The sequence below is a fragment of the Heyndrickxia sp. FSL W8-0496 genome, from assembly GCF_038007825.1.
Taxonomy (GTDB): domain Bacteria; phylum Bacillota; class Bacilli; order Bacillales; family Bacillaceae_C; genus Heyndrickxia; species Heyndrickxia oleronia.
This window is the reverse complement of record NZ_JBBOXX010000001.1, coordinates 2,595,814-3,518,559: the sequence shown is the minus strand read 5'-3', so window position 1 is coordinate 3,518,559 and position 922,746 is coordinate 2,595,814. Positions and strand designations below refer to the sequence as shown.

907 protein-coding genes, 1 tRNA gene, 18 pseudogenes, 12 riboswitches and 3 other annotated features (2 of these 941 cut by a window edge) are annotated in these 922,746 nt (G+C 33.8%); of the genes and pseudogenes, 707 read left to right on the top strand and 219 right to left on the bottom strand.

Features of this window, described 5'->3' with window-relative positions; genetic code table 11:
• A protein-coding gene (locus tag NST63_RS17670; protein ID WP_058004798.1) for a ComZ family protein crosses the window boundary here: on the top strand, window positions 1-166 show its 3' portion. Its footprint begins 17 nt before the window's first position; 166 of the gene's 183 nt are visible here — the last part of the coding sequence; its start codon lies beyond the left edge, outside the window; it ends in the stop codon at window positions 164-166.
• 127 nt (window positions 167-293) lie between these two features.
• Here NST63_RS17670 and NST63_RS17665 read toward each other — a convergent pair whose 3' ends face one another.
• On the bottom strand, window positions 294-611 hold the full coding sequence (locus NST63_RS17665; protein ID WP_212942417.1) for a hypothetical protein: 318 nt from the start codon (window positions 609-611) through the stop codon (window positions 294-296).
• Window positions 612-875: 264 nt separating this feature from the next.
• On the opposite strand from NST63_RS17665, the gene NST63_RS17660 reads away from it, so the two are divergent.
• The 14 genes from NST63_RS17660 to NST63_RS17595 all read left to right on the top strand — a co-directional run bounded on the left by NST63_RS17660 (window position 876) and on the right by NST63_RS17595 (window position 16,877).
• A complete protein-coding gene (locus NST63_RS17660; RefSeq protein WP_212942415.1) occupies window positions 876-1,814 on the top strand; it encodes a beta-ketoacyl-ACP synthase III in 939 nt (312 codons plus the stop codon).
• A gap of 139 nt (window positions 1,815-1,953) precedes the next feature.
• Window positions 1,954-3,189 carry a beta-ketoacyl-ACP synthase II gene (fabF, locus tag NST63_RS17655; RefSeq protein ID WP_212942414.1) on the top strand — a complete coding sequence of 412 codons (1,236 nt, stop codon included), beginning with the start codon at window positions 1,954-1,956 and terminating at the stop codon, window positions 3,187-3,189.
• Window positions 3,190-3,383: 194 nt separating this feature from the next.
• Window positions 3,384-4,175, top strand: a complete 792-nt coding sequence (locus NST63_RS17650; RefSeq protein ID WP_212942413.1) for a DUF2268 domain-containing protein — start codon at window positions 3,384-3,386, stop codon at window positions 4,173-4,175.
• Between the two features lie 147 nt (window positions 4,176-4,322).
• Window positions 4,323-5,348: an ABC transporter ATP-binding protein gene (locus tag NST63_RS17645; RefSeq protein WP_212942412.1), complete on the top strand. Its 1,026-nt coding sequence runs from the start codon at window positions 4,323-4,325 to the stop codon at window positions 5,346-5,348.
• 5 nt (window positions 5,349-5,353) lie between these two features.
• A complete protein-coding gene (locus tag NST63_RS17640; protein ID WP_212942734.1) occupies window positions 5,354-6,367 on the top strand; it encodes an ABC transporter ATP-binding protein in 1,014 nt (337 codons plus the stop codon).
• 24 nt (window positions 6,368-6,391) lie between these two features.
• A complete protein-coding gene (gene opp4A / locus NST63_RS17635) occupies window positions 6,392-8,098 on the top strand; it encodes an oligopeptide ABC transporter substrate-binding protein (protein WP_212942411.1) in 1,707 nt (568 codons plus the stop codon).
• A 43-nt stretch (window positions 8,099-8,141) separates the two neighbouring features.
• Window positions 8,142-9,107, top strand: coding sequence for an oligopeptide ABC transporter permease (opp4B, locus tag NST63_RS17630; RefSeq protein WP_212942410.1), 966 nt, complete (start codon window positions 8,142-8,144; stop codon window positions 9,105-9,107).
• An 11-nt stretch (window positions 9,108-9,118) separates the two neighbouring features.
• Window positions 9,119-10,021: an oligopeptide ABC transporter permease gene (opp4C, locus tag NST63_RS17625; protein ID WP_212942409.1), complete on the top strand. Its 903-nt coding sequence runs from the start codon at window positions 9,119-9,121 to the stop codon at window positions 10,019-10,021.
• 259 nt (window positions 10,022-10,280) lie between these two features.
• The gene (locus tag NST63_RS17620) at window positions 10,281-11,309 is read left to right on the top strand and encodes an ABC transporter ATP-binding protein (protein ID WP_071976856.1); all 1,029 of its coding nucleotides are present in this window, start codon (window positions 10,281-10,283) and stop codon (window positions 11,307-11,309) included.
• Window positions 11,306-12,295 carry an ABC transporter ATP-binding protein gene (locus NST63_RS17615; RefSeq protein ID WP_071976857.1) on the top strand — a complete coding sequence of 330 codons (990 nt, stop codon included), beginning with the start codon at window positions 11,306-11,308 and terminating at the stop codon, window positions 12,293-12,295. The genes NST63_RS17620 and NST63_RS17615 overlap by 4 nt, the downstream gene beginning before the upstream one ends.
• A 31-nt stretch (window positions 12,296-12,326) precedes the next feature.
• Window positions 12,327-14,057: an oligopeptide ABC transporter substrate-binding protein gene (gene opp4A / locus NST63_RS17610; RefSeq protein ID WP_341043128.1), complete on the top strand. Its 1,731-nt coding sequence runs from the start codon at window positions 12,327-12,329 to the stop codon at window positions 14,055-14,057.
• A 36-nt stretch (window positions 14,058-14,093) separates the two neighbouring features.
• Window positions 14,094-15,059 (top strand): oligopeptide ABC transporter permease, encoded by a 966-nt coding sequence (gene opp4B, locus NST63_RS17605; RefSeq protein WP_071976858.1) that lies wholly within the window; start codon window positions 14,094-14,096, stop codon window positions 15,057-15,059.
• 12 nt (window positions 15,060-15,071) lie between these two features.
• Entirely contained in the window at window positions 15,072-15,974 is a 903-nt protein-coding gene (opp4C, locus tag NST63_RS17600) for an oligopeptide ABC transporter permease (RefSeq protein ID WP_212942407.1), read from the top strand.
• Between the two features lie 156 nt (window positions 15,975-16,130).
• Window positions 16,131-16,877, top strand: coding sequence for a YjbA family protein (locus tag NST63_RS17595; protein ID WP_212942403.1), 747 nt, complete (start codon window positions 16,131-16,133; stop codon window positions 16,875-16,877).
• Between the two features lie 45 nt (window positions 16,878-16,922).
• Here NST63_RS17595 and NST63_RS17590 read toward each other — a convergent pair whose 3' ends face one another.
• Window positions 16,923-17,102 carry a hypothetical protein gene (locus NST63_RS17590; protein WP_341043127.1) on the bottom strand — a complete coding sequence of 60 codons (180 nt, stop codon included), beginning with the start codon at window positions 17,100-17,102 and terminating at the stop codon, window positions 16,923-16,925.
• Window positions 17,103-17,251: 149 nt separating this feature from the next.
• Window positions 17,252-18,241: a tryptophan--tRNA ligase gene (trpS, locus tag NST63_RS17585; RefSeq protein WP_058004813.1), complete on the bottom strand. Its 990-nt coding sequence runs from the start codon at window positions 18,239-18,241 to the stop codon at window positions 17,252-17,254.
• Between the two features lie 128 nt (window positions 18,242-18,369).
• Window positions 18,370-18,618, bottom strand: a binding site (T-box leader).
• 135 nt (window positions 18,619-18,753) lie between these two features.
• Here trpS and NST63_RS17580 point away from each other — a divergent pair.
• The 5 genes from NST63_RS17580 (at window position 18,754) to pepF (ending at window position 24,671) form a co-directional block, all read left to right on the top strand.
• The gene (locus tag NST63_RS17580) at window positions 18,754-19,326 is read left to right on the top strand and encodes a GNAT family N-acetyltransferase (protein ID WP_212942401.1); all 573 of its coding nucleotides are present in this window, start codon (window positions 18,754-18,756) and stop codon (window positions 19,324-19,326) included.
• Between the two features lie 348 nt (window positions 19,327-19,674).
• Window positions 19,675-20,070 (top strand): transcriptional regulator SpxA, encoded by a 396-nt coding sequence (gene spxA / locus NST63_RS17575; protein WP_058004815.1) that lies wholly within the window; start codon window positions 19,675-19,677, stop codon window positions 20,068-20,070.
• A gap of 706 nt (window positions 20,071-20,776) precedes the next feature.
• Entirely contained in the window at window positions 20,777-21,433 is a 657-nt protein-coding gene (gene mecA, locus NST63_RS17570) for an adaptor protein MecA (protein ID WP_058004816.1), read from the top strand.
• A 149-nt stretch (window positions 21,434-21,582) separates the two neighbouring features.
• Entirely contained in the window at window positions 21,583-22,767 is a 1,185-nt protein-coding gene (locus NST63_RS17565; protein ID WP_212942396.1) for a competence protein CoiA, read from the top strand.
• An 86-nt stretch (window positions 22,768-22,853) separates the two neighbouring features.
• Entirely contained in the window at window positions 22,854-24,671 is a 1,818-nt protein-coding gene (gene pepF, locus NST63_RS17560; protein ID WP_341043125.1) for an oligoendopeptidase F, read from the top strand.
• A gap of 911 nt (window positions 24,672-25,582) precedes the next feature.
• On the opposite strand, the gene NST63_RS17555 is transcribed toward pepF, so the two are convergent.
• The 4 genes from NST63_RS17555 to NST63_RS17540 form a co-directional block, all read right to left on the bottom strand.
• The gene (locus tag NST63_RS17555) at window positions 25,583-26,455 is read right to left on the bottom strand and encodes a ClpXP adapter SpxH family protein (protein ID WP_341043123.1); all 873 of its coding nucleotides are present in this window, start codon (window positions 26,453-26,455) and stop codon (window positions 25,583-25,585) included.
• The gene (locus NST63_RS17550) at window positions 26,452-26,853 is read right to left on the bottom strand and encodes a globin domain-containing protein (protein WP_212942392.1); all 402 of its coding nucleotides are present in this window, start codon (window positions 26,851-26,853) and stop codon (window positions 26,452-26,454) included. Before NST63_RS17550 ends, NST63_RS17555 begins: the two co-directional genes overlap by 4 nt.
• A gap of 179 nt (window positions 26,854-27,032) precedes the next feature.
• A complete protein-coding gene (locus tag NST63_RS17545; RefSeq protein WP_212942391.1) occupies window positions 27,033-27,674 on the bottom strand; it encodes a lytic transglycosylase domain-containing protein in 642 nt (213 codons plus the stop codon).
• A gap of 112 nt (window positions 27,675-27,786) precedes the next feature.
• Window positions 27,787-28,359 (bottom strand): CYTH domain-containing protein, encoded by a 573-nt coding sequence (locus NST63_RS17540; protein ID WP_212942389.1) that lies wholly within the window; start codon window positions 28,357-28,359, stop codon window positions 27,787-27,789.
• A 147-nt stretch (window positions 28,360-28,506) separates the two neighbouring features.
• Between NST63_RS17540 and NST63_RS17535 the strand changes: the two genes are divergently transcribed.
• The 3 genes from NST63_RS17535 to NST63_RS17525 are packed head-to-tail and all read left to right on the top strand — an operon-like array spanning window position 28,507 to window position 30,872.
• Complete coding sequence (locus tag NST63_RS17535) at window positions 28,507-29,157, top strand: GTP pyrophosphokinase (protein WP_058004823.1); 651 nt, start codon at window positions 28,507-28,509, stop codon at window positions 29,155-29,157.
• A 31-nt stretch (window positions 29,158-29,188) separates the two neighbouring features.
• Window positions 29,189-29,983 (top strand): NAD kinase, encoded by a 795-nt coding sequence (locus NST63_RS17530; protein ID WP_058004848.1) that lies wholly within the window; start codon window positions 29,189-29,191, stop codon window positions 29,981-29,983.
• A gap of 19 nt (window positions 29,984-30,002) precedes the next feature.
• A complete protein-coding gene (locus tag NST63_RS17525; RefSeq protein ID WP_341043118.1) occupies window positions 30,003-30,872 on the top strand; it encodes an RluA family pseudouridine synthase in 870 nt (289 codons plus the stop codon).
• Between the two features lie 242 nt (window positions 30,873-31,114).
• Here NST63_RS17525 and prpE read toward each other — a convergent pair whose 3' ends face one another.
• Window positions 31,115-31,849, bottom strand: a complete 735-nt coding sequence (prpE, locus tag NST63_RS17520) for a bis(5'-nucleosyl)-tetraphosphatase PrpE (protein WP_278890277.1) — start codon at window positions 31,847-31,849, stop codon at window positions 31,115-31,117.
• A 369-nt stretch (window positions 31,850-32,218) separates the two neighbouring features.
• Between prpE and NST63_RS17515 the strand changes: the two genes are divergently transcribed.
• From NST63_RS17515 to NST63_RS17485, 7 genes are all read left to right on the top strand, one after another.
• Window positions 32,219-34,075 (top strand): monovalent cation:proton antiporter family protein, encoded by a 1,857-nt coding sequence (locus tag NST63_RS17515; RefSeq protein WP_242598125.1) that lies wholly within the window; start codon window positions 32,219-32,221, stop codon window positions 34,073-34,075.
• Between the two features lie 202 nt (window positions 34,076-34,277).
• Entirely contained in the window at window positions 34,278-35,060 is a 783-nt protein-coding gene (gene fabI, locus NST63_RS17510; RefSeq protein WP_212942385.1) for an enoyl-ACP reductase FabI, read from the top strand.
• A 255-nt stretch (window positions 35,061-35,315) separates the two neighbouring features.
• On the top strand, window positions 35,316-36,791 hold the full coding sequence (locus tag NST63_RS17505; RefSeq protein ID WP_341043116.1) for an NTTRR-F1 domain: 1,476 nt from the start codon (window positions 35,316-35,318) through the stop codon (window positions 36,789-36,791).
• Window positions 36,792-36,952: 161 nt separating this feature from the next.
• On the top strand, window positions 36,953-38,239 hold the full coding sequence (locus NST63_RS17500; RefSeq protein WP_373312615.1) for a nucleotide sugar dehydrogenase: 1,287 nt from the start codon (window positions 36,953-36,955) through the stop codon (window positions 38,237-38,239).
• A 79-nt stretch (window positions 38,240-38,318) separates the two neighbouring features.
• Complete coding sequence (locus tag NST63_RS17495; protein WP_341043114.1) at window positions 38,319-39,056, top strand: hypothetical protein; 738 nt, start codon at window positions 38,319-38,321, stop codon at window positions 39,054-39,056.
• Window positions 39,056-39,256 (top strand): hypothetical protein, encoded by a 201-nt coding sequence (locus tag NST63_RS17490; protein ID WP_341043113.1) that lies wholly within the window; start codon window positions 39,056-39,058, stop codon window positions 39,254-39,256. The genes NST63_RS17495 and NST63_RS17490 overlap by 1 nt, the downstream gene beginning before the upstream one ends.
• Window positions 39,257-39,529: 273 nt before the next feature.
• Entirely contained in the window at window positions 39,530-40,522 is a 993-nt protein-coding gene (locus tag NST63_RS17485) for a DUF4855 domain-containing protein (RefSeq protein ID WP_341043112.1), read from the top strand.
• A gap of 88 nt (window positions 40,523-40,610) precedes the next feature.
• On the opposite strand, the gene NST63_RS17480 is transcribed toward NST63_RS17485, so the two are convergent.
• From NST63_RS17480 to NST63_RS17450, 7 genes are all read right to left on the bottom strand, one after another.
• Window positions 40,611-41,935, bottom strand: a protein-coding gene (locus NST63_RS17480; protein ID WP_139254896.1) for an IS3 family transposase whose coding sequence is annotated in 2 segments (ribosomal slippage) — window positions 40,611-41,557 and window positions 41,557-41,935 — 1,326 coding nt in all. Because the reading frame shifts where the segments join, the coding sequence is not laid out codon by codon here.
• Window positions 41,936-42,258: 323 nt separating this feature from the next.
• Entirely contained in the window at window positions 42,259-43,242 is a 984-nt protein-coding gene (locus NST63_RS17475) for a glycosyltransferase family 4 protein (RefSeq protein ID WP_212942379.1), read from the bottom strand.
• Window positions 43,239-44,186, bottom strand: a complete 948-nt coding sequence (locus tag NST63_RS17470; RefSeq protein WP_341043110.1) for an NAD-dependent epimerase/dehydratase family protein — start codon at window positions 44,184-44,186, stop codon at window positions 43,239-43,241. Before NST63_RS17470 ends, NST63_RS17475 begins: the two co-directional genes overlap by 4 nt.
• Window positions 44,183-45,265, bottom strand: a complete 1,083-nt coding sequence (locus NST63_RS17465) for a Gfo/Idh/MocA family protein (RefSeq protein WP_341043109.1) — start codon at window positions 45,263-45,265, stop codon at window positions 44,183-44,185. The genes NST63_RS17470 and NST63_RS17465 overlap by 4 nt, the downstream gene beginning before the upstream one ends.
• Entirely contained in the window at window positions 45,255-46,370 is a 1,116-nt protein-coding gene (locus NST63_RS17460) for a DegT/DnrJ/EryC1/StrS family aminotransferase (RefSeq protein WP_212942376.1), read from the bottom strand. The genes NST63_RS17465 and NST63_RS17460 overlap by 11 nt, the downstream gene beginning before the upstream one ends.
• Window positions 46,371-46,605: 235 nt before the next feature.
• Window positions 46,606-47,700 (bottom strand): glycosyltransferase, encoded by a 1,095-nt coding sequence (locus NST63_RS17455; RefSeq protein WP_212942375.1) that lies wholly within the window; start codon window positions 47,698-47,700, stop codon window positions 46,606-46,608.
• 281 nt (window positions 47,701-47,981) lie between these two features.
• Window positions 47,982-49,553 carry an NTTRR-F1 domain gene (locus NST63_RS17450; RefSeq protein WP_341043108.1) on the bottom strand — a complete coding sequence of 524 codons (1,572 nt, stop codon included), beginning with the start codon at window positions 49,551-49,553 and terminating at the stop codon, window positions 47,982-47,984.
• A 168-nt stretch (window positions 49,554-49,721) separates the two neighbouring features.
• Between NST63_RS17450 and NST63_RS17445 the strand changes: the two genes are divergently transcribed.
• Window positions 49,722-51,107: a glycosyltransferase gene (locus tag NST63_RS17445; protein WP_212942372.1), complete on the top strand. Its 1,386-nt coding sequence runs from the start codon at window positions 49,722-49,724 to the stop codon at window positions 51,105-51,107.
• Between the two features lie 253 nt (window positions 51,108-51,360).
• Here the strand turns inward: NST63_RS17445 and NST63_RS17440 are convergent, their stop codons facing one another.
• The 3 genes from NST63_RS17440 to NST63_RS17430 form a co-directional block, all read right to left on the bottom strand.
• Complete coding sequence (locus tag NST63_RS17440) at window positions 51,361-54,603, bottom strand: NTTRR-F1 domain (protein WP_341043107.1); 3,243 nt, start codon at window positions 54,601-54,603, stop codon at window positions 51,361-51,363.
• Between the two features lie 264 nt (window positions 54,604-54,867).
• Window positions 54,868-55,560: an N-acetyltransferase gene (locus NST63_RS17435; protein WP_212942369.1), complete on the bottom strand. Its 693-nt coding sequence runs from the start codon at window positions 55,558-55,560 to the stop codon at window positions 54,868-54,870.
• 20 nt (window positions 55,561-55,580) lie between these two features.
• Window positions 55,581-56,567 carry a glycosyltransferase family 4 protein gene (locus NST63_RS17430; protein ID WP_212942368.1) on the bottom strand — a complete coding sequence of 329 codons (987 nt, stop codon included), beginning with the start codon at window positions 56,565-56,567 and terminating at the stop codon, window positions 55,581-55,583.
• A 336-nt stretch (window positions 56,568-56,903) separates the two neighbouring features.
• On the opposite strand from NST63_RS17430, the gene NST63_RS17425 reads away from it, so the two are divergent.
• The 4 genes from NST63_RS17425 to NST63_RS17410 all read left to right on the top strand — a co-directional run bounded on the left by NST63_RS17425 (window position 56,904) and on the right by NST63_RS17410 (window position 59,004).
• Window positions 56,904-57,278, top strand: coding sequence for a hypothetical protein (locus NST63_RS17425; RefSeq protein ID WP_212942367.1), 375 nt, complete (start codon window positions 56,904-56,906; stop codon window positions 57,276-57,278).
• 85 nt (window positions 57,279-57,363) lie between these two features.
• Window positions 57,364-57,834, top strand: coding sequence for a hypothetical protein (locus NST63_RS17420; RefSeq protein WP_212942366.1), 471 nt, complete (start codon window positions 57,364-57,366; stop codon window positions 57,832-57,834).
• A 44-nt stretch (window positions 57,835-57,878) separates the two neighbouring features.
• Window positions 57,879-58,223, top strand: a complete 345-nt coding sequence (locus NST63_RS17415; RefSeq protein WP_212942365.1) for a hypothetical protein — start codon at window positions 57,879-57,881, stop codon at window positions 58,221-58,223.
• Window positions 58,224-58,401: 178 nt separating this feature from the next.
• Window positions 58,402-59,004: a CotO family spore coat protein gene (locus NST63_RS17410; protein ID WP_212942364.1), complete on the top strand. Its 603-nt coding sequence runs from the start codon at window positions 58,402-58,404 to the stop codon at window positions 59,002-59,004.
• A 104-nt stretch (window positions 59,005-59,108) separates the two neighbouring features.
• On the opposite strand, the gene NST63_RS17405 is transcribed toward NST63_RS17410, so the two are convergent.
• On the bottom strand, window positions 59,109-59,612 hold the full coding sequence (locus NST63_RS17405; RefSeq protein WP_212942362.1) for a CotY/CotZ family spore coat protein: 504 nt from the start codon (window positions 59,610-59,612) through the stop codon (window positions 59,109-59,111).
• A gap of 245 nt (window positions 59,613-59,857) precedes the next feature.
• On the opposite strand from NST63_RS17405, the gene NST63_RS17400 reads away from it, so the two are divergent.
• The 9 genes and pseudogenes from NST63_RS17400 (at window position 59,858) to csaA (ending at window position 64,547) form a co-directional block, all read left to right on the top strand.
• The gene (locus NST63_RS17400; protein ID WP_212942361.1) at window positions 59,858-60,214 is read left to right on the top strand and encodes a DUF1360 domain-containing protein; all 357 of its coding nucleotides are present in this window, start codon (window positions 59,858-59,860) and stop codon (window positions 60,212-60,214) included.
• 335 nt (window positions 60,215-60,549) lie between these two features.
• Window positions 60,550-61,026, top strand: a complete 477-nt coding sequence (locus NST63_RS17395) for a YhcN/YlaJ family sporulation lipoprotein (RefSeq protein ID WP_212942359.1) — start codon at window positions 60,550-60,552, stop codon at window positions 61,024-61,026.
• An 11-nt stretch (window positions 61,027-61,037) separates the two neighbouring features.
• The gene (gene spoVAC / locus NST63_RS17390; RefSeq protein ID WP_212942357.1) at window positions 61,038-61,514 is read left to right on the top strand and encodes a stage V sporulation protein AC; all 477 of its coding nucleotides are present in this window, start codon (window positions 61,038-61,040) and stop codon (window positions 61,512-61,514) included.
• Window positions 61,514-62,530 carry a stage V sporulation protein AD gene (gene spoVAD, locus NST63_RS17385; RefSeq protein WP_212942355.1) on the top strand — a complete coding sequence of 339 codons (1,017 nt, stop codon included), beginning with the start codon at window positions 61,514-61,516 and terminating at the stop codon, window positions 62,528-62,530. Before spoVAC ends, spoVAD begins: the two co-directional genes overlap by 1 nt.
• A 29-nt stretch (window positions 62,531-62,559) precedes the next feature.
• Window positions 62,560-62,916, top strand: coding sequence for a stage V sporulation protein AE (spoVAE, locus tag NST63_RS17380; RefSeq protein ID WP_058006515.1), 357 nt, complete (start codon window positions 62,560-62,562; stop codon window positions 62,914-62,916).
• Window positions 62,917-63,039: 123 nt separating this feature from the next.
• Window positions 63,040-63,183 carry a YjcZ family sporulation protein gene (locus tag NST63_RS17375; RefSeq protein WP_212942353.1) on the top strand — a complete coding sequence of 48 codons (144 nt, stop codon included), beginning with the start codon at window positions 63,040-63,042 and terminating at the stop codon, window positions 63,181-63,183.
• Window positions 63,184-63,544: 361 nt separating this feature from the next.
• On the top strand, window positions 63,545-63,802 hold the full coding sequence (locus tag NST63_RS17370; protein WP_212942351.1) for a stage VI sporulation protein F: 258 nt from the start codon (window positions 63,545-63,547) through the stop codon (window positions 63,800-63,802).
• A gap of 147 nt (window positions 63,803-63,949) precedes the next feature.
• Window positions 63,950-64,183 (top strand): hypothetical protein, encoded by a 234-nt coding sequence (locus NST63_RS17365; RefSeq protein ID WP_212942349.1) that lies wholly within the window; start codon window positions 63,950-63,952, stop codon window positions 64,181-64,183.
• 31 nt (window positions 64,184-64,214) lie between these two features.
• A pseudogene (gene csaA, locus NST63_RS17360) lies at window positions 64,215-64,547 on the top strand (chaperone CsaA).
• A 59-nt stretch (window positions 64,548-64,606) separates the two neighbouring features.
• On the opposite strand, the gene NST63_RS17355 reads toward csaA, so the two are convergent.
• From NST63_RS17355 to NST63_RS17345, 3 genes are all read right to left on the bottom strand, one after another.
• On the bottom strand, window positions 64,607-65,029 hold the full coding sequence (locus NST63_RS17355; protein ID WP_341043104.1) for a GNAT family N-acetyltransferase: 423 nt from the start codon (window positions 65,027-65,029) through the stop codon (window positions 64,607-64,609).
• A 7-nt stretch (window positions 65,030-65,036) separates the two neighbouring features.
• Window positions 65,037-65,549 (bottom strand): YjcG family protein, encoded by a 513-nt coding sequence (locus NST63_RS17350; protein ID WP_212942345.1) that lies wholly within the window; start codon window positions 65,547-65,549, stop codon window positions 65,037-65,039.
• A gap of 88 nt (window positions 65,550-65,637) precedes the next feature.
• The gene (locus NST63_RS17345) at window positions 65,638-66,327 is read right to left on the bottom strand and encodes an alpha/beta hydrolase (RefSeq protein WP_436580156.1); all 690 of its coding nucleotides are present in this window, start codon (window positions 66,325-66,327) and stop codon (window positions 65,638-65,640) included.
• Window positions 66,328-66,498: 171 nt separating this feature from the next.
• Between NST63_RS17345 and NST63_RS17340 the strand changes: the two genes are divergently transcribed.
• Window positions 66,499-66,571, top strand: a tRNA-Val gene (locus NST63_RS17340).
• A 340-nt stretch (window positions 66,572-66,911) separates the two neighbouring features.
• Window positions 66,912-67,385 (top strand): GlcG/HbpS family heme-binding protein, encoded by a 474-nt coding sequence (locus NST63_RS17335; RefSeq protein ID WP_212942342.1) that lies wholly within the window; start codon window positions 66,912-66,914, stop codon window positions 67,383-67,385.
• Window positions 67,386-67,605: 220 nt separating this feature from the next.
• On the opposite strand, the gene NST63_RS17330 is transcribed toward NST63_RS17335, so the two are convergent.
• From NST63_RS17330 to NST63_RS17275, 13 genes are all read right to left on the bottom strand, one after another.
• Complete coding sequence (locus tag NST63_RS17330; RefSeq protein ID WP_212942340.1) at window positions 67,606-68,157, bottom strand: hypothetical protein; 552 nt, start codon at window positions 68,155-68,157, stop codon at window positions 67,606-67,608.
• A gap of 312 nt (window positions 68,158-68,469) precedes the next feature.
• Window positions 68,470-68,973: a GNAT family N-acetyltransferase gene (locus tag NST63_RS17325; RefSeq protein ID WP_341043101.1), complete on the bottom strand. Its 504-nt coding sequence runs from the start codon at window positions 68,971-68,973 to the stop codon at window positions 68,470-68,472.
• A gap of 265 nt (window positions 68,974-69,238) precedes the next feature.
• Complete coding sequence (locus NST63_RS27800; RefSeq protein ID WP_373312599.1) at window positions 69,239-69,706, bottom strand: CBO0543 family protein; 468 nt, start codon at window positions 69,704-69,706, stop codon at window positions 69,239-69,241.
• A gap of 14 nt (window positions 69,707-69,720) precedes the next feature.
• Window positions 69,721-70,185, bottom strand: coding sequence for a hypothetical protein (locus NST63_RS17320; protein ID WP_212942336.1), 465 nt, complete (start codon window positions 70,183-70,185; stop codon window positions 69,721-69,723).
• A 5-nt stretch (window positions 70,186-70,190) separates the two neighbouring features.
• Window positions 70,191-70,979: a hypothetical protein gene (locus tag NST63_RS17315; RefSeq protein ID WP_341043097.1), complete on the bottom strand. Its 789-nt coding sequence runs from the start codon at window positions 70,977-70,979 to the stop codon at window positions 70,191-70,193.
• Between the two features lie 443 nt (window positions 70,980-71,422).
• Window positions 71,423-72,070 carry a DUF1796 family putative cysteine peptidase gene (locus NST63_RS17310; RefSeq protein ID WP_341043094.1) on the bottom strand — a complete coding sequence of 216 codons (648 nt, stop codon included), beginning with the start codon at window positions 72,068-72,070 and terminating at the stop codon, window positions 71,423-71,425.
• Between the two features lie 61 nt (window positions 72,071-72,131).
• Window positions 72,132-73,103 (bottom strand): Gfo/Idh/MocA family protein, encoded by a 972-nt coding sequence (locus NST63_RS17305; RefSeq protein ID WP_212942331.1) that lies wholly within the window; start codon window positions 73,101-73,103, stop codon window positions 72,132-72,134.
• A 108-nt stretch (window positions 73,104-73,211) separates the two neighbouring features.
• Entirely contained in the window at window positions 73,212-74,198 is a 987-nt protein-coding gene (locus tag NST63_RS17300; RefSeq protein WP_212942330.1) for a CgeB family protein, read from the bottom strand.
• 71 nt (window positions 74,199-74,269) lie between these two features.
• Window positions 74,270-75,256: a CgeB family protein gene (locus tag NST63_RS17295; RefSeq protein ID WP_212942329.1), complete on the bottom strand. Its 987-nt coding sequence runs from the start codon at window positions 75,254-75,256 to the stop codon at window positions 74,270-74,272.
• A gap of 1,401 nt (window positions 75,257-76,657) precedes the next feature.
• On the bottom strand, window positions 76,658-76,828 hold the full coding sequence (locus NST63_RS17290; RefSeq protein WP_169793004.1) for a hypothetical protein: 171 nt from the start codon (window positions 76,826-76,828) through the stop codon (window positions 76,658-76,660).
• 107 nt (window positions 76,829-76,935) lie between these two features.
• The gene (locus tag NST63_RS17285) at window positions 76,936-77,085 is read right to left on the bottom strand and encodes a hypothetical protein (protein ID WP_212942325.1); all 150 of its coding nucleotides are present in this window, start codon (window positions 77,083-77,085) and stop codon (window positions 76,936-76,938) included.
• A gap of 87 nt (window positions 77,086-77,172) precedes the next feature.
• The gene (locus tag NST63_RS17280; RefSeq protein ID WP_212942323.1) at window positions 77,173-78,147 is read right to left on the bottom strand and encodes a Gfo/Idh/MocA family protein; all 975 of its coding nucleotides are present in this window, start codon (window positions 78,145-78,147) and stop codon (window positions 77,173-77,175) included.
• A 136-nt stretch (window positions 78,148-78,283) separates the two neighbouring features.
• Window positions 78,284-78,439, bottom strand: coding sequence for a hypothetical protein (locus NST63_RS17275; RefSeq protein ID WP_341043089.1), 156 nt, complete (start codon window positions 78,437-78,439; stop codon window positions 78,284-78,286).
• 202 nt (window positions 78,440-78,641) lie between these two features.
• Between NST63_RS17275 and NST63_RS17270 the strand changes: the two genes are divergently transcribed.
• On the top strand, window positions 78,642-79,685 hold the full coding sequence (locus tag NST63_RS17270) for an ATP-binding protein (RefSeq protein WP_212942319.1): 1,044 nt from the start codon (window positions 78,642-78,644) through the stop codon (window positions 79,683-79,685).
• Between the two features lie 58 nt (window positions 79,686-79,743).
• Here the strand turns inward: NST63_RS17270 and NST63_RS17265 are convergent, their stop codons facing one another.
• The gene (locus NST63_RS17265) at window positions 79,744-80,193 is read right to left on the bottom strand and encodes an OsmC family protein (protein WP_341043086.1); all 450 of its coding nucleotides are present in this window, start codon (window positions 80,191-80,193) and stop codon (window positions 79,744-79,746) included.
• Window positions 80,194-80,321: 128 nt separating this feature from the next.
• On the opposite strand from NST63_RS17265, the gene NST63_RS17260 reads away from it, so the two are divergent.
• From NST63_RS17260 to NST63_RS17235, 6 genes are all read left to right on the top strand, one after another.
• The gene (locus NST63_RS17260) at window positions 80,322-81,377 is read left to right on the top strand and encodes a M42 family metallopeptidase (RefSeq protein WP_341043084.1); all 1,056 of its coding nucleotides are present in this window, start codon (window positions 80,322-80,324) and stop codon (window positions 81,375-81,377) included.
• Between the two features lie 156 nt (window positions 81,378-81,533).
• Window positions 81,534-82,052 carry a hypothetical protein gene (locus tag NST63_RS17255; RefSeq protein WP_341043083.1) on the top strand — a complete coding sequence of 173 codons (519 nt, stop codon included), beginning with the start codon at window positions 81,534-81,536 and terminating at the stop codon, window positions 82,050-82,052.
• 328 nt (window positions 82,053-82,380) lie between these two features.
• Window positions 82,381-82,884 carry a S4 domain-containing protein gene (locus NST63_RS17250; RefSeq protein ID WP_341043082.1) on the top strand — a complete coding sequence of 168 codons (504 nt, stop codon included), beginning with the start codon at window positions 82,381-82,383 and terminating at the stop codon, window positions 82,882-82,884.
• A 13-nt stretch (window positions 82,885-82,897) separates the two neighbouring features.
• The gene (locus NST63_RS17245; protein WP_212942307.1) at window positions 82,898-83,926 is read left to right on the top strand and encodes a DmpA family aminopeptidase; all 1,029 of its coding nucleotides are present in this window, start codon (window positions 82,898-82,900) and stop codon (window positions 83,924-83,926) included.
• A gap of 354 nt (window positions 83,927-84,280) precedes the next feature.
• A complete protein-coding gene (locus tag NST63_RS17240) occupies window positions 84,281-84,520 on the top strand; it encodes a YueH family protein (protein WP_341043080.1) in 240 nt (79 codons plus the stop codon).
• A 93-nt stretch (window positions 84,521-84,613) separates the two neighbouring features.
• Complete coding sequence (locus NST63_RS17235; protein WP_341043078.1) at window positions 84,614-86,197, top strand: peptide chain release factor 3; 1,584 nt, start codon at window positions 84,614-84,616, stop codon at window positions 86,195-86,197.
• Window positions 86,198-86,961: 764 nt separating this feature from the next.
• Here NST63_RS17235 and NST63_RS27795 read toward each other — a convergent pair.
• A complete protein-coding gene (locus tag NST63_RS27795; protein WP_212942207.1) occupies window positions 86,962-87,252 on the bottom strand; it encodes a twin-arginine translocase TatA/TatE family subunit in 291 nt (96 codons plus the stop codon).
• A 188-nt stretch (window positions 87,253-87,440) separates the two neighbouring features.
• On the opposite strand from NST63_RS27795, the gene NST63_RS17225 reads away from it, so the two are divergent.
• From NST63_RS17225 to NST63_RS17195, 7 genes are all read left to right on the top strand, one after another.
• A complete protein-coding gene (locus NST63_RS17225; RefSeq protein ID WP_341043076.1) occupies window positions 87,441-87,677 on the top strand; it encodes a hypothetical protein in 237 nt (78 codons plus the stop codon).
• Window positions 87,678-88,105: 428 nt separating this feature from the next.
• The gene (nhaC, locus tag NST63_RS17220; protein ID WP_341043074.1) at window positions 88,106-89,491 is read left to right on the top strand and encodes a Na+/H+ antiporter NhaC; all 1,386 of its coding nucleotides are present in this window, start codon (window positions 88,106-88,108) and stop codon (window positions 89,489-89,491) included.
• 93 nt (window positions 89,492-89,584) lie between these two features.
• Window positions 89,585-89,740, top strand: a complete 156-nt coding sequence (locus tag NST63_RS17215) for a hypothetical protein (RefSeq protein ID WP_212942196.1) — start codon at window positions 89,585-89,587, stop codon at window positions 89,738-89,740.
• 7 nt (window positions 89,741-89,747) lie between these two features.
• Window positions 89,748-90,218, top strand: a complete 471-nt coding sequence (locus NST63_RS17210; RefSeq protein WP_341043073.1) for a hypothetical protein — start codon at window positions 89,748-89,750, stop codon at window positions 90,216-90,218.
• Between the two features lie 57 nt (window positions 90,219-90,275).
• A riboswitch (yybP-ykoY riboswitch) is annotated at window positions 90,276-90,438 on the top strand.
• A gap of 28 nt (window positions 90,439-90,466) precedes the next feature.
• Complete coding sequence (locus NST63_RS17205) at window positions 90,467-91,237, top strand: TerC family protein (protein ID WP_212942190.1); 771 nt, start codon at window positions 90,467-90,469, stop codon at window positions 91,235-91,237.
• 133 nt (window positions 91,238-91,370) lie between these two features.
• On the top strand, window positions 91,371-92,099 hold the full coding sequence (gene sigI / locus NST63_RS17200) for an RNA polymerase sigma factor SigI (protein ID WP_341043068.1): 729 nt from the start codon (window positions 91,371-91,373) through the stop codon (window positions 92,097-92,099).
• Window positions 92,099-93,265, top strand: a complete 1,167-nt coding sequence (locus NST63_RS17195; protein ID WP_341043067.1) for an anti-sigma factor domain-containing protein — start codon at window positions 92,099-92,101, stop codon at window positions 93,263-93,265. Before sigI ends, NST63_RS17195 begins: the two co-directional genes overlap by 1 nt.
• A gap of 390 nt (window positions 93,266-93,655) precedes the next feature.
• Here the strand turns inward: NST63_RS17195 and NST63_RS17190 are convergent, their stop codons facing one another.
• Complete coding sequence (locus NST63_RS17190) at window positions 93,656-93,856, bottom strand: alpha/beta-type small acid-soluble spore protein (protein WP_058002432.1); 201 nt, start codon at window positions 93,854-93,856, stop codon at window positions 93,656-93,658.
• A 196-nt stretch (window positions 93,857-94,052) separates the two neighbouring features.
• Here NST63_RS17190 and NST63_RS17185 point away from each other — a divergent pair, with 196 nt between their 5' ends.
• From NST63_RS17185 to NST63_RS17175, 3 genes are all read left to right on the top strand, one after another.
• On the top strand, window positions 94,053-95,408 hold the full coding sequence (locus tag NST63_RS17185) for a TrkH family potassium uptake protein (protein ID WP_341043064.1): 1,356 nt from the start codon (window positions 94,053-94,055) through the stop codon (window positions 95,406-95,408).
• Window positions 95,409-95,528: 120 nt separating this feature from the next.
• A complete protein-coding gene (locus tag NST63_RS17180; protein WP_212942183.1) occupies window positions 95,529-95,690 on the top strand; it encodes a hypothetical protein in 162 nt (53 codons plus the stop codon).
• Window positions 95,690-95,839 carry a hypothetical protein gene (locus tag NST63_RS17175; RefSeq protein WP_212942182.1) on the top strand — a complete coding sequence of 50 codons (150 nt, stop codon included), beginning with the start codon at window positions 95,690-95,692 and terminating at the stop codon, window positions 95,837-95,839. Before NST63_RS17180 ends, NST63_RS17175 begins: the two co-directional genes overlap by 1 nt.
• 24 nt (window positions 95,840-95,863) lie before the next feature.
• Here the strand turns inward: NST63_RS17175 and NST63_RS17170 are convergent, their stop codons facing one another.
• A complete protein-coding gene (locus NST63_RS17170; RefSeq protein WP_212942180.1) occupies window positions 95,864-97,615 on the bottom strand; it encodes a B12-binding domain-containing radical SAM protein in 1,752 nt (583 codons plus the stop codon).
• Window positions 97,616-97,961: 346 nt separating this feature from the next.
• Here NST63_RS17170 and NST63_RS17165 point away from each other — a divergent pair, with 346 nt between their 5' ends.
• Window positions 97,962-99,425, top strand: a complete 1,464-nt coding sequence (locus NST63_RS17165; RefSeq protein ID WP_341043062.1) for a PAS domain-containing sensor histidine kinase — start codon at window positions 97,962-97,964, stop codon at window positions 99,423-99,425.
• Window positions 99,426-99,677: 252 nt separating this feature from the next.
• Window positions 99,678-99,956, top strand: coding sequence for an aspartyl-phosphate phosphatase Spo0E family protein (locus NST63_RS17160; protein WP_212942178.1), 279 nt, complete (start codon window positions 99,678-99,680; stop codon window positions 99,954-99,956).
• Between the two features lie 98 nt (window positions 99,957-100,054).
• Here NST63_RS17160 and NST63_RS17155 read toward each other — a convergent pair whose 3' ends face one another.
• Window positions 100,055-101,554: an ATP-binding protein gene (locus NST63_RS17155; protein ID WP_212942177.1), complete on the bottom strand. Its 1,500-nt coding sequence runs from the start codon at window positions 101,552-101,554 to the stop codon at window positions 100,055-100,057.
• A gap of 201 nt (window positions 101,555-101,755) precedes the next feature.
• Here NST63_RS17155 and NST63_RS17150 point away from each other — a divergent pair, with 201 nt between their 5' ends.
• Window positions 101,756-102,187, top strand: a complete 432-nt coding sequence (locus NST63_RS17150) for a MarR family winged helix-turn-helix transcriptional regulator (protein ID WP_058002438.1) — start codon at window positions 101,756-101,758, stop codon at window positions 102,185-102,187.
• Between the two features lie 86 nt (window positions 102,188-102,273).
• Entirely contained in the window at window positions 102,274-103,974 is a 1,701-nt protein-coding gene (locus NST63_RS17145; RefSeq protein ID WP_259545885.1) for a M3 family oligoendopeptidase, read from the top strand.
• A gap of 321 nt (window positions 103,975-104,295) precedes the next feature.
• Here NST63_RS17145 and NST63_RS17140 read toward each other — a convergent pair whose 3' ends face one another.
• A complete protein-coding gene (locus tag NST63_RS17140; protein ID WP_341043057.1) occupies window positions 104,296-106,437 on the bottom strand; it encodes an ATP-dependent Clp protease ATP-binding subunit in 2,142 nt (713 codons plus the stop codon).
• A gap of 293 nt (window positions 106,438-106,730) precedes the next feature.
• Here NST63_RS17140 and NST63_RS17135 point away from each other — a divergent pair, with 293 nt between their 5' ends.
• On the top strand, window positions 106,731-107,777 hold the full coding sequence (locus tag NST63_RS17135; protein ID WP_341043056.1) for a YkvI family membrane protein: 1,047 nt from the start codon (window positions 106,731-106,733) through the stop codon (window positions 107,775-107,777).
• Between the two features lie 103 nt (window positions 107,778-107,880).
• Here NST63_RS17135 and NST63_RS17130 read toward each other — a convergent pair whose 3' ends face one another.
• Together NST63_RS17130 and NST63_RS17125 are read right to left on the bottom strand one after the other, a co-directional pair.
• Window positions 107,881-108,492, bottom strand: coding sequence for a CPBP family intramembrane glutamic endopeptidase (locus tag NST63_RS17130; protein ID WP_180213062.1), 612 nt, complete (start codon window positions 108,490-108,492; stop codon window positions 107,881-107,883).
• Between the two features lie 308 nt (window positions 108,493-108,800).
• Window positions 108,801-108,992 (bottom strand): YkvS family protein, encoded by a 192-nt coding sequence (locus tag NST63_RS17125; protein WP_212942169.1) that lies wholly within the window; start codon window positions 108,990-108,992, stop codon window positions 108,801-108,803.
• Between the two features lie 262 nt (window positions 108,993-109,254).
• Between NST63_RS17125 and NST63_RS17120 the strand changes: the two genes are divergently transcribed.
• The 10 genes from NST63_RS17120 to NST63_RS17075 all read left to right on the top strand — a co-directional run bounded on the left by NST63_RS17120 (window position 109,255) and on the right by NST63_RS17075 (window position 117,995).
• A complete protein-coding gene (locus NST63_RS17120) occupies window positions 109,255-109,812 on the top strand; it encodes a hypothetical protein (protein ID WP_341043054.1) in 558 nt (185 codons plus the stop codon).
• Window positions 109,813-109,859: 47 nt separating this feature from the next.
• Window positions 109,860-110,054, top strand: coding sequence for a hypothetical protein (locus NST63_RS17115; RefSeq protein ID WP_212942166.1), 195 nt, complete (start codon window positions 109,860-109,862; stop codon window positions 110,052-110,054).
• 188 nt (window positions 110,055-110,242) lie between these two features.
• The gene (locus NST63_RS17110; RefSeq protein WP_341043053.1) at window positions 110,243-111,187 is read left to right on the top strand and encodes an AAA family ATPase; all 945 of its coding nucleotides are present in this window, start codon (window positions 110,243-110,245) and stop codon (window positions 111,185-111,187) included.
• The gene (locus tag NST63_RS17105) at window positions 111,187-112,380 is read left to right on the top strand and encodes a DUF58 domain-containing protein (RefSeq protein WP_212942165.1); all 1,194 of its coding nucleotides are present in this window, start codon (window positions 111,187-111,189) and stop codon (window positions 112,378-112,380) included. Before NST63_RS17110 ends, NST63_RS17105 begins: the two co-directional genes overlap by 1 nt.
• Complete coding sequence (locus tag NST63_RS17100; protein ID WP_341043050.1) at window positions 112,347-113,648, top strand: hypothetical protein; 1,302 nt, start codon at window positions 112,347-112,349, stop codon at window positions 113,646-113,648. Before NST63_RS17105 ends, NST63_RS17100 begins: the two co-directional genes overlap by 34 nt.
• A gap of 170 nt (window positions 113,649-113,818) precedes the next feature.
• On the top strand, window positions 113,819-114,085 hold the full coding sequence (locus NST63_RS17095) for a phosphocarrier protein HPr (RefSeq protein WP_058002448.1): 267 nt from the start codon (window positions 113,819-113,821) through the stop codon (window positions 114,083-114,085).
• Window positions 114,085-115,803, top strand: coding sequence for a phosphoenolpyruvate--protein phosphotransferase (gene ptsP, locus NST63_RS17090; RefSeq protein WP_341043048.1), 1,719 nt, complete (start codon window positions 114,085-114,087; stop codon window positions 115,801-115,803). Before NST63_RS17095 ends, ptsP begins: the two co-directional genes overlap by 1 nt.
• 262 nt (window positions 115,804-116,065) lie before the next feature.
• Window positions 116,066-116,851 carry an SDR family oxidoreductase gene (locus NST63_RS17085; RefSeq protein WP_341043046.1) on the top strand — a complete coding sequence of 262 codons (786 nt, stop codon included), beginning with the start codon at window positions 116,066-116,068 and terminating at the stop codon, window positions 116,849-116,851.
• 36 nt (window positions 116,852-116,887) lie between these two features.
• Window positions 116,888-117,751: an NAD(P)-dependent oxidoreductase gene (locus tag NST63_RS17080; protein ID WP_341044212.1), complete on the top strand. Its 864-nt coding sequence runs from the start codon at window positions 116,888-116,890 to the stop codon at window positions 117,749-117,751.
• A gap of 64 nt (window positions 117,752-117,815) precedes the next feature.
• Entirely contained in the window at window positions 117,816-117,995 is a 180-nt protein-coding gene (locus tag NST63_RS17075) for a hypothetical protein (RefSeq protein WP_058002451.1), read from the top strand.
• A gap of 54 nt (window positions 117,996-118,049) precedes the next feature.
• On the opposite strand, the gene NST63_RS17070 is transcribed toward NST63_RS17075, so the two are convergent.
• Window positions 118,050-119,204: an aminotransferase A gene (locus NST63_RS17070; protein WP_341043044.1), complete on the bottom strand. Its 1,155-nt coding sequence runs from the start codon at window positions 119,202-119,204 to the stop codon at window positions 118,050-118,052.
• 289 nt (window positions 119,205-119,493) lie between these two features.
• On the opposite strand from NST63_RS17070, the gene NST63_RS17065 reads away from it, so the two are divergent.
• Together NST63_RS17065 and NST63_RS17060 are read left to right on the top strand one after the other, a co-directional pair.
• Window positions 119,494-119,991: an RDD family protein gene (locus NST63_RS17065; protein WP_373312596.1), complete on the top strand. Its 498-nt coding sequence runs from the start codon at window positions 119,494-119,496 to the stop codon at window positions 119,989-119,991.
• Window positions 119,992-120,369: 378 nt separating this feature from the next.
• Window positions 120,370-121,275, top strand: coding sequence for a chemotaxis protein (locus NST63_RS17060; protein ID WP_212942154.1), 906 nt, complete (start codon window positions 120,370-120,372; stop codon window positions 121,273-121,275).
• Window positions 121,276-121,551: 276 nt separating this feature from the next.
• On the opposite strand, the gene NST63_RS17055 is transcribed toward NST63_RS17060, so the two are convergent.
• Window positions 121,552-122,016: a YkyB family protein gene (locus tag NST63_RS17055; RefSeq protein WP_212942153.1), complete on the bottom strand. Its 465-nt coding sequence runs from the start codon at window positions 122,014-122,016 to the stop codon at window positions 121,552-121,554.
• A gap of 276 nt (window positions 122,017-122,292) precedes the next feature.
• Here NST63_RS17055 and NST63_RS17050 point away from each other — a divergent pair, with 276 nt between their 5' ends.
• The 3 genes from NST63_RS17050 (at window position 122,293) to NST63_RS17040 (ending at window position 128,360) form a co-directional block, all read left to right on the top strand.
• On the top strand, window positions 122,293-122,751 hold the full coding sequence (locus NST63_RS17050) for a MarR family winged helix-turn-helix transcriptional regulator (protein ID WP_341043039.1): 459 nt from the start codon (window positions 122,293-122,295) through the stop codon (window positions 122,749-122,751).
• On the top strand, window positions 122,748-125,876 hold the full coding sequence (locus NST63_RS17045) for an MMPL family transporter (RefSeq protein ID WP_341043036.1): 3,129 nt from the start codon (window positions 122,748-122,750) through the stop codon (window positions 125,874-125,876). The genes NST63_RS17050 and NST63_RS17045 overlap by 4 nt, the downstream gene beginning before the upstream one ends.
• Window positions 125,877-126,254: 378 nt before the next feature.
• Complete coding sequence (locus NST63_RS17040) at window positions 126,255-128,360, top strand: sensor domain-containing protein (protein WP_212942147.1); 2,106 nt, start codon at window positions 126,255-126,257, stop codon at window positions 128,358-128,360.
• A gap of 106 nt (window positions 128,361-128,466) precedes the next feature.
• On the opposite strand, the gene NST63_RS17035 is transcribed toward NST63_RS17040, so the two are convergent.
• Window positions 128,467-129,342, bottom strand: a complete 876-nt coding sequence (locus tag NST63_RS17035; protein ID WP_212942145.1) for a metallophosphoesterase — start codon at window positions 129,340-129,342, stop codon at window positions 128,467-128,469.
• A gap of 263 nt (window positions 129,343-129,605) precedes the next feature.
• On the opposite strand from NST63_RS17035, the gene NST63_RS17030 reads away from it, so the two are divergent.
• The 5 genes from NST63_RS17030 to NST63_RS17010 all read left to right on the top strand — a co-directional run bounded on the left by NST63_RS17030 (window position 129,606) and on the right by NST63_RS17010 (window position 133,431).
• Window positions 129,606-129,827, top strand: a complete 222-nt coding sequence (locus tag NST63_RS17030; RefSeq protein WP_242598114.1) for a hypothetical protein — start codon at window positions 129,606-129,608, stop codon at window positions 129,825-129,827.
• 107 nt (window positions 129,828-129,934) lie between these two features.
• Window positions 129,935-130,699 (top strand): 2,4-dienoyl-CoA reductase, encoded by a 765-nt coding sequence (gene fadH / locus NST63_RS17025; protein WP_212942137.1) that lies wholly within the window; start codon window positions 129,935-129,937, stop codon window positions 130,697-130,699.
• Between the two features lie 285 nt (window positions 130,700-130,984).
• A complete protein-coding gene (locus NST63_RS17020) occupies window positions 130,985-131,701 on the top strand; it encodes a DsbA family oxidoreductase (RefSeq protein ID WP_341043034.1) in 717 nt (238 codons plus the stop codon).
• Window positions 131,702-131,761: 60 nt separating this feature from the next.
• Window positions 131,762-132,646, top strand: coding sequence for an acetamidase/formamidase family protein (locus tag NST63_RS17015; RefSeq protein WP_212942135.1), 885 nt, complete (start codon window positions 131,762-131,764; stop codon window positions 132,644-132,646).
• A 182-nt stretch (window positions 132,647-132,828) separates the two neighbouring features.
• A complete protein-coding gene (locus NST63_RS17010) occupies window positions 132,829-133,431 on the top strand; it encodes a DUF3993 domain-containing protein (protein ID WP_212942133.1) in 603 nt (200 codons plus the stop codon).
• A gap of 51 nt (window positions 133,432-133,482) precedes the next feature.
• Here the strand turns inward: NST63_RS17010 and NST63_RS17005 are convergent, their stop codons facing one another.
• Window positions 133,483-134,439, bottom strand: coding sequence for an MBL fold metallo-hydrolase (locus tag NST63_RS17005; RefSeq protein WP_341043031.1), 957 nt, complete (start codon window positions 134,437-134,439; stop codon window positions 133,483-133,485).
• Between the two features lie 277 nt (window positions 134,440-134,716).
• Here NST63_RS17005 and NST63_RS17000 point away from each other — a divergent pair, with 277 nt between their 5' ends.
• Both NST63_RS17000 and cbpB read left to right on the top strand, forming a co-directional pair.
• Window positions 134,717-134,971 carry a YkuJ family protein gene (locus NST63_RS17000; RefSeq protein ID WP_058002465.1) on the top strand — a complete coding sequence of 85 codons (255 nt, stop codon included), beginning with the start codon at window positions 134,717-134,719 and terminating at the stop codon, window positions 134,969-134,971.
• A 345-nt stretch (window positions 134,972-135,316) separates the two neighbouring features.
• Complete coding sequence (gene cbpB / locus NST63_RS16995; RefSeq protein WP_058002466.1) at window positions 135,317-135,763, top strand: cyclic-di-AMP-binding protein CbpB; 447 nt, start codon at window positions 135,317-135,319, stop codon at window positions 135,761-135,763.
• Between the two features lie 29 nt (window positions 135,764-135,792).
• Here the strand turns inward: cbpB and NST63_RS16990 are convergent, their stop codons facing one another.
• The 3 genes from NST63_RS16990 to NST63_RS16980 form a co-directional block, all read right to left on the bottom strand.
• Complete coding sequence (locus NST63_RS16990) at window positions 135,793-137,670, bottom strand: acyltransferase family protein (RefSeq protein WP_341043029.1); 1,878 nt, start codon at window positions 137,668-137,670, stop codon at window positions 135,793-135,795.
• A gap of 279 nt (window positions 137,671-137,949) precedes the next feature.
• Window positions 137,950-138,831: an RsiV family protein gene (locus tag NST63_RS16985; RefSeq protein ID WP_341043027.1), complete on the bottom strand. Its 882-nt coding sequence runs from the start codon at window positions 138,829-138,831 to the stop codon at window positions 137,950-137,952.
• A gap of 36 nt (window positions 138,832-138,867) precedes the next feature.
• Window positions 138,868-139,362, bottom strand: a complete 495-nt coding sequence (locus NST63_RS16980; protein WP_212942129.1) for an RNA polymerase sigma factor — start codon at window positions 139,360-139,362, stop codon at window positions 138,868-138,870.
• Window positions 139,363-139,600: 238 nt separating this feature from the next.
• Between NST63_RS16980 and NST63_RS16975 the strand changes: the two genes are divergently transcribed.
• The 13 genes from NST63_RS16975 to mraY (NST63_RS16915) all read left to right on the top strand — a co-directional run bounded on the left by NST63_RS16975 (window position 139,601) and on the right by mraY (NST63_RS16915) (window position 156,778).
• On the top strand, window positions 139,601-140,488 hold the full coding sequence (locus tag NST63_RS16975) for a LysR family transcriptional regulator (protein ID WP_058002470.1): 888 nt from the start codon (window positions 139,601-139,603) through the stop codon (window positions 140,486-140,488).
• A 74-nt stretch (window positions 140,489-140,562) separates the two neighbouring features.
• Window positions 140,563-141,270, top strand: a complete 708-nt coding sequence (dapD, locus tag NST63_RS16970) for a 2,3,4,5-tetrahydropyridine-2,6-dicarboxylate N-acetyltransferase (RefSeq protein WP_341043025.1) — start codon at window positions 140,563-140,565, stop codon at window positions 141,268-141,270.
• A 46-nt stretch (window positions 141,271-141,316) separates the two neighbouring features.
• Window positions 141,317-142,435: an N-acetyldiaminopimelate deacetylase gene (locus tag NST63_RS16965; protein WP_341043023.1), complete on the top strand. Its 1,119-nt coding sequence runs from the start codon at window positions 141,317-141,319 to the stop codon at window positions 142,433-142,435.
• 84 nt (window positions 142,436-142,519) lie between these two features.
• Window positions 142,520-143,308, top strand: a complete 789-nt coding sequence (locus NST63_RS16960) for an ABC transporter ATP-binding protein (protein ID WP_373312613.1) — start codon at window positions 142,520-142,522, stop codon at window positions 143,306-143,308.
• A 185-nt stretch (window positions 143,309-143,493) separates the two neighbouring features.
• Window positions 143,494-145,896, top strand: a complete 2,403-nt coding sequence (locus tag NST63_RS16955; protein WP_341043021.1) for a hypothetical protein — start codon at window positions 143,494-143,496, stop codon at window positions 145,894-145,896.
• Window positions 145,893-146,822 carry an ABC transporter ATP-binding protein gene (locus NST63_RS16950; RefSeq protein ID WP_212942125.1) on the top strand — a complete coding sequence of 310 codons (930 nt, stop codon included), beginning with the start codon at window positions 145,893-145,895 and terminating at the stop codon, window positions 146,820-146,822. The genes NST63_RS16955 and NST63_RS16950 overlap by 4 nt, the downstream gene beginning before the upstream one ends.
• Before the next feature lie 2 nt (window positions 146,823-146,824).
• Window positions 146,825-147,676: an ABC transporter permease gene (locus NST63_RS16945; RefSeq protein WP_341043020.1), complete on the top strand. Its 852-nt coding sequence runs from the start codon at window positions 146,825-146,827 to the stop codon at window positions 147,674-147,676.
• A 10-nt stretch (window positions 147,677-147,686) separates the two neighbouring features.
• Window positions 147,687-149,297, top strand: a complete 1,611-nt coding sequence (locus NST63_RS16940; protein ID WP_341043018.1) for a hypothetical protein — start codon at window positions 147,687-147,689, stop codon at window positions 149,295-149,297.
• Window positions 149,298-149,311: 14 nt separating this feature from the next.
• Entirely contained in the window at window positions 149,312-150,319 is a 1,008-nt protein-coding gene (locus NST63_RS16935; RefSeq protein WP_341043017.1) for an AAA family ATPase, read from the top strand.
• Window positions 150,316-151,185 carry a DUF58 domain-containing protein gene (locus NST63_RS16930; RefSeq protein WP_212942120.1) on the top strand — a complete coding sequence of 290 codons (870 nt, stop codon included), beginning with the start codon at window positions 150,316-150,318 and terminating at the stop codon, window positions 151,183-151,185. The genes NST63_RS16935 and NST63_RS16930 overlap by 4 nt, the downstream gene beginning before the upstream one ends.
• 11 nt (window positions 151,186-151,196) lie before the next feature.
• Window positions 151,197-152,972 (top strand): vWA domain-containing protein, encoded by a 1,776-nt coding sequence (locus NST63_RS16925; protein WP_212942119.1) that lies wholly within the window; start codon window positions 151,197-151,199, stop codon window positions 152,970-152,972.
• The gene (locus NST63_RS16920) at window positions 152,956-155,718 is read left to right on the top strand and encodes a VWA domain-containing protein (RefSeq protein WP_341043015.1); all 2,763 of its coding nucleotides are present in this window, start codon (window positions 152,956-152,958) and stop codon (window positions 155,716-155,718) included. The genes NST63_RS16925 and NST63_RS16920 overlap by 17 nt, the downstream gene beginning before the upstream one ends.
• Window positions 155,719-155,827: 109 nt before the next feature.
• Window positions 155,828-156,778, top strand: a complete 951-nt coding sequence (mraY, locus tag NST63_RS16915) for a phospho-N-acetylmuramoyl-pentapeptide-transferase (RefSeq protein WP_212942117.1) — start codon at window positions 155,828-155,830, stop codon at window positions 156,776-156,778.
• Between the two features lie 72 nt (window positions 156,779-156,850).
• Here mraY (NST63_RS16915) and NST63_RS16910 read toward each other — a convergent pair whose 3' ends face one another.
• Complete coding sequence (locus tag NST63_RS16910; RefSeq protein WP_341043012.1) at window positions 156,851-157,690, bottom strand: mechanosensitive ion channel family protein; 840 nt, start codon at window positions 157,688-157,690, stop codon at window positions 156,851-156,853.
• A 376-nt stretch (window positions 157,691-158,066) separates the two neighbouring features.
• Between NST63_RS16910 and NST63_RS16905 the strand changes: the two genes are divergently transcribed.
• The 8 genes from NST63_RS16905 to NST63_RS16870 all read left to right on the top strand — a co-directional run bounded on the left by NST63_RS16905 (window position 158,067) and on the right by NST63_RS16870 (window position 166,342).
• On the top strand, window positions 158,067-159,821 hold the full coding sequence (locus NST63_RS16905; protein ID WP_212942113.1) for an ABC transporter ATP-binding protein: 1,755 nt from the start codon (window positions 158,067-158,069) through the stop codon (window positions 159,819-159,821).
• Window positions 159,822-159,831: 10 nt separating this feature from the next.
• Entirely contained in the window at window positions 159,832-161,655 is a 1,824-nt protein-coding gene (locus NST63_RS16900) for an ABC transporter ATP-binding protein (protein ID WP_341043011.1), read from the top strand.
• A 263-nt stretch (window positions 161,656-161,918) separates the two neighbouring features.
• The gene (locus NST63_RS16895) at window positions 161,919-162,275 is read left to right on the top strand and encodes a lmo0954 family membrane protein (protein ID WP_341043010.1); all 357 of its coding nucleotides are present in this window, start codon (window positions 161,919-161,921) and stop codon (window positions 162,273-162,275) included.
• A gap of 47 nt (window positions 162,276-162,322) precedes the next feature.
• Window positions 162,323-162,967 (top strand): PspA/IM30 family protein, encoded by a 645-nt coding sequence (locus tag NST63_RS16890; RefSeq protein ID WP_058002486.1) that lies wholly within the window; start codon window positions 162,323-162,325, stop codon window positions 162,965-162,967.
• Window positions 162,968-163,087: 120 nt separating this feature from the next.
• Complete coding sequence (gene liaF / locus NST63_RS16885; RefSeq protein ID WP_341043009.1) at window positions 163,088-163,807, top strand: cell wall-active antibiotics response protein LiaF; 720 nt, start codon at window positions 163,088-163,090, stop codon at window positions 163,805-163,807.
• Complete coding sequence (locus tag NST63_RS16880; RefSeq protein WP_212942104.1) at window positions 163,804-164,838, top strand: sensor histidine kinase; 1,035 nt, start codon at window positions 163,804-163,806, stop codon at window positions 164,836-164,838. Before liaF ends, NST63_RS16880 begins: the two co-directional genes overlap by 4 nt.
• 7 nt (window positions 164,839-164,845) lie before the next feature.
• Entirely contained in the window at window positions 164,846-165,481 is a 636-nt protein-coding gene (locus NST63_RS16875; protein ID WP_058002489.1) for a response regulator, read from the top strand.
• Window positions 165,482-165,682: 201 nt separating this feature from the next.
• A complete protein-coding gene (locus NST63_RS16870) occupies window positions 165,683-166,342 on the top strand; it encodes a potassium channel family protein (protein WP_058002490.1) in 660 nt (219 codons plus the stop codon).
• A 63-nt stretch (window positions 166,343-166,405) separates the two neighbouring features.
• On the opposite strand, the gene rnjA is transcribed toward NST63_RS16870, so the two are convergent.
• Entirely contained in the window at window positions 166,406-168,073 is a 1,668-nt protein-coding gene (gene rnjA / locus NST63_RS16865) for a ribonuclease J1 (RefSeq protein WP_058002491.1), read from the bottom strand.
• A gap of 5 nt (window positions 168,074-168,078) precedes the next feature.
• Window positions 168,079-168,291, bottom strand: coding sequence for a DNA-dependent RNA polymerase subunit epsilon (locus tag NST63_RS16860; protein WP_058002492.1), 213 nt, complete (start codon window positions 168,289-168,291; stop codon window positions 168,079-168,081).
• A gap of 723 nt (window positions 168,292-169,014) precedes the next feature.
• On the opposite strand from NST63_RS16860, the gene NST63_RS16855 reads away from it, so the two are divergent.
• Window positions 169,015-169,785, top strand: coding sequence for a Cof-type HAD-IIB family hydrolase (locus tag NST63_RS16855; RefSeq protein ID WP_058002493.1), 771 nt, complete (start codon window positions 169,015-169,017; stop codon window positions 169,783-169,785).
• A gap of 65 nt (window positions 169,786-169,850) precedes the next feature.
• Here NST63_RS16855 and def (NST63_RS16850) read toward each other — a convergent pair whose 3' ends face one another.
• Window positions 169,851-170,405 (bottom strand): peptide deformylase, encoded by a 555-nt coding sequence (gene def, locus NST63_RS16850; RefSeq protein ID WP_058002494.1) that lies wholly within the window; start codon window positions 170,403-170,405, stop codon window positions 169,851-169,853.
• 211 nt (window positions 170,406-170,616) lie between these two features.
• Between def (NST63_RS16850) and NST63_RS16845 the strand changes: the two genes are divergently transcribed.
• From NST63_RS16845 to NST63_RS16820, 6 genes are all read left to right on the top strand, one after another.
• On the top strand, window positions 170,617-171,261 hold the full coding sequence (locus NST63_RS16845) for a YkyA family protein (RefSeq protein ID WP_058002495.1): 645 nt from the start codon (window positions 170,617-170,619) through the stop codon (window positions 171,259-171,261).
• A gap of 1,119 nt (window positions 171,262-172,380) precedes the next feature.
• A complete protein-coding gene (gene pdhA / locus NST63_RS16840) occupies window positions 172,381-173,493 on the top strand; it encodes a pyruvate dehydrogenase (acetyl-transferring) E1 component subunit alpha (protein ID WP_058002496.1) in 1,113 nt (370 codons plus the stop codon).
• Between the two features lie 3 nt (window positions 173,494-173,496).
• The gene (locus NST63_RS16835; RefSeq protein WP_058002497.1) at window positions 173,497-174,474 is read left to right on the top strand and encodes an alpha-ketoacid dehydrogenase subunit beta; all 978 of its coding nucleotides are present in this window, start codon (window positions 173,497-173,499) and stop codon (window positions 174,472-174,474) included.
• A 102-nt stretch (window positions 174,475-174,576) separates the two neighbouring features.
• The gene (locus NST63_RS16830; protein WP_058002498.1) at window positions 174,577-175,878 is read left to right on the top strand and encodes a dihydrolipoamide acetyltransferase family protein; all 1,302 of its coding nucleotides are present in this window, start codon (window positions 174,577-174,579) and stop codon (window positions 175,876-175,878) included.
• Between the two features lie 3 nt (window positions 175,879-175,881).
• Complete coding sequence (gene lpdA / locus NST63_RS16825; protein WP_341043008.1) at window positions 175,882-177,294, top strand: dihydrolipoyl dehydrogenase; 1,413 nt, start codon at window positions 175,882-175,884, stop codon at window positions 177,292-177,294.
• 583 nt (window positions 177,295-177,877) lie between these two features.
• Window positions 177,878-178,009 (top strand): GapA-binding peptide SR1P, encoded by a 132-nt coding sequence (locus tag NST63_RS16820; RefSeq protein ID WP_341043007.1) that lies wholly within the window; start codon window positions 177,878-177,880, stop codon window positions 178,007-178,009.
• A gap of 81 nt (window positions 178,010-178,090) precedes the next feature.
• On the opposite strand, the gene NST63_RS16815 is transcribed toward NST63_RS16820, so the two are convergent.
• The gene (locus NST63_RS16815) at window positions 178,091-179,560 is read right to left on the bottom strand and encodes an aminotransferase class I/II-fold pyridoxal phosphate-dependent enzyme (RefSeq protein ID WP_058002500.1); all 1,470 of its coding nucleotides are present in this window, start codon (window positions 179,558-179,560) and stop codon (window positions 178,091-178,093) included.
• 203 nt (window positions 179,561-179,763) lie between these two features.
• On the opposite strand from NST63_RS16815, the gene NST63_RS16810 reads away from it, so the two are divergent.
• Together NST63_RS16810 and NST63_RS16805 are read left to right on the top strand one after the other, a co-directional pair.
• Window positions 179,764-180,723 (top strand): NAD(P)H-dependent flavin oxidoreductase, encoded by a 960-nt coding sequence (locus tag NST63_RS16810; protein WP_058002501.1) that lies wholly within the window; start codon window positions 179,764-179,766, stop codon window positions 180,721-180,723.
• A gap of 34 nt (window positions 180,724-180,757) precedes the next feature.
• On the top strand, window positions 180,758-181,033 hold the full coding sequence (locus NST63_RS16805) for a UPF0223 family protein (RefSeq protein ID WP_058002739.1): 276 nt from the start codon (window positions 180,758-180,760) through the stop codon (window positions 181,031-181,033).
• A gap of 113 nt (window positions 181,034-181,146) precedes the next feature.
• Here the strand turns inward: NST63_RS16805 and NST63_RS16800 are convergent, their stop codons facing one another.
• Complete coding sequence (locus NST63_RS16800) at window positions 181,147-181,767, bottom strand: YktB family protein (protein WP_058002502.1); 621 nt, start codon at window positions 181,765-181,767, stop codon at window positions 181,147-181,149.
• 202 nt (window positions 181,768-181,969) lie between these two features.
• Here NST63_RS16800 and NST63_RS16795 point away from each other — a divergent pair, with 202 nt between their 5' ends.
• A complete protein-coding gene (locus NST63_RS16795) occupies window positions 181,970-182,164 on the top strand; it encodes a hypothetical protein (RefSeq protein ID WP_058002503.1) in 195 nt (64 codons plus the stop codon).
• Between the two features lie 152 nt (window positions 182,165-182,316).
• A complete protein-coding gene (locus NST63_RS16790) occupies window positions 182,317-183,117 on the top strand; it encodes an inositol monophosphatase family protein (protein ID WP_058002504.1) in 801 nt (266 codons plus the stop codon).
• Between the two features lie 37 nt (window positions 183,118-183,154).
• Here the strand turns inward: NST63_RS16790 and NST63_RS16785 are convergent, their stop codons facing one another.
• Window positions 183,155-183,340 carry a YlaF family protein gene (locus tag NST63_RS16785; protein ID WP_212942096.1) on the bottom strand — a complete coding sequence of 62 codons (186 nt, stop codon included), beginning with the start codon at window positions 183,338-183,340 and terminating at the stop codon, window positions 183,155-183,157.
• A 169-nt stretch (window positions 183,341-183,509) separates the two neighbouring features.
• Between NST63_RS16785 and typA the strand changes: the two genes are divergently transcribed.
• Complete coding sequence (gene typA / locus NST63_RS16780) at window positions 183,510-185,348, top strand: translational GTPase TypA (protein WP_058002506.1); 1,839 nt, start codon at window positions 183,510-183,512, stop codon at window positions 185,346-185,348.
• A 30-nt stretch (window positions 185,349-185,378) separates the two neighbouring features.
• Window positions 185,379-185,696: a YlaH-like family protein gene (locus tag NST63_RS16775; RefSeq protein ID WP_341044211.1), complete on the top strand. Its 318-nt coding sequence runs from the start codon at window positions 185,379-185,381 to the stop codon at window positions 185,694-185,696.
• Between the two features lie 57 nt (window positions 185,697-185,753).
• Here the strand turns inward: NST63_RS16775 and NST63_RS16770 are convergent, their stop codons facing one another.
• Window positions 185,754-185,942: a YlaI family protein gene (locus tag NST63_RS16770; RefSeq protein ID WP_058002507.1), complete on the bottom strand. Its 189-nt coding sequence runs from the start codon at window positions 185,940-185,942 to the stop codon at window positions 185,754-185,756.
• A gap of 268 nt (window positions 185,943-186,210) precedes the next feature.
• The gene (locus NST63_RS16765) at window positions 186,211-186,816 is read right to left on the bottom strand and encodes a YhcN/YlaJ family sporulation lipoprotein (RefSeq protein WP_058002508.1); all 606 of its coding nucleotides are present in this window, start codon (window positions 186,814-186,816) and stop codon (window positions 186,211-186,213) included.
• 156 nt (window positions 186,817-186,972) lie between these two features.
• On the opposite strand from NST63_RS16765, the gene NST63_RS16760 reads away from it, so the two are divergent.
• A complete protein-coding gene (locus NST63_RS16760; protein WP_251337988.1) occupies window positions 186,973-188,301 on the top strand; it encodes a PhoH family protein in 1,329 nt (442 codons plus the stop codon).
• A 155-nt stretch (window positions 188,302-188,456) separates the two neighbouring features.
• On the opposite strand, the gene NST63_RS16755 is transcribed toward NST63_RS16760, so the two are convergent.
• On the bottom strand, window positions 188,457-188,948 hold the full coding sequence (locus NST63_RS16755) for a hypothetical protein (protein ID WP_071976603.1): 492 nt from the start codon (window positions 188,946-188,948) through the stop codon (window positions 188,457-188,459).
• Window positions 188,949-189,148: 200 nt separating this feature from the next.
• Between NST63_RS16755 and NST63_RS16750 the strand changes: the two genes are divergently transcribed.
• The 3 genes from NST63_RS16750 (at window position 189,149) to pyc (ending at window position 194,679) form a co-directional block, all read left to right on the top strand.
• A complete protein-coding gene (locus tag NST63_RS16750; RefSeq protein ID WP_058002511.1) occupies window positions 189,149-189,430 on the top strand; it encodes a YlaN family protein in 282 nt (93 codons plus the stop codon).
• A 548-nt stretch (window positions 189,431-189,978) separates the two neighbouring features.
• Window positions 189,979-191,190: an FtsW/RodA/SpoVE family cell cycle protein gene (locus NST63_RS16745; RefSeq protein ID WP_078110203.1), complete on the top strand. Its 1,212-nt coding sequence runs from the start codon at window positions 189,979-189,981 to the stop codon at window positions 191,188-191,190.
• Between the two features lie 48 nt (window positions 191,191-191,238).
• Window positions 191,239-194,679, top strand: coding sequence for a pyruvate carboxylase (pyc, locus tag NST63_RS16740; RefSeq protein ID WP_341043006.1), 3,441 nt, complete (start codon window positions 191,239-191,241; stop codon window positions 194,677-194,679).
• A gap of 38 nt (window positions 194,680-194,717) precedes the next feature.
• Here pyc and NST63_RS16735 read toward each other — a convergent pair whose 3' ends face one another.
• Window positions 194,718-195,635, bottom strand: a complete 918-nt coding sequence (locus tag NST63_RS16735) for a COX15/CtaA family protein (RefSeq protein WP_071976606.1) — start codon at window positions 195,633-195,635, stop codon at window positions 194,718-194,720.
• A 567-nt stretch (window positions 195,636-196,202) separates the two neighbouring features.
• Here NST63_RS16735 and cyoE point away from each other — a divergent pair.
• The 7 genes from cyoE (at window position 196,203) to NST63_RS16700 (ending at window position 203,026) form a co-directional block, all read left to right on the top strand.
• Window positions 196,203-197,114 (top strand): heme o synthase, encoded by a 912-nt coding sequence (gene cyoE, locus NST63_RS16730; protein WP_058002515.1) that lies wholly within the window; start codon window positions 196,203-196,205, stop codon window positions 197,112-197,114.
• A gap of 93 nt (window positions 197,115-197,207) precedes the next feature.
• The gene (gene coxB, locus NST63_RS16725) at window positions 197,208-198,293 is read left to right on the top strand and encodes a cytochrome c oxidase subunit II (protein ID WP_058002516.1); all 1,086 of its coding nucleotides are present in this window, start codon (window positions 197,208-197,210) and stop codon (window positions 198,291-198,293) included.
• 32 nt (window positions 198,294-198,325) lie between these two features.
• On the top strand, window positions 198,326-200,203 hold the full coding sequence (gene ctaD, locus NST63_RS16720) for a cytochrome c oxidase subunit I (RefSeq protein ID WP_058002517.1): 1,878 nt from the start codon (window positions 198,326-198,328) through the stop codon (window positions 200,201-200,203).
• Entirely contained in the window at window positions 200,204-200,833 is a 630-nt protein-coding gene (locus NST63_RS16715) for a cytochrome (ubi)quinol oxidase subunit III (RefSeq protein ID WP_058002518.1), read from the top strand. It begins immediately after the preceding gene.
• Between the two features lie 4 nt (window positions 200,834-200,837).
• Complete coding sequence (gene ctaF / locus NST63_RS16710; RefSeq protein ID WP_058002519.1) at window positions 200,838-201,170, top strand: cytochrome c oxidase subunit IVB; 333 nt, start codon at window positions 200,838-200,840, stop codon at window positions 201,168-201,170.
• 444 nt (window positions 201,171-201,614) lie between these two features.
• A complete protein-coding gene (gene ctaG, locus NST63_RS16705) occupies window positions 201,615-202,526 on the top strand; it encodes a cytochrome c oxidase assembly factor CtaG (RefSeq protein WP_212942091.1) in 912 nt (303 codons plus the stop codon).
• A 38-nt stretch (window positions 202,527-202,564) separates the two neighbouring features.
• A complete protein-coding gene (locus NST63_RS16700) occupies window positions 202,565-203,026 on the top strand; it encodes a DUF420 domain-containing protein (protein WP_071976611.1) in 462 nt (153 codons plus the stop codon).
• Window positions 203,027-203,143: 117 nt separating this feature from the next.
• On the opposite strand, the gene NST63_RS16695 is transcribed toward NST63_RS16700, so the two are convergent.
• A complete protein-coding gene (locus tag NST63_RS16695; RefSeq protein ID WP_058002522.1) occupies window positions 203,144-203,503 on the bottom strand; it encodes a YugN family protein in 360 nt (119 codons plus the stop codon).
• Between the two features lie 424 nt (window positions 203,504-203,927).
• Between NST63_RS16695 and NST63_RS16690 the strand changes: the two genes are divergently transcribed.
• Window positions 203,928-204,998, top strand: coding sequence for a CAP domain-containing protein (locus NST63_RS16690; protein ID WP_373312612.1), 1,071 nt, complete (start codon window positions 203,928-203,930; stop codon window positions 204,996-204,998).
• Window positions 204,999-205,182: 184 nt separating this feature from the next.
• Here NST63_RS16690 and NST63_RS16685 read toward each other — a convergent pair whose 3' ends face one another.
• Entirely contained in the window at window positions 205,183-205,665 is a 483-nt protein-coding gene (locus NST63_RS16685; RefSeq protein WP_212942090.1) for a PaaI family thioesterase, read from the bottom strand.
• Window positions 205,666-205,897: 232 nt separating this feature from the next.
• Here NST63_RS16685 and NST63_RS16680 point away from each other — a divergent pair, with 232 nt between their 5' ends.
• The 5 genes from NST63_RS16680 to NST63_RS16660 all read left to right on the top strand — a co-directional run bounded on the left by NST63_RS16680 (window position 205,898) and on the right by NST63_RS16660 (window position 208,239).
• The gene (locus NST63_RS16680; RefSeq protein WP_341043003.1) at window positions 205,898-206,308 is read left to right on the top strand and encodes a YlbD family protein; all 411 of its coding nucleotides are present in this window, start codon (window positions 205,898-205,900) and stop codon (window positions 206,306-206,308) included.
• A gap of 15 nt (window positions 206,309-206,323) precedes the next feature.
• Entirely contained in the window at window positions 206,324-206,563 is a 240-nt protein-coding gene (locus tag NST63_RS16675) for a YlbE-like family protein (RefSeq protein WP_212942087.1), read from the top strand.
• Window positions 206,564-206,937: 374 nt separating this feature from the next.
• The gene (locus tag NST63_RS16670) at window positions 206,938-207,327 is read left to right on the top strand and encodes a hypothetical protein (protein ID WP_212942085.1); all 390 of its coding nucleotides are present in this window, start codon (window positions 206,938-206,940) and stop codon (window positions 207,325-207,327) included.
• Window positions 207,328-207,411: 84 nt separating this feature from the next.
• The gene (locus NST63_RS16665) at window positions 207,412-207,858 is read left to right on the top strand and encodes a YlbF family regulator (protein ID WP_341043000.1); all 447 of its coding nucleotides are present in this window, start codon (window positions 207,412-207,414) and stop codon (window positions 207,856-207,858) included.
• A 105-nt stretch (window positions 207,859-207,963) separates the two neighbouring features.
• Window positions 207,964-208,239, top strand: coding sequence for a YlbG family protein (locus tag NST63_RS16660; RefSeq protein WP_058002528.1), 276 nt, complete (start codon window positions 207,964-207,966; stop codon window positions 208,237-208,239).
• A gap of 224 nt (window positions 208,240-208,463) precedes the next feature.
• On the opposite strand, the gene NST63_RS16655 is transcribed toward NST63_RS16660, so the two are convergent.
• Window positions 208,464-208,853 carry a DUF7147 family protein gene (locus NST63_RS16655; RefSeq protein WP_212942080.1) on the bottom strand — a complete coding sequence of 130 codons (390 nt, stop codon included), beginning with the start codon at window positions 208,851-208,853 and terminating at the stop codon, window positions 208,464-208,466.
• A 167-nt stretch (window positions 208,854-209,020) separates the two neighbouring features.
• On the opposite strand from NST63_RS16655, the gene NST63_RS16650 reads away from it, so the two are divergent.
• The 3 genes from NST63_RS16650 (at window position 209,021) to coaD (ending at window position 212,146) form a co-directional block, all read left to right on the top strand.
• Complete coding sequence (locus tag NST63_RS16650) at window positions 209,021-210,442, top strand: stalk domain-containing protein (RefSeq protein ID WP_341042998.1); 1,422 nt, start codon at window positions 209,021-209,023, stop codon at window positions 210,440-210,442.
• 632 nt (window positions 210,443-211,074) lie between these two features.
• Window positions 211,075-211,638: a 16S rRNA (guanine(966)-N(2))-methyltransferase RsmD gene (gene rsmD / locus NST63_RS16645; protein WP_212942078.1), complete on the top strand. Its 564-nt coding sequence runs from the start codon at window positions 211,075-211,077 to the stop codon at window positions 211,636-211,638.
• Window positions 211,639-211,651: 13 nt separating this feature from the next.
• Window positions 211,652-212,146, top strand: a complete 495-nt coding sequence (gene coaD / locus NST63_RS16640) for a pantetheine-phosphate adenylyltransferase (protein WP_212942074.1) — start codon at window positions 211,652-211,654, stop codon at window positions 212,144-212,146.
• A gap of 15 nt (window positions 212,147-212,161) precedes the next feature.
• Here the strand turns inward: coaD and ylbJ are convergent, their stop codons facing one another.
• Complete coding sequence (gene ylbJ / locus NST63_RS16635; RefSeq protein WP_212942072.1) at window positions 212,162-213,385, bottom strand: sporulation integral membrane protein YlbJ; 1,224 nt, start codon at window positions 213,383-213,385, stop codon at window positions 212,162-212,164.
• A gap of 146 nt (window positions 213,386-213,531) precedes the next feature.
• Here ylbJ and NST63_RS16630 point away from each other — a divergent pair, with 146 nt between their 5' ends.
• Window positions 213,532-214,329, top strand: a complete 798-nt coding sequence (locus NST63_RS16630; RefSeq protein WP_341042997.1) for a patatin-like phospholipase family protein — start codon at window positions 213,532-213,534, stop codon at window positions 214,327-214,329.
• Complete coding sequence (locus NST63_RS16625; RefSeq protein ID WP_341042996.1) at window positions 214,319-215,359, top strand: SepM family pheromone-processing serine protease; 1,041 nt, start codon at window positions 214,319-214,321, stop codon at window positions 215,357-215,359. The genes NST63_RS16630 and NST63_RS16625 overlap by 11 nt, the downstream gene beginning before the upstream one ends.
• Window positions 215,360-215,587: 228 nt before the next feature.
• Here the strand turns inward: NST63_RS16625 and NST63_RS16620 are convergent, their stop codons facing one another.
• The gene (locus NST63_RS16620; RefSeq protein ID WP_212942069.1) at window positions 215,588-216,802 is read right to left on the bottom strand and encodes a nucleotidyltransferase; all 1,215 of its coding nucleotides are present in this window, start codon (window positions 216,800-216,802) and stop codon (window positions 215,588-215,590) included.
• Between the two features lie 381 nt (window positions 216,803-217,183).
• Between NST63_RS16620 and NST63_RS16615 the strand changes: the two genes are divergently transcribed.
• The 5 genes from NST63_RS16615 to NST63_RS16595 all read left to right on the top strand — a co-directional run bounded on the left by NST63_RS16615 (window position 217,184) and on the right by NST63_RS16595 (window position 220,638).
• Window positions 217,184-217,729, top strand: coding sequence for a DUF1697 domain-containing protein (locus NST63_RS16615; protein ID WP_341042995.1), 546 nt, complete (start codon window positions 217,184-217,186; stop codon window positions 217,727-217,729).
• 486 nt (window positions 217,730-218,215) lie between these two features.
• Complete coding sequence (locus tag NST63_RS16610) at window positions 218,216-218,767, top strand: YceD family protein (protein ID WP_306420336.1); 552 nt, start codon at window positions 218,216-218,218, stop codon at window positions 218,765-218,767.
• A 65-nt stretch (window positions 218,768-218,832) separates the two neighbouring features.
• A complete protein-coding gene (gene rpmF, locus NST63_RS16605; RefSeq protein WP_058002541.1) occupies window positions 218,833-219,006 on the top strand; it encodes a 50S ribosomal protein L32 in 174 nt (57 codons plus the stop codon).
• Window positions 219,007-219,159: 153 nt separating this feature from the next.
• Window positions 219,160-219,927, top strand: coding sequence for an enoyl-CoA hydratase/isomerase family protein (locus NST63_RS16600; protein WP_212942065.1), 768 nt, complete (start codon window positions 219,160-219,162; stop codon window positions 219,925-219,927).
• Window positions 219,928-220,083: 156 nt separating this feature from the next.
• Window positions 220,084-220,638 carry an RsfA family transcriptional regulator gene (locus NST63_RS16595; protein ID WP_341042991.1) on the top strand — a complete coding sequence of 185 codons (555 nt, stop codon included), beginning with the start codon at window positions 220,084-220,086 and terminating at the stop codon, window positions 220,636-220,638.
• 13 nt (window positions 220,639-220,651) lie between these two features.
• Here NST63_RS16595 and NST63_RS16590 read toward each other — a convergent pair whose 3' ends face one another.
• Window positions 220,652-221,131, bottom strand: coding sequence for an N-acetyltransferase (locus NST63_RS16590; protein ID WP_058002742.1), 480 nt, complete (start codon window positions 221,129-221,131; stop codon window positions 220,652-220,654).
• A 405-nt stretch (window positions 221,132-221,536) separates the two neighbouring features.
• Here NST63_RS16590 and NST63_RS16585 point away from each other — a divergent pair, with 405 nt between their 5' ends.
• The 47 genes and pseudogenes from NST63_RS16585 (at window position 221,537) to pyrE (ending at window position 271,696) form a co-directional block, all read left to right on the top strand.
• Window positions 221,537-222,871 (top strand): acetyl-CoA carboxylase biotin carboxylase subunit, encoded by a 1,335-nt coding sequence (locus NST63_RS16585; RefSeq protein WP_341042989.1) that lies wholly within the window; start codon window positions 221,537-221,539, stop codon window positions 222,869-222,871.
• Window positions 222,872-222,897: 26 nt separating this feature from the next.
• Window positions 222,898-223,110: an acetyl-CoA carboxylase biotin carboxyl carrier protein subunit gene (locus tag NST63_RS16580; protein ID WP_212942054.1), complete on the top strand. Its 213-nt coding sequence runs from the start codon at window positions 222,898-222,900 to the stop codon at window positions 223,108-223,110.
• A gap of 22 nt (window positions 223,111-223,132) precedes the next feature.
• Entirely contained in the window at window positions 223,133-224,671 is a 1,539-nt protein-coding gene (locus NST63_RS16575; protein ID WP_341042987.1) for an acyl-CoA carboxylase subunit beta, read from the top strand.
• Window positions 224,672-225,056: 385 nt separating this feature from the next.
• Window positions 225,057-225,950, top strand: a complete 894-nt coding sequence (locus NST63_RS16570) for a 2-dehydropantoate 2-reductase (RefSeq protein WP_071976624.1) — start codon at window positions 225,057-225,059, stop codon at window positions 225,948-225,950.
• A complete protein-coding gene (locus tag NST63_RS16565) occupies window positions 225,951-226,343 on the top strand; it encodes a DUF3397 domain-containing protein (protein WP_058002548.1) in 393 nt (130 codons plus the stop codon). It begins immediately after the preceding gene.
• Window positions 226,344-226,480: 137 nt separating this feature from the next.
• Window positions 226,481-228,100, top strand: a complete 1,620-nt coding sequence (bshC, locus tag NST63_RS16560; protein WP_341042985.1) for a bacillithiol biosynthesis cysteine-adding enzyme BshC — start codon at window positions 226,481-226,483, stop codon at window positions 228,098-228,100.
• 264 nt (window positions 228,101-228,364) lie between these two features.
• Window positions 228,365-228,796, top strand: coding sequence for a division/cell wall cluster transcriptional repressor MraZ (mraZ, locus tag NST63_RS16555; protein ID WP_058002550.1), 432 nt, complete (start codon window positions 228,365-228,367; stop codon window positions 228,794-228,796).
• A gap of 40 nt (window positions 228,797-228,836) precedes the next feature.
• Window positions 228,837-229,769, top strand: a complete 933-nt coding sequence (gene rsmH / locus NST63_RS16550; protein WP_058002551.1) for a 16S rRNA (cytosine(1402)-N(4))-methyltransferase RsmH — start codon at window positions 228,837-228,839, stop codon at window positions 229,767-229,769.
• 31 nt (window positions 229,770-229,800) lie between these two features.
• The gene (gene ftsL / locus NST63_RS16545; protein ID WP_058002552.1) at window positions 229,801-230,163 is read left to right on the top strand and encodes a cell division protein FtsL; all 363 of its coding nucleotides are present in this window, start codon (window positions 229,801-229,803) and stop codon (window positions 230,161-230,163) included.
• Window positions 230,160-232,361 (top strand): penicillin-binding protein, encoded by a 2,202-nt coding sequence (locus NST63_RS16540; protein WP_341042984.1) that lies wholly within the window; start codon window positions 230,160-230,162, stop codon window positions 232,359-232,361. The genes ftsL and NST63_RS16540 overlap by 4 nt, the downstream gene beginning before the upstream one ends.
• Before the next feature lie 174 nt (window positions 232,362-232,535).
• Window positions 232,536-234,455: a stage V sporulation protein D gene (locus tag NST63_RS16535; protein ID WP_071976626.1), complete on the top strand. Its 1,920-nt coding sequence runs from the start codon at window positions 232,536-232,538 to the stop codon at window positions 234,453-234,455.
• A 219-nt stretch (window positions 234,456-234,674) separates the two neighbouring features.
• Entirely contained in the window at window positions 234,675-236,132 is a 1,458-nt protein-coding gene (locus tag NST63_RS16530; RefSeq protein WP_071976627.1) for a UDP-N-acetylmuramoyl-L-alanyl-D-glutamate--2,6-diaminopimelate ligase, read from the top strand.
• 2 nt (window positions 236,133-236,134) lie between these two features.
• Entirely contained in the window at window positions 236,135-236,584 is a 450-nt protein-coding gene (locus tag NST63_RS16525; protein ID WP_058002556.1) for a hypothetical protein, read from the top strand.
• A 1-nt stretch (window position 236,585) separates the two neighbouring features.
• A complete protein-coding gene (mraY, locus tag NST63_RS16520; protein WP_058002557.1) occupies window positions 236,586-237,560 on the top strand; it encodes a phospho-N-acetylmuramoyl-pentapeptide-transferase in 975 nt (324 codons plus the stop codon).
• A complete protein-coding gene (murD, locus tag NST63_RS16515; protein WP_341042983.1) occupies window positions 237,561-238,916 on the top strand; it encodes a UDP-N-acetylmuramoyl-L-alanine--D-glutamate ligase in 1,356 nt (451 codons plus the stop codon). It begins immediately after the preceding gene.
• 131 nt (window positions 238,917-239,047) lie between these two features.
• Window positions 239,048-240,118: a stage V sporulation protein E gene (gene spoVE, locus NST63_RS16510; protein WP_390883611.1), complete on the top strand. Its 1,071-nt coding sequence runs from the start codon at window positions 239,048-239,050 to the stop codon at window positions 240,116-240,118.
• Window positions 240,119-240,375: 257 nt separating this feature from the next.
• Window positions 240,376-241,467, top strand: coding sequence for an undecaprenyldiphospho-muramoylpentapeptide beta-N-acetylglucosaminyltransferase (gene murG / locus NST63_RS16505; RefSeq protein ID WP_341042981.1), 1,092 nt, complete (start codon window positions 240,376-240,378; stop codon window positions 241,465-241,467).
• A 93-nt stretch (window positions 241,468-241,560) separates the two neighbouring features.
• Window positions 241,561-242,358 carry a cell division protein FtsQ/DivIB gene (locus NST63_RS16500; RefSeq protein WP_212942024.1) on the top strand — a complete coding sequence of 266 codons (798 nt, stop codon included), beginning with the start codon at window positions 241,561-241,563 and terminating at the stop codon, window positions 242,356-242,358.
• Window positions 242,318-243,043: a DUF881 domain-containing protein gene (locus NST63_RS16495; protein WP_242598109.1), complete on the top strand. Its 726-nt coding sequence runs from the start codon at window positions 242,318-242,320 to the stop codon at window positions 243,041-243,043. Before NST63_RS16500 ends, NST63_RS16495 begins: the two co-directional genes overlap by 41 nt.
• A gap of 21 nt (window positions 243,044-243,064) precedes the next feature.
• Window positions 243,065-243,775: a DUF881 domain-containing protein gene (locus NST63_RS16490; protein ID WP_242598108.1), complete on the top strand. Its 711-nt coding sequence runs from the start codon at window positions 243,065-243,067 to the stop codon at window positions 243,773-243,775.
• Between the two features lie 142 nt (window positions 243,776-243,917).
• Complete coding sequence (locus NST63_RS16485) at window positions 243,918-244,280, top strand: small basic family protein (protein ID WP_058002563.1); 363 nt, start codon at window positions 243,918-243,920, stop codon at window positions 244,278-244,280.
• A gap of 134 nt (window positions 244,281-244,414) precedes the next feature.
• On the top strand, window positions 244,415-245,698 hold the full coding sequence (ftsA, locus tag NST63_RS16480; protein WP_058002564.1) for a cell division protein FtsA: 1,284 nt from the start codon (window positions 244,415-244,417) through the stop codon (window positions 245,696-245,698).
• 144 nt (window positions 245,699-245,842) lie between these two features.
• On the top strand, window positions 245,843-246,994 hold the full coding sequence (gene ftsZ / locus NST63_RS16475; protein ID WP_212942022.1) for a cell division protein FtsZ: 1,152 nt from the start codon (window positions 245,843-245,845) through the stop codon (window positions 246,992-246,994).
• Window positions 246,995-247,243: 249 nt separating this feature from the next.
• Window positions 247,244-248,170 (top strand): sigma-E processing peptidase SpoIIGA, encoded by a 927-nt coding sequence (spoIIGA, locus tag NST63_RS16470; protein WP_212942021.1) that lies wholly within the window; start codon window positions 247,244-247,246, stop codon window positions 248,168-248,170.
• 175 nt (window positions 248,171-248,345) lie between these two features.
• Complete coding sequence (gene sigE / locus NST63_RS16465) at window positions 248,346-249,065, top strand: RNA polymerase sporulation sigma factor SigE (RefSeq protein WP_058002567.1); 720 nt, start codon at window positions 248,346-248,348, stop codon at window positions 249,063-249,065.
• 141 nt (window positions 249,066-249,206) lie between these two features.
• Window positions 249,207-249,983 (top strand): RNA polymerase sporulation sigma factor SigG, encoded by a 777-nt coding sequence (gene sigG / locus NST63_RS16460; RefSeq protein WP_071976633.1) that lies wholly within the window; start codon window positions 249,207-249,209, stop codon window positions 249,981-249,983.
• 163 nt (window positions 249,984-250,146) lie between these two features.
• Window positions 250,147-250,419 carry a YlmC/YmxH family sporulation protein gene (locus NST63_RS16455; protein WP_212942019.1) on the top strand — a complete coding sequence of 91 codons (273 nt, stop codon included), beginning with the start codon at window positions 250,147-250,149 and terminating at the stop codon, window positions 250,417-250,419.
• A 219-nt stretch (window positions 250,420-250,638) separates the two neighbouring features.
• A complete protein-coding gene (gene pgeF / locus NST63_RS16450) occupies window positions 250,639-251,457 on the top strand; it encodes a peptidoglycan editing factor PgeF (protein ID WP_341042978.1) in 819 nt (272 codons plus the stop codon).
• On the top strand, window positions 251,458-252,135 hold the full coding sequence (locus NST63_RS16445) for a YggS family pyridoxal phosphate-dependent enzyme (RefSeq protein WP_212942016.1): 678 nt from the start codon (window positions 251,458-251,460) through the stop codon (window positions 252,133-252,135).
• A gap of 32 nt (window positions 252,136-252,167) precedes the next feature.
• Window positions 252,168-252,611 carry a cell division protein SepF gene (locus NST63_RS16440; protein WP_058002572.1) on the top strand — a complete coding sequence of 148 codons (444 nt, stop codon included), beginning with the start codon at window positions 252,168-252,170 and terminating at the stop codon, window positions 252,609-252,611.
• Window positions 252,612-252,616: 5 nt separating this feature from the next.
• Complete coding sequence (locus tag NST63_RS16435) at window positions 252,617-252,877, top strand: YggT family protein (protein ID WP_212942015.1); 261 nt, start codon at window positions 252,617-252,619, stop codon at window positions 252,875-252,877.
• Window positions 252,878-253,134: 257 nt separating this feature from the next.
• Window positions 253,135-253,911 (top strand): YlmH family RNA-binding protein, encoded by a 777-nt coding sequence (locus NST63_RS16430; protein ID WP_212942014.1) that lies wholly within the window; start codon window positions 253,135-253,137, stop codon window positions 253,909-253,911.
• A gap of 232 nt (window positions 253,912-254,143) precedes the next feature.
• Entirely contained in the window at window positions 254,144-254,650 is a 507-nt protein-coding gene (locus tag NST63_RS16425; RefSeq protein ID WP_058002575.1) for a DivIVA domain-containing protein, read from the top strand.
• Window positions 254,651-254,696: 46 nt separating this feature from the next.
• Window positions 254,697-254,933, top strand: a binding site (T-box leader).
• Between the two features lie 150 nt (window positions 254,934-255,083).
• Entirely contained in the window at window positions 255,084-257,855 is a 2,772-nt protein-coding gene (gene ileS, locus NST63_RS16420) for an isoleucine--tRNA ligase (RefSeq protein ID WP_341042976.1), read from the top strand.
• Window positions 257,856-257,990: 135 nt separating this feature from the next.
• Window positions 257,991-258,272 (top strand): TraR/DksA family transcriptional regulator, encoded by a 282-nt coding sequence (locus tag NST63_RS16415; protein WP_058002577.1) that lies wholly within the window; start codon window positions 257,991-257,993, stop codon window positions 258,270-258,272.
• A 104-nt stretch (window positions 258,273-258,376) separates the two neighbouring features.
• Window positions 258,377-258,862 carry a signal peptidase II gene (lspA, locus tag NST63_RS16410; protein ID WP_058002578.1) on the top strand — a complete coding sequence of 162 codons (486 nt, stop codon included), beginning with the start codon at window positions 258,377-258,379 and terminating at the stop codon, window positions 258,860-258,862.
• Window positions 258,834-259,739 (top strand): RluA family pseudouridine synthase, encoded by a 906-nt coding sequence (locus NST63_RS16405; protein WP_341042975.1) that lies wholly within the window; start codon window positions 258,834-258,836, stop codon window positions 259,737-259,739. The genes lspA and NST63_RS16405 overlap by 29 nt, the downstream gene beginning before the upstream one ends.
• Before the next feature lie 165 nt (window positions 259,740-259,904).
• Window positions 259,905-260,447: a bifunctional pyr operon transcriptional regulator/uracil phosphoribosyltransferase PyrR gene (gene pyrR, locus NST63_RS16400; RefSeq protein WP_212942006.1), complete on the top strand. Its 543-nt coding sequence runs from the start codon at window positions 259,905-259,907 to the stop codon at window positions 260,445-260,447.
• Between the two features lie 186 nt (window positions 260,448-260,633).
• On the top strand, window positions 260,634-261,953 hold the full coding sequence (locus tag NST63_RS16395; RefSeq protein WP_212942005.1) for a solute carrier family 23 protein: 1,320 nt from the start codon (window positions 260,634-260,636) through the stop codon (window positions 261,951-261,953).
• A gap of 241 nt (window positions 261,954-262,194) precedes the next feature.
• Complete coding sequence (locus NST63_RS16390; RefSeq protein WP_341042974.1) at window positions 262,195-263,109, top strand: aspartate carbamoyltransferase catalytic subunit; 915 nt, start codon at window positions 262,195-262,197, stop codon at window positions 263,107-263,109.
• On the top strand, window positions 263,093-264,376 hold the full coding sequence (locus NST63_RS16385) for a dihydroorotase (protein ID WP_341042973.1): 1,284 nt from the start codon (window positions 263,093-263,095) through the stop codon (window positions 264,374-264,376). Before NST63_RS16390 ends, NST63_RS16385 begins: the two co-directional genes overlap by 17 nt.
• Window positions 264,376-265,481: pseudogene (locus tag NST63_RS16380) on the top strand (carbamoyl phosphate synthase small subunit). Before NST63_RS16385 ends, NST63_RS16380 begins: the two are co-directional and overlap by 1 nt.
• Complete coding sequence (gene carB, locus NST63_RS16375) at window positions 265,460-268,672, top strand: carbamoyl-phosphate synthase large subunit (protein ID WP_341042971.1); 3,213 nt, start codon at window positions 265,460-265,462, stop codon at window positions 268,670-268,672. Before NST63_RS16380 ends, carB (NST63_RS16375) begins: the two are co-directional and overlap by 22 nt.
• On the top strand, window positions 268,669-269,445 hold the full coding sequence (locus NST63_RS16370) for a dihydroorotate dehydrogenase electron transfer subunit (RefSeq protein ID WP_341042969.1): 777 nt from the start codon (window positions 268,669-268,671) through the stop codon (window positions 269,443-269,445). The genes carB (NST63_RS16375) and NST63_RS16370 overlap by 4 nt, the downstream gene beginning before the upstream one ends.
• Complete coding sequence (locus tag NST63_RS16365; RefSeq protein WP_341042967.1) at window positions 269,442-270,353, top strand: dihydroorotate dehydrogenase; 912 nt, start codon at window positions 269,442-269,444, stop codon at window positions 270,351-270,353. Before NST63_RS16370 ends, NST63_RS16365 begins: the two co-directional genes overlap by 4 nt.
• Window position 270,354: 1 nt before the next feature.
• Entirely contained in the window at window positions 270,355-271,080 is a 726-nt protein-coding gene (gene pyrF, locus NST63_RS16360; RefSeq protein WP_341042966.1) for an orotidine-5'-phosphate decarboxylase, read from the top strand.
• Window positions 271,067-271,696: an orotate phosphoribosyltransferase gene (gene pyrE / locus NST63_RS16355; RefSeq protein WP_341042964.1), complete on the top strand. Its 630-nt coding sequence runs from the start codon at window positions 271,067-271,069 to the stop codon at window positions 271,694-271,696. The genes pyrF and pyrE overlap by 14 nt, the downstream gene beginning before the upstream one ends.
• A 141-nt stretch (window positions 271,697-271,837) precedes the next feature.
• Here pyrE and NST63_RS16350 read toward each other — a convergent pair whose 3' ends face one another.
• Window positions 271,838-273,544: an Rqc2 family fibronectin-binding protein gene (locus NST63_RS16350; RefSeq protein ID WP_341042963.1), complete on the bottom strand. Its 1,707-nt coding sequence runs from the start codon at window positions 273,542-273,544 to the stop codon at window positions 271,838-271,840.
• 238 nt (window positions 273,545-273,782) lie between these two features.
• Here NST63_RS16350 and NST63_RS16345 point away from each other — a divergent pair, with 238 nt between their 5' ends.
• The 16 genes from NST63_RS16345 (at window position 273,783) to spoVM (ending at window position 291,312) form a co-directional block, all read left to right on the top strand.
• Window positions 273,783-276,461 (top strand): calcium-translocating P-type ATPase, SERCA-type, encoded by a 2,679-nt coding sequence (locus tag NST63_RS16345; RefSeq protein ID WP_212941964.1) that lies wholly within the window; start codon window positions 273,783-273,785, stop codon window positions 276,459-276,461.
• A gap of 107 nt (window positions 276,462-276,568) precedes the next feature.
• A complete protein-coding gene (locus NST63_RS16340) occupies window positions 276,569-277,444 on the top strand; it encodes a YicC/YloC family endoribonuclease (RefSeq protein WP_341042960.1) in 876 nt (291 codons plus the stop codon).
• 57 nt (window positions 277,445-277,501) lie between these two features.
• Window positions 277,502-277,765 carry an extracellular matrix/biofilm regulator RemA gene (gene remA, locus NST63_RS16335; RefSeq protein ID WP_058002593.1) on the top strand — a complete coding sequence of 88 codons (264 nt, stop codon included), beginning with the start codon at window positions 277,502-277,504 and terminating at the stop codon, window positions 277,763-277,765.
• 11 nt (window positions 277,766-277,776) lie between these two features.
• Window positions 277,777-278,391: a guanylate kinase gene (gmk, locus tag NST63_RS16330; protein WP_058002594.1), complete on the top strand. Its 615-nt coding sequence runs from the start codon at window positions 277,777-277,779 to the stop codon at window positions 278,389-278,391.
• A gap of 1 nt (window position 278,392) precedes the next feature.
• Window positions 278,393-278,605, top strand: a complete 213-nt coding sequence (gene rpoZ / locus NST63_RS16325) for a DNA-directed RNA polymerase subunit omega (protein WP_071976648.1) — start codon at window positions 278,393-278,395, stop codon at window positions 278,603-278,605.
• 829 nt (window positions 278,606-279,434) lie between these two features.
• Window positions 279,435-280,649, top strand: coding sequence for a bifunctional phosphopantothenoylcysteine decarboxylase/phosphopantothenate--cysteine ligase CoaBC (coaBC, locus tag NST63_RS16320; RefSeq protein ID WP_212941960.1), 1,215 nt, complete (start codon window positions 279,435-279,437; stop codon window positions 280,647-280,649).
• Window positions 280,640-283,045, top strand: a complete 2,406-nt coding sequence (gene priA, locus NST63_RS16315; RefSeq protein ID WP_212941956.1) for a primosomal protein N' — start codon at window positions 280,640-280,642, stop codon at window positions 283,043-283,045. The genes coaBC and priA overlap by 10 nt, the downstream gene beginning before the upstream one ends.
• A gap of 135 nt (window positions 283,046-283,180) precedes the next feature.
• Window positions 283,181-283,660, top strand: a complete 480-nt coding sequence (def, locus tag NST63_RS16310) for a peptide deformylase (RefSeq protein WP_373312610.1) — start codon at window positions 283,181-283,183, stop codon at window positions 283,658-283,660.
• The gene (gene fmt, locus NST63_RS16305; RefSeq protein ID WP_212941952.1) at window positions 283,657-284,601 is read left to right on the top strand and encodes a methionyl-tRNA formyltransferase; all 945 of its coding nucleotides are present in this window, start codon (window positions 283,657-283,659) and stop codon (window positions 284,599-284,601) included. Before def (NST63_RS16310) ends, fmt begins: the two co-directional genes overlap by 4 nt.
• A gap of 1 nt (window position 284,602) precedes the next feature.
• The gene (gene rsmB, locus NST63_RS16300; protein WP_341042954.1) at window positions 284,603-285,943 is read left to right on the top strand and encodes a 16S rRNA (cytosine(967)-C(5))-methyltransferase RsmB; all 1,341 of its coding nucleotides are present in this window, start codon (window positions 284,603-284,605) and stop codon (window positions 285,941-285,943) included.
• 34 nt (window positions 285,944-285,977) lie between these two features.
• Window positions 285,978-286,739, top strand: coding sequence for a Stp1/IreP family PP2C-type Ser/Thr phosphatase (locus tag NST63_RS16295; RefSeq protein ID WP_058002601.1), 762 nt, complete (start codon window positions 285,978-285,980; stop codon window positions 286,737-286,739).
• Complete coding sequence (gene pknB / locus NST63_RS16290) at window positions 286,733-288,715, top strand: Stk1 family PASTA domain-containing Ser/Thr kinase (protein WP_341042952.1); 1,983 nt, start codon at window positions 286,733-286,735, stop codon at window positions 288,713-288,715. The genes NST63_RS16295 and pknB overlap by 7 nt, the downstream gene beginning before the upstream one ends.
• Before the next feature lie 23 nt (window positions 288,716-288,738).
• Window positions 288,739-289,620 (top strand): ribosome small subunit-dependent GTPase A, encoded by an 882-nt coding sequence (rsgA, locus tag NST63_RS16285; protein WP_341042949.1) that lies wholly within the window; start codon window positions 288,739-288,741, stop codon window positions 289,618-289,620.
• Between the two features lie 2 nt (window positions 289,621-289,622).
• Entirely contained in the window at window positions 289,623-290,273 is a 651-nt protein-coding gene (gene rpe, locus NST63_RS16280; protein ID WP_341042947.1) for a ribulose-phosphate 3-epimerase, read from the top strand.
• Window positions 290,274-290,396: 123 nt separating this feature from the next.
• The gene (locus NST63_RS16275) at window positions 290,397-291,044 is read left to right on the top strand and encodes a thiamine diphosphokinase (protein WP_341042946.1); all 648 of its coding nucleotides are present in this window, start codon (window positions 290,397-290,399) and stop codon (window positions 291,042-291,044) included.
• Between the two features lie 187 nt (window positions 291,045-291,231).
• A complete protein-coding gene (gene spoVM / locus NST63_RS16270) occupies window positions 291,232-291,312 on the top strand; it encodes a stage V sporulation protein SpoVM (protein ID WP_058002606.1) in 81 nt (26 codons plus the stop codon).
• Window positions 291,313-291,368: 56 nt separating this feature from the next.
• On the opposite strand, the gene rpmB is transcribed toward spoVM, so the two are convergent.
• The gene (gene rpmB / locus NST63_RS16265) at window positions 291,369-291,557 is read right to left on the bottom strand and encodes a 50S ribosomal protein L28 (protein ID WP_058002607.1); all 189 of its coding nucleotides are present in this window, start codon (window positions 291,555-291,557) and stop codon (window positions 291,369-291,371) included.
• Window positions 291,558-291,773: 216 nt separating this feature from the next.
• On the opposite strand from rpmB, the gene NST63_RS16260 reads away from it, so the two are divergent.
• The 25 genes from NST63_RS16260 to NST63_RS16140 all read left to right on the top strand — a co-directional run bounded on the left by NST63_RS16260 (window position 291,774) and on the right by NST63_RS16140 (window position 315,188).
• Entirely contained in the window at window positions 291,774-292,037 is a 264-nt protein-coding gene (locus NST63_RS16260) for a hypothetical protein (RefSeq protein WP_341042944.1), read from the top strand.
• 110 nt (window positions 292,038-292,147) lie between these two features.
• Window positions 292,148-292,513 (top strand): Asp23/Gls24 family envelope stress response protein, encoded by a 366-nt coding sequence (locus NST63_RS16255; protein WP_058002608.1) that lies wholly within the window; start codon window positions 292,148-292,150, stop codon window positions 292,511-292,513.
• A gap of 14 nt (window positions 292,514-292,527) precedes the next feature.
• The gene (locus NST63_RS16250) at window positions 292,528-294,201 is read left to right on the top strand and encodes a DAK2 domain-containing protein (RefSeq protein WP_212941935.1); all 1,674 of its coding nucleotides are present in this window, start codon (window positions 292,528-292,530) and stop codon (window positions 294,199-294,201) included.
• Window positions 294,202-294,341: 140 nt separating this feature from the next.
• Window positions 294,342-295,004 carry an L-serine ammonia-lyase, iron-sulfur-dependent subunit beta gene (gene sdaAB, locus NST63_RS16245; protein WP_058002610.1) on the top strand — a complete coding sequence of 221 codons (663 nt, stop codon included), beginning with the start codon at window positions 294,342-294,344 and terminating at the stop codon, window positions 295,002-295,004.
• 70 nt (window positions 295,005-295,074) lie between these two features.
• Entirely contained in the window at window positions 295,075-295,962 is an 888-nt protein-coding gene (gene sdaAA, locus NST63_RS16240) for an L-serine ammonia-lyase, iron-sulfur-dependent, subunit alpha (RefSeq protein WP_212941930.1), read from the top strand.
• The gene (recG, locus tag NST63_RS16235; RefSeq protein WP_341044210.1) at window positions 295,955-298,000 is read left to right on the top strand and encodes an ATP-dependent DNA helicase RecG; all 2,046 of its coding nucleotides are present in this window, start codon (window positions 295,955-295,957) and stop codon (window positions 297,998-298,000) included. Before sdaAA ends, recG begins: the two co-directional genes overlap by 8 nt.
• A 97-nt stretch (window positions 298,001-298,097) precedes the next feature.
• The gene (fapR, locus tag NST63_RS16230; RefSeq protein WP_078109714.1) at window positions 298,098-298,661 is read left to right on the top strand and encodes a transcription factor FapR; all 564 of its coding nucleotides are present in this window, start codon (window positions 298,098-298,100) and stop codon (window positions 298,659-298,661) included.
• A gap of 60 nt (window positions 298,662-298,721) precedes the next feature.
• Complete coding sequence (gene plsX / locus NST63_RS16225) at window positions 298,722-299,711, top strand: phosphate acyltransferase PlsX (protein WP_058002614.1); 990 nt, start codon at window positions 298,722-298,724, stop codon at window positions 299,709-299,711.
• A gap of 12 nt (window positions 299,712-299,723) precedes the next feature.
• On the top strand, window positions 299,724-300,665 hold the full coding sequence (gene fabD / locus NST63_RS16220; protein ID WP_071976659.1) for an ACP S-malonyltransferase: 942 nt from the start codon (window positions 299,724-299,726) through the stop codon (window positions 300,663-300,665).
• A gap of 174 nt (window positions 300,666-300,839) precedes the next feature.
• Complete coding sequence (fabG, locus tag NST63_RS16215) at window positions 300,840-301,583, top strand: 3-oxoacyl-[acyl-carrier-protein] reductase (protein WP_058002616.1); 744 nt, start codon at window positions 300,840-300,842, stop codon at window positions 301,581-301,583.
• 88 nt (window positions 301,584-301,671) lie between these two features.
• On the top strand, window positions 301,672-301,905 hold the full coding sequence (locus NST63_RS16210; RefSeq protein ID WP_058002617.1) for an acyl carrier protein: 234 nt from the start codon (window positions 301,672-301,674) through the stop codon (window positions 301,903-301,905).
• Between the two features lie 234 nt (window positions 301,906-302,139).
• Window positions 302,140-302,886, top strand: a complete 747-nt coding sequence (gene rnc / locus NST63_RS16205; protein WP_058002618.1) for a ribonuclease III — start codon at window positions 302,140-302,142, stop codon at window positions 302,884-302,886.
• A 70-nt stretch (window positions 302,887-302,956) separates the two neighbouring features.
• Window positions 302,957-306,523, top strand: a complete 3,567-nt coding sequence (gene smc / locus NST63_RS16200) for a chromosome segregation protein SMC (RefSeq protein WP_341042940.1) — start codon at window positions 302,957-302,959, stop codon at window positions 306,521-306,523.
• A 29-nt stretch (window positions 306,524-306,552) separates the two neighbouring features.
• A complete protein-coding gene (ftsY, locus tag NST63_RS16195; protein WP_341042938.1) occupies window positions 306,553-307,548 on the top strand; it encodes a signal recognition particle-docking protein FtsY in 996 nt (331 codons plus the stop codon).
• 250 nt (window positions 307,549-307,798) lie between these two features.
• Window positions 307,799-308,125, top strand: coding sequence for a putative DNA-binding protein (locus NST63_RS16190; RefSeq protein WP_058002621.1), 327 nt, complete (start codon window positions 307,799-307,801; stop codon window positions 308,123-308,125).
• Window positions 308,126-308,137: 12 nt separating this feature from the next.
• Entirely contained in the window at window positions 308,138-309,478 is a 1,341-nt protein-coding gene (gene ffh, locus NST63_RS16185) for a signal recognition particle protein (RefSeq protein WP_058002622.1), read from the top strand.
• A gap of 201 nt (window positions 309,479-309,679) precedes the next feature.
• The gene (rpsP, locus tag NST63_RS16180) at window positions 309,680-309,952 is read left to right on the top strand and encodes a 30S ribosomal protein S16 (RefSeq protein ID WP_058002623.1); all 273 of its coding nucleotides are present in this window, start codon (window positions 309,680-309,682) and stop codon (window positions 309,950-309,952) included.
• A gap of 11 nt (window positions 309,953-309,963) precedes the next feature.
• Window positions 309,964-310,197 carry a KH domain-containing protein gene (locus NST63_RS16175; RefSeq protein ID WP_058002624.1) on the top strand — a complete coding sequence of 78 codons (234 nt, stop codon included), beginning with the start codon at window positions 309,964-309,966 and terminating at the stop codon, window positions 310,195-310,197.
• 340 nt (window positions 310,198-310,537) lie between these two features.
• Entirely contained in the window at window positions 310,538-310,924 is a 387-nt protein-coding gene (locus tag NST63_RS16170; RefSeq protein ID WP_058002626.1) for a YlqD family protein, read from the top strand.
• A gap of 12 nt (window positions 310,925-310,936) precedes the next feature.
• Window positions 310,937-311,452, top strand: coding sequence for a ribosome maturation factor RimM (rimM, locus tag NST63_RS16165; protein WP_058002627.1), 516 nt, complete (start codon window positions 310,937-310,939; stop codon window positions 311,450-311,452).
• Window positions 311,449-312,198 carry a tRNA (guanosine(37)-N1)-methyltransferase TrmD gene (gene trmD, locus NST63_RS16160; RefSeq protein WP_058002628.1) on the top strand — a complete coding sequence of 250 codons (750 nt, stop codon included), beginning with the start codon at window positions 311,449-311,451 and terminating at the stop codon, window positions 312,196-312,198. Before rimM ends, trmD begins: the two co-directional genes overlap by 4 nt.
• A 134-nt stretch (window positions 312,199-312,332) precedes the next feature.
• Window positions 312,333-312,677, top strand: a complete 345-nt coding sequence (rplS, locus tag NST63_RS16155; protein WP_058002629.1) for a 50S ribosomal protein L19 — start codon at window positions 312,333-312,335, stop codon at window positions 312,675-312,677.
• Window positions 312,678-312,902: 225 nt separating this feature from the next.
• Window positions 312,903-313,442 carry a signal peptidase I gene (gene lepB / locus NST63_RS16150; protein ID WP_058002630.1) on the top strand — a complete coding sequence of 180 codons (540 nt, stop codon included), beginning with the start codon at window positions 312,903-312,905 and terminating at the stop codon, window positions 313,440-313,442.
• Window positions 313,443-313,489: 47 nt separating this feature from the next.
• Window positions 313,490-314,353: a ribosome biogenesis GTPase YlqF gene (ylqF, locus tag NST63_RS16145; protein ID WP_058002631.1), complete on the top strand. Its 864-nt coding sequence runs from the start codon at window positions 313,490-313,492 to the stop codon at window positions 314,351-314,353.
• Window positions 314,354-314,423: 70 nt separating this feature from the next.
• The gene (locus tag NST63_RS16140; protein ID WP_058002632.1) at window positions 314,424-315,188 is read left to right on the top strand and encodes a ribonuclease HII; all 765 of its coding nucleotides are present in this window, start codon (window positions 314,424-314,426) and stop codon (window positions 315,186-315,188) included.
• Between the two features lie 32 nt (window positions 315,189-315,220).
• On the opposite strand, the gene NST63_RS16135 is transcribed toward NST63_RS16140, so the two are convergent.
• Complete coding sequence (locus tag NST63_RS16135; RefSeq protein WP_212941880.1) at window positions 315,221-316,384, bottom strand: iron-containing alcohol dehydrogenase; 1,164 nt, start codon at window positions 316,382-316,384, stop codon at window positions 315,221-315,223.
• Between the two features lie 186 nt (window positions 316,385-316,570).
• On the opposite strand from NST63_RS16135, the gene NST63_RS16130 reads away from it, so the two are divergent.
• The 101 genes from NST63_RS16130 to mutL all read left to right on the top strand — a co-directional run bounded on the left by NST63_RS16130 (window position 316,571) and on the right by mutL (window position 424,435).
• Window positions 316,571-318,448 carry a terpene cyclase/mutase family protein gene (locus tag NST63_RS16130; RefSeq protein WP_212941877.1) on the top strand — a complete coding sequence of 626 codons (1,878 nt, stop codon included), beginning with the start codon at window positions 316,571-316,573 and terminating at the stop codon, window positions 318,446-318,448.
• A gap of 114 nt (window positions 318,449-318,562) precedes the next feature.
• Window positions 318,563-320,284 (top strand): hypothetical protein, encoded by a 1,722-nt coding sequence (locus NST63_RS16125; RefSeq protein WP_212941875.1) that lies wholly within the window; start codon window positions 318,563-318,565, stop codon window positions 320,282-320,284.
• Complete coding sequence (locus tag NST63_RS16120) at window positions 320,281-320,562, top strand: EscU/YscU/HrcU family type III secretion system export apparatus switch protein (protein ID WP_341042927.1); 282 nt, start codon at window positions 320,281-320,283, stop codon at window positions 320,560-320,562. The genes NST63_RS16125 and NST63_RS16120 overlap by 4 nt, the downstream gene beginning before the upstream one ends.
• A gap of 159 nt (window positions 320,563-320,721) precedes the next feature.
• The gene (gene sucC / locus NST63_RS16115) at window positions 320,722-321,882 is read left to right on the top strand and encodes an ADP-forming succinate--CoA ligase subunit beta (protein WP_058002637.1); all 1,161 of its coding nucleotides are present in this window, start codon (window positions 320,722-320,724) and stop codon (window positions 321,880-321,882) included.
• A gap of 25 nt (window positions 321,883-321,907) precedes the next feature.
• The gene (gene sucD / locus NST63_RS16110) at window positions 321,908-322,810 is read left to right on the top strand and encodes a succinate--CoA ligase subunit alpha (RefSeq protein ID WP_071976669.1); all 903 of its coding nucleotides are present in this window, start codon (window positions 321,908-321,910) and stop codon (window positions 322,808-322,810) included.
• Window positions 322,811-322,886: 76 nt separating this feature from the next.
• Window positions 322,887-323,756 carry a DNA-processing protein DprA gene (dprA, locus tag NST63_RS16105; RefSeq protein ID WP_212941872.1) on the top strand — a complete coding sequence of 290 codons (870 nt, stop codon included), beginning with the start codon at window positions 322,887-322,889 and terminating at the stop codon, window positions 323,754-323,756.
• Between the two features lie 563 nt (window positions 323,757-324,319).
• Window positions 324,320-326,395, top strand: a complete 2,076-nt coding sequence (gene topA / locus NST63_RS16100; RefSeq protein WP_071976671.1) for a type I DNA topoisomerase — start codon at window positions 324,320-324,322, stop codon at window positions 326,393-326,395.
• Window positions 326,396-326,794: 399 nt separating this feature from the next.
• Window positions 326,795-327,697: a tyrosine recombinase XerC gene (gene xerC / locus NST63_RS16095; protein WP_212941869.1), complete on the top strand. Its 903-nt coding sequence runs from the start codon at window positions 326,795-326,797 to the stop codon at window positions 327,695-327,697.
• Window positions 327,698-327,841: 144 nt separating this feature from the next.
• Window positions 327,842-328,384, top strand: coding sequence for an ATP-dependent protease subunit HslV (hslV, locus tag NST63_RS16090; protein ID WP_212941867.1), 543 nt, complete (start codon window positions 327,842-327,844; stop codon window positions 328,382-328,384).
• Window positions 328,385-328,510: 126 nt separating this feature from the next.
• Window positions 328,511-329,917 (top strand): HslU--HslV peptidase ATPase subunit, encoded by a 1,407-nt coding sequence (hslU, locus tag NST63_RS16085; protein WP_212942701.1) that lies wholly within the window; start codon window positions 328,511-328,513, stop codon window positions 329,915-329,917.
• Between the two features lie 74 nt (window positions 329,918-329,991).
• Entirely contained in the window at window positions 329,992-330,771 is a 780-nt protein-coding gene (gene codY, locus NST63_RS16080) for a GTP-sensing pleiotropic transcriptional regulator CodY (RefSeq protein ID WP_058002643.1), read from the top strand.
• 417 nt (window positions 330,772-331,188) lie between these two features.
• Window positions 331,189-331,581, top strand: coding sequence for a flagellar basal body rod protein FlgB (gene flgB, locus NST63_RS16075; RefSeq protein WP_058002644.1), 393 nt, complete (start codon window positions 331,189-331,191; stop codon window positions 331,579-331,581).
• Between the two features lie 2 nt (window positions 331,582-331,583).
• On the top strand, window positions 331,584-332,033 hold the full coding sequence (flgC, locus tag NST63_RS16070) for a flagellar basal body rod protein FlgC (RefSeq protein WP_212941865.1): 450 nt from the start codon (window positions 331,584-331,586) through the stop codon (window positions 332,031-332,033).
• Window positions 332,034-332,055: 22 nt separating this feature from the next.
• The gene (gene fliE, locus NST63_RS16065; RefSeq protein WP_071976673.1) at window positions 332,056-332,370 is read left to right on the top strand and encodes a flagellar hook-basal body complex protein FliE; all 315 of its coding nucleotides are present in this window, start codon (window positions 332,056-332,058) and stop codon (window positions 332,368-332,370) included.
• 133 nt (window positions 332,371-332,503) lie between these two features.
• Window positions 332,504-334,093, top strand: a complete 1,590-nt coding sequence (gene fliF, locus NST63_RS16060; RefSeq protein WP_341042922.1) for a flagellar basal-body MS-ring/collar protein FliF — start codon at window positions 332,504-332,506, stop codon at window positions 334,091-334,093.
• 13 nt (window positions 334,094-334,106) lie between these two features.
• The gene (fliG, locus tag NST63_RS16055; RefSeq protein ID WP_058002648.1) at window positions 334,107-335,120 is read left to right on the top strand and encodes a flagellar motor switch protein FliG; all 1,014 of its coding nucleotides are present in this window, start codon (window positions 334,107-334,109) and stop codon (window positions 335,118-335,120) included.
• Window positions 335,113-335,880 carry a flagellar assembly protein FliH gene (gene fliH / locus NST63_RS16050; protein WP_212941860.1) on the top strand — a complete coding sequence of 256 codons (768 nt, stop codon included), beginning with the start codon at window positions 335,113-335,115 and terminating at the stop codon, window positions 335,878-335,880. The genes fliG and fliH overlap by 8 nt, the downstream gene beginning before the upstream one ends.
• Window positions 335,877-337,202 (top strand): flagellar protein export ATPase FliI, encoded by a 1,326-nt coding sequence (fliI, locus tag NST63_RS16045; protein WP_341042920.1) that lies wholly within the window; start codon window positions 335,877-335,879, stop codon window positions 337,200-337,202. Before fliH ends, fliI begins: the two co-directional genes overlap by 4 nt.
• Window positions 337,199-337,645 carry a flagellar export protein FliJ gene (fliJ, locus tag NST63_RS16040; protein ID WP_071976677.1) on the top strand — a complete coding sequence of 149 codons (447 nt, stop codon included), beginning with the start codon at window positions 337,199-337,201 and terminating at the stop codon, window positions 337,643-337,645. Before fliI ends, fliJ begins: the two co-directional genes overlap by 4 nt.
• A gap of 9 nt (window positions 337,646-337,654) precedes the next feature.
• Window positions 337,655-338,254, top strand: a complete 600-nt coding sequence (locus tag NST63_RS16035; protein ID WP_212941855.1) for a MotE family protein — start codon at window positions 337,655-337,657, stop codon at window positions 338,252-338,254.
• A 29-nt stretch (window positions 338,255-338,283) separates the two neighbouring features.
• Window positions 338,284-339,618: a flagellar hook-length control protein FliK gene (locus NST63_RS16030; RefSeq protein ID WP_341042917.1), complete on the top strand. Its 1,335-nt coding sequence runs from the start codon at window positions 338,284-338,286 to the stop codon at window positions 339,616-339,618.
• Between the two features lie 8 nt (window positions 339,619-339,626).
• On the top strand, window positions 339,627-340,151 hold the full coding sequence (flgD, locus tag NST63_RS16025; RefSeq protein WP_212941849.1) for a flagellar hook assembly protein FlgD: 525 nt from the start codon (window positions 339,627-339,629) through the stop codon (window positions 340,149-340,151).
• Between the two features lie 11 nt (window positions 340,152-340,162).
• Window positions 340,163-340,555, top strand: coding sequence for a TIGR02530 family flagellar biosynthesis protein (locus NST63_RS16020; protein ID WP_341042914.1), 393 nt, complete (start codon window positions 340,163-340,165; stop codon window positions 340,553-340,555).
• Between the two features lie 77 nt (window positions 340,556-340,632).
• On the top strand, window positions 340,633-341,436 hold the full coding sequence (gene flgG / locus NST63_RS16015) for a flagellar basal body rod protein FlgG (RefSeq protein WP_212941844.1): 804 nt from the start codon (window positions 340,633-340,635) through the stop codon (window positions 341,434-341,436).
• Window positions 341,437-341,493: 57 nt separating this feature from the next.
• Window positions 341,494-341,715 (top strand): flagellar FlbD family protein, encoded by a 222-nt coding sequence (locus NST63_RS16010; RefSeq protein WP_071976706.1) that lies wholly within the window; start codon window positions 341,494-341,496, stop codon window positions 341,713-341,715.
• Complete coding sequence (gene fliL, locus NST63_RS16005) at window positions 341,705-342,130, top strand: flagellar basal body-associated protein FliL (RefSeq protein WP_078110790.1); 426 nt, start codon at window positions 341,705-341,707, stop codon at window positions 342,128-342,130. The genes NST63_RS16010 and fliL overlap by 11 nt, the downstream gene beginning before the upstream one ends.
• A gap of 33 nt (window positions 342,131-342,163) precedes the next feature.
• Complete coding sequence (gene fliM / locus NST63_RS16000; protein ID WP_078110791.1) at window positions 342,164-343,159, top strand: flagellar motor switch protein FliM; 996 nt, start codon at window positions 342,164-342,166, stop codon at window positions 343,157-343,159.
• Window positions 343,149-344,333 (top strand): flagellar motor switch phosphatase FliY, encoded by a 1,185-nt coding sequence (fliY, locus tag NST63_RS15995; RefSeq protein ID WP_341042911.1) that lies wholly within the window; start codon window positions 343,149-343,151, stop codon window positions 344,331-344,333. Before fliM ends, fliY begins: the two co-directional genes overlap by 11 nt.
• Before the next feature lie 20 nt (window positions 344,334-344,353).
• Window positions 344,354-344,716: a response regulator gene (locus NST63_RS15990; protein WP_058002661.1), complete on the top strand. Its 363-nt coding sequence runs from the start codon at window positions 344,354-344,356 to the stop codon at window positions 344,714-344,716.
• A gap of 25 nt (window positions 344,717-344,741) precedes the next feature.
• Window positions 344,742-345,422 (top strand): flagellar biosynthetic protein FliO, encoded by a 681-nt coding sequence (locus tag NST63_RS15985; RefSeq protein WP_078110793.1) that lies wholly within the window; start codon window positions 344,742-344,744, stop codon window positions 345,420-345,422.
• On the top strand, window positions 345,415-346,080 hold the full coding sequence (gene fliP / locus NST63_RS15980) for a flagellar type III secretion system pore protein FliP (RefSeq protein ID WP_058002663.1): 666 nt from the start codon (window positions 345,415-345,417) through the stop codon (window positions 346,078-346,080). The genes NST63_RS15985 and fliP overlap by 8 nt, the downstream gene beginning before the upstream one ends.
• Window positions 346,081-346,109: 29 nt before the next feature.
• Entirely contained in the window at window positions 346,110-346,379 is a 270-nt protein-coding gene (gene fliQ / locus NST63_RS15975) for a flagellar biosynthesis protein FliQ (protein WP_058002664.1), read from the top strand.
• A 4-nt stretch (window positions 346,380-346,383) separates the two neighbouring features.
• Window positions 346,384-347,157, top strand: a complete 774-nt coding sequence (fliR, locus tag NST63_RS15970) for a flagellar biosynthetic protein FliR (protein ID WP_212941830.1) — start codon at window positions 346,384-346,386, stop codon at window positions 347,155-347,157.
• The gene (gene flhB / locus NST63_RS15965) at window positions 347,157-348,239 is read left to right on the top strand and encodes a flagellar biosynthesis protein FlhB (protein ID WP_180212897.1); all 1,083 of its coding nucleotides are present in this window, start codon (window positions 347,157-347,159) and stop codon (window positions 348,237-348,239) included. The genes fliR and flhB overlap by 1 nt, the downstream gene beginning before the upstream one ends.
• A gap of 26 nt (window positions 348,240-348,265) precedes the next feature.
• Window positions 348,266-350,302: a flagellar biosynthesis protein FlhA gene (gene flhA / locus NST63_RS15960; RefSeq protein ID WP_078110796.1), complete on the top strand. Its 2,037-nt coding sequence runs from the start codon at window positions 348,266-348,268 to the stop codon at window positions 350,300-350,302.
• On the top strand, window positions 350,299-351,429 hold the full coding sequence (gene flhF / locus NST63_RS15955) for a flagellar biosynthesis protein FlhF (protein ID WP_341042909.1): 1,131 nt from the start codon (window positions 350,299-350,301) through the stop codon (window positions 351,427-351,429). Before flhA ends, flhF begins: the two co-directional genes overlap by 4 nt.
• On the top strand, window positions 351,426-352,292 hold the full coding sequence (locus NST63_RS15950) for a MinD/ParA family protein (RefSeq protein ID WP_078109070.1): 867 nt from the start codon (window positions 351,426-351,428) through the stop codon (window positions 352,290-352,292). Before flhF ends, NST63_RS15950 begins: the two co-directional genes overlap by 4 nt.
• 8 nt (window positions 352,293-352,300) lie before the next feature.
• Window positions 352,301-353,371, top strand: a complete 1,071-nt coding sequence (locus NST63_RS15945) for a protein-glutamate methylesterase/protein-glutamine glutaminase (RefSeq protein ID WP_078109071.1) — start codon at window positions 352,301-352,303, stop codon at window positions 353,369-353,371.
• 16 nt (window positions 353,372-353,387) lie between these two features.
• Window positions 353,388-355,433 carry a chemotaxis protein CheA gene (locus NST63_RS15940; protein ID WP_341042906.1) on the top strand — a complete coding sequence of 682 codons (2,046 nt, stop codon included), beginning with the start codon at window positions 353,388-353,390 and terminating at the stop codon, window positions 355,431-355,433.
• A gap of 43 nt (window positions 355,434-355,476) precedes the next feature.
• Window positions 355,477-355,923, top strand: a complete 447-nt coding sequence (locus NST63_RS15935) for a chemotaxis protein CheW (protein WP_078109093.1) — start codon at window positions 355,477-355,479, stop codon at window positions 355,921-355,923.
• Window positions 355,924-355,934: 11 nt separating this feature from the next.
• A complete protein-coding gene (locus NST63_RS15930) occupies window positions 355,935-356,561 on the top strand; it encodes a chemotaxis protein CheC (RefSeq protein ID WP_058002672.1) in 627 nt (208 codons plus the stop codon).
• A 2-nt stretch (window positions 356,562-356,563) separates the two neighbouring features.
• The gene (locus NST63_RS15925; RefSeq protein WP_341042905.1) at window positions 356,564-357,055 is read left to right on the top strand and encodes a chemotaxis protein CheD; all 492 of its coding nucleotides are present in this window, start codon (window positions 356,564-356,566) and stop codon (window positions 357,053-357,055) included.
• 334 nt (window positions 357,056-357,389) lie between these two features.
• Window positions 357,390-358,154 (top strand): FliA/WhiG family RNA polymerase sigma factor, encoded by a 765-nt coding sequence (locus tag NST63_RS15920; RefSeq protein WP_341042904.1) that lies wholly within the window; start codon window positions 357,390-357,392, stop codon window positions 358,152-358,154.
• 24 nt (window positions 358,155-358,178) lie between these two features.
• The gene (locus NST63_RS15915; protein WP_078109075.1) at window positions 358,179-358,481 is read left to right on the top strand and encodes a hypothetical protein; all 303 of its coding nucleotides are present in this window, start codon (window positions 358,179-358,181) and stop codon (window positions 358,479-358,481) included.
• A 9-nt stretch (window positions 358,482-358,490) separates the two neighbouring features.
• Complete coding sequence (locus NST63_RS15910) at window positions 358,491-359,045, top strand: hypothetical protein (protein ID WP_341042903.1); 555 nt, start codon at window positions 358,491-358,493, stop codon at window positions 359,043-359,045.
• 139 nt (window positions 359,046-359,184) lie between these two features.
• Entirely contained in the window at window positions 359,185-359,919 is a 735-nt protein-coding gene (rpsB, locus tag NST63_RS15905; protein WP_058002677.1) for a 30S ribosomal protein S2, read from the top strand.
• Between the two features lie 129 nt (window positions 359,920-360,048).
• A complete protein-coding gene (gene tsf, locus NST63_RS15900; RefSeq protein WP_058002678.1) occupies window positions 360,049-360,930 on the top strand; it encodes a translation elongation factor Ts in 882 nt (293 codons plus the stop codon).
• A gap of 223 nt (window positions 360,931-361,153) precedes the next feature.
• On the top strand, window positions 361,154-361,879 hold the full coding sequence (gene pyrH / locus NST63_RS15895; protein WP_058002679.1) for a UMP kinase: 726 nt from the start codon (window positions 361,154-361,156) through the stop codon (window positions 361,877-361,879).
• Window positions 361,879-362,436 carry a ribosome recycling factor gene (gene frr / locus NST63_RS15890; protein ID WP_078109077.1) on the top strand — a complete coding sequence of 186 codons (558 nt, stop codon included), beginning with the start codon at window positions 361,879-361,881 and terminating at the stop codon, window positions 362,434-362,436. The genes pyrH and frr overlap by 1 nt, the downstream gene beginning before the upstream one ends.
• A gap of 346 nt (window positions 362,437-362,782) precedes the next feature.
• Window positions 362,783-363,580 carry an isoprenyl transferase gene (locus NST63_RS15885; RefSeq protein ID WP_058002681.1) on the top strand — a complete coding sequence of 266 codons (798 nt, stop codon included), beginning with the start codon at window positions 362,783-362,785 and terminating at the stop codon, window positions 363,578-363,580.
• Window positions 363,577-364,374 carry a phosphatidate cytidylyltransferase gene (locus tag NST63_RS15880; RefSeq protein ID WP_058002682.1) on the top strand — a complete coding sequence of 266 codons (798 nt, stop codon included), beginning with the start codon at window positions 363,577-363,579 and terminating at the stop codon, window positions 364,372-364,374. The genes NST63_RS15885 and NST63_RS15880 overlap by 4 nt, the downstream gene beginning before the upstream one ends.
• 32 nt (window positions 364,375-364,406) lie before the next feature.
• Complete coding sequence (gene dxr, locus NST63_RS15875; RefSeq protein WP_078109078.1) at window positions 364,407-365,552, top strand: 1-deoxy-D-xylulose-5-phosphate reductoisomerase; 1,146 nt, start codon at window positions 364,407-364,409, stop codon at window positions 365,550-365,552.
• 16 nt (window positions 365,553-365,568) lie between these two features.
• Entirely contained in the window at window positions 365,569-366,828 is a 1,260-nt protein-coding gene (gene rseP / locus NST63_RS15870) for an RIP metalloprotease RseP (RefSeq protein WP_078109079.1), read from the top strand.
• 351 nt (window positions 366,829-367,179) lie between these two features.
• Window positions 367,180-371,499: a PolC-type DNA polymerase III gene (locus tag NST63_RS15865; protein WP_078109080.1), complete on the top strand. Its 4,320-nt coding sequence runs from the start codon at window positions 367,180-367,182 to the stop codon at window positions 371,497-371,499.
• A 316-nt stretch (window positions 371,500-371,815) separates the two neighbouring features.
• The gene (rimP, locus tag NST63_RS15860) at window positions 371,816-372,283 is read left to right on the top strand and encodes a ribosome maturation factor RimP (protein WP_058002686.1); all 468 of its coding nucleotides are present in this window, start codon (window positions 371,816-371,818) and stop codon (window positions 372,281-372,283) included.
• A gap of 103 nt (window positions 372,284-372,386) precedes the next feature.
• Entirely contained in the window at window positions 372,387-373,511 is a 1,125-nt protein-coding gene (gene nusA / locus NST63_RS15855; RefSeq protein WP_071976696.1) for a transcription termination factor NusA, read from the top strand.
• A gap of 12 nt (window positions 373,512-373,523) precedes the next feature.
• Entirely contained in the window at window positions 373,524-373,799 is a 276-nt protein-coding gene (gene rnpM, locus NST63_RS15850) for an RNase P modulator RnpM (protein WP_058002688.1), read from the top strand.
• Between the two features lie 4 nt (window positions 373,800-373,803).
• Window positions 373,804-374,106 (top strand): YlxQ family RNA-binding protein, encoded by a 303-nt coding sequence (locus NST63_RS15845; RefSeq protein WP_058002689.1) that lies wholly within the window; start codon window positions 373,804-373,806, stop codon window positions 374,104-374,106.
• A gap of 21 nt (window positions 374,107-374,127) precedes the next feature.
• Window positions 374,128-376,323, top strand: coding sequence for a translation initiation factor IF-2 (infB, locus tag NST63_RS15840; protein WP_058002690.1), 2,196 nt, complete (start codon window positions 374,128-374,130; stop codon window positions 376,321-376,323).
• Entirely contained in the window at window positions 376,320-376,598 is a 279-nt protein-coding gene (locus NST63_RS15835; RefSeq protein WP_058002691.1) for a DUF503 domain-containing protein, read from the top strand. Before infB ends, NST63_RS15835 begins: the two co-directional genes overlap by 4 nt.
• A gap of 17 nt (window positions 376,599-376,615) precedes the next feature.
• Window positions 376,616-376,960, top strand: coding sequence for a 30S ribosome-binding factor RbfA (gene rbfA / locus NST63_RS15830; RefSeq protein WP_058002692.1), 345 nt, complete (start codon window positions 376,616-376,618; stop codon window positions 376,958-376,960).
• Window positions 376,961-377,136: 176 nt separating this feature from the next.
• Window positions 377,137-378,045, top strand: coding sequence for a tRNA pseudouridine(55) synthase TruB (truB, locus tag NST63_RS15825; protein WP_078109082.1), 909 nt, complete (start codon window positions 377,137-377,139; stop codon window positions 378,043-378,045).
• A gap of 15 nt (window positions 378,046-378,060) precedes the next feature.
• Complete coding sequence (gene ribF, locus NST63_RS15820; protein ID WP_078109083.1) at window positions 378,061-379,020, top strand: bifunctional riboflavin kinase/FAD synthetase; 960 nt, start codon at window positions 378,061-378,063, stop codon at window positions 379,018-379,020.
• Between the two features lie 122 nt (window positions 379,021-379,142).
• The gene (gene rpsO / locus NST63_RS15815; protein WP_058002695.1) at window positions 379,143-379,412 is read left to right on the top strand and encodes a 30S ribosomal protein S15; all 270 of its coding nucleotides are present in this window, start codon (window positions 379,143-379,145) and stop codon (window positions 379,410-379,412) included.
• A gap of 473 nt (window positions 379,413-379,885) precedes the next feature.
• Complete coding sequence (gene pnp / locus NST63_RS15810) at window positions 379,886-382,006, top strand: polyribonucleotide nucleotidyltransferase (protein WP_078109084.1); 2,121 nt, start codon at window positions 379,886-379,888, stop codon at window positions 382,004-382,006.
• 134 nt (window positions 382,007-382,140) lie between these two features.
• Complete coding sequence (locus NST63_RS15805) at window positions 382,141-383,121, top strand: polysaccharide deacetylase family protein (RefSeq protein WP_078109094.1); 981 nt, start codon at window positions 382,141-382,143, stop codon at window positions 383,119-383,121.
• Between the two features lie 50 nt (window positions 383,122-383,171).
• Window positions 383,172-384,407 carry a M16 family metallopeptidase gene (locus NST63_RS15800; protein WP_058002697.1) on the top strand — a complete coding sequence of 412 codons (1,236 nt, stop codon included), beginning with the start codon at window positions 383,172-383,174 and terminating at the stop codon, window positions 384,405-384,407.
• 133 nt (window positions 384,408-384,540) lie between these two features.
• Complete coding sequence (locus NST63_RS15795; RefSeq protein ID WP_058002698.1) at window positions 384,541-384,780, top strand: YlmC/YmxH family sporulation protein; 240 nt, start codon at window positions 384,541-384,543, stop codon at window positions 384,778-384,780.
• A gap of 132 nt (window positions 384,781-384,912) precedes the next feature.
• Window positions 384,913-385,812 (top strand): dipicolinic acid synthetase subunit A, encoded by a 900-nt coding sequence (gene dpaA / locus NST63_RS15790; RefSeq protein WP_078109085.1) that lies wholly within the window; start codon window positions 384,913-384,915, stop codon window positions 385,810-385,812.
• Complete coding sequence (gene dpaB, locus NST63_RS15785) at window positions 385,813-386,409, top strand: dipicolinate synthase subunit B (RefSeq protein WP_078109086.1); 597 nt, start codon at window positions 385,813-385,815, stop codon at window positions 386,407-386,409. It begins immediately after the preceding gene.
• Window positions 386,410-386,643: 234 nt separating this feature from the next.
• The gene (asd, locus tag NST63_RS15780) at window positions 386,644-387,690 is read left to right on the top strand and encodes an aspartate-semialdehyde dehydrogenase (protein ID WP_078109087.1); all 1,047 of its coding nucleotides are present in this window, start codon (window positions 386,644-386,646) and stop codon (window positions 387,688-387,690) included.
• Window positions 387,691-387,742: 52 nt separating this feature from the next.
• The gene (gene dapG / locus NST63_RS15775; protein WP_058002702.1) at window positions 387,743-388,990 is read left to right on the top strand and encodes an aspartate kinase; all 1,248 of its coding nucleotides are present in this window, start codon (window positions 387,743-387,745) and stop codon (window positions 388,988-388,990) included.
• Between the two features lie 5 nt (window positions 388,991-388,995).
• The gene (gene dapA / locus NST63_RS15770; RefSeq protein ID WP_078109088.1) at window positions 388,996-389,871 is read left to right on the top strand and encodes a 4-hydroxy-tetrahydrodipicolinate synthase; all 876 of its coding nucleotides are present in this window, start codon (window positions 388,996-388,998) and stop codon (window positions 389,869-389,871) included.
• Between the two features lie 171 nt (window positions 389,872-390,042).
• Window positions 390,043-390,588, top strand: coding sequence for a glycerol-3-phosphate acyltransferase (locus NST63_RS15765; protein ID WP_078109089.1), 546 nt, complete (start codon window positions 390,043-390,045; stop codon window positions 390,586-390,588).
• A 16-nt stretch (window positions 390,589-390,604) separates the two neighbouring features.
• On the top strand, window positions 390,605-392,203 hold the full coding sequence (locus NST63_RS15760; protein ID WP_212941822.1) for an aminotransferase class V-fold PLP-dependent enzyme: 1,599 nt from the start codon (window positions 390,605-390,607) through the stop codon (window positions 392,201-392,203).
• 82 nt (window positions 392,204-392,285) lie between these two features.
• Window positions 392,286-393,956: a ribonuclease J gene (locus NST63_RS15755; protein WP_078109091.1), complete on the top strand. Its 1,671-nt coding sequence runs from the start codon at window positions 392,286-392,288 to the stop codon at window positions 393,954-393,956.
• 172 nt (window positions 393,957-394,128) lie between these two features.
• Complete coding sequence (locus NST63_RS15750) at window positions 394,129-394,866, top strand: ClpP family protease (RefSeq protein ID WP_213083996.1); 738 nt, start codon at window positions 394,129-394,131, stop codon at window positions 394,864-394,866.
• A complete protein-coding gene (locus NST63_RS15745; RefSeq protein WP_212941814.1) occupies window positions 394,863-395,072 on the top strand; it encodes a YlzJ-like family protein in 210 nt (69 codons plus the stop codon). The genes NST63_RS15750 and NST63_RS15745 overlap by 4 nt, the downstream gene beginning before the upstream one ends.
• Before the next feature lie 185 nt (window positions 395,073-395,257).
• On the top strand, window positions 395,258-397,576 hold the full coding sequence (locus NST63_RS15740; RefSeq protein ID WP_078110523.1) for an FtsK/SpoIIIE family DNA translocase: 2,319 nt from the start codon (window positions 395,258-395,260) through the stop codon (window positions 397,574-397,576).
• A gap of 437 nt (window positions 397,577-398,013) precedes the next feature.
• Complete coding sequence (locus tag NST63_RS15735) at window positions 398,014-398,739, top strand: GntR family transcriptional regulator (RefSeq protein ID WP_341042883.1); 726 nt, start codon at window positions 398,014-398,016, stop codon at window positions 398,737-398,739.
• A 41-nt stretch (window positions 398,740-398,780) separates the two neighbouring features.
• The gene (locus tag NST63_RS15730) at window positions 398,781-399,860 is read left to right on the top strand and encodes a BMP family lipoprotein (RefSeq protein ID WP_078110520.1); all 1,080 of its coding nucleotides are present in this window, start codon (window positions 398,781-398,783) and stop codon (window positions 399,858-399,860) included.
• Between the two features lie 341 nt (window positions 399,861-400,201).
• Window positions 400,202-401,737, top strand: a complete 1,536-nt coding sequence (locus tag NST63_RS15725) for an ABC transporter ATP-binding protein (protein WP_078110519.1) — start codon at window positions 400,202-400,204, stop codon at window positions 401,735-401,737.
• On the top strand, window positions 401,730-402,773 hold the full coding sequence (locus tag NST63_RS15720) for an ABC transporter permease (RefSeq protein WP_341042881.1): 1,044 nt from the start codon (window positions 401,730-401,732) through the stop codon (window positions 402,771-402,773). The genes NST63_RS15725 and NST63_RS15720 overlap by 8 nt, the downstream gene beginning before the upstream one ends.
• On the top strand, window positions 402,774-403,733 hold the full coding sequence (locus NST63_RS15715) for an ABC transporter permease (protein WP_071977856.1): 960 nt from the start codon (window positions 402,774-402,776) through the stop codon (window positions 403,731-403,733).
• A gap of 211 nt (window positions 403,734-403,944) precedes the next feature.
• On the top strand, window positions 403,945-405,225 hold the full coding sequence (gene yfmF, locus NST63_RS15710; protein WP_212941801.1) for an EF-P 5-aminopentanol modification-associated protein YfmF: 1,281 nt from the start codon (window positions 403,945-403,947) through the stop codon (window positions 405,223-405,225).
• Complete coding sequence (gene yfmH, locus NST63_RS15705; protein ID WP_341042879.1) at window positions 405,222-406,511, top strand: EF-P 5-aminopentanol modification-associated protein YfmH; 1,290 nt, start codon at window positions 405,222-405,224, stop codon at window positions 406,509-406,511. Before yfmF ends, yfmH begins: the two co-directional genes overlap by 4 nt.
• 161 nt (window positions 406,512-406,672) lie before the next feature.
• Entirely contained in the window at window positions 406,673-407,395 is a 723-nt protein-coding gene (ymfI, locus tag NST63_RS15700; protein WP_212941798.1) for an elongation factor P 5-aminopentanone reductase, read from the top strand.
• Between the two features lie 69 nt (window positions 407,396-407,464).
• Window positions 407,465-407,722 carry a DUF3243 domain-containing protein gene (locus NST63_RS15695; protein ID WP_058002717.1) on the top strand — a complete coding sequence of 86 codons (258 nt, stop codon included), beginning with the start codon at window positions 407,465-407,467 and terminating at the stop codon, window positions 407,720-407,722.
• Window positions 407,723-407,927: 205 nt separating this feature from the next.
• A complete protein-coding gene (locus NST63_RS15690; RefSeq protein ID WP_078110514.1) occupies window positions 407,928-408,719 on the top strand; it encodes a DUF3388 domain-containing protein in 792 nt (263 codons plus the stop codon).
• An 18-nt stretch (window positions 408,720-408,737) separates the two neighbouring features.
• The gene (locus tag NST63_RS15685; RefSeq protein ID WP_078110513.1) at window positions 408,738-409,661 is read left to right on the top strand and encodes a helix-turn-helix domain-containing protein; all 924 of its coding nucleotides are present in this window, start codon (window positions 408,738-408,740) and stop codon (window positions 409,659-409,661) included.
• Between the two features lie 37 nt (window positions 409,662-409,698).
• Entirely contained in the window at window positions 409,699-410,280 is a 582-nt protein-coding gene (gene pgsA, locus NST63_RS15680) for a CDP-diacylglycerol--glycerol-3-phosphate 3-phosphatidyltransferase (protein ID WP_078110512.1), read from the top strand.
• A gap of 21 nt (window positions 410,281-410,301) precedes the next feature.
• Window positions 410,302-411,537, top strand: a complete 1,236-nt coding sequence (locus NST63_RS15675) for a competence/damage-inducible protein A (protein WP_341042877.1) — start codon at window positions 410,302-410,304, stop codon at window positions 411,535-411,537.
• A 263-nt stretch (window positions 411,538-411,800) separates the two neighbouring features.
• Window positions 411,801-412,835 (top strand): recombinase RecA, encoded by a 1,035-nt coding sequence (gene recA, locus NST63_RS15670; RefSeq protein ID WP_078110510.1) that lies wholly within the window; start codon window positions 411,801-411,803, stop codon window positions 412,833-412,835.
• 512 nt (window positions 412,836-413,347) lie between these two features.
• Window positions 413,348-414,907 carry a ribonuclease Y gene (gene rny / locus NST63_RS15665; RefSeq protein ID WP_058002723.1) on the top strand — a complete coding sequence of 520 codons (1,560 nt, stop codon included), beginning with the start codon at window positions 413,348-413,350 and terminating at the stop codon, window positions 414,905-414,907.
• A gap of 355 nt (window positions 414,908-415,262) precedes the next feature.
• Window positions 415,263-416,063, top strand: a complete 801-nt coding sequence (locus NST63_RS15660; protein WP_212941794.1) for a TIGR00282 family metallophosphoesterase — start codon at window positions 415,263-415,265, stop codon at window positions 416,061-416,063.
• Window positions 416,064-416,238: 175 nt separating this feature from the next.
• A complete protein-coding gene (gene spoVS / locus NST63_RS15655) occupies window positions 416,239-416,499 on the top strand; it encodes a stage V sporulation protein SpoVS (protein ID WP_058002725.1) in 261 nt (86 codons plus the stop codon).
• Between the two features lie 274 nt (window positions 416,500-416,773).
• The gene (gene miaB / locus NST63_RS15650; protein ID WP_212941791.1) at window positions 416,774-418,318 is read left to right on the top strand and encodes a tRNA (N6-isopentenyl adenosine(37)-C2)-methylthiotransferase MiaB; all 1,545 of its coding nucleotides are present in this window, start codon (window positions 416,774-416,776) and stop codon (window positions 418,316-418,318) included.
• Window positions 418,319-418,750 (top strand): RicAFT regulatory complex protein RicA family protein, encoded by a 432-nt coding sequence (locus tag NST63_RS15645; protein ID WP_058002727.1) that lies wholly within the window; start codon window positions 418,319-418,321, stop codon window positions 418,748-418,750.
• 377 nt (window positions 418,751-419,127) lie between these two features.
• Window positions 419,128-419,667 carry an outer spore coat protein CotE gene (locus NST63_RS15640; protein WP_212941789.1) on the top strand — a complete coding sequence of 180 codons (540 nt, stop codon included), beginning with the start codon at window positions 419,128-419,130 and terminating at the stop codon, window positions 419,665-419,667.
• Between the two features lie 283 nt (window positions 419,668-419,950).
• Complete coding sequence (mutS, locus tag NST63_RS15635; RefSeq protein WP_341042876.1) at window positions 419,951-422,533, top strand: DNA mismatch repair protein MutS; 2,583 nt, start codon at window positions 419,951-419,953, stop codon at window positions 422,531-422,533.
• Window positions 422,534-422,545: 12 nt separating this feature from the next.
• The gene (gene mutL, locus NST63_RS15630) at window positions 422,546-424,435 is read left to right on the top strand and encodes a DNA mismatch repair endonuclease MutL (protein WP_078111021.1); all 1,890 of its coding nucleotides are present in this window, start codon (window positions 422,546-422,548) and stop codon (window positions 424,433-424,435) included.
• 250 nt (window positions 424,436-424,685) lie between these two features.
• Here mutL and NST63_RS15625 read toward each other — a convergent pair whose 3' ends face one another.
• The 3 genes from NST63_RS15625 to NST63_RS15615 all read right to left on the bottom strand — a co-directional run bounded on the left by NST63_RS15625 (window position 424,686) and on the right by NST63_RS15615 (window position 426,043).
• The gene (locus NST63_RS15625; protein ID WP_341042874.1) at window positions 424,686-424,892 is read right to left on the bottom strand and encodes a hypothetical protein; all 207 of its coding nucleotides are present in this window, start codon (window positions 424,890-424,892) and stop codon (window positions 424,686-424,688) included.
• Window positions 424,893-424,976: 84 nt separating this feature from the next.
• Complete coding sequence (locus tag NST63_RS15620) at window positions 424,977-425,252, bottom strand: hypothetical protein (RefSeq protein WP_209391785.1); 276 nt, start codon at window positions 425,250-425,252, stop codon at window positions 424,977-424,979.
• Between the two features lie 518 nt (window positions 425,253-425,770).
• The gene (locus NST63_RS15615; RefSeq protein ID WP_341042871.1) at window positions 425,771-426,043 is read right to left on the bottom strand and encodes a hypothetical protein; all 273 of its coding nucleotides are present in this window, start codon (window positions 426,041-426,043) and stop codon (window positions 425,771-425,773) included.
• A gap of 349 nt (window positions 426,044-426,392) precedes the next feature.
• Between NST63_RS15615 and NST63_RS15610 the strand changes: the two are divergent.
• Both NST63_RS15610 and NST63_RS15605 read left to right on the top strand, forming a co-directional pair.
• Window positions 426,393-426,849 (top strand): annotated as a pseudogene (locus NST63_RS15610) (DinB family protein).
• A gap of 427 nt (window positions 426,850-427,276) precedes the next feature.
• Window positions 427,277-427,459 (top strand): hypothetical protein, encoded by a 183-nt coding sequence (locus tag NST63_RS15605; protein ID WP_242598107.1) that lies wholly within the window; start codon window positions 427,277-427,279, stop codon window positions 427,457-427,459.
• 557 nt (window positions 427,460-428,016) lie between these two features.
• On the opposite strand, the gene NST63_RS15600 is transcribed toward NST63_RS15605, so the two are convergent.
• Both NST63_RS15600 and NST63_RS15595 read right to left on the bottom strand, forming a co-directional pair.
• The gene (locus tag NST63_RS15600; RefSeq protein WP_209391783.1) at window positions 428,017-428,406 is read right to left on the bottom strand and encodes a YvaD family protein; all 390 of its coding nucleotides are present in this window, start codon (window positions 428,404-428,406) and stop codon (window positions 428,017-428,019) included.
• 110 nt (window positions 428,407-428,516) lie between these two features.
• Window positions 428,517-429,545, bottom strand: a complete 1,029-nt coding sequence (locus tag NST63_RS15595) for a DUF3231 family protein (RefSeq protein WP_078111444.1) — start codon at window positions 429,543-429,545, stop codon at window positions 428,517-428,519.
• Window positions 429,546-430,413: 868 nt separating this feature from the next.
• Here NST63_RS15595 and NST63_RS15590 point away from each other — a divergent pair.
• The 4 genes from NST63_RS15590 to NST63_RS15575 all read left to right on the top strand — a co-directional run bounded on the left by NST63_RS15590 (window position 430,414) and on the right by NST63_RS15575 (window position 432,566).
• Window positions 430,414-431,157, top strand: coding sequence for a glycoside hydrolase family 73 protein (locus NST63_RS15590; protein ID WP_341042869.1), 744 nt, complete (start codon window positions 430,414-430,416; stop codon window positions 431,155-431,157).
• A 236-nt stretch (window positions 431,158-431,393) separates the two neighbouring features.
• Window positions 431,394-431,576 carry a hypothetical protein gene (locus NST63_RS15585; protein ID WP_078110864.1) on the top strand — a complete coding sequence of 61 codons (183 nt, stop codon included), beginning with the start codon at window positions 431,394-431,396 and terminating at the stop codon, window positions 431,574-431,576.
• 74 nt (window positions 431,577-431,650) lie between these two features.
• Window positions 431,651-431,824, top strand: a complete 174-nt coding sequence (locus NST63_RS15580) for a hypothetical protein (RefSeq protein ID WP_169846949.1) — start codon at window positions 431,651-431,653, stop codon at window positions 431,822-431,824.
• 334 nt (window positions 431,825-432,158) lie between these two features.
• Window positions 432,159-432,566, top strand: a complete 408-nt coding sequence (locus tag NST63_RS15575) for a GNAT family N-acetyltransferase (protein WP_169846950.1) — start codon at window positions 432,159-432,161, stop codon at window positions 432,564-432,566.
• A gap of 291 nt (window positions 432,567-432,857) precedes the next feature.
• On the opposite strand, the gene NST63_RS15570 is transcribed toward NST63_RS15575, so the two are convergent.
• Together NST63_RS15570 and NST63_RS15565 are read right to left on the bottom strand one after the other, a co-directional pair.
• Window positions 432,858-433,172 carry a DMT family transporter gene (locus NST63_RS15570; RefSeq protein WP_212941773.1) on the bottom strand — a complete coding sequence of 105 codons (315 nt, stop codon included), beginning with the start codon at window positions 433,170-433,172 and terminating at the stop codon, window positions 432,858-432,860.
• Window positions 433,172-433,513, bottom strand: a complete 342-nt coding sequence (locus tag NST63_RS15565; RefSeq protein ID WP_212941770.1) for a DMT family transporter — start codon at window positions 433,511-433,513, stop codon at window positions 433,172-433,174. The genes NST63_RS15570 and NST63_RS15565 overlap by 1 nt, the downstream gene beginning before the upstream one ends.
• Before the next feature lie 63 nt (window positions 433,514-433,576).
• Window positions 433,577-433,675, bottom strand: a riboswitch (guanidine-I (ykkC/yxkD leader).
• Between the two features lie 180 nt (window positions 433,676-433,855).
• Here NST63_RS15565 and NST63_RS15560 point away from each other — a divergent pair.
• Complete coding sequence (locus NST63_RS15560) at window positions 433,856-434,713, top strand: YitT family protein (protein ID WP_373312607.1); 858 nt, start codon at window positions 433,856-433,858, stop codon at window positions 434,711-434,713.
• Window positions 434,714-434,830: 117 nt separating this feature from the next.
• On the opposite strand, the gene NST63_RS15555 is transcribed toward NST63_RS15560, so the two are convergent.
• The 3 genes from NST63_RS15555 to sda form a co-directional block, all read right to left on the bottom strand.
• The gene (locus NST63_RS15555; RefSeq protein ID WP_212941768.1) at window positions 434,831-434,938 is read right to left on the bottom strand and encodes a YjcZ family sporulation protein; all 108 of its coding nucleotides are present in this window, start codon (window positions 434,936-434,938) and stop codon (window positions 434,831-434,833) included.
• Between the two features lie 173 nt (window positions 434,939-435,111).
• Complete coding sequence (locus NST63_RS15550) at window positions 435,112-435,741, bottom strand: hypothetical protein (protein WP_341042867.1); 630 nt, start codon at window positions 435,739-435,741, stop codon at window positions 435,112-435,114.
• Window positions 435,742-435,930: 189 nt separating this feature from the next.
• Complete coding sequence (sda, locus tag NST63_RS15545; RefSeq protein ID WP_079991171.1) at window positions 435,931-436,065, bottom strand: sporulation histidine kinase inhibitor Sda; 135 nt, start codon at window positions 436,063-436,065, stop codon at window positions 435,931-435,933.
• A 281-nt stretch (window positions 436,066-436,346) separates the two neighbouring features.
• On the opposite strand from sda, the gene miaA reads away from it, so the two are divergent.
• The 3 genes from miaA to spoVK all read left to right on the top strand — a co-directional run bounded on the left by miaA (window position 436,347) and on the right by spoVK (window position 438,924).
• A complete protein-coding gene (gene miaA / locus NST63_RS15540; RefSeq protein WP_212941761.1) occupies window positions 436,347-437,342 on the top strand; it encodes a tRNA (adenosine(37)-N6)-dimethylallyltransferase MiaA in 996 nt (331 codons plus the stop codon).
• Window positions 437,343-437,371: 29 nt separating this feature from the next.
• Window positions 437,372-437,599, top strand: coding sequence for an RNA chaperone Hfq (gene hfq / locus NST63_RS15535; RefSeq protein ID WP_058006548.1), 228 nt, complete (start codon window positions 437,372-437,374; stop codon window positions 437,597-437,599).
• Window positions 437,600-437,982: 383 nt separating this feature from the next.
• Complete coding sequence (gene spoVK, locus NST63_RS15530) at window positions 437,983-438,924, top strand: stage V sporulation protein K (protein ID WP_058006547.1); 942 nt, start codon at window positions 437,983-437,985, stop codon at window positions 438,922-438,924.
• A gap of 52 nt (window positions 438,925-438,976) precedes the next feature.
• Here spoVK and NST63_RS15525 read toward each other — a convergent pair whose 3' ends face one another.
• Complete coding sequence (locus tag NST63_RS15525; RefSeq protein WP_058006546.1) at window positions 438,977-439,585, bottom strand: trimeric intracellular cation channel family protein; 609 nt, start codon at window positions 439,583-439,585, stop codon at window positions 438,977-438,979.
• Window positions 439,586-439,876: 291 nt separating this feature from the next.
• On the opposite strand from NST63_RS15525, the gene NST63_RS15520 reads away from it, so the two are divergent.
• The 3 genes from NST63_RS15520 to glnA all read left to right on the top strand — a co-directional run bounded on the left by NST63_RS15520 (window position 439,877) and on the right by glnA (window position 443,106).
• A complete protein-coding gene (locus tag NST63_RS15520) occupies window positions 439,877-441,139 on the top strand; it encodes a methionine gamma-lyase family protein (RefSeq protein ID WP_341042866.1) in 1,263 nt (420 codons plus the stop codon).
• Between the two features lie 147 nt (window positions 441,140-441,286).
• Window positions 441,287-441,679, top strand: coding sequence for a MerR family transcriptional regulator (locus tag NST63_RS15515; protein ID WP_212941756.1), 393 nt, complete (start codon window positions 441,287-441,289; stop codon window positions 441,677-441,679).
• A 92-nt stretch (window positions 441,680-441,771) separates the two neighbouring features.
• Entirely contained in the window at window positions 441,772-443,106 is a 1,335-nt protein-coding gene (gene glnA / locus NST63_RS15510; protein WP_058006543.1) for a type I glutamate--ammonia ligase, read from the top strand.
• A 191-nt stretch (window positions 443,107-443,297) separates the two neighbouring features.
• On the opposite strand, the gene NST63_RS15505 is transcribed toward glnA, so the two are convergent.
• A complete protein-coding gene (locus NST63_RS15505) occupies window positions 443,298-443,645 on the bottom strand; it encodes a hypothetical protein (RefSeq protein ID WP_242598106.1) in 348 nt (115 codons plus the stop codon).
• Between the two features lie 999 nt (window positions 443,646-444,644).
• A complete protein-coding gene (locus NST63_RS15500) occupies window positions 444,645-444,926 on the bottom strand; it encodes a hypothetical protein (protein WP_212941750.1) in 282 nt (93 codons plus the stop codon).
• Window positions 444,927-445,218: 292 nt separating this feature from the next.
• Here NST63_RS15500 and NST63_RS15495 point away from each other — a divergent pair, with 292 nt between their 5' ends.
• Window positions 445,219-445,464, top strand: coding sequence for a hypothetical protein (locus tag NST63_RS15495; protein WP_251337814.1), 246 nt, complete (start codon window positions 445,219-445,221; stop codon window positions 445,462-445,464).
• A 405-nt stretch (window positions 445,465-445,869) separates the two neighbouring features.
• On the opposite strand, the gene NST63_RS15490 is transcribed toward NST63_RS15495, so the two are convergent.
• Window positions 445,870-446,304 carry an SRPBCC family protein gene (locus NST63_RS15490; protein WP_212941744.1) on the bottom strand — a complete coding sequence of 145 codons (435 nt, stop codon included), beginning with the start codon at window positions 446,302-446,304 and terminating at the stop codon, window positions 445,870-445,872.
• 2,859 nt (window positions 446,305-449,163) lie between these two features.
• On the bottom strand, window positions 449,164-449,307 hold the full coding sequence (locus tag NST63_RS15485; protein WP_079991169.1) for an aspartyl-phosphate phosphatase Spo0E family protein: 144 nt from the start codon (window positions 449,305-449,307) through the stop codon (window positions 449,164-449,166).
• Between the two features lie 707 nt (window positions 449,308-450,014).
• On the opposite strand from NST63_RS15485, the gene NST63_RS15480 reads away from it, so the two are divergent.
• The 4 genes from NST63_RS15480 to NST63_RS15465 all read left to right on the top strand — a co-directional run bounded on the left by NST63_RS15480 (window position 450,015) and on the right by NST63_RS15465 (window position 452,310).
• Window positions 450,015-450,221 (top strand): hypothetical protein, encoded by a 207-nt coding sequence (locus NST63_RS15480; protein ID WP_341042865.1) that lies wholly within the window; start codon window positions 450,015-450,017, stop codon window positions 450,219-450,221.
• 147 nt (window positions 450,222-450,368) lie between these two features.
• Entirely contained in the window at window positions 450,369-451,046 is a 678-nt protein-coding gene (locus NST63_RS15475) for an N-acetylmuramoyl-L-alanine amidase (protein WP_212941730.1), read from the top strand.
• 154 nt (window positions 451,047-451,200) lie between these two features.
• A complete protein-coding gene (locus NST63_RS15470; protein ID WP_341042864.1) occupies window positions 451,201-451,659 on the top strand; it encodes a GyrI-like domain-containing protein in 459 nt (152 codons plus the stop codon).
• A gap of 69 nt (window positions 451,660-451,728) precedes the next feature.
• The gene (locus NST63_RS15465) at window positions 451,729-452,310 is read left to right on the top strand and encodes a copper amine oxidase N-terminal domain-containing protein (protein WP_212941725.1); all 582 of its coding nucleotides are present in this window, start codon (window positions 451,729-451,731) and stop codon (window positions 452,308-452,310) included.
• 364 nt (window positions 452,311-452,674) lie between these two features.
• Here NST63_RS15465 and lexA read toward each other — a convergent pair whose 3' ends face one another.
• On the bottom strand, window positions 452,675-453,298 hold the full coding sequence (gene lexA, locus NST63_RS15460; RefSeq protein WP_058006535.1) for a transcriptional repressor LexA: 624 nt from the start codon (window positions 453,296-453,298) through the stop codon (window positions 452,675-452,677).
• Between the two features lie 163 nt (window positions 453,299-453,461).
• Between lexA and yneA the strand changes: the two genes are divergently transcribed.
• The 4 genes from yneA (at window position 453,462) to tkt (ending at window position 456,965) form a co-directional block, all read left to right on the top strand.
• Window positions 453,462-453,785, top strand: coding sequence for a cell division suppressor protein YneA (gene yneA / locus NST63_RS15455; RefSeq protein ID WP_058006534.1), 324 nt, complete (start codon window positions 453,462-453,464; stop codon window positions 453,783-453,785).
• A gap of 9 nt (window positions 453,786-453,794) precedes the next feature.
• Window positions 453,795-454,439, top strand: a complete 645-nt coding sequence (locus NST63_RS15450; protein WP_212941723.1) for a YneB family resolvase-like protein — start codon at window positions 453,795-453,797, stop codon at window positions 454,437-454,439.
• Between the two features lie 98 nt (window positions 454,440-454,537).
• On the top strand, window positions 454,538-454,771 hold the full coding sequence (locus tag NST63_RS15445; protein ID WP_058006532.1) for a DUF896 domain-containing protein: 234 nt from the start codon (window positions 454,538-454,540) through the stop codon (window positions 454,769-454,771).
• Window positions 454,772-454,958: 187 nt separating this feature from the next.
• Window positions 454,959-456,965 carry a transketolase gene (gene tkt, locus NST63_RS15440; protein ID WP_212941721.1) on the top strand — a complete coding sequence of 669 codons (2,007 nt, stop codon included), beginning with the start codon at window positions 454,959-454,961 and terminating at the stop codon, window positions 456,963-456,965.
• Between the two features lie 47 nt (window positions 456,966-457,012).
• On the opposite strand, the gene NST63_RS15435 is transcribed toward tkt, so the two are convergent.
• The gene (locus NST63_RS15435) at window positions 457,013-457,573 is read right to left on the bottom strand and encodes an HAD-IA family hydrolase (protein WP_212941719.1); all 561 of its coding nucleotides are present in this window, start codon (window positions 457,571-457,573) and stop codon (window positions 457,013-457,015) included.
• Between the two features lie 161 nt (window positions 457,574-457,734).
• Here NST63_RS15435 and sirA point away from each other — a divergent pair, with 161 nt between their 5' ends.
• From sirA to NST63_RS15380, 11 genes are all read left to right on the top strand, one after another.
• Window positions 457,735-458,175, top strand: coding sequence for a sporulation inhibitor of replication protein SirA (sirA, locus tag NST63_RS15430; RefSeq protein WP_212941716.1), 441 nt, complete (start codon window positions 457,735-457,737; stop codon window positions 458,173-458,175).
• 73 nt (window positions 458,176-458,248) lie between these two features.
• Window positions 458,249-458,467 (top strand): YneF family protein, encoded by a 219-nt coding sequence (locus NST63_RS15425; protein WP_058003821.1) that lies wholly within the window; start codon window positions 458,249-458,251, stop codon window positions 458,465-458,467.
• Between the two features lie 205 nt (window positions 458,468-458,672).
• A complete protein-coding gene (locus NST63_RS15420) occupies window positions 458,673-459,611 on the top strand; it encodes a tyrosine-type recombinase/integrase (RefSeq protein ID WP_341042859.1) in 939 nt (312 codons plus the stop codon).
• A gap of 872 nt (window positions 459,612-460,483) precedes the next feature.
• Window positions 460,484-461,044 (top strand): recombinase family protein, encoded by a 561-nt coding sequence (locus NST63_RS15415; RefSeq protein WP_341042857.1) that lies wholly within the window; start codon window positions 460,484-460,486, stop codon window positions 461,042-461,044.
• Between the two features lie 312 nt (window positions 461,045-461,356).
• Window positions 461,357-462,181: a hypothetical protein gene (locus tag NST63_RS15410; protein WP_341042856.1), complete on the top strand. Its 825-nt coding sequence runs from the start codon at window positions 461,357-461,359 to the stop codon at window positions 462,179-462,181.
• Between the two features lie 791 nt (window positions 462,182-462,972).
• Window positions 462,973-463,509, top strand: coding sequence for a helix-turn-helix domain-containing protein (locus NST63_RS15405; RefSeq protein ID WP_341042855.1), 537 nt, complete (start codon window positions 462,973-462,975; stop codon window positions 463,507-463,509).
• A 124-nt stretch (window positions 463,510-463,633) separates the two neighbouring features.
• Window positions 463,634-465,535 carry a hypothetical protein gene (locus NST63_RS15400; RefSeq protein ID WP_341042854.1) on the top strand — a complete coding sequence of 634 codons (1,902 nt, stop codon included), beginning with the start codon at window positions 463,634-463,636 and terminating at the stop codon, window positions 465,533-465,535.
• A 245-nt stretch (window positions 465,536-465,780) separates the two neighbouring features.
• Window positions 465,781-466,110 (top strand): hypothetical protein, encoded by a 330-nt coding sequence (locus NST63_RS15395; RefSeq protein ID WP_341042853.1) that lies wholly within the window; start codon window positions 465,781-465,783, stop codon window positions 466,108-466,110.
• A 324-nt stretch (window positions 466,111-466,434) separates the two neighbouring features.
• Entirely contained in the window at window positions 466,435-467,565 is a 1,131-nt protein-coding gene (locus tag NST63_RS15390; RefSeq protein WP_341042852.1) for a hypothetical protein, read from the top strand.
• A gap of 1,023 nt (window positions 467,566-468,588) precedes the next feature.
• Window positions 468,589-469,740 (top strand): restriction endonuclease, encoded by a 1,152-nt coding sequence (locus NST63_RS15385; RefSeq protein WP_341042850.1) that lies wholly within the window; start codon window positions 468,589-468,591, stop codon window positions 469,738-469,740.
• Between the two features lie 132 nt (window positions 469,741-469,872).
• Window positions 469,873-470,703, top strand: a complete 831-nt coding sequence (locus NST63_RS15380; protein WP_341042848.1) for a nuclease-related domain-containing protein — start codon at window positions 469,873-469,875, stop codon at window positions 470,701-470,703.
• Window positions 470,704-470,865: 162 nt separating this feature from the next.
• Here the strand turns inward: NST63_RS15380 and NST63_RS15375 are convergent, their stop codons facing one another.
• Window positions 470,866-472,596: a zinc-ribbon domain-containing protein gene (locus tag NST63_RS15375; RefSeq protein ID WP_341042847.1), complete on the bottom strand. Its 1,731-nt coding sequence runs from the start codon at window positions 472,594-472,596 to the stop codon at window positions 470,866-470,868.
• A gap of 315 nt (window positions 472,597-472,911) precedes the next feature.
• Between NST63_RS15375 and NST63_RS15370 the strand changes: the two genes are divergently transcribed.
• From NST63_RS15370 to NST63_RS15320, 12 genes and pseudogenes are all read left to right on the top strand, one after another.
• Window positions 472,912-474,240, top strand: coding sequence for an HNH endonuclease (locus NST63_RS15370; RefSeq protein WP_341042845.1), 1,329 nt, complete (start codon window positions 472,912-472,914; stop codon window positions 474,238-474,240).
• A 241-nt stretch (window positions 474,241-474,481) separates the two neighbouring features.
• Window positions 474,482-474,754, top strand: coding sequence for a hypothetical protein (locus tag NST63_RS15365; protein ID WP_341042843.1), 273 nt, complete (start codon window positions 474,482-474,484; stop codon window positions 474,752-474,754).
• 25 nt (window positions 474,755-474,779) lie between these two features.
• A complete protein-coding gene (locus NST63_RS15360; RefSeq protein WP_341042842.1) occupies window positions 474,780-475,445 on the top strand; it encodes a restriction endonuclease in 666 nt (221 codons plus the stop codon).
• Between the two features lie 101 nt (window positions 475,446-475,546).
• The gene (locus tag NST63_RS27790) at window positions 475,547-475,648 is read left to right on the top strand and encodes a putative holin-like toxin (RefSeq protein WP_436580157.1); all 102 of its coding nucleotides are present in this window, start codon (window positions 475,547-475,549) and stop codon (window positions 475,646-475,648) included.
• Window positions 475,649-475,881: 233 nt separating this feature from the next.
• Window positions 475,882-476,067 carry a hypothetical protein gene (locus NST63_RS15355; RefSeq protein WP_341042841.1) on the top strand — a complete coding sequence of 62 codons (186 nt, stop codon included), beginning with the start codon at window positions 475,882-475,884 and terminating at the stop codon, window positions 476,065-476,067.
• Window positions 476,068-476,546: 479 nt separating this feature from the next.
• Window positions 476,547-477,788 carry a hypothetical protein gene (locus tag NST63_RS15350; RefSeq protein WP_341042840.1) on the top strand — a complete coding sequence of 414 codons (1,242 nt, stop codon included), beginning with the start codon at window positions 476,547-476,549 and terminating at the stop codon, window positions 477,786-477,788.
• Between the two features lie 2 nt (window positions 477,789-477,790).
• Window positions 477,791-478,321: a hypothetical protein gene (locus tag NST63_RS15345; protein WP_341042839.1), complete on the top strand. Its 531-nt coding sequence runs from the start codon at window positions 477,791-477,793 to the stop codon at window positions 478,319-478,321.
• A complete protein-coding gene (locus tag NST63_RS15340; protein WP_341042838.1) occupies window positions 478,309-480,240 on the top strand; it encodes a hypothetical protein in 1,932 nt (643 codons plus the stop codon). Before NST63_RS15345 ends, NST63_RS15340 begins: the two co-directional genes overlap by 13 nt.
• A 283-nt stretch (window positions 480,241-480,523) precedes the next feature.
• Window positions 480,524-480,676, top strand: a pseudogene (locus tag NST63_RS15335) (YneF family protein); the annotation flags it as partial.
• A 685-nt stretch (window positions 480,677-481,361) separates the two neighbouring features.
• Window positions 481,362-481,937 (top strand): SCO family protein, encoded by a 576-nt coding sequence (locus NST63_RS15330; RefSeq protein ID WP_341042836.1) that lies wholly within the window; start codon window positions 481,362-481,364, stop codon window positions 481,935-481,937.
• 1,894 nt (window positions 481,938-483,831) lie between these two features.
• The gene (locus tag NST63_RS15325; RefSeq protein ID WP_341042835.1) at window positions 483,832-485,241 is read left to right on the top strand and encodes an ABC transporter permease; all 1,410 of its coding nucleotides are present in this window, start codon (window positions 483,832-483,834) and stop codon (window positions 485,239-485,241) included.
• A gap of 58 nt (window positions 485,242-485,299) precedes the next feature.
• Window positions 485,300-485,836: an NAD(P)H-dependent oxidoreductase gene (locus NST63_RS15320; RefSeq protein WP_212941693.1), complete on the top strand. Its 537-nt coding sequence runs from the start codon at window positions 485,300-485,302 to the stop codon at window positions 485,834-485,836.
• Between the two features lie 265 nt (window positions 485,837-486,101).
• Here NST63_RS15320 and NST63_RS15315 read toward each other — a convergent pair whose 3' ends face one another.
• Together NST63_RS15315 and NST63_RS15310 are read right to left on the bottom strand one after the other, a co-directional pair.
• Window positions 486,102-486,824 (bottom strand): DUF4352 domain-containing protein, encoded by a 723-nt coding sequence (locus NST63_RS15315; RefSeq protein WP_341042834.1) that lies wholly within the window; start codon window positions 486,822-486,824, stop codon window positions 486,102-486,104.
• Entirely contained in the window at window positions 486,814-487,371 is a 558-nt protein-coding gene (locus tag NST63_RS15310; protein WP_341042833.1) for a sigma-70 family RNA polymerase sigma factor, read from the bottom strand. Before NST63_RS15310 ends, NST63_RS15315 begins: the two co-directional genes overlap by 11 nt.
• Window positions 487,372-487,611: 240 nt before the next feature.
• On the opposite strand from NST63_RS15310, the pseudogene NST63_RS15305 reads away from it, so the two are divergent.
• The 4 genes and pseudogenes from NST63_RS15305 to NST63_RS15290 form a co-directional block, all read left to right on the top strand.
• Window positions 487,612-487,854 (top strand): annotated as a pseudogene (locus tag NST63_RS15305) (NUDIX hydrolase); the annotation flags it as partial.
• Between the two features lie 83 nt (window positions 487,855-487,937).
• Window positions 487,938-488,450: a multinuclear nonheme iron-dependent oxidase gene (locus tag NST63_RS15300; RefSeq protein WP_341042832.1), complete on the top strand. Its 513-nt coding sequence runs from the start codon at window positions 487,938-487,940 to the stop codon at window positions 488,448-488,450.
• Window positions 488,451-488,814: 364 nt separating this feature from the next.
• Entirely contained in the window at window positions 488,815-490,563 is a 1,749-nt protein-coding gene (locus NST63_RS15295) for an ABC transporter transmembrane domain-containing protein (RefSeq protein ID WP_341042831.1), read from the top strand.
• A gap of 6 nt (window positions 490,564-490,569) precedes the next feature.
• Complete coding sequence (locus NST63_RS15290) at window positions 490,570-492,354, top strand: ABC transporter ATP-binding protein (RefSeq protein ID WP_212941681.1); 1,785 nt, start codon at window positions 490,570-490,572, stop codon at window positions 492,352-492,354.
• A 259-nt stretch (window positions 492,355-492,613) separates the two neighbouring features.
• Here the strand turns inward: NST63_RS15290 and NST63_RS15285 are convergent, their stop codons facing one another.
• The gene (locus NST63_RS15285) at window positions 492,614-492,787 is read right to left on the bottom strand and encodes an aspartyl-phosphate phosphatase Spo0E family protein (protein ID WP_071975646.1); all 174 of its coding nucleotides are present in this window, start codon (window positions 492,785-492,787) and stop codon (window positions 492,614-492,616) included.
• Between the two features lie 290 nt (window positions 492,788-493,077).
• Here NST63_RS15285 and NST63_RS15280 point away from each other — a divergent pair, with 290 nt between their 5' ends.
• The 3 genes from NST63_RS15280 (at window position 493,078) to NST63_RS15270 (ending at window position 495,087) form a co-directional block, all read left to right on the top strand.
• On the top strand, window positions 493,078-493,785 hold the full coding sequence (locus tag NST63_RS15280) for a cytochrome c biogenesis protein CcdA (protein WP_180212965.1): 708 nt from the start codon (window positions 493,078-493,080) through the stop codon (window positions 493,783-493,785).
• 201 nt (window positions 493,786-493,986) lie between these two features.
• Window positions 493,987-494,346, top strand: coding sequence for a response regulator (locus NST63_RS15275; protein ID WP_180212964.1), 360 nt, complete (start codon window positions 493,987-493,989; stop codon window positions 494,344-494,346).
• A gap of 258 nt (window positions 494,347-494,604) precedes the next feature.
• A complete protein-coding gene (locus NST63_RS15270) occupies window positions 494,605-495,087 on the top strand; it encodes a CcdC family protein (RefSeq protein ID WP_058003833.1) in 483 nt (160 codons plus the stop codon).
• Window positions 495,088-495,135: 48 nt separating this feature from the next.
• On the opposite strand, the gene NST63_RS15265 is transcribed toward NST63_RS15270, so the two are convergent.
• From NST63_RS15265 to NST63_RS15255, 3 genes are all read right to left on the bottom strand, one after another.
• A complete protein-coding gene (locus NST63_RS15265; protein ID WP_341042829.1) occupies window positions 495,136-495,720 on the bottom strand; it encodes a hypothetical protein in 585 nt (194 codons plus the stop codon).
• Between the two features lie 272 nt (window positions 495,721-495,992).
• Window positions 495,993-496,421, bottom strand: coding sequence for a DUF2621 domain-containing protein (locus NST63_RS15260; protein WP_078110946.1), 429 nt, complete (start codon window positions 496,419-496,421; stop codon window positions 495,993-495,995).
• A 639-nt stretch (window positions 496,422-497,060) separates the two neighbouring features.
• Window positions 497,061-497,648, bottom strand: a complete 588-nt coding sequence (locus NST63_RS15255) for a lysophospholipid acyltransferase family protein (RefSeq protein ID WP_212941677.1) — start codon at window positions 497,646-497,648, stop codon at window positions 497,061-497,063.
• Window positions 497,649-497,822: 174 nt separating this feature from the next.
• On the opposite strand from NST63_RS15255, the gene NST63_RS15250 reads away from it, so the two are divergent.
• From NST63_RS15250 to NST63_RS15235, 4 genes are all read left to right on the top strand, one after another.
• Window positions 497,823-498,962 (top strand): exonuclease SbcCD subunit D, encoded by a 1,140-nt coding sequence (locus tag NST63_RS15250; protein WP_341042827.1) that lies wholly within the window; start codon window positions 497,823-497,825, stop codon window positions 498,960-498,962.
• Between the two features lie 3 nt (window positions 498,963-498,965).
• Window positions 498,966-502,100 (top strand): AAA family ATPase, encoded by a 3,135-nt coding sequence (locus NST63_RS15245; protein ID WP_341042826.1) that lies wholly within the window; start codon window positions 498,966-498,968, stop codon window positions 502,098-502,100.
• A gap of 109 nt (window positions 502,101-502,209) precedes the next feature.
• Window positions 502,210-502,515, top strand: a complete 306-nt coding sequence (locus tag NST63_RS15240; RefSeq protein WP_212941671.1) for a hypothetical protein — start codon at window positions 502,210-502,212, stop codon at window positions 502,513-502,515.
• An 86-nt stretch (window positions 502,516-502,601) separates the two neighbouring features.
• A complete protein-coding gene (locus tag NST63_RS15235) occupies window positions 502,602-502,787 on the top strand; it encodes a hypothetical protein (protein WP_212941668.1) in 186 nt (61 codons plus the stop codon).
• Between the two features lie 309 nt (window positions 502,788-503,096).
• Here the strand turns inward: NST63_RS15235 and NST63_RS15230 are convergent, their stop codons facing one another.
• The 7 genes from NST63_RS15230 to kynB all read right to left on the bottom strand — a co-directional run bounded on the left by NST63_RS15230 (window position 503,097) and on the right by kynB (window position 509,231).
• Window positions 503,097-504,005 (bottom strand): ABC transporter permease subunit, encoded by a 909-nt coding sequence (locus NST63_RS15230; RefSeq protein ID WP_212941665.1) that lies wholly within the window; start codon window positions 504,003-504,005, stop codon window positions 503,097-503,099.
• Window positions 504,002-504,955 carry an ABC transporter permease subunit gene (locus tag NST63_RS15225; protein ID WP_212941663.1) on the bottom strand — a complete coding sequence of 318 codons (954 nt, stop codon included), beginning with the start codon at window positions 504,953-504,955 and terminating at the stop codon, window positions 504,002-504,004. Before NST63_RS15225 ends, NST63_RS15230 begins: the two co-directional genes overlap by 4 nt.
• Window positions 504,956-504,991: 36 nt before the next feature.
• Window positions 504,992-505,915, bottom strand: a complete 924-nt coding sequence (locus tag NST63_RS15220) for an ABC transporter permease subunit (protein WP_341042823.1) — start codon at window positions 505,913-505,915, stop codon at window positions 504,992-504,994.
• The gene (locus tag NST63_RS15215; RefSeq protein ID WP_341042820.1) at window positions 505,899-506,852 is read right to left on the bottom strand and encodes an ABC transporter permease subunit; all 954 of its coding nucleotides are present in this window, start codon (window positions 506,850-506,852) and stop codon (window positions 505,899-505,901) included. The genes NST63_RS15220 and NST63_RS15215 overlap by 17 nt, the downstream gene beginning before the upstream one ends.
• 124 nt (window positions 506,853-506,976) lie before the next feature.
• Entirely contained in the window at window positions 506,977-507,696 is a 720-nt protein-coding gene (locus NST63_RS15210) for a class I SAM-dependent methyltransferase (protein ID WP_341042818.1), read from the bottom strand.
• Window positions 507,697-507,776: 80 nt separating this feature from the next.
• Window positions 507,777-508,598: a tryptophan 2,3-dioxygenase gene (gene kynA / locus NST63_RS15205; RefSeq protein WP_058003846.1), complete on the bottom strand. Its 822-nt coding sequence runs from the start codon at window positions 508,596-508,598 to the stop codon at window positions 507,777-507,779.
• A gap of 12 nt (window positions 508,599-508,610) precedes the next feature.
• On the bottom strand, window positions 508,611-509,231 hold the full coding sequence (gene kynB / locus NST63_RS15200) for an arylformamidase (RefSeq protein ID WP_341042816.1): 621 nt from the start codon (window positions 509,229-509,231) through the stop codon (window positions 508,611-508,613).
• A gap of 632 nt (window positions 509,232-509,863) precedes the next feature.
• Here kynB and NST63_RS15195 point away from each other — a divergent pair.
• Window positions 509,864-510,043, top strand: a complete 180-nt coding sequence (locus NST63_RS15195) for an H-type small acid-soluble spore protein (RefSeq protein ID WP_212941649.1) — start codon at window positions 509,864-509,866, stop codon at window positions 510,041-510,043.
• 24 nt (window positions 510,044-510,067) lie between these two features.
• Here NST63_RS15195 and NST63_RS15190 read toward each other — a convergent pair whose 3' ends face one another.
• Window positions 510,068-510,247, bottom strand: coding sequence for a hypothetical protein (locus NST63_RS15190; protein ID WP_212941646.1), 180 nt, complete (start codon window positions 510,245-510,247; stop codon window positions 510,068-510,070).
• A gap of 197 nt (window positions 510,248-510,444) precedes the next feature.
• Here NST63_RS15190 and argC point away from each other — a divergent pair, with 197 nt between their 5' ends.
• The 10 genes from argC (at window position 510,445) to NST63_RS15140 (ending at window position 524,539) form a co-directional block, all read left to right on the top strand.
• Window positions 510,445-511,497 (top strand): N-acetyl-gamma-glutamyl-phosphate reductase, encoded by a 1,053-nt coding sequence (gene argC / locus NST63_RS15185; RefSeq protein WP_341042813.1) that lies wholly within the window; start codon window positions 510,445-510,447, stop codon window positions 511,495-511,497.
• A 14-nt stretch (window positions 511,498-511,511) separates the two neighbouring features.
• The gene (gene argJ, locus NST63_RS15180; RefSeq protein WP_341042812.1) at window positions 511,512-512,753 is read left to right on the top strand and encodes a bifunctional ornithine acetyltransferase/N-acetylglutamate synthase; all 1,242 of its coding nucleotides are present in this window, start codon (window positions 511,512-511,514) and stop codon (window positions 512,751-512,753) included.
• 13 nt (window positions 512,754-512,766) lie between these two features.
• Window positions 512,767-513,561 carry an acetylglutamate kinase gene (gene argB / locus NST63_RS15175; RefSeq protein ID WP_341042810.1) on the top strand — a complete coding sequence of 265 codons (795 nt, stop codon included), beginning with the start codon at window positions 512,767-512,769 and terminating at the stop codon, window positions 513,559-513,561.
• Window positions 513,543-514,745 carry an acetylornithine transaminase gene (locus NST63_RS15170; RefSeq protein ID WP_341042808.1) on the top strand — a complete coding sequence of 401 codons (1,203 nt, stop codon included), beginning with the start codon at window positions 513,543-513,545 and terminating at the stop codon, window positions 514,743-514,745. Before argB ends, NST63_RS15170 begins: the two co-directional genes overlap by 19 nt.
• Complete coding sequence (locus NST63_RS15165) at window positions 514,742-515,818, top strand: carbamoyl phosphate synthase small subunit (RefSeq protein WP_341042806.1); 1,077 nt, start codon at window positions 514,742-514,744, stop codon at window positions 515,816-515,818. Before NST63_RS15170 ends, NST63_RS15165 begins: the two co-directional genes overlap by 4 nt.
• Window positions 515,805-519,005 (top strand): carbamoyl-phosphate synthase (glutamine-hydrolyzing) large subunit, encoded by a 3,201-nt coding sequence (gene carB / locus NST63_RS15160; RefSeq protein ID WP_341042804.1) that lies wholly within the window; start codon window positions 515,805-515,807, stop codon window positions 519,003-519,005. Before NST63_RS15165 ends, carB (NST63_RS15160) begins: the two co-directional genes overlap by 14 nt.
• 15 nt (window positions 519,006-519,020) lie before the next feature.
• Window positions 519,021-519,986: an ornithine carbamoyltransferase gene (argF, locus tag NST63_RS15155; protein ID WP_180212953.1), complete on the top strand. Its 966-nt coding sequence runs from the start codon at window positions 519,021-519,023 to the stop codon at window positions 519,984-519,986.
• A 175-nt stretch (window positions 519,987-520,161) separates the two neighbouring features.
• Complete coding sequence (locus NST63_RS15150) at window positions 520,162-521,391, top strand: argininosuccinate synthase (RefSeq protein WP_212941636.1); 1,230 nt, start codon at window positions 520,162-520,164, stop codon at window positions 521,389-521,391.
• 123 nt (window positions 521,392-521,514) lie between these two features.
• Window positions 521,515-522,885 (top strand): argininosuccinate lyase, encoded by a 1,371-nt coding sequence (argH, locus tag NST63_RS15145; protein ID WP_341042801.1) that lies wholly within the window; start codon window positions 521,515-521,517, stop codon window positions 522,883-522,885.
• Between the two features lie 703 nt (window positions 522,886-523,588).
• Entirely contained in the window at window positions 523,589-524,539 is a 951-nt protein-coding gene (locus tag NST63_RS15140) for a 2-hydroxyacid dehydrogenase family protein (RefSeq protein WP_212941633.1), read from the top strand.
• Window positions 524,540-525,174: 635 nt separating this feature from the next.
• On the opposite strand, the gene NST63_RS15135 is transcribed toward NST63_RS15140, so the two are convergent.
• On the bottom strand, window positions 525,175-525,714 hold the full coding sequence (locus tag NST63_RS15135) for a PadR family transcriptional regulator (RefSeq protein ID WP_078111009.1): 540 nt from the start codon (window positions 525,712-525,714) through the stop codon (window positions 525,175-525,177).
• Window positions 525,711-526,553, bottom strand: coding sequence for a sialate O-acetylesterase (locus NST63_RS15130; RefSeq protein ID WP_341042798.1), 843 nt, complete (start codon window positions 526,551-526,553; stop codon window positions 525,711-525,713). The genes NST63_RS15135 and NST63_RS15130 overlap by 4 nt, the downstream gene beginning before the upstream one ends.
• A gap of 229 nt (window positions 526,554-526,782) precedes the next feature.
• Here NST63_RS15130 and NST63_RS15125 point away from each other — a divergent pair, with 229 nt between their 5' ends.
• The 9 genes from NST63_RS15125 (at window position 526,783) to NST63_RS15085 (ending at window position 537,456) form a co-directional block, all read left to right on the top strand.
• Complete coding sequence (locus tag NST63_RS15125) at window positions 526,783-527,220, top strand: VOC family protein (protein ID WP_341042796.1); 438 nt, start codon at window positions 526,783-526,785, stop codon at window positions 527,218-527,220.
• A gap of 338 nt (window positions 527,221-527,558) precedes the next feature.
• Entirely contained in the window at window positions 527,559-528,767 is a 1,209-nt protein-coding gene (locus NST63_RS15120; RefSeq protein WP_341042795.1) for an MFS transporter, read from the top strand.
• Between the two features lie 239 nt (window positions 528,768-529,006).
• A complete protein-coding gene (locus tag NST63_RS15115) occupies window positions 529,007-530,599 on the top strand; it encodes a long-chain-fatty-acid--CoA ligase (protein WP_341042793.1) in 1,593 nt (530 codons plus the stop codon).
• Between the two features lie 155 nt (window positions 530,600-530,754).
• Window positions 530,755-531,096: a hypothetical protein gene (locus tag NST63_RS15110; protein ID WP_341042792.1), complete on the top strand. Its 342-nt coding sequence runs from the start codon at window positions 530,755-530,757 to the stop codon at window positions 531,094-531,096.
• A 230-nt stretch (window positions 531,097-531,326) separates the two neighbouring features.
• Window positions 531,327-531,869 (top strand): helix-turn-helix domain-containing protein, encoded by a 543-nt coding sequence (locus NST63_RS15105; RefSeq protein WP_341042791.1) that lies wholly within the window; start codon window positions 531,327-531,329, stop codon window positions 531,867-531,869.
• A gap of 44 nt (window positions 531,870-531,913) precedes the next feature.
• Complete coding sequence (locus tag NST63_RS15100) at window positions 531,914-533,956, top strand: hydantoinase/oxoprolinase family protein (RefSeq protein ID WP_212941622.1); 2,043 nt, start codon at window positions 531,914-531,916, stop codon at window positions 533,954-533,956.
• Between the two features lies 1 nt (window position 533,957).
• Complete coding sequence (locus NST63_RS15095; RefSeq protein ID WP_341042790.1) at window positions 533,958-535,706, top strand: hydantoinase B/oxoprolinase family protein; 1,749 nt, start codon at window positions 533,958-533,960, stop codon at window positions 535,704-535,706.
• Complete coding sequence (locus NST63_RS15090; RefSeq protein WP_212941617.1) at window positions 535,703-536,032, top strand: cupin domain-containing protein; 330 nt, start codon at window positions 535,703-535,705, stop codon at window positions 536,030-536,032. Before NST63_RS15095 ends, NST63_RS15090 begins: the two co-directional genes overlap by 4 nt.
• A 77-nt stretch (window positions 536,033-536,109) precedes the next feature.
• Entirely contained in the window at window positions 536,110-537,456 is a 1,347-nt protein-coding gene (locus NST63_RS15085) for a purine-cytosine permease family protein (protein ID WP_212941615.1), read from the top strand.
• A 174-nt stretch (window positions 537,457-537,630) separates the two neighbouring features.
• On the opposite strand, the gene NST63_RS15080 is transcribed toward NST63_RS15085, so the two are convergent.
• Together NST63_RS15080 and NST63_RS15075 are read right to left on the bottom strand one after the other, a co-directional pair.
• Window positions 537,631-538,875, bottom strand: coding sequence for a cation:dicarboxylate symporter family transporter (locus NST63_RS15080; RefSeq protein WP_058003866.1), 1,245 nt, complete (start codon window positions 538,873-538,875; stop codon window positions 537,631-537,633).
• Window positions 538,876-539,843: 968 nt separating this feature from the next.
• Window positions 539,844-539,993, bottom strand: coding sequence for a hypothetical protein (locus tag NST63_RS15075; RefSeq protein ID WP_158022193.1), 150 nt, complete (start codon window positions 539,991-539,993; stop codon window positions 539,844-539,846).
• 215 nt (window positions 539,994-540,208) lie between these two features.
• On the opposite strand from NST63_RS15075, the gene NST63_RS15070 reads away from it, so the two are divergent.
• The gene (locus tag NST63_RS15070) at window positions 540,209-540,982 is read left to right on the top strand and encodes a class I SAM-dependent methyltransferase (RefSeq protein ID WP_212941611.1); all 774 of its coding nucleotides are present in this window, start codon (window positions 540,209-540,211) and stop codon (window positions 540,980-540,982) included.
• A gap of 287 nt (window positions 540,983-541,269) precedes the next feature.
• On the opposite strand, the gene NST63_RS15065 is transcribed toward NST63_RS15070, so the two are convergent.
• Window positions 541,270-541,725: a YndM family protein gene (locus NST63_RS15065; RefSeq protein WP_058003870.1), complete on the bottom strand. Its 456-nt coding sequence runs from the start codon at window positions 541,723-541,725 to the stop codon at window positions 541,270-541,272.
• Window positions 541,726-542,058: 333 nt separating this feature from the next.
• Here NST63_RS15065 and NST63_RS15060 point away from each other — a divergent pair, with 333 nt between their 5' ends.
• The 6 genes from NST63_RS15060 to NST63_RS15035 all read left to right on the top strand — a co-directional run bounded on the left by NST63_RS15060 (window position 542,059) and on the right by NST63_RS15035 (window position 551,334).
• Window positions 542,059-542,640, top strand: a complete 582-nt coding sequence (locus NST63_RS15060) for an anthranilate synthase component II (protein WP_341042789.1) — start codon at window positions 542,059-542,061, stop codon at window positions 542,638-542,640.
• A gap of 22 nt (window positions 542,641-542,662) precedes the next feature.
• The gene (gene pabB / locus NST63_RS15055; RefSeq protein ID WP_341042788.1) at window positions 542,663-544,420 is read left to right on the top strand and encodes an aminodeoxychorismate synthase component I; all 1,758 of its coding nucleotides are present in this window, start codon (window positions 542,663-542,665) and stop codon (window positions 544,418-544,420) included.
• 93 nt (window positions 544,421-544,513) lie between these two features.
• The gene (locus NST63_RS15050) at window positions 544,514-544,813 is read left to right on the top strand and encodes a DUF5634 family protein (protein WP_058003872.1); all 300 of its coding nucleotides are present in this window, start codon (window positions 544,514-544,516) and stop codon (window positions 544,811-544,813) included.
• A gap of 104 nt (window positions 544,814-544,917) precedes the next feature.
• Complete coding sequence (locus NST63_RS15045) at window positions 544,918-545,070, top strand: Fur-regulated basic protein FbpA (RefSeq protein ID WP_078111484.1); 153 nt, start codon at window positions 544,918-544,920, stop codon at window positions 545,068-545,070.
• Window positions 545,071-545,153: 83 nt separating this feature from the next.
• Window positions 545,154-548,150: a PD-(D/E)XK nuclease family protein gene (locus NST63_RS15040; protein ID WP_341042785.1), complete on the top strand. Its 2,997-nt coding sequence runs from the start codon at window positions 545,154-545,156 to the stop codon at window positions 548,148-548,150.
• The gene (locus NST63_RS15035) at window positions 548,143-551,334 is read left to right on the top strand and encodes a UvrD-helicase domain-containing protein (RefSeq protein WP_341042783.1); all 3,192 of its coding nucleotides are present in this window, start codon (window positions 548,143-548,145) and stop codon (window positions 551,332-551,334) included. Before NST63_RS15040 ends, NST63_RS15035 begins: the two co-directional genes overlap by 8 nt.
• Before the next feature lie 63 nt (window positions 551,335-551,397).
• Here the strand turns inward: NST63_RS15035 and fabF (NST63_RS15030) are convergent, their stop codons facing one another.
• The gene (gene fabF, locus NST63_RS15030; RefSeq protein ID WP_212941594.1) at window positions 551,398-552,633 is read right to left on the bottom strand and encodes a beta-ketoacyl-ACP synthase II; all 1,236 of its coding nucleotides are present in this window, start codon (window positions 552,631-552,633) and stop codon (window positions 551,398-551,400) included.
• Window positions 552,634-552,915: 282 nt separating this feature from the next.
• Here fabF (NST63_RS15030) and NST63_RS15025 point away from each other — a divergent pair, with 282 nt between their 5' ends.
• The 5 genes from NST63_RS15025 (at window position 552,916) to NST63_RS15005 (ending at window position 557,863) form a co-directional block, all read left to right on the top strand.
• Complete coding sequence (locus NST63_RS15025) at window positions 552,916-553,758, top strand: helix-turn-helix transcriptional regulator (RefSeq protein ID WP_212941592.1); 843 nt, start codon at window positions 552,916-552,918, stop codon at window positions 553,756-553,758.
• A gap of 190 nt (window positions 553,759-553,948) precedes the next feature.
• The gene (glsA, locus tag NST63_RS15020) at window positions 553,949-554,878 is read left to right on the top strand and encodes a glutaminase A (RefSeq protein WP_341042782.1); all 930 of its coding nucleotides are present in this window, start codon (window positions 553,949-553,951) and stop codon (window positions 554,876-554,878) included.
• 142 nt (window positions 554,879-555,020) lie between these two features.
• The gene (locus NST63_RS15015; protein WP_341042781.1) at window positions 555,021-556,460 is read left to right on the top strand and encodes an FAD-binding oxidoreductase; all 1,440 of its coding nucleotides are present in this window, start codon (window positions 555,021-555,023) and stop codon (window positions 556,458-556,460) included.
• Window positions 556,457-556,987 (top strand): MFS transporter, encoded by a 531-nt coding sequence (locus tag NST63_RS15010; protein WP_212941586.1) that lies wholly within the window; start codon window positions 556,457-556,459, stop codon window positions 556,985-556,987. The genes NST63_RS15015 and NST63_RS15010 overlap by 4 nt, the downstream gene beginning before the upstream one ends.
• A gap of 168 nt (window positions 556,988-557,155) precedes the next feature.
• On the top strand, window positions 557,156-557,863 hold the full coding sequence (locus tag NST63_RS15005; protein WP_058003880.1) for an SGNH/GDSL hydrolase family protein: 708 nt from the start codon (window positions 557,156-557,158) through the stop codon (window positions 557,861-557,863).
• Window positions 557,864-557,911: 48 nt separating this feature from the next.
• On the opposite strand, the gene NST63_RS15000 is transcribed toward NST63_RS15005, so the two are convergent.
• Window positions 557,912-558,640 (bottom strand): DUF2161 domain-containing phosphodiesterase, encoded by a 729-nt coding sequence (locus NST63_RS15000; protein ID WP_341042780.1) that lies wholly within the window; start codon window positions 558,638-558,640, stop codon window positions 557,912-557,914.
• A gap of 493 nt (window positions 558,641-559,133) precedes the next feature.
• Between NST63_RS15000 and NST63_RS14995 the strand changes: the two genes are divergently transcribed.
• The 3 genes from NST63_RS14995 (at window position 559,134) to NST63_RS14985 (ending at window position 561,803) form a co-directional block, all read left to right on the top strand.
• Entirely contained in the window at window positions 559,134-559,919 is a 786-nt protein-coding gene (locus NST63_RS14995; protein ID WP_341042779.1) for a VOC family protein, read from the top strand.
• A gap of 164 nt (window positions 559,920-560,083) precedes the next feature.
• Window positions 560,084-561,118, top strand: a complete 1,035-nt coding sequence (locus NST63_RS14990; protein WP_341042778.1) for an ABC transporter permease — start codon at window positions 560,084-560,086, stop codon at window positions 561,116-561,118.
• Window position 561,119: 1 nt separating this feature from the next.
• Window positions 561,120-561,803, top strand: coding sequence for an ABC transporter ATP-binding protein (locus NST63_RS14985; RefSeq protein ID WP_212941574.1), 684 nt, complete (start codon window positions 561,120-561,122; stop codon window positions 561,801-561,803).
• A 60-nt stretch (window positions 561,804-561,863) separates the two neighbouring features.
• Here NST63_RS14985 and NST63_RS14980 read toward each other — a convergent pair.
• The 3 genes and pseudogenes from NST63_RS14980 to NST63_RS14970 all read right to left on the bottom strand — a co-directional run bounded on the left by NST63_RS14980 (window position 561,864) and on the right by NST63_RS14970 (window position 565,699).
• Window positions 561,864-563,035: pseudogene (locus NST63_RS14980) on the bottom strand (MFS transporter).
• A gap of 180 nt (window positions 563,036-563,215) precedes the next feature.
• Entirely contained in the window at window positions 563,216-564,229 is a 1,014-nt protein-coding gene (locus NST63_RS14975; RefSeq protein WP_212942692.1) for an LLM class flavin-dependent oxidoreductase, read from the bottom strand.
• 87 nt (window positions 564,230-564,316) lie between these two features.
• Window positions 564,317-565,699, bottom strand: a complete 1,383-nt coding sequence (locus NST63_RS14970; RefSeq protein WP_341042777.1) for a tetratricopeptide repeat protein — start codon at window positions 565,697-565,699, stop codon at window positions 564,317-564,319.
• 212 nt (window positions 565,700-565,911) lie between these two features.
• Window positions 565,912-566,020: riboswitch (TPP riboswitch) on the top strand.
• A gap of 78 nt (window positions 566,021-566,098) precedes the next feature.
• Between NST63_RS14970 and tenA (NST63_RS14965) the strand changes: the two genes are divergently transcribed.
• Window positions 566,099-566,758 (top strand): thiaminase II, encoded by a 660-nt coding sequence (gene tenA, locus NST63_RS14965; protein WP_341042776.1) that lies wholly within the window; start codon window positions 566,099-566,101, stop codon window positions 566,756-566,758.
• Between the two features lie 62 nt (window positions 566,759-566,820).
• Window positions 566,821-567,588: a Nif3-like dinuclear metal center hexameric protein gene (locus tag NST63_RS14960; protein ID WP_341042774.1), complete on the top strand. Its 768-nt coding sequence runs from the start codon at window positions 566,821-566,823 to the stop codon at window positions 567,586-567,588.
• 45 nt (window positions 567,589-567,633) lie between these two features.
• On the opposite strand, the gene NST63_RS14955 is transcribed toward NST63_RS14960, so the two are convergent.
• The gene (locus NST63_RS14955; RefSeq protein ID WP_341042773.1) at window positions 567,634-568,803 is read right to left on the bottom strand and encodes an MFS transporter; all 1,170 of its coding nucleotides are present in this window, start codon (window positions 568,801-568,803) and stop codon (window positions 567,634-567,636) included.
• A 93-nt stretch (window positions 568,804-568,896) separates the two neighbouring features.
• A riboswitch (purine riboswitch) is annotated at window positions 568,897-568,996 on the bottom strand.
• 351 nt (window positions 568,997-569,347) lie between these two features.
• Entirely contained in the window at window positions 569,348-570,583 is a 1,236-nt protein-coding gene (locus NST63_RS14950) for a multidrug effflux MFS transporter (protein WP_212942691.1), read from the bottom strand.
• Between the two features lie 347 nt (window positions 570,584-570,930).
• Between NST63_RS14950 and NST63_RS14945 the strand changes: the two genes are divergently transcribed.
• The 4 genes from NST63_RS14945 (at window position 570,931) to NST63_RS14930 (ending at window position 574,811) form a co-directional block, all read left to right on the top strand.
• Window positions 570,931-571,056 (top strand): hypothetical protein, encoded by a 126-nt coding sequence (locus NST63_RS14945; protein ID WP_276513963.1) that lies wholly within the window; start codon window positions 570,931-570,933, stop codon window positions 571,054-571,056.
• 625 nt (window positions 571,057-571,681) lie between these two features.
• The gene (locus NST63_RS14940; RefSeq protein WP_341042772.1) at window positions 571,682-572,599 is read left to right on the top strand and encodes a Nif3-like dinuclear metal center hexameric protein; all 918 of its coding nucleotides are present in this window, start codon (window positions 571,682-571,684) and stop codon (window positions 572,597-572,599) included.
• Between the two features lie 20 nt (window positions 572,600-572,619).
• Window positions 572,620-573,177, top strand: a complete 558-nt coding sequence (locus NST63_RS14935; RefSeq protein ID WP_341042771.1) for a DUF402 domain-containing protein — start codon at window positions 572,620-572,622, stop codon at window positions 573,175-573,177.
• 620 nt (window positions 573,178-573,797) lie between these two features.
• The gene (locus NST63_RS14930) at window positions 573,798-574,811 is read left to right on the top strand and encodes a C40 family peptidase (protein ID WP_212941565.1); all 1,014 of its coding nucleotides are present in this window, start codon (window positions 573,798-573,800) and stop codon (window positions 574,809-574,811) included.
• Between the two features lie 15 nt (window positions 574,812-574,826).
• Here NST63_RS14930 and metG read toward each other — a convergent pair whose 3' ends face one another.
• The gene (gene metG, locus NST63_RS14925; protein WP_341042770.1) at window positions 574,827-576,455 is read right to left on the bottom strand and encodes a methionine--tRNA ligase; all 1,629 of its coding nucleotides are present in this window, start codon (window positions 576,453-576,455) and stop codon (window positions 574,827-574,829) included.
• Between the two features lie 92 nt (window positions 576,456-576,547).
• Window positions 576,548-576,820 (bottom strand) — a binding site (T-box leader).
• 368 nt (window positions 576,821-577,188) lie between these two features.
• Between metG and NST63_RS14920 the strand changes: the two genes are divergently transcribed.
• The 5 genes from NST63_RS14920 (at window position 577,189) to NST63_RS14900 (ending at window position 582,879) form a co-directional block, all read left to right on the top strand.
• Window positions 577,189-578,400, top strand: a complete 1,212-nt coding sequence (locus tag NST63_RS14920; RefSeq protein WP_341042769.1) for a hypothetical protein — start codon at window positions 577,189-577,191, stop codon at window positions 578,398-578,400.
• 425 nt (window positions 578,401-578,825) lie between these two features.
• A complete protein-coding gene (locus NST63_RS14915) occupies window positions 578,826-579,707 on the top strand; it encodes a LysR family transcriptional regulator (protein ID WP_212942687.1) in 882 nt (293 codons plus the stop codon).
• Between the two features lie 53 nt (window positions 579,708-579,760).
• Window positions 579,761-580,972, top strand: a complete 1,212-nt coding sequence (locus NST63_RS14910; RefSeq protein WP_058003897.1) for an MFS transporter — start codon at window positions 579,761-579,763, stop codon at window positions 580,970-580,972.
• A 259-nt stretch (window positions 580,973-581,231) separates the two neighbouring features.
• On the top strand, window positions 581,232-581,903 hold the full coding sequence (locus NST63_RS14905) for an MgtC/SapB family protein (RefSeq protein WP_212942685.1): 672 nt from the start codon (window positions 581,232-581,234) through the stop codon (window positions 581,901-581,903).
• Between the two features lie 109 nt (window positions 581,904-582,012).
• Window positions 582,013-582,194, top strand: a riboswitch (cobalamin riboswitch).
• Between the two features lie 247 nt (window positions 582,195-582,441).
• Window positions 582,442-582,879: an acyl-CoA thioesterase gene (locus tag NST63_RS14900; RefSeq protein WP_058003899.1), complete on the top strand. Its 438-nt coding sequence runs from the start codon at window positions 582,442-582,444 to the stop codon at window positions 582,877-582,879.
• Between the two features lie 75 nt (window positions 582,880-582,954).
• Here the strand turns inward: NST63_RS14900 and NST63_RS14895 are convergent, their stop codons facing one another.
• Both NST63_RS14895 and NST63_RS14890 read right to left on the bottom strand, forming a co-directional pair.
• On the bottom strand, window positions 582,955-583,347 hold the full coding sequence (locus NST63_RS14895) for a thiol-disulfide oxidoreductase DCC family protein (RefSeq protein ID WP_341042768.1): 393 nt from the start codon (window positions 583,345-583,347) through the stop codon (window positions 582,955-582,957).
• Between the two features lie 192 nt (window positions 583,348-583,539).
• Window positions 583,540-584,094, bottom strand: a complete 555-nt coding sequence (locus NST63_RS14890; protein ID WP_058003901.1) for a GbsR/MarR family transcriptional regulator — start codon at window positions 584,092-584,094, stop codon at window positions 583,540-583,542.
• A 306-nt stretch (window positions 584,095-584,400) separates the two neighbouring features.
• Between NST63_RS14890 and NST63_RS14885 the strand changes: the two genes are divergently transcribed.
• From NST63_RS14885 to NST63_RS14870, 4 genes are read left to right on the top strand one after another with little or no spacing between them, the layout of a single operon-like run.
• On the top strand, window positions 584,401-585,552 hold the full coding sequence (locus NST63_RS14885) for a betaine/proline/choline family ABC transporter ATP-binding protein (protein ID WP_341042767.1): 1,152 nt from the start codon (window positions 584,401-584,403) through the stop codon (window positions 585,550-585,552).
• Between the two features lie 11 nt (window positions 585,553-585,563).
• Complete coding sequence (locus NST63_RS14880; RefSeq protein WP_341042766.1) at window positions 585,564-586,217, top strand: ABC transporter permease; 654 nt, start codon at window positions 585,564-585,566, stop codon at window positions 586,215-586,217.
• 15 nt (window positions 586,218-586,232) lie between these two features.
• Window positions 586,233-587,150: an osmoprotectant ABC transporter substrate-binding protein gene (locus tag NST63_RS14875; RefSeq protein ID WP_341042765.1), complete on the top strand. Its 918-nt coding sequence runs from the start codon at window positions 586,233-586,235 to the stop codon at window positions 587,148-587,150.
• Between the two features lie 13 nt (window positions 587,151-587,163).
• Entirely contained in the window at window positions 587,164-587,844 is a 681-nt protein-coding gene (locus NST63_RS14870) for an ABC transporter permease (RefSeq protein ID WP_212941551.1), read from the top strand.
• Window positions 587,845-587,907: 63 nt separating this feature from the next.
• Here the strand turns inward: NST63_RS14870 and NST63_RS14865 are convergent.
• A pseudogene (locus NST63_RS14865) lies at window positions 587,908-589,257 on the bottom strand (IS3 family transposase).
• Window positions 589,258-589,441: 184 nt separating this feature from the next.
• Here NST63_RS14865 and NST63_RS14860 point away from each other — a divergent pair.
• The 3 genes from NST63_RS14860 to NST63_RS14850 all read left to right on the top strand — a co-directional run bounded on the left by NST63_RS14860 (window position 589,442) and on the right by NST63_RS14850 (window position 591,569).
• On the top strand, window positions 589,442-590,224 hold the full coding sequence (locus NST63_RS14860) for an MBL fold metallo-hydrolase (RefSeq protein ID WP_341042764.1): 783 nt from the start codon (window positions 589,442-589,444) through the stop codon (window positions 590,222-590,224).
• 363 nt (window positions 590,225-590,587) lie between these two features.
• Window positions 590,588-591,097: a DUF4309 domain-containing protein gene (locus NST63_RS14855; protein WP_212941549.1), complete on the top strand. Its 510-nt coding sequence runs from the start codon at window positions 590,588-590,590 to the stop codon at window positions 591,095-591,097.
• A 247-nt stretch (window positions 591,098-591,344) separates the two neighbouring features.
• On the top strand, window positions 591,345-591,569 hold the full coding sequence (locus NST63_RS14850; RefSeq protein WP_212941547.1) for a hypothetical protein: 225 nt from the start codon (window positions 591,345-591,347) through the stop codon (window positions 591,567-591,569).
• Between the two features lie 171 nt (window positions 591,570-591,740).
• Here the strand turns inward: NST63_RS14850 and NST63_RS14845 are convergent, their stop codons facing one another.
• On the bottom strand, window positions 591,741-592,184 hold the full coding sequence (locus NST63_RS14845; protein ID WP_341042763.1) for a hypothetical protein: 444 nt from the start codon (window positions 592,182-592,184) through the stop codon (window positions 591,741-591,743).
• A gap of 105 nt (window positions 592,185-592,289) precedes the next feature.
• On the opposite strand from NST63_RS14845, the gene NST63_RS14840 reads away from it, so the two are divergent.
• The 6 genes from NST63_RS14840 to NST63_RS14815 all read left to right on the top strand — a co-directional run bounded on the left by NST63_RS14840 (window position 592,290) and on the right by NST63_RS14815 (window position 596,857).
• Window positions 592,290-592,985 carry an AlkZ-related protein gene (locus NST63_RS14840; protein WP_212941541.1) on the top strand — a complete coding sequence of 232 codons (696 nt, stop codon included), beginning with the start codon at window positions 592,290-592,292 and terminating at the stop codon, window positions 592,983-592,985.
• Window positions 592,986-593,044: 59 nt separating this feature from the next.
• Entirely contained in the window at window positions 593,045-593,617 is a 573-nt protein-coding gene (locus NST63_RS14835; protein ID WP_212941539.1) for a GNAT family N-acetyltransferase, read from the top strand.
• A 210-nt stretch (window positions 593,618-593,827) separates the two neighbouring features.
• Complete coding sequence (locus tag NST63_RS14830; RefSeq protein WP_212942684.1) at window positions 593,828-594,445, top strand: NUDIX hydrolase; 618 nt, start codon at window positions 593,828-593,830, stop codon at window positions 594,443-594,445.
• Window positions 594,446-594,483: 38 nt separating this feature from the next.
• Window positions 594,484-594,750, top strand: a complete 267-nt coding sequence (locus NST63_RS14825; RefSeq protein WP_341042762.1) for a Gfo/Idh/MocA family oxidoreductase — start codon at window positions 594,484-594,486, stop codon at window positions 594,748-594,750.
• A gap of 47 nt (window positions 594,751-594,797) precedes the next feature.
• Complete coding sequence (locus NST63_RS14820; protein WP_341042760.1) at window positions 594,798-595,532, top strand: Gfo/Idh/MocA family protein; 735 nt, start codon at window positions 594,798-594,800, stop codon at window positions 595,530-595,532.
• 50 nt (window positions 595,533-595,582) lie between these two features.
• Window positions 595,583-596,857: an acyl-CoA thioesterase/bile acid-CoA:amino acid N-acyltransferase family protein gene (locus NST63_RS14815; protein WP_212941535.1), complete on the top strand. Its 1,275-nt coding sequence runs from the start codon at window positions 595,583-595,585 to the stop codon at window positions 596,855-596,857.
• 43 nt (window positions 596,858-596,900) lie between these two features.
• Here NST63_RS14815 and NST63_RS14810 read toward each other — a convergent pair whose 3' ends face one another.
• Genes NST63_RS14810 through NST63_RS14800 form a run of 3 tightly spaced genes read right to left on the bottom strand, consistent with a single transcriptional unit; the run spans window position 596,901 to window position 598,221 of the window.
• Window positions 596,901-597,803: a hypothetical protein gene (locus NST63_RS14810; protein ID WP_341042758.1), complete on the bottom strand. Its 903-nt coding sequence runs from the start codon at window positions 597,801-597,803 to the stop codon at window positions 596,901-596,903.
• Between the two features lie 24 nt (window positions 597,804-597,827).
• Window positions 597,828-598,079, bottom strand: coding sequence for a hypothetical protein (locus NST63_RS14805; protein ID WP_341042756.1), 252 nt, complete (start codon window positions 598,077-598,079; stop codon window positions 597,828-597,830).
• Window positions 598,054-598,221, bottom strand: a complete 168-nt coding sequence (locus NST63_RS14800; protein WP_341042755.1) for a VOC family protein — start codon at window positions 598,219-598,221, stop codon at window positions 598,054-598,056. Before NST63_RS14800 ends, NST63_RS14805 begins: the two co-directional genes overlap by 26 nt.
• 218 nt (window positions 598,222-598,439) lie before the next feature.
• Here NST63_RS14800 and NST63_RS14795 point away from each other — a divergent pair, with 218 nt between their 5' ends.
• Together NST63_RS14795 and NST63_RS14790 are read left to right on the top strand one after the other, a co-directional pair.
• Complete coding sequence (locus tag NST63_RS14795; protein ID WP_341042753.1) at window positions 598,440-599,438, top strand: aminoglycoside phosphotransferase family protein; 999 nt, start codon at window positions 598,440-598,442, stop codon at window positions 599,436-599,438.
• 70 nt (window positions 599,439-599,508) lie between these two features.
• Window positions 599,509-599,805, top strand: coding sequence for a hypothetical protein (locus NST63_RS14790; protein WP_341042751.1), 297 nt, complete (start codon window positions 599,509-599,511; stop codon window positions 599,803-599,805).
• A 121-nt stretch (window positions 599,806-599,926) separates the two neighbouring features.
• Here NST63_RS14790 and NST63_RS14785 read toward each other — a convergent pair whose 3' ends face one another.
• Window positions 599,927-600,100 (bottom strand): hypothetical protein, encoded by a 174-nt coding sequence (locus NST63_RS14785; RefSeq protein ID WP_341042749.1) that lies wholly within the window; start codon window positions 600,098-600,100, stop codon window positions 599,927-599,929.
• Between the two features lie 230 nt (window positions 600,101-600,330).
• Window positions 600,331-600,819: pseudogene (locus NST63_RS14780) on the bottom strand (DUF4003 family protein).
• A 257-nt stretch (window positions 600,820-601,076) separates the two neighbouring features.
• Window positions 601,077-601,181, top strand: a riboswitch (SAM riboswitch).
• 93 nt (window positions 601,182-601,274) lie between these two features.
• Here NST63_RS14780 and ssuE point away from each other — a divergent pair.
• Window positions 601,275-601,820 carry an NADPH-dependent FMN reductase gene (gene ssuE, locus NST63_RS14775; protein ID WP_341042747.1) on the top strand — a complete coding sequence of 182 codons (546 nt, stop codon included), beginning with the start codon at window positions 601,275-601,277 and terminating at the stop codon, window positions 601,818-601,820.
• Window positions 601,821-602,090: 270 nt separating this feature from the next.
• On the top strand, window positions 602,091-602,861 hold the full coding sequence (locus NST63_RS14770; RefSeq protein ID WP_212941513.1) for a nucleotidyltransferase domain-containing protein: 771 nt from the start codon (window positions 602,091-602,093) through the stop codon (window positions 602,859-602,861).
• 614 nt (window positions 602,862-603,475) lie between these two features.
• Here NST63_RS14770 and NST63_RS14765 read toward each other — a convergent pair.
• Window positions 603,476-604,036: a GNAT family N-acetyltransferase gene (locus NST63_RS14765; RefSeq protein ID WP_341042746.1), complete on the bottom strand. Its 561-nt coding sequence runs from the start codon at window positions 604,034-604,036 to the stop codon at window positions 603,476-603,478.
• Window positions 604,037-604,367: 331 nt separating this feature from the next.
• Here NST63_RS14765 and NST63_RS14760 point away from each other — a divergent pair, with 331 nt between their 5' ends.
• Together NST63_RS14760 and NST63_RS14755 are read left to right on the top strand one after the other, a co-directional pair.
• Entirely contained in the window at window positions 604,368-605,483 is a 1,116-nt protein-coding gene (locus NST63_RS14760; protein WP_341042745.1) for a DUF4236 domain-containing protein, read from the top strand.
• 446 nt (window positions 605,484-605,929) lie between these two features.
• Window positions 605,930-606,256, top strand: a complete 327-nt coding sequence (locus tag NST63_RS14755) for a spore coat protein (protein WP_341042744.1) — start codon at window positions 605,930-605,932, stop codon at window positions 606,254-606,256.
• Window positions 606,257-606,559: 303 nt separating this feature from the next.
• Here NST63_RS14755 and NST63_RS14750 read toward each other — a convergent pair whose 3' ends face one another.
• Window positions 606,560-606,775 (bottom strand): helix-turn-helix domain-containing protein, encoded by a 216-nt coding sequence (locus tag NST63_RS14750; protein WP_212941506.1) that lies wholly within the window; start codon window positions 606,773-606,775, stop codon window positions 606,560-606,562.
• A 114-nt stretch (window positions 606,776-606,889) separates the two neighbouring features.
• Here NST63_RS14750 and NST63_RS14745 point away from each other — a divergent pair, with 114 nt between their 5' ends.
• The gene (locus NST63_RS14745) at window positions 606,890-607,060 is read left to right on the top strand and encodes a hypothetical protein (protein WP_341042743.1); all 171 of its coding nucleotides are present in this window, start codon (window positions 606,890-606,892) and stop codon (window positions 607,058-607,060) included.
• 104 nt (window positions 607,061-607,164) lie between these two features.
• Here the strand turns inward: NST63_RS14745 and NST63_RS14740 are convergent, their stop codons facing one another.
• Together NST63_RS14740 and NST63_RS14735 are read right to left on the bottom strand one after the other, a co-directional pair.
• Complete coding sequence (locus tag NST63_RS14740; RefSeq protein ID WP_169792986.1) at window positions 607,165-607,314, bottom strand: hypothetical protein; 150 nt, start codon at window positions 607,312-607,314, stop codon at window positions 607,165-607,167.
• Window positions 607,315-607,730: 416 nt separating this feature from the next.
• On the bottom strand, window positions 607,731-607,913 hold the full coding sequence (locus tag NST63_RS14735) for a hypothetical protein (RefSeq protein ID WP_058003925.1): 183 nt from the start codon (window positions 607,911-607,913) through the stop codon (window positions 607,731-607,733).
• A gap of 331 nt (window positions 607,914-608,244) precedes the next feature.
• On the opposite strand from NST63_RS14735, the gene NST63_RS14730 reads away from it, so the two are divergent.
• From NST63_RS14730 to NST63_RS14720, 3 genes are all read left to right on the top strand, one after another.
• A complete protein-coding gene (locus tag NST63_RS14730; protein WP_341042742.1) occupies window positions 608,245-609,291 on the top strand; it encodes a stalk domain-containing protein in 1,047 nt (348 codons plus the stop codon).
• A gap of 552 nt (window positions 609,292-609,843) precedes the next feature.
• Window positions 609,844-610,914, top strand: a complete 1,071-nt coding sequence (locus NST63_RS14725; RefSeq protein ID WP_212941503.1) for a tetratricopeptide repeat protein — start codon at window positions 609,844-609,846, stop codon at window positions 610,912-610,914.
• Window positions 610,911-611,387 (top strand): hypothetical protein, encoded by a 477-nt coding sequence (locus NST63_RS14720; protein WP_341042741.1) that lies wholly within the window; start codon window positions 610,911-610,913, stop codon window positions 611,385-611,387. Before NST63_RS14725 ends, NST63_RS14720 begins: the two co-directional genes overlap by 4 nt.
• A 127-nt stretch (window positions 611,388-611,514) precedes the next feature.
• Here NST63_RS14720 and NST63_RS14715 read toward each other — a convergent pair whose 3' ends face one another.
• Window positions 611,515-612,021, bottom strand: coding sequence for a hypothetical protein (locus NST63_RS14715; RefSeq protein WP_242598098.1), 507 nt, complete (start codon window positions 612,019-612,021; stop codon window positions 611,515-611,517).
• Window positions 612,022-612,302: 281 nt separating this feature from the next.
• On the opposite strand from NST63_RS14715, the gene NST63_RS14710 reads away from it, so the two are divergent.
• Complete coding sequence (locus NST63_RS14710) at window positions 612,303-613,130, top strand: DUF2935 domain-containing protein (RefSeq protein ID WP_341042740.1); 828 nt, start codon at window positions 612,303-612,305, stop codon at window positions 613,128-613,130.
• Window positions 613,131-613,476: 346 nt separating this feature from the next.
• Here the strand turns inward: NST63_RS14710 and NST63_RS14705 are convergent, their stop codons facing one another.
• Window positions 613,477-613,911 (bottom strand): DUF5391 family protein, encoded by a 435-nt coding sequence (locus NST63_RS14705; RefSeq protein ID WP_341042738.1) that lies wholly within the window; start codon window positions 613,909-613,911, stop codon window positions 613,477-613,479.
• 101 nt (window positions 613,912-614,012) lie between these two features.
• On the opposite strand from NST63_RS14705, the gene NST63_RS14700 reads away from it, so the two are divergent.
• Entirely contained in the window at window positions 614,013-614,150 is a 138-nt protein-coding gene (locus NST63_RS14700; RefSeq protein ID WP_212941500.1) for a hypothetical protein, read from the top strand.
• A 340-nt stretch (window positions 614,151-614,490) separates the two neighbouring features.
• Here NST63_RS14700 and NST63_RS14695 read toward each other — a convergent pair whose 3' ends face one another.
• From NST63_RS14695 to bioB, 4 genes are read right to left on the bottom strand one after another with little or no spacing between them, the layout of a single operon-like run.
• On the bottom strand, window positions 614,491-615,591 hold the full coding sequence (locus NST63_RS14695; RefSeq protein WP_341042736.1) for an acetyl-CoA C-acyltransferase: 1,101 nt from the start codon (window positions 615,589-615,591) through the stop codon (window positions 614,491-614,493).
• Window positions 615,591-617,051 carry an AMP-binding protein gene (locus NST63_RS14690; protein WP_341042734.1) on the bottom strand — a complete coding sequence of 487 codons (1,461 nt, stop codon included), beginning with the start codon at window positions 617,049-617,051 and terminating at the stop codon, window positions 615,591-615,593. Before NST63_RS14690 ends, NST63_RS14695 begins: the two co-directional genes overlap by 1 nt.
• A gap of 31 nt (window positions 617,052-617,082) precedes the next feature.
• Window positions 617,083-617,646, bottom strand: coding sequence for a biotin transporter BioY (locus tag NST63_RS14685; RefSeq protein WP_341042732.1), 564 nt, complete (start codon window positions 617,644-617,646; stop codon window positions 617,083-617,085).
• Between the two features lie 52 nt (window positions 617,647-617,698).
• The gene (bioB, locus tag NST63_RS14680) at window positions 617,699-618,709 is read right to left on the bottom strand and encodes a biotin synthase BioB (protein ID WP_341042730.1); all 1,011 of its coding nucleotides are present in this window, start codon (window positions 618,707-618,709) and stop codon (window positions 617,699-617,701) included.
• Window positions 618,710-619,037: 328 nt separating this feature from the next.
• Here bioB and NST63_RS14675 point away from each other — a divergent pair, with 328 nt between their 5' ends.
• The 3 genes and pseudogenes from NST63_RS14675 (at window position 619,038) to NST63_RS14670 (ending at window position 621,679) form a co-directional block, all read left to right on the top strand.
• Window positions 619,038-619,718: a metallophosphoesterase family protein gene (locus NST63_RS14675; RefSeq protein ID WP_341044209.1), complete on the top strand. Its 681-nt coding sequence runs from the start codon at window positions 619,038-619,040 to the stop codon at window positions 619,716-619,718.
• A 114-nt stretch (window positions 619,719-619,832) separates the two neighbouring features.
• On the top strand, window positions 619,833-619,877 hold the full coding sequence (locus tag NST63_RS27785) for an erythromycin resistance leader peptide (RefSeq protein ID WP_139358235.1): 45 nt from the start codon (window positions 619,833-619,835) through the stop codon (window positions 619,875-619,877).
• Between the two features lie 351 nt (window positions 619,878-620,228).
• Window positions 620,229-621,679 (top strand): annotated as a pseudogene (locus tag NST63_RS14670) (Msr family ABC-F type ribosomal protection protein).
• 1,223 nt (window positions 621,680-622,902) lie between these two features.
• On the opposite strand, the gene NST63_RS14665 reads toward NST63_RS14670, so the two are convergent.
• A protein-coding gene (locus NST63_RS14665; RefSeq protein ID WP_139254896.1) for an IS3 family transposase occupies window positions 622,903-624,227 on the bottom strand; the annotation gives its coding sequence in 2 pieces (ribosomal slippage) (window positions 622,903-623,849 and window positions 623,849-624,227; 1,326 coding nt in all).
• 506 nt (window positions 624,228-624,733) lie between these two features.
• Between NST63_RS14665 and NST63_RS14660 the strand changes: the two genes are divergently transcribed.
• Both NST63_RS14660 and NST63_RS14655 read left to right on the top strand, forming a co-directional pair.
• Window positions 624,734-625,207 (top strand): GNAT family N-acetyltransferase, encoded by a 474-nt coding sequence (locus NST63_RS14660; protein WP_078110181.1) that lies wholly within the window; start codon window positions 624,734-624,736, stop codon window positions 625,205-625,207.
• 141 nt (window positions 625,208-625,348) lie between these two features.
• Complete coding sequence (locus tag NST63_RS14655; RefSeq protein ID WP_341042728.1) at window positions 625,349-625,750, top strand: VOC family protein; 402 nt, start codon at window positions 625,349-625,351, stop codon at window positions 625,748-625,750.
• Window positions 625,751-625,809: 59 nt separating this feature from the next.
• Here the strand turns inward: NST63_RS14655 and NST63_RS14650 are convergent, their stop codons facing one another.
• Window positions 625,810-626,238 (bottom strand): YfmQ family protein, encoded by a 429-nt coding sequence (locus NST63_RS14650; protein WP_209391771.1) that lies wholly within the window; start codon window positions 626,236-626,238, stop codon window positions 625,810-625,812.
• A 396-nt stretch (window positions 626,239-626,634) separates the two neighbouring features.
• Between NST63_RS14650 and pdxR the strand changes: the two genes are divergently transcribed.
• Window positions 626,635-628,068, top strand: coding sequence for a MocR-like pyridoxine biosynthesis transcription factor PdxR (gene pdxR, locus NST63_RS14645; protein ID WP_341042725.1), 1,434 nt, complete (start codon window positions 626,635-626,637; stop codon window positions 628,066-628,068).
• Window positions 628,069-628,120: 52 nt separating this feature from the next.
• On the opposite strand, the gene NST63_RS14640 is transcribed toward pdxR, so the two are convergent.
• Entirely contained in the window at window positions 628,121-628,291 is a 171-nt protein-coding gene (locus NST63_RS14640; protein WP_169846910.1) for a hypothetical protein, read from the bottom strand.
• Window positions 628,292-628,554: 263 nt separating this feature from the next.
• Here NST63_RS14640 and NST63_RS14635 point away from each other — a divergent pair, with 263 nt between their 5' ends.
• Window positions 628,555-629,016 (top strand): GNAT family N-acetyltransferase, encoded by a 462-nt coding sequence (locus NST63_RS14635; RefSeq protein ID WP_341042724.1) that lies wholly within the window; start codon window positions 628,555-628,557, stop codon window positions 629,014-629,016.
• Between the two features lie 41 nt (window positions 629,017-629,057).
• Window positions 629,058-629,381, top strand: coding sequence for a YciI family protein (locus NST63_RS14630; RefSeq protein ID WP_341042721.1), 324 nt, complete (start codon window positions 629,058-629,060; stop codon window positions 629,379-629,381).
• 300 nt (window positions 629,382-629,681) lie between these two features.
• Here the strand turns inward: NST63_RS14630 and NST63_RS14625 are convergent, their stop codons facing one another.
• Window positions 629,682-630,590 carry a LysR family transcriptional regulator gene (locus tag NST63_RS14625; protein WP_212941471.1) on the bottom strand — a complete coding sequence of 303 codons (909 nt, stop codon included), beginning with the start codon at window positions 630,588-630,590 and terminating at the stop codon, window positions 629,682-629,684.
• Window positions 630,591-630,700: 110 nt separating this feature from the next.
• Between NST63_RS14625 and NST63_RS14620 the strand changes: the two genes are divergently transcribed.
• The 3 genes and pseudogenes from NST63_RS14620 (at window position 630,701) to NST63_RS14610 (ending at window position 632,950) form a co-directional block, all read left to right on the top strand.
• The gene (locus NST63_RS14620; RefSeq protein WP_212941469.1) at window positions 630,701-631,744 is read left to right on the top strand and encodes a 2,3-butanediol dehydrogenase; all 1,044 of its coding nucleotides are present in this window, start codon (window positions 630,701-630,703) and stop codon (window positions 631,742-631,744) included.
• Window positions 631,745-631,765: 21 nt separating this feature from the next.
• Window positions 631,766-632,029, top strand: a pseudogene (locus tag NST63_RS14615) (SDR family oxidoreductase); the annotation flags it as partial.
• Between the two features lie 465 nt (window positions 632,030-632,494).
• Complete coding sequence (locus tag NST63_RS14610) at window positions 632,495-632,950, top strand: GNAT family N-acetyltransferase (RefSeq protein WP_078110185.1); 456 nt, start codon at window positions 632,495-632,497, stop codon at window positions 632,948-632,950.
• A gap of 155 nt (window positions 632,951-633,105) precedes the next feature.
• On the opposite strand, the gene NST63_RS14605 is transcribed toward NST63_RS14610, so the two are convergent.
• Window positions 633,106-634,428, bottom strand: coding sequence for a sensor histidine kinase (locus NST63_RS14605; protein WP_341042716.1), 1,323 nt, complete (start codon window positions 634,426-634,428; stop codon window positions 633,106-633,108).
• A 1-nt stretch (window position 634,429) separates the two neighbouring features.
• A complete protein-coding gene (locus NST63_RS14600) occupies window positions 634,430-635,116 on the bottom strand; it encodes a response regulator transcription factor (protein WP_341042715.1) in 687 nt (228 codons plus the stop codon).
• Between the two features lie 239 nt (window positions 635,117-635,355).
• Here NST63_RS14600 and NST63_RS14595 point away from each other — a divergent pair, with 239 nt between their 5' ends.
• From NST63_RS14595 to NST63_RS14560, 8 genes are all read left to right on the top strand, one after another.
• Window positions 635,356-636,366 (top strand): DJ-1/PfpI family protein, encoded by a 1,011-nt coding sequence (locus tag NST63_RS14595; RefSeq protein WP_341042714.1) that lies wholly within the window; start codon window positions 635,356-635,358, stop codon window positions 636,364-636,366.
• Window positions 636,367-636,378: 12 nt separating this feature from the next.
• Window positions 636,379-636,813 carry a hypothetical protein gene (locus NST63_RS14590; protein WP_341042713.1) on the top strand — a complete coding sequence of 145 codons (435 nt, stop codon included), beginning with the start codon at window positions 636,379-636,381 and terminating at the stop codon, window positions 636,811-636,813.
• 17 nt (window positions 636,814-636,830) lie between these two features.
• Window positions 636,831-637,445 (top strand): DUF2306 domain-containing protein, encoded by a 615-nt coding sequence (locus tag NST63_RS14585; RefSeq protein WP_212941457.1) that lies wholly within the window; start codon window positions 636,831-636,833, stop codon window positions 637,443-637,445.
• A gap of 92 nt (window positions 637,446-637,537) precedes the next feature.
• Window positions 637,538-638,938, top strand: a complete 1,401-nt coding sequence (locus NST63_RS14580) for a DUF1565 domain-containing protein (RefSeq protein WP_341042712.1) — start codon at window positions 637,538-637,540, stop codon at window positions 638,936-638,938.
• A gap of 192 nt (window positions 638,939-639,130) precedes the next feature.
• Window positions 639,131-639,841 carry a DinB family protein gene (locus tag NST63_RS14575; RefSeq protein ID WP_341042710.1) on the top strand — a complete coding sequence of 237 codons (711 nt, stop codon included), beginning with the start codon at window positions 639,131-639,133 and terminating at the stop codon, window positions 639,839-639,841.
• A 488-nt stretch (window positions 639,842-640,329) separates the two neighbouring features.
• Window positions 640,330-641,691: an MFS transporter gene (locus NST63_RS14570; protein WP_212941449.1), complete on the top strand. Its 1,362-nt coding sequence runs from the start codon at window positions 640,330-640,332 to the stop codon at window positions 641,689-641,691.
• The gene (locus NST63_RS14565; protein ID WP_341042707.1) at window positions 641,675-642,442 is read left to right on the top strand and encodes a sugar phosphate isomerase/epimerase family protein; all 768 of its coding nucleotides are present in this window, start codon (window positions 641,675-641,677) and stop codon (window positions 642,440-642,442) included. Before NST63_RS14570 ends, NST63_RS14565 begins: the two co-directional genes overlap by 17 nt.
• A 495-nt stretch (window positions 642,443-642,937) precedes the next feature.
• Window positions 642,938-643,945: a DUF3231 family protein gene (locus tag NST63_RS14560; RefSeq protein ID WP_078110194.1), complete on the top strand. Its 1,008-nt coding sequence runs from the start codon at window positions 642,938-642,940 to the stop codon at window positions 643,943-643,945.
• Between the two features lie 191 nt (window positions 643,946-644,136).
• Here NST63_RS14560 and NST63_RS14555 read toward each other — a convergent pair whose 3' ends face one another.
• Window positions 644,137-645,549 carry an aminotransferase-like domain-containing protein gene (locus NST63_RS14555; RefSeq protein ID WP_341042702.1) on the bottom strand — a complete coding sequence of 471 codons (1,413 nt, stop codon included), beginning with the start codon at window positions 645,547-645,549 and terminating at the stop codon, window positions 644,137-644,139.
• 107 nt (window positions 645,550-645,656) lie between these two features.
• Here NST63_RS14555 and NST63_RS14550 point away from each other — a divergent pair, with 107 nt between their 5' ends.
• On the top strand, window positions 645,657-646,571 hold the full coding sequence (locus NST63_RS14550) for a DMT family transporter (protein WP_212941441.1): 915 nt from the start codon (window positions 645,657-645,659) through the stop codon (window positions 646,569-646,571).
• Between the two features lie 6 nt (window positions 646,572-646,577).
• Here NST63_RS14550 and NST63_RS14545 read toward each other — a convergent pair whose 3' ends face one another.
• Complete coding sequence (locus tag NST63_RS14545; RefSeq protein WP_078110197.1) at window positions 646,578-647,132, bottom strand: cysteine hydrolase family protein; 555 nt, start codon at window positions 647,130-647,132, stop codon at window positions 646,578-646,580.
• 194 nt (window positions 647,133-647,326) lie between these two features.
• On the opposite strand from NST63_RS14545, the gene NST63_RS14540 reads away from it, so the two are divergent.
• From NST63_RS14540 to NST63_RS14530, 3 genes and pseudogenes are all read left to right on the top strand, one after another.
• The gene (locus NST63_RS14540; protein ID WP_341042698.1) at window positions 647,327-648,226 is read left to right on the top strand and encodes a phosphotransferase; all 900 of its coding nucleotides are present in this window, start codon (window positions 647,327-647,329) and stop codon (window positions 648,224-648,226) included.
• Window positions 648,227-648,296: 70 nt separating this feature from the next.
• Window positions 648,297-648,803 carry a GNAT family N-acetyltransferase gene (locus tag NST63_RS14535; RefSeq protein ID WP_078110199.1) on the top strand — a complete coding sequence of 169 codons (507 nt, stop codon included), beginning with the start codon at window positions 648,297-648,299 and terminating at the stop codon, window positions 648,801-648,803.
• Between the two features lie 344 nt (window positions 648,804-649,147).
• Window positions 649,148-649,894, top strand: a pseudogene (locus tag NST63_RS14530) (SDR family NAD(P)-dependent oxidoreductase).
• A 221-nt stretch (window positions 649,895-650,115) separates the two neighbouring features.
• Here NST63_RS14530 and NST63_RS14525 read toward each other — a convergent pair.
• Entirely contained in the window at window positions 650,116-650,739 is a 624-nt protein-coding gene (locus tag NST63_RS14525) for a TetR/AcrR family transcriptional regulator (RefSeq protein ID WP_212941435.1), read from the bottom strand.
• Between the two features lie 229 nt (window positions 650,740-650,968).
• Here NST63_RS14525 and NST63_RS14520 point away from each other — a divergent pair, with 229 nt between their 5' ends.
• From NST63_RS14520 to NST63_RS14460, 13 genes are all read left to right on the top strand, one after another.
• Window positions 650,969-651,550 carry a GNAT family N-acetyltransferase gene (locus tag NST63_RS14520; RefSeq protein ID WP_341042695.1) on the top strand — a complete coding sequence of 194 codons (582 nt, stop codon included), beginning with the start codon at window positions 650,969-650,971 and terminating at the stop codon, window positions 651,548-651,550.
• Window positions 651,551-651,593: 43 nt separating this feature from the next.
• On the top strand, window positions 651,594-651,821 hold the full coding sequence (locus NST63_RS14515; RefSeq protein WP_341042694.1) for a class I SAM-dependent methyltransferase: 228 nt from the start codon (window positions 651,594-651,596) through the stop codon (window positions 651,819-651,821).
• 21 nt (window positions 651,822-651,842) lie between these two features.
• Complete coding sequence (locus NST63_RS14510) at window positions 651,843-652,241, top strand: class I SAM-dependent methyltransferase (protein WP_341042693.1); 399 nt, start codon at window positions 651,843-651,845, stop codon at window positions 652,239-652,241.
• Window positions 652,242-652,469: 228 nt separating this feature from the next.
• The gene (locus tag NST63_RS14505) at window positions 652,470-653,354 is read left to right on the top strand and encodes a serine/threonine protein kinase (protein WP_341042692.1); all 885 of its coding nucleotides are present in this window, start codon (window positions 652,470-652,472) and stop codon (window positions 653,352-653,354) included.
• A 42-nt stretch (window positions 653,355-653,396) separates the two neighbouring features.
• A complete protein-coding gene (locus NST63_RS14500) occupies window positions 653,397-653,642 on the top strand; it encodes a hypothetical protein (RefSeq protein ID WP_071975737.1) in 246 nt (81 codons plus the stop codon).
• A gap of 94 nt (window positions 653,643-653,736) precedes the next feature.
• Window positions 653,737-654,357, top strand: a complete 621-nt coding sequence (locus NST63_RS14495) for a hypothetical protein (RefSeq protein WP_341042691.1) — start codon at window positions 653,737-653,739, stop codon at window positions 654,355-654,357.
• Window positions 654,358-654,405: 48 nt separating this feature from the next.
• Window positions 654,406-654,780, top strand: coding sequence for a VOC family protein (locus NST63_RS14490; protein ID WP_341042690.1), 375 nt, complete (start codon window positions 654,406-654,408; stop codon window positions 654,778-654,780).
• 255 nt (window positions 654,781-655,035) lie between these two features.
• Window positions 655,036-655,434, top strand: a complete 399-nt coding sequence (locus tag NST63_RS14485; RefSeq protein WP_341042688.1) for a MarR family winged helix-turn-helix transcriptional regulator — start codon at window positions 655,036-655,038, stop codon at window positions 655,432-655,434.
• Window positions 655,435-655,776 carry a DUF3147 family protein gene (locus NST63_RS14480; protein ID WP_341042687.1) on the top strand — a complete coding sequence of 114 codons (342 nt, stop codon included), beginning with the start codon at window positions 655,435-655,437 and terminating at the stop codon, window positions 655,774-655,776. It abuts the gene before it with no gap.
• 209 nt (window positions 655,777-655,985) lie between these two features.
• Window positions 655,986-656,540, top strand: a complete 555-nt coding sequence (locus NST63_RS14475) for a DUF5412 family protein (protein WP_341042686.1) — start codon at window positions 655,986-655,988, stop codon at window positions 656,538-656,540.
• A 58-nt stretch (window positions 656,541-656,598) separates the two neighbouring features.
• Entirely contained in the window at window positions 656,599-657,480 is an 882-nt protein-coding gene (locus NST63_RS14470; RefSeq protein ID WP_341042684.1) for a methyltransferase domain-containing protein, read from the top strand.
• A gap of 507 nt (window positions 657,481-657,987) precedes the next feature.
• The gene (locus tag NST63_RS14465; protein ID WP_341042683.1) at window positions 657,988-658,845 is read left to right on the top strand and encodes a DinB family protein; all 858 of its coding nucleotides are present in this window, start codon (window positions 657,988-657,990) and stop codon (window positions 658,843-658,845) included.
• A 99-nt stretch (window positions 658,846-658,944) separates the two neighbouring features.
• Entirely contained in the window at window positions 658,945-659,394 is a 450-nt protein-coding gene (locus tag NST63_RS14460; RefSeq protein ID WP_078111213.1) for a DinB family protein, read from the top strand.
• Between the two features lie 426 nt (window positions 659,395-659,820).
• Here NST63_RS14460 and NST63_RS14455 read toward each other — a convergent pair whose 3' ends face one another.
• Window positions 659,821-660,672: a manganese catalase family protein gene (locus NST63_RS14455; protein ID WP_058003973.1), complete on the bottom strand. Its 852-nt coding sequence runs from the start codon at window positions 660,670-660,672 to the stop codon at window positions 659,821-659,823.
• A 192-nt stretch (window positions 660,673-660,864) separates the two neighbouring features.
• Between NST63_RS14455 and NST63_RS14450 the strand changes: the two genes are divergently transcribed.
• The 7 genes from NST63_RS14450 (at window position 660,865) to NST63_RS14420 (ending at window position 666,854) form a co-directional block, all read left to right on the top strand.
• Window positions 660,865-661,341 carry a DUF2243 domain-containing protein gene (locus NST63_RS14450; RefSeq protein ID WP_180213289.1) on the top strand — a complete coding sequence of 159 codons (477 nt, stop codon included), beginning with the start codon at window positions 660,865-660,867 and terminating at the stop codon, window positions 661,339-661,341.
• A complete protein-coding gene (locus NST63_RS14445) occupies window positions 661,334-662,128 on the top strand; it encodes a cytochrome c oxidase assembly protein (protein WP_341042682.1) in 795 nt (264 codons plus the stop codon). The genes NST63_RS14450 and NST63_RS14445 overlap by 8 nt, the downstream gene beginning before the upstream one ends.
• A gap of 308 nt (window positions 662,129-662,436) precedes the next feature.
• Window positions 662,437-663,273, top strand: coding sequence for an alpha/beta fold hydrolase (locus NST63_RS14440; protein WP_341042681.1), 837 nt, complete (start codon window positions 662,437-662,439; stop codon window positions 663,271-663,273).
• A 288-nt stretch (window positions 663,274-663,561) separates the two neighbouring features.
• Window positions 663,562-663,984: an Rrf2 family transcriptional regulator gene (locus NST63_RS14435; protein WP_341042680.1), complete on the top strand. Its 423-nt coding sequence runs from the start codon at window positions 663,562-663,564 to the stop codon at window positions 663,982-663,984.
• Between the two features lie 86 nt (window positions 663,985-664,070).
• Window positions 664,071-664,970, top strand: a complete 900-nt coding sequence (locus NST63_RS14430) for an NAD(P)/FAD-dependent oxidoreductase (RefSeq protein ID WP_212941398.1) — start codon at window positions 664,071-664,073, stop codon at window positions 664,968-664,970.
• 549 nt (window positions 664,971-665,519) lie between these two features.
• Complete coding sequence (locus tag NST63_RS14425) at window positions 665,520-666,296, top strand: class I SAM-dependent methyltransferase (protein WP_212941395.1); 777 nt, start codon at window positions 665,520-665,522, stop codon at window positions 666,294-666,296.
• A gap of 39 nt (window positions 666,297-666,335) precedes the next feature.
• Complete coding sequence (locus NST63_RS14420; protein ID WP_341042679.1) at window positions 666,336-666,854, top strand: YfiT family bacillithiol transferase; 519 nt, start codon at window positions 666,336-666,338, stop codon at window positions 666,852-666,854.
• A gap of 206 nt (window positions 666,855-667,060) precedes the next feature.
• On the opposite strand, the gene NST63_RS14415 is transcribed toward NST63_RS14420, so the two are convergent.
• Window positions 667,061-667,948 (bottom strand): LysR family transcriptional regulator, encoded by an 888-nt coding sequence (locus NST63_RS14415; RefSeq protein ID WP_212941388.1) that lies wholly within the window; start codon window positions 667,946-667,948, stop codon window positions 667,061-667,063.
• Between the two features lie 168 nt (window positions 667,949-668,116).
• Here NST63_RS14415 and NST63_RS14410 point away from each other — a divergent pair, with 168 nt between their 5' ends.
• The 5 genes from NST63_RS14410 to NST63_RS14390 all read left to right on the top strand — a co-directional run bounded on the left by NST63_RS14410 (window position 668,117) and on the right by NST63_RS14390 (window position 672,722).
• Window positions 668,117-668,854, top strand: a complete 738-nt coding sequence (locus NST63_RS14410) for an acetoacetate decarboxylase (RefSeq protein ID WP_212941386.1) — start codon at window positions 668,117-668,119, stop codon at window positions 668,852-668,854.
• 15 nt (window positions 668,855-668,869) lie between these two features.
• Window positions 668,870-669,844: a 3-hydroxyacyl-CoA dehydrogenase NAD-binding domain-containing protein gene (locus NST63_RS14405; RefSeq protein WP_341042677.1), complete on the top strand. Its 975-nt coding sequence runs from the start codon at window positions 668,870-668,872 to the stop codon at window positions 669,842-669,844.
• Window positions 669,845-670,002: 158 nt separating this feature from the next.
• Complete coding sequence (locus NST63_RS14400; RefSeq protein ID WP_341042675.1) at window positions 670,003-671,028, top strand: ketopantoate reductase family protein; 1,026 nt, start codon at window positions 670,003-670,005, stop codon at window positions 671,026-671,028.
• A 249-nt stretch (window positions 671,029-671,277) separates the two neighbouring features.
• Window positions 671,278-671,823, top strand: coding sequence for a GNAT family N-acetyltransferase (locus NST63_RS14395; protein WP_071975748.1), 546 nt, complete (start codon window positions 671,278-671,280; stop codon window positions 671,821-671,823).
• 293 nt (window positions 671,824-672,116) lie between these two features.
• Window positions 672,117-672,722 carry a YdeI/OmpD-associated family protein gene (locus tag NST63_RS14390; RefSeq protein WP_341042671.1) on the top strand — a complete coding sequence of 202 codons (606 nt, stop codon included), beginning with the start codon at window positions 672,117-672,119 and terminating at the stop codon, window positions 672,720-672,722.
• Between the two features lie 220 nt (window positions 672,723-672,942).
• Here NST63_RS14390 and NST63_RS14385 read toward each other — a convergent pair whose 3' ends face one another.
• Entirely contained in the window at window positions 672,943-673,935 is a 993-nt protein-coding gene (locus NST63_RS14385) for a helix-turn-helix transcriptional regulator (RefSeq protein ID WP_341042669.1), read from the bottom strand.
• Between the two features lie 110 nt (window positions 673,936-674,045).
• On the opposite strand from NST63_RS14385, the gene NST63_RS14380 reads away from it, so the two are divergent.
• Together NST63_RS14380 and NST63_RS14375 are read left to right on the top strand one after the other, a co-directional pair.
• Complete coding sequence (locus tag NST63_RS14380) at window positions 674,046-674,525, top strand: GyrI-like domain-containing protein (RefSeq protein ID WP_058005869.1); 480 nt, start codon at window positions 674,046-674,048, stop codon at window positions 674,523-674,525.
• Between the two features lie 19 nt (window positions 674,526-674,544).
• A complete protein-coding gene (locus NST63_RS14375) occupies window positions 674,545-675,009 on the top strand; it encodes a phage tail protein (RefSeq protein ID WP_341042667.1) in 465 nt (154 codons plus the stop codon).
• A gap of 261 nt (window positions 675,010-675,270) precedes the next feature.
• Here the strand turns inward: NST63_RS14375 and NST63_RS14370 are convergent, their stop codons facing one another.
• Window positions 675,271-675,879, bottom strand: a complete 609-nt coding sequence (locus tag NST63_RS14370) for a hypothetical protein (protein ID WP_341042666.1) — start codon at window positions 675,877-675,879, stop codon at window positions 675,271-675,273.
• Between the two features lie 299 nt (window positions 675,880-676,178).
• Between NST63_RS14370 and NST63_RS14365 the strand changes: the two genes are divergently transcribed.
• From NST63_RS14365 to NST63_RS14345, 5 genes are all read left to right on the top strand, one after another.
• A complete protein-coding gene (locus tag NST63_RS14365; protein WP_341042665.1) occupies window positions 676,179-676,625 on the top strand; it encodes a hypothetical protein in 447 nt (148 codons plus the stop codon).
• A gap of 205 nt (window positions 676,626-676,830) precedes the next feature.
• Window positions 676,831-678,312, top strand: a complete 1,482-nt coding sequence (gene proP / locus NST63_RS14360; protein WP_212942671.1) for a glycine betaine/L-proline transporter ProP — start codon at window positions 676,831-676,833, stop codon at window positions 678,310-678,312.
• A 574-nt stretch (window positions 678,313-678,886) separates the two neighbouring features.
• Complete coding sequence (locus tag NST63_RS14355; RefSeq protein ID WP_212941372.1) at window positions 678,887-679,444, top strand: isochorismatase family protein; 558 nt, start codon at window positions 678,887-678,889, stop codon at window positions 679,442-679,444.
• Window positions 679,445-679,779: 335 nt separating this feature from the next.
• A complete protein-coding gene (locus NST63_RS14350; RefSeq protein WP_212941370.1) occupies window positions 679,780-680,208 on the top strand; it encodes a GNAT family N-acetyltransferase in 429 nt (142 codons plus the stop codon).
• A 332-nt stretch (window positions 680,209-680,540) separates the two neighbouring features.
• Window positions 680,541-681,251 (top strand): DUF421 domain-containing protein, encoded by a 711-nt coding sequence (locus NST63_RS14345; RefSeq protein ID WP_341044208.1) that lies wholly within the window; start codon window positions 680,541-680,543, stop codon window positions 681,249-681,251.
• Window positions 681,252-681,283: 32 nt separating this feature from the next.
• Here NST63_RS14345 and NST63_RS14340 read toward each other — a convergent pair whose 3' ends face one another.
• Window positions 681,284-681,952: a cupin domain-containing protein gene (locus NST63_RS14340; RefSeq protein ID WP_341042664.1), complete on the bottom strand. Its 669-nt coding sequence runs from the start codon at window positions 681,950-681,952 to the stop codon at window positions 681,284-681,286.
• Window positions 681,953-682,159: 207 nt separating this feature from the next.
• Here NST63_RS14340 and NST63_RS14335 point away from each other — a divergent pair, with 207 nt between their 5' ends.
• From NST63_RS14335 to NST63_RS14315, 5 genes are all read left to right on the top strand, one after another.
• Window positions 682,160-682,480: a hypothetical protein gene (locus tag NST63_RS14335; protein ID WP_212942669.1), complete on the top strand. Its 321-nt coding sequence runs from the start codon at window positions 682,160-682,162 to the stop codon at window positions 682,478-682,480.
• 138 nt (window positions 682,481-682,618) lie between these two features.
• The gene (gene pruA, locus NST63_RS14330) at window positions 682,619-684,250 is read left to right on the top strand and encodes an L-glutamate gamma-semialdehyde dehydrogenase (RefSeq protein ID WP_212941366.1); all 1,632 of its coding nucleotides are present in this window, start codon (window positions 682,619-682,621) and stop codon (window positions 684,248-684,250) included.
• Window positions 684,251-684,492: 242 nt separating this feature from the next.
• On the top strand, window positions 684,493-684,648 hold the full coding sequence (locus tag NST63_RS14325; protein ID WP_242598096.1) for a hypothetical protein: 156 nt from the start codon (window positions 684,493-684,495) through the stop codon (window positions 684,646-684,648).
• Window positions 684,630-685,031: a GNAT family N-acetyltransferase gene (locus NST63_RS14320; protein ID WP_341044207.1), complete on the top strand. Its 402-nt coding sequence runs from the start codon at window positions 684,630-684,632 to the stop codon at window positions 685,029-685,031. The genes NST63_RS14325 and NST63_RS14320 overlap by 19 nt, the downstream gene beginning before the upstream one ends.
• A 169-nt stretch (window positions 685,032-685,200) precedes the next feature.
• Window positions 685,201-685,815 (top strand): NUDIX hydrolase, encoded by a 615-nt coding sequence (locus tag NST63_RS14315; protein WP_341042663.1) that lies wholly within the window; start codon window positions 685,201-685,203, stop codon window positions 685,813-685,815.
• Between the two features lie 163 nt (window positions 685,816-685,978).
• Here the strand turns inward: NST63_RS14315 and NST63_RS14310 are convergent, their stop codons facing one another.
• From NST63_RS14310 to NST63_RS14300, 3 genes are all read right to left on the bottom strand, one after another.
• Entirely contained in the window at window positions 685,979-686,527 is a 549-nt protein-coding gene (locus NST63_RS14310) for a hypothetical protein (RefSeq protein ID WP_212941362.1), read from the bottom strand.
• Between the two features lie 191 nt (window positions 686,528-686,718).
• Window positions 686,719-686,985 (bottom strand): CD3324 family protein, encoded by a 267-nt coding sequence (locus NST63_RS14305; protein WP_212941359.1) that lies wholly within the window; start codon window positions 686,983-686,985, stop codon window positions 686,719-686,721.
• A 1,097-nt stretch (window positions 686,986-688,082) separates the two neighbouring features.
• Window positions 688,083-688,901: a mechanosensitive ion channel family protein gene (locus NST63_RS14300; protein WP_341042662.1), complete on the bottom strand. Its 819-nt coding sequence runs from the start codon at window positions 688,899-688,901 to the stop codon at window positions 688,083-688,085.
• 335 nt (window positions 688,902-689,236) lie between these two features.
• Here NST63_RS14300 and NST63_RS14295 point away from each other — a divergent pair, with 335 nt between their 5' ends.
• From NST63_RS14295 to NST63_RS14270, 6 genes are all read left to right on the top strand, one after another.
• The gene (locus tag NST63_RS14295; RefSeq protein ID WP_341042660.1) at window positions 689,237-689,929 is read left to right on the top strand and encodes an aspartate/glutamate racemase family protein; all 693 of its coding nucleotides are present in this window, start codon (window positions 689,237-689,239) and stop codon (window positions 689,927-689,929) included.
• Between the two features lie 72 nt (window positions 689,930-690,001).
• Window positions 690,002-690,625 carry a histidine phosphatase family protein gene (locus NST63_RS14290; RefSeq protein WP_341042658.1) on the top strand — a complete coding sequence of 208 codons (624 nt, stop codon included), beginning with the start codon at window positions 690,002-690,004 and terminating at the stop codon, window positions 690,623-690,625.
• 176 nt (window positions 690,626-690,801) lie between these two features.
• Window positions 690,802-691,128, top strand: coding sequence for an antibiotic biosynthesis monooxygenase family protein (locus NST63_RS14285; protein ID WP_341044206.1), 327 nt, complete (start codon window positions 690,802-690,804; stop codon window positions 691,126-691,128).
• A 133-nt stretch (window positions 691,129-691,261) separates the two neighbouring features.
• On the top strand, window positions 691,262-691,660 hold the full coding sequence (locus tag NST63_RS14280; protein ID WP_341042657.1) for an NUDIX hydrolase: 399 nt from the start codon (window positions 691,262-691,264) through the stop codon (window positions 691,658-691,660).
• A 199-nt stretch (window positions 691,661-691,859) separates the two neighbouring features.
• Window positions 691,860-692,465, top strand: coding sequence for a hypothetical protein (locus NST63_RS14275; RefSeq protein WP_341042656.1), 606 nt, complete (start codon window positions 691,860-691,862; stop codon window positions 692,463-692,465).
• A 270-nt stretch (window positions 692,466-692,735) separates the two neighbouring features.
• Window positions 692,736-693,626, top strand: coding sequence for a cation diffusion facilitator family transporter (locus tag NST63_RS14270; protein ID WP_341042655.1), 891 nt, complete (start codon window positions 692,736-692,738; stop codon window positions 693,624-693,626).
• Between the two features lie 282 nt (window positions 693,627-693,908).
• Here NST63_RS14270 and NST63_RS14265 read toward each other — a convergent pair whose 3' ends face one another.
• A complete protein-coding gene (locus NST63_RS14265) occupies window positions 693,909-694,292 on the bottom strand; it encodes a YmaF family protein (protein ID WP_071976028.1) in 384 nt (127 codons plus the stop codon).
• A gap of 1,010 nt (window positions 694,293-695,302) precedes the next feature.
• On the opposite strand from NST63_RS14265, the gene NST63_RS14260 reads away from it, so the two are divergent.
• The 3 genes from NST63_RS14260 to NST63_RS14250 all read left to right on the top strand — a co-directional run bounded on the left by NST63_RS14260 (window position 695,303) and on the right by NST63_RS14250 (window position 697,859).
• Complete coding sequence (locus NST63_RS14260) at window positions 695,303-695,866, top strand: hypothetical protein (RefSeq protein WP_341042654.1); 564 nt, start codon at window positions 695,303-695,305, stop codon at window positions 695,864-695,866.
• Between the two features lie 267 nt (window positions 695,867-696,133).
• Window positions 696,134-697,012 (top strand): R2-like ligand-binding oxidase, encoded by an 879-nt coding sequence (locus NST63_RS14255; protein WP_341042653.1) that lies wholly within the window; start codon window positions 696,134-696,136, stop codon window positions 697,010-697,012.
• Between the two features lie 268 nt (window positions 697,013-697,280).
• Window positions 697,281-697,859 (top strand): histidine phosphatase family protein, encoded by a 579-nt coding sequence (locus NST63_RS14250; RefSeq protein WP_341042652.1) that lies wholly within the window; start codon window positions 697,281-697,283, stop codon window positions 697,857-697,859.
• 287 nt (window positions 697,860-698,146) lie between these two features.
• Here NST63_RS14250 and NST63_RS14245 read toward each other — a convergent pair whose 3' ends face one another.
• Window positions 698,147-699,163: a DUF3231 family protein gene (locus tag NST63_RS14245; protein ID WP_212941340.1), complete on the bottom strand. Its 1,017-nt coding sequence runs from the start codon at window positions 699,161-699,163 to the stop codon at window positions 698,147-698,149.
• 250 nt (window positions 699,164-699,413) lie between these two features.
• Here NST63_RS14245 and NST63_RS14240 point away from each other — a divergent pair, with 250 nt between their 5' ends.
• Window positions 699,414-700,058, top strand: coding sequence for an HAD hydrolase-like protein (locus NST63_RS14240; RefSeq protein WP_341042651.1), 645 nt, complete (start codon window positions 699,414-699,416; stop codon window positions 700,056-700,058).
• Window positions 700,059-700,154: 96 nt separating this feature from the next.
• On the opposite strand, the gene NST63_RS14235 is transcribed toward NST63_RS14240, so the two are convergent.
• The 3 genes from NST63_RS14235 to NST63_RS14225 form a co-directional block, all read right to left on the bottom strand.
• On the bottom strand, window positions 700,155-700,706 hold the full coding sequence (locus NST63_RS14235; RefSeq protein ID WP_341042650.1) for a short-chain dehydrogenase: 552 nt from the start codon (window positions 700,704-700,706) through the stop codon (window positions 700,155-700,157).
• 197 nt (window positions 700,707-700,903) lie between these two features.
• Complete coding sequence (locus NST63_RS14230; RefSeq protein ID WP_341042649.1) at window positions 700,904-701,356, bottom strand: hypothetical protein; 453 nt, start codon at window positions 701,354-701,356, stop codon at window positions 700,904-700,906.
• A 12-nt stretch (window positions 701,357-701,368) separates the two neighbouring features.
• A complete protein-coding gene (locus tag NST63_RS14225; RefSeq protein ID WP_212941334.1) occupies window positions 701,369-701,866 on the bottom strand; it encodes a hypothetical protein in 498 nt (165 codons plus the stop codon).
• A gap of 412 nt (window positions 701,867-702,278) precedes the next feature.
• On the opposite strand from NST63_RS14225, the gene NST63_RS14220 reads away from it, so the two are divergent.
• The 3 genes and pseudogenes from NST63_RS14220 (at window position 702,279) to NST63_RS14210 (ending at window position 704,225) form a co-directional block, all read left to right on the top strand.
• Window positions 702,279-702,752 carry a DUF4825 domain-containing protein gene (locus NST63_RS14220; protein WP_212941331.1) on the top strand — a complete coding sequence of 158 codons (474 nt, stop codon included), beginning with the start codon at window positions 702,279-702,281 and terminating at the stop codon, window positions 702,750-702,752.
• 35 nt (window positions 702,753-702,787) lie between these two features.
• Window positions 702,788-703,332: pseudogene (locus tag NST63_RS14215) on the top strand (GNAT family N-acetyltransferase).
• Between the two features lie 98 nt (window positions 703,333-703,430).
• Window positions 703,431-704,225 (top strand): phosphotransferase family protein, encoded by a 795-nt coding sequence (locus NST63_RS14210; RefSeq protein ID WP_341042648.1) that lies wholly within the window; start codon window positions 703,431-703,433, stop codon window positions 704,223-704,225.
• Window positions 704,226-704,377: 152 nt separating this feature from the next.
• Here the strand turns inward: NST63_RS14210 and ccsB are convergent, their stop codons facing one another.
• Window positions 704,378-705,571 carry a c-type cytochrome biogenesis protein CcsB gene (gene ccsB, locus NST63_RS14205; RefSeq protein ID WP_341042647.1) on the bottom strand — a complete coding sequence of 398 codons (1,194 nt, stop codon included), beginning with the start codon at window positions 705,569-705,571 and terminating at the stop codon, window positions 704,378-704,380.
• Between the two features lie 317 nt (window positions 705,572-705,888).
• Between ccsB and NST63_RS14200 the strand changes: the two genes are divergently transcribed.
• Complete coding sequence (locus NST63_RS14200) at window positions 705,889-706,413, top strand: histidine phosphatase family protein (protein WP_341042645.1); 525 nt, start codon at window positions 705,889-705,891, stop codon at window positions 706,411-706,413.
• Window positions 706,414-706,589: 176 nt separating this feature from the next.
• On the opposite strand, the gene NST63_RS14195 is transcribed toward NST63_RS14200, so the two are convergent.
• Complete coding sequence (locus tag NST63_RS14195; RefSeq protein ID WP_341042643.1) at window positions 706,590-707,831, bottom strand: MFS transporter; 1,242 nt, start codon at window positions 707,829-707,831, stop codon at window positions 706,590-706,592.
• A 1,226-nt stretch (window positions 707,832-709,057) separates the two neighbouring features.
• Here NST63_RS14195 and NST63_RS14190 point away from each other — a divergent pair.
• The 7 genes from NST63_RS14190 to NST63_RS14160 all read left to right on the top strand — a co-directional run bounded on the left by NST63_RS14190 (window position 709,058) and on the right by NST63_RS14160 (window position 714,684).
• A complete protein-coding gene (locus tag NST63_RS14190) occupies window positions 709,058-710,272 on the top strand; it encodes an MFS transporter (RefSeq protein ID WP_341042641.1) in 1,215 nt (404 codons plus the stop codon).
• Window positions 710,273-710,528: 256 nt separating this feature from the next.
• Complete coding sequence (locus tag NST63_RS14185; RefSeq protein ID WP_212941307.1) at window positions 710,529-711,089, top strand: AAA family ATPase; 561 nt, start codon at window positions 710,529-710,531, stop codon at window positions 711,087-711,089.
• A gap of 42 nt (window positions 711,090-711,131) precedes the next feature.
• Window positions 711,132-711,662: a DUF402 domain-containing protein gene (locus NST63_RS14180; protein ID WP_212941305.1), complete on the top strand. Its 531-nt coding sequence runs from the start codon at window positions 711,132-711,134 to the stop codon at window positions 711,660-711,662.
• An 82-nt stretch (window positions 711,663-711,744) separates the two neighbouring features.
• Entirely contained in the window at window positions 711,745-712,290 is a 546-nt protein-coding gene (locus NST63_RS14175) for a histidine phosphatase family protein (RefSeq protein WP_341042637.1), read from the top strand.
• Window positions 712,291-712,436: 146 nt separating this feature from the next.
• Window positions 712,437-713,375, top strand: coding sequence for an aminoglycoside phosphotransferase family protein (locus NST63_RS14170; protein WP_341042636.1), 939 nt, complete (start codon window positions 712,437-712,439; stop codon window positions 713,373-713,375).
• Window positions 713,376-713,397: 22 nt separating this feature from the next.
• Window positions 713,398-714,342: a phosphotransferase enzyme family protein gene (locus tag NST63_RS14165; protein ID WP_341042635.1), complete on the top strand. Its 945-nt coding sequence runs from the start codon at window positions 713,398-713,400 to the stop codon at window positions 714,340-714,342.
• Window positions 714,343-714,447: 105 nt separating this feature from the next.
• A complete protein-coding gene (locus NST63_RS14160) occupies window positions 714,448-714,684 on the top strand; it encodes a DUF3977 family protein (RefSeq protein WP_341044205.1) in 237 nt (78 codons plus the stop codon).
• A 70-nt stretch (window positions 714,685-714,754) separates the two neighbouring features.
• Here the strand turns inward: NST63_RS14160 and NST63_RS14155 are convergent, their stop codons facing one another.
• Window positions 714,755-715,549 carry an SDR family NAD(P)-dependent oxidoreductase gene (locus tag NST63_RS14155; protein ID WP_180211811.1) on the bottom strand — a complete coding sequence of 265 codons (795 nt, stop codon included), beginning with the start codon at window positions 715,547-715,549 and terminating at the stop codon, window positions 714,755-714,757.
• 235 nt (window positions 715,550-715,784) lie between these two features.
• On the opposite strand from NST63_RS14155, the gene NST63_RS14150 reads away from it, so the two are divergent.
• The 3 genes from NST63_RS14150 (at window position 715,785) to NST63_RS14140 (ending at window position 718,144) form a co-directional block, all read left to right on the top strand.
• Complete coding sequence (locus NST63_RS14150; protein ID WP_341042633.1) at window positions 715,785-716,543, top strand: WecB/TagA/CpsF family glycosyltransferase; 759 nt, start codon at window positions 715,785-715,787, stop codon at window positions 716,541-716,543.
• A complete protein-coding gene (locus NST63_RS14145) occupies window positions 716,540-717,064 on the top strand; it encodes a tetratricopeptide repeat protein (protein ID WP_341042631.1) in 525 nt (174 codons plus the stop codon). Before NST63_RS14150 ends, NST63_RS14145 begins: the two co-directional genes overlap by 4 nt.
• Before the next feature lie 351 nt (window positions 717,065-717,415).
• Complete coding sequence (locus tag NST63_RS14140; RefSeq protein ID WP_341042630.1) at window positions 717,416-718,144, top strand: nucleotidyltransferase domain-containing protein; 729 nt, start codon at window positions 717,416-717,418, stop codon at window positions 718,142-718,144.
• Window positions 718,145-718,231: 87 nt separating this feature from the next.
• On the opposite strand, the gene NST63_RS14135 is transcribed toward NST63_RS14140, so the two are convergent.
• The gene (locus NST63_RS14135; protein ID WP_341042629.1) at window positions 718,232-718,645 is read right to left on the bottom strand and encodes a YjdF family protein; all 414 of its coding nucleotides are present in this window, start codon (window positions 718,643-718,645) and stop codon (window positions 718,232-718,234) included.
• 374 nt (window positions 718,646-719,019) lie between these two features.
• A riboswitch (glycine riboswitch) is annotated at window positions 719,020-719,135 on the top strand.
• Window positions 719,136-719,234: 99 nt separating this feature from the next.
• On the opposite strand from NST63_RS14135, the gene NST63_RS14130 reads away from it, so the two are divergent.
• The 5 genes from NST63_RS14130 (at window position 719,235) to NST63_RS14110 (ending at window position 725,098) form a co-directional block, all read left to right on the top strand.
• Window positions 719,235-720,563, top strand: a complete 1,329-nt coding sequence (locus tag NST63_RS14130; protein ID WP_341042628.1) for an alanine/glycine:cation symporter family protein — start codon at window positions 719,235-719,237, stop codon at window positions 720,561-720,563.
• A gap of 423 nt (window positions 720,564-720,986) precedes the next feature.
• The gene (locus NST63_RS14125) at window positions 720,987-721,568 is read left to right on the top strand and encodes a DeoR family transcriptional regulator (protein WP_212942664.1); all 582 of its coding nucleotides are present in this window, start codon (window positions 720,987-720,989) and stop codon (window positions 721,566-721,568) included.
• A gap of 6 nt (window positions 721,569-721,574) precedes the next feature.
• Entirely contained in the window at window positions 721,575-723,218 is a 1,644-nt protein-coding gene (locus tag NST63_RS14120; RefSeq protein WP_341042627.1) for a copper resistance protein CopC, read from the top strand.
• A 30-nt stretch (window positions 723,219-723,248) separates the two neighbouring features.
• The gene (locus NST63_RS14115; RefSeq protein ID WP_212941286.1) at window positions 723,249-723,875 is read left to right on the top strand and encodes a YcnI family copper-binding membrane protein; all 627 of its coding nucleotides are present in this window, start codon (window positions 723,249-723,251) and stop codon (window positions 723,873-723,875) included.
• A 230-nt stretch (window positions 723,876-724,105) separates the two neighbouring features.
• On the top strand, window positions 724,106-725,098 hold the full coding sequence (locus NST63_RS14110) for a phosphotransferase (RefSeq protein WP_341042626.1): 993 nt from the start codon (window positions 724,106-724,108) through the stop codon (window positions 725,096-725,098).
• 69 nt (window positions 725,099-725,167) lie between these two features.
• Here NST63_RS14110 and NST63_RS14105 read toward each other — a convergent pair whose 3' ends face one another.
• Window positions 725,168-725,947: a methyltransferase domain-containing protein gene (locus NST63_RS14105; RefSeq protein ID WP_341042625.1), complete on the bottom strand. Its 780-nt coding sequence runs from the start codon at window positions 725,945-725,947 to the stop codon at window positions 725,168-725,170.
• A 656-nt stretch (window positions 725,948-726,603) separates the two neighbouring features.
• On the opposite strand from NST63_RS14105, the gene NST63_RS14100 reads away from it, so the two are divergent.
• The 11 genes from NST63_RS14100 to NST63_RS14050 all read left to right on the top strand — a co-directional run bounded on the left by NST63_RS14100 (window position 726,604) and on the right by NST63_RS14050 (window position 735,724).
• Entirely contained in the window at window positions 726,604-727,419 is an 816-nt protein-coding gene (locus NST63_RS14100; protein ID WP_341042624.1) for an SPL family radical SAM protein, read from the top strand.
• Between the two features lie 87 nt (window positions 727,420-727,506).
• On the top strand, window positions 727,507-728,025 hold the full coding sequence (locus tag NST63_RS14095) for a YbaK/EbsC family protein (RefSeq protein WP_341042623.1): 519 nt from the start codon (window positions 727,507-727,509) through the stop codon (window positions 728,023-728,025).
• Between the two features lie 402 nt (window positions 728,026-728,427).
• On the top strand, window positions 728,428-728,817 hold the full coding sequence (locus tag NST63_RS14090) for a GntR family transcriptional regulator (RefSeq protein WP_058005923.1): 390 nt from the start codon (window positions 728,428-728,430) through the stop codon (window positions 728,815-728,817).
• Window positions 728,818-728,843: 26 nt separating this feature from the next.
• Window positions 728,844-729,938, top strand: a complete 1,095-nt coding sequence (locus NST63_RS14085) for a DUF1648 domain-containing protein (RefSeq protein WP_058005924.1) — start codon at window positions 728,844-728,846, stop codon at window positions 729,936-729,938.
• 271 nt (window positions 729,939-730,209) lie between these two features.
• Window positions 730,210-731,433 (top strand): MFS transporter, encoded by a 1,224-nt coding sequence (locus tag NST63_RS14080; RefSeq protein ID WP_341042622.1) that lies wholly within the window; start codon window positions 730,210-730,212, stop codon window positions 731,431-731,433.
• Between the two features lie 166 nt (window positions 731,434-731,599).
• On the top strand, window positions 731,600-732,085 hold the full coding sequence (locus NST63_RS14075) for a GNAT family N-acetyltransferase (protein WP_212941276.1): 486 nt from the start codon (window positions 731,600-731,602) through the stop codon (window positions 732,083-732,085).
• Window positions 732,086-732,170: 85 nt separating this feature from the next.
• A complete protein-coding gene (locus tag NST63_RS14070) occupies window positions 732,171-732,914 on the top strand; it encodes a class I SAM-dependent methyltransferase (RefSeq protein ID WP_341042621.1) in 744 nt (247 codons plus the stop codon).
• 24 nt (window positions 732,915-732,938) lie between these two features.
• On the top strand, window positions 732,939-733,808 hold the full coding sequence (locus NST63_RS14065; protein ID WP_341042620.1) for a pentapeptide repeat-containing protein: 870 nt from the start codon (window positions 732,939-732,941) through the stop codon (window positions 733,806-733,808).
• Window positions 733,809-733,995: 187 nt separating this feature from the next.
• On the top strand, window positions 733,996-734,775 hold the full coding sequence (locus NST63_RS14060; RefSeq protein WP_341042619.1) for an arylamine N-acetyltransferase family protein: 780 nt from the start codon (window positions 733,996-733,998) through the stop codon (window positions 734,773-734,775).
• A gap of 175 nt (window positions 734,776-734,950) precedes the next feature.
• A complete protein-coding gene (locus NST63_RS14055) occupies window positions 734,951-735,448 on the top strand; it encodes a hypothetical protein (protein ID WP_341042618.1) in 498 nt (165 codons plus the stop codon).
• A gap of 66 nt (window positions 735,449-735,514) precedes the next feature.
• On the top strand, window positions 735,515-735,724 hold the full coding sequence (locus NST63_RS14050) for a hypothetical protein (RefSeq protein ID WP_212941262.1): 210 nt from the start codon (window positions 735,515-735,517) through the stop codon (window positions 735,722-735,724).
• Between the two features lie 142 nt (window positions 735,725-735,866).
• On the opposite strand, the gene NST63_RS14045 is transcribed toward NST63_RS14050, so the two are convergent.
• Complete coding sequence (locus tag NST63_RS14045) at window positions 735,867-736,538, bottom strand: RibD family protein (protein ID WP_341042617.1); 672 nt, start codon at window positions 736,536-736,538, stop codon at window positions 735,867-735,869.
• A gap of 383 nt (window positions 736,539-736,921) precedes the next feature.
• Between NST63_RS14045 and NST63_RS14040 the strand changes: the two genes are divergently transcribed.
• From NST63_RS14040 to NST63_RS13995, 10 genes are all read left to right on the top strand, one after another.
• Entirely contained in the window at window positions 736,922-737,422 is a 501-nt protein-coding gene (locus NST63_RS14040; RefSeq protein WP_341042616.1) for a GNAT family N-acetyltransferase, read from the top strand.
• Window positions 737,423-737,540: 118 nt separating this feature from the next.
• Window positions 737,541-738,095, top strand: coding sequence for a GNAT family N-acetyltransferase (locus tag NST63_RS14035; RefSeq protein ID WP_341042614.1), 555 nt, complete (start codon window positions 737,541-737,543; stop codon window positions 738,093-738,095).
• A gap of 806 nt (window positions 738,096-738,901) precedes the next feature.
• Window positions 738,902-739,567, top strand: coding sequence for a histidine phosphatase family protein (locus tag NST63_RS14030; protein ID WP_212941252.1), 666 nt, complete (start codon window positions 738,902-738,904; stop codon window positions 739,565-739,567).
• A gap of 41 nt (window positions 739,568-739,608) precedes the next feature.
• A complete protein-coding gene (locus tag NST63_RS14025) occupies window positions 739,609-740,034 on the top strand; it encodes a flavoprotein (protein WP_212941250.1) in 426 nt (141 codons plus the stop codon).
• A 31-nt stretch (window positions 740,035-740,065) separates the two neighbouring features.
• Window positions 740,066-740,587: a GNAT family N-acetyltransferase gene (locus NST63_RS14020; RefSeq protein ID WP_212942662.1), complete on the top strand. Its 522-nt coding sequence runs from the start codon at window positions 740,066-740,068 to the stop codon at window positions 740,585-740,587.
• Between the two features lie 74 nt (window positions 740,588-740,661).
• Window positions 740,662-741,906 (top strand): aminopeptidase P family protein, encoded by a 1,245-nt coding sequence (locus NST63_RS14015; RefSeq protein WP_212941248.1) that lies wholly within the window; start codon window positions 740,662-740,664, stop codon window positions 741,904-741,906.
• A 76-nt stretch (window positions 741,907-741,982) separates the two neighbouring features.
• Window positions 741,983-742,522, top strand: coding sequence for a GNAT family N-acetyltransferase (locus NST63_RS14010; protein WP_212941246.1), 540 nt, complete (start codon window positions 741,983-741,985; stop codon window positions 742,520-742,522).
• 340 nt (window positions 742,523-742,862) lie between these two features.
• Complete coding sequence (locus tag NST63_RS14005) at window positions 742,863-743,840, top strand: ring-cleaving dioxygenase (protein WP_071975798.1); 978 nt, start codon at window positions 742,863-742,865, stop codon at window positions 743,838-743,840.
• A gap of 191 nt (window positions 743,841-744,031) precedes the next feature.
• A complete protein-coding gene (locus NST63_RS14000) occupies window positions 744,032-745,123 on the top strand; it encodes a DUF1835 domain-containing protein (RefSeq protein ID WP_341042612.1) in 1,092 nt (363 codons plus the stop codon).
• A gap of 68 nt (window positions 745,124-745,191) precedes the next feature.
• Window positions 745,192-745,356, top strand: a complete 165-nt coding sequence (locus tag NST63_RS13995; protein WP_212941242.1) for a DUF2197 domain-containing protein — start codon at window positions 745,192-745,194, stop codon at window positions 745,354-745,356.
• Between the two features lie 158 nt (window positions 745,357-745,514).
• Here the strand turns inward: NST63_RS13995 and NST63_RS13990 are convergent, their stop codons facing one another.
• Together NST63_RS13990 and NST63_RS13985 are read right to left on the bottom strand one after the other, a co-directional pair.
• A complete protein-coding gene (locus tag NST63_RS13990; protein ID WP_341042610.1) occupies window positions 745,515-746,867 on the bottom strand; it encodes an MATE family efflux transporter in 1,353 nt (450 codons plus the stop codon).
• A 371-nt stretch (window positions 746,868-747,238) separates the two neighbouring features.
• On the bottom strand, window positions 747,239-747,679 hold the full coding sequence (locus tag NST63_RS13985) for a YtoQ family protein (protein ID WP_071975801.1): 441 nt from the start codon (window positions 747,677-747,679) through the stop codon (window positions 747,239-747,241).
• Between the two features lie 316 nt (window positions 747,680-747,995).
• Here NST63_RS13985 and NST63_RS13980 point away from each other — a divergent pair, with 316 nt between their 5' ends.
• The gene (locus NST63_RS13980) at window positions 747,996-748,307 is read left to right on the top strand and encodes a hypothetical protein (protein ID WP_341042609.1); all 312 of its coding nucleotides are present in this window, start codon (window positions 747,996-747,998) and stop codon (window positions 748,305-748,307) included.
• A 189-nt stretch (window positions 748,308-748,496) separates the two neighbouring features.
• Here the strand turns inward: NST63_RS13980 and NST63_RS13975 are convergent, their stop codons facing one another.
• From NST63_RS13975 to NST63_RS13945, 7 genes are all read right to left on the bottom strand, one after another.
• On the bottom strand, window positions 748,497-749,009 hold the full coding sequence (locus NST63_RS13975; protein ID WP_341042607.1) for a mismatch-specific DNA-glycosylase: 513 nt from the start codon (window positions 749,007-749,009) through the stop codon (window positions 748,497-748,499).
• A 174-nt stretch (window positions 749,010-749,183) separates the two neighbouring features.
• Window positions 749,184-750,494: a 6-phospho-beta-glucosidase gene (locus NST63_RS13970; protein WP_341042605.1), complete on the bottom strand. Its 1,311-nt coding sequence runs from the start codon at window positions 750,492-750,494 to the stop codon at window positions 749,184-749,186.
• A gap of 84 nt (window positions 750,495-750,578) precedes the next feature.
• Window positions 750,579-751,913: a PTS cellobiose transporter subunit IIC gene (gene celB / locus NST63_RS13965; RefSeq protein WP_341042604.1), complete on the bottom strand. Its 1,335-nt coding sequence runs from the start codon at window positions 751,911-751,913 to the stop codon at window positions 750,579-750,581.
• Window positions 751,914-751,949: 36 nt separating this feature from the next.
• Window positions 751,950-752,261, bottom strand: a complete 312-nt coding sequence (locus NST63_RS13960) for a PTS sugar transporter subunit IIB (RefSeq protein ID WP_212941234.1) — start codon at window positions 752,259-752,261, stop codon at window positions 751,950-751,952.
• A 1-nt stretch (window position 752,262) separates the two neighbouring features.
• Window positions 752,263-752,523: a PTS lactose/cellobiose transporter subunit IIA gene (locus NST63_RS13955; RefSeq protein WP_436580326.1), complete on the bottom strand. Its 261-nt coding sequence runs from the start codon at window positions 752,521-752,523 to the stop codon at window positions 752,263-752,265.
• Entirely contained in the window at window positions 752,511-752,936 is a 426-nt protein-coding gene (locus tag NST63_RS13950) for a PTS sugar transporter subunit IIB (RefSeq protein WP_071975804.1), read from the bottom strand. Before NST63_RS13950 ends, NST63_RS13955 begins: the two co-directional genes overlap by 13 nt.
• A 72-nt stretch (window positions 752,937-753,008) precedes the next feature.
• On the bottom strand, window positions 753,009-754,871 hold the full coding sequence (locus NST63_RS13945; protein WP_341042602.1) for a BglG family transcription antiterminator: 1,863 nt from the start codon (window positions 754,869-754,871) through the stop codon (window positions 753,009-753,011).
• 237 nt (window positions 754,872-755,108) lie between these two features.
• Window positions 755,109-755,210, top strand: a riboswitch (purine riboswitch).
• Between the two features lie 362 nt (window positions 755,211-755,572).
• Between NST63_RS13945 and NST63_RS13940 the strand changes: the two genes are divergently transcribed.
• Entirely contained in the window at window positions 755,573-756,868 is a 1,296-nt protein-coding gene (locus tag NST63_RS13940) for an NCS2 family permease (protein WP_139254852.1), read from the top strand.
• Between the two features lie 167 nt (window positions 756,869-757,035).
• Here the strand turns inward: NST63_RS13940 and NST63_RS13935 are convergent, their stop codons facing one another.
• From NST63_RS13935 to NST63_RS13920, 4 genes are all read right to left on the bottom strand, one after another.
• Window positions 757,036-758,049, bottom strand: coding sequence for a FecCD family ABC transporter permease (locus NST63_RS13935; RefSeq protein WP_212941229.1), 1,014 nt, complete (start codon window positions 758,047-758,049; stop codon window positions 757,036-757,038).
• The gene (locus tag NST63_RS13930; RefSeq protein ID WP_180211836.1) at window positions 758,046-759,056 is read right to left on the bottom strand and encodes a FecCD family ABC transporter permease; all 1,011 of its coding nucleotides are present in this window, start codon (window positions 759,054-759,056) and stop codon (window positions 758,046-758,048) included. The genes NST63_RS13935 and NST63_RS13930 overlap by 4 nt, the downstream gene beginning before the upstream one ends.
• Before the next feature lie 374 nt (window positions 759,057-759,430).
• Window positions 759,431-760,363, bottom strand: coding sequence for an iron-hydroxamate ABC transporter substrate-binding protein (locus tag NST63_RS13925; protein WP_058005392.1), 933 nt, complete (start codon window positions 760,361-760,363; stop codon window positions 759,431-759,433).
• A complete protein-coding gene (locus NST63_RS13920; protein WP_341042601.1) occupies window positions 760,314-761,159 on the bottom strand; it encodes an ABC transporter ATP-binding protein in 846 nt (281 codons plus the stop codon). Before NST63_RS13920 ends, NST63_RS13925 begins: the two co-directional genes overlap by 50 nt.
• Before the next feature lie 313 nt (window positions 761,160-761,472).
• On the opposite strand from NST63_RS13920, the gene NST63_RS13915 reads away from it, so the two are divergent.
• The 8 genes from NST63_RS13915 (at window position 761,473) to NST63_RS13880 (ending at window position 771,580) form a co-directional block, all read left to right on the top strand.
• On the top strand, window positions 761,473-762,525 hold the full coding sequence (locus NST63_RS13915) for an NAD(P)/FAD-dependent oxidoreductase (RefSeq protein WP_341042600.1): 1,053 nt from the start codon (window positions 761,473-761,475) through the stop codon (window positions 762,523-762,525).
• 211 nt (window positions 762,526-762,736) lie between these two features.
• A complete protein-coding gene (locus NST63_RS13910; protein ID WP_436580341.1) occupies window positions 762,737-764,104 on the top strand; it encodes a M20/M25/M40 family metallo-hydrolase in 1,368 nt (455 codons plus the stop codon).
• A 518-nt stretch (window positions 764,105-764,622) separates the two neighbouring features.
• The gene (locus NST63_RS13905) at window positions 764,623-766,302 is read left to right on the top strand and encodes an ABC transporter substrate-binding protein (RefSeq protein ID WP_212942660.1); all 1,680 of its coding nucleotides are present in this window, start codon (window positions 764,623-764,625) and stop codon (window positions 766,300-766,302) included.
• 335 nt (window positions 766,303-766,637) lie between these two features.
• Entirely contained in the window at window positions 766,638-767,594 is a 957-nt protein-coding gene (locus tag NST63_RS13900; protein WP_078110818.1) for an ABC transporter permease, read from the top strand.
• A 13-nt stretch (window positions 767,595-767,607) separates the two neighbouring features.
• A complete protein-coding gene (gene opp4C / locus NST63_RS13895) occupies window positions 767,608-768,531 on the top strand; it encodes an oligopeptide ABC transporter permease (RefSeq protein WP_212941225.1) in 924 nt (307 codons plus the stop codon).
• 10 nt (window positions 768,532-768,541) lie between these two features.
• Window positions 768,542-769,525, top strand: coding sequence for an ABC transporter ATP-binding protein (locus NST63_RS13890; RefSeq protein ID WP_058005386.1), 984 nt, complete (start codon window positions 768,542-768,544; stop codon window positions 769,523-769,525).
• On the top strand, window positions 769,518-770,483 hold the full coding sequence (locus NST63_RS13885; RefSeq protein WP_341042598.1) for an ABC transporter ATP-binding protein: 966 nt from the start codon (window positions 769,518-769,520) through the stop codon (window positions 770,481-770,483). The genes NST63_RS13890 and NST63_RS13885 overlap by 8 nt, the downstream gene beginning before the upstream one ends.
• Before the next feature lie 257 nt (window positions 770,484-770,740).
• Window positions 770,741-771,580: a DUF4037 domain-containing protein gene (locus tag NST63_RS13880; RefSeq protein WP_341042596.1), complete on the top strand. Its 840-nt coding sequence runs from the start codon at window positions 770,741-770,743 to the stop codon at window positions 771,578-771,580.
• Between the two features lie 134 nt (window positions 771,581-771,714).
• Here the strand turns inward: NST63_RS13880 and NST63_RS13875 are convergent, their stop codons facing one another.
• Window positions 771,715-772,269 carry a helix-turn-helix domain-containing protein gene (locus NST63_RS13875; RefSeq protein WP_180211845.1) on the bottom strand — a complete coding sequence of 185 codons (555 nt, stop codon included), beginning with the start codon at window positions 772,267-772,269 and terminating at the stop codon, window positions 771,715-771,717.
• 114 nt (window positions 772,270-772,383) lie between these two features.
• Between NST63_RS13875 and NST63_RS13870 the strand changes: the two genes are divergently transcribed.
• Entirely contained in the window at window positions 772,384-772,962 is a 579-nt protein-coding gene (locus NST63_RS13870; protein ID WP_058005383.1) for a LysE family transporter, read from the top strand.
• Window positions 772,963-773,038: 76 nt separating this feature from the next.
• Here NST63_RS13870 and NST63_RS13865 read toward each other — a convergent pair whose 3' ends face one another.
• Window positions 773,039-773,500, bottom strand: a complete 462-nt coding sequence (locus NST63_RS13865) for a DinB family protein (RefSeq protein WP_212941222.1) — start codon at window positions 773,498-773,500, stop codon at window positions 773,039-773,041.
• A 252-nt stretch (window positions 773,501-773,752) separates the two neighbouring features.
• On the opposite strand from NST63_RS13865, the gene NST63_RS13860 reads away from it, so the two are divergent.
• Together NST63_RS13860 and NST63_RS13855 are read left to right on the top strand one after the other, a co-directional pair.
• Window positions 773,753-774,226: an 8-oxo-dGTP diphosphatase gene (locus NST63_RS13860; RefSeq protein ID WP_212941220.1), complete on the top strand. Its 474-nt coding sequence runs from the start codon at window positions 773,753-773,755 to the stop codon at window positions 774,224-774,226.
• A gap of 46 nt (window positions 774,227-774,272) precedes the next feature.
• A complete protein-coding gene (locus NST63_RS13855) occupies window positions 774,273-774,740 on the top strand; it encodes a GNAT family N-acetyltransferase (RefSeq protein WP_341044204.1) in 468 nt (155 codons plus the stop codon).
• 51 nt (window positions 774,741-774,791) lie between these two features.
• Here NST63_RS13855 and NST63_RS13850 read toward each other — a convergent pair whose 3' ends face one another.
• Window positions 774,792-775,037, bottom strand: a complete 246-nt coding sequence (locus NST63_RS13850; protein ID WP_071975815.1) for a DUF2164 domain-containing protein — start codon at window positions 775,035-775,037, stop codon at window positions 774,792-774,794.
• Between the two features lie 154 nt (window positions 775,038-775,191).
• Between NST63_RS13850 and NST63_RS13845 the strand changes: the two genes are divergently transcribed.
• The 8 genes from NST63_RS13845 (at window position 775,192) to NST63_RS13810 (ending at window position 780,156) form a co-directional block, all read left to right on the top strand.
• Complete coding sequence (locus NST63_RS13845) at window positions 775,192-775,650, top strand: GNAT family N-acetyltransferase (RefSeq protein ID WP_341042595.1); 459 nt, start codon at window positions 775,192-775,194, stop codon at window positions 775,648-775,650.
• A gap of 14 nt (window positions 775,651-775,664) precedes the next feature.
• Window positions 775,665-776,003, top strand: a complete 339-nt coding sequence (locus NST63_RS13840) for an NIPSNAP family protein (protein ID WP_341042594.1) — start codon at window positions 775,665-775,667, stop codon at window positions 776,001-776,003.
• Window positions 776,004-776,045: 42 nt separating this feature from the next.
• Entirely contained in the window at window positions 776,046-776,570 is a 525-nt protein-coding gene (locus tag NST63_RS13835) for a GrpB family protein (RefSeq protein ID WP_341042593.1), read from the top strand.
• A 353-nt stretch (window positions 776,571-776,923) separates the two neighbouring features.
• Window positions 776,924-777,313, top strand: a complete 390-nt coding sequence (locus NST63_RS13830; protein ID WP_341042592.1) for an NUDIX hydrolase — start codon at window positions 776,924-776,926, stop codon at window positions 777,311-777,313.
• 201 nt (window positions 777,314-777,514) lie between these two features.
• Window positions 777,515-778,126 carry a hydrolase gene (locus NST63_RS13825; protein ID WP_341042591.1) on the top strand — a complete coding sequence of 204 codons (612 nt, stop codon included), beginning with the start codon at window positions 777,515-777,517 and terminating at the stop codon, window positions 778,124-778,126.
• Between the two features lie 20 nt (window positions 778,127-778,146).
• Window positions 778,147-779,013, top strand: a complete 867-nt coding sequence (locus NST63_RS13820; RefSeq protein WP_341042590.1) for a proline iminopeptidase-family hydrolase — start codon at window positions 778,147-778,149, stop codon at window positions 779,011-779,013.
• Between the two features lie 23 nt (window positions 779,014-779,036).
• The gene (locus NST63_RS13815) at window positions 779,037-779,813 is read left to right on the top strand and encodes an APH(3') family aminoglycoside O-phosphotransferase (RefSeq protein ID WP_212941200.1); all 777 of its coding nucleotides are present in this window, start codon (window positions 779,037-779,039) and stop codon (window positions 779,811-779,813) included.
• A 133-nt stretch (window positions 779,814-779,946) separates the two neighbouring features.
• Entirely contained in the window at window positions 779,947-780,156 is a 210-nt protein-coding gene (locus NST63_RS13810) for a YjzC family protein (RefSeq protein ID WP_058005371.1), read from the top strand.
• Window positions 780,157-780,216: 60 nt separating this feature from the next.
• On the opposite strand, the gene NST63_RS13805 is transcribed toward NST63_RS13810, so the two are convergent.
• Complete coding sequence (locus tag NST63_RS13805; RefSeq protein WP_341042587.1) at window positions 780,217-780,435, bottom strand: DUF3951 domain-containing protein; 219 nt, start codon at window positions 780,433-780,435, stop codon at window positions 780,217-780,219.
• A 383-nt stretch (window positions 780,436-780,818) separates the two neighbouring features.
• On the opposite strand from NST63_RS13805, the gene NST63_RS13800 reads away from it, so the two are divergent.
• Both NST63_RS13800 and NST63_RS13795 read left to right on the top strand, forming a co-directional pair.
• Window positions 780,819-781,859: a M50 family metallopeptidase gene (locus NST63_RS13800; protein WP_212941194.1), complete on the top strand. Its 1,041-nt coding sequence runs from the start codon at window positions 780,819-780,821 to the stop codon at window positions 781,857-781,859.
• 52 nt (window positions 781,860-781,911) lie between these two features.
• A complete protein-coding gene (locus tag NST63_RS13795) occupies window positions 781,912-782,475 on the top strand; it encodes a histidine phosphatase family protein (RefSeq protein ID WP_341042583.1) in 564 nt (187 codons plus the stop codon).
• A 111-nt stretch (window positions 782,476-782,586) separates the two neighbouring features.
• Here NST63_RS13795 and NST63_RS13790 read toward each other — a convergent pair whose 3' ends face one another.
• The 4 genes from NST63_RS13790 to NST63_RS13775 are packed head-to-tail and all read right to left on the bottom strand — an operon-like array spanning window position 782,587 to window position 785,282.
• Window positions 782,587-783,852 carry a cation:proton antiporter gene (locus NST63_RS13790; protein WP_212941188.1) on the bottom strand — a complete coding sequence of 422 codons (1,266 nt, stop codon included), beginning with the start codon at window positions 783,850-783,852 and terminating at the stop codon, window positions 782,587-782,589.
• A gap of 4 nt (window positions 783,853-783,856) precedes the next feature.
• Window positions 783,857-784,354, bottom strand: a complete 498-nt coding sequence (locus NST63_RS13785; RefSeq protein ID WP_212941185.1) for a cation:proton antiporter regulatory subunit — start codon at window positions 784,352-784,354, stop codon at window positions 783,857-783,859.
• Window positions 784,355-784,399: 45 nt separating this feature from the next.
• Window positions 784,400-784,957, bottom strand: a complete 558-nt coding sequence (locus NST63_RS13780; protein ID WP_212941182.1) for a tyrosine-type recombinase/integrase — start codon at window positions 784,955-784,957, stop codon at window positions 784,400-784,402.
• A gap of 16 nt (window positions 784,958-784,973) precedes the next feature.
• Window positions 784,974-785,282 (bottom strand): hypothetical protein, encoded by a 309-nt coding sequence (locus tag NST63_RS13775; RefSeq protein ID WP_058005365.1) that lies wholly within the window; start codon window positions 785,280-785,282, stop codon window positions 784,974-784,976.
• A gap of 319 nt (window positions 785,283-785,601) precedes the next feature.
• On the opposite strand from NST63_RS13775, the gene NST63_RS13770 reads away from it, so the two are divergent.
• Both NST63_RS13770 and NST63_RS13765 read left to right on the top strand, forming a co-directional pair.
• Complete coding sequence (locus NST63_RS13770) at window positions 785,602-785,835, top strand: hypothetical protein (protein WP_058005364.1); 234 nt, start codon at window positions 785,602-785,604, stop codon at window positions 785,833-785,835.
• A 363-nt stretch (window positions 785,836-786,198) separates the two neighbouring features.
• The gene (locus NST63_RS13765; protein WP_341042581.1) at window positions 786,199-786,675 is read left to right on the top strand and encodes a GNAT family N-acetyltransferase; all 477 of its coding nucleotides are present in this window, start codon (window positions 786,199-786,201) and stop codon (window positions 786,673-786,675) included.
• Between the two features lie 214 nt (window positions 786,676-786,889).
• On the opposite strand, the gene qoxD is transcribed toward NST63_RS13765, so the two are convergent.
• The 4 genes from qoxD to qoxA form a co-directional block, all read right to left on the bottom strand.
• On the bottom strand, window positions 786,890-787,174 hold the full coding sequence (gene qoxD, locus NST63_RS13760; protein WP_058005362.1) for a cytochrome aa3 quinol oxidase subunit IV: 285 nt from the start codon (window positions 787,172-787,174) through the stop codon (window positions 786,890-786,892).
• A gap of 2 nt (window positions 787,175-787,176) precedes the next feature.
• Entirely contained in the window at window positions 787,177-787,773 is a 597-nt protein-coding gene (gene qoxC, locus NST63_RS13755) for a cytochrome aa3 quinol oxidase subunit III (protein WP_058005361.1), read from the bottom strand.
• Complete coding sequence (gene qoxB / locus NST63_RS13750) at window positions 787,770-789,719, bottom strand: cytochrome aa3 quinol oxidase subunit I (protein ID WP_078111026.1); 1,950 nt, start codon at window positions 789,717-789,719, stop codon at window positions 787,770-787,772. The genes qoxC and qoxB overlap by 4 nt, the downstream gene beginning before the upstream one ends.
• A 97-nt stretch (window positions 789,720-789,816) precedes the next feature.
• Entirely contained in the window at window positions 789,817-790,719 is a 903-nt protein-coding gene (gene qoxA, locus NST63_RS13745; protein WP_341042576.1) for a cytochrome aa3 quinol oxidase subunit II, read from the bottom strand.
• Window positions 790,720-791,301: 582 nt separating this feature from the next.
• On the opposite strand from qoxA, the gene NST63_RS13740 reads away from it, so the two are divergent.
• Complete coding sequence (locus NST63_RS13740; RefSeq protein ID WP_212941171.1) at window positions 791,302-792,399, top strand: DUF1646 family protein; 1,098 nt, start codon at window positions 791,302-791,304, stop codon at window positions 792,397-792,399.
• A gap of 121 nt (window positions 792,400-792,520) precedes the next feature.
• On the opposite strand, the gene NST63_RS13735 is transcribed toward NST63_RS13740, so the two are convergent.
• Complete coding sequence (locus NST63_RS13735) at window positions 792,521-793,165, bottom strand: DNA-3-methyladenine glycosylase family protein (RefSeq protein WP_079991200.1); 645 nt, start codon at window positions 793,163-793,165, stop codon at window positions 792,521-792,523.
• Between the two features lie 514 nt (window positions 793,166-793,679).
• Window positions 793,680-793,782: riboswitch (TPP riboswitch) on the top strand.
• A 74-nt stretch (window positions 793,783-793,856) separates the two neighbouring features.
• Window positions 793,857-793,963, top strand: a riboswitch (TPP riboswitch).
• 174 nt (window positions 793,964-794,137) lie between these two features.
• Here NST63_RS13735 and thiW point away from each other — a divergent pair.
• The 5 genes from thiW to tenA (NST63_RS13710) are packed head-to-tail and all read left to right on the top strand — an operon-like array spanning window position 794,138 to window position 797,594.
• Window positions 794,138-794,659, top strand: coding sequence for an energy coupling factor transporter S component ThiW (gene thiW, locus NST63_RS13730; protein ID WP_341042574.1), 522 nt, complete (start codon window positions 794,138-794,140; stop codon window positions 794,657-794,659).
• On the top strand, window positions 794,628-795,464 hold the full coding sequence (thiD, locus tag NST63_RS13725; protein ID WP_341042573.1) for a bifunctional hydroxymethylpyrimidine kinase/phosphomethylpyrimidine kinase: 837 nt from the start codon (window positions 794,628-794,630) through the stop codon (window positions 795,462-795,464). Before thiW ends, thiD begins: the two co-directional genes overlap by 32 nt.
• Window positions 795,457-796,260, top strand: a complete 804-nt coding sequence (gene thiM / locus NST63_RS13720) for a hydroxyethylthiazole kinase (RefSeq protein ID WP_242598089.1) — start codon at window positions 795,457-795,459, stop codon at window positions 796,258-796,260. Before thiD ends, thiM begins: the two co-directional genes overlap by 8 nt.
• The gene (gene thiE, locus NST63_RS13715) at window positions 796,250-796,864 is read left to right on the top strand and encodes a thiamine phosphate synthase (RefSeq protein ID WP_058005353.1); all 615 of its coding nucleotides are present in this window, start codon (window positions 796,250-796,252) and stop codon (window positions 796,862-796,864) included. The genes thiM and thiE overlap by 11 nt, the downstream gene beginning before the upstream one ends.
• Before the next feature lie 22 nt (window positions 796,865-796,886).
• Window positions 796,887-797,594 (top strand): thiaminase II, encoded by a 708-nt coding sequence (tenA, locus tag NST63_RS13710; protein ID WP_180211854.1) that lies wholly within the window; start codon window positions 796,887-796,889, stop codon window positions 797,592-797,594.
• 101 nt (window positions 797,595-797,695) lie between these two features.
• On the opposite strand, the gene NST63_RS13705 is transcribed toward tenA (NST63_RS13710), so the two are convergent.
• A complete protein-coding gene (locus NST63_RS13705) occupies window positions 797,696-798,544 on the bottom strand; it encodes a hypothetical protein (RefSeq protein ID WP_341042570.1) in 849 nt (282 codons plus the stop codon).
• A gap of 290 nt (window positions 798,545-798,834) precedes the next feature.
• Here NST63_RS13705 and queC point away from each other — a divergent pair, with 290 nt between their 5' ends.
• Complete coding sequence (gene queC, locus NST63_RS13700) at window positions 798,835-799,509, top strand: 7-cyano-7-deazaguanine synthase QueC (RefSeq protein ID WP_341044203.1); 675 nt, start codon at window positions 798,835-798,837, stop codon at window positions 799,507-799,509.
• A 69-nt stretch (window positions 799,510-799,578) separates the two neighbouring features.
• Here queC and NST63_RS13695 read toward each other — a convergent pair whose 3' ends face one another.
• Complete coding sequence (locus NST63_RS13695; RefSeq protein ID WP_071975836.1) at window positions 799,579-799,890, bottom strand: RNHCP domain-containing protein; 312 nt, start codon at window positions 799,888-799,890, stop codon at window positions 799,579-799,581.
• A 600-nt stretch (window positions 799,891-800,490) separates the two neighbouring features.
• Between NST63_RS13695 and sstT the strand changes: the two genes are divergently transcribed.
• Entirely contained in the window at window positions 800,491-801,729 is a 1,239-nt protein-coding gene (gene sstT, locus NST63_RS13690; RefSeq protein ID WP_058005349.1) for a serine/threonine transporter SstT, read from the top strand.
• Window positions 801,730-801,849: 120 nt separating this feature from the next.
• Window positions 801,850-802,557, top strand: coding sequence for a YwaF family protein (locus NST63_RS13685; RefSeq protein WP_341042568.1), 708 nt, complete (start codon window positions 801,850-801,852; stop codon window positions 802,555-802,557).
• A 201-nt stretch (window positions 802,558-802,758) separates the two neighbouring features.
• Here the strand turns inward: NST63_RS13685 and NST63_RS13680 are convergent, their stop codons facing one another.
• From NST63_RS13680 to NST63_RS13670, 3 genes are all read right to left on the bottom strand, one after another.
• Entirely contained in the window at window positions 802,759-803,292 is a 534-nt protein-coding gene (locus NST63_RS13680; protein ID WP_071975837.1) for an STM3941 family protein, read from the bottom strand.
• A 422-nt stretch (window positions 803,293-803,714) separates the two neighbouring features.
• Window positions 803,715-803,918: a Fur-regulated basic protein FbpA gene (locus NST63_RS13675; protein ID WP_058005421.1), complete on the bottom strand. Its 204-nt coding sequence runs from the start codon at window positions 803,916-803,918 to the stop codon at window positions 803,715-803,717.
• 70 nt (window positions 803,919-803,988) lie between these two features.
• Window positions 803,989-804,094, bottom strand: a riboswitch (SAM riboswitch).
• Window positions 804,095-804,254: 160 nt separating this feature from the next.
• Window positions 804,255-804,383, bottom strand: a complete 129-nt coding sequence (locus tag NST63_RS13670; protein ID WP_257233982.1) for a hypothetical protein — start codon at window positions 804,381-804,383, stop codon at window positions 804,255-804,257.
• Between the two features lie 176 nt (window positions 804,384-804,559).
• Between NST63_RS13670 and NST63_RS13665 the strand changes: the two genes are divergently transcribed.
• The 3 genes and pseudogenes from NST63_RS13665 (at window position 804,560) to NST63_RS13655 (ending at window position 807,296) form a co-directional block, all read left to right on the top strand.
• The gene (locus NST63_RS13665; protein WP_341042565.1) at window positions 804,560-805,597 is read left to right on the top strand and encodes a YdcF family protein; all 1,038 of its coding nucleotides are present in this window, start codon (window positions 804,560-804,562) and stop codon (window positions 805,595-805,597) included.
• Window positions 805,598-805,925: 328 nt separating this feature from the next.
• Window positions 805,926-806,834, top strand: a pseudogene (locus tag NST63_RS13660) (IS1595 family transposase); the annotation flags it as partial.
• Window positions 806,835-806,867: 33 nt separating this feature from the next.
• Entirely contained in the window at window positions 806,868-807,296 is a 429-nt protein-coding gene (locus NST63_RS13655; RefSeq protein ID WP_341042563.1) for a hypothetical protein, read from the top strand.
• Window positions 807,297-807,551: 255 nt separating this feature from the next.
• Here NST63_RS13655 and NST63_RS13650 read toward each other — a convergent pair whose 3' ends face one another.
• The gene (locus tag NST63_RS13650) at window positions 807,552-807,875 is read right to left on the bottom strand and encodes a MarR family winged helix-turn-helix transcriptional regulator (RefSeq protein ID WP_341042561.1); all 324 of its coding nucleotides are present in this window, start codon (window positions 807,873-807,875) and stop codon (window positions 807,552-807,554) included.
• A gap of 345 nt (window positions 807,876-808,220) precedes the next feature.
• On the opposite strand from NST63_RS13650, the gene NST63_RS13645 reads away from it, so the two are divergent.
• Together NST63_RS13645 and cdaS are read left to right on the top strand one after the other, a co-directional pair.
• Window positions 808,221-808,514 (top strand): RNA polymerase alpha subunit C-terminal domain-containing protein, encoded by a 294-nt coding sequence (locus tag NST63_RS13645; protein WP_341042558.1) that lies wholly within the window; start codon window positions 808,221-808,223, stop codon window positions 808,512-808,514.
• Between the two features lie 277 nt (window positions 808,515-808,791).
• Window positions 808,792-809,418 carry a sporulation-specific diadenylate cyclase CdaS gene (gene cdaS, locus NST63_RS13640; RefSeq protein WP_058005343.1) on the top strand — a complete coding sequence of 209 codons (627 nt, stop codon included), beginning with the start codon at window positions 808,792-808,794 and terminating at the stop codon, window positions 809,416-809,418.
• A gap of 431 nt (window positions 809,419-809,849) precedes the next feature.
• On the opposite strand, the gene NST63_RS13635 is transcribed toward cdaS, so the two are convergent.
• On the bottom strand, window positions 809,850-810,293 hold the full coding sequence (locus NST63_RS13635) for a MarR family winged helix-turn-helix transcriptional regulator (RefSeq protein ID WP_280617387.1): 444 nt from the start codon (window positions 810,291-810,293) through the stop codon (window positions 809,850-809,852).
• Window positions 810,294-810,646: 353 nt separating this feature from the next.
• Between NST63_RS13635 and NST63_RS13630 the strand changes: the two genes are divergently transcribed.
• From NST63_RS13630 to NST63_RS13565, 14 genes are all read left to right on the top strand, one after another.
• Window positions 810,647-811,051, top strand: a complete 405-nt coding sequence (locus NST63_RS13630) for a CidA/LrgA family holin-like protein (protein WP_341044202.1) — start codon at window positions 810,647-810,649, stop codon at window positions 811,049-811,051.
• Window positions 811,021-811,710, top strand: coding sequence for an LrgB family protein (locus tag NST63_RS13625; protein WP_071975839.1), 690 nt, complete (start codon window positions 811,021-811,023; stop codon window positions 811,708-811,710). Before NST63_RS13630 ends, NST63_RS13625 begins: the two co-directional genes overlap by 31 nt.
• Window positions 811,711-812,104: 394 nt before the next feature.
• A complete protein-coding gene (locus tag NST63_RS13620) occupies window positions 812,105-812,557 on the top strand; it encodes an ASCH domain-containing protein (protein ID WP_341042551.1) in 453 nt (150 codons plus the stop codon).
• A 289-nt stretch (window positions 812,558-812,846) separates the two neighbouring features.
• On the top strand, window positions 812,847-814,073 hold the full coding sequence (locus NST63_RS13615; protein WP_071975841.1) for an MFS transporter: 1,227 nt from the start codon (window positions 812,847-812,849) through the stop codon (window positions 814,071-814,073).
• A 162-nt stretch (window positions 814,074-814,235) separates the two neighbouring features.
• A complete protein-coding gene (locus NST63_RS13610; RefSeq protein ID WP_341042547.1) occupies window positions 814,236-815,048 on the top strand; it encodes a lipid II flippase Amj family protein in 813 nt (270 codons plus the stop codon).
• A gap of 502 nt (window positions 815,049-815,550) precedes the next feature.
• On the top strand, window positions 815,551-816,333 hold the full coding sequence (locus NST63_RS13605) for an arginase family protein (protein WP_341042545.1): 783 nt from the start codon (window positions 815,551-815,553) through the stop codon (window positions 816,331-816,333).
• Window positions 816,334-816,376: 43 nt separating this feature from the next.
• Window positions 816,377-816,523 (top strand): hypothetical protein, encoded by a 147-nt coding sequence (locus tag NST63_RS13600; RefSeq protein ID WP_341042544.1) that lies wholly within the window; start codon window positions 816,377-816,379, stop codon window positions 816,521-816,523.
• A gap of 232 nt (window positions 816,524-816,755) precedes the next feature.
• Window positions 816,756-818,036 carry an MFS transporter gene (locus NST63_RS13595; RefSeq protein WP_341042542.1) on the top strand — a complete coding sequence of 427 codons (1,281 nt, stop codon included), beginning with the start codon at window positions 816,756-816,758 and terminating at the stop codon, window positions 818,034-818,036.
• A gap of 114 nt (window positions 818,037-818,150) precedes the next feature.
• Complete coding sequence (gene fni, locus NST63_RS13590) at window positions 818,151-819,224, top strand: type 2 isopentenyl-diphosphate Delta-isomerase (RefSeq protein ID WP_341042541.1); 1,074 nt, start codon at window positions 818,151-818,153, stop codon at window positions 819,222-819,224.
• A 71-nt stretch (window positions 819,225-819,295) separates the two neighbouring features.
• Window positions 819,296-820,096, top strand: coding sequence for an ABC transporter substrate-binding protein (locus tag NST63_RS13585; protein WP_341042540.1), 801 nt, complete (start codon window positions 819,296-819,298; stop codon window positions 820,094-820,096).
• A 193-nt stretch (window positions 820,097-820,289) separates the two neighbouring features.
• A complete protein-coding gene (locus tag NST63_RS13580) occupies window positions 820,290-820,691 on the top strand; it encodes a DUF6157 family protein (RefSeq protein WP_212945772.1) in 402 nt (133 codons plus the stop codon).
• A gap of 121 nt (window positions 820,692-820,812) precedes the next feature.
• A complete protein-coding gene (locus NST63_RS13575) occupies window positions 820,813-821,814 on the top strand; it encodes an LLM class flavin-dependent oxidoreductase (RefSeq protein ID WP_212945745.1) in 1,002 nt (333 codons plus the stop codon).
• A 125-nt stretch (window positions 821,815-821,939) separates the two neighbouring features.
• A complete protein-coding gene (locus NST63_RS13570) occupies window positions 821,940-822,671 on the top strand; it encodes a CPBP family intramembrane glutamic endopeptidase (RefSeq protein ID WP_341042538.1) in 732 nt (243 codons plus the stop codon).
• A 64-nt stretch (window positions 822,672-822,735) separates the two neighbouring features.
• On the top strand, window positions 822,736-822,894 hold the full coding sequence (locus NST63_RS13565) for a DUF4021 domain-containing protein (RefSeq protein WP_212945743.1): 159 nt from the start codon (window positions 822,736-822,738) through the stop codon (window positions 822,892-822,894).
• Window positions 822,895-822,974: 80 nt separating this feature from the next.
• Here the strand turns inward: NST63_RS13565 and NST63_RS13560 are convergent, their stop codons facing one another.
• Entirely contained in the window at window positions 822,975-823,928 is a 954-nt protein-coding gene (locus NST63_RS13560) for an alpha/beta hydrolase (RefSeq protein WP_341044201.1), read from the bottom strand.
• A 178-nt stretch (window positions 823,929-824,106) separates the two neighbouring features.
• Here NST63_RS13560 and NST63_RS13555 point away from each other — a divergent pair, with 178 nt between their 5' ends.
• Window positions 824,107-824,673: a nitroreductase family protein gene (locus tag NST63_RS13555; protein ID WP_341042537.1), complete on the top strand. Its 567-nt coding sequence runs from the start codon at window positions 824,107-824,109 to the stop codon at window positions 824,671-824,673.
• A 67-nt stretch (window positions 824,674-824,740) separates the two neighbouring features.
• Here the strand turns inward: NST63_RS13555 and rlmD are convergent, their stop codons facing one another.
• Window positions 824,741-826,135: a 23S rRNA (uracil(1939)-C(5))-methyltransferase RlmD gene (gene rlmD, locus NST63_RS13550; protein ID WP_341042535.1), complete on the bottom strand. Its 1,395-nt coding sequence runs from the start codon at window positions 826,133-826,135 to the stop codon at window positions 824,741-824,743.
• 341 nt (window positions 826,136-826,476) lie between these two features.
• Here rlmD and NST63_RS13545 point away from each other — a divergent pair, with 341 nt between their 5' ends.
• From NST63_RS13545 to NST63_RS13515, 7 genes and pseudogenes are all read left to right on the top strand, one after another.
• The gene (locus NST63_RS13545; RefSeq protein WP_341042533.1) at window positions 826,477-828,090 is read left to right on the top strand and encodes an amidohydrolase; all 1,614 of its coding nucleotides are present in this window, start codon (window positions 826,477-826,479) and stop codon (window positions 828,088-828,090) included.
• A 187-nt stretch (window positions 828,091-828,277) separates the two neighbouring features.
• Window positions 828,278-828,550: pseudogene (locus NST63_RS13540) on the top strand (alanine:cation symporter family protein).
• 481 nt (window positions 828,551-829,031) lie between these two features.
• Entirely contained in the window at window positions 829,032-829,241 is a 210-nt protein-coding gene (locus NST63_RS13535; protein WP_341042531.1) for a hypothetical protein, read from the top strand.
• A 78-nt stretch (window positions 829,242-829,319) separates the two neighbouring features.
• Window positions 829,320-830,069 (top strand): alpha/beta hydrolase, encoded by a 750-nt coding sequence (locus tag NST63_RS13530; RefSeq protein WP_212945736.1) that lies wholly within the window; start codon window positions 829,320-829,322, stop codon window positions 830,067-830,069.
• A gap of 69 nt (window positions 830,070-830,138) precedes the next feature.
• A complete protein-coding gene (locus NST63_RS13525) occupies window positions 830,139-831,185 on the top strand; it encodes an ADP-ribosylglycohydrolase family protein (protein ID WP_341042529.1) in 1,047 nt (348 codons plus the stop codon).
• 38 nt (window positions 831,186-831,223) lie between these two features.
• A complete protein-coding gene (locus NST63_RS13520) occupies window positions 831,224-832,756 on the top strand; it encodes an SMI1/KNR4 family protein (protein WP_341044200.1) in 1,533 nt (510 codons plus the stop codon).
• A 16-nt stretch (window positions 832,757-832,772) separates the two neighbouring features.
• Complete coding sequence (locus tag NST63_RS13515; RefSeq protein ID WP_341042526.1) at window positions 832,773-833,393, top strand: hypothetical protein; 621 nt, start codon at window positions 832,773-832,775, stop codon at window positions 833,391-833,393.
• 281 nt (window positions 833,394-833,674) lie between these two features.
• On the opposite strand, the gene NST63_RS13510 is transcribed toward NST63_RS13515, so the two are convergent.
• Together NST63_RS13510 and NST63_RS13505 are read right to left on the bottom strand one after the other, a co-directional pair.
• Complete coding sequence (locus NST63_RS13510) at window positions 833,675-833,869, bottom strand: alpha/beta-type small acid-soluble spore protein (RefSeq protein WP_058003796.1); 195 nt, start codon at window positions 833,867-833,869, stop codon at window positions 833,675-833,677.
• Window positions 833,870-833,946: 77 nt separating this feature from the next.
• Entirely contained in the window at window positions 833,947-835,077 is a 1,131-nt protein-coding gene (locus tag NST63_RS13505; RefSeq protein WP_079991206.1) for a CAP domain-containing protein, read from the bottom strand.
• Window positions 835,078-835,766: 689 nt separating this feature from the next.
• Between NST63_RS13505 and NST63_RS13500 the strand changes: the two genes are divergently transcribed.
• The 3 genes from NST63_RS13500 (at window position 835,767) to NST63_RS13490 (ending at window position 839,175) form a co-directional block, all read left to right on the top strand.
• The gene (locus NST63_RS13500; protein ID WP_058003794.1) at window positions 835,767-835,988 is read left to right on the top strand and encodes a DUF3311 domain-containing protein; all 222 of its coding nucleotides are present in this window, start codon (window positions 835,767-835,769) and stop codon (window positions 835,986-835,988) included.
• Window positions 835,988-837,451 carry a sodium:solute symporter family protein gene (locus NST63_RS13495; protein ID WP_341042524.1) on the top strand — a complete coding sequence of 488 codons (1,464 nt, stop codon included), beginning with the start codon at window positions 835,988-835,990 and terminating at the stop codon, window positions 837,449-837,451. The genes NST63_RS13500 and NST63_RS13495 overlap by 1 nt, the downstream gene beginning before the upstream one ends.
• A 65-nt stretch (window positions 837,452-837,516) precedes the next feature.
• Window positions 837,517-839,175 carry an amidohydrolase gene (locus NST63_RS13490; RefSeq protein WP_341042522.1) on the top strand — a complete coding sequence of 553 codons (1,659 nt, stop codon included), beginning with the start codon at window positions 837,517-837,519 and terminating at the stop codon, window positions 839,173-839,175.
• A 220-nt stretch (window positions 839,176-839,395) separates the two neighbouring features.
• On the opposite strand, the gene NST63_RS13485 is transcribed toward NST63_RS13490, so the two are convergent.
• Window positions 839,396-840,562: a pyridoxal phosphate-dependent aminotransferase gene (locus NST63_RS13485; protein WP_341042521.1), complete on the bottom strand. Its 1,167-nt coding sequence runs from the start codon at window positions 840,560-840,562 to the stop codon at window positions 839,396-839,398.
• 118 nt (window positions 840,563-840,680) lie between these two features.
• Here NST63_RS13485 and NST63_RS13480 point away from each other — a divergent pair, with 118 nt between their 5' ends.
• The 3 genes from NST63_RS13480 (at window position 840,681) to NST63_RS13470 (ending at window position 845,024) form a co-directional block, all read left to right on the top strand.
• Window positions 840,681-841,457 (top strand): carbon-nitrogen family hydrolase, encoded by a 777-nt coding sequence (locus NST63_RS13480; protein ID WP_071975855.1) that lies wholly within the window; start codon window positions 840,681-840,683, stop codon window positions 841,455-841,457.
• A 508-nt stretch (window positions 841,458-841,965) separates the two neighbouring features.
• Entirely contained in the window at window positions 841,966-843,243 is a 1,278-nt protein-coding gene (locus NST63_RS13475) for a M20/M25/M40 family metallo-hydrolase (protein ID WP_341042519.1), read from the top strand.
• A complete protein-coding gene (locus NST63_RS13470) occupies window positions 843,240-845,024 on the top strand; it encodes a S9 family peptidase (RefSeq protein WP_341042516.1) in 1,785 nt (594 codons plus the stop codon). Before NST63_RS13475 ends, NST63_RS13470 begins: the two co-directional genes overlap by 4 nt.
• Window positions 845,025-845,090: 66 nt before the next feature.
• On the opposite strand, the gene NST63_RS13465 is transcribed toward NST63_RS13470, so the two are convergent.
• Window positions 845,091-845,381: a hypothetical protein gene (locus tag NST63_RS13465; protein WP_212945726.1), complete on the bottom strand. Its 291-nt coding sequence runs from the start codon at window positions 845,379-845,381 to the stop codon at window positions 845,091-845,093.
• A gap of 127 nt (window positions 845,382-845,508) precedes the next feature.
• Here NST63_RS13465 and NST63_RS13460 point away from each other — a divergent pair.
• Together NST63_RS13460 and NST63_RS13455 are read left to right on the top strand one after the other, a co-directional pair.
• A pseudogene (locus NST63_RS13460) lies at window positions 845,509-845,911 on the top strand (VOC family protein).
• Window positions 845,912-845,937: 26 nt separating this feature from the next.
• On the top strand, window positions 845,938-846,357 hold the full coding sequence (locus NST63_RS13455) for a DUF1801 domain-containing protein (protein WP_212945725.1): 420 nt from the start codon (window positions 845,938-845,940) through the stop codon (window positions 846,355-846,357).
• Window positions 846,358-846,523: 166 nt separating this feature from the next.
• Here the strand turns inward: NST63_RS13455 and NST63_RS13450 are convergent, their stop codons facing one another.
• Together NST63_RS13450 and fmdA are read right to left on the bottom strand one after the other, a co-directional pair.
• Window positions 846,524-846,790, bottom strand: a complete 267-nt coding sequence (locus NST63_RS13450) for a zinc ribbon domain-containing protein (protein WP_212945724.1) — start codon at window positions 846,788-846,790, stop codon at window positions 846,524-846,526.
• Between the two features lie 29 nt (window positions 846,791-846,819).
• The gene (fmdA, locus tag NST63_RS13445) at window positions 846,820-847,998 is read right to left on the bottom strand and encodes a formamidase (protein WP_341042512.1); all 1,179 of its coding nucleotides are present in this window, start codon (window positions 847,996-847,998) and stop codon (window positions 846,820-846,822) included.
• 247 nt (window positions 847,999-848,245) lie between these two features.
• Here fmdA and NST63_RS13440 point away from each other — a divergent pair, with 247 nt between their 5' ends.
• On the top strand, window positions 848,246-848,344 hold the full coding sequence (locus NST63_RS13440) for a putative holin-like toxin (RefSeq protein ID WP_242598312.1): 99 nt from the start codon (window positions 848,246-848,248) through the stop codon (window positions 848,342-848,344).
• Between the two features lie 385 nt (window positions 848,345-848,729).
• On the opposite strand, the gene NST63_RS13435 is transcribed toward NST63_RS13440, so the two are convergent.
• Together NST63_RS13435 and NST63_RS13430 are read right to left on the bottom strand one after the other, a co-directional pair.
• On the bottom strand, window positions 848,730-849,245 hold the full coding sequence (locus NST63_RS13435; protein ID WP_341042509.1) for a hypothetical protein: 516 nt from the start codon (window positions 849,243-849,245) through the stop codon (window positions 848,730-848,732).
• Between the two features lie 97 nt (window positions 849,246-849,342).
• Entirely contained in the window at window positions 849,343-849,792 is a 450-nt protein-coding gene (locus NST63_RS13430) for a flavodoxin (protein WP_341042507.1), read from the bottom strand.
• 171 nt (window positions 849,793-849,963) lie between these two features.
• Window positions 849,964-850,061, top strand: a riboswitch (SAM riboswitch).
• 78 nt (window positions 850,062-850,139) lie between these two features.
• Between NST63_RS13430 and NST63_RS13425 the strand changes: the two are divergent.
• The 3 genes and pseudogenes from NST63_RS13425 (at window position 850,140) to sinI (ending at window position 852,589) form a co-directional block, all read left to right on the top strand.
• Window positions 850,140-850,878 (top strand): annotated as a pseudogene (locus NST63_RS13425) (cyclase family protein).
• Between the two features lie 55 nt (window positions 850,879-850,933).
• Window positions 850,934-852,044: pseudogene (locus NST63_RS13420) on the top strand (5-methyltetrahydropteroyltriglutamate--homocysteine S-methyltransferase).
• Window positions 852,045-852,442: 398 nt separating this feature from the next.
• Window positions 852,443-852,589, top strand: a complete 147-nt coding sequence (gene sinI, locus NST63_RS13415) for a DNA-binding anti-repressor SinI (protein ID WP_212945768.1) — start codon at window positions 852,443-852,445, stop codon at window positions 852,587-852,589.
• Between the two features lie 57 nt (window positions 852,590-852,646).
• On the opposite strand, the gene NST63_RS13410 is transcribed toward sinI, so the two are convergent.
• A complete protein-coding gene (locus NST63_RS13410) occupies window positions 852,647-854,284 on the bottom strand; it encodes an MDR family MFS transporter (protein WP_212945718.1) in 1,638 nt (545 codons plus the stop codon).
• Between the two features lie 279 nt (window positions 854,285-854,563).
• Between NST63_RS13410 and NST63_RS13405 the strand changes: the two genes are divergently transcribed.
• Window positions 854,564-855,442, top strand: coding sequence for a TetR/AcrR family transcriptional regulator (locus tag NST63_RS13405; RefSeq protein WP_071975864.1), 879 nt, complete (start codon window positions 854,564-854,566; stop codon window positions 855,440-855,442).
• A 73-nt stretch (window positions 855,443-855,515) separates the two neighbouring features.
• Here the strand turns inward: NST63_RS13405 and NST63_RS13400 are convergent, their stop codons facing one another.
• Window positions 855,516-855,692: an EAL domain-containing protein gene (locus NST63_RS13400; RefSeq protein WP_276514002.1), complete on the bottom strand. Its 177-nt coding sequence runs from the start codon at window positions 855,690-855,692 to the stop codon at window positions 855,516-855,518.
• A gap of 442 nt (window positions 855,693-856,134) precedes the next feature.
• Here NST63_RS13400 and NST63_RS13395 point away from each other — a divergent pair, with 442 nt between their 5' ends.
• From NST63_RS13395 to NST63_RS13345, 11 genes are all read left to right on the top strand, one after another.
• On the top strand, window positions 856,135-856,875 hold the full coding sequence (locus tag NST63_RS13395; RefSeq protein ID WP_071975867.1) for a class I SAM-dependent DNA methyltransferase: 741 nt from the start codon (window positions 856,135-856,137) through the stop codon (window positions 856,873-856,875).
• A 185-nt stretch (window positions 856,876-857,060) separates the two neighbouring features.
• Window positions 857,061-857,627 (top strand): sigma-70 family RNA polymerase sigma factor, encoded by a 567-nt coding sequence (locus NST63_RS13390; RefSeq protein ID WP_058003775.1) that lies wholly within the window; start codon window positions 857,061-857,063, stop codon window positions 857,625-857,627.
• Window positions 857,624-858,751: a DUF4179 domain-containing protein gene (locus NST63_RS13385; protein ID WP_341042505.1), complete on the top strand. Its 1,128-nt coding sequence runs from the start codon at window positions 857,624-857,626 to the stop codon at window positions 858,749-858,751. Before NST63_RS13390 ends, NST63_RS13385 begins: the two co-directional genes overlap by 4 nt.
• A 155-nt stretch (window positions 858,752-858,906) precedes the next feature.
• Window positions 858,907-860,040, top strand: a complete 1,134-nt coding sequence (locus NST63_RS13380) for a copper amine oxidase N-terminal domain-containing protein (protein ID WP_341042504.1) — start codon at window positions 858,907-858,909, stop codon at window positions 860,038-860,040.
• 252 nt (window positions 860,041-860,292) lie between these two features.
• Window positions 860,293-861,120: a methyl-accepting chemotaxis protein gene (locus NST63_RS13375; RefSeq protein WP_341042503.1), complete on the top strand. Its 828-nt coding sequence runs from the start codon at window positions 860,293-860,295 to the stop codon at window positions 861,118-861,120.
• Window positions 861,117-861,296 (top strand): hypothetical protein, encoded by a 180-nt coding sequence (locus tag NST63_RS13370; RefSeq protein ID WP_180211869.1) that lies wholly within the window; start codon window positions 861,117-861,119, stop codon window positions 861,294-861,296. The genes NST63_RS13375 and NST63_RS13370 overlap by 4 nt, the downstream gene beginning before the upstream one ends.
• Window positions 861,297-861,378: 82 nt before the next feature.
• Window positions 861,379-861,888, top strand: a complete 510-nt coding sequence (locus NST63_RS13365; RefSeq protein ID WP_058003770.1) for a hypothetical protein — start codon at window positions 861,379-861,381, stop codon at window positions 861,886-861,888.
• Window positions 861,881-862,579, top strand: a complete 699-nt coding sequence (locus NST63_RS13360) for an HAD family hydrolase (protein ID WP_341042499.1) — start codon at window positions 861,881-861,883, stop codon at window positions 862,577-862,579. The genes NST63_RS13365 and NST63_RS13360 overlap by 8 nt, the downstream gene beginning before the upstream one ends.
• Complete coding sequence (locus tag NST63_RS13355; protein ID WP_341044197.1) at window positions 862,563-863,177, top strand: Type 1 glutamine amidotransferase-like domain-containing protein; 615 nt, start codon at window positions 862,563-862,565, stop codon at window positions 863,175-863,177. Before NST63_RS13360 ends, NST63_RS13355 begins: the two co-directional genes overlap by 17 nt.
• Window positions 863,178-863,209: 32 nt before the next feature.
• Window positions 863,210-864,400, top strand: coding sequence for a peptide ABC transporter permease (locus tag NST63_RS13350; RefSeq protein WP_212945710.1), 1,191 nt, complete (start codon window positions 863,210-863,212; stop codon window positions 864,398-864,400).
• Between the two features lie 33 nt (window positions 864,401-864,433).
• Window positions 864,434-865,624 carry an MFS transporter gene (locus NST63_RS13345; protein WP_341042498.1) on the top strand — a complete coding sequence of 397 codons (1,191 nt, stop codon included), beginning with the start codon at window positions 864,434-864,436 and terminating at the stop codon, window positions 865,622-865,624.
• Window positions 865,625-865,649: 25 nt separating this feature from the next.
• Here NST63_RS13345 and NST63_RS13340 read toward each other — a convergent pair whose 3' ends face one another.
• Window positions 865,650-865,841 carry a Mas-related G-protein coupled receptor member D gene (locus tag NST63_RS13340; RefSeq protein WP_341042497.1) on the bottom strand — a complete coding sequence of 64 codons (192 nt, stop codon included), beginning with the start codon at window positions 865,839-865,841 and terminating at the stop codon, window positions 865,650-865,652.
• A gap of 183 nt (window positions 865,842-866,024) precedes the next feature.
• On the opposite strand from NST63_RS13340, the gene NST63_RS13335 reads away from it, so the two are divergent.
• From NST63_RS13335 to NST63_RS13225, 23 genes and pseudogenes are all read left to right on the top strand, one after another.
• A complete protein-coding gene (locus NST63_RS13335; RefSeq protein WP_341042496.1) occupies window positions 866,025-866,735 on the top strand; it encodes a class I SAM-dependent methyltransferase in 711 nt (236 codons plus the stop codon).
• Between the two features lie 127 nt (window positions 866,736-866,862).
• Window positions 866,863-867,702, top strand: a complete 840-nt coding sequence (locus NST63_RS13330) for an alpha/beta fold hydrolase (protein ID WP_341042495.1) — start codon at window positions 866,863-866,865, stop codon at window positions 867,700-867,702.
• A gap of 26 nt (window positions 867,703-867,728) precedes the next feature.
• A complete protein-coding gene (locus NST63_RS13325) occupies window positions 867,729-868,055 on the top strand; it encodes an HIT domain-containing protein (protein ID WP_341042494.1) in 327 nt (108 codons plus the stop codon).
• A gap of 38 nt (window positions 868,056-868,093) precedes the next feature.
• Entirely contained in the window at window positions 868,094-868,621 is a 528-nt protein-coding gene (locus NST63_RS13320) for an AAA family ATPase (RefSeq protein WP_341042493.1), read from the top strand.
• A 207-nt stretch (window positions 868,622-868,828) separates the two neighbouring features.
• The gene (locus tag NST63_RS13315) at window positions 868,829-869,515 is read left to right on the top strand and encodes a copper homeostasis protein CutC (protein ID WP_341042492.1); all 687 of its coding nucleotides are present in this window, start codon (window positions 868,829-868,831) and stop codon (window positions 869,513-869,515) included.
• A gap of 158 nt (window positions 869,516-869,673) precedes the next feature.
• Window positions 869,674-869,826, top strand: a complete 153-nt coding sequence (locus NST63_RS13310) for a hypothetical protein (RefSeq protein WP_341042491.1) — start codon at window positions 869,674-869,676, stop codon at window positions 869,824-869,826.
• A gap of 564 nt (window positions 869,827-870,390) precedes the next feature.
• The gene (locus NST63_RS13305; protein WP_341042489.1) at window positions 870,391-871,281 is read left to right on the top strand and encodes a nitrilase-related carbon-nitrogen hydrolase; all 891 of its coding nucleotides are present in this window, start codon (window positions 870,391-870,393) and stop codon (window positions 871,279-871,281) included.
• 107 nt (window positions 871,282-871,388) lie between these two features.
• Window positions 871,389-872,738, top strand: a complete 1,350-nt coding sequence (locus tag NST63_RS13300; protein WP_373312688.1) for an NAD(P)-dependent oxidoreductase — start codon at window positions 871,389-871,391, stop codon at window positions 872,736-872,738.
• A gap of 45 nt (window positions 872,739-872,783) precedes the next feature.
• A complete protein-coding gene (gene preA / locus NST63_RS13295) occupies window positions 872,784-874,070 on the top strand; it encodes an NAD-dependent dihydropyrimidine dehydrogenase subunit PreA (protein ID WP_212945702.1) in 1,287 nt (428 codons plus the stop codon).
• Window positions 874,071-874,102: 32 nt separating this feature from the next.
• Window positions 874,103-875,521, top strand: a complete 1,419-nt coding sequence (gene hydA, locus NST63_RS13290) for a dihydropyrimidinase (protein ID WP_078111015.1) — start codon at window positions 874,103-874,105, stop codon at window positions 875,519-875,521.
• 176 nt (window positions 875,522-875,697) lie between these two features.
• Window positions 875,698-877,170, top strand: coding sequence for an NCS1 family transporter (locus NST63_RS13285; protein WP_341042487.1), 1,473 nt, complete (start codon window positions 875,698-875,700; stop codon window positions 877,168-877,170).
• Between the two features lie 34 nt (window positions 877,171-877,204).
• The gene (locus tag NST63_RS13280; RefSeq protein ID WP_341042485.1) at window positions 877,205-877,429 is read left to right on the top strand and encodes a hypothetical protein; all 225 of its coding nucleotides are present in this window, start codon (window positions 877,205-877,207) and stop codon (window positions 877,427-877,429) included.
• Between the two features lie 183 nt (window positions 877,430-877,612).
• Window positions 877,613-879,250, top strand: a complete 1,638-nt coding sequence (locus NST63_RS13275) for a PucR family transcriptional regulator (protein WP_341042483.1) — start codon at window positions 877,613-877,615, stop codon at window positions 879,248-879,250.
• Between the two features lie 633 nt (window positions 879,251-879,883).
• On the top strand, window positions 879,884-881,350 hold the full coding sequence (locus NST63_RS13270; RefSeq protein WP_212945698.1) for a CoA-acylating methylmalonate-semialdehyde dehydrogenase: 1,467 nt from the start codon (window positions 879,884-879,886) through the stop codon (window positions 881,348-881,350).
• 19 nt (window positions 881,351-881,369) lie between these two features.
• Window positions 881,370-882,722 carry an aspartate aminotransferase family protein gene (locus NST63_RS13265; protein WP_341042482.1) on the top strand — a complete coding sequence of 451 codons (1,353 nt, stop codon included), beginning with the start codon at window positions 881,370-881,372 and terminating at the stop codon, window positions 882,720-882,722.
• 291 nt (window positions 882,723-883,013) lie between these two features.
• Window positions 883,014-884,273 carry a M20 family metallo-hydrolase gene (locus tag NST63_RS13260; RefSeq protein ID WP_436580333.1) on the top strand — a complete coding sequence of 420 codons (1,260 nt, stop codon included), beginning with the start codon at window positions 883,014-883,016 and terminating at the stop codon, window positions 884,271-884,273.
• Window positions 884,274-884,540: 267 nt separating this feature from the next.
• Window positions 884,541-885,530, top strand: coding sequence for a LacI family DNA-binding transcriptional regulator (locus tag NST63_RS13255; RefSeq protein WP_212945696.1), 990 nt, complete (start codon window positions 884,541-884,543; stop codon window positions 885,528-885,530).
• Window positions 885,523-886,407: a ribokinase gene (rbsK, locus tag NST63_RS13250; protein WP_341042480.1), complete on the top strand. Its 885-nt coding sequence runs from the start codon at window positions 885,523-885,525 to the stop codon at window positions 886,405-886,407. Before NST63_RS13255 ends, rbsK begins: the two co-directional genes overlap by 8 nt.
• Window positions 886,404-886,799: a D-ribose pyranase gene (rbsD, locus tag NST63_RS13245; RefSeq protein ID WP_212945694.1), complete on the top strand. Its 396-nt coding sequence runs from the start codon at window positions 886,404-886,406 to the stop codon at window positions 886,797-886,799. Before rbsK ends, rbsD begins: the two co-directional genes overlap by 4 nt.
• 70 nt (window positions 886,800-886,869) lie before the next feature.
• Window positions 886,870-888,351 carry a sugar ABC transporter ATP-binding protein gene (locus NST63_RS13240; RefSeq protein ID WP_212945693.1) on the top strand — a complete coding sequence of 494 codons (1,482 nt, stop codon included), beginning with the start codon at window positions 886,870-886,872 and terminating at the stop codon, window positions 888,349-888,351.
• 28 nt (window positions 888,352-888,379) lie between these two features.
• Entirely contained in the window at window positions 888,380-889,324 is a 945-nt protein-coding gene (gene rbsC / locus NST63_RS13235; RefSeq protein ID WP_212945764.1) for an ABC transporter permease subunit, read from the top strand.
• A gap of 12 nt (window positions 889,325-889,336) precedes the next feature.
• Window positions 889,337-890,251 (top strand): ribose ABC transporter substrate-binding protein RbsB, encoded by a 915-nt coding sequence (rbsB, locus tag NST63_RS13230; RefSeq protein ID WP_212945692.1) that lies wholly within the window; start codon window positions 889,337-889,339, stop codon window positions 890,249-890,251.
• Between the two features lie 260 nt (window positions 890,252-890,511).
• Window positions 890,512-890,983, top strand: a pseudogene (locus tag NST63_RS13225) (GNAT family N-acetyltransferase).
• Window positions 890,984-891,438: 455 nt separating this feature from the next.
• Here NST63_RS13225 and NST63_RS13220 read toward each other — a convergent pair.
• The gene (locus NST63_RS13220) at window positions 891,439-892,617 is read right to left on the bottom strand and encodes an MFS transporter (RefSeq protein ID WP_341042479.1); all 1,179 of its coding nucleotides are present in this window, start codon (window positions 892,615-892,617) and stop codon (window positions 891,439-891,441) included.
• Between the two features lie 132 nt (window positions 892,618-892,749).
• Here NST63_RS13220 and NST63_RS13215 point away from each other — a divergent pair, with 132 nt between their 5' ends.
• From NST63_RS13215 to cysK, 4 genes are all read left to right on the top strand, one after another.
• Window positions 892,750-893,361 (top strand): TetR/AcrR family transcriptional regulator, encoded by a 612-nt coding sequence (locus NST63_RS13215; protein WP_341042478.1) that lies wholly within the window; start codon window positions 892,750-892,752, stop codon window positions 893,359-893,361.
• A 24-nt stretch (window positions 893,362-893,385) separates the two neighbouring features.
• Window positions 893,386-894,024 (top strand): nitroreductase family protein, encoded by a 639-nt coding sequence (locus tag NST63_RS13210; RefSeq protein ID WP_212945688.1) that lies wholly within the window; start codon window positions 893,386-893,388, stop codon window positions 894,022-894,024.
• An 891-nt stretch (window positions 894,025-894,915) separates the two neighbouring features.
• On the top strand, window positions 894,916-895,290 hold the full coding sequence (locus NST63_RS13205; protein ID WP_212945687.1) for a nucleotide excision repair endonuclease: 375 nt from the start codon (window positions 894,916-894,918) through the stop codon (window positions 895,288-895,290).
• Window positions 895,291-895,383: 93 nt separating this feature from the next.
• Window positions 895,384-896,307 (top strand): cysteine synthase A, encoded by a 924-nt coding sequence (cysK, locus tag NST63_RS13200; RefSeq protein ID WP_341042475.1) that lies wholly within the window; start codon window positions 895,384-895,386, stop codon window positions 896,305-896,307.
• 32 nt (window positions 896,308-896,339) lie between these two features.
• On the opposite strand, the gene NST63_RS13195 is transcribed toward cysK, so the two are convergent.
• Complete coding sequence (locus NST63_RS13195) at window positions 896,340-896,867, bottom strand: AAA family ATPase (RefSeq protein WP_212945763.1); 528 nt, start codon at window positions 896,865-896,867, stop codon at window positions 896,340-896,342.
• A 304-nt stretch (window positions 896,868-897,171) separates the two neighbouring features.
• Here NST63_RS13195 and ilvA point away from each other — a divergent pair, with 304 nt between their 5' ends.
• A complete protein-coding gene (gene ilvA, locus NST63_RS13190; protein ID WP_212945685.1) occupies window positions 897,172-898,440 on the top strand; it encodes a threonine ammonia-lyase IlvA in 1,269 nt (422 codons plus the stop codon).
• A gap of 78 nt (window positions 898,441-898,518) precedes the next feature.
• Here the strand turns inward: ilvA and NST63_RS13185 are convergent, their stop codons facing one another.
• The 5 genes from NST63_RS13185 to NST63_RS13165 all read right to left on the bottom strand — a co-directional run bounded on the left by NST63_RS13185 (window position 898,519) and on the right by NST63_RS13165 (window position 901,458).
• Window positions 898,519-899,535, bottom strand: a complete 1,017-nt coding sequence (locus NST63_RS13185) for a fatty acid desaturase (protein ID WP_071975889.1) — start codon at window positions 899,533-899,535, stop codon at window positions 898,519-898,521.
• Between the two features lie 45 nt (window positions 899,536-899,580).
• Entirely contained in the window at window positions 899,581-900,210 is a 630-nt protein-coding gene (locus NST63_RS13180) for a hypothetical protein (RefSeq protein WP_341042471.1), read from the bottom strand.
• Window positions 900,211-900,223: 13 nt separating this feature from the next.
• Window positions 900,224-900,622 (bottom strand): permease prefix domain 1-containing protein, encoded by a 399-nt coding sequence (locus NST63_RS13175; RefSeq protein WP_058003740.1) that lies wholly within the window; start codon window positions 900,620-900,622, stop codon window positions 900,224-900,226.
• Window positions 900,619-900,948: a PadR family transcriptional regulator gene (locus NST63_RS13170; RefSeq protein ID WP_058003739.1), complete on the bottom strand. Its 330-nt coding sequence runs from the start codon at window positions 900,946-900,948 to the stop codon at window positions 900,619-900,621. Before NST63_RS13170 ends, NST63_RS13175 begins: the two co-directional genes overlap by 4 nt.
• A gap of 291 nt (window positions 900,949-901,239) precedes the next feature.
• Entirely contained in the window at window positions 901,240-901,458 is a 219-nt protein-coding gene (locus tag NST63_RS13165) for a hypothetical protein (protein ID WP_058003738.1), read from the bottom strand.
• 307 nt (window positions 901,459-901,765) lie between these two features.
• On the opposite strand from NST63_RS13165, the gene lepB (NST63_RS13160) reads away from it, so the two are divergent.
• Window positions 901,766-902,293 carry a signal peptidase I gene (gene lepB, locus NST63_RS13160; RefSeq protein WP_341042462.1) on the top strand — a complete coding sequence of 176 codons (528 nt, stop codon included), beginning with the start codon at window positions 901,766-901,768 and terminating at the stop codon, window positions 902,291-902,293.
• Window positions 902,294-902,350: 57 nt separating this feature from the next.
• Here the strand turns inward: lepB (NST63_RS13160) and NST63_RS13155 are convergent, their stop codons facing one another.
• Together NST63_RS13155 and NST63_RS13150 are read right to left on the bottom strand one after the other, a co-directional pair.
• Window positions 902,351-903,694, bottom strand: a complete 1,344-nt coding sequence (locus NST63_RS13155; protein ID WP_341042459.1) for a sodium-dependent transporter — start codon at window positions 903,692-903,694, stop codon at window positions 902,351-902,353.
• 149 nt (window positions 903,695-903,843) lie between these two features.
• Entirely contained in the window at window positions 903,844-904,965 is a 1,122-nt protein-coding gene (locus NST63_RS13150) for an NAD(P)/FAD-dependent oxidoreductase (protein ID WP_212945682.1), read from the bottom strand.
• 332 nt (window positions 904,966-905,297) lie between these two features.
• Here NST63_RS13150 and NST63_RS13145 point away from each other — a divergent pair, with 332 nt between their 5' ends.
• Entirely contained in the window at window positions 905,298-906,497 is a 1,200-nt protein-coding gene (locus tag NST63_RS13145; RefSeq protein ID WP_341042454.1) for an MFS transporter, read from the top strand.
• A gap of 29 nt (window positions 906,498-906,526) precedes the next feature.
• On the opposite strand, the gene NST63_RS13140 is transcribed toward NST63_RS13145, so the two are convergent.
• Both NST63_RS13140 and NST63_RS13135 read right to left on the bottom strand, forming a co-directional pair.
• Complete coding sequence (locus NST63_RS13140) at window positions 906,527-907,042, bottom strand: GNAT family N-acetyltransferase (protein ID WP_341042452.1); 516 nt, start codon at window positions 907,040-907,042, stop codon at window positions 906,527-906,529.
• A 242-nt stretch (window positions 907,043-907,284) separates the two neighbouring features.
• The gene (locus tag NST63_RS13135) at window positions 907,285-907,839 is read right to left on the bottom strand and encodes a DJ-1/PfpI family protein (protein ID WP_341042450.1); all 555 of its coding nucleotides are present in this window, start codon (window positions 907,837-907,839) and stop codon (window positions 907,285-907,287) included.
• 370 nt (window positions 907,840-908,209) lie between these two features.
• Between NST63_RS13135 and NST63_RS13130 the strand changes: the two genes are divergently transcribed.
• From NST63_RS13130 to NST63_RS13060, 15 genes are all read left to right on the top strand, one after another.
• Window positions 908,210-908,398, top strand: coding sequence for a hypothetical protein (locus tag NST63_RS13130; RefSeq protein ID WP_058003732.1), 189 nt, complete (start codon window positions 908,210-908,212; stop codon window positions 908,396-908,398).
• Window positions 908,399-908,569: 171 nt separating this feature from the next.
• Window positions 908,570-910,069, top strand: coding sequence for an amidase (locus NST63_RS13125; RefSeq protein ID WP_341042446.1), 1,500 nt, complete (start codon window positions 908,570-908,572; stop codon window positions 910,067-910,069).
• Between the two features lie 559 nt (window positions 910,070-910,628).
• Entirely contained in the window at window positions 910,629-912,455 is a 1,827-nt protein-coding gene (locus NST63_RS13120) for a polysaccharide biosynthesis protein (protein WP_212945677.1), read from the top strand.
• 14 nt (window positions 912,456-912,469) lie between these two features.
• On the top strand, window positions 912,470-913,345 hold the full coding sequence (gene galU / locus NST63_RS13115; protein WP_212945676.1) for a UTP--glucose-1-phosphate uridylyltransferase GalU: 876 nt from the start codon (window positions 912,470-912,472) through the stop codon (window positions 913,343-913,345).
• Between the two features lie 43 nt (window positions 913,346-913,388).
• Window positions 913,389-914,417 carry a UDP-glucose 4-epimerase GalE gene (galE, locus tag NST63_RS13110; RefSeq protein ID WP_212945675.1) on the top strand — a complete coding sequence of 343 codons (1,029 nt, stop codon included), beginning with the start codon at window positions 913,389-913,391 and terminating at the stop codon, window positions 914,415-914,417.
• Between the two features lie 84 nt (window positions 914,418-914,501).
• Window positions 914,502-915,116, top strand: coding sequence for a sugar transferase (locus tag NST63_RS13105; protein ID WP_212945674.1), 615 nt, complete (start codon window positions 914,502-914,504; stop codon window positions 915,114-915,116).
• A 28-nt stretch (window positions 915,117-915,144) separates the two neighbouring features.
• Complete coding sequence (locus NST63_RS13100) at window positions 915,145-916,299, top strand: DegT/DnrJ/EryC1/StrS family aminotransferase (protein WP_341042439.1); 1,155 nt, start codon at window positions 915,145-915,147, stop codon at window positions 916,297-916,299.
• An 81-nt stretch (window positions 916,300-916,380) separates the two neighbouring features.
• Entirely contained in the window at window positions 916,381-916,734 is a 354-nt protein-coding gene (locus NST63_RS13095) for a helix-turn-helix domain-containing protein (RefSeq protein ID WP_341042436.1), read from the top strand.
• 47 nt (window positions 916,735-916,781) lie between these two features.
• On the top strand, window positions 916,782-917,624 hold the full coding sequence (locus tag NST63_RS13090) for an SGNH/GDSL hydrolase family protein (RefSeq protein WP_341042433.1): 843 nt from the start codon (window positions 916,782-916,784) through the stop codon (window positions 917,622-917,624).
• A 44-nt stretch (window positions 917,625-917,668) separates the two neighbouring features.
• A complete protein-coding gene (locus NST63_RS13085) occupies window positions 917,669-918,400 on the top strand; it encodes a YveK family protein (RefSeq protein ID WP_212945670.1) in 732 nt (243 codons plus the stop codon).
• On the top strand, window positions 918,390-919,079 hold the full coding sequence (locus NST63_RS13080) for a CpsD/CapB family tyrosine-protein kinase (RefSeq protein ID WP_212945669.1): 690 nt from the start codon (window positions 918,390-918,392) through the stop codon (window positions 919,077-919,079). Before NST63_RS13085 ends, NST63_RS13080 begins: the two co-directional genes overlap by 11 nt.
• 42 nt (window positions 919,080-919,121) lie before the next feature.
• Window positions 919,122-919,886, top strand: coding sequence for a tyrosine-protein phosphatase (locus tag NST63_RS13075; RefSeq protein ID WP_341042432.1), 765 nt, complete (start codon window positions 919,122-919,124; stop codon window positions 919,884-919,886).
• A gap of 68 nt (window positions 919,887-919,954) precedes the next feature.
• Window positions 919,955-921,067, top strand: coding sequence for a glycosyltransferase family 4 protein (locus NST63_RS13070; RefSeq protein WP_341042431.1), 1,113 nt, complete (start codon window positions 919,955-919,957; stop codon window positions 921,065-921,067).
• Between the two features lie 73 nt (window positions 921,068-921,140).
• Window positions 921,141-922,208 (top strand): glycosyltransferase, encoded by a 1,068-nt coding sequence (locus NST63_RS13065; protein WP_212945666.1) that lies wholly within the window; start codon window positions 921,141-921,143, stop codon window positions 922,206-922,208.
• Between the two features lie 6 nt (window positions 922,209-922,214).
• Window positions 922,215-922,746, top strand: partial view of a glycosyltransferase gene (locus NST63_RS13060; protein ID WP_341042429.1) — the 5' end (the start) only. 551 nt of this gene lie beyond the right edge of the window; only the first 532 of its 1,083 coding nucleotides appear in the window; it begins with the start codon at window positions 922,215-922,217; the stop codon falls past the right edge of the window.

Below are 922,746 nucleotides of genomic sequence, written 5' to 3'. Positions count from 1 at the left end.
GATGGAATTTATGCAAATAGCAATGAAATACCTACCAGAGGCAAAAGAAAAATTAGATCAAGCAGGAGTGGAGATTTCCTTTGAATTGCTTCAACCTTTTATGGAATTATTCACTAAGGTGATGAATGAAGCGTATGAGCTTGGAAAAAATGATGCATTAAAATAAGTAACAAAATATTTCTTAAAGAAAAAAGCTTCCATGAAAATGGAAGCTTTTTTAAGGGATATGAAAACTCAATTAATTATCGTCTTTTAGGTACAATCTGTTGCTGATCAATATACTTACGCTTTTCTTATTTATCTTTTTGAAGAAATTTATTTATAATTGGAGACACTTTTTGAAACATCGGTTTCAATTCATTCAAGGAATTGAACAGATTATCCACATGATTCATCATTTTATCATAATCAATATTTTGTAACTTCGGATTATTTAAGAGATTTGATAATAAATCATCTGTTTCTTTTGGTTGATTATTTACCTGATTTATAGGGGGAGCTGGCCTTTCCCCTCTAACATTACCGAAAAACATTCTGTCAAATGGATGTACTATTCCTTCGTTATTGTCTCTAGTTTCCTCGCTACTTTCTTGAATTACTTCCTCACTCAATGGTTATTCCCTCCTTCCTTAATATTCAAATTATGCTACATACATGTCTTAAGAATAGATAAATGTCCCGGGTATGCATTCAAATCTTGAATAGTGACAAAAAAAAATCGACCTGCTATAATTAGTAGCAGGTCATAATAATAACTATAAATGTAACCGAATGATAATATGAATTCAAAGCCTATAATAAGTTGAGCGAATTTAAGCAAAGAAATATAGTTTTGATTTGTCTTGTTAACACATCTATAAAGGAGATGTCTCTTTATGAATGCAGGAATCATTGGAGTAGGAAAGTTTAGTCCAGAGAGGGTATTATCTAATTTTGACTTAGAAAAGATGATGGACACATCAGATGAATGGATTCGTACAAGAACTGGAATCGAAGAACGAAGAATTGCTGATAAAGATATGAATACATCTGATATGGCATATGAAGCTGCAGCAAAAGCGATTAAAGATGCAGGAATAGCACCTGAAGAATTAGATCTAATTCTTGTTGCAACAGTGACACCTGATCAACCTTTTCCATCCGTTGCGTGTATGCTTCAAGACCGTTTAGGTGCAAAAAAAGCAGCGGCAATGGACATAAGCGCAGCCTGTTCAGGTTTTATGTACGGTGTAGTGACGGCTAAACAATTTATTGAAACAAATGCTTATAAATATGTGCTGATTGTTGGTGTGGAGAAGCTATCTAAAATTACTAATTGGGAAGACCGAAATACAGCTGTTCTCTTTGGTGATGGTGCAGGTGCAGCGATAATGGGGCCGGTTTCAGAGGGAAGAGGAGTATTAGCCTTTGATTTAGGTGCAGATGGATCTGGTAGAAAACACTTGTATGAAGATGAAAACAATCATATTATTATGAATGGTAGAGAAGTGTTTAAATTCGCTGTAAGACAAATGGGTGAATCATGTATTAATGTCATTGAACGAGCAGGATTAACTAAAGAGGATGTTAATTTTCTAATTCCCCATCAAGCGAATATCCGTATTATGGAAGCCTCAAGACAAAGATTGGAATTGCCAATTGAAAAGATGTCTAAAACCGTTCATAAATATGGAAATACCTCTTCTGCTTCGATTCCAATTTCATTAGTTGAAGAATATGAGGCAGGAAAAATTAAAGATGATGATGTCATTGTGCTAGTTGGTTTCGGTGGTGGATTGACATGGGGTGCAATTGCACTTCGATGGGGTAGGTAACCAGAAAACTGGAACTTTCACTTATTTCGGGTTATTATGTTAAAAGTAACGAATGCTCTTTTGGCATATGATAGCTATAAATGAAAGATAAGAGCTTAAATAAAATGATAATCTTCTTGAATTGGAAGGAGATAGAGAAATGGAAAATAAACGTGTAGTTGTTACTGGAATAGGAGCAGTATCACCAGTAGGAAATGATGCAAGAACATCATGGGAAAATATCATTGCTGGAAAATCCGGTATTGGTCCATTAACAAGAGTGAATGCAGAAGAATATCCTGCTAAAGTTGCTGCTGAAGTAAAAGATTTTGATATTGAAAACTATATTGAAAGAAAAGAAGCAAGAAAAATGGATCGTTTTACACATTATGCAATAGCTGCTTCAATGATGGCAGTAAAGGATGCAAATTTAACCATTAATGAAGACAATGCCAATCGTGTGGGTGTATGGATCGGTTCAGGAATTGGTGGAATGGAAACATTTGAAAATCAGTTTGAAACGTTCCAAAAACGAGGATATCGTCGTGTCAGTCCATTTTTTGTACCTATGATGATACCTGATATGGCTGCAGGACAAGTATCTATTTTTCTAGGTGCCAAAGGTATTAATTCATGTACTGTAACTGCATGTGCAACAGGTACAAACTCAATTGGAGACGCCTTTAAGGTTATTCAACGTGGTGATGCAGATGTTATGATTACTGGGGGAGCAGAAGCGCCTATTACCAGAATGTCAGTAGCAGGTTTTTGCGCAAATACGGCCCTATCAACTAATCCTGATGCAAATACAGCGAGTAGACCATTCGATCTAAACCGTGATGGGTTTGTCATTGGTGAAGGGGCAGGTATTCTTGTTCTTGAGGAACTAGAACATGCACTTGCCCGTGGTGCAGACATCTATGCAGAAATTGTTGGGTATGGAGCAACAGGTGATGCGCATCATATTACAGCGCCAGCACCAGGTGGTGAAGGTGGTGTTCGTGCCATGCAAGCGGCTTTAAATGATGGAAACATCCAACCGAACGAAGTTGATTATATTAATGCACATGGGACAAGTACAGAGTATAATGATAAATACGAAACAATGGCTGTAAAAGAAGTATTTGGAGAGCATGCATACAAGTTAGCTGTTAGCTCAACTAAATCAATGACTGGTCATTTACTTGGTGCTGCAGGTGGAGTTGAAGCAATCTTTTCAGTATTGGCGATTAAAGAAGGTATGATCCCGCCTACGATTAACTTAGAAACACCAGATCCTGAATGTGATTTAGATTATGTATCAGACGGTGCTAGAAAACAAGAGGTTAACGTAGTAATGAGTAATTCATTAGGCTTTGGTGGGCATAATGCAACGATCGTATTTAAGAAATATTAATATGAATGTTTTGGACAGGATATTGATTCCTGTCCTTTTTTTAGTGGTACAGGAAAAGCATAAACTTTTTACTTCACAACCCTTATTTAGACCTGTGAAATTTTGGAGATTCAAAATAATATAGAATATTTGTTGCTTTTATAGACCCCTTTGATTCCTTTAGTCATAGAATAAACAGAATAGAATGAAAGAAGGTGGGTCCTATTGGGGTAATTCGTACAGATCAATGGTTAGAAGAGTTAATGGATCAACCAGAAAAAATTTGTAAGAAAATTGATCCTACAGTTAAAAATGCTCGTGCCTATTATGAATATTTGCAGTTCTTTGGTATGTATCGGCCCCATAGACGCTCAAAGGATTTATTAGAAGTATTAAAGGAAAAACAGGCATGGGTGAAGATGGACCGCTATTATAAGAAATACAAAAAGCTCTGGAACGGTCCTGAGATTGATATTTATATTTTACCTATTAATAGATACAATCATGGATTAATCCGCCAGACAAATGGAAAATCAGGGGTTACTTTTAAGGATAAAATTTTATTTTTTATAGGTGAAATAGATGATGAAAGAGAATGGGAAGCATTATTCATCCATGAATATAATCATGCAACGAGAATGCAACATATGAAAGGGAATACACTGGACTATACATTGCTTGACTCCTTGGTATTAGAGGGGTTAGCTGAGTATGCAGTGGAACATTATTGTGGTGAAAAGTATTTAGCAAAGTGGACGAAAGGCTATTCTGATAAGATGTTAAAAAGGTTTTGGAAAAGTGACTTTGAAGGTAGATTAACATTAAAGAAGAGAAATCCATTACATGATGATTTACTTTTTGGAAGAAAGCTTGTCCCCCATATGATTGGATATGCTATAGGATATAAGATAATTTCTGAATATAATAAAGAAACTATATATTCTATTAATAAATTGTTTTCTGTTCCTTCAGAAAATTTAAACTTTAGTAATATTTTTAATGATTGAACCCATAATATATGGGTTTTTTTACTATTATTCGGCAAATTGTGATATTTCAAATAAAAAAATATTGCAATTATTGTCGAACTATAATAATATACTATTTAAATATAGCAACTTGTCTGAATAATTAAGAAGTTTGAGGTGTAGCGAATGAGCACGGAAGCAAACTTAAAAAATCAATCACCACTACTTGAGGTGAGGAATTTAGAAACAGCCTTCAGTATTGAGGGCAAATTATATAATGCAGTTGATAATGTATCCTTCAATGTGAAGCCAAAACAAATTGTTGGTGTTGTAGGAGAATCCGGTTGCGGAAAGAGTGTAATGTCCTTATCGGTCATGAAGCTGCTTCCAAAGGGAATTGGTTCAATTCGTAATGGTGAGGTTGTATTCGAGGGGAAAAATATTGCAGAGATGTCGGACAAAGAAATGAATAAGATTCGTGGAAAAGACATATCAATGATTTTCCAAGAGCCAATGACATCTTTGAATCCAGTTTTTACTATTGGTTATCAATTGCAAGAGACACTTTTTAACCATATGAGCATTTCAAAAAAAGAAGCGCGTGAAAAAAGCATTGCCTTATTGAAAAGTGTCGGTATCTCTCGACCAGAAAAAATTGTTGATGAATACCCGCATCAATTATCTGGTGGTATGAGACAGCGTGTCATGATTGCCATTGCCATTGCATGCCAACCTAAGCTGTTAATAGCTGATGAACCAACAACAGCTTTAGATGTTACGGTTCAAGCACAAATCTTAGATTTATTGAAAGAAATTCAAGAAGTGAACGATATGGCTGTTATTATGATCACTCACGACTTGGGAGTCGTTGCGGAAATGTGTGACGAAGTAATCGTCATGTATGCAGGGAAGATCGTAGAGAAAACAGATGTTGATACATTATTTCACAATCCAAAACATCCATATACAGAATTACTTATGAATGCAATTCCGAAAATGGATGAAGAGGTAGAAACATTAAGTACGATTGAGGGGATCGTTCCTTCGCTTCAAAAGATGCCTCAAGTAGGCTGTCGTTTTGCGAATCGTTGCCCGAAAGCAATGCCAGAATGCAAAACAATTACACCGCAGCTTGCAGAAATTGAAGCGGGTCATGAGGTTTCCTGTTTGCTTTATGAAACAAGCAAACTAAAAGAGGGGGCAATGGTTTAATGAGTATGACGATAAATCAATTAGAGGAAAAATCCTCGAGCAAAAGACTGAAAACTGATAATCTGTTGGAAATTCAAAATCTTAAGACGTACTATCCAATTAAAGGTGGATTTTTTAAACGGACAGTAGGAAACGTTAAAGCTGTTGATGATGTGAGTTTCGCGATTGCAAAAGGGGAAACATTAGGCTTAGTTGGAGAATCAGGTTGTGGAAAGTCTACAACTGGAAGAACGATATTACGCCTGTTAAGTCCTACATCTGGAAAGATTATTTTCGATGGAAAGGATATCACCAATCTCTCCGGTAAAGATTTGCGCTTAGCGAGAAAAGATTTTCAAATGGTCTTTCAGGATCCGTACGCTTCTCTCAATCCGAAACAAATGGTTGGAGATATTGTATCTGAACCGATTAGAAACTTTTCTAATAAGAGTTTAAAAGATTTAAGAGACGAAGTAATGAGTCTTCTTAAACGAGTTGGTTTACCAGAGGATGCTTATTATAAGTATCCACATGAATTTTCAGGTGGTCAACGACAAAGAATCGGGATTGCAAGGGCATTGGCATTAAAGCCGAAATTAATTATAGCGGACGAGCCTGTATCGGCCCTTGACGTATCTGTTCAATCACAGGTACTGAATCTATTAAAAGAATTGCAAGACGAGTTTGACTTAACCTTTTTATTCATTGCCCATGATTTAAGTGTTGTGAAACATATGAGTGACCGAATTGGGGTCATGTATCTCGGAAATTTAGTAGAGCTTGCTGACAAGGATAGCCTTTATTCTGAGCCTCTACACCCATATACGCAAGCATTGATTTCTGCGATTCCAGAACCAGATCCTCGTAAGCGAAAAGAGAGAATTGTTTTACAGGGGGATGTACCATCGCCAGCTAATCCACCAACAGGATGTCCTTTTCATACAAGATGTCCCGTTGCGAAGGAGGAGTGTTCGAAGGTTAAGCCTACCTTAAAGGAGGTGAAACCCGGACATCAAGTAGCATGTATTCTATATAACTAAAGAGAAAAAATGGGGGGAAATACCTTGAAAAGAAAATCAATACTATTACTTACTGCACTAATGCTAGTTATGTCTATGTTTCTAGCAGCATGTGGTGGGAAAGAGAAAACAAGTGAATCAACTGATGGTAAGAAATCTGCTTCAAGTGGACCAAAAGATGGCGGAACAATGATTTATGCATTAGATAGTGCTCCAAAGGGGTTATATAATATTAACTTTTATCAAGACACTGTTGATGCCCAAGTTTTAAATTTTATTCAAGATGGATTAATTAAATATGATGAAAATTTAAAGCCTGTGCCAAATATTGCTTCATGGGAAACAAAAGATAATAAAGTATTTAAATTCACCTTTAAAAAAGGTGTAAAATGGCAAAATGGTGAAGAACTAACAGTTGATGATTGGATTTTTGCTTTAGAAACAATTGCAGATAAGGATTATGATGGTCCTCGTTATACAAATGTTGAGACAATTGAAGGAGCACCAGCTTATCACGAAGGAAAAGCAAAAGAAATTTCTGGTCTTAAAAAGATCGATGACTATAATATTGAAATTACATTCGATAAAGCTCGTGTAAACAATCTTGAAAATGTTTGGACATACCCGTTATCAAGAAAAGAATTTGAAGGTGTAGCAGTAAAAGATATGTCTGCATCACCACAAGTTCGTCAAAATCCGATTGGAACAGGTCCATTTAAAGTGACTAAAATTGTTCCTGGAGAATCAATTGAATTTGTCCGTAATGAAGATTATTGGCAAGGTAAGCCACATATCGAAAAGATTGTATTAAAAGTTATTGATCCAAGTCTCGTTATTGGTGAACTTAAAAATAACCAACTTGATATGACTAATTTCCATCCAAGTAACTACGAAGAAGTGAAAAAACTTAAGAATGTAGAAATATTAAAAGCACCAGGTTTATCTTATTTCTATGTTGGCTTTAGAATGGGTACTTGGGATGGTAAAAAGAATGTAATGAACTATGATAAATATCAAAATAAAGAACTTCGTCAAGCGATGGCATATGCGATTAATCGTGAAGAATGGACGAAAGCATTCTTCTTTGGTTTAGGTAAACCAGTAAATCGTCCAGTACCAACTGCACACTGGATTGCTGCTGATAATAGTGAGTTACCAAATCAATACGAATATGATCCAAAGAAAGCTGAAGAATTATTAGATAAGGCTGGTTATAAAGATGTTGACGGAGATGGTTTCCGTGAAGATCCGAAAGGTAAGAAATTCGTGGTAAACTTCAGTCACTATGCAACGGATAATCCAACATTTGAAGCACGTGCAAAAGCACTTACTCAATATTGGGAAGCAGTTGGCTTAAAAACAACATTAAAAATGATCGATTCTAACCTATACTACGATATGCTTGAAAAAGCTGATAAATCTATGGAAGTATTCTATGGAGGTTGGAGTACTGGTACAGACCCAGATCCATCTGGTCTTTGGACTTCTACTGCACTTTGGAACTATCCACGTTGGGTTAACGAAAAGAATGATCAATTGTTAGCTGATGCATTAGATGTAAACATTGTAGGTACAGATCAAGAAAAACGTAAACAACTATATGTTGAATGGCAAAAGCTTGTCAATGAAGAATTACCAATGATTCCGATTGGTGAAACTGATGAAGTTTATGCAGCTAGTAAACGTCTTCATGGTTTAACTTTAGATGTATCAGGAACGAACAGCCCTCATGAATGGTGGCTTGAACAATAATTATTTTATTTATCTTAAGCTGTAGCAGATAAGGAGAATGAACATGTTGAAGTATAGCATTAGAAGAATATTGGCCATGATTCCAATGTTACTCCTTATCTCCATTGTGGTTTTTACCCTGGCACAATTAATGCCAGGGGACTCCTTCAGTGGAGAAATAGATCCTAATAATACAAATCCGGAATATATTGAGCAAATGCGAGAAAAATTAGGGTATAATGATCCGATTTATGTTCAATATTTTCGTTGGATTTCAGATTTTGTTCAAGGGGATTTTGGGAAGTCTACGCGTTATAAAATGGCGGTTTCAGATGTAATTGGTGATAGATTGCCTAATACAATATTTTTAGGATTAACATCTTTAATAATTACTTATATACTTGCTTTTTTAATGGGTTCCTATGCAGGGAGAAAACCACATACATTAGGGGACAACTTAATAGGTGGGTTAAATTATCTTGGGTTAGCAATACCTTCATTTGTAGCAGGTGTTTTCGCAATTTACTTTTTTTCATTCCAATTGAATCTGTTTCCTTCAAATGGCTCTGTTGATATTACAGTAACTGATGGAACAGTCGGATATTGGTTAAGTCGTTTTCATCATGTGATTTTACCAGCATTAATTCTTGGTTTATTAAGTACCGCAAGTTATACTCAGTTTTTGCGAAATGATATTATTGAAAATAGCCGCAAAGATTTTGTTCGTACTGCGAGAGCAAAAGGTACAAAAGAAAATAAAATCTATAATGTTCATATTTTAAGAAACTCAATTATTCCATTAATAACGTTTTTAGGTTTTGATATTGTATCAATTATTAGTGGAGCAATTATTACAGAAACAATTTTTACTTATCCTGGACTAGGTCAATTATTTATCGAATCAGTAACTACAAGTGACTATCCAGTACTAATGACTTTGACAATGATGTTCTCGTTTTTAACATTATTCGGGAATTTAATTGCTGATATATTATACGGGGTCGTAGATCCACGAATACGTTTAGAATAGGGGGGACTGATATGGAAACTGTAACTGAGAAATCAAATCAAATTTTGACTAGTAAACCAAAAAGTGCTTCTCCATGGGCAATAGCTCGGAGAAAATTCATGAAAAATAAACTTGCAATGATTAGCTTAATCTTTTTATTAATTGTAATGGTCATTTCTATCATTGCACCATTTATTACAACACAGGATATAACAAAGGTTAATATAAGCCAGATGTCACTTTCCCCTTCTTCTGATCATTTTTTAGGAACTGATAAAAGTGGACGAGATGTTTTTACAAGATTATTGTACGGTGGTAGAGTATCATTATTAGTAGGTTTATCATGTACATTCTTAGTAATTTTATTTGGTACACTTGTAGGTTCAATAGCAGGATACTTCGGTGGAATGGTTGATAGTCTTCTTATGCGCTTTGTCGATTTTGTATTGAACTTCCCGTTTCTAGTATTCGTTATTGTATTAAATACTATACTATTTGGAAAAGTTTCTGGCCTTTGGGTCTTAATAATTGTCATCAGCTTTTTAAGTTGGGGCGGAGTTGCACGTATTGTGCGAAGTAAGATATTAGCAGAGAAAGAAAATGAATATGTATTATCATCCGTATCAATCGGATGTTCATCCTCGAAAATAATTATTAAACATCTACTACCAAATGTACTATCTACAATTATTGTTCAAGCTAGTATCACATTTGCATCGATGATTGTTGCTGAAGCAGGGTTAAGTTATTTAGGATTTGGTGTACCACAAGAGGTTCCTAGCTGGGGGAATATGTTATCCTCATCAAAAGAACCTGATGTTTTACAATATAAAACTTGGATTTGGGCACCACCAGCTATCATCATTACGTTAACCATTCTTTCTATCAACTTTATTGGTGAAGGATTGAAAGATGCGCTTAACCCGAAATCATAAAAATAATTCCCAACCATATTTGGTGGGGATTTTTTTTGTTCATTTACAAATAGTTTCTATTATTTTTAATCCCTCTTTATTCTGTGTTTATTACTACATAAATCTATAAAATTCTACAAAAAACCAATTTATTTCAATATAATAAACCTTCAATCTAGTTTAAAATTTTAAAAAAGTCTTGCAAATGTAATCGTATTGTAATAATATTTTATTCAAATATAATAACATTCAGAATAATTAATGAGTTTGGGGTGTATACATGGAGACAAAAACTAACATTGATATCCAGACACCAATCTTACAGGTGAAAAACTTGGAAACTGCGTTCATGATAGATGGCGAACAATATAATGCAGTAGATAATGTATCGTTTACTGTAAAACCAAAGCAAATTGTCGGAGTAGTAGGTGAATCTGGATGTGGTAAAAGTGTAATGTCCTTGTCTGTCATGAAGCTGTTACCAAAAGGAATTGGATCTGTTCGAAATGGTGAGATTGTTTTTGAAGGGAAAAACATTGAACATTTATCTGATAAAGAAATGAACAAAATACGTGGAAAAGATGTTTCGATGATTTTCCAGGAACCAATGACATCATTAAATCCTGTATTCACCATCGGCTATCAACTTCAGGAAACCCTCTTTAATCATATGAAAATTTCAAAAAAAGAAGCAAGGTTGAAATCAATAGCTTTATTAAAAAGTGTTGGTATATCTCGTCCTGAAAAAATTGTTGATGAATACCCACATCAGTTATCAGGTGGAATGAGGCAGCGTGTGATGATTGCTATCGCAATCGCATGTCAACCAAAGCTATTAATTGCTGATGAACCAACAACCGCTTTAGATGTAACAGTTCAAGCGCAAATTCTAGATCTATTAAAAGAAATTCAAGAAATCAATAATATGGCGATCATTTTAATTACCCATGATCTTGGTGTTGTTGCAGAAATGTGTGATGAAGTAATAGTAATGTATGCAGGGAAGATTGTTGAAAGAACTGATGTTGACACATTATTCCATAACCCAAAACACCCATACACAGAGTTATTAATGGGAGCAATTCCTAAAATGGATGAAGAAGTAGAAAAATTAAGTTCAATTGATGGTATCGTTCCTTCACTTAAAAACATGCCTCAAGTAGGTTGTCGTTTTGCCAATAGATGTCCAAAAGCATTACCAGAATGCAAAACTATATCACCACAATTAAAAGAAGTGGAGTATGGTCATGAGGTATCTTGCTTGCTGTATGAAACAAGCATACCGAAAGAGGGGTCGAAAGTTCTATGAGTAATACAGCAACAAAAAATAAAGAGAAATTATTAGAAATTCAAAATCTAAAAACCTATTATCCGGTTAAAGGTGGGTTTTTAAGAAGAACAATTGCTGAAGTTAAAGCAGTTGATGATGTGAGTTTTGTGATTAATAAAGGTGAAACTTTAGGTTTAGTTGGTGAATCGGGGTGTGGAAAATCTACTGCAGGTAGAACGATTTTGAAATTATTAAATCCTACTTCAGGAAAAATAATTTTTGATGGGAAAGATATCACCAATCTTGGAGGCAAAGAGTTACGACTTGCAAGGAAGGACTTTCAAATGGTATTCCAAGATCCATATGCATCTTTAAATCCAAAACAAATGGTGGGTGATATTGTTTCTGAACCGATAAGAAACTTTACTAGCAAAAGTATGAAAGACTTGAAACTCGAAGTGTTGGAATTATTACAAAAAGTAGGTTTACCTGAAGATGCTTATTATAAATATCCACATGAGTTTTCAGGGGGACAAAGACAAAGGATAGGGATTGCGAGAGCATTAGCATTAAAGCCAAAACTGATTGTTGCTGATGAACCAGTATCGGCATTGGATGTTTCTGTACAGTCACAAGTTCTAAATCTATTAAAAGAGTTACAGAATGAATTTGATTTAACTTATCTTTTTATTGCTCATGATTTAAGCGTCGTAAAACATATGAGTGATCGAATCGGGGTAATGTATCTAGGAAATTTAGTAGAAATAGCTGATAAGTCTAGTTTATATGCAGAACCACTTCATCCATATACTCAAGCATTAATCTCAGCTATCCCTGAAGCTGATCCGCGTAAACGAAAAGAACGAATCATTCTCCAAGGGGATGTACCTAGTCCTGTTAATCCCCCGTCTGGTTGTCCGTTTCATACAAGATGTCCTGTAGCGAGAGATGAATGCTCAAAAAGAAAGCCTTCTTTAAAGGAGGTGAAGCCGGGACACCAAGTGGCATGTGTACTCTATGAATAAATGAAAAGAATAATATTTGGGGGGAAAAACATTGAAGAAAAAATCCATATTATTAATGGCAGCACTGATGTTAGTGATGTCAATGTTTCTTGCTGCCTGTAGTGGCAAGGAAAAGACAGGAACGAACGACAGTGGGAAAGGAAAAGATACAGAAAAACAAGGTGAATCAGCTAGTGGTCCACAAGATGGTGGAACGATGGTTTATGCCCTTGATAGTGCACCAAAAGGCTTATTCAATATAAACTTCTATAAAGATGCGGTTGATTCTGAAGTTATTGACTTTTTTGATGATGGTTTAATTACCTATGATGATCAATTAAAACCTATTCCTAAGATTGCTTCTTGGGAAACTGATGATAATAAGGTATTTAAATTTACATTTAAAAAAGGCGTTAAATGGCATAATGGAGAAGAATTAACAGTTGATGACTGGATATTTGCAATTGAAACACTTGCTGATAAGGATTATGAAGGTCCTCGATATGAAAATGTAAAAACGATTGAAGGTGCTGCAGCTTATCATGATGGTAAAGCAAAAGAAATTTCAGGTTTGAAAAAGATTGATGATTATAATATTGAAATTACATTTGATAAAGCTCGTGTGAATAACTTAGAAAATGTTTGGACATATCCTATGTCAAGAAAAGAATTCGAAGGTGTAGCTGTAAAGGATATGCTTGAATCACCACAAGTAAGACAAAATCCAGTTGGTACTGGTCCGTTTAAAATAAATAAAATTGTTCCTGGTGAATCAATTGAATTTGTACGAAATGATGATTACTGGCAAGGTAAACCACATATTGAAAAGATTATTTTAAAAGTAATCGATCCGAGCCTTGTCATTGGAGAATTGAAAAATAGTCAACTGGATATGACTTCATTCCATCCAAGTAATTATGAAGAAGTACAAAAATTAGATAATGTGGAAATATTAAAAGCTCCAGGATTATCTTATTACTACGTAGGCTTTAGAATGGGTACATGGGATGGAAGTAAAAATATCATGAATTACGATAAATATCAAGATAAGAAACTACGTCAAGCAATGGCTTATGCAATGAATCGTGAAGAATGGACGAAAGCCTTCTTCTTTGGCCTAGGTAAGCCAGTAAACCGTCCGGTTCCAACTGCACACTGGATTTCAGCAGATAATAGTGACTTACCTAATCAATATGAATATGATCCTGAGAAAGCTAGGCAATTACTGGATGAAGCAGGATATAAAGATGTTGATGGAGACGGTTTCCGTGAAGATCCAAAAGGGAAAAAATTTGTTGTAAACTTTAGCCATTATGCGACGGATAATCCAACATTTGAAGCGCGTGCAAAAGCACTTACACAATATTGGGAAGATGTAGGTCTTAAATCTTCTTTAAAAATGATTGATTCAAACCTTTACTATGACATGCTTGAAAAAGCAGATAAATCTATGGAAGTCTTCTTTGGTGGTTGGAGCACTGGTGCAGATCCAGACCCTTCTGCTACTTGGACATCAGATGCATTATGGAATTTCCCACGTTGGGTAAATAAAGATAATGATCAATTATTAGCAGATGCTTTAGATGTTAGTATTGTTGGTACTGACCAAGAAAAACGTAAACAATTATATGTTGATTGGCAAAAACTTGTCAATGAAGAAGTTCCGATGATTCCAGTTGGTGAAGTGGATGAAGTTTATGCTGCAAGTAAACGTTTGAAAGGATTAACTTTAGGCGTAAATGGAACAAATAGTTCTCATGAATGGTGGTTGGAACAGAAATAATCCTACAAGATGTTGTAACAGATAAGGAGAATGAGCATGTTGAAGTATAGTATTAGAAGATTATTAGGCATGATTCCAATGTTACTCCTTATCTCCATTGTTGTGTTTACCCTGGCAATGTTAATGCCAGGGGATCCCTTCGGTGGAGAAATTGATCCAACAAATACCAGTCCTGAGTATATTGAACAGATGCGCGAGAAATTAGGATATAATGATCCAATATATGTACAATATTTTCGCTGGATTTCAGATTTTGTTCAAGGAGATTTTGGAAAATCAACCCGTTATAAAATGGCTGTAACCGATGTGATTGGAGAACGGTTGCCGAATACAATATTTTTAGGATTTACCTCTCTAGTAATTACATATATTCTTGCATTTATTATGGGATCCTATGCAGGGAGAAAACCATACACAATCGGTGATAATCTGATAGGTGGTTTAAACTATCTGGGGTTAGCCATTCCTTCTTTTGTTGCAGGTGTTTTCGCCATTTATTTCTTCTCATTCCAACTAAATTTATTTCCTTCGAATGGATCAGTTGATATTACAATAACTGATGGAACATTTGAATACTGGTTAAGTAGGATTCATCATGTTCTCTTGCCTGCAATTATTCTAGGTCTTTTAGGTACGGCAAGCTACACTCAATTTTTACGGAATGATATTATTGAAAACAGTCGAAAAGACTTTGTTCGTACGGCAAGGGCAAAAGGAACAAAGGAAAGTAAAATCTATAATGTTCATATTTTAAGAAATTCAATTATTCCACTAGTAACTTTTTTAGGTTTTGATATCGTAAATCTAATTGGTGGTGCAATTATTACTGAATCGATATTTACATTTCCTGGAATAGGGCAATTATTTATTGAATCAGTAACTACTAATGATTATCCTGTGTTAATGACATTGACAATGATGTTCTCGTTTTTAACCCTGTTCGGGAATTTAATTGTTGATATATTATATGGAGTCGTAGATCCAAGGATACGAGTGGAATAGGGAGGACATGGCATGGAAATTGTAACGGAAAAATCTAATCAACCTCTTGGCAAAAAAACAAAAAGCCATTCTCCATGGGCCATTGCTCGAAGGAAATTTGTCAAGAACAAATTAGCTATGGTTAGTTTGGTATTTTTAGTCATTGTGGCTGTCATCTCTATACTAGCGCCATATATAACCACGCAGGATATATCAAGGGTTAATATAGGTCAAATGTCATTATCTCCATCTTCAGAGCATTTTTTAGGAACAGATAAAAGTGGACGAGACGTTTTTACTAGATTGCTGTATGGTGGACGGGTTTCCCTATTAGTTGGATTATCCTGTACTTTTTTAGTAATTTTATTTGGAACAATCGTCGGATCTATCGCTGGTTATTTTGGTGGCGTCATTGATAGTATTTTAATGCGCTTTACAGATTTTGTACTAAACTTTCCATTTATGGTATTTGTTATTGTGTTAAATACGATATTATTTGGTAAAGTGTCTGGAACTTGGGTTCTAATTTTGGTAATTAGCTTTTTGAGTTGGGGTGGGGCAGCACGGATTGTGAGAAGTAAAATACTTGCAGAAAAAGAGAATGAATATGTTTTGTCTTCTGTCTCAATTGGCTGTTCTTCTGTTAAGGTAATTATGAAGCATCTATTGCCTAATGTGCTTTCTACAATTATCGTTCAAGCAAGTTTAACATTTGCTTCCATGATTGTCGTTGAAGCAGGATTAAGTTATTTAGGATTTGGAGTACCTCAAGAAGTTCCTAGCTGGGGCAATATGTTATCTTCATCAAAAGAACCTGATGTTTTACAGTATAAAACATGGATATGGGCACCTCCCGCCATTATTATTACCTTGGTAATTCTTTCTATTAATTTTATTGGGGAAGGTCTAAAAGATGCATTAAATCCAAAATCATAATAATGTAAAACTCCCACCAGTATGGTAGGGGTTTTTTATTTTTATTTTAATTTATTTAACAAAATTCCATTATCATTATTCTGTTAGGCGAGGAATATTTTTACTTCCCTTTGCCCATACTGTTGGATAAACAGTTGATGCAAGGGGGTTAATAAAATGCTGTATCTTCATGATGTGTGGGTAAATTGGTTTGAAGGGGAAGAAAATGGATATAATATTTGCCATTTTCATGAATGGAGAAGGGATGATACGATAGAATTATTAGATCAGGTCCCACTTCTATTCGTTGAACCCGTATTATTTAATTACATAGAAAATGATTTGAGTGAACTTCCTTCGGAAATGATGAATGAAGTATACCAAAAAGCCTTTTTAAGAAAAAATCATGAACGTGTACAACTGGATTATTGTTTTGTTATTACTGATGGTAAAGGGATATTGGCAGTAGATACGATTGGTTATAATATTCCAATAAGAAAAAGTAGATTAATTCCACGACAAGAACAATTAGTTTATGAGATGATTGGTCAGCATGAACCGGCGAAATATAATTTTGAAAAAGAACAGACAATCAAAGAGCATCATATTCTCTCACCTAATCCTGAAATTATGTGCGGGCTCACAAGAAAAGAAAGACAACTCAAACAATTACTTTTTATGGCGTTAGATCAATTATATTCTTCTAAAAACGCCGCGGAAATACGTTACTGGTATACTGAATGGTCACCCGAGCTTTATGCGGAAATCCAAGTAATGGATTTTGAGGATGTCTGGAAACGACTCTATGAAGATGTAAAGTATGGATGGACAGAGAAACACTCTAATCTATGTGAGAATTTAATTAAGGGACAACCTTTTTTTGAAAAGTTATGGGAGTTAGAACATGGACCGAAAGTTAATTAAAATAAAAAAATTAGGCTAAAATTTTACTAGCCTAATTTTTTCGTTTTAATTTGTACCCTGACAAGTTCCTTTATTATTACATTTAGGTTTTGGAGCAGGACTACCTCCACCATCTGAAATTTTCTCCTTGTTTGAAGAAGCATTTACGGTTTGTACTATAGGTGTGAAGGATAAGCAAGTTAGTAATAAAATACCTGAAAGGATAGAAAGAAATGTTTTTTTCACCGTATATCACCTCCTTATATTTTGATTATTTAAATAATTCGATATCATTTTTGAAAAATCCTCCTAAATCGATAAAAAATTGTAAATTATTTAAATATCTCCATAATATGAATAAAAAAGGCTGCCGAAATTTTCGACAGCAATGAAGATTATCTTCTCTTTCTCCCTAAGCCCATACCATTTTCCATTTTCTTCACCATTTTACTAGCTACTTTATTTGCTTTTTCAGCACCCATGTCTAAAATTCTATCCAGCTCATCAGATTCGATTAATTGATAATATCTTTCTTGAATGGCTGAAAGTTTTTTAACGAGAACTTCTGCCAGGCCGCTTTTAAATTCGCCGTATCCTTTGCCTTCATACTCGGAAACAATATCATCAATTGGTCGGTTATCGATAATAGAATAAATGGATAACAGATTGGATATTCCTGCTTTATTCTCCTTGTCAAAACGAACAACTCCATCTGAATCTGTAACTGAACTTTTAATTTTCTTTTCGATTGTCTTTGGATCATCAAGCAATGAAATAAATCCTTTCGTATTTGGATCAGACTTACTCATTTTCTTTGTTGGATCTTGTAAAGACATAATTCTGGCTCCGACTTTCGGTATGCGAACCTCTGGTATCGTGAAAATATCATTATATTTTTTATTAAATCTTTCAGCTAAATCTCTTGTTAATTCAAGGTGTTGCTTTTGGTCTTCACCCACTGGGACGAGATCCGTATTGTAAAGTAAAATATCTGCTGCCATTAATGGTGGATAAGTTAATAAACCGGCAGTAACTGAATCTTTACCTTGGGATTTATCTTTAAATTGTGTCATACGTTCTAATTCACCAATATAGGCAACACATTGCAACATCCATGCAGCTTGTGCGTGTGCAGGAACTTCTGATTGAACGAAAAGAGTAACTTTTTCTGGATCAATCCCAACTGCGATATAAAGTGCAGCTAGACTGCGAATGTTTTTTCGAAGCACTAATCGGTCTTGAGGAACAGTGATAGCGTGCTGATCGACAATACAGAAATAACAATCATATTCATCTTGAAGCTCGACAAATTGCATTAATGCTCCGATATAGTTTCCTAATGTAATGGTGCCTGAGGGCTGAATCCCTGAGAAAATTGTTTTCATATTGTTTATTCCTCCTATGTTTCTTGATTGACATTTTAGTATGGAGTTATTTCTTGAGAACCCTATATAGAATTCTCAAGATTAGTCCTTTTTCTCCAAACAACAAAAAAACCATTCATCCCTATAAAAGTAGGGACGAATGGTTTGATCCGCGGTGCCACCCTAAGTGCTAAAAAATTAGCCAGCTTAGTACCATGTGTTAAAACATGGAATCTCGTTAACGAGAGATTAATCGCCAAAAACTAATAAGATCAAAAAATCCGTTCATTTTTGATGCTCCAAAGTCCATTCCATAAGCTTCGCTTGTTTGTTTTCACCAACCACAAACTCTCTAAAAAGCAAAAATCAAATGTACTATTCTTTATCATAGCTATAACAATAATAAAATTTTACCATAGTATATCCGAGAGGGAACAAAATGTCAATAAAAAGGGAAAATTAATTGGAATTCGGTTTAAAGGAAAATGTGATGGGTAATATAATCATAAAAGTAATAGAGAGGAAATAAATGAATGCATTGGTATGAAAAGCTCAATCAATATTTTCCCATAGAGGAAATGAAATCAAAAGAGCATATGGAAGCTCTATTAAAGGAAAGAAAGGATATTTATCATAAAGATGAAGGGCCTTATCATGTATTAATGTATGCAGAACTGCCAAACTTTATTTTTATCGATTATCTTTTTGTCTCAAAAGAATCCCGAGGGCAAGGTATTGGCCATAAATTGATGGAAAAAATGAAGAAAAAGGAAAAACCAATTATTCTTGAGGTAGAACCAGTAAACTATGAGGATTCAGATACTGAAAAAAGATTAAAGTTCTATAAACGGGAAGGGTTTGAGCATGCGTCATCCATCGGTTACGCTCGTAGGTCATTGGCTACAAACGAAGTGAATAAAATGGAAATTCTCTATTGGTCCCCAGGACATGGCAATGAGGAGGAAATATATGAAGCGGTTGTAAAAACCTATAATCTCATTCATACCTATAAAGATGAAAAATTCTATGGTGCCTCATATGAACCAGTACATGATGTTGTAACTTTTAATGAAAATAATCATGAAGATATTTTAAATGATTTATAAAATAGTGATTGAGATTGATAATCAATGATAGAAAATAGGAGTTGTTATTATAGGAAATATACGATGTAGGGTGTAGTTATTTGGCAACACATCTATATGACTATTGTCACAGGGCTGTCATTTTTATAAGGGACGAAACTCATTTTTTGAAAAACTATATTCTTTATTGTACAAATAGTGTATAATACATAATATAGATTTTTAATTTAAAGTCATTTTAATCTAAATGAGTGTATTATAAGCTAAATTGACAATGATTTTAAATTTATTACTATAAATATAAAATCCTTATTCATCATTTGTATTGAATGATGAATACAAAATATAGTTAAGGAGTGTGAATGATAAATGGTAACATTATACACTTCACCTAGTTGTACATCATGTAGGAAAGCAAGAACTTGGCTAGAGGAAAATAACATTGAATATAAAGAGAGAAATATTTTTTCTGAACCACTTAGTTTAGATGAAATTAAAGGTATTTTGAGAATGACTGAGGACGGTACAGACGAAATTATTTCTACTCGTTCAAAAACTTTCCAAAAGTTAAATGTAGATTTAGACACATATCCACTGCAAAAGTTATATAAATTAATCCAAAAAAATCCAGGATTGCTTAGACGTCCAATCTTAGTTGATGAAAAACGTCTTCAAGTTGGGTATAATGAGGATGAAATACGTCGTTTCTTACCGCGTAAAGTTCGTACTTACCAATTAATCGAGGCACAGAAACTTGTAAACTAAATTAGATTTAAATAAATGTTTTTTATCGCTAAACGCCTTCATACCAGCATTAATTGGATGAAGGCGTTTTGTTTCATAACATGCTTGGAGTCTATTGATTATTTTACAGAAAATTTTGTCTTGAATAATTTATATAAATCAGCTAAAATTAGCAAAACAATAAGCACATAACTAACACTCTGTTGCTATGTTGTAAAATTCGGCAGTAGGAATTTACTAAAAGTCTATATGGAATGCTCTTTTCTGAAACATTATTACTAATGGAGTTAGGTTTTAAATAATAATTAATGGTTGAAGATTGCTACACCTTTTATATTACTGAGAAAAGTGCCACAATCTATATAAGAACTGCTGACTCATTTATTAGGTGTAAAAGCAGACAGTCGGGCTTTGACAAAAGCATCAAATTACACCAACCTAGCTATATGAAAAAAACACTATGCATGCAAAAAAAGAAGCTTTTAATAAGATTAATATTAAATAGCTAGCTTCATCTTTTTATGGGTATTAGTGGATTTTAAAATTGGGAAGATATTTTATTTCCAATTAACTCACTTTTATCATAAAATAGGAGTACAAGTGTAAAATATTATTTATTAAAGTGGAAGTTTTTCAAAATATAGCAACTTTTATTAACTATCATACACTGGCCTTTTATGGGGGAACAGTCCCTTCATAACTTTCAAATAGAAGGGAGAGTTGATGTATGGAAATTGAACGAATTAACGAGAATACTGTTAAGTTTTATATATCTTATGTCGATATTGAGGAAAGAGGCTTTAATCGCGAAGAAATTTGGTATGATCGTGAAAGAAGTGAAGAACTCTTTTGGGAAATGATGGATGAAATTCATCATGAAGAAGAATTTGTTCCCGAAGGTCCTTTATGGATCCAAGTTCAAGCATTGGATAAAGGCTTAGAAGTACTTGTTACTAAGGCACAGCTTTCTAATGATGGTCAACGATTTGAATTACCAATTTCTGAGGAGAAATTAAAGGATTTACCTATCAATGATCGGATAGAAGAATTTCTTGATGAGCATTTTCAATCCAAGCAATTTTTAGATGATAATGATACATTAGAATTTATGTTGGGCTTCAAAGAATTTGAAGATGTAATCTCATTATCCAAGAGAACTGAATTGGATGAATTACAAACAAAATTATTTTCATTCAAAAATAAATATTATCTATATGTTGAGTTTCCAGATGATTTATTCGAGGAAGAGGATATTGATAATTTATTAAGTATTCTACTTGAATATGGAGATGAATCGTCTTTAACCGTACATCGTCTCCAGGAATATGGTAATCTAATTATTGATGAAAATGTATTTGCAACTATTAATAAATATTTTCATTAATAAAAAATGAGGATGGGCCTTTAAAAACGCTCATCCTTTTTGTTTGTGTTTTTTTAAAACTAAAAATGATTAAGTCAATCGCTGTTTCTAGTAGGACTTTTAATTGAATCCATCGAATAGTAGTAAGAAAGGATGGTGATAAATTAAACATGCTTACGGCATTAAATGAAACTGGAGAGTTAGTTAATTTAATCTTTTCTCAGGAAAAAGGAATGTGCCTCAACAAAGATCAACCCTTTTTCTGTCCACATTGTAAGGAGAAAGTAGTCCTAAAAAAAGGAAATGTAAAAATTCCTCATTTTTCACATCTTCCATTTGCAAATTGTGGTTCAACCTCGGAACCAGAGAGTGCATTCCATCTACAGGGAAAAATTGATTTATTTAAGTGGCTACATTATAAAGGTTTGACTGTAGAGGTGGAAAAGTATCTACCTAAAATACAACAACGACCAGATTTATTGGTATGGAAAAAGCGAAAAATATATGCAATTGAATATCAATGCTCTTCCATACCGTTAGATGATATGATTAAACGAAGCAGGTGTTATAATTCTGTAGGTATAGAACCCTTTTGGATCTTTGGTGGAACGTTTGATAATAAAGGGAATCACCACTTAATGAAAATATATCAGTTAAATGACTTTCACTGGGCATTTACCCAGTTTAATAGAGATGATCAAATACATCTTTTTAGTTATGACCCCAATACAAAAAATTTCTCCCTGCTATCCCATCTTACCCCCGTGACTGCAACAAAAGTATTAGCAAAGCAAGCCACACTTCCACTTTCAAAGCTTGACTTTCCATTTAATTTTTCAACCAATTCCATCAATATTGATTTTCATTTTTGGTTAAATGAAAAGAGAAAATGGGTGCAAAAAAAGATGATCTATGCGAAGAACTTAAAGGATCCTTTCCTAAATGCTATTTACTATAACAACCATTCTCCACTGCTATTGCCACCTCAAATTGGTATTCCCGTAAATTTCATGGGCATATGTAAGTCTCACCCGATCGAATGGCAATATTATCTTTGGACCGACGGCTTTATTCATACAAAAATAGGGGGAATGATTATTCTGTCAAATCTGGAAAGGATATTTCAAAAACGTATACAAAGAAAACATATAAAAATGAGACGACTTCCACTAATAAATCATAATTTTACTAAGCAAATGATCTACCATTATCTAAAAAAACTCACCTATTTAGGTCATTTAAATGAAATTCAAAAAGGAAAGTTTCAGATGAATAAATCAATTTCCATTCCAAACAATATAGAGGATATAGTAAAGCTTGAAGAAGAGATGGAAAAGAAATTATATAGTGAATAATCATATTTTTTGCAGGATTTTTTCATTTCGCATAGAATGTTATTATAGATATAAATTTCGATTTTCGAAAGAATGGAGGCATCATAATGACTAATACAACAACAAAATCACTACCAAGCCGAAATGAGGTTCAGGAAGAGCTAACTTGGAGATTAGAAGATATTTTTGCCAGTGATGAAGCTTGGGATAAGGAATATAAAGAAGTAAAGGAATTATTACCAAGTGCAGAGCAATTTAAAGGGAAACTAGGAGATAATGCAGAAAAACTTTTCGAAGCATTAACCTTTCAAGATGAGGTAGCTGAAAGATTGGGTAAGTTATATGCATACTCTCATATGCGTAGTGACCAAGATACTACCAATTCATTTTATCAAGGTTTAGATAGCCGCATGAATAGTCTCCTTGCTGAAATGGGGAGCGCATTTGCTTACTTAGTTCCAGAGATTTTATCTATTGATGAGGATAAATTAGCAAGTTTTCTAAATGAAAAAACTGAATTACAAGTGTACAAACATGCACTTGAACAAATTAATCTCCAAAGACCACATGTATTATCTGCAGATCAAGAAGCTTTATTGGCGCAAGCAGCAGAAGTGATGAATGCTTCTAGTAATACGTTTGGTATGTTAAATAATGCGGATCTTGAATTTCCAACCATTAAAGATGAGAATGGGGAAGAAGTGCAAATCACACATGGTCGTTATACTCGTTTCTTAGAAAGTGCTGATCAACGTGTTCGTAAAGAAGCATTTGAAAAGCTATATGAAACATACGGTAATTTTAAAAATACATTTGCTAGTACATTAGGTGGTCAAGTAAAACGAGATAACTTCAATGCAAAAGTAAGAAATTATCAATCTGCCCGTGAAGCTGCATTATCAAATAATAATATACCTGAAAGTGTTTATGATAATCTAGTGAATACCGTTAACAAGAATCTTCATCTTTTACATAAGTATGTGAAGCTGCGTAAAAAGGTATTAGGTGTTGATGAATTACATATGTATGATTTGTATACACCTCTTGTAAAAGATGTAGAAATGAAAGTAACATATGAAGAAGCAAAGGAAATGGTTTTGAAAGGTCTTGCCCCATTAGGAGAAGAATATCAAGGGATCTTAAAAGAAGGCTTTGATAATCGATGGGTTGATGTGGTTGAAAATAAAGGGAAACGTAGTGGAGCCTATTCATCAGGAGCATATGGAACAAATCCTTATATACTGATGAACTGGCAGGACAATGTGAATAATCTCTTTACCTTAGCACATGAATTTGGTCACAGTGTTCATAGCTATTATACAAGAAAAAATCAGCCATATACGTATGGGGACTACTCTATTTTTGTTGCTGAAGTGGCTTCTACATGTAATGAAGCTTTACTAAATGATTATTTATTAAAAACGATTGATGATGAGCAAAAGAGAATTTATTTACTCAATCATTATCTAGAAGGCTTCAGAGGTACAGTTTTCCGTCAAACGATGTTTGCAGAGTTTGAACATTTAATCCATCAAAAGGAACAAAATGGAGAAGCATTAACTGCCGAAATGCTAACGAAAGAGTATTATGAGCTAAATAAAAAATATTTCGGTGGAGATGATATTGTTATTGATGAACAAATTGGATTAGAATGGTCACGAATTCCACATTTCTACTACAATTATTATGTTTATCAATATGCAACAGGTTTTAGTGCTGCAACTGCATTAAGTGCTCAAATTCTTGAAGAAGGGGAACCTGCAGTTGAACGTTATATTAAGAACTTCTTATCTGCGGGTAGTTCAGATTATCCAATTGAAGTGCTAAAGAAAGCAGGCGTGGATATGACTTCTTCACAACCAATTGAAGCAGCATTGAAGGTGTTTGAAGAAAAACTTAATGAGCTTGAAAGCTTATTATCATAATATAAGGAAAGAGAGGGTGCCAGTAAATTGGCACCCTCTCTTAATGGAAACCACGAAATTGATTTCGGTTGTTTAAGTAAAGAAGAAAAATAAATAACGCTATAAAGAGAATCGGACTCGTAATAAAAAGGGGAAGGAGCTTCATGAGTCCAAGAATGTTCATACAAAATGCAAGGAGGATAAAAACACTGAACATGGGAATCATAAATTTTTTCATTTGAAAGCAAACTCCTTCCGAATATTCTTTCTCTTATATAAGCATATGATCAATCGGATTGCATTATCACTTGTTTTTGACAATATTGTGAAAGTCTTAACATAGACTTGCACATACAAGTTAAATCATGCTATAGTAAGGGTGTGAAGTTGATCACAAACAAACATATACCCCTTTGTTTGACCGTGAAAAATTTCTCCCATCCCCTTTGTTCGTGTTGAAAAAGGCCTTGTATTTGCAAGGCCTTTTTCTTATGCTTTAAAACCTTGGTGTTTAAACAAGGGCTGTTTTCGTAAAGTTTGCTGCTTTTGTAAAAGCCATATTACCGTCCTATACACCTTATAAAATAAAGGTTTGATTGTTCTTATATGGTTTGCAGCTCTTTTCTCAGTGAAGTGAAAGACTTGCCGATCTATTATATTAGTATCTAAATAGCAAAAAAGCTTAAAAAAAAGAATTTGACGCTTAGCCAAATTCTTTTTTTATTGAATATGAAAACTTTAGCACAGTTTCTAAAGTTAAGGCAGTCTTGATACGGTCCATCGCCTAGACCCTTGAGGTCCAATAAAGAACAGACTTGATTGGGAAAATCCAGAAATCGATACTCCTTTTAGGAAGGTAAAAATCAACCTTCCTGGAACATTTGCTTGTTGAGACTAACCAAAGCACTTGTACTTTTATTATTAACGATAACCTATTTAGTTTCTTTATCAATATAGCTCCAAAAAGTACCGTATTTCCCTTTTATTACTCTTACCTTCTGTTGTAATACCCATTTTTTTAATTCTTTTTCTACCTCAGTAATTGACATATCATAGACCATTGCTATTTCCTTAGAAGCTACAAGCTTAAATATTTTTAGAAACTGTTCCAATGATGGTAACTGGGCGGGCACTGGTTTTTCATCTAGCATTTCTTGAATAATTTGAACATAAACCTTATATGGATAAAGACCGGTGATTTTTAATCCTTCATCTTCAATATTTTCATTGAAAAATACAAGTGAAGGAATTTCACTTACTTCCATTTCAGATAGTATTTTTAAATCACATTGAAAAGCTTTTGCGGCACTATCTGAATGGATATCATTCAAAAATTCATCAATATCTAAGTTGATACTCCGAGCACACTCAGTAAGAATATCTAAATTCGATACATTTTGCTTTTCCAGAAACAAAACCTCTTGGACTTTTCGCAGAAACCTGATACCCGCTTTTCTTCCCTGTAATTCAGCCGCTTTAATAGCAATAGATGGAAGATAGGGGGTTGAAATAGGGTTTTCAAACCAGAGATCTCCATCACATGACATTCCAGTTCTATTTGCTGTTTTCTCCCAAAGCTGTGCAATTGATTCATACTTCTTAGAGCTGACATTCAATCGGGTTAGATCGGTGCTTAAAACATGCTTTAAGCGGAAGTATTTCCCGTATTCAAGCTGTAGCTTTTTGATGATTGGCTCTAATGCCCAACATTCAGGACATAACGGATCAACAAATATATAAATTTCCAAAGGCTTCTTTTCTGCATTTAAACAGCAATGATAGTTAGGAAGTAGATTATCTTTCAATTTTCTTCACCTATCAATGTGTCAGGTGTGTTGACCATATGCCTTGCGGTAAGTACTAATCTAGAAAAAAACTCATCACGTATTGTTCCATCTAATTTTATTTCATCCATTGCTTCACTCATACATGATAACCACGCTCTCGCACGTGTTGGTGTAATCTCATGTGGAAGATGGCGCGCCCGCATCATTGGATGCCCATGTACTTCAGTATAAAGTTTCGGTCCACCTAAGTATTCAGTTAAGAACATTTTTTGTTTTTGTGCAACTTCCGATAAGTCATCTGGAAAAATTGGGATTAGATCGGGATGTTTCGCTACTTTAGAGTAAAATGCATCAACAAGATTATGCAGTGCTTTTTCCCCGATTACCTCATACGGTACAATACGTTTACCTACCATATGAATATCTCCTTTTAATATATAATTGATCATGTACGTTTATTGTAGCAATGGGAGTAAAATAACTCAAACAAATCGCTTTTTCATTATTATATTTTGTTTTTTGGCGCAAAATATCCAGAATAGACATAAAAAAACGCTACTCTTATTCATCAATAGGAATAGCGTTTTCGTAAATATTAACTATAAAAATGATCTGTTACCTTTTTTACGTAATTTTGTGTTTCTTTAAATGGAGGAATTCCATCATACTTGTCCACATTTCCTGGTCCGGCATTATAAGCAGCAAGCGCTAATGAAACATTTCCATTGTATCGATCCATCATGCTTTTTAAATATTTGCTTCCAGCCAATACATTTTGCTCGGCGTCAAATACGTTGGTTACCCCTAAGCTTTTGGCTGTAGATGGCATAAGTTGCATTAAGCCTGCTGCACCAGATCGACTAACAGCATTTGTGTTGAAGCCAGATTCTTGATGAATCACTGACTGGATTAATTTTGTAGGCAAATTAAATTGCTCACTTGCCTTTTGAATAATAGCTTCAATATCTTTAGGAGCAGTGATTTGTTTTACGGCATTCATTGGTGTAGACTTTACCTGCGTATAATTGAAATTCATTGGCAGTGGAGTGCTTAATGAACGATATAGACTGGAGGATTGGTTCTCCTCGCTTGTAGAATTTAAAGAGTTTTGTAATACACTTGCTAATACCTCTTGGAAGAGTGAACTAGTATCAAAACTTTGTGAAGGTGTTGAGTTTGAAAAATTTTGAAATGCTTGAAGCTCTAATAATGTTCTAAATTGGTTAACTGTTGTCATTTCATTGTTCCTCTTTTATTTATAGATTGTTGCTTTCGCACTTAGAATAATCCTTTAAAAAATCAGGCCTCGAGCTCTTTTTTTCGATATGGTTAACCTTTAATAAAAAGTATTAGAAAAGAGCCTTATAGAATCGTACAATTTTATTATCGGTTTTTCGAATCGGAATGTTTAGTTGATTCATTAATAATTGAAAATTCTTCTTTCCTTGGTGATAGTCAGTCACTTCATATTCTATCTCATAATCTGTTACATTTAAATAGGAACTAATGTCAAATACAAGTAATCCATTTAACACTTTTTTTTCAGCGCGTTTGGTCGTTAAACAACCAAAATATGTTAAGTCATCAAATGGTATGTTCATTCCTTCAAGCTTAGTCCGTACTTCATTGTTTGGAAGTTTTCCAATAGAAATCATTTCGTTAAATTCACTCTGAGTGATGATTTCATTAGTTTCTAATAATCCAACATCAGCAGGCTGTTTTAGTGTTAATTCATAGACATCCTTTTTATGTCGTATCCTTAGGGCACAGTTTTTTTCTCTTAATAAAAAGGATGGAGTATCAAAATAATAATTATCCTGACTGTGAAAATCCTGATCTTTTACTGAAAATGTGCTTTTAATTTGTTCAAATTCTGATTCAGTAACGATGTTTTTAAATTCAATTTCAATTTCACTACTCATTTTTTTCTCCTATAGTCTCATAGTATAATTCATGTCTACATGCATTTTATCAATTGTTGTCTTGCGTGTGCAATCTAGAAATATGGTAAAATGATAATGAAAAGGAAAATGGTCTCCATATTGAGTTTTGTGTTAGAGGTGATGGGAATGAATCATTGGGATCAGTTTTTGGCTCCTTACAAGCAAGCGGTAGATGAGCTTAAGATTAAATTAAAAGGTATGCGTACTCAGTTTGAACAGGAACATATTCACTCGCCAATTGAGTTTGTAACAGGACGTGTAAAACCAATTGCGAGTATTTTAGATAAAGCAATGCAAAAGGGCATTCCTCTTGATCAATTAGAATCAGAAATGCAAGATATAGCAGGTCTTCGAATGATGTGTCAATTTGTGGATGATATAAAAAAGGTAGTCGAATTGATAAGAATGAGAAATGATTTTAAAATTATTGAAGAAAGAGATTATATTTCAAATAATAAGCCCAGTGGATATAGATCCTACCATGTAGTGATTGAATATCCAGTCCAAACGATTCATGGTGAAAAAAGAATTTTAGCCGAAATTCAAATCAGAACCTTAGCGATGAATTTCTGGGCAACCATTGAGCATTCATTAAATTATAAATATCGAGGGCAATTTCCTGAAGACATAAAAATGCGTCTTCAACGAGCAGCAGAAGCAGCATTCCTACTTGATGAAGAAATGTCTGAGATCCGTGAAGAAATACAGGAGGCTCAGGTATTTTTTACGAAAAATAAAGAAAAACATAAAAGTGGAACGAAGAAGACTATGGAATAGAAACAATTGTCAGGGGAGAAGGTGAGTGGATATGAAGTTTTCAATTACTTCAAAAGGAAATGCAGAATCGAATCGCTTAATGCATAAAATCCGTACATACTTACAAGATTTTGGTCTAGAATATGATGAATCACAGCCAGATATCGTTATTTCTGTTGGTGGAGACGGTACATTACTATATGCCTTCCATCGTTATAGTTCACGATTAGATAAGACCGCATTTGTTGGAATACATACTGGTCATTTAGGATTTTATGCCGACTGGGTTCCAGAAGAAATCGAGAAGTTAGTTATTGCCATTGCTAAAACACCTTACCAAGTGGTGGAATACCCTTTACTTGAAGTTATTATTAGGTACCAACATGGTGGGAAAGAAACTAGATATTTAGCTTTAAATGAGTCCACCGTTAAATGCGTCGAAGGTACATTAGTAATGGATATAGAGGTAAGAGGGCAACATTTTGAACGATTCCGTGGAGATGGTTTGTGTATTTCAACTCCATCGGGAAGCACAGCATATAATAAAGCCCTTGGTGGAGCGATAATTCATCCTTCACTAAAGGCAATTCAATTAGCTGAGATGGCATCAATTAATAATCGAGTCTTTAGAACAATTGGGTCTCCATTAATCTTTCCTGGTCATCACACCTGTACGTTAAAGCCTGTGCGAGAACAGGATTTTATGATCACGATTGACCATCTGACTCTATTACATAAAGATGTAAAATCAATTCAATTCCGTGTCGCGGATGAAAAAATTCGATTTGCCCGTTTTCGTCCATTTCCATTTTGGAAAAGAGTGCATGATTCATTTATTGCTGATTAAATGATAACGGAGGATTACAGTGGCATCATACTCATTACAATGGTTCATAGATAGTAAAGATGAAGGAAAAACCATTAAACAATTTTTAAGTGAGCAGTATATATCACGAAGACAACTAACGGATATTAAATTCTCTGGTGGAAGAATTTTAGTGAATGGTAGGGAAGAAAATGTTCTCTACCATTTACGTAGTGGGGATAGTCTTGATATTATTTTTCCGCCAGAAAAAAGCAGTGAAACATTAATCGGTGAAGACATAGCATTAGATATTCGCTATGAGGATTCAGATATATTAGTCATTGAGAAGCCTCCTTTCATGAATACTATACCTTCCAGAGAGCATCCGAATGGAAGTCTTGCTAATGCAATTATCGGTTATTATCAGAAAAAGTCGATAGAAGCAACAGTTCATATTGTCACTCGTCTTGATCGAAATACATCGGGGTTAGTTCTAGTGGCGAAACATCGTTATATGCATCATTTATTAAGCCAAATGCAGCAAAAACGCCATATCAAACGGACATATGAAGCTCTTGTTAGCGGCGTAATGGGTAATCGAAGCGGAACGATCGATGCACCAATCGGCCGTAAAGACACAAGTATTATTGAAAGAGAAGTAAGAGCAGATGGTCAAAGTGCGCGCACGAATTTTGAAGTGTTAAAGCAGTACAAAGATTTTTGCCATTTAAAAATATGGCTAGACACAGGGAGAACTCATCAAATTCGTGTTCACATGTCTTATATAGGACATCCTTTGTTAGGGGATGAATTATATGGGGGAGATATCTCAAAATATGATCGGCAAGCTTTGCATTGCAGTCAGTTAGAATTTTGCCATCCGATCTCAAAGCAGCAATTTATCTTTCATAGCAAGTTCCCATTTGACTGAATTATTTATTTATACACAGTCGGACAGTGTTAAGAGTGTAAAATCATTCGGTAGGGCTTTTATAAAAGCAAAATAGAAAAAAATAGTCTGTTTACTTATCGTAAACTAGGAGTTGAACGGACATTAGGTACAATATTTGCGAAAAAGTAAAGAGGATGTACGCTATTTGACCCAATACCGGTACCTATGTCCGCAACCAAAAGTTATAATCTCACAAATAAGGGAACGGCTATACGGAAAATTCAATTAAATGTTCGAAACTTCTCCGAAACAAAAGGCATGGAGGATGGGACAGATACAACTTCCATCTCCGGATAGCGTAGTGCAGTTAGTTGTCCACCAAAGACGGCTCCAGTATCAATGTTCACTGTGTTTCCCACAAATCTTGCCTTACATACAGGTGTATGGCCGTAGACGATGAATGGCTTACCTGTATACTGCTTGGCCCAATCTCTTCTAACAGGTGATCCATCTTCATGCTTTTCCCCGCTAATATCTCCATATAAAACAAAGGTTTTAACACTTTTATGGAATTTACCTATGTAATCTTCCTTTATGCCAGCATGAGCAATAAGTAGTTTTTTATGATCTAACACTTGATAAAGTGGTGATTCCTCATATAACTGCATAAACATTTTTTTATAATGATTTTCTTCTTTTTTCGTGCATGCTTCAAGCTCAGCCACGGTCGTTTCTAATCCATGTGTGATTTGAACTTTCCTTCCTAAAAAGTAACGATAGAGTTTATTACAATGATTTCCAGGTACATAATAGGCAAGCTGTTGGTTCCACAGCTTCCATACAATTTCAATAATTTTTAATGAGTGTGGTCCACGATCTGTTAAATCACCAACAAAACCTAGTTTTCTTTGGTCATGGATAGGGTAGCCGGAACTCCAATCATATCCAAGTTTTATCGTTAGATTGTAAAATTCTTCGTAACATCCATGTATATCACCAATAATATCTATTTTCATCCCAAGTCTCCTTAGTTACATCATTTTTTACTATATTTTTTATGATTCTTTTAGGTTTCATGCAAAATAACAATAATTAGTGGAAATATAAAAATAGTTAAAATAAATTGTAACAAATTTTAATGGTTATTTAACGACAAGCAATAAAAGTTTTGTTAGTATATTGAGATATAAAAAGAAGGCTGTTTTCTTTTAGTATCATTTTGTTTTGTAAAAGCTCCACTACTGGCTTTTTACACTTCATTAAGGGTTCAGCGTTCTTATGAAGTTTACAGCTCTTTTCTCAGTGGAATGAAGGACTTGTTGATCTTCAAGCTATTTTTATTAGTTCTTAATAGAGAAAAGAGTAGAAAAGAAAGGGGAGGAATTATGGAAGGTGGATCACTTACTTCAATTGTAATAGTAGTTGTAGCAGCGTTCCTAACACCACTGTTACTTCACCGCTTTAAATTGAATGTTATACCTGTAGTAATTGGTGAAATAATTGTTGGTTTAATAATAGGGAAAAGCGGATTTGATTTAATCGAGAAGGATATGTGGCTTCAAACATTATCGACTTTAGGTTTTATTTTTCTAATGTTCTTAAGTGGCTTAGAAATAGATTTTACCGCATTTTCTGGTGGGAAAAAGTCAATAACCTTGCCAAATGGGAAGAAGGAACCGAATCGATTAAAGGTAGCAACCATCATATTTATTGGAATCCTAATCGTTTCTATCCTACTTGCCTATTTGTTTGTATTTATAGGATTAATGGATGATGTCATGTTGTTAACATTGATTATTTCTACGATCTCATTAGGTGTGGTTGTACCGACATTAAAGGATGCCCACATAATGAAAACGGGAATTGGTCAGATCATTTTGTTAATTGCAGTGATCGCAGATTTAGTTACGATGATTTTACTAACCGTTTATGTCTCTTTAACAGGTGGTGGCGAAGGGAATTTATGGTTAATATTGATTTTATTTGCTGCAGGGGTTTTTCTTTATTTCATTGGAAAACGATTTAAGACAAGAGCTCTCTTTGAGAAGCTTTCAAGGGGAACAACACAGATTGGAACTAGAGCTGTGTTCACCCTGATACTTGTTCTTGTTGCACTTTCAGAATCTGTTGGAGCAGAAAATATTTTGGGGGCATTCTTAGCAGGAACACTTGTCTCATTGTTAGCACCGAATCAGGAAATGATTCGCCAACTTGATTCATTTGGGTATGGTTTCCTTATTCCTATATTCTTTGTTATGGTTGGGGTTGATCTTGATCTTTGGTCACTACTTAGCGATAAACACTTGCTCTTATTAATTCCATTATTGATAATAGCATTTTTGATCTCTAAGTTTATTCCTGTATTCTTATTGAAAAAATGGTATGATACTAAAACTGTTGTCTCATCTGCATTCTTGCTAACGTCAACATTATCATTAGTGATTGCCGCAGCAAAAATTGCTGAAAGAATTGGGGCAATTACAGCAGCAATGAGTGGAACATTCATATTAGTAGCTGTTATTACTTGTATCATTACACCGATTTTATTCCGAAAGATTTTTCCAAAGGAAAATTTACAAGAGAGAAAATTAAAGGTTTCACTTGTAGGAGCGAACCAACTGACATTATCAGTTACAAGGGAGTTAAGTTCGAAATTATATGAGGTAACACTCTACCATACGATTTTAGACAAAGAAGAAAAACAAATAGCGAGTTCACTTTTTAATGTTAAAGAAATTCATGATTATGAGGTTGCTACTTTAGAAGCAGAAGGTATTTTTTCATCTGATATTATTGTGATAATGTCTGGAGACGAGGAAGTAAATGCTCCACTTGCGATTGAAGCAAAGCATCGGAAGGTAGAACGAGTCATTGCACGAATTGAGACACCGGATCTTCAAGAGATGCTGAGAAATCAAGAAGTAGAGGTATTTTCAACATTGCTTTCAACGCAAGCCTTGTTGAGATCACTGATCGAATCACCGAGTGTAATGAAAATATTGACAAACCAAGATACATCATTACATGAAATTAATATGCTCAATCATGAATTCGAGGGCATGACATTGAGGAAGTTTCCATTTACAGGAGATGTCATCTTTGTACGGATTTTCCGTGGAAAGGACTCCATTGTTCCACACGGAGATACGGAATTGCATATGAATGATCGATTAATAGTTACCGGTTCTAACGAATATGTAGATGATTTAAAGAGAGAATTAGAATTTTGTGAATGGTGTTAGGTTATAAAATAGAAAGAAGCTGGTTATTTCATTCATACTAGCTTCTTTTCTATCAATAATCATATATTTGCTTTGCAAGAGGAGTTAAATCATGTAATATTAGTACTAGGTACTAATAACTTGTGATAACTTGTTGCGAAATTTACATAAAAAGTAACAAATATAATTGTACTTATACATAAACGAGGAGGAATATTCAAAGATGAATCTTTCTTTACAAGGAAAAACATATGTAGTGATGGGTGTAGCTAATAAACGAAGTATTGCATGGGGAATTGCACGTTCCTTACATGAGGCTGGTGCACGATTAATTTTTACTTACGGACGAGAACGTACGGAGAAAAGTGTTCGTCAGCTTGTCGAATCATTAGAAACAACAGACTCAATTATTTTACAGTGTGATGTAACAAGTGATGAACAAATTCATTCTTGCTTTAGCAAAATTAAGGAAGAAGTTGGTACGATTCATGGAATTGCTCACTGTGTGGCCTTTGCTAATAAAGAGGAGCTAAGTGGTGAATTTTTAAATGTTACACGTGAAGGCTTCCTTCTTGCACAAAATATTAGTTCTTATTCACTTTCTGCTGTGGCAAAGGAAGTAAAGAATTTAGAATTAATGTCTGAAGGTGGAAGTTTCGTTACGTTGTCCTATTTAGGAGGAGAACGGGTGATGACGAACTACAATGTTATGGGTGTGGCAAAAGCTTCACTAGAAGCTAGTGTGAAGTATTTAGCAAGTGATCTTGGAAAATATGGAATACGTGTTAATTCCATATCAGCAGGACCAATTCGTACGTTATCTGCTAAAGGGGTTAGTGATTTTAATACTATTTTAAAAGAGGTTGAAGAGAAAGCTCCTTTACGTCGTGTAACGACACAGGAAGAAGTAGGCGATACAGCTGTGTTCTTATTCAGTGAGATGTCTCGTGGTATTACTGGTGAAAATATTCACGTGGACTCGGGGTATCATATTATTGGATATTAATGAATCTCAAAATAAAAAAACGGGGTAGTCTGAGTTTATCAATAGACTATCCCGTTTTTTTGTATGTTTCAGGCTTAACACCTATTTTTGTATTTTTCGACAACTGTACCTTACGGGCAAGGTCTAATATTTATATAATACATTAACCCGACAGATAAGGAGGTAAAGTTTGATTATTAGAACAAATCTTGATGTATTTCAAAAGAATATAGAACATTCTGGAATTGGATTATACAGTTATCGGAGGAATTCATTTTGAAAATTTTAGCACTAATGACCTTTGATATATTCAGGTTTTCACTTGGAGCAGCACTCGAAAATTTAGGTCATGAGGTAAGATATTTAGGGGAATTTGATGCTAGTGATCTTGAGAAGGAAATACTTGATTTTAAACCAGATATGGTAATCGATATGGGATGGGATGTTTGGCAGCAAGATAAATATCAAGATGGAGAACTTGAGTCTATTCGTGACGTGATAAAAAAATATCAATTATTTCATTTATATTTTGCCGAAGAGGATTGGCTCCATTTTGAACGATGGTCAAAACGTTATTGTAAAATTATGCAACCATCCTTTGTGCTAACTAGAAGTCCATTAACCATTCGTGGATATGAAGAAATGGGTATTCCAGCCACCTTTTTTGATGTTGGTACCAATCCAGATTTTCATAAACCATCTGCTTTTAATCCTGAATATGCATGTGATGTAGCTGTTGTCGGTACGGGTAATTTTACAATCGGAGAGATACGCTATAAGAGTGTAAATGATTTAGTCGTGCCATTAATAGATACAGATTTTGATGTGAAAATATGGGGAAGAGATTGGGACGTATTAGATTGGTGTTATTTAAATAAGAAGATACCTGAACACATGCTTAAAGGAAAACTACCATTCACGGAAACTCCTTCTGTTTTTAGCTCCGCAAAAATTTGTATTAGTTTACAAACCTGTAATGATCAACTTAGCAGTCGCACACTAGATATATTATCCTCAGGAGGATTTTTGTTAACTTCCAATACAAAGGCTGTTCGAGAGAAACTCCTTCCTGGTGTGAATTGCGCAGTTACTAATTCACGTGAAGAAACACTAGAATTAGTTTCCTATTATTTGCAAAATGAGCAAGAAAGAATACAAATCGCTAGAGAAGGTCATAAAACTGCAATTGAGAAATTTTCCTATCAAAAATCACTTTCCACCGTTTGGCCAGAAATTGAGAGGGAATGGGCAAGAAACCAACCACTTCAATTAAGATCATCCTTACAAAATTTAATAAAGAATGGGGATTTTAAAGAACCACTGGAACTAGATTGGGTTACTCATCAGGCAGAATTAGTAGAAGATAAGGGATATAAAGGTTCTGGAAGTATTAGGTTTATGGATGGAGAGGAAAATGCATTTATTCAACAGAAAGTTACCGTTGCACCTTATAAGAACTACCTTTTATCCGCTTGGTTGGCTAAAGAAGGGGAAAAGGTTGGAGCACCTATAAATATAATCATTTATTATTATACAAAAAATCATGAAATTATAGAAATTGGTTTATATACGTCCCTTTTCTCAACTGACATGAGTGATGTATCCGAAAATAAATGGTTTGGTTTTCGTGCAGTAACATTAAATGTACCGGAAAATGCGGATTATGCGCAAATTTTAATAAATAAGCTTCCTAACAAGGATAGTGCACCTGTTCTTCTTTCATTATGTGAATTAAGGGAAATTGTTTTATAAGTGTAATATGAGGAGCCTATTAACATACAAAATGATTATTTTTTCGGCATGAAAACCTAACTTCAACTACTATTTATCGAAAAATAGTGTCTTGTACCTTTCGAAATAATTATACGAAACATAATTTGTAAAAGAACATTTCAGAAAGGGGCAACAAAGTGATAAAAGACAAAACACAAAAAATAGCAGTGATCGGTTTAGGATTTGTAGGGCTTCCATTAACGATGCTTTTAGTTGAAAAAGGTTATAAAGTCATTGGTATTGATATTGATAAGAAAAAGATTGAATCCATTAGAAATAGCAAAAGTTATATTTCAGATATAAGTGATGATAGCTTAAAAAATGCAAATCAGTCTAAACGATTTTTGGTCACTACAAATAATGACGAGATCAAAAATGTGGACACAGTCATCATTTGCGTACCAACTCCATTAAATGGTGATAAGTCACCCAATTTGGATTATGTAGTAAGCGCAGCAGAATCAATTCAGAAAAGGATTCAAAAAGGTCAATTAATTGTTTTAGAAAGCTCAACATTTCCTGGAACGACAAGAGAAATCGTTCAACCAATTCTTGAGAAAAGTGGCTTACAAGCAGGTAAAGATTTTCATCTTGCCTATTCTCCAGAAAGAGTAGATCCTGGAAATCAGCATTTTGGTATTGAAAATACACCTAAAGTAGTGGGTGGCATTACTGAAACATGTAAAAGTGTTGCAGTTGAACTCTATTCACATATCTATAATGATGTGGTACCTGTCTCTTCATCAGAGGTTGCAGAGTTTACGAAACTATTAGAAAATACTTATCGATTTGTCAATATTTCTTTTATTAATGAAATGGCAATGCTATGCAATGAATTGGGCATTAATTTATGGGAGGTTATTGAAGCTGCAAGTACAAAACCTTACGGATATCATCCGTTTTATCCAGGTCCTGGTGTAAGCGGCCATTGTATTCCAGTTGATCCCCTCTATTTACAGTATATTATTCAGCAAAAAGGATTAAATAGTCAGTTTATACATTTATCAGATCAGATGAATAAAGAAATCGTTGATTATATCGTTAAGCTTACATTTAAAATAGCAAAGAAAGAGAATCCTACTATTCTTATTTATGGGGTCACTTATAAAAAGGATATTAGTGATGTAAGAGATTCCAGAGCCATCGATATTTTTAAGGAACTATTAGTACAAGGGGCACAAGTAGATTATCATGATCCCTTTGTTCCGGAAGTAAATATTAGCGGGAAAAGAATAAAAGGTACTGTGATTAATCCACAAATGATAAGTAAATATGATGTGGTTCTTATTTTAACAGATCATACACAAATTCCTGCAGAAGCAATTGCTCAACATGCAAAAGCGATTTTTGATACAAGAGCTGTGTATAAAGACGTCGATCTATTAAAAGGAAAAATTAAGCAGTTAGGAAATGGGTTATTTGTATGAGTCGATTAGCTTAAAAGTACAATTTGCTACACTGTTAGTTTAATATGAAAAATTATCTTTGAAAGTGGGATATTTGTAAATGGAGAAAATTACAGTGTTGAAAAATACTTCGAAAATGATTCAAAAAGAAATGAAAAGAGTTACGAATCAAATTTCCAGTAATTTGTCTCTTGGTTTAAGTTCACTGCCAATAAAAATATCAAGGGAAAAGGAAATAGAAAATACTTTAAATATTCAAATTAGTAAACCAAAACCTCCAGATTTTCTAAGAAAAAACATTGAAATGTTAACAGAAATCATCGATCAAAAAATACTAGAGAATTCGAACTTAATGGAAGAGTTACTATACGGAAAGAAAACACAAATGAAAGAACCAGAGAATAAACAGGAAAAAAAAGAGGTTGCAAAACCTGCAGTTAAAAGCGATTTAAGCTTAGTGAATTTAAGCGAAAAGCAACAGGATAAGGCAAATAAGAAAATTAATGTAGAAGCTGCATCTGAGCTAAAAACCGGTACTAAAAGCGATTCAAACTTGGTGAATATAAACAAACCGCAACAGGAGAAGGTAAATAAGGAAATTAATATAGAAGCTGCATCTAAGACAATAACTAGTACTAAAAGAAATTCAAACTTAGTGAACTTAAGCGAACGGCTGCACGATTTGGTAAATAAAAACATTCATGTAGAAACAGCATCTGAGACAATAACTGGTACATTATTAGAGGTTAAAGAGGATTATATTATTGTCGGGTATACAATATTAATACCACTCAATCAAATAATAGGAATATCAGAAATAGTGGAGGAGGAAATCTAATGGCTGAAGCTTATTTTAAGGATGAGTTGGCTAGTTATATTGGATCAGATATCGAATTAGGGATGCAATCTGAAATGACCGATGGCCTATTAGAAGAAGTTAATAATAATGGTGTGAGAATTGCTAGATGGATAAACTATGGTTCGAAAATAAATAATGACATCGCATTAGATACGATTCATTATGTTCGCATTCTATAAAATGCTATAGCTCTTTGATTGTTTTACTAGTAAGAGAATGATTCCACGCGCAATGCATATCTAATGTGCTATAGCTATTTTTTACATTGAATATTGTATTGTGGTGGAAGTCTTTTTTGATTTTTTCGGTCCCTTTTGTTTCTTTAAGTTAAGGCAATAATTATATAGCATGTAATCTTTATAATAATTGGACTCTCTACCATTGGACAAAGCACGGTTCAATTATTAGATATAAATGCTATATATAGCTAAAGAAAAGGAGTTAAAGAAAATATGTCCAATATGTCTACTGGCTATATGACAGCCGAACAACATTCTATCACCAATCATATATGTGTGTTACCTGTAGGGGATTTATTAAATAAGGAAATGGGGAACTGGTCGACAGAGGAATTGAAGTATTGCCAATACTATTTCGAAAATGGCCAACCACTTGATACATTTTTCCGTTCATATATATTTGATCCCATTCGCATAAGAGATGATTATTATATCCATGCTATGCACACAGGACTAGGTAAACAAGCGAGAATTAGTGATTGGATGTTAGTGATTGATCATTTATTTGATGAAAATGTTAATCTTCATGCATTAGCACAGAATACAAATGAAGGAGAAGTTAATGAAGTTTGGGTTACCATTCCTTACCCCCATCCCCTTCAAGAAAACTATGGTACAGTATTAGAAGAGAAATTAGATTTTACAAATGATGAAGATCGCTTAAAAGCCATTAAGTGGTGGATTGAATGCTTCCTCATACGTTGGCAGAAGGAAGAAGGGCTACATCAGAAGTTAGCTTTTAAAGGATTTGTTTGGCAGAGAAGTTCGATAAATACAGGAGATGAACAAATTGTAAAGGACACGAATGATTATATTCACCAAAAAGGATATCTGACATTGTGGTTATTTAATTACGGTTCTCCAGGATGTGCACAATGGGATACTTTAAACTTTGATGCGGCTTGTGCTAATCCTAACTATTATGGTAATACAGAAGTTGACACTAATTGGATAAAAAACACAACCGTTTTTTCACAATATTATCATACAGGGATCCAAATAAGTTTTGGGACTGGGATGTTATTTAATAATACTCATCTATATGATTATCTCAATTTTGGTGTAAGTGAAGGATATATGATGAATAGTCTAATCGCTTTTCAATTTCCAAACCAAACGTTGAAAAAAATTTATCTGAACCATCCTGATGAGTATAAAAATATGTACTTATTTACTAAAAAACAATATGAACCTATTCAGCAATAATAGATTATTTATGAAAAAAAGCAACCTATTAAAATAGTTTGAACTGCGCCCTAAATTTCGGACAGTTTAATAAAAGTAACCCTGCTATTTAAGCAGCGATTAGATGACTTCGGTATTCTGCCGGAGTCATCTTTTTTAAATTCCATTGTCTTCTTGATGCATTATAGAAAATCATATATTGATTAACTAATTGTTTTAGTTCTTCAAATGTATGAACTTCTTTATAGTCCATTTCATCTTTCATATGTCCAAAGAAGGATTCCATTGGTGCATTATCGATACAGTTCCCTCTACGTGACATAGATTGTTTCAAATTCATCTGTTTCACCCTTTTTTGAAATTCTGGATGCGTGTAATGGAAACCTTGATCAGAGTGTATCATGGCTTCTGGATGTATATTATTCCCTAATTTCTCTTCTAATTTTGCTAGAGTATTGTAAACAATCGACATTTTCAATGTTTGTGATAATTCATATGCCACTATTTCACGTGTAGCGACATCCTTAACACAGGATAGATAGGCTGTTTTTCCTCGATACTTTAAATAGGTAATGTCAGTTAAAAATACTTTTTCCGGCTCGTCTTGTGTAAATTCACGGTTTAATCTATTTGGTAATGTCTTATGTTCTTGAGTAGCTTTTGCAATATTTTTATATGGGTTTGCACGTCGCACTTTCGCAAAGAAATTATACTTGCGCATTAGACGGCGTATTTTCTTTGGGTTCATTGGGTTTTCAAGTAATTCACATACTTTCATATAAAGTCCACGATAGCCAACTTTCCCTTTGAATGCATCATAGATGCACTTTAAAAAGAGATAATCCTCATAATCATTGTTCTCTCGAATGGCATGTTTTTCAGTATTCCGCAGCCATGCATAATAACCACTGCGACTAACATGTGCGACAGTACATAGCTCAGAGACACTATTGATTAGTTGATATTTACGAATTACTTCATTGATGACTGCGTATTTTTCATGTGGAGCTACTTGTGTTTCTTCGCCTTCCTTTCGAGTTCCTCTAGCTTTTTTAGTAATTCAATTTCAGCTTCGAGATAACGAATACGAGCCTCTGCTTTTTCTAGCTTCTTATCAGCGGATAACTCACTAGTTGTTGGTCTTCCCGTACTTCCTTTTCCTCGACGTTCTTCCAAAAAACCATTTTCTCCATATTGATTAAAAGTATTTCTCCAACGCTTCAAAGCTGATTTAGCTTTTTTAGGGCCAATCATTTCAAGATCAAACCCATTTTCTATAAAGATTTGAGTAGGTCCTTTCCCAGCTAAGTTCTCATTTACTGCTTTAATTTTAAATTCAGGTGTATATTGAATCGCTCGGTCAGATACTGAAGCAACATTGGGATTGGCTTCTAATAGTTGACGTTGATGTTCATTAAAATAGATTTTACTCATAAGATAACTCCCGTTCAAATTAATTATGTTAAGTATAACGGGCTTTTCCCATAGAAAAAACCCCGAATAGGGCACTTTTTTTTAAGTGTCTACTATTCGGGGTTCAGTTCAGTTTTATTTAATAGGTTGCTTTTTATTTTTTTGATTTAATCTCATTTGTTAAACATTTAAGTAATGTTATAACTATATAAATAAGTTGGAGAATGAGGAGCTCATCAATACACTAAAGAAAAAGAGCTGCAAACTTCTTAAGAGCATTGAATCCTTAATTAGGGAGAAAAGTTGTCAGTAGATCCTTCAACAAACTATCTTAAAACAGCTTATTATAATTGTGAATAAATAGACAGGAGCTGATCAGCAACAGCGTGGTGTCCATGCACACGTATTGCATATTCTCTTCCAAGAATACCTACATTTAAACGTAACATCGGATTATCAAGTAATAATTTAATTTGATTATATAAATTATCGGGATTGGCATTTACAATTGGCAATACACTTGGAAATTTTGTAATGAGATCCGGACGAATATATGTGATGACAGGTTTTCCGAGTGCCATCGATTCCACACTCAATAGACCGTATGAGCCACATAATACTTGATCAACAATAATATCGGCTTTTTCATATAGCTTAATAACTTCATCATGATTCATTTTTTCTATTCTTTGGTAGTCAAAAGTATGTGTTTTTCGTAATTCCGCTAGAGTATTCTCGATATAGGTGGTGCCTTTGAAATCAGGATTAGTTGGTGCATGTAAAATTAAAGGTTTATCTTTATCCACTTTTGGAAAATGAGGATAGAACTTACTGATATCGATGGCAATGGGTACGACATGAACTTTTTCATAATAGTCTTTGACATAATCATATACCTCATAATCCTGAACAATTGCATGTTTAATATACTTAGATATTTTTGTTAAATTTTCGTGCATAACTTCATTTGGAGGAGAATCACCTGTATATGCATATGGATTATTTACTTTAGCAAGGTCATGGAATCTAACATCATTCCCCCAGTGATGCATAATCATTTTTTTTCGCTTTGACTGTAAATAAGGAAGATCCTCATGATTTTCATGTAGTGTTGTATTGTAATGGAAATGAAAGATATCAAACGAATTAATAATATCCTCTTGATTTGCTTTAATTTGATTTAAGTCTGTATTAACTAAGTGGTCTTTATACCCTAAGTATGAATGAAATGTATTATAACCTACAGAGTAATGCCCTTTTGCTTTGAGAGCATCACTCAATATTCCCATTTGTCCAGCTATTTCAACGATTCCATGAAAAATATTCATGGGGTTTCACCTCTATTCAGCCAGGCATAGGTTTTAGTCAAACCAGTAACAAGATCATTTTTACAACTCCAACCATAGCTTTTAAGTAGAGTATTATCTAGGCAGCGTCTTTGAACAATGTCCACGCTTCTTTTTGGTTGGAAATTTAATCTGACATTTGTTAATCCGGTAATGGTTGTAATATTTTTAGCTAATTCTAAAATACTTGTTTCCTTTTTTGTACCAACATTAAATACGCGCCCAATCATTTGGTCATTAGATGCAGCTAAAAGGATGGCATCCAGAGCATCATCGATATACGTGAAATCTCGAGTCTGTTTTCCATCATCATAGATGGTTAATGGTGCATCATTGCCTGCCTCTTCAAAAAATTTAGCTACAACACCACAATAAGGATTACTAATTAGTTGACCTGGCCCATAAACATTGGATAAACGGAGAATTGTAGTTGGTAATTGATACATATGATGGTAAACTTGACAATAATGTTCGGTTGAAAATTTACTTGCTGAATAAGGTAACTTGATATTGTAGTAAGATTCCGGAGTAGGTAACATACTTGCATCGCCATATACAGATGCGGTGGAAGTATAGATAAATCTTTTTAGCTTGGGGGATAATTCCTGAGATTTTTGCAGAAGAAGCCAGCCCCCATAAAGATTAGTATCAAAATCCTCCTTCACATTGTTATAGGATAATACAAGATTTTTACAAGCTAAATGAAATATAAAGTCTACATTTGGAAGAATTTTATTTAGAATAGCTTCATTTGTGATGCTTTCATGATAAAAAGTGATTTTTGGATCTTTGGGAACGGAAGAAATGTTACCAGTAGAAAGATCATCAATGATATAGATGGAATCAGATAAAGGAAGTAATTTTTTAACTAATTGTGACCCTAAAAAACCAGCTCCACCAGTGACTAGAACATGACCAAAATTCATTTTGCACTTCCACCTCCATCGGATTTCATCGTTGCTGTTGAAAAAGAATGAATAGGGAGATCGATGGGTAAATGATTTAAATATGATTGATAAATGGCAAAGATGGTTTCGATAGCTTTTTTTCCTTCATTCCCATCAACAAGGAGTTGCTCCGAAGATTGAATGGATTGAATCACGTTTTCATACATGTATTCCTCTTCATTATGATCCTTTAGTAATTGTTCTAATTCATCAATATCCACCTCTTCACCTTCGATATACCACCGGCTTATTTTATTTAATGAAGGTCCTTCCAAAGACATACAACCTTTTTCACCGAAGATGGATAACTGATAACCGAGATTATTTGGTTGGGTAACTACATTTGCTTCAATTAATCCTTTTGTTCCATTTGTAAAAGTTAAAATTCCTAATGCAATATCTTCAGTTTCTTTCATCCTGGTAAAGGAGGAAATGTCTCCATAAACAGTTTTTACATCCCCTAAAAACCACTGTAATAAATCAATCATATGAATCCCTTGGTTAAGGAGCATCCCTCCGTCTTGTTTCCAATCTCCACGCCATGGAGCTTCTTGATAATATTCAAGGGAACGATTAATCCGTATTGAAGCCACCCCTAAATAAGGAGTACCGATTCGTCCTTCATCAATCACCTGTTTAATCCGCTTCATGATCGGTTTAAAGCGCATTTGATGGCAAATACAAAGTTTTAAATGATTGACCTTGGCGAGCTGAATTAGTTCATCAGCTTCTTTTAAAGATAAGGTCATGGGTTTTTCAAGAATGACATGTTTTCCGGCGATTAATGCGATTTTAGCCATTTCTGCATGTAAGCCAGAAAGAGTGGAAATAATCACAGCATCTACTTCATTATATTCTAGTAAATCACTATAATTCTCGAACATTTGAAGGGAGTGATTTTTATTTGATTGAGTCTGATATTTTTTTATTGCAATATTCATTCGATCTTTATTAAGATCACTAACCGCCACAAGTTTTGCTTCAGGACAATTAGCTAACGCTTCTATATGACGGTCAGATATATAGCCGCAGCCGATTAATCCAAAATTAACAACCATCTTGATTGTCCACCTCATTTAATAATATAGAAATCACCTGATCCTGATCTTTTTCAGATAGAAAAGGGGACATTGGTAATGCGAATAGTGTTTCTGAAAGACCTTCAGCTATAGGAAAATCTCCCTTTTTGTATGATAAGTTGGAGTATACCTCCTGCAAATGAAGACATAGTGGATAGTAAATGCCTGAATGTATATCATGATTTTGTAATGTTTGAAGTATTTTTTCACGTAATGTAGATCCAACACAATACAGGTGGAAAATATGGGAACGATTTTCTTTTATTTTCGGAAGTTTGAACAGATTGGAATTTCCAAGCCCCTTGTTATAACGAGCTGCTAAGTCATTTCGTTTTTCATTCCATTCATCAATTTTATCTAATAGGACTAATAAAATAGCTGCATGTATTTCATCTAGTCGACTATTATATCCAATCGAATTATGAAAGTATTTTTGCGTTGTTCCATGTGTGCGAAGATTGCGTAGCTTAGAAGCGAGATTGAGATCGGATGTAGTTATAATGCCACCATCACCCACAGTACCTAAATTTTTGGTCGGGAAAAATGAAAAGCATGCAGCATCTCCTATAGAACCTACAGGTTGATTCTTATAGGTCGCTCCAAAAGCTTGACAAGCATCTTCAATGACGATTAATTGATGTTTTTTCGCAATTTTTTTGATTTCATCCATATCAGCTGGTTGACCGAATAAGTGAATAGGTATAATGGCTTTAGTTGCTGAAGTTATTTTATCTTCAATTTTTAAAGGATCCAATGTATATGATTCCGGATCAACATCTACAAATACAGGGGTAGCTCCTACACGTGAGACTGCTTCCGCACTAGCAAAGAAAGTAAATGGAGAAGTGATGACTTCATCTCCAGGGCCAATACCATATGCATCCAATGTAAGAACAAGGGCATCGGTTCCGTTAGCTACAGCAACAGCGTCTAATGTTCCAAGTTTCTTCGCTATTTTTCTCTCGAGTTCATCTACTTTGGGTCCTAACACATATTGACCACTTTCTAATACCTTTTCTATCTCTTTTAAAATTTCATGTTTTACTGAAAGGAATTGTTCTTTTAGTTCTATTAATTGAATCATGTTGTTCCTCCTAACTTTATTTCCTGTCATCAACATAATTTATGTTCAGAAAGGTTGTAGTGTAACGGCAGCTACACATACAATCATTAAGTCTAGTAGTAATTGTTTGTAATTCAACATTTTCATTGATACCGTTTTTCCAATAAAAGTTTTATTGAAGGGACATATATAATATTAGCGAGGAAAGGCTTTTAATCTTCTATCATACAAAAAACTACCATTTAATGGCAGTTTTTCATGTAGGATTTTTTTTATTAATATTTAATTTGTCTTCTAGTAATTTCTTATTGTGAAGAATTCTTTCATCGTTTGGACGATAAGAATAAGCTTTTTCATTGTGTTCATATGAATTCTGAAAATCTCCTAAATTATAATAGCAAACGCACATTTGTAAATGTGGATACCAAGTATAATAGGCAGGATACGTGAAGCTCCATTGATTGGTATCGGCTTCACTTTGCGCAGCTATTGAATACCAATAAATCGCATTCTTATATTCTCGCTTACGTTGGAAATTGTAACCGATTCGGCTACAGGCCTCTGGACGGGGTGTTTTGGAATACACAAATGATTGAAATAGGCTCTTTAGCTCATTATCTAAATCTCCAAGAAAGCGATAGCAATCAGCCTTATTAATACATGCGTATACTTTATCTTCAATCCATCCTTCTTTTATAGACAAGTTTTGATCATAGCTTTCAATTGCCTTTTCATAATGACCATTTTCTCTAAGTTCATTTCCATAATAAAAATAATCTCTTGCCGAAAAAGTATCGCCACGATCAATTTTTGTTTGATATATATTTAAATTACGTCCTGTTGAATGACTGATTTTTTTGTGTTTAATTGCAATATCAGAATTAATAATCTTTCCATAAACTTCGAGGTAGTTATGGCAATCGCCTTTCCATAGAAAATTTCTTGATCGTTTAACTAAACGATTTCTCCGATAACGCAAGGTAACATTTCCGTACTCGTCAGTACCTGCATCATAAAACATTGAAACAGAATCCACAGAAGGGTCCAAGGATTCTTTTAATTCCTTTAGCTTTTTCTGGTCTTCCTCAAGCAATACATCATCCGCGTCTATATAGAAAATATAGTCTTTTGTAGCGTGTCTAAAAGACTCGTTTCTAGCGTCTGCAAAGTTTCCCGTCCACTCAAAGAAATAAACACGATCTGTATATTCTTTTGCTATTTCCACCGTTCGATCAGTTGAGCCTGTATCAACGATATTAATTTCATCAACAATATCTTTTACAGTTTCTAAACACCGAGCTAGGACCTCTTCTTCATTTTTTACAATCATACATAAGCTAATTGTTACCAAATAAAAGCACACTCCTTTATTACACATTATTTTTTGCACGGATTGTGTTGCATTTTTTTATATCTTTTACTTTTAATTTTACTGCTTCTAAATCTTATATGGTTTGAAATTATATAGAAGTTAACTATAAAAAATTTACATTGGTATATTTTATATTGCTACCTTATTAATTTACTCAATGCGATCATTTTTGCTTGTATATAAACCTATACTATTGATAAATAAACATACTTTGTTCTTTTATTATTTAGGGAGGAGGGTACTTAAAATACCCTCAACATTTAGGTGAAGACAATCAGGTTTAAATTTCGGTTTATTGCATTAATAGCTGTAACATTACTTTCCACCGTACTTATAACTCGAATTTGATAGGTCGTAGATGCAGTAGCAGGTGCAGTATCCACGTAGGTATCTGCCATATTAAATCTTGCTGTACCTGCTCCTGGTTGATTTCGAATTAATTCTCTTGTTTGGAGCAGTGTGGTGCCGCGATATAAACGAACCTCTATTGTGAAGCTGTTGTTTGCTGTGGCTGTTACTTCAATCGTCAATGCACTATCAATCTTGATATTTTGATTTGCTAATGGTGTTGCTGTAACACTGGCAACGGTAACTTCGGTATTTATAGGTGTAATTGCAATAGAAGCTGTATTATTTTGAAATCCTAATCTAGTGGATGTTCCAGTTGGTCCTCTAGCACCGGTCGATCCTCTAACACCGGTTGGTCCTCTAACGCCGGTTGGTCCTCTAGCACCAGTCGGTCCTCTGACACCGGTTGGTCCTCTAACGCCGGTTGTTCCTCTAACGCCAGTTGTTCCTCTAGCACCGGTCGGTCCTCTAACGCCGGTTGTTCCTCTAGCACCAGTCGGTCCTCTGACACCGGTCGGCCCAGTGATCCCCGTTGAGCCCGTGACGCCGATAGGACCAGTAACCCCCGTGGGCCCAGTAGCACCTGTTGCCCCAGTGACGCCAGTCGTCCCAGTAACTCCCGTAATCCCTGTCGCCCCAGTAATGCCTGTAACACCAGTAACCCCAATTGGTCCGGTAATGCCCGTGGCGCCAGTAACTCCAGTTGGGGTAATGCCTGTAGCACCAGTAACTCCAGTTGGCCCGGTAATGCCCGTAGCGCCCGTGCTGCCGGTAGGTCCAGTAATGCCAGAGGGTCCAGTGCCGCCGGTGGGTCCAGTAATGCCCGTAGCGCCAGTACTGCCGGTAGGTCCAGTAACGCCCGTGACTCCAGAAACGCCGGTGGGTCCAGTAATGCCCGTGGCGCCCGTAACACCCGTTGGTCCGGTAATGCCCGTGACTCCAGAAACGCCGGTTGCCCCGGTAACCCCCGTCGGTCCAGTGATCCCCGTAGCCCCAGTACATCCAGAACCTTCGATAGATAATAATTCAATATCATCAATAACTATTTCTGAACTTCCTGCTAATGGAAGTTTATTTACAACAACTAATGCATAGGTAGCACCTAATGGGGCTAGTCCAGTTGTTTGATAGATTTCTAGCCTTGTTTGATTTTCTTGAGCATTAGGTATTTTATCTGGAGTGATATTTGTTATTAATCCATAATTTAAAAAGTTTAATGAATCATCATAATAAATTATCAATAAGGCCAAAGGAGGAGAAGGCGAAGGGTTAGTTTTTGCAAGAGAGATTAAGAACTCAAACCTTTCCAAGGAATTAATGGATATAAATTGACCGATATATGAATTTACAGAACCGCCCTGTAAAAGAGCTGAATAATATCCAGAATGTGTATAAAGATTGGTAATTGAGGCATTAGTGGAGAACCAAGGAGTTAATGTTCCGTTTTCAAAATCTCCATTTACTATTAAATTGTTAATAGTCAACAGGTTACCTCCTTCCCATAAAAAGTTCTTTATAGCATATGAAAGGAATGATAATGCTGTAACGACACTTTCATTATAAGAGGATTGTATTTTATAAATGGACATTCATCAGTTACCACATAGTATTGCTTTCATAAAGTAATAAATAGGGGAATAGGGAGGGTTGAAATGAGTAATTTTGAGAATTTAGTATATACGTCTATAAAAGAAAATAATCTCGAATTAACAAAAGAATTATTGATGCACAGTGATACCAAACTGCTTAACAGTCCAGAGTATTACTTCTTAAATTCTTGTTTTTATTTAAAAAAGGGGAATTTCACTAATTCTTGGTTATGGTTATGGAGAGGGTTAGAAAAGCATCATGACAACCGAAAATTAGTGTATTTGATGTGGAAGGTGAATTATTTACTTAACCGGATAGATGCTGCAAATTACTTTGAAAAAAAGTACAAAAGCTTGTCACTAGGTCTTGTAACAGATCCTATACTCCCTTTTGAGATAGAAAATTTAACAAAAGCTACAAAAAATAATAGCTTTTCTGTAATGCAAGGGAGTATGGAAGTGGCAAATCAAATGGCTACCTTATCAAAAGGTTTAATAAAACAAGGAATTGTCTCGCATACATTAAACTACTATCCATACTATTTAAATTATGATTCGGATTACGAATGGTCGTTAATTGGTCAACACAGCACCCCCATTTTAAATACGAAATTAAGAAAACTGACACAGGAACTACTTCCGTTTTATGATCTTTTTCATTTTCATTGGGGAACAACATTGACCTTTGATTATTCAGATTTACCAATGTATAAGAAATTTGATAAAAAGTTGATTATGCAGCATTGGGGAAGTGATGTCCGTCTTTATTCTGAAGCTAAGAAATTAAATCCATATGCACTAGTGAAAAATAGGAATGAGGATCAAATTAAGTGGAGACTTCAAACACTTTCTAAACATGTGAATGATTGCATAGTTTTTGATATGGAATTATTTCATTATGTAAAAGATTATTATGAACATATTACAGTTATTCCAGCAATGGTGAATTTAGAAAATTACAAACCTATTGAGAATGAGGGCAGAAATAACAAAATAATCATTGCTCACGCTCCAACGTCACCATATATAAAAGGAACAAAATATATTCTAGAAGCTATTGAAAAGTTAAAAGATCAATATCGTTTTGAGTTTATTATGGTACAAGGAAAAAGTCATAGGGAAGCAATAAAGATATATCAAGAGGCAGATCTTATAATAGATCAGTTACATGTTGGCAGTTATGGACTTTTTGCCGTTGAAACAATGGCCATGGGAAAACCAGTCATTTGTTGGATAAGCGATTATATGAAGGAAAAATACCCTTCTGATCTTCCAATAATAATAGCTAACCCTGAGACGATAAAGGATGAATTGGAAAAGGTGTTAAAAAATATAGATATGCTCGCTGAAATAGGAAGGAAGGGGAGAGTTTTTGCAGAGAGTCATCATGATATGAACAAAAACAGTCAAAAGTTTTTTACATTATATGAGTCTATTTTAAATAAGTGATTTTAGAGACATTACTTTAAACTATAAAAGGTAATGTCTCTTTTATGTTGATTAAAAAACACTTTTTATATAGAATGTAATTTTTTCTCATATATTGTGAATTATTAAATAAGATATCCTACCTTTACCACAGTCCTACAGTTAGAAGAACGTGTTGAAAATAATAAAGCTGATACTATCATAATGAAATAACAATTATGTTATAAAGGAACTAAAAAAGACTTGTAGAAAAATTCTACAAGTCTTAATTAAATTAATCTAGTTTTTCAATTTGTATATGAGCACTTGTACCGCCTGTTGATAAGGATAATGCTAGGCCAGTTACTGTAATAGTTATTGTGGCTGGTACAGTGGTCACGTTAACTATTGCTTCTCCAACTAATGGTGCACCAACACTTACTAGAGTAAAGGTCCCCGAAACTGGTGCTCCGTCAAGTTCAATTTGTGCTCCTCCTAAAAGACTTAAAGTTGTTGTATATATGATAAATCTTACTGAATAGAAGCCAGTCTCGGTAATACTAAATGTTGTTGTTGTTGGTTGGGTTATTGCGGTTCCGAAGGAATTTTCAGGAGTATTAAATGGAATATCTCCTCCAACCCCAACTGTTAATCCACCGACATTTCGTGCACTAATTGCTGCCTCTAATCCTGCTCCACTTGGTCCTGTTGGACCAGTGGCCCCCGTAGCGCCGGTAACACCCGTAGCGCCCGTGACTCCCGTAGCGCCCGTGGCTCCCGTAGCGCCCGTAGCCCCAGTAACACCCGTAGCGCCCGTGACTCCCGTAGCGCCAGTGGCCCCCGTAGCGCCAGTAACACCCGTAGCGCCAGTAGCGCCGGTAGCGCCAGTAACGCCCGTGGCTCCGGTCACCCCAGTGGCTCCAGTGACTCCCGTAGCGCCGGTAACACCCGTAGCGCCAGTAGCCCCAGTAGCGCCAGTGGCTCCAGTAACGCCCGTAGCCCCAGTCACACCCGTAGCGCCCGTGACTCCCGTAGCGCCCGTGGCTCCCGTAGCGCCCGTGACTCCCGTAGCGCCGGTAGCGCCAGTAACGCCAGTGGCTCCAGTAACCCCGGTAGCCCCAGTAACACCCGTAGCGCCGGTAACACCCGTAGCGCCGGTAGCGCCGGTAGCGCCAGTAACGCCAGTGGCTCCCGTAGCGCCCGTGGCTCCAGTAACGCCGGTAGCCCCAGTAACACCCGTAGCGCCGGTAGCGCCCGTGACTCCTGTAGCGCCGGTAGCGCCCGTGGCTCCCGTAGCGCCGGTAGCCCCAGTCACCCCAGTAGCCCCAGTCACACCCGTAGCGCCGGTAGCACCGGTAGCGCCGGTAGCGCCCGTAGCCCCAGTCACCCCAGTAGCCCCAGTCACCCCAGTAGCGCCGGTAACACCTGTAGCGCCGGTAGCGCCCGTGGCTCCCGTAGCGCCGGTAGCGCCAGTAACGCCCGTGGCTCCCGTAGCGCCGGTAGCGCCAGTAACGCCCGTGGCTCCCGTAGCGCCGGTAGCGCCAGTAACGCCCGTGGCTCCAGTGGCTCCCGTAGCGCCGGTAGCGCCGGTAGCCCCAGTAGCGCCCGTAGCCCCAGTAATACCAGTAGCCCCAGTCACCCCAGTAGCGCCGGTAACACCCGTAGCGCCGGTAGCGCCAGTAACGCCCGTGGCTCCCGTAGCGCCGGTAGCGCCAGTAACGCCCGTGGCTCCAGTGGCTCCCGTAGCGCCGGTAGCCCCAGTAGCGCCCGTAGCCCCAGTAATACCAGTAGCCCCAGTCACCCCAGTAGCGCCGGTAACACCCGTAGCGCCGGTAGCGCCAGTAACGCCCGTGGCTCCAGTGGCTCCCGTAGCGCCGGTAGCGCCAGTAACACCAGTGGCTCCAGTAGCGCCAGTGGCTCCAGTAACGCCGGTAGCGCCAGTAACACCCGTAGCGCCGGTAGCGCCAGTAACGCCCGTGGCTCCGGTCACCCCAGTGGCCCCAGTAACACCCGTAGCGCCAGTAACGCCCGTGGCTCCAGTGACTCCAGTGGCCCCAGTGGCTCCGGTGGCTCCAGTAACGCCAGTGGCTCCAGTAGCCCCAGTAGCCCCAGTAGCCCCAGTAGCCCCAGTAACGCCAGTGGCCCCCGTAGCGCCGGTAACTCCGGTAACACCCGTAGCGCCGGTCACCCCAGTAGCGCCGGTAGCGCCAGTGGCTCCAGTAACGCCGGTAGCCCCAGTAACACCCGTAGCGCCGGTAGCGCCAGTGGCTCCAGTAGCGCCGGTAGCGCCAGTAACGCCCGTGGCTCCAGTGGCTCCAGTAGCGCCGGTAGCGCCCGTAGCCCCAGTCACCCCAGTAGCGCCGGTAGCGCCCGTAGCCCCAGTCACCCCAGTAGCGCCAGTGGCTCCAGTAGCGCCGGTAGCGCCAGTAACGCCAGTGGCTCCAGTGGCTCCAGTAGCGCCGGTAGCGCCCGTAGCCCCAGTCACCCCAGTAGCGCCGGTAGCGCCCGTAGCCCCAGTCACCCCAGTAGCGCCAGTGACTCCCGTAGCGCCGGTAGCGCCAGTAACGCCAGTAACGCCAGTGGCTCCGGTCACCCCAGTGGCCCCAGTAACACCCGTAGCCCCAGTCACCCCAGTAGCGCCAGTGACTCCCGTAGCGCCGGTAGCGCCAGTAACGCCCGTGGCTCCGGTCACCCCAGTGGCCCCAGTAACACCCATAGCGCCAGTAACGCCCGTGGCTCCAGTGACTCCAGTGGCCCCAGTGGCTCCGGTGGCGCCAGTAACGCCAGTGGCTCCAGTAGCCCCAGTAGCCCCAGTAGCCCCAGTAACGCCAGTGGCCCCCGTAGCGCCGGTAACTCCGGTAGCGCCCGTAGCCCCAGTCACCCCAGTAGCGCCGGTAGCGCCCGTGGCTCCGGTCACCCCAGTGACTCCAGTGGCCCCAGTGGCTCCGGTGGCGCCAGTAACGCCCGTAGCGCCCGTAGCGCCGGTGGCACCTGTCACACCTGTCACACCGGTAACACCTCTTGGCCCGGTCGGACCAGTTGGACCTATAATATCAGCATTTTCAACGGCAACTAATGATACATCGTCTACGAGAATGCCGGAGCTCCCGGCCTTTGGTAGTTTGTTTACTAGGACAAGTGCTTGAGTTGTTCCAGGTGGTGCAGGGGAAGTAGTTTGATAAACTTCTAGCCATCCTACATTGTCTTCAACATTTGGAACTCTTTCTGCTACAATATTGGTCAGTTCACTATATCCAAGGAATTGGAAGAGACTGTCAAAATAAGTTACCTGAAGAGTTACAGGGGGTGAAGGGTCATTACCTAATTTTGCAAAGGAAGCAAATAGTTCAAAACTTTGTCCAACATTAGCTGGAACAAATTGTGCAATATAGGAATTGGTTTCTCCACCAGGTAGGAAAGCTGAGTAGTAACCAGAATGTGAGAAATTTATAGTAGGAAAGGCATTTAGTACGATCCATGGTGATAAATTACCAGATTCAAAGTCTCCGTTTATGATTAGTTCTCTAATAGAAGCCATTAATTGTTCGAATCCTCCCTTTTAAAATATTTGCCTCATAGCTTATAGAAAGTAATGAAGCATGTTTCATACTATGTTTTAACATGTGGTTTGTAACGACAGTTTAATTAGAAGTAGTTAAAATGTGTCGAAAAATGGGACTCTATTCTACTTATATTTAATTAATTTTTCGCTAATTAATAATAATGCCATGATCTCCTTGAACGGGAATCATGGCTGATAAAATAAACTATCCGTTATAAGCAATTATTTAGACAAAATTTTCTATTTAATAATCCTGCTTGGATTACCAACGACAGTTTTATTTGAAGGGATATCTTTTGTTACCACGGCGCCTGCCCCTACAATTGAATTTTCCCCAATGACGATTGCAGGAAGTAAAGTAGCATTATTACCAATTTTTGCTCCCTTTTTTACTATTGGACCTTGAAGTACAAAGTTGCCCATTCCCATATATTTATCATTAGATGTAGAGCAGCAAGGACCAAAAAATACTTCATCTTCAATTTCCATATCCGCAGTGATATAGCATCCAGTTTGGATCGTTACACGTTTTCCGATAGTTGTATTGTTTTCAACCATTACGTTTCGACCAATAATACTATCCTCTGCAATTGCTACATTTTCACGTATACTAGATAGATCCCCTACAAATACCCCACGCTTTAATAAAACAGATCGATAAATAACACAACTGCATCCAATAATCACATCATTTTCAATAATAAGTGGGACTAATTTTGTTGATGGCTTTCTTGCCATTTTTTTATTAGTAGATGTTCCTTTACCTAGTACCGTTAGATCATTAATTTGAACGTTATCCCCAATTTGTGTATTTGCTTTTATCGTCACATTATTTCCGATGCTGACATTATCGCCAATGGAAACATGTTCTTCTATTATGGTATTTTTGCCAATAGTTACATTTTTGCCGATCATAGCTGACTCGTGAATCACGATATCCATCCCTCATTCCATTAATCTAATTTGTTATAAATAGAGATCAATTGCTGTACTACCTTATCAGAGGCATGATAGTCTCTAACGTATTTTCTTCCTTGTTGACCAATCTCAAAACGTTTTTCAGGGTTATCAATTAGATCGGCTAATACATCATGAATATTTTCTGGAGTTGCCGTTACAATTGGAAGCTTATATGGAAGCTGATTTCTGACATCTTCTCGAATATATCCTACGACGACTTTACCCATCGCCATTGCTTCAACACTAAGCATTCCATATGTTCCTATTAAAAGTTGGTCAATAATGATATCTGAGTTCATATACATATCAAGCGCTTCTTTATGATTCATTTTTTCAATGAGGGTATAGTTAAACTGTTTTGTGCCTCTTAATTTTTCAATGGCATTATCAATGTAATCAGTGCCTTTAAATTCACGATTCGTTGGAGCGTGTATAATTAATGGTTCACTTTGATCTTTTCGAGGATATGAAGGTGTGAACTTTTTTATGTCAATGGCTAGAGGCAAGACATGTACATGTTTATAATAATCTTTTACATATGGATACACTTCATAATCTTGAACAATAGCGGTATCAATGTATTTACTAATTTCACTTAAGCGCTCGTGAATTTCTTCATCGGAAAAATAGCTTGGTGGGAGTGGATATGGATTAAGTTCCCTTGTTAATTTTGTCGTTCTTACATCATTCCCCCAATGATGCATGACCATTTTTTTACCTGCTTCCTTCATATGAGGTAGGTCTGAAAATCCTTGGAAGAACGTTTCACCATTATGGAAATGAAATAAATCTGCATGATGAATAAGTGTCGGAATTTCTCTTCCGATTTCAAATAAATCTGTATTAATAATATTGCTATTATAATTTAAATAGGTGTGGAACCAATTATACCCTCCAGCCTGATGACCATTATTTCGTAGCTCCTTACATAGTATTCCTATTTGACCCGCTATTTCAGTAGGTCCATGAATTATTCGCATAATATCTCTCCTTCCCCTACACTATATTCAATTAGATGAAAGGTGAAATAAGGAAACCGCATACTTTTTAGAAATCTCTTAGTATATTTGGTTAATTTATATAGTACGTAAGTGTTGAAGAATAACCATTTTTAGAACAAATAACTATTTTTAATAGAACGAACTTAACGTGGAATCTTTCTAGGTCTGTATTAGTTTTTGAACCCAAATTAAAAGTTTAATAGGCAAATTCACTTATAAACTACTAAAAATATGCGAATGCACTCCTCTATTGGCGGAAACAGAATGTGCAAATGTGTAATATCCTATAAGTAGAAGATAAGGAGGTGATGGTTAATGGCGGAAGAAAGAAAAGGGACGGATGGCGATGTTCAAGTTAATGTCAATGGAGAGCAATTAACCGAACTTGATGACGAGCAAGTCAAACAATTATTGAATTCAATTACAAGTAATATAGAAAGAACAATGGAAACTATGAATAAAACCTTAGCAACTGCGTTAAGTGATATAAATATGAATGGATTACCTAAAACAAATTTATTTAACATGATGCATCAATTTCCCAATCAATTAGCGAATATAGATCCAGTTAAATGGAAGGAGAAACTTCCTTCATTAGAAGCAGCAAATGATGAAGGTAAAATTCAACTTCTATTAAATAAGAAAAAAATTGTTGAGTTTGATTTATCGAACCTCATGAATGATGAATAAAACCAACAATTGTCCTGCGTTAAATGCGGATACAATGAATTTAATAGAACATAGACTATGGTATCAAGGACAGGAGGTGAATGGAATGTCGGTAAAAACAAAGCCTTATAGAATTTATAATTGTGATTCAGCTGGTCATTCTAGTGATCGTAAACATGATAAAAATAATCGTGAAAATGATGGTAAAGGAAACGGTAATGGAAATGGCAATGATGTAGTTAAATTACAAGGGGTTAGTTTTGGAGATTTACGCTCAACTGGAGGTAATGGAGGACCTGCAATTGCAACAGCAGGTACAAATTTTAGCATTTTAGCTAATAGTTCAGCTATTGCTGCTGGTGCAAATGGTGGTTTAGGTGGTGCCATTACAACGAATACAGCTAATACACCAATTAGCTTCTTAGATGGAAGCTTAAATGGAAACTTAAACGGGTTATTAAATGACAATTTGAATGATAACTTAAACGGAAATTTAAATGACAACTTTAGTAAAAATGAGAACTTTAGTGAAAATGAAAATAAAGCGATTGATAATGATGGAATTGATGTAATTTAAATACTTTTTCCTTAGACGTTCATAAGAAAGGAGGAGTGGTACGAATGAGTGAAATAAATAGTGTAGAATTAATGAAGGAAAAATTAATCGATTTAGGTTTGCCAGGTGATGTTGCAGCTAATTTGGCAGAAGGATTGGATGGGGCTACACCAACTGTTCATTCACATGCACAAGGGGGAAGGGGCGGTCATGCGTTAAATCTAACATACGTTGATAACTACTCAACCTTAATGCTTGTGTATACGTTCCTCTTAAATTCTTTGGACGATAAGGAAGAATCTAGAGTATTAAATCAATCCTTATTATCAACTCTACAAGCTGTAATCATTGAACAGCAGAAATATCGCGATGCATTTTTGGATGCAGTGAGAAATATAAATCAATATTAATTCATGGGGCTGTCTTATAAAAGAATGTGTTAGTTCTAATAAGACAGCCTTAATTACAAAATATGTAATGATAAAATATAGTCCTTCATATACATTATAGTAACCTATCTAGGCACCTTCCCCAATTCTAATGCATACACATAATACGTAATACTTACTATAGAACGGAGGAGCCATGTTGAGTATTCGTAAAAAACATTTTGAAGAAAGAAAACCTCTCCTATATATTATCCAGCCAAATTCGCAGTCTATTCCTGTTGATATGCAAAAGACATATATAAGTAAGGTATCCAATGAAAAACATGTGGAAGAAATAGACGATAGTGTTGAAAATGAACCTATTGTAGAAGCTTTACAATTACAAAAAGAAGTTGAAATCGAAACTCCTTCAGAAAATCAAATTAATAGTGAAAGTTCCTCTTTCATCATGTCAGAGATCCTTACTGAAACAATTCCTGAAGAAACCATAACTGAATTGAACCAGGAGCAAGAGGAAGATTCTTTACAAAGAGAAAACTCTAATCATCTTTTAGTTGAATCTGGATTTCGGAGAAAATCTTTTAGAACAATGGAGATAGGTGAAAAATTATATTTTTTAATTAATAAACCACGTTATTTGCCTAATTTAACCGTTGAAATTAGAACAGAATCTGTGAAATATACAGGGGTTGTACTAAGCTTTAATAATGGGATTGTACAGTTAGACCAATTACAAATGGGAGAAAGACCTATTGAAATCAATATGAACGATATAGTAGATATTAAAATTGCTACAAATTAAAGGAAAAGTCGATAAGAACTTTCTTATCGACTTTCCAGGTAATGGTCATTTTTCGTTTGAGGGGACGATAAATTTGAACCAACCATTTTTTATGATCTTTCCTGTTAGCAGTTTGGTAAGTGAATGTCATCTAAGCATTGAATTGCGATGAAGTTTCTTAAGTCTACAGTAATACAAGAATCTGAAAGGTGTAAATTTTCTTCAGGGCGATCAATTTGAGGGCAAGGGCTAGTTGTACATTCAGGTTCTAATACACGTAATACGGCGCAGCAACCTTCGACATTTTCTACTCTAAAGAAAATCGATTTACAGAAGAAATCAATTTTGTCATGAAGTTTTTTACCGTCCTTCTCGCATGGGCAATCATGACATCCTCCATCTGTAGGCTTGAAGAAGGCTTCAAATGGACCATCTTCTGTGTAAAGAATAAAAGGTCTTGTATTTTTTCGATGATGATGTTTTTTATGGGAATTAGCACCTAGTACAGGATTTAAACAATTTGTTGGGCAATTATTTTCATCTTCTTCTACAGCATCTTGCAAGTCATTTATGAAGTTTACAACATCGCATACACAATTTGTATGTTCATCGTGATTTTTGCAACCCATTTATAATTCAACTCCTTTGGTTTTTGTAATGTACATCACATTAATAGAATATTGAAATTGACCTGATTTTGTTACGAATGTCCTCGCTTTTTTTGAAAAATAGGCATAGGGTTATTCACCTATATACCAATCCTTTTTTATAACCTCTTTCTTTTACTAGACTATTGCCTAGTTGAAGTAGGAGGTTACCTATTCTTTTCGAACATTTATATCATATGAATGTTTGCTTAAAGGGGAAGATGTATATGGTTCATTCTTGGCTTTTATTTTTTGTGTTTGGTTTAGCTAGTTTTCGTTTAACGCGGCTGATTGTTTTTGATAAAATAACATCTTTTATCCGTAAACCATTTCATGAGGAAATTGAGATATCTGATGATGAAGGAAATATTGATACATACATAAAAATCAAAGGAACTGGCTTGAGGTCATGGATAGGTGAATTATTAAGTTGCTATTGGTGTAGTGGGATATGGTGCACCTTGATTTTATATGGTTTATGGTGGTTTTTTCCACATACTGCAGAACCATTAATTATCATTTTAGCTGTAGCTGGGTTAGCTGGAATCATTGAATCAATTATTTCAATGATTATAGACAAGTGACGTTAACAGGTCATAGTCAATAACATAAGATAAACATATACAGTGATTCATTTTTAGAAAGGATGAATAAAATTGAAAAAAATAAGTTCAAAACTTCCTGTTTTACCATCTGGATTAAAAAATACGAATGTCTCGAATGGAACCTGGATAAAAAAAAGCGGATGTGGCTGTGGGAAAAAAAAGGGAAAATAACAGGCTAACCGGCCTGTTATTTTTTTGCATTAAAAGAACATATGACGCTACCTATATTTTCCTCTTAATGAATGAACATAATTTGACCATTTTAGTTAAAAATAATGAATAACTTTTTGAATTTTACTTGAGGGGAATAATGAATGAGAAAACAGGGATTAGTACTGACCATTACAATTTTTTTTGCATTCAATTTAATAGGCTGTGATCAGCAGAAGGATAGCAAAGAGAGTAAGCTTGCCCTTATGAAAACAACTCAACCAGCACCAATTGATATTGACACAAAAACAAATAAGGAATCACTCTCTGAAGAAGTAAAACAGACTGTATTAAACAATCAAACGATATATGATGTGGCTGTAATCGAAGGAAAGAAACAGATCTTGGTTGCATATAAAGTGCGACACTTCTATCGCTTCAAAATGAAAAAAGTCGAGAAAGATTTAAAGGAGCAATTGGAAGCTAAATTTCCTGGAAAAAAATTTATTGTTTCGAGTGATTATAAAATATTCCTTGAATCTGTAAGACTTAAAGAAGCAGTAAAAGATCAAACCATTTCTCATGAAGAAGCGAATAAAAGGTTTAAAGAAATTATCAGGCTAACAGAAGAATTAACATAGGGGTGTGTAAAATGGCAAATAAAAATAAAACAAAAACTCCAGAACAAATTAAATATGACAAAATTGAAAAGAAACACGAAATAAAGCGTCCATTATTACAGAACTGTATTCGTGCCTTTTTGATTGGAGGGTTAATCTGTGTGATTGGACAGGCAGTTACATATTTTTATATTTACTTTTTTAATTTTACAGAACAGACGGCAGGTAATCCAACTGTTGCAACCATGGTATTTTTTGCAATGCTGTTAACTGGATTTGGTGTTTATGACCGATTAGGGCAATTTGCAGGAGCAGGAAGTGCCGTCCCAGTCATTGGTTTTGGAAATGCAGTTATTTCATCGGCAATCGAGCATCAAACGGAGGGCTATGTTTTAGGTGTAGGTGGAAATATCTTTAAATTAGCAGGTTCTGTTATCGTATTTGGTGTGTTTTCTGCTTTCGTAATTGCATTAATTAAAACCATCCTCATACAATGGGGGGGATTCTAATGTTAAAAGGATCACAAACATGGGTGTTTGAACAGCATCCTGCTATCCTTTCAACCGGAGTGGTTGGAGGGCCGTTTGAAAAGAATGGAAATATTGCAGAGGATTTTGATAAATTTCATGATGATCTTTGGATGGGACAGGATTCATATGAAAAAGCTCAAAAAGTTCTCATAGAAGATGCGGTTGAAGTACTCTTAAAAAAAATAGGGATAAAGGAAGAAGAAATCCGATTTTTCTTAGCTGGTGATTTAATCAATCAAATTACACCTTCAAGCTTTGCAGCACGAACAAATCAAATTCCTAATCTTGGTTTATTTAGTGCGTGTGCAACCTCTATGGAGGGTTTAGCATTATCTGCGTTTCTCATTAATTATAAGGGTGCAGATAAGATCATCACAGGTGCATCTAGTCATAATGCTTCTGCTGAAAAACAATTCCGTTATCCAACAGAGTATGGTGGTCAAAAGCCTCCTACTGCTCAATGGACTGTTACTGGAGCTGGATTTGCTTTAGTTGCTTCGGGTGAAAATCTTCAGAAGCCTCATCCTAGGATAACTTCAGCAACGATTGGAAAAGTAATTGATATGGGAATTTCTGATCCTTTTAATATGGGGGGAGCGATGGCTCCAGCAGCTGTAGATACAATCGAAAGACATTTACAAGACCTTAATATTGAGCCTCAATTTTATGATTTAATCATTACAGGTGATTTAGCAACGATTGGGCGCAATATTGCTTTAGATTTATTTCAGCAAAAAGGCCTTCCTATTGATGAAAGTTTTTTTAATGATTGTGGGTTGCTCATTTATAATAAAAATCAACCTGTATTAGCTGGAGCAAGTGGACCAGGCTGTTCGGCTACCGTTTTATATGGGCACTTATTAAATCAAATGAGAAAAGGCGTATATAAAAGGATACTAGTTGTTGCTACAGGTGCATTATTATCTCCATTATCGTTTCAACAAAATGAGACGATTCCATGTATCGCACACGCGGTATCAATTGAATACATGTAAATTGATTGTAACTGAAGGGTGGAATAAAAATGTTAGCAATGTTTTTTTGGGCATTTATTATAGGAGGAATCATTTGCTTAATTGGCCAATTGCTTTTTGATGTAGCAAAATTAACACCTGGCCATACATTAAGTCTTTTAGTCGTTATAGGAGCTATTTTATCAGGATTAGGATTATATGAACCACTAATTGACTTTGCTGGTGCAGGCGCAACGATACCAATTACTAGTTTCGGTAACTCTCTCGTTGAAGGGGCAATGAATGAAGCAGATAAACATGGAATTGTTGGTGTCTTAACAGGAATGTTCGAGGTCACTTCATCAGGTATTTCAGCTGCTATAATCTTTGGATTTATTGGTGCATTAATTTTTAAGCCTAAAGGGTAATACTCTAACGTTCATTATTTATCTTGCCACAAATTTACAGGGTAGTTTTTTTCCGGCGCCCATACACATTACCTTTGCCTAACATATTCTATTGATGAGAATAGAAAGTGAGGTGAACAGTCAATGTTTGGATACGGCGGATATGGTTGTGTAAGTAGCTGTGGATACGGTGGTTATGGATATGGAGGATTTAGAGGCGGCAGTACGTTTGTGTTAATTGTTGTTTTATTTATCCTTTTAATTATTGTAGGAGCAAGCTTTTGTTAATGTAATGCTTGAATGAGGATGAAGTGAAACGAAAAGTTTTACTTCATCCATTTTTTTTGAGCTCTTTTCCCAAAACATTGTAGTTATGAAAGTAAAGTTTTAACTTATTACGATCGGCTGAAGACTGATAGACCTTTCACTGAGAAAATTGCTGAAACTCCATAAAGAATCACGAAAAAATTTTTTGTGTTAACGCCTGCTTGCTCCTTTACAAAAACAACAAACTATTCGAAAACAGTTATTTTTATACATATAACCTATGATATTGGTATCATCTTACTTTCTTGTCCGCAAATGCTTTCACCTTTTATGTTCTCCCTTCATAACATAATGTAGTTGGAAAGGGAGGGCGAGAGAAAACATGGAAAATAATTTCTTTAAAAGCATTGAGAAAAAAACAGGCGTAAATATGAATGATATTTTTGAATTGGCTAATTCTCTGCAAAATGCGAACTTTAAGGATGAAAATACGGTACGTGGAATCATTAAACGAGTTTCCCAAATTGCCAATAAGCCAGTTTCTAAGGAACTTGAAGACAAGATGGTTCAATCTATTGTAAATGATGGAAAGAAGTTGGATATGAACACGATTTCCAAAATGTTAAACAATAAGAAGTAGTTTATTTAAAGGGGTGTCTTCACAAAAAACTATATCTAGAACGGATTGGTTTAGATATGTAGTGTGGGATAGCCCCAATACATATGTTTGAAATCATTTTAAATGGGTATGATTAAAGGAAAAAGTGGAAAAAAGGAGGGGGACGATATGGGTTATCGTTTAAATGTTGAAAATCCGCAATATCATCAATACCATCTGCGAATGATTAAACAAAATGAGCCATACAAGCTAATGAAAACCTCTAAGATTATGAATCCACCTTACTATAATGATGAAATAATATTGAATAAAAAAAATTATGTGTATGAAATACCAAACATTAAGAAAAAAACGTATCCAGAACTAACAGGAAAAGGAAGATTTATTAACGAATATATATAGATGAAGGATGATTAAATATAGGAGTGAACATATGGCAACAATTGATGACTTTCTGAAGTTGGATTTACGAATTGGAACAGTAATCAAAGCAGAACATTTCCCAGAAGCAAAAATTCCTGCTATTAAAATGGAAATTGATTTCGGTTAAGAAATTGGTATTAAACGATCGAGTGCTCAGATTACCAAACGTTATACACCAGAAGCATTAGTCGGAAACCAGGTGGTGGCAGTTGTAAATTTTCCACCCCGTAAAATTGCTGGTTATAAATCTGAAGTCCTTGTTCTTGGAGGTGTTCCTGAAAAAGGAGATGTAATTTTACTTCAGCCCACTTTAGATGTGCCCAATGGAACGTCAATCGCATAAATTAGGAGACGAGAATATACATAGATAATGTACAAACTAGTCTCCAATTATAAGAATACTTATACTTCTTTTTCCATAGTTTTATGTGGAATTCCAGCATCTAAGAATTCAGAAGAAACCACCTGGTATCCTAATTTTTCATAGAAAGGGATGGCATGGGTTTGAGCATTCAGCTTTAGCACCTTGATATCCATGCCAGATGCATAACTATGTATGGCATCCATGATCATTTTCCCTGCACCTTTTCCACGGTAGGAAGGGAGAACACAAATGCGTTCTACTTTCCCTTTTCCTTCGACAACTCGGAAGCGACCTGCAGCAACCGCCTTTTGAACATCATATAGCACAAAATGTATTGAGTCATTCTCGTACTCATCAATTTCTTCTGCAACATCAACATGTTGTTCTTCCACAAAAACTTTTTTACGAATTTTAAAAGCATCATTTAATTGTTCTTCAGTAGTTGCTTGAATAGCTTTCACGATTTAGTTATTCCTCTCCTAAGCGATATGTTTCATAAACGGTCCAGGATCCGTTTTCAAGCTGATATAATAAGTGGATTCGATCAATAATTTCTTCATGATTGATCCCAAGCATCCGAAGCTGACCATATACGTCTGAGTGTTCATCATTGGATAGCTTTTGGCCAATCGTAATATGAGGAACAAATGCATACTCAGGTTCTCCACCAGGTAGTTCAGCATATAATGTCTTGTGTAATTGTTCCAATTCTTCTGTTGGTTCAACTTTGAAATAAATCGTATTATTAACAGGCTGGAATGAGCTTACCTTTGTAATATTCACTTTCATTGGTTCGAACTGTTTAGTAAGCTTAGTAAGTTTTTCCGTAATATCTTTTATTTCATCATTAGAAGATTCAAAGATATGTTTAAGAGTAAGGTGTGGAGGAATCAACGCATAATGGGGATCGTATCTTTTCCTGTAGGAATTTGCAAGATCTTGTAGCTGTTTAGATGGAAACATGACAATACCGTATTTCATATTTTATTACCTCCTTAAAATTTGTTGGATAGAATACTACCATTATAACAATTTTTCGGAAAATTTAACATAATAAACACTTTTCATGCTAAAAAGTCATTTTTAATGCTCTTTTTAAATCTGATTGCCAAAACTTCCATGTATGATTCCCATCGAATTCCTCATAAAAATTAGGATACCCTTTTTCTCCAAGAAGCTGATGTAGCTCGCGATTTGGTGTCAGAAAATCCTCTATATTTCCATTTGTGGTTTTAACCTCTGTTTCTCTTAAACCTATAATATGATACACATCCAGTAATTGCGGATTAGGATGGTTTCGAACGGCTTCTAATACTTTTTCATCAACAAGTGGTGATTGTAAGATGACTTTCCCAAATATATTTGGGTATTTCACAGCAGTCATTAATGATACTGTTGCGCCTAAAGAATCTCCAATAAGAACTCGTCCATTCCCAACATGTAATGTAGGATAGTGCTGATCTAAATATGGAACAAGCTCATGCGCTAAAAATCGTATGTAGGCAGCATTTTGTTCACCATCTGGATGATATTTTTTTCTACGATCATGAACATTTCGATAAGGAATGCCAACAATAATAACGTTTTCAATTTCTCCGTTTTCTAATAATTCATCTGCAACACGTGCAATTCTCCCAAGCTGGAAATAATCTTTCCCATCTTGTGCAATTAATAAATTATATTTATATAATGGTGAAAAATTAGCTGGCAAATAGACCAAGATATTTAATGATTCCCCTAATTCCTTACTATCAAACATAAAATCTTTAATGGTGCTTTTTGATGTAGTCAAGATTCATCCTCCTATCTCCTATAACTAATATTACTTCGAAAAAATAAAAAAGGAAATACTTTCTATGTTTATTCAAAAAAAATATTGACATATAAATCGAATTCACTTATATTTATTATTGTCCTAGCATATTATTATGATTCTGTAGCTCAGCTGGGAGAGCACCACCTTGACAGGGTGGGGGTCGCTGGTTCGAGCCCAGTCAGAATCATAAACCAAACCCTAGAGCCTCAACGGTTCTAGGGTTTTTACTTTTTCTTAGCATCAAGTGTTAAGGTTTTGTTGACGAAATGCTTAAATACTATTACTTTTGAGAAGAAAATATGCTTTCATTACGCAATCCAATAAACTTAATGTTAAATATCCCTTATCAATTGAGAGGGCTTTTTTGTTGGATTTATTAAAAATCTATTCGTTAATGTGATTATTATTATTATTAACTTCTTCCTACATTGTTTATTTCCATTCCTCATGCATTTATATGATTAAAATACACCATTTTTGTATCATTTTCATACATTATAAATACTAATAAGAGGAGAGTGGTTATTTTGCTTAGGTTAACATCAGAAGTAACAAAACAATTATTAGCAATAGCGGAGGAAAAATCTAAACTAATAGGACTTTCAAGCAATATTGCAATTGTTGACAACGGAGGAAACTTAATTGCTTTTCATCGAATGGAACATGCTCGAATTGCAGGCATTGATATTTCTATTAATAAGGCTTGGACGAGTGTAAGTATGCAACAACCAACAGCGAATTTAACCCAAGCTGCACAACCGGGAGGTCCGTCTTTTGGTATCAACACAACCAACAATGGAAGAATTGTCATTTTAGGGGGAGGTATCCCATTAGTGAGCAATGGGACAATTGTTGGAGGAATTGGAGTAAGTGGTGGTACTAGTACTCAAGACACTGAGATTGCTAATGCTGTGGTTCGAGCATTTGAGAAAATGGATAAAAAGTCAAGAGATTCAGTTAAAAATACTGGAATAGGATATATACCATATTACATCGGATAAGTAATCCTTTCTCTCGAACGAGGGTTTATTAGATTTCCTGTATATTTTCAACGCCTTTATGTACCACTACTTATAAGCATCACTTCTAATTCCATATTTTTATTCAGTATTAGAGATGGTTTTGGATTCCTAGAACTTTTAAAGAAAATAAAAAACCTCCTCATAAGGAAGGGCTTTTTAGTAATTGTTTTTTCCTCTGTTATTATCAAAATTACAGGAATTAATTATTAATTGAATTTACATGCTCAATGATAGTTTTAATCCACTGTCTAACTTTTACTTCTTTTTCTTCAAATGTATAATCTAAAGAAAGAGTAAGCCAATGAAGATTCTGGGGTAATAAATGTATTTTTTTTCTTAATTCAATATTACTGTACTCCTCTTCATCAAGGAAAACTAACCCTTCTTTAGGGTCTAACTTATGGTAAACACGAGCTGAATATTCTTTGTTGTTAATAGTAACAGTATAGTGTCCTCTTACTCTGGGATCACACCTAAAATGGTAACCTTTTAATTTTTTGAGTGAGTATTCAAATCCTTGCAATTGGGCATCACTAATAAAAAAGTGTTTAAAGGCATATTTATTTTCTTTGTGTTTCTCTCTATTTACGTCATAAGTGTCGTACATAAGATTAATTTCAGGATTTTTTGAGATGTTTTTATTATGTTTATTATAAAGTTCTAAATAAGGCATTAAACGATCTTTTAGCAAATACTCAATATGATTATAATCTAAATTACTACCATAAGATAAAATAAGCACATTTTTCAATTATTTGGACCCCCATCCGGTAAAGAATTATGGAATAACCCTACTTTGGACTTCTTTTCCTATCCTAATACTAATAATAATAACCCTATTTAACAATGATTCTTACTAATGAACCCCTATAGCATATCAACTTGTCAAGATGGGGGGCGCTAGTTCAAGCCCCAGTCAGAACAACCAAACCCTAGAGCCTTAACGGTTCTAGGGTTTTTGCTTTTTCCTTCAATTGGAAATTTAACTCTTACTGAGTTAGATTCAATATTTTCCGTGATTTATCAAATCGATCAGTAATTTAAAAAAAGTAAATTCATAAAGCTAAGAAATCTTTTTTTCCATAATAATTAAATCCCTCTTAATCCCATCTAATATAGCAACTTCCGGTAGATGAGCCCATTTCTCAAAACCGAAACTTGAAAATAGACCAATACTGGGCTCGTTGTGTCCAAAGATGAATCCAAGTAAGGTATCAATACTAAGGTTAGGACATTCCTCTATAACTTTTTTTAGAATCTTCTTCCCTAATCCTTTACCTCTAAAACTTTCATGAAAATAAATACTTACTTCAGCAGTAGCATTATAAGCGGGCCTTCCGTAAAAAGACTGAAGACTTACCCAACCACATATTTGGCCTTCATATTCTACAACCCACAAAGGTCTTTTTTTTGGATTATGTTCATTAAACCAACCTAATCTATCGTTTATTGATACAGGTTCAGTATCAGCAGTTACCATTCGACTTGGAACGGTTGAGTTATAAATCTCAACAATAATCGGTAAATCTTCAATACTTGCATCTTTAAATGTTATGTTTTCTGACATAATAGGCTCCCTTGGAGATATCGTTTAAACTCTAATTTTATGTTGTATTACGTAATATGATTATTGCAATAAAAAGTAGAATTTCTTATTCTAATTAAATTAGTTTCTTTTTTTAAAAAGTATATATAAAGAAAATTGGTAATGTCTCCTACATGATCTAATAGGGAATGTTTAACAATTTAGTGATGTAACCCCAAAAATATCAGCTGTGAATTATAAAATGCTTAAGTAAAAAAATTACGGTTATTACTTTGATGTAAAATGGTTAATTTTGACCGTCAGCGTATTGGTTAATCCTTTTAACGAATTTCATATTGAGAACAAGAGATGAAAATATGAGTGGATATAATAATCCTGAATACCAGAATTTCCATCCATTGTAGTAAAAAAATCCAGTTATTAAAGTAAACCATTCAAAAATAATCGAGAATATAGACCATCCTAAAATATAATATATTTTGTTTAATAACCTCTTTTCAAAAGGAAAAAAATTAAGAAATAAGTAGCTGATTGAAGGGAAATATAAAAAAGTACTGAGTAATCCTCCCCAGTCAAACCCTTTATGGATATAACCATAAAGATGATAGTGTAAATCCAATATTATATCGGTTATTAAACCATAGGAAAAAGCAAAAAAGCATGTTGCATATATTTCTATTTTGTTTATATTTTTAGGAATAACAAAGGCTATTATGTTAAAAATGATAAATATAATAATGATTAATTTCCACAAATCAAATGTCCTTTCTACGTATGCATTATTTTAGCTACTCCTAAAGCAAAGTGACTCCAAAGTATGTTTTCAATAAACTCTGCCTGATTTTCTTCACAATTGATAATTAGAATAACTTCAGAATGCTTTCCCTTTAAAATTCTTTTTCTCTTTTTAATTACACATTCAATAAAAAGTCTAATAATAAATCCCAAAACAAATCCAATACATGCACTAATTAACCCCCAATAAATAGGGCCCCATGAGAGTTTAAAACCAATACTAGCACCAATCACTGAAAATCCTGTCGCAAGTGCCATTCCGATATCAACAAGTGATGTTCCATCTGAACGATGAATAGAATCAAACATTTTTCTTTCTTCTGTCCGATTGTCCAAGGGAACTGCAAAAATATTCTCCTTATGTATCCCTTTCTTCTCTAAAGTAGCGATAGCCATTTCTAAAAAAATACTATTTTCAAATGTTGAATATAATTGCATACTAATCACTTCACTTTTTGCCCTTTTATAATTCGAAAGCTTGAAGCTTGATAATGTTCTTGTAAATATTTTCTTTGTTCCTTTTCATAAAGCTTATTATTTTCAACAGTATTCATATAAGAATCGAAAATCGAAAATCCATAGACTGATGGAATAAATAAAAGCCATTGTGGATCCAGAACTGAAATACTTTTCTGAACCTTCCCTAAAAATAATAAGGAGATCGCTTCTAAAGCATGTGAATAATAAAAAAATATAACTAACCATATGATGACGAAAAACGAGGTTAATATCCTGTGTATATAAAGTTGTCCCAATCCTGGAATAAAAAGCGACCAAATTACTGATAGAAAGGGGCTCCTTTTGTCTAGGTAATTGATTTCTATCGCACCTAAGCTAAAAGAATTAATTCGATGTTCTTCGTGTTCTGCTAATAAAGAAACCTTATTCAGATCAACCGTAGTACGATAACTATCCCAGATAGCAAAGAGGTAAACAGGAATATACATAAGAAGCCATCTTGTATCCAAAACATCCTTTGCCAAGTCGATTTTACCTTGAAAGGAATAAACCATAGCAAGATTAAGGTTAGACTTTAAATTTACAATAACTTCCCACATAAAAAGCATATAACCTCTGATATATTTTGATAAAAGAAGATGACCAAAACCCGGAAAGGCAGCGGACCACCACCCGATTATGTAAGGGTTTCTTAAATGAATTTGCGTAGTACCAACAACACTTACATGTGCTCTATAGCGTCTTGCGGTATTATCATTTGAGTAATTGTCCATTAAATGTCACCTATAGTCAATTTTTATTGAAATTAGTTTTCCACAAATTAGATTCTTTATCCGATTTCTTTACCGACTCTATTTTAGAGAATCTTATTTTTTTGAAAAAGCTTAAATACTAAAGAGTTATGTAATGGGAACGAAAAAACATCTTACTTACTTCTTGTGGGGAAAATTGGTTATTTTGATATATAAAGAGAGAATGACAATTTTAATAGCGGTAGTTGGGGATTATTGAGCATATCAAATGAGTATTACGCCTAATTTTATTTTCTTGAATAGAGGTAATAAAAAAGAGAGGGGGAAAGGATAACCCAAGGATATAAGAAACTGCAAATCGCTCAGTGCTACAAAAGATTTTAATCGTTACTCTCTTATAAATAATGAAAATGCCCTTTAGCTTTAAACAATATAAGTTTATTGTCTAAACTAAAGGGCTAGCCTTAGAAATCATTATTTCCTAATAAATTTCCAGTCAATGTGATTCCATTAAACAATTCACTCCATGCATCATCATTCCCTTCCCATCGATTTGGGTCATTAGGAATGAGGACCGAGCAAATATTCTCATCGATCAAGTTAAGATCCAACACTTCATTATTGTCATGATAATTAATGAGAAGAATGGTAAAGTTTCCTTTTACAATTCCTGATAAGACAGATTTTAATCTTACAGCTTCTTCAGAGGTTCCCATTAATCGAACAAGTAGAATCGATTGACAGTTTTCTAATTGATGCAAAAAGCGTTGGGCTCTTCTATCAAATTTAGCTTTTGCTTCCGTATACGATGCTGTCCAATCATTCCTTATAGGAAAATCATGCATTGAGTAGAGGTTATATAGTGTTTCTCTGACATTATAGTAGTGACTACCAGGATCCTGGCCATCGATGACAAGGTAATTATTATCCATGAAATTTGTGAATTTATTACTTATAAGTAAACTAATAACATCTAATGAACGTGTTGCAATCCAATCAAATGGTCCAGAAGACTTTCGCAATTGTAATCGGTCTAATTGATGGGCCGGCTGGCAGTTATCACCAATGCTTGCGATGTAATCATATGAACCTTTAATATCTTCTATTTTCATAAAATCATTCCTCTAGAATAATATGCTTACCTTTTTGTTACCGTGTCATATCATTTGATACTTAATCGAAGAAGATGGTTTTACCATTTCTAATTGACTCTTTTATTTTCATAGCAACAGATAGTGCCTTTGTTGCCTCACTAGTACTGACAATAGGTGTTTGTTGGTTTTGAATCGATTGTATGAAATGTTGGATTTCTGCCTGCAAAGGTTCAATGGGAGGTACTTTGATTTTTTCAATTGAGTTATCAATCGTTGTTGAAAGGTATTGATTGAAAATAGGTCTATTATAAACAAGAAGTTCCTTCGTCAAGTAATCCGCTGTGAGCACACGTTCTTGTTCAGTAACCGAAATCGTTCTTAGGGATTTTTGGGATGAACGATTAGCAATAAGACTTGCAATAATCCCATTTTCAAACCTTAATAAAGCATTAACGATATTGGGCTGTGCATCCTTTTGTGATGAATAAGCAGCTATGGCTGTTACACTTACTAAAGGACTGTTCGCAAGGTCTAAAATAATATCAATATCATGGATCATTAGGTCGAGAACGACATCTACATCAAGATTTCGTTCCGTTGCACATAACCGACTTGCTTCCAAACTAATAATTTTTGAGGAATCCATTATGTCATTCAACCTTTGAATGACTGGATTAAATCTTTCAATATGTCCTACTTGAATAACGCAGTTTTGAATGGTATTGCTGAATTCAATTAATTTCTCAGCATCCTTTAATGAACTAACAAACGGTTTTTCTACAAATACATGTTTGCCATTTTGAATAGCTTCGTAGGTATAACTATAATGAAATGTTGTTGGTACAGAAATTATGACTGCATCCACTTTAGAAAGCATATCTTCAAAAGTAGAAAAAGCTATCACATTATAAGTATTAGCGATGTCTTCACAAACACTTTGATTTTTATCATAAATACCTATAAAATCTACATTTCTTAAAATACTTAAAATTCTGCAATGGTTTTTGCCCATTACTCCAACTCCAGCAATACCAAATTTTATTGCTTTCAAATATATTCACCACTCATTCATATACACTTATTAACAAAAGTCTAATTTCCTTATTGGAGTTTGGAAGAAATATCTTTTTTTCATTCTTCAAAAGATATTAATTGTATTTTATATTGCTGGTAAGATACCCTCTGCTTTTAAAATATTTAAAATATATTCAGCTCTAGCTTTATAAGTGTGGGGCTGTACTGCAACTGTTCCTAAGCTACTAATCTGTTTTCTTTCCCATTCGTTTTGTAAGTAATAATGTACTAAATTTAATGTTTCATAGGGACTTGAGGACACCACTAGGTCACGACCAGGTAAGAAAAGCTGTCTTACTGCAGGGGTGTCAGATGTTAAAAGGAACCCGCCTGCTGCAAGAATTTCATAAGTCCGTTGAGTGACTTGAGTAGTGAAATTTTGTAATCCAATGACTATTTTTGCAGAACTATATATTTTTTTACAATCGAGATAGGGCAAAGTCCCATGAATCCAATCTGGATTGATTTCCATATCGATATAAGGATTTATTTTTTCCCACCCTTTTCCGAAAATATCTATACGTACATTGTTTTCTATTAATGGGCAAATCAATTGTTTCATTGATTCGATGCGGTAATCAATATTCCAAGTATCAAAGACCCATTCATATGAATTGGCTACTAAGGCAATATTAAAATTATACTCAGGTATAGGTGGTACAGGGTGATGAATCGATGGCTGATAGCCCCAATCTAAATGTGCAGCTTTAATTCCTAAAGATCGGTAATAATCAACTATAGGTGCAGTAAGTGTAAAAACATAATCTGGTTCAGTACGTTGGATTAAGGGTAGTACAAAGGTTGATGTAAATGAAGGATCCTCAATTGACCAATAAACATGCGGAATATTCCTTGGCTTTACGTAGTTTTTTATCCAAATTTGATTTTCAACCGTTTGTTCTAATCCCCAACCATTTGTAATCACAAGCTCTGGCTTAAAAAGTTCCAGAGAATTTACGACGGCATCTAAATTGTCCGCCCCCATAACTAATACTTCATGACCTGCATCACGAAAACCATTTGAGAGCAAATGCATCATTGCATCATTGCTATCAAAACAAAATACTCTCATTGAATACATCCTTTCAAAATAAATTGTTTGTTTGCTTAACTGATATCAAATGGGCTATTGCATTTAAAAGTTTAAAGTGACAAAATACCCTCGTTTCTTAGAACTTGAAGCATATATTCAACTCGATTTCGATAGGTGTGTTGAAGGGCTGCTGTATATCCTTGATTTGCAATGGTTTGTCTTTCTCCTTCAGCTTGTAAATAGTAGATAACATTATTTAGCGTTTCCTGAGGAGAAGAGGATACTACAAGGTGTTTACCTGGCTCAAACAGTTGCCGAACAGCAGGTGTATCTTGAGATAATAAAAAGCCTCCTGCTCCAAGAACTTCATAGGTTCGTTGAGTTACCTGTGTTGTGTAATTCTGAAAACCAATATTAATTTTTGCAGAATTATACACCTTGTTGCATTCATGAAAGGGAAGAGGACCATGCAACCAAGTTGGATCAATAGTAAGTCCCAAATATGCAAACATTTCCTGCCAGCCTTTGCCCCAAATATCAACTCTGATATTGTTTGCTACAAGAGGAATGACTAAATTTCGTATCGATTCCATGCGTTGATCGACTGAATATTGATTTAATATCCAATCATAAGAATTAGCAATAACTGCAATATCAACTGCATACTGAGGGTCAGGTGTTGTTGGGTAATGAATGGTTGGCTGAACACCCCAATCCATGTAACCAGCACGAAATCCTAAAGATTGAAAATAACTAATTTTGGAAGAACAAATAGTGAAAATATAATCAGGTTGACTTACCATAATTAATGGAACGACAAAGTTATCTGTATAAAGTGGATCTTCAACTGACCAATAGACATGCGGAATTTGTCTAGCTTGAACACAGGTTTTTATCATATATTGTTTTTCATGAGTTTGTTCCTGTCCCCAACCATATGTTACGACTAAATCTGGAGAAAATTGGTCCATCATCGTGGAAAGATGTGTAAAGTCTGCAATAGAACCAGAGATCATAATCTCATGTCCAGCACTTGAAAATCCATTTGGAAGTAGGTTCATTAAAACTTCGTTGCTATCGATAAAAAGTACCTTCATGAAGATAGTCCCTTCTATAATTGTATTGGCCTCTCTGCAACTAATTATCATGCTATACTCATTATCACATTGGAAAAAATGAAAGTGTTTTTGCATAAGAATTATGCGAAAGTAGCCTTTTAATGTATCCTATTCCGTTTTATTGTCTTGGAAACGACGGATGTCCAATACAGTGATAAATGTGTTCAGAACTTTTTATTAGTAATTTGGTTAGAAAAACATAGAAAAAAGATTGTTTAACAAGAAGCTAGACTTCAAAAGAAATACTATATCTGAAAAAAGACTAGTTAATGCTAGATATAGTATTGGTGTGATGTCTGTACTAATCGTTAAACAATCTTGACATTTGGTTGCTTCTTTTGGCAATTTGGAGGAATGTAATAAAAAGGGAAAGTTATTTAACCTTTTTTTCATGGCATCTTTTAGTGATATTTCTAACCATTTTTTCTAACATGTATGTGGTAAATAAAGGTCCAATATCATTTCGAATTGATTGACTAGCTGCATTTATACACAATGTGTGTTTTGGCAGTGATTGTTTTAAGACTTATTGTTGGTCAACTAGTGTTAGGTATGTCTTTTAAAGCTACTGATCGAAATCATTTTGGTTGGGGAGCTCATCGTTTGATTCATTATAAAAAACAGAATAATGTTCAATATCTTGCTAATTGCAGATCCTAGAGCTAATCCAAAGTGAGGAGTGAAATGGTTGAAGCTTGTTGGAAAGAGATAAGCTGAATATAATTAAAAATTTAAGAGTAGGTAAACTCAGCAGAACCAAGTCAACCCACTCCAAAAGGGGGAAAGTATCTTTTTTTGGATACAATGTAAGTGTATAGAAGAATTACTAAGATTTTGTTAACTCATAATTAAGCTTTCGTAAATATCAACCTTTTTTGACTTTTTTTATTATACTAGCACTAAAAGCGATGATAAAAACAATAGTAGTAAAACCAAACCCTACAAATGGTAAGTATTCCATAGCTAGCTTTAGCACAATACGACGATCCTTTCGCTATAGTGTTCTATTCAATATCATTGCCATATAAATGAAAAAATACATAAAAAAACCTGCAAAGATTGCAGGTTTTTTATGTATATCTATTTAGGAAAAGGGATAGATCTCCATTACAATAATAAATATGAGCATTAGAAAGACAATTGCAGAAAATGCAATAAGAGCAATCTTTTTCATAGGAATACCCCCAAATGAATCTCTAAATTTATCCCTTTCATAAAATTTATGAAAACTAGAAAAGTTATGAAAAGGCGATGTAATAATCACATGTTACCAAATTCCTATAAATTAAGCTATATTTTATTATAGTTTTGGATGTATTCTTTGAGGAAAAATTATTTGAGAAGTAATGGAGAATCATCACTAGGATTGATTATAGAGAATTACACGATTGCACGAAAAGAAAGCTCATGATCTGGATTGATCACATTACTTAATAACATAATATCATCGAGAATTTCTTTTTTGATCTCTTCATCTTTACAATGATTAAAATCTTGAAAAAGGCGTCCCATTTCTTTGATAAAAAGTAGATATTCATCCTCTCTTATCACGATACTGTTCCCCCTAAGTATATAGTCATATTCATTATATAGTAACTATGTACCATAAGTGAAGGGGGAATTTGTAGAATTTTAATGAATTTCTACGAAAACAAAAACTAGATCCTCCCTACCCCTGAACAATGTTCGCAAATATTAGAGTATATATCATAACCATAACCGTCACAAAAATGACAAATTGAATATTTTTTATCTAAATAAATATTAGAAAAATCCTCAAACTGATCAAATCGTTCTTCTTCATACATCATGGACAACCTCCCAGTTCATTCGATAGTAGGTTGTCCCAAAATAAAAATTGTATGTATTGCTTTATCGATTTAAAGCGGTGGGGGTCAGACCCCGAAGATGATATTATTATCTTTTCGAGCTTTTTCTGTTATTGAAAGGACTGTTGTACTTAATTGTTTTAATTCGTTGTATGTGTTGTTATCTTTTGTTTGGATGATTTGAATGAAGGTGTTAATTTCATAGATCATATCATGTTCATCTTGTTGTACTTCAAATGATGTTCTTTTATTGGATTTATGGTCAATCCATTCTAAAGTTGTTGGTGTGACGCTGTTTAATACAATGGTACCAGATTCCCCATGGATTTCTGAGGGCATAAAGGACTGAGAAATTTTTGAGCACATGATCGTACAGGTAAAATCATTATATTTTAGTATAAGTGTACCATTTCCATCCACACCACTATTTAAAATAACAGGATGATAGGATATGTTTTCAGGTTCTCCAAAAAGTTTGATTGCAAGTGAAAGAGGATATACCCCTAAATCAACCAATGCCCCGCCTGAATATTTTGGTGAGAAGACATTAGGGATGTTTCCGTCTAAAAATGCATCATACCTCGAAGAATATTGAATATAGTGGAGATTTGCACTCCGTACCTTCCCGATGCATGATAAATGTTTAATTAATTGTTCCATATTTGGGGTATGAATATTTCGTATTGCTTCAAATAAGTAAACCCCATGCTGCTCAGCTATTTTATAGGCTTGTTCCAATTCCTCTGTAGTTGAAAAAATAGGTTTTTCACAAATGACATGGATGCTATGGGTAAGAAAAAGTATGGCTTGTTCAAAGTGCAGGGAATTCGGTGAGGCAATATAAACAATGTCGATTTCAGGATTTTCTGCAAGTTCTTGAAGATTATCCGTATAATTTTTTGCCCCATGCAATGCTGCAAATTCCTTTGCTTTTTCCATTGAACGAGAATAGACAGCTTGTAAAGTTAATTGATTCGTTTTTTTGGCAGATTCGATAAAAGTTGAAGTAATCCAGTTAGTACCTATTGTTGCAAGTCTCATTTATTAACACTCCTAACATACATCTAGATAATGTTATTCTACATGTTTCCTGACTTTGAGTCATTCTAAATTTGAGCAGAAAAATCGTTTAAAGAAGCAAAAAAGACAGCTTTTGTAGCTGTCAAAAATAAATCAGTTAAGTTTCACTTGGATCCACTTCATCCCAGGATAATGTTGTCACACTTGTATAATCCCCAGTTTCAATTTCCTGTTCGGTAGCTTCTTCATTTAATTCTTCCGCATCGTTCATCCCTGGTGCAACGGTTGGTTTTAGTTCTTTCCTTTTTAACATCAAAACACCTCCTTTGCATAGGATTATTGTCTCCAACGAAATAGTAATAACACTTGCAAGATTTAATCATTTTATTATATGGTTCAAAAGTCATGAATTTAGTAATATAGTTATAAGGACATTGGTTTGATTTACCATGTTATATAGTATTGTCAAAGCAATCTAACTGGAAAATTTACAGTTGGAAGGAGGCAAAGGATTGATGCCTAATGTAAATAATTGTGAGCAAAAAGTAAACAAAAGGCAGATATGTGAAAATAACATTATCGCCCGTTTAAAATTAAATGGTGTTTATACTTTTGTTTCTTCCATGTCAGAATCTATTATAGGTTTTACTCCTAGTGAGATGATTGGAAAATCATGTTTCGAATTTATTATTGATCCAGATCGAATAGATATAAGAGAAAAGTTCACTCAGCTTAAACATGACATCGACACCGTTAAATATCGAATGATGCATAAGGATGGTCATTTGATTTGGGTAGAAACAACATTATCCATTGTGAGAGATAGAAATTATCAACCTGTAGAAATTCTCTCCATATCAAAAGATATTACCAGTGAGAAAAAGATGTTGGACTATATTGAGCACACAGAAAAATTATCATTAACTGGAGAGTTGGTAGCCGGAATTGCTCATGAAATAAAAAATTCATTAACATCTGTTAAGGGTTTTTTACAATTAATGAAGGCGGGAATTATACATAATAATCATTATTTTAATGTGATAAAAAATGAAATTAACCGGATAGAAATTATTTCTAAAGAATTAATGATCCTTGGTAAACCAATGAAGCGAAAGAATCAATTGCATCATTTACATGAATTAATAAATAGTAGCATCATTCTCTTAGAACCAGAAACAAATAGCCATAATATTGAAATACATACTTTTTACCCTAAAAAGCCCATTCAAATTAGCTGTAATGAAGCAAAAATTAAACAGTTATTTATAAACATAATAAAAAACGCGATAGAATCTATGAAAAATGGTGGGAAATTGATTGTTCGCATTGAGGAAAGAAAGAAACAGTATGTAAACATTTCTATCAGTGATGAAGGATGTGGAATATCTAAGGAAATGTTACATAAAATAGGTACACCATTTTTTACAACAAAGCAATCTGGGAATGGACTTGGACTTATGGTTTGTAAAAATATTATTGAAGAACACAATGGAAGCTTAACTGTCGAAAGTGTCTTAAATAAAGGTACCACCTTTATCATTCGCTTACCAATAGGGTAGAACATTTTAGGGATGTCTCATAAATAGCTAGCGTTCACTTCGAGACATCCCATTTTCACTAATTTGACAGCTCCACAATTGCCTCCAAGCCAATTTCTACATTTCCTTGGATTGCCCTAGAAATCATGCAGCTTTTTTCTGCACGTTCTGTTAGCTGTTTTACTGTATCAATCTGATCTGCTGTACAATTTCTTTCCAAGATCACTTTTGGACGGTGAATAATTTTTTTATATGTAATTACACCTTTATCAACCTCAACGATACCTTCTGATTCTTGTGTTAAGCTTTCAACAGGAATTCTTCGTCTTTCCATCATTGCTGCAAGTGTAATGATATAACATGTAGCCGCAGCCCCAAGTAGCATTTCATCTGGATTTGTACCAATTCCTGGGCCATCCATTTCTGTTGGGATTGATATTTTTGTTTTTAAATTACTTGTTTCTATAAACCCAACCTCATTTCTACCACCTGGCCAATCTGCTTTTAAAAGAAATCGGTGTTGTTCCATTTCGCATTCCTCCTCTTACATAATTATACATTACTATTAGAAAAATCGAAAAAATAATGCGAATGACTATTTTGTTTCGAAATATTTCAATATAATAAAAGTTGAAATAAAAAATAGGAGAGATACACATGAATACATATGGCAATTCCAAAGAAACAATGGAATTAATTCAGAAGTTAGTTCTAATACCTAGTCCCTCAGGAAATACGAAGCAAGTCATTGATTTTTGTGAGCAGTATTTAAAAGAAACCAATGTAAGTATGTATCGAAATCGTAAGGGTGGACTAATCGTTACAATTCCAGGTAAAAACAATGAGCAGCATCGCATGCTTACTGCTCATGTTGATACTTTAGGGGCAATGGTTAAAGAAGTAAAAGCAAATGGTCGACTAAAACTAACGATGATTGGTGGTTTTCGTTGGAACTCAGTAGAAGGGGAATATTGCAAAATTGAAACCTCCACGGGAAAAACATATACAGGAACCATTTTAATGCATCAACAATCTGTCCATGTATATAAAGATGCAGGCAAGGCGGAACGAAATGAAGATAATATTGAAGTTCGAATTGATGAAAAGGTATTTAACGAACAAGATGTACGGGCTTTAGGAATTGAAGAGGGTGATTTTGTTTCTTTCGATCCTCGTGTAGAAATTACCGACTCAGGATACATCAAATCACGGCATTTAGATGATAAGGCAAGTACGGCTATTTTATTAAAGCTTATCAAACATATTAAAGAAAATAATATTGAATTACCTTATACAACACATTTTCTTATCTCAAATAATGAGGAAATAGGTTATGGAGGAAATTCAAATATTACACCAGAAACAGTTGAATATTTGGCGGTTGATATGGGCGCATTAGGTGACGGTCAGGCATCAGATGAATATACTGTTTCTATCTGTGCGAAGGACTCAAGTGGTCCATATCATTATGGTTTACGCAAACATTTGGTCAATTTGGCGAAGGAAAACCAAATAGAATATAAAGTTGATATTTACCCTTTTTATGGATCTGATGCATCGGCTGCCATTCGTGCAGGATTTGATATTGTACATGGGCTGGTTGGTCCAGGAATAGAATCATCGCACGCATTTGAGCGTACACATGAAACATCTATTTTTAATACAGAGCGTTTATTATATGCATATATACAGTCACCAATGGTAGAGCAATAAGCAGCCTTACTATACATCCTTAGCTATCTAATATCATCATTTTAATCAAATAGAGCCTTAATTTACATCGATAAATTAGGGTTCTTTTTATCCTCTGCTATTTTCTCAAACAATGTTGCTATTTATGTAAAGTTATAAGATGGGAGGGATATTGATATGGACGTTGATCAATTCCAGAAAGTTCTTTCCAAATGTGAAAGAATAGTAGACGGTCAAAATTTAGAATGTATACAAGATATACTTGTTTTAAAAATACTTAATGACATTTTTGAAAATGAGAGACAAAACATTCGGGAGGATTTTTTACTTAGAGGGATTTGCAGTACAGAGGTGGATAATTTAATTGATGATCCAGCTTATTATCAATTTATGTATATCCCTAAATTAGTACGCTGGCAGCAAATAAAAACTACCCAACACAATGATTGGACATTTATTGCTCATGCTCTTCAGACTATTATAGATAATAATCCAATTAATATTCCCCCTCTTCCACACAGAGCACAAAATATTAACTCCTATCAGATGAAACAGTTAGTGGAATTAATAGATGTATGCAATTTTCAAATGTCTAAGGAAAAAACAGAAGCAATTTTTAAAGCCATAGAAAGTTGGCAGAAAATGAAGCGTTTAAAGGCAGGCTCATGGATGTTAATTAATTTCTATTATGCTTAATGATTTCAGAAAGTTATGGCTAATCTTTAAATTCTGTGTTAAAATACATCTAAACTATTTGGATAGAAAGGACTCGTTACTGTTTATGCCAATAACTACTTTGTAATGGATCAAAAAAATTGGATAGGACTCTCCGGAAAACTAATGTTTTTCACCTAGGGAGGAGTCTGTCTATTATTCCCATTACAAAGGAACGGAACGAATCTGTAGTATTATAAGCTAACAGAGGTTCTCTTTTTTAGGGAAGCTCTTTTTGTTTTTCAATATAACTTAATACTAATACATCCAAATAGATGTTACGTTCCTTTATCTATAGAGGTGAAGGAAAATGAATGTGCTGGATTTATCTTGGAATTTAGTTGAGCAATCAATGGAAAAAGTAATTACTCGCTATTGTAAAAATTGTGGTAAAACAGTTGAGTTTAAGGATTCTCTTATTAGACGTCATAATTCAAACGGCAAAAATATTTATCGATATGCTATTTTTAAATGTCCAAAGGACCATACATGGAATCAAAAGCTTAGTATTTATAAAGCTTACACTGAGCATGCGAAAGTAAGAGAAGAGTTAATAGCTATTGAAAATGATAATAAATATAGTTTACAAATTGAATCTTTAAGAGAGCAGGGATACACCCAAATACGTATTAAAATTAATCTGGCTTATGGAGCTGTACGTCTGGATAAATTGTTAGCTGAAAGTCTGGAAGGGTGGAGTCGAACAGAAATTGTCAAGAAGATCAAAAATAACGAGATTCAAGTAAATGACAAAGTCTGTAAACCAAGTCAAAAATTAATTAAAAGTGATTTTATTACAGTAATCATCACGTAGGGGGCCGTTATACATGAAAGCAAGGGAACTAGGGATTGAAGTAGGGAATCTTCCAACAGGTAGTAAAAATTGTATAACAGATGTAAAGGGAGTGAAGGTTGGGCATATAACATTAAATCAGGATATTCATGATGGGTGTATACGTACAGGAGTGACAGCTATTTTACCACATGAAGGGAATTTATTTTTAGAAAAGGTTCGAGCTGCTTGTTATGTGGCAAATGGTTTTGGAAAAACAACTGGCCTTGTTCAAGTGGAAGAATTAGGTTGTATAGAGTCACCTATTATGTTGACAAATACATTTAGTGTTGGCCCCGTTTTACAGGGAACACTTCAATATATGTTGGCTGAAAATCCTGCTATTGGTGACTCTACAAGTTCCATCAATATCATTGTCGGTGAATGTAATGATAGTTATTTAAATTCTGCACGACTTTTGGCTGTGAAACCAGAACATGCAATTCAAGCAATACAATGTGCAACAAATCAACAGGCTGAAGAAGGAGCAGTTGGTGCAGGTACTGGTACAATGTGCTTTGGTTACAAAGGGGGAATAGGAAGTTCCTCACGTTTGATCTCTGAAGGGGATTCTTTCTTTACTGTAGGAATACTTGTACAGAGTAATTTTGGAAGTAAGGATGAATTTCGTTATGCTAATTCGGTAGGGGACGACGATAAAGAACGTCCTGATGGCTCTATTATGATGATTTTAGGAACAGATGCTCCGGTTTCAGATCGCCAGTTAAAAAGGCTGGCAAAAAGATGTGTGGTCGGTTTGAGTAGAATAGGAAGTCATATCCACAACGGGAGTGGGGATGTTGTTATTGCTTTTTCTAATGCAGAAACTATCCAACATTACTCATCTAAAGCAGCAGCACAAGTCACTGTTTTACATGACGATCATCCAATCATGAATCTTCTTTTTCAAGCAGTAGCAGAAGCAACGGAGGAGGCTATCCTAAATTCCCTTTCACAAGCTGAGACGACAAGTGGGAGAAAAGGAAGAGTAGGAGAGAAAGCACCTATTCATAGGAAAAGCTAAAGAAGTTTTATTCTTTAGGCTCTTTTCTCAAACATTGCTATTTAACAACAGTTTTTAACCAATAACTATCGGCAAAAGACTGCTACACCTTTCATTTCACTGAGAAAAGAGCTGCAAACTCCATAAGAATCGCTGAATCCTTTATTGGTGTAAAAGCTGGCAGTTGGGCTTTTACAAAATTAACAAACTAAACAAAAACAGCCTTTCTTTATTTATCAATAATTAAATGAAATAAAGACTTTCGAAAAAGGGTGGAAACTTTTTACGGAAGTCTTTTTTTTATTGGCTCACGGAATTTGTTTTTTTCTTCCCCCTTTTTCCTTTATAATATAATTTGTGACTGGAGGATTGAAAATGAAAATTCGTAAAACTATACTTAGTGATGCTGAGTTAAACATATTTATATATGAAAATAAAAAAGACGAATACTTTGTGGTGGCTGTTCCTACCTTAGAATGGTCAACAAAATTTACATATGATGATTTTGGTGAAGAATTTTTAAATCAAATCATTCATTCACTTAGTTCCAAATTAGATGAACAAGAAGCCATCACACTTGGACATCGTATTAATCAGTGGACACGAGAAATGTAAAATATATAGATGCTAAGGTGAATCCAATGTGAAAATGAAAAAATGATTAAATTAAATGAGTAATGAATTTACAACAGAAAGGGATTTTACTACATGACTTCATTAAAAGATGAGGTTCTATCAAGAAGAACCTTTGCAATTATTTCTCACCCAGATGCCGGAAAAACAACTTTAACTGAGCAATTACTATTATTTGGAGGAGCCATTCGTGCAGCAGGGACGGTAAAAGGAAAAAAATCAGGTAAATTTGCAACGTCAGATTGGATGGAGATTGAAAAACAAAGAGGGATCTCTGTAACATCTTCTGTTATGCAATTTGAGTATGATGGAAAACGGGTTAATATCCTCGATACACCTGGGCACCAGGATTTCAGTGAAGACACATATCGTACCCTAATGGCGGTTGATAGTGCGGTGATGATCGTAGATGCAGCTAAAGGGATTGAGGAACAAACATTAAAGTTATTTAAAGTGTGTCGGATGAGGGGGATTCCTATTTTTACATTTATTAACAAACTTGATCGGCAAGGAAAAACCCCACTTGAGTTACTAGCTGAACTAGAGGAAGTACTTGGTATTGAATCGTATCCGATGAACTGGCCGATTGGAATGGGGAAAGAATTTCTAGGAATTTATGATCGTTATCATAAACGTATCGAACAATTTCGTGTAGAAGAACAAGAAAGATTTTTACCGTTGAATGAGGATGGAGAACTTGAAGGAGATTCACCAATCAAGCAATCATCTCTTTATGAACAGGCATTAGAGGAGATACTTCTTTTGGATGAAGCGGGAAATGAATTTTCGAATGAACGAATTGCCAATGGGACATTAACTCCTGTATTTTTTGGGAGTGCATTGACAAATTTTGGGGTTCAAACATTTCTTGAAACATATTTACAATTTGCACCGCCTCCACAGCCACGTACGTCTGATGTTGGTACAGTTGATCCAGCAGATGATAATTTCTCGGGGTTTGTGTTTAAAATCCAAGCAAATATGAACCCTGCACACCGAGATCGAATTGCTTTTGTTCGGATTTGTTCAGGTCAGTTTGATCGTGGTATGAATGTAACCCTTTCTAGAACGGGAAAATCAATGAAGTTATCGCAATCTACGCAATTCCTTGCTGATGATCGAAGCACAGTGAATACAGCGGTTAGTGGTGATATTATCGGTTTATATGATACTGGCACCTACCAAATTGGCGACACCATTACATCTGGAAAACAATTAATTAATTATGAAAAGCTACCACAATTCTCCCCGGAACTTTTTGTTAAAGTATCTGCTAAAAATGTAATGAAACAAAAGCATTTTCATAAGGGAATTCATCAGCTTGTTCAAGAGGGTGCGATTCAGTTATATAAAACATACCGTATGGAAGATTATATTTTAGGTGCAGTGGGACAATTACAATTTGAAGTATTTGTTCATCGGATGAAAAATGAATATAACTCTGATGTTATTATGGAGCCGATCGGATCGAAAATTCCACGTTGGATTAATGAGGATCAAGTGAATGAATCCTTATCTAGTTCACGAAGCTTATTAGTGAAAGATCGTTTTGATAAACCGTTATTTTTATTTGAAAATGATTTTGCCCTTAGATGGTTTCAAGATAAACATCCAGAGATCAAATTATATGATGCATTAGAAGGCTTTCAAGAAAACTAATAATTTTTGAGATTTTTCATACATCCATTTTCTCGGTCATGTGGATATATTCATAGTAGCTTGAATATCTGCATGGCTGGGAAGTTCATTAACTAGCGATGAATAAATTTTTATACTAGGAATAATTATGATACCGCTAAAAGTATGTAAAAAAACTGGCTGTTTTTTTAAAAATATCAAAAAAATGGAGAGTCATTCAATAAATTGCAACGTGAGATACAGTTTATTCTTAGTGTAAACAAATGAGAGCATAAATAGGCAAAGAAATTAGTATGTGGTCTAGAGATAATGACAAGTTTGGTGTGAACATTTTTGAAACGTTCTTATTCGAATGTTTTTTTATTTATGACTGGGCTTTTTATTTTGTTAACTTTGTCATCAAAGTTTAAGAGTAATATGAGTGTAGAGAATGAAAGAAGAGAGCCCGCGTATAGTAAAATGCAATAGAAAAATTCAAGGTCATTCCCTTTTAAATGATTTCACCTTGTTTCAAAATATTTATTTGACCAGTTTGAGTCCTATATTTGTTAAAATTAACAAATAACAACTTGTAATAAAAATAACGATTATTGAAATAAAATATAGTAAATGGTTTGTGGGCTCAAAAAAAACCTTCTTTTAAGAAGGCGATTATTTATCTTCCAAATAAATAGTAACTAAGAGCAGTACCACCAAAAAGTATAAGGACTGTTAATAATATTAAAAGCCATATAACAACATTTGAATTCGATTCTTTCATTTTACCCTCCAAAATTATTAAGTTATTAAACTGAATTGTTTAAGTTTTTTTCAGCATCTTCACTACTGGGGGATGAACTTTCTGTTAAATCATTAGCGGTTGATACTGAAATATTGTTCGTTTGATCCTTTTGAGATTGGAAATTTTGATTTTTATGATTGTCTTTTGTATCTGTATCCTCTAGTAACCCACTAGTTGCATTTTTAAATTCTCTTAAGGTCTTTCCTGCTGCTCTACCTATTTCAGGTAATTTTTTTGGCCCAAAAAGAATTAATGCAACTGCTCCAATGACTATTAGTCCCTCTGCATTAATCACATGAAACCCTCCTTAATATTTAATACTCATTCATTTTACATTAGTTTGACTATTTATTCTAATGATTTCATTTTCTACTATAACATAAGAATAGTAATTATTTTGATGATACAAAAATTTTCGCAGAATTGTCTAATTTTTATGAGAGGGGGAAGGAACTTTTGACTGTTGATGAGAAAGGACGTTGATTGCTTCAAAATAATAAAAAGTTAGAGAAACAATTATTTATTGTTGTAAACGATGTAACATCCCAAAAAGCAGGAGTTCCTGGTAAATGGGATCAGACTTCGTATAAGGCATCATTAGTTGACGGAGGTCAAAAATATATTATCCGTATTGAAGGTGTTTTAACTTCGCTTGGAGTGTCGTTTGAAAAAGTATTTACCATCGAGTTTAATTGTAATGAATATGGAAAAATATATTAAGGATAACCGGTTCTCGATTATTTAAATAATTATTAATTCTTAAGCATCCTAAGAGGTTCTTTTCCATATCATTTTAGCCAGGTGTCTTTTAATTTTTTCTTGATTTATTTTAAAAACATGATATATTATATTAAAATACTTTATTGCATAAAAGCTTAAAAGCGTTTAAGTGTAAAAGCTTATATAGTTTTCCTATATCGGACACTAGTAATTCTATTGGATGCAGCATGAAGAGACTGAATGGGGGCTGAGAATTCAGGCGGCAATAGAAATGAAATACACCGTATGTAAAAATAGGAATTTAAGAGTGAATGACTTTGGTCATTAACTAGGGTGGTACCGCGGAGAGTGTCTTCGTCCCTAATTTGGGATGGGGATGCTCTCCTTTTTGTATGAACTGAATTAAATCTTCATAGGAGGAAAATGTCGTGTTTAGTATTAAAAAAGTTTACACACCAACAATAATTGAAGCTATTATCCTTGTTATTTGTATTGTAGGATTAATTAGCGGTGGAATTATCAAATTTTCTGCAGCTCCTCATATTCCAATCTTGCTAACAATTTTTCTATTGATTCTATATGGGTTAATAAGGAAGGTTCCTTTTAAAAAACTTGAAGATGGGATGACCAATGGAGCAAAATCAGGTATCTCTGCTATCTTTATCTTTTTTTTGATTGGACTGTTAATTTCTGCGTGGATGATTAGTGGGACAATTCCCACTTTGGTTTATCTTGGATTTAAAATAGTTTCTGTTCACTTCTTTTATGCTATTGCTTTTATTACGACAGCGATTGTGGGAATCGCCATCGGTAGTTCGTTAACAACCTCTGCAACATTAGGGGTAGCATTTATTGGGGTTGCTTCTGCTATTGATGCATCATTAGCTATAACCGCTGGTGCTATCGTTTCAGGTGCTTTTTTTGGTGATAAAATGTCACCTTTATCTGATACAACAAGTATTGCGTCAATGATGATGAAGGTTGATTTGTTTGAACATATCAGGAATATGGCATGGACAACTGTCCCAGGGTTTATTATTAGTTTAATCGTATACGCAATCATATCACCGAATGCATCTTCTGCTAATTTACATCGCTTAATCAGCTATCAAGAAAGTTTGATGCAGACAAATTTAGTCCATTGGTATAGTTTGCTTCCGATACTTGTATTAGTTATATTTGCCATGAAAAAAATTTCTGCTTTCATTACTTTAGCATTTAATTCAATTTTTGCAGTTATACTTTCCTATTTTCATCATTTTACTTCCGGGAAAGAGTTATTCGGTATTCTTTTCAATGGATATGTATCTGAAACGGGCAATACAGCCATTGATAGTCTACTGACTAGGGGCGGAATAAATAGTATGATGTTTACGGTATCATTAATAATTTTAGCATTAAGTATGGGAGGTTTAACATTTGCGTTAGGAATAATACCAGTGTTACTCCAATCATTAGGAAAGATATTAAATAAAGTTAGATCTGTGATAATGGCAGCTGCTCTAACAGCTGTAGGAATTAATATTTTTATTGGTGAACAATATTTATCTATTATTTTAACAGGCGAATCTTTTCAACAATCATTTCAAAAGGTTGGCTTAGCAAATAAAAATCTTTCACGAGTTTTAGAAGATGCCGGAACCGTAGTCAATCCATTAGTTCCATGGAGTGTTTGTGGAGTATTTCTAACAAATGTACTAGGTGTTTCAACATTAGAATATTTTCCATTTGCCTTTTTCTGTCTGTTATCTCCACTGCTAACGATTCTTTTTGGATTTACTGGTAAGACATTAACAATGATTGATAAAAATTAATGATATAAGGTTGAATGTATTTTTCTTCTCTGTTTATAGGAATATTAATTTCGAATTTGGAAATTATATGGATATGAATAGGAGGAAAAAATGATGGAGAATAATGATAGAGAGACATTGGATTTTTCAAGCTTATGGATTGATTTTTTGAATGATAGTATTCCTAGTGGGAAATTACTCCAAGCTTCGTATGAAAGATTTCTTCAACGACCGGAACCAGATGAAGCTGAAACTACGAGATTTTCATAAGGAACAAATGAAAAAGGTTGAACCATTAGAAGCCATTTTGTGGAGTATTGCACTACCAGGATTTTCACAATTATTATCGGGCTCCATTATTAAAGGACTATTTTTCGTCAGTCTTGAATTTATAATTAATGTAAACAGTCATTTTAATAAGGGAATTATGTTGAGCTTTTTAGGAAAAACAGCTGAAGCCGCTAATGTAATTGATTATCAATGGCTAATGTTTTACCCGTGTCTATATATGTTTGCTATGTGGGATGCCTTTAAAATGGCTCAGGATAAAGAGAAACGCTATCAGTATATTCCTTTTGCCTTTGGAGCTTATTTTGTTACAATTGGATTAATGTATTCACCTTTTGTGTATGTCAATGGTATTTTTATCGGACCTGTCTTTTTACCGATGATCTTCTTAATACCCGGTTTAGGAATTGGTTTCATTATTCAATATATAATAATAAAGTTCAAAAAGTTAAAAAATTAGTAGTTGAAATTTAATATATTCTCCACTATACTTTTATTATAAACGAATATCTTTTGACGAATTGTCAAAGGGGAGTAGCGTTAGATGTGTTATACATCTAAAACAAAGTCGTCATTCCATGGATGAATTCCATCGGCTTTGTTGGCATAATCTATGTCTAGCAAGACCTTTGCCTATAATAGGCAGGGGTCTTTTTTGTCTGTATAGGTGATTTTCGTTCAGAAGAAACAGAGGAGGAGAATTCTTATATGGACATTTCAATAGTACTTGAGTATGGTTGGGTCTTATTGATTTTAGTTGGTTTAGAAGGAATATTGGCTGCAGATAATGCAGTTGTTATGGCAGTGATGGTGAAGCATTTACCTGAAGAAAAACAGAAGAAAGCTTTATTCTATGGATTAGTAGGAGCATTTGTATTTAGATTTGGCGCTCTATTTCTTATTTCCTTTTTAGTTAATGTATGGCAAATTCAGGCTATTGGTGCTGCCTATCTACTTTATATTTCAGTACATCATTTATTGAAACAGTCAAAACACAAATTTAAAAAAGGGGATAAGGTAAAGGATAACAAAGGATCTTCCTTTTGGATGACTGTTTTAAAAGTGGAGATGGCAGATATTGCGTTTGCAGTTGATTCCATGTTAGCAGCCGTTGCCCTAGCAGTTACTTTGAAACCTACTGGTTGGTTTAAAATGGGCGGGATTGATGGCGGCCAATTTTTAGTGATGCTTTTTGGAGGGATCATAGGATTAGTCATTATTCGATTTGCGGCAAAATGGTTTGTCAATTTATTAAAAAAATATCCTAGCCTCGAAACATCTGCATTTCTCATTGTCGGCTGGGTAGGGGTAAAATTAGTTGTTTTTACACTTGCCCATCCAAGTATTCATGTTATCGAAGAGCATTTTCCTGAATCATTTTTATGGAAGGTAATTTTCTGGGGTGTACTTCTTTCTATTGCTATAAGCGGCTATTTAGTATCACGAAAAAAAGCAAATAAATTACGGAGAATCGCTTAAAAAATTACAGATACCCTCAAAAATTTGCTTATCCCCACCGAAATTATATATGATGAAATAATTTTGTAATTAGATAGAAAACTAAAGATGCCCCTTGTCCATGCTATAATATGTTGCAGGATGAGGTGAGTTGATGCGTGGCTTTTTAGTGAAAGAAAAGAAAAAGACATTGGAGGAAATGGCTTTTTCGATCCAAAATGGGGATGAAGATTTGTTAAACCAACTTCTTCAAGATTATCAACCATTTATAAAAAAGACAGTTTCCTCCGTATGTAAACATTATATAAGTAATAGTGACGATGAATTTAGCATTGGCCTAATCGCATTCCACGATGCCATTCTTAAATTTGATACATCTAAAGGCTCTTCGTTATTAGCCTTTGCAGAAGTGATTATAAAAAGAAGAGTCATTGATTATTTAAGAAGCACAAATAAGTATAAAGATTTAAGGTTAGATCGCAACTCAGATGAGGATTCCTCATCTTCTGCATATGAGGACACTCTTTCAATTGAAGAGTATAATCGTTCACTGGATAATGAAAAACGTAAAGAAGAGATTTTACGACTTGAAATAGTGTTACAATCCTACGGGTTGAATTTTCGCGATTTAGTCACTCATTCTCCAAAACATGAGGATGCAAGAGAAAGTGCAATTTCTGTTGCAAAAACCTTAGTTGAAGATGAAAAGCTTTTTGCTTATTTAAAAGAAAAAAAACGTCTACCAATAAAATTATTAGAGAAAAAAGTGAAGGTTAGTCGTAAAACTCTGGAACGCAATCGAAAGTATATAATTGCCATAGTCTTAATCATGTCTTCTGATTTTGTTTATTTAAAGGAGTATTTAAAAGGACGGTTAACGTAATGAAAAAAGGAGTCGTATTAGAAATAAAACGTCAGTATTTAGTCATGCTGACCCCTGAAGGTGAGTTTGTAAAGGGAAAGAATAATGGAACTCCTTTGGAAGTTGGGGAAGAAATCTTTTTTTATCCATATGAGGAATCTAAAGCAAATCGTAAAAAATTCACGTTATGGTCCTTATCATCTAGTGTTGCTGCTATCCTTTTTATATGCTTTTTAATTATAAATCCTTTGAAAAAGGATCAAGCTTTTGCTTATGTAACCATGGATATGGATTCAAGTATAGAATTTGTTTTAGATGAAAATTTACATATTATAGGTACCCATGCCTATAATTCAGCTGGTGAGAAATTATTATCAACTATTCAAATTGAGAAGAATCAATTATTTACTCCTGTTGCTACTAAGTTAATTAATCAATATGATTCACTAAACTCAGAAAAGAACATCGTTATTGCTTCAATTTCAAAAGACGAAAAAAATCAGCAGCAAATTGAAAAGGAAGTACAAAAGATCCAACATGATGTTCAAAAGAAAGAAGCTAATATCAAGGTAATTAAAGGATCAATGAAGGAAAGAGCTTCTGCACAAAAAAAAGGGATATCAGCGGGAAAATTTATTTCTGAAGAAAATAAAGGTAAAAAAGAAGTAAAACAAGATCGTTCAGCTGATTCAAATCATAAAACAAGTATATCCAATATTAAAATCGAAAAACAAAGCGAACCATTCGATCAAAAGGATATGAGGATAAAACCAGTCCAACGAATGAGGAAAGATGACGAGAAGAAGTGGAAGCAAGAGCGTATTGAAAAAGAGATAAAAAAAGAAACACAGAAAGAAACGAATACAAAAGTACATATACATAATGAGAATAGAAATGTACAAAATTGGTCGCATATAAAAGAGCGAGATAGGAAAGTTGTGCCTTCTACACCAAAGCAATTCAATAAACATGAAAATCCTTCACCTAATGTCAAAAATGTAGCCCCTAATTCTAAAAATAATAATGGAATAAATTCTAAACGGAATCAAAATGCTAATAGGTGGGGGAACGGTAAACATAATGGTTGGGACAACAGCAATAGAGGAAACAACCATAAAGAAAACCATAAAGAAAACCATAAAGAAAACCATAAAGAAAATCATAAAGAAAACCATAAAGAGCCCTGATGAACTGCACCGAAAATTTTAGAGATTCTAGAATTTGGAGGTGCTTTTTTTTTTTGGCGTAATTTTATCATCGAGAAAAAATTAAAGGTAGTACAGGTTGTTCAACTCTTACAAATGACCTGGGAGTTCATAAGAGTATGTTCAATAATGGGTAAGAAAATTTGAGTATTATGGATAAAAAGCTTTTTCAAAGGGCTTTACAAAAGCATTACTATAATCATAAACAAATTAAGGAAGTATTAAAGGCATGAGTCCAATTCAAAACCAAACTCATGCCCTAGTAGCCTAATGAAATAAAGTATCCAATTTTATGGAGTGGAGGACTCCCTTTTTAGAAAAACTCAGTATAAGGTTGTATGCTCTGTCTAATGCTTAGCAACAAGCAAGTCCTTATTGATTTTGATTTCCAGATAGTTGGCTCTGAGCTTGTTTTACTAATCTTTTAGTAATTTCTCCTCCTACAGAACCATTTGCACGTGAAACTGTATCTGAACCAAGATTTACTCCGAATTCTTGTGCTATTTCATATTTCACTTGATCTAAATATTGTTCTACTCCTGGTACTAATAGTTTATTACTACTTCTTGCCATTGTTAAATACCCCTTTCATATGTTGTAAATAGCTGTATTTGTATTATGGTTGAAATCCTTGAAATTCATGAATGGTAAATTGGTTCATTTATAATTCTTTTTGGAAACGACTTTAATTATTGAGGGTAATTCTATATATTAGAGGGAGAAGATAATATGAATAGTTTTTTTGATATAAGCTTGAAAGGATTTTTCTATGAAAAGTTATTTAAAAACAAAAATAAAAAAATTAACACCGTTTCAATTAATCGTATATTATTACTTTTTAACGGTATCTGTTTCAACTTTTTTTCTTAGTCTACCATTAGCGCTTAAGCCAGGTGTGCGTATTCCTTTGATTGATACTATATTTGTTGCCGCAAGTGCAGTTAGTGTCACTGGATTATCAACGATAAATATTTCAGAAACCTTTAGTACTAGTGGGATTGTTATTTTGATGCTAATTCTTCAAGTAGGTGGAATTGGCATTATGTCGATCACTACATTTTTTTGGCTTCTTTTAGGTAAGAAAATTGGTTTAAAGCAAAGGAAGCTAATTATGACTGATCAAAATCAGATGAATTTAGCTGGTTTGGTAAAAATGCTAAAAATGATATTATTATTAATCATCTTGATTGAATTATGTGGAGCATTAATTTTAGGTACATACTTTTTACGTTATTATCCTAATTGGCAAGAGGCCTATCTCCATGGATTATTTTCGTCCATTAGTGCGACAACGAATGCAGGATTTGATTTGACAGGACAATCACTAATCCCATTTGCCCAGGATTACTTTGTACAGTTTATTAATATGATTCTGATCACTTTAGGAGCGATCGGTTTTCCTGTATTAATGGAATTAAAAGAATTTTTGTTTCGAAAGAAAACTGCAGTGAAATTTCATTTTTCTTTATTTACAAAAATTACAACATCTACCTATGCGATACTATTAGTGTTTGGAACCATTGCGATATTTTTAATTGAAAAGGATCTATTCCTAAAAGGGAAAGAATGGTATGATGCGTTTTTTTACACAACTTTCCAATCTAACACAACAAGAAGTGCAGGGCTAGTGACGGTGGATATAAATGAATTTTCTACGCCAACACTCCTTATAATGGCTGGATTAATGTTCATAGGTGCTTCACCTAGTTCAGTAGGTGGTGGAATACGAACAACAACCTTTGCGATTATCGTCTTATTTTTTATCCACTTTGCTAAAGGAAATAGAAATATTAAAATTTTTAAAAGAGAAATTCATGAAATGGATGTTCTTAAAGCATTAGCTGTTTTCGTTATCGCTTCATTTATTTGTGTAGTATCTGTAATTTTGCTCTCTATTTCTGAAGACCAAAGTTTACTTTCTTTAATATTCGAGGTATGCTCAGCTTTCGGTACAACAGGAGCATCATTGGGCATTACGCCAGATTTGACTATTTTTGGTAAATGCTTATTAATTGTCCTGATGTTTATTGGTCGAGTAGGACTTGTTTCCCTTATGTACTTAATGGGAGGAAGAGATCAATCCAATAATTATCATTATCCAAAGGAAAGACTAATTATTGGTTAAAGGGTGCAAAGTTTAGTTATATTAGGTACTCAAGTATATGGAGGAAAGAGTTTTGTTTATTATCGTTCCTTTTGGTAAAACTAAAATCGAAGTCATTCTAATACAAAAAGGGGTAATAAAATGGCTAAACGAAAAGCAGAGGTAAATGCAGCTGGTAAGCATAATCAGACACCGAAACGAAACCTAGCTGAGTCAGAGTTTTCCGCAGAATTCGCAAGCGGTGAAGAAACAATGAAACATGCTAATAGAAACTCTAAAAAGGGACGAAAAGGGAAAAATTAATGGCTAAAAATAAAAGGGTTCAAGCAAATGAAGAGTTTGGTGTTGAATTCGGAGATCTAAATGCGATTAAGTTCTATGATTTAACATATAAACAAGAACAAAAAGAAAAGCATCAAGAAAAAAATAAAGAAAAGAAAGCCAACACTTAGCTTGGCTTTCTTTTTAAATTATACTTAAATGCATAATGAATAAATTGAGGATTGTCCTGATTTCGGTTCATAATAGACAACCATATAACTATCTGTTGCTTGGGTGATCTCACCGGAATTTAGATAAATATCTAGTGAAAAAGGAACTTTTTCAACAATTGTATGTTTCAGCAAATCTTTTTCAGACAAGTTCATTGATCTAAGATTTTTATCTAATATATCAGGTTTTTCGACGATCGCCTTATATACTTTATTACGTTCAGCTTTATCCACCTCGTAGCTCCACCAAGGTTTTCTCGGCTTATAACGCTGATTATGTAAATAATCATATTTCATTAATCCCTCAATGGTATTAATCTGTTGGCTTGCTTGTGGAATGGTTCTTAAAAATGATTGAAGTCTTTTAAATAAATCCTCTAATTGGTGACCAATTCTACTCCAGCCTTTTTCTTCCCAGTAGGCTCCAAATTCTTGGAAAAAGTCAAATGGTGTTTCGAAAATATTTGATACGAGATACTCAATTGTTTGATCCATTCGATGATCATTCCAATATTTTTCAAGAACATCTTCTACCTGTTTAATGCGAACAATATCATCAAATGAAAGAATGTTATTTCCTAATATTTCATATGGTGCATGATCCATGAAAATATATTGATGTTCTTTCGCACGAAGCCTCAACCCTGTACCACGTAGCATTTTTAAAAATCCAAGTTGTAGTTCCTCTGGACGTAAGGCAAAAACATCATTGAAGGTTTTTCTAAAGGATTGATAATCTTCTTCTGGTAATCCGGCTATAAGATCTAAATGCTGATCAATTTTTCCTCCGTCTTTAACCATTGTTACTGTTCTTGTAAGTTTTTCAAAATTCTGCCTGCGCTTAACCAATTCATTAGTTAAATCATTGGTTGATTGAACACCAATTTCAAAACGGAAAAGTCCTTTAGGAGCATTATCATTTAAAAATTGAATGACTTCTGGACGCATAATATCTCCAGTAATTTCAAATTGAAAGACAGTTCCAGGTTTATGCTCATCAATTAAAAATTGGAACATTTCCATTGCATAGCTTCGACTAATATTGAAGGTACGATCTACAAATTTAATCGTTCTTGCCCCATGATCCATTAAAAAACGAATATCATCCTTGATTTTTTCTCGATTAAAATATCGGACACCAACTTCAATAGAGGAGAGACAGAATTGACAATTAAACGGACAACCTCTACTAGTTTCAATATAAATGACTCTTTTTGAAAGATGAGGAAGATCCTCTTCAAAGCGATATGGTGAAGGAAGTTCACGTAAATCAATTTTATTCCTTTGTGGATTGATTTTCACTTTTCCATTTTCCATATAGCCGATTCCAGGAACACTGGAAAAATCTTTGTCCCTTTGAATCTCTGAAAGTAGATGTTTAAAGGTTTCTTCTCCTTCCCCCATTACAATGATATCAATCTCGGGTAATCGTTGTAGCCAGTAAACTGTATCGTATGTAACCTCTGGTCCCCCAAGAATAATCGTTAATTCTGGCATGATTTTTTTTAGCATTTGAATGACTCGAATAGTTTCCTCGATATTCCAAATATAACAGCTAAATCCTATAACATCTGGTTTTTTTGTAAATAAATCAGAAACAATATTCATTACAGGATCTTTAATCGTATATTCTGCGAGTTCGACATTATATTCAGGCGCCGCAGCTGCCTTTAAATAACGAATCGCTAAATTTGTATGAATATATTTTGCATTCAGTGTACTTGCGATAATTTTCATATTATTTGATAACCTCAGCTTTCAGATAGCAGTGATGAATTGCTTCTAGAATACTTACATATTGTATCGAAGGATGAGCAAAACCTCAATATTTGTATTGATCCCTTTTCTCAAACATTTGCTGCTATTTAGGCGGCAATTTTTTAAAAGCAACTATATTATTTTAGAAAACAAGTTAAACATTAAATTTCATATGCAGGATTTTTTAGTCTATTAGCGAAATTACTTTGTATAGAATGATTCTAAATAGCGATAGTCTTATTTAGTACTTTTGATATGGATTACTTTAATAAGAACTTATTATACAATATAACAGCAATACCTTGAAGTTTAGGGGGGGAATGTGGTGACAAATGAGCAAGTTGAATTAAAAAGCAAATATCGAATTGCTCGCCAAAAGGGATTTAAATTAAAGAAAAATGCCGAGCTTTTTAAAAGTTTATTTGAAGAAGCCATCGATGGCATTGTATTCTGGGGTCAAGATGGCAGTATATTAATGGCAAACCAATCCGCTTTAAATATTTTTGAATGTACTTCGGAAGAATTTTTAAAACGAAAGCTATGGGAATTTATTTATAACAATGATCAACAAGAAAGTATCCTTCAGAGATTCAATGAAAATGAGTCGATAAGGGATGAAATGTTGTTTCTTATGCCTAATGGACAATTTAAATATCTAGAATTCACATCGAAAATGAGTTTCGTTGATGGGTATAATATGACTATTTTCCGAAATAGCAGCTACCGATATCAAATGGAACAAAATTTACGAGACAGTGAGGAAAGATTTCGGAATATTTTTGAAGGTTCACTGGATGGGATGTTACTATGGAATAAGAATTTTCATGTAGTTGATATGAATCCAATTGCAGCAGAAATACTCGGTATAGAGAAAAATAAGATTATAGGTAAGGATTTTAGAGAAATTTATCGTCATTACCCCACTATTTATAAAGAAATGAAAAAGCACCTAGAAGAATTGCCGATTAATGGAACATCAGATTCTATTCTATCTATCAAACATTTAGGAATAAATAAATTTTTAGAGATTAGTTCTAAACGCAATTTAGCATCCAATTTAAATTTGACAGTAATCAGAGATGTAACTGAGAGAAAGGCCTTGCAGGAACAATTACAAAAATCTGATACATTAATGGTTGTAGGGGAATTAGCAGCAGGGATTGCCCATGAAATACGAAATCCAATGACTGCACTAAAGGGGTTTATCCAATTACTTGAATCTAGTATAAAAGAAGATCATTCATTATATTTCAAAGTGATTACATCGGAATTAAAACGAATTGAATCTACTATTACGGAATTTCTTGTTCTAGCAAAACCACAAGCAATTCAATTTCAATTCCATGATCTTCAAAAAATAATGATGGATACATTAGATTTATTACATGGACAAGCTCTTATGCATAATATTCAATTTGAATTTGTCCACGAATCCGCATTGCCCCAAATTTTCTGTGAACCAAACCAAATGAAACAAGTATTTATAAATATTATTAAAAATGCAATAGAAGTAATGCAAGATGGGGGAAATATTCGTATCCAAATTAAAAGAGAAAATGAGGAAGAAATGCATGTAATTATTCAGGATGAAGGCGAAGGGATCCCGAAGGATAAAATAAATAAATTAGGTGAACCATTTTATACAACCAAGGAAAGGGGAACAGGCCTAGGATTAATGGTAAGCTTCAAAATTATTAAAGATCATAAAGGTAGGATTCATGTCGAAAGTGAGGTCGGTGTCGGCTCAACCTTTCATATATATTTACCCATTTCTAAAGGGAATGTCTAACAAGCGGACAGACCCTTTTCTTTTTAGGCATCCCCTTTGTTTTTCTTATAGAAGAATATGAATGTTGAATGATTAAGAAAATAATATGTTTATGTCGAAAAGTACTAGCAATATTTGTTGAATGATTATTGATTATTAAAAAGAATGTCTAATTTTGCGAATCTATTTACATTTATGGAAATACCTGCGATAATTCACAAGGGAATCAAGTTGATATAGATACCTAGGAAAATAATCGAAGGAGAATGTAAAGTGTATAGTGATACCAAAAATAGAAAAAGATTTTTAAAAGAAATACAACAAAAAAGGGATCAAATGATCTATCTCGGAAAACGTTATGGTTTAACAAATGAAAAAACCATCACTTGTAGTCAGGAATTGGACGAGCTCCTAAATGAATATCATTATTTATTCCAACATCAAGCTGAAAAACCAAACGTTATCAGGGAAGTGTCATTTCACATATATAGAAGCCAGTTGAAAAAGAGCAATTGGAAGATCAAAAAATATCAGATATTAAAGGCTATATAAAAACTATCACTATATCTATCATCACTGTCCAACATTCTTAGATAAATATATATTTTTTGTTTCTATTTTCATCATAAAAAGGGGTTGTCTGATGGCTATCAGACAACCCCTTTTTGTAGAGGAAGTGTAATGATTACTTCCGTTCCTTTATTTATTTTACTTTTAATTTCGATGGTTCCATTAAATGATTCTATTATTCTTTTACATACTACTAATCCCAATCCTGTCCCATTTTCTTTTGAAGTAAAAAAAGGAGTGAAGATTTTTTTTAAATCCTCTTCTGAAATTCCATTCCCATTGTCGCGGATTGAAAGGACAACATTCTCTTCGTTTTTATCCAGATTGATCATTAACTGCCCCCCGACCGACATAGATTCCAGCGCATTTTTAGTAATATTTAAGATTACTTGTTTAAGTTGATCCATTGTTGCTAATACAATCATTTTCTCTGAATTGATTCTGTAGGAGTAATGAACATTAAATAAGTTGGATTCTGAGTAGATTAGTGGATTTAAATCATTTATTACCTGATCCAAATGGATTTCCTCCATTTTTTGGATAGTAGGTTTTCCAAGGATGAGAAATTCGTTTACAATCTCATTGATCCGATCAATTTCTTTATTCACAATAGAAAAATAAAATTGATCCTTTGGATCCTTATATTTTTCGGATAATAATTGAAAAAGTCCTTTAATCCCAGTAAGAGGATTTCTTATTTCATGAGCAGTACTTGCAGCAAGCGTCCCAACTAGCTCTAATTTTTGTGTTTCATTTTGCATCCGTTCCCGTGCAGCCTGTCGTTTAATTGTAATAGAATGTAAAAACAGATATAAACCATGGATAATCGTGGTGATAATTAGAAAGAAAATAAAAGTATGATTAAAAACTGGATTTATCTTTGGAGTGTTTGGAACTATGGCAATTCTCCAAGGTACTTTCTCAAGCGAAGTCCTTACAATCCCTTTTTTTTGGTCCAATACTAAATTACTATTTGTAGAAAATATCGGAATACCAGTTGTGCTCTCAAATTGGACGAATGTATTTGGTGAAAGCATTTGTATTATATTAGCGATATAATCAATACGTATATGTGCAACGATGATAGCTTGAATGTCATTATTTTTTACAACAGGAGTGACAATAGCAACGACTTTTTGATTATTTGACAGTGTTTCTACTTGATCGGAGACAACTGTTTGATGAGTTAATTCCATCGTATTCAAATAGTTTTTATTTTGTAAACTGTATTGTTTTAAATAATCATTAGTTCCAGTAATCACATTTCCTTTTTTATCCAAGAAGTAAATTCCGCCATATCGTGGATCTTTTTCACTGACCTTTTTTAATGCTGTTTTTACATCATTGGTATTGGTAAAATTAGATTCAAAGGTTATAGCCAATACTTCGATACTCTTAATTGTTTCTCCAATTACTTGATCCATCTGCCTCTGATAGATGGATGCATCGCGCTCAGCATGTCTATATGATTTTTTATCATTCATTTTATAGCTATATATCCCGTAAAGAGTGGTGAACAATATCGCTGGAGCAAGTACAATACTAAGATAGATAGCGAATTTTTTGCGTTTATTTTTCATTGAAAGACCCTCTATTAAAAATGTGATTTATTAATCATATAATAAAACTCTGCAAAAGAATATTAATCATTTGACTCACTGATATCATTATACTTTATTCTTATATGATAGGTAAAACCCTGATAGGTTCTATAAGATAGTATTGACAAGAATCCATCTCTTGCCTATAATGACTATAATTTTGTAGAAGGAAATGATCTTATGGATAATATTCAACAGTCTTTGAAATTATTTATTGTATTATCAAGGGCGTATCGGGCAGTAAATGAATTCACAAATGCCTTTATTCAACAAAATGGCTTGAATCCGACAGAATTCGCGGTTCTTGAATTACTCTATCATAAAGGGGACCAACCCTTACAACAAATAGGTGATAAAATTCTTCTTGCTAGTGGCAGTATCACTTATGTTGTCGATAAGTTAGAAAAAAAAGAGTATATTGAACGAGTAGCAAGTCCAGATGATAGAAGGGTAACATTCGCACATATAACAGAAAAAGGAAAGCAATTTATGGAATCGATATTTCCAGAACACCAAGAGCGGATTCATCAAATCATGTCAGTATTAAATGATACAGAAAAAGAAATGGTCATAGATACTTTAAAAAAACTCGGAAAAAGTATTTCAAATTAGAAATACTTTTTTTATTTTTTTAGAGGAATTTATATGAGTTATGGCGAATAAATAAAGGCTTGAATATTGAATGTGGGGTGTGTGTTATGACAGTAAAGTTTGAAGATTATGCATATACAAGACCAGAAATAGAGAAAGTGGAGGTTGCGTTCCGAGCAGATCTTGAAAAATTCAAACTGGCCGAAAATGTGGAAGAACAAAGCTTAGCGATGAAGAACATCAATAATATTATTAATGAGTTAGGTACTATGTTTAATCTATGTTATATTCGCCATACGATTGATACCGAAGATGAGTTTTATAAAAACGAAAACGATTATATGGATGAAATCATGCCGCATATCGAGGGTTTGAGATCGGAATATTATCAGGCATTAACATCGTCTCATTTTCGTGATGAACTAGAAAAAAAATGGGGGAAGCAGCTCTTTGATTTAGCGGAAGGACAATTAAAAACCTTCTCTCCTGAAATTATACCGTTGGCTCAAAAGGAAAATAAGCTGTCATCTGAATATACGAAGCTTATAGCCTCTGCAAAAATTATGTTTGAAGGGGAAGAGAGGACACTTGCTCAAATTGATCCTTTTACAGAATCTAAGGACCGAGATATGAGGAAGAGAGCTATTGAAGCGAAATTTGGGTTCTTTGTTGAAAACGCGGAAGAATTCGACCGTATTTATGATGAATTAGTGAAGGTACGTACTGAAATCGCCAAGAAATTAGGATTTAAGAATTTCGTTGAGTTAGGCTATTACAGAATGTCACGTATTGATTATAATGCTGAAATGGTAGCGAAGTTCCGTGAACAAGTGAAGGAATATATTGTCCCGCTTGCAACTGAACTAAGAAAACGACAAAAAGAGAGAATTGGTGTAGATTCTTTAAAATTTTATGATGAAGGTTATCAATTTTTATCTGGAAATGCTGTACCTAAAGGTTCGCCTGAATGGATTATTGATAATGGGAAGAAAATGTATTCTGAGCTATCAAAAGAAACAGATGAATTCTTCACATTTATGAATGATAATCATCTTATGGATCTAGTAGCAAAGAAAGGGAAAGCAAGTGGCGGATATTGTACTTATATTGAAAACTATAAAGCACCATACATTTTTTCAAACTTTAATGGTACATCTGGGGATATTGACGTGTTAACTCATGAAGCCGGGCATGCCTTCCAAGTTTATTCTAGCCGTCATTTTGAAATACCTGAATACAATTGGCCGACACATGAAGCATGTGAAATTCATTCAATGAGTATGGAATTTTTCACTTATCCATGGATGGAATTATTCTTCAAAGAGGATACAGATAAGTATAAATTTGCCCATTTGAGTAGTGCATTAATCTTCTTACCATATGGTGTAGCCGTTGATGAATTCCAGCACTTTGTGTATGAAAATCCTGAAGCTACCCCTGCTGAAAGAAAGCAAGCTTGGAAACAAATCGAAGAGAAGTACCTACCACATCGTGATTATGATGGTTTCGATTATTTAGAGAATGGTGGACTTTGGCAAAGACAAGGTCATATTTATGAATCACCATTTTATTATATTGACTATACACTAGCGCAAATTTGTGCGTTTCAATTCTGGAAAAAATCACAAGAAAATCATGAAGAGGCATGGAAAGACTATATTCATTTATGTAAACAAGGTGGAAGTAAATCTTTTACAGAGCTAGTAAAAGAAGCGAACCTTATTTCCCCATTTGAAGAGGGTTGTGTTCAGTCCGTGATAGGAACAATCCAAACATGGCTTGATCAAGTAGACGATAAAAAGTTATAAGTGAAAAATTTTGTTATGCTTGTTTAATGTTTCAACAAGTAGGGACTTGGAGTATTTGTATAAAGTAGCAAAATTTATTATAAAGGCTGTTTTCGTATCGTTTGTTGCTTTTGTAAAAGCCCAACTGCCGGCTTTTACTCCCAATAAAGGATTCTAGCGGTTCTTAGGGAGTTTGCAGCTCTTTCTCAGTAATTTGATACGTGTAGCGAATATCAGTCGATATTTAATAGTTATAATTTTATTTAAATAGCAACAATGTTTGAGAAAAGAGCCATTATAAAAAAGGAGAAAAGCATAGACGCTTTTCTCCTTTTTGTGAGATTATTTTGATTCAACATGAATATGATTATCGACGATCGTTGCGATTAATTCTTTTTGCTCTACATGATCTAATATAAAGTCAGCAATACGGTCCTCTAATTGTTCTTGAATTACTCGGCGTAAAGGTCTTGCGCCGAATGCTGGATGGTAACCTAACTCTGCAAGTTTTTCTTTTACTTCATTTGTTACCTCAAGTGTGATTTGTTGCTCAGATAGCGTTTCATTCAATTCTTTGAGCATTAAATCAACGATTTCCAATAGATGTACTTTATCTAATGACTGAAATTCAATAATATTATCAAATCGATTCAGAAATTCTGGCTTGAAAAAGCTGCCGAGTGAATCAAGTATACTTGTTTCCTTAATAGCATTGCTTTGGTCAAAGCCAACATGAATTTCTTTAATACCGATTCCTGCATTACTAGTCATAATAATAACTGTATCCTTGAAGCTGACTGTACGTCCTTGACTATCTGTTAGACGACCGTCCTCCAATATTTGTAGAAACATATGCTGCACATCTGGATGTGCTTTTTCAATCTCATCTAATAATATGATACTATATGGATTTCTACGAACTTTTTCAGTTAATTGTCCTGCTTCTTCATGGCCAACATATCCTGGTGGAGAGCCGATTAATTTAGACACACTATGCTTCTCCATATACTCACTCATGTCGAGTCGAATCAATGCATCCTTTGTACCAAATAATTCTTCTGCCAATGTTTTTGTAAGTTCGGTTTTACCGACCCCAGTTGGACCTACGAAGAGGAAGGAACCGATTGGACGAGTCTTTGATTTTAATCCTGCACGTCCGCGACGGATCGCTTTAGCTACCTTTTTAACCGCTTCATCTTGACCGATTACTTTTTTGGCTAAGTTTTCCTCGATATTTTTCATTTTTTGTTGCTCATTTTCTTGCAATTTACCAACGGGTATACCAGTTTTCTTTTCAATAATTGTTTGAATATGAGTAATGTCGACTATAGGCTGACTATGTGTATTTTCAGTTTGCAGCATTTGCTCTAATTTTTCTTCTTCATCACGCAATGTTGCAGCCGTTTCATAATCTTCTTTGGCTAATGCAGTTTGTTTCTCTTGCTCAATTTCTGTAAGGCGTTGCTTAAGTTCCTCCTCATTGCCAGTCACTAATGTTAAGTTTAATTTTGAGCCAGCTTCATCCATTAGATCGATTGCTTTATCTGGTAGGTAGCGATCTTGAATATATCGATTAGATAAAAGGACACAAGCTTTGAGTGCTTCATCTGAGTAACTTACTTGGTGATATTTCTCATACTTTTCTTTCAATCCATTTAAAATATTAATAGATTGTTCAATTGTAGGTTCATTTACTTGGACAGGTTGGAAGCGTCTTTCTAGAGCTGCATCTTTTTCGATTTGGCGATATTCTTTTAATGTCGTTGCTCCAATTACTTGAAGTTCACCTCTTGCTAATGCTGGTTTTAAAATATTTCCTGCGTCCATGGAACCTTCTGCAGAACCTGCACCAACTAGTAAATGAATTTCATCAATGAATAAAAGAACATTTTTACGATTTTGTAATTCAGTGATGAGTTGTTTCATTCTTTCTTCAAATTGTCCCCGAATTCCTGTATTTGCAACCAATGAGGCAACGTCAAGCAAGTAGACTTCTTTATTTCTTAGTTTAGCTGGTACATCCTTTTCAACAATTTTCAATGCAAGTCCTTCTGCTATAGCAGTTTTACCTACACCTGGTTCACCAATTAAAACTGGATTGTTTTTATTCCGGCGGTTTAATATTTCGATCACTCGGTTGATTTCTTCTTCACGACCAATTACCGGATCAATTAATCCTGTTTTTGCTATGCTCGTTAAATTGCGTCCGAATTGATCTAAAAAGCCATTATGACCATTGCCGCCCTGACTTTGAGTTTGTTGTTTAAACCCCTGATTATTCGCTGACAATGATCCACCTTGACTATACCCTTTAAATAAATGCTCAAAATCATTCATTGAAGGAAAACCACCAAATGGTGAATGATTCATCGCAAATTCTTTCTTATAGCATTCGGAACATAATTGTAGCTCCTGAGTTTGCCCATTTATATTTACTCTTAGTTGAACATTAGCATTTCGATCATTACAATTTTGACATTTCATAATAGCATTCCTCCTTGAAATAGCAATGCAATTGTTATAATAGTTGATTTTGACTATCTTTGACTAATTAGATAAAAAGAAAATAAGGTTATTTGATTTTGACTATCTTTGACCTTATGGAATTATCATACACCCATTATTAAAATTTGTAAATATTTTTTTGACCTTTTTTGACTAAATAAAAAAGTTATAAGAGTTTAAAGTGTTGATTGCAAAAAAATATTTTCTTGTCGTAATTGAATATGCTTGTACATATGGTTTAGTAGTGCGACTTAATTGCGAGGGGATTATAGATGAAGAAATATATTGGTGGTTTACAAGTGGCTGCTGTATATGTTGGAACAGTGATTGGAGCGGGATTTGCAACAGGAAAAGAAATCGTAGAGTTTTTTACACGTTATGGGGTTATTGGAATTATTTCAATATTATTAGCGGGCTACCTATTTATCGCATTAGGTACAAAAATGATGTTGATAGCCATTGATTTGAGAGCCAAATCATATGAAGAATTTAATGAGTATTTATTTGGTAGAACCATTTCAAAGTTTATGAATGTATTTATGATGATGATGTTACTTGGAGTATGCGGGGTAATGTTTTCTGGAGCAGGTGCGGTGTTTCAAGAACATTTAGGTATAAGTAAAAATATTGGTATCTATTTTACGATTTTTTTAACGATTTTTATCATGTTAATTGGTACAAAAGGCGTATTTGCTGTTAATACTTTTGTTGTGCCGATGATGATTATTTTTAATTTTATCGTCATGTCAAAATCAATCTTAACTCCAAATTTTTTTGAATCAGTGTTAATGATTCCTAAAGTAGAAGATGGTTGGAGATTATTACTTTCTCCTTTTTCTTATGCTGCATTAAATTTAATCCTCGCTCAAGCTGTATTAGTACCAATTGCTAGTGAGGTGAATGATAAAAAGGTAGTTCGGATAGGTGGTATTATAGGCGGAGTTTTATTAACACTAATCCTATTATCTAGTCATTTTACACTCATTACTTTACCTAATGTGGCTGAATTTGAAATTCCAATGGCTATTATTGTCCAAAATACTTTTGGAAGTATTTATTATATCTATGTTGCTATTATTTATGGAGAAATATTTACCTCTATAATTGGAAATGTTTATGGCCTTGGACAGCAGATCCAGCAATATTTATCTATTAAATCGTTATGGATTTATATGATTATTATTGCTGTTGTTACATTAATCAGTAAGGTGCATTATGGAACACTTTTAGCATTATTGTACCCGTTATTTGGAAATATTAGCTTAATTTTTATCTTTTTACTTTGGATGCGAAGAGAAAATAAGTTTACGAAAGCATGAAATGAGGCTGTCAGATAAAAAGATAAGTGTCATTACTTCACAATTATAGTAGGATACATGTGAAATGATACGTATATGACAATCTTTTTATCTGCAGCCCATATTAGTGGAGTGGAAGGACAATGATTAATAATAAATCAAATATGACATGAGATACGACCAAAAGTGGAATGTTTTTTCTCCACAAATAAAGTGAACCCCAAAAAATACCACCGACCAATGCAGCTATGATTAAAATAATGTTTTCTGAATAGATGAAAATAGAGGCATTTAAAATTGCTGTTATAAGGACTGGTAACCATCCTTGAATATGGTACATTAGTCTTTTTTGGACAAAGCCTCTCCAGAATATTTCTTCTCCAGGAGCCAAAACGAATACAAGCACAAAATAATGCCATATATATTTGGGTGAAAGTAGTTTATAAGTCTTTCCTATTTGTTTGTCTAGATAAGAGGATAAGAGTGAAAATAACCAATCACCAATCCAAAACACAAGATACAATACGACTCCAGATAATATACCGAGAAATAAATATTTCCCATTTGATTGTTCATCATGTGATTTATCACTGACGATTGAATAGCTAATTAATAGTAAAGAGGTGGCTGTATATATGTACCAAAAAATTGAACGGTCGTTAAAAGTAAGAAATAATAAGATATGCGCTAACAATATACCTATTATAAGCCTTATATCTGTTGCGCTTTGCTTCATATGCTAGAAACTCCCCTCGACATAACAATACATGACTACCATGGGATTTGGATAAATCTCCATTAAATAGTTCTTTTCTATATAAGAATACTTCAATGTACACATTTTATCAAAAACAAGCTATAAATGTAATGTCCATTGTTTGAATGAATAAAATGTCATATGAAAGTAAGGCTCTTTCCATGTAGTTACTTTTTTGCAAACATGGTTGTTGCTTATGTAAAGCTTTAACTAGTAATCGGGGTGAAGTCCGTCAAATTCCTTCATTCCACAAAAAAATTGGCTAAATCTAGCCAATTTTTTCGTTTTTATGCATTTATAGATTCCTTGATGATGGTGTAGTTTTTATGATTAACGACCGTTTTTTCCTCTAATTCAAGTTCGCGATAATTATCCATATATGTTAAATCAACAATTACTGAATTCTCATTTACTTTTTCAACAACGCCACGTAAACCGTCTTTAAATTCAATCACATTCCCTACATCGGCTATTTTCACTCTGACGTCCCCCGTTCATATTAAATTATGAATTATAAATTTTCAATCATCTCATTTACAGTTTGCACCATTTTATGAAAAGTTTCAAGTATAATGAATAAATAGATAAAGTGATACGGTTACAGTGTTTTTTGGATTTTTCGAAAAATGTAAACAAAGGGTAATTATGTTAATTTTTCTATAATTATAGTAAAGTTAAATTAAAGGAACCATGTTAAATGAAAAAAATGAAGAATATATATGGTCCTTAGGAGGGGGATATATGATCAATAATGATAAAATTCGTTACTTTTTTATTTGTATTGCTATTTTATTTTTTATCTCTGCATTCTTTTTACCTGGAGTTATCATTGTCCCGTTGAAAATTATTTTATTTTCATCTGGAGATGTCTTGAATTTTGGAATGGGAACAGAATTTTATATGTTTGGAATGATCGCATTTCTCCTTCTAGGATTAGCTTCTATACTATTGATTTTCAAAAAATGGATGTTAAGATTAATAGCGATTTTTTTGTGTTTAATTAGTGTCACCTTTTTGATTTTATCAGTTGATGAATATTTCTATATGCAAAAGGATGGGTTTACAATGAATGAATTCTCCTCTTTAGGAAAGCATTCTTTTATTCCCTGGGATCAAATTGAGGAGATTCAATACGTGTATAAAGCAAATGAAAACTCTCCACTGAGAATTCAATTGAATTTGGTTGATGGAAGTACATATAAAATTCCTTTTAATGGCTTTTCTGCAAACATGAAAAACATGCTCAGGGATTATGTTGCTCCCCATGGTGGGAAATTGGTTGATGTAGATGAGGAATGATATAATTTTCTTAGATATTTTGTTAAACTTGTATTGAGGTGAGATAGTTGACGGAAGAAGAAATCAATGCTTCAATTGATCAATTACGTAAAGGCGAATTAACAGAGTTATATATTGATAATAAAGATTTCTATGATTTTCGGAAGATTTTAGTAGAACAAGAAGACTTTAAACACTTTCGTGGGATTGCCCAAAGAAACGGTCATGTAATCTATAAATACTTGGAAGTTGCTAGGAGTTAAGAAGATACTATGTGAAGTATCTTCTTTTTTTTCTTATAGGCTCTTTTCTCAAATATTATTACTATTAAGGAAATGTTTAACAAATAAAAACTGATTGAAGATCATCCCCCTGTAAGCGTATACGCTACTACTTTTACTTATTTTTAAAAATTTAGTATATTTGTGTTATACAGATAATAGGGGGACTTATGTTGAAGGAGAAAATTAACTTTTTAAAACAAGAAGTATCTAAAGTAATGGTTGGTAGAGAAAAAGATATCGAATTATTAACTATTGCTCTCTTGCAAGGAGGGCATATATTACTAGAAAGTGTACCAGGCACAGGAAAAACACTCCTAGCTAAAACATTTGCTAAATCTTTGGACGGAGAGTTCAAACGAATTCAGTTTACACCAGATGTATTACCTACAGATGTAACGGGCATTCAGTTTTTTAATCCTAAAAGTCAAGAATTTGAATTACGTATTGGTCCAGTTAAAACGAACATTCTTTTAGCTGATGAAATTAACCGGGCAACTCCAAGAACCCAGTCTAGTTTGTTAGAGGTAATGGAGGAGCGGCAAGTCACTATCGATGGTGAAACAATTATTATAGATGAGCCATTTATGGTCATTGCTACACAGAACCCTGTAGAATCTCAACAAGGAACCTTTCCGCTCCCGGCTGCACAGTTAGATCGTTTTTTAATGAAAATTTCGATGAGCTATCCTACATATCAAGAAGAAAGGGATATTCTTAGAAGATTTCAAAGTAATGAGCCTTTAACACAAGTAAAGACAATTTTAACAAGAGAGGAGTTTGTAGAACTTAGAAAGAATGTAAAAAACATTCTTGTAAATGAAGATGTCGAAAAATTCATCTTGTTAATTATTAGAGAAACTCGACAGCATCCTGCTATTGAACATGGGGCTAGCCCGAGGGCAGCACTTGCCTTGCTAAAAGCGAGTCAAGGACATGCATTTATTCATGGTCGTGAGTTTGTAACACCAGATGATGTGAAACAAGTAGCACCATACGTGTTAAAGCATCGTTTGTATTTATCCATTGAAGCTTCGTTAACAAATACAATTGATGATATCTTCGAAAAGATTATGAAAGAAGTTCCAGCTCCAGTTGAGTCAGGAGTGGTGTAATGGAATGGAGAAAAGAGGTATTAATTAGCCGAAATTTAACTATTACACGATCAGTATTAATCATTCTTATAATATTAACCTTTTTATTTGGGGATAAATGGCTACTTTTTATCCTATTAACCGCAGTGATTCTCTTATTTATTCATCATGCTTATATTTCTTTGCTTGGACGAGATTTACATTTAGAAAATGATAAAGAAATTACAAGAATGAATATAGGTGATGAAGGAGCATGGCTATTTACATTTAAAAATAAAGGGGTTCCTATTGTAAAAGGAAGCATAAATATTGCCTTTGATGATTGTATTGAACCGACCGCTTATCCATATGTAAAAAATCGGTCTTTTTTAGAAATTTCCATACCCTTCAAAGCATGGACGAATGAACTGGTCGAGGTGAGAATTCCTTTTTCAGCGGTAAAAAGAGGTATCTCCCATATTTATAAATTTGAAATAAAGGTCAACCATTTATTTGGAAGTGGGGCCATCATTTTGAATTATGACGGTATTATTAAAAAGAAAAAATTAGTTTATCCCAGTAGAAAGATAGTCCATACACTCAAAGAACCTTCTGTCTTATTTCATGGTTATCAGGATGTCCGGAATTCGCTATTTTTTGATCCACTCCAACCGATTGGAACCCGGGAGTATATTAAAGGAGATTCCTTTCAGCATATTCACTGGAAAGCAACAGCAAGAATGCAGCAGCTACAAACAAAGGTATTCCCACATTCAGGAGCTAGGCATTGGCTATTTATTTTGAATATCTCAGAAGGACATTCCATTAATCGTGATTTGGAAGAATTAATTAGTTATACAGCTTTTTTAATTGAACATGCAGTAAAGGAAAACATCCCTTTTGCAGTTGCTATAAATATACGCACCCATGGTGACATTCCTTATTTTTTTCTTTCTGAAGGTGAAGGAAGAATTCAGAGACAAAAAGCATTTGAAATACTTTCTATGCTTTCTATCCACTCCTTTCCTTTTCCACCACATTTAATGTTAAAGGATATCGAAAAAAGAGATTCTTTAGTCCCAATTGTTATCTATATTGGTAATCAAAATACTGCCAGTAACAATGTTTTATTGTCTTTAAAAATGAAAAAATCCACCATTTTTGAATTGGAAAATGTCAATGGACAAGGAGTAATGAAAGAATGGAGTCAGGTGCCATGCAAAAGAAGCGGATAAATTGGTTTTGGATTTGGGGAATTTTAAAAATATTCATTAGTGAGGCAATCTTATTAGCAATCTTTTTATTTCCTGTTCGTTTAAATAATTATGTCCATACAATCAGTTGGGTGTTTTTAATCATTATGATTGGATCACTAGTAGTTACTATCATACTATCAGGAGGTAATAAACAAAGAGTTCAAAAACTTTACTATATCATTTCTATACCAATTATGATTATTGCTTCACTAATCATCGGAATCCCATTATGGGGAATAATCATCATGGTTATCTTTAGTCAATGGCGGCTTTATAAATTATTGCCAGAGGATTTTGATGATGAATATTTTGATAATCGAAATGGATTGCTATTAATAACGATCCTGGTCGGTGTAGCCATGTATGGCATTGGAATTTCATTAAAATTTGTACAAAATGATACTTTGTTATTACTTATTTTATTCCAACTTTTTTTATTAAGTTATGGAACGTTTATTAAAAATTATTTACAAGTTAAGTATAAAAAGGCACCACAAATATTTCTTATCGCTATATTTGTACTCTTGATCCCACTTGGAGCTGCAATTGTTTTGACACTTATAAGTGGGCCAATTAGAATAGGTTTGCTTTCTCTTATATCCTTTATTTTTAAGGGCTTAATGGTTGTACTTGGCCCTTTTTTATCAGTATTTTTTAATTTCTTTAAGGATAGAGTAAATACGGGAGTCGATAAAATCGCAGCTGAAAATCAGTCCGAAGAAACCCCAATAGAACAAGGGAAAAGTGTCATTGAAAGAATAGTACCTGATGGAAGTAATTTTTACATAATCATATTCATAGCTTTTGCCATCTTCTCGATTTGGGCATTCATTAAGTTCCGCCGTTTTCAAATGTCTAATGAAGAGAGGAATGATGGAAAGGAGTTAACCATTAGAAAATTATTTAAAAAAGACGATAATCCATCATCAGAGGTATTAATTAATCCTAATTATTCAAAATCATCACATCAAATTAGAAAAAGTGTAAATGATTTGGAGAGACTTGCTTTAAAGAAAAAGTTGGGACGATACACCTCAGAATCTGCACGTGAGTGGTTTGCTCGAATAGAAATTAATTGTACAAATAAGTGGATTGAGATGTATGAAAAGGTTCGTTACGGGAAGGAAGAAATTTCTGCTACGGATGTAGAATTATTCTTAACTGAATACAAAAGTATTAAGGCACAGCTTAAAGAAATAAAGCCAAGTAAAAATCAAGATGATGGAATTCATAACCTTTCAGAATAATGTAATACTACTATTGAGCAATTGATTTGTCATCATGAAAAAGGAGTGTTATTCTTTTAACTTGGAAAATCTAGTTTGTTCATATAAAATATTATTGACGAAATAAATTAGGTCATTTATTTTAATATGGAGAAACATTAATCATTTAATAGGATAAAGGAGTTTTTATAATGGCACAAAAACAATTCAAAGTTATTGCAGATACTGGTATCCATGCACGTCCAGCTACATTACTTGTACAAACAGCAAGTAAATTTGATTCTGAAATCCAATTAGAGTATAACGGAAAACAAGTGAACTTAAAATCAATCATGGGTGTCATGTCTCTTGGAATTGGTAAAGATGCACAAATTACTATTAGTGCAGAAGGTAGTGACGAAGCAGATGCATTAAACAGCTTAGAAGAATTATTGAAAAAAGAAGGTCTAGCTGAGTAATGTCTACGATCCTAAAAGGAATAGCAGCTTCAAATGGAATTGCTATTGCAAAAGCGTATCGATTAGTCGAACCGGATCTTACATTTGCTAAATCAACGATAGATGATCTTGATAAAGAGATCTCTCGTTTTAAAGATGCGATTGCTGCATCAACTTCTGAACTAGAAACCATTAGAGACCATGCTAATAAAAAATTGGGTGCAGATAAGGCAGCTATTTTTGATGCCCATCTTCTTGTACTTAATGATCCCGAGCTATTAACTTCTGTAGAAGATAAAATTAAAAATGAAAAAGTCAATGCAGAAAGTGCATTAAAAGATACAACTGATATGTTCATTATGATGTTTGAACAAATGGAAAATGAATATATGCGAGAACGTGCTGCAGATATTCGTGATGTTAGAAAACGAGTATTAGCACATTTACTAAATGTGAAAATTCCTAATCCTAGCTTAATCAATGAAGAGGTAGTTGTTGTCGCTGAAGATTTAACTCCTTCTGACACGGCTCAATTAAATCGTGATTTTGTTAAAGGATTTACAACAAATATTGGTGGTCGTACTTCGCACTCTGCTATTATGGCTCGTTCTCTTGAAATTCCTGCGGTAGTTGGAACGAAGGAAGTCACAGCTAAAATCAATAATGGAGATATTGTAATTATTGATGGTTTAAACGGTGAAGTACATATTAATCCAACACCAGAAATTGTGGAGCAATATAAGAAAGAAAAAGAAAAGTTTGAAATTCAAAAAGCCGAGTGGGCGAAGCTAGTGAATGAAAAAACCGTTTCAAAAGATGGTCATCATGTTGAACTAGGCGCCAACATTGGTACACCAAATGATCTGCAGGGTGTAGTGGAAAATGGCGGGGAAGCTGTCGGCTTATACCGTACAGAATTTTTGTATATGGGAAAAGACCAGTTTCCAACTGAAGAGGAACAATTTGAATCTTATAAGAAAGTCTTAGAAGGTATGAAAGGTAAGTCTGTCGTTGTTCGTACATTGGATATCGGTGGCGATAAAAAACTTCCTTATCTTAAATTACCAGAGGAAATGAATCCATTCCTTGGTTTCAGAGCTATACGACTATGCTTAGAAGAACAAGATATGTTCCGTACGCAGTTACGCGCGTTATTACGTGCCAGTGTTTATGGAAACTTAAAGATTATGTTCCCAATGATTGCAACTTTAAATGAATTCCGCCAAGCAAAAGCAATTTTATTAGAGGAAAAAGAGAAGCTTGTTTCCGAAAATATACCTGTTTCAGACCAAATTGAAGTGGGTATAATGGTTGAAATTCCTTCTACTGCTGTCCTAGCTGATCAATTTGCTAAGGAAGTTGATTTCTTTAGTATTGGTACAAATGATTTGATTCAGTATACTATGGCTGCAGATCGTATGAATGAACAAGTTTCTTATCTATATCAACCATATAACCCAACTATTTTAAGACTAGTTAAAATGGTCATTGATGCTTCCCATAAGGAAGGTAAATGGACAGGTATGTGTGGTGAGATGGCTGGAGATGAAATTGCTATTCCGATTCTTCTAGGTCTTGGGCTAGATGAATTCTCTATGAGTGCATCTTCAATCTTAAAAGCTCGTTCACAAATTCGTGGACTGAATAAATCAGATATGGAAAAGTTAGCTGAGCAGGTTTTACAATTTCAAACCAATGATGAGGTCATTGAAACTGTAAAAAAAGTTACATCCATGTAATTGATTTGTAAAAGAAAAAAGGTTTAATACAATTAAAAGGGTGGTAAAAATAAATATCTCGAGGAACTTAATATACTGGTAACTTGAGGTACCATTTCTTTCTCATTTTTTCCCCCTTTTTTTATACTTGCAGATGATTATTCAATCATCTGTCTTTTTTTGTTTAAATTCTTATCTAATCATTACTGTTTACTGTATTAAATCAAATAGATGAAATTTTCCGTATGCTTGGTTTATACTGAGAAGAAAGGAGGAATGTTGGATGGAACTTGGATTAAAAGGAAAAACAGCATTAGTTATGGCTTCAAGTCAAGGCCTGGGAAAGGCAATAGCAAAAGGCTTTGTAAAAGAAGGAGTAAATGTTCTAATTGCAAGTCGTAATGTGGATCAATTAAAAATAGTTAAAGAAGAGCTTTCTTCTCTAGGGGATGCGAAAGTTGACTATATTGGTTGTGACATTACAAAACCAAATCAAATTGAAGCGATGATTCAAAAGTTATCAATAGATTATGGAGCATTGGATATTTTAATCAATAATGCTGGCGGTCCTCCAGCAGGAAGTTTTGAAGATCTGACAGATGATGAGTGGCAACAATCATTTGAACTAAATTTACTATCTTACATACGTATTATTCGAGGAGCATTACCACTCTTGAAACGTAATGGTGGAAAAATTATTAATATAGCTTCGTCGTCTATTAAAGAACCAATATCAGGGTTAATTCTGTCCAACACATTCAGAACAGGAATTGTAGGTCTATCTAAAACATTAGCAATTGAATTAGCTAAATATAATATTCTTGTTAATACGGTTGGACCTGGAAGAATTGCCACTGACCGTGTGAAACATTTAGATGAATTAAACGCAAAGAAAAATGGGTTAACTATTGAAGAAATTGAAGAAAGTGAAAAAGAAACTATTCCATTAGGACGTTATGGTGAACCTGAGGAGTTTGCAAATATGGTTGTATTTTTAGCTTCAGAAGCGAACTCTTATGTAACAGGAAGTAGTTTCCTTGTAGATGGTGGAAAGATTAAATCTATTTAACGATTTTTGAAAATGGGGGAATGACTTTTGAACAAAATGAAGCCAATGATCGGTTTTATTGGAACTGGTATTATGGGAAAAAGCATGATTTCACATTTATTACATGCTGGTTATGATGTATGGATTTACAACCGTACAAAAGAAAAAGCAATGGAACTCATCGAGCAAGGGGCACATTGGTGCAATACTCCAAAAGAAGTGGCAAAGCACTCAAATGTTATTATCACAATGGTCGGCTATCCTTTTGATGTTGAAGAAGTGTATTTCGGCTCAGAGGGAATATTGGAAAATGGCCAGAAGAATTCAATTTTTATAGATATGACCACTTCAACACCGACGCTTGCTAAAAGGATTGACCAAGCTGCAAAAGAAAAGGGCTTATATTCTTTAGATGCTCCAGTTTCTGGAGGAGATATAGGAGCAAAAAATGGAACACTTACAATTATGGTTGGGGGAAGCCAAGAGGTGTACGACAAAGTACTACCTATTCTATCACGCTTTGGGAAAAATATTGTGTATCAAGGAGAAGCGGGTGCTGGACAGCACACGAAAATGTGTAATCAAATTGCCATAGCTACAAATATGATCGGTGTTTCAGAGGCGCTCATCTATGCAAAAAAAGCAGGATTGGATCCTGAAAAAGTTTTAAAATCGATTAGTGCTGGTGCAGCAGGAAGTTTTTCCTTAACAACATATGCTCCGAGGATGTTGGCAAATGATTATTCACCTGGCTTTTTTATAAAGCACTTTATTAAAGATATGGGAATTGCATTAGAAGAGGCTGAAAAGATGGATCTTGAGTTGCCTGGCCTTGCTCTAGCTAAAAAGATGTATGATCAATTAGTAGAATTAGGAGAAGAAAATAGTGGCACACAAGCATTGATAAAATATTGGGAATAAAAATGAGTCTTCCTTAACAAACTATCAATGAAGCTAACTTGAAAACGGTTTGGAGGAAGAATGAATGGCAAAACGAACAAAGAAAAATGATGCTGATCAAAAAAATAAAAAAGGCTTTGATTCTGCAGTATTGAATGAGGAATTCGCTCATGAGATGGGTAGTGCAGCTGCAAATAAAATTCATAAAGATAAGGCCAAGAAGGAAAAAGCAGGAAAGAATAACGGGAAATATAAAGGGCAATAGAAAGAAAAAGAGTTGTCTAATAGGGGAACTATCCCTACTGGACAACTCTTTCTTCTAGTTCTTTGCATTTAAATAGTTCTCTATTCGATCTAAACCTATTTGAAGTACTTCCTTTGAACAAGCATAGGACAATCTGAAGTATCCTTCTCCATATGTTGAAAATGCACTACCAGGTACAACAGCAACCTTTCCCTTTATTGCTAAATTTAATGCGAAATCAAAGGAAGTAGTTTGCAAATGATTAGGGACTTTCACAAAAAAGTAAAATGCACCGTCAGGCTTTACAAACTGTAGTCCCATCTTCATTAATCTTGCACTTACATATTCCCGTCTTTCAAAATACTCGTTTTTCATTGTCTCTGCATCGTTGATTCCTGCTGTTAACGCTTCATAAGCGGCTTTTTGGGAAATGGAAGAGATACATGATACATTGTATTGATGGACCTTTAATATATGCTTACATAAATATTCTGGCGCAAAGAGGAAGCCTACTCTCCAACCGGTCATAGAGTGAGACTTTGATAAACCATTAATAACAATTGTTTGGTCCCTTAATTCGTTTGCAATCGAATAGTGTTTATCTGTATAAACGAGCTCACTATATATTTCATCAGCAATAATAAATATATTTTCACCTTTTAAAATTGTAGCAATATCCTTCAATTCTTCTTGATTCAAGTTAACTCCAGTAGGATTTGAAGGGTAGGGTAGAATAATGCATTTTGTTCGTTTATTTAAAAATGGTTTTATTTTTTCAGCAGTTAATTTAAAATCACTATCTCTTGTATCAATATGTACTGGTGTGCCTCCACAGATTCGAATAAGGGGCTCGTAGCCAGGGTAAATTGGTCCAGGTAATAGCACCTCGTCCCCTTCAGATAAAATGGTTCTTAATGTAATGTCAATTGCCTCACTTGCACCCACAGTCGCAATCACTTCATTTTCAGGACGGTAATTAAGGCCGTATTTTATTGATAGAAACTGACTCGCAGCCTTTCTTAATTCTAAATAGCCTGCATTATGTGTATAAGATGTAAAATCATTCTTTATAGCAGATATGCCAGCTTTTTTTACATGTTCAGGTGTAGGGAAATCAGGTTGACCGATTGTGAAGGATATTAAATCTTCTATATCGTTAACCATATTGAAAAATTTTCTAATCCCAGAGATTTCAATATCTAAAACATTTTTATTAAGTAAGTGCTCCATAATCTTCACCCTTTATGAATTATTAACGCTTTTAATCATTAAAACTTACTCCTGATTAAGGAGGTTTAAAAATTTCGGATTAAGAATTTATCTAGTCATTCCAAATGAGCTTTTACTATTGGATTCGTCAATTGGATAAATACTAGATGTGTCTGTTACAATATTTTATCATGACTCTTTATAATGTTCATGATAGAATAAGAGAAAAATAATAGAAATGGTTATTTTATCTACGAATAATGCCATTTTAGATTTTCATCGTTGTTTTCATCATAGGAGGAGAATGGTAGTGGACGTAGGATTAGAAAAACAAGAAAAAGAGTATGCTGGGTTTTGGATAAGATTTGGTGCGTATTTAATAGATGGTATCATTTTAAGTATCCCTTTGGCCATTTTTATGATCATTTTTTCATTGATATTTATAGGTGAAATTGTATTTTTAAATCCGACTTCTTCTCAATTTGAAGCGGAATTATCAGGCCCAAAAGTTGTATCGTTTTTAGCAACTTATTTTATTTTTTGCTTGGTTGCTCTATTCGGTTCAATGGCTTATTTTGCTGGTTTTCAATCATCCAAAATGCAAGCCACTCCTGGGAAGCGTCTATTTGGATTAAAGGTTGTAGATATCCAAGGCAATCGTATTACCTTTTGGCGTGGATTAGGTAGATATTTTGCAATGATTCTTTCTGGTATTTTTTATATCGGCTATATTATTGCTGCGTTTACAGAAAAAAAGCAAGCCTTGCATGATATGATTGCTGGAACTTATGTTATAAAAGCTAAATAATAGGATGAGATAAAATTATCATCTTCTAAATAGAGTGTTCTAGTTAAGGGGTGACCTCATTAATGTACATTGTCTAGAGTAGAGTTTTAAGCTAGATAGTGTAATTTGGGGTTGCCCCTTAACTATTTGACATCGATATTTTTATTACTTATCCTGTGCTAGTAGTATTACAGGATAAATTAATTAGGTAAAAAGTCCTGTTTTATTTTAGTTGAAAATTTATTAATTGCTAAAAATACCCGTAAATTCAGTGTTCGTTTTTATATTTCATACAGATAGGAACTTCGATTTAGAAAACTTCCTAAAAAAATGGCAAAGACGTGTGTCGGTTTTCATGGTATATTAACTGTAGATTGATCAGTGAGAGGAAGTATGAAGATGGAAATTAGCAATGGAATATTATTAGATAGCGGGACTAATGAACTAGAAATTATTGAATTTGAAGTTGGACATAGTAGATTTGGCATTAATGTTATTAAGGTAAAAGAGATTATTCTACCAATTCCGGTAACATTTATTCCTCATTCACATCCATATATTGAAGGAATCATCCAATTACGTGGAGAAGTATTACCTGTGGTGGACTTGAAAAAGGTATTACAGCTTGGAAATTCAGCAAATACAGAAAATGAAAAGTATATCGTTACTGAATTCAATCAACAAAAGGTAGTATTTCACGTACATAATGTTTCACAAATACATAGGATATCTTGGGGACAGATTGAAAAACCTTCAGATATGTATTCAGGGGATACGACACAAATTATCGGTGTGATTAAACAAAATGATCATATGATTTTAATGTTAGACTTTGAACGAATTATTACAGAGATAAATCCCGAAACCGGAATTAATAAAAACACAATTAAAAAGCTTGGTACAAGAGAACGTTCCTCTAAAAAAGTTGTTGTTGCAGAGGATTCGGCACTTTTAAGAAAATTAATTTATGATACTTTATTAGAAGCAGGATATGAAAATGTCGAGTTTTTTGAAAATGGAAAGGATGCTTATAACTATTTAGAAGCGATTGTTTCAGATGGAAAGAAGATAGAAGAAGAGGTTCAATTGGTCATTACCGATATTGAAATGCCACAAATGGACGGACATCATTTAACGAAAAAAATTAAAGACGATAATCAACTATCCAAATTACCAGTCATTATTTTCTCCTCACTAATTACAGAAAGCTTGAGACATAAAGGAGAAATAGTTGGAGCGGATGATCAAGTAAGTAAACCAGAAATAATGGAATTAATTTTAAAAATGGATAAGTATATTCTTTAGAAGAGTAAAGAGTTGTTACAAGTGAAAAGGAAAAGGACTTCATGCGTGAACTGCACCCCAATTGTTAGACACAATTGGAGGTGCAGTTCAACGATGGAGTCATTTTTTATGCTTTTTACGTATTGGTTGTTGTCTTTATATATGACCATCTGCGGGCTTTAATAGTAGTGCTTTTTTTGGTGTTTTCTGCTCTTTTCCCAGTGAAATAGAGTGCATTCGGTTGTTATTAAAACTTAAAGCATTCAATAGCAACTTTGTTTAAGAAAAGAGCATTTTTTAATAACTGTCTCCTAATTTTTTGAAAACAGGTTTGGTTGACTTTGGATATTTTCTTTGGGAATTGGATCGATGATTGATTTCTTGCAGTCCCGTGTATTTTTCCAATAGTTGTTTTGCTTGATTTAAGGGCATTCGACATTTTGGGTTCTTAGATGAATGATCTAGCTTGCCAAGGTGTGGAAGTGCTTCAAAATCCTGTTTTGAAGGGGGAATATGGAAAGAGTATTCACCACATTGAACAAGGACATCAGACTGTTGTTGACTAAATTTAGGGTTTTCGGAAAAATGCAGTCCGATTTTTTTGGCTTTTCCTTGAAAAAGCATTTTTTCGATCGCTGTTTTCTTTAATTTATACAAATATTTTGGATTTGTCGCTGTTTTTGCATGGCGATTAACAGTGAATATCGCTTGTGAGAGGTTCACAATTGTAGGTTGTATGGTTGTGGAAGAATACAAACTCAAACAAAGAACTCCTTTCAATTAGGTAATTGTCCTTATTATACTACTTATTTATTTTATTGCAAAGTGTATGACAAACTGTCTTTTTTGGAATCATTAGTATACTGTGCGGGTAATTCAAAAAAGGGGTTTTATACCGTAAACTATCTTTTTTTGGAACATATGCGGAAAAAAGTAAGCTCGAATTTGATCAAGCCATTTTGCTTTTTCAATATATTGACAATTCAGAGTGATTTAAATATAGTTAATATTGTCAATTGTTTAGGGAGTGAACTAAATTTGGATAAAAATAAAGTAAAATTGTTAATCAAGCGTTATGAAGATGTGTATTTATTTGCTACAAAGAGAATTTCCTCTATTATGTCTGATCAAGTGTTTAATGACCTCTCGCTTGAGCAATTTGCTATATTACGAATCTTGTATCATCGAGATTCAATGAGAGCATCAGAATTAGCTGAAATTTTAGGAGTAAATAAGAGTGCAATTACGATGAAAGTTGAAAAGCTTGAAAAAAAACGTCTAATTACTCGAGAAAGAGATCAAGAAGATCGACGTAATATTCATCTCCATCTATCAGAAAAGGGCCAAAGGGTTTATAAAGATGGCGAAACGAAAATTGAAAACTTTGTTTCATCATACTTAAATGAATTAGATCCAAGGGATTTTGAATTGTTTATTAATCTTTATGAAAAAATACTGACAATTATTCAGAAGGATAGGAAGGAGTCTACTGGATGAAATTAATCGTGCGTTTCAGATGGATTGTATTGGCTCTGTGGGTTGTTGTAGCTGCAGTCTTAGCTTTCACCGCACCTGGAATGGAACAACTTGTTCGTGAAAAAGGACAAATAGCGGTACCTGATGGCTATCCGTCAACATTGGCAGAGGACATTATGAAGAAGCATTCCAATGGAAATACCCATTCTGAGGATTTTATCATAGTTTTTCATAGTAAAAGCAAATTGAACACTGAGCAGACCATAAATATTGAGAAAACAATTAATCATTTAAAAAATGATAAAGAAAAATTAGGTATTAATGAAATTACTAGTCACTTCGATCAAAAAGATTTAAAAAACCAACTCGTTTCAAAAGACGGTAAGACAATATTAACTATTTTATCCGTTGATATGGAAAACAAAGAAGTGCAGGATGTTCGTGATAAATTAAATCAAGCAATAAAAACTCCAGATGTTGAAACGATGATGACCGGTGACGGATTAATCAATGAAGATGTAATAATAAGCTCACAGAACGGTTTAAAGAAGACAGAAATTATCACAGTCGTATTCATTTTACTCGTTTTAATATTGGTATTTCGTTCGGTTGTTGCACCTATTATTCCACTTGTAACGGTCGGGATGACCTATCTTGTTAGTCAATCGGTTGTCGCATTCTTAGTAGATAAGCTTAATTTTCCTCTTTCGAATTTTACACAAATTTTTCTAGTTGCTGTTCTTTTTGGGATTGGCACAGATTATTGTATATTACTGCTTAGCCGTTATAAGGAAGAACTTTCAAATGGTAATGACACAGTAAGTGCAATTTTGGCTACATATAAAAGTGCAGGGAAAACCGTAATATATAGTGGTTTAGCAGTCATGATTGGCTTTGCATCGATCGGATTTGCAAGTTTTAAATTATATCAATCTGCGTCCGCAGTTGCGATTGGAGTAATATTTTTATTAATTTCACTACTTACAATTGTTCCATTTTTTATGGCTACCTTAAAAAAGAAATTATTCTGGCCAATTAAAGGGAATATTTCACATTCACAAAGTAAGCTTTGGGGCTGGATGGGGAATTTATCGATCACTCGACCGCTTATAGCTTTATGCATTGTGGCAATTTTTACTGTTCCACTGATCATTTCATATGATGGTGATCTTTCGTTTAATTCCTTAGATGAAATTGGAGAGGAATATGAATCAGTGAAAGCTTTTAATCTGGTAGCAAATAGTTTTGGTCCCGGTGAAATGATGCCGATTAAAGTTGTGATTGAAAATGATGAATCAGTAAAATCAAAAGAATACTTAACGATTATTGAAAAATTAAGTAATGAACTTTCCCTGACAAAACAAGTGGAGAAGGTTCGAAGCGCAACAAGACCTGTAGGGGACCTTATGGAAGATTTATATGTTAAAAATCAAGTAAATACCCTAAGCGACGGTTTAAATAAAGGGAACAATGGAATCGGAACAATTAAAGAAGGTTTAAATGAGGCAGCAAAATCACTCTCAGAATCTACTCCAAAATTAAAAGAAGCAACAGATGGAATTGGTGATCTACAGTCTGGCACCTTAAAATTACAATCTGGTCTAGGAGGATTACAAGATGCTCTTTCGCAAATTGAATCAAATATGCGTAAAACTGGGGCAGGTACAGATGAAATTAAAGCAGGAATAATCGAAGCAAAGAAACAAGCTATCCAATTAAAAAATGGGGCGAATGAGCTTCTAACTAATTACCAAAAGATGCAAAAGGGTATAGCTATTCTTTCACAGAATTATAACAATCAAATCTATCCTGGTTTAGAATCTATTGGTAATGAATTAACAAACTTAAATAATAATTTTCTAGCTTTAGAGAATAAATACTCAGAATTATTATCTGACAATGATTATCTGAAAATAAAATTAACGGTACAAGGGATTTCTAGTCAGCTTGAAAGTCAACTACTTCCAGGAATAAAAACGTTAAATGTAAACCTTACTAATACGAGTACAGGTTTATCACAAGCGAATACGGGATTAAATGAGATCATAACTGGTTTATCAAAGTTCGCAAGTGGGTTTGATCCCATAATCACAGGTCTTGATCAAATAGATATTGGAATTACGAAGCTTGCTTCAGGTCAAAATCAAGTCATTCAGAAATTGCCAGAGTTCTCAAATGGACTTAAACAAATTGCAGATGGTCAAAAACAACTTAAAAATGGCTTTAGTCCCATAGATGGACAAATGAATCAACTTTCAAATGGTCTTAATCAAAGTGCAGAAGGATTAGGAAAGATTGAGTCAGGAATTAATGATGCCAATTCATTTTTAAGTAAAATGTCTCAGGAAACTACAATCCAGAATTCTGGTATTTATATTCCAGATGAATTGATGGAGGACCAGGAGTATCAACAAGTATTTGATACGTATCTTTCGGAAGATGGTAAGGTGACGACAATCGATTTAATATTAAATGAAAATCCATATTCAAATAAAGCAATGAGGTCTGTTGATGATATAGAAAATACAATTCATTCTTCTTTAAAAGGGACGAAGCTTGAAAATGCTCATATTGGGATAGCTGGTATTACAAGTATGAATCATGACCTCGAAAATATGTCTAATTCAGACTATAATCGAACAGTAATGTTTATGATTGCTGGAATAACCATGATTTTGATCATTTTACTACGTTCGTTAATCATGCCTATTTATTTAATTGCTTCTTTACTATTAACTTATTATTCTTCGGTGTCCATTACAGAGTTTATATTTGTTAATATACTAGGGCATTCTGGTATTAGCTGGGCCGTACCATTTTTTGGTTTTGTTATCATTATGGCTTTAGGTGTAGATTACTCAATATTTCTAATGGATCGGTTTTCGGAATATCGCCATTTGGATATTAAGGAAGGCTTACTTATAGCTATGAAAAATATGGGTACAGTCATTATTTCAGCAGCAATTATCCTAGCAGGCACATTTGCAGCTATGCTTCCATCAGGAGTAATGTCTTTGCTACAAATAGCAACGATTGTATTATCAGGATTATTATTTTATGCATTTATTATTTTGCCACTTTTTGTACCTGTTATGGTTAGAACGCTTGGTAAAGGAAATTGGTGGCCATTTATCTCAAATAAATAATATTAGCAAATGGGGCTTTCCTTTTTATAGGATTGCCCTTTTTTGAATACATTCTTATTTTTAAGTTGGTTCATTCTTCATCTAACTCAATGCGTTTTATCTTTTTAGGAATATCCTTAAACAACAGAAATTAAAGTTGTATTTTTTATTGTAGTTTGTTGTACGTTCGATAGGCATATGTGCTTTTACTGTGAAGTCGATCATTAACTCCAAAATCATGAGAATTTGTTATATTTTTTCATTTTAACCTACCCATTTCTAAAAATACCTTGTAAAATAGACATAATACATAGATAGTAAAAAAGTTATAGATAAAATTTCAATACACAAACTTCTCCATTTATGGATTGGAACAACAGGGGTAAAAAGGATGAGAGTATGGATCAGATAAATAGTAGACCAATAACAAAATATATGAAACATCCTAATAATCAATTTGAAGAGAAGATGATTAAAGATATTTTTTTCACCCAGTTATCTGACATGATTTTTATCATGAAAGTGGATTCCGAAAAAAAATTTCGTTATGCCTTTGCCAATGAAAAAGCATATGAGCATGCCAATTTAACTCAAGAAGATATGGGGAAGTCTTTGGAAGAGGTATTGCCTGAGGATCGTGCAAGCCATCTATACCATTATTATAATCAGGTAATAAATACAGGAGAAGTTATTGTATATTCTGATGATATAGAAGATCAAGATGGTCAGAAAAGAAGTTTTGAATCGCGATTAAATGGAATTAAAGACCATGAAGGAAAAATTAGTTATATCGTATCAATTACACGCGATATTACTTCAACAGTTATTGAAAAAAAGCAACTTATGGAATCAAAAGAGATTTATCAATCATTGATTGTGCATAATTTAGACGCCATTTTATCGGTGAACGAAAAAGGTAGGATATTAAATGCTAATCCTGCTAGTCAGAAGCTTTTAGGATGGGGTCATCAAGATTTGGTGGATCGGTCGATTTATGATTTTATTGATAAGGATGGAGTATCGAAAATTTACGGAGTGATGGAGAAAACTCTTGAAGGGGAACCTCAAGAGATTTCCGATTGTACGTTCTTTGGAATGAGTAATCGTAAAATCAATACCCAGTTAAAAACGGTTCCAATTATTGTCCATGAGCATGTTGTGGGAATTTATGTCATTATTCGTGATCTTACTGAGAAATTGCAAAATACAGAGAAGATTCATTATATGGCTATGCATGATCATTTAACTGGATTGTGGAATCGAAGAGCCCTTATGGAACATATGCAAAATGAGATTATAAATTCAAAAAAGATAAACCGAAATCTTGCCATTTTATACATGGATATTGATCGTTTTAAGTATTTTAATGATACCCTAGGTCATCAAGCTGGTGATTTATTATTAAAAGAAACGGCTGATAGACTATTAAATTTAAAAGCAGCTACAAATTTTCGTGTATATCGACTGGGTGGTGACGAGTTCGTAGTTTTACTAGCCGAAAGTGAAAAATGGGAAGTCCAAAAGTTTGCTCAGAGTATATTAGATTTATTTCATGTCCCATATAATATTAATGGTCAAGACTATTATGTCACGCCATCAATAGGAATTAGCCTGTTTCCTACAGATGGCCACGATACAGAAACATTAATTAAAAATGCGGATAGTGCACTTCTCCAAGTGAAGGAAAAAGGAAAAGGTCATTTTAGATTTTATTGTTCGGATATGAATGAAGCATTTCCAAACTATATATTAATGGAATCACATTTACGTAAAGCGATTGATATGAATGAGTTTGTTATGCATTATCAACCTCAGGTCCATTTGAAAACGGGGAAAATTAAAACGTTTGAAGCATTATTAAGATGGCAAAATCGAAAATTTGGTAATGTGCCACCTGGACAGTTTATTCCTTTAGCTGAGGAAACAGGATTGATTATTCCTATTGGAGAATGGGTTATTCATAGTGTTTGCCAACAACTTGCTAACTGGAGAGAAAAAGGACATCAAGATATAAGGATAGCTGTAAATATATCACCTAAACAATTTCTACAATCAAATTTACCGGAGGTCATTCAACAAGCGTTAATAGATAATCAATTACCTGCTTCCTCATTGGAAATTGAAATAACTGAAGGAGCGATGGAGGATACGAGGGCAGCCCTTTCTATGTTACAGCGCTTAAAAGAATTAGGAGTTATCATTTCCGTCGATGATTTTGGTACAGGATACTCCTCATTGAATTATTTGAAAAGTTTTCCTATTGATATTTTGAAGATTGATCAGTCTTTCGTACGTGAAATTCAAATTAATGAAAAAGATGCTGCTATTACTAAAACGATTATTCACCTGGCACATAATTTAGGTATGGAAGTCATTGCTGAAGGTGTTGAGGAGAAAGATCAAGTCCAATTTTTAGTTTCCGTAGAATGTCAAAAAGCTCAAGGCTATTATTTCAGCCGTCCTGTTACTGCAGAGGAAATTGAACAAAAAGTTTTATATGCCTAGTAAAATAAAAGAAAATTGATTAGCTTTTCTAAACGAGCATTGATTTCTTTCTTTTCAATCAGTAGTGAATAATATAAATAATCGATAAAAAAAGCAATCGGCTACATTAATAGTCGGTTGCTTTTAATGTGAAGACCGTAATCTCGGGTACAGATAAAAAACGCAGGGGTAATCTAGTGGTTCCTAATCCCCTATTAACATATAAATATAGTGGATAGCTATTATTAAGGTGATATTCACCTTCAGGATATTTTTTTCCATAAGGGGGCGTTATCAGTGCACCAAAAAAAGGAATTTGTACTTGTCCACCATGGCTATGTCCACTTATTTGAAAATCAACATTATAGGTTGAAGCTGCATCTGCTAAATCAGGTGCGTGTGATAGAAGAATTTGAAATGCATCCTTCGGAGTAGATTTTAGTGCTTGGGTTAGATTCGGAGTACCTAGCATAGCATCATCAATACCCGCAATATGAATTTTAGATCCATCTTTTTGCTGTATAGTAGTGCCTTCATTACGTAAAACACTAAATCCAGAATTCTTCATAGTATTCATATATATATTAGTTCCATAACCACCGTGATCGTGATTTCCATACACAGCAAATTTTCCAAAAGGTGCATGTATTTGATTTAAAATAGGAGGTATTTTTTTTATATATGGAAAGTGGTTGGGCTCGTCCATTAAATCTCCAGTAAAAAAAACGATATCTGGATTATATGAATTAATCCTGTTCACGTGATCTTCCAGTTGATCAAGAGTATACTGGAAGCCAAGATGTGTATCGCTGAATTGAACAATGTTCATTTGATCGAAGCTTAAAGGAATTTTATTATGCTTTACTGTAATATGTTTAACTTCAAGTCTTCTTGGTTCAATATATCTAGAATAAATATATCCCCCACTACCTATTCCAACTAGTGATAGGATTGTACCAAGTCCTTTTTTTAGAAATTTTCTTCTCGAAAGACTTATAGGCATATGAGACGCACAATTGTCTTTTGATGCTCTTTATAAATTCTTACCATAATTTTCGCTAGGTGCTTCTCTCCTTTATCATTGAAATATGATTCTATTAAATGTATATTCAAATTATAGTATTCATTACCTTTGTTATGAAAATAGTTGCTGTTACTCATATACTTTAAAAAAATAGTAAAAATGATGACAAGAGTTCCTTCATATAATATATAATACTATTCGATTTTTTTCATTCATTACTTATCAAAGAGAGGAGTTTAAAAATGAAAATACATGAACAAATGGATGCAATATTTCTACCTACTGAAACAGGAATGATTAAAATATATGCGTATGGATTTTCACCATCTGGATCATGGGGTCAAGTATACACTGAATATAATGATATTACGATAACAGTTAAAGGATATCATCGCAAGAAAACAATTATTCGATCTTTAAGTAGATTGAATGAATCATTGCTAAATAAAATGGAAGATAAGTAAAAAGAGTGTTAAAGCTCTTTTTTTTTGTATAAAGTTTCATAAATTTCAGTCATTACATGTTACAATATGAGTGAGTATTCATTCATATTAGCTGGGAGGTATAAAAAATGAAAGATAAGGTTGTAATTATAACTGGTGGTTCTAGTGGGATGGGAAAATATATGGCATATCGCTTTGCAAAAGAAGGAGCAAATGTCGTAATTACTGGTAGAAACTTAGAAAGATTGGATAAAGTAAAAAACGAGCTTTTAAAGATTCAATCGAATATATTAACAGTACAAATGGATGTCAGAAACCCTGATGATGTCGATAGAATGGTGAAGGAAGTAGACGAAAAATTTGGTAGAATTGACTTTCTTGTTAATAATGCTGCAGGGAATTTTATTACACATACAGAAAATTTATCGGTCAATGGCTGGAATTCAGTTATTAATATTGTGCTCAATGGGACATTCTATTGTTCACGTGCAGTAGGACATTATTGGATTGAACGTCAAATGAAAGGAAGTATCATCAATATGGTGGCAACATATGCTTGGAATGCTGGGGTAGGTGTTGCCCATTCCGCAGCTGCTAAAGCAGGAGTATTGTCATTAACAAGGACACTTGCAGTAGAATGGGGAAGGAAATATGGAATTCGTGTAAATGCTATAGCTCCAGGGCCGATTGAAAGAACAGGTGGTGCTGACAAGCTTTGGGAATCAGAAGAAGCGGCAAGAAGAACTTTGAAAAGCGTCCCACTTGGTCGATTAGGAAAGCCAGAAGAGATTGCAGGACTTGCTTATTTTCTATTTTCAGATGAAGCAGAATATATAAATGGGGAATGCATTACGATGGATGGTGGTCAATGGTTAAATCAATTCCCTTTTTGATTTGAAGTTACTGTAACTCTCCATCTTAGAATGAAAATCATTTGTATTTTGCCTAATTTCAATATTTAGGACTTTAAAAATGAATCCTCCTGTTGTGAAATCAAAACAAGAATACTTTTCACGGATTATATTAGAATCATGAAAAGGTACATGCATTTTTCTTATCCTTAAGCACTTTGCGTGATAATTAATGTGTATGAGTGATATGATAGAAAAAATGAAGAGGTCGTAGTTAGGTTTCTTTCATACACATGTACTATGAAAGTGATAGGAGATGTTTTATTAATGAAAATTGAAATTTGGTCTGATTATGTATGTCCGTTTTGTTATATTGGGAAGCGACGCTTGGAGGAGGCAATTCAAGAATTTCCTCACAAAGAACAAATTGATCTGGTTTTTCGAAGCTTTGAATTGGATCCAACTACCAAAAATGATAATGATCTAAATATACATGAAGCCCTTGCTAAAAAATATGGCATGTCCATTGAACAAGCAAAACAAATGAATGAGAATGTCGGTCAGCAAGCAAAAGATGTAGGGTTAACTTATCATTTCGATACGATGATACCAACTAATTCCTTTGATGCCCATCGCTTAGCTAAATTTGCTAAGGAACATGGTAAGGCACAAGAAATGAATGAAAGACTGCTTAAGGCGTATTTTACCGATTCAAAAAAGATTAGTGATATTGAAATATTGGCGGACCTTGCTGAAGAAATTGGTTTGGATCGTAAACGTACATTAAATGTACTCAAGGGCTCAGAATATGGTCAGTTGGTACGTCAAGATGAAGCGGAAGCCAAGCAAATTGGGATAACTGGTGTTCCTTTTTTTGTACTAAATCAAAAATATGCCATTTCAGGTGCCCAACCAACTGAAACTTTTATTAAAGCCTTAAATATGGTATGGGAAGAAGAAAACGAGAAAAAATCATTAAAAATAATTAATACATCAAAGAGTGAATATTGTACGGATGAAGGCTGTGAAATATCTGAAGAGTAGTATTTTTGTCCTTCGTTATTAACAATGAATATGAAAACGGATAAAAAGGTAGGGGTATGATTGAAAATATTTAATAAAGAGAATGTGATAACCAGTTTTTCTGCCAAACACAAACCTTCATATTCAGTCAATATGGGAGAAATTTTTCAAGTTGAAACAAACGATTGTTACGGTGGAGCAATAACGAGTCCAGATCAATTACGTACAGAAATAAATATAGACTATATCAATCCAGCTACAGGTCCCATTTTTATCAATGATTTACAAAAAGGTGAAACTCTTTGTATTGACATTCTGGATATTCAATTAGATGAATATGGTGTTATGGTTCTATATCCTGGAATGGGTCCCCTTGGTGACTTAGTTAAACATACAGATACAAGAATATTTCATGTAAGTTCTGGAAAGGTAGAATTTAATGAAGAGATTGCTCTTCCTGTAAAGCCGATGATTGGTGTAATCGGGGTAGCTCCTTTAGAAGGAGAAATTCTCAGTGAATCACCTGGGGATCATGGTGGTAATATGGATACAAAACAGATTACGACCGGAAATAAACTATACCTACCTGTTTTTCATGATGGTGGCCTGTTGGCATTAGGTGATTTACATGCTTCAATGGGTGATGGTGAATTAAATGGCTCTGGTATAGAGATTGGTGGGAAAGTGACGATGAGCTTATCAAAAAGCAATCTAAACATTCCTATGCCTATTGTTGAAACAACCGATTCATTTATGTTTATTTCTTCAGCGAAAACTTTTGAGGAAGCATCTAATCAAGGAATGGAGGCAGTTGTTCATCTATTTAAGAAAAAGCTAGCCTTATCTTTTAATGATTCCTATCGATTATTGAGTGCAGTATGTGATCTGCAAATTAGTCAAATTGTTAACCCACTAATCACTGTGCGTGTAGTTGTTCCAAAAGAGATTATTTCTAACCTATTCTAATTGATATGACGGAGCTGTTTGAATATTTTCAGACAGCTCCGTTTTTTATTTTGGAAAATAGGGTAAAGAAAATAGTAAAACATGTCAGTAATTGTATTAAAAATACGAACGGTTTCTTTCATATCGACAAATTTCTGTTGTTACAATGGGAGAAGAAAAAAAGCAAACAGAGGAGGATGAATATGCGAATTATGGCTACCATTTTTTCCATTATGCTTTTTCTGACATTGGGACAAGCATCTCATGCATCAACAATGGTGGGGACGGATTCAACGATTAAAGAAATAGTTAAAAAGTCTTTGGATGCACAAGTTAAATTAAGTGAAAAAGAGCGGGATTTGAAGGAAATTCATGAAATGTTAATTCCCTATTTTACAAGTTCATTTATGCAAAAGTTCCTTAAAGAAAATTTAGTAAAAACCAATTATGGGTATCAAACGTTTGGAACCGATTTTGCACGATATTATATTCCTTTTTTTTCTTATGATCAATATACGAAAGTCGTCCATTATAATAATAAATATTATGTTTTAGAAAAACGTAACCTAGATAATGAGGGGCCTGTTCTATATACATCTAAATATCAAGGTGTTTGTTTGGTTAATGAAGATGGGAAGTGGAAGGTGGAGAATGTCCTTTATGATCTACCGATTGAACTAATAAATAAAATGAATGAATCAGATAAAACTGGATTTAATAAGAATACAGTAGCTTTGTTTGCTGAGAATCCTTTTTTCTTAGGATGGAAACATTTATTCAATAGTAGCTTTCACCCAATTATATAATGAAGGAAGGTGGCCATAAGATGGTTCACCTTCCTTTTAAATTGAAGGTTACTATCTATTTGTGACTTCTTTTTTCCAATAATCAATTAATCCCATGGAGCAAACTTTCAAATCAAGATCAATTACTTTGAAAATTTTGTGTTCTTTCGGCACTTGTTGTTTAAATAACTCATTTATAATGCCTTCTTTGAGTCTTATATAAGTATATTCTATTCTTTCTTCGTCCATCTCACTATAGAAGTAACCCTTTCGTCCACAATCAACAAAGAATTCTATCCATCTTTCTACCTCATTCAAAGCAAATTCAACTTGTTTTGTATAACCAAAATGACCGAAATAAAGATAATTGAGTGATTTTTCACGGTAAAGCTTAATCGAATGTAACATTTCTGTTGGGTTAAACTGATTTGGTGAAGTTGTTGGTAAATAAAGATCAATGCCAAGTTCTTTTAACATCCAATAATAAATCCCTGCGGTATCACCTGTAAACATTCCATTTGATACAGGGTCGTAAATGCTGAAATGATGTCTGGCATGACCAGGAGTATCATAAAATGTCAAACAAGTATTTTTGCCAATTTGCAGTGTTTCACCATCATTTTTGACCATTATCCTTTCTTTTGGAACAGGTAGTATAGGCTTAAAAAGTTGATCAAATTGATTCCCATATACAGCCCTTGCACCCATTTCTAATTTACTTGGATCAGCCAGGTGCTTCGCGGCCTTTGGATGAACCACAACTTTTGCATTTGGACAATCCTGTAGGAATAGTCCCACACCACCTCCATGATCAAGATGTATATGTGTTAGAATAATAAATTTTATTCGATCAAGCTCAATATTCAATTCTTTTAAGCCCTGCTTTAAATATGGAATGGATGGACTAGCGGAGGTTTCAATTAACGTTATTGAGTCTTCAAGAATTACAAATGAACCAGTTCTCTCACTCATACCAAGATCGAATAAATCAATTAGTTTAATTCGTTCATTAACATCGATTATGCTCATTTTATTCCTCCTCAAATAGTTTATATATGTATATATTTAATTTTACCCCTTGTTTATTGGAGAATAAAGAAATTAGTAGTTAGAATTTTAGTTTCGGGAATGATAAGAATATAAGTTATAATAAATGATAAACATGACAGTATAATCAAATAGCCGTAATAATGGCAAAATAAAAATTGTTTTTTCGTAAGTATTAAGGGTGGTAATCGTCACTCGTATAGGTTATGATAAACCGGTGACTTAATTGGTGATGGTGTTAAACAGAAAGGAGTTTACTATGTCTCAACTATTAGGAATTATCCAAAGATTAAAAGCGATGCAGGATGCAAAGGATACAGGTGAGATACAACAACGCAGATTTGAGGTAAATGGAAAAACATTATGTCAAGTAAAGTTTTTTCCAGCGACAGATACCTTTGAATTAGAGGAATATGATGAAGATAAAAAAGTAAACAAATATCAATTTGATGATATTGATATTACCGCTATAGAAATTTTTGATTTAGTACAAGAAGAGAAGAACCCATCCTAGAGCCTAATTAAAGGCTCTTTATTTTTTTATCTAAAAATAGCTATAGACAATAAAATTCAAATATTTGGCTGTTTTTAGTATAGTTTGTTGCTTTTGTAAAAGCCAAATTGCCGGCTTTTACACCCAAAAGGATCTTGCGGCTCTTATTGAGTTTGCAGCTCTTTTTTTATTGAAATGAAAGATGTAGGGGTCTTTTAACAGATAGCTTTTAGGGTGAAACTTACTTAAATTGTATCAATGTTAAAAAAAAAGAGCCAATAATTAAAATGTTAATTCGTTCAAAGTTGATGTTCTTATGATAAAATAAGGGAGGGAAACCTTAAAACATAACAAGGGAGTTTTACAATGATTTCCTTACAAAGTAATGAATTTTTAGAACCGAAAATCATGGATTTCGTGATTCCTTCAGAAAAAGTTGCACATGTTCAAGTGGGAAATAGTTTAGAACATGCATTATTAGTACTTACAAAAAGCGGCTATTCAGCTATACCAGTATTAGATGCAAAATACAAACTACATGGACTCATTAGTTCATCTTTAATTACTGAATCTATTTTAGGCTTAGAACGAATTGAATTTGAAAAATTAAGTGAAAAAAAAGTAGAAGATGTTATGACAGTAAAAATTCCAAGATTAAAAATTGATGATCATTTTGAAAAAGCTTTAGGTCTACTGATAGATCATCCGTTTTTATGTGTCGAAGATCAAGAGGGCTATTTTGCAGGAATTTTCACTAGAAGATCGTTATTAAAAGAATTAAAAAAACATGTACAAAAATTAAATCATTTATAAGAACAAAAAAATAAGCTCCATAGTGGGGCTTATTTTTTTATCTTATTAAGTACGAGAGTAGCATATGCTTGAGAGCCTGATTTATTTAAATGGACTCCATCTGGAGCAAAATACTCATTATGTCCTTTACTTGCTGTATACCAATCTACTAATGTGACATTCGAATATTTAGGAGCAACTTCTTTTAAGGTTGAATTCACTACTGATTCCCAAGGACGTGGGACCCGGGTGTTAACTAAAATGATCTGTTTATCGTTTCCGATTGTTTGAATCATGGATTCGAGCTGATCTTTTGTAAATGCCCCATTTGTCCCTTGCTCGATAATAACCGCATCACCTAAACTTCCGTTTTTTACCATACGTTCAACAATACGAATAGCTTGGTACATTTGCCTTCCAACCTCTGCATCAACAGTTATTGAAGGAATTTTATCTTTTAAAAATGGAGCTACATCAAGTAGTATAGAATCTCCAATAGCTGTTGTATGGATATCTTTCAAATCAGTAACAGTTTGTTTTTCCTCTTTTGTATTTTCAGTCTTGCTACTAGTTGTTTCTTTACTATTTTCACTCTCAACGTCTTGATGTTGTTGTTTTTCATTTTTTTCAATAGGTTTATTTTTTATTTGTTTAATAGGTTCTTTTGGGTCAAATTCTTTCATGGCTGCTTTAGTGTATTCTTTTTTATTACCACTTGCTGAAGGTTCATTTGATACAACGACTAAGGAAATCATTAATATGAGAATGGCCCCAGCTAATGTTGCTACGCGAGCAAAGGAGATGTGATGATCCTCAAACCAATTTTTCATCTTCTTAAATGAGTTTGAAAATCCATGACGTCGAATCGGATTTTCTATATATTTATAGGATAACGCTGATAGACCTATAATGAGTACTAGTTGAATCAATACTCTAATTAGTGATATTCCATCGGTATTCACTGGAGGTGTAGTTAAGGTAATAATAGGATAATGCCATAAATATATCCCATAAGAGCGTATTCCTAACCATTGTAATGGTTTAATACTAAAAAGTTTACTAATACTATTAGCAGGATGCACTAATACCGCAACGAGTATGGCAGTAATAAGAGAAACAAGAACCATCCCACCACGATAGAGGAAGCTTTCATATTGATTGGTCCTCCAAAGCATGAATAGAATTACTAATAGTGCTACTGCTCCAATAGTGTTTAGGAAATATTTTAATCCTTTTGGAATGTCAAAAGCAAGCTTCTGACTAGGCCAATATAATGCTAGTGCCGCTCCAATTAAAAGTGAAAAAGCACGGGTATCGGTACCATAATAGACTCGACTTGGATCCAAGCCAGGTTGATACAAGACTCCCATTGCTATTGCAGAGATTGTTGCTGCAATAACAATCAATAGGAAAAGGAGACGTCTCGGAATGAAACGAAATCCAAGCATTAGTAATAATGGCCAGACTAGATAAAATTGCTCCTCTACAGCAAGTGACCAAAAATGATTGAGTAGTGATGGATTGGCAAAACTATCAAAATAGGATTGGTTGTGAAATATATACCACCAATTACTAAAATAAAATAATGCTGCAAGACAATCCTCTCTCAATGAGTGAAGAAAGGATCGATCAAAAAGACTTACCCAACCAATTAAAATTAACAGTAACAGGAAAATAGCTGGTAGAAGACGTTTAGCCCTTTTTAGCCAAAACTTTTTCAAGTGAATGTGTTGATGTCGGTCCCATTCTTCAACGAGGAGATCGGTTATTAAATAACCAGAGAGGACGAAGAAAACGACAACTCCTAAAAATCCACCACTAGCCCATTTAAAGCCTAGATGATAGAAAATGACTGAAAGTACCGCTAATGCGCGAAGTCCGTCCAGACCTAGAATATATCTTCTTTTTGGTGCTGCAGATTGAATCATGCAATCCGCCCCCAAAACTTATAGGAATATTTGTTCTTTAGTATAATGATGTGGTACATAGATGTTTATCCCTTTCTACTAATTAAGCAATATGTTAGTTACTCTCATTAAAAATTTTAAATATGTAGGGCTGTTTATAAAGGATCCCCTTATATTAAACAGCCTCAAATGGTGTTTATTTGTGCAAAACCTATTTTACATGAATCGAGAATAGTTTTTCTATCCCCAAAAGGTCATTTTCAAAAATTATTTGTTCTTTTTTGATCAAAGCTAATGAATTTATTTAATATAATCATGACCTACTAGTTCGTTAGAAATGACCTTTGTTGGAATAATGAACTCCACAGTGCCCATGTATCCAGGTGCAACTTCATATTCATTAAAAGTAATGACTAATTTATGATCTTTATTAATGTAAAAGCTTTGATTTGTTGAAATCTGATTAAAAGCTTCCGTTAGGTCAAGGTCTTCGATACCTGCATTATCAACCCAATAAATTTTATTTGGATCCTTTTTCATTTGGTCCCGCATTTGATCCTTAATATTTTCACTAATTACTTTAATATAGTCATGATCTTTAAATAGAATTGGAAGTGTTAGCAAGATTTGCTTTTCCTTATCAACGGTATCATATTGAACGGTTGTCGAGGATGATGCTTGTGTATTAACAACATAGCGTTCAATTGATAGGATTTTATCATCATCTGTTTTAACCTCGTATCCAGAGTCTACACCTAAATGGCCGCCACCTTTTTTCTTAAGATTTTCTACTTCTTTTGTAAAATCATTATATAGTTTTTGATTTTCTGCTATATATTTTTTGTTAAGACTACTTTCTAAATTTTTATTGTTAAGGTTATTTACTTTAGGAACTTTTAAGTGAGCATTGTAATTTTCGTCATCCACATTTATTTCTTTGAAGGTGATCACCTCTACAACTGAACCTAAAACTGGGACATTGGATAAATTTTTCGCAAACGTTGGACTAATATTAACACTTGCTGTAAAAATGATTGCGGCTGCAGCTGCTCCAACAAGCCAGTGATAACGGAATGGTCTTTTGTTTTTGTGTTGTAAAGCTTTATTTACTACTTCATCGAGCTCTTTAGGAATGGGTGTATTTTTATATTCATATTTTAATTCCTCTAATTTTTTATCCATTTTATTGCCTCCGGTATAATTGAGATAATCTCTACTTTAAATTCTTTCGTCTTTCATTTTAATCCTTAAAATTTCAAGTGCTTTGTATAGACGAGTTTTCACTGTACTTACATTTATGTGAAGTATTTCAGCAATCTCATCTATTTTTAAATCTTCAAAATATCGAAGGATGATGACACTCCGATATTTTATTGGGAGATCTTCGAGGGATCTTTTTAAATCAATGTTTTGATAACTATCCTCTTTCCCGGTACTAAAGAAATCTAATGTTTCCTCATCAACTAAGGAGATTTTTTTTGTTTTTCTTAAAAAATCTAATGATGTATTGACAACAATTTTATAGAACCAACTTTTTATAGACTGAGATTCTTTTAAAAAATCTTTTGCTATTAATGCTTTTTTTATTGATTCCTGAACGATATCTAATGCATCTTCAGAATTTTTTACATAGCTATAAGCTAGCCGATAAAAATCTTCCTTATTTTCAATGATGAATTGTGTTAATTGGTCAATTGCCTTGCTTGTCTTCATGAAAAAAGAGCTCCTTTTTCTACAATGTGCTGCTTCGGCGCCTCCAAAAGCACCTTGACTTTTTCTTTGATACGGTATCTTTTTGGTGTTACGTTAAATAGACGTATAGAAAGAAGAAAAAGTTTGAAATAAATTTTGGAAAATAGAATCGAAAGTCCATTTAATTTTGATAGAGAGTAATCATGAAATTTCTACTATTTTAAGATATAATATAAGTAAAACTTATAGGAGTATGTACATGTCAACGAATGAATTCCAATTACTTTCAGTTCTGGCACAAGAAATGAATATGAGGAAGGCTGCTGAACGTCTTTTTGTTTCACAACCTGCTTTGTCTCAAAGGCTGCAAAATATTGAAAAGCAATGGGGAACAAAATTATTTATTCGAACACAAAAGGGATTAACACTAACACCCTCAGGGGAGCTCATTATTCGCTTTGCAAATGATGTATTAGAACGAGAGGAAAAGGTGAAGGAAAGTATACAATCTCTCGAGTCTAAGGTTCATGGTACATTAAAGATTGCATGTGCGTCTATCGTTGGTCAGAACTGGCTTCCTAAGGTACTTAAGAAGTTTGTTGAAAAATATCCCCATGCAAAAATATCATTAATTACTGGGTGGAGTAGTGAAATTTTAAAATCTCTATATGATGATGAGGTTCATATAGGAATTCTTCGTGGGTCTACGGATTGGAAGGGACCGAAACTCCATTTATTCGAGGATACACTGTATTTAGTTGATAAAGAGATTCAGCATGTCGAGGATGTATTAAAGACAGACCGCCCATTTATACAGTTTAAAAGTGATTCGAATTATTACCAAGAAATTCAAGATTGGTGGCACCGTCAATTTCAAACAACGCCTAAGAATACGATTGTGGTTGATCAAATTGAAACATGTAAGCAAATGACTTTTAATGGAATCGGATATGCGATATTACCTGCGATTACATTAACTGAATCTGCAAATAATATGTATAAGATTCCTCTGAAAGGAGATCATGATCAACGTCTGAAAAGGGATACATGGTTATTAGGATATGAATCTGCCTTTGAACTAGGTCAGGTTCAGGCTTTTGTTGAGATCGTCAATGAATTTTTAGAAACTCAGCCACATACTTTTTAGACATATTTCTTGTTTATATTGATTTAGTTTGTTAAAGTAATTTTCATACATATTAAAAATTAGTAGGGGGATTAATGCTGATGGATGCAAATGAAATTATTTCTTTTATTTCAAATAGTAAAAAGACGACACCTGTAAAGGTTTATATAAAAGGTGATCTAAAGAAAGTTGATTTCGGAAGTAAGATCCAAACTTTTATTAACGAAAATAGCGGAGTTGTTTTTGGAGAATGGTCTGAAATTTCAGCTGTTATCGAAGCAAATAAAGAAAATATTGTAGATTATGTCGTTGAAAATGATCGTCGTAATTCTGCTATTCCATTGCTAGATATGAAACATATTAATGCACGTATTGAACCAGGTGCAATTATACGTGACCAGGTTGAAATTGGTAATAACGCTGTTATTATGATGGGTGCAGTAATCAATATCGGTGCAGTAATTGGCGAAGGTACAATGATTGATATGAATGCTGTCTTAGGTGGACGTGCAACAGTAGGAAAAAATTGCCATGTTGGTGCAGGTGCTGTTTTAGCTGGTGTCATTGAGCCGCCTTCTGCCAAGCCTGTTATTATTGAAGATGATGTTCTTATTGGGGCGAATGCGGTTATTTTGGAAGGTGTAACGGTTGGTAAAGGTTCTGTTGTTGCTGCAGGAGCGATCGTAGTGAATGATGTACCACCGAATACTTTAGTTGCAGGTGTACCAGCGAAAAAATTAAAGAATATTGATGAAAAAACAAAATCAAAAATCGAAATTAAGCAAGAACTTCGTAATTTATAAGAAAAAGCCTGGCAGCTGCCAGGCTTTTTGTAAAGGGGAATCTTACATGAGTCAAAGTCCATTTATAAAAATCAGACGTGATTTACATCAAATACCTGAACTAGGCTTCCAAGAAGTAAAAACACAAAACTATCTCCTAAAATATATTGAATCACTGCCAAAAGATCGTTATGAAATTCGTATATGGCGTACTGGTCTTTTTGTGAAAGTGCTTGGAACAGCTCCCACTAAAACTATTGGCTATAGAACTGATATCGATGGACTTCCGATTGGGGAGCAAACCAATCTTCCTTTTTCATCAGAACATGAAGGAAGAATGCATGCCTGTGGACATGATTTTCATATGAGTATTGCACTGGGGGTTTTAACGCATATAGTAGAGCATCCAATTAAAGATGATATGCTGTTTATTTTTCAACCTGCCGAGGAAGGTCCTGGTGGAGCAGAACCGATGTTAAAAAGCGAGGAATTTCAGGCGTGGAAGCCAGATCTAATTCTTGCCTTGCATATTGCACCAGAATATCCTGTCGGAACGATTGCGATAAAAGAGGGCTTATTATTTGCGAACACGTCTGAATTGTTTATTGATCTGAAGGGTAAGGGAGGACATGCTGCGTATCCTCATCAAACGAATGATATGGTCGTGGCGGCTTCTTATTTGGTCACACAACTTCAATCCATCATTTCACGGAATGTTGATCCACTGGATAGTGCGGTTATTACCGTTGGTAAAATAACCGGAGGAACGGTCCAAAATATAATTGCCGAAACCGCTAGATTAGAAGGAACAATTCGTACATTATCTGTTGAGTCAATGCAAAAAGTAAAGAAAAGAATTGAGGCATTAGTTAAAGGCATCGAAAATGGGTTCGAATGTGAAGTGAAAATTGACTATGGTTCCATGTATCATCAAGTGTATAATCACGAACAACCAACGAAAGACTTTATGAAGTACTTGGAAAAAAAACAAAATGTAAATTTATATGTATGCAAAGAAGCCATGACAGGAGAAGACTTTGGCTACATGCTAAAAGAAATTCCTGGATTCATGTTCTGGCTAGGAGTAGACTCCCCCTATGGTTTACACCACTCCAAACTAGAACCAAATGAAGACGCCATAGACTTTGCCATTTCTGTATTAACAGATTATTTAGTGGGGGTCTGACCCCCACTGCTTTAAAGTGTTACAGTACGCGTTAAATAGTCTAATTATTTGAATAATTTTGAGTTGTAAGGAGTGTATGCAGTGATCATTAATATGAAGAATGTTTCGTGGAAACGGGAAGAGAAGTGGATTTTGAAGGAATTTTCATGGGAAGTGAACGAAGGGGAACATTGGTGTCTATTAGGTCTTAATGGCTCTGGAAAAACCACTCTTTTAAATATGATTAATGGATATATATGGCCGACAAAGGGGGAGGTTCACGTATTAAATCATTCTTTTGGACGTACGGATATTCGCGAACTCCGTAAATCAATCGGCTGGGTCAGTTCTTCTTTACAGCAAAAAATACCTGATCACGAGATTGTTGAGGATATTGTACTAAGTGGAAAGTTTGCTAGTATTGGTTTGTATGAACATGCAAATAAAAAAGATAAAGATCAGGCACTTCAATTACTAACATTATTTAATTGTGATCATTTAACGATGCGAAGATATGAAACCTTATCACAAGGTGAGCGGCAACGCATTTTGATTGCTAGGGCGATGATGGCGTCTCCTAAACTATTAATTCTTGATGAACCGTGTACGGGTTTAGATATTATATCAAGAGAGCATTTTTTACAAACCATTGAACGTTTAGCGAAACAGCCAGATGGACCAACATTAATTTATGTAACTCATCATGTCGAGGAAGTTCTCCCATGTTTCGAAAAGATGATTCTGTTAAAAAATGGTGAGATCTTTCAATCAGGTGCTACGAAAACTCTATTAAATGCTCAAAATTTATCTGAATTTTTTCAAGTACCAATAACAGTTGATCAAAAGGAGAATAGATCTTGGCTTTCCTTAGGCGAAACGGTCAAAACAAAATAGAAATTAATTGTTAAAAATCTTAAATCACTCACGATTTAAGATTTTTTTGTGGGAAATATTTCATTATCCAGAATTTAATGTAAAATAATATTGAATAAGAGATGAATATTTCAAATTGAAAAAAAAGTGAAAACCTTTTTGTTTGATAAACGTCTAAAAAGAGAAGAAAAATTAGGGGGAAAATAATGAAGCAATCAAAAAAGACAATATTCGTTCTAGCAATCATTTTCTTATTTTCTATTTTTTCAATCAAACCTGCTTTTGCAAGAGAAGCAATACAAATAGATGTCGAAGCGGGATTGAATGGAAATATCAAAAGTGGTAGGGGATTCCCTATCTTTCTCACGATCAAAAATAATGGTGAAGATTTTAGCGGATCTCTTCTTGTAAACTTTGCTCCTTCCTATAATGCAGGCGGTATGAAAGCAATCCATGTTGAATTACCTGCTGGAACGACAAAAAAGTATACGGTAGCTGTACCTGGGCTTTCGGAGGATATTGGCTATGAACTGACAAGAAATCCGATTGTTCATCTATATAAAGGAGATTGGCGAAAAGACAATGAAGTAAAGGTGAACGGAAAAAGAACCTTTAGTCCAAAATTTGTCCAACAGGATGAAAAATCGGTTGGAATCTTAAGTGAAAATCCTGATCGGTTAAAAGAATTAAAATCGATTCCCGCTACAGCAGGAAATGTGGAAGTATATCCACTTTCGAAGAAGCTTATTCCCACTGATTCGCTTGGGTTAGATTTATTGGATTATATCATCGTAGATGAATATGCTTTAACACAATTAGATGAAAAACAACAAAAATCGATCCATGATTGGATCGAAGATGGTGGAGTCTTAATTGCAGGTGCCACACCAGAAGGCTTAGATTCTTTTGGTTTATTAAAAGATAACATGCCAATGGGTATAAATAGTGAGAAGGAGCTTACGAATCTATCATTTTTAGCGGTGAATAATGAGGAGAAACCGAATTTTTCTCAATTACCTATTTTTATAGGCAACATCAATGAAAAAGCAATAGTGATGACAGAGGTAGACTCTACCCCAGTGATTGCTCGAAAACAAATTGGCAAAGGGGAAATAATCCAGACAGCATTTTCCTTAGGAGATGAACCACTTTCTTCTTGGAAAAACTATAATACTTGGCTAGGAAGTTTGTTATCACAATCCGATAGCTCACATTTACAATCGATCATGCAAAATAATGGTATGGGATTTTATGATAGTTTCTCCTATGAACTTGTTGATATCAATCAATTATTTGAATCCTCACAGTTTTCGTTAGGAGTTATTTTATCTGTATTAGCAGGTTACTTTATCGTAATCGTTCCACTTCTTTATATTATTTTACGCAAATTGGACAGGCGTGAACATGCATGGTGGCTCATTCCTGTTATTTCAATCCTCTTTTCACTTGGCATCTTCTTAACAGGTGCAAAGGATAGAATTGCATCGCCGCAAATTAATCAAATGGCATCCCTTGAGGCAGATGGCAATGGTGGTTTATCCGGTATTTATGGAGCAACATTAATGTCAAATACAAGTGGGGATTATACATTTATTTATCCGAAAGGTGAATTTAATGGAAGTCCAATTGACAGACATGGTGCGGGTAGCATAGAAAGCCTATCCAAACAAGCGGTTGTTGAAAATAAATTGAAAACAGACCAAATTACATTTAATAATGTTGAATATTGGTCGACGCGATCCTTGTTAGGGTTTACGCACATTAAGAAAGCAGGACAATTTCAAGTTCATTTATCTATAAATAATCAGAAAATAACTGGTGAAATTAAAAATCAATTTCCGTATGATTTTGAGGAAGTGTATATTTGGTCAGGTTATCGAACATATAAATTAGGTAAATTGTCGAAAGGGCAGTCTTTAACTGTTAATGAAAAAATGCTTGATTCCTATTTATTAGCACCAATTCATAATGGAAATCTGAGCGGATATCCTTCTAATGTTACCAAAGATGAAATATTTAGATTGAAAAAAGATCGATTACAATGGATTGCTGGAAATCTTTCAGAACGTATGAATAAAGATAGTTTACCAGTCGTTTATGGAATTACCAAAAGTCCGGTAATTGAAGCAGAGTTAGAAAAAAAGAAGGCAAAGATGCGAAATCTTTCTCTCATTTATCAACCATTTGAAATAACTGGAGTTATCAATGGCCCGTTTACTTTGAATCAAAATTCAATTAGAACGAAAACGTCCGTGATTAAAGGAAATATTTATGAAGAAAACGTGGGCCGAGGCAATGAAATGATGTTAGAAGATGGGGAATATGAGATTAATTATTATTTGCCAAAACAATTGATTTCTGACAGAACAGATATTGAACAATTGTCTTTACAAATAGAGCCTAGTAATTTTGTAGATTATCAACTGTTTGATTTTACTGCAAAAAAATATATACCAATCGATGAGAAAAATAAAGTAACTGTATTTGATAAACAAATAGATCGATATTACAAAAATGGTACGTTTAAGATAAAAATATTAAAGCTTGGTCAAGGCGACCCACATGTCTTTTTACCAAACTTAACTGTGAAAGGTGAGGTTCGTCCATGATTGAAATTCAAAATTTGACTAAAAAATATGGCTCATTTACGGCATTAGATACTTTAAATTTAACAATTGGAAAAGGATGCGTTTTCGGTTTTGTTGGGCAAAATGGTGCTGGTAAATCGACCACTTTTTCCATCTTGGCGACATTGCTATCTCCTACTTCAGGGACTGCATATATTAATGGCTTTAATATTACAAAGGAACCAAAACAAGTTCGCAAACAAATAGGATATATGCCTGATTTCTTTGGTGTATATGATCACTTAAAAGCTGATGAATATTTAGATTTTTACGGTGCAAGCTACGGAATTGATGCAAATACAAGGAAGAAATTAATTCCTCAATTACTTGAGCTTGTTAATTTATCACATAAACAGCATTCCTATGTCGATGTGCTATCACGTGGGATGAAACAGAGACTTTGTTTGGCAAGATCTTTGATCCATGATCCAGAAGTGCTTATTTTGGATGAGCCTGCATCAGGCTTAGACCCAAGAGCAAGAGTCGAAATGAGGGAGATTCTGAAGGAATTAAAATCAATGGGTAAAACCATTTTGATTTCTTCGCATATCTTGCCAGAATTAGCTGAGATGTGTGATGAAATTGGTGTGATTGACAATGGTAAGCTTGTAGCACATGGATCTGTTGCAGAGATACAAAAGCAATTGCAAGCAGAGAAAATAATTATTGTTAAGGTTAATCAACAGCGAGATCCAGCTATTGCCTTTTTTGAAGACCATCCGAAAGTATCTCAAATGGAAAAATTAGAGGATGAATACTGCTTCCAGTTTTACTTTAATGGCAATGATGAAGAACAGTCACAGTTGTTAAGACATGCAATTTTACAGGAAATACAGATTGTTAGCTTTAAAGAGTTCGAAACGGACTTAGAAGATGTCTTTATGGAAATTACGAAAGGGGTGGAATAAGGATGAAGTCCTTTCTTATTAATCCAGTTTTGAACAAAGAGTTTAAACTAAGGTTTCGCTCCTTGAAAACATTTATCGGGCTACTAGCATATCTCCTAGCCATAGCATTGATTGTCGTCGGGTTTATACTTTTGATGACAGAATTCAGGGGGAGCAGTTATTTCCGTCCTGAACAAAGTAGGGAATTATTTGTCATGCTGTCCTTTATTCAGCTAGCACTTATTCTATTTATCACACCTGGTTTAACAGCAGGTGTGATTAGTGGGGAAAGGGAAAAGCAAACTTTAAATATATTATTAACAACTGTACAAAGTTCAACGAGTATTATTTTAAGCAAACTTTTTTCATCATTCTTGTATTTGCTTCTATTAATTGTTGCAAGTTTGCCCCTATATAGTATGGTATTTCTCTTCGGTGGAGTGGCACCTGCGACATTGCTTGCTGTATTCGGTTTATATGTGTTTACAATAATTGTCTTTGCGAGTATCGGGGTATTCTTTTCGACAATTATCCGGAAAACCGTTGTATCGATGGTAACGACATATGGAGTTACCCTTCTATTAGCAGGAGGTACAGCTTTTTTATTTATGATCGTACTAAGCATGAGCCAAATGCACAACTATACTATGCAAACTCCACCAACTAATCCAGTAGGTTATTTTATTGCGATGTTTAATGCACCAATGGTATTGGCAGGAATTGTTATGCCCGAAATTGTTGATGAGATTTACAGAACTACAGGCATTGACTTCCCATTATGGATTAGCCATATCATTTGCTATTCAATCATTGTTATACTTTGTTTATATTTAAGCATTCGTAAGCTTAGACCTAATATGAAAGTGAAAAAATAGGTGATTTAAGATGAATGAGAAGAAACAATTATTTTCGATATTGAAGGATGTTGAAAGACAGCTGTGGTATATACATATTACAAGTTTTATTCAGTTTTACCTATTAGGAATTGGCATCTTCTCATTCCTTTTATTTTTATTTGCGCGCTGGATAGTTATTCCTTATCCAGAACGTTATTTAATTGGGGGTTGCCTTTGTATATTTGTCGGAGTAAGTATTTTCTTCATTAAATTTCGACCAAGAAAAAAGCAAGCTGCAAACATTTATGACGAATTTATTGCTGAAGATCGGGTAAAAACGGCACTATCTTTTATTGCGGAAGAGGGAGAAATCTATCAACTTCAACGAAAAGATGCCATTAGACTAATGAAAGAGAAGCGAAACATCGTCTTAAAAAGGAAGAAGAAATGGATCCATCCTCAAATGATCCTTAGTGTAGTAGTCTGTTTTGGGGGAATGATTTTATCTATTGTCTTCCCAAATGAAAAGATGGAACTGGCAGATAAAATGGAAAAAGAAACCGTGCTCGTGAAAAAGACGGAGAAGAAAATCGATCAACTAAAGAAAAAGGAAAAAAATAAAACGGTAAAAAAAGAATTAGAAAAAATGAAGCAAGAAGTAAAAAAGGAAAACAAAGCTGAAGAAGCACTAAAAAAATTGGCTAAGGAATTAAACCAGCTAGAATTAAAACAATTAAAGGCAAAAGAACAACAGCAACAATTAAATCAGCTAAGAAATGAGCTTAACGGTGCTAATTTAAAGCAATTAGCAAATGCCATTGATAAAAAAGAGATGAAAAAGATTACTGAACAGTTAGAAAAACTAAAAAACAATTGGGACCAGTTAACTGAACAGCAAAAACAGGCATTAGCGAAGCTGACAAATCAAAATGAATTAACAAAAGAACAATTAGCTCAATTAGAAAAGCAGTTAAAGATGGCGATCCAATTAGCAGCTCAATTGAATGACGCCAATTTATCACAAGAGACAATAAAAAATATCGCTCTTAGCTTACAACAAGATATGATGAAAAATGGCATCCTGCCTAATGAGCAGATTGCCTTGTCTAGCACTGATTTCTCGAATCAGAAAGACTCTGATATTCCAGCAAATGAGAATAATAAAGGTAGTAGTGATGGTCAAAGTCAAGGTGAAAAAGGCCAGGGACATGGCCAAGGTCAAGGTCAAGGCCAGGGTCAAGGCCAAGGCCAAGGTCAAGGCCAAGGCCAAGGTCAAGGCCAAGGTCAAGGTCAAGGCCAAGGTCAAGGCCAAGGCCAAGGTCAAGGTCAAGGCCAGGGACAAGGTCAAGGTCAAGGTCAAGGTCAAGGTGGAACTGGATTAGGAGCAGGGAAAGGACAAGGTTCCAGAGATTTTCTTACCATTCCTGAAAACATTTCAGGTAAAAAAAATATAGAGAACGACTTTGGAAGACTTGGTCAAGGAAATAGCAAAGAGCAGTTTTCTGGGAATAGTCCCATATTAAAAGGGTCTGTACGATCCTATGAAGAGGTTTTTCGGGAATATGAGAAATCTTATAGAAATAGCAAGGAGCGTGTTCAATTACCAAAAGAACTAGAGTCAATCGTTAAGCAATATTTTTCCGAGTTAGATCCTGATTAAGAGGTGGATAAAGGATGCAAGAGAGAACAAAAGAAGAAATTTTTCAGGAAGCTACTGAGTTGCTCAGGCAAACGATAGTAGAAATTCAATCATTCATAGTTGGTCAATCAGAAGTAATTGACCAAGTGCTGTGGACTATATTTGCTGGTGGTCACGCATTATTAGAGGGTCTTCCCGGTCTTGGTAAGACGATGCTGATTCGTACCATTTCAGAGGTTATCGATCTTTCTTTTTCGCGGATACAATTTACACCTGATCTCATGCCCTCCGATATTACGGGAACAATGATCATTGAACCAGATGAAGTAGGGAAACAGCAATTTGTCTTTCATCGTGGACCGCTATTTTCTCATATCGTTTTAGCGGATGAGATTAATCGGGCTACACCCAAAACGCAAAGTGCTTTGCTTGAGTCGATGGCAGAAAAAACCATTACGATACTTGGAGATACAAAAACATTGGAGGCTCCATTCTTTGTGTTAGCCACTCAAAATCCCATTGATATGGAAGGAACCTATCCTCTACCAGAGGCCCAAATGGATCGATTTATTAGTAAAATTAATGTCGAATATCCATCAAAGGAAGAATTAAAAGAAATTATTTTAAGAACAACAGGTACGGAAACTCCTCCATTAAAAAAGGTGATGTTGCGTTCAGATGTTTTAACTATCCAAAAGCTTGTAAAAGAAATTCTTGTTTCAGATGAAATTCTTAATTTTGCAGTAGATCTCGTTACGGCAACTCATCCACTTTCAGAGAATGCACCGGATAAGGTGAATCAGTATGTTCAATTAGGGAGTGGTCCTCGTGGATTGCAAAGCCTTATTCAAATGGCGAAAGCACGTGCTTTGTTCGCTGGACGTTTCCATGTCTCAATAGGTGATATTAAGCAAGTCGCCAATCCTGTCCTTAGACATCGCTTATTGCTTAATTTTGAAGGAGAAGCCGCTGGAGTCCAGTCAGATGCACTGATTCATGAATGTATTGAAGCTGCCCAGAGAGCTGGAGTTGTATCCAAATGAACGGTGTTTCACACGAACTATTAGGAAGGCTGCGAAAAACGACATTAGTTGTTCAGACGAGAAAACGTGGTGCACATAAAGGATTAAGGCGATCTCATAAATTCGGTTCATCATTAGAATTTTCGGATTTTCGTGCCTACCAACCAGGTGATGATTTGAGACAAATTGATTGGAATATTTATGGTCGCACTCAAAAGCACTATATTAAAAGGTACTTGGATGAACAGGAAGTGAAAACTGCCATCTATTTAGACTGTACAAAGTCGGTTAGCATCATCCCTAGCAAATGGGAACGAGCGAAACAGCTAGCTGCTACACTTAGCTATATCGCATTATCAAACGAAGATCAAGTATCATTCACTCCTGTTGCCAATGGCAATCCACGAGTCATTCAACGGAAAGGTGCTGTTCAGGCGAAGGCAACTTTATTTGATATTATCAATCTTTCAAATGAATCGACTACTCTAACATTTACAGAATCATTGCATACACAACTGCTGAAGGATAAACAGCTGACGATTATTATTACAGATGGATTAGAAACATTAGAGAAATATGATACAGTGCTAAAGAAATTAGCTTTTCTCAATGGCGATGTTTGGTTTATCCAAATGCTAAATAAGCTAGAACTAGAGCCGGATTACCAAGGTGATGTGAAATTGATTGATAGTGAGACATTTAGTGAATTGAATATAAGTATGCGTCCCAAAATCATAAGCCAATATGAGCAGCGTCTACATGAACATCTTAAAAACTTAAAAAAAATATGTGATAAATATGGCTTTCGCTACCTGCTAGTGAATGACGAAAAAACAGTGGATGAAATCCTTCTGCGAGATTGTATTTCCCATGGTTGGATTAGATGAGGTGATATGTAATGGGTGTAACTAATCCAATCTATTTCCTATTAACTATATTTATAGCGGGAGTCATTATTTTTTATTTATTTCGCAAGCAATACGAGAAAAAAATAATCCCATCCAATTTATTTTGGGATCAGGTAATGAATGAGTGGCAAGCATCCCCATGGATTGAAAAACTGCAAAAAAACTTATTATTATGGCTGCAATTGGCGATTCTTACACTTTTAATGTTTGCCCTTATTAATCCTTTTTGGTTGAAAAAAGGGATAGAGGGTGAGCATTTCATCTTTATTATCGATACATCAGCGTCTATGTCGGCAAAATACGGGGGAGAAACGAGATTTCAACTAGCAAAAAATGAAATTAGTAATTTAGTCAATCAACTTAATGGACAAGATGTTACTTTAATTACTATTGGAAATGAAGCGAAAATTGAATTGAAAAATGAAACAAATCTTAACTTGATCCAATCAAAAATTAAAGAGCTGTCGCTATCTTATCAAACTAGTAATATGAATAAGGCGGTGCTATTAGCTGATTCGCTGACAGGAAAAGATCATACGTCTATACATATTTTTTCTGATGCTGTAACAAAAGATACTGTACCAAAAATGAAAAATAAGATTCCCCTTCATGTTCATAATGTGGGAAAAAACGGTGACAATCTATCCCTACTATCCTTTGGAGTGACAAAGATGAAGGAAAAAATCATTGGTGCTGGGGTCATTGAGAATCAAAGCAATCGTGAACAGAAGGTGGAATTTCTTATTCAGAATAACGATGATACACTTTTTTCAAAAAAGTTAATCATTCCAGCAAATGGTCAAAAGATGATTGAGGTTCCGAACCTAGTTGTAAAAGATTATTATACAGCGAAAATTGTAGGAAATGATATATATCCGATTGATAATACAAGAACGGCTGTCTATTCAAAATCACTCTCAAAGCTATATGCAGTCGGAGAAGTGAATCCGTTTGTTATTAAAGGTTTTCAGACGATTGGAATCCCTGTTACGCAGGTATCAGAAAAGGATTGGAATGAAGAAAGTTCGGACGGAATTATTTTAATGGAAGGAAGATCGCCAGAAAAATGGCCACGTTCACCTTTAATTATATTCAATCCACAAAAAGGAAAGGAAATTGCTCTTAAACGTTCTATCTCTGTGATAGATGATCCATTACTGCAATATGTTGAGTTTGATCAAACCTATATTCAAAAGGGAACAAAGACAAACCACCCTCATCTAGAAACGCTTGCTAGAAGTGGAGATTTACCATTGTTAGAAAAAGGTGAATATAAGGGAAACCGTGTGGTCAGTATTGATTTTGCGATTGAAAATTCCGATTGGCCACTAAAGCCGGGGTTTCCAATCTTTTTATATCAATCCTTTCAATGGCTATCTGAACAACAACATTTCAAAGGTTTTTTCCTACCGGGTGAAAAGAAATGGATGTCTACAAGTGGAAGCTCTAACTGGAAAGTATTTGATGAATCCGGGAAGTTTTTAAGCTCTTATCAATTGGACAAAGAAAGCTTTGTGGCCCCGAAAAAGCCAGGTCTTTATCAAATTACTGCCGGTGAACAATCCATGTATATTTCAGTTGTTTTGGATGAAGAAGAACAGTCGGTGCAGGTCGAACCATCATTTGTAATGAATCAGCCAAATGATCAAGTAGGTCAATCTACAAAGGCAACGAAGTATTCATTCCTTTGGTTTTGGTTAACAGTGGCTGCCTTTATTATTTTATTTATTGAATGGGAGGTTTATAGTCGTGCACATAGACGTTAAATATCCCATCCTGTTTCTATTAATGATTCCTGTTATATTTGTCTTAATTTTGTTTTATCGTAAATCAAATAGAATCAATTCGTTAGAAAAGAAATGGATTGTTTTATTGCGTGCATTCATCTTTTCCCTTTTAATTTTTGCTTTAACCTTACCTGAAATGCTATTGCCGATAAAAGGAGAAAATGTCATTTTTCTCGTTGATCGTTCAGCAAGTATGAAGGGTTCGGAAGAGCAAATTCTAACATGGATTAATAAAAGTGTTCAAAGTAAGAATAAGATGGATTCCTATGCCATTGTAGCGACTGGTAATCATGCAGCTGTTGAGCAATCTTTAACAAAAATGGGGGATCCAATACAAGAATTTTCAACACAAGTTGGCGGGGATAAAACAAATATTGAGCAAGGAATACAGCTTGCCTCAGCCTTAATTCCTAATCATCAAAAAGGAAGAATCATCTTATTTTCAGATGGGAATGAAACGAATGGAAAAGCTATAGAGGCAGCAAAACTTTTAAAACATCAAAATATTGAGCTTGATTATGTGGAAGTATCTGGTGAATCAGGTAGTGATGTTGCATTAACAGAATTCAAAGCTCCTGCATCTTTATTCCAAGGGGAAAAAGCCCAGTTAAAACTAATTGCTAATAGTACAACAAATAAGGCAGCTACTGTTCGAATCTCCTTAAATAATCGTGAAATAATGAAAAAGCAGGTAGAAGTGAATAAAGGTGAAAATGAATTTACTTTTTCACATGAGGTAGACGAGACTGGAATGTTTGTATATAAGGCAGAGATTATTGCTGATGATGAAGCATATTTAGAAAATAATGAACTATTTGCTGTGTCGAATGTCAAAGGAATACCCAAGGCTCTAATTGTACAAGGTGAAGGGAATGACCAATTATCGAATATCTTGAGGTCTTCAAATATTCAGGTCGATTTACTCACTGCGAAACAATTACCAACCACATTATCTGGTTACTTACCTTATCAATCAATAATTTTTGATAATGTAGACGCAACCTCCATTGGTGAAAAGCAAATGAAAATTATTGAAAAAGCGGTAAAGGAATTTGGCGTGGGCTTCGTGATGACAGGAGGAGAGAATAGTTTTGGTCTGGGGGGCTATTTTAAAACACCTATAGAAAAACTTCTTCCTGTAACGATGGATATTAAAGGGAAGAAAAAAATGCCAACTCTTGGATTAGTGATTGTTATGGATCGTTCAGGTAGTATGAGTGGGCAAAAACTTTCTTTAGCAAAAGAAGCGGCTGCGAGATCAGTAGAGTTAATGCGTGAAGAAGATACACTTGGCTTTATTGCCTTTGATGATCGACCATGGGTCATAGTTGAGACCGCACCGATCAGAGATAAGAAAAAGGTAATGAAAAAAATTCGTTCTGTCACTGAAGGCGGTGGTACAGAGATTTATACATCATTAAAAATGGCTTATGATGAATTAATGCCATTAAAGTTACAGAGGAAGCATATTATTTTATTAACAGATGGACAATCCTCTAATGCGGATTACGAAACACTTATTGAGGAAGGGAAAAAAGAAAATATTACGATCTCAACGGTTGCCTTAGGACAGGATGCGGATATTCGATTATTAGAAAGCCTAGCTGAATATGGTTCAGGTCGATTTTATAACGTAACCGACTCAACTGTAATCCCTAGTATACTATCACGTGAAACGGTTATGGCATCGAGAACCTATATAGAGGATAATCCTTTTTATCCTGTCATTCAGCCTTATCCAGATTGGCTCAAGCATTTTAAGAATGGGGTTCCACAAATGAATGCCTATATTGCAGTGACACCTAAACAAGCTGCTCAAGTGTCTGTTGTAAGTGAAAAAGAGGATCCGATTTTAGCAGAATGGCAATATGGGCTTGGAAAAACAATTGCCTATACCTCAGATACTGGCGGAAAATGGGCAGGTGATTGGGCACGCTGGAATGAGTGGCCAAACTTTTGGAGTCATCTCATCACAAAAACTTTTCCATCCTATGAAAATATTCCTTATGATATGAGGGTAACGGAAGAAAATGGCAAGACATTGCTTCAATTAAAATCCAATGAAGCAGCCATTTTACCATTAGAGGCAGTAGTCGTTTCTCAATCGGGGAATGAGATGAACGTCCAAACTAAAATGGTTGCCCCAGGCGAATATGAATTAAAGATGGAGGATACTCCAGGTATGTACTTTTTAATGGTGAAACAGCATACCGGAGAGGAGACTGAACAGGTTTTTCAAACAGGATTTACTATTCCATATTCAAAAGAGTATTTATTAAAGGAAGTAAATCAACCATTTTTGAAAGATTTGGTAGGGGTGGTGAATGGTAAAGAATTAGAAAATGAACAAGCTGCTTTTTCACCAACTTTAGGGGAATCTTATCATAGACGTCCAATTACTGAATGGTTGCTGTTAACAGCTTTTCTAGTATTCTTCATTGAAATTGCATTAAGAAGATTCGGATTTCAACCACTTATAAAGTTGAAAAATCGTAATGTGAAAGATAAACAAGAAACTACAGTAAATCCCATTCAAACACTAATCAATACGAAAAAACAAAAAAGTAAGCCGAAAATAGTGTTAAATAGACGAACAGAGGAGAAGCAAACGGAAAAAAGACATAAAGAGAAAAAAGAAGAAAAACCTTATCCAAAAACAGAAGGTTCCGATCAAGAAGATAGAATGCAGCGATTATTAAATGCAAAAAAAGGAAAAAGAAGATAATGGAGAATCAGTTATATTACTGATTTCTCCTCACTTTTTCTTATTTCCTGCACATTTCTTTAAAACCTGCATATTATTTTAATGTTTGTTTGATTAAGGGGGAAAAGTAGTGCTTATTTCATTCGTTCCAGCAGCTATTTCTTTTGTTAGTGTCACTGTTTTGTGTCCATTTTTAATTATTATTTTAAAAAAGTTACAATTAACTCAGCCGATAAGGAAGGAGCTACCAGCAGACCATCAGTTGAAGAAGGGCACCCCTTTAATGACTGGGAGTATCTTTCTAGTGGGAATATTTGTTGCTTTATTATATAAACAAAATCCACTTATGATATTTTTAGCGACTACCTTTATGCTGTTTAGTTTTATCGGTTTTTTAGATGATTATTGGAAAGCGTCCCGACAAGATCCAGGCGGCGTTTCTGGAAAGACGAAATTAGTATTTCAATTTCTATTTACAGCGACATTATTATTTATTCTAGTCAAATATTTTCATATCAATCCTGAGATTCACTTGACACAAAATTTCTCAATTCCCTTACCGAATGCTCTCTATTTTTTTGTGATTATGTTTTTTATTGTTGGGTCTGCTAATGCGATAAATTTCACGGATGGGATGGATGGACTTCTTGGTATTGTTGCCATACCTACTTATTTTTTCTTCTTTTTCATTTCAGAACGGCATGAGGTGCAAGTTTTTTCATTAATTATGATTGCTTGTATTTTAGGTTTTCTTATTTATAATATTTATCCTGCAAAGGCATTTATGGGAGATACTGGTTCTTTAGCTATAGGAGGGTCCCTTGCTTTTCTTGCAGTGCTGGAAAAGGTGGAGATCTTAATTCCTTTACTTTTTATTATATACTTTGCAGAACAGTTATCCGTCATATTACAGGTTACATTTTATAAACTGACAAGAAAAAGAATCTTTCGGATGACACCTATCCATTTTCATTTTGGTTTAAAATATGGTTGGTCTGAGAATGTCATTGTTACGGTATTTGGATTTGTGTCATGGATATCTACTTTTCTTTCTATCATATATTGGAAATTATTAATGTAGAAATAAAATGGGGGTGTCTGAAAAAGGGAACCAATCCCTTGGTAGACAACCCCATTTATTATTTCGTGCTGATTAATTTTCTCTTTCTACTTTATTAAGCTCTGCATCAATGGCTTCTTTAATGGTTTTACGAAGCTTTCTTTCGATTTCAGCCTGTGTGCCATTTTTTGTTCTAGCGATTACCCTAAGAACAACCTCTGAACTCCCAATAGATTGAACACCAAGCACATTTGGTCCTTCAACAATATTCTCTTCGTGTTCAGCCATTTTGTCACATTCTCTTTGGATAACCGTCATGGCCTGATCAATGGAAAGTTGATTCCCGACAGTAAAATCAATTAATGCTTGCATATTCCCTCTCGTATGATTACTTAACGTTGTAATTTGACGATTAGGTAAATAGATTAATGTCCCATCCGTAGAACGGATTTGTGTTGTACGTAAACCGACCTGCTCAACTACTCCTGAAAAGCTACCAATTGTCACATAATCATCTACATCCACTTGCCTCTCTAATAATAAAAAGAAACCAGTAACAATATCACTAACAAGTCCCTGTGCACCGAATCCTACAGCTAATCCTACAATACCTGCCCCAGCTATTATTCCCGTTGTATCTATGCCTATCTGCTTTAATAAGGTAATGACTAAGAAAAATATAAGAACATAGGAAAAAATACTATCTACTAAATTTTGTAATGTTTTCGATCTGCCTGCTGAAACACTGTTTTTTCGTTGATATCTTTCAAAACTTCCGTGTATGAGTTTCATTCCAATTGCTCTAATAATCTTATAAACAACATAAATGATAATAATCTTAATAATAAATAATCCTGCATCGATGGAGAAGTTTGTCCAATCGAAGTTTGTTATTTTATCAGTAATTTGATCCACTTGCGTTATTTGCTCCATTTGTTACATCCTTTCATTTTGGGTTGCTTCTTTTTGAACAAGGCAATTTGTTCTATTCCCTTCATTAGAAATGATAAACGTATTTTATGAAAAATGCATCCTTGTTTTAGTGTTTATTTTTATGTGAAATTTAAGAAATCTTTTAGTTAACTGGAGTGATTTATGTATGTGAAGAATTAGAAAGCGCAGAAAGAAATTCAGCTGCACCTTCTGTACAATTTATTTAAATTCAAAAAGAATAATTAGTATGTTTATTCCTAAAAGAATGAAACAAAAAAATTTTGTAAAAATTATAACAAAAACATGGAAAAATATTTCGAAAGCCGTTATATTTAATATTACGTTCAAATTATTTTAAAAAAATGGGGGGAATGAAATGGATACGTTTAAGAAGCTAAAAGGTTTTTATTTGCCTTACAAACGCTTGTTTATAACATCCATGTTCTTTTTATTGGTTGTTACGGCAATAACCATTGTTTATCCGGTCATATTGCAACAAACCATCGATGAAGTAATACTTAAGGGAAAATATGGACTAATACCTTACTTAGCTATTGGATTTGTTTTGATCATGCTAATAAAAGGAGTGGCTACATTCATTCAACAATATACAGGAGACCTTTTCGGAATAACATCCGTTTACCGTCTTCGTAATGCATTATATGAAAAACTTCAATATTTGCCTTTTCGTTATTATGATAATGCTAAAACTGGAGATTTAATGTCGAGATTAACTGCTGATGTTGAAGGGTTTCGCTTTTTTCTATCCTTTGGATTCTCAGAGGCATTCAGATTTATACTAATATTAGGCATTAGTTTTAGTGTAATGTTTTATTATTCGGTTTCATTAACATTAATGACTATGCTCATGCTTCCTTTTCTAGCGATTTCAGTTTATAAATTTGATAAAGTTGTCCATCCTGCTTTTAGAGGAATAAGAAAATCATTTGGAAAATTAAATACAAATGTACAAGAAAATATTAGTGGAATAAATACAGTTAAATCTTTATCACGCGAGGATTTTCAAACATCCAAATTCAATGTCTCAAATGATGATTATCGCGACCAACAAATCAATACTTCCTACATATGGGCTAAATATTTCCCTTTAATGGAGTTAATAGGTAATTCAGGGATTATCATTTTATTGGCATATGGAGGATATTTAGTTATAAACGGTAGCTTGAAGCCAGGAGAACTCGTGGCCTTTTATAGTTTATTGGGCTATATTCTAATGCCTATTATTAATCTTGGTTTCACTATCAATCTATTTTCCCAATCAAAAGCATCAGGTGAACGATTACTTGAAATTCTTGAGGCTGATAATGAAATTTTTGATAAAGAGAATGCATATGATGCAGATCGTTTTAAGGGTGAAGTGGAATTTCAGGATGTAACTCTAAAATATTTTGGGGATGAAAAATCGGCAATTAAAAACATTAGTTTTAAAGCTGAACCTGGCAAGGTCATTGGTTTAATTGGTGCCACTGGATCTGGTAAAACAACAATTACTCAATTAATGACAAGGTTTTATGAGCCCGTTTCAGGAAGTGTCAAAATTGATGGGAAATCAGTAAGTGATTATTCCATTAAGTCATTACGTTCGAATATAGGGATTGTTCTACAAGAATCCTTTTTATTTTCGTCTACAATTAAAGCCAATATTGCTTATGGGCGACCTAATGCAACAATGGAAGAAATTATTTCGGCAGCAAGGAGAGCGCAAGCACATGATTTTATTATGGAATTACCAGATGGTTACGATACAATGCTTGGTGAACGAGGTCTTGGATTATCAGGTGGTCAAAAGCAACGAATTGCCATTGCACGTGCGATATGTTTAGACCCAAGTATCCTTATTTTAGATGATGCAACAAGTGCGGTTGATATGGATACAGAATTCAAAATTCAGGAAGGTTTGCGTGAAGTTATGAAGGGAAGAACGACATTTATTATTGCCCATCGTATTTCTTCATTAAAACATGCAGATGAAATTTTAGTATTAGAAAACGGTAGAATTGTTGAAAGGGGATTGCATGAAGAACTCCTTTCAAATGGTGGTCCATATGAAAGAATTTATCATATTCAATATAAGGATCAGCAAGCGATTCTGCAAACTCAGACAGGTTGAGGTGAGAACATTGGCGAAAGCAAAAAAAATAAATAAAGGGTCAGTGGAACGATTTAGCTATACGACTGAACAAATTATTGATAAGCCATTTAACTGGAAGCAAATGCTGAGGTTATTGAATTATCTAAAACCATATTCGAAAAATCTTCTACCTAAATCCTTTACAGCTATGCTTATAAACACGATTATTCGTCTCATCATTCCTACTTTAATCGGAGTTTATGCTATTGAGAAAGGTATTCAAGGGAAAGATGGGCAGTTTTTGATGCTCATTGTCGTCATAATTGCAGGCTTGTATATAATCTCTTATTTAGCGAATATATTACGAATTCGCTGGATGAATGAGCTTGGACAAAAAGTGATCTACGATATTAGAAAAAATCTATTCACGCATGTACAACGATTGTCTCATCGTTTCTTTGATCAACGTTCAGCAGGTTCTATTCTTGTTCGTATCATGAATGATACGAATTCGTTGCAGGATTTGTTTACAAATGGTGTTGTCAATCTCTTAATGGATATGATCATGCTAGTAGGGGTAATTTTTATTTTATTTTCTCTTAGTCCACAGCTTACACTTGCTGTCTTAATTATCTTGCCGATCATGTTCTTGATATCAACTAAATTAAGGCAAAATATTCGTAGATCTTGGCAATTTATGAGAATTAAACAATCAAAACTAAATTCACATTTAAATGAAAGCATTCAAGGAATACGTGTCACACAATCGTTTACACAGGAAAAAGAAAATATGCAATTTTTTGATGGGGTTAATACAGAAAATTATGAGGCATGGAGAATTGCAACGAAAAAAAATGCGTTTTTCCGCCCTCTTATTGAATTAACTAATGCTGTTGGTTCCGCCGTTCTTATTTGGTATGGTGCTCACCTTATTCAAACAGGATCATTGAAACTAGGTGAATTTGTTTCCTACGCTTTTTACCTAGGTATGTTTTGGGAACCGATTTCTCGTATCGGCCAAGTGTATAATCAATTGTTAATGGCAATGGCTTCATCAGAAAGAATTTTTGAATATCTAGATGAAAAGCCAATTGTTCATGAGAAGGATGAGGCAATCGAATTAGGAGATATGAAAGGTCATATTCAGTTCGAAAATGTTGAGTTTTCATATGATGAAAAAAGAAAAGCTTTAAAAGAGGTAAGCTTGGAAATGAATGCAGGGCAAACCATTGCATTAGTTGGGCATACTGGGTCCGGAAAGACAACGATTGCCAATTTAATCAGTCGTTTCTATGATCCAACAGGTGGTTCCGTGAAAATTGATGGCCATGATCTGCGTGATATTTCCTTAAAAAGTTTAAGGAGTCAAATAAGTGTTGTCCTCCAAGATACATTTATTTTCTCTGGAACCATTATGGAAAATATAAAATTTGGTCGTCCAGATGCGAAAGATGAAGAGGCAATTGCAGCGGCAAAGGCAATCGGAGCCCATACTTTTATTGAAAATCTTCCAAATGGATACGAAACACAAGTAGAAGAAAGAGGAAATATATTATCTGTGGGTGAAAGGCAGCTATTATCCTTTGCTAGGGCGTTGCTTGCTAATCCAAGGATCATTATTTTAGATGAGGCGACTGCTAGTATTGATACTGAAACAGAAGTCCAAATACAACGCGCGTTAAAAACGTTATTAAAGGGAAGAACTTCAGTCATAATTGCCCATCGCTTATCTACGATTCGTGAGGCTGATAAAATCTTTGTTCTTGATCATGGAGATATCATCGAAGAAGGAAATCATGATCAATTAATGGAGCATCAAGGAGAGTATTACAGACTAGTAAAAGCACAATTTAAAATGTTAGAGGCTATATAAGAAGAAGACTATATCTTCTTCTTTTTTTATGCCCTTTTCTTAATCTTTGCTGTTATCTAAGTAAAGCTTTAACTAATACATCGACTGGAAATCGCTACACCTTTCATTTTACAGAGAAAAGAGCTGCAGTCTACATAAGAACCAATTGAATCCTTTTGGGAGTTAAACTACGTCTTAGGTCGTATAGAAAAATAAATCTAGAGTTTGTTATGGAAATTTATGATTTCTTTTATGATTATGGTAACGAAAGGAGGTCGAATAAATTGAAAAATGTATTTTTGTTTATACTGGCAGGTACTCTTGTAATGGTTGCTTTAGGAAGCTTAGGCCATATAATCGGAATGGCAATTAGTCTCCTGTTAGTATATTTTTCCTTTAAACAGTTTATTAAGACAGAATCATTCTTCGGTAAATTATTTTGGGCGATGGTTGGAATATGCAGCCTATTTGCTGTACTTGCAAGCTTGCCAGCAGTAGCAGGAATAGCAGCAATATGTATATTATACGTTGTGTATAAAAATTGGAAGAAACCAGAAAAGGTAAAGGTTGAACAGGAAATATATGATCCATTCGAAAGTTTCGACCAGCAATGGAATGAAATTCAAAAGAAATATAACTAAAAAGGCAAATTTATAAAAAATGAAATTGTAATAGAGGAGCGATGATGATGACTACTTTATTTGAAAGAATTAAACATACAGTGATGGCAGATCTAAACGATACTATGGATAAAAAAGAATATAAAAATCCGATTTCAAAGTTAAATCAATACTTACGTGAAAGTGAAAATGAGGTTAAGAAAGTAGAAAAGCTTATTGAAAGACAATATTTATTAAAAGAAGAATTTGCTCGTGAATTAAAACAAACTGAGTATATGGCTGAAAAAAGATGTCAACAAGCAGAAATAGCTCTTCAGGCAAATGAACTTTCCCTGCATCAAATTGCTATAGATGAGGAGGCACTTTATAAGGTGCAAGTACTTAGTTTAAGAGAAGCACATGGTGAAGCCGTAGAACAATTAGAAATATTAGAGAAAAAGCATCGAGAAATGAAAATGAAATTAAAAGAAATGCAAATTAAAAGATTAGAACTGATGGGCAGAGAAAATGTAATAAAGGTGACAAAGAAAATGAATCAAGTATTGGATAACTCTGTTATTAGTAAAGCTAATACTCGATTTGAAGAAACAGAAAGGTACTTAGATCACTTAGAAACTAGAATGGGTGCAGGATATGATATGTCGATGTTTGATTCTCGTATAAAAGAGCTTGAAAAAGGTTTAAAAAAGGATGAAACTACTATTAATGACTAGTAAATTCATGATAATATAGAAAAGCATATAGTAATGAAATCAGGTAGTAGGTTCCTCATATTTGAGTATCTTACTACCTAATTAAAAATATTTCGTCAGTAGTGACAAAAAGGAGGCAACATGGGAAAAAGATCTGAACAAAATCCTATAACATGGTTAATCTTAGTTGCCCTTGTCGGAATCTTATTTGAAATTTCTTTTAATACTGAATCCTTAGTGTTTCTTGGGGTTTCTGCATTACTTATTTATTTTGGTAAAAAGAAAAGCACAAAATCCTCTGGCGCTATTTATATCATTGTCGGCATTTCAATTTTTGTTATTACAATTATTTCCACAGTGTTTTTTAAAATTGTATTGTTTTGTGTATTAATTTATCTCTTATTTAGATATCGGAAAAAAAAGAAGCATCCAAAAATAATCAAGGTAGAAACAGTAGATTCATCGAATCAATCAAAAATCAATCGAAAACAACCCTATATAAAAAATAAATTCTTTGGTAATCAAAGAATTGAAAATAATATTTATGAATGGGATGATATAAATATTCAATGTGGGCTTGGTACAACGGTCATCGACCTTAGTATGACCATGCTTCCGATTGGAGAATCCACAGTAGTTATTAGAGGAGTGATTGGAAATATCCAATTACTTACTCCATATGATGTAGCGATATCAGTTAATCATTCATCGATTACGGGAAATGTAAATATATATGGTTTAGAAGAGAATCTTTTTAATCAAAATACGATTTACTACTCAGATAATTACGATGATTCAACGAGAAAAATCAAGATTATCACCTCATTACCATTTGGAAATTTAGAGGTGAGGCACGTATGAGTATCCAAAAATCCTTTATATTTTACTTTAGTACGTTTTCCATTGTTATCGCTATATTTATTTCAGCTATTTATATTCAAACGGTTCAAACGGACTGGTATCAAGCATTATTTTTTCAACAAATCTTTCTTGTCCCTGTCGTTGTTTTTATTATTGTAACTAGTATTATTATAGGAATCGTTTGTGGATTAGTTATTGGCTATATTATGAAGAAGAAGTTAGAGGACGTAGATGCTCATTTATTTGAACTTGAGAAAGGTGAATTCAATTTATCAAAATTGCAGCCAGAGAAATTAAATGAAATTTCAATGTTATATGAAAGAATACAACGAATTCAAAATCGTATGGATGATCAAGTTGAAGCATCGCAAAAACTTGCAAATGAGCGGGCTGACTGGAATGAAAAAATGAAGCAGGAGATTTTATCCCAGGAAAGAAATCGCTTAGCAAGAGAGTTACATGATTCTGTTAGCCAGCAGCTTTTTGCTGCAACAATGCTATTATCTGCTATCAATGATAACCCTAATCCCGATCCAGTAATAACAAATAAACAAATGAAATTAGTTGAGGAAGTAATTAATGAGTCACAATCAGAGATGAGAGCGCTACTTCTTCATTTGAGACCGATTCAATTAGAAGGAAAAAGCCTAAAAGAAGGGGCAGAGGAGTTATTGCATGAATTAACAGCTAAACTTCCTCTAAAGGTAACGTGGAGAATAGATGATGTCATTCTAAATAAGGGAGTAGAGGATCATTTATTTCGAATTATGCAGGAATCAATTTCGAATACCCTGCGCCACGCGAAAGCTAAAATGTTAGAATTGCACTTATTTAAATTAGATCAATTTGTTCTTCTTAAAATAATAGATGATGGAATTGGCTTTGAAATGGGAAAAGAAAAAGCGGGTTCTTACGGATTACAGAATATTCGTGAACGAGCGGCAGAAATAGGTGGAACGATTAAAATGATTAGTTTTCCGGCAAAGGGAACTAGTATAGAAGTGAAGATTCCTATATTAAATAAAGGATGAGGTCATAATGATAAAGGTATTACTTGTTGATGATCACGAAATGGTTCGTATAGGTGTTTCTGCTTTTTTATCCATTCAGCCTGATATTGAAGTTGTTGGTGAAGCAGAAAATGGTCAAAAAGGTGTTGAACTGGCCTTATCATTGCGACCAGATATTATTTTAATGGATCTGGTCATGAATGAGATGGATGGAATACAAGCAACAAAAGAAATTATCCAGCAGTGGCCTGAGGCAAAAATAATTATTGTAACGAGCTTTATTGATGATGAAAAAGTGTATCCAGCACTAGAAGCAGGAGCAACGAGTTATATGTTAAAAACATCAAAGGCGAATGATATTGCTGATGCTGTTCGCTCTACATATGAAGGACAATCAGTATTGGAGCCTCAAGTTACTGGGAAAATGATGATGCGAATGAAACAAGGGAATAAACGGCCTTTACATGATGATTTAACAAATCGTGAGCTTGAAATTCTGCTATTAATGGCTGAAGGCATGACAAACCAAGAAATTGCGGATCAATTATTCATTGCACTAAAAACGGTAAAAACGCATGTTAGTAATATATTAAGTAAACTAGAAGTTCAGGATCGCACCCAAGCGGTCATTTATGCATTTCAACACCAATTAATCAAGAAGTAGAGAGAAGGGATCTTAACATCCTTTGTCTCTTTTTTTGTATCCATCTATTTTCATGTCAGTGATTTATGTAATAGCTTTTATCATCAGGTTATTACTATATTTGATAAGAAACGAGATTTTTTGTCAGTCATCTTCTCCTTATGAAATTAGTATGCTAGAATGGGGAAGATTAGGAACTCTTTTAATAGTGGGGGATTTAAAGTGAAAAAAGAATTTGTCGTCATTGGACTAGGGCGATTTGGTGGTAGTATCTGTAAAGAATTAGCAGAACAAGGAATGGAAGTTATGGCTATTGATGTTGATGAAGATCGTGTAAATGAATTTGCTTCGATTGCTACTCATGCTGTCATTGCGGACACTACTGATGAAACCGTATTGAAAAACCTAGGGATAAGAAACTTTGATCATGTCATCGTCGCAATTGGTGCTGATATTCAAGCAAGTATACTAACAACACTCATGTTAAAAGAAATTGGTGTGAAAAATGTAACTGTAAAAGCACAAAATGATTATCATGCAAAGGTTTTAGATAAAATTGGTGCCGACCATGTTGTCCATCCAGAAAGAGATATGGGAAAACGGATTGCTCATCACATTGTTTCGAATAATGTGTTAGATTATATCGAGCTTTCAGATGAATATAGCATAGTTGAAATTGCTGTAAATGAGCGTATTACTGGTAATTCAATTGTGGATTTAAATATTCGCGCTAAATATGGAATTAATATTGTCGCTATTAAAAGAGGAAATTCAATGATTATTTCTCCACAAGCATATGATGTTATCGAAAAGAATGATATTTTAATTGTTATCGGTGCCGATTCGGATATCAACAGATTTGAGAAAAAACTTTCTCAGTAACTATTTATATATAACTAAAAGGAACCATCTCATACTGTTGACTGAGTGGTTCCTTTTCGTTTTTTATACTTCCATAATAATTGGCATGATCATTGGACGTCGTTTTGTTTTTTCATAAAGGAAAGGTGCTAAAGTGTCGGTAATTTCATTTTTAATTTCAGTCCATTGAGAAGTTTTTCTTTCCATTACTTTGTTTAAGTGCTTAGAGATGAGATTTTGTGCTTCGCTAATTAAATCTCCTGATTCACGCATATAAACAAATCCTCTAGAAATAATGTCAGGACCAGATGCTATTTTAAATTCGCCCATATTAATCGATACGACAACAACAACTAAACCTTCTTCAGACAATATACGTCGATCGCGGAGAACAATATTACCGATATCTCCAATTCCATTTCCATCAATATAGACATTTCCGGAAGGGATTTTGCCTGCTACCTGTGCACTCTCACTTGTCAAAGCAAGAACTTCACCATTATCCATAATGAAACAGTTTTCTTCAGGAACACCACAGTCCATAGCTAGTTGTGCATGAGTTTTTTGCATGCGATATTCACCGTGAATTGGCATAAAAAATTTCGGCTTTATTAGTCTAAGCATTAATTTTTGTTCCTGCTGTCCACCATGTCCAGAAGTATGAATATCATTTAATGGACCATGAATGACTTCTGCACCAGCACGGTATAGTAAATTAATGGTCCGATTTACACTAATAGTATTACCAGGTATTGGTGAAGAAGAGAAGACGACCGTATCCCCAGGTTGAATTTGGATTTGACGATGTGTTCCATTAGCAATTCGAGATAAGGCTGCCATTGGTTCTCCTTGACTGCCTGTACATAAGATAGTGACTTTATTTGCAGGTAAACGATTAATTTGCTGTGCATCAATAAAGGTATCTTTTGGGCATTGGATGTAACCAAGGTCATGTCCGATATTAATGGCTGCCTCCATACTTCTTCCAAAAACTGCAATTTTTCTTCCGTTTGCTACTGCAGCTTCCGCAACTTGTTGTAATCTGTGAATATTCGAAGCAAAAGTTGCAAAGATTATGCGGCCGTCTACTTTTCTAAAAACGTCCTGAATGCTTTCACCGACACGTCTTTCAGACATGGTGAAATGAGGAACTTCACTATTTGTGCTATCTGATAAAAGACAAAGAACGCCTTCCTTACCGATTTCAGCCATTTTTGTCAGGTTGGCAGGTTCACCAACTGGAGTGAAATCAAACTTAAAATCTCCTGTATGAACAATATTCCCTTGAGGCGTTTTAACAACAATCCCGTAGGAATCTGGAATACTGTGAGTCGTTCTAAAGAAAGTAACAGAAGTCTTTCTAAATTTAATTACATCATCCTCTTGAATTTCATGAAAAGTTGTTTGTCTTAAAAGTCCATGCTCTTCAAGTTTATTTTTTAGGAGTCCTAAAGCAAGTTTACCAGCGTAGATTGGTATATTTACTTGTCTTAATAAGTACGGAATTCCACCAATATGATCTTCATGACCATGTGTGATAAACAAACCTTTAATTTTATCCTCATTTTTAACTAAATACGTGTAATCAGGGATAACATAATCAATTCCTAGTAATTCATCTTCAGGAAATTTGATTCCAGCATCAATAAGTATAATTTCATCTTGGAATTGGACCGCATATGTGTTTTTTCCGATTTCCCCTAAACCGCCAAGGGCAAATACGGCTGTTTGATCATTTTTTACAAATTTCATATTGTTTATTTAGTCTCCGTTATTTCATAATTTGCATGGTTCTTTTCATATTCTAGATATGAACCTTTTAAAAGTTGTACAAATTCAATATTTATTTGACGGTTTTTTAAAGATTTGCGAACTTCTCTTTCTGAGCTTGCCTCGACATAAATTGCATCCGTATTTTCACGAACTGGTACTTCATTTTTGTTTTCTTGATAATAAACTTTATAAATCATCTTTCTCTCTCCTTACTCCGTTTTCAAAGGTAACTTTTTCTATTATATAAAAAGTTAACAACTTTTTCATGCATTTCATTGTGCGTTATTTTAAAGATTTTTGCAAAATGGTTTCTGATTGTACTCCTTAAGTCTTACAATTAGGGCGTTATTGGCATATTGATATAGAATAATCCCTCTTATTTTTGAGGGATTTTTTATTTAGGCAAAAATTTATCATTTATGCTACTAATTTCTTCTTTCGTAATAAATCTTTCCATTGTTTGACTAATTTTTTTCTTAGTCTTTTTAACATGGAAGATCACTCCCTACTTCTATTTTAATGTTATTTTTCTGAAAGTAAAGTCGGTCAGAAAGATTCTTATTTGTATTATATGTTTTTAGACAAGTATTATCATGGGTTTTTATGGGAATTATTCGTTTTTGATTCTTTTTTCTTTTTGGCTCTTTTATCAAACATTGTTGCTATTTAAGTAAAGTTTTAGAATAACTATCGGTTAAAAGACCACTACATCTTTCATTTCACTGAGAAAAGTGCTGCAAACTCCATAAGAATCGCTAAATTCTTTATTGGGTGTAAAAGCCGGCAGTTGGGCTTTTACAAAAGCAACAAACGATACGAAAACAGCCTTCGTTTTTGGATTAGTTCAATAAAGTAGAAGCTTGTGTTAAAATTCAATGTGCTAAATGAATATAACCAAAGATAGTTAGGAGAATTAAAAAATGAAGAAAATTGTATTTTTTGATATCGATGGTACTTTGTTAGATAACGATAAAAAACTCCCTGAATCAACAAAGGAAGCTATATGGAAGTTAAAAGAAAGTGGAGTGTTTGTTGCAATAGCTACGGGTCGGGCTCCATTCATGTTTAAAGAGCTACGTGAAGAATTAGAAATTGACTCCTTTGTGAGCTTTAATGGTCAATACGTAGTTTTTGAAAATAAAGTCATTTATAAAAATCCTTTGGATCCTACCGAATTAGAAAATCTCATCAATTATTCTGCAAGTCACAAACATCCACTTGTGTTTTTAAATGAAAAGGAAATGACCTCTAATATAGAAAATCATCAATTTATTAGAAGCAGTATTGAGAGTCTAAAAATTAAACATCCTTCATTTGATCCAGATTTCTACAAGGGTCGAGAAATTTACCAATCACTTTTATTTTGTGAAGAAAAGGATGAGGTTCTTTATCTTGATGAGTTTAAGAAGTTTTACTTTCTCCGTTGGCATGAATTTTCAATGGACGTACTTCCAAAAGGTGGTTCAAAAGCAGAGGGAATCAAAAAGATGATTGAAAAGATTGGGTTTAAACTTGAAGATGTTTACGCTTTTGGAGATGGATTAAACGATATTGAGATGTTAGAAGCTGTGGGAACTGGGATTGCAATGGGCAATGCTCTTGATGTAGTAAAGCAACATGCAAATTATGTCACTACAGATGTAATGAATAATGGAATTGCAAATGGTTTAAAGCATTTTAAATTAATCTAGAATTTAAAGAATAAAGGGTTGTCTACCTAGGGTCAGTTCCCTGTGTAGTCAACCCTTAATCATGATTACCTATCAATGGCAATTGCCTGATCCATCGGTGTGAATGGATTTTTTTCATCAATATAATCATAGAACATTTTTCCATGTAAATGATCAATTTCATGTTGAAACGCAATGGCAGGTAGTCCTTTAAGACGAATCTTAATTTCTTTTCCATCAATATCATTCGCTTTTACCGTAATTCTTGCATATCTATGAACATAACCTGGAATAACCTCATCTACCGAAAGACAACCCTCTCCACTACTCAAGTAGGCTTTTTCAACTGAATGACTCACAATTCGAGGATTAAATAACATATAACTATGTAATTGCTCTTTTTCATCTGTAACGTGAACAGCAATCATTTTTTTTGATACATTAATTTGTGGAGCAGCTAACCCAATGCCAGGACGTAATCCATATTTATTTGCAATTTCAGGATCTTGGCTATTTAATATATATTCATGTAAGCTCTTTAGAATTTCTTGATCTTCTTTAGACGGAGGCATTTTTACATCTTCTGCTACTTTCCGTAATGTTGGATGTCCGTCTCTGATGATATCCTTCATTGTAATCATAATAATATCCCCCTTCGCACTAACTAATTTACATATTGATTAGAATACCAAATCCATAGTAAAAAGTTAAACAAAAAAATATAATGCCAGTAGAAAAAATTTGTCATATGATAGTTCCAAATGAATAGGTATAGTTATATATTTTATTATTTGGACAAGCCTTACTTCACAACAATCCAGCTTATATACTGTAGTTTAAGGGGGAACATTCGTGGCTCGATATAAACTTTTACTTCTGCTTGTACTAATTCTTGGCTTGTTAACAGGATGCAAAGTTGTCCCGGAAGAAAAAATATACGATATTATGGAACAAACCGTAGTGAAAGAAAAGGATTTTGAAAAGCAGCAAAAGCCTTTAACGGAGTTAGAATCAAAGGAAAAAAAAATATTTGAAGAAATAATGGATCTAGGGATGAAGGATATGGAGCAAATGACAAAACTTGCGAATTTAGCCCTTGATAATTTAAAAGAACGCAAAGAAAAGATGGAATTGGAACAACAGTCGATGAATGCTTCAAAAAAGGAATTTTCAAAAATTGAAGATCCCATTGAGAAAATCGAGTCGAAACAACTGAAAAAAGAAGCTCAAGATCTGTTTCAATTGATGGAAAAACGATATGCTTTTCATGACCGATTATATGAAGCATATAACAAAGGGATTGAAACGAATATACAATTATATGAACTTCTTATGAAAAAAGATGTAAGTATGGATGATTTAGAAAATCAAATTGAAATTACAAATAAAGCCTATTCAGAGGTATTAAAGATGAATGAACAATTTAATGAACAAACAAAAAAATTTAATGATGAAAAGAAAAAATTTTATAAGCTCGCAAAAATAAATATTGATTAAGTGCTTATCTCTAATTAGAGATAAGCTTTTTTTTATGAAGATAGAAGTTCTTTTATAACGGTATGAGAAGCCTTGCAGATCTTCACACAATTTACATTAATTATACAAAACCTATTAGTAAAAAATATGAGAAAAGAACCATTTGAGAAATTTTCGTTTTGATAATGTCTTATGTAAAAGCCCTACTGCCGGCTTTTACACTATTAAAGTGTTTAGCAATCTTTTGAGGTTAGCAGTTCTTTTCTCAGTGGTATGAAGAAACTAGGCGATCTTCACCTAATTTACATTAATTAAATAAAACCTATTAGTAAAAAATATGAGAAAAGAACCATTTGAGAAATTTTCGTTTTGATAATGGCTTATGTAAAAGCCCTACTGCCGGCTTTTACACTATTAAAAGTGTTTAGCAATCTTTTGAGGTTAGCAGTTCTTTTCTCAGTGGTATGAAGAAACTAGGAGATCTTCACCTAATTTACATTAATTAAATAAAACCTATTAGTAAAAAATATGAGAAAAGAACCATTTGAGAAATTTGCGTTTTGATAATGGCTTATGTAAAAGCCCTACTGCCGGCTTTTACACTATTAAAAGTGTTTAGCAATCTTTTGAGGTTAGCAGTTCTTTTCTCAGTGGTATGAAGAAACTAGGAGATCTTCACCTAATTTACATTATTTAAACAAAACCCATTAGTAACAAAGTTTGAGAAAAGAACCTTTAATTTAGAATGCAAATCTGTATAAGTTTTTGTAGTACAGATGAAAAATGTGATTAGTACAGTTTAAATGAAAGCGCTAATACAGAACTGTTTACTATATTAAAAAAGTAAATTATAAAGAAAAACTTATTGATTGACGGGTTTCATAACTTGATGTACTCTAATAATGTAATTATATGAAATTGTATTAATTAAATCTGTAAATGAATTAATACAGATTCATTGATGATGGAATAGAATAGGTATTTCTTTTGTCATCAGATTAATATGAAAATGGTTGCATAAAAACAAGGTTAATCCATTGATTAATTCATGGTACACTGGTTTGTTTTTGGGTAACCTATAGTTTGTATGTAATAAAAAATAAATTAATTTTTTTAGTGAGAAAGGATTGGTGACTTAATATGGCTTCAACTAAGAAGGCACAATTCGATGCGAAGAAAACGCTCGAAAAGATAGAAGAGCAATTCGAAATGTTCCAGATTTTAAATGAAGAAGGCAAAGTCGTTAACGAATCTGCAGTTCCTAATCTTTCTGATGAGGAACTTCAAGAATTAATGCGTAGAATGGTATATTCACGTATTTTAGATCAACGTTCAATTTCTTTAAACCGTCAAGGACGATTAGGATTTGTTGCACCGACAGCAGGTCAAGAAGCATCACAAATCGCTTCACATTTTGCTCTTGAGCAAGAAGATTACATTCTTCCAGGATATCGTGATGTGCCTCAAATCATTTGGCATGGTTTACCATTACACCAAGCATTTTTATGGTCTAGAGGTCATGTTGAAGGAATGAAAATCCAAGAAGGTTTAAATATTTTACCACCACAAATTATTATTGGAGCCCAATATGTTCAAACTGCTGGGGTTGCACTTGGATTAAAGAAACGTGGTAAAAAAGCAGTAGCAATTACATATACAGGTGATGGCGGTTCATCACAAGGTGATTTCTATGAAGGTATTAACTTTGCTGGTGCATATAAAGCTCCTGCTATCTTCGTAGTTCAAAATAACCAATTTGCTATTTCAACACCACGTGAAAAACAAACTGCTGCTAAAACAATTGCTCAAAAGGCTGTTGCTGCTGGTATTCCAGGACAATTAGTTGACGGTATGGATCCACTAGCAGTATATGTTGCTGTGCGTGAAGCTCGTGAGCGTGCGATCAATGGTGAAGGACCAACATTAATTGAAACACTATGCTACCGTTATGGTCCACATACAATGTCAGGTGATGATCCTACAAAATATCGTACATCTGATCTAGATAATGAATGGGAAAGAAAAGATCCTCTTATTCGTTTCCGTAAGTATTTAGAAGCGAAAGGCCTATGGTCTGAGGAAAAAGAAACTGAAGTAATTGAACAAGCAAAAGAAGATATTAAAGTGGCAATTAAGAAAGCTGATGACACTCCAAAACAAAAAGTAACCGATTTAATATCTGTTATGTTTGAAGAAATGCCACATAATTTAAAAGAGCAAAATGAAATTTATCAAGCAAAGGAGTCGAAATAAGCCATGGCTCAATTAACTATGCTTCAAGCAATTACCGATGCGTTAAGAACTGAACTTAAAAACGATGAAAATGTATTAGTATTTGGTGAAGACGTTGGTCTTAATGGTGGGGTATTCCGTGCTACGGAAGGACTTCAAAAAGAATTCGGAGAAGATCGTGTATTTGATACTCCATTAGCAGAATCTGGAATTGGAGGTCTTGCTATTGGTTTAACATTAGAAGGATTCCGCCCAGTACCTGAGATTCAATTCTTTGGTTTCTTATTCGAAGTAATGGATTCAGTAAGTGGACAAATGGCGCGTTGGCGTTATCGTACTGGAGGAAGCTTACATGCACCAATTACAATCCGTTCACCATTTGGTGGTGGGGTTCATACTCCAGAATTGCATGCTGACAGCTTAGAAGGCTTAGTTGCTCAACAACCAGGTTTAAAAGTTGTTATTCCGTCTACACCTTATGATGCAAAAGGACTTTTAATTTCCTCAATCCGAGACAATGACCCAGTTATTTTCTTAGAACATATGAAGTTATATCGTTCATTCCGTCAAGAAGTTCCGGAAGAGGAGTACACAATTCCATTAGGTAAAGCGGATGTAAAACGTGAGGGTAAGGATCTATCTATTATTACTTATGGTGCGATGGTTCATGAATCTTTAAAAGCTGCAGAAGAATTAGAAAAAGAAGGATTCTCTGTAGAAGTAGTTGATTTACGTACAATAAGTCCATTAGATATTGATACAATTATTGCTTCTGTTGAAAAAACAAATCGTGCGATTGTTGTTCAAGAAGCACAAAAACAAGCAGGTATTGCTGCAAATGTCATTGCAGAAATTAATGAAAGAGCTATTCTTAGCTTAGAAGCGCCTGTATTACGTGTGACTGCGCCAGATACTGTATATCCATTCTCTCAAGCGGAGTCTGTTTGGTTACCTAATTATAAAGATATTATTGAAACAGCAAAAAAAGTACTTACATTTTAATTAGATCTTTTTGATTTATCTATTTGAAATATATAGGCAGTTTTTATTAAACTGCCTCCATTCACTTAATTAGAAGAATTATTAATAGGAGGGTGAACAACCTTGTCATTCGAATTCAGACTACCAGACATCGGTGAAGGAATCCATGAAGGTGAAATCGTTAAATGGTTTGTAAAACCAGGCGATAAAGTTGCAGAAGACGATGTTCTTTGTGAAGTACAAAATGATAAAGCAGTCGTTGAAATTCCTTCTCCAGTAGAAGGAACGGTTGAAGATATTTTAGTAGATGAAGGAACAGTTGCTATTGTTGGTGATGTTTTAATTAAATTTGATGCCCCTGGTTATGAAGGACTTCAATTTAAAGGTGATCACGGTCATTCAGAACAAGAAGAGAAAGTTGAAGAAAAGGTTGAGGCTTCAGCACCTGCGGCTGCACCTGAGAATGTTACTGCATCAGCTGAAAATGCAGAAGCAGATCCGAACAAACGTGTTATCGCTATGCCATCAGTTAGAAAGTATGCACGGGAAAAAGGCGTTAATATCCGACAAGTTCAGGGTACTGGTAATAATGGACGTGTTCAAAAGTCAGATATTGATGCATTCTTAAGTGGTGGAGCACCTGTTCAAGCAGAACAACAAACAGAAACAGTTCAAGCGAATGAAACAGTGACACCTGCTCATGTAGCTATTCCTGAAGGTGAATTCCCAGAAACACGTGAAAAAATGAGTGGAATTCGTAAGGCAATTGCTAAAGCGATGGTTCACTCTAAACAAACAGCACCACATGTAACGTTGATGGATGAAATAGATGTAACGAAGCTTGTTGCACATCGTAAGAAATTTAAAGAAGTAGCAGCTGAAAAAGGCATCAAGCTAACTTTCTTACCATATGTTGTCAAGGCTCTTGTAAGTGCATTGCGTGAGTTCCCTACATTAAATACTTCCATTGATGACGCTGCAGGTGAAATTGTTCAAAAGCACTATTATAATATTGGTATCGCTGCTGATACAGATAAAGGCTTATTAGTCCCAGTTGTGAAAAATGCAGATCGTAAATCTGTATTCTCCGTTTCACAAGAAATTAATGAATTAGCTGGTAAAGCACGCGATGGTAAATTAGCTCCAAATGAAATGAAAGGTGCTTCATGTACAATTACGAATATTGGTTCAGCTGGTGGCCAATGGTTTACTCCGGTAATTAACCATCCTGAAGTTGCTATTTTAGGAATTGGAAGAATTTCTGAAAAACCTGTAGTAAAAAATGGTGAAATTGTAGCAGCACCTGTGTTAGCATTATCATTGAGCTTTGATCATCGTATAATTGATGGAGCTACCGCTCAATACGCGCTAAACCATATTAAGCGACTATTGAACGATCCTGAATTATTATTAATGGAGGCGTAAAAAATGGTAGTTGGAGATTTCCCAATCGAAACAGACACTATAGTAATTGGTGCAGGCCCTGGTGGGTATGTTGCTGCAATTAGAGCAGCACAACTAGGACAAAAAGTAACAATTGTAGAAAAAGGTGAGCTTGGTGGGGTTTGTTTAAATGTAGGTTGTATCCCATCAAAAGCTTTAATTACTGCTGGTCACCGTTATGAAACAGCAAAACATTCGGATGATATTGGTATCACCGCAGAGAATGTAACTGTTGACTTTTCTAAGGTTCAAGAATGGAAAGGCCAAGTAGTAAATAAATTGACTTCTGGTGTGGCGGGACTATTAAAAGGGAACAAAGTTGACATTGTTAAAGGTGAAGCATATTTTGTTGATGCGAACACTTTACGTGTAATGAATGAAACATCAGCACAAACCTATACATTCAAAAATGCGATTCTTGCAACCGGCTCTCGTCCTGTTGAGATCCCAACATTCAAATTTTCTAAACGCGTTATTAATTCTACAGGTGCATTAAATTTACCTGAGGTTCCAAAAAAATTAGTTGTTATTGGTGGCGGTGTTATCGGGGTTGAACTTGGTACTGCTTATGCTAATTTTGGTACTGAAGTAACTATTCTTGAGGGTAGCAGCGAACTTTTTGCTGGTGCATTTGAAAAACAAATGACTACTCTTGTTTCCCGTAACTTAAAGAAAAAAGGTGCGGAAATTGTTACAAATGCAATGGCTAAAGGTGTAGAAGAAAAAGAAGATGGCGTAATTGTCACTTATGAAGTAAAAGGTGAAGAAAAAACTGTTGAAGCTGATTATGTTCTTGTGACAGTAGGTCGTCGCCCTAATACAGATGAATTAGGATTAGAACAAGTGGGCGTTGAAATGACAGATCGTGGCCTTGTTAAGATTGATAAACAATGTCGTACAAATGTTTCTAGCATTTATGCTATTGGTGATATTGTTGAAGGTCCACAGCTTGCTCATAAAGCTTCTTACGAAGGTAAGATTGCTGCTGAAGCTATTTCCGGCCACCCTTCTGAAATTGATTATTTAGGTATTCCTGCTGTTGTATTCTCTGAGCCAGAATTAGCAACTGTTGGATATAATGAAAAACAAGCAAAAGATGAAGGATTAGAAGTAGTTGCTGCTAAATTCCCATTTGCTGCAAATGGTCGTGCTTTAGCATTGAATAATAGCGATGGCTTCTTGAAATTAATTACTCGTAAAGAGGATGGTTTGGTCATTGGAGGTCAAATTGCAGGTGCAAGTGCATCTGATATGATTTCTGAGATCGGCTTAGCAATTGAAGCAGGAATGACAGCAGAGGATATTGCTATGACTATTCATGCGCATCCAACTTTAGGAGAAATTACAATGGAAGCTGCAGAAGTAGCTTTAGGAACACCAATTCACATTGTAAAATAATTTATTCTAAAAAAAGGTAAACCAATGGTTTACCTTTTTTTATTTTTATAAAGTAATATTAGGTTTTAAAATACCATCTAACGTTCATAGTATAATTACAAGAGTAATTGCTTAAAGTAAAATGGAGAAGCTTGTATGCATAACAAAAAATTGTTGGTGATAGGATGAAAAAATACATTGCCTTTCTATTTCAATTAATGATATGGAGTGGATTCACTCTAGCTGTTTGGTTATCTGACAGGGATCATTTGATCTATAGAATTATTGTGTTTATAGTCTTTTTCTATTTAGCATTTCTCCTTGCTAGAATCATTGTAAAATCAAATCGTGTTACATTTTTTATTACTTTATCCAGTCTATCCATCTATTTTTTATTACAATTTATTTTTCAAGAAATATTCCCTTCCCCCTTTTCGTAAGTAGTGACTTTTTAAGGTCACTATTTTTGCTTAATAATATATACTCTTTGAAGAAAATGTATAAATATGTTATACAATTTACCCTTTAAAAATCATTTAATATGTATTATTATATAAATAGTTAGAAAGCGCTTTCTTAATTTAATTAGAAAGGGGAAACAAGAATGGGAACCTTAGTTTGTCAGGATTGTAATAAAATTATTGATCATTTCGAGGATGAGAAGGTGACAGTTCTATACTCTAACTGTAAAACATGTAGTGAAATTTCTGAGGACTTGAATAATAATAATAAATAGGCAGCCAATTGGCTGCCATTTCCTTTAGAATAGAAAGTAATCATTTATAAACAATATCCGTTAGTTGATGAACCGACTAGTTTATTTTATTGCCTTATGTTCTTTAATGACCCGTAACTTTTTAAGCTCGAAATCCTCTGGACCTTGAACAGGTAATCCCACTTCAATATTCTTTTGAATATATTTTAAATTTTCTTCTGTAATAATTTCCCCAGGTATAAAAATAGGGATTCCTGGAGGGTAAACCATAATAAATTCAGCAATAATGCGACCAGCAGATTCTTCAATCGGTACAGTTTCAGTATCAGCATAAAAAGCATCACGTGGAGTCAATGAGAGAACTGGTATATCTGGAAGTAAGACTTGTATTTCCACAGATCCTGACAAGTGAGAAAACTGATCTGAAAGCTCTTGAAGTGCTTTGACTAATAAGTTTGCCTCATGCTCTGTATCTCCTGGTGTAATTAAGCAGAGGATATTATATAAATCGGAAAGTTCTACTTCAATATTATAAACTTCTCTTAACCACTTTTCTGCATCATAACCAGTTATTCCTAAATCTTTTACAGAAATAATTAATTTGGTTGGATCATAATTAAATGTTGCTTTTGTTCCAAGGATTTCTTCACCAACACAATATAAATGATCGATTGTATTTATTTTTGACCGTACATCTTGAGCAAGCTGAATGGTTTTATCTAAAAGCTCTTTTCCCTGTGTAGCTAATCTTCTACGTGCTACATCAAGTGAAGCTAGTAATAAATACGAAGTAGAAGTTGTTGTTAGCATACTTAATATAGTTGATACACGATTTGAAGATACTAACCCCTCTTTTACATTTAATACCGAACTTTGCGTCATAGAACCGCCTAATTTATGGACACTTGTCGCGGCCATATCAGCACCGGCTTGCATAGCAGATATAGGAAGGTTTTCATGGAAATGAATATGGACACCATGTGCTTCATCAACTAAGACTGGTACTTGATATGAATGCGCAATTTCTACGATTTTCTTTAAATCACATGCAACACCAAAATACGTAGGGTTAATAACTAAAACACCCTTGGCATCGGGGTTTTGTTGTAATGCCTTTGACACGGATTCTGTAGTAATTCCGTGTGAAATTCCAAGGTTTGGGTCAATTTCTGGATGAATAAAAATTGGTATTGCCCCTGAAAAGACAATAGCTGACATGACAGATTTATGGACATTTCTAGGTACAATAATTTTGTCTCCTGGTCCACAAACAGCCATAATCATAGCCATAATTGCACCGCTTGTACCTTGAACGGAAAAGAATGTATGGTCGGCTCCAAATGCTTGTGCAGCTAGCTCTTGTGCTTTACTTATCATCCCTTTTGGTTGATGTAAGTCATCAAGTGGAGCAATATTAATCAAATCAATCGATAAGGCATTATCGCCAATAAAGTGACGAAAGTCGGGATCAATTCCAGCTCCCTTTTTATGTCCGGGAATGTGGAATTGTACTGGATTTTTTTTTGCATGTTCAACGAGTCCAGTAAATAATGGGGTTTCATATTGTGACAATGAATTATACACCTCTTTTTAGTCAGTCTTGTAGTTGTTTCTTATTGTGATCAAAAACATATGAATTATAGCATTTATAAAGTACTTTGAAAATAAAATCTTCTTCATTTAAAGGAAATTGGGTAATGAAGAGAGAAGAAATAAAGTATATAGGCTGCTTAGCTATTGAAATTGAAAAAATTTAGGATGAGGAGAATATATTTATGAATTGGAATACGAGAATAACGAAATTATTAAACATCGATTATCCAATTATTCAAGGAGGACTAGCCTATCTCGCTTACTCAGAATTGGCTTCATCTGTTTCAAATGCGGGTGGTTTAGGGCAAATTACAGCAATGTCTCTTGAGAGCCCAGAGGCATTACGAGATGAAATTCGGAAAGTAAAAACTTTAACACATAAACCATTTGGAGTTAATTTTGCTATTGGTCAGCACGGACGTTCTTATACACATTTTCTCGATGTTGCAGTTGAAGAAAATGTTCCAGTAGTTTCAGTAACAGGAGGTAACCCTGCACCATTCTTTGACTATTTAAAAGGAGTTGATATAAAAAAATTAGTCCTTGTGGCTGCAAAACGTCAAGCTCAAAAGGCAGAAGAATTGGGAGCAGATGCAGTTATGGTTGTTGGGCAAGAAGGGGGAGGTCATCTTGGAAAAGATGATATTAGTACGCTTGTATTAGTTCCGCAGGTTGTTGATTGTGTATCTATTCCAGTCATTGCTTCTGGAGGAATTGGAGATGGAAGAGGGTTAATGGCTGCTTTGAGTTTAGGTGCAGAAGGCATAGAAATGGGTACAAGATTCATTGCTACCAAAGAATGTGTGCACGCCGCAACAGCGTATAAGGATGCTCTTTTATCAGGTGGCGAAACAGATACAACAGTGATAAAGCGTACACTTGGTGCTCCTGGTCGTGCAATATCAAATAAGTGGACTGAAAAAATACTTGAAATTGAAAAAAATAATGGTGGCTATGAAGAATTAAAAGAGTATATTAGTGGACAAGCAAATAAAAATTATATATATAATGGAGAGGTTGATAGTGGATTTGCATGGGCTGGTCAAGTGATGGGATTAATAAAAGATATTCCTACTGTTAATGAGTTAATCACTCGAATGATCCAAGAGGCTAATGAAATCCGAACAAAATGGGGAAAGTAAAAATAGAAAATACATCTTGAAAGACGGTGATGAAATGGAGTATCAATACCCTTTTTCTATGGATTGGTCTACTACAGAGGTCATTGATGTAATCCATTTTTTTGAAGCAATTGAAAAGGCATATGAAAAAGGAATTAATCGTGACGAGTTAATGGAGAAATATCGTCGATTTAAGGAAATTGTGCCTGGAAAAGCTGATGAGAAAAGATATTGTAATGAATTTGAAAAAGAAAGCGGATATTCTTCATATCAGGTTGTAAAAAAATTAAAAGAATCCGAAACTGGAAGTTTGATTTCAATGAGAGGGTAACAATGAAGTTACCCTCTTCTTTTTTTATGGCTGTTTTTTTAGTTTGTTGTTTTGTAAAAGCCAGCAGGAGGAATTTTTTTTAAAGCAACAAGCTCTAGAAAACCTGCCTTAGTTTAAGACATCTTATAAAGGGGTATTAAATATTGAAAAGTATCATTCAATCGGCTAATTATTTCTTCACCATCCATAGTTATTGCTTCATTGCGAGGAATACGTAATCCACATAAAATTTCAGCCTTCTTTACAGTCTGTAGTCTATGGAATAATGCTAGTAGCTCTTCGTCTGATAGATCCCCCATGATCATTGCTTCAGGCTTTGTGTGGTCTGCTGACCATACAAAATGGGGCGGAATTGATTTTCGTATGTTTGTGATATTCTTTTCAAGTGTTTTACCATATTCTATTTTATTTGGTGCTTCGTATATGAGAGCAAACCATACAAAAAGATGTGTCTCCCAAAGTCCAATTTGAAAATGGGGGAGCATCTTATAACCTCGTTTATTATTAGCAAATGCTACCCATGTATCATTCGGTGGATTAATGGTTCTTCGTGCATGTTTTGCTACATGAGGGAACATTTCATCCCCGGTCAATGCACTTAGGGTTGGTGCAAAATAATTGCCGAGATAGTCTAGTTTTGGCCGAATGTGTTTGATTAATTGATCCATTCTAGCATCTAGGCCATCAATTTTAAAAACATTAAAATCTTCTTCGGTAAAACCTGGGAAATTCATTAAAAAGCCTCCAATAGTGTTCAAATCAATGTTTACAATATTTTATCATAATCAATTCTAATAATTAAATAAAATGCCCAATCATTAGGCATTTACACATTTTTGTTACATGATTTATTTTCGCGACATAAGATATAAAAAGATAACATCCAGAATATTTCGGCTTTTATTAATACTTATAAATCGAAAGGATGTGACGTTCATGAAGCAAGTAATGAATACATCAAAAAAGAAAAAATTTGATCAGCAACGTATAGCTGTATTACGACTTGAAATGGACTATGAGCTAGCTGTCCTATTTGAAGCCATCCAAGAAAATAATGATAGAAAAAAGGAATCATCAAAGAAAAAGCTCATGAAAATTAGGGACGAATTATTAAAAATGAAAGCAATGTAAGTTTTGATTGCGGACTCCCTGTTCCAGATCAAACAGATGGGGTTCGTTTTTGTGAGCGCAAATTTATTGCAATAATAAGGTGATTTACTTGAATTACATAAATTTTTCCTTTAAGCTATGAGTTACATGAGCATGTGATGGAGGCTTGGATCATGACTGATTGGATACAAATTGATACATATGTTAGACAATGGTTAAAAGAAGCAAGGGAAAATATTTTAGATTCTTTTAATCAAACTTTAAATATACAGACAAAATCGGATCGGAATGATCTTGTTACCAATATTGATAAAGAGACAGAGTTATTTTTAGTGAATAATATTATGAAACATTTTCCAAATCATCGAATTGTCGGAGAAGAAGGACATGGGAAAGATATTAATCAGGAAGATGGAATTATTTGGATTATTGATCCGATTGATGGAACGGTCAATTTTGTTCATCAACAGCGCAATTTTGCTATTTCAATTGGTATATATGAAAACGGAAAAGGAAAATTCGGCTATATCTATGATGTGGTACAAGATGAATTATATTTCGTTGAAGCAGGCAAAGGAGCATTTTTTAATGGACAACCAATTCCCCATTTAGAAGTAACAAAAGTTGAGAATGCTATCATTGGTATTAATTCTTCTTGGATTATTTCAAATAGACATATTCCTGTTGGAAATTTACACAATCTAGTAAGAGATTCACGTGCAACAAGATCTTTAGGTGCTGCTTCTCTAGAGTTTGCCTATGTTGCCACAGGTAGATTAGATGCGTATATTGCAATGAGACTTTCTCCTTGGGATTTTGCTGCAGGCAAGTTATTGATTGAGGAACTTGGTGGAGTAGTTACAACAGTCAAAGGTGAAACATTAAATTTATTAGAAAGTAGTACGGTTTTTGTAAGTAATAAGGCACTTCACAATGAAATTTTAACAAACTACTTTAATACCTCAAATGACTAAAGAGGGATCCCGAATTTTCGGGATCCCTCTTTAGATGTTATAACCGACCTTCTTGTCTCATTTTAGCTTTTGTTTTAAATCCGAATCCCATTATGAGTATCAGTGCAATAATGCATAATACAATACCAATGAGACTTTTTTCACCGATTGCTACCCCAATTCCAATCATAGATGCAGCAGCTGCTGCAGCAAAAAGTACGAAAATCCACTTAATGTCTTTCATCACAATTGCCTCCATGGTTACATTCTTTTATTATTTTACTTGAAAATGTCGATTTTAGCAAAGAAGATTGGATAACTATGTATTTGGCGATTTATTATTAATTATGATATAATACATAAGTTATTGGTATACTAACTTTAGTCGGTCTTAAAGGCAGGAGGAACAACTTTTGAAAATAAGAGAAGATTTACGAAATATAGCTATAATCGCACACGTTGACCATGGGAAAACAACTCTCGTAGATCAGCTATTAAAGCAGTCAGGTACATTCCGCACAAATGAACAAGTTGCTGAACGTGCGATGGATTCAAATGATATTGAACGTGAAAGAGGTATAACCATCTTAGCGAAAAATACCGCTATTCAATATAAAGATATCAAAATTAACATAATGGATACGCCAGGACATGCTGATTTTGGTGGCGAAGTGGAACGTATTATGAAAATGGTAGATGGGGTTCTTCTAGTAGTGGATGCATATGAAGGATGTATGCCACAAACACGTTTTGTGTTGAAAAAAGCACTAGAACAGAATTTAACACCAATTGTCGTTGTAAATAAAATTGACCGTGATTTTGCTCGCCCAGAGGAAGTAGTAGATGAGGTTATCGAATTATTTATTGAATTAGATGCTAATGAGGATCAATTAGAATTTCCTGTTATTTATGCATCTGGTATTAATGGAACAGCTAGTGTCGATCCTACAAAACAAGATGAAAACATGCAGGTCTTATTTGATACAATCATAGATCATATACCTGCGCCGGCAGATACGAGAGAAGAACCTCTACAATTTCAAGTAGCTCTACTTGATTATAATGATTATGTTGGTAGAATTGGAATTGGACGTGTCTTTCGAGGTACGATGCATGTAGGACAACAAGTAGCATTAATGAAACTGGATGGAACTGTTAAGCAATTTAGGGTAACTAAAATATTTGGATTCTTTGGATTGAAGCGCCAAGAAATTCAAGAAGCCTATGCAGGAGATCTTATTGCTGTTTCTGGAATGGAAGATATCAATGTTGGGGAAACAGTATGTCCGATTGACCATCAAGAGCCGTTACAACCATTACGAATTGACGAACCAACTCTACAAATGACATTTATTGTTAATAATAGCCCATTTGCTGGTCGTGAAGGAAAGTATATTACTGCTAGGAAAATTGAAGAGCGTCTTCGTTCTCAACTTCAAACAGATGTAAGCTTAAGAGTAGAAAATACTGATTCTCCTGATGCATGGATTGTTTCAGGTCGTGGAGAGCTACATCTATCTATTTTAATTGAAAACATGCGTCGTGAGGGTTTTGAACTTCAGGTTTCTAAGCCAACAGTCATTATTAAAGAAATTGATGGTGTGAAATGTGAACCAATTGAAAGAGTGCAAATTGATATCCCTGAAGAGCATGTTGGTGGAATCATTGAATCTCTTGGTTCACGCAAAGGTGAAATGTTAGATATGATCAATAATGGAAATGGCCAGGTTAGATTAATCTTTAATGTCCCAGCTCGTGGTTTAATTGGTTATACAACAGATTTCATGACATTAACACGTGGTTATGGAATTATCAATCATACGTTTGATAGCTACCAACCAATGCAACCTGGACGTGTAGGTGGAAGACACCAAGGTGTTCTAGTTTCAATGGAAACTGGAAAAGCGTCCACATACGGAATTATGCAGGTAGAGGATAGAGGAACAATCTTTGTTGAACCTGGAACTGAAATTTACGAAGGTATGATTGTTGGAGAAAATACTCGTGAGAATGACATTACCGTAAATATTACGAAGGTTAAGCATGCGACCAATGTCCGTTCAGCTACTAAGGATCAAACATCGGTTATTAAGAAACCAAGAAAAATGTCTTTAGAAGAGGCCCTTGAATACCTAAATGATGATGAATATTGTGAAGTTACACCGGAATCCATCCGCTTACGCAAAAAAATCTTAAACAAAAATGAGCGTGAAAAAGCCGCTAAGAAATTGAAACATGCAGAAGTAAATTAATTTTATAAAGGGGAGTGTAAGGTGTCTGAAATCAATGTGCAAGAACATCTTTCCTTTTTTGCTGGTTTATATAGAGTAGATGAATTTCCTAAATTAGGAATGTGGATGCTTTATTTAACCATTGTTGCCTTATGTATACTTGTCTTTAAATTAGGTTTTGCTCAAAAACTTCCTTTGCTAAAATCAGCAATGGTGTATCTATTTTTAGTGTTAGGATGTACAGTACTCACGTTTTTGGCTATATTCCTTCCAATTACAGAAGGATTAGTAGTTGCTGCTTTAATTTTAATCATCTATAGAATTCGACGACATAATTTTAAAAAAGAAGAAGCATCAAACGATGCATAAAAAAATCCACCATTAGGTGGATTTTTTTATGCAAGAAAATACAAGTCTGCAAAGTTCTTATAAAATGTTTTCGTCTTCATCTGTTACTTTCTTTAATCGAAGTCTTTCGTTTGTTTTTCTAGTTATACGATCATGGCATTCGTCACACATATAGGTGTGAATAGGTCTATTTCTCAACCGTTTAGCTACAATTGAATCATCATCAATAGTTTCAAGCTTTTCACAGAGTATACATTTCACTTTCATTCACTAACACACCTCAAATTCTATTTTAATTAGTATATCATGTAAGTGAATGTCTGAAAATTTTTCCGTTTATTATTTGGGCTGCCTTCGTGTAATTTGTTCCTATTGTAAAAGTATAACTGTCAGCTTTTCAATCCAATAAATGATTCAGCGGTCTAATGGAGTTTGCCGCTCTTATTAAGTGGATTAAAAAGATTTAACAGTCTACTACCGATAGTGATTAATGAATTCTTTACTTAGATAGCAACTAAATTTGAGAAAGGAGCCATTATTTTTGATAATTGGATTGCTTCTCTTGTTGTTTATTAAGTTGTTTTTCATTTTGTTTATTTAAATTTTGTTTAGGTTTTTCTGTTCCGTTCTGAGGAGATTCTGGCTGAACAAGATTTTTCGGTATTTCAGGCATAACTCTTCCAACAATATCTGCAAGCTCATTTAGTATGCCTTGCCCTGGCTTGCCTGACTGAATGTCTTGTCCAATCTCTTTTAATCTTGCGGTGAAATCCGGGTCAGCTACAACAATTGCTTGTGCACCATATGGATCATGTTTTAAACTTTCCGCGACTGAATACTTGATTGATCCCACTTGAGAACGGTCAATATTATCATCTACATCAATTCCTACAATCGCATAATTGCCGAAAACCACAGCAGTTGCATCCTTCACTTTAGGAACACTTGTAGCTAGTTTTACAAGTCTTCTTGAAATATCTTGCCCTGTTTTTCGATCAACTGATTTAATATTACTGTCTTTAACAGATATTGGTCTAGCACTATTTCTATTATTGTTTTGATTATTATTTTGCCCCATTTCATGATTTGCACATGCAGTCATAAATATTATTGTAAGTCCTACTAAAAATGCTTTTTTCAATTTGCCACACCTCCACTTTTAATTTTAGTGTGCAATTTTCTTCTATCTTTATACATTTGGACATATATTTTAGCAATGTCCATCCTCTTCACCTGAACCGGATGAGGAAAAAAATCATATTATAGAATAATCCAATAAGGAGCAGGAGGCATCAATTTGAAGAAAATATACGTACTAGATACAAATGTCTTGTTACAAGATCCGAACTCCATATTTTCTTTTGAGGATAATGAAATCGTAATTCCTGCAGTAGTGCTTGAAGAGGTTGATTCCAAAAAAAGATATATGGATGAAATCGGGCGAAATGCAAGACAAGTTTCCAAATTGATTGACAGCTTTAGAAAAGCGGGAAAGCTCCATGAAAAAATCCCCCTTGAAAATGGTGGAATTCTAAGAATTGAATTGAATCATCGATCATTTCAACAATTGCAAGATATTTTTATTGAAAAGACGAATGATAATCGAATATTAGCTGTTGCAAAAAATTTAGCTATTGAGGAGGGGACAAAGGAAAGTGGCAGACCTGTAATATTAGTGAGTAAAGACGCATTAGTCAGGGTAAAGGCTGATGCATTGGGATTGCAGGCGGAGGATTTTCTAAATGATCGTGTCGTTGAAATTGATCATATTTATACAGGTCTATTAGAAATCTATTTAGATAAAGAATTATTGAATTTATTTTATGAAAAAGGTGAAATCAAATTATCAGAAATCACTCATCATCCTTTTTATCCAAACCAATTTTTAATAATTAAAGATGCATTAGGTAGCTCGGCATCTGCTATAGGAATTGTCGATGAAACGGGAAAAATGGTGAAAAAATTAGTATATAATCAAGAATCAATTTGGGGAATAAAGCCACGGAATGTAGGGCAGACGATGGCGATGGAACTACTATTTAGACAAGATATCCCCTTAGTAACGATGACAGGAAAAGCAGGGACGGGAAAAACACTTCTTGCCTTAGCTGCAGGGTTAATGCAGACAGAGGATCTACATTCATATAAAAAGCTTCTTGTTGCAAGGCCAATTGTTCCTGTAGGAAAGGATTTAGGATATTTACCTGGAGAGAAGCAAGAGAAACTTCGACCATGGATGCAACCGATCTTTGATAATCTTGAATATTTATTTAATACGAAAAAGCCGGGTGAGTTAGAGGCGATTTTAGCAGGGATGGGCTCCATCGAGGTTGAAGCGTTAACTTATATTCGAGGGAGGAGTATACCTGAACAATATATTATTATTGATGAAGCACAGAATTTAACAAAGCACGAAGTAAAAACGATATTAACACGTGTAGGAGAAAAGAGTAAAATCGTATTAATGGGGGATCCTGAACAAATAGACCACCCTTATTTAGATGAATACAATAATGGGCTGACCTATGTTCTAGAAAAATTTAAAGATCAAAAAGTTGCAGGGCATATTCAACTTTTAAAAGGAGAAAGATCCGGATTAGCTCAGCTTGCTGCTGATTTACTTTAGAAACCAATTGATTTTCTTAACCCAAATAGTATTGAACTAGCAAGCTTTTGTATGGATCCAATAAAAAATAGTAATATTAGATTTGCTGCTAAGTATGTATTCATCTAACCAAGCAGTAGAATGATTAGCAAACCATTTTACTGCTTGGTTTTGCATTATTCTACTCTAAAACCTTTTACAAATTTAATCGGGTTATTTCGATTGGAACCATCACTAAAAATAACATGGATTGGTCCATCGTCTTTTAACGCTTTTCCCTCTTTTGAGAATGCTAATATAAGCTGGTAAGCATCTTCTAACGGAATTTGAACATCATCTGAATCGGTTTCCAGTACTAAAAGCTTCGCCTCTTTTAACGGCTCTGCATTTTTTAAAAAAGGTTCGAAACGAATTCCGAATGTACCTGTTAAAAGTTTTTGCTTTAAAAACTTACGTTCAGACTTTAGTGTGGGTGGGGATATAGCCCCTTCCTTTATTTCGCGATCAAAAAACCGTCCGACATTTTTGGTATACTCCTCATTATCATCAACTTCTGATTGATTGGTATCGAAGTATGTGGTCAGATCAATTTTTCGGTCATCAAAAATCCAAGTTCCAGCATCTAAAGTAATAGGAAATTTAACTTTCCCTTTAATTGGAATAATCAATTCTTCCGCCTCCTTACACTATGAAAATTATACCCTTAAAATAATAGATTGTCACATGAACATTTTTTATTTTTCCGCCTTTTGTAAAATAGATTGAATAAAATAAATTCTAGACGTTTCCCTTGCATTTTCTTGGTTTTCAGAGTAAAATTTTTAGATAAGATTGTCTTTTGTATTGTACGAATAATGGGGGGATCAACGTGGCGTCTGAAATTAAAATGGATCACCGGGAAAAAGCCTATTCTCTTCTAAAGATAGACGCAGAAAAAATTTTGCGCCTAATAAAAGTCCAAATGGATAATTTAACGATGCCCCAATGTCCATTATATGAAGAAGTATTGGATACACAAATGTTTGGACTATCCCGTGAAATAGATTTTGCAGTTCGATTAGGCTTAGTGGACGAAAAGGATGGTAAGGAACTTTTAGATTCATTAGAAAGAGAATTGACCGCTCTACATGATGCTTCCACTAAAAAATAAATAAATGGCTAAACATACATTGTATTTATCTTATTGATGAATATAGAGTAGGGGCATTTTACTCAAATGATAAATCACATGTAAAACTATCTTGTTCAAACAGCTAAAATAAAAAACTCAAACAGTTCACAGAAATTGTTTGAGTTTTTTTGTAGAGGCACTTTACTTTAACTTAGTTGTTAGTTAGTAAATTGGAAAGGCTCTATTCCCACACATTGTTGCTATTTATGTAAAGTTTAAATAAATAACTATGTGCTGAAGACCGTTACACCTTTTCTTTCACTGAGAAAAGAGCTACAAACTTTATACGAATTGCTGAATCTTTTACAAAAGTAACAAACTATACGAAAACAGCCATTGGTAAAGAGAATATTTGTTTAGTATTTTTATCAATTAGAATGATGAATGAAATGAGTTTTATTGAAATTAGAAGAGGGGACAACATATGTTTAATGAATAAATTGGAAATAAAATAATGCTATTTTCTAGCAGGAAATAAAAATATTTTGAAGAATACCTTTAATAGACTAAAGGATTGGAAGGGTAATATGTTAAAAAAAATCTTAAAGTCTTATGACTATTCCATTGTCATCGTGTACATACTTCTTTGTTTATTTGGTTTAGTGATGATTTATAGTGCTAGTATGGTTGTAGCTGTGCAAAGATATAATTTTGAAAGCAACTATTTTTATGTTAAACAAGTAAAAAGCCTAATTCTATCATTCATTGCATTTTTTATAACGGCTTTCTTGCCCTATAAAATGTATAAAAGTAATAAATTTCTAGGCTTGATGATGCTAGTTTCGATAATTGGTCTTGCAGGTATATTTGTTTTCGGACATGTATCTAATAATGCACAGAGTTGGTTTAGATTAGGGACAAGCTCTATTCAACCATCAGAATTTGTAAAATTAAGTGTCATTATTTATTTATCAGCAGTGTATGCTAAGAAACAATCTTATATTGATCAATTTAATAAAGGAGTTATTCCACCACTTTTATTTTTAATATTTGTTTGTTTTCTTATAGCGATACAACCGGATTTAGGTACAGCTAGTATTATCTTCGCTATTGGCTTAACAATTATCCTTTGTTCGGGGATGAAGTTGAAAACGATGATGAAGCTATTTGGTTTAGGACTTCTTGTCGTTCTTATTCTTTCTCCAGTAATTTTCTTAAAGAAAGATCAAATTTTTTCGGAGACTCGAATAGGTCGTTTTACTGGGTTTATGGATCCTTTTGGTACTAAGGCAGGTGAAGGCTTTCAATTATATAATTCTTATCTAGCATTAGGTACTGGGGGAATTAAAGGATTAGGACTCGGTCAAAGCGTTCAGAAGCTAGGTTATCTACCAGAACCTCATACAGATTTTATAATGGCGATTATTGCTGAGGAGTTAGGCATTTTTGGTGTAGCTTTTGTTTTATTAGGCCTGTCTTATCTAGTTTTAAGAGGAATATATATTGGCGTCAAATGTAGGGATCCTTTTGGCAGCTTACTTTCTATTGGAATATCAAGTATGGTTGGTATTCAAGCATTTATTAATTTGGGAGGGGTGTCTGGAATAATCCCTATTACAGGTGTACCTTTACCATTAATAAGTTATGGTGGATCTTCATTATTACTTTTATCAGCTTCACTTGGTGTGTTAGTTAATGTATCTATGTTTGTTAAATATGAGGAAAAATATAAAAAGAAACAGGAACACACAACTATGCAGAAGACAAGTATAAATCATCGAGGATTTAAGGTTCATTAACAAAATTAATGCCCATCAGGATGATCATACAAAGGGGAGAGATCAATAATGAAAAAGATAGAAAAAGTATTAGTAGCGAATAGAGGAGAAATTGCTATTCGTGTATTTCGCGCATGTACTGAACTTAATATTCGGACGGTTGCGATTTATTCGAAGGAAGATTCAGGTTCCTATCATCGATTTAAAGCGGATGAGGCATACTTGGTTGGTGAAGGAAAAAAACCAATTGATGCCTATTTAGATATAGAGGGGATTTTAGAAATAGCAAAAAATGCTGGTGTAGATGCAATTCATCCAGGCTACGGGTTTTTATCTGAGAATATCCAATTCGCCATTCGATGTAAAGAGGAAGGGATCACATTCATTGGTCCAAAAAACCATCATCTTGATATGTTTGGTGACAAGGTAAAAGCAAAGGAGCAAGCGCTACTAGCAAAAATACCAGTAATTCCAGGTAGTGATGGTCCTGTTCATACTCTAGGTGAGGTTCAAGAATTTGGTGAGTCTTATGGCTATCCGATTATTATTAAGGCCTCCCTAGGGGGCGGTGGACGCGGAATGAGGATAGTCAATCATGCAGGAGAAGTAGAAGAGGCATATTCTCGTGCTAAATCTGAAGCGAAGGCTGCATTTGGAAATGATGAAGTGTATGTTGAAAAGTTTATAAAAAACCCAAAACATATTGAAGTGCAAATATTAGGTGATGACGAAGGGAATATTGTTCACTTATTTGAAAGAGACTGTTCGGTACAAAGGCGACATCAAAAAGTTGTAGAAGTTGCCCCATGTGTTTCACTTTCTGATCAATTACGCGAAAAAATTTGTCAAGCCGCGGTCCATTTAATGAAAAAAGTCAATTATGTTAATGCAGGAACTGTAGAATTTTTGGTTTCTGGTGATCAATTTTATTTTATTGAGGTTAATCCTCGTGTACAGGTAGAACATACGATTACTGAAATGATAACAGGCGTAGATATTGTCCAATCTCAAATAATGATTGCAGAGGGCCATTCACTACATAGTGATAAAGTTAGTATACCTAACCAAGAAGAAATTAAAATTAACGGCTTTGCCATCCAATCCAGGGTAACAACAGAGGACCCATTAAATCACTTCATGCCGGATACTGGCAAGATTATGGCTTACCGTTCTGGTGGTGGATTCGGTGTACGATTAGATGCTGGGAATGGTTTTCAAGGAGCAGTTATTACACCGTACTACGATTCTTTATTAGTTAAACTTTCGACCTCTGCTATGTCTTTTGATCAAGCGGCAGCAAAAATGGTTAGAAATTTGAAGGAATTCAGAATAAGGGGGATTAAAACAAATATTCCATTCCTTATTAATGTAATAAAACATAAAAAGTTTATTACTGGTGAGTATGATACTTCCTTTATCGATACGACTCCAGAATTATTTGAATTTCCAGTTAGCCGTGACCGCGGTACTAAAATGCTTAGCTATATAGGAAATGTGACCATTAATGGTTTTCCAGGGTTAGAAAAGCGCGAAAAACCAAATTTTGAAAAAAGTAGAGTACCAAAAATTAATCATATTGAGAAAGCTAATTCGGGAACAAAGCAAATCCTGGACCAAAGTGGTGCAGATGGTTTAATAAAATGGATTAAATCAAAAGATGAGGTACTTTTAACTGATACAACTTTCAGGGATGCTCATCAGTCTTTATTAGCGACAAGGGTAAGAACACATGATATTCAGAAAATCGCTGAGCAAACATCCAAATTACTACCTGAGTTATTTTCATTAGAGATGTGGGGTGGCGCGACATTTGATGTAGCCTATCGCTTCTTAAAAGAAGACCCATGGGAGAGATTGATTAAATTAAGGGAACAAATCCCTAATGTCTTATTTCAAATGCTATTTAGAGGATCAAATGCAGTTGGTTACAAAAATTATCCTGATAATATCATCCGTGAATTTATCCGCTTATCTGCAAATTTAGGTATAGATGTTTTTAGAATTTTTGATAGCCTCAATTGGGTAAAAGCAATGGAAGTAGCAATTGATGAAGTAAGACAAACAGGAAAAATTGCCGAGGCTGCTATTTGCTATACTGGGGATATAAATGATCCTATGAGACCAAAGTATAGCATACAATACTATAAAGACCTCGCAAAGGAATTAGAGAGCTTAGGGGCACATATACTTGCTATAAAAGATATGGCAGGTCTCTTAAAACCTCAAGCAGCTTATCGATTAATTTCTGAATTAAAAGATACAACGGATCTTCCAATCCATTTACATACACACGATACGAGTGGTAATGGATTATACACATATGCTAAAGCTATAGAAGCTGGTGTTGATATTGTTGATGTAGCACTTAATTCGATGTCAGGACTAACGTCACAGCCGAGCTTAAATGGTCTCGTTTATGCATTAGAAGGTACGGAAAGAAAACCAAATATAAATATCGATTCCATAGATAAACTTAATTATTATTGGGAGGATGTAAGAAAATATTACAGTGGATTCGAAAGTGGTATGAATTCCCCTCATACTGAAGTTTATCGTCATGAAATGCCTGGCGGACAATATAGTAATCTACAACAACAAGCGAAAGCAGTTGGACTTGGTGAACGTTGGGATGAAGTAAAGGAAATGTATCAAATAGTGAATCGCATGTTTGGTGATATCGTCAAAGTAACTCCTTCTTCAAAGGTTGTAGGAGATATGGCATTATTTATGGTTCAAAATGAATTAACTGAAAATGAAGTTCTTTCTCGAGGATTGAAGATAGATTTTCCAGATTCTGTCGTCGAATTTTTCCAGGGTTATTTAGGTCAGCCTGTTGGAGGTTTCCCTAAAGAATTGCAAAAAGTGATTCTAAAAGATCGTAAACCTATCACTGTTCGCCCTGGTGAATTAATGGAGAATGTAGATTTACTCGAACTAAAAGAAAAACTATCTAAAGAAATAGGTAGGGAAGCATCTGAATATGACACATTGTCCTATGCATTATATCCAAAGGTATTTTTAGAATATGAAAAAGTCACGCAACAATTTGGTAATATTTCAGTGATTGATACACCAACTTTTCTATATGGAATGACGCTCGGTGAAGAAATAGAAGTTGAAATTGAAAAAGGAAAAACCTTATTTGTTCAATTAGTCTCTATTGGTCAACCACGTGTTGATGGGACTAGAGTTGTTTATTTTGAATTAAATGGTCAACCACGAGAAGTGATCATTAAGGATGAGAGTATTAAATCTGCTGTTGCAAATAAAGTAAAGGCAGATTCGAAAAATGAACAACATATTGGTGCAACGATGCCAGGAACGGTCATTAAACTAATGGTTGATAAAGGGGATAGAGTCAATCAAGGTGATCATTTAATGATAACAGAGGCAATGAAAATGGAAACAACTGTTCAAGCACCGTTTACAGGTGTAGTCAAAGAAATTTACGTTCAAAATGGTGAAGCTATTCAAACAAATGATTTATTAATTGAACTGAATAGAGAATAATAGGAAAGGTGGCCGAGAATGGGCCACCTTTTTTATGATTATTTAGTTTGTTTTGAATTACTATTACTTCTACCTATTAATAATATGAAATAGCTTAAAAGTCCAAATAAACAAGAAATAAATAATGCATGTGCAAGTGCAATATATAGATTCAATCTCGTGAAGATAACTAGAGCTCCTGCAATTACTTGTAAACAGACTAAAATAAATGCAATAATCCATCCTCTATAAATGACTACCTGATCTTTGTAGTGTTTAATACTTAAATAAGTAATATAAGCAATCCATAGAAAGATAATCCCTGCAGCTAAACGATGTCCCATTTGAATCCATTGATGTAAGTTGGTTGGTAATCCAATAGAATCGTTTAAGCAAAATGGCCAATCCCTGCAAACTAAACTTGAATGAGTATGGCGAACAAGAGCCCCAGTGTATACAACCATATAACTATAGATTGTGACAGCAATCGTATGAAATTTCATTCGTTTATCAATAATGATACTTGAAGCATCGAATTTTTGATCCACTTCAAAAATGAGTAAGGTCAATAAAAATACAGAGGCAAAAGAAATAAGTGATATTCCGAAATGCAGTGCCAATACAAAGTCAGATTGTCCCCATACAACTGCTGCAGCCCCTACTAGTGCTTGTAAAATTAAAAAGAAAAGAGATAAAATTACTAGAAATTTTGTTTCCCTTTTATGTCCAATTGTTTTCCATGCCCAAATTGATAATATGAGTAATAGAATTCCTACACCACCTGATACTAAACGATGGGCAAGTTCAATAACTGTTTCTATTGTAATATGGCTCGGAATAACCTGCCCATGACATAATGGCCACGATCTACCACATCCCATCTCAGAACCAGTTTTGGTTACTAATGCCCCGCCAATAAGAACGAAGAGCATACCGAGAGACGTTAAGGTCGCGAGCCATCTTAATCCTCGATGCAATCTATTCACCTTCTTCTAATTGTCATTCTATATTATTTATCTATGCAAATGAATGATTAATAAAATTGATTCACTTAATGATAGTACATAATTACTGCTAAAAAGACAACCGATAAAATGTTACAATTCATGGACCTTTACTAGTAAAAAAGTATTTTTGAGTTAATTACATGGACAATCTGCTAAGAGTATATTTATAATAAGGAAGCGTGAGTAGAAATAGACACATTTTAGACATAAAAGCGTTGGAAAAATGTCACAAAAATCGGCTCGGATATGTTTTAATATGAAGTTGATGGATTAAAAAAGGGTGGGGGATTATCAACCATAAAGTCTATTTTTATGTAGTTTGTGGTAAACTTTGACTAGAATCATGACATATATAATATTACTTTTATACATAATAATAGTAATCGTGAACAATTAGCGAAAATTTGTTGAAATATAGAAATACAAGGAAATTTGTTTTATAGTAATATTATATATGTTGTTTACAAAGTCACTTAGTTAAAAGTTTATTGCTAGTACATAGCGAGGATCAATGCTGTAGAGAAAGGGGGGGGAAGTATGTCGAACAGTCGAGTTATCGAAATTGACAGCTCCGGTGTTGCAGAAACAACAGCATTAAAAGATTTTTTATCTTTAATTAAAATTGGAATTGTCAATTCAAATTTAATCACAACGTTTACGGGTATGTGGTTAGCTTTAGTAGTAACCAATCAACATTTTTTACAGTCTTTAGATACAGTAATTCTCACATTGCTGGGTTCTGCACTAATAATAGCTGGATCTTGTAGTATTAATAACTATATTGATCGTGACATTGATCCTATTATGAGTCGAACCAAATCCAGACCGACAGTAACTGGTAAAATGAGTGGAGCGAAAGTCTTAACTATTGGTTTATCCTTCATTACTGTTGGAACTATTCTATTATTTTTTACATCGATAACTGCAGGAGTTATAGGTATTATAGGAATATTTAGTTATGTAGTTCTTTACTCCATGTGGTCAAAACGCTTATATGTAAGTAATACAATAGTTGGTAGCATTTCTGGTGCAGTACCGCCACTTATTGGTTGGGCAGCTGTAGATCCCAATTTGGATATCATGGCATGGGTACTCTTTTTAATGATGTTTATCTGGCAGCCTCCACATTTTTATGCATTAGCAATGAAACGTTGCGAGGAATATAGAGCAGCAAACATTCCAATGCTACCGGTTGTTAAAGGATTTGAAGTGACTAAACGCCATATTGTATTTTGGGTAGCGTGTTTACTACCATTACCATTTTTCCTCATGCCTCTTGGTATAGCATTTGTTATTTTAGCAACTGCATTTAATATCGGGTGGCTAGTGATGGGAATTGCAGGGTTTAAAATGAAAGATGATTTGAAGTGGGCAAAAATAATGTTTGTCTATTCTTTAAACTATCTAACCATCTTATTTGTAGCAATGGTAATCGTTACCGTCATTTAACTTTGGGAATTCTTTCTTTATTTTAAGAAGTCCACATATATAACAGTCCTTGTTACTAAAAGACATAAAATGAAAGTGGGGTTTGATTAAGCTATGAAACAATGGCTGAAAAAATGGCGTCTTGTCTCAGTTCTTGCTGTATTGGCGCTTGCTCTTTCCGGCTGTGGTGAGCCATTCTTATCAACATTGAAGCCAGCCGGTGAAGTTGCTCAGAAGCAATTCGATTTAATGATTTTGAGCGTAAGTATAATGGTACTTGTAATTTTAGTAGTTGTAGTAATTTTCTTAACAGCTATCATTCGTTTCCGACGTACAAAAGAAAAAGAGAACATGATTCCAAAACAAGTTGAAGGTAACCACGTTCTTGAAATTGTATGGACAGTTATTCCAATTATCTTATTGGTTATTCTAGCTGTTCCAACAGTTGCAGCAACATTTAATTTTGGTGATACAAAGGCAATGGAGAAAAAAGACAAAGATGGCAATCCGAAAGAGCTTGTAATCAATGTCCGTTCTAACCTTTATTGGTGGGAATTTGAGTACCCAGGCCAAGGAATTGTAACGAGCCAAGATTTAGTTGTTCCAACAGATCAAAAAGTTTATTTTTCATTAAAATCTTCTGATGTAAAACATTCATTCTGGATTCCAGCAGTTGGTGGGAAAATGGATACGAATGTTGATAACATTAATAAATTTTGGTTAAAGTTTGACAGCAAAAAAGCTGAAGAAGCAGGAAATCTTTTTTATGGAAAATGTGCTGAGCTTTGCGGACCATCACATGCTTTAATGGACTTTAAAGTAAAAACGATGTCTCAAGCTGATTTTTCACAATGGGTTAAAGATATGAAGAACGTTGGTAAGGATGGAGTACAACCAACAACAGCTTCTGAAGAACAAGGACAAGAAATATTTAAGAAAAACTGTATTAGTTGTCACGCTATTTCACCAGACAACGGTACTCCTGAAACAGCACGTCTAGCTCCAAATTTAACAACATTTGGTGAACGTGAACGTGTTGCAGGTATTTTAGATCATAATAAAGAAAATGTAAAAAAATGGATTAAAGACCCACAGGCATATAAACCTGGTAATGAAATGCCTGCTTTTAAAGATAAGCTAAATGAACAAGATTTAGATGCTTTAGCAGATTATTTAATGGGTTTAAAAGTGCAACATTAATTGGTTATTAAGGCATAAAGGGAGGTTTAACTGTGAGTAGTAAAGCTCAGAAAAGAGGCTTTGGTGCTGTCATTTGGGACTACTTAACAACGGTAGACCATAAAAAGATTGCAATTCTTTATTTGATTGCTGGGGGATTGTTCTTTTTAATCGGTGGTATTGAGGCATTGATTATTCGTATTCAGCTTGCATTTCCTGATAGTAATTTTGTAAGTGCAGGCCTATATAACGAAGTTCTTACCATGCATGGAACAACAATGATATTCTTAGCGGCGATGCCACTTGTATTTGCATTTATGAATGCTGTCATGCCGTTACAGATTGGTGCGCGTGACGTTGCGTTTCCATTTATCAATTCTTTAGGTTTTTGGTTATTCTTCTTTGGGGGACTTTTCTTAAACTTATCTTGGTTTTTAGGTGGCGCTCCTGATGCAGGTTGGACTTCATATGCATCACTTTCACTTGAATCACCTGGACATGGTGTAGACTTTTATGCATTAGGATTACAGATTTCTGGTTTTGGTACATTAATGGGGGGAATTAACTTTTTAGTTACCATCATTAATATGCGTGCGCCAGGTATGACTTATATGCGTATGCCGATGTTTACTTGGACAACATTTGTTACATCTGCATTAATTCTTTTCGCATTCCCTCCATTAACAGTTGGAATGTTTATGTTAACTTTTGACCGGATGTTTGGGGCACAATTCTTTGAGGTTGCCGGTGGAGGTAACACGATTATTTGGGAACATTTATTCTGGATTTTTGGACACCCAGAAGTTTATATCTTAATCTTACCAGCGTTTGGTATTTTCTCGGAAATCTTTGCTGTATTTTCAAGAAAAAGATTGTTCGGATACTCATCAATGGTCTTTGCAACGGTCCTAATCGGATTCCTTGGATTCATGGTTTGGGCTCACCATATGTTTACGGTTGGTCTTGGTGAGGTAGCCAATGCAATCTTCGCTGTTGCAACAATGACGATTGCGATTCCAACAGGGATGAAAATCTTTAACTGGTTATTAACTATGTGGGGCGGTAATATTAAATTTACAACTCCAATGTTATGGGCTGCAGCGTTTATCCCTTCATTCCTAATGGGTGGGGTAACAGGTGTAATGCTAGCAGCAGCGCCAGCAGATTATCAATATCATGATACTTATTTCGTAGTAGCTCACTTCCACTATGTTATTGTTGGTGGTGTTGTATTTGCTCTAATCGCAGGTACTCAATTCTATTGGCCAAAAATGTTTGGTACGATGTTAAATGAGGCACTAGGAAAAATAACATTCTGGACATTCTTAATTGGATTCCATTTAACATTCTTTATCCAACATTTCTTAGGATTAATGGGTATGCCACGTCGTATTTGGAAGTTCCTTCCGAATCAAGGTTTAGATACAGGAAACTTAATCAGTTCTATTGGGGCTGCTTTCATGGCCTTTGGTGTAATTGTCATGTTAATCAATATTGTCATTACATCTGTACGTAATAAAAAAGTTGGCAACGATCCATGGGGAGATGGACGTACACTTGAGTGGGCACTCCCATCACCACCACCTTTCTATAACTTTAAACAACTTCCATTAGTGCGTGGAGTTGATACATGGTGGATTGAAAAAATGGAAGGTAAAAAAGAATTAACACCTGCTGAACCACTTGGTGATATCCATATGCCAAATGGATCTATATTACCAGTATTTATTTCTTTTGGGTTATTCATCGCTGCCTTTGGTGCTATGCATCATCGTGACGAAGGTAATACTTGGGGAATTCCAGTTTTAGTTATTGGTTTAGCTATAGCATTAGGCTCTATGCTCATTCGATCTCTTAAAGATGATCATGGATTCCACATTCATAAAGAAGAATTAATTGAAGATGATAACGATAAGGGGGTTAAGGCGTAAATGCATGTTGAAGAAAAATTCACACCAAAAACATGGCCTGAAGCACCTGAAAAAGCTACCCTCGAAGGGAAAAATAAATTTTTAGGATTCTGGTTATTTCTTGGCGGCGAAACTGTATTATTCGCTTCCCTTTTTGCAACATATATTGCCTTAAAGGATAAAGTACCAGATCCTTCAATGGCACATGCGAAAGACCTATTTGAATTACCATTATCATTTATTGCTACAATGCTGTTATTGACAAGTTCAATTACCAGTGTATATGCAATGTATCATATGAAAAACTATAGCTTTAAGAAGATGCAAGCATGGTTACTTGTAACAGTTATCTTAGGTGCTGCATTCTTAGGATTAGAGATTTATGAATTCAATCATTATGTTCATGAATTCGGTCATACATTTACAAGCAGTGCATTTGGATCTGCCTTCTATACATTAGTTGGTTTCCACGGTGCCCACGTTGCTTTTGGATTATGTTGGATCTTGTCATTAATGATTCGTAATGCAGGTCGTGGTTTAAGTCTATACAACGCTCCAAAGTTTTACGTTGCAAGTTTATACTGGCATTTTATTGACGTTGTGTGGGTATTCATTTTCACAGTCGTATACTTAATGGGAATGGTGGGATAAGAATATGACAAATGAACAATTAAATTCCGGTAACCCTCGTGTAGATTATGAATATCGTCGCAGAAAGAATGCAGAGGAAATGAAGTATCAAGTAATCTCATTTATCTTAATGATATTACTAACACTAATAGCTTTTGGTGCAGTAGCTGCGGATTTATCAAAATGGTTTATCATTCCATTTATATTATTGTTGGCTGTTGTGCAAGTAATATTTCAACTATATTACTTCATGCATATGAGCCATAAAGGTCATGAAGCTCCACAGCTATTCATGTATTCTGGTGCATTAGTGGGATTTTTAACTCTGTTAACATTTTTCACGATTATTTGGTGGTAAGAAAAAAATCCAGTCGAAAGACTGGATTTTTTAATTTAGCGATCGGGTTCAGAAATAGTCTGATCCTCGTTTCGGTACTAGTCGATAAAAAATTTTTTTAGAAATGAATAGGATTCTCTTTTATAAGGGCTTATTTATTAAACGTTTGACTAATAATTAAATTGATAAGTCTTTCATTCCACTATGAAAAGAGCGTCTCCTGTATAAGAAATTGAATAAAGGCACAGTAGTTCTTTTATAAAAGCAAAAAAAATATAAAAACAGTCCTTTATTTTAATAGTAAAGTTGCATGGACAAGTTTTCTAATAAAAAACTGTCAATAACTTGTCATCTGGCAAGATTGAACATTAGTTAGGACAAAAGTATAATGAAGGATGAAAGATAAAAAACTTGTATGGTAGTACTCTATAATTAGCGTACAAGGGAAAAAAGAGGTGAAGGCATTTGCCTATAAGTATATTTGGTTTTCAAGCGCTATGGAGTCCATTTTTTATGATTACAATATTATTTATGACGGTTTTATATTTTCTGATAACAATAAAATGGCGAAAAGATTTTAAAAATAGTGAACCATTAACCAAAAAGCAAGCCATTTATTTTATAATTTCAATGATCCTTCTTTATCTTGTGAAGGGATCGCCTATTGATTTATTAGCTCATATTATGTTCACCTATCATATGGTTCAAATGTCAATTTTATTGATTATCATGACTCCATTATTGATGTTAAGTATACCTAATTGGCTATGGGAGGCATTTTTAAAGTTACCAGTTATTAAACCAATCTTTCGTTTTTTTACAAAGCCCATTTTAGCTGTCGTTCTATTTAATGTTTTATTCTCTTTTTATCACATACCATTTATATTTGACACAATTAAGATGAGTGAAACATTGCATGGTGGGTATACAATGCTATTATTCATTTTTGCATTGTTTATGTGGTGGCCATTATTAAATAGTCTACCTGATCAAACACAGTTGAGTGGAATTAAGCGGGTAGGTTACCTATTTGCTAGTGCAATATTGCTAACACCTGCCTGTGGAATACTTATATTTGCGGGAAAACCGTTATATGAAACCTATTCGAATGGGGCAGTATGGCTGCAGGCTATGACACTTTGTGTACCTACAGATACATTAGCAGGTTTAAATTTAAGTGGACCAGAATTATTCTCTACGCTTCCAGTAACAGAGGATCAACAATTGGGTGCCATTATTATGAAACTTGTTCAAGAGGTTATTTATGGATTTGTCCTTGCAAGAATTTTTTATGAATGGTTCAAAAAGGATCAAATAGAAGCGGAAGAGTTTACGCAACGAGCAATGATGGAACAACATCCGCAACCAACGGAATAAAATTTTAACTTAATTATTTTCTTTTGAGGGGAGAAACTATGTCAGTTCCTGTGTTACCTACTATAAGTACTTCGTGTATTGTTATTAGTGCCATATTTGTTGCCATTGGATGGAATTTAATTAGAAAGAAAAAAATAGATCAACATATGAGAGCAATGACAATCGCTGCTATTTTTGCAGTAGTATTTTTTCTTATTTACTCATCAAGAACTATTTTTATTGGAAACACTTCATTTGGTGGCCCAGATAATTTAAAAATATATTATACAGTATTTTTAATTTTTCATATCAGTCTTGCAACTATAGGCGCAGTTCTTGGAATTATTTCTTTATGGAGCGGTTATAAGGATCGTATTTCGTTCCATCGCAAGTTAGGGCCTATTACAAGTATTATTTGGTTTCTTACTGCGATTACCGGCGTTGTAGTCTATCTTCTACTTTATGTTTTTTATCATGGAGGGGAAACTACCTCAGTAATAAAAGCAATTTTAGGATTTTAAACCATTCTTTATTAAAGTTTTTTTGGAATAGAGAATGCTCTTTAATATTTATGGGGAAAATTCCATGTTTATAAAAGTAAAAAGAGTGCAGATAATCTTCTCTGCACTCTTTCTTTCTTATTCCGCAAATGCTTCTATCTCTTTCTTCAATGAATTTAGTAATTCTTCACATTGCTTAACAAGATGTGATGGATATACCTCGTCATCGCCATACTCAACCCCATGTGGGTAATAATGTTTACCTAAAATAGGTGTCATTAATTGCATATGTGCATCAAACGTATCAACATCGCCTTCAACTGCATAGGCTTGTACACGAAGATAATATGTTCCTTCTCTTATGATAAATTTACGATCATAAGAAACACGTTCGTAATCCCACTGCTCTGCACGGATCATACCATATTTTTTCATAATATCATCTAGTCTGTTTAAATCTGCTTTAAATAATTGAATCCCGATGTTCTCGAAGTTCATCTCTTATTTCCCTCCTAATGCTAAAAAGAACAAAAATAAAAAATAGCCAAATTCTCTCATGTTTAATAATAGTCTAAAATAATCTTTCTTGCAATGAATACATTGTGAATTATCAGTGATTATCAATACGTTCAAATTTGAAGAATCCGTTAGTCATATTATGTGCGTATGAAATAAATTCATGAATGGTTTATAGAAAAAGAAGGATGAAACGTTTATATATTTTTATAATCAATAACAGAAATAGTTATGTATTCCCACTATTCTTTTTTTCTAACCATTCATAAAGTATAAATGCTATAATAAGTATAGTAATAAAGATTTATTCAATAAAAACAAATAAAATAGTAGAGATACTTTTAATATAAATTCATATAATGTATATTCCTTGGAATATCCAGAATATTTAGAAGGAGGGGCGGATCTGCGTACACTTTTTAAAGTTTTTATCATTCTCGTTATTATATTTATATTAAGTCTATATTTCCATTTAAAACCTGACAATGAAAGTGTTATTCTTGATAGCAATATTAATAAAGAAACCCCTATGGATAATGAACAAGCCAAAAATTCACGTTCTGAATTAAAGCAAGGATATGAAAGGCCAAAAGTAGGTATATCTACTTATATTGGTGAATCTTCAAACAAAATTATTAAAAAATACGGTGAGCCTATAAGAAAAGATCCGTCCGCATATGATTATGAATGGTGGATTTATAATACAGGTGAGTCATATTTCCAGGTAGGAGTGTATAAAGGGAAAATTGTAACCATTTACGCTATCGGAAAAGATAATGATATAACACCATTTTCTATAGGAGAAAACATACAAAAAATTTATCAAAATATCTTCTTGGATACAGATATTACTGTTCAATATGAAGAAGGTACTTATCGTTTTGAACTCACTGAAGAGGATTTAAATATTCGACCATTAGTACAATTAGGATCTATTTATGCCCAATTATCTTTTGATAAATTTAAAGGAACACTATCCAGTGTTCGTTTTATGGACAAAGAAACCTTGATTAAACAACGTCCCTATGAAATGAGCTACCGTGGACGCTTAGTAGATCCTATGCCAATTGTTGATTCGAAATGGCGTCCAATTGAATTGGGAAGTGAAAAACAAATCTTTGATCTTACTAATATTATTCGTGAACGGTTTGGATTAAATAAATTAGAATGGGATCAAAAAACTGCTGATGTTGCGTATAAACATAGCAAGGATATGTTCTCTGAAAAGTATTTTTCACATGAATCTCCTAAATATGGTGACTTAAAGAAACGCTTAGATTCTGAACAAGTGTTTTATCAACTAGCAGGCGAGAATATCGCTGCACAATACATGGATGGACCATCAGCTGTTGAAGGTTGGCTTAATTCGGAGGGGCATAGGGAATCATTACTTGAAAGTAAATTTACACACATAGGGGTTGGGGTTTATCAGAAATATTATACACAAAATTTTATAGAGAAAAGCTGGGAAAAATAAACCTGCTTGTTATTGGACCTTGTATAACTCTACATGTAGAGGTTATACAAGGTTTTTTACTTCAAAAACGCATTTTTTGACCACTCTTTTTTGTACATCATATACTTTATTATACAGCTGAAAATAATTGCAAAATTTTAATAAGGGTATTACAGAAGTAGCGGAGAAAGAAAAAACCTTTTTGTTATTTTTTTATAATAAAAAAAGTTCCTGAACAATGAGCGATTTTCTTTCCATCATTTCGATGAACTGAACCTTCAATGACTAGAGTTTTTGTCCCTTTGTGTATAACTTCAGCGGATGCTCTTAAAGATTCTCCTATTCCAGGTGCAATATAATAGATTGAAAGGTTGGATGTAACAGCACCATACCCGGTAGGTAAAAGACTATTGGCTAATGTACCCATTGCTGTATCCAAAATAGTAGCCGTTACCCCGCCATGTACAATTTGTAAAGAATTTTCAGTTAGAGCACTAATTGGGATGGTAATCTCACACTTTTGGTCACTTATATCTCGATCCATATGTAGGATTCCGTCAATAAAAGTATAATTAACCTTTTCCTGTTTGCGTTTGACTCCATTTAATAGCTGATACATAACCTTTAGATCATCCTCATTTGCATTTTGAAGACATTCATTAAATAAAGCAAGTAAGTTTTCCTTCATGTTGTTATCCCTCTTTGTGAATTATTTTACTATTCTTAGTATTTCTTTTATCTTATCAAATAAAATCAATAGTGAAAACATACTCACCTTTTTTTGAATCAATCATATTCTATTAATGGATAGGCAAAAAACCATTGATTATTTTAAGTAAATAGTTGTTATGTTGAAGGAAACCTCTTCATCCAAAACATGTTATATATCGTTAGCTTTATCATATATGAGGTGAATGATTATGGGGAATAGTAAACTTCACCCTTCAGTTGAGAAATTTAAAGCCTTTGTGAAAACCCATCCAAAAATTATCCAAGATGTCAGGAATGGAAATCATACCTTGCAAGAACTTTATGAAGAATGGTATCTACTTGGAGAAGAAGATCCATACTGGGAAAAATTTCAAAGTGAAGGGAATGAAACTTTAGATTCTACAGCGAATAAAAAAGACACAAAAAGTGGAGGATGGATGAATCAAATTGGGAACATTATACAAAAGGTTGATGCTAATCAGATGCAAAATCACTTAAATAATTTGAGCCAAGTAATCGCCTCCGTTCAAGGGGTACTTTCCCAATTTCAAGGACAAAATTCAAGTGTAAATACTACACAAAATACTACTCAAAATCCATTTTCTTTCCGAAAAGATTGAGGGAGGCGATGATAAATGAGAAAGGAAATAATTGATTATATTTATTCAAAAAATGATTTAAAAGAGTTTTTGAGGAATCAACCAGCTTGGTATAGAAAGTTGACAAGAAATCCTGAGGAAATTAAAAAATTTGAAATTGCTTCCTTACATTTTTTTGAAAAGACCATACCTCAGCGTGTCGAGAAACTTTCAAGCAATCTTCAAATGGCATCAATGATGATGGGGATGTTACAAGGGCTATATTCACAAAAATAATTTATTTAGGCTCTTTTCGTTTAATGTGTTGCTTTTGTAAAGCCTTACTGCCGACTATTACATCTAACCAAGGCTCTGGGCGTAACTATGAAGTTTTCTCATGAAGATGAGGAGAGTTGAGGTTTTTAACTAATATTTTCTAGTCAAAACCTTATCTAAATAGCAAAAAGTTTAAGAAAAGAGCCTTATTATTAATAATTCCTTTTCGTTAATTAACTTTAGACCTGGATGATGGTGTTGGGAAAATATATGGATCTAAATGTAGAAGAGGGCCATACATAGTACAAATTGTCGCACATTTTTCATTAAAAAATGTGTATTTTTTTGAGTAAAAATCCTTGTTTAGCAGATGCTAATGATAAGGAGTGATAATCATGCGTGGTCTAATTTGTTTAATACTTATTCTCATTGTATTGAGTGGATGTAGACAAACTATACCAAAACCAGAGTCTTATAATGCTGAGGCCTCTGAGAACAATAAAGTAGTACAGTCCAATCCCAAAACTACCATAAAACATGTAATTCAAGGCTCTGATGTCTTTGTAGAGTGTATGGTACCAAGCATCTCATTTTCAGGTATGAATAAAAACGTTGAACGTGGAAAAATAAAAGTTTATGTAGATGGTGCCTTACATGGGGAGTACTATACAGCTGCATTTGTCATGAAGGGACTATCCAAGGGCGTACATCATATTAAAATTGAAGTGGTTAAGTTAAATAATAAAAGTCATGGATTATCAAAAGAATTCTATGTAACGATTTAATATTTAATATTTGCTTGGTGATTAGAGTCAACCATTCGCATGCTCACTGAAAACATGGTAAAATAAAAGTTGGAGGTGAGCTTTTTGCTTGCAACTATGGAAAGATTACAAATAATTACTGAAGCGCAGAAGTTAGCCGAAATGGTGCTACAATCTGAAGCTGCAGATGAATATAGAAAGAGCTTTTTAAAATTAAACAATGATCTACAGACACAGAAAAAAATAAAAGAATTTGTTAAGATGAAAGATTTATACTCAGAGGTACAAAGATTTGGTCGATATCATCCGGATTATAAAACAATCAACATCAGGACACGTGAAGCAAAGCGGGAAATGGATCTAGATGAAAACGTTGCTGCATTTCGTAAGGCGGAAAATGCATTACAGGATATTCTAGACCAAATTAGTGTAATTGTTGGGAAATCTGTGTCTCCTCATATTAAGGTGCCAACAGGTAATCCTTTTTTCGATGCCGGTTCTTCATGTTCAGGTGGATGTGGTTCTGGCGGAGGTTGTAGTTGTTCTGCATAAAGTTAGTAACCAATACAGAGTTTATTTGCAAAAAAGATTCTGACATTGATAGAGATATGCAAAATATGTTAAAATGATGTGAATGAGGGATTAAGGGGATAAAATATGTTTAATGAAAGACAAAGCTTAATTATTTGGCTTTATAATTTAAAACATGCAAAGACTCTGAGAAGGTTTGGAAATGTTCATTATGTTTCAAAAAGAATGAAATACGTTGTTCTCTATTGTGATCGACAAGAAATTGAAGAATTGCAGGAAAAGTTTTCTTCAATGCCATTTGTACGAAAAGTAGATCTTTCCTGGAAGCCATTCTTAAAAACAGAATATGAAAATTCAAAACCAGATAAGGCAAAAGAGTATGATTATAAAATTGGATTATAATACAAGAAGGTTGGTGAAGCACCAACCTTTTTTTATTTATTTAGGCTCTTTTCTTAAACATTGTTGCTATTTAAAGAAAGTTATAACAAATAACTATCGTCTGAAGACCACTACACTTTTCATTTTCCTTAGAAAAGTACTGCAAACTCCATAAGAATCGATGAATTTTTTACACCTAGTAATAAACTATACAAAAACAGTCTTTCTTGAAGAATTACAAGGACTTATTGCATCGGTGGAATATAGTGATTGAGTCTAAGGATTCCAATCAAATATTGATAAAATAAAGCATTTTCAGCGAATTCGCGCGAATTTTTGACTTCAATTTCGATTATTTGTTTGCCTAATTTCTCAGCAATCTGATTAAATAAATCAAAACGTTTATTTGGCAATATATGTGGATTTGGAATGCCCTCACGGCAAATATATAGTGCCTGAAACTCTCCTGGATCTGTAGGCTGAAGAACAACAACAAGCGAAGTCATAGGTTTTTCTTCAATTGTTGTGTGTAACGCCATTAAATGTGCTAAACGATGTTGATTAGCATTAGCTAATTCGATAAGTTCATAAATATCTGAGTATCCTTCACCTAATTCTATAAAACGTTGTAACATGTTCTCTTCCTCTTTATATTAATTTTTTATAAATGATAAAAGATTCTATAAAAATCCAATAAATATTTACACCTAGAAAAACAGCTCCTCATTATTGTATCATTGTGATAGCAAACAGAGAAGTATTCGAGATCAAATTAGAAATAATTAATTAAAGGGGAAAAAGGATGTTTCGTAAGTCAGTGGTAAAATATTTGATTTTTTTTCTGTTCATTTTCATCGGTAGTATACTTTATTTCCAATGGCATGGTTATTCAAGTGAACAAAAAAAGCAAGAAGTAGAAAAAGCAAGTCAAACGATTACAATTGAACATAATAATCGTACCTTTTATATTAAGCAAGTCATACACTCACTATCAAGTGGTACGTATTCAATTGAATGGCCAAGTGGCATTGAAAATCTAATTTGTATTGTTGGAGAAAAACAACAAAAATGTGTCTGGGAAAATGAAAATAAGTCTAAATTAAAGGTCGATTCAGATCGTATTACATTTCAATATGAATTAAAAGAAAACGGAAACCGGGTTGCCTTCCTATTAAAAGATTGGTTTTTTAAGCTTTCATCTTTAAATATAGCAGATAGTAAAATCAATTTAATAGAAAAGCAATATAAGCATGGGAACTGGATAACGCCCTCTAATAATACGACGATAAAGCAAAAAAAATGGATTAATTACTTTGTTTTTGATTTTAAAGGACAGGCTACCAATCTTTATTGGCAAAATAATGAATTAGAGGGAGAAAAGTTAAATGATTGGCTCACGTTTTATCATCAAAAAACTATAAATCTCCCATCAATTAATACGAGTCTAATAGAAAATCTAATTAAAAAACCTAACCCGATCGCGGTTATTATGACTAATTCCTATCCACAAACATTGCTGCCGTCACTTCTTATTTTGAATCCAAACGCTTCACCTAAAGAGATAGAGGAACGGATTAGCCGAGAGGTCATTAAGCAAGCTCTTACCTTTAAAACGAAAGAAGAGTGGATGTCAGATATTATTGTTTCAGCACAGTTAAAAAGAGCAGTTGGTTCTAATAAAGCTAAGAATATGTACGAAAATATAAAGGCAACGATTGGCGAGGAAAAGTTAAACCATTGGGTAGAACGGATTTTCAGTGAAACCTCAAATATGACCAGTGAAAAGTTAGATCAATTATTTGAAAAAACAACAGGATATGGCACAACATTTTTTTCAGATAATCATATCTATGAATTTCCAATGAAGCCTTTTATTACATTTGACCCAAGATCAATTAGTGTAAAAGGAAAAGAGGTAAGCGGGTTACATCTGTATTCTTATCAAGATAAGAAATACCTTTCCTTTTTAAAATTAGCTAAGGCTTTAGGATATGAGATAAAAAATAATGAACAGGAACAATCTATTATACTTACAAGTGGAGAAAATCAATTTCATTTTTATTTGCAAGGAAAAACATTTACATTTAATGGGGATAAGTATGGTTTACTCTCTAATCCTTTTTTAAAATTGAATCATGAATATTTTATTGATATAAATTGGGCTAAGCAAATTTTTAATACAAAAATTAGTGAAACAAATAAAGAAATACAAATATTTGATTAAAGCATGTATGAAGTTTGTCACTCCTTTCTGGTGCTAAAAGAAGGTTGGTGTCTTCAACCGATATTAATTCGTTTAAACTTCCCTTGGACAATATTTAATCAAAGAGTCAAATAATAAAAAACCCTGCAGATCGCTGCAGGGTCCTTCTATATCCTATGTAAAGGACAGAAGGCAAAGGGAGAGGAGAAACCGGAGGAAGAACTTATGGGGAAACGTAAGTCTTCTCCGCGGTTGGCAACAACATCGCAAAATGATGTTGCTAATTAAAGTATCACCATCATCGGCAAAATTATACATAATGTTTTAAGGTAGCCAAAAACAAAAAAATACAATTGTAAGGATTAAGTATACTACTTAGAAGAAGACAGTATTTGTATAGTTTGTTGCTTTTGTAAAAAAAGTTTCTTCATCCACAAAAAGATTCAGAGGTTCTTATGGGGTTTGCAGCTGATTTGTGTGGAATGAAGGTACGGAGGTCTACAGTTGATAGTTATGAGTTCCGACTTTTCTTAAATAGCAAGAAAGTTTGAGAAAAGAGACTAGCAGATAAACGATTTCACATTTCGCTTTTCCATGTTTCAACATTGTGGTAGGATAAGAAATGAAAATTTAGGAGCAATGTGGTGAATTGAATGAGAGTAATTTCTGGCAGCCAAAAAGGCAAGCAGTTGAAATCTGTTTCAGGAAATCAAACAAGACCAACTACTGATAAGGTTAAAGAAGCTATTTTTAATATGGTAGGACCTTATTTTGAAAAAGGCATTGGATTAGATTTATTTGCTGGAAGTGGTGGTCTTGGTATTGAAGGATTAAGCCGGGGGTTAGAAAAGGTTATTTTTGTTGACCGAGATCACCAGGCATATCAAACGATCAAATCGAATATTCACTCATGTGGTTTTGAAGAACAAAGTGAAATATATCGAAATGATTCAGAAAGAGCACTAAATGCGATAATAAAAAGAAATATACAATTTGATATTATTTTCCTAGATCCACCATATAAAAAGCAGAAATTAATTTCTTTACTAGAAATTATTGATAGGAAGAAATTACTAGTTGGAAGCGGTTACGTTGTTTGTGAACATAGTTCAGACATTCAATTACCAGATAATGTGGGAGAACTTGAACAGGTGAAAAAGGCGCAATATGGAATTATAAGTATTTCTATTTATAGTACGATTGGCAAAGGTGACTAAGGGGGAATTGAACATGGGGAGTATCGCAGTTTGTCCAGGTAGTTTTGATCCTGTTACATACGGACATTTAGATATTATAAAAAGGGCGGCTAAAGTATTTGATAAGGTATATGTCGTCATCTTAAATAATTCAGCTAAAAATCCTTTATTTACAGTGGAAGAAAGAGTTCGTTTAATTGAAGAGGTAACCAAGGTTATTCCAAATGTTTCTGTTGATTCATTTCAAGGCTTACTGGTTGATTATGCGAAAAGTGTTCAAGCCAATGCGATTATTCGGGGGCTTAGAGCTGTTTCTGATTTCGAATACGAAATGCAAATTACATCAATGAATAGGGTTCTAAATGAGGAAATTGAGACGTTTTTTATTATGACGAATAATCAGTATTCCTTTCTAAGCTCGAGCATTGTAAAGGAGGCTGCAAAGTATAAAGGCTCCATATCTGAACTTGTTCCACCTGAAGTAGAAAGAGCATTAAATGAAAAATATAGTAAATATAAAGAAAAATAGACGCGAGACTTGCGTCTATTTTTTTTGATTGGAAAATAAGGATCTTTGATAAATCAAAATATAAATGATTAATGATGTTATCGTAATAAGTGGACCTAACTGGACGCTCAAATGATATAAATATTCTAGTATGCCCTGTTGATCTTGTCCAAAGACAGGAAGAGTAACTGACGGATTAAAGGTTTCACGTAGATTCATATAAACTGGTTCCCAAATAAATATCGTAATAACAGCTGCGAAGATACCATGAAATATTCGAGCGATAAAGAATGGTTTAAAACGAATATCTGTCTGTGCAAGAATACTTGCTACCTGTGCTTGGATACTAAAACCGCCAAATCCAAGTATAAAACTAGTTAATATCGCTTGTTGGAAAAGCGTTGATTCTTTAACTCGACTAATAAGGTCACTGCCTATTGTAATTTCAAAAAGACCTGATATAAAAGGAATACTAAGCAGTTTCGGAAAATGTAAAACCGCGAAAAAATGTTCAATAACACTGGCTAATAGAGCGGTAATGTGAAGGTGATAGAGTAATCGATTCATTACAGAAAATAAAATGATAAATCCACCAATCATGAGCAATGTATGTATGGATGATGTGACTGCATCACCGAGTAATTTACCAATTGGTCTTTTATCTTCTATCCTAGTTTTATGTAGGGCACGAATTGCCTCCCAAATTGGAAATTTCCTTTTCTTTGCTGTCATACGTTCATATCGTGAATACCCATAAAATCTCATGATGATTCCAACAAAAAAGTTTCCTAAATAATGAGCAATCGCAAAAAGAATTCCTAAATTCTTATCGTGAAAAAAACCAACAGATACAGCAACGAAGATAAATAAAGGGCTTGAATAATTTGTAAAGGAAACGAGTCTTTCTGCTTCAATTTTTGAAAGCTGTCTTTCTTGCCTCAATCGTGCAGTGATCTTAGCTCCTGCGGGATTCCCTGAAGCCATCCCCATTGCCCAAGCAAAACCGCCAACACCTGGAACCCTAAATAATGGTCTCATAAGAGGTTCGAGGATAACACCGATAAATTTCACGACACCAAAGCCGATTAGTAATTCTGAAATAACAAAAAAGGGAAAAAGAGAAGGGAACACCGTTTCCCACCAAATTTTTAAGCCTCTTACAGATGCTCCAAATGTTTGTTCAGGAAGGATAATCATGGATATAGCCATTAAAGTTGCCCCTGAAGCTAAGAATATCGTTTTAAGTTTTGACAGTATCAAGCTTTGTTCCTCCCCTATTGATATTACATTTATACTTGTCCTCATATAACTCAATATACTCATAGAGAAATATTTTAGACCATATTATGTAAGGAACAGTGAAAATTTAATAGAAAAATATGATCCTTTTTATTGGGGGGATATTGGTGATGAAACCAAAAATAGGCTTAGCATTAGGTTCCGGTGGGGCGCGCGGATTTGCTCATTTAGGTGTGCTAAAAGTTTTAGAAGAAAATAAGATAACTATTGATTATCTTGCAGGAAGCAGTATGGGAGCGCTCGTTGCTGTTTTTTATAGTTTTGGACATAGTATGGAACAACTAATAAAAATTTCTACCGCTTTTAAACGTAAGTACTATTTAGACTTTACCATCCCAAAAATGGGGTTTATTGCTGGGAATAGGGTGAAGGATTTAATAAAAACATTTACGCATAATAAAAATTTGGAGGATTTACAAATTCCTGTTCAAGTAGTTGCTACCGACTTAATCAAAGGAGAGAAAGTTGTTTTCGCACAAGGTCCAATTGCGGATGCAGTTCGTGCAAGTTTATCAATTCCGGGAATATTTGTACCAGAAAAGGTGAATGATCGTTTATTAGTTGATGGTGGAGTTATTGATCGTGTTCCCATTTCTGTAGTTAAAGAGATGGGGGCAGATATTATAATCGGTGTTGATGTTTCCAGAGTGAAAAAGGATGCTGAAATCACAAATATTTATGATGTGATTATGCAGAGTATTGATATCCTTCAAATGGAGGCTTTGGCTAATCATGAGGGTGCATCAGATATCTTTATTCAACCTGACGCTTCACACTATGATTCACGTGCTTTTACAAATATCGAAGAAATCATTAAGATAGGAGAAGAGGAAACGAAAAAATTCATCCCTGAAATAAGGCAAATGATAGAGGAATGGAAGGTGAATAAAGAGAATGAAACGTAAAATATGGCTTCGTATAATTTTTATTGTGTTGATTATTTTGCTAGCTCTTACTTTTTATCAGTTACCATTTTATGTAGAGAAGCCAGGAATGGCACATGAACTAGACACGGTAGTTCAGGTCGAAAATGGTTATCATGATAAAGGCAAATTAATGCTTACTACGGTGCGTATGGGAAGGGCAAATATTTATAATTATTTACTTGCAAAAGTAAAAAAATATGAAGATATTGTTCCTCTAAATGAAGTTCGAGATAAAGACCAAACTGAAGAAGAGTATAATGTTTATCAATTATATTTAATGGAATCTTCGAAAAATAATGCTATTCAAGTAGCATATTCTAGAGCAGGGAAGTTTGTTGATTCTAATTATAAAGGTGTTTATGTTCTTGATGTGTATCCAGATATGCCAGCTGCAAAAGTATTAAAGCCAGGTGATCGAATTACTAAAATTGACGGTCATTCTTTTGAGTCATCTGAGAAATTTATTGATTATGTACAAAAGAAACAAGTCGCTGATACGATTACGATTACATTTGTTAGGAAGGGAAAAGAAAAAAATTCAACTATTCAATTAGCGAAATTTGATCATGCAGATGGAAAAATCGGTATGGGAATAGGACTTGTCGATGATCGTGAAATAATTTCAGATCCGAAAGTAAAATTAAAAACAGAAAGTATTGGAGGTCCATCGGCCGGATTAATGTTTAGTTTAGAAATTTACAATCAATTAACCAAAAATGATCTTACGAAAGGTCATAGTATTGCAGGTACTGGAACGATTGATCCAGATGGAACAGTGGGGCGGATTGGTGGTATCGATAAAAAAGTGGTTGCTGCTGATAAAGAAGGAGCCGAAATCTTTTTTGCCCCAGACGATGAAATTACACCAGAAATGAAAAAAGCATACCCTAATATTCAATCGAATTATAAAGAAGCTGTAAAAGCTGCAAAAGATATTGGCACGAAAATGAAAATTGTACCTGTAAAAACATTTGATGATGCATTAAATTATTTAAAAGCATTGAAATAAAAGGAAAGACAAATGGTTATCTCTCATTCACTTTTGTGAAGTTTGGGATAACCATCATTTTTCTTTGGATAAACAGATAACTAATCCGAAATAAGTTAAATACCGTCATTCCCCTTCATTTCACTGGAAAAGAGCCGTAAACTTCCTAAGAGAGGTTTAAAGACCCTTATTGGATTTTAAACGTCGGCATTGGGCTTATATAAGCAATAAACGTGACGATAATAGCCTTTATTTAAAATAATATGGTGGTTGGGCATACTCCATTTTAAATAAAGATGATCGGTATGGCTCCTGTAGTCCTTGAGCATAAATATTTGCTGCACGAACGTCTAGTTGAACAATTTTATTTGGGTATGAAGATAGTTTAGAGATAATCGGAAATGGAAGGTCCTTTTTTTTATGATTTAAATATTCCCTACCTTTGTGTGTCATTCCTAAAAGTCGTATGTATTGAATCTCATCGTGTAGCTTCTTCATTTCATTTTTCTTTGTATTTGTTAATATATGAACACATATTCTTTGGAGACGTGTCCATGTATATCTTTTTGTTTTTATTTTATTCATAAACTCATGAAAACTTTGTGATTCTTTAGCCATTTTTTGTAGACGATGCTCCAGTCCTTCTTCAATATCATATATTTTTTCTAAATCCTCACTGCTTATATTTAGTAGACGATATTGGAGAAAAGGCCAATATTGTTCCCAATGATGAAACGAGCCATATTCAGATAAATATTCTTCCATAGCTTTAAGTGTTGAGTCAGGAATATACTGTTCAATTTTCTGTAGGGATTGATTTCCTTCAAAAGTAGCTTTCCGAATAGATGTTGCACTTGCGATGGTGGATGATGAAAACTCTTTATCATGGTAATTGGCATTTTTTCGTTTAATAGTATAGGCTTTCATGGGTGTTATTAATTCATGATTTGCTTCGATATAATGGAAACCTAGAATGTTATTTGGCTTGGTAAGATCGACAAACTCACCTTGATGATTAATCATTGTAAAACTATTTGTGAGAGCTGATGGAAAGCTAATTCCAGTTTTCATTAATTTTTTTACATTTTCTTCATAGGTCACTTGATTAACTTTTATAAAATTTAATGCTTGATAAAATTCATCAATATCTCCTGATTCACTTCCAAAACAAAAATTGTCACAATCTAATGCCTTGAGGATATTGATTGAACCAAAAGCAAATTTTTTTGCATGCTGGACTGCAAAGACATAAGGTAATTCAACTACTAAATCAACTCCAGCAGATAATGCCATTTTAGCTCTTGCCCATTTTGATACAATAGCAGGCTCTCCACGCTGGAGAAAATTACCGCTCATTACTGCAATAATGACATCTGCATTAGTTAATTGACGTGCCTGTTCAACATGATGAAGATGTCCATTGTGGAACGGATTATATTCTACAATAAGACCAGTGCTTTTCATTTTTTCCTCCAGAAATAAAAAGTGTTTTGACTAAATATATCATGTAAGCGTTTAGGTTTAAAGAAATAGCCAGCCTAAATACAGCAATTTTGAGTGAAACGGTTTTTTAATTAGGTTTAATCATTCCTGTCTTATTAGTGTATGTAATTGCCTATAAAATTCGATTCAATTACACTAGTATATGAATGTTGTAAAATTTAAACATATCAGAAATATCGCTTTGCTGGTTAGAAAGTGCTTTAGATTACTAACAATTAAACGAATTGTCTCTTTAAATGAAATAATGTTTAAAAAACCTATTTAAAAAGATCTTTTTTAACTATATTTGCAGGTTAAGTTTAACAGGATGGATTAAAAGTGAATGTCGAAAGGAAGATACTTATGGTATATATCGCTCTTCTGCGGGGAATTAATGTAGGTGGTAAAAATAAAATTGACATGAAAGTACTTAAACAAACATTTGAAAAGGCCGGGATGAATGATGTAGTGACATATATCAATACTGGTAATATTATTTTTTCATGCAAAGGTAAATCCCAAACTGAACTATCCCGTATTTTGGAAGATGTGATACATGATGATTTCGGATTACAAATTAAAGTAGTAGTTCGTAGTCTCGATAATGTAAGAGCAATTATTAACGCAATTCCTGACACATGGAAAAATGACAAAGACATGAAAAGTGATGTCATGTTTTTATGGGATGAAATTGATGATGAATCAGTACTTAAGAAACTGGTCATCAAACCAAATGTTGATACGGTAAAATATGTTCCCGGTGCGATTCTTTGGTCTGTTGACAAGAAAGATGTAACCAAAAGTGGAATGTTAAAGATAATTGGATCCAAGTTATACAAACAAGTTACTATAAGAAATGTCAACACAGCTCGTAAGATATATGAACTCATGCAAGCACAAAACAGTTAGACTGTGGGTGAAGATTGTACAATAGAATTTAATTGCTTTATGCAAGGAGACCGGTTCATTCGGAGTGAGGGTAAAATAAAACTGAGATTAGAATAAGTTGTTGTAGAGAGAAACAAGATAAATTACATGGCATAAGCCCATTGATAAACAGGATTATAGTACATCAAGCACTATTATTATTTCCGCTGTCTACTTGATAGGAAGGAGTTCACCATTCCTTATGGATTCTGTTATTACTTATGTGTTAGACAACGCCTATAACTGTTTCATCAGTGGTGCCTGATGATATTTTATTTGCTTTTCAATGCAATGCGATTAACTCAATGATGTTTTTGATAGGATTTGCATACTAGATAGTTGAATTTTAGCGAAAAGAATATACAATACTATGAATAGGGCAAGTTTTAAATGATGCACAAAATAGCGTAAAGATAAAATATTGACAAAAGGTATAATGAAAGCTATAATTACCTTTGTTGTCTTGGGGTGAATTCATTGAAGTGGTCAACAATTCAATTACAAAAGTATCGTGGTAAGAGCATGGATATTAATGAAACAATCGATTTAGCTGATGCCCTAAAAAATAGGGATCCTCAAATTCGAGATGTATCGCCTATTCATGTTATCGGGAATGCAAATATTACTTCGGAGAAAGTAACATTTCATTTACATATAACAGGGAAATTAATATTGCCTTGCTCGAGAACCCTTGTGGATGTGGATTATCCAATTGACGTTCATTCTACTGAAATATTTCATTACCAGTCCTCTACTTCTTATGATGAAGAGGATGATGTGGAGATACACCATACTCAGGGTGATGTAGTAGATTTAGATCCTGTCATTATAGAATTAATCCTACTTGAAATTCCGATTCAGGTATTTAGTGAACAAGCTAAAGATGACCAGCATCTTCCTTCTGGTACTGAGTGGGAAGTTGTAACGGAAGATCAAGTTAAACAAGACGAGGAAAACAAAGAAAAGAAGATTGATCCACGCCTTGCTGGATTAGCAAAATTCTTTGATGAACAATCATAATAATTTGAAGAACCAGCATAATTGGATCTTATAACAACAGTGATCTCTATAAGGAGGTGGGAAGAATGGCAGTACCTTTTAGAAGAACATCTAAAACAGCGAAAAGAAAACGCCGTACACATTTCAAACTACAAGTTCCTGGCATGGTTGAATGCCCTAATTGTGGCGAAATGAAACTTGCACACCGTGTATGTAAAGCGTGTGGAACATATAAAGGCAAAGATGTAGTAAATAACTAAGGGTAACCTTTATACCTTTAGACTAATGAAATAAATGAAGGGATAGTCCTGAGTTTTCTATTTCATTGGCAGAAAAACGTGAAGAGACCATGGCTCTTCACGTTTTTTTATTGTGTATTAAATATGTAATTAATAGATAAGGGGGTAGGGGAAATGGATGATTTCATTATTACTTCACATCCATCAGGAATTTTAGAATGGAGGATCAATCGACCAGAAAAGAGAAATGCGGTAAATTTCAATGTAATAAAAGGGCTAGAAGAAGCATTAGATTGGGCAGAGAAAGATCAACAGGTAAAAACTCTTGTCATTACGGGTACAGGTAAACAAGCGTTTTGCTCTGGGGGGGATTTAGATGAATTTCACCAATTAAAAACATCGGATGAAGCGTATTCCATGTTATCGAAAATGGGAAATCTTCTATACCGATTAGCTACTTTTAATAAACCAACATTAGCTTTGATTAATGGCTCTGCAGTTGGTGGAGGCTGTGAAATAGCTACAGCATGTGACTTTCGTATTGCTAAGAAAGAATGCAATATGGGATTCATTCAAGGGAGATTGGGAATTACTACGGGTTGGGGTGGTGCCTCGATACTGTATGAGAAATTACCACCACATGAAGCAATGAAAATTTTATTGGAAGCGAATACTTATTCAACAGACCAGCTTAAAGAACTAGGATTTGTTCAAGAGGTTTTTGAAAAAATTGATATTCATACAGCAGAAGTTTATTTATCTCATATAGTAAAGAATCATTTACATGTATTAATGTGTTATAAAGAGGTACTCGTGTCCAAATGGCAACATTCAGCACTACAATCTAGAATGGAAAAGGAAATTAGAAATTGTTCGATATTATGGGAAAAAGAGGAACACCATCAAGCCGTCGAAAAATTCCGTACTAGAAAAAAGGAGTAGTTAATAGCTGCTAAATATTACCTAGTTAAGTAAGTTTAAGGATCGATCATGCTAAAATAAAATAAAAGTCCACTCTATAATTCTCATGCAATCTTAGTCTATCTTTTCTACTAAGCGCATATGTATGAATAATAAAATGCTTTAGGAGGGATAGAAATGTCATCAACTCGACAAGATGCATGGACACATGATGAAGACCTATTACTTGCAGAGGTAGTTTTAAGACATATTCGTGATGGCGGAACACAACTTCAAGCCTTCGAAGAAGTTGGAAAACAAATGAATAGAACGGCTGCTGCATGTGGCTTTCGTTGGAACTCATATGTACGAAAACAATATAAATCTGGAATTGAACTAGCAAAAAAACAAAGAAAAGAGCAGAAGGGTAAAAATAAACTATCTGAACCACCATTGAATGAAACTGTACATGTGGAACAGAAAAAAGAAGAGAATGGAAAAATAAATCAACATATTCAGGAAGTTATTTCATTTTTGCAGCAACTTCAAAATGAAGTAGGGATTAATGATAATACTGAAAAAGAAAATCTAATCCTACAAGATCAAATAAAACGATTACAAAACTCCTATCAAGAGCTTCAACAAAGATATGAAAAACAAAAAAATGATTATGAAGCGCTTCAAAAAGAATACTCTTCTATGATAGCCATTTTAGATAGGGCACGGAAATTATCATTGCAACATAGCGAATAAAAAAACAAACAGCTTAGCTGTTTGTTTTTTTCTCTTTGACACCGGAAGGGTACCAAACTAATGGGTTTTGTCCTAGGTCCCTATCCATATCATATGTGACTGTTTGGAAGCCCATTTTTTCCCAAAACTCTTTCGATTTCATTCTTGAATTTGTCTTAATTGGAACATTGAATTCTTTGGCGAATTCAACAAGTGCTTTTCCATATCCCTTAAATTGATAGTTTGGAAGTACTTCTAATTTCCATAATTCCAAATAATTCTGTGGAGGATCAAAATAAAGATCATATTTGGCACTTCTTTCATAAAGGCTCATACGTGCTACTAATTTGTCTCCGTAATATATTCCATAAAAAGGAGAATCACAATTATCTTCAATAATATTTTCCTGTAAATCCTCAAGCATGGACAACTCTTGAACACCGTATTCCTTAAACATTTTAAATTCTTCGAGTGTCTTGTAATTTACTTTTAATCTCTCAACTTTCATAGCCATGATAATTCCTCCTTTTGCATAAATATCAAATGATTTTAAAAACATTGCAAAATGATCAAATAAAATAATTAAGAATTGATTCTTATAAAACAAACTAATTAATATAATTATATAACAAAATTGCAAATAATTCTGCACCTTTGTTTAGCTTAAAAAATTTGCAGCTAAAATCAATATACTTTTTAAATTGTATAGAAAACGTTTTCATTTTTTGCAGGAAATATAAAAATTTTGTAGAAATATAACTGATGGGGAGAGAAATTTTTCTTTTTTTATATTTGATGGTTAGAGGAAGGAGTTTTTCTTTCCTTTGACCTGATGTTATTGAACCAAAATAAATAAATGCAATTTTTACTATCAATAGTAATAAATCTTTGCATAAACTTTTTGGGAAGGGGGATGAACATGAAGAAAATTTTAATTGCCAATCGTGGCGAAATTGCATTACGTATTATTAAGACATGTAAACAAATGGGCATCGAAACTGTTGCCGTCTTCTCAGATGCAGATTCTTCTATGCCGTTTGTTAAAGCAGCTGATTATTCCTACCGAATTGGTGAAGCACCGGTAAATAAATCATATTTAAATATGGATGAAATAATAGAAATAGCATTACAGGAAAAAGTAGATGGAATCCATCCAGGCTACGGTTTACTATCTGAAAATAGTCAATTCTCCTCTAAGGTTCAAAAAAGTGGGATTAAATTTATTGGACCTTCTTCTGAAACAATTGAAAAAATGGGGGATAAAATCAATGCGCGAAAATTAATGAAAGAAGCTGGTGTTCCTATAGTACCAGGTAGTGTAGATGGGGTGAAAACACTACAGGAAGCGCAGAAGTTAGCAAAACATATTGGCTATCCCATTATGTTAAAAGCAAGTGGCGGTGGCGGTGGGATTGGTATGGTTCGCTGCGAAGATGAGCAAGCGCTCAATCAACACTACGAATCTACCAAAAATCGATCAAAAGCATATTTTGGATCAGAAGATGTATTTATTGAAAAATGCATTGATTGTGCCAGACATATTGAAGTACAAATAGTTGGAGATCAATATGGTGACATCATTCATTTATATGAAAGAAATTGTTCTGTACAACGCAGGAATCAAAAGGTAATTGAAGAGGCCCCATCACCGAATTTATCGAAAAACACACAAAAGGAAATGTATGCAGCTGCTTTACAAGCTGCTAGGGCCGTAAAATATGAAAATGCAGGAACAGTAGAATTTATCGTTGATAACGATGAAAACTTTTACTTTTTAGAAATGAACACTCGATTACAGGTGGAGCATCCAGTAACGGAAATGTTAACAAATATTGACCTCGTAAAATGGCAAATACTCATTGCTCAAGGAGAGAAGCTTCCATTAACTCAAGAAGAAATTGACATGAGAGGACATGCAATTGAATTGCGTATCTATGCAGAAGATCCTAAAACTTTTTACCCTTCACCCGGGCTCATTACACAATTGTCATGGGGAGAAGTGGAAGGGGTAAGAATTGATGCGGGATATAGTGAAGGTTTACAGGTTACACCATTTTATGATCCAATGATAGCCAAATGTATAATATTTGCTGCTGATCGTGATTCTTGTATTCTTAAAGCTAAAGAATTTTTATTGAAAACATCCATAGAAGGAATCAAGACGAACATTCCATATTTAATTCAAGTATTAGACGAATATAATTTTCAATGTGGTCAATATACTACGGAATTAGTTCATGAAATGAGAGCCTAAAATTAGGAATTAGGGAGGAAATGAGGATGAAGGAAATAACTGCTTCAATGGCGGGAACTGTTCTAAATATAATGGTTAATAGTGGGGATAAAGTAGAAAACGGTCAAGTAGTGATTATGCTTGAATCAATGAAAATGGAAATTCCAATCGAATCTATAGATGCGGGAATAGTATCCGAAATTAAAGTTAACATCGGGGATTTTGTTAACGAAGGTGATGTATTAGTCACTATTCAATAAATCAGGATAAGGGGGAGAAGAGATGTCTGTTTCTAATACTGAGGAAACAATTTCACTGAAAAAAGACCGAATTAAAAGTGGCGGTCCCGAGAAATATCATGAAAAATTAGCCATTCAAAATAAATTATTCGTAAGAGAACGACTTGAACTTCTTTTTGATAATGGGGAATATGAAGAGGATGGAATTTTTGCCAATTATAGCGCGGAAAATCTACCTGCAGACGGAGTTGTAACCGCAATTGGTAAGATAGGTGGCCAAACAGTTTGTGTAATGGCAAATGATTCAACGGTCAAAGCAGGGTCTTGGGGAGCACGTACAGTAGAAAAAATCATTCGCATACAAGAAACTGCTGAAAAAATACAAGTCCCACTACTATACTTAGTAGATTCAGCGGGTGCGCGGATCACTGATCAATTAGAAATGTTTCCAAATCGACGTGGTGCAGGTAGAATCTTCTATAATCAAGTTAAACTTTCAGGAGTTATTCCACAAGTATGCTTATTATTTGGACCTTCAGCAGCAGGTGGTGCCTATATTCCTGCTTTTTGTGACATTGTGATTATGGTAGATAAAAATGCATCGATGTACCTTGGATCTCCGAGGATGGCAGAGAAGGTAATTGGAGAAAAAGTATCCTTAGAGGAAATGGGCGGTGCTCGTATGCACTGTTCAGTAAGTGGTTGTGGAGACATGCTAGTTACTAATGAACAGGAAGGAATAGAGGCAGCGAAAAAATATTTAACTTATTTTCCTGCAAACTTTAAAGAGAAATCAAAAGTAGTTGAGGGAATAGAACCAAAGTTTGGGCGAACAGTTGAAGAGATTGTGCCTAAGCATCAAAATGCACCTTTTGATATGTATGAATGTATCGAAGCATTGATTGATGAGAATAGTTTTTTTGAAATAAAGAAACTATTTGCACCGGAGATTATTACAGGTCTTGCTCGAATGGACGGAAAAGTAGTCGGGATCATTGCCAATCAACCAAAAATAAAAGGTGGAGTTTTATTTGTTGATTCCGCCGATAAGGCGGCAAAGTTTATCCAGTTATGTGATGCATTCCATATACCATTGCTATTTTTGGCAGATGTTCCAGGTTTTATGATTGGAACTAAGGTTGAAAGAGCGGGTATTATTAGACATGGAGCTAAATTGATTGCCGCTATGAGTTCTGCGACTGTCCCTAAAATTTCTGTTATAGTGCGAAAGGCATACGGTGCAGGTTTATATGCGATGGCAGGCCCTGCATTTGAGCCGGATTGCTGTATAGCTCTACCGACCGCACAAATAGCTGTAATGGGACCAGAAGCTGCTGTTAATGCGGTTTATTCTAATAAAATTCAAGCAATTGAAGATCCAAAAGAGAGACTATCCTATGTACAAGAAATGCAAAAAGAATATCAACAAACTATAGATATCTATAAATTAGCATCTGAGCTTATTGTTGATGATGTCGTACAACCGAATGAATTGAGGAATGTTCTTATCCAGCGCTTTAACTATTATGAGTCAAAAGAATTAACATTTAGTACAAGAAAACATCCTGTATATCCAGTATAAAAATGAGTTGTTTTTTATAAGGGGCAGCCTGCGCACAAAATAATTATCTAGAATATCATTCTATTTAGCAGATAATTATTTGTGAGGCCTGCCTCTTTTTTTTTAGACTCTTTTTTCAAACATTGTTGCTATTTAAGGAAAGTTTCAGCTAATTTCTATCAGTTGAAAGCAGCTACGTCTTTCATTTCCTTGAGAAAAGAGGTGGAAACTCCATAAGAATGCTGAATCCTTTTTTTGGTGTAAATGACGGCAGTTGGGCTGTTATAAAAGTAACAAATGATAGGAAAACAACCTTTTTTTATATAGACAATCCTTTATTTTTTCCCACTTTTACAACAATTTGATACAATAGTCTTACATATTACATTGATAAACGAGGGATTCTATGAAAATCGGAATAGTAGGTGCAGGCTCAATTGGATTATTATTTGCTGCCTACCTTAGTCAACGCTTTAAAGTCACTATTTTTCCTCGTAGAGAAGAACAGGCAAAATTGATTAATAATAAAGGAATTACTGTCCAATTGAGGCAAAATAACATTAACCAGAACGTTTCTGCAACAGTTAAACGCGAGGAAATGAACAGCCAAGATTTAATGATTATTGCAGTGAAACAATATCAATTAGAAGATCTTCTCCCAACAATTCAACAGATTGAAACAAAGATTCCCCTTTTATTTTTGCAAAATGGAATGATGCATTTGACATTGATTAATAAATTGAAACATCAATCCATTTTTGTTGGGTCAATTGAACATGGAGCGCTAAAATTAAATGAAACGATGGTTATCCATAATGGTGTAGGAATAACCAATATTGCTTCTTATAAAGGTCCGATAAATTCGGTTCAATTTCTTGTTAAAGAAGAGATTCTAAATTTCCCTTTTCGACTGTATGAAAGCCATGAAGATGTTCTTTTGAAAAAGCTTTTAGTCAACGCAATGATCAATCCTTTGACGGCGATCCTACAGGTGAAAAATGGAGAATTAATCAAAAATGAAAACTATCATAAGCTTTTTCGAGAACTATATCAAGAAATCATCCTTTTATTTCCTCATATGAATCAGGATCAGTTATTAATGGACATTATTTCTGTTTGTAAAAATACAGCAGATAATGAGTCTTCCATGCTTAAGGACATTAAAGCTCATAGGACAACCGAAATAGATGCCATTATTGGATACATATTAAATCTTGCGCAAGAAAAAGGAATACCACTGCCGATAACAAATACCTTATATTATATGGTAAAGGGATTAGAGAAAGGAAGGGATCATTGAATGGGTGCTTTTTTGTCTTCATTTATTTCAATTTTTATTATGCTCCCTTTTCTTGGCTATTTCCTTTCATTTATCCTAGTAAAACAATTAACAAGAAATCATCGTAGGGCAGTGTCTATAGCAATTGATATTACTACTCTAATTTTAATCATCTCCGTACACTTTTTAATTAAAGGGATATGGGGCCAATCTTTACTGTGGTTAATTATGTTAATTATCTTGATGATTGGATTAGTATTTGTCGTATTTTACCGATCTGTTCGAGATGAAATAGAGTATTCGCGAGTTTTTAAAGGGTTTTGGAGATTGAATTTTTTATTTTTTACCACAATATATATAATTTTGTTTGTTTATGGAATGACCTCAAGAATATTAGATTCTGTTATGAGCTAAAAAAATTTGAAGGCAAGTTTTTTTATTTTCTAATCTGGTGATGTTATACTCTTTAAGAATGTATGCGTTTATCGTTAATGGTGGGGCCGACATAAGCTCCATACTAGTATTGCGTAAAGAAAGGGAGAATTGACTCTATGGAACTGGAAAATATTTCGATTCCAGCAACAAATCGTTTTGCTTCACTTTATCTAGAACAAGAGGAACCAGTGAATCATTTTTTTCATTATGATATAAAGGAAAAGACTGTCTTTAAAAAAAGGATGGAAGATTTACATAATCGAAATTTTGCAAGGCAAGAACTTGTTAAATGTATTGAACAATATATGGATCGTTTTCCTAAATCTAATGAAATCCAGCAATCCTTGAATAAGTTGCAACAGGATGATTCTTTGGTTGTAATCGGTGGGCAGCAGGCTGGATTATTAACAGGTCCTTTATATACCATTCATAAGATCATTTCTATTATTATTCTAGCTCGAGAACAAGAAGAGAAATTAAAGTGTCCTGTTATTCCTGTTTTCTGGATAGCTGGTGAAGATCACGATTATTTGGAAGTGAATCATGTATATGCTGAAAGTGAAAGATCCATTAAAAAAATCAGTTATGCAGAAGGACCAATTGACAAGAGAATGGTATCAGATCTTGAATTTGACAAAGAGCATATGCAGAAATGGGTAAACAAGGTTTTTGAGCATTTTGGTGAAACGCTAGAAACAAGGAAAATAATGAAATCAATTGACGAAGCCATTAATCATTCTAGAACAATTGTTGATTTTTTTACCTATCTAGTCGTTGATATGTTTAAAAAATATGGCTTATTAGTAATTGATTCAGCAGATAAACAACTTCGTGAATTAGAAAAGCCATTCTTTCGAAACATGATTGAAAACTACGAGAAGATTACTGAACAAGTTCTTAAACAACAAAATATAATTAATGGGTTTGATTTTCCTAATACAATTGACATTAGTGAAAATGCATTAAATCTATTTTATTATGATGGTCATGAAAGACAACTATTAGAATTTAACAAGGCTAAAAATGGATTTGTGGGAAAAAGTGGTGATTGCTTCTTTACAAAGGATGATTTACTCACTTTATTAGAAGAAAAACCTGAAGCATTTAGTAATAATGTGGTGACGAGACCCATAATGCAAGAAAGCCTTTTTCCCACTTTAGCATTTATTGCTGGACCAGGTGAAATTGCCTACTGGGGAGAATTAAAACTTGCATTTGAAAGTCTAAACATACTTATGCCCCCAATTATTCCAAGACTTAATATTACTTTTTTGGAGCGTTCAATAGAATCCGATATCAAACATTTGAATTTATCTGCTGAAAAGATTATACGTAATGGATTAGAAATAGAACGTCAGCAATATTGGAATTCAATTAAAGACCGAACGACTGAAACAATTATCGATGAGACAAGTGTTTTTCTAGAAAAACAATACCAATATTTAAAGGATTCTGCAGATAAAAGTTTATTGCCTATTGTTGAAAAGAATTTGCAATTTCATTTAAAGCAGCTTGAATTTTTGCAAAGAAAAGCAAACCTACTGACCATGCAAAAAAATGATAACTCACTTGAAAGATTAAATCGTATGGAAAGATTATTAAGGCCGAATGGGGCCCCACAAGAGCGACTGTGGAATATTTATTACTTTATGAATAAATATGGTGAAGAATTTCTAAGTCAAATAATGAAATTAAATTATGTATTTGATGGAACACATAAATTGATACGAATATAAACTAGCTTTTATAGCTAGTTTATTTTTTTTTCTTTTTTCGCCATTGTTGTTAAATTATATGGGTAAAAAGACCTGTTTATTCTGACGAAAAATTCATTAATATTACTGTTTTTTTGCAATTACTGCATAGATGTGTCTAAAAATGAAGTTAAAAAATTCTAAAAAAAAGAAGGGATTATTTGCTAGTGTAGGAAATAGTTAAAAAGAGGTGGTGAAAGGTGGGGGAATGTGGTACATTATTTATAGAAAGTGGGGGCTTGTACTATGTTCATGGGGGAATACCAACATAACATTGATGCAAAGGGACGTTTAATTATCCCTGCAAAGTTTCGTGAACTTCTTGGTGAGACATTTGTTATCACTAGGGGCTTAGATAAATGTTTATTTGGATACCCAATGGACGAGTGGAAGCAAGTAGAAGAAAAGTTAAAAGCCCTCCCCTTAACAAAAAAAGATGCAAGAGCATTTACCCGTTTTTTCTTTTCAGGTGCCTCCGAAAGTGAAATTGACAAACAAGGAAGAATTAATATTCCTTCCCCACTCGTTAGTTATGCACAGTTACAAAAAGAATGCATTGTTTTGGGAGTTTCTAATCGAATTGAGATTTGGAGTAAAGATTTATGGGGAGACTACTTTGAAGAGTCGGAAGAATCATTTACGGAAATAGCGGAAAATATGATTGGCTTTGATATTTAACTTTACTCTATTTACTATTCGTTAGAAAGGTGATTGCAACATGTTTGAACATACAACCGTTTTATTAAGAGAAACAGTCGATGGACTGAATATTAAACCTGATGGTATTTATGTTGACTGTACACTTGGTGGTGCTGGACATAGTGAATACTTGGTTTCACAATTATCATCCGAAGGAAGATTATATGCTTTTGATCAAGATGAAACAGCCATTGCACATGCAAAAGAAAAACTTAAAAAATACGAAAATCAAGTTGTTTTTATAAAAAGTAATTTTCGCTATATAAAGGACGAATTAAATCGACTTGGTGTAGAAAAAGTAGATGGAATTCTTTATGATCTAGGTGTTTCATCTCCACAACTAGATACTCCTGAGAGAGGATTTAGTTATCATCATGATGCACCGTTAGATATGCGCATGGATCTCGAAGGAGATATTTCTGCATATGAAGTTATTAATTCATGGCCATATGAGGATTTAGTTCGAATTTTTTATAAATATGGTGAAGAAAAATTTTCAAAACAAATTGCTAGAAAAATCGAAGCAGCTAGAGAAAAGGAACCAATTAAAACAACTAGTCAATTAGTTGATTTAATTAAAGAGGGAATTCCAGCCCCTGCAAGAAGAAAGGGTGGCCATCCGGCGAAACGTGTGTTTCAAGCAATTCGGATTGCTGTTAATGATGAATTAGGAGTATTCGAGGAATCACTTAAAGATGCGATTGAGTTATTGCATCCACAAGGTCGAATTAGTGTTATCACATTCCATTCATTAGAGGATCGTATTTGCAAAACCATTTTCAAAGAAGCGAGTACAGGTCCACAATTACCACCTGGATTGCCTATCGTTCCTGATGAGTTTAAACCGAAGTTGAAAATCATTACTAGAAAACCAATTATACCTTCAGAAGAGGAATTAGTCGAAAATAATCGTGCAAGATCAGCAAAACTCAGAATTGCAGAGAAAAATTAACTAAAAATAGTGTTTGAATGGAGGGAGTTCTTTGAGTAACTTAGCAAGAAAACAACAACAAACATATGTACAACCGAAACCAAAAACTGAAACGCAGATAAAACCTGTACATAAGAGAAGGAAAATTACACCTGGAGAAAAACTGATTGCAGGATTATTTATTGCTTTTGTATGTTTTATGTCCATCAAAATTATTTCGACTCAAGCATCGATTTATTTTATTAATAAGGACATTCATGGACTAGAAACCTCCATTCAAAGTAAAAAAAAGGTAAATGATGATTTGAAAATGCAGGTCAGTGATATGAGTACATATGAACGAATCTGGAAGAAAGCGAAAGAATTAGGATTAAAATTAAATGAAAATAATGTTAAGGTTGTTGAAGAGAAATGAAGAGAAGCAAAGTTAGCATGAACATAGGAGCGGCCGTTTTATTTCTGATATTCGGTCTGCTTTTTTTTATCTTAATCATCCGTTTTCTAACTATTCAGGTCACTGGAGAGGTTAATGGCACTAAATTAACTACAGAAGCAGCTAAACAACATTTACGGAAAGATATTATTGAAGCAAAAAGAGGAAATATTTTTGATAGCCATGGAGAGGTTATTGCAGAGGATACTACATCATATCGATTGGTTGCGATTCTTGATAAGAAAATGACGATTGATCCGAAGAAACCAAATCATATAACCGATCCTCAAAAAACGGCTACTGAATTATCAAAGTATATTGATATGTCAGAAGCCGAAATATATAAAATATTGACTAAAAAAGGTGCAAAACAAGTTGAATTTGGTAAGGCGGGCAGTGATGTACCGCTGAAAACAAAAAATGAAATAGATAAGCTTAAATTGCCCGGTATCCAGTTCATCCGTGAATCTAAACGTTTTTATCCGAATGGTGTATTCGCTTCTCATTTAATTGGCTATGCACAGAAGGATGGGGAGTCGGTCAATACAACTGGAAAAATGGGGATAGAAAAGGTTTATGATCAGGATCTACAAGGGGTAAATGGAAAAATTCAATTTGAAAGTGATTATTGGCGTTATTTACTGCCTGGTTCTAAAAAGAAGGTGACCAAGCCGAAAGATGGTAAGGATATTTATTTAACTCTTGATAAAAAAATCCAGATTTTTTTAGAGGATGCGATGAATAAGGCGGTTGAAAAATACAATCCAGAAAATATTGTTGCTATTGTAGCAGATCCCAAAACTGGGAAAATACTTGGAATGTCACAAAGACCAACCTTTAATTCGATGACAAGAGATGGAATTGAAAAGCAGTGGCAAAATTTAGCTGTTGAATCATCAATTGAACCAGGATCAACAATGAAAATTTTCACATTAGCAACCGCAGTACAAGAGGGTGTATTTAACCCAAATGCATGGTATCAATCAGGACAATATTTTGTTAAAAATGTTCCAAATCCAATTAAAGATCATAACTGGGGAAGAGGCTGGGGACCAATTACTTATTTAGAAGGTGTTCAGCGTTCATCCAATGTAGCATTCGCTAATTTACTTGATTTAATTGGTCAAGATACCTTTAGGAAGTATTTAGATCGTTTTCATTTTGGTCAAAAAACGAATATTGGTTTGCCAAATGAGTCAAGCGGAAATATATTATATAATTGGCCAATTGAGAAGTACACGACTACCTTTGGTCAAGGAACTACAGTAACACCTATTCAAATGATACAAGCGGCAACGGCTGTTGCCAATGATGGAAAAATGATGAAGCCTTATGTGATAGACAAAATTGTGGATCCAAATAATGATAAAGTAGAAGAAACAAAACCAGAAGTGGTGGGTACTCCAATTAGCTCAGATACAGCTAAAGAGGTTCGGGATATACTGCGTACTGTCGTTACAAGTGAAAAAGGTACTGGAAGAATTTATAATATTGAAGGTTACTCTGTTACAGGGAAAACGGGTACTGCCCAAATACCAAATTCTAGTGGGGGAGGATATATGACAGGGAAGGATAATTATATTTTTTCTTTCCTTGGAATGGCCCCACAGAATGATCCTGAATTGATTGTGTATGTTGCTGTGAAGAAGCCGCACTTATCAGAAACAGAAACAGGGTCGGAACCAGTAGCAATGATCTTTAATCCTGTCATGAAGAATAGTTTGCAATATTTGAATATCAAACCGGAAAAAATGGCAAAGGTCAAGCAAACAAAAATTCCAGATCTAGCAGGGCAAACAGTAGAGGAAGCGAAAGGATCTTTAGGGAATTTAGGATATGAAGTTGTGACACTTGGAACAGGAACCAAAGTGGTTGATCAATTACCTCGACCGCAAACAGCTGTACTAAAAGGGGAAAAAATTATTCTAAAAACTGATGGAGATCCAACGGTACCAAACATGATCAATTGGTCGAAAAGTGATGTAATGAAAGTAGCTGAATTACTAGAGTTAAAGCTTAATATGGTAGGTTCCGGCTATGTCACTAAGCAAAATATTCAACCTACTTCACCGGTTAAAAAAGGTGATCATTTAGTTGTTAATTTCCAATCTACTGAACAAACAATCAAGCAAAAAAGTAAAGTAGAAAAAAAGAAAGACGAAGACACTCCTCTCGATTAAAAGATTCATAAGGATTTGCTGTTTAATGGGCTGATCCCACTTGTATGGTGGGCTCAGCCCTCTTTTGTTTTTATTATGCCTCTGTTCTATTGGAAACTGTACAAGCATAAGCTTCTAATAATGAGGTTAGTCCCTAAAATATCCAGAATGGGTTTGTAGAGGAGGAACATTTAGGTGAAGCGTGTTTCTAATGTAACAGTAAGAAAACGATTAGTCATCACACTCTTAGTTGGCATAATAATTTTCGGGGTCATTGATATACGATTAGGATATGTGCAATTAGCTCTTGGAAACTGGTTAACAAGTGGTGCAAAGGAATTATGGAGTCGTGAAATCCCTTTTGAGCCTGAAAGAGGAAAAATTGTCGACCGTAATGGGGTAGCGATTGCTACCAATAAAAGTGCACCAACTGTTTTCGTCGTTCCAAGACAGGTTGAAAACCCAGCTGAAACGGCAGAGAAACTAGCAGCTGTATTAGACGCATCAAAAGAAAGTATTTATAAACAAGTTTCAACTATTGTAAATATACAACGTATTAAAGAAGGTAGAAAAATTTCAAATGAAAAAGCAAAAGCTGTACGAGACTTAAAGTTAAAGGGAGTATATATTGGTGAAGATTCGAAGAGGTATTATCCTTTCGATAGTTATTTATCACATGTTCTAGGATTTACGGGAATAGATAATCAAGGACTAATGGGTCTTGAGCTATATTATGATGAGGAATTAAAAGGGGACAAGGGTTCGGTTCAATTTTATTCTGATGCAAAAGGAAGAAGAATGCCAGATATGTCCGATGATTTTAAACAACCTCATGATGGACTAGATTTAAAATTAACGATTGATACAAAGGTACAAACAATTATCGAAAGAGAACTTGATATTGCTGAAACGAAATATAATCCAGATGGCTTAATCGCGATTGCTATGGATCCTAAAACAGGAGAAATATTAGGAATGTCAAGTCGTCCAACCTTTGATCCTGCGAAATTCCAAGATGTATCGCAAGAAGTGTATAACCGTAATCTACCTATATGGAGCACCTATGAACCAGGCTCAACTTTTAAAGTAATTACATTAGCAGCTGCACTGGAAGAAGGGAAAGTAGATCTTGATAAGGATACGTATGTAGATACAGGTAAGATAAAAGTAGCGAATGCGGTGTTAAAATGTTGGAAACGATCGGGACATGGGAAGGAAACTTTTTTAGAAGTAGTAGAAAATTCATGCAACCCTGGATTTGTAGAACTAGGACAACGCCTTGGAAAGGAAGATTTATTTAAATACGTTCGAAATTTTGGCTTTGGCGAAAAAACTGGAATCGACTTGGCAGGTGAATCAAAAGGAATCTTATTTAATATGGATAGAGTTGGACCGGTGGAACAAGCAACAACTGCCTTTGGTCAAGGGGTGTCGGTTACTCCAATCCAACAAGTTGCAGCTGTCGCAGCAGCAGTAAATGGCGGAACTTTATATGAGCCTTTTGTTGCAAAGGAGTTAGTAGACCCCAAAACAGGAAAAGCTGTTATGGAAAAAGAACCAGTTGCGAAACGGAGAGTTATTTCCGAGGAAACATCTAAAGAGGTTAGAAGAGCGTTAGAAAGTGTAGTAGCAAATGGTACCGGAAAAAAGGCATTTGTCGAAGGATACCGAGTTGGCGGAAAAACAGGTACAGCCCAGAAGCCGAAACCGGGTGGAGGATACATGGAAAATAACTATGTACTCTCATTTATTGGGTTTGCACCAGCAGACGATCCACAAATTGTCGTTTATTTTGCCGTAGATAATCCAAAAAATACAGTCCTTTTTGGAGGACAAGTAGCAGCACCAATCGCGGGTACTATTATAGGTGATAGTCTTCGTGCGATGGGAGTTAAACCGAGAAAAAATCAAATGGAAAAAGAAATTACCCCTTACTTAGATACACCTACGATTGAAGTTCCAGATTTAAAAGGATTGACGAAGAATAAATTAATGGAACAACTCGTAAATTTGAAATTAGAAGTAAGTGGTAAAGGAGAAACGGTTATTAAGCAGGATCCTTTGCCTGGTGTTAAAGTGGAGGAAGGTTCTACCATCCGAGTTTATATGAATTAGAAGTTATTGTAAGCTTTATTGCAATGAAGAAGCGGCAAATGGTTGCCGCTTCTTTTATGAAAATGTTTTTACTTAGAAAATCCCTCCAATATCAATCAATATATTATAATCTAATAGCATCCACCGCATTTTTTTAGTAAAATGGGTAGGTACTATTTTTCATTAAAGATATGATAAAGTTAGTATTTCTGTAATTGAAACAGAGGAAGGACTGTAGAAATGAACTTACATACACTATTAAATGTTTTACCCCTCGTAAAACTTCCAAACGAAAATCCAACGATTACCGATATTGTTCAAGATAATCGCAAAGTAACGAAAGGTGCATTGTTTATATGTATTAAAGGCTTAACGGTAGATGGTCATAAATTTGCTCAAGACGCTGAATTACAAGGTGCTGCAGCTATTATTGCTGAACAACCTGTAAATGTTTCGATACCTGTCATTGTAGTAAAAGATACAAAAAGAGCCATGGCGATCTTGGCTGATGCATTTTACAATCAACCAACGAGAAAGCTCCAATTAATTGGGATTACAGGAACAAACGGAAAAACAACAACGAGTCATTTAATTGATCAAATTTTTCGTGATAGCCAGGTAAATACAGGATTAATTGGGACGATGTACATAAAAATTGGTGATGAAGTACATGAAGCTAAAAGAACAACCCCCGATAGCACAATCCTCCAAAAAACATTTAAGAAAATGGTTGATGCGGATGTGAAAACTGCTATAATGGAGGTTTCTTCACATGCACTGGATCAAGGAAGAGTATTTGGTTGTGATTATGATATTGCAGTTTTTACAAATTTAACTCAGGACCATCTGGATTATCACCATACAATGGAGGAATACAGAAGGGCGAAAAGTTTACTATTTTCTCAGCTTGGAAATACCTATGACCATAAAAAGCCAAAATACGCCGTACTTAATATTGATGATAAAGCATCAGAAAAATTTCAAAAAGAAACTGCTGCACATATTATCACTTATGGAATTGATAATGAAGCCGACTTTTTTGCTACAAATATTCATATGAGTGCATCTGGTACTACATTTACTTTACATTCACCTGAAGGAAAGCATAAGGTGAATTTACAGCTGATTGGAAAATTTAGTGTATATAATGTGTTGGCTGCAATTGCGACAGGCTATATTTCCAATATCTCATTAGATCAGATCATCCATACGATTGAGAATGTTAAAGGCGTAGCTGGAAGATTTGAATTAGTCAATGGGGGTCAAGAATTCCCAATCATTGTTGACTACTCCCATACTCCTGATAGTTTAGAAAATGTATTAAAGACGATTCAGCATTTTGCAGAAAAACGGGTATTTGTTGTCGTTGGCTGTGGAGGAGATAGAGATAAAACAAAACGCCCAATAATGGCTCAAATTGCTTGTCAGTACGGAACAGATCCGATTTTCACATCTGATAACCCTAGAAGTGAAGATCCTTTAGATATTCTTCGTGATATGGAATCTGGAGTTCAAGGGCAAAGATATATAACAATTCCTGATCGAAAAGAAGCGATTTACTACGGAGTTAAGAACGCAAAAAAAGGTGATGTGGTTCTTATTGCAGGAAAGGGACATGAAACATATCAAGAAATTGGTGGTCAAATATTGGATTTTGATGATCGTGTAGTAGCTTTAGAAGCAGTAAAGGAGAGATAAGAATGTTATCGTTTAATGACGTATATCATCTATCTACACATACGCGTGGAATCCAACAACCAGATATGAAGTTTGATACTGTGTCAATATTTTCTGATGAGTTACAGGCGAAAGGTTTATTCATCCCAATTCATGATAAAAATTTAGATAAAGCAATAGAAAATGGGGCAATTGCAGCAGTTTGGCTTAATAATGAGTCATTGCCTAATTATACGCCTAACCATTTTCCAGTTATTTTTGTGGATGATCTCGTCAGTGCCTTTCATCAACTATGTGAAGAATATACTAGAAAATTAAAACAAGAAGAGTGTGAAACAATGACTAAATTTATCTTTTATTCTCCTGAACTTCTTAATGCTCAAGCATTTACATATGATATTGCAGTAGAAGAAGAAAAGGATGAATTTGCAAGCTTATTGGAAAACTATATAGAAAGTAAAAGGAGGGGATAAAATGATGGAGCAAGTGATTTTCTTTACCATTTTAATGGGGTTTTTAATTACAGCACTTCTATCCCCAATATTTATCCCCTTTTTAAGAAGATTAAAATTTGGGCAAAGTATTCGTGAGGAGGGGCCAAAGTCACATCAAAAGAAAACGGGTACACCGACTATGGGTGGAATCGTAATTATCTTATCAATCGTTATTACGACATTAGTCATGACATATAAATTTTCTGAGCCATCGGTAAAAACCTATCTTCTCCTATTGGTAACTTTAGGCTTTGGGTTGCTAGGCTTTTTAGATGATTTTATTAAAGTTGTCCTAAAACGTAACTTAGGGTTAACTTCAAAGCAAAAGCTGCTCGGGCAAATTATTATTTCCGTCATATTTTATGTTGTCTTTCGCCAATCCCAATTTTCAACTGAGATTACCATTCCAGGTACTGGTTACTCATTTGATTTAGGTTGGTTTTATTTAGTGTTTATAATCTTTTGGTTAGTCGGATTTTCAAATGCGGTTAATTTAACAGATGGACTGGATGGACTTGTGTCAGGAACTTCAGCAATTGCTTTTGGTGCACTAGCTGTATTAGCCTGGAATCAGTCAAATTATGATGTGGCCGTTTTTTCAGTTGCTGTTGTGGGGGCAGTCCTTGGTTTTCTTGTATTTAATGCTCACCCAGCAAAAGTGTTTATGGGTGATACGGGATCATTAGCACTTGGAGGTGCTATAGCTACTATTGCTATTTTAACAAAGCTAGAGATAATACTTATCATAATTGGTGGAGTATTTGTTATTGAAACATTATCTGTTATTTTACAGGTCATTTCTTTTAAAACAACAGGGAAAAGAATCTTTCGGATGAGTCCATTGCACCATCATTATGAATTAGTTGGATGGTCTGAATGGAGAGTAGTTGTCACTTTTTGGACAGTAGGATTATTATGCGCAATTTTAGCAATTTATATCGAGGTGTGGTTGTAAGTGAAAATAATTAATAACTATCAACATAAAAAAATACTTGTATTGGGATTAGCGAAGAGCGGGGTTAGTGCTGCCTCGCTTTTACATAAATTAGGAGCCTTTGTTACGGTAAATGACTATAAGCCATTAAATGAAAATCCTGAGGCACAGGGGTTATTAGAACAAGGGATTAAAGTAATTTGTGGCTGTCATCCGATTGAATTATTAGATGAGGGTTTCGAATTAATTGTCAAAAATCCTGGTATACCATACACTAATCCATTAGTAGCAGGAGCGATTGAACGTGGAATACCTGTTATCACCGAGGTTGAACTAGCCTATCAGATTTCTGAAGCTGAATTAATCGGAATTACAGGTACAAATGGTAAAACAACGACTACAACCTTGATCTTTGAAATACTACAAGCAAATGAAGGAACCAATCCATTAATTGCTGGAAATATTGGGACCGTCGCATCGGAAGTTGCTGAAACTGCGACAAAAGATAATCAAATGGTGGTAGAGCTCTCGTCATTTCAATTAATGGGGATTCGGTCTTTCCGTCCACATATTGCAATAATAACAAACATCTATGAAGCGCATTTAGATTATCATGGAACAAAGAAAGAATATGCACAGGCAAAAGCAAATATTACTAGAAATCAATTAGAAGACGACTATTTAATTGTTAATGCTGATCAGGAGGAATTATTAGAGCTCATTTCATTTACGAAAGCGAAAATCATTCCATTTTCAGCGAATAAACCATTAGCAGAAGGGTGTTCGATTGCAAATGGTATGATTACTTTTCTAGGAGAAGAAATCATTCCTAGAAGTGATATTGTTCTTCCAGGAGAACATAATTTGGAGAATATTATGGCTGCTATTGCTGCAACCAAGCTGATGGGGGTGCAAAATCAAGCCATTCGAAAAGTATTAACTACTTTTAAAGGGGTTAAACACCGTACACAATTTGTTGAGGAAATTGCTGGTAGAAAATTTTATAATGATTCAAAGGCAACGAATATTTTAGCTGCACAAAGTGCGCTAAACGCATTTTCTGAACCCATTATTTTATTGGCTGGTGGACTTGATCGAGGCAATGGATTCGATGAGTTAATTCCATCTCTTAAAAATGTGAAAGCGATGATAACATTTGGTCAAACAGCTGAAAAGCTAGAAAAGGTTGCAGAAATAGCGGGAATAGAAACCGTTCATCGTGTCGATAATGTTGAAAAGGCAGTACCAGTTGCTTTTGAATTGTCAAAGCCTGGGGATGTTATCTTACTTTCACCTGCTTGTGCAAGTTGGGATCAATATAAAACTTTTGAAGTTCGCGGTGATATTTTTATCGATGCCGTGCATAAGTTAAAATAAGAGCAAAAAAGAAGAACGTATTGGTCGTTGAAGATTCCTTTACGTTTAACATCTTGAGAATGAACACCTAGCTCAAATATTTCACTCTCGAGGTGTTGACTTTGCCAGTAAAAAAATCAAATCCTGATATCATGTTAATTATCGTCACATTATTATTATTAACAGTTGGACTTATAATGGTTTATAGTGCTAGTGCAATATGGGCAAACTATAAATTTGATGATTCCCTCTTCTTTGCAAAACGCCAGTTATTGTTTGCTGGTGTGGGTGTACTAGCTATGTTTTTCATAATGAATGTCGATTATTGGACATGGCGCTCATGGGCTAAAACGATCTTAATTATATGCTTTGTTCTGCTAGTTTTAGTTCTTATACCTGGGATCGGAATGGAGAGAAATGGTTCAAGAAGTTGGATCGGAGTTGGGGCTTTTTCAATCCAACCTTCTGAATTTATTAAGTTAGCAATGATAGCCTTTTTAGCAAAGTTTTTATCGGAGCAGCAAAAGTATATTACGACCGTAAAAAAAGGACTAGTTCCCTCGCTTTCCCTTGTTTTCCTTGCATTTGGAATGATTATGCTGCAACCAGATTTAGGAACTGGAACGGTTATGTTAGGAACTTGTGTTATTATGATTTTTATAGCGGGAGCAAGAATTTTGCATTTTGCAATACTTGGTTTAATAGGTGTTGCTGGGTTTGTTGCATTAATTCTCTCTGCACCATATCGAATGGCCCGTATCACGTCATTTTTAGATCCATGGCAAGATCCACAAGGTGCAGGATTTCAAATTATCCAATCACTATTTGCAATCGGACCAGGAGGTTTATTTGGACTTGGTTTAGGGGAAAGCCGCCAGAAGTTCTTTTATCTCCCGGAACCGCAAACAGATTTTATTTTCGCGATATTAGCTGAAGAACTAGGCTTTATCGGAGGAACATTTGTCTTACTATTATTTGCTCTATTACTTTGGCGCGGGATTCGGATCGCTCTTGGGGCTCCAGATCTTTACGGTAGTTTTTTAGCTGTTGGTATTATTTCCATGGTTGCTATTCAGGTAATGATTAATATTGGCGTAGTAACTGGTTTAATGCCAGTAACGGGGATTACTTTACCATTTTTAAGCTATGGGGGATCTTCACTTACACTTATGCTAATGGCTATAGGTGTCCTTCTAAATATTAGTCGCTATTCAAGAATTTAATTTGTTTTAGTGCTGTAAGGAAGTGTGGGAGCAGAGAAAAGTTGGACTAACCTAACTTTGGCAAGTACAGAATTTAATATTATTCTATTTATTGAGAGAAGAAACCCTATTTAAGGGTTTTTTTACATTTGTTCTACAGTAGTATTACAATCATATAAATATTCTTTTACTGGGCAAGAAAACTGGTTTAGAATATAGTATGATAGGAAAGTCATATTACAATTAAAAAACTGTGTTAATATTTTTGAGGTGAAAAAATGAAAATCGTTGTAAGCGGTGGTGGTACAGGAGGACATATCTATCCTGCACTTGCTTTAATAAGAACTATACAAGCGAAACATCCGAATACTGAATTTTTATATATAGGTACAGAAAAAGGGCTAGAATCTAAATTAGTTACAAGAGAAAATATTCCCTTTCAATCGATTCAGATTACAGGTATAAAAAGATCCATATCTTTAGAAAATATAAAAACATTCATTCGTTTCTTTAAAGGTGTTAAAGATTGTAAAAGATTATTAAAATCTTTTAAACCTGATGTAGTCATAGGAACAGGTGGCTATGTTTGTGGTCCTGTTGTATACGCAGCAGCAAAGCAAAAAATTCCAACTATTATTCATGAACAAAACAGTATTCCTGGCTTAACAAATAAGTTTTTAAGTAGATATGTAAATAAGGTGGCGACTTGTTTTGATTCTGCAGGTGAGTTTTTCCCAAAGGAAAAAGTAGTCTTAACAGGTAATCCACGCGCTTCTGAAGTAATTGGTGAGCAAAATAAAGACATTCTTCAATCGTTAGGCTTAAGTGCCAACAAGAAAACAGTACTAATAGTTGGCGGGAGTAGAGGGGCAAGGCCGATAAATGAAGCAGTTATAAAATCATTAGCTGAATTTGCAGAAAAACCATACCAAATCGTATATGTAACTGGTGAAGTCCATTTCAATGAAGTTGAAAAGGAAGTTTCATTAGTAGGAAAGCCAGAAAATATTGTTGTAGCTCCTTTCATACATAATATGCCAGACCTCTTAAGAGGGGTTGATTTAGTAATTTCCCGTGCGGGTGCAACTACTTTAGCTGAAATTACTGCACTTGGACTGCCAAGTATATTAATACCTAGTCCATATGTTACCAATAACCATCAAGAAAAAAACGCCAGTGCACTAACAGAAAAAGGTGCAGCTACAATGCTCCTTGAAAACAATTTAACCGGGCCGCAATTAATTAAATCGATCGATGAAATTTTACTTAATGATGAGAAAATAATTAAAATGAAAAAAGCAGCAAAAGGTATGGGCATACCGGATGCATCTGATCGGTTATTTAAAGTCATGCAGGATGTGATTGAATAATAATCTCTCTAGCAATGATCTTATAAAAAATTGAAGGACGGTTGAGCCGTTCTTCATTTTTTGAATGAATGAAAAATGAAAGGAGGGACACCTATGTCTGAAAGAAAAATTGTATCTTTAGAAGATCGGATTCCAAAGTTGAAAGAGCAAAGGAAAAGGAAGGCCAATCGAAGGTTAATATTTTTAATCTCAATTTTTTTTCTATTAATCCTCTTTGTTGTTTATTTCCAATCTCCTCTAAGTCATGTTAAAAATATCAAAGTAGCAGGTAACCAATTAGTTGATACAGAAACAGTAATAAAAAAGATGGGGATCTCAAATAAAACAAATATTTGGAGCATCGATAAGAAAAAAACGACTTCTAAATTATTAACTATTCCCGAAGTAAAAAAAGCAACGGTTAAGATAAATTTTCCAAACCATGTGATGGTGCAAATTAAGGAACACTCTGCTGTAGCGAACTTATCCGATGGTACAAAACTTTTAACTGTACTTGAAAGCGGAAATATAGTTAATCAAAAAGGCAATTCTCAAAGTAATATTCCGATTTTAACCAACTTTAAAAAAGGGAAAATTCTTAAAGCAATGGTGGAGCAAATTCAACAGTTGCCTAAAGAGATTATCAATTCAATTTCAGAGATTAACTATTCTCCTAAAAAAACCGATATATATCATATAACCTTATATATGAATGATGGTTTCGAGGTTTCAGCAACGATTCGAACGTTAGCAAGTAAAATTATCTACTACCCATCTATTGTTAACCAACTTGATCCGAATGTAAAAGGGGTCATCGATTTAGAAGTTGGTTCAACCTTCAAACCTTTTAAAACGGAGGTGAAGGAGGAAGATGGCCAAAAGAATGTTGAAAACCAAGAAAATGAAAGGTAAATATGTCATACTTGCATTTGTCAGTCTCGTATTAGGTTTTATGCTTGCTTTTTCATATAACACAGTAAATAAGGATGAAAAGACTAAAAATCATTTTTCGGATCCACAGTTTGTTAGGGAAAATGAATTACGTAATCAATTACTTAAGCAACAAAAGGAAAATCGTCAATTACAAAAGGAATTGTATGAAAAGCAAAATAAAGTTCGTTCCATAGAAAAAGATTTATCGAAAGAAGAGACAGTTTTTTATAATCTTGCTGAAGACGCTGAAAAATATCGGATGTTTTTAGGAAAGGTAAAAGTCCAGGGAAAAGGTTTAATCGTCACCCTAAAGGATGGAGATTATGATCCAAAAGAGGAAAATGTAAATAATTACATTGTACATGACCGTCATGTTTTTAAAGTAATTAATGAACTATATATTGCAGGGGCTACTGCGATTGCTGTTAATGGACAAAGAATAAACCATAGTTCGTACATTATTTGTACCGGACCTGTTATCACAGTAGATGGTATACCATTTCCTGAGCCCTTTACGATAACAGCCCTTGGAGACCCTGGTATTCTAGAATCTGCCTTATCCATTACTGGTGGTGTAAAAGACCAATTAGTAAACGATAATATAATTTTTACGATGGAAAAGAAGAATCAAATACAAATAGAGCCTATTCTTGGCGAATCCTAAGAGAAGAAAAGGTGAAAAGGAGTGGGCACGAAGTTTAAGCTGAGTATGACCGTCATTTCGATTATCATTGGTTTTATGCTAGCTATTCAATTTCAAACGATCAAAAAGCCTAAGGTTAGAGACACACGTGATATGTGGGAGCTTAGGGAGGATTTATTAAAGGAGCAGGATTTACAATCCAAATTACTAAAAGAAATTTCCTCAAATGAGGAACGAATAGAAAAATATGAGGCAAAGGTAAAGGATAGTAAAGAGCAGGCCTTAAAAGAAACATTAGATGAACTAAAAAAAGAGGCAGGACAAACCGAAGTAAATGGTCCTGGTATAGTTATTAAAATTGATGTCCTAAAAGAGGCTTTATTGTTGGGAGAAAAGGTAAAGGATGTCTCTCCAGTTCTTTTAAAACGCCTTGTTAATGATCTGAATATGTACGGGGCAAAACAGATTTCCATTGATGGTGAAAGAGTTATAAATACTACGGTAATTCGTGATATTAATGGTGATACAAAGATTAATGGCCATTCCATTAATCAATACCCACTTGAGGTTAAAGTTATTGCAGAAAATAGTGAATCAGCAGATAAACTTTATAACCGAATTCAGGTTTCACCTGTTATTGATGAATTTTTTGTTGATAATTTACAGGTAATGATAGGAAAACCAGAGGAATCAATTAGTATACCGGCGTATGATGATAGCATTAGAATTCGTTATATGAAGCCCGTTAAATAGTGGATTATGTCGCATGGATTGTTCAATTACTGATTTTCTTTAGGAGATTTTTGTATTCGTACACTTGATTGATTGAAGATATATTGGAAAAATATTTTTGAATCATGATAGTAGCCTAATTGTAAAAAAGGAGAGGGTGGAAATGTGGCTACCAGTTTTTGGTCTAATAATAGGGGTTATTTTAGGATTATTAACAGATATCCGTATCCCTGAAGAATATGCCAACTATCTCTCCATAGCTGTTCTAGCGGCATTAGACACATTATTTGGGGGGATTCGAGCCTATCTTCAAAACATCTACGAAACGATGGTTTTTGTTTCAGGTTTCTTTTTTAATATAATTCTTGCTGCAAGTTTAGCTTTTCTAGGAGTTCATCTTGGTGTAGACTTATATTTAGCTGCAATATTTGCCTTTGGAGTAAGACTGTTTCAAAATATTGCAGTTATACGGAGAATATTACTTGCTAAATGGACGACTAAAAAAGGAAATATGAAAAAAAGTTAAACTTTTTAAAGGGAATTCTTCTCATATGTCGAATTATTTTATATTATATATTCAAAAGATAATGTTTGATAACTAATGATTAAAATAAAAAAATGAATGTGGCAAAGAAATTTAGCAAAGGGAGGTGCCATGGTATGAACAACAATGAAATATATGTAAGTCTTGACATCGGTACATCCAGCGTTAAAGTGATTATTGGTGAGATGGTAAATGACTCGCTAAATATCATTGGTGTTGGGAATGTAAAATCCGAAGGAATTAGAAAAGGTTCTATTGTTGATATAGATGAAACAGTTAAATCTATTCGAAAAGCAGTTGAGCAAGCAGAAAGAATGATAGGCATGAATATCAATCATGTCATTGTTGGAATAGCAGGAAACCATGTGATGCTTCAAAGCTGTCATGGGGTAGTTGCTGTTTCGAGTGAAAATCGAGAAATAACTGATGAAGATGTGGCAAGGGTCATGGATGCGGCACAAGTCATATCCATTCCACCTGAACGAGAAATTATTAATGTAATCCCTAGACAATTTATTGTTGATGGGTTAGATGAAATAAATGATCCACGTGGAATGATAGGGGTTCGCTTGGAAATGGAAGGCACCATTGTCACAGGATCAAAAACTATATTACATAACACATTACGTTGTGTTGAAAGGGCAGGTTTAGAAATAACTGAAATTGTCCTTCAACCATTAGCAGCAGGGGCAGTAGCTTTATCTAAAGATGAGAAAAACCTTGGCACTGTTTTAATCGATATTGGAGGAGGTTCTACCACTCTAGCTGTTTTTGAAAATGGCTTTATAAAAAGCACTAGTGTACTTCCGATAGGCGGAGAACATATCACAAAGGACCTATCGATTGTACTTAGAACTTCAACGGAAGATGCTGAACGAATTAAGGTAAAAAATGGACATGCCTTTAGTGAAGATGCAGAAGCTGATGAAGTATTTAGTGTCCCAATTATAGGTAGCGATCAACATCAGCAATTTAATCAATTAGAAATATCTGATATTATAGAAGCTAGATTAGAAGAAGTTTTTGACTTTGTTTTAGAAGAGTTGAAACGCATGGGAATGGTAGATCTCCCTGGTGGAATTGTATTAACCGGTGGAAGTGTCAATTTACCAGGTGTTATGGAATTAGCTGCCTCGGTATTTCAAAACCGTGTAAGAATAGCAATACCTGATTATATTGGTGTAAGAGAACCTCAATATACTACTGCGGTTGGATTGATCCAATATGCTTATAAGAATGCTAGATTGCAAGGGCGAAATGTCAGTGCAGCACCTGCTCATTTTGAACATGTCGAAAAAAAGTCAGCTAAAAAGCCGCAACCAAAGCAAAAAACGGAAAAACAACCAGAAGAGAAAATTTCGACAAGAATGAAAAAATTCTTTGGCTACTTTTTTGAGTAAAGCTTTTTCTAACAAATTAAATAGTTGGACACAGGTTAAGTTTATAATTAAAAAATGATATAAAATATTCAATGATATTTCGGATGTAGCCGTTTAAGAAAAAGAATATCTTGTTGAAATATGGACGAATTAGGAGGATCTGTCATGCTGGAATTCGATACAAATTTAGATTCATTAGCAACGATAAAAGTAATAGGCGTAGGCGGTGGCGGTAATAATGCTGTAAACCGTATGATCGAACATGATGTTCAAGGTGTTGAATTTATTGCTGTTAATACTGATGCGCAAGCTTTAAATCTATCAAAAGCTGAAATAAAAATGCAAATTGGTGCAAAATTGACGAGAGGATTAGGTGCAGGGGCTAATCCTGAAGTAGGAAAAAAGGCTGCTGAAGAAAGCAAGGAACAAATTGAAGAAGCTTTAAGAGGAGCAGATATGGTATTTGTTACTGCTGGTATGGGTGGCGGAACAGGAACTGGTGCGGCACCTGTCATTGCACAAATTGCTAGAGATTTAGGTGCTTTAACTGTCGGTGTTGTTACAAGACCATTTTCTTTTGAAGGTAGAAAACGTGCAACACAAGCTGCAGGCGGTATTGCTTCAATGAAGGAAGCAGTAGATACCCTTATCGTTATTCCTAATGATCGATTATTAGAGATTGTTGATAAGAGTACTCCAATGCTTGAAGCATTCCGTGAGGCAGATAATGTACTTCGTCAAGGGGTTCAAGGTATTTCAGATTTAATCGCAACTCCAGGATTAATTAATCTTGACTTTGCTGATGTTAAAACGATAATGACCAATAAGGGTTCTGCACTTATGGGTATTGGTGTGGCAACAGGTGAGAATCGTGCTGCAGAAGCAGCGAAAAAGGCAATTTCTTCTCCACTTCTTGAAAAATCAATCGATGGAGCACAAGGCGTGTTAATGAATATTACTGGTGGAGTAAATCTAAGTCTTTACGAAGTTCAAGAGGCAGCCGATATTGTTGCTTCTGCTTCTGATCAGGAAGTAAATATGATTTTTGGATCAGTAATCAATGAAGATCTAAAAGATGAAATTGTTGTAACAGTTATTGCAACAGGATTTACAGAAGAAATTGGACAGCAAAAGCCTGTAAGTAGACCATCCTTCGGTGTTGGACAGCAAAAACAACCTGTTAATCCAACGGTTAAACGTGAACGTGAACCGAAGCGTGAAGAAGTACAGGAACCTATTCGACAAGTAAATCAACAAGTGGAGGATACTTTAGATATCCCTACATTTTTAAGAAATAGAAATCGTAGAAATCAATAAGAAAGAAAGAATTGTCTAATAAGGGGTCACTCCCTTACCAGACAATTCTTTTTTTTATCCTCAAAATTCTTATGATAGCCCCTATTTAAGGTCATTAGACAACGAATTTTAATTTGACAAAATTCGAACGAAATCTTGAAAACTTCTCTAATTTCCCATACAAGAAATGACACACTTCAAACAGGTATGTACGATACCATTAAGAAAAGCTGGTATGAATAAAAAAACATAGCAATTGGGGGGATAGGTTTGGTCGTCTATATGGACGTGATATGGCTTTTAAACTTCATTGTAGACGTGATGCTACTCTGGATAACTGCCATTATAATGAAACGTCCAATATCAAAATGGAAGCTTTTACTTGGAGGTTTAATCGGATCTTTACTAATTGTTATGAGTCTGACTCCGTTATCAGCTTATGCAGGAAACCCATTCATCAAATTACTTTTTTCCTTCGTAATGGTCTTTACAGTTTTTGGTTATAAACGCTTGAAATATTTTATATCCAATGTTCTTACCTTTTATTTTGTTACTTTTTTAACTGGTGGCATTTTAATCGGAGTTCATTATTTTATTCAATTTGATTTTCAATTGCAAAGTTCAGTGTTCCTAGCATCAGTTAGAGGATTTGGTGATCCGATTAGTTGGCTGTTCATACTATTTGGCATTCCAATTGCGTGGTATTTCTCTAAGAAAAGGATTGAAACATTTGAAATAACGACCATTCAATTTGATCAATTAGTAGATGTCATGGTCGAGATAAATGGAGTTTCTATTCAAGTGAAAGGTCTTATAGATAGTGGAAACCAGCTTTACGATCCATTATCAAGGCAGCCTGTAATGATCATCTCAACCCAATCATTTAGAAACGAGCTTCCTATAGAAATTATAGAGGCTATAGAGCATTCAGAGAATTTTTTGCAAGGGAAAACGGAATTACCTTCTGATTGGAGTGAAAGAGTTCGATTCATACCCGCAAAGACTGTTAATAAAGGAAATCAACTTTTGCTTGCGTATAAACCAGATCAAATGATTATTCAAAAAGATCATGAAAGATGGAATGTACAAAAAGCGTTAATATCATTTTCAAATCATGCCTTATCAAGTGAAGATGCATTCCAATGCATCGTTCATCCCAAAATGTTAACAGGTATCTCAATAAAATCAGTATCTTAAACGAAGGCTGCTTTCATATAGTTTGTTGCTTTTGTATAAGCACTGCTGCCTGCTATACCAACTAGGCTTTAGTGGTATTAGATGTTTGTAACTCTTGCCTAAACGAAAAAAAGTTAAATTCAATTGTTACTATAACTATACTCCTAAGATTATCTATTTAGAAGGAGGACATGAGATGAAAAAATTAAAAATAAAATTATCTTATTATTGGTACAAAGTACTTTTAAAATTGGGGTTAAAAACAGATGAAATCTATTATATTGGTGGAAGTGAAGCATTGCCACCACCCCTAACAAAAGAAGAGGAGGAAGTTTTATTAGAAAAGCTGCCAAAAGGTGATATGGCTGCACGATCTTTGCTCATTGAAAGAAATTTAAGATTAGTTGTATACATTGCCCGAAAATTTGAAAATACAGGTATCAATATTGAAGATTTAATAAGTATCGGAACAATTGGATTAATAAAAGCAGTAAATACATTTAACCCTGAAAAGAAAATAAAGTTAGCTACATATGCATCAAGATGTATCGAAAATGAAATTTTAATGTATTTGCGTAGAAATAATAAAATTCGATCAGAAGTATCCTTTGATGAGCCATTAAACATTGATTGGGATGGGAATGAATTATTATTATCAGATGTTCTTGGTACTGAAGAGGATATTATTACAAAAGACATCGAAGCAAATGTGGATAAAAAGTTATTATTTAATGCTCTGCATCAATTATCTCCACGTGAAAAGCAAATCATGGAGCTCCGATTTGGTCTACTCGGGGGAGAGGAGAAAACACAAAAAGATGTAGCAGATATGTTAGGTATTTCACAGTCATATATATCAAGGTTGGAAAAAAGAATCATTAAACGATTAAAAAAAGAATTTAATAAAATGGTTTAAAAAAATATTTTTTTGAAACGCTATTTCTATCAGTAATTAGAGGATTTAACCATCTATCACAAATTTCATTTCATGCATAAATTTCCCACCCAAGGAGATACTTAATTTTGAACAGCAGCTCCTATAAGGGGGGGAAAAGACTTGAAGCGAAATAAAGTTGAAATTTGTGGGGTCGATACATCAAAGCTTCCTGTGTTAAAAAACGAAGAGATGAGAGAATTGTTAAAAAAAATGCATGAAGGAGATTTATATGCAAGAGAGAAGCTTGTAAACGGTAATTTAAGACTTGTATTAAGTGTTATACAGCGTTTTAATAACCGTGGTGAGTATGTAGATGATCTTTTTCAAGTTGGATGTATTGGACTAATGAAATCAATTGATAATTTTGATTTAAGTCAAAATGTGAGATTTTCTACTTATGCGGTGCCAATGATTATTGGAGAAATACGTAGATATTTACGTGACAATAATCCAATCCGTGTCTCAAGGTCACTACGAGATATTGCTTATAAAGCGCTGCAAGTACGAGAAAAACTAATGAGTAAAACATCGAGGGAGCCTACAGCAGAAGAAATAGCAAAGGTATTGGAAGTACCACACGAGGAAATTGTATTTGCTCTTGATGCAATACAAGATCCAGTATCCTTATTCGAACCTATCTATAATGATGGGGGAGACCCTATTTATGTAATGGATCAGCTAGGTGATGAAAAAAATCGTGATACGAATTGGGTGGAAGAAATTGCATTACAAGAAGGGTTGCGCAGGTTAAATGACCGAGAAAAACTCATTATTAGAAAACGATTTTTTCAAGGGAAAACGCAAATGGAAGTTGCTGAAGAAATTGGTATTTCCCAAGCTCAAGTATCACGTTTAGAAAAGGCTGCCATTAAACAAATGAATAAGAATATCCAATAGTAGGACAAGTATCCCGTTTTTGGCGGGGTACTTGTCCTACATTATTTTAATGAAAGCTATTTTATTCTTTTGAGAAGATCAACTAAAGCCATTCCTAAAAAAATCAACTAAAGCATATACATGTAATATCATTGATTGGAATGATTTTTAAGGAGTGGTAAATTTGGTGAGAATATCAGAATTCCAAGTAAAAGATGTGGTGAGTATTTCTGATGGCCGAAAATTAGGAAATGTGGGTGATATTGATATTAATCTAGATACAGGAAAAATAGACAGTATTATCGTTGGAGGTTCTGGAAAAATATTAGGATTCTTTGGGAAAGAGGAGGAATTCATTATACCATGGAGTAATATTGTAAAAATTGGCGCGGACGTCATTCTTGTTAGATTTCGTGATCAAAATTACATGCAACAACAATTATCAGAACCGAAATAATCAATGATTAGGTTTGAGACAGATTATTCAGTTCTCCACCATTTATGTGTCTCAAACACAGGTCTTGAGACACATTTTTTCTCCTCAATTCCTCTTTATCTGTCACAATCTCTTTTTGAACGAGTGATTGGTTTACAGTTTTTGAATGAACCAAAACGTAATCTGTGATAAACTATAAAAAAGAATCTAAGGTTAAGAACCTTATTAGGAGTTACGATTATGAGCGAACCTTTCCAAAAAAAAGAGAAAGAGTTTTTTATCATTGAAAATTGGAATCAGATAAATTCCCGGCTAATTGCTGGATTTACAACAAAGCTAGGCGGCCAAAGTGAAGAACAATATGCCTCATTAAATTTTGGATTTCATGTAGGTGATGACAAAAAGAGTGTACAATCAAACCGGAAACTACTTTCTAAGAAGCTTGGATTCCCCCTTGATCATTGGATAGGAGCCGAGCAAACACACGATACATATATAGCAAAAGTGGATCATGCTGATGCTGGAAAAGGAGCACTTGATTATTCAAGCAGTATCCAACGGACTGATGGACTATTTACAGGGGAAGAAGATATTCTTCTCACTCTTTGTTTTGCTGATTGTGTGCCTTTATTCTTTTACGCGCCAAATCATCATATTATTGGCATAGCTCATGCAGGCTGGAAAGGAACAGTAAATGGGATTGCCAAAGAAATGGTTGATAAATGGAATCAGGAAGGAATTAAACCAGAAGAAATTAACGTGGTAATTGGTCCATCTATTTGCAAAAATTGTTATATCGTCGATGATCGAGTGATTGAGAAAGTAAATACCTGGGTAGAAGATGATTGTCCATACCAAGAAATATCTGGTGGACAATATCATTTAGATTTAAAAAAATTAAATCAAATGATTCTTTTAAACGCAGGAGTTAAACTGGAAAATATTGAACTCACTAATTATTGTACGAGTTGTGATCATCAAGAATTTTTTTCTCATCGACGTGATCATGGAAAAACAGGAAGAATGCTTAGTTTTATTGGTTTGAAAGGAGATATTTAAATGAAAGTGGTTGAAAATCTTTCAATCATTAATGAAAAAATTAAAGCAGCATGTGAAAGATCTAATAGAAACTCGGAAGAAATTAAACTTATTGCAGTTACGAAATATGTAACAACTGAACGTGCACAGGAAGCACTTCAGGCAGGGGTTAACAATTTGGGAGAAAATCGTGATGAAGGTCTATTAAATAAATGGGAAACAATAGGAAACGATGCAGTTTGGCATTTCATAGGCTCTTTGCAAACTAGAAAAGTCAAAAATATTATTGATAAAGTATCTTTTATTCATTCCCTAGACCGACTTTCTCTGGCAGAAGAAATAAATAAGCGTGCCAATAAGCCAATATCTTGTTTTGTACAGGTTAATGTATCAGGGGAAGAATCTAAGCATGGCATTAGTCCAGAGAATGTGGTAAATTTTATACATGATTTAAAAGATTTCGAAAACATTAAAGTGATTGGTTTAATGACAATGGCACCACTGACTGAAAATGTAGAAATCATTCGTCAAAGTTTTCGTGGATTGAAAGAACTTCAAGTGAAAATTCAAGAATTACAGCTTGATTATGCACCATGTAATGAATTATCAATGGGAATGTCTAATGACTATACAATAGCGATTGAAGAAGGTGCTACATATATTCGAATTGGTACGTCATTAGTTGGCGATGAAGGATGAAATAAGCAGGTCATCTTATTGGAGGTGTGAACATGGGGATAAAAACAAAGTTGAAATCATTTTTTTTATTAGATGATGAATATGAATATACAGAAGAAGAAAAGATGGATAGTGAGCCAGAGCGGGAACAATATACAAAGCCTGCTAATCAGAGGCAAAATGTAGTGAGCCTCCAAAGTGTTCAAAAGTCTTCATCTTCTAAAGTGATTTTATTTGAACCAAGGGTTTATGCAGAAGCTCAAGATATTGCAGATCATTTAAAAAATAGACGAGCTGTCGTTGTTAATTTGCAAAGAATTGAGCATGATCAAGCCAAAAGAATTATAGATTTCTTAAGTGGTACAGTCTATGCAATTGGTGGAGATATCCAAAGAATTGGTACGGATATATTCTTATGTACTCCAGATAATGTAGAAGTATCAGGGAATATTTCCGATTTAATTCAACATAGTGAATTTGATTCGAGGTGGTCTTAAAAGGAATGTTATTTTTAGTAACTATTTTATTAGAAGCAGTTAAAATTTACTCGTATATTATTATTATTTATATTTTTATGTCATGGTTTAATGCTCAACAATCTTCTATTGGACAAATTTTCGGGCGAATTTGTGAACCTTATTTAGAACAATTTAGGAGGTTTATTCCACCTATTGGGATGATTGATATTTCTCCAATTGTAGCTATTATCGTATTAAGATTAGCTAGCTATGGGATTAGACAGATTTATTTATGGACCATCTAGGTAGTAATCATACTACCTTTTTCTTTTTGGCTCTTATCTCAAACATTGTTGCTATTTAAGTGAGTTTTAACGTAAAATCATCAACCGAAGACCTTACACCTTTCTTTTACTGAGAAATGAGCTGCTACAAACTCCATATGAATCGCTGGATTCCTTTATTGAGCGTAAAAGTCGGCAGTTTGGCTTTTACACAACCAACAAACTATACGAAAACAGTCTTCTTTTTCTATAGTAATCAATAAGTATAAGAGGTATTTATGGATAATATATATCAACATTTTAGATCAGAGGAAAAAGATTTTATTGATCAAGTCATTCAATGGAAACAGTTTGTCGAAGATCGTTATGCACCAAAGCTAATTGATTTTTTAGATCCTCGGCAAATACATATTCTGAAATCAATCATTGGCAATGAACAAAGTGTGAAATACGGGATTTTTGGTGGGAATTCTGATTGTGAGCGAAACAGAGTTCTCCTATATCCAGATTACTATTCTCCATCATCTGAAGATTACCAAATTGCTTTACTAGAAGTAAAATATCCATCCAAATTTGTTACATTGACGCATCGACAGGTGTTGGGGACGCTTATGTCTATTGGATTAAAACGCGAAAAGTTTGGCGATATTTTATGCAAAAATGAGCGTATACAGTTTTTTATTGCAAAAGAATTGCTGGATTATATTAAGCTTGAGTTCCAACAGATCGGTAAAACATCCATTCAACTTCTAGAAATCCCGCTAAGTGATGCAATATCAACTGGAGAAGTTTGGCAAGAAATTCAAACGACAGTGAGTTCATTACGTTTGGATGCTGTTCTATCTTCTGTATACAATATTTCTAGACAAAAAGCACAAACGCTTATAGCCCATGGTTTGGTAAAAATAAATTGGAGGATTGTGGAACAATCAGCCTTTATTTGTGAAGAAGGGGACGTATTGTCTGCAAGAGGACATGGAAGGTGTAAGCTGCTTTCATTCGACGGGAAAACCAAAAAAGAAAAATGGCGAATAAAAGCTGGTGTGTTGAAATAATTTGAAAAAGTTGCAGGAAAATCCCCACAAACTGTCGAATATCGGTATAATAGAGTTAAGAGTTCAACCGTCTTAGCTTGAAGTTTTTAACTTTCAGGGGCTAGCGTTGAAGCTAAAGGCAAGCGCCTTGATATCTATTGATTATAGATAAAATGTTTTCTGGTCTTGTTTCTGGGACTTAATCATACAAGTTATTAAAGATTAAATTTGAATACATTGTGGAGGTGGCAGAATGCCTTTAACACCATTGGATATACATAATAAAGAATTTAGTAGAGGTTTTCGAGGATATGATGAGGACGAAGTAAATGAATTCCTCGACCAAATTATTAAGGATTATGAAATTATCATTCGTGAGAAAAAAGAGTTGGAAGAAACGTTAAACTCTCTTAATGAACGCTTAGGACATTTTACCAACATAGAGGAAACACTGCATAAGTCTATAGTTGTTGCTCAAGAAGCGGCTGAGGAAGTTCGTGGCAATGCGCAAAAGGAATCGAAGTTAATTATTAGAGAAGCTGAGAAAAATGCAGATAGAATTGTTAATGAAGCATTGTCAAAGGCTAGAAAAATTGCTTTAGAAATTGAAGAATTGAAAAAGCAATCAAAGGTTTTCCGTACAAGATTTAAGATGTTAATCGAAGCTCAATTAGATTTGTTAAAAAATGATGATTGGGACCATTTAATGGAATTTGAAATTGATGCTACAGAATTAAATCTTGAAGAAGAAATGAAATAATCTTGACGAAATGAAATTATTTCACATATAATTTATAAAACTAATATTTTAAACGATGACAGGGACAGTACAATTATTTACATGTCTTATAATATATAGCGAACCAAGGATAGTGAAAGCTTGGTATAAGCAAATAATTGGAACATCACCCTAGAGTTCTTGAATTGAACACCTTTATGGTTAGTAGATAATAGCGAATCATTCACGATACGAATGCTAAGAGGCGGATAATCAATGATTATCTACTAGGGTGGTACCGCGGGAAAACCTTCTCGTCCCTTTACAGGGATGTGAAGGTTTTTTTGTTGTTTAAACATATCCATACAAAAGTAAGAAAAAAGCCTATAGAATAGTTCTAAATAGGCAATGATGTGTATAGTGAATTCGGGATTTTTCAAATTGTTGGTCCCTGTGATATCAAGGAGGAAGTAATATGGATTATAAAGATACGTTATTAATGCCAAAAACAGAATTTCCAATGCGAGGAAACCTACCTAAACGCGAACCGGAAATTCAAGAAAAATGGAAGGAACTTAATATCTACGAAAAGGTGCAAGAGCATACAAAAGGTAGACCATTATTTGTCCTTCATGATGGACCTCCATATGCTAATGGCGATCTTCATATGGGGCATGCATTAAATAAAACATTAAAGGATTTTATCGTTCGATTTAAATCAATGACAGGATTCAATGCTCCATATGTTCCTGGATGGGATACACATGGTTTACCAATTGAACAAGCATTAACGAACAAAGGTGTCAAACGTAAGGAAATGTCTGTTGCCGAATTCCGTAAACTTTGTGAAGAATATGCCTATCAACAAGTTGATAATCAACGTGAAGCATTTAAACGTTTAGGTGTACGTGGAGATTGGGAAAATCCATATATCACTTTAAAACCTGAATATGAAGCACAACAAATTAAGGTTTTTGGTGAGATGGCTAAAAAAGGATATATTTATAAAGGAATGAAACCTGTATACTGGTCTCCTTCTAGTGAATCTGCTTTAGCCGAAGCAGAAATTGAATATAAAGATATTAAATCTCCATCTATCTATGTTGCCTTTGAAGTAAAAGATGGAAAAGGTGTATTAGAAGCTAATACAAAGATTATTATTTGGACGACGACTCCATGGACAATTCCGGCCAATTTAGGAATTGCAGTAAATCCGGAAATTGACTATGTAGTAGTAAGCGTTAATAACGAAAAATATGTAATTGCGAAAGCATTACTAGAAACGGTTTCTGAAGTTTTAGAATGGGAATCTCCTGAAATTGTTCAAACAGTTACAGGGAAAGAGCTAGAATATGTTGTAGCTAAACATCCATTATATGATCGAGATTCATTAGTGATTTTAGGTGACCATGTGACAACAGAATCTGGTACTGGATGTGTTCATACAGCTCCAGGTCATGGGGAAGATGATTTCCTTGTAGGTAAAAAATATGGGTTAGATGTTTTATGTCCAGTTGATGATAAGGGAGTTTTAACTTCTGAAGCACCTGGCTTTGAAGGATTATTCTATGATAAAGCAAATAAGCCGATTACTGAGAAGTTAGAGGAAGCTGGAGCATTACTAAAATTAAACTTCTTCACACACTCATATCCGCATGATTGGAGAACGAAGAAACCTGTTATATTCCGAGCTACTGCGCAATGGTTTGCATCTATTGATAAGTTCCGTGAAGAACTATTACAAGCTATAAAGGAAGTAAAATGGGTACCAACTTGGGGCGAAACGCGCCTATTTAATATGGTCCGTGACCGTGGCGATTGGTGTATTTCAAGACAACGTGCGTGGGGTGTACCAATCCCGGTATTTTATGGAGAAAATGGTGATCCGATCATCACTGATGAAACAATCGAGCATATCTCTAATTTATTCCGTGAGCACGGGTCAAATATTTGGTTTGAACGTGAAGCAAAGGATCTATTGCCTGAGGGATTCACACACCCAAGTAGTCCAAATGGGGAATTTACAAAAGAAACGGATATTATGGATGTATGGTTCGATTCAGGTTCATCCCATCAAGGTGTACTGGTTGAACGTGATGATCTTCAGCGTCCTGCAGATCTTTATCTTGAAGGATCTGATCAGTATCGTGGATGGTTTAATTCATCATTAACTACTTCTGTTGCCGTTTCAGGTCAAGCACCGTATAAAGGTGTTCTAAGTCATGGCTTCGTCCTTGATGGTGAAGGCAGAAAGATGAGTAAGTCATTAGGAAATGTGATCTTGCCTGGAAAGGTAGTCAATCAACTAGGAGCAGACATCATTCGTTTATGGGTAGCATCTGTTGACTATCAAGCAGATGTCCGTGTATCAGATGCTATTTTAAAACAAGTATCAGAAGTATATCGTAAGATTCGAAATACGTTCCGATTCTTATTAGGAAATTTATCAGATTTTGATCCTGCAACTGATAAAGTTAAGTATGAGGACCTTCGTGAAGTAGATCAATTTATGCTTGTGAAATTAAATAATTTAATTAAACAAGTTCGAAATGCCTATGAAGGTTATGAATATTCAACGATCTACCATAATGTTAATAATTTCTGTACCCTAGATTTAAGTTCATTTTATTTAGACTTTGCAAAAGATGTATTATATATTGAAGCAAAAGATAATGAAGAACGTCGGGCGATGCAAACCGTTCTATATGAATGTTTAACAGCTTTAACTAAGCTCTTAACACCGATTCTTCCACACACAGCTGATGAAGTTTGGGGCTATATCCCTGGCATTGAAGAAGTTAGTGTTCAGCTTACTAATATGCCTGAATATGTTGAAATTCCAAATGCTAAGGAATTAGAATTAAAATGGGAGAATTTCTTAAAATTACGTGATGATGTTCTAAAGGCACTAGAAGAAGCGCGCAATGAAAAAGTTATTGGAAAATCATTAACTGCAAAAATGACTGTATATGTGAATGATGAAATGAAACAATTATTAGATTCCATTTCTGAAAACATGAAGCAATTATTTATTGTTTCTGGATTTGAGGTAGGTGGAGCGATCGCTGATGCTCCTGAAAATGCTGTAAAACTTGAACATGCAGCAATTGTTGTTGAAAAAGCTGAAGGTGAGACATGTGAACGCTGCTGGATTGTAACAACTGAAATAGGTGAGGACGAGAATCATCCAACCTTATGCCAACGTTGTGCTTCAGTTGTTAAAGAATCTTATGAAAATGTTCAATAAAATAATTGCTAAAAAACCCTTGAAGGTAAATCTTCGAGGGTTTTCTATTTTATGTAACTACATGAAAGACTTACTCCATCATCATTATCATGATTCGGGTAAACTAACATTAATTCATTAAAGGAGGGAATTTCAATGTGCCGAAATGATGATCAATTATTTTATTTACTTCATGATCTAAAAGCTGAATTAAGTGCATATGAGACAAAGGACGAATTAATTAAAGATATGATTAATGAAGAATTAAAAGATATTCATACAGCCCTTTCTAAATGGAATAAAGGTAATTATGGAAAGTGTGAGCACAGTGGTGATCCAATCCCGAAAGAATGGCTGGAAACAATACCTACATTAAAATCCTCCGATGAATGGAATCAACTATGGTCATATGGGAAAATATCCATACCTTATAGTTGAGTACATCTTAAACTTTTCTAAAATCCCCCTGTATGCTACAATTCAAAAGAAGAATCGTAAAACTATATAATTATAATGAAAAAGTAGATACGGGGGTATCCTTTGTGATTTATTACATACTGGCTTTATTTGTAATTGCATTAGACCAAATAACAAAAATGTTGGTCGTTAAAAATATGGAAATAGGAGAAAGTATTAATATTATTGAAGATGTATTTTCCATCACTTCCCATCGAAATCGAGGTGCAGCATGGGGGATTTTAGAAGGCCAAATGTGGCTGTTTTATTTGATTACCATCATTGTTGTTGGTGGAATTATTTATTATCTTTATAAATATGCAAAAGGAAAACCCTTATTAGGAATCAGTCTTGCCTTTATGTTAGGGGGGGCAATTGGGAATTTTATTGATCGATTAATTCGCCAAGAAGTAGTGGATTTTCTTTATGCCAGAATTATTGATTTTCCAATTTTCAATATTGCTGATGCAAGCTTAACGATTGGTGTGATTCTACTACTTATTCAAATGCTTATAGAAGAGCGTAAATCAAAGGAGAAAACATATGGAAAAAATGGAACACATCATTCTTGAAAGTGAGAATAACGAACGTATCGACAAGATTATTTCCACTATGAATGCAGAATGGTCCCGTTCACAAGTTCAGCAATGGATTAAAGATGGACATGTTAAAGTAAATGGAAAACAAATTAAAGCAAATTATAAATGCACGATTAATGATCAAATTGTCATTGATATCCCTGAACCAGAGATCCTTGATGTTCAGGCAGAAGAAATGAATTTAGACATTTACTATGAGGATGGGGATGTACTCGTCGTAAATAAACCAAAAGGCATGGTTGTTCATCCAGCACCAGGACATTTAACAGGTACACTAGTTAATGGCTTGATGGCACATTGTAAGGATCTATCAGGGATTAATGGAGTGTTAAGACCTGGTATTGTACATCGAATTGATAAAGATACATCAGGATTATTAATGGTGGCTAAAAATGATATGGCACATGAAGGACTGGTTAATCAATTAGTCGATAAATCCGTGACACGTAAATATTTCGCCATCGTTCACGGAAATGTCCCTCATGATTATGGGACAATTGATGCACCGATTGGACGTGACCCAAATGATCGTCAAAGAATGACGGTAGTTGATAATGGAAAACATGCTGTGACCCATTTTCGTGTATTAGAACGATTCAATCAATATACATTTATTGAATGTGAATTAGAAACAGGACGTACTCACCAAATACGTGTCCATATGAAATATATAGGTTTCCCATTAGTTGGTGATCCTAAATATGGTCCTAGAAAAACATTATCTATCGGTGGGCAAGCATTGCACGCAGGTATCCTAGGGTTCATTCATCCTCGGACGAAACAATATATTGAATTTGAGGCCCCAATACCAGAGGAATTTGAAAAACTGTTAATCGAGCTAAAAAGATAAGGTTGACAAATTAGCTATCTAGTATTAATCTATTAATAACTTAATATCCCCCCTTTAATACAGTCCTGTGAGGCTGAGAAGGAAACGGATAGTTGATTCAATTATAAATTCGTAGACCCTCTCGCCGACAAGGTGAGAGGGTTTTTAATTTGTGAGGTGGAAAAATTGTCTCAAAAAGCTATCGTTCTTGATCAGCAAGCAATTAGAAGAGCACTTACTCGTATAGCTCATGAAATTATTGAGCGCAATAAAGGGATACAAGACTGCATTTTAGTCGGAATTAAGACAAGAGGTATTCATATCGCAGAGCGTTTAGCAGAAAGAATTGAACAAATTGAAGGCCATCCTATTGATGTAGGGGTTTTAGATATCACATTATATCGTGATGATTTATCGAAAAAAAATGAAGATGCTGAACCTGAAGTAAAGGGATCACATATTCCTAGTGAAATTAATAATCGTAAAGTCATTTTAGTAGATGATGTATTATATACTGGAAGAACTGTCCGTGCTGGAATGGATGCATTGATGGACATTGGCAGACCCTCCCAAATTCAGCTAGCTGTATTAGTTGATCGAGGTCACCGTGAACTTCCAATACGTGCAGATTTCATCGGTAAGAACATACCAACCTCGAGCAGTGAAAGAATTGTTGTAGCCCTTGAGGAAGTAGATGGATTAGATCAAGTAAGTATTTATGAAAACTAAATAAAAAAACCTTTTAAAAGCAGTCCAGAGAGGCTGACAAAGGTGGAAACTTTCTATTGAATCATTATGTTGTTCGATAGGTTGTCTAGCCCTCTTTGTAGCTTCTCGCTATAAAAGAGGGTTTTTATTTTGACTGAAGCACAAATAAATTATAGGAAAACTTAATGTAAAGGGAGATTGAATCTTATGGGTAGAAATCCAGATATCGTACTAGATATACATGATAAACCAAATAAAACACAATGGATTAGTTTAAGTATTCAACATTTGTTTGCGATGTTTGGATCAACTGTTTTAGTTCCGCTTCTAGTCGGCTTGAGTCCAGCAGTAGCACTTGCTTCAAGCGGTTTAGGAACGTTAGCATATATTCTTATTACTAGAGGTAAAGTTCCTGCTTATTTAGGATCTTCCTTCGCTTTTATTGCCCCCCTAATTAGTGCTAAGGCATTAGGTGGTCCAGGAGCAGCCATGTTGGGAACCTTCTTTGCTGGAATCATTTACGGTTTGGTCGCTTTGCTTATAAATAAATTAGGTTATCGATGGTTAATGAGACTCTTGCCTCCTATAGTAGTGGCACCAGTTATAATCGTCATTGGATTAGGCTTGGCAGGAACAGCAGTTGGCATGGCAATGTATGAAAATCCTGGTGCAGCATCACAAGATCTTGTCTATAGTACTAAGCATATCGTTGTTGCGTTATGTACGATTGCGTTCATTGTGATTAGTTCCACCTACTTCCGCGGATTCCTAAAACTTATTCCTATCTTGATAGGGATTGTTGGTGGATATATTGTCTCAATTTTTGCTGGATTGGTTGATTTTTCGGGAGTTATCGAAGCAAAGTGGATAGCATTACCTGATTTTGTAATTCCGTTTGTGTCATATGAGCCAAAATTTTCTTGGGAAGTCGTGATGCTCGTCGTACCAGTTGCCATCGTAACCTTGTCTGAACATATTGGCCATCAAATCGTATTAGGTAAAGTGGTAAATAAAGATTTAGTTGCAGACCCTGGATTGGACAGCTCCTTACTTGGTGATGGAGTATCAATCATTATTGCTTCACTTATAGGCGGACCACCTACAACCACATATGGTGAAAACATTGGTGTTTTAGCCATCACACGGGCATATAGTGTCTATGTAATTGGTGGTGCAGGTGTTTTTGCATTAGTATTTAGCTTCATTGGAAAGATTAGTGCCTTCCTGAGCTCTATACCAACAGCCGTAATGGGAGGAGTGTCGATTGTCTTATTTGGAACGATTGCAGCGAGTGGGTTAAGAATGCTTGTTGAACACAAAATCGATTTTGCTGATAATCGTAATCTACTGATTTCATCTGTCATCCTTGTTATAGGTATAGGAGGTGCGTTCATCAGGTTTACAGATAAATTTGAACTTTCAGGAATGGCATTAGCAGCTATTCTAGGAGTCATACTCAATCTTGTATTGCCAGGACGTCCAAAGGAAGATGAAGAAATTGATTTATTTGGAGAAGTAGAAAAGTAAAAAGGAGATCACCTTTTAAGAAAAGTCCAGAGAGGCTTACAAGGGTGTTATATTAAATATGTCCATTTATACTGATTAATGAAGACATATTTAAAAAAACACCCACCTATTTGGTAGGGTGTTTTTTTACGCACTCAATTTATAAGAATTAGCTGCTTATTTGTTTCGATATTTAAAATCTAAATTTTATTTAATCGTGTAGAAAAACAACTTGTGTGTGTATAAAAAGGAGGACTTATCGATGTGTCACCTATTAACAATGTCAGATTTAACAAATGAAGATATTAATGAAATTTTGCAGGATGCCGAGTGGTTTTGGAAGGGAAATACATGGACTACACCGCAAAAAATGTATTCCGTAAATCTATTTTTTGAGCCAAGTACAAGAACAAAGTGTAGCTTTGAAATGGCAGAAAGAAAATTAGGGATGGAGATTATTCCTTTTGAAACGAATACATCGAGTCTTCATAAAGGTGAGACATTATACGATACTGTTAGAACATTAGAATCGATAGGGGTTGACTTAGCCGTTATTCGTCATAATCAAGATCATTACTATCGAGAGCTAATTCCAAATATAAGGATTCCTATTATAAATGGCGGTGACGGTTGTGGACAGCATCCTACCCAATCACTTTTAGATTTATTCACAATTAAACAGGAGTTTGGAACGTTTAAGGGATTAAATATAACGATTATTGGAGATATATCTCATAGTCGTGTGGCTCGTTCAAATATGGAAGCATTAACTAAGCTAGGCGCGAATGTAACATTCTCCGGACCACCAGAATGGTTTGATCATTCATTCTCTTTAGGGAACTATGCTCCTATTAATCAAGCAATAGAACACGCAGATGTAGTGATGCTGTTACGGATTCAGCATGAAAGACATCAAGGTAAATCCTTTTACTCTGCAGAACAATACCATGACCAATATGGTTTAACATTAGAACGTGTGAATAGGATGAAAAATGGAAGCATTATTATGCATCCAGCACCTATTAATAGAAATGTTGAAATTGCAGATGAATTAGTAGAATGTAAGAAATCTAGAATCTTTAAGCAAATGGAAAACGGTGTATATATTAGGATGGCTGTATTAAAGCGAGCAGTAGAACATTCATTAAGGGGTTGTTTACATGAATTACATAATTAAAAACGGATATATCTTAGATGAGAACAATAAGCAAGTATTTGTGGATATTCGAGTACAAGATGGCGTAATAAAAGAAATTGGGACTAATTTAGAAGCAAATGGAGAGAACATTTATGAAGCAAATGGTTGCTTAATTGCTCCAGGCTTTATCGATTTACATATTCATTTAAGGGAACCAGGTGGGGAACATAAAGAAACAATAGAAACTGGGACAATGGCAGCAGCTAAAGGAGGGTATACAACGGTGGCTTGTATGCCCAATACGAAGCCAGTTCCTGACACGCCTGAACAAATGGAATGGATGATGAACAGAATAAATGAATCAGGTCATGTAAAAGTATTACCATATGCATCTATTACAATAGGTCAACTAGGGGAGGAACTAACGAATTTTTCTGGTTTAAAAGAAAAAGGCGCGTTTGCTTTTACTGATGATGGAGTAGGTATTCAAACAGCTGGAATGATGTATGAAGCCATGAAACGTGCAGCAGCTATTAATATGGCAGTCGTAGCACATTGTGAAGATAATTCCCTTATCTACGGAGGAGCTGTTCATGAGGGCGAGTTTTCAAAGAAATATGGCGTACCTGGTATTCCTTCGGTATGTGAATCGGTACATATAGCCAGAGACATTCTACTCGCTGAAGCAACAGGTTGCCATTATCATGTATGTCATATAAGTACAAAGGAATCTGTACGAGTCGTCCGAGATGCAAAAAAAGCAGGGATCCATGTTACTGCTGAAGTAACACCACATCATTTACTTTTATGTGAAGATGATATTCCTGGTATCGATACTAATTATAAAATGAACCCACCTCTTCGTAGTAAAGAAGATCGTGATGCTTTAATAGAAGGCTTATTAGATGGAACAATTGATTTCATTGCGACAGATCATGCACCTCATACAAGTGAGGAGAAGGGGAAAGGAATGGAACATGCACCATTTGGTATTGTTGGGTTAGAAACAGCATTTCCATTACTTTATACTCATTTCGTAGAAAAAGGCATTTTTACATTAAAACAATTAATTGATTGGTTGACAATCGCACCTGCTAAGGCTTTCCAACTTACATCCGGGAAACTTGAGGTTGGCGCAGCAGCAGATATTACTGTAATCAATCTAGAGCAAAAAGAAGAGATTAACCATTTAGAATTTAAATCCAAAGGAAAGAACACACCATTTTCTGGATGGAATTGTAAAGGGTGGCCAATTGCAACCTTTGTTGATGGAAAATTGAAATGGAATGCAGGAGGTGCACAGTAATGAAAAGACAACTCATATTAGAGGATGGTACCGTGATGATCGGTCAAGCATTTGGGAGTAATGAAACGACATTTGGTGAAATCGTATTTACAACCGGAATGACAGGCTATCAGGAAACGATAACTGATCCATCCTACTGTGGTCAAATTGTTACATTAACCTATCCGCTTGTTGGTAACTATGGGATAAATCGTGATGATTACGAGTCCATTCAACCAGCAATTAAAGGGTTAATCGTGAAGGAAGCTGCAGATTTTCCATCAAATTGGCGAAATGATATGAGTTTAGATGAATTTTTAAAAATAAAAAATATCCCCGGTATTTCTGGAGTGGATACGAGAAAATTAACAAGAATTATACGTAAACACGGGACCTTAAAAGGGGCAATTTGCGCTGATACTGTAAATCCCAATGAAATAATTAAACAATTACTAGAAGATAACACGCCAAATAATCAGGTTGAACAGGTTTCGACTAAAAAACCATATCCAAGTCCAGGTAGAGGACATCATGTAGTATTAGTAGATTTCGGCTCTAAACATGGGATTTTACGAGAGTTGAATAAAAGAAATTGTGACGTTACAGTTGTTCCTTATAACACAAATGCGGAGGAAATTCTTGCATTAAAGCCAGATGGAGTCATGTTATCTAATGGCCCTGGAGATCCAAAGGATGTTCCAGAAGGAGTAGCAATGATTCAAGGCTTATTAGGGGAATGTCCAATTTTCGGGATTTGTTTAGGACATCAATTATTTGCATTAGCAAATGGAGCAGATACATATAAATTAAAATTTGGCCATCGAGGTGCAAATCATCCAATTAAAGATTTGAAAACGGGTAGGATATATTTTACATCACAAAACCATGGCTATGCGGTTAGCGAAGAATCTATTCATTCGACACATTTAAAAGTTACTCAAGTTAATTTAAATGATTGTACAATTGAAGGTCTCGAACATGAATTGTATCCAGCATTTACTGTTCAGTATCATCCAGAAGCAGCACCAGGACCAGAAGATACGAATTTCTTATTTGATCAATTTTTATTATCTATTGAGAAATGGAAAGGAACGGTGAAGCAGCATGCCTAAACGTACGGATATAAAGAGTATCTTAGTAATAGGATCTGGGCCCATCATTATTGGTCAAGCGGCAGAATTTGATTATGCAGGGACACAGGCTTGCTTAGCATTGAAAGAGGAAGGATATCGTGTCATCCTTGTGAATTCTAATCCAGCAACTATTATGACTGATACCGAAATTGCAGATATTGTTTATATTGAGCCTATTACATTAGAGTTTGTTACGCGAATCATACGAAAAGAAAGACCTGATGCGATTCTGCCTACATTAGGTGGTCAGACAGGATTAAATATGGCGATGGAACTCGCACAAGCAGGGGTATTAAAAGAGTGTAATGTAGAAGTATTAGGGACGAAATTATCAGCCATTAAACAAGCGGAAGACCGTGATGAATTTCGTAAGCTGATGAATGAATTAAGTGAGCCAGTACCGGAAAGTGCAATCGTTCATAGTTTGGATGAGGCTGTGGAGTTTGTAAAAAGGATCGGTTATCCAGTCATCGTTCGTCCTGCGTATACATTAGGTGGTACAGGTGGTGGTATTTGTGAAAGCAAGGAAGAGTTAATTGAAATAGTCACGAGTGGACTAAAAAACAGTCCAGTTCACCAATGCTTACTAGAAAAAAGTATTGCCGGCTACAAAGAAATTGAATATGAAGTGATGCGAGATTCAAGAGACAATGCTATTGTTGTTTGCAATATGGAAAATATTGATCCAGTTGGTATACATACAGGTGATTCTATTGTGGTTGCACCTAGTCAAACATTAAGCGATAGAGAATATCACCTGCTTCGGAATGTTTCCTTGAAAATCATTCGTGCATTAGGAATTGAAGGTGGATGTAATGTTCAACTTGCCCTTGATCCGTATAGCTTTAACTACTATATTATTGAGGTGAATCCTCGAGTTAGTCGTTCCTCTGCATTAGCCTCAAAGGCAACAGGTTATCCAATTGCCAAGCTTGCAGCTAAAATTGCTATTGGATTGAGTTTAGATGAAATGATGAATCCCGTTACTGGGAAGACATATGCATGTTTTGAGCCTGCACTTGATTATATTGTAACCAAGATTCCTCGTTGGCCATTTGATAAATTTGAATCTGCTAACCGTCGATTAGGCACACAAATGAAAGCAACCGGTGAGGTCATGGCAATAGGGCGTACACTGGAAGAGTCATTATTAAAGGCCGTTAGATCCTTAGAAAGTAATGTACATCATTTAGATCTTATGGGTGCAGACCATTACAGTGATGAAATTATTGAAAAAAGGATAAGAAAAGCTGGTGATGAAAGGATTCTCTATATAAGCGAAGCGATTCGTAGAGGTACTTCCATCGAAACTATACATGAATGGAGCAAAATTGATCTTTTCTTTTTACATAAAATCCAGAAAATTATTCAGTTTGAGAAACGATTAATCAATCATCCCTTTGATCTTGACATTGCGACAAAAGCAAAAAAATTAGGTTTTTCAGATATTAAGCTAGCTGAGCTTTGGAAAACAGAAGAACACACGGTTTATAATTGGAGAAAGAAAAACCATTTACTCCCTGTATATAAAATGGTTGATACATGTGCGGCAGAATTTGAATCAGAAACTCCTTATTTTTATGGAACCTATGAGGAGGAAAATGAATCGGTTGTTACAAATAAGAAAAGTGTCATTGTTCTAGGCTCAGGTCCTATTCGAATAGGACAGGGGGTAGAATTTGATTATGCAACAGTCCATTCTGTTTGGGCGATACAAGAAGCTGGTTATGAAGCGATCATCATTAATAGCAATCCTGAAACAGTTTCCACAGATTTTAGTATTTCAGATAAGTTATACTTTGAACCTCTAACAATCGAAGATGTCATGCATATTATCGATTTAGAAAAGCCCGAAGGTGTCGTGGTTCAATTTGGAGGTCAAACAGCGATAAATCTTGCACAAAGCTTAGTGGATAGAGGGGTAAAAATTCTCGGTACATCATTAGAAAGCTTAGATCGTGCAGAAAATCGTGATAAATTCGAGCAGTCTCTAAAACAATTAAATATCCGTCAACCACTTGGCAAAACAGCATTTTCAGTTGAAGAAGCTATAACGATTGCAAAGGATATAGGTTATCCAGTGCTTGTTCGTCCATCTTATGTACTCGGTGGTCGTGCAATGGAAATTGTCTATCAAGAAAAAGAATTATTTTACTATATGCAACATGCTGTACAAGTGAATCCAGAACATCCTGTCCTTATTGACCGATATCTAGTAGGAAAAGAAGTCGAAGTAGATGCCATTTCGGATGGAGAGAATATTATCATTCCTGGAATTATGGAGCATATCGAACGTGCTGGAGTTCATTCTGGAGATTCAATTGCTGTATATCCTACCCAAAGTATCTCAAAACAGATGAAAGATAGAATTGTGGATTATACGACAAGGCTTGCAAAAGGACTTAATATTATCGGTCTTTTAAATATACAATATGTCATTTCAAACGATGAATTATATGTTATTGAAGTTAATCCGCGTTCAAGTAGAACGGTACCGTTCTTAAGTAAAATTACAAATATTCCAATGGCAAATGTTGCAACAAAAGTGATTCTAGGCTTTAAATTAACTGATCTAGGTTTTGAAACAGGATTGGTTGAGGAGAAAGAAGGGGTGTTTGTAAAAGTACCTGTTTTCTCTTTTGCGAAACTTAGAAGTGTGGATATTACTTTAGGCCCTGAAATGAAATCTACAGGTGAAGTAATGGGGAAGGATCGTACAATTGAAAAAGCACTTTACAAAGGATTTATAGCTTCAGGCATGAAGATACACAATTATGGAACTGTTCTTTTTACTGTGGCAGATAAAGACAAACATGAAGCAATCCAACTTGCTAAGCGTTTTGATGCGATCGGATTTACTCTTATGGCAACGAAAGGTACGGCAAAAATTTTACAAACAGAAGGATTAAACGTTGAAATTATCGATAAAATTGGATCTGTGGGTGTAACTCTGTTAGATATGATCCGAAATGGAAAAGTCCAACTCATTATAAATACATTAACAAAAGGGAAACAGCCAGAAAGAGATGGGTTTCGAATTCGAAGAGCGGCAGTGGAAAACAATATTCCTTGTTTAACATCTTTAGACACTGCTGATGCCATTCTAAGAGTATTAGAATCCATTAATTTTTCATCAGAAGCAATGCCAACAAGTCAAAATCGAAAAGATGTGGTCCTACAATGATTAAACAAGAGAATATGAAAATAGTATCCCAAAAGGTAATTGCAATAAATATATTTGAATTAGTACTAGAAGGAGCTCTCGTTAGCGAGATGAATCAACCAGGTCAATTTGTCCATCTACGCATCAATGATACAATGGATCCATTACTAAGAAGACCAATAAGTATTGCAAGCATAGATGCGGAAAACAATCGATTCACGATGATTTATCGAGCGGATGGTAAAGGTACACGAATTTTATCTCAAAAAAGATCCGGAGAAACAATCGATGTGCTTGGACCATTAGGAAATGGATTTCCTATGGAAAGAAAAAAAGGAGAACGGGCACTTTTAGTGGGTGGAGGAATTGGTGTTCCTCCCCTTTACGAACTATCAAAACAGCTAGTTGCAAAAGGTGTAGAGGTTATACATATTCTTGGACATGAGACAGCAACTAAAGCATTCTATTACGATGAGTTTACACAATTAGGAAATACATATATTGCAACGGTTGATGGCACATTGGGAACGAAAGGTTTTGTTACAAATGTGTTGGAAAATGAAAATATCCAATTTGATTGTTTTTATTCATGTGGTCCCATGCCAATGTTGAAAGCATTGGAAAATATGTATCCAGAGGTTGAAGGCTATATATCTTTAGAAAAGAGAATGGGCTGTGGGATTGGTGCCTGTTTAGCGTGTGTTTGTCATTTAGTAGATGATTCAACGGGAACAAAATATCGAAAAGTTTGTAGTGATGGACCTGTTTTCCGTATTGGAGAGGTGATCATATGAATCGTTTAAATATAGATTTGCCAGGATTATCATTAAAGAATCCTGTAATGCCTGCATCAGGATGCTTTGGCTTTGGGAAAGAATATAGTCAATTTTATGATCTAAGTCAACTAGGCTCAATCATGATTAAAGCGACAACTGCAGAAGCTAGATATGGCAATCCAACGCCGCGTGTTGCGGAAACGCCAGCTGGAATGTTAAATGCCATTGGGTTACAAAATCCAGGACTTCAATCTGTTTTGGAAAATGAATTACCTTGGCTTGAACATTATGATGTTCCAATTATCGCCAATGTAGCGGGTTCTCAAGTAGAGGATTATGTAGAAGTTGCAGAAGCGATTTCTAAAGCTCCGAATGTGAAGGCATTGGAATTAAATATTTCTTGTCCAAATGTGAAAACAGGAGGAATCGCATTTGGAACCATTCCAGAAGTTGCAAAAGATTTAACAAAGAAAGTAAAAGCTGTTTCCGATGTTCCTGTTTATGTTAAGTTGTCACCAAATGTTAGTAATATTGTTGATATGGCTAAGGCAGTAGAAGAAGCCGGAGCGGATGGATTAACAATGATCAATACACTCTTAGGAATGAATATTGATATTCGCACTGGAAAACCTATTTTGGCTAATCGGACTGGTGGGTTATCTGGACCAGCAATTAAGCCTGTAGCCATACGAATGATTTATGAAGTAAGTCAAAGAGTGTCAATTCCGATTATAGGTATGGGTGGTATTCAATCGGTTGAGGACATCATTGAATTTTTTTATGCGGGTGCAAGTGCAGTAGCCATAGGAACAGCAAATTTTATCGATCCCTTAATATGTCCAAAATTAATTAAGGAGCTTCCGGAGAAATTAGATGAATTAGGAATTTCTCATATATCAGAACTCATAGGAAGGAGCTGGAAATAACATGGTAAATACTCCGATTATCGCATTAGATTTTCCAAATTATGAATCAACAATGAACTTTTTAAAACAATTTGAAGCTGAATCGCTTTATGTAAAAGTGGGGATGGAATTATTTTATCAGACTGGTCCTTCGTTAATAGAGCATTTAAAACGTGCTGGTCACCAGATATTTCTAGATTTGAAGCTTCACGATATCCCTCATACTGTTCATAGTGCTATGAAAGGATTAGCAGGATTAGGCGTTGATATGGTCAATGTACATGCTGCAGGTGGTTTGAAAATGATGAAAGCTGCTTTAACTGGCTTGGAGGCTGGGACGAAGCATGGGGAAAAACGTCCATTATTAATAGCTGTAACCCAATTAACGAGCACTTCTGAAGAGGAGATGCAAAAGGAGCAATTAATTCAGCATTCATTAACAGATTCTGTTCTGCATTATGCGAAGCTTACTTATCAGGCTGGATTAGATGGAGTAGTATGTTCAGCATTAGAGGCTAATGAAATAAAAAAACGTACTAGTCATGAATTCCTCTGTGTGACACCCGGTATTCGCTTGGAAGGGGATGCCACTCATGACCAAAAAAGAGTTGTTACACCACAAGAGGCTAGAAAGATTGGATCAAGTGCGATAGTAGTTGGTCGATCCATTACTCAGTCAGTCGAGCCTTTGCAAACCTATTTACATGTTAAACAATTATGGAGGGATATTGAACATGACAACATCTAAAGAAATAGCAGAAAAACTATTATCTATCGAGGCAGTATTTTTAAAACCTAATGAACCATTTACTTGGTCCTCCGGAATATTATCTCCCATATACTGTGATAATCGACTAACGCTTTCATATCCCGTACTTCGAAAGGAAATTGCCAAAGGGTTAGTGGATTTGATTCAGAATTACTTTCCAGATACTGAAATTATTGCCGGAACCGCAACTGCTGGAATTCCGCATGCTGCTTGGATAAGTGACTTGATGGAACTTCCTATGTGCTATGTTCGTTCAAAAGCTAAAGCACACGGGAAAGGAAATCAAATTGAAGGCAAAGTATCTACAGGGAAAAAGGTTGTAGTAGTAGAAGATCTAATCTCCACAGGAGGTAGTGTCATTACCGCAGTAGAAGCCTTAAGAAGTGCTGGTTGTGAGGTATTAGGTGTGGTTTCAATATTTACTTATGAACTTGTGCAAGGGAAGGAACAATTAAAGGAAGCAAATATTCCTACACATTCTTTAGTGACGTATTCCACTCTAATTGAGGTTGCTTTGCAAAAAGGAATCATTTTAGACTCCGATCTAACTACACTGAATGACTGGCGTAAAAATCCTTCTGAATGGAAGCGATAAAAGAGTAAGAGGGGTATCTTAGTTATAAGATACCCCTGTTTTATTGAGTATAGCGTATTTAATATTTATTCGCCTAAGTATTGTTGTATTTAGATGAAATTTACATTAAAAAATAGTGCTATGAGACCGTCAAACGGCTTATTATTTCTTCATGCTTAAAACTTTATCAGCGGTCGGTGTAACATAAACGGTTTGTTGTTGCTCATAAATAACAAATCCAGGTTTAGCACCATTCGGTTTTTTAACATTTCTAACTTTTGTATAATCGACTGGTACTGAACTAGAATCTTTTGCTTTACTGAAGTATGCGGCTAAATTAGCTGCCTCCAATAATGTCTCTTCACTTGGGTTTTTACTTCTAATAACGACATGAGAACCTGGAATATCTTTTGTATGTAGCCAAATTTCATCTCTGGCTGCTAGCTTATTTGTTAAGTAATCATTCTGTTTATTATTTTTACCGACTAATATTTCGGTTCCATCCGATGAAGAATATGCTTCAACCGTTAATTTTTGAGCTTTATTTTTTGTTCCTCGTTTCTGTCTCAATTTTATATATCCTTCTTCAGCTAATTCAGTTCGAATCTCTTCAATATCCTTTGGTGATGCAGATTCCATCTGCTGCATTAAGCGTTCGAAGTATTGAATTTCAACAGCAGCTTTATTTATTTGTTCCTGTACAATTCCAATCGCATTCTTCGCTTTTTGATATTTCGAAAAATAGGCTTGTGCATTGGCTGATGGTGATTTTCTCGGATCTAGAGAGATATTCACAGTTTTGGCATTTTCATCATAATAATTGACAACCTCAATCTGCTCCATTCCTTTTTTTATTAAATGAAGATTAGCTGTCAACAATTCTCCATATAGTTGATATTGATCAGCATTCTTTGCATCGATCAAAGTGGTTTTTAATTTTTCTATCTTACTTTCGTTCTTTTCTTTTTCATTCTTAATAAATCGTTCTAGATCATGTCCCTGCTGTTTTACACGATCTCTTTCTGCTTTTCCGAAGTAATATCGATCAAGCATCTCACTAATTGTTTCAAATGATTTGACTTCCCCTTCTAGATAAGTAATTGGGAGAAGATAGAAAGCTTCTTTTGTTGTAGAACTAGTGATAGATGGTAAATAGTTATGCTGTTTCAATTCGTTCATTATACTTAGAAATGCTTGAGGTATCGTCACTCGATTGGCTAAGCCGGCATTGTGAACGATCTCTTTAGCTAATAATGGTGACATTCCAGAAAAGTGCTCCACTATTTGCTTGTCAATTTTTCCACTATTAAAATCAAGTGTCCGTAAAATATCATCTTCTGAGGCTGATAGTGGATTCAGTTTATCCTGTTTTGGTGGAGCAATATATGTTTGCCCTGGAAGAATTGAACGATAACTATTAACAGCAGGTGGAACATGCTTAATACTATCTAATATCATATTTCTATCTTTATCGACTAGGATGATATTACTATGTCTCCCCATAATTTCAATATATAGTTGTTTATATGATATATCCCCGATCTCATTTCGACCTTTTATTTCAAAAATAACTACACGATCAAGTTCAGTTTGATAAATATCCTCAATTAAATATCCTTCCAAGTGTTTTCTGAGAAGCATGCAAAACATCGATGGTTCTTGGGGATTTTCATGCTGTTCTTTCGTCAATTGAATTCTGGCATAGCTGGGATGCGCTGAAAGAATCAGTTTATGATTCTTTCCGTTCGCGCGAATAATCATAATCATTTCATTTTTATAGGGTTGGTGAATTTTATTAATTCTTCCACCTTTTAATATATCTGTAAGCTCTTTTGTCATTGCTCTTGTAAATAATCCGTCAAAAGACATTTGTTCACAATCCCTTACTACTATATTTCTAATTCTGCGGTTGTAACATTATCCCCGTTTTATTGTAGAAAATTTTCCTATTGAAAATGAAAGAGTAGTCTGTCTTTTCACTTGGTTATCGGGGCAGACATTACATTTTAGCTTTTTCTTAATCATTATATCATTTTTTTGGACAGGGCTGAATATCTTGATACTAGGTGGACAACTATGGGTTTGGTAAGGGGAGAGTGTATTGTGAATGATGTTCCATGAAATGAAAGAAAAAGACGTAGAAAAAATATTGAATACGAGTATTGAAAATGGTCTAACAGCTAGTGATGTTGAGAAAAAAAGAAAGCAGTTTGGATGGAATGAGCTCCAGGAAGGTGAGAAACAATCTGCATTCCTGCTTTTTATTAGCCAGTTTAAAGATTTTATGATTCTAGTTCTATTAGCGGCAACTCTTATTTCTGGTTTATTAGGTGAATATATTGACGCTATAGCTATTATTGCAATTGTATTGATTAACGGGTTTTTAGGTTTTTTTCAGGAAAGAAGAGCTGAGAAATCTTTACATGCATTAAAGGAATTGTCGGCACCACAGGTTACCGTGCTAAGGGATGGACAGTGGCGGAAAATCCCTTCAAAGGAAGTCGTTGTCGGAGATATTATTAGATTTTCTAGTGGGGACCGAATAGGTGCAGATGTTCGTTTGGTACAAACAGTAAATCTTGAAATTGAGGAATCAGCTTTAACTGGTGAATCAGTACCTGCTGTTAAATCGATTGCACCTCTTTCGAATAGTCATGCAAGCTTAGGTGATCTTGAAAATATGGCCTTTATGGGAACAATGGTTACGAGAGGGAATGGTCTTGGTATTGTAACAGGAATTGGTATGAACACGGCAATGGGTAAAATTGCGGACATGATTCAAAATGCAGAGAACTTAGTTACTCCACTTCAAAGAAGATTAGAGCAATTGGGTAAAATCCTTATTACTGTAGCTTTAGGATTAACATTATTAGTTGTGGTTGCTGGCGTCGTTCACGGACATGATTTGTACACTATGTTTTTAGCGGGAGTTTCTCTAGCTGTTGCTGCCATTCCAGAAGGCCTACCAGCTATTGTCACGATTGCATTATCATTGGGTGTTCAACGAATGATACGTAAAAATGCAATCGTTAGAAAATTGCCTGCCGTTGAAACTTTGGGGTGTGCATCCGTCATTTGTTCTGATAAAACAGGTACAATGACCCAAAATAAAATGACAGTTACTCATTTGTGGAGTGGGGGTAACACATGGAATTTAACAGGTACGGGCTATAATCCTAAAGGAAGCTTTTATATAGAGGATCAAGAAATTACACCGCAAAATGAAAAAAGCTTATATCAGCTTTTAACATTCGGTCTACTTTGTAATCATGCAGAATTAAAAAAGAAAGATGATGAATTCATTATTGATGGTGATCCAACTGAGGGAGCTTTGCTTGTATCCGCGTTGAAGGCAGGATTAACGAGAGACTCTTTATTAAAACAATTTAAAATAGAAAAAGAATTTCCTTTCGATTCAACAAGGAAAATGATGAGTGTAATTGTAAAAGATAAGAATGGACGGCGATTTGTTATAACCAAAGGTGCCCCAGATGTTCTCCTTGGTTTGAGTGAATCTGTATTGTGGGGAGGAAAACAACAATATTTAAATGAAGAATTGAAAAATGCTATCGAATCCTCAGTGGAACATTTAGCTTCAATGGCATTAAGGACCATAGCAATAGCGTTTAAACCCATTCAAGAACAAGCAGTAATACTAAATGAAAGAGATGCCGAAAAGGGATTAACCTTTGTTGGTATTCAGGGGATGATTGATCCACCACGCCCTGAAGTAAAGCAAGCTATTAAGGAGTGTCGTGAGGCAGGAATCAAGACAATAATGATTACCGGTGACCATGCAATCACTGCTAAATCAATTGCAGGACAATTAGGGATCTTTAGAGGAAAGGAAAAAGTGATGGAAGGGGCTGAATTAAATAATCTTTCATTAGATGCGTTGGAGGAAGTAGTGGAAGATGTTGCAGTTTTTGCCCGGGTTTCACCTGAGCACAAATTAAAAATTGTGAAAGCATTGCAAAATCGTGGGCATATTGTTGCAATGACTGGTGATGGAGTTAATGATGCACCAGCAATTAAATCTGCCGATATTGGAATATCTATGGGAATTACAGGCACGGATGTGGCAAAAGAGGCATCATCTCTTATCCTGTTAGATGATAATTTCGCAACAATCAAAGCGGCAATTAATGAAGGAAGAAATATTTATGAGAATATCCGTAAATTTGTCCGCTATTTGCTCGCTTCAAATGTTGGAGAAATTTTAGTTATGTTATTTGCGATGCTTTTATCACTGCCATTACCATTAGTCCCTATTCAAATTTTATGGGTAAACTTAGTGACTGATGGTTTACCGGCCATGGCTTTAGGATTGGATAAACCAGAAGATGATGTGATGAGGCGTAAGCCAAGACATCCTAAAGAAGGAATATTTGCAAGAAAGCTTGGTTGGAAAGTCATTTCAAGAGGTTTCCTTATAGGTATTGTTACATTGCTTGCCTTTTTAACGATTTACCATAAAAATCCTGAAAATTTAGCATATGCGCAAACAGTAGCATTTGCAACTCTTGTATTGACACAGCTGATCCATGTATTTGATTGCCGTAGTGAAAAATCAATTTTTTCGAGGAACCCATTTGGTAATATGTATTTAGTTTGGGCAGTAATTTCTTCTTTACTATTGATGTTACTTGCGATATATGTACCAGCATTGCAGCCGATCTTCCACACGATACCAATTGAACCGAAGGACTGGATGCTAATCATTGGTTTAAGCTCAGTTCCAACTTTTTTACTTGCTGGATCACTTTTTGTAAGAAAAAAGGCTTAATATATGATATAATTCCAAAGGTAATAGAGTGTCACTCTATTACCTTTCTTTTGCATTACATATACTTTGTAAATACATTTCCAAATAGGACAAGGGATGTGATTGTATTGGTTTATAGTATGACGGGGTATGGGAGTAGTAAAAAGGAATCCTCTCTATTTGGAGTAACAGTTGAGATAAAATCTGTGAATCATCGATATTGTGAAATAAATATGCGTATGCCAAGACAATTAATGAAAATTGATGATAAAATAAGAAAGAAAATCGGGGAATATGTGAATAGAGGAAGAATTGAAGTCTTTGTAACAATTGATGGTGAAGGATTGACACATAGAAGTTTACATATTGACTGGAAATTGCTTGATGATTATTATCAGTTTATAAACCAATTAAAGAAGAGATATGATATTGCTGAGGAAATTCATTTAGAGGATCTATTATCGAATGATAATTTACTTGAAATTGTAGAAAAAGAAGATGAAAATGAAGAGGTTAATCATCTTGTTATCGAGGCAGTATCTGAAGCGGTTCATCAATTAATGAGCATGAGAGAAATAGAAGGAAATGAACTCCAAAAGGATCTAACGAACCAGTTAAATCGTTTTGAGGAACTTCTTGAAAAGGTAAAAGGATTTGCACCATATGTTATCGAACAATATCAAGTAAGATTGGAAAAAAGAATAAAGGAATTTACGGTAGGCATAATTGACGAATCTAGAGTATTAACTGAAGTAGGGATATTTGCAGACAAAGCAGATATTAATGAAGAAATAACTAGATTGGAAAGTCATATTTCTCAATTTAAAAATATATTATCGTTAAAGGAACCGATTGGAAGAAAACTTGATTTCATGATGCAAGAAATGAACAGAGAAGTTAACACGATTGGTTCAAAAGCAAATCACTCTCAAATTGCTGCGTTAGTAGTAGATTTAAAAACTACATTGGAGAAAATGAGGGAGCAAGTACAAAATATTGAATAAAGAGTTTAATCTTTCATTATCGGGTCAAAATAGACTATTAGTTGGTAGGGGATTATGATGTCTATAAAACTTATTAATATTGGTTTTGGAAATATTGTTTCTGCCAATCGAATTATTTCGATTGTTAGTCCTGAATCAGCCCCAATTAAACGGTTGGTGCAGGAAGCGAGAGATCGTGGAAATTTAATTGATGCTACTTACGGGAGACGTACACGTGCAGTTATTATAATGGATAATGATCATGTTATTTTATCTGCTGTCCAACCTGAGACAGTGGCTCATCGTCTTAGTAGTAAAGACGATAATGGTGAAGAAGGGTAGGAATTTTTTTCATGAAAGAAAAAGGATTATTAATTGTACTTTCTGGACCTTCAGGTGTTGGAAAAGGAACAGTCAGAAAGGCTATATTTTCCCATGAAGATACAAACTTTGAATATTCAATTTCTATGACAACAAGAAAGCCTCGTGAAGGTGAAGTGGATGGCGTTGATTATTTCTTTAAATCTAGAGATGAATTTGAAGCGTTAATTAAACAGGATAAGTTACTTGAATACGCTGAGTATGTAGGGAATTACTATGGTACTCCGATTGATTATGTTAAAGAAACTTTAAATTCTGGAAAGGATGTTTTTCTAGAAATTGAGGTTCAGGGAGCAAAACAGGTGAGAGAAAAATTTCCTGAAGGCCTGTTTATCTTTCTTGCCCCACCAAGTCTTATGGAATTACAATCTCGAATTGTTACACGTGGTACAGAATCTGATGAACTAATTAATAATCGTATGAAAGAAGCAAGAAAAGAAATTGAAATGATGAATTTATATGATTATGTTGTAGAAAATGATCAAGTGGAAGCTGCTTGTGATCGCATTAAGGCAATTGTACTGGCCGAACATTGCAAGACAAGTAGAATTGCACCAAGATATAAAAAAATGCTGGAGGTTGAATGATATGTTATATCCTTCTATTGACAAATTACTTAAAATTATTGATTCAAAATATTCCTTAGTATCTGTAGCAGCTAAGCGTGCACGGAATCTTCAGGAAGATGGAAAAGAAACGCTTGATCATTTTGTTTCGCAAAAATATGTAGGCAAAGCACTTGAAGAAATCTATGCGAAAACATTAGTAATGAAAACAAATACAGACAAAGAACAAGCATAATAAGGTGAAAACAACCTATCAAATAGGTTGTTTTTTCTTTTTTAAGCACTTTTCTCAAGTTTAACAAAAACCTATCTTAAGAACGTTACACCTTTCATTTCATTGAGAAAAGAGCTACAAACGTCATAAAAACCACTGAATCCATTATTAGGTGTTAAAGCCGGCAGTAGGGGTTTTTACAAATGCAACAAATATAAGAAAAAGGTTTTTTTAAGCACTTTTCTCAAACATTGTTGCTATTAAGAGTAAAATTTGAATCCATAAGCTGAGAGTATGAATACTGTGAAGAGGAGATCACCTGAGCACGGTAACAAAAGAGACTGATTAATTACTGTAAAGGAGAAAATTGCGTAGGTACGGTAACCAAAGGGAGTGATTGATTACCGTGAATGACGAAAAAGCACGTGCAGGGTAACTAAAGGGAGTGATTGATTACCGTGAATGACGAAAAAGCACGTGCAGGGTAACTAAAGCGAGCGATTGCTTACCGTGAAGGAACCGATTCATATAGCTAGTCCCCTTTCATTTCACGAGAAAAGAGCTGAAAACTACATAAGACCGCTCTGAATTCTTTATTAGGTGTAAAAGCCTGCAGTATGGTTTTACCCAAAAGCAACAAATATATGAAAACGGCTTTTCTTGTTTAAGCTCTTTTCTTGGACTTGACTGCTATTTATAATAGAGTAAATATCTTAAGTTAGTCATTGATGATAGAGCTAATTAAAAGGACATTTATTTTCGAAAATTAGTTATTGCAAAGACAGGATTCTTTTAACTAGGAACAAAATCATTCATAATATAAGAACAATGCTTAAATGGAGGAATAGTCATGATAGGCAAAAAGATATTATTATGTGTAACTGGTGGAATAGCAGTATATAAGGCAGCAGCATTAACAAGTAAGTTAACACAGGCAGGCGCAAAGGTAAAAGTGATTATGAGTAAGTCAGCATGCCAGTTTGTCACACCTTTAACTTTTCAAGCACTTTCAAGAAATGATGTATATACGGATACTTTTGATGAAAAAAATTCTGAAGTCATTGCACATATAGATTTAGCAGATTGGGCGGATTTAGTTCTTATTGCCCCTGCGACAGCGAATATTATTGGAAAATTAGCGAACGGGATTGCTGATGATATGATTTCAACAACATTATTAGCAACAACAGCACCAATATGGATTGCTCCTGCGATGAATGTACATATGTATGACCATCCAGCAGTAAAAAGAAACATTACTACATTGGCTGACTTTGGATATCAATTTGTGGAGCCTAGTGAGGGCTATCTAGCCTGTGGCTATGTAGGTAAAGGACGTTTAGAAGAACCTGAGAAAGTGGTTCAATTATTAGGTGAGTACTTTAAAGAATCAAAGCAAGAGTTAAAAGGGAAAACCATTCTTATTACTGCAGGCCCAACAAAAGAAATTATCGATCCTGTGCGTTATTTAACAAATCGATCCTCTGGTAAAATGGGTTATGCTCTTGCAGAGGAAGCAGTGAAAATGGGAGCGGAAGTTATTCTTGTTTCAGGTGATGTAGGCTTAAAAATACCTGATCAAGTAGTGCATGTTCCAATTGTGAGTGCACAGGATATGTTTGAAGCAGTAATGAAGCACTATAAACATGCAGATATTGTCATCAAAAGTGCAGCAGTAGCTGATTATCGTCCAAAAGTAGTTTTATCACAAAAAATGAAGAAAAAAGAAGGAAATTTAGTTCTTGAATTAGAGCGTACAAAAGATATATTAAAAGAATTAGGTTTAAAACAGGACAAACCATATTTAGTAGGATTTGCGGCAGAAACTGAAAAAGTTGATGAATATGCTTGGGGTAAACTAGAACGAAAAAATGCCGATATGATAGTAGCCAATGATGTAAGTAAAGAAGGGGCAGGGTTTGCTGGGGATACGAATATTGTCACTATGTACAAAAAGAATCATACAAAAAGAGCCCTACCACTCTTAAGTAAGAATGAAACAGCAAAAGCGATTCTTGATGAAGTGATTCAGGAAATTAAAAAGAGTGATCAAGCATGCGAATAGCAAGTGTAATTGTAGATGTTCCTACAATGAATACAGATAAATTATTTGATTATCTTGTTCCTGAACAATGGGAGGATTTTATCAAGCCTGGTATGAGGGTGTCTGTTCCCTTTGGTCCACGATTAATCCAAGGATTCATAATTGAATTAAAAGAACACACCGAAGTAATGAAATTAAAGTCAATTCATGAACCATTGGATATATATCCAGTATTAAACGAAGAATTATTAAATCTTGGTAAATGGTTATCCGAACAAGTATTATGCTTGAAAATATCTGCATATCAAGCAATGTTACCAGCAGCTATGAAAGCAAAATATGAGAAAGTGTTTAAACGTATTGACGATAGAACTAATCCATTTTTAGATGAAATATTTGGAAATAAAATGGAGCTAAAATGGGATGCTGCTTCCGAAAGAAAACTCCTTCCATTACTACAGCAGGAAATAAAAAATGGAACAGTTGAAATAAAATATTTAGTAAAAAATAAAGCGAATAAAAAAACAATACGTGTAATTAAGTGTCTATTAACGAATGAAGAACTTCTTCAAACAATTGAAGGTCTTTCACAAAATGCTTTAAAACAAAAAAAAGTATTAGAATATTTTCTCCAGAATGGAAATGAGTATATATCTGTTAAGCAGGTACAAGAAGTTACAGGTGTAGCATCTACTACTATCCGTTCATTAATAAATAAAGGTTACTTTCAAGAAGAAAATAAAGAGGAATATCGTGATCCTTATGAACATCGAATCTTTGAGAAAACTAAACCCTTTCAATTGACAGAGGAGCAGTCAATGGCAATGGAGCCAATTATTCGTTCCATTGAAGGTAACTATCAAGAAACGTTCCTATTAAATGGGGTTACTGGTAGTGGGAAGACGGAAGTCTATTTACAGTCTATTCAAAGTGTGCTAGACAAAGGAAAAGAGGCGATCGTACTTGTACCTGAAATTTCTTTAACCCCACAAATGGTTGAACGATTTAAAGGACGGTTTGGGAATGATGTCGCTGTCCTTCATAGTGGGTTGTCCATCGGAGAAAAGTATGATGAATGGAGAAAAATTGAACGTAAGGAAGCAAGGGTCGTAGTTGGAGCAAGATCAGCTATATTTGCTCCTTTTGAAAACCTAGGGATTATTATTATTGATGAGGAGCATGAAAATAGTTATAAGCAAGAAGAAAATCCCCGTTATCATGCTAGGGATATCGCCATTTACCGTGGAAAGCTTCATCAATGCCCGGTAATACTAGGGAGTGCAACACCTTCACTAGAGTCATTTGCAAGATCCCAAAAGGGTGTTTATACACTACTTTCCATGAAAAAAAGAATGAATAACCAAGCATTGCCTTCTGTTTCTATTGTGGATATGCGGGAAGAGCTTCGCGAAGGTAATCGCTCTATGTTTTCAAGAGAACTGTTTGAAAAGCTTCAGGATCGTCTATCTAAAAAGGAACAGACTGTCCTTTTTTTAAATCGACGAGGTCATTCTTCATTTGTTATGTGTCGTGATTGTGGTTATGTTCTACAATGCCCTCATTGTGAAATTAGCCTTACCTATCATCGTTTTACTAGTCAGATGAAATGTCATTACTGTGGATACGAAGCCAGTGTTCCATCTGTTTGTCCAGAGTGTGATAGTGAGCATATTCGATACTTTGGTACTGGAACACAAAAAGTAGAAGAGGAAATAGCAAAACTCTTACCAGAGGCTAAAGTGATCCGGATGGATGTAGATACGACAACTCGAAAAGGGGCACATGAAAGATTGTTACAACAATTCCAGGAGGGAAAAGCAGATATTTTATTAGGAACACAAATGATTGCAAAGGGGCTTGATTTTCCTAATATTACTCTTGTAGGAGTATTAAGTGCTGATACGATGCTGCATTTACCAGACTTTCGTGCTTCAGAAAAAACCTTTCAATTATTAACTCAGGTGAGTGGAAGAGCAGGTAGACATCACTTAGCCGGCGAAGTTGTGATTCAAACGTATACACCTGAACATTATAGTGTCGAGCTTGCAGGAATGCAGGATTATGATCATTTTTATAAAAAAGAAATGATGATGAGAAAATTGGGCTCCTATCCGCCATTTTATTATCTTGCATTGATAACTGTTAGTCATGAGGATTTAATGAAGGTCGTATCGATAACAGAAAAAATATCGAACTATCTTCATTCAAAATTATCTAAAGAAGCAATTATACTAGGACCTGCCACATCACCCATTCCAAAGATCAATAATAGATATCGATATCAATGTTTGATAAAATACAAACGGGAACCAAATTTAACACAACAGCTCCGTAATCTATTAGAACATTACCAACAACAAATCACATCAGAAGGATTAACCATCAACATAGATGTCAATCCTTATATGATGATGTAGGAAAATTTGTAGTTTAATTTTCCAAAGAAAATTTGTAGTTTAATTTTCCAAAGAAAATTTGCCGTATAATTTTCCAAAATAATAGTGTTTGCACAGAGCTGGAATGAATAGAGGAAAAGAGGTAACATCTTGGCGATACTAACGATTGTAAAACATCCGGCAGAGGTTCTTGAAAAAGAATGTGAACCGGTAAAGCAATTTGATAAAAACTTAAAAACATTACTCAATAATATGTATGATACGATGCTAGCAGCAGATGGTGTAGGATTAGCAGCACCACAAGTTGGAATTGATCAACAGATAGCTGTAGTTGATATCGGTGATGAAGCAGGTAGAATCAATTTAATTAATCCTGTGATTCTTGAAACAAAAGGTGAACAAACAGATATAGAGGGATGCTTAAGCTTTCCGGGGTTATATGGAACAGTTTCACGTCCCTATTACGTAAAAGTAAAAGCACAAGATATAAAGGGAAGAACGTTCTTTTTAGAAGCGGAAGATTATCTTGCACGTGCCATTCAGCATGAAATTGATCATTTGCATGGCATTTTGTTTACATCAAAAGTTCTTAAATATATTGATGAAGAAGAATTAGAAGGGTATGAAGGAGAATGACAAAAGTTGTATTTATGGGAACGCCAGATTTTTCTGTTCCAGTATTAGAGAGAATTATACAAGACGGGTATGAGGTGTTAGCTGTCGTTACACAACCAGATCGCCCGGTCGGAAGAAAGAGAATACTTACTCCAACCCCTGTCAAAGTTGAAGCAGAGAAACATCAAATCCCTGTCTATCAACCCGAAAAGCTTCGTGGATCTGAAGAATTAAACACTATTATCAAATTAAAACCAGATTTAGTAATTACTGCAGCATATGGTCAAATTTTGCCAAAAGATTTGTTAGATGCTCCTAAGCTTGGTTGTATTAATGTACATGCGTCATTATTGCCTGAGCTACGTGGTGGTGCTCCAATCCATTATGCAATTATGCAAGGAAAGAAAAAAACAGGGATAACAATTATGTATATGGCTGAAAAACTAGATGCTGGTGATATTATTAGTCAAGTTGAAGTCCCAATTACAGAGGAAGATAATGTGGGTACCTTACATATTAAAATGAGCCAAGCGGGAGCGAATTTATTATCGGATACATTACCAAAGCTTATCAATCATGAGCTTACATCCATTCCACAGAATCACGAACTAGCAACATTTGCCTCAAATATTAAACGTGAACAGGAAAAAATTGACTGGTCTAAAACAGGTGAAGACATTTACAACCATATTAGAGGTTTAAACCCATGGCCTGTTGCTTATACAACCCTTAATGGGAATGTCATGAAAATTTGGGAATCTAAAAAAGTTTCTTTATCAGAACAGCATCCAGCAGGTAGTATTGTAGAAAAAGAGAAGGATGGAATCGTCGTTGCTACAGGTAATTTAACAGGTATAAAGATAACTGAGTTACAGCCATCAGGAAAGAAAAAGATGTCTGGAGAACAGTTTTTGAATGGAACTGGTTCTACTTTACCTATTGGAACAATATTAGGAGAATAGTATGGCAAATAAAAAGAAGAATGTACGTGAATCTGCGCTTGAAATATTAGAAGCAATTGAGAAAAATCAGGCTTATAGTAATTTACTTTTAAACCACGTAATACAAAGAAATTCTATTAGTGGTCCTGATATTGGACTATTAACGGAAATCACTTATGGGACAATACAAAGAAAATATACACTGGATTATTTCTTAAAACCATTTATAAATAAGAAGATAGAAACATGGGTACAGATACTTTTACGGCTATCTTTATATCAAATGGTCTATTTAGATAAAATTCCAGATCGTGCAGTTATTTATGAAGCGGTTGAAATTGCCAAGAAAAGAGGACATCGCGGGATTTCAGGAATGGTTAATGGCATTTTAAGAGCTGTTCAAAGAAAGGGTCTCCCTTCTTTAGAGGAGATACATAATCCAATTGAAAAAATCTCGATTGAGACTAGTCATCCGAAATGGATGGTCAAGCGCTGGGCCGAACAATTTGGATTGGAAAAAACGAAGGAAATGTGTGAAGTAAATCTTTTAGCCCCTATACAAACAGCACGAGTAAATATGACTAAAGCTTCAGTAGAGAAAGTGAAGCAAATGTTAGAAGATGAAGGATATGAAATTCAATATAGTCCGCTTGTTCCTGAATCGCTTAGATCATTAAAGGGAAACCTTGCCCAGTCACAGGCATTTAAGAATGGCTATATAACGGTCCAAGATGAAAGCTCAATGCTAGTAGCTTATGCTATGAACCTAACTAAGAATCTTAATATTCTAGATTGTTGTGCAGCTCCTGGAGGAAAAACGACGCATATTGCCGAAAAATTAAATGGAACAGGTAAAGTGATTTCATTAGATTTACATGAGCATAAAATAAAATTAATAAGTGAAAATGCGGACAGGCTAGGATTAAATAATGTTGAAACTAGGGCAATGGATAGTAGGCAGGTAAGCGAGAATTTTAAAGGCGAATCCTTTGATCGAGTATTGGTAGATGCACCATGCTCAGGTTTAGGTGTGTTGCGGAAAAAGCCCGATATAAAATATAGCAAGACATTACAGGATCTTCAATCACTTCAGACCATTCAAAAAAGTATTTTGATTGAAGCATCACGCTTAGTCAAACCTGGTGGTTTGCTTGTTTACAGTACATGTACTGTTGATAAAGAGGAAAATGAAGGGAATGTACAAGAGTTTTTAAAAGAGGCAAATGATTTCGAAGAATATCCACTACAACTAACTGAAATGATCCAGCCGTTAGTTAACAATAATCGAGTGCAAATTTTTCCTCAAGATTTTGGTGGAGATGGATTTTTTATCTCATGCTTCAGAAAGAAGGGGAAGAACTAAGTAACGAAAAGAAGAAATGGGGTGACCTCTAAAGATGAGGGCTGTTTTTCGAACAGATAAGGGGAAAATTCGTCAACGGAATGAAGACAATGGGGGAATTTTTACTAATTCAGCAGGTGATCACCTTGCGATTGTGGCAGATGGAATGGGTGGTCATAATGCAGGTGATGTGGCAAGTAAAATAACGGTAGATTTAATGTATAAAAATTGGACACAAGCACCTAAAATGACTAGTGCTGAAATGGTTGAAAAATATTTACATGAAATTGTGACAGAAATTAACCAGTCTTTATTTGAGCACGCTAATAATAATATTGAGTGTGAAGGTATGGGAACTACATTAGTTGCCGCTGCCTATACAGATGATTTTGTAACAATAGCCAATATTGGTGATAGTCGTTGCTATTTATTTAATGAGGATGGATTTAAACAAATTACTGAAGATCATTCATATGTTAATGAATTGGTGAAAACAGGAATTATCTCAAAGGAAGATGCAGAGCATCATCCCCGTAAAAATGTCGTTCTAAAAGCATTAGGTACTGAACAGTCAATAGAAGCTGATGTAAAAACGATTATCATTGAGGAAGGGGATTATTTACTTTTATGCTCTGATGGTCTTTCAGACAAATTGACCGAAGACCAAATTAAAGAAATTTTAGAAAATGAAAATAACATCGAAGAGAAAGCACAAATTTTAATTGACATGGCAAATGACCATGGTGGTGAAGACAATATAACACTTGTTATTATCGAAGTTTCTTCTTCTGATGAAGGCGGGTGTAATGAATGTTGATTGGTAAAAGAATAAGTGACCGCTACAAAATTATTAGTATGATTGGCGGCGGCGGTATGGCTAATGTTTATTTAGCCAGAGATATGATTCTAGATCGAGATGTAGCAATAAAAATATTAAGATTAGATTTTGCAAATGAACAAGAATTTATCCATCGTTTTCAACGGGAAGCCCAGTCTGCGACAAGCTTAAATCATCCTAATATAGTCAATATCTATGATGTAGGGGAAGAAGAGGATATTTATTATTTAGTGATGGAATATGTAGATGGGATGACACTGAAGCAATACATACAGCAGTACTATCCAATATCGATTGAGAAGGCACTTGATATAATGGCACAGCTTGTTTCTGCTATTTCACATGCCCATCAATATCAAATTATTCATCGTGACATCAAACCACAAAATATTTTAATTGATCATGATGGGGTTGTGAAAATCACAGATTTTGGAATAGCGATGGCATTAAGTGCAACTTCTATAACTCAAACTAATTCTGTATTAGGGACAGTGCATTACTTATCACCGGAACAAGCCCGGGGCGGAATGGCTACTAGAAAATCAGACATATATGCTCTCGGTATTGTCATGTTCGAATTATTAACTGGCAGATTGCCATTTTCAGGTGAATCTGCCGTTTCCATTGCATTGAAGCACCTACAGACGGAAACCCCTTCAATGAAAAGATGGAATCCTAATATTCCACAAAGTGTAGAGAATATTGTATTAAAGGCTACGTCAAAAGATCCTTTTCAACGTTATGATAATGTGGATGAGATGGGGGAGGATATTCGAACGGCATTAGATCCGGAAAGGATTAATGAAGCTAAATTTACAATTCCTGAGGATAATGAAGCAACGAAAGCGATTCCTATTATTACAAATTTACACTCAATGAATCCCAAAGAGGAAACGATTATTCATTCGAAAGAAAGCGGATCACAGGATATAGATCAAACAGGTGTAAATGAGGATAAGAAAAAAGACAAAAAAAAGAAAAAAAGAAAATGGCCGTGGATCGTTGGTGGGTCTTTCGTTTTTCTAATCATCATTGCTGTACTCGGCTTTCTTTTCTTGCCAACAATGTTAGGGCCAAAGGAAATTAAAGTCCCTTCAGTTAAGGAAGTTAGTTTGGATAACGCGGTGAAGACGATTAGAGATGCTAATCTAAAAGTTGGTAAAAAAATTAAAACGTCTAATGAAAAAATACCTGAAGGATATGTGATTAAAACGAATCCTAAAGCAGGGAAATTAGTTAAAGAAGGAGCCGAAATTGATATTTATGTCAGTAGTGGTAAGGAGAAATTCTCCCTATCTGACTATACAGGAAGGTCCTATGAAGAGGTTTATGATCTTTTAAACAATCAAAAGTTAAAATTTAAGGATATAAAAATGACAGAAGAATACAGTGATAGCCCCGCTGGTACGATTATTGAACAGGATCCTATATCTGGAGATGTTGTTCCTAGTGAGACTGTGTTAACATTTACTGTGAGTAAAGGATTAGAAAAAATTAGTCTCAAGGATTTAAGAGATTATAATGAAAAAGGCTTAAGGGATTATGAGGAGTCAACGGGCCTAGTTATTGATATGTCAAAAGAAGAATATAATGATACAGTAAAAGAAGGACTGGTCATATCACAATATCCTGCTCCTGGTGCACAATTAATCAAGGGAGATAGGGTTCAAGTCGTAATGTCTAAAGGGCCAAAAGAAAAACCACCGAAAACAGTGGAAAAAGAAATATCTATCCCATATGAATCGGACGAAGAAGAGCAGAAGCCCGAAGAGATTCAAATTTTCATTGAAGACATGAATAATAATCTATCTGTTCCGTTTGATACGTTTACAATTACCGAACCGACTAAAAGGCTTTTACAATTTACAATAAAAGAAGGAGAAACTGCCAAATATCGTGTTATGAAAGGAAATGAAGTAATTCTGGAAGATGTCGTTCATTATCCTAATGATTAACTAAATTTGAAGGAGTCGATGCTATGCCTGAAGGGAAAATTATCAAGGCATTAAGTGGATTTTATTATGTATTAGATGGTCATCAAATTATCCAATGTAGAGGGAGAGGGGTTTTTAGAAAAAATAAAATTACCCCTCTTGTTGGAGATTCTGTTGTTTATCAGGCAGAAAATGACCGGGAAGGATACATTATGGAGGTATATGAAAGAAAAAATGAGCTAATTCGACCTCCAATTGCCAATGTAGATCAAGCGATTCTTGTTTTTTCTGCTAAAGAACCAGATTTTAGTTCGATATTACTTGATCGTTTTTTAGTAATTATTGAATCTAATGAGATTAGGCCCATCATTTGTATTACAAAGATGGATTTATTAACGGATGAAGAAAGATTGAAGTTAAGTGATTTTGTTAACGATTATCGAAAAATTGGTTATGAAATCACTTTATCCTCTTCAAAAACAGAAGAAGGATTAGATAAGCTTTTGCCACATATAAAAGGGAAAATTAGTGTATTTGCTGGACAATCTGGCGTAGGGAAGTCTTCTTTATTAAATGCAATTAAACCTGATCTTGAATTAAAGACGAGCCATATTTCCTCTCATTTAGGAAGAGGAAAGCATACTACCCGCCATGTTGAATTAATTGATATCGAGAATGGTCTAGTTGCTGATACTCCAGGATTTAGTGCTTTAGAATTCGATACCTTAGAGGCGGAATACTTATCAAATTGTTTCCCTGAGATGGCTGCATTGAGAAATGATTGTAAATTTCGCGGTTGCTTACATTTAAATGAACCTAAATGTGCAGTTAAGGATTCTGTGGCAAATGAAGAGATACCTAGATATCGTTATGATCACTATTTACAGTTTTTGCAGGAAATAAAAGATAGAAAGCCGAGGTACTGATTATGGTGAAAATTGCACCATCAATTTTATCTGCAAATTTTTCAAAATTAGCTGATGAAATAAAAGATGTCGAAAGGGCAGGAGCAGATTATATTCATATTGATGTGATGGATGGACATTTTGTTCCAAATATTACGATGGGTCCATTAGTTGTTGAAGCAATTCGTCCTATTACAAAACTCCCTTTAGATGTTCATTTAATGATTGAAAATCCGGATCAATTCATTGAATCTTTCGTAAAGGCAGGGGCAGATTATATAACTGTTCATGTTGAAGCATGTAAACATTTACACCGTACGATTCAACATATCCGCTCCTTTGGTGTGAAAGCGGGTGTAGTTCTGAACCCGGCAACACCAGTTGAAATGATCAAGCATGTTCTGAAAGATATTGATATGGTATTACTTATGACGGTAAATCCTGGTTTTGGAGGCCAAAGTTTTATTAAGAGTGTACTTCCAAAAATCAAACAAGTTAAAGAGCTGATTGACCAAGAAGGATTAAATATTGAGATTGAGGTGGATGGAGGAATTAATCCTGAAACAGCGAAACTTTGCACTGATGCAGGGGCGAATGTACTAGTAGCTGGTTCTGCCATTTATAATCATGAAGACCGTAAAAAAGCAATCAATGAGATTCGTAAAACATTATAATAATAACAAACTAGTCAGCTATTTGCTGGCTTTTTGTTTAGTTTAAGTAACATCTAGTGACGCTTTTTAGCCTTTATTAATTCGTGAAAGCTTTATCTAAAAAGCAAGAAAGGAATGAAAAACATGCAACCAATTATACATATTGTCGCAGGTGGACCTCGTACATATATTCCTGATCTCTCCGACTATGATTCATCCGAAGTAATATGGGTTGGGGTGGATTTTGGCGTGATGTATTTAATTCAAAATAATATTCACCCTTCATTGGCGTTTGGTGATTTTGATTCCGTTACAAAAGACCAATGGGAACAAATGAAACAAATTACGAATAATATTAAAAAATATAAACCAGAAAAAGATGAAACAGATATGGAGCTTGCTTTTTTATGGGCAATAAATCAAAATCCACGGATCATAAGAATTTTTGGCGCGACCGGTGGAAGAATGGATCATTTTATGGCTAATGTTATGATACTAACAAGGGAAGAAAGTATTGGATGTACGATAGAAGTCATTGATAAACAAAATATAATTTCCGTTTTTTCACCAGGTCAGTACACGATAAATAAAATAGATAAAAGATCATATATTTCTTTTATTCCCCTCAGTAAACATGTAGAGGGGTTAACATTGCTTGGGTTTAAATATCCGTTAGAAAATAAACACATACAAATGGGATCGACATTATGTATCAGTAATGAACTTATTGAAGAAACCGGTACTTTTTCTTTCACATCAGGCATATTAATGATGATAAGAAGTGAAGATTGATAATTTTATAAGCCCTTTTTTCAGGGAGCGTACTCATTTTTATTTGTTATGAATAAACTATTTTAACCCGATATATTTGGGCAACTTGATTAGCTTGTTTACACCATTTTTAGAAAACTATTGATTTTCTAAACTAGTGGTAATCTGCTCGATATTGGTTTTGTAAGTTAAATGAGGAGGGACATGTATGAAATTTTATACAATTAAGTTACCTAAATTTTTAGGTGGAATTGTTCGTGCGATGCTAGGAACGTTTAAAAAAGAGTAAAAAAAAATGCCGATTGTCGGCATTTTTTTTACTATGCCAGGATCATGCTGAAACGATTATACGCGTTCAACTTTTCCTGATTTTAATGCTCTTGCAGAAACCCAAACACGTTTAGGCTTACCATCTACAAGAATACGAACTTTTTGAAGATTAGCTCCCCAAGTACGTTTATTTGCGTTCATTGCGTGAGAACGTGAATTTCCTGAGCGAGTTTTACGTCCAGTTACAACACATTTTTTTGGCATATTATTTCCCTCCTTACCCTGAAGTCGAAATATCATATGTTTCATCACTTCAATATTCATCATAAAAAGATACCTTAATAATTTATCATACAACCCTCAATAATGCAAGACTCCAACTAAAACCTTTCAAGAAAAAATACTTGACAAAAACGAAAAGCGAAGGCGACTGGTCTGCTCCGACAGGCAAATGTTCTCCCACTCAATGAAGTCAGCTCTTTGACTTTAATGAGTGGGAGGTTATTTGACCCCGAGGAGCAAGGAGCCGCAGCTAGACAAAAACGAAAAGCGAAGGCGACTGGTCTACTCCGACAGGCAAATGTTCTCCCACTCAATGAAGTCAGCTCTTTGACTTTAATGAGTGGGAGGTTATTTGACCCCGAGGAGCAAGGAGCCGCAACTAGACAAAAACGAAAAGCGAAGGCGACTGGTCTGCTCCGACAGGCAGAGGGGAAAAATCCTCCTTTTGGTGTTCCTAATTGAGTCTTTGACTTCAAAGTATCGATTTTTATTCGACTTTTAAATAAAAATATATTATAGTAAAATGACTATAGCTAGGTTAAAGTTATGAATCCAGTTAGGGGGAAAAGCAAATGTCCATTGAAATGAAAACAAATTTTGGTCATATAGATATTTCTCACGATGTGGTTGCAACAATCGCAGGTGGAGCTGCCATCGATTGTTACGGTATTGTCGGTATGGCATCTAAAAATCAAATTAGAGATGGAATCACTGACATTTTGCGTAAAGAAAATTTCTCTCGCGGTGTCATTGTACGTCATGAAAATGATGAATTACATATTGACATGTATATAATTGTTAGCTATGGAACAAAAATTTCAGAAATCGCACATAATGTTCAATCAAAAGTGAAATACACACTTGATAAAACGATTGGAATATCTGCAGACTCTATAAACATCTTTGTTCAAGGAGTCAGGGTGACAAACCCGTTATAAGGAGGAAAAGATTCGTGGCAATTACATCTTTGGATGGAAAACGTTTCGCGGAGATGGTTATAAAAGGTGCCAACCATTTGGCAAGTAATGCGAAAATAGTTGATGCTCTAAATGTATTTCCAGTACCAGATGGAGACACTGGAACGAATATGAATTTATCAATGACATCAGGTGCAAAAGAGGTTCAAAAAAATGTACAAGACCATATTGGACATGTAGCAGCTGCCCTGTCTAAAGGATTACTTATGGGGGCAAGAGGGAACTCTGGAGTCATTCTTTCTCAATTATTTCGTGGGCTAGGTAAAGCAATCGAAAATAATAAAGAAGTAACAACAAAGGAATTTGCTGCTGCTCTTGAGGCAGGTGTAGAGACAGCATATAAAGCAGTAATGAAGCCTGTTGAAGGAACAGTTTTAACAGTCGCAAAAGATGCTGCAAAAAAAGCTGTAGAAATTGCCCAAATTGAAATTGATTTTATTCCATTTATGGAATCTATTGTAGAGGAAGCGAAAAAGTCTTTAAATCGAACACCAGAATTACTTCCTGTATTAAAAGAAGTAGGAGTAGTCGATAGTGGTGGACAAGGACTTGTTTTTGTTTATGAAGGATTTTTGGCGGAATTAAAAGGGGAAGCGTTACCAAATGAATCAACTATTTCTTTTTCCATGAATGAGATGGTAAGCGCAGAACATCATAAAAATGCTCAAAGTTTCATGAATACCGAAGATATTGAATTTGGGTATTGTACGGAGTTTATGGTAAAATTTGAAGAAGATAAATTAAAAAAACATCCGTTTTCAGAGGAAAAGTTTCGTAATGAATTAAGTCGTTTTGGCGATTCATTACTAGTTGTTTCCGATGATGAACTGGTTAAGGTTCATATTCATTCTGAACAACCAGGTGAAGTATTAACATTTGGGCAACAATACGGCAACTTAATCAATATGAAAATCGAAAATATGCGACAACAGCATAGTTCAATTATTGGAGATATGCATAACACATTAGAAACAACGGTACCTAAAGAAGAACAGGAATACGGAATTATTGCTGTTTCGATGGGTCAGGGAATTGCTGATTTATTTAAAAGTATTGGTGCTAGTGCTGTAATTGAAGGCGGTCAGACGATGAATCCTAGTACTGAAGATATATTGACTGCTGTAAAAGAAGTAAATGCGAGAAAAATAATTATCTTGCCGAATAATAAAAATATTATTATGGCTGCTGAGCAGGCTGCACAAGTGTCTGAACAAGAAATAATTGTCTTACCTACGAAAACCGTACCACAGGGAATGTCAGCACTACTTTCATTTAACCCATCTGTATCTTTAGAGGAAAATGAGAAGTTAATGAAAGAAGCTATCCAACATGTGAAAACAGGGCAAATAACTTATGCAGTACGGGATACAACTATTGATGGGATCGCCATTGAAAAAGATGATTATATGGGCATCGCTGATGGAAAAATTGTTGAGACAAGTAAAGATCTTATTTCAGCAACGACTTCATTGGTAAATAAAATGGTCAATGAAGATGATGAGATAATTACAATTATTTACGGCGAAGATATTTCAGCTGAACAGGTAGAAAATGTGACAGCATTTATTGAGAAGAATTATGAAGATATTGAAGTTGAAGTTCATAATGGAAAACAGCCTTTATATTCATTCATTATTTCTGTTGAATAATATTTCTTACCAGCTAAAATAATTTTACCAATGAAACAATTGAAGATATAATATATAGAAGGGGAAACCCTTCTATTTCCTTTTTATCGACAAAAATCGTTAATGTGAATATAATATCTAGTCGAGGGAGTTGGCCAAGAATGAAATATAAAAGCGTATTTGATATTATCGGTCCGGTCATGATTGGACCATCCAGTTCGCATACTGCAGGAGCTGCTAGAATTGGTCGAGTGGCTCGTACACTTTTTGGCAGAGTTCCTAAATGGGCGAAAATCTATTTTTACGGTTCTTTTGCGGAAACCTATAAAGGGCATGGAACAGATGTTGCAATAGTTGGTGGTTTACTAGATTTTGATACCTTCGATGAAAGGATCATCAATTCTATTAATCTTGCAAAGGAACAAGGATTGCATATCGAATTTTTTACCGAAACCGCTGTTCCAGACCATCCTAATACAGCAAGACTTGTTATTGGTGATGAGATTGGTGAAATGGAACTTGTGGGAATTTCCATAGGTGGAGGTAAAATTGAGATAACTGAACTGAATGGCTTTGAACTTAGATTAACAGGACATCATCCAGCCATATTAGTCGTTCATAATGATCGATTTGGAGCTATCGCAGCAGTTTCCAATGTATTATCAAAATATGAAATCAATATTGGACATATGGAAGTTTCTCGTAAGGAAGTAGGACAAATGGCACTAATGGTCATTGAAGTTGATCATAATATTGATGAATTCATTTTGAAAGAAATTCAAGAACTACCAAATATCACACAAGTTGCTAGAGTTGTGGATTAATTTAATTATATTTGAAAAGTAAAGTTTTGGGAGCGCTTACGGTATAGCAACTAGTAAGGAGGTTTTTAAAATGTTTAAAAATGTAGCAGAATTAGTGGAAATGGCAGAAACTCAAAATAAAAAAATCTCCGAAATCATGATTGAACAAGAGATGGAAGTGACAGGAAGATCACGTGAAGAAATTTTCTCTCAGATGGACAAAAGTCTAAAAGTGATGGAAGATGCTGTAGAACGTGGATTAAATGGAGTGACTTCTCACTCTGGTTTAACAGGTGGAGATGCTGTTTTAATGCAACGATATATCGAAAAAGGGAATTTTTTATCAGGTGAAACCATTTTAGATGCAGTAAGTAAGGCTGTAGCAACCAATGAAGTAAATGCTGCTATGGGAACGATTTGTGCAACGCCAACTGCTGGATCTGCAGGTGTAGTACCGGGTACTCTATTCGCAGTGAAAAACAAATTAAATCCAACACGAGAACAAATGGTTCAATTCCTTTTTACGTCAGGGGCATTTGGTTTCGTTGTTGCGAATAATGCTTCCATTTCTGGTGCAGCTGGTGGCTGTCAAGCAGAGGTTGGATCAGCAGCAGGGATGGCAGCTGCTGCAATTGTCGAAATGGCAGGTGGGACACCTTCTCAATGTGCAGAGGCCATGGCGATTACCTTGAAAAATATGCTCGGACTTGTTTGTGATCCTGTTGCAGGCCTTGTTGAAGTACCATGTGTTAAAAGAAATGCGATGGGTGCTGCAAATGCAATGGTTGCAGCAGATATGGCTTTAGCTGGAATTACAAGTCGAATTCCATGTGATGAAGTGATTGATGCAATGTTTAAAATAGGGCAGAGTATGCCTACTGCTTTAAAAGAAACTGCTCAGGGAGGACTTGCGGCAACTCCAACCGGCCGAAGATTAGAGGCTAAAATTTTTGGAATGCCACTAGGTGACCGTGACTAATATAAAGGATTCTGTATCTATTATTAAAGGTATTGGTGAGGAAACCGCGAGTATCCTTGCATCTATGGGGATATTTACTGTTTTTGACTTACTAGAGCATTTCCCTTATCGCTATGAAGATTATCGATTACGAGATTTACAAGATGTCGAGCACGAAGAGAAAGTGACTGTTGAGGGGAAGGTTCATAGTGAGCCTTCTCTTATGTTTTATAGTCGCAAACGTTCCAGGTTAACTATTCAATTATTTGTAGGTAGGCATCTAATAAAAGTTTACTTTTTTAATCAACCATATTTAAAAAAGAAGCTAAATATTGCTGATACAATAACAGTGACTGGAAAATGGGATAAACATCGTGCAGCAATAACTGCCCAAGAATGTAAGCTGGGCCCTCATCAAAATACAGCTGAATTTGAACCGGTTTATTCTGTTAAAGGATCATTAACGGTCAAAACATTGAGGAAATTTATACTTCAAGCATTTCAACATTATGGTCATGAAATTGATGAAAATCTACCAATTTCCTTAATAGAAAAATACAAATTAATGGCAAGGAAAGACGCCATGAAAATGATGCATTTTCCCGAATCTCAAGAAGATGTAAAGCACGCCAGAAGACGATTCGTCTATGAAGAATTTCTATACTTTCAATTAAAGATGCAGGCTTTAAGGAAATTTGAAAGAGAACATTCTGCGGGGATTGCGCAGCAATATGATTTACAAAAACTACGTGATTTCTTCGACAAATTGCCCTTCCCACTAACAGGTGCACAAAAAAGAGTCATTAATGAAATATGTGCAGATTTGAAATCCCCCTATCGAATGAATCGCTTACTGCAAGGGGATGTTGGATCAGGGAAAACTGTAGTAGCTGCAGTTGCATTATATGCTAGTTGGACCGCGGGATATCAAGGTGCTTTAATGGTACCAACTGAAATATTGGCGGAGCAACATGCAAGCTCTTTACAAGCCCTATTAGGACAGGTTGGTTTGGAAGTAGCTCTACTAACAAGCTCAGTTAAAGGAAAAAAACGAAAAGAGCTTTTAGAGAGACTGGAAAATGGGGAGATAAATATCTTAATTGGAACTCATGCATTGATTCAGGATGAGGTTCAATTTCAGCGTCTAGGTTTAGTAATAACTGATGAACAACACCGATTCGGGGTTGAACAAAGGAGAATTCTAAGAGAAAAAGGGATTGCTCCTGACGTTTTATTTATGACGGCTACTCCAATTCCAAGAACATTAGCCATTACTGCTTTTGGCGAAATGGATGTTTCAATTATTGATGAACTGCCAGCTGGGAGAAAAATGATTGAAACTTATTGGGCAAAACATGAGATGCTAGAGCGTGTATTAGGATTTGTAGAAAAAGAGTTATCTAAAGGGAGACAGGCATATGTCATTTGTCCGCTTATAGAGGAATCTGAAAAGCTTGATGTTCAAAATGCGATCGATGTATATCATATGCTAACGGATTACTATCAATCAAAATTTCATGTTGGGCTTATGCATGGTCGCCTCCATCCAGATGAAAAAGAGCAAGTAATGAAAGAGTTCAGTAGCAATCAAATTCAAGTACTTGTCTCTACAACAGTCGTAGAGGTTGGGGTAAATGTACCGAATGCAACAATTATGGTCATTTATGATGCAGAACGTTTTGGTCTTTCACAATTGCATCAGCTTCGAGGCAGGGTCGGTAGAGGAGAAGATCAATCATATTGTTTTCTACTTGCAAACCCAAAAACAGATGTTGGTAAAGAAAGAATGAAAATAATGACAGAAACCAATGATGGGTTTTTATTAAGTGAAAAAGATCTTGAGCTTCGTGGACCTGGAGACTTTTTTGGAAAAAAACAAAGTGGGTTGCCTGAGTTTAAAGTTGCGGACATGGTACATGATTATCGTGCACTTGAAGTAGCACGAAATGATGCGCAGTTACTTATAAATCAGGTGGATTTCTGGACAAATGATGAATATACTCAATTAAGAAATTATATTGAGAAATCCGGAGTATTAGCAGGAGAAAAATTAGACTGAAGGAGAATGCAAGATTACTTATCTTGCATTCTCCTCATTCTTTTTATATACTACTATTAGTACCAAGTCCTAATATCGTGAATGGTGATGATTGTTGATGAAGATAATGAAAAAAGAACGGCAAATACGATTACAGGATACGATAAAAACTAATCCATTTATTACTGATGAAGAACTGGCAGAACAATTTCATGTAAGTGTCCAAACCATTCGCTTAGATCGACTGGAGTTATCTATTCCAGAGTTAAGGGAAAGGATAAAGAATGTTGCGGAGAAACGTTTTGCAGATGAGGTCATTTCACTTCCGATCGATGAGGTTATCGGAGAAATTATAGATATTGACCTGGATAAAAGTGCAATATCTATTTTCGAGGTAAAAAAAGAACACGTGTTTAAACGAAATGCGATTGCACGAGGACATCATCTTTTTGCACAGGCAAATTCATTAGCAGTTGCTGTGATCAATGATGAATTAGCATTGACAGCTAAAGCGAATATTCATTTTACTCGTTCGGTAAAGCTAGGAGAACGTGTGATTGCAAAAGCAAAAGTATACGATGTACATAATGAAAAAGACCGAACTGTTGTAGAGGTTAATAGTTTTGTTGGAAATGAACTTGTATTTAAAGGTGAGTTCGAAATGTATCGAAATAGTCATTAATTTAAATAGATGTGATTGTTTCGATAATAGATAGAGTTTGAAATAGAAAAGGTGACAAATATGAAAATTGCTATTGATGCAATGGGTGGAGACAACGCTCCTAAGGAAATAGTTTTAGGTGTAAATAAAGCAATTAAAGAATTTCCCGATATTGAAATAATACTATTCGGGAAAGAAGATGAAATTAAACAATATTTAGAAGAAAATCCACGTGTTGAGGTTGTCCATACTGATGAAGTAATCGAAGGAACTGATGAGCCTGTCAAAGCCGTTCGACGTAAAAAACAAGCCTCCATGGTCTTGATGGCCCAGGCAGTTGCTGATGGCAAGGCAGATGCCTGTATTTCAGCCGGAAACACAGGAGCATTAATGGCTGCAGGGCTATTCGTTATTGGACGAATTGACGGAATTGAACGTCCTGCACTTGCCCCTACTTTACCAACAATTGATGGTAAAGGTTTTGTTATGCTAGATTTGGGTGCAAATGCTGAAGCGAAACCAGAACATTTACTCCAATATGCCATTATGGGGTCCATCTATGCAGAGAAGGTACGTGGTATTGCTAAACCACGGGTTGGCTTATTGAATATTGGAACGGAAGAGAAAAAAGGAAATGAATTAACGAAAAAAACATTTGAATTGTTAAAAGAAGCTGATTTAAACTTTGTAGGTAATATTGAATCAAGAGAGCTTTTACAAGGTCCGGCTGATGTTGTCGTAACAGATGGATTTACTGGTAATATGGTGTTAAAAACAATTGAAGGTACAGCAGGATCGTTATTCTCACTCTTAAAAAAAGCATTTATGACGAATTTTAAAAGTAAATTGGCTGCTGGTTTAGTAAAAAATGAGCTTAAAGAATTAAAAAATATGATGGATTACACTGAATATGGTGGTGCAGGTCTTTTTGGTATAAATTCACCGGTTATTAAGGCTCATGGTTCATCAAATGCCAATGCCCTTTATAATGCAGTAAGACAAGCACGAGAAATGGCTAGTCATCAAGTGACACAAATTATTAAAGATACGATAAAAAAGGAAAACAAGTAAGGAGAGATTATCATGGGGAAAATTGCATTTGTTTTTCCAGGTCAAGGTTCTCAAACGGTTGGTATGGGAGAATCAGTAATTGAAAATAATGCTGATGCGAAATCAATCTTTGAACGTGCAGACAAGCGTTTGGGATATTCTTTATCAACTATTATTTTAAATGGACCATTGGATCAATTAACATTAACGACCAATGCACAGCCAGCATTACTTACTACGAGTATAGCTATATTAAATTGTCTTGAAGAAGCAGGAATACGTGCAGATTATACAGCAGGTCATAGTCTTGGAGAGTACACAGCACTCGTTGCAGCTGGAGCAATTGATTTTGAGGATGCCGTTTATGCTGTTCATAAACGTGGTGAATATATGGAAGAAGCTGTGCCGAATGGTGAAGGAACGATGGCTGCTGTACTTGGCTTGGATCGAGATTCACTTCAAGAAATTACAAAAGAAATTACGTTAAGTGGTCATTCTGTTCAATTAGCAAATTTAAATTGTCCAGGACAAATCGTTATTTCTGGGACAGTAAAAGGTGTTGAACTTGCTTCACAAAAAGCAAAAGAATCAGGTGCAAAGCGTGTACTTCCTTTACAAGTAAGTGGACCATTTCATTCTGAGCTAATGAAACCAGCTGCAGAAAAATTTGTCCAGGTTCTTGATGAAATCACTGTACAAGATGCTAAAACACCAGTTATTGCTAATGTTACAGCAGGAGCAATGCATCAATCTCAAGATATTAAAGCAAAACTAATTGAACAATTGTATTCACCTGTTTTATGGGAGGATTCAATCGTTACAATGATCGAAGATGGTGTTGATACTTTTATAGAAATAGGGCCAGGAAAAGTTTTATCTGGATTAATAAGAAAAATAAATCGAGATGTTAAAACATACTCCGTTCAAGATATTGAAAGCTGTGAAAAACTTATTAGTGAACTAAGTAGTAACTGAGCGCTCAAATATGAATGAAATCGGTTTTCGTATAGTTTGTTGCTTATGTAATAGCCCTACTGTAGGCGTACTTTCTAATAAGGTACAGTCGTTCCGTTCTATGCGTTAAAGTATTACCTACAATAACAGTATTGTTATAGAAAATAGCATAAATAATAGCTAGGAGGAGAAAAGATGCAGCTTGAAGGAAAAGTTGCCCTTGTTACGGGTGGATCGCGTGGAATTGGACGTGAAATTGCATTAGAACTAGCAAGAGAAGGCGCTAATGTTATTGTGAATTATTCAGGGAGTAAAGATAGAGCTGAGGAAGTTGTCAAAGAAATATTAGCTTTAGGTAGAGAGGCCAAAGCCATTCAGTGTAATGTTGCTAATAATAATGAAGTGCAAGATATGGTCAAAGAAACAATTGAGACTTTCGGTAAACTCGATATTCTTATTAATAATGCAGGTATTACAAGAGATAATTTATTGATGAGAATGAAGGAAGAGGAATGGGACGACGTTATTAACATCAATTTAAAAGGTGTATTCCTTTGCACAAAGGGAGTAACAAGGCAAATGATGAAGCAACGTTCTGGAAAAATAATTAATATTGCTTCCATTGTTGGTGTAAGTGGTAATCCTGGACAAGCTAATTATGTAGCTGCAAAATCTGGAGTGATAGGTTTAACTAAAACGACAGCAAAGGAGCTTGCATCACGTGGGATAAATGTTAATGCTGTAGCTCCAGGATTTATAACAACCGATATGACTGATAAGCTTCCTGAGGAAGTTAAATCTGAAATGCTTAAGCAAATACCGTTAGCTCGCTTTGGTGATCCAAAACATGTTGCAAGTGTGGTAGTATTCTTAGCTTCTACTGCATCTGATTATATGACAGGTCAAACCCTCCATGTTGATGGTGGCATGGTAATGTAGTTGGTAGAGGCAATTACAACTCCTCTATAAATTTCACTTTATTATTTAAACAAATTCATCTATAATGTCTTGAGGGGAGGTGAACCATATGGCAGACGTATTAGAACGTGTAACGAAAATTATCGTGGATCGTTTAGGTGTAGAAGAATCTAAAGTTACTTTAGAAGCTTCTTTTAAAGACGATTTAGGCGCAGATTCCCTTGATGTAGTTGAATTAGTAATGGAACTTGAGGACGAATTTGACATGGAAATTTCTGACGATGATGCTGAAAAAATCGCAACAGTGGGTGACGCTGTTAATTACATACAAGCTCAAGCATAATCGTTCAATAATGATCGAACAAGGGTGCCCTAAGTGATTTGTTCACTTAGGACACCCTCTTTTACTTTTTTCTTTGCTAAACTTTGATATATTAAAGATTTAATAGAGAAAGCTATGAAATGACTATTTAGTTTAGTTATGATATTTAAAAAATGACCTTTGCACTAAAGGCAATTTTTTAATAAACTTTATATGTAGTTTTAAATAACAGAGATTAACAAGGTGGATGACCAAATGCGTAGATCATATCGTGCAAATGAAAAATATTCATTGAAAATAGACGAGAAATTTAACCAATTCCAAAAGAAAATGGGAATAGAATTTAATCAGTTACAATTATTAAAACAAGCATTTACACATTCATCATATGTGAATGAGCATCGTAAAAAACTTCATGCTGATAATGAACGACTAGAATTTTTAGGTGACGCCGTTTTAGAACTTACTGTTTCACAATATCTTTATAATAAATATCCTACGATGAGTGAAGGCAAGCTAACGAAGTTACGAGCTGCAATAGTTTGTGAACCATCACTAGTTACATTTGCTAATGAATTAAATTTTGGTGAGCTAGTTCTTTTAGGTAAAGGGGAAGAACTGACAGGGGGAAGAACACGTCCTGCTTTGCTTGCAGATGTATTTGAAGCATTCATTGGTGCTTTATATTTAGATCAAGGTCTTGAAACAGTTATTTCTATATTAGAAAAGGTTGTATACCCAAAAATAAATGCCGGTGCTTTTTCTCATGTGATGGATTTTAAAAGTCAATTGCAAGAATTTGTTCAAAAGGATGCTTCTGGTTTACTTGAATATATCGTTCTTCAAGAGCGGGGTCCTGCCCATAACCGTGAATTTGTCTCTCGAGTCACACTTAATGGTGAAGAATTAGGAGTAGGAACGGGAAGATCAAAGAAGGAGGCAGAACAGCATGCTGCTCAAATTGCCTTAAGTAAACTTAAAACACCAATAATTGAACAATAGTTATGGCAGTATCACTTCTCCTAGAAGCATGAATATGTGAAGAGGAAGAAAAGAAAATGGAGGGAGAAGCTTGTTTCTTAAACGCTTAGATATAGTAGGATTCAAGTCATTTGCCGAAAGAATTGCTGTTGAATTTGTACCTGGAGTAACGGCAGTTGTAGGTCCAAATGGCAGTGGGAAAAGTAATATTATTGATGCTGTTAGATGGGTATTAGGAGAGCAATCCGCCAAATCCCTCCGCGGTGGCAAAATGGAGGACGTAATTTTTGCTGGAAGTGATTCAAGAAAACCTCTTAATTTTGCTGAAGTAACATTAACTTTAGATAATGAAGAACATCGATTACCTATTGAATATAATGAGGTTAGTGTAACTAGAAGAGTATATCGGTCAGGCGATAGTGAGTTTTACATAAATAAGCAATCCTGTCGTCTAAAGGATATCATTGATTTGTTCATGGATTCTGGACTTGGTCGAGAAGCTTTTTCCATCATTAGTCAAGGAAAAGTAGAAGAGATTTTGAACAGTAAAGCAGAAGAAAGAAGAACCATTTTTGAAGAGGCAGCAGGTGTACTAAAATATAAGACACGCAAGAAAAAGGCAGAAGCAAAACTTGGTGAAACGGCGGAAAATTTAAATCGCGTCAATGATATACTCCATGAGCTAGAAAGTCAGGTTGAACCATTAAAAATCCAGTCTTCTATCGCTAAGGATTATTTAGATAAAAAAAATGAATTAGAGAATTTTGAAGTGGCACTAACTGTTTATGAGATTGAGGAACTGAATCATAAATGGGAAATTTTGAAAAAACAATTAGATATTCATCAAGATCAGGAAATGGGTCTTTCTTCGAAGGTTCAAAAGGAAGAAGCAATCATTGAGGAAATGAGAGATCGTCTTCATGCGCTTGACGAATCGATTAATGATTTACAAAATGTATTACTTTCAGCAACAGAAGAGTTAGAAAAGCTCGAGGGAAGGAAAGAAGTTCTTAAAGAAAGAAAGAAGAATGCTAGTAATAATAAAGAACAACTTGAAAAAAATGTTCAAGAAATGACGACAAAACTAGCTAAACTTGAAGAGCAAAAAAGTTTATTAACAGCAGAAGTTGATAATCATACGAAATCTGCTTCATCCTTGAGGAAACTGCTCAAGGAAAAAATAGAGTTATCCAATCAATTAAATATTGATATCGAAGCAACAATTGAATCTCTAAAAGGGGATTATATCGAATTATTAAATGAGAAGGCATCAAGTCGAAATGAGAAAAACCTATTAGAACAACAGCTTAATCAACATGAATCAAAAAATCAGAAACTTGATGATGAGAATAAAAAATATATCGATCAAAGACAAATGATTTCAGAGGAGAAACGGAACACGGAGGAACAACTCACACATATTCGGAGTGAGATAGAGAAGCAAGTTCATCAATTCCGTGAACATCAAAACAAACTAGAAACATTAAAAAACCAATATCAAAAACAGGAAACAACACTTTACCAAGCTTATCAATATTTACAAAAGGCAAAATCAAGAAAAGAAACATTAGAGGAAATGGAAGAAGACTATTCAGGTTTCTATCAGGGTGTGCGTGAGGTGTTAAAGGCTCGAGATTCCAAATTATCTGGGATAGAAGGCGCAGTAGCAGAACTTATTCAAGTTTCTAAACAATATGAATTAGCGATTGAAACAGCTTTAGGTGGTTCAGCACAAAATATCATTGTTTTGACAGAGGAAGATGGAAGGAAAGCAATAGAATATTTAAAGAAAAACAGATATGGTCGTGCGACATTTTTACCGCTAAATATTATTAAGGGAAAAGGATTGCCTCTAAATCAGCTAGAAATCGTTCGTTCCTCCCAATCTTTTATTGGAATGGCAGCCGATCTTGTAGAAGTGGACTCTAAATACCGGACAATTATTTCCAATCTTTTAGGGAATGTAGTAATCACCAAAGATTTACAAGGAGCCAATGAAGTAGCTAAGTTATTACAATATCGTTATCGAATTGTGACATTAGATGGTGATATTGTTAATCCAGGAGGATCGATGACTGGAGGAGCGGCTAAAAATACGACAGCCTCTCTTATTAGTCGAAAAGGTGAACTAGAGGATCTAAAAGAAAAAATTGTCTCAATGGAGGATAAGACCTTACAACTGGAACAACAAGTAAAAACGTTAAAGCAAACAGTTGTTCAAAGCGAAAAAAATCTTGAAGAAGCAAGACAACAAGGCGAAAAGCTTCGCTTAAATGAACAAGAACTAAAATCCGAGATGAGACAGATTGAATTAGCGGAGAAAAATTTAAATGAAAAGCTTCAGATCTATGACATGGAACGATTAGAATCAATTCAATCTGTTTCAAATATAGACCAACGGATCAAAGAATTAACAATTCATTTACAAGATATCACTGTTAAGATTGAAAGCCTTGAGAAGGAAATCGAAACGCTTACATTACAGAAAAATAATCAAAAAAATTCTAAGGATGAACTTTTAGCGGAAATCAGTGATTTAAAAGCAGATTTAGCAGTAAAAAATGAACAACTTGTTTCGAGTCGTGAAAGATTAAATAATACAGAGATTGAGATAGAAGAGTGCTTGCAAAAAAGGGCTGTCTACTCCGAAGATTTAAATTGGCTTGAAGGAGAAATGACAAATAATCATTCAGGTGAGGAAGAACTTTCGGAGGCAGCAGAAAAAAAATTAATAGATAAGAATGAAACAACAAAGTTAATATCTATAAGACGTGAAGAAAGAATCCAACTTCAAACAAAACTTGAGGATGCAGAAATAAACCTAAAGGAATTAAAGCGTCAGCATAAAGGGTTAGTAGAAGTTGTTAAGGATGAAGAGGTTAAAATTAACCGGTTAGATGTTGATTTAGAAAATCGACTTACACGTTTACGTGAAGAATATATGCTAACTTTTGAAGCAGCTAAAGAACAATATCCTTTACAGGTACCGATAGAAGAAGCACAAAAACGAGTGAAATTAATTAAACTTGCAATTGATGAATTAGGGACTGTTAATATTGGTGCCATCGATGAATATGAGCGTGTCTCTGAACGATATCAATTCTTAAATGAACAGCAAAAGGATTTGGTCGAGGCAAAGGAAACACTGCTGCAAATTATCGACGAAATGGATGAAGAAATGAAGAAACGTTTTGAGCAAACCTTTGAAGCGGTAAAGTTCCACTTTGAACCGATTTTTAAAGCTTTGTTTGGCGGTGGACGTGCTGAATTAAAACTAACAGATCCTAAAGATTTATTAAATACAGGTGTTGAAATTGTTGCACAACCACCTGGGAAAAAGTTGCAAAATTTAGGTCTTCTCTCTGGAGGGGAACGAGCGTTGACGGCGATTGCTCTTCTGTTTGCTATATTAAAGGTCCGCCCTGTGCCATTCTGTATTCTGGATGAAGTGGAAGCGGCACTTGATGAGGCCAATGTGTATCGTTTTAGTAAATATTTAAAGAAATTTAGCGAAGAAACGCAATTTATAGTTATCACCCATCGAAAAGGAACAATGGAGGGTGCTGACGTGCTTTATGGTATAACAATGCAAGAATCCGGAGTATCGAAACTTGTATCTGTCAAACTTGAGGCTTCAAAAGAATTAGTACAATCCTAAAGATAGAATTGAACAGGAAGTGAAAAAATATGAGCTTTTTTAAAAAGTTGAAGGATAAATTTACAAAGTCGACAGATTCTGTAACTGAAAAATTTAAACAGGGATTAACGAAAACGAGGGATAATTTTACGAATAAGGTGAATGATCTTGTTGCACGTTATCGTAAAGTAGACGAGGATTTTTTTGAAGAGTTAGAAGAAATTCTTATACAAGCAGATGTAGGGTTTAATACTGTAATGGAGCTTGTTGAGGATTTAAAAATGGAAGTAAAAAAGAAAAATATTCAAAATCCAGCGGAAGTTCAATCTGTTATATCCGAAAAACTTGTAGAAATTTATCAAGGTAATGAAGATGCACCAAATTCAATTAATATTCAAGAAGATCAATTAACGGTCATTTTATTTGTTGGAGTAAATGGTGTTGGAAAAACAACGACTATTGGAAAGCTTGCACATAAATTTAAAAGTGAAGGGAAAAAAGTGTTATTAGCAGCAGGTGATACTTTCCGAGCAGGCGCAATTGATCAATTAGAGGTTTGGGGAGATCGTGTGGGAGTCGATGTAATTAAACAAGGAGAAGGCTCCGATCCTGCCGCAGTTATGTTTGATGCTGTACAAGCTGCCAAAGCCCGGAAAGCAGATATATTATTATGTGATACAGCAGGCCGCTTGCAAAATAAAGTAAATCTAATGAATGAATTAGAAAAAGTAAAGCGGGTAATTGAAAGAGAAATTCCAGGAGCACCACATGAGGTTCTGCTTGTTTTAGATGCGACAACAGGACAAAATGCAATGCTTCAAGCTAAAACTTTTAAGGAAGTAACAGATGTATCCGGAATCGTATTAACTAAATTAGATGGAACTGCAAAGGGTGGGATTGTTCTTGCCATTCGCAATGAACTCCATATTCCAGTCAAGTTTGTTGGTCTCGGTGAAAAATTGGATGATCTTCAAGAATTTGACGCTGAAAAATACGTGTACGGTTTGTTCTCAACGGTTATTGAAGAAACAGAAGTAGAAGAATAATTAAAGATGGGCTGTCTGACAAGTTATTGGCTAGACAGCCCTCTTTAGTTGTCTAGGAAATGACGAGCCTTCGCAATATGAATAGATCAAAGTATGATGGGATGACCCATTAATACACAGCTCTTTTGTCTATCCATAGTTCTTCTTTTCAGTTAACCCCAGGCATTTCTTTCGTTTGCTTGACAAAAGAATGAAAACTGTGTATTCTTCATATGTAAAGGTTTTTCACTTAACAAGGGAGGGGAAGGTTATGCTAGAGAAAACAACGAGAATGAATTATTTGTATGATTTTTATCAATCGTTGTTAACTCCAAAGCAACGTAGCTATATGTCCCTCTACTACTTGGATGATTTTTCTCTCGGAGAAATTGCTGAAGAATATGAAGTAAGCAGACAAGCAGTGTTTGATAATATTAAGCGTACAGAAGCAATGCTTGAGGAATATGAGAAGAAGCTTTTGTTATTCCAAAAATTTCAAGAGAGAAATTTAATTCTTGAAAAATTGAAAAAAGCTATTGAAACTACTTCGAAGGAAGAAATTTCGACACTTATTGAAGCGCTTGAGAAATTAGACTAGGAGGCGGGATGAATGGCATTTGAAGGACTAGCCGACCGACTTCAAAACACAATACAGAAAATTCGCGGCAAAGGGAAAGTATCGGAGAGCGATGTAAAAGAAATGATGCGTGAAGTACGTCTAGCATTGTTAGAGGCTGACGTTAACTTCAAGGTTGTTAAGGATTTTATCAAAAAGGTTAGTGAACGCGCTGTTGGACAGGAAGTTATGAAAAGCTTAACTCCTGGACAGCAAGTCATTAAGGTTGTTAAGGAAGAATTAACGAACTTAATGGGTGGGGAGCAAAGCCAAATTGCTGTTTCGAAACGACCACCTACGATCATAATGATGGTTGGGCTACAAGGAGCAGGTAAAACGACGACAACTGGTAAATTAGCAAATCTTCTACGCAAAAAGTATAATCGTAATCCGTTGTTAGTTGCTGCTGACATTTACCGTCCAGCCGCTATTAAACAGCTTGAAACACTTGGAAAACAACTAAATATGCCCGTTTTTTCTTTAGGAGATCAAGTAAGTCCAATTGAAATTGCGAAACAAGCGATCGAAAAAGCGAAAGAAGATCATAATGATTATGTATTAATAGATACCGCAGGTCGTTTGCATATTGATGGAGAATTGATGCAGGAGTTAAAGGAAATTAAAGAATTATCTAATCCTGATGAAATTTTTCTAGTAGTTGATTCCATGACTGGGCAAGATGCCGTAAATGTTGCCGATAGCTTTAATGAACAATTAGGAATTACCGGTGTCGTTCTCACTAAGCTTGATGGTGATACCCGTGGTGGTGCTGCACTTTCTATACGTGCTGTTACGGAAAAACCTATAAAGTTTGTCGGTATGGGTGAAAAATTGGATGCTTTAGAAGCATTCCACCCTGAACGAATGGCCTCTCGTATTTTAGGTATGGGAGACATGCTTTCACTTATTGAAAAAGCACAGGCTAATGTAGATGAAGAGAAGGCAAAGGAACTTGAACAAAAGTTACGAACAATGAATTTCACATTTGATGATTTTCTTGATCAATTAGGGCAAGTTCGAAAAATGGGTCCCCTTGATGAGTTGTTAAAAATGATGCCAGGGGCAAATAAAATTAAAGGCATGGGGAATCTTCAAATTGATGAAAAACAAATAAGTCATGTTGAAGCTATTATTCAATCGATGACAAAACAAGAAAAAATCAATCCTGAGATTATGAATGCCAGTAGAAAGAAAAGAATTGCAAAAGGCAGTGGAACTTCTGTACAGGAAGTGAACCGTCTGTTAAAGCAATTTGAAGACATGAAAAAAATGATGAAACAAATGACCGGCATGCAAAAGGGTAAACGAAAAGGCTTTAAATTTCCTTTTATGTAGGTTGATATCAATATGCCTTGAGCTCACTGGGATTAAGTGACAAGTGCAGAAGCTATTTTTATATAAAAAAAGCGAATTTGTAATGATTTTGTCCATCATTTTTGATATAATCATAAGTGTTAAGAAAAAACACTTTACAAACTAAGTATTTATTTGATAATATACTATCTTGTGTAAAACTATTCGGAGGTGCTATTTAAAATGGCAGTAAAAATTCGTTTAAAACGTATGGGAGCAAAAAAATCTCCTTTCTATCGTATTGTTGTAGCTGATTCTCGTTCACCACGTGATGGTCGCTTTATTGAAACAGTTGGTACTTACAACCCAGTTTCACAACCAGCAGAAGTGAAAATCAATGAAGAATTAGCATTAAAATGGTTACAAAATGGTGCAAAGCCATCTGACACAGTTCGTAACTTATTCTCAAAACAAGGCATCATGGAAAAATTCCACAACGCGAAATATAGCAAATAAGCGTGATTTCGATGCACGAGCTAATCTTAACGATTGTTAAGCCCCTTGTTGATTTTCCTGAGGATGTTTCGGTTCATGAAGTTGAAGAAGATCATCATATTTCTTATCAACTATCTGTTAATAAAGCAGATATCGGTAAGATCATAGGAAAAAAAGGGCGTGTTGCGAAAGCCATTCGAACTGTTGTCTATGCTGCAGCAGGATCCAAACAACATAAGAAAATTTATTTGGAAATTGTCGAATGAACATTGTTAATGAATGTTCAGAAAAAGGGAGGTTTAATACCTCCCTTTTTCTGTATGACTGTTTTTGTCTAGTTTTAGTAAAAGCCCTACCTCGGCTTTTACAACTTAAGCAAGGGCTCGGCGTACTTAAGAAGACTTCCGCTCTTTTCTCAGTGGAATAAGGAATTTGTCGTTGTTACCTTATTTTTAAAGTTAAAGCGATATTGTTTGAGAAAAGAGCCTTCTGTATAATAAATAAATAAATATCGTACATAAACCTCACACATACTCCTTATTATTATTTTATTTCATTAAATAGGTTTTTAAATAGATCAATCAGTAAAATATAAGGAGGTAAAAAATGCAGCTGTTACAAACAGTTACGGTAAAGCAGGTATTAACAGAACAAAGTAAAAAGGAACTCCATCAATCCTATTATCAAAAAAAAATGATGTTGCAAAAAGAATGTGATCAATTAAGGTTTGAATTAAAAAAACTTGATAGAACAAAGAAATTTCCTTCAGCTAGTTTAAAATCACATTTTGAGAAAGAAATTAATGGGCGGAAGGAAAAAATAAAATTAATTGATTTTCAAATTGAACAGCTTAACTTATTGCCATTAGGAAGTGAAATCAAAGAGAAGGAAGTACAGGCTCTTGTTGATGTCAATGTTGGTGACAGCTGGGATCAAATCACAAAAGAACAAATGATCATTGTAAAAGATGGGATCATCATAGAAATACGTTAGAGGTGGATTTAAATGACTAAATGGTTTAATGTAGGAAAAATTGTGAATACCCATGGTCTTGGTGGAGAAGTAAGGGTTATTTCTAAGACTGATTTCGCAGAAGAGCGATATAAAAAGGGAAATATTTTATACCTTTTTCTTAATGATCATACCCCGATTCAGTTAACAGTAAAAACTCATCGTACACATAAAAACTTCGATTTACTTACTTTTGAAGGATACAATAATATTAATGAAGTGGAACCATGGAAAAATGGAATTTTAAAAATTTCTGAAGAACAATTGACAAGTTTAGACGAAGGTGAATTTTATTTTCATGAAATTGTCGGGTGTAAAGTCTTTTCAACAGATGGTGAAGAAATTGGAATCGTAAAAGAAATATTAACACCTGGTGCGAATGATGTTTGGGTAGTTAAAGGGGGAAATGGTAAGGAATATTTAATTCCTTATATTGATGATGTCGTAAAGTCTGTAAATGTAAAAGATAAATCAATTACGATTGAATTAATGGAAGGTTTATTATCATGAAAATAGATGTACTATCATTATTTCCAGAAATGTTTACGGGTGTATTTGGTTCGTCCATCTTGAAAAAAGCAGCAGAAAAAAATGTCGTAGAGTATAATGTAGTCAACTTTCGGGATTATGCTGATAATAAACATCAAACTGTTGATGATTACCCCTATGGGGGAGGAGCTGGCATGGTTTTAAAACCACAGCCTATCTTTGATGCAGTTGATCATTTAACGAAATCGAATGAACATACGAAGCCTAGGGTCATACTCCTTTGTCCACAAGGAAAGGTTTTAACTCAAAAAGTTTCGGAAGAATTAGCTCAAGAACAACATCTTATTTTTATCTGTGGTCATTATGAAGGATATGACGAACGTATACGTGAACATGTTGTGACGGATGAAATATCCATCGGTGATTATGTTCTAACTGGAGGAGAGCTTGGAGCAATGGTTGTCATAGATAGCGTTGTTCGACTTCTTCCTGGAGTATTAGGTAATGAGGATTCTCCTATTTTGGACTCCTTTTCTTCAGGGTTACTTGAACATCCACAGTATACGAGACCTGCTAATTTTAGAGGGATGACAGTTCCAGATGTCCTGACTTCCGGAAATCATAAGAATATTGACGAATGGCGCGAAAAAGAATCGATATTAAGAACACTGCAAAGAAGACCAGATCTTCTTGAAAATTACCCTCTAACTGACAAACATAAACAATGGATCAACGATTGGAAAAAAGAACATAAAGAAAACAAATAAAAGTTGTTATTGCAATACAACTAGTGATATGGTAAGATATTTCTTGTGATTTATGAACGCATAAATCATATGAAAACGATGTTCCGCTGCAATAAAGGATTTGTATGAGCATCTGTTGGAAGGAGTTGAATTCGATGCACAAAATTATTGAAGAAATCACAAAAGATCAACTTCGCTCTGATATTCCAGCGTTCCGTCCTGGTGATACTGTACGTGTTCACGTTAAAGTTATCGAGGGAACTCGCGAACGTATCCAGTTATTCGAAGGTGTTGTAATTAAACGCCGTGGTGGTGGAATCAGCGAAACTTTCACAGTTCGTAAAATTTCTTATGGTGTTGGTGTAGAACGTACTTTCCCTGTTCACACTCCTAAGATTGCGAAGTTTGAAGTAGTGCGTCGCGGTAAAGTTCGCCGTGCGAAACTTTACTACCTACGTAATTTACGTGGTAAAGCCGCTCGTATTAAAGAAATTCGTTAATAATGAAAAGAAGCTATTCTATTTCTTAAAGAATATTAAGATAGCTACGATTCAAAGACAAAAGGAGCTTGGTTATCAAGCTCCTTTTCGACTTTTATTGATATATTTTTCTAAAGAAATATTAATGATAAATAAAATCATGATCTTAATTTAATCTTTCACTTTTTTGGATGAAGCTGATATATTTATAATAATACTTGGCAATTTAACAAAGGTGGCGGGATAATGTCAAAACAAAAAAACGAATTATGGGAATGGACAAAAGCTTTACTAATTGCGGTTCTTCTTGCAGTTATTATTCGTTATTTTTTATTTGCACCAATTGTTGTTGATGGGTCATCGATGATGCCTACACTACATAATGGAGATCGCATGATTGTTAATCGATTTGGAAAGCCCGATCGTTTTGATATCATCGTTTTCCATGCACCAGAAAAGAAGGATTATATTAAACGAGTGATTGGTTTACCTGGGGACAGAATTGAATATAAAGATGATATTCTTTACATAAATGGTAAAGCCTATAAAGAACCTTATCTAGATGAGGCAAAGAAAGAAATCGCGGTTGGTACATTAACAGAAGATTTTACGTTGAGGGACTATATTGGCAGAGATACTGTCCCAGAAGGTGAAATTTTTGTAATGGGGGATAATCGTCGAGGTAGTAAGGATAGTCGAAGTATTGGAACAATCCCAATAAAAAAAGTAATTGGTGATACGAAATTAATATGGTGGCCAATTTCTGATATTAGGATTGTAAAGTAATTACATAAAAATATGACATAAATAATAGTTGGAGTTGAGCGCATAGGATGACGATACAATGGTTTCCAGGGCATATGGCGAAAGCTCGAAGGGAAGTAACAGAAAAACTTAAATTAGTAGATATTATTTTTGAATTGGTTGATGCAAGGATTCCTGTTTCATCAGCCAATCCAATGCTAGAAGAAATCATTCAACAGAAGCCACGCTTAATATTATTAAATAAAGCAGATATGGCAGATAGAGAGATCACAAATAGTTGGTTAAAATACTATGAACAAAACGATAAAAAGGCATTAGCGATAAACTCACAAGCTGGCAGTGGCTTGCACCAGATTGTTAATGCTGCACAGGAAATACTTAAGCCGAAATTTGACCGTATGAGAGCAAAAGGAATGAAGCCGAGAGCAATCAGAGCAATGATTATTGGCATTCCTAATGTCGGTAAGTCTACCTTGATTAATCGTCTTGCGAAAAAGAATATTGCGAAAACTGGTAATATGCCTGGAATTACTAAATCACAGCAATGGATTAAGGTGGGAAAGGAACTAGAGCTTCTCGATACCCCTGGGATTCTCTGGCCAAAATTTGAGGATCAAGAGGTTGGTTATAAATTAGCATTGACAGGTGCAATTAAAGATACGATATTAAATTTACAAGATATTGCTGTATATGCTTTACGTTTTCTTGAAAACCATTATCCGAATCGATTAATGGAAAGATATGAGCTATCGGAGATCCCTAACGATATTTTGCCTCTGTTTAACCATATAGGGACATTAAGGGGATGTTTAATGTCAAAAGGTGAAGTAGACTATGATAAAACAGCTGAAACCATCATTAGGGATATTCGCTCTGAAAAATTAGGTAGCATATCATTTGATTTACCAGAAGATCAAGCTGAAGAGGATTGAATAATAAGGGACATGTGTAATTTCCCTATTTGACGATCTATTTGCATTCAAAGTAGTAGTGAGGATACAGATGAAATCAAACACAATTAAAGATATAAAAGAAGCACTAAAAACAGTTGAAACCCTAGATGATCCGTTTATTCAACAACTTGAACTAGATGAACGGAAAGGGGTACAAAAGCTCTTACAAAATTGGTATAAAGAGCAAGAAAATATTAAGGTTCAACATGAAAAATTTAACGAAATGATGAAATATGAAGATGAACTTGCGAGGCAGGGTTTTGAGTACATAGTTGGGATTGATGAAGTCGGTAGAGGTCCACTAGCAGGACCTGTAGTGGCAGCTGCAGTTATTCTACCTAAAGGCTTTAAATTACTTGGTATTAATGATTCAAAGCAGCTATCGGAAAAAAAGCGTGAAGAATATTATCATTATATTGTTGAAAACGCCATTTCTGTAGGTATTGGATTAATAACTGCAGAAGAAATTGATCAATTAAATATTTATGAGGCAACAAAAAAAGCGATGTTAGAAGCGATCACTAACTTATCAATCCGTCCTGATTATTGTTTAATTGATGCGATGAAACTAAATATTCCTTATCCACAGCAATCGATTATTAAGGGTGACGCATTAAGTGTATCCATTGCTGCAGCATCAATTGTTGCGAAAGTAACAAGGGATAATCTAATGAAAAAATATAGTATTACATATCCGGAATACAAATTTGAGCAACATATGGGATATGGTACGAAAGAACATTTATTAGCGATTAAAAAATATGGGCCTTGTCCCATTCACCGTAAAACATTTGCTCCCATTAAAAATTCATGAAAATAGGCTGACATGGTGTCAGCCTATTTAAATTATAGTGATAACCGATAAATTTCTAATACATCATCCCGATTTAACTTTTTAAAGTTTCCGAACTCCCCATTAGCCATTGCTTTATCAGCCATAATATCTAATTTACTGTCATCAATCCCATAATCAGCTAGTCTTGATGGTGCACCTATGCTATTCCAGAATGCACGAAGCTTTTCAATCCCTTCCAGTCCAATTTCTTCGTCTGTTTTTCCTTCAGGATCAACACCAAATACACGAACAGCTAACTGTTTAAAGCGAGAAGGTTTCACCTTTAAGTTATGCTTCATCCAATTTGGAAATAGAATTGCTAGACCACCACCATGGGGAATATCATAAACGGCAGATACCGCATGCTCAATATTATGTGTAGCCCAATCTCCTCTAAATCCCATAGAAAGCATACCATTCAATGCCATTGTCCCATTGTACAATATAGTTGAACGATATTCATAATTCTCTAAATCATTGATAAGCTTTGGTGCAGTTTCCATAACAGTCAATAATAAAGATTCACACATACGATCTTGCATTAAAGTATTTTCTGTTAAATGGAAATAATGCTCAAAAACGTGTGACATCATATCGACCATCCCATATACCGTTTGATCCTTAGGCACTGTAAATGTATTAACGGGGTCAAGGATAGAAAATTTCGGGAAAGTAAATGGACTTCCCCAACCATATTTTTCATTTGTTTCCCAGTTGGTAATAACAGAACCAGAATTCATCTCAGACCCAGTTGCAGCAAGGGTAAGAACAGTGCCAAAGGGAAGAGCGTCTGTAGCAAATGCTTTTTTTGTAACTAAATCCCATGCATCACCATCATATTTTGCTCCAGCAGCAATGGCCTTTGTGCAATCAATGACACTCCCACCACCAACTGCAAGGATGAAATCAATTTGTTCTTTTTTACAAATATCTATTCCTTTTCTAACAGTTGAAATGCGAGGATTTGGTTCTACACCTGATAATTCATGTATGTTTGCATTTAAACTTTTTAAAATATTGATCACTTGTTCGTATAAGCCACTTCTTTTAATACTGCCACCGCCATAAACAAGTAGAATATTCTTTCCGTATTGGGGTACTTCTGTTTTTAGCTGTTCTAATTGGTCTTTACCAAAAATTAATTTTGTTGGATTCCAATATGTAAAATTGTTCATTAACGCTCACTCCTTTAAAAACATTATGAGTTAGTCATGATCAAAATGCAAAAAAGATGACTCTATTTCTTAAACTAATTAACCATTTATTTTCGTGCTTTAAATAGTATTTCTTTAGGCAATTATTACATTCGTTTGAATAGAAATTAATCATAAAGCATTTGAAAAAATGAGGAGTGATATGATTTGGGTGTTAATGTAGAAGGACAGATTAATGATATAATTAACAAATTAATTACTGAACAAGCAGAGGATGGCTCATGGAAGTATCCCTTTGAAACAGGGATTCTTACAGATTGCTGTATGATTATTTTATTAAGAACACTTCAATTAGAGGAAGATGAAGACCTCATAAAAAGCTTAGCAAGAAGGATTTTGAATGAACAATATGAAGATGGAGCATGGAGATTATTTTTGGATGAGGAAAGAGGAAATATATCACTGACAGTAAGTTCCTATTATGCGTTACAAATATCAGGATACGTAGATAGAGATAATCCAAAGCTACTACAAGCAAAAAAATTCATTATTGAAAATGGTGGTATTGAATCTGTAAATATGTTCACAAATGTGTTATTATCTCTCACTGGACAAAAGGAGTGGGAAGTACTTTTTCCAATTCCTGTTGAAGCTGTATTACTTCCTAAAAGCTTTCCAGTGAATTTTTTTGATATTTCCGTATTTGGGAGGGCTAATATTGCCCCATTACTAATTCTTGCTGATTCTAAATTTGTTATAAAGCCTTTATCTTCACCAAACTTAAATGATCTTTTTATTGGGGAAAATAAAAATAGGAAGGAAGAAGAAATGGAAGAAACTCGCTCAATTATCGATTTTATTGAACATGGAATAAAAGAAATTGAGGAATGGCACAATGATCTCCATGGAAAAGCTATTGAGTATTTGGAAGATTATATGATTCAGCATACGGAAGCGGATGGTACATTATATAGTTATTTTAGTGCTACTTTCTACATGATATATGCATTTTTGGCAAGGGGAAAAAGTAAAAATGATCCCAAAATTATAAAAGCGATTTCAGGATTGAAATCAATGATATGTGTAATAAATGGAAATTATCATTGTCAATATACAACGGCAAATGTCTGGAACACCTCTTTACTTTCAGATGCCATTCAAAATGCAGGTGTCCCGACATCCCATCCCACCATTATTAAAGCAACGGAGTATCTACTAAAAAGACAGCATAATAAATTTGGTGATTGGAAGATTCATTCTCCTGGGACTTTACCTGGTGGGTGGGGGTTTTCAAATATTAATACGATCAATCCAGATATAGATGATACATCTGCTTCTCTTCGTTCACTTTCTAGATTGATCCATATTCAACCAATATACCAGCAATCCTGGAATCGCGGGATTCAGTGGATTTTATCCATGCAAAATGATGATGGCGGTTGGGCTTCATTTGAAAGAAATGTGGATAATCCACTGTTGAATTTTTTACCTTATGGTGAGGGACTATTATTGGATGCCTCATCAACAGACCTAACTGGACGAACCTTGGAATTTTTAGGAATGTACACAGATATTCGCAAGGATCATCCTCAAATAAAAAAAGCGACGAAATGGTTATTTACGCGTCAGAACAAAGAGGGATCTTGGGACAGCAGATGGGGAATATACTTTATTTATGGAACTTGGACCGCAGTTTTGGGCTTACTGGCAGTTAATATTGGTTCGGATCATCCAGCAATCGTTAGAGCAAAAAATTGGTTAACTCTTATACAAAATGATGATGGTGGCTGGGGTGAATCTTGTCGGAGTGATATCGCCAAAAAATATGTAGCGCTCAAGAAGAGTACATTGACACACACAGCATGGGCATTAGATGCATTAATCACGATATCTGATAAGGAAACACCACAGATTCGAAAGGGGATAAACTTTTTAATCAAGGAAGCCGATATTAAAGAGAGGGATAATGCTTATCCTGTGGGACAAGGTTTAGGTGGTCAGTTCTATATTCATTACCATAGTTATCAATATGTGTGGCCACTCATCACTTTAGTAAAATATAATAAAAAATTTAAGCATGAATGATATATTTGCAATAAAACTAGACACGACAGTTTGAGATTTTACTAATAGGTATAGCTTTTTAGGAAATTAAATAAACAGTAAATCCATTAAACGTATTGGAGGAAAGGGGAAACAATGCTGCCACTAACGCTTCAATCATTAGCAAAACTAGATATAAAAACCATTCAGCCACGCTTCGAATTTCGGTCTGGACAAATTTTTTTAGGTGATATAAAGAAAATATTTCCGAATCAAACAGCTCTCGTCCAAGTAGGGCAGCAAAATATAATTGCAAAGCTTGAAGTCCCCTTAATAAATGGCAATCAATATTGGTTTCAAGTTCTTTCACGAGAAGGGGAAACAATCCTTAAAATGCTCTCTTCCTACTCGAAGGAAAATAATGCAAACTCCATGTTATTAAACCAACTTTCACTCCCGAATAATAAAGTGAATAACGAACTTCTTGCATTTTTATCTAAAGAACAAATTCCATTGACAAAAGATGCGATCGTAAAAATTGCCCAATGGCTTGAAAATAAAGGAAATTCACAAGACAGCTTTAACACGCTTCAAGTAATGTTTAAAAATAAATTTCCATTAGCAGAAACGATTTTTCAATCTGTTCTAGAAACTGTCAAGCCGCAAAAAAGCATTCACGATACATTGCAATTATTTGAAAAGCAACTACAACTGGAACCTACTAGTAAAACTAATCAATCATTGCTTTCAATGATAAGGAATGTTGTACAGCAGGATATTCCAATTGCTAAGAAAGTTTTACTTTCCATAATTGACAAAGCAATTCAGGAAACTGATCCAAACAAAATAAAAGCAATAAATTTATTAGAAAAATTAGGAATGATTAACAATACGAATATAGAAAAACAAACGATGTTAACAAACGGAAATGTTGTTAATCAATCGAATATTAAAGCTAATGAAGTCGAAGCAACAAATAAATATAACGAGCTTGTACAGCATTTAACCAATTTGAAAGAAAAATCATATGATCAGATGAATAAAAGTGTTCAAATTCTTGAGAATTACCTAACCGATGAAAGTACAGAAAATAATAGAGCAACAACTTTCATTCCAGAAATGGTAAAAGTAAATAGAAAAGAATCCCAGTATACAAATCGTGTCGAGCCATTCAAAAATGAAAGATTAGCTCTTTCTATGGAAGACCAACATTTTTTAAAACAAGTAGAAACTGAAGTAAAGGAATCTGTAAAAGGTAAGGACATTCTGGAATTATTCAAGACAGTAACTAAAAAACTAGGAATAAATTACGAAGCTGATATGCTTAAAGGTAATGCAGAATTAAACCAAACTGATAATATATTAAAGCCGCTACTAGTTAAATATTTACAAGAGACCAACCATCCGCTGGAATCTAAGGAGCTTGCTGAACAATTGGTAAATAAAATGAATGGTCAACTATTATTATCCAATCCAAATAATCCGATAACTAATATTGTTTATCAGCTCCCGATTCAATTATTTGGTTATCAAACAGAAGTCACCATGCAATGGTCCGGGAAAAGCAAAGAGGATGGAAAAATTGATGCAAACTATTGTAAGATCCTTTTTTATTTAGAGTTAGAGCATTTAAAAGAAACAATAGTAGATATGAAGGTGCAAAATCGTGTGATCACGATAAAAATAATAAATGAAGGTGAATATCTTCCAGAGTTATCGCAAAAATTTATTCCTCCTTTAAAACAAGCATTAATGGAAATTAATTATACACTTTCGGCCATACAATTTGACCAACCTAATAAAGGGAATGGTGGAATGGAACGTTCAAACATACAAAAGGCTCATTCACAATATTCGGGGGTTGATATACGAATATGAAGCAAAATGATGAAAGAAAGCAAGCAATCGCACTGCAATATCAGTCAGATAAGCAAAAAGCACCAACCGTAATTGCAAAAGGAAAGGGGCTCATTGCTGATCAAATTATCGATACTGCGAAGGAAAAACAAATCCCTATTCAAGAGGATCGTAACTTAGTAGAATTACTGGGTCAATTAAATATTAATGAAAGTATCCCAGAAGAATTATATGAAGCGGTTGCCGAAGTATTTGCATTTATTTATCGTCTAGATCGTGAGAAAAAGGAATCAAACTAATTCACTCAATATTGAAATAATTAGGTCAAAACAAACAATTGATTAAAAATAATGCCGAAATGTGCTTGAATTAGGCTCAGAAGGCTAGACATATTTTCATCCATTTAATACAATGGAAGCGCAGTTTATTTTTTGTATAGTTTGATAGGAGGATGGAAAATGAATATCCATGAGTATCAAGGTAAAGAAATCCTCAGAAAATACGGGGTAGCTGTACCAAATGGGAAAGTAGCCTTCACTGTTGAAGAAGCGGTAGAAGCTGCGAAAGAACTAGGTACAGATGTTTGTGTTGTTAAGGCTCAAATTCATGCTGGTGGTCGTGGTAAAGCTGGCGGTGTTAAAGTCGCTAAAAACTTGGATGAAGTCCGTACATATGCGAACGAAATTTTAGGAAAAACTTTAGTTACACACCAAACAGGTCCAGAAGGTAAAGAAGTTAAGCGCCTTCTTATTGAAGAAGGTTGTGATATTCAAAAAGAATATTACGTTGGACTTGTATTAGATCGTGCTACTTCACGTGTTGTCTTAATGGCATCTGAAGAAGGCGGTACTGAAATTGAAGAGGTTGCTGAAAAGACACCTGAAAAAATCTTCAAGGAAACAATTGACCCAGTTGTTGGTTTAACAGCATTCCAAGCTCGTCGTATTGCATTCAATATCAATATTCCTGCAGCTCTAGTAAACAAAGCAGTGAAATTCATGATGGGTCTATATACTGCATATGTTGAAAAAGATTGTTCAATTGCAGAAATCAACCCACTTGTAGTTACTGGTGACGGTAATGTCATGGCACTTGATGCAAAATTAAACTTTGATTCAAATGCGTTATACCGTCAAAAAGATATCGTTGAATATCGCGATTTAGAAGAAGAAGATCCAAAGGAAATCGAAGCTTCTAAGTACGATCTTAGCTATATTGCGTTAGATGGAAAAATTGGATGTATGGTAAACGGTGCAGGTCTTGCAATGGCGACAATGGATATTATCAAGCATTATGGTGGAGATCCAGCCAACTTCCTTGATGTTGGGGGCGGCGCGACTGCAGAAAAAGTAACAGAAGCATTCAAAATCATTCTTTCCGATAAAAATGTAAAGGGTATCTTCGTTAATATCTTCGGTGGTATTATGAAATGCGATATTATCGCAGAAGGTGTTGTGGAGGCTACAAAACAAGTTGGACTTGAATTGCCTTTAGTTGTTCGTTTAGAAGGAACAAATGTGGAATTAGGTAAGAAGATTTTAAATGAATCTGGACTTAATATCGTTGCTGCTGAGTCAATGGCAGACGGAGCACAAAAAATCGTAGAATTAGTAGGCTAATATTTAAGAAAGGCAGGGGAATGTTGTGAGCGTATTTGTTAATAAAGATACAAAAGTAATCGTTCAAGGTATTACTGGTAAAACAGCTCTTTTCCATACAAAACAAATGCTTGAATACGGTACAAAAATCGTAGGTGGAACATCACCTGGTAAGGGTGGAACAGAAGTGGAAGGAGTACCAGTATTTAATACAGTTTCTGAAGCTGTTAAAGCAACTGGTGCAAATGCATCTGTTATCTATGTTCCTGCTCCTTTTGCTGCAGACGCAATTTTGGAAGCGGTTGATGCTGAATTAGATTTAGCTATTTGTATTACAGAGCATATTCCAGTATTGGATATGGTAAAGGTAAAACGCTATATGGAAGGCAAAAAGACTCGTTTAGTTGGTCCTAACTGCCCAGGAGTGATTACACCTGAAGAATGTAAGATTGGTATAATGCCGGGTTATATTCATACAAAAGGTCATGTCGGAGTAGTATCCCGCTCTGGAACATTAACATATGAAGCTGTACATCAATTATCTCAAGCTGGTATTGGACAAACTACTGCAGTTGGGATTGGTGGAGATCCTGTAAATGGTACAGACTTTATCGATGTATTAAAAGCGTTTAATGAAGATCCAGAAACAGAAGCTGTAATAATGATTGGTGAAATTGGCGGTACAGCTGAGGAAGAAGCTGCTATTTGGGTGAAAGCCAATATGACTAAACCTGTTGTAGGCTTTATAGGTGGAGTAACTGCACCTCCAGGAAAACGTATGGGCCACGCTGGTGCAATTATTTCTGGTGGTAAGGGTACTGCTGCTGAAAAAATTCGTGTCATGAACGAATGTGGCATTAAAGTAGCTGCAACACCTTCTGTAATGGGTGAAACTTTAATTGAAGTTCTTAAAGAAAAAGGACTTTATGAAAAATGTAAAACTCACTAGGTTAAAAGTTTTAAAGCAAATAGAGGATGTCTTTTGTCATCCTCTATTTGTTAAACTTATATAAAGGAGGAATCATGTGAAAGCGTTTAAAAAAAGGATCATTCATCTCCATCACTGTAGGGGAATTAATTCTAAAGGTATTATTAAAATCATCCAATCTGATCCTACTCTAAAAAATCTATATAAGACACCTCCATCCAAGTTGAAATCAATCATTCATTCTTCTCCTGAACACTTCTCAAAATTTTATTATGATCTACATCATCTGAAAATTGATCAAATATTATTCAACTATCAAAAACATCATATATACTGCTTAACTGTTTTTGACCCTGATTACCCCTACTTATTAAAGCAATGCTATAACCCTCCTCTTGCCCTGTATGCGATCGGCAATGTCTCACTCTTGAATTCACCTTGCGTTGCTATTGTTGGCTCTAGAAAAGGCAATATATATGGTAGAAAAGCGATTGAACAAATTCTTCCGGCTCTTATTAAGAAAAAGATCACAATCATCAGTGGATTAGCAAAAGGGATTGATACGATGGCACATGAAATGACCATTTTGCATGGAGGAAAAACAATTTGTGTTCTTGGAAGTGGTTTTTTTCATATATATCCGCAGGAAAACAGACGCCTTGCAGAGAATATGAAAAAGGAACACCTTCTTTTGTCTGAATATCCTCCAAATACAAAACCACAGAGATGGCATTTTCCAATGAGAAATAGAATTATTAGTGGATTGTCGAAAGGAATTGTTGTCATTCAAGCAGAAGAAAAAAGCGGTTCATTAATAACGGCTGATTTTGCACTCCAAGAGAATAGAGAGGTTTTTGCTATTCCTGGAAGTGTCGTAGACCCGTTATCAAAAGGTACCAATTTTCTCATACAACAGGGAGCTAAACTTGTTTTAACGGGTGATGATATTTTGGAAGAAATATATTAGACTAAAAAAGCGGGATAAGAGTCCTATATTAATAAAATGTTTTGATAGGAGTAATTATTATAATAGTAGTTTTAGGAATAAAAAGTACGTTTAAAATTCCTTGGGTAAAACATAGTTTTTTAAAATAATTACCTATTTTAGCTTAAAAAGGTTGCAATTTTGAAAAATCTGTTATACATTTTCCAACAGATACATTTATGTTTAATTGTATTAATATAATTACAAAATAAAGAAATAAAAAGTTGAAAACGATTTCTAGCTCCATTGTAACTGTTTTTTTATAACAATCCATTTGTGTTGACAAATAAATTAATCAACGTTAAGATGAACACTTGATTTTACGAAACAGTTTTGAGTACGAAAATTTAATCATTAATTATCCTAGCTTGAATGAAAAAAAGAATTCGTACTTGTATGCAACATAAGGTGTGAGTAATTAGGGCTATACCATTTAATGAATAATTCGGAAGCTAAATTTACTGAATTTAAAATAACGAGATAGCTAGCGACTCTACCCTTTAAACTATAACAAAAAATAATGAAAACCTCTGGGAGGCTTCTTAATGTCAGAGTACTTGGTTATCGTGGAATCGCCAGCTAAGGCGAAAACGATTGAAAGATATTTAGGAAAAAAATATAAGGTTAAAGCATCTATGGGCCATATTAGGGATTTACCTAGAAGCCAAATGGGTGTGGATACAGAGCATAATTTTCAACCGAAATATATAACAATTAGAGGAAAAGGACCTGTCTTAAAAGAATTAAAGACAGCTGCTAAAAAAGCGAAGAAAATATATCTTGCAGCCGATCCTGATCGTGAAGGTGAAGCAATTGCTTGGCATTTAGCACATAGCTTAGATTTGGATATTCACTCAGATTGCAGAGTTGTTTTTAATGAAATAACGAAGGATGCAATTAAAGAATCATTTAAACACCCTAGACCAATAAATACAGATTTAGTAGATGCCCAACAGGCAAGAAGGATATTGGATCGTTTAGTCGGTTATAATATAAGCCCTCTTTTATGGAAGAAAGTAAAAAAAGGTTTAAGTGCGGGGAGGGTACAATCAGTCGCCGTACGTTTAATTATTGATCGTGAGAATGAAATTAAAAACTTTAAACCCGAAGAATATTGGACGATTGTTGCAGATTTTAAAAAAGGAAAAGAAAATTTTCAGGGTTCTTTTTATGGAGTGGATGGGAAAAAATTATCCCTTCATTCCGAGGCTGAGGTAAAAAATATTCTTTCAAAAATTAGTGGGAAAGAATTTACCGTTAATTCTGTATCTAAAAAGGAAAGAAAACGGAACCCTGCACCTCCTTTCACTACATCATCCTTGCAGCAGGAAGCAGCACGTAAATTAAATTTTAGGGCGAAAAAAACAATGATGCTAGCGCAGCAGTTATACGAAGGAATTGATTTAGGAAAAGAAGGGACAGTTGGTTTAATTACCTATATGAGAACGGACTCAACCCGTATTTCAGAAATTGCCCAGGCGGAAGCGTTCTCTTATATTGAAAGCCAATATGGAAAAGAATATACCCGCTCCGAACAACGTAAGGATAAAAAAGCATCAAATGCACAAGATGCTCACGAAGCAATCCGTCCAACAAGTACATTGCGGGAACCAAGCTCATTAAAGGAATATTTAAGTCGTGATCAATTAAGGTTATACAAATTAATTTGGGAACGTTTCGTTGCAAGTCAAATGTCTCAGGCCATAATGGATACAATGAGTGTCGATTTATTAAATGGAGATGTTATTTTTAGAGCAAATGGATCTAAACTAAAATTTTCTGGATTTATGAAGGTGTATGTTGAAGGAACAGATGACCAAACAGAAGAAAAAGAGAATTTTCTCCCTCAAATGGAGAAAGGAGATCAAGTCACTTCTGAGGAAATTGATCCTAAACAGCATTTTACACAACCACCTCCAAGATATACAGAGGCACGTTTAGTGAAAACATTAGAAGAATTGGGCATAGGACGCCCTTCAACCTACGCACCAACTCTAGATACCATTCAAAAACGAGGTTACGTTGCCTTGGACAATAAACGATTTATTCCTACTGAATTAGGAGAAATAGTATTAGAGCTAATCATGGAATTTTTCCCGGAAATATTAGATGTCGAGTTCACTGCGAAAATGGAAAGTAATCTCGATGAGATAGAAGAGGGTAAAATTGAATGGGTTAAGATCATTGATGAATTTTACAAAGGATTCCATGAAAATCTTATAAAAGCCGAAGCTGAAATGGAAAAGGTTGAGATTAAGGATGAGGAAGCCGGTGAGGACTGTGAAAACTGTGGCAGTCCAATGGTGTTCAAAATGGGACGTTATGGTAAGTTTATGGCTTGTAGTAATTTTCCCGACTGTAGAAATACAAAACCAATTGTAAAAGAGATTGGAGTTACATGTCCTAAATGTAATGAGGGAAATATTATTGAAAGAAAAAGTAAAAAGAAAAGAATATTCTACGGATGCGATAGATATCCGGAGTGTGATTTTCTATCTTGGGATAAACCGATCGAAAGAAAATGTCCTAAATGTGATCATTTATTAGTGGAGAAAAAGTTGAAGAAGGGTGTACAGGTTCAATGTACCAATTGTGATTATAAAGAAAAGACAGTTGAATAACATCATTTACTTGAGATTAGAGTGGGATTAAATACCCACTCTTTTATATTTTCATGTATTTTTATTAAAATGACGGGGACGGTCGGTCTTCAACCTGTAATAGGACCTATTTATTATACTTATATTAATTTTTTATAAAAAATATATACTATTACTTTATTTCTTTCGATTAGTATTGTAAAATGCTTTAGGGGATCAAATGAAAATATTGTCGAATTATTTAGATGGATGGTTTGAAATAGGGATTTATGTTTTATGCAGCTGTTGCTATTCTTGTTTTAAAACAAGTTATTATAGAATGAATTATAAACAATTCAAAACTTTGTGAAAAATTTGTAACATTCATTGCAAGGGCTACTAAATTGTGATAATATTTAGTAGCCTTTGTGAGGTGTTAAGATGAATGAAAATTTAGAAGCTTGTCTTTATGCTTTTATGGAGTATATTCAAATAGAAAGGAACTATTCAGAGTATACGGTTAAGTTTTATCGGCAAGACATTGAGCACTTTTATTTGTTCATGAATGAACAAGGTATAACAGAACTTGGGAATGTTGAATATTTTGATGCCCGCCTGTATTTAACAACACTTTTTGAAAAAGAATACAGCAGGCCTAGCTTGGCTCGGAAAATTTCAAGTTTGCGGAGCTTTTATAAATTTTTAATGAGGGAACAAATAGTAAAAGAAAATCCATTTGTTTTCCTTTCCCAAGCAAAGCGACAATTAAAAATACCGAAATTCTTTTATGAAGAAGAGATGGAAAAGTTATTTCAAGCCTGTGAAGGTGATTCAGCTTTAGATGTAAGAAATCTGGCATTACTTGAGATACTATATGCAACGGGAATCCGTGTCAGTGAATGTGCGAGTATTCAATTGAAAGATATTAATCTTGAGTTTGATACGATACTGGTTAGGGGAAAAGGGAAGAAAGAGAGAATTGTGTTATTTGGTGATTTCGCGAATAGAGCATTATGCAATTACATAGATCATTCAAGGCATAAGCTAATGAAAAACAAAGATAACCATGAGTATCTCTTTGTAAATTTTCGGGGCACCCCCTTAACAGAAAGAGGCATAAGATACATTTTAAATGATTTAATCAATAAAGCTGCATTAACTGGAAAAATGCATCCACATATGTTAAGACATACATTTGCAACACATTTATTAAATCACGGGGCAGATTTGAGAACTGTGCAGGAACTTTTAGGACATGAAAATTTGTCTTCTACACAAATATATACCCATGTCACAAAAGAGCATTTGCGAAAAACCTATTTGTCTCACCATCCAAGAGCTTAACATCATGTAATATTGATTAGTAAAAATATAAAAATAAATTGGATCCATGTTTCTATCGCACTATCACGAATGAAAAGCATAAAAGCTTATTCGATATTCTATATGTTTAGGAACTGCTTTTGCATTAATTATGGAGGTGTTCGTATGGGAGATTTTCATGCCACAACGATATTTGCTATTCAGCATAAAGGAAAAAGTGCAATGGCTGGAGATGGTCAAGTAACCTTTGGAAATGCGGTTGTAATGAAACATACAGCTAAAAAGGTTAGAAAATTATTTAATGGCAAAGTGCTTGCTGGCTTTGCTGGTTCGGTTGCAGATGCTTTTACATTATCTGAAATGTTTGAAGGAAAGCTCCAGGAGTTTAACGGTAATTTAACTCGAGCTGCTGTAGAACTTGCTAAACAATGGAGAAGCGATAAGGTTTTACGCAAACTCGAAGCAATGCTGATCGTGATGGACGCACAGCAAATTCTTTTAATCTCAGGTACTGGAGAAGTGATTGAGCCTGATGATGGGATATTAGCAATCGGTTCCGGAGGTAATTATGCACTTTCAGCAGGAAGAGCTTTAAAGCAGCATGCTGGAGATATTTTGACTGCTAAAGAAATTGCAAAGGCCTCTTTGGATATTGCAGCGGACATTTGTGTATATACGAATACAAATATTATTGTGGAAGAGCTATGAGGTTTAGTCTTTACAGATAAATTTTTGTAAACAAATGATTATTAGTAGTAAACGGTCTTATAGTAATAAGCTATACGAATACATCCTAACCTGAACAATAAGGAGTGAACTTATTTGACGAATAATATGAATAAAGCGATGAGTTTAACCCCAAGGCAAATTGTAGATCGACTTGATCAATATATTGTAGGTCAAAAAGATGCAAAAAGAGCTGTAGCTGTTGCATTAAGGAATCGTTATCGTCGAAGTTTATTAGATGATAAATTAAAGGATGAGATTATTCCGAAAAATATATTAATGATCGGACCTACTGGTGTAGGGAAGACAGAGATTGCTAGACGTATGGCCAAATTGGTTGGTGCCCCTTTTGTTAAAATCGAGGCTACAAAATTTACTGAGGTTGGTTATGTTGGTCGTGATGTCGAATCTATGGTAAGGGACTTAGTTGAAACGTCTGTTCGTATTGTCAAAGAAGAAAAAGTCGCTCAAGTAAAAGGAAGAGCGGAAGAGAATGCAAATCGCAGGCTATTAAATTTACTTGTTCCTTCAAAAAAGAAATCTTCAGGTACGAAGAATCCGTTTGAGATGATTTTTGGCGGTAATAATCAAACAGATGATCATGAAGAGGAACAAGCAGAAGATGTTTCAATGAAGGAAAAACGTAAGATAATTGAAGAAAAATTAGCAAATGGTGAATTAGAACAAGAGATAGTAACAGTGGAAATTGAAGAGCAGCAACCATCTATGTTTGATATGCTTCAAGGTTCTGGTATGGAGCAGATGGGGATGAATTTGCAGGATGCATTCAGTAATTTAGTCCCTAAGAAACAGAAAAAGCGTAAGCTTACTGTTAAGGAAGCACGAATCGTATTAACGAATGACGAAGCTCAGAAGTTAATTGATATGGATGAGGTTACTCAGGAAGCGGTTGTACGTGCAGAACAAGCAGGTATTATTTTTATTGATGAAATCGATAAAATAGTTAGCAAAAGTAATGGTTCTTCTTCAGCAGATGTTTCTAGAGAAGGAGTGCAAAGAGATATTCTTCCGATTGTGGAAGGTTCTACAGTTGTAACAAAATATGGTTCCGTTAAAACAGATCATATTCTTTTTATTGCTGCTGGTGCCTTTCATATGGCGAAGCCATCTGAATTAATTCCTGAATTACAGGGACGTTTTCCAATCCGTGTAGAACTAGGGAAATTAACTGTTGAAGATTTTGTAAAAATATTAATTGAACCGGATAATGCTTTAACTAAGCAATATATTGCATTATTAGAAACTGAAGGTATACAAATTGAATTTTCTGACGATGCTATTGTTAGAATAGCTGAAATTGCTTACGAAGTTAATCAACATACTGATAATATTGGGGCGAGACGGCTGCATACGATTTTGGAAAAGCTTCTTGAAGATCTATCCTTTGAAGCGCCAGACATCACATTAGAACGGATTAGTATAACCCCACAGTATGTGGATGAAAAGCTAAGTGCCATTTCACAAAATAAAGATCTAAGTCAGTTTATCCTTTAGGTTCTAGAGCTATTAGCATGCCTATCGGTAGGGACATATTAAACAATTGTATGAGATTATAGGAGGAAATAAAAATGAATTTATTAGACAAAACAAGAAAAATTAACGCGATGCTTCAAAAAGCAGCAGGTAAACCAGTGAATTTTAAAGAAATGTCTCAAACATTAAGTGACGTGATTGAGGCGAATATTTTTGTAGTTAGTCGTCGTGGAAAATTATTAGGATTTGCAATTAACCAATTAGTTGAAAATGAGCGTATGACAAAAATGTTAGAGGATCGTCAATTCCCTGAAGAATATACAAATAGCTTATTTAATATTAATGAAACTTCTTCTAATTTGGATGTAAATAGTGAATATACAGCATTCCCTGTTGAGAATAAGGAATTATTCCAAAGCGGTTTAACAACAATTGTTCCAATTATTGGTGGAGGAGAAAGATTAGGTACATTAATTCTTGCTCGCTTACAAGAAAAATTCCATGATGACGATTTAATTTTAGCTGAGTATGGAGCTACTGTAGTAGGAATGGAAATTCTTCGTGAAAAATCAGAAGAAATCGAAGAAGAAGCAAGAAGTAAAGCAGTTGTACAAATGGCAATTAGCTCACTATCTTACAGTGAGTTAGAAGCTATTGAGCATATTTTTGAAGAACTAAATGGTAAAGAGGGCTTACTAGTTGCTTCTAAAATTGCGGATCGCGTAGGAATTACTCGTTCCGTAATCGTTAACGCTCTACGTAAGCTTGAAAGTGCTGGTGTAATTGAATCTAGATCACTAGGAATGAAGGGAACATATATAAAAGTATTAAATGACAAATTCCTTGTTGAATTAGAAAAATTAAAATCTAATTAATGATAGTTTTCGACAAAATGCAACCGCCAATAATTCATTATTGGCGGTTTTGTTATTTCTATATAATGTCATTTTGACTAATCTATTTCCAGAGATTAGCCTAAATCCTCAAAACTTAAGTCCCTTCCGTTTTCCATTATTATACAAATATTCAGTCGACTTTTTCCATTAAAATCCACTAGAGAAATGATAATCCACTTGATAAAATAAATCTCATGAGCAAAAAAATTGACAAATTAAGACCTGATTTTTTATGGAACTAAAGTCCTATAAAAAAGAAAAAATGGTGATTTTTTATGAAAAATCTACTAATTGCATAGACAGTGTGATTTTTTACCATTAAAATAATAATAGTTTTTAAAGAGTTTGTCGTATTAAATCGGATTATGTCTAGTAAAAAAGTAAGAGGTGTAAAAGTTGAAATTATTTTCTAATACGTTTACTACATTAGAACGGGGACTAGATTATTCTTCTTTGAAACAAAAGACGATAGCGGACAATATCGCAAATGTGGATACACCAAATTATAAACCCAAGGACGTTAGTTTCCAGAAAGTATTTCAAAATGAATTAAATCAATCATTTGGTGCATTACGTACAGATCCTCGACACTTTGAGTTTCAGAATATAGAAAGTAATTCAGCGATTGTAACACAACAAAATATTCAATATAACTCAAATGGAAATGGTGTAGATGTGGATAAGCAAATGTCTGATTTAGCTACTAATCAAATTTATTACAATGCGCTAACAGATCGGATTAATGGGAAATTCTCAACACTACAAACGGTTATTAGAGGAGGGAAATAGTAATGTCAATGTTTAGTGGCATGGGTATAACATCTTCTGCATTAACGGCACAACGATTACGAATGGATGTTATATCATCGAATATGGCAAATGCTGATACTACTAGAGCAACATTTGAAAATGGCCAATGGCAACCATATCGTCGAAAAACAGTTGTTCTTGAGCCAAAAAATAATTCATTCTCCTCTCATTTACAATCTGCCATGGGTGGTGGAAATGTAAGTGGTGGTGTAAAAGTAACGAAAATTAATGAGGATGATACACCATTCAAATTAGTGTATGACCCTGAAAATCCTGATGCAAACCAGGATGGATATGTGAGTCTCCCTAATGTAGATCCATTGAGAGAAATGGTTGATCTTATGAGTGCCACTCGCTCATATGAGGCAAATGTCACGGTATTTAATGCATCCAAATCTATGATGATGAAAGCATTAGAAATCGGAAAGTAATAATGATTAGGAGGTAGACGATATGTCTATTCAAAATATAAATTCGGTTGCAACAGGTTTTTTACGTCCGTTGGAACAAAAAAATAGTCAACAAGTTACAACACCTTATCAATCTCAAGTGAAATTTTCGGATTTTCTTAAGAAATCAATATCCGATGTGAATCAATCACAAATTCAATCGGATATTTTAACAGAGAAATTGGCAAAAGGGGAAAATGTCGATCTTCATGAAGTGATGATTACAGCGCAAAAGGCAAGCATAACATTGCAGGCTGCGATAGAAGTAAGAAATAAGGTAGTTGAATCTTATCAAGAAATAATGAGAATGCAAGTTTAATATGTTATTGAGTTAAAGTAAACCAGTTGTCCAAATGGTATCGTAGGAACTCTCGCGCATTGAATGCAGAAGATTCCTACTTTACGCTCAACAATTGAAATAATTTATTGGGGTCAAAAATTGGAGGATAGTAATGAATGAGAAATTAAGAAGCTATTCAGACAAATTAAGTGATTTTTGGAAAAGTAAATCGAAAAAGCAAAAAATTGTAGGAATCTCCTCCATTGCACTTATTATTCTTATCATTATATTAATCGGTTATTTTTCTACTAGAACTACAATGGAACCGTTATATAGCAATTTATCAGCAGCTGAAGCGGGATCCATTAAAGAGAATCTTGATTCAAAAGGAATTAAATCTGAGATCGCTGATAATGGAAAAACAATTAAAGTACCAAAAGAGCAAGTAGATACATTAAAAATCGAACTAGCTTCAGAAGGTTTACCAAAATCGGGAAGTATCGATTATTCCTTTTTTAGTCAGAATGCGGGATTTGGAATGACCGACAATGAATTTGATGTCGTAAAATTAGATGCAATGCAGACGGAATTGTCAAATTTAATGAAAGAAATAGATGGTGTAGAAGATGCTAAAGTAATGATCAATATGCCTAAAAAGGAAATCTTTGTGAGTGATGGTGGTCAGGAAGCATCTGCATCAATTGTCTTAACGACGAAGCCAGGCTATGAATTTAGTGAAACGCAAATTAAATCTTTATATAATCTTGTATCAAAAAGTGTTCCTAATTTACCAAATGATAACATCGTAATTATGAATCAAAATTTTGAGTATTTTGACTTGAATAATCAAAGTGGAACCGGAAATACATTTACTCAACAGATGGATATAAAACATCAAATTGAAAGAGATATTCAAAGACAAGTACAATCTATGCTCGGTACAATGATGGGCTATGACAAGATTGTTGCTAGTGTATCAGCTGATATCGATTTCACCCAAGAAAACAGAGAAGAAGATTTAGTCGAGCCAGTCGATAAGGAAAATATGAAGGGTATTGAAATAAGCGCCCAAAAGATTACTGAAACATACTCAGGAAAAGGTGCAGCTGCCGGGGGAACTACACAAGCTGAAAACCCTAATGATTCCATAAACACGTATGTAGAAACTGATGGGGATTCTGATGGAGATTATGAAAAAACCCAGGATTCAATCAATTATGAAGTGAATAAAATTCATAAGCAAATTGCCGAAAGTCCATATAAAATAAGAGATCTCGGCATTCAAGTAATGGTTGAGCCACCGAATCCAAAGGATGTTAATTCATTACCGCAAAGTACAAAGGATGATATTACAAAAATATTATCAACGATTATTCGTACATCAATAGATAAAAATGTAGGAACAGATCTAACTGATCAAGAACTTCAAAATAAAATCGCTGTCTCAGTTCAACCATTTACTGGAAAAGTGAAACAAGGGACAAAATCAGATTCATCATTACCTTGGTGGATATACCTAATCGGTGGAATCTTATTATTTGTTATTGTTCTTTTAATTATTTTGATGATTCGTGGACGGAAGAAGCAAGAGGAAGAACTTATGGAAGAGCCAATGATCGAATCTACACCAATTCAAATTGCAGATGTAAATGAAGAGCATGAAACAGAAAGCACTCTACGGAAAAAACAACTTGAAAAAATGGCAAAAGAGAAACCTGATGAATTTGCAAAATTACTAAGAACTTGGATATCAGAGGATTAAAGGGGGATGGAAAATGGCGATTAAAGAAAAAGGGTTAACAGGAAAGCAAAAAGCCGCTATTCTACTTATCTCACTTGGACCTGATGTTTCAGCGTCAGTTTATAAACATTTGTCAGAAGAAGAAATAGAAAAATTAACATTAGAGATATCAGGTGTGAAAAAAGTGGATTCTAATACGAAAGAAGATATTCTTGATGAATTTCACAATATTGCCCTAGCACAGGATTATATCTCGCAAGGCGGTATTGGCTATGCCAAAACCGTTCTTGAAAAAGCCTTAGGTGCGGAACAAGCAGCAACTATTATCAATCGCCTAACTTCCTCATTGCAGGTTAGACCTTTTGATTTCGCAAGACGTGCTGAGCCAAGTCAGATTCTAAACTTTATCCAAAATGAGCATCCGCAAACAATTGCTTTAATTTTATCTTACTTAGATCCTGAAAAGGCCGGACAAATTCTTTCAGAACTTGCCCAAGATGTGCAAGCAGATATTGCTCGTAGAATTGCTATTATGGATCGTACATCACCAGAAATTATTAGTGAGGTTGAAACCATATTAGAACAAAAGCTTTCAGCGACAGTTACCCAAGATTACACTCAAACGGGTGGAATTGAATCTGTTGTTGAAGTGCTTAATGGAGTGGATCGTTCTACAGAAAAAACGATTTTAGATGCACTAGAAATACAAGATCCTGAGCTTGCTGAGGAAATTAAGAAACGGATGTTTGTATTTGAGGATATCGTTACACTTGATAATCGCTCGATTCAACGTGTTATACGTGATTGTGAAAATGAAGATTTATTATTATCACTTAAAGTATCTAGTGATGAGGTAAAGGATATAGTATTTAGAAATATGTCTACGAGAATGGTAGAAACATTAAAAGAGGAAATGGAATATATGGGACCAATTCGCTTGAAGGATGTTGAGGAAGCTCAATCAAGAATTGTTTCTACAATCCGTAGATTAGAGGATGCTGGAGAGATTATTATAGCTCGTGGTGGAGGAGATGACATTATTGTCTAAGATAATAAAATCACGCACCGCAGTTCAGAGTGAAATAAAAGCAAAAGTGATAGGGATTAAAGATATTTCATGCCTTCAGCCAGTTGAAGAAATTGATGAAACAGATCCATTAGAGCAAGAGAAGAAATTAATACTGGAAAAATTTCAACAACAGGCTCATGAAATCATTCAAAGAGCTGAGCAAGAAGCTCTTTTAATCAAAAACCAAACTTTAGAAGAAAAACAAGTGTGGAAGGAAGAAAAAGCCTTGTTAATCGAAGAAGCAAAAGCAATTGGTTTTCAACAAGGCTTAACTGAAGGGCAACAACAAGGATTTGCACAATATAATGGACAATTAGAGATGGTCAATCAAATGACAGCTGATTTAAAAGGCGAATATGTTCGATATATCGAATCAGCTGAAAAGGTCATTTTAGACTTGGGAATGAAGGTTGCCGAAAGAATATTACACGAAACGATAGAAGAACAACCAGAGAAATTCCTTAACATTGTTAAAGAAGCATTAAAGGAAGTAAAAGAGCATAGAGAGGTTCATATCCTTGTACATCCTACACAATATAGCTTTGTCATTCAATGCAAGGATGAATTAGATGCAATATTTCCGAGTAATCAGCAATGCTATGTTTACGCGAATGATGAATTAAATGAATTCCAATGTTTGATAGAGACAAGTCATGGCCGTGTAGATGCAAGTGTAGATAGTCAACTGACGGAATTAAAAGTGAAGTTAATGGAATTCGTTGAGGGTGAAACAATATGAAGGCAGAAGAACTTCTTTCGATTATTCCAGAAGTGGAAACATATAAGCGTTACGGTAAAGTAAAGCGTGTCGTTGGGTTAATGATTGAATCATTAGGTCCGGAGAGCTCAATTGGTGATGTTTGCTGGATCCATGTTGGCGGAAAAAAACACCATCGGAAAATTCAAGCCGAAGTCGTTGGCTTTAAGGACGAGTATGTCATTCTAATGCCATATGCTGATATTCAAGATATTGCCCCTGGAAGTTTAGTTGAAGCAACATCAAAACCACTTGAAGTAAAGGTGGGTTCAACATTAATCGGGAAGGTCATTGATTCATTAGGCAACCCAATGGATGGATCTGTTTTACCCAAGGGATTAAAATCAATTCCTACTGAACAAAGTCCTCCGAATCCATTAAAAAGACCGCCTATTTCAGAGGAGATAGAAGTTGGAGTTCGTGCTATTGATAGTTTATTAACGGTTGGAAAAGGACAAAGAATAGGGATATTTGCAGGAAGTGGCGTGGGAAAAAGTACACTACTAGGAATGATTGCTAGAAATACGAAGGCTGATATAAATGTCATTGCATTAATTGGTGAGCGTGGTCGTGAGGTAAGAGAGTTTATCGAGAGGGATCTTGGCCCAGAAGGTTTAAGCCGTTCCATTGTCATTGCAGCAACTTCAGACCAACCAGCTCTAATGAGAATTAAAGGGGCATTTACCGCTACTGCTATTGCTGAATACTTCCGTGATAAAGGCCTTAATGTCATGTTTATGATGGATTCTGTAACACGTGTTGCCATGGCACAGCGGGAAGTAGGATTGGCGGTAGGTGAACCTCCAGCAACGAAAGGCTATACTCCTTCGGTATTTGCTATCTTACCGAAATTATTAGAGAGAACGGGAACAAATGAAAAAGGTACAATCACTGGTTTTTATACAGTATTAGTTGATGGAGATGATATGAATGAACCGATCGCTGATACCGTTAGAGGAATATTGGATGGTCATTTTGTTCTTGATCGTAATCTAGCCAATAAAGGTCAATTTCCAGCTATCAATATATTAAAAAGTATTAGTCGTTTAATGAATCATCTCGCTTCAGAAGAGCATAAAGAGGCTGCAAATAAAGTAAGGGAAACATTAAGTACATATTTACACTCTGAAGATTTAATTAGTATTGGAGCATATAAACGTGGCGCCTCAAAAGAAATCGATGAGGCTATTGAAAGATACCCTAATATTATTTCTTTCTTAAAACAACGTACAGATGAAAAAATAACGATGGAGCAAAGTGTTCAATCAATTATCCAGCTTGCGAATAAAGGGGAATGGGTATGAAATATCAATACAAATTTGAAAAGATACTAACATTAAAAGAACGTGAAAAAGATGAGGCCCTTGCTACTTATCAAAAAGCTGTGAAACGTTTTGAAAATGTTGCTGAAGAACTGTACCAATTGTTAAAGAAAAAAGAAGATTTAGTCGAATTTCAAGCAGCTAAACTACAAACTGGATTTCAAGTACAAGAAATTAGACATTACCAACGCTTTATTGCTAATTTGGAGATTTCAATTAAACATTATCAAGAGCTTGTAATAAATGCTCGGACTCAAATGAATTGGTGTGAACAACAACTACAGGAAAAGAATATTGAAATGAAAAAATATGAAAAAATGAAGGAAAAAGACTTCGAGAGATATCAAGACTTATTAAAGGAAATAGAGAATAAGCAAGCAGATGAAATCTCAACGCGAAGCTATTTTCATCACACTGGAAATTAGGTGATAAGGATGGATAGAGAAGTAAAAGAAAAAATAGAAGATCAACCAAGGAGCAGATTTCAGTGGTTCCTATATGTAATATTTATTCCTTTATTATTTGCAATCGTGATTGCATTAATTGTTGCCCAATTTGCTGGTGTGAATGTATTTGAAAAAGCCAAGGATTTAAGTGGCAAACTTCCTTTTATTTCTTCTAAAGTTGAAAAAACTAGCGGGAAAAGTCTAAAAGAATATGAAGACAAAATCATCGATCTACAAGCGGAAATTGAAAATAAGGACACTGAGTTAACTCAATTGCAATCTAAAATTGATAGTCAAGATAATGAAAAACAACAAATGCTTCTTGAACAAAAAAGACTTGAAGACGAGATCGATGAATTAAAACAAATACAGAACCAAAATAAAAAGGCATTTCAAGAAATTGTACAAACCTATGAATCGATGTCCGCAAAGAGTGCGGCACCTATCATTCTTAGTATGACAGATCCGGAAGCATTAAAAATTCTTTCCAATTTAAAATCAGATGTGTTAGCCAAAATTATGGAAAAGATGCCAGCTGATCGTGCGGCGAAATATACTGAAATGTTAAGTGCAAAAACAAATGATTAAGTGACTCTTAAATGAAGGGAGGTGAAAAAGTGAATATAGGTGCCATGCAAGTTGCAAGTTTGATGCCTGTAAACGGGAAACTAGGTCAGGTTGCCCAACAAGCTAATGGATTTAAAAGTGCATTTGATAGCCTTTTAAACTCACAAAATGGTCTTGGTGAATCAGTTACTGGAGAGATTGATGTAAATATAATGGATCTATTCAATAATATTCTTACCATTTTGAAGAGTGGCAGTAGCGGAACAGGTAATAGTCTGGAACTTTTAAACGATTCAAAGCTTTCTGAACAACAAATAGCGGATGCTATGGGAATTTCAGTAGATGATTTTAAAGAGCAATTTGGAACGTTAATGGATGAACTTTTATCATTACTGGGAAATAATCCAATAAACGTGAATCAGTTAAAAACTATAAAAGAACATATTGGTTCAGGTGAGTTTATACATGCTACAGCTAAGTTGCTCGGGGTACTAGCTAATCTTCCAAAAGAATCATTCAAGCAATTAAAGCCGGATCTGTTTCAATTTGCTGCAAATGCATCAAAAGCAGTTGAAACACTTTCACAGCAAATGGATCTAGCTAAAAATGACTTGAAATCTTTGAGTATCCTTAAAGAAAATATGGAAACAGTTATTACAAAGCTAGAGCAAATCATCAACAATGAAAGACCCAATCAAAATACCGTACTAGAAAATGCTTTTAATAAAGTATTAAGTCAACAACAAAAGGTATTAGACCAAGGAATGTCAGATAACAAACTCATAGCAAAGCCAAGAATGCCTCAACCATTGCAAAACCAAATGATAACAAGTCAGACTCAAGTTCAAGAGCTAGGAAATCAGTTTGTAGATCAATCAATTAGTACCAATCCTGTGCATATGCAACAAGTTTCAAAAATTGAACAATTTGTTTTACAGGTGAATCAAGATTCCAAGCCAGTTAACTACGAACAGTTTGTGAAGGATTTTACGAACATATTAGGTAAATCTCAATTCTTTAAAGGCGATGGTACAAATAAGTTATTGATTAAACTGTACCCTGAACATTTAGGTTCATTACGAATTGAAATACTACAAGATAAGGGTGCCTTAACAGCAAGAATGATTGCTACTACAAGTGCGGCTAAAGATATCCTTGATTCACAATTACATCAATTAAAGCATGCTTTTACACAGCAAAATATTCAAGTGGATAAGCTTGATGTTGTTTTCGGTGAAACTGAAGCACAGAAGTTTGATCAAGGAGAGGCTGAACAACAGTCATTCCATGATGAACAAGAAAAAAATAAGCAGAATAAAGAGGATAAATCCAAGGTTCAATTCTCAGAGGTTTTAAATGATAGTTTAATAGAAGAGAAAATATAGGTGATGAAATGGCAAATACAATTGATCCAAGTTTGCAATATTCAAGTATTAAAAAGACGGAAAGAAAAACGGGGTCAGATATTTTAGGTAAAGATGATTTTCTGAAAATACTAATGGTTCAGTTACAAAATCAGGATCCATTAAATCCGATGCAGGATAAAGATTTTATTGCGCAAATGGCCACTTTTTCTTCCTTAGAACAAATGACAAATATGAATAGATCGATAGAAAATTTAGTTGGGATGCAGCAGCAAACGCAATTAATCGCTTATTCTGAATTTGTCGGAAAAAATGTAACTTGGCATAAGATTACAGCAAGTGAAGATCCAAATGGGAAACCGGAAACAACTACTGGTAGTGGAGTAGTTAAAACTGTTCGCTTCGTGGATGGATCAGTAAAGTTTGTATTAGAAGATGGAACAGAGCTTGATCCAGCAAATATTTCTGAAGTAGGAATATCGACAAATACCCCACCAGAAACGGGTGACGATAACAAAGAACCATCAGAGCCCGATAACGAAAATAAAGAATAGGAAGTGGTTGAATGGACAGGCCAATATATCGTCAAGTTCCATTACAACCAATTACGTCTAAAGCAAATGTACAAGTTCCAAAACAATTAAATACAGTTCAAACACCTTTTTCACAGCATTTTAATCAAGCTCTATCCCATGAGACTAATCAGTTGACGATTAGTAAGCATGCTAGTGAAAGAATAGAGCAGCGAGGCATTCAAATAAATGCTAGCCAATGGGACAAGATTGGTTTGAAAGTATCCGAAGCAAAAAGGAAAGGTGTCAATGAATCTCTTGTCATAGTAAATAATGCAGCATTAATTGTTAGTGCAAAAAACGAAACAGTGATCACAGCAATGAACTTACAAGAAGCAAGCAATCAAATTTTCACCAATATAAACGGTGCAATTATTGTAAATTAAACGACTGGACCGATGAGGAAGTCGTCTAGCTGTTAAATGACAGATACAGCTAACTAACTTTGAAAGGATGATCATACATGCTACGCTCAATGTACTCAGGAATTAGTGGAATGAAAAACTTCCAAACAAAACTAGACGTAATTGGAAACAATATCGCCAATGTCAATACATACGGCTTCAAAAAAGGTCGTGTAACATTTAAGGATGCAATTAGTCAATCGATTTCAGGTGCTAGTGCTGCAGGTACAAACCGTGGTGGAACAAATCCTACGCAAGTTGGATTGGGTTCTACTTTATCAACAATTGATATTGTTGATACTCAATCAAGTATGCAGACTACTGGTAGAACGCTAGATTTAGCTATAGATGGTGATGGTTATTTTGCAGTTCAGGAAGGAACTGATCCTAATAAAATCTATTACACTCGAGCTGGAAATTTTTATTTGGATGAAAAAGGAAATCTGGTAAATGGTGATGGATTTTTCGTATTGGATGAAGCTGGAAATCACATTACTATATCTGCTGATGATTATGCAAGTTTTTCTATTGATTCAAACGGAGTTATCTCAGGAGTGGCAAATGAAGGGAAAACAGTAACAGATAAAACGATTAGAATTACCAAATTTAACAATCCAGCTGGTTTAACCAAGGTTGGAGGTAATTTATATCAAAAGAGTAATAACTCTGGGGATCCAATTGATGCTAAAGCCGGTGATAAAGGATGCGGCTCTGTGAATGCGGGTTACCTCGAAATGTCCAACGTAGACCTTTCTGAGGAATTCACTGAAATGATTGTTGCTCAGCGTGGTTTCCAGGCTAATACAAGAATCATCACAACATCAGATGAAATTTTACAAGAACTCATTAACTTAAAACGATAAGATAAGGAGGACAGTGGGACAGACTGATATATGCCAGTCTGCTCCACTGGTAAAAGTATGATTACCCTCACCAGATTAAATGGTAAGTCATTTTTATTAAATGCCCTGTATATTGAAACGATTGAGGCATTCCCGGATTCAACGATTACATTAACGAATGGTCATAAGTACGTTGTAAAGGAAACAATTGAACAAATTGAAAAAAGAATTCTAGCATTTTATAACTCTATCAACTTGTTAGGAAATATGAATCAGGAGGTCGCCCAACATGAAGAATAAGATGTTGGCTACAATGATCACACTTATACTTGTGATCTTATTAGCGGGAGCAATTGCAATTATTGTTATTTATAAAATGGATCATACAAGTGCTAATAATGGCCCATCCATCGATAAAGTCGTTGAAAGCTCTGTCGATGTTCCTGAGATCACGACCAATTTAAAAAACAATAATTTTATTAAAATTGCCTTAAAAATTGAAACAGATAGCAAAAAAGCGAAAAAGGAACTTGAAAAAAGAGATTTTCAAGTGAAAGATGCCGTGATTGATGAACTATCTGAAACTTCTTCTGAGGATTTAGATAGCAAAGAAGGCAAACAAAAGTTTTTAAATAACTTGAAGAAAACCGTTGATCAATATATGCAAAACGGTAAAATCGTCAAGATTTATATAACCTCCTATGTGGTTCAATAAAAATAATTCTTTTAAAAAAGGGAGGTGGATAAAATGTCAGGTGAAATATTATCACAAAGCGAAATTGATGCCTTGTTAAGTGCTTTATCAACAGGCGAAATGAATGCCGATGATATAAAGAAAGAACAAGAGACTAAAAAAGTTAAAGTATATGATTTTAAACGAGCTTTACGTTTCTCAAAAGATCAGATTAGAAGTTTAACGAGGATTCATGAAAACTTTGCAAGACTCTTAACCACTTATTTTTCAGCACAATTACGAACGTATGTACAAATTACGGTAGCATCTGCAGACCAAATTCCATTTGAAGAATTTATACGATCTGTACCAAAAATGACGATTTTGAACTCATTTGATGTACCTCCACTTGATGGAAGAATTCTAATGGAGATTAATCCAAATATTGCATATTCCATGCTGGATCTCGTAATGGGTGGAAAAGGAACTAGTGTCAATAAGGTTGATAATTTAACCGAAATCGAACAAAGAATTATGTCAAATTTATTTGAAAGTGCGTTTGAACATTTGACAGAAGCATGGGGGAATATAGCGGAAATTAATCCTGTTTTGGCAGACTTCGAAGTAAATCCCCAGTTTTTACAAATGGTTTCACCAAATGAAACGGTTGTTGTTATATCCATGAACACAACAGTGGGTGAAATAAGTGGAATGATTAATCTCTGTATTCCACATGTTGTGCTGGAACCCATTATACCTAATTTATCTGTCCATTATTGGATGCAGAATAATAATAAAGAAAAAGAGCCAATCGAGGCTGAAAATATAGAGAAAAGAATTAAGCATGCGCCAATTCCACTTGCTGTGGAATTAGGTAATGCGGAGATTTCAATTGAGGATTTTTTAAGTATTCAAATGGGTGATGTCATCCAATTAGATAAGAAAATTGATGAGCCTGTGATTGTGAAATTAGAAGGTATACCAAAATATTATGCACAGGTTGGAAAAAGTAGTAAAAAGATGGCAATTCAAATTTTAAATGAAGTGAAAGGAGGAGACGATGATGAGTAATATGCTCTCACAAGATGAAATTGATGCGCTCCTACGAGGTACAGCTGATGAAGAAAATGAACAAACTGAAGAAAACAGTAAATTATCTGTAGATGATTATTTAACATCTATGGAACGTGATGCACTTGGAGAGATTGGGAATATATCATTTGGTAGTTCCGCAACAGCATTATCAACTCTTTTATCACAAAAGGTAGAAATTACGACTCCAACCGTATCTGTTATTGAACAATCAAAGTTAAATGATGAATTTCCACATCCATATGTAGCAATCCAGGTGAAATATACAGAAGGATTCTCCGGTATAAATATGCTTGTGATTAAACAATCGGATGCTTCAATCATTGCTGATTTAATGCTTGGTGGAACAGGAGAAATTACCGAAGAAACAACACTTGATGAAATCCATTTAAGTGCAGTTCAAGAGGCAATGAATCAAATGATGGGTTCAGCAGCTACATCAATGTCAACTGTATTCAATAAACGAGTTGATATTTCTCCACCTGTCGTCGATTTTCTAAATTTAAATGCAGGTGAAGGTGCAGAGAAAATACCTGCTCAAGATTTGTTAATAAAAATATCCTTCCGATTAAAGGTGGGAGATTTAATTGATTCTTCCATTATGCAAGTATTACCATTAGATTTTGGTAAGAGATTAGTAGAGGACCTATTTAATAATAGTGAATCAGAAGAGGCTGTAAAACCAAGTGAAAGTACTATGATGAGTGATACTCAAAAAATAGAACAACCAGCCGTTGAACCAATGCATATGCAGACAAGTTCATATGATATGCCTCAATCACAGCCTAGACAACAGCAAACCTATCAAACTGGGAATGGCCATATGAATCAAGCGCAAAATGTTCAACCAGCCGTTTTTTCAAGTTTTGAAGAGGTTCAGCTTGCACCATCTGAAACAAGAAATTTAAATATGTTACTAGATATTCCACTCCAAGTAACAGTTGAACTTGGTAAAACGAAGAGGTCCGTAAAGGAAATCTTAGAGCTGGGTACTGGATCAATCATTGAATTAGACAAGCTTGCAGGGGAACCTGTTGATATCCTTGTGAATCGGCAGCTTGTAGCACAAGGAGAAGTAGTTGTAATTGATGAAAACTTCGGTGTCAGAATTACAGATATACTAAGTCAAAGAGATAGAATTAAGAAATTATAGAGATAAGGGAGTTAATAAAAATGGCAAATAGAATTTTAGTCGTAGATGATGCAGCATTTATGAGAATGATGATTAAAGATATTTTAACGAAGAATGGATTTGAAGTAGTGGCAGAAGCTGCTGATGGCGCTCAAGCAGTTGAAAAATATAAAGAATTAAAACCAGATCTCGTTACAATGGATATCACTATGCCAGAAAAAGATGGAATTGCAGCATTGAAAGAGATTAAAGAGTTCGATCCAAATGCAAAAATTATTATGTGTTCTGCTATGGGACAACAAGCAATGGTAATTGATGCAATTCAAGCGGGAGCAAAGGATTTTATTGTAAAACCTTTCCAAGCAGACCGTGTTATTGAGGCAATCCAAAAAACTCTTGCTTAAATGTAGATAAGAAGGTGTGCTAACGTTGCAAAAGAATTTTTTGAAAATAATCATCTTCCTGTTACTATTGACACCTCTGTATGGGCAGCACATCGTCGCCCATGCAGAGTCGGTCAATGGTACTGTGTCTGATTATTTTTCTTCTAAGGAAAAGAAAGCAGAAGATAAGGTAATTGAGAAAAAACAAGACAAAAATATAGAAACAAATAAAGAAACGAATGGCTCGGTTATAACTTTTATGGACGTTGCCAAAATGATTTTCGCACTAATTTTTGTTGTTGCACTTTTATATTTCTTATTAAAATTTATTAATAAAAAAAGTCGTTCTTATCAACAAAATCGTATGATTCAAAATTTCGGTGGTACACCTTTAGGTGGAAACCGTTCGTTACAAATTGTTAAGGCAGGGAATCGAATCTTGATTTTAGGGGTAGGAGAGGATATCCATTTGCTGAAGGAAATTGATAATCAGAAGGAAGTGGATGAATTTATCCATTATTATGAAGATCAATTAAATCAATCACTTGAGCCGAAAGACTTGGTTTCAAAACTAGCAAATGGGATTAAAAATAGAAAAAAAAATGAGGAAGCAAACCATGCTGACTCATTTCAAAATATATTAAAAGATCAGCTTTCCCATATGAAAAAGGAAAGGAATAAAGCATTAAATAAGCTAGATAAGAAGGAGTCCAAAACAGATGAATGAATTTATGCAGTTTTTTAATAATAGTTCACCTGATAATGTTTCAGCAGCAGTAAAGCTACTTCTCCTTCTAACTGTATTATCGCTCGCACCTAGTATTTTGATTTTAATGACATCATTCACAAGAATTGTTATTGTTTTGTCTTTTGTGCGTACTTCTTTAGCAACACAGCAAATGCCGCCGAATCAGGTAATCATTGGACTTTCATTATTTTTAACTTTTTTTGTAATGGCACCTACCTTTAATGAGGTGAATCAGCAAGCATTAACACCGCTGTTCAATGACAAAATTACACTTGAAGAAGCCTATGATAAGGCATCTGTACCTTTTAAGGAATTTATGAGTAAATACACGAGGCAAAAAGACTTGGAGCTGTTTCTGGAATATTCTCACGCAGATAAGCCAAAAAGTGTAGAAGATATTCCGATTACGTCATTAGTACCAGCATTTGCGTTAAGTGAGATAAAAACCGCCTTTCAAATTGGTTTTATGATATTTATTCCATTTTTAGTTATCGATATGGTTGTTGCTAGTATTTTAATGTCAATGGGGATGATGATGCTACCACCAGTTATGATTTCTTTACCTTTTAAGATATTACTATTTGTTTTAGTAGATGGCTGGTATTTGGTTGTAAAATCATTGCTGCAAAGCTTTTAACGGTATTCAACATAGAAGGAGAATGAAAAATGAATTCGGATATGGTCATTTCCCTTGCTGAAAAAGGGATATATATTACATTAATTGTTGCTGGACCGCTTCTTCTTGTAGCCTTAATTGTTGGATTAATCGTCAGTATATTTCAAGCTACTACACAAATTCAGGAGCAAACCTTAGCTTTTATTCCAAAAATTGTTGCAGTCTTAATTGGACTTGTGTTTTTTGGACCATGGATGTTAAGTCACTTATTATCCTATGCAACAGATATTTTTTCTAATTTAACTAGGTATGTAGGTTGATAGAATGGCACAGCTTATACCATCTTTCTCTGTATTTTTATTAATATTTGTTCGTGTGTCAGCCTTTTTTGTAACAATGCCTTTATTTTCGTATCGAACGATACCAGCTATATATCGGATTGGATTTGCCTTCCTATTAGCTTGGCTAATGTATTATACATTAGACGTACCTGGCTTTGAAATTGACGCTCATTATTTCATGCTTATTATTAAGGAAGCGATGGTTGGTCTCTTTATTGGCTTTATTGCTTATTTAATATTAGCAGCCATTCAAATTGCAGGTGGATTTATAGATTTTCAAATGGGCTTTGCGATTGCTAATGTTATTGATCCACAAACAGGGACTCAAAGTCCATTAATGGGTCAATATTTATATAGTTTTGCATTATTGCTTTTACTTGCTCTAAATGGTCATCATATTATTTTAGATGGAATTTTTTATAGTTATAACTTTATACCCATTGATAAAGCAATCCCATTTGGCGATGGAGATTTAATCGAATTTATTATTAAGGCATTTAGTAAAATGTTTGTGATTGCTTTTCAAATGTCCATACCGGTAGTTGCTTCTTTATTTTTAGTAGATATTGCACTCGGTATTATTGCTAGAACAGTACCTCAATTAAATATTTTTGTAGTAGGTTTTCCGGTGAAAATTGCTGTAAGCTTTATCGTTTTAATTATTGTCATGGGTGTAATTTTTTCTGTGTCTCAACGCTTATTTGAATTGATGTTTTATACGATGAGGGATGTAATGAAAATAGTAGGTGGTACATGATGAAATGGATTTCACTTGATTTACAGTTTTTTTCTGGAGAGAAGACGGAAAAGGCAACACCTAAAAAACGTCAGGATGCTAGAAAAAAAGGCCAAACAGCAAAAAGTCAAGATATTAATACTGCGGTTGGTCTGTTAGCCGTTTTTCTATTTCTCATGTTTGGTTCATCCTTTATTGGCAATCATATTTATATTTTTTTTCGGTATACATTTCAACATTATCTGTTGGTAGATGTAACAGAAAACAATATTCAGCACATTCTTATTGAGGTATTAAAAGAAGTGGCGATTATATTAGGGCCTATCATGATTGTTGCCTTTATCGCAGCGTTTGCCTCAAACTTTGCCCAAATTGGTTTTATGTTCTCGACAGAGAGTATTGCCCCTAAATTAGAAAAATTAGATCCAATTAAGGGATTTAAACGTATTTTCTCCATGCGGGCAATTGTTGAATTATTAAAATCAATCTTAAAAATATCATTTGTTGGTGTCGTTACCTTTATCGTTTTATGGATGAAAATTGATGAAGTCCTAAGTTTGTCTTATAAAACGGTTGGACAAGCAATTAAGATTATTATCAATTTGGTTTTACAAATGGGACTAGCCGCATCCATCGCCTTATTATTTCTAGCCGTTTTTGATTTTTTATATCAACGGTATGACTTTGAAAAAAATATTCGAATGTCAAAACAAGATATTAAGGATGAATACAAGAACTCTGAAGGTGATCCACTAATTAAATCGAAAATCAAACAGAGACAAAGAGAAATGGCGATGCGCAGAATGATGCAGGAGGTTCCGAATGCGGATGTTATTATAACGAATCCTACCCACTATGCAATTTGTTTGAAATATGATGAAAGCAAACATGATGCACCTTATGTTATTGCAAAGGGGGTAGATTTCTTAGCAGAAAAAATTAAAAAAATCGGCAAAGAAAATGAAGTAATTATGGTGGAAAATCGACCATTAGCTAGAGCGCTTTATGCTCAGACGGAAATTGGCGATACGATCCCAGAAGAATTCTTCAAAATCGTTGCAGAAATATTAGCTTATGTCTACCGTATTAAAAATAAAATTTAGTGCTTTTATGTTAGGAGAGAAAGTGTATGTCAACAAAAGATTTATCCGTTATCCTAGGTGTTATATTAATCGTCGCGATGTTGATCATACCATTTCCGCCAGGTCTATTAAGTTTTCTAATTATCATAAATATTTCTCTTGCATTACTCGTTCTATTAACAACGATGAATATGACCGAGCCATTGCAATTTTCTGTTTTTCCTACATTACTTTTAATTTTAACCTTGTTTCGACTTGGGTTAAACGTATCGACTACTAGATCTATATTATCAAAAGGAGAAGCGGGTGGTGTAGTAGAAACATTCGGTACATTCGTAGTTGGAGGGAATGTAATCGTAGGACTTGTTGTCTTCTTAATTTTAATTATTATCAATTTTATTGTTATTACAAAAGGATCTGAACGTGTATCAGAAGTAGCAGCACGTTTTACTTTGGATGCGATGCCAGGTAAACAAATGAGTATTGATGCAGATCTAAATGCAGGGATGATTTCTGAACAAGAAGCGAGAGATCGACGGACAAAGGTAAGTAGAGAATCAGATTTTTATGGAGCAATGGATGGTGCGAGTAAGTTTGTAAAAGGGGATGCAATTGCCGGAATTATTATTGTACTAATCAATCTAATTTTTGGAATCATTATTGGGATGACCCAGTTAGGGCTACCAATTTCTGAAGCAGCTATGAGGTTTTCTCTCCTAACAGTTGGGGATGGAATTGTTAGTCAAATACCTGCGTTAATCATATCAACTGCAACCGGTATTGTTGTAACGCGTGCTGCATCGGATGGAAACCTAGGTCAGGATGTGATGACCCAGCTTTTTGCGTTTCCAAAAATGTTATATGTTGCTGCGGCGACTATATTTATTTTGGGAATTGCAACACCTATTAATGATATTGTTACGATTCCAATTGCTGCAGCTCTTGCTATTGGTGCATACCGGTTATCGAAAATTCCAAAAAAGGATGATATAGAATTACAAGAGATGGAAGAAGAAATTCAATCTGAAGAATTAAAGAGTCCTGAGAGTGTGATTAATTTATTGAATATTGATCCGATCGAATTTGAATTCGGTTATGGATTAATTCCTCTCGCTGATGCCAATCAGGGGGGTGATCTACTCGATCGGGTAGTCATGATTAGGCGGCAGCTTGCTTTAGAATTAGGTTTAGTTATTCCAGTTGTGCGAATTCGGGATAATATTCAATTGCAGCCAAATGAATATATATTGAAAATTAAAGGCAATGAAATGGGGAGAGGTGAGCTTCTTCTTGACCACTATTTAGCCATGAGTCCTGGTATGGATGATGATTCAGTTGAGGGAATTGATACTGTCGAACCATCGTTCGGATTACCAGCGAAGTGGATTACCGAAGAAATGAAAGAACAAGCAGAGATTCTAGGGTATACGGTGGTTGATCCACCTTCAGTCGTTTCCACACATATTACAGAAATTTTACGTATGAATGCTTATGAATTATTAGGTCGTCAGGAAACAAAGCAGCTTATTGATCACGTGAAAGAATCGTACCCGATATTAGTGGAGGAAGTAACACCAAATCCACTTTCAGTAGGAGATATCCAAAAAGTACTTGCGAAACTTTTAAAAGAAAATGTTTCTATCCGTAATTTAACTATTATCTTCGAAACGTTAGCAGACTTTGGAAAAATGTCTACTGATACAGACCTGTTAACGGAATATGTTCGTCAGGCTTTAGCCCGACAAATTACGAATCAATTTCTTGAAGAAGGAAATGTTCTAAAAGTAGTAACGGTTTCTGGAAAAATTGAAAAAATGATAGCGGATGGTGTTCAACAAACTGAGCATGGGAATTATTTATCAATTGATCCGAATGATTCCCAGGCAATTCTTGAAGCAGTCGCGAATCAAGTTGAGCAATTATCATTAATCGGTCAAACGCCGATAATTTTATGTTCACCTGCAGTAAGGATGTATGTTCGCCAAATGACAGAGCGGTATTTTCCACGTGTTCCGGTTTTATCCTACAATGAATTGGAAGCAAATGTTGAAGTCCAAAGTATTGGGGTGGTGAATGTAGAATGAAGGTAAAAAAATATGTCGCTCAGAACATGGCTGAAGCCATGAAACAAATTCGTCAGGACTTAGGGGATGAAGCAGTTATTCTCAATTCTAAGGTGACACATACTGGCGGCTGGCTTGGTTTATTTAAAAAGAAAAAACTAGAAGTGATAGCTGCATTAGATATGGAAAGAAAACCTAGTACGGTATTTGTTAAAGAAAAGAAGAGGGAGCAACTCCCTCAACACACTAGTCAAAAGTCTTTGGAGTCAAATAAAAATTTACATGAAGAAATTAATGAAATAAAACGGATGGTTCAAGATATTACGATTAACCAGCCAATTCAAATGCAAAATTATCCTGAACCCATTCAAATTTTCTGTGAAAAATTATATAGTCAAGATTTAAATATGAATATTATCCATTCTTTAGGGGAGGAGCTTCTCAAGCAATGGAGAAGTTCACAGGTCGACCCTTCAGAACAGGAAATTTCCGAATGGGCGAAGAAACATTTTACAGATATTCTCTCACAATATGACAATGGGGGAAGCAATGTTCGGAAAAAATATATTAATTTGGTAGGACCTACAGGAGTAGGAAAAACGACTACTCTTGCAAAAATTGCAGCTGGTGAAGTGATTAATAACCGAAAAAAAATAGCATTTATCACGACGGATACATATCGAATTGCTGCAATTGAGCAATTAAAGACATATGCTAATTTGTTAAATGTCCCCGTGGAAGTTGTTTATAAATTAGAAGATTTTCAAAAAGCGGTAAAAAAATATGAGGATTATGATCATGTTTTTATCGATACTGCAGGAAGAAATTATAGAGAAATGAAATATATTGAGGAACTTCAAAATCTCATCGATTTTAAGCAAGATATTGAAACATTTCTTACTCTTTCAATGACAATGAAAGAAAGGGATATCCAGGAGATTATTAAAAACTTTGAAATACTATCTATAGATAAATTTATTTTCACTAAGCTGGATGAGACCTCAACTTATGGAACAATTGTTAATATAATGGTTCAAAATAAAAAAGGGGTTGCCTATTTAACCTATGGACAAGATGTCCCAGATGATGTTGAAGTAGGAAGTTCACAAGCCATTATTAAGCATTTATTTGAAGGTATCGACCAATGATGGATCAAGCAGAAAATTTACGGAAAATGTTGAAGAAAAAGCACTCGGTAACAGCAAGAACAATTGCAGTTGTTAGCGGGAAAGGTGGCGTTGGAAAAACTAATATCTCTGTCAATACTGCCATTTCTTTGTCTAAAAGAGGGAAAAAAGTTTTAATTTTTGACTTTGATATCGGTATGGGTAATGTCAATGTACTTTTAGGTGTAGATTCAAAATATACGATTTCAGATTTTCTCGAACAACAAATTCCAATCCAAGATATTATTTTTACAGCACCGAACCAGATATCGTATATTTCCGCTGGAAATGGCTTTGATAATATCGTAGAGCTTAATCGAGAAGCAATTGATCGATTATTATCTGAACTTGAAGAGCTTCAATATATCTATGATTATATTATTTTTGATATGGGAGCTGGAGCGACAAAAGCAAATATTCAAATCTTATTATCAGTTGATGACATTTTCGTTATTACTACACCTGAACCGACTGCCATAACTGATGCTTACTCGATGATGAAGTATATTGTTCTAAATGAAGTAGAAGCGGATCATCGGCTATTTTTGATTTGCAACCGTAGTGAAAGAGAAAAGGAAGGCTTCCAAACACTTGAACGATTGCAAATAGCAATGAAAAAGTTTCTAAATAAAGAGATTCTTATTCTTGGGGTATTGCCCGAGGATTCTCATGTACGAAAGTCTGTCATTAGACAGGTTCCGTTCTTATCAGAGTTTCCTCGTTCATCAATAACAGAATATCTAGAAAAAATTATACAAACATATTTAGGTGAAGCAAAACTTGCAATGCATTCATCACAATCTAATCCATTTATACGTAAATTGCGGAGCTTCTTTGAAAGGTAGGGATGATGATGAAAACGATTCAAGTACTTGTTGTTGACGATTCTGCATTTATGAGGAAATTAATCGTTGATTTTTTACAAGAGGAACCGTCTATTGAAGTGATTGGAACTGCGCGTAATGGAATTGAAGCAATTGAAAAAGTAAATAAATTACGACCAGACGTCATCACCATGGACATTGAAATGCCTAAGATGAATGGTCTTGATGCTTTAACCATTATTAATAAACAAACGCCAACTCCAATTATCATGCTATCGAGTACAACGAAAATTGGTGCTGAAAATACAATTATTGCTATGCAAAACGGTGCAATTGATTTTGTTACTAAACCGTCTGGCCCCATTTCACTAGACTTAATCAAAGTAAAAGAAGAATTAATCCAAAAAGTAAAACATGCAAGTCAAGTGAACATGGATAAGGTTTGCAGACCGTTAGTCCAAACTAAATTGAATAAGAATCCCGTTGAATCAATTTTAGTTCCAAATCATAATTCTTGGAATCAAAGTAGGAAAAAGCTAATTTGTATTGGTTCCTCCACGGGGGGCCCAAGGGCATTACAAGAGGTTATAACGAATCTGCCAGAATCCATTAAAGCACCAATTCTTATCGTCCAACATATGCCTGCAGGATTTACAAAATCGCTTGCTAATCGTCTAAATTCAATGAGTAATATAAAGGTAAAAGAAGCAGAAGACGGGGATATATTAGAGGATGGAGTGGCTTATATTGCCCCGGGAAATGACCATATTCAGTTAAATAAGCATGGTTCTAAAGTTTCTATATCTTTAGATCATTCACCACCGATAAAAGGACATCGACCTTCTGTTGACTTTATGTTTCAGTCAGTTAGTAAACTATCTGAATACGATAAAATAGCAGTAATATTGACAGGAATGGGTTCTGATGGTTCAAAAGGTTTGATAGAATTAAAGAATAATGGAAATGTTAAGGCAATTGCGGAATCAGAGAATAGTTGTATTGTTTTCGGAATGCCGAAATCAGCAATTGCCACGAATTTAGTAGATGAAATTAAAGATCTTGAACAAATATCAAATACAATCATGAAGTACATGTTGTAGAAGGGTGTGGGATCACATGGAAATGGGTCAATATTTAGAGATTTTTATCGAGGAAAGTAAGGAACATTTACAATCCTGTAATGAACAGTTATTACTATTGGAAAAAAATCCGCATGATTTATCTATTGTCAATGAAATTTTTCGTTCAGCACACACTTTAAAGGGAATGTCTGCAACAATGGGGTTTGAAGATTTAGCCAACTTAACCCACAAGATGGAGAACGTTCTTGATGCAATTCGTAATGAAAAAATTTCTGTATCTCCAGAAATTTTAGACGTTGTCTTTTTAGCAGTTGATGATCTTGAAACGATGGTTGAATCGATTGCCAGTGGTGGTGATGGAAAAAAAGATGTAACAGAAGTAATTGAGAAGCTCCATATCATCGAAACAGGAGAATCACCTATCATTCAATCATCAGCACAACAGGAAGTTGGTGCTACAGTAGAAGTTGTTAAGGAAGACCTAAAAAATAGTTATGATCAATATGAGCAAACCATTATTAAGCAATCACTTGAACAAGGTTTCAATTGTTTAGAATTGTCAATTTCATTAAGAAGTGACTGCCTATTGAAAGCTGCACGAGTATTTATGACTTTTGAAGTTCTAGAAAAATCGGGTGAAATTATTAATTCCACTCCGTCTGTTGATCAATTAGAGGCAGAACAATTTGATAGTGAATTTACAGTTACTTTAATTACACAAGAGTCAGCTGATGAAATTAAAAAGAAAGTGATGAAGGTTTCTGAAATTGAAAATGTCCAAATAGTAGAAATAAAAGATGTCGAGCGATTCCATGGTAAGACAGTGCAAGAACTTAAGGAAGAGCAAACAAATCAACCTATTAACAAGGTAAAAGAAAAAACTCCTCAGAAAAAGGGAGAAGAAAAGCAGTCATCTACTAATTCCGCAAATCATAACAAAACGATACGGGTGAATATAGAAAGATTAGATATTTTAATGAATCTTTTTGAAGAGCTAGTTATCGATCGTGGTAGATTAGAGCAGATATCGAAGGAATTAAAGCATTCAGAGCTAGATGAGACAGTGGAAAGAATGACACGTATTTCAAGTGATCTTCAAAATATTATCCTGAATATGAGAATGGTTCCAGTTGAAACTGTCTTTAATCGATTCCCTAGAATGGTGAGACAGCTTGCACGAGATTTAAATAAAAAGATCAATTTAGAGGTTATTGGTGCTGAAACGGAACTAGATCGTACAGTAATTGATGAAATAGGTGACCCACTTGTACACTTATTGCGAAATGCTATCGATCATGGAATTGAAATGCCCGAAAAACGTATACAACAAGGAAAACCTGAAGAAGGAACGATTAAATTAAAAGCATATCATAGTGGAAATCATGTATTTATTGAAATAGAAGATGATGGTGCTGGAATCAATCGTGAAAAAGTGTTAAATAAAGCCTTATCAAAAGGAATTCTGTCTGAAGAAGAAGCTGCTGCGCTAACTGATAAACAAGTGTTCGAATTAATTCTAGCATCTGGATTTTCTACTGCTGAAACGATCTCTGATATTTCTGGTAGAGGTGTTGGATTAGATGTAGTTAAAGCAACGATCGAATCCTTAGGTGGAACGATCAATATCGATTCATCTGAAGGCGATGGATCCGTATTCATTATTCAACTGCCATTAACATTATCAATTATTTCAGTTATGTTGGTAGAAGTTGGTGACGAAAAATATGCCGTTCCACTTTCATCAATTATAGAAACAGCCATCATAAAACAAACTGATATTTTAAATGCACATAATCAAAAGGTCATTGACTTTAGAGGAAATATCGTTCCATTAGTATTTCTTAAGGATGTCTTTAGTGTTCCGAATACATCGGATGAAGATGAGTATCATTCAGTAGTTATTGTTAGAAAAGGGAATAAAATGGCTGCTTTAGTCGTTGATTCGTTCATTGGTCAACAGGAAATTGTGTTGAAGTCATTAGGAAATTACTTAACTAATGTTTTTGCCATTTCAGGTGCAACGATCCTTGGTGACGGACAAGTAGCGTTAATTATTGATTGTAATGCATTGATAAAATAAAAGGAATTTTATCTACCTTGGAGGAAAGATTGGAGTGGGAAAAATGACAGATGTCATTGCAACTGAAAATGTGAAGTTAATCGTATTTCGCTTATTAGATAAAGAATATGCTATTCCTGTTCAGCAAGTACGTGCGATTGAAAAAGTATTACATATTACAAGGGTTCCTCGTACTGAAAGCTTTGTAAAAGGTGTTATAAATTTACGTGGGATCGTATTGCCAATTATTGATTTACAAAAGAGATTTGGAATTGGAAAAATATTACCTAATGATGACACAAGGATCATTATTGTTCAAATGGAAACAATGGAAGTTGGATTATTAGTAGATGCGGCCAATGATGTGATTGATATACCAAAAGATATTATTGAACCACAACCAGATATAGTTGACATGGCAAAAGCAGAATTTATTTCTGGTGTTGCCAAAGTGGACAAACGCTTATTATTGTTAATAAATTTAGAACAAGTGCTTAGTCCACTTAAATAGGAGAAATATTGATGTCTATAGATAATGGGTTTACAACGATTCATTTGGATATTTTGAAAGAGATAGGGAATATTGGAGCAGGGAATGCCGCAACTGCTCTTTCTACCCTTCTTAATAAGAAAATTGAAATGAATGTTCCAAATGTGCGAATTGTACCTTTTCATGAAATAACGGAGCTTGCTGGTGGATCGGAAAATGTAGTTGTTAGTGTCTTTTTAAAGATTGAAGGGGATGCAAATGGAAATATGTTTTTTATCCTCCCTATTGAGCAAGGTGAACGGTTTATTAGAAAAATGACCGGTGATCAATCTTTTTCATTTCTTGCAGATTTCCAAAATGATTTAGGAATTTCAGCTGCTCACGAGCTTGGAAATATTATGGCAGGATCTTATTTAACTGCATTATCAGACTTTACAAATTTAGACTTATATCCTTCTGTACCTGCTCTTAGTGTTGACATGTTTGGAGCAATTATTAGTTATGGATTATTAGAGGTATCACAAGTAAGTGATTATGCCATTGTCATAGATACGGCCCTATATGAAGCAGATACATTGTCAAGTGTAAATGGGCACTTTTTTCTACTCCCAAATCCAGATTCTTTCCAAATTATTTTTAAAGCGCTGGGAGTGGAATAACAATGGAGACCGTCATTAAAGTTGGGATTGCTGATTTAAATATTGTTCGATCCCCATACACGATTCGTACAACAGGTTTAGGGTCATGTGTCGGTGTCATCCTATATGATGAATCCCAACGTTTAGCTGGATTAGCTCATGTGATGTTACCAGATTCAAGCATTGCAAAGGATCCTACAACTATAAATAAAGCAAAATTTGCTGATACAGCAATAAAAGAGCTTTTATCAAAACTAGTAATGGAAGGTTCTAGAGCGCATAAATTAAAAGCGAAAATAGCTGGTGGTGCAGAAATGTTCTCCTTTTCTTCTCAGAATGAGATGATGAGAATTGGTCCAAGAAACGTTGAAGCAGTAAAACTGGCGTTATTAAAGGAAAATATTCGTATTGTTGCTGAGGATACTGGTGGTAATAGTGGGCGGACGATTGAATTCAATCCATCTACCTGTTTATTGCAAATAAGAACAGTTAATAAAGGTACAAAAGATATTTAATATATAAACGTATGAAAAAAGGATGATATTTGCAAAAGGCTATTGGAATTATTCCAAATTGTTTTTTGGTTCTTTTCTCAAACATAGTTGCTATTAGATAATGTTTTAACTAATAAAAATAGGTTGAAGATCGACGAGTCCTTCATTCCTTTGAGAAAAGAACTACAAACTTAAAGAGAACCAATATTCTTTATTAGGTGTAAAAAGCAAAAACCATACGAAAACAGCCTTTTTTTTGATCATTTATAAGTAGATTTCTATTGTCTTCTTGATAATTGCTAAAGATAAGAATCGGCTCCATTATGAAATAAAAGAAACTCGAGGAGGGAGAACAATGTTATACAAAGAAGCTACTGAAGAAAAAAAATACTGGGATCTTTGGTTACATTCGCGTGATACACATGCAGGTGATGTTTTAGTGAAAAAATATCTGCCACTTGTTCAATATCATGTACATAGGATTGCGGTTGGCCTTCCTCGAAGCGTTTCAAAGGATGATTTGAAAAGTCTCGGGATGTTAGGGTTGCTAGACGCATTAAACAAGTTTGATGCTACACGTGATCTTAAATTTGATACTTATGCATCCTTTCGAATTCGTGGTGCTATTCTTGATGGACTTAGAAAAGAAGACTGGTTACCAAGAGGGACGAGGGAACGGGCAAAAAAGATAGAAATGGCTACCGAATTGCTTGAACAAGAATATATGAGACCAGTTACTGCTGAGGAAATAGCTAATCATATGGGATTGACGGAAGAAGAAGTTTGTCAAACGGTAAATGAGCATTTTTTTGCTAATGTCTTATCAATGGATGAGCATGTAAACGAAATGGATGACAGTGAAATGCAAGGGTTTATTCTAAAGGATGAAAAAGCACCTAATCCAGAAGAATTATTAGTAAAAAGTGAGCAAATTAAAGAGTTATCAAAGGTTATTACTCAATTATCTGAAAAAGAACAGCTTGTATTAAGCCTTTTTTATCATGAAGAATTAACACTGACTGAAATCGGTGAAATAATGGGTTTATCCACATCGAGAATATCACAAATACATTCCAAAGCATTGTTTAAGCTAAAAAATATTTTAGAGAAACAACTATAATATTCTCAAGGAGGCTTCTCTTGCATGGAATTAAAATCAATTGAAATGCAAATTGCCTTACCTAAAAGTATTGATGTCGGAAAACAGGTTCAGCAACTACATCAAGAGGGACAGTTGCTGAACGACCATGCTCTAAACCAAATGGAAAAAGAACTACAACAAAAGCGCAAACAAGTGATGAAGAATGAACAAAAAGATCGTGTGCACCTAAAAAGGAAACAAAACGATCATGATGAACTTGATCATGAAAGAAAGAAACAAAACAAACAAAAGGATCAAGAACAGCAACATCCATACAAAGGAAATAATATTGATTTTAGCGGGTAGGGATTTATCATGACACACATGATGTTATTTTTTTCTATTATTTTAAACATAATTACAATTTTTGCGGTTATTATTCTTTACTTACGCCAAAATCGCATAACTGCTTTGGATCACACACAAAAACACGCTATGAAGGAAATGGAAGATTTATTTTCAGCTTACATCGAAGAATTAAAAGAGGAAAATAATCAGTTTATCGATAACATAAAACATCTTCAGGAAAATCAAAGTCAAAAAGAAAAAACGGAAGTCAGTGAAGTTAATGAGACTTTCAATATCGAAACTTCTGAGGAAAAACAAAAAATTGATAATAAGGGCATCACTCCACATTCATATAAGCATTTGACTGCAGTTAAGTCCTATCAAAATAGAGTGGAACCTAGTAGTATAGTAACAAACCTTGAAGCAAAGGAAGCTGAACCGAAAACAGTTCAGGAACGAGTTGTCTCTCTTAAAAAAGAGGGTTTAACTAATGAAGAAATCGCAAAAAAATTAAACAAAGGAATAACGGAAATTGAATTAATGTTGAAATTCTATAAAAAAGCTACAGATAATCTTGATTGATAGACAGTTTTATGCTATATTAATTTTTGGTGTTAATACACACGCTTCAGGATTTAAATGAAGGGTGCTATTGAAAAAAATAGTCTTTATTTAAAAATGAATGGAGCGGAGGAAAACAAAACCATTAGGAGGAAATAAAATGTCAGTAATTTCTATGAAACAATTACTAGAAGCTGGTGTACATTTCGGACACCAAACTCGCCGTTGGAACCCAAAAATGAAAAAATATATTTTCACTGAGCGTAACGGCATTTATATCATCGATCTTCAAAAAACAGTGAAAAAGGTTGAAGAAGCATACAACTTTGTTAGAGAGCTTGCTGCTGACGGTGGTAATATTCTTTTCGTTGGTACAAAGAAACAAGCTCAAGAATCTGTAAAAGAAGAAGCAGAACGCGTTGGTATGTACTATGTTAATCACCGTTGGTTAGGTGGTACATTAACAAACTTTGAAACAATCCAAAAACGTATTGAACGTTTAAAAGCAATCGAAAAGATGGAAGAAGATGGAACATTCGAAGTTCTTCCTAAAAAAGAAGTTGTTCAACTTAAAAAAGAACATGAACGTCTAGTTAAATTCTTAGGCGGAATTAAAGATATGAAGAAATTACCAGATGCATTATTCATCATTGATCCTCGTAAAGAGCGTATTGCAGTTGCAGAAGCTCGTAAATTAAACATTCCTATCGTAGGTATTGTTGATACAAACTGTGATCCAGATGAAATCGACTATGTAATTCCAGCTAATGATGATGCAATTCGTGCGGTTAAATTATTAACTGGTAAAATTGCAGATGCAATTGTAGAAGTGAAACAAGGTGAAGCTGAAGAAACATCTGCACCTGAACAAGCACCAGCTGAAGTTGCTGAATAAAATTATCTACTTTTGTGGAAAAATGTATGAAAAAAGGTGATAAGAAGGTTTCAACCTTATCACCTTTTTTTAAAGAGTGAGTGAACATATAACTAATATATATTTACATACAATAAAGGAGGACTTCCCATGGCAGTTACTGCACAAATGGTAAAAGAATTACGCGAAAAAACAGGCGCCGGTATGATGGACTGTAAAAAAGCATTAACAGAAACAAATGGTGATATGGATAAAGCAATCGACTATCTTCGTGAAAAAGGGATTGCTAAAGCTGCAAAGAAAGCAGATCGTATCGCTGCAGAAGGTACAACTTTCATTTTAAGTGAAGGAAATAAAGCAGTTATCTTAGAAGTAAACTCTGAAACTGATTTCGTTGCAAAAAATGAAGGATTTATGAATCTTGTTAAAGAACTAGCTTCTCATTTATTGAAAAATAGCCCAGCTACTGTTGAAGAAGCATTAGAACAAAAAATGGAAAATGGTAGTACTGTACTTGAAACAATCAATGCTGCTATTGCAAAAATTGGTGAAAAAATCACGCTACGTCGTTTCGAAGTAAAAACAAAATCTGATAATGCAGCATTTGGTGAGTACCTACACATGGGTGGCCGTATTGGTGTATTAGCAGTATTAGAAGGAACAACTGATCAAGCTGTTGCGAAGGATGTTGCTATGCATGCAGCTGCATTGAATCCTAAATATATTTCTCGTGATCAAGTATCTCAAGAAGAAGTTGACCATGAACGTGAAGTTCTTACTCAACAAGCATTAAATGAAGGAAAACCTGAAAATATCGTTGCTAAAATGGTTGAAGGCCGCTTAAGCAAATACTTCGAAGAAATTTGTATTATTGACCAAGCATTCGTAAAAAACCCAGATCAAAAAGTTGGTCAATTTGTTAAATCACACGGTGCTACAATTACTGATTTAACTCGTTACGAAGTTGGAGAAGGTATTGAAAAGCGTCAAGATAATTTCGCTGAAGAAGTAATGAGTCAAGTAAAGAAATAAGCTTTAATGATGGGGAACACTCTGTGTTCCCTATTTTTAAAGAAGGCTCTTTTCTAATTGACATTGTACATAAATTACAATTGATAATTTTGACTAATCAAGTATAAAATCAAGAAAAGAGTACCAAGCTTTTATTATTATTGCATGGAAATCATTGCATTAATAACATAAAAGATATCATCGATGAAAATTTACATACTCTAAACCAATTGGAGGTCCATAAATGAGCACCCCAAAATATAAACGTGTAGTTTTAAAATTAAGTGGTGAAGCATTAGCTGGTGAACAAGGGTTTGGTATCAATCCCTCAGTTATTAAATCAGTGGCAGAACAAGTAAAAGAATTAGCAGAACTTGGTGTTGAAGTTGCTGTTGTTGTAGGTGGCGGGAATATTTGGCGTGGCAAAATCGGCAGCGAGATGGGAATGGATCGCGCTACAGCTGATTATATGGGCATGTTGGCTACGGTTATGAATTCTTTAGCACTTCAAGACAGTTTAGAACAAAATGGAATCGAAACTCGTGTTCAAACATCTATAGATATGCGTCAGGTGGCCGAGCCATATATTCGTAGACGCGCCATTAGACATCTTGAAAAGAAACGTGTTGTCATATTTGCAGCAGGTACAGGGAACCCGTATTTCTCTACAGATACAACAGCAGCACTTAGGGCGGCAGAAATTGAGGCAGAAGTCATATTAATGGCTAAAAACAATGTAGATGGTGTATATTCTGCTGATCCAAAATTAGATAAAAATGCAATTAAATACGATGAATTAACTTATCTAGATGTAATTAAAAATGGCTTAGCCGTAATGGATTCTACTGCTTCATCATTATGTATGGATAATGATATTCCATTAATTGTTTTTTCAATTATGGAGAAGGGGAATATCAAACGTGTTATAATGGGTGAAAATATTGGTACTATTGTAAGGGGGAAGGAATAATGCCGAAACAAGTAATTGCAAATACAAAGGAAAAAATGACTAAGGCGATTCAAGCATATACGCGTGAGCTAAGCTCAATTAGGGCTGGAAGAGCAAGTGCATCATTATTAGATAGAATTGTTGTTGACTATTATGGAGCACCAACACCAGTTAACCAATTAGCTTCGGTATCTGTACCAGAGGCAAGATTACTTGTTATCCAACCGTATGACAAGACTATTGTATCAGATGTTGAAAAAGCTATCTTAAAATCTGATTTAGGTCTAACACCGAATAGTGATGGCACATTAATTCGTCTTGCAATTCCTCCATTAACAGAGGAGCGTCGTAAAGAATTAGTGAAGCAAGTGAAAAAAGAGGCAGAATCAGCAAAAGTAGCAATTAGAAATATTCGTCGTGATGCGAATGATGATTTGAAGAAATTAGAGAAAAACGGTGAAATTTCTGAAGATGATCTAAGAGGTTATTCCGATGATGTTCAAAAATTAACAGACGAGTATATTAATAAAGTAGACGAACTGACTAAATCAAAAGAACAAGATATATTAGAAGTATAACGAAAAGCTCTCGAAATCGAGAGCTTTTTTTAAATGAAAGACTACTTGATTTGTTTTAGTAGCTCATTTCTCAAACATTGCTGCTATTTTGATTAAGTGATGACAAATTTTATAGGTAGAAGCTGTACCTTCCATCCTTTCACTGATACAAGGGATTTAAACTACACGGGACAATTTGTACTTTGAAAAAATGGATGGAAAAACTACACAAATATATTAATTTTATCTATAATAGAAATCACATTTAAAACATATTTTTTGTAAATAAAGATATTCATCCGATTTTTTGATATCATATTATATGTTATAGATTTATTAAGTGCAGTATTCCAGTGGAGGGCAAGTTATGTTAAAGAAAATGAAGTTACAAAAAACTTCCAAAGGAACACAAAGTATTGAAGAAAGAATTCAGCATATACAAAAGCAAGAACTTCCCAAGCATATAGCGATTATTATGGATGGGAATGGGAGATGGGCCAAAAAAAGAGGACTTCCTCGAGTTGCAGGGCATCATGAAGGAATGCAAAAAGTAAAACCAATTACACGTCTAGCAAACAAGCTCGGTATTGAGGTATTAACTCTTTATGCGTTTTCTACTGAAAATTGGATTCGCCCAAAAATGGAAGTAGATTATTTAATGAAGCTTCCACAAGAATTTCTTAGTGCCTTTCTACCTGAATTGATTGAAGAAAATGTGAAAGTAGAAATGATGGGGCATAAAGATAAATTACCTGTACATACGATGAAAGCCGTACAAAAAGCGATGGATGACACTTGTAATAACAGTGGACTTATATTGAACTTTGCTTTAAATTACGGTGGTAGGGATGAAATTGTCAATGCAGTACAGAATATTTTACAAGATGCAAAAAACGGTCAAATCAGTACTGAGGATTTAACAGAGGAAACAATATCCCACTATCTAATGTCTAAAAATTTACAGGATCCTGATTTATTAATCCGGACTAGTGGCGAAATACGTCTAAGTAACTTTATGCTTTGGCAACTTGCATATACCGAATTTGTGTTTACAGATGTATTATGGCCGGATTTTAGTGAAGAGGACCTTCTAGAAGCAATCGAAGAATATCAACGGAGATCAAGACGTTACGGCGGCATACAAAGTGAGGGAAAAGAACAGTGAAACAAAGAATAATTACGGCAGTGATTGCTGCAGCTATATTTATACCAATCGTTATTTATGGAAACATCCCATTTATTATCCTTTCTTATTTAATGGGAACAGTAGCTATTTATGAGCTATTAAGAATGAGAAAAATTTCTATCGTTTCATTTCAAGGAATTATTTCTGTTTTATTATTATGGATTATTCTAATACCAAAACAATATATTAATGTAATAGAGAATTTAGGCTATTCAAAACTGGAATATATCTTTATTGCCATACTTTTATTTCTTGTTATTACCGTTATAACAAAAAATAAAACCACGTTTGATGATATCTCCTTTTTATTACTAACAGTACTTTATGTAGGAATGGGGATCTATTATTTTATTGAAACAAGAGAAACTGGCGGTCTTACATATATTCTCTATTCCTTATTTATTATTTGGGCAACAGATTCGGGTGCCTATTTTATTGGTCGTTCTATGGGGAAAAGGAAACTCTGGCCAGAAATTAGTCCAAATAAAACTATTGAGGGTGCTGTAGGTGGGGTTGTATGTGCCGTTGTTGTGGGCATTCTCTTTCACTTTTTCTCAAACATTGATGTATCTATAGGAAAGTTATTATTCGTTTCAGCTGTTTTAGCGATTTTTGGACAAATTGGAGATTTAGCTGAATCAGCCTATAAACGTCACTATGGAGTAAAGGACTCAGGAAAAATCCTTCCTGGACATGGCGGAATTTTAGACCGTTTTGATAGTTTATTATTTGTATGGCCTTTATTGCATATACTTCATATTATTGGTAATTAATCAAGCGGTTTTAGAAATTAGGAGTTGAAAACATGAAATATATTAGTTTAATGGGTGCTACAGGTTCTATTGGTACTCAAACATTAGACGTAATTCGAAATCATCCTGAACAATTTTGTTTAGTTGCAATTACAGTCGGTAAAAATATCGAATTAACGAGAAAAATTATTTCTGAATTTAAACCGGAATTAGTTTCAGTACAAAATCAAGATGACTATGAAAAATTAAAAGCGGAATACGGACATTCTATACGCCTTTCATATGGTCAAAACGGCTTATTGGAAGTAGCCATCTATGAGAAAGCAACTATTTTAGTTAATGCTGTAATGGGGAGTGTCGGACTTTTTCCAACATTACATGCCATCCAAGCGGGAAAAACCATTGCACTTGCAAATAAAGAAACACTTGTAACGGCTGGACATTTAGTTATGTCTGCAGCGGAACAACATGGTGTAAGCATTCTTCCAGTAGATAGTGAGCATTCTGCAATATTTCAGTGTCTGCAAGGAGAGAAGGATAGCGAAATTGATCGCCTGATTATCACCGCTTCTGGCGGTAGTTTTCGGGACAAGACTAGAGAGGATTTAATTGGGGTCACAGTAGAAGAGGCATTAAATCATCCGAATTGGTCAATGGGTGCTAAAATTACCATTGATTCAGCAACAATGATGAATAAGGGATTGGAAGTAATTGAAGCACATTGGCTATTTGATATACCTTTTGATAAAATTGATGTAGTATTGCATAGAGAGAGTATCATTCATTCCATGGTAGAATTCCAAGATACAAGTATAAAAGCACAATTGGGTTCGCCTGATATGCGAGTTGCGATTCAATATGCATTATCCTATCCGAACAGACTTCCTTTACCATCAGGAAAGAGACTGAATTTAGAGGACATTGGTAAACTAAATTTTGAAAAAATGGATTATAAGAGATTTCATTGCTTAAAACTTGCATATGATGCAGGGAGGACTGGCGGATCATTACCTACAGTTTTAAATGCAGCTAATGAGGCTGCGGTCAATGCCTTTTTAAATAAAAAAATTGCCTTTTTACAAATTGATGAATTGATAGAAAGAGCTTTAGATAGGCATAATGTGATTAAACATCCTGACTTGGATACAATTAAAGAAATTGATCAAGAAACAAGAGTATATATAAACACACTCTTCTAAAAAGGTGGTTTTACATTTGACTACTGTCATAGCGTTTATAATTATTTTTGGCGCATTAGTCTTCTTCCATGAAGCAGGTCATTTTTACTTTGCCAAAAGGGCGGGAATACTTTGTCGCGAATTTGCGATAGGCTTTGGTCCGAAGATCTTGTCATTTAAAAAGAATGAAACCCTTTATACGATAAGATTACTACCTATAGGTGGCTATGTGCGTATGGCTGGTGAAGATCAGGAAATGCTCGATTTGAAAGCTGGTCAACGTGTTGGATTGATTTTTAATGATAAGGAACAAGTGGAGAAAATTGTTCTTAACGGTAAAAACAGATATCCTAATATTCGACTAATTGAGGTAGAATCTGCTGATTTAGATCATGATCTAATCATTAAAGGATATGAGGAAGAGGACGATGAAACATTAAAAACCTTCTCCCTTATGAAAGAAGCTGTTATTGTTGAGGATCAAGTGGAAACCCAAATAGCACCGTGGGATCGACAATTTGCCTCAAAGTCATTAGGAAAACGTGCGATGACCATATTTGCCGGACCGATGATGAATTTTGTTTTGGCAATTGTTATATTTACCATTTTAGCGATCATTCAAGGTGTTCCCACAAATGATCCAATACTAGGCAAGTTGACAAATGATGGTGCTGCCAAACAGGCTGGACTGCATACTGGGGACACAGTTATTAGTATTGATGGCTCTGAAATTTCAAGTTGGGAAGATATTGTGGATGTTATTCAAAAGCATCCAGGTGAAGAATTAATGTTCACGATTGAACGTAATAATCAAACAAAAGATATTGCCGTAACACCGAAAGCAGAAAAAGAAGGTGAAAAGGAAGTAGGAAGAATTGGGGTACTAAATCCTGTTGAAAAATCTCCTTTAAAGGTAGCCACTTATGGTGTTCAACAAACCTATCAATGGACAATTGAGATATTCCGTATGCTAGGTAAACTTGTTACTGGACAATTCTCTATTGACATGCTTTCAGGACCTGTTGGTATCTACAAATCAACAGAGGTAGTTGCTAAATCTGGTGTGTTGTACTTAATGAAATGGGGAGCACTCCTTAGCATTAATCTTGGAATCATGAATCTACTACCTATCCCTGCACTTGATGGTGGAAGACTATTATTCTTCGGGGTAGAGGCATTAAGAGGGAAACCAATTGATCGTCAAAAAGAAGGTATGGTGCATTTCATTGGTTTTGCATTGCTCATGCTGTTAATGATTATCGTAACATGGAATGATATACAAAGATTCTTCCTTTAAAATTGAAAGCAATCGGAAATTAAACCGATTGCTTTTATTACGTATTAAGAAGGAATATTTTTATACAGGCTCTTTTCTCAAACATTGATATATTTAGGTAAAGTTTTACTAATAAATATCTGGTGAAGAACGCTAATCCTCTTCATTTTACTTTGGAAAAGAGCTAGCTGTAACTTTCATAATAACCACTAAATCTGTAATAAAGAGCAATTGATCCTTCTGACATCAATTAAAAGGCAAATTTTCCTTAATGTTTTACATTGAAATTCGTTAGGGCTTTTTTTATTATTAGGTAAGTACCAAATTGGTGTAAGGAATAGAAATAAAAATAAATGGATGGGAGAGGTAGATATGACGAATAATCCCGCCGACAGGAAAGAAAGATTTCGCGTATTATTACAGCAGTTAAATTTGACTGATAATATGGTTGTTCAATCGTTTGCGAATGCTGAGATTGAGAAACTAGTAGTTGAAAAAAATAAAAAAAGTTGGCATTTTTATTTTTTATTAGAGCGCGTTTTACCGTATGAAATTTTTTATCGTTTTTCAACACAATTAAGACATGTGTTCCATCATATTGCACAAGTGGATTTTTCCATACGGGTAATGGATACACAAATTTCTGAAAAAGAAGTATTAGATTACTGGAGTTATTGTGTAAAAGAATTAGATGGTATTTCACCTATGCTTTTATCCCTTTTAAATGGACAAGTACCAAAATTAAAAGGGAATAAACTTACCATACAAGCAAGAAACGATACAGAGGCAAGAACATTAAAGCAAAAATATGGGGAAATTATCTCAACTATTTATCAAAATCTTGGATTTCCATTAATGATGATTGATTCTGAAATCGGGCAAAATGAATCAAATGAAGAATATAAGAAGTTTATTGAGGCTAAACAAAAAGAGGATGAAGAACGAGCAAAGCTTGCTGTCATGGAAATGCAGAAAAAGGATGCAGAACCGAATGATGCTAGTGCTCCGGAAGGTCCAGTGATGATTGGCTTGACGATTAAGGATGATGATACGTTCCGTAGAATGGAAGAAATCGTTGATGAAGAAAGAAGAATTACGATTGAAGGCTATGTCTTTTTTGCTGAGACAAAGGAACTTCGTAGTGGTAGAACATTATTAACCTTTAAAATCACTGATTATACGAGCTCTATCCTAGTTAAAGTGTTTTCCCGTGATAAAGAGGATGCACAAATCCTTAATCAAGTAAAAAAGGGTATGTGGCTTCGTGCTCGCGGAAGTATCCAAAACGATACATTCGTTCGCGACCTGGTCATGATAGCCAATGACTTAAATGAAATCAAACCTAGATTAAGACAAGATGTAGCACCAGATGATGAGAAAAGAGTTGAACTTCATCTTCATTCACCGATGAGCCAAATGGATGCGGTCACTTCAGTTAGTGATTTAGTTAAACAAGCAAAAAAATGGGGGCATAAAGCTATTGCCATTACAGACCATGGAGTGGCACAATCCTTCCCTGAGGCATTTGGTGCGGGAAAGAAAAATGATATAAAGATATTATATGGGGTAGAAGCAAACTTAGTTGATGATGGAGTACCGATAACATATAATGATGCCCATCGTCTGTTAAGTGATGATACGTTTGTCGTATTTGACGTTGAAACTACGGGGTTATCTGCAGTTTATGATACCATTATTGAACTTGCGGCCGTCAAAATTCATAATGGGGAAATCATCGATCGTTTTGAATCCTTTGCAAACCCACACCATCGTTTGTCCAACACTACCATTGAATTAACAGGAATAACGGATGATATGGTTGAAAGTGCACCAGATGTAGACATTGTTTTGCGAAAATTCCTAGAGTGGTCTGGAAATGATGTTCTAGTTGCCCATAATGCTTCCTTTGATATGGGGTTTATCAATGTCGGATATCAAAAGATTGGTTTGCCAAAAGCCACAAATCCAGTTATTGATACATTGGAAGTTGCTAGATTGCTATATCCAGAATTTAAAAACCATCGTTTAAATACATTAGCAAAAAAATTCGATATCGAATTAACACAGCATCACCGTGCGATTTATGATGCTGAAGCAACAGGGTATATTTTAATTAAATTATTAAAAGATGCCAGTAAGCAAGGAATTGAATACCATGATCAATTTAATGATTATATGGGTAAAGGTGGTGCGTATAAGCGTGCTCGTCCTTCTCACTGCACATTACTAGCCCAAACCGAGAAAGGGTTAAAAAATTTATTTAAACTTATTTCATTAGCTCATATAGATTATTTTTATCGTGTGCCAAGGATTCCAAGGTCCCAATTACAAAAATATCGTGAAGGTATACTTGTAGGTTCCGCCTGTGATAAAGGAGAAGTATTTGAAGGAATGATGCAAAAGGCACCTGATGAGGTGGAAGAAACAGCGAAATTCTATGATTATTTAGAAGTGCATCCTAAAGAGGTTTATGCCCATTTAATAGAAATGGAACTTGTTAAGGATGAGAAATCATTAGAAGAAATAATCATGAACATCGTAAAGCTTGGCGAAAAATTAAATTTACCAGTCGTTGCAACTGGTAATGTCCATTATTTAAATCCAGAAGATAAGATTTATCGAAAGATATTAATTAATTCCCAAGCAGGGGCAAATCCGCTGAATCGCCACCAATTGCCAAATGTTCATTTTCGAACAACGGATGAAATGCTAAAAGCATTTGCTTTCTTAGGTGAGGAAAAGGCGAAAGAAATAGTTGTAACTAACACCAATAAAATTGCAGATATGATAGATGAAATTAAACCAATTAAAGATGATTTATACACACCTAAAATTGAAGGTGCAGAAGAAGAAGTTCGAAATATGAGCTATACAATGGCTAGAAGTATTTATGGTGAAGAACTTCCGGAAATTGTAGAGGCAAGACTTGAAAAAGAATTAAAAAGTATAATTGGACATGGATTTGCTGTAATTTATTTAATCTCGCATAAGCTTGTAAAAAAATCATTGGATGATGGTTATCTAGTTGGTTCACGGGGATCTGTTGGCTCATCTTTAGTTGCAACGATGACCGAAATTACAGAAGTAAATCCGTTACCCCCACATTATATCTGTCCTAAATGCAAAACATCTGAGTTTTTCAATGATGGATCAGTTGGGTCTGGGTTCGATTTACCAGATAAGGATTGTCCAAATTGCGGAGCAAAATACAAAAAAGACGGACATGATATTCCCTTTGAAACATTCCTTGGTTTTAAAGGAGATAAAGTACCGGATATTGATCTAAACTTCTCTGGTGAATATCAACCCCGTGCTCATAATTATACGAAAGTTTTATTCGGTGAGGAGTATGTTTATCGTGCTGGAACGATTGGAACGGTTGCAGAAAAGACTGCTTATGGTTATGTGAGAGGATATACTCAAGACAATAACTTAACGTTACGTGGAGCTGAAGTTGATCGCCTTGTTCAAGGGTGTACAGGGGTAAAAAGAACAACAGGACAGCATCCAGGTGGGATTATTGTTATTCCTGATTATATGGATGTATATGATTTTACTCCAATCCAATTCCCTGCAGATGATCGAGAATCGGAATGGAAAACTACCCATTTTGACTTTCATTCGATTCATGATAATGTCTTGAAGCTTGATATTCTGGGACACGATGATCCTACGATGATAAGGATGCTGCAGGATTTAAGCGGAATCGATCCGAAAACAATTCCAACAGATGATCCTGTGGTTATGCAAATATTTAGCAATACCGATTCATTAGGAGTTACTCAAGAGCAGATCATGTGTAAAACAGGTACATTAGGAATACCAGAGTTCGGAACGAGGTTCGTGCGGCAGATGCTTGAGGATACTAAACCAACAACATTCTCAGAATTGGTTCAGATATCTGGGCTTTCACATGGAACGGATGTATGGTTAGGAAATGCACAGGAGCTCATTCAAAATGGAACTTGTATACTTCCAGAAGTTATTGGGTGTCGTGATGATATAATGGTTTATTTAATCTATCAAGGTTTGGAACCGTCGTTAGCGTTCAAAATCATGGAATCTGTCCGTAAAGGGAAGGGTCTTCAACCGGAAATGGAAGAAGAAATGCGCAATCAGAATGTTCCAGAATGGTATATTGATTCCTGTAAGAAAATTAAATACATGTTCCCTAAGGCACATGCTGCTGCATATGTATTAATGGCAGTACGAATTGCGTACTTTAAAGTACATTTACCACTTTTATACTATGCTGCATATTTTACCGTTAGAGCAGAAGATTTTGATTTAGAGTCAATGGTACGTGGATCAATTTCTATCCGTTCAAAAATTGAAGAAATAAATGCAAAAGGGCTGGATGCATCGACGAAAGAAAAAAGTTTATTGACTGTTTTAGAGCTATGTCTTGAAATGTGCGAAAGAGGATTCAATTTCCAAAAAGTTGATCTTTATCGATCAAAGGCAAGTGAATTTGTTATAGATGGTAATTCTCTCATTCCACCATTTAATGCCATTCCTGGGCTTGGAACAAATGCGGCATTAAATATCGTTAAAGCACGTGAGGATGGGGAATTCCTTTCCAAGGAGGATCTACAACAACGTGGAAAAGTATCGAAGACGATTATTGAATACCTTGATAAACATGGCTGCTTAGAATCACTTCCAGAGCAAAATCAGCTGTCATTGTTCTAAATTCTATAAATCGTTGAACAAGACGTGTATAGGAATATAAAAAAGGAAGGTTCGCCCATTAGGGAAATCAAAAAAGCGGATTATCCCATTTGCTAGTCGGGTCTAACCCAGTCACTTCCGCATTTCTATTTGCATATAAATTTTGGTTATGGTATATTTTTATTGGAAATACTACTGATAACTCTTGGAAAGAGTGGGGCTTCATACCCACTCTTTCGTGTTTATTACACGGTTTACTCAGGGATTTGTCCATTTTGCTTCTATGATGATTAATTTACTTTTATCAAATTTACGAATTGTTAATCAGGAGGTTTTTATGAGCAAAGTTACGGACGTTGTAGAAGAACTCGTTGCACCAATCATTCTAGATATGGATCTTGAACTTGTTGACATTGAATATGTTAAGGAAGGAAAGAATTGGTTTCTTCGCGTATTTATAGATAAGGATAATGGAATCGATATTGAAGAATGTGGGATAGTAAGTGAACGTCTTGGGGAAAAATTGGACGAATTAGATCCAATCCCTAATAATTACTTTCTGGAAGTATCCTCTCCTGGTGCTGAACGCCCTTTGAAAAAGGAAAAGGATTTTGAAAAAGCTGTAGGAAAGCATGTAAATATTAAAACCTACGAGCCAATTGATGGTGAGAAGGAATTTGAGGGAAAACTACTTGAATTTACAGGTGATCATGTCAAACTTGAAATGAAAGTGAAAACTAGAACGAAACAAGTAGAAATACCTTTTGAAAAAGTGGCCAAAGCCCGTCTAGCTATTGTATTTTAATATTTATCTAATTTACAAAAGCTCATTCTGACGAATTTACGTTAGAATTAACAACATTAACTCATAGAGTTTTTTATTTATATTTGAGGGGGATGACGTTTCCATGAGCACAGAACTTTTGGATGCTCTAATTATTTTAGAAAAAGAGAAAGGAATTTCTCGCGATGTTATCATAGAAGCCATCGAAGCTGCACTAGTGTCAGCATACAAAAGAAATTTTAATCAAGCGCAAAACGTTCGTACAGACTTGAATTTAGGGAACGGCACGATGCGTGTATTTGCAAGGAAGGATGTAGTCGACGAAGTTTTTGATTCACGACTAGAAATCTCAGTTGAGGATGCACAAAAAATTAATCCTGCGTATGAAGTAGGAGATGTTGTAGAAATTGAAGTAACACCAAAGGACTTTGGTAGAATTGCTGCACAAACAGCAAAACAAGTAGTCACCCAACGTGTACGTGAAGCTGAAAGAGGCATCATATACAGTGAATTTATCGATCGTGAAGATGATATTATGACTGGAATCGTTCAAAGACAAGATCCTCGATTTATTTACGTGAATTTAGGTAAAATTGAAGCGCTGCTTGCGCAAAGTGAACAAATGCCTAATGAGTCTTATCGTCCTCATGACCGTATCAAGGTGTACATTACGAAAGTTGAAAAGACAACAAAAGGGCCACAAATCTTTGTTTCTCGGACACATCCTGGACTATTAAAACGTCTATTTGAAATTGAAGTTCCGGAAATTTACGATGGCACAGTTGAAATTAGATCTGTTGCACGTGAAGCTGGAGATCGTTCGAAAATATCTGTTTATACTGATCAAGCTGATGTAGACCCTGTTGGTGCATGTGTTGGACCTAAAGGTGCAAGGGTTCAGGCAATTGTGAATGAATTAAAAGGTGAAAAAATTGATATTGTCGAATGGTCTGATGATCCAGTAACGTTTGTTGCGAATGCTTTAAGTCCTTCAAAGGTTCTCGAAGTGATTGTTGATGAGGAAGAAAAAGCGACAACTGTTATCGTCCCTGATTATCAACTTTCTCTTGCGATTGGTAAACGTGGTCAAAATGCCCGTCTAGCAGCAAAATTGACTGGATGGAAAATTGATATCAAAAGTGAATCTGAAGCTCGCGAGTTAGGGATATATCCAAGAGAAGATAATTTATTCAGTAATGAAGATCAGCTAGATGATACATTCGAAATAGATGAGGATGATTTCGAATAGGAGGCGATCTAAATGGCTACAAAAAGGAAAATTCCTTTAAGAAAATGTGTTGCAACAGGCGAAATGAAACCTAAAAAAGAAATGATACGAATTGTTCGTTCTAAAGATGGGGAAGTATCAATTGATCCGAATGGAAAAAAATCAGGAAGAGGCGCATATTTGTCTAAAGATAAAGATGCCATCCTACTTGCCAAGAAAAAAAACATATTGGCTAGCCATCTAGAAGTAGCTATTGATGATTCAATCTATGACGAATTAATCCGATTCGTTGAAAGGGAGAATCTCTAAATTAATGAGTGAACAAAAAGCAATGTCACTACTTGGGCTAGCGAATCGAGCAAGGAAGGTTATTTCGGGTGAGGAGCTTGTTGTAAAAGAAGTAAAAAATAAACATGCAAAGCTTGTTCTTCTATCAAATGATGCATCAGAAAATACAGCCAAAAAAATCCAAGACAAATGTCAGTATTATCAGGTCCCGATTAAACGAATTAGTTCAAGAGAAACTCTCGGGTCAGCGATTGGAAAAGAAGCAAGAGTTGTCGTTGCTGTGATGGATAATGGCTTTGCAAAAAAATTAGAATTATTGCTCGGCTGAATCATAGGTGGGGGTGAACATATGAGTAAAGTTCGGATATATGAATATGCAAAACAAAAAAATGTATCTAGTAAAGAAATCATTTCAAAGCTTAAAGAAATGAATGTTGAAGTATCTAATCATATGTCAATGATTGATGGGAATGCTATTAATAAATTAGATGAATGGTTAAGCTCAAAGAATAAAACACAAGCATCTAATTCAAATCATAATTCTAATCAAAAGAATCAAAATAAAGTGGAAGACCAGAAAAAAAATAGACAAAAAGAAATGGAAGTTGAAGAGAGCCTCGTGAATGAAACTACACAACCAAAACATAAACCAAAAAATAATGATGTAAAGTCAAATAAGAACGACGGAAATAAAGGAAAACAAAAAAATAATCAATATAAAAATAATAAAAATAGTAAGAACAAACAAAGACCGCAGCAACAACAATCACAACCACCTAAGAAAAAGGAACTCCCAAGTAAAATTACATTTAGTGGTTCCTTAACTGTAGCAGAACTTGCGAAAAAGCTCCACAGAGAGCCATCAGAATTAATTAAAAAGCTATTCATGCTAGGTGTTGTAGCAACTATTAATAATGAGCTTGATAAAGATTCAATCGAACTTATTGCTACAGATTATGGTGTTGAAGTGGAAGAAGAGATCCAAATTGATACCACAGATCTTGAAGTGTATTTCACTGAAGATAATGAAGTTGAACTAGAAGAACGTCCTTCTGTTGTTACAATAATGGGGCATGTTGACCATGGTAAAACAACAACATTAGACTCTATTCGTAATACGAAGGTTACTGCTGGTGAAGCAGGTGGAATTACTCAACATATCGGTGCTTACCAAGTTGAAGTGAATGGGAAGAAAATTACTTTCTTGGATACACCAGGACATGCTGCATTTACAACTATGCGTGCTCGTGGGGCACAAATTACAGATATCACTATATTAGTTGTGGCTGCAGATGATGGTGTTATGCCACAAACAGTTGAAGCCATTAATCATGCGAAGGCAGCAAATGTTCCAATTATCGTAGCTGTCAATAAGATGGATAAACCATCAGCTAATCCTGATCGTGTAATGCAAGAACTAACAGAGCATGGTCTTGTTCCCGAGGATTGGGGTGGAGATACTATCTTTGTTCCTATTTCAGCAAAAACAGGTGAAGGAATCGATAATTTGCTTGAAATGATTCTCCTTGTATCTGAGGTTGAGGAATATAAAGCAAATGCCAATCGAAAAGCTGTTGGGACTGTGATCGAAGCACAGCTTGATAAAGGGCGTGGTTCGGTAGCGACTCTACTAGTACAAAATGGTACATTGCATGTGGGAGATCCAATTGTTGTTGGTCATACCTTTGGGCGTGTGCGCGCGATGGTAAATGATTTAGGTCGTCGTGTAAAAGAAGCTGGACCATCTACACCAGTAGAAATTACTGGATTAAATGATGTTCCTCAAGCAGGAGACCGTTTTGTTGTATTTGATGATGAGAAGACTGCCCGTCAAGTGGGTGAAGCAAGAGCGCAACAAGTTCTTCAAGCACAACGCAATGAGACAGCTCGAGTTAGTCTAGATACTCTTTTTGAGCAAATGAAACAAGGCGAAATGAAGGACATTAATATTATTATTAAAGCAGATGTTCAAGGATCTGTAGAAGCGTTAGCAGCTTCCCTTCAAAAGATTGATGTTGAAGGTGTGAATGTTCGAATCATCCACACAGCAGTTGGTGGAATTAATGAATCTGATATTTCACTTGCAGCAGCATCAAATGCAATTGTTATTGGCTTCAATGTACGACCAGATGTAAATGCTAAACGTGCAGCGGAAGCAGAAAATGTTGATATTCGTTTACATCGCATTATTTATAAGGCAATTGAGGAAATTGAATCTGCGATGAAAGGTATGCTTGATCCAGAATTCCATGAAAAAATCATTGGACAAGTGGAAGTACGTCAAACCTTTAAAGTATCAAAAGTGGGTACAATTGCAGGATGCTATGTAACTGATGGAAAAATAACACGTGATAGTGGAATTCGTATTATCCGTAACAGCGTCGTTATTTTTGAAGGTGAAATTGATACACTAAAACGTTATAAAGATGATGCAAAAGAAGTTAGCCAAGGCTATGAGTGTGGTATTACGATTAAAAATTACAATGATATTAAAGAGGGAGATATCATTGAAGCCTTTATTATGGAAGAAGTCGAGCGTGCATGATAGGCTATGTGGAATGTGAATTCCGCATCTTTGAAACAAGCTCGTTAAAAGAAAAACGAGCTGTTCTACAAAGGACAATGAGTCGATTAAAACAAAAGTTTAATGTCTCTGTTTCAGAAATTGATTATCAAGATATGTGGCAACGTACAAAGATTGCGATTGTTACTGTATCTTCAACTCAATTTTCCGCAGAAAGAGAACTGGAAAATTCCTTGAGATTTTTAGATTCCTTTCCTGAATGGGAAAGATTAGATACCATTTACGAATGGTTGTAATGTGAGGTGTTTTATTTATGAACCTTCGTGCAAATCGTGTCGGTGAGCAAATGAAGAAAGAGCTTAGTGAAATCATTGGCAGAAAAATAAAAGATCCACGTATAGGATTTGTTACAGTAACAGATGTACAAGTAACAGGTGATTTACAGCAAGCAACGGTCTATTTAACCGTATTAGGTGATCATAAACAAAGAGAAAATACATTAAATGCATTAGAAAAAGCAAAAGGGTTTATTCGTTCTGAAGTTGGACATAGAATTCGTTTACGTAAGACTCCAGAATTATCATTTGCTATCGACGAGTCCATTGAATATGGAAATCGTATTGAAACATTGTTAAAAGAAATCAACCCAGATAAGTGAGAAAAAATGGATAGACACCCTTCGTCTATCCATTTTTTAAAGCTTTTTTAAAAGGTATATGCGTGATTTTGCATATATTTTGTGTAATCAATAAATTAAGTTACGAGCTCTTTTCTACACCTTATTTAAATAGCAATTTTAGAAATGAGCCTTTAAAAAGGAGTGTAACAATACATATGGACGGAATTCTTCCGCTATGGAAGCCCAAAGGAATGACTTCCCATGATTGCGTATTCAAAATTCGCAAAATGTTGAAGATGAAAAAGGTTGGACATACAGGAACTCTTGACCCTGATGTCACTGGTGTATTACCAATTTGTCTAGGAAAAGCAACAAAGATTGCCGAATACATAACAAATGCAGGTAAAGAATATGTTGGTGAAGTAACTTTAGGATTCTCTACGACAACAGAAGATGCTAGTGGTGAAGTAGTACAAGAAAAACAGGTAACTAGGGATATAAATCGCCAGGAAATTATTGATGTACTAAATTCGTTACAAGGAGAAATTCAACAAACTCCTCCGATGTATTCAGCTGTAAAAGTGAATGGAAAGCGTTTATATGAATATGCAAGAAAAGGGATAGAAGTAGAGCGCCCATCTAGATGGGTTCATATTTATGAAATCGAATTATTGGATGAACGAGAAGTGTTTACAGGAGAAAATATCTCATTTAGCTTTCGTGTAAAATGTGGAAAAGGGACATATATTCGAACCTTAGCAGTAACAATGGGTGAGCTTTTAGGCTATCCTGCACATATGTCAGCTCTGACCCGTATCTCATCAGGTTCTTTTTCTGAGAAAGAGTGTGTCACATTTTCTGATATTGAAAAGGGATTAGAAGATCATAAATTAGAAAATTATATCCAGCCGTTGGATCGTGGTCTTTCTCATTTGCCCAAAATGGTGATAAATGATACATTAGCAGAGAAAGTGTTAAATGGTGCAGTGTTACCAAAAGACGATTTTTGGACTTATGGAGAACAAGAGGTCGCTGTAATTTATCAAAATCAAGTGATTGCAATTTATAAAATTCATCCAGAAAAACCATATTTAATTAAACCAGTTAAAGTTCTGAATGGATAGAAAAAGGTGAGATAGTTGAAAGTCATTACAATACATCATCCACATGATTTAAAAAAAGAAGATTTTCCTCCATTAGTTATGGCCCTTGGATATTTCGATGGTATTCACTTAGGCCATCAAAAAGTAATCAAGTTAGCGAAAGCAATTGCTGAAGAAAATGAATGGAAGAGTGCAGTTATGACTTTTGATCCGCACCCTTCAGTAGTGCTAAGTCAAAAAAATAAGCAAATCCAATTGATTACACCATTAGAGGACAAGAAACAATTAATTCAAACAATGGGCATTGATTATTTATTTATTGTTCGATTTACATCAAGCTTTGCTAATCTTTCGCCAGAAGAATATGTTGATCAATATATTTGTGGTTTAAATGTGCAACATGTTGTAGCAGGATTTGATTTTTCTTATGGTAAATTTGGGAAAGGTACGATGGAAACATTACCTATTCATGCAAAAGAAAGATTTACTTATTCTAAGGTAGATAAATTGGTGGTAAATGAAGAAGGGGAAGAAAAAGTGAGTTCGACATTAACGCGAGAATTATTGAGTAATGGTGATATGCTTGGGGTACAAAATGTTTTAGGACGTTTCTATCAAACTAATGGAATTGTCATTCATGGTGAAAAAAGAGGTAGACAAATCGGATTTCCTACAGCGAATATTCAATTGAATAGTGATTATATTCTACCGAAACCAGGAGTTTATGCAGTAAAAATCAAGGTAAATCATAAATGGTTAAATGGAGTTTGTAATATTGGCTTTAAACCAACATTTAAAAAAGAAGAAGAGTATATGTTAACGATCGAAGTTCATATTATTGATTTTGATCAATCGATTTATGGGGAAGAAGTAAAGATTGAATGGCATAAACGAATTAGAGATGAGAAAAAGTTTGATGGAATCGACCAACTTAAGGAACAAATTTCTAACGATACATTAGAAACCATCAAATACTTTGAAAAAAATTTAATGTAGACTTGTTTTTTTTGTTAAATAGTAGTATTCTAGTACAGTGTAATGAACCTTTGCTTGGCAAGTCGAATCACCGACGCTTGCTCAGTAACAGGGGATTATCTATTTTTTAGGAGGTGAAAAGGATGGCAATTTCACAAGAACGCAAAAATGAAATTATTAACCAATTTAAAGTTCACGAAACTGATACTGGATCTCCAGAAGTTCAGATTGCAATCCTTACTGAGGATATTAATAATTTGAATGATCACTTACGTACACACAAAAAAGATCACCATTCTCGTCGTGGTCTAATGAAAATGGTTGGTAAGCGTCGTAACTTACTAACTTATTTGCGTAACAAAGATGTTCAACGTTACCGTGAGCTTATTAACAAATTAGGCTTACGTCGTTAATTTAAGTTGCTTATTTAACAAGAGAAGCGGGATAATTCCCGCTTTTTTGTTAGCAATAAAAGCGATAGAAAAAATAATTATTTTTCGGTAACTCCCAAAAAGTAGTGATAAACTTTTCGATTTTTTTGTTTACAATACATAATATAAAGTCAAAAAAATAGAACACAAAAGTTTTGTAAGTTGTTTTTTGTTTAGGCTCTTTTTTTAACATTGTTGCTATTTAGATCATGTTTTAGCCTAATATAGGTTGTTGACATGTGCTCCTTCCTTTCATGATGAAAAGAGTTGCAGACTTTATAAGAACCGTCGAAAGCCTTTTTTAGGTGTAAGACCGGTAGTAGGCTTATACAAAGCAACAAACTATACGAAAACAGCCTTTGTGTAATAAAAGAAAAAATAATAAAATAAATTTATTCTTTGTCCCATTTTTTTTAGATGGAGAAAAAGGGAGAAAGGTGGAAAGGAGTTTTTATATGGATCAAGAAAAACAAATTTTTAGTATTGATTGGGCCGGCAGAAAATTAACTGTTGAAATCGGTCAGCTTGCTAAACAAGCCAATGGTGCCGTTCTTGTACGTTATGGAGATACAGCAGTATTAAGTACGGCAACAGCTTCAAAGGAACCAAAATCTGTAGATTTCTTCCCACTTACAGTGAATTATGAAGAACGTCTATATGCTGTAGGTAAAATACCAGGAGGGTTTATCAAAAGGGAAGGTAGACCGAGTGAGAAAGCAATACTTGCAAGTCGTTTAATCGACCGACCTATTCGTCCATTATTTGCTGATGGATTTAGAAATGAAGTTCAAGTCGTTAGTATCGTTATGAGCGTAGATCAAGATTGCCCATCAGAAATGGCTGCTATGTTTGGTTCATCACTTTCATTATCTGTTTCAGACATTCCATTTGAAGGTCCAATTGCTGGTGTGATTGTGGGAAGAATTGATGGTGAATTCGTGATTAACCCAACTGTTGAACAGATGGAAAAAAGTGATATGCATCTAACTGTAGCGGGTACGAAAGATGCAATTAACATGGTTGAAGCTGGTGCAGATGAAGTACCAGAAGAAAATATGCTAGAAGCAATTATGTTTGGTCATGAGGAAATTAAACGATTAATTGCTTTCCAAGAAGAAATTGTTGAAAAAATTGGCAAAGAAAAAATGGAAGTCACCTTATATGAAATTGATGAAGCACTAGAGAAAGAAGTTCGTTCCATTTGTGAGACTGACTTAATCAAGGCGATTCAAGTTCAAGAAAAACATGCACGTGAGGAAGCCATCCAAACGGTAAAAGACGAAGTCATTGCTAAATATGAAGAACAAGAAGAATTAGAAGAAGACACATTAAAACAAGTAAAACAAATTTTAAATAAATTAGTTAAAGGTGAAGTACGTCGCTTAATTACAGAAGAAAAAGTACGTCCTGATGGTCGGAAAATTGACGAAATTCGTCCGCTTTCTTCTGAGGTGGGTATTTTATCAAGAACACATGGTTCCGGATTGTTTACTCGTGGACAAACCCAAGCATTAAGTATATGTACGCTTGGAGCACTTGGAGATGTACAAATTCTTGATGGTTTAGGTATTGAAGAATCAAAACGTTTTATGCACCACTATAATTTCCCTCAATTTAGTGTGGGTGAAACCGGACCTATGAGAGGACCTGGACGAAGAGAAATTGGTCATGGTGCATTAGGGGAAAGAGCGTTAGAGCCAGTTATTCCTAACGAGCAAACGTTCCCGTATACAATTAGATTAGTTTCGGAAGTTCTAGAATCGAATGGATCAACATCACAAGCTAGTATTTGTGCAAGTACACTAGCTATGATGGATGCGGGTGTACCGATTAAGGCACCGGTAGCTGGTATTGCTATGGGGCTTGTAAAATCAGGTGAACATTATACGATCCTAACAGATATTCAGGGAATGGAAGACCATTTAGGTGATATGGATTTTAAAGTTGCTGGAACAGAAAAAGGTGTAACAGCGCTACAGATGGATATAAAGATTGAGGGTTTATCTAGACAGATTCTTGAAGAAGCTTTGCAACAGGCGAAAAAAGGTCGTATGCAAATTTTAAATCATATGATGTCAACAATATCTAATCCTCGTGGTGAATTATCTGCTTATGCACCTAAGATCTTAACAATGACAATTAATCCAGATAAAATCAGAGATGTAATTGGACCAAGTGGTAAGCAAATTAATAAAATTATTGAGGAAACAGGCGTTAAAATTGATATCGAACAAGATGGAACAATCTTTATCTCTTCTACAGAAGAAGAAATGAATAAAAAAGCGAAAAAGATTATTGAAGATATTGTTCGTGAAGTAGAAGTTGGTCAAATTTATTTAGGCAAAGTGAAACGTATTGAAAAATTTGGTGCCTTTGTTGAAATCTTCAGTGGAAAAGATGGACTCGTTCACATATCTGAAATTGCCGAGGAACGCATTAAGAAGGTTGAAGATGTGTTGAAAATCGGTGACGAGATCCTTGTAAAAGTACTAGAGATCGATAATCAAGGCAGAGTGAATCTTTCACGTAAAGCCGTTTTAAAAGAACAAAATGAAAATAGTGATAAAAAAGAGTAAAGTCAGGAATGAACCTGGCTTTTTTCATTTTAATTAGTTTTTTGGCGATCCCAATCTGTATGTTTCTTTTGTTGTTCTACCTTGTCCTACTTCATCATATTTTTTAGATAAGGGAGGAAAATAAGGTGAATAAAATAAAAAACTTGATTGGAATCATTCTGATTGCTATCCTTACATTGTCAATCATTAATAATCCGTTAACGGAAACCTATTTAGCAACTTTAAAATTAGATGCAGAATACATATCTACTGATCAAAATGATTTATATAATCAAATAGTTAATAAGGCGGATCAATATTCAATTAAACCACAGGATGCACGAATTGATAAGGTTTGGAAGGCGATACCTGGATACAATGGGATTGAAGTCGATATAAAAGCCTCATATAAAAATATGAAGCAAGATAAACAATTTGATGAAAACAAATTAGTATTCAAACAAGTCCCACCTTCTGTTCATTTAAAAGACTTACCTGCTGCCCCCATTTATCGAGGAAACCCTGATAAACCAATGGTAAGTTTTTTAATTAATGTGGCATGGGGAAATGAATATATTCCATCAATGCTAAAAACATTAAAGGATCACAATATTCATGCGACTTTTTTCTTAGAAGGCAGATGGGCGAAAAATAATCCTGATATGGCAAAAATGATTGTAGAAGCAGGTCACGAAATAGGGAATCATTCTTATACTCATCCAGATTTAAAAACACTTTCATCTGATCGTGTTCGTGAAGAATTAATTAATACAAATCAAGTTATTAAAGCAACGACAGAAAAACAAATTCGATTATTCGCCCCACCTAGTGGAAGTTATCGGGATGAAGTTGTCAAAATAGCTGATTCTATGAATATGCAAACAATTATGTGGAGTGTTGATACAGTTGATTGGCAAAAACCATCACCTGAAACCATTGTTACCCGCGTCATATCAAAAGTTCATCCTGGGGCACTGATTCTTATGCATCCTACAGAATCAACTGCAAAAGCTCTGGATCAATTAATTAATGAAATCAGGAAAAAGGATCTAAGAATAGGAACTGTATCAAAATTATTGGACGAAGAACGGATTATTAAAGTGAATGATGGAAAACTAAAAATAGAAAAGAAGTAGGTATCTCAGAAGACCTAATAGTGAATACACCTAGTTTGGAGGATTAGACATTGATAAAGAAATATACATGCCAAAACGGACTTAGAATTGTACATGAAGAAATCCCAACGGTTCGCTCAGTTGCTATTGGAATATGGATAGGAACAGGCTCAAGAAATGAAAATCCAGATAATAATGGGATATCCCACTTTTTAGAACATATGTTTTTTAAAGGTACAAAAACAAAGAGTGCCAAGGAAATTGCTGAGGCATTTGATTCAATAGGCGGACAAGTTAATGCATTTACTTCAAAAGAATATACTTGCTATTATGCTAAAGTACTTGATAATCATGCACAATTCGCTTTAGATACACTAGCGGATATGTTCTTCAACTCTACATTTGTTGACGAGGAATTAAAAAAGGAAAAAAATGTAGTCTATGAAGAAATAAAAATGTATGAAGATACCCCTGATGATATTGTTCATGATCTGTTAAGTAAGGCAGTCTATGAAAATCATCCATTAGGTTATCCAATCCTAGGTACAGAGGAAACTTTAGATACTTTTACGGGACAAACACTTAAGGAATATATGCACAACATGTATACACCGGACCAAGTAGTTATATCTGTTGCAGGAAATGTGTCTGATTCCTTTATTAAAGAAATTGAATCACTATTTGGTTCATATGAGGGAGGAAATACTGATAGAAATGAGCATATTCCTACCTTTCATACAAATAAGACCGTTAGAAAAAAGGATACGGAACAAGCACACCTATGCCTCGGGTTTGAGGGGTTACCTATAGGTCATGAGGACATTTACGATTTGATTGTTTTAAATAATATATTAGGGGGTAGTATGTCTTCTAGACTATTCCAAGAAGTACGCGAACAAAAAGGACTAGCTTATTCCGTATTTTCCTATCATTCATCATTTAAGGATACAGGGATGGTAACGATTTATGCCGGTACTGGTGCTAAACAATTAGATCACTTATTTGATACTATCCAATCAACGTTAAACAATTTAAAAAATACTGGTGTAACCGTCAAAGAAGTTCAAAATTGTAAAGAGCAGTTAAAAGGAAGCCTAATGCTAAGTTTAGAAAGCACGAATAGTCGCATGAGTAGAAACGGTAAGAATGAGCTCTTATTAGGGAAACATCGGTCACTTGATGAAATTGTCGAAGTGATTGACAAAGTTTCAATTGATCAAGTTAATCAATTAGCTCAAAAAATCTTTACTCCGCATTATTCTGTTTCTTTAGTAAGCCCTGACGGAAGATTACCAAAAAATATTTAATACACTGCACTGTCTGAAGTAATCCTTCAGACAGTTTTTTTATTGTGCATATGGAAGATTGAAAGCATGTTCTAAAAAACGATGGCAAGCGATATATTGTAATAGAATAGTGGGGTGAGAAAGGGGATATTTTATGCGATTAAGTGAATTAAGTGGAAAGGAAATTGTTGATTTTAAAAAAGCAGAACGATTAGGAGTATTAGGCCATACTGATATTGAATTTAACGAAAAATCTGGACAAATTCAATCGTTAATTATCCCAACCGGTAAATGGATGCGGAAACAAAGCAGTGAAATAAGGGTACCTTGGCAGCATATTAGAACCATTGGCTCAGAAATGATTATTCTCGAGGTGCCTGAAAATAACTATTAGAATATGAAAAAGGACAGATTGGCAATAAAGTCAATCTGTTTTTATTTTTATTAGATAAATCACCGAATTCAATTACTCCACATAAGATATTGAAGTGATAGGCGATAATCTTTTAAGAAGGTGACGATATTGATGTTGACAGGATTGCAGATTGCCGTAATTGGAGGAGACGCTCGTCAGCTTGAGGTAATCCGCAAATTAGCAGAATTAGACGCAAGACTGTCTTTAATAGGATTTGAGCAATTAGATCATGTTTTCTCAGGAGTTTATAAAGAAAAGATAAATGAAGTGAATTTTAGCGAAATTGATGCCATTATTTTACCTGTTCCAGGAACAAATCAAGAGGGGGAAGTAGATACGATATTTTCCAATGAAGAAGTGATATTAACGGAAGATATCCTTTTAAAAACCCCGTCACATTGCACGATTTATTCGGGGATCAGTAATTCTTATTTAGATCATATAACTAAAAAAGCGAATCGTAAATTGGTGAAATTATTTGAACGCGACGATGTAGCAATATACAACTCAATTCCAACAGTTGAAGGAACCATTATGATGGCTATTCAACATACTGAATTTACTATTCATGGTTCCACTGTAGCAGTATTAGGTTTAGGTAGGGTTGGAATGAGTGTTGCTAGAGCCTTTCACCATTTAGGGGCAAAGGTGAAGGTAGGCGCAAGAAAGACAGAACATATTGCACGAATTCAAGAGATGGGATTACAGCCTTTTCATTTAAATGATTTGGGAAATGAAGTAAAGGATCTTGATATTTGTATTAATACAATTCCACATTTAATTGTTAACGCTGCAATCATTCAAAAAATGCCCACTCAAACATTAATTATTGATTTAGCATCTAAACCAGGTGGAACAGATTTTCGTTATGCAGAAAAAAGAGGAATTAAAGCATTATTAGCACCAAGTCTACCTGGTATTGTTGCGCCTAAATCTGCAGGTCAAATCCTTGGTAATGTATTAGTACAGCTTTTAGATGAAGATGTAATTAAAAGAAAGGGGTCATTATAAATGAGTTTACAAGGGAAAAGAATCGGATTTGGATTAACAGGATCTCATTGCACTTACGATGCTGTTTATCCTGAAATAAAGAAATTGGTAGATGCAGGTGCAGAAGTGATTCCCGTCGTTACATTTACTGTCAAAAGTACAACCACAAGATTTGGAGCAGGTGAAGAGTGGATCGAAAAAATTGAAGAAGTGACAGGTCGTAAGGTGATTGATACAATTGTAGATGCTGAACCTCTTGGGCCAAAGCTACCGCTCGATTGTATGGTGATTTCACCATTAACTGGTAATTCGATGAGTAAAATGGCGAATGCTTTAACTGATTCACCTGTTCTTATGGCTGCTAAAGCTACATTAAGAAATGGGAAACCTGTTGTATTGGGTATCTCAACAAATGATGCACTAGGTTTAAATGGCGTGAATTTAATGCGTTTAATGTCTACAAAAAATATTTATTTTATACCTTACGGACAGGATGATCCTGAAAAGAAGCCTAACTCAATGGTAGCGAGAATGTCATCCTTACAAGACACAGTCGAAGCTGCTCTCGAAGGGAAGCAACTTCAACCAGTCATTGTAGAACGTTTTCGTGATGAATAGGTAAAATAAAAATTTTTCCAATAAATAAAATAGAGGCTGTCTCAATAAGTCAATTTATGAGACAGCCCTTCTGCAATGAAATAAGTTTAACATTCTCTTTTTAGCAAATTAGCATAAAAAAGTATAGAAACAACGATATATATGATAAAATAAAATTTATTATTTAAGCATTTATTATAAGAAAAATAACCTTTAATAAAAAAGTAAGGTGTAAAAGTGGAAGGGGAATGTTTTATGGCAACAACAGGTTTTCATGTAGCTGTAGTAGGAGCAACTGGAGCAGTTGGACAACAAATGCTTCGTACATTAGAAACAAAGGATTTTCCAATAAAGAAACTTACACTCTTATCTTCATCACGGTCAGCTGGTACAGTTCTGAAATTTAAAGATGAAGATATTGTTGTCATGGAAGCGAAACCTGAAAGTTTTGAAGGTGTGGATATTGCACTTTTTAGTGCAGGTGGAAATATTTCTAAGCTGTTTGCAAAGGAAGCAGTTAAACGTGGTGCGATTGTAATCGATAATACAAGTGCGTTCCGAATGGATCCTGAAGTCCCACTTGTTGTACCGGAAGTGAATGAAGAGGATCTAAAATCCCATAACGGAATAATTGCAAATCCAAATTGCTCAACTATTCAAATGGTTGTTGCCTTAGAACCAATTCGAAAGGCATATGGATTAGACAAAGTAATCGTGTCAACCTATCAAGCAGTATCTGGAGCCGGTGCAGCAGCCATTGCTGAATTACACAATCAGACACATTCAATCATTAAGGGTGAATCCTTTAACCCGGAAATATTACCGGTTAAAGGGGATAAAAAACATTATCAAATTGCGTTCAACGCAGTTCCGCAAATAGATAAATTTGAAGAAAATGGATATACCTTTGAAGAAATGAAAATGATTAATGAAACGAAGAAAATCATGCATATGCCTGAATTAAAGGTAGCAGCTACATGTGTACGCCTTCCTGTTGAAACAGGACATTCAGAGTCGGTTTATTTTGAGGTACAACATGAGAGCATTGAAGTAGAGGATATTCGATCCTTATTACGTGATGCAGATGGTGTAACTCTTCAGGATAACCCTAAGGAGCAGTTATATCCAATGCCTGCATATGCAGTTGGAAAAAGTGATGTTTTTGTTGGAAGGATCCGAAAAGATTTAGATGAAGATAAGGGGTTCCATATGTGGGTTGTTTCTGATAATTTATTAAAAGGTGCTGCATGGAATTCAGTACAGATTGCCGAAAGCTTGGTTAAGCTTGGTTTAGTAAAATAGTGATATGATTAATAGTTGTATTAATTCTTATATCAATTCTTGAGGTGTTATGATGAAACTGATTGTGCAAAAATTTGGTGGTACATCAGTACGTGATGAAGAAAGTCGACAATATGCCCTAAAACATATTCAGGGTGCATTGGATGATGGTTATAAAGTAGTGGTAGTTGTTTCTGCGATGGGAAGAAATGGTGACCCTTATGCAACTGATACATTATTGTCAATGGTAAATGGGTCTAATACACATTTAAGTAAAAGAGAACAGGATTCTTTATTATCTTGTGGCGAAATTATTTCAAGTTTGGTTTTTTCTAATATGTTATTAGAAAACGGGATTCGATCCACTGCTTTAACCGGTTTTCAAGCTGGGTTTCGTACCAATTCAGAGCATACAAATGCAAAAATTATAAAAATGAAGACAGATCGTATTCTTCGTGAATTAAAGATCTTTGATTGTATCGTTGTTGCAGGTTTTCAAGGTGCAGCACCTAATGGGGATGTAACAACAATTGGGCGTGGAGGTAGCGATACATCTGCAGCTGCCCTTGGAGTAGCTTTAAATGCAGAATGGATAGATATTTTTACTGATGTTAATGGAATCATGACAGCAGATCCTAGAATTGCTCAGAACGCGAGACGATTGCCTGTAGTAACTTATAATGAAGTATGCAACATGGCTTATCAAGGTGCGAAGGTCATTCATCCTCGTGCTGTTGAAATTGCGATGCAGGCAAAGGTTCCAATACGGATTCGGTCAACCTATTCAGATGATTTAGGAACATTAGTTACTTCTGTCTACAGGGAAAACAAGGGTGCTGATGCTATTAGAGAGCGTTTAGTAACTGGGATCGCACACTTATCAAAAGTATCACAAATAAAAGTGGTAGCAAAAGATGGACAATATGATTTGCAATCAGAAGTATTTAAAGCAATGGCTAATGAGCATATTAGTGTTGATTTTATCAATATTTCGCCAACTGGAGTGGTATATACAGTAGCGGAAGATTTAATTGACAAAGCTGAAGCAATTCTAAAATCTCTTGGCCATGCTCCCATTGTAGAAAGAGGCTGTGCAAAAGTATCGGTTGTAGGTGCAGGAATAGCAGGTGTCCCAGGTGTGACATACAAAATAGTATCTGCTTTATCTGAAAGAGGGATAAGAATTCTTCAGTCAGCAGATAGTCATACGACAATTTGGGTATTAGTGAAAGAAGAGGATTTAGTCGAAGCAGTCAATGCTCTTCATGATGAATTTAATCTTCAAGAAGAACGATCAGATGTTAAGGTTATGAAGGAGTGATATAGATGGCTCATTTTGGTAGAGTATCAACCGCAATGGTCACCCCTTTTGATAATAAAGGGAATATCGATTTTCAGAAAACGAGTCAACTAATTGAATATTTAATTGATAATGGATCGGATTCATTAGTTGTTGCTGGAACAACAGGGGAATCTCCTACTTTATCAACAGAAGAAAAAGTAGCCCTTTTTAGACATGTAGTAAAAACAGTTAATGGAAGGATTCCAGTCATAGCAGGAACAGGAAGTAACAACACATATGCTTCGATTGAATTAACAAAAAAAGCAGAGGCTTCCGGTGTAGATGCGATTATGATTGTAGCCCCATACTACAATAAACCAAATCAAGAAGGAATATTTCAGCATTTTAAAGCAATTGCTGAAAGTACAACATTGCCTGTAATGGTTTATAATATTCCAGGACGCTCAGTCATCAATATCCATCCTGAAACAATAATTAGATTGGCGGATATATCTAATATTGTCGCTGTGAAAGAAGCGAGTGGCGACCTAGATGCGATGACACATATTATCGCAAATACTCCAGATGATTTCGAATTATATAGTGGGGACGATGGAATCACTATACCGGTACTATCAATTGGAGGGCAAGGGATTATTTCTGTAGCTTCTCATATTATTGGGAATGAAATGCAGGAAATGATTCAGGCATTTTTAAATGGTTCAAATAAAGAAGCTGCAAAACTTCATCAACAGCTGTTACCAATAATGAAGGGGCTATTTACGGCTCCAAGTCCTGTACCAATAAAAACAGCCTTACAATTAAAAGGATTGGATGTCGGATCAGTACGTTTACCACTCGTGCCACTTTCAGAGTCTGAAAGAATTAGTCTGACAGAACTGTTAAATAGTTATAAATAAAAATGGATTGGCCTACCAAAGTGATTTTTTAGGTGGGCCAATCTTTTTTTATCTGTTCTTGTTCAAATATCTGAAAATAATGGTAATATAGAAACATAATATTATATAAATTCCTTTAGTAAATTTTTGATAACTTATTTAGGAAATAGATTATTGTAAAGGAAGAGAAGATTGCAGACAGTTTTTATTTACATACTTGCTTATTGTGTGGGACAAATTCTAAGTGCTCATATAATAGGTCTCCTTATTTATCGCAAAAATGTTTTTCAATTAGGCAGTGGCAATCCAGGTGCAAGGAATGCAGGAAGATCTTTTGGAAAAACGGGGTTTTTACTAGTTTTAATTGGGGATATGCTAAAAGCTTATCTTATATGTTGGGTAGCCCAAGTAGCTGGTCTGGGAATTCTGGGCCAATCCATTGCCTTATTTTGTGTAGTCATTGGACATATTTATCCTATTATTTATAAATTTCAAGGAGGAAAAGGGGTTGCATCGTTTATAGGAGGATTACTTTCTGTATCCCCCTTTTCAACATTTAGTTTTGTTTTTGTATTTCTAATTTTATTTCTCTTGAATAGATCATTTACAAAGTCAGGCCTTATAGCAATCATGACAACACCATTTTTTTTGTTTTTTTACGATAGAAATATATGGGGGAGCATTATTATTGCCATAATTGCATTCATCATTATATTAAGACATAGAGAAAAAAAGTAATTGTGGGGGATGGAGAATGAGTTTTACGATTAAAATGGCAAGGGATAAAGATGAGTTTGATCAAATTTTTGATTTGAATTATGAAACGTTTGTAGAGGAAATACCACAGCATGAGCAAAATGATAAGAAGAAATTACTCGATCGTTTCCATGCAGAAAATCAATATATTATATGTAAGCATGATTCCGAAGTTATCGGAATGATGGCAATCCGAGATATTAGACCGTTCTCGCTTGACGAAAAATTAGGAGTAATAGAGGAATATTTAAATTTTTCATTCATAAAACCTTGTGAGGTAAGATTGCTAGCTGTAAAAAAAACTTATAGAAATGGTCGTGTGTTTACAGCACTTACAGGAGGGCTTATTCGCTATTGCCTTCAAAAAGGTCATGATATCGCATTTATATCTGGAACAACTAGACAAAGTAAGCTATATAGCCATTTAGGATTTCAGCCTTTTGCACATTTAGTAGGGAAAGATGAAGCTTTATTTCAACCAATGTATTTAACAAAGAGAACATTTTTAACTAGTGATGCACTACAAATGATCAGTCATGTTCGTTCTTTCTTACCTGGTCCTGTTGCAATTGATAAGGAGGTACAAACAGCTTTTGATCAGCAACCGATATGGCATCGCTCAGAAGAACATAGTAATATGGTAGCTGCTGTTAAAACGAAATTAAAAGAAATGACAAATGCTAAGCAAGTGGCTATCCTGACAGGTTCAGGAACTTTAAGCAATGATGCGGTTGCAGCTCATTTAGCAGGTTTAAATTCGAAAGGATTAATACTAACGAATGGTGAATTTGGTGATCGTTTAGTTGATCATGCAGAGAGATTTCAGCTTACGTTTGACCATATATCTTATGATTGGGGAACCTCTTTTCTAATAGAGGAAATAGAAAATAAATTAATGGAAGGTAATTATGATTGGCTATGGTTTGTTCATTGTGAAACTTCCACTGGCATGCTCAATGATTTTAAAAAGATTGAATCTTTATGTAAGCAATATTCTGTTAAGTTATGTGTAGATGCTATTAGTTCTATAGGAGCGGTGCCATTGGACCTGCAACATACATACCTAGCAACAGGAGTTTCGGGAAAAGCCATTGGCAGCTATACCGGTTTATCTTTTGTTTTTTATAATTCTTTGGAAAACTTATCATATCCTGTCCCGAGATATTTGGATATTTCTTATTATGAAAAGTGTGAAGGTATTCCTTTTTCCCAAAGCTCAAACTTATTCCATGCTTTAAATGTTGCCTTAGACAAGTTTTTGGATCCATCCTTTATTAAAGAAAGAAGATCGATATTTATTCAAGCATGTGAAATGTTCAAGGATAAGGGCTTCCATTTTGTTATTGATAATCAACATTCCTCACCATGTGTTTTAACGATCGCAATCCCTAAAGACCTATCTTCCCTTGCAATTGGTGAAGACTTATATTTAAATGGATTTTTAGTCCATTATCGTAATCGATATTTAATAGAAAATAATTGGATACAAATTGCTTTAATGAATGCAAACAATGATTTAAAACAGCTTAAAAGTTTAATTCGAGTAATGGAAAAATTAATAATTGATCAAAGCTTTTCAATTTCTGCCTATCAATAAATAGATTGATGTCTAAATTCATCTTCGATTATAATGGATATAACTGATGTAGATCGGAAATACAGCTTGGGAGGAACAAGATTTGAAAAAGAGAAAAAATGAATTAATTAAAATTATACCCCTAGGAGGAGTAGGGGAAATTGGGAAGAATATGTATGTAATTGAAGTTGATGAAGACATTTTTGTGATGGATGCCGGTTTAATGTATCCAGAAGACGAAATGCTTGGAATTGATATTGTTATTCCTGATATAACTTATTTAGAAAATAATAAAGAACGGATTAAAGGAATATTTTTAACTCACGGCCATGAGGATGCCATCGGTGCCCTTCCGTATATTTTAATGAAAATAGATGTACCTGTATATGGTACCAATTTGACCGTTGCATTAGCGAAGGAAAAGTTAAAAGAGGTAAAGCTTAAACGACAAGTAGAGTTTACTATTATACAATCAAATTCAAAAGTGGAGTTTGATACAGTAACCATTACTTTTTTTAAGACTACCCATAGCATCGCTGATTCAGTAGGGATATGTATTCATACTTCTGAAGGAAATATTGTACATACGGGTGACTTTAAGTTTGATCAAGGTGTTAAAGGCTTCTACCAAGCAGAAATAGGAAAAATGGCGAATATCGGTGAACAGGGAGTTCTTTGTTTATTATCCGATAGTACGGAGGCCGAGCACCCTGGATACTCTATATCTGAAACAACTGTAGCAAACCAATTGTCCAGTGCTTTTCATTCAGCTAAAGGCAGAGTTATTCTAGCCTGTTTCGCATCAAATCTTCTGCGTATCCAACAAGTATTTGATGCAGCCAGGGAAAATGGTAGAAAAATTGCTGTTGTTGGAAAAAGTTTGGAACGAATCTATGAAATCTCATTAAAACTTGGCTATCTACAAATGGATTCAGAGGATTTAATCATTCCTGTCCAAGACATACAGAAATATGAAAAAGACAAAGTGGTCGTATTAGCAACAGGTAATCAAGGAGAGCCATTCGTAGTCTTACAAAAAATGGCGAAAGGTTCACATAAACATATTTCAATTGAGAAGGGTGACACGGTAATTATTACTGCGAGCCCATCACCAGGATTAGAATTGTATATGTCAAAAACGATTGATATGCTTTATAGGGCTGGTGCAACCGTATTATCAAGTTCAAATAAAATTCATGTAACAGGTCATGGTTTACAAGAAGACTTGAAATTGATGTTAAACTTAATGAAACCTAAATATTTTATCCCTATTCAAGGGGAGTATCGAATGCTTATTGCACATGGTAAACTGGCAAGCCAAGTTGGATTGGCGCAAGATCATATTTTCATTCCTGGAAAAGGGGATATTATTGAATACAAAAATAATAAAATGAGCATCGGAGGAAGGGTTCCTTCTGGGAACGTCCTTATTGACGGTATTGGAGTGGGGGATGTAGGTAATATTGTTCTAAGAGACCGTCGATTATTATCACAAGATGGTATTCTTATTGTTGTTGTTACATTGAATAAAGCGGAAAAAACAATTGCTTCAGGACCAGAAATTATATCAAGAGGTTTTGTCTATGTGAGGGAATCAGAAGAATTGATGCTTGCCTCAACTAATTTAGTACGTGAGATTGTTGAAAAAAATATGTTAAAAGATGCATTTGATTGGTCAAGCATTAAACAAGATATTCGTGATCAATTAAATTACTTTTTATATGAAAAAACAAAGCGCAGACCAATGATTCTGCCAATTATTATGGAAATTTAATAGCAAATAAAAAACCAGGTGAAATAAAATATTTTCCTGGTTTTTTTATGTTATTTGGGTATCAGGTATTTGAATGAATGAAAAAAGAGTGGTAGTGGATACTAATCATATTGAGGGGTATAAGATAAATTGTGATTGATAAAGGAGATTTAAAATGGAAAAAGAATTTCAAATGGAGCAACAGCCTTCTCCAGAGAAATCCGATGAGAATAAAGATAATAAGCCGGGAATTATTGATAAAATTCAACAGCTAGGCCAAACAAATGTCCCACAATTATCGCAGGACACAAATATTCATTGCTTAACAATTGTTGGACAAATCGAGGGGCATATGCAGTTGCCACCACAAAATAAAACAACAAAATATGAACATGTTATTCCACAAATCGTGGCGATTGAACAAAATCCTAAAATTGAGGGACTTCTTGTCATTTTAAATACGGTAGGTGGAGATGTTGAAGCGGGACTTGCGATTTCAGAAATGCTAGCATCATTATCAAAACCGACTGTTTCTATCGTTTTAGGTGGCGGACATTCAATAGGTGTACCGATCGCGGTTTCATGCGATTACAGCTTTATTGCTGGAACAGCAACGATGACTATTCATCCCATTCGTTTAACGGGACTAGTAATTGGTGTCCCACAAACATTTGAATACTTAGACAAAATGCAAGAACGGGTCATAAACTTTGTTACAGAGCATTCAAATATTGAAGAAGATGTCTTTAAAGAATTAATGTTCGCGAAAGGGAATTTAACAAGGGATATTGGAACAAACGTGGTTGGCATTGATGCAGTAAAAACAGGGCTAATTAATGAAGTCGGCGGGGTAGGAGCTGCAATAAAAAAATTAAATGAATTGATCGAAGTAAATAAAAATCAAAATAGTTCTGAAGGAATGATTCAATGATCCTCTATACAACTGTTCCACATGAATTAATTTTTCAAACGGATGCAAATGAATATAGTAAATATAAAACCATCGTCTACAATAATGTACCAATGCTAGTAGAACAATTAGAACATAATTATCGGATTGTACGAATACTTAGTAGTAATCCAGTTGATTTCTTAAACAGTGAGTTGAATCCAGGACAAATGATATCCTTCTTCTAAATGATATTTTTTCACATATATTCCTTTATGCAACAATAAAATACTGCTACAGTCGTTTTCTTCACTGAAATGATTATGATATAATAAGGTAAATTGTGGGGTTGTCTAAAAGTAAAGGGGTTAAACCTCTTAATAGACAACCCTTCCATTTTCTTATTATAAGGTGATTCGTGAGGGTGAAAGAAATGGCGGCTAAAAGGAAACGAAGGAGCAAGAAGTCTCAGCAGATAAAGATAAATATACGTTTTGAATTGGTAGGAATTGTGTTAATTGCTCTAAGTTTAATATCAATTATAAAGCTTGGTGCAGTTGGTAAAGCTTGTGTATTCTTTTTTCGCTTCTTTTTAGGTGAATGGTATATGGTCGCTTTAATAGGCATCATTTGGCTAGCTGTCTATTTAATGATTAAAAGAGAATGGCCATTCTTTTTTGGTCGTAAGCTATGCGGTATATATATTTTTCTAATCAGTTTATTGTTATTAAGTCATGTGAAATTATTTGAATTATTAAGCCGTGAGGGACATGTGAAAAATCCAAGTGTGTTACAAAGTACTTGGGAATTATTTTGGAAAGAAGTGAAGGGAGATACATCAACACCAGATATGGGTGGTGGTATAATTGGTGCGATTTTATTTGCTGTGTCTCACTTCTTATTTGATTCTCTAGGAACAAAAATACTGTGTATGGTCCTAATTGTAATTGGCTTCATTCTTATAACTGGGAAATCCATTGGTACTGTCTTTGAAAAATTGGGTGCTCGTATAAAAGAGTTTGTCAGCCATCAATGGGAAATGTCCAAAAATGATTTAAAAGAATGGAAAATAGATCGAAAAGAAAAGAAAGAACAGAAAAAAATAGACGCTATGGTTGAGGAATCAGTTATTGAGGAAAAACAACAAGTAGATTCTGACAAAGAAATTAAACCAATTATATCGAGTTTTACAGAAAGAGCTTATACTCCTGAGGAAATGGATAAGCCACAACATGAACCTGATAACCCTTCTATTTCTACAAAAAGTGAAGAAATAGCAGAAGAAGATTTAGCACCGAATATTACGTTTACAGAAGTTGAAAATGAAGATTATCAATTACCACCTATTTCATTATTGAAAAGACCAAAAGCAACAGATCAAAGCAGAGAATATAATTTAATTCATGCGAATGCTGCAAAATTAGAAAGAACCTTTCAAAGCTTTGGAGTTAAAGCACGTGTGACGCAGGTGCATTTAGGTCCAGCTGTAACAAAATATGAAGTGCATCCAGATGTAGGTGTAAAGGTTAGTAAAATAGTCAGTCTCAGTGATGATATTGCTCTTGCGCTCGCTGCAAAGGATATACGAATGGAAGCACCCATTCCTGGAAAATCAGCGATTGGTATTGAAGTGCCAAATTCAGAAGTAGCAGTTGTCTCGTTAAGAGAAGTACTAGAAGCAAAAGAATTGGACAAGCCTGAATCTAAATTACAAATTGGTTTAGGACGCGATATCACAGGGGAAGCAGTCCTGGCAGAGCTAAATAAAATGCCCCATCTTTTAGTAGCTGGTGCGACCGGTAGTGGGAAAAGTGTATGTATAAATGGAATCATAACTAGTATTCTTATGAGGGCAAAACCACATGAAGTCAAATTAATGATGGTTGACCCAAAAATGGTTGAATTAAATGTGTATAATGGTGTTCCCCATTTACTGGCACCCGTAGTTACAGATGCCAAAAAAGCATCACAAGCACTTAAAAAAGTTGTAAGTGAGATGGAACGTCGCTATGAATTATTTTCGCACACGGGAACTAGGAATATTGAAGGGTATAATGATCATGTAAAAAAACATAATTTAGAAACTGGAGAAAAGCAACCATTACTCCCATACATAGTCGTAATTGTGGATGAGCTGGCTGATCTTATGATGGTCGCTTCAAATGATGTGGAGGACTCAATCACTAGACTTGCTCAAATGGCTCGTGCAGCAGGAATTCATTTAATCATTGCCACTCAAAGACCATCAGTTGATGTTATAACAGGGGTTATTAAAGCAAATATACCATCTAGAATTGCATTTGCTGTTTCATCGGCAACCGATTCTCGGACCATTCTTGACATGGGTGGAGCTGAGAAACTATTAGGAAGAGGAGATATGCTGTTTCTTCCTGTTGGTGCATCGAAACCAGTACGTGTACAAGGGGCATTTCTCTCAGATGATGAGGTAGAGGAAGTGGTAGACTTTGTTATATCTCAACAAAAGGCCCAATACCAAGAGGAAATGATTCCAGATGATATAACTGAAACAATTGAGGAAGTCGACGATGAACTTTATGATGATGCCGTTCAACTGATTGCTGAAATGCAAACAGCCTCAGTCTCAATGTTGCAACGGCGGTTTCGGATTGGTTATACAAGAGCAGCTCGATTAATTGATGAAATGGAAGTAAGAGGTGTAGTTGGTCCTTATGAAGGAAGTAAACCAAGGGTCGTTCTTATACCAAAACCTTCAGAAGAACAAAGCTCATGATGAGGAAAGTTAATTTCCTCATCTTTTTTTATACTCTATATTTAAAACAACAATTTAAACACGATTTTTTCACTTGTGTTGGACAATATGTGTGGCTCCAATTCAGGTTGTGGAACACATAATTCCCTAATCGGCTCCAAAATGTGTATCCAGAACTGTTTATGGAACACATAATTCACTCCTCAGCTACATAATCAGTTTCATATACCTATTATTGGAATTAAAGGAAAATTTCCTGCGCAGTCTGTCGGATTGGAGTGAACGTTTACACTTTTTATTATTAGGATTATTGCCAATTTTCGTCTTTAGTCGCTTTTTTTCGACAAAAGCGAAAAATTATATTTATTATCCTTCAAAAAAATGATATAGTAATTTCGATTAGTAGGAATAATTGATCAGAGGTCTGATGACTTATAAGAATGTTTGGGGGTCCATTTATGTTAATTAAATCAGATAGTCGGCATCTTTATCTCCAAGTGATCGATAGAATTAAAAAAGATATCGATACAGGAGTATATAAAGAAAAGGAAAAATTGCCATCTGAATTTGACTTAGCAAAACAGTTAGGGATTAGTCGGGCGACATTGCGTGAGGCACTTCGAATTCTCGAGGAAGAAAACGTTATCACCCGTCGTCATGGTGTTGGTACATTTGTAAATCCAAAGCCATTATTTACTTCAGGTATTGAGCATTTATATAGTGTGACCGATATGATTATCCATGGCGGAATGGAACCTGGAACGATTTTTTTAAGTTCAAAGACTCAGGAATCGACAGAGGAAGATATGAATCGTTTTTTATGTAATGAAGAAGAGGATATCGCTGTCATTGAAAGGGTAAGAACTGCAAATGGTAATCCAGTAGTTTACTGTATTGATAAAATACCAGAAAAGCTCTTTCCTTGGGAATATTCATATAATGATAGCTCGTTCTTCAATATTTTAGAGCAAAAAAACGGCAAAAGGATTACACATGCGGTGACACAAATAGAGCCAATAGGCTACCATGAAAAGATTTCACCCATACTCGAATGTGATCCTGAAACCGCTCTATTAGTTCTAAAACAGCTTCATTACAATGAGGACGATAAACCAGTTCTATACTCTGTTAATTATTTCAAGGCAGATAAATTCAGTTTTCACGTTGTTAGAAAACGAATCTAGTTTTTATTCTTACTAAATCATAAAAATAGGGGGTACAAAAAGTGAAAAAGCGCAAAATTGGTTTCGCTCTCTCACTAGTGCTAGCTGCAGGAACACTATTAGGTGCTTGTGGTACAAGTGATAAGGAAGAAGGTTCAACAGGCAAGGGAGACAAGAAAAAGGAATTTACTGTTGCTTTAGTGACTGATGTTGGTGGTGTTGATGACAAATCATTTAACCAATCAGCATGGGAAGGTCTAAAAAAATTTGGTGAAGATAATGGATTGGAAAAAGGTACAGATGGTTATCACTACCTTCAATCAAAATCTGACGCCGATTATAAAACAAACCTAAATACAGCAGTTCGTAATAAATTTGATTTAATTTATGGAATTGGTTATAAATTAAAGCCAGCTATAGAAGAAGTCGCTAAACAAAGAAAAGACAGTCACTTCGCGATTGTTGATGATGTGATTACAGATAGAGATAATGTTGCAAGTATTACGTTTAAAGAACATGAAGGTTCATTCTTAGTTGGTGTAGTAGCAGGCTTGACAACTAAATCAAATAAGGTTGGATTTATTGGTGGTACAGATAGTGACCTTATTAATAAATTTGCTGCTGGATTCCAAGCAGGTGTAAAAGCGGTTAAACCTGATGCAGATGTGAAAATTGAATTTGCAGGTGCATTTGACAAAGCAGATAAGGGTCAATCAATGGCATCTGCGATGTACAAATCAGGTATTGATATTATTTATCATGCGGCCGGTGGAACTGGTAATGGCGTATTCACAGAAGCGAAAAACTTAAAACAAAAAGATCCGAATAGTAATGTTTGGGTAATTGGTGTTGACCGCGACCAAGTGGATGAAGGACAAGTAAAAGTAGACGGCAAAGACTATAATGTAACTTTAACATCTATGATTAAACGTGTAGATTTAGCAGTTGAAGATTTATCTAAAAAAGCAAAAGACGGGAAATTCCCTGGTGGAGAACATATTGAATATGGTATCAATGAAGATGCTGTAGGTATTGCACCTTCCCAAGAGAATTTAACACCTGAAGTGCTTAAAGCTGTTGATGAATGGAAAGAAAAAATTATGAATGGTGAAATTGAAGTGCCATTAAAACCGACAAAATAATTGTAATTATGGGGCTGTCTAATACATCATTTTAGACAGTCCTAAAAAGATTTTTAATAAAAAGTAAAATCATTTTTTACTTTTTATTTAGAATCTTTTGCCATTATAAAATTTTATTGATAGGGTGTTGAATGCTGCTTTGTAAAAGCTAAACTGCAGGCTTTTACACCCAATAAAAGAATCAGTGACTTTTATAATGTTTGTAGCTCTTTTCTCAGTGAAATGAAAGGGATGGCGGTCTAAAGCTGAAAGTTATTATTAATACTTTACTTAAATAGCCACGTTGTTTGAGAAAAGAGCCTTAATAAAAAAGCGGGTCACCTTTAAAAGGAGGGTTTAGGGTGGAGTATGTTATAGAAATGTTAGGGATTCGCAAAGAATTTCCTGGTATTGTTGCGAATGATGACATTACCTTGCAAGTCAAGAAAGGGGAAATTCATGCACTTTTAGGTGAAAATGGAGCTGGAAAATCGACCTTAATGAATGTTCTTTTCGGTTTATACCAGCCTGAAAAAGGAGAAATTCGAGTTAAAGGTAAAAAAGTGAATATTACTAATCCTAATATCGCCAATGACTTAGGAATTGGAATGGTTCATCAGCATTTTATGCTAGTGGATACTTTTACCGTCACTGAAAATATTATTCTAGGAAAAGAGCCTAAATCATCGGGTACGATAGATATTAAAAAAGCAGAAAAGGAAGTTCGTGAAATATCTGAAAAGTATGGTTTATCAGTTAACCCAAAAGCAAAAATAGCTGATATTTCAGTTGGTATGCAGCAACGTGTTGAAATCTTAAAAACATTGTATCGCGGGGCAGAAATTATTATATTTGATGAACCAACAGCAGTGTTGACACCCCAAGAGATTACCGAATTAATTCAAATAATGAAAACACTTATTAAAGAAGGGAAATCCATCATATTAATTACACACAAACTGAAGGAAATTATGGAGGTTTGTGATCAGGTTACAGTTATTCGGAAGGGGAAAGGCATAGGAACTGTTAATGTGAAAGAAACAAATCCTAATGAACTGGCGAATTTAATGGTTGGACGTGAAGTAGTGTTCACTACACAAAAAATCCCTTCCAATCCAAAACAAAATGTATTAGAAATAAAAGATTTGGTTGTCAAGGATTCTAGAGGAGTTCCTGCTGTACGAGGGTTAAACTTAAATGTTCGTGCTGGTGAAATTATTGGAATTGCTGGTGTTGATGGAAATGGACAAACAGAGCTTATTGAGGCAATTACTGGCTTGAGAAAATCGGAAAGCGGTTCGATTAAAATAAATGAAAAAGAGATTCGTAATTTAAAGCCAAGGAAAATTACTGAATCCGGAGTAGGCCATATTCCGGAGGATCGGCATAAGCATGGTTTAGTTTTAGATTTTCCTATTGGAGAAAATATTGTATTACAAACCTATTATCAGAAGCCTTACTCGAAAAATGGGATATTGAATTTTAAACAAATCTATCAGAAAGCAACAAAGCTAATACAAGAATTTGATGTTCGTACACCAAGTGAATATACATTAGCTCGTTCTTTATCTGGAGGAAATCAGCAAAAGGCTATTATTGGACGCGAAGTAGATAGAAATCCCGATTTATTAATTGCTGCTCAGCCTACTAGGGGATTGGATGTTGGGGCAATTGAATTTATTCATAAGCGACTGATTGAACAAAGAGATAATGGAAAAGCTGTTTTGCTTATATCCTTTGAGCTTGATGAAATCTTGAATGTCAGTGATAGAATCGCAGTTATATATGAAGGAACAATTGTTGCAATAGTTGATCCTAAAACAACAACAGAGCAAGAGCTAGGCCTATTAATGGCTGGATCGAAAGGTCAGGAAGCAGGTGAACAAACAAATGTCTAATCGTTTAATTAATATACTTATACCAATCATTTCTGTTTTATTAGGGCTAATTGCAGGAGCAATTATCATGCTTATTAGTGGATATAATCCGATAAGTGGATATCTTGCTTTATGGAATGGAGCGTTTGGTGATTCCTTTTATATTGGTGAAACTTTTCGTCAAGTAACACCATATATTTTAGCGGGCTTAGCTGTCGCATTTGCTTTCCGAACAGGTCTATTTAATATCGGTGTAGAAGGTCAGCTATTAGTTGGATGGATTGTTTCGGTTTGGGTTGGATTGACCTTTGATTTACCAAAGATCATCCATTTACCTCTAGCCATAATTGCAGCGGTTATTGCAGGGGCTATTTGGGGGTTTATTCCTGGATTATTAAAGGCAAAGTTCCGAGTTCATGAAGTAATTGTGACAATCATGATGAATTATATTGCACTGCATGTATCCAATTATATTATTAGAAATGTACTATCTGATGAATCAGACACTACTGCAGAAGTACCAGCTTCAGCTTCACTAAAATCGGACTTTCTACAAAGCATTACAGATTTTTCAAGTCTTCATAATGGAATTTATTTGTCAATTATTGCTGCAATTATCATGTGGTTTTTACTTGAAAAAACAACAAAAGGTTATGAACTTAGATCTGTAGGCTTCAATCAACATGCATCACATTATGCTGGGATGAATGTGAATCGGAATATTATCTATTCAATGGCCATTTCAGGAGCATTTGCAGGTCTAGCTGGTGCGATGGAAGGTTTAGGGACATTTGGCTTTGCATTCTTACAATCTAGCTTTTCTGGTGTTGGATTTGATGGTATTGCCGTTGCATTATTAGGGGGAAATACGGCATTCGGTGTGGTTATTGCCTCCATTCTTTTTGGTGGTTTAAGAGTAGGTTCCTTAAATATGCCGATTGATGCGAATGTACCTAATGAATTAGTTGAAATTGTTATTGCATTAATTATTTTCTTCGTTGCTTCAAGCTACATGATTAAATGGCTCATTACTCGTTTTAAAAGGGAGGCGAAATAAGTGGATTTAATGACTGCACTTGAAATTATTGTAACATCTTCCCTTTTAGTTGCTGGACCACTTATTTTTACAGCACTAGGTGGAGTTTTTTCTGAACGTTCTGGGGTTGTTAATATTGGTTTGGAAGGCTTAATGATAATCGGAGCTTTTAGTTCGATCGTTTTTAACTTAACATTTGCTGACACTTTTGGAGCTGCAACACCATGGGTTGCACTTATTGTTGCTATGATTGCAGGGGCAATCGTTTCTTTACTACATGCATTAGCATCGATAACCTTTAGGGCGGATCAGACGGTCAGTGGTGTAGCGATTAACTTCTTTGCTCTTGGTTTATCTTTATTTCTTGTAAAGAAATGGTATGACAAAGGGCAAACTGATTTTATTAAAGAAAATTTTAGAAAAATAGATATACCGTTTCTAAGTGATATACCAGTAATAGGAGATTTATTCTTTAGTGGGGTCACATATGCTTCGTATTTAGCTATCATTTTGTCCTTTGTTGTGTGGTTTGTTATATACAAAACCCCTTTTGGATTAAGACTTCGCTCAGTGGGTGAACACCCTGCCGCAGCTGATACAATGGGGATTAACGTAACAAAAATGCGTTATATTGGCGTTATGTTATCTGGTGTTTTTGGAGGGTTAGGTGGTGCAGTATATGCACAAACAATCACACTTGATTTTAGCCACTCTACAATTACAGGACAAGGCTTTATGGCATTAGCTGCAATGATTTTTGGAAAATGGCATCCACTTGGTGCAATGGGCGCTGCACTATTCTTTGGATTCGCTCAAAGTTTAAGTATTGTTGGTGGAGATATTCCTTTCTTAAAGGATATTCCAAGTGTTTATTTACTTATTGCTCCATACGTATTAACAATTTTAGCTCTTGCTGGATTTATAGGGCGTGCAGATGCACCAAAGGCAAGCGGAATTCCTTATATTAAGGGACAAAGATAGGTTTAGCAAAAGGCTCCGAATCATTCGGGGTCTTTTGTTTATTAGAAAGCTTTCTTAATAGATGGAAGAACCATTTTTTTTAAATCCATCGGATGAACTATGCGCTAAGCTATTTTTAAACGGTAAATACTTGTAGGACATTATCTATAACATGTATAGTAAGAATAACTTCATAACAAAATAGTAAAAGAAAGCTAAAGGAGGATTGGCTATGTCTGTTGCAAATGAAATGGTTATTAAGACTGAAGGATTTACGTTACATATAGTAAAAACCAATAAATATAAAACCAATACACTTGTATGGAAAATGAAAGCCCCCTTGAATGCCGAAACAGTAACTCTTCGTGCACTTCTATTGAATGTATTACAAAGTAGTACAAAAAAGTATCCAACAACTACAGCATTACGAACATATCTAGATGATTTATATGGTGCAGGCTTCTTTGTTGATTTAGCAAAGAAGGGAGAACAACATATTATGTCGTTTTCAATTGATATTGCAAATGAAAAGTTTCTTAAGGATTCCACCCCACTCCTTCAAAAAGGTATAGATTTTTTAGCAGAGGTATTATTGAATCCAAACATTGAGAATGAAAGCTTTCATCAAGAAACAGTTGAGAAAGAGAAACGCATCTTAAAGCAAAGAATCCAATCCATTTATGATGATAAAATGCGTTACTCGAATGTTCGATTAGTGGAGGAAATGTGTAAGGGTGAACCTTATGCACTCGATGCAAACGGAATAGCATCTAAAGTAGAAGAGATTACACCGCAAAATCTATTTGATTATTATAAAAAAGCAATAAGTGAAGATGAACTACACTTATACATCATTGGTGATGTGAATGAAAATGAAGTAGAAACATTTTGTAGGAACCTCCAGTTTGAAAATCGTTCACCTATTCAACTAGAACGTAAAGAAGGAAGTAATGTTAAAGAAGTAAAAGAAATTAAGGAAAAACAAGATGTAAAACAAGGAAAGCTGAATATCGGATATCGTACAAACGTCCATTTTGGCGATCAAGATTATTTTGCACTCCAAGTATTCAATGGGATTTTTGGAGGGTTTTCACATTCAAAGTTATTTATTAATGTACGTGAAAAAGCTAGTTTAGCCTATTATGCCGCGAGTAGGTTAGAAAGCCATAAAGGATTATTGATGGTAATGAGCGGAATAGAAGCAAAAAATTATGATCAAGCAATAACCATCATAAGAGAACAGATGGACGCGATGAAAAAAGGTGATTTCACAGATCAAGAAATCGAGCAAACAAAAGCAGTTATAAATAATCAGCTCCTTGAAACGACAGATACATCTAGGGGATTGGTTGAAATTCTTTATCATAACGTAATCGCCAATCAAAATTTTACTGTGGATGATTGGATTCAAGGGATAAATAAAATTTCGAAACATGATATTATTGATGTCGCGAAAAAAATTGAATTAGATACAATCTATTTTCTAACTGGATTGGAGGGAAATGGAGAATGAAGAAAATTGCTTTTGACCAATTGAAGGAAACACTTTATCATGAAAAAATGGAAAATGGGTTAAATGTTTATATATTACCGAAGCAAGGGTTTAGCAAAACCTTTGCAACTTTTACGACTAAATATGGTTCAATTGATAATGACTTTGTTCCGTTGAATTCAACTGAATATAATCATGTTCCAGATGGAATTGCTCACTTTCTTGAGCATAAACTATTTGAAAAAGAAGATGGCGATGTGTTTCAGCAATTTAGTAAACAAGGTGCATCTGCCAACGCTTTTACGACCTTTAATCGGACTGCCTATCTGTTTTCGAGTACATCTAATGTGGAAAAGAATCTAGAAACCTTAATCGATATGGTACAGAGTCCATATTTTACAGAAAAAACAGTAGAGAAAGAAAAAGGGATTATTGGTCAGGAAATAACCATGTATGATGATAATCCTGATTGGCGCTTATATTTTGGGGTAATAGAAAATATGTATCAGCATCATCCCGTAAAAATTGACATTGCTGGAACGATTGAATCAATTTCCCATATTACAGATCAGCTACTATATGAATGTTACAATACATTTTACCATCCGAGTAATATGCTTTTATTTGTAGTTGGTCCCGTTGATCCTGATCAAATCATGAATCTTATTCGAGATAATCAAAATAAGAAAGATTATAAGGATATGTCGGAAATCAAGCGTCGTTTCGAAGATGAACCATCTAGCGTTGCTGAGAAAAAGAAGGTTCTACAAATGAATGTTCAAACACCTAAATGTCTGGTAGGAGTAAAAGCTTGTGATGTGGCACAAAGTGGAAAAGAAATGCTGAAAAATGAGCTGACGATTAATTTATTATTAGACATCCTTTTTGGAAAAAGCTCAAAGAGCTATTATGAACTATATAATGAAGGATTAATTGATGAAACGTTTTCATATGATTACACACAGGAAGAGGGTTTTGGTTTTTCAATGGTTGGTGGAGATACCGAAAAGCCTGATGAACTTTCAGAACGTATACAATCGATTATGATGGAAGCGAAAAGTGGGAAATATTTAACGGAAGAATCCCTAGAAAGAACGAAGAAGAAAAAAATAGGTGGATTTTTACGTCAATTAAATTCACCTGACTATATTGCGAATCAGTTTACAAGGTATTCATTTAATGAAATGAATCTTTTTGATGTTGTACCGACATTAGAAGAGATTACTTTTAATGATTTAAAAAAATCAGCAGAGCAGTTTTTTGAAGAAGATCGCTTTACCGTTTGTCAGGTAATACCAAATAAATAAAAGGTTAAAAAAGTAAATGAGAAACTCGGAGATTCCGGGTTTTTCTATTTTGTTTGTTCTAAAATGGAAAAACTTATTGAATTGGAAATACTATTAAAATTTCAGGAAGATATGTCTTTTTATTAAAAAGGAGTATGCTTTGAATAGGAGAGGATAGATAAATGAAGAAATATGCACTTATAACTGGTGCAAGTGGGGGAATTGGTTCGGAAACAGCTCACACAATGGCTAAAGAAGGCTGGAACTTATACTTACATTATAACCACAATAAAGTGGCGATGGAGAGACTATTAGCCGAGCTTTCAATATATAATCTAGAACTGATTCCGATTCAAGCAGATCTATCTACTGACTCAGGGATTGATAAGCTATTGAATAATATTTTTCATATTGATGCGATTTGTTATGTAAGTGGAATATCCCATTACGGGCTTTTTGTGGATACTGATGACCAAATCATTGAAAAAATGTGGAAAATACATGTACATGCACCAATGGTTATTATAAAAAAATTATTACCAAAATTAATGAAAAATGAACAATCCTATGTTGTTCTTGTTAGTTCAATATGGGGACAAACGGGTGCTTCATGTGAGGTAATCTATTCAACTGCTAAAGGAGCTCAAATCTCTTTTGTAAAAGCACTAAGTAAAGAGGTTGCACAAAGTGGTGTAAGAATTAATGCAGTAGCACCGGGTGCTGTTAATACACAAATGATGGGGATATTTTCAGAAGATGAAAAAATAGCACTGGAAGAGGAAATTCCAATGGGAAGACTTGCGAATCCATGTGAAATTGCTGAAACTATCCAATTCCTTCTTTCAGAAAAGGCCTCATATATTACTGGTCAGGTTTTGGCAGTAAATGGGGGCTGGTATACATAATAATAAATGAATAAAACCTCCGTTCTCAGAACAAAATAACATCGTACTTAATTTAAGGAGGTTGAAAGTATGTCAGTGTTAGAAAGCTGGGATCAATGGAAAGACTTTCTTGGTGATCGGTTAAATCAAGCGAAGCAACAAGGAATGTCTCAGGAAACAATTAACCAACTAGCTGAACAGGTTGGAGATTACCTAGCACAACAGGTAGATCCTAAAAATGAACAGCAACGAGTACTTTCTGATTTATGGTCCGTTGCATCACAAGAAGAACAACAAGCCATTGCAAATGTTATGGTTAAGCTTGTCCAAAATAATGGAACACATTAATTGCTGTAAACGCTGAGGGGAAAACACCCCTCTTTTTTTACATCCAAAAATGTCTAAAATTGTATAAAGAACTGTAAAAATCCTCTTATATAGTAAAAATAAACGATTTTTTATCGAAACATGGCTAGTTTTTCCTTTCATCTTATAGAGAAATCATTTATTATAGAAGCTAACGGATATAGAATAATGTCGTGGTGGGGAGTTTATGAATCGTAAAGAATGGTATTTAGAATATGAAATTCAAATAAACCGCCCAGGTCTTTTAGGGGATATTTCTTCATTACTTGGTATGCTATCAATTAATATTATTAGCATTAATGGTGTTGATGATGGTAGAAGGGGCCTGCTTTTATTAGTAAAAAGTGAAGAACAAATTGCAAGATTAGAATCTATCTTAGCTACAATGGAAACCATTAAAGTAACGAAAATTCGCGAACCAAAATTAAGAGATAAACTTGCGGTTCGGCATGGTCGATATATACAAAGAGATGCCGACGATAAAAAAACCTTTCGATTTATCAGGGATGAATTAGGTTTGCTTGTCGATTTTATGGCAGAGTTATTTAAGCAAGAAGGACATAAGTTGATTGGTATTCGGGGAATGCCACGTGTAGGGAAAACAGAATCAGTAGTTGCTGCAAGTGTTTGTGCAAGTAAAAAATGGTTATTTGTTTCATCTACATTGTTAAAACAAACGATACGAAATCAATTAATTAAAGATGAATATAGTTCAAATAATATATTTATATTGGATGGAATAGTTTCCACACAGAGAGCTGATGAACGTCACTGGCAGCTTGTCCGGGAAATTATGCGTTTACCTGCAGTTAAGGTAATCGAACATCCTGATATATTTGTTCAGAACTCAGAATACTCATTAGAGGATTTTGACTATATTATAGAACTGCGTGACAATCCGGAACAAGAAATTACATATGAAGTAATACAGAAAAATAACTTTTTTAGTGATTCGGGTTTTGGTGGATTTGATTATTAGATTGGCAGGTGTTCAGGTGTGACAGAATTAGGAAGTCGCTTGAAAGAAGCAAGACAAGCGAAAGGACTTAGTTTAGATGATTTACAGGAAATCACCAAAATACAAAAACGCTATTTAAAAGGGATCGAAGAAGGAAATTATGATATGATGCCTGGAAAGTTTTATGTTCGGGCATTTATTAAACAATATGCAGAGGCAGTTGGATTAGAAACTGAACAGATTTTTGAAGAATATAAACGGGAAGTACCTGATGTTTACAATGAAGACTTACCAGAGCAAATTTCTCGTGTACAATCAAGAAAAACAGTTGCACCTAGTACTTCAAAAATGTTAGACATTTTTCCAAAAATACTTGTTGCTGTTTTTATTATTGCTGCAATTGCTCTTGTTTATTATTTAGTTACTAATTTCGCTGGTTCTGGTTCAAAGGATAAGCTGGGTAACTCAAAGGATACACCAATAGAAACACAGCCAGTGAAAGAAAAAAATAAACCGGTAGCACAGGATAAAGAAGATAAAACGAAAGATAATACTACTCAAGATAAAAATGATAACAATCAAAATGATGCAAACAAAAAAGATGAAGAAGATAAAAAAGCAGAAACTCCTGCCCAGGAAGTAAAAGTGATATCTGCTAGTGGGAGAAATTCTACTTATCAATTAGTGAATAGTGAAAAATTTGAAGTGAAATTAGTTTCAACTGGTCGTACATGGGTAAACATGAAGAATGGCCAAGGTCATTCATTCTTCCAAGGAACATTAGAAGAAGGAAAGAGTCAAGCTGTTGATTTTTCAAATGAAACTGAAGCATATCTAGTTATTGGTAATGCTACCCAAACTGAAATTTACATAAATGATCAAAAGCTAGAGTTTGCCGTTCCACCTAGTGAAAGTACCAGTCAAAATATAACAATTCAATTTGAAAAAACTAAAACTGAATAGTCATCGATTGATGGCTATTTTTCTGGAGGAAAGATTCGTGAATTTACCAAATAAAATTACTGTATTACGAGTTTGTTTAATACCAATATTTGTGATTATTATGGTAGCACCGTTTGATTGGGGTACTATAAACTTATTAAGTGCTGAGATGCCTGTTACCCACTTTGTGGCTGCATTAATCTTTATTGTAGCTTCTGCGACTGATTGGGTTGATGGACATTATGCTAGGAAACTGAATTTAGTAACGAATTTAGGGAAGTTTTTAGATCCTTTAGCAGATAAATTACTAGTTTCTGCAGCATTTATTATATTAGTTGAACTTGGATTTGCTCCATCTTGGATGATCATAGTGATCATTAGTCGTGAATTTGCAGTAACTGGTTTACGAGCGATTCTAGCAGCAAGTGAAGGAGAAGTAGTAGCTGCTGCTATGCTTGGAAAAATTAAAACATGGACACAAATTGTTGCCATCGCATTATTGTTGTTACATAATTTTCCTTTTGGAGAAGGTGGATTTCCCCTTGGAATGATTGCATTATGGGTTGCATTATTTTTTACTGTTTGGTCCGGATGGGATTATTTCTATAAAAATCGCCACATTTTTGTCAATTCAAAATAAGTATCAGTGGAGGTGATTGATATGAATGCTGAAATTATCGCTGTTGGTTCAGAGCTATTATTAGGTCAAATTGTTAATACCAATGCAAAGTTTATTTCGAAAGGCTTGGCCGAAATCGGTGTAAATGTATTCCATCATACCGTTGTAGGGGATAACCCTGAACGGTTAAAGAAAAGTATTGAAATCGCTGAACAACGAGCAGACTTAATTATTTTTACTGGTGGCCTTGGACCGACAAAAGATGATTTAACAAAGGAAACGATTGCTAAGCATCTGAATACGAAGCTTGTTCAAGACGATGAGGCTATGGATTCAATTGAAGCCTACTTTCAACGAACAAAAAGAGTGATGACAGAAAATAATAAAAAACAAGCACTGATTTTGGAAGGTGCCAAAGTATTGCCAAATGATTATGGTATGGCACCTGGGATGCTGTTACAGCAAGAAGAGCAATATTATATGCTACTTCCTGGACCTCCACATGAAATGGAACCGATGTTTACTCATTATGGTATTCTTGCGATCCAAGAAAAGATGGGAACGATTGAAAAAATCGAATCTAGAGTTTTAAGGTTTTTTGGTATTGGTGAAGCTGAGCTGGAAACTAGAGTTGAAAGTATTTTGGAACGCCAATCTAATCCAACTATTGCCCCTCTTGCAGCAAATGGTGAGGTAACGCTAAGAATTACGGCAAAACACACATCAATTGAAGAGGCGAAAAAATTAATCGATAAAACTGAGGAAGAAATTCTTCATCTTGTCGGCGATTATTTTTATGGTTATGATGAGACAACCATCATGGCTGAAGTAATTAAGCAATTGGAAAAGGAAAAACTAACGATAGCATGTGCAGAAAGTTTAACTGCTGGTTTGTTTCAATCGGAAATGGCGTCCCATTCTGGAGTCAGTTCAATTTTCAAAGGTGGAATTGTCTGTTACTCGAATGAAGCAAAAGTGAAGCTTGTTCAGGTACAAGAGAATACGATTGAACAATATGGTGCAGTAAGCCGAGAGACGGCTATTGAGCTAGCAGAAAATATTCTCCAATTACTAGATTCTGATATTGGAATTAGTTTTACAGGAGTTGCTGGGCCTGATAAGCTGGAAAATAAGCCGGCCGGTACGGTATGGATTGGAATTGCAAGAAAAAATAAACCAACTAAGACCTATTTACTAGACCTCGCAAGCAGTAGAAATGGAAATCGAGTTCGAACGGTCAAATATGGTTGTTATTATCTATTAAAAGAATTAGTATGAAGCAGAACGGTATGATTGTACCGTTCTTTTTGCTCTTTCTACCAGAGAATTGCAGAATACGAAAAATCAATTTTTAACTTTGATAGGTACTTATTTTTACATATATTTTGGTTAAAAAAAGTAATTCTAATGAAAATAACCTAAAAAAAAGACGAATAAATGTTCGTCATTTTACTTGGCAAACTATGAAAAAACGGTTATAGTAAAGATAGATTTATTAAGCAAATTTCTTTGAAATTTCTAATCATAAAGGAGGAAATTTAGTGAATGATCGTCAAGCAGCCTTAGATATGGCGTTAAAACAAATAGAAAAACAGTTTGGTAAAGGTTCAGTAATGAAACTTGGGGAACAAACTGATAGAAGAATTTCAACTGTTCCTAGTGGATCATTGGCCCTTGATGTAGCGTTAGGTGTTGGCGGATACCCAAGAGGACGTGTAATAGAAATCTATGGTCCAGAAAGCTCAGGTAAAACAACTGTTGCCCTACATGCTATTGCAGAGGTACAAGCTAAGGGTGGGCAAGCAGCGTTTATCGATGCTGAGCATGCACTAGATCCTGTATATGCCCAAAAATTAGGTGTTAATATTGATGAACTACTGTTATCTCAGCCAGATACTGGGGAGCAAGCGTTAGAAATTGCGGAAGCTCTTGTTCGTAGTGGAGCAATTGATATTATCGTTATCGATTCTGTTGCAGCACTTGTACCTAAAGCGGAAATTGAAGGTGAAATGGGTGACTCCCATGTCGGATTACAAGCACGCTTAATGTCACAGGCATTGCGTAAATTATCTGGTGCAATCAACAAGTCAAAAACAATCGCGATCTTCATTAACCAAATAAGGGAAAAAGTAGGGGTTATGTTCGGGAATCCTGAAACGACTCCTGGCGGCCGTGCACTTAAGTTTTATTCATCTGTACGTCTTGAGGTTCGTCGTGCAGAACAGTTGAAACAAGGAAATGATATTGTTGGAAATAAAACAAAAGTAAAAGTAGTAAAAAATAAAGTGGCACCACCTTTCCGCGTTGCAGAAGTAGATATTATGTATGGTGAAGGAATTTCTAAAGAAGGCGAAATCATTGATATGGCTTCTGAATTAGATATCGTTCAAAAAAGTGGATCATGGTATTCTTATAATGATGAACGTTTAGGTCAAGGTCGGGAAAATGCGAAGCTATTCCTTAAGGAAAATCCTGAATTGCGCAATGAGGTTATGATGAAAATACGCGATCATTATGGATTAGATGATCAAAAAACTGCCCCTGCTGAGGAAGAGCAAGAGGAATTTGATATTTAAATCATTGTTCTCTCCTAAAAAAGTGTTCTCATAAAAGTGAAATTTTTCTAGCTGACTATCTAGATTTAAAAATCTAAATAAGAATGAAAAGTAAATTTATAGAACGAAAAATATATAGCAAAGTCACTTCATTTATTGATGGCTTTGCTTTTTCTATTGTTTAGGATGACTAGTTTCATTGAATTAATATAGTAGGTTTAGTGGCCCAATAATAGATTGACAAGAAATAATACATACTATCAAAACAAATATAATGTTTCTTTCCTTCCTTTATAAAAAAATGATCAGTTTAAATAAAGCACAAACAGTTGGACAACTTTACATAAAATGTTAATCACGTTGGATAAGTCCTTGACAATAAAATGACACAACTATAAAATTAATATGTATAATTTTATTTTTTTAAAATTTGATTTTTAAGCCCTAGCGCTGTATATTGAAACCTATGTAACAATGTAGCAGCCGACATGTTTGAGACATGATAAAAGTTCATAGCAAGGGGAGGTGAAATAATGGAATTATTAAGTGTAATCATCTCCATTTTGCTTGGCCTCGTCGGTGTAGTTGTTGGCTATCTTTTACGCAAATCCATAGCTGAAGCAAAAATAACAGGAGCAAAAAATGCAGCAGAGCAAATTTTAGAAGATGCAACTCGTGATGCTGAAAACTTGAAAAAAGAAGCCCTGTTAGAAGCGAAGGATGAAAATCATAAGCTTCGTACTGATATTGAACGTGAACTTCGTGAACGAAGAAATGAATTGCAAAAACAAGAAAATCGATTATTGCAAAAGGAGGAGAACCTCGATCGTAAGGATGAATCACTTGACAAGCGTGAAGCAACACTTGAAAAGAAAGAGGACTCTCTAAATTTCAGACAACAACATATTGAAGAGATGGAAAGCAAAGTGGATGAGATGGTACAGAAACAGAAGTCTGAATTAGAACGTATCTCTAGCCTTACCCGCGATGAAGCAAAAGCAATTATTATTCAAAAAGTTGAAAATGAGCTTTCACATGATTTAGGAATGATGATTAAAGAAAGCGAAAATCGTGCGAAAGAAGAAGCGGATAAAAAGGCGAAAAATATTCTTTCTCTTGCCATTCAGCGTTGTGCTGCAGAACATGTTGCTGAAACAACAGTTTCTGTAGTAAACTTACCGAATGATGAAATGAAAGGGCGAATTATCGGTCGTGAAGGACGGAATATTCGAACATTAGAAACGTTGACTGGAATCGACCTTATCATAGATGATACGCCAGAGGCGGTAATCCTTTCAGGTTTTGATCCGATTCGTAGAGAAACGGCTCGTATTGCATTAGAGAAGCTAGTTCAAGACGGACGCATCCATCCAGCACGAATTGAAGAAATGGTGGATAAAGCAAGAAGAGAAGTAGACGAACATATTCGTGAAATTGGTGAACAAACTACCTTTGAAGTGGATGTACATGGACTTCATCCAGATTTAATTAAGATATTAGGTCGAATGAAATTCCGTACTAGCTATGGTCAAAATGTCCTTAAGCATTCAATTGAAGTTGCTCATCTCTCAGGGCTTCTGGCAGCCGAGCTAGGAGAAGACGCAAGATTAGCTCGTCGTGCAGGATTGCTTCATGATATTGGAAAAGCTGTCGATCATGAAGTAGAGGGAAGCCATGTAGAAATTGGTGTTGAATTAGCGACGAAATATAAGGAACATCCTGTTGTTATTAACAGTATTGCTTCTCACCATGGTGATACTGAGCCAACATCCATTATTTCTGTATTAGTTGCAGCAGCAGACGCGTTATCAGCTGCTAGACCTGGTGCACGAAGTGAAACACTAGAGAATTATATTCGAAGACTTGAAAAGCTTGAGGAAATCTCAGAATCCTATGAAGGTGTAGATAAATCATTTGCGATTCAAGCTGGTAGAGAAGTAAGGATCATGGTGAAACCAGAACAAATTAATGATCTTGAAGCACATCGCTTAGCGCGAGATATTCGTAAGCGAATCGAGGGTGAACTAGATTATCCAGGTCATATAAAAGTAACAGTGATACGTGAAACAAGGGCTGTTGAATATGCAAAATAAAGCGGTGTACTCTACACCGCTTTATTTTTGTTTATGGCTCTTTTCTCAAACATTGTTGCTATTTAAGTAACGTGTTAACTAATAACTATTGGCTGAAGATCACTACACCTTTTATATCACTGAGAAAAGTGCTGCAAACTCCATAAGATTCACTGAATCTTTTATTGTGTGTAAAAGCCGCAGCTGGTCTTTTACAAAAGCAATAAACTTACGAAAATATCCTTGTTTTTAGGCTAAGGGAATTTTAGGGCTTTGTTATAAATACAGATGTACTGCTATAATGTAAATGTAAACAACATAAATGATTGAGTTGTACTAATAAATTGTACATCAACAGCTAGAAAGGGAAAAAATTATGAAGATTTTATTTGTTGGGGATGTTGTAGGTTCCCCAGGCCGTGAAATGATTACAGAGTACCTACCGAAATTAAAATCAAAATATCGTCCAGAGTTAACTATTGTGAATGGTGAAAATGCTGCCGGTGGAAGAGGAATTACAGAGAAAATATATAAGCAATTTCTTAATGATGGAGCAAATGCTGTGACATTAGGGAATCATTCATGGGACAACAAGGATGTATTTGAATTTATTGATGAAGCTAAATCAATTGTAAGACCTGGAAACTTCCCAAAAGGAACACCAGGTACAGGGATAACTTATGTAAAGTCAGGTGGGGTAGAGGCAGCTGTTATTAGTCTACAAGGAAGAACATTTCTTCCTGCTATCGATTGTCCATTTGAAACTGCAGAAGAGCTAATCAATCAAGCGAAAAATAAAACCAATATTATTTTTGTAGATTTTCACGCAGAGGCTACTAGTGAAAAACAAGCAATGGGCTGGTTTTTGGATGGGAAGGTGACTGCAGTCATTGGAACACATACCCATGTTCAAACAGCAGACAATCGTATTTTACCGAATGGAACAGCATATTTAACTGATGTTGGAATGACTGGTCCATATGATGGAATATTAGGAATGGAGCGGGGAGCTGTAATTAAAAGATTTTTAACTAGTCTTCCTGTTAGGTTTGAGGTACCGAAAGATGGAAGAAAGCAATTGAGTGCATGTCTAATAGATGTGGATAACAAGACTGGAAAAGCCAGAAAAATAGATACTTTGCTTATAAATGATGACCATTTATTTATAGCTGAATAAAAAATAATCAAAATTATAGAAAAGAGACAAAAAGAAAATAAAAATCCTCCTTTTTTTCGAACAAGCCGGAATACAAACGAATTTTAGTGAATATAGTAGCAATGGAATGATTATACCAGGATTGTTCACTTTCGAATGGACATTCGGTATTGGGAAAATACAAGGAGGAGAAGAAATGGAAATATTAAAAGTTTCAGCAAAGTCTAATCCTAATTCTGTAGCTGGTGCACTTGCCGGTGTTCTTCGTGAGAGAGGTGGAGCAGAGATTCAAGCTATCGGTGCGGGGGCATTGAACCAAGCGGTGAAGGCGGTAGCGATTGCCAGAGGATTTGTCGCACCTAGTGGTGTTGATTTAATTTGTATCCCAGCTTTCACTGATATTCTAATCGAGGGAGAAGAACGGACGGCAATCAAGCTAATTGTGGAGCCAAGATAATCGCATAAACTTTTATTTTGAGGGCTTAGGTAACTAGGCCCTTTTATTTTGTAATTTTTTAAGTCGACTAATGGTCCCGGTCATTAATCCAAATTAGCAGGATGCGTATAAAGCTTCTTTTTTTGACCTTTTTTCGACAATATGACAGCAGTATTGTGTTCAAATAGAAAAGGCTTTATACTAGAATAATGTGCATATAAATAATTATAATGGAAATGAAATGCAAGAATCTCATTAAATTATAGAATTTATTAATAAGAGAAAGGGGATCTCCATGAACGAAAAGCAACGCTTAGAGGGACAACAAATCAAAACAGCTACTCCTACGGACAAAAAATCCGAAAAGGATTATAGCAAATACTTTCAATCCGTATACATCCCACCGAATTTAAAAGAGGCAAAAAGACGTGGGAAAGAAGAAGTAAAATATGAAAAAGACTTTCACATTTCTGAAGAATTTAAAGGAATGGGCAACGGCAAAAAGTTCTATATTCGTACTTATGGTTGCCAAATGAATGAGCATGATACAGAAGTTATGGCAGGTATATTTATGCAGCTAGGGTATGAGCCGACTGATTCTGTCGATGATGCTAATGTTATTCTACTTAATACTTGTGCTATTCGTGAAAATGCTGAAAATAAAGTATTTGGTGAAATCGGTCATTTGAAACCGTTAAAGCTTGAAAAGCCTGATCTTTTAGTGGGTGTATGTGGATGTATGTCTCAGGAAGAATCAGTAGTAAATAAGATTCTTGAAAAGCACCATCATGTAGACATGATTTTTGGTACCCACAATATCCATCGTTTACCACAAATTTTAAAAGAAGCTTATATGTCTAAGGCAATGGTTGTTGAAGTTTGGTCCAAGGAAGGCGATGTCATCGAAAATCTTCCTAAAGTTCGAAAGGGCCAAATTAAAGCATGGGTTAATATTATGTACGGCTGTGATAAATTCTGTACATACTGTATTGTCCCTTATACTCGTGGGAAAGAACGTAGTCGACGACCAGAGGATATCATTCAAGAAGTACGTCATTTAGCTGCACAGGGGTATAAAGAGATTACACTCTTGGGACAAAATGTTAATGCGTACGGAAAAGATTTTGAGGATATCAATTATGGTCTTGGTGATTTAATGGATGAACTTCATAAAATCGACATTCCAAGAATCCGTTTTACAACGAGTCATCCACGTGATTTTGATGACCGTTTAATAGAAGTGTTAGCGAAAAAAGGGAACTTAGTTGAGCATATTCATTTACCAGTTCAATCTGGATCAAGTGCGATGCTAAAAATAATGGCTCGAAAATATACAAGAGAACGTTATTTAGAACTTGTTGGAAAAATTAAAAAGGCGATCCCAGATGTGGCATTATCAACAGATATTATTGTTGGATTTCCTAATGAAACAGAAGAACAATTTGAAGAAACGATGTCATTGTATCGTGAAGTTGGATTTGAAATGGCCTATACATTCATTTATTCACCAAGAGAAGGAACACCTGCTGCCAAAATGAAGGATAATGTTCCAATGGAAGTTAAAAAGGAACGACTTCAACGACTAAATGCATTAGTTAACGAAATGTCTCGTGCAGCATTAGAAAAGTATAAAGGTCAAGTAGTTGAGGTACTAGTTGAAGGTGAAAGTAAAAATAATCCTGATGTTTTAGCTGGATATACACGAAAGAATAAATTGGTTAACTTTATTGGACCAAAATCAGCTATTGGAAAACTAGTAAATGTAAAAATCACAGATGCTAAAACTTGGTCTTTAAATGGGGAAATGATTGAAGAATTAGAAGTGGTAGAGGTGAAATAAATGAAACGATATACAAAAGATGAAATTGTTGAACGTGCAAAAGAAATTGCAAAAATGATTAGTGAAACAGAAGAGGTAGACTTTTTCAAGCGAGCTGAAGCTCAAATTAACGAAAACCAAAAGGTTCGTGAAATGATTGCAAGTATTAAAAGCTTACAAAAACAAGCAGTAAACTTCCAACACTATGGAAAGTCAGAAGCTCTAAAAATGGTAGAAGCCAAGCTTGAAAAGATTGAAAATGAATTAGATGAAATCCCAATTGTTCAAGAATTTAAACAATCACAAGAGGATGTAAACGACTTATTACAAATCGTTGCCGCAACAATATCAAATACAGTAACTGACGAAATAATCACCTCAACTGGAGGAGACTTATTATCCGGAGAAACTGGGTCAAAAATAAAAAATAGTACGCCAGGAAGCTGCGATTAAAAAAGGGGTCAGACCCCATACAATCATTCCGTATAGAGATAGCTTTTTCTATACTAATGTTTGTGTGGTGGGGTCAGACCCCCTTTTTTACGTTATAATATTTGAAAATTATAAAAGGTCTTCGAGGTTTAATCTGTCTTATTTTGTCAATCCCTTTATTTTTTGCTATTTATGCGCCTAGAACATAAACAAGGCATTTACATATAATGAAATAACCTATAAACAGTATTAGTAATGAATCTACTTTACATCTTCTCACCTAGTTGTATATCGAAAACTATGCAACTATGATTCACCAGAACAACTGAAAATATTCGCACCATAGATGAATGCCATGCATAGGATGAAATGAAAATAAATGAGGAGGTTTCGCTCGAATGGCAGAATACAGAGAAATAATAACAAAAGCAGTCGTAGCGAAAGGACGTAAATTTACACAGTCCAATCATACGATATGCCCACCGCATCATCCATCGAGCATATTAGGTTGCTGGATTATAAATCATAAGTATGAAGCGAAGAAGACAGATAAAAAGGTTGAAGTATTCGGTTCATACGATATAAATGTCTGGTATTCCCACAGTGATAATACAAAAACATCCGTTGTCACAGAAAAAGTGGATTATCGCGATATTGTGAAGCTAAATTATCGTGACCCTGATTTTCTTGATGATAGGGAAGTTGTAGCAAGAGCCATACAGCAACCTAATTGTATCGAAGCAGTTATTTCCCCAAATGGGAATAAAGTGATAGTTAATGTTGAAAGAGAATTCCTTGTTGAGGTTATTGGAGAAACAAAGGTTTGTGTTGCTATTCATCCTGATGGCTGTGATTGTGATGATGAATGGGAAGACGAATTAGATGAAGAATTTGAAGAATTAAATCCGGACTTTTTAGTTGGAGCCGAAGAGGAGTAGGTTTATAGACCTTATCTGGGATTTGAAAAGTAGGCTAGGAGAATTTCTCCTAGTTTTTTCTTTGTTCCAGAAAATATAGTAGTCAGTTCCTCTGAACATTTTACTTTCGTTACCTACAAAAATTAGAATAATATGTTGGTCAGACGGCTAAAGTACAGGACAATTGCATCGTTTTTATGTATCTAAGTATGATTTTCCAACATACTTCCATGCTGAAATTTGTGAGATTATGTTATAATATGAGAATCAAATAGATAGATGCACGGAAAGGGTTTTGTCGATAATGAGTCAATATACGCCGATGATTCAACAATATTTACAAGTAAAGGCAGATTATCAGGATGCCTTTTTATTTTTTCGATTAGGTGATTTCTATGAAATGTTTTTCGATGATGCGGTTAAGGCATCCCAAGAGTTAGAAATTACACTAACAAGTCGTGATGGTGGAAGTAGTGAACGTATTCCTATGTGTGGAGTACCATATCACGCAGCTAGCAATTATATTGATGTTTTAATAGAAAAGGGCTTTAAAGTAGCAATTTGTGAGCAGGTGGAAGATCCCAAGAAAACAAAAGGGATGGTAAAACGAGAAGTAGTTCAATTGATAACACCTGGAACGAAAATGGATGGAAAAGGGTTAGTTGAAAAGGAGAACAACTATATTGCTTCTATTTCTGATTTCGAAGGTTCATTCGGTATTGCCTATACCGATCTATCCACTGGTGAAAATCATGTATCCCTTATAACTAGTAGCTTTGATATAGTACTTAATGAAATGGCGACTATTGGGGCAAAAGAGATTGTTGTATATTCACAGTTCAAAGACAACTATCAAAAGCAATTAATTGAACGGATCCAGGCAACGATTTCGATCGAGGATGATCTAACTGAAAAAATGGATTATCAAAATCTACTTTCAGACATTTCAAATCAAGAAATGAGAATATCGGTTATTCGTTTACTTAATTATTTATTCCGTACTCAGAAAAGAAGCTTAGATCATCTTCAGCCTGTATCTGAAGTTGAGATTAATCAATTTATGAAAATCGATTATTTCTCAAAACGTAACTTAGAAATTACAGAAACGATTCGGTCTAAGGGGAAAAAAGGTTCATTACTTTGGTTATTAGATGAAACGATGACAGCGATGGGCGGTAGATTGTTAAAGCAATGGTTAGATCGACCATTAATTGATCAAAAGGAAATTGAACGAAGACAGCAATTGGTCGAAACATTGATTGAACGCTTTTTTGAGCGCCAAGATTTAAGAGAGAAATTAAAAGAAGTGTACGACTTAGAAAGATTAGCAGGTCGAGTGGCTTTTGGAAATGTGAATGCACGTGATTTAATTCAATTGAAATATTCCTTGCAACAGATTCCTATCATTCGTCAAATTCTTGCTCAAATGAATATTGAAAATGGCAAGATTGTTGAGAGCTTGGATCCTTGTGAAGAATTAACGGATCTTTTAGAAAGGGCGATTATTGATAATCCTCCACTATCCATTAAAGAAGGTGGAATCATACAGGATGGTTATCATCAAGAGCTCGACCAATATCGTGATGCAAGCAGAAACGGTAAAAATTGGTTAGCTGCACTGGAACAAGAGGAAAGAGTGAAGACAGGTATTAAATCCTTAAAAATTGGCTATAATCGTGTATTTGGGTACTATATAGAGGTAACCAAGTCTAATTTACACCTATTAGAAGATGGCCGCTATGAAAGAAAACAAACATTAGCCAATGCAGAACGTTTTATTACTCCGGAATTGAAGGAAAAAGAAACGTTAATTTTACAAGCAGAGGAAAAAAGTGTAGAACTTGAATATGATTTATTTGTGCAAGTTCGGGAGTTTGTCAAAGAGTTTATTCCACGACTACAAAATGTAGCCAAAGCAGTAAGTGAAATTGATTGTCTTCAATGTTTTGCTACAATTAGTGAAGCGCGACACTATGTAAAGCCTAAATTTAACCATGAAAGAAAGATCGTTATCAAAGAAGGACGCCATCCAGTTGTTGAAAAAGTCATGAATGCACAGGAATATGTTCCAAATGATTGTTTAATGGATTCAGATCGTGAATTATTATTAATTACCGGTCCAAATATGTCAGGTAAAAGTACATATATGAGACAAATTGCTTTGACTTCCATTCTTGCACAAATCGGATGCTATGTACCAGCAAGTGAAGCCACCTTACCAATATTTGATCAAGTCTTCACGCGAATTGGGGCAGCAGATGATTTGATTTCGGGACAAAGTACATTTATGGTTGAAATGTTAGAGGCTAAAAATGCAATTACTAATGCAACAAAGGACAGTCTTATTTTATTCGATGAAATTGGTCGTGGAACATCTACCTATGATGGGATGGCACTTGCTCAGGCAATCATTGAATATATTCATTCCCGTATTGGTGCAAAAACATTATTCTCCACTCATTACCATGAATTAACGATTTTGGATGAATCTCTAAATCAGTTGAAGAATGTTCATGTAAGTGCAATAGAACAAAATGGGAATGTAGTCTTTTTACACAAGATAAAAGAAGGGCCAGCTGATAAAAGTTATGGTATTCATGTCGCTCAATTAGCGGAATTACCAGCTGAATTAATTAAGCGTGCAAATGAAATTTTAATTCAATTAGAGAATCAAGATTCTCAGGAAACATCCACCCTGATTAAGCAAAAAAATCAATCTTCAGAGCAATTGTCCTTTTTCGAGGTGCCAGAGGCTAAGCCAAAACAAGATGTATCCTCAAAAGAGAAAAAAATTGTTGAAGAGTTAAAAAATATAAATCTATTAGAAATGAATCCATTACAAGCAATGAATACTCTTTATGAGTTGCAAAAAAAATTAAAGGGTTAGGAGGTGCTCCCTTTGGGGAAAATCATTCAATTAGATGATGTCCTATCCAATAAAATCGCTGCAGGAGAAGTGGTAGAAAGACCGGCATCTGTTGTTAAGGAGCTTGTTGAAAATGCCATTGATGCAAAGAGTTCAGTCATTGAAATAGAAATAGAAGAGGCTGGATTAAGTAAAATTCGAATTATCGATAATGGTTCAGGGATTGATGAGGAAGACGTTCCTCTCGCTTTTGAGCGTCATGCAACAAGTAAAATAAAAGATGAAAATGATCTTTTTCGAATCAAGACTTTAGGCTTTAGAGGAGAAGCACTTCCTAGTATTGCTTCTGTTTCTCATTTGGAAATGGTGACGGCTACAGACAATCATCCAGGTTCAAAGATTGTCATTGACGGTGGAAGAGTAACAACACGAGAAAAAGCACCAAGTCGCCGTGGAACAGATATTACCATTTCGGATTTATTCTATAATACTCCTGCTCGCTTAAAATATATGAAAACCATTCATACTGAGCTAGGTAATATTACAGATGTGGTCAATCGTTTGGCATTAGCACATCCGGAGGTCTCTATTAGGCTTCGTCATAATGAACGAATGTTGCTACAAACGAACGGGAACGGAGATGTGCGTCAAGTACTTGCTGCAATATATGGGGTAAATATTGCAAGGAATATGATTCCCATCAAAGCTAGTTCATTAGATTTTCAATTAGAAGGCTATATTTCTATGCCTGAAATTACAAGAGCTTCAAGAAACTATATATCTACAATGATTAATGGGCGCTTTATCAAAAATTACTCACTTGTAAAGGCTATTCAAGAAGGATATCATACATTACTGCCAATAGGACGCTTTCCCATAGTGCTACTCTCAATTCAGATGGATCCGATTTTAGTAGACGTGAACGTTCATCCAGCTAAGCTTGAAGTCAGACTTAGTAAAGAACAGGAATTAAATCAACTAGTATCTGAAACGATAAAGGCAGCCTTTAAGAAAAAGGAGCTGATTCCTAGTGGATTTGCTCCTGTAAAAAAACAAAAGATACAAGCTGAACAAACGATCATGCAGTTGGATCATTTACCAGAGAGAATAGTGAATCGGCCTGAAACGGTTAAATCAGAACGACCTCCAACCTATCAAACGAATGAATTACCAGTTGATGAAGTGAAACAAATCGTTGAATCAAATAAACCGGAATTTAACAATGAGGAGTCCATTCTTCCCGAAGAACCACTATTACCGGAAGTGATCGAAGAAAAAATTGAGGATTATGATGAGCATTATGAATTTCCAGCCGAACAGGATATTTCACCAGACTCTCCAAGGGTACCACCCCTATACCCTATTGGACAAATGCATGGAACGTATATATTTGCTCAAAATGATAAGGGATTATATATAATTGATCAGCATGCAGCACAGGAGAGAATTAAGTACGAATATTTCCGAGAAAAGGTAGGTCGAGTGGAAAAGGAACTTCAGGATTTGCTTGTTCCTCTTACATTCGAATATTCAACAGATGAAACGATAAAAATTCAAGAGAACCTTCATGAACTTGAGAAAGTTGGAGTTTTCTTAGAACCGTTTGGACATAATAGTTTCATTATTCGTTCCCATCCTGTTTGGTTTCCAAAAGGAGATGAGCAGGAGATTATTGAGGATATGATTGAACAGCTTTTGTCAATGAAAAAGGTTGATATTAAAAAGCTTCGGGAAGAAGCAGCGATTATGATGAGCTGTAAAGGCTCGATTAAAGCCAACCATCATTTGCGAAATGATGAAATTCAGGCTTTACTCGATTCTTTAAGAGTTTCGTCTGATCCGTTTACCTGTCCTCATGGTCGACCAATCATTATTCATTATTCCGTTTATGAAATGGAAAAAATGTTTAAACGAGTCATGTAATTTCTAGCAAGGTCAAACCATTGATATATATAGGTTTGACCTTGCTATTTTATATGATTTGACCACAAAATGACCACATTTATTGTTCAACGTTAGTTTTCCTTCATTAAATGATTTGTAAAAATTTTCTTCTGTTTTAAAGATAACTTAATGGGTATACTTCGTGGAGATGGAAAAGTGCCCCTTATTAAGGTGTGTCGTAGCGCAAAAAATAAAGTGAAACATACTAAACATTTTGTTCTATTTATTATCAAGAACCAGTAGCTTTAACCAATCCAATAATTATGAGAAGTAATCCAAATAAAATGATCCCACTTCCAAATGAAAATATAAGATCAAATACTAAAAACATAGTTCCTAAAGCTTTATTTCTATAGGATTTAGCTTCATAAACAAAATAAAAAATTGCTAAAACAATCAATATAAAACCAAATAAAGATAATAATAACCAAGTCATATATGTATACTCCAAAAATTTAAACATAGCAATAATTTTTTTTAAAAAACAGGTAATGCTCCACATTGGGAGCAAAATAGATTTTTATAGTTTAGCAAGTATCCAATCTTGAATTTCATTTATTAGATCAGCACCCACTTTTAATGTACCTAATACAGTGCCCTGTCCAATGATTTTTAATTCCGGTCCAATTTTTAATCCCTCAAAAGAATAAGTTACAGTATCTATGTGTTTCAGTGGGATTCTTGATGTGTTAATAAGTCCTTCGCTTCTTAAGTATCCATTTTCAATAAGAATTTTGTTTTTGTTCCAGGAAAACTCAGTATCTGTTTTCTTTAAAGAACTTCCGAATAAACCCATATTTAATATCCTCCAGATTGGTCTTGATGTACCTAATAATTTTATAAAACTGGAAAATAGTTGTATAGAGGGAAATAGTGGATAAGCGTCTACTGTATAAAAGGATTGGAAAATAAATGATAAATTTGTTGTATTTTTAACTAACAGTTCAGATTAAGGTTTTCGTTAAAGAAGATTATATTAAATATCCATTCAAAATTAAGGTGTGGGGGATTTACAAGAATAAAAACGTTCAATACAAACTTATAATATAGATAAAATCTTAATTCACTTAGTTAGCATGATAATTAATAAGAAAATAGCGATTTATTTTAAAAAACAATTATTTCCTTTGCACTACTTGTTTTCATTGTTATTAATCATCACTGGTGTAATTTTTTTTACTAAAAGCTTTCCATTTTCCATCCTCATTATTTCCAAAATATTTCCTGCGCCCGATATAAAGTTAATAGTCATATTGTTATCCTTGTATTTTGTTATTGGTAATTCAATTTTTACCTTTATTTGAGGTCTATCCTCTAAAAAAATACATCATAAGTAACAGCATCATAGCCTTTTCTTACTTCTTTTGCTATTAATGAATATTTTATTGTGCCTTCTAATTTCTGGGCTAATTTCATTTGTTGATAATACATCTCACGAAACTCTTTATAACTTATAACTTTTGTCTCAATTGTCCACTGTTTATCATGGTCGAACGAATACTTCTTCATTTGGGCAATTATACTTGGTAAATATATCAAAATGATGAGAATAATAAAACCTAGTACGATCGAAACAGTCCTTTTCACAATCTTACTCTCCTTTCCTTTTTTTATAAAAGGTACCTTCATTACTAAAAATATTCTTAAAATTTATACAATCATATTAACATAGTATTCTTAATAATCTTCAGATAAATTGCCCTAATATATCAAAACCTTTGGATAAGATGAGCCTATCTTAGTTGGTTTGATCAAGTACGGTAAAATATTAAGCAAAAACAGCGAAAAAAAGAGATATTTTTTCTTTGGTGAAGGAGATTTGTTGAAGAAGGAAATTATCCTATGTTTGTCGAAAAAGTCATACTAAATAAGATGTTTTATTATTCTTAAAGTTAATTTTAACGCTAGTTTAATTTCTTTTTTCGGAGGGGGATTGTTGCAGACTTTTTTTCGATATAACTGGATGGTAAGAGAAGACTGGTATCGTTGGTGTGAAGAGTTAAGTGAAGAAGAGCTTTTGCAAAAACGTACAGGTGGTATGGGAAGTATATTTCATACACTTTTCCATATTGTTGATGTCGAGTGGAGCTGGATACGTCTATTACAAGGTAAAACTGATTTTCAGGAAAGTTTCGATAACTTTAATAGCTTGAGCAAGGTTCGAAATTTGGACGCAGAATTTCATGTAGAAGTGGAGAACTTTGTGAACAATTGGGATGCTAGTATGGAAAAACCATTTATTTTACGATACCATGCCAGATGGAAGAACTGTAACGGATACTTGGGGTGAAATTATGAGACATACGATTGCTCATGAAATTCACCATATAGGACAACTATCCATTTGGGCGAGAGAATTGGGAAGAAAGCCTGTTTCTGCAAACCTTATTTGACGGGGTCTCTCCTCTCATTCAAAAAAGTAGTTTGATATTGGATGGGTTTCAGCATTGTACTCTTGTGATTAATAGCTGGGGTTTTGGTTGATCGTTTTTACCGAAAGACTGTGATGGTAGTAATAGATATGGGACGTGGCATAGATGTTTTTATTTGCTAAATGGACGTTACAGGAGTACTCAGAATTGGCTTGCTAATGTTCCTGCTGGTGCTCTTTGGTGTCATGTCCCTTATTAATGATGCTACCTCCCAGTACTTTGGCCACAATTAGCCCCCTCGTCCTTTATTAACACGTGCATATGCACGGCTAGAATAAGCAAGCAAAGGCACTATCATTTGAAACTTTTCGGAAGTTAAATCGTATAAAAGAAGAGGATAAGCAAGCAATGCAAATAAAAAAGATTTTAGAGAACGAGGTATTGTGGTATGGAGAATAAAAAATGTCTTAAATGTGGTGGTACGGAATTCGCGGAAGGCACAGATTATATGCCCATTAAACCGAACAAAATGTCTATGAGTGGTGGAAATAAAATTTACACCTTTTGTTTAAAGTGTGGGGAAGTTGATTCAATCCGTATTGAAAATACAACTATTTTCGGAACAAAATAGATGTAATTCAAAACGGATTTGTTGACAATGGTTAGTGCAAACTTTAAAAATGGCTGGCTATTATGGAGAGTCAATGAGAATGAATGCTCATGAAACTGCATATGAAACGAGCCATGTAATTTTAGACAAGGATAAACTCTTTATTTAATAGGATTTATCCTTGTTTTTTACCAATAATAAGCTGTATTCATTGTTCTAAATTAAGGCAGTGCTCTAAAACGAGAATAAAGGGTAAATGGAAAAGTATTTCTACTTTGTCTGAAAACCAAATAAAAATTATTATATTCCATAGATTCATTTAATACAGTCTTTGAAGTTGGGGCAGGATGACCAAAGGAAAGTGACATTGGCATTTGTTTTCAAAATGAAATTGCTTAGTTTTTACTAGCAGATGAAATGTAATAAATAAATTCCATATTAGCTTTCTCATAAGCACCACCTCATTAAGGAATGTCAAATTAAAAATTACTTTCATACTTACGAGGATTTCTTCATTTAAGCTAAGCCTTGTTTTTTAAAAGGAAAAACAAAGCTTTAATAGAAAGAGAACCAGAATTTCATATCTGATTCTCTTTAAATAGTCCTGGAAGAAAAAATATGGGATAGACAAGTAAAAATAAATTAGGAATCCACCAAGATGGATCAAAGTCACTTCTTAGTACCCAAAAGGATATTGCTTGTAGACCAGAACATGATGTTAAAACTAACGATACAATAGCCATTTTACTCCATGCTGACTTTCCTTTTTTATATAAGTATAGACTTGTGAATCCAGTAATTGAAATTAGGATATCTAAAGGAAAAAATGACCAGTTCCAAGCTGAAAGTATAGGATTTTTGTAATCCTTAAAAAGATATTCATCAGGAATAATATGTAAAAAAGTTATGGTCCAATATAATATAAAACCTATATCAGTCACCCAAAAAAAATATCGTAATAATTTCATCTTTCTACTCCTTCGTATACGTAACTGATATATACGATTAGAGATTAGAAAAGGTTTCAAGTTAGTTCTATAAAAAAAGGGGAATACATAATTTGAAATTTCTTCATTCATCATTTTATATTTTCTCGATCTAAAGCAAAAGGAGGTTGTTCCATCCAATGATTCTTCATCATAATCTTAGATCCCTCACTTACGAACCGACCAATATTTGTTAATGATTTAACATACATTAGTGCAATATCACTTCTCCCATTTACGGCCAAGGAGTTTCCCATAGTCCTAATCTTCATTGAAAACATATCCACCTTGTGGAATAACATGAGTTTATCGGAAAATGGGGGGAATTCTGACTTGGTAATTAGATCATCAAGTAATGATGGAGAGGGTAAATTTTCATCATGTAGCTTCTGTATATAATGTTCCACATTTTTTTCCGTCATTCTTTTCCCTTTAATAAATAAATCTCGAATATTTTTATTCCTGGCAACTTGCGAAAATGCTGTAATTAGAGCCTTACTTGTTACATTATTTTCGATATTATCATAAAGATGGGTTATTTCTAGCGCATGTAAAGAGCGGACATCACCGATATATCCGTTTAAGAAGTGCTCAGAAGCAAATGTTGCTTTATCAGGTGTTGGAATAGTTGGAGGCTTTTTAATTAGACCTTTATTCATTAAGATGGAATTTATTTGTTCCATCAATTGCATGGTTTTGTCCATACTATCTTGAAAAAATGATTTCACATCTTCTCTATACATTAATGGGATTGCAATCATGTAAATACTTAACCCTGCTTTAGCAACATACTTTAAATAATGCACATAGAATGGATCTTCAAATAATCTTGGAGCACCTAAATTTACATCATCACTTGAAAATCCAACAGGGAGTGGAAAGCCTTCTTTTTGAAAAATTTCTGTGATTTTTGCTAGAAACTCTTTAGATAAGTTTAATGCATTGTTTAACAAATTTTCGACATCTTTATCTTCAACATTTTTTAGGTAATAGGATAATATCTGTATAGACATGCTATTTCCCATATACGTCGCCCAAAGTTTCCCCATTTCTGCAGAAGTTAATTTTTCGTTTTTTAGTTCTTTATTAGTATTTATCTGAATTGGCTTAATCGTTTCCATAAAAAAGAGGTCCCCTTATATTGTTTATTGTATAGTTTGAGCTATTGAAAGAAATGTATTCAAGGAAAAACATCAAATGAGATTACTCATTTATATTAGAATTCAAAAAGGTACTATGGAACGTTAAATAGGATATAAACAAGCACTCGTTATTTGAGTGCTTGTTTATTCTGTGATTGATAATATGTTATACAAGGTTTTTCAAGAAACGATTGAAAACAGTATATGATTATGGCAAAAGACATTGATGCAATAAGATGATGTACTCGAGTGAATTTAACGTATTTTATGAATTTTATTTTTTCTAAAAAGTTTAATATAGGGTATGCATAAATTAAATTTTGAATGAAATTGGTCACAATAAATAACCAAAATTTCCCGAAAGTTAATCTAAAAATCCACAATGTACCTACAGCAAAAGGACCTAAAATAACACTTAATATGTTATAAATTCTAGTTTTTGAATCACCTTTGACCTTCCAAGATTTAAAATGGGTTCCTATAAAAACTGTGGTCATGACTAATAATGCTGACATTGTAGAAGCTGGAAGGTATCTTTTAACTGTTTTTTTTGGAATGAAAAAAATCGTTAACCATGACAAAAGGAATCCAAACCGAACCAGGGAAACAATCATACTAAACTTACTCTCCTTTCCTGTTTAAATTTAGGTTTAACTGTCGCAAAGGATATATACAAAGTGGAATATGTTTACTATTGGCATAAAAACCAACTTATAAAAAGCTAGTGCATATAATTTCATGATAAAGACTAGCCCACCGTTTTTTTATTTATTCAATTAATTGCTCATTGAATAAGCCTTTGCAATATTGCAATTCAATGCATCTACTAATAAAAAGGAGGTGGATTATGAGCTTTATAAATGAAATCACTCCATATGCTCAACGTATTCAAAATGATTATGGTATTTTAGCATCATTGATCATAGCTCAAGCCATTCTTGAATCAAACTGGGGACGAAGTACGTTAGCAGTAAAAGGTAAGAATATCTTTGGGATAAAGGGTGAATACAAAGGGCAATCAATCATACTAGAAACCACTGAGTATGTGAATGGTAAGCCTGTAAAAGTTGATAAAGCATTTAGAAAATATCCTACATGGTTTGAATCTATGGTCGATTTAGCGAACTTATATAATACTGGTGACAGTCGTGGTCGGTATAAGAAAATAATTGGAGAAACGGATTATAAAAAGGCTGCTCAAGAAGTCAAAAATAGCGGCTATGCCACAGATCCTAATTATGCAAATAAAATTATCGAGATTATTGAATCAAATGAATTGACCAAATATGATTCCACAGAACTTAGTTCTATTCGTGTTGATTCAAAAAATTTAAATAAGGAGGTGCCGATAGTGACTGTTCGAGATATTAACAAAGTAAGCACATGGGCAGAAAAAGATTGGAAAGAAGCAACCTCCAATGGCTATTACGATGGCACACGTCCTGGTGCAAACTTGACACGGGAAGAAAGTGCAATTGTTGTCAATCGATTGAGAAACAACTTTTTAAAATTAATAGCCGAAGACAAAGAAGATATACAACGCCTCGAAACAAGGTTGCAAGAGATAGAAAAACAAAACCACCTCGCATAATACTTAAAAAGCCTAAGCAATCTTATGAAAGATTGTTAAGGCTTTTTTTGTAATAAATTTAATGAAATGATGGCATTGTTAAATTACTTGTTATTTGAATGATACATATTATGGAAAAAATTTTGAGTATGAACAAGACAAGTGGTGGTTGGATATGATGAATATAAGATCATCCAAAAAGTTAATCAATAGTTAGTTGGATAAATTGGAGAGAAAATAATGAGAGGAGAAAAGCTATGCTAGAACTCATTATTTATTTATTGCTTGGAACGATCACAATGATGCTTGTAACGAAAAAGACCTTGTGGTTTAGTGTAATTCTCATATTAATATGGCCCTTTTATCTTCTTTATAAGCTAGTAGAATACACAGATGGAATAAAGGAAAGAAATCGAAGAAATAAGGATGAAAATAAGTAATAGTGGAGAATGTTCTTGATAAAATGAAACACACTAATAATATGGAATGATATTAGTTTTGAAAGGATGATTACATGGGAAAATGGAATGAAGAAGCAGCGCCCAATAATAATTTAAATACGGTGGAAATGAAATCTAGAAAACACTCTAATCCAGAACAAAACAACACTCATGAGTTTTCGGAGGAACTGTCTGACGGAGGTGAAAGAAATCAGGCTATCGAACAACTTCAAAAGAGGTATAAATAATAAGGAAGTAGCTAATCTGAAAAATAAATGATCAGTGATTATATGTTTTAAAAATAAGAACAATACCTTATCTTTCATATTACACATCTTTGTAGTACATCACTTTTATTTTAGTGGTGTACTTTTTTATTTAGCAGCCCATTTTTCTAGTTCGACTAACAGGTAGTTTAGCTAAAAAGGATATGCTGTCTAATATATGGTATATTTATTAACAAAATGTATACAGTGGGGGAGATTAAATGGTAAGGTTTAAAAAATAGATAAGAACGAAAATTTATTAGAAACTATTGATATTCTTTATAAACAAGTATGGAATCATTCAATTAAGGAACGCTTGATAAAACACTCAAATTACAAGTGGTTTAGGGTCTATGTAATTAATTCAGTTGAAGGAGATATTATTGGATTCTCTTATGGATATACGTCATCATCTGGACAATATTATCATGACTTAATTTCAAACGAGCTTAGTCAAATTGAGTATGATAGATGGCTAGTAGATTGTTTTGAATTTGTTGAATTAGCAGTTCATCCATTACATAGAAATCAAGGTTACGGAAAGTTACTTATTAATGAGTTATTAAGGGAAGTAAAGAATAAAACGGTTGTCCTTACAACTCAATCAAACAACGAAATAGCACGTAATTTGTATCAAGATTTGGGATGGGGTGTTATTAAAGAATCTTTCAGACCAGAAAACAATGATCATACATATTCAATTTTGGGTAAGGTCTTAATTTAGCAGATTGATTCTTTCTATTTTAAAGCAAAATGTGTGAAATGTTGTACATGATTAAACAGGTCCATTACTTTTTCTTATGGTGGTATATGTGAACTAATGTAGTACAAAAAAAGGATAGGTTAACATATATTCTCCTATCCTTCTTCTCTTTCCCATTATATTTCGTAACATTTTATATTTTAAGTATTATATAAAAGGTATTAATAAAATATTTGCCTTTTTGGTTGGATATCTGACCTTGTAAGCTTCGTTGAATCGGCTATTAGGTAAAACTGTAATCAACTTTTTGCATCATGAGATTAATTTAAGTCCTACTGCGGCAGCAACAACAAGGGCAATACAGGAAATTCGTTTCCAATCGCTCTGTTCACCATAGAAAATCATCCCTAAAATTGTTCCTCCTGAAGCTCCAATTCCTGTCCAAATGGCATAAGCAGTACCCATAGGTAAACTTTCCATAGCTAAAGCCAGAAATAAAAAACTACCTCCGAAACCTAAAAAGAGTAAAAGAAACGATAGTAGATTTCGATCTTTATGAAGTTTATTAATGAACATGACACCCAACATTTCACCAATTCCTGCCAATATTAAGTAAATCCATGCCATTATTCTTCGCCTCCTTTTACGTCTTTTTCATTTGACAAGATTTTTAGACCAATGACACCAATCAATAATATGATAATCAGGATTAATTTTACTAACTTAAAAGATTCATTAAAAAATAATATTTCTGAGATAACTGTACCTGCAGTTCCGAGACCTACAAACACTGCATAGGCAGTACCAACTGGCAGTTTTTTACCAGCCATTATTAATAAATAAAAACTGATGATAATGGCGATGATTGTACCTGTCCATGTTAAAAAAGTATTTGCATGTTTTAAACCAATCACCCATATCACCTCAAAAAAAGCTCCAATGAATACAGAACCCCATTGTCTGTTCACCTTTCATGCACCTCCAAAAGAAAAAATTAGAAAACAAAAAAAGCCTAGGGGAATAATTGATTACTCTCCCAGGCTTTTATCCTTCCGTGACGCAAAAAACTTCTTGCGGGTTTTCTCTCGGACCAGTCCGTCCAAATACGCGGAACCCTAGAAAACCTATTTACTATATAATTGTATGAATTATTATACTTCATTTTGAATGTAGGGGAAAGAGATAAATTAAAAAATATTAATTTGTACTAGGTTATCTTTTTTATAAATTTAATATTTTTGTTATAATTAGACTATATATAAGATGGAGGAGAGAAATGAATGACCTATCAGCAAGAACAGTCAAGAACCATGCATAAACCTATGTCTAAGCTAAAAGTCATCCAAAGAGCAATTGCTATATCAATCGGTGCAATCCTAATGGCTGTTGGTTTAGAAATCTTCTTAGTCCCGAATAGTGTTATTGATGGAGGAATAACCGGGATATCAATTATGCTCTCGCATATTACTACTTTACCTCTTGGCATTTTTATCTTCGTTTTAAATCTACCATTCTTCTTTATTGGTCGAAAACAAATTGGTAAAACCTTTGCAATTTCTACCCTTTTTGGAATTATCGTACTATCTATTTTCACAGCTTTATTTCACCCAGTACCGGCATTTACAGAAAATATCTTTTTAGCTACTATTTTTGGTGGAATTGTTATAGGAGCAGGTGTAGGGATCGTTATTCGATATGGTGGTGCGTTAGATGGAACCGAAATACTAGCTATTCTTTTTAATAAGAAGCTTCCATTTTCTGTCGGTGAAATTATAATGATTATTAATGTGTTTATTTTAGGAGTAGCAGGCTTTGTTTTTTCATGGGATCGTTCAATGTACTCAATTATTGCCTATGTCATTGCTACAAAAACGATTGATACGGTTGTTAAAGGATTTGATGAGTCAAAATCAATCTGGATTATAACAGATAAACACAAAGAGGTGGGAGACGCTATTCTTGCCCGTTTAGGAAGAGGGGTCACTTATTTAAAAGGTGAAGGCGCTTATACTGAAGATGAAAAAAAAGTGATTTTTTGTATTATTAACCGACTTGAAGAAGCAAAACTGACGGCTATTTTAGAGGAAATAGATGATAAAGCGTTCCTAGCGGTAGGGGATATTGCAGAGGTTCGTGGTGGTAATTTCAAGAAAAAAAATATTCACTAAAGAAAAACGCACCAGTTTATAAACTGGTGCGTTTTTCTTTATAAATTAATGAAGAAGTGATTGTTGATCTACCTCAACGGTTAATCAACATTGTTGAAGAATCATTTTAATTAGAGATTAGTAACCTCCGCCAATATAAGCGGAACCTACAATGATTAACAGGATGAACAATACAACAATCAATGCAAATCCAGCAGCCATGCCTCCACCTGAGTAACCTGACATCTTTTCATTCACCTCCATCCAAAAGCTTAATATATACTATGGAATGAGCATGTGTTTTGAATGGACAGTTGGTTGAATGATAAAAAAATGATTGAATTGTCACAGTAAGAATTAAAAAATGGGTTGTCCACTAAAGAGATTTATCTCATTAATAGACAACCTTAATTTAATGTTTATTTTTTATTTTTGATGGCTTCAAAAATGCCATGTTGGATATTCTTAACCTCATGAAACACTGATTTTGGATCTAATTTAGCTGATTCCGTGATTTCTTTCATGCTTTTTCCACTTTTCTTATCTTGGATAATTTTAGAAATATCCATATTTCCTCTTTTGGATAAAGCAGCTGCAAAAATTAAAAAATGGAGATCGACATCTTCTTTTAAATATTGTTCTATAGTAGCAGTAGATTTACCAGTGTATGTTGCTAAATAATTGATAATTTGTGCCTTGTTTTTTTCATAAAATTCTTTATGCTTTTTTAAATGTTCTTTTTTTACTTTCTCAAGGTCAACACCAAATTGCTTTGCTGTTTCTTTCCATGATTGCTTCTCTCTATAAACTTTAAGAATTTTTTCTAGATTCTTTTCATTGGAATGCTTGGAGATAAAATATGCTCTAAAAACTTCATGTCTTGTATAGCCTTTTTTTATTAAATCATTTATTTCTTGATCACTCATATGTAGATGTTTATGCTTTTCATCTAACTGTGGATGAGGGTGAGCATAGACATTAAATGTGTGAAAGGAATTCAAAAATAATGAAATACTTAAAACACAAACGCTTAAAAAATATTTTTTCATTGAAGTACCTCCTCTGTGTAAATATGTACGGAGGTTATTATATCCATTTATTAAGAAAAAAATGGGACAAATAAAAAATTATAAGGAAATTTTTTAATACATTATAAAACACATGTTTAAAGGATTTTCTTGAGAGGTCTTAAGTTTAATACTGTAGAATGATAAAGGTAAATTTCTAGGAAGAAAAATTCATTTGATAACAAGTTGTCTTTTTTCAACTTCTTCTTGTAATAATTCGATGAATTCCTTAGGTAGTTCTAACTTCATTGCCTTCTCATAGGTTAAAATAAGAATTTCATTAGAGAGTGTTAAGTACCGTTGCATTATAAATCTCCTTTCGATAGTGATTATTCAAAATTTAGTATCTAAAAGGGTCTCAATCAAATATGAAAGATGAAGAAATAATCCAAACAACAAATAAAATTATAAAAAATTTAATATAATAAATCAACATCATTTTACATAAAATAATAAAAAGTGGGAAAATACTGTCTTTATTTTTACTTATTATGAGAATTAAATGATTTATATTTGTTAAAATTCCTACAAATTATTTAAAAAAATTGTATATGAATAAAAAAATAGGGAAGAATGTATAACTGTTTATGGTACGATTAAGATATCTTAGAAATGAGGCTGTGAAGATTTTGTCAGATAAAAAAAAATTAATCGTACTAATTGGTCCAACCGCAGTTGGAAAAACAGAATTAAGTATTCGTTTAGCAAAGGAATTTAATGGAGAAATTATTAGTGGGGACTCCATGCAAATATATAAAGGAATGGATATAGGAACAGCAAAAATAAAAGATGAAGAAATGGATGGTATTTCACATCATTTAATTGATATTAAGGAACCGGATGAACCTTTTTCTGTTGCTGAATTTCAAGACATTGTGAGAAAAACCATTGATGAAATCCATGAGAGAAATAGAGTTCCTATGATTGTTGGTGGGACAGGGCTATACATACAATCGGTTATATATGATTATCAATTTAGTGAAGCTCCTAGTAATGAATCGATCCGCCAAAAGTATGAGCAATTGGCTCTAACAAAAGGTAATTTATATGTTTACCAAATGTTAAAAGAAATTGATCCTGAAAGTGCGAGTAATATTCATCCGAATAATATACGGAGAGTTATTAGAGCTCTTGAAATATTTGATTGCACAGGTAAAACTGCAACCGAATACCATAAACAACAAGTTCCAAATCTGTTATATGATGTAGCATTAATTGGATTAACGATGGAAAGAGAACAACTGTATAACCGTATTAATCGAAGAGTAGATATGATGATTGATCAAGGACTAATAGAAGAAGTGAAAAACTTATATGATCACCATATTAGAAATGTACAGTCCATCCAAGCCATTGGCTATAAGGAAATATATGAGTACTTTGATGGTAAGGTTTCCTTAGAAGAAGCAATTGAAACTTTAAAACAAAATTCAAGAAGATATGCAAAACGCCAATTAACTTGGTTTAGAAATAAATTGAATGTCACATGGTTTGATATGACGAATGAAATGGATAGACACAAAAAAAATATAGAAATATCTAAATTTGTGGCAGGAAAGCTTCAATTAAAATCGAATTACTAATTATAGAGATAGAAGAGGAGGACTATTTTATGAAACAAGCAGTGAATATTCAAGACCAATTTCTTAATCAATTAAGGAAAGATGGAACTTCAGTAACGGTATTTCTTTTAAACGGTTTTCAGCTTCGTGGACAAATCAAAGGTTTTGATAATTTTACCGTGTTATTCGAGTCAGAAGGAAAACAACAGCTTGTATTTAAACATGCGATTTCAACCTTCTCGCCACAAAAGAATGTGCAAATCAATTTTGAAGAATAATTAATTGTATAGATGAAATTCCTGTAAGTAGACAGTTAAACCATTAATTTTGGTTTAGCTGTTTTTTATTTATGCACCTAATAAGACACCTAATCATTATTATCTGTACAAAGGTATGTTTGGCCAAACGAAGGAATAGAATAAAATGAGGTGATTTTACGTGAAAAAGGAAAAAAATCGAAAGAAGAATCAGTAATAATTAATATACATGAAGATGCTAATAAAAGCATACTAGAAAAATAACTCACATATTCAGGTAAATAATCACATATCGTAATTCATAGGATAATTGATTGGTAGTAATGTAGCGCTTGAATCTAGGCGTATGTCACACATTTTTACCTCGTCGCGTATACTGTTTTTTAGATTGTGAGGTGAACGCTTTGGATCAACCAATACGTATGAAAAACAATGGCCAGATAAGTATTGTGCTTAATGCACAACCAAGAGATGCCTCTAATACTAATCTACAAAAGGAAGTTGTTCCAAAGACGATTTCAACAGAGCACGAGGCACTAAGGGAAATTGAGAATGAACTCAGTGCTCTTGTAGGTATGGAAGAAATGAAAAAAATGATTAAAGAAGTATATGCTTGGATCTATATTAATAAAAAGCGGGAAATGGCAGGGCTGAAAGCGGGAAAACAAGCATTGCATATGATGTTTAAGGGGAACCCTGGGACAGGTAAAACAACTGTTGCTCGATTGATCGGGAAACTGTTCTTAAAAATGAATGTTCTATCAAAAGGGCATTTAATTGAGGCAGAAAGAGCAGATTTAGTAGGTGAATATATTGGTCATACAGCCCAAAAAACACGTGATTTAGTGAAAAAGGCAATAGGAGGTATATTATTTATTGATGAAGCTTATTCACTCGGTCGAGGAGGAGAAAAAGACTTCGGTAAAGAGGCCATCGATACACTTGTTAAACATATGGAGGATCGGCAGCATGAGTTTATATTAATATTAGCTGGTTACTCTAGAGAAATGGATTATTTTCTTAGTTTAAATCCAGGCTTGCATTCTCGCTTTCCGTTAGTTTTCCATTTTCCTGATTATAATGTGGAACAATTGATGGAAATAGGAAAACGAATGTTAAATGAAAAGGAATACTTACTAAGCCATGAAGCAGAAAAAAAGCTTAAGGATCATTTAGCCTATGTAAAAACGATGAATCCAACAAGTTTTTCGAATGGTAGGTATGTAAGGAATATAATTGAGAAATCAATCCGTTCTCAGGCAATGAGATTATTGACAAATAATATTTATGATCGTCATGATCTATTAACCATTAGGAGTAATGATTTGTTTTTTCCTGAAAACTAGAATAGGATGAAAAAAATAAAAGAGGATAACTAGTAGTTTTTACTTCTACTAGTTATCCTCTTTTAATGATACTTTTGTTCGGGAGTCTCCATTTATATGAATAAGAAAGGACTCTTAAAATCGTGGTAAAAATAAATAATAAATAAAGCTCAATTGGTTGTTTGGCAATGCCTAATCCAATAGCAGCCCCGCAAAGAATAGCCCATACAGCATAAATCTCTGATTGAAGGACTAATGGTTTTCTCCTTGCGAGAACATCTCGAATGATTCCACCGCCGCTACCTGTTAACACAGCTGCAACGATTATAGCACTCATAGGATGTCCCATATTTTTTGCATAGATTGCTCCTTGGATAGCAAACGCTGAGAGACCTATTGCATCAAAGAAGTTTCCCCATCTTTGCCAATGTCGTAAAAGATTATGAGGAAATAAGAATATTAAGGTTATCGATAGTAAAGCAATTTGAAAAAGTACCCCTTGTTCCCAAAGTGCTGATACAGGAACACCGATGAGCAGGTTTCGAATGGCACCTCCACCAAATGCAGTAACGATTCCTAATATATAGATTCCTAGAATATCATATTCCTCCTCCATAGCAACGATAGCTCCGGATATTGCGAAGGCAATAGTACCAAAAATACTTAATATTTCCCAAGTCATTAACTCACCCCAATATTATGTTCATCTCTAAGCTGATAATAGATCATTAGAAATATATTTTTAACGAATATAAAGGAAATAAATGATTACCAAAATTGATTTTATCATGAGACACACTTATTACAAACGAAAATTTTGAAAATAGGTTAATTATGCATCAGTTTAACGATTTGTTATAATAGTAACGGATCAAAGTTAGATAAATTCCTAATTCGTAAATGGGCGAATAATTTATGATACAATTTTAACGTTCAAATGAAAAAATAGATTAGCAATAAAAGGAGATTTCAAGTGTTTCAGTATTTAAAGAATGAATCAAAACTAAAGCAAGTTGTCGAAAATGTAGAACAACAAATAAAACCGATACATGAAAAGATTGATCAGCGAATTGAAGAAAATCAATTTAGAGTGTTACAAAGTTATCAAAAACATCGAGTAAGCGATTCGCATTTTTTCCCTTCAACAGGCTATGGATATGATGATATTGGGAGAGATACGCTTGAGAAAATTTATGCAGATGTTTTTGGAGGAGAAGCTGGACTTGTAAGGCCACAAATCATATCTGGCACACATGCTATATCGATAGCATTATTTGGTGTATTGAGACCTGGAGACGAATTGTTATATATAACAGGTAAACCATATGATACATTAGAAGAAATTGTGGGAATTCGTGGTAGTGGAATTGGCTCTTTAAAAGAATTTAATATTGACTATAATGCCGTACTCCTAAACTCCGAAGGAAAGGTGGATTTTGCTGCAGTCAAAAATGCGATTAAGCCGAATACAAAAATGATTGGTATTCAGCGTTCAAAAGGATATGCGAATCGTCCTTCCTTTACAATAAATGAAATAAAAGAAATGATTTCTTTTGTTAAAGCGATAAAAGAAGACTTAGTTGTCTTCGTTGATAATTGTTACGGTGAATTTGTTGAAGATATAGAGCCGTGTCATGTTGGTGCAGACTTAATGGCCGGCTCATTAATTAAAAATCCTGGTGGTGGGATTGTTAAAACCGGAGGCTATATTGTTGGGAAAAAACAATGGGTAGAAGCTTGTTCTTATCGAATGACTTCGCCTGGTATTGGAGCAGAAGCAGGTGCATCCCTCTATAGTTTACAAGAAATGTATCAAGGTTTCTTTTTAGCCCCTCATGTTGTTGGGCAAGCATTAAAGGGTGCTGTGTTTACATCAGCTATCCTTGAACATTTTATGATGAATACGGATCCGAAATGGGATGCCAAAAGAACAGACCTTATTCAATCTGTACAATTTGATGATCCCCATAAAATGATTGAATTTTGTCAGGCTATCCAATTTTCCTCACCGATTAATTCATATGTTACTCCGTATCCAAGTTATATGCCAGGATATGAGGATGATGTGATTATGGCTGCAGGAACATTTATTCAGGGAGCAAGTATCGAATTATCAGCAGATGGTCCTATTCGTCCCCCTTATACAGCATATGTACAAGGAGGATTAACTTATTCTCATGTGAAGATAGCAGTTTGTTCTGCATTAGATCGGTTAATTTCAAAAGGATTAATATAGTCCATGATGGGAACGTGTGAAAATGATATTTCGCACGTTTTTTTTGTATCAAAATAATCATGTAAGAAAATCTAACATTTAATTGACAACTAAGATTACATCATAATATAATGACAATATAAATTAAATAGAAAGGCGGAGATTTGAATGAGTAATAATCATCTACGACGTTCAATGCCTATTTTACCAATTGGTACTGTCATGCAATTAACTGATTTAACAGCGCGTCAAATTAGATATTATGAAGAACATGAGCTCATTCATCCTGTCAGATCTGAAGGAAATCGACGTCTATATTCACTAAATGATGTGGATCAGTTATTGGAGATCAAAGATCTTTTGGATCAAGGTATCAACATGGCAGGTATAAAGAAAATTTTAGTAATGAAGAATGAAGAAGTGCAAAAAGAAGTAAGTATGGCAAAAGAAGAAGTAACAAATGAAGAAATTAGAAAGATTTTAAGGGAAGAACTTTTACAAGCTGGAAGATTTCAACGTCCATCAATGAGACAAAATGAAAGACCAAGATTTTTTCACTAAGGTTTAATCTAATAAAGGCTGCTTTGTAGCAAAGTATTATTAGAGAGAACCTTCAGTTATAAAACACTTCAAACCTCAGGGAGGAATTATCCATGTCAAAGTTTACTCGTAGTGATATTGAAAAGATTGCCGAAGAACAAAACGTCAAATTTATCCGACTGCAATTTACTGATATTTTAGGAACGATTAAGAATGTTGAAATTCCAATAAGCCAACTTGGGAAGGCTTTAGATAATAAAATGATGTTTGATGGTTCATCCATTGAAGGTTTTGTTCGTATTGAAGAATCAGATATGTATTTATATCCAGACTTAGACACGTGGGTAGTGTTCCCTTGGACTGCAGAAAAAGGAAAAGTTGCGCGCTTAATCTGTGATATTTATAATGCAGATGGTACACCATTTGCTGGTGATCCACGTAATAATCTAAAACGTATTTTAAAGGAAATGGAAGAGCTTGGCTTCACAGATTTCAATCTTGGGCCAGAACCTGAGTTTTTCTTATTTAAATTAGATGAGAAAGGCGAACCTTCATTAGAATTAAATGATAATGGTGGTTATTTTGATTTAGCTCCTACAGACTTAGGTGAAAATTGCCGCAGAGACATTGTATTAGAGCTTGAAGAGATGGGATTCGAAGTTGAAGCATCACATCATGAAGTTGCCCCTGGTCAGCATGAGATTGATTTTAAATATGCCCACGCTTTAAAAGCATGTGATGATATTCAAACCTTTAAACTTGTTGTAAAAACTATTGCACGTAAGCATGGACTTCATGCCACATTTATGCCAAAACCTTTATTCGGTGTAAGCGGATCTGGTATGCACTGTAATCTATCTTTATTTAAAAATGGCGAAAACGCATTTGTAGATCCAAGTGGTGATCTTGAATTAAGTGAAACAGCCTATCAATTTATCGCTGGAGTAATCAAACATGCGACGAACTTCACAGCAGTTACAAACCCAACAGTAAATTCGTATAAACGACTTGTACCTGGTTATGAAGCACCTTGCTATGTTGCTTGGTCTGCAAGAAATCGAAGCCCACTAGTACGTATTCCGGCTTCACGTGGCTTGAGTACTCGTATTGAAGTGCGTAGTGTAGACCCTGCTGCAAACCCATACCTCGCTATGGCTGTATTATTAAAATCCGGTTTAGATGGGATTAAAAATAAATTAAAGGCACCTGCACCTGTTGATCGAAATATTTATGTAATGAATAAACAAGAACGTGAAGAAGCAGGCATTATTGATTTGCCAGGAACGTTAAAGCAAGCGTTAGATAACTTAGTATCCGATGAAGTAATGACTAGTGCTTTAGGTGAGCACATCCTTGAACATTTCTTAGAGGCTAAAGAGATTGAATGGGATATGTTCAGAACAACTGTTCATCCATGGGAACGCGAGCAATATATGCAAATGTATTAATAGAGAAACCCCTTGATACCATTGGTGTTAAGGGGTTTTTTGTATTTTTTATATTACTATTATAAATATTAATATCACCCTGCCCGATTTAAAATAGGCTCTGTTAAATTTTAATATTGATAATTGAGCAAAGTTAGAGGAAACCTCTACAATTCGGGGGTTGCTGCCATTACTGATGTTTTATTTGATACTTACTTGCTCGTAAATCCTTTACCGACAACTGTTTCCTTATCCAAATCAACAAAAACCGTAAGTTTTCCAGAAGAATTTGTTTCAGTATTATTAAATATAACTGTATAAACTTGGTCTTTATCGTAATTCTTGTCAATAAAAGATTTATTTTCATCATTAACTGTTACTTTTTCCATGATTGAATCTTTTGGACTTGCAGGAATTAAATCCTTTTCTTCATCTGTAAGACTATTGAATGCAATCAATTCAATTGGCACACTATCCTTTGGTTGAATTAAATTACAACCCATTAAGGTCGTAGATAAAACGATCAATATTGTAATCAACACTAACTTTCTCAAAAACACCTACCTCCTTTTTATTTGACGAATATACTATATGTTTTGTTTCTTTACAGGCTTTTCCTGTACCTTTAACAGAGCCTTAAAATAAAAATATCAGTCATATACAATTTTTCGTATACTCCTCGTATTTGGTCATATTATTTGTTTCGATTTTCTTGCTTATGTGTGAATAAATATCTGAGGTTACATAGACGAGGAGTGTGTGAAGTAGGATAATTAACTAGATTATCAGTTGAAACCTTAGATGAAATTGGAGCAATGCAGGGTGTTCCCTACGCACAAGCTTTTCAAAAACGAATCATAAATTATATGAAGAGATTACAGGGGGATATATGAACAAAAGTATTATTATATTTCCAAATTATTAAATGAGAAAACAGACTAAATTAGTCTGTTTACAAAAAAGTACTCCAAATCGCCTTAAAAAAGATTCCTAATCCACCTAAGAAAACACCTAGACAAGCTAAGCTCAATGGGGATCCCCATTTAATTTCTGGCATAGATTTTACCTCATTTTCTAATAGTTTTTTGTTGTAGTTCTAGGAGATTATACCATAATTTTCGCGATAAGGAAGTTACTTGTAAAATAATTAATACGTTTACTAGACTGGTAGTGAGCCAATGTAAAGCATCTAAACTAATATAGAAAAAGTTGATGGGATTTTCACAGGATTGGACGAAGATTGATTAACTTCATTAGGCAATGCAATAGTAAAAGATATAAATAATATAGAGACAAAATGATAGATCAGTTAACTAATTAAAGTCCATAAATAAAAGAAACGTATTATTCATTAAAATGCAAAAGGATGATAAGAAAGAGGTAGTGATGAATTACCGCACGCTGAAAAGCTTTAAAAGATGCCGGTGACAAGTACTCTCATAACAGTGGAATCCAGTAACCATTTGTTGGTAACTTGTTTGTCTCAAACAGAATAATTAAAAAAAACAGTACCACTTGGGTACTGTGTCTAGAATGCATAAAACAATTGAAGTAGATGTTTAACCGATACAAGATACTTGAACTGCTTGTCCGGCACGTAAGTTAAATGTTGCAACCCGAAAGTCGAATCTGTTTCCGCATCCAATTCTAATAGTAATAGGGCCAGACTGACAAGTAATATCTATAAATTGTCCTCTTTGCAATAAAACTGGAAAGGTGATAAGTGGGAATGCACCACAGACGAAGGTGAAAACTTGGTTATTCATAATCTGCATTCTAGTATTTTTAGTAAGGTTTTTATTCATGTCATCCAGATTAAATAACCTTTGATTATTATCCATGATTAGCTCCTTTCTTCTAAGATTACAATATTAAATGCTTGTTTTAGAAATTTTGTTCGGGCATGTACGTTTTTAATATTCTTTGATTAAGATGAAAGGATGATTGATTTATTAAGTAGGTTCTTTAAGCAAAGAAGAATTGTTTTACTCTCAAGATAATAATGGTAAATGATGTCCATCCTCCAAAATATGGGGTGGACAAATCAACTTAATGGAGATAAAAAATGTTTTGCTTGTGTAGAGGGATTTTTCTCCTTTTGTCGAATTAATTTTGGAAAAGGAGGTTGCAGACATGTATGATTCCTGCTATACATCTGATAAAACAGAAGCATTTCTTTTTGCTAAACTAATTAGCAAATTACGTTATGTTGAAAATGTTAAAGTGGATGCTACGAAAAAAACAGAATATTATGTTGGTTTTAAAATTACTACTGATTCTCCAGAAGTATATAAGGAAATTGCCAACCTTGTTAGAGAAAATAATTTATTGAGCATTAACTTTTATGGTGAAGATTGGATTCAAGCATTTAATACATAATTGATTAAAAAGCAAAGAAGCTTTTTTATATACAAATCGCTAAGAATCAGTAAAGCCTTGAACCAATCAAGGCTTTTTTCGTATTTTGATCATGTATGAAATATTTAACAAATACGGATTAATTACGTAATTGACTATAGAAAAATTAAAAAACGCTTTATTACACTGGATTTAAGCTTTACTAAAAAGCAAAGCTACTTTCCAAGTTATATCTTAAAATCTATATCTAACTAATTACAATATAACCTTCCAAATAAAACATAGAGGAAGGTTATTTGGCATGAACATTTTTAGTATATCAGAACATATTAATCTTTTTATTAAAAAATATTGACAAACAATTAGCTGGTTGAGTTGAATAAAAACGTTCATCATTATATATTTATTACTTTCACCCTAAATTCTCTAAAGAGTTCTTTCTTGGTAAGGTGTGCCTTTTCCAAGCTCACAGTACTGCTTCAAGCTCAGCAAAAACATTGCCCAGTTGTAATTGCAAGACTTGTAACATGACGTAATTTCCTTCCACTGGGCATGGCTAAAATCAACCTTTGTGGTGCCATTAGATTCAGTTAATTCAAATGTGATTGTAGTCCCGATCCATTCCGGATCGGCATCGGTGTATACGCATTCCCAGCTGACTCGCTTGTCTGCAACAAGCTCAATGACTTTCATTTTGGCTGTATCATTAGGGCCAAAGCGAAACTCATTCACCTTTCCAACGACTGCTTCCACTTTCAGATCCTTTGTCCATACTTCAGACAAGCCTTCCTTCGTTGTTAATGCTAAGTATACCAGGTGGGCTGGTGTGTTTATTTTTTGCAATTGTTCAATACTTGCCATGCGATTCAACTCCTCTTTCATGTTAAAATCTTACAAAATAACTAAAACGATACATTAGGTAGAATTGTAACATATTTTAAAAGGTATGATTTATTCTATATTGCTATTAAGGCGATTCGATTAATCACCTATGTGTGCTTAATCGATAATAAACTGAAGTTACATCGTCCAAATATATCATGATCTTGTCCGAGATTTTGAGAGGTACTTTGTCTTATTTAACTAAAGTCCACATTGTTTAATGTATAATCCTTCACAATCTCTTCTCCACCTTAATATAATTCCAATCTCTAATAAGTGTTGTTTCAAAAAACAGTACAATACAATTAGACACCTCCTTATTCAAGAAATGCACCCCATACTATGGAAAGACCTTCTCAATATCAAAGCCATTTAGATGAATAGTTTCACTATAAATAATAAAGAATATCTAAAAAAGGGGGAGAAGAAATGATTCCTAATCTAATTCGAATGGTTATATTATTCATTTCATGGATTTCTGTTATATTTTTGCCCAAAAGTGCATTTCGCAAATATTTGCCTGTTTCCATTTTTTGTTCGTTGCTTGTTATATGCGGATGCTTTTTTTCCTATAGGTATAAATGGTGGAGAGTTAAAGGAGGAATCGCAGAGCTTATTTTTCATGATTTAAGTTTTATTTTTGGCCCATTTTTTGCAGGTACAATATGGATATTTCATTTATCATTTGGAAAATTTAAACGTTATATCCTTTTGAATTTAATTTCTAATTTTAGTTTTTCCTACCCACTTACTTATCTTTTTGAAAAGTTTAACGTTTATAAATTAGTTAATTTCAAACGGATCCACCTTTTTATATATTATTATATTTTTGCTTTTATCATTTATGGGTATCAGCTGCTAATAGAGCGTTCTAGAAAATGTTTTTAAGTGAGAGGGGATTAATGTTATTTAACCCGATATAAATTTTCGTTCTTATATATCTTTTGTACATCAGTAGTAATATCAATTGATCCCTCATATATATCCTTATCAATTTCAACCTCTTATTACCGTGTTCCCTTTTGAATTGTTTAATATTTATATCCCTACGTATTTAGAAGCGTCTTCAGCACCATTGAAAGGTGGTGTGGATAATTGTCCTCCCTTTTGGTGATACTTATCTTCTATTGATGATGAAACAATTAGGAGGTATTTTTATGAATCAAAAAAGAATGGAGAAAGTTCTACAAGTTATAGTTGAATTTAGGCATAGTTACAGTTAAACAATTACATGAAATCTGCAGCTGGGAACCTATAGAAAACATGTAGAATTGTTAATCAGTTATCAAAATTTCCTTCATGTTGTTAGAGGGCAGTCTGAAAAGGAGATAAAAAAATCTAGTATATTTGATCACATGCTTTTGACTAACCAAGCCTATATTTATTTTAGTTGTCCTTTGGATTGGAGTAGAGAATATGTAATTGAATCTAAAAATGAGCCTGAATATCAATTCGGAATACAAATTAAAGGGTTAACCTTCACCAGCAAAAAGGAGGTTATTAGTGATGCAGTATTTAGCCGAAAAGGATATTTACATTTAGCCGAAATAGATAATACTCGTTCTATGAAAGACAATAGAAAAGTATGCTGATATGTGGAACAATATAAAGAAACATTGACAACCAATTCTTTATTTTTTTACAACAACAATGGGAAAACAAACGATAGAAACGTGGGATCATTCGTATAAAATCAGATGTGAAGTCCATACATTTCATGAAATTAGATAGGGAAATCTCGTGCAAAATAAATGTAAAACTTTTTCAAAAACCTTTTTTTGCTATCGGATTCTCCAAAAATAAAAAAATCCGTAAATCCTTGATAGTACTAGGCTTGCGGATGTTCATTCTTATTCCTACTGATGTAATAGATGCCTCTGACGGGATTCGAACCCGCACTCCTTTCGTAAGCATAGGCTAAGGGCAACACGCTTCCCTACGGAATTTCACCGGCAGGAATTTCACCTGCCTTAGCTAATTTGCTTTTCGGTGCTTCTGAAACCTTTGCCTTGCGACCCGGTGGTAACAATTGTTTTCCGGCGCTCTTCCCTTCTATAGCTACAGAGGCATTTAAGGAATTATATGTCAAAAAATAGTAAATATCAATATAAAATAGCTTAAAATCAGATTTTAGTTATAAACACCTAGACCTAATCAATGAAGTTACATTTTATTTGTTTATTAATTACACCCCTAGTCAATAACCTCTACAATCTTTCTTCCTAAAAAAACTAAAAATTCATATCCGATGTATTTATTTTTGAGGCTCTTAATTGTTGCTAATGAAGGAAAGTTTCAACTAACTACTATCAATTGAAGACCTCACATCTTTTATTTCACTTTATGACCCAATAAAGTTTGCTCAAAGTATACGTCACGAAAAGTTATAAAATATTAAATTCGTTTTTTAATTAAAATGCATGTTTTAGTTAGCATAGTAGTATAAAACGCTTCTGTGTTTGAATATTAAGATAGATGGATTAGCTGAAGCGTTTAATTAAAATATATAGGACAAGAATTAAGGATTAAATAACATGTAGGTACCTAATTAACATAAAAAAAGGCTTGGAAGCAGGTGCATCATAAGGAGAAAAAGAGGAAAATTAAAATAAATTATGTGACAACCCAAACAAAAAACAACAGAATCTAATAATTTATTTTGAGGAGTATTCTTCAGGTAAACTTCGGATGGTGTTGGGTATTTGATTGTCGGCCAAAATACTTCGCCCCATCAATGAAATTTTAAGCCCATCTCTTTAGAGGTGGGCCTAAAATTAGTTAATTATCTTTATTTTTAATGATGTTTTATTTACTTACATCTCGTTTAGTAATTATGATTTATCTTTGTTTTAATTCTAAATTCAATAATTGATCTAACTCTTGACTAAGTTTTATAGAATAAGAATCATTTAGACCATACTGGATCGCATATTCAATTAATTTACTACGAAGTTTTTCAATTTCATGTAATAATGATGACAATTTACCTCACCTTTAAGTATTTTGAATTAGAGATAATTATTCCATAAGTTTACCTTTTTGTCTACTAAATGGATTAAATATATGCAGCACAGATGCTTCATAGTAATGAACTAATTATGCTTACATGAGGTAAATCTATTGTCTAATTATAATTAGTTGGAGTTTTTTTGGGGAGTAGTATTCGTATTTTTCTTAACAAAGTTAGAATATATGTTTACTCTAATGTTTCATCATCTAGAGATTAGAATATGACAACTTATTTTATTCATATTTTAATAAAAAGTCAGTGGGATGTGATACATATGTTTACTGCAAATAAAGTCGTTTTTTGTTCAATTAAAGGATCGACAATTAAAAGGTATATTCTTATAGATATGTTTATGGGATCAGGGGTATATTACATAATATATTTCATTTCATCAAGTTTCTTATTGGGTATGACAGGGAGTTACATCGGAACAGAAGTAATGAAAGGAATTCACAAATTAATTCTTTCATTGAGGGGCAGGTCACACTAATTATGATTTTGTAAAATTAATTCACAAATTTATTTTTCGTAAAAAAGTTGTGCTACATAAATAATTTTGTTTGAACAAATACTAAGAATAATTTTCCAATAGATCATTTATACAAAAATAATAAATCATATTATCAAAAGTAAATAACCTTTCAATAAAAAAATAAACCTAAAAGAGTGTGGTGAAAATATGAAGAAGTTTGAATATAAAGTCTTTACTTTCAACAATCAAACTTTTATTAATAATGATATTACATTATCAGCAGATCTTGATAAATTAGGGGGAGAAAGTTGGGAGTTAATTTCAGCATTGCCGATCATTGATGGAAATAGTGATGGGAAAGGAACTTCAGTCTTTACAGATGAAATAAAATTTATTTTTAAAAGAGAAAAATAATTTTGATGCATCCATCATGGGTGCTTTTTTTAGTGAAATATTATAAATAAAATAATGATTTGTATTTATTTTAATATTTTTGACTAATAGCCTTTCCGAATAATGATATATCGGAATATTGTATTAAAGAGGAGTTGATAAATTAAAATGATCATACATCAAAAATTTATCCCTGCTTCTAATACATTTACACGACCAGGTATTAAAATGAAACCGGAATATATCACCATTCATGAAACCGATAACACTAGCAGAGGGGCTGATGATGAAGCCCATGCTAATTTACAATATAGAGGGAATTCGAGGCAGGCTTCATGGCATTTCACTGTTGATGATGACTCTATTTACCAATCACTACCAACAAACGAGGTTGGTTGGCATGCTGGAGATGGTAATGGAGATGGTAACATGAAGTCAATTGCTATCGAAATTTGTGTGAATAGTGATGGGAATTTTAATAAGGCAGTAGAAAACGCAGTGTGGTTAACCAGAAAGCTCATGAATGATCATAATATTCCGGTTTCAAAGGTTGTTCAACATCATCATTGGTCAGGAAAGAATTGTCCTCGTAATTTAAGAAGTGGAGCCAAAGGGATTGAATGGAAAGATTTTATCACGATGGTGAAAGCAGATATTAAAAAGGAGGACGTAAAAATGCCAGAAAAAGAAAACTTAAAGAAACACTGGGCAAGTAAAGCAATTCAAAAGGCGATAGATAAAAAAATAATGACGGGTTATTCAGACGGAACGTGGAAGCCAGATCAACCATTAACTAGAGCAGAGTTTGTAACAGTATTAGATAATCTAGGTTTATTGGATAAATAAAAATGGTCCTTCTCCTTTTCTGGGAGAAGGATATTCTAATTATTTGATAATGATGGACTATTAAGAAAATTGATGATAAATTAATACTTCAACAATGTTTTAAACAAGTGTAAGATTATTTATGAGCAATAGAAAACTGGAACGGGGGGACGAAGTGAAGGTTATTATAAAAGATCTTGCTGAATTGAAGCTAGTAGGGTATAGGGTATTATGTGAAGCAGAACAATACATAATCGAAATTACTCAAGCTACAAGGCGACTATTTGAACAAATCAAAGATATTAAAACGGTTGTTGATCCATTTCAACTTTATGGAGCGTTTGTTGTAGATAATGAAACGAAGGATGAGGATGGCTATTGGGTATGTGTTGAAGTATCAGATTATAAAGATATACCAACAGAAATGGTCGCATTAACAATTCCAAGACAAAGCTATGCTGTAGTGAGGCATAAGGGAAAGAATAGTCTTATTGGAGAATCCTACAATCAGTTACATAAGTGGATTGAAGAAAACGGTTATAAAAGGTTAAAGAATAAATGGCATTTGGAAAAATATCATAGCTGGGAAGATGTTGACAATATAGATGTAGAATTATTTGATACGATTGAATAAACAAATACAGTATTACTATCGATAAAAAGTTATCGACTAATAGTAACAGATTAAAAGGAGAGTAAAAAAGTGAGAAAAAAAGGTTTAATAGCTTTACTAACTACTATTTTGATTGGTATCCCATTTTCAATAAACGTGAGTGCTAGTCCTGGTAGATTGGATGGCAATGGTGGGCATACATGTAGAACAAATTGTGCCAAATATGGATTGAAGACTGGGCAATATCATTTTCACAATTCAGATGGCTCCATTTCATTATCAAAACAAACTGCTAAACGCGTGTCGAAACCCTCGGCTACTCCTGCATTAGTAGTATATATAAATGGTGTTAAACAATCCTATGATCAATCACCAGTTATCGAAAATGGGAGAACATTGGTACCTTTAAGGGGGATATTTGAAAGTCTAGGAGCAAATGTTCAATGGGATCAAAAGAATCAAGTAGTTACCGCTATAAAAACAAATACAAAAATTGTTTTAAAAATTGGAGCTAAGTCCCCAACAGTAAATGGAAAAGTTTCGCCAATCGATGTTCCTGCAAAGGTGAGGAATGGAAGAACGCTTGTCCCTTTACGATTTGTTGGAGAAGCCTTCGGAGCAACTGTTGATTACAATACATCAAAGCGAACAATAAGAATTACTTCTAAATAGAAAATATGAATCCATCAAAATGAAAAAGTCATTCCTAATAAAATGTATTATTAGAATGGCTTTTTTTAATAGTAAGTGTATTTTTGTTGGCTGAATTTGATAGAACTTTTATCATTTCTCCCATCATAATAAAAACAAAGACGGCACCTAAATAGCTCCAGCGATACAATCGTAGGGATTAAACTAAATAAAAAATTAAAATACAAATAAATGCTACCATAAATGGGGCTATTTCTAATGCGATGATTTAGTAAAACTTTATAAACAGACATTTATTAATATCCTACAAATCTCGAGTTTTTATTCTGCTAATAAATAGATATAAAAAAGACCAATTATTTGTTAAATTGGTCCCTCGTACATATTAGTGGATGATGTTACGGTATAATCCTATTACTTTTCCTAAAATGGTTACATTATTTAAAATAATTGGTGCCATAGTTGAATTTTCAGGTTGTAATCTGAAAAAATCTTTTTCCTTGAAGAAACGTTTTACAGTTGCCTCATCATCCTCTGTCATTGCTACAACGATATCTCCATTAATGGCGGTATGCTGCTGGCGTACAATTACATAATCGCCATCTAAAATTCCCGCATCAATCATACTTTCGCCGACAATTTCAAGCATAAAAATATTCTCATCAGCTGGTGCTAATTGTTCTGGAAGAGGAAAATACTCTTCTATATTTTCGATTGCTGTAATAGGTAATCCTGCTGTTACTTTTCCTAATAATGGAACATTAGTAACCCTTTGTTGTGGGATATTCTCTGTTTCCAAATCAAGTATTTCAATCGCACGTGGCTTAGTTGGGTCCCTACGAATTAAACCTTTAGTTTCTAATCTCGACAAATGTCCATGAACAGTAGAGCTCGATGCTAGTCCAACAGCTTCCCCAATTTCACGTACGGATGGAGGATATCCTTTTGACTTTACCTCAGTCTTAATAAAATCAAGAATATCTTGTTGTCTTTTTGTAAGCTTTGTCATAATATACACCCCCGGCTATTAAACTTCTCTTTACTTATTACTAGTATAGCATTTATATTTTACCAATACAAACATAAGTTCGAAAAAAACATTGACTTCGAATGTATGTTCGTTTTATAATGATATCAAATAAACGAACATACATTCGAAGGTGGGTTATTATATGATTACTCTATGGAAAAAATACTCTTATGTTATTATGTTAGTAGTTATTTCGATCCTTCTAGGATTATATATATTGATCTCGAGTGATGAGGATACATCAGGCTATCAAGAAATTGTCGTTAATGAAGGACAATCTCTATGGGAAATAGCTAACCTCTATGCTGATAATCATTCTTTAAGTTCACAGGAGTTTATTGAGTGGGTCTCTAAGAAAAATCAATTAAATGAGGATAATATTAAAGCTGGAGAGAAATTAATTATCCCGGTAAAGGCGAAACACCTATTAAATGATAATAGCAAGCTTGCATATGATATGGAGTAGAAAAGAAGGATGAAATCAATTATATATTGTCGTGTCAGTACAAATAAACAAACACAGGAAACTTCTTTAGAACGGCAAGAAGTAGAATTAATAGATGCTGCTAATCATTGGAAATTTGAAGTCACTAAGATAATAAAAGATCAGGCTAGCGGATACGATTTGGATAGACCTGGAGTACTAGAAATATTTGATCTTATAAAAGAAGAAGATATAAAAGCTATTTTAGTACAGGATGAAACAAGATTAGGTAGAGGAAATGCAAAAATTGCTTTGCTTCACTGTTTAAAAAAGGAAGGTGTAAAGGTCTTTTGTGTATCCCATCAAGGTGAACTGGAATTGTCCGAATCAGACTCTATGGTTCTTAATATTGTCAGTATGGTTGAAGAATATCAAAGAAAATTACATAATTTAAAAATAAAAAGAGGCATGAAACGAGCTGTAGAAAAGGGTTTTCACCCAGAAAATAATCTTAATGGACAGCGTAATGATCAAGGAAGAGACCGAATTGAACTTCCTATTGAAGAAATTGTTCGTCTACGCAAAAATGACTTAACTTTTGCTGAAATTGCTGCTACCTTAAGAGGCTTTGGGTATAATGTATCGAAAGCAACAGTTAATCGAAGATATCAGGAATATATGAAAAGTGAAAATTAATCTTATAGGGCTATTTCCTTGATAAGTTCAAATATATTTAGTACGATAACCTTATCGTTTTATAGCTATTTAGTTTTTATATAAAGGAGTAGCCATACATGCTTTCTAAAGAAAAAATTGCAAGAATTAATTTGCTTTCAAAAAAGGCAAAAGGTCAAGGCTTAACAGAAGATGAAGCAAAGGAACAATCCCGTTTACGTCGTGAATATCTTGAGAGTTTTCGGTCATCAATGAAAAACACTATTGAAACTGTTCGGGTGATTGATCCAAATGGTAATGACGTAACACCACAAAAAGTGCGGGATGTACAGGACAGAAAACGGTTACATTAATTATATGGAATGATTTATATAAAGGCTGAGTATTCAGTCTTTTTATCATTTCGCATAATTTTAAGAAAGTTTGCTATAAAACAGTTCAGCTTATGTTACTTTCTTAGGTATTAACAGTTGAGTTATAATACAAACATATCTAATATAATTAATTGGATGAATTCATGTAAGAGAGGATGTTGACAAAATGTTCGATAATACAGATCAATTAGCCGTAAATACGATTAGAACACTTTCCATTGATGCAATTGAAAAAGCTAATTCTGGGCACCCAGGTTTACCAATGGGAGCAGCTCCAATGGCTTATACTCTTTGGACAAGAATGATGAATCACAATCCAAAAAATCCTGAGTGGTTTAACCGAGATCGTTTTGTTTTATCAGCTGGACATGGTTCTATGCTATTGTATAGCTTACTACATTTAGCTGGTTATGGTTTAAGCATGGATGAAATCAAGCAATTTCGTCAATGGGGTAGTAAAACTCCTGGTCACCCTGAATATGGTCATACAAAGGGTGTTGAAGCGACTACAGGTCCTTTAGGACAAGGAATTGCAATGGCAGTTGGTATGGCAATGGCAGAGCGTCATCTTGCTGGAGTTTATAATAAGGACAAATTTGATATTGTAGACCATTATACATATGCACTTTGTGGTGATGGTGACTTAATGGAAGGTATCTCAAGTGAGGCTGCATCATTAGCTGCACATCTAAAATTAGGACGTTTAGTTGTCTTGTATGATTCAAATGATATTTCTTTAGATGGAGATCTAGATAAATCGTTCTCTGAAAGCATTGAAGGTCGTTTTAAATCATATGGATGGCAATATATTCGTGTAGAAGACGGGAATGATTTTGAGGCAATTGAAAAGGCGATAGCAGAAGCTAAAGCAGATGTTACACGCCCAACGATGATTGAAGTAAAAACAGTCATTGGTTATGGATCTCCAAATAAATCTGGAAAATCAGCAGTGCACGGTGCTCCATTAGGTGCAGATGAATTAAAATTAACAAAAGAATATTATAAATGGACATTTGAAGAGGATTTCTATGTTCCAAATGAAGTATATGATCGTTTTAATGAAACAATCGTTGAGCCAGGTGTGAAAAAAGAACAACAATGGCAAGAATTATTTGCTGAATATAAAAAAGCTTATCCTGAATTAGCTGAGCAATTAGACCGTGCGATAAAAGGTGAACTTCCTGAAAACTGGGATCAAGCAATTCCTGTCTATGAGGAAGGAAAAAGCCTTGCAAGCAGAGCTTCAAGCGGAGAAGTATTAAATGCTATTGCTAAACATGTACCAACATTTATTGGTGGATCAGCTGACTTAGCAGGCTCAAATAATACAATGATCAAAGAAGAAAAAGATTTCACTCCAGAACATTATGATGGACGCAATGTTTGGTTCGGCGTTCGTGAATTTGCAATGGGTGCAGCAATGAATGGTATGGCTTTACATGGTGGATTACAAGTATATGGTGGAACATTCTTCGTGTTCTCCGATTACCTACGTCCAGCTATTCGTTTAGCAGCATTAATGGGACTTCCAGTAACTTATGTATTTACTCATGATAGTATTGCTGTAGGTGAAGATGGGCCTACTCACGAGCCAATAGAGCAATTGCCATCCTTACGAACAATGCCAAATCTGTCTGTTATCCGTCCAGCAGATGGAAATGAAACAGCAGCTGCATGGAGATTAGCATTAACATCTAAGGATAAGCCAACAGCACTTGTTTTAACTAGACAAGGATTACCAACACTGAAATCATCTGCAGAATTGGCAAATGAGGGTGTGGCAAAAGGTGCTTATGTTGTTTCACCTGCTGAAGGAGAAACAGCTGATGTATTATTACTTGCTACTGGTTCTGAAGTAAATCTTGCAGTTGAAGCTCAAAAAGTACTTTTAAATGAAGGGATTCATGCATCTGTAGTAAGTATGCCATCATGGGATCGTTTTGAAGAACAAAGCGATGAATACAAACAATCAGTTATTCCGAAAACAGTGAAAAAACGCTTAGCGATCGAAATGGCTGCTCCACTAGGCTGGGAACGTTATGTTGGAGATGAAGGAGAAATCCTAGCAATTAATGGCTTTGGCGCATCCGCCCCAGGTGGTAAAGTACTTGAAGAGTATGGATTTACTGTAAAGAATGTGGTTTCTCGTGTAAAAGCATTAATGAATAAATAAAACATAAAAGAGGCAATCCATTTGTGTACACAATGGATTGCCTTATTTTATGTTTGTATAATCTGAAAAAAGTCTTTGTAATGGGAAAGATAATAATCTGCTCCAGCTTGATTATTTTGAAAGAGGCAAGTCTTAATATTTAAGTTCTTGCCCGCAAGTATATCTAATTCTCTATCCCCTATGATTAAGTCGAGATCGTATTTTTGATGTAAATATTCATAAGATGCAGGATGGGGCTTCCGTGGAAAACCATTATCAATAGTAACTATTTCTTTAAAATAATGTCCCCACTGATAATGAGTTAAAATATTTTCTACTTCTTTCCTCGTATTATGGGTCATGATGACATTTAAATTAGCGAACTGTAGAACTTTCTCAACATCTGGGAAAGGACGTATATCTTCAGGTGTGACCTCCTTATCGATTTCTTTAATCCTTTTCGTTTGCTCTTCTGTTAGCTGAAAATAACTTACTGCGTGAGTATAGGAGATTTTTAATTGTTGATAGATCACTTTTACGGGAATATTTCCAAGAATTTGTTTAAAGCTATTTGTATATATTGGATATGTATCAAAAAGTGTTCCATCAAAATCCCAAAGAATATTCAAAAAACTCACCCCTTCTACTAATTTCTAATTATAGTATACCTATTTTAAAAGAAATGGTCATTCGACAAAAAAATCAGACAAACGATACAGTATTTGACAAAAAAATCAGAAAATAGGGTCTATAATAGGTTGAAACGATTCAAACTCGGGAGTGAGGTATAATGCGTGCCTATCAAATCTATTTAATAGAAGATGAGGTTGCAGAGTATTATTATGGACGGGAAAGAATGTTTTACGACTTGTTTATTGAATATTTTCATGTAAGCGGTAGACTTAAACAAATCATTCGAAGGCAAATTGAATATATTACAAAACCAATTCCTATTTTACATATCCAGTATTTAGTGGGACAAGCCTTTGCAAAGAAAAAAGAATTAATTGTAGAGGGTCATGTGTATAAATTTAGGGATAGTGATCGGACAAATGGTGTAGAATTAATGATAGGAGAAAATAGTTTAAGGTTACAGGCATGGGGGAAATTTGATTCTGAATCAGCATTCTTAGAAATTTTAAGAAAATATGATGGTCGTTTATTAGCAATTGACTTCGAAAATGAACGTTATGGCTGGATAAAACCGATAAAAGAAAGAAAATACGTTTGAAACACTATTGAAATATTGTATAATGATTGAGGATTTAGTACACTGTACATAGACAACATGAAGGAGGAATAGTATGGCCTGGTGGGGATATTTACTAATATTAGTTGCATTACTTGCTGGTATTGCACTAGGATTTTTCATAGCTCGTAAATATATGATGAACTATTTGAAGAAAAATCCACCAATCAATGAACAAATGCTTAAAATGATGATGACACAAATGGGCATGAAACCATCGCAAAAGAAAATCAATCAGATGATGAATGCTATGAATAAACAGCAAATGAAGTAAGACCTTATGTGTCAAGGGTTTGAAGCGTTTTTTAGGGAGTGAATTTAGGTAGAATGGTTGAGAGCTTCTAGTAACTCTGAAACCTTCCCCGAAAAAAACGTAAAAAATGCTTAAACCCTCTCACTCATTTTTATTTTTTTACCAATAAGTCACATTTTCTGATGAAGGATTAACCAAATTTCAACAGAAAAGGTGGCTTTTTATTATGGATGAAATTAAATTTCTTGATGCAATGGAAGAGTATTTAGTTCACTGTCAAGCATGTGGTTATACTAACAAAACAATGAAAAATAAAAGGCAGGAATACAAATTTCTTTGCAACTTTATAACAAAGAAAAGGGGAACTGAGGATAAGTTTTTGATAGACATTGCTGTAGATGATTTAAAGGCATATTTCAGAGCCAAGAAACTCAGGGGCAATAAACCTCAGACTATTTTAACTACATTCAAAGCAGTCAATGCTTTCTTTAACTGGTGTGTTAGTGAAGATTACATTGAATATAATCCAATGGACAAGGTAGAAAGACCGAAGCAGCCAAAACTAAAGCTTAAGGGATTTACTGATGACGAAGTAAAGGCAATGATAGATTCATTCGGTACTAGGACGTATTTAGAAGCTCGTAATAAGGCTATCATAGCCATGCTTGCTGACACTGGAGTTAGAGCCATAGAAATTCGTACATTCAAGGTCAAAACACTTATTGATAAAGATAATATAGTTGTCATGGGAAAAGGTAATAAAGAGCGACACGTTCCAATAACTCCTGCATTAAAAAAATTCTTAATCAAATATGAAAGACAAAAATCAAAATACTTTAAAGACTTTGCATCAACAGCAGATAATTATTTTTTAAACTACACTGGTGGTGAAATCTCCCACACCGCATTATGGAATATCATTAGGGATGCAGGGAATAGAGCTAATGTTGAAGAGGTAAGGGTTTCTCCTCACACATTTAGGCATTACTACGCTGTGAATGCATTGTTAAACGGAAAAGACCTATACACACTTTCAAGGCTTCTGGGGCATTCTGAGGTATCTACAACACAACGTTATCTTCAAACATTGGATGATAAGACGTTGATTCAGAGGGGGATTGATATTAGTCCATTAATGAACTTTGGAAAAAGCCTAAAGGTTTGATATTTCTCTGAGTCCTCTGTAAACACAGTAGTTTTTTGGCGTTTATTGATGGTTTAAGTTTTTTGTAGTGATAGAAATGAATATAAGTAAAAACAATGGGGTCTGAGGTTTAGAGATTAATGGTAGTGTGAAAATATATTTATTAACAACCTAGTGATTAATATAATTTCTCTTCATTCACCTATGACAGAATGAAAATGACTACCTATAAAGGGTCTAGAAATTCCTATTGAAATAATCCCTTACTATTTTATATATAAATGTTGAATGAACAAAGGCTCATTATTAGTTGATTTTATGTAAATAAGGAAAAAGGGAGCAGTCACGCAATGGCTGTTCTTTTTTGCTAATTTAGAGAATTACAACAAAGAAGACCAAGTCTATCGCTTAAACGTTGGGACGACCTTATATGATACTTGGCAGAAAAACACGATTTAAGTGCGGAAGATTACTTTTGAATTTGTAAACTAGTGTTTTACTAACCCAAGAACTACGGAACAATTACCAATCAGCAATACTCCATCAATAGAACTTTGGAAACACTCGAAAACTATAATTATATAGCAGGTGAAGGAGGGAAAGAAAAATAGGACACTGTTTCCATATCTCTCCGACTTACTAAATAGTGAGAATTCTGATTCTTTTCTTTTATTTACGGATAAGTGTGTTTTCTATGTGGGGGAGCTGGTTTTACTAGTTGTTTACAAAGTTAGTTGCAAATCTAGAGCATGCCTTAAATTTACAACTAACAATCATTGTAAAACTGTAAATTTAAAGTGGTTATTCTAATTAAATTGCAAAATGTAAGTAAAGTATTTGATTCTAAATTTACACTTATGCTATTATTGATAAACACGGAAGGAAAGATGAACATGAATATAGCATATATCAGAGTATCGACAGTAGAACAGAACGAAGCAAGACAAGTTGAAGCCATGAAGCAATATAAAATAGATAAGGTATATCAAGAGAAGGTCTCAGCCAAAAACACCATAAGACCAAAATTACAAGAGATGATAGAATTTGCAAGAGAAGGAGATACAATCTACGTTGCAGACTTTTCACGATTAGCACGCTCTACAAAAGACTTATTAGAACTAGTCGACCGATTGGAATCAAAAGGGGTTCAGCTAGTATCAATCAAAGAGCAGATAGATACCTCAACAGCAACAGGTAGACTAATGTTAAAGATGATAAGTGCTATTAACGATTTTGAGCGTGAAAATATGCTTGAAAGACAACGAGAAGGCATTGCAATAGCAAAAGCAGAAGGAAAGTACAAAGGACGAAAGGAAGTATCAATTCCAGACTTCGACAAGCATTATCAACGATATATGAACAGAGAATTATCAAAGTCACAGCTTGCTAGAGAACTTGGAGTATCAAGACCAACACTAGATAAGTTAATCAAAGGGCATCAACAAGTGCGTTAAGTGACTCCTCGAAGGGGTCTCTTTTTTTGAAATAATATGGGCTGATATTTTATATTTTTACATAGTTTATAGTTTGGGGGAGAATGACTCATCCCACTTTCTAAAAGTTCAGGTTATAATATAGTTGAAAAGTTTGCTAGGACTTTGGCACATTATCTGCTATCTTCATTTTAAAAATCAATAGCATTTTTTATTGACTATTACAAGTATATGCTCAGATTAGACATATGTATTTAGAAATATAAGAGTTTTCAGTACAGAGTGATGAACTACATGGTAAAATATTACTATAGTTTTTATAGGAGGTAAAATATGAGAATATTAATGATAATCATATTGTTGATTATAATGACAGCATGTAGTTCATCTCCCGATTCAACTGAAATTGCTAATAATGTAGTAAAAGAACAAAATCCAGCATCAGAAAATTCAAATGAGAATCAAAAAAATATTAATCCAGAAATAGTTAAGGAAGAAAAATTAATTGTTGAAGAAGCTTTTGATTTACTTTGGAATAAAGCCCTTTCCGCTTCAGAAGAAGAAAGGATATCATTACTTCAAGAAGTAAAGAAAAAGGTTTATGAATATTCGGATTTCAAAAGTGAGTATAAAGTTGATGCACATATTCTATATTTATATGCAGAACAGAGTTTGTTAATTCAATTGTATCGAGACAATATGGATGGTAAAGGATTTAATGAAATGGGAAAATATGATAATCATGAAACATACAGTCAAAAATTTGCAGATAAATACAAATCTTCGATGGTTAAACATTTGATGGAATTAGACCCAACGAATAAAGGTGAATTTTTACCTCCATATGTAATGACTAATTTTAAAGATGGATTAGAAAATTTTTTCTATATTTCAGATGAAGATTGGATAAATATTTTCAATGATAAAGAACAAGATTGGGTAGAAATTGCTGAAAATGAAGCTAATAATAATTCAGCACTGAGAAGCATTGAACCACAAATCGGGATGTCACAAGATGAAGTAATCAAAACAAAATGGGGCAGACCGAATCACATTAACCAAACTATTACTGTAAATGGAACAGATGAACAATGGGTTTACGATGGTTACAAATTCTTGTATTTTGAAGATGGAATTTTGACTACTATTCAAAAATAATAATTAAATATTATTTTATTCTATTCTATTCGTCTAATCAGGCGAGTAGTTTTTTATTTTTTTATATACTTTTTGCTGGTTAAATAAAAATGGTGTTGGTAGTTAACAATCCAAACTAATTGTAAATGATAATCTAATGTAATAAACACTGTTGATGAATGTTAAACCTTAATTAAATAGATTATCTTTAAAACTATTATGGATATAGTGCTTTGAATTCGTTACATTTTTTTAAATCGAAAAGAATAGTTAATCTATTAAAAAGGAATATTTAAAGCTAATGGCAATATTAATGTTTATATTTATTAACTCGTCTATTGGTACATTCTTACATCTCCGTTCCTCAACGCTTTTTACATTCTATGGGTGATGAACAATTACTAACCAAAGTAATACTTCTAGCCCCCTAATGAATTTGAAATGAGATAAAAAAATGCTCTTTTTTTTATGTAGTGGGGGATAGTTTACAGTATAAATTATGTAACCCCTTTGCTAAATTGCTGAGAGTACTTTCACACAGCAAGGTATAATTAAATTTAACTTGAAACGTTATTATTTTTGTATTAGTAATTGTTTAGTTTTATAAATAATATATATAACTCGTTCTGTGTAAACCCCTAATAATATCAGAAAATTTGCGATAACCACTAATCAGGTTCTCCTCAATTAATTTTTTATATAAAATTAATTGACAATCAGAAAAAAAAGTTTTATATTAGAACAAATGGACAATGTCCATTATAATTTTTGTTTAAAATATGGACATTGTCCATTAGTGAGAGGAGTATATTATGATTGGCTTAGAATTCATTGTGAAGGAATATCACATGAGCTTTACAGATATAGCTAATTTACTAGGCATCACTCGAAAGTCTGTTAGTAATTGGAAAAATGGTTGGCAGCCTATACCAAAGAAACATCTAAAAACATTATCTAAATATTTCAATGTTAAAGAGGAGTATTTTCAAAAAGAGTTAAGCGAAGCAGAAAAAATAGAAATAAGAATTTCTAAGTTGAGACAACAAAAGAATGAAGAAAATAAACATATAGTTTATCTTCTCAATAATGCTTTAAATAATGAAAAACTTATTGTTCAGTTACAAGAAGTATTAAATGAACAACCTCAGAGCTACGAAGTATTAAATAAAGTTAGTAACATATTTAAAAATAAAAAAGACTCTGTTATAGAGGCTCTTGAAATGTTTTTAATTTGTTTTGATGAATTTTATGGAGGACATCCTTTTGCCAGTTATAGAAATGAAAAGCTAGGTTTAGAATTCTTTGAAATACTAAGTAAACACGGATTAACTAAGGGAGAACTAGATTAACTTTAAATAGTAGACAATAACTCATTTTATTTTAAATCAAACTTTTTCGCATTACTAAACAGATTCTATTCACTTTATAAGTAATAGCTTTATAAAATAAAAAATAAATGAAAGGATTGATTAAATGGAAAATATTTCCGAACAAAGCGTTCTTGAAGAAGTGCACGTATTAAATAATATAATTAAGGATTTCCCATTGACTAACAAATTTAATAATAAGGTAAAGGTATATCTGGATACATTTGAATATTCTACTAAACCAAAAGGAAAAGAAATTGGTGTAATTAGTAAAAGAATTATTAAGCATCCAACCGAAATTAGTGTTGAAAATTTAGCTAATGAAATTATAAAAGGAAAAACATTCGTTCCAGCTTCTTTTAAAGTAATTGACGGTAGTATGAAACGTTCAAAAATATTCTGGTCATCGCAACAGGTGTTTGCATTAGATTTCGATGATAATTTCACATTAGATGAAGCCCTAGGAGATAAGTTCTTTCAAGAAAATGCTAGTTTCCTGTATACCACTTTTAATCATACTGAACAAAAAAACAAATTTCGAGTTGTGTTTATATTAGACAAAGTAGTAACCAGTTATAAAGAATATGATACTGTAATCGAAATGCTATTGGAAATGTATCCCTCTGCTGATAGAGCATGTAGAGATGGAAGTCGCTTATTTTTTGGGGGTAATGAGTTATTTATATTTAGCTTTGAAAATCGTTTAATACTAGATGAGTATATTGATAGAACCCCTTTGCAGGACATAAATAGTAATATTAGTATGTCCGTCACACCCTTCGAGAGCAATCATTCTAAAAATATATATAACGATAATAACATACAGTTGATTCTTTCTAAAGATATAGCTACATTGCGTAAACGTATTAATATTGTACCAATTACTTTGTCAAAAAACGAAGTTTTAGATTACCTTAAGCGACAAGACTTAAGACAATTTTTAGGTGTAGATAGTGTAGGTAATATTAAAGATATTTTCCATGATGAAGAAAATCCAAGTGCTTCAATTTATTTATCAAATAAGGGAACTGGACATTGGCTGTATAAATGTCATTCACAGTCACATCCTTTTACAGGAACAATTCTTCATATAGTTCAAAGACTATTAAATTGTACAATGTATGAGGCGAAGGACTTTTTGGAACAGGTTTATGATATTAATATTTATGAAAGTAAAGAAGTAAAAGAACTTAAAGAATCAATAGATATATATAAGTCTCTTTTAATATCTGATGAGTTAGAAGAAATTCATCCAAATTTTTATAAAGTGTTCAATTCATATGGTTATTTAACAGACTTTTATTTATTGTTAGATATTTCAAAAGAATATATTACTGCAGATTCAGAGCCAAGAAGTATCTTTTATCATAGTATTGGTACACTAGCTAAAAAATTCAGAAGAAGTACTAGCTCAACTGGAACTAGAATGAATTTTTTTACCCTATTTAAGATAGTAAGAAAATTAGATGAAGAAGAAATACCAGAGTCACTTTTAAAATTACAGAAAAAAAATAAAAGACAGAATCATTACCAATATCATAGTAGTACATATGAAATTCCAATGTACACATATGAATTCTTTTGCGAAGTCGATGAATTATGTAGAGAATGGTTAGAAAAATCTTGTACTTCAAGAACAATTTCATATGAGGGTATATATCGCACATTTGGTAAAAGTGAGGCTGATAGAGTTTTTCCGCAGGATAAAGGTAAAGAAATTTCCGAACACAATCAAGATATTGTTTCTAGGATTCACTATATAGCCCTGACCTTTATTAATTCTAAAGGATGGACAACACAAAAAGAAATTCTTGAGAATTTAATTCTTACATTTAAGGGACAACAAGAATTTAAATTAACAGAATTAAAACGATGTTTAGGGGAAATGTTAGATGCCTATGATTTAGAAATCGTATCATGTAAGAAAACGATTAAAGAAGAAATGGGAATTACTGAGGAACATATGAGTAAGTTTAGTTTTCCAAAGATTATTAGAAAAAAATTTTAATTTGAAATTACGATGAGGAGAGATAAAAATAACAAAAAGTAAATAACATAAAACAAATCGAGTTATACAACCGCTTGAGAATGTTAAAATAAATGATATTCTGGATTAGTATTTGTTGAAAACATGGTTGTAAAAACATAAAAAGATAATAAAAATAAAACATTTATAAACAACTACTAATCGAGAATAATCAAACATTACATCCTCATCGTTCGCTTTAAGAACGAAAGGAGATGTTTTTACAAATGAAATATAGTAAAGAAGTTATACAAATGGGAAATAAGTTATTGAAGATTTCTTGTAGAAAAGCTATTGAGAGAAGTAGACAAACAGTAGGGAACTATAAAAATGTCAGATGTTCTTTTAAATCGCCAATAAAGTTTTTTAAATCCATTAGAGATAATAAAAAACTTTATGATGCATGGTTAGAAATAACAAAACTATATATTGAAAATGAGAAAAAACTAGCTTATAGACCAACTATTGATAGAATAGATGAAAAGGGACATTACTTTATTAAAAATATTCAGATGCTGCCATTTGGTCAAAATTCTGCAAAAGCTCATAAGAAATGATTAAAGTCAAAGGTTATGGATTGAATCCATAACCTATTTTATTTGACCTATTAATCAAAGGTACATTTAACTCGAATTATTATTAAATTTGGGATTATTGTTAATTTAAATTGGTATTACCTAAATCTCAATAGATATACAAAAAATCGGTTAGTAATCAATATTCTTAATACTATCCTAATTTTTTTACTATGGAAAAAAATCTAAATTTGAATATTGTTTTTAGTACTGGGAAAAACTAAAAAATTTATAGTAGTATATCGTTTGTTTTTCTTGACAATAACTAGAATATATGAATATTAAAATTAACTTGGGAGTGATTATATGAAGAAAAGAAATACAGTGGAGGTTCACTGTTATAGTTGTAAGCAGGGAATAAATATAGAGCCTTACAGGCTAAAAAAGACCAAAAGATTTTTTTGTGGTAAACCATGTCAAAATGAGTGGCAAAGAAGTGCTGAATACAAACTAATCCATGCACAGCATCACAAGTATAAGGAAATAAAATGTAGTTATTGTCAAGAGAAGTTTAGTAGAAGAATAACTTTGATAAATGAACAGTATAACTTTTGCGATAGAGAATGCAGAAATTTGTTCATATCTGATTTTAATGAAATTTATAATCCTAATCCGAAAAAACCTAAAATATCTACTTATTGTTTGCAATGTAGACTTCCAATTGCTGTGTTTGAAAGTGTATTCAAAAAAAATAAATTTGGACATTTTTGTACACATGAATGTTACTGGTCATGGAAATCAATACATATTTCTGCAGAGCATCATCCACAATATAAAAGAAATAAGGTGAAGTGTGATAATTGTTTTACAGAAATGGATATTACGGATAGTGAATTAGAAAAAAATAAACACAACTTTTGTACACAACAATGTTATTGGCAATTTAGAAGTAAATATTATGTTGGAGAAAATTCGTATTGGTTAGGGAAAAAAAGACCTGAACTTGCTGAATCCTCTAGGAATAACATGTTGAAGATGCTGACAGATGGAAAAATGAAAAAAGATTCTAAAATTTTTAATAAAGTTAATGAATTATTAAATAAAATGGACATATTGTATGAAAATGAAAAAAACTTTGGTTACTACTCTGTTGACCATTATTTAACAGACTTTAATCTTGTAATAGAGACTATGGGAGATTACTGGCATGGAAGTCCTTTAAAATATCCAAATTATGAACAACTAAATTCTATCCAAATTAAAGATATAAATAGAGATAAAAGAAAACAAACGTACCTCAAAAATAAAGGAATAAATATCTTATATTTATGGGAGAAGGATATCAAACAAAATGAAAATCTCTGTAAATTATTAATTGCTATGTATGTAGAAAAAAAAGGACAATTGGAGGATTACCATAGCTTCAATTACATTGGATATGAAGAAGGATTGATACAAAGAAATGATAAAATTTATCCACATTGGATTAAATATTAAATTTAAGTAGAACTTTTAAAAAATTTCAGTAATACTTAGCACTGAAATTTTTTAAGGGTTTTACTGTTAACTTTTAATTGAAGGTTAAAAGTATTAATAAATAAAATGATAATTTTATTTATTAACCGTTTTAAAAAATTCATTTTAATTCGTATAACTTAAAGGCTTGACTGACATGTATATAAATCAAAAAATTAGGTTATAATAATAATAGTTACACTGTAAAGTGCAGTAGTAATTCGTAATGATTAAAAGAAAATCTATTCTAACAACTTTATTTAGGACAGGTTATTTTTTATCTTACGTTAGTAATTATTACAACGAATATTGAAACGACTAATGATGTGAATCGGTTAGTGTTTCGAAACCATTAAAGGCAATTCTTTTATTTTAAAGAGTTGCCTTGGTTTTTTGCTTTTAGTTGTATTATAGTTTTGTAATTGATAAATTTGAATCTATTACATGTAAAATAAATAAAAAACGGTATGTAATGTATATGGAAAAGAAGTATGTGAATCTTACGTTCTGAGTAAAATTATCTTTAAATTTACCTTTAAATTTAATTTCATGAAGAGAATTTGAATGAATTTATTTTCTATATTACTTGGCAAGAAGATATTGTGGGAATATTTATTTGATTTCGAGGTTTATACAGTATGAAAGCTATACTTTCGGAATTGTTGAAGCAAAGTTGTATGAAGATGATACTAATGTAAGAAAACAGTTTGCGAAAAGTAATGTTTGGGTATAGAAGTGGCTGAAAAAAGTGAACCAGTTTAGTTTGTAGAGAAAAGGCAGAGAATTAATGGGTATATTTATTGCGCTGAGAATCATGTAAAAGATTGAAAAATAACTATAATTATTAACAATAGGCACTCATGAGAATTGTGAGTGTTTTTTTTTATCAATTGCAATATATTGTATTAAATTAGAAAATTTATAATTGGATAATTGTGTTAAAATTAATTGAAGAATATTAATGTTTAAATTATCAATAAATTTAAAAGGTAGGTAGTGAATCTATTGGTCAAAGAAAAGTATTTAACAAAAACTAAAATGTCTGAACTAGTTGGATGGTCTGAAGCAAATGGGCGTAGATGGGTTAAATATTTTAAAGAATATATACCGACTATTAAATATAATAATAAAGAATTGTATACATCGGAATCATTACAAATAGTAAAACTTCTTAAAAATTTTAGTAATGAAGGATTTACTATGCTGGAAATTAAGGATATTTTAAAAAAAGAAGGTATTCAAAAAGTTAAAAAAAATGCAATGGAAATAAAAAGTAAATATGAAAAAAATGAATCAAATAAATCTTATAATGAAAATATAGCTGATACTATTCCTTCAAATAGGAACTTGTTAATTCCTTTTCTACAAATGATACAAGATGGTAATTCCTATTCTGCGCATGAGATTACAGAAAAATTAGTTCATTTCTTAAATTTAACTGAAGACCAAAGATTAATGCGCTATGAAAATAAGAGTGATTCAATTCTTCTTTCAAGAATAAGAAGTGTCAGATATAGTTTAAAAAAGGAAGGTTATGTCGAAGAAATTAGTAAATTAACTTATAAAATTACAAGTGAAGGAATAGGACTTTTAAATGATACTCAAAGAGAAATTGAAAATGAAATCAATGAATTAGAAAAAGTTGTTGACCCTTTAACTGTCGTTAATGAAAAAATAGAAGAATTAAAAAATGAACTATCAGATAATTTATTGAAGCAATTAATGAATGTTCATTGGAAAAAGTTTGAAGATATAGTAGTAGATTTATTAACAGCGATGGGTTACGGTGATGGTGAAGTAACCCAACGGAGTAATGATGGTGGTTTGGATGGAATTATTAAAGAAGATAAATTAGGATTAGAAAATATTTATGTGCAAGCTAAGAAATGGGCATCAAATAAATCTGTTGGAAGAGAGGTAGTCCAGAGTTTCTCTGGTGCATTGGATGCAAAAGGTGCAAGGAAGGGAGTCTTTATTACAACTTCATATTTTACAGAGGGTGCAAAAAACTATGCACATCGACTTGAATCTAAAAAAATCATATTAATTGATGGAAAAGAGTTATCAAAATTAATGATTGATTATAATGTTGGTGTTGAAATTAATAATACTATCGTTCTGAAAGGAATTGACTTTGATTATTTTAAAGATGAATAATCGTAAGTTCATACCTATTTATTATTCTATATATATTAAATTAATAAAACTGTGTGCTATTTTAATTTTTAAAAATAGTCCGATATAATTGATAGAGATAAATGACAGCCAACAATAAGGGAGTAATTCGAAATGCTATCTAAACTATTAAAAAAAATTTCAAATAAGGATGAACAAAATAAGCATTTACAAAATAAAATTGACCTAAAACCGAAAATTACTTCTAATAGAATTGGAGACTTAGGAGAATATAAAATAAATATTCAATTAGACCAGCTTCCTAAAAATAGTAAATACATAAGCGACATCCTAATTCCAAACCCTAAAGCAAAGTCAGGATACTCTCAAATTGACCATGTAGTTTTTAGTCCATATGCAATTTTCGTTATTGAAACAAAGAATTACACTGGAACAATTTATGGAAATAGGGGACGTGCGAAATGGACGGTAAATGGTAAGTTTCCAATGCTAAATCCTTTTAATCAAAATTACGGGCATATACTAGCTATTAAATCCATTTTAAAAAAACTTGATGACAGTAATCTTGTGTCGATAGTTTCCTTTACGAAAAGAAGCACTTTTAAAGTTAATGAGGAGCTAAGAAAGATACAATCGAATGATTTGATTGTTTATGATATTGAGTTGTCGGAATTTATTAATAGAAAGATAAATGTTCTAAAGCTTCAACATAAATCAGAAATATATACAGAACAAGAAATTCTAAATATGTACAATCAATTATATGAGGCTAATATAACAAATTCGGGGATAAGAAAGAAGCATGTACAAATGTTAAAAGAAAATAGAAATGAGGAGGAATCCGAAAATAAAAAGACGGGAGCGGTTTGTAAAACTTGTGGTAAGGAAGTATCAGAAAAAGTAAAGCAGTTTTGCTTATCAAATGAAAAACCATTTAATGGAAATGTTTATTGTTATGAACATCAAAACCTCATCACTAAATGATGAGGTTGATTTACTTTTTTGTAGTGCATATAAGTATAAACGATAGGAATTTCTATGTATCAATATTTCTTCTTCTAAAATTTTATTATCCTGTAGATATTTTAATGGAAGTAGGTTTATCAATTTATTTCCATAAATACAAAATAAATTTAACGTAGTAGATTAAGTATTACGTTTACGCTTATTACAAGAAGGACATCCACGTCCTTCTTTGACGTGTGAAAGAGTTCTTTCAAATATATGACCTTCTGCACATTTCCAAGTAAGTTTTGTTCTAGCGTTTTTATATACTTTAGAAAGACACTCCCAACCTTTTTCTTTCGCAATTAAGTACATTTCATTAGAATCAAGGCGTTGAGAAGCTCCAGCCCGTTCTATTTCAAAGCATTTCCTGCACCAGTTTCCTAATTTTATCCGCCATGGAGTTGTTGAAAAATAATGCCCATTTTTACAAACAAAATCCATTTTAGTATCAACATTAATATAAACATCAGATAAACACTTACCTCCCTTTGATTCAGCAATATCCTGTATGTCCTTTAGTTCCTGTTTGGTAGGGTAAAAGTTATCAAATGTTATATCATCAGGGTTCACTTTGAATTCAAAACCTCTTTTTGTAATTTCATTTACAATAAACGAAATATGATTCTCGGCTTCAATTGTATAAGGAATAATCAGAAGCTCAATTCCTAATTCTCTACATCGCTCCTCTTTGAATCTATCTCTTTCTATTCTATCGTTTAAATTAACATCTCCACGAGAATAAAAAAAGTCAACGTGTTCGTAATGCTGTTGTCCATGATATTCAAAGGCAAGTTTTAAATCATCGTTGTATCCATCAAGTTCCAAGCCATCTAGAATATTACGGTCTTTAATGAATTTCACATCAAATAATTTTTCGAGTATATATCGACACCGTTGTTCGTTTAAATAAATACTACAATTTGGACACCAATGCCCATTTAAAACATGTTTTGGAATGGCATAAAATTGATGTCCGTTTGCACATTCCCATAATAGTTTTGAGAATACATTTTTATAGGTTTTAGATAAACATTGCCCACCACGTTCCTTTGCTATATTATGCATTTTCTCAATGGAATGATTGAACCGTCCAGCACAATAGGGACACCATGTACCTTGAACAATTTCAGATGGTCGAGTATTAAAGATATGTCCTTCCTTACATTTCCATGGTATTTTTATTTCAGAAGATGTGTACTCTTGTACTAAACAAATACCACCTTTAGATTTAGCGATTTGATGAAGTCTTTCCATATCATAGCGTAAATAACTCCCATTATTTTTTTTTGAGCATGTAGGACACCAACTGCCTTTTTTTATGTTACTTGGAATGGCTTCCCAAGTATGTCCTTCTTTACATTGCCAAAGAAGCTTAGTATGTGAATTAACATAGATATCTGAGAGACAATCTCCACTACGTTCTTTAGCAATTTGTCTCATATCATCAATGGTTAGTTTTAAGTTCTGTTTTCTAGTCTCACTATTGCGAGAACAAATAGGACACCAACTGCCCTTTTTAATGGTACTTGGTGGAGCTTCCCAAGTATGCCCTTCTTTACATTTCCACAAAAGTTTGGTAGAAACGTTAATATATGTTTCCGAGAGACAATCTCCTCCACGGTCTTTTGCTATTTGTCTCATATCATCGATAGTTCTATTTAAACGTTGTTTTCCTCTTCTACTTTTACGAGAACAAATAGGACACCAACTGCCATTTCTAATACGCTTATACTTTGCTTCCCATACATGTCCTTCTGAGCATTTCCATATTAAATAGTTTGATTGATTAACGTATTCTTCTGATAAGCACCAACCACCTTTTTTAATGGCAAATTGTCTCATGTCATCGATAGTAAGTGTGTTTGTCATCTAATTACCGCCTTTTTAAGTAGCGACTAGCTTTTAATAGGTGAATCATCCAATATATTACTTCCTTCAATTATTTTATTATAACAAGAGTCATTACGTATATTGTTGTAAAGGTTGCCAATATACTCCCACCTTGCCCTTTTTACCAATGAATTATCGTTATGGCAAACATTATTTTAGTTAATTTACTAATTCGATAAGATAAAAAGTTATATTTGATAATTGGTTTGTTACAATAAGTATATCATTATAATTTCCACAATATGGCTTGTTAACTAGAGAATTTAAACTAAATGACTTAAGGGAGGGATAGTTTTGCATAGTAATTTAGGTTTTCACAACGATTTTCCAAAAATCGAGTTGATTAACGACGATTTACATGTAATGTACAGTTATAAGGATTTTAAAAAGATGTTTGCTGAAGAAAAAGTAGATGCTGAATATCAAATTTGGGAATTTAAAGTAGGCTCTAAAAAGTATTTACTATCCATTAGGGATAAATTAGATTACCTACATTTACAATATCCTTTAGAAAAAATGCAAGGGGAACATTCAACCAGAAAGAAAGCGTTAAGGTATTTTGGTGATAAATACGGGGATGCCTTTAATAAATATAGTAAAATGATTGCCGTTTGTTCGTATTCTCCTTTTAGAAGAGAAAAATCTAAAGGTAATCCTTTGAAAATAAGGTATCGTAGCATAGAAGATTTACTCAATGAGTCTAGACTAAATACCTCTACAAATGACATAGCTACCATACCTGCAATTAGACTATTACCAATGTCTGAAACTGACCCAGAGTTTACTGGGAAATCAATTGAGTTTTTACAGGAATGGTTTGTCAATGTACTTCCAAATAGAAAATACAATTTTAAGAAAGGAATGAATACAGATTCTGGAACGCTTGTTCTATTTCAATATCAGGCACATGTTATTGCTTCTGCTATCCTTGAAAAAAAGATAAGGTATGATGAGGAAAAAAAGGGAGGATATAAAGGAGCATATAGTTTTATTCCAGAATCTATAGCTGTTTTTACTCCAATTACATCTGAGGAGATAAAAGTTATTTGGGGGCAATTTAAAGGTTTTAATCAATCTTTACAAGAATTAGATGTTAATATGTACGAATTACTGAGTAAGCTTTTATTAAGTAAAAACATTAGATATGTACTTGATAAAGACATTGATGAAGAAACATTTCAAAAAGAAATTGTGAAAACAAATGCTGACTGTTCTAACATAGTAATTGATAAACCTAAAGAAATAAACAAATGGACTCACAAAATAACTCCATTAACAAAGTGGAAAAGAAATCCTATCGTTTCAAGGAATGCAATAATATTAGCAAAGTATAGGTGTGAATATGATGAGTCCCATATCTTTTTTAAATCCAATACAACAGGTGAAAATTATGTTGAAGCACATCATTTGATTCCTATGGAGTTCCAAGACCAGTTTGAAAATAGCTTGGATGTTGAAGCAAATATTTTTTCACTATGCCCTCTTTGTCATAAAAAAGTGCATCATGCTGTATTTGAAGAGAAAGAGGATATTTTAATCGCATTATATGAAGAAAGAATTTCTAGGCTTGAAAAATGTGGAATTAAGTTAACAAAAGAAAATTTATTAAACTATTATAAATAACTTAATAATAGTTAATAGATTTATTATATTAAATGGGGGAGCATCTTATTAGAACTGATTATTAAGGAACGACTAAGAGAAGAGCAACGTAAAAATTGTACGATAGTTAGTGGTAGCACCGCTATAATTGCATTTGGGAGGTTTAGAAGTGCAAAAGTCGCTACTGTTAGTTTAAATCCAAGTTGGGCAGAATTTGAAAAAGTAAATGGTAATTATCGTTTTCGTTCTTTGGAAATCTTAGATGTGGATAGATACTACAGAACAAGAAATTCTACATATGTACAATCAATTATATGAAGCTAATATAACAGGTTCGGAGATAAGAAAGAAGCATGTACAAATGTTAAAAGAAAATAGAAATGAGGAGGAATCCGAAAATAAAAAGACGGGAGTGGTTTGTAAAACTTGTGGTAAGGAAGTATCAGAAAAAGTAAAGCAGTTTTGCTTATCAAATGAAAAACCATTTAATGGAAGTGTTTATTGTTATGAACATCAAAAGAGTAGTGAAATTTAAGAGTAATAATACATAGGTGAATAATATGACTAAAAAACAAAGAAAATCGATAGCGAATTTAGTAGCAGGATTATTTTTAATAGTCGCTTTGTATTTTTATTGTATAGTTTTTAAAAGTAATAATATTTATATTTTGTTGGGAATCATTATTACGGTATGTTTAGTTGAAGGGATATTATTAATGCTGCTTCCTGTTGCAAAATCTCAAAAATCTAAACAGAAAGATAAGAAACAAAAGCAAAACGTTAAAAATGATAAGCTCTTACGTTCCGATAATATTATTTTAAAGTTACCTCTAAATGAGCTTTCATGGAGAGAATTTGAGCGGCTATGTTTCCTTTATTACAAGGCAAGAGGATATAAACCAAGAGAAACTTCGGAGGGTTCTGATGGTGGTGTAGATTTAATTATTTTTAATCGTCAACATCAAACTGATGAGGCTATTCAAATAAAACATTATTTTCATTCTGGAAATAAAATCACTGTAAAAGATATAAGAGAATTAAATTCATCGAAGAGGAATCATGGTTGTATTTTGGCAACTTTTATTACAACTTCGACTTATACAAAAGAAGCATTAAAGCAAGCAGATGATTTTAAGATTAAATGTAAAGATATACATTGGGTAGAAAACCATATAGAAAAATGGAAACAAAAAGAGGCAAGAAGAAAACTACTTAATGAGAAATAGCAGATTATAAATTTTATGAGTTAATTTTAGGGATAACCTTGTTGGGGTTTATAAGTGGAATTTATTTATCAATATTATATCATAAGTATACTGCCTCGCATATGACTGTATATGAAGGACTAACAATTATGATAAGCTTTTCATCATTAGTCGTTTCAGTTTTCGTTTTAGTTAATTCTATCATTATGATAAAAAAGAAATAACCTACCCTACACCGACCAAAGTATTCAAAGGATAGGTTTTTCTTTTATTTCAATACTAGGTCACTGCTCTTCTTAAAATAATTATAAGATAATTTGGAAAAAATGTAAAGTAACGGTTACCTGAGTAGTATGAATATAAAAATGAAAAAGCAAACTAATAAAATATGGTAGGTTTTTAATAACTTTATGTTTGGCTTTTATTAACAGATAGTTAAAAAACGAGGTGATTGTATTTGTCTTCAATAAGGAAAGAAATAAATAAAATTATTGATGATTTGCCTGAAGAACATTTATTAGAATTAAAACAATTGATTCAAAAATTTATTTTTGTAAAAGATGATAAAACTTTAAATCAAGAAGCACTTGATTTTCTTTTTGAAAATTACGATAAAACATTGCGTAATTTAAAGGATATGTGAAATATCTCAACTTTATAATCCTCATTTTACCTTTAAAATCAAAAGTTATCTTGTTTGCAGACTTATATCAAGTTACACCCATGTCTATTCATAGGCACTGCTAGGCAAATTAGTGAGGAGCTTATAATGCTCTTATGCAATGACGCATTTAAACAGTTGTACGATATAATTAAGTGGTATAAACTACATGTTTATATCCTTTTTTTTATGGAAAATGTTATAGTTAATTTACATATATTTCTTGGTTGTGGTATTAGAGTGTTCGTTAACTGGAAATTTAATTTGCGTAACTTTATTAAAAACATAAGAAGAACATATTTTATAAATTTTTGTTCCAATCGGATTACAGCAAAAGGCATCTATATAAAGCCATCGTTATAGCCATCTTTAAAACAATTATATCGAATAGATAGGAAGGCTAATAAATAATAGTAACATGTAGTGAAATATGTATATATGTTTTTTGAAAGGTGAATTGTATGCGAGATTTTAATATTGAAACCGTTAATAGAGATGCAAGTGATAAATATAAAGGATTTAGATATCAAAAATTTCGAGTTGCAATAAAAATGTTGCAATTAATAAAATTAAATAGCAAAAACAATATAATTGCACTTCCAGAGTCTAGAGAAGATGGACATTTTATTGATGACGAAGGTCACGAACATCTTGAACAAGATAAATTATATGAGAAGGGTTTTTCATTCAATTCCTCTGAAATTCTAAAAACTATGATTAATTTTTTGGACAATTATATTGAACTAAAAAAAGACCCGTATATAAATTTTATTTTTTTTACTAATACTAGCTATGTTAGTGAAAATCAAACAAGGAAACTAACTAAACTAGGACTAAATGTATTAGAAAAGCCTATTCTTGAGTACTTGGTGGAAAAGAGTTTTAATGACGATGTTGTAAATTTTATTTCTAAATATTTAATTCATACATATCAAGAAACATATAGTATTGAAGAAGATAAACCAGAAACTTATCACATAAATTATTTAACAATAAAAAAAATGGCAAATGATGAATGGGTTGAGTTTTTAGAGAAAATATCATTTAAATTTGATGAAAGTGACTTAGAAACCTTATCTCAAGAGCTAGATAAAGAAATTAAAGAATGTCAGTTTTTCTCCACTGAACATTTTGGGAAAGAGAATCTAATTAAAAGAAATTTATTAGATGTTATAGATGAACGTATGACGCAAAAACATGTGACGCAAAAAATCATTAATGTAGATTCAGTCAGAATTATTTATAAAGAAACAGAAAGTATGAATAGTGAATTAGAGATAGATGAAATCTATCCATATTGGGATGATGTTGAAAATGAATTAGAAGGAGAAGTATTTAGGAATTTAAAAGAAAAAATTCTTACAGTATGTCCAGAATTTAAAGATAAAACAATAAAAAGATATACTAGAGATGCTGCAACAGTAAAGGATGAAATTAAGCGATTTGATAAGAGGCAGATTAATTCTCTAAAATATCGAGTTTATGAAAGTATGGGGAAATTTTTCGATGAAGAATTTAAATACATTGAAAGTTTCACATATGAACATTTGAATGGAGTTATTAGAAAATTAAGAGAATATGTAGTCGCAGACCTTAAGCAATTGAAGAAAGATTATAATTATGGAGTAAAAAATGATATTACAGTTCAAAAAGTAGCAATGTCATTAATAGATGAATGTTTTTATTCGTTTGATGAGGTGTAAAAATGAACGATAATTTTAAGGAAAAGAGACTTTTATATAATAATAGCGAAGATTTATATTTTCTAGCTTATAATTTAATTCTAATTTTATCTGTGTTAGATTGTAAAACTGATAAAAGCAGCTTTAAAGATTATAGAAAGCTAATCTTTTTAATCCCAATTATATCTAATGAGAAAAATACACAGCTTTTATTAAACTATTACAAAAATGATATAAAGCCAAATGCACATATTATTAAAGAGTTAAACCGAATATATTATGATGCGATAGAAACAATAACTCTAATTAGATACTTATTATTAATTTTAGAAAAAAGAAATATCATTAAAATTGATGTTGAAGACAATAAAGTTAATATCTATTTGTTGGAAAATGAAACTATTAATATGTTTATTCAAGATACCAAATTTGAAAAAGAAAATAGACGAATCATTAACATTAAAGGAAAGGTCAGGTCTTTGAAAAGATTAAATTATATGACTTTCGTAGATAACTTTTTTAAAGCAAATGGGGTAGCGATATGGGAGCAATAGTAATTAATTCTTTAAAATATAAAGGAGATACATATTTTTATAGTAATGAAAAATTTACTAAAGGTTTAAATTTGTTGGTGGGGGATAATGGGAATGGAAAATCTACTTTTACCTACCTAATTGTTTATTGCTTAGGTATTGATGTAGAATTTTTTAAAGAGAGTAGTAAAGAGCCTATAAATGAAATTTTGCAAGATTCCAATAAAATTATTGAGTTAAGTATAAGTATTAATAGTGAAAATTTTATATTAAAAAGACAAATCGGCGAAAACATTATTAGTGTTTATGATTTTAAAACAGAAGAATATACAACATATAGTGTGTATAGAAAAGGCTTTATTTATCAAAAAGAAGATATGACATTTTCTGATTGGATAATGAATAAATTAGGTATTGAATTTGTGGAGATAGAACAAAATAATACGACTCATCGCTTAAACATTGATGACCTATTTAGATATATTTATTATGACCAATTAACTGAAAATAAAAAGATAATTAGTGAATTTGGAATACAACCTTCTGATTATTTTAAGAACAGTAATATTATGAAAAGAAGTATTTTTGAAGTATTAATGTCAGGTTATAATGACGAGTATTATAAAAAGTACTCTGAATTAAAAAAGTTAACTAAAGAATTACAAATAGAGAAACAAAAATTAAAATCTATTGAAATAATTCAACATGAAATACTTAAACAATTAAGAAAACATGATATTGAAAATATAAATGAAGAATTGATAGCTACGAAAACTGAATTAAAAAGATTAAATAATATAAGAGAAGATATTAAAAAGGAGAGGCATTTTGGTGAAGAAGTAGTTTCAAGAATTCAAGAAGTCCAAAAGAATATTGTTATTGAAACACATAAATTAAAAAATTATGAGTACCAGCTAAACCAAATTTCTGAAGGTTTATCAAAATCATTAAGAGTTAAAGATGATTTAACAAGTGAAATTGAACATATAGACAAAGTTTTATTTACCGCACAGTATATAGATTTAATTAATAACGAAGAATGTCCATTTTGTTTAGAAAAAGTTGATTTAGATGAAAATAAATGTATTTGTGGTTCCAATAATCATTTAGATTTTTCCAGATTTATATATTCTGATAAGGAATATATCCAGTTGTTAAAGTCAAAGGTAAAATCTTTAAAAACAATCATTGAAGTCATTGAAGGATATAGAAAAGATTATGCTCAATTAAATGAAATTATCGAAAATACAAAAAAACAAATAGAAACATTAGTTAATGAAGTTAAAGCAATTACAGGTGATATAGAAGTAAACTCAAATGTTTCTGCTATTGAAGAAATTACTGATAAAATAATCCCTTTAAAAGAAACTGCTTCTGAATTAGCGATATTAAAAGAGAAGGCAAAAGATATAAATAATTCTAAAAATATAATTAGTGGGTTAGAGGATAAAATTCAAAAGACTAGAGAGCGTTTAAATCAATTAGAAGAAGAAAAAGATAATATGTTCCAAAATAATATAGAACAGTTTGAAAAAATATATAGTGAATATCTAAGAGATTTTTTTGATGCTAGTGAAAACGAATATATAGTTAAATTAGACAGAAATTATTATCCGTTTATTGGTCATTATAAAGAGCAAAGTTTTAATGTACCAAGAAGACTATTCTTTTATTTATCTTTACTTAAACTATCATTAAATCCAGATTATCAAATCGCTTTCCCAAAATTTTTAATAATAGATACTTTAAAGGCTGAAGGAATTGAAATTCCGCATTTAAAAAAATTATTCACTTATATTGAGGAATTTAAAGATACAGATTGTCAAATACTAATTACAAGTGGATATGATGAATACGAAGAAGAGATGCAAAACGAGTTTTTAATTGATTATTTATCTTCAGAAGACAAACTTCTAAAAAGAAAAAGCATACGGTGTTAAAAAAAAATATACAGATATGTAGTTGGAAGTAATAATACTATTCTAAGAGGTATTCTTCTTGGTAGTTGTTAAACCATGAAAAATTCGCTTTGTTAGAAGTGATAATTACTAATTCATTTTTTACCCAAAAATAGGGTGAAGGTTTAACCAAAATCTTTTAAACTGGTTAAACTTTCCTTGACATACTGTACTAAAATATGGTTAACTTTTCTCAAAGAAAATGTGACCGAAAATTTGGTGATAAATTGCTGAAAATGAGTGATTAAGGCTTCCTTTAAATAGCTTAGCTCGTAAATATATGATGAACTATTTAAAGAAAAATCCACCAATCAATGAACAAATGCTTAAAATGATGATGACACAAATGGGCATGAAACCATCGCAAAAGAAAATCAATCAGATGATGAATGCTATGAATAAACAGCAAATGAAGTAGGACCTAAAACCCCTGGATACATAGGGTAACAGTGACATCATAAATTTTATATTGATGGTTATTGAAATCAATATTATGAATTAGTGAATTTTTCTCCATAATTATTAAGGTATAAATGGTTTAACTTTCACATTTGTAAAGAGACCACTCTTTTCGGTTAGAAACTTAACTAGAAAGGAGCGGTCTTTTTATGTTACTTAAAGAGGTAATGAAGGGATATAATTATTATTGTTTAGCAGAAGGTGTAAATAATAAATTGGAAAATAAAACCTTTTGAGACAATATAATAGATTACTCCAAGCATTGTTAGATACTTTTAGAATACAAGCTTAACAATTATAAAAACAGATGTTTAACTTATCAGAGGTATTTAATAGATTTCATTAATTAATGTAAAACCAGGAATGAAAAATACATAAGAGAAGGTATAAAGCAAAGGATCGAGTGTCTCAAAAGAAACATCAATTATCTATATTTCTAACTTGGCACATTTAACTGTTGAAATTATAATATTAAGAAAAGGAAAAATAATTGAACGTGGGACACATAAAAAATTAATATAAATAGATAGTTATTATTCTAAAATTTATAGATCACTTAAAGGAAAAGCCTTATTTATAACATAAAACTCTATTACGAATTGTGTTAAAGTGAGTATAACAAAAGAATGAAAGTAGTGTGATCAATGATTAAGAAATCTATCCTATACATTTTATTTTTATTAACCATATTTGCAATAATAGGATGTAGTAATTTTAAAGGAGATATGGATTGGGAATTATCTGAATTTCACATGAAAGACCAGAATAATAAAGATTTTCAATTAAAGGATATAAAAGGAGATATATGGCTAGTAGACTTCATTTTTACCAGTTGTGCTACATTTTGTCCTCAGATGACTGCAAATATGGCACAAATTCAAGAAATGGTGAAGGAAGAGAATTTAAAAGTAAACTTCGCTTCGTTTAGTGTTGATCCAGAAGTGGACTCCCCTGAGATTTTAAATTCTTATGTACAGAAGTTTACAGAGAATACTGATAATTGGTATTTGTTAAGTGGATACTCACAGGATTATATAAAAGACTTTGCTTTGAAGAATTTCAAAACTATTGCAAATAAACCGGAAAATGGACAGGTAATACATAGTAATCAGTTTTATTTAATTAACAAAAAAGGAGTTGTAGTTAAAAGTTATGATGGAAATAACAATGTACCCTTTGACAATATTGTTAAAGATATAAAAGCATTGTCACGACAATAAGAATAAACAAAATGATTCCAATAGGGTTAAATTTTAAAAGAATTCTTGCTAAAAACATGTTGAAATTCAAAATTAAGATAGAAGAGTCGGAAATAAATTTGAAAGAACTTATGTGATTTTTATTGATTTTATACTGCTAGGCATAGTCATTCCTTTTCCGGGATTATCTAGAAAAAATGTTATCGATACAAACAAAGCAATGGATATTTGTTACAATGGCAGCGGTAATTACTTTAGCTTATTATCCTCTTAAATTTAAGATAATTATTTATTACTTTATTTTGGAATGAGTGTAATTGAATGTACTCTTTTTTTATGAACTTTTTTGAATTCATGACCGTTTATTTGTATATGTTTGCAAATAAAAAAGGAGTTAAAGTACTCCTTTAGTTTTATTAAAAAGATTGATCTATTTTTTGTTCTTTTGATTTGCTACAATACTTATTATATTTATTAAAGCATACTGCATTAAAAGCTCAATAGCAATAAAGTACAAATGAAAAGAATAGCGATATATCATGTAAAGATAAATTGCACTTAAAGGAACACTCAGTAGAATACTTCCCCATTTATTCTTAGAAAAGAAATAAATAGATAGTGAAACTACCATACCAAATACAAGAGATTCTAATAGAACAAAAATTGTTAGATTCCCATAAAAAACTTCAGAAAAATAATGCATTAAAATCTCACCCCCACCCCTCATATTAGATAATATCACAATAATAACAAAAGTAAAAAAATACTAAAATTAATAAACAAGCGGAAGTTTAGTGAGACAATATTAGATATTAAGCATGATCACGACGAAGGCAATAATTTTATTATCCATGTATAAGAAGTTGTCGTTGATAATCCAAACACCATGGAGGGTCATACTGCTACATGGGTTTGGTATGGTTTAAATAAGAATAGAAGAATAATATATAATCATTCAATTTCAAAGATTGGACTAACATCAATGAACTTGATAAAAAAATAGATAATTAAAAAAATCAGATAAAATTTCTTATTATTTGGGTGTCCATTGGAATTTAAATATAACCCATCTTTAGAAATTCTTTTTAAGCTCTCAAAAACTAGAGAATAATAAAAGAATTAATAATTTTAGTAGAATTAGCAAAGATAATATGGTTATTAAGAACATAACAAATAAAAATTGAGAACTAACTATATAAAAAATGGAGCTTTCATAGCTCCACTTTTGTTTATCTAATTTTTTATTTACTAAACATCGTTCCCAAAGTAGTTTCGAAGCTAATTTCGCTTTCTCCTGTTCAGGAATAATAGAAAAATTGCCTTTAAACTATTAGGCTTATTTATTCCTTTTTGTGTGATTAATCGATCAAGGTATAGGTATTTAGGACAATGGCAACAGTTATTCATTTAGGGAGTGTATTTGATAAGTAACCCCATAAAGTATATAAATCTAGAATTGGGGATAAATATAGTTTCTCTCCATGAAAATAAAACTCAGTTACATCCATTTCTTCTTTAGTATAGAAGTTGTAAAAGTCACGTTTTATTTAATAGGCACAATACTGCTTACTAGTCCTCGATATGAGTGATACTTTTTTCAAACGCACCAGTCTAAAACCCTATATTATTCATCTGGCACTGAACTGTTAATAATTTAACTTTTATCCTCGATTATGTATTTCACTGTAATGCGACTATGGCTATATCAATAATTGGTTAAAAAAAAATCCCTTCTTTTACTTCTTAATGAATGAACTGGAGTCAGCCTCACTGCTTTAGACGTAGCGGTGCAAGGAAGAGAGTTACCAACACTTCTCCTTTTAATTCAATCGTTTTTTTTTGAATCCTAATAATCACGAACAAGATGGACATAATAACATGACTAAAATATATTCGGTGTTAGGGGAATTCAATCGTGAATCAATTGTTTAAATTAAGCTCCTCTTGGTTTCCAATTTGGTTAATTTCTTTATTAATGCTAGTCATGGTCTTTGTATATCTGCCAATATTTAAAGGTGCAAAACAAAACATGTCTGATGTACCTCTAATTATTGTAAATGAAGATAAAGGAAAAATTGGTGATGCTATACTATTAAATCTTATCGAAAAACAAAATGGTAACTCTTTTAAATGGAAGGTAGACGAAAATAGGGAAGATGCATTCAACGATATAAGAAATAACAAAGCTTATGGAGCATTAATTATCCCTTCAGATTATTCTAAAAATCTTGGTGAAGTTCATGATACCCTTCTTTCTGGTCTTACGAATGGTCAACCAGCTGATTTAGAAGTTTTATTAAATGAAGGGATTGGACAAACTGCCACTATGATTGCAAGTAACACCCTTCAAACTGTTGCTTTATCTACCTCAAAAGAAATTAGCAGCCAATTTAAAGAAGAACTGCTGCAAAAAGGAATGAGCTTAGCGCCGGAGAATGCTTCACTATTGGACAATCCAGTGAAGATTGTTTCAACAAATGTACTGGGGCTGCCGGTTAATCTTAATAAAGGAATGACACCATTTGTTATGGCTCTTATATCCTCCATTACTGGGATGTTAGGAGCAAATATGATTCATGGATATCTTTTGCGCAGTAATAGTACTTTGAAAAAAAGAGGATCGGCATTAAGTGAATCTGAAGTCCTTACTTCAGAAATAATTTTTGGGTTCATATTAACATTCTGTGTGTCAATATTTATTCAACTAGGGGTATTTGGAATCTTTGGAAGTGCACATGCTTCAAGCATTTGGGCGATATTCCTCTTTACTTTTTTTAGTTGTACAACCATGTTTCTGTTATTTAAAACGATAGCGGTATTTTTAGGTGGATGGGGAATGTTAGTAATGTTCCCGGTGAATTTTATGGGGATATTCTCGAGTGGTGGAGCATTTCCATTATCAACGCTACCAATTGTCCATCGACTATTCAGTAATATTTTACCTACACGATATATTGTAGACGGTATTAGGGCTTTGCTTTATTATGACGGAAGATTAGAAGCAGGCCTTGGTCAAGCCCTAGGTGCACTTTCCATCTATTTTGTTTTGACATTAGCGATTCTTATTACATTCATTGCTAATATTAAGAAATATAAAGAAGTTAAACCAGTTGAAAGTGGAAAGAAAATTGGAGTAGAGGTAGAGAATGAAATTCCTCATAAATCACATAATCATGAGAATAGGGAGATTTACCATACTGGAGAGAAAGATGAACAGTTTCGTCAAGCATTAAGCCATCTAGCAAAAGGCAAACAAAAGGAGAAGCAGGAAATGGACGACGATGAGTTCCGTAATGCATTAAAATCATTACATAAAAAGAAATAAAAAGAAAATCACGCTTCCTACAATATTAAAACTCTTTAAAGTAATGGAGAGATAGTAAATGAAGGTGTTTATTGTATACGATAGTGAAGGCGGACATACGGAAGCTTTAGCGAGAGCGATTGGTCATGGGGCAGAACAGACTGGAAAAGCTACTGTGTACGTCAAACATGTTGATGAAGCCGATGTCCATGACCTGCCGGAAATGGATGCAATTATTTGGGGATGCCCCGGCCATTTCGGCAGTATTAGTTCTGGTTTAAAAAAGTGGATGGACAAACTTGGTTATCTATGGGCACGCGGTAAACTAGTGGATAAAGTGGGTGCTGTTTTTTGTACAATAGCCACAACACATGGGGGACTAGAAGCGACCTTGCTAAATCTTATTACTCCCATGCTTCATCAAGGGATGATTATTGTAGGTTTGCCAGGTAATATACCAGAAAATGCTCTTTACGGTTCTTATTATGGTGTGGGAATATCGTGCCCCATTGAAAGCTCCGTACTATTAAATGAGCAAGATCAAGCACTGGGAAGAGCATTAGGTGAACGGGTTGTTCAAGTAACGGCTCACCTTCAAAACGAAAACAGAAAATAGATGATATGTTCTCAATCCATAAAAATTTCCATTAAATCGGGATAGGGGTAATTACCATATCCCGTTTTTATTTGATGCTAACAATAACTTACAGTTCGTATATAGTTATGAACTAAGCCAGCATTCTAGTAGCCTGTCTATGTTAAAATGGAGATTTTTGAAATTCGAATAACTAAAAAGAAAAGCTTTGTGAAAAAATAAAATAAGAAATCATTTTGAAAAATTCAAAACGATTTCACTTCTGTAGATTATAAATAAATAATTGTTACTCCGGAAAGTACCATTCAGTAAAACTTTGAGATTCTTTTTCTAAATAAATAAATTTATACTTTTTAGCTTTAGGTATTTTAAATAACAGTTCACTACTTTTTGATTCCGATACTTTAAGTGGACCTTTGATCGATTCAACATTATTAATATCTATTTGTTCTTCCATTCGATCATTAAAAAGTTTCATTGTCACTTCTGGTGAAATGAACAATTCTTTACTCCCTCTATTCTCTACTTTTATTAATACTCTTATTTTTAAAAGCCCATTGTTGGTTTCTTGTTCATTTGATGGTACTACACGAATTTTATTAACTCTTACTACAAGATCTCCGTAGCCTTTAACCGCTTCACCTACTTTTAAACTTGTTTGAGTCCAGCCGTCAAGTGCCGGAGGAAAATCATAAATATCTGTATCTTTGGTTTCTGCTAATGTCGATTCCTTATTTTTATTTGGTAAAGTTTCTTTTGTAGATTCACTTATATCTTTCATGCTATTTGTAAGGAGTATACCTACGAAGCTAATAAATAGCATCATAAAAGCAATAGTAAAGAAACGTGGAAACAATGTTTTTGAACGATACTGATTTTTAGAATAACGCTGTTTCTTAATCCCTTCACGAATATCTTCTTTTTGCTTATCAGTAAAATGTTCTCCGGATAAGATCGTGTTATCCAAAGCAACTTTCAAATTTTTAAACTCATCCTGGCTACTTCGCATAAATTTCCACTCCTTTATCTACTAGTTTTCTTAACTTTTCCCTACCTCTTTTCAAACGGACCTTTATTGTGGAATTCTTCGTTTTGAGTAGATCACTGATCTCATTTATAGTTAGTGATTCATAATAAAATAATATAATTACTTCCCGATATTTTATTGGTAATGAAAGTACACATTCTGATAAATAATATTCCTCTTCATTCTGAATAACAGCATCTTCAGGTGATTCTGTATAAGTATGTTGATGGGGATAAAGTTTATTTACTATTATTGTTTTTTTGTAACTTGTACTTCTTAATATGTCTCTACAAACATTAGTTAAAATAGAATATATCCACGTCTTAACAGACGAATGTCCTCGAAAATCCTTTTGTTTGAGGTAACATTTAATGAATGTTTCTTGTACGACGTCCTCAGCTAATTTCCAATCCTTTAAATACAAATAAGCAACACGAATTAACTTTTCACCGTAATCCATCATTATGTTTTCTAACCATTGATCTGTATTTTGGATTCCATCCAAACGATCATTATTATCATTAGTCATTATTGTTATTTCTCCCCTTTAGATAGCGACTACTGAATTGACGTATTTACTAACGGAAAGGTTACAAAAATTTGGTAATGATAATTTGGAAATTAAAAGCTATTATGTAAAACGTCTTTAAACTAGAAATTTTGTGATAATGTTTTGATAAGAAATGTTTCTATTCTAAAGATTGGAAAAACGTTAATATATTTTAATAGATGTAGTTAAGGAGGGAGTTTTTTGGAACAAAATATTTTCATACCACCAAAACATATAGTTTCCGCAGCAACCATTGTGCTTAATGAAGAAAAGGAAATACTATTAATCAAGGGACCTTGGAGAGGTTGGGAAATGCCAGGTGGGCAAGTGGAAGAAGGAGAGTCTCTGAAAGATGCTGCAATTAGGGAAACCAAAGAAGAAACAGGTATTGATATAGAGGTTATCAAATTTTGCGGGATATTTCAAAATGTGAACAAATCAATTTGTAATACACTGTCCCTTATGTAAATGTTCATGCAGTTGCCTATTCCAAACATTACGCTCAGCTTGATGTACTAACTCACGAACCGTCCCACATTAATTTAGTGGTGGATGCAGTAATACGTGATATTGAAATAGTTGCTGATAAGATCGGCATGGAAAATGTAATAATGGAAAACGTTATCTGTCGAGGCAAGGGTGATAATATGATGAAATCAGTGATTGATCCTATTGTTTTCTCGGAAATTGTTAGACGAACTGGATGTGGATTCTTATTAGATACTGCTCACGCTCAAATGACATCAATATGCCTTGGTTTAAATGTAAAAGAGTATATTTCACAACTTCCAGTATCTAGTCTTAAAGAACTTCATATTACGGGTATTCAAAAAGATGAAAACGGGCGTTTACGTGATAGTATGCCAATGACTAAAGATGATTGGGAACTAGCTTCTTGGGTATTAAGAAAAATAGAGAACGCAGAATTTTCAAAGCCGTGGGTTGTAGCGATGGAATACGGTGGAGTTGGACCTGCATTTGAGTGGCGTTCAGAAGAAAATGTATTAGCTGAACAAGTACCCGAGTTTTATAAAATGGTAAAGCTTAATCAACATTAGATGATGCTTACTTAACTTACACAAAAGGCAGCAGTAATTGGGAATTGTGTACCTGTAAAAGTATTAAGTTTTTTGTATTAAGGACAGCCACCACATTAGGAGGCTGTCCATTTTTCTGGGGTTTAAAAGTGGAAGTGTTCCTCAATTCGATTGAAGTGAACAGCTTTGGTAGATTTCTCAATTAGTATAATTCTAAAGATGTAATATATTTTGAGGTAGAAATGAAAAGAAAGGGAGATTTTTAATAATCTTTATAAATACTCTTTTTCATTATCAAAACATTTGGTAAAATTAGAAAGCATTTGTAATTCTGATATTATAGAATAAATATTGTTATTATTCAGGAAGACAGCGAGGGATTGGGATGAAGGTTTTTATTGATTTAATGTGGTTTTTTAAGCAAGAGAAAAAAGCTTATATAACCGGAATAATATTATTAGCAATGGTGGCGTTTCTTCAACTGATACCTCCAAAAATTGTAGGAATAATTGTTGATACAATTAAAGAGAATCAATTAACGGGAGTAATATTAGCAAAATGGATTGCTGTATTAATTATTGCCGCACTTGCCATGTATGTTCTTCGTTATTATTGGAGAATTATGATTTTTGGTTCGTCATTAAAATTGGCACGTATATTAAGAAATCGTTTATTTAGTCATTTTACAAAAATGTCATCCTCTTTTTATCAACAAAAAAGAGTAGGGGATTTAATGGCGCATGCGACAAATGATTTACAAGCAATCCAAGGAACTGCAGGGTCAGGTGTTTTAACTTTTGTAGATTCACTTATGACTGGTGGCTTTGTAGTGATCGCAATGGCTACAACGATTAGCTGGAAGCTTACGATTATTGCCTTACTACCAATGCCTATAATGGCAATATTAACAAACTATTATGGCTCATTATTACATAAACGATTTCATAAAGCTCAAGAAGCGTTTTCATCATTAAATGATAAGACGCAAGAAAGCATTTCAGGAATGAAAGTAATTAAAACATTTGGTCAAGAAAAGGAAGATATTGAATCGTTCCGTACCCAATCAGAAGACGTTGTCAAAAAAAATATTGCAGTAGCAAAAATAGATGCACTTTTTGATCCAACCATCTCAATTGTCATTGGCATCTCTTTCTTTCTATCCATTGTATTTGGTTCAAAATATGTATTAGCAAATGAATTAACACTTGGGGAGCTCATTTCTTTTACAACATATCTCGGGCTATTAATATGGCCAATGCTTGCCTTCGGAAGTTTATTTAATATTATGGAACGTGGAAGAGCCTCATATGCTAGGGTAGATCAACTTTTATCTGAACCTATCGAAATGATTGATAAGGCCGAGGCTTTGAATATTGTACCGAAGGGTGATATTGAATTTAAAATACAGTCATTTAAGTATCCTAATGAATCGAAACCAGTGCTAGAGAATATTCATTTTCATCTAAAACAAGGGGAGACACTAGGGATTGTAGGGAAAACAGGGTCAGGAAAGACGACTCTTATTAAACTACTTTTACGAGAATTCGATGGGTTAAATGGAAAGATCCGTTTTGGAGAACATTTCATTGAAGATTATCAGATGGATCGATTACGAGAAGCGATAGGCTATGTTCCACAGGACCACTTTTTGTTTTCATGCACCGTTGGTGAAAATATCGCCTTTACAAATCCATCGACTAATCAAGACAATATTGAAAAAGCTGCTATAACAGCAAATATACATGAAGATATCCTTCAGTTTACAGAGGGGTATCATACGATGGTTGGAGAAAAGGGAGTTTCGCTTTCTGGAGGGCAGAAACAAAGGATTTCTATCGCCCGTGCATTATTAATGAATCCAGAAGTACTCATATTAGATGACTCCTTATCAGCAGTTGATGCCAAAACAGAGGAAACCATTCTCAATGCACTGAAGTCAGAGAGGAAAGGGAAAACAACAATAATTGCCACTCATCGACTAAGTGCAATTAAACATGCCAATTTGATTCTTGTCTTAGAGGAAGGAAAAATAATCGAACGTGGAACACATGATCAATTATTAAATCTAAATGGGTGGTATAAGTCAATGTATGAACGTCAACAACTTGAGGAGCTTGTTGAGCTTGGGGGATAAAGAGATATGGATAAGCAGAAAACAATGACTGGAAAAGAGCAAAGAAAAATTTTAATTCGCTTAATGAGCTATACGAAACCGCATATGAAAATGCTTATATTTGCATTTTTTCTACTACTATTAGCGACGATAGGTGATATATATGGTCCAATATTGGTAAAAGTGTTTATTGATGATTATTTAACACCTAAGGAATTCCCATATCAACCATTAGTAAATCTTGCTTTATTATATATTTTTATACAAGTATTTAAGGTGGTTGTTTCTTATTTTCAATTATATAAATTTCAAGAAATTGCCGTGAAAATCATCCAGCAACTTAGAATTGACGTTTTCTCAAAAGTCCATGGTCTTGGAATGAAATATTTTGATAAAACTCCTGCTGGAAGTATTGTATCACGAGTCACAAACGACACTGAGGCAATAAATGATATGTTTGTGAATGTATTGGTTACCTTTATTCAAGGCTTCTTTTTAATTATCGGGATTTTTATAGCGATGTTTGCTTTAAATGTAAAACTAGCAATCTTTTGCCTATGTATTTTACCCATACTCGTTTTTATCATGGGACTATACCGGAAATATAGTTCTGCTTTTTACCAAGATTTGCGAGAGAGGTTAAGCCAACTTAATGCAAAATTAAGTGAATCATTGCAAGGAATGTCTATTATTCAAGTATTTCGTCAAGAGAAAAGATTTCGTAAAGAGTTTTCCGATATAAATAATAAACATTATAATGCTGGAATGAAGAATATTAAAATTGATGGATTACTGTTGCGTCCCGCAATCGATTTAGTATATGTTTTCGCTTTAATTATTGTACTTAGTTATTTTGGAATATCTTCCTTTAATCATACAATTGAAATAGGCGTGCTTTATGCTTTTGTAAATTATTTAGATCGTTTTTTTGAACCTGTGAATCAAATGATGTTTCGTTTATCGATGTTTCAACAAGCAATTGTCGCAGCATCAAGAGTTTTTCGTATTATTGATGAAAAAGAAGTCGCACCTCATCAAGAAAGTAATCAGAATTTACAAATTAAAAATGGAGAGATTGAATTTAGAAATGTCAGTTTTTCATATGATGGGAAACGTGATGTACTGAGAAACATTTCTTTCAAAGCATTACCTGGTCAAACTATTGCCTTAGTTGGTCACACAGGTAGTGGAAAAAGCTCCACTATAAATTTGATGATGAGATTTTATGAATTTGAACGTGGAGAAATTTTAATTGATGGAAAATCAATAAAAGAGTATCCCATCAAAGAATTACGAACTAAATTAGGATTAGTATTACAAGATCCATTTCTGTTTTTTGGAACAATCAAGGATAATATACGTCTTCATAATCCAAATCTTGAAGATGGGCAAATTGAAGATGCAGCCAAATTTGTTCAAGCACACACTTTTATTGAAAAATTACAAGACCGCTATGATCATAAAGTTGTAGAAAGAGGCTCTACCTTTTCAAGTGGTCAACGACAGCTTATAGCTTTTGCAAGAACAATGGTAACAGATCCGAAGATATTAGTTTTAGATGAAGCGACAGCTAATATTGATACTGAAACAGAAGAGGCAATCCAAGAGGCACTTGCAGATATGCGGAAAGGGAGAACAACAATTGCGATTGCACATCGTTTATCTACGATTCAAGATGCAGATTTAATTTTAGTTCTTCATCAAGGAGAAATTGTTGAACAAGGCTCCCATCAAGAATTAATTGCATTAAACGGGTTATACCATAAAATGTACCTATTACAAAACGGATTGAAAGAAGCGGTTGAAAGTTAACCAAACCTTACTATAAAGTAATTAGAAACGTATTGCCTGTCAATGTAACAATGACCACTTCTTACTAAATATTTTCTCAACCATTGTTTCTATTTAGGTAATGTTTTAACTAAAAAAAGGTTGAAGATCGACAAGTCCTTCATTCCTTTGAGAAAAGAGCTGCAAATTAAAAGGTCAAAAAAATAAAAAACGGGTATCTTAATACTCGTTTTTTGCATTTTTGTGCATATATTTAGTAGTATATAGGGAGGATTTTCTATTAACCAATGGCCGTTTTCTTTTTCATATCTAATTGGATGTACTTTATTAGTAATCCGTCCAATTCTTGACTATATTTTATGGCCAAAGTGGAATTAAGACCTTCGTTTTTAACGATTTCTATTAAATCAGCCCGTTTTTTTTCAATTAGTTTTGAAAGTTGATTATTGTTCACGGATGATTTCCTTTCGTCCATAATTTTAATAATTGTTATTAATGAATGTTGTGTCTATTAGGCTGATAACCACTAGATTTAGTATAAAGAGCCTATTTATTTAAAGTATAACCAATCTTTTACACTTTTTCAAAACTTTTCTCTTGTGGTTTATTGAAAAAGTAATGGTATTTTCTGTTTACCCATATATTGTCTTTTGAAACTTAAAGAAAATTTTTCACACAATATTCGGTAATAACCTAGGGTAAACTCTGGTAAAATGAATAAAAATGGATCAGGAGATGTTTTTTATGACTGACATTAATATATTTTTGGCACTTGGAGCTGGTTTTTTAAGTTTTATTTCTCCATGTTGCTTACCACTATATCCAGCATTTGTTTCATATATAACTGGTATGTCTGTAAATGAACTAAAAGCGGAGAACGCGATGCTACAAAAAAGAAGTCTCTTACATACGTTATTTTTTATTTTAGGATTTTCAATTGTGTTTATTGGTTTAGGGTTTGGAACATCCTTGATTGGGAATATATTCAAAAACTATCAAGATCTTATTAGGCAAATTGGAGCCATTCTAATTATTCTTTTTGGATTTATAATTGTAGGTTTTTTGAAACCAGAATTTCTAATGAAAGAACACCGCTTTCAATTTAAAAATCGACCATCTGGATATTTAGGCTCCGTACTGATAGGTTTGGCATTTGCTGCAGGATGGACACCGTGTACAGGCCCGATTCTTGGAGCAGTTATGGCACTGGGGGCAAAAAATCCAGGTTCTGCTATCCCATATATGGTTGCTTATGTATTAGGGTTTGCTATACCATTTTTTATTTTGTCTTTCTTTATTGGAAAGCTTTCTTGGATTCGGAAATATAGTAATAAGATAGTCAAGGTTGGCGGTTACTTAATGATCGTAATGGGTATTTTTCTTTTCTTTAATTGGATGACTATTCTTACTAGCTATATGTCTGCACTATTCGGAGGATTTCAAGGTTTTTAGTTATCATTTTTCGTAAAATACCGATAAAGATTCCTTATATAAGATTTGTTGAAAAATATTAAAAAATCCTGCTTTATGATAGAATTGAAATTATTTGAAATTGAATGGAAAGTTATGAAAATTTTTGATATATTTAATATATGTTATTAACAACCACTCAGAGAGAAATGGTTTAAGGTAGGATATGAGGGGGAAACATCTTTGGCCAAAATTTTAGTGGTAGATGATGCAAAATTTATGAGAGTCACTTTAACAAATATGTTAAAAAAGGCAAATCATATTGTGATTGGTGAGGCTGAAAATGGACGGGAGGCAGTCGAGCTTTATCGTAAATTAAAGCCGGAAATAGTCACAATGGATATTACTATGCCAGAAATGACTGGACTGGATGCTGTAAAGGAAATAAAAAAGGAATTTCCTGATGCCAAAATTGTCATGTGCTCTTCTATGGGTCAACAAAAGATGGTAATGGATGCGATTGAAGCTGGTGCAAAAGACTATATCGTAAAACCATTTAATGAAAATCGTGTAAATGAAGCTATTGACAAAGTATTAGGATAGAACCATTCGTATAGAGTGGTTTTTTTGTTGCTTATAAAATATATCTTAGTCAGTCAACTTAAAAAGGAGTGTTCCTTTGTGAAAATATCAGCTAGAGTTACGCTCGTTAGTCCAAATTATTCACAAATAATTACTTGTTTGAACATCCACTTTTTTAATTCTTTACATAATAATTTCGCTTTTTTTAGATATCCGTTATAATATAGATTGTTATTATCGAGAAATTTGACATCAAAAGTAAAAAAGAGGATGATTTCTATGCTTGAAATAATAATTTCCACTGTTGTTGCACTAGCAATGGGTTTGTTTGTTATTTTTATTCGGACAAAAGCATCGAATAAACCTGCTTCTGCGAAAAAAATTATTTTACCTCCGATATTTATGAGTACTGGGATGTTAATGTTCATTGTTCCAGTTTTTAGAGTAACATTTTCTGAACTTCTTGAAGCAGTCTTAGTGGGGATGTTGTTCTCTATAGTATTGATTAAAACATCGAGGTTTGAAATCCGTGATAATGATATTTATTTGAAACGCTCAAAAGCATTTGGATTTATTTTAATCGGTTTACTACTTATCAGAGTTGTCGCCAAAATCATTTTAAGTTCTGAAATCGATCTTGGACAATTAAGTGGTATGTTCTTCTTACTGGCTTTCGGAATGATCGTTCCGTGGCGCGTAGCAATGTATGTACAATATCGTAAGCTACTTAACGATTTAGAAATACAAACAAAAGGGATATAAAATAATAGATGGAGGGCTGTCCAACGTTAGATCAGCCCTTCTCATTTATTATTTTCTATCCTTTTCTTTAATTTCGGTGATAATTGTTTTACCACCATGGAATTTTACCAATTCTTCGATTTTTTTATGATAACGTGAAAGGTATGGATTATAATCAATGACATACTTTTTCCCATTATTGAGCTTAAATATTAGTTGGTGTGCTCTCCTATCGTATTCTCCTTTAATATATATTTCTTCCATCTCCGTTATACTTTCCCACGGGATTTCTGTTGTCCCTAATGATTTTATGTCATTATAATAGAATCCTTTTTGAGTTCCGTAGTAAACATTATCAATACTTAAAACTATCGAAGTTGCTGCTACAAGAAATAAAATAATGGAAATTACTGAACGAATTTTTGCACTAATTCGATCAACTGCTAATAGAATTAGGGTAATCCCAATAATAATAAATGCTATACTAAAAATGAAATAAGAACTAGAGTCAGAACTAAAAGCAAATGCTCCCTTTTGAAAAAATATCATCTCACGAATAAGTGATCCGAGAAACAAAGGAAATAAGAATGACCCTAGAATGCAAATAATTCCGATAGAAACAAGTATGGTAAACTTTCTATTCTCAAAACGCATGAGAATTCCCCCTTTATCTGTTTTACGCTATAATACCGCTTCGGTATATAGGCTCGTAAAACTAATCTAGTTGAAATATATATATCTATTGGAAATTTTACCATATTATCTCAATTAAATATATATTATGTTTTGAATTGTTCAAGAATTTAGAAGTCTACGGAATATGTTGCGAGAATACTAGTCAAAGTTTGATATGATTTTATCTTTTATTATCGCTAAAAGGTAATAGAAAAAAACCGCTTATTAGCGGTTTTTAAGAAGGAATATCATTACTGAAATAAATGTTCGTACGGAGAATCATCAATATTCATTTGACGAAGTTTCTTTCGCAAAAATTTATGATCTCGCTTTGGTGTTGCTAATATGTAACCTCGAATCACATGTTCACGATTAATTTCTTTCGCATGATCTTCTAAGGCAATTTCACCAATTTTTCCAGCAATTTTTTGCCTAGCAACATCTCTAAATAATTCAGGTACGGGGCTTACTAATTCTTCTAAAAGTTCTTTTTGTTCTGGAGTCCATAAATCAATTGTCTTCTTCACATAATGTTCTTCCCAATCTAAAATCGATTTACCATCTTCTTTAGGGAGTCTCTTTAAGAATTTTCTAAACATGAAGAAACCACCAATGGCGAATAAACTAATTAAGATAACAACCCAGAACAAAATAAAATATAAAAACCAGCCGCTAAGCATTTAGTTTCACCTCGGTATAAATAGCATATCTTTATTCATTATAGACAATTTGAAATTATAGTGACAAGTATTATTATCTTGTTATTTCAATTGAACTGTTTTCGTATCCTTGTTGCTTACGGAAAAGCACTACTGCAGGCTTTTAAACCAAAGGAAAGGATTCAGCACTTCTTATGGAGTTTTCAACTCGCTTCTCAAAGAATTAAATGATGTAGTAGTTTTCAGCTAAAAGTAATTAATTAAACTTTATTTATTTAGGAATCATGTTTGAGAAAAGAGGCATAAATTTAAATATTATAAAAGGAAATAAGTAATTCATCCCTAGAATAGGTCTTTTGGCTTATTCGTTTTATGAGGAATTATCATATTCTGATTATAAAATCAAATACTTTGGGGATTGGAGTGTGACTGAATGCATCTTTTGGACTTCGAAAAAAGAATTGATAACTGCAAAAGTCTTGAAATGCTCCAAGCAGAAACTCAAATCATTTTAGGGATTATGCAGAACGAACCATGCAATAGTAAAATATTCAATGATTACATCAATATACTTGAAAAGATTTCTTTGAAGTCAAAGAATTTAAAATAAAAAAATGGTTGCCGAATTAGGCAACCATTTTTATGTATAAACTTGATGAATTAATTGTTAGCTTCTAATTCATCGAATATATGTTTCATTTCTTGTGTTTTTTGATCTATCGTTTCTTTATTTGTACTTATCCCTTGTTCAAAAGTAATTGGTTCACCAAATCGGACAACAATCTCTTTTCTTTGAAGCAGTTCCTTAAAGGTTAATGGTCCTTTATAAATGGCAGGTAAAATTGGAACACCGGATTTCATCGCAATGGTTACTGCACCTCTTTTTAATGATGCTTGTTCGATGGTTCTTGTTCCTGTAGGGAAAATTCCTACAACCTTGTTGTTTTTTAAAAGTTTTAAGGGTATTTTTAAGGAGCTAGGTCCTGGATTATCCCTATTAACAGGAAAAGCATTTAGTTTTGTTAATAGATATTTTATTGGTTTAAAAGTAAATAGCTCTTGTTTGGCCATATAATGAATAGGCGTAGGCCATAGACTGAATGCTAAGTAGATGATATCGAACCAAGTTGTATGTGTACAAACGACGATGTATGGGGAAGAAGGAATTTTATTTTTATTTTCTATTTTTAATTTTCCCCCTAAAATAGTAAGTATAGTTCGAACTACACGATAACCAAAAGAATACATTGAATCACCCCTACAATGCATTGTAAAGTAAATATATACTTTGATTCTAGTATTTTAATAAAATAATATTGAAATTCCAATATTCTGTTAATCATCTCCTAAACCTACGACTCAGAGAATTCATTCCTTTTTGATATAATATAAATAAGTTGAAAGAATCTTGAGGTGATTTTATTGAAATTTATCCATACAGCAGACTGGCATTTAGGCAAGCTTGTTCATGGAATATATATGACGGAAGAACAAAGAGTTGTATTAAACCAATTTGTTGAACTTGTTGCTGATGAAAAGCCAGATGCAGTGATTATAGCTGGTGATTTATATGATAGATCAGTTCCACCAACAGACGCAGTTAATCTACTAGATGAAATTTTGTATCGGATTAATGTCGAATTACAAACCCCAATTTTAGCGATATCTGGAAATCATGATAGTGCGGAGCGTTTATCTTTTGGTTCCTCATGGTATCGAAATAGTCAATTTTATATGCAGGGTAGACTTACAAAGGATTTGACTCCGATTCGACTAGACGGAGTGAATTTTTATCTTGTACCTTATGCTGAGCCTGGGACAGTGCGTGAAACGTTTGATGATCAGTCAGTTCATTCCCATGAAGATGCAATGAAAGCTATAGTTGGACGAATAGAGAAGCATTTGAATCCAAATGAACCGAATGTTTTCATTGGCCATGCATTTGTTATTGGCGGAGCGACTACTGATTCTGAACGTGTACTTTCAGTAGGTGGATCAGGTTGTGTATCACAAGAAATCTTTAGTCCCTTTACGTACACAGCATTAGGTCATTTACATAGTCCTGATGCGATAAAACATGACAGAATCAAATATTCAGGCTCATTATTAAAATACTCATTTTCTGAAGTGAGTCAACGAAAGGCTGTTTCAATCGTACAAATCGAATCAAATGGTAAGTTATCGATTGAAGAGAAATTTTTAATGCCTGATAAAGATATGCGAGAAATAAAAGGATGTCTTGATGAATTATTAGATCCTGCTTTCTATAGTAATCAAAAATTAGATGATTATTTGAAAGTCATTCTCCATGATGAGGGAGCAATAATAGATCCAATAAACAAGTTAAGGCAGGTTTACCCAAATATTCTTCATTTAGAAAGAAGAATAGATCGAGTAGACCTGAAGGAAAAGCAAAATATAAATCTTGTAAAAAGAGAATCAAAAACAGAACTTACACTATTTGAAGAGTTTTATCACGAAATGACAACATCGGAGTTCAGTCAAGAAAAGCGGTCGCTAGTTGCTAGTATAATTGACCAAGTAAAAGGGGAGGTTTCTTAAGATATGAAGCCATTAAAATTAATGATGCAAGCATTTGGCCCCTATGCAGAAAAAGAAATCATTGATTTCACCAAGCTTGGAAATAGAAAGATGTTTGTCATTTCAGGGAAAACGGGTGCAGGAAAAACAACGATATTTGACGGGATTAGTTTTGCGATATATGGAAAGGCGAGCGGAGAAGATCGTAACGGGAGTGATCTAAGAAGCCAATTTGCTGCGGATGATTTGTTGACAGAGGTTTCTTTACAATTCTCTTTAAGGAATAAAACTTATTATATTTGGCGTTCCCCACAGCAGGATAAAAAGAAAGCTCGTGGTGATGGCTTTACAACGGTTAGTGCAAAAGCGGAGCTGTATATTTATGATGAGGAAGGTAACAAAAAATTAATTGCTTCAAATGTCCGAGAGGCTGATGAAAAGATTAAAGAAATTATCCAATTAGACTCTAATCAATTTCGTCAAATATTGATGATTCCTCAAGGAGAGTTTCGTAAACTACTAACCTCAGATAGTAAAGAAAAGGAAGCGATTCTGCAAAGATTATTTCACACTGAATTATTTAAAAAAATTGAAGAACATTTAAAAGAAGAAGCAACTGTATTAAAAAGATTTGTTGAAGGAAAAATGGAAGAACGTTCTCATGCTTTAAAATCCATTTATACTTCCGATAATAGTGAATTGAAATTGGCGATTGAAGAAGATCTGATAAATGATGTAAATGTGATGAAGCTGCTAAAGGAAGAATTAATACACATGCAGCAAATTACAACAGAGCTTAATGGTAAATTGGAAAAACAAAAAGAAGAACGAGATATAGCTAAGAAAAAGGTCGATGAAGCAGAAGCATTATTAGCACAATTTGATCATTTAATTAAATTGAAAGCCCAACAGGAAGAATTAATATCAAAAAGAGATTATTATGAATTGAAGAAAAAGGAAATAGATGAAGCGTATAAAGCATCGAGGATAGAACAACAAGATGAGCTGTGCCATCGTTTAAAAAAGGAGATGGACTCTTATCAAAAAAATTACGTAAGTTCTAAACAGCAATTAGAGAATTTACAAACGAGCCTGGAATATGCGCAGAAAAAACTTGAGCATGAAGAGAATAAGTCTAATTTACGTCAACAAGTAGCTGATCATCTAATTACGATCACTAATTTACAGGAAGAAGTATACACATTAGAAGATCGCCAACAGGAACTTCATAAGCTTCAAAATAAATTAATGGAAGTAGATTCGAAGATCCAAAAGACAAAGCAAGAAATTTCGGATATTGAAGCAAAAGTGGAGAAAAGAACAAATGATTTAAAGCAGCTTGAACACTATAAAATTGAAATGCTTGAGAGCGAAAAAGAGATCGAACAACTTTCTTATAATGTTCAAAAGCTTAAAAAACTTGAAACTCTTCAACAAAAGTGGAAAAAAGAATCGATTTTACTAAGTGAAAAGGAACCACTTTATAAAAATGTCATAAGTAGGCTAGAGGATAACAAGAAAACACTGCAAGTAATTGAGCATAGATGGCAAAAGGGACAAGCACAGGCATTAGCTCAAACCCTTATTACTGGAAATCCTTGTCCAGTATGCGGGTCTACACATCATCCTCAAATAGCTTTGGGTAGTGATGAAATTCCATCCGAAGAAGATTTAAAAAGTGCGAAACTTCAAATTGAAAAACTAGAAAAAGAAAAATATAATTATGAAAAAAATATAGTAGAAACTAAGTCGGTTCTATTACATTTGAAAGAGTCAATAGATGAGTATACTAGAGAGCTCAAAATGGATCTTTCTACTTTTTCTTTGGAAAATACGACAGTGATAGTATTAGAACAGGAAAAATTATTGCATGAAATGAAGCAAGTAAATATAGATAAAAAAAGAAAAATTTCTAACTTACAACTAATCAATGATGAAATTAAACTTCTAAACGAAAAAATTCACAATGCAAGAAAAGATCTTGATAACTATATCAATGAAGAGAAGTCGACGAGTCAATTATTCACGGAGAAAAAAACTCAGGTCCAGGCATCACTGAATAATATTCCTGAAGAATTACGTTCAAAAGAAGCATATGATCAAAAAGTCATTCAATTAAAATTACAAAAACAAGAGCTAGAAAAAGCCTATGAACATGCACAACAGCAAGTCAATGAATTAAAGGAAAAAATATCAGGATGTAGAGCTAAAAATGAACAATTAAAGGATTTAGTGATAAAATCTGAAAATACTTTAAAAGAAGAACGTGAAAAATTTGTTCATATGTTACAGGAAGAAGGCTTTAATGGCTATAAGCATTTCGCATTAGCGAAAAAAAGTATGGATAAAATTAAACAGCTAGAACAAGAGGTTCAGAACTATCGAGAGGAATATCGCTCAGTGTCCGATCGCTTACTTGAATTAAGTGAACGCTTAAAAAATACAGAAAAGCCACAAATAAATATATTAAATGAGACGTTTACGACGCTTGAGAAGGAATTACTTGAACTGAATACAGAGCTAACAAATGTCATGATGAATATTAGACTAAATAAAGAAATAGTGGACAAGGTAGAAACAATAAATGAATCTATTAAAGACGCTGAGGAAAAATATAAACTAATTGGACATCTCTCAGATATCGCTAAAGGACAAAATACGTACCGAATAACCTTTGAAAGATTTGTGTTAGCTGCCTTTCTAGATGATATTCTTACTGTCGCTAATATTAGGTTAACAAGAATGACAAGTGGAAGATATCATTTATTGCGAAAAACTGATCGCTCTAAAGGAAATGTTCAAAGTGGATTAGAGTTATTGGTTTTTGATCAATATACCGGACAGGAACGTCATGTGAAAACATTATCTGGTGGGGAAAGTTTTAAAGCGTCCTTAGCACTTGCCTTAGGTCTCGCAGATGTCGTTCAACAATATGCGGGTGGTGTTTCGCTTGAAACGATGTTTATTGATGAAGGATTCGGTACATTGGACCCAGAGTCCCTTGATCAAGCAATCGAGGCATTAATGGATATTCAAAATAGCGGTAGATTGGTTGGTTTAATTTCACATGTCCCAGAATTAAAGGAAAGAATCGATGCCCGTCTTGAAGTATTCTCTAGTCAAAATGGAAGTAAAACAGAATTCCAATTCTTCACCTAATAGTAGAACAAAAATTCGAAATAACTGTAGTCCTACCAGACTGGTTTCCTTATAAAGTCTGGTCATGTTTACCCTTCCTCTACATATATTGTAGGGGGAGGGCAATTGAATGTTTTTAACTTACTTTGGTATTGTTGTATTAGCATTTCTTCTTACATTAGGCTGGAGTATCTTTCGACTAAGGCAGTTTGATATATATAGGAAACCGTTAATTGAAGGTACCTTAATAAATTTTACTATACATATTTTAGGGTGCGTATGGTGGATCGTCATTAATCGAAATCAAACATATTTTATTGTTCCAGGTATTATATACTATGTTCTTTCAGTTAGTATCATACAGACAATTAATTGGAATCTGTTATCTTTATTGAAACCTAAAGGAATACAGCACTTCATGAAGGGGAAAATTTGAAATAAGAAGGGCATATGTCATTCAATATTTGTTATGGGGGAACTATGCTATAATGATGTATATGATATAGTTATTGTGGAGGAGACATGGAAAAGACTTATTTTTATGCAACGATATTTTTTGGCTGGCTCATCACCCTTGCATTGATCATATTTATGGTAGTTGCTTTTAAAATGCGCATGATCGTCATCGGCTGTATATTAATCTTAATCTGTCTTGCATCTTTATTAATGAATATTGTATTTATGAAAAAAGGTGTACGAAATCAGTAACAATAATGAAAAAAGGGAGACAATTGTCTCCTTTTGAATCTAAGGCTCTTTTCTCAAACATTGTTGCTTTTTAAGTAAAGTTATAACTGATAACTATCGGTTGAAGACCAATACACCTTTCATTTTTCTGAGAAAAGAGCTGCAAACTCCATAAGAATTACTGAATCCTTTATTGGGTTAAAAGCCGGCAGTTGGGCTTTTACATAAGCAACAAACTATCCGAAAACAGCCTATTTTAATTAATTTTATATAGTTTTAAAAGTGAAGAAGGTACTACTTTGGTCAACCGTAGCACCTTCTTTTTCTTCGTTATACTCCAACACCTTGGGATTTATTTGTCTTCCTTTGAAAATAATTTTCTAATCCGTTCGAAATTAGGTGTAGCGAGAAAAGTGTGATTGTAATGATTGTGATGGCAGAGTAAGGTATCCATGTTTTCCCCCATATATTATTTAGAAGGTCAATTAACAATGTGGGCCAAGCATTTGATGAATTAGCTATTACATATGCACCATTCAAAGTACTAAAAAATTCATGACTAATAAAGATGGCGACAATACCTAGCTGAGCAATTAAAAATAAAATTCTTCCTAAATCATTAAAAAAATTAGTAAATACATGTGGCTGAAGCTCGGGCCAAAAGTACTTTTTAAATAATGTAAAACGAGTGCAGCCCGTAACTATTCCAGATTCAACAAACGGTTTTTTATTTGTTTCCTCCATATTTTTTAAGAATATATCTGAGACACGGCCAACTTCAATAATGGCAATAACAAAGATCATCCATAATGAATGATAATGTGAGAATATGATAAAGGGTAGACCAATGATTACCCCGACAAAAAAGATAGGGGGTAAATAGGAGAATAATTGATTCAATCCCTTTAAAAGTGCCTTTACAAATCGAAAATAAAAGGCACCAATCCCCAAAGGTATGGCAAGTAAATATCTTAATATGGCAGTTGCAAAAACAACAATGAATGTTTCCTTCGTTCCTATTAATATAATACTTAAAATATCCACTCCCTTATGGTTGGATCCAAGTGGAAACTCCATTGAAGGAGGAAATGGAGGAACTAAAAGTTTGCCATCACTATTTCTTATTAGTCCATGTTCTGTTAAATTTTTATCAACAAATGGTAAGTATGGAGCAGATAATCCCAACAAAATGATAATGGCAAAAAGAGTACTGCCGATAATTAAAGACCGATTTTTCATTTTTCAAGATCCGCCTTTCGATTAGGACTTGTCCAGCCAGTAACAATATTACTAATTGTGTTTGCAAAAAAGATAATAATAGTAAAGTAAAAGATAAAACCAATCGTATCTACAGGGAAAAAAGCAAATTGTTGTCCAACTGCAAACATAGGGGAATACCGAACACTTTCCCAAAAGTAAAATGCTGCTCCCCGAAAGTCGGTTAATCTTTCAACAATAAATAAGTTAGATAAAATATATAGAATGACAGTATTGGTATGGCTTAAAATGGTGGGCATGCAATTCTTAAGAATATGTATATATAAAATTTTGAATGTATGTATTCCTTTCGATTTTGCTGTACGAATATAGTCATTGCTTTCTTCCTCTTTAAAACTTGTATAAGTGATATTTGCTACATAAAAAAATGGGTAAATACTTAAAAATAGAATACAAATGATATAGTTATCTATTGAATCTGAACCGTATATCTTTATGTGCGGAATCCATCCCATCTCGTATAGAGCTATAATACTTAGCTGCAAACTAATTATGATGAATAAATCTGGAATGGATAGAAATAACCATGTTGATCCTTTACCGATAATACTTGCTTTCTTATCCTTCGACCAATAATCAAAAATGCCTTTTGCAATCCCTACAATTAGAGAAAGGAACAAAGCTGGGATGATAATCCACATACTTTTTAATACTTTATCGGTAATATGCTCTATGTTTGTTATATTATCTCTATATTTCCCTAATCCAGGATTGTGCGTGATATAGTGATAGAATTCCTTTATTTGTTTAATATGTGAATCAATTTTGTATACATAATGTGCATCAATGAAATTTCCAGCTTCCCCACTCTCATATTCTACATCTCGAGGTAAAAGCATAAAGACAACAAGTAATGAAAATGTTATTAGCCATAATATGGCCTGTGATAGAATTTTTTTTACAATATTCATTGTGATTTCCCCTTTTATGTTAATCGATATTCCTGACTATATTCCCACCCCTTGGGATTTATTATATTTTCGTTGGAAGTGTTTTTTTAAACCATCAGATATTAAATGGATAGAGAATAACGTGATTGTAATCATGAAAATAGCAGATACAGGGATCCATTCAAAGGACCAAATATCTTGGTGAATTTTTACGAGTAATGCTGGCCAGCTTATCGATGTATTCATTGCTTGATAAGTACCACCTAATTGCCTAAAGAAGTCATGAAAAAGGAAAATTCCGATAATTTCCAGCTGGGCAATCAAAAATAATACTCTTGCTAAATCATTGAAAAAATTAGTTTGTACATGTGGTTGTATATCTGGCCAAAAATAATTTTTAAATAAAGTAAAACGAGAACAACTTCCAACAATACCAGACTCTAAAAATTGCTTTTGTGAAGTATTTTCCATTTTTTTCAGAAAAATGTCGGATACTCGTCCAACTTCAATAAGTGCAAGAATCACTACCATCCAAACCGCATGGAATTTCGAGTAAAATATAAAAGGAACTTCTACAATCATGACAACAAATAAAATAGGTGGGAAATATGAAAATAATTGATTCCAACCAGCTAATATTGTTCGAATGAATTGTATGTAAAAGGAACTAATGGCTAATGGAATTGCAATGATATAACGAAGTATGGTTACAGAGAAAATGATCATTAATGTTTCCTTCGTGCCAAGTAATAATGTGCTCAAAATATCTATCCCTTTATGATCTGAACCGAGTGGATATTTATCTGATGGTTCATATGCAGGAATGATTAGTTTTCCACTTTCTTCACGTGTTACAAGATTCTTTTCTAAGTTTTTATCTACAAATGGCAAATAGGGCGCTAAAATTCCAGCTAAAATAATTAGGAGAAAAAGATTGAACCGAAAATTAAAGACCAATTTTTCATCATAAAGAAATTTCATACTTACTTACCGGAGTCACTAGTGTTTTACAAATATTACTAATTGTGTTCGCTATGAATATAATAATTGTAAAACAGAAAACAAATCCTACTGAACTTACAGGATAACTAAATGCTTCCTGCCCGGATAGATAAAAATTTTCTCTACCAATACTTTCATAAAAATAATAAGCAGTTCCTCTAAAATCTGTTAGCTTTTCAATGATGAGTAAGTTTGATAATACATAGAGAGTGATAGTATTCGTTTGACTAAGAATATTAGGGATTGAGTTTTTTAAAACATGTGTATATAAAATCTTAAAGGAATGCAGTCCTTTTGCCTTGGCCGTTCGAATATAATCATTTCCTTCTTCATCCTGAATACTTAGATAGGTGACATTAGCTACATAGAATAATGGATATATTAATAGGAAAATCGAACAAATTATGTAAATATCAATCGAGTCATAACCGTAAACTGAAATATGTGGCGTTAAACCCCATTCATGTAATGCCATAATAGTTAATTGAATGGATATGATGACAAATAAATCAGGAACTGAAAGAAATAACCATGTGGAGCCTTTTCCAATTAATCTTCTTTTTTTATCCTTTGTCCAATAATCAAATATGCCTTTTGCTATTCCGCCAAAAAATGCAATCAAAAGGGCGGGAATGATGACACATAGGCTTTTTTTCATTTTTTGTATAATAAGTTCGGCATTTGTTACATCATAACTATACATACCAAGATTGGGTGTCGTAGCAATATATTTGATGAATCCTTTCATTTCTTCAAAATGTTTATCAAAAGAATAAATATATTCCGCCTTTTTGAATTCACCATCCTTTGTTCTTTCTATATTAGCCTCTTTTGGTAAAAGGATTATGGCGAACAAAATAAGAAGAGTAATAATTAGTAATATTAATTGAGATAGGATTTTTTTTATGATTTTCATCTGATCCTCCAAAAAATTGTTAATTTTACATATTCAGACTTATTATAACATTATTTCTAATTTTTATTTTCAAAAATATAACTGACGAACCTGAAATACACATCCTTCGTCAGTTATGAATTGGTTATTTCCGAGTGGAACGAAAAATACGGTAGCCCAATTTATTTGAAAGTTGCAAGGTTACTTGTTGATGCTTCAAAATTAACTCATGAATATGTGGATCGATGGACTCTGATAAATGGTATTCTGGACGTTCAATATTTTTCTTAATATGTGAGGCGATCGAGTCTGTTTGTAGAATTTCTATATTCTTAAATCCTGCAGTTTTTATTGAATGTATCCATTGCTCCTCAGTTAGTACATTTGATATACCATACAAATCAGAAATGACGTTTAGTTCCCGTTGTTGTAAAGGGATCTCTGCGGTCATATCGATTGTAATAAGTACACCACCTATTGTTAGAATGCGATAATATTCGGATAGTGTATTCGGAATATTTGTGAATGCTGTGACGGATTCAGAGATGACCATATCATATGAATGGGCCGGAAAGGGAAGGTTTTCCACACTGCCTTTTATGACAGTAATTGGCAATTGTTTTTGTTTAAATCGTAGTTTTGCTTTTTTTAACATAATCGGATGGGAATCTAGTGCAGTAACATGACATTTATACGTTTCTGCTAGAAAAGAAGCTGTTTGTCCTGTACCACACCCGGCATCTAGAATTTTGTTAGATGGTTGGATACGTTCATTTTTAAAAATATTTTTAGTTAATGAAAGTCCTCCAGGATGAGCTCCGCCAATCCCATAATAAGCAAGTGCATCGTGATATGTGAATTTCAATGGTGATCCTCCTTCAAGTATCTATAACAGTTTCATACAGTATATGTTTGATAGCTTGAAGGAGGTGATATATGAATATTTTATAATTTTGTCCTTATCTCCCATAATTCAGGAAAGAATTGATGATCAAGTACCTTTTTTAAGTAGGTAACTCCTGCTGAACCACCCGTACCTTTTTTATGACCGATGATTCTTTCAACAGTTTTCATATGTCGGAAACGCCACTGTTGAAACCAATCCTCTATATCTACTAGTTTTTCTGCTAATTCATATAGATCCCAATATTTATCTACATTTTTATATACCTCGAGCCATGCTAATTCCACACTGACGTCCGCCTGATAAGTTTTAGATACGTCTCTATGAAGAATTTCTGGGTTAATTTCTAAACCAGCTGCAGCAAGAGCTTGTATAGATACATCATATAGACTTGGTTCATGAAGTGCAGTTTGCAATGTAGAATATAGACTTTCATCTTTTTTATAGATTTCTAGAATATGTTTCGTTTTATAGCCTAAAGCGTATTCAATCATTCGATATTGATAGGATTGGAATCCTGAAGCCTGACCTAATTTTTCTCGAAATTCCATATATTCCGTAGGAGTTAAGGTGGAAAGAACATCCCATGCATGTATAATTTGTGTTTGTATTTTTGAGACTCTGGAGAGCATTTTAAATGCAGGCTCTAGCTTACCTGCTTGAATAGAATCTATTGCCGCATGTAATTCGTGTAAAATTAGCTTCATCCATAATTCGCTCACATGATGAATGATAATAAAGAGCATTTCATCGTGATGGTCCGATAGTCTTTTTTGACTGGATAAAAGTGTATCGAGTTGTAAATACTCTCCGTAAGTCATTCGATTGACAAAATCAGTATAGACTTCATTTTCACGTTTCATTTTAAACTCTCCTTATAAAGATCTTAGGATGGCACGGACTGGACTTCCATCTGCTTCTTGGATAGATAATGGTAGCGCGATTAGCTCATAACCACCTGGTTCGACATCTTTAAGAACAATATTCTCAAGAATATGAACTCCATTCTCGAATAAAGCATGGTGTGCTTCTAATTCTTTACTGTCTAAAGGGTCAACGGAGGGAACATCTACTCCAATTAACTGAATGCCTCTTTGTTGTAAAAAAGGACCAATATTAGGATGTAGATAAGGAATACTGGTTGGAAAGATATCAGCACGATTGGTTGTATGCGTTTTCAATAAAATGCGGGTGAAATTGTCCAGATTATACGTCTGTAATTCCTCTGCTCCAATACAATGATAGTTTGAAACATCTATAACAAGTGCTGGACCTACATAAATAGATAAATCTAAATCCTTAATTTTCTTCCCTTTATTGTCAAAATGAAATGGTGAGTCAATATGTGTTCCTGTATGTGTGCTCATCGTTACTTTTCCAATATTGACTGATCCACTTTCCACTTTAGTAACAGCTACCTCATAAGAAAAAGGGGTATCTCCTGGCCATACAGCAATCGAATTGGTTAATGGTTGTGAAATATCAATGATTGTCATAATTTCCTCCTTCTTTCTTTAAATCAATTGAAAACGATCATGATTATTTTATCAGAAAATTTCGATCTAGGAAAATAGACAAGAAAATAAAAACCCGGCCAATAATGGCCGGTATATATAAAGGGGGTTTAACTAGACTGTTTTGGGGGGAGTCTAGTCTATAAGGTTCTTGCTGCATTTGTCCTTGCAACTGTTATTATCATATCTCTTAATTCCTAAATCCAAATGAAAGCAAGATGATAATATAATGAGAAACAAATTTGTCACAAAGTGATTGGCTAGAGACTAATTATACGAATTTTGGATAACTATTAAAAAGTTCGTTTTCAATCCAATTTTATTAATAGAAGTTAAACGGTGATTAATGAGCATGTAAGAAGTTTGAATATAAAAAGAGAGGGATTATTTCAATAGGTAAAAAAATTCCAGCAGTTATCTGCTGGAATAAAGGGAAAGATATATATTAAAAGGGTGAAAACTAGAAGAACAATTCTAGTATAAGCATCATAATATACTAAAAATAAAATTAGATGAAAGATAAATGATAAATTGATGAGAAATAATATTTACACATTTGTATAATTTCCTGAGATTCTCATAAAATAGAACGAATAAATGATGGAGGAATAACTATGGATGTGAAACGAGTAAAACAAATTCTCTCTTCTTCAGCAGATATTGAAGTACAATACCATGGAACATCAGTATGGATTGATCAACTGCATGAGGATGGAAAAATCGCAACTGTGCACTTAAGAGGTCCACTTGAAGAACGATCTCAAGTTGCTATTGAAGATCTAGAAGAAGTGTAATGAATAAAACGAACCCAATTTTAATTAAGGGTTCGTTTTATTTTTTTCTTTACCTTCAGTTAAATGATTTAGTGTTTCCTCTATATTTTTTAATCTTTTATTTCTTTTTACTGCAGTAAGAATGAAGAAAACAATAAAAGTGATAAAGAATATAAGCATTAGAAACATGATAATTTGATAGGCAATATCACCAACGTTAATCATTTCATCACCTCTAGAAATTATTATGAATCACTTATCCTTCGTTTACAAGAAAATAAGGGTATTTGTATTTTTATTCAATTTAATCGAATGCCAAAGAGGTTAAACACTGAATTTTAGGTATTTTTCATCATTCTATAAAAAAAGTATTGTATACTTATTCATGTATTGTTATAATAATTCAAAACATTGATATGGAGATGATCGTTTTGAAAGTTGGTATTGTTGGAGCAAATGGCTATGGAGGTGCAGAGCTACTTCGTCTATTACATCACCATCCTTTTATTGAAATTGAAAATGTTGTTTCACATTCTACAAAAGGAACATATTTAACAGAGCAGTATCCTCATTTTAATAAAATTAACAACATGAAGTTGGAGGATCTAAATCAAATAGAAATAAATGAGGAAATCGATTTATTGTTTTTTTCAACACCTTCGGGAATAACAAAAGAAATGATTCCTTATTTTTTAGAAAAAGGGAAGATCTGTATTGATTTATCAGGTGACTACCGCTTAAAAGATGGTCAATTATATGAAAAATGGTATAAAAAATCACCTGCACCATCTTATTACTTGCAAAAAGCGGTTTATGGCTTATGTGAAGTAAATCGTAAACAACTACAATTTCCAGAAGTTAAACTCATTGCAAACCCAGGCTGTTATCCTACCGCAACCCTACTTGGATTAATCCCAGCTTTAAAGGAAAAATTGATTGATCCAGATTCCATAATTATTGATGCAAAATCTGGAGTATCGGGTGCTGGAAGAAGTCCATCCTTAGGAAATCTATTTGCTGAAATCAATGAAAATATGAAAGCATACAAACTTGGTGAACATCAACATATTCCAGAGATTGAACAAGTATTAGAAGAAGTAAATGGGGAAGGTGTTAATATTTCATTTACTACTCATTTAATTCCAATGACAAGGGGAATTATGTGCACAATGTATGCAAATTTAACAAAAGAAATAACTACAGAAGAAATGACTAATCTATACAGATTAGCCTATGAAGATGAGCATTTTATTCGAATTTATTCACCAGGTGAGTCACCAGCAACGAAAAATGTATCTGGATCAAATTTTTGTGATATTGGACTAAAAGTGGATAAACGTACAAATCGATTAATCATAGTTTCAGTAATTGATAATCTTGTAAAGGGTGCGGCTGGGCAAGCGATACAAAATATGAATCTTATAAATGGTTGGGATGAAAGAACAGGGCTAGAGATAGTTCCATTATTTCCTTAAGGTGGAGGGTAAAAATGAATAGTATTGAACAAATAATAAATGAAGAAATTCGAGTGGTGGAAAATGGTAGTATTACAACACCTGCAGGATTCTTTGCAGGGGGTCTGCACTGTGGAATAAAAAGAAAAAAATTAGATCTAGGCTGGTTGTACTCGGTCGTACCTGCAACTGCAGCATGTGTTTATACAACTAATCAGTTTCAAGCACCTCCATTAATTGTAACGAAGGAGGGGATTGAAAAGTCGCAAAAAATCCAAGGAGTAATAGTCAATTCAGGGATTGCGAATGCATGCACAGGAAATCAAGGACTTTCAAACGCCTATGAAATGCGAAAGCTTTTTGCTGAACAAATGAATATTCTAGAATACTTAGTTGCAGTCAGTTCTACAGGGGTAATTGGGGAACAATTACCAATGGAAAAAATTAAAAGTGGTATTTCTGAAATTGATGATATACAAAGACAAAATGACCCAAGTGAATTTGAAAAAGCAATATTAACGACAGATACGTTTTCAAAACATGTCTGTGTACAACTACAAATAGATGGAAAAACAGTAACGATTGGTGGTACAGCAAAGGGTTCAGGAATGATTCATCCTAATATGGCAACCATGCTTGGATTTATTACTACTGATGCGGTAGTTAAAGAAGCCGATCTTCAAATTGCTTTAAAGCAGGTAGTAGATAAGACCTTTAATATGATCACAGTAGATGGGGATACGAGTACAAATGATATGGTTCTCCTATTAGCTAATCAACAGGCAAATCATCAAGAATTATCCATTATACATCCGCAATGGCAGTTGTTTATGGAAGGACTGGAAATGGTATGTCGTTCCTTAGCAAAACAAATCGCCAAGGATGGGGAAGGAGCAACAAAGTTAATAGAGGTTCAAGTACAAGGTGCATCCTCATGTGAAGATGCCAAAAAAGTTGCTAAGTCAATCATTGGTTCGAATTTGGTAAAGACTGCTGTTTTTGGTGAGGACCCGAACTGGGGAAGAATTATTGCTGCAATCGGGTATAGTGGAGCACAGTTAAACCCTGAACAACTCAAAGTAAGGCTTGGACCATTTACAGTGATTGAAAAAGGTCTACCTTTTCCATTTAGTGAAGCTGAAGCTAAACATTACCTCCAACAAAATGAGGTCATTCAAATATTTGCCGATTTATATTGTGGAGGTGGTAAAGCAACTGCATGGGGGTGTGACTTGACATATGATTATGTGAAAATTAATGCTTCATATCGAACATGAAAGAGGGAGAAAAATGGGGTATCTGGTGATTAAATGTGGCGGGAGTATTTTGGAGCAATTGCCTATATCATTTTTTGAGAATATCGTGTCACTAATGAAGGATCAACAATTAAAACCGATCATCGTACATGGTGGCGGACCCAATATTACTCAACTACTCACTCAATTAGAGATTCATTCAACTTTTCACAAAGGATTACGTGTTACTTCTAATGAAGTACTTGATATTGTAGAAATGGTCCTTTCAGGCTCAGTAAATAAATCAATCGTACGACAAATAATTGCAGCCGGAGGGATGGCATTTGGGCTGAGTGGTGTAGATGGGATGTTACTAATTGGAAAACCTATAAGTTCTACAAGTGAGTTAGGTTATGTAGGTAAAATTGAATCCGTTAACCCACGGTTCGTAAAATTGCTCGCGGAAGAAGGGGCTATACCAGTTATATCACCAATTGCTATCGATGGTGATGGACAGCGTTGGAATATTAATGGAGATATTGCGGCGGCAGCTATTGCAAAAGCATTATGTGCCCCATTATATATGGTATCAGATGTTCCGGGAATATTGAAAAATGGGCAGGTACTAAGTCAAGTATCTATTTCGGAAGTAGAGGAATTATTGAAGGATGAAACCATTAGTGGAGGCATGATTCCGAAAGCACAAGCTGCATTGGAGTGTCTTCGGTCAGGCGTTGAGGAAGTGGTTATCATAAATGGCTTAGAGGAAAATGGTTTGATTAAACTCATTAATGGAATGCCAATTGGAACAAAAATTATGGAGGACATTACATGCAAAATATCACAATAAACACGCCGGGATCCCACTTAATGAAAACATACCAACGCGCTCCAATCAAACTAGCAAAGGGGAAAGGTAGCTTTGTTTGGGATATAGACGGTAAGAAATATTTAGATTTCACATCAGGTATTGCTACTTGTAACTTAGGACATGTGCCTGATTTAGTTAAAAATGCACTGATGAATCAATTAGACCAAATTTGGCATTGCTCTAATTTATATCAAATTGATCCACAGGAAAAATTAGCTCAATTATTATCAGATGTCAGTTGTTTTGATGAAGTGTTTTTCTGTAATAGTGGAGCAGAAGCGAATGAAGCAGCTATCAAGCTTGCACGCATTTATGCGAAAAATATAGCTCATAAACAGTCAACAGAAATTGTTACTTTTACGCAATCTTTTCACGGTCGTACACTAGCTACTTTATCAGCGACTGGTCAGAAAAAGATTCAAAAAGGATTTGAACCACTGATGCCAGGATTCAATTACTTGCCATTTAATGAGGATTCATCATTAAAACAGTTAAAAGAGATCAATCCCTGTGCTGTATTAATTGAAATAGTCCAAGGGGAAGGCGGGGTCATTCCGGCAAAAAAAGAGTGGATCCAGGAGTTAGCAGTAATATGCAAAGAACAAAATATTCTATTAATGGTTGATGAAATCCAAACAGGAATGGGGCGTACAGGAACGCTTTTTGCTTATGAACAATATGGAATTGAACCAGATATTATGACGCTAGCGAAAGGATTAGGATCCGGATTTCCAATTGGAGCAATGCTAGCAAAACACAATATCGCATTGGCTTTTACTCCAGGTACACATGGAAGTACGTTTGGCGGTAATCCTCTTGCAGTGGTTGCTGGAACTGCTACCCTTGAAGCATTCCAAACCATGAATATTCTTGAAAAATGTGAGCGACAAATACGGGAACTATGGCTAGGGCTTAAAGGTTTAATGGAAAAATATCCTATGATCGAGGAGGTGCGTGGTAGGGGTTTTTTAATTGGTGTAGTTATTAATAGTGATGCAGCAAAGGCAATTGAAATTGCAAGAAAAGAAAAGCTGTTATTACTATCAGCTGGCCCTAATGTTATTCGTATATTGCCGCCATTAACGATCACGAATGAAGAAATAAATAGGTTCTTATTCAGTTTTACGAAAGTACTAATTGAAATGGAGGGAGATGCGCAATGAAAACAGCATATCTCATTCTTGAAACGGGAGAAGTTTTCCCCGGACAATTAGTTGGAGAAGATACTCCTATTTATGGTGAAATTGTTTTTAATACAAGTATGACTGGTTATCAAGAGATTATGACTGATCCTTCCTATGCGGGACAAATAGTTGTTTTTTCCTACCCTTTAATCGGTAATTACGGAATCAATCTGGATAACAACGAAAGTTCCTCTGTACATGTTAGTGGTATTATAACTAGTGAAATCTGCTCGGAGCCAAGTCATTATCAATTGAAAGAAACTGCGATTGAAACAGTGAATAAATATAATATTCCATGTTTAACAAACGTAGATACGAGATCATTGGTCCAGACGATTCGAAAAAGGGGAACAGTGAATGCAATGATAACTGAACAACAAGAGGTGCAATTAGCGTTTTCAAAAGAATTATCCTTAGTTGATAGGGTTGCATGTCAAGAAGTAATTACTTATGAAAATCCGGGACCCCATATCGTTCTTTTGGATTTCGGTTATAAAAAGTCTATTTTACACTTTTTATGTGAATCTAATTGTAAAGTAAGTATCGTACCGTATTTTTATTCATTCGAACAAATAAGTGCATTATCTCCAGATGGAATTGTTATTAGTAATGGACCAGGTGATCCAATGGTAATGGCAGATGAATTAAACAAGATAAGGTTACTTACAGAAAGCTATCCAACAATAGGGATTTGCTTAGGTCATCAATTAATTGCCCTATCCTACGGTGCACAAACAAAAAAATTACCATTTGGTCATCGTGGTGCCAACCATCCTGTGAAAGATTTAATGACTGGTAAAGTGTTTATTACATCTCAAAATCATGGCTATGTTGTTGTTGATGATTCCATTGATGAAAGTCAGTTTTTTGTTTCATTTAAGCATGTAAATGATGGAACTATAGAGGGACTTAAACATCGGAAACTTCCTATTCTAACGGTACAATTCCACCCAGAAGCGCATCCTGGACCCCAGGATACGGAATTTATTTTTTATGAGTTTTTCAAGCAGGTTAATAATCATTTAGGGGTAATGAAAAATGCCATTGTATAAAAATATTCATAAGGTACTAGTAATTGGATCAGGTCCGATTGTCATCGGGCAAGCAGCAGAATTTGATTATGCAGGGACGCAAGCGTGTTTAGCTCTGAAGGAAGAAGGAATCGAAGTTATCTTATTAAACAATAATCCTGCAACAATTATGACAGATGAACATATTGCTGATTATATCTATATGGAACCTATGACGATTGATGTTGTTGAAGAAATTATTAAAAAGGAACAACCCGACGGAATCATTGGAACTCTTGGTGGGCAAACAGGACTAAATCTTACCATGCAGTTGGATGAAAAAGGAATTTTAGAAAAATATGATGTGACACTTTTGGGTACTTCAGTAGAAGCCATTCAAAAGGGTGAGGACAGAGAAAAATTTAGAGATTTAATGCTAGAAATAGGTGAACCTATTCCTGAGTCAAGGATCGTTCATACTTCTGATGAGGGAATTCAATTTGCGAAGGAAGTCGGTTTTCCACTTATCATACGACCGGCCTATACGTTAGGTGGTTCGGGTGGAGGCTTTGCAGAAAATCAGGTAGAGTATGAAACTATATTAAAAAGGGGATTATCACAAAGTCCAATTCACCAAGTATTAGTTGAAAGAAGTATTAAAGGATGGAAGGAGATAGAGTACGAAGTAGTAAGAGATGAAAATGACACTTGTATCATTGTATGTAATATGGAGAACTTCGATCCAGTTGGTGTTCATACAGGAGACTCGATAGTGGTGGCACCTTCCCAAACATTATCCGATGTACAATACCAGTTGCTTCGTAATGCATCATTGAAGGTTATACGATCATTAGGGGTTATAGGGGGATGTAATATTCAATTCGCCTTAGATCCTTTTTCCAATCAATACTACATCATCGAAGTTAATCCAAGGGTAAGCCGATCTTCCGCACTCGCTTCAAAAGCAACAGGTTATCCGATTGCTAGAGTGGCAGCAAAATGTGCAATTGGCTATCACTTAGATGAGATGAAGAACCCAGTGACAGGTACTACTTTTGCTTCCTTTGAGCCAGCTCTAGACTATGTGGTTGTGAAATTACCACGATTCCCATTCGATAAATTCCCAGAGGCAGACCATAAATTAGGGACTCAAATGAAAGCAACAGGAGAAACAATGGCGATTGAACGTAGTTTTGAAGGAGCATTAAACAAAGGGTTGAGATCATTAGAATACAATGTGAATGGATTATCCCATCCATTAGTGAAAAATCTATCAATCGAAGAGTTACGGAGTCATTTAATAGAAGCTACTGATCTTCGCTTATTTGCAATTGCAGAGGCATTCCGGAGAGGGTTTAAGGTAAATAGTATACATGAATTAACAAATGTGGATACATGGTTTTTGAAGAAAATCCAAAGAATGGTTAATTTCGAGGAAAGTATAAAGGAATTCTCCATTGTAGAACTTCCTTATGAAGTGTTAAAAAAAGCGAAATTAATGAATATGAGTGATAAGCATCTAGCAGATTTATTATGCTGTAGTGAAAAGGAATTGAGGAATAGGAGAAAGAGATGTAGCTTAATACCTTCCTATAAATTGGTTGATACTTGTGCAGGAGAATTTGAAGCAGAAACCCCGTACTATTATTCAACTTGGCGCGGTGTGGATGAGGTGAAGGTTTCAAACCGGAAAAAGGTGTTGATCATTGGATCTGGTCCTATTCGCATTGGTCAGGGAATCGAATTTGATTATTGCAGTGTTCATGCTGTTCTAGCGTTAAAAAAACAAGGATATGAAACCATCGTTGTAAATAATAATCCTGAGACGGTAAGTACTGATTTCTCAATTGCTGATAAGCTTTATTTTGAGCCACTAACAATTGAGGATATTCTCCACATTATTGAAAAGGAAAATCCAGAAGGTGTATTTATTCAATTTGGTGGTCAAACAGCTATTAATCTCGCGGAAGAACTAAAAAATGCAGGTATTACACCATTTGGAACTTCTGTAGAGGCCATTAATTTTCTAGAAGATAGGAATAAATTTTACCAATTACTAAATAAATTAAATATCCCGCATATTAATGGAGACATTGCATTAAACAGAGTAGAATTAAAAGTAGCTACAGAACGATTGGGATTTCCCGTAGTCGTTAGACCTTCATATGTAATTGGTGGTCAATCAATGTCAATCATTTATGAACCTGATGAACTCGATACATATATAGAATCTCTAACATATATGGATGAAAGATTATGGCCATTGCTAGTCGATCAATACATCCCTGGATTAGAATGTGAACTTGATTGTATATCTGATGGAAAAGATGTCTATGTACCGGGAATCTTCGAGCATATTGAAAAAGCAGGTGTTCATTCTGGTGATAGTATGAGTATTTACCCTCCTATAAATCTAGCAAATGATATAAAGGAAAAATTGATAGATTATACGAAAAGAATTTGTGCCGAGGTAGGAATTATTGGCATAGCTAATTTCCAATTTGTCATTGATGATGAAAAAATATATTGTCTAGAAGTCAATCCCCGAGCGTCAAGAACAGTTCCTATTTTGAGCAAAATATCGGGTGTTCCAATGATAGATTTAAGTATTGCAGTACAATTCGGTACATTATTAAAGGAAACAGGATTGGCACCAGAAATACCGTTTACGGCTATAAAACTTCCGATATTTTCCTCCAATAAATTGAAGAATGTAAACCCGATATTGGGACCAGAGATGAAATCGACTGGTGAGATTCTAGGATTAGGAGAGAATGTGAATGAAGCATTATATAAAGTGCTTGGTGAAGGGAGGAGATTTAGTAATGGTCCACAAACTATATTTTGTTCAGTAGCAGATCGAGAAAAAAATAATCTACTGTCATTAATTGAACAAATCACTGATAGTAATGTCCAGGTAATTGCCACAAAAGGAACTGCTCATGCACTTGAGGGTAAAGGGCTAAAGACGATCAAAGTGGTAAACTGTATGGATGAAATAAAAATGATTTTTCATGATCATTCACTAGCTTGTGCTTTAGTTATTCCTACAAAAGGAAAAGAACAAATAACGATGGGTAGTTTTCTTATGGAAAGTACGATTATTCATGGAGTCCCATTATTTACATCACTCGAAACATTTAAAGCATTTTTATCTATAATGGGCACGAATCATTCTAGGATTCGATCCATTGCTGAATATAAATACCATCTTGTGAATACTAAATAGAAAGGAAGAATAGTAATGTCAAAAGTTATGAATATATTAGAAAGTAAGCATATTTTATCAAGTAAGGACTTTTTAACTATAGGTGAACATTCGAGAGAGGAAATTTTCGCACTACTTGATGATGCTATAAAAATAAAAAAACTTCAAAAAGCTGGAGTCAGTAACCAAATTCTACAAGGGAAAGTTCTAGGAATGATTTTTGAAAAATCATCTACACGTACTCGAATTTCTTTTGAAGTAGGAATGTTGCAATTAGGTGGCGAAGCAATTTTTCTAAGTTCAAAGGATCTCCAACTTGGGAGAGGTGAGTCCATACATGATACTGCTAAGGTTATGTCAAGATATGTTGATGGTCTAATGATTCGAACTACGAAACATGAAATAATCGAGGAATTTGCAAAATATGCATCAATTCCTATTATTAATGGTTTAACTGACAAGCATCATCCTGTCCAGGTACTCTCTGACTTATTAACGATCTATGAACATAAAGGGAAGCTAACAGGCTTAAAAATGTGTTTTTCCGGCGATGCAAATAATAACATGTGCCATTCATTAATAGAAGGAGCTGTAAAGGTAGGAATGAATATTTCCATTGCTTGTCCTAAAGGATATGAACCGGATGAAGCGATTTTCTTAAAGGCAAAGGAAGAAGCGAAAAAAAATGGTAGCAAAATTGAGGTTGATTCAGATCCCATTAAAATGATTAAAGATGCAGATGTTGTGGTAACTGATGTATTTGCAAGTATGGGCCAGGAACATGAGGCTAAAAAAAGATTATTTGATTTACAAGATTATCAAGTGAATGAATCATTATGCAGTTATGCAAAGAATGATTATATTTTCCTACACTGTTTACCTGCACACCGTGAAGAGGAAGTAACAACGTCAATAATTGATGGTGAACATTCGGTGGTATTTGATGAAGCAGAGAATCGTCTTCATGCTCAAAAAGCTATTTTAAAAGATTTATTAGGATAATATATTTTTTTGATTGACATGAATAAAAATACATGTTTATAATTATTTATACAAAATAAATTGAAGGCGCTAATCGTTTTCATCAGTTAATTAAAGGGATATTAAGGGAGCAAACGAAAATTTTCAGTAAAGGATTGATGATCCAATCCCTTTCTTAGTTAAAGGAGCGAATAACATGTCAAAAGAAAAGATAGTTCTAGCATATTCAGGTGGTTTAGATACATCTGTTTCTATTAAATGGTTACAAGAAAAGTATGGATACGATGTGATAGCTTTAGGTATTGATGTTGGGGAAGGAAAGGATTTAGAGGCGATTCGCCAAAAAGCACTTAATGTAGGGGCAATTAAAGCGGTGATGATTGATGGGAAAGAACTATTAGCAAATGAATATATTTTACCAACTTTAAAAGCGAATACATTATATGAAGGCAAATACCCTTTATCCTCAGCATTAAGTCGTCCATTGATTTCGAAATTATTAGTTCAAATTGCGGAAGAAGAAGGCGCAGTTGCAGTTGCACATGGCTGTACTGGAAAAGGGAATGATCAAGTCCGTTTCGAAGTATCCATTCAGGCATTAAATCCTTCATTAAAAGTGGTAGCCCCTGTACGTGAGTGGGGTATGACGCGTGATGAAGAAATTGAATATGCAGAGAAACACGGAATTCCGATTCCAATAGATTTAGATAATCCATTTTCAATCGATGCGAACATATGGGGAAGAGCTTGTGAAGCAGGAGTTTTAGAAAACCCTTGGAATGAAGCGCCGGAAGAGGCGTTTGCATGGACAAATCCAATTGAAAAAACACCGGATGAAGCTGAGTATATTGAAATTTCTTTTGATAAAGGAATTCCAGTAGCTATTAATGATCAAGAGATGGGAATTGTTGAGTTAATAGAAACATTAAATGAACTAGCTGGGAAACATGGAATTGGTAGAATAGATCATATCGAAAATCGTTTAGTTGGAATAAAATCTCGTGAAGTGTACGAAAATCCTGCAGCTCTTTTATTAATTAATGCACATAAAGAATTAGAATTTCTAACACTGCCAAGAGAAGTAACACAATTTAAAACAACTGTTGAGCAACAATTAGCAAAAATGATCTATGAAGGTTTATGGTACTCACCATTAAAGCCGGCTATCGACGCATTCATAGAAGAAACACAAGGGACAGTGACAGGGAAGGTTCGTATCAAACTTTTCAAAGGGACTCATGTTGTGGTTGGTCGTCAGTCGCCATTTAGCTTATACAATGAGGAATTAGCCACTTATTCAAAAGGTGATGCGTTTGATCATAATGCAGCTGTTGGTTTCATTAAACTATGGGGCTTACCTACTAAAGTTTATTCAGAAATCCAATCAAAAACCAATAAAGAGCAAAATCTACTTTCGACAAAATGATTAATTAATTTAGTTTAATTCAAGGCGGCGTGAGCTGTGTCCAGCTAACAAAATTTAGCGATGCTCCGTCCCTTTTTTCTTTATTAAGAAGCACTATAGGAATTTTTCGCAGGAGGAATAGGTATGAGTAAGCTTTGGGGCGGACGTTTTACAAAACAAACGAATGAATTAGTAGAACAATTTACAGCATCTATATCTTTTGATCAAAAACTTGCATTAGAGGATATTGAAGGAAGTATCGCACATGTACAAATGCTTGGCGAGTGTGAGATACTTCCGATGCATGATGTTGAATTAATTAAGGAAGGCTTAAAAAAGATCGAAACAAAGATACTGAATAAAGAGGTACAATTTTCCGTTTCAGATGAAGATATTCATATGAATATTGAAAAAATGCTAATTGATGAAATTGGTCCAGTTGGCGGTAAATTACATACCGGCAGAAGTCGAAATGACCAGGTAGCAACGGATATGCATCTTTATTTAAAAAAACAAACTTATGAATTAATAGATTGGGTGGGACATGTGCAAGCTTCATTGCTTGAACAGGCAAAAAAAAATGTTGAAACGATTATGCCAGGATACACACATTTGCAAAGGGCTCAGCCTATTTTATTTTCCCATCATTTACTTGCTTATTTTTGGATGTTTGAAAGAGATAAGGAAAGATTAAAAGATAGTTTAAAAAGAATTAATTGGTCTCCACTTGGTGCAGGGGCTTTAGCAGGTACTACCTTCCCAATCAATCGAAATCGGTCAGCAGAACTATTGGGGTTCGAAACAGTATATCCTAATAGTTTAGATGCAGTAAGTGATCGTGATTTTATATTAGAATTCTTATCAATTGCATCCATTATGATGACCCATATCTCTCGTATATCAGAAGAATTAATCATTTGGTCTAGCCAAGAATTTCAATTTATTGAATTAGATGATTCATTCTGTACAGGTTCAAGTATTATGCCACAAAAGAAAAACCCAGATGTTCCAGAATTATTACGTGGAAAAACAGGGCGTGTATATGGCAATTTAATCGGCTTATTGACCGTGTTGAAAGGATTGCCATTAGCCTATAACAAAGATATGCAAGAGGATAAAGAAGGAATGCTAGATACAGTCGAGACACTAAATGGATCTTTACGTTTATTAGCGCCAATGATTGAAACAATGACCGTAAATACAGAAAAAATGTACGCTGCAGTAGCTACAGATTATTCAAATGCAACGGATATAGCTGATTATTTAGTGACAAAGGGTCTACCGTTTCGCCAAGCTCATGAGGTGATTGGTAAAATTGTATTATATGGTATTCAACATGGTAAATACCTGCTTGACTTATCATTTGAAGAGTATCAATCTTTTAGTCCATTGTTTGAGAAAGATATTTTTGATGTATTACATCCTACACATGTTGTTGAAGCAAGAAATAGTTATGGTGGTACCTCAAAAGAGCAAGTACAACAACAAATTGTTCTAGCTGAAAAGAAATTATAGCTTAATGAAAAAAGGCTTACACAATATTTCGGTGGAGCCTTTTTTGATACTGACTCTATTTTTATGTTCTTTTTTATCTGTCGTGATTTGAAAAGTTAATAGTTGTTTGATGTTTGTTTCCATGAAAAAAGACATGTTTTAATTGAAAAAACTAAGAGAAAACATCTTTAGTTTTTTTACCTTAGCAAACCATTGGTAATGTATATTGTTATGGTGATTGATTATTTGGCAGGCTTTTAAAAGATCAGATCGCATGTACTATGGCCATCCTCGACAAGAATGACATCATAACCCAAGCTAAATGCACGCCTGCATGTAAGTATCTACACAAATTTCTGATTGATTTCCTGTTATAATAATTCTCCCTACTTGGTTGTCTACTAATTGTTGTTGAAGATGAGTTTTTTGGAATGAATCGGGAAAATAATTATTTAGGGTAGATCTATTTAATATCCACATCTAAGTTATGTGCTATGTACTGCTTAATATATTAAAATGACTTAATTAAAATTTTATTATTACCATAGATGTAATCCACTTTCTTATATTCCTCTCCCAATGTGTGATATGATAGAAAATGACATATAATAAATACATAGTTTGTTTTTCAATGGATGTTTACTTACCTATGTTTAGATTAAACATATTGTGGCTAGTTACTCCGTTGAGAAACTTGAGTGAAAATTAATTGAAGGTGATTTAAATGGCAAAAATATTTATATCTGGAGAAATCCCTGAGATCGGGTACCAACTTTTAAAAGATCATGAAATTGATGTGTACTATGGGGAGAAACTAATAACTGAGGAAGAATTAGCGGAGAGGATTGCCGATAAAGATGCACTTTTATGTCCATTATCTACTCCTGTTACACGAAAGGTAATTGATTCGGCACCTAATTTAAAAATTATTGCAAATTTTGGTGCAGGATTTAACAATATTGATGTTCAGTATGCAAAGGAAAAAAATATATTTGTATCAAATACTCCTGATGTCTCTACAGACGCAACAGCAGAATTGTCAATTGGGTTGATGTTAGCAATTTCAAGAAGAATACCTGAAGGGGATCAGCTCTGTCGCACAGAAGGTTTTAACGGATGGGCTCCTTTATTTTTCCTTGGAAGGGGATTAAGCGAGAAGACATTGGGAATCATTGGTTTTGGTAGTATCGGACAGGCAGTTGCGAGAAAAGCTAAAGCATTTGGGATGAAGATACTATATACAGGCCCCCGACGTAAGGATGAAGCAATAGAAAAAGAGTTAAATGCAACCTTTGTATCTTTCGAAGAGCTTATTGAACAGTCTGACTATGTATCTGTTCACTCACCGTATAATAAAGAAACCCATCATTTAATTACATTAGACGTCATTCAAAAAATGAAAAAAGATGCCTTTTTAATTAATGCATCCAGGGGACCGGTTGTTCATGAAGAAGATTTAGTTAAGGCTCTGAAAGAAGGTCAAATTGCAGGGGCTGCATTAGATGTATTTGAATTTGAACCGAAAATTACGGAAGAACTTAAAACGTTAAAAAATGTTGTCTTAACACCACATATCGGAAATGCAACGATTGAAGCACGTGATGCGATGGCCAAATTGGCTGTTAAAAACATTACTAATGTTTTATCAGGTGACAATCCGATTACTCCGGTATAAGTGAAGATTTCTAAAAAAATTATTATACTTTGTAAAATTAAAGATAAATAAATGCACGCTTCCATATAAATAACAGTAACTTGTCTTTAATGTCTGCACATATTATCAAATTCCAGTACATCACTAATAAATAGTGGTGTACTTTTTTGATTTTGAGACCTCATGAATGACCTCATTTACAAATAAAAGGCACACGTTAGAAAAAATGTTTGAGTATTTCTTTAATGATTGAAGTAATGACATTTGTAGATATAAAAAATACTTCCTTTTCTTCGAGAAAACGAAATTATTACACGAATTTGAGTAGAACCTGAAGAAATTCAATACGTTTTAAATGATCATGAACTATCTATTCATATAATAAACGAGGCATTAAAAGTTTCTAATTCTTAAATAAATATAGTTCAGTACAAGGAGAAAAAAGTATATGGCTTTTTTGTAGAAAAGAGGCAGAATAGTTAAAGCAAAAGTTAAATTTTTTGAGTGAAAGGTGGTAAATCAATGTGATTGGAGTGTTCTTGGACCGTGATGGAACAATTGGTGGAGATGGTGGAGGAATTTACTACAAAAGATTACATTAAAAATCCCGTATCAATTTTACTAAGTAATATTGATACGGGATTTTTAGTTTGTATTTACACAGTAGCTTCTTCTATGTCGGCCTTCAATTCTTTAAACCATTTTAAGTTCACTAAATGGTGTGAACGAGAATTTTCGTTCATGCGACGAAAATAATCAATTTTACCCGGCAATTCTTTAGTGATAGTTAAGTATTCATCGAGAAGAGCAATTCTGGCTTCAGTTTGATCAATTTGTGATTGGATTAATTCTAATAATTTATTTTTATCGAATTCATCTGCAAAGAGTAATGCGCCATAGAATTGCAAGTTTACATACTCGGATTTTGTCCCATATTTGGCCATTAATTTTTCGAATTCTTCTATTCCTAAAGACGTGATTTTATAGGTGTGAATTTCACGACCATTGTTTGGACGTATTTGATGTGTTTGTTCAATCAAACCTTTTTCTTCAAGTTGTTGCAAATTGTAATAAAATGATCCTTTAGTGAAGTTAACGATATATTTATAATGTCGTTTTTCCATTAAACTTAATAGTTCGTATCCATGAGTGCCAGGGTTTTGAATAAGTAAGCCAAGGATAAGTAAGGGAATCAAGGGTGCATCACCTTCGCCATTTGTGCTTCAAATTCAGCGTATGTGGTTTTACCTAGAGCCAAATTCATACTGTGAATATAAATTTGTTCAGTTTTCGAATAGTTATTGTTTATTTTTAGTGATTGATTTTCATCCGAAAGAGGCTCTAAGATATGACACTTTTTCGAAAATGCTTCGAAGTAGCGATAACCGAATTTTCGTTGGGAAACAGCGTTCAAATGAATACCATCCGGATTGGCAGTTAGCCCTTTTGCCGATACAAAATAACAATTTTGCTGTTCATGAGCGAATCGACGTAATTGGTCGTTGATTTCTTGAAACTCAGGTGAGTACTTTCCAAAACCCGATTTTCCTAAAAAATCACCAAGCTCACCAATGATTAATGGGACATTTTGAAGGTATAATTCTTTACGTAAAGTTTCAATGATAAGAGATAACTTTTCATAATACGTTTCATGTAGAGAATTATTGCTATCACTTTCACCTTGATGCCAAAGTATGCCACAAATTTTACTAGTTTCAAGAGCAAATCGAGCTTCAGATAAAGCATGTTGAAAAAGAGTACCCTGCGGATGCCAATCGTTCAAGGAACTGCCACCTTCCGCACAAGGAATCAAACCAATTTCTTCATCCGGGTTGGCATTCGACCATGCCTGTGCAAAAGATGCTGCTAGACTTACACCAGCAACAGGGCGGTCATAATTAATCGGTTCTGTCATCATTTGCCACTGACCGTTGCGAAGCATTTTTATTTTTTCATTATAGATAGGTTCTACCTCATGCAAGAATCCACGACCTGCCATATTTGATTGCCCTAACATTAAAAAAGATTTTATCATTTAATTTTCAATCCTTTACATAATAGTCTAATTAGACTTCAATATTATAGAGTCTAATTAGACTATCGTCAACTCGCTATTTCTAGTAAATTTTAATTATGAATTAATATAGAACTGCCAGCGTTTTAATAACTACTGAAAGAAAATATTGAGCAGCACTAATAAGGTCAAATTTTCTTTTATAAAATAAAGATAATTACTTTAAATAGGAACATAGGAGGTATGAGATATGAAAATCAATAGAATAGATCATGTGAGTATAAACGTAAATGATCTATCAGAGGCTAAAGCTTTTTTTCTTAATTTAGGACTTGAAGTGCGAGCGGAATGGGAAATGGATGGAGAACTGTTGGACAGAATAGTTGGGCTTAATAATGTTAAAACGGCATGTGTAGGATTGTGCATGCCAAATGGTGAGGCATGGATAGAGCTAGTCAAATTTTATACGCCGTCAGATGAAAAAGATATTCAACCACCTTTTGCAAATACGCTGGGTATCCGACATATTTGCTTTGCTGTTGAAGATATTGAATCTATTGTTGCAAAATTGAAAAAGAATGGCACGGAAATCTTTAGTGAAATAAAGCAATATGAAGCAAGTTATAAGTTATGCTACGTTCGTGGTCCAGAGGGAATTATTTTAGAGTTGGCGGAGAAAATCAGATAAATATTGAATGGGGTATTAAATGATTTAGTTCACCAACTTTAAAGATTTTAAACTATCGAGGGCATTCTTTAACAAGGGATGCTCTTTTCTTATTGAAGAAAAGGGCACTATATTTCAATAAGAGTGGATAAGGGATAAGGTAAGGCAATCCAAAAATAAATTTCTATCAAGTGTTTTAATTGTGCTAAAATTCATATAAGTGAGATGGAAAAAATGGCGATAAATCTAATCCCCCAGATTTATCTGATATATGGAAGGAGTAAAAAATTAATGAACAGTCCAATTTAAAATTCCCCCTAATCAAGACAAGATTCAATTCTACTATTGGGGGATACAAAATGAAATTGAATAAAAATTTTTCTTTATTACTACTTGGTCAATCTCTCGCTAATATTGGCGATGTATTATATACGGTCAGTGTTATAAGTACAATTTTTGTTTTAACAGGTTCGGCAACTGTATCGTCGTTTGTGCCATTTACGATTACTACCTCAATGTTTATATCTAGTCTGTTAACACCTCTTTTGGTTGGAAAAGTAAATCTTAAATGGTTATTGGCTGGATCACAAATCGGAAAAACTATTTTGCTTTTTATTCTAGGATTTATGTTAGTTGGAATAACAGTCTCAAATTATTATTTAATCTTTTTAATCATAGGGTGGATCGCTTTTTTTGATGGATGTGCAAATCCAATAAGACAGACTCTGATTCCTCACTATGTTAAACCTGAATCTTTAATTCAAGCTAATGGAATAGCAGAAACAGTTACACAGGTTATACAAGCAGTTATGTGGTTCATAGGAAGTTTATTTCTAATTTTTATGAGTCCTCAACAACTGGTTTGGCTAGTTGGAGGTTTATTCATAATCGCAAGCGTCTTACTTTGTCTTATAGAAAGTGTAATACACAAAACAACTGAGCCTAAAAGGAAACTAGAGCAGATTAAAGAGGGATGGAAAACTTTATCTAACACGCCAGTATTAAGAAGGATTGCTTGGATAGACTTTTTCGAAACAATTGCAGGAACTGTTTGGATAGCTGCTATTTTATATGTGTTTGTCAATGATGCTTTAAATGTTGACGAAAAATGGTGGGGTTTTATTAATGGTACATTCTTTTTAGGCTTGATATTAGGAAGCGTTTATTGTATTAAATACCCCTCTATTATTGAGAAAAATTTGGGTACTTTTATTTTTGTTGGTTCATTCGGAAGTTCCTTAATTACAATATTGTTTAGCTTAAACAGTATTCCAATTTTTGCGTTGCTTTTATCTCTTGGTATAGGACTATTTGGGCAAATAAAAAATATTCCACAACAAACTGTTATACAAACCAGTGTATCAAAAGAACAGTTGGCAACCGTTTATACCTCATTAGGTGCCATTGGAACTGGAATTTTCGGTGTTAGTTCTCTAATTATGGGGATATTAGCAGATATGTTGGGAATTAGAACTGTATTCATGATCTCTGGACTATTAATTGCAGTAGTAGGTTCAATTGTTCATAAAAATAAGCAATTGTTTGTTACAAATGTTGAACAACAATAATTTTATTAATGAAGGATTTTGTTATAGGACTACAAAGTCCTTCTTTTTTTATGGTTTCGTGATTGATTTTATGCTTACTGGAAAACGGTTAGGGAGTGGATCAGTATATGGAATGATTATAGCACGCAAACCTTATAAACTATTAGATCTTCATCGAATTTTATCATTTAATTCACAAATTCTGTTTTTTGGATGTTATAATAATCTATATTATCTGAAAATATGGAGGGTGACCGCTTTTGTTTGTTCCATTAGTTTTAACAGAATTTCTGGATAGAGCTGTAAAAGTGTATGGAAATAAAACGGCAGTTATTAATAATAATGATGATTTAACCTACCAGCAACTATATAACAGGGTTCAGCAGCTATCATATGGTCTGCGTGATTTAGCAGTAAAAAAAGGAGATCGAATCGCTTATTTAGCACCGAATACATTAGGAATGCTTGAAGGGTTTTTTGGTGTTTTTCAAGTAGGTGGAATTATGGTACCTCTTAATACAAGACTTACACCAGATGATTATTTATATATTTTAAATCATAGTGAGAGCGAAATTGTATTTGTTGATGAGGAATTATATCATTTACTTTTACCTATAAGAAATCAATTTACGAGTGTAAGACAGATTATTGTTCAAGGAGAAGAAAAAATTGCTCTCGAAAAAGGCGATCTTTGGTATGAATCATGGCTAAAGCAATATCCCTCATTTACTTTTCAAAAAGTTGAACTGGATGAGCAGGATGTGGCAAATATTTTATATACTAGTGGAACAACTGGGAAACCAAAAGGGGTCATGTTAACGCATCGCAACAACTATTTACATGCACTAAGTACTATGCATCATTTACGGGTATCTGACCGTGATGTAGTATTACATGTGTTGCCCATGTTCCATGTTAATGGTTGGGGTTCTCCTTTTTACTATACAGCGAATGGGGCAACGCATATTACATTAAAACATGTTCGTCCAGAAATAATCTTTGAAAAGATCCAAAACCATCATGTGTCTGTAATTCATATGGCACCAGCTGTTTTAAATTCCTTACTTCAGTATTATGAGAGACATCAACCAAAGATTAATCATTCGGTCCGAGTGGTGATTGCTGGCTCTGCACCACCTCCTTCATTTGTTTCAAAGGTAGAGCAGCAACTAGGTTGGGAATTTATACAAGTATATGGTATGACGGAAGCCTCTCCACTTATTACTACTTCACAAATTAGAGTACATCAACAGACATTACCTATGGAAAAGCAGTATCGTTTAAAGGCAAAGGCTGGCTATGAAATGATCGGCTGTGATGTACGTGTGGTTAATAGTGAAGGTAAAGAAATTTCAAAGAACGGTAAGGAAATTGGTGAAATTATTGTAAAAAGTAACGGTGTCATGCTTGGATATTGGAAAAACGAAGAAGCAACCAATGAAGTCATTCGTAATGGGTGGTTCCATACAGGTGATATGGCCACTGTAGATGAAGATGGAAATATTGAGATTGTTGATCGTAAAAAGGATATCATTATAAGTGGTGGAGAAAATATTTCTTCAATAGAGGTTGAAGGCGTACTTTATGAGCATCCAGATATAGTGGAGGCAGCAATTATAGCTATACCTCATGAAAAATGGGGTGAAACACCACATGCAGTTATAGTAAAACGTGAAGGTTCAACGCTTGATGGAAAAGAAGTTATTCAATTCGCTCGTGAAAAGTTGGCTCATTTCAAAGCTCCTACGTCCGTTAGTTTTATTGATGAGCTCCCAAAAACTGCATCAGGAAAAATTCAAAAAGTCCGTCTAAGAAACGAATACTGGAATGAGCATGAACGTTTTGTAAATTGATAAAGTATATGTTGAAATAATCAGAAAATAGATTAGTATAAAAATCTAAAAATACATTAAAATCTAAAAATACATGGAGAAATCCATGTTTTTTTCATGTGGATAAATCATTAAAGAGGTTATTTTAACATAATTGAAAAGAGGTGTTTTTGATAATGTTATTAATAATAACACTTAGTAAGTTTTTATTTTTTGGAATATTTTTTGTGATGGATATCGTTTATTACTTTTTGAAAAATAAAACGGTGGAAATGATTCGATTGATTTTAAGTTATATTATTGCGATTGTGACAATTCTTAATGCAAAATATATTATAATGTTGCCGATTTTGCCGTTATTACTCGGTGGGTTTGCAATGGATGATCCTTCAGCTGAAAGTTCGGATGCAATCATTGTTATTATCGCTAGTTACCTAATTCTTGTGATTATGATTTATGTTGCTATACGCTCCTTTATATTGGCAATTAAGGATTTGAAAAGTAGATTAAGAAAGTAATGCCTTTCGACTAAAAGCTATTATATACAGGAAAAGCTGCCATAAAGGCAGCTTTTTTAATGAAGGTTGTAAATAGGAGAAGTATAAATATCATGTTTAGTAATACTAAAATTATTTTTATATTACTTAAAAATATATTGAAAACTTTGTATATTGTGATAGTATTAATTTTAGTAATACTATAATTATTTAATCTATACTTAAAATCATGGCTAAGGAAATGGGGAATTATGGTAGATATTCATACGAAAATTCGTGAATTAAGGCAACAACAAGGGTTAACCTTGAAAGAATTGAGTGAAAATACTAATTTGTCTGTCGGATTTCTTTCTCAAGTTGAAAGAGGTACTTCCTCACTAGCAATCACATCACTAAAAAAAATAGCTGATTCATTGGGTGTTGAGATGTCATATTTTTTTCAACAGGAAATGAATAACAACTATGTGGTCAAATTAGATGACCATAAGGTTTTTCAGGTTGATGGGAATGAATCTAAATATGTTAAAGTTAGTGGGAATTTTCAAGGAAGATCGATGGAAAGCTTAATTGTAACGTTAAGGCCATTTCAACAGGATATCCAAACATCCAGTCATCCTGGTGAAGAATTTCACTATGTGTTAAAAGGTCAAGTCATTATCCATGTAGACAATAATGAATACGTGCTGAATGCTGGAGAATCCATTCATTTTCCATCTGAAAAATTTCATAAATGGGAAAATCCATTAAGTGAAGAAACAGTTATTCTAAGTGTATTAACTCCCGTACTTTTTTAAGTATGGGAGATTCAAATATAGTTTTTTGAAGGAGGAGAAGTTACATGAGAGTTGCTACAGATATTGGGGGCACCTTTACAGATCTTGTATATGTAGATGAAAAAGGACATATTGGTGTATCAAAAAGTCATACGACTCCCCCATATTTTGAACAAGGTGTAATCAATGTTTTAGAAAAGAGTGGAATAGATCAAACTTCAATAAAAACCTTTATTCATGGGACAACTGTTATTATAAACGCATTAACTGAGAGAAAAGGTGTAAAGACCGGACTCATTACAACGAAAGGATTTCGTGACGTATTAGAAATTGGTCGTGGCAATAGACCAGATTTGTTTAATGTACGCTATCATAAACCAGCACCTTTTGTAAGTAGATACTTACGTCAAGAAGTGGAAGAAAGATTAAACTATAAAGGTGAAGTACTGAAGCCATTAAATAAAGAAGAAGTAAAAGAGATTATATCCTTCTTCAAAAAAGAAGGAGTAGAAGCGATTGGTGTATCTTATTTACATTCGTATGTGAACCCCGTGCATGAACAAGAAACAATCGATCTTATCAAAGAAATATGGCCGGAAGTCTTTGTCACAGCTTCTTATGAAGTTACTAAAGAATGGCGTGAATATGAAAGAACCAATACAACCGTACTTAATGCATATGTCAAACCGATAGCAACATCTTATGTAAATAAACTTCATGATAAGCTTATTGAGAAGCAAACAGATAGTAATAACTATATTATGCAGTCTAATGGTGGAACGACAACATTTGAACAGGCAAAAGAACTTCCAATAAATATGGTAGAATCTGGTCCTGTTGCTGGTATTTACGGAGCTGCAGTTCTTGGAGAAATTATTGGAGAGAAGAATATTATTGCATTTGATATTGGTGGAACAACGGCAAAATGCTCACTTATTGAAAAAGGGGAAGTAAAAGTATCAACGGATTATTACATTGAAAGGGATAATCGTCATGCCGGATTTCCGATAAAAACACCAGTTGTTGATATTGTTGAAATTGGCAATGGAGGAGGATCAATTGCTTGGATTGATGATGCAGGATCACTAAAGGTAGGTCCACATTCAGCAGGTGCATTACCTGGACCAGTAGCATATGGACAAGGCGGCACAGAACCAACTACGACTGATGCAAATCTTTTAACCGGACGTCTTTCTCCAAAAAACTTTGATTATGAGGTTGATATGGAAAAGGTGAGTGAAGCAATCAAAGCAACTATCTCAAATTATTTTAATATTTCAGTGGAAGATGGGGCTCTTGGTATCATTCGTATTGCCAATTCAAATATGCTAAATGCATTAAAATTAATTTCTATTCGAAAGGGTTATAACCCACGAGAATTTACCCTTGTTGCATTTGGTGGTGGAGGATCCATGCATGCTCCAGCTCTAGCAAAAGAATTAGGTGTTAAAAAGGTAGTTGTACCTTTAGCATCTCCAGTGTTTTCAGCGTGGGGGATGTTAATGACAGATCTGCGACATGATTATATTCAAACTCAAATTAAACGTCTAAGTGAAGTAGATGTTACCTCGCTTAATCAAACATGGGATACTTTAGAAAATCAAGCTTATAATCAGTTTGAACAGGAAGCCCTTCAAAAAGAGTCAGTCTTATTTACTAGATTTCTAGACATGAGATATCTTGGGCAAGAACATACCGTAAAAGTACCCGTACCAAATGGTAACTGGGATGAGAAAACTTTAGAAGAAATTATCGGAAGATTCCATCAACTACATGAGAAAAACTATACTTTTAAGCTTGAGCAGGCTGATACTGAAATAGTGAATCTGCACTTGACTGCGTTTGGTCAGGTGAAAAAGCCTACATTAGAAAAAAATATAGTTACTGGGGAATTAGGTAGTGCATTAAAAGAAATTAGACCTGTCTATTTTGAACAGGAGGGCTGGGTCGATACAACTATTTATGATCGAGAAAAAATTCCTACAATGCAGAAGATTAACGGACCAGCCATTGTAGAGGAAAAGGCATCAGTGACCGTTATTTATAATGGTCAATCACTTCAAGTGGATGAATATGGAAACCTTATTATTGATACGGGGGTGGAATAAGATGGTGACGGCAACAAAGAAAATTGATCCATTCACTTTGGAAATTGTAAAAGATTCCTTACTTGCAATTGGAGATGAGATGTTTATTGCTTTAGCAAGAACGTCAATGAGTCCAATTATATATGAAGTTTTAGACTATGCTAGTGGTCTAACAGATGCAAAAGGAAATTTATTGACACAGGGAAATGGTGTAACAGGCTTTATCGGTATGCTTACGTTTATGGTGAAGGAAACGTTAAACAAATTTGGAGAAAAAGATTTAAATCCTGGTGATATTATCATTATCAATGACCCATATAAAGGTGGGGGTTCGCATCTTTCAGATGTAGGACTAGTTATGCCGATTTTTCATGATGGAGAAATTGTGGCATTTTCAGCTAATAAAGCTCATTGGACAGAAGTTGGGGGGAAAGATCCGGGATCTTTTACAAATGATTCAACGGAAATTTTTCAAGAAGGATTACAATTTCCTTGTGTGAAATTATTTGAATCAGGAAAGGTTAATCAAGCTATTGTCGATATTATTGAATCTAATGTTCGTTTTCCAGATCTCTCACTAGGGGACATGTGGGCACAAGTGGCTGCATTAAAAACTGGGGATAAACGCGTAAAAGAGCTTTGTAATAAACACGGTAAGGAAATAGTTTTAGCCTCTATAGATAAATATTTAGACCATGGTGAGCAGCTCTCAAGAATTGAACTGAAAAAATTACCAAAGGGAACTTTTGAAGCAGAAGATTTTGTGGATTCGGATGGCATGGGGAATGGTCCATTTAAATTAAAAGTAAAAGTTACTATTACTGATGATGAATTTATATGCGATTTTCGTGGAAGCCATCCACAAGTACCAGGACCGGTTAATTGTTCATTAACAGGTTTAATTTCTGCTGTACGAACAATTTTTTTAGCGATAACCAATCCATCACAAGATGTTAATGATGGTGTTTTTCGTCCGCTAAAAGTTATTACAGATAAAAGATCGATTCTATCGGCTGAACGTCCTGCGCCAGTGTCTAATTACTTTGAATCTATGCTTGTGGGAGCGGACTTAATATGGAAAGCACTAGCACCGTTTTTACCAGAACGACTATCGGCAGGGCATTTAACATCAGTATGTAGTGTCACTCTTTCAGGACTTCACCCTGATACAAATGAAGCATTTTTAATTGTCGAACCATCTGTTGGGGGATGGGGTGCCGGCCAAGGACAAGACGGTGCTAGTGGCCAATTTTGTATTGGTGATGGGGAAACCTATAATGTACCAGTTGAAGTAGCTGAGACAAGATATGGTGTCATGTTAGATGAATATAGTTTACGTGTCGATGGAGGTGGAGCTGGTGAATTTATCGGTGGGAAAGGTGTAATTCGTTCATATAGAGCCTTAACCAATGGACAATCAGCAACGATCACTTATGGAAGAAATATAAATCCGCCATGGGGCTTTAATGGGGGGCAAAATGGATCGACGAATCAATTCATTGTAGAAAAAGCAAATGGCGAGATTGAAGGACCCTACGGTGTATATCCGCGTTATCCGCTTCAAAAAGGTGATGTAATAAAGTTAATGACCGCCACAGGTGGAGGATATGGTAATCCATTAAATCGACCAGCGGAAAAAGTTGTAGAAGATGTGAAAAATGGCTATATTACTTTAGCCCAAGCTAAAGATGTATATGGTGTTTCTGTTGACCCGGCTACATATGATTTTACTTTAACAACAAAACGAATAAATGGGGGCAACAAGGCATGAAAATATCTAAGGTTAATAGAGAACAAAATCAAGAGGTTATGAATCAAACTCTATTTCAACATATTGATCAAAATACAGTAGTGAAAATGGGATTTGTTCAAATATTACCAGGGGAACGTGTCCCAAAAGAAGGGCTTTCGATGCATGATGAGGATGAATATTCCTTTATTCTACAGGGGTGTATAACGACCCAAAGCGGTGACAGTCCCATAAAGAAGGTGGAACATGGAACAGCTACTTTTATTCCTGCTAAAGAGAAACATTGGGCAATAAATGAAGGTGAAGAGGTATGTGAAATTGTTTATGTTTTAGTCGAACATAAATAACTAAATGAGGGTGTCAAATAAGTTAGGAAGTTATCCTACTTATTTGACACCTCTTTGAAAAGGGGAATGATAGATTGATGGATGAGGCAAAAGGAATGAAGACTGTTGGTAATGATGAAGCATTAAAAGCCGTTCCATTATCTCAACGCCAGCATTGGTTAACACCCGCAATGATATTTGGAGGCTTAGAATTTACAATTCCTGTATTAATGATAGGTGCAACTTTGACCGCTTCATATGGAATGGGAAGTATTTTTTGGATACTAGTCATTGGTCTAATTGTTTTTCAGTGGGTTGGTAATTCCATTCAAGGATTTATTGGTGCTAAGACAGGCAGATCATCATCTGTTATTGCAAAATCCAGTTTTGGCTCGGTACAAGCACGATTAATCGTTGGCCTTACAATATTTATCGTTTCCTTAGGATGGTGGGCATTACAAACTGCTGTTGCTGGTAATGCGATTGCAGCAATGTTTGGAATTGATTATGAAAAACAATGGGGTTTATGGGCTGTGATTACAGTTGTCGCTGGGGTATTATTTGCAATTCCTTCGATTATAGGTTATTCATCTATGAAATGGACTGATTATATAGCAGTTCCAGCAGGTTTAGCTCTTATTGCAGGTTGTATTTTTTATGCTTTAAGAAATACAGGTTGGGAAACAATTACAGCTTGGAATCCTGAACCGAAGATAACATTTTTAGCAGCTATCAGTCTAGTTATTGGAGCAAATGTCTCCCAATGGGTCATTGCCTCAGACTATACTAGGTATGCAAAACCAAGATGGAGGGATAATATCCTGATTCCATTAGGCATTGTGGCTGTTGGTTTTCCACTATTCTACGTCGGTTCTATTATGTCTGTCGGTGTAGGTGATGCAGATATAGTTAATGTGATGTTGAATTTAGGATTTCCAGTGTGGGGATTTTTAGTTTTATGGTTTGCTACATGGACAAGCCAGCTTGTAAATAATTATAGTATGGGTCTAGCTCTAGCAAATATGTTTAATATAAACTCCAGCAAAGGACGGGCATTCCTTACCTTTTTAGGGACAATTTTAGCTATTATTATTGCTTTGGCAGGAATACTCGATTATTTCACAGACTTTTTATATTTAACTGCTCTTATTTATCCTGCGATAGGTGGTATTATGATGGCAGACTTTTTTATTATACGGAAGCAACGATTTGAAGATAACAAGGGCTGGAATTGGATGGCTACAATTGCTTTGGTTTGTGGAACTTTTGTCGGGTACCTTACCCAGTATGTTTATGAATTTGGTTTACCTGCCGTTCAATCCATTATCATTTCTGCTTTCATTTATTGGATAGCAATGAAAATAAAAGCAAAAATAAAGCCAGATCATTTTACAGGTCTAGTTGAAAGGCATCACGAAGGATATAATAAAGAGGAAGCTGGTTAATGTTTTTAATTATTTGACTCTTCAGATATTACTAGATATATATAATATCTAATCTATATTTATTCTCTATTTTAATCCGTTTAAAAGTTTGCTAGGAGTATCATTTACATTTTTATAATTTAAAAATAGGCAGTTTATTGAGATGTGACTCTAAATAAACTGCCCATGCTTTTACTAAGATTTTAATGCATCTTTATTTTGTTTAAATTGGCCTTCCCATTTTGAAATAACAATTGCACCTAGTGAATTACCTACTACGTTTACAACTGTTCTAGCCATATCAAGGATTCGGTCGATTCCTGCAATGAAAGCTAGTCCTTCAATTGGAATACCAACTGTTCCTAATGTAGCAAGTAGAACTACGAAAGATACACCTGGAACACCTGCAATCCCTTTCGATGTTACCATAAGCACAAGAATAAGTGAAAGTTGCTGAGTTAAAGATAGATCAATTCCATACATTTGTGCAATAAAAACAGCGGCAAGAGCTTGGTATAATGTTGATCCATCTAAATTAAATGAATATCCTGTAGGGATGACAAAAGAGGTAATAGCTTTTGGACATCCGAACTTTTCCATTTTCTCCATGATTTTTGGAAGCACGGCTTCTGAACTTGCAGTTGAGTAACCGAGAATTAATTCATCCTTTAGAAGTCGGAGTAGGTGAAATATATTAACTCCAACTAGCTTTGCAATACCACCTAATACGATGATGATAAAGCCCGCCATTGTTAAATAGACGGTAATAACTAATTTTCCTAAAGGTAGGAGTGATTCTAAACCAAAAGTGGAAACGGTCACACCGATCAGTGCAAATACCCCAAATGGAGCAAATTTCATAACCAAATTTGTAACATAAAACATGGTTTCTGCCGTTCCTTGGAAAAATGCGAGTACAGGTTTGCCTTTTTCTCCAATTGCAGCTACACCTAATCCAAATAATACGGAGAAGAAAATAATAGCTAGCATATCTCCATGCATAATTGATTCAAAAATATTTTTCGGAACAATATTAACAATTGTGTCTGCAAACCCATGGTTCTCAACACTTTTTGCTGTGTCCACATAAGAGTTAATATCTACTTTATGAATAGAATGCATATTAACTCCCTTACCAGGGTGGAAAATATTTGCCACAAGCAATCCAACAATAATTGCAATCGTTGTCACAATTTCAAAATACAAAATTGTTTTTCCGCCAAGTTTCCCTAGATTCTTCCCATCACCAACACTAGCAATTCCAACAACTATACTAGAAATGACAATAGGGACGACAATCATTTTGATTAATCTTAAGAAAATATCTCCTATAGGTTGTAAATATTTGCTGATTTCAGGATTACCATAAAAAATAGCCCCAATTATTATTCCGAGGACTAGTCCAATTAATATTTGCCATGCTAATCCAATTTTTTTCATAATATCCCCCCAAATAAAACATATAAATATTTTCAGACGAAATAATTTATTATTTAAATATAATATAAAAAATAAAAATAAACAAATATAAAGCGTTTTATCAATAAAAATTAATAATAATCATTATTTTTGTACTATTTTAAAATAAGAAAAACGAACTACAATTCATACTATTATTTACAAAAAAATAATTGAATTTTTTATAATTATAATAGTTAATTTGGGGGGATTTCTCAGTAGATTTATTACCTGCATCAATCAAATGGATCTCAGATATTCTACCATTAACACATAGTATTAAGGCAATCCGTACTATATACAATATTGAGGTGCAACCACTGTATCCTTTATTGATAGAGGAAATGATGATTAGATTTGTTTATTTAGTATTTTCGGGAATAATGATTACACTAATGGAGAAAGTTGCGAGAAAAAGAGGTTCTTTATTTAAGGCTCTTTTCTCAAACATTGTTGCTATTTAAGGAAAGCTATAACTATTAAATATCGACTGAGGATCGCTACACGTATCATTTTACTGAGAAAGAGCCAATTTCCATAAGGACCGCTAAGATCCTTTATTGGGAGTAAAAGCCGGCAGTTGGGCTTTTACAAAAGCAACAAACGATACGAAAACAGCCTTATTTAAAGAAATATAAAAGTCCTTTTATGTTCTAAATTTAATACTTTGTCCACTTTGAGCCTGTTGATAGTAATCATTTTTATAAAAATATTTCATGAAATGCTATTCTGATCATTTCTGAAGTCTAAGTATACAAGGATTTTTTTGAGAGGGAAAAGGGAGAATTATTTCCTTGAAATTTATTCTGATACAGGGTATAATAATTATGCGATGAGCTATTTGTGTAAGTCGAGGACTTAGCTATTAGGCTAAACATACGAATGTGGTCGTATGGGTACCTCGCCGCAAACGTGTTTTAAAAGACGCCTACGGATTTAGGCGTCTTTTTTCATTTTTCAATCATTAAATGCTTCCCAATCGGAATATAATCCACTGCCATTACAACTTGGGCATTCATATCCTGCAACATAAGCGCTATATGGAAGTGTAAAACCCCTGCCGCGACAATCTGGACATTTTCCCGATTCCTCCATTTCATTAAGGAACTTTTCCTGTCTTTCATTTCTCCAGTTTGAAAACGATTGCAATAATCCCAATTTAATCACCTCCGTTTTTTACTAGTATTTGTTCTCTAATCGAATTTTATAATATCCATAAGTTTTTGTTATAGATTACTATTGATAAATGATAATTTACTTATCAATCGAATCAAATTATTCTAAACTTAGAAAATACAAGAAGTGAGGGATGGAAATGGATAATAAATCAGATGTTCAAAAACAATTCGGTAGTACAGCTCGTTCATATGTTACAAGTGAAATTCATCAAAAGGGGAAAGATTTGCAATTATTATTAGCAATTTCCGAAATTACAGGAGAAGAAAATTTGCTTGATATTGCAACGGGTGGCGGACATACAGCAAATTTATTTGCTCCACATGTAAAGCATGTTACTGCTTTAGATTTAACCCAGCCAATGCTCCAAGAAGCAGAAAAGTTTATAAAGGGGAACGGCCATAAAAACGTAGAGTTTGTTCAAGGAGATGCTGAGCAACTGCCTTTTAGTGACCAAACCTTTGATATAGTGACCTGTAGAATTGCACCGCATCATTTTCCAAATATCGAAAAGTTTATTGAGGAAGCTTACCGCGTATTAAAAAATGAAGGCTATTTTTTACTCGATGACAATGTTACACCAGAAAGTGACGAACAGGATCAATTTTATAATACGGTAGAAAAATTGAGGGATTATAGCCATTTTCGAGCTTGGAAAAAAACTGAATGGTTAAAGATGCTTGAATTACAGGGATTTTTAGTAGAGGAATTGTACCGTTTTGAGAAAACATTTGAATTTGATTCATGGTGCAATCGTATGCAATTAAGTAAAACGAATAAAGACGAAATTACAAATCTGATGCTCAATAGTTCTCAAGAAATAAAGAAACGGTTTCATATTATAACAATAGATCAATCCATTCTTTCATTTAAAGGTGAAGCAATCATAATTAAGGCAAGAAAAGCATTTTGATTCATTATTAGGCGCTAATTTAAAGGCTTTTTCCTCAGATGTTTTACTATTTTAGGTAATGGTTTAACTAATAAAAAATCAGTTGAAGATACGATGAGACCTTTCATTTCACTTGGAAAAAGGCTTTAAACTTCATTACCTTAATCCAATGTATTCATATATTATATTTAAAAAACTCTGTCAGTGTGACTTATGAAAGATGGATGAGAATAATTGTGTCCGACCCATTTTTTTATTGAATGGATCATTTTTAATGAACCAAAATGGGGTCGGACGCAAAAGTACAGTTATTTATTATCCCTATTTTTTTCGATTTCTGGTGTGATTTCTTTTGAGGCTTCCGTTTGATAATGGTGAAAATTACGGTGTTTAGGCAAAAATTCTTCAGATTGTCGATCAAATGTATAGGATGATACATATTTATGAAAAGCCATTTCAAAGAGTGATATTGCAGAAGCTGAAACAAGTGAAATTAGAAATAGTGCGGTTGCATTTTCTCGAGTTAGTGCTGCCGATAAGAACCAAATAAAGAGCAAGCTTAAACCGAAGTCTGCAATCGTTGCAACCGTGTTGTTTGTTCTTGGTAATATTCCTATATCACCAACTAGGTAGGATGCTACAGATAAAACAAGTGAAATAAATACGATATTAGTGAATGACATCCCGAAGATTAATCCTAAAATGACAAATAGGACCACAAGAGTAGCTACAAATTTAATCCCCATTGCTTTAATATGCTTCATAATTCCAAGCTCACCTCACAAATTTAATGTCTTATCTATTTTTTTAATTGTTTGCTTTAACTATTCGTATATAAAATTGGAAAATCATTAATAATCTTTGATATGATTAAGTTGGGAAGCGATTTCATATTTCTAGTAAAGGCTTATTTATTAATCATTGTTGCTATTAATTAGCCTTTTAACCAATAGCTATTTACTGAAGACCGCTATACCTTTCATTTCACGGTGAAAAGAGCTGCAAATTTCACAATTTCATAATCCTTAATTCGGTGAAAAAGCCGTCAGTGAGCAACAAATACGATATCAGCCATATTAAATTTTAGGGGAAATAACATGATACTTGTAATAGATAATTATGATTCATTTACATATAACTTAGTTCAATATATTGAACAAATAGGAATAGAAGTAAAAGTTGTTAGAAATGACCAAATAGCAATAGGCGAAATTGAACAATTAAATCCTGAATTTATACTACTTTCACCAGGACCGGGTAATCCAGATCATGCTGGTATATGCATTGAGGTAGTCAAACACTTCTTTCATAAAATTCCAATCTTAGGTGTCTGTTTAGGTCATCAGGTTATTGCTCAGGCATTTGGCGGAAAAATCATAAAAGCTAAAAGACCCATGCATGGCAAAACATCATTTATCACCCATGATGGGAAGTCGATTTTTGCGGGTTTAGAGAATTCCTTTAAAGTGACTCGGTACCACTCTTTGATCGTAGAAGAAAAATCCCTCTCTCAAGATTTGGATATAACTGCCAAATCAGAAGATGGAGAGATTATGGGAATTCGACACAGGCAATATAAGGTAGAAGGTATTCAATTCCATCCAGAAGCCATTTTAACGGAGAATGGGCTGAAGATGCTTCAAAATTTTTTTCAGCCAAATGAAAAAGTTCTTAATTAATCATTAAAGGAAGATAAGTAGAATGAATAGAAAAGACATCATGCATGAAAATTCAACACTCTATTTTGAATTTGCTGATCGAAATGGAAAGAAACACCCAAAATTCTTTTGTAAACCTAAAAAAGTGATTCAAACATATCGAATCGATGAAGTTAGAGGTTGTATGGAACAAATTCAAAAAGAAGTATCCTGTGGATATTATGCAGCTGGATATGTGTCCTATGAGGCTGCACCTGCGTTTGAGCCATCTTTCAAGGTACATGAAAATCCAAAAATGCCATTACTCTGGTTTGGAATTTTTGATGAACCTATAATAATTCCAGCTCCAAATAAGAAAGCCGATTACTCTGTTTCAGATTGGATTCCATCTATTGAAGGGGAAGCATATCAGAAAGGAATATCCGAAATAAAAACAGCGATAGAAAATGGGCATACATATCAAGTAAATTACACAACAAGGCTGCATGCTAATTTTACTGGTGACGATTTTTCATTCTTTCAAAAACTATCTTCATCTCAAGATTCAGATTACTGTGCATACCTGAATTTGGGAGATTACCGTATTTTATCGGCCTCTCCGGAATTATTCTTCCGTTGGGATGGTAATAAAATTATTACCAAACCAATGAAAGGTACAGTGAGGAGAGGAAGAACAACTAAGGAAGATAATGAAAATGCTGCTTGGCTATTTCAATCCGAAAAAAATCGTGCGGAAAATGTCATGATTGTGGATTTGTTAAGAAATGATCTAGGTAATATTGCCGTGCCAGGAACGGTACAAGTAGATGAATTATTTACAATTGAGCAGTATCCAACTGTTCTTCAAATGACATCTACTATTTCTGCTATGACAGAAGCAGGAATTGAATTAGTAGACATCTTTTCTGCCCTTTTTCCTTGTGGCTCAATTACTGGTGCACCTAAAATTAGTACGATGAGGATCATTTCCGAAATAGAGGATTCTCCTCGTGAGGTATATTGCGGTGCCATTGGATTTATAAGTCCAATAGGGGAAACCATATTTAATGTGCCTATTAGAACCGTTGTTATCAATAATCAAACCAATCAGGCAGTATATGGTGTTGGTGGCGGTGTTACATGGGATTCCACGACAAAGGATGAGTATGCAGAAATTCTCACGAAGGCAAGCATTTTATCGAAAGAACAACCAAACTTCAAGTTACTTGAAAGTATAAAGTTGGAGAATGGAGATTATTTTTTACTGGACCGCCATATTAAGCGATTACAAAATTCAGCTGCTTATTTTCATTACTCATTACACATAAATGAATTAACAGAAGCATTACAGCAATTTGCAAAAAGAAATCCTTATCAATTACTAAAAGTTAGAGTACTCGTTGCAAAAGATGGCTCATTTGAAATAACTAGTGAACCGATCACATCATTGAATAAACCATTACAAGTAAAATTAGGGGAAAGCCCAGTTGATAAAAATGATCTCTTTTTATATCACAAAACGACGAACCGTCGAGTATATCAATTTCATAAGGAAAGCCAACCTAAAGTTTTTGATGTACTATTGTGGAATCAATATGGAGAATTAACTGAGTTTACCAATGGAAATATCGTCCTTGAAATAAAAGGTGAGTACTATACACCACCAGTTCAAGTAGGATTATTACCTGGTACATTTCGTGAGGAATTGATAGAAATGGGAAAACTAAAAGAAAGAATTCTTACTGTCAAAGATATTAAAGAGGCAACAAATATTTACTTTATTAATAGTGTACGAGAATGGCAAAAGATAAGATTTGTTTAAATGGGTTTTTTTAGATAAAATCTGTCCCCCCTATAATTATAAATTTTCTACTTTAGTGACATACTAAGGAAAAAATAGATATGAGGGTTGTGTATGGACTATATCAATAGAGAAACCTTAATAGACCAGATGACTAATCAAATGCAGCTTTTAATGGATCATTATGGACTCGAGGATATCGGTATATATGAAGAAGAAGGGGCAGGAAATGACTATTATCTGGGGTATACTGTGCGTAAGGATGGAAAAGTTTTTATGCTAAATATGCCTTATATGAAGGATGAATTTGGTAGGCTTACTTTAAAAAATAGGGAATGGACCATTCAATCAGACGATGGAGAGTTAAAAGGGTTTCATAGTTTGGATGAAGTTTTTAATAAGGGTCTTTTCTAATGAATCCTTAAATAATTTTTAATCTTTGTATGCCAAAATAGATTTATGATAGGCAAATGGAATAACTAATGTTTGAGCGATAGAGAGATAGGAGGAAATTCTCCATGACAGCAGAAAAAGAGCTAAAGAAGCGAGATATTATCGATCAGCTTCTTAATAAAGGAATTTATAAATCAAATAATAAACAACTGTATGAATTATCATTATATGATTTAAAGAGTATATATAATGAAATAATCGTTGGAAAATCAAGCTAGAAAGTGCATCTATAGATGCACTTTTTTATTTGGTTGTATAAAATGTTCCGAAAAGTGAAATAATTAATATGAGGAGGGATCTTATGAAATCTTTAATCCAAACTTTGAAGGAAATTTGTACAAGCTATCCACTTTCAGAAAAGGTTCTGATCGTCGATCATTATCGTACTGGTGAACAAATATTAAATGAGTTTATAAATACAGGTCATTGTGTAATAAATATTAAGATTCACACCATTCAAGATATAGCTATTAAGTTTCTTTCTCAAAAGTTTATCCAAATTAAATTCATCACTCCTACCATCGGTTCTATTCTAATGACTTCCATAATAAAAACATTAAAGGATAAACAAAAACTCCATTACTTCCATCTTCTCGAAACAACACCAAGCTTATCAATGACTATGTATAAAACGATACAAGAGATTAGGCTTTCAGGATACTCCAGTACTCATTTTCCAAGGGATATATTTAAGATGAAAGATAAAGCGAGTGATCTACAAAAAATCCTTTATGAATATGAGAGGATTTTAGAAAAAAATTCGTATTGGGATGAGACGAAAGCTTTTCTAAAAGTAATTGAACAAGTCAATATTGTAGAAATGGATAAATGTATTTTTTTATTTCAACCAAATCTTTCTTTTATAGGAATAGAAGAGCAATTTGTCAGTATGCTTTTATCAAAGCATTCATATATTTTGCCAATTGCCCCAGTGTATGAAATCACTCCTCCTGCAAGATTTGCATTTATTCTAGAGGCACATGGGAAGGCTCAACCGTCCGATTTTAGTTATTTACTAAGTAATAATCATCATTTAGGGAATATAGATTTTGAGCTTTTTGCAAGTCATACAGAGGAAGAAGAAATAAATGAAATGTTAAGGAGAATGATGCAAAAGGAAATACCTTTTGATACATGTGCGTGTTTTTATAGTCAACAAGAGCCATATCAAATGATGATGTATCAACTATCTGAAAAAATGAAAATTCCAGTTACGTTTGGAGAAGGTCTCCCGATCACTGTTACGAATCCAGGGAAAATGATATTGGAAATCCTTCAGTGGTTTAAACAGGACTTTAGTGCTCCATCCTTTTTGAACTTGCTTCAAGAAGGTGTATTTGATTTTGATGCGGAGTCTCCAAGTATTTTATCTATCACCAGAATGATTAGAAATTCTGAGATTGGTACTGGAAAAGAGCGATATCTGCAGAAACTTCAAGTTAAAATCCATGAATTGAAAGAAGAATTGAATCGGGATAGTGAAGAACATCATTTCTCTATAGAAAAAAAGATAGCAGAATATACATGGCTATATCAATGGTTTGAAACACTTTTTCAATTTATTCCATCTCATTATGGTGGGGGTAAATGGAAGGGATATCTCGATCTACTCGATTTTATACTAGAATTCGCTAAAATACAGTCCGTTTACGATAAACTTTCGAAAGATGCTTTAGTAGAACAGATACAGATATTGTGTTCATATGCAACTGAACCAAATTCTCAGAAAGAAATGCTTTCTATCCTAGAGGAGTATTTATTGACGATCCGCATTGGTGCATCTGGGCCGAAATCGGGTTCCTTACATTTTACTTCGTTTCAACAAGCACTTTTTATAAATCGCAAGAATCTGTATTATATTGGGTTCGATAATCAACGCTTTCCGGGGAAGGTTAAGGAAAATCCACTATTATTAGATGATGAGAGAAAAGCCTTGTGCGCGAATCTTCCATTGCATAGGGAGAAGGCTAAAGAAAATATTTTTCATTTATTACAAGCACTTGCTTGTAGTACTGGTCGGTTAACAATTAGTTATCCTGTTTTCAACCAACAGGAAAATCGTTTGAACACACCATCACATTTCTTTTTAACCTGTTATCGGATTCTCATAAATAATAGTGAAGCAAATAATGAACAATTGATAGGCAATTTGCTCATCAAGAGTCATTTCGAAACGGATAAAATTAATCAAAAAGAATGGTGGCAATCTCTCATTAATTATGGAAACCACAGCCATATCTCTTTGGAGAAATCAGAAGGCTTGAAGTATTTTGTAAAAGGATATCGAGCAATCGAAAAAAGATCGACCATTAATTTTACAGAATATGAAGGGAAAGTAAATGTGGTTGGTTATGTTTTAGACCCAAGAAAAAATAGAAATATACGATTATCCAGTAGTCGATTAGAAAAGCTAGCAACTTGTCCATATAAATATTTTCTAGAGGATATTTTACAGATAGCCCCAGCCGAGCCTGTCAATCAAAATAAATGGCTTGATGGAAAGACACGTGGCATATTACTCCATGAGATATTTGAGCAGTTTTATAAAACAATTCTTGTAACTGGAGATAAACCATCTTATGAAAAACACATCGATATGCTGATTACAATTGCTAAAGAGAAAATAGACTATTTTAAAGAACGTATATTTCCGGATTGTTCAATTAGTTTCGAAGAAGAGATGAATGAAATTATTGAATCCTGTCATATCTTTTTGAAAAGTGAAGAGGAACATACATGGGGAAATGTACCTGCATATTTTGAATATGTATTTGGATTAGATGGAAACCCTCCTGCAAAAATTCACCTTAATAATAGTGAGTCTTTTTTTCTATCTGGAAAAATTGACCGTGTAGATAAACAAGAGGATATGAATTACGTGATAATTGACTACAAAACGGGAAGTGCAAGAGAGTATTCTTTAAATAAATTTTTCAATGGTGGACGACATTTACAGCATTTTCTTTATGCCAAAGCATTGGAGAATCAGTTCAATTTATACGAGGGGCAAGTGATTAATAGTACGTATCTTTTTCCAACAACTAAAGGACTAGGAGAGAGGAGAGTCCGATTACAGGATTCAACAGCTAGTGAAAATGGTTTAGAGATCACGGAGAGGTTACTCGACCTTTTAAAAGCTGGATACTTTCCGATGACAGATGATATAAAAAAAGATTGTAGGTATTGCACGTTTCAACATGTATGTAAACGGAACTCATATTCAGAGGAGCAGTATGAGGAAAAAATGAGGCATGTAAAAGCTATTAATAGATGGATGGGGGTGAGAGCGTATGAGTAAACAAATAATTGATGAGGTAGCACGCCATAAAATCGAACAGCATCTTACTCAAAACTTTCTAGTTGAAGCGGGAGCAGGATCTGGTAAAACAACAAGTCTTGTTAACCGCATGGTTAATATGATAAAAATGGGGACATGCAACATATCGGAAATAGCGGCTATTACATTTACAAAAAAAGCAGCTGAAGAATTAACGACAAGATTTCAAACAAAACTTGAAAATGAATGGAGAGTAGAAGAGGATCTCTCAAAAAAACAAAATTTGGAGAGTGCATTAGCTAATTTTGACCAATGCTTTTTAGGGACTGTTCACTCTTTTTGTGCATGTATCCTCCGTGAGCGTCCAATTGAGGCAGGATTAGATCTGCAATTTCGTGAAATTGAGGAAAGAGAGGACCAACATATTGCAATACAAGCTTGGAACAACTTTTTTGAAAAGATGATGGTGAAAGATTCTGAAAGGTATCATTTTATAAAAAGGCTAGGTATTCCAGTTTCAGATTTACGTCAATGCTTCTTAAGGTTAATTGCTTATCCGGATGTAGATTGGGTTTATGTTGAGAAGGAATCCCCGAATATTTCAAGAGTTTACCATTCGTTTCTAAACCTTTTGAAAGAAGCTAACCATGCGATTCCATCTGAACCCATAGAAGGAAGATATGATAAACTTCAAGAGCTTATTTTGCAGGCGATTCGTAAAAATAAATACGAAAATCATGAAACAGATGCAATGAAGATTGGATTACTAGAAACATTTAATAAACAGCTTACGATTACACAAAAGTTATGGAGTTCAAAAGAGGATGCAAAGTACTATTTGGACAAAATTGTTGATTTCGTTGAAATGAAAATACAGCCATTATTGGAAAAATGGTATGAGTATGTTCACGGACATATTATGCCATTGATGATTGATATCTTGCATGAATATGAAATACTAAAAAAGCAAATGTCCTATGTAAATTTTCATGATTTGTTAATAAAGACCGCACTCTTATTGAAGGAGAATAGTGAGGTTCGCGGTTATTTTCAAGAAAAATATCGCAGTATTCTAGTCGATGAATTTCAAGATACCGATCCGATTCAAGCAGAAATCATGTTTTACATAACGGCAGAGAATCTGTATGAACAGGATTGGACAAGATGTCGGCCGAAACAGGGTTCATTATTTGTTGTAGGAGACCCTAAACAAGCGATTTATCGTTTTCGTCGTGCAGATATAGACATTTATAATAAAGTAAAAGATTTGATAGGTAATCAAGGTGGAGAAATATTAGAATTAACAATGAATTTTCGAACTTTAGATTCGGTAACAAACTCATTAAATTCATTTTTTGAAGAAAAATTACCTATTCAAGCGACAGAATATCAAGCTGCTTTTAAGCCATTACATGCCTATTTTAATGACAATCATTCTACTTTTTCAGGAATATATCAATCGATAATACCAAAAGAATATGTAAATAAGGAAGAAATGATCCAATTCGATGCTTTTCAAATAGCTGAAACCATTAATAAGATGATTCAACAAGGACATCAGCCTAAAGAGTTTATGATTTTGACAAGATATAATGAGAATTTAGAAGTTTATTATCAGGCACTTTTAGAAAATAACATCCCTGCACATTTGAGTGGTGAAATAACATTAGCAAATATGACGGAATTTCAGGAACTTTTTCATCTTGTTGAGTTTGTAAAAGATCCAACTAATACTGTTCAGTTACTTGCGGTACTTAGAGGTCCTTTCTTTGGTGTGAGTGATCAGGAACTATTTGAATGGAAGTACAGTGGTGGTAGCTTTAATATTTATTGGACACCAAGTGAAGATAATGTTGTCGAATCTACATTTGATTTTCTTCAAGCGTTTGAACGGCTTCAAACATACGTAAATTGGAAATATCAATATTCTCCGGCTACAGTGGTAGAGAAAATGATCGAGGATATTGGTTTCTATCCATTGCTGTTATTAAAAGGCTATGGAAAAAATGAATGCCAACATTTAAACTCTATTATCACCACGATTCGATCAGCAAGTACTTTTTATGAAGCAGCAGAATTACTAAAAGAATTGATTTTTACAAAACGTTTAGTACTCAATATGGATGTTGGGGCAAATGCTGTTCGAATAATGAATGTCCATAAATCGAAGGGACTGGAAGCGGAGATTGTTTTCCTAGCAAATCCCGTTAAAAAAATTGATGTGAAGGAGCGTATCTCCTTACATATTAAACGAACAAATACAACTTCATATGGTTATTTTATTGTTCAAAAATCAAACGGATTCCAAACTAAGATGATCGCTTGTCCACCAGAGTGGAGTATTCATCAAACAGAAGAATACAAATATTTGATTGAGGAAGAAACACGGATCGTATATGTAGCAGCGACTCGAGCGGAAAAGGCATTAATTATTAGTACAAGCGAGAAAACTAATAAGAAAAATCCATGGAATGACCTAGTGTTTGCTGTACAACCAAATCGAATTCAAGTCGATGATATCATGGAAAGTGAAATAACTGAACAAGAGGTCCAAAGGAAGATTAATGTTAGCAATGATTATATTAATGAATTAGGTATGTGGATTAATAAACATATTCAGCCAACATATGCTACGTATAGTCCTACAGATGAAAAAGATGATATCTATCAATTAGATATTGACCGTGAAAAAGGCGGTGGAATGCTTTGGGGAACACTTATCCACGAAGCTTTCGAGAAGCTAATAAGAGGCATGAAAATTGAAAACCATATCGAAGACTTGCTACAAAAATATGGTTTTTCACTACAACGGAAGCAAGAGGTCTATCAAAGTATACAAAGCTTTAAACATACAAAAATATGGGATCAGCTACAGACAGCCGAAATTGTTTTAACAGAAGTCCCATTTAATGTTCGATTATCGAGTGAAGATCCATTATACAAGAAAATACGAAAGAGTAAAGATCAACAGTATTCATTGCTAGTTAAAGGTGTGATTGATTTAGCATATCAATATAAAGGAAATTGGTATATTGTTGATTATAAAACCGATCGTTCAAAAGACAGAGAGGGTATTGTACGCTTAACCTCCTATTATGAGCATCAAATAGCCTTGTATCGTGAATTATGGGAAAGAATCATGCATACCTCTGTTCATCAAACACTCCTTTATTTCGTATTTACAGATGACATATGTATTGTATAAGAGCAAAGATTAGGGGGCTATCAGAATGTAAAAGTCTGACAGTCCCCTTAAACATGAATAATATTACTGAAATTTCTTAATGATAATCGCTGAGTTATGTCCACCGAAGCCAAATGAATTAGATAATCCAATCGTAAGATTAGCTGATCTCCCTTTATTAGGCACATAATCCAGATCACATTCCGGATCAGGATGATTAAGATTAATTGTAGGTGGGATAAAATGATCTTGTAGACTTTTCACTAAAGCTATCGCTTCTGCACCTCCTGATGCTCCTAACATATGTCCAAGCATAGATTTATTGGCAGTAATTGGGATCTTATAGGCATAGTCTTCAAATAAATTTTTAATTGCCTTTGTTTCCGAGTGGTCACCTACTTGAGTACTTGTCGCATGGGCACTAATTAGATCAATGTCGTTCGGTGATAATTGAGCATTATTTAATGCACTTTTCATCGCCTGAAAAGCACCTCTTCCATCTGGATGGGAGGCAACCATATGATATGCATCCGAGCTAGCACCATATCCAATGACCTCCCCATAGATGGTGGCTTCTCTTTTTAGTGCGTGTTCCATTGATTCAAGTACTAATATTCCTGCCCCCTCACTCATGACAAAGCCATCTCTGGATGCATCAAAAGGTCGACTAGCTAATGCAGGCACATCATTATTTGTTGAGAGAGCCTGGGCATTTCCAAAGCTAGCTAATGATAATTTTGAAATTGCTGCCTCTGCTCCTCCTGTAAAAATAATATCTGCATCATCATTTTGGATAGCACGATAGGCTTCACCGATTGAAGTATTTCCGATAGAACAGGCAGTGACTGGAGACATGGATGGCCCACGTGCCCCTAACCTAATACTGATTTGTGCAGCTGCAGCATTTGAAATCATCATAGGTACTAAGCTAGGACTTACTCGTTTTGCCCCACGTTCATTTAGTAAATGAACATTTTCTATTAACGTATTTATTCCACCGATGCCGGATCCAACATAAACACCTAACCGTTCTGGATTGATTTTATCTAAATGAATATGAGAATCCTCTAATGCCTGCTCAGCAGCAGCTAAGGCAAATTGACAAAAGCGATCTAATTTTCTTGCTTCTTTTCTTCCCCACAATTTCTCACCATCAAATTCACGAATAATACCGGCTATTTTCGTTTTAGTATCAGATACATCAAAGGTATCAATCTCAGAAATTCCTGACTTGCCCTTCATTAAGTTCGTCCAAAAAGCATCAACCGTATTACCGATGGGAGAGATAATACCCATTCCTGTGATAACAACTCTCTTCATAAAAAAACTCCTCCAATTGTATTTTTCTTTTGGCTCTTTTCTCAAACATTGTTGTTATAAAAATAAAGTTTTAATAAATATAAGATTAAATATCGTCAACTCTCTTCATATTTTACTAAGATAAGTGCTGCAAACTTTGTAAAAGCCAGTAGTAGTCTTTTATTTTCAAGTGTAACAAACTATTCGAAAACATCTTTTCTTTTATTTTACGCTTGATTTATCCTATTACAAGTTGTGGTTTATCATAGTATAATTACTACTAGGTTAAGAAGGGAGATACGAATGAAAACTGAAACGCGGCTTCAAGAAATGTCCGATTTTTTAAAAACGAAACGTTCTCGAATTCATCCACATATGGTTGGACTTCCTGCAGGAACCCGACGAAGGACACCTGGTTTGCGGAGGGAAGAAGTAGCACAGCTAGCTGGGGTAAGTACAACTTGGTATACATGGCTAGAACAAGGTAGAGATATTAAAGTGTCTGCATCTGTTTTAGATGCTGTTTCGAATGCATTGCAATTAAATACGGACGAAAGAAAATATTTATTTGCTTTGGCGATGGAAGAAGGGGTAAAATCATCTGAGCTGGATGAAGAAGAAGCAATAATTAGTCCATCTTTAAAAAAAATATTAAAAGAGCTTCAATATTGTCCTACTATTATTACGGATCGTAAATGTCATATTGTTGGATGGAATCAAGCAGCAGCAAATGTATTTCTTGATTTTGAAAAGGTGGAAGATAAGCAAAGAAATCTCATCTATTTAGTTTTTGCAAGGAAGGAATTAAGAAGTTTAGCTGTAAATTGGGAGCACTTTGTAAAAGGATTTCTTGCTATTTTTCGTACCTATTATGGACAATATGTGGCTGATCCATGGTACTCGGATTTTATTGAGAAAATGGAAAAGGACTTCCCAGAATTTCAGGAATTATGGAATGAGAGTGAAGTTAGTTCCGCCCCAGAAGTGCTTATCGAATTTCGTCATGGAAAAGCTGGGAAAATGCTGTTTAATCTCACTTCATTACAAGTCCAAGGAAATCACGATTTACGTTGTAGTGTGTATACACCAGTTGAGGATACGAATACTGAGAATAAATTAAAAAAATTAATGGAAAGAAGTCGATGAGATTTTCTAACAGGAGTTGATTATAGGGCTTACACTAGTCTCGTTCTTTCTATTCGTTAATAATTTTTGATTGGATTTTCTCAAATATCTATTTTTATCTTTAATTTTTAATGCGAAAAAAGCCTTACTATATTACTATTTATTAGTGAAGAAAAATTGAAACAGTATTATTTTATTTGAGGTGGTTAAATTGCAATGTCAGTCGATAGAGGAATTACAGTTATTAGTTAATAAAGCGAAGAAGTATACTGATCAAGGCAAAGTTGCCGATTACATACCAGCACTTAAAATGGCGAATCCAGATAGTTTGTCTATAGCTCTTTATTATCCAGACGGAAATTGCTATTCTGCTGGAGATGTATCAGAAAATTTAACGTTACAAAGTATATCGAAAGTTATTTCTTTAGCTTTAGCACTAATGGATTGGGGAGAAGACTATGTATTTGATCATGTTGGACAAGAACCAACAGGCGATCCGTTTAACTCAATTGCTAAGCTTGAAATTAGTAAACCATCTAAACCGCTCAACCCCATGATTAATGCAGGCGCCTTAGCCGTCACCCATATGATTAAAGGTGAAAGTGTAGAGGAACGTTTTCAACGTTTATTAACACTTATTCAAAAATTAGCTAATAATTCATCCATTGGGTATAGCCGTGAGATTGCTCGCTCCGAATTTGAGACTGCTGATCTAAATCGGTCTTTATGTTACTTTCTTAAGCAACATGGCATCATTAATGAAGAGGTTGAACAACTCATTGATTTATATACAAGGCAATGTTCAATTGAAATGAATTGTCTGGATCTGTCTAGAATTGGTTGTGTACTTGCATTTGATGGAAAGGACCCCTTGACAGAGGTGCAATTAATCCCTGCAAATATTGCGAGAATTTGTAAGACATTTATGGTAACCTGTGGAATGTACAATGCATCTGGGGAATTTGCCATTAAAGTAGGCATTCCTGCTAAAAGTGGTGTATCCGGAGGAATATTAGGGACAGTACCAGGAAGATGTGGGATTGGTGTATATGGCCCTGCTCTTGATGAAAAAGGAAATAGTGTAGCAGGAATGCAGCTTCTTAAAATGATGTCTGAAAAATACATGTTAAGCATGTTTTAAAAAGGAAGATTTCGATCTTCCTTTTTTTAATTCTACTCTTATTTTTATATTTACTGTAAATTTACAATTAACAAATAGGACCTTTTTCTATATCCTATTAATATAGTAAATTATTAATATCAAATTGATTGAAGGTGAATATTTGAAGAGAAAACATATCTTTCTCATTATTGTGGTATATGGAATAATTCTTGGAGCATCCATATACTCATATAAAAATAAGATTAGCCATCCAGTGGCTGAAGATAAAGGTCATTTACTCCCAATCTCATTGAAAAGTATTCAATCTGCCCATGGTGACAAGGATATCCAAAAAATTGTTAAAAAAGCGATAAAAACAAATGATAAGCTATCGATTGCTGGAATGTCACATAGTCAAGGGGGACAAACCCTTTATCCAAATGCCATCATGATTGATATGAAACAGTATAATAAAATAATCAACCTTGACAAAAAAAATAAAACGATAACTGTTCAAAGTGGGGCCACATGGGATGATATTCAGCGCTATATTTATCCATTTGGTTTATCTATAAAAGTAATGCAATCTCAAAATATATTTACAGTCGGAGGTTCCTTAAGCGTTAATGTCCATGGAAGAGATATAAGAAATGATGCCCTCATCGATACGATTCAATCTTTTCATCTCTTAAATCCGAAGGGTGAAATAGTCAATGTAAGTAGAACAGAAAATGCAGAGCTTTTCCCCTATGTTATTGGTGGATATGGATTATTTGGAGTAATTTTAGATGTTACCATCCAATTAACAGATGACGAATTATATGTCACTAAAACTAAGTCACTGAATTACCAAAATTATTCTACATATTTTGAAGAAAAAGTAAAAAATAATGAAAAGGTGAAAATGCATTTAGCTCGTATATCTGTTGCACCAAAAACGTTTTTACGAGAAATGTATGTAACTAACTATGAAATAGCATCCAATCAAGAGGAAATGAATGATTACTCCAAATTAAAAAGAGATAATATTGTCGCAGTACCTAAGGCTTTACTCGGAATGTCACGTTATAGTAACTGGGGAAAAGACGCTTTTTGGGAACTTCAAAAAAAATATATGAAGACAATAAATAATAAACTAGAATCGAGAAATAATGTCATGCGTTCTGAAACAGCTTTTATGGATTATGATAGTGGAACAAGGACAGAGGTACTTCAAGAATACTTTGTACCAGTAGGTGAGTTTGCTAGTTATATAGATGATTTGCGTGCTGTACTTAACAAGGAGAAAGACTTTAACCTTCTTAATATAACTATACGTTATGTTTCAAAAAATGATCATGCGGTCATGTCCTATTCTAAAGATAATATGTTTGCGCTTGTATTACTTATCAATCAAGGACGTTCAAAGCAAGATATTAAAAGCACAGAAAGAGTAGTACAGAAAATGATCAATGCAACACTGGCTCATCAAGGGAGTTATTATCTTCCCTATTACTCATATCCAACGAAAGAGCAACTCTATCAGGCTTATCCACATGCCGCTGAGTTCTTTGATATGAAAAGAAAATATGATCCTGAAGAACGGTTTGTTAATTTATTTTATAAGGAGTATGGGAAATGACCTATAAACGATTTTTATATTTTCAAAGTATCATCGTAATGGCGAGCAGCATGATATTTCCATTTTATGTTTTGCTCCTAAAAAATGTCGGTGATAGCTATTCCCAATTCGGTTGGGCATATGGGTTGTTTGCCTTGACCTCTGCATTTGCTTATCCTTTAATAGGTAAATTCTCAGATAAACTAGGAGATAAAGTATTACTAATCCTTTACGCATGGTCTATGGCGGTACTTCTTTTGTTTTTCCCATTAGTCACAGAAGTTTGGCAGGTCTATATTTTGCAAATCATGATGGGAATATTAGGTGCAATCCAAAAAAACACGGAAAAAACTGCATTAGCTAGAAAAGTGGCAAAAGAAACAGCAGGAATGGAAATCGGGAAGTATCATATTTGGACTTCTGTTGGAGCAGCTCTTGCAATCATATTAACTGGGTATATGGTAGATTTTATTACGATTGGAAGTATCTTTTATTTAGCATCATTGTTATATCTTATCAGCGGTATAATCTTATTAAAGAAACATTAAAGTGGTACACCTTGGTTTAAAGGCTAGCTTTATATGAGTATGTAAGTATGGACCGGTATTCACTTTAACAATACTCTCTACATCTATGAGAAAAAGCTTGAATAAAGCGATTAAAGTTGAAAAATGATATAATAGGGTTAAGTAAAACATATGAAGTAGGGATAAAGAATGAAAATTATCTGTTTCGGTGATAGTTTAACTAGAGGCGTTTCCTTAGTAAAGGGTAGACTTCGAATAATGAAGGAGAATTATCCTTCTTTCTTACAAAGTTTTTTCCCTTCCGACAGTGAAGAAGACCATGTTGAAGTTGTCAATAAAGGTGTATTTAACGATAATTCGGACTTACTTATTGCTCGTTTAGAAAAAGATGTCATAAGTCAAAAACCAGATTATACGATTATCGGTATTGGTGGTAATGATTGTAATTTTAAATGGGATGAGGTGGCGAAAAATCCTAATCAACATCATGAGCCTATTGTCCCTATAGAACAATATTTAGAGAATGTAAAGACATTGATATTTTCAATTAAGAATTCTGGAATAACTCCGATCATTATGAATTTACCACCACTGGATCCTGTACGATATTATAAATTTATTGCTGAGAAATTTGGTCCATCAATTAGCCATTGGATTAGCTCCGTCGGTGGTATTGAACATTGGCATGGGCTGTATAATCGTAGCTTGAACAAGTTAGCGAATGAATTAGAAGTATTGAAAATTGATGTAAGAACAGCCATTAAGGATGCAGGAGATTTTATTGATCTCATTAGTGATGATGGGATACATTTGACTTCTAATGGTTATAAAGTACTAAGCAATGAGGTATATCAGCAACTTATACGGATGATGAACATAAAAAAAGGTACTGTCTAGTAAAAGGGCGAGTTTCCCTTTAAATGACAGACCTTTTTTTGACTTTAATTATTGATCAACATCTGATAATCGAAAATATTCAATGATCTGCGGATATTCGTTTAAATCCATTTTTCCTTTCAAACTAATTGCATAGGTTCCTCTTTTTATGCGATCAAACCATCCGTAATAATTTTTATTTAAAATTGATAATGTCTTTTCTCCTGTTCCCATTTCACGTAAAGCTTTTGGAGTTAGAGGCCCATATAAATCAAGATAGTATGCGATTTGGATACAGTTTTCTTTGTAGGCAGTCATAATCTTAGTTTTATTGCTTCCTCCGAGATTATGGTCTCCGTGCCTACCTTCGACTTCCAATAAGTGCTTTTGTCTTTTCTTCTTATTTTGTTGCATACTTTTTTTACGATTAAAACTGGTAGGGGGAAATACAATATCTACTTTTGTAGAAGACTTCAAAAAAGAAACAAGAATCAAACCTAATTCAAGTCTTTTGATCAAATGGCATATATCTCTCCACTTTTTGGAAAAAAGATTGTATGAAGGCTTTGGGATAGCGATATACACTTGTTCGGTTAATTTTTGTCTTTTTGCCGCTTGAACGAGTAAATCAATATTTAAACGAAGCTTTAATTCAATTAATATTAATTCCTCATCTTTCACAGCCGTTATATCACAATCATTAACCTCACCATATACTTCATAACCAAGATTTGAGAAATACTTTTGAATAGGTTTATACAAGTCTACTTCATATAACTTATCTGTTTTTTTCTTCATGGATGAATTCACCATTCTCACTTAAAAATTGTAGTTTCATTGTAACATAATGATACTTAATGCTAGATAGAATATATAAATGTGATAATAGATAATTTATAAATAATAGTTAATCATCATTTTCTTTCTTCTAAAAATGTATTGACTTTGTTCCTGCATTTATTATATAGAGGAAACCTGTCTATTTCTCGATTTTATTTTATACGGCAGTTTTTTCTTTAGTTTGTTGTAATTGTAGAAGAACTGCCGCAGCTTTTATACCTAATAAATGAAACGTTATTATTTAGTTTATGGCTCTTTTCTAAGAGGAATGAAGGGACCTGTTGGACTTTCACCTATTTTTTATTTGTTAGCACATCTCCTTATTTGCAACATTGTTTGAGAAATGCCCCTTTGAAAAATAGATTTTAAAAAAATCTCTCAATAAAAAGGGGATTTTAGCAAGTTATGCAGAATAGTATAGTGTAATATCTAATTTTTTGGAGGGTTATTTTTGGAACTTTCATTCGATCATTTAGTGCATATTGTCAATCGTCCAGAAGAGACTATTGAAGATTTTGCCACGATAGGCTTAAAAGCGAACCTAGGTGGGAGACATGAATTTTGGGGAACATATAACGCACTAAGCTATTTCGGACTAAGTTATATTGAATTTCTTGGAATATTTGATTATACAATCGCAAGTAGTATTAAGGATAATGACTTAATTATTCAAGCGCACCAATGGTTACCTGAAAAAGAAGGGTTTGCACGAATTGCCTTACGGACAAACGATATTGACGAAGTAACAAAACGTCTTAATCAGCTTAAAATTAAAACGATTGGTCCTATTAAAGGCAAAAGAAAAAGAGAAGATGGCAAGCTGCTTCAATGGGAGATGCTGTTTATTTCGGATCATGTCGAAAATCTACCAACTCCCTTTATTATTCAGTGGCACGAGGCGGATGAGGTAAGATTGAAAGACATCGAACAAATTAACAATCCATTAAAACTACAAGAGCTTGTATTTGCTGTAGAAAATGGTGAAGTCATTGCTGAAAAATGGAGTCAGTGGTTTCAGTTAAAGAAAAAAGCACCCTATAAGGACAAAAAGTTAAAAGCAAATTGTATCTCATTAGAGCTCGAAGGATGTAATCTCGTATTTGCATCGCCCTATGGTCAGGGGGAGATATCAAGGATATTAGAACATAATGGGGAAGGACCATGTCTTCTAAAGATTGCAAATAATAATATTGTCCTGGAAAGGGAGATGTTTGGAGGATATTATCAATTTGTATAATACATACATTAATCTAATTATTTAGGATAAATAAGTGCTATCTACTAAGGAGTCTGACCCCTTAATAGATAGCACTTATTTTTTTAAATGTAATTTCCTGTTCATCTTCTGTTCATATACCAATCATAAACTTAAAGCGTTAAGAAGAGATTGGAGGAATTAAGTTGAACATAGCTTGGAAAGAAATAAGGAAAAATAAAGTAAGGTTTATGATCTTAGGTTCTATCATCTTTCTTGTTAGTTTATTGACATTTATTATATCTGGTTTAGCAAATGGATTATCACAAGACAATGCATCATTGATAAACAATTTACCAAATGGACAATTCTATATGACGAAGGATGCCGAAGGAAGCTATAATCTTTCCCGAATAGACCAAAGTATCCAACATCGTGTATTAAGTGAACAAAAAAATGCAGTAGCTTTTTCAATGCAAATGGGATTTATAAAAGATGCTGCTAATAAACAACGAAGTGTCACATTTTTCACTTCGACCCATTCAAATATATTCGAAAATGTAAAAAAAGGGGAGATAGTACTGGATTCCTCATTGAAGAATGAAGGGATTAGAATTGGTGATACATTAACAAACAATCAATTTAGGAGGAAGTTTATTGTAAAAGCATTTGTTAATCAAAAGAAATTTAGTCATGCACCGGTTGCTTTTATAAATATGGATGATTATAAGGAGATCTTTGGGGCAAAGGATATGCAATTGCTATATATCCCCGGAGCAGATTCAGATCAAAAGTTCGCTGGCTTACAAACATTATCGAAGAAACGGTTTCTTAACACAATTCCGAGTTATAAAGCAGAGCAAATGTCTTTAAATATGATTGTATTGTTTTTAGTTGTAATAAGTGGAATGCTGTTTGCTATTTTTTTCTACATGATGAATGTTCAAAAAATTGGATTATACGGTATTTTAAAAGCAATTGGACTAAAAACGAGTACCCTATTCAAAATGATGTGGACACAAATGATTATTATAACATTCATTGCACTTGCTTTATCAGCTGTATTAAGCCAAGTTTTTAATTTGATTGCACCTGAAGGAATGCCTTTTCATTTAACACCGGAAACAACCATACTATTATCTTTAGTTTTTATCGTTATCGGATTTTTAGGAGCTACTCTATCTGGTTTTCAAATAAAAAAGGTTGAACCAATGCAAGCCATTCAACAAGGAGAGATGTAGGATGTCGATATTTACTTTAAAGAACGTTAGAAAAACATTTTATAATGGTGAGATAAAGGAAGAAATTTTAAAAGGTATTGATCTTACTCTGAAAGAAGGGGAAATCACTGCTTTAGTAGGTCCCTCAGGCAGCGGTAAAAGCACACTCCTTACAATTGCAGCAGGACTTCAACCAGCTACAGATGGAAAAGTAATGCTTGGTATGAAAAACATGATCAGTATGAACTCAGAACAAATTCGGAAAATCCGAGCAAATAAATTTGGATTCGTCTTTCAATTTGCTCATCTTGTTCCTTTTCTTACGGTTGAAGAACAATTGCTCCTTATGTTGGATGTTTCTGAATCAAAATTAAAAAAGCATGAACAAAAAATAGAAATAAACAAGATGCTCAAAATGGTGGAAATGGATCACCGAAGAGATGCTTATCCGTCTTCATTATCTGGCGGGGAAAAACAACGAGTTGCAATTGCACGGGGAATCATCCATAAACCTAAAATACTTTTTGCGGATGAACCAACCGCAAGCCTCGATTCAAAAAGATCTAAAGATGTCATGTCATTAATTCGTCATTTGGCAAGAACATTAAATATTGCTACTTTACTAGTGACTCATGACGAAGAAATGCTCACTTATGCTGATCGAATTGTTAAAATGAGCGATGGGAAAATAATAGGAGCTGTATAATAAATTTATAAATAAAAAAAGGGGTTGTCTTTAAAGTTGAGTAGACAACCCATTCCTCATTCAATAAGATATAGTCCGGTGCTGTTTTTCTTTTATACGATATACTTGATAAAGCATCAATGCAAGTATGGAAAGTATTGCCCCAGAAATATACGGGAGACCCGCTGTTATCGAAAATAACCATCCTCCTAGTGGCGGACCGATAATTCTTCCGAAGGAATCGAAGGATGAAAGCAATCCTGTAGCACTTCCATGACCGGCAGTTGATTTTTTCGTTAAAAGAGCTGATACACAAGGTCGAATGACGCCATTTCCTAATCCAAAAATGGTTAAAAAGATTGCTGCAGTTGTAAAACTATTTACTAGTAGTATTAAAACAAAGCCGATGGTTGATACAATGATTCCTCCTTGGACACTGTGCCCTCTCCATATTTTTTTGAAAATCTACCAACTAATCCCCCTTGAACAAGGGCACTACCGAACCCCATAATCATAAAAATATAGCCTAGGTCTATTGTATCTAATCCCGCCTTTTTGGCTGCAAAATAGGCAAATGAAGCCTCTAATCCAGACAATGACAATGAAATAAACCATTGTAAAATATATAAGATAGATAATGAACCATTAAAGGAGCTCCATATTGATGATTTTTTATCTGCGTGCTGTCCTCTTTTTTCTTTTGAGAGAGATTCCTTTAAGACGAATAGAACAAGAAGAAAGGTAATAAATGAAGAGGCAGCTGCAAGATAAAAGGGCATATTTAGACTAGTCTTAGAAAATAACCCTCCAATAGCTGGTCCGAAAATAAATCCTAAACCAGTAGCTGCACCAATAATTCCCATTCCTTTGCCGCGATCTTCCTCAGAAGTAATATCTGCCACATAAGCCATTGTTGTTGGCATATTTGCTGAAGATAATAATCCTCCAATGATTCTAGCGATAAATAGCATCCAGAGTTGACTGGAAATAGCCATTAAAATAAATGACACAGAAAGACCTAATATCCCAATCATCATAACTGGCTTACGTCCAATTTTATCAGAAACACGGCCCCAAATAGGTGCGGAAATAAGTTGCATAAAAGAATAGACAGCCATCAATAATCCTAGCTCGGTCGGATTTGCCCCCATTTCCTTTGCAAAAAATGGCATAACCGGAATAATAATTCCAAATCCCACCATTACGAGAAACATAATTAAAAATAAAATAGGTAGTACCTTTTTAGACTCCATAATGAACAATCCTTTACAATTTTTCTATTGATTAACTATTTGTATCTATGTAAATAATTATGCTTAGTTTATCATAAAGTAATTGATTATCCGAATGATGATCCATCTATTCACAATTATGTAACACTAAATGAAAAAAAACAGGCACCTTTCATTCTAAGGTACCTGTAAATTAATTCTTTATATATCCTTCATAACTTCTGAAACAATTTCATATGAACGAAGTCGTGCATCGTGATCGTATATTTGTGCATTAATGATGATTTCATTTGCTTGTGTATCATTTAAGAAATGCTGCAGCTTTTCCTTTACAATTTTTCTATCTCCTATAATGGAAGCCCCGATTCGTTGCTGTAGTAGAGCTTTTTCATAATCGCTGCATAGTTCGCTAAAATTATCAACAGGCGGCAAAAGGGGCATTGGATTGTTGCGAATTAAGTTTAAAAATTGTTGCTGCATCGAGGTTGCTAGTAATTCAGCTTCTTTTACTGAATCAGCAGCAATAACATTTACACCAACCATCGCATAAGGCTCCTGTAATACTTCTGAAGCTTGGAAACTACGTCGATATAAATCCAATGCAGGTAAAGTATTCTCTGGAGAAAAATGACTTGCAAATGAAAACGGTAGTCCTAGATGGCCAGCCAATTGTGCACTAAAACCGCTAGATCCTAGTAACCAAATCGGAATATTTAATCCTTCTCCAGGTATTGCCCGAACAGGCATTTTGCCAGTTGGTTTAAAGTAGGCACGTAATTCAGCTACTTGCTGCGGAAAATCTTCCGCATCTATTCGCCCGTCCCTTCTTAAAGCGTGAGCAGTTAACTGGTCAGTACCAGGAGCTCTGCCTAATCCTAAATCGATCCTACCTGGAAAAAGGGATTCTAATGTCCCGAATTGCTCAGCAATTACTAATGGTGCATGATTGGGAAGCATGATCCCTCCTGAACCTACACGAATATGTTTAGTTCCTGCCGCTACATGTCCTATAACAAGAGAAGTAGCGGAGCTTGCTATCCCAGGCATATTATGATGCTCTGCCAACCAGTAACGAGTAAACCCCCATTTCTCTGCATGTTTTGCTAAATCTAATGTATTTATCAATGACTGCGAAGCAGTACTTCCTTGGACAATTGGAGAAAGGTCAAGCACAGAATAACGAATTTCATTTATTTTTTTTGAATGATTAACCATAGATTCATCTTCTTTCTTTTTTCGGTAAATACGTAATTTCATTCTAACAGTCAATCAGCATGTTACAAAATGAAATGCATTTTTTCTCTAAGCTCTTTTTTGCATATCTATATATAATTGTGTGTAGGCTTGATGCTCTTGATTCATTCCAATTTCGTTATATAGCTTTGCTAGCCATTTAACAGGTTTCGGATCATAAGCTTTTAGTTCCATTTCCCAGCTAAAACAATCAATTGCTTGATCATATTGTCCAAATTCATAAAATAATTGGCCGAGTAATAATTGTTGATCAGGATCGTTTGAAAGCTTCTGCATTTGCTCGATTTTTTTCAAGATGGGTATTGCAGGAATACAGCCTTTTAGTGGTTCAAGGTATTCAATAATGGAATCAAGATTCTGTTCTTTTAGAAGTAAAGTAATGGATTGGTGAAGAAAAATTTTAGCTTTTTCAGGATTTATATGAAACAGTGGTGCTAGGATTGAATCTATTTGTTCGGATTGAAAATACCTAGGATTTAGATTCACTTCATTTAGTATCTCTTCAAAAGCTTGGGCTTGTGAGGTAGTTAGGGAAAGTTTGCTGCGAATTAATAGTTGAATCAGCTTCTCTGCATCTTTATTTTCTATATATAAATCTAATAGATCATTAATTAATTCTGGAATGTGCTGCTCTTTTTGGATTAAATCCTCTAATACGGAGATTACATCTTCTTTCGGTAAATGTATCTGAATGAATTGGAGAAGGGATGGATAATTTTCCACATTAATAGTTTGTAGATAAAATCCGATTAAGTCCATCCATCTAGATTGATGTTTTAATAATTGCTCTAGCCTTTGATATTCCTGTTTATTTTCTTTCAATTGAAAAAGTCGATTTTCCATGTAGAGTGGATCTTTATCGATTAATACATCTGCTAATTGATCATATAGCTTGCTATATTTGATAAAATTTAAGTCACTTGCAATACCTTTTACCCAGCTCTCATTTGGGCAAAAATCCATCAGGATGCGAAGAATACGATAACTTGAAAACATTTTGCCATTGCGACGGTAATCATAAAAGATCGTTTGTATGTAGGAAAAAATGGTCTTCTTCGAAATAAATGATTCAAAAAAGGTTGTAAGAAAGGCAACTTCTTGTGGAGTAAAAAGATTTTCGGCTTTTTTAATTAGTTGTTGAAAGGAATACTTCTTAAATGGATGTTCTAGTGTGATGGAAGAAAAGACTAGTGGGTGATTAGGTGGTAAGATTAGACCTTTAGTTAATGCTTCACTAATAAAAGATTTTCGTTTGAGTTTGGAGGGTTTAACGTAAGTTATATAGTGATTTTTATAGAAGAAAAGATAGTAAACATGTTTTTCGTTATCCATGGCTTCAATGATTTTACTTTGTAAATATATAGCCATCTGTGTGATACGAAGTTCAATAATTTGGTTTTTCTTTGATATCTGAATAGTTTGTTGGCTCATAGGAATCCTCCTCATTTTATGTCCGGTATCATTATATCATAAAAATTAAGAAGAATAATATGTTGGAAAGAGAAGATTGGAGCTGAGTAGGATGTTTGGGCGATTATCTACAAGTAAACTCTATAATTTTCCATTGAAATTATATTATAGGTAGGGAAAATCCCTTGAATAATATTTTTTGTATGTTAGGATGATTATGACAATAAGATAATAATGACCACTAGGGGAGCCTTTATTAAGGGCTGAGATTAAAGTTCAACTTTAAGACCCTTTGAACCTGATCTAGTTGATACTAGCGGAGGGAAGTGGAGCAGAATGATATATTTCCATCTTTATTCTGTTTTCTAACCACTTCCCAGTATGATAGTGGTTTTTTATTTTTGGAAAGGATGAGGGAGTATGTCGTTTGCAAAGGAATGCCGAAAGGAAGCGAAAAAATGGTGGGATGCAAGTCTTCAACATCCATTTGTACAAGGAATAGGTAATGGCAAATTAGAAATAGAAAAATTCCGTTTTTATGTTTTACAGGATTCCTATTACTTATCTAATTTTGCTAGAGTTCAATCATATGGTGCAGCTGTATCAAGGGATTTATATACAACAAATCGGATGGCTAATCATGCACAAGGTACATACGAAGCTGAAATGTCTTTACATCGTAAATTTTCTGCTCTACTCGAAATATCAGAGGAAGAAAGAAAAGCCTTTAAACCCGCACCAACAGCATATGCTTATACCTCTCATATGTATCGAGCTGTTCAAAGCGGGAAATTGGGTTATATAATCGCAGCTATTTTACCTTGTTATTGGTTGTACTTAGATATAGGAAGTTATTTGAAGGATTGTCAACCAGATGAAATGATTTACCAAGAATGGATAGCCGCTTATAACGGTGATTGGTTCAGGGAGCTTGTAACCGAGCAAATACAACGAATAGATGAACTCGCTGAAGCATCTTCAGAAGAAGAACAATCCGAAATGAAAGAATTCTTTTGGAGGAGTGCGTATTATGAATATTGCTTTTGGGAAATGGCTTATACAATGGAGACTTGGAAGTAAAGGGACGGTTCTAGTGCTTCTTCGAAGCACTAGAACCGTCCCCGTTGAGGGGGATAGAACTAATGAAATTAGAACAATTTCAAATGCAGATTAAGGATTTATTTGGTGAGGAATTAGTAAAACATGAAGATGATGAGTATGGATTTACTTCTATTTCCAAAACATCATTTTCAAAAATTGGTTACGCAACAAATTTAACTTTAGAAACGATCCAAGAAGCTGCACTGAATCATGTTGATTTAATGATTACTCATCATGATGCATGGGACTTTTTGTATGGTATGAAAGATCAGTGTATGAAGAAGCTTGAAGAAAATAATATTACTCATTTCTTTATTCATGCACCACTTGACTACATTGAGTTTGGGACATGTACATCGTTAATGAATATTCTTGAGGTAGATGTGATTAAACAGTACTCTCACTATGAAAATGGAAATGAGTTCCCTTCTATAGGATTATTTAATCATCCTATTTCATTTACAAACCTTGTTAAACTGATGTCTGAAAAATTAAACGAACCAGTGAGTGCATGGAAAAATAATGATCAAATGATTAAAACAATTGCTGTTTTAACAGGTGCTGGTGATTCTACAAAAGTAATAAAACGTGCCTTAGATGCGGGATGCGATACATACATCACTGGAGAAGCAACACTATATGCAATCCAATATGCCAAGTTTGCCAGGATCAATCTAATCGCAGGAAGTCATACATTTACCGAAATCTTTGGAATCGAAAGCTTAGCGAAAAAATTAAAAGTCCTAAATCCCCAAATTGAAATTATTCGATTGGAAGAGGAACATTTTGAAGCAAAGGGACGGTTCTAATGCTTCTTCGAAGCACTAGAACCGTCCCCATGTTTTCCGATGTTTTCAAGAAACAGTTGATGTTTCTCTAGTGATTGCCGGTCTAGTTAAAGAAAAGATTGCACATAGTAAGGCGATAATGACAACAGCACTTCCAACCCAGGCTGTACTTGTTACCGATCCGGTTTTGTTTAATACAATTCCTCCTATTGCAGATCCAAGTGAAATGCCAATCTGTAAGGCTGAGTTATTAAAGCTTTGCTGTATATCGGAGGTTTCCGGGTCGGTTTGTATCAAATAGCTTTGCTGAGGTGGTGACAGACTCCAACTTAATGCTCCCCATATCATCATTATAGGAATGAATAAAACAAGAGAAAAAGTTGTAAAAGGTAATAAGCATAGTACAATGGCAAATGTGCTAATGACTAGAATAATGCATTTCTTCGCACCTATCCTATCCGATAGAGTTCCACCTATAGCCCCACCACAGACGGCTGCAATTCCAAATACAAAATAACAAATACTAATCCAATAGGAATTCAGATGCAGATTTTTTTCCAAAAATGGTGTGAAATACGCGTAAAGTGTATAATGACCTGCAAGCATAAACATAGTAGCTAGATGCGCAGTACCTAATTTTGCACTTCCTACTGCTTTTAATTGTTGAACAAGTGGTATAGTCCTTTCTCCTGGAATTCTTTCTAAAAATAGTGAAATTAGCACCATAGATCCTATTGATAATACTGCGATTCCAAGGAAAATGATACGCCATCCGAATGTACTAGAAATCAAAATTCCTAGTGGTACACCTAAAACAAGTGAAGAACTGATACCCATAAAAATGAGACCTAAAGCCTTTGCCCGATGAGGCGGAGCAACAACTTTCGCTGCAATTGTCAAAGAAAGTACGACGATAAGTGCAGTACTCATTGCCGTCAAAACCCTAGCAACCATCATAAAAGTGAAATTTGGACTAAAATAGGTTATGACATTACCAAGGAAAAATACAAACAAAGAAACAAGATATAATTTTTTACGTTCGATTTTATTGGTTAATACGAGCAGAACTGGGCCAGCAATGGCATAAATAAGAGCAAATACTGTAATCAGCTGTCCAGCGGTGCTTAACGAAATGTTAAAGTCGTCAGCGATCGTTGGTAATATCCCGCCGACAATCAATTCAACTAATCCAACAGCGATCGTTGATAAAGCTAGTATAAAAACTTTATAATTCATAGATTACTTAACATCCTTTCTAATAAATTGGTAGTAATAGGAATAGGATTAATGGATTTTTTTACAGAGAACAAAAAAATCCTGATTACAAAAAATGAATAGTTCATTTTCTGTAATCAGGATTTTATGGTTCCTGGTAGAGACCCTCTAGCCATATTCTAGAAGTTATACAGGTAATATAGTATTTTAAATGATCACTTTGGACATTTTACTATGCTTTATTTTAATTTTCAAGTAAAACCATATTTTTTTTGGAATAATTTTTTGCAAACGAATTTATTTAATTCAAAATAGTGAATGGAAATCACTGAACATTATTGGGTTCCAAAAATATGTTAGAAGTAAGAGTAATAAATTCTTAGCACCGAAAAGTTGAGTTATATGTCTAACATACAGACCAAACTGCCTCATTCTGTTTGGACTTAACTGAATATACCAATGGTCAAGTCTTACATTGGACGAAAAATACCCAAGTGAATCATCTTTACTTGGGTACTTTTTGTCGTGATTTTTTGTTATTGTCCAATTGCTTGCTATTCCCAAACTATAACTTAGAAACTTGTTCCGAAGTTTGCGAACCCGGCACCCGAATCGAAGCTCTCCTGACTAAAACAAAATAGGAAAGAAATGCCAAAAGGCTAGCGCTAAAGATTGTTACTCCCATTGGAATTCCAGTGTATGATCCAGCTATTCCGACCAGTGGGGCACTTAACGAGCCAAGTACGAATGGTAATAATCCCAATAATGCTGAGGCACTACCAGCAATATGTCCTTGTGACTCAATAGCTAATGTAAAGGATGTTGTACCGATGATACTGATGGATAAGACAAAAAAGAAAATCGGAATAGCAACAGCGATGAGCGGTGCTTTTAAAAGTAGCGAGATTAATAAGCATACTCCAGCTAAATTTGAGATTGCTAACCCAATTTTTAAGAACGTTCGCTCCGAAATTCTTTCCGTTAAGCGACCAACCGTTTGACTTCCAATAATAAGCGCCAAACCATTCACACCAAATAATAGACTGAACTGTTGGGGAGTTACATGATAAATATTTTGATAGACAAACGGAATTCCGGACACATAGGCAAAAATCCCTGCAGTTGTAAAGCCTTGAGTGAATGCATATCCCATAAACGCACGGTCCTTGAATAAGGAGCCAAAATTGCTCAGAAGCTGTGGCAAGTTACTTGGAACTCGTTTTTCTACTGGCAATGTTTCTTTAAGCTTCAATGAAACCGTGAAGATTAATATAGCACCAATACAGGCTAAAACAATGAAAACACCATTCCATTTGGTAAAGGAAAGAATGATTCCCCCAGCAACTGGTGCAACAATTGGTCCGAGATTACCAACTAACACCATTAAGGTAAAAAATTTAGTTAATTCCTTTCCACTAAATAAATCTCTGACTACAGCTCTGGAGACTACAAGACCACCTGCTGCAGAAAAGCCTTGGACGAAGCGTGCCACTATAAGGAAATAAATATTTGGGGCAAAGGAACAAGTTAAAGAAGCTAATAAGTATAAGCATAGAAAAAATAGCAATGGCTTACGACGGCCCTTTACATCGCTCAATGGGCCAATAAATAATTGCCCTAATCCTAGTCCTAATAAACATGCAGTTAGACTGATTTGTACAAGTGAAGCAGTAGTTTGATAATCTTTTACAATAGTAGGAAAGGAGGGTAAATATGTGTCTATTGTAAAAGGTCCTAAAAGACCAAGTGATCCTAAAAGTAAAGCAAGTTGGATTCGTTGTTTTCCACTAGGTGTATTCAATTTTTCCTCGCCTTTCAATCATTAAATTAGTTTTTTTGTGGGTACTTATTTACACATTTATAACAGACCTATCAGTTGATTTTTTCACCTCCAGTAATGTCCTTTTTGTTATCAAATAAGCACAATTCATTTCGATATCCGAAATTACATAATTTTCATTATAACCTGATTTAATTTTGGGGTAAACATTAAAATGTTTTGTCAGCCCTATTTTATTTTGTACATAAAGTATTAGATGATTTTATTAAATCGAAGAAAACTTGAGGAATTTTAAAAATTATTGGAACCTTTTTTAAGCTTTTTCATATAATGCCTACTGTGAGAAATTTTAAGGAGGAGAAATCGAAATGGGCGATATTCAATTGAAAATAACAAGGGAAAACGAAGGCAAAGATGGATATAAAATCATTGAAGTAAAAGTATCTGATCCAACAGATAGTTTATTCGCAGTTGTTACTCCTATAAAGAAGTAAAGCACCTCTCTCAACATTGTTGCTAGTTAAAATTAGGTTTACCTATTAACTATCTACTACTATACTTTCATTTCACTGAGAAAGAGCTGCAAACTCCACAAGAATGTTTGAATCCTTTATTGATTGTAAAGCCTACCTTGGGGCTTTTGCAATAAAAAACAAACTTTACAAAAACAGTGAAAAGTAAAAGGAGTACACCTTCTTTCGATAAATTATACATAGAAAGATGGTTTCATTCTAAGGAAGAGTGTGGCTCGTTACCTTTATGTTTCTAGTCTGTTGACATAAAACAGGAGTAAAAAGACGAATTAATAAAAATATATAAATAAAGTAATCTTTTCTGATAGAGGTCGGTAAAAGGTTACTTTTTTACTTTTTTAATAGTTTATTGACTACGATAATAATTTTTTGTATTTATATAATTTTACGAAATGTTAAAATGAAAGTATTTCAAGGCTTTTTTTAAATTCAGAAGATATTGATTTAGGGAATTCACTTGAACATGTACGATAAATATGAACTGCAATTCATTTAAATATTGGTTATAACGTGTAGAACTGAATGCTTTTATATCATGAATGCAGTGATTCATACATTGAGCTTTACAATGAGAGGAGAAGGGAATATGGTTTTACTAGATCAGTTAGTACGCCAATTAAATCGTGAGCTGGATATCCATTCCTATAGAAGTGATCCAGGTTTTAGTCGATTTATTCCAGCCGTTTATGATCCGTTACCATTTGATTGGACATCAGTTTTTGAAAACGAGTTTGCACAGCTTTTCAACGGACTTATGCTCAGGGGAAGTGCTGAAGTTGAAAAGGTTTTTTTAGCTGTTTTTCCTACTGAAGATGTATTAACTCGATTCATTGATGAGAGTAAAGAAGGGGATCTTCTTTTCATGCATCATCCATTATTAATGGAATGTGGTGATCCAAACGGTAAATCAGGTAGAGGGTTTGTCCCGATTCCTGAAAAATACTTATTGGCAATGAAAAAGAAAAGATTATCTGTGTATACCTGTCATGAGCCGTTAGACTATCATCAAAGGCTTGGGACAAGTATTGCTATAGCACAGACTTTACATGCAAAAATTGTGGATGGATACCTTCCAAATGAGAAAAATCAAAACCTAATATTGCTTTGTGAGATTCAAAAAACCGATACAGATCAGCTTGTTGAAACACTAAAGAACAAATTTTGTATTCCATATGTTGATTTCGAAGGTAAGCAGCTAGAGTCAATTGAAAGGATTGCTATTATTGCGGGCTGCGGAGACAAAGTAGACTGGATGAAGGAAGCAGAAAAGAAGGGGGCACAAGCCTATATAACTGGTGAGATTCATTGTCATATTGATAATGAATATGGAAGGATGAAATATAATCAAATGCTTGCATATGTCCCAAATACAACCATGTCACTTATAGGGGTTTCTCATTCCGCTTCAGAATATTTAGTAATGAGGACATTAATGAAAAGTTGGTTTAAAGATTCATTTAGTATTCAGACTGTATTACTACCACAGGAACAATGGTGGCTTTAACGATGAATAAGGGGGATTGGATGTTAAAGAGAAAATTTGGGGATCGTCTAGGATGGAAGCGTATTACGGAGAGAGAGTACATCCAAACATTTGTGCAGACCGAAACATTCGAGGGATATTTATCTTTCTTGAAAATGATTAAAGTAACAGAACCATTGTACATAAATTATGGAGAAAAAATGTTATGCATTGCCGATAATGGATACTCATGGCTTCAGCAATTTCCAAAAGATAAGCATCACGCTGTAACAACAATGTTTAATGACAGTGGGGAAATTATTCAATGGTATATTGATATTTGCATACAAAATGGAGTTGAGAATGGTCGTCCATTTTGGGATGATTTATACCTAGACCTCATCGTTCTTCCCTCGGGAGAAATGATTCAACAGGATGCAGATGAATTGGAAGGGGCTTTGGCAAGTGGAATAATTGATAAGTACGTATACAATTTAGCCTGGAATGAAGCGAAGGAAATTGAGGAACAGATAAAAGAAGGTAACTTTTCGTCTTTGCATCTAGCAAAAGAGTATAGAGACTACATACTGAAAACAAATGGATCAAGCACTTTGTCATAGTGCTTGATCTATTTTTTATCTAATTACTGAACAAGAATCAGCTTTGGACTCGCATACTTTTCTGTGTTTGAAAGATTTGTGTGTATGTAATGTATATAGTAATACAATAAAAGACCAGATCATATTGCCAATATAAGGTTGCTGGTTATAGGTAATTGTCAGCACTAGACTTATAGTCCCAAAAAGAATAGAATACACTATCATTAACCAAAATCCCCATTTTTTTAATTTCATATATCCATAAATGATAATTAATGTTGCAATGGCAACAACCACTCTCATTAATTGTTCAGGTACGTGACTTAAACCAAATCTATCTGAAATACCGATTTCATTTATATGTGATTCATAGAAGATGGATGTTATAAATAAAATAAATGCTCCAAAAATATAGTAATAGCTAATTATGCTTATACCTATTGGTCATTTCATTAATCCCACTCCTTAGTATATGTACGAAAGTTACCATAGAAAGTTCCGTAATAGATGCATCTATTTATTACTTTCATCACATATATTTATAGTATAAGGTAGATATATCCAAAAATAATACATGTTTCCTCCTTTGTATGTTATATTTTTTTATAATTGCAAAATTTTTTTAGAAGGAGGGGAAAGGGATGAAGTGGTTGAAAACTAGTATTCTTGCACTTTTTCTTTCATTTGTATTTTCTTTAGGAAATAACACTGTAGAAGCTATAACTAGTTCTGAGTGTAATCAATCATCAGTTGTGAAAAAAAGCTATATCAATGTACCTGTAGCTACTCTTTGGAAAGAACCGGGTTCAAAACGATCCATTGATCAGTCCGTATTGTCCATTCCGGTTGACATGAGAAAATGGACAAACAGTATGCCAAATGTTCAGAAACGGATTTGGCTAACCGGTAAAACTGAGAGTCAAGCATTATATGGGCAAGAGGTTCAAATTTTAAGGACGAAAGGAGAATGGGTACAAATTGCCATTAAGGACCAGGCAACTGCTAAAAATAAGTATGGATATCCAGGATGGCTGCCTAAAGAACAAATTCATATAGGACTATTAAAATATGAAAAATGCCCGTTTGCCATCGTTAAAACAAGAACAACCCATTTATACGATGACAAACAGAAAAAAGATTTGGAAATAAGCTTTAATACGAAACTACCTGTTATAAGTGAGGAGCAAAATTGGGTTCAGGTTAATACACCTACGAATCAAGTAAAATGGGTAAAAAAAACAGATGTGAATATTTACACCTCTAAAGCAGAATTTCCGAAGCCAACGGGTACTGATCTTGTCATGACGGCCAAGCAATTTTTAGGACTTTCTTATCTTTGGTCAGGTACTTCTGCATACGGTTTTGATTGTTCTGGTTTTACTTTTTCCGTTTATAAATCTTATGGCATGCACTTACCAAGAGATGCCTCTGAGCAATATAAGAGAGGTAAACCTGTTTTAAAAACAAATCTTCAACCAGGTGATCTACTATTTTTTGCCACTAATCATGGAAAAGGAAAAGTCCATCATGTTGCCATGTACATTGGTAATGGAAAAATGATCCACTCACCTGAGGCAGGAAAACAAGTAGAAATCATTTCTATTGATACACCTTCTTACAAAAAAGAATTTGCCGGGGCACGAAGATATATCTAGGTGCCTGGCAATTATTTATTGGTTTAGTAATTTTCCCCTTTCATATTCAATTTGATTGATGTCAATTCGTTCAAATAATGGCTCAATTATTTCTAACTGCAGGGATTTAATTTTTATTGTTTGCCAAGCTGGATTGGCAATTTTTAATTTTTTAAATAATTTAGTAGAGGAAAAGGGTAGAAAAGGCTCCAATAACTGTGCTAAATTAGCAATGATAAAGACGCAATTGGCAAGAGTGTTATTACATGCCTCTTTATCCTCTTGAATCTGTTTCCAAGGTTGTTCTTGATCGAAGTATTTATTCGCCTCCCTTATAAAATCAAAAATGATTTCTAAAGATCTCTTAAAGTGTGCTCCTTCAATTTGATTACCAACGGATTTATAGAGATTAGCGATTTTACTATCGAAATAAGGATCAATGTTTCCATCTGGAACAACACTTGAATAATATTTTTCTATAAATTTTAATGATCGATGTACAAAATTTCCATAAGTACCTAACAGCTCACTATTATGACTATATATAAACTCACGCCAGGAAAAATCAGTATCTTTATTTTCTGGAGCATTAATGGTTAGGAAATAACGAATAGAATCTGGGTGGTATCGTTCGATTAAATCAGGGACCCAAACCGCCCAATTTCTACTGGTAGATAATTTCTTTTTTTCAATCGTTAAATATTCGTTCGAAACGATATGTGTAGGTAATGATTTTTTCTTAATCCCCATTAAAATGGCTGGCCAAATAATGGTATGAAATGGAATATTATCTTTTCCATGAACATAGTAGGATAATGAATGTTCATCCCAAAATTTTGCGTCATCAACTTGATGCTCTTTTCCCCACTGTATACTAGCTGAGAGATAGCCAGCAACAGCTTCAATCCAAACATAAATTTTTTTATCTTCATACCCTTTTACAGGGATATTGATTCCCACAGGTAAATCACGGGAAACAGCCCGATCATGTAGACCTTCCTGAAAATAACGATTTGTTAATTGAATGGCGTTCTCACGCCAAGAATGATGTGTTTTAGCATTAGCAACATAAAGTTCTAGACTTTCTTGAAATTGGCTTAATGAAAAATAAAAATGCTCGGTTTTTCTTATTTCAGGTATCGTTCCACAAATTTTGCAAGTTTTCTCTAGTAGGTCAATTGGATCCAAAATAGTAGAACAATGATCACATTGATCACCTCGGGCAGCATTCCCACATTTTGGACATATACCTTCAACATATCGGTCGGGTAAAAATTGAGAACAAGACTCACAATAGGTTTGTTCAATTTCTTTTTTATAAATAAAATTGTTTTCAAGCAGCGCCAAAAAGATTTTCTGTGCTATTTGATGATGATGAGATGAATCTGTTCTTGTATAGAGGTCATAAGTAAATCCAAGCTTTGAAAAGCATTCTACAAATTCCTTGTGATAATAATCAGCAATGTGTTTAGGAGTTGTTTGTTCCTCCTTAGCACGTATAGCTATAGGTGTACCATTACAATCACTCCCAGATACATATAAAACATTTCTACCAGCCAATCGGAAATATCTTGCTAAAATATCACCTGGTAATAAACTGGCGATATGACCAAGATGTAATGAACCATTTGCATATGGCCAAGCCCCACCAATAAACACATTCATATCATTTCCTCCTTTTATATATGTTCTTCGCTATTTCTCTAATGCATAACTCCAAAAATAAAAAAAGCCTCGCCCTAATCTGCTGTTAAGCAAATAAGGACGAGGCTGGGTTCCCCGTGATACCACCTTTAATTACTAATAGCTCACGCTATTAGTCTCGACAAGTACGAAAGCAAGAAAAAAGCTTTGATACTGTGCTTTTGATAACGAGTAGCAATACCCGTCTGGACCTACTAATATGGATACATACGTTCAGCTCGAAGCTCAGAGGCCATTGTTCAAATGAATAGTTTTGCTTCTTTTCAGCTCCCGAAGCTCTCTGGTGAAAACATCCTCATTTTACTTTTCCTCGTCTAAGCATTAATAATGATAAATTTATTGTATTATATACAAAATGTTCAGAAAGGTAAAGTCTATTTACTGGTAAATTTATTAAATTTGCTGATTTCGTAAAGCTTGTTACATTTGGAAAAGCCAAACTACTGGCACTTACATCTAATAAGGGATCGGGCAATTCTTATGGAGTTCGCAGCTTTATTCTCAGTCAAATGAAAGATATAGCAGTCTTCAGACAATACTTATACGTTAAAACCTTAGCAATAATATTTGAGAAAGTGCATTTTTTTAAAGGATAAAATTAATATACAAATTATTGAAAAAATTAAAAATATTTGAAGGGAAAGATTCATATTATGAAGAACTTTAATTATTAATTATGTTAGGAGGGATATGAATGAGAAAAGTGTATTTTATTATTTTTATCATCCTGCTTGCTGGATGTCAATCCGAATCAACTACAAAGAAAATAAACATAAAAAATGATAATAATAAAAGTCAAGCAATCCAAACGAAAGAAATTGATGAAGAGGAACTTGAAAAAGAAGCACAAGCTGCCAAAACGTATTTTGCAAAAATGATTGAAGCCATTGATGATAATAATAGAAAGGAATTCTTATCATTTCAAAATGAAAAAAATAAACTTTTCTATAAAGAACAGGATGCATGGATTTTGGGCGTGTATGTAAAGCGAAAAGAAGGAGTGAGCTTAACTACCAAGATCAGGCAATTAGAACTTACATCTTTGACAAAAGGAAATTTAACACTACAAATAGATATGAAAAATAAAGATAAAATCTATAGTAATCAAATAACATATACGATCATTAAAAAAGGGGGAAAATGGAAAATAAATGATCTTCCATTCAAGAAAATGACAAATGGACCAATAAATCTCTACTATTTACCTTCATTAGAATATCAGGCTGCCCAAGTAATGAAAGATCTTAAAAAGTTGGTTGATCTATATATAGAATATTTTGATTGGGATCCAAAGGAAGTTAATGTAAAATTATATGATTCACTTGAAGAATTATCCGCTTCTGTTCCATGGGAAACAGTACCTGGGGTCAGTCAGTCTTTTATTTCTTTAAAATTTTTCGTAGATACCACTTATTCTGATGTCACTTATAATATAATGAAGCATGAAGTGGTTCACACAATGCTTGCAGAAATCAGTAATGACAACGCCACAGAGTTTATGCATGAAGGACTGGCAATATATATTTCTAGTGCGGTTTCAAAAGACCCTCAAGGAAACCCACGAATAGATTTAAATGGAGTAAAGGAAAGAGAGAACATTCTCTTAGATAATATTAAAACATTTAAGCCGATTAATGAATTAAACAATATAAATTACACGAATGATTCGGGAGACATTTATAGTCTCGGTTTCCTATTAACAGACTATTTAATTTCCAACTATGGAATGGATAAATATTTGAATCTGCTTAGTGAATTAAAAAAAGAGGATATTGTAGACAATTATAATGAAGAAAAACAACAAATAGTATACAAACGTGTAATTAAAGCGATGGAAAAAATATATGCACCAATTGACCAGCTTTCAAAAGATTATGCGGATTATTTTAACAAGTTAAAACAATAATTTTACTCATAAGCTTTTTAATAAAAGCTGTTTTCGTATACTTTGTTGTTTTTGTAAAAATCCCAAATGCCAGCGTATACATCCAATAAGGGATTGGGCAATTCTTATGGGCTTTTGGAGCTCTTTTCACAGAAATGAAAGATGTAGCGGTTTCTTCTGATTGTTATTCGTTAAAACTTAACTTAAATAGCAACAATGTTTGAAAACAAAGCCTTAGTAAAATACTTATAAAAAGATATACCACTCTACTGCCATTAATTTATTTCGCAGGAGGGTGTTTTTTATGATCATCATATTGTATTAATAATATTTGTTGCCTACATAATCAATATGCATAAATATCATGCAAATTTACAATTGGAAGTTATGAGTGTTCAGGAGTATGATGAAGTTGAATGAACAAAGCAGTAAATGAGGGTGAACGGATGGAATGGCATCAAATTCAGTATTTTCAAGTAGTTGCAAGCACACAGCACTTTACTCGAGCGGCAGAATTGCTTTCGGTTTCCCAACCTGCCCTTAGTCGATCTATTGCTAAGCTGGAAGAGGAGCTAGGCGTGCAACTTTTTGATCGAAAAGGAAGAAATATTAGTTTAAATCAATATGGAAAAATGTTTCTCGAGCGTGTAGAACGTTCGATAAAAGAAATTGAAATGGGAATTCAAGAAATTCAGGATAGTATTCATCCTGACCGTGGAACTATTTCATTATCCTTTTTACACTCGCTAGGAGTGAGTTTTGTGCCAAAATTGGTCAGCTCATTTCAGCGCGAATATCCAAATGTGAAATTCCGATTAAATCAGGCATCATCCCAGCATGTATTGGAGCAATTAGACGCTGGTGAAACTGAGGTTGCACTCGTTTCTTTTGACCAAGATCAGGCGGGGATTATTCGTCAGCCATTACTAAGGGAAGAACTATATTTAATTGTTTCAATTCATCATCCCTTAGCAAAATTAGATGAAATCGATTTACATTTGATTAAAGATGAGCCATTCATTGCTTTTAAAAATGGATATGGCTTACGTACCATTACTGACCAGCTTTGTAAGGAAGCTGACTTTTTTCCACAAGTAGTATTTGAAGGGGATGAAATTGGAACGGTAGCAGGTTTAGTTGCCGCTAAATTAGGAGTTTCATTAGTGCCGGACTTAACGATTTTAGATAAATCAAAGGTTAAGCTAATTCGAATTATCCATCCCATCTGTGAAAGGACAATTGGTATTGCTTGGAAAGAAGGGCGCTATATATCACCCGTTACTAAGAGGTTCATTGAATATGTAAAAAATAAAGTTAAGATCGATTAAATAGTTCATAACCTCAAAAAGACATTGGTAGTTATAAAGGAGTAAGACGCATCATGAGTTATATAAAACGTGGAACAAAAAGTTTTCGAATGGCCAATTTAGCTTTGTTTGCTGGAGGGTTTAATACATTTGCGATCCTTTGGAGTACACAGCCATTACTTCCTGAAATAGCAAATGAGTTCCACATTTCACCTGCGGTTTCTAGTTTAACTTTATCATCTACTACGATTGCATTAGCAATAAGTATGCTAGTAGTTGGCTCGTTATCAGAAGTATTCGGAAGAAAATCGGTCATGACCATCTCCCTAATAGCATCATCGATTTTAGCTATAATTACAGCATTAAGTCCAAACTTTCATTTATTACTTCTTTGTAGAATATTACAGGGAATAGTTCTAGCGGGGTTGCCAGCCATCGCAATGGCGTATTTAGGTGAGGAAATCGACCCTAAGAGCTTAGGGATGGCAATGGGATTATACATTAGTGGAAACTCAATCGGTGGTATGGGAGGACGAATTATTAGTGGAGTATTGACCGATTATTTTAATTGGCATATTGCCCTTATTGGTATTGGTATTATTAGTTTAATGGCAAGTTTATTATTTTGGTTTACATTACCAACATCAGCTCATTTCCAACCGCGTAAGTTTGCTGTTGTTAAATTAGGAAAATCTTTAATTAGTCAATTTAATGAGCCAGGATTAATCTATTTATTTGGGACTGGATTTCTATTAATGGGAAGCTTTGTATCACTTTATAATTATATTGGCTTTCAATTAATTGCTCCTCCGTATTCATTAAGTCAGACAATCGTCGGTTTTATTTTTATTGTATATATTGTTGGAACGTTTAGTTCGACATGGATGGGAATGCTTGCTGATCAGCATGGTAGACGAAAGATATTGCAATTATCTTTATTAATTTTGTTAATTGGAGCATGTATCACGTTAAATACAAATCTTTGGTTAAAAATTATTGGAATAGCCGTTTTTACCTTTGGATTTTTTGCAGGACACTCCATTGCAAGTGGCTGGGTTGGCAAATTATCGACACATGATAAAGCACAAGCCTCTTCACTTTATTTATTTTTTTACTATATAGGTTCAAGTATAGGTGGTACGGTGGGAGGTATGTTCTATAGTGATTTTGGTTGGATTGGTGTAATAGTAATGATTATAGTCTTTACAATTATTGCAATAGGATTATCTGTGCGTTTAGGAACGATTGCCAAAAGAAAATTGCAACTTTCATCGCATAAGTTATAAATTAAAGGCAGGATTTCTATTTAAAGAGCTGCAACTTAGATCGAGTGTATATTTTTATACACTCGTTTTTTTATTTTTTAAGTAGGATAAACTAATAAAACATATATAAATAGAAATAATGTTTAACTTAATGGTGTGACTTAGCTTTGCTAGTGAGAATGAAACCTAATCAAACCTTTAGAAAGGAAAAATGGATGTATGTTAGATTTGTAATAGCATAATCATCAAAGCCATACATTAATGGGGAAAGGGGTTATATATAATGATAGAGCTTGAATTAATTGCAAGACTTGTAATTGCGGGGATATTGGGAGCACTTGTCGGATTTGAAAGAGAAAAGCGTTATAAAGAAGCAGGATTACGTACCCATTTCCTTGTGGCCGTCGGAAGTGCATTAGCAATGATCGTTTCAAAATATGCATTTTTTGATGTTGTAAATAGTGGAACAATTGAATTAGACCCAAGCCGAATTGCGGCAGGAGTCATCAGTGGAGTTGGTTTCTTAGGTGCAGGTACCATTCTTATACAACGTCAATCCGTTCATGGGTTAACAACTGCAGCTGGACTTTGGTCAACAGCTGGAATTGGATTAGCGATAGGTGCAGGCATGTATATTGTAAGTATTTTTGGAACGCTCTTAGTATTAATTGCTTTAGAAATTTTAAGTAGATTATTTCAACCAGTTTTTCCGAAGTTCCATAAATTAACGATTCATGTTCGAACAAATGAAGCGATTTCTGCGGCACTCATTATTTTATCCGAAAATCATTTAGATGTGAAATCGTACCAGGTAAAAGTAACGTCGGTTGATAATCATCCACTTTTTGTCGTGGATTTACAATTAAAATCAAAGAAGTTGAAGAAAAAGGAGACTGAAATATTAAAAATGTTGCAAACGATTCCTGAACTGGAAAGTATAAAATTTGATTAAGCAACAGAAAGAGAACAAATCGTTCAATATTTTTCAACTTAATCTTTAAAATTATAAATTGTAAGTCAATTCATAATATATTATGATAATTCTATACTACTATAGTGAAATATTTGCCGATAAATATGGTGTTTGCCAAAAATGAAAAGGGAATCTGGTGAAATTCCAGAACTGTACCCGCAACTGTAAGTGTTGACGAAATAAGGATAACCACTGTCCAATTTTGGATGGGAAGGACTTAAAGTAGAATGATACACGAGTCAGGAGACCTGCCATATTTATAGCGACTTATTTTCCTCGGGAGTTGGGAAGATTCGTACATTGGTAGATTAATAGACAATTAATGATTTGGTCTGTTCTGCTATCAGCGTATTTTATTTTTAGGACTGGCTAACAATATGTGATTTACCATTTAAGATAGGTAAAACATCTATTTTATGTTAGGGGTATGTCTTAAGAAAAATGGTCAGTACCTTTTATTTTAATTTCTTCTCTCCTGTACTTCATAGTGGTAAATATACATGAAAGTGGAGAAATGATGGAGAAAACAATTTCTGTAAATGTATCAAGGACCTATCAAACTAAACTTGTATTACCTCCAGATACGAACCATATGGAAACTATTTTTGGAGGAACCATCTTATCGTATATTGATGAAATTGCTGCTATTTCAGCAATGAAGCACTCTCGAAAAGTGGTAGTAACTGCGTCAATCGATGCTGTTCATTTTGTTTCCTCTGCAAAAGTTGGCGACATTTTGACTTTGGAGGCATTTGTCCTTTCAACTGGGAGGACATCAATGAAGGTTTATGTAAAGGTCGAGTGTGAGAATTTAGAGGAGGAAGAAAAACGATTAACAACTACATCCACCTTAACAATGGTAGCACTTGATGAAAACGGAAAACCGACACCAGTGCCAAAAGTGATGCTGGAAGCTGATTGGGAAAAAGAGTTATTACTCAAAAAGCAGCCTTAAATGATTGTATAAAAATGGAGTCGTTCTTTACATTTATAAGACGACCCCATTTTATTTTTTCATACTGATAGGTTACTATACTAAGAATCTTTCCTGATCTTCCTTAGATGGGATCATACAGCTATCCCTTTTACCAAACCACCGATAACGATTTTTCGCGATCATATCGTATATCCAATTTCTTATTGGATGTGGGATGATTCGAAAAGCATATCCCCATTTCCATAATCCATTAAGACTTCGGCAAACACGTAATGCCGCTTCCGATTTTGTGTATAATTTGCCATCCTCAATAAGTACAAAGCTGTCAAGTGAGCTGTTTACTCCATACTCCGTTAATAATTTCGCCCCAACTTCGCTTTGAAGGGAAGCAAATTTAAAATATTTATTTTGGTCCCTTTTTATTATAAATTGTACGCTTCCATTGCAAAAATTACATACTCCATCAAATAATATAATTCCAGTCAATTGGTCACCTTCTTTTATAGGATGAAAGGAAATAATGAGAGTGAAAAATTTTATAACGTTTATATTTATTTAACTTAGTAAAAAAGCTTAATAAAAAGCAGTAGATTTTTACATGAAAACTACTGCTTGAAATATTTTCTATGTTTTATTTCAATATAAAAAGGGTATATTACCACGGAGCTTTTATGTTAATTATTTTCCTCTCCATTCAGTGGTTTTCGGCACATGCTCGAATATTTCACCACTTTCAAAAAAGTCAACTAAACGAGTAAGCCATTGATAATAATCCGACCAAATTTTCATTTCCTTTAATAATTCATTGATTTGATCTTCTGCTTCCTGTGATAATTCTTCATTATCTTTTAACATCAGCAGCTCACGTGTTAATTTTTTTTCAAAAATTTTATTGCGGTTAATCGTTTTTCTCCAATTTGATGTGAAAATTGAAATAAAGGTTTCGTAATAATCTGTTTCTACATCATAAATATCTTTACGAACCCCTTTTTCAAAAACTTTTTCAGCAATATTAATATCTAGCATCTCTCTAACAACCTGACTCATTCTTGTTTTACTCATTCCAGTTGCAGTGGATAGCTCATCTAATGTCATTGGTTTTCTATTCATATAAATAATACCAAGAATACGACCGACTGTAGGGGAAACTCCATACGTCTTCATATTATCAGCAATTTTTTCAATATATTGTTCCTTAGCTTGATCAATGACTCGCAAGTGCTTTTCTTCCATAGGTAGTTTGCTCCTTTAATTACCTCATATACAAAGTCAATGTATCATATATCCAATGAAAAATAAAATCTTTTCTGAATGAGGAAATGAAAGCAATAAGGAGAAATAGTAAGAAATGAGAGGATGATAGTTTTAATCTATTTATATTAATGTAAAATTGATGCAATATATGCAATCTATAAACTTTTTATTTTACAAACTTTACGTTATACTTAAATAGTGACATATACGAAAAAAATTGCATAGTATACCAAATGGTTAATTGTTCCAACTGTTTCATTGGTAAAATTACGGAGGTGTATCGATTTGTTAAAATTTGATCATGTTACAAAGATATATAAGGGAGGAAAAAAAGCGGTAGATGATTTAAATCTTGAATTTAAATCAGGAGAATTTATCGTTTTTATCGGTCCAAGTGGTTGTGGGAAAACAACGACGATGAAAATGATTAACCGTTTAATAGAACCAACAAGTGGAAGTATTTATATTAATGGAAAAAATATTTTAGAAAAAGATCCCGTACAACTTAGACGTGAAATTGGTTACGTCATTCAACAAATAGGTTTATTCCCTCATATGACCATTCAACAAAATATATCACTTATTCCAAAACTATTAAAATGGCCGGAAGAAAAGCGCCGTGATCGAGCAAAAGAACTGCTCAAACTTGTAAATATGACAGAAGATTATTTAGATCGCTATCCACATGAACTAAGTGGTGGACAGCAGCAAAGAATCGGGGTACTAAGGGCTCTAGCTGCAGACCAGCCATTAATCTTAATGGATGAACCATTTGGTGCATTGGATCCTATTACAAGAGATTCATTGCAAGATGAATTCAAAAAATTACAGAAATCATTAGGAAAAACAATTGTTTTCGTTACGCATGATATGGACGAAGCACTAAAATTGGCAGATCAGATTGTTATTATGCGTGATGGGAAATTAGTCCAAGTAGGGTCTCCTGATGAAATATTACGTGAACCTGCGAATGATTTTGTTGAAGAATTCATTGGAAAGGAACGTTTACTTCAAGCGCGGCCAAATATTCAAACCGTTGAGCAAATAATGAATTCGAAACCAATAACCATTACGGAAGATAAGTCATTATCCGAAGCTATTCAAATTATGAAAGACCGCAGAGTCGATTCTCTTTTAGTCATTGATCGTTATCAATTATTAAAAGGTTATATAGATGTAGAGATGATCGATCAAAACCGTAAAAAAACGAATCTAGTTGCTGATGTACTTGAAACCGAAACCTTAGCTGTGCAAAAAGATACATTAGTGCGAGATACGGTTCGAAAAATTTTAAAAAGGGGAATGAAATACGTACCGGTTGTAGATGAGCGGAAACGACTTGTTGGAATCGTAACTAGAGCTAGTCTGGTCGATATTGTCTATGATTCTATCTGGGGAGAAACAGATGAAGAAATCCATTCAAAACATGTAGGATAGGAGGGAGTTTGATGGATAGCATTATTCATTTTATAAGTAGCAACTGGAGTGAATTACTGTTTAAAACATGGCAGCATTTCTATATATCAATCATTGCCGTTTTTCTTGGGATTATAGTTGCTGTACCACTTGGTATTGCTTTAACAAGAGTGCCAAAGGTAGCAGGTTTCGTAATGGGAATAGCCGGCGTAGTTCAAACCTTTCCTAGTCTCGCTATTTTAGCATTTTTTATTCCTTTACTAGGTGTTGGAAAGGTTCCAGCGATTATTGCTCTATTTTTCTATTCAGTCCTACCCATCTTAAGAAATACCTTTATTGGTGTAAAAGGAATAAAGGCCAATCTATTGGAGGCTGGTCGTGGGATGGGTATGACTGGATGGGAAAGAATTCGCTATGTAGAATTCCCTCTTGCCATTCCAGTGATAATGGCAGGTGTACGTTTATCAACGGTTTATTTAATAGGCTGGGCAACACTTGCATCATTTATTGGTGCGGGTGGTCTTGGGGATTATATTTTTAGTGGTTTGAATCTTTACCAAACTGAATTTATTATTGCAGGTGCAGTACCAGTTACGATCCTTGCACTATTAGTAGATGTTTTCTTAGGTAAATTAGAAAATTGGGCAACGCCAAAAGGAATTCGAAACCTGAAGGAAGCTGCATAGAAAGGGGTATGGAGAATGGGAAGAAAACGAAATTGGATAGTTGTGTTCGTTTTGTCAATCTCATTGATCATAAGTGGATGCTCCTTACCAGGCTTAAGTGCATCTTCGGATCAATCGATAACGATTGGCATGCATAATACAACAGAATCACAAATATTAGGTTTTATGGAAAAATTAATGATTGAACATTATACAGATTTAAATGTAGAACTAGTTAATAATCTAGGATCTTCGATTGTTATGCATAAAGCAATGGTGAATCATGATATTGATATATCCTCGGTTCGCTATACGGGAACAGACCTTCCTGGCTCATTAGGAATGGATCCTGTCAAAGACCCGAAAGAGGCATTAAAAATTGTGCAAAAGGAATTTAATCAAAAATTTGACCAAACATGGTTTGATTCATATGGATTTGCTAATTCTTATGCGTTTACCATCACAAAAGACTTCGCTGAAAAAAATCATATTGAAAAAGTATCAGATTTGAAGCCATTAGTGAATGATTTGAGCTTAGGTGTCGATAATTCATGGCTAAAAAGAAAAGGTGACGGTTATGAGGGATTTGTGAAGGAATATGGGTTTGAATTTGGACATACGTATCCCATGCAGATTGGTTTAGTCTATAAAGCAGTACAAAATGGGAAAATGGACGTTGTTCTAGCTTATACAACAGATGGACGGATCAGTGCGTATAAACTAAAAGTACTTGAAGATGATAAACATTTCTTTCCTCCATATGATGCTTCACCAGTTGCTAGTAACAAAGTATTGAAAGCTCATCCCGAACTAAAAGGTATTTTGCAAAAATTAGTTGGGAAAATAAGTACAGAAAAAATGCAGGAATTAAACTATGAAAGTGATGGCAAAATGAAAGAGCCATCAGTTGTAGCAAAAAAGTTTTTAGAAGAAAATAATTACTTTGAAGAATGAGGGGGTGCTAAGATTGAATACTTTACAAGGTGTTTTAGACTACTATGTTCATAATGGCAGCTATGTTTGGGAACAATTTTATCGCCACTTTCTTATGTCTGCCTATGGAGTATTATTTGCAGCGGTTGTAGCTATTCCACTTGGCATAATCATCGCACGATATCGTAAACTAAGTTCATGGGTCATTTCACTAGCTAATATTATTCAAACCATCCCAGCTCTAGCCATGCTATCAGTATTAATGTTAGTTATGGGGCTAGGGACAAATACTGTGGTTCTATCCTTGTTTCTCTATTCACTCTTACCAATTCTTAAAAATACTTATACTGGTATTACCAATGTAGATAATTTTTTATTAGAATCAGGTAAGGCAATGGGAATGACGAAATTTCAGGTACTAAGAATGGTAGAAATACCTTTAGCCTTATCAGTAATCATGGCTGGTCTTCGTACAGCATTGGTCATTGCCATTGGAATTGCAACTATTGGAACCTTTGTTGGTGCAGGGGGCCTTGGTGATATTATTGTTAGAGGAACCAATGTTACGAATGGCTCATCAATCATTTTAGCAGGTGCAATTCCAACAGCTTTAATGGCTGTTGGTGCTGACCTTATCATGGGTTGGTTAGAACGAAGCTTATCACCAGTAAAAAAGAAAAAAGGGTTGAAAATTGAATATAAGGAAGCGGCATAATTGAATAAATAATAAAATAGATGTACCAATCTGATCTGACCCATTAAAGTTAGACAAATATTTTTATGCAACTTTTAAGACTTGAGTTCGGTACTCCACCGGACTCAGGTCTTTTAATTTTTCCTTCATTCGTTTGTGATTGTAATAGTAAATATAGTCCGCTAATTCCCGTTCAAAGTGTTCAATACTGTCAAATTCCTGTAGATAAAGGAGTTCGGACTTTAATAAGCCAAAGAAATTTTCCATAACTGCGTTATCCAAACAGTTACCCTTTCGGGACATGCTCTGTGTAATTTGGTGCTGTTCTAATGTTTTTTGATACTGTTTCATTTGATAATGCCAACCTTGATCTGAATGAAGAGTTACTTGGTCTCCTGGCTGAAGATATTCAATCGCTTGGTCTAACATATCGCCCACCAATTTGTAAACCGGACGTTTCATGACGGTATACGCTATTATTTCGCCATTACACAAATCCAGTACTGGAGAGAGGTAACGTTTCTCACCAAATAGGTGGAATTCTGTAACGTCGGTTACCCATTTTTGATTCATTTTCTCGGCCGAGAAATTGCGATTTAAAAGGTTTGGAGCGATTTTGCCTACATTTCCTTTATAAGAACGGTACTTCTTCATGGTACCAAGCATTTTAAACCGATTTCATTCATTAACCGATTGATGGTTTTGGGATCGTGTTGAAACCCTCTTTTTTTTAGCTCTTTCGTTATACGACGATACCCATAACGACCTTTATGTTCATGATAGATCTCGTTGATAGCTTCTTTTAATTTCTCATATTTATCAGGTTGATTTAACCGTTTTTCCCAATAATAATACGTGCTGCGTGGAATGTCAGTGACTTCAACTAAATCCACAACCTCATACTCATCCTTTAGTTCGAAAATTACTTGCGCTTTGATTTTGTTTGTAATTTTTCCTGCATTTGAACTAAAGTATTCAACTTTTTTAAGTAGGCATTCTCCATTCGTAATCGTTCGTTTTCTGCCTGTAAGGCCACTAATGATCCCTCTACTGGTTGAGTAGATTTCTTTGTCTCTTTTTTCATGGATTGACGCCCCTTTTTCTTCGATTTAAGGGCATCTAATCCTTTCGTTTCAAGTTTCAGCTTCCAATCCAAAATATTACTAGGTGCTGAAATATTGAAAATGGCTGCTGTTTCATACAGAGACGTCCCTTGTTCGTTCAAATAATTAAGTACGTCTAGTTTAAACTGAACTGTATAGTTTGTATAGCTTTTAATAAGCCCTTCCTCACCATTATATTGATACTGTAGAACCCATTTTTTAATGAGATTATGCGAAATTCCGTATTTTTTACCGGGGACTTATAACCTCCCTTATTATTTAAATATCTTTGAACCATTTCTAATTTCTTTTCGAATGTAAATTTGGACATAAAAACACCCCGCAAATGTTAGTTTGGTGTCTAACATTCACGGGGCAGTTCAATCCGGTGCATCTTTTTTTTAAACAATTATCAAGGAAATATCGTTGGTTTTTTATTCCTATAATGTAGAGGATATTTTTCAACCTTTGAAGAAGTAAGATATAAGGGTAATATGAAAATTTTGGAGGATAAGATGATTAAAGATGCTTGGCTTACCGTTCAACAAATAGATGAATGCACGTTTGCCATTAGTGAATATGGGCACTGGGAAAAAGTACACTCATTTCTTTTATTGGGTCAAAAAAAAGCAGTATTAATTGATACTGGACTTGGAATTGATCAAATAAAAAGAGTGACAGATCAACTGACTGTTTTACCTATTGATGTTGTTACTACTCATGTCCATGCAGATCATACTGGAAGCCATGGGGAATATGAGAGAATTTATGTTCATAAAGATGATAAGGATTGGTTAATAAATGGAATCCAAGACTTAACCATTGATCAAATAAGAAGAGAGTTGTGTAGAGATATTACAATTCCGATACCAATAACGTTTGATCCTGATACATATCAACCGTACCAAGGAGAGCCGACAGGTATATTGGATGATGGTGATATTATTGAGTTAGGTAATCGAAAATTAGTGATTTATCATACTCCTGGACATTCTCCAGGGCATCTAGCCATTTTTGATGAAACCAATGGTTATTTATTTACAGGAGATCTACTCTATGATCAAACGCCAATTTATGCTTTTTATCCTTCTACCAATCCCGTCGATTTAGTTAACTCATTAGATAAAATATCAGAAATTCCAAATGTGACTAGAGTTTTTGGTTCACATAATACTTTGGGACTTGAAGCAACTATTTTATTTGAAGTAAAGAAGGCGGTTCAATTTCTTCGAGAAAATGACCTCATTAAATTTGGAACAGGCACCCATTGCTTCAATGGATTTAGCATAAAATTTTAGTAGAAGGTGATTGAAATAATCAAAGCTTTAAAATATATAGGAGTAATTGCTGCAATTTTAAATATATTATTATGGCTTATATTGAATTTTTTTAATCCTTATACTAATCACAGTGAATTTGGCCTATTGATCATTACTTTTTTGATGTTATTTCTTCCTGCTTGTTTAGCCATTTTTGCTTTTCTATTGTCTAAACCATTTTTGTTATGCATATCATTTTTATGGTCACTACCAATTAGTTTATATTTAGTCTTGACACCTAGCGTTTTTGCAATAGCTGGAGTTACATGTTTGCTTTATTTCATTAGTTATCTCTTAATTGGTAAATCATGATAAGCGATGCTAAAAAGGGGAAGATTTAAGATGAAATTAGCTAAATTTATTGTACTGTTATGTCTAACTAACTTATTACTAGGAGCTTGTTCCTCTAAACCTATGGAAAAAAAAGAAGAGCCAAGTTCTTCTAAGAAGAGCGGCTTTGTATTAAATAATAAAATGGTAGATGGGTTAAAGCAAGGAAAGATCCTCGATACTCCACTAGATTTAAGTAAAGTGTCCACAATGGCTGATATTGAAAAAGTGTGGGGTAAACCAGATGAAGCAATCGATCATCAAGATCTTCAAGACTATATTTATATTAAAAATGGTCAGAGAATTATGATCACAGAAAATATAGAAGAAGAACAAGTTCAATACAAATTTTCTTTCTCAATATCAATAGCAACCACTAGGGATGAAATACTAAAAAAAATGGGTAAACCGAAAGATGTTCATGCAAAAACTATTTTACAATATACCTATAATGGCTACAAAATTCAATTTGAAAAAAATGATAAAAACAATTGGTTGGTATACTTAGCAAGAAGTATTTAAAGGGAAAAAGTAATGATTGTTTTCTGTGACTTAACATTATTGCTAAGTGTATTAATTGTAGATATCTAGTTCGAATATATAGAAAATAATGTCATTACAAACATAAACATATTATTTATATGGACCTGTTGTGGATATTATCAAGCAAACATTGACAATATCGGATAAAATTCTAGAAGGCAATGATAGACGGTTTTATTGCGAACTCATCTTCATTTAATTTAATTGGAAAAGAGGTATTGAATCAATGAATAGTAATATTATTTGGGGGATAGTATTATTAGCGCTGAGTTTGTTTCTTAAGCCATTATTGGCGATTGTGGGGCTGAATGAAAGGTTGTTCGGATTGCACTGGCAAGGTGAAACGGTGTTTTCATTGAGTCCATTCTTAGTTCGGATTATTCTAGCAGTAATTGGGGTTATCATGCTTATCATCGGAGGTATGCAAGTTTCAAAGCAGAAGAATAAATAGTTAAAAGAGTGGAGAGAACAACAATTAATTTTGTTATAATTTTGAGCATTTATAACCAAGGTGTTGAAGATCGTATTGTAAACCTCTTTATTGCACAGAGGAAAGAACTGTAAACTTGATAAGAACCATTGGAACTTTTACACAAACAACATACTTTCCGAAAACAGTTTTTTAATTATTCTTTTTTGACTGTCTCCTTTTAATAATTATGACAATTACAATTATAACAATTGGGCCAATACATAATTTAGGGATAGAAAATACATTCATTACGTGAAAAGGTGCTCTGTTAACATATACAGCCTTTATCCATTCTTGTTTGTTAATTTCAACTGCAATTGCAGAGGTCGGGGAAATACCATTAATTTCATAATATTTAGTACCAATAGGAAAATAATTTGAAGCAATCCCTAAATATTTACCAGTCATATCATTAGGCTGCGTTTTCACTTTTCCTATGTTTCTGCCCAACTTATTTTTATTGATTGAATCCTCATGTTTAACTTCATAGACTTTACCTTTCCAGACAACAAAAGGGTATGCCCACGATAAAGCATGTGCCATCGATGAAAAAAGAAAAAGTAATATTATAAATAAGGGTACAAACTTTTTCATAATGACCTCCTATGATAAATTTATTACACATTTTAATTGAAAATATATATTAAGTAGTTTTATTTTTGGAATTTTATAAAATTAGAGATCTGGAGGTAGTTGGAGATGAAAGAATATAAAATTAAGACCTATGATGAGGCAGTTCATATAATAGAGGAGATTGGAATTTTGCCTTTAGCTCCTTTAATACCAGATTATCCTTCGCTTAGTAGCATGACACAAAAGGAAAGTTGGCATTCAGATACTGATTTTGACCCATGGATTTGGCGAACTAAATTTTCTGCTGACGGGGTTGCAGCATATGGAAAGTTTATAAAAAAGAAAAATGTATTCATTTCTCGTGAGTGGTTTCCTGTAGTAAGGGCAATCCTTGGCTCGAAATACACCGTAAATGAAAGATATAAAGACGGATATTTCTCTAAGGAAGCCTACAATCTCTACAATATAATTGAACAAGAGGAAGGTATCGATACAAGATTATTAAGACAAAAATCAGATATGAAAGAAAAGGAAAAAAAGAAATTATTTGATCAAGCATTAGTTGAATTACAAGGAACTTTAGATATTGGTATTTCCGGTACTAAAGAAAAACAAAATATAAATGGTGAAAAGAATGGATGGAGCAGCACCTCCTTTGAAACGATTGATTATTGGATGAAGAAAAATGGACTTGTACAAGATCATTGGGAACGTGAGGATGCGAAGGAAAAGCTTAAACATCATTTTTTGAATATCGGATGTTCGGAAGCGGCCATGAAACGAATAGAAAAGATATTTTCACTTGAATTAAAAATAGTGTGATTTAGGTGGAATCGGATCAATTTGAGGGTAGTGGTTAGTGTTCAATTTATTGTAGGTAGATGCAATATGCAGTTAAATTTGAAACAGAGCGATTAAACATACAGCCATTTAAAAATGATGCTGCATATAGAATAAAAGAATTAGCAAATGACGAAATTTTAGCTAATATCCTGTGTCTTCCATATCCATATAAGTTAGAACATGCACAAGAATGGATACTTACGCAGCCAGATGTAATAGCTATGGGTACTGAATCCCCTTTAAAGGTAGTTCATAAACAATGGAATGAAATAATAGGTACGGTCACTTTAATAATAGATAAGAAGAACAATAAAGGTGAACTTGGATACTGGATAGGTACTGATTATTGGGGGAATGGTTTTGCTACTGAATTCGTTAGTAAAATGATTGACTTTGGATTTAACGAATTAAACGTAAATAAAGTATGTGCGTCTGTATTATCAAAAAATAAGGCATCAAAAAAAGTATTAGAGAAATCAGGATTACAAAAAGAAGGCACATTAAAGCAAAATAGATTTTTGTTAAATAAATATGAAGATGTAGATCTATATGGGTTATTGAAAGTGGAGTATATATCCAAAAATCCTCAAAAAAGCTACAATAGGTATTAAAGAAAAGTCAATAAACTGAATAAACAGGTTAATTACAAAGATATATTGGGGATAGGTATCAATGTATGGCGATTTCTTATCCTTATAAATACTAATATAGGAATACGTCAAATGAAAAGGATAATTGGTGAAATCTATCATTCTTTCATTTGATAGAAATGGAATTTAGCTAACTTGTATAATATGAAACATTACATGGTGGTGATAATGTTGGAACCTAAATGGCTAAAATGGGCAAAGCAACTCCAATCCATTTCCCAGGCTGGACTTACCTACTCAAAAGACGTATATGACTTAGAGAGATTCGAAATGATTAAAAAGTTGAGTATTGAAATTGTCTCACAATACACGGATATAGAAGAATCAGTGATAAAGAATGTATTTGTAAATGAATCTGGATATGCTACACCTAAGGTAGATATTCGCGCGGTAATTTTTAAAGAGGACAAAATACTAATGGTTAGGGAAAAGACTGATGGGAAATGGGCACTACCAGGGGGTTGGGCAGATATTGGTTTAACCCCAAGTGAAGTTGTAGTAAAGGAAGTAGAAGAAGAATGTGGATATGATGTACGAGCAATAAAAATGATCGGTGTGTTTGATAAGAAATGTCATCCACATCCACCATCACTTCATCATACGTATAAGCTTTTTATCCAATGTGAAATTACTGGTGGTAATCCAAAAACAGGAATAGAAACTAGTGATATAGATTTTTTTGCAGAGAATAACCTGCCTCCGTTATCAATAGATAGAAATACGGAAAGTCAAATAAAGGTAGCATTTAGACATTTGCATAATCCGAATGAACCTATTTATTTTGATTAAATCTAAATTATTTAAATAAAAAAAGCGGGTTGATTACGATGGTCCAAGAGAAAGCCAGGAAGGACTTAAGGGTTGCAATAATCGGAGGTGGCTTTGGATTAAGGGTTCAAGCTCCTATTATTCATTGTCATCCAAAAATGAAGGTTTCTTCTATTAGCACAATGAAACGTCATCAAATACCAAATGAATTAATGAGTGGAGAGCATAGACCAGCCCATTATCATAATTGGAGGGAGATGGTAGATCAGAAGGAGATTGATCTTTTATTCGTTAGTTCAATTCCGATTCATCATTTTAAATGGTAAAATATGCAATAAAAAAAGGTATTCATGTTGTATGTGAAAAACCATTTATGATAAATAGTGAGGAATCGAAACAATTGTTGACATTATCTAACTATTATAATATAAAAGTATTCGTTGACTTTGAATGGAGATACCTCCCCATACGTCAGAAGGTCAAAAAAATTATTCAGAATGGTTGCATTGGAAAGATTCATCACTTTGACTACCATATTTCCAGTCCTGAATATCAGAATCTTCGGTCAATGAAAAAAGGCTGGATGGGTGAAAGAAATAAATTTGGAGGTATGCTAGGTGCTTTAGGCAACCATATGATTGACTGTATGAAATGGCTAACAAATGATGAAATTGAAACGATGAATAGTTATTTATTTACCCATGTTCCCGAAGGGGGTGGAGAAATGAGGGATGCAGATGATGCTTTTTTTCTACATGGAAAGTTGAAAAATCATACGAGTTTTTCCCTGCAGCTATTATCGGGAATAAATCATGGGTTTGGATCAGAGTTAAAAATATATGGAAACTTGGGTACCATTAGGTTATCAAATGATAATAATCTATTTTTTGGAAAAGTAAATGAAGAATTAAAACAGGTAATTATTCAAACGGATGAGAAAATACCTTCACATTTATCAAATGAAGCAAGTGCATATTATCCGGCATTTTATCCTTTTATAGAAATGGTATATGAATATATTACATTGAATACATTAGATGAGGATTTACCAACCATAATAGATGGACATGAAAATCAAACTGTATTAGATAGAATACTATTCAAATAATTTATCCAACAAGTTGAACTTAAAATATTATAAATGAGGTAAATGATTTTATGTCACTTATGAATAAAAATAAACCGCGAATAGCTGTAAGTGAATCAATTTCATTAATCGACTCACCTGTAAAAATAACGATTCAAGATGTGAAGCCTGGAGAGAAAGTGACAATTAAAGCAAAAAGGATTGCAACTGGATTAATAAAGCTTGAACTAGAATCATATGCAATATTTATTGTTGATCGAAGTGGAAAAGTAGAACTCGATAGTCAGGAACCAATAAGCGGTAGTTACTCAGGCGTTGATGGGATGGGTCTCTTTTGGTCACTTGAATTGACGAAAATAGAGGAGTTAAGTTTCAACAACGAGTATAATGTAGATCCCTTAGCGCCACAAATTTTTACATTTTATCTAGAAATTAATCAGACAATTGTTCACGAAATTAAGATAACAAGGCTGTGGAAATCGGACCATATTGCTCGTCATGAAATAAGAGAAAATGGGCTTGTAGGCACTTTGTTTTGCATGAACGATCGAACTCCTTTGCCGGCTATTATTGTGTTAGGAGGTTCAGAGGGAGGGATCAATGAATATCTCCCAGCTCTATTATCCTCCCATGGTTTTACAGTATTCGCTCTAGCATATTTTGGTATGGAGGATTTACCTAAGCAGGTAGTGAGGATTCCACTGGAATACATGAAATCGGCTATAGACTGGATAAAGTCTCGACCAGAAGCCATTCCTAATTGGATCGGTATTCATGGAACTTCTAAAGGGAGTGAATTAGCACTTTTGACTGCGAGTTTCTTTCAGGAGATTAAGGCAGTTGTATCATTAAATGGTTCTGCTATCTCATTCAGTGGTATAGTGCCATGGAGTAAGGATGAGGAACTTCCTCCGGCATGGACGTATAAAGGAATTCCAATCCCATATGCTTCACCAAAGAATCCTATAAGTGTAGCACTTGAATGTATCGAAATGAGGCAGAAAGGTGTGGGAGATCCTTTAGAAAAATGGTACAATGCCCTTTGTTCCGATCCTGAGGTTGTTGAAAAAGCAGTGATTCCGGTTGAAAAAATAAATGGAAATATTCTATTAGTCTCTGGAAAAGAAGATTTTACTTACAGATACTCAAAGAAGGCGATAGATAGATTAAAAAGCTACGAAACTTCTTATAACTATAAACACCTTATCTATGAAGGCGCTGGACATTCAATAGGAATACCATATGTTTACTATAGTCAAGGAAATAAAAAAGCAACTGCCTCTGCTAGTCTAGACTCATGGAAAAGAACAATCGAATTTTTTCATGAATGTTTAGACACTAACTGAAAAAATGGGGGGATATGACAAATGTTTTTCCTCTCTTTTCAAGTTATTGAGTTGCTGATTGATAAGTAATCCAAGTCGGAGAAGGTTCAAAGGGAAAAGAATTTAATAGCTCCATCGCATATTCATCGGTCGTATCAAACTCTCCCTCAATAAATTGAAAACCTTGTTCAGCTGCAAAGACTACCTGTTTTAAAACAAGTGTTTGAAGTAATTTCTTATCCTGCTTATTTTTACAACCGCACCAACCTAGCTCCAAGCTAGTATCTTTGTTAGATTCATGTAAAAAAGAATAGGCTAGTATATCCTTAGAGTCCCAGCTAAGACAAATATAGCTTCCATCTAGAATAACATCATCATTTAAAAGTATGTTTTCCCATTCATCGCGGTCCATTTTGGCGACTGGATTACTTATATGGGTTTGTTCATATATGAATCTTACTAAGTGTAATAATTTATCCATTAGTTCGCGATTTTTTATTAATTCGTGCAATGTTGTAATATTAAGCATGTCTTTCTTAACATTAAAAGGGGCTAATTTCTTAATTTCCTGAACATTGATCTTTGGCATATAGGTTCTTCTAATTTCGTAAAAATCATTTGTTTCAAATAATGTTTTTAAATGTATAGCTGTTTCCCAAATCGAGGTTTGAAAAGGATATGTACTTATATTTAGTGTTTTTAGCTCGGGTAGTAATTTGTGCTCAATATTCCATCCACGATAAAATGGGTGTGATAAAATTCTAAAATACATACAAAAAGGATGGAATGAACTGGTCCAAACAATTAAAATCCCGACCAATTGATTATTTACATTCGCAGAAACGGTAAGAATTAGCCTTGTACTTTTTAACAAATTAAGTAGAGCAATATCTTCATGACATAGAAAGATCAATTCTTTTAATTGTTCTTCATTAACTTCTTCTTTTTGCTTTATGGTTAAGCCCATTTTTAACCTCCAAAATTTTGCATATCATAAACTTTTTTGAGTTTTAATTCCAAAGGCAAGCCATCTTCCATCAATATCTTCTATAACAAATTCTTTATTATTGTAATCAGTATCTATTAGTGGTCGAATGATTTTTACATTTAAATCATTAAATTCTTGTTGAAGCTGTGTTTGGTTTTCTGTAATAAAATAAGCATCGTACCCATAACCGTACAGTTTTCGATTCGGTACTACTGCTTGCCCATTTGACTTAGTTAAAAATGATCTCGGTGGCATCACGATATAAACGTATGTGAGGCTCCACCGTATCCAAATAATGAACGGCTTGAAAGCCAAGCTTTTGTTCGTAAAACTTTGCAGTTCTTAAAATATCTGGTGTCGGAAATACACAATGTGACATCAATAACCCTTTGTTCATGATAATATCCCCTAGCTTTTTCAATATGGTACACTAAGTAATATCTATACTTATTAAAAATTATAAAAACTCATAATTTTATATTAGTTTATTTTCTATTAAAATTGAAGTGCTTTTATTCAAGAAAGACAACTGAAATCCAGTATTCTATAATGACAGTAAAAAATGATGAGAAATGAGATGATGGATTCATATATATTAGAAAATAGGTGGGAATAGTGAGAAATAATGATATTAGAAAAATGATAATACAAATGATTGAAAAACATAGTGGAAGCAAGCAGGATATTGTGATAAGTAATGTTGCGATAAACAATACTGGATTTAATAACAATATAGCAATATTCCATCTTTGCTACATGAGAGGTGATGAGCATTTTTCCGAGGACGTCGTACTAAAGAAATATACTTCTGAACCTAATTACAACTCCACATATAGGAAAGAACTTTCGGTTTTAAAAAGTGAAGCTCTAAAAAAATTTGTAAATGTTCCATGCGTTTATTATGAAGATGATGAACAGAACATTATTTTAATGGAAAAAATACAGGGCGTAACATTTGATCAGTTCCTTTTATCAAATTTTCAATATAGACAATTTGGTGAAGTTCTAGGTTATATTCATTCTATTGATATTAAATTTTTTCGAGATGATTTGTTAAAGATTAATTTGAGGCAGGATAATTATCTAAATGTGTACCTTACAAATTTAAGAAATAGAGTAAAGCAGTTTTCAGATCAGGAATATAAGAAATTATTGAATAAACTTACGGAACAATTTACAACCATTGAATATAGAGAAGTTCTCAATCATGGTGACTATCATTTTTTGAATGTCATACTGGATAATAATAAAAAAGCAGTTGTTTTGGATTGGGAAAAAGCTAAAATTGCTGATTATCGTTTTGATTTAGCGAATTCTCTTATAATGGGCTACACCTGGTTCGGCATTGATTTTAAAGAACCGATGTTAGATGGGTATAAAAAGATTACAGGAAAGAAAATAAAGGATTTAGAATTATTTGAGGCATTACTAAGCTTTGATTCTTTTACAAAAATGATACCTTTAATCGAAGGATCAGATGATTCACATATAAGGGATCGGTCATTTAAATGGTTGTTGAGACGCTATGAACTGTTTGTTAAATACCACGGTAAAAGGTTAAAAAAAGCGGAAGACTTCTTATTCTCTAAAGGCTTATATTTACATGAAATATAGTTCCATCATTCATAGCTATTAACGATTTGATAGCATACTTGAAAAATCGTCAAAATAGGGAGGTGATTGGGTGTTTGAGAATAAAAGTATTTGGTCGACCATTTTTAGCATCCTGGGAATTATGTTATATATTATTAGTTATCGAATATTTGATAACCCGACTTTTAGTGAAAAAATGATAATAGCAATAATCATTTTTGGTAGTTTAGTTTCAATGTTTTTAAGCATTGGATATGGAATAATAGGAATGAAAAAGAAGGAAAGAGGTCCTTTCAAATATATAGGCATAACCATTATATTTCTTTTCTTTGTAAGTATAGCATTATCACCAATTTTTATGGGGTTATTTGGATTCAGGGAACCTTAATCTGAGATGAGGCCAACTATTTTTTATACTACTTAAAAACAATATTCACTTCAATCAATAGTTTCGTATATCCAAAATCGAGTATGGTTACCAATACTCGATTTTGGATATTTGTAAATAATCAATTGCTAGTCGAAGATGAGGCGGCTGCAGTAGCAGCAGAAATTGCTGCAATCGAAGCAGCTTGTTGCGCTAGTATAATTGCTTGAATATTAGTTGCTGTTCCTATGGAAAGAAGATCTTTGTCTTGGATTTTATCCTTCACTAGCATTTGAATAGAGAATAGTAAGCTCATCTCTTTATACCAACGGAATAGTTTTTTTCATTTAGAATTAAATCAATCGAAATGATTTCAGAAATGTATTTTTCAGGCTCGTCTAATAAAGCCAGTACACCAATGGTGGAAAAATGAATTCCTTTAATTTTTAAGTGATGCTTTCGGAATTGCTCTTATAGATTTACGCTGTTTTCTGCTAATCTTTCACGATTATTATTTTCTCCATAAGTAAGAATATGGGATAAAAATTACAAATCATTTCCTTTGCAGAATACTCGTTCTCCTAAATAGTGATAGAAAAATTCAATGTTTTCCATTTGATGTTCAATAGAACAGTTTATATTGGTAAGTAATACGGCTAAGGGATAATCATCATTCGATGTAAGAAAGAAATGTTTGCTTTTCATCGCCTTATATAGCTCCATCGCTAGACCTGCTTGATCACTTCTATCCATCCCTTCCATTGGGTGAGATAATAATGTATATGCAGCTAAATAAGTATATGGTCCCTAGTGAAATCCTTTTTTAGTTAGAGCATTATAACATTCTTTTAAATCACTGAATGCCTGAATCGGATCGGGAAATTGATTAATTAATAAAGATGCTAATGTATATCTCATCTCCTGATTTATACCTGAATACCACTTTATGTCTTTTTTTAGAAAATCAGATACGTTTAGAAATTCTTTAGGTTCTAGTTCCTTGCCAGATATCATAAACTGTGAAGCAATACTCATTCAAATTCGTTTATCGATACCCCAACTAATAGCATTTGTTAAGGCATCGAAAGAAGAGACGAATTTTTCTGCTTGTTTTGCTATGTCCTGTAACATGAAAGCTCCCCCAATTTGTTAATTTGTACTTTTATTTACGTATGTAGGTATAAAAAAGTTTCAAATGAGTGATTGATTAATACTATTATAACCTATAAAAATACTTGGAATAATTCTTGACAAATTTATCCTTTGTATATATGATATTCACAATGAAATAATTCTTATCAAGAGAAGCCGAGGGACTGGTCCGTTGACGCTTCAGCAACCTCTACATGAAGTAGAAAGGTGCTAATTCCAGCAAGCATAGTCTTGAGAGATAAGAGAGATCACATGAACAGTAAAGTCCTCTTTTCTTTTGAATGGAGGACTTTTTTATTGCTAATTTTTCATTAAAGCTCTAAAGGAAGGGATAACTTATGAATAAAATTGTCATTCTTTGTGGGAGTCCTCAAGAAAAGTCAAAAATCGAAGTAGTTCTTCGACATATACAAACTATACTTGAAAGCGAAGGTTTTTCTATAACATTTTTATCTGTTTTAGATTTTTCACCGGTAAACTTAATAAAGGAGTATTATAACAGTATAGAAATAAAAAAATTTACAGAAGTGATGGAGGAAGCAGATGGAGTTCTAATTGGCTCTCCAGTATATAAAGCTTCCTATACAGGAGCTTTAAAGTCACTCATTGATTTATTACCAGAGGGTGCATTAAAAGGAACACCTGTATTTCCATTAATGGTAGGAGGAACAGGTGCCCATCTTTTAGCAATAGAATATGCACTAAAACCACTAATCAATAGTTTAAAAGGAAAGCCAACGCATGGGATATATATTTTAGATAGCCAAATTGATCGAATGAGTAAAGATAGTCCTATTATTGATGTGGAGATCGTAAATCGACTATACGTACAGTTAAATGATTTTGTTCGATCCATTCAAATTAAAAATCCGTTTATAGCATAATTGAAGATGTTACTGTGTTTTAAATTAAGGCTCTTTTCTCAAACCTTGTTGCTATTTAGTAAAGTTATCACTAATAAATATCAACTGAGGATCGCTACACGTTTCATTTTACTGAGAAAAAAGTTGCAATCTCCATAAGAACCGCTAGAATCCTTAATTGGAAGTAAAAGCCGGTAGTTGGGCTTTTACAAAAGCAACAACTATACGAAAAAAAGTATTCATCAGAATCATTTATTTTAATAAGTAATGACAAATATAAGGGGGGATTTTATGAGAAAAAGAATTAGTGAAGAAATAATGAAAATTGAAGAAACCTATCGAGTGAAGATATTATATGCATGTGAATCTGGTAGTCGTGCATGGGGGGTTCCTTCTAAGGACAGTGATTATGATGTTCGGTTCATTTATATTCATTCAAAAGATTGGTATTTATCTATCGACCAGAAACGGGATGTAATAGAATTACCTATTAATGATTTACTTGATATGAATGGATGGGAATTAACAAAAGCTTTAAGGCTTTTTCGAAAATCAAATCCTTCGCTTCTTGAGTGGTTGAATTCTAGTATTGTTTATTATCAAGCTTATTCAACAATTGAGAAAATGAAAAATCTATCAAGTCAAGTTTTTGTTCCTACCGCTTCCATGTACCATTATTTAAATATGGGTAAACGAAACTTTCACAATTTTATGGAGAAAGATTATGTGAAAATTAAAAAATATTTTTATGTACTTCGCCCTGTTTTAGCATGTAAATGGATTGAAACATACAACACTTTCCCACCAATAGAATTTGCTGTGTTGCTTGAACAAATGATTCAAGAGGATGAAATCAAAACAACTATTAATCAATTGCTTGAAAGAAAGCAACATGGCGATGAAAGCGACCAGGAACTCAGAAACGATATGCTTTACCATTATTTAAAAAAGGAAATGGCTCATTTAACTGATTTTGCTCACACTTTAAATAGTAAGGTGGTTGACCCAACGGACAAATTAAATCACTTATTTAGAGAGACATTAGATGAAGTTTGGGGATGATGCTATGCTCCATTCATCCTCTTTCCCTATTTTTTGTGAAAGCTGGGTTTTATAAGTTTTGTACATTTTTTTGTAGCGAGGTAGAATATTGCTCTTTCCTGTAAACTATCTCCTCAATTGCAGTGCTCCTTTATTTGTATCAGCCATAAAGTTAACAGTTGTCGATGACCACCTGTAATACTTCCATAAAAATTACAAGCTTCCTCGAAAATGTTGTCTATAAAAGTAAAGATAATTAGACCATTTTCTGTACCATGGGAATTAACTCTTATTTATTTGTTCCCAAATACATACTAGACACACATTCTCTTCAATATTTCGCAAAATGTGTTCCAATCCCCATCCTTGAGACAGATTATCTGCAATATTCTCGCATAATGTGTATCCATCGCCGTCCCTGAGACAGATTATCTGCAATATTCTCACAAAATGTGTTCCAACCTCAATACTGAGGATATATTTTCCCTATCACTCTCGTTCTATCTATATCAAAATCCTTCTTAATTATAGACTTCCCCCAAATTCAAGTCTAAACCTTCTCCATATAACTGTCTCAATTCAAAGAAGTATTTATAATGTTCCTCTATCATTATTTATAACATTGATTTTTGGTTTCAAAGAGTATCCGTCTCCTTAGGATGCGTATATTCCATTAGCCAGGCATCCCTGTATTCCCCTTCATGTAGCTCATGTTTTGGTAATAGTTTTACTTTCCTTAAATCGCATTTTTCATAACAGGCTATCGCACGTTTATTCCAGGTTTGGGGATCCATCACTACTCTCATCGCCTTTTTCTGAGTAGTTAAATAATCAATCATTGAACTTACAATGAGCTTTCCTAGGCCTTTGTTCCAATAATTTACCTCTCCTATAAATTGGTCAGTGCCATAAATAATTTCAGATCCAACTGCATACCCGTATTTAATTTTTGTCTCAACGTCTAGTGCATAATACTGAATATATCCGATTGGAATTCCTCGATGTTCTATAATGCACCCAATTACATCTTGACTCTTCCGATCATAAAAATGTTTATCTACCATTTCTAAATCATGTGGTCGATCCCGTCCCTCGTAAAATTGTAGTACCATTGGGTCCGATAGCCATTTTATTAGTAAATGTTTATCATTTTCACTTAGTCTTCGGACTAGTATTTCGCCTTTTTGATAAATCATATAAATTCTCCTTTAGCATAAAATACTAAGTATGAATTCTATTCTTCTTTTAAAATATCCTGCCAAATCAGGTGAATTTACAGCTAGGGTATTCATCTTCAGTATGATCGGAAAAGCTGCAATCGCGAAAAATGTAATTTTATCTGAATAATGTTAAAATAATAAGTGGGGTTTTTAATGGTTCTGCAAACAGTTTTTAAAAAGTGAAATATTTTTAAACTATTTATTATGGCTGTTCACTATTTCCAAAAAACTATTTGATAAATTTACATGAATGAAATACATGAAAGTTTAATAATTAACTAAAAATACTATGAAAAGGGGTGATGTCATGGGACAAGGATATAGGAAAAGTTTGAAAATTGCTCCAGGTATTAGATTAAATGTTACTAATGAGGCAAGTGGAGCAAATGTTAGTGAAACAGGGTTACGTTATCGTGTTCATTCAAGTGTGCAAGGACGAACTGAAGATGTTCCAGGAACAGAAATCTCTTCTACTGGCTTAATTTTTAATAAAAGGGAAATGTATAGTCCAGCTTATAATAAAATGTTGGACATTACACGTCAATTACGTGAACAGAATAATCTCCAGGAATTGGAGAGAAATCGATTAGAAGTTGAGTACTTTGAACATAAATTAGAAATGATTCAATCTATACCAAAAGAAGCTGTTAGACCGATTGATTGGGTAAAGGTGAAAAGTATTCCTGAGCCTTTTGAAATGGGTAAAACTGGTCCAATGGAAAAAATAGCACAGGAAAATGCATATCACTATAAACCAAATCTTTTTGCGAAGCTTTTCAATAAAGATGAAAAAAAGAGGGAAAACCTTCAAAATCAAATTAAACTAGCTAGGGAAAATGATTTACGGGACTATCAAAGCTGGAAAAGGATGATTAATACTGCTGAGAATGTAATGAAGGGGAATGTAGATTCTTACTTTGACGTTATTCATGAATTTGCACCATTAGAAGATATCAGTGGACTCGGAAGTGGATTCGAATTTATGATTCAAAATTCACATGAAATGGAAGTCAATTTTGATGTTAATAGTGATTCGGTTTTACCAAAAGAGGTATTATCATTAACAAAAAATGGGGATTTATCTAAGGAACAAATGCCTAAGGAACAATACTTTCAAATTCTTCAAGACTATGTCTTTAACTGCACACTAAGAATTGCAAGAGACATGTTTTCACTACTTCCTCTAAAGACTATCTGTATCCATGCAATGGATGAACAGCGTAATACTACAACTGGACGTATAGAGAAGTTCATCATCCTATCAGTCAAGATTGATAAACATAGTTTACAGAGCTTAAACCTTGACCTCCTAGATTATTCAAATTCCATAAAAGCTTTTGAGCACCATTTGAATTTTAACCAGACATCAGGATTTCGTCCTGTACAAAAAGTTGAATGGACATCTTTAAATGTCTCATCATAGATATTGTTTCAAAGTAAAAAAGTGTAATATTACTAAGCAAAAAGCCCTCATTTGTTATTTTGACTAATGTGGGCATTTTTTACATAAGAAATAAATTATTCGCCATGATTAGGATGAATAACTTGAAAAAATAGGAGGAAGTTTATGAAACTTGCTGCACATGAATTAAACGATTTAAATGAATTAACGTTGAGTTGTGTGAATTCCATTACTAAAACATGGCGTATATGTTGGAACATGTTCAATGTCAAGAGTTTAAAACTATATTAGAAACTCATTTTCCATTACATGTAAGAGACTATAATATGAAGGTAGAATTTCTTCATAATGGGACCGGTGCCACTAAGGAATTACCTTTATTAAAGGAGAACGGAAAACTTCAGGATTTTACTAACTCAAATATGAATTAGTATCCTCCTATACAACCACGAACTATGATTGAAAATATGAATGATCGAGAAATGACCACTGCGAATTTACTAACTTTAAATCGAGCAGGTCGTGAATATGCCTGGTCAGCAATGGAAATGGCAAATCCAGAAGTTCGTTCATTCTGTCAAACTGCATTTATGATGAGTTGTTCTCATGCGTATGATATGTGGCAATATATGGTTAAAAAAGGCTATTATCCTTTAGAAACAGCAGATCCCGCAGTAATTGGTAAAATAGGAGCGATGCATCAAGTTATTCCGGAGGATCATTCACAAATTCAACAATATATGACTCAAAATCAAAATCCTATTGCCGTAAGTAGTGATCAAATGTATCAATAATTGCATGGAAAAAAGATGTCTCATATATAAGAGATGCCTTTAATATTATCTACTGTATGTTAATGGCCAAACGCTAATGGATGATAATTTTATTATGTAAACTAAATGAGCCAAATACCTCGAGTAAATTTAAATCAGTTATCATTCATACTAGCCGTATGGGGACTAGTATGTTATTTGTGAAAATTTGTTACATTCTCGTCACTTTTGAAGTATCATTAAATATGTAGTTATTTCAGTTTTTTCAAAACAAATACCCAGCTTTCCAAAAGCAGGGCATTTGTTAATAATTGACTGTATTAATTAATCTTCTGTTTTCCACTCATATAAGTCTTCTATCTGACAATTCAATTCCTTAGAGATAGTCATTGCCGAATTCAAGTTCATCACTTTTTTTGTTAGGAATTGTTCGAGCTGAATTTTAGGGATTTTCGTTTTTTGCTCTAACACATCCAAATCCATGTTGTTTTTCTTTAAAAGTGTATGAAGTTTACTTTTTTTTGCTTTATAAATGGCCAAAATGGACACCTCACTTTAAATAAGCATAACATATTGCACTGGTAAATCAAAGTGATATTTCCAGTCAAAAGGAATCGTAGAAGTATGGTATAATAATGTGAGGAGGCTGTTAATATGAAAGATAATAGTAAGTTTAAAAAGAATGATTTAGCTAAAATAATCGAAACTGATGAGCGGGTCACCATTTTAAAGTCAAAATATATAAGTAATATGAAAAGATACTCATATATTGTAAAGGAGTATCCAGCTACTTTTTACTTTGAAGAAGAACTAGAGAAGTTATAAATAACTCAAATTTTTTCAATTTTCCTCGTTATAAATGTTAAAAATAAGCATAGAATTGCAAAATAAAAAGAGTGGAGAAATATTTCCACTCAAGAATAGGAGTTTTACTTGCTACAACTCCTAATCGATTTTTTGCTTTCACTATTCGATAACGGAGATTTGTCTGGACTTGGTTTCCAATTTTTTAAACGGTTTTTTATATAATCCTTCAGAAAGTCACGTTTCCTCTTTTTTCTTTTATCACGATTTTTCATGGAAAGTCACCCTCCTATTTCCTTTATTATAACTCTAATTCCCTTAATTAATGCGAAATAATTTATGGACTTTTGATTATAAATAGAATTTCAAAAAATGTAATTTAGAGTTTACTTTGCGACTGAAAGTGAAATGCTCCTTCACAAAGAAGGGGTATTGATTTTGAAACACTCTGTATTTGAACTAGGATCAATTAAGATAAACGAAATCGTTAACCTAAAAGCACAAATGACATAGATCACCAATTAATTTAAAGGTTTGAGCTTCCTTAAAAGCAGCTTAGGATAGCTTTTAGGGGATATTGCTTTAGGAAAGTCAATGATATTTAGGATAAAAGAGCCCTTCAAGTACGAAGGGCTTTTTCATATTGAATTAAAGGTCAGTAGAGAAAAAATGACTTATTTCCTTTAGATATTTAGGTGTTTTTCGATTTTCCTAATTTTAATCCATTAGTAATAATGCCAAGGATGCCTGTAATAATGAATATATAAGCTACAAACAAAGGGGTTGAGGAAAGCGATTCAGTAAATAATCTTAATAAGCCAGCAGCAAAAATTAGAAAGCTACCTATTAGTGCAACAACTATTTTATTGTCCATTTTGAATCCTCCCAAAATACAAATAATTTATCATCTTATAATGTTAACATATTTATCTAAATAGTTAACATTATTTTTGCATTTCATGATTCATCCTAAACTTAGGTCATAGACTGGACTCAATATTTCCAAATAGTTAATAGTTATTTTAACCCAGTCAAAAGGTATTAAGTGTTTTTAAGGCCACAATTATCGTAACAAGCGTTAGAGAATATCAATCAATTTCCTTAATTTACCTCCACCATAAAGTATAACTTGTAATTCCAAATTTTTTATTATTGTAATAAAATTATTTTTAGATTTCTTAAACTATAGTGGGGGAGTAATAACGTTGAAAAAAAGAGTTTCACTATTCTTATTAATACTTGTATTATCATTTGTTACATTTACACTTAATGCAAATGCTAGTCCAGGTGGGCTAGACAAAAATGGAGGGCATTATTGTCGTACGAATTGTGCAAAGTATGGTTTAAAAACTGGCCAATATCATTATCATAATGCTGATGGTTCTATAACTTTAACAAAGCCAGTGACTAAACCAACAGTCAAGCCTGCTGCACCTGCCATAGCCATTTATATCAATGGTAAAAAGCAATCATATGACCAACCACCAGTAATCGATAATGGAAGAACATTAGTTCCTTTAAGAGGAATTTTTGAAAGTTTAGGAGCAACGGTTCAGTGGGATCAAAGGAAGCAGCAAGTAACTGCAACTAATTCAAAAACTAAAATTCTATTAAAAATTGGCTCGAAATCACCAACAGTAAATGGTAAAGTGGTACCGATTGATGTACAAGGAAAAATTATCAACGGCCGTACTCTTGTGCCTCTACGTTTTGTTGGTGAAGCACTTGGGGCAACTGTTGATTACAATGCAACAAGCCGAACAATTAAAATTACATCCAAAGCGACGACTTCAAGCAATACTACAATTGATTATGGGAAGCTGGATGCAAGTGTTATTAATGTAATCGATGGAGACACAGTTAAAGTGATTGTAAGAGGTACGGAAGAAACGATTCGTTTACTTCTTGTAGATACACCAGAAACTGTACATCCAACAAAACCAGTCCAACCATTTGGTAAAGAAGCAAGTGATTTTTCCAAAAGTATAATGCCAGCTGGCAAAGCAATAAAGGTAGAGCTTGACGTTAGTGAGCGTGATAAATATGGACGTTTACTTGCATATATATATGTAGATGGAAAAATGGTAAACGAAACACTTCTTGAAAAAGGGCTTGCAAGAGTGGCCTATGTATATGCACCAAACACTCGTTATGTAGATGAATTTCGTGAAATCCAAAGTAAGGCTCAAAAACAAGCGATAGGAATTTGGAGTATCGAAAACTATGTACAAGAGGATGGATTTCACTCCTAATTAATATAAATGCCCTTCTCATTTGAGAGGGGCAATTGTTCTTTAAAACGTAATAACTTTTGTTGTTGTCAAGGAGTAGTATGCAATAATCCCTACTATTCCGAAAAACTGGAGAATGATTCCTATAATACTACATATCAACCCCGAAATTGCAATTCCTCTGCCATCCTCACTATTTCTTTCAATTTTTTTATTTCCTTTCTTGATATGAAATACTAATTACACCGAGAATTAAACTAATTATCAAGTGATTATTGGTATACTTTTTTTCATCCATTTGCCTACTTTCCTCATATTTGATTTACGAATTATAAAAGAATGGGTTACATATCTTTCTAGTTAATTTGAAGTTCATTTGATAAATGGAATACACTTTTCGCATATTACATAACCAACGATGATTAACTGTAAATATCTTTCTAAGGAAAATAGGAAAAAAAAACACTTATTATTAATAGATTTATAACCTATTTTCCCAATACAAATTACGTCCCTAGTCTATTACAATAAAAGTAGAATTATCAAAACCTGATAGATGGGGAGTGATAAAACTTGCTGATTTCTGAAGCAACAGAAGATATATTAGAAGATTGGAATACAAAAATTACTCAAAGGAATATTAAAGAGGCTAAAAATTTAAAAAAAGAAGTAGATGTTATGTTTCAAAGATTAGATGATATCGAAAGTGAAAAAAATTATTTGATTCTTTCAGGTTATTATTATTTACTGCAAAATGATTCTCTAGAACTTAAAATGATCATTGAAAGAATGGGAAATATTCCAGAATTAAGTTTCTATCATCATTTTTTTCAAGGGATACGCGCCTATAATTTAAGGCGCTACGATGATGCATTGGATTGTTACCGTATTGCAGAAAAATACCTTAATAAAAACAATCCAATTGAAACGGCAGAATTCTACTATAGAGTGGCAGCAGTCTATTACCAAGTTCAGGAAACGTTAATGTCGGTAAATCTTATCCAAAAGGCATTAGAAGTTTTCGAAAAAAATGGAAAGTACAGAAATCGACTCGGAGATTGTAGAATGCTGCTAGGTCTTAATTATATTGATATGAGACAATTTGTAGAAGCAGAAGACCAATTTCATATAGCCAGAGACATTGCTCAACGAATTAATGATTCTGGATTACTAGCACGTATCAATCATAACTTAGGTTTTATGTATGCAGAGCAAGGATTGTCAGAAGCTGCTGTTCGTTATCTTTCAAATGTTTTAAGAGAAGAAGATTACGATTATTCAGAAAGTTACATAAAAACTATCTTTTTATTAACTCGTGAGTATTTTAAATTAAATCAGATTGATGCAGGTAAAGAATGGTACGAAAAAGGAATCGCATTAGCACATGAATTAAATAATGTTGAATATAAAGTTAAATTTACTTTATTAAATGCATTGTATTTGGATAATAAAGATTTTGAAAGTACGTTTAAAAGTGGAATTGCATATCTTCAGCAAGAAAAATTGTGGTTGGATATCGAAGAATATGCTCAAATTTTTGCTAGGTTTTATCTTGATTGTAAGGGCTACCAAAAGGCCGCGGAATACTACGAAATTGCTATTGAAGCAAAAAATGAAATCAAAAAAATGGAGGGGTTAAAATGAGAAAAAAATTATTTGTAGGTATCATTTCAGCAACTGCATTATTAGGAATAATGGTAAATGGAATAGGAGCAAAACAAACAAATGTAGTAGCAGAGCGAGGAGTCGTATCGCCAGCACCAGTTAATAGTTTATCAAATGTAGTAGCGGAGCGAGGAGTCGTATCGCCAGCACCAGTAAATAGTTTATCAAATGTAGTAGCGGAGCGAGGAGTCGTATCGCCAGCACCAGTAAATAGTTTATCAAATGTAGTAGCGGAACGAGGAGTCGTATCGCCAGCACCAGTAAATAGTTTAACAAATAAAGTAGCAGAACGAGGAATCGTGTCCCCGGCACCAGTAAATAGTTTAACAAATAAAGTAGCAGAACGAGGAATCGTGTCCCCGGCACCAGTAAATAGTTTAACAAATATAGTAGCGGAGCGAGGAGTCGTATCGCCAGCACCGGTAAATAATCAATCAAATGTATTTGCTTAATGTAACAACTTGAATATTAAATTGTTTTATTAATTTTTGTATGTTCCCCCTTTAACATATAAAATATAATGTAAATAGGAGACACTTAGTAGTTGCTAAGTGTCTTTTATTTATATTAAAGAGATGTCTACGATTTTACTTTCTCCTCTTCATCAATATATTTCGAAGAAGAACTTAACATATCAAATGCTTTTTCATAGATGTATTGAACAACATACATGTATAAAGATTTTATTAAAAACAAGATAGAGAGTTTGAATTTTGATAATTTAACAAGAGTGACATAGTGTGTTTTTTCCATCAAAGGAATAAAAAGATATGTAAAAAAGGAATCGATTATTATATTTAAGATGAAATAAAGCTTGAACTTACCAAATGTGTATTTTAAAATCCAAATTGATCCAACAAAAAAAGGGCCTAATATTAATGGAAGCTCCCCAATTACATTAGGTTTTATCTTATAGTTGAATCTCCACCATTTTTTCTTTTCTGCATGAATTCCTTCAATTACTAAATATATTGATGTCATGATTGTACCAGGAAGAAATCGTTTAATCGTTTTTTTTTCAATAAAAGGAATAGTTAACCATGGTAATACAAGCATAGAAATTACAAACAAATTTTTATTCCTCATAAAATAAACATCCTTTACCAGATCTCAATAAGTATATTCTGCCTATTTTATCTTGAGTTATGTAGGTTTTTCTAGAAAATGTGACTTAGCATTATATCTTCTACGTATTTGATAAAAGGTAAATAAACATAGGTTGTTATCACTCGGAAAAGTGAAGGTAAAAATAGGAAGGAGAAAATATAGTAATATAGGTTAGAAAAAATCTAAAAAGTTCTAATTATAATTCATTTATTACTGCAGTTTTTCGTAATTATAAAGAGAAGAAGGAGGAGGTGATATATTTGACAAAACAGATGATATCTATTTGGGAAGAACACTTCTTTTGGTTAGAAATTTTACAAGATCATACCTACTTTGTAAGGGACTATTTATCACCTAGCGAACTAGAACATGTTCATGTAGCTCAACAATATATTCATCTATTCGGTAATTTACTAGCAATGTTGAACGAAATAAACATAACAACTAAGTCAACTGATAAAGCTTCTATTCAATTTTCAGAACGAGTGTGGCCCGTTGCAAAAGGTTATTTTGAATTTGAAGGAAAATTACAAGCTCTTCGCATAGAAAATAAGGTAAATTTGAATTTATCACCAACCTATCTAAATGGAACACTTGCGGAAAACCAAGAATATTTGCGATTATTAAGCTATTGGGTCAAAGGGAAAGACCCAGCACCACTACCGCTTGTCGATTTAATGGATCTGTGGTTGGAGGACCAATTAGGTCATGTGCTGTTATTTGAAAATATACTAGATCCCATTGAAATTAGTACAATGAGGCAGACAGAAGAATATATAAGTAAATATCAAATGTTTATTGTTCAAAATCGACATTTAAGAGGTTACTTGCGTTTCAAAGAACCAGGATTTGCTCGGCAAAAACAATTTGCCCATGAAGTTGGATTAACGACAATAGAAATGAATCAGTTTATTTATGAAATGGTAATTAAATATAAAGAAAATAGGATTCTTAATAAAACGAATCTACGATTTTTAGAGCATCATTTTCCTGAAACTTGTTATTTTATAAAAAAACTGAGTGATTATGCACCGGAATTACAAGAAGCTGCTTCAAAATGTCCGCTAAAAAAACCTTCCTATACTTAAAATATATTTAGCTCCATCTTAAGTTTAATCTTAGTTTATCAGTTTGGCTAAATACTTATTATCAAAATATTGAGGATGAAGATAACGGAAAAAATTATTTTATTATTGGTGCTATCCAAAGGATTTTTCAACGATAGCACCACTTTGTTTTTTCATAAGGTTGTTTCGTACAATTTGTTGCTAGTGTACAAGTCTGACTGCTGAAATTTACAATTGGCACTTAATCAATGTAATGAAAGGTAGAAAACTTCAGACGATTGTTATGTTAAAACTTTGGTTAAATAGCAACAAAGTTGGGGAAAAGAGCCTAAAGAAACATAAACATTATACATCCTTATCGAGTGGTTTAGGTTACATGTAAATCAGAATTAGATTTATGACGAAAAGCAATGAAAAACCAAATAAGATTAATGATTAAAGATGCAACGCATAAACTTATGACTATAAAAATTGAAGCTGGAAATTTCCCAGTAAATACACTCACAACACCTACGGTTACTGCAGTGGAAAAAAATATAAACATACCTAAACCGCATAGAATGCCCATCAGAAGTTTCATACCCTTAACTCCTATAATAAATAGAAAAAGTGGAACTAAATAACAAAATAGAATCATACTGATAGCTGACCACATTCCAGTACTACCAAATTTATTTGCATTTGGTCCTAATTCTGATAGGGGTGAGAGGGATATTGCAACAGTTATCAGGCAAAAGAATATAGCTGAAATAGATGTGAATATTATAACCGGTTGTTTTTTAGTATTAATGATAGTAGTCATTCCTTTCGGTTGTAAAATTTATCCTATTTACCATTTTAACTGATTTTTGTAAAATTGGTAATAGAATGTCTAAAAATTCATTTAAAACTAAAGGAGATTATATGAACATCTTTTTTGGAATTATTTTTATTTTAGGCGTTTTTGGAATCTATGACTTGATTCGCAGAGTTAATCAAAATATATTAATTCAAACAGAAGAAATAAAAAAATTGCAGGAGGAATTAAAACTAAGAAGATAAAATATCATGTGGAGAATAAAATTCTTACATCATTGGATACTGGATGATGAAAGGAAATAACTAAAAATGGTGTTAGATTATAATTAATAGAGATGAAGAGATATATATAATAAGGGATTAATAGCTCAAACGTAAAAATCTTTAAATTAGAAAATGACTGATTGAGCATTAATCCTATAAACAATTTTTTACTATTATCCTATTGTCTTAACTGTCTATTCAATCTAGTACGTTTTCATATCAAAAAATTCAGTTAAGAAATAAGTGAGTATCCCAACTGTTACGATTAAATAAATTATGACAGCTGAGAAGTTTATATAAATCCTTATTAATCAATGTATTATGTTATTACCTCAAATAGTGTGGCGACTCCAATTCCACCAGCGCTGCCTATTGCGGCAAGAATAAATTTTACCTTTTTCTTCCGTTGAACTTCATAAAATAGACGTGTCACAAGGATAGCACCTGATGCTGCATAGGGATGTCCAAATGTTAAAGCACCACCACGAATATTTAATTTATTTATAGGAATTTGTAATAGATGTGCACAAGCTAGTACCTTTGATGCGAATGCTTCATTAATTTCAACCAAATCAATCTCTTCCATCGTAAGATTATTTCTTTTTAATAAATCTAAAATAGCAGGGACAGGAGAAATACCGGGGTATTGTGGATGTACCCCTGCCAATTGACTATCGACAAAACGTAAAATTGGCTTAAATCCTAAACTACGGGCTAAGTTTTCTTCCATAATGACAACGGCAGATGCCCCATCATGCATACCACAACTATTTGCTGCGGTGACTGTACCTTTTTCTTTATCGAATAAAGGAATAGCCCGTTTAACAAGTTTATCCATTTTTCTTTTCCTTAAAAACTCTTCATCTTGATATATATCTTTAATAGGAATGATTTCTTCTTGATACATCCCTGATTTATAAGCCTGCCAGCTTCGCTGATAACTTAACAAAGCATATTCGTCTTGCATTTCACGAGTAATTTGATATTTTAATGCGACATTTTCAGCTGCTAATCCCATATCTGGATCACCTAATTGATGTGGAGCAAATTTTGCCCTTTTTTTAAAAGGGGATGTACTAACACTCTCAACACCACCAGCAATATAGCATTGTCCAGCTTCTCCTTGAATAAGATAGCAAGCCGTTCGAATAGCATCAAGACCTGCGCTGCATTGTCTATCGATGGTCATTCCTGTGACGGTAAGTGGAAATCCTGCCTCTAAAGCGGAAAATCGAGCCACATTCCCGCCGGGGCCAACTACATTTCCTAATAATACATCATCTATTAGGTGTTCGATATCTTTCCCTAACGATTTCAAAAGGGGGGATATAAGTTGATGGGGTTCGAGATATTGGAATATTCCTTTTTCTCTTCCTATGGGTGTTCGATTTGCACGGATTATTACTGCGCTTTTTTTCATCAGTAGTTTCCTCCAATGATCATTTTTTTAACTAAGTCCCTTGCAATCTTACCGCTTGAAGTAAGTGGTAATTTGTCAACAATAATCCATTTGCGTGGAACTTTATAAGAGGAAAGTTTTGTTTTACATAAATCTTTTAATTCCTGTACTTTGACATTACCCTTTACTACTGCTGTTACAATTTCACCCCAGTATCTATCCTTTAACCCAATCACTGCTACTTGCTTAACATTACGATGCAATGATAAGACAGCTTCAATTTCCTCCGGGAATATATTTATCCCTCCATACAGAATCATATTATTTTCACGGCCATGAATATATAAATAACCATTAGAATCCAAGTAGCCTATATCATGAACAGTCATCCAACCTTCTTTATCAATAATAGGGGTAATGGATGTTTCTCCTGTATATTTGTAACCAAGAAATGACATGTTGCTTCTAACGAAAATTTTTCCGGTTTCACCGATTAATGCAAGTTCACCATTCTTTTTGCGGATTTGAAGTTCCACATTATGACAAGGTTTTCCTACTGAGTTTGGAAAGTGCTGGTTGTCCTCATGAGAGAGGACAGTGACGAAACTTAATTCACTAGCCCCATAATATTCATAAAGCTTTAATAAAGGAAATGCCTTTTTAATCCTTAACTTGGAATTATGCTCCCATTTTGCACCAGATGATACAATAGTTAATGGTTTTTCAATGGTTTCACTTGTTTTTAACAAGCTTTCAATCATCGTGGGAACCATAAAGGCTACCTTAATCGGATAACTCTGTAACATCTTCTTTAGTTGGGACACAGAATATTTTTCTAATAGATAAATAGTTCCGCCAAAATATAAAGTACTAATAGCCCCATACAAAAAATGAGAATGAATCAGTCCACCTGGTATGAGTACATCTTCAGATTCTTTTAAATGAAGGTCAATAATATTGCATTTGAAGCTTTCAACCCAAGAGCTATGTGACCGGACAAATGCTTTCGGCTTACCTGTTGAACCTGATGTAAACCCCATATAAAAAGGAACATCCTCTAATAGTACGGGTGGGGGAAAAGGCTTGCTATCTACATCAGCTAGCAGTTGTTCCAAAAGCACTACTTTTCTGTGACAAATGGATAATCTATGTGAATACTTTTCAATTGTAATGATCATGGAAGGGTTGCAAAGATCGATTCTACTTTTTAAATCCTCTACATTCCATTTCAAATCTAGCGGACATACTAGCCATCCTGCACTTGAAGCACCCGCAAAGATTTGCAAGAAAGGAATTTCATTAGGTAGAAGGATAGCTATAACTTTATTACTAGATTTCTTTTTTGATAAAAAGAAATTTGCAAGTTGAGATACGGAGGTAAATAACTCGTTATATGTAATTTTATGATTGATAGTTTGAATCGCTATCCGTTCTGGATGATTTTTTCGATGTTGAATATATGTGGAAGTAATTGTGTTCATATTGTTCTCCTTTTAAAAAGAAAGAGACACATTACTGTGCCCTTCTTATATTTGGTAATCGACTAGATATCCCAGGTGAATTTTTTAGTTTATAAACTAAATATGAAGCAACAACGGCTTTAATCAAATCTCCAGGAATATAGACTAAACTAATCTTAATCGTTTTTATAATAGGAATATCCATTATGAATGACTGGACAGGTATTCCGAAAACGTAAAGCAATAAAACGCCAACTAATACATTTATTATCAATATTTTAAAAAAACCTATGGAGTTTATTCTTGAAATAAAATATCCGACTAAGAAGGAGATGATAATATAGCCAAATAAATATCCTGCACTAGGACCTACAAATACACCAATCCCTCCTCGACCTCCAGATAGTAGGGGTATTCCTGTAGCAACAATAGCTAAAAATACAATTTGACTCCAAGCTCCTAATCTTGCTCCTAGAATTCCTCCAGATAATAGAACACCAATGGTTTGTATCGTAATAGGGACGGGAGAAAAAGATAAAGTAATAGGTGGAATTAGTCCTAGTGCTCCCATTACAGCTGCAAATAACGAAATATATGTAATGTCTCGAACTTTCATATGAAATCTCCTTACAAAATATCTATCTAGTATAATTAAAAGTAAAAAATTACTATTTTCCCTTCATTGCTAAACTTGCTTTCATTTCTTCGACCGTCTCTATTTCAAAGCCAAGATCCTGAAGCATTTGTAGATCCTCATTTTCTTCTTGTCCTGCCGTTGTTAAGTAATCACCGACAAAAATAGAATTTGCTGCGTACAATCCTAAAGGTTGTAGGGAGCGAAGATTTACTTCTCTGCCTCCAGATATTCGTATTTCCTTCGAAGGGTTAATAAATCGAAATAAAGCCAAAACCTTTAAGCAATAGATAGGTGATAATTCATTTGTGCCTTCTAAAGGCGTACCATCAATTGCATGTAAGAAGTTAACGGGTATGGAATCGGCATCCAGAGCTTTTAAACTTCTAGCCATGTCGATAACATCCTGCTTGGTTTCCTTCATTCCTATAATGACACCTGAACATGGGGAAATGCCTGCTTCCTTTACTACATTCACGGTAGTGACACGATCGTCATATGTATGGGATGTTGTGATCGTTGAATGGTGATTACTTGATGTGTTTAGGTTGTGATTGTATCGATCGACACCTGCTTCTTTTAACCTTTGCGCCTGTTCTGGTTTTAATAGACCTAGACAAGCACAAACTTTCAAGCCATATAATTTTTTTATTTCCTTTACAGAATCCACAACACTATTTAACTCGCGATTGGAAGGGCCTCTCCCACTAGCAACAATGCAATAGGTACCAATATTTTGCTCATACGCCCGTTTAGCTCCTTGTAGGATGGTATCTTTATTGACCATTCGATAGGAATCTATTGTGGCAGTGGAAATGGAAGATTGTGCACAATAACCGCAGTTTTCTGGACACAAGCCAGATTTTGCATTCATTATCATATTAAGTTTTACTTTTTTTCCAAAATGGTGTTTTCTTATTTGAAAAGCTGCATCCATTAGTAGTAGCAATTCGTCACTTGGACAATTTAGTATAGATAAAGCCTCAGTTTCTGTTATTTCTTCACCAGCCAGTACTTTATCCGCAAGAATTTTCCATTTGTTCATCTTTATTCTCCTTTTTGTGTTAATCGTTTAAAAATTCAATACTTGATTTTAAAATAAGAAACATGGATATTTCTTATACTTGTAGTTTGCATTAAATAGATAATATATGTCAACTTTATTTTATATTAAGTTAACATATATTTAAGTGTTTTAGTTAGGGTTTATTTCTCAAGACAAATAAAATCAAGCTACATTATTGATGAAAAGATTGCAAAAAAGAGGAAATTTATTATTTTCATTGAAAAAGTATAGAAAAGAAAATATAGGTTGGTGAAGAAATGGGAAATAAAATAGCTATTCTTGCTGATATTCATGGAAATAGTGCTGCATTAAAGGCGTATTAAATAATATTGATAATGATACTGAACATATTTATTGTTTAGGTGATTTAGTTGGTATCGGTCATGAAACAGATGAAGTATTAGAAATATTATCTTCAAGGAATGATGTATCTTGTATTATAGGAAATCATGATCAAGCAATTATAAAAATTATCCATGGAGAAGAACCAGACAGTTATGGTGAAGAGAGAGAACATCATCAATGGATTGCTTCTAGATTAAATGAAATGTATGTACCTTTTTTATCGAATCTTCCTTTAAAAATAGAAAAGAAAATCTGTAATAAACATTTTTTATTCGTTCACTACCATTTAAATGATAATCAAACCTTTCAATCAATCGATCGCCGACCTACCCTAGAAAAACTTGATGAATGTTATAGGAAACAGAGTATAGATATTATTTGTTTTGGTCACCATCACATGATTCATCATTTTAAATCTAATAAACGTCTTTATTTAAATCCTGGATCATTAGGATGCAATCATAATCCTGTTGCTCCTTACTGTACGATTCATGTAAATTATTCAAATCAATTAAGTATTACATTTAATGAAGTTCCTTATGATAATAGGCAGTTTCTTCTTGCTTATGAAAAGCTGAATGTCCCTGCAAAAGATTTTATTTTGAATGTTTTTCATGGTGATCAACATAAACAATTGAAATGATGAAAAAATATCAAAGCTGATAAAATGAGTAATAGTTTATATTTTTTTGACTTATATAAATAAATACAATATAATCGTGAATATATTTACTAAATTTAGGAGGATTATTAAAAAATGACGCATGCAATGAGACTTCGATTCCCAGCTTTGAATAAGTAATTGAATATGTTCAAAGACTCTGTTTGTACATTCAGAGTAAACGGAAGTAGTCTGTCCTTTTTTAATGATCTTCATTTCACTTTATATGCAAAAAATATGAGGAAAGGCGGAAAATTCTGCCTTTCTTTTTTTAGGTAAGTGCCTATTCTAAACAAGACTTGACTACAATCTATAGGAAAGGCATTTCCGTTTTACTCCCAATCACAGGCAGAATGTCTGTGATTTATTTAATTTAGATTGGGGGAGTAAAGATGCATTTCTTATTGTTCTTTTGATACGAGCTTGAACTAGCAGCTCGTATCGATCCTAGCTATCGATACGAAATGATTATAAATTTCGGAGGTAGCGATCATGGAACAAATATGTTTTGAAATTGAAAATTTAGAAGTGACCTTTTTAGATAAAAAAATAGTAGAAATCGATCGGTTAGCTGTGTATCAATTTGACCGTATCGGTATTGTAGGGAAAAATGGTGCGGGAAAAAGTACATTATTACATTTACTTGCAGGTAACCTTTATCCAAGTAGTGGTGTAGTAAAGTCTTATGTAGAGCCAGGATATTTTGAGCAAATGGAAGTATCTTTGGCAGAAGCGGTTGAGGCACTATTAAGTAAATTAGAAGTGCCAAGAAACACTGAACAATTAAGCGGGGGAGAGCAAACAAGAAGAAAGCTCGCTCAATTGTTTACCCATTATTATGAGGCATTACTAATTGATGAGCCAACAACACACTTAGACCAAAGTGGAATAGCATTTTTAATTGAGGAATTACGTTATTACTATGGGGCACTTATAATAATTAGCCACGATAGAACAGTACTAGATGAACTAGTGACAACCATTTGGGAAGTGGATAGTGGGAAGGTTCGTGTATATTCAGGGAATTATAGCGACTACATGAAACAAAAAAAGGACAGATTGAGCAACAACGTCAAGCATATGAACAATATATTAAAGAAAAAACACGCTTGGAAAATGCAGCAAAGGAAAAAATGAAAAAGGCAGAAAAAATTGCTCAAGCAGGCAGTATGTCCAAAAAAGAAGTAAATGCTAAACCGAATAAGATGTTTATGACGAAATCAATAGGAACAAGACAAAAAGCTGTTCAACGCGCTGCAAAAGCTATTGAACAGAGAATGAACAAGCTCCAAGAAATTGAGGAAGTACATGAAGAAAGGCAGATATTTTTTCGACAGTCTCAACAATTAGCATTTCATAATAAATTTCCAATTATGGCAGATCGATTTACACTTCAAGTGAAAAATAAAGTGCTATTGGAAGAGGTGAGTTTTCAACTTCCCCTTGGTAAGAATATTGCAATTAGTGGTGATAATGGCAGTGGAAAAAGTACGTTGCTTCAATATATTGTAAATCATGGTGATGGAATAACTATTTCACCGAAAGCAAAAATTGGTTTTTTTAAGCAAATGAGCTATCGTTTTGTAATGGATGAAAATGTGCTGCAATTTTTGAAGAATCGTTCTGAATATGATGAAGGATTTTTGAGAAGTGTTTTGCATGCTATGCAATTCAGTGGTACAGATTTACGAAAAAGTGTGATGTCTTTAAGCGGTGGGGAAGCCATACGTCTACAACTATGCCAATTGTTTTTAGGAGAATATAATATTTTAGTCTTAGATGAACCTACCAATTTTTTAGATATTCATACAATCAATGCATTGGAACGCTTTATATCTGTTTATGAAGGTACAATTTTATTCGTATCCCATGATCAAACCTTCATCAATCATGTTGCTGATGTAAACTATCATATTATCGGGAAAAAGTTGAAATTAATGTAATTTAAAAGCTAGCCGCCAAGTTCAAAATTGGCGGCTAATTCTATGGATTATTTTCTTGCTAAAAGTAATATTTAGACACATTGATAACTGCAGTTAAAGTATGATGGCTAGAAGTAATTTAAGGGAATAACGTAATGGGAATCATGTTATCGCTTCTTAGTGCATGATGATAATTAATATGAATATTTTTTTAAAAGGGGAGATGTTAGCGAAGAACCTTCCCCTTTATATCAATCTAATTGCATTACATCTTTATTAATACTAAATCAAATCACGACTGTAAACTTCTGATTCAAGTATCATTAATAGAGTTTCTGTTTCTTGGTGATTAGTATTTTTACTGGATGCGCGATATCTAAGAATACTTCTATACATGTTAAGAACGACAATATCTGAAAATTCTTTGATATGTTCACTAGTCTTCACCCTCGTATTCCCCCTTTCATGCGGGGAAGATTCCTCGAAGTTCATTATAAAGGTAGTGAAGGATTTGCAAAAAAGAACGAAAAGATAAAGAATATTTAGATTTTAGTCGAATGGTTCCTAAATTATTACTTAGATAAAATCAGCCTCCAATTTTAAGAAATATAAAAATGAGGATTGATCTACGTGTAGGCAAATTTTTTCAAAAAACCTTGTGGAACTGGATATTTAATAGCATTCGATAGATAGTGAATTCTTTTTCTTTTTGGCACTTTTTTAAACATTGTTGTTAGTTAAGTAAAGCTTTGACTAATAATTATCGGATGAAGATTGCTACACCTTTCAATTCACTAGAAAAGAGCTAATTTTCTAATGGGTGTAAACGCCGGCAGTGTTGCATTTACAAAAGCAACAAACTATACGAAAACAGCCTTCTTTTTTAATGTGTATTTGCCTTAAGATAAATGTAATGTACCAACATTATTTGTTTACATAACATGTAGTCTGAAAGGGGAAGTGTTAATTGAAATCTAAAATTTACAAATCAAACAAGGTTAATATCTGGCAAACCTCATTAATCATTTTCTTTTTTTTGCCTTATTTGTTTATCCTTTTAATGAAATATATACTTAATTGGAATAAAACATTAAAGAGACCTTTTTTGAACATTTTTAAACGAAAAAGACCTAAGACCATCTCAATCGTAACCTTGCCTAGAAAATAAGTAATAATTGAAAAAAGGCAGAAGAGCTGAACTGCGCCCTAAATTTCGGACAGTTTAATAAAAGTAACCCTGCTATTTAAGCAGCGATTAGATGACTTCGGTATTCTGCCGGAGTCATCTTTTTTAAATTCCATTGTCTTCTTGATGCATTATAGAAAATCATATATTGATTAACTAATTGTTTTAGTTCTTCAAATGTATGAACTTCTTTATAGTCCATTTCATCTTTCATATGTCCAAAGAAGGATTCCATTGGTGCATTATCGATACAGTTCCCTCTACGTGACATAGATTGTTTCAAATTCATCTGTTTCACCCTTTTTTGAAATTCTGGATGCGTGTAATGGAAACCTTGATCAGAGTGTATCATGGCTTCTGGATGTATATTATTCCCTAATTTCTCTTCTAATTTTGCTAGAGTATTGTAAACAATCGACATTTTCAATGTTTGTGATAATTCATATGCCACTATTTCACGTGTAGCGACATCCTTAACACAGGATAGATAGGCTGTTTTTCCTCGATACTTTAAATAGGTAATGTCAGTTAAAAATACTTTTTCCGGCTCGTCTTGTGTAAATTCACGGTTTAATCTATTTGGTAATGTCTTATGTTCTTGAGTAGCTTTTGCAATATTTTTATATGGGTTTGCACGTCGCACTTTCGCAAAGAAATTATACTTGCGCATTAGACGGCGTATTTTCTTTGGGTTCATTGGGTTTTCAAGTAATTCACATACTTTCATATAAAGTCCACGATAGCCAACTTTCCCTTTGAATGCATCATAGATGCACTTTAAAAAGAGATAATCCTCATAATCATTGTTCTCTCGAATGGCATGTTTTTCAGTATTCCGCAGCCATGCATAATAACCACTGCGACTAACATGTGCGACAGTACATAGCTCAGAGACACTATTGATTAGTTGATATTTACGAATTACTTCATTGATGACTGCGTATTTTTCATGTGGAGCTACTTGTGTTTCTTCGCCTTCCTTTCGAGTTCCTCTAGCTTTTTTAGTAATTCAATTTCAGCTTCGAGATAACGAATACGAGCCTCTGCTTTTTCTAGCTTCTTATCAGCGGATAACTCACTAGTTGTTGGTCTTCCCGTACTTCCTTTTCCTCGACGTTCTTCCAAAAAACCATTTTCTCCATATTGATTAAAAGTATTTCTCCAACGCTTCAAAGCTGATTTAGCTTTTTTAGGGCCAATCATTTCAAGATCAAACCCATTTTCTATAAAGATTTGAGTAGGTCCTTTCCCAGCTAAGTTCTCATTTACTGCTTTAATTTTAAATTCAGGTGTATATTGAATCGCTCGGTCAGATACTGAAGCAACATTGGGATTGGCTTCTAATAGTTGACGTTGATGTTCATTAAAATAGATTTTACTCATAAGATAACTCCCGTTCAAATTAATTATGTTAAGTATAACGGGCTTTTCCCATAGAAAAAACCCCGAATAGGGCACTTTTTTTTAAGTGTCTACTATTCGGGGTTCAGTTCAAGCATCCTAAGGGGTGCTTTTTATTATGATTAAAATAGGCTCTTTTCTCAAACTTTGTTGCTATTTAAGTTAAGTTTTAATTTGTAAATATCGTTTGAAACCGGTTTCTACTTTCAATTCATTGAGGAAAGGAGTTGTAAACCTCGTAAGCACGCTAAACCTACAACAGAATAAAACTATACTAAATCGGTCAAACAATTAACGTATTGAGGTATATGATACATGTATGAAGAAAATAGGTACAATGCGAGTTACAACTTAAAATATAGAAATATTGAATAGTTGAGCGAATATAAAAAATATTGCTAGAGATTGAGCCTAATAGAAACATACGATACGATAATGATAAGAAACTATTAATTATAAAAATATCCATTTTAATTGGAGGGGGAAAGATGAATATCCGTTCAGTGGAGAGTTCGGACTACTATATAATATCGCCATTAATTAATGAATGGTGGGGTGGTAGAAACATGTCAGATATGTTGCCAAAACTATTTTTTGACCATTTTAAACAAACAAGTTTTATTGCAGAAGAGGATGGAAGGATTATTGGGTTTCTTATTGGATTTTTATCGCAATCGCATCCAAAAGAATCTTATATACACTTTGTAGGTGTGCACCCTCATTGGCGAAAAAAGAATATTGGAAAACTCCTTTATGTTCAATTTTTCAATAAGGTTAAACAATATGATCGAAATATAGTACGTTGTGTTACTTCTCCAATAAACAAAGTCTCAATTGCCTATCATACAAAGATGGGATTTGAAATGGAAGACGGTGATAAAATAATCGATGGAGTTCCGGTTATATCAAATTATGATGGACCAAGTCAAGATAGAGTTTTATTTGTTAAACATTTAATTTGATTGACTTGTGTTATACGGTTTTTTTATAACTTCTCAATCTTCCTATGATTAATTAATCTCCTGCTTAATATTAGATGAATTAATGAAGGAATTTCAAAATATTTAGAGAAAATAAAGAAAAAAAGAAGGGAGGGAACAGAAATGTCTAATCAGAGAGGCAAAGTGTTAGGAATTGCTTATAATGTAATACCAGTTGCTAACTTGGAAAAGTCCGGTGAATGGTTTGTCGAGCATCTTGGCTTTAATATAAGGCATAAAACAGAAGATTCCTTAAGCTTATTTATTGGAAATAGACCAATATTACATCTACTTAAAAGTGATCATGAATCAAGAGCGGTCTTTCAAATAGGAGAAAGGAAAAAATGGGTGACTACTTTTTTTACTAACGATATAGAAAGTCTTCATACAAAGCTAATATCTAAACATTTAAAAGTTAGTGAAATTAGCTATGAAGGTGAAAATGGAAACTTTTTCACTTTAGAAGATATCGACGGGAATCTTTATGATATATGGGAGCATCATGACTGTGAATTAAATTTTTAGTGGAAAGATTAAAAGGTTGTTATCATGTCATACAATTCTTTAGCGACCTTCTAATCAATTTATACGATAAGTTTTTGAATATTATCAGATTGTACGCTATATGCAACTATTTTCTTTTTATATTGTTTCACCACATCTACATGATTTCCGTATGGAAAAATAAGTAGCCTTAAGTCCTTCTTACCTTTTTTTGTGTCAATGACAAATGGAGTCTTATTGTTTTCTGGATGTAAAAATAATTTTTCGTTACCAGGGAAAATATAATATTTTTCTAGAAATGTTGCTTCATTATAATAGTTAACAAATTCTCGTTTATCATCCCCTTCTATCAGTTTTTCATTGATTGTTAAAGTAATGTCCTGAAAATTTAGTTTTGTATGAAGTTCAAATTTCTTTAAAAACCATTCAACTACAAAAGTAGGAGGACAAGTTACTATAATTTTTATAGCACTTAAGAGAACTGCCAACACCACTATAAACCATGTCATATTCTTTCATCTCCGTTTTTTCTCAATTAAATAGTTTTAATTTTATTAACCATATCATTCGTCCCTTTATATTCCCATTTGTTTAATGATAGTAAATTTTAACACATTATTATCTATACCTCATCTGCTTGTCATTTTCATACTACATGCTTATATTATTATAATAAAATAATGTCCTGAGTAATAAACCATCCAATTATTGATAAGTTTCTCCAACCACTTTTTATATTTCAATAGGTTGAGGAGTAAAGTATATCAAAAATATGGTCTAATGTACTAAATGTAATAAAAAGGTCAAAAATGATGATGATTTATAAATAGAATATCAGTTACAATGATTGTTAAACTAACGATTAAGTAGATTGTTATTTATATTTGGGTAAAGGAATGTTTACTATGGGATGGAAGCCAGATCGAAAAATTAAAAAACCACTTTATACACAAATTGCAGAGTATATAGAGAATGGAATTATTGAAGGTAGATTTCCTGTTGATAAACCGCTTCCTTCAGAAAGAAGTTTGGCCGATTTATGTGGAGTTAATCGTAGTACTGTCGTTGCTGCTTATTCAGAGTTAGAAGCTAATGGGCTGATTGAGCGCAAAAAGGGAAGTGGAACGATGATAAGCAGGGATATTTGGGACCTGACCAAAAAACGTATACCAAGTTGGAATCGATACATTGAAGCAGGAACCTTTTTACCGAATATACCAGTAATGCAACGAATTCGAAAACAAACAGACGAGAGTGATTTAATTAATCTCGCTAGTGGTGAATTATCATCTGATTTATTTCCAAATGAATTTTTGCGGGATATATTAGCAGCGAATCAGTTTACAAGTAATTTAGGCTATGATCATCAACAGGGAAATCTTGAATTGAGGAAAACGATTGTGGATCATGTCAGAAAATATCGTGAAATAGTAACTGAACCTGCATCTGTTCTTATTACTTCAGGTGCACAACAAGCGATTCATTTAGTGATTGAATGCTTATTAAAGCCAGGAGATGCAGTGGTGGTTGAAGATCCTTCATATAGCTACAGTTTACCAATCTTTAAGTCTGCTGGTTTAAAAGTGTTTCCTCTTACAGTAACTAAAAACGGCATTAACCCCGCTGGGCTTATTGATCTACATAAAAAGCATCAAATAAAAATGATTTTTTTAAATCCAATTTTTCAAAATCCGACTGGGACATTACTTCCATATAAACAAAGAAAAGAAATTCTAGATATTTCTTCTAAATTCGGAATCCCGATCATAGAGGATGACCCCTATAGTTTACTTTCTTTTTCTGAAGATCATCCTGCCACACTAAAATCAATGGATTCAAATGGGAATGTTCTATATATCAGTTCATTATCAAAAATTGCTGCACCTGGATTGAGAATTGGATGGATTATTGGACCGACTTCTGTTATAGAAAGATTGGCAGATGCAAAACAACAATTTGACTTTGGCCATTCTAGTATTTCACAATGGGTTGGTAGTCAATTTCTAAGTTCAGATTATTTTGATGTTCATATTCATTTATTGAGGGAAGAATTACGTAAAAGACGAGATACATTAATTAGCCATCTTAATGATTATTTTGGGAACAAAATTAAATATTATATTCCCATGGGTGGTATTCACATGTGGTGTGAATTTAAAAGGGACATCGATGAAATTCTTTTACTTGAGGAGTCTATTAAAGAAGGAGTAATTTTTGCTCCTGGAAGTATTTTGGGTACAAGGAAAAGATGTATACGCATCACCTATGGGAGAGCAACTGAAGAACAAATTTACCAAGGTATAAGGCATTTATTTCATGCATACGAAAAAATAAAATGAGAGGATAGCCTCTCATTTTTTTTATGAAATATATAGATTAGGTAAGAGGCAACTATACCGTCTTTTTTAATGAGTGAGTATTCGTAGTAAGTGTAGGGTCAGGATCGATTGTTCTAGAAGACTCAGTAGGTAATGCCTGTAGAAATTCATACATCAGCACTGCACCTGCGCATATAACTAAAAGGAAAATAACACCAATTACTTGAATCAAAAATAGAGCCATTTGAATGTACCTCCCAATCTTTATTTCAATTTTATTTAAATCTATCTTTTCACTTCAATTTTAAAGAATGATTGATCCACTTGGAACATCCACTTAAATAGTAAATTTTCCATCCACTTTGAAACTTAAGATAGATAAATTGGAAAACAAATATAAGAAATTCTTATATGATGTGATAAAGAAATCATCATTCACTTATATGTATCTTGTGGGATAGCATACAAGTAGTAAGTTCTTGATCAAGAATTCAGGAGGAGATACTGTTGAATAAAGAAATCATCATTCGGGTTGCTATTGAACAGGATTTAGATAGTATTGTTGAAATGCTTGCTGACGATGAATTAGGTAGACAGAGAGAGAATTTTCAGCAACCGCTGCCAGAAGTATACAAAAAGGCATTTTATGCAATAGCATCTGATCCTAATAATGAATTAATAGTAGCTTGTAAGGGTAATGAGATAATTGGAGTGCAACAAATTACATATACACCCTATTTAACATATAGAGGTGGGTGGAGAGCTACAATAGAAGGGGTTAGAATATCGTCATCTTCTCGTGGAGAAGGGGTAGGTACGGAGCTTATACGATGGGCCATTGATCGTGCAAAGATCCGTGGTTGTCATCTTGTTCAGCTAACAACAGATAAAAAGAGAGAGGATGCTTTGCGCTTTTATGAACGATTAGGCTTTAAAGCCACACACGAAGGATTAAAATTACATTTTTAGTTCACGGGTGCGCCTGATAGAAAATTATAAGGAGGGCATTTATGCAAAAATTCCTTATCCTATTAAAGGATAAAAGAGAAGGTGAACTAACACATGAATTATTAAAACAGCATGTTGAACATTTGCAAGAGCTTAATAATACATCAAACCTATTCATTTGTGGTCCTTTAAAAGATAATGAAAAGGCTATGCAGATTTTAATATGCGAAACAAAGAACGAAGCACAAAAACTAGTGGAAAGTGATCCATTTATCAAAAAAGGTTATTACGCTAGTTATGAAGTTCATGAAATAATTGAAGCAAATGAAGGAAACAATTGGTTATTTGATGATCCACAAACAAAGAGTAACTTATTGAATCAATAAAATCTTTATACTATTAAACTAGGGATTGAATGAAACGAAAGGGTGCTACTGATACTTGCACCCATTATTTTTTCTCTGACTAATAGGTTGTTTTCGTGTAGTTTTTTGTTGCTTTTGTAAAGACCTAAGTGCCGGCTTTAACTAGGAATTCAGTGGTTTTATGAAGGCGCCGCTCTTTTCTCAGTGAAATGAAAGGTGTAGCAGTCTAAAATCGAGATTTAATACTTTACTTTATTAGCAATAATGTTTGAGAAAAGAGCCTTGTAATAAAAAAGATTATTTCTTGAATGGTTTTCGACATTATTTATTCTTTAATAAAATATTATTAATTTCTTCAATAAATATTTTCGCTTCATAAGATAATTTATAATCATTCTTTCTAACCCATCCAAATCTGAATGAAGTGTCACTAAAGTCCCCTATAGAATAGGTTTTCATCTTTTTGGATGGAAAGCTAGGGTCAAAAATTGTAGAAATATCATGCCCTATCGTAACTGCCCCAAGCTCAGTTACAGCTTTAGTAATTACGTCAATATTTGTAGTTCTTAAGAAAATATCTACTGGACCATAAAGTTTTTGAAAACTAGTAATGAAATTTTGTACATATTCGTCCTTATATAAAACGAAAGTTTGTTTTTTTAATACTTCAGCAGTAATTACTTTAGTGGTATCGTCTAAATTGGTTTCTTTTGAGGAAAAAAGTAAAAGCTTTCCACTTATTACTGGAGAAAAGTAAAGATCGTTTAATTGATCCATATTGGCTTTATTTATAGCAATAAACCCAATATCTATATTATTTCTTCTTATGTCCTCTGTTATTTCCAAGCTTGCTTTTTCATTTACCTCAATCTTTAAATTAGGATGATTATTTTTAAATAATATAAATGTATCAATGATCGGTGTTGTCAGTCCAGGTATAGTAGAAATTCTTAGCAAATCATTTAGATTATGCATTTGCCTATGTGCTTCTTCTTTGATTTCATAAATAGCATCTAAGGCATAATGTGCTTTTTCAATTATTTTATCGCCTTCCTTTGTCGTTATTGCACCGGTTCTAGTTCGGCTGAAGATTTTTAATTTTAATTCATTCTCTAGTTTAGTGATTGCTTGACTCAATGCTGATTGACTTATATTTAAGGTTTTAGCAGCATCTGCTAACGATTTTGTTTTCGCTACTTCCACAATATAGCTTAATTGTTCTATGTTCATAGTCATTTATTTCCTTTAATAAAAGTTAATATAAATTAAACTATATTAACTTTTATTAAATATAGCAACTTGATATACTTATAGTCTAAATATATAGAGGAGATGAGGAAATGCAAGCAGCAGTTTGGCATAATATTAAAGATGTACGTGTAGAACAGGTAGATGAACCTAAAGTGTTACCCAATCAGATAAAAGTGAAAGTCGAATGGGCAGGAATTTGTGGGAGCGATCTTCATGCCTATCAACATGGATTAACGATGGAAGCGCATCCAATTAGTGGTCAAAAACCACCGCTTACACTTGGACATGAATTTTCAGGAACAATAGTGGAAGTTGGGGAAGAGGTAATAGGACATACAATTGGGGAAAGAGTGGCGGTTGAACCGTTAATTTATTGTGGAGATTGTTACGCTTGTAAAAGAGGATATTATAATCAGTGTAGTAAAGTAGGATTTGTTGGATTAAATCGTGATGGTGGATTCGCAGAATATGCCATCGTTGATGAAAATATGGTTCATGTTCTTCCAGAAAATGTATCTTATGAAGAAGGCGCATTAGTTGAACCAACTGCAGTTTCTTTTTATGCAGTGAGAGAAAGCAAGCTTAAAGCTGGAGACTCTGTTGCTATTTTTGGCGCTGGACCAATTGGACTATTAACATTATTATCTGCTAAAGCTGCAGGTGCTACACAAATCATTGTTGTAGATTTATCTGAGGAACGCCTCAATAAGGCAAAAGAATTAGGTGCTACTACCATAATTAATGGTCGCCGGGATGATATTGCTGATTCGATACTTCAATTAACAAATGGTGGTGTTAGTGTTGCATATGAATGCGCTGGGGTACAGGCAACTATGACAAATGCTGTTGCTTCTGTAAAACAAGGTGGGCAAGTGATGGCGATTGCTGTATTTGCTAAACCAGTGAGCGTAGATATGGGCCAGTTAATGTTTAAGGCAGCTGATGTGACATCTACCCTTGCCTATCGTCATGTTTTTCCAGAGGTTATTGAAATGATCGCGACCGGAAGATTAGATGTAAAACAAGTAATTACAAAGAAAATAACAATAAATGATATTGTTGAAGAAGGACTTAATCAATTAATTAACGATGTAAAACAGGCAAAAATCCTAGTAAGACCATCTAATATCTAATCTTTTTCATCAGCTCTAGAATTAGCTCAACTTAATATACGAGTAAATTCGATTTTACCTGGATTGGTTTCTACGCCATTAACAAGCGAACTAACGAATGTTGAAGCAATTAATGATGCATACATGGATCGTATCCCGATGAGACGTGCAGCTGACCCAGATGAAATGGCAGGTCCTGCATTATTTTTTGTTAGCGAAGATGCATCATATATAAATGGAGCTAGTCTAATTGTAGATGGTGTATGGGCTGTTAGTGGTTATCCAGATTTAAGTGAATTTATGTGATCAGTAAAATAATTACTCCTAATATTAATATTTAAAAGAAAACCCTAAAGAAATCAATAAGGATATCTTTGGGGTTATTTAATTAATAATAAAGATTCCTGTTTTTTGAAATAAAGGTATTTCATCAATCATATATAATTCGGAAACACAAAGTGAATTATCAAGAGGGAAAAGATATAAAGGGATCGAAAAGAATATAATTGAAAGCTTAAAATTAAAAGGAGGAGATTATTTGATAAATAGATCATTGCAATGGTTCAAGTGATGGTTAATGGTGAAGGATTAGACAAAAGGTATAAAAATGATTTGAAATATGGCGTATCGTTTGATTCGAGGATTATAAATAAGGGAAATTGTTTATTCCAATTATAAGAATCAAAATTGGTCATTAGTATGTTTATGAAGCCATGTAGAGTTTTGCTGTAGATACTTTATGGGATGTAAACTATATTAGGGAGAATACATATGAAATTTAAAATAGAGATTTTGCTAGAGAATAACGACGAGTTTGCTACCTTCTTAAATACTAAAATCAAAGAATTTAATAATGAAAATTCGAAGTTTCATAGAGAAGTACGAAAAAAAGGAGCGGTACAACCAATAAATATCATTGTACTAGATGAAAATAAACAATGGATCGGTGGTATACATGCAGAGGTCTATTGGAATTGGTTAGAAATTAATGATTTTTGGTTAAAAAAAGAATATAGAGGGGAAGGGATTGGCAAAGAGCTTCTCGAACTAACAGAAAAAATAGCTAAGGAAAATGGAGCTGAAAAGGCGTTATTGACTACTTTTGAATTTCAAGCTCGTACATTTTACGAAATGAAGGGTTACAAAGTAGTAGGCGAAATTAAAGATTATCCACCTGGTAGTAGTTATTATACAATGGTGAAATCACTATCTATGGGAAAACAATAGTATAAGTAAGAAAATGAAAAAATTTTTCTAATACTGTTAAAGAAAAATTTTTTGCTCTTCCATTTAGCACTTTAAAATTAATTATCCCTCCTGTTTGAAGAGGAGGGAAAAACGAATAAATGAACGATTATATCAAAGAAAATGGTCTTTTCCATTTAGTTAATCTTGGCTAAAGGTAACCACCCTGTTACGAGTCCACCACCATTGGAATGATTATCTACAGCAAGGTCACCTCCGTGAAGTTTTATGATCCTTTGTGATATCGTAAGCCCTAATCCGACCCCACCAGTTGAACGATTTCTTGATTTTTCACTGCGGTATAACGGTTCAAAAACTCGATGAAGATCCTGTAAATCAAAACCACGCCCTGTATCATGAATAGTAAATGTAGCTTTATTATTTTCTTTATAACATTTGACAAAAATTTTACTATGACGGGGTGTATGTCTAACGGCATTATCTAATAAATTGGTCATCACTCGTTCTAATAAATGAACATCACCTAAAATTATGCAATCCTCTGGCGAAAAGTCTATGTTGAAAGAGATATGTTTTTCATTCGCAATTGGATACAGGCTGTCAATGGATTTTTGTATTACGTCTACCAGGTCGATCCCATTTTTTTCAATCCCCATTTTTAAATATTCCATCTTTGTAAAAGTGAATAAATCCTCAACCAATCGATCCAGTTGTGCTGATTTTTCCTTGCAAACCTCAATATATTTTGCCACTTTTTCAGGTGAATGTGCGATGCCTTGTTCAAGACCATCCAAATACCCTCGTAAAGCAAATAATGGTGTTCGTAAATCATGTGCAACTGCGGAAATTACGAATCTTCGTTCTTCTTCTAATGCAACTTGTTTCCGAAAGGATTCGTTGAGTCCCCCAACCATAATTTTAAATCCGTCACGTACATCGGCAATTTCTGTGATCCGGGAGTTTGGCAATTGAACATCCAAATCTCCTTTAGCAATTTGTCGAGCGGCTAAGCTCATTTTCTCGAGAGGCTTAAGAATATGTTTACGCATCTCATATGCAATGATAAAAAAAGCTAGTAATAGTCCGGTAAACGCGGCAATAATCTGAATGTCTCTTGAATTCGGAAGGTAGATAAACACTTTTCCAAGCACTTTTCCATCCTGGATAATAGTAAATTGCTCTGTCTTCTTTAATGTATGGGTATCCTTAGAGTTAGAGCGAAAAATTTCCTGATCCGTTGCGGAAAGAATTTTCACATCCATGTTCATACTTTTTAATCTGCTTTGGAATTGATGTTGCCAATCTTGGTTCGTCCAGTTTTCTGTATTTGTTTCTATTAGGTGGACCGTTTCGGATAAATTTCTTTGCTGTGTATCATTTAGTTGAAAGCTAACTGTTTTTGTTCCAATAAGATGTGCTGCTACAAGAAATATCCACGGCAATAAGAGGAGAAGTAAGAAGAAAAGTATGATAAATTTTCGTATACGTATGGTCTTCATTTTATTCTCCCTTGAAACGGTAGCCAATTCCCCATACATTAATAATATATTGAGGATCATTTGGATCGAATTCAATTTTCTCCCGTAATCGGCTGAGATGGACTCGAATGGTATGCTTGTCACCAATTCCCTCCCAAAATTTGTCGAGTAATTGGTCATAGGTGAAAACGTATTTTGGGTGCTCAGCAAATAATTGTAGCAAGTCATATTCCTTCGGTGTAAGTGAGATACTCTTACCATTAATCAATACTTCTCTAGTAGCTAAATTTATAGCGATTCGACCATAATCTAATAGTTTACTATTGATGGCTTCCTGAGAATTGGATCTTCTTAATACAGCCTTTACTCTTGCTACAATTTCACCAGGTGAAGCATTTTTAACTATATAGTCATCCCCACCGAGACCTAAACCTCTAATTTTGTCTACATCATCACTCCGTGCACTTAAGAAAAGTATAGGTACATTACTATCTTTACGAATTCTCCGACAAAACTCAAAGCCGTTTTCTCCAGGCATCATTATATCAAGTAGGATACAATGAATTGGATTTTGTTCAAATACAGTGAGTGCATGAGCAGTATCATAAGCCGTTTTTACATGAAATCCGTCATTTTCAAAAAAATCCCTCATTAGCTCAACAATACTTTTGTCATCATCTATTACTAGAATTGTATTTATATTATTCATCAGAATTCCACCTTTCACTGTTTCCGCTCAATCAATAATAATATAAGTTTATCATTTTTCGATCTAGCACCAAGCGAAGCGAAACGTTTTGTGATGCTTTCTTGATTATTTTGTGACTATTTTACTCCTTTTTTTGAGATATTCGATTGTTATGCTTTCATTGTCAGTCGAGAAGAGAAGCTTCACAACGATATTAACCCATATTTAATTCAATTATAAACTAGAAAAGAGGTTTAATTATGCATATTCAGATAGTTTTGTTTGATGGATTTGATTTGTTAGACGCAATTGCCCCTTATGAGGTATTTACTGCTGCTGCAATGTACTCAAACGAAGAAGTAACGGTTGAATTTGTATCTGCAGAAGGAAAGCGAATCGTTGAAAGTGGAGTTAATCACGTAAAGCTTCAAGCGAACGGTAAACTCGACTTATTACATAAAGGAATCATTCTAGTACCAGGTGCAGCTGGATCAGTCGATAATGATGGACCAGATTCTATTCCTGTTAAATTGAAGCAAGCTTCTGAAACAGAATTAAGACATCTACTAAAAGAAGCGATAAAGAAACCTACGATCGTACTTTCTACTGTTTGTGGTGGGGCACTTATATTAGCAATGGATGGTTTATTAGTAGGCCGTCACGCAGTAACCCATCATATGGGAATGGAGCTTTTACGTGCAACTGGGGCAATTCCTATTCATTCCCGTGTTGTTGATGACGGAAACTTAGTTACCGCAGGAGGAGTTACTTCAGGACTGGATGTTGCTCTTTATTTAGTCGAAAGAGAACTAGGCCCACGTATTGCACTTGAAGTTGAACAGTTATTTGAATATGAACGTAGAGGTACTACATGGAAAGCAATAGGAGATATGCCTAAAGAAATACCACAAGATCATTCACCTGAACAAGAAACTAAAACCCTGGCCCCTAAATTGGTTCATGATGAAATGAATGTTGACGGGAAATGGAATACCTCTATTTCTACACCGATCGGAAAAATCGCTGCACTAATCGATATTGTCTTTAAAGATGGAAGAATCGAAGGTACGGCAAAGCAAGGAGAGGAAATCGTCCCTTTAGAAAACCCTGTTCTAGATGGAAATCAATTAAAGTGGATTCTTAAAGTTTCAAAACCTATGCGTCTTACATTAAAATTTTCCGTATCAGTAGAGGGCAATAAAATGTATGGTGAAGCAAAAGCAGGAATGTTACCTGTCTCCAAATTAACTGGATATCGTATGACACAATAGAAGGAGAGAGTCATGTATTCATTTATTGTATTTATACATGTTTTGAGCGCTGTATCTTTGGGTGGCTTTCTTGCTTACCCTTTCATATGGAATAGCTATGTATCTCAATTAAATAAAGAAATTTTAGTCGTTCCTAAAGTGATCACGAGCTATATTCGATTCGGTCATTATGCGTTAGTGTTACTCCTGTTTTCTGGAGCATGTTTGGTTATATATTACTCAACATCCCCCTCTGTTTTCTGGGTTGTCATCGCAATTGCTCTATTAGTTCTAATTGGTGGGCTTCTAGGAATGATTCATAAAAAATTGAGAGGTATAAATCTTGGAGGATTTTCAGATAAAGAGTTGATAGTCAAATTATTAAGCATAAAAAGAGATAGCATTATCATGTCCTTATTAATACTAGTAGCTATCTTTATTATGACAAATCGGAGTTTATTTTCCTAACTTTATGGAGGACTATAATGAGAAAATATATAATTGTAACCATTGTAATCATCCCTATGATGTGGATTTTTCATACTTTTTCAAAGAATTTTTTGGTAGATCCTACTTTCCAAAAATTTATCTCATATAAAGACCAAATGATAACTAATCAAGGTCTATGGGTCATTATGATTCGAATTCATATTATTCTAGCCATTATTTCTCTACTTACTGGTCCTTTAGGAATTCTTAAAAGATTAAGAGTTCAATCTATCCATTTTCATAGTTGGAATGGACGAGTATATGTTATGTCAATTATTTTAAATTTCATTCCTGGGGTATACGTTTCATTTTTTGCAACGGGTGGATGGTTTAGTACAATCGGTTTTTTATTATTAAATCTACTTTGGTTAGTAACAACCTTCCTTGGTTATCTATATATCAAAGATAAAAAAGTAAGCTTACATAGTCGTTGGATGATTCGAAGTTTTTTTCTTTCCTTTGCCAATATGACGATTTATATCATAGTGACTATCACACATTATATTTTACATTTTTCTTATGGAACATCATATTCAATAGCTGTATGGGCATGTTGGATTATAAACCTACTCGTTGCAGAATTAATCATTAGAAAAAAAGTATTATTTTAAACTAGTATTATATATAAACACAACAAAAGATTAGTAATTTTATTGATAGCAGTGTATGATTTGGTTAGGATTTTGATATAAGGATTGATTTAATGAAGAAAATGTATTTTATAATGCTTGCGGTCATTGCAATGATAGTGATTTTAGTTGTGTTGAATAATACAAATACAAAAAACGCTCAGGCTATATTTGTAGCTCCAACGGGAAATGATCATAATGAAGGATCAAAATCAAAGCCATTTCGTACACTAAAAAAAGCTGCTTCAGAAGCTAAGCCTGGTACGACTGTCTACATCCGAAAAGGTACATATCATGAAAGGCTTGTCATTAGACATAGTGGTACGAAATCAAAACCGATCAAGTTTAAAGCCTATAAAAATGAAAAAGTTGTTCTTAGTGGTAAAGGGGTAGACCATCTTTCAGGAGATACGGCTTTGGTGACAATAAAAAATAAAAATTATGTCACGATAATGGGACTATCTATTCAAGATTTGACGACGAATTTAGCCGACGAAACGGTAATGGGGATATATGTAACTGGCTCTAGTAGCCATATTACATTGGAAAATAACCATGTACAACGAATTAAAACTTTTGCAGATGATGGAAATGCACATGGGATTGCTATTTACGGTACCGGTCCGATGAATGACATAAATATTTTAAATAATACTGTTGAAAAATTAAAACTTGGTGCTAGTGAATCCATTGTTCTTAATGGGAATATTGATGGGTTTAGAGTGGAAAATAACCTAGTTCGTTATACGGATAATATCGGGATTGATCTAATAGGTTATGAAGGAGTTTCTCATGATAAAGATGCAGATTATGTGAGAAACGGTGTTGTCCAAGAGAATAAGATGTATGAAGTATCTTCTTTTGGTAATCCAGCTTATGGAGAGGAATACTCTGCTGGTGGTATTTACGTAGATGGTGGAAAAAAGATTACGATTAAAAAGAATACTATATTTAATAGCGATATTGGAATTGAAGCAACTTCTGAGCATGCAAATAAATATGCTGAAAATATAATAATTATAGATAATATTGTTTATAACAACTATTATACGGGAATATCGATTGGTGGATATGATGAGAATCGGGGAGGTACGATTCACTCTACTATTTCAAAAAATATTGTTTATCGAAATGACATAAAAGGACTCGATGGCGGACAGATTTTATTACAGCACGACATAAAAAATAATGTAATTGAAAAAAACATACTATCTGCTGGACCATCGCGTTTGTTTATCGTCAACGATTTTACTACGAATCAAAAAAATATTCTAAAAAGGAATGTGTTTCATAAGGAAAAAGGAAAAGCTGGTTTATGGGTATGGAAAGAGAAGGAATATACTTCATTTTCAGATTTTAAAGCTGCATCTAAAAGTGATGCGAAATCTAGCTATATAAACCCAAAATATAACAATGAAGATAACTATGATTTTACAATGGAAAAGGATTCACTTGCCAAAAAAATTGTAAAATAAAAACGGGCTACTGCAAATGATGTTTTTTGTGGAAAAATAGTTTGAACTATGAAAGAGAAGAGGATTTCTGTTATTGACAGAAATCCTCTTCTCTTTTTCTTTTGAGTGGAAATGAATGTATTTTTAATAAAGGTATTATTGCCATTGAACTCGAATAAGCAATGAAAAGATGTAAGGGAGTTGTTCAAAAGTATGGATGTAATACAGCGAAAGGAATGGAATGCTAACCATAAGAAGTTAACCGAAATTATTTTGAAATCAGAGGAACATTCTCAAGCCATTCAATTATTTCTTTCACAGCATGCATTATTGCACTCGTCCTCGGTGGGGAATAGTGGAAATCCAACTTTAGAAGATGAAGTATTAATTGATTTAGAAGAAAAATTATATAGAGAGTATCCAGTAGCAAATCGTGATACAAAGAATTCAATTGTATGGCATTTGTGGCATTTAGCACGTATAGAAGACATGACTATGAATATCCTTATAGCAAATGACGAACAAGTTTCAGTGAAAGGAAACTGGACCGAAAAAATGAATATAGATTTTTGTCACTCTGGAAATGACATGAGAGATGAAGAGATTGCTGAACTAAGTAAAAGCATTGATTTTGATTCATTAATTGCATATAGACAAGCTGTGGGTAAAAAAACACGTGAAATCATCTCTTTGCTGGAGCCAGGTCAATTCAATGAAAAAGTAAATAAAAATAGAATTAATCGACTGTTTGATGAAAATGCAGTCACTCAAGAATCAGCGTGGATAGCTGACTACTGGAGTAAAAAAACCATTGCTGGGCTAATTTTAATGCCTGCAACAAGACATAATTATTTGCACTTGAATAAATGTATTCGTATTAAGGAAAAAATTCAAAAGCGAATGAAGAAGTCAAAAGGGTATTGATTAGTATGAGACATTGTAGAAAATAATATGCTTAATAAAGATACAGCTAATAACTTTGAATTAATTTTTATAATAATAAAAAGGCTCTTAACTCAAACATTGTTCCTATTTGAGTAAAGTTATAACTATTAAATATCGACTGAGGATCGCTACACGTATCATTTTACTGAGAAGAGCTGCAATCTCCATAAGAACCGCTAAAAATCCTTTATTGGGAGTAAAAGCCGGCAGTTGGGCTTTTACAAAAGCAACAAACTATTCAAAAAAAGCCAATAAAAAATTACTAAGAAAAATAGTAAATAAACAGGTTGACAAACTAAACTGAATAATTTATAAATAAAATATCATAATTTTTAAAACTATTTGATAAATGGCCGGAGATAAAAGAGAAGCCATAGTCATTAAAAACATGAATTTTATGTTTTTTTGACTATGGCTTTTGTTATTCTTTCATTTATTTTCAGTCAAATAAGGAAGGGGAGATTGAGATGAGTTTTGAGGGATTAGATTCACCGAAGTTAAAGCGCTTTCAAAGGAAAATAACGCTTTTGTCTGCAGCGGGAACATTTCTTGATGGTTTTGATTTAACGGTAATTGCTGTAGCAATGCCACTAATTTTAAATCAATGGGATATAGGGCCAGGATTGCAGGGGTTGATTACTTCATCTGCTGTTATCGGTTCATTCATCGGAGCATTATGGCTGGGTAATTTAACGGACAAATTTGGCCGGAAAGCCATGTATGTTATTGATTTGTTAGCCTTTGTAGTGTTTGCTGCTTTAACTGCATTCGCTCAAGCACCTTGGCAGCTTATATTATTCCGATTCTTACTTGGGATTGGCATTGGTGCGGATTATCCTATATCCGCTACGCTCGTTTCCGAGTTTAGCTCAACCAAAAGTCGAGGGAAGCATAGTACATCACTAGGAGCAATGTGGTTTGTGGGAGCGGTAGTTGCCTATATTTGCGGAATATTATTAGCACCTTTAGGTCCAAGTGCGTGGCGATATATGCTTTTAGTCGGCGCTGTGTTTGCACTTATTGTTTTCTACTTTAGGGTAACACTCCCGGAGTCTCCAAGATGGCTTGCTTCTAGAGGACGCGAAAAAGAAGCAGAGGAAATTATGCTGAAAATTACTGGTAAAAGGGTTGTTATTAAACCGAATACAAACAAAAAGCAAAAATTACGTGATGTTTTTTCTAAATTATTATTTCGCCGCACTTTCTTTGTATGTGGATTTTGGTTCTGTTATGCAGTAGCGTATTATGGCATTTCTATGTATACACCTACTATTTTAAAACCATTTACTAATGGTTCGCAAATGTTGGCTTATATTGGGTCTGGAACTGTTAGTGTGTTAGGTCTGTTAGGAGCAATTATTGGAATGAATGTTGTAGAGAGGATGGGGAGAAGACCTTTAATTATTACATCTTTTTCAGGGCTATCAATCGCATTAATCATTTTAGCTCTTAATCCACATCCAACAATGGTATTTTTAGTTATTTTATTCAGTCTTGCTGTTCTTTTTGCGAATATGGGTGGAGGGATTCTTAACTTTGTTTATCCGACAGAATTATTCCCGACAAGTATTCGAGCGAGTGCTTCAGGACTAGCTACTGCAGTTAGTCGTATTGGTTCAATTTTAGGAATATTAGTCTTTCCTCAGTTGGTTGTTGCTTGGGGCAATAGTAAAGCATTATGGCTTTTTGCAGTCGCAGGTTTAGTTGGGTTAATTATTTCAGTCCTTTTAGCACCAGAAACTAAAGGAAAAAAATTAGAAGAACTAAATAATGAAGCTATATCAACACCAAATGAAGAGATAGGTGACGAGCATGGAAAAATGGCTTAGTCTTTGGTCCATTGGTCAAAATGGGAATATAAGTGATTTTACTGATATTATACAATCTGGCTTTGATGGAATTGAAATATGGGCAGAACACTCTTGTTCGAAAGAGTATTTAAACCTTGCCAAGAAATCTGGATTAAGAATAGGGTTACATTTGCCATTTCATGATTTGAATTTAGCTACACCTGATAAAATTCTGTATGAGAGGACCCATCAAATATTAGTAGAATGGTTAGCTACTCTTTCTCATTATGGTGGGAAGCATGCGACCATTCATGGAGGATATGCATGGTCATCAGAAGAACGTGACGAAACTTTAATCAGAGTACGCGAACGATTGCTCATACTAAGCGAGGAAGCGGAACAATATGGTATTGAATTATTATTGGAGAATTTAATTCCAGATTCATTAAATTATTGCCATCATTTTGCTTCAAATGTTGATGAATGGATAGAATTAATCCGATTTGCAAATATGAAAGCCTGTTTAGACATTGGCCACTTGGCTGTAATGGGAAATGATTTGGAAACTACAATTAAACAATTAGGGAGCTATTTAGGTGCAGTTCATCTGTCTGATAATGATGGGAAATCTGACCTTCACTTACTTCCAGGTGAAGGAATCAACCTATCAGCCGGATTAAATGGGTATTTGGCTAACCAAAAATTTTCAGGACCAATTGTTTATGAGATAAATCCATATAAATACTCATTAAAGGAGATCATAAACTATATATTAATGACTAAAGTATGATTATTGTTGGCTGTTTTCGTAAAGTTTGTTGTTTTGTCAAAGCCCAATTGCATGTTTACACTCCATAAGGATTCAGAGCGGTCTTATGGAGTTTTCAGCTCATTCCCTCGGGAAATGAAAGGGAACTAACCCTCTTATTGGTTACCGTACAGGCGCAATTTCCATCAACAGGGTAACCAAACCCTCCCATTGGTTACCGTACAGGCGCAATATTCATCAACAGGGTAACCAAACCCTCTCATTGGTTACTGTACCCCCGAAATTTTTCCCCTTCACGGTATTCATACACTCCCCTCAAGCTAGAGCCCTTTATTTACGGGCTCACAGCTTGAGGGTTATTTTTCGAAATAATGATCAATCACATAACAAAGTAAAAATTTATCCAATTTTAATTTTAGTCTTAGTGGTTTGATTTCTTTAATGAAAGCAACGAATATAACAATATTAATAATCAAATAATAATATAAGGATTGATAATTAGGAGGTTAAAGCTTGATGGCTTTTAAACAAAATACAAAATTAACTGCTACAGAAATTGCACAATTATGGTCTGCATATATGAATAGTAGTATGTGTAAATGTATTTTCACATCATTTCTTGCAACAGTAGAGGATAGTGAAATAAAGGAGATCATAAGTTTGGGGCTGGAAACTGCGAATAGTCATCAAAAAAAGTTAATTTCAATTTTTAAAAACGAAAGCTTTCCCATACCATATGGGTTCAAAGTAGCAGATGATGTTAATGTAGACGCACCAAGATTATTTTCGGACAGTTTTATGTTGTATTTTAGTTACAATATGGGGATTATTGCTTTTAATTTCTATTCGCTATCTAAGACATTATCGGTACGTTCGGATATCAACGAATATTTTTCAAATTGTGTTCAGGAGCTTGATCAGTTTGATACAATGACGAAAAATGTACTTTTGTCAAAGGGCTTATTTATTCGATCACCATATTTGAATCCTAAAAAAGAAGTTGATTTTGTAAATAATAAAAAGTTTATGGCAGGATGGTTTGGGGATAAAAGGCCCTTAACAGTAATTGAAATAACTAATCTTTTTACCAATCAACAAAGAAATGCGTTAGGGAAATCAACAATGATGGGATTCAGTCAAGTTGCGCATTCTAAAAAAGTAGGGAAATTTATGGTTAGGGGAAGAGAAATCTCTGCGAAACATGTTGAAATATTAGGTACTGTTTTAGGTGAAAATCATTTACCAATCCCAATGACATGGGATTCAGAAGTCACCGATTCAAAAATCTCTCCATTTTCTGATAAATTGATGATGTTTATGACGACAACCTTAATAGGTTTAAGTATCGGATTTTATGGAACAAGTGCTGCAACGAGTATGAGAAGGGATATATCACTTGATTTTGTAAGATTATCGGCGGAAATTGCAAAATATGCAGAAGAAGGTGCAAATATCATGATAGAAAATGGGTGGCTGGAAGAACCACCACTATCTGAAGATCGCGATAAACTTGCTAATACCTAACATGTTAAACTTTGTAGCATTATATAAAAAAAATAAGCTAGCAATTAAAATTTCTGAAGAGTTAGCTGAATAGCCAATATTTAAAAAAGTTGATACCCTTTAGTATAAATATGGATTGACTATTCGAAGCAGGTTGCTTGAATGACTATTACTTAACTTTATGAAAAAAGGGATATTTTATGAAATCCTTATTATTCTTCAAGTGATTCTACGACTTCTACAAAAGATTTTAATCCATCCCGTAGCTGATGCTCATTAATATAGGAATAACTTAACCGTATCCACGAGGTTTGTTGTTTTAGCGGATCACAAATTTGTCCGGGTACAAAAGAGATAGAGTGCTCGAAACATTTGGTTAATAACTTTTCAATAGAAATATGCTGAGGTAGTCGTACCCACAAATTTAGGCCGCCATTTGGACTAGTCCATTGCCAATTTGTTACGCTTAGTTCTTCTTCCATGATTTCTTTTCGGATAGAGATGGCGATGCGTAATTTCTCTAAATGCTGCTGCATCCGCTTTGAAGAAAAATAATGCAAAAATATTTTTTGGTTAAGAAGGGGTGAGCCATTATCAGTTAATGATTTTACAATCATGAGTGATTGCAAAAGGGAAGAATGACAAATAATAGCTGCAATTCTTAAACCAGGAGATATATATTTACAAAAGCTCCGTACATATATGACAGTTCCAACTGTATCGTATGTGTAAATGGGAGGCGGTGGTTTTCCTACAAAATAAATATCATGATAAACGTCATCCTCTACTAATAAACAACGATATTTCTCAGCCAATTCAACTAACTGTTTACGTTGGCTATTAGGTACAGTATAGCCAGTAGGATTATGAAAAGTCGGATTTAAATAAAATAAACGTGGTTTATAATGTTTCATCAAGTATTCTACTTGATCTAAGTCATATCCATTGGAATGGATATCGACACTAATAATTTTGGCCCCGTTCTCTATAAAAATATCAATGGCAGGGCTATAGCTAGGTCTTTCTAATAATATAATATCTTTTGCTTTGACAAAGGCTTCTGCGATTATATGAATAGCCTGTTGTGAACCAGAGGTTATTAACAACTCAGTTGCATCAATATGTTTTTTGTATTGGTTAATAAAGTACTTTGTCAATGATTCTCTTAGTTCTAAATCACCTTGCACAGTAGAATAGGATGAAAGAACCTTAGGGTAAAGGTCAAATACCTTCTTTACATAATCCGATAAGAAATGGTTTGGAAGAAGATTTGGATCGATTAATGCTTGAGAAAAATTATAAGTTACTGGAACTTGATGAATTTCACTTAAATGATTTTTTCGCACATAAGAAGAAACAATTGGATTTTCTAAGTTTTCGGTTTGCTTTGTTCCATTTGATTGGACATAATATCCTATTTTATCTTTTACGTAAATTACTTCATTTTTTTTTAATAATTGATAAGCTTTATGAACAGTTAATCGATGGACATTCATTTCTTTTGCCAATTGTCTGATCGATGGAAGCTTATGATGTTCGTTCCACACTTTTTGTTCAATTTTACGTAGAACGTATTGATATATTTGCTCAAAGAGAAATTCACCATTTCGAACCCCTTTTACCAATTAAATCCCCCCTTACTTTGATTTTATCATGAATAAGTCTCATCTGTTCTATTTACTCCAATCTGTTCTATTGCTTCTCGTTTAAGATAGAAACAGGGAGGGATATTATGATATTAGTTAATTATATGTTCATGTGCTTAATTTTTGGTACCACATTTTTAGCAATAAAAATAGGGATTGATGAAGGGTTGTCCCCATTTTTTTCTGCAGGAGTTCGCTTTTTTATTGCTGGACTACTTCTATTTCTCTTTATGGTGATGAAAGGAAAAGCGAGGATGCGGTTGTTTTTCCAAAAGGAGATGTTTATCACAAGTGTAGGATTAACCTTTGGTACGTTTGCTCCATTATATTGGGCAGAACAGTTTGTAACTTCAGGGATTGCCGCAGTTTTGTCTGCAACAAGTCCAATATTGATTATATTATTTCAGACAATTTTTTTTAAGAAAAAAGAAAATTTGAAGGTGTTTATAGGATGTTTGGTTGGAATTATCGGAGTAATCATCTTACTCCTGCCTAATTTTGTTATTAAAATTAGTTCAATGTGGTTCATTGGTTGTTGTATGATACTTGTGAGTGCAATGTTTTATGCACTAGGAACCATTTATACAAAGCACGTCGTTCAGAAATATAAACATGCATCACCGATTGCTTTAAACGCAACACAGATGATGCATGGAGGAATCTTACTATTTATCTTATCGCTTTTTACAGAAAACATTGATAATAATCAAATCTCATCATCTTCAATCATTTCTTTAGTGTATTTAATTATTTTTGGTTCAATTGCTGGACATAGTCTATATTATTGGTTGGTTTCTAAAACGAATTCTATTTTTCCTTCTACATGGCTATATATATCTCCACTAATTGCTGTTATACTCGGAGTGTTCCTTTATTCGGAATATTTTTCGTGGATAACTGGACTTGGTGCGCTGACCATTATGCTAGGAATCATTCTTATTAATTTTGATACATTGCTTACATTAGTAGGGAAGCGAAGTTCCAGTCCTCGTGAAAGCTGACCCCATCTATATGTAGCGGGGGTTAATCTTTATATTTTCATTATTGTTAAATTGAATTTCTATTGTTGCTCTAAGCGAGACAAAAGCATTTCCCAACACTTCATTGTGATGATCAATAATTTGCTTGGCACTTAGCGTATTTGAATCCCATGTTCGATGAGCATCCCTTACAAGTGTAACATTATATCCGAGACTAACTGCATGACGACATGTTGTATCTACACAATACTCTGTTTGATTTCCAGCAATAACAAGGTCATCGATCTGTTGAGCTTGAAGCATTTGATGAAGCTCAGTATGGTGAAATGAATCCGGTGTTTGCTTTTGTATGATTATTTCACCCTTTTTGGGGGCAATAGACGGATGAATTTCCCATGGAGGAGTTCCGGTTATGAATTCCTCATCATTATGCTGAACATAAAAGATTGGAATGCTAGAAGACCGTGCTTGATTTAGTAGGTATTGAATATTATTGAGAAGTTGTTCTCCATCGTATATAGGATTAGAATCGTCGAACATGGCATTTTGTACATCTATAATTAGTAATGCAGTTTTCTTCATTATCAAACACTCCTTTTGTAGATTACATTTAGGATTCGATATTTTGGCAAATATCCCTTCTAAAATAGTAAAAAGTCATATATATAATATGAATGAAAATGATAATAGTAGCGATAATTACTACTTTGCAAAATAATTACTATATTAGTGACGGCGAGTATTACAATATCCCAAATTAAGTTGCGGAGGTAGAGATGGGTAGAGAAGATTTTACCATTTTAAATGAATATTCTATTAGGAATATTCTGAGTGCTTCTAACATGAACCAAGGTAATACATCCAGTGCAAAACTGATTAATACTTCACAAGATAAGTATATTTTAAGAAAAATTAAAGATAAGAAACAAGCAATTACGGAATATCTTATTTCTAAGAAATTATTAAAGCATCAAATTACTTCTGAGATTTTATTATCAAAAAATAATCTTCCATTTGTAATTAAAAACAGTGGAATTTATAATTTACAGAGATATATTGAACATTATCCGATAAAAATTGAAGAAATAAATTTTTCTATACTAGGTGAAACAATCGCATTTTTCCACTCTGAAGCGGTAGATATTAAAGGAATTTATGAGCAAGAAGATCGATTTTTATTAAATCGTTTATGGAAGGAAGTTGAACATTCCATTCAATCTATAGAAATGAAAATAAAGAAGCAATTAGTGGAATTAATAAATGAGTGTTTCAACTATAAGCATAAAAGTAATTGTTATATCCATAGCCATTTAGGAATCTGGAATCTATTAATCAATAAAAATAAAATATATTTAATAGATTTTGGCGAGGTGAGAAAGGGTAATAATCATTTTGATATTGCTGCTATTCTTTCTTCAACTTTGAAAATGAATGATGAGGACTATCAAATCATTACTAATATAAATGAATTCAGAAATGGTTATTTAAAAAAATTTAACGATTTTGATTGGTCCATTCTTAGGGAGAACCTAAATCTTTGGTTTATTAGAGGTATGTTAGCTTTAATAATAAATAAAGGGATCAATCAAGCGACTCAAGAGTTACTGGAAAAAATAATGCATCAAAGAAATAAACTTGATGGCATACTAATGGATCATATTAAAAAAAAGAGGTAAATTTGAAAGACTATTTGACTTTAATAAAAAATTACATCTATAAACATATCATATGATTGAGGGAGTATAAATGATTGTAGTTCAAATTCGTAAACTTGCTAAAGAGATGATCACTGAATTTTTTTCTAAAAATTGGGGTAGCCCGCAAATGGTTATATCAAGTGGGATCTTTCAATGTGATGAATTAGATGGATTTGCCGTATTAGATGAAAATAATAGAATTATAGGTTTAATCACTTACATAATGGATCAGTCTGAATGTGAAATAATATCACTAGATAGTTTAGTTGAAAATAAGGGGATAGGTTCTAAATTAATACAAGAGGTGGAAAATCTAGCAAAGAAAAATAATGTTAGTAAAATTAAATTGGTTACCACTAATGATAATGTACACGCACTGGCGTTTTATCAAAAAAGAGGCTATCAATTAGCTGAACTATTAGTTGATGCTGTAGATTTAGCAAGAAAAATGAAACCTGAGATCCCTCTTGTAGCGGATAATGGGATTCCCATTCGAGATGAACTGGTATTAATTAAATGGTTGGATTTAATACACCATAATGAAAAAGTTGAATAATTAGTTACAAGGAAAAATTGGCATATAATAATTGATTATACCGTCATTAGTAAATGGACCAAATTGTTTATTGGGTTATTAAAGAGAAACCGTAAATATGGTTATACCTATATAAAAATTTTATATCGATAGAAAAAAATCTATTTTGCTTACTCTCATAGCAAGATGGATTTTTTTATTTTCAAACATAAGAGTCAGATGTAATTTTTAAATGTTGAACTTTATTTACATGATGTAAATAACTTCACAAAAAAGATATAAATATGTATAATGGCATTATCCTAGGTATTGAGTTTTCAACTTTAGAAGTTTTATATCATGATTAAATGGAAAGGATGATTATAGTGGGACGTTTATCAGGAAAAGTTGCAATTATTACGGGGGCCGCATTAGGAATGGGAGCAGCTGAAGCTAAGCTCTTTGCAAAGGAAGGAGCAAAAGTAGTTGCTACTGATATAAAGGATGATGTTCTACATTAAGTAGTAAATGAAATTAAGGCAAATGGCGGAGATGCTATCGGTCTAAAACATAATGTTATTTCAGAAGAAGAGTGGAAAAAGGTAATTCAAACAACTATTGATCATTATGGAAAAGTGGATATATTAGTTAATAATGCTGGAATTGCTAGTCCAAAAACAATGGCACAGATGGAAATGGATGAATGGAATAAAGTTATGGATATTAACTTAAACGGCTGTGTAATTGGGATGAAATATGTCATTCCAGAAATGCAAAAAGCAGGCGGAGGTTCTTTAATTAATATTTCTTCAATTGGTGGAATTGTTGGAATGGCAGGTTCTAGCCCATATACTGCGGCAAAAGGTGCTTTACGTTCTTTAACAAAATCTGCAGCAGTGGAATATGGAAAAGATAAAATACGAGTAAATTCCGTCCATCCTGGAATCATTGAAACACCAATGACGGCAGAATCGTTTAAAGATGCATTACCATTTTATAAAACATTCACACAGCTCCCTTATTTTGGACAACCAGAAGATGTAGCTTATGGAGTACTATTCCTTGCATCTGATGAATCACGATTCATGACTGGTGCTGAATTAGTTATTGATGGTGGTTGGACAGCAATATAAGCATTCTGAGTATAATAGTGAATATCTTTATGGGGTCTAGGATCACACGAAATACCACAAAGCTTTAAGATGGTATCGTGGGGTCTGCCCCTTTTATTTTGCATTGATTTTAAAAATGAATAATGTAGCTTAAAGCATGAATAAAATAAGTGTTCAAGGTCAGCTGAAAACAATCTAAAAAAAAGATTAAGAAAGTGGCCGACTTTTTAAACAAATTAATTTTATTCCTGATTATGATTTATTTTCATCGGATTATGAATATATGGACCTTTAATAGAAAGATTCATAAGTTGGAAGGCCATTTCACTCTCAGACAAATGCATCCCACTCTCTATCCACCAAATAATAACCTCTAAAAAAGCAGATTCAACATATTTAATAATCAGGCTTCGATTCGCTGTGAGATTCTCATCATTAGGTTCAATTTGATTAATCCCTTCTGATACAAATTCATGAATAATTTCCAATAACCTAGAAGTTAAATAAGGGATTCGGTTTTTTACCAGTAGCGCATTATAAAAAGGATAATTTTCACTAACTTGATGGAATAATTGAACAAAGCTGGGATGTGGTTGTTCATCTAGAAAATCAAAGTTACCTATAAATGATACTTTTTCATTTACCTTATCATGTAGTTCATTTAAGGTTTCATCAATACATTGATACATTAAATCATATTTATCTTTATAATGAAGATAGAAGGTAACACGTTTTACCGTTGCACGATCTGAGATATCTTGCACAGTAATTTGGTCAAATTTCTTCTCTTCCATTAATTCAATAAAAGCTTGCTTCAATAAACGTTGTGTACGTACAGCACGGGGATCTTTTTTTTCTGTGGGCATAAATACTTTCCTTTACAGATTCTTTTATTTAAATTTCCTATCTAGTTTATCATTTGTCATATTGAATGAAAAGTATCCTTTACTTATCTTAATAAACACTGTAAAGGAATAAAACTTATTCAGTACTGATCAAATGTTTGTTTTATATTCTTGGATAATTCTATAAATGAAATAGAGGTGAAATGAATCTTTTAGTCGAATCAATGAAAAGAAAGGAGTTGTTAATTAATTGGAAAATATAAAAAGCAAAGAAATAAATATAAATTTTTCTGGTAAATTAGTTTCACTTGGACCATTAAGAAGTGATTTAGTCCCTTTATATAATCGATGGAATAACGATTTTCAAACGACAAAAACTCTTGCAACCACTGGACCTGTTATTTTAGAAGAAGAAATAGCCGCATTTAAACAAATATCCCAAAATAAAAATTTCCTATTTTTTACCATTTACGAGAAACATACTTTACAACCAATAGGTAATACATTTTTATCAGATATAAATTATAAAAATCGCACTGCAGAATTCAATATAGTTATCGGTGAAAAAGATAGCAGAGGGAAAGGATATGGAACAGAGGTAGCAAAACTGGTTCTCGATTATTCATTCCAAACATTAGGTTTACATAATATTTTTTTAAAAGTATTTGAGTTTAATAAAAATGCGATAAGAGCATATGAAAAAGCTGGGTTTATAAGATGTGGTCGTAGAAGACAGGCACATTTCTCGCGTGGTCAGACATGGGATATTATCTATATGGAGGCATTAGCGAGTGAGTTTGAGAGTTCAGCTTTCCAAAATGATCTTCATTGAGATCGTTATAAAATGAAAGCGTAATCTTGGAGGAGAGAAAAATTTGAATCAGTATGGCAAAGAATTATTTAAAGGGGCAGCACAGTACTATTCAAAATATCGACCTATGTATCCACCTTCTTTAAATAGATATTTGATTAGAAAATTTTCATTGAACGGAGAGCAGCAGTTACTTGATTTAGGCTGTGGTACTGGACAGCTCACGTTGAGATTTTCTGACTGGTGTTGGAAAATTGTTGGAATTGATTTAGAACGAGAAATGCTAGAATAAGCAAAACGTCTGCAAAATGAAATGAGAGTAAATAATATCCATTGGTATGAAGGAAATTTAGAAAAATATAAGTCTGAATTTAATGAAAAGTTTAATCTCATAATCATAGCAAAGGCCTTTCATTGGATGGATCGTGTTAGGGTTCTAGATGAATTGTATGAACTAGTTACTGATAATGGAGGAGTTGCCATCATAGATCATTATGAACCTAATAAAAAACCGACACGATGGCAGGAACAATTAAATCAAGTTATAGAAAAATGGTACGGCAAAGAAAGAAGGGCTGGAAAAACGATTTATTCGCATCCTTCCATTTGTCATGAAGAAATACTTGCAAATTCAAAATTCAAACTTGAAATAGAAGATTTACCACCATTTGAAATTACTTGGACGATAGATGCAATACTTGGAAACCATTAATCGACATCTTTCGATTTAAAACGTTTTCTTAAGGATCATGTAGAAGCATTTGAAAACGAAGTGAAAGAAACATTACTAGCAATTAATAAGAAGGTGTATTTAAAGAAAGCCTGAACATATCAATCAAGCTAGGGATTAAGAAATAAAGGCCTTTCCGAACCACTTCAATAAAGTATAAAACTCTCTATAAATTATAAATATGCTCGCAAATTGTGGAGGATGAACATAATGAAGAATGAAGAACGACAGAAAGTAATTGATCTAACAATTGACAAGGTTAGTTTTCAATTACAAGAGGTGCATGATTTTAGTTGGTTAAAGGAAATTGGAGAAGTTTTTTGTGTATTTGATCAACAAGATTCAGGAAATATTGGATTCGGGTTGGCTAAAAATAATCAAAAATTCTTTGTAAAATACGCAGGAGCGAAACCAATTGATTATTTCGGAAATCCAGAGGATGCAATTGCTCGCTTATTAAAAGCAATTCCAGTCTATGAGCAACTAAAACATCCATATTTAACTAAAATGATTGATCATTTTTATACTGAGAATGGATACGCAGTTATATTTGAATGGTTTGAGGGTGAATGTTTGCACTCACATTGGTCATTTGGTGGAAAAGAAAAATACATAAACCCTCACTCCCCGTTTTATCGTTTTAAACATCTTGATATTAATAAACGGTTAAATGTTCTCAATATGATTTATTCTTTTCATGTTTTCGTCGAAGCAAAAGGATTTGTTGCTGTAGATTTTTATGATGGAAGTATTTTATATGATTTTAAAGATAATCGAATGAAAATTTGTGATATCGATTTTTATCGTAAATCACCAATTATAAATGAGATTGGAAATGATTATTGGGGTGCAGTAAGATCCAAGGCTCCAGAGGAGTTTATTCTAGGTGATCCCATTGATTCAAAAACGAATGTCTTCACAATGGGGGCTATTGCATTCGGGTTAGTTGGGGGAGAAATGGATCACTCAATTTCAAAGTGGGAAGCTGGTGAAAAATTATATGAGGTTGCAATAAGAGCTACTGAAAAAAATAGGGATGATCGTTATTGTACATTAAAAGAATTTTACGAAGCATGGCAAAAAGCTTTAAATTAAATCCATTATTATGGAAACACTTTTACAGACCAAAAAAAGGGTGTGTTTAAGATTAAGAATATTCATGAAACACAATCAGCTGACCAAGCAAATACAGGCTGGAACGAAGAAGATTTATATTCACCGGTAGAAAATTTACAGAAGATCGAAGCTGGAGGTGTGATAAAAAGAAATAGTTTTGACATTAGTAAGTTTCCAAAAGGAATTAGATATTTAGCCTATTTTTTGTTTAGTGGTATTTGCATAATTATTTTATTGGTGTTGATTATTAATTTCATCTATTGGTAAGAACTTGCTAATAAATTGATAAGTAACTGCTAGCATCGTTTCTCTATTTTGTGCAAATTATTATTAAAACTCAAAACTTGAAGGGTGAAACATAATGTATAAGAAGAGTTTGATAATTATTGGGGTAATACTGGTAATTGCAGTAGGATTATATATCTATTCAAACAATAGAATAGTTGAAAAAGAAGAAGCAATTAGTGAAAACATAGAAAAAACAAGTAGTATTGATAATATTATAAAAAAAGCTCCTCCAAAATTAGTGGAATTATTAAAAACGCCATCAAAACTTCCGTTTAAAGTGCATGAATCGGGAGCGGAATTGCATGATATGGTGTATAGAGGAGATAAAAGTGTAACAAAAACAACATTAAATGACGAAGAAAAAGCATCGAGAGATATGACAAGGATGCCATATAAAGAAGTAAACTTTGAGCAGATTTTTTTAGGAGATGAAATTAAACTATCCATTTTAGCGCAGCCTATGAATGCTGAGACAGTCTATGGAGAACCAACAGATATTAAAAAGATTCATATAAAAGATGGAAGTTTTGCAGAGTATATTGATTATGATTTTAATCAACATATCATATGGAAAGATCGTGAGACGAAAATTACCTATCTAATTGATATTACTCAATATGATAAGGAAAGAAAAGGAAAATTTTCTGAACAGGAAATTACTGAAATGATTGAATCCTTTAAATATATCAAATGATATTTTTGAGAATATGAAATAATTCAATTCGAAGGAGTAGTGTTGATAATGAATAGTCCGATAAAAAATAAAATTAATACCATTTTTGTACATGTCAGTAATTTAGAAAGGTCCGTTACCTGGTACTGCCAATTACTCAATCAAAAATTTAATTTAGCGGAGGTTTCTAGACCCGTTTACAATATTAAGCTGAATCATCATACTGGGCTAACATTAGATGCGGGACCATCTGATGTCATAAAGGAAATACGTCCTTCTGAAAACCCGTTGTTTAATTTTCATACAGATGACATCCATCAGTCCTATGATTTTGTTCAGAAACTGGGGTATCAAATACAATCGGAGATTGTTAGTTTTGATGATTTTGCCTATTTTAACATTTGTGATCCGGATGGGAATATCATCATGATTTGTACGGGTTAATGATATTTTAATTTAGTAACTGAAAAGGAAAAGTTGGCATAAATCGAAATAGAAATACTAGAAAACAAATATGTGTATTAAAATACAATCTAAACTATACCTAATGCGGTACTTAATAAAGTATCGCATTTTTTATTTAGACATGATGGATATCAATAAAAGTGCAAAAGGCATTATTTAATTACGAAATTAAATTGAAATTATATCGTTTTATACGATATAATCGGAAGTAACGATATAAAAAAGGAGAAAAATATGATACAAGATTTAAATAACTACTTTACAGATATATATTTTAATTTACACCCAGTTCAAGAAGAAAACATTTCCCATCAAAGTATCCGTATATTACAAATGGTTCAAAAGAAGAAAAATATAATGATTCGTGATATTGCAAATGAATTAATGATTTCACACAATACTGCTTCTGAACATGTAAAGAAGTTAGTGAGAAATGGCTGGTTATATAAAGAAAGGTCTGAGAATGATCAACGAAAAGTATTTTTACATTTAACAGATATTGGCTCATCCATTGTAAAAAAGCATACAGAGTTAGATGATAATAAGCTCCGAATAGTACTTAGCAAATTAACGGCTACTGAACGAGCAAAGGTAATTGAAGGATTTAAATTATTAAGTGAGGTATCAAAATAAATGTATTTATTGTTAAAAATTGCTTCTTCAGCAGTCATAATTGGTGTAGTAACAGAAGTGGCAAGACGCTTCCCAGTATATGGTGGGATCGTTGCTGCCTTACCGTTAATTAGCATCTTAAGTATTATCTGGTTAACTCTACAAGGAACGCCTAATCACAATGTTAGTCAATTTGCATGGGGAGTACTAGTGGGTTTACCTGCAACAGCAGTAATGTTATTGGTGATTTATTTTGGATTAAAGTATTCAATTCATTTAGTAATAGCAATTTTATTAGGAATCATTGCATGGGGGGTGTTTCTTCTTCTACAAAATTTGATCATGAAGGCATTTGCTTCGTAGTACATTTACTCATAGTCAATTGGCTGGAAAATTCATAATGGAGAGTTATAAAACAATTATAGTCATGAAAAAGATATTAATAGGAAAATAAACTTCTAGTGAATTTACTCTAAGAAAAGGGTTTTTATATCCATCTAGCGAATTGATTAAATAAACTGTATAAGAGATCTAATAATCTAATCGGTTTTTTCTATAATAGGTGAAATTACATGCATATCTATTTACCTTTTTATATCTTTTTAACGGCTCTCCTTACTCTTCTTATTTTTATTACCTTTTGTTTTCTAGCCATCGGCAATCTTATAAAAAAGAAACCGTTTCCGATAAGACTTTTTACTATTTTTTTATCTAGTATAGTAGTAGTTACTTGTCTAATTTTGTATTCAAATTATTTTTTTACTTTCGGTAATCTGAAAGGAGAATTTTTTAAAGGACCTGTCATTTCTCCATCTGAAAAATACGTAGCCAATGCGTATTACATGACGTATGGTGGTGCCGCAGGAGGCGTAAACATATGGGTAAATATCACTTTTAAAGAGGAGAAAAATAAAATAAAGACCGTTTATTATAGTGATGCCAAAAGTGATTTTTCGATTAATTGGATAGATGATGATACTCTACTTATTGTCAATAAAGAGCGCGGGTATCTGAATTCAGATCGAAGTATAAAATTGAAAATTGGCAAAGAAATTTATCATGAAAACGGATTGGCCTGTCGTAGTTTACTGATGAAGACTGAGTTTGAAACCTGTTATCATAATTAATTCATTATAAATGTTATTTTAAACATTTAACTTTGATAAATAAGATAGGAGGAAATAAATGTCGGAGTATTATTGGGATAGTCAGATAGAATATTTAAAGAGAACAAGAGATTTATATTATAATGACGATTACCTAGAGTTTTTAGTCAAATCCGTTTGGAGGATTACAGAATCAGTAAATATCATAGATTTTGGTTGTGGTTTTGGATACTTAGGGCTTAAACTACTCCCCCTATTACCAGAAGGTTCAAGATATACTGGAATTGATAAAGGCAAACAGCTTATAAAAGAGGCTAGGGAACTTTTTAAGCCATTACCCTATGATGCAGAATTTATTGTTGCAGATATGAATAATATTGAATTGGATAAGAAGTATGATATGGCTGTTTGTCATGCATTTCTTTTACATATAGCAAACCCAAAAAGAATGTTACAAAAAATGGTTCATTCATTAGTTGATAAAGGAAAAATCATCTGTTTCGAACCGCATTGGATTTCCAATATGGCATCGTTTTATATGGATGGATATGATCAATCACAAATGATTCAGCTAGGCGCACTGCAAAAATTATTTGAAAATGATGCGAAACAAGATAGAAAAGATGGGAATATTGGAGCAAAAATACCAATCTATTTAACCGAACTAGGTGTGGAAAATGTTCAATGCAGAATTAGTGATAAAGTGAATGTACTTTATCCAAATATGAATCAAGAAGCGAAAGATAAATTGTTTTTTTCATTTAAGGAGGACGGTATAGGTGCGAAACCCCTTGATAAAGAAACATTTATTGATGGTTTGATTATGCGAGGATTAACAATTAATGAAGCAGAGGATCAGTTTAATGCGGAATTCTTCTTTTCCCAGACGTTTAATGAAGATTCCTCACTAACCTATGCAGCTCTTATGAGAATAACGTATGGAGAGGTTAAATATATTTAGTTTTCCTAATAGTCAATCAAATGGAGGCTATTTCTTAGAAGGATAAAAATATCAAGTTAAAATGATACAATTAGATTCATTATTCGTATTGGTACAATAATGAAGAGGATGAATATGTGGATGATATTCTCATGTATCAATTAGTTTAATTATATAAGGTTTTAATAGTGTGTTTCTTGAAGTAAAGATAATGCAGGTAGGAATTTACAGCATTTTTATTTAAAAAAATAAGTTTTATTTTGTATAGGAGCATTTTCTCATCATGACATAGAGAAAATGCATTTTTATTGTGAAATCATAATTACTAGTCACCACGTAATAATATCTACAAGAAGGGGATTCTCTCAATTACCAAGAATACATATTAAAAGATTTGTTTTTCATACATAATATCTAATCTCTGTCTTCAATATCTCGAATGAAAAATATAAATATAATAAAAGAATGTTTTGATGCTGGTATGTTCAATTTGAGAGTAGAATTCGCAGAAGGGAGATCTTTTAAGCTATGGAAAGACAGAAGCCTAATTTATTATTAAGAGTGAAAAATCTAGACCAGACAGTAAAGTTTTATTCTGATGTTGTTGGATGGTATAGTGATTGGGAAGATGTGAACAAACGGATTGCTAGATTAAATTTATCGAATGGTGAACCAATAGCCATTATCACAGAAAAAAAAGATTTAGACTGTTCTCCATATCTGGAAAAAATATTTTCTGAGCCTTTACCTAAAGGGAAGTTTTACATAGTAACAAAGGATATAGAGAATTTGTATCTTCGTTTAAAAAAGATTAACCAGCTAAAGGTTGAACTTATCATTGAAGAAGGATTTGGCCAGACGCTATTTATAACAGATCCAGATGGTTATATTCTTTCCCTTTGGGAGGAGCTTTTTCTACCAGATAATGAAATACTTGAATTATATAGAAATGGTATACAAATGTTAGAAGATTCGATTCGTGGTTTGAATGAAAAAGACTTTGATCTGGTTCGAGCAAAAGGGAAATGGTCCATTAGACAAACAATATTTCATTTGATTGATTCAGATATCACAACACTACATAAAATTAAATTTGCATTAGCAGAATCTGGACGTGATTATATTAGAAACCCATATGATCCTAATTTATGGGAGTTAGGAACGAATTATCGTACAAGAAAAGTTAATATAACAATTATGTTATTTCGATATCTTAGGGAACATGTGCTGGAGCTCTGTGAAGAAATTCCAGATGCACTAAATAGGAGCGTTTTAGTAAATGGTAGTAGTAAAGAAGAAGTAAGAAATATGATAAAAATGGTTGCTGGGCATGCTCGTGGGCATATACAACAAATATGGGAAACAAGAACTGTTCATAAAAAATGATCATTTATTGCGTAGCTATTATTCTTGCATCTTACTAATTCTACACTTAAGAAAATAAAAATACGATGGATATTAAATTTTCCGGGAGTGATCATTAAAATGTTGAAGTTGTTTCAGTATAATTGGCAAGTAAGAGATGAATGGTTTAATTGGTGTGCAAAAATTTCTGTTGATGAACTTCAATGCACGCGAGTAGGGGGTAGAGGAAGTATTTTACGTAATTTATTTCATATTGTTGATGTTGAGCAGGCATGGATTAGAGGATTAAAAGGAAAAACTGAGTTTCATTATAATTTTAATGATTATCCGTCTCTTAAATCTATAAGAGAATTATCTATAAAATGTCGACCTGAGGTTGAAGAATACATTCAAAACTGGTCCAATGATATAGAGAATCATAAATTGGATGAATTTACCTATGGTGAGGTGATCCATCATGTTATCGCTCATGAAATCCATCATATCGGTCAATTATCAATATGGGCTAGAGAAATGGGGGCTGTACCTGTTTCTTCCAATTTAATTGGAAGAGGAATATATGATAGATAATTTTTTTGAACAATGCCTCTATTAATTTAAATGTTCAATTTCGTTCAGGTAACATGTATATGTGAAAAATTGATTTCTTGTGTAGATGAATGAAATAAAAATAATTTACACTCAACACTACAAAAATATCATCCGATGGGAAATGTAAGGCTTCGAATAAAGTAATAGCCCTTTTTTAACCGCAATATATAATAAAAGTCATAGAAGAGTATCTTCTTTCCCGATCCACCCCAAAAGTAGCACCCGTTGTTATAGGGAAATTGTCTTCTAGTTTTAATATAAGCTTATTTTATGTTTGTTGTATAGATTGGCAAGTTTTTATGAAGTCTTTATAAGGCATTGTAAAACAAAATATTGTATTCATTTGAATGTCTGTTCAAATCTTAAAATCTAAAGAGCGCCTTTATATCAAAGACGCTTAAGAATTTATTTATTTAGGTCTTGTATACCAGGACTGTGCTCGTTTGGCATTTCTGGTAGCATTGGAACTGGATATCCTTTTGGTGGTGGAACTACTTTTAACTCGCCGTCATTTCTGCTAGGAGACTCTCCTTGGAAAATTTGTCCCATTAATGTTTCATCTAATCTAAAATTAAATTGTGCATTATGGAATCCCATTTCTACATATTTTCTACATTCAGGATACTTATTGATATCATAATTTGGGACTGGGAAGATTTTCGCCCAATCAACACCAAGGGTTTCTAATGCTTTAGCGAACGCATTTTGGTGGGCATTATCGCGAACAATTAGAAAAGCTAAGGTTTCTCTAAAAGTTTTATTAGAACTCATTTCATATATTCTCGTTTTTTGAAGAACTCCTGTAGATTCTAAAACAACATTATCTAATAAATCACTAATTAAATTTCCGTGGCTGTATACATAGTTACCATTCCAGGGATTTCCCGCAGCATCCACAGGGAGAGAGCTTTGTGCACCCATAATAAAATGATGGGGATTTGCATGTTTAATTGCTTCCTCTAAAGGAGCTCCCGAACCTCCAGCTCCAATTGCTTCTTCACCTGAACCATTTAATAATTGATTTATTGTCGTTTGAACTAGCTCCACATGGCTAATTTCCTCAAGGAAGACTCCTCGAATTAAATCACGAAACTCTTTTTGTTTTCCGCGAAAGTTAGAACTTTGAAAGAAAAATTGCATCATCGTTCTCATTTCACCAAATCTGCCACCCAATGTTTCTTGCAAAACCTTTGCTGCAGAAGGGTCCGGTTTATCAGGAACAATAATATTAATTAAATCCTCTTTATAAAAATACAATGGTGTACCTCCTTTGATAGTAACTGTTTGACATAGTTACTATTTGTTTTATACATCGAAAATATCCTTATTAATGCGATAAAAATCTTTGGATAAACGAATGCTTTAAAGTATTTAGTGAAGGTAACAAAATTTGGATAAAATTCCTTCCAACTGCAAATAATTGATTTTATATGATGAAAGAACGGAGGGATGATTATGACTAGTACTTCATCTTTAACTCGAAATATATGGTCAGGTATTTTATTTGGAGTTGGTTTAGTTTGCTTTTTGGATGAAACGATTTTTCATCAAATATTATATTGGCATCATTTTTATGACAAAAGTATATTAAGTATTGGTCTGGTTTCAGATGGGTTATTCCATGCATTTAGTTGGTTTGCAACTATAGGTGGGCTATTCCTTTTAGCAGATTTAAGGCGTAAGAACGCATTTTGGTTAAAGAGGTGGATTGGAGGTGTGTTTCTTGGGGGAGGGGGATTTCAGTTATACGATGGAATTATCCAGCACAAACTGATGAGAATTCATCAAATTCGTTATGTGGAAAATTTAATCATTTACGATCTATTATGGAACATCATTGCATTAATACTACTTTTAATAGCGATCATTTTATTATTCGTGAAAAAGAAGGAAATATCAGTAAGGGGTAAAACAGCAAATGAATAATGAACATATGGAACATTTTAAAGTCACTATTGCCGAACCTTTCTTATTAATATCTTTTATATTGCTATTTTTTTTGTATCTTATTGCATGTATTGTATCCAATCGTCATTATAAACGCTGGTCTTACTTCCGTATATTCTATTGGGGGCTAGGAGTACTTTGTATGGCAACTGTAGCTATAGGTCCATTAGCAAAAAGTGTACACAGCAATTTTACTGCTCATATGTTTGGTCATTTACTGCTAGGAATGCTCTCTCCCTTATTAATCCTCCTATCTGCTCCAATGACACTTTTTTTAAGAACAGTAAGAGTAAAACACGCACGTTATATTACAAAGGTGCTAAAGAGTTTTCCGATTAGGCTGATTTGTGATCCACTGACTGCTTCTTTACTAAATGTGGGTGGACTATGGCTTCTTTATACAACAAATCTCTTTTCGCAAATGCATCAAAATCTCCTCCTTTATTTATTCATCCATTTACATGTCTTTATTGCAGGATATGTATATACAGCTGCTTTTATATATATTGACCCAATACCTCATAGAACAAGTTACATGTACCGAGGAATTATTATGATCCTTTCAATGGCTAGTCATGGAGTCTTGTCGAAATACATATATGCTCATCCACCTAATGGAGTAACAACAACACAGGCGGAAATAGGAGGGATGATCATGTATTATGGAGGAGATTTAGTAGATATTATATTAATATATATTTTCTGTCTTCAATGGTATAAATCAGCAAGGATAAAATCAAATTTAGTTAAGCAAGTCAATATATAATTTTCATTCTGTTCAAATGAAAAAAATGAAGGTTAGTTTCTAATCTTTAATCAATTTAATGAAAATAATTTAAAAAACACACCACATTTTATTCAACTTGAGGATTGAAAGCTAATGTCAATAAAGAGAGGATTAATCCACTAATTGTAGAAGGATTAATTAGTATATTTATAGAAATAATATTTTATTGAGTTTTATAATAAGGCTCTTATCTCACGAAAACAGCCTATAATAAATTGTGCATATATTAAAATGTTAATTATCAATAACCTGTAAAATACGTTAATTAAAGAGTTAGGGGATTACAAATGGCATATTGTAAAGTTCAACAAGCTGAAATTTATTATGAAGAGATGGGACAAGGTACACCGATAATAATGATCCACGACTATTCTCCTGACCATCGATTAATGACTGGATGTATGGAGCCTGTCTTTACAAATAGAGAAGGGTGGCGACGTATTTATATAGATTTACCAGGTATGGGATTAACAAGAAACTACCATGATATAAGTTGTTCTGATGAAATGTTGAACGCAGTATTAGAGTTTATTAATATTGTTATACCTGAACAAGAATATCTAATTGTTGGGGAGTCTTACGGTGGTTATATTGCACGGGGAATCATTGAGAAGCAACCAGAAAGAATAATTGGTGCAGCATTTATATGTCCAGTCATTAATCCTAGTCCAGAAAATAGACAAGTGGAGGAACATAATATTTTTAAAATTGATAAAAAATTTATCCAGAAGCTTTCGAAAGATGAACTAGCAGATTTTACAGATAATCAGGTCATATTAAATGAGTACACTTGGTTACGATACAACAATGAAATAGTAAGTGGGATTAAAATTAGTGATGAGGAGTTTTTAAATAAGGTTAAGAAGCAATATGGTTTTTCCTTTAAGCTAGATCAATCTCATTTTACTAAACCTAGTTTATTTCTATTAGGTAGACAAGATTCCACGGTTGGATATAAGGATGCTTTAAGCCTTACGGATACGTATTCACGGGGAACGTTTACTGTCATAGATACAGCTGGTCACAATCTCCAAATAGATCAACCACAAATTTTTAATCATGTAGTCAATGAGTGGTTAGACAGAGTGTTAAATGATTTTTTATCCAGAAAGAGTGAAAGTTAGAAGCTTAAATGACTTTGAAAAGGGAGAATGTAAACTAAAATAAGTGGAGTTTATATTTTTGGAAATCTGATTTTAATACATCAATTGTATAATGATGGGAGATACTTTATTTGGCTTTTCACTACATTATTACACAAGGAAAGAAATAAATTGGATGAAAAATATTTCGGTATAGTCCATCTTCGGCTTAAAGAATAATATGTAAAAAGCTTGATTATATTTTAAGAATGATTTAATATCAATTATAGATATTAAAGATCTTTAATATAGTAATGGAAGGGTAAGACCATGAAATATTCTAAAGCTACAAATTACGCATTGCATACAATGGTATATTTAACATTATCACCAAAGGGTAAAACAGTTGGAGTTGAACAGTTAGCTAAAATTCAAAATCTCTCACCTACATACCTTTCGAAGATATTAACAAAACTTGTTAAAGCAGGATTAATTGAATCAAATCCTGGAGTTAATGGAGGATATAGCCTTGCAAGACAGTCCAATGAAATATCATTTTTAGATGTCATTCAAGCCATTGAAGGTCAAACGACATTATTCAGTTGTTCATTAGGTCATGAAAAATTATCTAGAAATGAAGATTGTTTAATTGAGAATGTGATGCTAGAAGCAGAAAATAATATGAAGAAAGAGCTAAGTAAAAAATACATTATTGATATTGCTGAGCAAATGAATGTAAAAAATGAAAAATAATTGTAATGGTTAATCATTTCAATTATTTTTTCGCTTAATTATAGATATTAAAAGTCTATAATATACTTAATTGAGGAGGAGACAAAATGTTATTAGATTGTGTTGTAATTGGTGGAGGACCTTCAGGTTTAAGTGCTGCACTTGTACTTGGAAGAGCAAGAAAAAACATCATGCTTTTTGATGAGGATAAACCAAGAAATGCTGTTACTCATGAATCTCATGGGTTCATTACGAGAGATGGTATCAAGCCTTCTGAATTTAAAAAAGTGGCTAAAGCCGATTTAATGAAATATCCCAATATATCCGTTCATAATCAACGAGTGGTAGATATCAAGAAAGAAAATAATTATTTTCTTATTTATTCAGCAGATGGGAATACTTTTCAATCTAGAAAGGTTATATTATCTACTGGCCTAAAAGATGTCTTACCTAATATTAAGGGGATAAACAAATTTTATGGAACAAGTGTATTTATTTGCCCATTTTGTGATGGGTGGGAGTTAAAAGATCGTGCATTAGTTGTTATAGGAGAAGATGAGCGCGTATTCCATCTGACAAAACTGATTTCTAACTGGAGTAAGGATATTATTGTTTGTACAAATGGGAACATTGTGCTCACTGCGGATCAGAAACAGTTATTATTATCCAAAAAAATAGTAGTTACTGAATCCGAAATATTATCTTTAGAGGGTGTAGACGGAAATTTAAAAAGGGTTTTATTTAAAAATGGTAAAGAAATAGTAAGAGATGGTGGCTTTATGGTTACTGGGTTAGAACAAGCATCGCCACTCGCTCAAAAATTAGGATGCTTAATAAAAAAGAATGGCGGGATAGATACGGATGAATTTGGACGTACGAGTGTTGAAGGAGTTTACGCTAGTGGAGATAATTCTCTTTCAACATCTCCTCAATTAATTACGGCTGCAAGTGAGGGGAGCAAAGTGGCTTCGCGAGTAATCTTAGATTTAATAGATGAAGATTTTTAATTGGTTCTACAATCTTTATTAATGGGAGCGTTTTTTTTTTTTAAGAACGCTCCTTTAATTATATTGTAGAAATTATTGTTAATATTGGGGGTGTAAAAGCTTGAAATGATCTTTTCTTAAAAAATGTTCTTATAGAGGAATTTTTCCTCATATCGTAGAAGTAAAACAAGAGCAAATCTATTTTAAGTATATAGGTATTCCAGATGTAAATCTAATAAATGGTATCGATATGTATAAATTCAATAGTAATTATAATTGATGATTTTTTTTGAAAGATTAGTAGAAAAACTACAAATATTGTTTAATATGCATTGGACGCTGAAAATTGATTGTAATAAAGATTGGAAATGAACTTGAAAAATACAAGCTTCATAGTTGGCTAGGGAGAGTAAGACCAGTGAAATCTTGGATTGCGTCAAAGTTAATGGGAAAACAACATTAGTGTTTGGATATCAAGTCGTACAAAAGAAAACTATGAATAAGTGTTGAGATATGTTGATACTTGCTATTTAACATATTTTTTTGAAATGTATTTAAAGGAGGAACAATATGGAACGTCTAAATACAAATTTTGAAGAATACGATGATCCGATCCTATATGATATGGAAAATGAATTATATATTGAGGATGTGCCTTTCCTAATGAAAGAGGCTTTAAAAACAGTAGGTCCTATCATTGATTTAGCCTGTGGAACAGGTAGGGTAACCATTCCACTAGCAAGTAAAGGACACCAACTAATTGGAGTCGATGTACATAGAGGAATGCTCGATGCAGCTAGAAAGAAGGCAGAAGAGCTAAATTTAAACATAAATTGGGTAGAACAAGATTGTACGAAACTGGATTTAAATATAAAGAGTCATTTAATCTACTCAGTTGGGAATTCATTTCAACATTTTCTTACAAATGAAGACCAGGATGGATTATTATCCTCAGTAAATAAACATTTACATAATGAAGGTATCTTTATCTTTGGAACAAGGTTTCCGAGTGTTGATGAGTTGTTACAATCAAGCACTGAAGAATATTGGAAAACTTATATTGACAGTGAAACACAATATCCGGTTGACGTATATACTGTTAGTAACTATGACTCCTTAAATCAAATTCAACATTATACAACGATTAGGAAGTATAAAAATAAGAATGGAGAAATAATTAACGAAAAAAGAACGAACATAAATTTGAGATATGTTTTCCCAAAAGAAATGGAGAGAATGCTGCTTGTCAACGGCTTCGAAATTATTCATCTCTATAGGGATTGGAAAGAAACTCCTATAACTAATGATAGTTATGAAATGATCTATGTTTGTAGGAAAATAAAATAGTATAATTGGGTACATATTGATGAAAAGGGAGTTGTTTAAATGGATTTACGTTATCCAATAGGAAAGTTTAATGTTAATGGGAAGGTAACAACTGAAATAATAGAGCAGTGGATAAAAGAAATAGAAGAGCTTCCAACTAGATTAACAGAAGCAGTTGAGGGTTTAAATGATGTTCAACTAGATACAGCCTATCGTTCTGAAGGATGGACGATTCGTCAGGTGGTGCATCATATTGCTGACAGTCATTTAAATAGTTATACTCGTTTCAAATTGGCTCTCACAGAAAACAATCCTACCATTAAATTGTATGAAGAAGGAAAATGGGCCGAGCTCCCAGATTCGAATTTACCAGTAGAAATTTCTTTGCAACTAATTGATGCCTTACATAAGAGATGGGTGTATTTATTACGATCCATGATTTCGGAAGATATAGAGAAGACTTTCTATCATCCAGAATTTGGAGATATGAAGTTAAGTGTCAATATTGGCATCTATGCTTGGCATGGAAGACATCATGTTGCCCATATTACAACTCTTCGTGATCGATTAGACTGGTAAGAAGAGGTTATTTTTATTAGAAATAATAGATAACTATACAATAATAAATAAGCAATGTAAGGTACAAAAACTGATATTTCACGAGAACCCACTTTTATTAAAGTAGGATAATCTTTTTTATTTAAGGGGTGTCTATTAAGGATTTAGAGCTTTTACTTTTAGACATCCCCCATTTCTAGTGAAGGTTATGATGGGAAACCTTTATTCTAATGAACTTTGAACGTTTCATAATTGTCCCTAAAGTATGAAATAATAAAGTCACGGAAATCCCTTACTGTAGGAGATAATTTTGAATCTTTAATCCAAGAAAGCCCTACCGTAAATGTTGGATCAGTATCTGCGATTTTCACGTAATTTAAATCGAGTTTTTTACATACTGAAATCGGAAGTATTGCGACGCCTTGATCAAGTTTAACTATTTCTGTTAATAGATTAGAGTCAACCTCGAAATTATTAATGGGGGTAAATCCCGCTTTTTCACAAAGATTCGTTGTAAAGCTTCTATATTCCTCATTATTAGCTAAGGCAATAAAAGGCTCATTAGCAACTTCGCTTAGAGCAATTTCAGATTTACCTACTAGCTTATGATTGGAAGGCAGAACGAGAACAACATCCTCATCAATCAGTACAAAACTCTCTATCTCTTCATCTACTATAGGTGGCCCTGCTATTCCTAAATCTAAATCTCCCTTTTTTAAGCCTTTCAGAATCCCGCTCTTTAATCCGATTCCCTGTTGTATTTTTGTATTAGGAAATCGTGAAATATATTCACTTATAAGTCCTGTTAGGAATCTAGGATTCGAAATTGAAATTTTGATGGTACGTATCTTTTCTTCATCTTGCGATTGTATTTCCATTTTTGCATTTTCAATTTCAGTAAAAATATTGTTTACATGTTTTAAGAAAATTTTTCCTGATGAACTTAGCTTAATATTCCTCCCTTGTCTGATAAATAATTTAGTACCTAATTCATCTTCAAGTCTTTTAATTGTAAGGCTTAAGGAAGGCTGAGCAATTTTTAGTTGCTGGGCAGCTTTAGATATATGCTCTGTAAAGGCAACGGTCTGAAAGTATTTTAATTGAAGCAGCTCCATGTAATATGTTACATCTCCTTCATTTATTAGAATAAATATATTTATATATTATTATGTATTAGATTAAATGTAAAAGTCGATTTAAAATATAAAGGTAGGTAATGGAAAATAGGACAAGCTAAAGAGGAAAACGATAAATCTTGATCAAAAAGTAGAGGTGCTATCCAGATGAAAAAAGATGAAGTAGTTAGACAATTTACAACACCGTTGGACGCGGGGGCGTTTCCATTAGGTCCATATCGTTTTTATAATCGTGAATACTTAAATATTTTATATAGGACTGACCTTGAAAAATTGAAAAAAATTGTTCCTGAACCATTGGAGGTTAAAGATCCACTTGTAAGGTTTGAAATAATGAAAATGCCTGATGTTACAGGCCTAGGATCATACACTGAGTGTGGTCAGGTCATTCCCGTAAGCTTTGAAGGTGAGGAAGGTGACTATCTTCATGCCATGTATGTAGATAGCTTTCCAGCAATCGCATCTGGCAGGGAAATAGCAGCATACCCTAAAAAATTGGGTAAACCAAGTCTTTATGTTGATTCCGACACTTTAGTAGGAGTATTGGATTATGGTACTTTGCGAGTAGCAACCGCAACCATGGGGTATAAGCATTTTCCGCTTGATCATACGGAGGCGCTTAAAGAGATCGTTAAACCAAATTATATGTTAAAAAAGATGCCAGGGTACGATGGATATCCAAGAATTTGCGAATTGGTCAGAAGCCAAATTACAGATATTAAGATCCTAGGGGCATGGTCAGGTCCTGCAAGACTGGAGTTGTTCGCACATGCGCTTGCACCGATGGCAGATTTGCCTGTATTAGAGGTTGTATCTGCTTCACATATCATAACTGAATTATCCCTAGCCAGCCCGGAAGTTGTTTATGATTATTTGGCAAAATAGGAGAAAGGAACTTATATGATGATTCAATCAAAAATTACACTGCCTGACGAATTACAAAGGTTTAATCCTGTAACTGTCATAGGAGCAGGTACAATTGGAGTTTCTTGGACTGCATTGTTTTTAGCTTACGGACTAACCGTACGTGTAAATGATCCACGTCCAGATGTAAAAGAAGTGGTACTTAATGGAATCGATCAAATTAAACCAACATTAAAGGCTCTTGGATTACCTACAGAAGGTTTAACCAATCGATTAGAAATCGAACCTGATTTGGATCGTGCCCTTCAAGGTGCTGCTGTGATTCAGGAAAACGGACCGGAAAGATTGGAATTTAAACATGAGCTGTTTTCTAAAATTGAAAAAGTCGTAAGTAAAGAAACATTATTGTTGTCTTCGTCCTCTGGAATACCTTCAAGTGAAATTGCAAAAGGGATGAAATATCCAGGACGGCTTTTAATTGGACATCCTTTTAATCCTCCTCATCTCGTACCGCTAGTTGAGGTGGTTCCTGGGGAACATACTGAAGATCAAGCGGTTCAAGATGCTATTGCTTTTTACAAAGCGTTAGGAAAAGAGCCGATGGTATTAGAAAAAGAAATCCCTGGATTTGTAGCTAACCGTTTGCAATCAGCATTATTTCGAGAAGCAGTAAATTTAGTTCTTGAAGGTGTAGTTTCAATGGAAGACTTAGATCGTATTGTAACGAATTCGATTGGTTTACGTTGGGCTGTAGGTGGACCATTCCTCACATTCCATCTTGGAGGAGGAAAAGGCGGACTTCCGGCATTTCTTCAGCATTTAGGTCCTAATTTACAGAATGGATGGGAAAACCTTGGAAATCCCAACCTAGATGAGGCTAATGTGCAAACATTATCAAATCATGCGATGAATTCATATGGAAATGTGCCGATTGAACAATTGGAAAAAAGTCGTGATCAAAAGCAATTGTCTGTTCTCAAGATGCTTAAAGATCAACAATCATCTAGATAAAATACTAAGAAGGCTAAATGAAAACAATTCATCATCGAATCAAGCGCAGTAAGGATATAATTTTAGAATGCAAGAAAGGTCCGATTATTGCAAATGCATTGGTCTTCTGAAATAAGATAAATGCTAACTAACGAATGAAAAATAGGGAGGATATACAAATGCGAATCGCAGTATTAGGAGCAGGTTCATTAGGAACGATCGCCGGAGCATATATTGCTGCCGGAGGAAAAGATGTTGAATTAATCGATGTTTATCAAGCACATGTTGATGTTTTAAATCAAGAAGGTGCAAAAATTATCGGCACGACAGATTTTCAAACAAAAGTAAAGGCTATTACTCCTGATAATATGTCAGGTACTTATGATTTAGTTCTGTTATTAACAAAGCAACTTTATAACGATTCAGTTCTAGAAAATTTATTACCATTTTTAACAGAACAAAGTGTTGTACTTTCATTACAAAACGGAATTCCTGAAGAAAAGGTTGCATCAATAGTTGGCCGGGAACGTGTAATTGCAGGATCTGTTGAATTTGGTGCAACATTTATTGAGCCGGGAGTTTCAAAACTAACTACAACGTATGACCATTTTAAAAAGTATGCGTTCCAAATTGGGGAATTAAACGGTGAAATAACAGAAAGAATCCAACAAATTAAATCCATTCTGGACCTAGTAGGGGGCACACATATATCTGATAACCTAGTAGGAACAAAATGGTCAAAATTATTGATTAACAATGCGTTTAGTGGTTTATCTGCTGCACTTAACACAGAGTTTGGTGGTGTACTCGATCATGAAGTTAGTGTTATTAGCGCAGCGCACATTGCTGATGAAACAATCAAAGTCGGTCACGCAAACGGTGTTACATTTGCTAAAATGAATTCATTTGATATTTCGTCATTAGAAATAAAAAATGAAAATGAGATCCCTCTACGTATTCAAACGCTTCGGAAGTTTATGGAGTCTTCTAGACTTTTAAAGGCAAGCATGCTGCAAGACTTAGAAAAGAAACGTAAAACTGAAATTGATTATATCAATGGGTTCGTTCCACAACTGGCTAAAGGCAAAGGAATCCCAACACCATACAATGATATGGTTGTAAAACTAGTTAAGCAAGCAGAAGAGACCCAATCCATACCAAATTTTGCTACAAATATTAAGTGCTTTGAAGAATTAAATAAATAGATAATGATTTTGTCGATGGTGTTGCCTTTTTGGGTAGCACTTTTTTTAATTTAATTTGATTAATAATTATTAGAAATATGCGTCATCATGCTGTGAATATGTGTAAAAGTAACTGACTAAAATATAATTAAATAGTAGAATATTGTTAATATTAATAAAAGAGGTGAGATTATACAATTAATATAGTAAAAATTTTAACAGAATTTGAGAAAAGAGAATTAAAAAGTCAAAATTCTTCGGGGGATCACCATGTTTATACATAAAATAAATGATGATTTAGCATTAAAACTAATAGAATTAAAAGATAGTAATAGGGTTTTTGAATTAACAGATACATCACGTAATTACCTAAGAGAATGGCTTCCTTGGTTAGATACTACAACAAAACTTGAGGATACTATTGGGTTTATCAATATGTGTTTAAAGGGTTTCTCTGAAAATAGAAGTATAAATACAGTAATTTTATTTAAAGGTAATATCGTTGGAGTTGCAGGATTTAATAACATCAATTGGTCGAACAAAACTGCCCAAATAGGGTATTGGCTAGGTGAAGAATACCAAGGCTTTGGAATCATGACAAGAGTAGCTGAAGCATTGACTGAATATGCTTTTAAAGAATTAGCTTTAAATAAAGTAGAAATTAGAGTTGCGGTCGGAAATAAGAAAAGTAGAAGTATTCCGGAGAGGTTAGGGTTTATAAATGAAGGATGTATTCGTCAAGCGGAATGGTTATATGACCATTATGTAGACCATGTTGTCTATGGAATTTTATCGGAAGAGTGGACCAACAAATAAATAGATCTTATTTTAAGTGCATGCTTTTTTTGAAGTTAAAAGAGGTATGAAATCCATCCCTATGGATATAATTTCTAATTAATCTTTAGCTTTTATTATAGTCTTACGGAAAATATTCAACATTACGAGAATTGTATATTACATATATGCAAAGCAGAATAAAATGTTACTTCCATTTTCAGCAAGGGGGATATAGGTAAAGTTAAGTTTGATGTAATTCGAGTAGAAAGAAAATGTTCAAGTACGATCAATCCTAACCGTTTGATTGAAAAAATCTAGAGGGGTGTTTCTTGATGACTAATAGTCAAGTGAATCCTAAGGTCGAAGAATTTTTTAGTAAATCTAAAAAGTGGAAAGAAGAATATGTGAAGTTGCGAGAGATTGTTCTTGACTGTGGACTAACAGAAGAATATAAATGGATGCATCCTTGCTACACATATGAGACTAAAAACATCGTTTTAATACATGGGTTTAAAGAGTACTGTGCGCTTTTATTTCATAAAGGAGCATTGTTACAGGATACCAATGGAATTCTAATCCAACAAACGGAGAATGTACAGGCAGCTCGCCAAATTCGGTTTACTAATGTTCAAGAAATCATTGAATTGGAAACCATCTTAAAATCTTATATTAATGAAGCTATTCAAGTAGAAAAGGCTGGTTTAGAAGTAAATTTTAAAAAAAATACAGAAATGAAAATTCCAGGGGAACTTCAGAATAAATTTAATGAAATCCCTGAATTGAAAACGGCATTTGAGGCATTAACCCCTGGACGGCAAAGAGCATATACTCTTTTTTTTTCATCGCCTAAACAATCAAAAACCCGTGAGTCAAGGATTGAAAAATATCAGCAACATATTCTTAATGGAAAGGGGCTAAATGATAAACCTATTCAATAGATAATATTTATTGATACATTTAAATGTTTGTTGCAGGGTTAAAGTGTGACATTTAATATAATCACTTTATTTAACAGTCTTTTTTGAGTTTAACACAAGTGGTACATAAATCTATTGTTCGAGAAATACATGATAAGGATAGAAAAGAGATATCTGTAACAACCAACTTATTCTATCCTTTTTGTACTTTCAATAACCATTGACGAAAGAGACATTAATATTATTCTGTTTTCTGTGGAAAAATGTCTGCTTGTGGACTGAATAACTGTAATCTTACTTTTAAAGCTTCTAAGATTTCCTTTGGCAATTCCTTAATCTTGATATCCCCACCTAGAAAAAGTAGCCAATTTGTCATTTCAGTCAATTCATCAAGCTTGTTAATATTGATATAAGTTTTTAGGATGGCTGTGGTTTGGAAAGGATTAGTATAGGAAATGGAAACTTTTACTGGGTGATATTTTTTGTACTGGGCAATTGCTTCCGGACCAAGTTCAAGGATCAGGTTATATATTTCTTCTTGCTGATTTATTATTTCTAAGATTTTTTTCTTACTTAATCTATTTTTAGGTGAATAGGGTTGGACATCAGTGAGATGATCAACAGGAAAAATCCTCTTTTGTTCATCTTGTAAGTCAAAGCCCTCAATTAGCCAAACGCTTTTTTCGCGATAGAGATGCAAAAGATAAATGGGATAAGACTTTAAAATCTTTTCTTCTTTGATCGTAATCAATAAATAGCTATCCAGAAGAAGGACCTGAATGAGTCTTTCTAACATCGGATGAGGAAGGTCAGATAGATCAAGTAGGTCGGGATTATTTGGGTTGGTGCCTTCAAAAAGCAGGATTTGATTTAAAAGAACAAGGTCATCCTGCTGGTCGTCTGAAATAAGGCCAAGTAATTTTTCGGCTAAAGAATGACGACTTTTTAAATAAGGAAGCTGTTGATTTCTTGTAGCCATAAAAGCAATAAAAAGGGCTTTAACTTCATTATCGGTAAACCGAACTTCGGGAAGGACGGAATTGTGCATAACAAAATACCCACCATCCCTTCCAACTTCAGCGACAAGTGGCATTCCCATAGCCTCAATTTCTCTGATATCTCTAATCGCTGTTGATCGAGAGATATTAAATTCTCGCATGATTTCAGAAATTGTAAAGTGGGAGCGGTTGTTGATATACCGCATGATAATATTTATTCGTTCAACTTTTTTCATCTTTTCACCTAAACAGTATCATTTTTTGACATGATTTAAAGTTATTATATAATCATCAAGTGAAGAAGAAAAGTCATTTGATAAATTATTAAAAGAGGATGGTTTTGAATATGACAAATTATATCATTGAAGAAAAAGACAGCTTTACCGTTTTAGGAATAGGAACTGAGCTTCAGAGCCATTACACAGACTATGCTGGCATAAACAAGGAGAAGGCTGACTTTTGGCAGGCAGTTAAACAAGATGGAAGACTTGAAACTTTAAAAAACGTTGCCAAAAATGACTATATTTTTTCCGTAAACGAAGCAGTGAATAACAAGATGATGCATTATGCTGGTGTAATGACAGAGGAATCATTACCAGAGGCATCTAGAGTTATCCAATTTCCTAAGGGTAAATACCTGGTTGTAAAGGGAGAAGCGAAAACAGCAGAGGAATTGAGCAATAATCTCACTGGCATTGCATTTGGTCAAGCCCTGGCAGAAGCAAAAGACTTTGCCTATGTTGGCGGGCCGAATACAACGGTTGAGATGGGACAGCGAAACGGTTTAGTGTATGGTGAAATGTGGATTCCTGTTGTTGAGAAATAAAGGATGAAAGGAGAAAGAAATGGGATATACTGTTGATTTCAAAAATGTGTCTATAGTTGGTTTGGAGTCTTCACCAGTAGCAGAAGCACTTGCTGGTTTACGTGCGAATGAAGCACGTTACTTTATGAACAAATATAAGCATGAGTTTACGGTTGTACCAGCTAGCGAAAGTCAGGATACCCTTGATTATGTGAACCGAATTTTGAAAGAAGAACGTGATATTGAATTTACAGCCAAACCTTTAGAAACGTCGCGTTTTCAAGTGGAAAATATCAAAATGGCTTACGTCTTTTATGAGGATGGTCTTTCGGTCAATGTTATGTATACGGTTGATGACCTTAAGAAGCGGGCTGTTGGTTTTAAGCTATCAGAGGGGATGGAAGTACCAAAGGAGTTAGAAGGGAAGTTTAAGTTTGCTCGGCAGAAATCTAAATTAGCTGGAACTATCCGTGGCTCATACTTTGTCATTAAAGGAGAATATTAACGTAGGCAAAAACGTAATCCAGCTTTTTTGTTTAAGATTTCAAAATCTACTTAATAAATATAGAAAATGAAGTGTTAAGACATTAAAGAAATATACCATTCGTCCTTTATTCATCACTTAATAAACCGTTATTTTGGAAGTAACTTGATCAAAATGACGGTTTTTTGATTTGAATATATATTTGTATAAATTATTTAATCCTAATGTAAGCTGCCGATATCTGTATATAATTTGTGTATTTTTATGATTATCGAAAGGGGATTACTTCTTTTTATCCGTTAATAAAACTCTGTATAAAAGTGCTTCTTCGACTTCTTTAATACCTTTGGGTAGTATGCCATTTTCGCTGTCAACAGACCTAAGAACATTTTTTGTAGTACCGACCCACGCTGCTAAATAAACGGGAGTATTTTTCTTTAACACAATTTTTTTATGCAATAGATTATTGAAACTAGCCGATGTCATATGACTTGAGAAATTCGTTGTAGCAAGTCCAGAAGGTATACCTGCTATTAATTGTAAAGATGAGTCTTTGTCACTACTGTCACTTATTCCAAAGGAAATAAGTTGATCTTTAAATTTTGCTTTTGGTTCATTTGAAGTATTTAGCAATTCTTCTTCAAGTTCTCCGTTTTTATATACCTCTACAGAAAATTGTAAATCATCACCTGTCTCCAAAGTACCATTTAACTGAAAATATTCAATAAACTCTATACCTGTTCTACTAATCAGCAAGCTTTCTTTGTCATTCACATTATATGGCTCTATTATTAGCTCATTTGATAATGGTTTCTCTTTTTCAAGACTCGCACATCCAGTTAGCAATAAAGAAAAAATAAAAAGAGAGCAATATACCTTAATATTTCGCATTTTCCTCTCCCTTCTAATCAATTTAGGCTGTTTTCGTATAGTTTGTTGTTCTTTTCTTAGTGAAATAAAAGGTGTAGCGGTCTTCAGCCCGAGAGTTATTATTTCCATTATTTCAATTTATTTCTATATTTTCAATAGAAAATGTAGTAATTTCTCTTTAAAGGATGGAAATGAAATTCTTCGGTAAAATATGTAATCGTACAAGATCTAATTTTATGGGATTCATACTTTTTCCAATGAGTAAGGACATTTGGTTTGAATTATTATAAAATTGAGTAAATTTAAAAAGGGGGGGTAACATGAAATCGTTAAAAATAATCTATGTTATTATCGTTGTTATTATCATATTTTTGAGTGGTTATTTTATTGGGAATACCAAAAATAGTAAAGTTTCTCGGGAAATCAGAATCGGACATAACCACAGTGATTACCCAGATCGAATTGATTATCAAAATGTATTTACAGATGTGGATAACCAGGAAATTATAGATAATTTTCTTATGATTTATTTACATAAAGAAAAAATAGAGAATCTTTATCTCGAACAGGATACTCCTGACATTTATATTCGTGTAACGAGTCCCAAACGAGCGCTGGGGTTAATTGACGCTAAGGTTTGGTTTACTAAAGAGGGTGCCATTATTGGCGAAAGGATTGCAGAAGGTTGGGAACAAACGGAATATTATAGTATTGATAAAGATGATGCGGATTACATTAAGAAAACTGTTCAATATAAAGAAGATTAATATTTCTTATTTAAAAAGGACTTACTTTATTTACAGGAGAGGTTCTTTTTTTGTTCTGCTAACCCCTTTATAGAAAAAATATGTTCGAAATTTGTGTCGTATTAGACAAATTAATATTCATAATAATTCCATCTGAATAGCAATGGAGATGCAAGTTCAAAATAACATTAAGATTTGATTATCAATAAGAATTTAGGTGAAATAATTGGTTGATAATGTGAAAAAATGGACAGGGTTTAAAAAAAAATCGGAAAGAAAATTAAAAAAAGATGATATTACAATTGTAGATACAACAGCGGCAAAAAAAGCAGTGGTGGCTACTGCCCTTGGAAATGCGATGGAGTGGTTTGATTTTGGAATCTACTCTTATTTGGCAGTGACAATAGGTAAGGTGTTCTTTTCAGGCACAAGCGGGCCTCTCCAATTAGTGTTTTCGTTTGCTACTTTTGCTGTAGCGTTTCTCGTTCGTCCTATAGGTGGGATGTTTTTTGGAATGTTGGGTGATAAGTTAGGAAGAAAAAAGATATTAACGATCACATTAGTGTTGATGTCTTTTTCTACTTTATGTATGGGTTTGATACCGAGTTATGAAAGGATTGGAAATCTAGCTCCCATACTTTTACTTATAGCAAGATTAGTTCAGGGGTTTTCAGCTGGTGGTGAATATTCTGGTGCTATGACGTTCATCGCGGAATCCTCTCCCGATAAAAAAAGAGGTTTTTTTTCAAGCGGTTTAGAAGTGGGAACATTAGCTGGATATATTGGTGGATCAGCCATAGTAACTATTCTTAGTTACATACTTGGTCCAGACAAAATGCTTGATTGGGGTTGGCGTATTCCATTTTTTATTGCTGCTCCCATGGGACTAATAGGTCTTTATTTGAGAAACAATTTGGAGGAAACACCTGTATTTGAAGCAATGAGTGAAGGGAAACATAAAGAAAATGAAAAAGGGCTAATAAAAAAAGTCTTCCTTTATCATTGGCCGCAACTACTTAAAGGGGTAGTTTTAGTTTTATTTTTCAATGTTGTTGACTATATGTTGTTATCATATATGCCCTCTTATTTAAATGTTGTTTTAGGTTATGGAGAAACGATGGGGCTATTGTTCATTCTTATTATTATGTTTATTATGATTCCGATCGTTTTACTCATGGGCTATATTAGTGATCGGGTTGGGAATAAACGTCTTATTTTAGGAGGTTTAATTGGCTTAGTTATTCTTTCAATCCCATCATTCAAGATGATTGGTAGTGGTAGCCATGTGACCGTGTTTTTTGGACTTTTGATTTTAGCTGTTCTTTTAGCAACTTTCGAAGCAACAATGCCGTCAATGCTTCCTTCATTATTCTTTACAGAAGTAAGATATGTTGCATTGGCTATTACTTTTAATATTTCCGTATCTTTATTTGGTGGAACCACTCCATTGGTTATGTCTTGGCTTATAAAAATAACAGAAAACCCAATGGTTCCGGCATATTATATTATGGCAGCTTGCATAATTGGCATTTTAACAATGTTTTTTGTGAAGGAAACCACTGGGAAAGCACTACGGGGTTCTGCTCCAGCAGTGGAGGAAAAACAAGAAGTTGTTGAAATTCTTGAGGATCCGGGCGAAGCCTTGTGGTGGAAAGAGGAAAAAATTAATATTGAGGAAAAAATCGCTGATTCAGAAAATGAAAAATAGCATGAATTGAAAGCCAGTAAATAAAATGATGGGACAATTAAAAAAGAAATGGAAAGTTGAATTTTAACTACTTTCCATTTCTTAATATATTTCGTGTTTAACCTTTTTAAAGATCTACAAATTATTACTACCTATAACAGGAAAAGACTCTTGCTTCTAGACTCTATATTCACACTGTTTGATATAGTTTTTTATCAATAATATTTATCTTAAAGAAAAAAATTTATACCTCTTTTAATGGAATAGTTATAAAACAACTCTCCAGCCACCTATACAAATATTCCTGCTTAATTCCGAAATTTAGTTTGGTGAAGGCGAATATTAACATATTAATGAACAGATTTTTGTGATTGTAATCAGAAAATTCATAACCATTTTAGTGTAATTTTAGATAAGGTTGTGTTAAAATTATAAAGTCTAATAATTTTTAAGGAAATGAATTTTTAGATAATAATTTATTTAGGGGGTAGATATTATGAAAAACAAAAGATATATAGATATAAATAGTATTAAGGGGAATACGTCTAAATAAATTATTATCCAGCGTTTCCCCATATTGAAAGGGGAAAATGATTTGATGCAAACATTATTAATTATTGATGCTCAACAGGAATTAATAGATGGAAATCAAAAAGAAAGTCCGGTTTTTAATAGGGAAAAGCTAATTAAAAATATTAATCTAGTTATTGAGAACGCATTACAATTGGAAGTACCAGTAGTGTTTGTAAGGGATTTGGATGTCGCAGAGGGGAAGGGAAAAGGGTTCCAAGTTCATGAACAAATTAAAGTCCCAATAGAGGCAAAAATTTTCGATAAATCTACAACAAATGCATTCCATGGGACAGGACTTCTAAAACATTTAAAATCTCAAGAAATTGGGCATGTTGTTATAATGGGATGCTCAACCCAGCACTGTATAGATAGTGCTGTAAGAACAGCGACTATAAGTGGCATGGACGTTACACTTGTAGGTGATGGCCATTCAACAGTCGATAGTTCTATTTTAAGTGCGGAGCAAATTATAGGGCACCATAATCAAACTCTACATGGACATTATAATGTTGAACACTTTTCAATTGTCAGAAATGCAGAGGAAGAGCTATTTAATCCAACCCATGATTCATATAGGTAAAATATTATCGTATAGGAATTGGTCACCTATCGATATATAAGAGTGAATGAATAGCAACGTTATCATGTAGCGTTGCTATTTTTAATGTTTAAAAAGCTTAATGAAAACGTGATTTTCTAAACTACCATTATATATATTTGTATAATCATGCATATATAGATAGAGTGAAGAAATAATTGGTTTATATATTAGTAATAATTTTTTTTAAAAAAGTAATCCGAATAGGAGGATTATCATAAAAGTTAAAGAAATTAATAAGAATTCAGTTTTTTAATTGTAATCTATTTTTGACTTAAAAATATTATTAATAATGTTTGACGGGAGTGGAATGATAGATGATCCGTGAAGCAGAAAGATCAGATAAAGTCCAATTATATAAACTTTATAAAATGTTAGTGCCAAATAGTAAGAAAATGAACATTCAGGAAGAACAAATTGAGATTATTAAAAGGGATCCTCACAATTTTTTGCTTGTATTTGAAGAGAAGGGGGAAATATTAGGGACATTAACATTGAATATATGTTTACAGGCTTTGCATGGATTACGACCTTATGGAATTGTCGAAAACATCATAGTACATGAAAATCATCGAAATAGGAAAATAGGACAGCAACTTTTACAATACGTTGAGGAATATTGTAGATCTATAAATTGCCATAGAATAATGTTGCTAAGTAATTCGCAGCGATTAAGAGCACATCAGTTCTTTGAAAGGGAAGGTTATGACAGTTCTGTATGTAAGGGATTTAAAAAATATTTTTAAATCAGATAGTGTTAAAATACTATTTTATTTTAAGCAAATTTATATTTTCTAAAATCAGAGGTCTAAGCTGAAATCATTCATGATTATCAGCTTTTTTTGTTTTAAAGCTAGCATTCATATATCAAGTTGTATATGCAGAATTGATCGGATTGCATGTAGTAAAGTAATTTCTACTTTATATAGCATTTTGATATAGAAGAATAAATTTTATTCATTGGTGCAAACATTATAATTATATATATAAAATTAGAAATTAATGGCTAGTCACTAGTTAATGATGGCTAACTGTTTTTTCTCACAAACTAAATAAGAGGATGTCAATGGAGGCAATTATGGCTGAACACTATGAAGTAATCATTCGTTCAATTAGTGCATTTATTATACTTTTACTTGGATCACGTTTATTAGGTAAACAAACAATCTCACAAATGAATAATTTTAATTTTATAGCGGCTATTTCAATCGGTGCGATAACTGCAAATCTCTGTTTTAATACACGGGTTAAAATTCCAGACTTAATCCTTGCATATGTCATTTTCATTCTTACTGTTTATATTATTTCATATGTTTCATTAAAAAGCCGTAAAGCTAGAAAATTTTTAGCAGGGAATCCGACAGTAGTGGTTCAAAATGGAAAAATTTTAGAAAATAATATGAAAAAAATGCACTACACTATAGATTATTTAAATCAACAATTAAGGGAAAAAGATGTATTTAATATTAATGAGGTTTTATTCGCTTTACTTGAACCAAACGGCACTATATCTGTTGTTAAGAAACCGCAATTTCGTCCTGTAACAATTCAAGATTTACATTTAAAGTATACAAAAGAAGGTATGCTTCCAATTGAACTAATAATGGATGGGAAATTTGTTGACAAAAACATCATTGAAAATGGAATTACATATAGATGGATTGAATCTGAGATACAAAATCGTGGTTTAAAAATTAGTGATATAGTATACGCAGTTTTATTATCCGACAAAGAATTATATATCGACTGTTATAATGACTATATTCATTCTCCTATAGATGCTGAATAATTCTAAGTAAAAAAGACAAAGATTTCCTACATTTACAAATTTAAAATCTTCCCATTAATATTGATTGCAATTTCTTCTATCATCTCATTTTGGTCTGAACTATCTTCGGATTTCCTGTTTGTTTCGGAAAACAAAGTTTGAACACGAGATTCAAGTTCAGGCGGACCAATTTCAACACCTTTTTTTAGCGGTCCAAATACATCAGCTATTTTGTCAGCGTCAACTCCATATGAAAGTTGGAAAACTTCAGGCGGTGTCAGCTTTAACATATTTGAACCTAATGCTGTTTCAAATTGGTCATTGTTAAAAAAAAGATGCATATGCAATTTTTCTGAAGTAGGAATGATCCAATGCCACCAACCCATAGGAATAAAAACAACTTGACCGGGCTTTGTTACATAGGAATGCAATTTATTGGTATCTGGGTCAACAATGGAAATTTGGGCTTCACCCGAAATTACAACATCTAGCTCCCAAGCGTTAGGATGCCAATGTGGCTCGCGAATATGTCCTTTAGTAAGATATACGTTTGCAAAGGAACCTCCTACCATTGCAGGAAGTTGTGTTGAAGAAACTTTATAAATGACGTTTTCAGTGTCTTTTTCGAATTCAATACTATCTTTCGAGTCAAAAAAAAGATTCGGAGTTCCACTTGTTTTTTTTATGTTCGTATTATCAGGAACAAATCCAGACTTCCCCATGTAATTTCCCTCCTATTTTCTGGAATAATATTAAATGTGTCATTATAATGTTATATGTGTAAGGAAAAGTTTTTGTGAATTGGAAAGATCAAAAGTCATACATGGACCCAATCGATAGATGACAATGTGAAACGTTTAGTGGTTATTCATTATTGTGCAGGAGTAATAGGAAATGAAAAAACTAAATGTAAAAAAGGAGGACTAGATATGGCTGGTCTGCTTAATTTTGGAAGTCTTATTTTAGGATTAATTGCTTTGACCATTCCAGTCATTATTTTCATTCAAAATAAAAAGCAAAACAATAAGAATCGGGGTGTACTTTCTTTTATTAGTATTAGTTCTTGTGCAGTTTCACTATGTTTCCAGATATTATATTGCTATTACTTGGTAGAGATTGAAGATTGGTCTGCTTTAATGGATATTACAAGTGCAATGGCATTTGTCTCTATGCTACTTCTTATCATTACTATTATATTAAATACAATCAATTTGATAGTATTTCGTGACAGAACAATTAACACTAGGTAACCCTATTGGTTGAGCCGATTTTTCATTTCTATGAAGAAAAAGTAAGCGCATTAATAAAAGGCATGTTATACTAGTAAAGTACAATTAAATATGATTATATGAAAATATCAGAGTATTTAAATAGGAGGACATGAAAACATGAGTAACGGAATTTTCAAAATCCCAACACCTTTAAACGAGCCTGGCAATTCATATGCTCCAGGTACAAAAGAAAGAGAAACTTTGAAGGCAGAATTAAAACGCCAATCTAATATAGTAGTGGATATCCCAGTAATCATAAATGGGGAAGAAGTAAAGACAGATACTGTGAAGCAAGTAGTTATGCCACATGATCATCAACATGTATTAGCAAACTATTCACAAGCTGGAGAAAAAGAGTTACGTGATTCAATTGAAGCGGCTATGGCTGCGAAAGAAGCATGGGCAAATATGCCATGGGAACACCGTGCATCTATTTTCTTAAAAGCTGCTGATTTAATCTCTGGTCCATATCGTGATTTAATGAATGCTGCTACTATGCTAGGACAATCTAAAACAGTTATTCAAGCTGAAATTGATTCTGCACAAGAATTAGCAGATTTCTTACGTTTTGGTGTTGATTATGCGAATCAAGTGTATCAAATTCAACCAGACAGTATGAAAAATATTTGGAATCGTACAGATTACCGTCCATTAGATGGTTTCGTATTAGCGATTTCTCCATTTAATTTCACAGCAATTGGTGGGAACTTACCATCAGCACCTGCTATGATGGGGAACGTAGTTGTTTGGAAACCGGCAACAACTTCTATCCTTGCAAACTACTACTTTATGCGTATTTTAGAAGAAGCGGGATTACCTAAAGGTGTTATCAACTTCGTGCCATCACGTGGTTCACAAGTTTCAGAAGTAGTTTTAACGGATCCTCGTATGTCTGGATTCCACTTCACTGGATCAACTAGCACGTTCCAAACAATTTGGAAAAATGTTGGTGAAAACATTGCGAACTACAAATCATATCCTCGTCTAGTTGGTGAAACTGGTGGTAAAGACTTTGTGTTTGCTCACGAAACAGCACAAGCAGACAAAGTGGTAGCTAACCTTGTTCGTGGTGCGTTTGAGTACCAAGGTCAAAAATGTTCAGCAGCTTCACGTGCTTACATTCCAGCAAGTATGTGGGAAAAAGTTAAAGCTGGTTTACTAGAACAAACGGCTAAGCTAAAAGTTGGAGATGTTCGTGACTTTACAAACTTTATGGGTGCGGTAATTGATAAAGCTGCATTTGATTCAATTACAAGCTATATCGAATATGCCAAAGCATCTGAAGAAGCAGAAATTATTGCTGGTGGTACGTATGATGATTCTGTTGGATATTTCATTCAACCAACAATCATTGTGACAACAAATCCAAATTTCAAAACTATGGTAGAAGAAATCTTTGGACCAGTATTAACAATTTATGTATATGAAAATGATAAATTAGAAGAAACTTTGGATGCAGTTGATACAGCTTCTATGTATGCATTAACAGGTGCGATTTTTGCACAAGATCGCGGAGCAATTATGCACTTAGAACGCCGTTTATCTGGAGCAGCTGGAAACTTCTATATTAACGACAAACCAACTGGTGCGATGATTAATCAACAACCATTTGGTGGGTCACGTGGTTCTGGTACAAACGACAAAGCAGGTTCTGTATTTAACATGATTCGTTGGACTACTCCTCGAGTTATTAAAGAAAACTTTGCACCAACTGCAGAAATTGCTTATCCATTCATGGATGAAGAATAATTAATAAATAAATTAAGTAGAGGTTGAAATGTTTACGTTTCAGCCTCTTTTTTTCAATCTATGAAATAAGAATTATAAAAGGACTTCAAATAATTTATAAATATTACTTCAGAAAATGAAATAAATAGTAGATATATATATATTAGTATCTTAAAGCTGTAAGATCGCGAAGACTTCTCCTACAAACAGAAAGAAAAGGGCAACGATTGAATAAAAATTAAATGTTATGGGAGGTGTTATTATTGAATATTAGAGCGGTAAGAGAAGAGGAACATCGTTATATTGAAGACTTTGTTTTTGAGGTATTCAAAAATACAAGTTACTCAAATGGCTTGGTTGAAAAAGCCTTAGTAAAAGAGATTCGAGAAAAAATTATTATATTCCAGAACTTGATTTAGTTGTTGAGGACGAAGGATCAATTATAGGACATTTTATCCTTTCAATATTTCCAATTAGTAAGAAGCACGAACATGAATTACTGATGTTATCACCAGTATCAGTAGCAATGAATAAGCAGCGTCAAGGTGTTGGTAAATATATGCTGCAAGAAGGCATTAAATTGTCAGCTAAAATGGGATATAAGGGAATAATTGTTGAAGGAGATATTCGATACTATCGAAGATTTGGATTTCGAACATCAACAGACTTTGGAATCTATGCAGCTAATAAAAATCTTCCACCTTCTGTTGATAATTTAATGGCATTGGAGTTAAGTGAAGATTCATTGAAAAATATTACTGGTGAAGTAGATTATTCGATGTATACATCATTAACACATTAAAAATTCAAAACTGATACATAATCGGTAGGGGAATCGTGTAAAAAGACTTAAGGTTAATCATGGTAGATTTATTAAAAGAGTTTCTTTGTTTGGGGATAAATCCGTAGAGAAAGATCTTTAAATTATATAGATTAAGAAGTCTATAACAATGGGATGGGGGAAAATTCCTATGATTAAGATAAAAACTATACCTACAGATGTTAGAATTACAGTTTCTCCAGAGCGAATGTATTTGCCCCATTCACTTCAGGAATCAATAAACTTATATTGGGAATCTCTTAAGGCGAGCGGGAAAACTTTTCATAGAGGAACAATATTTTCAATAAAAGAAATGATTAAATCTAGGGATAAGCTACATATCACATTACAAAAAACTGACTATGCTCATTTTTTATACTCGAAATATAATAAATTACCCATAGATTATGAATGCCGTGTCATTGTTGCTAATGGTCTTATAGTAACAAAGGATAACTATATAGTTTTAGGGGAAATGAATTCCAGAACAGCTTCACCTGGCCGCTTACAATTTATTGCTGGGGGAATTGACGAAAGTGATATAAATCAACAATCTGTAAATATTTTCAAGAGCCTGATTCGTGAAACGAAGGAGGAGATTGGGGTCGATTTGACTAATTCTAACTTGGTAGAAAAAGTTAAACCGCGTTATATTGTACATTGGGGTAGTGTAGCCCTAGTTTATTTGATTCAGTTAGCTATTGATAGATTGGAATTACAGAATCGATATCAGACTTTCTTAAGTATGACAATCGCCCCCAATTAGATTTCCTTTCAGCTGTCTTAAAGAAAGAACTAAATATGGGGTAATTTAAAAAGACAGTACCTCATTTTCTGGGGAACTGTATTTTTTACTTTCTTAATATCGAATGAAAAAACATCGTTTTTTCAAAATGAATCGCTACTTTCTAAAGGAAACGGAAAATGGTTTAAATAAACTTTACTCCCGAATTATTAAAACGAAAAATTAGTTTATAACCGTCAAATGTTTCCCCATATTCTTCAGTGTAAATTCCACTTGTATAATTAGAAATTGCCTTTCTCCAAAACTTTTGCCCAACTATATTTTTGTCTAATGGATTAGTGAACAATTCCCAATTTCCATTTAATTGTTCAAATACTATTTTTGCTGCATGTTCAGCTATCCCTTGCCCTCTTAAAGATTGAATTAAAAAGAATTCGTTTACAAAAAAATCAATTCCTTTATTACAATGTGGCGGGGAGGCGATTAGGACAAATCCAGCTGGTATATCATCAACTAAAATTAAGTAAGGAAATAAAATATTTGGTTTTTCCCACCAAATATTTTGTATTGCTACTTGTTCTTCTAGCGTTTGACAATTATCACTATCCTCGTAAATTCCGTGAACATTTGGAAGCCTATTATAGTGTTTGGATAGATCATAAAGATACAATGGATATAAATTTTTAATTATATATGCATTCCTTTTGTCAGTTAATTTTACGTCGATTTTCAATGGATTCTCCTCCAATCATTATAAGTACCAAGGTGAAAAAGTTATTCATAGTTTACTTCCATATCAATAGTAATTCCTTCATTTGTAATTGTAATCAATCCAAGATTGAGAATTATATATAATAAATAATTATAATAATTTATTAACACAAAAAATGTCACATTAGATTTTAATCCAATGTGACAGTAAAACTATTTTTTAGAGTATACAATCTTTTTAATACTATCGCTGGATAGACAAAATTGAACTGAAAGTTGGTCTATAGTTGCGCCGGCTGAAAACTTTTGCCGGATCTCATGATTTCTAACTCTTAAATAATTTCTACTCCCTGATGATTCTCCCCATTTCTTACGTAATCCTTTAGGAGTTGGAATATAAATTAATTTTCCATTTACATATTTTTGTATTTCGTTAAGTAATTCTTCTGGAAAGATGCTTTCAGCATTTATATATTTCATAATAGCTCCGCTCCTTAAAATTATGGAATTTTTAAGGTAGCAAAGTCAGCACTATAAACAATATTTATGCTTCAGGCGGATAGATAATCTAGCTCTATACAAACAACCGCCTGTTGTTCATAGTGTAAACTTTGCATAGAGCTAATCCGTAAACTTCTCCTATATCTCGTCATATAGTATACCTCCTTCGACCCTTCATCAATGCAGTGGCTATTTAATTAATTTCTATAAAGACTAACTGATCTCCTTCATCGCTTGGATAAAGCATTCTGCGTTTAAGATGAAAACGACCTGTAAAATTGCAGGAGCTGAATAGAGATATAATTTAATGAGTAAAATGGAAATTTCAAGCAGATATAATTTTTTTTGGAATTTTACCATTTTTGTTTTAGGCTGTTTTCGTATAGTGTATTGCTTTTGTCAAAGCTCAACTGCATGTTTTACACCCGATAAGGAATTCAGAGCGGTTTATTGAGTTTTCAGCTCATATCACGTTAGATAAAAGGGGACTAGCTATATGAATCGGTATTTTCCTCCTTCACGGTAATCAAACCCCACTCATAGGTTCCCGTGGACCCACAATTTTCAGCTTCAAGGTAATCAAACTCACTCATAGGTTCCCGTGGACCCGTAATTTTCAGCTTCATGGTAATTAAACCCTCCCTTTGGTTACAGTGCACATGCAATTTCCTCCTTTACCTTCACGGTATTCATACGCTCTCTTGTTTTCCTCTTATGAATTCAAACTTTATTCTTAAATAACAACAATGTTAAAGAATTGAGCCTTGTTTTAGAAGGTTTTTTATGTAAAGAATCAGGAGTTAATCGGTTGAGAAAGGAAATTTGGTAAGGGTATATTTTATTAAAAATAGTGTTTATGTGGATAATATTAATTGATCTATAGAGTTAATCATTTTAAAATCTATTCTTAATATTTGGACTATTAGTTATGAATCCTATGTTTGAGAAGAGGGATTACAACAGTAGGGGAGTAATTGCCTATGATAATCTTCCAAGAATAAAAAAATCTAGTTTGTTGTGTTCGTAAAAACAACAGTAAATAAGCAAGAGATATAAACTCTTGCTCTTAATAAATTTTAATGACTGGTTTCATAGCTCTCTGCCATCATCAAGTTGTTCTTGTAGGCAGCCATCGCTAGTTCATACCTAAGTATTTTGCCTGCTTCCGCGAAATCCGCTTCATTCACCAGACCTGATAAAGTATAACGGTGTCCCTTGTAATCGACGTTAAGATCGGAAATTTGGTTAAATTTGAACCTTTCCACTGGAATACCGTACTCATCCTTTAACAAATAATCCTCGTATTTCTCATTGCATGTTTTTGCTACTTCCTCTAACACCTTGAAGGCATCGTTCGGATTTTGTCTATAGCTGAGGACAAGGCTTTCAGTCACCCTGCGCTTCCCTCGGTTCCCATTCTGAAGTTCAGAAATACTGCTATAGGAAATCGTATAGAGGTAACCGTCATATTGGCGAATCTTCACGTGCCGCATGCTGATTTCCTCGATATTCCCCTGACGATTTCCATTGATGATGACATAATCTCCGAGTTGGATCTGACGCTCGAATAAATAAGTCAAGCCCATAATATAATCACGGATAATATGCTGTAGGATCAACGCCAAAGCACTCGCCAAAACAACTGAACCAGTGACAAGCTTTGTAAGGTCAAAGAAATGGCTAAGCACAAAAATAATGAAGAACACAAAGCCTAAGACCTTAGTTACTTGATTGGCAAAATGGATCAATGTCTCTTCTCGTTTTTCATCTAAGAAGCTCGTATTGTCAAAGAAAAGCTTAATAGATTTACGAATCAAATAAACTGTAAGTATTATCAGCAGTGCTACCATTATTATTTCGACAGGAAACTTCTTAAACAATTCTACAAAAAACATTCTATTTTCCTCGCTTTTTTACACAACACTATAGAAATGCGGATAAGGAGAAATATACTCCTTTCCTAACAATCTTTAAATATATCATGTTTTGATAAAATAAAGAAGCTTTCTTATCTACTTTTTTGCGATTGCAAGGATGTATAGGATTTGAAATTAACTCTCAAAAGGGAAAGTTCTACTCTACGTATGAAAGTTAGTAGTAAAAATTGTCGCTGAAAATTATCAAGCAGATTCGTTTTAAAGGAATTTCAATGATCATTCTCGAATTTAGAAAGAAAGTTAATAGGAAATGATTTTTAGAATTAATTTTTACTATAATTGGAGGAATTCGTATGAAGACAATAGGATTAATTGGAGGAATGAGTTGGGAATCTTCGGTTGAATACTATCGAATAATAAACGAAGAGGTAAAGAAGAGATTGGGGCGTTTACATTCAGCAAAATGTCTCTTATACAGTGTTGATTTTGAGGAAATTGAACGTTTTCAATCAGAAGGTAAATGGGAAGAAGCAGGTAATATATTAGGGGATGTAGCCCTTTCATTAGAAAAGGGAGGAGCAGATTTTATTGTTATTTGTACAAATACGATGCATAAGGTAGTCAATAATATTGAGAAAAAAATAAACATACCCATCTTACATATTGCTGATGCAACTGCTAAGCAAATAAAAAAATTAAATGTTAAAACAATTGGTTTATTAGGTACTAAGTACACGATGGAGCAAGACTTTTACAAAACTCGAATTGAGTCAAACGGTATAAAAGTATTAATACCAAATGATAGTGAAAGAGAGTTAGTAAACAAGGTGATTTATAATGAGTTGTGTTTAGGTAGTATACAGCAATCATCAAGAGATTATTACAAAAAGGTGATCAAAAATCTAGTAAATAACGGAGCTGAGGGAATAATATTAGGCTGTACAGAAATTGGACTGCTTATTAAACAAGAGGATTCAGAGGTTCCTTTATTTGATACAGCAGAAATACATGCGATTGAGTCTGTAAAAACAGCATTAGGGGAATAAAAAAACAACAAGTCCTTACGTTTTATATGACAGTTAAGGAAAATATGAAAATAAATTTGAAGGGGAAATGGAATGAGTAACATCATTTTAATACAGCATTGTCAATCAGAACATCACATCAATCAGATGTCAGGTGGCTGGACTGATACTCCTTTAACAAAAATAGGGAGACAACAAGCAGAACTTATAGGAACGAAACTAAGAGAAATTGTCAAAGAAAATGAATACGTCTTCTATTCTTCTGACCTATTAAGAGCAGTACAAACAGCTGAAATAATTGGAACGCAATTAAACCTAAAAATAATCAAAGATAGCGGACTTCGTGAAATAAATAATGGTATTGCAGCAGGAAAAACAAAGGACTGGGCAAGAGCACATAAACGGCCTCGAACAAGCAGTAGATTTGATTTAGATTACCAAGAATTCCAAGCGGGAGAATCGTGGAGACAATTTTATACTCGTGTTTGCGGTTGTATGGATAAAATCTATCAATCTGAAATGGAGAATAATCTGTTGATTGTAACACATGGAGGAACTTTGGGTTATATTCTTGCGTGGTGGTTGAAATTTGAGCCGGAAATGATCGAAAAAGCATACTTCTCTTCTTCTGTAGGTGGTATTACTGTCTTAGGTAAAAATAATTTTCAGCAAAATGTTGTTCATAAATTTAATGATACTTCTCATTTTGATCGATAAGGTAAAGGTAATGTTTTTAAACGGAGTTATAAATTAGTTTTTCACTACTATTAAGTTATTTAGAGGTTGAAGAAAAAAAACAATTAGATTTCGACACTAATTAAAATATATTTGCAGTTTTAATGAATATAAAAAATCTCAAATAGTAACTAAATAATAGGGGGCAGATCATGAAAATGGATGGAATTAAAAAAATTCTACAACCACCATATTACGCAGTGATATTTACTTCAGAAAGAACAGAGGGTGACAATGGATATAACAAAATGTCACAAGCAATGGAAGAGTTGGCCACAAAGCAACAAGGATATTTAGGTATGGAAAGTGCAAGAAATAATGAATTAGGTATTACTATTTCATATTGGGAAACTTTAGAGGACATTAAGAGCTGGAAAGAACATTCAAGCCATAAAATTGCCCAAGATAGAGGTAAGAAGGAATGGTATAAAAATTACACAGTTAGAGTTTGTAAAGTTGAGAAGGATTACTCTTTTGAAATGTAAAATTTAGCGACTCTGCAGTCTAGGAATTTAGTATCGGTAGGAATTGTAAATATAAAATTTATAGAATTATAGTGCTGAATATCTGAATGATACCAATTCATCGAATATATGGAAGTTTAAAAGGGTGAGTTTTATGAAATTTACTATTACTTCAGGAGCGGTTATTAAGAATGAGAAAAACAAAATACTTTTAAAAAAAGATCCTATTAGGGGTTGGGAATTACCGGGTGGTCTAGTTGAAACTGGAGAAGCAGTTCAAGCTGCCGTCATAAGAGAAGTTAAAGAGGAAACAGGAATTGATGTTATACTGGATAGCTTTTGTGGAGTTTCACACGAAGTGGAACTTGGAATTTGTAATATGTGGTGGTTAGGAAAACATGTAGGTGGTGAACTACAGGTTAGTAATGAAAGTCTGGCTGTTGGTTATTATGAAATTGAAGAAGCTCTAAACTTAATAAAAAATAAAAATTTTAAAATTGAGTTATTGATGTGCTTGAGTATTGAGGAAAAACCCTTCTATATTTATTTTTAATCTGTTTTTCGTTCCCATTTATTTGTCTTATTTTTAAAGAACAATTATGGTAGGATAGGTAAAGTGGAAAAGCAGATTTCTTATAAATTTCAAATAAATGTAAAATTTGTCGTAACGTAACTTTAAATAATATTTTTGTGATATGTTGAGGTTTTATAAAAGGCGATACATAAAGTTAAACAATAGAAGGGAAGAAAACATGCGTTTTTTAAATTCATCAATTGCAGCTATCCTTACAGGACTTGTTTGTTTCAACATTATTTTTACAACTTATACGATTATTACTAAACCAACACCAGGTGAAGCGGACGGATTAGGCTTTATTATTTTTTCAGTCCTCCTTACACCAGTTTTAATGGTCCTTTTCCTAATTGTATTTTATAGACTTTATGAACGGATAAATATAAAAGGGTTACTATTTGGGGTCATAACGGGATTATGGTTGAGAGAGGTTTTAGAAGTTATACAGGGTTTCTTTTACCAATCGGATCAACTTGATAACACTATAAGAATTATTAACAGTCCCTATCTTTTACTCATGATAATTATATTAAGTTTAATTTTTGTAAGAACTTCTTCCAAGTGGCTAAATTTAAATAGTTTTACAATTGGTGCTACCACAGGTTTTGTATTCTCATATATCATTGTTCTATTATTACGAAAAATAAATAACTCATTAACTTCTTACCATTATTTTGATTCTGATGAAATTTTAATAGTTGTTTTAAGTGTCTTCATTACTTCTATTTTAGGTATTATTATTGGAAAAAAGAATGAAAAGAAGATCAAAATCAAACAAGCCTAAATTAATTTTTAAAAAGAGTAAAGTTATTTGAACCGTAATGACTTTACTCTTTTTTGAGTTAGGATATAAGACGGTCAATGAAAATTTGTCTATTCGTATCTCCAAAAAATGGTATAAAAATATAACACGTTTATAATCAAAAATTTCACCTGGAGAAACACTTTTAAAGGCCATCTACTAATATAAAGCCACTCAACAAGGTTGCTGTAGACCCACACGTCCTTTTGTTGATATCCTATTTAGGGAGTTAATGATTAGTGGGGGTACAGGATGGATAATCAAAAATATAATGATCTTAAATTAGGCGAGCGAGGGGCAATCATCAGTATTTTTGCTTATATTGCTCTATCAATCATAAAATTAATCATTGGATATTTCAGTAATTCAGCAGCTTTGAAAGCAGATGGTCTTAACAATATAACCGATATTATTGCATCTATTGCAGTACTTATAGGATTGAAAAGTGCCCAAAAGCCACCTGATATAAACCATAGATATGGTCACTGGAAAAGTGAAACAATTGCATCAATGATAGCTTCATTTATTATGTTTGCTGTTGGAATCCAAGTATTGTCCGATGCTGTTGGATCGATCTTTCGAGGGAGAAGTGAGTCACCTGATATTATAGCTGCTTATGTAGGCATTTTTGCTTCAATATGCATGTATTTTGTATATCGGTACAATAAAAGCTTGGCTCTTAAAATCAAAAGTAAAGCTGTCATGGCAGCTGCAAAAGACAATGTTTCCGATGCATGGGTAAGTATAGGAACAGCAGTAGGTATCTTTGGTTCTCAATTAAATATGCCTTGGCTAGATACTTTAACAGCATTAATAGTTGGACTATTAATTTGTAAAACTGCTTGGGACATTTTTAAAGAAGCTTCACATGAACTTTCAGATGGATTCGATGAGGAAAAAATCGAATTATATCAGAATGTAATATTAAAAGTGGATGGGGTAAAAGGTATAAAAGAAATTAAGGGTAGAAGCTATGGAAATAATGAAGTGATAGATGTTGTGATTTTCGTAGATTATACACTAAATATAAGAGAGGCACATGATGTAGCAACTGCTATTGAAAAAGTAATGATAAAAGAAATAGGGGTATATGATGTTCATGTGCATGTAGAGCCCAATAGTTTATTAAATAAAGTCAATTGAAAATTGTTAAAACTCAATTTCGATGAAATTTCAGTAAGTAAAAATTTGTTTTACTTCACATAATTTTTACAAAATCGGATCCTAATTGCTCAATGATTTTTTGATTCCTGCACTTTTAGAGTATCGTATGAACGGTCAATCATTAGTAAAAAATGAATTGTTAAATTAAAAAATACTAACACATTATAAAATGGTGTTAGTCTTTTTAGAAGACGGAAAGTTTTTGTAAATGCCTCGATACAATATTAACCTTCTACTAGTTCAGTGATAAATTACTAATATTTAACCACTAGGACTGGTTCTACCACTATATTTGTGGGAGTGAGGACGGGCTCCATTAACTGTAGTTACTCCATGAAAATTATGATAATGACCACCACCAGTCATTGGAATAGCCGGCCCAGTCACTCCACGTATTTCATGTTTATGTCCATCATCTAATGAAGTAATAGTAAAGTATTTGTGGGTATGTGGAACTCCTGTGGGTGCTGGCTCTGTCGTACCAGCATATCTATGTTCATGCCCAACATTAAATGACGTAACACCTGAAAAATTATGTTTATGAAGTGGTCTTCCATCCCATGTCGTTAGATATAAAATATGAGAATGATCATTATTAGAATCAGGTGAATGTACCATAAAACCAGTTACAGGTATTTCCTTCATAAGCTTCTTTTCACCCTTTCCGTTTATTTGTAAATTAAGAGAAATTCTCAACAAAGAATATGCCCATTTTCAAATGTTAGAACTCCAAGTTTAAATATAAGTGAATAAAATTTTCCATTAATGTATAAGTTCATTCATAAATTTCGTAAACCTATAATGCGTTAATCTAATAAAGGTTATGATCAGCCCAAGGATAATGTTTCGATTATGTTTGATATTGGTGTATTAAAAGATGAAAGATGCTGCTTATATTTTTGAAATGTTGATCAAACGTTTATATATATACTGATAATTTTATAAAATGAAGATCATGAAGATATAACATGATACTTTTAAACAATGCGTTGCGATTCTAAATTAGAATCGCTTTTTATATTCAAGTGGGTGAATTTTATTGCGGAGAATTTATTAATCTAAAAAAATAAGAATTCAAATCTAAATATATTTTTTTAAGTAATAAGTATAAGTAGTAAAAAACTTTTAGCATTTGGACTAGATTCTAGTACTAATCGAAAGTAAGTACATGGTTACGAAATAACTTGTTTATTAAAAACATTAGGCTTAGTAACTGGTATTTTAAAATCGACAAAAATTGGAAGGGCTTATTCCGATTATCACATTCTATAAAATTTACAATATTCAGCGAAAGTACAAACAATTCTACTTTTGTTTCATAAAATTGAAGTAATTACAAAGAAATGGAGAGGACACATATACATTTTTTTGAATCAGAAATTTCGAAAAACATTATCTGATTATGGTGCATATAAAGATCATTTTGGTCCCTTCCAGGAAGTGTACGGATTTCAATGATATATGATCAGCAGATAACTGGTCTTGTGTTAAAGGATTCAATCAAAAGATTAAAAAAACAGATTCATCTGAAGACGAGAATCGAATTTGGAGATTACTAATACTCATTATTGAAATCGGATACTCATAAAAATGGTAGTTTTCAGAACTTCAAAGTCTTTTAGAAAAACTATTGATAAAGAAGGATGATGGGAAATATGCCGATTACAAATGATAAGGGTAGCTCTTTTTTATCGAGTAAGGAAATTGGATCTATTGATGCATGGATATCCGAAATGAAGAAATATCCTCTCCTTATTCCGACTAAAAAAAGAAAACTAGCTCAACGTACACTTGAACTTCCATATAAGCTTATTGGCAATGGTTTAAATAGAATAGTTTATGATCTTGATAACGGATACGTCTTGAAAATTGCATTTTCCGAAATAGGCTTGATAAGTAACGGCCAAGAATTTAGTCTGTATCATTCTGCACATCCGGATATTAAGCAGTACCTCTGTCCAGTAAAAGAAAAAGGACAGGGGTGGATTGTTATGAAAAAGATGGAGCGTAAGGCACCTATTAATTTGGAAAATCTTCAGAAGCTGAGTACTCTAACAATGAAGTTTTTATTACGAGGGATCATACCAGTCGATTTAAGACTAGCAAATATAGCATTATCACAAGATAATGAAATGGTTGTTATTGATTATGGGCTTTTTATAAATGCATTACATGGAAAGACAGACCAATCTAATGATGATGTCCATAATGCAAAGTGAATGAAAGTTTATTTTTGCAGTTTTAATTTTATGGAGGCAGTAAAATTTGATCGATGAAAATGAAAAAATATATATGGATAATAAATGATGATAAAAGAAAAACAATCAAATGAACAAAAAATCATAAGAACTTAAATCAAGAATATTAAAACGTATGATCTTTTAGAAAATATTAGTAGGGATCCTCGATGGGTTAGTTAGTATATGGAATGAGAAATCATTGAAATTCTAAACAGTAGATTAAAAAAAAGAAGAAGGTGAATAATCTTGAGGAAGAAACTAGTAACTACGAGTTCAGAAGGTTTAATGGAAAATTCATACCCCTATCGCTTGTATCAAAAGGCAAAAAAATTTGGAGTTTGGAATCCTCAAAATATTAATTTTTCACAGGATAAAGAAGACTGGAAACTACTTTCTGTTAATCAAAAAGATTGGATTCTGAAGCTGCTCGCACAATTTCAGGGAGGAGAAGAGGCGGTAACATTAGACTTACTTCCTTTGCTAAGGGTGATTGCGAGTGAGGGTAGATTGGAAGAGGAGATGTTTCTTACTACATTTTTATGCGATGAAGCTAAACATACTGAATTCTTTCGAATTGTCTTAAATGCTATTGGTGAAAAAGATGATCTTTCACACTTGCATTCCGAATCGTATCGTAAACTATTTTATGAAATTCTTCCAGAGACTATGGAACGCCTTTGGTATGAGCAAACCCCAGAGGTAATAGCTGACGCAGCTACCGTGTATAATATGTTTGCTGAAGGAGTTTTAGCTGAAACGGGGTATAAAACATTTTATGATGGACTTCAAAAAATCGGTAAAATGCCAGGACTTCTAGAGGGAATTGATCACTTAAAGCGGGATGAATCAAGGCATATAGCATACGGTACCTTTCTTCTTCAGCGTTTGATTTGTGAACATCCTCATTTATATGCCAGGATCATTAAGAAACTTGAGGAATTGGCACCTATCGCTATTTCTTTAAATGCAGAGGGCGTAATAGGGCAAAGCGAGAAATCAAATGAATACAGTTCTGAAATGAATAAATACTCTGAGAGACAACTTAAGGCAAGAATGGAGATTCTAGCACGGGCAAGGGGAAAGACGATCAATGAAATTTATCAATCAGTTCAAGAAAATCTATAAATAAAATTCTAAAAATACAGAACAACATAGAAAAATAACATCCTCATTTCTATAGATGAGATAAAAAATAACCACATCTATCAAACAAAATAAAAAATGTTAAGTGGTAACATAAAAAATTAGATCAAAAATGTGTTTCTTTCTCATTATCAAACTAATGGCGTTAATCAAAGCAGGATTAATGCTCTTTTTTGTTGAAGTATCTTGTTGTGCAAATCAAGCGGAGCTTATTACAACAAAAAGCATTGTTAAATTTGAGGTGTGAGAAATGGCTACTATAGGATTAATAAGACATGGTAATACTGATTGGAATAAATTAGGTAAAGCACAAGGGGTATCAGATATTTCCTTAAACGATTTTGGAAAGATCCAGGCTAAAAAACTCGGACAGCGGCTTTCGCAAGATGAAGATTGGGACATGCTTATTACGAGTAACTTATTAAGAGCTGTTGAAACCGCAAGAATTATTGGAAATATTATCAATCAACCCATTAGTTCGATCGATAATAGAATTCGGGAAATAAATTGTGGAATGATTGAAGGAACAACTGAAGAAGAAAGAATAAATAAATGGGGAAGGAATTGGCGTACCTTAGAACTTGGCATAGAAAATTTTGAGAATGTCGCCACTAGGGGGCTTGATTTTTTAGAAGATATTGAAAGCTTATATAAGAACAAAAGAGTATTAGCTGTTAGCCACGGTGCCTTAATTGGTCTTACCCTACAACGTCTATTACCAGAGGAATTTCAAACAACTTATATTGAAAACACTTCACTAACAATTGTTCGGAAAATTGAAGACCATTGGCAGTGTCAATTATATAATTGTACTGTTCATTTAAAATGAGTTATTGATATAGAGTGAAATTGGTTATCTTCAAAACGGATTCATACATAAGGACATAAAATGTAAAATGATTAACAGGTAAAATACTCAATTGAATTTTTTATGATGAACAATTATTTAAACTTATTAAACATGATGCGTTGCTAAGAATTTTTTGAACAACCTAAAGAAGCTATCTCTTTCTAAAGATAGCTACTGTCAACTATATAAGTCCTTATTAATATATTGGTCAATTAAAGTATATCTTATATGACAAGCAGTTCTGATTAATCATTTGATACCTTATATTATGAATCTTTCATCAGAGATTTTCTATCAATTGCTTCTGGTTGTTTTTCTAACCATTTGTGCTTAACCATAATATTGTAAGATCGTGCACCAGCTTCCATCACATGGGCAAATACTCTACTATAGTTTAAAAGTAAATCCGATCTAAAGCTGGAGCCTAATGAAGCTCCATAATAAGAAAGAGCTGCATGCACTAAAAACCCTGCGTGATACATTATCAATTTGTCAGAAAAGGGACTGACCGTAGATTCAGTAATCTCAGTCTCCCATTTTTCAGGAATTGGTAAGTTATCTTGTTGTAATATGGAATCAAAACTCTCTGCATCCGTTTTTGCTAATTTCACATTTTTTAACATAAAATTTCGAACTTCTTCACACTCAGCCACCTGACTAAACGCCAAGCTTAATGACTGAGTAAATCCAGTTTTCGTTGAATTAAAGAAAAGGGTACTTATTTCTGAACTATTTAATGGTCTTTTATCTCCCACTAAATTTGAAACGAAACCCGGTGATTCTATAAACTTCTCTCCACGAACTGGTGGGACGGAGGGAACACTTTTGAATTTTGGATGTTTTTTTGCTACTTCATCTATCTTCTGAAATAATTCTTTTGATGATTCGGCACATTCGAAAAAATAATTTTGTATATCTTGTCTTTCCGAGTTTGTAATAGCTAGACTGTAAGCGGTTAATCCATGTATGGTCATGATATAGGAGTAAAAAAGTAAAAATTGGTCAGAAAACAAACGGGGGGCATTTACATTCACATCATTTTCTGTAAATCCAATAGGGACTTGATAATTAGCGCTATGTAAGAATTCGGGAATTTTTGTGACATGGCTCTCGGATAATTGTAAAGCAAATTCTAAAATAGGTTTAATTTCGTTGTTTTCAACAATGTTAAGAAAATACTTATAAACACAAATTGCCATACTATCGCCCATATATTGAAGCCAAAGTCCGGACAGTTCTGCGGCAGTTAAAGTGTTTGATTTTGTTTTCTTGAAAAGTTCCAAAAGAATACCTCCAATTTTCCTCAATTTCCATTTAGTGATTATTTTATGGTATTGTCAGGGAAGTATACAGGTATTTGAGAGAAATTTATATTTGGTACAGCACAAATAGATACAAGCAGATGAAAAATCGGTATGAAGGGGGAATTGTTTAAATAAAGTAGTAAAGTTTAGAAATTTTAGGTTAATAAGTAATCATATTTTTGCTAAACTTTTAAATGAATTTAGTCTTTTATTGTGGGAGAGAGAAACGATGACACAGTCAATAATTTTTGATATGGATGGAACACTATTTCAAACGGATAAGATTTTAGAATTATCACTTGAAGATACGTTTAATCATTTACGTGCTCAAGATAAATGGGATAAAGAGACTCCTATTGATAAATACCGAGAAATAATGGGTGTCCCTTTACCGAAAGTATGGGAAAATTTATTACCAGATCATTCAATCAGTGATAGAGAACAAACGGATTCATACTTTCTTGACAGATTAATTGATAATATAAAAAGTGGGAAGGGTACCTTATATCCTAATGTAAAGAAAATTTTTAGATATTTAAAAGAAAATAATTGTATGATATATATTGCAAGTAACGGTTTAACAGCGTACTTAAATGCAATCGTTAGTTATTATCAGCTGGATAATTGGGTGACAGAAACATTTAGTATCCAACAAATTGAATCATTGAATAAATCAAAACTTGTTCAAAATATTATTGAAAAGTATGGCATTACTACTGGTGCAGTAGTAGGAGATCGTTTATCTGATATAAATGCAGCTAAGGAAAATAGACTAGTTTCAATAGGATGTAATTTTGATTTTGCTAAGGAAGAGGAACTTTCTCAGGCGGATATCGTTATTGATGATCTAATGGAGTTAAAGAAATTTTATTAATTTATAATAAATAGAACGAAAAAAAGAGGCATTTATTAATTAAGAAATGCCTTTTCTTATTCGATTACAATGGCACACTAGAGGATACGAATACCCTTAACTAGGACGTTTATCCCAAGGCTCAATATTTCCTACTATATGTAATTTCTTATTTTTGCTAATTGATTCAATAACGCCTTCAGAAATTTCTTGATCTGTTAACCATCTTGAATGACTATTTTCTATAATAAACCCTAATTGAACTTGATGATAGGAACAATTATTTGAGATAGGAACATTTTTTTGGATTTCTTTTAAATTCGAGCTACTCCCTAAAACATGAAATAAATTCCATTCATCGCTATCATTTGAAACCTCTTTACAAATAATTTCTAAGGCATTTTCTGCATAAGAATGAATCCAAGCAATAACTGTATCAATTTTTCCATTCTTTAGAACGGTAGATATTATTTCTTTTCTTAACCACTCATCGTTATTATAATTTACACTAATTGCTGTAATCCTATTTTTATGTGGTACTTTATCTACAAGCTTATTCAAGCGATGAAGATTTCGTGCAATCACTGATACGTGATAACCTTGGTTATTTAACCAGAGTGATACATCTGCAAGCATTCCTGAACCACCAACTACTAATACGTGTTTCATTAATATTACTCCTTTATAGAATGATAATAGATACAAACATATACTTTTTAATTATACTAACAAAGTAGGAAGTTGAGTGTAATCTATATCTAAAAATGCATATGAAGATGAGGAGAAGGGTGTGAATGATATATATTTTATTAGAATTGCTGGTTGAAAGTTTTATTCCGTGGGAATAAAACCCAGTTTATATTTTTCTACTTGAGAAAGATATCAGCTTTTACTCTAATTTCTTTTTGCATAACATCATTTTCTTTCAAGGTTTCTCTAATTTTTTGTACTAAAATAAGTGAACCTGGATCTGTAATTTGTTTGGCAACTCTTTCAAGTAATATTTTTGTATCAACAGAAAACCGTTCTGCAAAACTATGGCACATTACCATATTCATTCGTAGTAACTCCCTATATTCTTCATTAGAAAATGCTCTTCTTATGCACCCTCTAACACCTGCATATCCATAGGAGACCTCCGAAGCAGCTCTGTAAAATAAAATCATTCCATCTGCATGACTAGTTTTAGGATCTACGCGAAGTTCTGTTATTAATGACATTAATCTTCTTACCATTGGTTTCGCTTTCTCCATTGTGTTCCACCAATCTAATAAAGCTGTCTTTTCTTCGCTCGTCATTACCAAAGACTGATTATGCAATTTATACCCTCCTTAAAGTCTAGGAATTGCTTGAATATCCTGAATACGAGAATGGATTTCTTCCCATTTATCTCCTAATAGTTTTTTACTTAAATAAATAGCTTCAAAGATTGCTAAACCGATTTGTTTATTTAAATATCGACTAATATTTATTAAATAATTGAATTCAGGAGCTACTCCATATATAGCTAATTCAAAATTGGGACTTAATTGCTTTTCGCTTATTCTTAAAGTGTCAAGATCAAAAACAAGCATCTCAAATGCAAGTAGAATTTTTTCGCCATTCTGAATTCGTTTTATCGTGCCTTGAATTGCATCAAATCCATACCCGATATCTGCTACAGATGCATGATAAGGATTAAGTCCAGGATTGGTTCGTAAAGATGGGATCGATCGAAAACCTGTCGTTATAGAACACACCACTTCTTTTGCAGCCATACCCTTTTCAATGATGGTATATATTGCTGCAAGATATTGTTCACTTTGCTTATACTTAAGTATATTTGTCATGTCATCGTCTCCTAACTGATCCGTTTTTATCACTTAAGAGCTAGTAAATATGTTTTTGTTCATTAATCAAAAAATTAATCTTTTTAAGAGGATATCAATTAGAATAATTTATTAATACTCTAAAAGGATGGTAATAACCTGGATATTAAATGTTATTATGACATACAAAAATTTATAAATTGTCCACAAATTAATGAAGATTAACTATTTTACAGATATTCTTTTATTCATTCTTAGCATTTCATCTCTTCAGATGATGTAATTGGTCGACATAATAGGGAGATGTTAAGTTTAAGAAATATAAAAAGTTGAAACCTTTTACTGGAAAATTCGTAACTGAAAGAGGTAGTATAAAGAAGATAATTTCTTATGAACTGTAAAAATAGTGGGCAGTTAATAAGGGGGAATTCGAGTGAAACAGAGAATAAAATTTCTGTTCTTTTTAACATTGGTAGTAATTTTGTTAATTGGCTGTAGTGCTAATAAAGATCAAGAAGGCATCTTTCAATTTAAAGATTCGTATGTTGGTGATAACAGTGCAGTTGGTAACATTGTAAAACAGTTACAAAGTGGCGAAAGTTTAAAAGGAATTGAACTTAAAACTAAAGAAAAACCATATGGAATGATTTTAAATTATAATTGGATAGAATCAGAACAAATATACAAAGAAACAGTAATAAATAATGCTACATATATCTTTGCATTGGTTCAAAATGTTGACTGGATCAGATTTCATTTTAATAACAGAGAATATAAAATCACAAAAGAGGAAATCCAAGCATGGTACGGAAAAAATTTAAATGAAGTTAAAAATGAAGATGATTTAAGGAAACTTATACAAAAATATTTGAAAGAAGAGCAAAAGGTAAATCAGTTATTCCAATAAGGAAGGTTCGTAAAGTCGATAGGGAGAGACATGTGATGAAAGTTAATGCAAAGAAGTTTTGTAATAAAAATTTATCTTTTACCATAAGGTCAGCGGTAGAGAATGATGCTAAAGACCTTTCAGAGATCCGACTACAAATTGATGGTGAAACGGAAAATTTAGATAGAGAACAAGGCGAATCCTACATAGACGAAAGCGGTTTTAAACAATTAATTTTCGATGATACTGAACAGGATCAAAATTTATTTTTAGTTTGTGAAGCAAATGGAAAGATTGTAGGATTTTCGAGATGTGAAGGGAATACATTAAGAAGAAAGTCGCATATCGTTGAGTTTGGTGTGTGTGTATTACAAAAATATTGGGGATACGGCATTGGTACTCATTTATTAATAAAAACCATTGAATGGGCTGACTCTAATGAGATCAAAAAAATCACTCTAAAAGTTCTAGAAACTAATGATCATGCGATTAAACTTTATGAAAAATATGGCTTTGAGCAAGAAGGCATTTTAAAAAAGGATAAGCTATTATCTGATGGAAATTTTATAATACGATCTTAATGGCACGGTTTAAAGGCTAAAAAAAATAATAATATGTAACATTATTTAAATGGAAATTTTAGTTTATAGTAAAGGGAAAGACATTGTAAATTAATATATTGGTAGAGGTGAAATTAAATTGCAGCCAATACATATTAATGAAATTCCAAATGAAATAATGGAAGATCTCCATGAAATTTATAGTATAAGGTTTCCACGACAAGGATATACCTCCGATATAGGATTAATAGAAAGTACTCGAGGACTATACGCATTAAAAAGGACAAAGGGAGAACTATTTTGTTCTTGGCTAAAGAGGGAAATAACAGTTCTAAACTGTTTGACGCGGGAAACAAATCTGCCAGTTCCAAAAGTAAAGAAATTTGTTCAACAAAAAAATCCGAAAGAATCCTGGGCTTTAATTGATTATATTGAAGGAGAAACTTTAAGAACTGCTTTAACTAATGAGAAAAATAGGGGGAAACACGATGAAATAATTTATAATTTCGGGAGTATCTTATCGCAAATCCATTTAACGTCGTGCCCTAATGATCTAAAATTTCAACAAACATGGCTTGAAGAAATGTTACTTCAAGCTGAATATAATTTGCAAAATGAAAAAGTGGATGGAACCAAATTATTATTAGAAAAAATTAAATATAATAAACCGAATGTCTATAAACAGACGCTCATACATGGAGATTTTACAATTGATAATGTTTTAGTAGCGAATGGAGTAATTACGGGAGTAATTGATTGGAGTGGAGGGGGGTATGGTGACCCTAGATATGATGTATCCTTAGCCATTCGTCAAAAACCCAATGCCTTTGAAAACGAAGTAGATAGACTCATATTTTTTGAAGGATATGGAGAAAAAATAATTGATGATCATATATATGATTATTTTGTGAATGGACTAAATGAATTCTTCTAGTTAAGAATATTTCCCAGATTAAATAAAATGATCCCTATCAACAAAGCATCGAATCCGTATATTCGATGCTTTGTTTTATCAACTATACTTTAATGTAAAGGAGGTAAGCTGTAATTTTTTATTAACTATAATATCAGTTGCCGTGTATTTAATTAAGCATAAGAATGTAAACCAGAAATGATTAAATTAACAAAAACTTGATTAAAGATAATAATACCGAATCCGATAATGGCCATCCATGCTGTTCGTTCTCCTTCCCATCCTTTTCCTATTCTTAAGTGTAGTAATACAGAATAAAATAGAAAAGTAATAAGTGCCCAAACTTCCTTCGGATCCCAACCCCAGAAACGACTCCATGCCAATTGTGCCCAGATCATAGCAAATACTAATCCTCCTAAAGCAAATAAAGGGAAACCAATAACCACAGATCTGTACGTAATCTCATCCATCAAATTAGCATTTACCTTCTTTGATACTGGCTTTATTAAAGAAATAACATTACGTCTACAAATTAGACGAATGACTAGATAGATAAGTGTGCCTGTTAGAAACGACCAAATGATCGTATTTAATTTTTGAGCATCTATCAGTAATGGAGTCTCAATCACACTATTTTTCAAGGATATATGATTGTTACTATCGGGTGATTCGACAATTACTGAGTTCTTTGGAACAGTTAGAGCTGGCAATGTATATTCGTATATTTCTATTTGATCTTGTTTATTTGTGAACTTTATGTATTGCTTATAATTCGTGGTTTGAAAGGCAGTAGTAATTGTAATAAATCCTATAACTACTATTAAGAAATACATAATTAATTCTAAGAAAAATGATTTTTTACTCTTTTCTTTAGGATTAATGCTTTTTAATAAATAGATTAACCCAGTAACAAAGGATATCGACAGGACTGCGCTAGAAAAGGCGACAGTGATCACATGTATGGTTAACCATTTACTTTGCAAGGCTGGAATAAGTGGTGAAATTTCTTTAGAAAAAGCGTTTGCATAACCAAGAATAATTAATGAAATGGGAAGAATGAAAAGTCCCATCACACTTTGACGATAAATATAGTACAAAATAAAAAAACTACCAACTAGCATAATTCCAAAGAAAGTCATAAATTCATAAAGGTTACTAACCGGAGCATGCCCAGAAACATACCATCTACTAATAAAATAAATAAGTTGCAGTATAAATCCTAATAGAGTTAATAAAAGAGCAACTCTAGAAAATATATTCCGTTTTGATTTCACTGATAAACCCCAAGGTAAAATAGCAATTAAATAAATAAGAAAAGAGAGATATAATGATGTACTGCTCAGCTCAATTAATGATTGTGTAGACATTGAAACACTCCTAAACTTCTTTTGGTTACACGGATATATCATCATCTTGTTAAATTTTTTGTTAAACTATATCCAATCAATTACATTTTACCTGTTATGTGCCAAAAATGGAGAATAATATTTGAAAATTATGTGTCTCAATTCCCTCTTCTCTTTATTATTTTAAGATTTGTATTTCTTTTTCAAAAATCTGCTAAAACACCTATAGAAAGACTTCCTAAGAATAAATGGAACTACTATTAAATTGAAAGCAATGTAACAGTTGTAATATATATCCATTCTTGTTATAAATAAATCATATTTTCGGAGGTGGAACGATGATCTATATTATCAGACATGGTGAAACAGATTTAAACAAAGAAAGAAAACTGCAAGGACGCAATGGTTATCCACTAAATAAAAATGGAATCATACAAGCTGAGCATTTAAGAACTAAACTACAAGGAATAGAATTTAATCATGTGTACTCATCACCACAGGAGAGAGCTGTTGAAACTGCTCAAATAGTTTCAGGTCGGAATGTAATAGTCGATAATAGACTTGATGTGTTTGAATTAGGAGAAGCAGATAATTTAAAGATAAGCGAAGTAAAAATGGATGGATTCATCCCCGATGCAAGTGTGTATAAAGGTATCGAAGACACTGAAAGCTTTGTGAACAGAGTCTTTAATTTTATGAGGGAATTAGAACATCAACATGCTGAGAGTAAAGTAAATATTTTAATATCAGGACATAGATGTACTACAGGTTGTATGGGTGCCTATTTTGAAGGTATCCCTGAAAATCGGAACATATTAAAATATTCATCAGATAATGGTGATTATAAAGTATATCAATTTTAATATTTTTATTTAGTCATAGAATTTTAAACGGGATAGCCTATTTAAAGAATTTAATAGGAAGGTTCAATGGAGAAGCATGACAAATACTAAAAACGGTTGGAACAAGGATGTAAAAATTACCATATCCAGAATAGTTGATGGTAGTTTACTATTCTGGATACGATGAAAGAACTACATTATATACTTTGCTTTACATGTATTTTATATAGAAAAATATAACAAGCTCCACCAAGTAATGCACAAAAAAGTATGAGGCCAAACACACCTATAGGTGGGGTCCATTCAGAAAGAAAAACTGTAATAGGGGCTAAAAATCTTCCGATCGTAAATTGTAATTTAGAAGCACCCATGTATTGACCTCTCGCATTCTTAGGAGCATAGTCACTAATAAAATTATTTAATACAGGTGAACGAACGAGTTCACCGAAAGTAAAAATAATGGTGAGAAAAAATAAAAGCCAAATGTTTGTTGTGAATCCAACGAAAAACATACCCACCCCAGTCAAAATGGCTGAAAGGATAAAGACATCACGGTCACTCCAATGTTTAAGCCATCTTGTAACAGGTATAACAAATAGAACAAAGAGTAGACCGTTCAGTCCTAGTAACCATCCTAGTATATCGGTATTGTTGAGTTTTATTGAAAAGTTTCTCCAAGAAATCAGAGATTGAGAGGGGACATGCTCAGTAATATATATGGCTAAATATAAATCTAATTGCATAATCGCAATGACTGAGAAAACTCCGCCCATTATATATAGAATAAATATTTTATCCCGAAAGATCATTCCATAGCTCTTCCATTGTTCTTTGATTAATTGCATATTTACACTTCTATGAATAGATTTTTTTGTATAGTTAGGCATGGATTCAGATATCTTAAAATAGATCGTTATTGAGTAAACTAACATGACAATGGTACAAATCCATAAAAGTTCACTTCGATAATGAAAGAAAAAGAATGCACCTAATGCGGGTCCTAATACCGCACCAATATTATTACTGGTAATAAACGTAGCAAAAACTTGTCTCCTTTCTTTTTCTGGAACTAAATCAGCTACCATTGCATCACTAGCAGGCCCATATAATCCACCACCTAAACCAATTCCAATAAAAGCCAAATAACTAATCCAAGGTGAAGATGCCATAGCGAAACAGGCAAACATGATTGTTCGAAGGAACGAACCCAATAGCATAACAGGTCTTCGTCCTAAATAATCAGCTAAAATTCCACCGATCATATTACTTAGCAAAATAATTAATGGTGGACATGTCATCAATATTCCTGCAACATGGCTACCCAATTCTTTACTAAAATATACTGTTATGAAAGGAAAGTACATCCAATAAAATAAATTAAATAAAGTTTCTCCAGCTAATCGAATTTTTAAATTGGATTCCCATAAGGCTATTTTCAAAATATCCCTCGTTTCTACTATGATTTTTTACAGGATCGTGTCTTTTTACAAAAACAACAAACTATACAAAATCACCATTTTTAAAGAAATTTCCGGCCGGTTATAAAAATATAGAATATTTTTTATATTAAATATAGACTTATAATTAATTTTAATTTATACTATTAATATGGAAATCAAGGAATCTTACTTTTTAATTTGAATGCACTACAAAAAGAACATACGTTCGATTTTGGATCGGTGCTATTTTTGCAGCGTCTTTTTTTATAAAAACATAATGTTTATGGATTAAGCCTAGTTAGTAATGAAGGGGAACTTCATTACTAACTAGGCTTCATTTTGTTTTGGTAAGGTTTATATTCAAAGGGAGGGAAAGGTGCCCGCGACAGGAGAAAACACGGGTTCGGGGTAAGCAAAGTGAAAGAAAGGTACCTTAAAAAGGGAAATGTGGGTTGATGGTAACTCAAGTGAGAGAAAGGTGCCCCAAAAGGAGGAAAATGTCGCTTCACGGTAACTAAAGTGAGAGAAAGGTACCCGAAAGAGAGGAAAACGCGTGTTCAGGTAACCAAAATGTAAGAAAGGTGGTGCCCGAAAGAGAGGGAAATACGTGTTCAAGGTAACCAAAGTGAGAAAAAAGGTACCCGAAAGAGGGGGAAACGCGTGTTCAGGGTAATCAAAGTGAAAGAAAGGTACCCCAAGAGGAGAAAAAGCCGATGCACGGTAACTAAAGTGGGAGAAAGGTACCCAAAAGAGAGGAAAACGCGTGTTCAGGTAACCAAAATGTAAGAAAGGTGCCCGAAAGAGAGGAAAAAACGGGTTCAGGGTAACAAAAGTGAGGGAAAGGTGCCCCAAAAAAGGAAAATGCCGCTTCAGGGTAAAAAAAGTGAGAGAAAGGTACCCGAAAGAGAGGAAAACACGTGCTCAGGGTAACTAAAGTGAGGAAAGGTGCCCCAAAAGGAAGAAAACACGTGTTAAGGGTAACTAAAGTGAGACAAAGGTACCCGAAGAGGAGAAAAATGCCGCTACACGGTAACTAAAGCGTGAGAATTGTACCCGAAAGAGAGAAAAAAACGTGTTCAAAGTAACCAAAGCAAGAAAATTGTACCCCAAAAGGAGAAAAACACCTATAAATAGTAACTAATACGAGCGAATAATTCCCAATCGTAAGAAAACCCCGTTTACACGGGGTTTTTTATAATTTGAATTTAGTTTAAGGAGTGAAGGAAATGGGAGAAGTGATTAAGAATTCGAATTTTCGCAAATTGTTTTTGTCTAATTTGTTCTCAGGAGTTGGTCAAGGTATGACCATGATAGGGATATCGTGGTATATGGTTGAATTGACAGGTACTGCTAGATTACTTGGCTCAACGATGATTATTTCTGCGATACTTACGTTACTCATTGGTCCTTTTGCTGGGACGATGATCGACCGTTTCTCTCGTAAGGCCATACTGCAATTTGAACAGTTAGCGGGTTTCACGGTTTTATTGACCGTAAGTGTATGGGGATGGTTGGGAACCTACTCTGAATGGATGATGGTGTTCATTTATTTATCAAGTATTTTCATTTTTTATATGTATGAATCTGCACAATCAGCGTTTGTGCAAGAAATTTTTGAACCAAAACTATACGGATCTATTAATTCGTTTTTGGAAATTGAGAACCAAACAGCATTAGTCTTATCAGGGGCACTAGCTGGAATATTGCTAGAGAAATTTGGACTGCATGTAGTTTTAATACTTAATGCATTAGCCTATTTACTTGCATTTTTAAATTTATTAGGTATCAACTATGTCTCTACTAGTAAAGAAAAATTGAAATTAGATACTAGAAACTCTTGGTTATCCATGTTCTATGAAAGCTGGAGATTTATTAAAAGGAGAAGGGGATTAATGATATTCGGTGTGGCAGCACTGATACCTTTTATTGCGGTTATGCTGGTAAATCTATTAAATCCGATCTTTGTCAGTCATAGTTTAAAAGCGGATGTAAAAATCTATTCCCTTGGAGAAGTTACGTATTCTATTGGTGCACTAATTTCTGGAATATGTACGACTATTATTACACGGAAATTGAGTTCATCCTCTTATATGGTCGCAAATTATTTTATGATGATCGTGGCACTTATACTAACGGTCACCTTTCCAAAGGCAGGGATTTTTTTATTATGTTCAGCTTTAATAGGATGGTGTAATGTTTCAACTCGTCTTATTAGACAGAATATGTATATGGAATTATTACCAAATCATTTAATAGGAAGAGTATTGAGCTTTTTTAAATCAATTGGTACATTATTAAGACTTTTACTATTAGCCCTTTTTACAATCATCATTGACTTAAATGGTGTATCAGTTGGATATTTCATATTAGCAGGAATTTTATCAGTGGCGACAATTGGAATATTCTTATCCTTCCGTCTTCTGTTGAAGGAGATAGATTGATTACGAAAGTGCACGCTAGTGGATGTTCAAAAAAACTTTAGAAAATATCTTCCTAAAATAGAAGAGGTTTACATCTAAATTTAAACATGTTTCATAGTTGTTGATAAAAATAGAATATAACAAATTTTACATAAATTATAGTATGATGTATCTATAATCATGATTGATCATCTGACATCTCTTATAGAGTAAAATGTTGTACTCGTCTTATGATTGGGTCATGAAAAAAATTCAAGTAGGAAATTAAGGAGGAGCTATGAAACTTGTTTTAATATTTGGTCCACAAGCAGTTGGGAAAATGACAGTAGGTCAGGAATTAGCAAGGATAACAGATTTAAAGCTATTTCATAATCATATGACTATTGATTTAGTTAGCCATTTTTTTGACTACGGAACAAAAGAAGGCAAAAGATTAGTTGGATTGTTTAGGGAGGAAATATTTGAAGAGGTTTCAAAAAGTGATTTATATGGTTTGATTTTTACATATGTATGGGCATTTGATCTTCAATCAGATTGGGATGAGGTAAACAAAATATGTAATATTTTCGAATCAAAAGGAGGAACCGTCTATTTTGTAGAATTGGAAGCTAATCTTGAAGAAAGGCTTGAAAGAAATAAAAGTACGAATCGATTAAAGCACAAACCTTCTAAAAGAAATATTGAATGGTCGGAAAAAGATTTAATCAGTTCTTTGAAACAATATAGATTAAATTCTTTTGACGGTGAAATTCAAAAGGACAATTATTTAAAAATAAATAATACGAATGTAAGTGCAACAGAAGTGGCGGAAATAATTGTGAATAAGTTTAAGTTATAAAGCTTTAGTTGGAGAGAAGTTAATATTAAAGGGGAAATCTACATGATATACACACCAAAGACAATAATAGAAAGAAAAATCCGTTATGATTCTAGTATTGTGGAACATTCTTGTCTATTACTAAACTCGAACCAGCAAAAAGTCGTTTTATTTCATAGAATCGCTGAATCCTTTACGATGAAAACTAGTAATAATCAATTAACTATCCCTAAAGGAAGTTATACCCTTGCCCATTATTGGTGTGATCGTCCCTATAATTTATATATATGGAGAGATATGTTGGGGAATTATTTAGGAGCTTATTTTAATATTGTAAAAAATACATATGTGAAGGATAGAGTTTTGTCATTTGAGGATTTGATTATTGATGTTTTAGTTTTTCCAGATGGACAACACTATGTTCTGGATGAAGATGAGTTGCCTGAATCACTTGATCGGTTTGAAAATGGATTTGTTAATAAAGCATTGGTTGACTTACAAAATTCAATTGATGATCTCCTTCCGAAACAAATATGTGAAACCATGAAACTATATAATCATGAGAGTGTAATTCCTTTATTAAAGAATGATTGAAACAGAGATTATCAAATAAAACAATCCTTAACAACTCTAAAGACACTATAGTTAACGCATGAATCAATAAAAGGAGAAAAAGATGTCTAAAATTATTTATCTTGTAAGGCATTGTCAAGCTGAGGGGCAAAAGTTTGATGCTGATCTGACCCCAAAAGGTATCGAACAGTCCCTTTTACTTTCAGAATACTTTATGAAAAAAAATATTGATATGATCATTTCTAGTCCCTATAAGAGGGCAATTAAATCTGCAACACCATTTGCAAAAACAATCAGTAAAGAAATTATTAAGGATGAACGCTTATCAGAAAGAGTTTTAAGTTCTAAAGACCATTCTAATTGGTTAGAGATGCTTGAAGATTCATTCACAGAGCTAGATTTATGTTATCCAGGTGGTGAATCAAGTAAACAGGCGATGAATCGTGGAATCACAGTAATCGAAGACGTTTTAACATGTAGTTCCAATCATATAATGCTTGTCACTCATGGGAATTTAATGGCTTTAATGATCAAGCATTTTCAACCATCTTTTGGATTTAAACAATGGCACCAATTATCGAATCCAGATGTATATAGCTTAGTATTTGAAGATTACATTCCTAAAATACAACGAATATGGATTGATTGAAACATGTGAAGGATTGGTTTCCAGTCCATTATTAAGATAGGTGTAAAATTGGACAAGTGAATCATTTGTAAATCTATTTCATAATGTTGATGAAATTATTTTTAGAAATGTTCATGCCAATTTGAATATATGTAAAGGGGAAATATATGATTCAACTACCTATTAATTTTATAAAAACGATTAAATCAGTTCACAAAGAAAAAGGAGATTTATGGCTACACGATTTTCACAGGTTAATTGTGGAATGTGAGGATCGTTGGCAATTACAAATACTACAGCCTTTCGATTTGTCTTATAATTTTGTAGCCCCTGCCAATAGACTAGATGGTACTGAGCTGGTAGTGAAACTTGTAATACCAGGTAAGGAATTTCAAGCAGAGGTAGAGGCATTATCTTTATTTGATGGAAGAGGCATGGTAAAAATGCTCGATGTAGACCTAGAAAAAGGAATTCTTATTTTAGAAAGGCTATATCCAGGGAATACACTTGCTACTCTAGATAATGATGTAGAAAAAACATATATTGCTGCAAATATAGCTAAAAAATTATGGACTCATGTACCTAAAAGTGCTTATATTCCAAAAATTTCTGAGAGAGAAGAGCAGTTTTGGAAAATTTATAATAAGCACCCTAATGGTTTCGGTCCATTTTCAAAGGAAGATCTTTATCACGCAGTAAACACCTTTAGTTTATTGAATAGAAAGAAGGAGAAATTGTTTTTACTTCATGGTGATTTTCATCATTACAACATCTTGAATGATGGGAATAATTCATGGACTGCCATCGATCCAAAAGGATTAATTGGTGAAAGAGAATATGATATTATCCAGTTTTTATTAAACAATCTTCAAGATGAAAATGTGTTAGAGGTAATAGATAAGAGGATTAATATATTTGTAGAAGTATTAAAACTTAATAAAGAAAGAATTCTATTATGGGGTTATGCACATGCTGTGTTAGCGACGTGTTGGTCGGTAGAGGACAATGGTCAATATAATCAAGCATTTTTAAATAGTGTAAAAGTGTTTAAAGACTTGCATAGTGAATATTTCGGAAAATGTAATGAATGCCTTTTGGATAAATAATCTAGAAAAAGGGTGAATTAACGTGAATATATCAATACTTGAGATCGGTGCAAAACGGTTTGGTACGAATGCTTCATCTCTGCGACTGTTAGGTGGATTTGATCAGAATGTATATGAATGCAAGTTACATAAAAATTTGATTATTAAATTTTTATCAAGTGAAAATCACTCCTATACTACGATAAAAGCGGAATTAAATTGGATGAATTATTTATCAAGTAATGGACTATTTATTGCAAAGCCGATAGTATCTCAAATGGGAAATTTAATAGAAGAAGTTCAGACAGATCAAGATAATTATTTCGTTATTGCGTTTGAAAAAGCAAAGGGAACGATTAGACAAGAAATAGATCATGATTTTTCCTTAATACATAATTGGGGGAAAGTAATGGGGAAAATGCATTATTTAGCTAAAAACTATCTTCAGGATCAACCAGATCACTATAAGCATTGGAATAAGGAAAAAATAATAGTTGAATACCCAGAAAATCTTGGACAGATTATTCTGAAGAAGTGGAATTGGTTTTTAGAAGAGTTAAATAAATTACCGAAAGATGAACAATCCTATGGTCTTATTCACCATGATCTCCATCATCAAAACTTTCATGTGTATAAAGAAGAGATTATAGTTTTTGATTTCGGAGATATTGAATATCATTGGTTTGTTTATGACATTGCTATTTCAATGTATCATGCCATTCAAACGATCCCTTCATCAGATAAGAGAAAAAAACAAGAGTTTGCTAGTCGTTTTTATGAAACATTTATAGAAGGATATTTAGAAGAGAATTCACTAAACAAAGATTGGTTTTCTTATATTCCTTTTTTTCTTCGATATAGACAAATCTATTCATACATTTATTTATTAAATTATTTAAAAGTTGATAACGCACAACCGAATATTCTCAAAGCGTTAAGGAATATGAAGAATAATATTGAAAATGATATTCCTGTTATTGATTTTTAGCTGGAATAATGAATTATCATGCAAACACAGTTCATTTAATGAGGAAGATTAGAAGTTAAGTGAATGCTATGGAAAAGAAAATTTATTTTAACAGGAGGAATTCCGCTGAAATATATTGAATTCGGAATTGGGAATAAGTGGTTTATAAGAACCGAAACAGAATTAGCTGATGGTACAGAATATGAAGAAAGAGGAGTAACTGGACCAATTGTTTTCAAGTCAGCTTACTTTAGAATTTGGATATCAAAAACAGTTTGTATTATTGACACGGAGGAAGGATTTAAAAAGACTAAAAAGAGAAGGAGAGCCTTCAAGTTTATTTTTGGGATATGCAGTCACTAGGACATGTTAGACACCATATATTCATGGAAAACATAAAGACATATAAATATATATGATGCCTAACAATTTATTAACCTATTAACGCTTGAAAATCAGCAATACTTGGATTTGCCATGTAATGGCCACCTTCAACTTGGATGGTTTGTCCAGTAATAAATTTTGATTCATCAGAGGCTAGGAAAAGAACCGTATAACCAATATCATCAGCTTCTCCATGATATGGTAGGGCATTGTATTTTTCAAAAATACTTAATACTGGTTCTGGCATATTATTCTTTGCAGCTGGTGTTAGAATAAGTCCAGGTGCTACACTGTTGCAGCGAATATTATTCTTCCCATACTGTGCAGCGATATAACGAGTAAGATTTACTACTGCAGCCTTTGATGCTCCATAGGCTGAACGGGTTGCATCTCCTGCAAAAGCAGCCATAGATGCAGTATTTATAATCGATCCGCCACCAGCTTTAATCATATGTGGTATGGCATATCGACTCCCAAGTAAAACACTTTTAGTGTTGACATTCATCAATCGATCCCATTCTTCAAGATCCATATTGACTACATCTACATCTTTTTGTAGATTTGTTAAGCCTACATTATTATATAGAACATCAATTTTTCCATATTTTTCAACAGTTATATCCACCGCTTTTTTGATAGAGTCTTCTTTGGAAGCATCTAAAAATATACCAATTGCCTCTCCACCTGAATGAATAATTCTTTCTGCGGCTTCAGTTGCACCTTCTACATTGAAATCACCAATGACAACTTTAGCACCCTCTTTTGCTAATAAGGTAGCTGCTGATAAACCGATACCTGATGCTCCACCAGTTACTAAAGCAATTTTTCCTTCTACTCGTCCCATCTTTTAATCTCCTTAAATATAAAAATAATAAAAGGTGTTAAATAATCCATATTTTTCTTAATGAAGAACCTTTTACAGTTTTATTTTAACATTTAATTATTAGATATTGAAACAATTTGTTTTCAACTGAGTATATAAATTTATTTGAGTATTAAATGAAGGAGAAAAGTGGGACTTTAAAGAATGTAGGAAGATCGAGGTAAAAAAATGGAACTGAAAAAAGGAGAATGGCAAAATGAATCAATCAGCTAAAATTATGGGAATCTCATTTCCAAAACTTACATTAAATGAGAGTCTACAAATTCTAAATGATGTTGTAAATAGAAACAAATCAGAGCTCTTTCATGTAGTTACTGGTAATCCTGAAATCGTTATGTCATACCAAAGTGATCAGCAATTAAGGAAAATTATTGATGAAGCTGGGCTGGTTACAGCGGATGGTATTGGGATTATTATGGTATCTAGGATAAAACGGGAGCAGCTTCCGGAAAGAGTGACTGGATGTGATATGTTAATTAGGTTACTAGAAATGGGAAATCTGAAAAAATGGTCTTTTTATTTTTTAGGGGCAGATGAACAAACTAGCTTAAAAACAATGGAAATCATCCATTCAAAATACCCAAAAGTGACCATTCTTGGTAGGCATCATGGATTTTATAGGGATGAAGAGGAACAAAGGATTGTTGAAGAAATACATTCTTTAGGACCTGATTTTTTGATTGTTGCAACAGGTGCACCAAAAGCTGAACATTTTATATACAAGTATAAAAATAAGCTGAATGCTAAGATTGCGATTGGTGTAGGGGGAAGTCTTGACATTATTTCAGGTAAAGTTAAAAGAGCACCATTAATATGGCAAAAGTTAAATCTAGAATGGCTCTATCGATTAATCCAGCAACCATCAAGATGGAGGAGACAATTAATTTTACCTAAATTTGCTTTAAAAGCGTTATTTTATAAAGAAAAGAATGGGGGAAATACAATTAAGCAATGAATAAAATGAATGAGAAAATAAATCAAGCATTTACTTATTTTGATAACGGGGAATTAGACAAGGCTGAGCAAATATATCGTGAATGTTTAAGAGAAGTACAAGATAAGAAATCGCAGGAATATCGTAATATACTGCATGGGTTAGGTTATGTGAAAAGCCATAATAATGATTTTGATGGGGCAAGAAAAATATATATGGAATTGATCGAAATTGCCCAATCAACTTTAAATAAAAAATTTGAAGCTATTGCTTTACATCAACTTGGAATGGTAGAAAGACTTGCAAAAAATTTTAATGAGGCACTTCTCCTATTTCAAAATGAACAACAAATGTTAGAAAAATATTTTCCGGATTTTTTTGTAGGAATGTCGGCAAATTTTTATGAACAAGGTATGATATTTTTAAATAAAGGCTCTTTTCTCAAATATTGTTGCTATTTAAGTAAAGTATTTATTTATACATATCCAGTTGAAAAGGTTTCACCCCCTTATTTCACTGAGAAAAGAGCTACAAGCTCATAAGAACCGCTGAATTTTTTATTAGGTGTAAAAGCCGGCAATAGGGCTTTTACAAAAGCAACAATCTTTACAAAAACAGTCTCTATAAAAAAGATTACCTTAATGCTGAAAAATATATGAAAGAATCACTACACTTTGCACATCTATCCCAAGACATGATTTGTCTGGGATGTTCTTGTCGTGGCCTTGGAGAAATATTCAATTCAAAAGGAGAGCAAATGAAGGCTAAAAGCTATTTTATTGATAGTATCGAGGCTTTTAAAAAAGTAAATGAAACAAAAGCAATCGATGAAGTAAAAGGTATGATGACGAAATAAGCATATGTATAGATTAATTTTTGTTGAGGTGATGAAAATGAGGTTAAGTCCTAAGGATGCTGCATTAAAATATGTAAATAGGTATTTTCCTAAGTGCCAAGCTGCAGTTTTGGCAGGTAGTGTTGTTCGTGATGAAGAAACGAAAACATCTGATCTTGATGTTGTGATTTTTGATAAAAACTTTTCTTCTTCGTATCGAGAATCTTTCATAGAGTATGGTTGGGCAATTGAAGCTTTTGTACATAACTTAACATCTTATCAAGTTTTTTTTCATAGTGATAGGGACAGAGCAATCCCTTCTTTACCAAAAATGGTTTCAGAAGGGATTGTAATAAAAGACGAAGGAATCATCGAGACAATTAAAAATGAAGCGAATGTACTTTTAGCGCATGGACCCGAAAAGTGGTCTGAGGAGATCATACGTATAAAACGATATTTTTTAACGGATACACTGGAAGATTATATTGGTTGTTTGAATCGAGAAGAAGGAATATTTATTGCAAATAGGTTAGCTGAATTGGTAAGTGAATTTGTTTTGCGAACGAATCAACACTGGGTCGGTACATCCAAATGGACCGTTCGGGCATTAAAAAATTATGATATTCATTTTGCTGAATTATTTGTAGATGCGTTTGATACTTATTATAAAACGGGAGATAAAAATAAGGTGATACGTCTAGTTAATCACATTTTAGAACCCTTTGGAGGACAATTATTTGAAGGGTTTAGTTTGGGAAAGGAAGAAGCTTTGAACCAATTAAAGTAGGGCAGGGAGTTTGGTAACAGTGTTTTGCAAATGAGCACTAAAAAGAACTAACTAACAATATTAATTGTTAGTTAGCTTGAAATCATGTTATCTACCTTTGTGTTTATTTTTCTTCTTTTGAATTTTTAACTTTCTTTTTAATTCCTTTTGTTCCTCTTTTAATTGTTTGTTTCTTATTATTTTTTCTTTTTTACGTTGTGTGTACTCTTCTTTTATAGCATCCTGTGCCTTTGGTGAAGTACCTATTTGCTTTAATTCTTTTGATACCATCCTTTGAAGTCTCTTTGGATTAATTTTCTTTAAAGATTTTTTTTCAACCGGTATTCCTTTTTGTTGCTGGTTTGCAATTAACCGAGGTAAGTCTTGATAAATAAAGTCTAATACTTCATGATCTTTAGGATCATTTCCAAAAATATAACGATAGGCTTTTAAATGATGGTTCGATACAGTTTCAACAAGTCCTACATAAAATTGACCATCATAGTATATGGTTAACTTCATGATAGTCCCTCCTCTAATAAATATTAGAATGACGGACATCCCGAGGAGGGGAAGGTTACTGACATCATATGTGATGCATTCGGACTACCAACCGAATTGTGTTTTTACATTCTGAACATTATTTTACAATCCAAAAGAATCGATTGAAAGAGTTTTTTTACAAAAAGTGGATGGAACCATCTTATCAAAAATATTATTCTACCAAATTATCATTCTTGACTTATCGTTTTATACGTTTATAATTAATTTTATTAATTTCATAGCATTCGGATGAACCGTGTAGGAGAAGGTCGTATCTGACCTACCGATGGGGCAAGGAGCTGGTCGGACAGCTTTGAAACTCTCAGGTCTTAAACATTAAGTAAACTATACGGGGACGAATCTCTGGAGAGACTCCCTCCCATTGGAGGAAAACGAGCACCGAAGGAGTAAATCCGTCTTTTAATAGAGACGGGATAATCTCTCAGGTAAAAAGGACAGAGACAAGTGAGAAAGACCGATACCGAATCGGTTTATTTTTCTTTGCCTTGTTCTCCAGAGACCATTTCATTAGATGAAGTGGTTTTTTATTTTGTAAAGGAGAATAGATATGGAAAGAGTAAGTCAAGTGTTAGATCACATCAATGATTATGTATGGGGAATTCCAACATTAATCCTGCTTGTAGGTACAGGAATTCTTCTTACTGTACGTCTGAAAGGCTTACAGTTTAGTAAATTATTTCATGCTCTTCGACTGGCTTTTGGTCGAACAGAGGATCAGTCCACGACAGGAGATATTAGTCATTTCCAAGCACTTATGACATCGATGGCAGCAACGATTGGTATGGGTAACATTGCCGGAGTGGCAACGGCTATAACAATTGGTGGTCCAGGTGCAGTTTTTTGGATGTGGGTCACAGCGCTTTTTGGCATGGCTACCAAATATTCAGAGGCCATTCTAGCTGTAAAATATCGTATCATTGGTTCAAATGGGGAATATTCAGGTGGTCCCATGTATTATTTAGAAAAAGGGCTTAAGCAAAAATGGTTAGCGATTTTATTTGCTATTTTTGGTGCCACCGCCTCTTTTGGGATAGGAAATTTAGTACAATCTAATTCCGTAGCTGAGGCAATGAGAATTAATTTTTCAGTCTCACCCTTAATTAGTGGTATAGTAATGGCGATATTTATTGCTATTGTTATCCTAGGAGGAGTAAAAGCGATAGGCAAGGTGACAGGCTATTTTGTTCCCATTAAAGCCTTTGTATATATTATAGCAGGTTTAATTATTATCATTTATCATCTGGATCAAGTTCCAAAGGCGTTTTCACTAATTTTTTCTGGTGCGTTTAATGGAACGGCTGCTGCTGGTGGCTTTGTTGGAGCAACCATTGCTTCAGCAATTCAAATGGGGGTGGCAAGAGGAGTATTCGCCAATGAAGCGGGATTAGGAAGTGCACCGATTGCTGCAGCAGCAGCTAAAACAGATATTCCGGCAAAACAAGCCCTAGTTTCAATGACGGGAACCTTTTTAGATACATTCATTGTTTGTACCATTACAAGCCTTGTGTTAATTACAACAGGTGCTTGGGAGTCAGGAAAGACAGGAGTTGAAGCAACTACTTTAGCTTTTCAATCAGTATTTGGACAAGCGGGAAGTATGGTACTTGGAATAGCTATTATTTTATTTGCCTATTCTACCATCTTAGGCTGGTCTTACTATGGCGAAAAATGTATCGAGTATTTATTTGGTCGTCAAGCGATTCGTTATTATCGTTATATATTTATCATGATGATAGCAATTGGAGCAAATTTAAAGCTTGGAATTGTATGGACATTCTCTGATATAGCTAATGGCCTCATGGCAATTCCGAATTTAATCGGATTAGTTGGATTAAGCAGTGTGGTTGTTATGGAGACCAAGCAATTGATAAAATAAACCATTAATCTAGAAGGCTGTTAATAGAATGATCTATTGCAGCCTTTTTTAGGATAGGAGGAAAGGATGAAGGACTTTGTTATTATATGCTCGCATCTAATCGACTTATATTGCGAGATACAATAGTAGAGAAAATCCTTAAGTATGAAAAACTTTCCGAAGACGGAAAAAGCATAATTGGCACCTGTATTTATCCGGTAACTGAAAAGACTTAGAACAATTTTTTTAAAATAGAGATTCTCACATTATGGGAATCTTTTTTTTATTTGTTATATTATGTTTGATTACAACATAAGTTCACATAAATATCACAAGTATATAGTTGATTTTAGTATATAATGGGAAAAGGTAAACAGAAGCTTTGCTTTTTTATTGTGATTGTTTGTTAAAAGGGAACATAAAGTTAAAAGAGAGGTGATTGTATTGTTACCAATCGAAAGACAAAGAGAAATAAAATTACTTATCCAAATGAAGAAAACATTGAAGATTAGTGAACTTAGCGAACAATTTAATGTATCAGAAATGACGATATATCGGGATATTAAACCATTAGTTGAAGAAGGGTTAGTGACGAAAACATTTGGTGGAATTTCCTTAATTGAAAAGAAAGAGTCTAGTTTACCAGATCATAGCCATTGTGTTTTTTGCCACAAACCAAATAATCAGAAAATGGCGTATCGCTTAATTCTTGCCAATGACAAAATCGAAACAGCCTGCTGTGCACATTGTGGTTTATTACGACATCGTCAATTAGGAGATGAAGTACTACAAGCAATTTGTCATGACTTTTTCACCAATACAACAATTAGTGCACTCCTAACATGGTATGTTTTGGATACCTGCTTGAATATTTCCTGCTGCCAGCCGCACATTATTACTTTTGAAAACCGAGACCATGCTGAAAAATTTGTAAAAGGTTTTGGTGGGAATATTTATGGATTTCAAGAGGCAATGGAAGTGGTAGCAAAAAAAATGAATGGTGATACTGGATGTCACAATCATTAAATACAAGTGTTTCCAGAGCAAAAAAGATTACTAGATAAGGAGGGGACACTTATTAAAAAAATAAAAAATGTTTTACCTATATTCTTTACATTATTTATCGGATTTTTGCTTATATTTATTCAGGCACCAAAAGCTGAGGCACACTCTACACTTATTGAGACGACACCTGAAAAGATGGAGGTTACCGACTCTTCTCCAAAGTTTTTAGAACTTCGTTTTAATGAACCGATTGAACAAGATTTGGCAGATGTTACGATATATGATTGGAATGCAAAGCCTGTAATTTCAAAACAATCCGTTGGCGGAGAGAAACGTTCCAAGATTTTACATATAAATTTGCCAAACCTTAAGCAAGGAACCTATACCGTACAGTGGAGTGTTGTATCCTTAGATGGCCACCCTGTTAGCGGATCATATATGTTTGCGGTTGGTAAGGAAACAAAAGGTGGGGCGGAATCAATTAAATCAAAAGACGGAAGTTCCATTCCTCTTTTAGTAGCAACTAGAACAATTGTTGAAATCCTCTTATTAATAGGAGGAGGATTATATTGGTTTCATTTTATAGCTAAAAGGAAAAAATTCGTAGAACAAGATATATTACCAAAAAAAGTTAAACTAATAAGTTCTTTCATTCTATTACTAGGAACTATATTGGAATTGCTGATTTACACATTATCATTACCTGATGGCTTATTTCAAACGATCATCCATGGACGATGGGATTTATTAATTCATTTTCCTTTCATTGTTATGGTTGCAGTTCAGCTTCTACTTATCATATTACTTTTCATACCTGAAATGGTGGAAGCATGGTATTTAGTTATTTGGCTTTTACTGGTTATTATACCTGCATTTGGCGGGCATGTTTGGGGAATGGAGCATCCTTATATAGCTGCAGTTCCACGGATTATTCACCAACTATCAATCGCATTATGGGTTGGTGCCTTGAGCTATTTAGTAATCTATCTAATTAGAAATAAATTGTTCTCTAAGGAAAAACTATCGACTACATTCCGTTCGTTTTTCGTAAAAAATGTTCTAACAGCTTCAATAATGGTCATTATCTCTGGAATCATTATGGTCATTTTACAAACGGGATGGTCCACAGTCATTACAGAGTGGGGAAATTGGAGTACGATTTTATTTGTTAAAATTTTTCTTGTCGTATTAATGCTACTATTTGCATTGTATCAGACATTAAAATGGAAAAAGATTGGGCGATTTTCCACTCCACGAATACTACGGATCGAATGGCTAATTGCATTGGTGATAATATTTTTGGGTGTTTGGCTAAGCCAATCTGCATATCCAATACCAAGCAAACCTTATAATAGTGTTTTAACCTCTGGACAAGAAAAAGTTCAAGTGAAAATCGCTAAATTACAAGCGGGAGATCAAAAGATGACATTAACATTTCCTGCTTCTGAAAATCATGCGCCTGATAGAGTACAAGTTTCTATGGAAATGCCTAAGCATGGTATGAAATCTGGACCTTTTATAGCAACACTTAAAAAAGATGGAGTTTATCAGGTTGAACTACCATTTACAATGTCAGGTACTTGGGATATGACGATACAGGCAGAGTATTCTGAAATGGAGAGTAAAGAGTGGAAGGATCAAGTATTTGTCAATTTAAGTAGAAATGAATAAAGATGAATTAATTGTTTGGAGGAAAGTGCAATGAAAAAACAAAGTAAAATCATGTCAATCATATTAATGATGTTCGCATTATTTCTTATCGTACCTTTGGTAGCAGATGCACATGTAACCGTACAACCAGATGTAAGTACAACCAATGCATATGAAAAATATACTGTTCGAGTACCAGTAGAAAAAGAGATCAATACAACAGAAATTAAGCTCGAAGTTCCCAAAGATGTTGATCTTGTTTCGGTACTTCCAATGACTGGATGGGATTATCAATTAGAAAAAAACAAAAAGGATAAGATCACTGCTGTTGTTTGGAAAGCGAATAATGGTGGGATTAAGTCAGGAGAATTTGTTGAGTTTTCTTTTATCGGTGCAAACCCGAGTAAGCCAGGGGAAGTGAGCTGGAAGGCACTACAAACATATCAAGATGGGTCAGTGGTAGAATGGGTTGGACCTGCTGGATCTGATGAGCCTGCTTCAATAACAAAAATCCAAGAAGGCGACTCAGTAAAACCTCATGCAGAAAGCAGTCATTCTGAACACAAAGAAAGCAATAAAACAGAAGCGGATAATGCGAGCACGAATTGGCTACCAATAGTGCTTTCAGTTATTGCTATATTACTTGCTTTGATTAGTTTATTGCGCAAACGTAAGTAAGATAATATTATCTATGTGATTGAATTAGATTGATAGTAACAATTGAAATCCTCGGGGCCGCTTATTAAGACGGTCCTTTTCTTATATTCGATGTGAATTTATATCATTAAGGGGCTATGGAAGATTCAGATTAGTTGTAATATTATTGATTTATCGGATATCGTTATCCTCAAAATGACGATATTAATAAATATAAATAAAATATTAAATATCCATTAGGGGAAATGAACATGGAAGAAAAAACTTGTGAACAAATTAAAGAAGATATTTTTATTACACTTACAATGAGGTATAAATTTAATATTTTGGGCGATATAAAAATGAATAAAGGTTATTTGAATTATAAATGGAAAATATACACGGATAAGGGGAACTTTTTTGTAAAGCAATACAATAAAAAACGTTATCCAGACGATATGTTAGATGGATTGGAACGATCTTTGAACCAGCATGCCTATTTATATGAAAATGGGATACCATGTCCTAAACTATTTATTTATGAGAAAAAGTATGTACAGTATTCAATAGGCGGTGAACGATTTGTTTTAATGGAACTAAAAAATGGGAATATGATTAAGGCAGGTTCCGCTACTATCGACCAAATGTATAGTTTAGGAAGAAATATAGGAAAAATGCACAAATTACTAAATACAAAAAGGCAAGTTGATTTGCCTTTACATTGGAAGATTCCTTCAAAAAAACAAATGATGGATAATTGGCTGAGTAGATGGGACGAAGCTATAAAATTAAAAGATGAAATCGTTCTTCCTATATTGGAAAAACAACGTAATATTATTGAAGGGATGCATATAGAACACTTTTCTCAATGTGAAAAAGGCTGGGCACATTGGGATTTATTTGTTGATAATGTATTGTTTACATCAAATCAGGTAGCAGCAATCCTTGACTTTGATCGAATGAACTATGTGTTTCCGGAGTTTGACTTGTCTAGAGCCATTTTATCTTGTTGTTTAAAGGATAATTATCTACAGTTAGAGCCTGTATCCGCATATTTAGAAGGTTATCGTGATGATTGCGACATAACTTTACAAAAATTGGTACGCTCGATACGATTAACATGGTGGAAGGAATCTAGTTGGATTAGAGCAGGAAAGAGTGCAGAGAAAACATTACAACGATTTTGTGAGGAAAATAAGTGGATCGGTGACAATTGGAATGAATTAGAATTTATTTTTTCAGAAATAAATTTACTTCATCATTAATTGTTCCGATCCATACGTAGCTTCATTCTTAAAAATTTCTTGCTTATCGATTAATGGTAAATGCTTTGTTTAAACAACAGCTCGAACAATATAATGTGAAAAAGTAATTGGTAGGCCATTTTCCGATGTGTTTTGTTTAAATATCCTTGTTATTTCGTCAATGTTTTCTTCTTTTATCCTATGAAATATGTTAGGATTTTGCCCAAAACAGCGATATTTTATAACGTCTATTGGAGATTGTAAATATTCGAGGCTATTGACAATTTCTACGACTGCAAAGGAAAAATGACTTTGTTCGAGTCTTTGCTTTAAAGTGTTTAAAATAGGTGTGCCTTGAGAAGGTGAAAAGAAATTAGGAAATAATTGTGGCAATTCCTTCCCCATCTCATCACTTGGATGAAGTCCCAAAATTTCTCCACCACTTTTTACTACTTGTTTAAGAGAAAGATAGGAGGATGTCGGCCCTTTTCGATTGTATGCACAATCAAATGCTTCCTGGTCAAAAGGAAGAGGATCTTTAGAATTACCAACTACAAACGCCATATTTGGGCGCTTATTTTCATTTCCAACTTTTATAAATCGATCAGTCATATCAAATCCAGTAATCTCTTTCGCTAAGTGACTACACTTCATAGTAAACTCTCCATGTCCACAGCCTATATCTAGCACCTTTTTTTCTTTAATCATTCTAGCTACTTCTTTATCAAAAGTAGTTTCACCATTAGGTTCTGAGTATATGGAATTCCAGGGATACTCATATTTTCCTTGTAGGCTACTTAGTTGTTCATACCAATGAACGGAATGAGGTGATACCCAATCTGGAAATGTTGAGGGGTCCAGTAATTTCATATAAAGCCTCCTTATTTTTTTTTTGAAGAAGGTTCGTGTAAACATTATTGTTATTTATGGTAAGTCTTAATTAAATAACTATTAGTTGAATACCGCTAATCTTTTATTTCACTGAAAGAGCTGCACACACTCCGAAATACCACGTAAAAGCCGGCAGATGGGCTATGACAAAAGTAACAACTATACGAAAACAGTCTTGAAGAAAAAGAAGAATACTTGATATAAATGTATGATTATCTATTAAATGCTATTCCATATTCTTTCATCTATATGAGTAAAGGTCTCTTCCTCATAAATTATCATTACATAAACCTATATTAGGAAAGCTAGCTCCAATCTGATTTTCTCTCTAATTGTGTTATAGCTTTTTTCGATTTTCGAGAATTTCTTTAGGGAAAACGTTAAATAAATACGCTTTTATCACATGTAAATTGAATTGTTTCATGAAAATGCTCATTGAATCCTCCCTATAGTGATAGTTTTTGCTTCATCAGTATTAATATCTAATTTCTTCAAACATTGTCAATTTTCCTTTAAAATGATAGAGAAAAGAATGATTCATTTTGTAACAGCGTGACTTATTCATTTGTACAGGTTTAATATTATAAGCATATAGTGCCTAAGGTAAAAGGAGTGCTATATAGAAAGGATAAAGCATGAAAGATTATATGTATAAACATCCAAAATCCATTCTAAACAAAGGAACAGGTTTTTTGTCAGGTTATTCCCACACACTTAATCCATATACTGGTTGTTCATTTGGGTGCTCTTATTGCTATGTGCGACAGATGCCTGTATCTCTATTTCATGAAGGTGAATGGGGAGAATGGGTCGATATAAAAAATGGTGCAGCTACGTTGCTAAAAAAAGAACTTAAAAAAGCAAAGTCAAAAGGAAGGGTAACCATTTTCATGTCTTCCAGTACTGACCCATATCAACCCATTGAATATAAGGAGAAGATAACAAGGTCATTGCTCGAAGTAATGGTTGAAGAATCACCCGATTTTTTATTTGTTCAAACAAGAAGTCCACTTGTTCGCAGAGATATCGACTTACTACAGCAATTAAAAGAAAAAGTGAGGGTAAGTATGACGATTGAAACAGATCAAGAATCTATTCGTAAACATTTTACTCCAGAAGCACCTCCTATCAAGGCACGACTCAAGACATTACAATTATTAGGTGAAGCAGGAATTCCAACCCAAGCTACTATCGCACCGGTTCTACCTAGTAGTGAAGAGTTTCCTCATCAATTACGTTCAATCGTAGACCGTGTATGTATTGATGATTTTTTTATGGGGGATGGTAGCGGTGGAAAGAGGACAAGTAGACTTGGTATAAAAACGAAATATGAAACACTTAACTTGGAAGAATGGTATAGTCCTTCAGCATATAGGAAAATTTATGAAAGGTTTATACAAGTATTTTCTGAAGATCAGGTTTTAATCAGTAAACATGGTTTTGAGCCATAAGATGAATGATCAATCGTTTTTATTTTATCCTACTATAACATATGCTAATATTTTCCTAAACACATGGAAAAAGAAAGGATGATAATGATGTCACTTGAACGTGTGAGAGATCATTTTAACCAGTGGAATCGAGAACAGGATATAATGGAATTTGAAACATCCAGTGCGACTGTTAAAGAGGCTGCAAATACAATTGGTGTGATACCAGCCCGAATTGCAAAAACATTATCCTTCAGGGGAGAAGGAGAAAATGCCATTTTAATTGTTGCAGCTGGCGATGCAAAAATTGATAACAAGAAATTCCGCCAGTCTTTTGACATGAAAGCTCGTATGCTATCACCGGAAGAAGTACTAGAACAAACTGGACATATGATTGGTGGGGTTTGTCCATTTGGATTAGAAAAAGATTTAGACATCTTTTTAGATGTTTCATTAAAACGATTCGATACTGTTTTCCCTGCTTGTGGAAGCACAAATTCCGCAATTGAATTAACTATTGATGAATTATTTCAATTCTCCTTTGCAAAAGAATGGGTAGATGTTTGCAAAGGTTGGGAAGCTTTAGAAAATAGGGAAAAGGAGCCACTCGATAGTCATGTAAAATAAGATTTAAATAAATGAGGGCATTTATACTTCAATACATTCATTACTTAATCTGTGAAAATAATGAAGAGATGATACAAAACTATCCTGTATGAGTGGCCATATTGAGAAGATGAAATTGGAAACTATCATAAGATAAGGTTGAATGAATAAAATGGGGCACCGGTTTGGAATCTTCAACAGCTGTAGTCAATTATCTTAAATAAACAATATCATTAGAAAAAAGTTCATTTAAACAGAAAAATGTTGGTTGCGTAATTCTAAACTCGAAAATAATTGATTCAATAAATTTTCAGTCCTCTTTTGTTAAAAAGAGGCTTTTATTTTTGAAAAAACAGGAAGATTGTTCTATACTTTGTATAACAAGTTTGTTATAATATGAATAGAACAGAATGGAGGTAAGTTATGATCATTCAAATTGAGCCTCATTCAGATATCCCGATATATACTCAGTTAACGAATCAAATAATCGAAGGTATAGCGAGAGGTGAGATGAAGCCAGGTGATGCTCTTCCATCAGTAAGATCATTTGCGGCAGACTTAGGCGTAAATATGCATACTGTCAATAAAAGCTATCATGAGTTAGAGAGAAAAGGGATAATTAGGATCATTCCAAAGTCTGGAGCAGTTATTAATTCGCCAGATGTTATAGTTAAAGAAGCCCATCACTTTATGAGAATAAAGGAAGAATTTAAACTAGTTGTTGCTGAAGCTTTAGTTTTGGGGATGACTAAAGAGCAAATTCGGGAAAATATTCAATCTATCATTTTAGATTTAAAGGGAGAGCCAAAATAAACATTGGCAAAAAGGGAGGAAGCGAGATGTTGATATCGGTATTTTTAATCCTAATGTTGTTTATTATCGCAATACAAACAGCACTTCCGTATTTAGTTAAACGAACCGTAGTGTTTGGGGTAACCATTCCAGATCAATACATTACTAATTTAACCCTTTCATCTTATAAAAGAAGATATTCAAGAACAGTATTTTTGCTATCAGTCATTGCTATTCTTATTTATACTTTTTGGGTATTAAAGGGAGAGGCATCTGAGGAATTTCTTGTGTTAACAGGGGTAGCTATACAGTTTGGGGTTATTGTTCTAAGTATGTCATTATATTTTTATTTTCACGCAAAAACGATTCAACTTAAAAAATCAAAGAAATGGGGAGAGAATGTTAAACAGGTTAGAATTACAGACATAGCAGTTCGTTCACAAGATGAAATGCTCCCATGGTATATATACATCATTCCGATGGTAGTTACATTAGGAGTGATTGGTTATACATTGATTCAATATAAGCATTTGCCTCAACAAATTCCAATGCACTGGGGACCGGATGGCAAACCAGATTCCTTTACAGAGAAGAATCCTTTTTCTGTCCATATTTTATCTCTCATATTATTGGTAATGCAATTTATGTTTTTAGGTATAAATGAAATGACCAAGAAATCGGGAATAAAATTAAGTGCAACTAGTACCGATGCATCTCGGATTCGTCAACTAACCTTACGAAAGTATTCAAGTTGGTTTTTGTTTATTGTTAGTATTCTTATCTCGATGCTGTTTGCCTTTTTACAGCTAACGACAATTCATACAGGTTTAATGTCTGACGCTTATGTAATGTTTATTCCATTCATATTTTTGATTTTAATTTTAATTGGCACAGTTATATTCTCAGTAAAAGTGGGAAAATCTGATAATCAATTAAATATTTCACCAATAGAAGGAATTGTAGATATGGATGATGATCAATATTGGAAGGGTGGACTCTTCTATTTTAATAAAAATGATCCATCTATTTTTGTTGAAAAGAGGTTTGGAGTCGGCTGGACAATGAATTTTGCAAATCCTATTGGTTATCTCTGTATATTTGGTCCAATTATTTTAATATTAGTATTAACGTTTTTTGCGTAAGTTTGAGAACACATTAATGCAAAAAGTCAAAACAAGAAGTAACCAATGAGGTGCTTCTTGTTTTTTTCTGGAATTTCGAATTTAATGTACCGAAAACACCGAAAAAAGTATAATCAAATTTGGAAAATTCTTCACTTTTATTTGTGATTCATATAAAATGATTTTTAAATAATGACCTAGCCATCTTAATTAGAGAGGATCACGCCCAATGTAATCATCAAAAATACGATAAAACAATTTAATAAAGAATGATTAATTGAGGTGTATGATTATGTTTAAAGAAAGAAACTTTCTTTTTTTATGGTTAGGTCAGGTTGTTTCGATTTTTGGAGGAAGATTTAGTGAACTAGTGATTCCTTGGATGGTTTTACAGATCACTCATTCACCTATGAAGGCAGCGTTGGTTGCTATAAGTACGCAAATAGCACCATTATTTTTATCGCTCCCAGCAGGTGTTTTTATCGAACAAAGGTCAAAGAAGAAGACTGCGATGTATGCAGAATTTATTAGAACGGTAACAATGACCCTCCTCGTCATCATTATAATGGCGGAGAAATTTAATCTTTTTTTAATAATGACTATATTGTTAGTAACAGGATTAGCAGGATTATTTTTTCGGATAGCCTTTCACTCGCTCCTTCCGATGGTTGCAGGGAGAAATCATCTGGTCGATGTCCACAATTATATGGAAGGAGCGGATGCGATTAGTACACTAATCGGACCAGTATTAGCAGGTATCGCCTTATCTAAAATGGGTGCAGCAGCTACATTAGGCATCGATGCGTTTTCCTTTTTTCTGTCATTTATTAGTTTAATGCTAATCACAGTAACTAATCGTGATTTAAGAAATAAAACTGAACCTTTATGGTCCAAAGAATTATTTAACCAAGGTGTTGAAGGAATAAAGATGTTGTTTTCTACACGAATTCAACGTTTTATAACATTGAATCATCTAGTCCTTCATTTTATTACCCACTCTATTACTTTACTTGTTATTATCCTTGCAAAGCAAAATTTAGAGTTATCTGCTAGCCAAACGGGAATTCTACTTTCCGGAGCGGGAGTGGGAAATATTATTGGAATATTTATGATGAAGCTTTTGAAGAATGCTCATTGGAATTTACTTTACGGTACATTATTATTGTGTTCGAGCTGTGGTATTATTATTGTCAGTTTCTCAGCAAATTTGTGGTTTGCGTTTATAGGAATGTTACTATTTGATGGAGCTTTGTCCATGGCATTTGTTATTAATGGTGCAGCAAGACAAACGGTTACACCTAATCAATTTTTAGCTCGAGTTAGTAGTGGTGGGCTTCTTCTGACGGGAATTGTAGTGATTTTTGCAAATGGATTTGCAGGGAGTGTTGCAGAATGGATAAACCCTGTTTCTGCACTGTTAATATGTTCATGTATATTATTCTTGAACAGTGTCATTTCCTATAGACAGAAACAGTTAAATAGATCAGTAGCTTCCTTTTCAGTGGATACAAAATAACGGTTTAGGATTATAATAAATAAGATGTCAATTTTATATATTATATTATAGACTCTTTTTGTAAGCCATTATTAGGTGTAAATGCTGGTAATTGGGTGTTTGTTAAAGTAATAAACTATCCGAAAAAGGTAGTATCTTGCCATAAATGTGGAGTGATGATTAATTTATGTTAGTTCATGATAAGATTCGACTCCGGCCAATTCGTCTACCTCATGACATTTTGATAGCCTACCCTTGGTATCAAGATAAAGAAGTTCTTTATTATTCTGAGGGAAAAGGAACACATCCCTATACAAGAGAAACGATTAGTAAAATGTATTCTTACCTTAGTAAAATAGGTGAAGTCTATATTATTGAAATCATGCAGAGTGAAGAATGGATTCCTATCGGTGATGCTACACTATCAAAAGAAATGCTACCAATTGTAATTGGAGTTAAAAAGTATAGATCAAAAGGTTATGGGCAACAAGTATTGAGATTATTAATCGATAGAGCAAGAAAACTTTACTGGAGTAAATTAGTGGTGAGGAAAATATTTATATATAATACAGCATCTAAGAAACTTTTTGAAAGTTTCGGCTTTGATGTAATTGGCACAAGTGTTGATCAGTATGGAAGAGTGTATGAAAGCTTGGAATTATATTTAAAGTAGAGTTGAATTAAAATTTTTTCTTTGGCAGGGAAAAATCAATAGTTAATAGAACATATATTCTAATGAGATATGGAGGTTAGAATATATGATAAATTCACTAGAAAAAAATAAGATCAGCTGGGATAAAGAAGCTCATCGTTTCTTTGCAAGAAATCCTCTTCCTGAGTATGGACCATTGGCTCCTTTTGAGAATGATCTCCATTTATTTGGAGATGTAACAAATAAAAAAATTTTGGAAATCGGCTGTGGAAGTGGTCATTCATTGAAATATTTAGATGAACAACAAGCTAAAGAGCTTTGGGGAATCGATCTCTCTACAGCTCAAATTAATACAGCAGTAGAAGTACTAAAAGATATTCGATCTGATGTGAAGTTGTTAGAATCACCAATGGAAGAGGATCCGGGTTTACCACATCAATATTTTGATATTGTCTTTTCCATCTATGCGCTGGGTTGGACCACAAACTTAGAAAAAACTTTAGACAATATAAATAAGTATTTAAAAAGAGGTGGCACGTTTATTTTTAGTTGGGAACACCCACTCTATAATCGAATCAAGAACAATGACGGTGATTTAAGACTAATAAAATCATATCATGAGGAAGGGCCATATGATCATGAGGCATGGAGTTCACCAGCCATGATGCAGCAATTTAAGCTTAGTACCTACATTAATTCGTTAATTAGTCATGGCTTTATGATTGAGAAAATGATTGAGGACGTATGTATAAGTGATGATATCATACCGAAGCATGTAAATGGCTGGTATTCTTATGAAAAACCAAAAATGATACCAACTACATTGATTATTAAAAGTAGAAAAATTTAAGCTTACTCAAAGGAAGTGCAAATATTGTCCAATCAACAAGATTCATCAGAAGATTTTACCTATGCACATCTACGTGCAGATTGTGGGAATTGTTTCGGTTTGTGCTGTGTTGCGTTACCATTTGCGGCAACAACAGATTTTGCTATAGATAAAGAAGGGGGAAAGCCTTGCCCAAACTTACAGAATGATTATCGTTGTCAAATCCATCGTGATTTAAGACAAAGAGGATTTCGGGGCTGTACGGTGTTTGATTGCTTAGGAGCAGGACAAAAGGTTTCTCAAGTTACATTTAAAGGGAATGATTGGCGTGAATCTCAAGAGACAGCGAGGCAGATGTTTAGGGTTTTCCCAATTGTTCAACAACTTCACGAAATGCTTTGGTACCTTACTCAGGCTTTGTCATTAGAAGTTACGAAAAGTATCCATAATGATCTTCGCAAAGCGATGGAGGAAACAGAAATCCTTTCTGAACTTGATCCGGATTCACTGATTGGTATAGATATTCCTTTACATAGGGAAAAGATTAATCGATTACTTTTGCGTACAAGTGATCTTGTATGTGAAGGAAGTAAATTTAATTCTAAGACATCAAGGAAGCATCAGAAACTTCTCGGTAAAAGAATGGATCTAATTGGAGCAAATCTAAAAGGTGCTGATCTAAAAGGTGCAAATTTAAGAGGTGCGTTTCTCATAGCGGCAGATCTGAGAGAGGCTGATTTAAGAATGACCGATATGATCGGAGCTGATTTAAGGGATGCAGACTTAAGAGGTGCTGACCTGACTGGTAGTATATTTTTGACCCAAGTTCAGATTAACGCTGCAAAAGGCAACTCGAGAACTAAATTACCAAAATCACTCATCCGACCTGGACATTGGTCAAGTGAGGACTATTAATTTTAAAGAAGCTAACTGATTCCTTATCAGCTAGCTTCTTTGTCTTTTTGGGGATAAGTAGAAAAGGTCGATTCATACTATATTTATATATAATAATTAATGATCTAAATATTATATTCTTGTTTAGAGGCACTATTCTTTAATTGATCACTTCTTTCTTTTAATATAACAGTAGGAGGAATGGTTTATGAGTAACTTAAATTTATTATTTCGTGAAAGAATAGGTTTTCCTATTAATAAAAATATAACGTTTGAAGATTTAGATATCATTCTTGAAAAGACAGCAAAAACAATTCCATTTGAAAATTTATGTATTATGTCAAAAAATACTTCTGAATTGACAAAAAATAATTTAATAAACAAAATCCTCCATAAGAAACAGGGGGGACTCTGCTATGATTTAAATGCAATTCTTTATTTATTTCTATTGGAGAATGGCTTCCAGGCAACCTTATTTCGTGGAGTCATATATAATCAAGCTAAACAAGAATGGAACTCAATTGGAAAAACACATGTAGCTATCATTGTGAAACATAATGAACAGCGTTTTTTAGTTGATACAGGGTTTGGAGGAAATTTACCGCTTAAGCCTATTCCACTTAACGGAGAAATCGTTTCTTCCGATAATGGAGAATTTCGCGTAAAACAAGAAAATAGTGTTCATGGTGATTATATTTTCTTTATGAAACTAAAGTATAAAGATGATGATTGGAAGATGGGTTACGCTTTTAAATCTAATGAAACGATAAATGATGTAACAGCGTTAAATGAAATACAAAAAATAATCGTTGAGCATGATGAATCTCCATTTAATAAAAAGCCACTCATTACTATCCTTACAGACAGCGGGAATTTAACACTAACAGATACATCATATACTAAATGGATTGACGGTAAGGTGTATAAAAAAGAAGTGGATAAAAAAAGTTTTACAGATATTTTGAATAAATCCTTTGGTATCAAATAAATTAAAGATTAGCGTGCATTTCTGTTGTAGGAATGCACTTTTTTCTTGAAAAATTGAATTGTTACTGGAGAAAAGGAGTATCCATCTATATAATAAAATGGAAGTAATTTGGGAGAACATTGTCGAGAATTGCATTGAAATTTTCTTATGATGAATGATTTGGAGTGTTATAAATATGGATCTATCAAAATATACAATAGACAATATGAAAGAGAGATTAGAAGAAAAACTGATCCTTTCTAAAGAGCTTGTCAGTGAAGGAGAATATAAGAAGAGATCAAATATCATTTCAATTGTTGAGAAAGAGTGGATACTTAAAGAATGGTTTTGTAGCGTGGATATCGGAGAATGGGAAGATGTTGAGATTATCATCCATGGAAGTAATGAAGCCCCAGTCGAAGAACTTCTATCTTTAGCAGATAGACTATTTAAACAAATAGGCATTCATCTAGAAAAAGCATTAGTGTATTTAAAGAAGTTTATTCCTTCCCAAGAGATTGACAATTATGACATATCAACTATAACCATTGGTAGAATTGTAAATTTTGACGATTCCATTCTATTAGGTTTTTCAATTCATTTTGTATATGGAGATTATCCATATGCGTTTCAATATAAAGTGAAATTTAAAGAGGATGGATGGCCGATTGGATTTGAAGCTGGTCCACTTTAAGTAATGTACAGGATACAATAATCGTTAAATTCGTTATTTTATGGAAAGGCGAAACGGAGGGGTTCGATGATAAAGTCAATCAAAGGTCAATTTGTTTTATCCTTATGTACTGCTATTGGCTTTATATATTTTAACTTTTCACATATAGATTTTGTTGGTAATAATGAGTCGGTATTTACTCGAGTACTCTTTTTCTTTATTATGATTTTATCAGTATTTAATGCGGGGATTTTGTCACAAAAATATGTACAAACTAGAAATAAGAAAAAAAATTAATCAAATGAATACGGATGTTAATGTAGAGCAAAAAGGAAGGCGAGTTTTTTCTATGAGAAATCCGCCTTTTTAGTAGTCTTCGTATACATATGATACAAATTGTATATTAATCTTACGTGAAAGGAACAAACCTATACTAGATTTATCGAACCTTATAATGAAGCCAAACTGATCCTTTTCCAATAGGCTTCATGTTCTGTAATTCTAATTTAGTGACATCATCCAATCGCTGAAGATCATCACAATCGAATAAGGTTGGTGTATGTTTTCCACCAATTGCTAAAGGAGCAATCACTAAACTGATTTCATCTATAAATCCTTGACGTAAAAATGCTCCATTAAAAGTTCCTCCACCACTAAGTCCAAGCTTTCGAAAACCCATTTTATATAAGATTTGTAAAGCAAGCTCAATATCGACATGTTGACCATTGCCCGCTTGTATATAGTTTATGCCTTTCTTGTCTAATTGTTGGATGTATTCATCTGCTACATTCTCTTTAGTAACGACGATTAGACCCTCTGTTTGATACCAATTAATTCTACCTTGCCCATCAAAAACGATATATGCTTTTGAATTCTTTGGTTCATATAGTGGTTGCGTAAGTTCTATCCAATGCTTCCCATATACCATTAGTGTTTCACTGCCTGATATCAACCCATCACATTCTAACTCATCATACAGTTGGTTAGTTACTTCATGTGCATCACCATCTATACCAACCGCTGTCCATTCTGTTACGTTTCTATCGGGTGCAGTAGTAATTCTTCCGTCCAGTGAAGAGAAGACATTTAAAATGATTTCTGGTTTTTTCATAATTATAGCTCCTTCATGTATTGAGATAGAGTTTTTTATTTATGATTACACATATCATTTAAATCATTAGATCCAATGCATGAAAGTAAAATATATAATAGTTTAGTTGTATTCTTATTAAAGTATGAGTTTACTAATTCCCATTTTTCATATAAATAGCTTCTCTATAATTATCGGAAAATTCCCATTTATCAACTTTGAGTATATTTTATCATAAAGATGCAAGATTCCAAGCTTTGTTAACTAAATAAGAAAAAAGTTATCGAATGAAATAAAAAACTTTGAACAGAAAATAATGGACATGAAATTAAATAGTTTAGCAGGAACTTTCTTCATAGGGATAGAATCCAAAAGAGATAAAAAACTATTGGAGAAAAATTAAAGTGAAAAAGTTATTAACAATTGACTGTGGTGAAATATTGCTACGTGAATATACAATTGATGACGTTGATGCGATAGTTGAAATTACATCACAACCTGAAGTTTATACATTTTCACCTGATTTCAGAACAACTAGAGAGCAGCGTTTAGATTGGCTCATAAACTATGAAATTCCGGCAAATCAATCATTTTTGAAAGCAATTCCTGCTATTGATGATCAAACATATTTGAGGCTTGGAATCATATTGAAGGAGACTGATCAGTTGATAGGTTTTTGTATAACTGGACTCAAGGAAGAGATCCCTCCACCTAATCGAGAAATTGTCTGTGCTATATCCAAACATTTTCGGAATAAGGGATATACAACGGAAGCTGCCAGAGGTTTAATAAACTTTTTGTTTAAGAAAACGAATGTTGAGATACTGAATGCAGTCGCATTAACAGATAATATTGGATCGAATCGAGTCATTCAAAAATGTAGCTTTAAGCAAGTTGATAGGTGATTGAAATCAAAAATCAATCTTATTATCATTATCAGATTCGAAAGAGTGATTGGTTAGAGAAAGAATTTTTGTATGGAACAGTATAAATTAAATTGGAAAAACATTAGTGGAGGTAGGTATGACTTTACATAATAATATTTATATAAGAAGACCAACTATTTCTGATAGTGAAGAACTCAATGATTTTTTTAAAATCGTCATTGTCGATACTTTTTCCAAAGAAGGGTTATCTCATCTTCATGAAGAGATAAAAAGTGAAATCGAAAGTAAGAAAAATTACTTAAAAAGTGATCTTGAAAGTAATGGTGAAAATCGATATTTTTTAATTGCCATTGATGAAAGTAAAGATTGTATTATTGGATCTATCAAATATGGCCCTTCTAGTAGCTTAATAAATGCATGTACAAATGGAGAGCTAAAGGATTTTGTTGAAATTGGAACAGTATTTGTCCTTCCTGAATATCAAAGGCAAGGCATAGGAACTAAACTCTTAAAAAATATGGTTCTAACTCTCAAACGAAGTGGAGAAGAAAAAATTTGCTTGGATAGTGGGTATTCGAATGCGCAAAAGGTTTGGAAGAAAAAATTTGGAATTCCTCAATATGTCTTGCGGAATTACTGGGGAAATGGAACAGACCATATGATTTGGATAGTTAACATAAATGACTTATAACTCTTTGCTAATAACAAATTTGTAGGATGGTAAAAAGTTCATACCTTACCATCCTTGTCCTCAGAACTGGCTTAGTCTGTACAATTATATAATTCGCTAATATTCATTAGCCACTTACGAAGTTTGTTTTTTGGATAATATATGTTTCCGTTAATTGTATATGCTTTTTCTCAAACATTGTTGCTGTTTAGGTAATGTTTTAACTTTATAAAAATAGGTTGAGAATCAATTAGTCCTTTATTTAACAAAGAAAAAACAGATCGCATAGTAGAGTAGGACGCTGTGCCGTAATTTTAGGTGTAAAATCCGGTAGTAGGGCTTTTAAAAATGCAACAATAATACGAAAATCACCTTATATATGTAGGATAGATGGATATTCTTTAAGTAAAGCTTGAGCATCTTCTTTAGAAATACCGATAAAATAGTGAACATCTTTTTCATTAAGTAGCCCATGTTCGTCATTTTCATCAAGTCTTTCTAGTAATCCCTTCACATTGGGATTTTTAAAGTTGTTTAAGCCTTCCCCTATAAAATAGGCAGCACCAATTAGACCTATCGCAATCTACATCATTTCCATCGTCCATTCCTCCTTATTGTCTCTTTATTACATTAATAGACTGTTTTCTTATCATTCATAAATTTTAACATGAACTTATTCATAAATTGGAGAGAATCCCTATTTTTTCAATATTTCCATATTTAAAAAGGAAGTAATTTAAAAATGTAGAATAATTAATACATTAACTATAGTTTGAGTTGTCTTTCTTTTAATTAGGAAAAGTAATTTTATAAGGGGTGTGAATTAAATGGAATTGATCTTAGTTAGACATGGTGAATCCCTTCATAATATTAAAGCTGTCACATCATGGGATAGTGAACTATCTATTATTGGAAAAGAACAAGTGCGATTAGTGGGAGAAGTTTTACTGAATGAACAGGTTGATGAGATTTGGTGTAGCCCTATGCAACGAGCATTAGAAACAGCACAAATACTTTCTAGTAAAACCCAAGCTTCAGCAAGGGCGTTTGTTCATCTATCTGAACATGGCCACGGATGGGAAGAAAATGGATTAAGTCGTTCTTTTATAGAAAATCAATACCCTTTGATTCGGTTACCTTCGGAGATTGATGAAGATGGTTGGGCTAGACATTGGAATCATGAAAGCAGGTCAGACTTATATAGGAGAATGGGTTATATAGCCGATCAAATTACCAAAGTTGCAGCATCAAAACGATTAAAAAAACTAGTAGTAGTCATACATGGAAAATCTGGAACAGAGCTATTAAAACATTTATTACAAATACCTGAAGAAGCAAAATATTATTTTAGAATGTTCAATTGTGGGATAACTAGACTTTATTTAAATTTAGAGACTAATGAAAGAACAGTAATCTGTATGAACGATATTTCACATCTTGGCGATTTAGTGCAAATGAAAAATTTATCTAGATCAGTACCAAGGTATCGCTAAATTACTTTCTATAAATTATGTGAGTATTTGGAGGTAATATTATGGACTCTACTTTTCACCCCTTCTTAAACAAATATTTGGCGATCTGGGGCAAGTCATCGCTACAGGAATTAAAGGAATTGATATCCGAAGATTATCAAGCTCGGGAAATATCAGGAAAAGAAATTATTGATTTTGGATTTAATGAATCGATTGAAGGTTGGGAACAAGGTTTTCACTTTGTCGTTGAGAATGGAGCGGAGTGGGAATTAAATAAGTTATCTATTATTCAGTTAAATAAAAGAGAAGTATTAGCAATTATTTTTGCTGCATTGATTATTAATGGAGAACGGTTAGATAATGGAAATTTATTCTTTCAAACATTTAGACGGGAAATAAATGACGATTGGAAATTAGTGCGTAGTTATATTGAAGCTGGTGCTCTTACTGATTTCGTCCTGAATGAATGGGAAGTAAATATATTCTAGAATCTACTGAATGAAAGAAGGAGAATATTCGATGTTAGATGTATACTTGATTTCACCAACTATTGAATTAAAAACTCAATATTTATCATTTTATCAAGAATGGAAAGAAAGTGGAGAAGAAATGGTACCATGGGTGATTAGTAAGGATCCATCAAATTTTATTGGGATGCTACAATCTCTAACTGATGCCGAAAAAGGGGAAAACCTTCCGGAACAATGGGTCCCTGATTCCACCTTTTGGTTAGTTAATAGAGATAAAAAGGTGCTTGGGGCTGTTAATATTCGCCATAGTTTAACAGGGGCATTAATGAAAAATGGTGGGCATATCGGTTATGGGATTAGACCAACGGAAAGAAGAAAGGGATATGCAACTAAACTTTTAGCTCTTGCTCTAGAAAAGGCAAAAGCATTAGGGATTCAAAAGGCTCTAGTAGTTTGTGATCAAACGAATATCGGTTCAGAAAAAACGATCATAAATAATGGCGGAATTCCGGATACAGATTTTATTGAACCGAATGGCAATATTGTGAAAAGGTATTGGATAGAGCTATGATTCTTATAAATTCAGAAATTATGATATAATTAGAGAATACAAAAATTAAAGTTGGTTGGAAGAGAGGAAATTCAATGAATAGTAGTTTTTTTGTCCAAAACCGTCAACATTTATATGATCATCTAGCAGATCAATCCTTACTTATTTTATTTGCCGGATCTGCCCCACAGAAATCAGCAGATGAGGCCTATAAATTTGTTCCTAATCGTCATTTTTATTACTTAACAGGTATCAATGAACAGAATATTATGTTTCTCGCGAAGAAATTGAATAACAAGGTGGAGGAATATCTTTTTATAAAAAAAGCCGATCCTTTTATGGAAAAATGGGTAGGGAAGACAATTTCAGAAATTGAGGCGACGGAAGTATCAGGTATATCTGACATTCGTTATATCGATCAATTTGATTCATTTTTGTCTCAGACATTATTATCAGATTCGTCAAATCATCTATATCTCGATCTTGAAAGAAGAGAATGGGATACATATACAACGAAAGCTCAACAATTTGTGAGCAAAATACAAGCAAACTACCCATATGTCCAAATCAAAAATGTTTATCCAATAATTTCTGAACTCCGCGTAATTAAAAAGCCAGAGGAAATCGAAAATATTAAAAAGGCAATTGATATTACATATGAAGGCATTAAACATATGATGGCACATGCAAAGCCAGGTATGATGGAATACCAGCTTGAAGCATATTTTGACTTTATATTAAAGTCTAATGGTGTTATAGATAATGCCTTTCCAACAATCTGTGCAAGTGGGAAAAATGGGACGATTTTGCATTATGATAAAAATAATTCAAAAACGGAGGATGCAAGCTTAGTATTATTAGATTTAGGTGCTCAATACGGTTACTATAGTGCAGATATTAGTTTTACTTTCCCTGTTAATGGGAAGTTCACTGAAAAGCAAAAAACTTACTATAATATTGTTTTAAAAGCACTTAAGGAAACGACAGCATTAATAAAGCCAGGTGTAGCATTTGCTAAATTAAATGAGCATACCAAAAAGGTTCTTGCTGAAGAATGTATAAAAGTGGGACTGATTAAAGAAGAAAGTGAAATCAGTAAATATTATTATCATGGTGTTAGCCATTTCCTTGGCTTAGACACTCATGATGTAGGTAATTATAAGGATTTAATCCTACAACCTGGAATGGTTCTAACAGTTGAACCAGGATTGTATATTGAAGAAGAAGCGATTGGAATTCGAATTGAAGACGATGTCCTTGTGACCGAGGATGGAAATGAAATTCTTTCGAAGGATATTATTCGAACTGTAGAGGAAATCGAAGCATTTATGAATAAATAAACGGAGACCCATTCCAGATTGCTCATTGTTGGAATGGGTTTTGTTTTTACTATAAAAAGACGTGGGAGTGATTCATTTGTTGGTGGGCAAATCTATTTTTTTAAAGCCATTAAAATCTACTGATGCTCAGGCATCTCTAAACCTACAATTGGAGAATCGCGAGTTTTTTGAAAAGTTCTCTATGATTCGTTCTAATCATTTCTATACACTTGATGGACAAATAGAATGGATTAAAAAATTAGAAAAGGAAGCAGAAGAGGATCAACAATATTATTTTGGAATATTTTTAACAGATAATCAGAAATTAATAGGGACGATCAATCTTTTTCAAGTACTTCGAGGTTCACTTCAAAGTGCATTTATCGGATATTTCTTAGATCGAAAGCATAATGGTAAGGGGTATACAACAGAAGCTGTTAAATTAATCGTCGAGTATGGGTTCAATCATTTAAAATTACATAGAATTGAAGCGGGAGTAATGCCTCATAATATTCCCTCTATTAGAGTATTGGAGAAGGGCGGATTTCATAAAGAAGGAATTGCTAAGAAAAATGTTAAAATTAATGGAAACTGGGAAGATCATCAAGTATTAGCAATAATAAATCCACATGATTAGTATTTTTTTATTAGTTTTTTCTCAAACATTGCTGCCTTTTTAAGTAGGGTGTTAACTAATAAATCGGTCTAAAACCGTTCATAAGAACCGCTAAATATTAAAAGCCAGTAATTGTCCTTTTTCAGAAGCAAATGACTTTATGAAACTTAGGCAAAGGATAGCTAATTACTTGATGCTCCTTTGTCTAAATCATTTTTTTGACAGAAAACAGAGTTTATGATAATATTTATCTTGAATTCGAGATATGTTAAATAAAGATAATTTTTTTAGCTTGTGGGTAAACTAGAATAATCAATAGGACTTTACTATAGAAACAGAGGAAAATAGGGAGGAAATAGACATGAATCATTTAAAAGGAATCCATCATGTAACAGCAATTACAAGTAGTGCAGAAAAGAATTATGAATTTTTCACCTATGTACTAGGGATGCGTTTAATTAAGAAAACTGTAAACCAAGATGATATACAAACCTACCATCTTTTCTTTGCAGATGATATCGGTAGTGCAGGTACAGATATGACATTTTTTGATTTTCCTGGTATTCCAAAAGGGAAACATGGAACGAATGAAATATCAAAAACTTCTTTCCGTGTACCAACAGATGCTGCATTAGAATATTGGGTGAAACGATTTGATCGTTTAGAAGTTAAACATACAGGCATCTCTGAGCAATTCGGTAAAAAAACTCTTTCATTTGTCGATTTTGATGATCAACAATATCAGTTAATTTCTGATGAAAATAATAAAGGGGTTGCTTCAGGTACACCATGGCAAAAAGGACCGATACCATTAGAGTATGCTATTACAGGCTTAGGACCAATTTTTGTCCGCATTGCTGAATTTGATTACTTCAAAGAAGTACTGGAAAAGGTTCTTTTATTTAAAGAGATTGCACATGAAGGCTCTTTTCATTTATTTGAAGTCGGAGAAGGTGGAAATGGTGCGCAAGTAATAGTAGAGCACAATGTTATCCTTCCGCGTGCCCAACAAGGGTTCGGAACTGTACATCATGCTGCCTTTCGTGTTGAAGATCGTTCCGTGCTAGAAGAATGGATTCAAAGAATGCAATCCTTCCGTTTCCCAACTTCTGGCTATGTGGACAGACATTTCTTTGAATCTTTATATGCAAATGTAGCACCACAAATTTTATTTGAATTTGCAACCGATGGACCAGGTTTTATGGGTGATGAACCTTATGAAACCTTAGGAGAAAAACTATCTTTACCACCTTTTCTTGAACCAAAAAGAAAAGAAATCGAAAGTTTGGTTCGACCAATTGATACTGTAAGAAGTACAAAAGAATTTATTAAAGAATAATAAGAAAAAACTATAAATAATCCTTTCTATAAAGTAGTAGAAAAACTATTTTTTAGAGAGGATTTTTTTATTTATCTAGTTGCCTAACGTATAGAGCCTCGTTCTTCATGATAAAACTACAAAAGTAGAGGGAAAATACTTATTCATAGCGAATAGTATATCTTGTGAATCTATACGAGGAAGTGAATATTTTGAAAACAAAAGATTATCATCCTTACATTTATTTTTTAGTTGATTCAAATATAGTATTTGTTTATAAAATTGAATCTAACAGCTATTTACAGATAGATGAATTACATAGTAGTGGCCAATGGGAAACGTATATACTTGAAGAAGGAGATGTATTTGATACATTTCTTCATACGGAAAGTAAGCCTCTTGAGGGAAGGAGCTATTTAATAGCGCAGGAGAGTTATTTGATTATGCTTGATAAAATTAATCACCAAATACACAAGCATAAAAAAATGCTATATGATAAAACAATTCCGATTCATATAGCTTGTTCAGAATCGGCAGCTGGTTGCATACGGGTAGGTTTAGATCAACCAAAACGAGTTATTGGTTTTCCCGGTTTATTATCGATCGGACCACTGTGGAAAATTAATGAAGAAGCTGGAATCAATTATCGGAATGAATGGCTATTTGAGCATATTAACTTTGAAAGCGATGATTATACCTATCAAGTTACATTCAAGAACTCAATTAGAGAAATTAATGACATTCCTGAACAATCACCGATTTATCTTTGGTATGGAGACAATGCAGATGAACAAATTTGTCTTCGTTTCATTCTACATCTTTTAAAAAATAAACCCAATAAAATCTATCTATTGAACACGAATGCACTGCATACATCTGTAGATAAAAATCAAAAATTAACGTACTCTAGCCAATTAACGCCAGAGGATTTGAAAGACATTTATGAAAAACTTACTTTCGATCAAATATTGTCAATCCAAGATAGAATCCAATTTGTAAAAGAATGGGAAAACCTTTTGCATTCGAAAAATGTATTACGAATATATACTAAACAAGAAATCAAAGAGGTTCCTGAGGATTATTTCGATTCCTTTATTCTAAACACATTAAAGGATCTTCATGAGAATCGTGGTCAAAAGGAATTTATAGTAACTGGAGAATTAATCGGTCACCTATTTGATCTCAATCCGTCCATTTATCCAATATTTTTTGAATATAGAATTAGACATCTTGTCTATAGCGGTACATTAGAATTAAAGGGAATACCAAAATCGATGAGACATTATAGTGTCAAATTGAGATAATTTACTGAAATTAAGAAATATAAACAATCCAGGTAATATTAAATGAAAGGAGGTAAACAAAGAATGATATGAACTATTATGATGTTACTTGTTTTAGTTGTAAAAAGGAATTTAAAGTATATGAGGGAACCAATGCTTATAAGAGGTTTAAGATAAATAGAAAGAGTAAATATTGTTGCGATGATTGTAGTCATAAAATACGATTAGAAGCAATTAAGAATTTTTTTAAGTAGTTTAAGATATTTGTATTTTCTACGGAGTTAAAAAATAATTAGATAAAATTATAAGCAAGGGAAAAAATTTCGTTATTTTTTGTTGGTAAATTAATATTTTAAAGAGAGAATCACAACCATATTTTTTTTAATGGTTGTGATTTTTTTATATAATGTTTTTACTTCAGTAGCTTTTTTATCTTTAACGAAAACAATACACAACAAGTTAGTGCAGCACAAAAGTCTGAGATAGGCTCCGCAATAATTACTGCATCTGTTTTTGGACTAATGAATGTTGGAAGGATAAATACTAGTGGTATAAGCAAGATCAACTTACGAAAAACAGCAATGAATATTGAAACCTTAGCTTGACCAAGAGCAATAAATACCTGTTGTAATGCTAATTGAATTCCGTAAATACAAGTACCTAAAAAGAAGATTCGCATAAGGCGCATTGTTAGATTGATTAAGTTTATATCGTTTGTGAAAATTCTTATTGGAAGCTGTGGGAAAAAAATAGCAATACTCCACATAAATAAGCCCAAAGTGGCGCAAAAGATAACACAATACTTAATCGTAGCTTTTACTCGTAAAAAGTTACCAGCTCCATAGTTATAACCAATTATCGGTTGCACACCTTGTGCGAAGCTCGATAATGGAAGTGAGAAAAGTTGCATAAGACTACTCATGATCCCAATTGAGCCAACATATAAATCTCCTCCAAAACGAGAAAGAGAAGTGTTGAATATTATCTGAATTAATCCTTCGGTAAATTGCATAATAAATGGTGATAGTCCTAATACGAGAATACTAGTTATTACTTTTGATCTAAGAAACATATTTTTAAATCGAAGTCGCAAAAAACTGCGTTTCGATGTGAGAAAGCAAATGACCCATACAGCTGACATGGTTTGTGAAATAATTGTAGCAATTGCAGCGCCCTTAACTCCCATATTCATACCAAATATAAATAGAGGATCAAGGATTGTATTTAGGACTGCACCGACACACACAGTAATCATTGCGGTTTTGGCAAACCCTTGTGCAGCAATGAATTGGTTTAAGCCTAGTGAAATCAAGACACTAATTGTCCCGATCAAATATATGCCTAAATAGGAATTGGCAAAGGGTAATGTATCAGGGCTCGCTCCAAATAATACTAATATTTGTGATTTAAAGATTAAGAAAATGGTGGTTAAAATAATTGATAGGAGTAAAAGCATAAGAAAACAGCTTCCCAGTAGTTCTTCAGCTTTTTCGCGCTTTCCTTCTCCTAACCTAATTGAAGCAAGTGGAGCTCCGCCATAGCCAACTAGTGCTGCAAATGCTGAAATGATCATTGTAATCGGAAATACAACACCAAGACCAGTTAATGCTAGAGTACCAGTTTCAGGCATTCTTCCAATAAACATTCGATCAACAATATTATATAATGCATTAATTAATTGTGCGGCAATTGCTGGAGTAGCTAGAGAAAGCAATAATTTAGGAATACTTTCATTAGAGAAACGTTCGTTCATACGATTATTCATATACTCATCCTTTTGAAATTTAAAAATATATACCATTAATGTAAAATAATGGTAAAACAAAAGCGCAAAAATTCCAACTCCTTTACTTGTATTTAAACAATTCGGTTCATAAAATTATTCGATTTATAAAGAGCTATTACACTATTAATTATAACATATAATTCATAGTAAAAACGGCTATTTATTAACTTTTTATATCGATTTTAAGCACCTTTACAGGCTTTCTGATGGTGTTTAAATTGGAATTACATATTAGGATATTAATGAGTATTAAGAGGTCCTTAAAATTAAAAATAAGACGTTTTGATGATTTGTGATTTTGGGTAGAGAAAGAAAAACGGATCCGATGAAAATCGAATCCGTTACCTACATTATTCATATATATATGCTAACACTTCTAAAGCCTGTTCAATTGTTTCAACGGTTACATTAGCTTTATTTGAAAGCTCCTTTAATGGATGGATTAAAGACTCTGGACGGACAATAATTGTTGGTTTATTTAAAGCAATTGCAGTACTAGCATCCATTGCTGTGTTCCACTGTTTATACTTTTCACCAAATAAAGCAATCACTACATCAGATTTTTGCATAAGAACCTGTGTGCGAAAGTTATTAATACTAGATGCAGCATCGTCCTTATAAAGTGGACCAGGCTGTTTTCCTAAAATGTTTTCCCCGATAGAATCCGATAAATCATGGTCTGTTTGTGGAGACACAAACTCTAATGGTAGTTCTTTTTCTTCTGCCATTTGAATTAATTTTTCCCGCCAATTATCATGTATTTGACCAGCTAAATAAACGGTAAGCTTCATTATAGGCCCCTCCTAAAATTATGTACTTTTTATCTATTTTAAACTAGTTATTAAAAAATTCCAGTGTTTTACTTCATCAAAATGGTCTGTTATATGTACAAACCATTATTAATTATTCTATTAGCATTATTATCATTTATTCTTTGATTTGTTACTAACGTCCATCATTCCATCAATCATATTTCATCTGCTATATAATATACAAGGTAGATAATTAATCGATTATCATTTTGATTTAAAAAATATTTTAACAAGTTAGTTAAAATAAGGAGAACCACTAGATATGGTAAAATTGGCATAAAGGAGATGAAGCAACTTGGACAATACATTTAAATTATGGATAGTAAAATTAGGGAAATTAGTTTTTGCAGGTGAAATATTTGGAATACCGAATGATGAGGATTCTTTCAGTTTTACCTTTGCGATAGATGAAGAAGTAGCAAATGTTTTTATTGATGAAGCAACAGCTATGTATATCGCGAACATATGTGGTGGGACAGTAATAAAAAAGGAAGTGACTTCTGACCAGTATATACGTTTAGATTCAAAGAATAGAGATTATTTAAATAGGGAAGAAGAATTTGAGCAGTTACAAAGTGTAGGGATATCGATACAGGTAGAAAGTTAATACATAGTAAAAAATATATGATAACTGCCAAACAATTATTAATTGGTAGAAAAAGGAGTAGGAGGACGGCAGACGAAGGTGTTATTCCATACCAATAATACTTCAAACAGGCACTCTTGATGAAAATTACTTAAAGTAATAGTAATAGATTATTGAAAAGAGGGCACGACTTAATTATATGATAACGTTCTATTTGAGTTGTTCTAAAAGTCTTGTTAATTCACTATAAATTTCAGTGATTTCATTAAAATTCATTCGTACAAGCCCACTAGAAGAAGGAGCAACAAAGTCTAATGTGCCTTTAACGACTGATTCATCCTGGAGACCCCAGTGAACTGATCTTTTTTTGCTGTATTCTTGATAAACACCTTTTCCTACGAAACATATGATTTTAGGATGATAGTTAAGAATAATCCTTTTTAATTGTTCTCTACCGTATTGATATTCTTCCTTTGTAATCTCTTCAGCTGATTTTGTAGGTCTTGATACAATATTTGTTAATCCATAACCGAAATCAAGTAGTTTGTAGTCGTCCTCTGCTCGCAGTTTACATGGAGTTAGCCCGGATTCAAATAGTATTTTCCAAAAGCGATTATTAGGATTTGCGTAATGATGTCCTGTTTCTGCTGATCGGATACTTGGATTAAAACCAACAAATAAAATGTCCAAGTTATTTTTTAAATGGTCAGGTAGCAGTTTCATAATATCCTCCAAAAACTTAATATCCCTAAAGTATTTATATTATAGAATAGTCTCCACACGCGGATTTTGCAAATGAAAAACAGCCTATTAATTGATATTTAAACAAGCTAAAAAGGCCACATTGTAAAGAGGGTTCCTCAAAACAAGTGGCCATTTCGAACAATAATGCCAAAATTAATGTTGAAATTGTGGTAAATATTCTTTATGTGCCTCCAGCATTTCATCTAAGATTTGTTTTGCTAATGTGTCTGATGGAACGAGTGGATTAATGGACATAGCAAGTAGGGCTTTATGATAATCACCTGTAACAGCAGCCTCGATTGTCGTTCTTTCAAAGGATTTGATTTGCTGAATTAATCCGTTGACTGCAATAGGTAATTCACCTACAGTCAATGGAATTGGGCCATTTTTCGTAATAACGCAATTCACTTCAACTGCGGATTCATTAGGTATACCTGCGATGGCGCCATTATTTTGAGTGTTAACGGTTTGTATATCACCACGATCATTATAAATTGAGTCAATTAAACTACAAGCTGCATCACTATAGTAGGCTCCACCTCTTTTTTCGAGTTGTGGCGGCTTGATATCCAAATTTGGATCCTTATAAAGCTCGAATAAATCACCTTCAAGCTGTTTTACTACCTCCGCACGGACACCATTTTTTTTGTAAGCATCTAATTCTTCTTCTAACATTTTTTGTGTTTGATAATAATATCTGTGGTACGAACAAGGTAGAACTCCTAATGCACGTATGAACTCAGGTTCCCAGTCAAGATCGGGAATATTATTCATATCAATAGCACCCTTTGTATCCCCAGTTAAAATATCAAGTACTTTTTTTGTCACATTTGTGCCTTCAAGGTATACATTTAATCCATAAACCATGTGATTTAAGCCTGCAAATTGTACTTGCACACGTTCTCTCTCAACACCCAGCATTTCGGCAATGTTAATCTTTGTATGAATTGGTAGATTACAAAGTCCAATTACTTTCTTAATTGAGGTATGGCGTAGAACCGCTTCAGTTACGATACCAGCAGGATTAGTGAAATTTATTAACCATGCATTCGGACAAAGTTCCTCCATATCCTTACAAATGTCTAATATAACAGGTATTGTTCTTAAAGCTTTAAATAAACCACCAGGACCATTTGTTTCTTGACCAATTACACCATACTTTAATGGGATTCTTTCATCTTTTATGCGGGCATCCAGTAAACCGACTCTAATTTGTGTTGTAACAAAGTCGGCATTTTTTAATGCTTCTCGTCGATTAAGTGATAGATGGATTTTGATAGGAAGTCCAGATTTTTCTACCATTCGTTTTGCAAGAGAACCAACGATTTCTAGTTTTTCGCGACCTTCCTCAATATCTACTAACCAAATATCAGTAACGGGTAATTCGTCATATCGTTTAATAAATCCTTCAATAAGCTCAGGAGTATAGCTTGAACCTCCACCAATAGTTACAATCTTAAGCATTTTTTATTCTCTCCTTTGTAAAATGTTGATATTAGGGAAGGGGAGAATGACAAGGTCAAAAACCCACTTCCGTTTTAATTTGATTTATGAGAACGCACTTACTTTGTCTTTTTGTTCCGCTTTTGTTTCTTCTCGTAATCGCTGCTTGTCCCACATACGGAAGAATGGATAGTAAATGAACATGGCGACTAATAAATCAATAATTTGAATAATCGCGCCGGATAAATGTCCTGTAGCTAAAAATCCACTTAATACGATTGGCATTGTCCAAGGTACTGCGACACCACTTGGAGCTGCAACAAGACCGAGTGACATCGCCACATAGTTAATGATTGTTAGAACAAGCGGTGTTAAGATAAATGGAATCATAAAAAAAGGATTCAAAACAATCGGTGTTCCAAATACGGTTGGTTCACTAATATTAAACACACTAGCACCAATAGATAATTTACCGAGTTGCTTCATTTGTTTACTTTTAGCGACTATAAGCATAAGGAGAACAATTGATAGTGTTGCTCCTGTGCCTCCAAGATTAAGAAAGTTATCGAAAAATTGTTGGGTAATAACATGGGGAAGGGGCTTCCCATCCTGAAATGCCATGCGATTCTCATCCATTAGGGCCAACCATATTGAACTCATTACCGCGCCAACAATATTGTCGCCGTGCAACCCAATCATCCATAATAAAGAAATACAAAAGACTATAACTAATGTCCCGCCAAGACTACCACCAAGATGTTTAAGCGGCATTCCAATCCATGTAGAAATCATGTTAGGAATATCTTCCCATGGTGTCATGCCAACAATTAATCGAATAATCCATACTAGAACAATAACTGTAAAAGCAGGAACTAGAGCCGAAAAAGATTTAGCGACTGCAGGAGGTACAGAAGAAGGCATCTTTATAGTAATATTCTTTTGAATAATTATTCGATATATTTCTGTTGATAATAAGGCGAAAATCATTGCGATAAATATCCCTTGACTACCTAATAGATTAATAGGTAACACACCACTAATTATTTCTGTTTTTCCAGTGGAATTCGTAAATAATGTTTGATGTGGTGTTGTTAGAACGAATGCAGCTAGTGAAATAATCCCTGCTGAAACTGGTTCCACCTTATATCTTTCAGCTAATCTATATGCAATTCCAAAACTAATGACAAGCCCTAAAATATCAAAAGTAGCCCCAACTGGATAAGTTAATTTTTCCTGCCAACTTGTTCCAAATAAATGTGCCATAAATTCGGTGTATCCATGTATGGGTAGATTAGCAATTATTAAAAATAAAGAACCGACAATGATTAATGGCATGGCCATAATGATCCCATCACGAATCGAAATTAAATGACGTTGATTGCCGACTTTTGCAGCAAAAGGTGTAATATAGCGTTCTAAGAAGTTCATTAATTTATTCATATCGACCACCGCCTGTGACGATGTTTCCTCCTCTCATTAACCATTGGATATTAGTTGTAAAGCCTGAATGAGCACAGACTCACCATCACACATGCCGTAATGCATCGGATTAATCACTTCTGCCTCTATTCCGTTTTGATTTGCTAACGCTTTCATATCAGAAAAGAGATAACGAATTTGAGGACCCATTAATAAAACATCTGCTTGATTAATCTCTTTTTTTGCTTCTTCCACGGGTACAGCCCAAATTTTCGCCTCTATATTCTGTTCCTTTGCTGCCTTTTCCATCTTTGTTACTAGTAGACTAGTAGACATACCTGCTGCACAACATAACATAATATTTTTCATTTTATTTACTCTCCTTTGATTCTAATTCTTGTCGTAGATCGATTAATTCATTAGCTAATTCTCTTACTGTCATCGCATTCATCAAATGATCCTGAGCATGAATAAGCAGAATTGAAATTTGACCTTGAAGTTCTCCACGAGCTTCAGATTGAATTAACTCTGTTTGAAATTTATGAGCTTTTAATAATTCCTGATTACTTTCTTCGATTTTTTCCTTTGCTAATTGAAAGTTTTTTTGACTTGCTAAGCCTAACGCTTCCATCGCAGTGCTTCGAGCATTTCCGGCGTAAAGTATGATTTGAAAGGCGATTGATTCGTCCATCCTTTTTCCTCGCTTTCTTCTTTTGTTGATTTTTCTATTTCTTTTTTTGTTTTTAAATCTAGCGATAAAATAAATTTCAATAGTTGATTACCATCAAATGATTGATATATCGCCTTATCAATCATTTCTATCCTTGTAGATAGGGGAGCTAAGTTTCGAAGAATCTCTAATTTATATTTTAAATGAGGTCCTAATAAAATAAGTTCTGCCTGTTCAAGTTTACGTTCAACTAATGTACTGTCCACTGCTTCAATATGTAAAGAAATGGATTGTTGATCGGCAGCAAGCTTAGTTCGCTTAGATAAAATACTTGTAGACATTCCAGATGAACAACATAAGATTATATTCACCACTGTCATTCCCTTCTCTAGCACACTTTTATTATATGAAAACGCTTTAGAAAACTACAGTTTGATATTCTTCCGCTATGTAGCGGAAGGAGGTGTATGGAAAGTGTTTAGCTTATTCCAAAATTCAACAAAATCTGTAAATGATTCTTGCTTGTTTATTTGTGTTTGCAGTGACGGTTGATCCATAATAAGAAGTAAACGGTCATACAAATCTTGTATTTCCTGTTCATTGTCTTTTTTCAATGATAGTAGGAAAACTGCTTGGACTTTTTCCTTTGTTTCGCCCCATAGTATCGGTTTTTTTAGAAGAGCAATAGCAATTACATTTTCATAACCACAGGGATTAAAGGGATGTGGCAATGCAATCATTCCGCCAAAAGCAGTAGAAGAGATTTTTTCCCTTTTTATTGTTAGTGGTAAAAATTCATCTGGTGCATAACCTTGCTGAATAATCGACTGTGCTAAAAAAGTAATTAATTCAATATCTGATTCAATTTCCACATTTCGGAAAAACAAATTAGGTCTTAATAAAGAATGATTATTTTGTTGAATAAATGCTTTTATTTTCTTTTGATCCTGATCTGGTAGGAGAGGGTTGACAGTTATTACAGGATAGCAGATCTCCTCCAGAATAGGTATTGTAGATAAAATTAAATGACATGCTTGTTTTATTTTGCTCTGTAATTCATTCATGTCAAAGACACCGATTATTTCAATTTCATTATTAAAAATAGTTTCAATCTTTCTTTTTAAAATTTGTGCAGAACCAATACCAGATGCACACACTATTGCAACTGATAATTTACTGAAAGGCTGTTGCGTTTTTGCATCTTGAAAATGCAAAGCAAGATAACCTCCGTCATCTTCTGAAAGGTCAAATCCGAATTTCTTTTTAATTAAAAGCATTGCTTTTAATGCTAAATCAAATGCTAGTGAATATTGCTTCTTGATCTCCTGAAGTAATTCGTTTTGAATGGATATTCCGTATTTAACTCGTTTTAAACTAGGGAGTAGATGACGAATAAAGCGATTTCTCCAGTCCTGATTAATATCTAAATCAAATTCCTTCTCTAAGAAACTGACGATCTCTACAGTTAAGGTATAAAGTGAATGATCATGTTTTGGTAACCGATTGTTTTCAATGCTCGTTACTCTGTATTTAATAAACAGTAGAGCGAGAAAAGCTGAATCCAGTCCTGAGAGTGATAGGCCATTTCCGCTTAAATGTCTACTAAGTTCTTCACTTATTTGATATTCTATTTCTTCTTGAAGGAACTCTATATTTATTGGGAGCGCTTTTAACCATTTTCCTTTCGTATTCCGCGCTTGAGCGATCTGAATATACTGCAAAATTGAGTGGATGGCTTCTGGTCGCAGTAAAATGTTATATGTGTTCGATATGTCTTTTATTAATTGGCTCCATGATTCACTAAATCCCATATTAGGAAATACTTGAAGCATACAACGGCGAATATTATATTCCTCACCACTTAAATAGATTCCATAATTTGGTCTGGATTCGAGAGTGATATGATAGGATTTCAATATCAATTTAAGCTCTTTAATATCTTGAGAAATGGTAGATCGACTGACATATAATTCTTGAGATGCCTGATCAATTTTTAAATAATCATATTCATAACACAAATATTCCATAATCCATCGTTGTCTATTGATTTCATAAACTTGTTCAGTTTTTCTATTTTCCTCCTCCATCCACTTAGAGAAGTCTATAAAGTTAAAAATATTCAGTTGATAACCACTTCCTGGCAATGATACAATCTGTGCTATGTCTTTATTTAGTTGTTCATTGATTTGTTTAATAAATGTTCGAATCGATCGTGAAGAAACATTCAATTCATTTGATAAGATAGTTCCACTCACTGGAAGATCTGATTTATTTAATCGTTGAATAATATATAAATGTCTTTGATCCATCCGAATGTTCCTTTCCTTTTAACATATCCAAACTTATTAATAGAAGCGTATTCTTTTTTATTTCTTCAGAAAACTCGATTATGATTATACAGATTTATATTAAATGAATAAACCATTTAGTGATACATAAGAAAATTAGAAGTTATCATTATATCAATATATTATAAGACCCTGAAAAGTTGCATTTATTAGATTAATTACGCTTTTTGTCGAGCTATTGTAATGGATAATACTTATAGTATAATATACAACATGTCTTGTATATGATCAGGAATAAGGCCTGATTGTTTCTACCAAGCTGCCGTAAATAGCTTGACTACAAGGAGTTTTTTGATAAATGCATTCATTTATTCAATCAATTTCTTCTTGCATAATATTATGGCAGCTTCCACAGTGGTGGAGGCTTTTTTTGATATTTAGGAGTCTATTTATTAAGGATGCGAATATCGACTATTACATATTTAAGGTTGTATCCATCCATCTAAAGCACCTGACCCTTCAAAGATTGTGTAATCTTAAAAATGAAGCAAATAGTTTGATTGCCTCGCGAATTGTTAGTTGGAGTGGATCAAGGCGTTTTATTATACCTAGTTTTAATAACTTTATTAGAACTATTCATACTATATTTTTGAAATTGAGGCTATTCTAGTTGGTAGAAGAGTAGTCCATTTGGTTTGTTCTAAAGAATGGGAGGACATATAGTGAAAGATTTTTTTCAATTTGCTCAACGTAGAACCTCATATAAGCAGGAAACGCTTGCGGGAATTACTACATTTTTATCTATGGCCTATATTTTAGTAGTAAATCCCATGATATTAAGTCAGTCTGGGATGGATCAGGGCGCAGTATTTACTGCAACGGCTGTATCAGCAATTATTGGATCATTATTAATTGGTCTTTTAGCCAATTTTCCAATAGGAATTGCACCAAGTATGGGGCTAAACTCATTTTTTACATTCTCAGTATGTATAGGGATGGGGATTCCATGGCAAACAACATTAACAGGTGTATTCATTGCAGGAATTCTCTTTATATTATTAAGCTTGTTTAAAATTCGTGAAATGATTATTAATATTATTCCAGAGGATTTGAAGTATGCAATTTCAGGTGGGATTGGCTTTTTCGTTGCATTCGTCGGTTTAAAAAATGCGGGTTTAATCGTCGGGAATTCTGATACAGTTGTATCAATAGGGGATCTTTCTAAGCCAACTACTATTTTAGCTATTATTGGTTTTGTCATCACGGTTATGATGATGGTTAGACGAATTGGGGGAGCAATCTTTTATGGAATGGTCATCACAACAATCATCGGGATAATATGGAATGTGATTGATAAACCAACCCATATTATTGGAGCAATACCGAGTATGTCACCAACATTCGGTGTAGTGTTCCACCACTTGGATCAAGTGTTTACTCCAGATGTATTAGCGGTAATATTTACATTCCTATTTGTTGCCTTTTTTGATACTGCCGGAGCATTAATTGCGATAGCAAGTCAAGCAGGATTGATCAAGGATAATAAAATTCCTAATATCGGAAGAGCACTTCTTGCTGATTCAACTTCTATTGTTGTCGGTTCAATTTTAGGTACTTCGACAACAGCATCAATGGTAGAATCAAGTGCTGGAATTGGTGCTGGTGGTCGAACAGGCTTTACTTCCATTATCATTTCTGGTTGTTTCGTTATTGCCTTATTTTTTTCTCCGTTATTATCTATTATAACACCGGAGGTAACGGCACCAGCTTTAATCATTGTAGGTGCATTGATGGCAGCAGAAATCAAACATATTAATTGGAATAAAATTGAGATTACATTCCCAGCATTTGTAACAATTATTATGATGCCCCTTACTTCAAGTGTCGCAACAGGTATTGCACTTGGGTTTATTTTATACCCTATTACAATGATTGCTTTAGGAAAGTGGAAAGCAGTACATCCGCTAATCTATATTTTAAGTATCGCATTTTTAGCCTATTTTGTTTTTATTATTTAATAAAATGTATTTGCAAGTTTACCTATCTTTTCTTAATAATAGGAAGGGGATTGATGATCCCTACCTATAAAAAGTGAAAATAAAAAATAAAGTAAAAACCGCTAATTGTTGATTGAATGAGTGCGCAATTAGCGGTTTTTATATAGAAATTTTGGTCGACAGTGACCTTATGCTTGTTTTTTTAATAACAAATACATAAAATAGGGTGCACCAATTAAGGCGACCATGATCCCAGCTGGAATTCCACTAGGGTCAATAATATTTCTACCAATCGTGTCAGCAACTAATAAAAGCCAACCGCCAATCATAATGGCTACAGGTATGAATAATTGATTACGTGGACCGACTAAGGATTTAGCTATATGTGGTGCCATTAATCCAATAAATGAAATGCCACCAGTAACTGAAACAGCAGATGCTGCAAGTGCCACAGCTGTTAATAAAAGGGAGATCCTTTCTTTTTCAAGGGATACTCCAACTCCAATCGCTACTGGTTCACTTAAACTCAAAATGTTTAATCGATTAGCCTTGAAGAAGGTGTATGGGATGAGAATAAGTAACCAAGGAAGGAATGCCCAAATGAATGGCCAATCATCGCCCCATATATTTCCCGCTAACCACTTAGAGATGAAATCAACTTTTTCGCGCTCAGCGGATGAAATTAGGAGAATCATCACTCCTGATAGTGCCATGGAAAAGCCAATCCCAACTAAAACTAATCTAACCGGTTGCAATCCAATGTTTTTTTGATACGAGAATATATAAATAAGAATCGCCGTGACTAATGCACCTGCAAAAGCTAGAAGCGGCAACATATATACAAACGATCCGACTTCTATTGGAAAAAATAAAAAGAAGATAGAAATTGCTACACCGGCACCGGAGTTAATTCCAATAATACCTGGATCAGCTAAATCATTGCGGGTAATTCCTTGTAAAATGGCTCCGGATAGGGCGAGTGCAATTCCTGCCAAAAAAGTAATAATAATTCTGGGAAGACGAATGGAAAACAAAACGAATTCCTCAGTAAATGACCCTTTTCCAAATAAGGTTGGAAGGAGACGATCATAGGACAAGCTGGCATCACCAATCCCCATCCCGAGTACAATTGTCATTATAATTAACACTAGTAAAATGCATAAGATGATTCGCTGTTTTTTAACCAATGCTGGATGAATCATGAGAACATCTTACCTCCTTTACGAATAATAATTAAGAAGAAAGGTAAGCCTACTGCTGCAACTATAGCTGCGACAGGTGTTTCGTAAGGGGCATTGATTGTACGGCCGAGAGTATCGGCAAAAAGCATAAAGATGCCACCGACAATTGCGCTTGATGGTATGATATAGCGATAATCAGTACCCACTAACGCCCGGACGATATGAGGGATCATTAGACCGATAAAAGCCATATTTCCAACGAGTGCTACAGATGTTCCTGCAAGTAAGATAACGACAAAAAATAGAATAGTCTTTATTCGGATCGTTTTTTGTCCTAATCCAACTGCTACTTCTTCATTTAAACTTAAAATCGTTAGTTGCCTTGATAGCAATAGTGAAATTATGATACCAATGATAATTATAGGAATCATTAGTCTAAGCTGCTCCCATGACGTTCCAATAACACCTCCGGAGGTCCACATGGATACATTTTTAGATAGCTTAAAAAAAATGCCAATTCCATCAGCGACAGCATATAAAAACGTAGAGACTGCTGCTCCAGCTAAAACAATTCGAAGAGGGGAGAAGCCTCCTTTTTGAAGTGCACCTAGCCCAAACACCATGCCAGTTCCAATTGCTGCCCCAATAAAGCAGCTAATGGTAATCCAAATATAATTAGCAGATGGAATAAAGGCAAGGGTGAGTGCAAGAGCTGCATTGGCTCCAGCAGATAAACCTAGTAAACCGGGGTCGGCTAATGGGTTCCTTGTTAAGCCCTGCATGATAGCACCTGAAACTGAAAGGGCAGCACCTACAATAATCGCAGCAATTTCCCGAGGGAAACGTATTTCACGTAGCATTAAAATAGTGTCACTTTTTCTATTTGAGGTAAGAGCCAGCCAAACATCTTTTAAGGTTGTTTCCGCTGCACCAAATATCATGGCAACTACAAACATCCCGATAAGAACAACAATTCCAATGAAAAGCTTAAATACGAATGGGATGGAGTTTTTAGTCTTTTTTTTCATTATTTTCCCATCTTTCATACATAGAATATAAAAGCAATTTTCTGACTACCTGTGCAATTTCGTAGCATTCCTATTAGGATTTATACCAATTTTTTTCACTACTAAGTAAAAAAGTAGGTAAGTACCAGTAGTTTAAATAGTCATGCATTATGTCATATACGAAAAGAGCCAATGGAAAAGAAGGAGTTGCCCTAAATATGGACAACTCCTTTTCAAATTTATTTACCTAAGGCTACTTCGCATAAATTGTTGCAATGAAGTAAAGGGTAAAAAAATCGAAAATAGCTAGGCTACGGGGCATCTTTTCTATATATATTTTATTTTCTAACTTATATTGGTAGGTTAGAAAAAATTATATTTCAATAACAAAAGTTTTAGAAAAGAGTCTTACCTAAAAATGATTCCTCAAAAAATTTAAGCTGCTTTTCTAATGTAATTGGATCATTAAAAGAAGCGCCATTTCCTTCCATTTCAAAGACATGGTTGTTTTTGACAGCAGGAATATTTTTATAGGATTCTGTTTTTTGGAATGAGTCATCGGCATCAGAATATTTACTTAAAATCACATAATCACCTGCATATTCTGGAAGAACTTCTGTAGATAAAGTATAATAACCTGACTTTAAGGCTTTTTCTTTTACTTTTTCAGGCATTTTTAACTTCATTGATTGATATAATATTTCTGTTCCGCGAGCCCAGTTATCACCATAAACGTACAGTTCTTTTCCAAAACTCTCTATAACGGATACAGTGGCATTTTCACCTATCTTTGCACGGATTTCATCTCCGGCAGCTTGAGCACGTTTTTGGAAATCTTCTACCCAATCTTTTGCTTCTTTTTCTTTGTTTAATAGTTTACCAATTTCGATATGTTGGGTTAAATAATCCACTTTTCCCCAAGTATAAGTAACTGTTGGAGCTATTTTCTTCAGTTTATCTAGATTTTTTGTCGTCGATAATCCGATAATGAGGTCTGGTTTTAATTCAATAATTTTTTCTATATTATCTTCAGAAACCTCTTGGGCATCTTTTAATTGGTCTTTAAAAGCAGGGCTGTTTTTTGACCAAGTATCAGCACCTACAACATTCACACCTAATGATAAGACATTACCTGTAAATCCTGATAATAAAACTACACGTTTTGGATGGGCAGGTACTTTTATAGGACCATTTTCAGATTGATAGGTTATTGTTTTTTGTTCCTTTTCTTTCGTAGCATTGCCTTTATCTTTTTCGGTTGTCCCATTACTGCATGCACTAACTATGAGCACTAAGAGCAAAATGAGAGGGAATAGGATTTTCTTCATGTTTATTTTCTCCTTTTAGAAGGTTATAAGTAATACACATTGGTTTGTTTGTCCGTGGATCTCTGCCAATTTCAGCATCAATTTGAAAAACTTTCTTCAATACTTGATGATTCATGACTTCCTCACAATTACCAGCTTTTACAATTTTGCCGTCTTTCATCGCGATCAAATAATCTGCAAAACGGGCTGCTTGGTTTAGATCATGCAACACCATAATAATGGTTCGTTGCTGTTCAATATTTAGTTTTTGTAGAAGCTCTAAAACTTCAAGTTGATGGGCCATATCTAAATATGTAGTAGGTTCATCAAGAAAGATGATATCGGTCTCTTGTGCGAGAGCCATCGCAATCCATACACGTTGACGTTGACCACCAGACAATGCGTCGACGGGGCGAAATTTATAATCAAAGGTACCTGTTACATCTAGTGCCCAATCTATAACTTCAAGATCTTTTTTTGTTAAACGTCCGAAACCCTTTTGATAGGGGAAACGACCATATGAAACAAGCTCACCAACAGTTAATCCACTTGCACTTTCTGGTGATTGTGGAAGAATCGCCATTTTTTTAGCTAAAGCTTTCGTATTTTCTTTAAGAATATCTTTCCCATCCAAAAGAACGTTTCCAGAATGATGATTGATTATTCGAGTAATCGCTTTTAAGAGGGTAGATTTCCCACATCCATTTGAACCGATAATCGTTGTAATTTGTTTATCAGGAATGCTGACACTGAGATCATTAACGATGATTTGTTCACCATATCCAATGTTTAAATTATTTGTAAAAAGGCGTCCCATGTTAAAAACCTCCTTTCGAAAGTGTAAATGATAAATATGTATGATAATGATTCTCATTTTCATCAATAACTATAGAGTGTATTATTTTTATTGTCAATCACTTTTTTTATCTATTTCAAACTTAACCTAATCACTTATAAATGATCATTTTTGCGGAAGGTAAAGGATGTGGAAGATAAAAAAAGTTTCTATAAATGAGAAAAAAACGATTGAAATTGATAATCGTTATCAGTTACACTAGATTTAGTGAAAATGAAATTGAGGATATAAGATAAATAATTTTAATGAATTCATTGCTGAGGAGTGTTCAAATATGGAACGGCAGGATTTATTTGATGTAACAATCATTGGTGGAGGGCCGGCAGGATTATATTCGGCATTCTATAGTGGATTAAGAGAAATGAAAACAAAAATTATTGAATTTCAACCGTACCTTGGTGGAAAGCTGCATTTATATCCAGAGAAAATGATATGGGATGTAGGCGGCCAAACTCCTATTCCAGGGGAAAAATTAATTGAACAACTAGTTGCTCAAGGATTAACTTTTAATCCAACCGTCGTTTTAAAAGAAAAAGTTGAGTCCATTTCAAGGAATGAAGAGGGGATATTTGTTTTAGAAGGTTCAAGTGGAGAAAAGCATTATTCAAAAACAATTATCGTTGCTATTGGTAGTGGAATATTAAATCCGCAAAAGCTTGAAATAGATGGGGCAGAGAGGTTTGAGGTATCTAATTTACATTATACGGTTAAGTCACTAAAACAATTTAAAGATAAAAATGTCCTTATTTCAGGCGGTGGAAATTCTGCTATTGATTGGGCAAATGAATTGGAGTCCGTTGCTAAAAATGTTTATTTGACATACAGAAAGAATAACCTGGCGGGTCATGAAGCACAAGCTACACAGTTATTAAACAGTTGTGCAGTTTGTTATTTAAATACAACAATAAAAAAACTAATAGCTAGTCGTAATCATGAAGTTATTGAAGGAGTCGAACTTGAGAATCATGAAACAGGTGAGATTTCGAAGTTATCTGTAGATGAAGTCATTATTAATCATGGATATCAGCGTGATGCAACATTACTTGAAAATAGTGATTTACATATTGAACTTGTTGATAATTATTATATTTCTGGAAATGCAATGAGTGAATCATCAGTAGAGGGTTTATATGGGGCTGGGGATATACTTATGCACGATGGCAAGGTTCATCTAATAGCTGGTGCATTCCAAGATGCTGCAAATGCAGTTAACAAGGCGAAACAGTTTATTCAGCCTGAAGCGAATAAATTTGGAATGGTCTCTTCGCATAATGAATTATTTAAAGAGCGAAATAAAGTGCTTGTAAAAGAAATGATGAAGAAATAAATTTTTTAATACCATAATATTATCCTTATCTTTCATTTGTCATCAAACAGTTGATAGGTACTATTCTCATATTCTTATAAATAAAATTTATTAAATTTTAAAGGATTTTTCCTTCGAATGCCGAAATAAATAGTTAATCTATTATGGAAGGAGAGAAAAGGATATGGGGCAACAGGATTTGAAACGTTATAAAGAATCGGTGAAGGAGTATATGACCGATGCTGTAACAAATTTACAGAAATATTTAAGCCTACAAACTGTTTCCGCACAAAGCAAGGCTATTCCTGAAACGGTCGCATATGTAGTTAAACAGATTGAGGATATCAATGGGGAAACCATAGTATTAGATGATTTAGGAGGGAATCCTGTCATTTATGGTTATTTTGCAGCAGGGGAAAATGGCGACTCAACGAAAACCCTATTGTTTTATAATCATTACGATGTCCAGCCACCAGAACCACTTGAAGAATGGGATACTGATCCTTTTGAACCAACGATTATTGATGGGAAATTATTTGCCAGAGGTGCCTCTGACAATAAAGGGGATTTAATGGCCCGTTTAACAGCAATTAAACTATTACAAAATCAAGATGGTGGCTTGCCTTGCAATGTGAAATTTCTAATCGAAGGTGAAGAGGAGATTGGTAGCCCAAATTTAGCACCTTATCTTGAAAAATATCAAGAACTATTTCAAGCAGATGCCTGTATTTGGGAATTTGGTGGCAAGGACGAAAAGGAACGTATCAGTATGGTAGCAGGAATTAAAGGAATGGCGTATCTCGAATTGACATGTGTTGGGGCAGATATTGATATGCATTCTTCAGTAGGTGCCTATGTCGACAATGCTGCTTGGAGACTAGTTCAGGCTTTAGCTACAATGAAGAACGAACAAAATGATATATTAGTTGAAGGTTTCTATGATGGGATTATAGAACCTACAGAGGAAGAGAAAAAAGTTGTTTCAGAACTGCCTTTTAATGAAGAAGCTGTAATTGACTTATATGGATTAAAACGTCCACTTATAACGAAGGCAAAAGGGATCGATCCTAGAACAGCAATGGTATTTCATCCTACAATGACCATATGTGGATTAGACAGTGGCTATACTGGGGAAGGAGCTAAAACAGTCTTACCAAAAATAGCGAAAGCGAAGCTGGATTGTCGTTTGGTACCTGGTCAGGATCCAAATCATATTTTATTAAGTGTGAAAAAACACTTAGAAAAGCATGGATTTAATGATATTGAAGTACAAATGATAAACGGACAAAAAGCCTACCGTTCCAACTATAACCACCCATTTATTGACCATGTTCTAGAATCGGCAAAGGAAGTTTATGAAAATGATGTAATCCTTTCTCCAAATGCTGCAGGAACAGGGCCAATGTATATCTTCGGTGAGCACTTAAAGCTACCAATAGTTAGTACAGGTGTTGGTTGGGTTGGATCAAAGGCACATGCACCAAATGAATCTATTCGCATAAAGGATTTTGAGGATGGTATCGTTCATATGGCCTATATGTTAAATGGATTTTCTTCTGCATTAGAAACAAAGGTTGAGTCAACTGAAGTTAATCATTAATATTTGATGTTTTCGTATACTTGTTGCTTTTGTAAAAGATTCAGAGATTCTTATGATGTTTGTAGCTCTTTTCTCAGTGAAATGAAAGGTGTAACGATCTTTAGCCGATAGTTATTTGTTAAAACTGCAAACATATTTGAGTATAGAGTCTAATATAAAAAGAAACAACCCATCGATAATGGTTTCGATTGGGTTGTTTCTTTTGTTTTTAATAGTTTTGCAACCAGAAGATTTAAATAGATATAGTATGACAAGTAACGAACAACCTAGTGGTCAAGCTGTATTCCTTATATATTTTTCAAAAATAGTATTTTTTAGAAAAATACTAATTGACATATGAGCAGTTCGTATGTACAATTTAATTTTGTAAAAACCTATCGGATTGGTTGGTTTTAAAAGGAATGATTATACATAACAGTTTAAATCAAATGGATTATGATAGGTTTAAAACCAAGTAAACAGGGGTGATTAGATTGAAAAGGGGAATTATCAGTTTTATTAGTATAATATTACTAGGGATGGTACTTTCCGCATGTGCATTGAATAGCTCAAGCAGTAAGGAAACATCGGAATCAAAAAGTAAGAAAGTAGATAATGCTGCAGGTGTAGTAAGTACTGAAAGTAAAAAATATGAAGCTACCGATCTATCAGCATTACCTGACAAGGCAAAAGCGAGAAAAGATACATTTATTGCAGGTATTTCAGCTCCAGGAGGGGTGTTCCTTCCTTACTTTTATGAGAATGGTTGGGACGGAAATGCAACTGATCCAATTTTTGCTCCTTTAGTGAATTTAGATGAGGAAGGGAAGCCAGTTGGCATTTTAGCTGAGAATTGGGATGTATCAGATGATCAGTTAACCTACACATTTCATCTAAGAAAGAACTTGAAATTTAGTGACGGAACACCGCTAACAGCAGATGATGTTGCTTTTACATTAACACTTTTACATGATCCAGCTTATGCCGGATATCAGGATATATCGTTAGCTGCAATAAAAGGTGGGAAGGATTACAAGGAAGGGAAAGCTAAATCAATCGAAGGGATTAAAGTAATTGATCCAACCACAATTGAAATTACAACCGAAAAAGTAAATGCGAAATCCTTGCTACTACTTGGAGGACAGATATTATCAAAAGCATACTACGGGAAAGACTATCGATATGGCAAACTCGATTATTTAAAAGATCTTTATTCTAAACCAATGGGTGCAGGGCCTTATAAATTTGAAAAATATGTACCTGGTCAAGAGATTCGTTATGAAGCTAATGAAAACTATTATGCTGGTAAACCGAAAACAAAGCATTTAATCTATAAAATTATTGATTCAACCACCTCTTTGCAGTTGTTTGAAACAGGAGAACTTGACTATGCTGGTTTCTCAGCAGATGAAGATACAGTGGAACAATTAAAAAGCTTAGGATTCGCTTCAATCCAAACCGGACCTGTGAATGACTTCGGATTTATTTATATCAACAATACACGTCCACAGTTCAAAGACAAAGAAGTGAGGCAAGCACTAATTTATGGTTTGGATCGCCAAAAAATTGTTGATGTAAAATTCAAAGGCTTCGGTCAGGTAGCAAATATTCCAGTTTCTCCGGTCTCATGGGCATACAATGATGAGGGAGTAAATAAATACGAGTTTAATGCGGATAAGGCAAAAGATTTATTAGAAAAAGCGGGATGGAAAGTAGGATCAAATGGTATTCGTGAAAAAGATGGAAAAAAACTAATTATACATTACTTAACATCAAAGGCGGATGATCCAGTCATACCAATTGCAAAGGAAAACTATCAAGATATTGGAATTAAATTTGAGCCGGAAATTATGGACTTTAATGCATTAGTTTCAAAGTTATCTGATAAAGATTATGACCTTGCAACGGTTTCAACTTCACAAATTCTCGATCCAAGTGATCCCGTTGAAGAATTAGCAACAAATCATCCAAATAATTCAGCGGGCTATTCAAATCCGAAGGTAGATGAATTGATTCAAAAAGGCTTATCAACCTTGGATATTGAGAAACGAAAAGAGATTTATCATGAGCTTTATAAAGAGTTGGGGAAAGACCCTGCCTTCATTCTTGTTCATTACCGCCAAAGTGCTAAAGCGATTAGTGGTCAAATTGAAGGTTTAAATCCAGATAATTACACTGGTATAAGCTCTAGTTTGCCAAATATATCGATTAAAAAATAATGAATATAATGGGTTGTCAAATATGGGATCTGACCCTTTGCAATATTATTTTAGTGAAAATGACGTTTTCTCCAAGATATTTGCAAAGGGAGCAGCCCCTTTACTTTTTGGCTCTTTTCTCACACATTGTTGCTATTTAAGTAAAGTTATAACGATTAACTATCGACTGAGGAACGCAACACGTATCATTTTACTGAGAAAGAGCAGCAATCTCCATTAGAACCGCTAGAATCCTTTATTGGAAGTAAAATCCGGCAGTTTGGCTTTTACAATAGCAACAAGCTATACGAAAACAGCCTACTTTTTAAACTAACTTATTCTATGGGGGATAGAAGATGAAGAGGTATATTTTACATAGATTTTTACAGATGATCATCATTTTATTTGGAACCTCGTTTATTATTTTCTTCCTGTTCGCGATGCTTCCGGGTGATTATATTGATTCCAATATTAATTTATCTCCAGAAAGAGCCCAGGAATTGAAGGCATTATATGGACTAGATCAACCGATTTTACAAAGATATTTTACTTGGCTCGGAAATGCACTACATGGTGATTTTGGCTATTCTTTAAAACATCAGGAAAATGTCATATCCCTGTTAAATAAGTATGTTTGGAATTCATTCATTGTAGCTATTATCGCTTTATTTTTAACTTGGACTATTGCACTTCTAACAGGAGTTTTTTCGGCAATCAAGCAATATTCATGGTTTGATGGATGTGTTACATTTTTGGTTTTTGCAGCGATGTCCTTTCCATCTTTTTTTATAAGTCTATTGTTCATAAAATGGTTTGGTGTAGATCTACAAATATTACCAATCGGTGGAATGATTGATACAGGAAGTCATAGTACAGGATTTGCTTATATTCTTGAAGTAGGTAAACATATGATACTACCGGTAATTATTCTTACCCTTCTTAGTGTTGGATCGTTAACAAGATATTTTCGTACTGGAATGCTTGAGGTTATTCGACAAGATTTTATACGTACTGCACGTGCGAAAGGATTGAAGGAACGTACGGTGATTTTTAAACATGCGCTAAAAAATGCAATTCTTCCAGCTATTACATTACTAGCATTTGAATTGCCAGGACTTTTTTCCGGAGCAATTATTATGGAACAAATATTCAATTGGCCTGGTGTTGGAAGAATTCAATTAGAGTCTGTAAGTTTTCGAGATTATCCTGTGTTGATGGCATTTACATTATTTCTATCAAGTTTAACGATCATTGGGAATTTCTTGGCTGATATCACGTATGCGGCGGTTGATCCTAGAATCAGATTAAAATAAGGAGGGAAGTCAATTGCAATCAGAAACCTCATTAATAAAGAAACACAAAACAGAACGTGTAGTGAAATCTCCTTCCTTGTGGAAGCAAACATACCGTCGGTTGAAAAAAAATAAATGGGCGATGTGCAGCTTATTCTTTTTAATATTTATGTTTTTAGTAAGTTTTATTGGCCCACATTTTTCACCTTATATTCTTGATCGGACAAATGTTGCCGATATTAATCAGCCTCCAAGTAGTGCCCATTGGCTAGGTACGGACAATTATGGACGGGATGTATTGACTCGTTTGATGATGGCAGGACAAATCTCTTTGACGATTGGTTTAGCTTCCATGTTTTTATCGATTGTTATCGGATCATTACTTGGTGCAATATCTGGCTACTATCGTGGGATAGTTGATATGGTAATTATGCGCTTAGCAGATATTTTAATGTCTATTCCAGGTTTACCGCTACTCCTAATTCTTGCTGCCATTTTATCTGAGTGGAAGGTTCCATCTGAATATCGTCTTTATATCATAATGATTATGCTTAGTTTTGTTGGTTGGCCAGGTCTTGCACGTTTAGTTCGCGGGCAAATTTTGTCTCTGAAGGAACAGTCATTTATGATGGCAACGGAAGTACTAGGCTTAAGTGATAAGCGAAAAATTTTACATCATTTAATTCCGAATACAGTGCCACTTTTACTAGTTGTTGCAACATTAAATGTTGCAGGGGCGATATTAAGTGAATCTGCATTAAGCTTCCTTGGACTTGGAGTTGTTCCACCGACACCATCTTGGGGAAATATGATGGATGCAGCGAATAATTTCATGGATTTTAGAAAACGACCATGGCTATGGATTCCACCTGGAACAGTTATTTTTCTAACGGTCGTATCGATAAATTTACTTGGAGACGGACTGAGGGATGCTCTTGATCCGAAAATGAGAAGGTAGGGATAGTATAATGGGCGAGGTGCTATTAGAGGTAAATCATTTACAAACTAATTTTTACACAGAAAATGGTGTTGTAAAAGCAGTGAATGATGTTAGCTTTTCGATACATAAGGGTCAAACGGTTTGTATTGTTGGTGAATCAGGGTGTGGCAAGAGTATTACAGCATTATCATTAATGCAGCTTATTCCGGAAAATGGGAAGATAGATGGCGGAGAGGTATATTTCTCTGGAAAAAATCTTTTGAATTTAAATAAAAAAGATATTCGGCGTTTACGTGGAAATGATATTGGCATGATTTTTCAAGAACCAATGACATCTTTAAATCCTGTTTTTACCATAGGAGAGCAAATGATAGAACCGCTTCAAGAACATTTATTACTAAGTAAAAAGGATGCATATAAAAAAGCAATGGAGCTTATCACGATGATGGGAATTCCAAATGCTGAGAAGATTATAAATCAATATCCACATGAATTAAGCGGTGGAATGCTTCAAAGGATTATGATTGCACTTGCGATAAGCTGTGATCCTAAATTAATTATTGCAGATGAACCAACAACAGCATTGGATGTAACGATCCAAGCACAGATTTTAGATATTTTAAGAGAGATTAAGAAGAATTTAAATACATCAATTTTATTGATTACCCATGACCTTGGAGTTGTTGCTGAAATGGCTGATTATGTAGTCGTCATGTATGCTGGAAAGGTTGTGGAGGAAGGTCCTGTTCTGGAGTTGTTTTCCAACCCCCAACACCCTTATACAAAAGGCTTATTAAAAGCAAAACCAGTTATAGGAGAGAGGAAAGATCGTCTTTATACGATTGCAGGTCAAGTCCCTAATCTCGTTGATCTAAAGGAATCCTGTTATTTTGCAGATCGTTGTGAATATGCCATGGATCATTGTCGCATCAAACAACCGTCATTCTCAACAGTATCAGACGAACATCATGTTGCTTGTTGGCTTTTCGAGGAAGGTGTCACAAATGGGTGAAGCATTATTAGAAGTGAAAAATTTAAAAAAATATTTCCCTGTATCCAAAGGAATGTTTAAAAAATTTGGAGATTCGGTAAAAGCTGTTGACGATGTTAGCTTTACAATCGAAAAAGGAGATGTTTTCGGTCTTGTCGGTGAATCCGGAAGCGGTAAATCAACCATTGGAAAAACGATTTTAAGACTTCATGATAAAACAGATGGTGAGGTTTCATTTAAGGGTAGGGATGTTTTTGCGTTATCAAAAAAAGAACTGAGAGAGCTTCGGACACGGACACAGCTTGTTTTTCAAGATCCTTTCAGCTCTTTGAATCCCCGCATTCGCGTAGGCGACGCAATTGGTGAAGCAATGATTGAGCATGGATTAGTATCTAAAAAAGAAGTAAGAACGAAGGTATTAGAAGTTCTAGAGAAATGTGGCCTTTCTTCATATCATATTGACCGTTATCCGCATGAATTTTCTGGCGGTCAGAGACAGAGAATTGTCATTGCTCGAGCAATGGCATTAAACCCTGAATTTATTGTGATGGATGAACCTGTTGCTGCACTTGATGTTTCTATTCAAGCTCAAATCATTAATCTATTTAGTGATTTACAACGTGAACATGGGTTATCATACTTATTTATTTCGCATGATTTAAGTGTAGTAGAACACTTATGTACAAAGATTGCGATTATGTATTTAGGGAACATCGTTGAATTTTCAACAAAAGAAGAGTTGTTTGATCATCCTTTACATCCATATACGAAGGCACTACTTTCCGCTGTTCCTATACCGGATCCAACCATCAAGCGTGAGCGGATTATATTAAAAGGAGATATACCTAGTCCGGTCAATCCACCATCTGGATGTAAATTTCGAACAAGATGTCCTTTGGCTACAGATATTTGTGCACAAAAGATACCTGAATATCGAGAGGTGCAGAGCAATCATTTTGTTGCCTGTCATTTAGTCTAATTAAAAAGTTACTATTAGTGTAAACGTAAGAAAAGCAAAGCTTATTTTTTAAGTTTTGCTTTTTTATTTACTCTTATTGAAAGAGTAGAACTAAATAATAAAAATTTATATGTTTTATATTGCCTTATACCGCTTACAAAATGAAAATGGTATGATCGTACTTAAAGATCAAAAAAATATAGGTGTTATATGATTATTTATGGTTTTCAATTTAAAACAATTATATAGGAAAGAAACGAACAAAAGGGTGAGAAACTTTGAATTTAAAATTATTGGCGTCTGATTTATCAAAAATTTATAGCAAAAATAAAAAAGTAGAGGCTGTATTACTTGGAGGCTCCGTTTCGCGTAATTGGGATGATGAATATTCGGACAAAGAGTTATTTATTTTTTGGAAGGAAGCTCCCTTGGATGAAGATCGATTATCCCCTATAAAGGTTACAAATGGTAGTATCATTGAATTTTACCCATATGAAGAGGAAGAATGGTCAGAAACTTATATTACTAGAGGAGTAAAATTGGAAATTAGTAACTTTTTAACCTCTACAGTTAAAAGAATCATTAATGATGTAATCAAAAATTTTGATATTGAATTAGCTAAACAATGTCTTGTAGCAACTGTTCAGAACGGTCATGTTCTATTTGGTAATAACGTGATAAATGAACTTAAAAAGAAGGTGACACATTATCCAAATGAGCTGAGTAAAGCCATGATTAAGCATTACTTAGATATGGGGAATCGATGGAATAATCGTGAGGCATTACTTGCACGTGAAGATTGGTTGATGCTTCATCAAGTTATTGTATCGGTACATTCAAATGTGATGGGCGTGTTGTTTGGATTAAATCGGCATTATGTCCACCATCCTGCTTTTAAATGGCAAAGATATTCATTAGAGGCTATGAAAATCACACCAAAGGATAGTGCAAAACGATTATCTTCTATACTACTAGAACCTCCCAAAAAAAGTGTTCAAATACTTGAAGAGATTATTCAAGAACTATATGAAATCGTTCAAAGGGAATATCCTCAAATGGATTTGTCCAGATTTATAAATCAATCAGCATTTTTAAGACCTAAGAATAGTAATATTTAAAAATTTGAAAATAGATCTTTTATGATTAGTAACGAGGAAAAATAAAATATTAATTATTAATGGGATCAATAACCCATTTTGGCAAGGAAAACAAGGAGCAAACTAAAAAATTGCTAGACGTTTTTTGATTGCTCCTAGGAGGGATAATATATAGTCATGCTAAGACGTGTTATTGAATCACCAGTATTTTGATATGTATGTGCCCTATCAGCTTTGAAACGAATAGAATCCCCAGTTTTTATTGTATATTTTAAATCATTTACATATAAAGTTAGTATTCCATCATAAACAGTAATAAATTCCTCTGTTCCTTCTTGATGTGCTTCAGCTTGTAGGAACCCATTTTCTTCGATTTCTACTGTATATATTTCAAATCTCCTATTTTCTTGGAAAGGAAAATAAGGGTATACTTTATATTTGCCATTATCTTCGATTAATGGTTGAATTTCATGACGAAAAACAACTTTTGCCTGAGGTTGTGGTTCATTAATTAATGAGGTAAAAGATGTTTTTAACCCATTTGCGATTTTCCATATCGTTGTAAGTGTAGGACTTGATTCACCTCTTTCTATTTGACCGATCATGGTTTTACTTACTCCAGTAAGTTCGGATACTTTTTCTAAGCTTAATTTTTTCCTTTCCCTTATTCCTTTTAAATTTTTAGCAAGTATTTGATGAATTTCTTCCATAATTACCTCCGAATTTTCTGTACATTATAGTGATGTTCATATACAATAAATTAGAAAGTCGTTATATTGACCTTTTTAGTCATTATAACATACCTCTTGAAAGGTGGGAAGGAAATGCCGATCATGTCGTTTTTACTATATGTTTTTGTAGCCAGCTTTACTCCTGGTCCCAATAATATAATGGCGATGGTATTTGCACATAATTATGGACTGAAAAAGACCATTCGTTTTTGCTTAGGTGTTGGTACAGGTTTTTTTATCATTATGATGTTATGCAGTTATTTTAATTTGCTTTTAAAAAACTATATTCCCAAAATTGAACTTGCCATGTCAGTGATTGGCGCTGTTTATATGATTTATCTTGCTGTGAAAATTATAACGAGTAAAGATAGTAATTCTGAAGGTGATAAAAAAAATAATAGCTTTACTACAGGAATGCTTCTACAATTTATCAATCCAAAGGGGATATTATACGGTTTAACTGTAGTAGCAACGTTTATTCTTCCTTTTCAATCATCAACTATTAGTATTACTCTCTATTCGATATTTCTAGGATTTATAGGTTTTTTAAGTACTTTTTGTTGGGGAATGTTCGGTTCTGTTTTTCAGAAATTTCTTTCAAAATATAAAAACCAATTTAATATAGTAATGGCCTTACTATTGGTATATGTTGCTATATCAATATTTATCTAGTAGTGTAAAAAGTTATTTGAATAAAAGAGTTGTCTTTAAAGGGGAAGTCATTTTATAAGACAACTCACAGGTGTTTCTATAATATACATTTTTTTAAATCAAGAATGGCTTGCAGGTGCATTCCTTCGTGAAAGATGGTTCGAATAAGCACTTGTTCAATTGTATGCATACCCATTTCAGTTGGTGGAAATTCCTCTTCTAATCTCTCTCCATATGTTTCTTTAATATCAGAAGGCTGTTTCTTTAATAAACACTTTAATTCTTCATAGGAAGGGGTTTCAGAGGTGAATTGAGTAGGTGATGTTCCAAAGCCAAACCAAGTTTGAAGTGGTTCTATTTCTACCAATTTATCCTTTGTTAATGCATGAATCCATAAATACTGATCAAGATAGATATGCCCCATGTTCCAACGAATGTTATTATTAAATCCATTTGGAACGATGTCTGCTTCTTCCTTTGTTACATTTTCGAGTACATCTAGAATATAACTACGATAGCTCTTTAGTTGGTTAAACAAAACCTCATGACGTTGATTCATCCATATATTCCTCCTCATAGTAAACTATTTAATTATTCGACAAAGATAGAAATTTTCCTTTAAAATTTATTTAATTATCAATCAGTACAAATTATTTGAAGACTATACTATAGATAATGTCATATGCGGATAGGTGTCCTTGCAGGAATTTTTACAGTAATTGTCGAAAGTTTGCTTATATAAACTACAATTTGAATTTGAATGGGTTTAATTTTATAAGTTTACTAAAGAAAGAATTTGGAGGAAAAGTGTTTGAACGAGGAAATTAATTATAAGTTTTGGACTGTATGTATGATTCAGAATCAGGATAAAGTTCTATTACTAGATCGACAGCATGATCATTTTAATGGCTTTATACCTCCTGGTGGAAAAGTAGAATTCCCAGAAAGCTTTGTTGAATGTGCAATCAGAGAAGTAAAAGAAGAAACCGGATTGGATGTTAAAAACCTAAAGTATAAAGGCATATATGAGTATGTTAATCCAGAAAAAAATGATCGATACATTATTTTTAATTATATAACCAATGAATTTGAAGGGCAATTACTGCAAAATTCATCTGAAGGAAAGCCAGTATGGGTTAATATAGATGAAATCGATCAGTTACCTATGCAGCAGTCCATTCGGAGAAGATTTCCGTTATTTTTTCAGGAAGGAACCTTCGAAATCCATGTTAAATGGGATAATCAAAAAAATACTGAAGGTGAAGTATTTATTAGAAAAACATAATACTGGAACATGAAAAACTACAAGTTTTTAATCGGGAGGATACCTTATAGAGATTCGACTTGCTGAAGAAAAAGACATTGATCAATTAATAAAAATGAGATGGGATTTTACTATTGAAGAAGATTATGAGAATAAGATTCAACCATCTGACTTTGAAGATTTTAAGCAAGAATGCCGAACATTTTTGGAGAAATATTTAGATGGTGATCAATGGTTTATCTGGATTGCTGAAAATGAGGGGAGAATTGTTTCCCATATATATATAGAATTAATACAAAAAGTTCCGAGACCTGGTAGGATTACAAAACCTTTTGCCTATATCACTAATGTTTATACCGTTAAAGAGTATAGAAATAAAGGGATTGGTAGCAGATTACTATCAAGAATAAATGAATGGATAAAGGACAATAATTATGAATTTGTTATTGTTTGGCCAAGTGATGATAGTGTAAATTTTTATCATAAAAATGGTTATGTTCAATGTACAGAACCAATGGAATATTTCCCTAATTAAATCATGATAGAGTGAATGATCTCCATTCACTCTGTTTAAGTTTCAACATAATTATTTTTTGATCGGGCGCTCAAGAGTTAGAATTTCATCTTCTAGTGAGGCATATTGCTGTTCAACGACCGTTTTTACATCGTTTACTGCTGCGTTGTAAAAGTGAGGAGCTAGTGATTCTTTAATAAAATCAAATACTCTTTCAGCAGCAAATTCCGATATTTCTTCATCTCTTTCTTGAGAGAAAAAGTATTGAATATCTGATATCATAAGTTGTTTTTGTTCTTTAGTAAGTTTAATAAACAAGTAAACCACTCCTTAAATAATAATTAAGTATAATTATACTTTTGAAGGAACAAAATGATAGACTTTATTTTTATAATGAATTATGTACATTGGAGAATTAGTGTTTATTAGGAACTGTTACAAGAATCGTTGGAAATTAACATGGGGGTTTAATATGATAATAAAATTAGAAAATAAACATCGGGATATTGCTCAGAAAATCTTGAAGGTTCAAATTCCCTCATATCGTGTTGAGGCAGATATTATCGGTTACTATGATATCCCACCATTAAAGGACACAGTGGAACATATCCAAAAATGCCAAGAGACTTTCTATGGTTATATTATTGAAGAAGAATTATGCGGTGTGATTTCATTTAAAGTGAATAAGGGAATAGTTGATATACATCGATTAATTGTACACCCAAATCATTTTAGAAAAGGAATTGCCCAACATCTACTTGATCACATTTTGCGCAGTGAAGATTATGTTGCCATGAAAGTATCAACCGGTTCCAAAAATACACCAGCTGTACAGTTTTATTATAAAAATGGTTTTCAGAAGATTGAAGAAATAGTCGTGAATGAATCTCTTTCAATAAGTTGTTTCGAGAAACAATTAAATAAAATTTGATTAGGAGGATTAAAATGTTTTATCGACGAAAGTTTTATATAGTAAAAAAGGAGTTTGTAGATATTTTTAATAAGCATTTTAATGAAACGAATTTACCGAACCAATTAAAACATGGTTCGCGTTTGATCGGAAGATGGATGAAGCCAAATGAAGACGATACGATGGAAATATTCGCCATATGGGAATATGACAGCTATGATGATTATCAAAGGATCGAAGCGAAAATTAAAAGTGATTCCTCTCATTTACAACGAATAGCTAATTGGTATGAACAAAATGGTGGTAGAGAACAAGTATATCGCAATTACATAGTAGAAGTAAGAAACGAAGTATTAACATCAACTGTTATATAAAATAGTATATTTTTTCCATAAAGTATATGAGGATGAATGTCGATGAGAAAAGTAGAGGTTACTAAATACAATGAAAATTGGATTGTATTATTTCAGGAAGAAGCACGAAAATTAACAGAAATCTTTGGCACAGAGCTTCTTGAGATCCATCATTTTGGTAGTACATCTGTAAAAGGTTTAAAAGCAAAGCCTATTATTGATATGCTGCTTGTGGTAAAGGATATTCAATTGGTGAATAAGTTTAATGGAGAAATGAGATCACTTGGTTATGTGCCAAAGGGAGAAAACGGGATACCTGAACGAAGATATTTTCAAAAGGGTGGAGACCAGCGAACCCATCATGTTCACATCTATGAAAAAGACAATAAACAGATTATTAGACATCTTGCGTTTCGAGATTATCTGCGTGAACATCCCGATGCAGTAAAAATGTACGGTGACTTGAAAATGGAATTAGCTAAACGTTTTCCATTCAATATTGATTCATATATAGATGGTAAAGAAAGTCTTGTATTGGAGCTGGAAAAGAAAGCATTAAAATGGTGGATGAGCACCCATTCATACTGAAAAGCAGTTTATATGTTGAGTGTTAGGAGGAAATATAATGGCTTCTATCCTTGTAAATTGGGGAGATTCAACAGTTCAACTTACTTGGATTACTAGTAAGGAGCTCCAAAACTACAATTAATTACGAGTGTGCATGGTTTTTGCTTTTTTAAAGGAAAGCTGTTACTAGTTGATTTAAATCATAGAGGGTGGGACTTTCCTGGTGGCCACAGAGAGGGAAATGAGGCAGCGATTCTTATATAGTTAGTAGATCTTTTCTTATTGAAATGAAAGGTGTAGCGGTCTTCAACTGATAGTTATTTGTTAATACTTTACTTAAATGGCAACAACGTTTTAGAAAGGAGCTTAATTTTTTGCGTCATAGAGGATCTGCGGTTCTTATAAAAGATCATGAAGTCGCTTTAATTAAACGGATAAAAGATGGGTGCACTTATTATGTTTTTCCAGGTGGTGGTATTGAGAGTTCGGAAACTCCTGAGGAAGCGACCATGAGAGAAGCCTACGAAGAATTAGGGGTACGGATAACGATTATAGATGATTTTGGTCGTGCTTACTTTAATGGAATTCAATATTTTTATTTAGCGGAAATACGTGATGGAGTATTTGGAACAGGTAAAGGATTGGAATATACCGATAAGAGCAGAGGCTTCTATGAGCCTATTTGGGTTGACATAAGTAGATTAGCCTCATTGGACGTCAGGCCAAAAGAAATGGCTAAAAAGATCCATCAATTGTTTAATTAAAAAAATCTTATCTCAATAATGTGTTAACTAATAATAGGTTAAGAACTGCAATTCTCCTTATAGAGCTGAGAAGAGAGGTAAATAATGGATCAAAACGTTTAAATACTTATTCGGTAGGTGTAAAAATCTAGTAGTAAAGCTTACAAAGGCAAATAACTATATCTAATTCAGACAATTGATTTTTTCCAAGGAGGGTGACCGATGGGATCTAGAATCATGCATCTCATTATCGCTGAACAAATAACAAATAAAATCTCCATTTCGAATAAGGAAGCATTTTTATTAGGTGGAGTAGCTCCAGATGCTGTAACTTCAAAGGAACTCTCCCATTTTTATATCGGAAATTTAAAGGACTTTTCAAGAAGTATTGATTTTAATGGATTTTTCGAAAAGTATAAAGAAATGTTTCCCTCAGGCTATCTATTAGGCTATTATATACATCTTATTGCAGATGACCTTTGGTTAAAAGGATTTTACATACCGTGGCTAAAGAACAGAATGGATAATGACGAAGGCATATTAGAGCTATATCATAATGATTTTCGTTTATTAAATGGGAAACTATTAAACTATTATCAAATCCATGAAGTACAAATAAATAATACGGATACAATTGATGGGATTTGTGATCTAAATGAAGTACATATTGAAGATATAAAAGCATTTTTGCCCTTTCTTTATGAAGATATACAATATGAAGAAGCAGTTCTTGATGAAAATCTAAATGTATTTACCTTTAATCAAATCATTGGCTATATTGAAACATCAATTGAAAAAGCTTTATATCATTTAAAAGACTTAGATCTAGTCTAAGATTAGAAAGGAAGAGAAATGTGAAAGAAGGATACATAGCTGTTACAGGCGGGAATGTATATTATAAAATAGTTGGTGATGGAAACAAGACTCCAATCATCCTGTTACACGGTGGACCAGGAGGGACACATGTTCCTTTTATGCATCTTGAAAATTTGGGGAATGATCGACAAGTAATTTTTTATGACCAATTAGGGTCAGGAAAGTCGGATCGGCCAACCGATCATTCATTATGGAATATTGATCGGTTTGTCGAAGAATTAGGACAAATTAGAGAAGCGCTTGGCCTCTCGAAACTTCACATACTAGGACATTCATGGGGAACCATGCTAGCAGCAAGCTATTTACTGAAACAGCCTGAGGGGGTACAAAGTATTATTTTTTCTAGCCCTTGCTTAAGCGTACCACAATGGGAAATGGATCAAGAAATGCATTTGAAACAATTGCCTGAAGAGGTTCAAGAGATTTTATCTAGATGTGAACGTGAAGGGACCACAGATACAGAGGAGTATAAAACTGCGATGAAGGAATTTAATAAGCGGTTTGTGTATCGTCTAGATTCAAGACCAAAGGAAATGGAATCACCTTACGCGAAATCGAATTCGATTGTTTATAATACGATGTGGGGGCCTTCAGAGTTTTGCACTACTGGAAATTTAAAGGGATATGATGTAACAGAACGCTTAAAAGAAATTCAAGTACCTGCAATGTTTACTTGTGGTCGTTATGATGAAGCAACACCGCAAACAGTTGAAGGATATAGTCACTGTTTACCGGGATCAATTTTTCATGTATATGAACAAAGTGCACATTTACCGTATTTGGAAGAACCAGCTGAGTATATTGGTAGAGTAAGAAGTTTTTTAGACCATGTTGAAAAACAATAGGATGAAATAAAAGGTGGAGGGCTATGGATAGATTACCTAAAAATCTCGAGAGCCTTTTAAAAGGTTGCAGCTCGGAAGAAATCACTATTGGCTGTTCAGAGTCAAATACATTTCGTGTAAAAGGTGATAATTATCATCAATTCTTAAAAATTCAATCCATAAATGCAAAAGAGAAATTGTTGAATGAAAAGGAACGTTTGGAATGGCTTCAAGGAAAATTACCAGTTCCTAAAGTACTTTATTATGAACAAGATGATATAAATGAGTACTTATTGATTTCTGAAATAGCAGGAAAAGATGCCTCAGTTGAAATAGATAAAACAACGTCTGTACCCGATTTAATGAAACAATTAGCATTAGGATTGAAAATGATCCATTCAATAAAAATCGATCAATGTCCTTTTGATCAGACAGTACAAAAAAAATTAGAAGAGGCAAGGTTAAGAGTTGAAAAAGGTTTAGTGAATGAGGATGATTTTGATGAGGAAAGAAAAGGAATTCCCTCCGATGTCCTTTTTCAACATTTGAAGGATTCGGTTCCCAAGGATGAAGACTTAGTATTTGCCCATGGAGACTATTGTTTACCCAATATTATTTTGCAAAATGGGAAAATAAATGGATTTATTGATATGGGAAGAGCAGGAATATCTGATAGATATCAAGATTTAGCACTTGCAGTAAGAAGTATTACGTATAATTTTGGTAAAGAAATGCTCCCGTATTTTTTCAATGAATATGGAATGCAAAGATATGACAAAGCGAAAATTAACTTTTATCAATTAATGGATGAGTTTTTTTAGTGGGACACAGGGTCTGACCCCGCGTCCCAAAAAGTTAAGTTATCAGAATGTTACTAATTGCCTATACAATCGTCGTGCTATATTCCTTATAATAGAAAGGTAACCAAATATATGTAAAGGAGGAGTTGTTTTAATGGCGACATTAAAATCAGGGGAAACCGCAACTCAAACAGGTACTTATGTTGAGGTAGGACACGGTGGAGGTAAGGTAAAAAACGCAAAACGTGTCGAAGTAAAGCAAGGGGATAAACTTCCAGAGTTAGAAACTTATACTGTTACGATAGAACATAAAGGTGAAAAGAAAACTAGAAATCGCCAACATCGTTGGCATTTAGTAAAATAGAAGTAAAGGAGCTTGCATAAATGCAAGCTTTTTTTTTGAAGTTATTTATAAAAATATTTCTTAGTGTAAAGTAGCATCTTTATCACCACTTTTTACTTCCTCGATTGATTCCTCCTTTTCCTCATGAAATTCTACAGTAGATTGTGCAGTAATATAATCAAAAGGAGTATAGGAATTACTCGGGAGCATTCTGTTTTTTACGATTTTAAAGATAATGAGACCTATCAAGAAAACAATCATTAGGGTAAATAAAATAGAAAGAAAAGATAAAATAATCATATAATCTCTCCTTTATTTTGATGTTTCAAGTCTTTTATATTATTCATACGTCATCTAATTTCAAAAGTTTCAAAAGTTCTTAAATAAAAAATTGTCTTTTTTAACAAATTTCTTTTTGGATTTATAGGAATTTTAAAGAAATTATGGTTGCGTTTTTACTATGTGACTGCTATATTACTTTTATATATATCACAAAATGATATATCATAAAATGATATATAACTGAATGATTAGATTGAAATGATAAGAATAGTTAATAAACACAGATTTTTTATACTATGGCATTACTCCCACAAACAACACACTGGTTTGTGAATGTAGAGAGTACTTTGAAGAGATGATAGTGACATTACAATAAAAAAACAAAACAGGAGTTTAGACAGATGAAATCAATTTTAACACCAAAATGGGTCACTCTTTTTGTAATTATTATCCTTTCAATAGGATTATATTTGAAGCAAAGCATGGGAGCGACAATGCAGATAGGAAGTCTATTATTGGCATTGTGGTTAGCAATTACCTTACATGAATTAGGGCATGTTATATTTGGAAAAATGAGTGGCTATCAATTTGTCTTTTTTACAACTGGACCATTGCTAATTGAAAAAGCAAAGAAAGGTTTTTGCTTAAAAGAGAATAAACATTGGTTTCATTTTGGTGGATTGGCAATGATGACACCACCTAATGGAAACAATATTAAAAAAATGATGCTGTATGCAGTTGGTGGACCTATACTTTCATTAATCATAGCTATGACAAGCTTTCTACTATATAGACAATATACTAACTCTTTTTATTTATATTTAGGCATCATGAATAGTGCTATTTTCTTTGCAACGATCATCCCAGTGAAAACCAATATGCAAACAGATGGGTATGTAGTCCTCTCTTTATTAAAGAATAACGAAGACACTACTAAGCTAATAAATGAAATAAATATATCCAAAGAATTACTTAGTAAAAAGCAACCAAAAGACTGGGATTCTAAACAGATACAATTAGCGAGACAAATGCAGCCATCTATTGATCATGTACAATATGCGATGTTCCTCTACTATTTTGAAATTGAACAAGCTGGATTTTCTTCAGCGGTAAATGCGTTGAAAGAATTTGCTGCCATTCCTGTCACTAAGAAAAATAAGCAACAATTAGGATTTATCATTCATATGAAACAAATCGAACATTTCTTATCAGAGGATGTTCAATTGGAGATGATTTCAGAATATCAACAATTTCTTTCGAGAATTGAGCCTCTATCTTTTCACAGGGGCGAAGCTATGATTGCATACTTACAAGATAATAAAACAAAGGCACTTGAATTGTTAAATAAGGTTCAGAAAAATGTAGAACAATATGAATCACTATATGGATTTTTTAAAGCGGAAAAAACGCTAACAGAACTGATTAAAGAAAAAATAGCTTAATAAAAAGGGAGTAGAAAATCTGGAGAATTATTTTAGATGGGAGCGGGAAGGTTTGGAAACTAATTTATATTTTGTTAGACATGCACACTCAACGTACTCACCAGATGAATACAACCGTCCTTTGTCTGCAAGAGGATTTACTGATGTTAAACAAATAACTCATCTTTTGCAAGAAGAGAATATAGACTTAATCATCTCTAGTCCATATTTAAGAGCCAAGCAAACGGTTGAAGGAATTGCGAAGTTGCTGGATAAAGAAATACTAATTATGGAAGATTTTAAGGAAAGAATATTATCTGATAAAAAGGTAGAAGCTTTCCAGGTTGCTATTTCAAGAGTGTGGGAGAATCCAACATATTCTTGGGAAGGTGGGGAATCGAATCTCAGTGCTCAAAAAAGGGGAGTTAAGGTTACTTTAGAAGTAGTAGAAAGATATAAAGGGAAAAATATCGTGATTGGTACTCATGGAAATATTATGGTCCTCATCATGAATCATTTTAATAATAAATTTGATTTTCAATTTTGGCAACAGCTTGATATGCCTGATATTTATAAAATGACCTTTAATCATACAAAACTCATTGATGTTCATCGATTATGGTATCGAACAAATTAGGAATGAGTTTTACTTGGAGTATTTGTGAATCATTTTTGACGATGACAAAGGGATTGTTCGAAATTTACAGAACAATCCCTTTTTATCTAATGAACTAAATATGTTTGTAGTTTATAGATCAGTTTCAATTCCCTTTTCATTATTTTTTTTAGTAATGGAACGATCTGATTTTTTCTGTGTTTTCGATTGATCCCATTTAAATATTTTATTAAGCATTTTGTAAATATTCTTGGATTCCTTTGTTAAAAGTGGTCCAATAATCGCTAATATTAATACATAGACAGCGGTAAATGGTTTTAGAATAGGCATTAGGCCACCTGCAAGCCCCAAATTTGCCACAATAATGGAAAATTCTCCTCTTGAAACGATGGTCAATCCAATATTTGAAGCAGCTTTATAGGAAAGACCTGCTTTTCGTCCAGAAATTAAGCCAGCAATTAAATTGCTCAGGATAGTAAGGATGACTGCTCCTAAGGCTAGCCATACTGCTCCACCTAAACTAAATGGATCAATACTTAGACCGAAACTAAAGAAAAATAATGCGCCGAAAAAATCTCTAAAAGGCATAACCATATGCTCGATACGTTCACGGTGCTCTGTTTCAGAAAAAACGAGACCAAGCAGCAAAGCCCCAATGGCTTCAGCAACATGTAATTTCTCAGAAATCCCTGCAATAAAAAATAGGGAGGCAAAGACAACAAGGATAAAAATTTCATTAGATTTAATATTTAGTAGTTTATTAAGGAGGGGGGTACCTTTTCTAGCAATCACGAAAAATAGAATCATATAACCAAGTGATATGCAAACTGAAATGAGGGTACCAATAATAGTCGTAGATCCACTTAATAGCAGGCCAGACATTACAGATAAAAATAATGCTAGGAAAATATCATCAAACAGAATAATTCCTAAGATTAATTCAGTTTCAGAATTAGCGGTTCGTTTTAAATCAACGAGTACTTTTGCAACAATTGCTGAAGAGGAGACACTTACGAGACCAGCAATAATCAGGGTTTCCATCACAGGAAATCCAACAACAAAACCATACACTAGTCCTAAAGTGAAATTAAGAACAACATAAATGGTTCCACCTATAACAATTGAGCGACCAGAGCGGATTAATTTTCCTACAGAGAATTCTAGTCCTAAATAGAATAGTAGAAATAATACACCGATACGTCCAAAAAATTCAATTATTTCGGAGCTCTGAATAAATGTAAAATCAAATATCCCGATTTTAGGAGCATGTGGACCAACAAACATACCTAAAAGAATAAGAAAGGGGATAATGGAAAACTTCAATCTCCCCGCCAACAATGCCCCAATTGATACTAATAGAAGTGCTGTACCGACTTCGAAAACTAAGTGATTTGTCATTTAATCATCCACCTTTCTTTGAAAGAATATCTTTTACGAATTTTTTCACCTGATTACGTTGGCCAGAGATGATGACTGTATCTCCTGCTTCTAAAAGGGCTTCAGGTCCAGGTGTATGAATTTTTTGATGATTAATTTTGATGATGGCAATAATATTTACTTCATATGTCTGGCGAATACTTAGTTGTCCTATTGTTTGTTGGTTAGCGATTGCTGTAGGATCAACTTTAAACCATTCAATCACTAAATCATCAAATGTCATTTCAATTGTTTCTAACGCTTTGGGAGCATAAGTCATTCCTCCTATTATAGCGGCAATCTGTCTAGACTCTGTGTCATCTAATGAAATATTAGCTACTGATTCATCAAAATCATCTGGGTCAAAATAATAGACATCTCTGCGACCGTCATCATGAATAATAACGACGATCTTTTCAAGGCTTTTAGTAACAATTTCAAACTTCTTACCAATTCCAGGTAATTCAATTTCACGAATATTCATTTTCTATTCCTCCTTTAGTTAAAAACTCCTATATATAAATTTTTTTTATAGGTTTACGTCAATTTCTGTTCTGATTTTTTCGGTTTTAGAAATTCCAATATATTTCAATGTTTCAGAAGGGGTCGAATGATTAAAATGTTCCTTTAAAATTGAGATAGCTATTCCACGTTTATAAGCATGGTATCCAAAAGTTTTTCTCATTGAATTTGTTCCAATCTTTCCAACAATACCAATTGCTTCTGCCGCCTGATGAATGATTCGATAGGCTTGTTGTCGAGTGATGGGTTGTGAAGTTCTAGGAGATTTAAATAAAAAGTCATCTTTAGTAAGCTCTTGATTCTGAATATAATGGATAATCGCTTGTTTTACTTTATGATTAAGATAAATTTCCTTCGTTTTATCATGATGTGGCAGGATATAGAAGTTTTTCACCCCATCCTCGTCTAAAACATCTTCAACCCTAATTTTTAAGATTTCGGTTATTTTCAACCCGGTATTAATCCCCAAAGTAAAGAGAACATAATCTCTCTCTGAGTGTTTTTTTAAATACCTTTTAATTGCATTAATTTGCTTTATATCCTTTAATGCTTCAACATACTCCATTACAAAACACTCGCTTTCAGCTTTTTTTATCCCGTATTTTTCTACTAATCACATAAATACTACATCCAAGTGTAAGGATTGAAAGGAATTTACTAGCAAGTATTAAATAACTTGTTGTTTGTGTATCTACAGTGATATGCGGTAGTTCTACGAAGATTAGAACGGTGAGGATGCTAAAACAGAGCACATTAAATGCATTATAAAAGGCTTGATTGATGATCTTGCAGCTTTGTTCTTTATTTTCATTTAAATAGGTAATGGTTACATAGGACATAACTAATATTAAGACATACGTTAACAGAATAATTGCCAACCAAATGCCCAATTTAGTTGCCTCCCAACAATTAAATATTTATAGCTATACGTGGTAAAATATCTTGTTATTAAAGGAGAAAAGAAGTGAAAAATACTATAAAGTAATGTTACTTAATTATAGCTTAACATAATGTTATGTAACATGCAAAACATAAGCAGAATTCTAAATGTATTTAGTAACAGCACTAAGAATACTTCAAAAACCGTCTAATCTTTTGAGGTGCTCGAAAATGTCAAGTGGTTTTGGATAGAGAAATTGAAAAAAACTTGAAAAATAATTGACAATTATGTGAAGAAAATGAATAATATAATGCAAGGGGGATGATCGTATGGGAGCTAAAGCAAAGCTACTTAATGCTGTTAAATACATCGGTAGTTTTCTACTCGTTGTAGGGAGTATTGTATTTAGTTTTGGTTTTTTTGGAAGCGGTTCCGGTGTTTTAACTGCGATTGGAATAGGTACAGTAATGGGTGCTGTATTTATCTTCTTAATGGGTGTCTTCTTTGTAATCACTGAGGAGCTATTAGGAAAGATTGACCATCGAGAGAAAATGACAAATTAGTAAATTTTTATAAAGGGGTATATTTACTTTTGACATAACTGTTTGAGGTTCAAATCACATATGATTTGAACCCTTTTGTTTTTTACAAAGGGGAAAGGAAGATGAAAATTAGTCGAACTAGGATTTAAGTTTATTGGCTAAATTGAATTATATGTTCATGATTTGCACGTAAATTTATATATCCTAAGTATTTCAAAAAAGTAAGTTCAAGGATGTATAATATTATTTAGTAATTTAGAGTTAGGGATATTGGAAATTTTAGTTTTTCAACTAACGAGCAGAATCATTTTAATAAAACATTTTGGGTATGAAGGAGAAGTGGAAAATACCAATTAAAAATAAATATCGGGGGTAGTGAAAAAAATGGATATATTTATTAGGAACGCTAAGCAAAGCGATTATGAGTCATTGTTGCCTTTATTTAGACAGGTTCATGAATTCCACGTTTTTGTAAGACCGGATATTTACAAAGAGAATTTCACTCCAGTCGCACAAGAGTTTTTTGAAAGTCAATTGATTGAGGGTAAACAGCATATTTTTGTGGCTACAATAGGTAATGATATAGTTGGTGTTGTAGTGACAAAGGAAGAAGAAGTAACTGAAAATACTTTTGTTAAAGCAAGGAAAGTATTATATATAAAGAGTTTATGCGTTGCTGAAACACATAGAAAGAAAGGTATCGGAAAAAAACTTATTAAATACATTTTTGATTTTGGAAGAAGCGTAGAAGTTGATAGTATTGAGTTGGGGGTATCTGAGGAAAATACATCTGCCATTGAATTTTATAGGTCAATTGGGATGACAACGAAGAGTAGAAAAATGGAGATTATATTGAACTAACAAAGCAGCTTTAGTTGAACACAACAGTAAATAAAAGGAAAAAGCTTGGGATGTTTCCCAAGCCTTTTGTTAGCTATTTGAATTGTAAATTTACTTGTTATTTATATTACGAAATCGTATATTATTTGGCTGCATTTTTAAGTTTTCTCCACGTTATCGGAACTACCTAAAATTGAACTGCAACCCTTTTTTAATGTAAATTTAACCGCTATTTTTAAATATAACCCCATACCATACACAATAATGTCCCGAAGATAGTAACTAGGGCAATAAACACTCCATAATAAATATTTATATAAATTGGCTTTTTATCTTCTGTTTCACCTGCATGCATAAAGACGACCAATTGTACGGCTGCTTGTATAAAGGCTGTTAAGAGAAGGATTGTCATGCCGACAGAGAATGACAAATCAAGAAAGTAAACTGCAAGTGCAACAGTAGTTAATAGTAAAGAAAAGACAAACCCCATGACTTGTTTCATTGGAAATAATTCCTTCATGTTCACATCATTCCTTTCAAATAGATGAAGCTGAATATAAAGATCCAAACGACATCAAGGAAATGCCAGTAAAGGGAGAAGATAAATGACTTATTCGCTGTTTCTGAATTTATTCCATTCTTTTTTACCTGTAAAATGATAAATAGACCCCAGAATAATCCAAATGTAACATGCGCTCCATGTGTGCCAAGTGTGGTTAAAAGTATTGCAGTAAATGCACTTGTCTGTAATCCTGCTCCAATGTGTACGTAATGTATAAATTCATAAATTTCAAAACCTAAGAATCCCAATCCAAGGAGAAGTGTGATCGTAAAGAAGATGATCATCGCTTTCTTATTATTGATCCGCATTGCGTGGATTCCTAATCCTATTACAAAACTACTTGTTAAAAGTAAAATTGTTTCAATTAGTACAGGTGTAATATCGAATATCTCTGCACCACTAGGACCATTTCCGGTTCGATTATATAATGTAAAGTATGAGGCGAAAAGTGTTGCAAATAGCATCACCTCAGCGCCTAAGAATATCCAAAAGCCAATAATTTTTAAGCGATTTTCTTCTGTGCGATATTCAAGAGGGAGTGAGTGATCTATTTTCATTTTTTTATACCTCCCAATTTATTTTCTGTTTCAATAATTTCTGCAACATCAATATAGTGACCATGGTCTTTCTCAAATGAGCGGTAAGCCATACAAGCAAAAATACCTATTGTTGTTAAAATTAATGGAATCCAGATACTAAATACAAATGTAAAACCCCAGACAAAAAAGATGCTAGCCATGATAAATGGTAAACCACTTTTATTTGGCATGTGAATTTTTTCATATTTTCCATTAAATAAGGAGTACTTATTTTTCTTTGAATCCCAAAATGCTTCATTTGATTGAACTTGCGGCAAAATGGCAAAATTGTATTCTGGTACAGGAGTATGTGTAGCCCATTCAAGAGAACGTGCATTCCATGGGTCTGAGCCGATATCTCTTGTTGCGTAACGAGTACTGTAGTAGATATTATAAACAATTAAAATGAAACCAGCGGCAAGTCCTAATGCTCCGATAAATGAGATCATATTTAAAGGGCCAAATCCAGTGGATGCTGAATAAGTGTACATGCGTCGCGCTTGCCCGTCTAATCCGCTAAAGAACATTGGCATAAACGCTACTAGAGTACTAATTCCGATGATTGATGCTGCCCATTTTCCGATTCTTTCGTTGAGCATAAAGCCAAACATTTTTGGCCAGTAATAAGTAAGTCCTGCAAGCATCGCGAATACCACACCAGGAATGATTACCATATGGAAATGTGCAACCAAGAACATTGTATTATGGTATTGATAATCTGCAGCTGACATTCCTAGCATAACCCCTGTTACACCACCGATAGTAAAAATCGGTAAGAATAGAAGTGAATAAAGCATAGGTGTAGTCACCGTAATTTTCCCTTTCCAAAGTGTAAACAACCAGTTGAAGATTTTAATACCTGTTGGAACAGCTATCGCCATCGTTGTAATTGAGAAAATGCTATTTGCTAGTGCCCCTTGACCCATTGTAAAGAAATGATGTGCCCATACTAAAAATGAGAGAAGGGAGATAATTACCATGGAAGCAACCATCGATTTATACCCATATAAGTTTCGGCGTGCAAACGTTGAAATAATTTCACTATAGATTCCAAATGCCGGTAAAATTAAGATATATACTTCAGGATGTCCCCATACCCAAAATAGGTTAGCCCACAGCATATCCATACCACCGTTTGTCGTTGTAAAGAAGTTTGTTGCAAATAATCGATCCATCGTTCCCATTAAAAGTAATACTGTTAAAACAGGAAAGGCAAAAACAATAATTGCATTCGTTATTAAGGTAGACCAAGTAAACATCGGCATCTTCATTAATGTCATTCCTGGTGCTCTCATTTTTAAGATTGTTGTAATAAAGTTAATTCCTGTCATTAATGTTCCGAGTCCAGCAATTTGTATAGCGATCATATAGTAGTTTGAGCCAACAGATTCACTAAATTCAGTTCCCGCTAGTGGGAAATAAGAAGTCCAACCCGCATCAGGAGAACCCCCGACAACAAATGATATATTGAATAACATTGCCCCCATAAAGAATAACCAGAAACTTAAAGCATTTAAACGTGGAAATGCAACATCGCGAGCACCAATTTGTAATGGGACGACAAAGTTCATTAAAGCCATAATGAAGGGCATTGCCATAAAGATAATCATTACAATTCCGTGCGTAGTAAAAATTTCGTTGTAATGCTGAGCGTCTAATAATTTGTTATCAGGTACGGCAAGTTGCGCACGCATCATGATTGCATCTACTCCACCACGGAATAACATGAGTAAAGCAGAAATTAAATACATTATCCCAATTCGTTTATGATCCACTGTCGTTAGCCACTCACGCCATAGATAACCCCATTTTTTAAAATAGGTCAATCCTACGAGAATTGCTATAACTGTAAGACCAATTGCTACCATAGAAACATAGATTGCTAAACTAGGATGTGGTATGGCAAATCTATCAAAAAAGTCCATCCTTTTTAACTCCTTTCAAGATCAAATTCTAGAAGTAAAGAAATTTAAGTTTAAACAGCTTTATAGGTAAGGGGGGCGTGAATCATGAATTATTTGTTTAATGGTTTTCATGATTTTCTTCCTCAGTCTCAACAGAATGATCTTTCGTGTTAGAGCCATGATGATGACCAGCATTTTCCCCTTCTGGAGCAGGTGCATAATCCAAATGAGTACCGGTGAACGTGGATTGACCCACATGACCTGGTTCTAACAGCTCATCAAATTTTTCTTCAGTTAGAGGTTTGGCTGTTTTCTTCACTTCTTCTACCCACTCATCATATTTATCTTTCGACATGGCTTTGACATTGAATGTGTTTTCAGCAAAGCCTTTCCCACTGAAGTTGGCATTACGTCCCATGTACTCACCAGGAACATCGGCAGCTAAATGTAAAGTATTGACCATATCGGACATTGCATATTTCTGACCACCAAGTTGAGGAATCCAAAAGCTAGTGATTGGCCCATATGAATATAATCGAAATTCAATTGGACGATTCGTTGGAATATAAAGGTAGTTTACCGTTTCGATATCCTCCTCTGGGTAACTAAAATGCCATTTCCAATTGGAGGTTGCCGCGTATATGATTAATGGCTCTTGATCTCCATAACCTTTCGGAGTCGCCTCTACTTTATAATTGGATTTAACCGACATGATTGAAAGAACAATAACAATGATGACTGGTACTCCAACACAGATTGCTTCTACAATCGGGTTTCCCTCAATATGTGGTGGCTCATAATCCTTGCTTTGCTTAGAAGCTCGGAATTTTATTAGCATAAAAAGCAGAAGACCAAAAACTACAATGACAATAAATGACATAATGAATATAGAAATCATAATGTCATTAGCTTGTGTTTTAGCTTGAGGTCCTTTAGGATCTAGTACCATTAAAGGTTCACAGCCTGAAAGTACAGTCACTATAGTAAACATCGCTAAATAGATTAACCATTTCATTTTCATAAAAAACTCCTTTCAATTAAAGATAAAATTCTGAAAGCTAATTTGAAATCATCTTAATATGTTTTATTAAATTTATCTGTAGAATGATTGTGACTTCACATAAAGTTCATGAATAAAGAGAGAGAATTGTCACCAATTATTCAAGATAAACACAGAAAAGGAAGGATAGTTTCATTTGTTTATTAGCTTTATTCTTTAATATAAGGTAAAATAAAAGGATGACTATTTTTAGAAAATTCATATTTAAATTTAAGTATATATAGATTGGTTTTATTACATAAACCTTTGTTCATTATTACTATTTGCTATTTGTTGAAAAATTTTTTAGAAGTTATCTAGTCAAAAAGCATGTATTTATGATATACTAATTTATAGATTACAAATTTTTGATTTATAATTGATAATTTAATAGATAAATTTTTTTGGAGGAGCCTGTCACCAAGGGATAAGTATGTCCCTTTTGTGACAGGCTTTTTTGAGTTTTCATTGAAGATGATTAAATAATTAGGTACCTAATTGCCTTTTTTAAATTACAGAATCATCAAAATTATCAATTATAAAATACAAGGAGGAGATGTATCAATGATTATTGGATTATCCATTATATTGTTACTTGTTTTAATATTACCCTTTACTAAATTTGTTGAACGAAATTTAGAAATATTTTTATTTATAATGGGAATATTAGCTGTTGTTGTAAGCCAAGTTTACTCATGGTCACTTGTTAAGGAAGCAATCATCCATCCGATTAATATTACTCTTGCAGTACTCATAGCCGGATTAGTTTTTCGCTGGTTCCAACGACCGATTGAGAAAGGAATCCTGTGGATTAGCTCAGTAATGCCATATCGCTTATTTATTGCCCTTTTTGTCATCGTTCTTGGAATTGTATCAAGTATTATTACAGCCATTGTAGCTGCTATCATCCTAGTTGCGGTCATTAGTGTATTACGACTGGACCGAAAATCCGAGATTCGTCTCGTTGTGTTAGCATGTTTTGCAATCGGTATGGGGGCAGTGTTAACTCCGATTGGTGAACCACTTTCTACAATTGTTGTAAGTAAATTGGATGAAGATTTCTTTTATCTACTTAAATTAGTTGGAACTTCTGTTATTCCAGCAGTGATTGTTTTTGGAATTATCGCCGCTTTTGCAGTGAAACCGGGTGGTAGATTAAATGAACCTGCCTGGAAATCTGAAATAGCTGCTGCAAGTGAACTAGCAGGATCTAAAGAGAATGAAACGGGTAGCGCAAAAGCAGATACAGGCACACAGACTGAGTCCTATGCGGAGATTATTATTCGCAGTTTAAAGATTTATTTATTTGTAATGGCTTTAACATTTCTTGGTGCTGGTTTTGAACCATTTATTGAAGCGTACTTACTTGATTTAAGTCCTTTAATTATGTATTGGATTAATATGCTCTCTGCTGTTTTAGATAATGCGACACTAGCTGCTGCGGAAATAAGTCCTGCGATGAATGATACTACGATCAAAGATATCTTAATGGGTCTCCTCATTAGTGGGGGGATGCTTATTCCTGGAAATATACCCAACATTATAGCTGCTGGTAAACTGAAAATTACAAGTGGAGAATATGCACGATTTGCTTTTCCAATTGGTTTAGCAGCAATGGTTCTTTACTTTGTTATAATTTTGATAACTGATATTTTGTTCTAAAATGTTTAACTGAAAATAGAAATAGGGTTGTCTGGTAGCAATATCTTTTCATCAGACAACCCTTTTTTATAATCAGTAAAAAGTGAGATCCATTGAAAATAATTATAAATAAATCGTAGATTTAATTAGATCTCAAGTATTCCTCAAATGAAGGATAGGAAACGACATATTCTTGGTTAACCACCTCCCATAAGTATAGCGAGGCAATCGATTGATAAGGTGCCCATGCTTTTCCTTTTTCTTCTAAAAGTTTTTTACCATCTGATTCTTTTGAAACTGAATAAAGCCATTTGACACCACGTTGGAGACCAATATCTAGTAGGGATAATACATCGAGTCTACCTAGTGAGAAGATGAGAAACATTTCCGCTGTCCAACGACCAATTCCTTTGACTTGTGTTAATTGTTGTATTACCGTTTCATTCCCCATGTATGAAAATTGTTCAAATAGTAGCTCCTTTTTAGTAATTTTTTCGGATAAATCTCGTATATACGAAATCTTTCGGTAGGATATACCTATCTCTCTTAACTGCTCATCTGATAATGCTAAAATAGTCTCCGGTGAGAGATTGGAATTCGTCAATTTTTTTAGCCGCTCATTTAAAACGGAAGCAACCTTTGCAGATAATTGCTGTCCGACTATTGATCGTAATAATGCTTGATAGGGATCATCACTTATTTTTATATTGAGCGGACCAATAAGTTTCATTAGTTGTTGTAAGATAGGATCGGCAGTTCCTAATTTTTGTAATATTATTTGGTTCAATCGAATCACTTCCCTAAATTTTTGATTAACTAGATATGAACTTCATCATTTTAGAATAATATTAACATTATTCAGTTATTTTTAAATCATATAAAAATATTTTTAGATGTAATTTAAGCTAAATTTATTATCAATAGGGGTGGAAAGGAGTTTGGTTACAACTAAAAAAAGAATAAGAGGCATTTTTTATACTCATTTACACATACCTCTAATGGGGCAAGGCATTCGTTCTAAATGTAAACAAAGTGATTGAGGATACAGAAGGACTGCTGTGCACTCTATAATAGAATTAAAAAATTATGGAAGGAAAAAATTATTTCATTACTGTTGAAAAAGCTAATATTCATGACAATGAATGAGATAGAAGGTTTGAATGAAGAGTAAAACAGAGAAAATGAAAATACGTAAAAAGATTGATACATTAGTCATGGATGTATAGTCTATTATTTTAACTTTCTAATGAAAATGATTGATTTTTATCCAGAATATGCTAAGATGGGTTTAATTAAATGAAATTGATCACTAGGGGAGTCTTTTAAGAAGACTGAGACAGAGGTTCTGGACCCTTTGAACTTGATCCAGTTGATGCTGGCGTAAGGAAGTGGCTGTATTTTTCGGTGCGATGAACCGTGAAAATCAGTCCGTCCTTATATCTAGGGCGGTTTTTTTATGCCTTATAACAATAAAATATAGATTCTGCTAGGGGAGCCGAGTTTGGCTGAGAGAGATCAAAGAAGATTGATACCCTTTAAACCTGATCCGGGTGATGCCGGCGTAGGGAAGCGGTCCAAACCTATTTTTTAGGTTGTCTTTTTATGGGATATAACCGCTTTCTTTTTAGGAAAGTGGTTTTTCTGTTGTGGAGAAAAAAGAATTTATCTTCGTTTTCAAAATTACAACGTTCTTGATTTGCCAGCTCTTATCGAAATTAAACAAATTTCGAAAGTTCTTAAGGGAAAGGGGGGTGATTCAATGTCTAAAACTAGAAAACTAACATTGACTTCAATAATTATTGCGATTACTACACTAACAAGTAATATCGTGTTTATTCCAGTAGGGTTTGCGAAAATTTTTCCTGTACAACATATGGCTAATGTTTTGACTGCTGTATTGCTTGGTCCGGTTTATTCCGTAGCACAGTCATTCATCGTTTCATTACTTCGAAATATGAATGGAACTGGTTCTATTTTTGCTTTCCCAGGGAGTATGATTGGTGCTTTTTTAGCAAGCTTTCTATTTTTAAAAACCAAAAAGCTTATATGGGCATTTATTGGAGAGGTAACTGGAACAGGGATTCTTGGTGCGCTCGCTGCCTATCCGATTGCAACTCTGCTTTTAGGGAATAAAGTTGCCTTATTCGGGTTTGTACCGTCTTTCATAATCAGTTCCTTAGGCGGTGCAATTATTGGCATGGTTTTTATCAAAATATTATTCAAAAACAAAATAATAGGGGGAATCATCTATGAAAACAGCTCTTACAATCGCAGGCTCTGATTCAGGTGGAGGAGCAGGAGTACAAGCCGATTTGAAAGCATTCTCTGCATTAGGTGTGTATGGAATGTCTGTTATTACAGCTGTTACAGCGCAAAATACTGTTGAGGTACGATCGGTTCAGATGCTGGATATTTCGATCATTCGTGATCAAATTGCAGCAATATTTGAGGATTTACCGGTGGATGCTGTGAAAATTGGCATGCTTGGATCAGCGGAAATTGTAAAAAATGTGGCTGAAGAACTCAACAAGTATAAACCAAAACAGATAATTCTAGACCCTGTAATGGTTTCAAAGGGAGGACATCATCTTTTATTGACGGATGCCATACAATCCTTAAAGGAAAAATTGCTTCCAGTGGTAACACTTGTAACTCCTAATATTCCAGAAGCGGAATGTTTAACTAATACTAAGATTGAAAATATTGAGGATATGTATCAAGCATGTAGAAATTTAAAAGAGCTTGGGGCAAAATCTGTCCTCCTAAAAGGAGGACATCTTGAAGGAGATCCGAATGATTTATTTTTCGATGGCATGCAATTCACATGGTTAAAAGGGAAACGAATTCATACGAAGAATGTTCATGGGACCGGCTGTACTTTATCCTCCGCAATTACAGCGTATATAGCAAAAGGATACTCTTTGCAGGAGGCTGTTAAAGCAGGTAAATCCTATATTACAAAAGCAATTCAATATAGCATTAATATTGGATCTGGTCATGGTCCTACCCATCATTTTTTTGATATTTATGAGAAAGCTGGATTAGTAGAAAAAGAGAGGAAAATAAGGGGGAGTTATAGTGAATAATATCAAAGAATTATTTAATAGAGTAAAAGAGTCGAAGCCACTTATTCATCATATTACGAATACAGTAACCATCAATGATTGTGCCAATGTGACACTTGCAATTGGGGGATCACCTGTAATGGCAACAGAAACGAATGAGATGGAAGAGATGATCCAGTTAGCAGATGCACTAGTGATAAACTTTGGAACCATTCATGAGCAGGTTTTTGAATCTATGATTCGTGCTGGCCGTGCTGCAAATCGTAAAGGGATACCTGTAATATTTGATCCTGTTGGTGTAGGTGCAACTTCTTTTCGAACAAGTAAATCACAGATTCTATTAGATCAGGTCAAAATGGATATCATACGTGGGAATGTAAGTGAGCTTCATGCGTTAATTGGTGGAAGTAGTCAAACGAAAGGAGTAGATGCAGGTGAAGTTTCAGTTTCTCCGATAGAAATAGCGAATCGTGCAGCGGAAAAATATAAGTGTTCAATTGGGATAAGTGGCAAGGAAGATGTCATTTCAGATGGAAAACGAACATTCATCCTGCAAAATGGTGATGAAATATTAACAAAAATAACAGGTACTGGCTGTATGTCAGGTTCCATCATTGCAAGTTTTGCTGCAGTAAGTGAAGACCCTTTAAATGCTACGATGGTTGGAATGTCTGTCATGTCAATAGCGGGTCAAAGGGCAAAACAACATCTGAAACTGAATGAAGGTCTAGGAACATTTAAAGCAAAACTTATAGACGAAATTGATCTGATGAATGCTGAAACATTTAATCTTGAGGTGAGAATACATGAATATTGATTATCAACTGTATCTTGTTACAGATGAACAAACGTCCGAAGAGGAATTGCTTCCTATTGTTGAAAAAGCGGTGCTAGGTGGAGTCACTGCTGTGCAACTTCGAGAAAAACACTCAGAAGGAAAAATCTTTTTTGAAAAGGCAATAAAACTTAAACAACTTCTAGCAAAATTTGATGTTCCATTAATCATTAACGATCGTGTGGACATCGCATTGGCAGTCAATGCAGAAGGAATACATATTGGACAAAAAGATCTCCCCTTAGTGGAAGTGAAAAAAATAATACCCAACTCAATGATTGTCGGTGTTTCTGTTCAAACTGAGGAACAAGCATTGGTTGCACAAAAGGAAGGGGCTGATTATATCGGTGTTGGTACTGTTTTTCCGACAACTACAAAACCTGATGCGATCACTATGTCTTTTGCGACTTTAAGAAAGATTGTTCAAGCTATTCATATTCCTGCAGTTGCGATTGGAGGGATATCATTAGAAAATGTTCATCAGTTATCAAATGTAGGAGTATCTGGTATTTCCGTAGTTTCGGCGATTATGAAAGCGGATGATCCAAAATCTGCTGCACAAATGTTACGGAATAGTTTCAAATAATCATATGAAAAGAGGGGGAAAAATGGAAAGAATTCAAACAGAACGATTTACAGACAGACTTTATAAAAAGGTTGAACCTATTTGGCACCAAAATTTTCACCATTCATTTGTGCAAGGAATTGGTCGAGGGACACTCGAAAAAGAATTATTTTCTTTCTATCTGAAACAGGATTATGTTTATTTAATTGAGTATTCCAAGCTTTTTGCTATAGGGGCACAAAAGGCAACTAGTATTGAGATTATGAAACAATTTTCTGTCTTACTGCATGAAACTCTTCATTTTGAAATGGATGTTCACCGTTCATATGCTAAATCATTTGGGATAAGTGAGGAAGAGTTGGAACAATCAGAACCAACTCCAATTAATTTAGCGTATACCAATTATATGTTAAATGTGGCCCATAACGGTACTTTAGCAGAATTGGTTTCATGCCTTCTTCCTTGTGCATGGGACTATTGGGAGATTGGAAAGAAATTATATAGTAATTACCATAATGAATTGGAAACAAATCCTTATAAAAATTGGATTAAGGCTTATTCATCTGATGAATTTGGAGCCCTAGCAAAGTGGTTAATTCAACTCATGGATGAATTAACCTTTGAAAAACCCGAAAGAGAATTAACAATTTTAGAAAATCATTTTCAAACGACCTCTCGTTTTGAATTTTTATTTTGGGAAATGCTTCTAAATCAAGAAGAATGGCCGTTGCAGGTGCAGAATATGGTATAAGTTTTGAAGGTTTTTAACAATTTAATTGGAAAATCTCATTTTTACTAGTTCTGGGACAGTTTATAAAGCTGTCCCATTACTATTTTTTAAAGCTGAATTGCTTACATAACATTTTCTAAAAGCCACTTTTCTGTTTGACCTTCAATGTCAGTGTGAGTCCAAGCTATTATTGCATTTTTCTCTCCAAACTGATTGATTTGATGTTGAAAAAACATATCCGAAATAAAATACCCCAGTCTGTTATAACCAAAGGTACGCCCACCATTAATAGAAAACCATTCTCGAAATATTTGTTCGGGTGAATGGATAGCATAGTCATGTGCAAAAGCCATTTTAATTTCATGTTTATGTGCTTTTGCATATGTTAACCAATCATTCCCCTCATCGTTAAATGAGAAATACATGGAAGGATCCAAGTTTTTTGCGGTTTTACGGGAAAAATGAATAGCTGCTCCTTCTTGGTGAAGCCATATAAGTGGATTATTCCAATTTAACTTTGACCATTCCATTCCTGACATGTCTGAAAGGATATTATGTGCAACATGACCAAATTCGTGTGCAACAATTGTTCTTAAATGATCTGGTGAAGGGGATAATCTTTCTAATGCAAAGGATATGTTAGGAATAATTTGTCTGTGTGTATATGCATTTGATCCAAACCCCCCAACTATTAAGTTTACTTCAATTGGAAAAGTAAGTTGATACATATTGGAATACTTTTCATTGATTTCTTTGATAATAGGTTTTATGTTTTGGTGAACTTGGTTAATTCTTGAAAAAAACTGAGGGTATTTTTTTATTGATTGAGAATGTCGTTCATCGGTATCCTTACAATGATAGGCTAAATATTCTTGGAAAATGTCAGGATATTCATTGTAGTAGCTTCTTAAGAAACGAATTGAAGGGTGATAATTATTCATAAAAAAAGGTATCGTGTCAATTATTTTCAAGGGAATCCCTCCTAAAGTACTCAACTCTACTATAAATTTATATTAACATAGTTTACCAATGGAAAGGTTATAGTCTCTTTTGCTTTAGTATGAAAAATGCTAGAATTAAGTTAATCAATTCATACAAGTTTAGTAAAATCCGTGGAGGCGGTAGAGGTTCTAGCTACCCTCTTAAAAAAACTAATGAACAGTACATTAATTAGTACTGTTTTTTTCTCTAAAAGGGTAAACAAAACATCGCTGTATCTAAAGAGGCAACTAAACCAGTATATTATTGCGAAATCAATTTTATAAAGGGAGTAGTTAAATTGAAAAAAGAGAAAGCAATTGTTGTGTTTAGTGGTGGCCAAGATAGTACAACATGTCTATTTTGGGCATTGAAACGTTTTGAAGAAGTAATTGCAGTGACTTTCGATTATAATCAACGACATAAAACGGAAATAGATTGTGCAATAAATATCACCCAGGAGTTAGGAATTGTACACCATATTATAGATATGCAACTATTAAATCAACTAGCTCCGAATGCTTTAACAAGAGTTGACATTGATGTAACGGATGGGGAAGAGGGGGAGCTTCCATCTACATTTGTACCGGGTCGAAATTTATTATTTTTATCCTTCGCTGGTGTTGTAGCCAGTCAGGTAGGTGCAAAACACATTATAACAGGTGTCTGTGAAACAGATTTCAGTGGTTATCCTGATTGTAAGGATATATTTATCAAATCTTTAAATGTGACCTTAAATCTAGCCATGGATAAACAGTTTATTATCCATACACCTCTAATGTGGATAAACAAAGCAGAAACATGGAAGTTAGCGGATGAACTTGGTGCATTAGATTTTGTCCGTACAAAAACATTAACTTGCTATAATGGAATAATTGCAGAAGGGTGTGGAGAATGTCCCGCTTGTAAACTACGAAAAAGGGGATATGATGATTATATAAAAATAAAAGTAAGATAATTAAAGAAAGCACAAGAAACTTCTAACAAGATTGTTTCTTGTGCTCTTGAATACTTTTGAACATAAATTCTATTGTATTGCTTTCAAAAAGTGAATTAGTTGGTCCTCTTGTTCTGTATTAATAGCCACTTTGTTTTTACCAACCTTGCCACATTTTATACACTTATGGATAATTTGATATCCTTTTTTATTAGAATAATCTAGACCTACTGGAGCCATTAAACCTCGACAACTACTTTCCCGATCACCTGGCTGCTGATCTAGATGCAAAGAATATAAACAATATGGGCAATGATTACGATAACTTCCATTTGTTAATGGTTTAATTACCATCCTGCATTTCTTACATTGAAATCCTGTATTTTCAGTTTTTCTACTCAAGGACAATACCTCCTAGATGATTTTTTCATCTATGGAGGCAGGGTTCCGTTTTGTTTTTCCCCTATATGGAGCTTCAGGCTTTTGAGGAGAAGGGACCCGTTCACCGCTCGGCTTTACCATGCGATTAATTCTAGTTCCTACTTCATTTGAGCGTTTTTCATCTCAAAATCCGGACCTCGATTGATTTTATGAATTTGTATCAACCACTGTAAGACAGACATCTCCACCTTCCACTAGTAGGTGTTCTTCCTCAATCACTGACAATGGCATTCGTCCCCTATACTGCCCAATTATGTGTAAAATAAATTAACAAGAAACCACTCCAAATCTTATTATGTTTAAAGTATTCGATTAAATTATATCAAATAATTTAAAATAGTGGATTTTTTTCATAATAATAGTAGAACTATCACTGTTTTATTATGATTTTCAAATTAAATAGTAGGGTGAATGTACAGACACCACAAAATATTAAACCTATTGTAATATATCTAAATATTCATTATAATACTATTAATTAGAAATGCATCTAATAGAACACGACTTGAAGTTAGAATAATTTCACTATTCTAACGGTTTAACAACTAGGGGGAAACGTATATGAAAAGTATATGGAAAAAATGGAGTCAAATCAGTTTAGTCAAACAAATATTAATCGGTTTGATTATCGGGGTTATTCTAGCAGTTGCCATTCCAACTGTCGCCAAACCATTTGTTATATTAGGTTCATTATTTGTAGGCGCATTAAAAGCAATAGCACCTATTTTAGTATTATTCTTGGTTATGTCTGCCATCGCCCAACATAAAAGTGGTCATAAAACAAATATGAAATCCATTCTTGTACTCTATCTATTAGGAACATTTTTAGCTGGATTAGTGGCTGTAATTGTAAGTTTCATCTTCCCAGTAAGCCTAACTTTAGCTGATAGCGGAGAGGATTTAGCTGCTCCCGGTGGAGTCATAGAGGTCCTAAAAACATTATTACTTAATATAGTAGATAATCCGGTTAAAGCTATTTATAATGCAAACTACATCGGAATCTTAGCTTGGGCAATCCTTCTTGGTGTAGCACTTAAGAATGCACCTGACACGACTAAAACAATGATAGCAAACGTATCTGATGCAGTAGCAAAAATGGTTACATGGGTCATTAAATTTGCTCCATTAGGTATTATGGGACTAGTCATTGAATCAATTACGACAAATGGGCTTGAGTCATTATTAAGCTATGGAAAGCTACTTGCTGTATTACTTGGCTGTATGTTATTTGTTGCTGTAGTTATTAATCCGATTATCGTGTACATTGGTATTCGTCAAAATCCATATCCATTAGTTTTTAAGTGCTTAAAAGAAAGTGGTATTACTGCGTTTTTTACACGCAGTTCAGCAGCCAATATTCCTGTTAATATGAGATTATGTGAAAAGTTAGGTTTGGATAAGGATACGTATTCGGTTTCTATTCCATTAGGTGCAACAATTAATATGGCTGGTGCAGCTGTGACTATTTCTGTGTTAACACTTGCCGCTGTTCATACATTGGGTATTCACGTTGATATTCCTACAGCGATCATTCTTAGTGTTTTAGCTGCTGTATGTGCCTGTGGAGCTTCAGGAGTTGCTGGAGGTTCCTTATTATTGATTCCATTAGCATGTAGTTTATTTGGAATTCCAAATGATGTAGCTATGACAGTAGTTGGGGTAGGATTTATCGTAGGGGTTTTACAAGATTCTTGTGAAACTGCTTTAAATTCTTCCACCGACGTACTCTTTACAGCTACTGCTGAATATAGACAACGACGGAAAGAAGGAAAAAGTATTAATTTTAAACAGGCATCTTAAAGTAGTAAACCCTCCATACTTAGGTAGGAGGGTTTTTCTTATGCTATATACAGTACCTTTCTTTAAATAACATGAATCTCGGAGACTTAGAGTATCTTATATGAGAGAAGGGGGGATAATATGGAGGGTTTTTTTAAGCATAAATATGAGGCTTTTCCATTTGAAATATTCTCATTTTCACATACTTTGATGATAATTGTAATGTTTATTGGTGTTTTATTCATAATTTTAGGACGCACTTTTTTGAAGAAACATAATCAAATCGTGCGAATATCCTTTTTTACAATACTTTTCCTCTTAGAATTTCTTTATCATATATGGCTTTATAGTGGGGGAGTATGGGATGTATCTTTTGCATTGCCACTTCAGCTTTGTTCGATAAGCCTAATTTTATGTTTAATCATGTTATTAACAAAATCTCAGGTTGTTTTTCAAATCGTTTATTTTATGGGGATCTCGGGAGCATTAATGGCAATCATTACCCCTGAATTATTCTTAGGATATCCGCATTTTCGCTTCTTTCAATTTTTTATTACCCATATTCTGATCATTTGGACTTGTATTTATTATGTTATAGTACATCAGTATATTCCTACCACTAAAGGTTTGGTGAGCTCGTTTTTCTTTTTGAATGGATGTGCAGGAATTGCCTATTTTTTAAATAAAATCACTAGTGGAAATTATATGTTTCTATCATATAAACCAATAAATGGTTCCTTATTAGATTATTTTGGCCCCTATCCATATTATATTCTATCTTTAGAAGCGGCCGCCTTGATTTTGTTTATATTATTATTGCTTCCATTTAAGTTAAAAAAGAAGAGATAAATTTATAAATTAAAATATCGTTTTATAAACACTTTTTAACCCAATAGATCTGGGAAAAGTAGCTACGAAGAGTGTAGCTAATTCTAATTGATGAGTTTATTAATATATAAATTGATAGTTTGTTGTTTGTGCACGACAATCTTATAGAATATGAGGTTCAAGAAAAACAGCACCACTAAACCATACTGGTGCTGTTTGTATTTACGCTTGTCGTTCATCTTCAAGATAAAAACCTATATTTTGTTCAGCAAGTGCTTCAAAAAAACCTTCTTTATCCTTCAAGTTATTAATGGAAACATTTATGGCAGGGTAACCCATGCTTTTATTTGCTTCTAAAAGCTTTTTGTTCATACCAGTGAATTTATTCACGTATTTATCTTCATCAAATAATATAAAACCTAACATTGCCTGTTTATTGATTTGATATGGAATACATCCATCGATATCTTCCCATGGGATAAATCCAATTTTAGGAATGTATCCATTAATCATAATGCCTTCTGTACTAATGACAACGGAAGGTTCGTTTGTTGTCGCCTTTTTTAGTAGTACGATGGACACAGGTATAAGAACTATAGTTAATATGAGAGAGAGAATGAACATTGGAAATTCCAAAGTAATTGACCCGAAAAGCATAGCAAGGGTGATACCACCAAATACAAGTGTCAATGTTATAGTTAAAATTGAAAAGCCAATCATTCTTGCCCTAGAGTCAAAAAATTCTTTTTTCTGCATCGTTTCACCTTTCCATATTTTATGATGACATCCTTTTCATCCTAATTATTCCAACTGAATTGTATAATAAATGGAAAGTACATGTATATAGGCCAATAGAATTAGTAGATGAGTACGGATATTGATATATAGTGAAATAAACAGAGGAAGTGTAATAAAACGAAATTTTGAATTGGAATTGAAAATGGAAAATTTTAAGCATGAGTAATCCCTAATATGAAAACTACACCCTGTTTTTGTGTCGTTTGTTGTTTTTGTATTATCTCTGGCTTTTACACCAAATAAAGAGTTCAGTGTTCTTATGAGGTTTGCCAAACTTCAACTTACTTTTTCAGTTAAGATATGAGTTGAATAGTAAGAAGGTTTGAAAATAAGGCCTAAATAAAAAAGCCCCTTTTAAAATTAAAGAGGCTATTACTAATTTATTTAAAATTAATCCATCGAATAGAGTCTATTCCACTATGTGGATGATTTTTAGATGTAATTTTATAATACTCATATTCCAAATCTAATAAAGATAATTCAAAAAGATGCTTTCCATCTTTTTTGTATTGTCCATTTTCAATTAACTTATTAATTAAATCGTTTCGACGACTTTCTATTGTTTCATTTAACAATCTTTCCATTTTCATTTCCTCTCTTATGTTAGTTTCTTTTAATTGGATAAGAAGAGGAATGATCAACTGTATAAACCTCAACTTATCTTTCAAGCAATTTGCTTGCAGGATTTAGCACAGGATTCAAAAAAGAATCTGCTGCTGAGGTTTCATAGGGCCAGTCCCTCCACCTCTCTTGATAAGTATTTATGTAATTACAGATTAAAGCATATTAATCCGATTTGTCAACTATGTTTATTCGAGGTTTTTTACTCAATTGTAATTAATTTAAGCTATAAGAGTTATGGAAAGCCAAGTAAAAAATCAAACAAACCGGTTAAAAAAATCGGTTTGTTTGATTTTAATTTATTCTGTTTTCGTGCTCTGATCCTTATTTCTTTTATTTCCTTTGCTATTATCTCCACTAGTTGGAGTTTGTCCATGTAAATGGGGGGAATTTTGATTGTGACTACCTTGATTATATTTTTTAGTCATAGTAAATTGCTCCTTTCTTAGGAATAATAAAATAGTATCTCCTTTTTGTTTCAACTTATGATTTCTGATTAAAATCTAGCCTTTTAAATTCCATAAAATGAAAAAAAAGGTGAAAACTAATATAACTTTCATGTATAATGAATCGAAAAACTATTTTTGAAAATTTGAGGTCTACAATGCTATTAACAATTGGAATTATTACCCTTTTATTGTTTGTTACATTTATAAGTTCTTATTTATCAGATCCAAGAAGAGTGATAAATGGTTTTTGGTTTAACCTGTTTTTTTGTTCATTACTTATTTTTTGTTGTATTTTAGGATACAGTACTGGTAATAAACTCCTTATGATCTTTGCATTATTCCCATTTGCTATTTTACTATTTATAGCAACATTTGGTTTTTTTGCTCTAAGTGTTGCATTATTTTTAAATGCAAGGGTATTAATGAAAAAAGAGGGGAGACGATTTTCAAATGCGTTAACATTATTTTTAGGTATCTTTCTATTAATATTATTTATAAACCAAATCATAAATCCTGAGCGTTTATTATCGACTAGTTTGCAACCTCTATATGCAGGAGCTTCATTAATTGTCATTTATTTCTTTTTACATTTAACTAATTTTTTGACCGCTTATATGTTATACCAGTTTAATAGGCCAAAATACAATCAAGATTTTATTATTGTTTTAGGCAGTGGTTTAATTAATGATAGGGTTCCACCACTATTAGCAAGTAGAATAAATAAAGCGATTGAATTTTATTGGAAACAAAAGGCGGTAACTCTACCACCAAAATTAGTTTTTTCAGGTGGACAAGGACCTGATGAAAACCTCCCCGAAGCAGAAGCGATGCAAATTTATGCCGTAAACAATGGAATTCCTATAGAAGATACTCTGACAGAAGTTCATTCTGTGAATACTTTTCAGAATATGCTTTTTTCAAAACACCTCATGGATTCTTTAAAAGGAAATGAATATAATAGTATCTTTACGACGAACAATTTTCATCTGTTCCGAGCTAGCTTATATGCAAAAAAAGCTGGTCTAAATAGTCAAGGTATCGGTTCTAAAACGGCATTTTATTACTGGCCAAATGCAATGATTCGTGAGTATATTGCCATTATAATAATGAGACGTAAATTTCATACATTTGTTGTAGGTACCATATTAGGATTCTCTATCTTAATAACATTGATTTCTTTTTTATTTGAATAAGTTTTAAATAAAAGTCATTCTTCTTAATTGGAAAATGACTCTTTTTATCTTCAATGAAATATATCCTAATCTAAATTTTAAAATCTTAGTTTGGACGTACAAAATTGAATTGAACGCTTAAAATATTTCGAGTAAATGAAAAAGAGGCAGGTATACTTAAAACGACAAGTAAATCAATTCCGTTCCATATACTCATTTTTATTTGTTCAAATCCAAAGGTTCTTAAAATGGCACCTAGAATTGATAATATTGCACTTAAAAGTAAACCTGCATATAAGATAGAACAGATGTTATTAATGAATTCGTATAAATTTCATGTTTATTTCCTTCCTCTGTCGGTGGTCGTCTAATTAATGAAATGCGTTAAACTCACACTTCAAATAGGGGGTTGAATGCCCTCATTGTGTATCTGAATATATTGTAAGGTTTGGAAAATAGAATGGTCGCCAACGCTATCGTTGTAAGTGTTGTAGTAAGACCTTTACTGATACAACTAATACAGTTCTATACCGTACACGAAAAGGTGACGAATGGATTACGTTTGCTGATTGTATGTTCAAAGGCTATTCCCTCCGAAAATCTGCTGAAATCGTAGGGATTACTTAGGTTACACTTTTTTATTGGAGACACAAACTGTTAAGTGCATTAAAACAAATGGATTTTGAAAAATATGATGGTATCGTTGAAGTTGACGAGACCTATTTCCTATACTATCAATAAGGTCAACGTGGCATTTCAGAACGAAAACCTCGTAAGCGTGGCTGTAAATCTAAGCGTAGAGGAATAAGTCACGAACAAGTTCTTGTTGCAAGAGACCGCATATCTAAAGTTGCTTGTATGGGGCGTGTTGTGAAACAACAGGTTGATAATATAATTGGTTCTAAACTTTCAAAAGAAAACGTACTTGTAACAGATACTTGGAGAGCCTATAAAACCTATGCAAAAGAAAAAGGAATGGAACATTACAGAATTAAATCAAACGATGGCAAACACGTTATTAAGGGTTTGTATCACATCCAGAATGTTAATGGTCCCCATTCTCGAATGAAACAATGGATAGATTGTATTAAAGGTGTGGTTACCAAATATCTCGTCACTATCTTGCGTGGTTCTTGTTTGTAGATAACCGTAGCAATGAAAGCACAAAACACAACATTAAAGAGTTCTTACTCACATCATTTGTATTTGAAATGACGGACACATATAACTGTTTCGTCTTTCAAAGTTCAATGTTTAATTCTGGATGGTTATGTAGAGGAGGATAGGTATAATGCATCCACAAGAAATAATAGAGTTATTGATTGTTGGGGCAGTAATTGTATCAATCTTAATTATTGCAATTTTTTTAAAAGGTAGATGGCGAAAAAATGGTTGGTTAGTAGCATTAGTTATATTTGTAGCTTATTGTATATTTTTTGTTGCTCGTCCTTTTTGGATAGATGCACAAATTGACAAAAAAGTGAAATTACTAAGACCATACTTAGAAGAGCATTATCCAGATGAAGAATGGACTATTTCCACAGTTCCTCACCGTAAGGATGGCATTAAACATTTAAACCCTTACTATATTGGTGTTGTTTTTGAAAATGAACCAGAAGCTACTTATTATTATTGGGTAGAAGGTAAGGATAATATCTATCAAAAGGGGCGAGCAAACAATGGGTTAGAGGAATTTAAGCATATAGAAAAAAGGAAGTAATAATTTTTAGGTATTTCTATTTGATAAAGATTGGGAAACCTCTATAAATCTAGGTTTCCCTTAAATTTACCTAAAAATCAACATTCAAATTTAACATAGCCTATGTTTTAAAGATGAATGGGAAAGAGAAGTTCCAACATTAGCCAATAAAAAAGGGGATTTCAACTATATGAAATCCCTAAAAAATCTTGCTCATTTGTTTATTTACATTTGTTAATACTTCTATAATATCTGCAAGTTTTTCTTGTGAAAACTTCAAAAAGAGATCATGTACTTTTTTTCTCCATTTTCCGTTAAGTTCATTTTTACTACTCTGCGATCTTCACTTTCTCTTACTCGTTGTATTAAATCGAGTTTCTCCAGTTTATCACACATAGAGGTAGAGGTAACTGCACCTGGTGTTACAGAGAAAAAACCAGCAATTTCCGTAGCTTTCATTCCACCATTAATTTTTAACTGAAGAAGTAAGATAAGTTGGTTTTGAGAAAGTGGCTCATCTTTAGAAAAGAGGTTTACAAAGCTTTTGGACTTTTGTTGTATTTCAAGCATTTCTTTAATGATCATTTCTACATTTTGCATTTTCCTATCATTTGATATTTAATTACAGCCTATTACTATGTTTACAAATTGAAATATATTGTAAGTATATAATTTATCTTAGGCTTTGCCAATAAGTGAAATTAGATGAGTTTTTCTCCATAAAATCGACCTTATCATTTATGTTTATAATGATTGAATTTTTCGATATAATACTGTAGTAGCTAGTAAGGCATTTAAATTTGGAAATACAAATTGTCTGGAGCTACTACTTCATTTTAGATGAAGATAACTTAAATTTAATATTCATAACTAAAAATAATATTATCCAAATACATTTTTCACATATATTGATCATTAATGAAAATGAGAGAGGAGCATTGATAAATGACTATTTCTAAAAAGACCCTGCGTACGTGCAAAAATGGACATAAATATTATAAAAGTAGCGATTGTCCAACCTGTCCTATTTGTGAGAAAGAACGCGGAACGATCAATGGATTTCTTACAAGTTTATCTGCACCGGCAAGAAGGGCTTTGGAAACTAATGGGATAACTACTTTACAAAAGCTTTCAACATATAGTGAAAAAGATATTTTACAATTTCATGGTATGGGACCCGCATCTATACCTAAACTTAGAGCTGCCTTAAAAGAAAAAGGGCTTTCTTTTAGAAATTGATTACAACGACCTAGGAATTAAGTAGATCTAACAAGAACGCTTCTGTGACGTTTAACAAATGATTCATTTTTATTGCACTGTTTTAAACAACAAAGTGCTTTTTTTATACAAAAGTGTAGTATCCTTCTGAGTGCATCTTTAGCACCTTTCATAGCTTTTCGATGATGTTCCACATATAGATGTCTTCGAATGATAATGGTAATTTTGGAAACACTATGATCTAACAGACAGATATAAGAATGTTAAATAGGAAAAAAATAGATGGAGGACATCAAATATGGACAGTAATAATTGTGATTTTTCCCCAATGAAACGCCAAATAGAAACAGACATGAAACACCTGATCCATCAACTCCAATCTAATTTAGATTTACTTGGAAACGAAAACTATTGTCTTTTGGGTAACCTGGAGAGCATAAAAGATCAACTTATCGCAATTGAATCAATGGCAGCTTCATTTTATTTAAATTGTTATTTATCTTCGTTTACTGACACTTATGAGGATTTAACCACAACTGTTCAGCATCTTTCCAAGGATAAGCATGGAGCATTGATTATAGTAGAACGTCTTGACCCACTTGACAATATTATTCAAAAAGGTATTCCAATACGGGCAATGGTATCACCAAAGCTATTAGAGTCAATCTTTTATCCAGGGAACCCCCTCCATGATGGTGCAGTATTGATCAGAGGAAATGTAGTTGATTCTGCTGCAAATGTACTTCCATTAACTTCAAAATTAATACATGAAGGAAAATATGGAACACGTCACCGAGCAGCAATAGGACTCTCTGAGCAAAGTGATGCACTTGTACTCGTTGTTTCCGAAGAAACCGGTAAAATTTCATTTTCCTTAGATGGAAAACTATATCCGATTAATACAACACAACCTATAATTTTATAATGTTTTTCGGTAAATTTCTAAGCTTTATCATTGGAATATTATATTTCTATGTCAGTTAAGCATCGATGCCGTGAAAAGTTTACGAATGTATTTATACATTTTTGTATGATACATTTATGAATTTTGTAAAGTTTGGACATATCCCTGAAGGTCATCGATTGGAATATTTTAGGTTATGTCCAACGGCTCCTAATTACTTAAAGGGTTATATTAAGTTACTATAAAATAATTATGTAAACTCAAATCTAGTTATTTATTCTTAAAGGAAGATAGAAGGGACTTGAAATAAAGAGTAGTCGGTCCCTATTTTGAAGTGTTGAAAAGGAGAAGTCATTTCTAGATGAGTTTCTCTTAATTCAAATAAAAGAATATGGACATTTATGCAAAAATTTCCATATATGATTAACTATGATACATATTTTTAAAAACAATCAATTTTCATCAATTAATGCTTGATTCATCCTTGTTAGTAATTCTTTAAATGTCTCACATTCAAGAATGCTCCACGTATCAAGCATGTTTGTATACTTGTCTAAACGCTTCTCAATGTCTTCTAGTAAAGCTTGCCTTCCTTCATCAGTAATCTGGAATAAACTGACACGTTTATCATTTGGGTCTGAAAACCTTTGAATAAACCCTAATGATTCCAAAGTAGTTGTTTGTCTACTTACAGTTGAAATATCTAAATGAAACGTTTTAGCAATACTTTTACTATTAGCTGGACCATCCTCATCAAGTTTTCTCAATAGTAAGTAAAGAGCACGATCGATATTTCCTATTTTTTTATTTTGTTCCAAATAAACGGCTCTGCGAATGAGTGTAGTTAATTCATATTCGATCTGTTTAATTTCATTTATTTTTAAATGATTGGACATTTATGATTTTCTTCCTTTGTTATTTAGTCTGTTTTCGTATCGTTTGTTGCTTTTGTAAGGACCCAACTGTCTGCTTTTACACAAAATAAAAGATTAAACGATTCTTATGGATTGTGTAGCGGTCTTCAGACAGTAGTTATTTGCTATAACATTCCTTAAATTGCAATAATATTTGAGAAAAGAGCCATTATTTATAATTTGTTTATATCAGTAAATTTAAAGTATTTCAATTCATATTGACAAAACATAGTATAGTTGTATAATACAACTATATTTTTGCTTAGAAAATAGATATTATTAACTTCAAAAGAAGGAGGCTGAAGTTGCTTAATAATATGTTTAGCAACAAAATGATGAAATTATTAAAAATTGTGATGCAAATTGTACTATTATTTGCATTTTCCTATATTGGAAGTGTAGTACAAGATCTTTTTCATTTAAGTATACCAGGAAGTATTATTGGTCTAATTTTATTATTAATTTGTTTATTCTTTAGAATTATTCCTGTTTCCTTTATAAGTCGTGGTGCAGGAACACTTTTAGCCATTTTACCTTTACTATTTATTCCAGCTATGATTGGAATTATGAACTATCCATCTTTATTGTCATTGGATGGATTATTTTTATTAGTCGTCATTGTCTTAAGTTCAATCATAACGCTAATTATGTCTGGAGTAATTGGTCAGTATTTTGAAAAACATAGCAGAAAAAGAAAGGAAAAGAATAAATGCAACACGCACTATACACAATCATTATAATTCTTTTTACCGTGTTGGTCTATTTTGTGATGAACAAGCTTTATCGTCGGTTTTCATACCCAATTTTTATTCCGGTTCTAACATCAACAATTATAATTATAGTGATTCTAGAATTGGCTCATATTCCTTATACGAAATACATGACTGGTGGAAAATGGATAAATTCCCTGTTGGGTCCAGCAATAGTCGCCTTAGCATTTCCGTTATATAACCAAAGACATATATTAAAAAAATATTGGTTTCCTATTATTACAGGGGTCATCGTAGGATTATTATCAGGTATGTTCACAGGACCATTATTAGGAGAATTAATAGGTATTGACCAAACCTTGATACTTTCGATTATTCCTAAATCACTTACAACTCCTGTAGCGGTACAAGTTGCCTCTGGTATTGGTGGATCGTCAGCAATGGCAGTAGTGAGCGTAATGATTGCAGGTTTTACAGGTGTTCTATTGGGACCAGTCATATTTAAATGGACGAAAATTCATAGTTCAATTGGCAAAGGCATAGGTTTAGGATGTACTTCTCACGCTCTTGGAACTGCAAAGTCAAATGAATACGGTGAAGTATCATTCTCGATGAGTTCTGTTTCTATGACTTTATGTGCAGTTTTAGGATCGATTATCGGTCCGATTGTTGCGTTAGTATTTAGTTAATACTTCATATATCAATGTACGTTAAAATTAAAAGTATAATAATTATGTTCATTTCTAGGTCACAGTTATATTCTTGTGGCCTTTTCACTATTAAATTAGTATTTTTATTTTATCCAGATTTTAAAATTTTAAATACTTTGATATATTAATTAAAGGCTCAATTCGTTAAGTTTGTAAGATTTCATATAAAGCGTGAAGCTTGAATAAATTGGGATTCATGTTCTATTTCTATCTGATTGTATTATCAACAGAAAAATAGTGGAATTTGGGACCAAATTTAGTGGTTTTTTAAATTTGTTCAGAAATGAACCGATGAAGAGTCATATGAATGATTGAAATAAAAATAAAAAATAAATATCTTTAATTTTATTTGGAAATTGGGGAGCGAAAATTGATGAATCAAGCTGCACAAAACTATTGGAATGATTTCTGGAAATTAAAAGTAGAGGAAATACCGAAACACGTAAGTGCATGGCAATTTGGAGATAATCCAAACTATTTAGCACAATTAGTAATTGAAGGAATTAAAACAGCTACTTGTTCTGGTTTGATTTTTTATGAAATGGAAAATGAGCGCATACCATGCGTGGATGATTATAGTATCATTTTAAATAGTCATGATGAACCTTTAGCTATTATTAAAACAGTTGATGTTCAAATTATGCCAATGAATGAAGTTCCAGAAGAGTTTGCTATAGCAGAAGGAGAAGGAGATCGAACCTATCAATATTGGAAGGATACACATGAAAAATTCTTTACTGAAGCATTAAAGGAAATAGGCCGGGAATTTTCTGAGGATTTAAAATTGGTATGTGAACGTTTTACATTAATTGATGTAAAAAAATAAGGGTAATTTTTAAAATCGAATTATATTAATATAACTTAATAAAAAATATTTCGTTAAAAACGTTAAAAAATTCATTGCAAACTCATTTTTCACATGGTAGGATTAGTACAAATATAATTCCTTTAATCTGGTCCAGAGAGGCTAAAAAGGGTGGAAATGTAAATATTATGATTGTATAGTATTTTATATGCCCTTTTGTCTTATTTGGACGGAAGGGCATTTATTTTTGTATAAAAAATTACAACTCTTTTAACTAGAGTCCTGTGAGGCTTGAAAGGAGAAAAGAAAAATGAATTATCGTAATAAAACAGTAGTAGCGTCCGTCGCTGGATTAACACTTGAAGGTATGGATATTATGTTTATATCCTTTGCCATGTCTTTAATCGTTGCAGATTTTCATATCAGTTTAGCAACAGGTGGTTTTATCTCAACTATAACAAATATCGGCATGTTAGTTGGAGGTATGCTCTTCGGAATTTTAGCAGATAAGTTTGGAAGAGTGCGGATATTTACGTATACAATTTTTCTATTTGCTATCGGGACGGCATTAACCGGATTTGCGACAAATATAGAGCAAGTGTATGTATTTAGATTTATTGCCGGTATCGGCGCTGGTGGCGAGTACGGGATCGGTATGGCATTAGTTGCAGAAGCGTGGCCAAAGAATAAACAGGGACGAGCTTCTTCATATGTTAGTATCGGTGCACAATTTGGTGTTATTCTTGCAGCCATATTAAGTGCAGTTCTTCTTCCGATGTTTGGCTGGAGAGGTTTGTTTTTTGTTGGTGTAGTACCAGTTATTTTCGCATTTATGGTTAGAAGAAATTTAAAGGAATCACCGGAATGGTTAGCAGCACAAAAGAAAAATGAAATGAAAAAGGAAAAAGGGAAGTTAATGCAATTATTTCATAACCCACGTACTGCTTTTACAACCATTGCATTGGCAATAATGGCCACTGTACAAATTGCGGGCTATAATGGATTAATGATATGGTTGCCTTCTATGCTGCAAAAGTCACAAGGCTTATCAGTTTCTAGTTCTGCCCTTTGGACAATTAGCACAGCTGTCGGAATGATAGCAGGAATGTTAACCTTCGGACAAATTATTGACCGTTTTGGACTGAAACTTTCATATGGTGTTTTTCTTCTTGTTTCAGCCGCTGCCGTTTTCTTTTATTCTTTTGCAACAGGAAGCGTCGCTATTTTGGTAGGTGGTGCAGTTGTAGGCTTTTTCTCAAATGGAATGTTTGCCGGCTACGGAGCATTGATCAGTCGTTATTACGATGTAACAATTAGAAGTACAGCAACAAACACGATCTTTAATTTTGGAAGAGCGGTAGGTGGGGTATCACCAATAGTCGTTGGCTACATCTTACAACATGCAAGTATGTCTGTTGCTATGACTTATCTTGCGGCACTATATTGTCTATCATTTATAGTTATGCTTTGCTTAAAAAGTAAGAAAACGACTAGCAATGAGAACGAATACGTAAAATTAGCTACTGAATCTGTTTGATACAAAAGGTTAATGGAATAAGAAATTGACAAAAAAATTAATAAGTATGATAGAGAGGGTTGCTTTAAACGCGATCCTCTCTATCATTTTCTAATGGAAAAAGTTTTTCTTCATTATATGAAAATATGCTAATATAAAAAGAAAATAAAGTGGGTACATAAATTGGGAATATTATCAGAAAGATTAATTTTAATATCATTATTTATTTTTATCATCCATTCGATTGAAACTTTAGCATATGCCGTTCGACTTTCTGGAGCAAGGGTTCGATTATTAGCCTCTGCTTTATCATTATTTAATGTAATGGTTATTGTTTCGAGAATGGCAAATATGATGCAACAACCTTTTACAGGACGTCTTGTGGATAATGCACCTAAAGAAAATGCGTTCCAATTTGTTGAATCTCAATTTAGAGTGATTATTGGGGCGTCAACTTTAGGGACAATTATGGGCATACTATTACTTCCTACCTTTATTGCATTGTTTTCAAGGGCTATTGTTCACTTATCTGAAGAGAGAGGATCTATCCCAGCTTTATTAAAGAAAGGATTATCCAAAGAGTATTTTATGCGTGGGATTAAACATATTCATTTGCCAAGACTCTCATACATAAAAGATATAAAGAAAAAAGATATTCCTATTAAATTATTCTTCATTAATATGCTTATTACCGCCATATATACAATAGGAGTATTGTCAGCATTATATGCATCGATTATAGCTCCTGAAAGATCCGCAACAGCTACGATGGCATCAGGACTAATCAATGGGATCGCAACGATTTTACTTACCATTTTTATAGACCCCAAAATATCTATACTTGCTGATGATGTGGTTAACCAGAGAGGTAGTTATAATAGTTTGAAGGGGGTTTCACTAATGATGGTGACATCGCGTTTGTTAGGAACCATACTTGCACAATTATTATTAATTCCAGGTGCAGAATACATTGCGTGGTTAACCAAGTTCATGTGATGACACTTCTTATTAAAAATCATGAAATAACTCCTTGAATAAGCACTGAAACAAAGCTAAAAAAATAAATATATGGGTTGATCCTTGACTTAGGACACTAACTGAAGTAGAGAAAATTACTACATTTTAGATGTTGTTTTGTTGAGATCAATCCCTTTTTTATGTGTAGCTTTGATTTAGAAGCTAAATCTTTTCTATATGTAGTATTCGTCTAATTAATATTTGAAAATAAAGCGAGGTTATTATATTAAGTAAAACATTTAAATAGTTTAAGTAATTGTATTATAATTAGAGTAATTCTTTGTTGTTTTTTAAATTAGCAAGGAATTACCTAGTTACTTTTTACCCACTTTAAAACTACGTAGCAAACATGCTTGTATTTAATGAGATTGGATAGTGCATGTCAATCAATTATTATTTACTGTATTTTGCTCACTTTCTGGAGAGAAAAAGATCATGTTTTATCCAATCTCTTAAAATAATATTTAGGAGATGAAAGATTATGGGGTTATTAAATAACGGAATAACCATCATGAACTTTGACGAAACGTATATTTCTCAGAAGGAACTTCAACAATTTCCCCATGAAAATATTAATATTCAACATTTACTTCATGTGAATCTCTTTTGCCAAGAAGATTCTTTGAAATTATTAAAAAGCTATCTAGAAAAAAGAAAGCAAAAAGGAATAACACTTATTGGAAATGGGAATTATCATTATGTAACCTATTTATTGTTAAGTGAAATCTGTCAACCGTTTACACTTGTTTTATTTGATAATCATCCTGATCTGGAAATAAAACAAAAAGGTGAAACTATACTTTCATGTGGATCATGGGTTTCTTTTGCTTTAGCAAATAACCCCCTTTTAAAAAATGTAGTGATAATAGGACCGACAAATATAAAATTACACCACCTGAATGTCCCACGAACAATTATCTATCCTTTTAATAAAAACCAACAATATTCATTAAAATCAATAATTTCTTCTATTCATACCGAGATTGTATATGTAAGCATCGATAAAGATGTTTTAAATACAAATGAGGTTACAACAAATTGGGACCAAGGAATGATGAGTATTCATTCATTAACTCATTATTTATCATCCATTTTACAAGCTAAACAAGTCATTGGTGTGGATATATGTGGTGAAGTGAAAATGTCACCAGAGCAAGTTCTTCTACCAAACTATCAAACTATTATTAAAAAAAATGCTATGGTTAATCGACAATTATTAACAACCTGTCTTAAATATAGTAACTGTAAAACAAAGGGGGCATAATTAGTTTTTTGAAACGCCATGCTAATCAATGGAGGTGAAAGAAATGGAAAACGAGAAGCTAATTGAATTTACAAAAAATGTTTTAAATCAAAGGAATGACCTAACTGGTCCTGACTTAGCAAAAGGTGACTTTCCTATACAACCTAAACATGTGAAAATTCAGAAGACAAATACGGGAAAAACTGAATGAATGTTACCTAAAATTTCAAGAAAAAGGGATATTTTTTTGTAATCTCCCTTTTTCTAATCTTTTAGTTTTGGAAAATTAATTTTACAATAAGGATCTTATGATAAATAAAAAATTTATTAATAATTCTTCTATGATCAAAGTTCTGTCTCTTTTACCAACAGCTACTTTTTCCTCTTCAATATTTTAAAAATAGGAGTATACTTAAGAAAAAATACAGCTGGGAGACGAGAAATTGGTAAAAAAGCAAAACAGTTACCGTTGGATTGTATTAAGTGTAGTTTTGTTTTCCTATTTTCTAATCGTAAGTCAAAGAACTGCGCCAGGTTTGATATCAGAGCAGTTAATGACGGAGTTTCATGTATCTGCAGTAGTCATTGGTTTACTAGCAAGTCTACAATTTTTGTCTTATGCTGGATTACAAATTCCAATTGGATTATTATCTGATCGATTTGGACCAAATTATTTTCTTATTGTGGGGACGTTGCTTAATGGGTTAGGTACCCTCATCTATAGTCTTGCTCCTAATGAGGCTTTTTTGTTTTTGGCGAGATTATTAGTAGGAATAGGGGATGCAGCGATTTGGGTCAATCTTGTCCTCATATTAAGTCAATGGTTTAAGGCGAATGAATTTGTACAATTACTTGGTTTTGCTGGAATGACTGGTAGTCTGGGCTTTCTCATGGCATCAGTCCCATTCTCAGCGTTGATCGATTTATTAGGTTGGAGAGTTCCTTTTCTTATAACAGGGTGCTTACTATGTATTTGCGCGTTGATTCTTTATTATGTTTTGGTTAAAAAACCTAAACAAATAAAGAATCAGATAAATACTAGACGTTCTTCAGTAGATCAATCGATTCATAAAAATGAAAAAACACTAGTCATTTTACGTCGGTTGTTTTCAAATCGTCAAGCATGGGCAACCTTCTTCTGCCATTTCGGTGTTGTTGGCACATATGTTGGGTTTATTGGATCTTGGGCTGTACCTTATGGTATGAATGTATATGATATGACACGTTCGGAAGCGAGTCAATTAATTATGATTGGTTTGATCGGTGCGATTATTGGTGCCCCTTTAACAGGATGGATCTCCAATCGCATTCATTCCATTAGACGTCCATATCTTGTCGTTCACGTGGTTACTCTTTGTAGTTGGATCTCTTTTTTTCTTTGTAATGGAAGACCGCCTTATTATTTATTAGTCCTCATATTTTTTATTATTGGATATGGCAATGGTGCGAGTGCATTAACTTTTGCCGTTGTTCGGAAATCTTTTTCAATGAAAGAAGTGGGTGTAGTATCTGGTTTTGCGAATACCGGTGGTTTTCTAAGTGCAGTTTTATTGCCAAGTTTATTCGGTAAGGTTCTAGATTATTTTCACGCTCATTCCATTGATACGGGGTATCATTTTGGGTTTATTATTCCAATTGTTTTTTCTATGATTGGATTAATTGGAGGATTGCTAATAAAAGAAAGAAATTTTCATATGGAACAATCACAGGAATTGTCAATATGAAAAATGAATCTTCTGGTGTATTAACACAAGATATACGATGGTAAAGAGTAATTATTATCAAACTCCATATACTAATCACATATGCTAATTTACCTGCTAAATGGAGGAGTATAGATGAATTCAGAAAATCAACGTGAAATGAGAAAAAATGAACATGTTCATTTAGCAAGCAAACAAAATACTATAGAAGCGTTCTCTCATTTCGATGATCTTCATTTTGTTCATCATTCCTTACCAGAAGTAAATTATGAAGAAATTGATATTACGACTAGTTTTGCAAATATACAATTGGGTAGGCCAATTTATATTAATGCAATGACTGGAGGAAGTAAAAAAACTGGAGAAATCAATGCGTTGCTTTCAGAAATCGCAAAAACAACAGGTTTAGCGATGGCTGTAGGATCTCAGCATGCTGGATTGAGGAATGAGCAGTTGGCAGATACTTATAAAATTGTTCGACAAAAACATCCCAATGGTATAATTTTTGCTAATATTGGTGCAGATGTTCCTATTGATTTTGCTCGAAAAGCAATTGACATGGTTGAAGCAAATGCATTACAAGTCCATTTGAATGTTCCACAAGAACTTGTGATGTATGAAGGGGAACGCAATTTTTTAGATTGGAGCAAAAAAATTGAACAGCTTATAAAAATAATAGAGATTCCAATCATAATAAAAGAGGTTGGCTTTGGAATGAGCATGGAAACCATTTCGTTCTTACATAAACTAGGAATTCAATACATTGATATTAGTGGTCGTGGTGGAACGAATTTTATATGGGTGGAAAATCAACGAAACTCACAAATTAATTATGAATATTTAAATGGGTGGGGTCAATCCACTGTATTTTCCTTACTTGAGGCGCAGAACTGGTTAAATAAGCTGACTGTGTTTGCATCTGGCGGTGTGCGAAATCCTTTAGATATTGTAAAAAGTTGCTCATTGGGGGCAAGAGCAGTAGGCATAGCTGGTCCTATTCTCCGCAATTTATTAGCAGAGAGAGTCGAATCAACAATAAAGCAAATAATGGATTGGTTGGAAGGGATACAAGTAATTATGACTATGCTTGGCGCGAGAAAAATCAGTGATTTACAAAAATGTCCGATTATTGTTAAAAATGAAGTGTTTGAATGGTGTCAATTCAGAGAAATAGATGTAAGTAAACTGGCTAATAGATCAAAAAAGTAAAAAGATATTATAAAGTGATGGAGGTGGATTCGAGAATTTCCTTCATCACTTAGTCTGAAAGGATTGTTTGCATGAAAAAAATAATAGAAGATCATCTTGGTAGAATCGTTGAATATCAGTTTCCACCAAAAAGTATCATTTCAATATGTCCTGGAATAACGGATACCCTTTATTCTTTACAGCTTGAAAACGAGGTAGTTGGAAGAACAAAATACTGCATCTTTCCAAAAGATAAGGTTTCAAATGTCTCAGTCGTAGGCGGTACGAAACAAATTAAATTGGAAGTCATTCGCGAATTAAAACCTGATCTAATTATTGCGGAAAAGGAAGAAAATACGAAGGAAATCGTTGAAGAATTGGAACGTGATTTTCCTGTTTTTGTTGCAGAGATTCAATCGATAAAAGATGCTTATCGAATGATTAGAGATATAGGTGAAGTAACAAACCGGGAAGAATTGGCGAGAACATTAATTGATCGGATAAAAAATCAATTTCAAGAAATCCCAAGTGTGTGTGAAAAAAGGGTAGCTTATGTTATATGGCGAAAACCATATATGGTCGTTGGTAATGATACATATATTAATTCGGTATTAGAAAGATTAGGTTTTATAAATCCATTTGCAACAAAAAGTGATAGATATCCAACTGCTACTATAGAGGATTTTCAAGACGCAGATTTAGATTTTGTCTTTTTGGCAACAGAACCCTTTCCCTACAGTGACAAATATAAACAGGAATTTATGGAGTTTATTCCAAATGTAGTTCCGATTATTGTTGACGGAGAAATGTTTTGGTATGGCCCAAGAATGCTTGAAGCATCAAAATATTTTAGTAGTTTACTTAATAAAATACTGAACGGAGTAAATAATTAAAGTTCTCATATTGAACAACTTTATGTAGCTTTGGTAAAGGCTTTATCACCAATAAAGTCTTTGACTGTTCTCAAGAAGTTTAACCTATAATTCTTTATTAAAACTTTAGCTAGCTTTTTGAAAAAATAGGAATTAAATTTTAAGAATGGTTAGAATAATTAATATTAAATAGTAAATGAAAGGTGATAAAGCTATGAGTTATAAAAATACCTTCATTGCAGTATCTGAAGATTCTAAAGTGACAACGGCTATCAAGCCACTTCCAAAGGAAGGTCGACCTACTATAGCTTCAATAGAATATGATTTAATCAGTATGAACCCATATAAATTTACTGAACAGGACATACAATTTAAAACATATTTAATAAAAAATAATATTGAATCCAATTCTCTAGATACATTAAGAGAAGAATTTTCTAGTAAGCCCATGGCATGTTTTAGAGCTTCTCCTTTAGTTAAAAAATATGGTTGGGGTATACATTATGATGAACAGGGGAAAGTTGCCGTTTACGCTGTTGATAGTAAATCATACAAAGACATGATGAAATCGAATAAAGTTACTATATTAAAAGGAATGCGTTCAAAAAAGCTATAAACCTATCCAATAAAATTTTAACTAACAGAAAAATAAAATTATCGATGAGCATATGAGTTTGTTTTCTAAAAGTGAATTGATAGTATATTAGTATTCAATTAATGAAAGGAAACAAGATGATATGACAAATATTCATATACCTGTATCAGTTTTAAACCTGGTACCAATACGTAAAGGGCAAACCACAAAGGACGCAATCGATTCTATGGTAGAACTTGCCCAAGCGGTAGAAAAACTGGATTATCAACGTTATTGGATTGCAGAACACCATAATTCTTCATCTCTCGTTAGCTCAGCAACTTCGATACTCATTAAGCATACATTGGAAAATACCGAAACTATTCGTGTAGGTTCAGGAGGAGTAATGCTGCCAAACCATTCACCATTAGTAGTAGCTGAACAATTTGGCACGATGGAAACAATCTATCCCAATCGTTTAGACCTTGGTCTTGGTCGAGCACCTGGTACGGATATGCTGACAGCGAGTGCCTTAAGAAGATCTAAAAGTGATTCAGTTTATACATTTCCTGACGATGTGAAAGCACTACTTACTTATTTTGGTCCTGAAGAGCAACAAAGCTATGTAAGGGCATTTCCAGGTGTAGATACAAATATTCCAATATATATATTAGGTTCTTCTACGGATTCAGCTCATTTAGCAGCGAGCATGGGGTTACCATATGTATTTGCATCCCATTTTGCTCCAAAACATATGAAAGAAGCGATTGAAATATATCGAAGGAAATTTCAGCCTTCCAAGTATTTAGAACGACCATATATGATGGTTTGTCTAAATGTGATTGCTGCTGAAACAGATGAGGAAGCAGCATCTTTATCCACCTCAATGCAGCAATTTTTCTTAAATGTCGTTAGGGGCACAAGAGATCATTTGCAGCCTCCTGTTCAAAATATGGATGAACTTTGGAATCCAATGGAGAAGGAAATGATTGAGTCTATGTCAAGTATGACATTCATGGGAGGTAAAGAAACGGTTAAAAAACAACTTACTTCTTTCCAAACTAATTATCATGTTGATGAAATAATGGCAGTTTCGTATATTTTTGATCCGGTAAAACAAATAAGATCATACGAAATTCTAAAAGAAATTGTTAGTGGGAATTAAAAAAAACCATCATCCTTAAATGCGGATGATGGTTTTTTGGGTGTTAATTTCAGAATATTAAATTTTAATATATGCATTAATAGTATATAATGACTATTAAACATTTATAGGAAAGTGGGAATAGAATGACCAAAAATATTGTTTGGAAAATTATTGGATTAGAGGTTTTATTGATGGTATTTTACACAGGAAATGGTGCATATTCAACGATTACTGTGCCCACCAATCCTGTGTTACAATTTATTGGTCTAGTACCTCTTGCTCTAGGTATATTTTTCTATCTTACTTGGAATAGGAAATGGGATACTTACTTTTTTTGCATAAAATTAACGAAGAAAAGTTTATTTTTCTTTTTTCCTTTATTGATTATCTTAATCCTTATTGTAATTGGAAATAAAGGATTAAATCTTTCGTCATTATCGAATGTATTTCTAATGTTCATTATGCAAGTATTGATCGTTGCCTTCATTGAGGAAACTTTTTTTCGTGGATTTATGCTAAAAATGTTGTTATATAAAGGGATGAAGAATGCTGTCATCCTCTCTAGTTTTCTATTTGGGATTACGCATATGTTACAGCTCATTGGCGGGCAATCACTTAAGGAAACGATTATTCAAATTATTTACGCATTTTTAGTAGGGTTGGTTCTTTCTCTTTTAATAATAAATAATCAATCCATTCTACTAACCATTTCTTTTCATGGATTAAATAATTTTTTGAATTTTATGGGAAATGTAGAAGCATCACCTCTTTATCCAATTCTTATTATCGTTATCTTGTTCGTGTATACTATTTTCTTATGGAAAAGGATGAATAAAAGCAAAAATACTCATCAAGATTTAACGTTTTTAGTCTAATAATAATTTAATGCTTGTGTATATTTCACCATCATTTAGACAATCTATAATAGAGGTGAAATGAATGAAAAGACAAAATTTAAATAATAATGAAGAGAATATAATCGAATCTCAAGTTAATAATAACAGTGGAATAAAAGCGAATGTCGAGGAACAAGCTATGAACGGTTTATATGGAATGTTGGAAAGTGAAGAGGAAAATCTTCAAGATTTCACAGAATAAATACGAGAGGCTATTTTAAAGTTAAGTAAAAGTACTTAGCTTCAAAATAGCCTCGAATTTTATTTGAAAATAAACTTTAATTAAATATATTGATCAACAAATTTCCATAGAGTACTCCAATATAATTCAGGATTCACTTTTTCTGCCTCTCCATGTCCAGCACCACGAATGATTAGTTTATCTTTTTCAACCTTTGCCGCATGGTAAACTTTATTTAACATTTTATAAGGGACAAAGCTATCATTGTCACCGTGAATGAATAAGATCGGGGTTTTGCTTTTAGCTACCTGCTTTACAGCATCTGCATCATTTAAATCATAACCTGCACGAATTTTTGTAATGGTATTAGCTGCATTAATGAATGGGAATTTAGGTAGATGAAATAAATCATCAAGTTGATATGTAAACTCTTCAATGACTGAAGAATATCCGCAATCTTCAACAATTACTTTGACGTTTTTTGGTAATTTTTCACCTGATGTCATCATAACTGTTGCTCCTCCCATTGAAACACCAAATAAAGCAATTTCTGCATCTGGGTCCTTTTCAATAATTTGATTAATCCAAAGGAGCATATCCTTCCGATCATCCCAACCCATTCCAATATATTTACCTTCACTTTCGCCATGACCCCGTAGATCAGGCGCTAAAACATTGTACCCATTTTCGTGAAAATGGCGAATATATCGAATCATCTGGGTATTATTACCGCTGTAGCCATGGACAACAATTGCCCAATGATGAGAAGTTTGTTTATTCTCATACAATCGAGCAGATAATTTTAATTGATCAGCAGAGGAAATTTTTATAGTATTTGCAGTATGGTTATGAGTGAAAGTTGCATCTTCCATTTTATTTTTTTCGATCAATTCGTTGTCTACTGTTTTTGATACTGCCAAATGTGGATTACCATCTAAAAAATCTTTTTTCTGATTTGCATTTAAAGCAAAATTATAAAAATAATTTCCAATAAAGAAGTATACACCTACCAGAAAGATAATCACAATTGGGAGGATGATTTTAAGTTTTTTAATTTTTTTCATTTTATTATCCTTTCTATAAAACTTATCAATAAAATAATTATATCATGATGTAACACGAAAAATTGTTTACAAAATCGGATAAGGGAGAATATTGGAAAAACCCAACGTCTTTCGATTATAATGAAAATATAATTTATAAAGTGAGTACAAAATAAGGAGTCGACTAACTATGGAAATTATAGATTTAATTAAAAATCGACGTTCGATAGGTGCAGTTGAGCAAACAGATGTACCCGATAGTGTCATTCTTGAATTATTAGAAGCAGCAACATGGGCGCCAAACCACAAGAAAACAGAACCATGGAAATTTCGTGTCGTGAAAGGGGAAGGTCGTGTAAAGTTAGGAAATGAAATGGCACGAATTATGGAAGGAAAAACAAAGGGATTAGATGAAGAAGAGGCACGAAAAAAGATTGAAAAAGCTAAAAAAGGGCCTATAAGAGCACCAGCAATTATAATCTTAGCAGCAAGTCCTTCTGGAAAAGTACCTGAAATAGAAGAAGTGGTAGCAGCGGGGTGTGCAATGCAAAATTTACTTCTTCTTGCAGAAGAGAAGGGAATATCCACAATCGTTCGAACTGGAGATATTGCATTTGAGCCTGAATTAAATACTTATTTAAAATTAGAAGAAAGTGACAAAATCATCGGACTTATTTATATTGGTTATTCTAAAAAGGATTTTAATATTCAAGCAAAGAGAATTTCTGCTGAAGAAAAAACAGTTTGGTTCAAGTAATTCATAAGTTGAAGCCCCATATCCAAGAAATACTTGGTTATGGGGCTTTGACTTTATCTACAATCAATTATTCTTCATTTCTTACAAGTAATGCAACACATTCAACATGTACTGTATGGGGGAATAAATCCACTGGTTGTACTTGTTTAAGTGTGTATCCAAAAGGTTCTAGCTCTTTGATGTCTGTTGCAAAGGTATCTGGGTTACAGGATACGTAGACAATTCTTTCTGGCTTGGAACGACCAATTCTTCTCATAACCTTGCCGCCAGCACCGGAACGAGGGGGATCTAACATAAGTAACTCAGGATGGCCAAAACTTTCTAAGACTTGGTCAATACCCTTTCTCGCATCTTTAGCCAAAAAGTAAGTGTTGGAGATCCCATTATCTTGTGCATTTCTTTTTGCTGATTCAATTGAGGTTTCAACGATTTCAATACCTGCAAGTTTATTTACTCTGCTTGCAAAAGGCAGTGAAAATGTACCAACGCCACAGAAAAGATCTATCATTTTTTCGGATTCCTTCGGTTGCCCCATTTCTATAGCAAGCTCAACTAATTTCTGCGCTTGTGTTGGATTGGTTTGAAAAAATGTATCGAACCAAAGTCTGTACCGATATCCTGCCATTTCATCATAAATGAAATCACGGCCTGCAAGTACATGGGTTTGTTCTGATTGAGTCCGATCTGCCCAATCTGTATTTTCAAGCCATAACAAGCTTTTTACCTGAGGGAAATTTTTTTCAATTCTTTCCACTAAATTTTTTGCTGCTTTGTCAAGATGCTCATTAGGACTCTCAGTTGCAAATAATGCAAGCATCATTTCGCCAGTAGCAAATGATTGACGAACCATTAAGTGACGAAGTAAGCCTTCATGAGTATCTTTATCGTATCCAGTTAATTGATACTCTTTAGACCATTTTGCTACTTCCATTGCCGCTTCTACCATTTCTTCGCCAGCGATTAAACATGTTTCTAATGAGATAATTTTACGGAAATTTCCTTGCTCGTGAAGTCCAAGCGACCCGTCTGGGGCAAAGGTGAATTCCATCTTATTGCGATAATGCCAAGGATTTTCCATTCCAATTGTATCTTGAACAAGATCTGGATTAAAACCTTGTACTTCGAGTACCTGTTTTACATGATTTGTTTTCTGCTGTAGCTGTCCTGAATATTGCCAATGCTGCCATACGCAGCCTCCGCATCGCTCAAAATGGATACATGGTGGTGCCACTCTTTCCGGATGAGCCTCTAAAATTTCTTCAGGGATCGCCTTTCTTCTTCTTCTTTCTGGTTGATCAACTGTTACTCTTACTTTTTCTCCCGGTAGTGTTTGAGGGATTGTAAGTTTTAATTTTTTGGGATTCCCTAGTTCATTTTCACGCCAAACGACAGCTTGTCCAGATCCTTTGGCATCTAATTGACGGATTTCTGTAACCAGTGATTCTCCTGTAGTAATAGTCAATAAATGTTCCTCCTCACAAAAATAAAGTGATTAACTGTATTTGATATGCCGAAGCATTGATTAATCAATTATTATTTATTTCAATATGAACGACTTCTAACATACTTTTCTATTATAACGAAACAAACCCAGATTGTGAACGATACATCTATAGTAGATTTTAGGGGCTGAGCAACTTTATGTTTTGTAAAAATATAAATATTTAAAATAATTGAATTAATTAAAGGGGAATATTTCTTTTGACGCGAATAAATTATAAAAGAATTTATAGAATGTTCAAGGTGAATTTGATTTATTTGAAGCTTTATTTAAATAAATGAGGGAGTAAAGGAGATGCTTGAATGACGATTACTATTTTTACTAATGGTCAGATTTATACGATGGATCAAATGTTTCCGTTGGTTCAATCTGTAGTAGTAACAAATGGAAGAATTATTGATATGGGTACAACATCTGATATGTTGCTGCAATGGGGAAGACACGATGTGAAGGTGATAGATTTACAAGAAAGAACTGTCATTCCTGGATTGATTGAAAGTCATGTCCATATAGCAGGTGTAGCGATGAACTTTTTGAATTTAGATGTTACTGGGGTTCAATCCAAAAAGGAGTTGCTAGAAAAAATAAAGGAACGAGCGAATTCACTTCAACCAGGGGAATGGCTATTGGGGAGGGGCTGGGATGAAAATTTATTTATCGATTCTTCTATCCCCTCAATTGAAGAATTAGATTTGGTAGCTCCACATTGTCCAATATACATACCAAGAATTTGTGGACATGCATTTTTAGTTAATAGTAAAGCATTAGAGATATGCCATGTTAATCCTCATACGGCTGTTCCAGAAGGGGGAACCATAGTATTAGATGAGAGGACTGGAAAGCCAACGGGATTATTACTGGAATCTGCGTATGAACTAATAAATAAATATATCCCTGAAAAATCTTATTCGGAATTAAAAAAAGCTGTTCATCAGGCAATCAAGTTTGCCATGGAAAAAGGACTTACTAGTGTTCATACAAATGATCCTGCTTTCCTTAATGGATTCTATCAAACTTATCAAATTTATGATGAATTAATTAATGAAGAACAATTAGGATTAAGATGTAATTTATTAATTGATTATATGTATATGAAGGAGCTTCGTGAAACAGGAATGTACGCGGGCTTTGGAAATGATCATTTACAAATTGGAGCAATAAAAATTTTCGCCGATGGAGCCTTAGGAAGAAGAACGGCATTATTATCAAGTCCCTATCATGATGATCCTTCTACAGTTGGAGATGCAATGTTTGATCAAGAAACCTTGTATTCAATTATCCAAGAAGCAAGAATGCTTGCAATGCCTATTGCTGTTCATACGATAGGTGATCAAGCACTTGAAAATGTACTAGATATATTAGACCAATTCCCAACCGTTGCCTATCGCGATCGTATCATCCATGCACAAGTTCTACGTAAAGAATTAATTCCACGTTTGAAAAAACCTAGTAGGATTGTTGATATTCAACCGAGATTTGTTGTGGGAGATTTCCCTTGGGTTCGAGATAGATTGGGTGAATCCAGAACGCAACTTTCTTATGCATGGAAAACATTATTATCATCAGGTGTCATCTGTGCAGGTGGATCAGACGCTCCAGTAGAACCAATTGATCCTCTATTAGGTATTCATGCAGCTGTCACAAGGAGGGCACCTGGTGAAACACATGGTGGTTGGAATCCAACAGAAAAACTATCTATTGATGAAGCTATTAAATTATTTACTATTGGTGGTTCATACGCAACGAATGAAGAAAATAGTAAAGGTACGATTACTCGTGGGAAGTTTGCAGATATGACAGTTTTATCAAAGAACATATTTGAATTCAAGAATCCAGATGAAATTTTATCAACAGAGGTTGTACAAACGGTAATTGGTGGAAAGGTAACATATGAAAAGACTGGGGCTACTTATTAGTAGCTTCTTTATATAAATTATTTAAACAGTAATTTCAACTTAAAAATGGAGGAGTGGAAATGGAAACAATACTAGAAAGCGTGTGACCTTTTTATAGGGAGTGCCACTAATTTTTACGATATTATTTGCAGGATTTTATTTTACTTTAAGGAGTAAATTATTTCAATTTCGTTATTTTCCTCATATTATGAAACAAACTTTTGGACTTATTCTTAGGAAAAAAGATAAAAACAATGCAAAAGGCATCCTCTCTCCTTTTGTAGCAGTCAGTACAGCAATTGGGGGATCAGTAGGTGTAGGAAATATTGGAGGTGTAGCGACCGCAATCGCGGTCGGTTGACCAGGTGCGGTGTTTTGGAGGTGGTGCAGCGCATTAATTGGGATGCTAATTAAAACAGTGGAAGTAACCCTATCCGTTTATTATAGAAGGCTATTTTTGTATAGTCTGTTTCTTTTGTAAAAGCCCTACTACCGGCTTTTACCCTTAATAAAGCATTCATCGGTTATTATAAAGTTTGTAGCTCTTTTCTTAGTGAAATTAAGGAAAAGCGGTCTTTAACCGGATTTTTATGAGTTACGACTGTACCTTAAAACAGCAATATTTAAGAAAAGATCCTTATAGAAATACAGATGAAAATGGTGATCCATATGTAGGACCGACCTACTATATGGAAAAAGGGCTAGGAGAAGAAAAAAATTTTAAATATTGAATTCTACTTTTAAGCAAAAAGTTCTTTGAACTACTAAAAGATTATAAGGCAAGATATTTAGGGGGTTGGCTCAGATAAACCAAACTTTGCCATTTTTTATGAAGACCAAGAGAAACAATCACCCGTAACCGAGAAGAAAGTTGTTTCGAAATAAATATATCATTAATTTTTATTGTATCTCCATAAAATCGAATTTTGGGTGATTCTTTAAGGATAGGCTTTATTTTTTGATTGAAAAATGATAGTGGGATGACACATGTCATTGATCAAACAGTTAATAAAGTTCCGAATATATTATTTGTAGACAATAAGCTAAGTGGTCTTGGGCGTTTTGGATATCCATGGGATATTGATGAATTTACAAAGCCTAATACAATTTCATATAAGAAGAAAATCGAAAGGGGTCGTTTTATTGGGGAAAGGTTCTTGTCCCTTTTTTAAGGTCAAAATTAAAGAAGGGTTTCAATGAACTGTGGCGAATAACTGTAATAGTATTATTCTGCCATGGAGGGATAGTTTATGTCGAAAAATTATATGATATTACCAGATGCAAGTCCTTTATTTTTTGAAGGAAATCGTATCGGAATTCTTGTTTCTCATGGATTTACAGGGACTACACAAAGCATGAAACCGCTTGGTGAAGCATATGCAGAAAAAGGATATACTGTTTGCGTCCCTAGATTGTTAGGTCATGGTACTCATTATTTAGATATGGAAGCTTCTACCTATAGGGATTGGGTCAAATCTATTGAGGAGGGCTACCATTGGTTAAAGGAACGTTGTGATACTATTTTTGTAACAGGACTATCCATGGGTGGAACTTTAACCCTTTATATGGCTGAGACATACCCTGATATTAAAGGGATTATTCCTATTAATGCAGCAATTGATATACCAATGATGGCTGATGTTGCTGCACAATCTGAGATCCGTTTTTTGGATGCGATTGGCTCAGATATTAAAAAGCCAAATGTGAAAGAATTAGCCTATGAAAAAACGCCGACTAAATCAATTCAACAAATTGTCCAATTAATGAAAGTGGTTAAGGAGGATTTAAGTAAGGTTACTTGTCCCGCTTTAATTTTTGTATCAAAGGAGGATCATGTTGTGCCTCCTGATAACTCCCAATTGATATTTGAGCATATTTCTTCTAAGGAAAAGGAATTAATAGAGTTAAAGAATAGTTATCATGTTGCTACACTAGATAATGACCAGCAGATCATTATTGAAAACACATTACAATTTATAAATAGTATTATCGAGAAATAATATATAATGAACATTGATAATAAAATATATCAATGTTCTTTTAATGATAAGTTACAAGAAGGTGGTTTGTTGAAAACAACAAGAGAAATATTTATTGCAACTCTAGTTGGTGGTGCGATCGGTGATGCATTGGGCTATGAAGTCGAATTTAAAAAACTTGAAGAAATCAAATCGATTTTCGGTGAAAGTGGAATAACAGAATTGGAAAAGAACAGCCAAAAAGGTAAAGCACTTATTTCCGATGATACACAAATGACACTTTTTACTGCAGATGGTCTCATTTGGGCCTATAATCGAATGAGAATGAGAGGAATAGGTTCCTATGCTGGGAGTGGAACCTATCAATCCTATTTACGTTGGTATTACACACAAACAGGAACTTTGCCTACGGAGACAGATCAAGTTTGGCTAAAAAAGCAATTACATGAAGAGAATAGTAGTCTTCTTGATTATAAGGAGTTATTTTCCAATCGTGCACCAGGAAATACTTGTTTATCTGCACTCGGTAGTGGAAAAATGGGATCCATCGAACAACCGATTAATCAAAGTAAAGGTTGTGGTGGTGTTATGCGAGTGGCTCCTGTAGGCTTATTTTTACATAAAGAACCTGAATATGCGTTTAAAATAGGTTCTGATATTGCTGCAATTACTCATGGGCATCCGACTGGCTACCTGTCAGCTGGTGCATTTGCGATAATAATCGCAGAACTTGTTAATGGTAAGACGATTTTAGATAGTACCATGACAGCTTTATCCATTTTAAAAAAGCATGCTAATCATGAAGAATGTTTAGCTGCTCTGGATCTTGCACTGGAGCTGTCAGTAAAAGAACTTGAACCTGAAAAAGCAATTTCTATTATTGGTGAAGGATGGATAGCAGAGGAAGCATTAGCCATTTCACTATACTGTAGTCTTATAGAAGCAGATTTCAAAAAATCATTAGCTTTCTCTGTTAATCATGATGGTGATAGTGATTCCACAGGTTCAATTTGTGGAAATATTTTGGGAGCTCATTATGGCTTAAATGTCATTCCTAAAGAATGGATGGACGTATTAGAATTGAAGGAGCTCATTATAGAAGTAAGCAATAATTTATATCAAATGCCATTTGATTAAGTAATATAAACTGGTTTAAATTTATGGAAGGAGTAACCATAATGCAGTCGATTATATGTGAAATTAGAGAGAAACTGAAACACGTTTTTCCATCATTTTTGAATCCACCTGCGACTGAGTTAGAAATTCAAAGTGTGGAAAAGCAAATGAATCTTATTTTCCCAGAACAATTACGTGCACTTTATCTTTTACATAATGGGGAAAATGAAAACGGACCCGGTTTGTTTTTCGGTCTACCATTTCTTACTTTAGAAGATATGTTACAAGAGTGGAAAATTTGGGCAGATCTAGAGGAGGAATATGCATTAGAAGGAGATTCTTATTCGATTCCCACTAATTATATTAAAGAAAGATATATTAATAGAAATTGGATACCCATTAGTAAAGATTACGGGGGCAACCATATCGGAATAGATAATGATCCAGATGTAAAAGGATCATGTGGACAAGTTATTAATTTTGGTCGTGATGAGGAAATAAAATATGTGATTGCTGAACAACTTAGTGATTTACTAGAATTTATAAACCACACTTTAAAGAATAAGAAATATACCATTCATCATGAAGAAGATTACACATATTGGAGTTATGGAGCCAATCAAAATATCCATTTTTTAGATGTTATCCGATCATTGGAACTTCCTGTATTAAAACCTATAAAATCAGGTAACTCAGATATAGTTATAAAAAATTGGCTTGAACAATTAGATAATCAATGGTTAGAAATAATTAAAGAAAGAGTGAATAATCCAATCGATTTCGTAAAGATAAAAAAACTTTATTTGATGAGCGAAAATCTTACAAATATTGAGCCTTTAACAAAGTGTACGGAGGTGAGGGAGTTAATTTTAAGCGGAAATCATATAACTACTCTAGAACCTTTAAAAAATATGTTGTCTCTGAAAAAGCTATATCTTGCCCATACGCCTATCTCTGATTTACACGTTCTAGCAAATTTAGAACATCTGCAATTTTTGAATATTAATCGATCAAAAGTAAAAGATTGTACACAATTAGCTAAGCTTCCATCACTAAAGGAATTGGATATGCATGAAACAGAAATTGAAGACTATACTGCTTTATCCCAATGTAATTCACTAGAAACTCTTTCCATCTCTATCTATAATATAAAACAACTTAAGGCAGTTTCAACAATTCATACTTTAAAACACTTGAAAATCTTTGATATGAACGATTTTTCCGAAGACGATTTGAATTTATTAGGTAAATTAACTCAATTACAATCTTTAGAACTTATCAATAGTCATTTAACCGGTTTAGATGGTTTGAAATCCTCTCAAACATTAAGAGAAATTAAGCTAAAAGATACTACAATAGAAGATGGTACATTCCTAGGAAAAATAACTAGTTTGAAAGCATTAGAATTAAATCATTCATCCATTCAAAATTTATCAGTGGTTGCAATGTCTGAATCACTAGAAAGATTTACAGGATCCTTTAGTCAATTTAATATATTAAAAGATCTTTTTCATAGAAAAATTGATTTTTCGACGATTATTGGTGAAATGACAGATGAGGAAAGTGACATATGGCATCAATTCTTAGGTTGATAAGGAAGGGATTATAATGAAGCAAATACCTGAACCAGCTGAATTAAAACATCTATTGAAAATACATGCTGCCCTAGACATTATTTTTTGTGAAGAAGATTGGCTGCGTTATCACATGTTTGATAATCAATGGGATAAGAATATTTCTCTTGCCACAATTGATAATGGTGCAGGGGATGTTTTATTTATTATTTTTACTGAAGCGGGAATAATAATGAAAGGATTCGATCATGAATCTTTTCTAAGCCCGCATGCTAGGGAAGAATTTGAAGTATACCCTGGAATATATGATCAAACACCACATTCTCTATTGAAATATCTTGAAGATGAGCCACTAGAAAAAGAAGAAGTTACATTTTGTATTTGGCGAGAAACAGGGGCATCATCTTGGGAAATGGGAGATGTACATATTCCTAACGGAGAGGATGACGGATCAGAATTTTTATTAGGTGCCATTTATACGACGGCAGATGAATATATTGAATGGGCTGAATGTTATTATGAACAAACGATTCAAAAAGAAATAGTAAAGCAAATTTATTCAGGATTGCCTATTAATGAAGAAATGATTAATTGTTTAAATCCTGAAAGAGATGCTCAAAATGCCTTGAAGGAAATTTCTCAATTATTCGATTAGGAAGCAATTCTAAAAGTAGTATTTATCTTTATTAAAGGCTCTTTTCTCAAACATTGTTGCTATTTAAGTATAGTTATAACTAATAAATATCAACTGAGGACCGCTACACGTTTCATTTTACTGAGAAAAGAGCTGCATTTCCCATAATAACCGCTAGAATCCTTTATTGGGAGTAAAAGCCGGTAGTTGGGCTTTTACAAAAGCAACAAACTATACGAAAACAGCCTTATGAAAAGCGGGTACCATAATTAATTATGGTACCCTTTTTTTGAAATCACAGGCTACTCACCTTGTTGATTTCTTAATGATTGTTCAGCGTAAGCAATTAAACGTTTTGTCATTTCGCCTCCAACTGAACCATTAGCACGTGCGGTCGTATCAGCACCAAGTTGAACTCCAAACTCATTGGCAATTTCTTCTTTCATTTGATCCAGAACTTTGTCCGCACCAGGAACCAAAAGTTTGTTTCTTGCCATGATACATCACTCCCGACGAGATATTGAGCAAGTATAATTGCTCGTATATAATTTATCCTATTCTATAATCCTAATTCTTATTTTGCATAAAAATTCTGTGTATAGTAAGGTTGTGATTCATTATTGAAAGCAACGCCGACGCCCATATATTCATAATCCTTCTGAAGAATGTTTTTACGATGGCCCATTGAATTCATTAATCCTTCATGTGCGAAAATACTACTCATTTGCCCATATGCAATATTTTCCCCAGCTAAAATGAAGGAAATATGATCTTGAGACATCCGGTCAAATGGTGATTGGCCTTTAAGATTTGTGTGATCAAAATAATTATTTTTAGCCATGTCTCTACTATGGTCAAGAGCAGTGCCTTTGACATGCTGATCCCAAGTCAGAATTGGTAATTGGTGGTTGACTCTCGCAGAGTTGGTTAAATCAAATAATTGATATTCAAAGCCTTTTTCTAATGATTGGTTCGCTATTGTATAATAGTCTTTCTTTTTATCTTCCAAGTCTTTACTAATCAATTGTAAAGCTGTAACTGTATTATTTTCATATTTATCGTAAAAAATAGTTATATACACATCATTAATTAAAAAAACGTCATAATCACTCTGCTTTTGAAATTTATAAATGATCCATCCTTTTTGAATGCTGGTTAGTGGTTTTCCAAGCCTGTTTCGAACGATTTCTTTTGATGTTCCTATTTTAATCCCATTGGTTGAGGAAATTAAATTTTGATTTGTATATAATCCATTAACCCTATTCTGTTGATCATACATTACCATAAAAAATTGATGATAATCTTTATGATAAGCATACCAATCTTCACCATATTCATTTTGCGAAGCCCTCTTTGCTGAACCAAGCTTTCCTTCAATATCTTTTTTTGCATCACCTAATTCAATATTATTAATTGAAAACATTTGATTAGATGGTGTTGTTAGTTTTACCTTATCCAACTCTTTTTGTTCTATTTTTTGCTTTTCCTTAATATCAAAACCGATATCACTGATTATTTGCTTGACCTTATCGGATACAGGTTTAATTCTTTCTTCTAAATTAATATTTTCTTTCATATTTTTTAAATTGGTTTCTATAGACTCCACCGTTTTATGAAAATCAGAGGTTGCCAACTCTTTTTTTAATGATGGCCAGGAAAATATCAACAAAAAGATGATTCCTAAATACAAAAGTAATCGGAACAAATTTATTCACTCCATTTCTACTAGAATTATAACCAAATTAATTCAAATGTATAAGCAATAAGGTATGCATTACTGAGCGCTAAGTTTTTCCAGATTATTTATAATATAAATGATTTAATTTTTCGTCCATAAACATTAACTGAATATAAAACTAGGGTAAATATTAATCAAACGTAGTGATTAACCCTATCAATTAGAAATATTTTAAGAAGAACTTATCCGAATGAATACTTTGTAGTTAAATAAAAGGGAAAAAATACTAAACTACTAATAAGGTGCCTTACATAGGCGCTTTTATTTTTTTGGGTGTAAAAGCCTGACTACTGCTTTTACACCCAACAAAGGATTGATGTTTTTTTTTTAGTTGAAATAAAGAAAATAGCATTCCTCAGCGGATATTTACTCATCAAAAATTTGTTTAAATAGCAGTAATGTTTGAGAAATTGTTTTATAAAGAATAGGTAGTCCAAGTAAAATGAACCTAGGCGACTAGACATAAAGTGAAACAGTAAATAAATTATTTTAGTCATTATGTAACATTTAATATACAACCCCTTTTCATATACTCATAGTGATAGTCGAAATGGAGGAAAAGGATGAGAGGTGAAAAGTAATCACGTTTTTTTGTGAGTACCATAGTCATAAAACTCCTCGCTATCAATAAAAATTTACGAAAAAGGAGATGGACGATGAGTAAACGAAGATTTCATACAATTTTTGGGATCACTACATTGATTCCTTTTTTTCTTTTACTTTTTCCTCTATTTGAGATTGGGAATCGTGCAACACCAATAATTTTTGGTCTACCTTTTTCTTTCTTTTGGGTCATTTTATGGATAGTTATTACATTTCTTGCCTTAATTGTTCTATTTATTCTAGATCCAGAAAAGCATGAAGAGGGGGATGAATAATGCCCGGATGGCAGATCGCACTTATTATGATGGTTGGTTATTTAGTAATCGCACTTATTGTAGGAGTTATGGCTGGTAGAGGTAGAGACGGTAGCTCTCTCGATGAATTTGCTGTTGCAGGCGGTAAACTTAGTTTGTTTGTTATGTGGTTTTTAATGGGCGGTGCAGTATTTAGCGCATTTTCTTTTTTAGGAGCGCCGGGATGGGCATATTCAAAAGGGGCTCCATCTTTATATATTATTGCTTATACCGCATTTGCCATATTGCCTTGGTATATTATTGGCCCAAAAGTCGGGAAAATCGGAAAAAGGAATCGATATTATACCATTTCAGCTTTTTTAAAAGGAAGGTACAACAGTCCATTACTTGCTATTCTTATAGGCGTGATTGCTTTATTTGCTTCTGTTCAATATTTAGCAACTCAAATGTCGGGGATGGCTTTGATATTTGATGTAATGACTGAGGGTCGAATTCCATTCTGGCTAGGTGCGCTAATATCTTATGGAATTGTTGTCATTTATGTCGCAACAGGAGGATTAAGAGCAGCTGCATGGTCTGATGTATTTCAAGGTTTATTAATGATTATTGTTTCATGGGTTGTTGGTCTTTCAATTGTCCATCAATTACATGGCGGAACTACTGAAATGTTCGCTAAAATTGTTAAAGAATCGCCAGCTTTTTTACAAATAGGAAAAGACGGTTCAAATATGGGGACTGTCGCTTATTCAACGACCATCTTAGTTTCTGTCATCGGCTTTCTTATGTGGCCCCATTTATTTACGAAATCATATGCTTCCAATTCTCGAACTATTAAGAAGACGGTACTTGCCTATCCTATTTTTGCCCTCTTTCTCGTTCCGTTATTATTAGTCGGATTTGCCGCTGTAGGTGTTGTTGATTCAGAGAAAATAGCGAACCCAGATCAAATTTTACCATATTTAATTACAACCATTATGAATTTACCTGGCTGGGTTTATGGACTTGTTGGTGCTGGTGCACTTGCTGCAGCAATGTCAACTGCTGATGCTATCACTCATAGTGCATCCTTAGAGGTTACTGATGGTGTGATAAAAAATATATGGAAACATATTTCCGATAAAAATACCTTGCTTATTATGAGATTAGGCGTTTTTGTCATCGGGGCTTTATCTTATTATATTACTGTATTTGGCGGGCAAGGTTTAGTTGCATTACTACTTGGTGCATATGGTTCGATTGTTCAATTTGCACCAGCTGTATATAGTGCTTTGTATTGGAGGAGAGCGACTGCTTCAGGAGTTATTTCAGGTCTAATTGTTGGAACAATAGTAAATTACTATTTTCAACTAGTAGCAACAACCACTCCATTTGAGATACATGCAGGAATATTAGGGTTGATTGTAAATATTGTGGTTATGGTGATTGTATGTTATGCAACAAAACCACAACTAGAAGCAGCTAAAAATTATGTGGATGCCGCATAAAAATAAACCAATAAATATTTATTACGAATTTATTCAATACAAATTGGAAATGGAGGGAGAAGTATATGAAGGCGGATATTATTTTTTTCAATGGAGAGGTTATTACAGTTGATGCCGAAAATAGAATTGTGGAATGTGTAGCAGTGAAAAAGAATCGAATCATCGCTGTTGGAACTAAAGCTGATATTCACCCTTATGTCACAAAGGATACAAAATGTATTGATTTAAATGGAAAATCACTTCTTCCTGGATTTATAGATGCTCATTTGCATTTGACCATATATGGGACAAATCTTTTAGGTGTTAGCTGCATTGAACCTCATATTCACTCATTGAAAGATATATTTCAGGATTTGAGAATAAAAGCGGAAGAAACACCGAAAGGAAATTGGGTACGTGCATGGGGGTTTAGTGAATCTTTAGTAAAAGAAAATAGATGTCCAACAAAGGAAGAGCTTGATGAAATCTCAACTGATCATCCGATTGTTGTGATTCGAACGTGTAACCACACCTCCATTGTGAATAGTTTGGCTTTAGAAAAAGCTGGAATAACGCAAGGTACGAAAGATCCTGAAGGTGGTATCATTGAAAGAAACAAGGATGGTTCCCTCACTGGAAAATTGATAGAAAATGCACATATGAATTTATTTGAATATGCGAGTTATTCTAAGGAAGAATTGAGAAAAGGGATGAAGCTTGCATCTGACGAATTTATAAAAAAAGGAATTACTAGTATTCATGATGCTGGAGCATACGGAGAAGGTTCGGAAACGATTCGTATTATGCAGCAAGCAATCAATGCGAATGAAATAAAAGTTCGTGTATATGCGATCATCGGTTCCTTAACAAACTCACATCATTTTGTAAAAAAAATGGTTGAAGCGGGTCCAATAACGGGACTTGGTAATGAACGATTCAAAATTGGACCAGCAAAGGTTTTTACAGATGGGAGTAGTACTGGACCAACAATTGCTACTCGTGAACCTTATAATCATAAGGCAGATGACTACGGGGTGATATATTACAGTCAAGAAGAGTTGAATCGAATTTTAGGTGAAGCACATAAGAATGGTTACCAAATTACTGCCCATGCTCAAGGGGATAGGGCAATAGAAATGCTTTTAAATTGTTTCGAGAAGGCTTTATCTGAACATCCACGTAAGAACCATCGTCATCGGATAGAACATGCGGGAATAGCACCACTTGATTTACAGGAAAGGATGCAGGAGTTGGACGTTGTTATTATTCCTAATCCTGTTTTTATGTATGTAAATGGGGAGAAGTATCTGGAATATTACGGAGATCGAGTAGAAGTGATGTACCCTGCTCGTGATTATATTGAAAAAGGAATCATTGCCGCTTTTGGATCTGACGCGCCCGTTACAATGGTCGATCCATTATTAGGTATTCATGCTGCGGTTAATAGAGAGTCTCATCTTGGAACAGCAGTAGGAAAAAAACAATCTATAAGTGTTTTACAAGCTATAAGAGCATACACATGGAATGGTGCCTATGCAAGCTTTGAAGAAAATATCAAGGGTAGCATAGAAGTAGGAAAACTTGCTGATTTTGTTGTTTTAAGTGAGTCCCTAATGAATGTTCAAGCTTCGAAAATAAAGGATATTAACGTAGAACTTACTATGATTGATGGCAAAGTTTTATATGATCCTTATCAAATGAGCAATAATATAAGGAACAACAATTCAGTTAGCATAAATGAATAAATTCTCTCAATTGCTGAAAAAATAGCCGATCTATGATGAGTTTAATAACTTTCTTAGCTTTCAAGGAAAAAATTAATAAATTTAATGAATAATATATTGGTAGAATAATCAAGATATCCCTTTCAATTTTAGTTTTAATGAAAGGGATTTTTTCACATGATTCTTCAGTTATAAAATGAGTTTTCTGTTGTTGTTTTGTAAATTCCTTGAGAAAAGGACCTTATAAAAAGATCCCTAATTTTCCAATACGCTTTACTGCTTCTACGAGACGATCTGTATCCTCCAACAAACCCACTCGAACAAATCCTTCTCCATTTTTTCCAAAGCCAATACCTGGGGCAACAGCGACATTTGCTTTATCTAAGAGATAGTCTGCGAACTCTTCACTCGTAAATCCCTCTGGAACTGGAAGCCAAGCGAAAAAGGAGCCCGCTGGTGAATCAACCTTCCACCCAATTTCTAAACAAGCATGAATGAAAGAATTTCTTCTTTGTTCATATAGGTTGACAAGTTTTTCAACACATTTTTGATCATTCATTAGTGCTGTAATGGCAGATTGTTGTATAGCTGGAAAAAGGCTGACATACATATGGTCATGAAGTAGGTTTAGCGCTTCAATTACTATTGGGTTACCGACAGCAAAACCAACTCTCCAACCAGCCATATTATATGTTTTCGAAAGTGTATACATTTCTACTCCAACCTTCTTAGCACCTTTTATTTCAAGAAAGCTAATGGGTCTTTTTCCATCAAAACCGATCGCACCATAGGCGAAGTCGTGTACAATAGTAATTCGATTTTTAAATGCAAAATCTACTGTTTCTTCGAAAAAATCATAATTTGCCGTAGCACCAGTTGGATTATTAGGGTAGTTTAAATACATCAACTTAGCAGCTTGTTTTTGCTCGGCTGGAATAGCGTTGTAATCTGGTAAAAATTTATTCTCTTTTTTTAGAGGAAAGGTTTGGTAATTGACATTCGCTAATACAGCACCAGATAAGTAATCAGGATATCCTGGATCGGGTAAGAGCATAAGATCACCATCATTTAGTAAACAGAACGGTAATTCAACAAGACCTGCTTTTGCACCAAAAAGTATTGATACTTCTGTTTCAGGATCTATATCAACATTAAATTGTTTTTTGTAAAAGTTAGATGCTGCTTTTTTTAATTCGATTAGTCCTCGAAAGGGTGAATATTTATGTGTTTGTGGATCTTCAACTGCCCTTTGCAATGCTTTAACAATATGATTAGGTGTAGGTTGATCAGGATTCCCTTGTCCTAAATTAATGATGTCTCTACCTTCGGCTATTGCATGATTAACTTTACTGACAAGTGAAGCGAAAAACTGATTAGGTAATTTTTTTAAACGATTTGAATAATCCATAGACTCTCCACCTTTGTTTTGGAACATCTTAAATTTTATTGAAAAAGTACTATTTTTAATTGCAGTTTTAATTGAAATTTTATAATCTTTAAACAAATATGTCTAGGGGGATGAGGAAATGAAAATTGCATGTATACAAATGGATATTGCTTTTGGTGAACCAGAGAAAAATCGAGATAAAGTCATAAAGTTTACCGAAGAAGCAGCACATTCCAAAGCAGATGTGATTGTTTTTCCCGAAATGTGGAATATAGGTTATGCACTTGACCAAATGGATCAATTAGCAGATAGAAATGGAGAAAAAACAAAACAACTATTAATTAAACTGGCCAAAAATTACCAAGTGAATATTATTGGAGGTTCAGTGGCGACAAAAAAAGGGAACCAATTCTATAATACAATGTATGGAGTGAATCGAAAGGGAGAGATTGTCTCTGATTATGATAAAGTACATTTATTTCAATTGATGGATGAGCATTTATATTTGGAAAAAGGGCAGTCTCTAAATATATTTGAGATGGATAATATTTGTTGTGGAGGGGTTATCTGTTATGATATACGTTTTCCTGAATGGATAAGAACACATTGTATTAAAGGAACAAAGATTATCTTCGTCGTAGCGCAATGGCCTAAGAAACGCATTGACCATTGGCAATTGCTTCTGAGAGCAAGAGCAATAGAAAATCAGTGTTTTGTTGTAGCTGTCAATCGTGTAGGTATTGATCCAAATAATGAATTCAATGGCCATTCAATGGTTATTTCACCTTGGGGTAAACTTCTGATGGGCAATGAAACGAAGGAAGGAGTCTTTTATACGAATTTAGAAATTGAGGAAGTAGATCTCATTCGTCAAAGTATCCCAGTTTTTCAGGATAGAAGGAAGGATTTATATTAATCTTAATATCTAAAGTTGAATTAGGAACTGGTTATAACTTCTGGGGATGTCTAAAATGGCTTTTGCCACATTTAAAATAAGACATCTCCTTTTTTATTTATATTTGACTAAAATCATTCAGTTAACAGGAACTACTAGCTAAAATGCCCTTTTTGTACTGAAGATTCATTTTTTGTATTTTTAATAGGAAAGTTCGCATGATTTTGTTCATTTGTTTCATAGTTTCCCTCCGTATAGAAATCAATTTGACTTTTGGTCCCACTAAAAATGTGTTTGATAAATTGTGAGTAACTTTTTTTATTAATAGATTCATTAGAAACTGTGAAATTATTATTTTCACTAATTTACTATTTCAAAACGCGAAACCAAATTATATCAAAAAATAAATCGGATAGTCTATAAAATAATTATGTAAACCAAATTATTTCAACATACGAAATAGTTTAAATATTTGTTCCATTCACATATAATTATTCTTAGTATCGAAAATATTAAGGGGGATTATAAAGTGAATGATAGAAGCAATGACTTTCATGTTTCAGCAAATATAAAAGACCACTTTGAAGAATTAATGAGATATGGGTCCGTTAAATCAGCTTTAAACTTTATCAAATTGAATAATGAACAGACAACAATGGAGCAAATTGAATTAACACAAATTCCAGCACCTACTTTTAAGGAAGAAGAACGCGCTAATTATTTTAAAAATAGATTTATAGAATTAGGCTTATCGAATGTTCAAGTAGATCATGTGGGGAATGTAATTGGTGAACGTATTGGGAAGGAGGATGGACCAAATCTTGTCGTTTCCGCTCATCTCGACACAGTTTTCCCAGAAGGAACAGATGTAAAGGCAAAAATTATAGATGGTAAGGTTTATGCCCCTGGCATTGCAGATGATGGTAGAGGGTTAGCGGCATTACTTACACTCATCGCTGCTTTAAACGATGCTGAAATAGATACGGTAGCGAATTTAATATTTGTTGCTACCGTTGGTGAAGAAGGGCTGGGTGATTTGAGGGGAGTCAAATATCTTTTCACACATTATGATCGTATTGATGGATTTATTTCTATTGAACCTGGGAGCCCTGAGAAAATAACCTACCTTGCAACCGGTAGCCGTCGTTATCAAGTAACCTATCGTGGGCCAGGGGGCCATAGTTTCGGAGATTTTGGTTTACCGAGTGCAGTCCATGCTCTGGGTCGTGCGATAGCATTAATTGCAGACTTAAAAACTCCAATTATGCCTAAGACGACTTTTAATGTTGGCACGATAAAAGGTGGTACATCAGTTAATACTATTGCCGAAACAGCGGAAATGATGATTGATTTACGATCTACGTCAGAACATGAATTATTACAAGTCGAGGAAAATGTGCTATCAATCTTGTATCAAGTTGCAGAACTTGAAAATAAACGTTGGGGAAATAAAGCGGTTCAGGTAGAAGTGAAATTAGTTGGAGAGAGGCCAGCAGGCTCTCAAAGTACTGATTCAGTCTTGGTTCAAGCAGCATGTGCAGCAGCGAATGCCCTTGGATTTACACCAGAATTAGACGCACCAAGTAGTACTGATTCTAATATTGCTATTAGCCTTGGAATTCCTGCTGTTACTTTAGGTGGTGGAGGGGACTTTGGTGGTGTTCATACATTGAATGAATATTTTGATTCAAAGGATGCCTACTTCGGAATCCAAAAAATACTCTTAACTGTTTTGGGACTTGTAGGATTACATGGCTATATCAATCCTCTCCTTCATTCGGTTATAAAAAAGGGGAATCATCTATGAAATCAATTGGGGTAAAACAATTTTTACACGTGCGAACAGCCGATCACCCTGTTTATCATCCAGAAGGAAACCAATTAACTTTTATTACGAATTATAGTGGTTTGCCTCAAGTGTGGGACCTACCTTTGAGTAGAGGATGGCCGACACAGGCTTCATTTACTGATGAAAGAGTTATTTTTGTGAAATATATTCCTGGGACCAACAGGAGAATAGTTGGAATGGATGTTGGAGTCAATGAGAAGCAGCAACTTTTTATTTTAGAGGAAAATGGTGAATTAATGCCTTTAACCAACTCACCTGAACATATTCATCACTTTGGTGGAGTTTCACCAGATGGAAATTATCTAGCTTGGTCAAGCAATCGTCGACATCCAGCTTATTTTGACATATATGTTCAAAATCTTGAAACGTATGAAATGGAAAGAGTGTTTAAAGGTGATGGATTATTTAAACCCGTAAAATGTCATCCCAAAGGGACCAGTTTATTAATTGAAAAAATAAACACCAATTTAGATAATGATTTAGGATTACTTGATATAGCGTCAGGTGTAGTGACTTGGCTTACCTATCATGAAGGCGAAGCCATATTTGTTTCTCCACATTTTAACTTTGATGGTGATGAATTGTATGTATTAACGAATATGGAGAGGGAATTCATTGGTTTAGCTAGTATACATATCACAACGAAAGTACTTTCATGGATTGACGCAAGAAAGTGGGATTTGGAAGGATTAGCGATAAGCTCTGATAAAAAAATGCTTGCCTATACGGTAAATGAAGGCGGTGTCTCTAAAGGAATTCTGTACGATGTTCAAGAAGAAAGAGTAAACACATGGGAGACACCTATCGGGGTAATTACAAGACTTACCTTTTCACCAGATCATAGAAAGCTAGCATATGTATTTAATGGGCCCACACTTCCCTTAGATATATGGGAGTTAGATATCCAATTGAATAGAACTAAGCGATTGACCTATGTTTCTCGTTCACCAATAATTGAACCAGAACTAGTTGAACCAGAATTGATCCATTTTCACTCCTTTGATTGTCTTGAAATACCTGCATTTTATTATAAACCTAAGCATTCCAAAGAAAAACTACCTGTTGTTATATTTGTCCATGGGGGCCCAGAAAGCCAAATTAGGGCAGTATATAATCCATTCTTGCAATATTTCTTAAATAGGGGGTATGCTGTTTGTACACCAAATGTTCGTGGAAGTACAGGTTATGGTAAGAGTTATTCACATTTAGATGATGTCGAAAAAAGGATGGACTCAGTACAGGATCTAACCTACTTAGTAGAATGGTTAAAAACGGAGGGGAGGGCAGATCCCCTAAAAATAGCTATTATGGGTAGAAGCTATGGTGGCTTTATGGTATTAGCAGCGATAACGCATTATCCCAAAATTTGGGCTGCTGCCATTGATATTGTTGGGATTTCTAGTTTTAGAACCTTTTTAGAAAATACAAGTGTGTGGAGAAGGAAATTAAGAGAAGCAGAATATGGTAATATTGAAGAACATGGGGAGTTTTTCGATCAAATTGATCCGATTCATCATACTGATAAAATCAATGCTCCTTTAATGGTTTTGCATGGTGCTAATGATCCGCGAGTTCCAATCGAAGAAACGGAACAAATCGTTACAGAATTAAGAGAACGCAATCATCCAATTCAATATATTCGATTTGAGGATGAGGGTCATTTTTTTGTCAAATTAAAAAATAATATTATTGCCTACACAAGAGTTGCTGACTTTTTAGAAAAATATATTGGAAAATAAAACTTGAGATTAAAAAAAACTATTTGGAACACAAAGAGGGACTGTCCTTTGAACAGTCCAATAAAATTATTTATTTCGTAACCCTTGATAGACATTCACTAATCCAATTAAAATATGCATAAACATTCCAACAACTGGAATGAAGGCGAATATGTTCCCGATAATACCAAAAATAGATCCAGTTTTTGATTTATCTGTTGCAAATGCCAAAACAAGTCCGATTACATGAAAGAAAATCAACGTTCCTAAAGGAGCCCAAGCATGAGCTATGATGATTAGCCCTCCAATAAAAGGAATGCCGAAAAATAATTCTACTAATCCAATGATGATTTTGTAAAAGCGTAATAGTGCATCCAATTAGAAAATCCCCCTTTTTAGGATCATTATACCATTTAACCAAATCAATTTTGATAGATAATATCCCTATAATTATTTATCCTGTTGAAATTGGATTATACAAGAGTATATTAGTCTAAAGGAGAAGATGAACGATGTCAAAGGTTACACCTTTTTAATGTTTCAAGAAAATGCTGAGGAAGCCATGAATTTTTATACTTCTTTAATAGCAGATTCAAAAATTACTACAATCACACGTTACGGAAAAAATTGAAGCAGGTGAAGAAGGTAGTGACATGCATGCTACTTTTTCATTGAAAGGACAAGAATTCATGTGTATTGATAGAAATATTAAACATGATTTCACATTTACTCCGTTCTTTTCCATTTACATTACATGCGACACTGAAATCGAAATCGTAAAACTTTATGAAAAGTTATCGAAAGGTGGAGGTGTTTTAATGCCTTTATATCAGTATCCATTTAGTAAAATGTTTACTTGGATTGTTGATAAATTCGGAATATCCTGGCAAATTTATTTACCAAAATAAGTAAATTAAGGAGATGATTTAAAATTATGTACAAGCTAAAAACAAAAGAAAATGATCATAGTGTGATAGAATTTATTGAAAATATCGAAAATCCCAAAAAACGCGAAGACGCTTATCAATTATTAGATATTTTTACAGAAACTACAGGTTATCCTGCTAAAATGTGGGGCACAAGTATAATTGGATTTGGTTCATATCATTATAAATATAAATCTGGCCATGAAGGAGATGCTCCATTCGTAGGCTTTTCCCCAAGAAAAGCTAAAATTAGCTTGTACTTAGCAACAGGAGAACCGAAAAGGGAAGAATTACTAAATCAATTAGGAAAGCACACAACAGGTAAAGCCTGTGTTTACGTAAACAAACTTTCTGATATTGATGTTACTATCTTAAAATCATTAATTGACCAATCTGTAAATTTTCTCAAGTTAACCTACCCAAATTAATCTTGTAAACTTCATAATAACTCAATGAATCCATAAATAGTTACATAAGCCACCAGTAGGGATTTTATCAAGTAACTCACTATACGAAAATAATTTTTGGTTAAAAATTAGACAAAAACATATAAAAGGATAGAGAGTGTTTTCTATCCTTTATGCATTACTCGAATTAGACCTGCCATGGCCGTTGTATATTTGCACTTTTTTTAATTTGCTTTGTCCCTAATTCTTCTTTCTTTACTTTTCGAGGTTCCATCCCTTTTTCAATTCTTGATCTAAGTTCTTTACTATATGAAAATAAATTGGGAGGAAAATAGACTCGTTTGGCGTCCAATTGACAGATCGGACAAACAGCTTGTGTTTTATTTCCGCTCATTGATTTAAAAGAAAGAGTAAATTGACCACAATTTTTACAGTGAAAAGTATAATTTGGCAAGTATATGTCCGCTCCTTATCAAAATTAACTTACTTCGGTGATATATCTTTATCAAAAATTTGTGTTGGTATAGCAACTGTACAGCAGGCATTTGGAATATCCACAATCCCGTTAATTCGCCCTTCAACCGGTGCAGTTCCTAATATCATATAGGCTTGTTCACCTGTATAACCTAATGTTTTTAAAAATTCAATGGCATTTAAACAAGCTCGTCTATAGGCGATATGTGCGTTTAAATAATGCTGTTTACCGTCGGTTTCATCAACAGATATACCTTCGAAAACGAGATAATCAGAGTAATGAGGCTCAACTGGACCAGGTTTAAATACTGGATTTTCTTTAATGTTATATTTTTTCATACCACCCTTAATAACATCTACACGAAGATCAATCCAGCCTGCCATTTCAATTCCACCACAAAATGTAATCTCACCATCGCCTTGGGAAAAGTGAATATCACCAACTGATAGCTTCGCACCTTCAACAAATACTGGAAAATATATTCGTGAGCCCTTTGACAAATTTTTAATGTCACAATTTCCACCATTTTCACGTGGAGGAACAGTTCTTGCACCCTCACGAGCTACTCGGTCAAATTCAGCCCCTTTAAGTGTTCCAAGAACAGCATTTTGTGGATCTGGACTAGCAGCTAATTCCGGGACTCGATTAGGATCGGTCATCTTTAATTCTTGTTCACGTCTATTCCATTTATGGAGAAGTTCTAAAGATGGCGCTACACCAATAAGACCTGGATGGATAATCCCAGCAAATTTAACGCCAGGAATATGCCTGGATGTTGTGTATATACCATGGAAATCCCAAATCGATTTTGCAGCATTTGGGTAGTGTTCAGTTAGAAAACTCCCACCATTTTCTTTTGCAAATATACCGTTATATCCCCATTCAGAATCAGCTAACGCGCCAATATCCAAAATATCAACGACCAATAAATCTCCAGGTTCAACACCATTAACATATACCGGTCCACTAAGTACATGTACACGTGATAAGATGACATCTCGTATATCATTTGGATTATCATCATTACTAATTTGACCATCGGTCCAATCCTTGCATTCCATCCGAAAAGATGTACCAGGATCGACAGCAAATGCTGCTGGAATATCAGGATGCCAACGATTATGTCCCGGATGTGCTTGATCTTGCATAGGTTTACTTAAATCAATCTCGAATAATGTTTTTGGCATATCATTTCCCCCTTAGTAAAAGCAAGTTCCTATTCTATTAACTTAGAAGTCTTTTCTTGTTTATAAACTATATGTGAAGGAAAGATAAAAGATTCATAATTAAAATTGGTTTAATAGGAGTAATAAGTAAAGGTAGTAGAATGGTAGGATTTTTTAAAATTGTTAAAGAGATGCGAACAAATGTGCTATAATTAATTATACACAGCGTGTAGGGTGGCTATCCCTTTTTGAAAGGGGGTGGTTACTATTGGTCACCGTATACGAGGCAGTTTCATTAATGATAATGTTTGGAACATTAATTGTAACCGTTATTGCGGTTGTCATTTCCCTCGTTAAACGGAAATAACCCATCCCGTTAATGACCTTGAGTTTAAAAGGGGATAGGTTATCTTAATTAAGGGCCACTGCACTTTAGCAGTGCTGTGATAAGGAACATTGGCTGCAACCAATGTTCCTTATCAAAGATTTTCTCTCATTAAGTATATACAAAATAAATCGGAGAATCCAACAAACAAAAACAAGCCCTATCTGTACAGACGTAGCAGAAGGGCCCGTTTTATCATAGAGGGAGAAACTAATTTATCTAAAAGATTTCGATAGCCATTGCATTAGTTGGTAATGGAATTGATTGGTCACAATTTAAATGGGAACATATAATCGGTTGTCTCTCACAATTAAAATGTGTTTTTTCTCCACCCTATGCCTGGAAAAGAACTCTCATCTTTTCCAGGTTAGAAGTAGTTTTCATCATCAAAATCGAGAATGATGGAATAATTTTTTGCATTAATAATATTTGAGAGTTTATGAGCATCTCTTTCTATTTGAATTGCTTTTTTGCGATAATCCTCAGGTTCGAAGAGGGCTATTTGATAAATGCTTGTATGCTCAGACATCCCATATTGAAACTCTTCTTTAACTGCAGTTCCCAATTCTTTATATAACCGAGCTTTGGCACGAAGTTGCGTTGCTAATTCTATCGCTTCAACAATGGTTAGCTCTTCATTTTTAAAGGTAATTGTATGATCAATATTTGCTCTATACATTAAACGATCCAGTAGTCTTGCATCAGTCCTTACCACATCTAATTCATCATCAACCTGCTGAACATTTCTTATTGGTTTTTCAGGAACTTCTCCTTTTTCGATTGTTGTAAAGGCTACTCTACGAATCTCATCCTCCAGGTCATGAATCATTTTTGTCATAATACTTTTTAATTTTACCGCTTCAGCAAGATTAATTTTCCCCAAAATTGTCAGCCTCCCCATCCAAATAGTAAGGATATTTTACCATTATAAATCCAAAATTAGCAAATTAAAACAATAAAACATCGGATTTTCTACTATATTAAGAGTTTATCCGCTTAATAAAATCTCTGCCGAATTGTTTGCATCGTTCTTCTTCATCTCCCTCTGGCATTAAATCAATTTTCAATCCATCAAGTACAATATTAGCGCCAAGTTCAATCAATTTTTCCGTAATTAAATCAACTGCTACGCAGAAAGTATCTTCATAAAAAGAATCACCGGAACCGAAGACGGCTCCAAATTTCCCTGATAAGTCCAATTGCTCCATTTCTTCATAAAATATCATAAATTCATCGGCAATGACTCCACCTTCGTATGTATAGGAACCTAAAATAAATCCATCATATTTTATTAATTCCTTTGGATCTGCACGAAGAGATTCCTTTACGGTAATAGAATATCCTTCTTCTCTAATGGCTTCCGCAATGAGCTCTGAAATGATTTCCGTATTGCCTGTCATACTAGCATACACCAATAATATTTTCTTCATTTTAATCCTCTATTCTAATTCTTAAATCGTAAAATTCATCTATATCCTATCATAGCTTGGATATTTTATCTAAAAACTAGTATGTTGATTTGCGCATTAAATTTTTATTTTTTTATATTGACATTCTTTTGGAGAAATTGTAGAGTAATATTTAATTAAATATTGGTAATTTTCTTATCCAGAGAGGTGGAGGGACTGGCCCTTTGAAGCCTCAGCAACAGACTGATGTACTGTGCTAATTCCAGAAGCAATACGCTTGAAGATAAGAAGAGAATATGTGATGTCTACAATGCCTCTTCTTGTTTATAAGAAGGGGCTTTTTACATTTGAAAAAAGGAGTGAAGATTATGTCAAGTGAACTTTTTAAAGTAATCCAATTTTTAAAGGAAAAGCGATGGGTTGATTTGACCCATACTTTTGGTCCAGACTCTCCACATTTTTCAGCATTTGATTCCGCAGACTTTCAAACACTATTTACTCATGATGGATGGATTTTTTGCACAGAATTTTAAATTTCCAGGTCAGTATGGCACCCATATAGACGCACCGATTCACTTTGTTCGCAATGCAAGATATTTAGATGAGTTAGATTTAAAGGAGCTAATTTTACCGTTAATCGTTATTGACAAGTCAAAGGAATCAGCATTAAACCATGATTTTACCTTGTCAGTAAAAGATATACTAGCTTTTGAAGAGGAATATGGAATTATAGAGGAAGGTACATTCGTTGCCTTACGTACAGATTGGAGTAAGAGATGGCCGAATATAGCAGAATTTAATAACCAAGATTCTGAAGGTAATAACCACGCCCCTGGTTGGTCACTCGATGCATTGGAGTTTTTATTTAAGGAAAGAAATATAAAGGCAATAGGACATGAAACATTTGATACTGATTCAAGTATCGACTTCAAGAATAATGGTGCGCTTTTAGCAGAATACTTTGTACTTGACCAAGATACATACCAGATAGAACTACTAACGAATTTGGATCAAGTACCTGCAAAAGGTGCAGTTATTATTAATGTTGTACCTAAACCTGAAAAAGCCTCAGGTTTTCCTGTACGATCATTTGCCATTTTACCATAAGCGCTGATTGATATGAATGTATCAAATGATTACAATATGAAAGAAGGAAAAGATGATGACAAATTCGATTACACTCACTAAAGCTCCATTCCGTGCTGATCATGTTGGTAGCTTATTAAGACCAGACAATTTACACAGAGCTCGTAATGAATATAAGGATGGAAAAATTTCTTATGAACAATTACGCCAAGTAGAAACAAACGAAATTAAAAGAATAGTAGATAAACAAATAGAAATTGGTTTAGAGTTAGTTACAGATGGGGAATTCCGACGTACGTGGTGGCACTTAGATTTCCTAGAACATTTTAATGGAATAGAAGGATATGTACCTGAAAGAGGATATCAATTTCAAGGTGTAGAGACGGAAAAATATCAAATTCGGAATACTGGAAAAAATAACATTCCCTACTGATCATCCATTTATTAAAGATTTCCTCGAATTTAATGATATCGTAGCAGGAAGGGCAGTGGCCAAACAAACGATTCCGAGTCCAAATCAGCTTTTCCATGTTGGAATACGTGATGAAGCTATATACCCTGATATTGAGGAATTTGCGAAAGATGTCATTCAAGCCTATAGAAGAGCGATTCAATTATTTTATGATGCCGGGGTAAGGTATTTACAGTTAGATGATGTTTATATAGCAGGACTTTCAGCACCAAATAAAGTCTTTGAAGAAGGTGGATATTCAAGGGAGCAGTATATTGATTTAGCTTTACGTGTTATTAATGGTGTATTGGAAGGGAAACCAGAGGATTTGGTTGTAACTACCCATTTATGTAGAGGAAACTATCAATCTACTTGGTTATTTGAAGGAAGTTATGCGCTAATTGCTCCTACATTTTTTGCTAAGGAAAAAGTTAATGGATTTTTCTTAGAATATGATGATGAACGCTCAGGAGATTTTCAGCCATTGGAATACATTCCTAGAGAAGGTGCGAGAGTTGTACTTGGTGTAGTCACTTCTAAAAATGGGGAGATAGAGGACAAGGAAGCAATAATAGCTCGCATTAATGAAGCAGCAAAATATGTTCCACTCGAACAATTATGCATAAGTCCACAATGTGGTTTCGCCTCCACTCATCATGGAAATAAACTAACCGAAGAACAGCAATGGCAAAAATTAAAGTTTATTGTTGATGTGGCAAAAGAAGTATGGGGCTAAGGGAATATAATTTATTGAGATTTGAATCCGAGTAAATTCCTATGTACAAAATAGGAATTTACTTTTTTTATGTCAAGATGCAGTTTTTAGCTCTTTCATCAAAGATAAAATATAAAAGAGACTATTCTCCATGCTTGTTGAATCTAATTGAGGAAATTTTGTACTTGTTACTAATTGAACGAATAAATTTTTAAAATATATAACTTTAGATAGGTTTATTTCCCTATTGTTTTTGCTAAAGTTAAATTAATCATAAGTTGTCAGATAATTAATCTCTTTATCTAGAATCATAATATATATATAATTTTATATTTTTAGAGTAATTAGATACTAGTCTGTATAGCCCCTTAATTTTTACAAATATGATTTTATTGGAGGCATGAAGGACGTTGGAACAAATGGTTGATAAAGAAAAAAAGAAGCGGCAAAACGATCAGTTAGATAATGAATGGGTTGAAATGATGAAAAGAGCAAAACGTATGGGGATAACTGTTCAAGAAGTCCATGCTTTTTTAAAAGAAAAAAAGAAAATTTCCATTCAATGAGAGATAGAGAAGATTTTTAGAATAAAAAAAGATGACCTTGAAGATCATCTTTTTTTATTAATTAGCTTTTTTGGTAGGGGCAGTATCTTTATTCGCCTCTGCAAAATAATCATCATCCTTTAACCCGATTTCCGGTAGGAAGAACGTACCAATAAAGGTAAGGCATCCAAAAACGACAGCCACGATGAATAGGTGATGTACGCCAGTAGTAAGTGAAACTTTAACTGCATGTAAGAAACTATTATATAGCTCGATCCCGGCATCACCTAATTTTTTAAAATTCGCTGCAAGTGCCTCTTGAGCTTCCTTTGTTAATAGTGCTTGAGGATTTACATCACCCATTTTCTCTTTCATCTGCATCAATTGCTTAGGCAATGAAGTTTCTAGTTTATCTGCAAAACCATTATTTAAAATTGATCCAAATATAGGGGAAGCAATTACTCCACCAAGGGATGAGACGAATTGCTGTGTTGCGTTAACAGTTCCCATCATTTTATACGGAAATGCATTTTGAACGGCAATGTTCAATAATGGCATTAAGGATCCAATTCCTAATCCAAGCACAATCATATTGATAATAACGGTTGGATATGTTGTATTTACATCCATTTGTGTAAATAAAAATAAACCTACCGCCATTAATATTGCGCTAATATGGGACAGCTTTTTATATTTACCAGTCCGAGACATAATTTGACCAGAGACGACTGAACCTACAATAAAACTGATCATCATAGGTGACATAACAAGACCACTGCTTTGTGCATCAAGACCAACTACACCTTGAACGAATAGAGGTAAAAACATTGTTGCACCAAACATCCCCATCGCAACGAATATTCCTAGAATTAAAGATGTGCTAAATATTTGGTTTTTAAAGAGCTTCGTATCGATAACCGGGTTGGCCGCTTTTCGTTCATAAATGTAAAATAGAATGAGTATAATAATACCTGCACCAAATAGAGATATTTCAACTGGGCTACTCCAATCGTATTTACTACCCGCCCATGTAAATCCAAGTAGAATTGGAAGAAGACCAAGTACAAGTAAGAACGAACCAATCCAATCAATGCTTGCTTGCTCACTTGTTCGTACTTTTGGTAAAGCAAAAAGAACTCCAATTAAGGCAAGTACTGCAAAAGGTAAGTTGACATAAAATACCCAACGCCAACCCCATTCATCTGTAATCCATCCTCCTATTGTTGGTCCTAGAATACTAGAGAGTCCAAAGACTGCACCGATAACACCCATCCAACGTCCACGTTCTTTTGGATTGAAGATATCGCCAATTGTTGCACGTGGCATACTCATCATCGCACCAGCACCAATTCCCTGAATGGCACGTGCAATAATTAACATAAGCATATTTTGTGCTAATCCTGAAACTGCAGAACCAACAGCAAACATGATAAGACCGAAGATATAGAAAGGTTTTCTACCGTATACATCGGATAATTTACCATAGATAGGTACCGTTACTGCTGAAGTAATCATAAATGCACTAAATATCCATGCATACATTTCAAATCCATTTAAGTCTCCAATAATGGTAGGTATTGCAGTTGAAACAACAGTTTGATTCATGGATGAGAAAAACATTGTCATCATAACTGTTGCAAGTGCCCACCACTTTCTTTTACCTGTAATCTGGTTGGTTGTTTGTATACCAGAGTTACGATTTTGTTTGACAACCATATTACACTTCTCTCCCTTAATTATAAAATTGACTGACTGGTCATGGCAAAATATAATATAACCGAATATGACCTTATTATCAAGAAGAAAATTTCTTGAAAATGGAATTAATAACTGGAATCAACTTGCATTTTTTGTCGGATTACGCCTTAAAGAATCAATTTCGACTAAGCAGTCAATAACCAATGGGTCAATTTTAGGTATTCATGAGATCCGTGGAAAATATGTAAATATGAGTAATGATCATTTTCTGTTAGAATAAATTAAAGGGTGAAATATATGAGAGATAAATATAAAGATAAAAAAACAAAAATTATCCAAACAGCAACCGTATTATTTTCTGAAAAGGGGTTTCATGCTGCATCAATGCAAGAAATTGCAGATGCAAGCAATGTATCAAAAGGGACGATTTATACCTATTTTTCCTCAAAGGATGATTTATTATATTCGATTATTCGGTATTATATTGAACATGTTGTAACTAAAATGGGGGAAGCGTTTGAGGAAGATTTAACCCCTAAGGAAAAGTTTTCAAATTTATTGAGAGTATTATTAAATGAACGTTATCAATATAATGAGTTCTTTTCCATGATCCATCAAGAACAAATATTCTCAAAAAAAGTTAAACAAATATTTATTCATTTACATGAACATTCATTTAATTGGTTGAAATTGTTATTACTAGAGGAGTTTGGAGAAAAGGTACGTCCATATATTCCTGAAGGATATATTTTATTTCTTTCCATATTAAGAGGCTATTTAAGGGTTAAAGCTTATGATGAAAAAATTATTAATAATGATCAGTTAGCTATTCATATTACGGAAAGAGTTTATGATCTTCTACATGCAATGATCGATCAACAAGTTTCCCCAATTCTAACTGAACAATTTATGCATGAAATTCATGATAGTTTCGAAAATACACGGAATAATGATAGCTTAGAAAAGATTTTAAAAGAAATGACCCTAATTGTCCAATCATTATCCTTAAGTATAAGGGAAACGAAGGAATTATTAAGTTCGATTGATTTTTTATATGCAGAGTTTAAGAAGAAGGATCCACAAATCTTTTTAATAAAAGGAGTTTTAGCTAACTTTTCTCAAATAAAAGAAATAGCTCCTTACCGCATTCAAATTGAAAAGTTTTTAGGGTTATAAATAGTCAATAAAGCAGGAAGGAGTACACAGACTCTTCCTGTTTTTTTATCTTCAGGATTCATTATTTTATTTTTTAGTACCGATATACTTTTTCTAACAATTTAATAAATTGTTCAGATGAAACAGGTTGACTAAATAAATATCCTTGTAGCTGATCACAACCATACTGTCGAAGATATTGAAGCTGTTCCTCCGTTTCTACTCCTTCTGCAACAACATTCATTTTTAAATCGTGTGCTAGATTAATTATGTATTTTGTAAGCGGAGCTTCGCCAGTGATTAATTTTCAATTTCCATCGATTTAAGGCATCATTTTCTTTGTTCATTGTTTAATCTCCTATTTGTAAATGATGTCGTTTCTTGATGAATAACACAGTTGTTTTTACTAGAAGGACACCCTCGGTTGGTGTAGCGTTTTTACTGCAAACAAATTTAACTTTTAGAATATAGCATAAATGAAAAAAAAAAGTAGGAATGGTTTCAGATGAAAATAGGAAATATGACTCATATAGGGGGTATAAAAACAATTGAATGAAAAATAAATTATAATAACAGCAGTTTATACTATTTTAATATAATTTTATGGTCTATTTATTTTATTTAAAAATTCTTATCAAAAAAGAGGTTACAGGTAAATTTTAGCGAATAGAAATAGATGAATATTTAGTTTTATACGTAAGGAGTGAAATTAATTGGCATATAAAGATTCGTCCGCCTATGATAATAATCTATTTTTCGAACAGTATATGAAGAGAAGGCATCGTGAAGAGAGCCCTAATATAATTATTGAAAAGCCAGCATTATTGGAGTTAATAGGAGATGTGAACGATCAGGTGATTTTGGATTTAGGCTGTGGGGATGCATCGCTTGGTATAGAATTTATAAAGAGCAATTGTCGATCATATACAGGAATTGATGGATCCAAAAATATGTATCAAAAGGCATTACAAAATCTTTATGGAACAGTAGGGGAAGTATTTCTTACGAGTATGTTAGATTATACATATCCACGAAACTCTTTTGATATCGTGACGTCACAATTAGCCATTCATTATATAGAAGATATTCACAAGTTATTTGAAAAGGTTTATGAAACATTAAAAGTTGATGGTCGTTTTATTTTCAGTGTTCAACATCCAATACTTACTTCATCTGTTGAAAGTATGACTACCAATGGAAAGAGGACAAATTGGCTTGTTGATCATTACTTTTATTCTGGTAAAAGGGTAGAACCTTGGATTGGTGAGCAGGTAATAAAATTTCATCGTACGATTGAAGAATATTTTGTTACACTACAAAAATCTGGTTTTGTTATTGAAGGTTTAAAAGAAGCAACCCCGGTGAAGGAAAATTTCAAACGTATAGAAGAATATGAGAGAAGAATGAGAATCCCGTTATTTTTATTGTTTTCATGTAGAAAGCCTTCACATTAATTAAAGAGGAAGAAGAGTGGATAAACCCATTTTTCTTCCTTTTTTTCTTATAAAAATTCTAATCATCCACTTTGCATCATTGTAAAAATATTCATACTCGCACAAAAATAATGAGAGAAAAAAATAGCATCAATCGTTATATAAAGTGTAAAAGGCTTTTACAAAAATAGAAGGAGATCAAATGAATGAAATCAACAGAAAAGAATTTTATTAAGCGCTTAAAACGGCATGAAGAGGATGCATTGGAGTACATTGTTGAACAATATTTACCTTTAGTAAAAGGCATTACACAAAAAATTCTCTCTCCTTTAAAGAACAATGGTCTTATCGATGAATGTATAAATGATATTTTTCTATCCATATGGAATCATTCTAAAAAGTTTCATGGAAACTCCAAGGATTTTAAAAAATGGATTTGTGTGATTTCAAGATTTAAATCGATTGATTATTACAGGAAAGCAACAAAGAAAAAAGAGCTAATTTCAGGAGAAATAGAAGTAAATAATGAGAAATCAGTGGAAGATGAATTAATTTTTTTAGAAAATAGGAACGAACTCATAGCCTTGATTAATCTCTTAGAGCCAATCGATCGCGAAATTTTAATCATGAAATACTTTTTAGGTTTTAAGACTGATGAAATTTCAGCAAAGCTCGGTATAACAAGATCGGCTATTGAAAACCGAATTTACCGAAGCAAAAAGAAATTATCTAAAAAAGCGACAAGCCTTACATTAGGAGGAAGTCTTATATGAAGGATATTTACGAATTGCTAACTGAAGTGGAGATAGATGAAAAAGAATTTATAGAAGTAGAAGTCAATAAAGATGAATGTTTAAAAGTAAAAAAAGCATTACAAATAGCTATTCAACAAAAGGAAAAAAAGAAGAGATGGTGGAAAAAAGCTGCAATCGCTGCCGTAGTATCTGGAATTGCAGTTACAATGGTTGGATTAACTGTTCCTTCATATGCAGGAAACATTCCAATTATTGGAGATATTTTCCGTTTTTTCGATAATAACAATGAAATTAGTAATCAACCACCAAATCAAAAAGGTGGTAAATATGAACACTATAAGGAATATTCTAATGCTTTAAATCTAGTCCAGGAAGACAATGGTATTAAATTTACAGTGAATGATGCGATATTTGATGGAAAAATTGTCACTTTAACCTATACGATTGAAAGCGCTAAAGATTTAGGGGACAATCCCCAAATTAGTTTTCCAACTATTAAAAAAGCTAAAGGAGTAGCTGGTACAGGCACGGTTTCTAGGATTGATAGGAATAAATATGTAGGAATATTGACTGCAAGTAATATTTCTGATGTAGCAGATCAAACTGTAACGATTGATTGGAGGATAGATAAAATACGAAATCTAGAAACGAATCAAGAAATAAAAGGACAATGGAAATTTAATTTTACCCTTGATTCACCAAAAAGCAACTTACTTATAGTTAATCAAAGTGTGAAAAAAGAAGGTGTTATAGCTACAATAACCAAGATAACCCTTTCACCAATGTCTTTTACTGTTTATTATGATCGAGAAGTGTTAAAAGCAATTAGAAATCAATTTGATGCGGTCGATATAGACATAGAAATAAAAGATAATCTCGGTAATAGGTATGAGGGCCAAGTTAATGGAGGCAAAGAGGAAGAAAATAAATTAACTATGAGTAAAACATTTGGGAAACTTAATGAAAATGCGAAACAACTAATTATTACCCCACATATTACATTCAGAAACTTCACGGCTGATACTTATGGTGGTGTAGAGATCTCAGAAAATGGTGACAAGAAAACGATTATCCCATCAAAAAGTAGTGGCAAAAGAAAAGAACTAGTGATGGATGAAATTATAATAGATATAAATGATTAGAGGGGCTTGTCAATTAATGGGTCTAAATCCTTAATAATCATACCCTGTTGTCATGAATTCTGTCAAATAAATGATTTTAATGGAAATTAATTGAAACTTTTTTGTTTTTTAATTCGTCATATATAGTGAATAAAACTAAATTTGGAGGAAAGAGTATGTCAAAATTAATAAAATCTTCTATTCTATGTTCACTTATTCTATTGTTTATGGTTGGTTTTAGTATAAAAAGTGATGCGAAGCAATCGATCACTTTAAAAGTGAATGGGTGGAATGAACAACTGGGATCCGAACCATTTATAGAAAAAGGGTATGTATATATTCCTCTGAGAAATGTATCGGAACTTTTAGGATATAAAGTTGATTGGGATGTTTCCAAGCGATCTGCTACTATTATTGGAATTAACAATAAATTAGTCTTAAACAGTTCTAGTAATTTAGCAATAAAAAACGGAAAATCGATGAAAATGAATCCGTCCATGAAAATGATCAATAATAAAATTTATGTCCCATTGCGATTCATTTCCGAAATGATGGGGGATCAAGTTCAATGGGAACAAAAATCAAAAACAATCTCAGTTACCAGTAAATATATTTTGGTCAAAGCAAAGTACAAAAATTCGGAGTATTGGGTGAATAAAATAAATGGAGACTTATACTTTGTAGTAGGAAGCAATCTTCCAAAAAAAATTGGCCAAACAGATTTAAAGGTTCCGATAAAAACTCAACGAGATTATCGTGTTTCTCTTGAAGCCAAACAAACACCAAAAGGAAATGTGCTTCTCAATCTCGATAATAATCACGGTGAGCCAGGATTAAGTACTGATCGATATTCTATTTATCTAAAAGATAATAAGATCATCAAGAAAACAAAAGTTTTCTATTACAATCGATGGATGGAGAATATTTCAACGGTTCAAAATAAAGTAGTTATGACAGATGGGAAGAAACTCTATGTGTATGATGATCAAACGACGAAGTTAATTACTGAGTATGACTTGGTTGCTTTAGGTGGGGAAGATGAGAATTATTTTATCGAGGGAATGGGTCAAGATTATCTATTAATTCGACCAAATCTTAAAGGTGTACTAATGCTTGTTAAACCTAATACAAAAGAAAAAGTAGAATTATATAAAGAAATCTTTAAGAATGATCCTGAAAGATTAGAGTATTTTGAAGAAAATGATACACCATATAGGGGCGATGACTTGAAATTTATAGAAGAAAAGAATGGTGTATTGTATTTTAAAACTTCAGTATTCAATGAGAAAACAGTACAATATAAATTATAAGTAAAGATGCTACCTGGTTATGTTGACAGGTAGCTTTTTTCTTTATTCAATTGCGTAATATGGATTCTGAAAGAAGAATTCAATTTTACTAGAATATTCTAAATGGAATTTTTAGATATTCTTTTTTTTATTTTTAAATTTCACATAGGTATTTGGTAATGGGTTTACCTTACAAAAAATCATAAAAATGGCAACTCAATATTTAATAAATATTTTATAATAAAATTAAAAAATAAAAGGATGTTCTCTAACATGACTGAAACAGTAGGTCAAACTATAAGTACTCTGGAAATGAATGAAAAGGCAGTTTTATCTGCTTTAGAAGTAAATTTAGCGATGATTGAATTTAGCCCAAAAGGTGAAGTGATTTGGGTTAATAATAATTTTGCTCAAGCGTTAGGCTACAAAGTGTCAGAAATGAAAAATATGTTACATAGTCAATTATGTACAGAAGAATTTAGAAATAGCGCGGAATATGCGAAACTATGGTCTGATTTAAGAATGGGTAAAAAGTTTCAGGAGAAGATACAGAGAGTTCGCAAAAATGGCCAATTATTGTGGCTCGAAGCTACTTATATTCCTATTTTAGATCAAGATGAAAAAGTTAATGCTGTTTTAAAGATTGCTACAGATATTACTGATAGAGAAAATAAAACATTACATATCATCTCTCAATTAAATCGTTTATCAGTAGAATTAGGAAATATTGTAGTAGTTCATTCGAAAGAAAATATCGAAGCACTACAATCATTAAACGAACAAACAAATAGAATAAGTGATATTTCAAAAACGATTCAACACATCTCTTCACAAACCAATATGCTTGCATTAAATGCAGCAATTGAGGCTGCACGGGCTGGACAACATGGATTGGGTTTCAAAGTAGTAGCGGATGAGGTACGAAATTTATCTAATCATGTGGACGAAGCAATAAAAAAAGTAAATGCGAATATAGAGACAATAACAAGAGAGGTTGTTAGAGTAAGCCATTTAACAGAAAAGTTACAAAATAAAGTGGTTGATACACAATCTAAAATCAGTCACACGATGGAAGAATTTGAAGGTATAACAATGGAATGAAAAAAGTATATTATTTTATTTTGAGGTTAAAGCGATTCTTTGTAGAGAATCGCTTATTTGTATTATTGAATCCTTTTTTCTTTTATGATTTTCCAAAAATTTTCTTTATGATCGAAATTGTCAAAGAGAAGATGAAGGATTTAGAAGGATTAATGTTGAAAAGAGTAAAGGAATAAAAGATTTATCTGTATTCTAATTAAGTGGATTCTTAATTTTCTTCTGTATAAAGAACCCTATTCATTACAAGGAGGTATATCAATGAAGACAGTATCCAAATATTGCTGCGTTCTATTTATGATATTACTACTACTTAATGGATGTAGTTCTTCACAAGAGAAAAAGAAGGATGCTGAAAATATGAATAAAGTAATTTCAAAATATATTATCGACCACAATAAAAATGCCTATGTAGAAACTGAAAAACAATTTGAAGTCCATAAGATATATGGAAAAACAGAAAAGAAGGGTATGGTCGATGTTTATATGTATTCACTTTATGAGGGATACAATCATGAAACGATGGCAAAACCTCAATCAGGTGGATCACGTCCAGTATTCATCCGCTTACAAAAAGATGGGGAAAAATATAAAGTAATAGATTATAAGGAGCCTAAAAGTGGAGAAAGTTTTGTCACTTCTATTAAGAAAATGTTTCCATCTGAATATGCGAAAACAACGATTAATGATAGTGATAAGGCCAAAGATTTACAAAAAATGATGGAAAAGAAAGTGAACAAATGGCTAAGTGAGTTGAAGAAGGTTGATTAAAGCAGTGTTATTTGACTTTGATGGAACATTATTAGATCGTGATGCCTCTGTGGAAAAATTTATTCATTCTCAATACAATCGATTCATTCAATACTTCGATCACATACCACAAGATAAATATACTACAAGGTTTATTGAGTTAGATGCCCATGGGTATGTTTGGAAAGATTTAGTGTATCAGCAGTTAATAAAGGAATTTCAAATTACAAAGATTTCTTGGAAACATCTTTTTAATGATTATGTAGATAATTTTAAAGATAGTTGTATTCCATTTCCGCATCTATATACAATGCTCGAAGAGTTACAAAAAAAGGCATTTAGATTAGGCATAATAACGAATGGATTTGGTCAGTTTCAAATGAATAATATTGAGGCATTAGGAATTAAATCATATTTTGATACAATTTTGATTTCAGAATGGGAAGGTTGCAAAAAACCATATCCAACCATTTTCCAAAAAGCAATGATGCGGTTAAATGTAGTTGCGAGAGAGAGCATTTTTGTAGGAGATCATCCTGTCAATGATATAAAGGCAGCACAAACTGTGGGCATGGTAGCCATTTGGAAAAAATCAGATCAGTTTAAGCATGGAGAAGCAGAATTTGTATTGGAAGATTTAAGTCAATTACCAAGGTTAATTGAAAAAATTAAAAAGGATGGTCCACGTGACAGAAATGGTTTTAATTTCTAATGGCTTCTTTACTGAGGGAATTAGAAAACAGTTTTTAGAGCAAATGGAAGAGGACGTCGAATATTATAAAGTGGGAATTATAACAACAGCATCAATTCAAAAGGAGAATAATAGATTTGCTTTAAAGGCGAAAAAGGATTTTCTGCAAATGGGATTCACGCAGGTTGGTTTTATTGATATTGAATATGATAATCTGCAACTACTGGAACAATGTCAAATCATTTATATTAACGGAGGAAATCCTTTTTATTTATTATACCAGATAAAGAAAAGTCGTACGGACATTATTTTGAGGGATTTTGCACGCCGTGGAAACATGATTATTGGAGTGAGTGCCGGAGCAGTTGTACTGGGTCCTAATATTGAAATTGTTCATTATTTTACACCAGAAATGAATAGTATAAAATTGCAGGATTTTAAAGCATTAGGATTAACTAATAAAATAATTTTTCCTCATTATGATCGTGAAGATTTATTTTTAAATTCAGAGGGTAAGTCTATTGAAGATCGGTTACAGGAATATGAATCCCTACATAACTGTAAGAATACAAGGTTAAAAGACAATCAATTTTTGATAAGCGAATATTTGATTGAATAGGAGGATTTATTCTATGGTAGGAGACTGTAGGTATGAAAATAAATTTATATCAACTAATGGATGAAATAAATACGACTATTACAAATCGCTATTGGGAGGGGTTTAAACCAGTAGCCTTCGCTATCTATAATGAGGAAAAAGTATTTTTATTTAATCATCCGAAATACGTGTCTAAGTTTTCGACATTTGTCGTGTTATCTTGGGATGATCGCTTTGTTGGCGATACTTTAATATTATTTGAGGATTATCCTACTGCGATTGTTAATTTTGATAGAATCAGTGATTTTGCAGAATTATTTTCGCTTCTTATACATGAATTATTCCATGGCTATCAGCACTTACAAGGTGAAAAGCGGTTTCCTGATGAAATACTCGGGATTACATATCCGTTAACGAGGGAAAATATTGAATTAAGAAATCGAGAAAGGATTTCACTTTATCGAGCGGTTCTTTCAAATCAAGCGGAAGAGATCATTCAATTTTTCTCTATTAGAGAAAAAAGAAAAGAGCTAATAGGGGAATATCTTCACTACGAGACATTAGTTGAAACGATTGAAGGTCCAGCATGGTATGTTGAATGGAAGGCTTATTGTGATAAATCACGGCAATCGGATTCTGATCATTTACAAAAGTATGGAAAAATGCTGATTGATCAAACAGAATCCTGCTTAAATATTAGAAGAAGTTGTTATAGTTCAGGGATGTTCATCTGCTTACTACTAGACAAACTATCACCTGGATGGCATGAAAGCTTTTTTCAATCTAACCTCTCTTTATATGAATTTTTTAGTAGGAAGATTCAATTAGAGAACAATCATTATATAGATGATGAGATTAGTAAAGAAACAGATGAGATAATTGAATTTGTAAACGATCAAAGAGAACAAGAATTTAGTCAATTCATTCATAAACCTGGTTACCATCTATTGATTGAAGGGTCCATGAAAGTAAATGCTTTTGATCCAATGAATATCGTATTAAGAGGTAAAAAAGTTTTGCATCGAAATTTTATAAAATTAATTATCAATAATGAGGAATATCTTTTTCAATATCCTGTTATAACTTACTTTAATCATAATTGGCGAAATATACATCAGCTTCATATAATTTTGAATCAAGAACCTATATCCATGAAAGATTGTTTATTAATTGATGGAGTAGGAAAAATCAAGGGTGAATATACGAAAAATAAAGATGGATATTTTTTAAGATTAAAGGATTAGTTGGTTAGAATGTCATATGGAAAAGGGGAAAAAATGAACATTTGGAAAAAACCGATTTTGTTACTCTCTGGAATCGGTATATCTTATTTAGGAAATTGGATCTATTTAATTGCTTTAAACCTTTCTATTTTAGAACTTACTGGTTCTGCAGCTGCAGTAGCCGGTCTGTATATCATTCGACCAATTGCTGTACTACTAACAAATACTTGGGCTGGCAGTGTAATTGATCGCGTAAATAAAAGATATTTAATGATTGCAATTGATTTAATAAGAGGAGTTCTCGTCTTTTGTATTCCTTTTATCGGTTCCTTATGGATCATTTATACAATTCTATTAATGATTAATATTGTCGGTTCATTTTTTGGTCCAAGTTCATCTGTTTATATAACGAAGCTAATACCTAGAGACAATCGAAAGAGATTTAATTCAATCATGAGTATGACGAATTCAGGTGCATTTCTACTTGGTCCAGCAATTGCCGGAATTCTTATCATGCATGTTGGAACGGAACTTTGCATCATTATAAATGCAGTTACTTTTTTAGTTTGTGCCTTTTTTATCTATCTTCTCCCGAATGTAGATGAGAAATCGAATAACCCACAGCTACAAATCCATTGGAAAATGATCATGAAAGATTGGATAATTGTTAAAAATTTTGCACTGAAAGCGAGGAATTTTATTATTATTTATCTGTTATTTCAGCTTGCCTTACTCATAGGTTTTTCATTAGACTCACAAGAGGTAACTTTTATTAAACAAAATATAAAATTATCTGATCGAGATTATGGAATAATTGTCAGTATAACAGGAATTGGTTCATTAACAGGTGCAGCAGTTGCGGCTATATTAGCCAAAAAATTACAACTCAAACTCTATTTAGGTGTGGGGATGCTTCTTACCTCGGTAGGTTATGTCGGGTTTTATTCATCATATAATTTTCTGACTGCTACATTAGCCTTTATATTTTTGGGCTTTTTTATGGCATTCGCTAATGCAGGGTATGCTACCTTTTTTCAAAATAATGTACCAATAGAAATTATGGGGAGATTTAGTAGTATAGCCGATATGTTTCAAGGTGTTGTACAAATTGGATTAACCCTATTATTAGGCTTATTTGCTGAATGGTTTACACTTCAATTAGTTTGTTTAATTTTCTCCATAGTTGGAACTGTATTAGCATTGGTACTATTACTTACTATTTTTATACCTTCAAAAGCAGTCTGATCTATTTTAGCAGACTGCTCTTTTTCTATAACACTTGGTAGAGAATATAGGAGGAAAAACTTAGAACATACATAATAAAAATCCCAACCATTAGTTTAACTGACTTCTTTGAAATATATAAAGCCGCCTTTAATCCACTATTTAAAAGTAACTCAATAAAAATCATGATGGATATTCCAGAGCAGAGAATTGCCAATGAAAAGAAAAAAGCTTCCATTGTAACCTCCTTATAATTTTCAGATATCTTCATTTTACTGATATAAACTTATAGTATTTAGTTTAAAATCATTAGAAATAAAGCCTCATGTAGATGATGATATCCATAAATTTGAAGGAATAACATAAAGTAATAGAGAAATTGTAAGGTGAACCATTCATTTACATATTTACGAGGTGAAAAATGAAAGAACAAATAAAAAGAACCTTTAATCAGCTTGCACATGCTTATGAAAATAGTGTCGATAAAGTTAGTCTTCATAATCGTGAGTATGAAAGACCTTCTATGCTGAGGAACATCCCAAATAATATAAGAAATATGAGAGTACTTGATGCTGGCTGTGCAGCAGGCTGGTATACAGAGCAATTAAGTAATCGTGGGGCAAGTGTCGTTGCAACAGATTTAAGTCCAGATATGGTTGCTGCGACAAAAAGACGTGTGAAACAAAAAGCTGAGGTCGTATGTGTTGATTTAGAAAAAGAGCTTCCATTTGATGATAATTCCTTTGATATGATCATTAGTTCACTAACTCTTCATTATATTAAAGATTGGGAAAAAACTTTTGGAGAGTTTCAGCGAATCTTAAAATCTAACGGAGTGTTTTTATATTCGGTACATCATCCATTCATGGATATACATATCTCACAAAATGAAGATTATTTTGCTAATGAATTATTGATTGATCGCTGGAATAAGGAAGGAAAAATAATAGAAGTACCGTTTTACCGACGTCCCTTGAACGAAATGATAAATGTGACCACTACACATTTTATCATTGAAAAAGTGATTGAACCACAACCAACCCAAGCTTTTAAAACTGAGGCTCCTGAGAAATATGAAAAATTAATGAAGAAGCCACATTTTATTATAGTTAAGGCAATTAACAAAAAATGAGCAAACTTTTAAAAAACTTCAGGGAAATTCCTGGTTCCTTAGCTATATTCTGATATTAAGAAGAAATGGATGCACAAAAAAATACAAGAATATGAATGAAGATTTTTAGAGTGTAAAGGAGAAATAGATGAATCTTTGGAAAAGAGAAATCATTAAAACGAAACGAGGAAATTTTGAAATTTTTATTGCGGGTGAGGGTAATCCAATTTGTGTAACCCATCATTATTCAGTATTTAATGAATCGGGGGATTATTTCGCACAATCCTTTATAAATAAAAACAAAGTAATTCTTGTTAATCTTAGAGAATGTGGAAATTCTGACAGTGCAAAGGAACCCTATCAGTTAAGTATGATTGAAACGGTATTAGATCTTGAAGAAATAAGACAAGGACTCGGATTTTCATCGTGGACATATGCAGGACATTCTACTGGTGGAATGATAGGTGCTTTATATGGAATTCATTTTTCATCATCCTTAGATTCATTAATTATTGTAGGATCGGCAGCCAGAGATTATTACTCTTCTACACCAGAATCTGTATATAATGAACGTCATCCTCATTTTTATAGAATGCAAGAATTAATGGATGAAATAAAGAGGGATGACCTTTCATTTTCAGATAGGGAGAAATTAATAAAAGAGAGAACACAAATATCCTTATATAAGCCTGAAAAATATGAAGATTATTTCAATGGTTCAATCAATAAAGGAACGTCTGCGAAAAGACTAAATTTCTTTAGCAGAGAGGCATTAATTTATGATATCACAAGAAAACTACCGGAAATCACATCAAAAACACTTATTTTATGTGGGAAACACGATGTTCAATGCCCTGTTAAATATTCTATCGAAATGCATCAACTTATTCCGAATTCTCAATTACATATTTTTGAACAAAGTAATCATTATCCATTTTTAGAAGAGAAGGATGAATTCGAACAAATTATTCATTCCTTTTTGAAGTAAAAAATAGAAAAACTGGAGGAATATCAATGACGATAGATTTCTACTGTGATGAAGTGTTAAGTGGAAAAACGGAAGTAGAAAAAATAGTGGAAACCGATCATACTTTAGCCTACTATCATACAAAACCTTCGTATCACATTCATATTGTGGCAATTCCGAAAAAACATATTCCCTCATTAACAAGAATAGATGAGTGTGATCAAAAGATATTGTATGAGTTAATAGATACTGTACGAAAAGTTGCTTGGAAAATAGAACAGGAGTATGGTGCGTGTAGGGTGATTACTAATTTAGGAAATTATCAAGAATCAAAGCATCTACATTGGCACATTTTATCTGGGAAACGGATATGAATACATACATTTCTGATAGAATTAAAGGAGTTACATAAATGATTATTATGATTAATGGTGCGTTTGGAGTTGGAAAGACTTCTGTTGCAAATGAGTTAGTGAAACAAATGGATAATAGCATGATTTTCGATCCAGAAGAAGTTGGCTTTATGCTGAGGAACATCATTCCAAATAAAATTAAACAAAAGGAAGCAAATACTGGTGACTTTCAGGATTTACAGCTTTGGAAAGAGTTAACAGTTGTTTTGGCCAATCGGTTGATTCAAACATACAAGATGAATCTAATTATCCCTATGACAATTCGTAAACAGGAATATCTTCATTATATAATAGATGGTTTTAAAAAGTTAAATCAGGATACCTATCATTTTTGTCTGATTGCAGAGGAAGAAACGATTTATGAAAGATTAAGAAGACGTGGGGAAGAAGAAGGAAACTGGTGCTTCCAGCAAACAAGGAAATGTATAAATGCATTTAATAAATATGACTTCGGGGAGTATATTCAGACAGATCATCTAAGTATTCCTCTCATTGTTGAAATTGTGAAAGAAAAGGTATCCCTTTGATAAAAGCTTTATTTTATTCCTTATTAAGTTAGAGTTCTGTTCTTAGTGAACTGAAATATTGCTTATATCTTAGCTGAAACATTACGTTAATAATAATTTAATAAAAAGTGCCTTAATAAAAAAGTAAATAGATTAGATGCTCTCCTTGTTCTTTTAAAGTAAAATAAAGAGGGTATTTACTGATATAAAATAGAGGTGAGCTTACATATGATAATTGAAGTCATTGCAGATACCGTTGAGGATGCAATATTAGCGGAGCAAGCAGGTGCTAATCGTATTGAACTGATAACGGGAGTCGCAGAGGGTGGTCTAACTCCTAGCTATGGTATCATAGAAGCGGTTTGTAAAGCAGTGTCGATTCCAGTGTATGTGATGATACGTCCACATAGTCGCAGCTTTTGTTATACTAATACAGAATTGAATAGTATGGTGAAGGATATACAGATTTGTAAGGAGCTTGGGGCTGCAGGGGTTGTTTGGGGTGTATTGAATACGGATGGGGATATTGATAAGGAAGCTTTGAAAAAACTGTTGGATGCCTCAAATGGGTTAGATATTACATTTCATCGGGCGTTTGATGAAGTAAATGATCAATTAGAAGCCTTAAATGTAATACAACAATATCCGGAGATTTCTCGTATACTAACATCGGGTGGCAAGGATAAAGCAATTGATGCAACTAGTGAGCTGCAACAATTGGTGAATAAGTGTGAGGGTACATCCCTTAAGATTATGGCAGGATCTGGCTTAACGCCGAACAATATTGGCTACCTTTTAGAACAAGTGAAGGTGACAGAAATTCATTTTGGCTCTGGAGTGCATCATCAATCCAGTTTTAGTTATCCAATTGATCCACAAAAAATACAAGAGATAAAAAAACTTACTATAAGGTAGGCAAATCTAAGATTACATCACTAAAGACGGTAATCTAAAAAAGTCGATTTCATGTTTTGAACTTCAATTCAATTGTTAGACAAATTAACAATTGGGCTGAGGTTCATCTGAGGAAATCGACTTTTTTTACTATACTTCATATATGGGGAGTTTATGAAATGCTGGAAATTAGTTATGCTGAGCATATGATTTTCGTTATTCAAAATAAACCCATTGGAATATCATTGATAAGTGTTTTTATGATCTTTTGCATGAAAAGGTTTAAGAAGAAGAACTTATTTCTATTATTAACGATTTCAAGTGGAAGTTGAATAAATGAGAAAAAATATACAATAAGAAGACTTTAATTACATAGATGGAACATTAAAATATACACCATCCATTTATATCAATGATGATCCTCAATATCTTTATTCAGTCAGCACTTGAGAAGCTTGCTAATGAGGGGTGGAATAAGGAAATACAAGGATTTTTTAGAGGTGATACCAAGTGACAAAAGGTGGTGAATGGAATTGATATTCTTTCAGACATCCGTATGAAATTGTACCAAAAAGCCATCATTTCCGAATGGAATGCTGAAAATGGTTAGATAACTAGACTAGGTGATTACTATAACTGATAACGAATTTATCAGTAGATATTGTTTATATTTGTCAAATGTTACATTATGAAAAACAAATCATGTACATCATTTAACATTGTGTATAATGCAATCCAAGCAAGAAAAAAGTAAACTAAGCTTAAACTTCTATTTTGGGTAAAAAACTCAAAATGACAACATCTTTTGAAAGCGTTTTCCGAATATAAAGTAATAGGGTAAATAATATATTCATATATGTATATTGGCCAATCTATTTATAAAGGAGGAATTGTCCATGACAGACAACGTGAAAATTGGACTTATTCAAGCTTCAAATGATGTAGATGGAAATGAACCCGTTGATGTTCATAAACAAAAGGCTATAGAAAAACATATTCAACTCGTTAAAGATGCAAAAGAAAAAGGTGCACAAATCATTTGTTTGCAGGAGATATTTTATGGACCTTATTTTTGTTCTGAGCAAAATACAAAGTGGTATGATGCTGCAGAAGAGATTCCGAATGGACCTACAACGAAACTATTTCAAGATCTAGCAAAGGAATTAGGAGTTGTTATAATATTACCAATTTATGAAAAAGAAGGGATTGCAACTTATTACAATACAGCCGCAGTGATAGATGCAGATGGCTCATATTTGGGAAAATATCGTAAACAACATATTCCTCATGTAGGAGTTGGAGATCAGGGGTATGGTTTCTGGGAAAAGTTTTATTTTAAGCCTGGCAATTTAGGATATCCTGTGTTTGATACTGCATTTGCAAAAGTTGGTGTCTACATATGTTATGATCGACATTTTCCTGAAGGTGCAAGACTGCTAGGTTTAAATGGCGCCGAAATTGTTTTAAACCCATCTGCAACAGTTGCGGGATTATCAGAATATTTATGGAAGCTTGAGCAACCAGCACACGCAGTTGCAAATGGCTATTATTTAGGTGCAATCAATAGAGTAGGTACAGAGGGTCCATGGAATATGGGTGAATTTTATGGTCAATCCTATCTTGTTGACCCAAGAGGGGAATTTGTAGCAATCGGTAGTCGGGACCAAGATGAAATTGTCATCGGTGAAATGAATAAAAAAATGATTAGAGAAGTACGTGATACTTGGCAATTTTATCGGGATCGCAGACCTGAAACTTATCAAGACATGACGGCTCTATTACCTTAATTATTTTTCAACAAGGGCTTTACAACTTTTCCAAACGTAAAGCCCTTTATATATATCTTCATATAGTATTTATCTTTTCCAAAGGAGGCTAAAACATAGTGACTAGAATTTCTTATGAAGATTTACAGCAGAACTTTAATGAAGTATTTCCTGGGTTAACAAATCAGGAAGCAATAGAAGAGTCGAATAGATGTTTATATTGCTACGATGCTCCTTGTATACAAGCATGTCCAACGGGAATCGACATTCCGACATTTATTAAAAAAATTGCCTCAGGAAATTTAAAAGGGTCTGCTAAAACGATTATGACAGCCAACCCTGTTGGTGCAAGCTGTTCTCGTGTTTGTCCAACTGAGGAATTATGTGAGGGGGCATGTGTACTTAATCATTCGACGAAACCAATTATGATTGGCAATTTACAAAGGTATGCCACAGATTGGGCAATTAAAAATCAACAAGTATTATTTAAACCGGGAAAGAAGAATGGTAGGAAAGTAGCAATCATTGGTGGAGGGCCAGCTGGTCTTGCTGCTGCTCGAGAGCTCGGATTATTAGGTTATAATGTGACGATTTTTGAGGCTGAAAAACATGCTGGTGGATTAAACACGTATGGAATAGTGTCTTTTAGGCTTCCACAAGATATTTCCTATTGGGAAGTAAAGCAAGTAGAAAGTCTTGATGTTGAAATAAAGACAAACACAAGAGTAGGAAAGGATATTTTAGTAAAAGAAATAATGGACAATTATGATGCTGTTTTACTTGCAATAGGGATGGCGAGTGTTCCTAATTTAGGGATTGTCGGTGAAGATTTAGACGGTGTATATGATGCGATTGACTTCGTAAAAGAAACGAAAACAAAACCTATTTCTAATACGTTTCTCGGTAAGAAGGTGGTTGTCATCGGAGCGGGAAATACAGCAATCGATGGTGCAACATGTTCCATTCGATTGGGAGCGGAAAATGTGAAGATTCTTTATAGAAGGACTATTGAGGAAATGACCGCCTATGAATTTGAATATGAATTTGCCAAGCAAGATGGGGTTGAATTTAGATGGCTTACTGCACCAAAACGGATTATCGGGAATGAAGATGGAAAGGTCATAGGGATTGAATGTATCAAAATGAAATTAGGTAAATCTGATGACGATGGTCGTGCTCGCCCGATACCAATTGAAGGATCCGAATTTATATTAGAAGTAGATGCTGTTATAAAAGCAATTGGACAATCAAGATACAATCAGTTAATTGAAGAATTTCAACTTGAACATAATAGTGGCGTAGTAAAGATTGATCAGCAAACTTATCAAACGTCTAATGCAAAAGTCTATGCATGTGGAGATGTCATCTTTGGAAAGGGTCAAGGTGAAGCGATGGTTGTATCAGCTGCACAGCAAGGAAAAGACGCAGCATATGCAATCCACAAGCAATTAAGCAAAACTTCCGCAGAGACTGCTTAGTTTGGACAATATAGCATATCTTTAAAAAGGGCAGGAGGTAAGGAAATGGCAGATTTACAGATTAATTTAGCAGGAATTCAATCACCAAACCCATTTTGGTTAGCTTCTGCTCCTCCAACTAACTCTGGTTATCAAGTTCAACGAGCATTTGATGCAGGTTGGGGAGGAGCAGTTTGGAAAACATTGGGTGATCCCATTCTAAATGTTTCATCACGTTTTGCAGCTGTTAGTTTTAATGGTCAAAAGGTAGCAGGTTTTAATAATATCGAACTCATAACTGATCGACCTTTAGAGGTTAATTTACAAGAAATCTATGAAACTAAAAAAAGATTTCCTAATCATGCAATTATTGCTTCGCTGATGGTGGAACCTAAGCAGGAAAAATGGCATGAAATTGTAAAAAGAGTTGAGGATGTTGGTGTGGACGGACTGGAACTAAATTTTGGTTGCCCACATGGTATGGCCGAAAGGGGGATGGGATCTGCTTCTGGTCAAGTTCCAGAGCTTGTTGAAAAACAAACTTATTGGGTGAAGGAAGCCGCTCAAACACCTGTTATAGTAAAGCTAACTCCGAATATTACAGATATTACTGTTACTGCTCAATCCGCAGCAAATGGTGGTGCGGATGCAATCAGTATGATAAATACAATTAATAGTTTAGCAGGAGTGGATATTCATACATGGAATACGATTCCACATGTTGCTGGAAAAGGTGCCCATGGAGGATATTGTGGTCCTGCAGTTAAACCAATTGCTCTTAATATGGTTGGGGAATGTGCACGCAATCCTAGAATCAACATTCCGATATCTGGTATAGGTGGAATTTCAAGCTGGCAGGATGCAGTGGAGTTTATGCTAATGGGAGCAACGGGAGTTCAAGTTTGTACAGCAGCAATGCATCATGGATTTAGGATTGTAGAGGATATGATTGAGGGACTAGATCATTACTTAGATGACAAAGGAATATCCTCTGTAATGGACTTAATAGGGAAGTCAGTAGAAAAATATTCCGATTGGGGAAATCTCGACTTAAATTATAAAATCGTCGCGCGGATAAATAACGATATATGTATTAATTGCAATAAATGCCATATTGCCTGTGAAGATACATCCCATCAATGTATTGATATGTTAAAAGATGAATCAGGAAAAGGATATTTACAGGTACGTGAAGATGACTGTGTAGGTTGTAATCTTTGTTCTATCGTATGTCCAGTTGATGGGGCAATTGACATGGTTGAAATTCCAAGTACGCTTCCACCAATGACATGGAATGAACGTCAAGCTGCTCTTGGAGCTGTTTCATGCAATGTAAATGTTGTAAATAAATAGATAAAAGCAATAGAAAATGGGGTGTTTAAAACATGAAAAAAGTGATTAAAAATGGAACAATAGTGACGGCAACAGATCAATTTCAAGCAGATATTGAGATTGAAAATGGTGTAATAAGTTTAATAGGAGAAAATCTTTCTACACAAGGATCTGAAGTAATTGATGCTAAAGGATGCTATATTTTCCCGGGTGGCATTGACCCCCATACACATCTCGACATGCCCTTTGGCGGAACAGTGACTAAGGATGATTTTGAAACAGGGACCATTGCAGCCGCTTATGGAGGAACAACCACAATCATTGACTTTTGTTTAACAAATAAAGGGGAACCGTTAAAGAAAGCGATTGACACATGGCACGCAAAATCCAAAAATAAGGCGGTAATTGATTATGGATTCCACCTTATGATTAGTGAAGTGAATGAAGACGTATTAAATGAACTTCCTTCGATCATTGATAATGAAGGAATCACTTCATTTAAAGTATTTATGGCGTATAAAAATGTTTTTCAAGCGGATGATGAGACATTATTCCGTACACTTATTGCAGCAAAAGAACTCGGAGCACTCGTTATGGTACATGCAGAAAACGGAGATGTCATTGATTATTTGACGAATAAAGCGCTAGAGAATGGCAATACTGAACCAATTTATCATGCGCTTACACGGCCACCTGAAATTGAAGGAGAAGCAACGGGTAGAGCGGCAACATTTACTGGACTCGCAAACTCTCAGCTATATGTAGTACATGTATCATGTGCTGATGCTGCAAGAAAGATTGCAGAGGCTAGAGATAAGGGAATTGATGTTTGGGGTGAAACTTGTCCACAATATTTGGTTTTAGACCAATCCTATTTAGAAAGACCAAATTTTGAAGGGGCTAAATATGTTTGGTCTCCACCATTACGTGAAAAATGGAACCAAGAAGTTCTATGGAACGCTTTAAAAACAGGGCAACTTCAAACCATTGGTTCGGATCAATGTTCATTTGATTTTAATGGGCAAAAAGATTTAGGAAGAGATGATTTTTCAAAAATTCCTAATGGGGGACCAATTATTGAGGATCGTTTAAGTATTCTCTTTTCTGAAGGGGTTAAAAAGGGAAGGATTTCCTTAAATCAATTTGTAGATATAACATCCACGAGAATTGCGAAGCTATTCGGATTATATCCGAAGAAAGGTACGATTGCCGTTGGAGTGGATGCCGATGTTGTTATCTTTGATCCTACAATAGAAAGGGTCATTTCTGCTGAATCTCACCATATGGCGGTAGACTACAATGCTTTTGAAGGAATGAAAGTAATAGGAGAACCTGTTTCTGTACTTTCACGAGGAGAATTTGTTATTCGAGATAAAAAGTTTGTTGGAAAGATTGGTTCAGGACAGTATTTGAAACGAGCAAAATATGGTGAAAGAAATCATACGAATGAGAGTGAATCATTAACGATGTAACAGCCTTTTATTTAAAATAAAATATATCGATCTGTAGGATCAATTTTAATAGTAATTTGGGGGAGGCAAATGTTTACATGTGCTCTCCCCAAAAAAAATAATCCATTGACAAGGATTTTTTACGCTTGCATTATTCAGAATATTATGAATACATTTCGAGAAATGAGGTGTAACAGATGAATAATAAGGATAGTTATTTGAAATCACCAGATTTATTGCCTATTAGCTCAGAGGAAAGAAATATAGGACCAAAGGGCTTCGCTGTTATTTGGGTAGGGATGGCTGTTGTATTAGCTGCTTTTGCAATTGGAGGTTCTGGTGTTCAAAGTTTACCACTTGGATGGGTAATTGTTGCAACTCTAATAGGATCCGTAGCTATCGGCATATTTATGACCATTATTGGTGATATCGGTGTAGAACATGGATTATCGTTTCCGGTTTATATGAGGGCCCCATTTGGCACGATCGGTACACATATTCCTTCATTAGTACGTGGTATTACTGCAGCCTGTTGGTTCGGCTTGAACACATATTTCGGTGCAACAGCAATGAATGGAATATTAAATATTTTGTTTGGTTTTAATAACTGGTTTATTTGTTTTATTGTATTTGCAGCACTTCAACTTATTAACACTGCACTTGGTATTAAAGCAATCGAAAGATTTGCCGACTTAGCTGCACCAACCATTATCTTAATTTCTGCGTGGATGTATGCCTCTTTGTCGGATCAAGCTGCAGAACAAGGAAGGGAAATTTGGTCATGGGTGGAAAGTCCAGTAACAGGTGGTGCAGCTTTTACAGCCTTTATGGTAGTTGTGATGAGTAATATGGGATTCTGGGCAACTTTAGCAGCTGATATGCCATCCTTATCACGTTTTTTCAAAGCACCAAAAAACGAAAGAAACTGGTTTAAACGTAATAAATCACAAATCGTTGGAAGTATTATTGTTATGCCAATTGTCAATACATTTATGATCATTATTGGTGCCGTATCTTATATTGCTGTTTCAAATTTTGATCCAGTTGTTGCCCTTCAGGAGGCAGCGAGCGGATTTATCTTGGGTATTTTGTTATTAATGATTGTATTTGCCCAATGGTCAACAAATACATCTGCAAATGTAATACCTGCAGCGACCATTTTTTCTAATGTAGGTGGTCCAAAAGTACCTTTTTGGGCAGCAGTTCTCATTGCGGGGATTATTGGTATTGCGGTCCAACCGTGGAGCTTATTTGATGTTATTGTGCCTGCTTTACTCATTATCGGAGGAATATTGTCGTCAATAGTAGGTATATTGTTTACAGATTACTATTTAATTAGAAAAAGGAGAGTGAATGTCAACGATTTATTTGTAGGGAATGGTCAATATAAATACATGAATGGGTTTAATTTGGCAGGAATGATTGCATGGATTATTGGGGGAATCGCTTCATATTTTCTCTCAAGCTATTCATTTATCGTGGGCTTTCTTGTAGGTGCCGTAATTTATTATATATTAGGTAAATACTGGTGGTTTAAAAAGTACAAACAAGCAGAAATTGAAGACCCAAGTGATGAAAAATATTTAGGGATTACGGTTGGTCGTGATTGGGAAATTTCAGAAGTGGAAGAAGTGGTTGTTGTACCTGAAGATTTGAATCCACAAATATAAAATCACATTTTTTATGGAAAGAGAGGTTATTATTTTGTCTGAGTATCAAGAGTTTTTACAAGAAAGAGATCGAATTGATTTTTTAGTGGAAAAAGGTTTCAAAATAAAAAATATCACTGAGAATTTAAGTGGTGCTTTTGTAGAATTTGAAAAAACTTTAGATTCAGAAATAGAAAATGAAACATTACACATCTTAACAGCTGATGCAAGAAAATACTTTTCAGTAGTTTTAATCAACCAACAAAAAGAGAAAATATAACACGTTGAAAAGACATATCCCTTAAGTATTGGATACTTAAAGGATATGTCTATTTTTATTTGCAATCAAATACCTGTAAAGGATTTTATTCAATTATATCGAATAGTATATAAATACAGACCCTATATTCTTCTTAGATCCTTAATAAAAGATCAAATATTCTACTCAATTTTTAGAGGTGATATGAAATTGAAATCTTATATTACGGTAAAGGATATTTTACAAAGAAAACATTTTGAGATGATTGAGGTTATTGCAGGAAAAGAGGGTTTGAATCGCCTAGTTAAATGGGTACATGTTGTAGAAGTTACTAATATTCGTAACCTTCTAAATGGTAATGAATTAATTTTATCAACAGGAGTAGCTTGGAAGGAAAAAAAGGAATATTTTATCTCTGTATTAGAACAACTAATCGACTCATCGGCAGCTGGACTATGCATTGAAATTGGTACATACACTTCCTCGATTCCACCAGAAATCATTGATGTTGCGAATGAGCACAAATTTCCTATTATCCTCTTTCACAGAGAAGTACCATTTGTAGAAATCACTCAAGATATTCACTCACTTCTAATCAACCATCAATATCAAATGATCGCAGATCTTGAAAAATACTCCCAAACATTAAGTAAAAAACTACTAACGATTGATCATTACAATGAAATCCTCAAATATATTCAACATTATTTACAAGTTCAAGTGATTATTGTATTTAAGAATAAGGATATTCAATTCATCCCAAATGTATTAGATCAGGAGAGAAAAAAGTTATTGCAACTAGTTGAAAAAAATGAAAATAACCAACACTTAACTGCTAATTCATATTCAATTGCAAGTATTCCGATACATCTCTTAGGAAGTAACTATGCACAATTAATTATTACCTCCGACGAGCGTTCTTTAACAGAATTCGATCAGCTAATACTTGATCGTACTGCAACAGCTCTTGCTCAATTGATATTAAGAGATCTCTATGTGGAAGAAAAGAGTAGAGCAGAAGAAGTAGAATGGCTATCAAGGTGGTTAGAAGGTGATCAAACTGAAGATGATATTCATGAATATTTAGCCTACCAATCATCCACCATTAAACCAAAAGGAGCAAATGTCTGTATTTGCAGGCTTGAAAATTTTCAAAACCTCAGCAATATAGATTTAACTTATTTAAAACTATTTTATAAATCGATATTTGAACAACAGGGTTTTACTCTTTTTGCTATAGAAAGAAAGAATAGCATCATCTTTATTATTCTCAATGAAAGAAATGTCTCATCTTGGAAAAAAAGAATGAAGGAAGCGATTCAGAGATTGAAAAATTCTAATCCTTCAATGATAGATCAACATCCAATGCCTTTTATTGGAATAGGTAAATATGTTACAGATTTAGTGAATATAAATAGAAGCTATGAAACTGCATTAGAAACGATCCGAATACAGGAAAGATTATCGAATTCTTCTGATTTCTATTTTTATGATGATCTCCATATTTATCGTTTAATTTCTTTAATTAATCGTCACTTAGATTTGAATGAAATTGTACTTGAGTATTTGGAACCAATTATAGATTATGATAAGAAATATAATGGAAAGTTAATGCAAACATTAAAAACATATTTAGCATGCAACGGATCCAAACAAGAAACCGCGAAACGGCTTTTTATTGTTAGACAAACTTTATATCATCGCATACAAAAACTGGAGAAATTATTAGGGAAAGATTTTATGAACCCAGAAAAGAGAATAGCAATTGAAGTAATGATATTATCTTATGAATTCCTACAATCTTCAAAAAAACTTAAACACGCTGAACATGAAGCCTATTAGTAAACCCTAATAGGTTTTTTGGTTGGCATTTTTTCAAAAATTGCTATTTAGGTAATTTTTTAAGTAAGGCTGTTTTCTAGCCCAACTATTGGCTTTTACCGAATAAAGGACTCTAGCTGGTCATATGAAGTTACTCAGTAAAATGAAACGTGTAGTGGCCTTCAGTCGATAGTTATAACTTTATTTCAATAGCAACAATGTTTTAGAAAAGACCCTAAATGAAAAGTTAAAGAATAAGAATTTCATTATTTCACTGAGAAAAAACAACAAACTAACATGAAATATCAAATTAAATATCTTTTTGTCCCACTGAAGTTGAAAGTATGCCTATATGTATGGTGAAAATCTTCTTGTTAGAGGGCATTGAAGACATTGTTCATAATGTGGAAAAAACAAACTAAGATATTTTACAGTATGTCTAATGAAAACACTTACAAATTAAGTAATAATTCTAATAGGATAACTCTTTTTTATATCCCTACTGTTCCTTATGCTTATTGTTCCATTTTTAAATAGACGATAAGAAGTGATAAGAACACTAGCCATCTTATTTTTTCCTTAAGTTTATACAAGCAGAAGGAAAATATTTTTAGAAATAATTATGCTTTTTACAAAGGAGGAGGCTAAGAAATTATGACTGTGTTAAAAAAAGAAACTACAGTACTTAAAAATTTTATAAACGGTGAATGGATAGATGCAAATAGTAATGAAACTTTAGATGTTCCCAATCCTGCTACAGGTGAGGTAATAATTAAGGTTCCAATTTCTTCAAAGGAAGATGTTGATAAAGCAGTACAGTCAGCAAAAGAAGCCTGGAAGACTTGGAAAAACACTCCTGTTCCAAAACGCGCTAGAATTTTATATAAATATCACTATTTATTATCAGAAAATCATGAAAAGCTTGCCAAACTGGTTGTTCAAGAAAATGGAAAAGCCTATAAAGAGGCATACGGAGAAGTTCAACGGGGAATTGAATGTGTGGAATTTGCTGCTGGTGCTCCTACCTTAATGATGGGAGAAAGTCTTTCGAATATTGCAGAAGAGATTGACTCAGAAATGTTTCGTTACCCTCTAGGAGTAGTTGCTGGCATAACACCTTTTAATTTTCCAATGATGGTACCGCTTTGGATGTTCCCATTAGCTATTGCTTGTGGTAACACCTTTGTCCTTAAGCCTTCTGAACGCACGCCTATTTTAGCAAATGAATTAGTAAAATTGTTTACTGAAGCAGGAGCTCCAAAGGGTGTGTTAAATATTGTTCATGGAGCACATGATGTAGTAAATGGATTACTCGATCATGATGATGTCCGTGCTATTTCATTTGTTGGTTCCCAACCAGTAGCTAAATATGTGTATGAAAGGGCAGCTGCTGCGGGCAAAAGGGTTCAAGCATTATCTGGTGCGAAAAATCATCATATTGTAATGCCTGATGCAGATATGGAAAAGGCCGTATCCCATATTATTAGTTCTGCTTATGGTAGTGCTGGCCAACGCTGTATGGCTTGCAGCGCGGTTGTCGTTGTTGGTGATGGAGATGAATTTGTCCAGAACCTTAAAGAACGTGCAGATGAACTCATTATAGGGAATGGATTAGATGATGAAGTATTACTAACTCCAATAATTAGAGATTCACATCGTCAAAAGGTTTTGGATTATATCAAAATCGGCTTAAAGGAAGGGGCAACATTAATTAGGGATGGTCGAAAAGAAATGAATGAAAAAAATGTAGGAACTTTTTTAGGACCTACTATTTTTGATCAAGTTACCCCTGATATGACAATAGCAAAAGAGGAAATTTTCGCTCCGGTTCTATCATTATTAAGGGCGAAGGACTTAGAAGAGGGTTTAGAGTATATCCGTAAATCACGTTTTGGTAATGGAGCAACCATTTATACAAAAGATGCTAAGGCGGTTCGCCAATTTCGAGAAGAAGCAGATGCTGGTATGTTGGGAATTAATGTAGGTGTTCCTGCAACTATGGCCTTTTTCCCATTCTCTGGATGGAAAGATTCTTTTTATGGAGATCTTCATGTGAATGGAAAAGATGGCGTTAATTTCTATACGAGAAAGAAGATGATTACATCACGATTTGATTATTAATAAGATGGGAGTAGATTGAATGGAAAAATTAAAAGAAACCGGAGACTTTCTAACAAAGGACAAAGAACTTCTTTGGCATTCGATGAAACCTTATAATCCTGATGCTACAATGATTGCTCAAACGGCTGAAGGATCGTGGGTTACTGATCATCATGGGAATCGCTATTTAGATGCAATGAGCGGATTATGGTGTGTAAATGTCGGTTATGGAAGAACAGAGCTAGCAGAAGCCGCTTATGAGCAGTTAAAAGAAATGGCTTATTTTCCACTAACCCAAAGCCATACTCCTGCTATTAAACTAGCAGAAAAGTTAAATGAATTACTAGAAGATGAATACGTAATTTTCTTTTCAAATAGTGGTTCTGAGGCGAATGAAACTGCCTTTAAACTTGTTCGGCAATATCATCAGCAAAAAGGTGATCATGGACGCTACAAGTTTATTTCCAGATATCGAGCATACCATGGTAATTCCATGGGTTCACTAGCTGCTACTGGGCAAGCTCAAAGAAAATTTAAATATGAACCATTAGCACCAGGATTTATTCATGTTAGTCCTCCTGATTTATATCGAGATGATGACAGAGCTGATGATAAGCCAGCGGAGCTGAAGTCTGTAAAAGAAATGGATCAGGTCATGACTTGGGAGTTAAGTGAAACGATTGCCGGAGTTATCATGGAACCGATAATTACAGGTGGTGGTGTGATCGTTCCTCCCGATGGCTACATGGCTGGAATAAAAGAAGTATGTGAAAAGCATGGAGCTTTACTTATTGTAGATGAAGTGATTTGTGGATTTGGAAGAACGGGAAAAGCATTTGGTTATATGAATTATGGAGTAAAACCAGATATTATTACGATGGCAAAGGGGATTACTAGTGCATATCTACCTTTATCAGCTACAGCTGTGAAGAAGGATATCTATGAAGCGTTTAGCGGCTCAGCTGAATATGATTATTTCCGTCATATTAATACCTTTGGTGGCAACCCCGCTGCATGTGCACTAGCAATAAAAAATCTTGAAATTATGGAACGAGAAAGTCTATTTAGTCGTTCCTACGAGTTAGGTGAACAATTAAAACAGAGCCTGACTTCAGCGTTAGCAAATCATCCGTTGGTTGGGGATATTCGGGGCAAAGGACTACTGGTTGGTGTGGAACTTGTAAAGGACAAATCATCCAAGGAACCATTAGAAGTGGAACTAGTTAATAAAGTAATTGCTGGGTGTAAACAAAAAGGAGTGATAATTGGAAAAAATGGTGCTACTGTTGCAGGATTTAATAATGTGCTAACACTTGCCCCACCTTTAAATATTAAACTGGAAGACTTAGAATTAATCATCGATACATTAACTGAGGAAATAAAATCTTTATAGTCCAATTAAAACACTCGTAATTTTCTCTATATTACGGGTGTTTTAAAGCATTATACCTCGCAACTATGAAAATAGCTCTTTACTTAAATAATCTTGGCTTTGTAGATAATCTTTTAACCAATAAAAATAGGTTTGAGGAACGACAAGTCTTTCACTCCACTGAGAAAAGAGCTGAAAACTAAATAAGAACGATGAACCTTTATTAGGTGTAAAAGTTGGTAGCAGAGCTATTACACAAAAGCAACATACTATCCAAAAACAGCTATAATAAATGAATGAGGGTGAATATGGATGACTACTCGAACATTAATAATTAATCAACATCGGTTGAAAAAAAGGATTAATGCTTTAGCTGAAATTGGTAAAATTGGCGAAACAGGTGTATGTCGGCTAACTTTATCTAATGAAGATAGACAAGCGGTAGAAACAGTGAAGAAGTGGATGGAAGAAGCTGGCTTAACAACAAAGATTGATCATTTTGGAAATCTAATTGGTCGATATGAAGGTAAAAATCCTGACGCCCCTATATTAATGTTAGGTTCACATATAGATTCTCAACCTTATGGCGGTCGGTTTGATGGTGTTATTGGGGTTCTAGGAGCACTGGAAGTTGTCCAAACTATGAAAGAAAACATGATTATTCCGTCAATACCTATCGAAGTGGTGGCATTTTCTGATGAAGAAGGTTGTCGTTTTAATAAAGGATTATTCGGAGTAAGAGGGATACTTGGAAAGCTTGAGGAAGATGAGCTTGATAGAACAGATAAAAATGGGATTTCAAGAAGAGAAGCATTAATTCAATTTGGATGTGATCCTGATAAATTAGCTGACTCCGTTTATCCGCCTAATAGTATTGCAGCTTTCCTAGAAATGCATATTGAGCAAGGTCCGATATTAGATGTAATGGAGAAACCAATTGGTATTGTTACTGGTATATCCGGTCCCTTATGGTTAACAATTGAACTTGAGGGATTTGCGGGGCATGCCGGATCTGTACCTATGAAAATGAGAAAAGATGCACTAGTCGGGGCAGCCAAGATAATTGTCGCTCTTAATGAAATTGCCAGTCAAGATCCAGATTCACCCACAGTTGGAACAGTCGGTAGCATGAATGTATTTCCAGACTCTCGTAATATCATACCTGAAAAAGTTAGTTTCACAGTAGACTTAAGAGATATTGATATAAATCGAAGAAATCAGTTAGAAGAACAATTGAGAGAGAAAATAAATAGTATTGCAAATGAACATCAGCTGTCTTATAAAATTACAGAGGATACAAATAGTGAACCACGTTATTGTTCTGATCGGATTATGTCAATTATGAGAACAGAATGTAAACAAATGGGACTTGATCCCGTTGAATTAATGAGTGGGCCGTTTCATGATTCACTAGCTATGTCCTATATATGTGAGTATGGAATGATTTTTGTACGATGTAAAGATGGAATAAGTCATAATCCAAAAGAATTTGCGACATTTGCAGACATTTCATTAGGAACAGAATTATTGTACAAAACAACATTAAAGTTAATGGAAAAAATGAATAAATGATAAAGAAGGTCATTGTAAAAGGTACATACAATGACCTTCTTTATCATTTGCTTTTTCTTTTACTATTAATAATTTTTTAAAGGACAAAGTTGAACATAAGGCTGTTTCCGTAATGTAAATTGTTTTTGTAACAGCTATTATAGAAACAAAGTTTGAGAAAAGAGCCAGAAGAAAAAATCGTTGATAAAAGGTTTTAAAAGTTCTTGTATGTAAATAAATAATGTGCTATCCTGAATGTGGAAACGGTTACACAAAGAGGTGAGCCATATGGTTACAATACGAGATGTAGCGAAAGCAGCTGGGGTTTCAGTTGCAACGGTTTCGAGAGTATTAAATGAAACCGGTTACGTACATGAAGATACAAGAAACACAGTGAATGAAATGATTAAACAATTAAATTATAGTCCAAATGAAGTAGCCCGTTCATTGTATACAAAAAAATCGAGGTTAATTGGACTTTTACTTCCTGATATTACAAATCCATTCTTCCCTTTATTAGCTCGAGGAGTGGAAGATGAAATGAGACTTCATGATTATCGTTTAATATTTGGAAATACAGATGAAGATGCAGAAAAAGAACAAGATTATATACAAACGTTCCAGCAAAATAATGTTATTGGATTAATTTCTATGACAAATACTTTAAGTAAAAAAGTGTATCAAGATTTATCAATTCCCGTTGTTTTTCTTGACCGTACTTCTAGTGGTTATCCTTCAGTTTTTGCAGATGGGAAAGAAGGAGGTAAACTCGCAGCTATGGAAATGGTTAAAAGAGGCAGTAAACGGATTACTTTAATAAAAGGTCCAGGCCATTTGCAAACTGCAGTTGACCGATTTCAAGGAGCTTTAGAGGTATTAAGTACTTCTGATATAAATTTTTATGTGATGTCTACAACATCTTTCTCATTTAAAGATGCGGAAACATGGGCCAAGGATTTATTCGAAAAATATCCAGATACCGATGGTGTTATAGCTAGTAATGATATAGTTGCAACGGCAGTTATACATGAGGCATTACGAATTGGTAAAAAAATACCTGATGAAATTCAAGTAATTGGATTTGATGATGTTCCACATAGCAGCTTATTATTTCCTCCACTATCGACGATAAGACAACCGGCATATGAAATGGGAAAAGAAGCAGCACAGCTTCTAATTAAGCTAATGAAAAATGAAAAGTTGCAGAAGAAAAATATTCAATTACCGGTTACATTTATTAATAGAGATACTACCAGAAAGGTTGATGAACATGTCTAAAATTGTTGTCATTGGAAGTTCTTCAATGGACTTAGTTGTAACTGCACCAAAGAGACCTATTGCAGGGGAAACGATTATTGGTGAATCATTTAAAACAATTCCAGGCGGGAAGGGTGCAAATCAAGCAGTTGCCTCATCCCGCTTGGGTGCTGAAGTAATAATGATAGGTCGTATCGGTGATGATAATTATGGAGAAGTTATATTAGAAAACTTACAAAAAAATAATGTTGATACAAAGTATGTGGAACCGGTTACCGGCGAAAAAAGTGGAACCGCTCATATTATTTTAGCTGAAGATGACAACAGTATTATTGTTGTAAAAGGTGCAAATGATTATGTAACTCCCGAATATGTTGAAAATGCATTAGATGTTATTAAACAGGCAGATATTGTTTTAATCCAACAGGAAATACCAGAGGAAACGGTCGAGTATGTTGCAAATATATGTAATGAATTAAATGTTTCACTTCTATTAAATCCTGCTCCTGCTAGAAGACTAAGTCAAAATATTATCGATAAAGCTAGGTATATTACACCAAATGAGCATGAGGCATCTTTGTTATTTGAAGGCTTAACAAAGGAAGAGGCTTTAAGGAAATATCCAAATAAATTATTTATTACAGAAGGAAAAAACGGTGTTCGTTATTTTAACGGACAAAGTGAAGTTCTTATTCCCTCATATCAAGTTGAGGTAGTGGACACAACTGGTGCTGGAGATACCTTTAATGCAGCTTTTGCTGTGGCACTCTCAGAAAGAAAAAATATAGATGACAGTATTCGTTTTGCCAATCGGGCAGCTTCTCTTTCTGTTACAAAATTTGGTGCTCAGGGCGGGATGCCAATTCGTACAGAAGTAGAAGGAAGTATGGAAGCATGAAACTTAAAGGCATATTAAATAGTCATATATCAAAAGTATTAGCTGATCTTGGTCATACCGATTATATTGTTATTGCTGATGCAGGCTTGCCTGTACCTCAAGGAGTATTGAAGATTGATCTTGCATTACGATTGGGTGTTCCTAGTTTTGAAGAAGTAGTTTCAGTAATCAAAGACGATATGAGAATTGAAAAAGTAACTTTAGCAAGTGAAATCAAAACGCATAATCTCACAACATATCAGTATATGAAAGAGCAATTTAGTTGCGAAAATATAGAATTAGTTGCCCACGAAAAATTCAAAGAATTAACCCAACATGCTAAAGCTATTATTCGCACAGGGGAAGCTACACCATATGCGAATTGTATTTTGCAATCAGGTGTTATTTTTTAGTATAAGTACTTGTCACAGATTCATCTGATTATAATAATCGAACACATTCATTTAACAGAGGTGAAAAATGATGCAAATTTCCATGCAGAACATTCACAAAGCATTTGGTACGAACCAAGTGCTTTCGGGTGTTAACTTTGAACTACAACATGGAGAAGTACATGCCCTTATGGGAGAGAATGGTGCGGGTAAATCAACATTGATGAATATTCTTACTGGTCTCCACCGTTTGGATCAGGGGAAAATAATAGTTGATGGAAACGAAACGTATTATTCGAATCCAAAGGAAGCTGAAAAATATGGCATTACTTTTATCCATCAAGAACTAAATATTTGGCCAGATATGACCGTTTTAGAAAATTTATTTATTGGGAAAGAGCTTAAATCCTCATTAGGATTTTTAAAAACGAAGGAAATGAAAGCGCTGGCAAAGGAGCAGTTTAAAAAACTGTCTGTTACGATTCCGCTTGATCAGGAAGCATCCCAATGTTCTGTTGGACAACAGCAAATGATTGAAATAGCAAAGGCGTTGCTAACTGATGCGAAGGTCATTATTATGGATGAACCAACAGCTGCCCTAACGGAACGAGAAATTCAAAAATTGTTCGAGGTCATTGCTTCTCTAAAAAAAGAAGGGGTGTCAATCGTTTATATTTCTCATCGAATGGAGGAAATATTTTCTATATGTGATCGAATCACAGTCATGAGAGATGGGATAACAGTAGATACGAAGCCTATACCAGAGACTAACTTTGATGAAGTAGTCAAAAAAATGGTAGGTCGTGAATTGACAGAAAGATATCCCGAGCGAACTCCTAATTTAGGAAAAACAGTGTTACAAGTGAAAAACTTTTCTAGAAAAGGTGTATTTGAAAATGTTAGCTTTTCTGTTCTCTCCGGTGAGATTTTAGGTGTGTCTGGATTAATGGGAGCAGGTCGAACAGAGATTATGAGAGCGATTTTTGCATTAGATAAATTCGATTCTGGTGAGTTATGGATGAACGGGAAAAAAGTCAATGTAAAGACCCCATATCAAGCCATCGAACAGGGGATTGGTTTTATCACAGAGGACCGAAAGGATGAAGGATTAGTTTTAGATTTCTCTATCCGTGATAATGTCGTATTGCCTAGCTTAAAAAGTTTTGCACCGAAGGGCATTATTAAGGATAAAAATGAACAAACATTTGTGGAAATGCTCGTTAAACGATTAACAGTTAAAACTGAATCCATTAATTCTCAAGTAGGCAGTTTATCTGGAGGCAATCAACAAAAAGTAGTTATTGCAAAATGGGTAGGGATTGGTCCAAAAGTACTTATTATGGACGAGCCAACAAGGGGAGTTGATGTAGGAGCGAAAAGAGAAATTTATCAATTGATGAATGAACTAACTGATAGAGGCGTTGCGATTATCATGGTTTCATCGGAACTTCCAGAAATTCTCGGTATGAGTGATCGAATCTTGGTCGTACATGAAGGGAAAATCAGTGGTGAATTAACAAAAGCAGAAGCTACACAAGAAAATATAATGACATTAGCAACAGGAGGTCAGTAGGATGAAGACAGTTAGCGATGGGAAATCAATGAGTCGAGCAAATCATTTAGATAATATTATGCAAAAACTTGGTCCATTACTCGGATTTATTATTTTAGTAGTAATCGTATCTATTTTAAATCCAAGCTTTTTACAACCTTTAAATATTTTGAATCTATTAAGACAAGTTGCCATTAATGCTTTAATAGCATACGGTATGACATTTGTAATTTTAACCGGAGGCATTGATTTATCGGTTGGATCAATATTAGCATTATCAAGCGCATTAATGGCTGGGATGATGGTTTCTGGTTTAGATCCAATTCTAGCTATAATAATTGGTTGTTTACTTGGTGGAATAATGGGAATGGTTAACGGTTTATTAATTACAAAAGGAAAAATGGCTCCATTTATTGCTACATTAGCAACAATGACAGTATTTCGTGGTTTAACGCTCGTGTATACTGATGGAAATCCGATTACAGGCTTAAGTGATAGCCGACTATTTCAATTATTTGGTCGTGGTTACTTTTTAGGAATACCAGTTCCTGCAATTACTATGATTATTGCATTTATTATATTATATATCATTTTACAGAAAACCCCATTTGGTCGTAAAACTTACGCCATTGGTGGGAATGAAAAAGCAGCACTTATCTCTGGAATTAAGGTTCCTCGTGTAAAAATTATGATTTACTCACTAGCAGGGCTGTTATCTGCGTTGGCAGGTGCGATCCTGATTTCTCGTCTAGACTCTGCACAACCAACAGCGGGAACTTCATATGAACTTGATGCTATCGCAGCAGTTGTATTAGGTGGGACAAGTCTTTCAGGAGGTCGTGGGAAGATCTTCGGTACCCTAATTGGGGCATTAATTATTGGTACATTGAATAACGGGTTAAATTTACTTGGTGTTTCATCATTTTATCAAATGGTCGTTAAAGGAATTGTTATTCTTATAGCCGTTTTACTTGACCGCAAAAAAGCAGCATAGGAGGGGTATGTAATGAAAAAAATCTTAGTATTAATGATGGCCTTATCCATGATTCTATTAGGGGCATGCTCGATGCAGCCACCCGAATGGGCTAAACCATCTAAAAAGAGCAATTTAAAAAATATTAAAATAGGATTATCGGTTTCTACTTTAAACAATCCCTTCTTTGTTTCATTAAAGGATGGTGTTTTAAAGGAAGCGAAGGCAAAAGGAATGCAAGTGATCGTTATAGATGCACAAAATGACTCTGCAAAACAAGTAAATGATGTTCAGGACTTGTTACAGCAAGGTGTGGATGCACTATTAATTAATCCAACAGATTCTGCAGCTATTTCAACGGCTGTGCAATCTGCCAATGATATCGGTATTCCTGTTATTACGCTTGATCGTTCTGCAGATAAGGGGAAAGTAGAGTCATTAGTAGCATCTGATAATATTAAAGGTGGCGAAATGGCAGCCAATTATATTATTGAGCAGCTAGGTGAAAATGCAAAAGTAGTTGAATTAGAAGGTGTTCCTGGGGCATCGGCTACGCGTGAAAGAGGAAAAGGTTTTCATAATATAGCAGATAAGAAATTGAAAGTCGTAGAAAAGCAATCAGCACATTTTGACAGAACAGAAGGGTTAAACGTGATGGAAAACATTATCCAAGGTAATCCTGATATACAAGCTGTTTTTGCTCATAATGATGAGATGGCATTAGGTGCCTTAGAAGCCATAAATAGTTCAGGGAAAAATATAATTGTAGTAGGTTTTGATGGGAATGATGATGCACTAAAATCCATTAAAGATGGAAAATTAAATGCAACAGTTGCACAACAACCAGAACTTATCGGTAAACTAGCAGTAAAAGCAGCTGGAGATGTTTTACAAGGAAAAAAAGTAGAAAAAAATATTCCTGCACCATTGAAACTTGTAACCAAATAAAAAATAAACCATACCATGTTGTTCTTTTCGCAACATGGTCTTTTAATAACATTTCACTCGAGAAAAGAGTTGAAAACTCCATAGAAGCCACACTTAAACCTTTTTTAGGTGTAAAATCATAAGGTATAGTATTATTAGTGACAAAAAAGTGGTTTGATCAAAGATTATTTTTATACATAGAACGGATTTAGTATTTTGATAATCCATTGCAACAGGAACACACGTTCGTTAAATAAAGTAAATATCAAAGGGGGAGTTTGATGCGTAATATAATGCTTCGGAATGTGATTGAGGATGATCTTCCTATTTTTTTCAAGCATCAACAGAACCATGAAGCGAACCATATGGCTGCCTTTACGAGCAAAGACCCCAGTATTGGGATGGCTTCACTACACACTGGAACAAATTTCTTACTGATAGGGAAATTATTAAGCAGACGATTATTGTCGAAAAGAATGTGGTTGGGCATATTTCATGTTTCGAGCAGTTCGGAGAACTAGAAGTTAGCTATTGGATTGGAAAGGAATATTGGGGAAAAGGAATCGCAACAAAAGCTTTACGAGAATTTCTAAGGCACATTACAATTCGTCCCCTTTATGCTCGTGCCGCGAAAGACAATACCGGATCTCTTAAGGTCCTAGAGAAATGTGGATTCATGATTACTGGTGAGGACAATGGGTTTTCTAATGCACGTGGCAAGATGTGGAGGAGTTTATTCTTTCCCTCAATTAATGAAATCTAAAAATATAGTGTGTATTACCTTATAGGGCGGAATTCTGCAGCAAAAATTGTGCTCTTTCTTTATGTTAAGGCTTATTGAGCTTAAGGGTCAGGTTAGCTGAAGAAGGATAAATAAAAAAAGCAATGTATTATTATGTATATAACTATACAAGGAATGATTTTGATGAAGCAGCACATTTCAATTGAAGTTGATTTAATCTAAAATAGAAAGTCTCTAAAGTTGATAGCTGTTTGTTACTATCTCTGTGAAAATCTTTTTCTCATTAGTTTCCCGTTCCTTTGTTATCTATAGTTGTGTTTCTTAATTATACAAAAAAGTACCCTATTGGTAGACTAATTTGGTGTCTACTTAATAGGGTACATTGTATTGAGAAATAGAATTTTTAATATTGAAATTTTCTCAACGTTGTAAATCAGCATGTTCTCGATGCTACCACGATATTTGGTTAAGCTGTCTGTTCGCTCTTCTTCGGCAATAATTGACGAGTAGCAATTACGGCGACCCCAACAAAGGCAGCTGTTACACCAATCAACAAAGCTGTACCGCCGACTGGATATAAAACACTACCGATCATCGGTGCTGTTGCCATACCCAAATAACGGACAAAGTTGTAGACTCCCATTGCAGTTGCTCGTTCTTTAACGAATTCTGTCGATAATAAGGTTGGCATCGCAGGCATTGCTAGTCCACTTACAAAACCGGTAAGAGTTAATGCCATAAGCAATGTTATAAGGGAAAGCTGAGCGGCAAAAATAAAAATAACAAGACTGGCCACGATAAAAAAGCTGACCCAAAACAGTGATTTTACAGAACCAATTTTGGTTTGAAGTTTTCCGCTGAATTTACTGCCAACAAGATTAAATGCCATTAACACTAGGGAAAAAACACCGATAGTGGCAGCGCCCAGATTATATTGGGACTGCAATATCGTGGGGAGAAATACAATAAACGTGTAAAAGACATCATAAAGAACGAAACCGCTCAACAACACGACACGACCGGTTTTGCTTTGAAAAATCCGTCCAATTGCCTTTAGTCCAAGCAGTTTTCCTGTGGTAGTTGAAATTGTTGGCATAGTTTCGGGTAACAAGAACAAGGCAGTAAACATAATGAGAACAGCACTTGCCGCCGCAAAACCAAAGGCGCCAGTGTACCCAGATACAGATCCGATCAGGCCGCCAATCAAAGGCCCAACAGCAGGGGATATCCCCAATATCATTTGGTATGTGGCCATACTTTCAGCCCGCTTTTCACCTTCAAATACATCTCCGATCATGGTTGCAGCAACTAGAGGTACTGCAGCCGCTCCGATCCCTTGAATGACGCGGAAAAGGAGAAGCATTTCAATAGAAAAAGAAAACATACATCCAATCGTGGCTAGTACATAGATAATCATCCCGGGAATTAGAATTCTTTTGCGGCCGCTGCGATCGACGATAGGTCCAAGTACAACCTGCATCACGGCCATTGCGACCGTAAATAAAGTAACTGTGAGGTTAACCAATGATAAAGTAGTATGCAGATCATGCTGAAGGTCTGGGAGCAATGGAACATACAAACTTTGACCGAGAGAAACAATCGCGGCAGAAAGTCCAAGCACCAATAAAATCTTTCGTTTGTTCATAAAAATTCCTCCTGTTTTTATTGACTGGTTGTCAGTCAGTGTGTAAAATAAGTTTATAACGTTGACTGACTACCAGTCAACAAGTAAAATTAAAAATATGACAGGAGTGAACAAAAAGGAGACCTGAAAAAAATGCCAAGAATTTCTAAAGACCCGCAGGAACGTAGAGATGAGATTTTGAATGCTGCAATCAAGTTGTTTGCCGAAAAGGGGTATGAGCATACCTCTGTCAGAGATATCGTCAAGAAAGTTGGAGTTGCGCAGGGAACGTTCTACTATTATTTTCAATCTAAAGAAGAAATCATCAATGCAGCATGTGAACGCACTTTGGCCTCACGACTCGAAGAAGTGAAGAACTTAGTCGAAAGTCCTCAATGGAATGCTTTAGAGAAGCTTACACGGATCTTTACGGAAGCTACTCCGAATGAACAAGATGTGGACGTACTTAAATACCTTCATCAAGAAAACAACAGCACAATGCATCAGAAATGGATTGTTGCCGAAATTATGGCCATACTTCCCTATGCAAAACAAATCGTTAGACAAGGTGTAGAAGAAGGATCATTCAAGGCACGGCAACCAGAACTAGCTGTAGAATTTTTACTGGTAGGTACTGCCTTCTGGTTGGACAAAGGAATTTTTTCATGGAACGAACAAGAATATATAGAGAAAAGGCAAGCACTGACTGATATTATCGATCGTTTGCTTGTCAGTGATCCTTACGCTTCTCTCGACTCACAATAAATAAAAGGAAAGCAGGAAAACATGATGACTATAACAAATACTGTTCTGGATTTTAACGAGGTTATTCACGGACGGCGTACCATTAAAAAATACAATCCCGAAGTAAAAATTAGCCGAGAGGAAATGAGCCAAATATTGAAGGAGGCAACGCTTGCACCGTCATCGTTCAATTTGCAGCCCTGGCGGTTTGTTGTCATTGAAAGTCAGGATGCCAAGGAGAAGTTGCTTGAGATTGCACCGTTTAATTCGACACAAGTTATTACCTCCTCAGCGGTTATTGCCGTGTTTGGTGATCTTGAGTTTGCGAACCGCGCCGATGATATATACGGCAGAGCGGTGGAACTCGGCCACATGCCGCAGGAGATTAAGGAAAAAATACTTTCAACTATCGTACCGTTATTTGACAGTTTCTCTGTTCAAGAAAAGCGCGAATCCGTAATGGTTGACGGCGGACTTGTCACTATGCAATTATTGCTAACAGCTTACGCACATGGCTACGCTACCAATCCGATGGCTGGATTCGACAAAGAAAAAATCGCAGAAGCATTTGGGCTTGATGCCACGCGTTACATCCCAATTGTTATTATTTCTATTGGTAAAGCGGCGGATGAAGGCCGTCCTCCAGTGCGACTGCCAGTTGATGATATCGCACAATGGAAATAATCTAAATAAAGCTGGATAGACGAGGCCCCGTATTAGTCTATAATATTCATAAATCCGAACGACAAAAGGGTGTCCCTTAGGTCAAAAAATTCACCTAAGGAACATCCCTTTTTACTTTGAAAACAAAAAAGAAACCGTCCTTTGGAAAAATTGGGACGATAGGTGGTTTCTTTTCAGTTTCATTCTCAGCTACCTCTATAAACCCTTCAAATAAATAAGACCTTCGATAGTATGGGAAACTTTATAGCCTTTTCTCTATAGTTTACCTTTATCTAAAAAGGCTGAACTTGATTTTCCCTTTGAAACATCCAGACCAATTACTGGATTCATTTTTTTATCCACCTCCTAAGCTAGTAATTTGCCAGTAACCCCTAATTCCTCCAGGTAGTATTACAGCTTCGCTTGTTATGCGAGATCTACGTACCAATCAGCCTCAATCATGTTTCTATAAGTAGGGGGTGAACTGTTAAGTTGACGGGATCTATTTCCCATGGGAGCTTATGTTTTACCCCGGCTACCGTTATCATATATCGATATAAAAAATGGTCAACCAGAAATATCTGGATAACCTTATAATACGAACAGGGGCTTTAGTTGAATAAGAATTAAACTACTTTTATAATTATTTTTGAGTCTAAATACCTTTAAATGTATAAAAAATAATTAATTTTAAAGAGCCTTACTACAACTGAATTGTAGCAAGGCTCTTATATTTTTAAAAGAAAATTAATCAACTTTATTATCATTTTTCAAATCAAGCAGTTAGGCTTTTAAAAAAGTAATAAACTCTACTTAAAACAGCCATTTTATAAAAGAGAAGGAAATGGAGTTAAACTCTAGCATCAGTATATGCTATAATGGAGATTCAATTTAAAACAGGAAGTGACTTAAATGATAAAAATTGATATACCAACTTCTGATGTGGTGATTGTGAAGCAGAAACCACTTCAAGATGTAAAAGATCATAAAATTAGTAGTGAGTACGGCTTTACGGATTTCAGAAAGATTTCACGAGAAAAAGGAGGTTTAATACTCTTCTATAATAAAAATGATGAGCTCTTGTTTGTTGGTAAGGCAAGAAAATTACGTCAAAGAGTAACGAAACATTTTGAGGATAATGTATCTCCAATAAAAAAACATCGTGAAGAAGTTCAAAAAATTGCTGTAATATATGTTGAAGATCCAATGGAACGAGAGATTTATGAGACATATATGATTAATAAATATAAGGCAAAATATAATATTGATAAGGTATTTTACAAGTAAACAATTGAGGGACATTGTATTTTCAATGTTCCTTTTATTTTTTGTTATAATGCAAACATATAGGTTAATCCAATAATAGTGGAGGTAGTGGTAATGGGGTATTCTTCATCAATTATCGATTTAATTGGAAATACACCAATTGTAAGGTTAAATCGTGTAGTTCATGCAAATGGGGCATCCGTTTTTATTAAATTAGAATCATTTAACCCTGGGGGCAGTGTAAAGGATCGCGCTGCAGCCAATATGATTGAGCAAGCAGAAAAAGAAGGGAGGATCCACCCGGATCACACCGTCATTATTGAACCTACTTCTGGTAATACTGGTATTGGTTTAGCAATGGTATGTGCAGCGAAAGGGTATCGTTGCATAATTACAATGCCAGATAATGCAACGATGGAACGAGTTCGATTATTACAAGCATATGGAGCAAAGGTGTATTTGACTCCTGCTTCAAGGAGGATGACAGGTGCAATCGAAAAAGCAAATGAACTTGCAAGTAACTTTGAAGGAAGTTTTATTCCTATGCAATTTGATAATCCGGCAAATGCTGATGCACATAGAGGAACAACAGCTGTTGAAATAGTTGAAGCATTTGAAGGAAAACTCGATGTGCTTGTGCTGACTGCAGGAACAGGAGGTACCATTACCGGTGTTGGGGAGGAATTAAAAAAGAAGATTCCTCACTTGAAAATATTTGTAGTTGAGCCAGCAGGATCACCTGTTTTATCGGGTGGACAACCTGGACCACATAAAATACCTGGGACAGGTCCTGGTTTCATTCCGAGTATTTTAAATCGTCAAATTTATGATGATATCTTATTAATTAAAGATGAAGATGCAATCAAAATGGCTCGAAGACTCGGTAAGGAAGAAGGGATTTTACTAGGGGCATCTGGAGCTGCATCGGCATTTTTTGCCATTGAGATCGCGGGAAAATTATCAAAAGATGCAAGAGTTTTAAGTATCGCACCTGATACAGGAGAAAGATATTTATCTTCAGAATTATATGCGGAATAGATATTTAGGGGGGCTTTTAAAAATGGCCCCTTTTAATATTTAATGTACTCGAGAACTTTATTGATGTAATTTTCTAGTGGTTGGCTCGAATCGATGATGAGATAATGATTGCTATCAGGTTTTTTACTTTGGTTAATCGCTTGATAAAAACCTTCCTCTGAATCCACCGTCTGAATTTGGCTCACCATCCTGGTACGGCTCTTTAATCTTCGCTTAATTTCTTCAACATCGTTTAAATAACATTCAATATATTTGTATTTTGCCCCATTTTTATTTGCTAAAGCTACTCCTTTTTCCACCATTTCAGAATAGAAGCATGGACTATCGAAGATGACACTATGACCTTGAGAAAGATGAAAATCAATTAAAGCCCACTCAATATGATATGACACACTCCCAGCTCTCCTAGGGTCAATTGGAAGATCATCTAACGATTCTAATAAAGCGGTTTTGACAATGTCATGATCAATAATGACAGCTTGAATTGCTTGAGCTATTTTTCTCGACAGTGTTGATTTACCAGAACCAGGGAAGCCTGCCATTTGTAAAAAAAAATTCATTACTATCACACCTTTTGGATTAATCATTTTACAAAGATTATCAATCACTTTTATAAAAAAAGCATATTATTTACAATTATTCGACATTTTTATGTTCTTCCCTTTTTTTCGTGGCTATTTTCGTATAGTAAGTTGTTTTCGTAAAAGCCTTGCTGGCTGTTTTCCGATTTTTATACATTCTTTAAAGAAATTTTTAAATGGCAACGCTTTCATCTGAATATTTAGAAAATTAATGTTTAAAATCTAAATTTGACATGTTATAATGTACAAATTATAGGAAAATTCTGTGGAAAGAAGGGTAAATATGAGTCAAGAGATGGTGAAAGCAAAAACAGTACATGTGGAAGACATTCTTATTGCGTATCAACAACTAAAAGATATTGTAGCGCATACACCATTACAAAAAAATGAACGATTATCTGAAAAATATCAGTGTAATGTATATCTAAAGCGAGAAGATTTACAGCATGTTCGTTCATTTAAACTTAGAGGAGCCTACTATAAAATTAAAACAATTGAAGCTGAGGCAAGGGAAAGAGGAGTTATTTGTGCGAGTGCAGGAAATCATGCCCAAGGTGTAGCATTTGCTTGCAGAGACCTAGGAATAAACGGAAAAATTTTCATGCCACAAACCACTCCAAAACAAAAAATAGATCAAGTAAAAATGTTTGGTCGTGAACATATCGAAGTTGTGTTAATTGGTGATACATTTGATGATTCATCTGCAAGTGCGTATGAATGTGCAGAAAAGGAAGGCAGAGTATTTATCCACCCTTTTGATGATGAAAAATTAATAGCAGGTCAAGGAACAGTAGCTGTTGAAATTCTGAACGATGTAGAAGAGCCTATAGATTTTGTTTTCGCAAGCATCGGTGGTGGTGGATTAATGTCTGGAATAAGTACTTACATAAAAAGTGTTTCTACCCATACCAAGCTAGTTGGAGTGGAGCCTAGTGGGGCAGCAAGTATGAAAGCATCTATTGAAAATGGGAGTGTTTATCCACTGTCAAATATTGATAAATTTGTTGATGGTGCTGCGGTAAAATGTGTCGGTCAAAAAACTTATGAGATTTGTAGTCAATTTGTAGATGACATTATTCCAGTTCCAGAAGGAAAAGTATGTACAACAATATTAGAATTATATAATGAACATGCTATAGTTGCTGAACCTGCCGGAGCATTGCCAATTGCTGCTCTAGATTATTATAAAGAACAGTTAAAAGGGAAATCAGTCGTTTGTGTCATTAGTGGGGGAAATAATGATATAGGGAGAATGCAGGAAATTAAAGAGAAATCATTGATCCATGAAGGATTACTTTATTACTTCATTGTTAACTTTCCACAAAGGGCAGGTGCGCTTAGGGAATTTTTAGATAATGTTCTTGGCCCTGATGATGATATTACTACCTTTGAATACACCAAAAAGAATAATAAAGAATGTGGTCCTGGACTAGTCGGGATTGAGCTAAAAAGAAAGGAAGATTATCATTTACTAATTGATCGAATGAAGAAAAAGGGATTTCCTTATACAGAAGTAAATAAGGATAGTAATTTATTTCACTTACTCATTTAGCGTTCTGCACGTAATATACTAATAAAGGCAATCAAATTTTAGGGGATTCCCATGAAAATTTGATTGCCTACTAGTCTATTAAATATTGTTACGAATAAATTTCTGAATTTCTCTATTTCCAATAAACTTTTTAGATTTCTCATCCCACAACTTAAAAGTAAGTGACTTTAGACTTGTCCATAATGTAAGAGTAGGTACATCTTGGAGTCGAGGATCACTTTTATGAGCTTCTTCTAAATGGTAGTTTGGAACCTTGGAATTAAGATGGTGAACATGGTGAAACCCAATATTCCCTGAGAACCATTGTAATAGTTTTGGAAGTTTATAGTAAGAGCTACCTTTTAATGCTGCCTCGACATAACTCCAATTTTCTCCACTCTCAAAATAACCATCTTCAAATTGATGCTGGACATAAAACAGCCATACACCTGCGAATGAGGCAATGAAAAAAATCGGGAGTTCAACTAATATGAACGCTTTCCAACCTAATGTCATGCCGAGAATTAGTACAATAGTAAGTAATATCACATTTGTTATCCAGACATGTCTCTTCTCTTTTTTTGTTGCATTTTTTCGATTAAAACGATAGGAGATTAAAAAAAGATACAAAGGTCCAATAATGAACATGACAAACGGGTTTCTATAGATTCGGTACCACACACGCTTTAGAAAGGGGGCATTTGCATATTCTTGTAATGTTAATGTCCAAACATCTCCATCACCACGTTTATCTAAATGTCCATTCGTTGCATGATGGATGGAGTGGCTATGCTTCCATTGTTCATACGAACAAAATGTAAGTAAGCCTGTTATGATCCCAACAATTTCATTAGCTTTTCGATTTTTGAAAAACGAATAATGCGTGCAATCGTGAAATATAATAAATGTTCTAACTAAAAATCCAGCTGCGGGTATAGCGCATAACAATGTAAGCCAATACGAAATATTTAGACTTAAATAAGACAATACCCAAAATATAACAAAAAGTCCAACTGAGTTGATTAATTGGCTAACACTTGCAGACATACGCGGTCGTTCAAATGATGCTAGCTTTTCCTTCCACTCACGAAGTTCGTTCTTTAGTTTGTTTGTCATTTTCTCCATCACCTTTTTCATCAATTTAATATATTATGAGCAAAACTAATTTCTTCGATATTGAAAGTAATACATACTTAACGGCCACCAAAGAATGATAAAAATAGGGTAAACCGCCCAAATAGTATTAGGGGAAGATACTGTATTTACAACAATGAAAAAAAGAATGATTAGTATGCTAGCTGCGATCGAAAATTTGTAATATTCCTTCTTTTTTGCGTAAAATAGTGCTAATGGCCACCATAAAACAACAAAGCTAGGATAGATTGCCCACGGATACTGTGGTGATATGGTTGCGTTTAGAAAAGAATAATAGACAATTGTCATTAGGCTTCCTATTATTGCAAGAGAAACTGTTTTCCGACCTTTTTCCATAAACATTAGGGTTGGCCACCAAAGTATCGGATAAATGGCATATAAAAACCAAGGGTGAAACGGGCTATGCACATAATTAATTGTTATGAAAAATAAAATCAGAATTACACTTGTAAAAAGTGAGTGTAATTTAAGGTTTTTATGTCTAATAGAGTACATACTAATTGGCCAAAGTAAAATAAAAAAGGTTGGATAGATAAACCATAAATAATCTGGATTAGTTAAGTAGTTAACCACTAAGAAGAATAAGATACAAAGGATACTCCCTAACCAAGCGAAAATTATATCCTGTTTCTGCATGTTCATTTCTCCTTTATTTTCGACGTAACCATCTATAGAACATACTTAACGGCCACCATAATACAGCAAATGTAGGATAAACAAACCAAATAGTTTTTGGTGTATAATATAAATTAATAAATATAAACAAGGCAATGATAAGAACGCTTCCCCATATAGAAAAGCCTAAGTCTAATTTGGTCATATTCTTCTTAGTAGGTTGAGCTATTCCTAATTCTTTTTCAATTTCATCTATATCCCCAAATTCTATGATTGTTTTATTAATGGCATCTTCTTCCTCTTTACCTTGGGCAATTAAGTCATATACTTTTTCCTCAAGATTTTCTATTATTTCTTGTTTAATTTGCTCTTTTTCTTGACTTTCTGGAATTCTTTTGAATAATTCATCAACATGCTCTTTTACTGATTTCACTGTAATCCCTCCAAAAATAAATCAACGATTTCCTTTGTTTCCTTCCATTCTTTAATCATTTCTTTAAGATAAGCTTTCCCAAGTGGAGTAATCCGGTAATATTTTCGTTTTCCGCCATGGGTAATGCTACCCGTATAAGATTCAATTAGATCCTTTTTTTCTAGACGTTGAAAAACAGCGTAAAGAGTTGCTTCTTTTATTTGAAATCGATTTTCTGTACGTAGACTTATTTGTTTAGATATTTCATATCCGTACTGATCTTTTTCTAGAATTAAACAAAGAATGATGGAGTCCAAATGTCCACGAATGATGTCACTTCTAATCATAATTCACCTTCCAGTTTAATGATTATTCTATCTGATAGAGTAATACTAACTCAAATTACTCTATCTGTCAAAGTAAAATTTAATCAGAACATCATTTTTTCATACAAAATAATTTGAACTTATTTTTGACGGGTATATATATGGTGGCTTTTTGGGGGAAGTTAAGGAGGTATTGAAAAATCTATAATTTTATTTAAATAGATACATATCTATTCCCATTTGAATATCGTTCAATCAAAATTAAAAAAGACAGTCCCTAAATAATGATCATTAGAGACTGTCCTGTCATTTTTATGAAATTTTATTAAATTGGCTATGGTCATCGAACAGTCGTACCCGTACATTTTTCTTTGTTCCAGCTACCATCTTCCCACAGGTTGGACATTGAGCCTTTAACCCCTTGAAAGCGTTTACATTAAATCCGTCTAAATTTCCATGAGTAAAAGGTGATTTGAACCATCTTTTACAATTAGGATTGGTACATTGAATTTCTAAAACTTTACTATTCATTTTCATCATCCCCCTTTTATAAGATATGAAAATATCAAGTGGTTCTGCTCCGTCCATTCCCAGTTTCTATTTATAGGTATTCTTTTTTTAGCTTTATGATAAAAGATATTGGCTTATTCACTTGGGTCCGATGAACAAAGCGTTTTCACATTTCTTATATTTATATATTCGCCAAAGATCGAATAGTTTCCTTTAATTAAAGGGAGAATCATTTATTAAATATTAAGATTATTTTTAAAGGTTAAAAGAAATAAATATACATAATATGGTATAATAGGGTTATAAAATACAAGGTGGGAGTATGGAGATGAAAAAAAGTATAAAAAAAGAAATTCTTTCTTGGACCAAAACCATTATATTTGCAGTCGTTGTTGCCTTTATTTGTAGGAAATTTATCTTTGCCCCTATTACTGTTCAAGGGGTATCAATGATGCCAACATTTCAAGAAAATAATAAACTTATCGCATCAAAATTAACTCGCATTGACCGTTCAGATTTGGTTGTTTTTCATTCTCCAATTTCAAATGAAGATTTTATTAAAAGGGTTATCGGTTTACCTGGAGACCATGTGGAAATGAAAAATGATCAGTTGTTAATAAATGGTGAATTATACAAAGAACCATATTTACAAGAAAATAAAAAAAATCTCTCTTTAACAGAAACATTAACTGAGGATTTTCAAGTAGATGTGCCGAAGAACTTTTTGTTTGTTATGGGGGATAATCGTAGACATAGTAATGATAGTCGAAAATTTGGATTTATTCATGAAGATTCTATAATCGGCGAAGTAAAGCTTAGATTTTTCCCTATTCAAAAGATAGGGTTTCCGAAATAAATGAAAAAAGGTGATGAATCTTATTTTTTAGATTCATCACCTTTTTTTCAATTTTTATTAAAAAACCCCAACTAAACTAAGAAATACAAGGACGATAACGATCGGAATAACCCATTTCATTAAGATTCTCCATGAAAGATACCAAGATGAGGACAGGGAATTACTTAACATAAATTCAGACTTTACTAATGATTGATCCATTCGATAGCTGATGAATAATGCTATAAGAAAGCTACCAATTGGAAGCATTAGATTACTGACTAAGTAATCAGTCGCGTCAAATATATTGTTACCTAAAATATGCAATTTTTGCAAAGGGCCAAAGGAAAGTGCTGCTGGAATCCCCGCGAGGAAAACAATAGCTCCTGAAATCAATGAAGTTTTTTTTCTTGATCTGTTTCTCTTAGAAGTAAAGGCGGCAACAATTATTTCTAATAAACTAAATGATGAAGTTAAAGTTGCAAATAAAAATAAAATTAAAAACAAACAAAGGAATATTTCCCCAAATGGCATTTGTGAAAAGACAGTAGGAAGTACATTAAATAATAATCCTGGACCTCCAGCAGGTTCTAATCCAAACGCAAAAACTACTGGGAATATTGCTAGACCCGCTAGCAGTGAAACAAAAATATTCATCCATACTACTGAAAAAGCAGATGCTGGAATGCTAACATCCTTTTTTAAATATGAACTGTAGGTTACCATACAAGAAAATCCAACTGCTAATGAAAAAAAAGACTGCCCTAATGCATATAGAATTGATTCAGCTGTAATCTTTGAAAAATCAGGATATAAGAAAAACCGAATGCCTTCCAATGCTCCATCTAAAGTAATGGAACGAATGACAAGAATGATAAAAAAGATAAAAAGGATCGGCATCATATATTTATTAGCCTTTTCGATTCCATTTTGAATCCCGAATGAAATGACAATGATATTAATAAGAATAAATAGTGCTAAACCACCAATCGTAATTAAAGGGTAGCTTGTAATTTGTCCGAACAGCTCCGGGTAATTAGTTCCTTCTTTTATTACCATTCCTACGATGGATAATCCACTATAAATGATAATCCAACCACCAACTACACTATAAAAAGATAATAATAGAAAACAACCAAGAACACCTAGTTTCCCTACCCAGGCCCAAAGGCTATTTGGTGCAAGGGCTTTATAGGCGCTAATTGCTTCTTTTCCAGAACCACGACCTATAATAAATTCTGATATTAACAACGGAAGCCCAATTAATAAGGTGAAAATAACAAAAATAAGAAAGAATGCACCTCCACCACTCATACCGGTGACGTAGGGAAACTTCCAAATGGCTCCTAAACCGATCGCAGCTCCTGCAGAAGATAAAATAAAACCAATTTTCGATGACCATTGATCTTTTTTTTGATTCATAGAACTCTCCTTTATATTAATAGAATAGATATATTTATCATACCATTATTCTGAATTTTTCGACGTATTAAAGAGAAAAGTCGTAAATCTTTTTTGATTTACGACTTTTCTACAACAAAGACTAGAAAAGGGGATATTTAAACAAGTAACTAAAAACTTTGAATTGCACCTGCAACATCATAAAGGCTTAGGTTCAAATCTGACTCTAAGCCAAGTGCAAGCTTTGCTAATTCAGCCCCAATAAAGGGACCCATCGTTAAACCTGATGCTCCAAGTCCATTCGCTAGCAAGATTCCTTGATGCTCTGGTAGAGGACCAAATACAGGAAGGAAGTCTGGTGTAAATGGTCGGAATCCAACACGCGTTTCGAGTATAGTACTATCTACTAATCCCGGGGCAATCTGTAGTGCCTTATTTAGAACCTCGTGAATACCTCCTGCAGTTACTCGATAATCGAAACCAACATTATTTTCATGGGTTGCTCCGATTACAATTCGATGATCATCAAAGCTTAGAATATACTGGTCTGTAGGTGGCATAACCACAGGCCAATCTTTTGTTTCCATGTTAGTTAATTGTAAATGAATAATTTGTGCTTTTTGAGAAGACACTTTAAAATGTAACCCAATTGGTTCAAGAAGCTGTTTTGCCCAAACACCTGTTGTTACAATCACAGAATGGCTATGTATCATTTGGTCATTCACAATAACACCTTTAACCTTATTGCCATCCATTACTAAATCTGCATGTCCATTTATTATATTTGCTCCATGTTTTGCTGCCCCTCTTATTAATGAGGAACGAAGTGCTCGACCATCTACTCGTGCAGCTCCACTGACATGAACAGCTCCAAAACCATCTGCTAAAGGAGGAAATAAGGCTTTTGTCTGTTCTTCCGATAAAACAGTGATTTCTCCCATTTCTGGTGCATCTTCTTTTCTTTTTAATGCACGCTTTTTCATTTCGTAGAGCTTTTTTTGATCGGAATGGATACTGATTGCTCCAACACGTGCATAACCAGTATTTTGTTCACCATCTTTTTCTAAATCAGAAATTAAGTTTGGATAAAACTTTGCCCCGCCTTTAGCAAGTGCATACCAAGCTTTATTACGCCTCTGAGAAAGCCATGGACAAACAATCCCTGCAGCTGCATCGGTAGCTTGCCCTTTATCCATTCGATCAATGACAATTACTTTTGCTCCAGACTTTGCTAATTGATAGGCAGTTGAAGCACCTAGAATTCCAGCTCCAATAATAATTATTTGATTCATTGTCTTCATTCCTTGAACTACTTTATATGTATTAAAGATATTTAATTATATGGCTTTTGATGGAAGGAAAAAACTCTACAATAAATATTAGCATAAAAATTTACTACGGGAAAACTTTAATTATCTACTATATCAAAATATAAAAAAGAGTAGTGACATGTGTAAAGACACATGTTAATATTTATTAGGATTCTCTATATTGAAAGGGAGATTTATTTCAAGGGCAAGATTTTTAAAATTATCTAATAATAAAACCCCTGTAAAGTGCAAAATTATTAGAGAGTAAAGGTATGGATAAGTATTTTTATCGTACATCAATGTGGAGGTTTATTATGTCAAAAGCTAGAAGTATATCTAATAAAAAATTACTTGGTATTGCGGGTTTAGGTTGGATGTTTGATGCGATGGATGTAGGTATGCTTTCCTTCATTATTGCGGCGTTGCAAAAAGAGTGGAGCTTATCCGTTCAAGAAATGGGGTGGATTGGAAGTATTAATTCTATTGGAATGGCTGTAGGCGCATTTGTTTTTGGGTTATTATCTGATCGAATTGGAAGAAAACACGTCTTTATCATTACTCTTTTATTATTTTCTTTAGGTAGTGGCGCATCAGCTTTTACAAATACACTATCCATTTTTTTAATTCTTAGGTTCCTCATTGGAATGGGATTGGGAGGAGAACTTCCTGTTGCCTCAACGCTTGTGTCAGAAAGCGTACCTACTGAGAAGCGTGGTAGAATTGTTGTTTTACTTGAAAGCTTTTGGGCATTTGGTTGGTTACTCGCGGCCGTTATCTCATATTTTATTATTCCACAATTTGGTTGGAAGATAGCACTTTTAATAAGTGTCATTCCAGCATTTTATGCTCTTTATCTTCGGCTACATTTGCCAGACTCAAAACGTTTTACAAAGGTTAAACAAAAAAATTCAATGTTAAAAAATGTAGCTAGTGTCTGGTCAAGGAAATTTACACGAAAAACATTAATGCTATGGATTCTATGGTTTTGTGTAGTGTTTTCCTATTATGGAATGTTTTTGTGGTTGCCAAGTGTTATGGTAATGAAAGGGTTTAGTATGATTAAGAGTTTCGAATATGTATTAATTATGACCCTTGCTCAATTACCAGGCTACTTTACTGCAGCATGGTTTATTGAAAAGATAGGGAGAAAGTTTGTACTTGTAGTATATCTCATCGGAACAGCAGTTAGTGCCTTTTTATTTGGGAATGCCGACACTTTATTTATGCTGATTCTCTCCGGAATCCTTTTATCATTTTTTAATTTAGGTGCATGGGGAGCATTATATGCGTACACACCAGAACAATATCCAACAAGTATAAGAGGGACAGGTACAGGGATGGCTACATCTTTTGGACGAATTGGTGGTATTTTAGGACCACTCTTGGTACCCTATTTAATTGCTCAAAATATATCTATTACGATTATATTTACAATTTTTTGTATTTCCATCTTGATTGGTGCAGCGTCCGTATTATTTTTAGGTATAGAAACTAAAAATACGGAAATAGAATAATGTACAAATAAGATAAGGAAAGCTATTTTTTAGCTTTCCTGTTGTTGTGATAAAAATAATACCATATGTTCTTCATCGAAGTATTGATTCTCCATTTTAAGTGCATGTTTTTCTAGGGCAAAAGTGCGAAATCCAAATTTGGAATAGAGATTTTTGGCTGCAATATTTGATGCTACAACCGATAAGTATATTTGTTCGATCACTCTTAACTCATTTGCTTTATTTAATACTTCCTTTAACAATGCATTGGCTACCCCGAGTTTTCGTTTGTCAGGTTTAACAAAGAGTGCAAAGATGGATCCTCGATGCTTCAGCTTTCGTTTTGTTTCTTTAACAAAAGTGACGGTTCCAATTAATTCTTGGTTATCAAATGCACCAAAGGTAAATGCAACGTCTGATTCTAATTTTGAAATATACTGTTCGAGTGGGGCATCTTTTTCTTCCTCGTAACTAGAACCAAAAGCTTCCGGACTCATTTGTAAAGCTTGTAAGCGAAGGGTTCGATATCTAATAGCGTCAGTTCCATTTAAATGTCTGATCTCCATATTGTTTCCTCCAAAGTGAATCGTAAAGAAGAAGACTTTTTTCTCAAACGTTACTCCAGTTTTCTAGCTAAAGTTTCAAAATTAATTAATATTAGCTGAAAAATTGCTAGGTGTCTAATTTTGACTGAGAAAAGAGCTGTAAACTCCTTCAGAACCGCTGAATCTTTATTAGGGGTAAAAGCCAATCGCTAGGCTTTTTTCAAAAGCAAAAAACGATTCGAAAACCATTAAAATAAAAAGAATCAATTTTTATTTACTTGCTTAATAAACTCACGCATTAAACCTGGTAAATCTGGCCATGCATGTCCTGAAACAAGATTTCCATCTACATGAAGGGGTTCTGAAATATATGTAGAACCAACTGCCTCTACTTCAGGTTTACATGCGATATAAGCAGTCATTTCCCTTCCTTTTATATGATCACGTACAGTTGTTAACACAAGACTTGCGTGACAAACAGCAGCAATCGGCTTATTCTCTATAAAGAAATGACTTACAATTCTTGGAATGTTATCATTTAAGCGAATATATTCAGGTGCACGCCCTCCAGGAATAATTAGACCATCATACTTGTCAGGTTGAACTTCCTCGAATGAACTACCTGCTTCAATTAAATATCCAGCTTTTTCTGTATAAGTATCCCAACCGATAAAATCATGCACAACAGTATGTAACTTTTTCTTAGATGGAGCGGCAATTGTTACCTCATAACCTTCTTCTAAACAACGAAAATAAGGATAGTAGATTTCTAATGCTTCTACAGCGTCACCAGCAAGGATTAATATTTTTTTTGCCATTAAACTGCCTCCCTAATGTATAAGATTATAGTTTATAAATACAGTTCAACAAATGAAATGGAAATCCTTTAAAAAAATGAAAATAACTATTATAAATATTTGACTGAAATAAGGTTGTATTTTTATAATAAATATATAAATAATCAGTTAATTCGTTTCTTGAAAATTCTTCTTTCTCCAAGATAGTGAGGGGAGAGAGACTGGTACTTAATCTGTTGTATTAAATGTATATTCTATATAAGGTAACTTAAATAATAATAAGTAGCAGCTTCAGTTAACCATGATTATGGATGATCTTATATGAGTCATTTTTTTTACATGAACTCATAAACTAAGATAAATATTTCTTATGATAAGGGTGGGATATTGTATGCCAGTAAAAGTAACAATGGCCAATGGGAAGGAATATTTAGTTGATACACATATCGACGATTTTATGAAAAAGGTTACAAATCAAATGGGACTTATGACTAATGTTATACAAAAATTTGGGAATTTAATCATTAACCCAACCTTTATCTCATCTGTAGAGGTTATTGATCGTGATAAAGCATTATAAGAAAAAAATAAAATAAATATTCAAAGATGATTGTCTCATTTATTGGATGATCATCTTTTTTCATAGGTTATTCTATGTTATACAGTACGTAGTAAGTGTTCATAACCTTATATTGTTACAGTATAATTGAATATTAGTAAAATATAAGTTAAATATTGATGGGGTGTAGAAATGGATAAAGAAGTATACTTAACACATGATGGAGTTTCATTGGCAAACTTGATTAAGAAGAAAGAAGTTTCACCTAAAGAACTTGTTGAAGCAGCGTATGAACAAATGGAAGCAGTAAATCCTCATTTAAATGCAGTAGTACGTACCCGAAAAGAGAAAGTAATGGAGGAAATTGACCAATTACATATAGAGGAGCAACCGTTTGCTGGTGTTCCCATAGTATTAAAAGATATTTCTCAATCTATCAAAGGGGAACCATTGACTTCAGGTTCCAAGCTTTTTATCAATAATATTTCCAAAAGAGATTCCAATTTTGTGCACCGCTTGCGTAAAGCCGGATTTCTATTCTTAGGTCATACAAATACACCAGAGTTTGGATTAAAAAATATAACTGAGCCTGAAATTTATGGGCCTACAAGAAATCCATGGAACACTAATTACTCTGCAGGAGGATCAAGTGGTGGATCAGCTGCCAGTGTTGCATCTGGAATTGTTCCAATTGCAGGGGCAAGCGATGGTGGTGGCTCCATTAGAATTCCAGCATCCTTTACAGGTCTATTTGGGCTAAAGCCAACTCGTGGCAGAACACCTGTTGGTCCAGGTGTAGGTCGTCAGTGGCAAGGTGCATCAATTGATTTTGTATTATCACGTTCCGTTCGAGATAGCGCGGCCTTATTAGATGTTTTACAGACCATTCAACCGGAGGCAGCCTTCCATATACCATTGTTCGATGGAAGTTATTATGAAGAAATGAAAAAGAAAGCAAATAAGAAATTCCGTATTGCCTTTACTACTAAATCCCCAGTGGGAACGCCAGTAGATGAGGAAGCAAAGCAGGCAATATATAAAACTGTCCAATGGTTAGAAGATCAAGGCTATGAAGTAGAAGAGAAGTCTAATAATGTTGACGGAATTCGCTTAATGGAAAACTATTATATTATGAATAATGGGGAAATGGCAGGAATGGTTGATTCAATTGAAAAATCTTTAGGAAGAGCGATAACAGCAAATGATATGGAAATTGTGTCATGGGTATTAACTGTCGCAGGAAAATCAGTTACTGCCGCTGAATTTACACAAAGCATCGCTGAATGGGATTTAGCTGCTGCTCAAATGGCCGAGTTTCATAATAACTATGATCTGTATTTAACACCTGCAACGGCTAATTCTGCACCAAAGATTGGAGAGTTAACTCAAAATGAGAAAGAAATTAGTGAGCTAATGAAGATAAGTGAGTTAACGAAAAATGAACAATTAAAGCTGGTTTATGATATGTTTGAACCAAGCCTAACCTATACTCCATTTACACAATTAGCAAACTTAACAGGTCAGCCCGCTATTTCTGTACCTGTACATATAACAAAAAATGGTCTTCCACTTGGAGTTCAATTTATGGCTCCAAAAGGAAAAGAGCATTGGTTATTCAAAATTGCAGGTGAAATTGAGGATTCTGATCTATGGATTGGTATGAAGGGGAATCCACTATTAGCTAATGCGTAAGAAATAGTCAGGTCAATAACTTGATAACTGAGATGAGACTAAACCAATTGATTACGTGTTGGTTTAGTCTTTTTTACATTATTTTAATTAAAAAAGGATATTGACACGTTCTTTATAAAGAACTATAATGAAGTGAATTAAACAACTAGTAAAATAGTTGTAATTGTATATAAAACAAAAATGCTTTGAATAAATTATATTAGCAAGGTAAGAAAATAGTTTCTGTATGTCATCTTTAATATATTGATTTCTTAACAATATATGTTCTTTATTAAGAATAGATGATGATTAAATAGATGATTTAAGTACTATTAGAACACTTATAGACAATCGTAATTTTTTTGCACAATTGTTCTTTATTAAGAATATAATTGTTCTTTTATAAGAAAACGTCTAGTTGTTGGTGATGTCTCCTAGCCACTATCAAAGGAGGCACTCGATCATGCTGTGGGTTGTAAAAAAACCTTAGACGCAAGTCGTCAAGAGTATGGTGTGAGGGTGGGTTAAATGCCCAATTTTTAAACTAATTATTCATATTATATAAAAAGGGGGGAGGTTTTTGACATATCAACAAAGAATTTCCTTATTTCTTCTTATAGACACTATTATCGTATTGACAGCTATTTTTATCGGCTGTTTTTTAGTTTATGAAAGTTTTAATGTTATTAATTTTCCAATTGTATTAAGCTGTGTTGCCATATTAATCAGTCATTATTTTTTCTCATTTCATTTTCATTTATATAAGAAGTCATGGGAATATGCGAGTATAGGTGAATTAGTCATTATATTAAAAACGGTTACTGCATCCATTATTATTTCAGCAATTGTCCAAGGAATGATTATTGGTGAAATTTTTTATCGACTTCTAGTTGTTACGTGTTTATTACATATGATTTTTATAGGTGGTTCAAGGTTTTGTTGGAGAGTCTATCGGGATCGATATCTTGTAAAAGATGTCAATAAAAAAAGAACATTGATTATTGGTGCTGGTTCTGCCGGTACGATGGTAGTTCGCCAATTATTAAAAAGAAATGATTCTGAACTGTTACCGATTGCTTTTATTGACGACAATCGAAATAAACATCATTTAGATATATTAGGAATCCCAGTAATCGGTTCGGTGAGTAATATTACAAATATTGTAAGTAGATTAAATATAGATCATATCATCATTGCAATTCCCTCCTTAAAGAAACAAGAATTAAATACCATCTTTCAAGAATGTGCCAAAACAGATGCTAAGACACAAATATTACCAAGATTAGAAGATTTATTAGTGGGTAATATTTCAGTTAGTAAATTACGAGATGTAAAAGTAGAGGATCTACTCGGCAGAGAGACGGTAGAATTAGATATTGAAGGCATATCTGAGCACATATCCAATAAAGTAATTTTAGTAACAGGGGCAGGGGGTTCAATCGGCTCTGAAATTTGCCGACAAATTGCCACCTTCCATCCAAAAAAACTGATATTACTGGGTCATGGTGAAAATAGTATTTATAATATTGAAATGGAATTAAAAGAAACATATAAACAATCAATAATTGATATCATCCCAGTTATTGCAGATATACAGGATATAAAAAAAATGTACAGTGTCATGGATACATATCGCCCAAATGTTGTTTACCACGCTGCAGCACATAAGCATGTGCCGTTAATGGAAGCTAATCCAGAAGAAGCAGTAAAAAATAATATTGTCGGAACGATGAATGCTGCTAATGCATCTAAATGGGCAAAAGTTGAGACATTTGTCATGATATCAAGTGACAAAGCAGTGAATCCTACAAATGTGATGGGAGCTACGAAAAGATTAGCAGAAATGGTCATTCAACATATGAATAGAGATTGTGAGACTAAATTTGTAGCCGTTCGTTTTGGAAATGTGCTAGGAAGTCGAGGAAGTGTGGTTCCATTATTTAAAAAGCAAATTGAAAAAGGTGGACCTGTGACAGTAACTCATCCCGAAATGACGCGCTATTTTATGACGATCCCCGAAGCATCAAGACTTGTTTTACAAGCAGGTGCACTAGCAAATTGGGGACAAATTTTTGTATTAGATATGGGTGAACCAGTAAAAATTGTTGATTTAGCAAAAAACTTGATAAGACTTTCTGGTTTTACAGTAGATGATATTGGAATTCAGTATAGTGGAATTCGACCTGGAGAAAAATTATTTGAAGAATTACTAGATTTTGATGAAATTCATGAAGAACAAATCTATCCGAATATTTATATTGGGAAAACAAAAGAAATATACATCAATGAAATTGAAGACATTATTTCTAATCTAACTGTTCTTGATAAAGAAACATTGAAAAGAAGACTTATAGATTTAGCTAATCATCAACATGTTACACAATCGTTAATCCAATATTCTGGGTAGGGGAGCCATGGAACATGAAAATAAGGAAAGCGATTATTCCAGCTGCAGGCTTAGGAACACGATTTCTTCCAGCAACAAAGGCAATGCCAAAAGAAATGCTGCCTATCGTCGATAAACCTACTATTCAATATATAGTAGAGGAGGCAATCGAATCAGGGATTGAAGACATTATTATCGTAACAGGAAAGGGTAAACGTGCCATTGAAGATCATTTTGATCATTCATTTGAATTAGAACAAGTCCTTTTTGAAAAAGGCAAGCTTGAAATATTAGAGGAAGTACAAAAATCCTCAAATATGGTCGACATACATTACATACGCCAAAAAGAGCCAAAGGGATTAGGGCATGCAATTTGGTGTGCGAGGAAATTCATCGGTGATGAACCTTTTGCCGTTCTACTCGGTGATGATATTGTCAGGTCTAACAAACCATGCTTGAAACAATTAATGGAGCAATATGAAGAATATGAACGTACTATACTTGGAATAAAGCAGATAGATTTTGAGGATGTTCCTAAATATGGAATAATTGATGCTCACAAAGTTGGAAATAAGTTATATCAGATTAATCATTTGGTCGAGAAACCGTTGATTGATGATGCTCCTTCTAATTTAGCTATCATGGGTAGATATATCTTAAAACCACCCATTTTTACTATACTTGCAAATCTTAAACCAGGTGCTAATGGAGAAATTCAACTCACAGACGCTATCGATCAATTGAATCAGACTGAAGAGATTTTAGGATATGATTTTGAGGGAACGAGATATGATGTTGGGGAGAAATTAGGTTTTATAAAAACAAACATTGAAATGGCTTTACAAAGGGAAGAGTTAAAAATGGGTTTATTAAATTATTTATCTACTATTTTTCAAAAAACTAACAGATAAGAATAATATATGAAATTTAGAGGATTACATGGAGGTGAACTTTATGTCAATTTTAATTACAGGAGGAGCAGGATATATTGGTAGTCACACATGTATTGAATTATTAAATGCTGGACATGAGGTAATGGTAATTGATAATTTCTTAAATAGTAAACCTGAAGCGTTAGAACGTGTTCAACAAGTTACTCGTAAGCCTATTAAAATTTATCAAATGAATATTATGGAACAAGAAAAATTAGAAAAAATATTTTCTGATAATCAAATTGAGGCGGTTATTCACTTTGCGGGTTTAAAATCTGTTGGCCATTCTGTAAAAAACCCACTTTATTATTATAGGCATAATATAACGAGTACTTTGATTCTTTGTCAAGTTATGCAAAAATTCAATGTGAAAAATTTAGTGTTTAGTTCGTCAGCAACTGTCTATGGTATTCCTGAAAGCATACCAATATCGGAGAAAAATCAACTATCTGCTTTGAATCCGTATGGGAGAACGAAACTATTTATTGAAAGTATTTTAGAGGATTTGATTAAATCTGATCCATCCTGGAGCATAGTTATATTAAGGTATTTTAATCCAATTGGTGCGCATGAAACTGGACTGATAGGAGAAGATCCATTAGGTATTCCGAATAACTTAATGCCCAATATTTTAAACGTAGCTTCAGGTGAAAGAGATACACTTTTAATTTACGGTGACCATTACCCAACGAAAGATGGAACTTGTATCCGAGATTATATTCATATTAATGACTTGGCCAATGGACACTTAAAGGCACTAGAGAAAACATTGAATTTTTCAGGAATCGAAACTTATAACCTTGGTACTGGTCAAGGATATAGCGTACTAGAAATAATAGCAACTTTTGAAAAGGTAACAGGAATAAAAATACCTTATTCAGTTAGTGCACCTAGACCCGGTGACGTCCCGATTTGTTATTCCGACCCAACTAAAGCCAAGCTTGAACTTGATTGGTGTGCAAAACTTCCATTAGAAAAAATGTGTATAGATTCATGGAGATGGAAGTTGAAAAATCCAAACGGTTATAAAAAAGTACAATATGCTAATTAGAATAAAAGAAGTTTATTTTAATAATTATTTATGACTTCTGGATCTGCCATATGTTTTTATTGAATTGATATTGGATGTGAGCATATGAAAAGGATAATGGATATATTAATTTCATTTTTATTACTAGTTCTATTATTTCCTTTAATAGTCATGATAGCTGTTTTAGTTAAATTCAAAATAGGATCTCCAATTATTTTTAAACAACAACGGCCAGGATTAAATGGAAGGCCATTCTATATTTATAAATTTCGAAGTATGAATAATCGGATGGACGATAATGGTAAATTGCTACCTGATAATGAAAGATTAACTGAATTTGGAGCATTACTTAGAAAATATAGTCTTGATGAACTTCCCCAATTGATTAATGTTCTTAGAGGTGAATTAAGTCTAGTAGGACCAAGACCATTACTAATGGAGTATTTACCATTATATACAAAAGAACAAGCAAAAAGACACCTGGTTAAGCCTGGAATTACTGGATGGGCACAAGTAAATGGTCGAAATTCTATAACATGGGATAAAAAATTTGAGCTAGATATTTGGTATGTAAATAACCAATCCATCCTATTAGACTTAAAAATTTTATGGTTAACTATTGTCAAAGTAATTAAAACAGAAGGAATAGATCAAACAGACAAGGTAACAATGCCACATTTTAAAGGAGATGTAAAACAAATAGACCGAAAACATGGATGAATTTTGAACAAACATGGAAGGTGCTTAAATGGTTAATACAATAGTAAAAAATAGAATCTATCTTTCCACACCGCATATGAGTGGATCAGAAATAAATTATATTAAAAGTGCATTTGAACAGAATTGGATAGCCCCTCAGGGACCAAATGTAGAGGCATTTGAAAGGGAAATTGCATCATTACTAGGTGTGGCTGATGCAGTAGCGGTAAGTTCAGGAACAGCTGCAATTCATTTAGCACTTTCTCTTTTAGATATAAAAAAAGGAGATCGTGTTTTTTGTTCTACATTAACCTTTATTGCATCAGCGAATCCAATTCTTTATCAAGGAGCTGAACCAGTTTTCATAGATTCCGAGTCAGAAACATGGAACATGTCCCCACTAGCATTAGAGGAAGCCTTTCAAGATGCATGTTCTGAAGGGAAACTTCCAAAGGCAGTTATCATTGTTAATTTATATGGACAGTCGGCAAAAATGGAAGAGCTTTTACCAATATGTCAAAAATATAACGTTCCAGTAATTGAAGATGCAGCGGAATCATTAGGATCATTTTATCAAAATAAGGCAAGTGGTACATTTGGAGATTATGGCATTTATTCTTTTAATGGCAATAAAATTATTACAACCTCTGGTGGGGGAATTTTGATATCCAAGCAAGTGAATACATTAAATAAAGCTAGATTTCTGTCTACTCAAGCAAAGGATCCTGCGCCACATTATCAACACAGTCAATTAGGTTATAATTATCGTCTGAGTAATATATTAGCAGGAATTGGAAGAGGACAATTAGAAGTACTAACTCAAAGAGTACAGGAAAGAAGGCGTATATTCGAAATCTATGAACGTGAACTCGGTGGAATACCTGGTCTATCATTTATGAGGGAAAGTAAGAGAAGTTTCTCAAATAGATGGTTAACTACGATGACAATAAATCAAACTATTACCGGTATTTCTAATAAAGATTTGTTAATCTATTTAGAAAAAGAAAATATTGAAGCGAGGATGATTTGGAAACCACTTCATTTGCAACCATTATTCACTAATTGTAAGTATTTTTCTCAGAGTAATGAAAATATTTCTGAAAAAATTTTTAAAACAGGAATTTGTCTACCATCAAGTTCTAATATGACACTAGAAGATCAAATGAGGGTAATTCAATGTATTAAAAATCTGCTAGGAAGATAGATTTTAATATTTATTACTAAGTTCGTAACAACAAGTATTATCTTATTATTTCTAGCAAAGAAAATGTAAAGAGGTATATAAATGATAGGAAAAAATATAGTTGAACTTAGAAAAAAAAGGGGATATACACTATCTAAACTATCAAAACTCACAAATATATCTAAGTCATATTTAAGCAATATTGAAAGAAATATTAATAATAACCCTTCCCTTGAAGTCATGCAAAAAATAGCTAAGGTACTTAATGTAGATATATTAACGTTATCAAAGACAGTTCCCAATCAAGATGCTCAACCATATATTGAGAAAGAGTGGATTGATTTTGTCAATGAATTAAAAAAACTGGGTTTAGAAAAAGATCAATTACATCAATATATTATCTTAATAGAGTTTATTAAATGGAAAAACCAACATTCTAAGCAAAATAATTTCTAATTTTCCACATTTGAAGAATGTGGGATTTTTATGTATTGGAGAGAAAAATGAAAAATTTCATTGTTTTTTTAGTTGCTCTAATGTGTATTGGAGTTATATTGTTTGGTTATAAATACTGGGGAAATATAGAAGCATCCGCTGAAAAAGAAGGTCGATTAGCAATTGAGAAAATGAATAAGAAAGAAAGAATTGAAAAGAAACTTCTTATAGATCGCTTAAATCCTGAAACCAATCAGACTCAATCATTCATTGATTTTCTTCGCTACAGATTTCTTACAACAAATAAAGTGGTTATTTCAATTATTGGAGGTAATACAGGAGCATCGACAGATGCTAGTACACTTTCAAATACATGGACAGAACGATTACTTGAAAAACTACAAGCAGATAGCGAAGAATTAGAAGCACTACAAATTGTCAATTATAGTAGTGAAGGTTATTCAACCTCTGATTTATTAAATGGGGGGAAAATTGATTTACTCATTAAAGATCAACCCGATTTAGTTTTATTGGGTAATTCATTAATTAATAACTATTCTCAGTCTATTAGTCTAGAGCAAACTGTATCTAATCTTAAAAATATAATGTCAAAATTACAAACTGGTTTACCAAATTCAAAGATTGTAATTATGTCGCCTTATCCAATTGGAAATAGTAAAAATAAAAATAGTTTAGGACTCAGTTATTTAGATTACTTGAATCATTCGAGTAAACTTATCAGTCAAAATAAATGGAATAGTATTGACGTTTTCAAAGAAATTGAAAATCAATTAACAGACAGAAATATCTTATTAGTCGATATATTAGCCAATGATTATATTCATCTTAACGATAAAGGGAATATCCTTTTATATGAAGTTGTGTATAAATATTTAAATCATTCACGATAACTATTTAAAAGCTCTAACTATTCATTCTCTTATAGGAGGGCCGTATGGAAGAAACATTAAACTTAAAAGAGGTTTTAACTATTATTAGAAAACGACTGAAGCTAATTACACTTATTAGTATGTTTGCGATAATTTTTAGCGCCACAGTTACGTTTTTTTTATTAACTCCTATTTATCAAGCTTCTACACAAATTTTAGTAAATCAGAAAAATAAGGACAATCAACTTGACCTAAATCAAATGCAAAGCAATGTTTCATTAATAAATACTTATAAAGAAATAATTAAAAGTCCAGTTATAGTAGAAAAAGTGATAAATAAGTTGCAAATCGATCAAAGTGTTGAACAGCTTAATAATAATATAATGATTAACACTAGGGATAATTCTCAAGTGTTTTCTTTAATTGTACATGATAAAAACGCTGGAATGGCAGTATTAATCGCTAATACAATTTCTGAAACTTTTCAAAAGGAGATTAAAGGGATAATGAATGTGGATAATGTCAGCATTCTAGCAAAAGCGGAATTAGATAAAAATCCTATTCCTGTTAAACCGAATCCAATAATGAATATCGCCTTAGCTGCGATTATTGGATTAATGGTTGGTGTTGGGATATCATTTTTGCTTGAATATTTTGATAATACATTAAAAGATAGTAAGGACATTGATGCTTATCTAGGCTTACCTGTCCTTGGAACTATTCAAAAGATTCCTCAGCGCAAAACAAGAAGAAAAATAAAAAAGTCAAAAATGGGAGTTGAAACTTTTGAATCGTAAGAAGAGAAAAAATGATATTAAGGCAGTAGATTTAGTAGCTTATAAACTTCCACATTTACCTATTACTGAACAGTACCGATTAATAAGAACTAATATTTTATATTCCTCTGTAGATAAAGAAATCAAAACTTTAATGGTAACATCACCTGATCCTTCCGAAGGAAAATCTACTACATCTGCAAATCTAGCAATTGTTCTAGCTCAACAAGGAAAACGAGTTCTTTTAGTGGATGCAGATTTAAGAAAAGCATCTGTTCATTATACATTTAATGTAAGTAATATTGATGGACTAACAAGTGTACTTACAAAGAAAATTAGTTTATTGGATGGTATATCAAAAACATATGTACCCAACTTGGAAATTTTAACAAGTGGTCCTATACCACCTAACCCTTCGGAATTATTGAATTCAGAAGCAATGGAAAGAATAATAGAAGAATTGAATAGTAGATATGATTATATTGTGTTTGATACACCACCTGTACTTGCAGTTACTGACTCTCAAATACTGGCAAATAAATGTGATGGTATCGTTTTTGTGATATATAGTGGGAAAACTCGTAAGGATCGTGCAGTTAAAGCAAAGCAACTACTTCAAAAAGCAAAATCACAAATTCTTGGCGTAGTTGTAAATGGATTAGAATCGAAGAACGAGGTGTATTATAGCCAATATAAATAATGTAATTTTTCTATCCTAAACAAAAAGGAGGGAAACGCAGTCTTGATAGATATTCATTGTCATATTTTGCCATATATTGACGATGGTCCAAATAGTTATGACGAAGCACTAGATATGGCAAAAGGAGCAGTAGAAGCGGGAATTACACATTTATATGCTACACCGCATCATTTTAATGGTCGTTTTGAAAATAAGAAGGATAAAATTATAGAAAATGTAGCTATTTTTAATGATAAATTACAAAAAGAAAATATCCCTCTTATTATTCATCTAGGACAAGAGCTTAGAATTCATCGTGAGATATTTCTAACTTATGAATTGGATGAAATTCTAACTTTAGATAATAAAGGAAAGTATTTATTATTAGAACTTCCTTCATTCGAAGTTCCTACTTATACACATGATGTAATCTATGAATTATTACTAAAGGGAATCACCCCAATTATTGTCCATCCCGAGCGAAATAAGGGATTTATGCAGGATTTTGACGAGCTAATTAAAATTGTTCAAAGAGGGGCATTAACCCAGATTACTTCTGGTAGCTTAATTGGTCATTTTGGGAAAAAGGTTAAATCATTTTCTCAAAAAATAATAGAAAAACAATTAGCACATTTTATTGCCACAGATGCTCATAGCACTTTTACAAGACGTTTTTCTCTTCAAGAAGGTTATGATACAATATCAAATTTATATGGAATGCAACAGATGTATTATTTTAAAGAAAATGCTGAAATACTCTTAAGTGGGGAAAATCTCTCTATTGAAAAGCCAAAAATAACTAGAAAAAAGATTTTAGGCTTATTTTAAATTCTACTATTATCGATAACTATAAATAAATCTAAATCATTATCTATATAAGAAAAGGAACTTATCCAATGAAAAAAATATTGTTTACTGCTACTGTTGATAGTCACATTCTTACGTTTCATTTGCCTTATTTACAGTGGTTTAAAGATCAGAGATTTGAAGTTCATGTAGCTAGTAACGGTGATGCGAACATCCCATTTGTTGACAAAAAGTATAATATTCCAATCGAAAGATCTCCATTTAAAAAGGCTAATTTAAAAGCATTGAATAGATTTAAGGAAATCATTAATTGTAATGATTATCATATGATTCATTGTCACACCCCAATGGGTAGTGTGTTAACTAGGTTAGCTGCGAGAAAGGCACAAAAAAACGGAACAAAAGTAATTTATACAGCACATGGTTTTCATTTTTACAATGGAGCTCCCATTTTAAATTGGCTAATGTACTATCCGGTTGAAAGATGGCTATCGAAATATACTGATTGTCTAATTACTATAAATAATGAGGATTTTCAAACCTCTAATAAGCTCCATTCAAAAGTCTTAGAATTAGTCAATGGAATTGGTGTTGATTTGAATAAATTTGTTCCTCAAACTGTAAAAAGCAAGTATGAGCTACGAAAAAAATATAACTTCAATGAAGGAGATTTTATATTAATATTTGTAGGAGAATTAAATTACAATAAGCATCAAGATCTTTTAGTTAACGTCATGTATTTATTAAGTAAAAAGTATTCCAATATTAAACTTTTACTAGTAGGTGATGGAGACTACTTCGAAAACTATAGAGAGCAAGTAAATAAATTACATTTACAAGAATTTGTTCTATTTTTAGGTTATCGCAATGATATAAGGGATTTATTGTTGTTATCGGATGTATCAGTTTCTTCATCAAGAAGAGAAGGATTGCCAGTTAATGTTATGGAAGCAATGGCTACCGGTTTGCCTCTTGTAGTAACAAATTGTAGGGGTAATCGTGATTTAGTAATGCATAAAAAAAATGGTTTTTTAATAGGTATAAATGATATTGATGGATTCGCTATAGCAATTGAAAAGTTATATCAATCTCAGACATTACGAGAAACATTTGGCATCAATAGTTTAGAGCATATTCATAAATATTCATTAGAAACAATAAAAAAGAAAATGCAGAAGATTTATACCGACCTTATTAATTGAATTTTCAAGTAATAAAAACCAAAAAGTTATTTTGTAAGTAATTCTGTTACAATTTATTGATTGGAGCTGTCAAATGAAAACAAAGGTTTTACATTTGCTTTCTAGTAATAGTTATTCAGGAGCTGAAAACGTAGTTTGCCATATCATTGATATGTTTAAGGATGAAATAGATATGGCCTATTGTAGTCCTATCGGATCAATAAAAGAAAGTTTGGATGAAAAAAATATTGATTACTTTCCTTTAGAAAAAGTGTCATATATGGAATTAAAAAAGGTAATTAGGTCATACAAACCGGATATAATCCATGCACATGATATACGAGCCAGTGTCATAGCAGCTCAATTTTCAAAGAGAGTTCCTATCATTTCACATCTTCATGGTAAATTTGAAGAAATGACTAAATTATCTGTGAAATCAATTTTATATAGATTGTGTATTTATAGATTTCGTCATATATTTGCAGTTTCTCAAAGCATCATAAAGGATTATTATTTTTCTCATACGCTCGAAAAGAAAGGATCTGTTTTATACAATGTGGTGAATGAACAGACCCTTATTGAATTGGTTAAGAAGAACGAAACTAAGTATAATTTTGATTTTATTTTCTTGGGGAGATTTTCGTATCCGAAAAATCCAAAAAGATTAATTAAAATCATTTCAATGATTGTCAAGCGAAGGCCAAATGCAACGTTTGTTTTAATAGGAAGCGGTAATTTATTAGAAGAAACAAAATTACTTGCAAAAGATTTAAATGTTTATAAAAATATTACCTTTACTGGATATGTAAAAAATCCCTATCCTTATTTAAAATCATCCAAAGTAATGCTCATGACCTCAAGAACTGAAGGGACACCGATGTGTGTATTAGAAGCAATGCTATTTGGGATTCCTGTTATTTCAACAGCTATTGATGGAATTAAAGAAATCATCGATCATGGCAGCAATGGTTATTATTTTAATTCAGATGATGAAATTGTTAATCAAGCTATACAATTAATTAATAATGAAGAATTGAGAAAAAGCAAATCAATTGAAGTATACAAAAAGGGAAAAGTAATTAATAATATGGAATCTTATAAAGATAACCTATTTAAAATATATAGAAATAATTTTTGTCTAAATAACGAAATAAAGCGGTGAAATAAATTGCAAAAAATTAATCTTTCTATTGTTATTCCTTCGTTAGATACTGGCGGTGCAGAAAGCATGGCTTATCAGCTTGCAAAGAAAATAGACAAAGAAATATTTAACTTGAATTTCATATGTTTATATTCTAGTAATGGGGCACCATTTGAAAAAGAGCTGATAAATTCAGGTGTTAAAATTACTCACTTGAATAAAAAATTGGGATTTAGCCTAATTACTTTTTTGAGATTGTGGAAGCAATTAAAGATACATCATTCAAATCTTGTCCATACACATTTAGGTGCTTGTTTATATGCCTTTCCATGGACACTTTTCCATAATAAAAAGCTAGTTCATACTGTACATAATGTCCCTTTAAAAGAATTACCTTTTCTGCATCGTATCATCTTAAAAATATTGTATAGATCAAAAAAAGCTATACCCATTGCTATTTCAGACACGATTAAAAGGCAGATCAGTACATACTATCAATTAAAAACAGAAAATATTCAAGTCGTTTATAACCCTGTTAATACGGATCTGTTTATTCCCC

Bases quoted from the DNA above. Each gene is read 5' to 3' on its own strand.
- NST63_RS17660 (WP_212942415.1), top strand. From the start codon at position 876: ATGAATGCAGGAATCATTGGAGTAGGAAAGTTTAGTCCAGAGAGGGTA.
- fabF (WP_212942414.1), top strand. From the start codon at position 1,954: ATGGAAAATAAACGTGTAGTTGTTACTGGAATAGGAGCAGTATCACCA.
- NST63_RS17645 (WP_212942412.1), top strand. From the start codon at position 4,323: ATGAGCACGGAAGCAAACTTAAAAAATCAATCACCACTACTTGAGGTG.
- NST63_RS17640 (WP_212942734.1), top strand. From the start codon at position 5,354: ATGACGATAAATCAATTAGAGGAAAAATCCTCGAGCAAAAGACTGAAA.
- opp4B (WP_212942410.1), top strand. From the start codon at position 8,142: ATGTTGAAGTATAGCATTAGAAGAATATTGGCCATGATTCCAATGTTA.
- opp4C (WP_212942409.1), top strand. From the start codon at position 9,119: ATGGAAACTGTAACTGAGAAATCAAATCAAATTTTGACTAGTAAACCA.
- NST63_RS17620 (WP_071976856.1), top strand. From the start codon at position 10,281: ATGGAGACAAAAACTAACATTGATATCCAGACACCAATCTTACAGGTG.
- NST63_RS17615 (WP_071976857.1), top strand. From the start codon at position 11,306: ATGAGTAATACAGCAACAAAAAATAAAGAGAAATTATTAGAAATTCAA.
- opp4B (WP_071976858.1), top strand. From the start codon at position 14,094: ATGTTGAAGTATAGTATTAGAAGATTATTAGGCATGATTCCAATGTTA.
- opp4C (WP_212942407.1), top strand. From the start codon at position 15,072: ATGGAAATTGTAACGGAAAAATCTAATCAACCTCTTGGCAAAAAAACA.
- NST63_RS17595 (WP_212942403.1), top strand. From the start codon at position 16,131: ATGCTGTATCTTCATGATGTGTGGGTAAATTGGTTTGAAGGGGAAGAA.
- trpS (WP_058004813.1), bottom strand. From the start codon at position 18,241: ATGAAAACAATTTTCTCAGGGATTCAGCCCTCAGGCACCATTACATTA.
- NST63_RS17580 (WP_212942401.1), top strand. From the start codon at position 18,754: ATGCATTGGTATGAAAAGCTCAATCAATATTTTCCCATAGAGGAAATG.
- spxA (WP_058004815.1), top strand. From the start codon at position 19,675: ATGGTAACATTATACACTTCACCTAGTTGTACATCATGTAGGAAAGCA.
- mecA (WP_058004816.1), top strand. From the start codon at position 20,777: ATGGAAATTGAACGAATTAACGAGAATACTGTTAAGTTTTATATATCT.
- NST63_RS17565 (WP_212942396.1), top strand. From the start codon at position 21,583: ATGCTTACGGCATTAAATGAAACTGGAGAGTTAGTTAATTTAATCTTT.
- pepF (WP_341043125.1), top strand. From the start codon at position 22,854: ATGACTAATACAACAACAAAATCACTACCAAGCCGAAATGAGGTTCAG.
- NST63_RS17550 (WP_212942392.1), bottom strand. From the start codon at position 26,853: ATGGTAGGTAAACGTATTGTACCGTATGAGGTAATCGGGGAAAAAGCA.
- NST63_RS17545 (WP_212942391.1), bottom strand. From the start codon at position 27,674: ATGACAACAGTTAACCAATTTAGAACATTATTAGAGCTTCAAGCATTT.
- NST63_RS17540 (WP_212942389.1), bottom strand. From the start codon at position 28,359: ATGAGTAGTGAAATTGAAATTGAATTTAAAAACATCGTTACTGAATCA.
- NST63_RS17535 (WP_058004823.1), top strand. From the start codon at position 28,507: ATGAATCATTGGGATCAGTTTTTGGCTCCTTACAAGCAAGCGGTAGAT.
- NST63_RS17530 (WP_058004848.1), top strand. From the start codon at position 29,189: ATGAAGTTTTCAATTACTTCAAAAGGAAATGCAGAATCGAATCGCTTA.
- prpE (WP_278890277.1), bottom strand. From the start codon at position 31,849: ATGAAAATAGATATTATTGGTGATATACATGGATGTTACGAAGAATTT.
- NST63_RS17515 (WP_242598125.1), top strand. From the start codon at position 32,219: ATGGAAGGTGGATCACTTACTTCAATTGTAATAGTAGTTGTAGCAGCG.
- fabI (WP_212942385.1), top strand. From the start codon at position 34,278: ATGAATCTTTCTTTACAAGGAAAAACATATGTAGTGATGGGTGTAGCT.
- NST63_RS17495 (WP_341043114.1), top strand. From the start codon at position 38,319: ATGGAGAAAATTACAGTGTTGAAAAATACTTCGAAAATGATTCAAAAA.
- NST63_RS17490 (WP_341043113.1), top strand. From the start codon at position 39,056: ATGGCTGAAGCTTATTTTAAGGATGAGTTGGCTAGTTATATTGGATCA.
- NST63_RS17485 (WP_341043112.1), top strand. From the start codon at position 39,530: ATGTCCAATATGTCTACTGGCTATATGACAGCCGAACAACATTCTATC.
- NST63_RS17475 (WP_212942379.1), bottom strand. From the start codon at position 43,242: ATGAATATTTTTCATGGAATCGTTGAAATAGCTGGACAAATGGGAATA.
- NST63_RS17470 (WP_341043110.1), bottom strand. From the start codon at position 44,186: ATGAATTTTGGTCATGTTCTAGTCACTGGTGGAGCTGGTTTTTTAGGG.
- NST63_RS17465 (WP_341043109.1), bottom strand. From the start codon at position 45,265: ATGGTTGTTAATTTTGGATTAATCGGCTGCGGCTATATATCTGACCGT.
- NST63_RS17460 (WP_212942376.1), bottom strand. From the start codon at position 46,370: ATGATTCAATTAATAGAACTAAAAGAACAATTCCTTTCAGTAAAACAT.
- NST63_RS17445 (WP_212942372.1), top strand. From the start codon at position 49,722: ATGAGTAATTTTGAGAATTTAGTATATACGTCTATAAAAGAAAATAAT.
- NST63_RS17440 (WP_341043107.1), bottom strand. From the start codon at position 54,603: ATGGCTTCTATTAGAGAACTAATCATAAACGGAGACTTTGAATCTGGT.
- NST63_RS17430 (WP_212942368.1), bottom strand. From the start codon at position 56,567: ATGCGAATAATTCATGGACCTACTGAAATAGCGGGTCAAATAGGAATA.
- NST63_RS17425 (WP_212942367.1), top strand. From the start codon at position 56,904: ATGGCGGAAGAAAGAAAAGGGACGGATGGCGATGTTCAAGTTAATGTC.
- NST63_RS17420 (WP_212942366.1), top strand. From the start codon at position 57,364: ATGTCGGTAAAAACAAAGCCTTATAGAATTTATAATTGTGATTCAGCT.
- NST63_RS17415 (WP_212942365.1), top strand. From the start codon at position 57,879: ATGAGTGAAATAAATAGTGTAGAATTAATGAAGGAAAAATTAATCGAT.
- NST63_RS17405 (WP_212942362.1), bottom strand. From the start codon at position 59,612: ATGGGTTGCAAAAATCACGATGAACATACAAATTGTGTATGCGATGTT.
- NST63_RS17400 (WP_212942361.1), top strand. From the start codon at position 59,858: ATGGTTCATTCTTGGCTTTTATTTTTTGTGTTTGGTTTAGCTAGTTTT.
- NST63_RS17395 (WP_212942359.1), top strand. From the start codon at position 60,550: ATGAGAAAACAGGGATTAGTACTGACCATTACAATTTTTTTTGCATTC.
- spoVAC (WP_212942357.1), top strand. From the start codon at position 61,038: ATGGCAAATAAAAATAAAACAAAAACTCCAGAACAAATTAAATATGAC.
- spoVAD (WP_212942355.1), top strand. From the start codon at position 61,514: ATGTTAAAAGGATCACAAACATGGGTGTTTGAACAGCATCCTGCTATC.
- spoVAE (WP_058006515.1), top strand. From the start codon at position 62,560: ATGTTAGCAATGTTTTTTTGGGCATTTATTATAGGAGGAATCATTTGC.
- NST63_RS17375 (WP_212942353.1), top strand. From the start codon at position 63,040: ATGTTTGGATACGGCGGATATGGTTGTGTAAGTAGCTGTGGATACGGT.
- NST63_RS17370 (WP_212942351.1), top strand. From the start codon at position 63,545: ATGGAAAATAATTTCTTTAAAAGCATTGAGAAAAAAACAGGCGTAAAT.
- NST63_RS17365 (WP_212942349.1), top strand. From the start codon at position 63,950: ATGGGTTATCGTTTAAATGTTGAAAATCCGCAATATCATCAATACCAT.
- NST63_RS17350 (WP_212942345.1), bottom strand. From the start codon at position 65,549: ATGAAATACGGTATTGTCATGTTTCCATCTAAACAGCTACAAGATCTT.
- NST63_RS17345 (WP_436580156.1), bottom strand. From the start codon at position 66,327: ATGTTTGATAGTAAGGAATTAGGGGAATCATTAAATATCTTGGTCTAT.
- NST63_RS17325 (WP_341043101.1), bottom strand. From the start codon at position 68,973: ATGTCAGAAAACATAACATTTAAAGATGCAAGTATTGAAGATTTACCG.
- NST63_RS17320 (WP_212942336.1), bottom strand. From the start codon at position 70,185: ATGCAATTATATTCAACATTTGAAAATAGTATTTTTTTAGAAATGGCT.
- NST63_RS17315 (WP_341043097.1), bottom strand. From the start codon at position 70,979: ATGGACAATTACTCAAATGATAATACCGCAAGACGCTATAGAGCACAT.
- NST63_RS17310 (WP_341043094.1), bottom strand. From the start codon at position 72,070: ATGAAAATAGAAGATATTAAAGGTTCATATGATTACATCGCAAGCATT.
- NST63_RS17300 (WP_212942330.1), bottom strand. From the start codon at position 74,198: ATGAGAGTATTTTGTTTTGATAGCAATGATGCAATGATGCATTTGCTC.
- NST63_RS17295 (WP_212942329.1), bottom strand. From the start codon at position 75,256: ATGAAGGTACTTTTTATCGATAGCAACGAAGTTTTAATGAACCTACTT.
- NST63_RS17285 (WP_212942325.1), bottom strand. From the start codon at position 77,085: ATGTATGAAGAAGAACGATTTGATCAGTTTGAGGATTTTTCTAATATT.
- NST63_RS17280 (WP_212942323.1), bottom strand. From the start codon at position 78,147: ATGAGACTTGCAACAATAGGTACTAACTGGATTACTTCAACTTTTATC.
- NST63_RS17275 (WP_341043089.1), bottom strand. From the start codon at position 78,439: ATGTTAAAAAGGAAAGAACTAAAACCAACCGTTGCACCAGGGATGAAC.
- NST63_RS17270 (WP_212942319.1), top strand. From the start codon at position 78,642: ATGCCTAATGTAAATAATTGTGAGCAAAAAGTAAACAAAAGGCAGATA.
- NST63_RS17265 (WP_341043086.1), bottom strand. From the start codon at position 80,193: ATGGAACAACACCGATTTCTTTTAAAAGCAGATTGGCCAGGTGGTAGA.
- NST63_RS17260 (WP_341043084.1), top strand. From the start codon at position 80,322: ATGAATACATATGGCAATTCCAAAGAAACAATGGAATTAATTCAGAAG.
- NST63_RS17255 (WP_341043083.1), top strand. From the start codon at position 81,534: ATGGACGTTGATCAATTCCAGAAAGTTCTTTCCAAATGTGAAAGAATA.
- NST63_RS17250 (WP_341043082.1), top strand. From the start codon at position 82,381: ATGAATGTGCTGGATTTATCTTGGAATTTAGTTGAGCAATCAATGGAA.
- NST63_RS17245 (WP_212942307.1), top strand. From the start codon at position 82,898: ATGAAAGCAAGGGAACTAGGGATTGAAGTAGGGAATCTTCCAACAGGT.
- NST63_RS17240 (WP_341043080.1), top strand. From the start codon at position 84,281: ATGAAAATTCGTAAAACTATACTTAGTGATGCTGAGTTAAACATATTT.
- NST63_RS17235 (WP_341043078.1), top strand. From the start codon at position 84,614: ATGACTTCATTAAAAGATGAGGTTCTATCAAGAAGAACCTTTGCAATT.
- NST63_RS17215 (WP_212942196.1), top strand. From the start codon at position 89,585: ATGGAGAATAATGATAGAGAGACATTGGATTTTTCAAGCTTATGGATT.
- NST63_RS17210 (WP_341043073.1), top strand. From the start codon at position 89,748: ATGAAAAAGGTTGAACCATTAGAAGCCATTTTGTGGAGTATTGCACTA.
- NST63_RS17205 (WP_212942190.1), top strand. From the start codon at position 90,467: ATGGACATTTCAATAGTACTTGAGTATGGTTGGGTCTTATTGATTTTA.
- sigI (WP_341043068.1), top strand. From the start codon at position 91,371: ATGCGTGGCTTTTTAGTGAAAGAAAAGAAAAAGACATTGGAGGAAATG.
- NST63_RS17195 (WP_341043067.1), top strand. From the start codon at position 92,099: ATGAAAAAAGGAGTCGTATTAGAAATAAAACGTCAGTATTTAGTCATG.
- NST63_RS17190 (WP_058002432.1), bottom strand. From the start codon at position 93,856: ATGGCAAGAAGTAGTAATAAACTATTAGTACCAGGAGTAGAACAATAT.
- NST63_RS17185 (WP_341043064.1), top strand. From the start codon at position 94,053: ATGAAAAGTTATTTAAAAACAAAAATAAAAAAATTAACACCGTTTCAA.
- NST63_RS17180 (WP_212942183.1), top strand. From the start codon at position 95,529: ATGGCTAAACGAAAAGCAGAGGTAAATGCAGCTGGTAAGCATAATCAG.
- NST63_RS17175 (WP_212942182.1), top strand. From the start codon at position 95,690: ATGGCTAAAAATAAAAGGGTTCAAGCAAATGAAGAGTTTGGTGTTGAA.
- NST63_RS17170 (WP_212942180.1), bottom strand. From the start codon at position 97,615: ATGAAAATTATCGCAAGTACACTGAATGCAAAATATATTCATACAAAT.
- NST63_RS17155 (WP_212942177.1), bottom strand. From the start codon at position 101,554: ATGAAAAATAAACGCAAAAAATTCGCTATCTATCTTAGTATTGTACTT.
- NST63_RS17150 (WP_058002438.1), top strand. From the start codon at position 101,756: ATGGATAATATTCAACAGTCTTTGAAATTATTTATTGTATTATCAAGG.
- NST63_RS17145 (WP_259545885.1), top strand. From the start codon at position 102,274: ATGACAGTAAAGTTTGAAGATTATGCATATACAAGACCAGAAATAGAG.
- NST63_RS17140 (WP_341043057.1), bottom strand. From the start codon at position 106,437: ATGAAATGTCAAAATTGTAATGATCGAAATGCTAATGTTCAACTAAGA.
- NST63_RS17135 (WP_341043056.1), top strand. From the start codon at position 106,731: ATGAAGAAATATATTGGTGGTTTACAAGTGGCTGCTGTATATGTTGGA.
- NST63_RS17130 (WP_180213062.1), bottom strand. From the start codon at position 108,492: ATGAAGCAAAGCGCAACAGATATAAGGCTTATAATAGGTATATTGTTA.
- NST63_RS17120 (WP_341043054.1), top strand. From the start codon at position 109,255: ATGATCAATAATGATAAAATTCGTTACTTTTTTATTTGTATTGCTATT.
- NST63_RS17110 (WP_341043053.1), top strand. From the start codon at position 110,243: ATGTTGAAGGAGAAAATTAACTTTTTAAAACAAGAAGTATCTAAAGTA.
- NST63_RS17105 (WP_212942165.1), top strand. From the start codon at position 111,187: ATGGAATGGAGAAAAGAGGTATTAATTAGCCGAAATTTAACTATTACA.
- NST63_RS17100 (WP_341043050.1), top strand. From the start codon at position 112,347: ATGGAGTCAGGTGCCATGCAAAAGAAGCGGATAAATTGGTTTTGGATT.
- NST63_RS17095 (WP_058002448.1), top strand. From the start codon at position 113,819: ATGGCACAAAAACAATTCAAAGTTATTGCAGATACTGGTATCCATGCA.
- ptsP (WP_341043048.1), top strand. From the start codon at position 114,085: ATGTCTACGATCCTAAAAGGAATAGCAGCTTCAAATGGAATTGCTATT.
- NST63_RS17085 (WP_341043046.1), top strand. From the start codon at position 116,066: ATGGAACTTGGATTAAAAGGAAAAACAGCATTAGTTATGGCTTCAAGT.
- NST63_RS17080 (WP_341044212.1), top strand. From the start codon at position 116,888: ATGAAGCCAATGATCGGTTTTATTGGAACTGGTATTATGGGAAAAAGC.
- NST63_RS17075 (WP_058002451.1), top strand. From the start codon at position 117,816: ATGGCAAAACGAACAAAGAAAAATGATGCTGATCAAAAAAATAAAAAA.
- NST63_RS17070 (WP_341043044.1), bottom strand. From the start codon at position 119,204: ATGGAGCACTTACTTAATAAAAATGTTTTAGATATTGAAATCTCTGGG.
- NST63_RS17060 (WP_212942154.1), top strand. From the start codon at position 120,370: ATGGAAATTAGCAATGGAATATTATTAGATAGCGGGACTAATGAACTA.
- NST63_RS17045 (WP_341043036.1), top strand. From the start codon at position 122,748: ATGAAATTAATCGTGCGTTTCAGATGGATTGTATTGGCTCTGTGGGTT.
- NST63_RS17040 (WP_212942147.1), top strand. From the start codon at position 126,255: ATGGATCAGATAAATAGTAGACCAATAACAAAATATATGAAACATCCT.
- NST63_RS17035 (WP_212942145.1), bottom strand. From the start codon at position 129,342: ATGCCTATAAGTCTTTCGAGAAGAAAATTTCTAAAAAAAGGACTTGGT.
- NST63_RS17030 (WP_242598114.1), top strand. From the start codon at position 129,606: ATGAAAATACATGAACAAATGGATGCAATATTTCTACCTACTGAAACA.
- fadH (WP_212942137.1), top strand. From the start codon at position 129,935: ATGAAAGATAAGGTTGTAATTATAACTGGTGGTTCTAGTGGGATGGGA.
- NST63_RS17020 (WP_341043034.1), top strand. From the start codon at position 130,985: ATGAAAATTGAAATTTGGTCTGATTATGTATGTCCGTTTTGTTATATT.
- NST63_RS17010 (WP_212942133.1), top strand. From the start codon at position 132,829: ATGCGAATTATGGCTACCATTTTTTCCATTATGCTTTTTCTGACATTG.
- NST63_RS17005 (WP_341043031.1), bottom strand. From the start codon at position 134,439: ATGAGCATAATCGATGTTAATGAACGAATTAAACTAATTGATTTATTC.
- NST63_RS17000 (WP_058002465.1), top strand. From the start codon at position 134,717: ATGTCTCAACTATTAGGAATTATCCAAAGATTAAAAGCGATGCAGGAT.
- cbpB (WP_058002466.1), top strand. From the start codon at position 135,317: ATGATTTCCTTACAAAGTAATGAATTTTTAGAACCGAAAATCATGGAT.
- NST63_RS16990 (WP_341043029.1), bottom strand. From the start codon at position 137,670: ATGATTCAATCTGCAGCACCAAAAAGAAGATATATTCTAGGTCTGGAC.
- NST63_RS16985 (WP_341043027.1), bottom strand. From the start codon at position 138,831: ATGGATAAAAAATTAGAGGAATTAAAATATGAATATAAAAATACACCC.
- NST63_RS16980 (WP_212942129.1), bottom strand. From the start codon at position 139,362: ATGAAGACAAGCAAGGCAATTGACCAATTAACACAATTCATCATTGAA.
- NST63_RS16975 (WP_058002470.1), top strand. From the start codon at position 139,601: ATGTCAACGAATGAATTCCAATTACTTTCAGTTCTGGCACAAGAAATG.
- dapD (WP_341043025.1), top strand. From the start codon at position 140,563: ATGCTGATGGATGCAAATGAAATTATTTCTTTTATTTCAAATAGTAAA.
- NST63_RS16965 (WP_341043023.1), top strand. From the start codon at position 141,317: ATGAGTCAAAGTCCATTTATAAAAATCAGACGTGATTTACATCAAATA.
- NST63_RS16955 (WP_341043021.1), top strand. From the start codon at position 143,494: ATGAAGCAATCAAAAAAGACAATATTCGTTCTAGCAATCATTTTCTTA.
- NST63_RS16950 (WP_212942125.1), top strand. From the start codon at position 145,893: ATGATTGAAATTCAAAATTTGACTAAAAAATATGGCTCATTTACGGCA.
- NST63_RS16945 (WP_341043020.1), top strand. From the start codon at position 146,825: ATGAAGTCCTTTCTTATTAATCCAGTTTTGAACAAAGAGTTTAAACTA.
- NST63_RS16940 (WP_341043018.1), top strand. From the start codon at position 147,687: ATGAATGAGAAGAAACAATTATTTTCGATATTGAAGGATGTTGAAAGA.
- NST63_RS16935 (WP_341043017.1), top strand. From the start codon at position 149,312: ATGCAAGAGAGAACAAAAGAAGAAATTTTTCAGGAAGCTACTGAGTTG.
- NST63_RS16930 (WP_212942120.1), top strand. From the start codon at position 150,316: ATGAACGGTGTTTCACACGAACTATTAGGAAGGCTGCGAAAAACGACA.
- NST63_RS16925 (WP_212942119.1), top strand. From the start codon at position 151,197: ATGGGTGTAACTAATCCAATCTATTTCCTATTAACTATATTTATAGCG.
- NST63_RS16910 (WP_341043012.1), bottom strand. From the start codon at position 157,690: ATGGAGCAAATAACGCAAGTGGATCAAATTACTGATAAAATAACAAAC.
- NST63_RS16905 (WP_212942113.1), top strand. From the start codon at position 158,067: ATGGATACGTTTAAGAAGCTAAAAGGTTTTTATTTGCCTTACAAACGC.
- NST63_RS16890 (WP_058002486.1), top strand. From the start codon at position 162,323: ATGACTACTTTATTTGAAAGAATTAAACATACAGTGATGGCAGATCTA.
- liaF (WP_341043009.1), top strand. From the start codon at position 163,088: ATGGGAAAAAGATCTGAACAAAATCCTATAACATGGTTAATCTTAGTT.
- NST63_RS16880 (WP_212942104.1), top strand. From the start codon at position 163,804: ATGAGTATCCAAAAATCCTTTATATTTTACTTTAGTACGTTTTCCATT.
- NST63_RS16875 (WP_058002489.1), top strand. From the start codon at position 164,846: ATGATAAAGGTATTACTTGTTGATGATCACGAAATGGTTCGTATAGGT.
- rnjA (WP_058002491.1), bottom strand. From the start codon at position 168,073: ATGAAATTTGTAAAAAATGATCAAACAGCCGTATTTGCCCTTGGCGGT.
- NST63_RS16860 (WP_058002492.1), bottom strand. From the start codon at position 168,291: ATGATTTATAAAGTTTATTATCAAGAAAACAAAAATGAAGTACCAGTT.
- NST63_RS16855 (WP_058002493.1), top strand. From the start codon at position 169,015: ATGAAGAAAATTGTATTTTTTGATATCGATGGTACTTTGTTAGATAAC.
- def (WP_058002494.1), bottom strand. From the start codon at position 170,405: ATGATTACAATGAAGGATATCATCAGAGACGGACATCCAACATTACGG.
- pdhA (WP_058002496.1), top strand. From the start codon at position 172,381: ATGGCTTCAACTAAGAAGGCACAATTCGATGCGAAGAAAACGCTCGAA.
- NST63_RS16835 (WP_058002497.1), top strand. From the start codon at position 173,497: ATGGCTCAATTAACTATGCTTCAAGCAATTACCGATGCGTTAAGAACT.
- lpdA (WP_341043008.1), top strand. From the start codon at position 175,882: ATGGTAGTTGGAGATTTCCCAATCGAAACAGACACTATAGTAATTGGT.
- NST63_RS16820 (WP_341043007.1), top strand. From the start codon at position 177,878: ATGGGAACCTTAGTTTGTCAGGATTGTAATAAAATTATTGATCATTTC.
- NST63_RS16810 (WP_058002501.1), top strand. From the start codon at position 179,764: ATGAATTGGAATACGAGAATAACGAAATTATTAAACATCGATTATCCA.
- NST63_RS16805 (WP_058002739.1), top strand. From the start codon at position 180,758: ATGGAGTATCAATACCCTTTTTCTATGGATTGGTCTACTACAGAGGTC.
- NST63_RS16800 (WP_058002502.1), bottom strand. From the start codon at position 181,767: ATGAATTTCCCAGGTTTTACCGAAGAAGATTTTAATGTTTTTAAAATT.
- NST63_RS16795 (WP_058002503.1), top strand. From the start codon at position 181,970: ATGAAGCAAGTAATGAATACATCAAAAAAGAAAAAATTTGATCAGCAA.
- NST63_RS16790 (WP_058002504.1), top strand. From the start codon at position 182,317: ATGACTGATTGGATACAAATTGATACATATGTTAGACAATGGTTAAAA.
- NST63_RS16785 (WP_212942096.1), bottom strand. From the start codon at position 183,340: ATGAAAGACATTAAGTGGATTTTCGTACTTTTTGCTGCAGCAGCTGCT.
- NST63_RS16770 (WP_058002507.1), bottom strand. From the start codon at position 185,942: ATGAAAGTGAAATGTATACTCTGTGAAAAGCTTGAAACTATTGATGAT.
- NST63_RS16745 (WP_078110203.1), top strand. From the start codon at position 189,979: ATGTTAAAAAAAATCTTAAAGTCTTATGACTATTCCATTGTCATCGTG.
- pyc (WP_341043006.1), top strand. From the start codon at position 191,239: ATGAAAAAGATAGAAAAAGTATTAGTAGCGAATAGAGGAGAAATTGCT.
- cyoE (WP_058002515.1), top strand. From the start codon at position 196,203: ATGTCGAACAGTCGAGTTATCGAAATTGACAGCTCCGGTGTTGCAGAA.
- coxB (WP_058002516.1), top strand. From the start codon at position 197,208: ATGAAACAATGGCTGAAAAAATGGCGTCTTGTCTCAGTTCTTGCTGTA.
- NST63_RS16715 (WP_058002518.1), top strand. From the start codon at position 200,204: ATGCATGTTGAAGAAAAATTCACACCAAAAACATGGCCTGAAGCACCT.
- ctaF (WP_058002519.1), top strand. From the start codon at position 200,838: ATGACAAATGAACAATTAAATTCCGGTAACCCTCGTGTAGATTATGAA.
- NST63_RS16700 (WP_071976611.1), top strand. From the start codon at position 202,565: ATGTCAGTTCCTGTGTTACCTACTATAAGTACTTCGTGTATTGTTATT.
- NST63_RS16695 (WP_058002522.1), bottom strand. From the start codon at position 203,503: ATGAACTTCGAGAACATCGGGATTCAATTATTTAAAGCAGATTTAAAC.
- NST63_RS16685 (WP_212942090.1), bottom strand. From the start codon at position 205,665: ATGAAGGAAAACTTACTTGCTTTATTTAATGAATGTCTTCAAAATGCA.
- NST63_RS16680 (WP_341043003.1), top strand. From the start codon at position 205,898: ATGGGGAATAGTAAACTTCACCCTTCAGTTGAGAAATTTAAAGCCTTT.
- NST63_RS16675 (WP_212942087.1), top strand. From the start codon at position 206,324: ATGAGAAAGGAAATAATTGATTATATTTATTCAAAAAATGATTTAAAA.
- NST63_RS16670 (WP_212942085.1), top strand. From the start codon at position 206,938: ATGCGTGGTCTAATTTGTTTAATACTTATTCTCATTGTATTGAGTGGA.
- NST63_RS16660 (WP_058002528.1), top strand. From the start codon at position 207,964: ATGTTTAATGAAAGACAAAGCTTAATTATTTGGCTTTATAATTTAAAA.
- NST63_RS16655 (WP_212942080.1), bottom strand. From the start codon at position 208,853: ATGTTACAACGTTTTATAGAATTAGGTGAAGGATACTCAGATATTTAT.
- NST63_RS16650 (WP_341042998.1), top strand. From the start codon at position 209,021: ATGTTTCGTAAGTCAGTGGTAAAATATTTGATTTTTTTTCTGTTCATT.
- rsmD (WP_212942078.1), top strand. From the start codon at position 211,075: ATGAGAGTAATTTCTGGCAGCCAAAAAGGCAAGCAGTTGAAATCTGTT.
- coaD (WP_212942074.1), top strand. From the start codon at position 211,652: ATGGGGAGTATCGCAGTTTGTCCAGGTAGTTTTGATCCTGTTACATAC.
- NST63_RS16625 (WP_341042996.1), top strand. From the start codon at position 214,319: ATGAAACGTAAAATATGGCTTCGTATAATTTTTATTGTGTTGATTATT.
- NST63_RS16620 (WP_212942069.1), bottom strand. From the start codon at position 216,802: ATGAAAAGCACTGGTCTTATTGTAGAATATAATCCGTTCCACAATGGA.
- NST63_RS16615 (WP_341042995.1), top strand. From the start codon at position 217,184: ATGGTATATATCGCTCTTCTGCGGGGAATTAATGTAGGTGGTAAAAAT.
- rpmF (WP_058002541.1), top strand. From the start codon at position 218,833: ATGGCAGTACCTTTTAGAAGAACATCTAAAACAGCGAAAAGAAAACGC.
- NST63_RS16600 (WP_212942065.1), top strand. From the start codon at position 219,160: ATGGATGATTTCATTATTACTTCACATCCATCAGGAATTTTAGAATGG.
- NST63_RS16595 (WP_341042991.1), top strand. From the start codon at position 220,084: ATGTCATCAACTCGACAAGATGCATGGACACATGATGAAGACCTATTA.
- NST63_RS16590 (WP_058002742.1), bottom strand. From the start codon at position 221,131: ATGGCTATGAAAGTTGAGAGATTAAAAGTAAATTACAAGACACTCGAA.
- NST63_RS16585 (WP_341042989.1), top strand. From the start codon at position 221,537: ATGAAGAAAATTTTAATTGCCAATCGTGGCGAAATTGCATTACGTATT.
- NST63_RS16580 (WP_212942054.1), top strand. From the start codon at position 222,898: ATGAAGGAAATAACTGCTTCAATGGCGGGAACTGTTCTAAATATAATG.
- NST63_RS16575 (WP_341042987.1), top strand. From the start codon at position 223,133: ATGTCTGTTTCTAATACTGAGGAAACAATTTCACTGAAAAAAGACCGA.
- NST63_RS16570 (WP_071976624.1), top strand. From the start codon at position 225,057: ATGAAAATCGGAATAGTAGGTGCAGGCTCAATTGGATTATTATTTGCT.
- NST63_RS16565 (WP_058002548.1), top strand. From the start codon at position 225,951: ATGGGTGCTTTTTTGTCTTCATTTATTTCAATTTTTATTATGCTCCCT.
- bshC (WP_341042985.1), top strand. From the start codon at position 226,481: ATGGAACTGGAAAATATTTCGATTCCAGCAACAAATCGTTTTGCTTCA.
- mraZ (WP_058002550.1), top strand. From the start codon at position 228,365: ATGTTCATGGGGGAATACCAACATAACATTGATGCAAAGGGACGTTTA.
- rsmH (WP_058002551.1), top strand. From the start codon at position 228,837: ATGTTTGAACATACAACCGTTTTATTAAGAGAAACAGTCGATGGACTG.
- NST63_RS16540 (WP_341042984.1), top strand. From the start codon at position 230,160: ATGAAGAGAAGCAAAGTTAGCATGAACATAGGAGCGGCCGTTTTATTT.
- NST63_RS16530 (WP_071976627.1), top strand. From the start codon at position 234,675: ATGAACTTACATACACTATTAAATGTTTTACCCCTCGTAAAACTTCCA.
- NST63_RS16525 (WP_058002556.1), top strand. From the start codon at position 236,135: ATGTTATCGTTTAATGACGTATATCATCTATCTACACATACGCGTGGA.
- mraY (WP_058002557.1), top strand. From the start codon at position 236,586: ATGATGGAGCAAGTGATTTTCTTTACCATTTTAATGGGGTTTTTAATT.
- spoVE (WP_390883611.1), top strand. From the start codon at position 239,048: ATGTTAATTATCGTCACATTATTATTATTAACAGTTGGACTTATAATG.
- murG (WP_341042981.1), top strand. From the start codon at position 240,376: ATGAAAATCGTTGTAAGCGGTGGTGGTACAGGAGGACATATCTATCCT.
- NST63_RS16500 (WP_212942024.1), top strand. From the start codon at position 241,561: ATGTCTGAAAGAAAAATTGTATCTTTAGAAGATCGGATTCCAAAGTTG.
- NST63_RS16495 (WP_242598109.1), top strand. From the start codon at position 242,318: ATGGCCAAAAGAATGTTGAAAACCAAGAAAATGAAAGGTAAATATGTC.
- NST63_RS16485 (WP_058002563.1), top strand. From the start codon at position 243,918: ATGTGGCTACCAGTTTTTGGTCTAATAATAGGGGTTATTTTAGGATTA.
- ftsA (WP_058002564.1), top strand. From the start codon at position 244,415: ATGAACAACAATGAAATATATGTAAGTCTTGACATCGGTACATCCAGC.
- ftsZ (WP_212942022.1), top strand. From the start codon at position 245,843: ATGCTGGAATTCGATACAAATTTAGATTCATTAGCAACGATAAAAGTA.
- sigE (WP_058002567.1), top strand. From the start codon at position 248,346: ATGAAAAAATTAAAAATAAAATTATCTTATTATTGGTACAAAGTACTT.
- pgeF (WP_341042978.1), top strand. From the start codon at position 250,639: ATGAGCGAACCTTTCCAAAAAAAAGAGAAAGAGTTTTTTATCATTGAA.
- NST63_RS16445 (WP_212942016.1), top strand. From the start codon at position 251,458: ATGAAAGTGGTTGAAAATCTTTCAATCATTAATGAAAAAATTAAAGCA.
- NST63_RS16440 (WP_058002572.1), top strand. From the start codon at position 252,168: ATGGGGATAAAAACAAAGTTGAAATCATTTTTTTTATTAGATGATGAA.
- NST63_RS16435 (WP_212942015.1), top strand. From the start codon at position 252,617: ATGTTATTTTTAGTAACTATTTTATTAGAAGCAGTTAAAATTTACTCG.
- NST63_RS16430 (WP_212942014.1), top strand. From the start codon at position 253,135: ATGGATAATATATATCAACATTTTAGATCAGAGGAAAAAGATTTTATT.
- NST63_RS16425 (WP_058002575.1), top strand. From the start codon at position 254,144: ATGCCTTTAACACCATTGGATATACATAATAAAGAATTTAGTAGAGGT.
- ileS (WP_341042976.1), top strand. From the start codon at position 255,084: ATGGATTATAAAGATACGTTATTAATGCCAAAAACAGAATTTCCAATG.
- NST63_RS16415 (WP_058002577.1), top strand. From the start codon at position 257,991: ATGTGCCGAAATGATGATCAATTATTTTATTTACTTCATGATCTAAAA.
- NST63_RS16405 (WP_341042975.1), top strand. From the start codon at position 258,834: ATGGAAAAAATGGAACACATCATTCTTGAAAGTGAGAATAACGAACGT.
- NST63_RS16395 (WP_212942005.1), top strand. From the start codon at position 260,634: ATGGGTAGAAATCCAGATATCGTACTAGATATACATGATAAACCAAAT.
- NST63_RS16390 (WP_341042974.1), top strand. From the start codon at position 262,195: ATGTGTCACCTATTAACAATGTCAGATTTAACAAATGAAGATATTAAT.
- NST63_RS16385 (WP_341042973.1), top strand. From the start codon at position 263,093: ATGAATTACATAATTAAAAACGGATATATCTTAGATGAGAACAATAAG.
- carB (WP_341042971.1), top strand. From the start codon at position 265,460: ATGCCTAAACGTACGGATATAAAGAGTATCTTAGTAATAGGATCTGGG.
- NST63_RS16370 (WP_341042969.1), top strand. From the start codon at position 268,669: ATGATTAAACAAGAGAATATGAAAATAGTATCCCAAAAGGTAATTGCA.
- NST63_RS16365 (WP_341042967.1), top strand. From the start codon at position 269,442: ATGAATCGTTTAAATATAGATTTGCCAGGATTATCATTAAAGAATCCT.
- pyrF (WP_341042966.1), top strand. From the start codon at position 270,355: ATGGTAAATACTCCGATTATCGCATTAGATTTTCCAAATTATGAATCA.
- pyrE (WP_341042964.1), top strand. From the start codon at position 271,067: ATGACAACATCTAAAGAAATAGCAGAAAAACTATTATCTATCGAGGCA.
- NST63_RS16350 (WP_341042963.1), bottom strand. From the start codon at position 273,544: ATGTCTTTTGACGGATTATTTACAAGAGCAATGACAAAAGAGCTTACA.
- NST63_RS16345 (WP_212941964.1), top strand. From the start codon at position 273,783: ATGATGTTCCATGAAATGAAAGAAAAAGACGTAGAAAAAATATTGAAT.
- remA (WP_058002593.1), top strand. From the start codon at position 277,502: ATGTCTATAAAACTTATTAATATTGGTTTTGGAAATATTGTTTCTGCC.
- gmk (WP_058002594.1), top strand. From the start codon at position 277,777: ATGAAAGAAAAAGGATTATTAATTGTACTTTCTGGACCTTCAGGTGTT.
- rpoZ (WP_071976648.1), top strand. From the start codon at position 278,393: ATGTTATATCCTTCTATTGACAAATTACTTAAAATTATTGATTCAAAA.
- coaBC (WP_212941960.1), top strand. From the start codon at position 279,435: ATGATAGGCAAAAAGATATTATTATGTGTAACTGGTGGAATAGCAGTA.
- priA (WP_212941956.1), top strand. From the start codon at position 280,640: ATGCGAATAGCAAGTGTAATTGTAGATGTTCCTACAATGAATACAGAT.
- fmt (WP_212941952.1), top strand. From the start codon at position 283,657: ATGACAAAAGTTGTATTTATGGGAACGCCAGATTTTTCTGTTCCAGTA.
- rsmB (WP_341042954.1), top strand. From the start codon at position 284,603: ATGGCAAATAAAAAGAAGAATGTACGTGAATCTGCGCTTGAAATATTA.
- NST63_RS16295 (WP_058002601.1), top strand. From the start codon at position 285,978: ATGAGGGCTGTTTTTCGAACAGATAAGGGGAAAATTCGTCAACGGAAT.
- pknB (WP_341042952.1), top strand. From the start codon at position 286,733: ATGTTGATTGGTAAAAGAATAAGTGACCGCTACAAAATTATTAGTATG.
- rsgA (WP_341042949.1), top strand. From the start codon at position 288,739: ATGCCTGAAGGGAAAATTATCAAGGCATTAAGTGGATTTTATTATGTA.
- rpe (WP_341042947.1), top strand. From the start codon at position 289,623: ATGGTGAAAATTGCACCATCAATTTTATCTGCAAATTTTTCAAAATTA.
- NST63_RS16275 (WP_341042946.1), top strand. From the start codon at position 290,397: ATGCAACCAATTATACATATTGTCGCAGGTGGACCTCGTACATATATT.
- spoVM (WP_058002606.1), top strand. From the start codon at position 291,232: ATGAAATTTTATACAATTAAGTTACCTAAATTTTTAGGTGGAATTGTT.
- rpmB (WP_058002607.1), bottom strand. From the start codon at position 291,557: ATGCCAAAAAAATGTGTTGTAACTGGACGTAAAACTCGCTCAGGAAAT.
- NST63_RS16255 (WP_058002608.1), top strand. From the start codon at position 292,148: ATGTCCATTGAAATGAAAACAAATTTTGGTCATATAGATATTTCTCAC.
- sdaAB (WP_058002610.1), top strand. From the start codon at position 294,342: ATGAAATATAAAAGCGTATTTGATATTATCGGTCCGGTCATGATTGGA.
- sdaAA (WP_212941930.1), top strand. From the start codon at position 295,075: ATGTTTAAAAATGTAGCAGAATTAGTGGAAATGGCAGAAACTCAAAAT.
- fapR (WP_078109714.1), top strand. From the start codon at position 298,098: ATGAAGATAATGAAAAAAGAACGGCAAATACGATTACAGGATACGATA.
- plsX (WP_058002614.1), top strand. From the start codon at position 298,722: ATGAAAATTGCTATTGATGCAATGGGTGGAGACAACGCTCCTAAGGAA.
- fabD (WP_071976659.1), top strand. From the start codon at position 299,724: ATGGGGAAAATTGCATTTGTTTTTCCAGGTCAAGGTTCTCAAACGGTT.
- fabG (WP_058002616.1), top strand. From the start codon at position 300,840: ATGCAGCTTGAAGGAAAAGTTGCCCTTGTTACGGGTGGATCGCGTGGA.
- NST63_RS16210 (WP_058002617.1), top strand. From the start codon at position 301,672: ATGGCAGACGTATTAGAACGTGTAACGAAAATTATCGTGGATCGTTTA.
- rnc (WP_058002618.1), top strand. From the start codon at position 302,140: ATGCGTAGATCATATCGTGCAAATGAAAAATATTCATTGAAAATAGAC.
- ftsY (WP_341042938.1), top strand. From the start codon at position 306,553: ATGAGCTTTTTTAAAAAGTTGAAGGATAAATTTACAAAGTCGACAGAT.
- NST63_RS16190 (WP_058002621.1), top strand. From the start codon at position 307,799: ATGCTAGAGAAAACAACGAGAATGAATTATTTGTATGATTTTTATCAA.
- ffh (WP_058002622.1), top strand. From the start codon at position 308,138: ATGGCATTTGAAGGACTAGCCGACCGACTTCAAAACACAATACAGAAA.
- rpsP (WP_058002623.1), top strand. From the start codon at position 309,680: ATGGCAGTAAAAATTCGTTTAAAACGTATGGGAGCAAAAAAATCTCCT.
- NST63_RS16175 (WP_058002624.1), top strand. From the start codon at position 309,964: ATGCACGAGCTAATCTTAACGATTGTTAAGCCCCTTGTTGATTTTCCT.
- NST63_RS16170 (WP_058002626.1), top strand. From the start codon at position 310,538: ATGCAGCTGTTACAAACAGTTACGGTAAAGCAGGTATTAACAGAACAA.
- rimM (WP_058002627.1), top strand. From the start codon at position 310,937: ATGACTAAATGGTTTAATGTAGGAAAAATTGTGAATACCCATGGTCTT.
- trmD (WP_058002628.1), top strand. From the start codon at position 311,449: ATGAAAATAGATGTACTATCATTATTTCCAGAAATGTTTACGGGTGTA.
- rplS (WP_058002629.1), top strand. From the start codon at position 312,333: ATGCACAAAATTATTGAAGAAATCACAAAAGATCAACTTCGCTCTGAT.
- lepB (WP_058002630.1), top strand. From the start codon at position 312,903: ATGTCAAAACAAAAAAACGAATTATGGGAATGGACAAAAGCTTTACTA.
- ylqF (WP_058002631.1), top strand. From the start codon at position 313,490: ATGACGATACAATGGTTTCCAGGGCATATGGCGAAAGCTCGAAGGGAA.
- NST63_RS16140 (WP_058002632.1), top strand. From the start codon at position 314,424: ATGAAATCAAACACAATTAAAGATATAAAAGAAGCACTAAAAACAGTT.
- NST63_RS16135 (WP_212941880.1), bottom strand. From the start codon at position 316,384: ATGAACAATTTTACATATTGGAATCCAACAAAATTAATTTTTGGTAAA.
- NST63_RS16125 (WP_212941875.1), top strand. From the start codon at position 318,563: ATGCTGCCACTAACGCTTCAATCATTAGCAAAACTAGATATAAAAACC.
- NST63_RS16120 (WP_341042927.1), top strand. From the start codon at position 320,281: ATGAAGCAAAATGATGAAAGAAAGCAAGCAATCGCACTGCAATATCAG.
- sucC (WP_058002637.1), top strand. From the start codon at position 320,722: ATGAATATCCATGAGTATCAAGGTAAAGAAATCCTCAGAAAATACGGG.
- topA (WP_071976671.1), top strand. From the start codon at position 324,320: ATGTCAGAGTACTTGGTTATCGTGGAATCGCCAGCTAAGGCGAAAACG.
- xerC (WP_212941869.1), top strand. From the start codon at position 326,795: ATGAATGAAAATTTAGAAGCTTGTCTTTATGCTTTTATGGAGTATATT.
- hslV (WP_212941867.1), top strand. From the start codon at position 327,842: ATGGGAGATTTTCATGCCACAACGATATTTGCTATTCAGCATAAAGGA.
- hslU (WP_212942701.1), top strand. From the start codon at position 328,511: ATGAATAAAGCGATGAGTTTAACCCCAAGGCAAATTGTAGATCGACTT.
- codY (WP_058002643.1), top strand. From the start codon at position 329,992: ATGAATTTATTAGACAAAACAAGAAAAATTAACGCGATGCTTCAAAAA.
- flgC (WP_212941865.1), top strand. From the start codon at position 331,584: ATGTCAATGTTTAGTGGCATGGGTATAACATCTTCTGCATTAACGGCA.
- fliE (WP_071976673.1), top strand. From the start codon at position 332,056: ATGTCTATTCAAAATATAAATTCGGTTGCAACAGGTTTTTTACGTCCG.
- fliF (WP_341042922.1), top strand. From the start codon at position 332,504: ATGAATGAGAAATTAAGAAGCTATTCAGACAAATTAAGTGATTTTTGG.
- fliG (WP_058002648.1), top strand. From the start codon at position 334,107: ATGGCGATTAAAGAAAAAGGGTTAACAGGAAAGCAAAAAGCCGCTATT.
- fliI (WP_341042920.1), top strand. From the start codon at position 335,877: ATGAAGGCAGAAGAACTTCTTTCGATTATTCCAGAAGTGGAAACATAT.
- fliJ (WP_071976677.1), top strand. From the start codon at position 337,199: ATGAAATATCAATACAAATTTGAAAAGATACTAACATTAAAAGAACGT.
- NST63_RS16035 (WP_212941855.1), top strand. From the start codon at position 337,655: ATGGATAGAGAAGTAAAAGAAAAAATAGAAGATCAACCAAGGAGCAGA.
- flgD (WP_212941849.1), top strand. From the start codon at position 339,627: ATGGCAAATACAATTGATCCAAGTTTGCAATATTCAAGTATTAAAAAG.
- NST63_RS16020 (WP_341042914.1), top strand. From the start codon at position 340,163: ATGGACAGGCCAATATATCGTCAAGTTCCATTACAACCAATTACGTCT.
- flgG (WP_212941844.1), top strand. From the start codon at position 340,633: ATGCTACGCTCAATGTACTCAGGAATTAGTGGAATGAAAAACTTCCAA.
- NST63_RS16010 (WP_071976706.1), top strand. From the start codon at position 341,494: ATGATTACCCTCACCAGATTAAATGGTAAGTCATTTTTATTAAATGCC.
- fliL (WP_078110790.1), top strand. From the start codon at position 341,705: ATGAAGAATAAGATGTTGGCTACAATGATCACACTTATACTTGTGATC.
- fliM (WP_078110791.1), top strand. From the start codon at position 342,164: ATGTCAGGTGAAATATTATCACAAAGCGAAATTGATGCCTTGTTAAGT.
- fliY (WP_341042911.1), top strand. From the start codon at position 343,149: ATGATGAGTAATATGCTCTCACAAGATGAAATTGATGCGCTCCTACGA.
- NST63_RS15990 (WP_058002661.1), top strand. From the start codon at position 344,354: ATGGCAAATAGAATTTTAGTCGTAGATGATGCAGCATTTATGAGAATG.
- fliP (WP_058002663.1), top strand. From the start codon at position 345,415: ATGAATGAATTTATGCAGTTTTTTAATAATAGTTCACCTGATAATGTT.
- fliQ (WP_058002664.1), top strand. From the start codon at position 346,110: ATGAATTCGGATATGGTCATTTCCCTTGCTGAAAAAGGGATATATATT.
- fliR (WP_212941830.1), top strand. From the start codon at position 346,384: ATGGCACAGCTTATACCATCTTTCTCTGTATTTTTATTAATATTTGTT.
- flhB (WP_180212897.1), top strand. From the start codon at position 347,157: ATGAAATGGATTTCACTTGATTTACAGTTTTTTTCTGGAGAGAAGACG.
- flhA (WP_078110796.1), top strand. From the start codon at position 348,266: ATGTCAACAAAAGATTTATCCGTTATCCTAGGTGTTATATTAATCGTC.
- flhF (WP_341042909.1), top strand. From the start codon at position 350,299: ATGAAGGTAAAAAAATATGTCGCTCAGAACATGGCTGAAGCCATGAAA.
- NST63_RS15950 (WP_078109070.1), top strand. From the start codon at position 351,426: ATGATGGATCAAGCAGAAAATTTACGGAAAATGTTGAAGAAAAAGCAC.
- NST63_RS15945 (WP_078109071.1), top strand. From the start codon at position 352,301: ATGAAAACGATTCAAGTACTTGTTGTTGACGATTCTGCATTTATGAGG.
- NST63_RS15940 (WP_341042906.1), top strand. From the start codon at position 353,388: ATGGAAATGGGTCAATATTTAGAGATTTTTATCGAGGAAAGTAAGGAA.
- NST63_RS15935 (WP_078109093.1), top strand. From the start codon at position 355,477: ATGACAGATGTCATTGCAACTGAAAATGTGAAGTTAATCGTATTTCGC.
- NST63_RS15930 (WP_058002672.1), top strand. From the start codon at position 355,935: ATGTCTATAGATAATGGGTTTACAACGATTCATTTGGATATTTTGAAA.
- NST63_RS15925 (WP_341042905.1), top strand. From the start codon at position 356,564: ATGGAGACCGTCATTAAAGTTGGGATTGCTGATTTAAATATTGTTCGA.
- NST63_RS15920 (WP_341042904.1), top strand. From the start codon at position 357,390: ATGTTATACAAAGAAGCTACTGAAGAAAAAAAATACTGGGATCTTTGG.
- NST63_RS15915 (WP_078109075.1), top strand. From the start codon at position 358,179: ATGGAATTAAAATCAATTGAAATGCAAATTGCCTTACCTAAAAGTATT.
- NST63_RS15910 (WP_341042903.1), top strand. From the start codon at position 358,491: ATGACACACATGATGTTATTTTTTTCTATTATTTTAAACATAATTACA.
- rpsB (WP_058002677.1), top strand. From the start codon at position 359,185: ATGTCAGTAATTTCTATGAAACAATTACTAGAAGCTGGTGTACATTTC.
- tsf (WP_058002678.1), top strand. From the start codon at position 360,049: ATGGCAGTTACTGCACAAATGGTAAAAGAATTACGCGAAAAAACAGGC.
- pyrH (WP_058002679.1), top strand. From the start codon at position 361,154: ATGAGCACCCCAAAATATAAACGTGTAGTTTTAAAATTAAGTGGTGAA.
- frr (WP_078109077.1), top strand. From the start codon at position 361,879: ATGCCGAAACAAGTAATTGCAAATACAAAGGAAAAAATGACTAAGGCG.
- NST63_RS15885 (WP_058002681.1), top strand. From the start codon at position 362,783: ATGTTAAAGAAAATGAAGTTACAAAAAACTTCCAAAGGAACACAAAGT.
- dxr (WP_078109078.1), top strand. From the start codon at position 364,407: ATGAAATATATTAGTTTAATGGGTGCTACAGGTTCTATTGGTACTCAA.
- NST63_RS15865 (WP_078109080.1), top strand. From the start codon at position 367,180: ATGACGAATAATCCCGCCGACAGGAAAGAAAGATTTCGCGTATTATTA.
- rimP (WP_058002686.1), top strand. From the start codon at position 371,816: ATGAGCAAAGTTACGGACGTTGTAGAAGAACTCGTTGCACCAATCATT.
- nusA (WP_071976696.1), top strand. From the start codon at position 372,387: ATGAGCACAGAACTTTTGGATGCTCTAATTATTTTAGAAAAAGAGAAA.
- rnpM (WP_058002688.1), top strand. From the start codon at position 373,524: ATGGCTACAAAAAGGAAAATTCCTTTAAGAAAATGTGTTGCAACAGGC.
- NST63_RS15845 (WP_058002689.1), top strand. From the start codon at position 373,804: ATGAGTGAACAAAAAGCAATGTCACTACTTGGGCTAGCGAATCGAGCA.
- infB (WP_058002690.1), top strand. From the start codon at position 374,128: ATGAGTAAAGTTCGGATATATGAATATGCAAAACAAAAAAATGTATCT.
- NST63_RS15835 (WP_058002691.1), top strand. From the start codon at position 376,320: ATGATAGGCTATGTGGAATGTGAATTCCGCATCTTTGAAACAAGCTCG.
- rbfA (WP_058002692.1), top strand. From the start codon at position 376,616: ATGAACCTTCGTGCAAATCGTGTCGGTGAGCAAATGAAGAAAGAGCTT.
- truB (WP_078109082.1), top strand. From the start codon at position 377,137: ATGGACGGAATTCTTCCGCTATGGAAGCCCAAAGGAATGACTTCCCAT.
- rpsO (WP_058002695.1), top strand. From the start codon at position 379,143: ATGGCAATTTCACAAGAACGCAAAAATGAAATTATTAACCAATTTAAA.
- pnp (WP_078109084.1), top strand. From the start codon at position 379,886: ATGGATCAAGAAAAACAAATTTTTAGTATTGATTGGGCCGGCAGAAAA.
- NST63_RS15795 (WP_058002698.1), top strand. From the start codon at position 384,541: ATGCGATTAAGTGAATTAAGTGGAAAGGAAATTGTTGATTTTAAAAAA.
- dpaA (WP_078109085.1), top strand. From the start codon at position 384,913: ATGTTGACAGGATTGCAGATTGCCGTAATTGGAGGAGACGCTCGTCAG.
- dpaB (WP_078109086.1), top strand. From the start codon at position 385,813: ATGAGTTTACAAGGGAAAAGAATCGGATTTGGATTAACAGGATCTCAT.
- asd (WP_078109087.1), top strand. From the start codon at position 386,644: ATGGCAACAACAGGTTTTCATGTAGCTGTAGTAGGAGCAACTGGAGCA.
- dapG (WP_058002702.1), top strand. From the start codon at position 387,743: ATGAAACTGATTGTGCAAAAATTTGGTGGTACATCAGTACGTGATGAA.
- dapA (WP_078109088.1), top strand. From the start codon at position 388,996: ATGGCTCATTTTGGTAGAGTATCAACCGCAATGGTCACCCCTTTTGAT.
- NST63_RS15760 (WP_212941822.1), top strand. From the start codon at position 390,605: ATGAGTTTTACGATTAAAATGGCAAGGGATAAAGATGAGTTTGATCAA.
- NST63_RS15750 (WP_213083996.1), top strand. From the start codon at position 394,129: ATGGAGCAACAGCCTTCTCCAGAGAAATCCGATGAGAATAAAGATAAT.
- NST63_RS15745 (WP_212941814.1), top strand. From the start codon at position 394,863: ATGATCCTCTATACAACTGTTCCACATGAATTAATTTTTCAAACGGAT.
- NST63_RS15740 (WP_078110523.1), top strand. From the start codon at position 395,258: ATGGCGGCTAAAAGGAAACGAAGGAGCAAGAAGTCTCAGCAGATAAAG.
- NST63_RS15735 (WP_341042883.1), top strand. From the start codon at position 398,014: ATGTTAATTAAATCAGATAGTCGGCATCTTTATCTCCAAGTGATCGAT.
- NST63_RS15720 (WP_341042881.1), top strand. From the start codon at position 401,730: ATGTCTAATCGTTTAATTAATATACTTATACCAATCATTTCTGTTTTA.
- yfmF (WP_212941801.1), top strand. From the start codon at position 403,945: ATGTCTGTTGCAAATGAAATGGTTATTAAGACTGAAGGATTTACGTTA.
- yfmH (WP_341042879.1), top strand. From the start codon at position 405,222: ATGAAGAAAATTGCTTTTGACCAATTGAAGGAAACACTTTATCATGAA.
- ymfI (WP_212941798.1), top strand. From the start codon at position 406,673: ATGAAGAAATATGCACTTATAACTGGTGCAAGTGGGGGAATTGGTTCG.
- NST63_RS15695 (WP_058002717.1), top strand. From the start codon at position 407,465: ATGTCAGTGTTAGAAAGCTGGGATCAATGGAAAGACTTTCTTGGTGAT.
- NST63_RS15690 (WP_078110514.1), top strand. From the start codon at position 407,928: ATGAATCGTAAAGAATGGTATTTAGAATATGAAATTCAAATAAACCGC.
- NST63_RS15675 (WP_341042877.1), top strand. From the start codon at position 410,302: ATGAATGCTGAAATTATCGCTGTTGGTTCAGAGCTATTATTAGGTCAA.
- rny (WP_058002723.1), top strand. From the start codon at position 413,348: ATGGAATTATTAAGTGTAATCATCTCCATTTTGCTTGGCCTCGTCGGT.
- NST63_RS15660 (WP_212941794.1), top strand. From the start codon at position 415,263: ATGAAGATTTTATTTGTTGGGGATGTTGTAGGTTCCCCAGGCCGTGAA.
- spoVS (WP_058002725.1), top strand. From the start codon at position 416,239: ATGGAAATATTAAAAGTTTCAGCAAAGTCTAATCCTAATTCTGTAGCT.
- miaB (WP_212941791.1), top strand. From the start codon at position 416,774: ATGAACGAAAAGCAACGCTTAGAGGGACAACAAATCAAAACAGCTACT.
- NST63_RS15645 (WP_058002727.1), top strand. From the start codon at position 418,319: ATGAAACGATATACAAAAGATGAAATTGTTGAACGTGCAAAAGAAATT.
- NST63_RS15640 (WP_212941789.1), top strand. From the start codon at position 419,128: ATGGCAGAATACAGAGAAATAATAACAAAAGCAGTCGTAGCGAAAGGA.
- mutS (WP_341042876.1), top strand. From the start codon at position 419,951: ATGAGTCAATATACGCCGATGATTCAACAATATTTACAAGTAAAGGCA.
- NST63_RS15625 (WP_341042874.1), bottom strand. From the start codon at position 424,892: ATGACTTGGTTATTATTATCTTTATTTGGTTTTATATTGATTGTTTTA.
- NST63_RS15620 (WP_209391785.1), bottom strand. From the start codon at position 425,252: ATGGGTTTATTCGGAAGTTCTTTAAAGAAAACAGATACTGAGTTTTCC.
- NST63_RS15605 (WP_242598107.1), top strand. From the start codon at position 427,277: ATGGAGAATAAAAAATGTCTTAAATGTGGTGGTACGGAATTCGCGGAA.
- NST63_RS15600 (WP_209391783.1), bottom strand. From the start codon at position 428,406: ATGAAATTATTACGATATTTTTTTTGGGTGACTGATATAGGTTTTATA.
- NST63_RS15595 (WP_078111444.1), bottom strand. From the start codon at position 429,545: ATGGAAACGATTAAGCCAATTCAGATAAATACTAATAAAGAACTAAAA.
- NST63_RS15590 (WP_341042869.1), top strand. From the start codon at position 430,414: ATGAGCTTTATAAATGAAATCACTCCATATGCTCAACGTATTCAAAAT.
- NST63_RS15585 (WP_078110864.1), top strand. From the start codon at position 431,394: ATGCTAGAACTCATTATTTATTTATTGCTTGGAACGATCACAATGATG.
- NST63_RS15580 (WP_169846949.1), top strand. From the start codon at position 431,651: ATGGGAAAATGGAATGAAGAAGCAGCGCCCAATAATAATTTAAATACG.
- NST63_RS15570 (WP_212941773.1), bottom strand. From the start codon at position 433,172: ATGGCATGGATTTACTTAATATTGGCAGGAATTGGTGAAATGTTGGGT.
- NST63_RS15560 (WP_373312607.1), top strand. From the start codon at position 433,856: ATGCATAAACCTATGTCTAAGCTAAAAGTCATCCAAAGAGCAATTGCT.
- NST63_RS15555 (WP_212941768.1), bottom strand. From the start codon at position 434,938: ATGTCAGGTTACTCAGGTGGAGGCATGGCTGCTGGATTTGCATTGATT.
- NST63_RS15550 (WP_341042867.1), bottom strand. From the start codon at position 435,741: ATGAAAAAATATTTTTTAAGCGTTTGTGTTTTAAGTATTTCATTATTT.
- sda (WP_079991171.1), bottom strand. From the start codon at position 436,065: ATGCAACGGTACTTAACACTCTCTAATGAAATTCTTATTTTAACCTAT.
- miaA (WP_212941761.1), top strand. From the start codon at position 436,347: ATGGTACGATTAAGATATCTTAGAAATGAGGCTGTGAAGATTTTGTCA.
- hfq (WP_058006548.1), top strand. From the start codon at position 437,372: ATGAAACAAGCAGTGAATATTCAAGACCAATTTCTTAATCAATTAAGG.
- NST63_RS15525 (WP_058006546.1), bottom strand. From the start codon at position 439,585: ATGACTTGGGAAATATTAAGTATTTTTGGTACTATTGCCTTCGCAATA.
- NST63_RS15515 (WP_212941756.1), top strand. From the start codon at position 441,287: ATGAGTAATAATCATCTACGACGTTCAATGCCTATTTTACCAATTGGT.
- glnA (WP_058006543.1), top strand. From the start codon at position 441,772: ATGTCAAAGTTTACTCGTAGTGATATTGAAAAGATTGCCGAAGAACAA.
- NST63_RS15500 (WP_212941750.1), bottom strand. From the start codon at position 444,926: ATGGATAATAATCAAAGGTTATTTAATCTGGATGACATGAATAAAAAC.
- NST63_RS15495 (WP_251337814.1), top strand. From the start codon at position 445,219: ATGTATGATTCCTGCTATACATCTGATAAAACAGAAGCATTTCTTTTT.
- NST63_RS15490 (WP_212941744.1), bottom strand. From the start codon at position 446,304: ATGGCAAGTATTGAACAATTGCAAAAAATAAACACACCAGCCCACCTG.
- NST63_RS15480 (WP_341042865.1), top strand. From the start codon at position 450,015: ATGAAGAAGTTTGAATATAAAGTCTTTACTTTCAACAATCAAACTTTT.
- NST63_RS15475 (WP_212941730.1), top strand. From the start codon at position 450,369: ATGATCATACATCAAAAATTTATCCCTGCTTCTAATACATTTACACGA.
- lexA (WP_058006535.1), bottom strand. From the start codon at position 453,298: ATGACAAAGCTTACAAAAAGACAACAAGATATTCTTGATTTTATTAAG.
- yneA (WP_058006534.1), top strand. From the start codon at position 453,462: ATGATTACTCTATGGAAAAAATACTCTTATGTTATTATGTTAGTAGTT.
- NST63_RS15450 (WP_212941723.1), top strand. From the start codon at position 453,795: ATGAAATCAATTATATATTGTCGTGTCAGTACAAATAAACAAACACAG.
- NST63_RS15445 (WP_058006532.1), top strand. From the start codon at position 454,538: ATGCTTTCTAAAGAAAAAATTGCAAGAATTAATTTGCTTTCAAAAAAG.
- tkt (WP_212941721.1), top strand. From the start codon at position 454,959: ATGTTCGATAATACAGATCAATTAGCCGTAAATACGATTAGAACACTT.
- sirA (WP_212941716.1), top strand. From the start codon at position 457,735: ATGCGTGCCTATCAAATCTATTTAATAGAAGATGAGGTTGCAGAGTAT.
- NST63_RS15425 (WP_058003821.1), top strand. From the start codon at position 458,249: ATGGCCTGGTGGGGATATTTACTAATATTAGTTGCATTACTTGCTGGT.
- NST63_RS15420 (WP_341042859.1), top strand. From the start codon at position 458,673: ATGGATGAAATTAAATTTCTTGATGCAATGGAAGAGTATTTAGTTCAC.
- NST63_RS15415 (WP_341042857.1), top strand. From the start codon at position 460,484: ATGAATATAGCATATATCAGAGTATCGACAGTAGAACAGAACGAAGCA.
- NST63_RS15410 (WP_341042856.1), top strand. From the start codon at position 461,357: ATGAGAATATTAATGATAATCATATTGTTGATTATAATGACAGCATGT.
- NST63_RS15405 (WP_341042855.1), top strand. From the start codon at position 462,973: ATGATTGGCTTAGAATTCATTGTGAAGGAATATCACATGAGCTTTACA.
- NST63_RS15400 (WP_341042854.1), top strand. From the start codon at position 463,634: ATGGAAAATATTTCCGAACAAAGCGTTCTTGAAGAAGTGCACGTATTA.
- NST63_RS15395 (WP_341042853.1), top strand. From the start codon at position 465,781: ATGAAATATAGTAAAGAAGTTATACAAATGGGAAATAAGTTATTGAAG.
- NST63_RS15390 (WP_341042852.1), top strand. From the start codon at position 466,435: ATGAAGAAAAGAAATACAGTGGAGGTTCACTGTTATAGTTGTAAGCAG.
- NST63_RS15380 (WP_341042848.1), top strand. From the start codon at position 469,873: ATGCTATCTAAACTATTAAAAAAAATTTCAAATAAGGATGAACAAAAT.
- NST63_RS15375 (WP_341042847.1), bottom strand. From the start codon at position 472,596: ATGACAAACACACTTACTATCGATGACATGAGACAATTTGCCATTAAA.
- NST63_RS15365 (WP_341042843.1), top strand. From the start codon at position 474,482: ATGTGGATAGATACTACAGAACAAGAAATTCTACATATGTACAATCAA.
- NST63_RS15360 (WP_341042842.1), top strand. From the start codon at position 474,780: ATGACTAAAAAACAAAGAAAATCGATAGCGAATTTAGTAGCAGGATTA.
- NST63_RS27790 (WP_436580157.1), top strand. From the start codon at position 475,547: ATGACTGTATATGAAGGACTAACAATTATGATAAGCTTTTCATCATTA.
- NST63_RS15350 (WP_341042840.1), top strand. From the start codon at position 476,547: ATGCGAGATTTTAATATTGAAACCGTTAATAGAGATGCAAGTGATAAA.
- NST63_RS15345 (WP_341042839.1), top strand. From the start codon at position 477,791: ATGAACGATAATTTTAAGGAAAAGAGACTTTTATATAATAATAGCGAA.
- NST63_RS15340 (WP_341042838.1), top strand. From the start codon at position 478,309: ATGGGAGCAATAGTAATTAATTCTTTAAAATATAAAGGAGATACATAT.
- NST63_RS15330 (WP_341042836.1), top strand. From the start codon at position 481,362: ATGATTAAGAAATCTATCCTATACATTTTATTTTTATTAACCATATTT.
- NST63_RS15320 (WP_212941693.1), top strand. From the start codon at position 485,300: ATGAAGGTGTTTATTGTATACGATAGTGAAGGCGGACATACGGAAGCT.
- NST63_RS15315 (WP_341042834.1), bottom strand. From the start codon at position 486,824: ATGCGAAGTAGCCAGGATGAGTTTAAAAATTTGAAAGTTGCTTTGGAT.
- NST63_RS15310 (WP_341042833.1), bottom strand. From the start codon at position 487,371: ATGACTAATGATAATAATGATCGTTTGGATGGAATCCAAAATACAGAT.
- NST63_RS15295 (WP_341042831.1), top strand. From the start codon at position 488,815: ATGAAGGTTTTTATTGATTTAATGTGGTTTTTTAAGCAAGAGAAAAAA.
- NST63_RS15290 (WP_212941681.1), top strand. From the start codon at position 490,570: ATGGATAAGCAGAAAACAATGACTGGAAAAGAGCAAAGAAAAATTTTA.
- NST63_RS15280 (WP_180212965.1), top strand. From the start codon at position 493,078: ATGACTGACATTAATATATTTTTGGCACTTGGAGCTGGTTTTTTAAGT.
- NST63_RS15270 (WP_058003833.1), top strand. From the start codon at position 494,605: ATGCTTGAAATAATAATTTCCACTGTTGTTGCACTAGCAATGGGTTTG.
- NST63_RS15265 (WP_341042829.1), bottom strand. From the start codon at position 495,720: ATGCGTTTTGAGAATAGAAAGTTTACCATACTTGTTTCTATCGGAATT.
- NST63_RS15260 (WP_078110946.1), bottom strand. From the start codon at position 496,421: ATGCTTAGCGGCTGGTTTTTATATTTTATTTTGTTCTGGGTTGTTATC.
- NST63_RS15255 (WP_212941677.1), bottom strand. From the start codon at position 497,648: ATGTATTCTTTTGGTTATCGTGTAGTTCGAACTATACTTACTATTTTA.
- NST63_RS15245 (WP_341042826.1), top strand. From the start codon at position 498,966: ATGAAGCCATTAAAATTAATGATGCAAGCATTTGGCCCCTATGCAGAA.
- NST63_RS15240 (WP_212941671.1), top strand. From the start codon at position 502,210: ATGTTTTTAACTTACTTTGGTATTGTTGTATTAGCATTTCTTCTTACA.
- NST63_RS15235 (WP_212941668.1), top strand. From the start codon at position 502,602: ATGGAAAAGACTTATTTTTATGCAACGATATTTTTTGGCTGGCTCATC.
- NST63_RS15230 (WP_212941665.1), bottom strand. From the start codon at position 504,005: ATGAAAAATCGGTCTTTAATTATCGGCAGTACTCTTTTTGCCATTATC.
- NST63_RS15225 (WP_212941663.1), bottom strand. From the start codon at position 504,955: ATGAATATTGTAAAAAAAATTCTATCACAGGCCATATTATGGCTAATA.
- NST63_RS15220 (WP_341042823.1), bottom strand. From the start codon at position 505,915: ATGAAATTTCTTTATGATGAAAAATTGGTCTTTAATTTTCGGTTCAAT.
- NST63_RS15215 (WP_341042820.1), bottom strand. From the start codon at position 506,852: ATGAAAATCATAAAAAAAATCCTATCTCAATTAATATTACTAATTATT.
- kynA (WP_058003846.1), bottom strand. From the start codon at position 508,598: ATGAAACGTGAAAATGAAGTCTATACTGATTTTGTCAATCGAATGACT.
- kynB (WP_341042816.1), bottom strand. From the start codon at position 509,231: ATGACAATCATTGATATTTCACAACCATTAACCAATTCGATTGCTGTA.
- NST63_RS15195 (WP_212941649.1), top strand. From the start codon at position 509,864: ATGGATGTGAAACGAGTAAAACAAATTCTCTCTTCTTCAGCAGATATT.
- NST63_RS15190 (WP_212941646.1), bottom strand. From the start codon at position 510,247: ATGATTAACGTTGGTGATATTGCCTATCAAATTATCATGTTTCTAATG.
- argC (WP_341042813.1), top strand. From the start codon at position 510,445: ATGATCGTTTTGAAAGTTGGTATTGTTGGAGCAAATGGCTATGGAGGT.
- argJ (WP_341042812.1), top strand. From the start codon at position 511,512: ATGAATAGTATTGAACAAATAATAAATGAAGAAATTCGAGTGGTGGAA.
- argB (WP_341042810.1), top strand. From the start codon at position 512,767: ATGGGGTATCTGGTGATTAAATGTGGCGGGAGTATTTTGGAGCAATTG.
- NST63_RS15170 (WP_341042808.1), top strand. From the start codon at position 513,543: ATGCAAAATATCACAATAAACACGCCGGGATCCCACTTAATGAAAACA.
- NST63_RS15165 (WP_341042806.1), top strand. From the start codon at position 514,742: ATGAAAACAGCATATCTCATTCTTGAAACGGGAGAAGTTTTCCCCGGA.
- carB (WP_341042804.1), top strand. From the start codon at position 515,805: ATGCCATTGTATAAAAATATTCATAAGGTACTAGTAATTGGATCAGGT.
- argF (WP_180212953.1), top strand. From the start codon at position 519,021: ATGTCAAAAGTTATGAATATATTAGAAAGTAAGCATATTTTATCAAGT.
- NST63_RS15150 (WP_212941636.1), top strand. From the start codon at position 520,162: ATGTCAAAAGAAAAGATAGTTCTAGCATATTCAGGTGGTTTAGATACA.
- argH (WP_341042801.1), top strand. From the start codon at position 521,515: ATGAGTAAGCTTTGGGGCGGACGTTTTACAAAACAAACGAATGAATTA.
- NST63_RS15140 (WP_212941633.1), top strand. From the start codon at position 523,589: ATGGCAAAAATATTTATATCTGGAGAAATCCCTGAGATCGGGTACCAA.
- NST63_RS15130 (WP_341042798.1), bottom strand. From the start codon at position 526,553: ATGATAAAATCTTTTTTAATGTTAGGGCAATCAAATATGGCAGGTCGT.
- NST63_RS15125 (WP_341042796.1), top strand. From the start codon at position 526,783: ATGAAAATCAATAGAATAGATCATGTGAGTATAAACGTAAATGATCTA.
- NST63_RS15120 (WP_341042795.1), top strand. From the start codon at position 527,559: ATGAAATTGAATAAAAATTTTTCTTTATTACTACTTGGTCAATCTCTC.
- NST63_RS15110 (WP_341042792.1), top strand. From the start codon at position 530,755: ATGTTATTAATAATAACACTTAGTAAGTTTTTATTTTTTGGAATATTT.
- NST63_RS15105 (WP_341042791.1), top strand. From the start codon at position 531,327: ATGGTAGATATTCATACGAAAATTCGTGAATTAAGGCAACAACAAGGG.
- NST63_RS15100 (WP_212941622.1), top strand. From the start codon at position 531,914: ATGAGAGTTGCTACAGATATTGGGGGCACCTTTACAGATCTTGTATAT.
- NST63_RS15095 (WP_341042790.1), top strand. From the start codon at position 533,958: ATGGTGACGGCAACAAAGAAAATTGATCCATTCACTTTGGAAATTGTA.
- NST63_RS15090 (WP_212941617.1), top strand. From the start codon at position 535,703: ATGAAAATATCTAAGGTTAATAGAGAACAAAATCAAGAGGTTATGAAT.
- NST63_RS15085 (WP_212941615.1), top strand. From the start codon at position 536,110: ATGGATGAGGCAAAAGGAATGAAGACTGTTGGTAATGATGAAGCATTA.
- NST63_RS15080 (WP_058003866.1), bottom strand. From the start codon at position 538,875: ATGAAAAAAATTGGATTAGCATGGCAAATATTAATTGGACTAGTCCTC.
- NST63_RS15075 (WP_158022193.1), bottom strand. From the start codon at position 539,993: ATGAAATGGAGGAATCGGGAAAATGTCCAGATTGTCGCGGCAGGGGTT.
- NST63_RS15070 (WP_212941611.1), top strand. From the start codon at position 540,209: ATGGATAATAAATCAGATGTTCAAAAACAATTCGGTAGTACAGCTCGT.
- NST63_RS15065 (WP_058003870.1), bottom strand. From the start codon at position 541,725: ATGAAGCATATTAAAGCAATGGGGATTAAATTTGTAGCTACTCTTGTG.
- NST63_RS15060 (WP_341042789.1), top strand. From the start codon at position 542,059: ATGATACTTGTAATAGATAATTATGATTCATTTACATATAACTTAGTT.
- pabB (WP_341042788.1), top strand. From the start codon at position 542,663: ATGAATAGAAAAGACATCATGCATGAAAATTCAACACTCTATTTTGAA.
- NST63_RS15050 (WP_058003872.1), top strand. From the start codon at position 544,514: ATGGACTATATCAATAGAGAAACCTTAATAGACCAGATGACTAATCAA.
- NST63_RS15045 (WP_078111484.1), top strand. From the start codon at position 544,918: ATGACAGCAGAAAAAGAGCTAAAGAAGCGAGATATTATCGATCAGCTT.
- NST63_RS15040 (WP_341042785.1), top strand. From the start codon at position 545,154: ATGAAATCTTTAATCCAAACTTTGAAGGAAATTTGTACAAGCTATCCA.
- NST63_RS15035 (WP_341042783.1), top strand. From the start codon at position 548,143: ATGAGTAAACAAATAATTGATGAGGTAGCACGCCATAAAATCGAACAG.
- fabF (WP_212941594.1), bottom strand. From the start codon at position 552,633: ATGAAGAGAGTTGTTATCACAGGAATGGGTATTATCTCTCCCATCGGT.
- NST63_RS15025 (WP_212941592.1), top strand. From the start codon at position 552,916: ATGAAAACTGAAACGCGGCTTCAAGAAATGTCCGATTTTTTAAAAACG.
- NST63_RS15010 (WP_212941586.1), top strand. From the start codon at position 556,457: ATGACCTATAAACGATTTTTATATTTTCAAAGTATCATCGTAATGGCG.
- NST63_RS15005 (WP_058003880.1), top strand. From the start codon at position 557,156: ATGAAAATTATCTGTTTCGGTGATAGTTTAACTAGAGGCGTTTCCTTA.
- NST63_RS15000 (WP_341042780.1), bottom strand. From the start codon at position 558,640: ATGAAGAAAAAAACAGATAAGTTATATGAAGTAGACTTGTATAAACCT.
- NST63_RS14985 (WP_212941574.1), top strand. From the start codon at position 561,120: ATGTCGATATTTACTTTAAAGAACGTTAGAAAAACATTTTATAATGGT.
- NST63_RS14975 (WP_212942692.1), bottom strand. From the start codon at position 564,229: ATGGTTAATCATTCAAAAAAAATAAATGAAATTCGTTATTCTGTGCTT.
- NST63_RS14970 (WP_341042777.1), bottom strand. From the start codon at position 565,699: ATGAGCCAACAAACTATTCAGATATCAAAGAAAAACCAAATTATTGAA.
- tenA (WP_341042776.1), top strand. From the start codon at position 566,099: ATGTCGTTTGCAAAGGAATGCCGAAAGGAAGCGAAAAAATGGTGGGAT.
- NST63_RS14960 (WP_341042774.1), top strand. From the start codon at position 566,821: ATGAAATTAGAACAATTTCAAATGCAGATTAAGGATTTATTTGGTGAG.
- NST63_RS14955 (WP_341042773.1), bottom strand. From the start codon at position 568,803: ATGAATTATAAAGTTTTTATACTAGCTTTATCAACGATCGCTGTTGGA.
- NST63_RS14945 (WP_276513963.1), top strand. From the start codon at position 570,931: ATGGGCGATATTCAATTGAAAATAACAAGGGAAAACGAAGGCAAAGAT.
- NST63_RS14940 (WP_341042772.1), top strand. From the start codon at position 571,682: ATGGTTTTACTAGATCAGTTAGTACGCCAATTAAATCGTGAGCTGGAT.
- NST63_RS14935 (WP_341042771.1), top strand. From the start codon at position 572,620: ATGTTAAAGAGAAAATTTGGGGATCGTCTAGGATGGAAGCGTATTACG.
- NST63_RS14930 (WP_212941565.1), top strand. From the start codon at position 573,798: ATGAAGTGGTTGAAAACTAGTATTCTTGCACTTTTTCTTTCATTTGTA.
- metG (WP_341042770.1), bottom strand. From the start codon at position 576,455: ATGAATGTGTTTATTGGTGGGGCTTGGCCATATGCAAATGGTTCATTA.
- NST63_RS14920 (WP_341042769.1), top strand. From the start codon at position 577,189: ATGAGAAAAGTGTATTTTATTATTTTTATCATCCTGCTTGCTGGATGT.
- NST63_RS14915 (WP_212942687.1), top strand. From the start codon at position 578,826: ATGGAATGGCATCAAATTCAGTATTTTCAAGTAGTTGCAAGCACACAG.
- NST63_RS14910 (WP_058003897.1), top strand. From the start codon at position 579,761: ATGAGTTATATAAAACGTGGAACAAAAAGTTTTCGAATGGCCAATTTA.
- NST63_RS14900 (WP_058003899.1), top strand. From the start codon at position 582,442: ATGGAGAAAACAATTTCTGTAAATGTATCAAGGACCTATCAAACTAAA.
- NST63_RS14890 (WP_058003901.1), bottom strand. From the start codon at position 584,094: ATGGAAGAAAAGCACTTGCGAGTCATTGATCAAGCTAAGGAACAATAT.
- NST63_RS14880 (WP_341042766.1), top strand. From the start codon at position 585,564: ATGGATAGCATTATTCATTTTATAAGTAGCAACTGGAGTGAATTACTG.
- NST63_RS14875 (WP_341042765.1), top strand. From the start codon at position 586,233: ATGGGAAGAAAACGAAATTGGATAGTTGTGTTCGTTTTGTCAATCTCA.
- NST63_RS14860 (WP_341042764.1), top strand. From the start codon at position 589,442: ATGATTAAAGATGCTTGGCTTACCGTTCAACAAATAGATGAATGCACG.
- NST63_RS14855 (WP_212941549.1), top strand. From the start codon at position 590,588: ATGAAATTAGCTAAATTTATTGTACTGTTATGTCTAACTAACTTATTA.
- NST63_RS14850 (WP_212941547.1), top strand. From the start codon at position 591,345: ATGAATAGTAATATTATTTGGGGGATAGTATTATTAGCGCTGAGTTTG.
- NST63_RS14845 (WP_341042763.1), bottom strand. From the start codon at position 592,184: ATGAAAAAGTTTGTACCCTTATTTATAATATTACTTTTTCTTTTTTCA.
- NST63_RS14840 (WP_212941541.1), top strand. From the start codon at position 592,290: ATGAAAGAATATAAAATTAAGACCTATGATGAGGCAGTTCATATAATA.
- NST63_RS14835 (WP_212941539.1), top strand. From the start codon at position 593,045: ATGCAATATGCAGTTAAATTTGAAACAGAGCGATTAAACATACAGCCA.
- NST63_RS14825 (WP_341042762.1), top strand. From the start codon at position 594,484: ATGGTCCAAGAGAAAGCCAGGAAGGACTTAAGGGTTGCAATAATCGGA.
- NST63_RS14820 (WP_341042760.1), top strand. From the start codon at position 594,798: ATGATAAATAGTGAGGAATCGAAACAATTGTTGACATTATCTAACTAT.
- NST63_RS14815 (WP_212941535.1), top strand. From the start codon at position 595,583: ATGTCACTTATGAATAAAAATAAACCGCGAATAGCTGTAAGTGAATCA.
- NST63_RS14810 (WP_341042758.1), bottom strand. From the start codon at position 597,803: ATGGGCTTAACCATAAAGCAAAAAGAAGAAGTTAATGAAGAACAATTA.
- NST63_RS14805 (WP_341042756.1), bottom strand. From the start codon at position 598,079: ATGCCACCGAGATCATTTTTAACTAAGTCAAATGGGCAAGCAGTAGTA.
- NST63_RS14800 (WP_341042755.1), bottom strand. From the start codon at position 598,221: ATGAACAAAGGGTTATTGATGTCACATTGTGTATTTCCGACACCAGAT.
- NST63_RS14785 (WP_341042749.1), bottom strand. From the start codon at position 600,100: ATGAGCTTACTATTCTCTATTCAAATGCTAGTGAAGGATAAAATCCAA.
- ssuE (WP_341042747.1), top strand. From the start codon at position 601,275: ATGAATAAAATTGTCATTCTTTGTGGGAGTCCTCAAGAAAAGTCAAAA.
- NST63_RS14770 (WP_212941513.1), top strand. From the start codon at position 602,091: ATGAGAAAAAGAATTAGTGAAGAAATAATGAAAATTGAAGAAACCTAT.
- NST63_RS14765 (WP_341042746.1), bottom strand. From the start codon at position 604,036: ATGATTTATCAAAAAGGCGAAATACTAGTCCGAAGACTAAGTGAAAAT.
- NST63_RS14760 (WP_341042745.1), top strand. From the start codon at position 604,368: ATGGGACAAGGATATAGGAAAAGTTTGAAAATTGCTCCAGGTATTAGA.
- NST63_RS14755 (WP_341042744.1), top strand. From the start codon at position 605,930: ATGAATGATCGAGAAATGACCACTGCGAATTTACTAACTTTAAATCGA.
- NST63_RS14745 (WP_341042743.1), top strand. From the start codon at position 606,890: ATGAAAGATAATAGTAAGTTTAAAAAGAATGATTTAGCTAAAATAATC.
- NST63_RS14740 (WP_169792986.1), bottom strand. From the start codon at position 607,314: ATGAAAAATCGTGATAAAAGAAAAAAGAGGAAACGTGACTTTCTGAAG.
- NST63_RS14735 (WP_058003925.1), bottom strand. From the start codon at position 607,913: ATGGACAATAAAATAGTTGTTGCACTAATAGGTAGCTTTCTAATTTTT.
- NST63_RS14720 (WP_341042741.1), top strand. From the start codon at position 610,911: ATGAGAAAAAAATTATTTGTAGGTATCATTTCAGCAACTGCATTATTA.
- NST63_RS14715 (WP_242598098.1), bottom strand. From the start codon at position 612,021: ATGAGGAATAAAAATTTGTTTGTAATTTCTATGCTTGTATTACCATGG.
- NST63_RS14705 (WP_341042738.1), bottom strand. From the start codon at position 613,911: ATGACTACTATCATTAATACTAAAAAACAACCGGTTATAATATTCACA.
- NST63_RS14700 (WP_212941500.1), top strand. From the start codon at position 614,013: ATGAACATCTTTTTTGGAATTATTTTTATTTTAGGCGTTTTTGGAATC.
- NST63_RS14695 (WP_341042736.1), bottom strand. From the start codon at position 615,591: ATGAAAAAAAGCGCAGTAATAATCCGTGCAAATCGAACACCCATAGGA.
- NST63_RS14690 (WP_341042734.1), bottom strand. From the start codon at position 617,051: ATGAACACAATTACTTCCACATATATTCAACATCGAAAAAATCATCCA.
- NST63_RS14685 (WP_341042732.1), bottom strand. From the start codon at position 617,646: ATGAAAGTTCGAGACATTACATATATTTCGTTATTTGCAGCTGTAATG.
- bioB (WP_341042730.1), bottom strand. From the start codon at position 618,709: ATGAACAAATGGAAAATTCTTGCGGATAAAGTACTGGCTGGTGAAGAA.
- NST63_RS14660 (WP_078110181.1), top strand. From the start codon at position 624,734: ATGAATATCCGTTCAGTGGAGAGTTCGGACTACTATATAATATCGCCA.
- NST63_RS14655 (WP_341042728.1), top strand. From the start codon at position 625,349: ATGTCTAATCAGAGAGGCAAAGTGTTAGGAATTGCTTATAATGTAATA.
- NST63_RS14650 (WP_209391771.1), bottom strand. From the start codon at position 626,238: ATGACATGGTTTATAGTGGTGTTGGCAGTTCTCTTAAGTGCTATAAAA.
- pdxR (WP_341042725.1), top strand. From the start codon at position 626,635: ATGGGATGGAAGCCAGATCGAAAAATTAAAAAACCACTTTATACACAA.
- NST63_RS14640 (WP_169846910.1), bottom strand. From the start codon at position 628,291: ATGGCTCTATTTTTGATTCAAGTAATTGGTGTTATTTTCCTTTTAGTT.
- NST63_RS14630 (WP_341042721.1), top strand. From the start codon at position 629,058: ATGCAAAAATTCCTTATCCTATTAAAGGATAAAAGAGAAGGTGAACTA.
- NST63_RS14625 (WP_212941471.1), bottom strand. From the start codon at position 630,590: ATGAACATAGAACAATTAAGCTATATTGTGGAAGTAGCGAAAACAAAA.
- NST63_RS14620 (WP_212941469.1), top strand. From the start codon at position 630,701: ATGCAAGCAGCAGTTTGGCATAATATTAAAGATGTACGTGTAGAACAG.
- NST63_RS14610 (WP_078110185.1), top strand. From the start codon at position 632,495: ATGAAATTTAAAATAGAGATTTTGCTAGAGAATAACGACGAGTTTGCT.
- NST63_RS14605 (WP_341042716.1), bottom strand. From the start codon at position 634,428: ATGAAGACCATACGTATACGAAAATTTATCATACTTTTCTTCTTACTT.
- NST63_RS14600 (WP_341042715.1), bottom strand. From the start codon at position 635,116: ATGAATAATATAAATACAATTCTAGTAATAGATGATGACAAAAGTATT.
- NST63_RS14595 (WP_341042714.1), top strand. From the start codon at position 635,356: ATGCATATTCAGATAGTTTTGTTTGATGGATTTGATTTGTTAGACGCA.
- NST63_RS14590 (WP_341042713.1), top strand. From the start codon at position 636,379: ATGTATTCATTTATTGTATTTATACATGTTTTGAGCGCTGTATCTTTG.
- NST63_RS14585 (WP_212941457.1), top strand. From the start codon at position 636,831: ATGAGAAAATATATAATTGTAACCATTGTAATCATCCCTATGATGTGG.
- NST63_RS14580 (WP_341042712.1), top strand. From the start codon at position 637,538: ATGAAGAAAATGTATTTTATAATGCTTGCGGTCATTGCAATGATAGTG.
- NST63_RS14575 (WP_341042710.1), top strand. From the start codon at position 639,131: ATGGATGTAATACAGCGAAAGGAATGGAATGCTAACCATAAGAAGTTA.
- NST63_RS14570 (WP_212941449.1), top strand. From the start codon at position 640,330: ATGAGTTTTGAGGGATTAGATTCACCGAAGTTAAAGCGCTTTCAAAGG.
- NST63_RS14565 (WP_341042707.1), top strand. From the start codon at position 641,675: ATGGAAAAATGGCTTAGTCTTTGGTCCATTGGTCAAAATGGGAATATA.
- NST63_RS14560 (WP_078110194.1), top strand. From the start codon at position 642,938: ATGGCTTTTAAACAAAATACAAAATTAACTGCTACAGAAATTGCACAA.
- NST63_RS14550 (WP_212941441.1), top strand. From the start codon at position 645,657: ATGATATTAGTTAATTATATGTTCATGTGCTTAATTTTTGGTACCACA.
- NST63_RS14545 (WP_078110197.1), bottom strand. From the start codon at position 647,132: ATGAAGAAAACTGCATTACTAATTATAGATGTACAAAATGCCATGTTC.
- NST63_RS14540 (WP_341042698.1), top strand. From the start codon at position 647,327: ATGGGTAGAGAAGATTTTACCATTTTAAATGAATATTCTATTAGGAAT.
- NST63_RS14535 (WP_078110199.1), top strand. From the start codon at position 648,297: ATGATTGTAGTTCAAATTCGTAAACTTGCTAAAGAGATGATCACTGAA.
- NST63_RS14525 (WP_212941435.1), bottom strand. From the start codon at position 650,739: ATGCCCACAGAAAAAAAAGATCCCCGTGCTGTACGTACACAACGTTTA.
- NST63_RS14510 (WP_341042693.1), top strand. From the start codon at position 651,843: ATGAGAGTAAATAATATCCATTGGTATGAAGGAAATTTAGAAAAATAT.
- NST63_RS14505 (WP_341042692.1), top strand. From the start codon at position 652,470: ATGAAGAATGAAGAACGACAGAAAGTAATTGATCTAACAATTGACAAG.
- NST63_RS14495 (WP_341042691.1), top strand. From the start codon at position 653,737: ATGTATAAGAAGAGTTTGATAATTATTGGGGTAATACTGGTAATTGCA.
- NST63_RS14490 (WP_341042690.1), top strand. From the start codon at position 654,406: ATGAATAGTCCGATAAAAAATAAAATTAATACCATTTTTGTACATGTC.
- NST63_RS14485 (WP_341042688.1), top strand. From the start codon at position 655,036: ATGATACAAGATTTAAATAACTACTTTACAGATATATATTTTAATTTA.
- NST63_RS14480 (WP_341042687.1), top strand. From the start codon at position 655,435: ATGTATTTATTGTTAAAAATTGCTTCTTCAGCAGTCATAATTGGTGTA.
- NST63_RS14475 (WP_341042686.1), top strand. From the start codon at position 655,986: ATGCATATCTATTTACCTTTTTATATCTTTTTAACGGCTCTCCTTACT.
- NST63_RS14470 (WP_341042684.1), top strand. From the start codon at position 656,599: ATGTCGGAGTATTATTGGGATAGTCAGATAGAATATTTAAAGAGAACA.
- NST63_RS14465 (WP_341042683.1), top strand. From the start codon at position 657,988: ATGGAAAGACAGAAGCCTAATTTATTATTAAGAGTGAAAAATCTAGAC.
- NST63_RS14460 (WP_078111213.1), top strand. From the start codon at position 658,945: ATGTTGAAGTTGTTTCAGTATAATTGGCAAGTAAGAGATGAATGGTTT.
- NST63_RS14450 (WP_180213289.1), top strand. From the start codon at position 660,865: ATGATTATGACTAGTACTTCATCTTTAACTCGAAATATATGGTCAGGT.
- NST63_RS14445 (WP_341042682.1), top strand. From the start codon at position 661,334: ATGAATAATGAACATATGGAACATTTTAAAGTCACTATTGCCGAACCT.
- NST63_RS14440 (WP_341042681.1), top strand. From the start codon at position 662,437: ATGGCATATTGTAAAGTTCAACAAGCTGAAATTTATTATGAAGAGATG.
- NST63_RS14435 (WP_341042680.1), top strand. From the start codon at position 663,562: ATGAAATATTCTAAAGCTACAAATTACGCATTGCATACAATGGTATAT.
- NST63_RS14430 (WP_212941398.1), top strand. From the start codon at position 664,071: ATGTTATTAGATTGTGTTGTAATTGGTGGAGGACCTTCAGGTTTAAGT.
- NST63_RS14425 (WP_212941395.1), top strand. From the start codon at position 665,520: ATGGAACGTCTAAATACAAATTTTGAAGAATACGATGATCCGATCCTA.
- NST63_RS14420 (WP_341042679.1), top strand. From the start codon at position 666,336: ATGGATTTACGTTATCCAATAGGAAAGTTTAATGTTAATGGGAAGGTA.
- NST63_RS14415 (WP_212941388.1), bottom strand. From the start codon at position 667,948: ATGGAGCTGCTTCAATTAAAATACTTTCAGACCGTTGCCTTTACAGAG.
- NST63_RS14410 (WP_212941386.1), top strand. From the start codon at position 668,117: ATGAAAAAAGATGAAGTAGTTAGACAATTTACAACACCGTTGGACGCG.
- NST63_RS14405 (WP_341042677.1), top strand. From the start codon at position 668,870: ATGATGATTCAATCAAAAATTACACTGCCTGACGAATTACAAAGGTTT.
- NST63_RS14400 (WP_341042675.1), top strand. From the start codon at position 670,003: ATGCGAATCGCAGTATTAGGAGCAGGTTCATTAGGAACGATCGCCGGA.
- NST63_RS14395 (WP_071975748.1), top strand. From the start codon at position 671,278: ATGTTTATACATAAAATAAATGATGATTTAGCATTAAAACTAATAGAA.
- NST63_RS14390 (WP_341042671.1), top strand. From the start codon at position 672,117: ATGACTAATAGTCAAGTGAATCCTAAGGTCGAAGAATTTTTTAGTAAA.
- NST63_RS14385 (WP_341042669.1), bottom strand. From the start codon at position 673,935: ATGAAAAAAGTTGAACGAATAAATATTATCATGCGGTATATCAACAAC.
- NST63_RS14380 (WP_058005869.1), top strand. From the start codon at position 674,046: ATGACAAATTATATCATTGAAGAAAAAGACAGCTTTACCGTTTTAGGA.
- NST63_RS14375 (WP_341042667.1), top strand. From the start codon at position 674,545: ATGGGATATACTGTTGATTTCAAAAATGTGTCTATAGTTGGTTTGGAG.
- NST63_RS14370 (WP_341042666.1), bottom strand. From the start codon at position 675,879: ATGCGAAATATTAAGGTATATTGCTCTCTTTTTATTTTTTCTTTATTG.
- NST63_RS14365 (WP_341042665.1), top strand. From the start codon at position 676,179: ATGAAATCGTTAAAAATAATCTATGTTATTATCGTTGTTATTATCATA.
- NST63_RS14350 (WP_212941370.1), top strand. From the start codon at position 679,780: ATGATCCGTGAAGCAGAAAGATCAGATAAAGTCCAATTATATAAACTT.
- NST63_RS14345 (WP_341044208.1), top strand. From the start codon at position 680,541: ATGGCTGAACACTATGAAGTAATCATTCGTTCAATTAGTGCATTTATT.
- NST63_RS14340 (WP_341042664.1), bottom strand. From the start codon at position 681,952: ATGGGGAAGTCTGGATTTGTTCCTGATAATACGAACATAAAAAAAACA.
- NST63_RS14335 (WP_212942669.1), top strand. From the start codon at position 682,160: ATGGCTGGTCTGCTTAATTTTGGAAGTCTTATTTTAGGATTAATTGCT.
- pruA (WP_212941366.1), top strand. From the start codon at position 682,619: ATGAGTAACGGAATTTTCAAAATCCCAACACCTTTAAACGAGCCTGGC.
- NST63_RS14315 (WP_341042663.1), top strand. From the start codon at position 685,201: ATGATTAAGATAAAAACTATACCTACAGATGTTAGAATTACAGTTTCT.
- NST63_RS14305 (WP_212941359.1), bottom strand. From the start codon at position 686,985: ATGAAATATATAAATGCTGAAAGCATCTTTCCAGAAGAATTACTTAAC.
- NST63_RS14300 (WP_341042662.1), bottom strand. From the start codon at position 688,901: ATGTTTTTTGTAGAATTGTTTAAGAAGTTTCCTGTCGAAATAATAATG.
- NST63_RS14295 (WP_341042660.1), top strand. From the start codon at position 689,237: ATGAAGACAATAGGATTAATTGGAGGAATGAGTTGGGAATCTTCGGTT.
- NST63_RS14290 (WP_341042658.1), top strand. From the start codon at position 690,002: ATGAGTAACATCATTTTAATACAGCATTGTCAATCAGAACATCACATC.
- NST63_RS14285 (WP_341044206.1), top strand. From the start codon at position 690,802: ATGGATGGAATTAAAAAAATTCTACAACCACCATATTACGCAGTGATA.
- NST63_RS14280 (WP_341042657.1), top strand. From the start codon at position 691,262: ATGAAATTTACTATTACTTCAGGAGCGGTTATTAAGAATGAGAAAAAC.
- NST63_RS14275 (WP_341042656.1), top strand. From the start codon at position 691,860: ATGCGTTTTTTAAATTCATCAATTGCAGCTATCCTTACAGGACTTGTT.
- NST63_RS14270 (WP_341042655.1), top strand. From the start codon at position 692,736: ATGGATAATCAAAAATATAATGATCTTAAATTAGGCGAGCGAGGGGCA.
- NST63_RS14265 (WP_071976028.1), bottom strand. From the start codon at position 694,292: ATGAAGGAAATACCTGTAACTGGTTTTATGGTACATTCACCTGATTCT.
- NST63_RS14260 (WP_341042654.1), top strand. From the start codon at position 695,303: ATGCCGATTACAAATGATAAGGGTAGCTCTTTTTTATCGAGTAAGGAA.
- NST63_RS14250 (WP_341042652.1), top strand. From the start codon at position 697,281: ATGGCTACTATAGGATTAATAAGACATGGTAATACTGATTGGAATAAA.
- NST63_RS14240 (WP_341042651.1), top strand. From the start codon at position 699,414: ATGACACAGTCAATAATTTTTGATATGGATGGAACACTATTTCAAACG.
- NST63_RS14235 (WP_341042650.1), bottom strand. From the start codon at position 700,706: ATGAAACACGTATTAGTAGTTGGTGGTTCAGGAATGCTTGCAGATGTA.
- NST63_RS14225 (WP_212941334.1), bottom strand. From the start codon at position 701,866: ATGACAAATATACTTAAGTATAAGCAAAGTGAACAATATCTTGCAGCA.
- ccsB (WP_341042647.1), bottom strand. From the start codon at position 705,571: ATGTCTACACAATCATTAATTGAGCTGAGCAGTACATCATTATATCTC.
- NST63_RS14200 (WP_341042645.1), top strand. From the start codon at position 705,889: ATGATCTATATTATCAGACATGGTGAAACAGATTTAAACAAAGAAAGA.
- NST63_RS14190 (WP_341042641.1), top strand. From the start codon at position 709,058: ATGGGAGAAGTGATTAAGAATTCGAATTTTCGCAAATTGTTTTTGTCT.
- NST63_RS14185 (WP_212941307.1), top strand. From the start codon at position 710,529: ATGAAACTTGTTTTAATATTTGGTCCACAAGCAGTTGGGAAAATGACA.
- NST63_RS14180 (WP_212941305.1), top strand. From the start codon at position 711,132: ATGATATACACACCAAAGACAATAATAGAAAGAAAAATCCGTTATGAT.
- NST63_RS14175 (WP_341042637.1), top strand. From the start codon at position 711,745: ATGTCTAAAATTATTTATCTTGTAAGGCATTGTCAAGCTGAGGGGCAA.
- NST63_RS14170 (WP_341042636.1), top strand. From the start codon at position 712,437: ATGATTCAACTACCTATTAATTTTATAAAAACGATTAAATCAGTTCAC.
- NST63_RS14155 (WP_180211811.1), bottom strand. From the start codon at position 715,549: ATGGGACGAGTAGAAGGAAAAATTGCTTTAGTAACTGGTGGAGCATCA.
- NST63_RS14150 (WP_341042633.1), top strand. From the start codon at position 715,785: ATGAATCAATCAGCTAAAATTATGGGAATCTCATTTCCAAAACTTACA.
- NST63_RS14145 (WP_341042631.1), top strand. From the start codon at position 716,540: ATGAATAAAATGAATGAGAAAATAAATCAAGCATTTACTTATTTTGAT.
- NST63_RS14140 (WP_341042630.1), top strand. From the start codon at position 717,416: ATGAGGTTAAGTCCTAAGGATGCTGCATTAAAATATGTAAATAGGTAT.
- NST63_RS14135 (WP_341042629.1), bottom strand. From the start codon at position 718,645: ATGAAGTTAACCATATACTATGATGGTCAATTTTATGTAGGACTTGTT.
- NST63_RS14130 (WP_341042628.1), top strand. From the start codon at position 719,235: ATGGAAAGAGTAAGTCAAGTGTTAGATCACATCAATGATTATGTATGG.
- NST63_RS14115 (WP_212941286.1), top strand. From the start codon at position 723,249: ATGAAAAAACAAAGTAAAATCATGTCAATCATATTAATGATGTTCGCA.
- NST63_RS14110 (WP_341042626.1), top strand. From the start codon at position 724,106: ATGGAAGAAAAAACTTGTGAACAAATTAAAGAAGATATTTTTATTACA.
- NST63_RS14105 (WP_341042625.1), bottom strand. From the start codon at position 725,947: ATGAAATTACTGGACCCCTCAACATTTCCAGATTGGGTATCACCTCAT.
- NST63_RS14100 (WP_341042624.1), top strand. From the start codon at position 726,604: ATGAAAGATTATATGTATAAACATCCAAAATCCATTCTAAACAAAGGA.
- NST63_RS14095 (WP_341042623.1), top strand. From the start codon at position 727,507: ATGTCACTTGAACGTGTGAGAGATCATTTTAACCAGTGGAATCGAGAA.
- NST63_RS14090 (WP_058005923.1), top strand. From the start codon at position 728,428: ATGATCATTCAAATTGAGCCTCATTCAGATATCCCGATATATACTCAG.
- NST63_RS14085 (WP_058005924.1), top strand. From the start codon at position 728,844: ATGTTGATATCGGTATTTTTAATCCTAATGTTGTTTATTATCGCAATA.
- NST63_RS14080 (WP_341042622.1), top strand. From the start codon at position 730,210: ATGTTTAAAGAAAGAAACTTTCTTTTTTTATGGTTAGGTCAGGTTGTT.
- NST63_RS14075 (WP_212941276.1), top strand. From the start codon at position 731,600: ATGTTAGTTCATGATAAGATTCGACTCCGGCCAATTCGTCTACCTCAT.
- NST63_RS14070 (WP_341042621.1), top strand. From the start codon at position 732,171: ATGATAAATTCACTAGAAAAAAATAAGATCAGCTGGGATAAAGAAGCT.
- NST63_RS14060 (WP_341042619.1), top strand. From the start codon at position 733,996: ATGAGTAACTTAAATTTATTATTTCGTGAAAGAATAGGTTTTCCTATT.
- NST63_RS14055 (WP_341042618.1), top strand. From the start codon at position 734,951: ATGGATCTATCAAAATATACAATAGACAATATGAAAGAGAGATTAGAA.
- NST63_RS14050 (WP_212941262.1), top strand. From the start codon at position 735,515: ATGATAAAGTCAATCAAAGGTCAATTTGTTTTATCCTTATGTACTGCT.
- NST63_RS14045 (WP_341042617.1), bottom strand. From the start codon at position 736,538: ATGAAAAAACCAGAAATCATTTTAAATGTCTTCTCTTCACTGGACGGA.
- NST63_RS14035 (WP_341042614.1), top strand. From the start codon at position 737,541: ATGACTTTACATAATAATATTTATATAAGAAGACCAACTATTTCTGAT.
- NST63_RS14030 (WP_212941252.1), top strand. From the start codon at position 738,902: ATGGAATTGATCTTAGTTAGACATGGTGAATCCCTTCATAATATTAAA.
- NST63_RS14025 (WP_212941250.1), top strand. From the start codon at position 739,609: ATGGACTCTACTTTTCACCCCTTCTTAAACAAATATTTGGCGATCTGG.
- NST63_RS14020 (WP_212942662.1), top strand. From the start codon at position 740,066: ATGTTAGATGTATACTTGATTTCACCAACTATTGAATTAAAAACTCAA.
- NST63_RS14015 (WP_212941248.1), top strand. From the start codon at position 740,662: ATGAATAGTAGTTTTTTTGTCCAAAACCGTCAACATTTATATGATCAT.
- NST63_RS14005 (WP_071975798.1), top strand. From the start codon at position 742,863: ATGAATCATTTAAAAGGAATCCATCATGTAACAGCAATTACAAGTAGT.
- NST63_RS13995 (WP_212941242.1), top strand. From the start codon at position 745,192: ATGAACTATTATGATGTTACTTGTTTTAGTTGTAAAAAGGAATTTAAA.
- NST63_RS13990 (WP_341042610.1), bottom strand. From the start codon at position 746,867: ATGAATAATCGTATGAACGAACGTTTCTCTAATGAAAGTATTCCTAAA.
- NST63_RS13985 (WP_071975801.1), bottom strand. From the start codon at position 747,679: ATGAAGCTTACCGTTTATTTAGCTGGTCAAATACATGATAATTGGCGG.
- NST63_RS13975 (WP_341042607.1), bottom strand. From the start codon at position 749,009: ATGAAACTGCTACCTGACCATTTAAAAAATAACTTGGACATTTTATTT.
- NST63_RS13970 (WP_341042605.1), bottom strand. From the start codon at position 750,494: ATGCTTAAGATTGTAACTATTGGTGGAGGTTCAAGCTATACTCCTGAG.
- celB (WP_341042604.1), bottom strand. From the start codon at position 751,913: ATGAATAAATTAATGAACTTCTTAGAACGCTATATTACACCTTTTGCT.
- NST63_RS13960 (WP_212941234.1), bottom strand. From the start codon at position 752,261: ATGAAAAATATTATGTTATGTTGTGCAGCAGGTATGTCTACTAGTCTA.
- NST63_RS13955 (WP_436580326.1), bottom strand. From the start codon at position 752,523: ATGGAAGCGTTAGGCTTAGCAAGTCAAAAAAACTTTCAATTAGCAAAG.
- NST63_RS13945 (WP_341042602.1), bottom strand. From the start codon at position 754,871: ATGGATCAAAGACATTTATATATTATTCAACGATTAAATAAATCAGAT.
- NST63_RS13935 (WP_212941229.1), bottom strand. From the start codon at position 758,049: ATGATTCATCCAGCATTGGTTAAAAAACAGCGAATCATCTTATGCATT.
- NST63_RS13930 (WP_180211836.1), bottom strand. From the start codon at position 759,056: ATGAAAAAAAAGACTAAAAACTCCATCCCATTCGTATTTAAGCTTTTC.
- NST63_RS13925 (WP_058005392.1), bottom strand. From the start codon at position 760,363: ATGAAGAAAATCCTATTCCCTCTCATTTTGCTCTTAGTGCTCATAGTT.
- NST63_RS13920 (WP_341042601.1), bottom strand. From the start codon at position 761,159: ATGGGACGCCTTTTTACAAATAATTTAAACATTGGATATGGTGAACAA.
- NST63_RS13915 (WP_341042600.1), top strand. From the start codon at position 761,473: ATGGAACGGCAGGATTTATTTGATGTAACAATCATTGGTGGAGGGCCG.
- NST63_RS13910 (WP_436580341.1), top strand. From the start codon at position 762,737: ATGACCGATGCTGTAACAAATTTACAGAAATATTTAAGCCTACAAACT.
- NST63_RS13905 (WP_212942660.1), top strand. From the start codon at position 764,623: ATGGTACTTTCCGCATGTGCATTGAATAGCTCAAGCAGTAAGGAAACA.
- NST63_RS13900 (WP_078110818.1), top strand. From the start codon at position 766,638: ATGAAGAGGTATATTTTACATAGATTTTTACAGATGATCATCATTTTA.
- NST63_RS13890 (WP_058005386.1), top strand. From the start codon at position 768,542: ATGGGCGAGGTGCTATTAGAGGTAAATCATTTACAAACTAATTTTTAC.
- NST63_RS13885 (WP_341042598.1), top strand. From the start codon at position 769,518: ATGGGTGAAGCATTATTAGAAGTGAAAAATTTAAAAAAATATTTCCCT.
- NST63_RS13875 (WP_180211845.1), bottom strand. From the start codon at position 772,269: ATGGAAGAAATTCATCAAATACTTGCTAAAAATTTAAAAGGAATAAGG.
- NST63_RS13870 (WP_058005383.1), top strand. From the start codon at position 772,384: ATGCCGATCATGTCGTTTTTACTATATGTTTTTGTAGCCAGCTTTACT.
- NST63_RS13865 (WP_212941222.1), bottom strand. From the start codon at position 773,500: ATGAATCAACGTCATGAGGTTTTGTTTAACCAACTAAAGAGCTATCGT.
- NST63_RS13845 (WP_341042595.1), top strand. From the start codon at position 775,192: ATGATAATAAAATTAGAAAATAAACATCGGGATATTGCTCAGAAAATC.
- NST63_RS13840 (WP_341042594.1), top strand. From the start codon at position 775,665: ATGTTTTATCGACGAAAGTTTTATATAGTAAAAAAGGAGTTTGTAGAT.
- NST63_RS13835 (WP_341042593.1), top strand. From the start codon at position 776,046: ATGAGAAAAGTAGAGGTTACTAAATACAATGAAAATTGGATTGTATTA.
- NST63_RS13825 (WP_341042591.1), top strand. From the start codon at position 777,515: ATGGGATCTAGAATCATGCATCTCATTATCGCTGAACAAATAACAAAT.
- NST63_RS13815 (WP_212941200.1), top strand. From the start codon at position 779,037: ATGGATAGATTACCTAAAAATCTCGAGAGCCTTTTAAAAGGTTGCAGC.
- NST63_RS13810 (WP_058005371.1), top strand. From the start codon at position 779,947: ATGGCGACATTAAAATCAGGGGAAACCGCAACTCAAACAGGTACTTAT.
- NST63_RS13805 (WP_341042587.1), bottom strand. From the start codon at position 780,435: ATGATTATTTTATCTTTTCTTTCTATTTTATTTACCCTAATGATTGTT.
- NST63_RS13800 (WP_212941194.1), top strand. From the start codon at position 780,819: ATGAAATCAATTTTAACACCAAAATGGGTCACTCTTTTTGTAATTATT.
- NST63_RS13790 (WP_212941188.1), bottom strand. From the start codon at position 783,852: ATGACAAATCACTTAGTTTTCGAAGTCGGTACAGCACTTCTATTAGTA.
- NST63_RS13785 (WP_212941185.1), bottom strand. From the start codon at position 784,354: ATGAATATTCGTGAAATTGAATTACCTGGAATTGGTAAGAAGTTTGAA.
- NST63_RS13780 (WP_212941182.1), bottom strand. From the start codon at position 784,957: ATGGAGTATGTTGAAGCATTAAAGGATATAAAGCAAATTAATGCAATT.
- NST63_RS13770 (WP_058005364.1), top strand. From the start codon at position 785,602: ATGGGAGCTAAAGCAAAGCTACTTAATGCTGTTAAATACATCGGTAGT.
- NST63_RS13765 (WP_341042581.1), top strand. From the start codon at position 786,199: ATGGATATATTTATTAGGAACGCTAAGCAAAGCGATTATGAGTCATTG.
- qoxD (WP_058005362.1), bottom strand. From the start codon at position 787,174: ATGAAGGAATTATTTCCAATGAAACAAGTCATGGGGTTTGTCTTTTCT.
- qoxC (WP_058005361.1), bottom strand. From the start codon at position 787,773: ATGAAAATAGATCACTCACTCCCTCTTGAATATCGCACAGAAGAAAAT.
- qoxB (WP_078111026.1), bottom strand. From the start codon at position 789,719: ATGGACTTTTTTGATAGATTTGCCATACCACATCCTAGTTTAGCAATC.
- qoxA (WP_341042576.1), bottom strand. From the start codon at position 790,719: ATGAAAATGAAATGGTTAATCTATTTAGCGATGTTTACTATAGTGACT.
- NST63_RS13740 (WP_212941171.1), top strand. From the start codon at position 791,302: ATGATTATTGGATTATCCATTATATTGTTACTTGTTTTAATATTACCC.
- thiW (WP_341042574.1), top strand. From the start codon at position 794,138: ATGTCTAAAACTAGAAAACTAACATTGACTTCAATAATTATTGCGATT.
- thiD (WP_341042573.1), top strand. From the start codon at position 794,628: ATGAAAACAGCTCTTACAATCGCAGGCTCTGATTCAGGTGGAGGAGCA.
- thiE (WP_058005353.1), top strand. From the start codon at position 796,250: ATGAATATTGATTATCAACTGTATCTTGTTACAGATGAACAAACGTCC.
- tenA (WP_180211854.1), top strand. From the start codon at position 796,887: ATGGAAAGAATTCAAACAGAACGATTTACAGACAGACTTTATAAAAAG.
- sstT (WP_058005349.1), top strand. From the start codon at position 800,491: ATGAAAAGTATATGGAAAAAATGGAGTCAAATCAGTTTAGTCAAACAA.
- NST63_RS13685 (WP_341042568.1), top strand. From the start codon at position 801,850: ATGGAGGGTTTTTTTAAGCATAAATATGAGGCTTTTCCATTTGAAATA.
- NST63_RS13680 (WP_071975837.1), bottom strand. From the start codon at position 803,292: ATGCAGAAAAAAGAATTTTTTGACTCTAGGGCAAGAATGATTGGCTTT.
- NST63_RS13675 (WP_058005421.1), bottom strand. From the start codon at position 803,918: ATGGAAAGATTGTTAAATGAAACAATAGAAAGTCGTCGAAACGATTTA.
- NST63_RS13670 (WP_257233982.1), bottom strand. From the start codon at position 804,383: ATGACTAAAAAATATAATCAAGGTAGTCACAATCAAAATTCCCCCCAT.
- NST63_RS13665 (WP_341042565.1), top strand. From the start codon at position 804,560: ATGCTATTAACAATTGGAATTATTACCCTTTTATTGTTTGTTACATTT.
- NST63_RS13655 (WP_341042563.1), top strand. From the start codon at position 806,868: ATGCATCCACAAGAAATAATAGAGTTATTGATTGTTGGGGCAGTAATT.
- NST63_RS13650 (WP_341042561.1), bottom strand. From the start codon at position 807,875: ATGCAAAATGTAGAAATGATCATTAAAGAAATGCTTGAAATACAACAA.
- NST63_RS13645 (WP_341042558.1), top strand. From the start codon at position 808,221: ATGACTATTTCTAAAAAGACCCTGCGTACGTGCAAAAATGGACATAAA.
- cdaS (WP_058005343.1), top strand. From the start codon at position 808,792: ATGGACAGTAATAATTGTGATTTTTCCCCAATGAAACGCCAAATAGAA.
- NST63_RS13635 (WP_280617387.1), bottom strand. From the start codon at position 810,293: ATGTCCAATCATTTAAAAATAAATGAAATTAAACAGATCGAATATGAA.
- NST63_RS13630 (WP_341044202.1), top strand. From the start codon at position 810,647: ATGAAATTATTAAAAATTGTGATGCAAATTGTACTATTATTTGCATTT.
- NST63_RS13625 (WP_071975839.1), top strand. From the start codon at position 811,021: ATGCAACACGCACTATACACAATCATTATAATTCTTTTTACCGTGTTG.
- NST63_RS13620 (WP_341042551.1), top strand. From the start codon at position 812,105: ATGAATCAAGCTGCACAAAACTATTGGAATGATTTCTGGAAATTAAAA.
- NST63_RS13615 (WP_071975841.1), top strand. From the start codon at position 812,847: ATGAATTATCGTAATAAAACAGTAGTAGCGTCCGTCGCTGGATTAACA.
- NST63_RS13605 (WP_341042545.1), top strand. From the start codon at position 815,551: ATGGGGTTATTAAATAACGGAATAACCATCATGAACTTTGACGAAACG.
- NST63_RS13600 (WP_341042544.1), top strand. From the start codon at position 816,377: ATGGAAAACGAGAAGCTAATTGAATTTACAAAAAATGTTTTAAATCAA.
- fni (WP_341042541.1), top strand. From the start codon at position 818,151: ATGAATTCAGAAAATCAACGTGAAATGAGAAAAAATGAACATGTTCAT.
- NST63_RS13585 (WP_341042540.1), top strand. From the start codon at position 819,296: ATGAAAAAAATAATAGAAGATCATCTTGGTAGAATCGTTGAATATCAG.
- NST63_RS13580 (WP_212945772.1), top strand. From the start codon at position 820,290: ATGAGTTATAAAAATACCTTCATTGCAGTATCTGAAGATTCTAAAGTG.
- NST63_RS13575 (WP_212945745.1), top strand. From the start codon at position 820,813: ATGACAAATATTCATATACCTGTATCAGTTTTAAACCTGGTACCAATA.
- NST63_RS13570 (WP_341042538.1), top strand. From the start codon at position 821,940: ATGACCAAAAATATTGTTTGGAAAATTATTGGATTAGAGGTTTTATTG.
- NST63_RS13565 (WP_212945743.1), top strand. From the start codon at position 822,736: ATGAAAAGACAAAATTTAAATAATAATGAAGAGAATATAATCGAATCT.
- NST63_RS13555 (WP_341042537.1), top strand. From the start codon at position 824,107: ATGGAAATTATAGATTTAATTAAAAATCGACGTTCGATAGGTGCAGTT.
- NST63_RS13545 (WP_341042533.1), top strand. From the start codon at position 826,477: ATGACGATTACTATTTTTACTAATGGTCAGATTTATACGATGGATCAA.
- NST63_RS13530 (WP_212945736.1), top strand. From the start codon at position 829,320: ATGTCGAAAAATTATATGATATTACCAGATGCAAGTCCTTTATTTTTT.
- NST63_RS13515 (WP_341042526.1), top strand. From the start codon at position 832,773: ATGAAGCAAATACCTGAACCAGCTGAATTAAAACATCTATTGAAAATA.
- NST63_RS13510 (WP_058003796.1), bottom strand. From the start codon at position 833,869: ATGGCAAGAAACAAACTTTTGGTTCCTGGTGCGGACAAAGTTCTGGAT.
- NST63_RS13500 (WP_058003794.1), top strand. From the start codon at position 835,767: ATGAGTAAACGAAGATTTCATACAATTTTTGGGATCACTACATTGATT.
- NST63_RS13495 (WP_341042524.1), top strand. From the start codon at position 835,988: ATGCCCGGATGGCAGATCGCACTTATTATGATGGTTGGTTATTTAGTA.
- NST63_RS13490 (WP_341042522.1), top strand. From the start codon at position 837,517: ATGAAGGCGGATATTATTTTTTTCAATGGAGAGGTTATTACAGTTGAT.
- NST63_RS13485 (WP_341042521.1), bottom strand. From the start codon at position 840,562: ATGGATTATTCAAATCGTTTAAAAAAATTACCTAATCAGTTTTTCGCT.
- NST63_RS13480 (WP_071975855.1), top strand. From the start codon at position 840,681: ATGAAAATTGCATGTATACAAATGGATATTGCTTTTGGTGAACCAGAG.
- NST63_RS13470 (WP_341042516.1), top strand. From the start codon at position 843,240: ATGAAATCAATTGGGGTAAAACAATTTTTACACGTGCGAACAGCCGAT.
- NST63_RS13455 (WP_212945725.1), top strand. From the start codon at position 845,938: ATGTACAAGCTAAAAACAAAAGAAAATGATCATAGTGTGATAGAATTT.
- fmdA (WP_341042512.1), bottom strand. From the start codon at position 847,998: ATGCCAAAAACATTATTCGAGATTGATTTAAGTAAACCTATGCAAGAT.
- NST63_RS13430 (WP_341042507.1), bottom strand. From the start codon at position 849,792: ATGAAGAAAATATTATTGGTGTATGCTAGTATGACAGGCAATACGGAA.
- sinI (WP_212945768.1), top strand. From the start codon at position 852,443: ATGGTTGATAAAGAAAAAAAGAAGCGGCAAAACGATCAGTTAGATAAT.
- NST63_RS13410 (WP_212945718.1), bottom strand. From the start codon at position 854,284: ATGGTTGTCAAACAAAATCGTAACTCTGGTATACAAACAACCAACCAG.
- NST63_RS13405 (WP_071975864.1), top strand. From the start codon at position 854,564: ATGAGAGATAAATATAAAGATAAAAAAACAAAAATTATCCAAACAGCA.
- NST63_RS13390 (WP_058003775.1), top strand. From the start codon at position 857,061: ATGAAATCAACAGAAAAGAATTTTATTAAGCGCTTAAAACGGCATGAA.
- NST63_RS13385 (WP_341042505.1), top strand. From the start codon at position 857,624: ATGAAGGATATTTACGAATTGCTAACTGAAGTGGAGATAGATGAAAAA.
- NST63_RS13380 (WP_341042504.1), top strand. From the start codon at position 858,907: ATGTCAAAATTAATAAAATCTTCTATTCTATGTTCACTTATTCTATTG.
- NST63_RS13375 (WP_341042503.1), top strand. From the start codon at position 860,293: ATGACTGAAACAGTAGGTCAAACTATAAGTACTCTGGAAATGAATGAA.
- NST63_RS13370 (WP_180211869.1), top strand. From the start codon at position 861,117: ATGAAAAAAGTATATTATTTTATTTTGAGGTTAAAGCGATTCTTTGTA.
- NST63_RS13365 (WP_058003770.1), top strand. From the start codon at position 861,379: ATGAAGACAGTATCCAAATATTGCTGCGTTCTATTTATGATATTACTA.
- NST63_RS13355 (WP_341044197.1), top strand. From the start codon at position 862,563: ATGGTTTTAATTTCTAATGGCTTCTTTACTGAGGGAATTAGAAAACAG.
- NST63_RS13350 (WP_212945710.1), top strand. From the start codon at position 863,210: ATGAAAATAAATTTATATCAACTAATGGATGAAATAAATACGACTATT.
- NST63_RS13345 (WP_341042498.1), top strand. From the start codon at position 864,434: ATGAACATTTGGAAAAAACCGATTTTGTTACTCTCTGGAATCGGTATA.
- NST63_RS13340 (WP_341042497.1), bottom strand. From the start codon at position 865,841: ATGGAAGCTTTTTTCTTTTCATTGGCAATTCTCTGCTCTGGAATATCC.
- NST63_RS13335 (WP_341042496.1), top strand. From the start codon at position 866,025: ATGAAAGAACAAATAAAAAGAACCTTTAATCAGCTTGCACATGCTTAT.
- NST63_RS13330 (WP_341042495.1), top strand. From the start codon at position 866,863: ATGAATCTTTGGAAAAGAGAAATCATTAAAACGAAACGAGGAAATTTT.
- NST63_RS13325 (WP_341042494.1), top strand. From the start codon at position 867,729: ATGACGATAGATTTCTACTGTGATGAAGTGTTAAGTGGAAAAACGGAA.
- NST63_RS13320 (WP_341042493.1), top strand. From the start codon at position 868,094: ATGATTATTATGATTAATGGTGCGTTTGGAGTTGGAAAGACTTCTGTT.
- NST63_RS13315 (WP_341042492.1), top strand. From the start codon at position 868,829: ATGATAATTGAAGTCATTGCAGATACCGTTGAGGATGCAATATTAGCG.
- NST63_RS13310 (WP_341042491.1), top strand. From the start codon at position 869,674: ATGCTGGAAATTAGTTATGCTGAGCATATGATTTTCGTTATTCAAAAT.
- NST63_RS13305 (WP_341042489.1), top strand. From the start codon at position 870,391: ATGACAGACAACGTGAAAATTGGACTTATTCAAGCTTCAAATGATGTA.
- preA (WP_212945702.1), top strand. From the start codon at position 872,784: ATGGCAGATTTACAGATTAATTTAGCAGGAATTCAATCACCAAACCCA.
- hydA (WP_078111015.1), top strand. From the start codon at position 874,103: ATGAAAAAAGTGATTAAAAATGGAACAATAGTGACGGCAACAGATCAA.
- NST63_RS13285 (WP_341042487.1), top strand. From the start codon at position 875,698: ATGAATAATAAGGATAGTTATTTGAAATCACCAGATTTATTGCCTATT.
- NST63_RS13275 (WP_341042483.1), top strand. From the start codon at position 877,613: ATGAAATTGAAATCTTATATTACGGTAAAGGATATTTTACAAAGAAAA.
- NST63_RS13270 (WP_212945698.1), top strand. From the start codon at position 879,884: ATGACTGTGTTAAAAAAAGAAACTACAGTACTTAAAAATTTTATAAAC.
- NST63_RS13265 (WP_341042482.1), top strand. From the start codon at position 881,370: ATGGAAAAATTAAAAGAAACCGGAGACTTTCTAACAAAGGACAAAGAA.
- NST63_RS13260 (WP_436580333.1), top strand. From the start codon at position 883,014: ATGACTACTCGAACATTAATAATTAATCAACATCGGTTGAAAAAAAGG.
- NST63_RS13255 (WP_212945696.1), top strand. From the start codon at position 884,541: ATGGTTACAATACGAGATGTAGCGAAAGCAGCTGGGGTTTCAGTTGCA.
- rbsK (WP_341042480.1), top strand. From the start codon at position 885,523: ATGTCTAAAATTGTTGTCATTGGAAGTTCTTCAATGGACTTAGTTGTA.
- rbsD (WP_212945694.1), top strand. From the start codon at position 886,404: ATGAAACTTAAAGGCATATTAAATAGTCATATATCAAAAGTATTAGCT.
- NST63_RS13240 (WP_212945693.1), top strand. From the start codon at position 886,870: ATGCAAATTTCCATGCAGAACATTCACAAAGCATTTGGTACGAACCAA.
- rbsC (WP_212945764.1), top strand. From the start codon at position 888,380: ATGAGTCGAGCAAATCATTTAGATAATATTATGCAAAAACTTGGTCCA.
- rbsB (WP_212945692.1), top strand. From the start codon at position 889,337: ATGAAAAAAATCTTAGTATTAATGATGGCCTTATCCATGATTCTATTA.
- NST63_RS13220 (WP_341042479.1), bottom strand. From the start codon at position 892,617: ATGAACAAACGAAAGATTTTATTGGTGCTTGGACTTTCTGCCGCGATT.
- NST63_RS13215 (WP_341042478.1), top strand. From the start codon at position 892,750: ATGCCAAGAATTTCTAAAGACCCGCAGGAACGTAGAGATGAGATTTTG.
- NST63_RS13210 (WP_212945688.1), top strand. From the start codon at position 893,386: ATGACTATAACAAATACTGTTCTGGATTTTAACGAGGTTATTCACGGA.
- NST63_RS13205 (WP_212945687.1), top strand. From the start codon at position 894,916: ATGATAAAAATTGATATACCAACTTCTGATGTGGTGATTGTGAAGCAG.
- cysK (WP_341042475.1), top strand. From the start codon at position 895,384: ATGGGGTATTCTTCATCAATTATCGATTTAATTGGAAATACACCAATT.
- NST63_RS13195 (WP_212945763.1), bottom strand. From the start codon at position 896,867: ATGAATTTTTTTTTACAAATGGCAGGCTTCCCTGGTTCTGGTAAATCA.
- ilvA (WP_212945685.1), top strand. From the start codon at position 897,172: ATGAGTCAAGAGATGGTGAAAGCAAAAACAGTACATGTGGAAGACATT.
- NST63_RS13185 (WP_071975889.1), bottom strand. From the start codon at position 899,535: ATGACAAACAAACTAAAGAACGAACTTCGTGAGTGGAAGGAAAAGCTA.
- NST63_RS13180 (WP_341042471.1), bottom strand. From the start codon at position 900,210: ATGCAGAAACAGGATATAATTTTCGCTTGGTTAGGGAGTATCCTTTGT.
- NST63_RS13170 (WP_058003739.1), bottom strand. From the start codon at position 900,948: ATGATTAGAAGTGACATCATTCGTGGACATTTGGACTCCATCATTCTT.
- NST63_RS13165 (WP_058003738.1), bottom strand. From the start codon at position 901,458: ATGAATAGTAAAGTTTTAGAAATTCAATGTACCAATCCTAATTGTAAA.
- lepB (WP_341042462.1), top strand. From the start codon at position 901,766: ATGAAAAAAAGTATAAAAAAAGAAATTCTTTCTTGGACCAAAACCATT.
- NST63_RS13155 (WP_341042459.1), bottom strand. From the start codon at position 903,694: ATGAATCAAAAAAAAGATCAATGGTCATCGAAAATTGGTTTTATTTTA.
- NST63_RS13150 (WP_212945682.1), bottom strand. From the start codon at position 904,965: ATGAATCAAATAATTATTATTGGAGCTGGAATTCTAGGTGCTTCAACT.
- NST63_RS13145 (WP_341042454.1), top strand. From the start codon at position 905,298: ATGTCAAAAGCTAGAAGTATATCTAATAAAAAATTACTTGGTATTGCG.
- NST63_RS13140 (WP_341042452.1), bottom strand. From the start codon at position 907,042: ATGGAGATCAGACATTTAAATGGAACTGACGCTATTAGATATCGAACC.
- NST63_RS13135 (WP_341042450.1), bottom strand. From the start codon at position 907,839: ATGGCAAAAAAAATATTAATCCTTGCTGGTGACGCTGTAGAAGCATTA.
- NST63_RS13130 (WP_058003732.1), top strand. From the start codon at position 908,210: ATGCCAGTAAAAGTAACAATGGCCAATGGGAAGGAATATTTAGTTGAT.
- NST63_RS13125 (WP_341042446.1), top strand. From the start codon at position 908,570: ATGGATAAAGAAGTATACTTAACACATGATGGAGTTTCATTGGCAAAC.
- galU (WP_212945676.1), top strand. From the start codon at position 912,470: ATGAAAATAAGGAAAGCGATTATTCCAGCTGCAGGCTTAGGAACACGA.
- galE (WP_212945675.1), top strand. From the start codon at position 913,389: ATGTCAATTTTAATTACAGGAGGAGCAGGATATATTGGTAGTCACACA.
- NST63_RS13105 (WP_212945674.1), top strand. From the start codon at position 914,502: ATGAAAAGGATAATGGATATATTAATTTCATTTTTATTACTAGTTCTA.
- NST63_RS13100 (WP_341042439.1), top strand. From the start codon at position 915,145: ATGGTTAATACAATAGTAAAAAATAGAATCTATCTTTCCACACCGCAT.
- NST63_RS13095 (WP_341042436.1), top strand. From the start codon at position 916,381: ATGATAGGAAAAAATATAGTTGAACTTAGAAAAAAAAGGGGATATACA.
- NST63_RS13090 (WP_341042433.1), top strand. From the start codon at position 916,782: ATGAAAAATTTCATTGTTTTTTTAGTTGCTCTAATGTGTATTGGAGTT.
- NST63_RS13085 (WP_212945670.1), top strand. From the start codon at position 917,669: ATGGAAGAAACATTAAACTTAAAAGAGGTTTTAACTATTATTAGAAAA.
- NST63_RS13070 (WP_341042431.1), top strand. From the start codon at position 919,955: ATGAAAAAAATATTGTTTACTGCTACTGTTGATAGTCACATTCTTACG.
- NST63_RS13065 (WP_212945666.1), top strand. From the start codon at position 921,141: ATGAAAACAAAGGTTTTACATTTGCTTTCTAGTAATAGTTATTCAGGA.